Raw genomic sequence first — 916,603 nt, 5'->3', positions numbered from 1 at the left:
CTTGGAACGGTTCAGGCGCAATTCCTTGAATTTGCTGCCAAATGATTTCCGAAACAGGCCTAACTCCACCCAAAGCGACTCCTCGAAAGTTTTGAAGAACATGGTTGTCAGGCGGACGCGGGCCTGGGATATTACTATGTGGACCGGTGGTCCCGGGCCTCTTGTGTTCATGAGACTACCGCGTGGTGGGCGGGCGTTCTTCACTCCGAGGCCGGCTTCGCTGCAGGTGAAATCTCAAGAAGCTCGAGACCGTCTGTGCAACGCGCTTAATTCATCGTGACGAAGGCAGAAGCATCCGCTTCCGGCCGCAACTAGCCCCTTGCCAATTCTGCAGGAATTTCTCCGTTGTTGCAGGCATCAGCTGGGGGAGTCCTGAACTGGCCTATGCCGTTCCAAGGATGTCTACACAAGTAATACAGCTCGGTATCTTTCGCCGGGTGCAGGGGTCGCCCTAGACCAAATGGTATGGGGCGCCGGCAGCTGTGACCGCACCAAGGCAGGCTTCCGGATGACTATTTGGGCAAAAAGGCATCCACTTAAAGGCAGTGTTGGCGCTGGACCCTTGCGGCTGTATTGCGAGACAGATGGCGCAGCAGAACTCGGCTTCCTCGTGAGGTGACACTAACGCCAGAAGCGGGAACGTTGAACTCAGCCTCGGGCATGGACGGACCTTATCAATGAGGTCAGCCCAGGATCGACTGGGAGACGCAAGGCAGGCCGCCGTCAGAATTGATTGATATATGGCTTTTGGCCGCCACGCGGAGGGACCGTGGAGCGGATCGGGCGGCGACAGCCAAAATGATTGGCATCTACTGGCATCGTACGCAGCTGCAATCCTCGGCCGTTGACCCCAAATGTGCTGCGAAGAGACGCTCCAAGATGGACTACCTCATCGGGCGCATCAACCGAGTGTGGTCATGACTCTCGCCCACATGTTTAGGTGGGTATATGATTCTTCGGCTCGTTTGATTACCCTGCCCGGTTGGTCTAGCTCACGGATCGCGATCCTGAAGCTCTCCGAGTCTCGTGTGAGTTCGGCGACCACATCGGGCGTCGGCATGGTGGGCCACTTCGCAATCTCTGCCGATCTGGCTCGGACGGAATGCTTCATTAGTCCGTGGTAGTCCATGGCATTCGGCGACTGGCCATCGCATTCTGCGCACTCACATTCGATCAGTTCAGGGAACTGACGCCATATAGCTTCAGCGACATCAACACCTATGTATCGGTGTAATTTGGGGACGTAATAGCGGGCTGGTGGCGCCCCCGACGTTGGGAGCTCTACCCAGTCCCGGTGCTCACCAAAACCGATGCCGTGGGACGAACCAAAGAGGCCGTACCGTGAGAACAGCACGGACAGAAAACCGCCATAGAGCGCGAATACGCGTTGGTTACGCGATTCGCAGCCTTGGAGGGCTCGGCCGTAGGCAACGAGTTCGGACTCTCCGCTGAGTTTGAACTCGTCCAGGCCGCTGACCCAAGCCACGATTTCGCTATCGCCCACCCTTGATGCGAGGAGGCTCCAGACGTCTGCCGTGCTGGCAGCGATGACTCGTCGAAGTTTCCGCGCAATTCTCTTTGAATGCGCGTACTCATAGGATGCCGTCCAGAGCAAGTCTGAAACGTCGCTCCAGCCGTCGTCCAGAGTCCCGACCATGGTGTAGGGAGGAAGGACGAAGGCGGGATCCTGACGATTCTGTGGAAGGACTTCCTCATTCAACCGTGCCGCGTACTTGTCGAATGTTTTCATTTGGACGTCCTCGAAGCCCACGTTGAAGTCAATCCACGAGCGCGCGATCGTCTTGATCGTGCCGTCGTCGAATTCTTCAGGGGTGGGCGTCGAGTAGCTCCTGATGAGCTCAGGAACCCCCAGGGCATCTGCCAGCATCAGGTGGGATTTTTTCGGAGTTGCAAGCCTGTTTTGGAACAGTGGGAATCTCGGGTCAATTACGTATGGATCATTTGAACGAGCGGAGAGGCTGAGGACAAAGCCCTTGGTGCCTTCCGCCTGAAACGCAGCAATTGTTCCGGGGACTATGAGGCCGTCGAAGTAGTCCGACAGCTCTCGGACGGTTTGTTGATCCGTGGATCCGTAACTTAAATAGTGCTGGAACCGTTCAAACATGTGTATCCCCACTTTCCATGAGCCGCCTTCGTGCTCTCTGTCGGGAATGCTCGTCACGGATAGGCGCTCCTGGGCGCAATATTACAGTGGGCATCGAGTCCGTCACGACTATGATCCCCACGCCAAAGCGAGCCGCCTCGTCAACATTGGACTGTTTCGGGCAGTTTCCAATGACTATCCAGGACTTATCGAACGTCTGGCGGTTGTAGACGGCCTGTTCCAAGACTCGCCCAAAACCGCCCAGCTTGAGTTCGAATGCGGACATCACGCCCGATCTTGTCTTTGTTACGAGATCTACGCGTCGCCCGTTGATGGGAAACTCACGAACAATGATCGAGTCGTGGCGCAGCCACCTTCTGGCCCTCAACCACTCGACTAGGGGTGGCATCATCCTCGATTCGCCAGGTGTGTCGAATGCAATGTCATCCTCAATAAAGAGCATCACTTTGAATTTACCACCGAACGATTTGACTTAGGTTTGCAGTTCTCAATGACGCCATCTATCCGTGCCACTAATGTGGTGTAGGCGGCCACCAGGAAGACCACACCCACGGCAATGCCTATCGTCATGTAGAAAAGAAATTGCCATAATCCACTCTCGGCAAACATGAATTGATAAACAAGCGTAGTAATTGCCACCGATATTGTGAAGCTCAATACGGAATATTTTAGCCAACTGCAAACTCGCAACAAACGCCTATATTGCCGTCGAATTCGATGGCGTTCTTTGAGTAGTCGGATGCTAACCTTGGCAGGCTTTTCGACCGAGGATGGATCAACGATGACATCCAGGGGGTCGAAGTCGGCATCAGGATCCGGCAGCAGCTCATTGATGTGGGTTCGGAGTGTCCCTAGTGAAGCAAATGCTTTGTCAGTAAGCGCCTCAAAGGCAATGTCAATGTGGCTCCATAGCCGATCGACCGTCTTGCCGCGGAGATGGATAAGCGCCCAAAATCCGGCACCGCCGGCAAGGAAGAGCGCTACTCCTAGTCCTGTGACCACATTTATGTCAGCTTTTGCCGCTTGGTCGACGACTGCCTCGTGAATTAACATTTATCCGCCCGGGCCAAGCACTTGGTCCCGGATTACGGATTTGGTGGTGTATTGCTCGTACCTGGAGTAGACGTATCGAATTAATTGCCGCAGCGGGAGGGGTGCGAAGCGGCTCTTGAATTCTGCCAGCTCCTGTAACGAGTCTTTTGTCAGTTCTCGCTTCAGTGCGTTGAAGTAACGCCATCCGCGCTCTGTTAGGTGGAAGTCACGGGTCGTGTAGGGGTTGCCCCCAATGCCAGGACCGCCGGCACCCCCAATCAGCTCTCGCTGTTCCCAGGAATCGGATGCGTCGGGAGCGAGCGACGACGAGTCCTCTATCAGTTCTGCCGCGGCGAGCGTGTCGACCGCCTGGTAGATCTTCTGCGAGAAGGGACCAAAATTGTAGGGCTCGAAATCAGCCTTCTGTTCCAGCCACTTGTCGCTGGACGTCTCCCGCTCCAGAAGGAAGATCATCTTCTCCAGACGCGTAATCCCTTTGATTTCGCCGGCGGGCATTCCGGAGGAGGAGGGGCTGCCGAGCAGTAGAACGATCGCGTCGTCGATCTCTATGGGGTTCCCCATCACTGTCCCTCCTTGTGGCTTACTCGATTATGTCGAGAGATTAGCATTCGGGTCCGACGACACGGGCCCTGCGCGCCGCTGTTGTCTTCTTGCGGGACGCAGCCCCCAGTTTAGCGGTTCCACGCTGTAGGGGTCGGCGGCTCTTCGGACCGTCCAAGGCCAGGTTGAAAGAGCCGGACTTTTGGAGTCTTCGAGGTTTCTAACGCCTTCGTGCCAACGAATGGAGCTGCTGAAGCCCGAGCCGGACGGTGACGAAAAAAGTACGAATAGCCGCGGGAACACGAGTTATATGGCGGGATGCTCAGGTGGACCGATTTGTCAATGAGAAGCGTGAGAACCCCTGGAAATCCTTGATTTCCAGGGGTTCTCTACCGAGCTTCCTACCAGAATCGAACTGATGACCTTTTCATTACGAGTGAAACGCTTAGGAGCATCAGGCACCCGCAACGACGGCCGGCTCAATCGGCCTCTTGAGATTCATCAAGCTCCAAATAGCCTAAACGGCGAGATCATGCGAGGCCTTCAAGCTAGGAGCGGGCGGCAGAACGGTCCGGCCAAGTGCCATCATCGACAGACTGTCTCGCGGCATAAGGTATAGGAAATCCCCTTATTCGCCGGGCCTAATTCCGACACTCTTAGGAGATAGTGAGGTGGTCTAGGGCGTTCGTGACAGCGTCGTCAGAAACCTGCCAAAACGCAGCGCTCAGGAGGCCGTCGCATCCAGCCGTGTCGGTTGTTGCTCGAGTTAAGGGAAGAGGCCGCGCCCGTCCGCCCCCACTGCAGACGTCTGAGGAAATGACCACGAACGGTGGACTGTGGAAGTGATCGTTGCATCCTCGTGCACGTGAAAAGGTGTCCCCCAAGGCGGGGCCCTTCGGGCTGGCTGGTTACTGTTCAATTGACCCCTCACGACAACGCGGAACTCACCGCACGCCTTGCGCTGGCGTTGTCAAGGAATTGGTGTCAGAACCTGTTCCGGCCTGTTTCTCGGGGCGGATGGCCGACGAGAACTTAGCCCCCCGCCGCGGACTGCTGCACCGCCACCCGTTTGGCCTTTTCACGGGGAAAGTTGCGACGATTGGCTGACAAGCTGCGCAGGGCGGCCTTGACTGTGAAAAGCCACACTGGTGCCCCCATGCTGCCTGGGCAGCACAGCGGGAGCACAGCCCAAGCCCGATGTAGTGGCGCTTGTTGGTGTCGAACGTCCTGGCCTGCCGAAGACTCTCGGGGTGGGATCCGGACCTCGGCGGTTTTTTGATCAAGGTCTTGCCTTTCAGGAGTTGGCGGATGTCGCGGACCGCGAGTCGGCGCAGTACTTCGCAGGATTCAGTGAGTTACGCGGAGCTTGCTCCGCCCTCCGGGCTGCACGGCGCTCCGCTTGCCTTCACCGGTCACCAGCTGCAGCGGTCTGTTCCCTGGGAGCAGGGCCTGTTGCCTGCTCCCTCTGGCAGCAGGGCCTGATTTGGTGAACAGCCTGTTGCCCTGCCCAAGCAGGGCCGCAAGCAATGATGACGGGGCCTCAACAGAGGACCACAAAGTGAAACTTTGTTGCGAGGGAGTAAGGCTGTCGGTAGTTGATAGAGGTAGTTCTCATTCAGGTAGTCCTCCCTTGGGGTCGTTCTACCTGAGGTAGTTGAACCGTGAGGTAGTTAAGGGGCGCTATTCTCGCGGTAATCCCGTATCGGGAAAGTTGCTGTAGGTCCACGGCGATAAATGCATTACAGCTGCGGCTACTTTGTAGCCCGGGGGTGGGTGGTCTCTTTCGATGTAGCCCATGCGCTTCAGCCCAATAACCGTTACCAGCTCGGGGCGAGGAACTCTTCGGGGAAAGCCCCTCGCGCCATCGTTCAGCTACGTCTCAGTCCTTGGATGACCCGGCAGGCCATCCGAACAGGGCTCAGTGATGGTGTAGACAACGGAATTGTTCTTACGAACAGTCTTGAGAAGATAGCCGGCGGCCTCTGCGCGAACTGTATGCCTTGAAATCACCGGTTTTGAAAGGCCTGTGGCCTTGGCGAGCGTCGCGAGTGACGGCCATGCGGTGCCGTTCGTATTGTCTGCGAAACTGGCAAGCGCCCAGCAGACCGCCCGAGCTCCAGTGGGGAGGCTGGAATTTGCCACCGCCTTCAAGTACTGCAGAGGACGCGATTGCTTCCGGGGAATTGGGTCAGTCACGGTTCTCCTTCGGAAGTTGGATCTGCCACTTGCCCGACTGGTTATTCATGTTGCTCTGGTGGCGCCCCAAGTACCCTGCAGTCTGAAGCTCACGAAGTTCCGAGTGCACGCGAGGGTCGCGCCGTTCGCGCCCGATGTCGCGGTTCAGTTGCTGCCAATCGGTGAGGGCAGCGCGACCAATGCTGACGTACTGCGAGATAGCATTTGCGACAAGCAAGGCTTCGGCACTGATGGCAGGGTCGCCATTGACCGCAGTGATCCAGTGGTCCAGGTATGGGTTCAGACCTTGGCCCGAAAGTTCTGTGACGCTGCGCTGAGGCGTCGGATGCGGCTCGAATTGGGCCGCGCTGAGGCGCCGAGCCAGCAGGGTAGCCTCCCACTCGTCATCGCTCACGCGATGGGGATGGGTCTTGCGACGGGGAATGGACACATTTACCTCCATTTGTTGAAGTTGCGGGTTGGTGGATGACCCTGCGGTGCGGTCGCCACACCGATTAGATTCCTTGAGAGGAATCCCCAGTCTTTTCACTGGGTGTGTACAGTCGCTCGGTTTTCTTGAACGATTTGTTTGGTCACTGCCGGCACTCATGTGCCGCCATGTAGGCATCAAGGGTGGCCGCTGAATAGCGCACAAGACCGCCGATCTTGATGATCGGAGGCCCGCTCTTGGTGTTGTTGGCGAGCCAATGCGCGGGCACGTTCATATAGCTGGCGGCCTCGGACCGTGTGAGGTAGTCCGACTGTGGCGCATTCCCGCCAAGCGTCTTCCCCGACAGCTCCGGATGTTGTTTCACTATCTGCACCCCTTCATAGTTTCTTGGCTTGACTCATAGTTGCTAACTTTGAACTGTGGGGATAGCATAAGAGCATGCATTCAAAGTTGTCAACTATGAATCTAAGGTGCTGGGTCTGACCGGATACTGTGAGGGCATGAAGTCAGACGCTGCGGGTTCTGCCCTCCGGAAGCTCGTTGAAAATTTGGTTATCCTCCAACGGCACAATGCCGTGTCCCTCGAAGGAGTCGCGCCGCTCGAGAAGTTCCACGATGACTTCGCGATGCTGGCGTTTCCGATTACCAAATGGGCGGTTGGTCTACGTGTCGGGTTCACGACCGATGCTTGGTCGATAAAAGAGATTCTTTTGCTTCCGTTGGGCCGCGAAAGCGGACCCCCTCCGCTTGGAGGCCTGGAGCTGGAGTCACGCGTGGATGCGACGGTCCGGCGTGCGCGGGATCGGCAGCAGGTGGAAGCAGAACAGGTCAAGCAGATGAAGGGAAACGCATCATTCGTTGAAGGGAGGTTTGAAGCATGGCGAGACAAGACTGTGGCAAAGACTAATGTCGAGTACGCCGCGTTGGCTGCTAAGTACGCAGAACAGATCCGCCTGGGCAACTCGCGCGCAACGGCAACCCTGGCGGAACTCGTTGACATGTCGCCCGCTGTAATGGCGCAGCGGATAAAGGAAGCGCGGCGACGATTCCTTCTGACCCCAGGTGAGCGCGGTAAAGCTTCCGGATCGTTGACACCACTCGGCGCTCTTCTAACCGATCCAGACTTCCCCGGATTCCGTCGGCTGCGAATGACCGGCATGACGCAACGGGAGATAGCCGAGAAGTACGGGATAAATGAACAGTATGTATGGCATGGTCTCATCGAAGATCGCGGTCCCGACGAGGATAGAGTCCTGCTCGTCGGAGACGAGCAAGCCCTATTCGAAGGCCTCGCGCAGAAACAGAGTCTGGAGTAACGGACATGGGCATTCGCAAGCTTGATTGGGCGGTTACATACTCGTCGGTCTCGGGAAAACGGCTACGGAACGAATACGAGACTGAGGCCAAAGCCCGGCAATTCGCGGAACGGCAGGCCGACCGCGCGAAAGGGCTTGGCTTGATCCCGCCAGCTGTGTCCAAGCTCAAGTCCCGTCGATGGGAAGTTGGTTATCAAGACCCCCAGGGAAAGTGGAAGACGAAACGATTTAAGAAGAAAGACGAGGCTGAGGAGTTCCACAAGGAACAGACCAAGTCAGTACGAACGGGGACCTATGTCGACCGCAGGTCGGCGGCTGGTATGACGGTTGCCCAACTGTACAAAGTCTGGATTGGTCGGATCGAATCTGTCGGCGCGAGTGGGAGACGTCCTGCCACGCCTAAAACCGTCCAGGGCTACGAGTGGCTTTACAAGCGGATGATCGATCCGTACTGGGGAAAATTGCCGCTGAGCAACGTAGCGTACGCGGATATTGCTAGGTGGACCCACACCATGAACGGCGTCGACGGTCGGATCGCTGGCCGCGACACGAGAGCTCGTGCGTCAAAGCAGTTCTCGAGGATGCTGGACTACGCCGTGGGAATCCGTGTCCTTGCGGCTAACCCAGCCAAGGATCCATCTGGCGCACGTGATTATGTCCCCCTGACAAATACTGCCCGTAAGCCTGTTTATCTGACGCGTCCCCAGCTTGAGCGGTTGGCCGCGTGTTCCGGCCGTCATGAACTTCTGGTCAGATTTACTGGGCTCACCGGTTTGAGATGGGGCGAAGTCACGGCTTTGGTCATCGGCGATCTTGATCTCGGCCCCAAGGCCTATGTGTCGGTATCCAAGGCCTACTCAGAAGTCAATGGCCAGCTTGTCCTGGGTGAGACCAAGGGCCATGAATCCCGTGAGGTCCCGCTTCCGACTTCCTTGGCGCGCAACCTAGTTGATCTTGTTGAAGGAAGGACGCCAGACGGATTGTTGTTTCCCTCCGCACAGGGACTGCCGATGAGGAACTCCAACTTTACGAGGCGGTACTTCGAGCCAGCGAGGCGTCTGGCCTCGACAAGTGTCGGCCGGGTTCAATCCGCCCTCGGCGTTACAGAAACAAGACGTGGTTTGGCCTACTTCGGGGATCTGACCCTGGCCACCTTGACCGGTCTTCAATACGATCTGGAGTTGCAAAATCAGGGCTCTGTAGATTCCGACACATGGTTGGCGTTGGCATCACAAACTACGGTTGCCGAAGAACTGCGTGGTGAGCTGCGCAGATCGTCCGGCATCCAGCTCGAGTACGGGGCCATGGATTTCCGGCCGCCGGTATTCCACGACCTTCGACACACAGCCGTGAGCCTTTACCTTGCGGTAACTAAGAACGTGAAGCAAGTCCAGCGCATTGCCGGTCACAAGGATGCCACGACCACGTTGAACACCTACGCGGAACTTTTCGAGGACGATTTCTTCACTGCAGCCGACGGCCTCGACAGGTTGATCCCAGAACGGTTCACACGATAGGCCCTTGGTAATCCCTTGGTATCGAGGTCAGGATCTCCCGTGTCTATTGGGATTCTCCCCTCCAAAACGTTCGACTGAAAATCGAAAGGTCACCGGATCGACGCCGGTCGGAGCCACCACTGGGAAGCATCAGTTCTTCGGAACTGGTGCTTTTCTTCTTAACAGGTCGCCGCTTCTGCGGCCTTTGCTTTGTGATCCTCACGACACGCAAATCCAAGCGTCGTCAGGATGGTCAGCTGCGAAGCGTAGGCCCCCATGTATGCCTACGCTTCGCCGCTGTGGACTAGGCTTTCAGCTTCGGCTTCACGTCCTTGTTGTAAATGCCTTCCAGCGTTCCCTTCAACTCGGTCAGCGTTGCTTGCACGTCGGCCTTTTCATTCATGATCCTGGTGGCTGCCTTGGCCAGCTCCTGGTCTCCGCCGGGGAGGAACGTCCGTGCAAAGTCCTGGGTGCGGGTCACCTTGAGCTGGTCTACGACAGTTTGGAATTCCGGAGTCTGGGCAACAATCGCCGAGATATCTGCCGCCTCCGCTACGGGTAGGTAGCCTGTTGCAGCAGACAAAGTAGACGTGCTCTGCGCGTTCGTCATGAACGTGATGAACTTGGCGGCTGCAAGCTGCCGTTCCGGTGACGTTTTGCTGGCGATCACCAAGCCGGAACCGCCCGTGGGACAGACCTGCGAGGCGGCGGCCGACCCACCCGGCAAGAACCCGACGTCGATCCTCATGTTTGCTTCCTTCGCTGCCTTAAGGGTGGCGGCAAGGTCGGCGGATGAGCTGATCGTAGCGCTGATTGCACCGGCTTGAAGGTCGGTAATGGCATTCTTGGAGGAGACCCCGGCCCAGCCATTCTTCACAATGGAGTCCTGCACCCACTGCATCGCGGCAACAGATTGGCTTGAATTTGCCGTAATCTCCCACTCCTTGGACCAACCGCCGCCTTGTCCCCAGAGAACGTTTTGAAGCGTCCAGCCGGCGTAACCAGCGATCGCCGGGTACTGGTAGGCGTTCTGGTATCCGGAAGCCGAGGCATTTGCCGACTTGATCCTGGGTGCCCACTCGGCGAACTCTTCCCAGGTTTTTGGCGCCCGCTCGGGAACCCCGGCGGCCTTGAAGTGGTCCTTGTTGAAGTAGAACAACGGGGTTGACCGGGCGTAGGGGACTGCCCACAGCTGATCGGAATGCTTGTAATCGGCGATCAAACCGGACTTGTAGTCGGAGGAGCTGACGTTGACAGCTTTGAGAAGGGCATTAATCGGAAGGATGGCACCTGAGACCGCGTAACGGAACCACCACACATCCGATGCCACCACCACGTCCGGCACTTCGCTCCCGGCTTGGGAAGTCTGGAACTTTTGCGCCACTTCCTCGTAGTTTGAGCCTCCGGTGATGAGGTTGACTTTGATATCCGGATTGGCCGCTTGGAAGGCCTCTATCAGCTTCAGCTCCGTTTCCCGGGACTTACCGGGATGGCTGGACATGAAACTGATGCTGGGGGCAGGTTTGATCTTGGACCAATCCTCCGGGGAGAGCGTCTTTGCTGATGTGCTTCCGGCATCCGTCGAGGGACCGCCACAAGCTGCAAGCGCAATGGCGGTGACTGAGGCTCCAGCCAAGCCGAGGAAATGCTTCCGGGAAAGTGATTTTGACATAGAGGAAGTGCCTTTCTAGTGATCGAGGTGCTTGAGCATTCTCGAAAGGGTGGAGTTTTAGCCGGTAACCGAGCCCTGGGTGAGCCCGGAGACGATGTACCGCTGCAGAGCGGCAAAGATGAGCAAGATCGGTAGAAGGACGATCACCGCGCCGGCCATGAGCATGCCCCAGTTCTGGGTGCTGCCATCGCTGTTGACCAGCTGAGTAAGGCCCACAGGAAGGGTCATCATGTCTGGATGGTCCGTCACGATCAGCGGCCAGATGTACTCGTTCCATTCAGAAACGATGGTCACCAAAGCCACGGTCGCGATGCTCGGCACGGACACCGGGACAACGATCTTCCAGAGCTTGCGCCAGTGACCCGCTCCGTCGATTTCCGCTGATTCCAGGATTGCCGGCGGCAGTGTGAGGAAATGCTGCCTCAGGAGGAAGGTGCCAAACGCCGTTCCCAAGCCTGGAAGGATGATTCCCCAATACGTGTTGAGCCCTCCCATGCCTGCGATCAAAACGTAGTTGGGAAGCACGGAAACCTGGGGCGGGACCATCAGCGCAACCAGGATCAGGAGGAAGATCACCCTCTTGAAGGGGAAACGGACAAACACGAGTGCGTACGCCGTGAAGACTGCCAGTACGCACTTAATGGTGGATCCGATGACCGTGACGATCACGCTGTTGAGGAAGAATCGCGCGAAGGGCACGGTAGATGCTGCGTCTGCGTAGTTCTGAAGGCTCGGGCTCTTCGGCAGCAGAGTCAGGTTTGTTGTCACGATCTCGCCGGGCGCTTTGAGGGAAGACAACATCATCCATAGGAGGGGCACGAAGACCACCAGGGTTGCCAGCAGAAGGGGGACGTAACCCCCGGCAATCGTCTTGCCTAGGTTTTGCCAGGAGAACGGACGGTCACGGCGTGGTGTGGCTTCAAGGGTGGTGGTGCTCATGAGTAGTGAACCTTTCGCTCCACGAAGCGCAACTGCACAGCTGTCATGACGAGCAATCCGGCGAACAGCACAACCGAGATGGCCGCGGAGTATCCGGCCCGGTTGTAGGAGCCGAAGGCCTGAAGATAGGAGTCAAAGATCAGGGTGCTGGTTCCGTTGCCGGATGGAGTCATGATGCGGATGATGTCGAACGCCTGCAGGGAGCTCAGCAGTGAGGTGATCAGGAGGAAGAAAGTGGTGGGGGAAAGAAGGGGAAGCACCACCGATGTGAAGCGCCGCAGGCTACTGGCGCCATCCAACGCGGCAGCCTCCAAGAGCTGGGTGGGAATGGACTGCAGGCCTGCCAGATACACCACGGCGCAATAGCCGAGGTTCTTCCACACGTACACGATGATGACCATGAGAAGAGCGAGCTTTGGATCGTTGACCCACTGGGGACTCGCCTGACCAACTGTGCGAAGAATCCATGAAAGGACGCCATAGGTCGGATCGAAAATAAACAACCACACCAAGCCGACGCCGACGCCGGAAAGGACGTAGGGCGCGAAAACCACTGCCCGGGCAAATGTTGTGCCCTTCAGTTTCTGGTTAAGAGCCAAGGCCACCAGCAGGCCCAGGATCATCGCACCGCCAACGGTGGTGATCGTAAATATGGCTGTTACGCCCAGCACGCTTGAAGCGTCGGGGGAGGTAAAGAACTCCACATAGTTGCCCAGCCCTACAGACGTTGCTGTGGCTGCCCCGAGCGTCCAGTCGAGGGTGGAATAGTAGAAGTTGGTGACGAGCGGACGGTAGGTAAAAAGGAGGATGAGCAGGACATTGGGTGCCGCGAAAGCGGCAAAAACCCATGCGTCCCTGCGTGTCCTCCGATTCCACCGTCGGTTCTTCGGGGTGCTTATTGGCGGTCTGTGAACCGGTGCCCTACTGGTTTGCGCAACACTTGTGTCTAATCTGCCCATGGAAAACCCTCACGTTGACCCCCTCGTCATCGCTGTCCGGGCGACTTAGCACTTGCAAAAAAGCATTTGTTTCACATTTGACCTGACAACCTAACTTCAGGTCATGGTCAACCTACACATAAAGATGGCTGATCACAAGACCCGATTCCGGAACGATGAAAATGGGCTCCTGTGGCGTGTTATTAGGTCTTTCAGCCCCGATCAGCCGGCGAAAAATACCATGCTAATACGTCCTGACAAAGTTCGCGCATCAATTTGCACGAATGTGCAGAAGCGTTGACTGGAACGTTCTGAGGCTTGAAGAATTGGCTGGAGGACCGGCTCGCGTCGTGTCTACCTTGAGCTGCTCTTGCATGGAACATCTGTATCGGACTGGATCTTCCACATAGAGGACAGAAGAAGGGGGTTGATAACCGAATCGGAGCACTAAGTGATCTTCAGCGCGGATACACAGTGGTGGCAGATGTGTCTGGCCTTGGCCGCAGCACTCGTCCTATCCACGGCCATAGGGTTTGAACGCCAGAGCAAGAACAAGTCCGCGGGCATGAGAACACATGCCATGGTTGGATTGGGCGCCGCACTGTTTATGGTCGTGAGCAAATACGGCTTTAGCGATGTACTGACGGTGGACCTGGTGAGGCTGGATCCCTCCCGGCTGGCGGCTCAAGTGGTCTCAGGCATTGGTTTCATAGGGGCGGGGCTGGTGTTCGTGCGGCGCAACCAAGTCCGCGGATTGACTACAGCAGCCTCCATCTGGGTTACAGCAGCAGTCGGAACGTCCGCCGGTGCAGGCCTCTTGCTGCCCGCCGTATTCGTCACCGCAGCCCACTTCGTCATCGTCTACGTTTATCCCGTGGTGACTGCGAAGCTCCGCTTTGGTTTGCCAAGCCAGTGGCTGTTGAAAGTTACGTATATGGACGGTGTGGGAGCCCTGAGGGACGTGCTCCGAACGTGCACCGAGCAAGGATTCCGTGTTCAGGGCTTCGCCACGACCCGGGGCTCGGCCGAGACCAAGGGCGTGATGGACCGGTTGATGACAGCTCCAGAAACCGCCGCCACAGCTGACCTCATTGAGATAGAGCTGGAGATTGAAGGCACCATGGCTGCGTCGGACATCGTCGCCCAACTGTCTCAACTCACCACAGTTACCGAAGTTTCCCTTGTGGACGAATCGGAATAGGAAGATCAAATGATCGAGATTCAGGGCCACCGGGGCGTTCTGGCCACACGGCACGGGAATACATTGGCGAGCTTCGTCGAGGCACTTCGCCTGGGCGTGGATGCCATAGAAGTCGATGTCTGGCTCACGTCTGACATGCAACTGGTATTGAGACACGACGCCGTCATCGGAACCGCCGACATCAGGTTGGAGACCATGCTTCAGGCCGCGGTTGAGCAGCACCCGGCCACGACTACCGACGTCGATCCTGAAACACGTGCGCCGTCGTTGTCGGAGACCCTTGCGCTCTTGCGCTTCGCTAATGCCGCCGACGTCGTCCTGGACATTGAGGTCAAAACTGACGGTGCGGCCTGGGACCAGTATGGCCACCGGATAGTAACTGAATTGTCCAAGGTGCTGAAGGCTCACCAGGGCGAACAGGCCTTGCGCGTGCGCAGCTTTGATCCCCAAATCATCCGGGCAATGTCCGGGATGTTGCCGGGAGTTCCGCTGGTAGCGCTGAGTAGGGAGAGCCCCGTCCGGTCGGTAGGCCTCTATCCTTCCACCGTTAAAGACCTCGTGATGGCTGCCTTGGCAACCGGGGCTTCCGCCGTTGCGCCCGCTTTTGGAATTCTCGACGCCGGATTGGTCGCCGAAGCTCATGGCGCCGGACTCAAGGTGTTTCCTTGGACCCTGGCGACAAGTGACGAAATCAGCGCGGCCGTCCAACTCGGAGTCGATGGGATCTGCGTCAACGATGTAGCCCTGGCCAGGCAAGTCCTGGGTGAATTGGGCGAGCCTCTTGCCGCCCCACGCCCCATCACGTTGCCATTGCTGCACACGGTTTCCCCGGCGTAGGCCGGGGAACCTGGACGGGCTCGTGCCTGACCAGCCTGTGCCTACCCAGCTCCGCTATTCTTCAGCGTCGGGGCAGCCCCAGGATTTGGGGTTTTCCTGGCAGGTGTCGGCGACGAGTGCTTTTTCTGTTTTCCAGACCTGGATGGTTTTGGGTGGTGTGGTCAGGTCCAGGGTTCCGTTGATGGGCAGTGGGGGTCCGTTGTTGACGGAGTAGGTTCCGGTGAAGCTGGTGGTGATGGTGACGGGGTAGTTCCCTGTAGCCGTGTAGCTGTGGCTGCTGCGGGTTTCGTTGAGGAGCCAGTCGGCTTCTGGGATGGCGTAGCCGGCTACCGGGGTGGGGCCGAGGGTGGTGGCGTCGCCGAAGTTGTAGGTGAAGCTTGCCGGGGTTGCTGTCAGGTGGACTGCTTGGCCGAGGATGGTGATGTCGAAGGCTTGTTCGGTGGCGGTGGTGTAGAAGTTCGTGGGTCCGCCTTTGAGGGTGTGGGGGAAGGGTTGGGCTTCGAGGGTTCCTGGGTTGACGGGGAGTTGGCGGAAGTCGTTGAGGATCCGGGTGGCGATGTTGGCCAGGACGTTCTCGGGTTTGGCGTCGTACAGGCACGTGGGTCCACTGACCGGGATCCAGTTGGTCCAGCCGGGGTTTGTGATGGACTTGGGTGCTTGTTTCCAGATCACCGGTGTTCCTTCATCGCCGCCCGGTGTTGTGGCAGGGCAGCTTAGGGCCAGGCATCCAGGATCGACGGTGTCCGGGCCGTCTGCCCGGCAGTGGGTATCCGCCATGTATTGGTTGGGGTCGTCTGGTGTGGCATCGGAATTTAGCGATACTGACGGCACACCGGTGTCTGGATCTAGGCTGAATTCTGCGCCGACCACAATTGATCGTTCACTGAAACCTGTTCCTGGGCTTGGTATCGGCGGCTCTGTCGAGGCCAATGCAGATTTCGGAGTGAGCAATAGAAGAACAAGCGGAACTACTCTGGCTAGGTGCATAGAGTGCCGTCTCAACGAATGACGCCGAGATCGGTGGTTAGCCAAGCATCATTCCTGAACACCACAAAGACGGCGGCAGCGTCGTTGGTGGCCGGAGTTAGCTCCCGTCCATTGGATCCATCCGGATTCATGTAGAGGATCTCTTTCTGGAGCACCTGAACCTTTGCAGCCTGCGACGTGGCGGACGTCTGCCAGAGAACCTCAATCACAGGGGTCTGGTATGTACCCCCGACCAGCCAGCGACCATCTGAATAGTTGGTCGCAACTCCCGCAAAGAGGTCTGAACAGAGAATGCAACCGCCGTCCGCCAGGGCCTTCGCTCCGGAGACGTCTCCCGTTTCGTACGCGTAGCTCAGGAGTGTGAACCAATACCTGATAAACGCCTCCAACCCCTCCTTCGTGTTCTCTTTCGCCAACTCGGGCATGACGGGCACAGGCACATTTTGTGCTTTGCCCTTCGCGTCCGCAGGCTTATACACACCGGAGGGTTTGGCGCTCCCGGAAGGAACCGCAGGAGCGACTGAGCCGCTCGCACGCGGGGTGGGGGACGCCGTCGTCGAGCCTGTTTCTGAAGGTGGGCTCCCCGGTGAACTGCCGCCCTGGCAGCCGGTGAGCAGCAGCGAAATCCCGAGCGCAGCAGCTGCAATGCGGACGGTGAGAACGGTAAAAGAGGCAAGTGAAAGGCGTGGCATGACAGGCTCCCCAGCGGCTGTTTGGTGGTGTGTCGGCCAGTCTAGGTTGGGCGGGCTCCAAGGACCCCCTCGAAGAGAACTGCCTGTGGATAACTCAACCTCTGTTCACTGCGGCAAGCCGGGCGTAGTCTTGCCCTCGCCGGTTCGACATTGCAGGCAATCCAACGGGGGACACCATGATCGAAACCACACGCTTAAACACGTCCAGGCTTCTTGGCGGAAATCGCAGGAAAGGTGCCGGCCGGCGAGGGAACACCCCGCTGCTGCTCGGCAGTCTTCTCACCGCAATATTGGCGCTCAGCGGCTGCTCCTTCCCGCTGCCGGTTGCGCAGCCTACGCCCATAGCGTCGTCATCGAACGCGCCAACATCCAGCACTGAACCGTCGGCCGAGATCAGTGCAAGCCCGGACGCTACCACAGGCACAGGCGGTGTCTACGGCGAGTTCACGTCCCTGTCCGAAGCGTGCATCTCCGTGAGTGCCGCGATGTTGAGCGTGACCATCCTGCCGTTGGCGGCCGTGGTGGGCGGCGACCCGGAAGATATCAAGAAGGCCAAGGAGGAACTGTCCCGGATGCAGGACAAAGTGCCCGAGGAACTGAAACCGAGCTTTGAGAAGCTGAGGGCGTATACGGAGTCGGCCGGCACGGATTTTCGCAAGTACGGGGAGCCCGAGTTCGAGGAACTTATGAAGCCGATCCAGGACTGGATGGATAAGAACTGCAAGTAGGCGCCGCGCGGGTTCCCTTCACTCTGGATGCCTCTCACAAAGCGTCCGAGCTAGACGCTAGGGTGGTACTCAAGAGAAGGGGAGTGCTTCGATGTCAGATCAGAACTTGCAGATCGACCCTGCGCCTGAGGGCGAGGTCCTCGGTACCGGACGCACCATCATCTCCGAGGCGGCTGTGGCAAAAGTAGCGGGCATCGCTGCGCGCACGGTTCCAGGTGTCTACTCCCTGGGCTCAGGTCCATCCCGCGCGCTTGGCGCTATCCGCGACGCTGTGGGCAGTTCGGACCACGCCGCGGGCGTTCGCGCCGAAGTGGGCGAGACCCAAGTAGCGGTGGACATCAACCTTGTGGCTGTCTATGGGCATCCCTTGCACGGCGTTGCCAACCAGGTCCGGGCTGCTGTTTATCGGGCTGTGGAGGAACTCGTCGGGCTCCAGGTCATCGAGGTCAACATCGAGATCAACGATGTCTATGTGGCCCCGCCCCCCAAGCCCAAAACCGTCGTGGTCGAAAAGGAGGCACTGCAATGAGCATGACCGTCGTGGGAATCGCGATCGGCGCCTTCGTGGCGTTCATGTCCTTCCAGTTCGGGCTGTGGGGCTTCCTTATCTCGCTGCTTTTTATGGGCATTGGCGCCCTTCTGGGCCGTGCAGCTGAAGGCAAGCTTGATCTCCGCAGCGTCCTGGACGCCATTACGGGCCGGCGCTCTTCGTCATGAGCGTGGCTGAGGCTGTGGAACCTACCACCAGCCTGGCCGGCCATAACCGGATCAGTACCCAGGCTTTGACATCGCTGGCACAGGCCGCGGCCGCCGAGGCTCTTGGCGTGGAACCCAGCGACATCCGCGCCGATTGGTCGGACGACGACGGTCTGCTGGCTTTGTCCATCGTGGCACCTATCAGCATCCCCGCCCTAAGCGAGGTGCTGCGCAATCCACAGCGCGTCCAGGGTTTCGGCGGCTCCATCTGGGACCGTGCTGTGGCCGCAAAGGCAACAGTGTTGGAGCGTGTCACCCGGCTCAGTGGTTTCCGCATAAGCAGGGTGGATATCAGGATCAGTGGAGCCCACGTTTCAGAGGGAGGCCGCGTCCGGTGACACAGGACCAGGAAACAGCCATTGAACCCTCTCACGCCGGCTCCGGAGCCAGCCCTATCGCCGGCGAGGATCCGGCCATGAGCCGTATCCTGCACCGGGAAACGCACTCGTCCCGGGCAGGAGCAGCCAGCATCGCTGCCGTGCTGGTGATCATTCTCTGTGTCATCGCACTTCTGGAATCTGTGCTCCAGGCCATCGGGCAACCGCCATGGCTAGTTGACCCAAGCACAGCAGCAGAGCGCGTCATCGCACTTCCAGCCGGCATCCCGCCTCTTCTGCTTGGCGCCAGCGGTGCTGTCATTGCCATGGTCGGACTGTTTTTTCTCCTTCACGCCGTATTACCAGGAAGGCGGGCCCGGCATCTGCTGCGGGACCCAAGGACCGCCGTCGTTGTTGACGACGAAGTGCTGGCCTCGGCACTTGCGCGCCGCGCGCGGACTGCCGCGAACGTGACACCGGAACAGGTCATGGTGATTGTGTCCAGGCAATCGGTGGTGGTCAACGTCCGGCCAACATCAGGCAGCAGGGTCAGTGAAGAAGCCATCCTGAAAGCAGTGCAGTCCGAGCTCGATGAAATGTCCCCCGTTCCAATGCCCACTGTTCGGGTGAACCTCTCTACCTCGGGGGTGGTTGGCGCGTGAACGGGACACCTCGTGCCCTTAACAGGGTCCTCCTCTTCATCATCGGGGTGAAGCTCCTGGCCGTTGGGCTACTTCTTCTCCTGCTGGCGACTGTTCCGGCCGTAGCAACGTGGTGGCACGGCTGGGCCGCGGACATGTGGGCTCGTGCGGAGGATGCATTCCAGCAAACCCGGTTCCCCGGCCGTGAGGAAAGCTGGCTGTGGATCGTGGCCGGGGTGGTTTTGGTGGCCATCATTATTGCGATGGTCGCGTGGCTGTCGCAACAGGGTAAAGGCAGGGCAAACCTTCTGGTGGCCAGCGACGACGAGAGCCATGTGGAGGGTGAGGTCCAGATCGGTGGCGGCGTCGCAGAACAGGCGCTCCGCGCAGCTTTGGCAGATCGGCCGGACCTCGCGGGCGCATCTGTGGCCACGTATGAGGTCAAAGGCCAGCCCGGATTGAGGGTGCGCATCCAGCCCCGGCAGGGAGTGGCGCCGCACCTCCTTGCTGCCGAAATTTCACGCCTGGTTGAAGCCTTGGACCTGGTGATCGGCAAGAAGACCCCCGTATTGGTCCATATGGCATCAGGGGCACGTGCGAAATTTACAAAAGCTGAACGGGTTCGCTGACTGTCCTGGCTAATTTTGCCGAATGTTTCGCTCCGGGTGTTTTGCGTTGCTTAACCCGCGCGTATGCCAATAGTTTGAAAGTAGAGGGGGAAAACTCCCTGATGCGATTGATTGCTTTGCAGGATAAATCCCGAGAGCGATCAGCGTTCCAACCGTTACGAAGGAGAGCACCATGAGTGAAGAAACCACGGGAGCGGAAGCAGTAGAAGGCGCTGCGGGCAATGCCAAGGAAGTAGCTGGCGAGGCGCTTGAAAATGCGAAGGAATTTGCCGGCGAGGCTGCGGAAAATGTCAAGGAGTTCGCCGGCGCGGCAGCAGAAAATGTCAAGGAATTCGCCGGGGACGCAGCAGAAAACGTCAAGGAATTCTTCTCTGGTGACGTCGGGGAAAATGCCAAGGAACTTGCTGGTGACGTTGCGGAGAAGTCCAAGGAAATCGCCGGAGATGTTACCGAAAATGTGAAGGGTCTCGGCTCCAAGATCGCAGGCCTGTTCAAGGGCGGGAAGTAGCCCTACCCGCATGGCGCGAGGATGGCAGTTCAGGAACGTGCGCGATCGCGCCTCCATGAGCTGCCATCCCGCCTGCGGTTAAACGGCCGATCCGTCACGCCCACGCCTAGTAGGCTGAGCTTCACACGCGATGGACGGGAGGCTGCAGTGGTCGGGAAAACTGCGACAGGTACGACGTTGGCTGGTGTGATGGCCGAGTTGGCCGCACTGGAAGACCCAAGGTCGCGCGAGGTGAACGAGAAACACGGTGACGATCACGGTGTGAACCTCAGTAAGTTGCGCGCGATTGCGAAGCGGTTGAAGACACAGCAGGAGCTTTCACGCGAGCTTTGGGAAACGGATGACACCGCGGCGAAGCTGCTGGCGCTGTTGATCTGCCGGCCTAAGTCGTACGGACCCGACGAGCTTGACACCATGCTGCGCGAAGCCCGGACTCCCAAAGTCCATGACTGGCTGGTGAACTACGTGGTCAAGAAGAATCCGCATGCCGAAGAGCTGCGGGTCGCCTGGTTTGCGGACAAAGATCCCTTGGTGGCGAGTGCCGGTTGGGCGCTGACGTCGGAGCGCGTCGTGAAGGATCCGGCAGGCCTGGACCTCACCGGGCTGCTGGACGCCATCGAGGCCGGGATGAAGGAAGCCCCGGACCGCCTGCAGTGGGCGATGAACACCTGCCTTGCCCAGATCGGCATCGAGCACCCGGAGTATCGTGCCCGGGCCTTGAGTATTGGTGAGCGACTAGAGGTGCTCAAGGATTACCCAACTCCGCCTAACTGCACCTCTCCGTTCGCGCCTGTCTGGATCAACGAGATGGTGCGCCGGCAGGAACTGTCAGCAACCAGCTAGCCCCTGTTGCGGTGCATCATCCGGTACGTCAGTTCGGCGAGCAGCTCCTCGTCTGAAAGATGCGAGGCGCGGGCGATAGGGGCCGCCGGCACCGTGACGCGGGGCCCCGAAGGCTGCCGTGGGTCCTCGCTGCTGCGCATGTCGTCCGGAGTGATTTGGTCTGGAGCGAAGCTGGATTTTCCCTTGAGGATTTCAGACATTGACCCAGCGCGCCACCCCAGGGCGTGCTCGAGCTTGCGCTGGTTGATTTCCTGGGTGCGCCGGGTACCGGATTCCAGCGTCCGTACGGTCTTGATTGCCGTTCCAGCCTGCTTGGCCAACTGCACTTGGCTCAGCCCTTGGGCCAGCCGTTCTTCTTTGATCAGCCGGCCGATAGTCTGGAGTGCTTCAAGTTCATCCACACTTCCCACTGTTGCATAGGCAATACTGGGCAACCAAATCTCATGACGCGGCTACAGGGCCAATGGCTGTGGGTGGTTCCCGACTCGGCCCAGCCGACCCAGTGCGATGCAAAGGTTACTTTGTATCGTTGTGGTTACGTTAGGTGTAAGCGCTTGCATTCCGACCCTGATCATGACTAGTGTGAGGCCCACCACGTCAATCGCGCCACGATTTTCTTGTACTCAGCGAGGAGTCTTCAGCATGAAAAAAACCAAGTACCTGCTCCCGGTCGCAGCGGCCGGCGTTCTGGCACTTACCATGTCCGCATGTAGCGGAAACAGCGGCGGCGGCGGAAGCACCGCGTCGGATGACTGTTCCGCTTACGGCACCTACGGCAAGCACGACGGCAAGACGGTCTCCGTGTACTCCACCATCGTCGACGTCGAAGCGACAAACCTCGAGGAATCCTGGGCACAGTTCGAAAAGTGCACGGGCATTACTGTCAAGTACGAGGGCAGCAAGGAGTTCGAGACCCAGATCGGTGTCCGGGCCCAGTCCGGTACGGCCCCTGATGTAGCGATCTTCCCGCAGCCCGGTCTTCTGGCCACGCAGGCAAAGGCCGGCTACCTGAAGCCCGCTCCCAAGGCTGTGTCCGATCTTGTGGACAAGAACTGGTCCGCAGACTGGAAGAAGTACGGCACGGTGGATGGCACGTTCTACGCCGCCCCGATGCTTGCGAACGTCAAGGGCTACGTCTGGTACTCACCCAAGACCTTCAAGGACAAGGGTTGGACAGTCCCCAAGACGTGGGACGAAATGATGGACCTGACCAAGAAGATCGCAGCCGACAAGACCATGAAGCCATGGTGTGCCGGATTTGAATCGGGCGAAGCCACGGGTTGGCCGGGTACCGACTGGATCGAGGACGTTGTCCTGCGTGCCGAAGGCCCGGAAGTCTATGACAAGTGGATCACGCACCAGATTCCGTTCAATGACCCCAAGATCGTCAACTCCTTCAACAAGGTTGGCGACATCCTCCTGAACCCGGATTACGTCAACGGCGGCTTCGGTGACCCACGCTCTATCCTGAGCACCGCGTTTGCCCAGGCTGGTCAGCCGGTTCTGGACGGACAGTGCGCAATGCACCACCAGGCATCGTTCCAGGCAGCCAACTGGCCTGCCGGTACCAACGTGGCCGAGGACGGCGACGTCTGGGCATTCATGACGCCTCCGGTGGATGAGTCCAAGGGCACAGCCATCACCGGTGGTGGCGAGTCGGTTGCTGCTTACAAGGACACCCCTGAGGTCCAGGCTTACCTGGCATTCATGGCTAGCGCGGACTTCGCCAACAACCGCGTGAAGCTCGGCGGTGCCATCAGTGCAAACAAGGGCCTTGACCCGAACAACGCACAGTCCGCCCTGGATAAGCAGTCCATCAAGCTCCTTCAGGACCCCAAGACGGTCTTCCGTTTTGACGGTTCGGACCTGATGCCGAGCGCTGTGGGTTCCAACTCGTTCTGGAAGGGCATCGTTGCTTGGATCAACGGCAGCTCTGCCCAGCAGGTAACTGACAGCATCGAGTCCAGCTGGCCCAAGGGCTAACTCCGAAGGCACTGCCTCCCTTGGCTGGTTTGCCCAGCCGGGGAGGCAGTGTGTTTCCCGGAACTTAGTGATTCACTCACGCCCCGGAGGTTGGGTATGGAATTTATCGGAGGAAAACTCCTTCAAGTAGTGATCGCCCTGGCGATTTTTGCCGCAATTATCGGCATCCTCATGCTCGTGGTGGATAGGGCACCAAAGTCAGTCAAGGACAAGGTTACGGTGGCCGGATTCCTGGCTCCCGCTGGAATCCTGATGCTGGTGGGCCTTGTGTACCCGGCGGTACGGACGTCGATGTTGGCCTTCACGGACGCCAGTGGCCAAGGCAACGGATTCGACAACTTTGTTTGGATGTTCACGCAGCCTGAAGCTTTGACCACGCTGCGGAACACCATCATCTGGACCATCCTGGTTCCCCTGTTGTCCACGGGATTCGGGCTGGCCTATGCGGTCTTCATCGATAAGGCCCGCGGAGAGCGGGTTCTGAAGTCCTTGGTCTTCATGCCGATGGCCATCTCCTTTGTAGGCGCCGGCATCATCTGGAAGCTCGTGTATGACTACCGCGGTCCCGGTATTGAACAAACGGGTGTCATCAACTTCATCCGTGACGCCATGGGAATGAACCCCAAGCAGTTCCTCCTGGACGCCCCGGAAAACACCATCTTCCTGATCATCGTGATGGTCTGGATCCAAACAGGCTTTGCCATGGTGATTCTTTCCGCGGCCATCAAGGGTGTTCCGGTGGAACTGATCGAGGCAGCCCGTTTGGATGGGGCCAACGCCTGGCAGCAGTTCCGCAACGTCACGGTCCCGGGTATCCGTGGGGCGTTGGTGGTGGTCCTGACTACTATCACGATCGCCACGTTGAAGGTATTCGACATTGTCCGAACCATGACGGCCGGAAACTACGACACCTCGGTTGTGGCCAACGAAATGTACACGCAGGCTTTCCGCGCCGGTGAACCAGGACGAGGTGCCGCTTTGGCCCTGATCCTGTTCCTGATGGTGCTGCCCATCGTCGTGTACAACGCTCGAGTCCTTCGCAAGCAAAGGGAGATCCATTGACAGCCACGCCAGCCCCGAAAGAGGCGTCCAAGGCCGCCACCCGGCAGCGTCCTGGATCGGACCCCACGGAGGACGCCCAGCCGATGATGCGCAGGGTCAAGACCAAGCTCACTTCCAAGTGGGCCACAGCGGCAGCGATCATCATCGCCGTCGTATGGTCTGTCCCGACGTTTGGACTCTTTGTTACCTCGTTCCGTCCTGCCCCGAAGCAGGTGGGCCCCCGCTCCAACGGTTGGTGGAATGCCTTCCTGGACTGGGACTTCACGGTCAAGAACTATGTGGACGTCCTTACCCCGGCGGGCTCGCAATCTGCCAACCTGTCCCAGTACTTCGCCAACTCCGTAGCAATCGTCATCCCAGTCACCATCTTTGTTCTGGTGTTGGCATCCATGGCCGCCTACGTGTTCGCCTGGGGCAAGTTCAAGGGCCGCGACGCACTCTTCATTTTCGTGTTCGCGCTGCAGATCATTCCGCTCCAAATGGCACTGATTCCGCTCCTGCAACTCTTTACGCAAACCCTGCATTTGCCGGCGGGTTCCTATGCGCAGCTGTGGATCGCCCACACCATGTTCGGCCTTCCCCTGGGTATTTTCCTCCTCCACAACTTCATCTCCGAGATCCCTGGTGAAGTTATCGAGGCGGCAAGGGTGGACGGTGCGGGACACAGCACGATCTTCTGGCGGATCATCCTGCCGCTTTCCGTTCCGGCGCTGGCTTCCCTGGCGATCTTCCAGTTCCTGTGGGTCTGGAACGACCTCCTGGTTGCACTGGTGTTCTCCGGTGGAACGGCCGACGTAGCACCTATCACCCAGCGTCTGGCGGAGATTTCCGGTACACGCGGTGCCAGGGACTACTTGAACCCGGCCGCGGCCTTCGTCTCGATCATCATCCCGCTTCTGGTGTTCTTCGGCCTGCAGCGGTACTTCGTCCGAGGCCTGCTGTCCGGCGGACTGAAGGGTTAGACAATTGCAGCGTTGGTTACGCAGCGGACGACTCCGCTGCGTAACCAAGGCCTGCACAAAATAGACTGATTCTTCGCCGTGAGACAGAAAACGGCGAAGTGAAGGCAGCCGGAGAGGGGGGCCTGTGACACGAACAACGGGTAGGTCCCAGCGCGGTGGTCATACAGGCGTCAGCATCGAGGACGTCGCAGCAGCAGCGGGAGTGTCTACGGCTACCGTGTCCAGGGCTGTCAGGGGACTGCCCCGGGTTTCGCCTGCAACGCGTGAAAAGATCCTGGAAGTCGCGGCGTCGCTGGGCTACGTGGCGTCGTCGTCGGCGTCGGGACTGGCCACTGGGCGCACACGCACCATCGGTGTCCTGGCGCCCTTCGTCAGCCGCTGGTTCTTCTCCAAAGCAATCGAAGGTGCGGACAGGGAGCTGCACTCACGCAAGTACAACCTCTCCCTGTTCAACCTCGGAGGCCATGGCAGCAATCGCGAGCGGCTTTTCAGCTCCACCATGGTGTACAAACAGATCGATGCGCTGCTGGTGCTATGTATGGCGCTCAGCGAGGACGAACTGGAACACCTCCACAAGATCGACATCCCGTTGGTAGTGGTTGGCGGACACGTTGAGGATTGTGCCTACATCGGCATCAACGATTACGACGCCGCGACCACCGCCGTGCGGCATCTGCTGGACCTGGGACACAAGGACATTGCCTTGCTCCATGGCGACGACGAAACAGACCTGAACTTCGACGTTCCCCGTGTCAGGATCCGCGCCTTCCAGGACGTCATGACCGACGCCGGCTTGGAAGTCCGTCCCGAGTGGGACGAATGGGGTGACTTCACAGTTGCCAGCGGCCAGCAGGCATTCAACCGGCTCTGGAACCAGCCTGGCCGCAAGCCTACGGCCATTTTCTGTTCCTCCGACGAGATGGCCATGGGGGTCATCTTCGAAGCCACGCGACACGGCGTTCGCGTGCCAGCGGACCTCTCAGTCATCGGAATTGACGATCACGACTTCTCCGAAGCCTTGGGCCTTACAACGGTGGGTCAACGGCCGGACGACCAAGCCGAACTGGGCACCAAGATGCTTTTGGACGAACTCGATGGCATTGCCGGCGCCGTGCATTCAGCGGTTGCACCGCACCAGCTGATTGTCCGGGAGACAACAGCACCGCCGTGCCGGTGATGAAAGCCGCTGATCCTAAACGCAGCCGGTCCTGAAAGCCTACGAGGCCCGCGCCAGCTGACGGATGGGAATCCACCGCGAGGCTAGCCGACGATAGGCTGCCGCCGCGCCCGTCATATCGCCCTCGGCCAGGCACTCGATACCGAGGCGAACATCCATGGGGGATTCGTCGGGGTACACCTTATCCGCAACAGCCCCGTAATCGAGCTCCACCATGGACTGGACGTGAAACAATTCCAGCCATTCGGTGAGCTGCGTGAGATCGTCCAGCATGTCCAGGTCCGGGGCTGCCAAGGCCAAGTGGGCTACAGCAAAGCGTGCCCTGTCCAGGGCATCCGTCAACGGCGTCCACACCCGGACGGTGAGGATGCGCCCATCGGACTCCACCACATCCTTACGGTCAGACTCAGCGAAAAGCGAGAACCAGCTGAAGGGGATACCCCAGGTGGAGGCCCGGGTGTGCACACGCTTGGCTTCTTCCCCAGCGTTGATGCGATCGATCCTGGCTTGATGCTTATCCCGCTGCGAAACCGGAATCAGCAGATCGGCCAGCGGGCTGTGCACACCATCCATGAGGGCGTTCGCTGCCAACCCGGCCCGAATCACCAGTTGGCTGGGGCAGTAAAGCAGCCGTCCGGCGTCGTGGGCGTCCTTATCCTGCGCCGACACGCCAGCTGACGCGCCAGTGGGTGCGTCTGCAGCACCCTCCGCCGCGGTGTGCCGCCCGCCAGGGACCCGCGTCATCCGCACCAAATCGGTCCGACCTGTGGGGAAGGGGTCCCCGCCGGTCCGCGTGATGCGGCCCAGCGAGGCTTGGAGCTCCGCATTTTCGACGGCGGCCCGGGAACGTATCTTGCTGCTGTCCGCCACGAGTTGGCGCTGCTGCTCCGGAGGAAACGCCTCAAGGGGCTCGTAAATGCGCAGGGACGAAGAGAACGGCAGTCCTGCCTGGCCCCTGTACAGGTTTCCAGTCATCTCCAGCCGGCCCCTTTCTTCCATCAGCGGTGATTAGTCTGCAAGCTCCACGATCACGGGAGCGTGGTCCGAGGCGCCCTTCCCCTTACGTTCCTCGCGGTCAATGGAAGCACCGGTAACCCGGGCCGCCAAAGCCGGGGAAGCCAGGCAGAAGTCGATGCGCATGCCTTCCTTCTTGGGGAAGCGCAGCTGCGTGTAGTCCCAGTACGTGTAAACGCCGGGGCCAGGTGTGTAGGGACGGACGACGTCGGAATAACCGGCAGTCTCGAAGGCGTGGAATGCGGCGCGTTCCGGCTCGCTGACGTGCGTGAAGTTGTTGTTGCGGAACAGTTCGATGTCCCAGACGTCGTCATCGAACGGTGCAATGTTCCAGTCGCCCATGAGCGCGACCTGTGCCGCGGGATCAGACTTCAACCACTCGGAAGCGTTGCCTTGAAGGACGTCAAGCCACTTGAGCTTGTACGGCATGTGTTCGTCGTCCAGCGAGCGGCCATTCGGAACATACAGGCTCCAGATGCGGATGCCGCCGCAGGTGGCGGAGATGGCGCGGGCTTCCTGCGCGGGGTCCTTGCCGGCCTTGCCGAACATCGGCTGGTCCAGGAAGGTGCGTTCTACGTCCTCCAGCCCAACGCGGGACGCAATGGCGACGCCGTTCCACTGGTTCACGCCGAAGTGCGCAACCTCGTAGCCCATGCGCTCAAAGAGCTCCCACGGGAAGTTATCGTCCTTGCACTTGGTCTCCTGGATGGCCAGGACATCACAGTCACTGCGCTCAAGCCACGCTTCGACGCGGTCGGCACGGGCACGGAGGGAGTTCACATTCCAGGTAGCTATCTTCACAGCCACTAACTTACCGAACTTGGCGCCAAGCGCATCCCCTCATGAAGGATTGCTGGCCGTGACGCCCGTGTTGAGCCAAGGAACATCAGTGGGCGTACATGAAGGAAGACGATGCGCCCCTGCGCATCTTGATGCCGCAGACGATCAACAACAGCCCTGCAATCACGGAGAAGGCTGCCAACAAACCCACAACGCCCAGGAACCCGAGGCTGGGATTGATCAGGACAAAGAGGCCAAAAACCGCAGTCACAAGACCAGTCAGCAACCAGACTCCCCAACCATTGACGGAGTTCCTTGCTGCAAACGCGAAGACGATCTCGGAAAGCCCCAGGACCAAGGCCCAGAGTCCAATCAGGACGCCAAGTGCTGCAGCTGTTATTCCCGGCCACGCGACTGCCACCAAACCGGCTGCGAGGGAGATGAAGCCCCCCACCATCGTCCAGCCGGAATGGCGTGAAGGGTCATAAAAGTAGTGGGCCACGTTGGTGAGGCCGTCCACGATTGCGAAGACACCGAACACGAAAACCAGCCCGAAGACAGTGGCTACCGGCAAAGATGCAACCAACAAACCAAAGAGCACGGCCAGGATTCCGCGGAACAGCAGAGCAGTTCCGGAATGTTTGAACATCTTGCGCTCCGAAGCGTCGGACATAGTGCCAGCTTAATGGAATGCGGGCTGTGGATATATAGCAACGAGGCCTGAATCGCGAGGCGGGGGCGGCCTACCGCATGCGGCCGGCTTACCGCATGCCCTCGCGACGGATGGCGGTTGCGATGGCCGCCGCACGAGTTTCCACGCCGAGTTTGGCATAGATGTGGGCCAGATGGGTTTTGACGGTTGCTTCCGAAATGAAGAGCCGTTTGCCCAGATCACGGTTGCTGAGGCCCTCGGTCAGGAGGCTCAGCAGCTCTGCCTCCCGGGGTGTAAGGACTTCGTCCGGGTTCCGCAGCTGTTGGAAAAGCCGGGACGCAACCGGCGCGCTCATCACGCTTTTGCCCTGCACGGCACCTCTTACCGCCGCAAAAATCTCTTCCGGTGCGGCGTCCTTGAGCAGGTACCCCATGGCGCCGGCATCCACGGCACGGACGATGTCGGCGTCGGAATCGTAGGTGGTGAACACGATCACCGCCTGCCGGGGATTGCGCTGCCGCAACTGCTTGATGGCCTCGATGCCGTCCATTCCCGCACCCATGGCCAAGTCCATGAGAACCACTACCGGCGAGTGCTGTTGTACCGCTTCCAGCGCTTCCTCACCGGACGCCGCTTCGCCGACGACGACGATATCGGCCTGGGTGCCCAACAGCGCCTTCAGCCCGCTCCTGACTACCGTGTGGTCGTCTACGAGGAGCACGGAAATGGTGGTCACAGGGACTCCTTCGATGGATCTAAGGGCAGAGCCGGCAGCGGAATCTGTGCTGCGATGACAGTGCCCTCGCCCGGAGTGCTCTCCACGGACAATTCTCCACCCAGCTGCTCAATGCGTTGCCGCATGGCGCGCAACCCGTATCCTCCCGTTTCCGACGGCGGAGGTACCGCTCCGGGATCAAAGCCGCGGCCGTCGTCGAACACGTCAAGGGTGACCGCGTCCGGCAGGTACCCAAGAGTCACGCTGGCGTTGTCCGCGTGGGCATGAAGTTTGATGTTGGCCACGGCGCTCTGGGTCACGCGGAGCAGGGCGTGTCGAATCTCGGACGGGATGGGACGGGCTTCACCGGTGACCTGCACAAGGACGTGGTCCAGGTACTGCCGGGCGGCGCGTTCCAAGGCCTGGTATAGGGGCGCAGTTTCCAGGCCGGGCGCCGAGAGCTCGTGCACCAGGCTCCGGGTGTCGGCGAGATTTCCGCGGAGGAGACTGGTTGCTTTGGTGACTTCGTTGTGCGCCGCAGGATCAGGCCAGGAACGTTGGGCTGCCTCAAGGAGGAGCAAGCCGCTCGCGAGGCCTTGGGTGATGGTGTCGTGGATTTCACGTGAAACACGCTCGCGTTCCGCCGCGATTCCTGCTGTTCGTTCACTCGCCGCCAGCAGTTCCTGCGCTTGGGTTACGTCTTCGAAGAGCTTTCGCTGGAGGGCGCCGTCGCGCTCGATCTTGTCATAAATCAACGTGAGCAGGGCGCCTGCAGCGAGCGGTCCGAGCAGCATGGCGACGTCCGTCCATCCGCTCATACGGAAAAGCCCGACGGCGGTGGCCGCTGCCGTCGCGCCGCCCGCCAGATACGCGGCCCACCCCCGGAACGCGGTACGGCTGAGGAAGAAAATGGCGAAGGAGCACCACGCGAAGCTGGGCGCCGCGATCACCAGAGCCGCCCAGGCCGCCACCAAGGCAAACATCCACAGCTTGCGGTTTTGCGGGCCCTGCCTGGGGTTGCGGTGTTGGGCCAGCAACGCTGTCACGACGTACAGAGCGCACACGGCGACCGCCAAGGCCACGGTCCACAGGTTATCCGCGGGGGAGTGCCGCATGACGTAACGGACAGCAGAGGCGACCATCAGCACGGCGAAACCCAGATGCACCACGGCGTCGATGCGGGTATCGATCCGGCTGCTTGGATCCATCCTGCTGCTTGGATCGGGCCTGCTGCTTGGATCGGGCCGGCTGCTTGGATCGGGCCGTTGAGGGGCTGCTGGCATGGGGTGGTTCCCGTTTCCGTTTCGGTCGGTGGTAGACGCTCTTTCCATGCTAGATCCCGCGTGATTGCTGGTCTCTCCACCTTTTGGCTGATACGGCTGGCGGAAAGGCTGACCTTGGAACCGGCACACGGCCGATGTGCCCCGGGGCTGCTCCCGGAAGCATGGGGATGTACCCGAAATTGCCAATGCTTGCCACGAGGAGAACTCCGTGAAGAAGTCCAACAAGATGATTGCCGCCGCCGCTGCCGGAGCGTTGCTGCTCACTGGCGGGGTTACCGCAGTAGCCAATGCAGTTGCCCCCGAGGCCGCGCCTGTTACCGCACCTGCCGCGCCAGTCAGTGCCGAGGTCCAGCCGGCACCTGAGAATGTGGTTGCCCAGAACCGAATCACCGTGGGTGCTTCCAGCAACGCCGTGAATGCCGCGCTCACCAAGTGTCAGGCAGACAAGCTTCCGTTCGTGACCGTGGCCCTGGTGGACCGATTCGGTACCGTCCAGGCCCTTCTCCGCGGTGACAACGCCGCCGAGCACACCATCGAGGCAGCCAAGCAGAAGGCTTACACCGCGGCTGCCTTCGGTGCCCCCACGAGCGAACTGGCCAAGCGCATCAACGGCACCGGCCCGTCCATCGCGGACCTTCCCGGCACGCTTTTCCTGGCCGGCGGTCTCCCGCTGAAGGTCAACGGCGTATCCGTAGCTGGCATCGGCGTCGGCGGCGCTCCCGACGGCGCCTTGGACGAAGCGTGCGCGACTGCTGGTGCCGAAGCGCTGGCCGCAGCAGCAAAGTAGCCTCGATTCATGACCACCTCATCAGTGGTGGGGGCGGGGTTGTTGATGATGGGGTTGCTGGCGGGGTGCGGGTCGCCGTCCGCTGCCAGCCCTGGCCCTTCCAGCCCCGTCCCTTCCAGCACAACCACAGCAAGCTCCAGCCCAGCAGCCACCTCTCAAGTAGCCAGCAGCCCAGGCGCGTCGTCGAGCGGGAGTCCGGGCCCGTCGTCGTCGGCGTCCAAACCGCCCACGCTATCCCCGGAGGCTCAGCTGGAAACCGACCGGCTCCTGATCCTCGCCGCGAAAGCCAACGATCCCGTGCGGGTGCGGGAACTGATCGCGGCGGGTGGCAACGCCAACGCCAAGGACGGCATCCAGGACTCTGCGTTCCTCTACGCGGGTGCGGAGGGCTTCAATGAGGTGCTCCAACTGACGTTGGCGGCCGGGGCCGACGTCGCCAGCATCAACAGATACGGTGGCACGGCCCTGATCCCCGCCAGCGAACACGGGCACACCGAGACCGTTCGGATCCTCATCGCCGCGGGCGTGCCTGTTAACCACGTGAATAACCTGGGCTGGACGGCCATGCAGGAGGCCATCCTGCTCAACAACGGCGGGCCGAACCAGCAGGACGTGGTCCGGCAGCTGCTGTCCGCGGGAGCTGATCCGGACATCCGTGATCCGCAAGGCCGAACCGCCCTGCAGAACGCAGAGCGGCTCGGGTTCACGGAGATCGCGGCGCTGATCCGGAACCGCTGACCCAAGTAAGTAGCAGCTGTGCGCGTTTTCAGCCCTCAAAACGCGCAGTGCTGCGACTTACTTGGGCGGGTTAGACCGCCTCCAGCACGCTGACGTAGTTCGCGATGCCTACGCCGCCCATGTTCTGGACGGCGCCTCGCCGGGCATTGGGGAGCTGCATGTCGCCGGCGGTTCCCGTGAGCTGCATGGCCGCAATGACATGCTGCGACACTCCGGTGGCGCCCACAGGATGCCCCTTGGCCTTAAGACCGCCGGACACGTTGACGGGAAGTTTACCGTCCTTGTACACCCAGCCCTCCTGGACGGCGCGCGAACCCTCGCCGCGGGGAGTCAGGCCCATGGCTTCGTACATGATGAGCTCGGCGATCGTGAAGCAGTCGTGAACTTCGGCGAAGTCCAGTCCATCGATGCCCACGCCTGCCATCCCCAGCGCCCGCTCCCAAGAGACACGGGTAGCGGCGAACTCCGTGGGATCGCGCTTTTCCGCCGGGAAGAAATCGTTCGCGTGACCGAAGCCCGCCAAGCGCACAGGTGCGGTTGCGCCGCCGGTAGCCGACGTTGAAATCACGACGGCGGCTGCACCGTCCGAGACCGGCGAACAGTCCGTGCGGCGCAAGGGGTCGGCAACCATGGGGTTCTTGTCCGAGATGGTGCGGCAGAATTCCTCGCCAAAGTCCCGGTGCATCTGGGCGTAGGGATTATCCATGCCGTTGCGGTGGTTCTTGGCTGCAATGGAACCGAGGACATCGCCCAAGCCTCCGGGGTAGTTGGCCGCGTCGATGCCCGTGCCGTAGCGCTTCCCGTAGTGCTTCGCCACCTCGGCGAACAACCCCGTGAACCCTGTGGTGGACGCCTTGCCTGCCATTTCGTACGACGCACCAAGCAAAGCCGCCCCCACCACGTCCGCTCCGGCGTCGGTCATTTTTTCCGCGCCGATCACCAAAACATTGCGTGCAGTTCCCGCGAGCACAGCCTTCACGCCTTGCTGGAACGCTGCGGAACCGGAGGCGCAAGCGTTCTCCGTGCGCGTTGCAGGGACATTGGCCAGGTCTGCAGAGAGCTGCAGTGCCAGCGACGACGTGAACCCCAGCGGCTGCATGCCTGAGTTGAATTGGCCGAGATAGACTTCGTCGATGTCCTTGGGCTCAAGCCCGGAATTGCGGATTGCTTCGCCGGCTACCTGGACAATCAATGATTCCAGGGTGTGGTCCGTGAGTTTCCCGAACTTGCTGTGGCCCCACCCCGTGAGCAGGATGTCCTTGCCGAACTGATCTTTCAAGCTCATGCGCTTGCTCCTTCAAGTGTGTGTTCTTCAGTCGTGAGCGCCACCGTGAACTCCGCCTCGGTCTTGCTGCGGATCTCTTCCACCGTGACTCCTGGGGCGAGGCGTGTGAGCAGGAGGCTCGTCCCGGCGTCGTGGTTGTTTTCAGCGTCCGCCTCGATGTCGAAGACCGCGAGGTCCGTGATGATCCTGTCAACGCACTTCAGCCCAGTGAGCGGCAGCGTGCATTCCGTGACGATTTTGGCCGAGCCGTCCTTGGCGTTGTGCTCAGTGAGGACCACCACCCGCGGTGTCCCGGCCACCAAATCCATGGCGCCGCCCATGCCCTTGACCATCTTTCCCGGGATGGTCCAATTGGCGAGGTCGCCACGGCCCGAGACCTGCATGGCCCCCAGGATCGCCACCTTCACATGGCCGCCGCGGATCATGCCGAAGGACGTAGCGGAATCGAAAATGCTTCCACCCGATGTGATGGTGACGGTCTGCTTGCCGGCATTGATCAGGTCCGCGTCCTCCTCGCCCTCATAAGGGAACGGGCCCATGCCGAGCAATCCATTCTCGCTTTGGAGAACCACCCGCACGCCGTCGGGCAGGTTGTTGGCCACCAAGGTGGGGATGCCGATGCCGAGGTTGACGTAGTCGCCGTCGTTCAATTCTTCAGCCGCAATGGCGGCCATCTGGTCTCGTGTCCAAGCCATGATGTGTGCTCCTTGTTCTTTAAGCCGTTAGCGCTTCTCTAGACCGTTACCGCTACGCGGGGCGGGCGGACTGTGCGCTGTTCGATGTCCTTAACCCGTGCACTGGCCTGCACCAGCCTCTGGACGTAGACGCCTGGAGTGACGATGTGATTGGGGTCGAGCTGGCCAGGCTGCACTATGACCTCCGCCTCAGCGATGGTGACGGCGCCCGCTGTTGCCACCACCGGGTTGAAGTTCCTGGCCGTGTAGCGGTAGATCAGGTTTCCATCCGTGTCGGCAGTGTGGGCGTGGACAAGCGCGATGTCGGCGGTGATGGCGCGCTCGCGGACGTAAGTCACGCCGTCGAACTCTTCCAACGGCTTGCCTTCGGCAACCAGCGTGCCCACGCCGGTCCGTGTATAGAAGGCGGGGATGCCGGCGCCGCCGGCGCGGAGGCGCTCGGCCAGGGTGCCTTGCGGAGTGAATTCGACCTCGAGCTTGCCGGCCAGGTACTGCTCGGCAAACAGTTTGTTCTCGCCAACGTACGACGCGATGACCTTCCGGACTTGGCCGGCCTCGATCAGGACGCCGAGCCCCTTGCCGTCCACGCCCATGTTGTTGGACACGATGGTGAGGTCCTTGGCGCCCGACTCCCGGACGGCATCGATCAGGTCGGCCGGGATGCCACTGAGGCCAAAACCCCCGACGGCGATGGTCAGGCCGTCTGCCATCAGGTCCTGGAGCGCTTGGGTTGCGCTGGCGTGCATCTTCGACATTGGAACTCCTCTTTGAGTCTTTCTGGTTTTATCCACGTTGTGGACTGAGTGACCTGTAGAGGAGCCTAGGTTTGATCGCTGCCACGGTCAACGGCCCCAATGCTTGGATACTCACGGTGTGGACTGTAGGCTCAAAGGTGTCCATATTGTGGATGAAATCTTCGAGGAGGCTTTGTGCCCGAACAGAAATCCACGCAAAATCCGGTGCAGGGTGCCCAGGTTGTGGGCCGTGTTGCCCTGCTGCTGAGGCTGGTTGGGCGCAAACCCGAGGGGACGTCGTTGGCCGGACTGGTTCGTGAATCAGGGCTGACACGGCCAACCGTGCACCGGCTGCTGACGTCTCTCGCCGCGGAGGGTTTGCTGGAACACGATCCAGCCGCGGGGAAGTGGGTCCTTGGGCCGGAAATCTTCCTCCTTGGATCGGTAGCGGCGGCACGCTTCCCCATGGAGGACATTGCCCGGCCAAGCTTGCGCCGCCTCGCAGCCGAGACTGGCGAGAGCGCGTTCTTCTCCATCCGACGCGGCAACGAAACAGTTTGCGTGTTGCGAGAGGAAGGATCGTTCCCGGTGAGGTCCTTCGTGCTGCATGAAGGCGTACGTTTTCCGTTGGGAGTTGCGTCAGCAGGAACGGCCATCATGGCTTTCCTGCCCTCCGATGAGCAGGAAACCCTGCTGGAGGACTGGCCGGCGCACGCTGGCGACTTTGCGGTGGGGCATCCAGCCGACGTGGTGCGGGACAACCTTGAGCGCACCCGGCTGACGGGCTACTCGGTGAACCCGGGGCTGATCCTTGAAGGGAGTTGGGGGATGGGCGCGGCCGTTTTTGACCAACAGGGGCGGCCGGCATGGGCCCTTTCGTTGACGGGGATCGAACCCCGGTTCCGTCCTGATCGACAGGAATTCCTCGGCAAATTGCTGCTCGAGGAAGCTCACCGAATGACCGCAAAACTGCAGGGATCCTGACCCAAGTAGGGGACAGCACATGCTCCAATGAGAGCCCAGTGGACCGTTTGCTGTCCCCTAGTTGGGTTGGCGCAGGTCCAGCCGCATCAGCACTCGCGGGAAGCCGTTGAGGACTGACGTTGTTTCGGCGACCTTTGTGAAGCCGGCTTTCTCGAAGAGCCTGCCATGGTCAGGTCCACTTTGTTGCCTTTGTTGTCCACGGGGTAGCCCTCAATGGCTGGCGCGCCATACCTTCGGGCCATGTCGATCGCACCCTCCAACAGATGATGCGAAATGCCCTTGCCGCGATGCCCAGGCCGCACCCTAATGCACCAGACAGACCACACGTCGGCGTCGTCCACGTGGGGGATCTTTCGGTTGGTTGCAAAGCTGGTGTCGGCCCGGGGGTGGACGGCGGCCCACCCAACTACTTCGCCGCCGTCGTACGCGAGAACGCCCGGCGGCGGATCCTCTGCTACCAGCTTTTCCACGAACCTTCCCCGCTCCTCCCGCTGGAGCTCAAGGTTCTGCTTCGAGGGAATCCGGTAACTCAGGCACCAGCACACGTTGGCGTCCGGACGTTTGGGGCCGACGATGGTTTTCACGTCCTCGAACACCGTGGCCGGGCGAACCTCGATTCCCATGCCGCCCATCCTGTCACCGCCGCCCAACTCTTCGCTAGACTGGCGGACGTGATGACCGGATCGGGCACCTGCCCTGCACAGATTGGCTACCCGGCCGAGCTCTGACGTGTGCCAGCGCCGTGACATGTACCAGCGCTGCCCGCGCTCCTCCGCGTGGATTGATGCCCTTGAACCCATCGAACGAAATCCACGCAACAAGGAGTCATTCATGCCCGCACTTTTTAACCACACCATCATCGCGTCCATCGATCGCGCCGTCTCCGCCGAGTTCTACCGGTCCATCCTCGAAGCGGACGAAGCTCCAAGTTGGGGGCCGTTCACCAACCTGACCTTGGCTGGCGGCGTGATGCTCCAATTCGCCGAGCCCCCGGTCGAAATCCAGATGCAGCACTACGCCTTCCTGGTAGACGACCAGCATTTTGACCGCGCCTATCAGCGCCTGGTGAGTGCCGGCGTCGAGCATTGGGCGGATCCCCAGATGACCCGTCCAGGCGAGACCAATACGGAGCACGGTGGCCGGGGCGTCTATTTCAAGGACCCCTCGGGCCACGCGCTGGAGCTGATCACGAAGCCGTATTTCTAAGGATGAAGCGGAAGCTGGATAGGGGGCCGCGGCGTGGAGGGCATCGCGAAGCGGGCACGGCCCCCTATCCAGCTTCCAGCGCACCCGATCCACGTCGCCCCACTTTTTGGAGAACCATGACCACCACGCGTCAGTATGTAGTTGGCCCTGAAGAAGATCTCATCCTGGGGACTAAGTTCCGCAAGAACTCGATCATTTTTGGCATCATCGGCCTGTTCATTTTCGGCGTGGGCTTTGGAGCCATGGCATTCCTCACCGCTCGCAAGGCCGAAGGATACGGAGTAAAGGCGACGGCCGGGAAGGTTTTGGGAATCCTGGCCTTCGTCAGCGGCGCCATCTTCCTTGCCGTGTACTTCGCCAACAAATAGGCTCTCCACGCCACAAACCTGCTCTTGTTCGTTTCTCAGGCCGCACAACGGTGAGGAGAGCGAACAAGAGCGGGTCCGGCACCTACCCAGCTTCCAGCGCACCCTATCCGAACGTGAAGGAGTACGCCTGGATGCCCTGTGGGACCTTGACCTCGAGCTTGCCCTCGCGGATTCGGGGGTCGTCCACGATCTGATGGAGCGTCGGCGTCCCTGAGACCGCTACGGACGTGGTCTTGCCATCCCGGACAACGTCGATCATGCCTTCGCCACTGACCACGATGTATACCTGCTTGGCGTGGTAGTTCAGGGCAATCGAAGAGCCGGCGCGAGCAGGGGTGATGGATTGCGTTCCGAGATCCCACGAACCCTTCAAGGAAAAGCTGTCACCGGGCTGATTCGCTGGCATTGAATACAGCCCAACGCCGGCTTTGTATGGTTCCGTGCCCGCATAGTTGACCTTCTTGGTGGTGCCCAAATACGTTTCGGCAGTGGTGGCACCTGCTACCGGGCCGTCGTCGGACGCTTCGACGGGAGCCGGCAGCGCCGCTGAAGGGTTGGCCTCTTGCAGGAGTTCGCGGATCAGCTTCTCCGTTGTCTGGTAGCCGCCCTCGCCGAACTTGATGTGGCGGACTGTTCCCTCGGAATCGATGAGGTAGTGGGCCGGCCAGTAGCGGTTGCGGTAGTTGGTCCACGTGGAGAGGGTGTTGTCGATGGCCACGGGGTAGGTGATGCCAAGGACCTGCGCGCCGGACATGACGTTGCGGGTCTCTTTCTCGAACGCGTACTCGGGGGAGTGGACGCCGATGATTTCCAGGCCGGAGTCCTTGTACTTGCTGTACCAATCGGTGAGGTGCGGAACGGAGCGCTGGCAGTTGATGCAGGAGTAGGCCCAGAAATCCACCAGGACCACCTTGCCTTTGAGGTCCTTCAAATTCACGGCCTGGCCGCCAGGGGTGTTGAACCATTCCTGGATGCCCTTGATATCCGGCGCTGTGCCGCACGATTCAAGCTCTGTGGCACCGTTGCTGCACTTGTCCAGTTCGCGGTTTTGGTCATTGACCAGCCCGCCAAGATCCAGGGCCTTCTTCACGGCCTCGTTGTCCTGGACCTGTTCCTGGAGTGTGGAGGTGTAGTCGGGCACGAGTTTCTGCAGCAGCTGGGGAAGGTTGAACACCAGGCCGATTGCGAGGGCGATCATCATGACGCCACCGGCGATGCGGATCTTGCGCTGGTTCTTCCGGAAGGCCTTGACGCGCTCTGCGACGCGGCGGCCAGCCAGCGCGAACACCAGCAGCGGAACGGCTGCGCCGAGGGCAAACGTCAACGTGAGGACTATAGTTTCGGGGCCCACCTGGCCGGTGGCGCCGGCCACGGCAATGGCGGCAAGCACTGGTCCTGCACAGGGGACATAGACGACGCCGAGCGCCAGTCCCAGCACCAGGCCGCCGTTTTCGGTGCCTACTTTGCGTTGCGGGATCCAGGAGAACGGCTTCTCCAGGATGTGCTGGAAACGATCGAAAATGAGGCCACAACCAATGAGCACCAGTACCACCAGCCCGATCCATCGAAGCAGGTCCTGCGGCAGGTTCACCAACGTCAGCAGGAACGAGCCAACCAGCGTGAAGGTGCTGAAGCTGATCACCAGGCCAAGGATCACCAGGTACGGACGCCAGCTGGTTACAGCATCTTTACGCGCACCCTGCACACCCCCGGAAAGAAAGATGACGGGCAGGACGGGCAGAATGCACGGCGAGATACCTGTAATCAACCCGCCCAGCAGGCCGATTAGTGCTAATTGCAGCATTGCGTCTCCCAACGTTCGCCGGACCGGCAATGAAGGGTGCCGGCTCCGGATATCTGTAGGCAGTTCGGAGCCGAAGCTGCGATGGCTTGGTTCAGAAACTTTTTCAATCCGAACCCATCCACGCCGGTGCGACCTCCGAATAGCTGGTGAGGCACAAACCGCCGGCGACGCAGATGCAGCGCCGGGGAGCCAGTGCCCACACCCAATGGACCCAATGCTCTGGTTCCACGAACAAGGAGAATGACATGTTGTCCACAAAGCGCCCCGCCCTCGCCTTCGTTGGCCTCACTGCAGCCGCCCTTCTCGGACTCACGGCTTGTGGTGGTTCAAGCAGCTCCAGCACACCGTCGTCGTCGGCGTCGTCGTCCGCTGCCCCGGAGATGTCATCCGCGGCACCGTCGCCGTCTGCTTCTGCCATGACCAGCGCCGCCATGGATCCCGCCCGTGATCTTGTTGGCCCCGGCTGCGCCGGTTACGCCGCCCAGGTTCCGGATGGTGCCGGTTCGGTAGTGGGAATGGCCCAGGATCCGGTTGCCGTTGCAGCATCGAACAACCCGCTTCTCAAGACTTTGACTGCCGCCGTTTCAGGCAAGCTCAACCCGAAAGTGGATTTGGTCTCCACCCTCAACGGCAGCGAATTCACAGTCTTTGCACCTGTTGACGATGCTTTCGCAAAGATCGACCCCGCCACCATTGAGACGCTGAAGACGGACGATGCCCTGCTGAGCAAGATCCTCACTTACCACGTAGTCCCAGGCCAGTTGAGCCCTGACCAGGTGGTTGGAACGCACAAGACGGTCCAGGGTGGCGAAGTGACCGTTGGTGGTAGCAAAGATGCACTCACCGTTGACGGCGCCAACGTGATTTGTGGTGGCGTCCACACGGCCAACGCAACGGTTTACCTGATCGACTCCGTGCTGATGCCCAAGTAACCAGATGCCCAACTAACCCGCCTGACCCGCAACACAAAAAGCAGGCGCCGGAATCCGGCGCCTGCTTTTGTGTTGGAAATGAATGGTTAGCGCTTGCCTAGGTCGCTATTAAACGTACGAGCCCTGGACCGTGGCGGTGGTTCCACACGTGCAACCACCGTCAACCTGGAGCTTGACCGTTACGGGTTTCGTTGCGTCCAGGGTGAAGCTCACGGTGTCCCCGGAATCGGTGGAGACACGGAGAGTGCTTTCTTGTTCATGGGTTTGAGTCATGGCGGGATACCTTACTTGTCGGTCGGGTCGGTGCGGGGAGATTCAACCCTGGGGATGCTTCCGGTCGGAGTTCCGCCGGGACAGTCGGAATCCGGGCAATCCTCCGCGCACTCGTGCCTGGTCACCAGATCGAATTGAACGCCCCGATGTTGTTCCACGCCCGTACGAATCGCGCGTTCAACAACGGATGTCGCCAAGCGCTTACGCAGTGACAGGGGATCACGGCGCAGGTCCTTCGTGAGGGCGAAACAGAGCAGCAGCATGACGATGACGAAGGGCAGCGCGGCAACAATCGTGACTCTTTGGAGCCCGGCCAAAGCCTCGGATGGTTCGTCGCCGCCGGCCAGGAGCATAACCGCTGCTACTGCACCGGTGAGGCTTCCCCAGAAGATGACCACTCCGCGCCGGGGGTGTTCGGCTCCGTTGGAGCTGAGCGATCCCATGACGATGGAGGCCGCGTCGGCACCAGTGATGAAGAAGATTGCCACCAGAACCATGGCCAGCACGATGACTGCTGCCGTGGCCCAGCCGGGCATACCAAGGTTCTTGACGAGATCGAAGAGTGCGCCGTCGAAATTGACGGAGGGCACGCCGTTGGTCATGGTCACCAAACCAGGTGTGCCGGCCTTGTCAGCTTCCTGCTGGACGTGGAAGGCAGCTCCACCGAAGATACCGAACCAGATAACGCTGACGATGCTTGGCACCAGCAGAACGCCGGTGACGAACTGGCGGATGGTCCGGCCGCGGCTGATGCGAGCAATGAACATGCCGACGAAGGGCGTCCAGGAGATCCACCAGGCCCAGTAGAAAATGGTCCAGCTGGTCATCCAGCTACGCAGTGCATCGTCGCCGACCGCTTCGGTCCGGGACGACATCTCCGCCAGGTCCCTGGCGTAGTCGCCGATTGCGGAAGGAATCAGGTTGAGGATGAACAGGGTGGGCCCGGCAATAAACACGATGAGTGCCAGGACGACTGCCAGCACCATGTTGATATTGGAAAGCCACTGGATGCCGCGGCTGATGCCGGAGACTGCTGATGCGACGAAGCAGAAGGTGAGGATGGCCACGATCACCACGAGTACCGGCGTGCCGATCTCGCCCACCCAGCCGTTGGAGGTCATGCCGCTGCCGATCTGAAGGGCGCCGAGGCCCAGTGAAGCGGCGGTACCAAACAGTGTGGCAAAGATGGCCAGGATGTTGATGAATTTCCCGAGGGGGCCTTCCACCATCCTGATGCCGAACAGCGACGTGAATGCTGCGGAGACCAGCTGCCTGCGGCCCAAACGGTAGGTGCCGTACGCCATGGCAATGCCCACGACTGCGTACATGGCCCATGGGTGCAGGGTCCAGTGGAAGATCGAGGTGGCCATCGCAGTCTGGATGGCAGCAGGAGTGCGGCCGTCCACAGTGCCCGGTGGTGGCGAGATGTAGTGGTAGAGCGGTTCAGCCACGCCATAGAACATGAGCCCGATGCCCATGCCGGCGGCGAACATCATCGCTACCCAGGAAACAGTACGGAATTCCGGCTTCTCGCCGTCCTTGCCCAGTGGGATGTTGCCGAACTTGCCCAGGGCGAGCCAGAGGACGAAGACGACGAACAAGGAGGCAAGAACCATGAAGAGCCAGCCGGTGTATTCCATGACCCAGTTCAGGGCGCCTTTGGAAGTTTCAGAGAGGCTGTCCCGGCCGACGAAGCCCCAGACCACGAAGGCGACGGCGATGGCGCCCGTGATTCCGAAGGTGACTTTGTCCAGCGTAAGTTTGCGGTTCCGGCGGGCACTAACGGCCTGCTCGGTCTTGGCGTGGCGCAGTTCTTCCAGGATCTGTGCGTATTCCTCAGTATCCGGCAGTGTTTCTGCGCCTCCGTCCTCATCGTCGAGGACTGCGGGGTTGGTTTCGTCCGGGGAGACGCTGATGACGTCCCCAGAGTTCTCCGGGCGTTTCGTTTTACGTGATGAAGGAGTGTCAGCCAGGCTATCGCTGGCGGGCACTTCCTCGGCAGTTAAAGGCTTTAAATCACTATTTATAGCCATGAGCGGGTCCTTTGCTCGGCGAGTCATGGGCTTGGGTTTATACATGGCCCTGGAGGGTGGGAACGGATGGAAGGTTGGGGGCTTCGTCCGATTCGATGACCATGATTGTTGGAGCAGTATCGAGCCGTAGCGCCTCCCCGGGAGCGAGTTCACTGGTGGGGCAGGCCTTGCGCATGTTGCACCTCTTTTGTCGGGGAACGGGGTTTCTTGTCGCTTTGGCTGAATCGCCTTCTAACGTTTCGCAAGGATCAACAGTTCTCGCGCTAAGCAACAGAGTGCGCCCCGTCACAGGGCAATGTCAAGGTGTTTCTTTTCCATTTCCCGGACCTTGACACTCCTCCGGAGATGCGTCATCGAGTTGCGCATGGTGGTTACTGTTGCGTAACAAGCGACAACAGGGGCGAAAAATGGCCACGTTGATGGCAGGTAGTTAAAGCGTGGATAACGCGCCTGGTTCAGGCTGCGCCAACGGCCTAGCGGCGTCGGTAGCCCATCTTGGCGCTGATCGTGAAGCCAGCCTCGCGGAGGGCGTCTATGAGCCCTGGATGCTCCTCCGGGGCAAAGCGGAAGGCAGGGCCGGAGATACTCACCGCAGCGATGACATTGCCCATGTGGTTAAAAATAGGCACGGCTACCGCCGTCAGGCCGATCTCGAACTCTTCATGGACTACTGCGTAGCCGTTCCGTGCGACGTCGAGCAGCTGCTTCTCCAGCTCCGCGCGGTTAGTGATGGTGCGGGGCGTGCGGGCAGGCAGCCCGACTGTCTTGAGGACCTGGTTCCGCTCATCGGCCGTCAGCGCGGCCAAGAGCACTTTGCCGCTGGACGTGGCATGCAGCGGCGTCAGGCTGCCCACCCAGTCGTAGGTGGCAAGCGTTGAAGGGCCCATGGCCTGGTCGACGTTGACGGCGTAGTTGGATCGAAGCACGGCAAGGTTGACCGTTTCCTTGTACTCACCCGCGAGTGCTTCCAGTACTTCCCGGGCCTCGTGCACGACGCTCAGCCTGCCGGGGATGGAGGTTGCCAGCCTGAGGATTCCGAAGCCCAGCTGGTACTTGCCCCTCTCGCTGTTCTGCCGGACAAGCTCGCGGTTAACCAGCGAGCCCACAAGCCTGGACACGGTGGATTTATGGACGCCCATCTCGTCAGCGATTTCACTGACGCCCGCGTCCCCTTCGCGTGCAAGGATTTCCAGGATTTGCAGCGCGCGGTCCACTGATTGGACGCCGCCGCCTTGGGCGTCTGCGTCCTTCTCGATGTCCGGATTGTTGCGTGGGGCCATGATGCCTCGTGTCGTTGTCCCAAGCAGGTGGCCGGGGCTGTAAAGCCCTGCCCGGCCTGCTCCTCGTCTTTCCTCATCCTAGTCCGACACGGACACGGGCCCTGCACATAAACCCGCAGAACGGGCGGTCAGAGCCCTGCGAAGGCCTCCTCACGTGCCGCTTTGCAGGGGCGGACCAGTCTGTCACGTCCGGCGTAGACGTTGAGGCTGTGACCGCGGCTAAAGCCAACCAGCGTCACACCGGTCTCAGTGGCGAGGTCCGCGGCAAGGCTGGAGGGCGCGCTCACGGCGGACAGGACGGGGATGCCGGCGAGGGCGGCCTTCTGGACCAGCTCGAACGATGCCCGCCCTGAAACCTGCAGGACCAAGCCCGTCAGGGGCAGCAGATCCTGGCGCAGTGCCCAGCCCACCACTTTGTCCACGGCATTGTGGCGACCCACGTCCTCCCGCAAACAGAGGAGCTCGGGGGTGGCGCCGTCCACCCTGAAGAGTCCGGCTGCGTGGACGCCACCGGTCCTGTCGAACACCGCCTGGGCTTCCCGGAGGCGTTCGGGCAGTTCGGCCAGGATGTCAACGGGAACCCGCAGTCCGTCCTGGGAGGGGTCGAAGTGGAGTGTTTTACGGACGGCCTCGATGGAGTCCGTTCCACAGATGCCGCACGAGCTGGAGGTGTAGACGTGGCGCATGGTGTCCGGCATTTGTACGTCGGAGCGAAGCTGGGCCTCCACCACATTGAACGTCTGCACCCCGTCCTTCTCGCCGGCGCAAAAGCGCAGGGAGATCAGCTCGGATTGACTGCGGATGATGCCCTCGGACACCAGGAACCCGGCCACCAGGTCAAAGTCGTCTCCCGGAGTCCGCATGGTCACGGCGAAGGAGCGGCCCCCGATCCTGATTTCCAGGGGCTCCTCGGCGGCCAGGACGTCTTCCTTGAACCGCACCGGATATTCGGTGCCTGTCCCGTCGAGATGGAAGCGGTGGATCTTCCGGCGCTGTGTCATCCGTGCCATGGTGCATACCTTCCTGGCTGGTGTGGGAAATCGTTGGTTGCTTGCACCTGTGACCAGGCGCTTGACCAGGCGCTTGTCCAGGGCAGCGGCATGACCGGGACGGGTTCCCCTGCTTCCACTCCGCCAGGGGGAACGGCCATGAAACCGTCGGCCCAAGCCAGGCCACGCATCATGCCGGGGCCTGTGTGTGAAGCAGGAAAAGCGAGGCCGTGGACAAAGGTGCAGGGAATGAGTTGTGTCCGGCCGGGGCCCGGATCGATGTCCGCCCCGGACATGAGGTGGCCAGCTGTCTGGAAAGGCCGGTTTTGGAGGGCAGCGAGCAGTGGTTCGCCGATGGTCATCAGGGCCATCATGGCGGCCAGGGGATTGCCTGGGAGGCCGATGATGAAGCGGCCGTCGGGAAGTTCAGCCAGTACAGCAGGATGACCGGGGCGCATAGCGACGCCGTCCAGCAGCAGGCGCCCACCGAGCGCGGCCACTGCAGCGCGGAAGTGGTCGGTTCCGGATTTGCCGGTGCCACCGGTGGTGATCGTGACATCGGGGTGTTCACTTCCGGGCGGGCCGTCAAGTGCCGACAGCCACTCTTCGTATGAGTCGCCGATCCGTTGCTGCCTGCCTGGAATTCCGCCCAGCTGGGAAATCACTGCGCCGAGTTGCGGGCCGAAGGTATCGCGCACCTGTCCCGCTGCCGGCTGACCCGAGGTCACCACCTCGGAACCGGTAAGTACGACGGCGACCCGCGGCTTGCGTTGTACCTGCAGTTCGTCGTGGCCTGCTACGGCAGCAAGGGCAATGTGGGCAGGATTAAGGAGTGTGCCGGCGGGTACGAGGACGTCGCCGGCTCGGGCTTCTTCACCGGCTGGCCGTATGTGCCGGCCGGGGAGCGTCTCGCCGGGCTTCGCATCTGGTCTCAGTGAGAGCTGCAGCCCGTATCCGGCGTCGAGGACGTGTCCGCTCTCTTTCCGAAGTACCGCCTCGGCGCCTTCCGGAACCAGGCCGCCGGTGGCAATGACGCTGGCTTGCCCCGGCGAAAGCGGCAGCCCCGCCGTCGTGATCTCCCACGGTCCTCTGCCATGAATGGCCCAGCCATCCATGGCAGAGGACGCGTAGTGCGGAAGGTCCTGCTGCGCCGTCACGTCAGTGGTGAGCACGTATCCGATCGCGTCCGCCAGTGGCACGGACGCCGACGCAAGCGGAACAGCGCAATCGAAGGCCATCTGCCGGGCTTCAGACCACGTTGGGGCAGGCATCCGCTCGCAGGGCACATGGGATGTTGGCGACGTGCCGCGGATGATTTCCTGTGCGAGCATGGATGCCCCCTTCCTGGTGTTTTTGCGTACTAAGCCTTCACGTAACCGTTCGGGTTCAGTACGAACTTTGTTGCCGCTCCGGCGTCGAACTCGGCGTAGCCGCGGGGAGCGTCTTCAAGGGGGATGGCTTGGGCATTGACTGCCTTGGCGATCTGGACCTTGTCGTGGAGGATGGCCATCATCAATTGACGGTTGTACTTCATCACCGGGCACTGGCCCGTAGTGAAGGACAAGGACTTTGCCCAGCCGGTGCCCAGCGAGAGCGAGAGGGAGCCGTGCTTGGCTGCTTCATCGATTCCGCCCGGATCGCCGGTGACGTAGAGGCCCGGGATGCCCAGGGAACCGCCGGCGGCGGTGATGTCCATGAGGGAGTTCAGCACGGTGGCTGGAGCCTCGTGCGTGGCGTCCCGTCCGTGGCCGCGGGCTTCGAAGCCAACGGCGTCCACGCCGCAATCCACTTCCGGCACTCCGAGGATCTGCAGGATCTGCTCCTTCGGGTCGCCGTTGGAGACGTTGACCGTTTCGCAGCCGAACGAGCGCGCCTGTGCAAGCCGGTCTTCGTTCATGTCGCCCACAATCACGACGGCGGCGCCAAGCAACTGGGCGCCGACGGCGGCAGCCAGACCCACGGGGCCGGCACCGGCTACGTACACCGTGGACCCTACGCCCACGCCGGCAGTAACGGCGCCGTGGAAGCCGGTGGGGAAGATGTCCGAGAGCATGGTCAGGTCCATGATCTTTTCCAGGGCCTGGTCGCGGTCCGGGAAGCGCAGCAGGTTCCAGTCGGCGTAGGGAACCAGCACGTACTCGGCCTGTCCGCCTACCCAGCCGCCCATATCCACATAGCCGTAAGCGCTGCCGGGGCGGTCAGGGTTGACGTTGAGGCAGATACCGGTCTTTTGCTCTTTGCAGTTCCGGCAACGGCCACAGGAAATGTTGAACGGCACCGAGACGATGTCGCCCACCTTGATGAACTCGACGTCGGGACCCACCTCCACCACTTCGCCGGTGATTTCGTGGCCGAGGACCAGGTCCTGCGGGGCTGTGGTGCGGCCACGGACCATGTGCTGATCGGAACCGCAGATGTTGGTCGTTACAGTGCGGAGGATCGCGCCATGCGGTACCTTCCGGCCGACGTTGGCCGGGTTGACGCCCGGTCCGTCCTTGAGTTCGAACGTCGGGTAGTCAGTGTTGATGATTTCGACTACGCCGGGTTCCTTGTAGGCGACTGCTCGGTTTCCAGACATGGACACTCCTCCTGGGGCGGGTTGTGGTACGGAAATTGGATCTGCCCAATTGCCCGAGAGCGGTGCTTCGATGAGGAAATACCTCCCCAGGTTTCAGGCCACCGAAGCACCATTCACGGACAATTGGACAGTTTTGCCTAATATTTCTGGCTAATGTTCTTGGCTAAAGCCCAGCCGCGCCCTGGAGCTGGACTGCTGCTCCTGCGGATGCGACCGTGTGGTCGTTCTCCACGGTGCTGCCGCTGACGCCGATCGCACCGATCACAGTGCCGTCCTCCCCGCGCAGGGGGATGCCTCCCGGGAAGGTGATGAGTCCTCCGTTGGACACCTCGATGTTGTAGAGCGGTCCTCCAGGCTGCGAAAGCTCGCCGATTGCCCCCGTTGGCATGTCGAAGAAACGGGCGGTGCGTGCTTTCTTGATGGAAATGTCGATGCTGCCCAGCCACGCCCCGTCCATGCGGGTGAAGGCCTTGAGGTTGCCACCGGCATCCACCACGGCGATGTTCATGTCGGTTCCGGTTTCACGGGCGGCGTCGCGGGCTGCGACAAGTACGGCATCTGCTTGGACTTGGGTGATGTCAGACATTGTTTCTCCATTGATAGATGTCTTCTTGACGAGATGGCCCTTGGGCGGGTTTGGAAGTCCTTGGCCACCTGATATCTCTGCACTACTAGGAAAGATATATCAGTCACATACTATGGCACGCATCACACTGTGTCCAGAGCCTTTTAAGCCCGTTCGAGGCGGACGATGACGGACTTGGACGTCGGCGTCCCACTGGTATCGGCAACAGAGTCCAGCGGTACAAGGACGTTTGTTTCCGGGTAGTAGGCAGCGGCGCACCCCTTGGGAGTGGAGTACGAAACGATGCGGAAGTCTTCTGCCCGGCGCTCGGTTCCCTGGAATTCTGAAATCAGGTGGACCATTTCACCATCAGCAAAGCCCAGCTCGGCGATATCGGACTCGTTAATGAGGACCACCCGTCGCCCGCCGTGGATGCCGCGGTAGCGATCGTCCTTGCCGTAGATGGTGGTGTTGTACTGGTCGTGTGACCGCAGCGTTTGGAGCACCAGCCGGCCGGGCGGGACCTTGATGTATTCAAGCTCGTTGCCCGTGAAGTGTGCTTTGCCTGACGCGGTATCAAACTTCCTGGCATCGCGCGGCGGGTGCGGCAGCACGAAGCCGCCCGGGTGCTGGATCCGCTCTTCAAAGTTCTCGAAGCCATCGAAGACGGCCTCGATGTGTTTGCGGATCAGCGCGTAATCATCACGCATGGACAACCACGCGGCCTTGGGGACGTTGGGCAGGCGCACGTCGCCATCAGTGAAGAGCCGGTGGGCAAGATTGCAGACAATGGCAACTTCCGAGTGGAGGTGCTCGCTCGCGGGCTTGAGGCGTCCACGGGATGCATGGACCGCGCTCATGGAATCTTCCACTGTGACCCTCTGGTCACCGGTCCGCTGGGTGTCTTTCTCGGTGCGTCCGAGTGTTGGGAGAATCAACGCCCGGCGACCCGTGGACAGATGCGAGTGGTTCAGCTTGGTGGAGATCTGGACGCTCAATCCTGTGTTGGCGAGCGCTTGTTCCGTGACTTCCGAGTCAGGGGCGGCGCGAACAAAGTTTCCACCCATTCCCATGAAGAAGCGGACCTTTCCGTCCCGCATGGCGCGGATGGCGGCGACAGTGTCATAGCCGTGCTCCCGTGGTGAGAGGAATGCGAACTCGTTGTCCAGCCGGTCATGGAATTTCTCCGGCATCTTCTCGAAGATGCCCATGGTGCGGTCGCCCTGGACGTTTGAGTGGCCGCGCACGGGGCAAACTCCAGCGCCGGGCTTGCCGATGTTCCCTTGAAGCAGCAGGACGTTAACCACGTCGCGGAGGGTGGGTACTGAATGTTTGTGCTGGGTCAATCCCATGGCCCAGCACACGATGGTGGCGTTGGAGGCGAGGAGCCGTTCGCCTGTGGAGTGGATCTGCTCCAGGGTGAGGCCTGTTGCTTCCACGATGTCGTCCCACTCCACCTTTTCCAGGAATCGCAGGTATTCGTCGACGCCCACCGTGTGGTCCTCGATGAACCTGTGGTCAAGGACGGTTTCCAGGCCCGGGGTCTTGCGACCCGCGGCTTCGGCCTCCACAAGGTATTTACCGAGGCCCTGGAAGAGGGCCTGATCGCCGCCGGCACGGATCTGCAGGAAGTCGTCCGTCAGTTGGGTCCCTTGAATCATGCCGGCAACGTGCTGAGGGTTTTCAAAGTGCAGGAGTCCGGCTTCAGGGAGGGGATTGACGGACACGATGACCGCGCCGTTCTTCTTGGCCTTCTCCAGGGCGCTGAGCATGCGGGGGTGGTTGGTACCTGGATTCTGCCCGGCTACGAAGATCAGTGAAGCCGTCTCCAAGTCGGTCAGGCTTACGGACCCTTTGCCGATGCCGATGGTTTCCACCAGCGCGGAGCCCGAGGACTCGTGGCACATGTTGGAGCAGTCCGGAAGGTTGTTGGTGCCAAGGCCGCGGACCAGGAGCTGGTAAACGAAGGCAGCCTCGTTGGATGTTCGGCCGGAGGTATAGAAGACGGCCTGATCGGGATGGTCCATGCCCCGGAGCTCCTGCGCCATGAGGTCATAGGCCTTGTCCCATTCGATGGGCGTGTAGTGCGTAGCGCCCTCATCCAGGAACATTGGGTGGGTCAGCCGGCCCTGCTGGCCCAGCCAGTAGTCATCTCGGGTCTTCAAGTCAGCTACGGAGTGCTGGGCAAAGAACTCAGGCGTGACGCGGCGCCGGGTAGCTTCCTCGGCTACCGCCTTGGCCCCGTTTTCGCAGAACTCTGCTGCATTGCGCTTCTCGTGTTCCGGCCAGGCGCAGCCCATGCAGTCGAATCCGTCGATCTGGTTGACTGCCAGCAGCGTTTGTACGCTTCGCACCGCGCCCATTTGTTCCAGGGAGATCTTCAATGCGTTGGCAACGGCTGGAATGCCGACAGCCTTTGTCTTGGGTTTGGTGACGGTCAGCTTTGACTCGTCGATGTTTTCACGGGGGGCTTTGGAAGCCATGCGATCTTCCCTTCAAATCTGGGTAGGCGGCTGAGGTCGTTGAAGCTGTAGACATGGATGCCGGCAAACAGCGGATGGCCGTCGAGGGCCTGATGAACGTCCCGGATCAGGCCGGAGCTGTCATAGCGCATGACATCACCACCGCGCAGGAGTGCCTTGGCCATTCCTGTGCCACGGGCCAACTTGAGTGAGCGTCCCACACCCAATCGTGCACCCATGGCCAGCAGCTTTTGCACGGACACCGGCCCGGGAACGCCCACCCACACGGGAAGCCGGGACCCGGCCCGGTGCAGTTCCTGCAGGTATGAGCTGATGGATTCCGCCGAAAAGCACATTTGCGTGACCATGGACGACGCCATGGGTGACTTGCCGGCCAGGGCGCTCCGCAACTGTTCTGCGCTTAGTTGTGGGTGGCCTTCCGGGTAGCCGGCGATGCCAAGGGAGAACTCTTCCGAGAAAGCCTTGATGTCTTCCATCAGCTGGCCGCTCCAGGAATACGGACCGGCCGGCGCACTGCGGTCCCCGGCAATGAGGAATAACTCCCGGACGCCCTCATCGCGCAATTGATGAAGGAACAGGTGCAGCTCTGCCTGGCTGGCGATGCTCCGGGCTGCGAGGTGCGGGACCACGTGGTAGCCCAGCCGGGCAAGCTCAATCGACGCAGCGACCGTCCTGGCCGGACCGTGATGCGGCAGGCAGGTCACGCTGACCATGCCCGGCGCCTCAAAAGCGGGAGGCAGTTGCCGGGCAAGGTCAGCGGAGGGACTAACCTCCAGGCGGATCGGCGTTTCCATGGCTAGCCAGCGGTTCCCGAAACCAAGGCCGGCTTTTCCAGAAGCCGTGCTTGTGCCCGGGCCGCTTCAGCGGTGTGGAGGAGCAGCAACGCCGTGGTGACTGAACCCACCCCGCCGGGCACCGGCGTCAGGGCAGCCGCCACTCCGGTGACACTGGCCTCGTCCACGTCTCCCACCAGGGAACCGTCGGGAAGGACGTTGGTACCGACGTCGATCACTACGGACGCCGGCGAAACGTGGCTGCCTTTCAGCAGTCCGGTCCGCCCAGCGGCAACAACCACGACGTCGGCGGGCCGGGTATAGCGCTCAAGCGCCCCTGACTTGGAGTGGCAGATGGTGACCGTGGCGTCCTTTTCGAGCAGCAGCAGGGACAGCGGCTTTCCCACCACAGCGGAACGCCCGACGACGGCGACGTTGCGTCCGGCGAGCGGAACCTGGAAATGCTCGAGGAGTTCCACCACGGCCTGTGCCGTTGCAGGGGCGAAGGCGGGCTGACCCACAGCGAGGCGGCCAAGGCTGAGCGGGTTGGCGCCGTCAATGTCCTTTTCCGGAGCGATAAGCCCCACGAGCCCGTCCGTTCGAACGCCCGCGGGCAGCGGAGTTTGAAGAATAATGCCGTTGACGGTTGGCTCCGCACTGAGGTCCTTCAACACACTCGCCAGTACCTGTTCCGTGGCATCATGCCCAAGGTCCAGGATCCGGCAGCCTATTCCGGCGCGCTCCGCGGCGCGCTCAATGGACCGGACGTACCAGTGCGTGGACTCGTCGTCGGTTGCCACCACCACGGCCAAGGAAGGGTGCTGGCCCTCATATTCAAGGAGGCGGGCCTCGTCCTGCGCACGCTGCTGGATGAGGGCGGCCAACCCCTTTCCGGAAAGCACTTCAGTACTCACGCGAGGATCCTTTCGCGGACGCGCTTGACCAGGGAATCAGCTGCGAGGACCACCTTTTCCTCAAGGCCGTCGGTCTGTTCTGCCAAGCGCGAGCGGGCGTCGCCATCTTTGATGGCCACTACGTTGATGTCGATGTTGACACGGGCGGTTGTGGCGGCTGCACGGGCAGCATCGGCTGCTGCCGCGACGTCGCTGATGACATTGGGGTTGGCCATGTCAAAGAGTTCCGTGGCGAGTTCCACCACCTCACCGGCAAGCTTGATCAGCTGAGCAGGTGTGTGGGCTGCCTGGACCAGTGCATCCTGGATGCCGGCAGCGCGCATGGCCTTGAGTTCCTCGGTCCCGGATGGGAGTTTGTACGAATCAATAACTCGTTGGAAGGCGTGCTCATCGGCGTCTGCGAGGCGGAGCGCTTCAACAATCAAATGGTCCGCAGCGCTGGTGATGCGGGCAACGGGTTCTGCGTGCTGCGCATACTTTTCACCCGTGGTGTACCTGGCCACCATGGCCACCAAGGCGGCGCCCTGGGCAGCGTGAAGGGCGGCGGCGGCACCTCCACCGGGGGTAGGCTGCCGTGAAGCGAGCCTGGCAAGGTAGTCGTTGATGGTTTCTGAACTGATCATGTGTCTTCCTGGGCTGGTTGACGAAGTAAGGCCGGGCTGAGGTTGAACGGGGTAAGACAGCGGCCCGGACCCCGTTGCGAGGGGATGAGTCCGGGCCGCTGGCCAACTGAAGCGTCCGTCAGGCCTTAGCCGCGGAGCCTGCTCATGGTGGGGTCGTACAGCGGGTCCTGGGTGACTGTCGCCTGGATGCGGCGTCCGAAGTATTCGATCTCCACGGAATCACCAATCGAAACAGCGGCAGGAAGGTACGCGTAGGCAATGGGCTTCTTCACCGAGTAGCCGTAAGCGGCGCTGGTGACGTAGCCAACTGCCTGGTCCTTGTAGAACACAGGTTCCTTGCCCAGCACCAGGCTGCGGCCGTCGTCGACCGTCAAGCAGCGCAAGCGCCGCGCGGAGCTTTCCTCTGTGCGTCCCTCAAGGGCGGCCTTGCCGACGAAGTTCTCCTTGGTCATCTTTACGGCGAAACCGAGGCCTGCTTCGAAGGGGTCGTGCTCCGTGGTCATATCGGTGCCCCATGAGCGGTAGCCCTTTTCCAGGCGCAGCGAGCTGAAGGCGGCGCGCCCGGCAGCGATGACGCCGAACGGCTGGCCGGCCTTCCACAGTGCATCCCACAAACGCTGTCCATTGTCGGCGCTCGTGTAGAGCTCCCAGCCGAGTTCGCCCACGTAGGACAGCCGCATTGCGGTGACGGTGACGCCGCCGATGGTGACCTTCTTGGAACGGAAGTACTTCAGGCCGTCGTTGGAGAAGTCGTCGTTGCTGACCGTGCTGATGAGGTCACGGGCAAGCGGACCCCACAAGCCGATGCAGCAGGTGCCACCCGTGGTGTCGCGGACCTGCACCCAGTCGCTGGCCGTACCGTTTTCCGTCTGGTGGCGGGCGGCACGCTCGAAGTAGGCGGTGTCAATGTTGCCGTTGGCGCCCAGCTGGAACGTGTCCTCGCTGAGGCGGGCAACGGTAATGTCGCTTCGGATTCCACCAGCGTGGTCCAGCAGGAGGGTGTACGTTACGGCGCCCGGCTTCTTAGCCAGGTCTCCCGTGGTGAGTTCCTGCAGCAGTTTCAGGGCGCCCGGGCCGCTGACTTCAAGGCGCTTGAGCGGCGTCATGTCGTACATCGCCACGGCCGTGCGCGTCTTCCACGCCTCGGCGGCAGCAATCGGTGAGCTGAACATACCGGACCAGGCGTCACGTGCCGGGGGCTGCCAGTCGTCCGGCATTTCCTTCAGCAGTTCCGCGTTGGCTTCGAACCAGTAGGGACGTTCCCATCCTGCGCCTTCCAGGAAGTAGCCTCCCAGCTGCTTGTGGCGGGCGTGGAACGGGCTGACGCGAAGGTTGCGGGGGGAGAGCTTGGGCTGGAGCGGGTGCAGGACATCGTAGATTTCCACGAAGTTCTGCTGGGACGTTTCGCTGACATATTCAGGCGTCAGCTGGACCTCTTCGAAGCGGTGGATGTCGCAGTCGCCGAGGTCAATCTGCGACTTTCCGTCCACGAGCAGCTCGGCCACGGCGCGGGCGATACCGGCGGAGTGGGTAACCCACACGGCCTCGGCAACGAAGAAACCGTCCACTTCCTTGGATTCGCCTACCAGCGAGCCACCGTCAGGGGTGAAGGAGAAGATGCCGTTGAAGCCATCCTCGATTTCGCTTTCCCGCAGTGCCGGCAGGATCTGCTTGGTTGCTTCCCACGCGGGAAGGAAGTCCTCAAGGGTGAAGTCCAGGCGCGAGGGCATGTTGTGTTCGCTGATGCTGCTGGGCTCGTAGCTGCCCAGCTCGTCAAGGTCCACAGGCATGGGGCGGTGGGCGTAGGAGCCGATGCCGTAGCGCTCGCCGTGCTCGCGGTAGTAGAGGTCCTGGTCCTGGTGGCGCAGGATGGGCAGCTGGGCGCCGTTGGGCAGTTCGTTCTTGCCCTTCTGGGCGGGAACCGGGGTGGTCTTGACGTACTGGTGCGCCAGCGGGAGGAGCGGTACGGACATGCCGATCAACTCGCCCACCTTGGCGCCCCAGAAGCCGGCGCAGGAGACCACAATGTCGGCGGGGATCACGCCGTCGGCGGTCTCGACGCCGGTCACGCGGCGGTTTGACTGCTCGATTCCAGTCACCTCGGTGTTGTCGATGTACTTCACGCCAGCGGCTTCGGTGCGCTTGATGAGCAACTGCACGGCGCGGGCTGCAAGTGCCAGGCCATCGGTGGGGACGTGGAGGCCACCCAGGATGTCTTCCTCGTTGATCAGGGGGTAGAGCTCCTTGCATTCCTCACGGGAGAGGATCTTGCCGTCGATGCCCCACGCCTGTGCGTAGCCGAGCTTGCGCTTGAGGTCAGCCAGGCGGGTCTCGGTAGTGGCAACTTCCAGGCCGCCCACCTGGTTGAAGCAGCTCTGGCCATCTTCGGTGAGGGAGAGCAGCTTTTCAACCGTGTACTTGGCGAACAGTGCCATGGACTTGGAAGGGTTCGTCTGGAAGACCAGGCCCGGTGCGTGGGACGTGGATCCTCCGGGCATGTTCAGCGGCCCCTGATCCAGGACGGTGATGTTGTTCCAACCGCGGGTGACCAGTTCGTCGGCGAGGTTGGTGCCGACAATCCCAGCGCCGATGATGACAATGCGAGGCGTCGATGTCATGAAAGTTTCTCCTGCTGAAGTTCGTGTGTGTGGACGGTGGGGTGGGTGGCTTACCGGAAGACCACTGTGCTGGTTTGATCCAGCAGCACGCGGTGTTCGCAGTGCCAGCGAACAGCACGGGACAACGCCAGGGCTTCGGCATCCTGGCCCACTGTTGACAGTGCGTTGGGGCCGTAGCTGTGGTCCACGCGGATGACTTCCTGCTCGATGATCGGGCCCTCGTCGAGGTCCGCGGTCACGTAGTGGGCGGTTGCTCCAACGAGCTTCACTCCGCGGTCATAGGCCTGGTGGTAGGGGCGGGCGCCCTTGAAGCCAGGCAGGAACGAGTGGTGGATGTTGATTGCCCGGCCCTCAAGGGAGCGGCACAGGTTGTCCGAGAGTACCTGCATGTAGCGGGCGAGCACCACCAGGTCAGCCTTGTATTCATCCACGAGTTCCAAGAGCTTTTGCTCCGCCTCGGCCTTGGTGTCAGGGGTGACCGGGATGTGGATGAAGGGCAGTCCGGCTGCCTCGGCCATGGCACGGTGGGTCTCGTGGTTGGAAACGACAGCTACGAGGTCTCCACCCAGGCTGCCGCCGCGCCAGCGGAAGATGAGATCGTTGAGGCAGTGTCCAAACTTGGACACCATGACCAGCACGCGCTTCTTGGTCTGGTCATGGAAGCTGAATTTCATGTCGAAGCGGTCAGCGATTGCACTGAACTCTTCCTCCAGCCGGTCCGCCGAGTATTCGGGGGAGCCGGAAAAGGCGGTGCGAAGGTGCAGTGTCTGGCGGATGCCGTCGTCGAACTGCTGGTGTTCGTCAATGTTGAAGCCGCGCTCAAACAGGAAGGTTGTGACCGCCTGCACGATTCCGGCGCGTTCGACGCACGACAATGTGAGTACGAACTTCTGTGCTTGCTCGTCTTTGAGCGTTGCTGGCTGGGGCAAGGTGCTTGTTGGTGAGTCTGTCGCCACGAGGGTCATGTCTCCTCCTTTAGATATATTCTTGGGTCCCGTACTGATATATTAGGATTGGGAATCAGCGTATACTGGTCTCAAGGACAGGTCAATAGGTTTTCGGGAACTGCGGAAAGGGCTGGCACTGTGGCATTTGGAACTCTGGCGATCTCGGACGATACCAGCAGGAAATCCTTGGCCGATGTCGCGTATGAGCGTTTGCGCGACCGGCTCCTCATGCTGGACATCAAACCCGGGGACCTCCTCAATGATGACCAGTTGGCGAAGGACCTCGGGATCGGGCGCACTCCGGTGCGCGAAGCCTTGAAGCGGTTGGAGCTGGACCGCTTGGTGGTCACCTATCCGCGCCGCGGAACATTTGCCACCCGCGTTGACGTGACGGACCTGGCCTTTATTTCAGAGATCCGCACGCAACTGGAGCCGCTGGCCGCAGCACGCGCGGCACGCGTGGCTTCCGCCGCTACAAGGGAGCACCTGCGGGACGTTATGAAGGCCGTGGAGGCCTTTGACGTGGCCGGCGCCTCGGTTGTGGAGACCCTGCGCCTGGATGCCAGCGTCCATCAGGGCATCTATGCTGCCGCCGCAAATCCTCATCTCGAGGATGTCCTGATCCGCTATGACAACCTGGCAACCCGAATTTGGTGCATGGTCCTGGATCGGCTGCCGGACCTTGAGCATCACGTGCGCGAACACCTGGACCTCCTGCGCGCGGTCATTGATGGTGATGAGGAAAAAGCGGCGGAGTTGGCAAACGACCACGTCACAGGCTTTGAGCACGCCGTCCGCACGGCGCTCTTCGCCGCCTAGGAATTGTCCCGCGGGATTCGGGATTGACTCCCCGCTTCGGCGATTGCATACTGAACTCTAACTAATATATCACCCGGATATCAGACGTCTCCTGGCTCTTAGCCCGGCGTGCAGTACCGGGCGCTTGTGATGAAATCGCAGGCTTCAGTCCCTTGGAGTATCACGTGACCTTTACACCACGCCCTTTCGAACACATCACGCTTACTGGCTCCGGCCGCGTTAAGCGGGGTATGGCGGAGATGCTCAAGGGCGGCGTCATCATGGACGTCGTCAACGTCGAGCAGGCCCGCATCGCCGAGGACGCCGGTGCCGTCGCCGTCATGGCGCTCGAGCGTGTACCGGCCGATATCCGCGCCCAGGGTGGCGTGTCCCGCATGTCCGATCCCGACATGATCGATGCGATCATCGCCGCGGTGTCCATCCCGGTCATGGCCAAGGCCCGCATCGGGCACTTCGTCGAAGCCCAGGTCCTGCAGTCCCTCGGTGTGGACTACATCGACGAGTCCGAGGTCCTGACCCCGGCCGATTACGTGAACCACATCGATAAGTGGAACTTCACCGTTCCCTTCGTCTGTGGCGCCACGAACCTGGGTGAGGCGCTGCGCCGCATCAACGAAGGCGCGGCGATGATCCGTTCCAAGGGCGAAGCCGGCACCGGCGATGTTTCCAACGCCACGGGCCACATGCGCAAGATCCGTTCCCAGATCGCCAAGCTCGCAGCCCTTCCCGAAGACGAGCTCTACGTTGCGGCCAAGGAACTGCAGGCCCCGTACGAGCTGGTCAAGGAAGTCGCCGCGACGGGCAAGCTCCCCGTTGTCTTGTTCACCGCCGGTGGCATCGCAACCCCGGCTGATGCTGCGATGATGATGCAGCTCGGCGCCGATGGCGTGTTTGTTGGTTCTGGCATCTTCAAGTCCGGCAACCCTGCAGAGCGCGCTGCCGCCGTCGTGAAGGCGACCGCCTACTACGATGATCCCGACGTCATCGCCAAGGTCTCCCGCGGCCTGGGCGAAGCCATGGTTGGCATCAACGTGGACGAAATCCCGCAGCCCCACCGCCTGGCAGAGCGCGGCTGGTAAGTTCCTAGGACGCCCACCGTTCCGTTTTGCGACCTGAGAAAGGAACCGATCGTGGTTCACAAAGTAAAAGCTGTCATTGCCAAGGAAAAGAACGCTCCGGTTACCTTGGAGACCATCCTTGTACCGGATCCAGGGCCGGGTGAGGCGTTGGTGGATATCCTCACCTGCGGTGTGTGCCACACCGATCTGCACTACCAGCAGGGTGGCATCTCGGACGATTTCCCGTTCCTTCTTGGCCACGAGGCCACCGGCGTGGTCAGCGCGGTAGGCCCGGATGTCACGGAAGTCGCCCCCGGCGACAGGGTCATCCTGAACTGGCGTGCGGTGTGCGGTCAGTGTCGTGCCTGCGCCAAGGGCCAGCCGCAGTACTGCTTCAACACCCACAACGCCACCCAGAAAATGACGCTGGAAGATGGCACTGAGCTTTCGCCGGCACTGGGAATCGGCGCCTTCGCCGAGAAGACCCTCGTGGCCGCGGGCCAATGCACCAAGGTTGATGATTCAGTGGATCCCGCCGCAGTGGGCCTGCTGGGATGCGGCGTGATGGCCGGCATCGGTGCGGCCATCAATACCGGTGAGGTCAAGCGTGGCGAGTCCGTGGCCGTCATCGGGTGCGGCGGCGTCGGTATTGCCGCGATCGCCGGCGCCAAGCTGGCCGGCGCCACCACGATCATTGCCGTGGACATCGATGCCAACAAGGTGGACATGGCCAAGTCCCTGGGAGCCACCCACGGAGTGAACTCCAGCCTCGAGGATCCGGTAGAAGCTATCCGGGCCCTGACGGGAGGCAACGGCGCAGACCTGGTGATTGACGCCGTCGGACGTCCCGAAACTTACAAGCAGGCTTTCTATGCCCGCGACCTCGCAGGCCGCGTTGTCCTGGTTGGCGTTCCTTCGCCCACCGCCACCCTCGAGCTGCCGCTGCTGGATGTCTTCGGCCGCGGCGGTTCCTTGAAGTCCTCCTGGTACGGCGACTGCCTGCCTTCCCGCGACTTCCCCATGCTGGTGGAGCACTACAGGCAAGGCAACCTGAACCTGGACGCCTTCGTGACCGAACGCATCACGATCGACCAGGTGGAGGAAGCCTTTGCCCGGATGCAGGAAGGCAAAGTCCTTCGCTCCGTAGTGGAAATCGAACCGGCGGTGGCACTCTGATGGCCGTCACCGTACAGAACCGGGTCACCTCCGGAACGTTTTCGCTCGACGGCGGCACCTGGGACGTGGACAACAACGTCTGGATTGTTGGGGATGAGCAGGAATGCGTCATCATCGATGCCCCGCACGATGCCCAGGCCATCATCGAACAGGTGCAGGGCCGCAACGTACTGGCCATCCTGCTGACCCACGCCCACAACGATCACATTGGGGCCGTGCGGGAGGTTGCTGACGCCGTTCAAGCGCCCATCTACCTGCATCCCGAGGACCTGGTGTTGTGGGAGCAGGTCTATCCGGACACCACGCCGGACAAGTACCTCAGCGACGGCGACGTTTTCACAGTCGCGGGAGCCGAATTGCGGGCCATCCACACGCCGGGCCACTCGCCCGGGTCCACCTGCTTCCTGCTTGAAGAGCAGGACACGGTCTTCACCGGAGACACCCTGTTCAACGGTGGTCCGGGAGCAACCGGGCGGTCCTACAGCGATTACCCCACCATCCTGACATCCATCCGGGAACGGCTCCTGACCCTGCCGGCCCACACTGTGGTGCGCACCGGGCATGGGGACAACACCACCATCGGAGCCGAGCGCGAGACCCTGGCCCTTCTAAAGCAGGACTAAGCGTTCGGCTACCGGAGTCCCGCACTGTGCGCCAAAGCGATGGCCTCAGTGCGGGACCGGACGTCGAGCTTCCGGAAGAGGTTCCGGATATGAAATTTCACAGTATTTTCGCTGACATTGAGTTCAGCGGCGATGGCCCGGTTACGTTGGCCGGCCGCCAGTAATTGCAGGACTTCCAGTTCCCTTGCCGCAAGGCCCCATGCCGCGACATCTCCTGCCGGCGCTGAAGGTGGATCGAGCGGCAACACCACCGAGATATCGGCTCCCCAGCCCTGCATGACGTCAAGGCTCATCCTGCCGTTAACGGCCTGCACGCGTTGGCGCAGGCGTTCGATATTGGGAGCTTCGGGGGATAGCTCACCCCTGCCATCGTCGCGGACATTGATAAGCAGGTTCTCGCCATCGCAGTCCCACTGTGCCCGGACACGATGCACATCAGGTTGCTCGGCGATGGCCAGGACCAGGCCTCGAACCACGGCACGCGCGGCGTGGGCTACTTCGCCCGGCAGAGCCCTGCCGTTCGCAGGCGGTTCAATGAACTGGATATCGATGTTGCTGAAGTGCATCAGCGGCCGGAGGTCCTCCCGAAGCCTTTCGAACGCCGTGCTGACCGGTTCCTCCACAAGATCGCTGGTGCGGTCGTTCAAGGTTCGCAGGCTGATCAGCGCCTTCACGGTCATGTCGGTCACGGCCGTACGGGCTGCGTGGTCGTCCATGGAGTTGGATCTCAACGCCGCGAGCACAGTTTCCAAGGTGGTGGAGTGCTGATCCACCAATTCAGCAGTTACGCGGATCCGCTCCGCTGATGCGGCGCGGGACTCCAGAAGGTACGACGGCGGCGCGTCGGAGACCTTCTCCTGGATACGGGCCGCTGTGAGCCGCCAAAGGTAGGAGAGGACACGCTCCGCGTCTTCTGCCAGCCCTTCTGCAGGATCCGTAAGGACCAGGAGGGCGTTGCTCGGCCCATAGCCCAAGGCCAGTACCTCCCGCTCTTTCCCCGCGACAATAGCCGTGCCTCGCCATGGGCCCTCACCGGGAATCGCGGCCCGTACACGGTCCAGTTCCGGGATGGAAACCCTGCTGACAATGCTTTCCTCTCCCGCCTTCTTTTGTGGCCGGCCCGTGCAGTCCTCGGTAAAGATCACCAGGGCGCTGGACTTGATGAAGGGTGCAAGGGCAGTACGCAGGCTCTCCGCAATACGCATCAGGGGTGCCTGCGCGATATCTGCGATGGCGTCCAGAAGCTGCCACGGAAGGGTCCCGGTATCCGGGCGGCGTTTGCTATCGGTCAGCTGGGTCATGGATGCAGCCTAGCCGTAACGTGAGCCAGCGCGCCAACGTTAACTACCCAAAAGGGTGGTATGAACTGCTCGTTTTCGGCGTTCCCCCTACCCGAACTGCCCGGAAGACTTGTCTATAGGCCCGAAAGGCTTGAGCACCTATCCACGAAGGAGTGAATGTGAACGTCACCGCAGAAACAGCAACTGCCACGAGCGCGGACGTAGCCGGCAATGTATCCCTGATCCTCGGCGAAGTCGCTGACACTACTTCCGGCATTGACTACGCTCAGTTGGCCCATCTTGCCGACAGGATCAAGGGGGCCGGCCGTGTGTTCCTTGCAGGAGCCGGGCGCAGCGGCCTGGTCCTCAGGATGGCGGCCATGAGGCTGATGCACCTGGGCCTGACCGTCCATGTGGCCGGTGACACCACCACGCCAGCCATCAGTTCCGGAGACCTCCTGGTGGTCGCGTCCGGTTCAGGTACGACGTCCGGTGTGGTCAAAGCTGCCCAAACCGCACTTGAAGCAGGTGCGCAGGTTGCTGCGATCACTACCAACGCATCTTCGCCCTTGGCGGGGCTGGCAGACGCGTTGGTGATTATCCCGGCAGCCCAAAAGACGGACCACGGTTCCAACATTTCGCGCCAGTACTCCGGCAGCCTCTTTGAGCAGGCGCTGTTCCTCGCCACGGAGTCGGTTTTCCAGACCCTCTGGGACGCCGCCGACGAACCCGCTGAACAGCTCTGGCTGCGTCACGCCAACCTCGAATAGGCCTGAGTTAGCTGCTCAGTTGAGCAACCTGCTTGGGGCCGATTCCAACTCACCAACAACCCACAAAGAAAGTATGAGCACTATGAAACTTCAAGTCGCACTGGACCTCCTCACCACCGAGGCAGCCCTGGAACTGGCCGGCAAAGTAGCCGAGCACGTTGACATCATCGAGCTGGGCACGCCGCTGATCAAGGCAGAGGGCCTCTCCGCAGTAACGGCGATCAAGGAAGCACACCCCACCAAGATCGTCTTCGCCGACATGAAGACGATGGACGCTGGAGAACTCGAAGCCGACATCGCCTTCAAGGCCGGTGCCGACCTCGTCTCAGTGCTCGGAACGGCAGATGACTCCACCATTGCAGGTGCCGTCAAGGCAGCCCAGACCCACAACAAGGGCATCGTGGTTGACCTGATCGGCGTTGCTGACAAAGTCACCCGTGCAAAGGAAGCCCGCGCTCTGGGCGCCAAGTTCATCGAGTTCCACGCTGGCCTGGACGAGCAAGCCCAGCCTGGCTTCGACCTTCGTGGACTCCTTAACGCCGGTGAAGAAGCCCGTGTGCCGTTCTCAGTTGCAGGCGGCGTCAACCTCTCCACCATCCAGGCAGTGCAGCTGGCCGGTGCCGACGTAGCCGTGGCCGGCAGCGCCATCTACAGTGCCCTTGACCCGGAACTGGCCGCCAAGGAACTCAAAGCCGCCATCCAGTAAGGCCTGTTACCACCTCACGCAACACGCTTGATGCAGCCGCCCGGAAAGTACCCTTTCAAAGGTACTTTCCGGGCGCCTCGCTTTTTGGGCCTGACTTTTTTCGGACCTCAGGTTTCCGGGCTCCGAAGGTGCGCCTGTTCCAGCAGCTCCGTGAGCCAAGGCCGCTGCGCATGGCGGAACGTCAACCCATCCGGCAGGCCTTGGACCGTGGGCTTCGAGCCGACAATGTCGATGGTGATGCGGCCACTTCCCATGGGGGCGTTGCCGATGTGGAGGTCTCCGAAGGACGGCGGCAAAACGGGGTCCAGCCAGACGCCGCCCAACGAAATGTGGGCGTCGTAGCGCATGAGGCCCATGACCAGTTGAATGGGCGTTGTGGCAGCCCATGCCTGGGGTGAGCAGGCGGTTGGATAGGGGACGGGTTCGCTGAATTGCTTCCGGTCGAAGCCGCAGAATAGTTCCGGGAGCCGGCCACCTGAATACTGGGCGGCTTCCAGCAAGGCTGTGGCAATCCGTTGTGCTTCTTCCACAAATCCGTACCGCAGCAGCCCTTGGACGATCAACGCATTGTCGTGCGGCCAGACTGAGCCGTTGTGGTAGCTGGCCGGGTTGTAGGCGCCCATGTTGCTGGCCAACGTCCGGATTCCCCATCCACTGAACATTTCCGGGGACATCAGGTGCTCCACTACCGAGGGGGCCTTGTCCTCATCCATCAAGCCAAACCACATGGAGTGGCCCATGTTGGAGGCGCATGCGTCCACAGGCCGCTTGTCGCGGTCCAACGCGACGGCATAATAGCCCTTGTCCGGAAGCCAAAACTCTTCGTTGAATTTCTGCTTGAGGCGATCCGCGCGTTCCTGAAGCTCTGCAGCCAAGGTGAGGTCGCCGGCGTCGTACGCCATCCAGGCCCGCGATGTATAGGCGCCGTGCACGTACGCCTGGACTTCGCACAGCGCCAAGGGTGGTTCAGCAAGGGTGCCATCGGCAAAGTTGATGCCGTCCCAGGAATCCTTCCATCCTTGGTTGATGAGCCCGTGCTCGTTGGGCCGCGCGTACTCCACAAAGCCATCGCCGTCCCGGTCGCCGTAATCGCGGATCCACTCAAGGGCGCGGTCCGCGTTGGGCAGGAGGGCGGAGATAGTGTCCTTGGAGAATCCCCAGCGGCTGACTGATCCCAGGACAACCACGAAGAGCGGGGTTGCATCAACGCTGCCGTAATACGCGGACTTTCCGCCGAGAGCGAGGCCGCTGGAGACGTCGAGCCTCACCTCATGCAGGATCTTGCCCGGTTCTTCCTCGCTGATCGGATCCACCACTGTTCCCTGGCGATCGGCCAACGTTCGCAGCGTGCCCAAGGCCAGTGACGGGTCCACCGGCAGGGCCATTTCCGAAGCCCACAGCGAGTCCCGGCCAAACAACGTCATGAACCATGGCGCGCCGGCGGCAACCACTACCCTGTCCGGATGTTCCGGGTCCTGGATCCGGAGGGCGCCCAGGTCCTCATAACTGCGGCGGAGCGTGCTTTCGATGGAGTGGTTGCTGATCTGCAAGGCAGGGATCCTGGCCACCCACTCCTGCCTGCGTCTATCGCTGGGGGAGAGTTCATCCTGGCTTGGATGGGCGAACGGCACCGGCGTCCCGGCTCCGTCAATGGTGGGCACCACGCTCACGCGGGTACTCCAGCTCCCGAAAGGTGGAATTTTAGCGGTGAAGCCCAAAGCCTTTGCTCCCGCGCCCGCACCTTCCGCCTGGATCACGACGCTTTTCCGGAAACCCTCCCACTTGCCGCGAATTTCCAGGGAATTGCCCTCAGGAAGCCGGGTTTCAGTCCAATGACGGGTAATCCTGGCCTCCTTCACCTCAAAAAGGTCCGCGAAGTCAGACTCGACCGTCAGCAGGATTCGGCAATCCGCCGCGTTGGTGGAGTAGTTCCGGACCGTAATCTTCTCCAGGATTCCGGCTCCTACCTCGCGCAGGCGCTCCACCAGCAGCGGACTGTCCGCATATCCATCGGAACGGGGCACCCGGCAGGCAAAGAGCGCCCGGTAAGGTTCCTTGGTCTCCGCGGCCAGTGGCTCAAGTGGTTGTCCATTGACCGTCAATTCCCACTTGGACAGGATCCGGGTGTCCAGATGGAAGACACCCTGGGGTAGCTCCGGGCGGATGTCTCCATTGGCAGCGGAAATGCAGAATGATGAGCCTTCCACCAGCGTGACCGTGCCGGAACCAAGGGGCCCGGCGGCAGTATCGGCGTTCCATCCAGCCACGTCTGTGCCTCCAATCAGGGCGGAACGATGCCCTACACAAAACGTTGCACGGCTCGCCTGGATGCCGAGGCAGCCCGAATGTGTGTGGACGTATCCGAAGCTACGCCGATGCGGCGGTGGGCACCAGAGGCGCCAAGGTTCGATTGACGCTGTCGCCGCAGCGAATGCAATCCAGAGTTAACCTACTTTCCGGTACAGGCGAAGCTCAGGAGGACTATAGTGGGTGAACAGGACATTCGCTGATGCAGCCCGGCGGCCCGTTTTTACTTCCGCCACCGGAGGCCCCGCAATGACCGACACCCAAATCAGTAGTTTTCTGAGTGACTGTGTGGTGTTTGATGACGACACCGAGGAGGGGCTGGATTTTGACACCCTCTACGGCCTCTACATCAGTTGGTGCGTCCTCGGACGCAAAGTGCCCATTCCTGATTCCGCTTTCCGGACCGCCCTTGAACTTGAAGGATTGCGGGCCAGGAAAGATCATGGCCAGCGCATCTACCCCGGCCTGAACATGGTGGGCCCCGCAGCCAGGGACTACGTGATGAACAGTGTCCCCGTCTGGACTGAAACCGACACCAGCGCCTCCGAATTGAGTCAAATAAATGAGGACTCGGTTCCTTCCTTGAGGTAACCCCTGAGTTCCGAAATTGTTGTTCAGCTGATGCCCTTAGGATGCCTTCCTAGGGGCATCAGCTGTATTCAAACTCTAAAGAGAGTAGTAATTTGAAGCCGTCCATCGTCTGGTTCCGCGACGACCTGAGGGTCAGGGACAACCCTGCCTTGCGTGCCGCCGTCGATGATGGCGCGGCGGTGGCCCTCTACGTCCTGGACGAAGAATCGCCCGGTATCCGCCCCCACGGCGGTGCCGCGCGGTGGTGGCTGCACCACTCGCTGACGGCACTGCGGGACGATCTCGCGGCGCTCGGAATACCGCTGCTGCTGCGTCAGGGACCGGCCGCCCCGATTGTCCAGGAAATCACGACGGCGATCGGTGCCGGCGCGCTGTTCTGGAACCGCCGGTACGGCCCGGCGGAGCGGACGGTCGACGCCGGGATCAAGACGTGGGCTCGTGAGGCCGGCATGCATGTGGAGAGTTTTCAGGCGTCCCTGCTTCATGAGCCGTGGGAAGTCACTACCAAGACTGGCGGGCAGTACAAGGTTTTCACCCCTTTCTGGCGGACCGTTTCAGCGCAGGACTTCCGGGACCCGTTGGCTGTGCCGGACGTAGGGCGAGGCTACGCCGGTGAACTCCCTGCGTACGATTCGCTGGAGTCATGGCACCTGCTGCCCACCACCCCGGACTGGTCCGCAGGGTTGCGGGAGACGTGGACGCCAGGATCGGCTGCCGGACACCGACGGCTCAAGCAATTCGTGGCGGATGGACTCACCAATTACAGCGAAGGCCGAAATCGCCCGGATATCGATGGCAGCAGTTGCCTCTCGCCTTATCTGCGGTGGGGCGAGCTCAGCCCCTTTGAGGTATGGCATGCGCTGGCTTCCAACAGATCGGAAAGCACAAGTATTTTCGCTTCCGAGCTCGGCTGGCGCGAATTCTGTTGGCACCAGTACTTCCACAACCCGCATCTCGCCACAGCGAACCTGCGTAAGGAGTTTGACCGCTTCCCGTGGGCTTGGCCGGATAGTGATGGTCATGAGTCTGCAGCAGAGGAGCTTCGCTCCTGGCAGCGGGGCCGGACCGGCTTCCCCATGGTGGACGCCGGGCAGCGGCAACTCTGGCAGACGGGATGGATGCACAACCGGGTGAGGATGGTCGCGGCAAGCTTCCTGGTGAAAAACCTCGGCATCCATTGGCAACTCGGCGAGCAGTGGTTCTGGGACACCCTTGTGGACGCTGACCCGGCGTCCAACCCTGCCAACTGGCAGTGGGTGGCGGGCTCAGGGGCGGACGCTTCGCCGTTCTTCAGGATCTTCAATCCCCAAGCCCAACGCCTCAAATTCGATCCCCAGGGCAAGTACATAGCCCGCTGGATCCAGGAGTTCGGCACGCCGGATTATCCGGAGGAAATCGTGGATCTCAAGACCACCCGGCAGGATGCCCTGGAGGCCTACAAGGGACTCAAAGAGGTGCACTAGCTACTGCCCGCTGATGAACAGGGCAGGAAAAACGTCCTCTGGAAATTAGTAGGAAGTCCGAGTATATTCGGTTCAGAGATGACTTGGACCACAGTCGCTGAGGCGTTCCGGCCGATTACTGGAGCCAGCCGCACGGCAGTCATTCAACGATGCAAAGGAGCATTCCACCATGGTGCGCGAGCTTTCACACTACGTAGACGGCCAGAGGATCGACGGCACGTCCGGTCGCTTCAGCGATGTCTACGATCCCTGCACGGGCGAAGTGCAGGCGCGGCTTCCGCTGGCCAACGCGGACGAGGTCCGCAACGCGATCGCAAATGCCGAGAAGGGCCAGCTCGAATGGGCGGCCATGAACCCGCAGCGCCGGGGACGCATCCTGCTGAAGTTCGTGGACCTGGTCAACGAGAACATGGACGAGCTCGCCAAGCTCCTGTCCTCCGAGCACGGCAAAACCCTTGCCGATGCCAAGGGAGACATCCAGCGCGGCATCGAGGTAGTCGAATTCTCCGCAGGGGCACCGCACCTGCTCAAGGGTGAGTTCTCGGACAACGCGGGGCAGGGCATTGACGTGCACTCTCTGCGCCAACCGCTGGGCGTGGTTGCGGGTATTACGCCGTTCAACTTCCCAGCCATGATCCCCCTCTGGAAGTCGGGCCCCGCGCTCGCAGCCGGCAACGCCTTCATCCTTAAGCCCTCGGAACGGGATCCCTCCGTTCCGCTGCGGCTCGCCGAGTTGTACAGCGAAGCCGGTGTTCCCAACGGCGTCTTCAACGTGATCAATGGCGACAAAGAAGCCGTCGATGCCTTGCTTGAGGATCCGCGCGTCAAGGCCATCGGCTTTGTTGGCTCCACGCCGATCGCGCAATACATCTACGCCACCGCGGCGGCGCACGGGAAGCGGGCACAGTGCTTCGGCGGGGCGAAGAACCACATGGTGATCATGCCCGACGCCGATCTGGACATGGCTGCCGACGCTCTCATTGGTGCCGGCTACGGTTCCGCCGGCGAACGGTGCATGGCCATCTCTGTTGCCGTGCCCGTTGGCCAGGAAACCGCGGACGCGTTGGTGGCCAAGTTGACCGAGCGTGTGAAGGACCTGAAGGTGGGCCACAGTCTGGACAAGGACGCTGACTTTGGGCCCGTGGTTGCTGCCTCGGCGAAGGAACGGATCGAAGGCTACATCCAGTCCGGCGTTGACGAAGGCGCAACCCTGGTCACCGATGGTCGCGGGCTCACCGTGGAAGGCTATGACGGTGGCTTCTGGGTTGGCCCCACGCTCTTCGATAACGTCACCAAGGACATGAAGATCTACAAGGAAGAGATCTTCGGCCCGGTTCTCAGCGTGCTGCGCGCGGCTGACTATGACGAAGCGCTCAGGCTCTGCAGCGAGCACGAGTTTGGCAACGGCGTCGCAATTTTCACCCGCGACGGCGACTCCGCCCGCGACTTCGCCAGCCGCGTCGAAGTGGGCATGGTGGGCATCAACGTCCCCATTCCCGTGCCGATCGCGTACTACACGTTCGGTGGATGGAAGGCCTCCGGCTTCGGCGACCTCAACCAGCACGGCGCCGACGCCTTCCGCTTCTACACGAAAACCAAGACCGTGACGTCGCGGTGGCCCTCCGGCATTCGCCAGGGCGCCAGCTTCATCATGCCGGCAGGCAGCTGATGGGGGCTTTGGATACAGAAGAAGTTCTTTTCCAGCGCCGCGGCCACCTTGGCATCGTGACGCTCAACCGGCCCCAGGCAGTCAACGCCCTCAGCGCGGGAATGGTGAAAGCCATGCTCCAGCAGTTGGCTGCCTGGGCTGATGACGACGCCGTGGCAACCGTCCTGGTGCGCGGCGCTGGCGACCGCGGACTGTGCGCCGGCGGAGACATTGTGGCCATCTATAAGGACATGTTGCAGGGCGGAACGGAAACGGCGGAGTTCTGGGCCGACGAGTACCGGCTGAACTCGCTCATTGCCCGTTACCCCAAGCCCTATGTCGCGTTCATGGACGGGTTGGTGCTGGGCGGCGGCGTCGGGGTTTCGGCGCACGGCTCGGTGCGCATCGTTACTGAGCGGACGCGTACAGGCATGCCTGAGACCACCATTGGGTTCGTGCCCGACGTCGGCGGCACCCTTTTGCTGTCCCGCTCGCCCGGGGAGACGGGAACCCATGCGGCCCTGACAGGCGCCCACCTCACCGGGGCGGACGCCTTGTTCCTTGGGCTCGCGGACCACTTCGTGCCGTCCGAAAGCCTGCCCGCACTGGCCGAAGCGCTGGAAAGCTCGACGGCGGAGGCCGCCGTCGAGCGCTTTGCCCAAGCGGCGCCGGACTCGCCCCTGGCCGCCCAGCAGGAGTGGATCAACGCCGCCTACGCGCAGGACGACGCGGAGGAGATCGTACGGAGTTTGCGCTCGCTGGCGGATTCTTCGCCCGAGGCGGCTTCCGCGGCGGACACCATTGAGACGAAGTCGCCCACATCTGTGAAGGTCACTTTGGCATCCCTGCGACGCGTGCGGGGAATGTCGCTGGAGGAAGCACTGGACCAGGAGTACCGGGTGGGATTGCGCTGCCTGGCCGGGCCCGATTTTCGGGAGGGGATCCGGGCACAGGTAGTGGACAAGGACCGGAACCCGCAATGGAAGCCGCCCACGCTGGCTGAGGTGCGCGAGTCCGACGTCGAGGGCTACTTTGCGCCGCTCGGTGAGCGGGAGTTGGGGCTCGCCGCCTTGGGTGCTGACGCCACATGACCACCCGCGTATTCAGCCAGTTGCCAGTTTGTTTACCGAGTTGAAGGAGACGACATGACAGAGAACGCAGCCGTGCCAGATATTCAAGCCCCGGCAACGGGACTCATCGCTTTCCTCGGACTGGGCCATATGGGCGGGCCCATGGCAGCCAACCTGATCAAAGCCGGGCACGACGTGATCGGTTATGACCCCGTGCCGGCGGCCGTCGAGGCAGCCAAGGAGCACGGAATTCCCATGGCATCCTCGGCCCAGGAAGCCGTGGACGGTGCAGCCGTGGTGTTGACCATGTTGCCCAGCGGCAAGCACGTGCTGGACGCGTACCGCGGTGTTGAAGGGCCCGGGCTGCTGTCAGTTGCCGCGCCGGATACCTTGTTCCTGGATTGCTCCACGATCAATGTTGACGAGGCCCGGGAGGCCGCCGTCATTGCCTTGGAAGCGGGCCACCGTTCTGTGGATGCTCCGGTTTCCGGTGGCGTTGTGGGTGCCGAGGCCGGCACCCTGACTTTCATGGTGGGCGCTTTGCCGGAAGATTTTGAGACCGTCAAACCCGTCCTGGAACTCATGGGCAAGAGGATCGTGCACTGCGGCGATCACGGTGCAGGGCAAGCAGCGAAGGTCTGCAACAACATGATCCTGGGTGTGTCCATGATTGCTGTCGCAGAGGCCTTCGTGCTCGGCGAGAAACTTGGACTCACGCACCAGGCACTGTTCGATGTCGCTTCCAACGCTTCCGGTCAGTGCTGGGCCCTGACCACCAACTGTCCTGTTCCCGGTCCTGTGCCCACCAGCCCGGCCAACCGCGACTACCAGCCCGGCTTTGCGGGAGCACTGATGGCCAAGGACTTGAGGCTGGCTTTAAATGCGTTGGAAAGCACCGGAGTTGCAGCAGAAATGGGGCCGTTGGCATCCCGGATCTACGATGCCTACGCCGCTGGCGAGGGTGCCGGACGTGACTTCTCAGGCATCATCACGGACATACGCGACAAGTCCGCGTGAAAGGTTGGAACTGAACTTATGACGATTTTGGCGGAGAGGGAGAGCATGACGGAGCAGTACGGGAACATCCTGGTGGAACGCCGGGGCCGCGTTGGGTTGGTGACCTTGAACCGGCCGCAGGCATTGAACGCGCTGAACACGGCGCTCATGAACGAACTTGTGGACGCAGTCACCGCAATGGACACCGATCCTGATATCGGCGCCGTGGTCATCACCGGATCAGCCAAGGCGTTCGCGGCGGGCGCCGACATCAAGGAGATGTCCTCCAAGAGCTACATGGAAATGTATGCGGCGGATTGGTTCCGCCGCTGGGAGGACCTCACGCGGCTCCGCATCCCCGTCATTGCCGCGGTATCCGGCTTTGCCCTGGGCGGGGGCTGCGAATTGGCGATGATGGCGGACTTCATCATCGCCGGGGACAATGCCAAATTCGGCCAACCGGAAATCAACCTGGGTGTCATCCCCGGAATGGGCGGCTCCCAGCGGCTCACCCGTGCCGTGGGTAAGGCCAAGGCGATGGACATGGTCCTCACGGGCCGATTCATGGACGCCGAGGAAGCTGAACGCTCAGGCCTTGTCTCCAGGATTGTCCCCGCAGCTGAAGTCATTGACGAGGCGGTGAAAGCCGCCGAGGTCATCGCTTCCAAGTCCAAGCCCGCAGCCATGGTGGCCAAGGAAGCCGTCAATGCCGCGTTTGAAATGGGCCTGGCACAGGGAGTGCTCTTCGAACGGCGGGTGTTCCACTCACTGTTCGCCACTGACGACCAGAAGGAAGGCATGGCCGCGTTCAGCGAAAAGCGGCAGCCCGAGTTCAAGCACCGGTAGTTGATTGGCCCCATCCTTCGTTGTGAGGCCCGCTTTGCGTCCTTGACGCGACTCGTAGCGCGCAAAGCAGGCCTCGCAACGTAGTTTTGGGATGCACGAGGATAGACTCGTTGGCACCGACAAATGGGGAGAGAACATGTCAATGGAGATCGTTCAAACCGGCCAAACGGAAGCATCCGTCCAACCGATCAACCGCCAGGCGATCGTGGCGGCAGCGATGGCAGTGCTGGCCCTCGTTGGTCTGTTCTTCTCGGGGATGGCCGTGATCGCAATCTTCGTTGTGGGCGCAGGTCATGTGGCCCTCAACCAGATCCAGCAACGTGGAGAACGTGGACGTCCCTTCGCGATTGGTGCCCTGGTTGTCGGCTATGGCATCGGCCTGCTGTCCTTGGCCTCAGCCCTCATCTTCGCCTTCACTTCCGCTATTCACTAACGCTTTCTCCGTCACAACCCGGTAGTTGCCCCCTCTTAAAGAAGGGATAGCCAGGCAACGATGTGGGGACATGATGACGGCTCGGTTCTGCGATAACGATGACTGCTTGGATGAGTGGCACTGGACACAGCTCGGGGAGTTTCCTGAGCCATGCCCGGAGCAGGCCGAGGCGGAGCCCCTTACTCCGGATCTACCCCTAAGCCAGGACGTCTGACGGGGCGATGTCTGACGGGGCGATGTCTGACGGGACCAGGGCCGCATCGAAGAACGCGCGTTCCAACCGGACGGCTTCGGCGAACGTTTTCGCGACTCGGCTGCGGTCTTCCGGGGATACAGGTTCGACGGCGTTGAACTCGTCGCGTAGCCAGGTCACCCAGGCGTTGTACTCGGGATTGTTGTGCAGGCGGATCCACTCCGAATGTTTCGGTGCGGCTGGCCATGAGGCAGGATCCGCGGCTCGCGCGGCCCAGTCCCCGTACAGCCATTCGGCAACAAGGAGGACGGCCAGGACGTCCGGGTAGGAGCGGGTAGCCAAGGCGCTACGCATGAGGGCGTCGAAGTCGCGGGTCGCGATTCCAAGTGCGGGTGCGCTCCGGTCAGCCTCCGGAACGTCCAGTTCGTTGAAACAATCCTGGAAGTACGTGTTCTCGTCCGAGGCGAATGCGCCCAGTACCCGCGCGAACACCAACCGGGAAGGCAGCGATGGAGCTGAAGCCACTGCTTGTCCGAGGAGTGCCGTGAAGGCGTCGCAGAACTGGTAATCCTGCACAAGGTAGCGCCGCAGGTCTTCATCGGAAAGGCTCCCGCTGAGCAACTGGTCCACGAATGGATGATTGACGGCGGCGTCCCAATCGTTGATGCACTCGTGCTTGAGTTCTTCGGCAAAGCCCACGTGTTTCCTCCTGAAGTGTCAGCAACGCACCCTAGCAGCCGGTGGCGACTTCGGACAGTACGACGCCGGCCGGGCAGTCAGACTGACTATCCGGCCGGCGTCGTTATTCCTTGGGCTATGTGGCCCGTTCAGCAGAGTCTTCCGCTCCTTTCCGCGCGCATCGGGTCCGGCCAGTTGCCGACGAAGTCGGGCCAAAAGCCGATGTCTCGGCTGGCGGATGCCTTTGCGTGGGTGCGGACGGGGACCTGGATCTTGCGAAGCATGAGTGCCTCCTGACTGATGAACATGCCTGCGGCGGTTGTCGCAGGTGGTGGTGCCTGCCAAAGCAGGAGCCACCGCATCAGTCAGGTCGGGACCCTGGATCGTACGAAGGTTGTGGTGCTGCGCTTCGCTGCGGGTCCACGACAGGTCCAGCTCGAGGCGGCGGCAACGGTGAGAGGACGTCCGGAATGTCCGACGCCCCGGGGGCGGCGGCGCTTGAGCCCCGGGCTCCTGATGAGCCCGCAGCACTTGGCGTCAAGGCTGGATGAAGCGGTGGTTCCGGAACGGGATTCACGGGACCGGGCATCACGGCGGGCGGAATGCCCACTGGATCATGCATGGACAACGGCAGTGGGAGGCTGATGCCTCCGAGCAGAGGTGCTCCGGCTTGCGTGGATTGGAGTACGACGGCGAGGGGCAGCGTGGGAGCGCCTGTCGGCGGGGTGGTGGCTTCCCGAAGGGTCGGCACCGCAGGTGGGGCGACGTCGAGCGGGGTTGGTAGCTGGTTGGGCGACTGATTCGGCAGCGGGTCCGGTAGGGGGCCGGGAAGCGGAGGGGCGGTCAGCCCGGGCAACTCCGGCACGTCGGGCAAGCCCGGAATTGCGGGCACTGGCAGTATGTCAGGTACTTCGGGCAGGAGGCCCGGGACATCCTCCACTGGAAGTAGCCCCTGTACCTCAGGCACCACGACGTCCAGGGGAGCTTCCGGGACTGTCACCGACGGAAGAGCGGGAACTGCGGGAACAGTTGGCACGGCGGGAACAGTTGGCACGGCGGGAACCGCCGGAACCTCCGGCAGCGGATCCAGAGCGGAAACCACTGAGTCCACAGTGTCAGCCACAGGCGTGAGGGACGGCGTGAGGGAAGTCTCCGAACTCTGCGTGAGCGCCGTTGTACCGCCAGGAAGCGGAAGAATGTCCGTCGCTGCCAAGGAAGGCCCGGCCAGCCATATCATCCACGAGGTTGACCCCAGCACGGCCAAGAGGAAAGGGCGCAGAAGTACGCTGCGGCGTTGTCCTCTTAGGCGTTGTCCCGGGTCCTTGGCCATGGCTCCACCCCCAACTGCGGCAATGGAACTTTAGGATACGCTCGCGAGCGCCGTGAGTCACTCCTCCGTGAAATCTCCGGCATCCCTGCGGAAGGTGCCCAGGACGCGGATGAGGTGATCGACGTCGTCGGCTCCGAAGCCCGAGTTGCCGAAGACCTCGGAGTTAAGAGCCGCCGTCGCCTTCTTCGCCAGGGTGCGGCCTTCGGCGGTGAGTTCGATCAGGGTGGTCCGTCCGTCGGTTGGGTGCGGGGAACGGGCCACCAGGCCGGCCTTTTCCAGACGGTCGACGGCGTTGGTCACCGAGGTGGGATGCACCTGCAGGAGCGCGCTCGCCTTATTCATGGGGAGCGCGCCGCTGCGGGCGAAACTGAGCAGGGCGAGAAGTTCGTAGCGTGCGAAGGTCAGCCCGAACGGTTTGAGGACCGTCTCGATGCGCGCCAGCAGGATCTGCTGGGTGCGCATGATCGCGGTGATGGCAGCCATGGGCGCGGCAACATCGCCCCAACCATGCCGTTCCCAGTTGCGTTGGGCGTCGGCGATGGGGTCGCGGGGGAGTGGGGTGCCCATGGGCCTCCTTCTTTGCTCGGGTGGCTAGTCTTTCAGATTCGGGAACTCTTCCTCGGTGTACTCCAGGCCGAGACCTGCCGGCAGCGGTCCACTACCGTGCCGCGCCACTTCTGTGCCGCGTAGTTCCACGCGCCTGATCTTGCCTGAAATGGTCTTGGGCAGTTCGCCGAATTCGAGTCGCCGGATGCGCTTGAAGGGCGCCAAGTGCTCGCGGCAGTATCGCAGGATGTCCTCGGCGACGGCGGGTCCGGGTTCGTAGCCGGCGGCGAGCACCACAAACGCTTTCGGCACCGACAGCTTCACGGGATCAGGTGAAGGTACGACGGCGGCCTCCGCCACTGCGGGGTGTTCGATCAGTACGCTTTCGAGTTCGAAGGGCGACAAACGGTAGTCGGAGGATTTGAAGACGTCGTCGTCCCGGCCCACATACGTGATGACGCCGTCGGCGTCCCTGCTGGCCATGTCGCCGGTGTGGTAGTAACCGTCGCGGAAGGCTTCTGCTGTTTTCGCTTCGTCGCCGAAGTAGCTCTTCATGAGCCCCACGGGGCGAGGGTCCAAGCGCAGGCAGAGTTCGCCGTCGTCGGATTCCTTGCCGGTGAGTGGATCGACCAGGACGACGTCGTACCCGGGCAGCGGCCGACCCATGGAACCGATCTTGACCGGTTGTGCGGGCGTGTTCGCGATCTGGACTGTGGATTCGGTCTGGCCGAAACCATCGCGGATGGTGACGCCCCACGCTTCCTCCACCTGGCCGATGACCTCCGCGTTAAGCGGTTCGCCGGCAGAGACCACCTTGTGTGGCGGCGAGGTCAACTGCGTGAGGTCAGCCTGGATGAGCATGCGCCAGACGGTGGGCGGCGCACAGAAACTTGTGACTCCTTCGCGGCCCATTTGGTCCATGAGGGCCGCCGCATTGAAGCGTTCGTAGTTGTAGATGAAGACGCAGGCCTCGGCGATCCAGGGCGTGAAGACGTTGGACCAGGCGTGCTTGGCCCAACCGGGGGAGGCGACGTTGAGGTGCACGTCGCCGGGTTCAAGGCCGATCCAGTACATCGTGGAGAGGTGGCCCACGGGGTAGGAGGTGTGGGTGTGCTCCACCAGCTTGGCGCGCGACGTGGTGCCGGACGTGAAGTACAGCAGCATCGTCTCGTCGGCTTTGGTGGGGGCATCGGGCGTGAACTCCTGCGGTGCAGAGAAGGAATCTCCGTACTGTTTGGCTTCCGCGTTGGTGCGTTCCCCGCCGATCTCGATCAGCGTGTAGTCGCCCTCCACGGCGATGAACTTCCCGATGTTGGCGCTACCCACGGCCACCCAGTTGGCACCGCCCCGTTCTACCCGGTCTTGAAGATCCCGGGCGCCCATGAGGGTGGTGGTGGGGATCATGACGATGCCCAGCTTGATGCCGGCAAGCATGAGCTCCCAGAGCTCCACTTGGTTGCCGAGCATGATGATCATGTGGTCCCCACGCTTGACGCCCTCGCTGCGCAGCCAGTTGGCGAGTTGGGAGGACCGCTGCGAAAGGTCCGCAAACGTGCGCCGGGTGGAACTGCCGTCCTGCTCAACGATGACCAGTGCCGGCTTGTTTCCCCGTTCCGGATCCGCAGCGATCTGGTCGAACCAGTCCAGGGCGAAGTTGAACTCGTCAAAACGTGGCCATTCGAATTCCGCGTGCGCCTGCTTGTAGTCCTCGCGCAGTTCCAGCAGCCGGTCACGGGCCGCACGGAAGTCTTCTGTGACTGTCATAGTCCGCCTTTCGCTGGGGATTACTGTCTCGGCGCCATCGCCGGAGCATCCCGCCTAGTGGTCCACATCACCTTGCAATATACTAGGACATCCAAGGGTTTGGAAGAGCCTGCGTTGGACATGACGAAGGGGTCAAATGCTCGACGAAAAAGCAGCTGCCGGCACCGTTACCAGCGGCGAAGCGATACAGAAAGTCCTCCCTCCTTATCCGGAGGCGGACCTGATGCATGTAGTTGACCTGCTTCCTGCGGGGGAGCGTGCGCGGTACGCGGAGGTACGGGAGTTCCTCCAAACGCGGATCCGCGCTGCCAGCATCGAATACTGGAACCGCGAAGAGTTCCCGTTCGGGCTCTTGGCCGAGATGGCCAAATATGGGCTCGGCGGGCTGCAGACCGACGGCTCATCCAAGCTGTTCAAGGGCCTCATGTACACGGAGATCGCCCGGGCAGACGTGTCGCTTTCCGCACTCGTGGGCATTCACAACGAACTCATCGTCGGCATGATCCATGAACTCGGCTCTCCCGAACAGAAGCGGAAGTGGCTGCCGGGGCTGGAGGCCTTCACCCAGTTGGGCGCCTTCGCTCTCACGGAACCGGAGCACGGCTCGGACATCGCCGGAGGACTCTCGACGACGGCGCGGCGCGACGGCGGTGAATGGGTCATCAACGGTGCCAAGCGTTGGATCGGGGCCGGCACGATCGCCGACTTCGCCTTGGTGTGGGCCCGTGATGTGTCTGATCACCAGATCAAGGGCTTCATTGTGGAGACGGACCGGGCAGGTTACTCGGCCACCAAGATCACCAACAAGATCGGCCTCCGCATCATGCAGAATGCGGACATCACGCTGGACGACGTCCGGATTCCTGTGGAAAACATGCTGCCCGGCGCCACGGCGTTCTCGCGGGCCAATGACCTGCTGCGGGATTCGCGGGCCTGGGTTGGTTGGCAAGCTGCAGGCATCCAGCTTGCGGCCTTCGATATCGCCCGCTCCTACGCGCTGGAACGCAAGCAGTTCGGCAAGGAATTGGCCAGGTTCCAGCTCATCCAGCAGCAACTTGCGGACATCCTGGGCAATGCCAATGCCTCGCTGTCCTTGATGGTGGAACTCGCACGCATCCAGCAGGCCGGGAAGCTGGAAATGGTGCAGGCCGCGATGTGCAAGGCCACCACAACGCGCTTGGCGCGCTCGTCCGTGGCTATGGGCCGCTCGCTGATGGGCGGAAACGGCATCACCACGGATTACGAGATGGGCAAGCTCTTTGGCGACGCCGAAATCCTGTACACCTACGAAGGCAGCTACGAGATCAACTCCATGATCGTGGCCAGGGCGGTAACGGGTAAGTCGGCGTTCGTCTAAGACGACAAAGAGGGCATCTCTTCGCCGGTGGAACGCTGGCGAAGAGATGCCCTCTTGTTGGAAACTGCTATGAACTTTGGGTTAGGACCTGGACGGGCTCCGGGGAGGCAGGCTCCGTGGGTGCTGGCTCCGGCGATGCCGGCTCCGGGGAGGCTGGTTCTGGGGAGGGGGCCGCGGCTGCGTGCTCGGCCAGGACTCCCGTCCGGTGCCTGATGCGGAGGCGGTAGAGGAGCGTTCCACCGATGATCACGGCAGCAACGAACATGACGCCGCCCCACTGCAAGTACCACTCGAACGGCGGTACCGAGTTGTAAATCTCCGGCCGCGGCCAGATCAGGTTCAGCGTCATCGCGCCGCCCCAGAGCACTGCCAGGATGTTCACTGGCAGTCCCCATTTGCCGAGGCTGAATCCCGGTTCTGACCCGTCGTCCTTCAGTGGCCATTTCTTGAGGAACCGGCGCCGCAGCATCGGCACCGTGACCAGCAGGTAGGAGAGGTAGATCAGGACGATGCTGATGCTGGAGAGGATGGTGAAGATGGCTGGCTGGGAGATGTTGACGATCAAAGGAATCACAGCAACTACACCGATAACGATGGCAGCCACTGTCGGGGTTTTGCGGGTGGGGTGCACTTTGCTGAGCTGGCGGCTGAAGGGAAGGTTGTTGTCCCTGGCCATGGCGAACATCATCCTGATAGCTGCTGCGTGTACGGCCAGCGTGCAGACCACGACGGCAACGACGATGCAAACCAGGAAGGCCTTGCCGAAGGGGCCGCCCAGCACCGAAAGCACGATGTACTGGAGTCCGCCATCGGCAGCTCCGAGCTTGGGGTCAGACAGGTCGGGTGCGGCCAGGATGCCGCCCAGGAGGAGCAGTCCTCCCAAGAGGAAGGACGCCGTAACGGCACGCAGAATGGCCTTGGGGGCCGTGCGCTTGGGGTCCTTGGTTTCTTCGCCCAGGGAACTGGCGGTGTCGAACCCGTACATGACGTAGCCGGAGGCCATGGCGGCAATCATGAACACCCCGAAGAAGCCGAGGGGATGTCCTTCCCCGAATCCGGCAGTATCCAGGAGGACTTCCGGTCCGCGGACGGAATGCCATATCAGCGCCGCGATCAGCAGGACGGCCGCAACCAGTTCCACGAACACACCCACGCTGTTGATCATGGTCATGAGTTTCACGCCGAAAGCGTTGATGAGCGTGGAAATGCCGATCATGATGCTGGCAAGGATGACGCCGTTGACGGCGAAGTCGTAAGGGCCTGTTCCATCGCCCACCAGTTGGAAGCCGCTCCAGATCTGCGGCAGGGTGATTTGAAGGGCCAAGGCAACGGATCCCAGAGCCATGATCGAGGAAAGCAGGAGCAACCAGCCCGCCAGCCAGGCCCACGTTCCGCTTGAGAGCCGTTTGGCCCAGTTGTAGACAGATCCAGCCACCGGGTAGCGGCCGGCCAGTTCGGCAAAGCACAGGGCCACCATCAGCTGGCCGACGAAGACGATGGGCCATGACCACGCGTAGGCGGGTCCGGCCGTGGAAAAGCCGAAGTAAAAGAGTTGAAAAACGCCGGTGAGGATGGAGATGTAACTGACGCCGGCGGCGAAGCTGGCGAACTTGCCGATGCTGCGGTCAAGGGTTTGTGCGTAGCCAAACTCGTCCATGCCGCTTGCATCGCTCTTGCGGGGTCCTAATTTGCTGGGTTCTGACATTCGAACTCCTAACTCAGACGTGCACCGAATGGTGATGACCTGCGGCCGCCATTGGTCGCAGTCGAAATCAAAGGGCCGGGCACCACTGTGTGCCTGACGGCTGTTTCCCCCATTGTTGTAACGGGGCTGGCTGGGCCTTCGATGTTCTCGAAGTCCAGGCCATGCCCGCCAAGCCGCAACCGTATAGGTGTGGCGTGGGTCATAAGAAGAGGCTAGTTCAGATTGAACAGGCGTTCAAGACTTGTTTATGAACAAATGTTCAAGAATAATGCAGGCGCCCTTTCCAGGCACTAGCGCTCGCGGGCATTGAAATGTGGGCACTGAAACGCCGGTGGGGGCGCTGGGTGCACCCTCCACCAGTAGAGTTTTCAGTGGCAATCATCTGCTCAGGCGTTCCTCTGGTCAGGCGGGCGTCAAGCTGAAGTCCGCCTCCGCCGTCGTGGTTTCATCCGTCCGGCTGGCCCTGATGAGGTCCGCGCACCGCTCGCCAATCATCATGACGGTGATGTTGGGGTTCACGGTGACGTGTTCCGGCATGACGGAGGCATCGGCAACGCGCAGGCCTGTAACGCCCTTGACCCGCAACTCGGGATCCAGCGGTGACATGTCATCGTCCACGGGACCCATCCGGACGGTGCCGACGGGGTGGTAGACCGTGTTGTGCGTTTTGCGGATGTAATCCTGCAGTTCCTCGTCCGTCTGTGCCTCGATACCAGGGGAGAGCTCCCGACCGGCCCATTCAGCCATGGCGGGCTGCGCGGCGATTTCCCGGGCCTTGCGGATGCCGGCCACCATAACGCGCATGTCGTGGCCCTCCGGATCCGTGAAGTAGCGGGGGTCGACCATGGGCTTGTCGCGGAAGTCCCGGCTGCGCAGGCGGACTGTCCCGCGGGAACGGGCATGGGTGACGTTCGGCGTGAGGCTGAAGCCATTCTCCGTGGTGGGGTAGCCGTACCGAAGGGTGTTCATGTCGAACGGGACAGAGCCGTAGTGCATCATCAGGTCGGGGCGATCCAGACCCTCTTCGGTGGGGGTGAAGATACCAATCTCCCACCACTGGGTGGAGGTCTGGACCATCGGCTGCTTGGCCTCGAACTGCACCACGCCTTCCGGGTGGTCCTGCAGGTGCTCGCCGACGCCGGGGGAGTCGACCACCACGTCGATGCCGTGCGCGGCCAGATGCGCGGCCGGGCCGATGCCGGAGAGCATGAGGAGCTTGGGGGAGTCGATGGCGCCGGTGGACAGGATGACCTCGCGATGCGCTGTGAGCCGGTGGGTCCGGCCGAAGGCCGAGTCAACGACGTCGACGCCGGTGCAGCGCTTGTCTGCGTCAAACACCAGTTGGCGGGCACGCAGCCCGGTTAGCAGCGTGAAGTTTTCACGATCGATGATGGGGTGGATGTAGGAAACCGAGCTGGAGGAACGCGTCCCGTCCGAGCGGCGGTTGATCTGGAAAAAGTTGGCGCCGTTGACCACAGTGCTGCCGTCATTGAACTTTGCGCGGGGGATGCCGGTCTGCTCGCAGGCGTCAAGGAGCGCGACGCCGGTGGGATCCGTCGGGGGCACGTTCATCAGGTGCACGGGTCCCGAGTCGCCATGGTGGGGAGCATCCGGGCCCGCGTCCTCATTGGTTTCCAGCCGCTGATACAAGGGCCAGGCGGCAGCAGCATTCCAGCCGGTGGCGCCGTACTTTGACTCCCACTCGTCCAGGTCTTCACGAGGAGCCCAGAATGCGATGCAGGAGTTGTGGCTGGAGCAGCCGCCCATGACTTTGGCGCGGGCGTGGCGCATGAAGGAGTTGCCGTTCTCCTGCGGTTCCACCGGGTAGTCCCAGTCGTAGCCCGACTCCAGCAGTTCCATCCACCGGTCAAGCTGCAGGATCTCGGGGAGGCCGCGGTCATCCGGACCAGCTTCAACCAGCGCCACGGTAACGGAAGGATCCTCGCTCAGTCGGGCGGCTACAGCGGCTCCGGCAGAGCCGCCGCCGATGACGACGTAGTCGAACCCTCGGTCATTGAGGTTCTCGATGTTGTCGGTGTGCATCTATTTCTCCTTGCTGCGGTCAGCGAACCAGCCGGTTACCTGCGGGTTGGTGTTCTGGTAGATGTGCTTGGCTTCCTGGTATTCAGCGAGTCCGGTGGGACCGAGCTCGCGGCCGACGCCGGACTGGCCGAAGCCGCCCCATTCGGCCTGTGGAAGGTAGGGGTGGTAGTCGTTGATCCAAACGGTGCCGTGCCGCAGCCGGCCTGCTACCCGCTGCGCCTTGCCTGCATCCTGGGTCCAGACGGCGCCGGCCAGCCCGTAGATGGTGTCGTTCGCGGTGGCTACGGCTTCGTCTTCAGTGCGGAAGGTTTCCACCGTTACAACCGGGCCGAAGGCTTCGTCGATGACAACGGACATTCCCCGTTGGACGCGGTCCAGAATGGTCGGCTGGTAGTAATAGCCGGCGTCGTACTTCTCCCCTTCAGGGGCCGCGCCGCCACAACGCAACCGCGCACCTTCCGCCACGCCACGCTGGACGTAGGCATCCACCTTCTCGCGGTGGGCCGCGGAAATCAGCGGTCCGGTTTCGGCGGACTCATCGAACGGGCCGCCGAGGCGGATGTCCTGTGCCCTGCGGACCAGCTCGTCGACGAAGCGCTCGGCGATGGATTCCTCCACCACCAGCCGCGCCCCAGCGGAGCAGACCTGGCCTGAGTGCACAAACGCGCCGTTCAACGCATTGTCGACGGCGGCGTCGAAGTCAGCGTCAGCAAACACGACGTTGGGGTTCTTGCCGCCGAGCTCCAGCGCCACCTTTTTAACCGTGCCGGATGCAGCCGCGGCAATACGCTTGCCGGTTTCCAGGCCGCCCGTAAAGGAGACCAGGTCAATGTCAGGGTGCTCCGAAAGGGGTGCGCCCGCTTGGGCGCCAGGGCCTGTCACGAGGTTGGCGACGCCGTCCGGCAGCCCAAGGTCCTTGAGTAACTGCATGGCAAGGATTGCCGTGGACGGGGTCAGCTCGGCGGGCTTGAGGACGAAGGTGCAGCCAGCGGCCAGGGCGGGAGCGATCTTCCATGCGGCCTGCAGCAGCGGGTAGTTCCACGGCGTGATCAAGCCGCAGACGCCAACGGGTTCGTAGACGATTTTGCTGGCGACGGCGTTGTCCCCGGCATCGACTACCCGGCCCGCCGACTGTCCGGTGAGCCTTCCGAAGTATTCGAAGCAGGCAGCGATGTCGTCGATGTCGATGCGGCTTTCGATGATTCTCTTGCCGGTGTCCAGCGATTCGGCACGGGCGAACTTCTCCCGGCGTTCGCGCAGTTCAGCGGCGACCTTCAGCAGGAACGCGCCGCGTCCGGGTGCGGGGACTGAAGACCAGACGCCGGAGTCAAAGGCTGCACGAGCGGCAGAAATGGCGCGCTCGGCGTCTTCGCGGCCAGCCTCGGACACCGTGGCGACCAGTTCGCCGTCGGCCGGGTTGTGGATTTGACGGACCGCACCGGACGCAGCCGGCTCCCACGAGCCGTTGATGAAAAGAGTGGATGCGGAATCGGAGAATGTGGCTTGGGTCATACTTTGCAGATTAGTGCATCTTGAACATCTGTTCAAGAGTCAGTATGAACAAATGTTCAAGATTGCGGGATGCGCGTTCCGGGGTGACCAGGCACTGCCACTGCCCTTCCGGGGCGGACAACAACGGCGCCCCTACCGTTGCCGGAAGGGCGCCGTCGTCGTCCGAAGGGGCTATTCGTAGAATTCGATGCGTGGCTCTCCGATCACGCCACCGCGTTTCATGGCTTCCTGGAGTTCGGGATTGGCGAAGAAGGCCTGGGCCTTCTCTACTGAGTCAAAATAATGCAGCACGAGCACGGTGTCGGGGTCGTCCGCCTTCCGGTGGAATGATTCCTGAGTAATGCCGCCCGCGGCCTGAAGATCGGCAACGCTTTTATAGACGTCATGCCATGCACCAAAATCAGCCACTTTGTGGGTAACAACGGACAGTGCCATGGACTTCTCCTTAAGGTGGTGTAGCTCAAAAACCCGGGGCGGCGGGGGCCGGCGTCCCGCGTCAGGCTCTGCGAGCCATTCGCAACGCTAGACCGGCCCAAATACTCGGTCAATAGACCCGCACACTGTCCGGCTACTGCTGGTTCAACCACTCCTCAAAGCGGGTGTTATAAATGGTCGCTTCGCTGCCGGGAAGCAGCTCGCCATCCTGGAGCATGGCATTGAAGTAGCGCGCGCTAGGGTCAGTGACAACCTCGCGGGGGTCGCCACGGAAGCTGAGGCCCTTGCGGATGAGCTCATCGAGGCCGAACTGCTCGGGACCCGCGACCTCAACGGTGGCGTTTCGTGGACTTCCGACTGCCGTACGGGCAACAGCGGTGGCCACGTCCTCAGCGGCCATGGGCTGGATCCGGGCGGGTGACAGACGAACAGTGTTTCCGTCAGTCGCGGCCTGGGCGATGCTCTTGACGAACTCGAAAAACTGCGTCGCGTGAACAATCGAATACGGGACGCCGGATTCCTTGATGAGCTTCTCCTGAGCGATTTTCGCCCGGAAGTAGCCGCTCTCAAGCAGGCGCTCCGTGCCCACGACTGACAGCGCAACATGGTGCCCAACGCCGGCCTCCTTCTCCGCGGCGAGCTGGTTGCGGGTGGAGGTGGTAAAGAAATCGAGCACAGCCGCATCTTCAAACGAGGGCGAGTTCGACACATCGACTACAGTGTCGGCTCCCTGCAAGACATCCGCGAGGCCCTCGCCCGTGAGCGTGTTCACCCCCGAGTCAGGGGAAGCGGCAACTGCTTCGTGTCCATGTTCGCTGAGTTTGCTGACCAGTTTCGAGCCGATCAGGCCAGTGCCGCCGATAACTACGATCTTCATGATCTTTCCTTCCGATAAGTGGCGTGAAGGGATGCAGTGACATCCGTCCATCAGGTATGACCGGGTACCAACACAATCTGTGACAGCCTGAGTAAAGAAGGGCCGTGCTACGACGTCACGTTCAGCCATTCCTTGAGGGTGATGTCCCCGATGCGGGACTCACCCACGGGAACGATGCTTGTCTCTTCGATCGGTATGCCGAAGTAGCCGGCTTGGGTGTCAACAACCACTGGGCGGGGATCATTGTGGGCCTCGAGAACCCGCCCCACGAATTCATTAATTCCTGCGCGCTCAGGGCCTGCCATTTCCAGGACGCCGTCAATCGCTGGCGAGACCGCCGTCTCCGCCACAATGCGGGCAACGTCGGCAGCAGCCATCGGCTGCATCAGGTAATTTGTCGCATAGATCGACCCGTCGCGCATTCCTGCATTGGCGATGATCGGGATGAACTCGAAGAATTGAGTTGCCCGCAGAATCGTGTACGGCACTCCGCCTTCTCTAACAGCCTTCTCCTGCGCGGTTTTTCCGGCGAAGTAGCCGACGTCGATACGGTCGGTTCCAACGACAGACAGTGCCACATGATGCCGCACGCCGGCCCTTTTCCCGGCAGCGAGAAGATTGCGGGATGAAGTGGAGAAGAAGGGAACGACTACCTTCTCGTCGAAATCGGAAGTGTTCGTCAAGTCGACAACCACGTCCGCCCCCACCATCACCCCATCCAATCCATGGCCGGTCACGGAATCCACCCCAGTGGAAGGGGACGCCGCTTTAGCCTCATGGCCCTGACTGCTGAGGATCTCCACAACCTGCTTGCCGATCAGGCCAGTGCCGCCGATTACAACGATCTTCATGATGATCTTTCCCTCCGATATTGGCGTGGCGGAATGTAGTGCCATTCCGTCCACCAGCTATGACCGGGTACCGGATCAATCTGTGACAGTCAGCCGCCAACGCTCGTCACGCCGGAGAGTTTGTCTGGATTCATGGTCCACATCAGCCGATCAATACCATCGGCAGACGCAGTGAGGGTCACCACCGCAAACACCACCCCGTCCCGGGCCAGTCGTGCGGAGGGCCGGCCGTTGGCCATGAAAGCCTGGGTATCGACGCCAAGCCAGAAACGCGACGCGAACGCCTGATAGTACTTCGCGACCCGTTCCCGTCCGACAACAGGGAACTTCGAAGCCCGAACCTTCCCACCGCCGTCGGAGTAACTGACCACGTCAGCGGCGAACAGAGCCTCCAGCGCGGCCAGGTTCCCGGTTCGCGCAGCAGCCAGGAATGCCTCCAGCAGATTCCGCTGCTCACTCACGCTCACCTCAGCACGTTTCTCCTCGGCAAGGCGTTTACGCGCCCGGCTGACCAACTGGCGGGCATTCCCTTCTGTCTGTTGGATGACCTCAGCGATCTGCTCATACGGGTAGTCGAAAGCTTGCCGCAGCACGTACGCTGCCCGTTCGGTCGGCGACAACTTTTCCAGTATCAGCAACACGGCAAATTCGAGCGCTTCACCATGCAAAGCGCCCAATTCAGGGTCCGCGCTTGTGTCCACAGGCTCGGGCAGCCAGGGACCAACATACGTCTCACGACGGACACGTGCCGACTGCCCGACATTGATGGCAAGACGGGTGGCGGTAGTCGCGAGGAAGGCCGGCGCATGCCGAACCAGGCTGCGATCACATGTCTGCCATCGAACCCACGTCTCCTGGACGATGTCTTCCGCCTCGCTGACGCTTCCGAGCATGCGATAGGCGATCCCGAACAATCGAGGACGGACTTCAGCGAAAATTGTCGATGCCGTTTCCAATTCGGCCGCTGACCCCGTGTCGGCATCCATGCGCCCAATGTTACTGCTCGAAGGATTGGACGCTGGCCGCGAACGCCTGAGCCTGACTGGCCTACGAAGGCTGGCGATTCTGCCGGTAAATTGATATTCCAAATTCCTGCCCCGCACTCACTCGACGAGTTTGTCAGCGGTCGTGACCGGTCGACGCATGTGCTTCGCAATCTCGTGCGATACAGGCGCGATGGCTTCGTGCTCGATGCCACGAGCAGGAGACCAGACAAGATTCACTTGCAAGCTTGAATCAAGATCCGGGTAGTCGCTGCGGTTATGACAGCCGCGTGTTTCACGGCGTTCACGGGCAGCTTCGAGCGTCGCACGCGCGGCAAGAGCGGCTGCCTTCAAGTCGAAAGCGTGTGCAAGATCCTGATATCCGGCGATGTCGGGATGCACGCCCACGTCGGTGATGCGGGCTTCAATGTCGTCGAGCTCCGCCAAGCCCTGCTTGAGACCTTCTTCGTTCCGCACAACACCGGCATGCTCGGTCATGGTGTCTCGGATGGCCCGCTGAAGTACGCGGACGTTCTCTCGTCCCTTGGCGTTGAGCAGCTCATCTATCTCTTGCCGAGCTTCATCCACCGCTTCGGCTGACCGCACGTGTGCCGTGAGGGAGTCTGAATACTCAGCGGCGGCTTTGCCGACGATCCTACCGAAGACCAGGAGCTCGATCAGCGAGTTGCCTCCTAAACGATTGGCGCCATGCAGGCCGCTTGAGGCCTCCCCGATTGCGTAGAGACCCGCGACATCTGTGCTGTGATCGTCGGGACGGACCCAGACGCCGCCCATGGAGTAATGCGCTGTTGGTGCGATTTCGATTGGCGTCGTCGTGATGTCGAGCATCTGCAATTCGAGCATGGTCTGATAAACACGCGGCAGGCGACGCATGATCGTCTCCCGAGGCAGGTGTGAAACGTCCAGCCACACGCCACCATTGGCCGTGCCGCGCCCCTCTTGAATTTCTGTATAACAAGCCAAAGCCACCCGATCTCTGGTGGAGAGCTCCATGCGTTCTGGATCGTATTTGGCCATGAATCGTTCACCGAGGGCGTTGGTGAGGATACCGCCTTCGCCGCGCGCGGCTTCCGAGATGAGCGTTCCTGCAGCATTCTCTGGCTCAAGAATGCCTGAGGGATGGAACTGGACCAGCTCGGGGTCGCGGATGCGGCCGCCTGCGAGCACTGCCAGACGGAAGGAATCACCAGTGTTTTCGTCCCGCCGGCTGGACGTGCGTCGCCAGATGCGGGTGTGCCCTCCGGCAGCGAGCACCACGGCGTCGGCATGGATTCGATAGCGCGTCCCGTCTGAGAGCCGGAAGCCATAGGCACCGAAGACCCGGCCCTCGGTGACGAGTATGCGCGTGATGTAAACATCGTCCAATATCGGTACGTCGAGTTCGGCGGCGCGATTTACAAGCGTGCGCTGAATTTCGAGCCCCGTATAGTCGCCGCTGAAAGCTGTCCGGCGGAACGTATGAGCTCCGAAGAAACGCTGGCTGATCCGGCCGTCTTCCTCGCGGGCGAACGGCATGCCATAGCGTTCCAAGTCGCTGATACCCTGCGCGGCCCCCTTGGTGACGATCTCCACGATCTCAGGGTTCGCAAGATGGTAGCTCTCCAGGATTGTGTCGGCGGCGTGCTGCTGCCAACTGTCATCCGCATCCATTGTGCCGAGAGCGGCGTTGATGCCTCCCGCGGCGAGCGAGGTGTGGGCGTCAGTTCTGGGCCTTTTGCCGACAGCGAGCACATCTACACCCAGTTCGGCCAGTTCGATGGCGGCGCGGAGTCCGGCACCTCCCGTGCCAATGACGAGCACCGACGTCGACGCGAGCAGTTCCTGAGGCTTCATCACTACATTCCATTCACTCGGGATATCTGAAGATAAGATTCCTTGAGGCGCGCCGGTATGTCATCTTGGATTTCATTGGCGCAGCAAGTCCTCCGGTCTCGTCACCAACTAAGACCGGACAGCCCTCGGATTTGTGACAGAAGAAACGACGGCCAGCGCTGCGCGTACTCGCGCGAATGGTATTGGTCGATCGGCGCGGGCACTCCGGACCCGGCATCCCGCAATTGCTCAGCGGCGTCAGCTGTCCTCGGCCCGTACTGCCCTCTTCAACTCGGCGATCCTCAGTCGTAAGAAGATGATGGTCAGGACCAGGGCGTACACGGCCAGGACGGACACCGCGATCACGAAGTCCGCGTAAAGGATCCCGAGGATTCCGAAGGCTGGACTTAAATTCATTACTACCCCCAATAGTCGTTGAGCCCCAATGCTATGCAAACCACCAGCGATTCCCATGGAGGCGGGAAAGGCGCAGGTTGCTTGTCAGCCAAGCTCGGCTCGGCGGCGGGGCTCGGCTCCGTACTCTGACCAACCGCCTGCGTAGAGACGGCCGCGGCCGAGTCCTGCATGCTCCAGGGCGAGAAGGTTGTGGCAGGCGGTGACGCCCGATCCACAGTAGGAGATGACTGCTCTCGCGTCTTCGATCCCAACCCGCGCAAACGCTCGTCGGACCTCGGCGATCGGGCGCAGGCGTCCATCAGGGGCGAGGTTTCCACGGCACGGGACGTTCACTGCGCCGGGGATGTGTCCGGCTTGGGGGTCGGTGGGCAGTTGGAGACTTCCGTCGAAGCGGTCGGCATTGCGGGCGTCGACGATGATCCCGGCAACCCCTGCCGTGATGTCCTCGAGCTGGGCGAGATGCGCCTCCAGCCACAGAGAGGGCGTGAAGGTCGCGGGTGTCGGCGTCGCGGGCTTCGTCTCCAGCGGTCCCGTCCACGCGGCAATCCCGCCGTCGAGCAACGCCGCCCGGTGCCCGAGCGCACGCAGCATCCACACGAGCCGCGCGGCGATGACTCCGCCCGCGTCGTCATAGGCGACGACGGTCGTGGAGTCGCCGATTCCCAGGGAGGACATTCCCTGTGCGAACACTTCAGGGTCGGGAAGCGGGTTCAGCCCGTGTGGTCCCGAACTCCCAGACAGCCATGAATCCAGGTCCACGAACACCGCATCCGGAAGGTGGCCGCCGTCGTACGCTTCACGGCCCGAGGCGCCGTCGAGGTACCAGCGAACATCAGCGGTGACAACGTTGCTTCGGTGCGCGTGGAGCCAGGCGGCATCAACAAAGGGCGGAAGGTCCTCTTGGGTTATCCGACTATCGTCCATACACTGCAGGCTAAAGGATGTGTCCACTATTCGAGCAAAAACGTCTCATTATGCGGTCATTAGCTGAGCGGGTACTCGCGCTGGACCTTGGCGACTTTGGGGTCGTTCTCGTCCGCTCCGTAGTCGGAGTTTCGCGTGATGTCCTTTCCGTCGGGGAGCTTCATCGCCCGGAAGACCAGCGACAGGATAACGGCAACAATCAGGTTGATCGCGAAGGCCACTACGGCGATGTAGACCTGTACGTTCGTGCCGGGGATGGCAGCGATGGAGCCACCGAAATTGGCCTTCGTCACCGGATTCACCACGTTGTAAGCCGCAACGGTTCCGTAGATGATTCCGGCTACCCAGCCTGCGAAGAGCGCCCAGCGATGGAACCAGCGAGTGTAAAGTCCTGCGACGATCGCCGGGAATGTCTGAAGGATCCAAATACCGCCGAGAAGCTGCATGTTGATGGCGGCCGACTGGTCCATCGCGATGACGAAGATCAGTGCCCCGAACTTCACCACGAGCGAGGCGATCTTGGAGACCTTCGCTTCCTGCCGCGGGTCGGCGTCGGGCCTGATCAGGTCGCGGTAGATGTTGCGGGTAAACAAGTTGGCAGCTGCAATCGACATGATGGCTGCTGGGACCAGGGCGCCGATCGCGATGGCGGCCAAGGCGACCCCCGCAAACCATGCCGGGAAGTTGTCCAAGAACAACTGCGGAACCACTAGTTGCGGATTGACGGCACCGTTGAGGTCAACGGGCTTGGTGCCCGCCGCGATGGCCGCGTAGCCAAGGAGGGCAAGGAATCCCAGCATCAGCGAGTACAACGGAAGCACTGCCGCATTCTTGCGGATCGTGTTCCTGCTCTTGGTCGCCAGGACCCCGGTCACCGAGTGCGGGTACATGAACAGCGCCATGGCCGAGCCAAGAGCCAGTGTCCAATATGCAGAGTAGCTGGCCGCGCCTGGGATAAAGACGCCGGTCGGCTTGCCGGTGGCCGGACTGACGGCGTCGAGTTTCGTCTGGGCAGCGCCAAAGATGTTGTCCCAGCCCCCGAACTTGATCGGCATATAGATCACCGCGACGATGACGGCCAGATAGATCAAGAGATCCTTCACGACGGCGATAAGCGCCGGGGCGCGCAGGCCCGAGGTGTACGTGTAGGCAGCCAGGACCACGAAAGCGATGATCAGCGGCAAGTCAGTCAACAGCGCATTCTCGGCGCTGCCGAGGCCTAGCACCGTGAGCACGGCTTTGATACCAACCAATTGCAGCGCGATGTACGGCATGGTCGCGACAATGCCAGTAAGTGCCACGGCAACGGTCAACGCCCTGCTGCCATAGCGACCGCCAACGAAGTCCGCCGGGGTGACGAACCCATGCCGGTGCGAGACCGACCACAGCCGGCTCATCAGCAGGAACACGATCGGGTAAAGCACGATCGTATACGGCACCGCGAAGAAGCCGCTCACTGCCCCCGTGGCCCACATTGCCGCCGGGACTGCCACGAACGTGTACGCCGTGTAGAGGTCGCCACCGAGGAGGAACCACGTCACCCACGTTCCAAAACCGCGGCCACCCAGCCCCCACTCATCGAGGCTGTGCAAACCGGTCTCTCTGTCCGCCCGCCACCGTGCGGCGAAGAAACCCAAAACCGCCACGAGGACAAAGAGAGCGACGACGATGGCGAGCGCTATGCCGTTGACGGGACGATCGCCTGTGGTCTCTACCGGTACGGCGAGCGCGTTCATGGTTCCTGCTCCTCGGCGCGTGCGCTCCGCGCCACGGTGCGGCGGCGCTGATCCTCCTTCGTAACGAGCCGGTAGGAGATGCCTATCAAGCCCGCAGTGATCGGGACCCAGAGCATTTGGTACCAGTAGAAGAATGGCATACCGAACAGCCGGGGCTTATCAATTGCGTACGCCGGGACGAACAAGGGAACCAGAACGGAGATGGCTAGCAGGATTCCGGCCGCAATATACGGACCGGGTCTTGCTGGCCCGCGAGTCGGCAGATCGGGAGTTGACATCGACGCCTCCTTATAGAGACGGCCCCCGGATCGGGATGGGCTCCCGGGACGTGCCGGTGGCCAGCCGGGCCATGAATACACCCATATTCAGAATAGATTCTGGACTAATTCTTTGACAGGTAAGGCCCCTTATTTTCGTCTGTCCGGTGCGGAACAGCGCGATCCTAGCCACTTTGACGGCGTCCGTTGCCGGCAACTGTCAATTCCCAACGCCGGCCATTGACTGACACACTGAGTGAATGCTCACTCAGGACGAGGTGCTCAAAGCTGCTGTAGAAAGGGCCGACGCCCTTGCGCGACGTGACGGAGAATCTTTGATTCGTCTGCTGCACCCCAAGTTTTGCTGGATCTCGCATCAAGGCGAGCGGTTCGACCGCGATACCTACGTTCGATCAAACATCGACGGCCAAAACAATTGGCACTCGCAAACCCTCGAAGAGCCCACGATCACGATCTTCTTTACGACCGCTGTCCTTACGTGCATCGCTTCTGACGATGTATCCACGGCGGCCGGCCGGAGGCAAAATCGCATGCCCATGACCCAAGTCTGGATCCAGGAAGAGGACAGAACGCTACTGGTCGCCGGACATGCAGGTCCGCTTCTCTAACCACGCCCAGGGGCAACTATGTTCGGGGTGTAACCGGCATCTTCAACGAGCCCATGATGACCACAAGGGCATCGTCCGCGGTTGAGTACGTCCCCTCATTCGCATTGTCCGCTCAGCAGGAGCGCGTTGTCGATCCTGGGAAGCAGGGGATGATGAATTCTTCAGCGAGTACATGGAGGCCGGACTTGCGATACGTCGTGCTACTCAGGGCCGTTAACGCGGGAGCGGACTCACGGATCACTACGGCCTCCTTGCGAGAGTGTGTCGAGCAGGCGGGCATCACGGTACTTGAATCGTACCTACCGAGCGGAAATCTCCTCATCGAGGCGCCGCGGACGCGTTCGGCACATTTGGCCGCGCAGATCGGGCGGGCAGTTGGGCAGCGGCTCGGACGCCCCACACCCGCGGTCGTCTTGACCGGAACCCAGCTCGCCCGTGTACTGGAGGACGCACCTGCCCAATGGCACAATCAGCCAGGCTTTGCACACCACGTCATCTTTCTCACTGGCTCCGTCACTGCCGCGCGGCTGTTGTCCGGCATGGAGCCGCAGCCGGATCTGGAACAAGTGACACCTGCCGGCAGCCACATCTACTGGTCGATCCGCACCGATGCTGCTTCCCACAGCGTCCTGGCAAGGATGGGCCGGACCAAGGAGTACCGGCATGTCACCATCCGGACGCTCAGCACGCTGGAACATCTGCAGCAATTGCTCATCGAGCATTCCGGGTGACTGTGACAGGTTTGGATGACCCGGGTAGGCCGAACCTATTCTGACCCACTTCGTGATTCGCCAGGCACTTGGTGTCCCAGCGGAGTGTGCCAGTTCCAAGGAAGCGGGACGCCGAACCGTGTAGCGTTTAGGGCACCTTCACCGCGCATTTTTGCGGGCGGGTCTTACGGGATCCAGTAGCCCTGGAACGGCGGGGGAGTTCCATGCCCATTAGATCTGGCCGGTGGGGACCGGCTTACGGGCGCGGTTGTACTACGCCAGGTTCGCAAGAACGCAGCGCAGTAGTGCGGGATACACTTCCGGATGGAAGGAGGGGCCGCTTCCGCCGTACGAGAGGGAGCGCAATTGGGTAACGAACTGCAGCCGCGGACCAACGAATCAGATGCCGGAGCGCTGCCCGATGTTCAAACATCGGAACTGCACGCTATTCCTGATGGAGCGACGAGGTTCCAGCGTTACTGCCTAGGCTTCATCGATTTGATGTTAGGGCTGTTCACGGCATGGATAACCGTCGTGAATACGGCTGAGATCAACGGACAATTCCTGGACCACCAGGCCCGGGGAACACACGTACCTGCCGGTTGGATCGCTACCGTTGTCGCTGTGATCGTCGGGTTCAGTGTGTTGTCCATTGCGGGCCTCTTCATTGGAATCTGGAATCTACGCGGGCTAGGAACGATGAGCCCAGCACCGCTGGTTGCTGCCATCATCTACTCATTGATGTCCATCGTGATGATGGCGGTGTTCCTCAACGAATACGGCGCCACTCTTAGCTTGGTCCTTTTGCATGCTTTTTTGGTCTTCATGACAGTTAGGATCCTTCGTCACGAAGGCGTCAAATCCCTCAAAGATGTTCGCCGGCGAATCGCTTGAAGTGCAAGAGCGCTACAGTCCCGTTGCGGGATCCCTAACCGGACGTTGCCCATCTGGTCTAAGGACACCCGATTGAGGCCGAGTCATGGCGTGCACTTTTCCAGCGGCGTGCCGCGATCTCCGCTCAGGACTAGTATTCGGTCATGTCAGACAAACCAGCTCGTCGCGTTATCCGCCTATTCCCTGACTATGGGCATCTATGGCCACTTTGGGAGAACAGCACGGCCGAGCATCCGACCAAATACACCATGGAACCGGCGGACTTCGGACTCTCTCAGGAGCTCACCGGCCGGCTTCGAGCTTGGTATGACGCCTGGGAAGCGGAAAAATTGCATGTGAGCGGTTGGAGTTCACGGGACGCGGAGAACGCATGGAGAGCTGAGGGAGCCAGGATTGCTGAGCAGCTTCGCGACGAGGTCAAGGCCTTCGCTGATGTGGAATACCACGAGTAACAGCCCCGGCGACTAAGACGCACTATAGAAGTGTCCTTGAAGGATCGCGCACTGGGACAAAACTGGAACATGTTGTCGAACGGAACCTAGCCCATTACCGCGTTATTGATTTCGGCCAGCCGATGCAGCGATATTCCCGTCGTTTGCTCCCTAACCAGCGGGTGGTCCGCGGACGGGTCCAGCTCAATGTATGGAACGACTCCTGGCTCCCTGGTGTGCACATGCGTCGCTATGGAAAGCGTTGAGTGGTCGTAGGGTAACTCGTTGCAGAGCCAACCGAACACTGGCGGCAAAGAGGATCGTGCCGGGTCATCCCAATGGTCCGCAATCTTTTGGACGCTTTCTTGACTGAGCGAGACCCAAACAGACCAGCTAAAGACCTCACCAGGGGCATCAATAAGGGGGATCTCAATGTGTCCCCTAAGGAAGTAATGCTGTTCACCTCCGACTTCAAGCACGCACATGTCGCCCGTCAGTTCTCCGGCTTCACGTTCGGCTGCAGTGGCATGTAACCAAACATCCGGAGCCCGGGCACCGAAAACCGTAGCGAGCCCTCGATGAGGCTGTCCGCACGTCCCGCATTTCCACTCAATTCCGCTCTTGCCACCCATTGGTTCCCCCATGTTCGTGAGCACTTTGGCTTTCCGAAGCCTACCTAAGAAGGATGCCCATTCCTCGAAATAGAAGAGGAGGAACGGCCGCATGATGGCAGCCAGCGGACGCTCCAAGCGCCCGCTGGGGGATCCTTCACCGAACGTCTCATTGCGATTGATGGTTCTGACCCCGCCGATGCGTTTGTTATTGGTTACGGCGTTTCTCGGTCTGTCGCGTTTGTCTCTTCTAGCCAGGCAGGATATTCACGAAGCAGAACCTCCTGCCCGACACGTTCCCCCTCGGGTGTGGCATCGAGCCACGCTATGTCGCCTGTCCTAAGGCTGGCCAGGTCGGGAAAGGAAGCCCATTCAGCGGCAATGCGGGCAACGGCCTCGCTTGGGGAGCACTCCCATGGCTGGTGCTTCGACCCTCCAATATCACCTGGCACGAGCAGGCCGGTGGCTATCATGCGAATGATCAGGCCAAGCGCGAGGTCCCGAACATCATCCCGGTCTCTCAGGCCTCGACGGATGCAGACTGAGACCACTTCGAAGGGGGTGACCCAATCTTCAACGGCTCGAGCAAGAATGTCCTCGGTTAGAGTACGCATGTCATGCCATTCTTCAAGATTCAATGTGCACCTTCATCGGGTCTTTGGGGATATTCAATGTCTATTGTGGACTTCCGTCTCCTTGACGCATCGCTGTCCGGTGAGCGATCCTTGAGCGCACCCTATTTGACGTTGGAGTAACGTGCCTCATGAACGTGAAATCCGTCAGGGCTCTACCGGTCGGAGGTGGACGGCGTAGTGCGCTTCGGCGTCTGCGACCAGGTCCGGACCGGCGTATCCGGGCAAATTACGGTTCCACCAGAATGCGGTCTCTGGTAAGACGGATGGCCCAGAGCGTAGAAGCGCGGCGAAACGTTCGTCAATATCGGCGATTGCCTCCGCGAAAATGGCCAGTTCAGGGTACGCCGTGAGTTCCGGGGCAGTGAGGACTTTGTCGATCACATCCCTGATTTCGAGTTCGTTCTCATACTCGTAGATGCTCCACCGGTAGCCTTCTTCGCAAGCCGCCACGAAAGATTTCCACGCATCGATGTATCCGGCAGGTGACCAGTTCCTTCTCGCTCCCTTTTCGCCTGCGACATCACGAAAGCCGCGGATGAACTCACTCATCTTCCGGAACGACCGATATGAACGCAGCAGGAACACTATCCGCTAGCCATACTTTTTCGCCGCCACGGTAGAAGCTGACGTGCTCTCCGTGAGCGGACAAGCCGTCAATGACGAGGACAACCGGGTCAGTGTCCTTTCGTTGTCCTACCTGCCTGGCCATTTCAATGTTTTCGGATAGGTGAACGTACTGGCGTCGCATAGGCCGCAAACCCTCTGACTGAATAGCTTCAAGGCTTTCCCTAGATGTTCCATGAAACAGTTTTTGGGGTGGACCTTCTTGTGGCTTCACTATGCGGGTCGGGACACTGTGACCGTAGAGAGCCCGAATGCGGCCCCCGCTCAGTTCATGGCGTCGCTTAGGGGAGGACAGGAGCATACTGTCCAGGTCGGTGACTTCAAGGTTCACCCAATCAGGGGACTCTCCCCGGAGCGCCTGAAGTAGGTCGTCCACCGATGTCCACCCTTCCCCGTCCAGCTCCAGTTCGTAAAGCCAGGGCTCGTGACGCAGAGCATGCGATACGGCCCGACTGAGCTTCGGTAAGTCAGTCATGGACCTCATCCCTTCTTCAGATAGGAGTTGTAGGTGTGCTTCACGAGTAGTTTTCGGGCATGAGGGCTAAGGGGATCCGAAGTGTATCTAGCTCGAAAGGCGGCTTTCCTTTGAATAGCAAGGAGAAAACGACTTCATTTCCCTCAACGCTGTAACCGTGGGTGAGGACTGTGATTTGCGAACCATCGCGTAGGTCAACGGTCCACAGCTCGGGTTCCATAGCAAGCTCCAGAGCATTGTGAACGACACGAACACCAGGTGACAGGTTTTCGAAATTCGCTGCAGTGCCATTTGCTCCCTCAAGGCTGTTGTCTTGGGAATCTGGCATCGTCGATTCCTCTTCCCACGCAAAGCTTCGAATGTGCCACTCTCCACCAACTTCCAAACGGTCAGCCAGCGTCCCAGGAGGCAACTTCGCCATCTCCGCAAGCGTCGGGTCAAGCCGTGTGACGTGACTGATGTGTGCAGCAACTGCCCCACCAGGAGTGTTCGGGTCATCAACTCCATCAGCAAAGCCCCACCCATTGTCAGGGTCGTGAAGAACTTGAAGAACAGGTCGCTCACCAGAAAGGACCGACGTCATGACCACGGCACCGAGGCCCTCGGGGAAGCGGTCATCCGGGAACGGCCACGCCATCTCTCGGTGCATCTCAACATTTTGCGACATGGAGACATTGTCCCCGATCACCAGGGGGCACGGACGACCCACCCTGTCCCCGTTAGACGGTGGTTCTCCGGACGCTTCAAGCGCCCGGTCAGGGATCGGCTTACGGCCGCTCTGAAGGGATCCAGTCGTCAATTAAGCACCGGCGGATTGCTGTCTCCGCCAAGAACGGACTGGAGCCCCCTCACCAATTCATGTACTTGATCGGCATCAAGATCAAGTGACAGCTCCAACTCTGGTGATTCAAGTCCCAATTTTTGGGCGCCATCCTCCATGAAGACCACGTGCAGTCTGCCCTCCTCGACGAGGGCAGACGAAAGGCACCCATAGGCGCAGGCGCCGTTGGTCAAGGTCACGCAGTAGGAGCCCATTCCTAGGGCCACATCCTGCTCATCGGGGTCCAGCGAACGCTGGAATTCCAACTGCCATGCCGGGGCAAGATCCTGATCGGCAAGCACTACGGCTTCGAAGCCCATCTCTTCATCGCGAAAGTGACTAACGGCCCTAACTGTCATCATGGGCAACACGAAATCACCTATGTCCTCCCAAACCAAACTCGTCCGGTAAAGGATAGGCTTACGGGCGCTCGGAGCGGTCTCTTTGTCCCGTCGTTGTGACAACATGTGTCCGTGTCCTTCGATATGACACCAGCTCGGATTCGTGCAGCGGGATAGCTTGAAGAAATGGACGTGGGATCCATCCCATAATTGGACCTTCGGAATTACCGCTATCTGATCACGGACCTGGTACGCGATCATTTCCGTTCCAGGCCAGAGCGGACCATCCGAGGGAACGGTGTGTCCGCCCGCCACTATGACACCGGTCCGCCGCCCGTAAAGGCCCAGAGCCGCGAATGGACTAGCCACTGCATCTTGCCCCGGCCGCAGGCCCAACAGGAACTCAGCGCGCTGGGACGAATATCTGTTGAAGGTTCCTGTTCCACTCGATAACCCGGTGTGGTACGAATGGGACGAGAGCAAGCAACTCTCTTGCAACTTAGCGTTTGTCCGAATATTTGGAAAGGTAAGGACTAAGGTGCTCATACTCGGAGTTGTTCTACTAATCCTTGGTTATATTTTCAACATTGGAATCCTGATAACTATTGGGTGGATTGTGGCTGTTATCGGCCTCATCCTTTTGTTGCTCGGTGCAATCGGACGCCCTCTTGCCGGAAGACGGTACTGGTACTAGTCGCGGCCCGCGCCGCTACAGGGCATCCAGCCCTGTTCCCGCTACTCGACGACGGACATCGGTAAGCCGCGCCCATGTACCGACGGCGTGATGCTGTCGAGCTGCCAGCCATCCGCGGATGCCCGGAACATCGCCGTCTGCGGCAGCGAGTAGCTGGACGGGGTGTTGCTTGGTCCATTCGCTGCCGAGGCCTGGTGTTGCTCGGTGAATTCCTTGAAATCGACGCTCGCTTCCGAGCCGGCCACGTCGATTGACTCCACCGTGATCGTCGTCGAAAAGTCCGTGTACCAGAAACCCCTCGACTTGAAGCCGACCTTTGACCTCGCCACCACCGGAAGGTCCCTCGCACGCTTCGCCCTGTAGGCCGCCGTCGACTGGATGTCGCTGAGATGCGGTTCCGGGGGAACGTCGAGGGCAGTGCTGTTGCGGTCCTCGACGGCAGTCTGGATGATGACCGCAAGCTCAGAGGACGACGGGCTGGGCACAGCTGCTGAGGGAGACCCGACCGTGAGCGGCCCGGCAACAGGCTGGCATCCGGAAAGGGCAAACCCAAGCAGCACCGTGATAGCGGCCAGGCCGCGCTTCATCACTGCCGGTCGTCGTGACGCGAAGGGGCGAAAGCGATCTGCTCTGTGCGGGCAATGCCTCGATCGATGGCAGCCTTGTCGATACCTAGGAGCGTGGTGAGCCACATGCCGTTTTGCACGACGACGATGTCTGCTGCCCGCTCCTTACTCTCATCGGTAGAAAGCTCGGGTTTGGCATTCCCTATGAGTGTGGCGAGCCCGTCCAGATACCGGTCGAATGCCGCAGCGTTGATCCGTGCAAAGTCCTCATGGGCCTGGGCGAGGGCCCAGAGGTGGAGGCGGAGGGACAGGTACGGCGTGGTCAGGAGATCGGGGTCCGCAACGCGCCGAAGTGACTCTCGAAGCTGCTCCTCAGGGGTTGAGTCCGGCTCCGGCTCCACCAGCATGAGGTCGTGTTGTTCAATTTGGTGCAGCACTGCACGGATCAAGCTCGACTTGTCTTCGTAGTAATAGTTCACGAGTCCCAAGGCGACGCCAGCTTCACGCGCCACGGCGCGCATATTGATGCCCGAAATGCCGTGGCGGGACAGCAGTTCCAGGGCGGCTTCGAGAATGCGTGTCTGCCGGTCAACCTGGTCGCTGGACTTTACGGTGCTTGTACCCATTCGGCCAGACTATTGCCAAACCCCAATCGGCGCATCCCGGCTGCCTACAGGTTCTCCTCCGCGTAAACCCGGAGGGCATCCCGAACGAACGTTGCTCCGGACTCTCCGCCGTAATTGGCGGCAAATCGAGGGTCCGCAACGTACATTTCGCCGAGGCCTGTGACATAGCCCTTCACGTCTCCACCGGGAGTGGCGGAGGGTGTGCCGGGGATTCCGCGCAGCCATTCGACGTGGCGCCTTGCCAGTTCCTGTGCTTCAGCGCTGTCGGGTGCGATTCCGGACATGGCGGCGGAGATCCAGTCACTCCCCAGTTTCCGGGAGCGATCCTTCCATTGCTGCTTTTCTTCGGCGCTCATGCCGCGCCACCAGGCGTCACTTGTGGCATAAGCGTCCTTGCCCCAGCGCTGCTCTACCTCGTCCTTGTACTGCGTGTGGTCGAAGCCATCAAACATGTCCTGTGCCATGTACTTTCCATCCCCTCTCAATGTGTCAATGGTTTGCCGCACCGACGCCATCTGTCGCGCCAGGCGGTCCTGCTCTTGCCCAAGCCATTCCAGGTGGCCGCTCAACGCCTTGACGGTGTCGGTCTCCCGGGCAAGCACGTCAGCAATTGCAGGTAAACCCAGTCCGAGTTCCCGGAGCAGGAGGATCCGCTGGAGCTGCACCAAGGCCGGACCGTCGTAATAGCGGTAGCCGTTATGGCCGGTCCGGCTTGGCTTGAGCAGCCCAATGTCGTCGTAGTGACGCAGCGTGCGGCTGGTGGTCCCTGCCATCTTGGCGATTTCCTGGATCGACCAGTCCATGTGTCCTCCGTCCTGGCCCTCTTGTTCCTGGCTTGTCCTTTGACAGTAATGGTTGACGTTACGTCAAGGTCAAGGGGGTGGATCGGAGGAATCAGTCGGCCAGGATCAGGTACAGCGCGCGGCGGGTTTCATCGAGCTTCTCGATTGCTGCCCTCCGTTGTTCGTCGGTTGCCGCGGCACGGAACTGGTGGACGACCCCCATGAGTTTCCCGATGCTTTGGTGGAACTCCTGCATGTTTCCATCGGCCTCGGTGTTCCAGGCATTGGCGAGCTCTTCCTCATGCTCGGCAACGTAGGCGCGGCCATCGTCCGTCAACGTGAATTCTGTCCGACGTCCCTCGCCCACAGCTGTGATGAGCTCTTCATCAACCAGCTGCTGGAGCGTGGGGTAAACAGATCCGGGGCTGGGCCGCCATGTTCCGGACGTCTTTTCTGCAATCGTCCTGATGAGCCCATAGCCGTTGGATGGCGACTCGGCCAGCAAAGACAGGATGGCTGCCCTGACGTCGCCGCGGTTTGCCCGCCGCCCGCCACCGGGACCAAAGCCCCTTGGGCCGAAACCGCCCGGGCCGAAGCCCCCGGGTCCGAAACCAGGTCCGAAACCGCCGGGCCCAAAGCCGGGTCCGCCGTGTCCATGCGGGCCGCGGCGGCCCTTGCCCCGATTGAAGCGGCCTCTTCCCTGGCCGTGTTCGGGGAGTCCGGAGCCATGCTCCGGGAAGGTGTTGTCGTGTTCGTGGATGCCTTTCATAACAGCATCGTCCTTTCGGTATAAGTGTTCGCCGAAGGAGTATCGGCGATAGTTAACGATATATCGGTAACTATCGCGACGTCAAGAGCCTTAAACGAGAAAGCTGCCCCCGCCCAAAGCGGGCAGGGGCAGCAGGAGAGATGCTACGAGAGGGGAGTGACGTAAGCGCCCGAGATGCCGCCATCCACCAGGAAAGTGGAGGCCGTGATGAAGGAAGCGTCGTCACTTGCAAGGAAAGCGACGGCTGCGGCCAGTTCTTCCGGTTCCGCGAAACGTCCCAGAGGAACATGCACCAACCGCCGTGCTGCCTTCTCAGGATCCTTCGCGAAGAGTTCCTTCAGCAGGGGAGTGTTCACCGGGCCCGGGCAGAGGGCGTTGATGCGAATGCCCTGCCGGGCAAACTCGACGCCGAGTTCCCGGCTCATGGACAGGACGCCACCTTTTGAGGCGCTGTAGGAAATCTGGGATGTTGCCGCTCCCATGACGGCCACGAACGATGCCGTGTTGATGATGGATCCCTTGCCCTGCTCCTGCATGTACGGAATGGCGTACTTGCAGCAGTAGTAAACGGAGGTCAGGTTCACTTCCTGCACCCTGCGCCAGGCGTCGATTCCGGTGTCCAGGATCGAAGCGTCGTCGGCGGGAGAGATGCCCGCGTTGTTGAAGGCGATGTCCACGCTGCCGTACGTCTCCTTGGTCTGGGCGTAGAGGTTGCGGACTTCTTCTTCACTGGTCACGTCTACTTTGACGAACAGGCCACCTACTTCGCTGGCTGCCGCAATCCCGGAGGTCGGTTCGATGTCGGCGATCACGACGTTGGCGCCCTCGGCTGCCATCCGACGCGCTGTGGCCAGACCGATGCCACTGGCACCGCCGGTGATGACTGCGCTGCGGCCGGCGAGACGGTTGGAAACTACTGCTTGCATTGGTGCTCTCCTTTGAAAAAGTGGAAAAAAGATCAGGCGGACTGTGTGGAAATGAAGACGTTCTTGACCTCGCTGAAGGCGTCAAGGGCGTCGGGGCCGAGCTCGCGGCCAAGGCCGGATTGCTTGAAGCCGCCGAACGGGGTGGAGTACCGGACAGACGAATGGGAGTTCACGGAGAGGTTGCCCGATTCGACTCCCCGGGCAACGCGGAGGGCGCGGTCCACTTTGGACGTCCAAATGGAGCCGGACAATCCGTACTCGGTGTTGTTGGCGATCCGAATAGCATCTGCTTCGTCGTCGAATGGCACCACGGCAACAACCGGGCCGAAGATTTCGTCGGTGAAGGACGGCGCCTGCAGATCCGGTGTGAGCACCGTGGGCGGGAACCAGAAGCCCGGTCCTTCCGGCGCCTTCCCCTGGAAGGCGACCGGGGCGCCGTCGGGCACGAAAGCCGAAACCGTGTCCAACTGCTGGGCCGAAATCAGAGGGCCCATGCTGGTGGCCGGATCTGCGGGGTCTCCCACGCGCATGCCCAGGACCTCTGGCTCCAACAGTTCCAGGAAGCGTTCGTAGACGCTGCGCTGCACGAGGATCCTGGAACGTGCGCAGCAGTCCTGGCCGGCGTTGTCGAAAGCACCACCGGGAGCGGCGGCGGCAGCCAACTCAAGATCGGCGTCGTCGAAAATGATGTTGGCGCTCTTGCCGCCCAGTTCCAGCGTCACGCGTTTCACCTGATCAGCGCAGCCTGCCATGATCTGCTTGCCAACGCCGGTTGAACCGGTGAAGACCACCTTCCTGACCGCCGGGTGCGTGACGAACCGCTGGCCGACCACGGAACCCTTGCCCGGGATCACTTGGAAGACCCCCTCAGGAAGGCCCGCTTCAAGAGCCAGTTCACCAAGGCGGATGGCGGTCAGCGGCGTCACCTCCGCCGGTTTGAGCACCACGGTATTGCCTGCGGCCAGTGCGGGCGCGAATCCCCACCCTGCGATGGGCATCGGGAAGTTCCAGGGAACAATGATGCCAACAACGCCCAGCGGCTCGTGGAAGGTCATGTTGACGCCGCCCGCAACGGGAATTTGGCGGCCGAAATGCCGTTCCGGAGCGGCGGAATAGTAATTGAGGACGTCGCGGACGTTGCCCGCTTCCCATCTCGCGTTGCCAATCGTGTGGCCTGCGTTGCGCACCTCCAGTTGCGCGAGGTTCTCCAGATCATTGTCGACGGCGGCAGCGAACCGTCGCAGCAGCAACGCCCGGTCCGCGGGGGCCACCGCCCGCCACGTCTCGTAGGCGGCGGCTGCCTTGGCAATGGCGGCATCCGTTTCCGCCACGCCAGCGAGCGGAACGGTCTGGATGACCTCCTCGGTGGCCGGATTGATCACATCAAACACTGTTGCTGTCATGCGGGGGACATCGCTTTCATGGTTGCGGTCTGGTCTGAGCGGTAGCCGGCGGCAGCCTCCACAAAGCCGCGGAACAGCCGGAGATCATTGGGGTTGTGTTCCGGATGAAACTGGACGCCAAGAACCCAGCCGCCCTCGGTAGTTTCGATGGCCTGAACCAGGCCATCGGCGGAGCGGGCTGTGACGCGCAGGGTTTCAGGCACGACCTCCATGGCCTGGTGGTGGTAGCACGGCGAAGTGGCGGAATCACCCAGGAGGTGGTGGATGAGGCTCCCTGGGGTGGTTTCGAATGCCGCCTCACCATAGACACCAGGAGCTGGTTGAGTGTTGCTGCCAGGAAGGACGTCCGGGATGTGCTGGATCAGCGTTCCGCCCAAAACCACGTTGAGGAGTTGGGCTCCCCGGCAAATCGCGAAAAGCGGGAGCCCGCGCTCAAGCGCGGCACGGATCAGCGCTGAGTCATGCTTGTCCCGGTGCGGTTGGGACTTGGTGGTGGGATGCGGTGCCTGGCCGTACAGGGAAGGATCGACGTCGGGACCTCCCACCACAATCAGGCCGTCCACCAGGTCCAGCACGAATTCGTCGGTGCCCAGCGGAGGCAGCAGGATCGGTGTTGCTCCGGCTGCGACCACTGCCTCCACGTACGATCCCGGGAGAATCGCCGCCGTCGTATTCCACACTCCCCAGGAGGCGTCCTGAAGGTAACTGGTGAGCGCGATTCTGGGCTTGTACGGTTGCCCGTAGGTTTCAGAGACGTTCGAAGCCACGGACCCGCTCCCAATCTGTGATGGCGCTGTCATAAGCCGTGAGCTCCACGTTGGCGGCATGGACGTAGTGGTCCACCACGTCGTCGCCGAAAGCCTTGCGTGCGATGCTGCTCTCGGCCAGGAGGTCCCGCGCGTCCCGCAAGGTAGTGGGCAGCCGTTCCGCGTCAGACTCGTAGGCGTTGCCCTTGGTGATTGCCGGCAACTGGAGATCGTTCTCGATGCCATGGATGACAGCGGCGATCATGGCGGCCACTGCGAGGTACGGGTTCACGTCGCCGCCGCCCACACGGTTCTCCGTGCGGAGGCCCCGGCCGTGGCCCACTACGCGGAGTGCGCAGCTGCGGTTGTCCAAACCCCAGGCGATCGCTGTGGGCGCGAAGCTGCCCTCTACGAAACGTTTGTAGGAATTGATGTTCGGTGCCAGGAAATAGGCCAGTTCGCGCAGCGCCGCGAGTTGACCGGCAACGAACCGTTCCATCAGGGGGCTGAAGCCGTGTTCGCCGTCGCCCGCCAGCACGGGGTTCCCGTCCAGATCGGTGAGGCTGAAGTGGATGTGGCAGGAGTTGCCTTCACGCTCGTTGAACTTTGACATAAACGTGATGCTCTTGCCGTGCTGGTCGGCGATTTCCTTGGCGCCGTTCTTGTAAAACGTGTGCTTATCGCAGGCGGCGAGGGCTTCATCGAAGCGGAACGTGATTTCCTGCTGGCCGAGGTTGCATTCGCCCTTGGACGACTCGACTACCAAGCCCGCGGCTTCCATGTTGTTGCGGATGGAGCGGATCACTGGTTCCAACCGGGCAGTGGCAAGGAGCGAGTAGTCCACGTTGTACTGCGTCGACGGCGCGAGGCCGGTGTAGTTCTTCTGCCAGGCCTGGTTGTAGGAGTCATCGAACATCAGGAACTCCAGTTCGGTCCCTGCGTGGGCCCGGTAGCCCAGCTTTTCGAGTCGCTCGATCTGGGCCTTCAGGATCTGCCGCGGTGATGCGGCTACCGGCGTCCGGTCCGTCCAGAGGACATCGCACTGCACAATGGCTGTGCCTTCGAGCCAAGGAACACGGCGAAGCGTCGAAACGTCCGGCAACATAACCATGTCCCCGTAGCCGGTTTCCCAGGACGACATCGCGTAACCGTCAACGGTTTGCATTTCAACATCCACCGCGAGCAGGTAGTTACATCCCTCCGCGCCGTGGTCCAGAACGTCTTCGAGGAAGGAGCGTGCACCGCAACGCTTGCCCTGGAGGCGTCCCAGGGCGTCGGTGATGGCGACAATGACAGTATCGATTTCGCCGCTTGCAACGGATTCGCGCAGTTCGTCGACGGTGAGCTGCCGGTTCCGGCTGGACTCTTGGATGTGGGAATTCATGATGTCTCCGCAGTGTGGTTCTGTGAGTGGATGTCAGGTTCTGCTGGCTGTTACTTCAGCTCGGCCTCGGCCATGGCGAGTTGGGCGAACTCTTCTTCGGGTGCGCCCGCCACGATCCGGTGCCGGCTGTAAAGCCAGTAGTAAACGAGGGCAGCGGCAAAAATCGCTGCCGTAATGGAAGCGGCAAAGACGTCGACGACGAACGTCGCCACGACTGCCACGGCGGACAGGACCAGGGCAATCGACGTCGTGACGATCCCGCCCGGCGTCCTGTAACCGCGTTCCAGGTTGGGTTCCTTCTTGCGAAGGACGATGTGCGAGAGGTTCAGCAGGACGTAGGAAACCGTTGCGCCGAAGACTGCGATGTTGATGAGCAGTGCACCATCCCGCGTCAGGGCAGCCAGCAGGAAGCCGACCGTGCCCGGGACGATCAACGCCCAGTACGGGGTGCGCCGGGCGCCGGTCAAGGAGAGCCAGCGGGGCAGGTACCCGGCCCGGGACAGGGCGAACAGCTGCCGTGAGTAGGCGTAAATGATGGAGAAGAAGCTGGCCACCAATCCGGCCAGGCCGGCGTAATTGATGAAGTCGGCCAGGAAAGTGTTGCCGCCGTATGCAATGCGTAGTGCTTCAGGAAGGGGGTTGTCGGATTCGCTCATGGCTTGTGAGCCGGCTGCTCCCGGGACCAGGACCAGCATGAGGGCTCCAAAGATGACCAGGATAATGACGGCCACAATGATTCCCTTTGGCATGTCCCGCTTGGGATTGGACGTTTCCTCGGCCGCAAGGGGAACGCCCTCCACCGCCAGGAAGAACCAGATCCCGTAGACCAGCGCCGCCAGGATGCCGCTGATACCCATGGGCAGGAAGGCGCTGGAGCCGGCAGAGCCATCGGGAACAATATCGAACAGCCGGGCGGAATCGAACTTCGGAAGAAGGCCGACGACGGCGGCGGCCAGTGCGATGGTGGCCACCGCGGTGATGGCGAACATGATCTTCAGGGCTTCGCCGACACCGCGGATGTGGATGCCGATGAAGATGACGTACGTGACCAGGTAGACCGGCCACGAGTTGGTGAGACCGAAGAGGCCAAGCGCCTCCACATAGCCGCCGATGAAGGTGGCAATAGCGGCAGGGGCCACCGCGTATTCGATGAGGACCGCCATACCTGTCGCGAATCCACCGAGGGGTCCCAGGGCCCGGCGGGCGAACGCATAGCCAGCCCCCGCCGTCGGGAGCGTTGAAGAAAGTTCAGCGAGTCCGAAAACCATGCACGTGTACATGACTGCCATGAGTAGGAAAGCGATCAGCAGGCCGCCCCAGCCTCCTTGTGCCAGGCCTAGGTTCCAGCCAGCGAAATCGCCGGAGATCACGTAGGCCACGCCGAGACCCGCGAGGAGAACCCATCCGGCGGCACCCCGTTTGAGGCGCCGGTGCTTCAAATACTCATCCTCGCCGCCGGGCGGCTGGTGCACTGTTTCCATGCGTGTTCCTATCGTCTGAGGAATGCTTCTGGGAAAAGTCGAGCGGGGGATCATCCAGATCCTAAAGGACTGTTTTCAGTCCAAAGTGTGCTTCAAAGTCTGGAGCGTGATTCGCCACGAGTCAAGACTTTTCTGAAAAACCTGATGACTTGGATCACAATTGAGGGCGTGTCCAATGGTTTTTTTGATGACCTTTATTGGTCGGCGTGGGTAGCATGGAGGCAGCAGCGCCCTGTGAATGGCCTCACTGATTGGCGCAGCCCGCATTCCGTGGAAGGAGATGCCGTGCCGGACTCACCGTTTGGCCCGTCGTTCTCGATGCTGCGCCCAGTCAGGGGCGGCAACGCGTTCGAAGAGACCATCGAACACATCCTGCAGACCATCAAGCTGGGGATCTTTGCTCCGGCCGAAAAACTGCCGCCCGAGCGTGAACTGGCCGAACAACTGGGAGTCTCCCGAGCCACCCTTCGGGATGCGCTGGGGGAGTTGCAGAGTGCCGGCTATTTGGAAGTCCAGCGCGGCCGGTACGGCGGAACGTACGTGTCCACGACGGCAGTCCAGCGCAAGCCGGACCAAGGGCCGCTCGACCCCGCCGAGGTGGAGGACGTCCTGCTCTTCAGGTCCATCATCGAGCCTGCCGCTGCTTCATTGGCCGCCAAAGCGGACCTCTCCGCGGCTGCCCGGAGGCACCTGCAGGTTTGCCTCTCCGAAGTGAGCGCTTCCCCTGCCGTGGGCTACCGACCCCGCGATGCCCGGTTCCACATCGCAGTCGCCGAGCTGTCCGGCTCCGCAAGCTTGGTGGGCGCCGTGGCCGAAACACGCTCCAGGCTCAACGAACTCCTGGACCGGATTCCCTTGCTCAGCACCAACCTCGAGCACGCCAACGAACAACACACCGAGATCGCCGAAGCGATCCTGCGCGGCGATGCCCCCGCCGCTGAACGGGCCACCATCGAACACCTGGAAGGAACGGCTTCACTGCTGCGCGGCTTCCTCGCCTGACGTTCCCTCACATCCGACGCGTTTCTGGCGATCCTTCTCTCACGTCCAACGGGTTTTTGAGCATCGTTCTCTCACGTCCAGCGGGGCCCGGCCGAATCAGGGAGGGCGAATCACGGCGCAATATGGTTGAGCCTTTGTCATGCGGCTGACTAGTGTTGGACACATGCGCGAACTCCAGGCCAAGATCATCGAGGAAATGGGCGTCCAGCCCCGGATCAACCCCCAAGAGGAGGTCCGCAAACGGGTTACGTTCCTGAAGGAATACGTGAAAGCCACGGGCACGAACGGCTTTGTGTTGGGCATTTCCGGGGGGCTTGATTCCACTCTTGCCGGCCGATTGGCGCAGCTGGCTGTCGAGGAACTGGAAGCTGAAGGCGTCAATGCGAACTTCGTCGCGGTCCGGCTCCCCTATGGTATCCAGCACGACGAAGACGACGCCCAGGCGGCCTTGGACTTCATCAAGGCCAAGACCGAACGGACCTTCAACATCTCCCGCGCAGTGGACGGGTTCGAGGAAGAGTTCGAGAAAACCACCGGCGCTGAAATCTCCGACTTCCACAAAGGCAACACCAAGGCCCGCGCACGCATGGTTGCCCAGTATGCAATCGCCGGCGAACACAATTATTTGGTGGTCGGTACAGACCACGGCGCCGAGTCCGTCACCGGCTTCTTCACTAAATATGGCGACGGCGGTGCGGACATCCTGCCGCTGTTCGGTCTGAACAAACGCCAGAACCGCGAGCTCCTTGCCGAGCTGGGCGCTTCCGCGCGACTTTGGCAGAAGGTTCCCACGGCTGACCTGCTGGACGACAAGCCGGGCCGTACCGATGAAGACGAGCTCGGAGTCACGTACGACCAAATCGATGACTACCTTGAGGGCCGCGAAGTTCCCGACGGCGTCGCTGAAATCATTGAGCAGAAGTACCTCCGTACACGCCACAAGCGCACTGTGCCGGTAACCATCTTCGATACCTGGTGGAAGTAGCCCTCTCTCACATCCAACGGGTTTTTGGCGATCGTTCTCTCACATCCAACGGGCTTCTAGGGATCGTTCTTTCACATCCCACCGGGCTTGGATGCGCATCGCGGTGACCGTTGGCCTACTTCGCTTCGACGTACTCGAAGACGTCCTCTATTTTTGCTTCGTGGCAAGAGCACTTTGACTTCACCCAGGAACTCGACCTCAGCGTTCGCCGCTCGTTTTCGGCAAGGGCCTTCTCATCCCAAGGCCGACCCCTCCTGGTGAGTGTCGACGTCGGACTTTAGCGACGGCGGCCATCCCGACGTCGAGCTGGACGTGAGAGTGCCCCTATGTTTTTCGTCAAGTGGTGGCGGGTGTTGGGGGTTGGTAGAGGGCGCCGTCGCGGAGCATTGCGTAGAGGGTGTCACAGCGGCGTCGTGCCAGGGCAATGATTGCCTGGTTGTGGCGTTTTCCTTCGGCGCGTTTGCGTTCGTAGTAGGCCCGGGACGGCGGGTCGTGGAGCGCAGCGAACGCGGAGAGGAAAAGAGTTCGTTTGAGGACTTTGTTGCCTTTTCTGGAGGAGTGGTCGCCGCGGATGGAGGACCCGGATCGCCAGGTGACTGGGGCCAGCCCGGCGTAAGAGGCCAGGTGCCCGGCGGTGGGGAAGTCTTTCCCGGCGACTTCGGTGAGGATTCGTGCGGCGGTCCTGATGCCCACGGCCGGCAGAGACATCAGGACCGGGTGAAGAGGGTGGGCCTCCACGAGTGCTTCGACCTGGGTGAGGACCATGGCGCGGTTTTCGTGAAGCCCGGAGAGCATGGCCGCGAGCTGGGGCAGCACGATGGTCGCGGCATTCGTGCCGACAACAGTGACTGTTTGCCGGCCCAGGGCCTCGATGATTTCATCGGCAAGGCGTTCGCCCATCCGCGGCGCGAGTTTGGTCAGCCGGTTCCCGATCCGGCGCCGGCCTGCGTGACGGAGCTCTTCGGGGGTAGGCCAGGTCCGCAGCAGGTCCAGCACCGCAGGATGATCCATGTAGGGTCCCAACACCCTTTCCAGAGCAGGGTGGATCTGGGTGAGCAGCCCGCGGATCCGGTTCGAGGTCGCCGTGGCCTGCTTGGCCAGGTCATCATCGAAACCACAAAGCATGCTCAGCTCAGCGAGCTGCTCATCGGCCAACTGAACCGAGCGCAATGTATGCGGCATGGTCCTGGCGGCCTCGGCGATGATGAACGCATCCCGGGCATCGGTTTTCGCCTCTCCGGGGTGCAGGTCCGCGATCCGGCGCATCGCCAGCCCCGGCAGATACCCGACAAGAACACCGGCGGCCTGGGCCACCGCTACCGGCAACGCGCCGATGGTTGCTGGCTGGTCAACGACCAACAACACTCGTCCGGCGTCCTCGAGTTCGGCGATGATTTCCCGGATTTTGGCTTCATCGTTGGGCAGCGCCCGGTCCAGCAATTTCTTTCCGGCCCGGTCCACGGCAACGGCATGATGGACGCCCTTGCCAACATCCAGACCAATAAACACTTCGACACCATCGTGGTTCGCGATCATCCGGTCCCTCCAGTCGTAGTCAGCTCCCATGCTGGCCCGGCAGCGGTGTCAGGACCCGGCACCCACGTTACGCACGACGTTCCCGAACTGTCCTGCCCCTATCAGCGGTCTCCCGGCACCTACCAACCCCGGTGACAACACTCTCAAGATCATCGGATCGACAGAGGAACGCAATCATGCCGGGGCAGCAGGCCAGCACACCCACATCCTGCACCAGGAAACGGGCTACGAAAAAGGTAACGAGGAAACGTCCAAAACCGGCAGGATGTGAGAGAACGATCGCCCAAAACCGGCAGGACGTGAGAGTGCCCCTATGTTTTTCGTCAAGTGGTGGCGGGTGTTGGGGGTTGGTAGAGGGCGCCGTCGCGGAGCATTGCGTAGAGGGTGTCACAGCGGCGTCGTGCCAGGGCAATGATTGCCTGGTTGTGGCGTTTTCCTTCGGCGCGTTTGCGTTCGTAGTAGGCCCGGGACGGCGGGTCGTGGAGCGCAGCGAACGCGGAGAGGAAAAGAGTTCGTTTGAGGACTTTGTTGCCTTTTCTGGAGGAGTGGTCGCCGCGGATGGAGGACCCGGATCGCCAGGTGACTGGGGCCAGCCCGGCGTAAGAGGCCAGGTGCCCGGCGGTGGGGAAGTCTTTCCCGGCGACTTCGGTGAGGATTCGTGCGGCGGTCCTGATGCCCACGGCCGGCAGAGACATCAGGACCGGGTGAAGAGGGTGGGCCTCCACGAGAGCTTCGACCTGGGTGAGGACCATGGCGCGGTTTTCGTGAAGCCCGGAGAGCATGGCCGCGAGCTGGGGCAGCACGATGGTCGCGGCATTCGTGCCGACAACAGTGACTGTTTGCCGGCCCAGGGCCTCGATGATTTCATCGGCAAGGCGTTCGCCCATCCGCGGCGCGAGTTTGGTCAGCCGGTTCCCGATCCGGCGCCGGCCTGCGTGACGGAGCGCTTCGGGGGTAGGCCAGGTCCGCAGCAGGTCCAGCACCGCAGGATGATCCATGTAGGGTCCCAACACCCTTTCCAGAGCAGGGTGGATCTGGGTGAGCAGCCCGCGGATCCGGTTCGAGGTCGCCGTGGCCTGCTTGGCCAGGTCATCATCGAAACCACAAAGCATGCTCAGCTCAGCGAGCTGCTCATCGGCCAACTGAACCGAGCGCAATGTATGCGGCATGGTCCTGGCGGCCTCGGCGATGATGAACGCATCCCGGGCATCGGTTTTCGCCTCTCCGGGGTGCAGGTCCGCGATCCGGCGCATCGCCAGCCCCGGCAGATACCCGACAAGAACACCGGCGGCCTGGGCCACCGCTACCGGCAACGCGCCGATGGTTGCTGGCTGGTCAACGACCAACAACACTCGTCCGGCGTCCTCGAGTTCGGCGATGATTTCCCGGATTTTGGCTTCATCGTTGGGCAGCGCCCGGTCCAGCAATTTCTTTCCGGCCCGGTCCACGGCAACGGCATGATGGACGCCCTTGCCAACATCCAGACCAATAAACACTTCGACACCATCGTGGTTCGCGATCATCCGGTCCCTCCAGTCGTAGTCAGCTCCATGCTGGCCCGGCAGCGGTGTCAGGACCCGGCACCCACGTTACGCACGACGTTCCCGAACTGTCCTGCCCCTATCAGCGGTCTCCCGGCACCTACCAACCCCGGTGACAACACTCTCAAGATCATCGGATCGACAGAGGAAAGCAATCATGCCGGGGCAGCAGGCCAGCACACCCACATCCTGCACCAGGAAACGGGCTACGAAAAAGGTAACGAGGAAACGCCCAAAACCGGCAGGATGTGAGAGAACGATCGCCAAGGACCCTCGGATCCTAGGAGCTGGGGACCGGACCCGTGGAGCCGCGGACCGTGAGATGGGTAGGCATGACGGAACGGCTGCGGTTCCCGCCTCCCGCCAGCGGGTTCAGCTGGGCCAGCAGCATGGACACGGCCACACGGCCTGCTTGCTCAATGGGTGAGCTCATGGTGGTGAGCGGGGGATTGCAAAAATCGGCCCCAAAGATATCGTCACAGCCCACTATGCTCATGTCTTCGGGCACGCGCAGGCCGCGTTCGCGAAGCCGCTGCAACATGCCGATCGCTATGAGGTCGTTGAACACAATGCAGGCAGTCACTCCACTGTGGACTGCCGCATCGGCGGCGGCGGCGCCGGACTGCGTCTTCGGCGCAAAAGGGCCGAGGCTGCGGACGTCCACGCCGCGTTCCTCGGCGGCTGCGGACAATGCGACCCACCGCCGGGCGCTCGACTGCGAGACTGCCGGCCCGGCTACGTAAGCCACGGATGTGTGCCCCAGCGAAATAAGGTGATCCAACGCCTGCGGCATTGCGGAGGGAGTATCGATGATGACGGCAGGAACGCCGCCGACGTCCCGGTTCACGGTGACCATGGGCATCTTGGCGGCAGCAGCGGCGAGTGACTCGTCATTCAAGCGGGAGGCTGCGACGATCACGCCGTCAGCACTCTTGCGTAGCTGCTCCAGGGTGCTGGCCTCAACTTCATCGGATTCCTCGGTGTCCACCAGTAGCTGTGTGTACCCTGCAGCCTTGAGTTGCAACTGTGTTCCGCGGATGAGGTCGAAGTAGAACGGGTTGGTGATATCCGGCACCAGCACGCCCACCGCTCCGGTCCGGCCGGAGCTCAGCGCCTTTGCCTGGGAGTTCGGCGTGTAGTTAAGTTCGACGGCGGCAGCTTGGATCCGCTGCCGGGTGCGGATATTGACGCGGTCCGGATTGGTAAGCGCTCGGGAGACAGTGGACGCCGCGACTCCGCAAAGGGCGGCAATGTCATGGATGGTGGCGGGCCGGTCTGATGCCACGGGTTGCGTCGTCATGGGTGTTCCTCTCTGAACAACGGGTCATCCGGCTGTGATTGCTGCCACACCGTTTACCAAGAATGCCACAGCATGGCAGTTTGTGGCAATCGGTTGTCATGTGGATGCCAAGCTGGCTAAACTCATGATGACAACACCGCCTGTGAACTGCGTCACCGCGTCCCTGCAGCGCCGCCACAGGAACCAGTCGCCACAGGAACTATCTAGGAGATTTCGTGCCTCAACCCAATGCCGTGTGGAGCCTGTCCGGTTTCGGCGATGAGATAGACCCCGATCCCGCAATCCAGGCAGCTGTACTTCTGGCCCTCGGCGCCAGCCACATCGAGGTCCGCAGTGCCTGGGACGTCAACGTGTCCGAGCTCGAAAAGGAAGCAGTGGAGCGACTCAGGGGGATTCTTGACGAAAAGGGCCTTAAAGTCTCCGCCGTTGCCAGCCCCATAGGCAAGGTGGACGTCAGCCTTCCGGTGGAGCATGAGGTCAATCGGCTCGGCCAGATCATCTCCGTGGCCAAGGGTCTGGACGCCAAGTACGTCCGGATCTTCTCCTTCTACCGCGCCGACGGCCAGAGCCAGGAAGAAATCCGGGATGCCGTGATGGAACGCATGAGGGCATTGGCTGCAGAGGCCGAAGCCAATGGAATCGTTCTGCTCCACGAAAACGAAAAAGGCATCTACGGCGATACGCCCGAGCGGGTCCTGGACATCATGGAGACCGTGGCGTCGCCAGCACTCCGCGTGGCGTGGGATAACGCCAACTTCGTACAGGTAGGCGTGAAGCCTTACACCGAGGGCTATGCGATGCTGCGTCCGTACCTTGAGTACTTGCAGGTGAAGGATGCCCTGGCCGATACGGGCGAAGTGGTTCCTTCCGGGCAGGGTGACGGCGAACTGGATGCCACCATTGCCGCACTCAAGGCCGACGGTTTCACAGGCTTCGCATCCCTGGAGCCGCACCTCGGCAATGCACACGAGCTGGGCGGGTACTCCGGACCCGCAGCCTTCGGCATCGCCGCGCGGGCTTTCGCGGGCCTGGCCGCCAGGAACGGCGTCGAACTGGCCTGACAAGCCGGCTCGGCCTCAAACTCACCAGCACCATCCTTCAAAGGAGCAGGAAATGCCTACAGCGGCAGTCATCGGTTGCGGTGACATCTCAACGATCCACTTTTCGGCGATCTCAACATTGGACAACGTCCAACTGGTGGCCGTGTGCGATACCGATCCAGGGCGGTTGCAAGCGGCGGCAGCCGCCCATAGCGTACCGGGGTACACGGACTACCTGGACATGCTGGAGAAGGCGCGTCCCGACGTCGTGCATATTTGTACCCCACACCACCTCCATGCGTCCCTTGCCGCCGACTGCCTGGAGCGCGGCGTCAATGTAATCGTCGAGAAACCTCTCGCGCACACGCTTGATGAGGGAAAGCGGCTCATTGGTGCGGCTGAACGGAGCCCGGCGAAGATCGCCGTCTGCTTCCAGAACCGCTACAACGTGACGTCGCAGGCAATGCGGAAAATGCTCGACGGCGGTGGGCTGGGTCGGGTAATCGGCGCATCGGCCACTGTCATGTGGCATCGGAACGGCGACTACTACCGCGACCGGCCTTGGCGCGGCACCTGGCTGGAGGGCGGGGGTGGCTTGATGATGAACCAGGCAATCCATACTGTCGATTTGCTTCAGTGGCTGGTGGGCGATGTTGCCAAGGTGGAAGGCCGGGCGTCAACCCGCTCCCTGGCTGGCGTGATTGAGGTGGAAGACACCGCGGAGTTTGTTGCCGAGCATGTGAACGGTGCCCGCAGCGTCTTCTATGCAACTTTGGCTAATGCGGTCAATGCGCCGGTCGCGCTGGATATTGTGACCGAAAAGGCGACGCTCAGCCTGCGCGGCGACCTCACGGTGACTTACGACGACGGCACAGTGGATGTCATCCCGGAGCGGGTGGCGGAAACGGGAGGCAGGTCCTATTGGGGCGTCTCGCATGAGCTGCTGATCAAGGACTTTTACGCCGGACTCGAGGACGAAGGACCTTTCTGGATAAGTCCTGCAGAGGCAGGCAAGTCGCTCCGGATCGTCAAGGACATCTATGCGCAGAGCTACCCGGACCAGTTGGAGCGGGTGAGCTGAACCGTACCAGCGACTGCCGGCGATTCCGGCCGGGAGCCATTGGGGGTTTCCGGCCGTTTTCGTCTCCAATTCAGGGAATCCAGCCTGGCCTCCCGGCAACTTGGCAACATTTTCAGAAACTTTTGACAATCGGTTGCCAAGCTCGGATTACTTCCGTAATGTAAGTCCCACACCGATAAAAATGTGGTCCACACCACAACCTTCGTTCTGATTCGCATCAGGCCAAGACTCAGTAGGAGCCGACAATGAAGTTAGGTCCAAAGGCGGCAGCAGCCGCCCTCGTACTCAGCGCCTCCCTGGCGCTCACCGCATGTGGCGGCGGAGGAGCCGGAGCTGGTTCAAACGCTGGTGGCGGAAAATCCGTCACAGCCTTGACGCTGGGCACGCTCCGTGACATCACTTCCTGGGATCCTGCCCAGGCTCACGTCGGCCACGCGCTGCAGCCTTATCAAGCAGCCTATGACTCCCTGATCCTGCGCGAACCGGACGGCAAGCTCAGCCCCATGCTGGCCACCGCGTGGAAGTACAACGACTCCAACACCAAGCTCACCGTGGACCTCCGGAAGGACGTCACGTTCAGCGACGGTGCCAAGTTCGATGCCACAGCAGCCAAGGCCAACCTGGACCACTTCAAGAAGGCCAACGGCCCACAGATGGCCCAGCTCGGATCCGTATCGGACATCGCCGTGGTGGACGAGGACACCATCGACATCAACCTCAGCGCTCCAGAGCCGGCCTTGGAGTACTTCCTGAGCCAGGCCGCCGGCCTGATGGGCAGCCCCGCAGCGCTCGGCACTGACGCGATCAAGACCGTACCGGTTGGTTCAGGACCGTACGTGATGGACAAAGCGGCCTCGGTGAAGGACTCCCAGACGGTCTTCACGGCCCGCGAGGGATACTGGAACAAGGACCTCCAGAAGTACAAGAAGCTGACTCTGAAGATCCTCACGGATCCTACAGCCCGCACCAACGCCCTGGTTTCCGGCCAGATTGATGCGACTCTCCTGGATCCCAAGAACGGCAAGCAGGCCGAGGGTGCCAAGATGAAGCTCGAAACCAACCAGGTTGACTGGTCCGGTTTGCTCCTTCTGGACCGGGATGGCACGAAGAACCCCGCACTTGCCAACGTCAAGGTCCGCCAGGCCATCAACTATGCATTCGACCGCAAGACCATTCTGGAACAGGTAATGCTGGGCCAAGGCACGCCCACTTCGCAGCCGTTCGGCAAGGAAAGTGGCGCCTGGACGGAGGAGCTGGAGAACTACTACAGTTACGATCCCGCCAAGGCCAAGCAACTGTTGAAGGACTCCGGTTTCGAGGGCAAGGTAACCCTTGACGTCCCCACCCTGCCTGGAGCTGAAACCCTTATCTCAGTCATGCAGCAACAACTCGCGGACGTTGGAATCACCCTGAAGCCGGGTGCCGCCATCACCAACACGTTCACCGCGGACGTCGCGGCACAGAAGTACCAGGCGCTCTTCTTCAACCTCTTCCAAGGTGAACCCACCGTTGCGATCGACCAGATCGTCTCCACCAAGGCGCTGTACAACCCCTTCAAGAACACCACACCTGAGCTTGAGGCGAAGATCCAGGCTGTGCGCACCGGTGGCGAAGAGGCCGGCAAGCTGGCCCAGGAAGTCAACAAGTATGTTGTGGAACAGGCATGGTTCGCCCCGCTCTTCCGCGTGAACCAGATGTACTACCACAACGACAAAGTGAACGTCACCCCGCAAGTACAGCAGGCCGTTCCGTCCATCTATAACTACTCGCCCGCCAAGTAGGAACCCATGATCAAGTTCATTGCGAAAAGGCTGGGCAGCGGTCTGGTGGTGTTGTTCGTAGTCTCGGCGCTCACCTTCATCCTGCTGTACACCTCCAGCGGAAGCATCGCCCAAAATATCCTGGGCGACCAAGCCACACCTGAACAGGTGGCCATGAAGGAACAGGAGCTCGGACTCGACCAGCCACTTGCAACGCGCTATTTCGCCTGGTTGGGCGATGCCTTGAGCGGAAACCTTGGAGCCTCGTGGTTCACGTCGGAGCCGGTGGCCAACTCCTTGGCCACCCGGATTCCGGTGACCATGACCATGGTTTTCTCCGCAATGATCCTGATCGCCATCTGCGCAGCTCTGATCGGTGTTGCTGCAGCCGTCAAGCGCGGCTGGGTGGACAGGGCAGTCCAGGTTGGCGCCATCATCGGCGACTCCATCCCCGGATACGTGATCGGCGTGTTCCTTGTGACGATCCTTGCCATCCAGCTGGGCCTCTTCCCGGCCACCAGCACTATCTCGCCCGAGGTGGGACCCGAGGCCTGGGTATATTCCATGACCCTTCCCGTCATCGCACTGCTCATCAACGGAGTCACCGGCGGGGCACAACAAATCCGCAGCGCCGTGATCAAGCAGCTCGAGCGTGACTACGTCCGGACGTTGCGCAGCCGGGGCATTGGAGAGCGTGAAATCCTCTTCAAGCATGTGCTCCGCAGCGCCGCCCCGGCAGGCCTCACAGTACTGAGCTTGCAACTGATCGGCATGCTGGGAGGCGTGGTGATCATCGAGCAAATCTTCGCCCTCCCGGGAATGGGTCCCCTCGCAGTTACTGCAACAGGCCAGTCCGATCTTCCCGTAGTCATGGGAGTGGTGATGTACACCGTGGTGGTGGTCATCGTGGTGAACCTCCTGGTGGACATTCTTAATGGTTGGCTCAACCCGAAAGTACGTGTGTCATGAGCGATTCCGTAGATTCAGCGGCAATTTCCGCAAGTCCCGATTCCATGGGTGTGGCAGCGAAGGTCCCCGATGGACAAAGCGGTACCGTGGTCCGCTCCGGCGTGATGCGCCGCCTCATCAGGAACCCCCTGGGTATCGCTTCGCTGGTCATCCTGGGCAGCATCGCCTTGTTGGCTATTTTCGCCCCGGTCCTGGCTCCCTTTGAGGAGAACTTCGCCAACATCTCCAAGACGTTGGCCGCTCCGGACTCGGTGAACATCCTGGGTACTGACAGCGCCGGACGCGATACCTGGAGCCGCCTGCTCTTCGGCTCCCAGCTCACCCTGTTGTCCGCCCTGCTGTGCGCAGGTGTAGCCATCGCGATCGGACTCCCCGCGGGCCTGATCGCCGGCTACTACGCAGGCAAGTTCGAAGCGGTCTCCAACTGGGTAGTGAGCATCCTGATGAGCCTGCCCGGCCTGATCGTTCTGCTCACCATCCGCGCGGCCTTCGGCCCGTCCGTGTGGATTTCGATGATCGCGTTCGGCGTCCTCATCAGCCCGTCCTATTTCCGCTTGACACGCACCGCGGTCCAGTCGGTCCGCAACGAGCTCTACGTCGATGCCGCCCGTGTATCCGGCCTTTCGGACCTGAGCATCATCGCCCGCCACATCTTCTCCGTGGTCCGCGCACCCATCATCATCCAGACCGCAGCAATCGCGGGCGTGGCCATCGCCATCCAGTCCGGCCTTGAATTCCTGGGACTTGGTGATCCCACCAAGGCAACCTGGGGCGTCATGCTCTCGGAAGGCTTCAAGAACGTCTATCTGACGCCAACCCTGCTTCTCTGGCCGGCACTTGCCATGGCACTCACCATCGGTGGACTCGTCCTCCTTGGGAACGCCATTCGCGATGCCCTGGAAGACGGCGAAAAGATCAAGCACCGCAAGAAGAAGGCGGCCAAAGCTGAACGCAATGCTGCAGAACGCACGACGGCGGAACCCGCCAAGGCGCGCCAGTCACGTAAGTCCGTGGCCGCCGTCGAGACCGGAACCGAGCACCACCTGGTCAAGGTGACCAACCTCGGCGTCGGGTATCCGCAGGCTGATGGTTCCATCAAAAAAGTGGTGGACGACGTCTCGTTCCACGTGGACCGCGGCGAGATCCTGGGCATTGTTGGCGAATCGGGTTCTGGTAAGTCCCAGACCGCGTTCTCCATCCTGGGCCTGCTGCCGGACAACGCCAGGATTGTGGGCGGCTCCATCCAGTTCGACGGCAACTACACCGTTGCCCCGGGCGAAGACCGCGTCAGCCAGGAGCGGTTGTCCAAGCTCCGCGGCAAGAGGATCTCTTACATTCCGCAGGAACCCATGAGCAACCTTGATCCGGCCTTCACCATTGGGTACCAGCTGGTTACCCCCATGGTCCGTGTCTTGGGAATCTCGAAGTCAGAAGCCCGCCAGCGTGCGCTCAAGCTGCTCACCGACGTCGGCATTGCCAACCCGGAATTAACCTTCAACGCTTACCCGCACGAGGTTTCCGGTGGCATGGCCCAGCGCGTGCTCATCGCCGGTGCCATCAGCTGCGAACCGGACTTGGTTATCGCTGACGAACCCACCACGGCGCTGGACGTCACCGTCCAAGCGGATGTGCTGGACCTGCTCCGAGAACTGCAGCAGCGCCTGAACATCGGCGTGATCCTGGTGACCCACAACTTCGGCGTCGTCGCCGATCTCTGCGACCGTGTTGTTGTCATGCAGAACGGCCGGCTTGTTGAAGAAGGGACCGTCCGGGATATCCTCCGAAACCCGAAAGAGCCGTACACCCAGACCCTTCTTGGGTCCATGCTCGAAGGAAAGACCCCCATGACCATGCTTGTATCCAAGCCTGGGTCGGCAGCACAGAAGGAGCCGGTGGCATGAGCATCCCCTTTGACTCATCGCAGGGGGCCCCGCTCCTGTCCGTGGAGAACCTCGTGGTCGAGTACCCCAGCAAGAGGTTCCGGGCCAAGCCTTTCCGGGCGCTGACGGATATCAACATCACCATCGGCCAAGGCGAAACCCTTGGCCTGGTGGGGGAGTCCGGCTCGGGCAAGACCACCTTGGGCAGGGCCGTTCTGGGCCTCGCCCCCGTCACTTCCGGAAAAGTGATTTTCGAAGGCAACGACATCAGTAACGCCTCGCGCAAGGAACGCCGGACGCTGAGCCGGGACCTCCAGGTGGTGTTCCAGGACCCCTACACATCGCTGAACCCGGCGCTGGAAATCGGCGACATCCTGGCTGAACCGCTCGGCGTGCAAGGCATGGAACCCGCTGCGGCCAAGAAGCGTGTCAAGGAACTGCTGGACCAGGTGGGCTTGCCGTCGGATGCGATCCACCGACTACCGCGTGAGTTCAGCGGCGGCCAGCGCCAGCGTGTTGCGATTGCCCGGGCTTTGGCGCTGTCACCCAAACTCATTGTCTGCGACGAACCGGTCAGTGCATTGGACCTCTCCACCCAGGCCCGCGTTCTGGACCTCTTCCTGCAGATCCAGAAGGACACCGGGGTTTCGTACCTGTTCGTGTCCCACGACCTGGACGTCGTGCGGCACATCAGCCACCGCGTAGCCGTGATGTACCACGGCGAAATTGTGGAGCAAGGCCCCGCCGAGGTGGTCACCCGCGATCCCGAACACCCCTACACCCAGCGACTGTTGCTCGCCTCGCCTGTGCCCGATCCTGACCGCCAGGAACAACGCCGGGCAGACCGCCACCGCTTGCTCGCGAACCAACATAGCCAAATCGAACAGCAAGGTGCCGTGGCCTGAACAGCCCGGCATCCCATGACACATCCAGGGTCCGGAAGGGCCCGGAAACCCCGGAGGAAAAAGTGGCCACAATAGGCGTCCAAGCCATGATGCTGAAGGACAGTTTTGCTGATGTGGGAGCATTCGAAACGCTCCGCAAGGTCAGTGCGATCGGCTACAACGCCGTCGAAATTTCCCAGATCCCCATGACTGCGGAGAATGTGGGCGAACTGGACCGCTCCCGCACGGAGCTGGGGATGGACATCGCGGCGCTGTCAGTCAATATTGAAGGCCGCAAGGGCATGCCCGTGGAATCACTGGCGGACAACTTCGACAAGATCGTGGACGATGCCAAGCGCCTGGATACCTCCTTGCTGCGCATCGGCATGCTTCCGTTCGGGGCGATGAAGTCGTTGGACTCGGTGGTTGAATTCGCCAAGCAAGCCAACGGTTATGCCGAACGGCTGCAGGAACAAGGCATCAGCCTTTACTACCACAACCACCACATTGAGTTCGCGAAGTTCGATGGCAAATACATGCTGGACATCATCGCCGAAAACTCACCTGCCATGGGTATGGAGATTGACGTCCACTGGGTACAGCGCGGCGGCTTGGACCCCGTCCGCACCCTCCAAAAGTACGCCGGCAAGACTGCCATGGTGCACCTCAAGGACTACAGGATCGGCCAGATGCCGGAATCGTCCTTCGGGCTCCTGGAGAAGGGCGACTTCCCCGGGTTCATGGCGGAGTTCCGGAATGTCGTGCAGTTCGCCGAAGTGGGCGAAGGCAACCTGGACTTCCCCTCCATCATTCCTGCTGCCGTGGCCGCCGGTGCCCGGTACCTCCTGGTGGAGCAGGACGAACTCTACGGGCGGACCGTCTGGGATGCACTCCAGACCTCGTACGACAACCTGGTGGCCATGGGCCACGCCGACCTTTTCTAGATTTCAACACAGGAGATTGCATTCATGAGCAAGAAAGTACGCCTCGGCATCATCGGCCTGGGCCAGCAAGGCGGCGCCTACGCCAAGTTCATTACGGACGGCTTGGTGCCGAACATGGAGATCGGTGCCATTTGCGACGTGGATCCTGCCAAGAAGGAACTTGCCGCATCCGAGTACCCGGATGTCCCGTTCTACGACGACTACATCGAGCTGCTGGAAAGCGGCTCCGTTGATGCTGTGATCACCTGCGTGCCGCACTTCCTGCACCCCGAGATGGGAATCGAATCACTCAAGCGCGACATTCATGCGCTGGTGGAGAAGCCGGCCGGGGTCTACACCAAGCAGGTCAAGGAGCTGAACGAGTTCGCCGCTTCCAAGCCTGAGCTCTCCTTCGGCATCATGTTCAACCAGCGCAACAACCCGCTCTACAAGAAGCTCAAGGAAATCGTCGATAACGGCGAGATCGGCAAGATCCGCCGCTCCAACTGGATCATCACCAACTGGTGGCGGCCGCAGGGTTACTACAACTCCAGCGAGTGGAGGGCTACGTGGGGCGGCGAGGGTGGCGGCGTTCTGGTCAACCAGGCACCACACCAGCTGGACCTGTGGCAGTGGATCTGCGGCGTCCCCCAGTCCGTTTACTCCAAGGTGGCGTACGGCTTCCGCCGGGACATCGCCGTCGAGGATGAGGTCACCGCAGTAGTGGACTATGGCGACGGCGCCACGGGCGTTTTCGTGACAGCCACCCACGACATTGTGGGAACCGACAGATTCGAAATCCTGGGTGACCAGGGCAAGATCGTGGTGGAGGACAGCAAGGTAGCCACAGTCACGCGGCTGGTCAAGCCGGAGCGGGAAATCAGCGATTCGATGGATATGGAGGGTGTCCGCAAACTCTTTATGGGCCAGCTGAACCGCGACGAGTTGTACAGCAGCGAGGTTATCGAGTTCGAGTCTGCGTGGGGCGGCCAGCACGCCGGCGTCCTGGAGAACTTTGCGGCCAACATTCTGGACGGCACTCCTCTGCTTGCTCCGGGCTCGGACGGAATCAACGGTGTCCGCCTGGCCAATGCCATCCACCTCTCCAGCTGGACCGGCAAGGAAGTCTCGCTGGACTTTGACGAGGATGAATTCCTGCAGGAGCTCAACAAGCGCATTGCCGAAGAAGGCAAGTTCCCCGAGCGTTCTTAACCAGGGCGGGCCGGTTGCCAAGATCAATGAATGGCAACCGGCCTGATTTTGTTGCCAAAAGGTCTACGATGGAGCGGTGACTGACGTGACGAACTCCGGAGCAGCGACTACCCCCACCAAACGCGGCCGGGGGGAGAAAACCTCACCCACCATCTACGACATCGCCAAGCTTGCAGGCGTCAACCCCTCCACAGTGTCCCGTGCCCTGAGTAAGCCCGGGAGGGTCAGTGCCAAGACGCAGAAGATCATCGAGGATGCGGCCGAGCAACTGAATTACCAGGTGAACCCATTCGCCCGCGCGCTTCCAACGGGAAGGACGCAGACGATTGGGCTGATCGTTGCAGATATCACCAACCCGACGTTCTTTGACATCATCCGCGGCGCTGAAACCACTGGCTCGGCCCGTGACTACACCTTGGTCCTGGCCGAATCCGCGGAATCGCCAGAGACGGAAGTCACGGCAGGACGTCGCCTGCTGAACACTGTGGACGGCCTTATCCTTGCCAGCCCCCGTATGGATGACGACCACATCCGAGCGCTGGCCAATGACAAGCCGGTAGTCGTTATCAATCGCGAGGTCCAAGGCGTTCCCTGTGTCGTGCCGGATGTCAACAAGGGCATCAGCCAGGCGGTCCGAAGCCTCGCCGCCAATGGCCATGAGAATCTCGCCTATGTCGCTGGTCCAAAGCAATCCTGGATGACGGCCCGCCGCTGGGAGGGCGTCAAAGCCGCATGCGATTGGTCAAAGCTGGGTGCGGTCCGTCTGGAATCGTCCAAACCTACGGTCGACGGCGGCCGGCAGGTAGCGCGCGATGTCCTGGAAAGCGGGGCGACCGCAGTCATCACGTACAACGACCTCCTTGCCATCGGCTTGATGCAGGAGCTCCAGGCCGGTGGGATGCGGGTTCCGGACCAGATCAGCATCGTGGGTTTTGACGACATCTTCGGTGCGGACTTCACTACTCCGGCGTTGACCACAGTGCGCTCGCCCCTTGGGGAGTGCGGAACCCGCGCAGTCACCATTCTGTTGGACATGCTCCAAGGCCACGATGCCCCCAGCGAAGCTGTGAGCGTGGAGACCGAGCTCGTGGTGCGCGGGTCAAGCGGAAGGCTGCTGAGCTAGTCCTCAGTGTTCAGGCAAATCGACTGTTGCACTGAGTTGGCAATTTTTGGCAACCGGTTGACAAAATGACAAGTTGAACCGCAAGATTGACCTATGTCACAGTCCATCGCAGCACACCCTGACAGGCTCCTGCCCGCAGATCCCGGGACGCGCAGCATCGCGCGCTCCTTGCTGGAGCGCGTCCAGGACCTGCCCATCATTTCTCCGCACGGCCACGTTGACGCCGCTGTCATTGAACAGAACACGCCGTTCCCTGACCCTGCCGCGCTCCTGGTCAGCCCGGACCACTACGTCACCCGCCTGATCCACGCCAATGGTGTTCCGATGGATCAGTTGCTGACAGGTACGGCGTCCGCGCCTGATTCGCGGGAGATTTGGAGGCAGTTCGTCCAGGCCTGGCCGCTATTCGAGGGCACTGCCTCCGGGTACTGGCTGCGCACCCAATTCCACGAAGTGTTCAAGCTCGGCGCAGACCTCGGTGAGATGCCGGCTGACGCCAGTTATGACGCGATCGCCGCGAAGCTGGTGGAGCCGGACTTCCGTCCTCGTCAGCTTTTCAAGGACTTCAACATTGAGGTCCTGGCCACCACGGATGATCCTCTGGACGACCTTGCCAGCCACAAGGCCCTCACTAATGACCCCAGCTTCAACGGCCGCGTGCTTCCCACGTTCCGACCGGATGCTTATCTGAATGTGGCGCATCCCAGCTGGAACGCCAACGTTGATCGTTTGATCGAAACTGCCGCGGACGGCGCAACGGGCTACGCCGGATACATCGCGGCCCTGGAAAACCGCCGTCGCTACTTTGTGGAGCACGGCGCAGTATCGGCGGACCACGGCGTGCGCACACCGGCCACGCTCAAACTGGATGCCGCTGAAGCTGAAGCACTCTTTGAACTTGCCCGTGCCGGCAAGGCTACCGCGCAGGATCGCGATGCCTTCGAGGCCCACATGATGTACCAGATGGCACGGATGTCGGTGGACGACGGCTTGGTCATGACCATCCACCCTGGCTCGTACCGTAACCACCATGGACCTACGTTCGAGTCCTTTGGGGCGGACACCGGTCATGACATTCCGTTCGCTGTTAATTACACCGAGGCCATCCGTCCCTTGCTGCAGGATTTTGGCACGGCCAAGGATTTCCACCTGGTGCTTTTCACCCTCGACGAGACCGTTTTCTCCCGTGAACTGGCACCGTTGGCCGGGTTCTACCCGTCCGTCTTCATCGGTGCGCCGTGGTGGTTCCTCGATGCCCCGGATGCCATGTTGCGCTTCCGCTCGGCAGTTACAGAAACCGCCGGTTTCTCGCGGTCCTCCGGCTTTATCGATGACACGCGCGCGTTCTGCTCCATTCCCGCACGGCATGATGCCTCCCGCAGGATTGAAGCGTCCTTCCTCGCGCGCCTTGTAGCCGAACACCGCGTGACTGAAGCCCGCGCCCACGAGCTGATTCTCGACGTCGTCGATTCCTCGCCACGCAGGGTGTTCAAACTATGAGCGTTCATGGGCTCCCTCGATTGAACCGTGAGGTCAAAGCGGTTGAAAAGGCTCCCGTGCGCATTGTGCACCTGGGACTCGGGGCCTTTCACCGTTCGCACCAGGCCTGGTACACGCAGCACGCCGGCGACGCAGGGGATTGGGGTATCGCCTCCTTCACGGGGCGTCGTCCGGATGCCGCCAACGTCCTTGCGGCGCAGGACGGCCTTTTTACCGTGGTGGAACGATCCGATGCAGGGGATTCCTTCGAGGTTGTAGGCAGCATCGTAGAAGCCATCGATGGCGCCAATATTGAGCGATTGATCGAACTCGTCTCAGCACGGCAAACCGCGGTGATAACACTTACCATCACGGAAGCAGCATATGCACTCGGTGCGGATGACCTGCCGCGGCTGGTCGCGGGGGAGCAACCCACGACGCCGTTGGGCCGCTTGGTCCGTGCCCTCGCGGCCCGTAGGGATGCCGACGCCGGACCCCTCGCGGTGGTTTCCTGCGACAACCTCTCAGACAATGGAAATGTGGCCCGTGCGGGCGTAGCGGAAATCGCCCTGCGCTTCGACGCCGGACTTGCCGACTGGATCGACCACAACGTCAGCTTTGTCAGCACGTCGGTGGACCGCATCACGCCCCGCACTACAGCTGACGATGTTGCTCTGGTCAGTGAACAGTGCGGGTATCGGGACGAAGCGCCCGTGATCACTGAGCCGTTCCACAACTGGGTGCTGAGCGGACAATTCCCCTCCGGGCGTCCACGTTGGGAAGACGCCGGAGCCGTTTTTGTGGATGACATCGAACCTTACGAAAACCGCAAACTGTGGCTCCTCAACGGCGCGCATTCCATCCTGGCTTATGCCGGGCAGTTGCGCGGCCACACCACAGTGGCGCAGGCCTTGGGTGACGCCGCATGTCGTGAAGCTGTTGAGGAATTCTGGGACGAAGCCGCCAAGCACCTTTCCGGTGAGGAACTCGGCATCCCTGAATATCGGGCCGCCTTGCTTGAACGCTTTGGGAACTCCCGGATAGCACATCATCTGGCCCAGATCGCCACGGACGGCAGCACCAAGCTCCGAATGCGTGCGCTGCCCGTGCTTCGTGCGGAGCGGGCCGCGGGGCGAAGCGGGGTTGCTGCGGCGAGGATGATCGCCGTGTGGTCCGCCTATGTCGCGGTCAATTCTGAGCTGCAGGATCCCCAGGCTTCAGCCATTGCAGCTGCCAACGGGCTCTCTGGGGGTGCGCGGGTCGCGGCGTTGCTGGGGCTTTTGGACCCAGACCTTGCCGCCGAGCCAGGCGTGGTGGAGCTGATCCAGGAGCTGACCTCCGCTTGGGCCACTGCCCGTGCCGGGACAGGAACTGCAGCGTAGTTTTCCTTTCTGGCGATCGCAATTGCCACGACGGCAACCGGTTGCCAAAAGTGGCAAACAATTCTAGACTCATATTCAGTACTTGTGGTGAACATCGCATTGAGGCGAGAAGGAACCCTTCAACCCAGCCAAATCCCGAAAGGAAAAGCTGTGAAAATCATTGCCGCTGAAGTCTTCGTGACCAGCCCCTCCCGGAACTTCGTCACGCTGCGCATCACCACGGAGGACGGTGTAACGGGCATCGGCGACGCGACGCTCAACGGCCGGGAACTCGCCGTCGCTGCGTACCTCAAGGAGCATGTGGCGCAGCTGTTGATCGGAAAGGATCCGCACAGGATCGAAGACACCTGGCAGTTCCTGTACCGCAGCTCATATTGGCGCCGTGGCCCCGTGACCATGGCCGCGATTGCTGCCGTGGACATGGCGTTGTGGGACATCAAGGGCAAGGTGGCCGGCATGCCGGTCTACCAGTTGCTCGGTGGTGCATCCCGTAACGGGCTGCGTGCCTACGGACATGCCTCGGGTTCGGACATCCCCTCGCTGTTCGACTCCGTTCGCGAGCATCTGGAACTGGGTTACAAGTCCATCCGGATCCAGACCGCGGTCCCAGGCATCAAGGCTGTGTATGGTGTGGCAGCGCAAGCCCAGGCCTCGGGTGAACGCTACGACTACGAGCCTGCCGGCCGTGGCAATTTCCCGCTGGAGGAGGACTGGGACACCCGCGCATACCTGCGGCACCTGCCTAGCGTTTTCGAGGCCGTGCGCAATGAGTTCGGCCCGGAAATTCCTTTGCTTCACGATGGCCACCACCGCATGACACCCATTCAGGCGGCCAAGCTTGGCAAGGCGCTGGAGCCTTATGACTTGTTCTGGTTGGAGGACTGCACGCCGGCCGAAAACCAGGAAGGGCTGCGCCTGGTCCGCCAGCACACCACCACCCCGCTGGCCATCGGCGAGATCTTCAATACCGTGTGGGACTACCAGACGCTCATCAAGGAACAGTTGATCGACTACGTCCGCGCGGCCTCGACGCACTTCGGCGGCATCTCGCCCTTGAAGAAGGTCATGGACTTCGCGGCCCAGTACCAGATCAAGTCCGGCTTCCACGGCCCTACGGACATCTCCCCAGTGGGCTTCGCTGCCCAGTTGCATGTTGGTTTGGCCATCCACAATTACGGCATCCAGGAATACATGCAGCACTCGGACAAGACCAACGAGGTCTTCCAGCAGTCCATGACGTTCAAGGACGGTTACCTGCACCCCGGAGACGAGCCCGGCATCGGCGTGGAGTTCAACGAGGAAGCAGCTGCTGCGTTCCCGTACCAGCAGGCGTACCTGCCGTACAACCGCCTCGTGGACGGCACGGTGCATGACTGGTAAAGCGGACATGACTGGTAAAGCGCAACCCCTCCAGCACATTGTGGTGATGGGCGTGGCTGGCTGCGGCAAAAGCACTGTTGGCGCAGCCGTCGCTGAGCGGCTTGGAGCTGAATTCCTCGACGGCGATTCGCTGCACCCGCAGTCGAACATCGAGAAAATGGCCTCGGGTACTCCGCTGAACGATGAGGACCGTGCACCATGGCTGGCCGAAATCGGGAGGCGATTCACGGCGTCGAACTCTTCTCTTGTTATTGCCTGCAGCGCCCTCAAGCGCGCCTACCGGGACATCATCCGCAGTGGGGATCCGTCCGTGGTGTTCGTGCACCTGCATGGCACGCGTGAGTTGCTGAACGAGCGCATGAACGCCCGGCCCGGCCACTTCATGCCAGCCTCCCTGCTGGATTCGCAACTCGCAACGCTTGAGCTGTTGCAATCCGATGAAGCCGGCTTGGTAGTGGACATCGATCAACCTGTGGAGGAGATCGTGGATTCAGTGAGCCTCACTTTGAACGGACATGCTGAAGCTGCGCGCCACCCCGCGGCGACGTTCCTGGTGGACCTCAAAGCTGCTCCCTTCCATCTTGACGACGCAGCTGTCGAATGGGTGGAGAACACCATCGGCTCAATGACCCTCGAGGAGAAGATCGGCCAGCTCTTCATCAACCACAACAACGACTACTCCCCGGAGTACCTCGACGACGTACTGGAGAAGTTCCACGTCGGCGCCATGCGATACCGGCCGGGGCCATCCAAGGCCGTGCAGCAACACATCCGCTATGCGCAGTCGAAGACCCGTATCCCGCTGCTAATAGCTTCAAATCCTGAGATGGGCGGCGCGGGCAGCTGCGATGATGGCACGTTTGTGTCCACCCACCTGCAAGCAGGTTCACACCCGGATAAGTCCATAGCCCGGCAAATGGGCCAGGTGGCCGGTGTCGAAACCGCTGCCTTGGGCTGCAATTGGGCTTTCGCGCCGATCGTGGATATTCACTACAACTGGCGGAACACGGTCATCTCCACCCGCGCCTTCGGGAACACCCCGGAGATAGTGGTGGAACGGGCAAAGGAGTACTTCGACGGCATCAGCGAATCGCCCACCGTCTGCGCCATGAAGCATTTCCCTGGCGACGGTATTGATGAACGCGACCAGCATGTGGTCACGTCTTACAACACCTTGGGCTATGAGGAGTGGAACCGGACGTACGGCCACGTCTACCGCGAAATGATCGGTCACGGAGTGCAGTCGATCATGATCGGCCACATCGGAGCCCCTGAGGTGTCCCGGCACTTCCGTCCCGGTTTGTCCGATGCTGAAATCTTGCCGGCGACACTCGCTCCGGAACTGTTGCAGGATCTGCTGCGGGGCGAGCTCGGCTTCAACGGGTTGGTGCTGACGGATGCATCCCTGATGGTCGGGCTGACGCAAGCAATGAAGCGCAAGGACCTTGTTCCGGCCACCATCGCAGCGGGTTGTGACATGTTCCTGTTCTTCCGCAACGGTGAAGAGGACTTCCAGTACATGGTGGACGGCTACAAGTCGGGTGTCATCACCGAGGTCCGGCTGCACGATGCCTTGCGGCGGATCCTGGGGTTGAAGGCAAGCCTGGGATTGCACCGGATTGAGCGTGAGCAGCTGGTGCCATCCGCGGAAGCATTGGCTGTCATCGGCAGCGACGCACACCGCGCAATTGCCGCAGACGTTGCGGACAAGACAGTCACGCTTGTCAAGGACACAGCCCAGAACCTGCCCATCACCCCGGAAACACACAAGCGCATCCGGCTCTATGGCATTTCGGGTGGGGCTGACTTCACCCGCGCCGATCCCTTGGCCTACCTGGACACCGTTAAGGAGGAGCTTGAAGCCGCGGGTTTTGAGGTGCACGTATTCAAAACAGCGGAGCAACGTGAAGCTGTGGGGGAATCCGGCATGAATTTCATGAGGGTGCTCGCCGAGGAAGCAACGGGCGACTACGCGGAGAAGTACGACGCCGCGTTCGTGTTCGCCAACGTCAAGGGCTTCGCGCAGGAGGCGGCAATCCGGATCAAGTGGTCCTCGCCGATGGCCGCCGAGATTCCCTGGTACGCCACCGAGGTTCCCACCGTATTCATTTCCCTCAATCAGCCCAACCATCTGATCGATGTACCCATGGTCAAGACCGCCATTCATGCTCATGCAGGAACGCGTGAGGCCATTCGGGCCACCATCCGGAAAATCCAGGGCAAATCCCGGTTCCAGGGAACGTTCAACGAGAACGTCTTCTGCGATTCGTTCGATACCCGGCTCTAGCCCCGCGCTTCGGACGGGGTAGTCGCCGCCGTCGAAGGATCACGGTCCTGGGCCGATGCACTGGAAGCCCGGCACTGCCCACAAGGCGGTGCCGGGCTCCTCCCTTTGGTGCCGAAAGCATGAAATGGGAAAGTGTGAACGCTAACAACGTTGTAAATCAAGAATTCCGGATGAGGTTCCTACCTGCAATCATTTTGTGATCCAATCCACTTGACCGACGGTATTGTTAGCGTTCACAATGGCAGTCGTATCACCTTGAAGTAGCCTGTGCCGCCCCCAGCGCACAGGCCAACCCAGCTTCACCGTGCCGGACGCGCAGATGCTCCGGCTGCATCAGAGTTCGCGGCAAAGCTGCCGCGGAAGGAGAGCATCGTGAGATTAAAGAAACTCCTGGGCGCCGTAGCGGTTGTCCTTACCTTGACCGTGGGAGCCACGGGCTGCGGTAGCCGCGGAGGAGCTGCAGAATCCAGCAGCACCGCCAAGCCCAGCGATTCGCTGGTCGGCATTTCGATGCCGACGCAGACGTCCGAGCGTTGGATTGCCGATGGCGCCAACGTTGAGAAGTCCTTGAAGGACCTTGGTTACAAGACTGACCTTCAGTTCGCCAACGATGACATCCCTACGCAGGTCTCCCAGATTGAGAACATGCTGACCAAGGGCGCCAAGGCCCTGATCATCGCAGCAATTGACGGCACCACCCTGACCGACGTCCTGGCCAAGGCCAAGGAACAGAACGTCAAGGTCATCGCCTACGACCGCCTCATCAACGGAACACCGAACGTTGATTACTACACCACCTTCGACAACTACACCGTGGGTGTCCAGCAAGCTACGTCACTGCTCACCGGCCTTGGCCTGGTGGACGCAAGTGGCAAGAAGGTTGACGGCAAGGGCCCGTTCAACGTGGAGCTCTTCGCCGGAAGCCCGGATGACAACAACGCCAACTTCTTCTGGACTGGCGCCATGGACACCCTCAAGCCCTACCTGGATGCAGGCACCTTGAAGGTTCCCAGCGGCCAGACCAAGTTCGAGCAGGCAGCCATCCTGCGCTGGCAGGCACCCGTTGCACAGAAGCGCATGGAAGACATCCTGACCTCGGCTTACAGCTCCGGCACCAAGCTTGACGGCGTGCTCTCCCCGTATGACGGCCTCTCCATCGGCATCATCTCGGCCCTGACCAGCACCGGCGGCTACTCCACCGGAAAGCTGCCGGTAGTTACCGGCCAGGACGCTGAAAAGGGCTCCGTGAAGTCCATCATCGCCGGCGAGCAGTACTCCACGATCTTCAAGGACACCCGCCAGCTCGGCGCGCAGGCCGTGAAGATGGTCGACGCCGTGCTCAAGGGTACGGAACCGGAAACCAACGACACCAAGACCTACAACAACAAGGTCAAGGTTGTTCCGGCCTTCCTCCTGAAGTCCGTCATCATCACCAAGGACAACTACAAGAAGGAACTCATCGACTCGGGCTACTACAAGGAATCCGACGTCAAGTAAGCATTCCTTCGGGTTGTGGTCCCGCTTCTGAAGCGGGGTGGGACCACAACCCACCATGAGCCGGCCGAATCCCCGGCCAGGCAAAGTTTCCAACCAGTCAGTGGGAATTGACGATGAACGTACCCATTCTTCAAATGCGAGGAATAACCAAGACCTTCCCCGGGGTCAAGGCCCTTCAGGACGTCACCCTGGATGTAAACCGTGGCGAAGTCCACGCCATCTGTGGAGAGAACGGCGCCGGGAAATCCACCCTGATGAAGGTATTGTCCGGGGTGTACCCGCACAACTCCTTTGACGGCGACATTCTTTTTGAGAACGAACCCTGCGAATTCAACAGCATCTCGGACAGCGAGAAGCGCGGGATCGTGATCATCCACCAGGAACTGGCCCTTAGCCCATACCTTTCCATCGCTGAGAACATTTACCTCGGCAACGAGCTGGCAAACAACGGCTGGGTGGATTGGCGGAAAACCAACCTCGAAGCCGCCAAGCTGCTTGCCCGCGTGGGACTGAGTGAAAACCCCGTCACACCCATCCAGCACATCAGTGTTGGCAAACAGCAGCTGGTGGAGATTGCCAAGGCACTCTCCAAAGAGGTGAAGCTCCTCATCCTGGACGAGCCAACCGCTGCGCTGAACGATGAAGACTCGGACCACCTGCTGGACCTCATCCTGCACCTCAAAGGCCAGGGTGTCACCAGCATCATCATCAGCCACAAACTCAACGAGATCCGCAAGGTGGCTGACGCCGTCACCATCATCCGCGACGGCAAGTCCATTGAGACCCTTCGGCTGGACCAGGGCCAGATCACCCAGGAACGCATCATCCGCGGCATGGTGGGACGTGACCTCGAAAGCCTTTATCCGGACCGGACTCCGAACATCGGCGAGGAAGTCCTCCGCATTGAAGACTGGACCGTTCAGCATCCCCAGGACCACAGCCGCACCGTGGTGCACAATGCCAACATGAATGTCCGCAAGGGCGAAGTAGTGGGCTTGGCCGGCCTTATGGGCGCGGGCCGCACCGAGTTGGCCATGAGCGTCTTCGGCCGGACGTATGGACGTGCCGTGTCGGGCAAGGTCTACAAGTACGGCGAGGAGATCAACACGTCCACCGTTTCTGACGCGATCGATCACGGCATTGCCTACGCCACCGAGGACCGCAAGCACTATGGCCTGAACCTGATCGAGGACATCAAACGGAACATCTCCATGGCGGCGCTGAACAAGCTGGCCAAACGAGGATGGGTTGACGGCAACAAAGAAACCACCGTTGCCAATCACTACCGCAAGAGCATGAACATCAAGGCGCCGTCCGTGGCAGCCATCACTGGCAAGCTCTCCGGCGGTAACCAGCAAAAAGTCGTGCTGAGCAAGTGGATGTTCTCGGATCCGGACGTGCTGATCCTGGACGAACCAACCCGGGGCATCGACGTCGGCGCCAAGTTCGAGATCTACACGATCATCAATGAACTCGCGGCCGCCGGAAAAGCCGTGATCGTGATCTCCTCGGAGCTGCCTGAGCTCCTGGGCATTTGCGACAGGATCTACACGCTGTCCGCAGGGCACATCACAGGCGAGGTCCCCATCGCCGAGGCCACCCAGGAAACCCTCATGCACTTCATGACTCAAGAGAAGGAATAGCCAACATGTCCGCCCTACGAGAATCCCTTGGCTTCCTCACAAGCCGCCTCCGCCAGGTTGGCATCTTCGTCGCCCTGATCCTGATCGTTATCCTCTTCCAGGTCCTGACCAACGGCATCCTGCTTGAACCGCAGAACGTCAGCAACCTGGTGGTCCAGAACAGTTACATCCTGATCCTCGCCATAGGCATGGTGATGGTCATTATCGCCGGTCACATCGACCTCTCCGTCGGATCCATCGCCGGGTTCATCGGTGCTGTTGCCGGTGTGATGATCGTGCACTGGGGCTGGGCGTGGTGGCTCGCCATCCCGGCTTGCCTCCTGGTAGGTGCCTTGGTGGGTGCCTGGCAGGGTTACTGGATTGCCTATGTGGGCATTCCCGCCTTCATCGTCACCCTGGCCGGCATGCTCATCTTCCGCGGCCTGACGCTCATCACCCTGAAGAACCAGCAGATCACCCCGTTCCCCAACGAGTTGCGGGCGCTCGGTGGAGGCTTCCTCCCGGATATCTCCGGCGGCACATCCGTACTGGAATGGCTGACCGTCATCCTGGGAGTTGGCGGCACCGCAGCCATCCTCTTCCAAGCCATCAAGGAACGCCGGGTCCGGCGCAAGTTCAACCTTGAGAATGAGCCGATGGCATGGTTTGCGGTCAAGAACGGCTTCATTGCCGTGCTGATGCTCATCATCACGTTCCTGCTGGCCAGCTACCGTGGAACGCCGATTGTGCTGATCGTGCTGGCAGTCCTGGTGATCCTGTACTCGGCATTGATGAACAACAGCATCTTCGGGCGCCACACCTACGCCATTGGTGGCAACCTGCATGCAGCAGAGCTCTCCGGCATCAAGACCAAGAAGGTCACCTTCCGGCTGTTCGTCAACATGGGCGTCCTCGCCGCGTTGGCCGGCCTGGTGTTCACAGCACGCCTGAACTCGGCCCAGCCTGCAGGCGGTACCGGATTTGAACTGGACTCCATTGCTGCCGCCTTCATCGGTGGTGCGGCCGTCCAAGGCGGCATCGGTACCGTTGCGGGAGCAATGATCGGTGGCCTCATCATGGGCGTCCTGAACAACGGTATGTCCATCCTTGGCCTGGGAACGGACTACCAGCAGCTCATCAAGGGCCTGGTTCTCCTCCTTGCAGTCGGCTTCGACATCTTCAACAAGAACCGGACGGGTGCTGGTGGAGGATCCTCAATCAGCCGCCGCTTCAAGTGGAAGACCACGCCTCCGGCAACCGAAGCTACCAAACCTGCCACGACTGAACCTGTGCGGGTAGACGCCAAATAGCAAAATCCCTGGGATTGGCCTGCATCCTGCTCCGAGCTGAGCTGACCTGCTCAGAGTGGAGAGCCGGGTGCGGGCCAATCCTGCCCAAGACCGCCATACGAATCCATAAAGTGAGGTGCGGATGTCTCCCGGGGCAACACCGAGCAGGCCACCCGTCATGGGGGATGTAGCCAAGTTGGCCGGGGTCTCGCACCAGACCGTTTCCCGTGTCCTGAACAACCACCCCAACGTGAGCGGGAAGACCAAGGAACGCGTGGAATCGGCCATCGCGAGCCTTGGATACAGGCGCAACACGGCGGCGCGCAGCCTGGTGACGCGGCGGTCCCGGACCATAGGCGTGCTGGCCTGCGAAACCGGCCAGTACGGACCCGCAAATACGTTGCTGGGAGTCGAACAGGCAGGCCGGGAAGCAGGGTATTTCGTCAGCATCGCCAATCTCCGCGAAGTGACCGGCGACAGCATCAACGACGCCATCGCCCATTTTCGCAACCAGTCAGTGGAGGGGGTGGTCATCCTGGTCCCGCATCCGGATGTCCTGGCTGCCCTCCGTGACGTTGCCGTACCGTTTCCTATGGTTGCCGTGGGCGCAGGAACCGGGAACCAACTGACGGGTGCTTCACTGAACCAGCGTTTGGGAGCTCGGTTGGCTGTGGAACATCTCATCGGGCTCGGACACCGCCACATCGGACACATTTCCGGGCCGCCGCATTGGATTGACGCGGCTGAGCGCATCAAGGGATGGCAGGAGGCACTCGGCAACGCTGGCTTGGAGGCCCACGTTCTTCTCCAAGGGGGATGGGATGCCGCCTCGGGATACGAAGCAGGCCTGGCGCTCATCGAACAACGCAAACTCGACGACCAGCCCACTGTCACCGCCGTCTTTGTTGCGAACGACCAAATGGCTGTGGGAGTCCTTCGCGCCCTCCAGGAAGCCGGGTTGCGGGTCCCGGAAGACATCAGCGTGGTGGGTTACGACGATCAGCCCGAAGCTGCGTTCTTCCTGCCGCCACTGACCACCATCAAGCAGGACTTTGAAGAACTCGGCCGCCGTTGCATGTCCGCGGTACTCCACCAGTTGGAAAGCGAAGCAGGCAACGAGGAGCAGATCGTGAATCCCCGGCTGGTTGTCCGCTCCACTACTGCTGCCCCTGCGCTCAGCCCAGCTCGGTCGCCACTAAACTAGAAGCCATGACTTCCACCAGTACCCCCGCAGCAGACACTGCAACCGCCCGTGCCCGCCTTCTTGAACTCATCAAAGAGTTGGCGGTGGTCCGCGGAAAGGTGATCCTCTCCAGCGGCAAGGAAGCTGACTACTACATCGACCTCCGCCGCATCACCCTGCATCACGAGGCCTCCAAGTTGGTGGGCCAGGTCATGTTGGCAATGATCGACGACGCCGGGATCCCGGTTGAGTGCGCTGGCGGACTCACCATGGGCGCCGACCCCGTAGGTACCGCTGTCATGCACGCCGCCGCCGACGCCGGCCGCGCCGTGGACGCCTTCGTTGTCCGCAAGGCCCAGAAGTCGTACGGCATGGGCCGCCAGGTGGAAGGTCCCTCGGTTGAGGGCCGCAACGTGGTTGTCCTCGAGGACACGTCCACCACCGGCGGGTCCGCACTGACCGCCGTCGAGGGCGTCCGTAAGGCCGGCGGCAATGTGGTGGCCGTCGCCGTCATTGTGGACCGCGATACCGGCGCCAAAGAGAAGATCGAAGCCGAAACCGGCGTGCCGTACCTCTTTGCCTTCGGCAAGGACGAGCTGGGCCTCAACTAGGGAGTTTGTGTACGGGCGATGCCCCTAAAAGCGTATTTTAGGGGCAACAACTGTGCACAAACTACGGGGCTGTAAGGCAGTGCCCGCGAAGCCTATGCTAGCTGCGTGGACGTTCAAGTAGGGAAGCTCCAGGCTCCGCCGGAGGTGAACGAAAACCTCCCGGGCCAGGGCTCTGCCATGCCCGGAGCCGGATCAGTTGATGCTGCCGATCCGGCTGACTGGGCACGGATCCTGCCCGACGTTTCGCGGATAAAGCGGATATCGCGCCGCAACTTCCTCATCACTGCAGGGGTTTCGCTGGCGCTGGCCGGAGACATGCTGTTTACCCGGCGCGTGCAGGCCGAGCGGCGGGCCACCAAGATCCTCCGCGTCCCGGACTCATACTCGGATCTCTACTTTCCCAAGTCCAGTTGGATCCTTTTCCCCGGGTACAAAACCAGCTGGGAAGAGGCGCAGTGGATCCTGAACTCACTGCGCCCTGCCCTTCACCAGCGCGGCCGCCTTGCCGCCGTCGGGTATTCCAACCTTGGCCTGGACGTTGATGAGATCGTCCGCGAAGTCATTCTCCACGTGCGCGAGCTGGGGCTGGAGAGGCTGTATTTCTACGGCCACAGCTTCGGTGGAATGCTAGCCACGCAAGTCGCCGCCCGCCTCCTGGAACTCCATGGTGTGGAGACCCAGCTGATAGTCCTGGATTCCAGTCCCTTTAGCCGATCGGATGTGCTGGATCAGAGCTGGTTCGACGGCGTGGTGTTCCTTTATGAGAATGGCTTCCGTATCCCGTCGGTCCTGCGCGGCGGCTATGAACTGGGGGAGCGGGTGGCCCACAAGGACGAACGGACCTGGCGGCAGATCCTGGACCAAAGCCTGGAGCAGCTCTCGCCGATCGCCCCCTCCAGCGTGCTGATCCAGACGGAGTCTGCGTACATCTACCACTTCGATGGCTTGCGTCTCGCCGGCAAAATCGGGGCGGCCAAAATGGCATTTCTCGGCAACTCCAAGGACAACACGGTCAACTACGAGTCCGCCCGCGCGGGGTGGAGCAAAGTCTTCGCGGCGAACATGAAGCTTCCCGTGCTCAGCACGGAGGGTGCCCGGCCTGCTCATGCCAGCCCGCAGTGGAGTTCCGACGTTTACAGGCCCCTACTAGAGCGGGTCCAGAATGAGCTGGAACCGCTGCCGCCTGCACCTGAGGAGCCGTCGTACCAGGAGCCAAATGGGCGGGTTATCCGGCCGGCGTAGGTTTTCTTGCTGCGTTTGCGCTGCATCACCCCTCAGCGCTTCAACCTCGCAGCGCTTCAACCTCGACGGCGGTAAGGCCCGCCTCGTGCAGGAAGCCGCGGGCGTCCCCGAACTCCCGTGCGAAGCCGACCAGGAAATGCCGGATCGCGGCCTCAGGGCTTTGCAGGATCATGAGGTCAGGGCTGAAGTACTGCGCGGGCGTGGAGGGGACGTGAAGCCGCCACGTCTCGGCCATGACCTGCAGCAGGTTTGGAAGGTTGCGCGTGGTGGCCGTGTAATCCTTCACCACGGCCTCGTCCGATTCGCCCGCGGCCATGAGTGCAATCGCCGACACCACACCAGTCCGGTCCTTGCCCAGCGAACAATGAACCAGCGTGCGCTTGCCTTCCGCGACGGGACGCAGGGCATCGGCAACCCACTCGGGCCGGACGCGGATCCAGCCCAAATACAGGTTCCCCAGGTCCTCCGGAGTTTCCACCGCCTGCAGCGACCCCGCCACTGCGTTCGGATCCAGGGGATTATGGATGAGCTCGACGCCGGGTGCGGCGACGGCGGTCCTCCCGCCACCGCCGTCGGGCTTGGTCGCGTTCGAAGGAGAGGAACCGTCCGGAACCAGCCACGGAACCAAGGACCGCTCGAGCTCGCTGCGCAAGTCCATGATGGCCTGGATGCCATGCTCCGCCAGGAACCCCGATGTCGCGGCAGCATCCAGGCCAAACGGCTGGCTCCCCCTCAGTATCCGGCCGCCGGCCAGAGGACGGAGGTTGAGCACAGCCATGACAGGACTCCTTTGGCTTTAGATCTGGCTCTTGAGGTCGGCCACGGAGTTCAGGATCTGGTTGGGTCGGAACGGGAAGGACACGATTTCCTCGCGCTGGGTGATGCCGCTGAGCACGAGGACTGTGTGGAGCCCGGCTTCCATTCCTGCCACGATGTCGGTGTCCATGCGGTCGCCGATCATGGCGGTGGTCTCCGAGTGGGCGTCGATCTGGTTCATGGCCGAGCGGAACATCATGGGGTTCGGCTTGCCCACAATGTACGGCTCGCGGCCCGTTGCCTTGGTGATCATTGCCGCGATTGCGCCGGTTGCCGGCATGGGCCCGTCCTTGGAAGGACCGGTGGCATCGGGGTTGGTTGCGATGAAACGGGCGCCGGCAAGGATGTGCCGGACGGCCATGGTGATCGCTTCGAAAGAGTAGGTGCGGGTCTCGCCGAGCACCACGAAGTCAGGTTCCGTGTCCGTGAGGATGAAGCCGGCCTCGTGCAAGGCGGTTGTCAGGCCGGCCTCGCCGATGGTGTAGGCGCGGTTGCCTGAATCAGAGGACTGGACTTGGTCCTTGAGGAACTGGGCGGTGGCCAGCGCGGACGTCCAGATGTTCTCCTCCGGAACTTCCAGCCCGGAGGCGCGGAGGCGGGCTGCGAGGTCGCGCGGGGTGAAGATGGAATTGTTGGTCAGGACAAGGAAGCGCTTGGACGTATCCACCCAGCGCTGGATGAGCTCGGCTGCACCGGGGATTGCCTGGTTTTCATGAACCAGCACGCCGTCCATGTCCGTGAGCCAGCATTCGATTTCGTGGCCGTTCCGGTAAACCGACGCGGACGTGTGGGGCGTGGATTCTTCTGCCATATTTGCCTCCGGCTGGGATTGGTCATGCACTGCCTCCCAGTCTTTCATTATTCGCAGCGGGAGACATCCCGTGGTTCCCGTGGCGTTAACTATAAACTCAGTGTATAGATGGGGTGTGAACAACTCACTCACCCTCCTGGGCCTTTTGAATCGCGAGCCTAGCTACGGCTACGACCTCAAGCACTCTTACGACCGATACTTCGGAGCGGGCAAGGCGCTGGCCTACGGACAGGTGTATTCCACGCTGGCGCGGATGGTCCGCGATGAGTTGATCCGGGCTTTGGGCGAAGAGACCGGCGGAGGTCCGGATCGAAAAAAGTATGCGATTACCGACGCCGGAGAAGCGACGGTGCGTGAGTGGCTCTTTACTCCTGACATTCCCTCCGAATCCCTGCAAAGCAACCTCTTTGCGAAAACCGTCATCGCACTGCTGTTGGATGACGACGCCGAGCGGTTGCTTGATGTGCAGCGCAGCCAGCACATGTCCCGGATGCGGGAACTGACCCGCGCGAAGAAGGAAGCAGGCCTGCTGCAGGTGCTGATGTGTGACCACGGTCTGTTCCACATCGAAGCGGACTTGAGATGGATCGACCTCACGGCTGCCCGCCTCTCCCAACTTAAAAAGGAGCTTCAGAGCGCATGATCACCAAAACACCCATCCTCAGTGCCCGTGGGTTGCGCCACTCCTTTGGTCCGACGGAGGCGCTCCGGGGAATAGACCTGGACGTTCATGCTGGGGAAGTGCTGGCCGTCATGGGCCCATCCGGATCCGGGAAGTCCACGCTGCTGCACTGCCTGGCGGGGGTCCTCGTGCCCGACGGCGGGACGGTGACGTACAACCCCGTTGATGAAGCGCCCTTGCACCTCAACGAACTGAACGAGACCAAGCGGGCCCGGCTGCGGCTGACGGACTTTGGATTCGTCTTTCAATTCGGGCAATTGCTGCCGGAGCTCAGCGCGGTCGATAACGTCAGCATCCCGTTGCTGCTTGACGGGATCAAACGCCCTGAAGCGCTGGAGCGATCCAGAGACATACTGCAACGTCTTGGCCTGGACGGACTGGGCGAAAAGCTGCCTGGCGAATTGTCCGGTGGCCAAGCCCAACGTGTCGCTGTTGGCCGTGCCTTGGTGACGTCCCCTGCGGTGTTGTTCGCCGATGAACCCACTGGTTCGTTGGACTCCCTCGCCTCGGAAAACGTACTCACCTTGATGCTCGATCTTGTCCGCGAAGCTGGCACAACGGTGGTGATGATCACCCACGATGCCCGAACCGCGGCCTATGCCGATCGGGAAGTCATTGTCCGCGATGGTGCTTTAGGCGCCGGATACAGGGTGTCCGCGTGAATACGGGACTTTTCCGCCTGGCGGTGGCAGGCAGCCGTTCCGCCTACGGCAGGTTGGCCGGAATCGCTGGAGGAGTCGCCGTCGGGGTCTGTCTTTTGTTGTTGCTCTGGGGTGGCGCCAACGGATTGCAAGCCCGGGACGACCGTGGCGCCTGGCTGCGGGAAACCGGGTATCCATCGGTTTCGGATTCGATCGATGCTTCGGGCGTTGCAGCTCCTGTCCTCTTGACTCAGGAAACAGTGCTCATGCGGAGCAATGGGCTGGAGATCTTTCGGGATCAACTCATTGAACGCCGCGATTTCGCTGCACTTCCGTCGGCCACTGTAGGCATCCCGGGAATCGGTAGCCCTCCGGAACCCGGGAGCTACTACGCCTCGCCGGCGTTGCAACGCCTGATCGAATCGACGCCGCCGGATCAGCTCCGAGACCGCTTTGGGAAGTTTGCTGGTGTGATCAACGACGCTGCCCTGCCCGGGCCGGATTCCCTGGTGGTCATCACGGGGGCCGCAGAGGCCGAGATCCGAAAGAGCGGAACCTCCTCGTTGGTTTCGGACTTCACAAGCAACCCGTACGGAGGCAGCGCCGCCTCCTACACCACGGTGCTCCTTATCGGAGCGATAGCAGTGTTCTTTCCCCTGTTGCTGTTGATCAGCATCGTCACAGATTTAGGAGCGGCGCAGCGACGGGAACGGTTTGCGACGCTGCGACTCATTGGGGCGTCACCCGGCACAGTCTCCCGCATTGCCGCCGTCGAAATTGCCATTCCCAGCCTGATCGGTGCCGCGATTGGCCTTGCCCTGGCGGTGATGTTAAGGCCTGCGACTGCCCAGATACCGATCAACGGCACCAGACTGTTTGCCGCTGATCTGACCACCGGATGGGCGGCCAATGTGGCGGTGGTGGCTGCAGTGGTGATGGCGTCTGCACTTGTCGCCGCCATTCGAACGGCACGTGCAGACGTTGGGCCTCTAGGAGTGACGAGGGCCGTTCATGAGAAGAAGCCCACAATTTGGCGGATGGTCCCGCTGGTCGTGGGACTCGCCTTCATGATTTTGGCGGTTGTTCTCATCCGTGTTCTGGAGTTTCGGCTGCCTTGGCTTGAGTCCCCGCTTCTGGTGGGTGGATTCATGATGGTCCTTGTGGGCATCGTTGTGATCGGCCCTTGGCTGACTCGCATGGTGAGCCGGATCGCCTTGCATCAGGCACGAAGCGCGGCCGCAATCGTTGCCGCAAGCCGTATTCAAAAGACTCCGGCCGCTATCTTCCGGTCCGTATCAGGGCTTGTGATTGCGGTGTTTGTTGTCTCGGTTTTCGCCGGAGCATCCAGCATCCTGCAATCCACCGAGAGCCCACAGCCGCGCCCCGGGTTGATGCAGCCCACCAGCCTCCACGCAACAATGAGGTCTGGAGAGACGCAGGTCCGGGTGGAGGAAACAGCCGCCGCTGCGAAGGAATTGCCGGGAATTCTCAGCGCCACCATTGGCTATGGCCCTGCTGTGCTTTCGGACCGGGGCGCCGGATCTGAGCTCTACTTCCGGGCCTCAGAAGCTCGAGCCTTGGGGTTCGAGGACATTCCAGCAGCAGAAACTGTTGCAGTGGACAGCGCCTTCCTGTACTTCTGGACAGCTCAGCCACTGGCGTTGACAGCGGCTCCCGATGAGACTCTGGCGGGCCTTGTTCCGGTTGTCATAGTGGTGGACACCGATGGCACTCCCGAAGCCATGGACCGCGCCCGGACTGCGTTGAGCCGCTCGGGCGTCACGGCCACGCCGGCGTCGTCCAAGTCTGACTTTCAATTGCAATCATCCAAACGCCTGATCCATGGCCTTGCCGTGCTTGCGTACCTCGGCATGTTCGTTGCGGTCGCCATCGCAGGGCTTTCACTCGCGGTGGGTACTGCCTCGGCCATACTGGACCGGCAAAGGGTTCTTGGGCTTATGCGTCTCATGGGGATGCCAGCGTCAATTCTGCGTCGAATCATTGCCCGGGAAGCTGCAGTTCCCCTCCTGAGCGTGCTGCTGCTTGCCATTGGCCTCGGGTTCCTCACGGCCTGGCTCATGGTCACGGCCCTCAACGACGCATACCAACTCTCCTGGCCGGAGCCCGGATACTTCATTGCCTTGGCTCTGAGCCTGGTCCTGGCACTCAGTGCTGTCATCGCCACCTTTGGCCTGATCCGGCGAACTACTTCCGTTACGGCTACACGCTTCGAATAAAAAGGCGGTTCGAAGGGAGACATCCCGTGGTGTGCCTGCGTGGGTAGTTCTGCCCATGTGGATATTCGGCTTTGACTTGCGTTGGGCGGCTCAGCCTCGACTACGCTTGTTCCGGCGCAGGCGTGCCACCACCGTGGGTCGGGGGATCGACATGGTGGATTTTTTGTGTCGCCGCACTTCAGCAGGTCCCCAGCACTGGATCGACAACCGGATATCCCCAGATACGCCGGTACTCAACGCATTTGAAAGGGCCTGTCATGAGCAACAAAAATGGAGTGCCGCAGCCTCCCTACAATCCCGACGGCGTGCCGCAGGTACGCTACGACACCGGCCAGGAGCAGTATCGGCAGTATCAGCCGGGCCAGACGCAGCCGATGTACCAGCCGGAAGCGCAGTACCAGCCGGAAGGCCAGACCCAGGCTTTTCCCACACAGCCGGCAGTGACCCAGGCTTTCCCCGCGCAACAATTCCCAACGCAGCAGGGTTACCCTGACGGCGAGTTCGCGGAAACCGTCCACCGATACCCACAAACTCAGCAGGGTCAACCTGGCTACCCTGGCCAGCCCGGCTACCCCGGCCAGCCCGGAGGACCCAGCCAGGGCCCGGGTGACCACAACAAAAAGGCGCTCTTCCTCATCCTCGGCGGGGTCGCCGTCGTCGTGATCATTGCGCTGGTAGTCGTGTTCGCATTGTTGATTCCTTCGGTGACCAAACCCGTGGCCGTAGAGAGTCCCGTGCCTTCGGCCAGTGCCTCCGACGAAGCTTCCGACGCAGCGACCGAGCCGTCTGAGGAACCCTCAGGCGAAGCAAGCGCATCCTCCGAGATTCCGGAGGGCGCTATCCCGCTGCCCAGCGTGTGGGAAGAATTCGCTGGCCCAACCAATGTTCCGGCCGACGGCGACCCGCTGTTCAGCAAGTGGGTCACGGGCGAGTCTTCCTTCCAGTACCTGGCCGAGTGGACGCATGACGAATCCTTCGGGATCACCAAGGACCCCACCACCGGTGAAGAAATCCAGAAGAAGGCCCAAGGCACGGTGGAGGCGGATGGCGACGGCATCGCCCTCGCTTATGCATTCTTCGCCGAGTCCGACGAAGGCAAGTTCGGCAAGGATCCGAAAGAGATCAAGGCCGCGATCGAAGATATCGAGGCCCGGTACAAGGGCATGACCGCCACGGAACTGCCCCAGAACCTGGTGGGCCACAAGTGCACTTCGGACTTCAAGACCTCGATGCCCGAGATCCGCGAATTCCGCCGTGGCGCAGCAGTGGTCATTGGCTTCACCTGCACCAACGCGCGCGGCGAAGAAATCCAGGCAGTCAACCTGTTCTCGGTTACGCCGTGGGGAACTCCGCAGATGCTGGGCGTTAGCGGGCACAAGACCTACTGGGATGCCCACCCCGGCCTGATGGAGCAGCTGGCCAACTCGTACCGCATCAACAAGTGGAAGATGGTCTAGGCGCTCGGGCAAAGAGGCTAAAGACCGGGCAGGGCTAAAGTTGAGGGGTGACTGACCTTCCCCCCAACACGGCCCTGCCCACCCCTGCCCACACCGCATCAGACGCTGACGGAACGGCGGAAGCTGACGGAACCGTGGAACTTAACGGAACCGCGGCAGAAGGCTGGACTGAAGCGAAGCCGGAGGTCGGCGTCGGGCCCTGGGAAGGCGAGTGGCCGGTTGGCGATCAGTGGGACCCGGACCTGCTCAGGGACGGCGACCGCCGCAACGTGGTGGACCAGTACAGGTATTGGAAGCACGAGGCGATCGTCGCGGACTTGGATTCCAAGCGGCACGAATTCCACATCGCGATCGAGAACTGGCAGCACGATCTCAACATCGGCACGGTTGTGCGCACCGCCAATGCGTTCCTCGCCAAAGAGGTCCACATCATTGGTCGACGCCGGTGGAACCGTCGCGGTGCCATGGTCACCGACCGCTACCAGCACGTCCGCCACCACCCCACTGTCGAGGAGTTTGTCCAGTGGGCGCAGGGGGAGGGGCTTGCCGTGATCGGCATCGATATCTTCCCGGATTCCGTGCCGCTGGAGACCTACGACCTCCCGGAAAAATGCGTCCTGGTGTTCGGGCAGGAAGGCCCGGGCCTCACGCCCGAGGTCCACGAAGCCGCCGTTGCTACGTTGTCCATTGAGCAGTTCGGCTCCACGCGTTCCATGAATGCTGCCTCTGCTGCGGCGATCGCGATGCACGCGTGGGTTCGCCGGCACGTGTTCCAGCAGCCGGTGCGTTAGCCTCCTTTTGCTGCCTGGGAGGCCGGCTACGCTTCGCTCGGAAATCCGGGTAGGCCGTCGATGCTCAGTGCGTTCCTCTCGGCTCGGTACGCAATCATGCCGTCCGTGCCCTTCTTCTCGGCCTGCAAGCGGAGAAGGTCACGCTCGCCAGCCATCTCCATGACAGGGGCGCCCCAGCCGCAGGAGTCACTGATACGTGTGACATCCACTGTGATGACGGCCCGCGTGCTCGGGTGTTCGGGGTGGAGAGCCACTACTTCTTCAAATGCTGCTTCACCGGGAAGGAACACCGAGCCTTGGCCGTGGAGGCGAACGATCCGGGGCCTGCTGCCGAACGAAGTGAACATGAGGCACACCCGGCCATTTTCCCGGAGGTGCGCGATGGTCTCGACGCCGCTGCCGGTGTAATCCACCCAACCCACCCGGCGAGGGCCCAGGACCGAGAAAGAGTCGTGGCCGCGAGGTGACATGTTCACATGTCCGTCTGCTCCCAGCGGCGCGGTCGCAACAAACCACATGGGCTGTTCCTCGATCCACGATTTGAGGTCCTTGTCGATGGATTCGAAGAGTTTAGCCACGGTCAAAGCATACAAACGAGCGGGCACCTTGTGCCGCAACATGGGGTTCAAATGCCAACCCGGCGGAAGTGTTAAGAGCCCCAGTGACCCGAAACACGGCGTCCCGGCGGATATCGCTAGGATGGGAGCTAGCCGTAAGCGGTCTACTCCAGGGTTACCAACCCACAGACGAATTCAGCATAGGAGTCACCATGCCCATTGCAACCCCAGAGATTTACTCCGAGATGATCGACCGCGCGAAGGCTGGCGGATTCGCTTTCCCCGCGGTCAACGTGACGTCGTCGCAGACTCTGAACGCTGCGATCCGCGGTTTCGCCGAGGCCGAATCCGATGGCATCATCCAGGTTTCCACCGGTGGCGCAGCCTACTGGTCCGGCGCTTCGGTCAAGGACATGGTTGCCGGTTCCCTCGGTTTCGCCGCGTTCGCCCGCGAAGTTGCCAAGAACTACAACGTCAACATCGCCCTGCACACGGACCACTGCCCGCAGGACAAGCTTGCAGACTTCGTTCTCCCGCTGCTCTCTGCTTCCGAGGAAGCCGTCAAGGCCGGCAAGGACCCCATCTTCAACTCGCACATGTGGGACGGCTCGCACGAGACCCTCTCCGAGAACCTGCGCATCGGCCGCGAACTGCTTGAGCGCGCAGCTGCAGCGAAGATCATCCTTGAGGTCGAAATCGGCACCGTTGGTGGCGAGGAAGACGGCGTTGAGAACGAAATCAACGAGAAGCTCTACACCACCACCGAAGACGCTCTCGCAACCATCGAGGCCCTGGGTGCCGGCGAAAACGGCCGTTACCTCACCGCCCTGACCTTCGGCAACGTGCACGGCGTGTACAAGCCGGGCAACGTCAAGCTCCGCCCGGAACTGCTCAAGCAGATCCAGTCCGAGGTTGGCGCCAAGATCGGCAAGGACAACCCCTTCGACCTCGTGTTCCACGGCGGCTCGGGCTCCTCCGAGCAGGAAATCGCTGACGCTGTTTCCTACGGTGTCATCAAGATGAACATCGACACCGACACCCAGTACGCGTTCACCCGCCCGGTTGCCGGCCACATGTTCTCCAACTACGACGGCGTCCTGAAGGTCGACGGCGAAATGGGCAACAAGAAGACCTATGACCCCCGCGTCTGGGGCGCTTCCGCCGAAGCCGGCATGGCCGCGCGCATCGTCGAAGCAGCCCAGCAGCTCGGATCGGTCGGCAAGACTTTCTAATGTCCGACGAATTCCGGAAGAACCTTATGGGGCCGGAGCCCACGCTCCTGCCCGCCGAAACCGAGATCTACCAGCACCTGGCTCTCGGCAAGGAAGCGCTGGACCTCGTGGAGAAAAACCCCACGTCGTCTCTTCTGTGGGCAATCCTCGCCGAGGAAGCCTGGGCTGAGGGCCGCACCATCGACTCTTACGCTTACGCCCGCGTTGGCTACCACCGGGGACTGGACTCGCTGCGCCGCAACGGATGGCGCGGTGTGGGACCCATCCCGTGGGAGCACGAGCCCAACCAGGGCTTCCTGCGCGCGCTTTACGCACTGGGTCGTGCAGCCGCTGCAATCGGCGAGCCCGAAGAGCCCGAGCGGATCGAGAAGTTCCTCAACGACTCAGACCCCAAGGCCAAGGCAGCGATCGAGGCCAGCTAAGGCCCGCGCTGCTATAGCACACGACGACGGCGGCCCTCACCAAAAGGTGGGGGCCGCCGTCGTTAGCTCGTTTTGGGGCCTGTTGTGCCTGCCTGGGCGTGTGCCAAGGGCGCAGGGCGGGCCCGCAACGAAGGGGGAGACTAAGCCTTGCGCGGGATCCCCGTGCGCGCCATTGCCTCGGCATAGGCGCCGTGGATGGCATCCAGGTATTCCTGCTGGCGGGCGGGGGTGCCAGCGAAGGAGCGGCCACCCAGGGAGCGGACCTTGAAGGTCTTGAAACCGCGGCGGGCGATGCTGGCAGGAGCGGCCTTCATCAATTGGTCAGCAAGGCGGTGTGCTTCATTGCCGTGTGCCACCAGGGCGGAGGTGCGCGGCAGGATTGCGAGCAAGCGCAGGAGCGGCTTCAAGCCTTCGGTGATGTTGGCCGGCGTCAGCTTGCCCGGTTCCTCGTTGGGCTCGATCCAGGGGTACGCGTTCCACGGCATCATGAGCTCGGGGCGGAGACCCAGCTGCCACTGCATGCCGAGCATGCGAGTGGCTGCTTCTTCGTCACCCGGGTTGATGAAACCTTCGCCGGAGTTGGTGCGCTGATTGGAGAAAAGGCTGACGATGCGGCAGTCATCCATGCTGTGGGCGGGGTCGATGTAGAGGACCTCGCTGCCCGGCTTCTGCTCCTTGATGGAGTCGCACAGCTCGTTGACCTCGGCGATGTGCGGTTCGTAGCGGCGGTTCCAGAGGATTTCTTCGGGTGATTCAGTCGCCAGTTCTTGCATCAGGGGTTTGGTCTCCTAGGTGTTACTGCGCGCACCTTTCCAAGGGGCCGCGGGCATGCCGCTGCCGAACCTCAAAGGGTGCTGTTGGGGGCTAACTAACCTTACCGGACTATGGGCCCTGCAGCACCCTGTTTCGGCGCGCCCCCAAATGAGACACGGCGTGTTGCCCGGCATCGTGGCGGACGTCTCCACGGTGGGGCGCGAATTCCGGCATGATTCGGGATATGGAGAGACGAGAATCATCCGCTGCCGCTATTTCCGCTTTCGAAGGGCTGGGGGCCGATCTGGCCGGGGCAGGTGTGGTGATGGGCAAGATGTTCGGTGCCACCTCACTGATGCTGAACAAGAAGGCGCTGGCTTGCCTGAACGGGGACAAGGTTGCCTTCAAATTGGGCAAGGACACCGCGGAACATGCGCGAGCACTGGCCCTCCCTGGTGCTGAACTGTTCGATCCCTCGGGAATGAACCGCCCTTTCAAAGACTGGGTGGAGCTCCCGTTGTCCTCACAGTCAGAGTGGCCTTCCTTCGCCGAAGCGGCGTTGCAATCCGCGGCAGGGGAGTGAACCGCCCTCCATGCTTCGCGCCGCCGTCGAGCCTGAACATTAACCCATTTGTGCAGGTCAAAGCCGTTGACTTTGACCTGCACAGATGATGGGTTGGGGCTACTGGTTTTGGGGGAACCTGTTCTGGAACCCCCGAATCCCGGCACCGGTCTTAGACAGCATCATTCGCATCATCTACCTCGGGGGTAAACGTGGTTGCATCAACAGAAGCGTCACCAGAATCAGGGCAGCGTCCCGGCAAAGCACCAAAAGTCCGAGCGATCCTGGCAGGTGGCCTGGTCCTCGGAGTGGGTGCGGCGATCACCTTGGCCGCGTGGAACAGCTCCGAGTTTGCCCAAGGCACCTTCACAGCAGGCTCCTTCAACCTCCAGGGAAGCATCAACGGAACCACCTTCACTGAGAATCCGGTGGGCTCACCCGCCACGTTGGCATTCACTACCAACCCGACCAACCTTTCGCCGGGCGACGTCGTAACCGCTCCGTTCGCTGTCAGGCTGGATGCGGCGTCAAGCTACGACGCCACGGTGACCATCTCCACGCAAGGATCCACGGGGTCCGTGGCAGGCCTGACGTACGAGCTCACGCAGTCTGAAGATTTTGGTTGCTCCGAAACTGTCACGGAAACATTGGTGGCGGCCGGGCAAACGCTGGGGACGACGCCGGCAAGCGTCACCTTTCCCTTGACTCAAGGAGCCGGTACTGACCCCGGAGCACCCGTGAACCTCTGCTTCAGGGTGACCGCCGGGGCAGTTGTCCAAGCCCAAACCGGATCCACTACGTGGGAATTCGCCGCACAGTCGCAGTGATCCATGGGTCATCGACGAGCAAAAACCAAGCACGGTGTAGTTTTCCTTCGCATCCGTGCGCTCCTCGCAGGGGCATTGGCGCTGGGACTTGGCGGCTCCGTCACACTCGCGTCCTGGACTGACAGCGACTTTGCCGGCGGTTCGTTTGGAACCAGCGTTTTCCAAACTGAATCCAATGTGACCAAGCCGTATGACGCCTTGGGTACATGGAGCACCAACGACGCTTCGCCCGGCGCCACTTTGGTGTTCGATGCTACCGCCATGAGCCCGGGCACCGTTTTCTATGCGCCGTTTGCCATCAGGACCAAGGCAACATCCATTGCCGGCGAGGTGGTGCTCGGGATTCCCGTGGTGACCAGCAGCGGAACGGGGGTCACAGACTTGGGTGCGGCGCTGCGGTATCGGGTAGTTCGATCAGCCACATGCCAGGCGTCGTCGTTCACAGGGAGCCCGAATTTTGTGGTGGGTAGCGATGGCGTCAAGCCTTTGACAATGGGTCAGGCAGCCGGCGTCGTGAATCCGCTGGCGGCGGCCACGGCGACCCTGCCCGGGGCAGCCACGCAATTCTGTTTTGAAGTGTCGCTTCCGGCAGGGGCAAACAATGCGCTGCAAGGCCAGACGGCAACCGCGACCTGGCAGTTCACTGCCACCTCAAGCTCATGAGGATGCGCAGTGGCCAGTTTCAGCACCGCTTGCGGGAAACGCTGCTGAACATTGCTGCCACGGGCGGCGCTGTCTGCCTCGTCGCCGTCGTTCTTGCAGTGGCGTTCAACATCACCCTGATCCTGTTCAAAACCGGTTCCATGTCGCCCACCATCCCGGCAGGTTCGCTGGCTGTGGTTCGCGAGATTCCGGCTGCGGACATCAAGATAGGCGATGTTGTCACGGTGGACCGGCCAGGAAAGCTGCCCATCACGCACAGGATCCAGACCGTTGGGCCGGCGGAGGGTGCTGCCCGCACCATCACCATGAAGGGTGATGCCAACGCCGAGGCTGATCCGGCGCCCTACGTCGTCGAGCGGGTCCGAATCGTCCTTTGGTCCGCCCCCGGCCTTGCCTATCCCATGGCTGCTGCCGCCAATCCGGTGGTGTTGGGCGCAACCACCGTCTGCGTAGCGGCGCTGGTGAGTTGGGTGCTCTGGCCCCGAAACGGCTCCCGAAACGGCTCAGGGCGCGGCCAGCGCCGCAAAAGAGGGCAACATGCTGCTGCCTAGGTTGGGGGCCTTGGCCGGGCTGCTCGCTCTCTTTTTGTTGGCTGCCATTCCGGCGCACGCCGAAGAAGGACCTTCCGGTTGGTTGGAGCTCGACGCCGGCCCGGCCGGGGAAGTTCATCGTCTCACCCCTGGCGGGAGGGCGGATTGGGCGGTGGACGTACAGGCACGGGGCGAGCCTGCCGGTTTGCTGGAAGTGTGGATCCAGCCGACCGAAACTGCAGGTCCGGATAGTGAATCCAGGGGACTTCGGGACTTCCTCAGCGTGCAATTACGGTCCTGTGAACAGCCATGGAATGGCACCATGTGCGCGAGCGGTGAACGGAGCTTGCTTGAGCCCACGGATCTAAATCTTGCCGAGGGCTTGAGGATCGACCTCATGAAAGACGGCAGCACCTGGTCAACCGGGTCCTACGTCCTTGTGAGTGCGGCGCTCGCGGAGGACGTTCCCGCAGAGTTCCAAGGGAGCCGCACACGGATTGTGCTGGGTGTCCATGGTTCGGGCGACGCGGCTGGAGATCCCAGCCCCGGCGCGGTCACCGCACGTCCGGGCGGGCCGCCGTCGTCCATTGGCTTGGCTGATACCGGCGCCAGGCTTGGTGGCGCTGCGATGCTGGGCGTGCTTGCAGTCGCCTCAGGGTTCGCCCTTGCTCGGTTGCGGGGTGCGCAGGCATGAAGAAGCGGCTCGGTCGGCTGGGTTCCGTGGTGGCGGCATTGTCCCTGCTGCTCTTCCCGTCCCTGCTCATCTCCGCCTCAAGCCCGCCAGAGGTGACGGAGGCGTCCTGGCAGCGGAGTGAATTCGGCACGGGTAGCTTCGGGACCATCACCATTCCGCCCGCAACCCTCAATGGCGACTGCCAGTACAACGCTGGGTTTCTTGGCACAGACGCCAACGTCCGGGTCTTTTGGAAACCGCCCGCCACGTACCCAAACCTGACGGACGCCGTGATTGATGTTCACCTGCTCACGGCAGGATCCCCGGTGACCACACTCCAGGGATATCCGGGAACTGCGAATACCACCGGGTCATCATCGGCTGGCTACACCACAGAGATTCCAGCTACGCTTCTTGGTGGCATTTTGGGGTTCAACACGCAGTTCCAAGTGGATATTTACATTACCGGGGCCGGGTGGAAGTCCACGCCCGTGTCGGTCAAGGCCAACGCGGGCTCGGTTGCCGGCCTCGGAGGATCCTGCACCAATCTCTGAGTCGTCGTCCCGGGCACTCCAAAACTTGGGCAAAACGTCCTTGAAAGGCTCCTTGACACAAGAGTTTCAGGCCCTATCGGCTAAACTTGGCTGGTAAGAGCCCCGAAACTCTTGCGTACGCTGCCGTCCGCGGCAGGCTGCACCGGTAAGTCGGGGCATTCTCATGTACGGCGTCGAGTCCTGGCCATCCGGCTTGGTCTCGCCCGAAAGAATGGGGGAGGATCCCATGCCCGCTATCGTGATCGTCGGAGCCCAGTGGGGCGACGAAGGCAAAGGCAAGGCTACCGATCTGCTCGGTGGCCGTGTTGACTACGTGGTTAAGCCCAACGGCGGCAACAACGCCGGGCACACCGTGGTGGTTGGCGGTGAGAAGTATGAGCTGAAGCTCCTTCCCGCGGGCATTCTGAGCCCCAACGCAATTCCGATTATTGGCAACGGCTGCGTGGTGAACCTCGAGGCACTCTTCCAGGAAATCGACGGCCTTGAGGCCCGTGGCGCGGACACCTCCCGCCTGCGCGTATCGGCCAACGCACACCTCGTCGCCCCGTACCACCAGGTCCTGGACAAGGTCACGGAGCGCTTCCTCGGCAGCCGCGCCATCGGCACTACCGGCCGCGGCATCGGCCCGGCGTACATGGACAAGGTGGCCCGCCTGGGCATCCGCGTCCAGGACGTCTTCGATGAATCGATCCTCCGCCAGAAGGTGGAAGGTTCGCTGCGCCAGAAGAACGAACTCCTGGTCAAGGTTTACAACCGCCGCGACATCGTGGTGGACGAGATCGTGGACTACTTCCTCTCCTTCGCTGAGCGCCTGCGCCCGCTGGTTATCGACAGCACGCTGGAGCTGAACAACGCGTTGGACGAAGGCAAGGTTGTGCTCATGGAAGGCGGCCAGGCCACGTTCCTGGACGTTGACCACGGCACCTACCCGTTCGTCACCTCATCCAACCCGACGGCGGGCGGTGCGTCGGTTGGCTCGGGCATTGGCCCTACCCGTATTTCCCGTTCCATCGGCATCATCAAGGCTTACACCACACGTGTTGGCGCCGGCCCGTTCCCCACGGAACTGTTCGACGAAATGGGCGTGTACCTGCAGAAGACCGGTGGCGAGTTCGGCGTGAACACCGGCCGTCCGCGTCGTTGCGGTTGGTACGACGCCGTGCTGGCGCGCCACGCTTCCCGCGTCAACGGCTTCACGGACTACTTCGTGACCAAGCTGGACGTCCTTACGGGCATCGAGCAGATCCCGGTCTGCGTTGCCTACGATGTTGACGGCGTTCGTCACGACGAAATGCCCATGACGCAGACCGAGTTCCACCACGCGGTGCCGATCTTCGAGTACTTCGACGGCTGGACCGAGGACATCACCGCGGCCCGCACCCTGGAGGACCTCCCGGAGAACGCCCGCAACTACGTGCTGGCTCTGGAAAAACTCTCCGGCACGCGCTTCTCGGCCATCGGCGTCGGCCCTGACCGGGACCAGACGATCGTGGTTCACGATTTGATCAACGACTAAGTTTCACTGCAATTTACGACGACGGCGGGTTACCCCCGGTTCCATGCTGGAACTGAGGGGTGGCCCGCCGTTTTGGTGAGGCCCTTTTGGTCACGGGATGACAGCGACCGCCTTCTCCGTAGCATCCGCCCTCAACCTCGCGGCCTGGACGATGATGCCCACTGCGGCAGAAACCATGATTGCCACTCCGTAGGCCTGCAGAGTGGGCACGAGCCCCCAGATCGGCGCGAGTAGTCCGGCGATGATGACCGGCACGCTGAACGCCAGATAGGTCGCCGTATAGATGGCGGAGAAGACACCCGCGCGTTGATGGGGCTGAACATGGGGAGCGATCAGGCGAAGTTGCCCTCCAAAAGAGCCCCCGAATCCGATACCGCCAAGTACTGCGCCGATCCAGACGACGGCAAGCCATTTTTCACTGACTCCCAGGAGGACCGCCACTATCCCCACCAGGATGAGCGACACTCCAACAAGCGAGCCATGCCGGGCAGGGTGCCGGGCGAACACAAATCCTGCAGCCGCCGCGGTGAATGGACCTAGGAACGTGGTGAAACCTGCCACCAGGCCGCCGTCCAAGGCAAAGTGCAGCCGGAGAATGGTGGGGAAGAGCCCGAGGAATAAGGCCGTGAACATCCATCCCCCAATGTGAACCGGGATACCTGCAGCAAATTCTCGGCGGATGCCAACTGGGAGACTGAGCCGGGGGGTGAGGGATCGGGCTGCCCCGGGGCGTTTTGGGGTTGTTTCGGCTGTGAAGCTAACAAAAACGATGGCCAGGAGCATGACGCCCGTGAGAATGGCGAAAATGAGCATGTTGGCGTCAGCTGTGAACTGAACCGCAGCGCCAGTCACGAGGGCTCCGATGCCCAGACCACCAGCCACCGACGCGCCGGCAATGCCGCCAGCGAGTTTTTTAAGGTGTGACGGTGCTTGCTCGGCGATGGCTGCGTTGAAAGCGCTGGTCGCAATCCCAGTGGCGATTCCTTGCAGGGCCCGCGCGATGATCACCCAGGTAATGGTGGATGCAACCATGAACGTGATCATGGAAATCAGCTCGGTGTAGAGAGCAAGCAGCATGACGGGGCGCCTGCCCAGATGATCCGAAAGTGAGCCTCCCACCAGCAGGGCTGCCAACAGACCTATTGCGTAGATGGCGAAGGCGAAGCTAAGGGTGGCGGCCGAAAAGCCCCACTCCTGCTGCCGGAGCGAGAGCAAAGGCGTGGGTGCCCCTGCCGCGAAAAAGAATGCGGCGAAGACCAACGCCAGCCCGGGAAAAGCCGTCTTGGCCGGGAAAGTGCGGGGTGGGCGCGTAGCGCGGGATGGTGACAATGTACGGGACAAGGGAAGACTCCTTAGACAGAACGGTCTAATTCCAGTTAGACAGACCTGTTCAATAAAGTCAAGAAATTTTAGACAGATCTGTCTGATATGCTTTTTGCATGGCCTCCACCAAACTTCCGGCTCGTCAGCGTCTCCTCGATGCTGCAGACAAGTTGTTTTATGCCGAGGGTGTCCACACTGTTGGCATTGACCGCCTTATCGAAGAGGCAGGCGTAGCCAAGGGCTCGCTCTTCTACAATTTTTCGGGCAAGGATGATCTCGTTGCCGCCTACCTGGAGGGTCGCGACCATCAACGGCGCGAACGCATAGCCAGGTTCCAGCAGGGCTTGGATGATCCTGTCGACAAGCTCTTGGCCATCTTTGATGCCCTGCAGGAAACGGTCTCGTCTCCCGGATGGAGGGGATGTCCCTTCGCCAATGCCAGCGCAGAGGCACTTCCCGGAAGCGTGGAGGCCGAGGCACTCCGGGCCTTCCGGGACTGGCTTTCAAACGCGATGCTTTCCCTCTGTGAAGAAGCAGGCTTTGTTGAACCGGCAGGTGTGGCCGCCCGGCTCCGGCTGCTCTACGACGGAGCTGTATCGAATTCAAATCTCGATGCGCAGCCAGAAGCTGTGGGCTGGGCCAAAGAGCTGGCCGCGAAAGTTCTGCGCGACTCACCTCGCGTGTCGGAATAGCCTTGCGGGGAGGGCAGTTGTCGCAAGAATGAAGGCAATTACCTATAGCGAGTATGGAAACCCGGACGTCCTTGAGCTGACCGAGCAGCCGATGCCTAAAGTGGGGCCGGGCATGGTCCTGGTGAAGGTAAAGGCGGCGTCGGTAAACCCGGTCGACTGGAAGATCATGGCCGGCTTCCTGGACTCTTTCATGGACCTCCAATTCCCGGCCATTCCCGGATGGGACGTCGCTGGAGTGGTCGAGTCCGTGGGAATCGACGCACCGCATTTCAAGCCCGGCGACGAAGTTATCTCTTATGGCCGCAAGGATTACGTCCACGGCGGCAGCTTTGCTGAATACATTGCGCTCCCGGAGCGGCTTCTTGCCAGGAAGCCGAGATCCCTGGATTGGAGCCAGTCGGCCGGGCTTCCTTTGGCCGGGCTTACGGCTTTCCAGGTGCTCAATCGCCTCGGGCTCATGGCGGGCGAGACGGTTTTGATCCATGGCGGTTCTGGCGGTGTCGGATCACTCGGCGTTCAGATCGCCGTGGCGCTCGGTGCGCGGGTCATCGCGACCGCCTCGGAAAGGAACCATGAATTCCTCAAATCCCTCGGAGCCGAGGCTGTGGCATATGGAGAGGGGCTGTCCGACCGCGTTCGTGCACTGAGTCCTGCTGGAGTGGACGTCGTGGCCGACTTTGCGGGTGGAAACCTCGAGGCGACGCTGAAGGTCCTGTCCGAGGGAGGCCGGCATGCATCCATTGCGGACAGTGAGGTGGAGGCGCACGGCGGAACCTGGATGTGGGTGAATCCTGTTGGTGCCGAACTGCAGCAGCTCGCTGACCTGGTGGACGAACACAAGATCCGGGTAGAGGCGGCGGAGACACTTCCCTTGGCCAAAGCGGCGGATGCCTTCCGGCTCAACATGGAAGGGCACACTCGCGGAAAGATTGTGCTCACCGTGGGCGGCGAGGCTTAATCAACCTCGGCCGCACAGTCCAGAATCTGTGTCGGGACTGTGCGGCCGGGCGGCTCTCACGTCACTCGGGGCTAAGTGCTTGCTGCGGGCCCATCCTTATGGAAGCGTCCGTACCGTTGAAGGAACAGATACATGGCTGCGAAAGTCAGAAGACCCAGAACGGGGCCTGCCCACAAGGCAATTGGCGTGCCGTGGATGAGAACCGCCGCGCCGCCGAAGACAGCCGCGACAATTCCCGCTCCTGGATTGGCCGTAGCCAGTTTCCCCTGAATGTCGCGGCCAAGTTGCCGGTAACGAATAGCCTGGAGCACAGCAAAGAGGATAAAGGCCGCCACCATGATCAATGACCATGGCGGGTCAGTCATCGCCACAACGCTGATAGTTATCCCGAACAAGCCTGACAATGCCAGCCAGTAATTACGTACGGTTGAATCAGTTTTCGTGCTCATCAGCACCCCCTGTTGAAATCAATCACGGATCCGGCGATGGCCATGGCTGCCGAGCAGCCCAAGGCGGCCATGGGGCCGAAGAAGCCCATCGCACCCCAGAAGGCCGCGTTTGTACCCCACCAAGCCCATAGGGCAGCCCATGCAGACGGGCACTGCGGAAACATCGGCTTCATGGCCGTTGAACCCTTGCCGCCACCGATCATCCTCGGTTCAGCTTTACTGAGCTTGGCGACCTTGGCATTGTTCTGACCATCCACTACTTCAAGGTTCAGATATCCGGAATCCGTCAGCGACACCAGTGCCTTCAAGACGTCGGTGGGCATGGACGCCGCAAGGAATTGTTGCTGCAAGCCGCCGTCGAAACGGCTGTCCGACGACAAATACTGTGTGAGCTCTTTCGAGCCCCGAATCAATTCCAGCCGCTTGGCGAAGCCTGAAGGGTCTGTAAGGCGGGCTTGCTCCAGCCGCTTCATCGCCTCGGCCTTCTGCGCATTCGTCGGCTCCAACAAAATCGCGCCTTCGCCACTGCCCACGATAGTGCGATTCCCCGCAGCGTTGGCCGGAGTCACTGAAGCGAAAACAACAGCAACCACGGCAATGAGCGTCGTCAGGAGTCGCAAAGTCCTGGACCAATGTGACACGTGAACCATCAAATCCCCCAAATCTAACGCTGGCCCGTTGGACCAGTCACTGAAGCCTCCTACCGAAGCACCAACCCCCTCGATTCGGCTAAAAGTATGGGCAGAAACGAGAAACCGCAAGTCAAGAGCGGTGTGCCACATCGCTCTTGACTGGCCAACAAACCTCTTTTAGAGAGATGGTCGGCCGGGTGGGACAGGCACTTTGCCGGCGCTGCCGCGTTCAGCTAGTTCGGGCCTGAGGAGCTTCTGAAGCGTGGCGGGCTCGTTGCCATGAAGCAGCCGAACGAGATAGTTGACCGCTTGCTTGGCCAACTCACTGTGGTTTGGCGAAAAACTTGTTAAATTGGGATGGCTCGTCCGCGCGCCATCGTCGCTGCTATTCAGGCCTACCAATGACAAATCCCGTGGAATGCGGAGTCCATGCTCAGCCGCGGCGGCCATGAAACCGGGAACGGCAGGCTCATTGAACGTCAGAAGGGCCGTCATCCGCGGCGCCTTTTTCCGGATCTCCTCAAAAGCTTTCCAGCCGTCATTAAATGTTGGAGGGACTGTGAATACAGGCATTCGGACGCCCCTTGCCTCGGCAGCCTCCAGCACGGCATCCTGCATTCGAACCATCGGTCCTTGACCGGCATCCAGTTCTTCCTGGGACCTCGTCAAGAAGGCTAACTCGGTGTGGCCAAGTCCCAGGACATAGTCGAGGGCCATGTTTCCGGCGGCGTCGAAGTCCGCATCAACGAAAGCCTGTGGCTGGTGGCCTCCCGTGCGACCGATTGTGGTGAAGGGAAGATGGGAATCCAGCAGGAACGACACCCGCTCGTCGACGGTTCGCACTTCCATCAGCACCACGCCCTCGACGATTCCCTGGTTGACCACCTTGCGCAGTTCCTCCACATCATTCGCACTGTAAGGCCACAGCAGGAGGTGGTAGCCCTCGCTGCGGGCCTGCTGGGAAGCCGCTTGGATGTACTCAAAATCGGTGAGGCTAAAGCCAACCTCGCCGATCGGAAAGCTCAAGGCGATGATTCCGGTGCGTTTGCCGGCCAGGCCCTGCGCCAAAGCGTTGGGGGTGTAATGAAGATCCTGCATTGCCTGCAGCACCTGTTGACGTGTCTGGTCCGATATCGGGCGTGTGCCGCTCAAAACGTAGGAGACCGTGCTCCTGGATACACCAGCAAGACGGGCAACGTCCGCCATTGTGGCCAAGTGTGTCTCCTCCGATCCGCGTTGGGCAAACGCTGCCGGAGTCCTGCGTCCGACCAAATGTCATCTTGCCCAAAACAGCATATCGCCGGACGGTATGGATGGGGTGCAAGGCAAGCCCCTGCGGGATCCAGTAGAAACCACTTTGAAGTCCGCTACATCCCATCCCAACCGCAACACTGACGTCACACTCCGTGTGACTGTTGACACTCTTTTGGATTGTCCTTACTGTGAGTTGACGCGCGTCGACGAAGCGCGTCGACGCCCTAGGCAATGTGGCCGTTTGGGTCCGGCGAATGGTCTCCGGGCCCTTGAGAGTGAGAAGGAATCGCGTATGAGTTCGATCAACGAGCAGTCCAGCGTGCAACAAGTGGCTGTCGGCCGGCGGAAGCCGCTGATGAACATGAAGCAGATCCTGCTGATGAATGTGGGATTCTTCGGAATCCAGTACAGCTTCGGGATGCAGCAGACCGCCATCAACCCTGTTTACGAGTTCCTCGGTGCCAACCCCGCCGACTTGCCCATCCTCAACCTCGCCGGGCCGATCACCGGCCTGCTTATCCAGCCCCTCATTGGGGCCCTGTCGGACCGTACGTGGAGTCCTCGTTGGGGCCGCCGCAAGCCGTTCTTCCTGCTCGGGGCCATTGGCTGCAGCCTCTGCCTATTCCTGTTCCCCTTTGTCACCGCGGTCTGGCTGGCGGTGCTGCTGCTCTGGATCCTGGACGCAAGCAACAACACGGCGATGGAACCCTACCGTGCCTTCATTGCCGACAAGCTCCCTCCGTCCCAGCTGGGTAAGGGCTTCCTCGCCCAAGCATTCTTCACCGGCCTTGGCATCACTTTGGCCAACATTTCCCTGTTCGTCTTCCAGCAATTCATCGAAGGGGCCACCGAGGCCGGCATCCCGTATTGGGTGGTGGGCTCATTCATGCTTGGCGCCGTTTGTTCGATCGGCACCGTGCTCGTCTCGGTGCTGACGACGAAGGAGATCCCGCCAACCGAGGAGGAGCTTGCGGCACTGCGTGCCAAGAAGGGCGGCCTCCTTCCAGCGGTGAAGGAGATCGGGGAGGCGATCCGCGAGATGCCGACCCAGCTGCGCAAGCTCGCTGTCGTATATCTGTTCCAGTGGTACGGCATGGTCTGCTACTGGCAGTTCGTAGCCCTGTCCATAGCCAAGTCAGCGTTCCCCGAGAGCCTGGAGGGCAAGGAGGACGCGGTCGCATGGACCGGCCTGGTTAACGGCTGGTACAACATCATCACGTTCAGTGTTGCCTTCGCCCTGGTTGCCTTCGCGCGGCGCAGGGGCGCCAAGATGGTTCACTGCGTCTGCCTTTTGCTGGCCGCGGTCGGGCTGACGATCTTCCCATTCATCGACAACAAGTACCTGCTTTTCATCCCGATCATCGGCCTTGGCATCGCCTGGGCCTCCATCATGGGAGTGCCCTACATCATGGCCGTCCGGATGATTCCCTCAACCCGTTACGGCGTCTACATGGGCATCATCAACATGATGATCGTTGTACCCATGCTCATCCAGTCCGTGACCTTCGGCTGGATATATGAACACCTCTTGGGAGCAAACCCAAACAACGCCATCGTGTTTGCCGGCGTGCTCCTCGGCCTGGCTGCGGTCGCCATGCTTTGGATCAAGGAACCCCCTACTATTCGCGACGTCGATGAAGTTAACTACGCGCCGTCGGCCGGACACTGAGGAGATAGCCATGGCTATGAAGGACTACCGCACAATCGTCGTCGGGACGGATGGATCCGCGCTCGCCGGCCCCGTTGTCGCACGAGCCGCCTGGCTTGCAGTGCGGGACGACGCCGATCTGGTCATCGTCTGCGCATACGCCCGTGTTCCCCGTCGGGCCGAGGCAATCAGCGTGCACACTCTTGGTGGCGACCCACGCAGCGGGCAGGTCCTCGGCCGCGAGTCGGCCGCCCTTGCCGTCGAGAGTGCCATGGCCACGGCCAGGGAAGAGGGTGCGACGGTCTCGGCCACCCTCCTCGTAGATGGCGAGCCCGCCACCGCGCTCATGACCACTGCTCAAGAGCGGTCTGCTGATCTCATCGTCCTCGGTGCCATTCATGATCGCTCGCTGGCAGATCGGCTGCTCGGTACGGTGGCCACCGAGGTTGTGAAGAGGGCAGCCTGCGATGTTCTGGTGGTTCGCCCAACGGATGACGATGGCGACCTCGAAGTGCCTGAAGACTCCACGGCGACATAATGGCCGGGCTGCGGCTACAGCCTGGTCGCATGACTTGGCTGTAGCCGCAGCTTTCGTCCTCCTTATGGGGGCGGATAAACCGGGAAAAATATGAATTACCGTGCTTAGTAATTTTCGAATCATAATTCCGCAGTCACTAACCAGATGAACCCCGCTACGGTTCACACGCGTCCACGAGAATAGAAGTTTTTATGACTACGCAATCTGTCCTGAGTTCACCCCGTATTGCAATTCTCGGTGGGGGACCAGGTGGTTATGAAGCTGCTATGGTGGCCGCCTCCCTCGGCGCACAAGTCACCGTCATCGAACGCGCCGGCCTCGGTGGCTCGGCGGTACTCACAGACGTAGTCCCCTCCAAGACTCTGATTGCGACAGCAGACCTGATAACGCGCGTCGGAGAGGCTGAAGAGTTAGGGGTCAAGTTCGACGTCGACGGCATCGGATGCACTCCCACGCTGCATGCGGACCTCAAGCACATCAACCACCGAGTACTGTCACTGGCCCAACAGCAGTCGGCTGACATCCGAAGGGGCCTTGAAAGCGTGGGTGTCCGCGTTCTCATGGGTTCCGGCAGGCTGTTGGACAACCACAGGATCGAGGTCCTGGGAACCGACGGCATCCAAATTGTGGAAGCCGATGCCATACTCCTTGCAGTGGGCGCCCATCCTCGAGAACTGTCCACAGCCCGTCCCGACGGTGAGCGAATCCTCAACTGGGCCCAGCTATACAACCTTGAGGAATTGCCTGAGGAACTCATCGTGATCGGCTCGGGTGTGACCGGTGCCGAGTTCGCCTCCGCCTACAACGGGCTAGGGTCCAACGTGACCCTCATTTCCAGCGGGCAGCGCGTCCTGCCAAGGTCGGACAGCGACGCTGCAGAGGTTCTGGAAGGCGTCTTTGAACGCCGTGGAGTCAAGGTCCTCGCCCGGTCCCGCGCTGAGGCCGTGGAACGCACCGGCGACGGAGTGGCCGTCATGTTGGACGATGGCACCAAAGTAACAGGGAGTCACTGTCTGGTATGCGTCGGGTCCATCCCAAACACCAGTGGCATCGGGTTGGAAGTGGCAGGAGTGGACTTGACAGAAAGCGGCCATATTAAGGTGGACGGCGTTTCCCGGACCACTGCCTCAAACATCTACGCGGCGGGTGACTGCACTGGAGTTTTCGCCTTGGCGTCCGTAGCCGCCATGCAGGGACGCATTGCGATAGCTCACATCCTGGGAGACGGCGTAACCCCGCTCAAACTCCACCACGTGGCCTCCAACATCTTCACCTCTCCCGAGATCGCCTCGGTGGGTGTGTCAGAGGAAGACGTCGAAGCTGACAGATATCAGGGCGACGTCATCAAGCTCCCACTGAGCAGCAACGCCCGCGCAAAAATGCGCAACCACAAGGATGGCTTCATCAAGATCATCGCGCGCAAGGGATCGGGCACCGTGATCGGCGGAGTCGTCGTGGGACCGAATGCCTCCGAGTTGATCTTCCCGATCGCCGTTGCGGTAGCGCGGAAGCTGCACGTCGATGACCTGGCAAGCACTTTCACGGTGTACCCATCTCTTACAGGATCAATCGCCGAGGCCGCGCGGCGTTTGCATGTGCACATGTAACAGATTTGCCTTCCCTTTTCCCACCTCCGCTAATGCGCAGTTTCGGCAGTTGCGAATTATCTGAGCATTCCAAGATCGATGCCTTTGGGCTGAAATGGCAACGTCCAAATCATTTTCATGCAGTTGCAATCCTGACACTTAACCCAAGTGAAATGTTTATGAAACAGACCGCACCTAACGTTGAGAGCGCCGGTTAGCCGAATTCTGGCACTACAAATCAATCAAAGGTTTCACATTGTCTAAAACAATAACTCGACAGGATCACGATCCCGCCGAAGACTTTGAAAATGAGCGGGAACGCACCGGGGACTTGGCCCTTGCAACCCAGGATTTCTCCAATGAAGACGCGGGGTATCACAAGACCCTCAAGCCACGGCAGATCCAGATGATCGCAATCGGGGGTGCCATCGGGACCGGGCTGTTCATGGGAGCCGGCGGTCGCCTCCATGGCTCGGGACCAGCTTTGATCCTGGTCTACGCGGTCTGCGGCTTTTTCGCTTTCCTCATCCTCCGTGCGCTCGGTGAATTGGTCCTTCATCGGCCCTCATCAGGATCCTTCATCTCCTACGCCCGCGAGTTCTATGGCGAAAAAATGGCCTTCGCCTCAGGCTGGCTATACTTCCTCAACTGGGCGATGACATCGGTAGTGGATGTCACCGCCGTCGCCCTCTACGTCAAGTTCTGGGCACCCTACTGGGCGCCGCTTCAATCCGTCCCGCAATGGGCCATAGCGCTCGTGGCCCTGGTGGTGGTTCTGGCGCTGAACCTTGTGTCCGTCAAGCTCTTCGGCGAAATGGAATTCTGGTTCGCGCTCATCAAGGTCTCGGCGCTGGTGCTGTTCCTGATCATCGGAGTCTGCTTCCTGCTCTTCGGCGGCCATACCGACATCGGGCCGACCGGCTTCAACATCATGGCGGACAATGGCGGGATGTTCCCCATGGGCGCAGTTGCACCCCTGTTGGCGGTTAGCGGTGTGGTGTTTGCCTACGCCGCCATAGAACTGGTGGGTACGGCTGCGGGCGAGACGGAAAAGCCTAAGGAAGTCATGCCGAAGGCTGTAAACACAGTCGTTTTCCGCATCGGCATATTCTACGTAGGTTCCGTCCTGCTGCTTTCACTGCTGCTGCCCTTCACCGCATACAAGGCGGGAGAATCACCTTTTGTCACATTCTTCACCCACATCGGTTCACAGGATGCAGGAGCAACTTCCGCCTCCATCATGAACTTCGTAGTCCTTACTGCCGCACTCTCAAGCCTCAACGCTGGTCTGTACTCCACTGGCCGTATCCTGCGTTCCATGGCCGTGAACGGGTCTGCCCCGGCATTCACCGCCAAGATGAGCAGACATGGGGTGCCCTATGGCGGCATTCTTCTCACGGCAGTCATCACCCTGCTCGGGGTTGGGCTGAATGCTGCGTTCCCCTCGGAGGCCTTTGAAATCGTGCTGGAGATATCAGCCTTGGGCATCATTGGAGGATGGGCCACCATCATCCTCTGCCAAATGAAGCTCCAGAAATGGGCAAAGGAAGGGAAACTTGAACGCCCAGCCTTCAGACTCATCGGCGCACCTTTCACGTCTTACCTGACTCTCGCATTCCTGCTCTTTGTCCTGGTAACCATGGGCTTCTCGGACACCGGACGCTGGGTCCTCTCGTCCCTGGTGGTACTGGTTCCCGCCTTGGTGGTCGGCTGGTTCGCAGCACGCAAGAGCATCTATCGCGCCGCACAGGAGCGTGCTGGTTATACCGGGGCGTTTCCAGTGGTAGCTGAACGCCCCGCCATCGACGCCGCCAGAAAGTAGCTGTCCGCGCAGCGTAGGGGCCCGACGACGATGCCGGACCGATCGCCGTCGGGCCCCTACGAGGAGTTCCCCCTTTTTCATCAATAAGAATTCGTCGTTCATGCCTGGGGACGTATTCGTCAGAGAGGTCAACAGCATGCCTTCCGTGATCCCGGGACCGGAGCCGAAGTTGCTGCGCAGAGTAAGCGCCAGCGCTGTCCTTGGCTTCATGCGCACGTCTCGTGTTGTGACAGTGACCGAGATCATGAATTCAACCGGGCTGGCACGCGCTACCGCCATATCCGTTTGCGAGGAACTTATGGAACGGGGCTGGATCCGTGAGTTGGAGAATCAGCGGGTCTCCGGGCAGTATCAGAAAGGCCGTCCCGCCCGAAGGTTTGAATTTCTTGAAAGCGCCGGATTCGTTCTGGGTTTAGACGTGGGAATGGCAAAGGTCACCGCCGTGGTATCAAACCTCCGGGGGGAAACTGTAGGACAATCCAGCCTGCCCTTCCCTGGCATCCAGATCACCGCCGTGGAGCACGTCCCGGACGTCCACCTTACTGCCGCGGAACGTATTGAAGTCATCAACCAAGCGGCAATGACAGCACTCGAAGGCGCAGATGCTTCTGCTGGCGCTGTGCTCGCCGTGACGGTCGGAATAGCAGCACCCGTTGACCGAAATGGTGAGGTATTGGCCTCACAACATTTTTGGGAGCTGTTCGACTTGGACATCAAATCTGCTTTCAAAGATCGCCATGGATGGACTGTGCTGCTGGAAAATGATGCAAACCTTGCTGCCTTGGGTGAACGTTGGTGCGGTGAAGCTGCGGGAGTCGACGACGTCGTGGTGATCCTCTCCGGTGAACGATTCGGAGCTGGAGTCATTGACGCCGGGAAGCTCCTTCACGGCAGGAACGGGGCGGCCGGGGAGCTGGCCTTCCTTAAAAGGGTCCAGGGCGTGGGCAACACCTTCGGGATCGCCCTCATGGCCAAGACCTGGGCCGCTGAAGCCCTTGCCGGCAACGCCAAGTCTTCACTGAGAGAGTACGCCTGCGCGCAAATCGACGCCGAGCACGTTTTTGCGGCCGCGGCAGACGGGGACGAACTTGCACAAGGTATTTTGGACCGCCTCGCCGACAGAATGGCTAGAGTCATCGGAGCCGTGGCAACCATACTCAACCCTGAACTTTTGGTCATTGGCGGAGCGGTGGCAAAATCCGCCGGAGTACTGCTGCAACCCATCGCGGAACGACTCGACGAATTTACCGCGACCCCACCCCGCCTCGCTGTGTCCCGCTTGGGAGAGGCAATAGTTGCGGTTGGGGCTATCAGAAGCGCCTTGGACTACGTCGAGAAAAATAGCCTGGATCTTGAACTGCGGGTGCGGACATGACCACCTCAACGGCCACCCCCGGCTACTCCCTCCCGGAAACCGCACCATCATCCGAATCCACCAAATTGGTCATCACCGTCTTCATAACGCAGGCTGCGGATGGGCAATTGACACTTGCCTTCGATAACTATCCGGGACTCTCCGCCATAGCCGGAAGCTTCGCCGACATCCCTGAAGTAGCGGGCCGTGCCGCAGCCGGCCACACCGGCAAGCCTCAAGGCAACTTCGCCGTCCACATTCGGTTCTGAACCCGGGCCCAAAGCGGCGGTCTTCGAAGAGGCATGCACCATTGCGTGGACAGCCTGCCGGGAGAGGAGCATAATAGTTAGCGGAGCTAATTAGCACTGCTAACTATTATGCCAACCTCAGGAGGCGCCTCCCAGTGACCGCAGCTATTAACGACGGGCCGGCGGAGATTCAAGCTGACGTTCTTGCCATTGATCTTCGAACCGCAGTGATGCGAACATCCCGCAGGCTGCGCATCGAAGCCACTGGCGAGGTCATTACCCCCGGGCAGTACACGGTGCTCGCCCACCTTAACTCCGGCTCGCAGACGCTGCGGGAATTGGCCGAACTGGAGCACGTCCAGGCGCCGTCGATGACCCGGATCGTGAACGCCTTGTCCGGGCAAGGTTTCGTGTCACGGCAGGCAAACCCCGAAGATGGCCGGCAGGTCCACATCAGTATTACCCCCGCTGGCCAGGAAGTTCTGGCCGAGGCCCGAAGCCAACGGACTGCCTGGCTGGCCCAGCGCGTGGCAGGACTCAGCGAGGAGGATCGGCTGACGCTCAGCCGGGCCGCGCACATCATGCAGGAGATGAGCGCCAAGTGAGTGCCATGTTCCGTGCCCTCGAGAGTCCCAATTACCGGCTCTGGGCTGGTGGTGCGCTGGTGTCCAACGTCGGCACCTGGATGCAGAGGGTGGCACAGGACTGGCTGGTCCTGACGGTCCTCACAAATCACTCCGGTACGGCAGTCGGCATCACCACAGCACTGCAATTCCTGCCCATGCTCCTGCTTGGACCCTACGCGGGCGTCCTGGCGGACCGTTATCGCAAGCGCGTGATCCTCCTCTGGACGCAAACGGCGATGGGAATCTGCGGGCTGATCGTTGGCCTTCTGGTGGTAGCGGGTGTGGCCCAGTTGTGGCACGTCTATCTCGCCGCGCTTGCCTTGGGGTTGGCTGCGGCCATTGACGGCCCGGCCCGTCAAGCGTTCGTGTCAGAACTTGTTGGCCCTGACAAGCTCTCCAACGCAGTGGCCCTGAACTCGGCGTCCTTCAACAGCGCCAGGCTGACCGGGCCTGCCATCGCCGGTGTGCTCATCGCGTGGATCGGCACGGGCCCGGTGTTCCTTCTCAACGCAGCGAGCTTTGCGGCCGTCATCGTTTCCCTCGGCCGGGTTAAGGCATCGGAGTTGGAGCCAGCAACGCCAGTGGCCCGCGGCAAGCACCAATTAGCCGAGGGTCTCCACTATGTGCGTCAACGCCCGGACCTGGTCCTCATTTTGCTGATGGTGGGCCTCCTGGGTGCCTTTGGCATGAACTTCCAGGTGACTAATTCCTTGATGTCCACAGCGGAGTTTGGGATGGGGCCGGAGGCGTTTGGTCTCCTGGGCTCCATCATGGCGGTGGGAACGCTCGCGGGTGCGTTGCTTGCGGCCCGAAGGACCGGCCCGAGGCTCCGTTTCATGCTGGGTGGCGCACTGAGTCTCGGGGCCTTTACTGTCCTGGCGAGCATCTCGCCGTCGTTCTGGGTCTACGCCGCAGTACTTGTTCCGGTAGGGCTGGCGTCCATCACGTTCCTGAACAGTTGCAACACCACCATTCAGTTGTCCGTTGAGCCCCAATTCCGTGGACGCGTCCTCGCCCTGTACTTGGCCATCCTGCAAGGCGGCACGGCAATCGGAGCACCCCTTATGGGCTGGATCGGCACGGAATTCGGGGCCCGCTGGGCTGTGGCATCCGGCGGCGTGGTGGTCCTTTTGACCGCCGTCGCTTGTGTGATCCTGGTCAGCCGCCGGAGCCAGAAGACGCTCCGTGAACAGGTGCGCAATGCATGGCTGCGGAGGCGGGCAACCCAAGCGTCCTGAGGCTAGCGGGACTCAAGGTCCTCGAGCGTCTTTCCCTTGGTGTCCGATGACAACAGGGTTGCCAGCGCTGAGACGAGGCAGATGCCCAGAGTGGTCAGGCCGATAACCATCGGGATGTTCGCTGATCCGGGAGGCGCCATGGCCGTGAACAGGCTCGGGAAGAACGAGGCGATCATGAGGCCGATGTTTTGCGAGACTGCGAAGCCCGTCACCCGCATCCGCATGGGGAACTGCTCCTGGAAGAACGTGGCGAAGGTGGCGTTCCACATCTGGAACAGGATGCCCTGGACGATCACAACGCAGACGAAGATCAGCGGCAGGCTGCCCTGTTCGATCGCCCACAGGTACACCATGGTCAGCAAGCCGCCGGCTATGCCGCCTGCAACCATGAGTGTCCGCCGGCCAATCCGGTCTGAGAGTGCCCCGAACAACGGGATAGTCACCACTGCGGCTACGTTTGCGGCCATGGTCACCCAGAGGAATTCACTGCTTGAGAAGCCGTTGCCATAGCTCTTCTGGGTTGCGAAGGACACACCGAAGATCAGGGTGGCCATGCCGATGACGTTCGTGAAGGTCATTGCAACGCATCGGACCAGGACCCAGGGGTGGGTGCGCAGGAGGTCTGCGAGGGGGAATCGGCGTTTGGTGCTGGGCTCTTCCGAGTGCGCCAGATAGGCCGGTGGCTCCTGCACGCGGCGGCGGATGATGTACCCGGCCAAAATTACGACGGCGCTGAGGAGGAAGGGCAGCCTCCAACCCCAGGAATGGAACTGGTCATCAGGCAGGAGGGCGGCGAGCGGAATGAGGACAGCCGTGGCGAGGATGGAGCCCACCTGCGTGCCTTGAAGGCTGAAGCTCGCAAAGAAGCCGCGCCTGGCATCGGGGGAGTGCTCCACGATCATCGCGCTGGCACCACCGAGTTCGCCGGCCACCGCGAAGCCCTGGATCAAGCGGAGGATCACCAGCAGGACGGGCGCAAGAAGCCCCACCTGTCCGTAGGTTGGCAGGAGTCCTACCGCGAAAGTAGCGAACCCCATGAGCAGCATTGCGAAGACGAGGACCTTCTTGCGTCCATGCCTGTCACCGTAAGCACCCAGGACCACTGCGCCGAGCGGGCGGGAAACGTATCCCACGGCATAGGTGGCCAGGGAAGCGATGATGCCGACGGTCGGGTTCTCCGTGGGGAAGAAGATCGTGGGGAAAAGCAACGTCGCGGCCAGCGAATAGAGCGCGAAGTCGTAGTACTCCAGCGCGCTTCCGATCCAGCCGCTCATTGCGGCCTTCTTCGGGTCCTTCCGGCCGATGGTCTCGTCCTGGGTGGAAGGGGTATCCCTCCGGTGCGTGACGGTCATTCGCTGAACTCCTTTGTCGCCGTTGGCAAGGAACAAAAACTCTTCCAATCCAGGACTGAACAATGCGGTGCTCATTCAGCATGAGGAAGGTTACGTGTGGGTTGACCCCACTCTTGAATCGATTCATTAATAATACGATGTGACCTGCGATACGTCAAAGGTCGCTGTGGTCAAAGGCCACTGTGGAGGGATTGTCAGGCAGCCCAGGGAAACGCACGACGGCGGCAGGTCGCACACGGTTCCCAAGGAACCGTTGGTTCCTCGGAACCGAAACGCGACCAGCCGCCGTCGTGATTTAGCCGTTTGTTCAGGAAGTCAGGCCATCAGGAGAGAGATCTTGGTTACGGCGCAACAGCAAGCTTCCCGCTGAGGGACATGCCCAACCTTGCCTGCAGTTCTGAAACAGTGGGCGGGTTGGCGCCGGAGCGGCTGACGGTGATTGCTGCGGCCATGGAGGCAGTTTTTCCGATGACTTCCAGAGCTCCCGGCGCAAATCCTTCTTCGCCCTCTGCCAAAAGGCCGAAGATGAGGGCAGACATATAGGAGTCGCCGGCGCCGATGGTGTCAGCAACCTGCGTTTTCACGGAGGGGATGCTGAGCTTCGCGCTTTGCGTGGCGAGGAGGGCGCCGTCAGCGCCCATGGTGATGACAGCAAGGCGGGCTCCCTGCGCGAGCAAGCGGGACGTGACCTCGTCCGGAGACGCCGTCGGGTAGAGCCAGTGGGCATCTTCGTCGCTGAGTTTTACGACGTCCGTGAGCGGGAGCAGGTCCTCGAAGACACTCTTTGCCTCGGCGTGGCTGCCAAGCAGGGCAGGGCGGATATTGGGGTCATACGTGACCAGGCACGACTTGTGGCCTTGCTCGAGAAGGGAGCGGACGGTGGAGGCTCCCGGGGCCAGGAATGTGGCGATGGATCCTGTGTGCAGGACTTTCGGGATCATGGCCGGCGCAACGGGGGCCAGTTCCCAGGCGATGTCGAACTCGTAGCTGGCCGAGCCGTCAGCTGCGAGTGTTGCGGTAGCGGTGGCTGTGTGTTCAAGGGATGTTGAACCCGGAAGAAGCCGGACGCCCGCGCTCTGGAGGTGGCTGGCGATGGCATTTCCGTGGTCGTCTTCGCCGATTGCTGTGAGCAGCCCCGTGGATACGCCGAGCCGGCCAAGGCCATAGGCGACATTCGCCGGCGATCCCCCTGGATAGCTGATGGTTCCTTCGGGGGTGTGAACGATGTCGATCAGGGCTTCGCCGATAACAACAACATCCAGCTGGTCTTGGGCGGAGGTGCCGGGGGGAGGCTTATGCATCTCGGTTCTTTCGTCGGTACCGGCTGGACGGCCGGGTGTGGATCCGTCCGCGGACCTGTGGGCAGGTCCGCGGACGGAGAAGGGGGTTCCGTGTGGAACGGAAGGTGCGGGGCGCCGGTCAGGCTTTGGCCGCACCTGTCATGATGGCGACGGCGTCGGTCATGGTGTGGGATTGCGGGGTGATGGTGGCCGCGCATTTACCCAGGCGCTGGATGTGGATCCGGTCGGCCACATCAAACACGTGGGGCATGTTGTGGCTGATCAGGATGACAGGCAGGCCGCGGTCACGAAGGTCGCGGACCAACTGCAGTACCTGGTTCGATTCACGAACGCCCAGTGCCGCCGTCGGTTCGTCAAGAACAACCACCTTGGATCCGAATGCCGCCGCACGGGCAACGGCGACGGCCTGGCGCTGGCCGCCGGAAAGGTTCTCCACCGGCACAGTGACGTCCTGCAGGGTGGAAATGCCCAGCCGGGTCAGTTCTTCCTTGGCCTTCTTGCGCATACCCTTGGTGTCGAGCATCCGGAAGATGGTCCCGAGGGGCCCGGGAAGACGCTCTTCACGGCCGAGGAACAGGTTGGACGCGACATCGAGGGCCGGCGAGACGGCCAGGTTTTGGTAGACCGTTTCGATGCCGTGGACCCGGGCGTCCTGTGGCCGCTTGAAGTGCACCTGCTGTCCGGATACGAAGATTTCTCCTGTGTCCGGAACTTCGGCGCCGGTGAGGCACTTGATGAGCGTGGACTTACCGGCACCGTTATCGCCGATGATGGCCAGGACTTCGCCGGGGTAGAGATCCAGGTTGACGCCGTCGAGGCCAACCACGCGGCCGAAGGTCTTCACGAGGTTCCTGGCTTTGAGGATGGGCTCGCGGGTTTCGGTGTGTGAGGCTGTAAATTCAGTCATGGTCATGACTTCACCTTTCGGATCCACTGATCGACGGATACGGCGATGATGATCAGGATGCCCACCGCGAGGGTCTGGTAGAGCACGTCCAGGCCAGCGAGGGAGAGTCCGTTGCGGAAGACTCCAACGATCAGCGCTCCGAGCAAGGAACCCCAGATGGAGCCGCGGCCACCGAAGAGGCTGGTTCCGCCAATCACGACGGCGGTGATGGAGTCCAGGTTCAGATCGACGCCGGCGTTGGGGCTTGCGGCGTTGGTACGGCCAATCTGGATCCAGGCGCCGACGGCAAGGACGGCTCCTGCGGCCAGGTAGACACTCATCAGGACGCGGTTGACGGGAATGCCCGCCAGGCGGGCCGCTTCCTTGTCATCGCCCACGGCGTAGAGGTGCCGTCCCCAGGCGGTTTTGCCCAGGATGAAGGCGACGGCGATGTAGAGCAGGAGCATCATGACGACGCCGGTGGAGATCCGGACGGGTCCGATCGGGAAGGTGCTTCCCAGCCAGGTGAGCACACCAGGCATGGCGGATCCGCGGACGGTGCTGCCGCCGGAGTAGAGCAGGGTCAGGGCGATGAAGATGTTCAGGGTTCCCAGCGTGACGATGAACGGCGGGAGCCGGAACCGTGTTACGAGGAAACCGTTCAGTGCACCTGACGCAAGGCCCACGATCAAACCGGCGATGAGTGCCAGTGGACCTGGGACGCCACTGCCAACGGCGATCTGCGCGATCACCATCGAGGACAGGATCATGACTGCGCCGACGGAGAGATCGATGCCGGCGGTCAGGATGATCAGGGTCTGGGCAATGGCCAGGGTTCCGACCACGGCGACCTGCTGGGTGATCAGGGAGAGGTTCTCCACTCGCAGGAAGCGGTCATTGAGGAGTCCGAAGACCACCACCGCGATCAGCAGGACAATGGCCGGGCTGAGGGCGGGGTAGCGGTGAAGGATGTTGCGGATTCTGCTGAGCGGTGTCTGGCGGTCGAGGAATTCCTCGGCCAGATCAGCGTGCCCGGCGCTCGGGGGGCCGGCGGTCTGTTGCTGGGTCACTTTAGGTTGCTCCTGAACTTACTTGCCCCAGCAGATCTGGGAAGCGTCGGTGGTGGTGATGCTCTTCACGCCGTCTGCAGGCTTGTCCGTGACGAGCTCGACGCCGGTGTTGAAGAAGTCCAGGCCCTCAGAGTTGGCAGGCTTCTTGCCGGTCTTTGCGAGGTCAACAATGGCCTTGACGCCAAGCTCGGCCATCTTCACCGGGTACTGCTGTGCCGTGGCGCCGATAACGCCGGACTTGACGTTGTTCACGCCTGAGCAGCCGCCGTCAACGGAGACGATCAGTGCGTCTTTTTCCTTGCCCGCGGATTTCAGTGCTTCGAAGGCACCGGCAGCGGCAGGCTCGTTGATCGTGTAAACGACGTTGATGTTGGGGTTCTTGGCCAGCAGGGTCTCCATGGCGGTACGTCCGCCATCTTCGGCACCCTGGGAAGCCTGGCTGCCGACGATTTCGTACTCGCCACCCTTGCCGCCGGTGTACTTGCCCGTCTTGGCTTCGTCGCCGTTCTTCTTCTTATCGGCAGTGTCGATGCCGAGGCCGGTCAGGAAGCCCTGGTCACGGTTATAGTCAACGGACACAACCTTGTCATCGAAGAGGTCCACAAGTGCGATCACAGCCTTCTTGCCCGCCAGCTGCTGGGCGGTCCACTTGCCGATTAGCTCGCCAGCGGCAAAGTTGTCCGTGGCAAACGTGATGTCAGCGGCATCGGCCGGGTCCGGCGGGGTATCCAGCGCGATGACGAACAAGCCGGCGTCCTTGGCCTTCTTCAGGGCATCCACTACGGACGGGCCGTTGGGGGTGATGAGAATACCCTTGTCGCCCTTGGAGATTGCGTTTTCAATGGCCTGGATCTGGGTGTCTTCGTCGCCGTCGGCCTTGCCTGCGGCAAGCTTGAGATCAACGCCGTCCGCCGCGGCAGCCTTCTTGGCGCCATCCTGCATCGACACAAAGAACGGATTGGACGTGGTCTTCACAATCAGCGAAACGCCGATCTTTTCATCGCTGCTCGCGCTGGACGAAGGCGAGGAGCCGCCGCCGCAGGCAGTCAGGCTTAGCGCGCCCAGCGTCAGTACTGCACCAGCGGCAAGAAGGCGGGTCTTGGCCGACCTCGAGGCTTTGGAACTCAACATTGAAACTCCTGTTTTTTGTGGCTGCTCATGGCGAGTGATTCCCCCATGACAACGTTGTCAGGTAACATGTAACCAAGCTCACACAGTGCAGTCAAGTGTTAATTGAAGTTGAGGAGTAATTCGTTGACAACGATGTCTAATCGTTACCAACCCGATCCTGCGCGCAAGCCCCCAACGATGAAAAACGTCGCTGATCTCGCCGGGGTAGGCATCAAGACGGTCTCAAGGGTGGTGAACGACGAACCAGGCGTTTCGGAGGAAACCCGTCAGCGGGTCCTGCGGGCAACGGAGCAACTTCAGTACCACCTGGACATCACGGCCGGCAGCCTGAAGCGCTCCGGGCGGAAGACCCAATCCATCGGATTGTTGCTTCCGAGTGTGTCCAATCCCTTCAGCGGTGAGATCCACCGCGCCATGGAAGATGCCCTCGGTGAGCGGGGAATTGCTGTCTTTGCCTCGAGCCTGGATGACGACCCGGACCGGGAAAGGAAGCTGATTTCGGCTTTCCTCGGGCGTCGTGTGGATGGTCTTGTGCTGACCACCATCGCCAAGAGCCAGGCGTACATGATTCCGGAGCACTCACGGGATCTGCCTTTGGTGTTCATCGACCGGGAGCCCGTGGGTATCGAGGCGGATGCAGTAGTCACCGATAATGAGGTGGGCGCCGCGGCGGCAGCCGCGCATCTCCTCAAACATGGCCACACGAGACTGGCTTACCTCGGGGACCGGACCGATATCCAGACTGCCGTGAAACGGCGCGCAGGTTTCCTGGACGAGATCGGCAGGGCGGGGATCGCGACGTCCGCCGTTGCGGTCCGCGAGAACCTTCACGACGAGGAAACGGCCCTCAAGGCTGCGCACGAATTGCTCACATCGGAGAACCCACCTACGGCGATATTCTCCAGTCAGAACCTGGTGACTTTCGGTGCCATGCGGGCGCTGAAATCCCTCGGTGTGCAGCACAAAGTCGCCTTGGTCGGATTTGATGATTTCACCCTGGCCGACATGATGGAGCCAGGGGTCACCGTGGTTGCCCAGCACCCTGAACGCATCGGAAAGCTCGCTGCTGAGCGGATTCTTGCAAGGATCGACGGCGACAACCGCCCACCGCAGACGTATATCGTCCCAACGGAACTCATCCCCAGGGGCTCCGGCGAGATACTGCCGCAGAACTGACTAAAAGCAATCCCCACTCAATCGATCAAAGGACTGAACATGACCAAAACCTTGTACGCAGAATTCACCGTCAAGGAAGGCAGCGAAACCAGGGTAGCTGAAATGATGACAGAACTCGCCGGGCACGTCCGCCAGGAACCAGGCAATGTCACGTTCCTGCCCTACACGCGGGAAACCAATCCGCGGGAATATTTCGTGTTCGAGGTCTACTGCGACGAGGAAGCCTTCCAGGCGCACATCAGCGCAGAATACGGCCTAAAGTTCAACGCGGAATTGGCTGATCACATCGAAGGCGACGGATCCGTCCTCACCTGGCTCACGCCCGTATCGTAGCCTTATGCCCGGCCATGCCAGACTGGACGCATGTTTCCCCGTCCTGAGAAACCGCGCATTTTGCCCATGAGCGACGAAGCCCAGCCCCCGACGCCGGGAAGCGGCCTGACGCCCGGAAGCGACAAGGGCCGTCATCTCGCCGTCAGGCTCGACGACGCGTGGCTGAGGTTCCAGACGCGCCTCGCCATCCGGCGGGGTCGAGTGGAAACGGTCATCCCGTACACCGGTTACGGCACTACGTCCTGGGTTCGGGTGCTGGCTCGGGTTGTCCGCAGCGACCCCCGGGACGCCGCAGGTCATGCCAATCCCCTGCAGGAGAGCATGCGCGGCTGGCGGAACTTCATCAGCGCACCCGTCGCTCATGCAACTGTGCAGGTCACCATTGCAGGCACCGTCCATGACGTCGAAGCCGATCGTGGGGGCGTCGTCGATGTCCGCATTGAGGCTGCCCTGGCTCCCGGCTGGCACACAATCACCCTGCAATCGGGGAGTTCCAGGATCGTTGAGGCTCCGGTGGAAATCGTGGCGGACGACGCCGACTTCGGAGTCGTCTCAGACATTGACGACACCGTGATGGTGACAGCCCTGCCCCGACCGTTCCTGGCAGCTTGGAACACCTTCGTGCTCAATGAGCATGCGAGGACACCGACGCCGGGCATGGCCGTCTTGTACGAGAGGATCGCCAGGACGGCACCGACGGCGCCCGTGCTGTACCTGTCCACCGGTGCCTGGAATGTTGCGCCCACGTTGTCACGGTTCCTGTCCCGCAATCTGTACCCGGCAGGGCCCAAACTGTTGACCGACTGGGGACCCACGCCGGACCGCTGGTTCCGCAGCGGCAGAGAGCACAAGCGGACTTCCCTGGAACGCTTGGCTGAAGAATTTCCCGGCATCAAATGGCTGCTTGTAGGCGACGATGGACAGCACGACGAAGCCATCTATTCCGAATTCGCGCATCGCCACCCGGAGAACGTCAGGGCGATCGCCATCAGGCAGCTCTCAGTGGGTGAAGCAGTGCTCGCAGGCGGCAGGTCGAAGACCGGGGGACAGCCCACGCCGGGAATCCCTTGGATCTATGCTCCGGACGGTGCCGGGATGTCAGCCCAGCTCGAGGAACTGGGCATCATCCATAGCAGCGTGCGTTCAGCGGACGAGCCGGAGCAGGGCGACTGAGATGGATGTTGGATCACGCGGATGAACTTATCCTGACCGCCACATGGCGGTCCTGACCGTTCCCTTTGGGGGCTTTTGGCGGTTAGCTCCGCGGGCAGGCGCGCCTAGGCTTGCTTCAGGTCACGACGAGGTGGCCGAATTTATGGAGGTCAAGATGACATCGGTACATAATGCGCCACCCTTTGACCCCGAGCTCGGGGCGACTCTTGTGGCTTTGGGTGACCTGATCAGTCCCACGCTGACGCCTGACATGATCGAAGGCATGCGGCAGTCCTTCGTGACGGCCCCTATCGAGGATTTATTGGCCAATCGCCCCGTAGAGCACTTTGAACGGACCATTCCAGGCCCCGTCGGGGCTCCAGACCTCATCGTTTCCGTTTTTCGGCGGAAAGACCACGTGGCCAACGGTCCCGGAATCTTCCACATTCATGGCGGTGGAATGGTCCTGGGCGACCGGTTTCTCGGCGCAGATTGGCTCATTGACTGGGTGGAGCTTCTGGACGCAGTTGCTGTCTCTGTTGAATACCGCCTCGCTCCTGAAAACCCGGATCCGGCGCCCGTGGAAGACTGCTACGCCGGCCTGGAATGGGTGGCCGCGAATGCTGCAGGACTGGGCATTGATCCTGGTCGCCTCATTGTTGCCGGTGCGAGCGCAGGTGGAGGGCTTGCTGCCGGTGTTGCCCTGCTGTCACGCGATAGGGGTGGCCCTGAACTGGCCGGTCAGCTCCTGATCTATCCAATGCTCGATGACCGCAATGACACGATCTCCAGTCGCCAAATTGATGGCATCGGCGTGTGGGACAGGACGAGCAACGATACCGGCTGGGACGCACTCCTCGGCGACCGTCGGAAGACAGAGGACGTTTCCATTTACGCGGCGCCGGCCCGGGCGGAGGATCTTTCAAACCTTCCTCCCACTTTCATCGATGTGGCCTCCGCAGAGGTTTTCCGCGACGAAGACGTTGCCTACGCTTCCACCATTTGGGCCTGCGGGGGTGACGCCGAGCTTCACGTGTGGCCTGGCGGCTTCCACGGATTCGATATCTTCTTTCCCCAAGCCGCTCTCTCCGTCGTGGCGAGGGAAGCCCGGACACGGTGGCTCCGACGCATTCTGGACGCCTGAATCCAGGTCCGGCTGCCCGCCATGCATTGCCGCAGCAGCCGGACTGGGCCACCATTAACTTCTTCAAGACCAAAGGTGGCGGGCGATAGTTATGCAAGGACTCGTGTGGCGCCTCAAAGCGCTGGATCCCCAGGCCTCGGAAAGCCTCAAGGTCATCACGTATTTCGACGCGCTGGTCAACAGCCGGGCGAACGCAGAAATGCTCATCCGCGGTGCGGCGGTGCTGTGTGACTGTTCAGTTGGCTTTGCCATGGATGGCCGTTCCATATGCGTTGATGCCTCTGGCCAGAGGGTGCCCGAACAACAAGGTGAGTGGCCTTCCAAGCCGTTTGGTGCCGACGGCCGGGCATGGATTGAGCGCGCCGGCCCTGGGTTCGTCAATGATGAATTGATCCTGGAGCGGCTCGCGATTGCACTGGGCATCTTTTGGGATCGAACGAGTCCCGTGGCAGCCACGCGACGCGCAATCGAGATGATCATCAGCAGTGAGTCATCAATGGAAAGGCGCATGGAGGCGGCAGCCCTACTGCACTTGGACCGCACTGGCTCATACAGGGTTCATGCAGTCCCTGCTGTGATGCCAATGCCGGGATCGTCAGCCGTAGTTCACACGGCAGTCGGTGCGATCCGGGCATTCATTCGCCCGTCCATGGCGACTGCGCTACAGGATACGAGGGCGGGCGTCGGCTTGGCCACCCTTCCCCAGGAGCTGGACCGATCTTGGCAGACAGCCCTTCTGGCCCTCAGAATCACCAGTCCACACCACCCGATTCACACCGCCGACGATCTTGGCAGCCTCATTGTGCTTGGTGAAAGGGCAATCGAAACCGCCCACGAACCGGCTGACGTCACGGCGTTGAAACGGCTGATCGCAGAACAGCCCAAGGCGTGGCGAATACTGGAAGCCATTGCTGAATCGGGCAGCCTGCGCGCTGTGGCCAGTCAGCTCAACCTGCATCACTCGAGTGTCCAGAACCGCGCAAACGAGTTCACGTCCGCCTTGGGCTTCGACATTCGAACACAGCCAGGCCGCGTGCGGCTTACGCTGGCGCTTACTTTGTTCCTGCTTTCTACCAACAGATTCGACTAAGGCAGTGACCCACGACGGCGGTACGTAGCCCCGCGTCGGTGACCCACCACGGCTCGTGGAAGAGGTCCCCTTCAGAAAGAAAATGACGAAGAGCAGAATGAACACATGGTCAATGCTGCGGTGTCTGAAGGCCTTGCGGAGGGTGATCACCTTCTTGCTGCTTCTGAGTGGAAAGCAGCGGCGATAGCGTTTGAGTCCGTGCTGGCTATTCAGGATGATCCTGGAGCGCATGATGGCTTGGGCCGTGCACTCTGGTGGCTGCGCGACGTCGACCGTTCCATTGCGGAGCGCACCATTGCTTACGCCGGTTTTCGTCGGCTGGGCCAGGACTCAAAGGCCTTCCGGTCGGCTTTATGGTTGGCGCGGGAATATGCCGATGCCTTGGGAAGCGAGGCGGTCAGCAGAGGCTGGCTTGCACGTGCGCAGAGCATCGTATCCCGCTTGCCGGAGGGCGTGGAGAATGGCTGGATGGCCCTGACGCGCGGTCTGCTGCAGGCCGACCCGGCAGCATCTTATGACGACGCCCGTACCGCGCTTGGGATGGCACGAAACTGGGGTGACCCGGATCTTGAGGCCATGGCACTGGCACTCCTGGGCCTCGGAACGATAGCCTCCGGCAAAGTACTGGACGGGATGACCCTGGTGGATGAGGCAATGGTGGTGGCAACCGCCGGCGAAGCTCACGATCAAATGATCTTTGGTGATGTGTGCTGCATGGTGACGCGTGCCAGCGAGGAGGCCTGCGATACGTCTCGACTCAGCCAATGGAACAAGACCCTCCTGCGGTTCATGGAGGGTACGGGTCATCCTGCACTGCTGGAATTCTGCGGCACTTGTTGCGCAGAGATCTTCCTTGCTTCCGGTGACATTGCAAATGCCGAGGGCTGGCTCACCAAAACGCTGCATGAACTGGATCAAGGCGGCCACCGTGCACGATGTGTACACCCGGCTGCCAAGCTTGCGGAACTTCGGCTGCTGCAGGGCAGGGTGGAAGAGGCAAACCGGCTGCTCGCTGGCTTCGAGGATCGGCCGGACGCATTGCGGGCAACAGCGGCAGTCCGTCTTGCTGCAGGCGACACAGCCGTTGCTGCAGCATTGCTACATCGCCGGGTCCACCGTGTTGGCAGTGGGCTGCTCATGGTCCCGCTGCTCGCCTTGCTCGCTGAGGTCCAGTTGACACAAGTTGACCTCGGCCAAGCCAAAGCGACGGCCGAACAGCTCGATGAAGTCGCGGCCGAGACGCAGTGGCCTCGATCACTTGCTGCCTCGCATCTCACGGCAGGTCGCGTCGCAGCGGCAACCGGGGATGTCGCCTTGGCGCGCGAAAGGCTTGACGCGGCGATTTCCGTTTTTACTGAGCTCGGCATGCCCCTCGAGGCTGCGCGCGCCCATCTGTCGCTGGCCGAAGCCCTGCGTGAAACAGACCGGTACGTGGCCGTTCATGAAGCTGGAGTGGCGCTCGCAACGTTCGACGACGTTGGTGCTCTCGGTCTGGCAGATCAGGCCGCGGCGCTTCTTCGGGCCCTGGGCGGCCCCGCGCGCACAGGCCCGAAGGATCTGGGCGTGTTGTCGCGGCGCGAACGCGAAGTGCTCACCTTACTTGCCGAGGCCTTGACCAATACCGAGATTGCTGGCCGCCTCTTCATCAGTGCCAAAACCGCTGAGCATCACGTCAGCAGCATCCTCGCGAAACTTCAACTGCGCAGCCGTGGCGAAGCCGCTGCATTCGCAATGCGTCATTCCCGTGGCAATTAGAACCGAATAGGGCAGTTAATGGGGGATATCCCCCATCCTTTCCCCGCGCCGTCGTCGCATGCTTTGACTATCCGCAAAGTCAGCAGTGGAGGTGCGGAATGAAGCAACAACGAACGGTGGGTAACGTCCTCAGACGTGAAATCGCCGTAACCGTCCATGACCACGCCATGGTCCCCGCGGACATTGTTTTCGATGTCCTCGCCAATCTTCCCAACCACATGGAATGGGGAGGAGCCGAGGCCTCGACGCTTCTGTCGATGCAAGCCCCGATAGGACTGGCAACCGTCGGAACCGAGTTCACTTCCACGGCCGAGGACCGGATTTGCCGGATGCAGGACTCCTCGGTGGTCACAGAAGCCCTGCGTCCCCGGACGTTTGAGCGGGTGACGGAGTCCGCGTTGGAGTCCAAAAAGTATGGAACAAGGGCTGGTTGGCTCCTGGTTCACCGCTACGAAATCGAGTCGAAGGTGGACCAAAGCGAGATCACCTACACATGCCGGCTGGTCCGGGCCAGTGGGCTGCCAGGCGTGCTGTCGATGTTTGGATTTCCACTTCTGCGCACATTCGCCACACGGGAATGGGCGCGGGCAAACAGGGGCGGGTTGCGCCGCCTCATCGCTGCGGCGGAAGCCGCACCGCGGGACTAAGCCCGCAATAAGAGAACGAAGGAGCAAGGCAATGGCAAAGCTATCGATTGATGACGAGAGCGCTCGCGTCGAGCGCATGACAGGCTACGAGGGCCGATACCGGGAAGCCGACGGTTACACCATCGCGTTTGAGAGGTTTGAAGAGGGAGGCGACTTCACTCCGTTCTATAAAGGGCTGCCGGATGACCGGTGCCAAAGCCATCACTGGGGATACGTCGTGAAGGGCAGACTCACCATGCACATGCCTGATGGAGACGACATTGTCCACGCTGGCGAGGCGTACTACACGCCGCCCGGGCACACGGATGAGCTTGATCCAGGGACCATTCTGGTGGAGTTCAGTCCTACGGAGGAACTCGCACGCACCTTGGCCGTTGTTGAGAAGAACCTGCAGTAGCCGCCGTCAGGACTCCAGCACGCGCTTCAGGTTCTGGACAAAGACCTTGTTTCGCCGGGGAACCATGTACGCCATCATCGGGGTCATGAGCACCTTGAGCCCGCTTGGTTGCATCTCTACGCCTCGAGTGAAGCGGGCGCCTTCCCCGGCCGGCTCCACCGTGTAAGTGATGCGTGGCTGCAGTCCGGCGAAATCCGCTCGATATTGCAAGCGCGAGCCGTGCTTGACGTCCAGTGCTGTGAATGTGCCGTCGGTCTTGCCCATGAAGGGTTTGAACTTCAGCGGGTAGGTCTTGCCGACGATTGGGACAGGGTCGGTTTGCTCAGGCACGCTGGCAATGTCAACGTGCCAGTTCGGTTCGTTGCGAAGGTCCGCCACATACTGGAAGACCTCCTCCGGTGGCCGTGCGATGACAACGCTCTCTGCAGATTTGATCATGGCTACATGGCGCCCTTCGCTTCCAACTTCTTTAGTCCCATTCGCAGGGAGCTTGCCACCGGCGCGCCCCGGGTCACGACGATCATGAAGGCGGCCAGGCGACCCATGAAACTGGTGGGCCTACGGTTCCACGTGACGTGAATGCGTGAACCACCAGACTCGTTGCGTGTGATTCGCGCGCTGACGTAACTTCCCGGCGCGCAGAAATTGCTCTCCTGGACTGTCCACTTCACTTCGTCGGGGGCTGCCCAGTCGTAGTGCTCCTTGGCCCAAATCACGCCACCGGGAGCTTTGCTTCCCTCCCTGATGTCCGCGAAGGTGTCGCCCACCTGGTAAACCTCGTACATCGGTGGGTAGATGCCTGGCCAGATCTCCGGCCGACGCGGGCTAAAGTCCAGCAAGGCCTCCCGTACCCTCGCCGGTGGGACGACGGAGTCCAGATCCACTTCCACTTTTGGCATGTCAGCTTCCTCACCTGATGCTTCCAGTGTGGTCGTTTCCCGCAGCCGCGCAAGGGTTTGGCAGGGGCTAGCCGCCCGCCTGACTTAGCACGCCGACGTCCTTCGGCGACCCGATCGAGCCGCGGAGCACGAGCCGCGCCTCCAACGGTGGTCCCGCGGGTGAGGAAGATTTCCTGCCCTCAATCAGCCGGATCAACGCGGTGGCGGCGGCCATTCCCATCTCGTAGACAGGCTGCGCGATGACGGTGAGCGGGGGAGTGGTGAGACGGGTCCAGGCGAAATCGTCGTACATGAGGAGGGATACATCCGAGGGGATGGAGAGCCCCGATTCCTGGATGGCCTCCACAACGCTCAAGGCGATGAGGCCGTCAGAGGCAATGATGGCCGTAGCAGCATCCGGCCCCTTCAGTAGGTCACGGGTGATTCGCATAATGGAATCGGCGTCACCGGCATTGAGACGCACCAGGTCGATCGGCTGGCTGAGACCTTCCTCTTCGAAGGCGCGGCGGATTCCCTCCAGGCGGTCCGAGATTTGCGAGGAATCCAGCGTCATCCCCGCAACGTAGGGCCCGTCTGTCCGAACGGTGGAGACGAACGCGATGCGTCGATGGCCTGCTTGGATGAGGTACTTGGTGGATTCGTAGGAGATGGTGCCCATGTCCACGGCGAAGGTCTCGACGTCGAGTCCTTCGGCGGCGCGGTCCAGCAGGACCAGGGGCCGGCCAGAGTCGCGGACCTCCTTCAAGTGTGAGGTTTCCACGGATGAGGCTGGAGCCACGATCAGCCCGTCAACGCGCTTGTCCAGAAGCACCTGGACGGCATCCACCTCGGCGGCGCGTTCTTCATCGGTGTTGATGAGGATGACGTTGTAGCCGCTCTTCTTGGCGGTATCGGTGATACCCCTGGTGGCCAGTCCGAAGTGCGGGTTTTCGATATCGCCCACCACCACGCCAATGGTGTTGGATTTGCCCGTGTTCATGCTGCGCGCAAGCTCGTTGGGGCGGTAGCCAAGCCCTTCGGCAGCGGCGAGGACCCGCTCCCGGACGTCGTCGCTGACTGCGCCATAGTTGCCCAGGGCGCGCGCGGCTTGGGCCTTGGAGACTTGCGCCGCTTTGGCGACGTCGGCAACTGTCACGTCCCGTCGTCGGGATCCATCAGTACTCATGTTCACCTTTCAGAAGTGGTGTTGACGCGGCTTGTGACTTCCGCTACATTTTCAATCAATCGATGTGAGTCCGGTCTCAATCCTAGGGGCTGAGACCGGACTCAACAAGACCCCGCATCGAGTAAGACCCCAAAAGCGGCCCAGACAGCACCGCTGGCCCTCCCCACGATTGGACAACGCTGTGATCAAACTGAACTTCCGCCCGGCAGCGCTCGCAGCAGCAGCCGTGGCGGCCATCCTCGCCCTTTCCGGCTGTGGTGGATCCTCCGCCGGGACCTCGAGCTCGGCTGAGAACCCTTACGGCCTGATCGAACCCGGCACCATCCGCGTCGCCAGCCTGGGCGACTCGAAGCCCTACACCTTCACGGACGGCTCGGGCAACTTCACCGGTTTCGATGTGGAGCTCTTCAAGGACGTGGCCCACCGTGCCGGCGTAGACAAGGTTGTCTTCACCGGACAGGACTTCTCCGGCCTGCTCGCAGCCGTGTCCAATGGCCAGTTCGACGTCGGCGTCGCGGCCATTGGCATCACGGAAAAGCGCAAGGAAACCGTTGACTTCTCCGACGGCTACCTGGCCGGTTATCTGACGGTCATCACCACCAAGACATCAGGCATCAAGGACGTCAACGGCCTCTCCGGCAAGCGCCTCGGCGTCGTCCAGGGCACGCTCCAGGAAGCCTACGCGGTCAAGAACTTTACCTCCGCCCAGCTGGTCCGCTTCCCGGACAACAACACCGCAATCTCCGCTGTCAACAGCGGCGCAGTGGACGCGCACTTCCTGGACTACGAGGCAGCCAAGGCCTACCAGGAGCAGTTCGGACTGGTCAGTGCAGCTGACATCCCATCCTTCGACGCCCCGGCAGGCTTTGCCATTGCCAAGAACAAGCCCGCCTTCAAGGAAGCCTTGAACAAGGGCCTTGCCGCGGCCATGGAAGACGGCACGTGGAAGAAGCTCTACCAGAAGTGGTTCCCGGGCTCGCCGATGCCTGAGCAGTACCTGCCCAAGGCGGAGCAGACCTCCAGCCCGTCGCCAACGGCTGTCAAGTAGCGCAACCGCCTGCTCAACAACACCGCGTACTCAACAACACCGCCGGGCGGGCCACACCCGCAGCCCGCCCGGCCATCCCGAAAAACCAACAAACGTCTGAGAGCACTCAATGGATTGGCTCAATACCATCAGCCGCACGTTCTTCGATGTCGATTCGATGATCGAAGTACTGCCCCAACTCCTGGGAGTTGGACTCCTCAACACCCTGATCATCTCCATCGCAGCAACCATCCTCGGCGTAGTGATGGGCATGGTGGTGGCCGTCATGGGGATCTCGCGGTCCAAGTGGCTGCGTATCCCGGCGCGGATCTACACGGACCTCTTCCGTGGCCTGCCCGCAATCCTGACCATCCTCCTGATCGGCCAGGGCTTCGCGCGGTTCAGCCAGTCAGTGTTTGGACCCTCGCCCTACCCGCTGGGAATCATCGCGCTGAGCCTGATCGCCAGTGCCTACATCGGAGAAATCTTCCGTGCCGGTATTCAGAGCGTGGACAAGGGCCAAGGCGAGGCATGCCGCGCCTTGGGCATGAGCTACTCAAAGTCCATGGCACTGGTAGTGGTACCGCAAGGCGTACGCCGGGTGCTGCCAGCCTTGGTGAACCAGTTCATTGCAATCGTCAAAGACTCTTCGTTGGTCTACTTCCTGGGGCTTCTGGTCAGCGAACGTGAACTGTTCCGCGTTGGCCAGGACGCCGCAGTGCTCTCAGGCAATCTCTCACCGCTGGTCATGGCAGGCATCTTCTACTTGGTGATCACCGTGCCACTGACCCACCTGGTCAATTACTTCGACAACAAGTTCCGCACCGGTCGCCGCCGTCCCACAGCCCCAACCAGCGGGCTGAAGGAAGTCAAGGAACTCGACGCGGCATCGCCGCTCATCACCGGGAGCAACACGTGAACCTCACAAGCAGCAGCAATACTGCCAGCAGCAGCAGCACCAGCACCAACATGTCAGCGGCCAAGTCAACCGCCAAGGACACGTCAGTCTCAAACAAGACCGCCGCCGACGTCCAGACGTTCCACGGCTCCAGCCTGGAACTGCGGAACCTGACCATGGCCTATGGCGACGTCGAGGTACTCCGCAACGTCAGCCTCACCGTGGCGCCCGGAACCACCACGTGCATCATCGGTCCGTCCGGTTCCGGCAAATCCACCCTCTTGCGCGGCGTCAACCGCCTGCACGAACCCAAGAGCGGGGACGTGCTTCTTGCTGGCGAAAGCGCCCTCAAGGTCAAGCCGGACATCCTCCGCGCCCGAATCGGCATGGTGTTCCAGCACTTCAACCTCTTCCCGGACCACACAGCCCTGGAGAACGTGGCCCTCGCCCTGTGGAGCGTCAAAGGAATGTCCAAGAAGGAGGCACGGGAACGCGCCCAGCGCCGGCTCGCCGAAGTGGGCCTCGCCGAACGCGCCGACCACCGGCCCCGCGACCTTTCCGGTGGCCAGCAGCAACGCGTCGCCATCGCCCGGGCGCTTGCCATGGAACCCGAAGTCATGCTCTTCGACGAAGCCACCAGCGCGCTGGACCCGGAACTCGTCAAGGGTGTCCTGAACCTCATGGCAGGTCTTGGCCGCCGCGGCATGACCATGCTGGTGGTCACGCACGAGATGGGCTTTGCCCGCAAGGTTGCTGATCAAGTGGTCTTCATGGATGAAGGCGAAGTGGTGGAGGTCGGCACCCCCGCCGAGCTCTTCGACAACCCGCGCAGCGAACGCCTGCAGCGCTTCCTTTCGGAAGTCCTGTAATGGGTCAGGTAACAGCGGCACCCATCCGGACCGCCGTCGTCGGGTTTGGCGTCTCAGGCAAGGTCTTCCATGCCCCGCTGATCGCAGCGGACCCGAACTATTCGCTGGACGTCATCGTGACGGCGGACCCGGAGCGCGCCCGCGAGGCCGCGCTGCTCTACCCGCAAGCACGGATAGTGCCCACTCCGGAGGAGATGTTCGCACTGGCGGGCAACCTTGATCTTGTGGTGTTGGGAACGCCCCCGCTCACGCACCTCGAACTTGGTGCCACGGCAATTGCCTGCGGCCTGAACGTTGTGGTGGACAAACCTTTCGTCACCAGCGTCGCCCACGGTGAGGAACTGGCCACACGCGCGTCCGACGCCGGTGTGCAGCTCACGGTCTTCCAGAACCGCCGGTGGGACGCCGACTTCCTGACGCTGCGGAAACTGCTGCAGGAAGGGGCGCTCGGCGAAGTACGGACTTTTGAGTCACGTTTTGAGTGGTGGCGGCCCGAAGGCTTCGGGAACTGGCGCGATACATCCACCCTGGCCGAGGGCGGTGGCATCCTTCACGATCTGGGCGCCCACTTGATCGACCAAGCCATCCAGCTGTTCGGACCTGTGGAGGAAAGCTACGGCGAAACCGCAAACCATGGCCCGCATCCCGGCGCGGCAGACACAGAGGCCTTCGTGTCCTTGCTCCACGAGTCAGGCGTGCGGTCCCGGCTGTGGATGAACGGCATGGCGGCCCAGGTTGGCCCGCGGTTCCACGTCCTCGGATCAAAAGCCGGGTACTCCAAGTGGGGACTCGACGGTCAGGAACCCGCGCTCGCAGCCGGAGTCACGCCGTCGGACGCTTCTTATGGCATTGAACCCCAGGAGTCTTGGGGGCTTCTGGGCGTTGACGGTTCAGCCACACCCGTACCTGCAGAAAAGGGTGCCTACCCGCAGTTCTACGCAGAACTGGCAACCTGCCTCCGTGGCCAAGGACGGCTTCCCGTAGCGCCGGCCGAGGCGCTTGAAACCCTCAAAATCATCGAAAGCATCCACGCCTTCGCGTAAGCGCAAGAGCGTCCCAAGAATCCACAAGCACGAAAGAAAGGGAGAACTATGTCCTCCACCAAACACGTCGCCGTCATCGGGGGCGGCATCCTGGGCGTTTCCACCGCCGTTCACCTGCTCCGCGGCGGAGCTTCCGTGACGCTCCTGACCGAGCAGGGCCTGGCCAGCGAGGCCACGGGCCGTTCACTGTCCTGGCTCAACTCAGCCGGCGAAAGGTCCACCCCGTACCACCAGCTGCGGCTGGCCGGCGTCGACCGGTACCGCACACTGTTCGCCGCCGATCCCACCCGCGAATGGCTGCAGTTCGGCGGAGGCCTCATGTGGAACGCGGCCGGCCAGCGCGAGGTGACCGAAGCCCGCCATGCCTACGAGCAGTCGATTGGCTACGACTCCAAGCTTCTCGCCCCTGAAGAGATCGCATCGGTGACGCCCGGCATCGACGCCAGCGCTGTTCCCGAGAACGCCATCTTCAACCCCGGTGAGGGCTGGGTCAGCCTGCCGGACTTGGTCAACTTCCTCATGGAGGAGTTCCACGCCCTCGGCGGCCGGCTCGTCCTGAACGCGGGTAAAGTCCAGGTGACGCTCGACGGCGGCCGGGCCAGCGGCGTCGAAACTGCTTCCGGCGAGACGTATTCAGCCGATGCGGTCCTCGTCGCTTGCGGCGCGGCGACGCCCGCCGTCGTGAAGCCGCTCGGGGTGGAAATCCCCAATGGTTCCCCGGTCTCCATGCTGGTGGTCACCAAGCCTGTGGAGCACCAGGTGAAGGCAGTGATGAATACGCCGCGGGCCGCCGTTCGTCCCAACCCGGGTAACACTTTCGCCCTGGACCACGACTGGTATGAAGACCGGATCACCGAGCACGCAGATGGTTCCTTCAGCATTCCTGATGAGGTTGTCCAGGAACTCGCGGACGAATCCTCCAAGCTGATTGCCGGCAACCCGGAACTCAAGCCTGCGTCCTGGAAGATCGGCTACAAGCCCATCCCCGGCGATGGTGAGCCCGTCTTCGGTGAACTTGGCCAAGTGCCCGGCTGCTTTGTCGCATTTACGCACTCGGGTGCCACGCTCGGACTCATTGCAGGTGAACTGCTGTCCGGAGAGATCCTGACAGGCAAGAAGCACCCCATGCTGGCAACGTTCCGGCCCGGACGTTTCTCCTAGCGTTAGACATCTTTAAAAAAGGCCAACGGCCCCGATACGCCATCCCAGAAGCGTGTCGGGGCCGTTGGAGTTTTTTGGGAAAGTGGCCGCCGGGACTGATCGGGCTGGGGGAAGGAAACCGATCAGGCCCGGCGGGGGCTCTTTGTAGAGGGTGTTACTTGGTGGTTTCGGTGCGTTGGGTGCCGGTGAAGGCGAAGGCGATGGTGCTGGTGGCGCCTTGGAAGGTGTCGTTGGCGGTGGTGGGGAACGCGGTGGTGACTTTGAGGTAGTCGGTTTTGGCCGGGGCCAGGGCGGTCAGGTTGTTCAGGACTTTGTTCGCGGTGATCACCGGGGCGGCGGCCATGACGGTGGTCTTGGTGCCGGTGCAGGTGTAGGGGGCTGCGGCGCCGGTCCAGGCGACGGAGCAGTTCTCGATGGTCAGCTGCAGGCCGTTGGTCACGTCGGTGGTGAGCAGTGAGGCGGTGGCGCCGGCGGAGGTGGTGAGGGTGACGTTGTTCAGGTCCGAGTTGCCGGTGTTGGCCAGGGTGACGAGCTTTTCGACTTTGTCTCCGGGCAGCAGGCCTGCGATGGGGACGTTGAGGGTGTTGTTCGCGCCGGTGCCCAGGGCGATGGTGACGATGCCGGCGGTGACTTGCTGGCTGGCCGAGGTGGAGGAGGTGAACGCGCCGTAGGTGCCCATGCCGGCGACGGCGGCTGCGGTGCCGAGCAGTGCGACGGAAGCGAGGACCTTGCCGGAGGTGGTCTTGAGGCTGATGGCCATGGGAATCAGTGTCCTTTCGGGAGGCCACCGCTGCCGGCCGGCCGTTTGTGCCGGCCCTGAGTGGCTGACAAGAAACACTGTGCCGGGCCCGGATCAAGAACCACTCCTGCAATCCATCAACACTCGCTCAGGAAAAGATCAAGGGATTTGCCCGTCCATCGGATTGAGCAGTTTTGAAGAAGCCCGGCGAACGGCCCAGGCCTATCGTTGAAATATCCGAAAGATTTCCAGCAGCGAGAGGGGCCTGCCATGACGGAGACCGGAACTACCAAGTCCTACGACGGATTCACCGAGGACGAACGCGCCGCAATGAAGGAGCGTGCGCAAGAGCTCAAAAAGACCAGGAAGGCTTCCAAGACCGACGGCGAGAGCGACGTCCTGGCAAAGATCGCCGAGATGCCGCCAGCAGATAAGGCCATTGCGCAGCGACTCCACGCGCTGATCCGGGAGCACGCGCCGGAGCTTTCCCCGAAGACCTGGTACGGCATGCCGGCGTATGCCAAGGACGGGAAAAACATCGTCTTCTTCAAGAGCGCCGACAAGTTCAAGAGCAGGTATGCCACTCTCGGCTTCGAAGAGAGTGCGATGCTCGACGACGGCAGCATGTGGCCAACATCGTATGCCCTCACGGAGCTCACCCCGGAGCTTGAAGCAACGATCGTCGAGCTGATCAAGAGGGCGGTCGGCTAGCGGAGCGGAACCGGCGACGACGGCGACCGTCACCCTGGTAGGTGACGGCCGCCGTCGTACTCGTTTAAACCAAAACCAGCCTAACTTGGCGGCTGATCCGGCTGATGTGTTGGGTCAGGATGCGGTGGAACGGGACCAGGATCCGGAACCGGAAGCGGCCCGGGCGTCGGATTTGGATCCGGAATAGGGCTGGGCGGGAACGGGGTAGTGGGATCCGGTGGTGGCTGGACCGGTCCCGGTTCCGGGCGGGAACGGCTCAGGTTCGTGAGTCGGAGGAAGCGTCATCATCTCTCCTTTGGAACTCGGAATTGGTCTTTCTCAGCCTAGTGATTATGTGGGCAGAGTCCAGAGCTCACTGGTCGCGTTGATGTGCCACTACCCTGATGGTTTTCATCGAAGCGTCTGCAGGGTCCGGCAGGACCATTCCGGCGGCTACTCCGGTGCGCAGATACTCGACGACGGCCTGGTTGATCCGTTCGCCCGGAAGGATTGCCGGGACGCCGGGCGGATACGGCGTGATCTGTTCGGCTGCGACGCGACCTGTAGCTTCTTCTGCGGGGACGTTTTCCACGGGTCCGAAGAAGGCATCCCGCGGTAGCATCACCGTTGGCATTTCCAAGTCCTCGGGATCCGGGAGCCGAACGGGCGTCGGTTCCGGCATCTGTGGTGCGGCCTCGACCAGTTGCTGCAGGCTCGTCAGCAAGCGCCCGGTTGTTTCCTCATCGTCGGACTGGGACAACGTGGCTTCTATCCTCCGGTGATCATTGAGCCCAACGTCAATGTGACAGTGGGCCCGCAACCAGTCCGCCGCCTGGTAGCCACTGATGCCCAAACCCGCGACGTCGATCAGCACATGGAGCGGATCCAGATCATGCGAGGCCTCGGCATGGACCAGCTCCGGCCCAAGGACGTGGAGTCCGGTCATGGCCTCGATGTCGCTGCGGACGTTCTCTGCCAGGTTCAAGGTCTTTTCCAGCAGCACCTCGCCATCCTGGACCATGTGTCTTCGCCAACCATCGATCGCGGCATAGATCATGACGTTGGCGCTGGTGGTGGAGAGTAAATCGGCACACTGGCTTAGCCGGACTGGATCCACCAGGCTGCCCTGGAGATGGTAGATGGATCCTTGTTCGAATCCCATTCCCATTTTGTGGACGCTGACCACGCAAATGTCTGCACCCGCATCCATCGCCCATGTGGGGAGTCTGTCGTTGAAGGGCAGGTGCGCGCCCCATGCTTCGTCGATGATCAATGGCTTGCCCCTTTTATGGCAAATCTCGGCGATTTTCCCGATGTCCGCACACGTGCCATAGGGCGTTGGGCTGGTGATCAGTGCCGCAGCGGCATCAGGGTACCTTTGCCACATCTTTTCCACTTCTTCAGGAGACGGTGGATGGGCGATGTGCAATTCCCGGTCCCACCGCGGGGTGATCCAGCGGGGCTGCAGTCCGGACAGGATGACACCGGCAACCACAGACTTGTGCGCATCCCGGCCAATCAGCAAATCGCCACTTCCACGGGTGACGGCAAGGATGGATGCCTTGACGGAGAGCGAGCTTCCGCAGGTTGAAAAGAATGCCTTGTCAGCCCCCACGGCTTCGGCCATAAGCTCTTCGGCCTTGCTGAGAAAGCCACCTGAGGACTTTCTGTCATCGAGTCCCGCGGTGGAAAGCACATCGGAGCGAAACGTGTCAGCACCCAGAACCTCCAGGGTTCGTGGGTCGGCACCCCTGCCCTGGCGGTGCCCTGGAGGCGTGTACCCGTAACGGTTCAGTCGGTGGTACTCGGCCAACGCATCGAGCAGCGGTGCTTCATTTTGATCCATGAGGCTCTCCTTGCTGTGTAAGTAAACTTACAATTCCTTACATCGATCCCGTCTTCCATGTACCCGTCAAGGCGCAAGGTGAATCACGCGTGAAGTTCAATGAGCATCTTCCACAAACCCACCTTCCACCGGCCACCCTTGAGGCACTCGCCGCCGCAGTGGATGCGAACATGGCCCACTACGTCACCGTCCTGTCCGACTTGGTCCGCGTTCCCGGCGTCGCCTGGGCCGGATTTGATCCCCATGCTTTAGATCTCAGTGCCCGACGCGTGCACGACCTGTTCCTGACACGCGGTTTCGACGTATCCGTCGTGCGGGCTGCTGATCCAACCGGGGCAGACGGCGCACCAGGAGTGGTGGCGAGGCGGCCTGCCGCGCCGGGTCTTCCCACTGTGCTGCTCTACGCTCATCACGATGTTCAGCCATCAGGGGCGCTGGACGCCTGGGATTCGGAGCCCTTCTCCGCAATGGAGAAGGACGGACGTCTTTGGGGACGTGGCGCTGCCGATGACAAGGCCGGAATCGTCATGCACCTCGCTGCCATCCATGCCCTTGACTCTGTTCTTGGACCGGACCACGGGCTGGGCCTCACTGTGTTCGTTGAGGGCGAGGAAGAAGCTGGCTCACCGAGCCTTCAGGACTTCATGGCGGATTACGGGCAGGAACTCGTTGCCGACGCCGCCATCGTTGCGGATTCAGGCAGCTGGAAGATCGGGATCCCGGGCCTGACTACCAGCCTCCGTGGCCTGGTGGACGGGACAATTCGTGTCCGCGTCCTTGATCATGCGCTGCATTCGGGGACGTATGGAGGCCCGGTCGTTGATGCGCTGACAGTCTTGGCCCGCCTGATGGCAACCTTCCACAATGCTGACGGTTCCGTAGCTGTGGAAGGCCTGGTTGAGGGCCAGTCCAAGGGCATGGACTTGGACGCCGCGGACTTGGATGCCTTGGACTTGGACGAGGCAGTATTCCGGCGGGACGCGGGTGTGCCGGAAGGTTTGCAGCTGGCTGGAACCGGATCACTCACTTCACGCTTGTGGAGCAAGCCTGCACTTTCTTTCGTGGGCTTGGATTCCCAAGCCATCGCAACAGCCGGAAACGTGTTGCTGCCCGAGGCCACTGTGAAATTCAGCCTTCGCTTGCCGCCGGGAAACCACCCCGATCAGGCAATGGAAGCCGTACGGCGCCATGCATTGAAAAACGTTCCTTTCGGGGCAGAGGTCACGTTCACTCCCGGGTCCAAAAGCATGCCCTTCAGGGCTGACTCGAACCACCCAGTGGTTCGGGCCGCACTCTGGTCTCTGGGGCAGGCATGGGGAGCGCAAGCAGTGTCCATGGGCGTTGGCGGTTCCATCCCCTTCGTTGCCGCACTCGCTGCTGCCCAACCGCAGTGTTCCATCATCATTACCGGCGCGGAGGATCCGGATTCCCGGGCTCACGGGGCCAACGAGTCGGTCCATCTTGGGGAACTTAGGAACGCGATCCTGGCCGAGGCGCTGTTCCTTGCGGCACTCCAGGGTGGTGTACCACCCGGGACAAGATCGTTGGAGGGCCGTGGGTGACTGTCGTTGTCAGAAGCTGACTGCATTGAGATCTCTGCGGTTGCGGGATTAGTGCAGCCGGGTGTGGACAGACTGTGTCCGAAGTCCTCTGCACAATGGGTCACTTTGGTTGAACAGCAGTTTTCCCACGGGGCGTGGGGGTCGTGGATGCTGCCACCCAACTTCAAAGCGACACCTTTGCGGGTGAGCTCATCCGGGATGTTCCTGGCGTCCGGCAGTGGGCGGGTGAGTCGATCGAGCTTGGTCACAACGAGGGTGTCCTCGTTCTGGCAGGCGGCGAGGGCCTTGCCAAGGCAGGGCCTTTCGCGTTGGGTGCAGGTGAATCCGTGATCGATGTAGATAGCGTTGGGATCCACACCGGCGGGAGCGAGAGCCTCGCGTTGGGTTTTGCGGGCGGGTCTTACAGGAATCCAGCAGCCCTTGAACGGCGGGGACCTCGATGTCGTTAGATCTGCCCGGGGTGGGACCGGCTTACGGACGCTGGCGTGTGACCGTTAGCTCCGGGTCGTGAATTGGACTTGGATGTGCTTGAGCTCAGTGCGTGGAAGCACTGCGGTGACGACGCCGCCGCCAGCGAGTCCGGCTCCGATGCCGTAGACGAACGGGTCCGTGTCGACCTCCGCACCGGGCACATCGACTCCGTTGATTATGGTCCTAGCTTGGCCGTTGACCATCCTGACGGTAACTGTGGGGGCGTGCTGGTCCCACGGGTTGCTGCCCGGCCAGAGCTCCTGCCGGTACTGGTTCATAAGGATGTGGTTGATATGGTCTGCCAGGAGGCCTTGAACTGAAGAGCGCTCGGACGGCTCACGGTGCCAGGTGGTTCGCACGGCCTCCCAAAGTTGCGGATAGCGCATTCGCTCCACGTACTCGATCAGCCAAGGGGGCCGCGGCCACGGCGGAACTTCCTCGATCGATCTGCGTGTCTTCTCGTCGAGGTCCGCGAGGTTTACCGGGTCTGAGCGGTCATCCGGGTTTCGCCAGAGCGTATAGGTGATGCTCGCCGTCATTTCGCTGTATCCACGATCATCCAAGCCGTAGGTCAGACCGACGGAGTCCGTGTCCTCCAGCGACGGTTGGGGCATAAGCCCCAGCACCGGAACAGGCATGAGTTTCAGGTTCTCGACCCATACGGAACGGGGGTCGGGGGCGTCCTCGGGAAGAATGCCAGCGGGTTTCATGCCTCGACTATGAACTAAACGAGGGCACTCTGTAAACGGGAACGAGTTTCGGCTTCCATGCCCGGAAAAGGATCGGCTGTCGTGCTCCAGTAGCGGCACGGTTGGATGCCTCAGAATTAGTGATTGAGGGCCATTCCTTCTTCCGGCGATTCATAGAAGGACAGCCCATACGAGCAACTCTTCCTTCTCGGTCTCCTCCGTGGAGGGAGCGGAAAAGGGGACCTCTCGCAGCCTATCGAAGCTGATGAATCCGGGGCTCTGGTCTGAGAGTAGCCGGTCTATGACTAGGGCTGAATCATTGGTCATACGGATTCTGCCTCCAAAGGGCAACTGGCTTTGCGAGGTCAGGGAACAACGCAGCTGGCCAGCCTGTTCGTCATACCAAGCGTAGAAAGTTCCCCGGTGGGGAGCCGCTTTGAATCGGTTCCGCAGTCCATTGACGACTTCATCGAGCGCGGCAGCAATATCTGCGGCAGAAGATCGGGGCGAGGGAGCTACAGAGTACGCCCACGTGTTAGCTCTTGACTCTTTCTTTGGGTCGGCCGGCAGCAGCATTACGTCTGGATCATCTAGATAGGACGCGATCTGGGCAGCAAGGGTTTCAATCACGGCCGAAGTCTATCGAGGTCTGTGGTGGGTGATGCTGCGAAACCGGTCCGAGTATGCCCCGGTTAGGGATCCTTCACCGGGCGCTCAGGAATTCGCGATGATTCCAAGAAACGGCGGCGCCCCCAACGGGAGGGATCTCCAACCTCGCATCAGCGGTTCTCACTAGACACAGCATTCGGTGTCCGAACAAGGCGGCGTAAGTTGCTTGCTTCGCGAAAATGTCCAGAAGGAGATGGGCCGTCGCCGCATCCTTGCTCGCGAAAGCCTCATACCCGTCAATCACCAGAACTAGCCCGGTGTCCTCTTCGGACCATCCATATGACTGAACGGCAACGTCGCTCAGACAATCGTTGAGGGCACTGAAGTTCGAACCGTAGTAACCGGGAAACTCAAGAACCCGGGAAATGTCGCGGTGCATGTCGCCCTGCGATAGCCACGCAGCAGAGTCAACCTGCACGACTCTATAGCCGTGGTTACGTAGCCACGAGATTGCCTCATCGAGGACCGCCTGTCGAGAGAACAAACTGATGAAGCCGTTCTGAATCAAAAGAAAATCCAGCGGATGGTTCAGCTCGTCGGCCAGATTCCAGGTTGCCATAGATGAAACTCTATTCCCTGACAGCCCTTCAGCCGGGGTGTGGACAACCTAACACCTATCGGCCAACGAGGTGCCAATAGACGCTTGCTCGTTGGACGCGCTGAGCTCATTGAGGATCCCTCACCGGACACTTAAGGCCCCCGTTTGGGCTTTCGGCTGCCGAGCGGGCCTCCGCTTGAGCCTTAGAATCGCGGCGAAGACGATGTGAAGCCCTTTTATCGTGGGAAACAATGGGGCTAGAGCTCCCGGGGGCTCTAACTGCATCGCGTGACGCGTTGTTTCAGCGCTTATCGTCAGGCGAAAGAACTTCAATACTGCGGTCGTTGCCCCTATGTATTGTCACGACGACGCCACTTGACCAGTCCGCCATTCCGGCCTCGACTTCGGATTTCAGCGCGCTGAGGCGCTCATCGTCGGGCGCATACTCTTTGTTCGTCGAGAATTCGATTCGGCACCATGGCATCATCCCGCCGTCGCCCCAAGTGCTGTTTATGGATGGCGCGGACCCGATGGACTTCTCGATGACCGGAGAGAGCTCGTTCGCAAGAGCGTCGCAGTCGTCGGACGCGAAGTAGTCGCCCACGCAGCCAGCTAGCAATGGGGTCAGCAACAGAAGCAGCCCACCTCTCGCGAACGCGCGTTTCATGCTCCGACCATAACAGTCACGGCAGATGCCGCCTCATGACGCGCCCGTTAGCCGATCCCTGAACGGGCGGGTTTGGTTTGGCAGGACATACGTGATTTCGTGTTGCCCATGATGACAGTTAAGGCCGTTAGTCACCTTCGAGAGGAAGAGATGGGCTTCGAAACCGTCGTGCTTGCCGATCATGATCTTGCCCCCGCATGGCAGCTGGAATTCCAGCGTTCGTTGGATCCTGATGAGCAGGATGTGGCCCTAGGAATGGGCTCCTACTGCGTCACCTTGACCAACGGTGCCTGCGCCTATGGGTGCCTTTCGTCTGCCCTCATTAAGGAGGGCAAACTGCGCGTAGTCTTCTCGGAGGATGGTGCCCAAAAATTGGGACTTGAATCACCAGAGTTGGAGCTGTCACTTGATCTTGATGCCGATCAAGTAGATGAATTGGTGACGGGGCTTCAGTCCGTTCTCGGCGGAGACAGCCATCCGCCGGTGCTCAATTGACGACTGAATCCGTTTAGAGCGCACGTAAGCCGATTCCTATTCGTGCATGATGGCCGACCAGCTAGCTGGTAGTGCGCGGGATGATGCGAGCCTAGGCATCTTTGTAGTGGAGGCGCCGGAGTGGGGAGGACGGGTAGTCCAGCTTCGGGAACGTCGTCCCGAATTTCGCCCAGTGGCCACTGCAGACGTGAAGTCCTTCTACGACATCGCGGTTCTCGTACCGGTATAGGAGCCAAACGTGGATGTCGGCCAGCGGCGAGTTCAATTGTGGCGGCATGAGGTCGCGCGAATTCGACGGGGGCACATAGCGGCTGAACGCTGCTGTCAGATTCCCTGGCGGACCGAACGGGTACATCACCAGGTGCTTGTTCGGGTACCCGTTCAACTTCGTGGCCAGGGCCTGCACTCCGCCACGCTGCTCCTTGTCAACGATGTGCAGCGATTGCCGAATCAAGTCCCATGGATCACCAAGGGAGGGTTCGTGCACGATAGACCACTGGACCTGATGAGACTCAACGTGCGTATGCTGACAGCGTTGAACGCACAGCACTTTGACCCCATCGTCGTAAGCTCGAAGGCCGAGGACCGGGTCGGCATCGACGCTCGGGCGCAACTGACGTTCGCCGCGCGATGACCAGTGATTTTTACACCCGGGCTTCGCCGTCCACCGCAGGACATCTGCCTTGATTTTGTTCCGCACGGCTTTGGTGGCACCTCCCACGATCCTGTACGGCATCATCACCCATACGCAGTGGGGCAGTGTCGCGTGCGGCATCGGGTCCAGGCTTTGTTGTGCCTCACGGACGGCATACGGAGCGGTCGTAATCACTTCCGCCACATGGTTCCCGTCCAGAGATAGAAGGTCGGGCATTTTCGGTTTGGATCCGTCGTCGTGGTGCTGGAATTCCACTCCGAGCTCGCCTTCGAGCACGATTCTCGCGTGCTCTTCTTCCGCCCTAAACGCCATCCTCCGCCCTCCCATGTGAACCACCGACGACCTCCCAGCCAAGCCTTACCCGGCGAGGGAGGCATTACTCGCCATGCTACTGGCCGAGCGTTGAGATGCCCGCTGAACCATCCCCTTGCGGACTACCCCATGCGCCAAATAGCGCTGTGAAGACACAGGCCTCTAGTTTGTCACCGGATCTATCGTGGAAGCGTTCTTCTTGATCCATCCATATGGACGCAAGTCATCTCCCCCCCGCCAAAATCCGCCGTAGTTCCAAGACTGGTTTTCCGCCATCTCGATGACACGGAGGACGGCGTCAGCGATCTGGTGGTTTGAGATGTCCCCGAACACCGCAGCCCGAACCTCTTGGTCACCTTCGAACCGCTGGATGACCGGTTCGACTCTGTGCTGATGATAGGCCGCACAACTTGGATAGAACGCAGCTGAGGATGACCTTTCGCCGATTGCCGCTAAGGACAGACAACACCATAGAAAATCAAACTGACACAGGGAATCAAGAAACTCCTCCACCGAATCGGCGGTATCCGGCAGCTGAATGTCCGGTCTGAGCTCGGGGTGCTCCAGAAGCAACTCTGCGGAGAAAGCTATGAGATTTCCGCCCTTCCCCGATTCATCAGATCGAATAAGCAGGTTCGCGCGGGAGGCCTCGGTTAGGCCATGCCGGATCCACGACCGATATGAGTATGTATCATCACCAATTCGTCGCAAAACGATGAGCGGTATTGCTTCGTACATCCCACTGCGGACGGCTGCGGCCCCGACCGCCATTATGCGAAGAACTATTTCTAGCCACTTCGCCGGCGCCCCCGGCTTTCCACTCGTCCTGGTTGGAGTAAGGAGGTGGGCTTGGTACAAGTCATAGAGAACGTCCATGGATTGCTTCACTACGGCCACGTCACCGAGCAAAAGGGCTTCCACCGCAGCGGCTGCAACCCGATTCAGGGTTGTCGTTTGCTCCTCGTCAGCGGCTGAAAGATAGACACTTTTCGCAGTTATGAGGAAGCGCCGAATTATCCGGTCGTTGTCTTGAAGCAGAGCAGCTCGAACTGATTCCGTGAAAGTTGCAGCGTCCATGGCAAGATCCGGCACAACAGGCGAAGGCGCGGCCGATGCGCCAAAGCCTTGGACCACTCGCCGCAGCAACTCGTCACTGTCGTGGCGGGCATCCGCACGTTCGTAGTCTCTGAAATTACTTAGAACTTGTCTCCACGTCTGATGCGTGACCAATGCGTTCGTGGTTCCCATCCGGGTGAAGACTGTACCTTCGTTAAACCGAACGATGGGCTTTCCGCCAGCTGGGCTAGGCACCATTCCTCTCTTGGACATAACAGCGGGAATGCCATCCGCTGGCGGCGCTATGTAGATGACCACCATGCACACCTGGACACCCTTGACTGTAAGCGTGTGCACCTGGGACCTAATATCCACTGGCGCATCAACATATCCTCTAACGATCTGAGTGAGCGCTGCGGAGTCGAACATCTCTTTCGTAGGGGCAACCGCGCCCTGCGCGGGAGTACCATCGTCGTTTGCTCCAATTACGATGTACCCGCCTCGAGGCAAGTTCATCATGGCCGCGCAGTCTTTGACGAAATCGAGTTTCTTGACCGGTTCGCGAAGGTCCAGTTCTTTCTTGAAATCCAGGTAGGGTTTTTCTGCGCCAAGAGCAAGAAGCTCCCCGAGCTTTTCCTCGCCAACCTTGCCGTCATAAGTAAAGGGGGGTACATGCCCGTGCAGCCCGGATGCAGCTTCGCTCATCCCCTGATCTTAGGTATTGACGCCACCAAGGCGCCGTAGCTTCACCGGTCGGGTTCGGGGTTTCCTGTCGAGCTTCGCTTCCAGTCGCTTCCGTCGAGACGGTAGCTCATGCTGGCGGAGAAGCGATCCATTGGCCTGTCGCTAAGCTCCTCCGTTCGGCCAGGAACAGGTTCGATATTGGCAAGATGTTTGAATGTTTCCCCAGCGGGGACCTTAAACCCACTGGGTAGCTGCCGTTGAGTTGTCAGTGCGGGGTCAACAGAGATGCTTCTAATGACTTATCCGGTATAGATTTCTGGCCTTCTTCAACGTCTTCAGTGGTGGGCGATCGCAGGTTTGCCCTGTTGAAGACTGAGCTATCCGGTATACGTCTTCATCGAAAAGTCCTCGTCCTTCCGTGCACCGTTCACTCGGAGTACCACTTCAGTTCGTTTGCGCACACGAACCTGAGGGGAGCGGAACGGAGAGCTGACATATGACGCGAGTTCAGCGGGTTCAAAGCGACGGCGCAGAGATCACGTGGACTGTTCTCGGGGACGATTTCCTGCCGGTTCCAGAGATAGAACTCTACTTTGAGCATTTGAGGCAGACCGGTCATTCACCCAATACCGTCAAGTCCTACTCGCGATCTCTCTGCTTGTGGTGGGAGTTCCTGGGCCTTCGCGGAAAAGCATGGGACGAAGCGCAGCTCGAGGACATGTCCGCCTTTCTGGCGTGGATTCGGACTGGTAACCCTCCAAGCGTGACTCCAATACGCGAGACCGCCACGCCGTCACTGATCGCCCCTTCAACAGCTGCCCTGAGGATCCAGGGCGTGCGATCTTTCTATGCATTTCATCAGTGGCGAGGATACGACTTCGCAGCGATCGTCTACTCCGACCGCCCTGCCCGAAGTCCTTACATCCCTTTCTTGGGGCATACAGGCCGCGGCCTGCGCCGCAGCGCATCCGTCAGTGTCCCGAAGCGACGGGCCAGCGCCCCTATTTTGACGGCCCGGCAGGTCGATGCGATCAAGGATCATTGTGGTCGGTTCGATCAGATGACAGGGGTGTGGAGCGGCTCTGTCCGAGACCTCTTACTATTCACGCTGTTGGAGGAGACTGGGCTCCGGTTGGGGGAGGCGCTGAGTTTGCAGCATCGGGACTGGCATGCCGGGCGTGGGGAGAACTCCTACGTTGAGGTCACCCCGCGCGATGACCACCCACATGGGCTTAGAGTCAAAGGCTTCCGCTACCGCAAGATTCATATCTCGGACAGGCTCTACGCCGAATACGTCTGGCAGCTGTGCGACAAGGGCATGGATCTAGTCGTGCCTTCCATGGACGAGGCCTACGTGTTCGTAAATCTCAGGGTGGGATACGAGTTCAAACCTCTGCGGGCGGAGACCGTCTATAAACGCGTCGGTCAAATTCGGTGGGTCTTGGGTCCCGCGGTCCCGCAAGACTGGACACCTCACTGGTTCCGTCACACCCATGCCACGGCAATGCTCCTGGCCGGAGCCCCGCTCCACGTGGTGAGCCGACGGCTCGGACACTCCGACGTCCAGACAACTCTGGATCTGTATGCCTGGGTCACCGATGACGAAGAACTTCGATCTCTTGCGGACTGGCGGACACTGACGAATCGATGGAGGGGCCAGGATCAAGTCGGCTGACGCGCGAACTCTGGAGGCACTGAGCCTCGACAACAAGAACCCTTTTACTATCGAGGCCAACCACGGCTTGATGAATCAAGTCCCACAGGATATGCGGTTGCTCCACTACACCCGGACCACGATCCCTGCCCAGTATCTGCCCTTCTTCGCTTTCTACCACCCTAAAATCGGCAACATCCATCTGGATGGGCTCCCACAGGTGATGCACCGGGAAATGCAGTACGTCATCTGGTCCATCGTCAAAGGCGGTGGCCGGGTTCCGTGTGCCGGGCTCGGGCTGCTCATGCGGGAACTCGCTGAAACCTGCCGCCGGCTGAAGGCAGAAGGGAAAGACTGGGAGAGCCTAATGGACCGCACGCCGTCCCAGTGGCGGAAGGAACTCAGCATTTCCTGGGTGAAAAGAACCCGGGCGTTGCCAAATCCCTCAACTTTGAGAACCATGGCCGGGACGCTGGACCGAGCGGCGAAGTTGCTGTGGTTCGCCTATGACGACGGCCCATGGTGGAAACGCGAAGTCTGGTCTCTGGAATTGGACTCCCGCATCCCGCGAGAGCGGGACAATCCTCCCAAAACAACTGCAATTCACTGGCATGAGGTCGCACCATCGTGGCTGAGGTTGGGCGCAATGTTCTACGTCAAGACTGAGCTCGAGCGAGGCGACATCGCATGGGCAACAGCACTGCAGCGACACAACGGAATCAAGATTTTCGGCAGGTTCCTGACCGGACGAAATGTCGATACACCTCTGCTGGCCAATAGCCCACAGGAGTGTCGGACCCTGATGCTCAACTTCCTCACAGAAAGTGCCTTCAGGACACAAAGCGGCAGCCGACGCGAGCACTCAGGCACTTCGTCGATCGTTGCCGCCGTCCGCGGACTCTATGAGTTCATGGTCGATCACGCCGACGACGCATTACAGGCCGGAATCGATGCCCGCTGGGCAGCAGTGACCACCGACTACCTTCGCCTCATACGCCCAGGTGACCTCCCCCGAAAGTCCAAGAAAAAACCCCTCGACGAAACCCGACTCTATTCTGAGCACACAATGTCCCAAATCGCCCTGCACGCACCATTGCTGGGCGCCTCAAGGACGGACGGAGGACTGGGAGATCCCCAAGCGATGCGGATCCTTCTTCTGCTTCTATCCACCGGCCGCCGCGCTAGCGAAATCTGCATGATCGACGTGAATCCACTGATCCCGGTTCCCGGAGCGGAAGACACCGGATCGGAGCGGATCGCGAAATTGCGATACCAGCAGACCAAGATCGAAGGAGCACCCGAAACAATCTTCATTGACTCGGAGGCCATCGAGATCGTTGCCGAACAGCGGCGCTGGCTCAAAGACCACCTTGAGAGGAACCAGATTAAAGGCCCTCCGCCGCAGTACCTGTTCATCCGAAACCATAACAACCTCCACGGTCAACGCCCCTATAGCAGCCACGTCTTCCGCACCCAGCTGCGCAAGCTGGTCGATCTCGCCGATATCCGTGACGAAAACGATCAACCACTCAAGCTCGCCCGAACCCATAACTTCCGGCACACCAAGGCCACGAACCTGCTCAACGCCGGCGTGCCCCTCCACGTCGTTCAGCGATACCTTGGCCACACCACCCCCGAAATGACCATGCACTACGCCCAGACCCTGGACGCGACCGCCAAAGCAGAATTCATCAAGTACCGAAAGCTCACAGCGGAAGGCAACCAGTCGTTCATGCCTGCGGAGGACCTCTACGATCTCATGGCACTTGACGCCCGCACGGACCGTGTCCTGCCCAATGGTTGGTGCACGCTCCCTCCCGCGCAGACCTGCGGCAAGGGCAACGCATGCCTGACCTGCGACCTGTTTGTCACGGACGAACGCTTCCTCGGCGTTCATGAAGGCGAGCTGGTCGCGCTGGACACCTTGGTCGAGAAACGCCAGGACGCCCACCGGCAGCGAACTGGTGAGCCAATGAGCGAAAACCATGTGTGGCTGACCCTACGTCGCAGAGAACAGCGTGCCCTGGAAAGCATCGTCGAAGCCATCAAAGATCCCTCACGCGGCGCCACTCCAGTAGCGGGAGCAGGCACCACAGCGCGAACAGATTCCGACGTTCACAGGGCGCCCCGTCAGGCCTCCAACTAAATGGTCAAGGGCAACACAGAGAACCTGCTCCGGGCCGCGCGGGCAAAAAGAGAAGCCGCCATCACCCGCGCCGAGCAGGGACTACGGAGACTCCTCAAAACCGGCAGCCCGATCACTTTCCACACTGTGGCCGCAGAAGCAGGGGTCTCCAAAGACTTCCTCTACCGAACCACAGATCTACGCGAACGGATCATGGACCTACGAGGCAAAACTGTGCCCGCCACCGCATCAACGCGGCAGGCCCTACTGAGCGAGCCGACGCATCAGGACACCAGCAGCATCGTCAGGACACTCACGGCAAAACTCACCCATGAACGATCAACCAACCGAAAAAGGATCGCTGAACTCGAGGCTGCCCTCGCGGCAGCCCACGGCCAAATCCTCCAACTCCGACGCCAGAATCCCGGCACGTCTGCCGACACCAGACCACCCGGGCAATAGGCCCCCACCGGCAGCCTGCAAATGAGAACCGGTTAGTTGCCGGACAGTTCGCGGTAGAGGGCTTGGACGAGGGTTTTGATGTCGTCGCGGACCAGGCGCATGCGTTCCATGCCTTCAATGCCACGTTCGGAGGCCTAGTCGGTCTCCCAGATTTCGAAGCGCTTCCCGGCAAGTGGGTCGAGTCTGGCTTCGGTTCCGAGGACGATGACGGTGTTCAGGACTTCGTCGGTGACCGGTTTGGGTTTGCGGAAATGGGTGGTACCACTGAGCGCCTGCAACAGGTTCCGTCACCGTCGTCCAGGGGAGCGAGACCCCTCCTAATCAGGGGACTTGAGTCCCGGCGGCGGGGCCATTTTTCCCGCTCAAAGAAATGAAATTTCTGTATATCTTATGTTTACCTGAAATTTCATTGCATTGGCTGTGGGCCGTATGTACTCTGTGATTTAGGGGCACCCACAAGTCGTTGGGTGCCAGGAGGAGTGAGTGTGTCGGATCAGTTGGAGCTTTTGAGCGAGGGCGAGATCGGGGCGGGTGAGGTTGCTGCCCGGTTGCGTATCGTGTTCCCGCAACTCAGCACGAGCGATCGACGTATCGCGGATGTGTTGCTGACCCAGCCTGCCGTTATCGTCCGTTCGTCTGTATCGGAGGTAGCTGAACTCGTCGGGGTGTCAGCCGCGACGGTTGTACGTGCTTGCCGGCGGTTCGGGTTTGAGGGATTCCAGGATGTAAAAATCTCGATCGCGCAGGATTTGGTTCGTACGGGGGCGGCTGAGGCGGAGGGCCCCATTGGCCTTCTGGATGAGTCGGCCTCCTCGGGTGAAGTCCTTCGGCGAATCTTGGGTGCGGGTTCGCAAGGGCTGGTCGATGCTCAGATGACCGTGGATGAAGAGCACTTCATGGCCGCCGTCGAGCTGTTGGCGCCGAGCCCGCAGATTCTGTTCCTTGGCGGGGGCTCATCGAGCTGCGTCGCCGCCGATGGGGCGTACTGGTTCACGGCGATCGGGAAGCTCGCGTTCGCGCCGAGCGACCCGATGAGCCAGCATCTTGCCGCGCGGCATCTACCGGCGGGCGGCGTCTGTGTCGCTATCAGCCATTCGGGGGCGTTCAAGCAGACCGTCGATGCTGCCCGGATCGCGAAGGAAGCCGGCGCCACCGTTATCGCCGTGACGAGTTTCGCAAAATCGCCGCTGACGGAAGTTAGTGACTTTGCGCTGGTTTCGGGCGGCAGGTCCCTCGGCTATCGCTTGGAAGCATCGGCTGGACGTCTCGTTCACCTAGCCGTTGTCGACGCGTTGCGCATTGCCGTTGCGTTGCGGCGCGGACCGGTGTCATTCGAGGCACTTGACCAGATGGCAGACATCAGCAAGGGGCAGCAGCTATGAACACGGGTACCAGACCACTGACGATGGTCCTTGTCGTTGACGGACTGCGTCCAGACCAGATCCATCCTGACATCACGCCCACAATCTCAGCTCTAAGCTCCGAGGGCCGCTGGGTGGAACAGTCGTTCAGCTCGATCCCTACGGTGACACGAGTGAACGCCGCCAGCCTGGTGACCGGGTGCTACCCGGCAAACCACGGGTTGTCTGGTAACTATCTTCGGACTGCGGACGGGAAATCGGCGGTCAACACACTGGAGGCTGATTTCGTCTCGGCGGTAGGCCTTGAGCCCGAGGAGCTCTTACGTGTAAAGAGCCTGGGCCACCGCCTCGCAGAGGCAGGGCAGACCCTGGCGGTGGTGTCCACGATCTCATCGGGTGGCGCGCTCGTGCTCAATCCTGGCGTGGAGCTCGGCCATGGAGTGACCTTGTCGTTGCGCCCGGGGCCCGACGGAAGCCACGCACAACCGGCATGGGCCAACGACGCCCTTCTGGAGAAGATGGGCCCGGCACCGAGCCTTCGTGATGGTGCAAGTACCGCCGAGCTCGTCGACTACGCGGTCGACGCGAGCGTGAATTTTGTGTTTCCCGAAGTGGATCCGGATGTGCTCGTATGCTGGTTCGTCGAACCCGACAAGACACAGCACGGGTTCGGAGTCGGCTCCCCGGAGGCAAGATCCGCTCTCACTCACTTGGATGCCGCGATCTCTCGCCTCTTGGAAGGCGCGGAGTCATTCGCGGCAGGACGTGATCTGACCGTATTCGTCATCTCGGACCACGGATTTGCTCGCACCATCGGTTCGATCGATGTCGCCGAACGCCTCAGAGAGGACGGCATCGACCTGACCGGGGTGACGATCGTTCCCACAGGACTTGCGATGGTGTGGTGCGAAGAGATTTCAACGGCCCGTCGCATTCAGGAATGGGCGGACCAACAGCCATGGCTTGCTGGCTGCTTCCTCGGCAAACGGCTACAGGAAAGCGGGGATAGCGGCCACTTCGCTGTGGATCTCCTGCGTTGCCACCCGGCCGATACGGCCCCTGACCTCGTGCTCGCCCCTTTGTCAGCGGAGGCACCCAACGAGTTCGGCGTCCCAGGCGTCCACTATCTCCTCGACGGCTCCGCGGGCAAGTTCCACAGCGGCCATGGCAGTTTGTCGCCCTACGAACTGCGCTCAACAATGATCGTTCGTGGTCCGGGCGTGCAGGGCACGGGGCCATCCAAAGTGCCGGCGGGCATCGTCGATGTGGTTCCTACCATCCTGAGCCTCCACGGCGTTGGCTCCCCGGGGTGCGATGGCCGGGTGCTGCGGGAACTGTTCGATGCCTCTGCTCCGGAACCCATCGTCACGGCTCGCACTCTTCGCAGTAAAGCGCACACCAAACACGACCTTGAAATGTCGATCCTGGAGGTGAACGGATATGACTACATCACCGCATTCAATATCAGCTAGACCTCGAATCGTGCCTACCGTCGAGCATCCGGTAGGCAGGCGCCGCATGAGCCGGACCCGGATCGGTCAGCTCTTCGTATTGCCGACACTGCTGTTCCTATTGGCCTTCGCCATCGTTCCCGCAGTCGCAAACTTCACGCTGTCATTCTTCGACTGGAGCCCTCTGCGACCGGCATTCGAGTTCGTTGGCATCGACAATTACGTCACGGTGCTCCAATCAAAGGGCTTCATCTCCGCGCTGGGGAATACCGTCATCTACGCCATTATCACGGTACCTGTCTCCATTGCACTCGCCTTACTGGTCGCCGTGGGAATCATGGGTCGCCTCCGAGGTGCGGGCGCATTGAAAGCGATCTACTTCATGCCCACAGCAGCAATGCTGGTCGCAATGGCGGTCGTATGGCAGTTCATCCTCGACCCGAGAGTCGGTCTGCTGAACGAGTTCCTAAGCTGGTTCGGGATACCACCCTCGGGTTGGCTGCTCAATTCATCCACAGCGTTGCCGTCCATCATTGCCTTTGGAATCTGGCGGCAAACCGGCTACATGATGATCCTCTTCCTCGCAGGCCTCGCCGCCATCCCACGGACCGTCTACGAAGCCGCTGCCCTGGATGGCCTGCACGGTCTCAAGCGTTTCTGGCATATCACCTGGCCGATGCTTGCCCCTACGACGACGTTCGCAGGAATTATCGGCACCATCGCCGCAGTGGAACTATTCGATGCCCCCAAGATAATGACCGATGGAGGCCCGGCTGGTGCAACGACCACGCTATCGATGATGATCCAGCAGGAAGGCTTCACCTACTCCTCCTTCGGCACCGGGGCCGTCGTTTCTCTCGTCCTGTTCATTCTCACACTGGCCATCACCGCCGTGCAGTGGACGATCTCACGCCGCAGCCCTATGGCTGGACCGCAATGAGCGCCGCACCTTTCGGTCGGAACATACCGACCCGCCTACTAGGGGCCCTGACGTCCATCGGGTTGTGGATAGGCGCTGCCCTCTGTCTGCTGCCGATGATCTGGATGGTGGTCTCATCCCTTCGACCACGGTCTGTCCCGCCGAACCAGATCTTCACTGGACTTGATCAGCTCACCCTGGAGAACTACCAGAATGTGTTCGACCGCGTCCCGATCCTGCAACTCTTCGGCAATACGATCCTCGTCTGCGCTGCCGTGTTGGTTTTGCAAATCGGCATCGGAGTACCGGCCGCCTACGCGCTGGCCCGCATTCGGTTCAGGGGCAGCCGACTGATGTTCTGGCTCGTCATGCTTACACTGATGGTTCCTAGCCAGGTCACAATACTCTCTGTCTATATCGGCTTCGCCAACCTCGGTCTGGTCAACACCTATGCCGCGCTGATCCTGCCTTTTGGGATGAGTGCCTTCGGGGTCTTCCTCTTTTACCAGTTTTTCCGTGGCCTACCGCACTCGCTGCTCGACGCGGCGAGGGTCGACGGTTTGTCGGAATGGTCCATCGCGTGGACCATCGTTTTCCCTCTTGCACGTCCTGCTGTGACCGCCTTCGCCATCTTCAGCGTGGTCGGCCGCTGGAACGACTTCTTCTGGCCGCTGATGATGACTCAAGGCTTCGGTATCGCTCCGATCACTCTTGGGATCTCCTACTTCGCGGACGCCGAGACTGGTCGGGATTACGGGGGCCAGATGGCCCTATCGACCCTCGCTGTTTTACCTCTCCTCATCGCATTCGCCTTCGCCCAGAAACGCTTTGTCGAAGGAATCGCCCTTACCGGATTGAAAGGCTAGACATGAAATCCCAACCCGCCTTCGCGGCCTTAGCCGCCATACTGGCCGCCGCTGGCCTCCTCACCGGATGCAGCAGCACCCAGAATTCGGCTCCAGCCAAGGACGCCTTCGCACCTGGCATTGAGGAGCCGACCACGGTCAGCCTCTGGTACACCTATCCAACTCTCTTCGACGGAACCATCGCCAGCATCGTCAAAACCTGCGAAGCCAAGGTCAAGAACCTCACCATCGACGCCCAATCAGTCGGCGCCGACTACAACGAACTCAACCACCGCGCCCAGACTGCCATCGCGTCAGGAAACGGGCCAGACATCACCCTCGAGGGTATCGGCAACGTCGAACCCCTCTCCGACCTTCCCGCGGTGAACAATCTAACGGATCTGGTCGATAACGGTTCAGACTTCGCAGGACTGGACTCCTTCCTGCCGCTGGCCAAAGCGGGCAACGGCGTCCAAGTCGGCGTTCCCTACGCCGTCAGCGCGCCGGTACTGTACTGGAACCGTGAGCACTTCAAGGCAGCCGGTCTGGACCCCGACAAGCCGCCAACCACCATCGAAGAGCTGTTGGCCGACGCTGCCAAGCTCGCCAACCCGGCCACGGGCCGTGTCGGGTTGAGCATCGACTATGCACTCTCCAACAACTTCTCCGTGCCGACCATCATGGCCAACTCCGGTGCCACCGTCGTCAAGGACGGCAAGCCCGAATTCGCTTCGGATAAATCAATCGAACTGCTCGCCAAACTCTCAAAGGGTGTGAAGGACAAATCTGTCGGTGTGTACGCGGACAACTCCCAGAGTACGCAGGCCTTCGACACTCAACAGTCATCGATGCACATCGGGAGCATTGCCTCTCTGCCGCAACGATTGAAGAGCCTTGGGCCCATATTCAGTACCACCAAGGTCCCCCACGCCGCAGACTATTCGGGTGCCTACACAGCCTTCGGATCCGGAGCCATGTGGGTCATGTACTCCCACTCCGACGCAAAACGGCGAGCCGCCGCGGAAGCCCTGCGTTGCTTCGCAGGACCTGAGGCCACCAAGCTCCCCTTCATCAACAGCGGTTACCTTCCCGGCAGCACAAGCGCCCTCAAAGATCCCGACGTCCAGAAGCTCCTGCAAGAGCAGCCAGCACGCCAGGCCGGGATCGACGCCATGAAATCCCTGGCCAAACTACCGGCCTTTGGAGGACGGGACGGGGCACGAGCAGCGGATGCTTTCCGAGACAGTTGGGTTCTCGGATTCGCCGGACAGAAAAACCCGGCCGATGCCCTCAATGAGGCCAAGGCCGAGATCGAGGCCCTCAATGTCAAGTAATCAATCGACTGCCGCGGTCAGTATCTCCGGGCTCACTAAAAGCTTCGGGCATGGTACCCCTGTGCTGCGCGGAATCGATCTGGAGGTCCTACCGGGCGAATGCGTGGTCTTTCTCGGACCATCGGGGTGCGGCAAGACCACCCTGCTGCGCTGTATAGCCGGCCTCGAAGAACCGACCGAGGGGCACATCCTGTTCAACGGCGCCGACCTCACCAAAGAGCAACCGCAGCACAGGCCAGTCGGGCTCGTCTTCCAGGACTTTGCCCTCTATCCGCACAAGAGAGTTCGAGACAACATCGGACTCGGACTACGCGTGGGCGGACTGCCGAAAGCGGAAGTCCGGGAGCGCGTGGAAGAAGTCGCACGCCTCTTGCAGATCGATCATCTGCTGGAGCGCTACCCTCGGGAACTCTCGGGTGGACAGAAACAGCGGGTCGGCATCGGCCGTGCCCTGGCAAAGGAACCCAAGGTTCTTCTCATGGACGAGCCACTCTCCAACCTCGACGCCAAGCTCCGCTACGAGATGCGCAACGAGATCGAAGGCCTGCGCGGTCGTCTCACCGAGACTGCCATCATCTATGTCACTCATGACCAGTCAGAAGCCATGAGCCTGGCGGACCGGATCATCGTGATGAACAAAGGAGTGATCGCTCAGGAAGGTTCCGGACGCGATATCTATCTCTCCCCCGCCGACCGTTTCGTAGCCGAGTTCGTCGGAAGCCCACCCATCAGTTTCCTCACCCTGCCCGACGACCGGGTTCTCGGGCTCCGCTCTGAAGCCGTCCATCTTGGACATCCGGTCGGAACGGAAGAACTGGGGGCCGGCCACCTGCTGGGAAGTGAACACTTCGGACACGAGATCCTCGCCAGATACCGCACGGCGTACGGAGAATTGACGGTCCGGCTGTCGGCGGATATCGAACACATCCCGGACGAGACACCCATCTCCTACACATCGCACCTTGCCTTGTGGTTCGATCAGTTCGGCAACAGGGCGAACTTTCGTCAGGACGCTCTGGAGCTACGATCGTGACCGGGCGACTCGCCCTCCTGATCCGCCACGCCCAATCAGTGTGGAATGCCGAAGGCCGATGGCAGGGCCGTGCCGATCCGCCCCTCACCGCGGAAGGGCTGCAGGTGGCACAAGAAGCCGCGCCCCTGCTGCCGAGAATCTTCACCCAAGTCCTCTCATCACCCCTGCAACGAGCTGCCCACACAGCACACGCACTCGCCCAGGAGCTAGGTATCAACGCCATCGACTCCGATGCACGACTCGTCGAGCGGCACCTGGGAAGCTGGGAGGGCCTCACCAAGGACGAGGCCCAAAAGGCATTCGTCGATGACTGGACACGCCTGACCACCGAGGCCATCGACCCCCCGCAATGGGAATCGCCCGCCTCGGCCGTGGCGAGAGTTCATCAGGCACTGACCGAAGCCCATGAGCAAGAAACAGGGCCACTGCTTGTCGTAAGCCACGCAGGCCCGATCACGTGCCTTCAACAACATCTCACCGGCCGCAGCACCGGACTCTCGAACCTCGAAGGAATCTGGGCAATCATCGAACCCGAATCCATAACCCTCCTCGGCAGACAACGCTTCACCACTCAACACACCTCCACCGGGTTGCTGTAACAGAGCAGCGCCGAAAGAAAATTATCAAAACAGCGACAGCCTCCTCGGGTCAGTGACCATCGCCCGAGGAGGCGGCATATCAGGCCAACCCTGAGTCCACCCGCACCCTCGATTGAGCCCCCTCCGGTACCGATCCCAATTCCCAAGGCTCACTTTCCGAGCCGGCCCCTGGACTACGACTCGATGCAGTACGAGATGAACTGGCTGCGCGAGGGCCGCGGTGTCGAGGTCATCCTCACGGCCATCCCCAAGCCCAACGTCAGAGGGAAAGACATGGATGTTTTTGAGATCAGCCTTCGACTTGGCGCCGCCGTGGCCGCTGGCCTCGTCGTGGGCATCGAAAGAGAGATCACCGGCCATCCCGCCGGAGTCAGAACCCACGTCCTCGTCGCGCTGGGGGCGGCTATGTTTTCGTTGGCCGGGGCGTACGGTTTCGCTGACGTTACACATGGACCAAACGTGGATCCGGCGCGCATCGCCGCGCAGGTTGCCTCGGGGATCGGGTTTATCGGGGCAGGGGCGATCATCAGAGACCGCGGCGCAATCAAAGGACTCACCACTGCCGCGACAGTGTGGTTGGCGGCATCGTGCGGCGTTGCCGCCGCGGGAGGCTCGTATCTGGAGGTTTCCGTAGGAACTGTTTTCGTATTGATCACGCTTATCGGCTTGAGGCTTGTTAGGCCCAGCAAGTGGCGTCAGAAGCAAAAGGTCCAGCTGGAAATCGAATATTCGGCAAGGCAGGGAACCCTGGCGCCCATTCTGGAGACGTTGAAGTCCTCAGGCACTGTGGTAACGGGGATTGACGTACGGGATGAACCGGACACCTCCATGCGCCACCTCAGTCTGAGGGTCACCGTCCCAGCCCGGTCCAACTCCGAGACGGTAGTAGCGGATGTTGCCCAACTCGGCCAAGTGCACCGGGTGGCCGTGTCGGACGAGGACGGATAGACATTGAGACCAGTATGTACTTCCCCGTCAGGCTGGAACGTTGGAAAGCCGTCAGCATTGAAGGATCGATGGAACGGACTGAAGGAGCACCATGACAACGTATGACATTGCGCTGATCGGCTTCGGCGGCGTCAACAGGACACTGGCCGAACTGATTGCAGCACGCGGTGAGGCATTGCGTTCCGAGTTGGGCTTTGGCCTGCGCGTGGTGGCCATCACCGACCTGCGCCTCGGCTCCCTGGCCAAACCCGAGGGCATCGATCTCTCCCTCGCCCTCAGCCTGGGCGGTGGCAACGAGAACTTCTCCGGGTACGGCGGATCCGCGGACACCAACAACGAAGCAGTCATCCGCAATTGCACGGCCGACATCATCTGCGAGGCCACGTTCACGAATCCCGAGGACGGCGAACCAGCAGTTTCTCACGTGCAATGGGCCCTCGAATCCGGCAAGAGTGTCTGCACCACGAACAAGGGCCCGGTTGCCCACCGCGGCGCCCAGCTGACCTCCCTGGCCGAACAGAACGGCGTGCACTTCGAGTTTGAGGGCGCCGTCATGAGCGGCACCCCCGTCATCCGGCTGGCCAAGAAGATGTTTGCGGGGCTGAAGCTGAACGGCTTCGAAGGCATCCTCAACGGCACCAGCAACTATGTGCTCGGAAGGATGGAAGCCGGACTGGGTTTCGAAGCGGCCATCAGCGAGGCACAGGAACTCGGCTACGCCGAGGCGAACCCCGCAGCAGACATCGAAGGCTACGACGTTCAGCTCAAGGTCCTCATCCTAGCCAACGAACTCCTCGACGCAGGCATTGAACTCAAGGACGTTCAACGGCAGGGCATTTCGACCGTGACGCCGGAGAACATCCAGAAGGCAGCCCGCGAGGGACGCCGCTGGAAGCTCCTCGGTACAGCACGGCGGAACCCGGACGGATCAGTGACAGCTGGCGTATCCCCCATAGCGCTTCGCCTCGGCCATGGGTTGGCAGGCGTTTCCGGGGCGACCAACGCAGTGTCCTTCGACACCGACCTTCTGGGCGCAGTAACCGTCTCAGGACCGGGAGCCGGCCGTGTGGAGACCGCCTACGCTCTGCTCTCTGACATCATCGCCATTCACACAGACCGGACAGCTAATGTCTGAATCCACGCTGTATTCGACGGCAACGGCGCTGCCGCAGTTCCGCGACGTGGCCATCCCCCTACGACGGTTGGATTTGTCGGGCGCGCTTCCGCTGACCGAAGCCACCGCCGGAAAAAGCCGTGATCGAAACGGCCTGCTCTCCACCAGCTCCCATGGGAAGCGCCTTTAGACGGGATGGCTTCCTTAAGACGCGACTTTAAGGAAGCGAGCTGCGCCGCTGCTGGGCGGCGGACCTGTGTTACCGGATAACCCGGCGGCATCGTACTTAGAGTGGTTCTGAACTACGACGTGAACACTGTCCATCATCTGTGCGCCATCCCCTCCGTAGCCGCCTCCTCCTCGAAGAGCGACGGTCACGTTGTTTGCTTCTTTGGCTCGTTGGTGCTCCCGTTCAGCCGCTGCTACCACTTCTTTTTGATGTTCCTCTTTACGGGACCGCTCGCGTTCTGCTTGGTCTGACCGAAAACTCCTAACTGCCCAAAGCAGCGTGAGAACTGTTGCTATCGCTCCAAACCATGTACCGGTCGCTTCAATCCAATCAGGGGTCCAATTCTTGACCACCAACAGAGCGAACGATGCACCAAGGGTCACGCCGCCAAGTCCCCAGATGGCGTGAACAAGAGCTGTATTTTGTCGTGAAGGCACCGCTCCAGACTAGCGACTGATGCTGCCTAGCCTGCTGTCTGTTGCTTTAGCGAGGGCGCGGCTGACGCTCATCTGTCCGACGCAGAGGACCTGGGCGATTTCTGTGATGGGTGTCTTCTTCGCGTGCATGGTGCGTGCGGCGTCCAGCGAGGGTTGGGACTTGAGCCCCAGCACCGGAATAGGCATGAGTTTCAGGTTCTCGACCCATTCGGCACGGGGGTCGGGGGCGTCCTCGGGGAGAATGCCAGCCGCTCTCATGCCTCGACTATGAACCAAACGAGGGAATCTGTAAATGGGATCGAGTTTCAGCAGTTAGCTTCTGAAAATGATGGTGACGCCTCGGATCACCCGGAAACCGGTCCCGAAAAAAGTTTCAAAAAAAGTTCGTACCTCGCGTAACCCTTTGGCGTACCCCGACGATTACGTCTTTGAAAGGGCCGAGCTGGAATTTGTCCCCCATCATGTTCCAGCTCGGTCCTTCTCTTTCCTGATGAGATTTTGAGGGACATGAGGGGCCATCCTTGGGGCGGCCCGGTTGAGCAGATACCCTTGGTGGGTTGCCCGTCGAGCCAAGGCGGACGACCTGGCTCCAAGCCCGGACCTGCCGCCGATCGAAAGTCTCTTTACTGTGACCGACGCATTGACCGACGAAGCGCTTCATGCGCTCAAGGGCAATAACGCGGAACTGTTCAGCGCCGTCTACCAGGCGTACGCCGGACCGGTTCTCGGCTACCTGACCGCTAAAGGCGTCTCAGATCCCGAGGCCATCACACAGGACGTGTTCCTTGCTGTCCTGCCCCGTTTGGATGAGATCCGGGGAGGAGCGAGCGGATTGCGGACCTTTGTTTTTTCCGTGGCGCACGCCCGCATGGTTGATGAGCACCGGAAACAAAGCAGGGCCCCGGAACACCACGAGTTCGAGCCGGAGCGCGATCCCCGCGAATCGGGTTCTGCAGAATCCGAGGCAATGGGTCTCCTGGCTCCCCACGAGGTCATGAAGCTCCTGGATTACCTCGGGGACGATCAACGGGAGGTCCTGGCCCTCCGGATCGTGGCAGGCCTGACCGTGGAGCAGGTGGCCGACATCATGGGGAAATCCGCCGGCGCGGTGAAGCAACTGCAGCGCAGGGCTTTGATGACGCTCCGTGAGCATTCGGCAGTAAAGGAATACGTGTCCTCATGACATACAGGGATATGGAATGCGAAGATATCGTCGACGAGCTCCTGCTCGACGCCGGGCCCACTGACGCGCCCGGCCTTCGGCAGGCGCTGCTCTCCATGCGTTCCTTCGCGGACCTCCCGGCACCTGCTCCGAGCGAGGCGTTGGCCGCGATGTTCGCTGGACCTCACGATGAAGTCAGCAAGCGCCGTTGGCGACACAAGCACCGTACGGCTGTGGTGAGCGTTGCCGTTGTTGCGGCTATGGGACTCGGCGTGAGTGGTGTGGCTGCTGCCAGCTCCGGTTTCACCCGTACGCCCACATTCGTCGATGAACTGCTTGGCAATTTCGCTCCGCGACCTTCTGCCGCAGCGCCCGCGCTGCCCACGGCTGATGCTCCGAAGGTCAGCACCGAACCAGCGCCGTCAGGGGATCCCGCAGCCCTCCCGCCGGCCACCGAATCACCTGCGGTGCCGGGAACTCCGGAGACGTCCGACGCTGCTGTGCCGTCAGGCCAAGCGCCTGTCCAGCCCGCACCTGGAGTCCAGCCAGCGCCTGGGGCGCAGGCGGCCGACGTCGGAAACGTTCCGGCTTCGGGCGCGGCCGGCGAGCCTCCCCGTACCGGCCAGGCGAAGCCTGCTGAAGCAGAGCCCCGGGAGGCAAAGCTTGAGGCAAAGCTTGGGCAGGCCGGGCTTGAGCCAACGCTCCCCGACGTTGTTAAACCAACCGCAGCGCCGACTACAACGGCCAAGCCCGCCCCCGCTCACGGTAACAAACTCCCATCGCTGAGCGAGGAGCCAACTCATGAACAGTTCCAGTCCTTCGTGGACAAGCTGAAACAGTGGTTGAGGGGCACGGGACACTAAGCTTGCTTCATGATGCATGTCAACGATCCGGCCGTGGTGGAACGATTGATGCGAACAAAAGGATGCTGGGCAATCGTTGGCCTCAGCAACAATGAGTGGCGCTCCGCATACGACGTCTCCCTGTACGTTCGCGACCGCATGGGCATGGAGATCATCCCCGTGAACCTCAAGGGCGAAGATGTCCATGGCGAAAAGGGATACAAGTCCCTTATGGATATTCCTGCGGAGAAACACCCCATCGACGTCGTGGACTGCTTCGTCAACTCCCAGCGGGTGGGCGCAGTCATTGATCAGGCGATCGCCGTCGGTGCCAAGGCTGTGTGGCTGCAGCTGGGCGTCTTTGACGACGACGCCGTCCAGCGCGCCAGGGATGCAGGTCTGGACGTCGTGGTCAATTCGTGCCCGGCGCGCGAAGGCTGGCATTACGGCCTGTAATCGCCAGGTCGATTCCTTTGCTAATCTGCAGCTGACTCATTCTTTTTAGCCATAGGGGACGGCCATGTGTGGCGACCAGTCAGCGGTGCCCATTTCCACACCAGCCAGGCGGGCCGTCCTAGGGGTATTCGGCGCTTCGCTCGTTGCAGGTTTAACTGCCTGCGCTGCACCCGAAAGCACAGCGCCTAAAAGCACGACGTCGGAGCTGCCGCCTGGTTCCGCGTCTGCGTCGGCTGAAGTGCCGGGCCCGAACGGTGGGCTGTCGGCCGGGGGTGAGGTGCCGCCGTCGTACAGTGCAGCGCCAACCCCAACGCCCACCGCCACGAAGCGGATCCGGCGAACGTTTATCCCGGACTACCAGCTGCCGCCGATCGTTGGTGGCCTTGCGCCAGTGATCACCAAGATCGAGACCAAGCACCCGGTAGTGTTCCTGACGATCGACGACGGCAACATCAAAACCCCGGAATCGGTCAAGCTCATGACCGACTACGACTACCCGGCTTCCCTGTTCCTGACCAAGAACACGATCGCGGACAACCCCGCCTTCTTCGACGCCTTCAAAGCGCAAGGCAGCCTCGTGGAGAACCACACCGTTACTCACAACATCAATATGGTGCGGCAGTGGGGCTACCAGCAGCAGTTGAACGACATCGTGGGCATGCAGGACTACGCGTTTCAGCATTACGGCCGGCGTCCCACGTTGTTCCGGCCCCCGGGCGGAGCATACTCCAACGTCATGCGCCAAGCGGTTGCCGCCGCTGGAATGAAGGCGATCATCACGTGGGAGGCCAAAGCGAACGCCGGAAAAATGGACTACCAGGTTGGTAACTCCCTGCGTCCCGGCGACATCGTGCTGATGCATTTCCGTGCCGAGTTCGCCGCGGACCTCGCTGCGTTCCGTGCTGCACAGTTGGCCGCGGGCCTGGAAGTGGTGCTGCTGGAGGACTTCCTGGGCGTCGCGTAGGGCTGCCCGTTTGCCCCTTTCGATGGGGCGCTGCGGACCATGCCGTGCGCACGGCCTTGCGCGCAGCGTGGCATCGAAACGGGGTATTTACTTGAGGGTACGCACTTTAGTAGTGGTGACGGGCCGCGAGGATCACGATCTGTTCATCTTCCACGGCGTAGACCAGCCGGTGTTCCTCGGTGATGCGCCGTGACCAGTAGCCGGCCAGTTGATGCTTGAGGGCTTCGGGTTTGCCAATGCCTTCGAACTGAGTCCGAAGACATTCATTGATGAGCAGGTTGATTCGCTTGATTATGGCTTTGTCGTTCTTGATCCAGTATTGGTAGTCGGACCAGCCGTTCTCTGTGAAGCCTGTCCTCATTCGGCCAATGGCCGCTCTGCCGCTGTCCCTGCCCTGTACTGCGCAATGCTCTCAAGCAAGTGCGCTGCGTTGGCAGGTGTGCGCAACAGATATGCGGTCTCTTGGAGCGCCTCAAAGTCCGCCAGCGACATAAGGACAGCGCTGCCCTTCTTCGAAATGATCTCTATGGGCGCGTGATCGGCGTTCACCTGCTCAATGAGCGGGAACAGCCGTGCCCTTGCTTCGGATGCTGTTATTGCCATGGTCAGCTCTCCCTAGTTGTACTAAATATGGTACAAGAATGTCTCCTTCACTGCACGTCCTCATCCTGCCTGGGGCCCGTCTAGATGATCCGCTGCGCGTTAGACGACTCCTGCCATCGAGTGCGCAGCGGCCCATCGAAACGGGGACGAAGTCAGCGCCGAAAAGGAGCAGCCGGGTAAGCTCACCTCCATGGATGTTTCCCAGCTCCGCCAGATCTGCCTGGGCTTTCCGGGGGCCTTTGAAGACTTCCCGTTCGGACCTGAAACGTCCGTGTTCAAGGTGCGTGCCGCAGTCGCGGGTGGAGCGCGGCACGAGGCCAAGATGTTCGCGCTTTCCGCCATGGATCCTGACAACTGGTCCGTGAGTCTGAAGTGCGAGCCCGCGTTGGCGGAGCAGCTCCGCGCAGCGCATCCCGAGATCACTGGTGCCTGGCATATGAACAAGACCCATTGGAACGGTGTCCGGTTGGATGGAGCCCTTCCCGATGACATGATCCGGGACATGGTGGAGGACTCCTATGATCTGGTGGTGGCTACGCTAAGCCGCAAGCAGCAGGAACAGCTCGGCTGGGCGCGGCTCGTCAACCGCCCTGGCCTCTGAGGCCGGCCTGCCCCGGGCCTGACACGGCCTCAAACCCTCTCCCCACGCCGCTGACATGGGGCTACATTGATAGTGCAAGCCAACGGGCGCAGCTGAGGGCTGGTCAGGAGCGGGTTGATGCTGGATCAGGGAACTTTGGACCACCTATGGAACTTTGGCGATCCGGCAGCGTCCGAAGCCAGGTTTCGTGCAGCAATGCTGGAGGAAATCTACGACGCCGATGAGCGGGCTGAGCTGGCAACCCAGCTTGGGCGGGCCATCGGTTTGCAGGGCCGGCTGGATGAAGCCGATGCGCTCCTTGACGGCATCGACGGCGACGAACCCACCGTGGGCGTGCGCGTCCTCCTGGAGCGCGGCCGGGTTTTGAACGCCGGCGGGCACGCTGCGATGGCGGTGCCGCTCCTGGAGCAGGCGGCGGAGCTGGCTGACCACCTTGGTGAGGAATTCCTGGCCGTGGATGCACTGCACATGCTCTCCATTTCGGACGCCGCCCACGCCGAAGCCTGGATGCGCAGCGCCCTCGAATACGCCTCCACGGCCCATCATGAGCGAACCAAGCGATGGATGATTGTTTTGCACGCAAGCCTCGGGTGGTTTCTGCACGGTAGCGGACGCTTCACCGAGGCCATGGTGGAGTTCCAATTGGCCGAACAATGGGCGGAACGACTGGGAACTGAGCGGCAAAAGCTGCTCGCGCGGGAAGCGATTACCGAGTGTGGAAAAGCCCTTGCGGAAGGTCCATAGAAAGATCACGCTTTGACAAATGTTGATCGAAACTACCGAGAAATATTGATTTTCGATCATTCGTGGTGAAGTATGTCACACGAAGGTTGGCGCTGCAGAGTGGCCAACCCAGACTGTCCGACTTTCCGGCCGCCTGCCGCAACAGTCGACATTACGAGTCACTGGAGGGTTACGAAAATGAACGTTCAGCACCAGTCCCTTGGCCGCCGCGGATTCCTCCGCGGGGCACTCGCAGCTGCGGTGCTCGTCCCCATGGGGGGATCCATTGCGTCCTGTGCAGCAGGTGGTGGCGGAACCACTGCCGGGCCCACGGGCGCTGTCTCCGACACCAACCCCTTTGGCATGGCGGACAAGTCCACCGTCGACGCCGTGATCTTCAAGGGCGGCTATGGCATCGACTACGTCGATTTCGCCGGCAAGGCCTTCGAAAAGGCCCACTCCGGTTCCACTGCCAAGATTGCCCCGTCCACGGATATCGCGCAGGAGCTCCAGCCGCGCTTCGTCGGTGGCAACCCGCCGGACCTGATCGACAACTCCGGGGCCAAGGCCATTGGCTTCAGTACCATTCTGGCCCAGCTCGAGGACCTCACCAGCGTGGTGGAGGCCAAGAACCTGGAGGGCAAGGTTATTAAGGACACCCTGTACACCGGCGTGCTCGCTCCCGGGACATTCGAGGGCAAGCTTGCCGCCCTGAACTATGTGCTCACCGTTTACGCCATGTGGTACTCGGACTCCCTGCTCAAGGCAAACGGCTGGACTGTTCCCAAGACCTGGGACGAAATGTACGCGCTAGGCGAGCAGGCCAAGGCCAAGGGCAAGTACCTGTTCCTCTGGGGCAAGGAAGCTGCCACGTATTACCAGGAGATGGCGATCGCTTCCGCTATCAAGGAAGGTGGCGACGACGTCCGGTTGGCCTTGGAGAACCTCAAGGCAGACTGCTGGTCGCACCCGGCCATCCAGTCCGTCTTCACGGCTTTGGACAAGATCGTCAAGGCGGGCTACTTCAAGCCCGGCGGTTCCGGAACCCAGTTCACGGCAGCTCAGGCCCAGTGGAGCAACGCCCAGGAAGCAGTGTTCTACCCGTCCGGTTCGTGGATCGAAAACGAGATGAAGGACCAGACCAAGGCGGACTTCAAGATGACGGGCGCGCCGGTGCCTTCAGTGAGTGCGAGCCCCAAAAAGCCGTACGCCTCGCTGCACAGTGCAGCCGGCGAGCCTTACGTGGTTCCCTCCCAAGGCAAGAACGTTGCCGGCGGCAAGGAACTGCTCCGCGTCATGCTCTCCAAGGAAGCTGCTACCAACTTCGCCAAGACCAAGCTTGCTCCCACAATCGTCAAGGACACCGTCCCGGCCGATGGCTTCGGTTCCACGGCCTTGGTCTCGCAGACAAAGCTGCTCAGCGATGCAGGCGAGAACATCTACACCTGGAACTTCATCGACCTTTACGGCACCAACAAGGACCAGCTCGTCGTCTGGAACACCTTCCTCGATGGCAAGTCGGACGTCCCGACGCTGACCTCGGCCCTGCAGAACATCACCGACAAGGTCCGCAACGACAGCTCGGTCAAGAAGATTGAAGTGAAGTGACGGTAGTGAAAACCAAGCAGGGCCGGAACGACGACGGCCTGGCCGCCGTCGTTCCGGCCATGGCCCCACCGGTTGTGGTGAGGCGCCGGCGCAAGCCGCTGACGTGGGACAAGGTCAGCTTCTTCGCGGTGTTCCTTGGCCTGCCGCTGGCGATCTATCTCTTGTTCGTGATCTGGCCGTTCATCCAGGCCTTCGGATATTCCTTGACGGACTGGTCGGGTTTTTCGCCTACACAGAACTTCATCGGCTTTGAGAACTACGCCAGGATCTTCTCGGACGACATCTTCATGAAGGCGATGGGGAACAACATCCTCCTGGTCATCGTGCTGCCAATCGTCACCATCATCCTGAGCCTGGTGCTCGCCACAATGGTGACCGTTGGCGGGAGCAGCAAGGGCCAGATCAAGGGCCTGCGCAATTCCAGCTTCTACCGTGTTGTTTCGTTCTTCCCGTACACCATTCCTGCCATCGCGATCGGCATCATGTGGGGCCAGATCTATGATCCGTCCGGCGGCCTGCTCAACGGGATCCTGACCGGCATGGGCCTGGACCAGTTCAAGAGCTTCGCGTGGCTCGGCGATAAAAACACGGCCATGATTGCCACCATGTTCGTGATTGTGTGGGGCTTCGTTGGCTTCTACATGGTCCTTTTCGTGGCCGGCATTAAGGGCATTCCTGCTGAGCTGTTCGAAGCGGCAAGGATCGACGGCGCGGGAAGGCTCCGTACCGCGGTATCCATTACCATCCCGCTGATCAGGGACAACATCCAGACCGCCTACATCTACATGGGTATCCTGGCGCTCGATGCGTTCGTTTACATGGCGGCACTGAACTCCGGCGGTGGTCCCGACAACTCGACGCTCGTGATGGCACAGCAGTTGTTCTTCACAGCTTTCAGCAAGGGGCAATTCGGCCTGGCCAGCGCCATGGGCGTTGTCCTCGCTGTGGCCACCCTGATCTTCTCCGGCCTGGTGTTCGTTATTAACCGGCTCACTGGTGGCGACAAGGACGTGAGCATCTAATGACAACAAAAGTCTCAACCCCTGAAATGAAGTCGCTGCATTTCCAGCCGCGCAAACCCGCCACTACGCCCGGGGACAAATTGGTGGGGGCAATTTCCCACACGGCACTGACCATTTGGTCGCTCATCGTGATCCTGCCGTTGTTGTGGACGTTCATGTCGTCCTTCAAAACATCAAGCGAGATCTTTGCCTCGCCGTTCGCTTTGCCCTCGCAGTGGCGGTTCGACAACTACGTGAAGGCCTGGAGTGAGGCCGGGATCGGCAACTACTTCCTGAACTCAGTCGTTGTGGTGGGTTCGGCACTGGTGATCGTCATGGTGCTCGGTGCAATGTGCGCCTACGTCCTGGCGAGGTACACGTTCCCGGGCAGCCGGGCGATCTACTACCTCATGCTGGCTGGCCTGACGTTCCCGATCTTCCTCGCCATGGTCCCGCTGTTCTTCGTGCTGAAGAACATCGGACTGCTGAACACCCTGCCGGGCCTGATCATCGTGTACGTGGGGTTCGCGCTGCCGTTCACAGTCTTCTTCCTGTTCTCCTTCTTCAAGTCGCTGCCGCATGAAATTACTGAAGCGGCAGCACTCGACGGCGCAGGGGAGTGGCGGACGTTCTTCCAGGTCATGCTGCCGATGGCCAAGCCGGGCCTCGCCTCGGTTGCCATCTTCAACTTCCTGGGCCTGTGGAACCAGTTCCTCATCCCTGTATCCATCAACGCTGCCGGGCCGCGCGTTCTTTCCCAGGGCCTCGCGGCCTTCGCTGGACAGATGGGGTACGCCGTGGACTTCGGAGCACTCTTCGCGGCAGTCACTGTCACGGTGGTTCCGGTCCTGATCGTCTACGTCATCTTCCAGCGTCAGCTGCAGGGTTCGGTCTCGCAGGGCACCTCGAAGTAAACGCAACGCGGGGTCACCTACGGCCCATCCCAAGGGGATTTATGGGCCGTAGGTGACCCCGCGTTGCTTTAAGAGGAGTTAGAACCTCCAGGGGATCTCCGCGTGGCCGAAGTCGGAGAACGAGCCGAAGCGGCCGGCCTTGAACGCGAGCACCTCGCCGTCCCGGTCCCGGCACGTGGTGACCTGGCCGAAGAAGACCTGGTGATCTCCGACGTCGTACTGCTGCACAACGGTGCAATCAGCCTGGGCGAGGGCTCCCTTGATGACAGGAAGTCCATTCTCGGTCATGTCGAATTCGCCGTCGCCGAAACGGTCGCCGCCTCGCACCGCAAAGCGTCGGGCCATCGACTCCTGCTTGGCCCCAAGTATGGACACGGCGAACTTGCCACTCTCGATCAACGCCTCACCGGTCCGCGTCCCGAAGTTCAGCGAGATCATGAGGATGGGCGGTTCCAGGCTGATGGAGGTCAGCGAGCTGATGGTCATCCCGTACAGTTCATCCTGGTGCTTGGTGGTGACCACGGCGACGCCGGTGAGGAAGCGGCCCATTGCGCGGCGCATTCCCATGGCGTCGGGGACAGTGAAGAGCGGTGCGAGGCTCATGTCAGTTGCTCCGCTCGCCTTGTACGGAATCCGTGTAATACCGGACCTCGAACATCTTGGCCCCCGTTTCGGAAACCCATGGACCGTGTTCCATGCCCGGCGGACGGGTGGCCCAGTCGCCGGCTTGGAAGGTCCTGCCCAGGCGCTGGTCCACGAACGAGCCCTCGAAGATGAACACTTCTTCCCAGAAATCGTGCGTCAGGACGCCGTTGGGCGAGGTATCGGTGCCCGGCTCGAACTTGAGGATGCGCGTGACGCTGTCATTGTCTGAATCCCGGGCAAGGATGGCCTCGGACAAGCCCTCAATGTGCGGGTTGCAGGGTGCGAAGTCCACCGATGAGGTGGGGGTGAACTCGAATTCGGGCTTTGCCATGGCTATTCTCCTTCCGTGCCGTTGACGCTGCCGTCCACTGGGCCGTTGATGCTGTAGGAACCAAGGTACTTGTCCAGCTCAGCCACCAGGGAGTCGTAGCCGTAGTTCCGGTAGGTGTAGGCTCCGCGGACCACGAACGGGGCGCCCGCGTAAAACATTTCGTACTGCTGGTGGCGGCCGGCGAATTCGGAGCCGATGATGTCCCAAGCCAACTTGAACAGCTTCACGCGCTCTTCGCTGGCAACACCGGGGGACTGCACGTAGCGTTCCATGTCCGGACGGGTCACACTGCTGGTCATGTCGGCAACGCTGGAAGGCAGCTGCAGCACGCCACCACCAACCAGGTCACGAAGGATCGAAATCACCCGCGGGTATGTCTCGGATTGAAGACCCATGGCCCCGTAAAGGGCGCTCTTCCCGGGAACCACCATGCCGGCGTCGTCAACCGTTGCTGTGTATTCGGCCGCAAGAACTGCCGATTCAACAGACTGGACGATCGCGGCGAGCTCGCCAAGCTTCTCCTGGACTCCGGGGATCTTGTCAGTGCCGTTCACCTGGGTGACCTTGCGGGCAACAGAAGCAATGAACTTCAGCTTGGTGGAGAACCGGATCTGGGCCTGCCAGTTTCCCAATGCGTGGGCACCGGTATCGAAGAACTGGCGCCGGAGGGTATCGATGTTCCGGTTGATGAATACGCGGTCCCAGGGGATGAGCACGTCATCGAACACCACAAGTGCGTCTGGCTCGTCGTAGTGGCTGGTCAGCGGGTAGTCGAAGTCGCTGGTGGCTGCCGGCGCGAACGGACGGCGGCAGTACAGCTTCAACCCGTCAGTCGCCACGGGAACGGCGAAGCTGACGGCAAAGTCCACGTCATCCGGACCCAGCGGTTTGATGCAGGTGACGAACACTTCGTCTGCAATCGCTGCGCCGGTGGCAAGCATCTGCGAACCGCGGACGATGATGCCTTCCTCGGTTTCACGCACGACGCCGACCTGCAAGTATTCGCCTTCCCAACCGGACGCCGTGGTTGCGCGGGAGACCTGCGGCGGAATGATCGCGTAGGAAAGGTACAGGTTTTCGGACAGGATCTTCTTGTAGTACCGCTCCACGTTGCCGGCGAAGTCGCGCTCGTCATTCTTGAACACGTCCGCGTGGGAGCCGAAGGCGGCGAAGAAGGTACCCACGTGGTCGGGGCTGCGGCCAACCCAGCCATGGGTGTGCTTGGCCCACTTTTCAATGGCGTGGCGACGGAGGACCAGCTCTTCCTGGGTGCGCGGAGCAGCGAAGGTGCGGTTCGCGGGTCCATTAATCTCTTCCGAGTGGAACTGCATGCCGTTGCTGGGATCGGCTGCGATGTCGAACAGCTCAGCCATGGTCTGGGCAACCTTCGCGAACGCCGGGTGTTCCAGGACGTTGCCAACTACCTCGCCATCGAGGATCACCGTCCGGCCATCGTTCAGGGACTTCAGGTATTGCTTTCCGGTTCTCATCGAAGTGAGCCTTTCTTGATTTTGTAGTTGTGTTCGATTCTCGTCCCATTGGGGAACGAGAGCTCTACTTTCCAGGAAGTTCCGTCAATGAACTTCCCCTTCAGCAGTGGCAAAGTGCCACCCAGGCACATGAAGTCGGCGTCACCGATGTCCGTCCGCGCCAGGAGCTTTTCGACGACGTCCGCCGGCTTGCGCAGGCCCGCCAACGAACCCTCTTGGTACAGTTCGCCGTCCACCCAGGAGCGGGCGGTGCACTGGTCGAGGTCCAGGTCCTCGAGTGAGGGGACTTCGATGACCTCGGTTGCGACGGGCTTGGGGCATGCCCTCTTGGAATCGCCGATGTCCTGGGCTTCGATGTCCCTGTCCGTGTGGTCGGAACCGATGCCGAGGTAGAACTTGCCGTCGTGGCGAAGATAGAGAGGCTCAATTTCACCCGAGGTCAGGTTGTTGCTGGTGTCGTGTTCGCCTGATGTATCGAACAGGTGCGAGTCCATCCGGTAGAACATGGGCACTTCCGGCGGCGGAGCTACGCCAATGGCTGCCAGCTCGTCGATGTGATGCTGCACGGCCTTGGGATCCCTGCCGGTATAGCCTGCCACTACCGCGTGGAAGTCCGAGACCGTGATTGTCTTGTCCGTGCCCACCACCCTGAAGGTGAGTGGGACTTGCCTTGTTGTTTCCATTCCGTCTCCTTGAATGCTGCCTAAATCGTGGTGGGTCACTCTGGTCAAACGGCAAGGGCGTCGTAGGCCGCGAGCCGATCGCCAATGACCGGGAATTCGGTGCGTACGGCCTTGACCTGATCCGGATCGATGTCCACCATGAGCACCGATTCCCCGGCACCGGCTTCGGCGAGTACGTTGCCGGCCGGGTCCACCACCCGGCTGTGACCTCCGAGCTCCACGCCTTCCTGGCTGCCTGCGGCGTTGCAGGCAATGACGAAGATCTGGTGCTCCAGCGCCCTCGCCGTTGTGAGTAGTCGCCAGTGTTCGCGTCGCGCTGCGGGCCAGGCTGCCGGGACGATGACGATTTCCGCGCCCCGGGTGCTCAGCTCCATCCACAATCCCGGGAACCGGAGGTCATAGCAGGTGATCCCGGCCGTAGCTCCGAACGGCAGCTCCACCACCGGCAGGGAGGATCCCGCCGTAAGGAGGCTGGCTTCCTTGGACTTGTAACCAAAGACGTGGATCTTCCGGTACGTGTGCAGGATTTTCCCGTCCGGTCCCAGCAGGATGGACGTGTTGCTGAGCCGGCCGTCCTCGCCGGCCTCGATGATGCTGCCGATGTGAAGGTACACACCAAGCTCTGCCGCCACCCGTGAGCACATGGACACCGTGGGGCCAGCGAGGGTCTCGGCCAGGGACTGATACTCATCGAAGTGGAAGTATCCGGCACTCCACAGTTCGGGGAGGACGATCAGCTCGGCACCGTCGATGCCGCGAAGAATCGCTTCCACGCGATCGATCCGCTCCTCACGGGTTTCCGAATCCGGGCTGGCCACCTGGACGAGTGCGACTTTCATGGTTGTTTCCTTACTTTCAGGTTTCGAGGGATTATTTCTGCTCGTCCAGGTCGCTGAGCCGCAGGCCCTTGGTCTCCTTGGCGAACATGACCGAGACCATGGAGATCAGGCCCATCGCTGCGAGGTAGATGCCGATCGCGTAGCCGGTGCCAAAGGCGCTGTAGAGAGCCAGGGCAATGATGGGGGACAGCGAGCCGGCGATCAGCGAGGCGAGGTTGTAGGCAACCGAGGTGCCGCTGTACCGGACATCCGTGGGGAAGAGCTCGGAGAAGAACGCACCGATCACGGAGCTGTAGGCGGCGAAGATCAACAGGCCACCGACGGCGGCGGCAATGATGCCCCACACCTGGCCAGTGTTCAGCAGTGCGAAGAACGCGAAAGCCCAGATAACGGTGGCGATCGAAGCGCCGATCATGATCGGCTTCCGACCCACTTTGTCCGCATAGAGAGCCAGGATGGGGATAGCGACGACGGCGACGCCCTGGCCGATCATGACGGCGGTGAGGCCAGTCTGCCGCTGCAAGCCCATGATCTGGGTGACGTAGGTGATGATGAACAGCGAGTAGATGTAGAAGCCTGCGTTCTCACCCATGCGGCTGCCGGTGGCGATGAGCAGTTGGCGCCAGTTGCGGCGGAACAGAATGGCCAGGGGCAATTTCCGTTCCTTGATGGCTTCGGCCTCGCGCTTCAGCTGTGCTTCCTTGAACAGGGGAGTCTCCTGAACGTAAAGACGCAGGACGAGGCCAATGATGACCAGCAGTGCGGACAGCCCGAAGGCGACGCGCCAGCCCCAGGCAATGAACTCACTTTCGGGCATGGTGGCGGCGAGGATTGCCAGTACACCTGCGGCCATGAGGTTGCCCAGCGGCGGACCCATGTTGGGCCAGGATGCCCAGAACGCCCGCCGTGCGCTGTCATTGCTGTGCTCGGAGACGAGGAGAACGGCCCCGCCCCATTCGCCGCCCAGTGCGAATCCCTGGATCAGGCGCAGCAGCAAGAGCAGCAACGGTGCTGCGATGCCGATGGCTGCATAGGAAGGGATGAACGCAATAAGCGTGGTGGCTACGCCCATGAGCATGAGGCTGGCCACCAGGGTGGCGCGACGGCCGTGCTTATCGCCCAGGTGCCCCAGGACGATAGCGCCCAGCGGACGGGCAAGGAAGCCGGCGGCAAATGTTCCCAGCGCCAGCATGGTGCCCACAAGCGGGTCAGAGGTTGGGAAAAAGAGCTTGTTGAAAACCAATGCGGCGGCGGTGCCGTAGAGAAAGAAGTCGTACCATTCGACGGCCGTGCCGGCCAGGCTCGAAGCAGCGACCACGGGCAGGCTGGAGTGCTTCTGCTGCCTCAGTTCTGCTTTCTTCAAATCGGTCATTGTGGGGATCCTTTTGCGGTTGGGAGCGGCGGGGCTTCCAGTGAAGCGAAGCCGATCCCAGGAAATTGAGGGGTTCCAATTGCGTGAGCGGAGTCACTGAACAACACTGTAGACTAGTTGTATACAACCCGTCTACATTTGACGAAGAAGTTTTTTCGAGGGCGTCCCGGTCCGTCCTGAATGCAACTCGTATACTGGGCTTCGCGAGAAAGGCTCTCCATGATCCAGATGACTCCCACTGCCCAATCACAGCCCGAAGTGGCTTATCAGTGGATGAAAAGCTATATCGCTGCCTTGCCGCGGGACGAGGAGACCTTCCTCAACGAGGCGGTCCTCGCCAAGTCCACCGGTACCTCGCGCACACCGGTCCGCGAGGCACTGTTGCGCCTCGAAGCCGAGGGTTTCGTCAAACGGATTCCACACAAAGGCGCCTACGTTCCGCCAATCTCGGACCCCGATGTCCGAGCGATCCTGCAGGCCCGCTCTGTGGTGGAGAAGTGGGCCGTCTCAGCGCTGGACAGCATGCCGGATGGGCAGATCGACGCCTTCCAACGCATCATCGACCAGCAGCACGAAGCGAAGGACGACCCCGCCCGGTTCATTGAGTTGGACACCGAATTCCACACGCTCATGGTCCGTGCCGGAGGAAACCCCATCCTGGCCGATTTCTACGCTTCCCTTCGGCAGCGGCAACTCAGGATTGGTGTCCGCGCTGTCACGCAGGGGACAGACCGTGCGGGGGACGTGCTCCGCGAGCATCAGCTGATTGTCGATGCCCTGCGCAGCCGGAGCCTGGACGCCGCACATCAAGCGATCGATGCCCACCTGGATTCAACGCGGCTGGCGGTCATCGGCTACTAACCCCCGGGTTGTGGACACCTAGTCGTCGCTGTACCTAATCTTCGCTGTGAAGCTCGCGTTGCCTTGCGCTGAGCAGCTCAAGCTCGGGCCGGGCGGCAACGAACCGTTCAACGGCGTCGAGCACTTCCTTGAGGTGCGCGCGGTCAGGCGCCACCAGCGCCGCACCCAGCAAGGTCCGGCGATACTGGTCCTGCAAACCGGTCTCGGCGGCGGACACCTCGAAGCGGCGTTTGAGTTCAGCAATGACGGGCCGCACGAGCGAGCGTTTCTCCTTCAGGCTATGGACATCGCCCAGAAGTACATCGAATTCAATCCAACCGATCCACATGGTTCATTATGGCCATGTCTCCGGCCCGCAATCCTGAGCCAATCTTGAGGAAATGTGGCACCGGGGTTGATCCAGCCCGATCAGACTGGAACCAGAGCAGGGCCGGAAGCAGCTAAGGGGGCGGGCGGCATGAGCAAGAACCATACCTGGCGCGCACTCGCGGGCGTAACCGCCGTCGCTGTTTCCATGATGGCCGGGCCTGCCGCCGCCCTTGCCGCGTTCTCTGATACCGGGAGTGCCAGCCCGCAGTACTCGGCCATGCGTCTCCTTGCCCCGACCGCCGCTGACGTGGTCATGACGTGTACTGCGAATGGTGCCAAGGTCGCCGTGGATGTGAATTCCTTCGCGGAAGTTCCTGGCGCGAACTATCACGAAATCAAGCTGTACAACCCCTCTGGGACTTTGGAATTCACCGGCGACCTCAGCAAGAATGCCGGAAAGTCCTATAAGTCAGGAATTCAATCCGTTGGCATCTGGACATACGAGATCCGCGGGTATTACAAGGTTCCCGGTACGGTCAACACGTGGAAAGGCTCCGCTTTGACAGGAACCCTGACATGTTAGAAATTGGCGTGGGACCAATCGGCAGGAGCGAACAATGGTGCTCGACTCGTTTTCGGTGAGAATTGCCCTCGGAGTGGTCACCTTGACCCTCTTCGCGCTCTTCGTCGCCTCGTACCGCCGCACCCGTTCACCATATGCGGGCTGGTGGAGCCTGGCTTTGCTGCTGTTCATGCTGGGAAACACGGCGTTCCTCCTGAACGGAACATCGGCCCAGCACTGGGCCAACCCTTTTGGTAACGTCCTGGTGGTGGCCGGAGCGTTCAGCGTCTGGGCGGGTGCCCGTACGCTGCGGGACCTTAAAGCGGCACCATGGCAACTCGCCGTCGCTCCTGTCATCACCGCGGTGGCATCCGTGCTGGAAAGTCCCGGCTCCAACGTGTGGTCCGGTGGCTTCGTGTACCTGGCCATGATGACCCTTGGCATCGCACTGGCGGCCCGTGACTTGTGGTTCATCAAGGCAACCCACTCGCAAGTGCACAAAGCACTCTCCCTGGCCGCCGGACTTCTGGCGATCTACTACTTGGGCCGTTGGGTGGTCTACGCACTGGAAGGCCCCGAGAGCGCAACATTCCGTATCTATTTTGGTCCTGCGCCCTCGGGCCTGGTGTCCTTGGTGCTGCTGGTGACGGTGTCCTTCAGTATGACCACGTTAAGCAGCGACCAACTGATCAAGGGCCTGAAGGAACGGGCCACCAAGGACCACCTGACCGGACTCCTCAACCGGGGAGCCTTCCTGGACCTGGCATCCACCGAACTCAAACGACTTCATGCCAATGAGTCCGGTGCTGCAGTTGTCCTGGCGGACCTGGACCACTTCAAGCTGGTCAACGACGCCCACGGACACCGTGCAGGGGACGTCGCTTTGAAGGCTTTCGCCGAGGCCTGCACGTCCTCGGTCAGGTCTACGGATCTCATCGGCAGGTACGGTGGGGAAGAATTTGTTCTCTTCCTGCCCGGCGCCACGCAGGAGCGGGCCCAAAGCATCGCGACCGAGATCAGCCGCCGCATGGCTTCCACCGAGGTTCCGGAGGGTGTGTCCTTCCCCACCATCAGTTACGGAGTCACGGCAAGCACCCCCGCTGCCCCAGACCTCACCTCCATGATCGAGGTGGCAGACGCAGCCCTGTACAGCGCGAAAGCACAGGGAAGAAACCGGATTGTAGGAGCCGACCGCCTCCAGGCGGCCACTATCGCTGACGAGGCACGATCATGACAATCAATGAACTCACCACCCGCATCCAGATCCAGCACAACCAGGAACTGAGTGCCTTCCGCCAAGACATCACCAGTGCTCCGTACCAGGCTGGAACACCTGCAGCCTTGAACGTGGCCCGGCGGTCTGTGCGGATGCAACCCGTCCAGTCCGTAGGCGATGACAGCGCAAACCTGACCATCGTGGCCGACGTCGAGGGCCTTGCATGGTTCACCGCCGATAAGGGACTCCTGGGCAGTTGCATTACGGTCTCAATCGCTGGCCATCGGCGAAACACCGGATCGCGTGTACCCCTTCCCTTGGCAGAATGCGATGCGTGGATCGAAGCCATCCTGGGAGGGTCCTGGATTACCCACGTGTACCGGGCCGGGACTCCGGTTGAAGGAGACGGCAGGCTCGACGTCGCCTCGTATCGGCTCTTCCTCGACGAACGCCGAAATCCCGTCGCCAAACCCAAAGCCGTAGCGGACAATACCCTGCGGCGCATGGAAGCGGCGTGAACGCAACCCAGCCCAGCGGAATTCAACCCAGCGGCATCCAGCCCAGCCGAATCCAGCCCAGCCGCTCCTTCCCGGCCGACATTGACGCTCGGATCGGGAAACTGGAGCGGCATATCACCGCGTTGATGGAGGAGCTCCATCACGCACGCCACGAGCAGCGACGGGAAGTCTTCACGGATGCACTCACGGGGCTTGGCAACCGTGTGGCTTTGGTGGATGCCTTCATTGAAGCGCAGGAGGCTGCTGCCGGGGGCGCAACGCCAGCCGCACTCCTCCTCGTCACCCTGGATGGCTTCAAGGGGCTCAAAAAGTCCGCTGGCTATGCTTCCGCGGACCAGATTCTGGTCACGGTCGGGATGCGGATCCGCTCGGCGGTGAGGGAGAACGACGTCGTCACCCGCCTGGGCGGCGACGAATTCGCCGTGCTGTTGCCCGCCACGCCGCAAAACCGGGCGGCCGCCGTCGGAAACCGTATCCTTGCGGCGCTGGAACCCAACATCGACCTCGGGAACAGCAGTGTCCGATGTGGTGCCAGCATGGGCCTTCGGATTGCCGAGCCGCACCACAGCGTCGAGGACCTTCTCCAGGAGGCCGATATGGCGATGGAGGAGTCCAAGAGCGAGGGCCGGAACAAGCTCAAGTTGTTCGATCCCTCCACGCTTCATGCCCGGCAACTCCAGCGCCAGATTGTGGGGGAGCTCCGGGAAGCCATCCGCTCGGATCAACTGGTCCTCTTCTACCAGCCGATCGTTGAGCTGGCCACCGGCCGGATCGAGGGCAGCGAGGCCTTGGTCCGCTGGAACCACCCTGTGCGTGGGCTCATCATGCCGGACCATTTCATCCCCGTTGCAGAGGCCACCGGCCTGATCGCCGAGCTGGGCCGGTGGGTACTCCGCGCGGCCGTGGAGCAACTGCGTCAGTGGCGGGATGACCCTGTCATTGCACAACACAATTTCACGATGCGAATCAATGTCTCGGCTGCAGATCTGCAAAGCCTGGAGTTCGTGGATGACGTGCGGGACGCGCTGGGCAAAACGGGTCTGCCTCCGGAGTCACTGGTTTTGGAGCTCACGGAGAGTGCAATTATCCAGAACAACGAGCTGGACCGTTACACCTTGGCGAGCCTGCACCGTTTGGGCGTCGGGCTGGAGATCGACGACTTCGGCACGGGCTACTCATCCATGGGATACCTCCGAAAACTCCCCGTGGACTGTGTGAAAGTGGACCGGCAATTCGTCCAGGAACTGAGCAAGGACAGTACGCAGCTGGGCTTCCTCGCCGCGATCCAACAGGTTATCCGCTCCTGCGGACTGGAGGGCATCTGGGAGGGGATCGAAACGGCGGAGCAGGCCGAAGCGCTGCGAAGCATCGGTTGCACGAGCGGACAGGGCTATTACTTCGGCCGTCCTCTTCCCGGACCGGAATTCACGGACCAGCTCTCCCGGCAACATACCTGGCCCGCTTAAACAGCAACGCGGGGTCACATACGGCCCATCCCGAGGGGATTTATGGGCTGTATGTGACCCCGCGTTGCTTTAAACGGGGGAGGCTTAGCCGAAGTACTTCGGCAAGGTGGCCTCGTGTGCTTCGCGGAGAGCGTCCAAGGACAGCTCGTCCACGCCGTTGATCTCCAGTTTGGCGCTGGCAGCGTCAACAACGCCGATCCGGAGGTGGGCGAAGCCGCGGGCGGTGCACATGTCCTTGAAGCGGACTTCCTCGGAGCGCGGCACGGAGACGATTGCGCGGGCCTGGGACTCGGAGAACAGTGCCGTGAACAGGTCAACGCCGTCGCGCTCCATGAGTTCCTCAAGGGCAATGCGGGCGCCGACGCCGTAGCGCAGTGACGACTCAACCAATGCGGCTGCAAGGCCGCCTTCGGAGAGGTCGTGTGCTGCGTCGACCATGCCGTCACGGGAAGCGTTGATCAGGATCTCGCCCAAAGCGCGCTCAGCAGCGAGGTCGACCTTCGGCGGCAGGCCACCGAGGTGTCCACGCAGGTTGGACCATTCCGAACCGTCCAGTTCTGCTGCGGTGGTGCCCAGCAGGTAGATTGCCTGGCCATCCTCGCGCCAACCCGACGGCGTGCGGCGGGCGACGTCGTCGAGCTTGCCCAGGACTGCCACCACAGGGGAGGGGTGGATCGGCGTGGTGCCGGTCTGGTTGTAGAGGGAGACATTGCCGCCGGTGACGGGAATGCCAAGCTCCATGCACGCATCCGAAAGGCCGCGGATGGCTTCGGCCAGCTGCCACATGACGTCCGGGTCCTCGGGGGAACCGAAGTTCAGGCAGTCGCTGACGGCCATCGGAACAGCACCAGAGGTGGCCACATTGCGGTAGGCCTCTGCCAACGCGAGCTGGGCGCCCTGGTACGGCTCAAGGTAGGTGTAGCGGCCGTTGGCGTCCGTGGCCAGGGCAACGCCCAACCCGGTTTCCTCGTCAACGCGGACCACGCCGGCATCATCCGGGAAGGCCATGGCAGTGTTGCCGCCAACGTAGCGGTCGTACTGGTTGGTGATCCAGTCCTTGCTGCACATGTTCGGCGAAGCGACCAGTTCAGTAACGGCTGCAGCCAGTTCCGACGGAGCGGAAGGACGGTCGGCATCCTCAACGGAACCGGTGAAGGAGTTCGCCTGGACCGAGTCCTGCCATTCCGGGCGTGCGAACGGGCGGTCATAGACCGGGCCGTCGTGCGCAACGGTACGGGGATCGACGTCGACGATTACTTCGCCTTCCCAGGTGATGATGAGGCGACCGGTATCGGTGACCTCACCCAGCCAGGAGTACTCCACTGCCCACTTGTCCATCACGGCTTCGAAAGCCTCGATGTTCTCCGGGGTGACCACGGCCATCATGCGTTCCTGCGACTCGGACATGAGGATCTCGCCCGGGGTCAGCGTGGGGTCGCGCAACAGGACGGAAGTCAGTTCGACCTCCATGCCGCCGTCGCCATTGGAGGCGAGCTCGGACGTGGCGCAGGAAATACCTGCGGCGCCGAGGTCCTGGATGCCTTCAACCAGCGAGCCCTTGAAGAGCTCGAGGCAGCACTCAATGAGGACCTTCTCAGCGAAGGGGTCGCCTACCTGGACGGCGGGACGCTTGGAGGGCTTGGTGTCATCGAAGGACTCCGAGGCCAGCACCGAAGCGCCGCCGATGCCGTCGCCACCCGTCCGCGCACCGAACAGGACAACCTTGTTGCCCTTGCCGGAGGCGTTGGCCAGGCGGATGTCCTCGTGGCGCATGACGCCTACAGCGAGTGCATTTACCAGTGGGTTGCCTTGGTAGACGGAGTCGAAGACCATTTCGCCACCGATGTTCGGCAGGCCGAGGCAGTTGCCGTAGCCACCGATACCGGCAACGGCACCGTGCATGACGCGGGCGGTGTCCGGGTGGTCGATCGCGCCGAAGCGCAGCGGGTCCATCACGGCAACCGGGCGTGCGCCCATGGAGATGATGTCGCGGACGATGCCGCCGATGCCGGTAGCGGCACCCTGGTAAGGCTCAACGAACGACGGCGAGTTGTGGGACTCGATCTTGAACGTCACGGCCCAGCCGTCGCCAAGGTTGGTGACGCCAGCGTTCTCGCCGATGCCCACCAGCATGTCCTTCTTCATTTCCTCGGTGACCTTCTCGCCGAACTGGCGAAGGTGGTTTTTGGAGGACTTGTAGGAGCAGTGCTCGCTCCACATGACGGAGTACATGGCCAGTTCGGCGCCGGTGGCGGCGGGCAAGGACCTTGACGATCTCGTCGAATTCGTTCTGCTTCAGGCCGAGCTCGGCCCACGGGAGTTCCGTGTCCGGGGTCTTGGCAGCGTGCTCAACAGTATCGATGTTGAACTTCTTGGTGGTTTCCGTGGTCACTTGTCGCCTCCCACAATCTTGTTCAAAACGGAGGTGAAGAAACCCAAGCCGTCGGTGTCGGAGCCGCCGATTCCATCGAGGGACTCAGGTCCGAAACCGACCTCAACCGCGTGCTCGGGGTGGGGCATAAGGCCCACTACGTTACCGGCGGCGTTAGAGATGCCGGCGATGTCGCGGCGGGAGCCGTTCGGGTTGAAGCCCACGTAGCGGAACACCACGCGGCCCTCAGCCTCAAGGGCGTCCAGGATCTTCTCGTCAGCGATGTACTGGCCATCCTGGTTCTTCAGCGGCACAGTGATTTCCTGGCCGTTCTGGTAGTCCAGGGTCCAGGCAGTGTTGGCGTTCTCCACACGCAACACCTGGTCCCGGCAGATGAACTTCAGGTGGTCGTTCTTGATCATGGAACCGGGCAGCAGGTGCGACTCGGTCAGGATCTGGAAACCGTTGCAAATACCCAAAACCGGGAGCTTGGCCTCGGAGTTGGCAGCGTCGATGATCTTGGTCATCAGCGGCGCGAAACGCGAAATAGCGCCTGCACGGAGGTAGTCACCGTAGGAAAAACCACCGGGAATGATGACTGCGTCCACATCTCCGAGTTCGGTGTCTGCGTGCCAGAGCGGCACCGCCGTAGCGCCTGCAAGCCGCACTGCACGGGCGGCGTCGCGGTCGTCAAGGGTGCCGGGGAAGGTTACGACGCCGATCTTGGCACCGGCCAAGCGGGGCTCAGCGGCGACGGCCACGGCCTCGCCAATCAGGGGGATCGATGTCATATCAGGCCTCGACGACCTCGACGTTGACAACATCCTCGATCACCGGGTTGGACAGGAGGGTCTCTGCGGCCTCACGGGCCTGGGCCAGGATAGCGTCGGTCACCTCGCCGTCGACTGTCAGTTCGAAACGCTTGCCCTGACGGACTGCGCTGAAGCTGTTGAAGCCGAGGCGGGGCAGTGCACCCACGATGGCTTTCCCCTGGGGGTCCAGAATCTCGGGCTTGGGCATGACGTCAACGACGATCCGGGGCATCCGGTAACTCCTGTGCGTGAGTTGGGTGAACCTTAAATAAGGCTGCCGCGGAGGTTGCCGTCTCACGCCGGTCAACTGGGTTTCTACAGCGTGGGGGCGCTCCGCGAGCTTGCACACCTATCTTACCGGGACCGGCGCGCATACCCTATTCAGCCGGATTCCGCGAGGACCCCCCGCCGATCCCCAGCAAATTTGGGGCAATGAAAGCCCGACGGCGGCACTCGCCGGGCATGGCGCCCGTCACTAGGATTGGGGCATGGCGGAGAAACCGAGGTCGATGGTGCTGGGCGTCGTAGCCGCAGCTGTTTTTGCGGGTCTGGGACGGATGGTCATCCAGAAAATCAAGGCTGACAGGGCGGCGAGGGAACACCACGTGACAGCCCCGTTGGATAAGGAAACGCGCGCGAAGATCAGCGACGCGCTCCGCACACCAGGCAAACAGCGGCATTAGCGCACGTGCAAATGCGCTATTCCTTCCGGTTAAATCCGTCAAAGGCGGCGTAGTTTAGGGACTACACGCGGGGTTCAGGCCCTTCGTTAAATCCGGATCCAACCAGGAGGAACAATGACCGACCACATTGCCGAAGTATCCGCCTGTAGCGTTGGCAGCTGCGGCTTCAACCATGATGGATGTACTGCTTTTGGAATCACCATTGGTGGAACCCAGGACCACGCTTCCTGCGCCACGTTCATCGACACCAACGCAATGGGCGGCCTTCCCAAGGTCCTTGCCCACGTAGGTGCTTGCCAGCGGTCCGAATGCGTTCACAACAACAACCTCATGTGCGAGGCCCACGACGTCAAGGTCGGCCCCGGCCGCGAGGCTGCCGACTGCCTGACCTACGAGCACGCCTGACTTTTATCTTTCACGCAAGTGGGTCCGTCCTCCCGGACGGGCCCACTTTTTCGTCATTTCCGGCTCGCGCGATGCCTCTTGGCGCTAGCCGGACACCTGGTTGGTCAAGGCCCGGCCTTCCCGGAGTGCTGACACGTTGGCAAGGACCAGCTTGGCTGAGCCCTTGGGGCGGTTGCCCGCCACGTGCGGTGTGATGATGACATTCGGTGCCGACCAGAGTTTGGAGTCTGCGGGCAGGGGCTCTTCCTTGGTGACATCCAATGCCGCGGCGCGCAGGTGGCCCTCGCGCAAGGCGGCAACCAGGGCGTCTTCATCAACGGTTGCCCCGCGGCCAACGTTGACGAAAATTGCGGTCGCCGGAAGTGAACGCAAGAGTTCAGCGCTCAAAGCGTCGGTGGTCTCGGGGGTGGCGGGCAGTATCGAGATCAGCACATTCGTGGTTCGCAGTATTTCGGGAAGTTCCTCCGCCGCAGCGACGGGGAAGCCATAGCGTTCCCCGCGTGAGCTGGCCACACCCGTGACGTTTGCCCCCAGCGCGGCGAGCATGGGAGCGAGTCGTCCCGCGATGGAACCGAACCCCCAAATGGTGACGTTCGCGCCGTCGAGCGTGTAAAGCTGTTCCGTTTCCGCACTGGCCTGAGCGGCGTTGTAGGCCTGGTCCCACCTCGCGGACTTTTGGGCTTCGAACAGAAGGTCCAGCCTCCGCACGGCGGCGAGCGTGAGAGCCAAGGCGTGCTCAGCCACTGGACCGTCATGAAGTGAGCGACCCGAGGCGATGGACACGTTGGCCGCAAAGCCCGCTGCCAGCACGGAATCCGGTCCGGCTGCCAGGGTCTGCACGAGTTTGAGCTGACTCATCCTTCGGGCGGCGTCGGCCAGATTCTCCGACGTGTTCTGCCAGGCCACCAGGACCTCCGCATCAACGTGCTCGTCCGGAACGGGCTCATCCGCCTGGTAAACGAACACGTCCTCGCCGGAGTCGGAGAGGTCCATGTTGATGGTGTGGGGGACGAGGATTTTCACTGCAACTCCATCGTTGAAAAGGTATGTCGGCATGTACCTATACCCTCGGATAAAAGACAGTCATGTTCTATCTGTTACGCGGGGGCAAAAATGAATAAGGCAAGTGCGCTTTTCGTGGTTGCGGCCACGCTGTTGGTTAACAGCCTGTCCTCATGCGCCCCGGAACCAACCAAACCTGTTGCTTCTGAATCAAGTCAGCAGGTGGAGCAGTCGGCACCTCCGAATTCGAACGATGCCTATGCCAACATCCCGATAGACGAAATACAGCAGGCTGGGACCGACGTTGAGTTTCTTTGGGAAGCAAATGATCCATTCTATGGATTCAATAAGTACACTCTCGTTGCCCGCGTGCACATCGACTCAATCGATGGAGGACGATCGTTCAGCCCGATTTCCAATCAATATGTCTTCCCGAAGACCTTCGGGAAAATGTCGGTCCGCGGGGTCTACAAGGGGGACATTGAGGCTGGTGCCCAGCTGAATTATTCGCGTGCTGGCGGGACCGTCAGCTATGACGACTACTGGAACACCCTTAATCCGGCCCAGCAGCAGAAGATGCTGGATCTGAATGGGGGTCAGAAACCCACCCACGCTAAGTACATCCAGGCAAAGATCACTGACGACATCGACGTCGAAGTTGGCAAGGACTACATCGTTTTCCTTCAACCCCAAGCGGCCAAAGACGGAAACCTCCACGAATACTCCATCGCCGGGTACCAGTACGGACTGAGGGAGGCGAAGGGCGATGGCGCCGAAACGACCGTTCTCAACAATGAAACCCAAGCGTGGGAGAGTCTTGGAGGCTTCGTAACCCTTCGCTAGGGCAGGACTTGCAGCGGACCACGGGAGTGTCCTGTGGTCCGCCGTCATGTGACGTGAACTTGTCGCGGACACAAGACAAATTCACTGAAGTGTGCTGTATGTCATATTTTGCTATCAGTCTGTAATCTGTGACTCGACTGGTTGCGCATTTTTGACAAGAACTGTCACGAACGCAGCCATTCGCATGTTGACAGGCCTTGGCGATGGAGCCCGGGCCTCACTCAGTGAAAGGTGCTATCACTCGTGAAATCACAAGGAAAGAGCTTCGTCAGAAGCGGGGGGCTTCGAAAGGCAGCGGCTCTCGCCGTGGGCTTGCCGTTGCTGCTCTCTTCCGTGGCGTTGCCGGCCCAGGCAGCTCCCTCGCCGGAGACTGTGGCCGGAAATCAGGCAGGCGTGGCCAAGAAGAACCTTGACCCCAGCGCCTACAAGGACGGCCGATACATGGTTGTCCTGGCAGAAAAGCCTGCGGCCACTTACGACGGCGGTACGCCGGGCCTTGCGCCCACCAAGCCGGACGAGGGCAAGAAGCTCGAATCCGCCAGCGTGGAGGTGAAGGAATATCAGGAACACCTGCAACAGGCGCAGCAGGAAGTCGCGCAGCAGGAAAACGTCACCATTGAACGTGACTTCACCACCGCCGTTAACGGCTTCAGCGCCAACCTGACGGCAGAGCAGGCCATCAACCTGGCCAAGGACCCCAAGGTCTTGATGGTCGCACCGGACACACAGTACGCACCTGACTACTCCACCACTGATTTCCTGAAACTTAGCGGCCCCAACGGCACCTGGGCAACGCAATACGGAGGCCAGGAGAACGCCGGCAAGGGCACCGTTGTTGGTGTCATCGACACCGGATACACGCCCTCCAATCCCTTTTTCGCAGGCGAGCCCGTCGGCCCGCTGGTCGGAGACCCGCAGGTAGGCGTCCCGTACCGTACCGCTGACGGCAAGATCGCCATGCTGAAGGCAGACGGCGACACCTTCGTTGGCGAATGCCAGCCCGGGACGGACACAGGCGCCAGCTATGACGGCAGCGCCTGCAACTCCAAGGTCCTCAGCACCCACTACTTCGCGGATGGCTTCCTGGGAAGTGTTCCCCCGGAAAACCGTGCTCCCGAGGAAGTCATCTCCCCCGTGGACGTGGACAGCCACGGCACCCACACAGCAAGCACTGCGGCGGGCAACGGCAACGTCGACGCCGTGGTGGACGGCCGCAGCTTCGGCATCACCAGCGGCATCGCTCCTGCCGCCAAGCTCTCCATCTACAAGGTCTGCTGGGAAGACACGGATCCCACGACGGGCGGCTGCTACGGTTCCGCTTCGGTGGATGCCATTGAACAGGCCATCCTGGACGGCGTGGATGTGCTGAACTACTCCATCTCCGGTTCCACCACATCCACTACCGATCCCGTGTCGCTGGCTTTCCTTTCAGCCGCATCGGCCGGGATCTTCGTGGCCACCTCCGCCGGAAACTCCGGACCAACCGCCAGCACCGTGAACCACGGAGCACCCTGGCTGACCACTGTGGCTGCCACCTCCTTCTCGCAGGAACTGCAAGGCACCATCGAATTCTCCGATGGCAGCAAATTCCGCGGAGCGAGCATCATGAACCACGAGGTGAGCGGGGCCGGCGTCGTGCTTTCCACCAACGCTGCAAGCGGTGAAGGCAACGCAGCGCTGTGTGCTCCCGGCTCGCTGGATCCGGCCAAGGTATCCGGCAAGGTTGTTGTCTGTGACCGTGGCGTGGTTGACCGCACCGCGAAGAGCGCGGAGGTCCTTCGAGGCGGTGGCGTCGGAATGATCCTGGTAAACCTGACGGAGTCATCGCTGGACACGGACAAGCATGCTGTTCCCACTGTCCACGTGAACCCTCCCGCCACGCAGGCCATCAAGGACAAGGTGACGGCCAACCCCACCATCACTGTGTCCCTGCTGAACCACGACACCACCGGCCTGCCTGCCGAGGCGCAGCCGCAGATCGCCGGATTCTCGTCCCGCGGGCCGTTGCTGGCAACGGATTCAGACCTCCTGAAGCCCGACGTATCAGCACCCGGCGTCGCCATCCTCGCAGGTGTTTCGCCCATCGGAACCGGTGGAGACAACTTTGGCTTCCTGTCCGGAACGTCCATGGCTTCCCCGCACGTGGCTGGTTTCGGCGCCCTGATCCTGTCCAAAAACCCACAGTGGTCCCCGGCAACCGTGAAATCGGCCATGATGACCACAGCCGGTCCGGTGAAACTGGCCAACGGGGCCGTCAACAAGGATGTCTTCGCCACCGGCGCAGGCCAGGTGGATCCCGCAAAGGTCCTCAGCCCCGGCTTGGTCTACGACGCCACAACTGAGGACTACCTCAAATTCGTTCAGGGTACCGGCATGGACCTCGGCATTGCGGGACTGGGCTCGACGCTGCCGCGGGACATGAACGTTCCCTCGTTTGCGCTGGGCAACCTGGCCGGCAAGATCGAGGTCACGCGCACTGTTACCGCGCTGACGCCCGGTCTGTATCGCGCCTCCGTCAACGTTCCCGGCGTCAACGTCAAGGTCACCCCGTCCGTGCTGAACTTTGGCGCTGCGGGTGAAAAGAAGACGTTCAAGGTGCAGTTCGAGAACAACAATGCAGCCTTGGGTAAGTTCGCCATGGGATCACTGAGCTGGCAGGGCGCAAACAAGACCGTCACCTCGCCCATTGCCGTCCGTCCGCAGTCTGTCATCGCGGATAAGGCCATGGCATTCACGGGAACGGGCCCCAACGGCTCGGCAGCCATCAACATCGTCTCCGGCACCAACGCACCGGTGGGAGTCACGGTTGATGGCCTGTCCAAGGCGGATTCCTCAGCAGTTGAACTGGTTCCGGGCCCCTTTGCCGGTGAGACCAACGCCTCGAACTTCGTCAAGAAGGTGACGGTGGGGGAGAACAGTGCCTTGGCCAAGTTCTCGGTCATATCCTCCGACGAAGCCGCGGACTTCGACATGCTCGTGCTGACCCCGACGGGTCAGCAGCTCCCGTCCGCGACGGCCTCGGCCAGCGAATCCGTCACCGTGCCCGATCCCGAGCCGGGCGACTACTACGTTTTCGCCAACCTTTACGCGAGCCCCAACAATCAGCCCACCAAGGCAACAGTTGATGCCGCGGTCCTGGGGGCCAACGAGGGCAACGCCACGGTGACGCCCAACCCGATCCGCCTCGCCAACGGCAAGGCGGGCACCATCTCGCTGAACTGGACCAACCTGACGCCAGGCTCCTACATTGGACGCCTGACGTTCGAGGGCACCAGCGAGCCCAGCTTCGTCACGGTAGTGGTGAGTCCTGGCGGTGCCGCGGTTGTTCCGGATGACGAAAACCCGACGAAGGAAAAGAAGAGCAACAAGATCCGCGGAGACGAGCCAACGCAAAGCAATAACGCGAGCTAGCTCGTTCGAGGAATGTGTGGACAGCTGACGCCCTGTTAAGGGCGTCAGCTGCACACACAATGTCAGACCGCGCCGGTGGATCCTCCCGCGCCGCCCAGGAGTGGTGCCATGGCGCGCCAGCGTGCGATCTCGCAGCCATCGGTCCGGCTGAGCTTGCTGTGGACCTTCCGCCCACGGAACCAACCTGTCACAAGGGCCACCTGCGGGCCGCCGTACTGTTGCGTACAGATCCGGTCCGGACGCGGAACCGGGAAGAACACTTCCTCACCAAACTGCTCGACGGCGGCAAGGGCCGCGGTCGCGTCCGGAAGGTTCGAGTCGATCGAGTCCGGCTCCGGAGACAGAATGCCTTGTGCGGACCGCAAGAAGAACTCAGTGGGCGCGGCGCCAGGTGCCTCTGTCAGCGTGACGGTGAGGTCGACGTCGTACTCGCTGTTGTCGGGAGAAACCATGGTTACCTTTCGCTGGTGGCGGCGGGTGCTGGCGGCAGGAGTCCCGGGGGACCATCCCGCTCCTCTAAAGAAGCGGTTCGATTGCCTGAAGCACACGGGCCCGCAGCGTCTGGGATTCGGCCGCGAAAGCCCGCTGGTACTCAACGTACTCGGCCTTGCCCTGCGGTGTCTCGATCCTGATGGGCGGGTAGCCCCATTCTTCGAGGTCGTAAGGGGATGCCTGCATGTCCATGGTCCGGATCCGCCAAGACAGTTCGAAGCAGTCCATCACCAACTCGCTGGGCAGCGCCGGAGTCAGTTTGTAGGCCCACTTGTACAGGTCCATGTTGGCGTGCAGGCAGCCAGGTTGTTCCATGGTGCGCTGGTTCTCACGGGTGGGCGTGAGTTCGTTCAACGGAACGGCGTCCGGAGTGTAGAAGCGGAAGGCATCGAAGTGGGAACAGCGGATACGGTTCTGCTCCACCACGGTGTCAGTGCCGTCCCCGCCAAGCCGCAGTTTCAAGTACTCGTGCCGCAACTCGAATTTCTCCTGCCGGTACACCATGGCCCACTCATGGAGGCCGAAGCAGCCGAACTGACCCGGGCGCTTCGCGGTGCCTTTGAGGATAATACCGGCGAAACTGACGGCTTCGGCGCGTTGGGCCATGAAGCTGTCCCTGTCAAAGTTGACCGCGGGCGTACCAGGCGGCAGTCCGACGGCGGCGAGGTCGCCGTCGTCGAGCATGCGGTAGAACTTCCAGTTGGCGCGCTCAAGGGCACGCTCGCCACTTAGCACCACGCCGTCGCCGGGATGCCAGCGCAGCAATTGGCCGGGTTTCTGGGTGTAATACGTGAAGAGGAAGTCCTCCACGGGATGTTTCTTTCCTGCCGAGCGGCGGGCCAAATAGGGGTCGGCGTAGCGGGCGACGCGTGCATGATGGGCGGCCTCCATCCCGAGCCAGTGCTCTTGGGGGAGGTGCTGCGGCCTAAGCTGCTCCACCGCTGGAACCGATGATGGCGCTGGCCGCGTCCCACAAGGCAATTTGGCAACCGTCGGTGCGGCTGAAGGAAGCGGAGACTTCCATACCGTCAACGGCGCCGGTCACCTTGGCTGTTTGCGGACCGCCAAACTGTTGGATGCACTCTTGGTCGCTCCTAATGGGTGCGTGGCTTAGCAGCGAAGGGTTGTTCTTCAGTGCCGTGCAGGCCGCGTTCGCGGTGGGGTGTTTGCTTTCGGCCGCCGGGGCGCCGTTTACGCAGACGAGCGTGTAATTCTGCGGTGCTGCGCTGGCGGACTCCAGAACCGTGATGGAGAGTTCAGCGTTTCCCTGTCCTGGAGTGGGCTTCGCTCCCGGGAGGCTGGGGTCCGGTGCTGTGTCTTCGGGGCCGAGGGTTGTGGGCACTTGGGTGGGTGTTGGCTTGGAGGGCGTGGGGCTTGTTGGCACGGTGCTGTCGCCGGGACTGACGGACGACGCCGGCGCGGAGGCAGCGCTGCTCGACCCACCCGGGGCGGGGGTGCCCGAGCAGCCGGCCAGGCCAATGAGGGCCAGGACGGCTATGAGGGGCCGGACGCCTATGAGGGGCCGGACTCCTATGAGGGGGCGGACGAGGCGCGAGCGCATGGAATCTCCTTGGGCTGCCATTTTATGCCGGTGCGGCAATGCTTTCGGGCTGGCTGATCCCTGCCCACACCTCATCGAGGGACAGCCCGAGGACATCGGCGATCGCTGCGATGGTCTGGAATGCCGGGGTTGCCACACGTCCGGACTCAATCTTCCGGAGTGTCTCCGGGGAAACCTGGGCCTCAAGCGCAATTTCCAGCATGGAGCGCCCTCCGCGGGCGCGACGCAAAATGGCGCCGAGACGCTGTCCGCGCTCGACCTCTTCAGCTGTGAGTGGCAATCTGACCATGGCTCCAATTGTAATACCGGGATAATATGGCCGGGATAGTTATTGGTTGAATGGGAAAGGCGCCGCATGATCGAGATTCTGAACCGCACCGAACTGCATCGGGCAAAGGAGGCTGGTGCCCTGGTTGCCGACATTCTTCAGGCAATGAAAAGCCGCAGCGCCGTAGGCGTCAACCTCCTGGAGATCGATCAGTGGGCTCAAGCCATGATCATCGATGCCGGGGCCCAATCCTGCTACGTCGACTATTCGCCGTCCTTTGGGCGCGGCCCTTTTGGGCACTACATCTGCACGTCCGTCAACGACGCCGTCCTCCACGGGCTGCCTCACGACTACACACTTGCAGACGGCGACCTGGTGTCCCTGGACCTCGCCGTTTCCAAAAACGGGGTCGCCGCAGACTCTGCCATCAGCTTCATAGTGGGCGATTCAAAGCCCTCGGACAGCCTGGCAATGATCGACGCAACGCAGCGGGCCTTGAGCGCAGGGATAGCCGTGGCCGGACCCGGCGCCCGCATCGGTGATATCTCCCATGCCATAGGCTCGGTCCTCAGCGAAGCCGGATACCCGATCAATACCCAGTTCGGCGGTCATGGCATCGGATCGACGATGCACCAGGACCCGCATATCGCCAATACAGGGAGGCCGGGCCGTGGATACAAATTGCGCCCGGGACTACTGCTGGCGCTGGAGCCTTGGGTTATGGCGGACACCGCCGAGCTCGTTACCGATGACGACGGGTGGACGCTGAGAAGCGCCACAGGCTGCCGGACAGCCCACAGTGAGCACACGATAGCCATCACCGACGACGGGGCTGAGATTCTCACCTTGGCGCGCTGAGCCGGGACTCGGGCGGCGCTGCACTCGGTGCCCGTTGCGTTGGGTTGCCGCCAGCTAGTTTGCCGTCCGCTGGGTTGCCGCGATGAGGCCGGTCATGGCCTGGTGGAGTTCGGCCACGTCCTCGCGACTGAGTTGCAGGCGCTCCCGGATTGCATCAGGAACCGCCGTTGCCTGGTCCCGAAGCGCTGCTCCCTTTTCCGTCAGCTTGACGGCAAGCGCGCGCTCGTTGCCTGGCACGCGCTCGCGAGTGATGAGCTGCGCTTCCTCAAGCCGGCGCAGGAGTGGCGACAAAGTGGCGGGTTCGTGGAGGAGGCTATCGCTAATGTCCTTAAGTGTCCTGGGGCTCCGCTCCCAGAGTGCAAGCATCACAAGGTACTGCGGGTGTGTCAGCCCGAGCTGTTCGAGGACGGGCTTGTAGATACCCACCACGCTCCGGGAGGCAACTGTCAACGCGAAGCACAGCTGGCGTTCCAGAAGGAGGTCGTCAGTTTCGTTGGTCTGGCTAGTCTCATTGGTTTGGGTTGTCTCGCTGGTCTGGGTCATGGCTGCCTTCCCATCCGATTAGTTAGTACACTAATAGTTAGCGTACTATGAACTTGTTGAGCCGTCTAAAAGAGGAGTCGATCCGCGTGGCAAAGGAATCCTTTACCCAGAAGTTCATGCGCGCTACGGGAAAGCTGAGGGTCATCTTTGGCCCGGCACACAGCAGCTCCATCGATCACGAAATGACCGAGGCCAACCGCAGGCTCCTGGCCCAACGCGAAGCGGAGACCCAGCAATGGGAAACCGTTCGCCGCCCCGACGGCAGCACGTACGTGGTTCCCCGCAATCCGGACGATAAGTCGCTGCGCTAGAGCCTTTTCGCCGGTTGGGATCCCGCTCCTTTTCCGGCCCGCGGGCGTAAAATTGGCGTACTGGTACGGCATGCGCCGTCCTGCCGCTTTTCTCTCTCCCGTTGAAAGGAGGTGGAAGAACATGGGACGCAAGTTGGAAAACTTTCAGCACGTGACCGAGCGGCTGCAGTCCGTCTTCGGACCGGCAACCCATGGGGACACGGATGCCCCTGTTGTGCACAAACACGACGACTTCGAAACGGCTTCCGAGGAAGACTTGAAGAATTTCGACGTTGAGACCGATTCGGAAGGTCATCACTACGCTGTCCGGAACAACGATCCCGGGCCAACTTCAACTGACTACAGCGTGTGACCACCAGTAACTGTGACTAGTAGTAACTGTGACCGACAGCAACAACGGCACCCAAATACCGAAGGACCGGACCGCGAACTCCGGTCCTTCCTTATTCCGCTCCTTCCTGTCCGCCCACTGTTGAGCCACTTATAAGCATGCTTATTATATGAGTGCACGGACATGTGATGGGCACACATACGTTCTGGGAAATGAGGGGACTGTCAATGAGCGCTCAAGATGATGCCGCACTGGCCCGGGGAGGTTCTGGACGGGCGGATCACACACAGCGGCGGGTGGCACCGGGCAGTTCCCGGCCCACACGAACTGCTGCGATCTGGGTAGCCGTAGCTGTGGGCCTGGTGGTGTTGGTCCTGTTGATCGTGTTCTTCGTTCAGAACCAGGACATGGTCACCGTCCGGTTCTTCGGATTGGAAGGGGTGCTCGCCCTCGGCACCACGCTGTTCATCGCAGCTGTTGGAGGAGGCGTGCTGGTGGCGCTTGCCGGCGGTGCGCGGATCCTTCAACTCAGGGTGAGCAACCATCGGCGCCAGAAGATGATCGGCGGACAAGGAGGCGGGCTATGACGGACACTCCGCTGGAGGACGACAAGTCGCCGGACCGGCCTGCTCCAGAGGATGGCAGGGAGGCCGCCGGCCTCCTTGGTGATGCTCTTTCCCCGGTGGTCGCACCTGAATACACCGACGAGGAGCGACTATCCGAGCCCGATAAGTCCCACCCCGATAAGTCCCAGCCCGACAAGGAGAGCGCGGACGAAGCAGGCGACAAGTAGTTAATTGCGGAAGGACCGGAGCGTGTGCTCCGGTCCTTCCGCAATTAATCCCGACGGCGGCACTCCCTGACGATTCATGTTCCGCCGGGGTGGTGGTCGTCTTTAGCCTTCGCAGTCAGTGCAGTAGGCGACGCCATCCTTTTCGCGTGCAATCTGCGAACGGTGGCGGACCAGGAAGCACGAGTGACAAGTGAACTCGTCGTTTGCCTGGGGAATGACCTGGATAATGAGTTCTTCAGCGACGATTTCGCCGCCGGGACCGTTGGCGTCCAGGCCGTCAGTTTCGTCGAGTTCAAGAACGACGCTCTTGGCCGTGGGGGCGCTGGCGGACTGGAGCGCCTGGAGGGACTGCTCCTGGTTCTCTTTTACATCGGTACGGAGTTCGTCGTAGTCGGCTGCCACTTTTTGATGCCTCTTCGTGTTAGGGGGTTACCGGGTATGCAACGTACAGCATGCCATGAAAATTCCATACCATACCCCAGATTCGGCGCTTGTGGCGAAAACCACGTGCGTGGCGGCCCAAAAAAGGCCGCCACGCCGCGCCAATTGCCCTCTATTATTACCGCACCTCGATGTCCAGAGTCTGGAAGCTGTCCGAAACATGGCGACCCACCAGCATCCGGAAGCTTCCACGCTCAAACTGCCAGCCGCCGTCGTAGTGCGCAAAAGCCTTTGCCGGGATGCGGACTTCAACGCTGTCAGTCCCCGCTGGTGCAAGGTGGGTTCCTGCGTAGCCTGCAAGCCAACGGACCGGGCGTTCCACGGCGGAATCGGTGCGCTCGAGGTAGACCTGAACCACTTCACGTCCCGTACGCGTGCCGGTGTTCTTCACCGCTACGTGCACAACCACATCGTTGCCGGCCGTGACGGACTGCGGTGTGTGGGCGGTGCCAAACTCGAAAGTCGTATATCCAAGTCCGAAGCCGAAAGGCAGCGCCGGAGCAGGGGCGCCGGAGCGTTGCTGCTTGAGCCACGCCCGGTAGCCCACGTGAATTCCCTCGGAGTAGACCACTTTGCCGTCCACGGGGGTGGTGTTCAGGACCGGGACATCTTCAAGGGCTGCCGGCCACGTTGTAGGGAGCCGGCCGCCAGGTTCCTCGGCGCCAAGCAGGATGTCTGCAATCGCGTTGCCGAACTCCTGTCCACCGAACCAGCCCAGCAGCACCGCGTTTACCTTCTCGAGCCATGGCATCACCACTGGTGAACCGGAGTTCACAACCACTACCGTGCGTGGATTGACCGCGGCGACAGCCTCCACGAGTTGGTTCTGGAACCCGGGGAGGTCCAGGTCCTTACGGTCAAAGCCCTCTGATTCGATGGCGGCATTTGTTCCGACCACCACCACAGCTACATCGGAAACACGGGCGACTTCCACTGCGGCGTCGATCTCCGCCTGAGGATCCGCCACCACGGTTTCTTCGCCCAGCAGGATTGCCGTGAACGGGATGATCTGTTCCTTGGGCAGACGGTATTCGGCCTCGATACGCACCAACTGGCCGGCCGCGGTCTCTATTGCGTGAACAGTCTTGGGCGGATCGAACAGCGCAGCACCCAGGACGTCGGTGTCGTCCTGGATCTCGTCGTTGAAGACTTCTGCTCCATCCAATGAGAGACGGATGTGCCCCACTGTGCCCACTCCGAGGTGGTGGACACCTGCAGAATCGGCTGTCCAATCGGTTTCCATCCGGATGGTGGCAGCGCCTTCCGGGATGCCGATGCCGAACCAGATCAAGTGTGACGCCAGGCGGTTTTCGCCCGAGATCTCCGTGCCGTCTTCTGCGAGGAACGTCACGCGGATCCCCGGGACGTTGGAGACCGGATTGTGCAGTGAAGTCCGGGGGAACGCCTGAAGCCCCTCGGCCACTTTGGCGCCACGCGCGTACGTGACACGGACGCCGTCGGGCAGTGCATTCCGCAGCCCCTCCAGTGGCGAGACTGTGTACCTGGGCATCACGGTGGCGCTTCCGCCGCCCTGCGTTCTTGCCTCTTCAGCATTGTGACCGATCACCGCAACGCTGTTCAGCGTCGCGGCGTCCAGCGGCAGGATGCCGCCTTCGTTGCGGACCAGCACGGCGCCGCGGACGGCAACTTCACGCGCGACGGCGGCCCCGTCCAGTTTGGCGGGGAGCTCAGTGGCCGCGGGCTCGAAGCCTTCGAGGGAGCCGACGCGGGCAGCGAGGCGCAGGATGCGGGTGACCTTTTCCAGGATGGCCTCCCGGCTGACGCGGCCATCGTTGACGGCGGCCAGAAGCTTGGGTCCCCAATGGCCTACAGGCCCCGGCATTTCCAAGTCCTGGTGGGCATTTGCGGCATCGACGGAACGCACACCCGTCCAGTCGGAGACCACTACGCCGTCGAAGCCCCATTCCGTGGAGAGCGGGGTCTCAAGCAGCTTGTTTTCGCTCGCCGTAGTGCCGTTGATGGAGTTGTACGAGCTCATGACCAGCCAGGCCCGAGCCTCCGTGATGGCGTCTTCGAACGCTGCCAGGTAGAGCTCCCGCAGCGGGCGTTCGTCCACTACCGAGTCGGAAGTGAAGCGTTCCGTCTCGGCCTCGTTGGCCAGGTAGTGCTTGGGAGTCGCCCCTACGCCCATGGACTGCACTCCGGCAACGTACCCGGCGGCCATGGTCGCTGTGAGCCGCGGATCCTCGCTCATGCATTCGAAATGACGGCCGCCCAAGGGTGAACGATGGAGGTTGATGGTGGGGCCGAGTACGGCGTGGACGCCCTTGCGGCGGGCTTCCTGACCGAGAACCTGCCCGTAGCGGCGAGCAGTTTCAACGCTCCACGTTGCGGACAGGGCCGACGACGACGGGAGGGAGATTGAGTCGTGGCGCTCGTCGAAGTCTTCGCCGCGGACGCCCGCAGGCCCGTCGGACAGGACGACGCGACTGAGTCCAATTTCAGGGATGGCGTGGGTGGACCAGACATCCGCTCCCGTCAGTAGTTGGATCTGCTGCTCCAGGGAGAGGCTCTGTGCGAGCTCCCGGATGCGCTCTTCGGCGTCGGAGACGCCTGTTGCCAGGACTGCTTGCGAGAGTGAGGGGTTCATTTACTTGACTCCTGATGAACTCAACGACCCACCGTTGGGTCTTATCAGGAGACTTTAGCGACAAAAATCGAGTGTGACTAGATTTTCAGGTAATAAATCTAGGGTGACTTGGTTTTTGATGGGTGAAATAGACTGACTCAATGTCTACTTCCAAGGCCCGCGGGCAATACGCGAAGGGTGCGGAACGCCGCGAACAGATCATCCAGACGGCGACGGACGTCTTTGCGACCGAAGGTTTCGAAGGGACTGCGCTCAAGCGCGTGGCGGAACTCGTTGGGGTCAAGGAAGCCACCCTCTTCCACTACTTCAAGGGCAAGCAGGAACTCCTCACCGCAGTCCTGGCAGAGCGCGACCGGCGGTCCATAGCAGTGGTCGGCCAGGAAGAAGTGGGGCTTAGCCTCATGCCGCCGATCGCCGAGCGGAACCGGCACGAGCCAGGGCTGACCACCCTGTACGCTGTCGCATCGGCCACAGCCAATGATCCCGGACATGACTCCCACGGTTACTTCAAAGAGCGGTACGAAAACGTGGTGCAAGGCATTAGTGAAGACATCGCCCGCCGGCAGCAAACCGGTGAAGTCCGGAGCGACGTTGACGCAGCCATTCTGTCCAGATTGGTTGTTGCGGCGTTCGATGGCCTGCAGTTGCAGTGGCTCTATGACAAAGACGTGGACATGGCGGAGGGACTAAGGCAGCTCATCGACGTCCTGCTGGCTCCGGCGGAGCGTATCAAAGGCTAACGAAAAGAAGGACCGGGGCGCGTGCCCCGGTCCTTCCTGGTAAACCTCGACGGCGGTACTCGCCGTCGTCGGGTTCGTTTACTACGGTGACACTAGCGGCCGGTGCCGCCATAAACGGTAGCTTCAGCATCGCCGTCGAGCTCGAATGCAGCGTGGATGGCGCGGACGGCGTCATCCAGGGCATCTGCACTCGTGACAACCGAGATGCGGATTTCCGAGGTGGAGATCATATCGATGTTGATGCCGGCGTCGGAGAGGGCCTTGAAGAACGTTGCCGAAACGCCGGGGTGTGAACGCATTCCCGCGCCGATCAGGGACAGCTTGCCAACGTGCTCGTTGTATTCGATGCTCTCGAAGCCGATCTGGCCTTCAGCTGCGCGCAGGGCGGCCAAAGCATCGGCGCCTTCCACGATTGGGAGCGTGAACGAGATATCAGTGCGGCCCGTGCCGTGGGTGGACACGTTCTGCACGATCATGTCGATGTTCGAGTGCGCGTCCGCGATCACCTGGAAGATTGCAGCGGCCTTGCCCGGAATGTCCGGAACGCCTACAACGGTGACCTTGGCTTCGGACCGGTCGTGTGCAACGCCGGAGATGATTGGCTGCTCCAAGGCAACTCCCTCTTGAATCGTGAACTTTTCTTCGGCGCCCGGGATGACCCACGTGCCTTCGTGCTGGCTGAATGAGGAACGGACGTGCAGCGGCACGCCGAAACGGCGGGCGTACTCGACGCACCTGAGGTGCAGGATCTTGGCGCCGGAAGCAGCGAGTTCCAGCATTTCCTCGCTGGAGATGCGGTCGATCTTCTGGGCCGACGAGACAACACGGGGATCGGCTGTGTAGATGCCATCCACGTCGGTGTAAATCTCGCATACATCGGCTTCGAGCGCTGCAGCCAGCGCGACAGCCGTAGTGTCGGAGCCGCCACGGCCCAGCGTAGTGATCTCGTTGGTGCTGCGGCTCATGCCTTGGAAGCCCGCCACGATCGCAATGTGTCCCTTGTCCAGGGCGGTGCGGATGCGGTGCGGGTCGACGTCAATAATCCGGGCTTTACCGTGGATGCCGTCGGTAATCATGCCTGCCTGGGAGCCCGTGAAGGACTGGGCGGAGGCGCCAAACTTGTTGATGGCCATGGCAAGCAGTGCCATGGAAATTCGCTCTCCGGCGGAAAGGAGCATGTCCATTTCGCGGGCAGGAGCGGAGTCCGTGACCTGCCCTGCGAGGTCCAGGAGTTCGTCTGTGGTGTCTCCCATGGCGGAAACAACAACCACAACCTCGTTGCCGGCCTTCTGCGCATCCACAACACGCTGAGCGACCCGCTTGATGCCATCAGCATCGGCAACCGAGGAACCGCCGAACTTCTGAACGATCAGCTGCTTGGTAATGGCAGCTCCGTCGGAGAGCTCTTCGATCTTCACTTCGGTAGTGGGCATAGTCATGCGCGCACCCTCACTGCATCAATAGGGTTCGAACGCGGCATACCAAATTCCAAATTCCAAATTTGAGCACGCCTGCGTAGCTTATTTGGTCAGTTTATCGCCGTGTTGTGTCCCCACAGGAATTGTGACCACATGGCGGCCACACAGTCTGTATCGGCAGCAGGTCGCCGGGCGTACGATCCCTTTTATGAGCATTGCGTGGTGCCATGGCCAGGGTTCCTGAGGACCCGGACGATCCCGGCCCGGCGCGCAGCGAATCGGACTACGAAGTGATTGCCGGCGGCGTGATCGACGACCGGTTTCCGCGGCGTGACGGGACCGCGGGGAGTGAACACAGGCTGAACCATCAACCTGGGATCGCCGACATTCTTGGCGCCGCTGTGCGGGAGGCCTGGGATGACTGCCGCACGTCCTTGCGATCGTGGTGGTTCTGGGTGGCCTGCGCGTCCGCATTGATTCTGGCCTGGGCGATGGCCGCAGCTGTGGTGGCCTTCGGCGAAGCCAACGGTTGGTTTGAATCGAGCCTGCCAAGCGCCATCTACATATTGATGGCCGGATTGATGGCAGTCGATTCTGCCCTACTCGGGGCAGTCTGGGGCTTCCGTCAAATCGCTCGAACCTTCCTTGGCGCGCTTTTCGCCGGATTCTTCCGCGGGGCGGTCTTCGCAGTGCCGTCAGGCATCTTGCTGCTCGTGGTGGGCGCTGGCGTCGGCGGGCCGATCGCAGTGGCGGGTGCCGCCGTCGTGGTTGTTGTCCTTGAAGTTGTGCTCTTTGGACTCATCGGCGCTGGTGCTCGCGCATGCTCGGCCCGAACGGCGGCAGGTGGTGCCCTGGCTGCGGCGCTGGTGGCGTTCCTGTGCCTGGGCAATGTAGCGGCCATGATCGCGCTGCTCCCCGGCACTGCGGTGATGGATCAAGCGTCAGTGCCTATCAACGTGGAGCGGGACGACGCCGGTCGGATCACTGCGTACGAGTGCGTGGGCAGTCTCCGCCCCGTGGAGGTAGCCCACACAGAGCGGGTGGCTTGGCTGGCCGCGTCCAATCCCGTTCTGCTCTTCGGCAGTATCGCCGCGGAGGCACTCCCCAGGGAGCATGAACTGGCATGGGTGTTGTCCGGCCTGCAATGGGCTGCCGATGGACCCAGCCGGGATGCTCCTTGTATCGGCGGGGAATCAAGCGATCAGCTTGCGCCGTCGGTACCCGTCGCCCTCACCGGCCTCGCGATTCAAGCAGCTGTGGCTGCCTTGGTGCTTCTGCCAGGGCGCTGGTTATCGTCACGCCGGCTTACGTCAGTGCGTTCCGGCGGCCCTCAAACGCCCGGCCCAGCGTAACTTCGTCGGCGTATTCCAGGTCCCCACCCACGGGCAGGCCGGAAGCCAACCGCGTGACGGTGATCCCGATCGATTTGAGCATGCGGGCCAGATAGGTAGCAGTGGCCTCGCCCTCAAGGTTGGGATCCGTAGCGATGATGATTTCCTGAATGGCGCCGTCGTTGAGCCGTGTGAGGAGTTCGCGGATCCGCAACTGCTCCGGGCCAATGCCAGCGATGGGATTGATGGCTCCGCCCAGCACGTGATACCGGCCACGGAACGAACGGGTGCGCTCTACGGCAAGAACGTCCTTGGATTCCTCAACCACGCAAATGACCGACGGATCCCGCCTCGGATCGCGACAAATGTTGCACATTTCCTGCTCGGTGACGTTGCCGCACACAGTGCAGAACTTGACCCGTTCCTTCACCGTGGTGATGGCCGTAACGAGCCGTTTCATATCCTCGGGATCGGCCTCAAGGATGTGGAACGCCAGGCGCTGTGCCGATTTCGGGCCCACACCGGGAAGCCGGCCGAGCTCGTCAATCAGCTCTTGAACTGCACCTTCGTACAAAATGTCCTCGTTTGTTTGGTATCAATGCTGTGATCAGCGGGGTTGCAGGGGAGAACCGTCCAAGGCGCGCTCTTCGATCAGCTTTCCGCCCAGAATACGCTCCACGGCAGCCCGCCCAAAGACCCTCGATTCCTCGATGGTCTCGTCCTCCGGGCTGGGGATGTCCTCCGGTGCCGGCTCAGGCCTGGCTTGGGTCCGCACAGGCGCCTGCACCCGCCCGGCTTGGGCTTCAGGACTGTTGGTCAAGCGCTGGTACAGGCTCTGACGGGCCGAAGGACCGCCCGACGGCGTGCCCTCCTCCAGCGTCGCGACGGAGCCACTGGCGTGTTGGGTTTCCGTAGCTGTAGTGGGCCACGCTGCAGGCGCTTGGGCACCTGTCTGCGTTGGGAGGGTGCCGGGCCAGCTCGACGCCGGAGCGACGTCCCAGCCCGACGAGCCGTTTTGTTCTGCTTTGGTCAGGTGGCCATACGTCGGGGCTGCTGCATCCGCCGTGTTCGCTGGAGTCTGCGCCGCTTGCCTATCCGCTGGGGCTTGCGCCGTGGCCGGTTCGTAATCGGGGTTGCTCGACACGCCCGTGTCGGCATCGACCGAGGCCATTGGCCTGGCGCCCACGTTGGATGCGGTCCCGACCACCCACGTGCCGGGCGCTTGTTCTACTGCCCTGGACCACGGGTCGTGGGAAGCGTCCGGTTCTGCGGATTTGGTGGCCGTATTGGCCGCCGATGCCGGGGGGTGCTGCGCGGGGGTGTTCTGCCCTGGGGTTTGGTGGTCAGGGGTTGGCTGCGATGACCCTGTCGGAGCCGGATGTTCAGCGGAAGCCAGCGCCGGAGCGGTGTTTGGACCGGAAGAAGTGGGTGACGGTTCCCAATCCATCGGCGGTTCTTCGTCCAACGGCGGCGCATCTTCGTCGAGCGGAGGACCCCAATCCTCGTCAGGGTAGGAGTAATCTCCGGTCGACTCTGGCGCGGGAGCTGGCGCTGGCGTCTCCGGATGGATGGGTACTGATGCGGCCGGTTGCGCAGGTTCTGGCGTCGCCGACGCGGCAGGTTCCGGCGCAACACCGGCAGCCGCAACTTCCCTAGGCGGCGCAACCGGCGCCGAAGCAGCAGCGGCGGGTGCCGGCGCCGTGCGTTCGGCTTGAGCCGGGGCAGCTGCAACTGGTGCCTCAGGAGTGGCCGGAACAGGCGTGGCTGCGTCAGGGGTGGCGGGTGCCAAGCCCCAGGCAGAGTCGACTGACGAAACAGGACTCGGGGCCGGGGCGGGCAGGGCCGAGGCTGGCACTGGCACGTGCGGCACCGGGACAGCTGGCGCTGGGACTGCCGTCACTGGGCCTGCTGACACCGGGTCTGCTGACACCGGGCTTGGGGCAGGGGCCGCCGACTGTGATGTCGACGGTGATGTGGTGCCAGGTGACGCCGGAAGATCCCGGCTAGTAGGTGCTTTTGGGTTTGGCTCAGAGCTCGCTGAGCTGTTGCCGCCGGCCACTGCGACGATCTGGCAGTCGATGCCGATGGTCTTATGGATTGCCTGGCGAAGGTTCTCGGAGTGATCTGCGCGCCCAAAGGCACCGGCGAGCCCGGCGGTGGTGAAGGCGAGTGTCAGCACTTGACCGTCGAACTGTGCCACCTGGGCGTTCGGTTCAACCAAGGCCCAGGTGCTGCGCTTGATCTTGGTCAGCGTCTGCAGGACTTCGGGCCAAGCGCGGCGGAGAGCTTCGACGTCTCCACCAGTGGCTGGCGCTGGCCGGGACGCCGGGGCTGGCTGCGAAGCTGGTGCGGTCTGCGAGGCGGGTGCAGTCTGCGGAGCCGGTTGCGGTGCGGTGGGAGGGGCCGTCGCAGCGGGTGGCTTCGGCGAAGGAGCAGTCTGGACAGGACGCTGTGCAGCCGTCGACTCGTCCACGGGCCAGTCGTTGGTCGAGACGCGCGGAGCGGAGAGTGGCTCCCGCGACACGGGCGCAGACGACGTTTCCGACACAGGTACAGGTGCTTGAACTGCTGCAGGTGCAGGTGCCTGAACCGGTGCAGATGCTGGAGCCGCCGTCGCGACCGATACGGCTGCCGCCGGCGCTTGCGCGGGGGCGGACTGGGCAACGGGTGCAACCGCCGATGAAGAAGCCGCAGCGGAAGGCGTGCCGGAAGCGACAGCCGGAATCCCGGCGTCGCCCGCGTAATTCAGTCGACGCTCCACGCGGTCGATCCGGGCCGCAATGCCCCGTTCTGTTTCCTCGGAGCTGGGCAGCAGGATCCGCGCGCAGAGAAGTTCCAAGTGCAGTCGCGGGGAGGTGGCTCCGGTCATTTCCGTGAGCGCCGTGTTGGTGACGTCCGCCGCGCGGGAAAGTTCCGCAGCGCCCAGGTTTGTGGCCTGGTTGCACATCCGGGCAATCTGGTCCTCGGGCACGCCGCGGAGGATGGCCTGTGCGCTCTCAGGCATTGCCTGGACGATGATGAGGTCGCGGAAGCGCTCCAGGAGGTCTTCCACGAAGCGCCGGGGATCGTGCCCGGTCTGGATGACGCGGTCAACGGCGCGGAAGACAGTTGCGGCATCGGCGGCCGCGACGGCGTCCACGACGTCGTCCAGCAAGGAAGCGTGCGTGTAGCCGAGAAGCGCGACGGCGAGCTCGTAGTCGAGGCCGTTGGGTCCCGCGCCCGCCATGAGCTGATCCAGCACGGACAAGGTATCGCGGACGGAACCGCCGCCGGCACGGATGACGAGCGAAAGCACGCCCGGAGCCACGGGAACGTTCTCTTGGTGGCAGAGCAGCTCAAGGTACTTCATGAGCGGTTCGGGCGGAACCAACCGGAAGGGGTAGTGGTGAGTGCGCGAGCGGATGGTGCCGATGACTTTGTCCGGCTCCGTGGTGGCAAAGATGAACTTGATGTGTTCCGGCGGCTCTTCGACGATCTTCAGGAGGGCGTTGAAACCAGCCGACGTGACCATGTGGGCTTCGTCGATGATGAAGATCTTGTAGCGGTCCCGCACCGGGGCGAAAGTCGCGCGCTCGCGGAGATCGCGGGCGTCGTCCACGCCACCATGGCTGGCTGCGTCAATCTCAATAACGTCCAGGGAGCCGGAGCCGCCGCGTGCGAGTTCGATGCAGCTGGGGCATTTGCCGCAGGGGGTGTCGGTGGGTCCCTCGGCGCAGTTAAGGCAACGGGCCAGGATGCGCGCGGAGGTGGTCTTGCCGCAGCCGCGGGGGCCGGAGAAGAGGTACGCGTGGTTCACGCGGTTCTTCCGCAGGGCCGTCATCAGGGGCTCGGTGACGTGTTCCTGCCCGATAACGTCCGCGAAAGAGTCCGGGCGATACCTTCGATACAGGGCAGTTGTAACAGTCACAAGTGAAACCTACCTATAGGGACTGACATTTTAAATAAGAGACCCCTCATGCACCCGCCAGAGCCCATCTACCCTTGCTACCTTCCGGTCCTGGGGGAGTTCAACAGGATGACGCCACATGAGGGGCCGTCGACAAGCTTACCTGAACTTGGTTATTGGTTCGAATCGGCGCAGAGGGCTGTGGAAAACGCTCGACGGCGGCTGGTCGGCGCCCACATTTTGTCGGGGCTGGGTGGTAAACCTCGCACTACTTGAGATGTTCATTTGAGAGGGCGGGACTATGGGGCGGGATGGGTAGCGGGGACTGGGTGGATCCAAGGGATGTGTCCAGTGAGATTCATAAGGACGTGCTCGCCGTGGTTCGTGTCCTCGCCTCGTCCGGATGGAGGTTAAGGCGGCAAGGTCATAAGTTCTACATGTATTGCCCCTGCGGATCTGACGGCGCGCAGTTAAGGGTTGAAGGCACTCCTGGGAACTCGAGCCAGCGAGCCAAGATTCTTGCCCGCGACGCGCGTCGGTGTCCAGGTCAGCATGAATTGCTCAGGGGGCGGCGTTAGGTGTTGTCAGTTGTCAACAGGGTGGGCTATGCTGAAACCATGACCACGGAGCAGCCATTCGAAGTACGTCTCCGCCTCGGGGAACTTTCGGAGCACGTTGAAGACTTGCTCGTGGAGCAACTCGACGCGATAGTTTCCCGCTTGGCCGGCGTTCCGTATGTGACTTTCCTCCAAGATGCCCCCAGCGGTACAGAGGCTGCGCGCCGCCTTGTTTCCCGGGTCCACGATCTCGGAGGGAAGGTTCAGTCCGTCGATTTCGACTACGTCACCCGGAGCGAAATTGCTGAACGGCTGGGTGCAACCAGGCAGGCTGTCGCCCTCTGGGTCGCTGGCGACCGGAAGGCCGGCTTTCCATTCCCTCGCCCAGCCATCCAAGCTGGAGTTTCGCTATGGTGCTGGTCCGACGTCGTGGACTGGGCCACCGTTTCTAACCATGCCGTTGGCGAGGGAGTGAGGCTGCTGTCAGCCGATGAGATCGCAGTAATCAATGGTGAGTTGGCTGCAGGGCGAATGCCCATTTTCGCCTGACGCGCACTTATGGATCACCGCCACCCCCGCACCGGCCACGTCATGAAAACCGGCTCTTCGTAGGGGTGAGCCGCGCGCAGAGCGAGCACAACGGCCTCGAGCACGTCCTCCTCAACCACGCACTCAACCCGGGTTTCCGGCACTTGCTCGCTGGTTCCGACGTCGCCGATGAACGGCTGTGCGCCCGGCAGGGGAGTGAAGTGGCCAGTGCCCGGTGACGTAAATGAGCAATGCGAGTAGTCGCCGATCCGCCCTGCACCAGCGTCCCCGATTGCCTTCAGGACGGCTGGAGTGTCGGTCTCGGGAACGTAAACAACCAAGGCGTGGAGCTGCGTCATGGGAACATCCTGTCAGTAACTTCGGCTACAAAGCGGTCCACACCATTGCATATCTGCGGGTCACAGCGGACCATGGGTATGTACACCGATTGGGGCAATCTCAAGATTGTGAGCTGCGGGGCCTGGGGGCGAGGGGCCGGACCCGGCAGCTCAACGGTGATACCGCAAGAATGGGCGCGTTGGGGGCGTCCATTTTTCCGTTAAGGCGAGGTTTTGATCGACGCACCTGGAGGTCACTCCGGCCCGATTACACGATGCCGAAATTCTCAGGTACAGTAGTATCTGCTTTCGATTCGGAAGCAAGGAGAATTCGCCTAGCGGCCTATGGCGCACGCCTGGAACGCGTGTTGGGTTAACGCCCTCGGGGGTTCAAATCCCCCATTCTCCGCGTTTGGCCCCGGTCCCCAGGACCGGGGCCTTTTGCGTTCCTGACACCTACGTTGACTCCTGCCCGCGAGCCGGACTGGGGACACCCATATCCGGGCGTCGCCAGTGTGTTTCGAAGGCGTGGGCGAATTTGCGCGTCGCCAACGGACCCCCGGCGCTGCGGAAGTGAGCTGGCTACTGCTGCCCGGCGTCCACCTGGTGCCCTGCGTCCACCTGCTGCCCTGCGTCAACTTGCTGCGCCGCGGCCACGCGCTCCAGTACTTCGCGGCACGCAAGGATCGCGGGGTGGATCCGGCCGGCCGTCCTGGTGGATGTGAAGACAGTCCGGGTTGGCAGGCTGGGCAGGTCCAGCAGTTGGACGGGGCGGGTCCGGCCTGTCCAGACGAGGTCCGGCATGAGGGCCACGGCGTTTCCAGATTCAATGAGGCGGATCTGTGCTTGGAGGTCCGCTGTTTCGTATCGAACGTCAGGTTCGAAGCCGGCGGATCGGCAGGCCTGCTCAGCCCAGTGCCGGGAGGCGGCGCCGCGGGGCTCCATGACCCACGGCATGTCAGCGGTGTCAGCCAGTGAGGCAACAAGCTCCCCGCCCAGTCCGATCGGGGGAGTGGCCAGCCGGATTGCGTCGCTGGTCAGCGTTGCCCGGTCCAGCCCCGGGTGATGGGGCGCGGCGTGTCCGGGATATTGCTCCGCGACCACGATGTCGAAGTCGCGCGCCCAGGTTTCGTACAGGGCTGTCTCGGGTTCGCGCTGGGTCATTTCCACGCGCACTTCCGGATACTCCTGGCGCATGATGCTGAGGAAGTCAGGCAGCAGCGCAAGTGCGGCCGACTGGAACACGGCCAACCGGACCGTTCCCGTGACTGTGGACAGCGACGCGGCCAGTTCGGTTTCGGCGCGTTCCAGTGTCTCCAGGAGTGCGGCGGTATGTGCAACCAGGATCTCGGCTTGAGGTGTCAGCTGCACCCGGCGGCCGGCCTTGCGGAGCAGTTCAACGCCTGCTTCCTTCTCCAGCAGGGTCAGTTGCTGGGACACGGAGGAGGGGCTGTACTGCATGGCATCGGCCACCTCAGCGAGCGTTCCGCGGATCTTCAATTCGTGCAGCAAACGCAGCCTGCGGACGTCCAGCAAGGCGGCCTCCAAAGGATCGGAATGGGTAATGAATATTCGTCAGAAAAGATCGCTTTTCCTAACGTGATTGTAGATCCATACTGATGGAAACAAACAAACTTCTCCGCCTCAGAAGGAGCCCCAATGACCAGCACCCTCCCGGTTGCCGCCGCCCCGCGCACCCAGGATTCCGGGCAGTTCGATGCACTGGCACAGGAAGCCATCGCATTGGTCCGCCACTGGCTTACCGAAGCCAGCAAGATTCCCGTGGACGTGTCCGCCCAGCGCCTCGCAGGTGTCTTGAAGGACCCGAACGGCCTTGACTTCACGGTCGGATTCGTCGACGGCGTCATCCGCCCTGAGGATCTTTCGGTCGCCGGCCGCAAGCTCGCCGAGCTGGCCCCGAAGGTGCCCAAGTTCCTCCCCTGGTACATGCGCAGCGCTGTCCGTGTAGGTGGCGTGATGGCTCCGATCCTCCCGCAAGTGGTCATTCCGATCGCTCGCCGCGTGCTCCGCGAGATGGTGGGCCACCTGATTGTGGACGCCACGGATGCCAAGCTGGGTCCGGCCATCGCGAAGATCCGCCAGGACGGCGTGCACCTCAACGTAAATCTCCTCGGCGAGGCTGTCCTCGGTGAGCACGAAGCCCAGCGCCGCCTGGATGGCACGCTCAAGCTCCTGGCACGCGATGACGTTGACTACGTCTCCATCAAGGAATCCTCCACCGTGGCGCCGCACTCCCCGTGGGCCTTCGACGAAGCCGTCGATCACGTGGTGGAGAAGCTCACTCCGCTGTACCGCCTGGCCGCGTCTTTCCCCAAGCCCAAGTTCATCAACCTGGACATGGAGGAGTACAAGGACCTCAGCATGACCATCGCCGTGTTCAAGCGGATCCTGGACATGCCTGAATTCAAGAACCTTGAGGCCGGCATCGTCCTCCAGGCTTACCTTCCTGACGCACTGGGTGCCATGCAGGAACTGCAGGAGTGGGCCACTGCCCGCCGCGCACAGGGTGGCGCACCCATCAAGGTCCGCGTCGTCAAGGGCGCCAACCTGCCCATGGAACAGGTGGAGGCGTCCCTGCACGACTGGCCGGTGGCTACCTGGGGCAGCAAGCAGGACTCGGACACCAGCTACAAGAACGTCATCAACTACGCCCTTACCCCGGAGCACATTGACGCCGTCCGCATTGGCGTAGCAGGACACAACCTGTTCGACGTCGCATTTGCGTGGCTGCTCGCCAAAGAACGTGGCGTGACACAGGGCATCGAATTCGAAATGCTCCTGGGCATGGCAACCGGCCAGGCCACGGCTGTCCGCAAGGACGTCGGCAGCCTGCTGCTCTACACACCGGTGGTCCACCCGGGCGAGTTCGACGTCGCCATCGCGTACCTGATCCGCCGCCTCGAAGAGGGTGCCAGCCAGGAAAACTTCATGTCCGCAGTGTTCGAGCTCAGTGAAAACGAAGCCCTGTTCAAGCGCGAGCAGCAGCGCTTCCTGAACTCCCTGGCCGGCATGACGGACGAGGTTCCCGGGCCCAACCGTAAGCAGGACCGCCGCCTGCCCGCCGAGCCCGCTCCGCTGGAAGGCTTCCGCAACACAGCGGATACGGATCCCGCACTCCCGGCAAACCGCGCCTGGGGCCGTGACATCCTCAAGCGCATCCCCGGGTCTACTGCCGGCAACAAGATCGTGGAATCCACCAAGGTCTCCGACGCCGCCCAGCTGGACCAAATCATCGCCACCGCCGTGGACCACGGCAAGGCCTGGGGTGCCCGCCCGGCAGCCGAACGTGCCGCAATCCTGCACCGCGCCGGTGATGTTCTCGAAGCCCGCCGCGCTGAGCTGCTGGAGGTAATGGCCTCCGAGACCGGCAAGACCATCGACCAAGGCGACCCCGAGGTCAGCGAAGCAATCGACTTCGCGCATTACTACGCCGAGCGCGCCAAGGACCTGGAAAAGGTCGACGGCGCCACCTTCGTCCCAGCGAACCTCACCGTGGTGACCCCGCCGTGGAACTTCCCGGTGGCGATCCCCGCAGGCTCGACGCTCGCAGCGCTCGCCTCAGGTTCCGCTGTCGTGATCAAGCCTGCAAAGCAGGCGCGACGCTCCGGTTCCGTCATGGTGGATGCGCTCTGGGAGGCTGGCGTGCCGCGTGAAGTCCTGGCGCTGGTGCAACTCGAAGAGCGTGAACTGGGCACCCAGTTGGTCTCGCACCCGAGCGTCGACCGCGTCATCCTCACCGGCGGATATGAAACCGCTGAGCTCTTCCGCTCGTTCCGGCAGGACCTGCCGCTGCTCGCAGAGACGTCCGGCAAGAACGCCATCATCGTGACGCCGAGCGCTGACCTGGACCTGGCCGCGAAGGACGTCGTGTACTCTGCGTTCGGCCACGCGGGCCAGAAGTGCTCGGCCGCCTCGCTGGTGATCCTGGTGGGCTCGGTGGCGAAGAGCGAACGTTTCCACAACCAGTTGATCGACGCCGCCCGCTCGCTCACGGTCGGCTACCCCGAGAACGCCACGTCGCAGATGGGGCCGATCATCGAGCCGGCCAACGGCAAGCTCCTGAACGCCCTTACCACCCTGGGCGAAGGCGAAACCTGGGCCATCAAGCCTGAGCGCCTGGACGAGACAGGCCGCCTGTGGTCCCCGGGCATCCGTTCGGGCGTCAAGCGTGGCTCGTACTTCCACCTCACCGAGTTCTTCGGCCCGGTCCTTGGCGTGATGACCGCTGAGACCCTCGAGGAAGCCATCGCCATCCAGAACGAGATCGAGTACGGCCTCACCGCTGGCCTGCACTCCCTGGACTCCGCTGAAATGGGCGTCTGGCTGGACACCATCCAGGCCGGAAACCTGTATGTCAACCGCGGTATCACCGGTGCGATTGTCCAGCGCCAGCCGTTCGGTGGCTGGAAGAAGTCGGCTGTTGGCGCCGGAACCAAGGCCGGTGGACCGAACTACCTCATCGGTCTGGGCAGCTGGCTCCCCGCCGAAGCCAAGGCCAAGCGTGGCATGGTGCTTCAGGGGGCAGCCGCCCAGATTCTCTCCGCTGCAAAGTCAGCGGACGTGTCCGCTGAGGAGCTCCAGACCCTCCAGCAGTCACTCTTCAGCGACGCCGCAGCCTGGGAATCCGAGTTCGGCACCCGCAAGGACGTCTCGGCGCTCTCCGCAGAACGCAACGTGTTCCGCTACCGCCCGATCCCGGTCACGGTCCGCCTGTCCGAAGGCGAGCGGCTGGCTGACCTGCTCCGCGTAGTAGCAGCCGGCGCAGTGGCGGGATCAGCCGTCAAGGTCAGCACCGCCGTCGCGCTTGAAGATGTTGTGGTGAGTGTGTTCGCAAACCTGGGCGTTAGCGTCCGGATCGAGGACGACGCTGCGTGGCTGGCTCGTGCAGCAAAGTTCGACGCCGGCCGGATCCGCCTGATCGGCGGCGACTTCGCCTCGCTGAGCGCAGCCATGGGTGGCCGTCCGGACGTTGCCGTCTACCACGGTGAAGTGACGCAGGCCGGCCGCATCGAGATGCTCCCGTTCCTGCGCGAGCAGGCCGTGTCCATTACGGCGCACCGCTTCGGTACCCCGAACCACCTCTCGGATCACCTGATCTAAGGCCTGGCCAGGAAGGCCGGGTAGGACGGATTCGTTCCGACCTGCCCGGCCTTCGTTGTTGTCGATTGATCAGGCCGTACGTCCACCACCCACTTTGGCTGGGTTTGCGCCCGACACACCAGGAATTGCGGCGCGGTCAAATGCCTACGGATTCAAAGTGGGTGGTGGCGGTACAAGCCAGGACCATCACACCGCATACCCCAACCTCTGCAACCGCCTTCGCGCGGCGAGTTCGCTGGGGCCGTGTGAACCTAAGGCCAGCCGCACCATGCCCAGAACAACGCGGGCGGTGGAGATGGCAGGCAGGGGGATCGGACCCAGTCGGGCAGCTCGCAGACCCAGCATGTCCCGGTACTTGGGTTCAAGGCTTGCGACGGCGGCAGCGAACAGGATCCGGTAGCCCGGCTGAAGCAACGGGCTCAGGGGTGGGCGGCGCATGAAGGCAATGGTTTCCGCCAGCCGCTCATCGGAGCGCAAGACCCCGGAGGTGTACCAGGCTTCCAGTTCCTCGCGAACCTGGGCTTCGGTGACCGGTGGATCTTCCACTCCCATGAGCCGGCCAGCCTGCGCCCACTCGCGAACGTAGGCATCCGCGCCGCCGGGTATCGGGCGCCCCCAGATGCGGTTTGCCCTGAGGAAGGAATCCGCGTAAGTGACGTGGACCCAGCGGAGGAGTTCGGGATCATTGGCGGCGTAGTGGCGGTACGCGCCGTTTCCGTCCACGTAGGTTCCCCGAACATGTTCATGGATTTTCCGGACACGGTAGGTGGCTGCCTCAGCGGCTTCTTTGGAGCCATACGTGACGGTGAAGATCCAGCGCACGGTACTTGCCAGCCGCCCCAGCGGATCTTCCTTGAAGCCCGAGTGCTCGTACACACCCGCAAGCGCGCCCGGGTGCAGGGACTGCATCAGGAGCACCCTGATTCCGGCCACGATGGTGGCCATGGAGCCATGCACAGCCCAGACGGCCGAGCCCGGAAGGTGATATCCGGCGTCGTTCCCTTCTGCAAGGCGCGGCACCCACTCAGGTGGCGTTCCGGATGTTCCCGTGAACGTGCGTTGCAGGTCGTATCTGTACTCGGTGAGGTAATTCCTCATGCATCCCATGAGACCGCTCTTCGCGGAACCTGTACAGAGCAATTTGTGCACGGCTCCTGCCCTGTGAAGGGTTTTCAAAGGACAGGAGCCGTGCACAAACTAGGAGCGGATGCGGCGCCTTGACGGTGCTGCTGCCACCAGGAGGGCCGCAATGGCGACGGCGGCACTCAGGATGAGGCCTGGGCGGTACTGTTCCAGCATCGCCTGGGCGCTGACGGTTCCAGCCGCCTGCCCGTGCCCGCTCACCAACGCGGTGGTGACTGCCAGGACCAGTGCTGCTCCCACCTGGGTGCTGGTCTGGATCAGACCGGCAGCCAGGCCTTGCTCGGAGTCCTTGATGCCGGTGGTGGCCTGGACGTTGATGGACGGGAAGGCCAGGGCGAATCCGATGCCCAGCAGGATCACCGAGGGCAGGATGTCCAAAGCGTAGTTGGGCGTGGTGCCCACCCGGAGGAACAGGACGTAGCCCAATCCAAGCGCCGTGAGGCCTGTGAGGATCAGCTGGGTGGCACCGAATTTCTCGATCAGCCGGTCAGCAAAAGGTGCACTCGTCGCCACCAGTAGTCCGGCGGGCAGCAGGGCCAAAGCCATGCCCAAAGGCGTCCAACCGAGTACAGACTGCAGGAACATGGTGACGATGAACTGGAAGCTCAGGTATGAACCGAAAAGCCCCACTGCGCTGAGGTTGGCCCTGGCTACCCACCCTTCTTTGAGGATGCCGAAGCGGATCAGAGGGTGCTTCACCTTGTTCTCGATCACCGCGAACGCTGCAAGGATGGCTGCAGATACTGCGAATCCGGCGATAGTTGCCACAGATCCCCAGCCCTGCTCCGGCGCTGAAACCAAGGTGTAGACGAGGCCGAGCATTCCCAGCGCGAGCGTCACGGCACCCCAGATGTCGTGTCCGCTGTTTTCCGCGGACGGCTTGTCTTTCGGAATGAACTTCATGCCCAGCAGTACCACGGCGACGGCGATCGGCACGGACACCAGGAACGTCCACCGCCAGCTCAGGCTGGTCATCAGTCCACCGACCACAAGGCCCAAGGAGAAGCCGCTGGCGCCGAACGTGGTGAAGATGGAGAGGGCCTTGTTGCGCTCGCGGCCCTCGGCGAAGTTAGTGGTGATGATCGAGAAACCTGTTGGCGCGGTGAACGCTGCCGCGAGACCCTTGACGAACCGGGTGGCGATCAGGATAGCGGGATCATCCACGAGGCCACCGAGGAGTGAGGCTGCGGCGAACACCGCCAAGGCGATGAGGAATATGCGACGGCGGCCCAGCAGGTCCGCGAGACGGCCGCCCAGGAGCAGGAGGCTTCCATAACCCAGGACGTAGGCGGAAACGATCCACTGGAGGGAATCGGTTCCGAGGTGGAGTTCCTGTCCGATGGAAGGCAGGGCCACGCCAACCATGGAAACGTCCAGCCCGTCCAGGGCGAGGACGGTGCAGACAACCATCAGCAACAGCCACTGGGCGCGTGTCCAACGGACGGCTGAAACCACGGTTTCGGCGGATCTTTGAAGGGTGGTGGGTGATGTCATGCATCCAAGCTATATGACGCGTCATTGAATGACAAGGAATATGACCCGGAATATTATGACGTGGATTCTAATGACGGAATGGACTAGAATCAGGGCATGGCAACGACGCGTGACCGCCAGCTCGTTGAGCAATGGCGCAGCATTCAGGACTCCTACTTCCGCACTGCAGGAGCCATTGACCGCGCCCTGGAGGCCAAGTTCGATATCGGCCTGAACGAGTTCGAAATCCTGGACCTCGTGGCCGAAAGCACTGACGCCGCTTGCCGCATGAAGTCTTTGGGGGAGCGCACCCCCATGACTCAAAGCGCCGTGTCCAAGGTGGTGGACAGGCTGGAAAAGGCAGGTCTGGTCTCCCGCCAAACGTGCGCCGATGATCGTCGCTCCCTGTTTCTGGAGCTCACAGACGCCGGCCGTGCCCTTCATGAATCTGCTGCCGTGGAACATCGTGCACTTCTCAAGGAAAACCTCGGCTAGGACGTTCTCCGCGAATCTCAAGATCCCTTGAGCAAAAACTGAGGAAACCCTGCGCTTCAGTGGGGCCGGAAAGCCTTTATTTTCATATTGATTCCCGCAACAATGGTGCTTGCACGCCAGGCTGGGGTTTGGTGCCGCTGGCTTTGGGGAGTGTTCTTGTGGGCAAGCATAGTGAATCTGACCGATATGTAGACTTGGTGCGCAACGACGGTTTTCGTCGCATGCTCATCGCCGGAATCCTGGCAGCCGCAGCCTTTTTCGCTTTTGGTTTCCAACCCCTGAATTCCGTCTCTACTGGCTCCGTGGATGGTTCTGTGGCGCAAGGCGTCGTTGGACCTTTCTCGCTTGGCAGCCTTGTGCCGCCGGAAGCAGAAACCACGGTGATCGACGCCATGCCCGAGCCGCCCGTCCAAGAGGTTGGCACGCCCATGGTCTATTTTGACCGCGCACTTGTCCGGACCGTGGCCAAGGACGGGTCGTCCGGCCTGACCGTCGCTTCGTCCGGCTTGTCGCGTCCGGCAGCCGGCAGCCTTTACGCGCCGCTTGAAGTCCTCAATCCGAGCTCTCCATACGGCTACCGCTACAGTCCGTTGACCGGACTTCCCGGTGAATTCCACTGGGGCCAGGATTACGCCGCCGCATGCGGCACGCGTGTCTACGCCGCCGACGCCGGGGTGGTCAGGGCCGTCGGTTGGCACCTTTGGGGTGGTGGCAACCGTGTTGAGATTGAACATGGCAACGGCCTGGTCACCACCTACAACCACCTTCAAGCGATTGGTGTGACGCAGGGCCAGTCGGTGCGTGTGGGAGAAGTTATCGCCGAGGTAGGGACCACCGGATGGTCCACTGGGTGCCACCTGCACTTTGAGACGATCGTGAACGGCTTGCACACCAACCCCAACGGCTGGACCTATCTGCCTCTCCGGCAGATCGATCCGCTGCAGAACATCACCATGGTGAATTACCAGCCTGGAGTTGGAACGGGCGTCTCTGCGTCGCCGCAGTGGGCCGTGCCGGTGTCAGACAGCACTAACCGGGCTGTCATAGGTGGCGACCACGAAGAGAGTGTTGCTCCACCGGTGATCGCACAGCCGAGCACTACGCCGCCTGCCACTTCGGGCACTACGCCGCCTGCCACGCAGACGCCACCGGCTACCTCGACGCCTACGCAGACGCCACCGGCTACCTCGACGCCTACGCAGACTGTCACACCGACTCCGACAGTGACGGCAACGCCTACGCCAACGGCGACGGCGACACCAACGGCGACGGCGGCACCAAGCCCGACGGCGACTTCCACACCGACGCCCACGCCGACGTCCAGCACAACGACGCCTGGCACAACGACACCGGGCACGACGACACCGGGCACGACGACTGCGCCCACCACGTCGCCGGTGGTCCCTAACACCGCCACCGCGCCCGCCGTCGTCGAGCCCGTGGCGCCCGTCGCACCCGTCGCTCCAGCGCCTGCTGATCCGGCCCCTGCTCCGGTGGCCCCTGCGCCCGCACCCGTGGTTGCACCAGCCCCCGTGGTGGTCGAGCCAGCGCCTGTGGCTGTAGCACCAGCACCCGTGGTGGTTGCTCCCGCCCCGGTTGCGGTCACTCAAACTGTAGAGCCTGTGGCTCCGGTGCCGGCGGCCCCTGTTCCGGCGCCCAGCCCTGCAGCTGTGCTTCCATCAACTCCTCCGGCAGTGGTCCTTCCGCCTGGATACATCCTCATTGGTCCGGACAAGGTCCAACGGCCGGACGGCGTGATTGTGCCGCTGTCTACGCTCATCCTTCCCACGTCATAAGCCAGCGAGTAGGTACACCTACGTTTCATGGCTTGGGCAGCTCCCCGTAAGCTCGATGGCGGCAATCCCGCCAGACGACGTCGTCAGGAAGCGATCACATGAGAACCCTCTACAGCATTCCCCTTACCTTCAACGATGGCTCTGAAGCAGACTTCGGACGCTTTGAAGGGAAAGCGGTCCTGGTGGTGAACGTGGCCTCCGAATGCGGCTTCACGCGCCAGTACGCGGGCCTCGAGGAGCTCTACGGAAAGTATCGCGAGGATGGCCTGGAAGTACTTGGCGTGCCCTGCAACCAGTTTGGTGGCCAGGAGCCCGGCGCCGACGAGGAAATCGCGGAGTTCTGCGAACGCAATTTTGGCGTATCTTTCCCGCTTACCAGCAAGACCAACGTGCTGGGCAAAGAGCAGCATCCGTTGTTTGCCGAGTTGACCCGGGATGAGTCCGGGCAGCCGGTCAAGGTCAAGTGGAACTTTGAGAAGTTCGTCATAAACCGTGACGGCGAGCTCGTGGCAAGGTTCCCCTCCACGGTTGAACCTGACGCGCAGGAATTGGTTGACGCCGTTGAAAAGGCTTTGTCATAAGAGTCCGCGAATTCGAAAGGAGAAAGTAATTTTCCAACATTCCGCCGGCAGTTAGCCTGTTGTTGGCTTGTTGTCTGGTTGGATTGGAAGTACTGGAATGACACGGGAGACGCCGTCTCCCACCAAACGCTAAGGCAGCTATGGAGCTCATCGAGGCCGAGTACCCCAAACCAGGTCATGTGCTTTTGCATTTGAGCGATCTTCACTTGGTGGCCGGTCCAGACACACTCCACGGTTCGGTGGACAGCGCTGCCAGGCTCCAGGAGATCTGCGATCAGATCATTGCCTCCAGGATCAAGCCGGAGGCCATCATTTTCACCGGAGACCTTGCGGACAAGGGCGAATTCCGAGCCTACAAACGTCTGCGCGAAATGATTGAGCCCGTGTGCGACGCCCTCGGAGCGAAGGCCATTTGGGCCATGGGCAACCACGACAACCGCGCGAACTTCCGCTCGGCCTTCCTGGACGCCTCCGTAGCGAGCCGGCCGCAGGACCCTGTGGACCGCAGCTACTTCGTCAACGGGCTCCGGATCATTACCTTGGACACCACGGTCCCCGGATACCACTACGGCGAACTGTCAGAATCCCAACTGGAGTGGCTGGCCTCAGAATTGGCCACGCCGGCGCCGGACGGCACCATCCTCGCCCTGCATCACCCGCCTGTCCCATGCGTGCAGGACCTCGCCGTGTTGGTGGAGCTGCGCGGCCAACCCGCACTGGCCGCCGTCGTCCGTAACACAGACGTTCGCACCATCCTGGGTGGCCACCTGCATTACTCGACGACGGCGAGCTTCGCCGGCATCCCGGTATCGGTCGCCTCAGCAACGTGCTACACGCAGGACCTCGGCGTGCGCGCCGGCGGACAGCGCGGACGTGACGGAGCGCAGTCGTACAACATGATCCACGTCTACGAGCACACGATCGTGCATTCCGTGGTTCCGATGTCCGGTGGCGTCACTGTTGGCGAGTCCTTGGATGCAGCTGAAGTCCAGCGGCGGCTGGCGGCAGCCGGCATCCGTATTCCGCACGAGTCGCGGGTGGGGGCCCACACGTCGCCGGGCACGCACACCTCTTCGATCCCGCTCGTTTCTCCCGGCGGCCCTACTTCTCCCAGGGTGCCTTAACCGGGAAGTACTTCTCCAGGAAATCGGTCACCAGGTCGGCTCGTTCGTTTGCCTCGACTTCGGGGAAACTGCCGTCATTCAGGCAGAAGAAGTCCATGTGGCGCTTTGCGAGCAGCTTGGGAAGGTAGTGCAGTCCGGCCCACATGGTGGAGTCCACATACCTGACCTTGGCGCTGGTCTGCGTGACGGCGCGGCCGGTGAGCAGTGCGTAGTAGTGGTAGAACGAGTTGGTCACTGAAATGTTGTCGGCGGCCCGGAACCGGCTGCCGGCGGTCTTCGCGAACTCGGCGGGAAATTCCTTCTCCATCTGGGCCACCACGCTCCGGCGCAGGGGAGCGGCCGTGTGTTCCAGGTGCCGGGTGGTGATCCGTCCGAAGCGTTCCCACAGCAGCTTGCGGTTGACGCGCGCAGCGTTCTCGAAGCCACTGCGTTCGGCATCGTTCTCTCCGAGCCCGATGCGGGTGTCAGCCTCGATGAACTTGGTGATTCCGCCGGGCGTGAAGAACATGTCCGGGCCCACGGGCCTGCCAAAGAACATGTCGTCGTTGGAGTAGAGGAAGTGTTCGGACAATCCCTCGATATGGTGCAGCTGGCACTCCACTGCTTGCGAGTTGTGGGTGGGCAATACTGAGGGATCGGCAAAGAACTCTTCGCTGCGCACGATCGTGACCGATGGGTGGTCGGCCAGCCACGCCGGGGCGGGCGAGTCCGTGGCGATGAAGATCCGCCGGATCCAAGGCGCGAACATGTGCACCGAGCGCAGTGCGTACTTCAGTTCGTTGATCTGCCGGAAGCGTGCCTCATGGTCGTCGCCTTCGCCGAGGACAGCCCCAGCCTGCTGGGCGCGTCTCCTGGCGATGTATTCGGGGTCGCTGCCATCCACCCACGAGAAGACGATGTCGATGTCGAAATCGATGTCGCTTGCGTGGTCAGCGAACATGTTCTCGATGGTCGGCCAAGTGAGGCCATGGCGCTGCACGGTACCGCGAACGGCGTCCTGGCGCAGCATGGTGCGCCTGGTCAGGGAATTCTCCACGGGGAGTTCAAGGTGGTCGCCTTCGAACCTCCACAGTTCCAACTGGACACCAAGGGCAGGGCCGTACCAAAGCCCGCCGCCGAGTTCCACCCTGGGCCGGTACAGGCGGAAGATCCGTGCCTTCCGGTTGGCCGAGAGTTCGCCGTCTGCCACCAGGACCGAGGTCTTCTTCTTGGCATCAACAGTCATGGAGTAGAACGGCTCATTGCGGAAGGCAGCAACCAACGCTTCGCGAACGTCCTTGCGCGACTCCCAGTCAACGGCGATGACCGGCCTTTCGTCGTTGCCACGCACCAGGATGAAGTCCACGCCTGCGGCGTCCAAAGCGGCGCGGATGGCCAGCAGGTCCGCAACCATTGCCTGTTGGGGCGTGAGGTCACCGTTAAGGAGCGCGTACCGCCCGCGGTGACGGACGACGTCGGACCTGTGCTTCAGGTGGGCAACGACGGCAGGTGAGACCGCCTCGGCGATCGCATCTTCCTCTACGGTGGGGCTGCCGTGGTAAATCGGATCGACCTGTGCTTGCGTGATGGCTTTTCTCCGTACTGTTGTGAGTCGTTTCTGGGGAATGCGGGAGTCTATATGGCGAGGGCCTCGCGCCAGCTGCGCAGGAAGGCTCCGCCGGCGTCGTCGTGAATGACGTCGTCCGCCAGCTCGAGGTCAGCGGCGGTAAGAATGGTGTAGGGCTTCACCGGAACGCCGTCTGCGGGCCGGACGTCCACGTGCTTCACATCGTGGTCGTTGTGGTGAAGCCAGTCTGCCATGGCGTAGTCCGTACGGGAATCACCTACTGTGCGCCAGGAGAGCGGGGTGATGCCCTGGGCGGCCAACATTTCCACTGCCCGGCTGGCGCCCAGGTCCTTGCCCAAGCGGACGGATTCGATGTCCGTGGAAATGATGGTGGGGTCCAGGCGGTAATCCACGGTGTCATCGGACTCAGGGGCGTGGTGGTCCAGGATTGCTGCGTTCAGGCCGTGGCGGCCCATGATGTTCAGGGCATCGGCGTCGAAGAGTTTTTGCTCGGCCAGGTAATCTTCGCTGGCCACCTCAACGTGCTGCTCAACGGAGACCATGGCCCGCTTGGTTTCATCGAAGAACATATGCGCGGAATAGTCCTCGGCCACGAGCCTGCGGATGTCATCCCCGTATGCCTTGGGCACGGCGAGCTCGTGGTCCACGTGGATGGGGCCAGGACCGGCAGCGGTGTAGCTGAACCAGACCGCGCCCTTTTCACAGATGGCGTGGATGATGGTGTCGGCCGGCATTCCGGCCTCGATCATCGGCCCCATGACCTGTTCGCTGATGAAGGCGTCCGAGCGGCCCGTGTTGAAGATGACGGGGATGCCGGCCGAAGCCAGCGCCACGAGGTCCGCGATGATATCCGGCTTGACGTCGCGTGTCACAGGGCTGGCGATGGGGCCGTCGACGTCCAGCAGCAGCGCGAGGGCTGGGGCAGTGTGGGCAGCGGTCCGGTCGGTACCTTGGAGCGATTGAGTCATGCACCTATTCTGTCAGTCCCCGAGGTGTGCATCACAGCTATGACGCCAGACGTTCGGATAGTCACCGTTTGGCCACAACCTGCGTGTGCCGGGGGTCACAAGTTCCGTTAGCGCAGCAACTTCCATAGGCTTGCAGGGTGATCTTCAAAGCTGTGGGCGAGGGACGCCCGTACCCTGACCATGGATATTCCGCGCCGCGTGACTGGGCTGCCCTTCCGCCGCGGCCCGTTCGCCTGGATGAACTTGTAACCACCAAGCGCACCCTGGATCTGGAGGCATTGCTGGCAGAAGATTCAACGTTCTTTGGGGATTTGTTCCCGCACGTGGTCCAGTATCAGGGCGTTCTGTACCTCGAAGATGGGCTTCACCGGGCAGTCCGCACCGCGCTCCACCAGAGGACGGCCATCCACGCACGCGTGCTGGTGATCGATGGCTAGTCAGCGCAAGCGTCCCAAAGATGTGACGCAGTTGCACGGGCACCATGTGGTGACCGGACCTGAGCTTCGTGCGACCTTCGCCGAGGATGCCCGTGCCCAACGCAGCCGCTTCCGGCGCCGCGTCTTCCACGCCATTGTCCTTGTCCTGCTGGTAGGTGTCATAGCTGCCGGAGCAGTTGGTGCCTGGGCCATCATGAACGGTGTCATCAAGATTCCCACGGCGATCGCGAGCAAAGCGCCCACCAGCCTCTGCCCCACCACCACGTTCGATTACGTACCGAACGAAACCGTGAACATCAACGTCTTCAACGCCACCTCACGGGCAGGGCTGGCTACTACTGTTGCCGACGAGTTCACAGCGCGGGGGTACAAGGTCCTATCCGTAGACAACAGCGACACTGCGTACTCGGGGATCGGCGTGGTGGTCTCGGGAGTCAAGGGCCAGGCAGCTGCACTCAACATCCAGCGGAACTTGGCCGGAACGGATTACTTCCAGGACAACCGCGAAGACGAATCAGTGGACGTAGTCCTCACCCGGGGCTATCAGGGCTTGGTGGAACCGCAGCTCGTGGATCAGACTCCCGGCAAGCTCAGCTGCCCGCGCGAGGACCTGAGGATTGCGGATACTTCCCGATGGCCGATCATCCCTACCCGTCCTGCTCAGTAGTTGGGAGTTAAAGGGTCACAGCATCCATGCGGACGGGCTTGCCCGCCTCGTCGAACTGTGCTCCCGCACCCAGCTGGATGAATCGCACCGTTTGCGCTGTCTGGAGCTCGACGTCGGAGGCTGGGGCAGGCGCCGGAGTCTCGCCGTCGGGCGTTCGGTTGCGTCGTGCGGCACTGGCGGACAGTGTGCCGTGAATGAGCCGCGCCAGCTGGGCGACGTCAGTGTCCGGGAGATAGCCCTGCTGGACGCCGTCAGTCAGGATGTCCTGGAGGAGGACGTTGAGGTCGCCCACGTGGTCCGCGAGCTTCGCGAACGAGGCCGGGGAAAGGACGGCGGCCATCGCTGGCCCTGGCGGAAGGTGGCGGCGGCTGAGGTCCTCCACCTGGGCGCGGACGTAGAGGGCCAGCCTGTCCACAGGATTTTCAAGAGCTGCCAGCGAATCGCGAAGGTCCACGATAAAGCGCTCGGTTTCATCCAGCGCGTACGCAATGAGCAACTGCTCCATGTCTGCGTAGTAGTTGTAAACGGCGGTGCGGCCAACGCCTGCATGGCGCGCGACGTCCGTCATGGTGAGGCCGGGCAGGCCATGGGTAAAGAGGAGCTCACCGAAGGCGGTCAGAATACGGCGTTGGGTCTCGGCGCGTTGGGCAGCATTCGTGGCGGCCGTGATCCTGGGCATATAGACACTTTACAGTGATGTGTCACCAAGTCCTGCAGTTTGCGTACACGTGATGCCCGTTGGAGGCCTTCCCAGGGGCATTGGGCGTACACAAACTCGCGTAACATCGTGGGAACCGGACGCGAACTCACCCGGACACTAAATTCACAAGGGGGACTGTTGCGGGCAACGGTCAAGGATGTGGCGCGCCGCGCGGGAGTGTCGCCGAAAACCGTCTCGAACGTCATGAACGGAATCGTGCCGGTCAGCGCTCCAACGCGGCTCAGGGTTGAGCAGGCAATGCAGGAGCTCGACTACGTTCCCAACCTTTCCGCGCGCGGGCTCCGCAACGGCCGCTCCGGTGTCATCGCGTTGGCCTTGCCGGATCTGGCCACCCCGTTCTCCGCTGAGATAGCCCAGAGCATCGTGGAAGTAGCCCACGAGCAAGGCTGGAGCGTCCAGATCGAGGAAACCGGTTCGGATCCGGAGCGCGAGCAGGAGCTGATGACCCGCGCGCGCTCCAACCTCATCGATGGGCTCATTCTCAATCCGGTGGTGCTGGATGAAAGTGCGGTCAAGGTTGGTGTGGCCTTGCCTCCCGTCGTGCTGTTGGGCGAAGTGAGCCAGGAGCTTGCGGACCGTGTTTACGTGGACAGTTTCGCGGCGGCGCGGGATATGACGCTGGCCCTGGCCAAATCCGGGCGTCGGCGTATCGCCGTGCTCGGTATAAACAAGACCAGGCAGTCTGCCACGTCGATTCAACGCAGACAGGGCTACGAGGCTGCGCTCCAGATCCTCGGGATCCCTCTGGATGAATCCCTGCTGATTTCCTGCTCGCCTTGGACGCCTGGAGCTGCAGCCGAATCACTGACCCGCTATCTGGATTCCAAGCCGCTGCCGGAGGCACTGTTCTGCTTCACGGATTCGCTGGCCATTGGAGCCCTCAATACGCTGTGGAAGAGGGGCGTCCGCGTTCCTGATGACGTCGCGGTGGCCGGTTTCGACGACGTCATGGATGGGCGCTACGCAGTTCCCTCGCTGACCACCGTATCTTTCGACAAGCGGACCATTGCCACCGAAGCGCTGCGCCTGCTCACTGAGCGTATGGCGGACAGGGGCCACGGACAACGCGTCGTCACGGTGGACTACGCCATTGTAGAGCGGGACAGCACGGGCTAGGCGGCCTTTGAAATTTAAGTGTGCGCGCTAACAATTTCTCTTGCCTCAGATATTACAACGATGTAATGTGAGAGCCGCGTCACCCCCGGGCCACCCTTTTACCCGGCAGTGGAGATGCACCGAAGCCGGATTTGCGCAGCAGTTGTGTCCTTTCAGCGGACCCTTCCAAAGGAGTGACGGGTGAAGCAGTTTGAATCTTTGACCGGGAAACAGTTGTCCCGGAGACAGTTATTGACGGGATCGGCCCTCCTCGGAGGCGGGCTTCTGGCCACCAGCCTCACAGGCTGTGGAGGTGCGGCCCAAGCCACCGGCGTCAGGGAGATCGGCTTCTGGCATCTCTTGTCCGGCGGCGACGGCACCAAGATGCAAGCGATGATCGCCAATGCCAACCAAGCCAATCCCGGCTTCAAGGTGCACCCCACCGTGTTGGCCTGGGGTCCGCCGTACTACACCAAGCTAGCCATGGCATCTGCCGGGGGCCGACCTCCAGAGGTGGCCATTATGCACGCCAGCCGGGTCCCGGGATATGCCCCGGGCGGACTCATAGAGCCCTGGGATCTGGGGCTGCTCGCGGAGAATGGCATCACGCCGGAGAACTTCGCGCCGCGCATCTGGGAAAAGGGCCAGCAAGATGGGAAAGTTTTCTCCATCGCGCTGGACTCCCACCCGTTCATCATGTTCTACAACACGGACGTCGCCGCCAAGGCCGGGCTCCTGGAAAGTAATGGCCAGTTGCAGGAGGTCAGTTCGCCCGATGAGTTCAAGGCCATGGCACTGGAGATGCAAAAGATCACCAAGGCCCACGGATTGTCCTTTGGCTACCTGAACCTGGGCTCGCAGATGTGGCGGCTGTTCTACACGCTCTACAAGCAGCACGGAGCGGAAATTGTCCTCACGCCCGGCCGGCAGATGGAGGCGGACAGGGACGCTGCGATCGAATCGCTGGAGTTCATGGCTTCGCTCTTCGACGACACTATCGCGGCCAAGAGCGGCGACATCAACACCGGTATTGCAGAATTCGTCCGTGGCGATTCGGGAATGCTCTTCAGTGGTGGCTGGGAATTGCCCACCATGAAGAAGGCAAAGTTGCCGGTTGACGCCGCCACCATCCCCACCCTGTACGGGACACCCGCCTCGTACGCCGATTCGCATTCCTTCGTCCTCCCGCGGCAGCTCGCGGTTGACGAAGCGAAACGGAAGGATGCGTACAAGTTCGTCAGTGACGTTCTGAAGGGTTCGCTGTTGTGGGCCGAGGCCGGCCATATCCCGGCGTACCAGCCGGTGGTTCAATCGCCGGACTACGGGAAGCTCACGCCGCAGATCCACTACGCCAACGCGGCGGACATCATCGCCTACGATCCCGAATCCTGGTTCAGCGGCTCGGGATCGGACTGGCAGACCTACTTTGCCGAGCATATCCAGAACGTGCTTCTGGGGCGCGACAAAGCAAGCACAGGGTGGGATGGCTTCGTGGCCCGCACCAACGACCTTCTATCCCGGCCCAACCCGGTCTGACCGGCACCAGCGCACCGAGCGACAAAGGAGTCCTTCATGAGTTCCTCTACACTGTCCCGGCAGACCAGCCAACCACGGACAACACCCAGCCCAGGCAAGGCCGGGCTATCTCTGCGAAGAAGCAGGGACACCCTCAACGGGTGGGCATTTGCAGCACCCTTCCTGGTGTTCTTCCTCGTCTTCCTCGTTTGGCCCATTCTGTACGGCTTCTACATGAGTCTCACGGGCAAATCCCTGACAGGCGCCAACGACAGTCTGATCGGTTTTTCCAACTACGCCGAAGCCTTTGCCGATGCCGGCATGTGGCGTTCGCTGGGCAACACGTTGTACTTCACAGTCATCAGCACTGTCCCACTGGTGCTGGTTGCGCTGGTAATGGCGGCCCTGCTGAACATCGGCCTTCCAGCCCAGTGGCTGTGGCGGCTCTCCTACTTTGCCCCGTTCCTGTTGGCTTCCACGGTTGTGTCGTTGTTCTTCGTCTGGATGTACAACCCGCAGCTCGGCCTGATCAACGATTTCCTGTCAAAGTTCGGAATACCAAAAATGGGGTGGCTTAACGATCCCAATGTGGCCATGTGGTCAATCGTGATCGCGACACTCTGGTGGACTGTGGGCTTCAACTTCCTGCTCTACCTGGCGGCAATGCAGAACATCCCCGTCCAGCACTATGAAGCATCGTCCCTGGACGGTGCCGGCCCCTGGCGGCAATTCTTCTCCATTACGCTGCCGCAGCTCACGCCTACGACCGTGATGATTGTGTTGCTCCAAATCCTGGCTTCCCTGAAGGTCTTTGACCAGATTTACCAGATGACAGCCGGGGGTCCGGGCGGATCTACCCGTCCCGTGGTCCAGTACATCTTCGAAACCGGGTTCACCGGATACCGGCTGGGGTATTCCGCAGCTATCTCCTACATCTTCTTCGGACTGATTGTGCTGGTTTCCGCGCTGCAGTTCGTCATCACCCGCCGCAGGAGCGCATAGCCATGGCAACCCCTACCCTCACCCGTACCACCCCAGCCGCGCCCACCACCGCCCTGAAGATCCGCCAGCCGCGCAAGAAGCTGACCGTCGGCAGGGTCGCAGCAGTCGTCGTCGCCGCTTTGATCGCTGTTCTGTGGCTGATTCCGTTCGCCTGGGCCACGGTTACTGCGTTCAAGTCCGAAGCGGATGCGTCAGCGTCCAAGGTCAGCTGGTTTCCGCCGTCGGGCTTTACCTTTGACGCTTTCGTCAATGTTTTCCAGGCCGGGAACATCCCGCTCTGGACGTGGAACTCCCTCTACACCTCCGCGGCCATCACGGCAATCACACTGGTGATCTCGGCTCTCATCGCTTACGCACTCTCCAGGATCGAGTTCAAAGGCAAGAAGGTCCTGATGGTCGTGATCATCGCTGCCATCATTGTCCCGCCACCCGTGCTGATGATTCCGCTCTTTTACCAAATGCTCGCGTTCAAGATGATCGATACCTCATGGGCCATCATCCTGCCGCAGGTCATCCACCCCGCCATGGTGTTTGTCCTCAAAAAGTTCTTCGACCAAATCCCGCATGAACTCGAAGAAGCGGCAGTGATGGACGGTGCCAGTCGTCTCCGGATCTTCCTGCAGATCATCCTGCCGTTGTCCCGGCCCATCCTGGCCGCCGTCGCGATCTTCGTGTTCATCGGTGCGTGGAACAACTTCCTGTGGCCGTTCATCTCCACCAACGACGACTCCCTTCTGACCCTCCCCGTGGGCCTGCAAACCATCAAGAGTGCCTACGGGGTCCAGTACGCGCAGAACATGGCGTCTGCCTTGTTGGCAGCTTTGCCGCTCATCGTCGTCTTCCTGTTCTTCCAACGCCAGATCATCAAGGGCGTCGCGACGACGGGACTCGCCGGAACCTGATCCGGCACTTTCGCTTAGCAACTGTTTGAGAACACAACCAAGGAGATAAATGTCCCGCGCACGCATTACCCTCGATCGAGATTTCACCATCGGCGAGGTACCCCGGCGCCTCTTCGGCTCCTTCGTGGAGCACATGGGCCGCTGTGTGTACAGCGGCATCTACGAGCCCGGACACCCTGAGGCCGACGAGAACGGCTTCCGCCAGGACGTCCTGAAGCTGGTCAAGGAACTGGGTGCCACCGTCATCCGGTACCCCGGCGGCAACTTCGTCTCCGGCTATAACTGGGAGGACGGCATCGGCCCCCGCGAAACCCGGCCCCGCCGCCTGGACGGTGCCTGGCACACAGTGGAAACGAATGCTTTCGGCCTCCACGAGTTCGTGGACTGGTCCAAGCAGGCCGGCACGGAAATCATGGAAGCCATCAACCTGGGCACCAGGGGAGTGGATGCTGCCCGCGAGATCGTGGAGTACGCCAACCACCCCGGCGGCAGCTACTGGTCCGATCTCCGTGCCAAGAACGGCCACAAGGACCCCTTCGATATCAAACTGTGGTGCCTGGGCAACGAAATGGACGGTCCTTGGCAGATCGGCCACAAGACCGCCGAGGAGTATGGGCGCCTTGCCCAGGAAGCGGCCAAGGCCATGCGCTTCGTGGACCCGGACATTGAATTGGTGGCCTGTGGCAGTTCCAACTCCCGGATGCCTACGTTCGGTGCCTGGGAGCAGACGGTCCTCACCCACACCTACGACGAAGTGGATTACGTTTCCCTCCACGCCTACTACTACGAGCACGAAGGCGACGTCGGCAGCTTCCTGGCATCCGCCGTCGATACCGACTACTTCATCGAGTCAGTGATCGCCACCGCGGATGCCGTTCGGGCCAAGGGCAAGCACAAGAAGCACATCAACCTGTCATTCGACGAATGGAACGTCTGGTACCAGCGCGGCCTGGACACTGAGGACCAGCCTCACAACGTGATCAAGGCTGGCTGGCGTGAGCACCCCCGCGTCATTGAGGACAAGTACAACGTGACGGATGCCGTGGTGGTGGGAACCCTGCTCAACTCGCTGCTCCGCCACGGCGACCGCGTCAAGATCGCCAACCAGGCGCAGCTGGTCAACGTCATCGCGCCCATCCTCTCGGAAGAGAACGGGCCGGCCTGGAAGCAGACCATTTTCCACCCGTTCGCCCGGATGGCTGAGTTCGCCAAGGGCCAGATCCTGCGGCTCTCCGTGGACTCGGACAAGTACGAGAATGAGCGGTTCGGTGGCACGGACCTTGTGGACGTCAGCGCCACGTGGAACGAGGAAACGGGGCGCGTTGCGCTGTTCTTCGCGAACCGCGGGCTGGAAGAAGCCGCCGACGTCGAGGCAGCCCTGCGTGGCTTCGACGCCCGCCAGGTGCTCCGCGCCGAAGTCCTGGAGATCCCGGAAGGCGGCGACAGGTTCACCACCAACACCCAGGACCAACAGGGCCGGGTCGGTCTGAAGCCGCTGGAAGGCGTCAAGGCGACGGGTTCGGAGCTTCGGCTGACGCTGCCCGCGTTGTCCTGGGCCGTCGTCGAGCTTGAGGTCGTGAAGAGCTAGCCCCCGCTGACCCCAACTGAGTCGCAGCAGAGCGCGTTATGGACGTCCATAACGCGCTCTGCTGCTACCTACTTGGGTTAGGGTTCGACGGCGGGGGCTACTTAGATGCTGCAGCCGTCCGGACCGCAGGCCTCGGCGTCGGATGCGCCCACGGGGATCAGGGGATTGGCTTCCTGCCACGCCTGGTTCAGCGCCTCGCTGAAGAGCTGCGCCGGCTGGGCACCGGAGATGCCGTACTTGCGGTCGATCACGAAGAACGGAACGCCGGTGACGCCGATGGCGCGGGCCTCGTTGATGTCCTCGTTGACGGCGTCTGAGTATTTGTCTGTGGTGAACAGTTCTGCGACTTCGTTGGCAGGGAGTTCCAGAGCGGCGCCAAGTTCCGTGAGGTATTCCTGGTTGCCGATGTCCTTACCGTGCTCAAAGTGATCGCTGAGCAACCGTTCTTTGGCGGCATCCTGGCGGCCATGGGCTGCGGCGAGGTGGATGAGGCGGTGGGCCGTGAAGCTGTTGGCAACTACTACCTTGTCGAAGTGATAGTCCAGGCCTTCGCCCTTGGCGGTCTCCGTGACGTGGGCGAACATCTGCTTGACCTGCTCCGGGGCCATGCCCTTGCGCTTGCTCAGGTAGTCCAATTCCGTGCCGTCATAGTGCTCCGGGACTGAGGGATCCAGCTGGTAGCTCTTCCACTCGATGTCCACGGAATCACGGTGCGGGAACTGTGCCAGGGCAGTCTCAAAACGGCGCTTGCCGATGTAGCACCACGGACACGCGACGTCGGACCAGATCTCAATCTTCATGTTGTGGTCAACTTCCAAGGCCTCGGGGGCATTCCGGAAAAGTCTGTTATTTTCGTCACCCATTGCCGGGGCTGGCGTGCCCAGCCTAATGTGTGAAGCAGGTTATGCAGTTAGCCGGTGGGGCGCTCTTCGTCCCAAAGCATCGCGTGTGTCTGGGGCCGCGATCAACACGAGGTTGAACCCCGTGCGTGGGTTCGAATGTTTGTGGAGGCCTACAGCATGCGCGTTGGACTCATCGTTGGGCCATGGTTCACAGTGCCCCCGGAACGGTATGGCGGCACGGAACGGGTCGTGGACGCTTTGGCTCGGGCCTTGGCCGATGCAGGGCACGACGTGCTCCTGGCTACGGCGTCCGACAGCACCTGCCCCGTTCCACAATTGCGCGGCTTCGGGCCGAGCGAGCCTGAAGAGTTGGGGCTGACGCTCAGCGAGTTGCACCACGTCATCAAGGCTTATGCCGGCATGAAGGACGTGGACATTATCCACGACCACACCCTTGCCGGACCTCTCTACGCCCACCGGCCGCCGGGTGTTCCCGTGGTAACCACCGTCCATGGCCCGCTGACACCGAGGTACGCAGGGCTCTACCGGGATATGGCCCAGGACACCGCGATCATCGGTATTTCGCATGACCAATGCAGCCGCATTTCCGACCTTCAAATATCGGCAGTCATCCACCATGGCCTGGATCTCTCCACGGTTTCTGTTGGCGGCGGTGCCGGCGGCTACGCGTGCTTTGTCGGGCGCATGTGCCCGGACAAGGGCTTGCTGGAGGCGGTGGCCGTTGCCCGCGAGGCCGGGGTGCCGCTGCGCATCGCTGCCAAGATGCATGCCAAGGAAGAGCGGGACTACTTCCACGACGTCGTGGAGCCTGTCCTTGGCTCGGAGGAAGAATTCCTCGGCGAACTCTCAGATCCGGAGAAGTACGAACTGATGGGCGGAGCGATGGCGCTGATCAACCCCATACAGTGGCATGAACCGTTCGGGCTGGTCATGATCGAGTCGTTGGCCACCGGAACACCAGTACTGTCCACTCCAATGGGTGCGGCACCGGAAATAGTCCGGCATGGCGTCACAGGATATCTCGCGCAGACCAATGAACTCGCAGGGTTTGTACAGGACGTGCAAGGGCTTAGCCGTGCGGAGTGCCGGCGTACCGTGGATGAGTATTTCAACGCAGCACGGATGGCGGCGGACCATCTGGAGCTTTATGCCACGGTCATCGAAGAATTCAAGGCCGGGGGCCTTCCCGGCAACGGTAAGTTGCAAGACAATCAGAGGCAAGCCCCCATCAACCTGTGATCGATAAGCAGGACATTTCCCGAGGAAGGCTTCGTGGGCCATGACTGCTTGGAACGCCGATACGGAGGCAGGCGCTTCCGAGCTGGGCGCCGTGACCATCGTCGAAGGTTCATCCTTCTGCATCTCAGCCCATTCCGGTGACATCCACGGCGGCGGCTCCCAAGGCACCTACTACCAGGACACCCGGATCGTGTCGCGTTGGATCCTGAGGATTAACGGGGCCCTCCGGGAACCATTGGTCACCACCAACCGCACGGCGTTCCAAGCCGAATATGTTGGCCGGGCCTGCTCCAGCGATGGGCGCTTCGACAGTCCGCTGGTTGTGCAGCATCAGAGGCATGTGGGCGCCGGGCTGCGGGACGACCTCACCATCAGGAACTACTCGGGTCAGCCGGCGCCTTGCGAGATCGAGTTGCTCATCGACGCCGACCTCGCCGACCTCTTCGACGTCAAGGGCGGCAGGACAAGCAGGGCAGGAGCCACCGAGAAAACGGCGCGCAAGAAGGAGCTCCATATTGAGTCCGTTCACACGAACGGCGAACGCCGCGGAGTGGCGTTCCGGGCTTCGGGAGCCAAGGCGAACCCGGAAGGACTGACATTCCACGTCACTATCCCGGCCCGCAGCCAGTGGAGCACCAGCGTCATTGCCATTCCCCTGATCAATGGAAAGGGGCCGGACGAACCGTTTACGGAAACCACGGCGCTTCACCACACCATCGGTGTTCGTCGGCATATGGCCTGGGCGGAGCACGTTCCCAGGATCGCTGTCACGGACAGGAACGTCGAGGAAGTCCTGGAACGAAGCCAGAGCGATCTTGGTTCGTTGCGGATCTTCGACCACGAACACCCTGGGCGTGCTGCGGTCGCAGCAGGAGCGCCCTGGTTCATGGCACTGTTTGGACGCGACTCGATCCTGGCGTCCTACATGTCACTCATGGTGGACCCCGGACTCGCGGCTGGCTCGCTGCAAACACTGGCCGGGCTTCAGGGCAGCAAAGTGGACGCCGACTCCGAGGAGGAACCCGGCCGCATGCCCCACGAGGTGAGGCTGGGAGTCACGGCCGGACTCTCCTTGGGCGGAACCGCCTACTACGGAACCGTGGATGCAACGCCACTCTTCGTCATGCTGCTGGGCGAACTCAGCCGATGGGGCCTGGGGGCGGACATCATCGATTCCCTCCTTCCCCATGCCGACCGGGCAATTTCATGGATGGAGAACTACGGCGACCGGGATGGCGACGGGTTCATCGAATACCAACGCCCCAACAGTCACGGCCTGATCAATCAAGGGTGGAAGGACTCCTGGGACGGCATCAACTTCGCCGACGGCAGGATCGCTGAAACACCCATCGCCTTATGTGAGGTCCAGGCTTACGCCTACGGAGCTTATGTTGGGCGTTCGCTGCTGGCACGCGCCGCGGGCGATACCGCCGTCGAACGCCGTTGCGCGGATCGGGCCGAGGCGCTGAAGGAAGCGTTCAACGAGGCTTTCTGGCTGCCGGACAGGGGCTATTACGCCCTTGCCCTGGACAAGGACAAGAAACCTGTGGATTCCTGCACGTCCAACATGGGCCACTGTTTGTGGACCGGCATTGTGGACGAGGACAAGGCTGCGCTTGTGGCGGAGCGGCTGATGGCACCTGAGATGTTCACGGGCTGGGGGATCCGCACCCTTGGGTCAGACATGGGTGCATACAACCCCGTCAGCTACCACAACGGCTCGGTCTGGCCGCACGATACAGCGGTAGTGGCGACTGGACTCATGCGGTACGGCTTCGTGAAGGAAGCCAGCCGGGTGGCGAGCGGATTGTTCGACGCCGCTGAGCACTTTGGCGGTCAGCTTCCGGAACTGTTCTGCGGCTTTGACCGCTCAGACTTCCCGGAGCCGGTGCCATATCCGACGGCGTGTTCCCCGCAGGCGTGGGCAGCTGCAGCCCCGATTCAGCTGGCTCGCATCCTCTTGCGGTTCGACCCCGATTTCACCAGGAAAGTACTCCACCTGGCGCCCATCCTCCCGGACTCGTTCGGGGAGTTCAAGGCCGAAAACGTGCTGCTGGGGCGCTCGCGGGTCACCATCCAGGCGTCCGCGGGCAATGGCACCGTGACGGGATTGCCGGCTGACCTGGAGTTGCGCTCCGATCCCCGGCCGCCGTTGGCGGGGGACCTGTTCGGCTAGCTTTTTAGAGCTCGCGCTCCATGACGAAGTCATGCTCCACGGTGTCGCCCAGTTTGAAGGACTTGGTGCCCACCCTCTGGAAGCCGCTCTTCTCATAGAAACGGATCGCCTTGGCATTTTCACTGTTCACGCCAAGCCAGACTCCTGCCGCGCCCTTTTCCGCAGCGTCCGCGACCGAGGCTTTCATGAGGCGGGATGCGGCTCCCTGGCCGTGATGGTCCGGGTGGACGTAGCACTTGCTCAGTTCCGTGGAGGGGAGTGCCGAGAGCACGGAGGCTACATCCGGGTCGCTTGCCGGCTTGGCAATCAGCATGGTGTACCCGTTGAGCTGTCCGTCGTCGTCGAGCACCAAAATGGTGACGTTCGGATCGGCGAGGTAATCCACGAAGTTCGCCTCGGCGAGCGTCTTCTCGAGATGGGCCTGGATGTCCGCCGATGAGGCGCCAGGTGGGCACGCCAGCGGAAAGGTGACGGCCGCAAGTTCAGCCAGCTTCCCGGCGTCGTCCGCTGTTGCTGTTCGAATGGTCTCGGCCACGTGGTCCCCCTTGGAGTTTGTGAACGGCTAATGCCCCTAAGAACGAATCTTAGGGGCATTAGCTGGACACGATCTCCTGATTTGCCTTTAGTCTGCTTTCACCGCGAGCACCGGGCAGTCCGCCTCCAGCAGGATCCGTTGCGAGACACTGCCCATGATGAGTTTGCCAACCGGGCTGCGGCGGCGAAGGCCAATCACAATCAACTCGGCATTGTGCTCATCGGCCGCATCCAGCACCTCAGCAGCGGCATCATGGCCGCGGACGGGCTGCTTGATGATGTGCTCGACGCCCTGCAGGGCAAGACGCTCCTCGATGGTCTGGATCTCCGGTTCCTGCGCGTACCTGTTATCCACCAAGGCGTCGCCTTTGGAAGAGTTGATCACCAACAGGGTGTCGTTGTTTTTCTTCGCTTCGGCAATGGCTTGGGTCAGTGCGGCTTCACCCTCGGGCGTGGGGACGTATCCCACCACGATGGTCATGGCTTCTCCTTGTTGTCGCGGACGTTGTGGTGGCTGTTGTGCTGGAGCGGGGTGGTGTTTTCGTCAGCTTGGATCGCGGCGTCCTCCGTCAGGAGCACTTCACTGGGGTGCGCGGGGACCACGCTGGCTGGCACCGGACGGTTGCGGCGGACCAGCTTGAAGAGCAGCGGCCAGAGGATGACGATAGCCACGATGATATAGACGACGACGGCGATTGGCTCGCTCAACAGCCCGGCGGGGTCACCAGCGAACAGCTGGAGAGTCCGGCGTAGCTGGCCTTCGATGCGCGGGCCGAGGATGACGCCCAGAATCAGGGGCAATACAGGTAGCCCGAAGCGCCGCATCATGAATCCCAAAGCTCCGAGCACCAGCAGGATCACCAGGTCGAACGCCTGCAGGTTCACCGAGTAGGCGCCCAACGTAGCGAAGAAGAGGATGCCGGCGTAGAGGTAGGGCCGAGGAAGCTGCAGCAGTTTCGCCCACAGGGGTGCCAGGGGCAGGTTGATGAGCAGGAGCAGCAGGTTGCCGATGAAGAGGCTGGCGATGAGTGCCCACACCAGGGGACCTTGGCTGGAGAACAGCTGCGGGCCGGGCTGGATGCCGTACGAGGTGAACGCCGCGAGCATGACGGCGGCTGTGGCGTTGGTGGGCAAGCCGAGGGCAAGCATTGGGGTCAGGGTTCCGGCGGCGGCAGCGTTATTGGCCGCTTCCGGGCCTGCGACGCCTTCGATGGCTCCCTTGCCAAATTCTTCTGGATGTTTTGTCAGCCGTTTCTCGGTGACATAGGAGAGGAACGTGGGGATCTCGGCACCACCGGCGGGCAGTGCGCCAAACGGGAAGCCGAAGGCCGTGCCACGCAACCAGGGTTTCCAGGAACGTGCCCAGTCTTTCTTGCCCATCCAAGGACGTCCGACGGGAATGATGTGAAGAGGTGAACGACGCAAGTGCGCGGCAACCCACAGTGCTTCACCCACGGCGAAGATGGCCACTGCCACCACCACGATGTCCAGGCCGTCGGCCAGCATCGGCTGGCCGAAGGTCAGGCGGCGCTGGCCGGTAACGGAGTCAATGCCCACCAAACCGATGGCCAGGCCCAGCCCCAAGGAGGCAAAGCCCCTGAGCCGGGACGAACCCAGGACTGCGGTGACGGCCAACAGGGCGAGGATCATGATGGCGAAGTAACTCGGTGCGCCCAAGCTCACGGCGAACTGAACCACCAACGGTGCAAGTCCTGCCAGCAGGGCCGTACCGATGGTGCCGGCAATAAAGGAACCAATCGCCGCAGTCGCGAGAGCCTGGGCTGCCCGCCCGGCTTTAGCCATCTTGTTGCCCTCGATGGCAGTCACTACAGACGACGATTCGCCGGGTGTGTTCAGCAGGATGGAAGTTGTTGAGCCGCCATACATGCCGCCGTAATAGATGCCGGCGAACATAATAAAGGCGCTGGTGGGCTCAAGGGCGGCCGTGACCGGAAGCAGCAGCGCCACAGTCATGGCCGGGCCGAGCCCTGGCAGAACGCCAACGGCCGTTCCCAGGAGCACGCCGATCATGGCGTACAGAAGGTTCATGGGGGTGAGGGCGGTGGCGAAACCGTCCATCAAAGAGGACCAGACGTCCATCAGAGGATTCCTTCCAGGAGTCCGGCTGGCAGCGCAATGCCAAGGCCGAGGTAGAAGCCGTAGAAGGTGGCCAGGGATAGCGCAATGGAGATGATTCCGTCACGAACGTAGTGCCGGCTGCCAAGGGCAAGCACGCTGCCCCAGAACAGGACAGTCCCGGAGATGACCCAGCCGGCCCAATCGATGAGCAGGATGTTGAGGATGAATGCTCCTGCAAGGGGGAGCACGGTCTTCCAATCGGCGGGGTGTGCGAGGTCAATGTCCTCGCCGCCTTCCACTTCGCCCTTGCCGCCGCGGAGAACGTTGATAGCCAGCAAGATTGCGCAGACCACCAGAAGCCCGGCAACGACGAAGGGAACTGCCTTGGGCCCTACGGGGTCCGACTTCGAATACGGGGTTACCAGGCCGTTGGCGTCGAGGAAGACAACGACGCCTACCGCGCCGAGCAGGAGGGCTACCCCCAGCTCGGCGCGGCCTTTGAGGCCTGTTGCTAAAGTGCTCACGCCAAGCCAAGCTTGGTGAGCACGTCCGCCACCCGCTTGTCCTGGTCCGTCAGGAACTTCTGGAACTCGTCACCGGTGATGAAGGCGTCGGTCCAGCTGTGGGTCTTGAGGGCTTCTTTCCAGCCAGCGGATTCGTGCATCTTCTCCAGCGCGGCAATCAGGGACTTCTTGTCGTCCTCGCTGATGCCCGGAGGGGCCACCATTCCGCGCCAGTTGGTGAAGACCAGATCGATGTTGGACTCCTTCAGCGTGGGGGCGTCAACACCTTCCAGACGCTTCTCGCCACTGGTGGCCAGGACGCGAACTTCACCGGACTTGATCTGCTGCAGGTACTCGCCTGCACCGGAAGCCGCGAAGCCAAGCTTGTTGCCCAGGATGGCCGGAAGGAGATCTCCACCGCCGTCGTATGCGACGTAGTTGACCTTCGTGGCGTCAATGCCAACTGCGCCCGCCAACTGCATGGGCAGGAGGTGGTCAGGGCCACCAGGCGAGGAACCGCCACCCACGGAGATGGAACCGGGATCTGCCTTCCAAGCCTTCACGAGGTCATCGATCGTTTTGTACGGGGAGTCCTTGCTGACCATGATGGCGCCGGGCTCTTCAATGAGTCGTGCCAGTGGGGTGGTCTGGGTCAGCTTCGACTCGGACTTGTTGGTGTAGCTGGCACCCACAACACCCAGACCCATGAGCATGGTGAGGTCCCCGTTGCCCTTTTCGTTGACGACGCGGGCCAGACCCACCGTGCCGCCTGCACCTGCGAGGTTGAAGACCTCGGTGTTGTTGGCGATCTTCTCGTCGTCGAGAACCTTGGCAGCCGCCCGTGCGGTGGTGTCGTAACCACCGCCGGGAGTATTGGGAACCATGATCTGGAGTCCGGTGACCGGTCCGGCTGCAGCGCCGGAGCTGGACGAAGCAGTGGAGTTCTTACCTGTGGCGCCGCAACCGGTGGCCATCAGGGCGATGCCGGCAGCAACGGCGGCGATTCGCAATGCGCGGATCTGGCGCATGGTGTTCCTCTTCTCAGTATGGAAAATTCTGTGCAGGGCGCTCAGCGTTGTGCCCCCGTGAATTGATGCTAGGTCCGGGCGTGACGGTCATCACTCTTGTGTTCGCAGTGATCTTTAAGTTCATTGCGTTCACGCCTCTGCCGTCTCATAGGGCGCAGCCCCGCTGGTGCTCAGCGTGCTTAGGGTATAGTTCCGATACGCCAAGGCGGACTACTTTTGAAACTGTTAGCGGCCCTTGCATATTGGAATCACCAAAGGATCCAAACAGTGACTCGACGAAGAGGAATGTCCTTGGCAGGGCAGTACCTTGTGCTGCAGTTGTTGATCGTCCTGGCGGTCCTGGTCGCTGTTGTAGCCATCTCCTTGGCCCAGTCTGCTGCTGCTTTTGAACGCACTGAAGGACGCCGCGCCTTGTCCGCGGCAGAGGCCCTGGGCAACAACCCCACTGTGCGTGCCTTGTTGCCCACTGCCGAACCCCGGAACGGCTCGGCCCTCCCGGCCGTTGCCGAATCCATTCGCACTGTTTCCGGCTCCTCCCACGTGGCACTCGCAAAGTTGGACGGCACCGTGGTGACCTCCTCGGATCCCAGCCAGCTGGGCAAGCCACTTCTGCTCGGCGACAGCAGGGTCAAGGAAGGCCGGGCATGGACCGGAGTCCTTGCCGGCAATGAAGGGAAGGTGCTCTCAGCACACGTGCCGGTACTGGACGATTCCGGGACCATGATCGGCATCGCAGCCATCAGCAGGAACTATCCGTCTGCCCTTGAACGGCTGGAAGACGTGGTGCCCAACCTCCTCACCTACCTGGGCGTTGCGAGTGTCCTGGGCGTGGCCGGTTCCCTTCTGCTGTCCCGTCGCGTCAAACGGCAAACCCTGGGAATGGAGCCCCGGGAGATCACCGGGCTCGTGGAAAACCGTGAAGCGATGCTGCAAGGCCTCAAGGAAGGGGTAGTGGCGCTGGACCCGCACGAGCGGATTACCGTGGCAAATGAGAGCGCCCGCCAACTCCTGGGACTGCCCGCAGACTGTGTAGGCCGGAAACTTGGCTCGCTTCACGTGGACCGTGCGCTGAAGGTGGTACTCACCCGGGAACAGTCAGACCCCGATCAGTTGGTGCTGGTGGGGGACCGGTTGGTGGTCATGAACAGGGTGGCCCTCCGGTCCCGCGGGCGCGACATCGGCTCCGTAACAACGCTGAGGGACCGCACCGAGTTGTCATCCCTGGAGCGCGAACTCGGTGCCACCAAAACCGTGACGGACACTTTGCGTGCCCAAGCCCACGAGTTCGCCAACCAACTCCACGTCATTTCCGGCCTGATCCAGATCGGCGAATACGATTCCGTGGTGCAATTCGTCAACGGCGCCACCGTGGACCGGACCCGGCTAAACGACGAAGTGACCAGCCGGATCGAGGACCCCGCGCTCGCAGCCCTCTTGATAGCCAAAGCGAGTTTGGCCACCGAGCGCGGCGTGGAACTGCAGATCGACCCGCAGTCCGGCCTCCCGCGCGTCAACGAGGAACTGTCCCGGGACCTCACCACTGTGGTGGGCAACTTGGTGGATAACGCGTTCGACGCCGTCACTGGGCTGGTTGGGGCGTCGGTGAGTGTGTTGGTGGTCAACTCGACGGACGGTGTTTCAGTCACCGTCCGGGACAACGGACCAGGCGTGCCCTCCGACGCCGCAGAGGACATTTTCAGGCAGGGCTTTTCCACGAAGGAGCCGGGACCCGGCGACGCCCGCGGCTTCGGCCTGGCGCTCTCGCGGGTGATCTGCCGCCGGTCCGGTGGCGACCTGACAGTAGCCAACGACCATGGGGCAGTTTTCACCGCACGATTCAATAAAGGGGCAGTGTAATCATGATCAAAGTCTTGATTGTGGATGACGACTTCATGGTGGCCAAGGTCCACGCGGGCTTCATCCAACGGACGCCGGGGTTCGGCGTCGTGGGTGTCGCGCACACTGGCGCGCAGGCCATCCTTGAGACGCAGCGGTTGCAGCCGGACCTCGTGCTGTTGGATATCCATCTCCCGGACATTAACGGGCTGGACCTGATGCATCAGCTCCGGGATGTTGCCCCGGACCTTGACGTGTTGGTGATCAGTGCGGCCCGTGAAACCGAAACGGTGCGTAAAGCACTGCGCGGCGGCATTGTGCACTACCTCATCAAGCCTTTTTCGCAGTCTGATCTTCAGGAGCGATTACAGCACTATCTGAATGCTTACCAAGGGCTGGACGCTTCCAAGGACGTGGCCGAGCAATCGGATGTCAACCGGGTATTCGGGCTGGATTCTGCTCAACGTACGCTGCCCAAGGGCTGCAGTGTGGAGACACTGGAACTCGTGGAGGCCGCGCTGAAATCGGCCCCCGGCGACGTCTCCGCCGCTGAAGTTGCCGAGCAATTGGGGACCTCCCGGGTGAGCGCCCGTCGTTACCTTGAGTACCTCCACGATGAAGGTGCGCTGGAAGTCAGGCTGAAGTACGGCGTCGGGCGGCCTGAAAGAAGGTATGTGCTGAAGGGGCGGTGACGCGGAGCACTCGTGCCCTGGTCAGTTTTGCCTTCGTGGGCAATTGATAAACTGGACGCACGTCCGTGATCAGCATTCCTGACTAAGGAGCGTGAGTGCGATGCCCAAGACCGGCAAGAACGATCATGCCCGTAAAGACGAACTCCCCTCGACGCTTCAGCGCTCTGAGCAGAAGGCCCAGGACACCTTCGCCAAGACCTACGATTCCGCCATGGAGACCTACGACAACGACGAAAGCCGCGCGGCCCGCACCGCCTTTGCCGCGGTGAAGCACAGCTACGAGAAGGTCGGCGACCACTGGGAGGCGAAGGAGGAACGGGGTCCTTCTGATCAGCATGCAGAAGAGGGCATTGGATCAACGCAACCCACTGCAGGGGGAGTGGACGCCAACGCCTCCAAGGAACATCTCTATCAGCGCGCTCAGGAACTGGACATCAAGGGCCGTTCGAAAATGAGCAAGGATGAGCTAGTCAAGGCGCTTCAGAAAGCCAACGACGCCGCGACCCGGAAAGCGCGGGGCGGCTAGTTCCTTACTCTTGGGACGCCGCAAATTTTGGAATGAACCCGCGATTTATCCATCTTATTGCACTTTATTAGAATGCAATAAAGTCTCCTAAATCTTGTAAGATCCTTCTCATGGATCCCGTGAACAATCCCTACACTCCCAACGCTGGCGCTACCCCGGAGATCGTTATCGGTCGTGACGAGTTCCTAGAGGACTTTCGCGTACTTCTGCGTCGGCTCGACAGAGGTCGGACCAACCAGTCGATGATCGTCACGGGCCTTCGTGGTGTGGGGAAAACCGTCTTGTTGGGAGAGTTCCGGCAAATATCGGAAGAGTTCAAATGGAAGGTCCTGGAACTCGAGGCCAGCAAACACGATGACGACCATTTTCGCCAGACCATCTATTCGCAACTCCGAGCTGCGCTCTACCAGATTTCGCCGCGAACCAAGTGGGGGGACAAAGCGAGGAAAGCTGCCCAGGTCCTGCAGTCTTTTAGTCTTTCCCTTGATCCGACTTCCGGCATCCCGACACTTTCCCTCGACGTCGACGCTGCGGAAGGATTTGCCGACCATGGCAGTCTGACGTTGGACCTGACAGATGTTCTGGTTTCGATAGGAGAGGCCGCCCGAGACCATGGGACGGGATTGGTTCTGCTGTTCGACGAAGTCCAGTTCTTGAGTCAGTCGCAGCTCGAAGCCGTCATCCAAGCAATACACAAATCGGTTCAGAGGAAACTCCCTGTGACCTTCGTTGGGGCGGGACTACCTCAGATTGCCGAACTAGCGGGCGACGCCAAATCGTATGCCGAGCGTCTCTTCAAGTTCCCGAAGCTCGGCTCCTTGGACTTCGAGGACGCTAAGAAGGCGCTTGCGGAACCTGCCCACATCGAGGGCGTGCGGTTCAACGACGACGCGCTGGCGCGGGCATTTGAACTGACCGAAGGCTATCCGTACTTCGTACAGGAACTCGGGTATCAGGTTTGGGCGGTCGCCGAAGGCGACGTCATCACACTTGATGATGTGGAGGACGCCAAGGAAGCTTACGAGGCAAAGCTGGACTCCTCGTTTTTCCGGGTCCGATTGGATAGAGCCACACAACTCCAGATTGCCTACATGCGCGCCATGGCCCAGCTCGGCCCAGAGTCACAGAAGGCCGCGGAAGTGGCTGCCGTCATGGGACGGGAATCCACACAACTTGCTCCCACGCGATCGGAACTAATCAACATGGGGCTCCTTTACACCCCCGCGCACGGGTACGCGGGATTCACAGTGCCCCACTTTGACCGGTTCATGCTTCGAGCAGTACCCCAGCTGGATGTTCCCCCGGTGCAAAAGCGACGCGCAAAGCCCAAGAGCTAGGGCTGGCGGATCCTATCTCCATCCGCCGTTCTGCGGCGACGATGCTGGACCGCTACATAATGCTGTGAACAATCTTCGCGAATGCCCGGCTGGGATAGCCAGTGAAGAGTTTCCCGCAGGGATTCCAGATCCTCGGCCGAGATAATTACGGCGCCACCGTCTTCAAATAGTTCCGGATCCCATCCACCACCAGTTCATGGTCCTCATCAGAGCTCAATCCAGCCACGGTAACTGCACCAATCACACCTGCACCACGAACCCGGATCGGGAACGAGCCACCGGCGAGCGTGTAGTCCTCATGGGCAAGCCAGCCGCCTCCCAGAGGGCTGTGGGTGCGGGCGGAGAACTGCTCAGTTAACAAGGCTGTGCTGTGTTCAAAACGCAGCACCGAGGCGGACTTGCGGCGGATCCACTGTTCCTGGTCGGCCGTGGCTCCAGGTAGGACGCAGCGGAAGAGCACGAGGTTGTGCCGCCGGATGTCGATGGCAACGCCATAATCGGAAGCGATCGCGTGGTTGGCGATGAGCGAGCCGAGGCGCCAGGCATCGTGGTGGTCAAAGCTTGCAAAGACGAGTTCTTCCTCCTGCTGGCGGAGCTCCACAAGGCGGGCAGATTCAGTCATTTCCTTGCACCTTCTTCTGAAACATCAGCATCCGCCGCGTAAGACAGCCCGATCTGGCGGCGGATTTCATCCATGGCGGCCATGATGGCGACGCTTTCGCTCGGGGGCAGGATGGTGCCGGCGGTCTCGCCGGCGCGGATCAGGCGTTCCAGCTCAGCTGCCTGGTACTGCATTCCCCGGCTCTTCACGGGCTGCTCGAAACGCTCCACCACCTCGCCATCAACGCGGAAAACGGTGAAGGGCACTTGGTTGTACCAAGTGTGTTCGATGTCGATGTAGCCCTCTGTACCGATCACCATGGCGCGGTTGGCGCTGGCGGCGTCGAGTTCGCAGTCCACAATGGCCTGCTGCCCGTCGGAGTACTCGAAGATTGCCGCCGTTTGCCTGTCGACGCCGGTGGCCGTCATGGAGGCGCTTGCCCGGACTGCGGCAGGCGTGCCCAGGACGTCGAAGGCAAACGAGATCGGGTAGATGCCCAGGTCCAGCAGTGCTCCACCGCCCAGCGCGGGATCGTTCAGCCGGTGGGCAGGGTCCTTGGGAAGGCTCTGGTTGTGGCTGGCCACCACCTTCCGCACCTCGCCGATGGCGCCATCCTGGATGAGTTCGCGGATGCGGACCATGTGCGGGAGGAAGCGCGTCCACATGGCTTCCAGAGCCACAAGGCCTTTGGATTCGGCCAGGTCCACGATCTCCTGGGCTTCGCGGGCGTTCATCGTGAAGGCCTTCTCCACCAGCACATGCTTTCCGGCGTTCAGGGCCAAGAGCGCGTTGGCGTGATGGAACGGGTGCGGCGTCGCGATGTACACCACGTCAACCAGCGGATCCGCCACCAAGTCCTCGTAGCTGCCGTGGGCGGTCATTACTCCATGCAGCTCAGCGAAGGCTTGGCTGGACTCCAACGAGCGTGAGCCCACAGCCTGCACGGTAAAGCCGTTCTCGTTCAGGTCCTGCGTCTGGAGCCCGGCAATAAATCCTGTGCCGAGGATGCCCCAGCGGATCGTTCCGTCGGAAGTGCCATTGCTGAGAGTCACGTGCTTAGTCCTTCGTCGAGTCAGAAAGCGGGTAGGCCACATAGGCAAAACGCCGGGAGTCCGGCGACCAGCTGTTGACGTTGAGGGTACCTTGGCCACCGAAAAGGGGCCATGTCTGCAGCGGCGTGGCCCAGTCCTCTGTAGAAACAAGTACGACGGCGACCGGCAGGTCCGCGGGGTGTCCTACGGTTCCGCTGGGGAACCGGATGTAACTGGCGTACCGGCCATCGGGGGAGAGATGCGGGAACCAGTCGACTGTTTCGGATTCGAGGAGCCGCTGGAAGCCAGTGCCGTCCACGCGAACCCGGGCGAGCTGGGCGTGACCCTGCGTGGACGAAAAGGACTCCGTATTTAGGTAAATCCATTTCCCATCGGGCGAGTACTCCGGCCCGTCGCAGTGGGCTGAACCGACATCAAAGCGGCCGACATCCACGCTGGCGGTAGCGCCGCCGTCGGACGCTATGGTCATCAGGCGACCTGGCTGCGTGAAGTCTCCCGCTTCGATCCCCACATACGCCAACTCCTTGCCGTCCGGGCTGACGCCGTGGAGGAAATGGAAGGAGCCGTCGTCATCGGTGATGCGCGTGACCGGTCCGCCGCCCAGTAAAGCACGGTAGATGTGGCCGTCGTTCGCGGAGACGAAGATGCCCTGGCCGTCAGGTGCCAGGACGTGGTCGTTGTTCAGGTCCGGGACTCCGGTGAGGGAGATAGGCTCCAGAGAGCCCGCGTCGAGATCGAAACGCCATAGCTTCCCGTCCCCGTTGAGGACGAGCGAGCTTCCGTCCAGGGCCCAGTTGGGCGCTTCGAGAAGAAGGCGGTCGGTGCTGTAGAGCAGTGCCGACTCCCCGCTGACCGACGCGATCCACACCTCACAGCGCTGGCCTGATTGAAGGGTGCGGATCACGTCGGTCCTTTCCTAGTCCTTGCTGCTGAACTAGTCCTTGCTGCTGAAGGCGGCGTCGAAGCTGGTTTGGGAGGCGGGGAAGTCGTATTTCTTGAGGGCGGCGAGGGCTTCGGGGGCGCCGTGCAGGCGGTCCATTCCGGCGTCCTCCCATTCCACACTGATGGGGCCGTTGTAGCCGATCGCGGCCAGGGCCCGGAAGGAGGATTCCCAGGGCACGTCCCCGCGTCCGGCGGAGACGAAGTCCCAGCCACGGCGCGGATCGCCCCAGGGCAGGTGGGAACCCAGGACGGTATTCCGGCCGGTGGGCCTGAGCTTGGTGTCCTTGCAGTCCACGTGGTAGATCCGGTCCTTGAAGTCCCAGATGAAGGAGACAGGGTCGATGCCTTGCCACATGAAGTGGGACGGGTCCCAGTTCAGGCCGAACGCGGGCCGGTGGCCGATCGCTTCGAGGGTCCGGACGGTGGTCCAGTAGTCGTAGGCGATCTCGGACGGATGGACTTCGTGGGCGAAGCGGACCCCGCATTCGTCGAACACGTCCAGGATGGGGTTCCAGCGGTCCGCGAAGTCCTGGTAACCGGCGTCGATGACCTTTTCCGGGACGGGCGGGAACATCGCGACGTACTGCCAGATGGAGGACCCGGTGAACCCCACCACGGTGTCCACGCCCAGTGCCTGGGCGAGGCGGGCGGTGTGTTTCATTTCTTCGGCGGCGCGTTGGCGGACGCCTTCGGGTTCCCCGTCGCCCCACACGCGCGTCCCGACGATTGCTTCGTGGCGGAAGTCGATGGGGTCATCGCACACGGCCTGGCCTTTGAGGTGGTTGGAGATGGCCCAAACCTTCAGGTTGTACTTTTCCAGGACGGCGAGTTTGGACTCGACGTAGCCCGGTTCGTCCCAGCGCCAGGCGTCCAGGTGGTCTCCGGAGACGGCGATTTCCAGGCCGTCATAGCCCCAGCCCGAGGCGAGCTTGGCGACTTCCTCGAAGGGGAGGTCGGCCCACTGGCCGGTGAACAGGGTGTACGGGCGGGGCATGTCAGGCTCCTTCAGTAGGGGTGCTGTTTAGGGAGTTGGTGTGAAGCTGGATCAGTGAGCTTTTGGCCGCCGCGGATTCTTCGATGGCAGCGAGGACGTGCTGCACGTTCAGGCCTTCTTCGAACGACGGCGACGGCTGGCTGCCGTCCCGAATGGCCAGGAGGAAGTCCCGGATCTGGTGCGTAAAGGTGTGTTCCCAGCCGATGATGTGACCCTGCGGCCACCACGCTTCGAGGTAGGGGTGTTCGGGTTCGTTGACGAGGATCCGGCGGAAGCCCTGCTCGCGGACGGGGACTGTGGCATCAAGGAAGCCGAGCTCGTTCAACGCTTCGAGGTCGAAGATGATGGTGCCCTTGTCGCCGTAGATCTCGAGCTTGAGGGAGTTCTTCTGGCCGGTTGCTACCCGGCTGACTTCCACTGAGGCGATTGCTCCGGAGGCGAGTGTCAGCGTGGCCCAGGCGGCGTCGTCGACCGTGACATCTTCGGGGCCATTTGGTCCGGGGCGGCGGTCCACGAAAGTGTGGAGGCGGCCCGTGACCTCGGTGACGGCATCACCCAGGAGGAACAGGACTTGGTCGATGGCATGCGAGGCGATGTCGCCCAGCGCGCCGGAGCCGGCGGTTTCCTTGCGGAGCCGCCAGGTCATGGGGGATTCGGCGTCGGAGAGCCAGTCCTGGAGGTAGGCGGCCCGGACGTGCCGGACGGTGCCGAGGCGGCCTTCGGCGATCAGCTCGCGGGCAAGCGCAAGAGCCGGAACGCGCCGGTAGTTGAAACCGATCATGGACTGCACACCGTTCGCGCGCGCTGCAGCGGCGGCTGCGGTCATGGCTTCTGCCTCGGCGATCGTATTCGCGAGCGGCTTTTCCACGAGGACGTGCTTGCCGGCCCGGAGGGCGGCGATGGCGATTTCGGCATGCATCCAGCCAGGGGCGCAGATATCGACGATGTGGATGTCGTCTCGCTCGATGACGGAGCGCCAGTCGGTGGCGGACTCGGTCCAGCCGTACTTTGCCGCGGCCTCGGCTACCAGGGAGGCGTCCCGGCCGACCAGGACTTTCTGCTCGAAGGCCGGAACGTCAAAGAAGCTGGCCACATTCCGCCACGCGTTCGAGTGGGCTTTACCCATGAAGGCATAGCCGATCGCGGCGACCCCCAAGGTGCGGGTAGGTTGCTGGGTGCCCTGGCTCTGGTCAGTGTGGGCGGGGGTGCTCATGGTGTGGTTCCTCGTTACGTACGGAGTTGCGGTTGCCTAGAGTGTTGCGGTTTCCGGCGCCCAGTCCTCCGGGACTGGTTCGGAAGTGGGCGCGTTGCTGGTGACGTCCACGAACGAGCCCGATTCCACGGATTCGGAGATCGAGACCATGGTGTCCAGCACGTGGTAGGCCAGCTCGCCGGTGGCGCGGTGCGGGGCGCCGGAGCGCAGGGCACGGGCCATGTCCAGCACGCCCAGGCCCCGGCCGTTGGCTGGTCCGGTGGACGGAATGATCTCGGGTTCTTCCGCGCCGGGGCGCCAGAGCTTGAGGTCGCCGTCGAAGTAGTTCGGGTCCGGCAGCGAGAGCGTGGCCTCGGAGCCGGTGATTTCCACGAACCCCATGCGCTGGCGCGGGGACTCGAAGGAGAACACGCTGTGCGAGGATGCGCCGCTTTCGAACTGTGCCATCGCGGAGACGTGCGTGGGGACCTCGACGGCGAATTCCTCCCCGGTCTTCGGACCGGAACCAATGATCCGGGTCGCTTTCGCGGAGGACCCGACGGCGGCCACCTTACGTACCGAGCCGAAGGTCTGGATCAGGGCGGTGAGATAGTACGGGCCCATGTCGAACAACGGGCCGGCGCCGTGCTGGAACAAGAACGCCGGGTTCGGGTGCCAGGATTCCGGACCAGGGGTCTGGAACGTGGTCATCCCCGTCAACGGCGTGCCGATGTCCCCGCGTTCGATGATCCTGCGGGCTGTCTGCAACCCCGCACCCAGGAACGTGTCCGGCGCGGTGCCAAGCCGCATTCCTGCAGCGTCTGCTGCCTTCAGCAGGCCGAGCCCGGACTCGCGGTCCAGGGAGAACGGCTTCTCCGTCCAGACGTGCTTGCCCGCGTTGACCGCGGCCGTGGCAACCTCGACGTGCGCCGCCGGGATGGTCAGGTTCACGATGATCTCGACGTCGGGATGGTTCAGTGCCAGCTCCGGCGTACCGAACTCGGCGATCCCGTACTCCTTGGCGCGCGCCTCGGCCGCCTCGGCGAACAGGTCCGCGATCACCAGGACCTTCACGTCCGGGAAGACCGTGAGATTGTCCAGATACTGTTTGCTGATGTTGCCCGCACCGATGACGGCGACGCCCACTGGGCCTTTGCGGATTGAAGGTGTGAAGCTCATGCCCCTGCCTCCTCGGAAATAGTTCCCTCAGCTGCCTGAACGCTTGCCGCAGCCGTCAAATACTTCAGGCTTTCGGTGATGCCCTCAAAAATATCGCCGGAGTAGTCATCGAACTCCACCACGCCCACTTCCAGGGACTTGGCCGCGGCGATGATATCGAGGACAGGGATCGTTCCCTGGCCAGCGGGCTGCTGGGCCTTGGTGTCCGTGGTGGCCGGACCGTCCTTGATGTGGATGAGCTTCACCCGGTCGCCCAGGCGCTCCAGCAGCGAAACGGGGTCTTGGCCCCCGACAGCTGCCCAATACGTGTCCACCTCAAGGACGAGTTCCGGATCCAGCAAGCCTTCGAAGTACTCCAGTGCGGTCTGGCCTTCGATAGTGGACTCCAGCTCCCACGCATGATTGTGATAACCCACGCGGATGCCGTACTCAGCGCCCTTCTTGGCAGCTGCATTCAGCGCGGCGGCCGTTGCTTGGATGGTCTCGGCGTCCTGCCAGTGCTCGGCAGGAAGGAAAGGATCAATCACGGTGGTGATGCCCAGTTCCTTGGCCGCGGCGAAAATCTCGTCCTGGTCCTGGCTCAAAAGCGGGGCATGCCCGGACGGAGCGGTAAGGCCGTTCTCCTTCAGGGCGGCGCCGAGTTCCTTGGCGGTGGCCACGAAGTTGTAGGGTTCCACCTGCGTGAAGCCGATCTCTGCGATCTTCCTGATGGTCCCAGGCAGATCCTCCTGGATGGCGTTGCGAACGGTGTAGAGCTGGAGTGAATACGACATGGGTTCCTTCCCGGTAATCGTCCGGTGTTGCTCGTACTTAACAGTGAACCTACTTAACTGCTCCTGACGACAGCCCTGCCACCAAGTGTTTTTGCACCAGGATGAATCCGATCAAGACGGGCAGGCTGACCACCACGGAAGCGGCCATGAGCTGGTTCCAGAAAACATCCGATTCGCTGGCATAGGCCTTGAGCCCCAAGGACAGTGTTTTTGTGGACTCGTTGGTCAGCACGGATGCGAACAAAACCTCGCCCCATGCGGAGATGAAGGAATACACGGCAACTGCGATGATGCCTGGTTTGGCAACAGGGAGGATCACCCGGAACAGTGCTCCCATCCTGCCCGTGCCGTCGATCATCGAGGCCTCTTCCAATTCCTTCGGAATCGAGGCGAAGTAGCCGCTCAGCATCCAGATGGCGAAAGGCAAAGTGAAGGTCATGTAAGTGATGATCAGCCCGAGGTAGGAGCCCTGCAGCTGCAAGCCGGTCATGTTGCGGATCTGGGTGAAGATCAAGTACAGCGGCAGGAGGAACAGGATGCCAGGGAACATCTGGGTGGAGAGGACCGTCAGGCTGAAGGCGCGCTTGCCCTTGAACTGCAACCGCGCAATGGCGTAGGCGGCAAGGACGGCGACCGTCACTGAGCAGGCTGTTGCGCAGACGGTGATGATGAGGCTGTTCTGGAAGTACTTGGCCAGCGGAACCGTGGTCCAGATGTCCAGGTATGGTGACGCCGTGATTTCACGGGGAATCCACTGGAAGAGTCCCGAGACATCCTTGAGGGGTTTCAGCGAGGTGGAGACCACCACGAAGAGCGGAACCGCCACCCAGAGGGACAGGATGGTCAGGACCACGTTCCTGAGGATCCGGAAGTTACGTGTCTCAATCATTGTCGGCTCCCTTGGGCAGCACCATGCGGATGTAGAAAACGGAGGCAATGAACAGTGCGATCAGCAGCAGCACGCTCATTGCGCCGCCCAGGCCGAAGTTCCAACTGCCGAAGGAGTTTTGGTAGATCAAAGGGGAAATAAGGGTGGCTTCCTTGGGAGACGTGGCTCCGAACAGGACGAAGGGAACGTTGAACTGGTTGAAGGTCCACAGCGACATCACCATGAGCAGCACGCCGTTGGCCGGGCGGACCATGGGCAATGTGATGCGACGGAACTGCTGCCAGAGCGTAGCGCCGTCAATGGCCGCTGCCTCGTAGACATCAGTGGGAACGTTTTGCAGTGCCGCCATCAGCATGAGGAAAGCGAAGGGCCACAGCTGCCATACGTTCACAATCACCATGGCTCCGAAGGAGTTCTGGCCCAGCAGCCAGAAGGGGCGTTCGTCGCCGAAGAGGTGGAGGGTGTCCACCAGGATTTGGTTCACGGCGCCGTCGCGCTGGTTGAACATGAAGGCCCAGGCAATGGTTCCGACGTATGCCGGGAGTGCGTAGGGGACCAGGAAGAACGTGCGAAGAAGAGCGCGTCCCTTGAAGTTGGAGGACAGGAAAACTGCGCCTGCCATGCCGAGCACCCAGGAGAAACCGACCACCAGGATGGTGTAGCCCAGCGTGCGGCCAACCGTGCTGAAGAAGGCCTGCCCGATGGTGCTGTCCGGGTTGAGCCCGTTGATGAAGTTCTGCAGCCCTACGAACGGTGCGTTGAGCCAGTTGGTGAGGTTGAGCTGCGTCAGGGAGATGAACGCGATCCAGATCCCAAGGAGCATCGGGCCGATGTGGATCAGGAGCTCAAGGATGGCGGCCGGAAGGATCAAGCCGTAGGGGAGGAATGAGCGACGCCGTTTGCGTACCGGCGGTGTGCTTGCGGCCCGTGGTTGGCCGGGCTCGGGATCAACGGCAGCGGTGCTGCCTGCAGCGGCCGGGCCGCTGTCCAATGCTGAATGGGACATGGAAACTCCTTTGCCGGAGCGGGGACACCACTTCGTGGTGGCGTCCCCGCTCACTGGGCCTGGTTACTGGGCCGCGGCCATCTGGTTGTTGGCGTCCTTGAGGGCCGCCCGGATGTCGTCTTCGGAAACAGTTCCCGTTGCCGCTTTGGCAAAGAGGTTCTTGATTGCCGTTCCGGTGAGGGTCTCCATCTGACCCTCTTTGGCGATCAGCGGCATGGGAAGGGAGTGGTTGGCCAGGGCGTCATTCTTGGCCTTGACTTCTTCGGTCTGGAAGGCTGCATCGCTCGACGCCGCGGTGACTACAGGAAGGGAGGAGTAGGCCTTGTTGAGGGCAATCTGCTCTTCGTCGCTGGTCAGGAACGCGGCCAGTTTGATGGCATTGGCCTTGTTGTCGCTGTTCTTGAAGACACTGAGGTTGATACCGGCCACGTGGCTCTGGGTGCCACGGTCACCAGTAGCTCCCGCGGTCATCATAGGGATCGGGGCTACGCCCCAGTCCTTGAAGTCGCGCGCAGCGAAGTTCTTCAGCGGGCTCTGGTCGAACATCATTGCGGCCTTGCCATTGATGAGGTTGTCCACCTTCTGGCTGCCTTGGCTGAGTTCAGCGTCCGACGGCGACATCACCTTGTCCGTGGCCATCAAGTCCACGAACTGCTTGACTCCCTCAACCTGGGGATCGCTGTCGAAGGTGGGCTTTCCGTCACCGTCGAACAAGGTACCGCCGTTTTGCAGGCCACGAACGAACGCTTGGTGCGAGTTGGCGGAAACGGATGCTCCAGCTGCGGTGAAGCCCCACTGATCGGGCTTGCCGTCACCGTTGGTGTCCTTGGTGAGCTTCTTGGCATCGGCCACAAACTCGTCCCAGGTCGTGGGCGCCTTCTCGATGCCGGCTTCCTTGAACAGCTTGGTGTTGTAATACATGTTGTAGGCCAAACCGTAGAGCGGCACAGACGTGGGGGTCTTGCCTTCCGCGCCACCGGTCGACCAGCTGGTCTTCAGGAAGCGGTCCTTGCCGCCAACGGCCTCCAGCAGTTCACCTTCCACGGGCTCGAAAGCGCCCGTCTCCTGCAGGGTCACGGCCCACGTGTTGCCGATGTTCAGGACGTCGGGACCGTCGCCACTGGTAACTGCCGTAAGAATGCGGTTGTAGAGGTCAGTCCAGCTGATGACTTCCAGCTGTACCTTTACTCCGGTCTTTTCCGTAAAACGATCCAGCGTGGGCTTCAGCTTGGCTGCGGTGTCGTCCAGGCTGTTGCCTTGGTCCGATGCCCAGTAGGTGATGGTGTCGCTGCTTGCTTGTGGGCTGCTACCGCCGCCACCGCAGGCGCTGAGACCCAGTGCCAAGGCTGCCGTCGCGGCAACCGCCGATAGGACTTTCAGGGGATTCTTCATGATGCTCCGGTTTTCTCGTCGTCGAGCTGGTGCTGGCTGAAACTAGGCTGAAAGCGTTGCTGCCGTGGGATCCCAATCCTCGGGCAGCGCAGGGACCTGTGTTGCAGAACTTTCCACATCCACGAAGGCCCGGTTGTCGATTGACTCTGCGATGGAGGCCATGGTGTCCAGGATGTGGAACGCGAGTTCACCCTGGGCGCGGTGCGGACGGCCTTCACGGAGGCCGCGGGCCATTTCCAGGACACCCGCTCCACGGCTGGCAGTTGAGCCGACTGACGGGACGGTTGTCCAATCATCGGAACCGAGCGCGCAAATCCTGATCTCGCCGTCGAAGTTGTTCGGGTCCGGCAATGCGATGGTGGCCTCGGAACCGGTGATCTCCACGAACCCTGCGCGTTTGAGCGGGGAATCGAAGCTGAAGATGCTCTGCGCAGATTCACCGTTCTCGAACTCCAGGATGGAGCTGACGTGGGTAGGGACTGTGACGTCGAACGTCTCGCCGGCCTTGGGACCCGAGCCGATCACGCGTGTTTCGCGGGACTTGGAACCGAAAGCTCCTACCTTGCGGATGCTGCCGAAGGTCTGCACCAGCGTGGTCAGGTAGTAGGGGCCAATGTCGAACAGAGGACCGGCGCCATCCTGGAACAGGAATGCGGGGTTGGGGTGCCAGGATTCCGGACCCGGGGACTGCATCAAGGTCAGTGCAGTCAGGGGAGTGCCAATGTCACCGCGTTCGATCATGCGGCGGGCAGTCTGGAGGCCGGCGCCGAGGAACGTGTCCGGTGCGCAACCTAGCCTTACGCCGGCTGCGTCGGCTGCCTTGAGCAGACCCAAGCCACTTTCGCGGTCCAGGGAGAACGGCTTTTCGCTCCAGACGTGCTTGCCTGCGTTGACAGCCTGTGTGGCAACTTCCACGTGGGCAGCGGGGATGGTCAGGTTGATGACAATCTCCACCTCCGGGTGGCCGAGGACAGCGTCAATGCCACCGTGCACGGGAATGCCGTACTCGTTGGCTCGCGTGGCTGCGGCCTCTTCGAACAAGTCACCGATCGCCACAACGCGAACATCGGGGAAGCTTGTGAGGTTGTCGAGGTACTGCTTGCTGATGACACCTGCGCCGATGATGCCTACGCCCACGGGGCCTGAACCCACCGGGCTTGTCATCAGCGAACCAAAGCCGGCTCCTGCTGCGTGGCTCATGCGGACACCTTCCCCGCGCTGAGGTAGTTGTAGCTGTCTTCCACGGCGTCGAACATGTCGCCTTGGAAGTCGTCCAGTTCCACGACTGCTGCTTCAAGTGATCCGGCAGCGTTCAAGACGTCCCAGATAGGCATCTGACCGGCACCAACTGCGAGCTGGCTCGACGGGTCCGAGGTCACCGGACCGTCCTTGATGTGAATGAATTTGACGCGGTCACCAAGCCGGACCAGGAGTTCGGCAGGGTTCTGGCCACCTACGGCTGCCCAGTACGTGTCCAGTTCCAGGACGACCTCGGGGTTGAGGTGGTCGGCCAGGTGTTCGATCGCCGTTTTGCCGTCGATGACGGACTCAACTTCCCACCAGTGGTTGTGGTAGCCGACGCGGACACCGTATTCGGCCCCCTTGGCGGCGGCCGCGTTGAGCTGTTCCGCGGTTGCTTTGATGTCTTCGATCGTGTTCCAGCGCTCGATCGGGACATGCGGGTCAATAACAGTACCGATGCCCAGCTGCTGCGCAGCGGCAAAGATTTCGTCCTGGTCATCGCTGAGCAAGGGAGCGTGGCCGGAGGGGGCGGTGAGGTTGTTCTCCGTCAACGCCCGCTTGAGTTCTTCGGCCTTGGCAACAAAACGGTAGGGCTCAACCATGGTGAAACCGATATTGGCCAAGCGCTGGATGGTTCCCGCCAGATCCTCTTCAAGGGCCTTTCGGACCGTGTAGAGCTGGATCGAATATGACACTGTCTCTCCTCGTCGTTGTGGGTGGAGGCAAATTGATGCCGCTGATTTCCGGCATCCAAGGGGGTGATGTGCTGCTCCTCACAACCTAGGGGGACTTTTGCCGAGCGTCAAGCAAAAGTTGAAATATGGCCGACAAACTTCTGCTGCATGACACGCATAAGCAATCGTGCTTCACTAATGGCATGACCTCAGCACCCGGACACCAAGGCGGAAAAGACGCCCCCGCACAGGACGCCGGTAACCTTTCACGTGCCGGGGACCTCTTCCAGCTCCTCCGGGACGGCCAAGCCAGGACTCGTGCTGAACTCGCCCTCACCACAGGACTTGCCCGCTCCACCGTCGCGTCCCGCATCGATGCCCTGATCGGATCCGGCCTCGTGGGGCCCGCCGGTGAGGCAACATCCAGTGGCGGCAGGCCGCCGTCGCGCTTTGCCTTCAACCCCGCCGCGCGCGTCGTCCTGGCCGTCGACGTCGGAGCGACCCACGTGATTGTTGCCGTCACCGACCTCGGTGGAAGCGTCCTCGCCGAACGCAGGCTCACGCAGGAAGTCGCCGAGGGCCCGGACGTGGTGCTTGGCCAGGTCATCAAAGCCGGGCGCGAACTGCTCACCGAAGCCGGGCGGGAACCCGGCGACCTCGCGGGCATTGGCATCGGACTGCCCGGGCCCGTGGAACACGCCACCGGACGGCCGGTCAAGCCGCCCATCATGCCCGGCTGGGACGGATTCGACGTCGTTCCTTACGTCCAGCGCTCCCTACCCGTTCCAGTTCTGGTGGACAACGATGTCAACATCATGGCGCTCGGCGAACGCACCGCATACTGGCCGGACCACGAGAATTTCCTGTTCATCAAGGTCGCTACCGGCATCGGCGCAGGCATCATCAGCAGCGGCCAGCTGCAGCGCGGCGCCAACGGCACTGCCGGGGACCTCGGCCACGTGCGGGTGCCCCGCGGCGACGACGTCCTCTGCCGCTGCGGCAACTACGGATGCCTGGAAGCGCTCGCCTCAGGTCCCGCCGTCGCGCGCCAACTCAAGGCGCAGGGCCTCGAAGCCGCCACGGGAGCGGATGTCCTCCGACTGGTGGCCGAGGGAAATTTGCAGGCCATCCAGGCCCTCCGGCAGGCGGGACGTGACGTCGGCGATGTGCTGGCCACCGTGGTCAACCTGCTCAATCCGTCCATGATCATCATCGGCGGCAGCGTGGGAGAGGCTGGCGAACACCTGGTTGCCGGCATTCGCGAGGTTGTGTACCGGCGTTCGCTGCCGTTGGCCACCACTCACCTGCGGATCGGTATTTCCATGGCCGGTGATCGCGCTGCAATCCTGGGCGCCAGCCAGATGGTGACGCAATATGTGCTCTCACCGGCAGTGATTGAAGCCACGCTCCAAGCAGCCGGATAGACGCCGTTTGTGACCGGATGGCCGGTGACGGCGTGATAGCAATGAAGGTGATGAAAACGTTTCCTGCCGTCCTTCACCGCACACCATGAGCCAGTTCCTCGCCAAAGTTCCCCGGGGTTGGTTGATTCTCGCCTGCATTGGCCTGATCGCGCTCAACATGCGTGGGCCCTTCGTAGCAGTGGCCCCAGTGGTGGATTCCCTGCAAGCCGACCTGGGATTCTCGCCTGTTGAACTGGGTCTGTTGACCGGTATCCCTGTGCTCTGTTTTTCGCTCGCCTCGCCGTTGGCGTCCTTGGCTGGTCGTCGGCTCGGTGCCGAATTTGCCGTCATGCTCACGCTGCTCGGCGTACTGGCAGGCGTCGTGATCCGGTCCAGCGGCGGTGGCGTGCCGGTGATAGTGGGGACGGTCATCATCGGTGTGGCTATTACGATCGGCAATATCGCCGTGCCGCTCATCATCCGCAGGGACTTCGCGCCGCGGCGCCAAGCTACCGCGATGGGCGTATATACGGCAGCCCTGAACATCGGATCGTTCCTCACATCAGTCGCTACTGCACCACTCGCTGAACTGGTGGGCTGGCGGCTTTCCTTGGCAGCGAGTGCCCTTCTGGCGCTGGCAGCCATCCTGTTCTGGATACCGACTGTTGGACTCCGGCGCGCGTTGGTTCCGGCTGCGGTCCCTGCGCCCGACCGCTCTGCGTCCGGCGCGGTTGCGGGAGTGGGATGGCTGACGGCCGGCCTGACACTTGGCTTCGCCGGCCAGGCGTTCTCCTACTACGGCATCACGGCGTGGCTGCCGAGCTTCCTGTCCGACGAGCTCGGCATGGGCGCCGCCGAGGCCGGCGCGGGATCATCACTGTTCCAGATTTTCGCGATTGTGGGAGGGCTGGGCGTACCGCTTTTGGCCCGCTTTGCCAGTACGACGACGGTAGCTGTCACCTTGAGTGCGTTATGGCTGACGGTTCCCGTGGGCTTGTTGCTGGCCCCTGATTTGTGGTGGATGTGGTCTTCCATGGGCGGCATTGCGCAGGGTGGCGGCATCACGGTGGTGTTCATCGCCATCATCAAGTTCGCCAGGGACCAGGCTTCGGCAGGGAAGATGTCTGCCGTCGTCCAAGGTGTGGGTTACTTGGTTGCAGCCTTGGCGCCAACCGTCATTGGCTACGTCCATGGCGTGTCCGAAGGCTGGACCGTGCCGCTGCTGGTGATCCTGGGTTCGGTGCTCGCGTTCTGTGTGTGCGTTACGTTGTCCGTGCGCTGGGTGGCCCGGCAGGCGTAGGTTCGTGACGCCGTCGGGCTTTGTGCCCGTCTCGATGGCGCGCTGCGCAGTAGACGGTAGGAAGCGTCTTGTGTGCAGCGGGCCATCGAAGGGGTGGGCGGGCCGGTCGCTGTTCCTGCCCGATTCGGGGGTGCGCTGCGAGACGTGCCGTGCGCACGGCATGGTGTGCAGCTAATCATCGAAACGGAGTGAGTTGACCGCGGGTGGCATGGAGAAGCCCCGCTGCTGGGCTGCCTCCCCGACCATCGGGGTCACTTGTTGCGAAGAGTGCAGGCAGCCCAGCGTTGGGGCTTGGTTTTCCTGGGGCGGCGCCCCCGGCCTAGGCGGCGACGAGTTCCTCTTCCGTTGCCTCTTCACGGGCTTCGGTGAGGAAGCGGGCGTAGGCCGGGATGGTCAGGAACGTGGGGAATTCCTCGGCCAGAGTGACTTCTTCGAAGATGGCGCGGGCGTCTGCGAAACGGTCTCCGTCAAAGCGTTCGAGCCGGGCGAATTCCTCGTCGAGCATGTCCTGGACCCATTCGCGGCTGATGATGTCGCCGTGGTCGGTAATGGCGTGGGAGTGGATCCACTGCCAGAGCTGGGAACGGGAGATCTCGGCGGTGGCGGCGTCTTCCATGAGGTTGTGGATGGCCACAGCTCCGTTGCCCCGCAGCCAGGACTCGATGTAGCGGATTCCTACCTCGATGTTCAGGCGAACCCCGGCCTCGGTGATGGTGCCCTCAGTGCTGGCGATGTCGATCAGGGCGCGGTCGTCGGGAGTGACGTCCTCGCGGGAGCGGTCCAGCTGGTTGGGACGGTCTCCGAGAACTGAGTCAAAAACTTCGCGGCAGACCGGCACGAGGTCGGGGTGGGCCACCCATGAACCGTCGAAGCCGTCGTTGGCTTCGCGGGTCTTGTCCGCCCGGACCTTCTCGAACGATGCCTGGTTGGCGGCTTCGTCCTTGCGGTTCGGAACAGCGGCAGCCATACCGCCGATCGCCATGGCACCACGGCGGTGGCAGGCCCGCACGAGTTGTTCGGTGTAGGCACGCATGAACGGCTGCGTCATGGTCACCTGGCCGCGATCCGGAAGTACGAAGCGCGGTCCCCGGGTGCGGAAGTTCTTGATCAGGGAGAAGATGTAGTCCCACCGGCCGGCGTTCAAACCGGAGGCGTGATCCCGGAGTTCATACAGGATTTCTTCCATCTCGAACGCGGCCGTGATCGTTTCGATCAGCACGGTGGCGCGGATGGTGCCCTGCGGGATGCCGAGCAGGTCCTGTGCCAGGACGAAGATGTCGTTCCACAGGCGTGCTTCGAGGTGGTTCTCGATCTTGGGCAGGTAGAAGTACGGGCCCTTGCCTTGGGCGAGCAGACGGCGGGCATTGTGGAAGAAGAACAACCCGAAGTCCACGATGCCACCGGCGATCGGCTTTCCATCGATCAGCATGTGCTTCTCGGGAAGGTGCCAGCCGCGGGGACGGACCACGATGGTGGGCAGGTCCTCGGCAGCCTTGAGCTTGTACTCCTTGCCCTCGGGGGACGTGAAATCAATGCGGCGTTCCAGCGCATCGGTCAGGTTCAACTGGCCCTGGATGACGTTGCGCCACGTCGGCGTCGAAGAATCCTCCATGTCAGCCAGCCAGACCTTCGCACCGGAGTTCAGGGCGTTGATGGTCATCTTCTTATCCACCGGGCCGGTGATCTCCACGCGGCGGTCCTCCAGACCCGGGGCCGGGGGAGCCACACGCCACGACGGGTCATTCCGGATGCCCTCGGTCTGCGGCAGGAAACGCGGATCCTGACCGGATGCGATCTGCCCACGGCGGGCGTGCCGTGCCTGCATCAGCTCCTGACGACGATCAGCCGTAGCCCGGTGCAACTTACCGATGAACTCAAGGGCGTCCGGAGTCAAAACCTCGTTTTGCCGGCAAATGGGCTGCGCGGTGATCGTGATGCCATTGATAGTGAAGTTGTCAGTGAAGCTGTTCATTTCAAAACTCCTAAGAAAATGTTCGACGGCGGCACTTCGGTAAGTGGGTGCGAGGCCAAGGAGCCGGTGCCGCGGCAGCCTGCGTAAAAGGGGCCCTGCGTCCCGGTCCGTCCTCGCTCAGCGAGGTCGAAACCGGGACGCGGGGAATAGCAGGCAGAGCGGTTCCGGTCCGCAGGCCGGAGGTGAGTCCCGCCGTCGGAAGTGGTTAGTGGAACTGGCCCTCTTCGGTCGATCCGACCAATGCGAGGGTGGATGCGTTCGGGTTGAGCGCGGTTGCGATGTCGTCGAAGTAGCCGGTGCCGACTTCGCGCTGGTGCTTGGTGGCGGTGTAGCCGCGTGACTCGGAGGCGAATTCCTTTTCCTGGAGTTCGACGTAGGCGCTCATGCCTTCACGGGCGTAGCCGTGGGCGAGGTCGAACATCGAGTAGTTCAGGGCGTGGAAGCCGGCCAGGGTGATGAACTGGAACGTGAAGCCCATGGCACCGAGTTCGCGCTGGAACTTGGCAATCGTGGTGTCGTCCAGGTGCTTGCGCCAGTTGAAGGACGGGGAGCAGTTGTAGGAGAGCATCTGGTCCGGGAACTCGGCCTTGACCGATTCGGCGAACTTGCGGGCGAGCTCCAGGTCCGGGGTGCCGGTCTCCATCCAGATGAGGTCCGAGTACGGTGCGTAGGCCTTGGCACGGGCGATGCAGGGTTCGATGCCGTTGCGGACCTTGTAGAAGCCCTCGGCCGTACGCTCACCAGTGATGAATTCCTGGTCGCGCTCGTCAACGTCTGAGGTGATCAGCGTTGCCGCTTCGGCGTCGGTACGGGCGATGACGACGGTCGGGGTGCCGGCGACGTCGGCCGCGAGGCGGGCTGCGTTGAGGGTCCGGATGTGCTGCTGGGTGGGAATCAGGACCTTGCCGCCGAGGTGGCCACACTTCTTTTCAGAGGCCAGCTGGTCTTCCCAGTGAACGCCCGAGGCGCCTGCGGTGATCATGGACTTCATGAGTTCGTAGGCGTTCAGCGGGCCGCCGAAGCCGGCTTCGGCGTCGGCGACGATCGGGACCAGCCAGTCTTCAACGGTCTTGACGCCCTCAGCGTATTCGATCTGGTCTGCGCGGAGCAGGGCGTTGTTGATGCGGCGGACAACCTGGGGTACCGAGTTGGCCGGGTACAGGGACTGGTCCGGGTAGGTCTGGCCCGAGAGGTTCGCGTCCGCGGCGACCTGCCAGCCGGAAAGGTAGATAGCGCGGAGGCCGGCCTTGACCTGCTGAACAGCCTGGTTGCCGGTCAGGGCACCCAGGGCGTTGGTGTAGCCGCCGGTGGGAGCTTCCTCGGTCAGCTGCTTCCAGAGCTTCTCCGAACCGCGACGGGCCAGGGTGTGCTCTTCGGAGACGCGACCACGGAGGCGGACGACGTCGGTGGCCGAGTAATCACGGGTGACGCCTTCCCATCGCGGGTCGGCGGACCATTCAAGTTCCAGCGCTGCTGCCTGCTGCTCTGCAGTCTGTGCGGACTCTGCTGGTTCAAACGATGCGGTCATTGCATGTCTCCTAATATCCAAGCGGGGCTCCCCGGGCCGGCCTCCGCTGCGCCTTTGCTGCATCGGCCGGCTTACCCGGGGTCTGTATTTCTTTTTCGTAAGACCTACTTTTCTGCACTTCCAAGAGGGTTACTAGAGGAAAACTATGGAAAGAAATGCACTTCTTCGCGTATTCTCAAGAAATGTCGCCTGTGAGCTGGAATCGGGAAGTCGCCCCGTCGTCGTCCACAACGTCCCCCGAACTGGACGTCATCAGCCTTGGCCGGCGCGTGCGCCATCTGCGCAAGCAGGCCGGCCTGACGCTGGATGACTTGAGTGCCGCCGTCGGGACCGCTCCGAGTCAATTGAGCCTGATCGAAAACGGTAAACGCGAGCCCAAATTGGGGCTCCTTCAGCAACTCGCCGCGGCCCTGAACGTGAGCATCGATCAGCTGCTGGGGGCCGAGCCGCCCAGCCGCCGCGCGGCCTTGGAAATCGAGCTCGAACGGTACCAGCGCGGACCTCTGTACGAGTCCCTGAACCTACCGAAAATCCGTATCAGCTCGCGGCTTCCGCTGGATGTGCTGGAGTCGCAGGTGGGGCTGCTTCAGGAGCTCGAACGCAAACTTAACGAGCAGGTCGCGACGCCGGAAGAAGCCCGCCGCGCGAACGGCGAGTTGCGTGCCATGATGCGTGAGCGCGGTAACTATTTCCCCGAGTATGAGGCGGAGGCGCAGAAGGTCCTCAAAGGGGTTGGCTACACCACTGGACCACTGAGCCAGCACGTCATTGCGGACATCGCGGAGAACCTCGGATTTTCGTTGCACCATGTGGGCGATTTGCCCCATTCCACCCGGTCCGTGACGGATTTGAAGAACCGCAGAATTTATCTAACGCAGAACCAACGCCAGGATCACGATCCCCGTTCGGTGCTTCTGCAAGCCTTGGGACACTATGTCCTGGGGCACGAAACTCCGCGGAACTACGGCGATTTTCTGGCACAGCGAGTGGCCACCAACTACTTCGCAGCCGCGCTGCTGCTGCCAGAGCATGCCACCGTTGAATTCCTCCAAAAGGCAAAGGCCGCGAAGGAAATCGCTGTTGAGGACATCCGGGATGCCTTCGCTGTGTCCTACGAGACCGCCGCGCACCGCTTCACCAACCTGGCCACCAAGCACCTGGGCATCACCACGCACTTCCAGAAGACACACCAGTCCGGCATCATCTACAAGGCCTACGAGAACGACGGCGTGACCTTCCCGCAGGATCACACCGGCGCCATCGAGGGGCAGCCGTCGTGCAAGGCCTGGACGTCGCGGGCGGTGTTCGACGTTCCGGACAAGTTCAGCGCCTACAGCCAGTACACGGACACGCCTTCCGGGACTTACTGGTGCACGGCCCGGACCGAGCGCTCGGCCGCTGGTGAATTTTCCCTGAGTATTGGGGTGCCGTACCAGCACGTGAAATGGTTCCGTGGGCGCGAGACGACGGCCCGTGCTACCTCGACGTGCCCGGACCCGAACTGCTGCAAGCGACCACCTGCCTCACTTGCGAACGAGTGGGCCGGCAATGCCTGGCCGTCGGCACGGGCTCATTCGCACCTGCTCGCAGCCATGCCCCCGGGCGCGTTCCCGGGCGTGGACGAAACCGAGGTGTACAGCTTCCTGGCGGCTCACTCCGAGCGCTGACGCTCTCTCACATCCTGCCCGCTTTTCCCCCGATGCTCTATCACTTCCTGACAACATTCGGGAATCCTTCTATCACTTCCCGTGAGTTCTGCTGCCGAATGGAGCACGATGTGAGTACGACACTCGCGGGCAAAGGGGATGCACATGATTCGAGTCCGGAAAGCGGCAGCGGTAGTGGCGGCAGCTGCTCTGGCGATTGGCTCCGCAACGGTAACGGCCTGCGCACCACAGCCTGCCGACGTCGGGCTTCTTAAGGCCGACGGCGTCACTCGCGTTAGTGTCCAAACGGCCGACTACCCCACGCAATTCGAAGCGTTCAACGCCTCCGCGCGAAAGCTCGGCGCCGTCCTGCTTGCCGATGGTGGTGACGCCACGGATGGCAACGTGGTGTCCTCGCCCGCCAGCCTGCTGATCGCGCTAGGCATGCTGCGGGCCGGTGCTTCCGGGGCTACAGCGGCGGAAATGGACAAAGTCCTTGGGCTGCCCACCGCGGATCGCGACGAAGCGATGAACGCGTTGCTCGCGTCCCTGGAGAAGTACGACGGCGATCCCGGCTCGGTGGACGAAGAGAACCCGCCGCGCAAACCCGTATTGCACTCAGCCAACGGGATGTTCGTGGACAAAGGCGTGCCCACCGGCGAGAATTTCCTGGCAACCCTCGCCAAGCACTACGGCACGGGCGTCTACCCGGTCTCCTTCCAGGACGAGGCCGTGACCAAACCCGCCATCGATCAATGGGTGAGCAAGAACACGGGTGGCAGGATCAAGGAAGCGCCGGCAAAATATGACCCCGACAACACGCTGAGCCTGCTCAACTCTCTTTACTTTGCCGCAGCCTGGCAAACACCCTTCGACGCCAACGACACCACCGAGCGGCCCTTCACCAAAGCCGGCGGGGAAAAGATTTCCGTGCCCACCATGCACGCTGCCACCAGCATGGCCTACGCGGAAGGGGCGGGCTGGAAGGCAGTTGATTTGCCCTACGCCGAAGGTTTCCTGATGCGATTGGTACTGCCCGACGGCGGTCCCTCGGGTTCAGCGGTTCCGGCGGCGGTTCCGGCTGAGGTACTTAGTCAGGCAGACCTCCACCTGACCGGTGGGGACCACGAAATGGTCCAGATAACCCTGCCGAAGTGGGACCATAAGACCGCCTTCGATCTTCGGAAGGTCTTCGAGACGTTGGGCTTGAAGGAGATGCTCGCTACCGACTCCGACTTCGATTCGATTCAACATGGGATGTTCCTGACCCAGGCCGCGCAGGCAGCGAACATCACGGTTGCCGAGAAGGGCACTATCGCTGCCGCGGTGACCCAGATCAATGCCGACGCCTCAAGCGCCTTGATCCCCGAACGCGAGATCACGCTCGACCACCCGTTCCACTACGAGATAGTGCACGTTGAAACCGGCCTGCCACTGTTCACGGGTTGGGTTGCTGATCCCCGCTGAAGGGTGATGTGAGAGAGCGTCGGCCGGAACGGGTCAGGATGTGAGAGAAGGTCGGCCGCAACGGGCCCGGATGTGAGAGAGCGATGGCTATGGAACCAGCCGCGCCACCAGCACTGCCGCAGCCTCAACGACGTCGTCCGCCTGCCGCTTGGATGAACTCAAGGCGACCTCGTTTCCGGCCAGAGTGATGATGTCCGTGATGACCGCGACCGTGAGCTTTCCCAGAGGGTCGTCGCTGGCGCCCAGCAGCACGGAGTTTTGCCGGACCCACTCGCGTCCACGTTCACGTCGCAGTACCTCGAACCCCGGGGGAGTGTCGCCCTCGATGAACACCCGCTCCAATGCGCGGTGTGTCCAGGTGTAATCGAAATAGCTGCGGCCGCCCACGTTGAACAGTGCCAACGGATCGTTCTCGCCTGACGTGCGGGCCTTTGCTACAGCCGCGGCGACGAGCCTCTCATGCTCGTTTTGATAATCATCCCAGAGGGCCAGGAAGAGTTCGGTCTTGCCCCCGAAGTGGTGATACAGGCTGCCGACGCTTGACCCGGAACGGGCCACGACGTCCGAAATGTTGGCATCGGTGAAGCCGTGCTCACAAAAAACTTCCCTGGCCGCATCCAGGAGGTTTCTTCGGGTGGCGGCTGTCCGCGTCCATTGCCACGAGCCGGCATGGACTGCCGCGTTGGAGGTTTTCCGAACCAAGGATGCTCCCTTCGCCGCGACATGCAGTTTGCCGGAGTGTCGTCGGGCTTCTTTCTGGAATCGTACCTTCACCAAGTCCGAAACTTGAAGCAATCAAACCCCTTGACCATCAATCAACTAAAGGAAAGAATCTTAGAAGCTCGTTCTAGAAATATGTGTTGCAGTATGTATCCGAATGCTGCGATTTTTGACGTCAAACGCCCCGAAACCCGGGTGCCGTTTTTACCGTCGCGCTGCAACTGGTTGAATCGCTATGAGAGAGCGCCAACTGGTCGCACGCCAAACAAAGCCAGAGAGGAACGCGGCCTGATGTCCGTTTCAAGCAAGTCGTCCGGGATCACGTCGAACAGGTGGTTCAAACCCGTCGTCGTTACCGCCATAGCTTTGGTGGTGGCGCTGATCCTGGTGCTCATCGCGCAGTGGCTCCGGACGCTGCAACCCGTCCAACAGTTCCTGGTGGACTATCCCGGACACTCAGCGATCCCCGAAGGCACCCCCACAGGCTTCCCGGCCTGGCTCGGTTGGCAGCACTTCCTCAACATGTTCTTCCTGGTCCTGATCATCCGCTCTGGCTGGCAGGTACGGACCACCACAAGGCCGCCGGCTTACTGGACCCGGAACAACAAAGGCTTCATCAAGACCAAGAACGCGCCGGCCAAGATCAGCCTGGATCTCTGGTTCCATCTCACGCTGGATGCCTTGTGGGTGTTGAACGGCATCATTTTCATCATCCTGCTGTTCGCGACCGGCCAATGGCTGCGGATCATCCCCACCAACTGGGACGTCTTCCCCAATGCCCTGTCCGCAGCGCTGCAGTATGCCTCCTTGAACTGGCCCATTGAGAACGGCTGGAACAACTACAACAGCCTTCAGCTCCTGACGTACTTTGTCACCGTCTTCATCGCCGCCCCGCTGGCAATCATCACCGGCCTTCGGATGTCCGGTGCGTGGCCGAAAAAGGCGGCGATCAACAAGTTCTACCCGATCGAACTCGCCCGCCAGATCCACTTCCCGGTGATGATCTACTTTGTGGCGTTCGTGATCGTCCACGTCACGTTGGTCTTGGCCACCGGTGCGCTGAACAACCTGAACCACATGTACGCCTCGAACAACGATTACAGCTGGTGGGGCTTCGGCATTTTCGCCGCCTCAATCGTCTTTACGGCGGCCGCCTGGTTCCTGGCCCGCCCGCTGTTCCTACGCCCGGTCGCCTCGCTGATGGGCAAGGTCTCGCGCTAGCGGGATCCGCCCTGCCACAGGGCATCGAACGGAGCACCCGAGGATACCCGGTTCTTGATGCCAGCTGTTACGAACGCCTTCGCGGTGCGTGCAGCCTCCAGCGGAGTGGCGCCCTTGGCCAATTCAGCGGTCACGGCCGCAGCCAGGGAGCAACCGGCACCGGACACAGCCACGTCGCCAACCTTAGGACTGCGCAGGACTTCCAGCGTTTCGCCGTCATAGTAAACGTCGACGGCGTCAGGGCCTTCCAGCCTCACCCCACCTTTGGCGAGGACTGCTGCGCCGCTGATCTCGTGGATACGAACGGCAGCGGCTTTCAACGTTTCTTCGTCCGTAATGGTCAGTCCGGACAGGGATTCGGCCTCAAAGTGGTTGGGAGTGACGAAAGTAGCCAAAGGCAGGATCTGCGCTTTCAAGGCCTGGTCAGTGTCCAAGGCGTGGCCGGGCTCCTGTCCCTTGCAGATCAGGACCGGGTCAAGGACCACATTTGCGAAGGAGCCGTCGGCCAACGCCTTCTCCACCGTGCTGATGGTTGCCGGACTTCCGAGCATGCCAATCTTCACGGTGTCCAACAGGGACGGTGCGCCGGAAGCGGGACCGTAGGCCGCCGTCGTGGCTTCCAATTGGTCAGCAATAACCTGCTGGTCAACCGGAACAAAACGGTGGTTCCAACTGTCCTGGGGGTTGAAGGAAACGATGCACGTGAGGTTCGCGATGCCGAAAACTCCCAGTTCCTGGAAGGTCTTGAGGTCGGCCTGCGCGCCGGCGCCGCCGGTCGCTTCGGAGCCGGCGATGGTCAGTGCAATGGCAGGGGCAACGGCTGAAGTCATGTCTTCCATCTTGCCAGCTGCCCGTCGGGGAGCCGATTTCGCGGCGGCCGGCCGATTTCGACGGCGCCGTTAGGGCGGCAGCGCGCGTAACCCTTAGCCGTGCAAGCGACGGTAAGCTGCCTCGGCGGCGGGGTGAAGGGGCACGCCCGCGGTGTTGATGAGCGTCTCAGGGCTGAGGAACTGCACCCCAGTGCTCGTCTTCGGGACCAGGTCCTGAGCCCGTTCCACCAGAAGTTTTACGGACTCCGAAACCAGGCGGTCAGCGAGGTCGCTGCGGCAAAGGAGCAGGTTGGCCATGCCCACGGTCCATGTTGCATCGGCGTCCCCATAGCTCTTGGCGGGGATCAGGACGCGATCATAGAAAACGCCGAATTGTTCGCGCATGGCCTTGATGTGCTCGGAGAGGTCGATCAGCCGAAGGCCAATGTCATTGGCGGTTGATGCGATGGCAGCGGTTGGCACGCCGCCGGACCAGAACAGGGCATCAATGGACCCGTCCCGCAAGGCGGCCAACCCTTGGTTCAGGCCGAGATTCACCTGCCTGAGGCCCATGTCTGCAGGAGCTGCGGAGATGATGCGCGGAACGGTCAGCGATGTCCCCGAGCCTACTTCGCCAACACCGGCGGTCTTGCCAGCCAGGTCGGCGAAGGAACGCAGACCGCTGTCCTCCCGCACGATGCAATGAACATAGTTTTGGTACACCTTTCCGAGCGCCACAAGATTCCCACCGGGCTGCGGGGTGGCCGCGGACTGGGCGGCCGCGTCCGCGAGCGCGACGGCGAACGTCGCCTCGCCGGACAACACTCGCCGAATGTTCTCCAGGCTTCCGCCAGTGGTCAGCGGCACGGCGGTTTTGGCTACACCCTCGCGTTGGAGCAACTCCGCGAACAATGTTGCGAACTCCAGGTAAAAGCCACCTGGTTCACCACCGGCGACCGTTAGCTTTTGCGGCTTCTCCTCGCCGGAACAAGAGGTGGAAACCGGCAGCAGTAGCCCAGCCAAACCAGCCGATAGTCCGGCTCTGAGTACAGAGCGCCTTGCCACGATCCTGCTATTCATCCCGGCCCCCGGGCGCTTGCTGGAATTCAAGCCGGGCCGTCAATCCGTGCGGTTCTCTTCCCTCAAGCACAAGCTCAGCGTCGTTCGCATGCGCCAGACGGTCCACGATCGTCATGCCCAGGCCGTTGCCTGCGATCTTGCTGTGCTGCGGGGCCCGCCAGAACCGCGTCGTGGACGCAGCGCGCTGCTCGGCGGAAAGCCCGGGACCGTCGTCGGAAATCTCGACGGCGACCCCTCCTCGCGTCCGCTTCATTGCCACCGTGATCCGGGCGGCGGGAGCGTACTTGATGGCGTTGGCCAGAAGCTCACCCACCATATGTGCCAGCTCATCCGGATTGCAGGCGAGGTGGAGCGGTTGCTCCGGCTGCGCCAGCGTGATCGTCGAATTGGCGCGCTCGGCAGCTGGCATCGCCCGCTCCACCTCTCCTTGCAGGATTGGGAAAGGATCGATGACGGTGTGGTGTTTGTGCTCAGCTTCATGCTGCACGCGCGCCGAGCCCTCGAAAGCGCGGTGTTCCGCCGTCGCCAGCTTCAGCACGCCGTCGAGAATTGCCTCCACACGCTCAAGCTCAGCCACTACACCGGCCGCAGCGGCTTTTTCAGGCTCGGACTTCAGTGCCAGCTGCAGCAGATCGATCCGGAGCCGCAAGGCACCCACTGGATTCCGTAGTTCGTGCGATGTGTCAGCGATCAGCTGGCGCTGCGAATCGATGCTCTCGGTGACAGTGTTGGCCATCGCGGTGAACGAACGGCTCAGCTCCCGCAGCTCGGGCGGGCCGGCGTCGGGAAGATGGCTCGTCTTGCCCGTCGTCTCAAGTTCGTGGACGGCATTGCTCAAGCGATGGACCGGCCGCAGAACCCAGCCGGTGATGCGGGCCGCTGCCAAGAGGAGGAGCGCCCCGAGCGCCACTGCGGCAAGCCCGACGACGAGCCACCGCTCCCGTAGTTTCTGCCGGGCCGCTTCGGGATCGACTTCAAGGACGGCCTCGCCAAGCACCTGGCTGGCCGTGCCGAAGGACCTCGAGATAACCTCCGTCCCGGATCCGAAGGGCCTGAGCGGGCTAAGCGTGGTGTCGCTGAGGTTCAGACTGGCGCGGTTCAGTGCGTCACGGACTTCGGCCCGGTCCTCGTTGAGCCCGCCTGAGCGCACTGTTCGCTGCTGCAGACGGATCAGGATCCCCTCGCCGTAGAGCTCGGAATAGCGATCCATTTCGCGTTGCAGCTGGGTGGTGTCGTTGTCCAAGGAAGCGTCATTTGCGAGCTGGGCGAATCGGTTCAATGAGGTCACGCGGTTGATCTGGAGTTCCTGCGTGAGCTCCCTGCTGGCCGACGTCAGGATCACGCTGGACACGGTGACCACCATGAGCACTGCGATCACGCTCAGGATGGCCAGGACACGGATTTTCACGGCTGCTCGACGCGGTAACCGACCCCGCGGACGTTGATGATGAAGCCGGGTAGTTGGAGCTTGGACCGGAGACCCGTGAGGTGCACGTCGAGGGACCGGGAATTTGCGAGGAAAGCGTCACCCCAGAGGGCATCGAGGATCTGTTCCCTGGTCACCACTGATCCTGCGTTCCTTGCCAGGAGGCTGAGGAGTTCGAACTCTGTTGCGGTCAGTGAGAGTTCCCTTTCGCCAACAGACGCCGTCCTGCGGTCCAGGTCCACGCTGACCTCTCCCACCACGATGCTGTGGGGTGCCGCCTGCCCGGCACGGTTGGTACGGCGAGTCACCGCTTCGATCCTTGCCAGCAATTCCACGAGCTTCACGGGCTTCACCAGGTAGTCATCCGCTCCGGAACGAAGACCCAGGACCACGCTTCGTTCGTCGTCGCGCGCCGTGAGGATCAGGATGGGGACTTGTGTGACCTGTCGCAGTTTCCGTAGAACGTCCAACCCGTCCAAGTCCGGCAAACCGAGATCGAGCAGGATCACTTCGTGGTGGCGATGGCCCAGGAGTGCGTCCTCGCCACGGGATACCCTGGTGGCTTTGTGGCCGGCGGATGCAACGGCAGCGCTCAAAGCGGACGCCATGGCGTCGTCATCTTCGACGATGAGCACGTGCACTGTGTGATCCTTTGCCGCTTGGTTGGTTGGTGGTTTTGGGCCCGATGGCTGGACGGGGGACGGTTGGTTGGCTGGTTGGCTGGTTGGCTGGTTGGTTGGTTGGTTGGTTGGTTGGTTGACGTTGACGGGTGATGGTTGGACGGTTGGTTGATTGGTTGATTGGTTGATTGGTTGATTGGTTGATTGGTTGATTGGTTGATTGGTTGATTGGTTGATTGGTTGATTGGTTGATTGGTTGATTGGTTGGAGGTCCGATGGTCCGTCTTGGAGATTACTCCCTTCCTGCCGGATCCGCCTTCCAGCGCCCCGCGCCTTCGGTTCCCGATCCGCCGTCGGACGTTCGCTCACATCCTGCCCCCTTTGGCGGCACGTTCTCTCACATCCTGCCCCCTTTGGCAGGACGTTCTCTCACATCCCGCGCCTGCTTAACGTTGTGAGGCCCGCTCTGCGCCCCTCGGAGTGACCAAAGAGCGCAGAACGGGCCTCACAATCCAGCTGGTTCAAGCGTTGGCGAGGTCCTTCTTGTCCTCGTCGGCGTCCCGTGAAGAAGAGCCCTTCGCGGCGAACGCGCTTCCCTGCTCGGCGTCCAAGTGCGTGGCCTTCTTGTTTTTCAGCGCGAAGATGTACACCAGCAACGAGATGAAGATCGCGGCAGTCACGTAGGTGAAGAACATGTCCACCTGCCCGGCCTTCTGCAGCGCGGCGCCAATCAGCGGAACCGTGCCACCGAACAGCGAGTTCGCGATCGCATACCCCAAGCCGACACCCAGGGCGCGGATCGATGCCGGGAACAGCTCAGCTTTCACCAGCGCATTGATCGAGGTGTAGCCGCCCACCATGAGCAGGCCGCCGAGCATGAGCAGGAACGCCATGAACGGATCCTTGGTTCCGGACAGCGTGGAGAGCAGCGGCCACGTGAACAGTACGCCCGTAACGCCGAACCAAATCAGCAGCGGTTTGCGGCCGATCTTGTCCGAAATCAAGCCATAGACCGGCTGAAGCAACATGAAGATGAACAAAGCCCAGAAGTTGATAACGGAGGTATCGGTCTTGGCGATGCCGGACGTATCGTTCATGAACTTCAGGATGAAGTTGGTGTACGTGTAGAACGCCACGGTGCCACCGAGCGTGATGCCAATGCAGATGAGCAGCGGCTTCCAGTGCTTGGTGAACAGCAGCTTCATTGTCCCCGGCTGCGCCTCGCCTTCAACCTTCACATGGGCGGCGCGGAGCTGATCGGCGGAAAGCGTTTCTTCCATGGAACGGCGAAGCCAGAGGACAACCAGCGCAGCTACGCCACCAATCGCGAAAGGAATTCGCCAGCCCCAGGCCGTCAGGTCCTCTTTGCTCATAGTGTTCTGCAGGATCACGAGTACCAAGAGGGCCAGCATCTGCCCGCCAATGAGTGTTACGTACTGGAAGCTGGAGAAGAAACCGCGGCGCTTGGCAGTCGCAGCCTCGGACATGTAGGTGGCGCTGGTGCCGTATTCGCCGCCGACCGAGAAGCCCTGCACCACCCGGATGAAGACCAGCAGGATCAGTGCCCACAGCCCAATCACATCCTGCGTTGGCAGGATCGCGATGGCAAACGAACCGGCCGACATCATAGTCACACTGAGGGTCAGCGCGGCCTTGCGGCCCTTACGGTCGGCGTATCGGCCGAAGAACCAGCTGCCGATTGGACGCATGAGGAACGACGTCGAGAAGACGGCCATAGCTTCGAGGCCAGCCTGCAGATCGTCCGAGGAGTTGAAGAAGTGCGACTGGAAATATGCCGCGAAAACCGTATAGACGTAGAGATCGAACCACTCCACGAGGTTGCCCGCGGAGCCTTTGAGGATGTTGCTCACGGCCTTGCGTGTCTGTGCGGCCTCGCTGAGGGGCGCAACTTGTTGGGTGCTCATCAATGAACCTTCCTGGACGGCGCCTGGGATGGCAGCCGTGTCTTGCATGAGTTCGTTCTGTCCATGAAGCTCTTGCTCATGGCGTCCTTGCGCATGGCTCTTCGTCGACTAAGAAAGGTCCTCCATGGGTGAAGAGGACATAATCCAAACTATTGGTGATGCACGGCACAGCCAACGCCCGGGGCGATTTCCTAACACTTCCTTAGGTTTCGGGCCCATGAATGCCCTGAACGCCTTGAACGCCCTGAACGCCCTCAACGCCCTGAACGCCTTGAACGCCCTCAACGCCCTGAACGCACGACGGCGGTGTGCGGCTTTGGCTTTGATCCCGCCTTCCCGCTGTGGTCCCTCCGGATGTTCTCTCACATCCCTTGGCCTTCTGGTGGTTCCTCTATCAGGTCCTGACCGGTTTCGGCGGATGCACTCTCAGATCCTGACCGCTTTCGGCGGATGCTCTGTCACATCCTGTTTCCTTGCTGCGGACAAGAGCGGATCGCGGGGTTACTGTTCAGACATGGCGACTTTTTCTCAGCCATCCCCGGGCCCTCGGCTGACGTTGAGGAGGTTATTCGGCAACCTGCCCCTTCCTCCGGGCCAAGTGACCGGAGTGACCATGATGGTCCTTCTCGGAAGGGCTAGCCCCTGGTCATTGCCGGGGTCCCACGCGCTTCACAGGATGGCGGGTTCTGGTCTCCTGGCGATTGGCGGTGGGCTGAATGCCTGGGCCCTGGCTGAACGAGACCGCCGCTCGACGGGCACTTTCGATTTGGAGAGGCCAGAGGAGCTCGTAACGAGCGGCCCTTATGCATTGACCCGCCATCCTATGTACGTGGGGTGGTGGCTCATCCATTTGGGCGCCGGGACACTCGCCGGTTCATCATGGGTGCTCGTGACATTGCCGATCGGAATGCTCGTGGATCACAGGGGACTACTACGCGAAGAGGCTGCGCTGTTGGAGGCCTTTGGACGACCCTATGCGGAATACGCGAAAAGGGTTCGCCGCTACCTAGGCACAAGATCACGGCGCCAATGACCCCTTGAGCGCTGCCGGATGTGAGAGAACGTTGCCCGGAATGCGTCGGGATGTGCGAGAGGGTTCTGGGAAGGCGGTAATTATGTGAGAGAACGTGCGTCGTTGATGCGGACGATTTTCCAAATGGAGAGGCGCGCTATTCCTGCTGCGACGGCAATGCTCAACGGAAAGGCCCAGGTTATGGGACTCCAAAAACCTCCGAAGGGGACGCACATAAGTGCCGCAGTCGTGAAGAATGCTGCGACATGAATCCATTGATTCCGGATGCGTCGCAGCGCCAAGCCCAAGAGTGAGCCCACCGCGGCAGCGATTGCCCAAGCTGGTGGGGCACTGAAGACGAACAAAACGACGCCCCAGGCTGGGTTTGATAGGGCAAAGAGGATGCCGAACACCAGGTGTGAGATCAAGATGCCTATCACCAGGGCCTTCCAGCCCAAAACCACTCGATCCCTTGACCCGTAGGTCCAGACTTCCGAAGGGGCGGTCAGACTCATCACTTGCCCCTTGCGATCGCGTTGAGCGCACCGGCCAGACCTGGATGCGTGAAGCTGAAACCGGCATCGACTAACTTCCGGGGTTCGACCCACCGGCTCTTCAACACCAGTTCCGTCTGTGTCCGGATGAGGAGCGCTCCGGCTTCGAGCAGCCAAGCCGGCGTCGGGATGCCAAACGGGACACCCATACTTTGCCGAACCAGCGACATCAGTTCGCGGTTATCCACGGCATACGGCGTTGCTGCGTTTACTGGACCCGTGAGTGCAGGCTGGCCGTGGACAAACACCACGGCGCGGAACAGATCCTCCACATGGATCCAGCTGAACTTCTGCGTGCCCGGCCCCATATGCCCACCCAAACCAAGGCGGGCCAGATTCCGCAGGGGAGTCATCACGCCGCCGCCCGGACCGAGGACGATCGCAATGCGAAGCGGAACCTTTCGAGTGCCCGGAACATTGGCAGCAGCCAACTCGCCCTCCCACGCACGGGCCACGTCTACAGAGAACCCGCTGCCCAGCACGCCCGCTCCTTCAGATTGTGAGCGATCCTCCGCGTGCCGATAGATCGTGCCAGTGCTGGCGTTGATCCACGTCCCAGGCGGGTCGGAGCATCGAGCAACCGCACGGCCCAGCACACGAGTTGTCAAAACCCGGGAGTCCACGATCTCCTGGCGGTTCCGGTCGTTGTAGCGGCAATTCACGGATCGTCCGGCGAGGTTCACCAGCAGTTCGGCGCCGTTCAGCACCTTGGCGATGGCGCCGTCGTCGTTCCATAGAGCATCAGCTGAAGCATCCCGCCCGACCGTCCGAACCTGCCAACCCTCAGCAACAAAACGATGCTTGAAGTAGCTGCCAATGAAGCCGGTAGCGCCCGCAAGGACCACTGTGCGCGGCATCACGATCCTTCCTTCACGCTGCGGACGAGTCCCAGAACGTCGTCAAATACCTTGCTGACGCCGGGAATCTTCGCGAGCGACAACCCCCGCGCTACCAAGGGCGCGGCGCCGTCGATCAGTTTCCGCGTGCGCCGTTGGCCCTCGGATTTGTCGTAAACCCAGAAAAGTGCGACACCCATATATGCAAGCCACAGCAGCTCCGGTAGATCTTCGCGCAGTTTTTTGGCGACGGCGGGGGAGGAATCGTCGACGGCGGACCGGAAGATCGCCAGCGAAGCCTCGCGGGCGGCGGTGGACGCCTCGCCGAATGGGTTGACTGGCGACGTCGGCCGGATTGCGGTTGAGATGAAATCTGAGCCGAACTGGTGATAGGGCGCCATGACGTCGACGCCGGTGTGCAGTACGGCTTTCAGTCGACCTGCGAGATCGTGGACGTCCCTGAGGGCTCGTGCCGCAACCTCCGCATGCTCCTTCTGGACTTGGATGTACAGCTCCTGGACGAGTTCATCCTTGGAGGCGAAGTAGTAGTAGGCATTGCCGACGGAAACTCCCGCCTCCTGCGCGATGGCACGCATCGTGGTCTTCTCGAAGCCGATTTCGCGGAACATTTTGAGTGCGACGTCGGCTACAAGCTGCCGGGTCTGTTCGCTTTTTGCTGCCATGAACTACTCCTCGAACCAAGTTTTGAACGTGTTCAATAACGAGTATACCCCTGAATTTGAACACGTTCAGAAATGATCGCCGAAGAGTTGGTTGGATGTGAAAGAACATCCGCGGAAACGGGTCAGGTTGTGAGAGAACGTTGGTGGAAACGGGTCAGGATGTGAGAGAGCGTTGGTGGGTGGGACAATAAAGCTGGTGTTGGGCCGAGCCCCACCAACCACAGTGCTAATACAGCCGGGTGCCTGAACCAAAGGCGCCCGCGCGAACCACTACGAAATGGATGACCCATGCCCTCGCCTTCCGGCTCCAGCACCTTGAGCAAGCCTGCACCCCGCTTCGCCTCGATCGGATCCCCGTACTTTGGCATCATGCTCGCCATCATGGCCGTGGTGCTGATCCTGTCCAATATCGGCGCATCCAAGGGCGTCGTGCTTGGTCCGATCATCACTGATGGCGGATTCTTCCTGTTCCCGCTCGCCTACATTCTGGGCGACGTCATGAGTGAGGTTTACGGCTTCAGGGTGGCGCGCAAAGCCATCATTACCTCGTTTGCTCTCTCGGTCTTCGCTTCACTCTGCTACTGGGTGATCATCGTGCTGCCCGGGTTCACGGATGAGTACGGAACCGCCAAGCAAGCGGCTATCGAAGGCGCACTCGGCCCCGTCCCGCAGATCGTGCTCGCTTCACTTCTGGCCTTCCTCGCCGGCCAGACCATCAACTCGTGGATCCTGGTGAAAATGAAGGAGCGCACGGGCGAGAAGACCTTGTGGGCGCGGCTCATGGGGTCATCCGTTGTGGGCGAATTCGTGGACACCCTGATCTTCTGCAGCATCGCGGCCTCGGTCATTGGCATCACCGACTTCGGAATGTTCGCCAACTACGTCCTGGTGGGCTTCGTCTACAAGACCGCCGTGGAGTTCCTGTTCGTCCCGATCACTGTGCTGGTGGTTGGCTACATCAAGAAGCGCGAACCGAGCTACGGGCCAGTCGCGGCCTAAGCCCTACGCCCATCGAAACGGTGCGCGCCACCCAGAGCTACGAGTAGTACCGGCCCAGCGTCTCCGCCTTGAACTCGAAGAAATCCCCGGACTCGATGGCCAACCGTGCATCGTCCACCATCTTCACCACGAAGCGCTCGTTGTGGATGGAGATCAGCGTTGCCGAGAGCATTTCCTTGGCCTTGTACAGGTGGTGGATGTACGCGCGCGAATAGTTTCCACAGGTGTAGCAGTCGCAGCCATCCTGCAGCGGTCCGAAATCGGCCTTATAGCGGGCACCGGACAGGTTGAACCGACCGGACGGGGTATAGAACGCGGAGTTCCGTGCCACGCGGGTGGGTGAGACGCAGTCGAACGTGTCGGCCCCGTTCTCGATTGCCGTGAAGATGTCGTCCGGCTCGGAAATGCCCAGCAGGTGCCGCGGCTTGTTTTCAGGAAGTTCCTCATTGCACCACCGCACGATGGTGCCCAGGTTCTCCTTTTCCAAAGCACCGCCGATCCCGTACCCGTCAAAAGGCATGGCTCCAAGGTCCTGACATGCCTTTCGGCGCAGATCCTCGTACTGCGCGCCCTGGATCACCCCGAACAGCGCCTGGTACGGCTTCCCCACCCGGGCGGAAGTCAAACGGGCATGCTCTTCCAAGCACCTCAAAGCCCAGAGCCGGGTCCGCTCCAGCGATTCCTCTTGGTAGGCCCGGGAGTTCTGCAACGTGGTCAGCTCGTCAAAGGCGAACATGATGTCAGCGCCGATCTGATGCTGGACCTGCATGGAAATCTCGGGGGAGAAGCGGTGCCTGTCCCCGTTGAGGTGCGACTTGAACCACACACCGTCGTCATCAATGTGCGCCAGCCGTTCCTTGCCGGGCGCCACCGCGTCATCGGGGCCGGAGGTGTCCACATTCTTCATGTCGATGACCTTCTTGAACCCCGAGCCCAGGCTCATCACCTGGAATCCTCCGGAATCCGTAAACGTCGGTCCGGACCAATTCATGAAAGCACCCAGCCCGCCGGCGGCGTCGAGGATCTCAGGGCCCGGCTGCAGGTACAGGTGGTAGGCGTTGGCCAGCACTGCCTGCGCGCCGAGCCCTGCAATGGACTCGGGCAGCACGGCCTTGACTGTTGCTTTGGTTCCGACGGCGATGAATGCGGGCGTCTGGATGGTTCCGTGCGGCGTGGTAATGGTTCCGGTCCGGCCCAGGAAAGTGCCGCCATTGGCATCGATCAAGGCGTCCGACGGCGAACACGTTTCAGTCAGGCGCTGGCCCACCGTAAAGGAGAACCCGGTTTGCCGTGAAGAAAGACCCGGCAAGGCAGTGGACGGAGGAGACGAGGGCAGGAAAGCGGAAGCTGGCACGCTACCAAGTGTGCCAGCTTTACCCCGGGTAACCTGCGGAACCCGTCCTAGGAGCTGTAGTTCTCAGCCTTCCAGTTATCCCAGGAGGACCTGATATCCGCCAAGGTGTGAGCCCCCAAATCGTAGGTGGAGGCAATCACCATGGAACCGCCGTCGGGCCTTTTCTCGGGGATCGGCAGTTGCTCGGCCACGATCAGCAGCCCATCGCCGTGCTCTGCGTAGCTGTGCACGGTGAGGCCCACTTGGTGCCGGCTCTTGAACCAGACTTTGCCGGAAATCTCCTCACCAGTGGAAAGTGTGAGCGAATACTCGTCGCCGACGGGCGGAAGATCGCCCAGCCCCAATTTCTCGATAGCCGGACCACCGCTGCCTGGAAGGGACACGAAGTGGGTTCGCCGTTGACCATGTGGGTGTCTTTCAAGGGCGAAACGGAGTTGTTGCAGGAACGTAAGCCAGCCCTGGGTGATGTCCTCGTCCCATTCCGCCCACTCGGAGTCGTGGTCCAGCGCGGCGCGGGTGACTTTGACTTCGGTGCCGCCGGAAACAGGGTGGAGCTCGAACTCATCACCGGCGTGGACAGTAAGTTTGGTGTGATCGGGATTTTCCACCACATCCGGGTGGAAGTAGATCTGTTTGATTTCATCGGTGAGGTCATCGGCTTCCCATCCGTGCCATTGAGCCACCAAAGCGGGTTCGCGCAGCATTGTCCAAACCTGCTGCGCGTCGGCATTAATCACAACGCTCAGATTGTTCGTCATGGCCCCGAATCTACCGCCCTTCGCGTCCGTAATACAGGTCTTGAAGTTTAGAAGTGCCGGGACTAGGCGGATGAATCAGGGCACCGCTCCTTCAGGCCCGCACAGCATCCAATTCGATGCCGATGCGCCGGCCCAGCTCCTCTTCTCCGAGTGTCTCGGATCCACCGTGGGCCCGCAGGAACAGCAACGACTCCAGGCGGAGGAACCGCCATTCGCGCTCGGCTTCATGATTGCCGTTATCGATCGCGCGGAAGATTTCCTTGTCGTACAGGTTCGGTTCGTTCAGGGCGCGTTGGCGGACCTTCGCGGCGATTCGGGCCTTGAAGGGGTCCGTCTCCTCCGACTCGTGGGCGCGCAGCAATTTCTCGTACACGGCCGCGCGTTCAGTTTGTCCGCCCTCCCGGCAGATGAAGCTGGACAGCGCCAGGGCGCGTTCGATCGACGCCCAGCGATCGGGGTTGCCGTCAAAGGGCAGCACGTTCAGGAGATCAGCCACGGCCAAGGCGTTGTCCGGATCCCGCAGCACGATGCAGAGATCGAACGCCAGATTGCTGAGGTCCCGGAGGCAGCTGCCCGATTTGGTGTTGATGCCCTTCGCCAGCCTTTCGGCGAGCACCTGAACGCCGTTCTTGCCCTTGTGATTTGCGACGGCGGCCCGCACCACTGCTTCAGGCGTTCCGGCCGGCTCGGGGATCAGCGCGAGTTCTTCGGGGGCCGGCGTGGAGACCGCGGGTGGCGTTTCCGGCCTTGGGGGAACGACGACGGCGGAACCCGCCGCTGCTCCGGCTTCGTCTTCCATCGAGGTGCTGGAGTCCGCATCGGCTTCAGAATCAGCAAGGCCGACTGCGGCGGATTCGGGCGCGGCCAAACCGGACGCTCCATCACCCACCGGCACACTGGAGCCCGCAGCGATCCGCACGGTGCCGCCGTCGACCGTTGTCACCAGCAGCAGCGCGGTAACGCCATAATCGTCCTTTTCCACCTCCACGGCGGCAATTTCCTCGGCAGGCCCGTCTCCGGGCAGGAACACAAGGTCTCCGGGTTGCAGGTCCCCAGCCTGCTTTTCGCGGTATTGCTGTGAGGCTGGGCTGTGAGTCATCGGAAGTCCTTTGGTTCTCTTGCGGTCCGCCGTCCAGTCTACAAACTCCAGCCGCCGCAGGACGCGGGACCCGCTAGAGGACGCTGCCGAACTAAAAGGACGATGCCGAACTAGAGGACTATGCCCGAGAAAGCCAGCGCCTGACGCACGAGGTTGCCGCGGCCGCCCTCGAACTCCTGCTGAACGTCGTCACTCAGGACTTCCTGCGGCGTCATCCACGTGAGTTCCAGGGCGTCCTGGCGCGGTTCGCATTCGCCGGTGACGGGGATGATGAAGACCAGCGACACCGCGTGTTGGCGGTCGTCGGTGAATCCTGTCTGAGACGGCGCAGGGAAGTATTCGGCCACGGTGAAGGGAACGGGGCTGATGGGCAGCTGCGGGAATGCAAGGGGGCCGAGGTCCTTTTCCATGTGCCGCAGAAGGGCTGCGCGGATGGTTTCACGGTAAAGGACGCGGCCGGAGACGAGGTAGCGAACCATGTTGCCGTCGGCGTCGCCCTGCAGGAGGGAACCGACTTCATTGACGTACCCGAGCGGATCCAGGCGGACGGGGACTGCCTCCACGTAGACCATGGGAAGGCGGCCGCGGGCTTCGAAGAGGTCTTCGTCGGAAAGCCAGCCTGGATACGGGTCGGGTGTACGTACGCTCATGGTTAAGTTCTACCGCATCCCCAGCCGAAGTTCCGTGGCAGCACCCCCGGAGCACTGCGCATTAAGCTGCTGGCTATGTTTGGGGCCGCCCGGCCGGCGTCTGTTCCGCAGGTGTCCGTTCCACCACGACCGACGCCGGCGCCGAGCCGCCCACCGCATCCGGGTTTGCGACGTACAGAACACCCTCGCTGATCCGCGCCTCAACCCCGGCCCCGGTGAGCCTGTGCAGCAGTGGTTCCAGATCGCCGTCGTACTCAAAAGCCAGATCGCCGGACTCCGCAGCCGCACCGTGGATTACGCGCAGGATCCCGCCGTTTTTGGTGGTGAACGTCGCCGATTCGTCATCCGAGGTCCGGGGCCGGGCACCGATGTTGCGGAGCTCCTGCGCGGAATCGTCGACGCCGGGACTCAGCCAGGTGGCAACCACCGCAAGAGCCGGGTCGGCTTCGTTGGACGTCGCCCAAGTTCCGTCCCCGGCGCGCCGGGCGGGGTCGGCCAGGAAGGTGAAGCCATCCCGGGCCGTGATCTGTACGGTCGGGCCGTGCGAGGCCTCGGTGAGCACCGCGATGGTCCCGTCTTCCTGCGTGCGCCGGGCAAACTCTGCCAACACCCCAACCTCGACGCCGAAGGCAGTGGTGCCGTCTTGGGGCGAGCCGTCCACTGCTGCTCCATGCTGTACGCGATGTAGCGCCAGCCGACCTGAGCCGGCGTCGAACTCGAACCAGTCGTCATCCTTGACTGTGTTGACCAGGCCCAGCGCTTCCAGCAGCTCGGCCCATTGTTTCGGGCGGGAGGTGTAGTGGATGGGGCGGGCTCGCAACATGGGTCCTCCTGGGCTGGCTTCGCTGGCACTCCGGCTTCTGTCCTCCACACTATGCCGTCCGGTTTGCCGCAGAATGAATCCATGCCCATTGAGCTGGAAGAATTGATCGTCAAGGACGCGGCCGAATGGCGCGCATGGCTCAAGGCGCACGCTGCCGACAGCCCGGGTGTGTGGTTGGTCCTGCATAAAAAGGGCGGGAACGTCACGGAGTTGGACTACGATGGCGCGCTGGACGAGGCGCTCTGTTTCGGCTGGATCGACGGCCAATCCAAAAGCCGCGACGCCGAAAGCTACTTCCAGCGCATGACACCGAGGGGCCGCCGCAGCATCTGGTCAGCACGAAACGTTGGGCACATCGCCCGGCTGGATCAGGAAGGAAAGATGACCGCAGCGGGATGGGCCGCCGTCGACGCCGCCAAAGCCGATGGGCGCTGGGAAGCTGCCTACGCCGGTCCCGCGGATTCAGTGGTTCCCGATGATCTCGCTGCCGCCATCGCCGCTGTTCCCGAGGCGCAGGCCATGTTCGACGTCCTGACGTCCCAAAACCGTTTCGCCCTCATTCACCGGACCAACCTGGTCAAAAGGGCAGACACCCGGGAGCGGAAGATCGCTGGGTTCGTGGAGATGCTTGCCCGGCACGAGGCACCGTATCCGCAGAAGAAGCGCCCGGCTTCGGAGCCCAGGCAGTCAGAGCCCAAGTAGCGTCAGGGCCTAAGTGGCCCCAGGGCCCACGTAATCAGCCTTCGGGCGCGAACGCCACGCCTTCACCCACGACGCGAAGGCAGAGCTCCGTGCCGGGCTTGGTGATGGATGCGTTCCAGTGCCGGATGGTGATGATCTCTCCTCCGCCGGGATAGCGGTGGCCATTTCCGGATAGGACGCCGTCAGCCGCGGTATAAGCGCCGAGCCTTATTCGGACGGTCGTTTCCGGACCGAAGTAGTCCGTGTCCACAACCACGCCCCGGATGGGGCCGTCGGGCGCGATGCGTATCTGCTCCGGGCGGAGCATGAGCTGAACTTTGCCCTGTGCTGGTGGCCGGCGGACGGGAATCCCGCCGAGTGAACACGTGGCCAGGGACCCTTCCATCCACGCATCCAGGATCACGGCGTCGCCGAGGAATTCGGCCGTGGCACGGTCTGCTGGGCGCGTGTAGACCACAAAGGGGTTGCCAATCTGGGCCAGTTTTCCCCCGCGCATGATGGCCACTTGGTCGGCAAAGGAAAGGGCTTCGGCTTGGTCGTGCGTTACGAGGATGGTTGTGACGCCTGCAGCGTTGAGCACCTTGGCCACAGCCCGGCGCGTAGCTACGCGGAGCCCGGCGTCCAGTGCCGAGAACGGCTCATCCAGCAACATGAGCTCCGGTTCGCGGGCCAGGGCACGTGCCAGGGCAACGCGCTGTTGCTGCCCGCCGGACAACTGGTGCGGACGCCGCTTCGCCATGGAGCTGTCCAGGGACACCATTTCGAGCAGTTCCTGGACGCGGGAAGCAACGGCCCGGCGGCCGCCGTCGAGCTTTCCGGAATCCAGCCCAAAAGCGACGTTCTGTCCCACGGTCAGGTGCGGGAAGAGAGCCCCATCCTGGGCGACGTATCCCACCTGCCGTTTGTGCGCAGGGAACCACACTCCATTGCCCGCAACTGTTGAGCCGTTCAGGGAAATAGTCCCGGTGTCTGGATGCTCGAAGCCTGCGATCAAGCGAAGCAGCGTGGTTTTGCCGGAGCCGGAAGGACCAACAATGGCGGTGGTTCCGCCCTTGGCCACGGAAAGATTGACTCCCTTCAGCACAGCCTGGGAACCGAAATTCTTTGTGACCTCAGCGATGTCCAAGTGCGTGTTGGTGGTGGGCACAATGGATGGCGCCACGCGCGGTGACGGGAGCCTGGGTGGAGATTGTTCGGTCACTGTCCGGCCACTTTCTTGGACTGTTGGAAAAGAAGGTAGGTCATCGGGGCGGAAAGCACGATCATCAACAGCGCATACGGTGCGGCGCCTGTGTAGTCGATCTCGCTGCTCTTGCTCCAGAACTCTGTTGCCAGGGTGCGGGTTCCATTGGGCGAGAGAAGGAGGGTTGCCGTGAGTTCGTTGACGATGGCCAGGAAGACGAGTGCGGCACCACCTGCCGCAGCCGGCGCCGTTAGCCGCAGGGTCACACGGAAGAAGGACACCATCGGAGCTTTGCCAAGGGATTGAGCGGCTTCATCGAGCTCTTTGGGTGCCTGGGCCAGCCCGGAGCGGATGTTGACCAGCGCCCGGGGAAGGAAGAGGAGGACATAGGCGGCCACCAGCACGCCGGCGCTTTGGTAGATGCCGGGAACTGCGCGGATGCTGACGGTGACGAAGGCGAGGCCCACAACGATTCCTGGCAGGGAGCTGGTCACGTAGTTGGACAGTTCAAGCATCTTGCTGAACCAGCTGGGATGCCGAACCGCCAAGTAGGCCATGGGAAAGGCCACGATCGTGGTAACTGCGGCGCCGGCAGCCCCGTACACGAGGGTCTGCAGCAGCGCGGGCATGAATTCGTCGGCTGCCCATACCTCGGCACCTCCGGCAGAAAGCCAGCGCAGGACGAACCAGACAGGAAGCCCAAAAGCCAACCCTGTCAGGGCCAGCAAAGCGAGCTGCGCCGGAGCCTGGTATCCGCCCAAGGGCGCCCGTGTTGCTTTCGCTTGGGCGCCTGACCCAATCCGCGCGTAGCGGGCGGTGCCTCGGCTCTTGACTTCGGCAAGGAGAAGAAGCAGGCAGAGGAAGACCAGGACACTGGCCAGCATGTTTCCGGCGGCACCGTTGAACGTCGACTGGAACTGGACCATGATCGCCGTCGTGAAGGTATCAAAGCGGATCATTGCGAAAGCGCCATATTCGGCAAGGAGGTGCAACGCCACCAGCAACGCGCCGCCGGTCATTGCGATACGAAGCTGCGGGAGCACTACCCGGAAGAAGACGGCCCAGGAACCGAGGCCAAGCGACGCGGCAGATTGTTCGATCGCCGGATCCAAGCGCCCCAGCGTGGCGGCGGCGGGAATGTAAACCAAAGGGAAATACGACAGGGTGGCGATCAGCACGCCGGACCAGATGCCCTCCATGGAAGGTACGGCGGATACCCATGCGTAGCTGTTGACGAAGGCGGGAATGGCAAGCGGTGCCGCCAGTGCCACGGCCCACCAGCGGCTCCCGCGTAGCTTGGTGCGCTCAACCAGCCAAGCGCCGCCCACCCCAAGAATGAGGCACAACGGCACTGTCAGGACCATCAACATGATGGTGTTCAACAGCAGCTCGCCAACCCGGGGGCGAACAATGAGTTCGACGGCGGTGTCCCAGCCTGTCGCTGCCGTCATGAAGATGACGTAGCCCAGCGGCATCAGGGAAAACAGGGCGATCAACACCGCCAGCAACGACACCGTGGAAACGCCGAATGGCGGGCGAGGGCGTTTGCCCTTGCCCGCCGTCGTCGTGCTCCCTGGCGACTGTGGAAGGTCGGGAGCCGATAGATCAGTGGTCACAGAATTACAGGAGTCCTGCCTTGGTCATCAGATCGGTGACCTTGGTGGAGTTCAGCTTGGCCGGGTCAACGGTGGGTGCCTGCAGTTCCTTGATGGGGACCAGCTTGTCATTGGCATCCACCTGCGAGGCGATGGCGTACTCGAACGAGGTACCGTTCTTCAGGACTTCCTGGCCCGTCTTACCGGTGATGAACTTCAGGAATGCCTGGGCATCTGCTGCCTTTTTGGATGACTTCAGGACACCGCCGCCGGAGACCGAGAGGAACGCGCCCGGATCCTGGTTCTTGAAGAAGTACGGCGTGACATTCTTGGAGTTCTCGCCGGTCTTGGCCTGGTCGCCATAGTAGTAATAGTGGTAGATCAGCGCGGCGTCCACTTCACCGGCGTTGACGGCCTTCATGGCCGTGCTGTTGCCCTTGTAGGCTTTGAAGTTTTCCTTCATGCCCTTGAGCCACTCTTCCGTGGCGGCTTCGCCCTTGAGTTCGAGCAGTGCTGCGACGATCGCCTGGAAGTCGGCGCCAGATGGTGAAGCGGCCCACTTGCCCTTCCACTCCGGGTTCGCCAGGTCCAGCATCGACTTGGGCAGCTTGTCTTCGCTGATCTTGTTTTTGTCGTACACAAGGACTGTGGAGCGGGCTGCGATGCCGGTCCACTTGCCCGTGGAAGGACGGAATTCTGCGGGGACCTGATCCAGTGTGGCCTTGTCTACATCGGCAAACAGTCCAGCGTTCTCAACCTGCGCCATTGCGGGTGAGTTCTCTGTTAGGAAAACGTCCGCCGGAGAAGCGGCACCTTCCTGGACGATCTGGTTGGAGAGCTCGGTATCCGAGCCCTGCCGCATGGTGACCTTGATGCCGGTCTCCTTGGTGAAGGCATCCACCCATTCCTTGGTCAGGCTCTCATGCTGCGCGTTGTACACCGTGATGCCTTCACCGGAAGCAGCAGCATCTGCCGACGGCGAACCGGAGGCGGTGGGGGTGCCGGCGTTGGAGCCGCAGGCCGTGAGGCCAAGGGCGGCGGAAGCGAGCAGGGCGATTCCCGCCAGCGCGTTTTTGGAGAGCTTCATGAGGGCTTCTTTCTGCGAACAAAGACACAGAGTCCCAAGCTTTGGGCTTGTTCCGTGTGAGCGGGAAGGTTTGGGGGAACCCGCTGAGAAAAGCGTAGGTTAGGCAAACCTATGCTTCCAAAGCCTGGAACACTTATGTGACAAGGATCACAACAATTACGGAACTATTGCGTGCCGTAATTACCTCTATCTAAGTTTCCAACGTGGCTGCCGCCTCCAGAGCCATCCATGCCTGCAGTTGGGTGGAAAGCTCGACGGCGGTCCCCGCCGGATACGTTTCACTCGCCGGGCGCAAGGGGTTGGGGGAGAAGGTAAGGCCCGGATGTTCGGGATCACCGCCGGACTCCCGGCGGCCGTCCCAGAAGGCCCCGGCTGTGCTGAGAACGAGTCCTTTAGCGATGTCACGGGTGTTTTTCGGGAGGCGCTGATCCCTCGCGGCAAGTGCCAGGTAGCGGATCAGGATCCCGGTAAAAAGGCCCCCGTCCCCGGTTCCATCGCCGTGGATTACCTGCGTGCCGGGCACCGTGAGCTCCACCCCAACGGTCCCGACCAGACGGGCGGCGCGGTCCAGGTTCTCCTCTCCGCCCAGTTCCAGGAGTGCCCCAAGGATTGGCCCTTGGTTGTAGGTGTAGACCGCATCCTCAAGGACGATCTCCCCATTCCGTATGCGAAGTCCGTCCAGATAGAGGCCACGGCCGGGGTGAAGCAGCTTACCGTTCAGCCAGTTCACCAGGGCTTGGGCCCGCTCACGGTGATCGGTTCGTGCGAAGTAGAGGGCAACCGGGGCCGTTGCCGGAGTGTTCTTGAAGTCCCTCTTGGTGCTCCAGAATGTTCCGCCGCCCAGATCGTCCGTGGAAGCCGAATCGAATTGCAGCGTCAGCTTCCGGCGGACATAGGCGTTCCGACGCCGTCCGGGCTTCCGCGTCTCCTCGGCCAGTTTTTCCAATCGGAGGGTGGACAGTGCCAACCAGGCCATGTCGTCGTAATAATCGTTGACGAAGCTGAAGAAGTTCCGGAGCCGGATGGTGGTGATCAACCGGGAAGCGAGCCGTCCCGCGCTCGGGCGGGAGTCGCCGTCGAACTTTCTCTTGGTGGCCAGTTCCCGGCGGCCCGTGTCCACCAGGCAGTCGACGTAATGCGCCTGCCACCAGTAGTGCCATGGACCGAGAAGGCTGCGGATGCCGCGGGAGGGGATGCTGACGGCGCCGAGGTGGGTGCCCGGGATGAAAAGCAGCCGTCGACCGAAACCCCGCGTGACGGAACGGGCGGCCTCATCTGCGCGAATCGCCCACATTACTGTCTCCGTTGCGGGTGGTTGCTGGCCGGCAGAGTTGCTTTCGGTGGGCATGGAACCAGCCTATCCGGGGCTTGGGGTGCGCTTGATCACAATTCCAGTTAACATGCATTAACGGATTTGAGTCTGCATCAAGGAGGATGGATGGACATCAAGGGCACGGTCGCGCTGGTCACCGGCGGGGCGTCAGGCTTGGGCGCGGCAACCGCCAAACGCTTGTTCGACGGCGGAGCGTCGGTGGTGCTGGTGGACCTGCCAAATTCTGCCGGGGAGGATTACGCGGCGGAGTTGAACGCCAATGGTTCGGCGGCTGGCGCGAATGGGGCTGGCTCGAATTCGGCGGGTTCCGCTGGCGGGGATGCAGGTCCACGGGCCGTCTTTGCCCCCGCAGACGTAACCAACGAAGCCCAGGTCCAGGCCGCCGTCGACGCCGCCGCTTCACTCGGCACCCTGCGAATAGTAGTTAACTGCGCCGGCATCGCGACGCCGGGCAAGGTCCTGGGCCGCGATGGTGTTCTGCCGCTCGAGGCATTTAACAAAGTCATCCAGATCAACCTCGTTGGAACCTTCAACGTCGTCCGCCTGGCAGCTGCGGCCATGGCGGAAAGTGACCCGGTTACTACGGAATTGGGCGGCCCCGAACGCGGAGTCATCATCAACACGGCGTCCGTCGCCGCTTTCGAAGGGCAGATCGGCCAGCCTGCCTATGCCGCATCCAAAGGTGCTGTTGCTGCGATGACACTGCCCCTTGCGCGCGAGTTCGCCCGCTCCCTGATCCGGGTTGCCACCATTGCCCCCGGCATCTTCGAGACCCCCATGATGGCCGGATTGCCGCAGGCGGCCCAGGAGTCACTCGGCCAGCAAGTACCCCACCCCGCCCGGCTTGGGCGCGCGGCCGAATACGCCAACCTTGCCGCACACATCGTCGAGAATGCCATGCTGAACGGCGAGACGATCCGGTTGGACGGCGCCATCCGCATGGGCCTGAAATGATGGGCGACTACAGCGGCGACCCGGCACCCGCGGGTTCGGGGCGCCACGTGCCGGCGTCTGTGGCGGACCTGCCCACGGCTGACTTCTTCGACTTTGAGTCACTCCTCAGCGTCCAGGAACAGCGAAAGCTCAACGAGCTCCGCTCTTTCCTTGCCTCCGAGGTCGCCCCCTACGCAGGGCAGTGGTGGGACAAAGCCGAGTTCCCCGAACACATCCTGCCCAAGCTCGCGGCCCTTCGCCTCAGTGCTCCTGCCCAGCGCGGCTACACACACTTGTTCGCCGGGCTAGTTATTGCCGAGATGACACGGGTGGACACCTCCATCGCGACGTTCTTCATGGTCCACCACGATCTCTTCGTTGAATCGCTCTACGACTTCGGCAACGACGCCCAGCAGGACAAATACCTCGACGACGCCTCAAACCTCCGCACCACAGGCGCCTTCGCGCTCACCGAACCAGAGCACGGATCCGACGTCGCGGGCGGCATGCAGACAACAGCACGGCGTGTGGAAAGAGCGGAGTCCGACGGCGGCGATTACTGGGTGATCTACGGCGCCAAGCGCTGGATCGGCAATGGGACGTTCTGCGACTACATGCTGGTGTGGGCCAAGGACGAAAGCGACGGCGCAGTTCGAGCATTCATCGTGGACGCCTCGCTGCCGGGCATCACACGGAGCCGCATAGAGAACAAGATCGCCTTGCGGACAGTGCAAAATGCCGACATTCTCTTCGAAGACGTCCACGTCGCGGAATCAGACCGTTTCGCAGGAATCAGCAGTTTCGCGGATACGAACCATCTCCTGCGTGGCTCACGGATTATGGTTGCCTGGCAGGCAGTCGGCCAGCAGCTGGCAGCCTTCGATGTCGCGCGGCAGTATGCGGTGGAACGACTGCAGTTCGGCAAACCCCTTGCCCGGTTCCAACTTATCCAGCAGCACCTGGTGGATATGCTCGGCAACGCCGTGGCCAGCATGGGGATGATGGTGCGGATCGCCCAACTCCAGGAAGGTATTTCCCGGGACGCACAAGGTGCCCGGCACGGCGGTGCCGACATGGCGCAGGTTGCTCTTGCAAAGGCCTACTGCAGTGCACGGATGCGTGAAAGTGTGGCCTTGGGCCGCTCTATCCTGGGCGGAAACGGTATCGTCACCGACTACAAAATTGCCAAGATCTTCGCCGACGCTGAGGCCATCTTCACCTACGAGGGCTCACACGAGATCAACTCATTGATCGTGGGCCGTGCAGTAACGGGAGTCTCTGCCATCGTCTAGTCAGTCGCTGTCCGGGTTCCCGGCGCTTTACTCCTGGGGGATCTTTTCGCCAGCCTCAACGCGGACATCAATGGAATTTCCGCGGACCGGCATCGGGCAGGTGCCGTAAGGCGTAAAGGCGCTGGGGTAGTTGATGGCGCGGTTGAAATCGATCACCACGGATCCATCGGGGCGTGGACGGGGGATGAAAACCTTCCGCCACTCATCCGTGGTGTCGCCGTTGGTCTCATCATGGAAGGTCACGTTCAAGGCGCCGAGTTTCTCTTCCTCAGCATGGAGGCGGACTTCATGGGCAACGCCAGGAACCTGGAACACCACCTCCCCGACAGAACGATGAACGCCGTCCACCAAAGGGTTGGCCGTTCCGATGGGTACATCCACGGGCTGGTCATATGGTTCGAACCGACCCTGAATCACCCAGTCCGGGTTGTAATCGTAGGTGGGAACCCCATCGAAGTCCGTAAAAACGGGCGAGCCCGCGTCTCTGGTCCGGATGGCATACTTGTCCGCCCGCATCGCAAGCTCCACCACCACCTGCTTGCCGTCGTCGCCGCCGAACTGCACCCACATAAGGGACTCTTCATCCTGCAGGGTCGCCGTCACGGTGCCATCCACAATTTCGCCGGTCTCGACGAGGGTCAGGCCGTCCTCGGCGGTGGCTGCGAGGGTTGCAGTCGTGCCATCCGTTGACCACAGGCCCGGGGCGAACTCGACTTCTGCCGGCTCCGACTCGAGCCATTGAAACGACGTAAGCGTTAGCCAGCCATGGTCCGAGGCCAGTGCTGCATTCCGAGACGCTCGGAACCGCTCCCAACGGGCAAGCTGGGCGTCTGTTGCAGTGGTGGGCGAGCTCATGGTTCTCCTCGGCAGATGTGAGCCACGGTTGGGCGGCTTTTGCAATCTCCTCAACTATGCGCCGCACCGGTGCATTCCCGGAAGCGTGCAGCATCGAGCGTGCAAACTCAGGCATGCAACCCAGACATGCAACGATGGGCCGCGCATCGTGTGCACGGCCCATCGTTCGCTCGGATCGCCATTCGCAGTGGGGCCTATGAGTCCTTGTGGTCCTGCGAGGCTATTGAAATACCGGTGGCCATCGGACTTGGCTTTTTGCTATTTAGTGCTGACGACGAGCCGATCGCCTGACGCCCAGGAAAGCGAGCAACGATCCCAAGGCCAACAGCGCAGCGGCCGCGTAGATGAACGCCGGGCTTTGAGCGCCTGTGGTAGCAAGGGGCTCTGGTTCCGGAACTTCTGCGGGCTGAGTGGGCTCGTCCGTGGGTACAAGTACCGGGCTCGTGGTGCTGGTGCTCGGGCTAGGTGTGGGTGTTGCCGTGCTGGTGCTGGAGCTGGTGCTCGGGCTAGGGCTGGGTGTGGGTGTTGCGGTGCTGGTGGTCGGGCTCGGCGTCGGTGTGGGTGTTGCGGTGCTCGGGCTCGGCGTCGGTGTCGGTGTTCCGGTACTGGCGCTCGGGGTGGGCGTGGGTGTGGGTGTGGGTGTTGCGGTGGTGGGGCTCGGTGTGGGTGTGGGTGTTGCGGTGGTGGGGCTCGGTGTGGGTGTGGGTGTTGCGGTGGTGGGGCTCGGTGTGGGTGTGGGTGTTGCGGTGCTGGGGCTCGGCGTCGGGCTTGCCGTTCCGTCGCCTGTTCCGTCAGCACGGGTTCGCCGCGTTTCGGCACCAACAGGGGTTTCTTCACCTGCAATAGTTACGGTTCCGCTGTTGGTGTAGACGTCCAGCTTCCTGTCGGTCACTTTGGTGACCACGAACAGCTCCACCCGTTCACCCCTGGGCAGGCCCGTCCATCGCACCGTTGCTTCTTGGGGAGTGCACTCGACAGTCGCGGGGTATTGCTCGTTGTCCATTGGATCGGTGATGTTTCCGGAGCTGCTGACAACCCTGCCGACGCGCGGAGTGATCTGGTCGCAATCGATTTCCATGCCGGCGGCGGGCGTGTCCGTCACAACCACGTCGTTTGATTCTGAAGGCATTGGAGGCATGTAAAAGATGGATTCAAGTTCAGTTTGCGGAGCATCGGCCCACCACATGGACTTGCCCGCCGAAGTAGGGGGAGCCGGATCGCAGTCCTTGGTGCATGGACCGTCGACATCGACAGGCACGCGTACCACTGTGGATCCCACGGTGAAGTTCAGTTCCGTCGCTTCGCCGGTGCCCGGCTCCACAGCATACTGCGTGCTGAAATTGCACGTCCCACCCACATTATTGGGGTGGTCCGCCACGAAGTCGGTCAACGTGAAGACCACTTGTCCGGCATCGTTCGCAGCCGCCTTGGCGACCGTCACGCCGTCGGCGTTGTCCAGATCAAATGACGCGGCACCAAACCAGCGAAGCTCTGGTGGGAGCTGGAGGTTGAAGGTATCGCCCGGTTGCGAGTTGTCAGGAACGGACCACTGGCAGGTCAGGTCTACTTGGTCCCATTGGTTCGTAACTACTGAATCCGTGCTGATGGTGACCGCCGCACCGGGGATCACGGCAGCATTGGCTGGCCCTGCCGACCAGGCGAGCCCGAAGGCTGTCACCACAACAGCCAGTAGAGCGGCCACCAGGGAGGCAGACTTTAGATGGAGCTGATTCTTCATGTGTTGGATGGTCCTTCGAATGCGGAAGCGTGTCTCGTCGCATGGTGAGTGGCGGCTCGACGCTGTTCGTGACGGCACCAACAGGCTTCACTCACATTGCTTCGGGGATGTAATCCTGAGGCGCTGGTTCTGAAGGGGCATTTGCCAACGGGAAGAACTGCATGCGCGCGGGTCGGAGGGCTCCTTCACCGAGGCTTTCCATGGCGGTCCTGCACTCCATGAGTTGCCCAAGGTTGCTTGCTGAGAGGGGCAACAGCACGTGGACAGCAGAGTTCTTGTACATGGCCGTAGCACCTGTCCCGTGCAGCTGCCGTTGAACAGTTTCTCCAAGCCGCGCCAGCAGGGTCCAGCGATGGCCGCGGCTCTCAAGGGGCTGGGGCAGTGACAGGATCGCAAGGGCGTAAGGGTGGGAACAGGCCGTTCCAAAAATGGAGAGTTCGTGGATACGTCGCTGGAAATGGGCGTGCGTGGCCAGCCCCGTCTGAACGTCCGTGCACGAAATCGGCGGTGCTGATTCGGCGGCCTCTGCCCATCCTTCAGCCAAGGACTGGAGAGCCTCGAAGTCCATGTTCCGGTCTGCTGCCAGGAAGAGGGCGCGGAAGTCAGTCATGGTTTCACTGATACCGACGCCGTTCCGGGCTCGCGCCGCGCCCAAGGACCTCGCTGTAGGAGGTGGAACACTGGCCCGTGTAGCCAGCGACGTCACCACCGTCCGGACCTCGGGCAGGAACCAGTCTGCAGGGAACCGCCAACCATTCTGATAACTGGTGGTCTGCCATTTGCGCATCAACAGGTGTCGGGAAAATGTGCATTCAGCGAATGATTTTGTCCGGAACGATGTCATATCGGAATAGTGCGTCCGGATAAGGATTCATGACGAAAAGCGGTGGAAGGATCTCTTTGGTAAAGAGTCTATACAAATTCGCGTCATGACTTGAGGTTGATGCCCACTGCGTATATATGGGCACGATTTTATACGTTGTGGGGGTGCCTTAAATGGCATCCGGGACAGGTACTGACAACGCTTCCAACGCAGGAGTTGAGAGCGATGGTCATCTTATCGGGTTGGTGCGTGGCGGTGACATGTCAGCATTCGACGAACTGTACGAACGCCATGTGTCCGTCGCGTCCACAGTGGCCCGGCGAAACGTGGACAATCCAAGTGATGCCGAGGATGTTGTGGCCGAGGCTTTCCAAGCCGTATTGCAGAGTCTCGTTGCGGGACGTGGGCCGGACAACTTCTTCAGGGCGTATCTGCTGTCCACTGTCACCCGTCTGTCACATCATCGGAACCGGAAGGCCGGGAGGTCGCTGCCCAGCAGCGACGACGCCATTCTTGACCGTACGCTGCCGGATCCGGATGCCGTAGTCAAAGCCTTCGAATCGCACACGGTGGCAAAGGCATTTCGCGCGCTTCCCGAACGATGGCAGGCCGTGCTGTGGTACCTGGACGTGGAAAGAATGAAGCCAGCGGCGGTGGCACCACTCCTGGGTCTGTCCGCGAATGCCGTGTCAGCACTGGCGCTGCGGGCAAGGGAAGGCCTGAGGCGGCAATACCTGCAGGCCCACGTGGCGGAAGAACCGGACAGCGACTGCGCTGGATTCGCATCGAAACTCGGTACTTTCATTCGAGGAGGACTTTCAAGGATTGCTGAACGCAAGATGCGTCAGCACCTTAATGGTTGCTCGAAATGCACCGGCGCCCTCTCGGAACTAAAGGACGTGCAGGGAACCATGAGGGCTGTGCTTATCCCGCTGGTGACCGGCATACCTCTCGCCACCTTGGCAGCCAAGGGTGCCGGACTGGGTTTCCTGGGAGGGCTGGTCCACATCAAGGCAGCGATAGTGGTCCCGGCTATCGGGCAACCAGCGGTAATGGCCATGGTAGCGGTAGCAGGATTGGGCCTGGCTCTAGGCGCGGTTGGAATTGTGGGTCGCTTGACGCCGGATGTCGCCATGGAGCAGTTGGCCATTGAGACAAGTTCCTCCCGACAGGAGTCATTCGTAGGGACTCATGGCCCCTCTCCCACCGCGACGCCGATGCCCAGCCCGCCATCGACTGTGTCGCCAGCTGCGGTTGAGCCGGCGCCGTCAAACGCCGGGGCCGAACCCTTGGTGGCCGCCCCGGTACCTTCTGGCGTGGAATCCCAGCCGACGCCTCAACAATCTGTTCCATCACCGAACCCCGACTCATCAGCGGCAACAGCCCTTCCCGCGTTACTTGAAGCGGTGACAGCCTCGGTGCGGATACCAAAGGACCGAGGTTCCGGCATGACCGCCATGGAGGTGGACTTTGGGATCGGCGGCTCACAGACTCTAGGACCAGCCAAGGCCGTGTTCTCAGTGGAAATGGATGCACGGATCCAGGAGAGTTCGCTGCTTGCTCCGGACGGGTGGTCGTGCTCCATGGAGGGACGAACAGCCGTCACATGCACTACAGCTTCGGCACGGCGGAGCGACCTTCATTTTCAGGTTTCAGCCCAGTCCAAGCGTAAAAAGGGCACCGGTGTCCTGACATATTCCTTGAGTGGAAGTGGTCTTGCAGCGGGCGAATTCGTGCACAAATACTGACCACGAATCACTGCCAGATACAGCGTCACGAACCAATTGCTCCGGCCACTACCTCAGAGGCGGTGCCCTGAGAGGGCAGCTGCCCATTTATCTGTGCAATTTAGGGGAAATATGAAAGCAACGTTTTTGGCCGTTGCAGGCTTGCTGGGCGCGTCGGCGGCGGTCTGGGCTTTGGTCCCGATCGGTCAAAACTGGTTCGTTCGCAGGTTCAGCTCGCCGCACGGCCTCCGTTGGGCCATGGCAAGTTTGGGCGCCCTACTGTTGCTGTCACTGATGGGATGCGCAATGGGGCCGGCGCAGCGCCCCTGGCTTGAGGTTGTAGTCCTGCTCGCAGGAGCCGGGTTGATTGTGGGCTTTCTTGTCGCGCCGGCCTTCAGGATTCACCATGGTGTGGCCATGCAGCCTCGAAGGGTGCTGGCCATAGGAGCGCACCCGGACGACCTGGAATTGGCTTGCGGTGCCACCCTCGCCAAACTGGCAGATGCCGGGCATGAAGTCCGAACCATGGTGATGAGCTCAGGGGGAAAAGGAGGAGACAGCGCAGTCCGTGTGACTGAAGCGGCATCGGGCTCGGATTTCATGGGTGCGTCCAAGGTCCATGTCCACGACTTTACGGACACCAGCCTCGCGGACCATGGGGATGAAATGGTCCAGGCGATTGAGGCCGTGATGGACGATTTTCGCCCCGACGTCGTGATCACCCATTCCCGTAACGACTACCACCAGGACCATCAGGCCGTACACAGTGCGACCATGCGGGCAGCCCGCCAGCACTCCTCCATCCTTTGCTTTGAGAGTCCTTCATCCACACGGCAGTTCGATCCCAGCGTCTTCGTGGATATCGCGGGGTATGTGGACGTGAAGATTCACGCCGTCGCCATGCACCGGAACCAAAAGGGCAAGCCTTACATGAGCGCAGAAAGAGTACGCAGTCTCGCAGCGTTCAGGGGCTCGCAAGTGAAGACGACATATGCAGAGGGTTTCGAACCCGTTCGATTGCTTGGCTCTGCCGTAGGGGAGTTCTGATGGTTCGGGTACTCGTAACAGGCGTTGGAGGACCAGCTGGCTCCTCCTTGGCGCGCCAGTTCAGGGAACTGGGACATTGGGTCCTGGGCGTTGATATGCAACAGGTCCACGGTTCTGCGGCTGACATGGTCTCGTTGGTATCAGCGTCCAGTTCTCCCGACTACCTGTGGGAACTGCGGGGACTGGTGGGCGCCCATGGCATCGAGCTCGTGGTGCCCACCGTCAGCGATGAACTCGTCCTGGTTTCCGAAGCCCGGCAAGGCTTCGCTCCCAATGTCGAGGTCCTTATTGCCGACCCCGCACCCGTTCGAATCGCGAATGACAAATTCCTCACCATGAGGTGCCTTGCCAATGCAGGCGTCGCCGTCCCCGATTTCGGGCTGCCCGGCGATTTCGCCTCTGTTGACCAGGCGATGGCGCGGCTAGGAGGATCCCTGGTGGTCAAGCCGCGGATTTCCCGCGGCGGACGCGGGGTCCAGGTCCTGGAAAAGACTGGCGACGGCGGCCGGAACGCGGCCCACGTCTGGTCCTCCTTGGACGATTCCTGGATCGTGCAACGATTCGCCCCTGGAACGGAGTACGCACCCGTGGTCCTTCGCCACAGGCCGGAGCCGGGTCAGGGCGATCTTGTGGTGGTGCTGGAGAAGACAGAACTCAAAGAGGGACGGGTAGGTAACGCCCTGTCCGTCAGGAGGAATGAGGGAGCCGAGAGCACGGACGTGGCCCAATTGGCTGATTCAGCCGTGACGGCGCTCGGGTTGACAGGACCTGTAGACGTGGACGTGCGCCGCCTGCAGAACGGAAGTCCGGTGGTACTGGAAATCAATGCGAGGTTTGGCGCAAACAGTGCGTTCGCCCCTGAACTCCTGGAGAACGTCCTTTACCGATATGTCGCCGGTCGATTAACCGGAAGGCCTGCGTGACACCTCTTGATGCTGCCCTGGCGTTTGTCCAAATTGGGGGCGTGCTGATTCTCAGTTTCGGCGTGGTCAAAATCGTCTACGTTCCACTGGCCTTGTATTTCAACCGGCTTTACCGTTCCAACTCTGCCAAGCATCGCTATTCCGTCATCATTGACCGGCCCCTGGTCTCTGTGATCGTGCCCGGCTATAACGAGGCCGTGGTGATCACCAAGTGCGTCGAGTCGATACTGGCCAGCCGCTATTTACGTCTGGAAGTGATTCTCGTGGACGACGGTTCCACTGATTCCACCGCCAGCATCATGGCTGGGCTTGCAGATCAATATGATCGCGTCCGATTTCTCTCCCAAACGAACGCAGGGAAGGGAGCTGCGCTCAATTATGGAATAGCCAAGGCCAATGGCGACATCCTGATGTTTGTCGACGCCGACGGAATTTTTGCACCCGACACCTTGATGCGCATGCTCGAGGGGTTTGATCACACCAAGGTGGGAGCGGTATGCGGCGATGACCGGCCGGTTAACCTGAATCGCGTTCAAACGATGATGCTTGCCGTCCTGAGCCACGTCGGAACCGGTCTGGTCCGCAGGGCCTTGTCCTTGTTGCATTGTCTGCCAATCGTCTCCGGGAACATAGGTGCCTTCCGCCGTGACGTGGTCCAGCTGGTAGGCGGTTTTCACGAGGACACGCTCGGCGAGGACCTTGAGCTTACGTGGCGTGTCTATAAGGCCGGCTACCGGGTGAGGTTCCAGCCCTCAGCCCTGGTTTATGCCGAGTCGCCGTCAACGATGGGCGGATTGTGGCGGCAGCGTGTTCGGTGGTCGCGGGGCTTGCTGCAGACGCTCCGGATGCATATCGGGATGCTTGGGCGTCGGCGTTACGGGCTGTTTGGCATGTTCCTTTTGTTCAACGCCATCACCATGGTGGTGATCCCCATGCTGCAACTTGCCATTTTGGCGGTGCTGCCCTTCCTGTACCTTGCCGGTTCGGGTCCCGTACCCGCTGAAGTCCTCGCCATTCTTGGTTGGTTGGGACTGTTTGTGTCCCTCGCGCTGATTGTCTTCTCCATTGGCCTCAATCGTTCATGGAAGGATCTTCGCTTTCTATGGACGCTGCCACTATGGCCGCTGTATTCCGTATTCGTTGGCCTGGCTTTAGCCAGTGCAATTATCAAGGAGATCCGCGGCAGCCCTGCCGTATGGAACAAGTTGCAACGGACGGGCGTCATTTCCGTAACTGCCACCGAGGCCAGCCCCAGCTACGAGATGCGAGTATGAAGGCTTTTGGACCCACGATGCTGGTCGCAAGGCTAAGTGCCGCCCTGGTGAGCGCGGTTCTCCTTGGCGTTGCATTGACGGGTATCGCTGCGTGCGCAGAAGAACCGGAGATTCGTCCTGTGGACCGCATGGTGAATCTTGGCTTTGAGGACGTTGTCAACGAGGACCGGTCTCACCTTGTGGACTTAGCGGAACGATTGGAAGCTGTAGACGCCACCGCAGTATCGATCTCCGTGGGACGCACAGATTGGACGGCCTTTCCCTGGTCCGGCCAACCCGAGGCGACCTCCTATGAGGTTTCCCGCACTGGCCGGGACTTCGTGGCGGAGGCGATCTCAGCATTGGGGGCGGCGAAAAACGGCAAGGAACGTGATGTGATCCTCACGATCGATGTCCTGTTGGATCGTGCGCTGAGTGAGGACCCCTCCCTGGCAGGACGAAATATCGCTGGCGAGCCATCCAAGTCCTTCGCCAGTGTGTCGTCCCTGCGGCACGGCAAGGCCGGCGCCCGTTTGGCTTCCCTGGCTGCCGCCGTCGCGAAGAAGTACCGGCCCACAGCCGTGAATCTCACGGAATTGATGTTCGATGATTTCACCTTTGGCAGTGAAGATTTCGATGACTTCAAAGCCACCACCGGAGAAAAAGACTGGCCCAGAAACCACGAAGGCGGCATCGACCAGTCGGATGCCCGGATCAGCACGTGGCGGAGCGAAGCCATGGCTGACATCGTGCGCAGGGTGGGAGCCGCCGTCGAACCCTATAGTGTCCGGCTGGAGATGGACGTGCGCTCGCCGCGGGATTCACCGTCGGCGGACCGCGCCGATAGCGGCCATGACTACGACCTCTTGCTCAAGCAGCTCCACCGGCTCCACGTTTGGGAGTACGTAGGACTCAATGCCGAGCGCTCGCCGCAGACAAAGGATCTCGCAGAAGCCCTGACCCACCGCGCGGGCTCCCGTATGTCATTGTCTATCGGACTCTGGTCCAATGACGGCACGATCTCCCCGGAAAGGTTCGAAACGGCCTTGCATGAGGCTGTTCGGGGCGGGGCGACATCCGTGTCCGTGACACCCGCAAGCCTGATGACCGCCGGGCATTGGGAGGTGTTGCGGAACGCCTGGCCCCCGTAATCACGGGCTGTCCGGTACTCATCCCAAGGCGTACCCTGAGCGCATGGGCATGGAATCCGTGATGGCGGCAGTAGTAAGCCTTGCACTGATTGTGGGGTCGGTTTGGGCTGGCACACGGCTGGTGCAGAAGGGTGTTTCCGCGAAGGGAGCAACGGGCACACTCGGGAGTGTCCTCTCCATGATCGAGCCGGCCACAGGTGCGCCGACCAAAATGGAGGCCGCGGCAGCCCGCGAGGAAATGCGGCAGCGAAGGCACGAGAAATTGGTAGCCGGCCCGGGCGCCGCAGAGGCCGGGCTGTTCACCGGGAAGGTGGTCCTGCCGCCGTCGACGAGCAAAGCCTCTAAGCAGCAATCCGGTGACGCCAAAATCTGAGACGTATTCCCGCAGTAGAGTCCTGTGCGGGTAAGATCCCGTAGGAAACATTAGTAACCCGGCTCACAGTATCCAGCGCAGTGTACGAGCCAAACCAGATCCCGAAGGTAAGTATCTATGGTTCACACTGCCCATCAAGACACCGATCTCGCCGCAGAACTGCGGGCCGATGTGCGCCGCGTTTCCACCCTGTTGGGTGAGTCCCTGGTGCGACAACACGGCCCGGAATTGCTGCAGCTTGTGGAGCAGGTCCGCCTGCTGACCAAGGAATCCAAAGAAGCCGCACGGGGCGGAGCCGACGCGACCGGTCCATGGAGCGCGCACGACGTCGTTGCCCAGGTCCGCGAATTGCTCGCCTCCCTGCCGCTGGACCAGGCGACGGATCTGGTTCGTGCCTTCGCGTTCTATTTCCACCTCAGCAATGCGGCCGAGCAGGTCCACCGCGTCCGCGGGCTTCGGACCCGCCAGGAGAAGGACGGTTGGCTTGCAAAGGCCGTCACGGAAATTGCCGGCCAGGCTGGGCCGCAGGTCCTTCAGGACGTGGTAAACGAGCTTGATGTTCGGCCCATTTTCACGGCGCACCCCACAGAGGCCTCCCGACGCTCAGTGCTGGACAAGGTCCGCAAACTCTCCGACGTACTAGCCCAGCCCACTGAAGAGGGAACGTCTGCCCGACGCCGGCAGGATCGCCAGCTCTCGGAAATCATCGACCAAATGTGGCAGACCGATGAGCTTCGCCAGGTCCGGCCAACGCCCGTGGATGAAGCGCGTAACGCGATCTACTACCTGAACAGCATCCTCACGGACGCCATGCCGGAGATGCTGACTGACCTTTCCGAGCTTCTTTCCGAGCACGGCGTGGTCCTGCCTGCTGCCAGCGCGCCGCTGCGTTTCGGTTCCTGGATCGGTGGCGACCGCGATGGAAACCCCAACGTTACCGCGGCAGTTACGCGCGAAATCCTGCAGTTGCAGAACCAGAACGCGGTTCGGATCAGTATCGCGTTGATCGATGAGCTGATCTCGGTCCTGTCCAACTCCACGGCTTTGTTCGGGGCTGACCAGGAACTGCTGGACTCGATCGACGTGGACCTCAAGAACCTTCCCGGCCTGGATAAGCGCATCCTGGAGCTCAATGCCCAGGAGCCTTACCGACTCAAGCTCACGTGTATCAAAGCCAAGCTCATCAATACGGGCCGCCGCGTTTCCGCCTCGACCTATCATGAGCCCGGCCGGGACTACGCCACCACAAGTGAGCTGTTGGCCGAGTTCGGCTTGCTCGAAGCGTCGCTCCGGAACCACGCCGCTGGCCTTGTTGCCGACGGCGCGTTGGCCCGTGTCCGCCGTGCGATCGCAGCCTTCGGCCTTCACTTGGCAACCCTGGACATCCGTGAACATGCCGATTACCACCACGACGCCGTCGGACAGCTTGTGGATCGTCTTGGTACCGAGAAGCCGTACGCCTCCTTGACCCGCGAGGAACGTTTCGAATTCCTTGGTGCCGAGCTGGCCTCACGCCGCCCGCTCTCTGGCCACCCGATCAAGCTCGAAGGCACCGCGGACGGCACTTATGACGTCTTCCGGAGCATCCGCCAGGCCCTGCACACGTACGGTCCGGACGTCGTGGAAACATATATCATTTCCATGACCCGGGGCGCCGATGACGTCCTGGCCGCCGCTGTCCTGGCACGCGAAGCCGGTTTGATTGACCTCTTCGGGGCAAAGCCGCACGCCAAGATCGGCTTTGCTCCACTGCTGGAAACCGTCGAGGAGCTCCGCGCCTCCGCTGAGATTGTGGATCAGTTGCTCTCTGATCCGTCCTACCGTGAACTGGTCCGTCTCCGCGGCGACGTCCAGGAAATCATGCTCGGGTACTCCGATTCCAACAAGGAATCCGGAGTCATGACCAGCCAGTGGGAGATCCACAAGACCCAGCGGAAGCTGCGCGATGTGGCCGCCAAGCACGGTGTGAGGGTCCGTTTGTTCCATGGCCGTGGTGGTTCCGTAGGACGTGGAGGTGGTCCGACGTACGACGCCATCATGGCCCAGCCCAATGGTGTCCTCGAGGGCGAAATTAAGTTCACGGAGCAGGGCGAGGTCATCTCGGACAAGTACTCACTTCCCGAGCTTGCCCGCGAGAACCTTGAGTTGTCCTTGGCAGCTGTCATGCAGGGTTCTGCGTTGCACCGGACTCCGCGTACTTCTGAAGATGAGCGCGTGCGCTATGCGAACGTCATGGAAACCATTTCCGATGCTGCCTTTGCACGCTACCGGGCATTGATCGACGACGCCGATCTTCCGGCCTACTTCCTGGCGTCCACACCCGTGGAGCAACTGGGTTCCTTGAACATCGGATCACGTCCCTCCAAGCGTCCCGATTCCGGGGCTGGCCTGGGCGGCCTTCGTGCGATCCCGTGGGTGTTCGGCTGGACGCAGTCGCGCCAGATCGTTCCTGGCTGGTTTGGTGTGGGCTCCGGCCTGAAGGCGGCACGCGAAGCCGGTGACGCCGACCAGCTCATGGAAATGATGGACCGCTGGCACTTCTTCCGTTCGGTGATTTCCAACGTCGAAATGACCCTGGCCAAGACCGACATGGAGATCGCAGGACACTACGTTTCGTCCTTGGTTCCTGAAGAACTGCACCGCTTGTTCCACATGATCCGGGACGAGTACGAGCTCACGGTTGCTGAAATCGAGCGGCTGACCGGGGAGCTTGAACTCCTTGACGCCCAGCCCACCCTGAAGCGGTCGCTGGAAATCCGTGATCAGTATCTGGACCCGATCAGTTACCTGCAGGTGGAACTGCTCCGCCGTGTGCGCGAGGAGTCGGTGTCCGGCGCAGAGATTGATGAGCGGCTTCAGCGCGCCATGCTGATCACCGTCAACGGTGTGGCCGCCGGCCTGCGCAACACAGGCTAAACGCTCTCTCACATCGGCGCCCGTTTTTCCGGAACGCTCTCTCACCCCACGAACTTTCGAACGGGGTGGGGGAGCGTTCCGGCTTAAAGCACCTGCGCTTGAGCGTTAGGGTTGTTGGATGCCGTCGTTCCAGACCAAGTTGAAGATCACTGGCCTCAAGCCTGGCAACCCTCCCGAATCGGTCATGGCGGCTGCGATAGAAGCTTTGGAAACCCGTCATCATGTCGAATCGAACCAGCTCGATATCGTCGCAGGTGTCCCGCAACTCAGCCTGCGCTTCACAGTGAACGACCGCGACTACTCGGGTGAGAACGACGAAGCCCGGACGTCGGCCGCGATGATGCGCGACGCCGTCGAACGCGTTGCGCTGACGGGTAGCCTCTACGTGTTGCGCCGTAGCCGCGGACGCTGGTCGCCGATCTAGGCTTGCGTTACTCCGGCTGGGGCACGTCGCCGTCGAACGGTTCATCCACCGGGGAGCGGCTCCCGCGCCGTCGCGTGACGATCAATCCGACCACCACACCAATGACCAAGCCGACGCCTACCCCGATCAGTGAGCTGGCCCAGAACGGCAGTTTGGTTGCGGAGCCCGTGAAGTAGCCCAGCCCGACTTGCCACACGGCCCACAGCACGGCGCCCAATCCGGCGCAGAGGCTGAAACCGCGGGCGGAGACGTTGGCGATTCCAGCTGCGGACGAGGTTGCGAGCCTGCCGCCTGGGACGAACCGCGCGCCGATGATAGCCCCATAAGTGGAGGATCGGCCTGCCTTGGCGATGGCCTCGTGGATTCCACGGTGGACTTTCCTGCCCCATGCCCAGCGATCCAGTACATGGCTCACCCGCCGCGTTAAACAGTAAGTAGACTGCCATGTCCCCGAGCCAGGACGCGAAGGCTGCGAGCAGCAGGATGAGCCAGAAATTGGCGTGGCCTTCGGCGGCCAGTGCTCCGCCGGTGATCACCACCATTTCGGACGGGATCGGTGGGAAGATGGCATCGCCCAGCACCATGGGAACGATCCACAAGTAAATTGCGGATCCCCACGTCTCGGGGGCGATGAAGTCCATTGGCACAAGGTACCGCACTTGCCGCTCGGGCCGCTCGGCGGGAGGCTGGCGCAATGCAGATCGAAATCCTGCACGGGGACATCACCACGCGCGACGTCGATGCGATAGTTAACGCCGCCAACTCTTCATTGCTCGGCGGAGGGGGAGTGGACGGCGCCATACATCGGGCCGCCGGGCCGGAACTGCTTCAGGCCTGCAGGGAGGTTCGTCGCAGCAAACTGCCGGACGGGCTGCCTGTGGGGGCTGCCGTCGTGACCCCCGGATTCAGGCTCCCGGCGCGCTGGGTGATTCATACCGTGGGTCCCAACCGGCACGCTGGCCAAACCGATCCCGCACTGCTCGCCTCTTGCTTCCGGGAAAGCCTGAATGCCGCGGTGGACGTGGGTGCACGGTCCGTCGCTTTTCCTGCAATCAGCGCCGGAATCTATGGTTGGGATGCCCGGGAGGTCGCGGAAGTAGCGTTCGACGCCGTGGGCTCGTTCTCATCTGAGTCTTCAGATGGTGCCGCGACCGCCAGCGGACTTGAGTTGGTGGAGTTCGTCCTGTTTTCGGAGGACACGACGGCGGTCTTTCGGGCAGTGTTTGATGTTTGAGTCCTGAGGGGCGCCGGGCTGCTCCCGGTCAGGCGGGTTCGGGCCTGACGTCACCAGCAGGGTGGACGGCGGCTTTGTGGCTAAGGAACCTGCCCGCTTTGAAGTACCAGTATGGCCAGGCTGTCCACGATGACGCCCCGGCGACGAAACCCGCTCCCATCACTGCGTAGCGGAGCCACTCGGGCCCGGGAATGAGGAAGCCGACGCCGGCAACGGGAAGCCCGATCAGAAGAGCTCCGCCGATGAACCGTCCAAGCTTCGCGAGCCCCTTCGGGTAGTCCTCAACGTGGAGAAGCCTGTTGTGCGCCACGAGGAACCAGACGCCTTGGATCACAATGGCGGCCACGGAAATTGCTGTTGATGGCTCGAACCCCAGGACCTTGAGAACCAGCAGCGCGGAACTTGTGGCTCCGGCCGCGCAGGCGGCCACCGTTACCCATTTCAGCGGCTCGGTCCATGGTGCTTGGGGAAGGCGTTTATGGACTTGGAGGATCACTGGGATCACGAGCACGTTGAACACGGCGCCTGTGGCGTCGTTGATAGCACCGAAAACGAACGGGCCGCCTTTGGGGACTTCCACGGCGTACATGGCCCCGAGCGTCAGGACGCCGGCAACGCCGACTGCCGCAGCAGAGTAGGCGAAGGCCGAAGCGGTCCTGTCGCCCGGCATTTCAGTGAATTGCTTCATCGGAACTCCCGGATTCTGACCAGCAAACCCATGGTAGTCCTGTGCTGTAGAGGAAGGAACGGGCTCCGCGAAAGGGTCAGCCGTGGGCTTCGCTGAGCTCCAGTTGGCTACGGTATTCCACGCGCTCCTTGGTGATGGGATCCACGAAGGTGATGCCGCGGGCCAGCAATTGAAGCGGCTTGCTGTAATCGTCCGGGGCCTTGTCCAGGAGGTCCGGATAGAAGGCGTCGTTGACGATGCCCAGACCCAGCGATGCCATGTGCACACGGAGTTGGTGTGTCTTTCCGGTGTGCGGCTCCAGCCGGTACAGCGCGCGCTGGTGAGTGCCGGCGTCGAACGTCCTGACTCTTTCGATGCGCGTTTCCGCATTCGGTTCGCCGTCGATAACTTCGGCGAGCAGATAGCTGCGCGACTTGGTCATGCGATTGCGGACCACCACGGGGAATTCGACGGCGGGATGGCCATTAGCGGGCGACGCAGCGGACACACACTCGTATTCCTTCTGGACCTGGCGCTTCTCAAAGAGAACCTGGTACCGGCCGCGGGTCTCTGGGTTGGTCGACAGCAGCAAAATGCCCGCCGTCATGCGGTCCAGGCGGTGCATGGGAATGAGGTCCGGCAGATTCAGCAGGTTCCGCAGGCGGACCAAGGCGGACTCTTGGATGTAAGTGCCGCCGGGTGTTGTGGGCAGGAAATGCGGCTTGTCCACCACGAGGATGTGTTCGTCCTGATGCAGGATGTTGATTTCCACGGGCAGGCGGGTCTCCGGAGGGAGTGTCCGGTAGTACCAAATGAAGGTGTGGTCCTCGAGTTTGGTGCTCCTGTTCAGGCGCACGCCGCCTTCGCCCACGATTTCGCCGGCGTCGAAGCGGTCTTCGATGCCTTGGGGATCGATGTGTCCCCAACGGTGCATCATGTAGTCCATCGCGGTATCCCACGGCCCCTCGTCCGGGAGGCGCAGGCGGGTCGCGTTTACGCCGTCGCGCACGGGAAGGGGGGATTGCATCACCGGACAATTCTACTGTGGCTCCCGTTGTGGGGCCTGCTCTGCGTGCCCTGGGGCTGGAGGAGCACGCAAACCGGTACCCACAACACAGGTTCACACCGACGACAAAAAAGTTCTTGACAAGAAAAATTGTCGGTTGGCATACTTGAAGCATGTTGGACATCGAAGTGATTGAGGACGCAGCTGCGGCAGAGGCGTCGTTGGATCCGATCCGCACACGCATACTTCAAGAGCTGGCGGAACCGGGCTCGGCCACTCAACTGGCCGCCAAGGTGGGGCTGCCCCGGCAAAAGGTCAACTACCACCTCAAGGCCCTCGAGCGGCATGGCCTGGTGGAGCTTGTGGAAGAACGCCGGAAAGGAAACGTCACCGAGCGCGTTCTCCAGGCGACGGCTGCCTCGTACCTGATCTCGCCCGTTGCGTTGGCTTCGGTGGCCCCGGATCCGCAGCGTTTCGCCGACAGGTTCTCCGCTTTCTGGCTCCTGGCGCTCGCCTCCCGCACCGTCCAGGAAATGGGGAAGCTCATTTCGGGTGCGGCAGCCGCCAAGAAGAAGCTCGCGAGCTTCGCGATCGATGGAGAAATTACTTTCCGCTCAGCCGCGGAACGCGCCGCTTTCGCTGAGGAGCTCGGCGTGGCGGTCACGCGGCTCGTCGATAAGTACCACGACGGCGGTGCTGCCGCCGTGGCAGGCGGCGCACGAAAGCACCGGCTCGTCGTCGTACTTCATCCCACACTCAAGACCCCGTCAACGGAAAAAACAGCAGAAAAGGAACAAGGCAATGACTGACAACCGGAAATTCGAGATCGTGGCGGACACCGAACTGCCGGCTACTCCCGAGCGGGTGTGGCAGGCGGTCACCAAGGACACGGCGGCCTGGATGTTCCCCACGGATCAGTGGCCCGATGTGAAAACCGTCGAGGAATACCCCAGCCATCTTGTGTCGCGGATGGAGGGTCCCAACGGTTGGTTCAACCAGTTGGAGCACGTCCTGGAGCCCGTTGAGGGTGGCCGGGCAAAGCTCCACTACGTCCACAGCGGGATCTTCGCTGACAACTGGGACGAGCAGTACGACGGTGCCAGCAAGCACACGGAGTTCTACCTCCACACCCTGGGTCAGTACCTGCAGTATTTCGATGGGCAGCCCGTGGTCTTCACGGATATCCAGGCGCCCGCTTCGTCGCAGACTGCGGACGGTTTTGTGCAGCTGAAAAAGGCTTTGGGCGTGGACGGCGTGGCAGCCGGTACGCCATTTGAGGTGGACGTCGACGGCGGGGGCAGGCTGAGTGGCGAGGTGGACTTCTCCAACGAGAACTTCCTGGGCCTGCGCACCGCCGATACGCTGTACCGCTTCTTCGGCAGGAACGCTTTTGGTGCGCCGGTGGGCATGACCGTGCATGAATTCGGTGGCTCGGGGGACTCTGAGCTGACGGCGAAGGCGTGGGGTGCGTTCCTGGAGAAGGTGTACGCGTAGGAAGTACTTGCCCAACTGGCTGGCATTAGTGGTTGTTTTCAGCGCGCTGAGAACAACCACTTCTGCCAGTCAGTTTCCGTCTAAGGGGCCCAAGCGCGGGCGACTGCTTCGAGGGAGGCTTCATAGATTCCGGCCCAGTCCGTTTCGGGTTCATTCATCCGCGCCAGCTCCAGGCTGACGAGCCCATGCACCTGTCCCCAAATGGCCATTGCGATGACGGAGGGATCATCCGAACGGATCCTCCCAGCACCTTGGGCGGCGACTACTGACTCCACCAGGGGGAGCATCGAGGCTGAGGCGACTTCCGGCGTCGGGCTGCAATCCACGTAGGCGGCCAGTGCCCCGCTGAACATGAGCCGGTAAAGTGCCGGATGCTCCAAGGCCCACGCGCGGTACGCCCGGCCCAGGCCGCGAAGTCCGTCTTTGGCTGCGTCCTGTTGAGACTCCCCAAAGGAGCGAAAGCCGTCGTCGACGGCGGCCGTCAAGAGTTGCGCTTTGCCCCCGAAGAGCGAGTAGATCGCCGAGGTGGAGGTGTCTGCGGCTGCAGCAACATCGCGGAGAGTGACACGCGCGGGGCCTTCGCGGTCCACGAGCTCTGCGGTGACCTCCAGGAGCCGTTGCTGAACGTGCTGATCATGAACGATGGGTCTTGCCATGCCTCCAAGTGTTTCATAACATTGTTTCATAACAACGTTATGAAACCCGGAAATCGAGAATTCCCGGTTCCCCACCAAAGGAGCGACATGGCACAGGAGATCTTTCCCGGACGTTTTACGGCGGACATCGGGCGCGAAACAATGACCGTCTTCCTCATCGGGATGCGGGCCAACCGGTGGTGGAAGATGGGCAAGGTCGCGAGGGTAGCCTCGGCTATGCCCACGATGATGAGGCATCTTGCCGCCAATCCGGAGGCCGGGTTGCTCGGCAGTGAGCAATGGTTTGGGCGCACCACCATCCTGCTCAGCTATTGGGAGAGTCCCGAGCACCTGAGGCGCTTCGCCGCGGACCGTGAATCCCCGCATCTGGGTCCCTGGCGGAAGTTCATGAAGGAAATCTCCGGCAGCGGCGATATTGGGGTGTGGCACGAGACGTACCAGGTACCGGCGTCGGGCATTGAAGTGGTGTACAACGGGATGCCGCTTTTTGGCTTGGCGAAGGCCACATCCCATGTACCCGTAGGCCCCGGAAGCAACACGGCGAAACAGCGAATGGGTTCAGCTGCCCGCGGCTCCAAGGCGTCTTAGGCTACTGCGACGGCGGGTGGCCGCCCGGCCTTCAGGGTCCGGCGGAGTTGGGGAGAAGCGTCGAGCTTGTCCTGGGCGGCTCGTAGGGCGCCGACGGCGAATTCGAGCTGCACTGGTGGCAACGTATAGGGGACACGCACGTAATGCTCGAAAGCGCCACCCACTCCGAACCGCGGTCCGGCTGCCAATCGAAGCCCGAAATCGGGAGCCAGCACAGTAAGGGCGGTGCTGCAGGCGGTGGGCAGACGGCACCAAACGGTGAGTCCGCCGCGGGGCCGTTCCACTTCCCAGTCGGGCAAGTGTTCGGCAAGCAACGTCAGCAGCGATTCCCGGTTGTGTCGCAGCTCGTGCAGGCGGGCATCGAGCGGCTCGGCGAAAGACCTGACCAGCCGCGCGGCGGCCAACTGCTCAACCACGGGTCCGCCCAGGTCCATGGTGGTCCTTGTCGCCACGAACCGGGTGATCATCGCTTCGTCCGCCCGGATCCAACCCGTCCTGAGCCCGGCCCAATGCGACTTGCTGAGCGAGCCGATCGAAACCACGCTGGGACTGAAGGCTGACATCGGTGACGTCCGTACGGCGTCGAGGTTCAACCCGCGCAAGGTCTCGTCCACCACCAGCGCAGTCCCGGCTGCTGCTGCGGCCCGTGCTAAGCGACGGCGCTGCAGATCGGACATGATTCGCCCTGTGGGGTTGTGGAAGTCGGGGACAAGGTAGGCCATTGCGGGGCGCTGCTGGTTCATTGCGGACACCATCGCATCAACGTCCCAGGCGGGGGAAGTGTGCGGCGGCAACGCCACAGGCAGCACTTTGCAGCCAGCCGCCCGGATGGCGTCCAGGGCATTTGGATATGTGGGGTGTTCCACCAGAACCCTGTCCTGCTTTCCCACGAGGGTATGGAGAACTACGTTGAGGGCGTGCTGCGCGCCGGACGTCACCAGGATCTGATCCGCGGTAGTGGGTACTCCTTCCGCGGCATACTTCTCCGCGATTGCCTGCCGCAGGGCCCGCACTCCAAGGGCGTCGTACCCGAAGCCGGGGAGCAGTGCAGGCAATTCAGTGAGGGCGTCGGCGAACGCCCGGTGGACAACTTCGCCGGCGGCCGGAAGCGATGCGTAGGCCAGGTCCAGGAGTCCCTCAGGCGCAGCAAGGCCCGGAACGCTCACCGGCGCGTCGCGGTGGGGGATGCTTGTCCGGCCGCGGCTGCCTTGGCCCGCGGTGAGGAAACCTTGCTCGCGAAGGCTCGCGTAGGCCGCAGTGACAGTGGTGCGGCTCAGGCCGAGCGTCTGCGCCAGCGCACGCTCACTGGGTAATGCGACGTCCAGCGGAATGCGCCCATCCATCACCAGCAAACGCACGACGTCGGCCAGCTCGCGGTAGGCGGGCAGGGCGCCGTTGCTCCAAGAGCCAAGGAGACGGACGAGTGCGGTGGGATTCAGTGAGCCGGGCATAGGACCAGTATTGCAAACTGGCTATGGAATACAAGGCCAGTTTTCGAGGACCATGGTTTCATGATGACCCGAAGAATCACACAACTCCTGATCGGCCTTGCGATGTACGGCATCTCGCTGGCCATGTTCATCCGCGCAAGTCTTGGCCTTGACCCTTGGGACGTCTTCCACCAGGGCGTTTCGGAAAAGACCGGCTTCAGCATTGGGGTTGTGGTGATCGCGGTCAGCTTCCTCGTCCTCCTCCTCTGGATCCCGTTGCGGCAAATGCCCGGATTCGGAACCTTGGCAAACGCGGTCCTCGTGGGAGTCTTCGCTGATCTGGGCTTATGGCTCATCCCGGAGTTCTCACACCTGGGCGGACAAATTGCGATGCTAGCCGGTGCGGTGATCCTCAACGGAATCGCGTCCGCTTGCTACATCGGAGCACGCCTCGGCCCGGGAGCCCGTGACGGCCTGATGACGGGACTGGTTCGCCGGACAGGGTGGTCTGTCCGCCTCGTCCGGACGGGAATTGAAGTGGTGGTTCTGGCCGTGGGCTTCTTGCTGGGTGGATCCGTTGGCGTGGGCACCGTGGTCTACGCCTTGGCAATCGGTCCGATCGTGCAGGTTCTCCTGCCGAAGTTCATGGTCCCGGAACCTGCCAAGGAGCCGGCCCCGGCGGAAGCTACGGAGGCCGTGGAGGCCGCGCCGGCTGCCTGAGGTCAGTAAGAACGTGAAGGGTTTCGGGTCCTATGGAAGTGGTTGGCATCTGGGACAGAAGTAGATGTCCCGCTCCTCGGTTCCATCCGGCGCTGCGAGGACGTCGCGACGAATAGGCGTTCCGCAGCGCCTGCATGGCTGACGGGCCCTGCCGTAAACCCAGTAGCCGGGCCTCATCGCCCGGGGACCCAAAGTGGTCCGCAGGCCTGGACCCAGATTCTCGCCCAGGAGTCTCTTGGCATCGTTGACGGTCTTGGCCAGTTCCGGTACTGAGCCAACAGACAACGCGGGGTGGATCCCGGAAAGGAAGCACGCTTCGCAGCGGTAGATGTTGCCGATCCCGGCCAGCTTCCGCTGATCGAGCAGGGCATAGCCGATGGGGACGTCAGGTTCAGCTTGGAGCCGGCGGAGGGCTTCTTCTTCATCCCAGTCAGGTCCGAGCAGATCAGGCCCCAGGTGCCCGACGATCCGATCTTCCTCGCCGGTTGGCACCACCTCGAGAATGCCCAGCGAAAACCCGACCGCGTCAACGGAAGCTGTTCGCAACACGCAACGTGCCGTGTGCCCCGGTTTCGTCCAACGACGTCCCGACGGGTAGACCATCCAACTGCCTTCCATCTTGAGATGGGAGTGGATGGTCAGCTCACGGGGTTTCCTGCTCGCGCGGGGTTCCTCGTCCTCAGGTCCCAGCAAGCGCATGAGCAGGTGTTTGCCCCGGGGAACCACCTCGGTCATTGTCCAACCTGCAAGGTTCAGCGTGGCGAAACGCGGCACACGGAAGTCTGAAGCTGTAATGACCTGCCCGGCCAAGGCCGCGTTGAGGCGCGAGGCTGCCCGCCAAATGGAATCTCCCTCAGGCACGGATCCGCAGCCCCTTCGGGGTTGAGTAGGCTCCGGCAGCCGCAAGCGCGGCAGCAATCGGCGTATCCAGGAGGTCGTGACCGTTGACCTTTTCCATGAAAAGCTTGTCCACCGCTCCGCGTCGCACCACGTCCACCAAAGCTTCGGCAGCGACCGTCAGGACGGCGTCGTCATGGCTGAAGGTGAGCAGAGTCTTACCGCCGCGCTCAACGTAAAGGACCAACGCGCCGTCGACCATCACCACCAGAGCGCCGGCCTTCCGTCCGGGGCGGTGTCCGGAACCGGCGTCGGCGGACAGCGCAGGCCAAGGCAACGCTGCGCCGTAAGGGTTGGCAGGGTCCGTGGCTGCGAGTGCCAAAGCCGCGGGTTCTGCCTTGGTGATGCGCGCATCTTCAGTGAAGGAACGGAGCCTGTCCACCGTTGCGGGGACGGCGAATTGGGCCGCTCCCAGGTGCTCGATGAAGTAGCCACGGCGGCAACGCCCTGCTTCTTCGAGTCGGGCCAGGACTTTGTACATGAGCCCGAAACCGCCGATGATGTTTTCTGCCATGACGGACCCCCGGGTGACCACGCCATACCGATCCAGCAGAAGCTCGGCGGTGCCGCGTGCATGGATGGTCGGGTCCAGTTCGGGCGAAGGCAGCGCGGACCAGCGTCCTACGGCCGACGGCGGGGCGGGAGCGGTGCCGGAGACCGAGCCATAGCGCCCACCCGTTAGCCCGGGGGATCCCAGAAGGCCCGTACCGTGGGAGCGGCCCAACCTGCTCATTCTCGGCGCACGGGCGCGAGGTGCCTTGGCGACCTGCCGGTGTGCTGTGCGCCCGCCGGCGATCATGGCGCGCACGGGAGCAAAGGTGTCGCCCGTGACGCGGCCGGCCCACACCAGATCCCAGAGTGCCGAGACCACGGCGTCATCGCTCAACACAGAGTCCATTCCGCCCGCCACTTCAGTGAGTTGGCGGAAGAAGTAACCGCCTCCTGCGCCCAAGTAGTCCAGGAGCCTCTGTTGGGCGTCGCCTGGTTCGAAGTCCGGAGCAGGATTGAGCGTTAGCTCGGCCGAGTCAGCCACGTGGAGGCTGATCCAGCCGTCGTTTCCAGGCAAGGCCCCCGCTCCAGACCACAGCAACTCACCAGCCGCCATGAGTTCGTCCAACATGGCTGGTTTGTAGTCCGCCACGCGGCTCGAGAGCACCAATGGCTCCCATGCGGAAGCGGGGATGGGAACGCCTGAGAGTTGATCGACCGCCGTGATGATGCCATCGAGTCCGCGCAATGCCTGGCTCCGCGATTTCCCCGGTGCCGTCACGTTCTGCCATGCCGGCAGGAACCGCCCATACGCGGCAGTGTCAACGGGCTCAACCTCTGCGCGCAAAGCAGCCAGGGAACGACGCCGGAGCTTCCGCAGGACCTCCGCGTCACACCATTCGCTGGACGGCGGTGCGTCGGCGGACATGAGTTCTGGATTTGCCGCTTCCACGGTGCTGCTCTCCGTCGCCACAGCATGTGGCCGGAACTCACCCTCCACAACACGGCCGTCTGCAGCGAGTCGCTTCAGCGCAGTATTGACGACGGCGACGCCAAGTCCCAGCCTGGATGCAGCCTCGGCCGCCGTGAACGGTCCGTGGGTGCGCGCATACCGTGAGACGAGGTCGCCCAGGGGATCGTGGACCGGCTCAATGAAGGCAAGCGGCACGCCCATGGGCAGGGGAACACCAATGGCGTCGCGTAGCCGGGCCGCATCTTCCACTGCGGCGAAACGCTCGACGCCGCCGATCGTTACCTTCAGCGCCCGATTGGCTTTCTGGAGCGCGGCAAGGTGTGAGCCCGCGTCCGGCCCTTCTTCAAGACGCTCCGTCACTTCCTCGACGCTGAGTGGACCAAGGAGCCGGAGGAGGTCAGCGACACCTTCCATTCCGCGCACGCGACGATCCGGCACCAGACGCTGCAGCTCGCGTTCCGTGGCATCGATGACTGCGGCGTCAAGAAGCTCGCGCAGTTCCACCCTGCCCAGAAGCTCATTGAGCAGCGTGGAATCCAAGGCGAGGGCTGCTGCCCGACGCTCCGCCAACGGGGAATCGCCTTCGTAGAGGAACTGAGCTACATAGCCAAACAGCAGGGACTTCGCGAAAGGTGACGGCTGCTGGGTGGTGGTCTCCACAATTCGCAGTTCGCGGCGCTCGACTGATGCCGCGATGTCTTTGAGGGCGGGCAGATCGTAAACATCCTGCAAGCATTCCCGGACGGTTTCGAGCACGATGGGGAAGGACGGGTACTTCCGGGCGACATCCAGTAATTGGGCAGAGCGTTGACGTTGCTGCCACAGGGGTTGGCGCTTGGCGGGGTTTTGGCGGGGCAGCAGCAGGGCGCGGGCCGCGCACTCACGGAACCGGGAAGCGAACAACGCGCTGCCCCCAACCTCGGCGGTGACGATCTGTTCGAGTTCTTCGGGATCGAACAGGAACAACTCAGCACCGGGTGGCTCGTCCTCCATCATGGGGACACGAAGAACGATGCCGTCATCGGCGGCCATGGCTGAACCATCCAAGCCGTAGCGCTGCTGAAGGCGTTGTCCAACGGCCAAAGCCCACGGCGCGTGAACAGGCATGCCGAAGGGGCTGTGGAGAACAACACGCCAGTCCCCGAGCTCGTCGTGGAAACGTTCCACAACCAATGTTCGATCGCTGGGAACGATGTTTGTGGCTTGCTTCTGTTCTTCCAGATACTGCAGCAGGTTGCCGGCGGCAAAGGCATCGAGCCCACTCGCTTGGCAGCGCTCCATGGCTGGCGCGGGGTCGGCCGCGGAGAGTTCGCGGATGAAGGCTCCCAGAGCGCGGCCGAGATCCACCGGACGGCCGAGCGAATCGCCCTTCCAGAAGGGGAGCTTTCCCGGCTGGCCGAAAGCGGGGGAGACCAAAACGCGGTCGTGGGTGATGTCTTCGATTTTCCAACTGGTGGCTCCGAGGGCAAAGATATCGCCTACCCGCGATTCGTAAACCATTTCTTCGTCGAGTTCACCAACGCGGCGTCCACCTTTCGCGGCACGGGCGGAGGCGCTGGGACCTTCACCATCGGCGTTGGCAGAGGATGCGGATCCCTCAACTTCCGTGCCGATGATGTACACGCCGAAGAGGCCTCTGTCCGGAATGGTGCCACCCGACGTAACAGCAAGTCGCTGTGCCCCTGGCCTGCCCTCGATGGTGCCTGCATGGCGGTCCCAGATAATGCGTGGCCGAAGTTCTGCAAATTCGTCGGACGGATAGCGTCCGGCAAGAAGATCCAGTGTGGCCTCAAATGCAGACCGGGGCAGGCTGGCAAACGGCGCCGACCGACGGACAGTGCTGAACCATTCCTCGACGTCGATGCTGCCGAGGGCCGTGGCGGCCACGGTTTGCTGGGCAAGGATGTCCAAAGGATTTGTGGGGATGCTGAGGCGCTCGATTTGGCCGCTTAGCATCCGTTCCACTGTGACGGTGGTGTGCAGGAGGTCAGCCCGGTGCTTGGGGAACAACACGCCCTCGGAGATCTCGCCCACTTGGTGGCCGGCACGCCCTACACGCTGCAGGCCGCTGGCTACCGAGGGCGGCGACTCTACCTGGATGACCAGGTCCACAGCTCCCATATCGATGCCAAGTTCCAGTGACGAGGTGGCAACGACGCAGCGCAATCTGCCTGACTTCAGGTCATCCTCGATCATGGCCCGCTGGTCCTTGGAGACCGAACCGTGGTGGGCGCGCGCCAAGACAGGATCTGCGCCGCTCGTGCTGCCGGCCTGGGCCATCATATGGGCCGGCGTCGCCGTGGACATGGGAGCGCCCGCTGACTTGGTGGCCGGCCCGGTGCCCCAGCTTCCCGAATCCTCTGCATTGTCCGGAGCGCCCCACTCTCCTCCGGCCGCGGCCAGCATTTGCCGTTCGGCATGGATCTCGTTCAATCGGGCTGTCAGCCGTTCGGCCAAGCGGCGTGAGTTGGCGAAGACGATTGTGGACTGCTTGGAAAGGACAAGATCGACAATCTGTTCCTCAACATGGGGCCAGATGGATGCTTGGGGTTGAAGCCCGGAAGCAGGGCCGGAGTCAAAGGCGCCCGCAGCCCCTTGGAGGTCCGACATGTCCTCCACAGGCACAGTGACTGTGAGATTCCAGTTCTTCTTGGACGGCGGAGCCACAATTTCCACAGGGGCTTGGCCCGCCAGGAACTGGGCCACAAGCTCACGCGGCTGCACCGTAGCAGAGAGGCCGATCCGCTGGGCCGGCTTCGGTAGAAGAGCATCCAGCCTTTCCAGGGACACCGCAAGATGGGCGCCCCGCTTGGTCCCAGCAACAGCGTGAACTTCGTCGATGATGATGGTGTCGACTTCGCTCAGCGTTTCCCGGGCGCGGGACGTCAGCATCAAGAACAGGGACTCCGGCGTGGTGATCAGGATGTCCGGCGGGTTCGATAACAGCGAGCGGCGATCTGCCGCCGTCGTGTCTCCGGAACGGACGCCGACAGTAACCAGAGGTGCCGGGAGCCCCAATCGCTTGGCGGTTTGCGTTATTCCGATAAGCGGTGAGCGAAGATTCCGCTCCACGTCCACGCCCAGTGCTTTGAGCGGCGATATATAGAGGACTCGGGTCTTGGTCTTGGGACGTTTCGCGCGGCCCTTCCCGTCGGGGACGGACTCCAATCCGGGCAACGTATCCGACGGCGTGGAATGCAACCTATCCAAGGCCCAAAGGAAGGCGGCAAGAGTCTTGCCGGAACCAGTGGGAGCCACCACCAGGGCATGGGAGCCCGAAGAGATAGCGTTCCACGCACCATCCTGGGCGGGAGTGGGCGCAGAAAAAGCGCCGAGGAACCATTCCCTGGTTGCCTGGCTGAAACGGCCTATGGCGCCGATGGACGCCTGCTGCTCCTGCATTCCTCCATCATGCCCCACGGCTCAGACAGAATAAGCCCGAGCCGTGGGCTGATGGTTAGACAGCCTGGAAGGCAGTGATGGTCAGGAGTTTGATGCCGGTGTTGCTGCAGGCATCGTGTTGCTCAGCGACGAACAGTGACGCTGTGTCATTAGGCGGGTAGATGCGGTAACCCGCCGCCGGAACCTTGGTGCAATCGCCATAGTTTCCGGCCTGGGTGTAGCGCAGTTCAGCCCACGCCGATTTGCCCGGGGCAAGCTCGATCTTGGTGACGGGGGTGGTGGTTTCACGGGTAGCGGGCTCGCCGATCGGGGCACCGTTGGCGTCGGCCGTCAGGGAAACGCCGGCGAAACCTTCCAACGTGCAAGGCGTGGTTCCGGAGTTCGTCAGGATCAATTTTTCGTAGATGCTTCCGGCAGCGCCGCCGCCAGTGGAATCGGTGGCGGCAGTCAGCGAATCGGCCTTGCATTGACCTTCGGCGGCAGGTGCTGCGGAGGTGACCGTTCCGGACGGCGAAGGCGAGTTGCTCTCGCTGGGGGAGGCCGACGTCGGAGATGCGGAAGATGAGGTGGGCGGGGCACTGCTGCTTCCCGCGGGGCTTGGGCTTGGCCCGCAAGCAGCAAGGAGCAGCAGCGAAGCTGCGGCCGTCGTCGTCACAAGTCCGGTTTTGATGCGCTGAGTCCACATGGGCACCAGCCTTGCGCCGGGTGTGACGGGAGTCAATTGAGCCACGGCAAGGCAAGGGGATTGGCGTCCGGATCGTAATCTTTCCGGACGCCAATCCGCTACAGGTTCACCGAAGTTACTTGGCGTCGACCTTGGCTGCTGCTGTCTTTGCTGACCGGCCGCGGAAGAATGCGGCGCCGCCCAAGGCCAAACCAGCGATACCGGCGATAAGGCCCGCCCAGCTGCGGGCCTGTGATCCGTCGTCGGTTACCGACGACGCCTGCTCCGTGGACACCGTGCCCGCTGCGTGGTGGTCACCTTCGGCTTCGGCAGGCGTGATGGTGACGGACGGTGCCGGGGCTTTGAGTTCGTGCTCGTCCTGTCCCTCCTTCGGGATCTCCGACCAGTCAGTCTGGCCCTGCTCGCAGGTCTGCAGCGTCGGGAAATAGAGCGTCTTGCCGGCGGCGTCGGGCAGCTTGACCGAGAGAACCAAAGCATCACGAAGATGCGGGTCCAGCGGGGCCTTGGCTGTGTAGACGATCTGGCTCGTCCGCTTGGTGATGGTGGTGCCATCGGCCAGCTTCTTCGGCTCGGCCAAGGTCTCCGTCACCTTCTCGACCGTCCAGTTTGGGTTGACCGTGGGCTGGGCATCGGTCAGTTCCTCGGGCAACGAGATAGCGACTTTTGTTGTGCCGAACGTGTCGCAGCCGTGGGGGATGCCGAACGTCAACAGTGCGTACGAGTTCGCAGCGGTCTTGTTCGGATCGGCCGATACGTGTGCGGATGCTCCGGCGAGGCCGGCCATCATCAGGACAGCGGTTCCGCCAGCGGCGGCAGTCGCGGACAGGGTACGGCGGAGGGTGGACTTCTTCATGGGATTGCCTTTCGGGGGCGCCGGAGTCGGCGCCGGGTACGGGTTTGTGGCCCGTCACCAAAGGCGTCTGCTGAGTGCGTTGCGCTGGTGCCGGGCGGAATCAGGGAAGAACGACGACGGCGGGCGGGCCGCGGCGGCTGTCTTGCCTCAGGTTCCGCCAAGGGCGGGGCAGGAAAACGTCCGGTGTGCTGACGGCGATAGGGGAGGCGCCGGCGTCGGGCCTGAACAGCAGGGTGGGCAGCGCAACCAAAGGGCGCAGCCATGCCGCCAACTGCCACAGGGCGTCCTCGCCCCTGGCCAGGATCACAGCAGAGCAGATCGTCGCCAGGATGTGGCCAGCGAACATCGCAGTGCCCAAAGTTGTGCCCAACTCATGCAGGTGGGGCGTCGCTGTGTAGAGCAAGGGATTCAGAGATTCGGCAGCGTGGTGCGAGTTCCCTGGAGCTGTTGCCGTTACTGGGCTCAAAGCCGTGAAGGCTTCGTGGAGCGCGAGCTGGCTGGTTCCAAGCAAGGCCGTCATGGCGGTGAAGTTGAGCTTGAAGCGCGTGGCCAGCGTTGCGGCCAATCCTGTCAATGCGACAAGTGCCAACAGGACCGGGACAGCGGGAAGTTCCCCGCCGCCGATCACGTGAGCCCCGGATGCTAGCAGCACGATAACGAGCGAGATCGCGCCGGACCGCAACGCATGGAAGGGGGCCCGGGGCTGCAATGAGCGCACGGATTCCTCCCTCGATGGACTGGCTGGATGCTGTCTGTTGTCAGCGTCTTGATTCTATCGGGAGTTCGGAGCCGGACTGGCCTCGGATGGGTGCGTATGTGGATACCTTGCGCGCAGGTGGGATGTTGGCTGCTTAAAGCGCTGAGAGTCGACTGCTCGTGCGGACAAAGGTTGGTCCTGGTGGCTCCGGTATGCGGCTGAGGTCCGCACCGGGCCGACGACGGCGGAGCTCAAGTTTCAGGCTTTCCTCGCCACGCGCCATAGCCCAGTGGTGGTTGGCGGAGAACGCGGGCTTCAGGAGCCAGCTCAGCTTTCGCAGGAGTGGCTTCGCTGTGCTGACCCGCCAGTCGTAGGTGATGACGACTTCCGGGCCGTCGGTTTCGAAAGTCCAGCGGCCCGTGCCGTTGAGGTCGCCCTCGGCCTTGAGCGCAAAGCCGTGCAGGGTAATGGGTTCGGTAACGGTGAGCCGCCAACGCAGGGTGTAGGGGAGCCATCCCTTGGTGTGGAGATCGAACGAGGCACCCACGCCCTCCGCGTTGCCTTGCGCCACGGGTGTCACCTTGAGGTACACCGAGGGCCACCACTGCTTGAGGGTGCCCGCGTTACCGAGGACATCCACCACTTCCTCGCGCGTTCCGGCCACTCTCCAGACCGTAAGGAACTCGTAGTCGGTGCTTTTGCTGGTTCGTTGCATTGACCTGGCCATTGATGCCTCCGCTGCTAATCGTACCGAGACGTTGGTCCCGGCGCCTTAGCTTTCGGGAGTGGCCCGTTCTCGCTTGTGGTGAGCTCGCTTCTGATGCTCACAACGGCGACTCGCGGTGGCAGATTGAGAATGCCGTTCTTGCCGACACTAGGCTTGACGACTGTGTATATAGGTCATTTCGCCGCAGCTGCGGTCATTCTCGCAGTGGCGCCAGAAACGCCCGCCTTACCCATCGCCGTGGCAGTCGCGTGGCCAGACATTGTTTGGCCTGCATTGGTTTTCGCTGGCAAAGAATCGGTGAAAGTGGACCGCAACAATCCGCTGCAATCCCGCGTCAAATTCACTTCCTACCCTTACTCGCATTCGCTGGTCCTCGGTGGTGCGCTCAGCATTGTGCCCGCACTGCTGGCCGGGCTGATCTACCAGAGTGTCCTAGTGGGTGTCCTCTTTTGGGTCGGAGTCCTGTCTCACTGGCTTCTGGATGCGGTGGTCCACCTCCGGGACCTTCCAGTTCTTGGCTGGGGTCGGAATGATCGCCGCGTTGGCTTTGGTCTGTGGGCCCGCCCCCGACTGGCGTTCGTCCTGGAGTATGCGTTCTTCGCCGTAACAGTTCTCTTGGTGGCTCCTCCCTCGATGTTCGTGGGTCTGCTTGGCGGAGGACTGCTGCTTCATTTGTTCAATATCAACTCGTTCTTCGGCTTTACCAGGAAGAACCCAGTGGGCACGCCGAAACGCTTCGCTTTGCTGGCACTGGTCGGCTACGTCATCGCGATCATCTGGTTCACGATGTCCTGGCAAACCTAAACCTCATCCGCCGGTTTTCAGCAGATCCTTCATGTCGAAAAGTGCTTCGAGTGGGGCGGCTGTGTCCGTGAGCGGTGTGACCGGGCCACCGCCGCAATCTTCAATTCGCTGAGAGTATCGCTCCTGCTCGCCTTCCCGGACGATAACCTTCGATGCAGTGCCGCCCGCGCAACCAGGCTTTGGGGCGGTGATGTCCTTAGTCCGCTCAGGCAGGCTGCGGGCAAGTTCGATCACGTCTGTCCACGTCTCTGCGGGCATGGCAGCAGTTTCCTGACGAAGCACGTCGCCGTAGGAATCGACCGTGATGCTGGCTTCCTTGACAGAGGCCTTGATGACGTAGCTGCGATGGTATTCGGGCGGGACGGAACTGTCGCGGAATCTGTACTCGACAGTGGTTTCCGATGGATTCAGGTGGAGGCTGCTGGGGACGGCGCAAGCCGTGAGCATTCCCAGCCAAAACACGGCAATAGTCGTTAACGCGATACGACGACGCATGAATCCCCCTGTGGCGGCCCGATGTGCCACCAGCCTAGCGGGACTGGGATAACACGCAGGTGAACGTGCGGACCGAGACGTTAGTCTTCTGGAATGGAATCCTGGCACGGTAACCGGCTGAGTGCGAGCCAGGCCGGACTTGTAGAAAGCTGGCTGCCAGGTGTTCGCCTCCTCAAGGACCTCTCCTGGAATCTCATTGATACGGCGGTCCTTGAGGTAGCGGACGAGCACTGCAAATACATAGTCAAAGCCGCGGGGCCGTTGAATCACCACATAGGACGTGAGATACAAGCTCACGAGTCCTCAGTGAATGTGTGGGCTCGGCAGAACCGTGCTCCTAAGCTCGTTCAATCGGACCGTTCCATGAATATCTTGATGACCGAGCATCTCGAAGGCTCCCTCGTGGAGGGCACCGAAGCTGAATATGACACGGAAACGTATCAGCAAGCCGGGCGTCTAATGCGTGCGTTTCACGAGCAAGCCGAGCAGACTGACCCAGACTATGAGGCGGCAGCCGCTTCCAAAACGTTGTCTTGGCTGAGCACGCCCCATCGCATCGAAAGCTCTAACGTTGAGAAAGTCCAGGCGATACTCGGCGCATATCAGCCGAAGCCTGTGGTGCTCGTCCCGACCCACGGTGACTGGCAACCACGCAACTGGCTAATGGACCGCACCGAGCTGAGGATCATCGACTTTGGCCGCTACGACTTCAGGCCAGCCGCCACTGACTTCTGTCGCCTGGCTGTGCAGCAATGGCGCTCCCATCCTCATTTGGAGACTGCCTTTTTTGAGGGGTACGGTTCAGATCCCAGAGACGGCGAGGTTTGGAATGTTGCGCTGCTGCGCGAAGCTGTCGCCACCGCTGCGTGGGCGTACCAGGCCGGCGACCAACGGTTTGAGGAACAGGGCCACCGAATGCTTCGTGATGCGCTGGCCAACTTCTAGATGAGCTCAGTCGCTGGCTGGGAGAACGGCGCATCATCGATTCGGCTTCCGGCCGTGAGGCAACTTACGGGCCCACCCGGACTTTTCAATGGCCGCCAGGCCGGCCGCAACTGCTAGATCGACATCGTCGACGCTAGCGCCGTGGAAGGTTGCGAAGACCTTGGACGTGGCGCGATCGACGGACTCGATAAGCAGCCCGGAACCGCGGGTCCAGACCAGTAACGGCATGGGATTTCACGATGCCCGCGCTGCTCTGCATTGTCATTCCGACGATCTACCAAATTTGTTTGGCCATTCGGGCCTACCGCGAGTCTTTTCAGGCCCTGTCCTGCTGTCGTGAGACCGCCGAATGTGAACTACATCACACCAAAGAATAAAGCGCTAAGATACTTTGGATTAAGTCAATTAGTTCTTGACCTTTAACCACTAAGGGGATAGAAATAGAAATGACGCAGTGCCATGATCTTCACCACATCCGGCACCTCGCCAGCCCCACACTTGTGGGGCAGGGTTATGGGCGAAGTGCGCTTGTCGTTGGTGTACGAAGTAGCTGCCTGGCCGAGCCTGCAATCCGGGAGGTTCGTCCATGGCACTGGCCTGTTGAACCGCCGGTGACCGGCGGATGCCCCGCTTCGACACTGGATTCGAAGCCCTCACAACCTTAAGGATGTCCCGATGGACATGAAGACCGAACTCAAGAAGCAGGAAGAGACGAGACCAAATTGGTGGGTACTCTTCCTCACTTGTGCGGCTGTAGTGCTCGATGGTTACGACACGGTCGCGCTGGGCGTATCCATACCGACAATTGCGAAAGACTGGGAGGTTCAACCCTCGTTCTTCACTCCTGCCCTCTCGCTGACCAGCGCCGGAGTGGCCTTGGGATATCTCGCTGTTGGACGCCTCGTGGCAAACCTGGGCACAAGGAACGTCATCTTTTCTGCCGTTGTGGTCTTCACTCTTGGTTCACTGATGACAGCGTGGTCGACTTCGATTGTGGAACTCACGATTCTGCGGTTCATAACGGGCCTAGGGCTGGGTGCCGTTCTTCCTGCCGCCGTATCCCATGCAACCGCAGTTAATCCTGCACGTTTGCGGCAATCCATCGCTGTGGTCGTAATGACAGGCATCTCTTTCGGGGCACTCATTGCAGGGCTTACCGGCAGCGCTATCGTGGGGGCTTTTGGGTGGGAATGGGTGTTCATTTTGGGTGCTATCGCCTCCGGTATTCTTCTGCCATTCTTGTGGTTCGGGCTGTCAGGTAGCCAGACGCCAGACACGCTCGACAAAGCGCTCGAAGCTAAGCACCATGCCTCGGTTGCGCGCCTGTTCGATGCCTCCGTTCGAAGCAGAACTCTTCTCCTATGGGCCTTTTCCTTTCTCATATTCGCCGTGTTCTACGTGTTCTCGTCGTGGTTGCCGACCCTGCTCACCAGCTACGGCTTCAGTGCCGGTCTAGCACCACTGGGGTCAGCGGCTCTAGGCATCGGAAGCATCGTGGGTGCTGGCGTGCTAATCCTCGGATCACGTCGATTCCGGATGACGTCCGTGCTGGCTGGAACCACGTCAGTAGCCATTTTGTTTCTTGTTACTTCTGCGTTTCTCGGCCCCGACAAAACTCTGCTGCTGCTCGTCTTTGGTGGAGTCGGCCTGGGACTCCAGGCTGGGATGATCGGCGCTACCGCGCTGGCAGTCACACTGTATCCGCAAGCAACAGTGACCGCCGGCGTCGGGTGGGCAGCTTCGCTGGGGCGACTCGGATCCGTGGTTGGACCGATCTTCGGCGGGATCCTTATTGGATTCGGCGTAGATACCAGCTTCATCGTTCTTTCAGTGTGCGTGCCTGTGATGATTGCGCTTGGGTTGGTCTTGGTTGTGGGGCGTATCTCTGCAGCAAGAGCCGCCACTACTCCGAGGCCAACGCAGCCGGAGAAATCGTCCCTCACTTCGCCTGGGTAGGCGCATCCTGCAATGCTGCGTTGCAAAAATCCTTCCTCTACCGGTAGCCGCCATTTATGGGTGGGAGAATCGTCCCTCCGTCGACTGCGGCGTCCAGCTTAGTTCGGTCCAGCTTCCAAACGACCGTCTCACCTGAAGTGGGTCCGGTAAAAATGAAAACCGGCTGAGCATTGCCCTCCAGCCAGTCCAGGAGTTCAGGAGCCGCGAAGCCGTAGCCCTCGCTCAGCGGCCTTCCCTGAGTCAGAACGTACTCGGCGCCAGCGTTCCTTAACGACTGCAACGAGGGCAAAACCTCCCAACCTTCGTGTGGCATTAGTGCGAATTCACCGGTTACCGACGTCAACCCCACCTTGGAAGATCCGGGCAGTTCGGCGTTCATCCAATCTCGTGCGCGGACAAGCCCGTCGTCCACGACCGACCTTGCCTGTATGCCCAAACCGAGACTGAGAACTGCCACGACTGCCACGGCGGCAGTTGTGATCCTGCGAAGTCGGGGTCGCCACGAAACCAACATCGCCAGAGCCACCGGCGTTGAAACCAGGGCTGCAAGAACAACGCAGTATCCAAATTGTTCTTCTGCCGCCCCAAAGAACACTGAATAGATGCCCACGAAACCTGTGAAAAGCGAAAACAAGCCAATGACGCGCCGATTCGTCACCTGTGAGGTGGCGGCCACGGTACCGGCGAGAATCGATAGCCCCAGGAGCAGATAACTGGTGCCGAACCGGCCAGCCATGTCTATAAGCCGTTCTGTCAGGTTCACACCCGGAACTGAATTGAAGCCGGTCATTTGAACGGCTCCCATCATTCTTAGAACGCCCACCGACTTTTGTTCGATGAACTGCGGAAGCAGGCCGTTTGCTGCGATCACGCCTAGATAGATCAAATAGGGCACGGCGGAAACGACGAGGATTCGCAGAGCTGTAAGCAGTGGAACGGTTTTACGCCAGAACGTCGCGGCCACGAGCGGGACGACAGTGAACACAGCAGTCATGTCTTTGGTGACGATTGCCAGCCCGAAGACCAACCCGGCGCTGAGTTCAAGCCACAAGCGTGTGCGGTCCCACTTGCGGTCTATCAGGTGAAGGACGAGTAGCCATCCCGACAGTACAGCCAGGCCAGCTGGAGTCTCCATCATCAAGCGCCCGTCCATGCGGAGGACAAAGGGATCACTGGCCTGTATGACGGCAGCCACCGCAGCTGGTCCTACTCCGACCAGACGGCGCACCAACAGAAAGCAGACAACCACCGTCAATGCTCCGAGGACCGTGTTGACCCAGCGCAATTGCAAAGCCAGGTCCATGGGGTGGCCCTCAAGACCGAGCACGCGTATTACGAGCGCGTTCAGAGCGTACGAGGCCGGGGGATGAAGGAAAAAGGGGTTGCCGAGAATTGATGGCATTTTCCCATCAGCAATTTCTCTGGCCAGGTCCGCGTAGGTAACTTCGTCGATAAATACATCGTTTGCCCGCTGAACGCCGAACACCCGGAACGCCAGGGCCAGCAATCCGACAGACAACGCGATCCACCAAGGATTTCGAAGCGCCGAGGAAGACATGCTGGCCGGCTTCCGCACTCGAAAATGTGGCGGAGATGCTTCGGCTTGATCCAGCGGGTTCATGACGCTCCTCAGAGTTGTTGATGCGCTACATGCACGATTTTCAAAGGTAATTGATTTTTCTCGATTCAAACAATTGAGCTTTCGCTCGCTACTGCTGAATGGCAAGGGTCAATTAAGCATTTAGTCTCGGTTTGATTAATTCTTTAGATTTTCGCGTCACGAAATGGAAGTTAGGTTTAGCGTCCATACTTCCCGCTTCAGACAGGGCGGATCACGGCGATCTGCATCATGTTTGGGGGAGTGCGGACACCTAATGGATAGCGGTGGCCCTTCCGCGCTGGCCAAATACAAGGACGTCCTAAAGTGAATAGTCGGTACCAGCAATTTCTTCCGCCCGAGTGAACGCGAAAAGAGGGCGTCAACGGCTCCGCATCGGCATGGGGGTCATGTTGGTGTTCCTGTTGGTCATTGCCGGGCGGGTCATTGTTGTCCAAGGTTTAGACCCCAACGGACTGGCAGAGGCAGGTGACGCTTTGCGAACGCAGTCATCCGTATTGGGCGCATCCCGAGGAAAGATCCTGGATGCTTCTGGTGTGGTGCTGGCCGAGAGCATTGTTCGTTACGACATCATCGGATCGCCCCGGGAAAATGCCGCCAATCTCTCGTTTCCTCGACAGACAGCCGACGGCACCATCGCCGACATTGACCGGGACACCGGCCTTCGTGATGTGGCAGAAGCCCTGGGCCGCTCCGACGAAGACATCAGGACGGCCATGAAGGGTGACAGCCAATTTGCATTCCTCGCACGGTCAGTCTCCTCGGCAGTAGAGGCCACGATTGCCGAACTTCGCGTTCCCGGAGTCAAGTCCCGTCCCGTCCAGCAGCGCACGTATCCTCTCGGGCCTGTTGGCGGCAGCATCGTTGGCTACGTCAATGATGAAGGAGGAGCCGCCGGCATCGAGCAAACGTTGAACGAGAAGCTGAAAGGCTTCGATGGGGAACGGACCTTTCAGATCGGTGCGGACGGAATCATCATTCCAACAGCCACGAACAGAATTACGCCGGCTGTGGACGGGGCGACGGTGAAGCTGACAATCGATGGCGAACTCCAGTTTTACGCGCAGCAGTCCATTGAGAAACAGGTCCAGGCTCAACGTGCAGAGTACGGCAACATCGTGGTGGTCGAGTCAAAGACAGGCAAGATCCGTGCCATGGCGGAAACCGGCACGGTCGATCCCAATGTTCCCGGGGCGACGCCACCTGGCGACCGGGGTGCAAGGTCAGTCACGGCGGCGATCGAACCAGGATCAACAGAAAAGGCAATCACCGCAGCGGCCGCCATCCAGGAAGGAAAGATTGAGCCGTTGTCCCAGCTCCTTGTCCCGCCGACGTATACCGTGAATGGCCAGACCTTCCAGGATTCTTTCGTGCACGAAACGCAGCAGCGCACGTTCGCTGGCATCATCGGCGATTCCATGAACACTGGGACTGTCATGGTTGGCGAGAAGCTGTCGCGCGAGCAGCGGTATGACTACCTGCGGAAATTCGGTATTGGCGAGAAATCAGGCATACCACTGCCTGGCGAATCACCTGGTCTGCTGGCTCAACCCGATACGTGGGATTCCCGCCAGGAGTTCTCTGTTCTCTTTGGGCAGGGGGTTGCGCAGACGCCGCTGCAGACGACAATGGCGTTCCAGGCGATCGCCAACGACGGAGTGAAGCTACAACCCCGGCTCGTCGAATCCATCATCGATCAGGCAGGCATCGAGCATGCTGAGACACCTGCGTCGGGAACCGAAGTCATCAGTAAGGACACCGCCCACCAGGTGCGGGACATTCTTGAAAGTGTTGTCACCGCCGGCGGCGCCAAGGACGTGAAGGTTCCTGGCTACCGCGTCGGAGGCAAGACAGGAACAGCGGAAGCGGTTGCCGAGAGCGGGGCCGGCTTTGATGGTTTCACGGCATCATTTGTGGGTATGGCGCCCATGGACGACCCGCAATACGTTGTGATGGTCAATGTTCAGCGCCCGAAGGGAAATATCTACGGCATTAGTGAAGCTGGCGTGTTCAACGACGTCATGGCCCGGGTCCTGGCGAAGTACCACGTGCCTCCATCGACAACGCCGTCCGTGAGCCTGGCGCAAAAATACTAGACCCAGCCCGCAGAACCAACGGAGGAACGATGTGGCTGCGGATATAGAAGAAGCCCGCCGATGGGGGACCGACGGGCTTCCATTTCCAACGCTATTCGGGTGGCTTGCCAACATCAACTTGAACAACTCGCCAAAGTCCCCGCGCGGCGCCCTTGGGTCGAGGAAGAGCCGGTGTTGGGCTCCCAATTCCTTGCCAGGGGCCCAGCCCGACCAAAGCAAAAGGCCCCGCATCCCTCATAAACAAAGGGAAGCAGGGCCTTTCAACGTGGCGGTGACGGTGGGATTTGAACCCACGTTGGCTTTTACACCAAACAACATTTCGAGTGTTGCACCTTCGGCCGCTCGGACACGTCACCAACTGAAATAGGGTACCGGAGTTGGGGCCCGTTCCCCAAAACGAGCCGCAAACGAGCCAACCACCAACCACCCGGGAAACGCCGACAACCCACACCAACTTCCGCCCGCACCGGCCCAGCGATAGATTCATAAGCATCATGACTATCTCGCACGAACAAGAACACGAGGCCCAGGCCTATTGGGTCACTGAGTCGGGACACGGTGAGTTGCGCCCGGAGGCCATACCAACGCCAGGCCCCAACGAAGCCCTCGTCAGGACCCTGTACTCAGGCGTCAGCCGCGGCACGGAGCGCGTAGTCCATGAAGGGCGCGTCCCAGAGCGTGTCGCTGATTTGATGCATGCCCCGCATCAGGAAGGCGACTTCCCCGGCCCGGTCAAGTACGGCTACCTGTCCGTCGGCGTCGTAGAACAAGGCCCGGATAACTGGATCGGCAAAACCGTCTTCAGCCTGCATCCGCACCAGGATTTCTATGTTGTCCCGACGAACCAGCTCACAGCCGTACCGGAAGACGTGCCTGCCCGCCGTGCCGTGCTCACGGGCATCGTCGAGGTGGCCATCAATGCCCTCTGGGAAGCGGGGCCGAGGCTGGGAGACCGCGTCGCCGTCGTCGGTGGTGGCCTGGTGGGCGGCGTCCTGGCGACCATTCTCCGAAAGTATCCGCTGGGCCGGCTGCAACTCGTGGATGCAGACACGGACAAGAGAAATCTCGCCGAAAAACTCAACATCCCCTTCGCGCTCCCGGACGAAGCAGAGAATGATTGCGACATCGTTTTCCACTGCTCGGCATCCAACGCGGGACTCAAACTGAGCCTCCAACTTGCTGGCGACGATTCCGACGTAATTGAGCTTTCGTGGTTCGCTGACAAGGAAGTCACCCTGCCGCTGGGCGAGGATTTCCACGCGCGCAGGCTCACGATCCGCTCCAGCCAGGTGGGGGCCGTGGCGCTGCCGAGGAGGCACAGAAGAACCAACGCCCAGCGCCTCCAACTCGCTGCAGCAACCCTGAAAGATCCGGTGTTCGACACGTTCCTGAGCAGCGAATGCCAGTTTCAGAATCTGCCCACCACACTCGTTAAGTTGTTTGAAAAGCCAGGCGGCTTCTGCCACGTGGTCGCCTATCCAAAGCCGGAGGAATAAGACATGTTCAGCCTGACCGTCCGACGCCACTTCATGATCGCCCACAGCCTGCCCCGCGAGGCGTTCGGCCCGGCGCAGGGCCTCCACGGTGCCACGCTCGTCGCCGAGGTGACCTTCCGCCGCCCGGACCTCAACGAGGACGCCATCGTCCTGGACATCGGCGCTGCGGGCGGCATTCTTGAGGAAATTCTTGAAGACCTGAACTACAAGAACCTCGACGAACACCCTGCGTTCAAGGGCAAGTTGTCCACCACGGAGGCGCTGGCGAAGCACATCGCCGACGCCGTGGCCACCCGGATCCAAAAGACAGAGGATGGACCAGCCCTCAGCGGCATCGACGTCGTCCTTCGTGAGAATCCTGATGCGTGGGCAGGATATTCACTGGAGCTCCCGGTTAAGTAAGTGCGCATCCGCTTCCTGGTGCCGGGAAACGTCCGCCACGGCTCCGGCGGCAACAAGTACAACGCCAAACTCGCCGAGCACCTGACCGCCCTGGGCGTCCGGGTAGAGACAGTCATCGTCGACGGCGATTGGCCGGTGGGAAGTGCGGCGGACCGGCAGCGGTTTGCTGAAATGCTCGACGGCGGCACCACTGTGATTGCCGACGGTTTGGTTGCGAGTGGGGTCCCGGATGAAATGGCGGGCGCGGTGAATGCAGGAACCAAAGTGTGGATCCTTTCCCACATGGCGCTCGCCGATCACCCGGACCTTGAAGCCCGGGCCCTGGCCGCAGCCTCAGGTGTTATCTGCCCGAGCGCCCATGCGGCTGCCGCACTGGAAAAAAGGCATGGCCTCAAAAACGTTGTGGTCGCCCATCCCGGAGTTGAAGCGGCTGAAATAGGAAAGGGCTCGGAACCCCCGCACATTATCGCCCTCGCCGCGTTGCTGCCCAACAAGAGCCAAACGGAACTGGTGGAAGCCCTCGCCACGCTAAAGGACCTGCCATGGACGGCCGCCCTGATCGGCACAGACCAACCTGACCCGGCGTACGCGGCAGAGGTGAGGGCCGCCGTCGAGCGTCATGGGCTCCAAGACCGCATCACTATCACGGGTGAGTTGGCCGGCGAGCCGTTGGAGGATCAGTGGCGCAAAGCCGATCTCAGCGTCCTCATCTCGAAGTCCGAGGCGTTCGGGCTGGTGGTAACGGAGTCATTGGCCCATGGCGTCCCGGTTGTTGTCCGGGAGGGGACCGGTGCCGTGGAAGCCCTCGGAAACACAGGAGCGGGGACGGCCCTTGATCTCACACAGCCCAACAACCTTGCCAGCATCTTCCGGAGATGGCTCAGTGACCAAGAGCTCCAACAGAGCTGGCGCACTGCAGCACTCCAGGCCCGGGCCAACCTTCCAGGGTGGGACACCACAGCAGCAACGGTTCTGAAAGCCCTCGGCAGCGGCGAGGGTGCAGAATAGGGCCATGACGCCCACAGTCCAGACCATTCCGGCCGCAACAACCCTCACCCCGGAGCGCCTCCGGGCCTGGGCCTGGCACAAACAGGGCCTCGACGGGTCACTCGCAGGAAAGACGTCCGAGGAAGTCCTGGACCACGCCGGATGGGCACGCTCGGTGGGCGGCGCCAATCCGTACCTCACCCTGTTCGCGAGGGCGGGAATCAGCCGCGAACAGGCGGACCGGGACGTCAAAGAACTCAAAATCCACGAACTCCCCACCGCCCGTGGCTGCACCTACGTACTGGGCCGGGCCGACTTCGCCTGGGGTCTGCAGATCGGCCGCGACGCAGCCGTTGCACCCTTCAAGGTACTCGCCAGACTCGGCGTGGAGCGCAGCGAGATCACTCTTCTCGAGGACCAAGTAGAGCACGCCGTCCAGGAGTCCAGCGATCCCCTGGACCCCAAACAGCTCAAGGACCAACTGGGCGAATCCGTGCGGAGCCTCGGGGAAGAAGGCAAGAAGAAGGGTGCAGCCACCACCCTGCCAACGGCCCTGGGCCTGCTCCAAGCCGACGGCCGCATCCGCCGGGTCCCCATCAACGGCCGCCTCGACCAGCAGCGTTACGCCTACACCAAGTGGGGCCTTGCCCCCAGCAAAATCGACGACGACGGCGCGCGCCGCCTCCTGCTCGAACGGTACTTGCGCTGGACTGGCGGAGCGACTCTCAAGCAGAGCCAGTGGTTCACCGCGTTCACCGTAGCCCAGACCAAAGCGGCGCTCGCCGGCGTCGGGGCAGTAGAAGTGCCCACAGCAAACGGTGACGTGCTGTGGATGCTGCCGGACGACGTCGAACGCTTGGCCGACTTCCAAGAACCCGGCGACGAGCAGATCCAGTTGCTTGCAGGCACTGATTCACTGGTCCTCCACAGGCGGAATTCGGCTGACATGTTCGCTGAGGAGGACAAAGGAAAGAAGGTCCTGGACACCACCCTGGCGCTTCAGGCCGACCTCCCGGATCACCCGATTCTGGACCGGGGCAGGATCATCGGCCTGTGGCAGTACGATCCCGGCAAAGAACGCATCGCGGCCTGGACGTTCGCCAAACCCACTGGAGCAGTCAGCAAGCGGATCGCCGAAATTGAAGCATGGATCCGCGATGAACTTGGCGACTTCAGGTCGTTCAGCCTGGACTCACCGGCGTCGCGCCAGCTACGGATCGACGCCCTCAACGCGGCCTCTGGTCTGTAACGCACTCAGCCCGAGAAGGCGCTCAGCCGGAACCATACGGCCGGGTGATTGCTTCAAGGAAGTGCCCGTCCGGGTCGCAGAAGTAGATCCCGCGGCCGCCGTCGTTGTGGTTGATCTGCTGTGCGCGGGAGCGTGCGGGGTCGGCCCAGTAGGGGACGTGTTCGGCGGTGATCCGCAGGAAGATCGCATCGAACTCCTCCTCGCTGACCAGGAACGCGTAGTGCTGGGGCGCGATGGTTCCTGGGGCCTCGAGGAAATCCAGGGTGACGCCGTTTTCCAAGGAAACAGTAACGAAGGACCACATGGGCTGTGGCGCGGGAAGCCCAAGGATGCGGGCCAGAAACGCAGCGGACGCGTGCTTGTCCTTGGCGTAGACGATGGTGTGGTTGAAAGCGATGGCCATGATTGGCTCCTTACATAGAGCTCAGGCGGGTGAGCGGTGCTCCGCTGCCGGTACCCGGTGTGTAGCGAAGAAGTCCCGGAGGAGCGTTGCGCATTCTTCCTCACGCACGCCTGCGTAGACCTCCACCCAGTGGTTGAGCCGGCGCTCGCGGAGGATATCGAACACGGAACCTGCCGCCCCGGCTTTCTCATCCCACGCGCCGAACACGACGCGGGGAATCCGTGCCAGGACAATTGCCCCGGCGCACATGGCACACGGTTCGAGGGTTACCACCAAGGTGCAGTCCTCGAGGCGCCATCCATCGCCGCCTTCACCCAATTCGAGGGCGTGGCGTTGCAGGGCAGCCGCGGCTTCACGGATAGCGACGATCTCTGCGTGGGCGGTCGGGTCCCCGTGCGCTTCCCGTTCGTTGCGTCCAGAACCCAGCACGCCGCCGTCGGGCCCTAGAACAACCGCGCCGATCGGCACGTCGTCCGTTTCCATGGCCAACCGGGCCTCGTCCAGGGCGAGGCCCATCCAGGCCAGGTGTTCAGCGTGATACGGCTCGGTGGCGCTCATGTCTCAATGATAGTTTTGGACGATGCGCACACTCGTCGTGGACCACCCGCTGGTCGCTCACAAGCTCACCGTTCTGCGGGACAAGAACACCCCTTCACCGGTCTTCCGGCAGCTCACTGAAGAACTCGTCACTCTCTTGGCCTATGAGGCCACCCGTGAGGTTAAGACGCAGCCAGTCGAGATCGAGACCCCTGTCACCAAGACCATTGGCACGGCGTTCACCAAGCCGACGCCGTTGGTGGTTCCCATCCTGCGCGCTGGCCTGGGCATGCTTGAGGGCATGACCAAACTGGTTCCCACCGCCGAGGTGGGCTTCCTGGGCATGGCCCGCGACGAAGAAACACTGGACATCATCACCTACGCGGAGCGCCTCCCCGAGAACCTCATCGGACGTCAGATCTTCGTTCTGGACCCCATGCTTGCCACCGGCGGCACCCTGCGCGAAGCCATCAAGTTCCTCTTCAAGCGCGGCGCCTCGGACGTTACTTGCATCTGCCTGCTGGCGGCTCCGGAAGGCCTCGCCAAGTTGGAGGAGGAGTTGCAGGACGCCAACGTGAAGGTTGTCCTCGCTTCGATTGACGAGAAGCTCAATGAGAAGTCGTACATCGTTCCGGGCTTGGGCGACGCCGGTGACCGCCTCTACGGCGTGGCGGGCTAATCCTCACGCCTCTACCGCTTTCCGGTGCGCCCCGTTAGCCTGTGGCGCATGGACTGGAAACTTGAACTGGTGTTTGTCCCTGTGTCCGACGTGGATCGCGCGAAGGACTTTTACGTCAACAAAGTTGGTTTCAACGCCGATTTCGATGAGCGTCCCATGGACGGCATCCGCTTTGTGCAGTTGACCCCGCCGGGTTCGGCTTGTTCCATCGCGATCGGCGAGGGCCTCAGCGATGCCCCTCCCGGAACGGCGCCATCCCTTCAAATAGTGGTGAGCGACATCAACAAAGCTCACGAGCAACTCAAGGCCAACGGCGTCGAGGTCAGCGATATCGATGTCCAGGACTGGGGACACTTCGTCCATTTTGCGGACCCGGACGGCAATAAGTGGGCTGTGCAGTACATTCCGCACCGGCCCAACGGCTAAGTCACAGTTCGCCGCGACCCCTGCATGGTGCGGCAGGATGGAGCCATGAGCCATCCTGCCGAGCCAACCTCGTCTTCCGCGCAAGCCCAGCGATCGCCAGCCCTGACCGTCCGTGCTGTCCTGTTCGACATGGACGGAACACTGGTTGATTCCACGGCGATAGTCGAGCAGGTATGGCTGGAGTTCGCCGAACGATACGGCCTCGATTACAACGAGATCCTGCGGACGTCCCACGGGGTGCAAGCGGGCGATACTGTGCGCCGTTACGCTCCGGCCGACGCTGATTTTGAAGCCCTGACTGCCGAGCTTGGCGAGATGGAACGCACGCGAACCGACGGCGTGATTGCCCTCCCGGGCGCCGAAGCGCTGCTCGCCGCCCTGCCGGACGACGCCATCGCGCTCGTCACCTCCGCGGACCGCATCCTTGCCGACATCCGGATGAAGGCTGCCGGACTCTCCATGCCATCCACTACCGTCACGGCCGAAGGCGTTACGCGAGGCAAGCCGCACCCCGAGGGGTACCTCAAAGCCGCAGCGTTGCTGGGCGCGGAACCGGCCGACGTCGTGGTTTTTGAGGACGCTCCGGCAGGTATCGCAGCCGCCCGCGCCGCCGGGATGCGAACCGTGGTGGTCGGCGACGCCGGAGGGGAGCTTGAGCCGGGCATGTGGCGTATCCCGGACTACTCCGCCGTGACGGTCACGGCCGTGAAAGACGACGACGGCGGTCACCTCATCACCCTCACGCTCTAGCACTGTTCGCCTCCGCTGTTCCGACCGGTGAAGCGGGAGTAGGCTGTGCGCATGTCTGCGTTGCCGGAGGCGTACGGTGCTGCATTGGAGCGGGCCATGGCGCACGCTACGGATTGGCTTGCGTCGGTGCCCAGCCGTTCTGTCCGGCCCACATCCGACGCCGACCAGGTCGCCTCGACCCTTCTTTCGATCCTTCCCGATGAAGCAACGGATGCTGCTGACGTAGTAGATGAGCTCGCCGCATTGGCTGAGCCCGGGTTGATGGCAATCCAGTCCGGACGCTTCTACGGCTGGGTCATGGGCGGAACGTTGCCCGCTGCCATGGCCGCAGATTGGCTTGTCTCGGCATGGGACCAAAACGCCGGACTCAGGTTTGCGACTCCCGCGGCCGCTGCGATCGAAGAATCTGCCGCGGCATGGCTCCTGGAGTTACTGGATCTTCCGCGAGGGTCCGACGTCGGGTTCACCACTGGCGCTACAACGGCCAACTTCGCGGGCCTGGCCGCCGGGCGCCAATACCTCATGGACGAGGCAGGATGGGACCTGGCGGACCTTGGCCTGACCGGGGCGCCGCTCATCACAACGTTTGCCGGCCGGGAACGGCACGCAGCCGTGGATCTTGCCCTGCGCTATCTGGGGCTGGGAGCCTGCGTTCCTGTGGACACGGACGATCAAGGCAGGATCCTGCCGGACGCCCTCGCGGATGCCATGGATGAACAACCTGGACCTTCCCTCGTGTGCCTGCAGGCCGGCAACCTGCATTCCGGAGCGTTCGATCCGATGTCCGAAGCCATCACAGTAGCCCATGACCGCGAGGCCTGGGTGCATGTGGATGGCGCATTTGGGTTGTGGGCGGCGGTCAGCCCGAACCTGCGCGGGCGGCTGGCCGGAGTAGAGGCGGCCGATTCGTGGGCCACCGATGCCCACAAAACATTGAACGTCCCGTACGACTGTGGCTTGGCCATCGTGTCCCGGCCGGAAGCTCTGAGACGGGCCTTCAGCATCCATACGAGCTACCTCATTGCAACGGAGACCGGACTGGGCGATCCGTTCGACAAAGTTCCGGAACTGTCCCGCCGAGCCCGGGGCATCCCGGTGTGGGCTGCCCTCCGACAGTTGGGCCGGTCCGGAGTCATTGCCATGGTGGACAGGCTTGCGGCTAACGCCCGCGCGTTGGCGGAGGGCCTGGCGGAGATCCCGGGTGTGGAGATCCTGAACGACGTCGTTTTCACCCAAGTATCGGTCTCCTTCGGCAGTGATGACCGCACGCACCGGGTGACTCAGCGGCTCATGGCCGAAGGGATCGTGTGGATGTCGGGTTCCTCATGGCGAGGACGTGACATCCTCCGGATTTCGGTGAGCAACTGGTCCACCGACGCAGGTGACGTCGCTGCCTCCATCGCAGCCGTTAGAGGTGCGGCAGAGGCCGAACCGGAAGCATAGGGCCGTCTCGCTTACAAAGCCGAGCGCGCCTTTTCCAGGTAGGCCATCAGCCCGGCCAACTGCTCAGCGCTCCAGGGCAGTCCCGCGCTGATGGCCTTGCTGTTTTCCTGCCAGGCTGCACGCGCTGCGGCTTTGGTGTCCTCACTGGAGTGGAACATTGAACCGATGCCGTCCCATGAGCGTACCCATTCGTGGACGGAGGGGTCGGTGACGGGCGTCTTGGCTTGGACGTGTGCCAGTCCTTCTTCCACAAGGGCAGCCCACTGCTGCTTGGCGGCTTCGACTTTTTCTGCGCCGAGTTCTTCCCGCTTGTCCGCGAGTTGCTGGCGTTGTTCGGCTGTGAAGTTGTTTTCGAGCACGGTAATCATCTCCAACGTTGACATGAATTGTTCAGGGGTGGGCATGGCGCGTCCGTCCATGCGTGACAACAGCTCGCCCAAACGGTTTTGGAGCGCTTGGAGTTGCCGGGCGTGCTCCTGCACATGGACCAGCTGCTGTTGGAGGAGGCCTCGAAGGGACTCCAGATCATCCTCCGGGGTTTGCAGCGCTTTGCCGATGGCCGCGAGCGGAAGGCCCAGCATCTGAAGCGATCTGATCCGGTATAGCCGGCGAAGGTCGCCCTCCGAATACCGGCGATGACCGGACGCTGTCCTTTGGCTTGCGGACAGCAGCCCGATCTCGTCGTAGTGGTGGAGCGTCCGCACGCTGACGCCACACGCTGTGGCCAGCTCACCGATGCTCCACGGTCCGGATCCTCTTGTTCCCGTCATGAGCACAACGCTAAGTCCTGACGTAACGTCAGGTGCAAGTCGTCGTCACCTGAACGCGAAAACCGCCCCGGTTCCCGCCGTTAGCTGCAGTAATCACTGCTGCGACGGCGGAAAACGGGGCGGTAATCAGGCCCTGCACGTTTGAGCCCGCTGGGGTGGGCTCAAACCTGCCTATTGAGTTGGCTTAGTACCAGTTGTTGGCCAGGTGGAAGGCGAGGGCTGCCGAGGGGGAGCCGTAGCGTTCCTTGATGTAGTTCAGGCCCCACTTGATCTGGGTCTGGTAGTTGGTCTCCCAGTCAGCGCCGGCAGTTGCCATCTTGGAAGCCGGCAGGGACTGCACGATTCCGTAGGCACCACTGGACGCGTTGGTCGCCGTGGTCCGCCAGTTGGATTCCTTCTCCCACAGGGTGTTCAAGGCAGTCATTTCGCCCGGACCCCAGCCGTAGTTGGCGAGGATGCTGGCGGCGTATGCCTTGGCAGCAGCGGGATCGTCCACGGCCTTGGGAGCTGCGGCAGCGGCCGCGGCTGCAGCGGCGGCGGCATCGGCAGCCTGCTTGGCGGCTGCATCAGCGGCAGCCTTCTCGGCGGCGGCCTGTGCGGCAGCAGCCTGGTCGGCGGCGGCTTTCTCGGCCGCAGCCTTCTCGGCAGCAGCTGCTTGTGCGGCGGCAGCTTGGTCTGCGGCAGCCCTGTCGGCTGCGCCCTTCTTGGCAGCGGCATCCAAAGAAGCAGAAATTTCCGCTGATTTGTTGCTGATCTGGGCGGTAGCCTGCGTCTCGGACGCCTGGCTCGTTTCGGGGAGATTGAATGCGGCGTTTGCGGCCTGGCCGAGCGATGCGACGCCCAATGCTGCGGCAACGACTCCTGCAACAACGGACATTCGTTGCCCGGTCTTGCCGCGGCGTGCAGCGTTCTTCAGAACGGTTTGCGACTTCGTCAGGGGAGCATTGTGTTCGTCACGGTGACGCGCGGAAGGGCGCGTCTGATCGTTGAATTCAGACATGTGTGATTACCTCTCAGCGCCTGCGGAGTTAGCTGTCGGGTTCGGATGAGGTCATCCGGCCGCGCGCGTAGCTGCGGCTTCACCCCAAGGGCAAGGAAAGTACTGTGCCCGGAGACTCTGGGTCCCCCGTCTCTGCCTCGAATGAGAACGGAACTCCGGGAAGTGGCAGAGCTCGGCGCATCCCGGGTGTGGGCCAGTTAGGGGCGACCCACCCTTTCGAAGGTACAGGAGGTTTCGGCTTAAGTCACATTTGGGTAACAGAGATCACGTTCACGGCGCGTCATGTTGCCTGATTCGTTATATGCGTTCGTTCGAAGCTGTGGGGAAGCGAAGAGCGAATTCCGTGCGTCCCGGCTGGGACGTTACTTCCACACTTCCGCCATGCGCCTGGACGATGGATTCGACGATTGACAAGCCCAATCCGGAGGTTCCTTCCGAGCCTGATCTCGCCGCGTCAGCCCGGGCAAAACGCGAGAAAATACGGCCTTGGAACCCAAGAGGAATACCAGGCCCGTTGTCAGTGACCGTGACCACCGCGCTACCGTCCGCGGAAAGCGTGACGCCTGTGACCACCGTGGTACCTGGATCGGTGTGCTTGCGGGCGTTGGAGAGCAGATTGGCCAACACCTGATGCAGCTGGGTTGCGTCCCCGCGCACCGTAATGGGCTCGTCAGGGAGTTGGAGCTTCCAGATGTGGTCCGGTGCCATCACCTTTTCGTCGCTGACGGTCTCGATCACCAGCTGCGTCAGGTCCACATCCGTGACCTTCAGCGGCTGGCCTTCGTCCAGGCGAGCCAGCAGCAACAGGTCCTCCACAAGCGTGGTCATGCGTTCAGACTGGCTCTGGACCCGTGCCAGCGACTTCCTGCCGTCATCCGTGAAGTTCTCCGTCATACGAAGCAGCTCGGTGTATCCGCGGATGGCGGTCAGCGGCGTCCGGAGTTCGTGGGAGGCATCGGCAACAAACTGCCGGACCTTGGTTTCGCTCTCCTGACGGGCTTCCAGGGCCCTGGAAACGTTGTTGAGCATTTGGTTTAAAGCGTGGCCAACGCTGCCCACTTCAGTTCCAGGATGGGAGGCCGACGGCGGTACGCGCACCGCGAGTGCCACCTCACCGGCGTCGAGGGGAAGGCGCGATACTTTGGTTGCAACCTCCGAGAGTTGCTCCAGCGGGCGCATGGTCCGGCGGATGATGACGGTACCGGCGAGGCCGATCAGCACCAGGCCGCCCAGGGAAACAAACACCATGGTCCAAACCAGCGACGCCTCGGCGTTTTGCTTGTCAGCCAACGGCAAGCCCGTCACAATGACGTCGCCGTAGGTGGTCTCAACAGCCACCAGCCGGTAGTCGCCGTTGGACAATGAACGGTCCACAGGCCGGTTGTCGCGGGGGAGTGAGAGCAGGACCTGCTTGTCTTCTGCCGAGAGTGCGACCCGGCGACCGTTTGCGTTTAGCAGGCCCGAGTTAATAACGCTGGAACCATCGATCCTCGCGTTGAGGGTCCCCGCGCCTTGGCCGCGGGCCTCCAGCGGATCCGGCCGACCGCTTGAGGGAAAGTTCGACGGCGGCCTGCCGAAGTCGTTCGCGCGGCTTGACGCCTGCTCCAACTGCTTGTCGAGCTGCTTGTTGAAGTACATGTCCATGGAGGCGTAGCTAACCACTCCAACTGCGCCACAAATGGCAACCAACAACGCCATCGCCACCAGGACCAACCGCGTGCGCAGATGCCAGGTGGAGGGATTGAGCCAGTTCCGCTGGGTCTTGCGGGTTGCTCCTGAAGGGGTGGACAAGATTCAGTCCGCAGGCTTGATGACGTAGCCGGCGCCACGGATGGTGTGGATCATTGGCGGGTGGTTGGCTTCGATTTTCTTGCGCAGGTAGGAAATGTACAGTTCCACGATGTTGGCCTGTCCGCCGAAGTCATAGTCCCAGACGCGGTCCAGGATCTGTGCCTTGCTGACTACGCGCTTGGGGTTTTCCATGAGGTAACGAAGCAGCTCAAACTGCGTTGCCGTGAGCTGGATGTCCTCGCCGGCGCGCGAAACTTCCCGCGTGTCTACGTTGAGCGTGAGATCGCCGACCACCAATTCCGCCGTGTCCATGGCGGCAACGCCTGAACGTTGGACAAGCCTGTGCAGGCGCAGGAGGACCTCCTCCATGCTGAAGGGCTTGGTGACGTAGTCGTCCCCGCCGGCGGCAAGGCCTACGATGCGGTCCTGGACAGCGTCCTTGGCCGTGAGGAACAGCGCGGGCACTTCCGGCGCGAAGGTACGGATCCGGTTGAGGACCTCGACGCCGTCGAATCCTGGAAGCATCACATCCAGCACCAGCACGTCAGGGCGGAAGTCCTTGGCAAGCTTCACGGCTTCTGGTCCGTCGGCTGCTACCGCGACGGACCAGCCTGCCATGCGAAGGCCCATGCTCATGAGCTCGGAGAGGCTGGGTTCGTCGTCCACCACCAAAGCGCGGATAGGGGAGCCGTCCGGGTGGGAAAGCTGGGGAAGGTTGTTCGTCATGGAGTGCGGGGATGCCATGTGACAACTCTCCATTCTGCTGGTTTGCCGAAGCTTTGCCGGTCCTGTGAGGACGCTGTGAGGTCAACACTAGCCACGTGGGAGTTCGGTGGCAGGTGTCGCAGGAGTGTGGCGTCCATACTGGTCGGTTCTACGGCGTGTAGCAGATTTTGAGGGAAAAATTCGAGCTTGGAGTGGCTTGCGATTGGACAGCAAGTGTTTCAGATCTTGAGATTCCGTCCTTTTGCGCCTGATGGGAATCGGGAAGGGCATCATGCACTATCTGCCGAAGAAAATTCACCATAAGCCGAATATTTCTCATCGCGACCGAATGAAATGACGTTCATTTTCCATGGTGAAAGAATTGTGATCTGCAGCACAATAGACCCTCTTGTCTCAAAATGTGGACGGTTTGGCGGTTTGTTACTTGCGTGTTGCCATTGTTACGTTGCACACTTCCAATGTGAACAAGAACTCAACAGCACCTGCAGCCGCAGCAATCTGGTCCAGCACACCCGCTGGCGACGAGACCCGCTGTTGTCGAATGCAAGCCTAACTTTCCACCCCAAAGAAGTTTCAGGCATTCGCCCCCTAGCCCAGCGTTGGGCGCCCTTCCCCAAACTCATTGCGGGGACAACCAGCATTCGAAGCCGCGATGACGGCTATTCACTTTTGAGGTAATCACTCCATGTCAGTTGCATCCGGTTACGTCCACATCTCCGTCCGAAACGCCAACAAGGCCGCTTCAAACGCAGGGCTCCGCCCCGGCTTCGGCAACCGCCCCGGGTACGCCCCCGCCACCCAAGGCAACACCCAGCAGGCTCCCGGCTACGTGCCCCAGGGCTACAACCCCAACTCCTATGGCCAGTTGCGGGCAGTTCCCACCAACGAGCCAGCACCCATGACGGCGCCTACCCCCGTCATTGCGCAGTCTGACCGCCTCCGCCCGGTCGCCAACGACAACGTGGCCCGCGGTTTCGTGCTCTACATGGGCATTGACGAAGAGACAGCAGCAGCGGCCGGCACCTCCATTGCCAAGCTCGCCCAGGAAATCCGGGCGTACGCCCAGTCCCTGGTTACCGGCGCTGAGAGCTACGCTGCAGTCGCCGTAGCGCCGGCCGGGGCACCCGGGTCCGCACTCGACGTCGTACGTTCAACTTTCGGTGACCCCACGGTCGCCGCCCGCCAGCGCACCGAGGCTGCCCGCCCGGCACCGCAGCAGGAAGCCCGCCCCTCCGGCGTGCTGATCGACCTCGCCCGCCGCGAAGTCCACCTCGACGGCGAGTCCCTGAACCTGACGTTCAAGGAGTTTGAGCTCCTCAACTACCTCGTCGAAAACGGCACCCGCACAGTGGGCCGCGACGAACTGCTTGAGGGCCTGTGGCGCAACGCCGAAGAAGTGCCCAACGAGCGCACCATCGACGTCCACATCCGCCGCCTCCGCTCCAAGCTGGGTCGCCTCGCCAACACGGTCCGCACCGTACGTGGCCAGGGCTACCGTTTCTACGAGCACCCCGAAGTTATCGTTTGGGCTGCTCCGGAATACTCGATCTAAGTAGCACCGCAAGGGCGCCCGTCTCCGGCCAGGAGGCGGGCGCTTTCGCTCTCTCGGGACGATCCCTTTGCGCCTGCGCTCGTGCCTCACGCAACAACGGCGCTTTCGGGATGCCCCGCTGCGCTACAGCGCCCGCACCATGCCCGGGCTTCCCTCTAGTGCTCCCGTGAGTATTGGCCTCCGCGGCGGATGGGGGTTTGCGGCTATAGGGTTGGTTCATGAGTGACCATCACATCAGGCGCCTGGTGATTATGCGGCATGCCAAAGCGGATTGGCCCATGGGGGTGCCGGACCATGAGCGTCCCTTGGAGGAACGCGGACATCGTGAGGCTCCGTTGGCTGGGAGATGGTTGCTCAAGCATGGGGTAGTTCCCGACTTCATTCTGTGCTCGTCTGCGGTGAGAACCCGCCAAACCTGCACGTGGGTGTGCGATGAGCTGGGAGACAAAGCCCCGACGCCCAAGCTTGAGGACGGCCTGTACGCCGCTTCAGCGAACCGGATGTTGACCGTGATCAACCACGTCCCGGACACCGTCACCACCTTGATGGTGATCTCGCACATGCCCGGCGTCCAGGACCTGGCCATGCATCTTGCTTCGCGCGACTCGGACCATGACGCTTACATGGATGCTGCCACGCGGTACCCAACCAGTGCTCTGACGGTCCTGGAGACTGAAAAGTCATGGGCGGAGCTGGATGGGCAGGACGCCCGTCTGACGCACTTCAAGGTGCCACGCAAGTAGCAACGCCCAAGGTTAGCCCCGGAAGGATGGCTCAGCCCCGTACGGGTAGCTCGTGCTCTGCTGCCACCTCGCGCAGCAACCGGACGGCATACCGGATATTGGGGCTCGCGGTCATGGTCTTTCGATACACGATTCCCACCGCCCGCTGCTGAATGGGGTTGACGACCGGCACGGCAATCACACCAGATGGCAGGGGTGGCCTGCCCAGCCGAGGCACAAGCGCAACGGCCACGGCCTGCTCCACCATGGCGATATGGGTGGAGAAATCGGGATCGTAGACACGGATATCGGGGACCCGCCCAAGCCCGGCGAAGATCTGCAGGAGGGCTTCGTTGCAGATGGCACCCGCCGGCGTACTGACCCAAATTTCGTCCAGTAAGTCTTCACGCTCGACGACGGTCCGTCCAGCGAGTGCGTGCGCGCTGTTAACCAGGACGTCGGCTTGGTCCAGGCAAAGGTCCTCGTGCACCAGGTTCTCGGGAATGACCAGCGGCACGGAGTTCCAGTTGTGCACCACTGCCAGCTCAGCCTCGCCTGAGGCGACTCGTTGAACGGCCTCGCGTGGGTCCTCGGCCAGCACGCTGATTTCAAGTGCAGAATCGGTGGTCCCGATGCGTCCGAGCATTGGCCCCACCAAGCCGCGGCAGGCAGTGGAAAATGCCACGAGCCGCAGCAGTCCCGAGGGCTTCGCGGGATCGGCGAGGAGCGTTGCCTGCAGTTCCTCGAGCTCGTCCATGATTCGCCGCCCGTAGCCAGCGAGGGCAAGGCCCCGTTCGGTAAGGAGTACACCACGGCCGTTCCGTTCCAGGACGGCTACCCCCGTTTGCTTCTCCAGCTTCTTGATCTGTTGGGAAACCGCTGACGGACTGTAGCCCATCACGTCGGAGGCGGCTACTACCGATCCGTGCTGTTCCACAGCTACCAGAGCACGCAAGGCTGAAATGTCGATCATGAAGTAAATCTACTTGGTTTCATGCTGAATTCAACGCTGGTGCTTAAACCATTCCAATGCCAGAGTGATTCTTGTGAACCTCCGCCACTCCGCACTCGCCGTCCTTGTCGCTGTCCTCTGGGGCGTAAACTTCGTCGCCATAGACTTGGGCCTCCACGCCAACGGTCGTGATGTCCCGCCGCTGCTTTTCGTCGCCTTCCGATTCCTGCTGGTCGTATTTCCGTTCATCCTGTTCATCCGCAAACCTGACGTGAGCTGGAAGGCGATCATCGGCGTCGGGCTTTTCATGAGCGCCGGTCAGTTCGGGTTGCTGTACCTGGGCATGGCGCTGGGTATGCCGGCGGGCTTGGCCTCGCTCGTCTTGCAGGCGCAGGTGCTGTTCACAGTGCTGATCGCGGCGCGGTTCCTTGGCGAAAGGCCCAGTCGCAGGCAGATGCTCGGGGTCGTGCTCGGCCTCGCGGGTCTCGGCGTGGTCGCTGTGGGACGCAGCGCCGTGGCTCCGATCCTGCCTCTCATGATTGTGCTGGCCGCTGCATTGTCCTGGGCGATCGGAAACGTGGTGGCGCGGCACTCGAAAGCGGCGTCGGGCCTTGGCTTGGTGGTCTGGTCCGGGGCCGTTGTGCCGCTCCCGTTGGCGGGATTGTCACTTGTGGTGGACGGCCCGGACACCGTATGGGCGACCATCACGGACCTCCAAATGCCCACCATCCTGAGCGCCATATACACGGCGGTTTTCGCCTCACTTATTGGGTACGGCATCTGGAACCGGTTGTTGACGCTCTACCCGAGTTCCGACGTCGTGCCATTCACGCTGCTGGTTCCAGTGGTCGGCATGACGGCTGCCTGGCTGGTCCTGAACGAAATCCCCACGGCGCCCGAAATTATGGGAGGGCTGATCCTGCTCGTCGGAGTCGCGACCGCCGTGCTCGGTGCCTCGCGAAAACGTCCGGAAACTCCCGTTGTGAGGTCCGCTCTGCGCCTCTAATCGCTCGTGAAGCACGCAGAGTAGGCCTCGCAACGCAGGGGGGTGGGGCGTTAGCGCTTGGAAGCGGGTTTGCGTTGAGACGAAACGCCCGACGTCGGACGCTTGGCTGCCGTCGAAGGCGTGCGGGGTGTTGCGGGACGCTTCGCCGAAGAGGCCTTTACGGCGCTCGAAGGACGTGCCGTCGATGTAGTTGGGCGTTTGGCAGGCGCCGCTGGACGTGAGCTGGCAGCTCGTTTAGTTGGCGTTGTGGTTCTTTTGGCCACCGGCGTGGGTTGCCTGGCCCGGCTGGAAGCAAAGGACGGCCAGACCGCCCCGAGGAACAGCACAGCCAGCGTCCCCACCCCAGCCACTGCGGCCAGGTAGAAGTAGATGTCTGAGTCCTCGGTGCTGACGGCACTCCCCATGGAATTGGCGTCCTGGTTGAACGCGAGGCCCCACATGCGCAGGAATGCAATGCTGAAGCCGATGAACAGGCTGGTGCCGGCAGCGCCAAGGAGAACCACGAGGTATCGCCGCCGGTTGAAGACCTGCACTATCGATGCCAAATAGCAGGTCAGCACCGCTCCCAAAAATAGGTACAGGACGAGTTCTTCGAGGACCACGGCTGCGAGCACCAAAAGCCCGAGGGACATAAAAGCGGCTACCACCGCAAGCTTTCCGCTGTTCCCCATGTGACGCATGAGTCTAATCATCGCCGACCAGCGGGCCGCGCCACGCCGTCGTAGATTGCAGTTGGATACCGTTACGGAGCCTGCTCGAACCTACTTGATGACGTATCCGTGCATGATGGTCATGACCGCGGCGACACTTTGTTCCCGGGTACGCTCCGGGTTGTAGGTTTGCCGGTCGAGTCCCACCACGAAGATAGCCCCGAAGATGGCCGCCTCCAGGCTGCCGCGGACGATGGACTCGTCCACCTTGTATCCGGAGGCCACTCGTTCCACCGCAGAGCCGATGACGGCGAGGAGTTCTGCCCGGAGTTCGGCGAAGACGGCACTCCACTCGCCCGGCGTCCGCCAGTTTTCACTCACCCAAAGGCGCGCGAAGGATGGGTATTCGTCCATGAATTCCATGGCTTGGCCCACCATGTTCCTCATGGATTCGAGGGGATCGCTGGCTTGGCCTTCGATTGCCTGGAGACGGACCAGCATGATGTCCACGCCATGCCGCAGCAGCTGCGCGATCAGGTCCGATTTGCTGCCGAAGTTGTAATAGACCGTCCCCTTGGAGACGCCGGCCGCGGCCGCGATCTCATCCACGGTGACGCCCGCAGCGCCACGTTCGCCAATCAGCTCCATGGACGCTTCGAAGAGGCGCTGCTTGGTGGCGTTGGTGCGCCCGGGGCGCAGCTTCTTTTCGGCGGTTCCTGCGGCGGGCCCTCGCTCTGAAGGGGCTGCCGGCTGGGTGGTACTCATACGGCGATCTCCGGCTTCAGCGTCTTGAGGGTCCACATCTTGTGTTTGCGGACCGCGAGAGTGGACAGTGCCGCTCCCAGCAAAGTGTATCCAAGCAGGCCCAGAACTGTTGGCCAGATCATGCTGAGTTCCCCGCCGTAGATCAGGTGCCGCATTCCCGTGACCACGTAGCCCATGGGCAGGACTTCGTGCACCACGTGAAGTGGCATGGGAGTGGTCTGCCAGGGGAACGTACCGCCCGAGGACACAAGCTGCAGGACCAGCAGGATCAGCACCACGAACTTGCCCGGGGTTCCCATGAGCGCCACGATGCCCTGGATGATCGCACTGAACGCCATGACGGCGGCCAGCATGAACAACCACATGCCTACGGGGTGGGCGGCGTTCAAGCCGAGGCCCAGATTCACCACGAGGGTCAGGATAGTGGCCTGCAGGACCGAGACAACGAAGAACGGAAGCCAGCCACCCACCGCGATTTTCCAAGCGCGTGCGTTGGATGCCAGCGCACGTTGGGTGATGGGGCGCATGGCCTGCACCAGCATGAACACTCCGATCCACAAGGCCAGCGTAAGGAAGAAGGGCGCCAGACCGGCGCCATAAGAACCTGCCTTGGCCTGCGATACGTTGTCCACCGCGACGGGGTCGGCGATCACTTTGGACACACTGCTCTTTTGTTCATCGTTCGGGTTCGGGATTTCTCCGGCACCCTTGGCAAGTTCTGTGGCCAGGGTGTGTGAGCCATCAGAGGCCTTCACCGCGCCGGTGGCAAGCTCTCCGGCGCCGTCGTTGAGTTGGTGGGCGCCGTCGTCGAGCTTGATGGCACCGTCCAGTGCGCTCTGCTGGCCAGCGGCCAGCGCGGACGCCCCGGTTTTCAACTGCCCGGCTCCGGCCGCTGCCCTCGAAATCGCGTCAGTCAACGTTGGTGTGGCTGCGGCAAGCTTCGATGCGCCTGCGCTCACGGCAGCTGAGCCATCGGAGAGCTGCTGGATCTTGGCGGCGTCGCCCGCGATCTTGGCCTTGGCGTCGGTAACCGGGCCGGAGGTTGCAGTGGAGTCGAAATCGGCCAGGACCTTGTCAGCCTGCTCCTGCGTCAGCACGCCAGCACTCACCAGCCGCGCAGTGGACTCGACAACGCGATTGCGAAGGCCTTTGTCTGCGGCATCAAGCTGCCCGACGACGTCCTGGACTTTTGCATTCAGCTCGGCGTTCCCGGCGGCTACTTGCGCCGCACCGTCGGCGAGTTTCTTCGAATCGGCAGGCAGGGTGGCAGTTTTGTTCTTCAGCTCAGTGAGGCCCGAGCTCAGCTGGCTCGCGCCGTCATTGAGTTGCACAGCGCCATCGCGGAGTTGCGTTTGACCAGCGACGAGCTGATCGGCGCCGGTGACCAACTGGGTGGTTCCGTCATGCAGCGTTGCAGCGCCATCACTGAGCTGACCTACTCCCGTGGCAAGTTCGGATGCTCCGTCCGCAGCCTTCACGATGGAGGCGTGGATGGTACCGAAGCCCGTGAGGAGCTGATTGGCTGTTTCCTCGCCCACCTCCTTGGCGACCGTTGAATGCACGGCTGTGGTGAGCTTGTCCACGATGGTGCTCAGGAGGTAGTTGTTGGCGTCGTTCGTCGTGACATGGAGCATTGCCTGGTTGGCGGCGTCGAAATTGCCGGGGGAGACCAGGTTGGCGGAGAAGTCCTTGGGGATGCGCAGCGCGAAGGCGTATTCGCCTGAACGGACGCCGGCATCCGCAGCTTCCGGACTGGAAACCTGCTTCCAGTTGAAGACGTGGCCATCTACCAAGCTGTCGGCAACCTTCCTACCGGCCTGCAGCTCGGTGCCATCCTTGGAGGTTGCCCCCGTGTCCTCCACTACCAATGCGGCGTCGATCTGGTTCAGGTTGCCGTACGGATCCCAGTTGGCGTAGAGATACACCGCGCCGTAGAGCAGCGGCACCATGGTCAGGGCCAGGATGGTCAGCTTGGGGAGGAGCCCGCCGGTCATGCGCTTGAGTTCGGAGCGGGCGAGCCGCAGAACAGTCACTTTGCAGTCCTTTGGAGGTCTTGGAATTCAGGTTCGGTTGCTTCATCTTGAATCTCGCGGGCCGCGATTGTGGTCTGCGGGTTCGTCGTCCTTGCCGGCTGCGCGGCTTCACCGGTTTCCGGTTCCGGCGGATGCGCGACTGAGTTGCCAATCACCGCAGCAGGGCCAGTCCAGTTGTCCGGGAGGGCACCGACGACGGCGACGACGGCAAGCGGCCGCCCGGCGTCGGACGCAAGTGCCTCAAGTCGGGGCAGCCATGCCGCGGGATCGGCGCTGTGGCGATCGGGGGAGTCGATCACGAGGAGGTCCGTTGCTGGATCTGCCAAAGCGAGGGCAGTCAGAAGCTCGAGCCGGCGGCCGGCGGGAAGCTGTTCAATCCACAGGCCGGCGATGTCCTCAAAGCTGTTGGTCTTCAGCCACGGCTTGCTGAGCAGTGCGCCGCGGTAACGGCGGGGATGAGGGAGAGGTCCTCTGTGACGAGGTCGCGAACACTTAGATGCTGTTCAGGCTCATTGACGCCGGGCGAATCCACCAAGGCGCTCGCCAGCCGGATCTTCTTGGTCTTGCTGTTGTTGTCCCAACTGAGGACGCCGTTGCTGGGTTTCATGCGGCCACTGAGTGCCAAGGCCAAGGCAGTCCGCTGATCCTGGCCTTCGCCAGCCACGAGCAAGAGTTGGCCACGACGGGCCTGGAGTGACGTTGCCGGAAGGAGATCGTCCCGGCGGCCGTTGATCTGGAGTTGCTGTACGGACAGCACAATGAGCCTTTCGCAGAAATGGTGTCTGCTGAAAGTCTAACTGAACTGACCGGTCAGTTCAAATAGGAGCTAGAGGCCGTATTTCTCCAAGAGGCGCAACCACACCTCGCTGATGGTGGGATACGACGGAACTGCATGCCACAACCTGTCCAAGGGAACTTCGCCGACGATCGCGATGGTGGCCGAGTGGAGCAGTTCAGCCACCCCGGGGCCGACGAACGTAGCGCCAAGAATCACTTTGCGGTCCTCGTCCACCACGATCTGCGCCCACCCTTTGTAATCGGCGGAATAGAGCTGGGATCCCGAGACATCGATGGGCAATTCCACTCCGGTGACATGCTTGCCCTGGAGGAGGGCCTGCTCAAGGCCAGGACCCACCGAGGCCACTTCCGGATCCGTGAAGACGACGCTTGGAATGGCGTGCTCGTTGGCAGTGTGCGCCCACGCGCTCCAAGGTTTCGGGGTGCCCGTGAGTTTGCCGTTTGCCCTTGCGACGATTGCATCACCGGTTGCTCTGGCCTCGTATTTGCCCTGATGCGTCAGAAGCACTTTGCCCGCGGCATCGCCTGCCGCGTACAGCCACAGTCCGCTGGTTCCATCGCTTGCCGGGCCCTCCACCAAGCCACTGGCGTCCGTAGTGAGCCGGAGCGGTTTTCCGTTCTGCGGTTCAACGCCCACATTATCCAAGCCCAAATTGGCCAACGTTGGATGCCGCCCGGATGCGACCAGGAGTTTGTCAGCCGTGACGGCCCCGCCGTGGAACGTGACTGTCACCGAGCCGTCGTCGTTCTTTTCTACCTTGTCCACATCCGTGTGGAGGTGGACTGTTACCCCATCGGCGCGCAGCCCGGCCAGGACCAGGTCGGCCGCCTCTTCGGCATAGCTGCTCAGAAGACGACCACGAGCGATGAGTGTCACCACCGATCCAAGGCGGGCAAAAGCCTGGGCCAATTCGACGCCGGCCACTCCGCCTCCGAGCACCGCGAACCGCTGTGGGACGACTTTTGCGGCAGTGGCGCCACGGGTAGTCCAGAACGGTACGTCCTTTAAGCCCTCAATATCCGGAATGGTGGGGGTTGAGCCTGTGGCCACAACCACGGCGTGGTGCGCTTTGAGCGCATAGCTGTTGCCGTCGAGCCCGTCCACCTGGACCTCTCGCGGTCCTGTGATGCGGCCCCGCCCACGGATCAGTTCAATGCCGGCACTATCCAGCCATTCGAGCTGGCTACCGTCCTGCCAATTGTTCGTGAACCAGTCCCGGTGTTTCAGGGCCGATCCTGCGTCAATAACTCCGGTGACCGCTTCCGAAGCTCCAGGAATTCCCTGCGCCGCGTGGAGCACGCTGCCTGGCCGAAGGAGTGCTTTGGAGGGAATGCACGCCCAGTACGAGCATTCGCCGCCAACCAGTTCGCTTTCCACAATCACTGCCGTCAGACCGCCACGAACCACCCTGTCCGCCACGTTTTCCCCGACGGCGCCCGCGCCGATCACAATTACGTCGAATTCACGGGAGCTCTCGGCATTCATGGGAGAAGCCTACAACCGGTACCTCTGCGTTGTGAGGCCCGTGTGCATCGCACCCTTGAACCAGCCCGTAATCGTGGCCGGGTGTGTAATGGCGGTGCCAACAACTACGGCAAACGCCCCGGCATCCAGTGCTTGGCGGGCCTGCTCCGGCGTGTGGATGCGACCCTCGGCGATGAGGGGCTTGCCCACATCGGCAGAGGCGATCTGCTCCAGCAGCTCCAGGTCCGGGCCAGGAGTCTTCGGGCGCTCTCCGGTGTAGCCGGACAGGGTGGTTCCGATCAGGTCTGCGCCGGCTTCAACGGCTGCCACGGCGTCATCGAAGGAACCGCAGTCCGCCATGACCAAGGCGTGGGACTCGGCGTGGATGCCCGCAACGGTGGCAGCGAGCGACAAACCATCGGGGCGAGCCCGACGGGTACCGTCAATCGCCACAACATGCGCGCCTGCGTTCGCCACGGCAAGCGCATGCCGGAGCGTGGGGGTGATGAAGACGCCATCATGACCGTCCTTCCAGAGGCCGATGACGGGAACTTCGACGGCGGCACGCGTGAACTGTACGTCGGCCAGCCCTTGGACGCGGATCGCCGCAGCGCCGCCGATGACCGCTGATGCCGCCACCTGAGCTGTGGTGCGGGGATCACGCATCGGCTCGCCCGGGTAGGCCTGGCAGGAGACGATCAGCTGGGAACGGAGGGCTTCGAGGCCTTCGAGGGTCAGGATCATGCTGTCTCTTTCTTCTAAAGGACGAGTTTCGCAGCACCAACGATGGCCGCGGTGTTGCCCAGGGTTGCCCGCGCCACGGGGACCTCGGCAAGAGGGGCCAATAGCTCTTGGCGGAGGGCGGCTTCCATGGGTTCCCACCAGAGCCCGCCGGAGTCCGCCAGCCCACCGGAAATCACTACGGTTTCAGGGTCAAGAATGTTGATGAGTCCGCCTACGGCTTGACCTGCGGCGGCCGCCCCGAGATCAATGGCACGCAAGGCAGCGGCTCGGCTGGCAGTGGCGGCAGCACCGCCGTCGGGCACGCCAGGAGGAGCACTTGAAGCCAGCACGAACACGCCGCGCGTATCCGCCGCCTCGCGTGAAGAACCACCAAAGCGCAGGTACGACTCGTGAATAGCGGGTCCCGAAGCCACGGCCTCGACGTGTCCGGCATGGCCGCATACACATGGCAGCGGAGCCCCATCACATGTGGCGTAGGGCGAGGCAAAATGCCCAACATGACCGCCAACAAAGTGATGCCCCAGAATAGGAGTGCCATCCACAACGAAGCTGCCGCCCACACCCGTTCCGAACGCGACCATAAGAGAAGTGGACGTTCCAGCTGCGGCACCAAGCCACGCTTCGCCGAGGGCATGAGCATGGACGTCGTTGACGGCCCGGACCGCAGAAGGAGACAGCGAAAGCCGGGAGGACAGGCCTGAAACAAGACCAGTTCCGGCCCAGCCAAGAATCGCGTCGGTCGCTGACACCACGGAGCCGGAAGAAGCATCAATAGCCCCGGCGGAGCCGATGCCGACGCCGGAAACTGAAACTCCGGCGTCGGCAGCGCGTTGCATCAAACCCGATACCAGGGCAGCGGTGGCGTCGAGGATCGCCTGGCCGCCAGCCCGGTTCAACGTCGGAATAGTCTCCGACATCAGCACTTCACCGAAGCCGGAAACAACCCCGGCGGCGGTTTTGGTGCCGCCGAGGTCAACGCCGATCACGTGGGTCATGGAGGCCTAGACCAGCCCGTTCCGCTCCAGAATTTCACGGATCAGCGCAGTCTCATCGGAGTTCAGGGACAGCATCGGCTCGCTCATCGTGTTGGACTCAATAACGCCCATCACCTGCAGCGCGGTCTTGAACGCTCCCAGCCCACCGGCACCACCGGAGACACGGCCGTTGGGGGCGTAGACGATCTCGAAGACGTCGGCCAGACGGTCCTGCTCCCGGGCGGCACCAACCCAGTCGCCAGCCTTGGCGGCGTCGAACAGCCGGCGGTAACCGGCCGGATCCACGTTGCCAAGACCCGGCACAACACCCTGAGCGCCACCGAGGAGGGCTCCATCCACCACAACTTCGTGACCGGTGAAGATGTCGAAGTTGGGAATGTCCTTGGCTGCCAGGAGCAGCTGGCGGAACGAAACGTCGTCGCCGGAGGAGTCCTTCACGCCGGCGATGACACCATCACGGCCCAAGCGGACCAACAGGTCCGTTGGGAGCTTGAAGTGGGTTCGGACGGGGACGTCGTAAGCGAAGATTGGCTTCTCGACGGCTGCGTGGATGCTGCGGAAGTGAGTTTCGGTCTCCGCGGCGTTGCCAATGGCGTAGTACATGGAGGTCACCACGATGGCGTCAGCGCCCAGGTCCACCACTTTTCGGGCTTCCTCGATCACCCGGTTGGTGGTCTGCTCGTTGGCGCCGACGATCAGCGGGACCGCTCCGGCGTTGGCGTCGGCGATGGTGGAGACCACCAGCTCACGCTCGTCATTGGTCAGGTAAGGGACTTCGCCGGAGGAACCCAGAACGAAAAGTCCGGACACACCGCCGTCGATCAGGTGCTTGGTGACGTTCTTCAGCGACGCAGTGTCGATGCTGCCGTCGGAGTGGCGGGGCGTGATGACCGGGGGAATGACGCCCTGGAACTGAGTGGACACAGAAATCTCCGTTGTTGGTAGCTGGTGAGGGGAAAACTAGATGTGGAGCAGGCTCGGCGCGGCGCCCAGCAGCTTCTTGGTGTAATCGTTGCCGGGGTTGTCGAAGACCTGTGCGGCTGTGCCTTGTTCCACGATTTTGCCGAAGTACATGACGCAGATGCGGTCCGAAACATAGCGGACTGTTTGGATGTCGTGAGAGATGAACACCATGCCCAGGTTCAGCTGGGTCTTCAGATCTGACAACAGGTTCAGGACCTGCGCGCGGACGGAAACGTCCAGGGCAGACGTCGGCTCGTCCGCCACGATGATGTCCGGATCGAGCGCCAGTGCCCGGGCGATCGCCACACGTTGGCGCTGACCACCGGAAACCTGCGACGGCGTCACCTCGGCTGCCGATTGTGGCAAGCCAACCAGCGCCAACAGTTCCTTGACCTTGGCAGCGCGGCTTGCAGCGTTCCCGATGCCGTGGATCTGAAGGGGGTCGGTGAGGATGTCCTGGATGGTCATTCGCGGGTTCAGTGCCGTAGCCGGGTCTTGGAAGACCACCGAGACCGAGCGGCCAAACTGCTTGCGCATTGCAGCGTTGCGCTTGATGGCTGGCTTTCCGTGGAACAAAACCTTGCCCGACGTCGGCGGCTGAAGTCCCACGAGAACTGATGCGAGGGTGGACTTGCCACAGCCGGACTCACCAACGATGCCCACGGTTTCGCCGCGGCTGATGGTGAAGTCCACTCCGTCAACAGCTTTGACGATGTTGGGCCGGAACAAGCCGCCGGTCCTGGCGTGGTGATACACCTTGACGTCCTTGAGCTCGATGACCGGCTTGGAGCCTGATTCGCTCATTTCGCGTCCTCCTTCAAGTGGCTGGCCCAGTAGTGATCCGCAGCGTCGCCATTGGGAGACGGGACGGTGGTGAGGACGAGCTTTTGGTTGGGGTTGGCGTCGGCCCTGAGTGAGCGGGCCGCGAAGCGGTCGCCCGCAGCAAAATCGCGTGGTGAAGGGACTGTGCCGGGGATCTGGTGCAGCCGGACGGCGTCGGCCTCGATGGAGAGCACGGCCCCCAACAAGCCACGGGTGTACTCGTGCTTGGGGTTTTGCAGGAGCTCGGAAGACTGGGCGGATTCCACCACTTGGCCGGCGTACATGACTGTGATGCGGTGAGCCAGGGAGGCAACCAAGGCGAGGTCGTGGCTGACGAATACCATGGCGAAGCCGAGTTGCTCCCGGAGTTCGTTGAGCAGATCAACCACCTGCTTTTGAACGGTGACATCCAAGGCCGTGGTGGGCTCGTCGGCCACCACGATCTTCGGTGAACGGGACAAGGCCATGGCAATCAGAACGCGCTGGCGTTGGCCCCCGGAGAGCTCGTGGGGGTAGCTGGCAAGCGTCCTGGCGGGGTCCAGTTTTACCATTTGCAGCAGTTCAGCAGGTGTCTTTCGGCCGCCACGTTTGGTGAGCTGCTCCAGCTGGTCCTTGATCTTCATGGACGGGTTCAGCGAGCTCAACGCATCCTGGTAGACCATGGCAATCTGCTCGCCGCGCAGCCCCTCATAGGCCTTGGGGTTGCTGTGCTGGGTCTTTGCGTCGAGGAGTTCCTTGCCATCAAACAAGATGGACCCGGTGACCTGGGCTGTCTTGGGCAGGAGGCCCATCACAGCGAGTGACGTGATCGACTTGCCACAACCGGACTCGCCCACCAGGCCCATGGTTTCGCCTTCTCGGACGGTGAAGGAGACGTTGTCCACGATCGCGGTCTCGCCGAAGCGGCCCGGGAAACGGATGGACAGGTTTTTCACCTCAAGGACATTGCGGGCTCCGGGGGAGACCTGGGGGAGGCGGTCCGTTCGCTTGGCTTCGATGGCTGCCAGCAGTTCCAGTTCGCGGTCCAGCAGGAGGTGCGGGTTGGCGGCGGCCAGCTTCACATCAGTCAGTACGGCGGAGTCGCCGAAATCAGAGACGGGCGTGTCGCCGGAAGCCGCCCGAACGCCGTCGAGCTCGTGTTCCTCAACCACCGAAGGCTGGGCAACGGAGGTGGCGACCTCAGTGTCAACAGCAACCACTGCGGAGGATCCGTCGTCGTCCTTGACCGCCGGGGCCCGACGCAACTTCGGGTTCACCATGGCGTCAGTGAGACCCTCAGCGAGGATGTTTAGGGACAGGACGGTCAACAGAATTGTCAGGCCAGCGAACGTGGTGGCCCACCAGCCACCGGAAAGCACCAGATTGCGGCCGTAGGAGATCACGTTGCCCCAGGACGGCGCCGGATCCTGAACGCCGGCGCCCAGGAAGGAGAGCGAGGCTTCGAGGATGATGGCGTCGGCAACCATGACCGTGGCGAACACCAACACAGGAGCTGCGGTGTTACGGACGATGTGCTTGACCAGGATGTAGAACCGGCCAGCACCGATCACGCGCTCGGCACGGACGTAGTCTTCGCCGTATTGGGCGAGCACGTTGGCACGAACCACGCGGGCCAGCTGCGGCGTGTAGATGATGGCGATTGCGATGATGATGGTCGGAACAGAGTTGCCGAAAGCGGCCAGCAAGACTGCGGCCAAAGCGATGCCCGGGAATGCCATGAGAATGTCCATGAGCCGCATGATGATCTCGTTCACGGACTTGCTGGAGGTCGCTGCGAAGGAGCCCAGGAGCGCACCGGCGAGGATGGCTAAACCAACCGCGCCGAGGCCGATCAAAAGCGACGACTGTGCGCCGAAGAGCAGGCGCGAAAAAATGTCGCGGCCCAGGCGATCGGTGCCGAAGAAGTGTTCAGCGCCCGGCGGGGTGGCCGGAATGAAGGTCTCCAGCGGATCGTGCGGGGCGATGATCGGCGCGAAAATGGCCGCGAAGACAATCAAGATGAGGAAGAGCAGGGCGATGCGGGAGCCCCAGGGCAGGGCCTTGAAGCGGATGCCCGGTGCACTTAGCCGTTCTGCGAGCTTGCTGCGCATGAGCTATACCGTCCTGATTCGGGGATTGATGAGCAGGTAGAGAAGGTCAACCACGATGTTCACCAGAACAAAGGTGACCGAGATGGTGAGCACCACGCCCTGGACCAGATTGACGTCCAGGTTGGTGATGCCATTGAGGATCAGCTGGCCCATGCCGGGCAGGGCGAAGATCATTTCAATCACGACGGCGCCACCCAGCAGATAGCCCACGCGGAGTCCCAGCACGGTCACCGGGGTGACGAGGGCGTTGCGGAGAACATTCTTGGAAACCACTTCGCGGTAGGGGACACCGTTGCCGATGGCTGTGCGGACGTAGTCGCGGTCAAGCTCTTCCACCATCGAGGTACGCACCACACGGATCAGCGATGCCGAGACGGGAATTCCAAGCGCGAGTGCCGGGAGGGCCATCGAGTTCAGCCAACCGCCAAAGCCGGATTCCGGCGTCGCAATTCCGCCTGAGGGAAACATCGGGCTGGCGCCGAGTGCGAACCACTGGATGAGCAGGATGCCCAGCCAGAACGACGGCGTGGCTATCGCGGCGATTGAGAAGACCCGGATCAACTGGTCCTGCCACTTGTCGCGGTAGAGGGCACCGAGGATTCCGAAAGCCAGGGACAGAACAATTGCGATTATGACACCCAGGAAAGTCAGCTGGAGCGTCAACGGGAACGCAGAGCCGATCATGGATGCCACTGACTTTGCCGGCGGGGTTGTGACGCCGAGATCGAACTGCAGGAGCTTCCCCAGGAAACGGAAGTATTGCAGGACCAGGGCATCGTTCAGGCCATTTTCCTGGCGGTACTGCTGCTTGGCTTCTTCGCTGGCACCGTCACCGAGGGCGGAGCTGGCTTGGTCGCCCGGGGCGGCCTGCAGGACGAGGAAGACGAGCAACGTAATGCCCAGGATCATCAATGGCAATGCTGCCAGCCTGCGGCCAAGCAGACGCAATATGGTGACCAATTTGTTCTCCGGTTGGTTGGGGGTGCTGCTGGTTGTGGGGCCTGCTCTGCGCGCTACTTTGGGGATTTAGGCCGCAAAGCAGGCCTCGCAACTCAGGTTTCTAGGCGGTACGTCCGACGTCGATGAACGACAATCCGGTGGTGGGCAGAGGCTGGAAGCCCTTGAGCTTTTTCTCGTCCCAGGCGCTGGGAAGCTGGCGGTGGAGGACCGGGTAGAGGGGGACCTCGTCCGAGACCATGTCCACGATTTCGGCCACCACCTTCTTGGCGTCGTCTCCGGAGGCCTGCGAGCCCTTGTTCATCAGTTCCTGCAGCTTGGTGCGTTCAGGAGTGGTCCAGAAAGCGCGCTTCTCCATCCATGTGGCGCCGGAGTAGAACCAGCTCAGCAGCAGGTCAGCATCGTTGCCGAATACGGAGGGATCACCCGGGGCCGCAGCCACCGTGTAGTCACCCTTGCCCACGCGGTCGCTGTAAAGGGCACCGGACTGGAGGCTCTTCACGGTGACCTTGACGCCAGGGATCTTGTTCCAGGACTCCAGGATCAGCGGTGCAACGTCCTTCACCCAGGCGGTGTCCGTGGTGAGGAGTTCAAATTCGAGGCTGCTGACGCCCGCCTGCTTGAGCAGGTCTTCGGCCTTCTTAGTGTCAAAACCGTAGACGTTCTTGGCCTTGACGTAGTCCGGGTGGCCTTCCTGGAAGTAGGAGCTGGCCGCCTTGGCGTTGCCGAACAGGGCCTTCTTGATGATGGATTCCTTGTCCATGCCGTAGTGCAGTGCTTGGCGGACCAGTTTGTTGTCGAACGGGGCCTTGGCACAGTTGAACATGAGGAACAGCAGGCCGAAGGACTGGACGGAGTCCACCTTGACCTTGGACTTCAGGCCGTCGACGTCCAGGTACGGAACGTCCTCGATGGCCTGCACGCGGCCGGATTGGACAGCAGTAACGCGGGCCGCGGCGTCCGAAAGGAGGAGCCAGGTCATGCCCTTGGCCAGTGCAGGCTTGGGGCCGTTGTAGTCTGCGAACGCTTCGAAGACGATCTTGTCGTCCTTGACGGCGGAGACCAGCTTGTAAGGACCGGAGCCGATTGGCTTGGCGTCGAAGGCCTTCAGATCGCTGGCGAGTGCCTTGGGGACCACCTTGACCACCGAAATTCGCGGCCCGAAGCCCGGGAAGGCGTACTTGAGCGTGAATTCCACCGTCTTGGCATCCAGAGGCTTCACATCCTGGATGAAGGGGATGAACTGGGAGAACAACGACTTGTTCGCGGGGTCCATGACGCGGGTAAACGAAAAGGCCACGTCTTCGGTGGTGACCGGGGAGCCGTCATGGAATTTGGCACCATCACGGATGGTCACTTGATAGGTGGTGTCGTTGATTTTCTTTGGATCTGACGCTGCCAGGGCGTTGTAGGGCTGGCGCGTGGCCGGGTGGAGCTCAATGAGGCCTTCGAAGATGTGGAGGTTGGCTGCCATCGGTGTGGCTCCCGAAGAGCTCAGCGGGTCAAAGCCTGTGGAGAGGGCGTAGGAGATGCCTGCCTCGATGATGAGGTCCTTGTTCACGGCCGCGGTGTTTGCTGCGTTCCCCGCGGTGGTGCTGGCAGCGCCGCCGCACGCAGAAAGGGTCGCGGTGAAGGCAGCGGCTGCACTAACTGCGCCGCTCAGCTTGAGGAAGTTTCGGCGGCTGGCGTCATTGACCAGCGGCAGGCTGTTGATGGTCTTGCTCATTAGGGTGCCTCACCATTCGACTGTCGTGGGTTATCGGATGTAGGACGTCCGATGCTCGTATTGAAACTGTAAGGGTGGTCACAAGGGGACGTCAAGTGAGAAATGGATCACGGTGGGGCTGCCTGGGAAGCTGGAGCCTCGAGGGTTCGTCGCCGTCCAGGTGCCAGAATGCGGAATTCTCAAGGAATTCCGAAGACATACCTATCAAGGAGGTGGGACATCCGATATTGTATGTTGCGAGTCACTCAATCTGCGGTGGGCATTAAGCTCGCCTCAATATTAACACCGCACTCCTTCTGCATCCGAGGTTCACAGGCCTCTGCGGGAAGAGTGCATCGGCAAGGAGAGCCCCATGACAACTTCCGGTGTCGTTCCGCAAGCGCGGTTCAGTGCACAGGCCCGGCTGCGTGCATTGCAGTCGGACATTATGGAACTCATCCTTGAGCGCGAGCTCGAGGCGGGTGACCCGTTGCCCACGGAGAGCGAACTTTCAGTCGCCCTCGGTGTAGGGCGCAATACGTTGCGTGAGTCCCTGAAAGTGCTGCAGGCCCTGGGGGTGATCGAGATCCGCCATGGCTTCGGCATGTTCGTGGCGCCCAGCAACTTCGATGCCTTGGCTGATGGCCTGACATTCCGGGGCCGGCTTTCCCTCCGGCACCAGGGGCTCGAAGCCTTGCAGCTGGTGGACGTGCGGCAGGCCTTGGAGTCCGGGCTTATCGCCTCCTCCATCGATGTGATGACCAAGGAGCAGCTCGCGTCCATCGAGGAATCTGTGAAGCAAATGGAGGAACTCGCTGCCGCCGGCGAGAACTTCGTGGCCGCCGACGCAGAGTTCCACCGCCGACTATTCGAACCCCTTAACAACGAGCTGCTGATCAACCTGATGGGGGTCTTCTGGAAGGTGTACCGGAAGATCCACGTAGAGATCGGCGCCGGTAATGAGGACCTGGCCAAGACAGCCGCGATTCATCGGAACATCTATGCCGCCGTTGCAGCGGGAGACAAGGTGCTCTCGGCCGAGCTGCTCAACCGTCACTTCGACGGCATCCGCCGCCGCATCAGCGAGGCCGTGGGGGAGTAAGCGTCCGCACCAATGGCAAGGGCCGCCGTCGTACCTTTTCGGAAGTACGACGGCGGCCCTTCCCGTTTCAGCGCTCGGCCCACGCACTACTGCTACTCAGTTGGGCTAACCCGGGCAAAACAAAAGACCCGCACCGGCGAACCGGTGCGGGTCTCAATCTGTGCGCCCAAAGGGATTCGAACCCCTGACCTTCTGTTCCGTAGACAGACGCTCTATCCAGCTGAGCTATGGGCGCATTTCGTGTGATTCTCGGCGGTCTGTTTCTCTGACCCCCTCGAACCTCAATAAACTTTACAGAAGTTCATGTGAAGTTCCAAATCGAAAAGCTGTAATCTAGGCAACTAGACCGGTCTATGTGACCTTCCTCACTTAAAACACGCTTCTCCGAAACTGAAACCTTGAATTCTAGGGGTTTTTCGTTTCCTCCCCACGGGACATCTGACGTCTGACAGGGGATTGGTCTGGTCCGGGACCCCTATCGTTTAGGACACACCACTGAACCCGAGGAAGGGAACCGCAATGGGCGATCTGGCGCGACTGCCGCTGCTTGAGAAGGCACCTACTACGCATGCACGCCTGCTGGCCTGGGTTGAGGAAGTAGCCGAGCTGACTCAGCCGGACCGCATCCACTGGGTTGATGGCAGTGAAGCAGAGAACAAGAAGCTGACCGACGAACTCGTCGAGGCCGGCACCCTGAAGAGGCTGAACCCGGAAACGTTCCCGAATTCGTTCGCGGCGTTCTCTGACCCGGCCGACGTTGCCCGTGTAGAGGAGCAGACCTTCATCTGCTCCGAGAACGAGCGCGACGCTGGCTTTACCAACAACTGGATGGCCCCGTCCGAGATGAAGCAGAAGCTGCGCGGACTGTTCGCCGGCTCCATGCGCGGCCGCACCATGTACGTCATTCCGTTCGTCATGGGCCACCTGGATGCAGAGGACCCGAAGTTCGGCGTTGAGATCACTGACTCCGCCTACGTTGTAGCTTCCATGCGCATCATGGCCCGCATTGGCACGGACGTCCTGGACCGGATCACCCAGACCGATGCATTCTTTGTGCCCGCCCTCCACTCGCTGGGCGCACCCTTGGAACCCGGCCAGGCCGACGTCGCATGGCCGTGCAACACCGACAAGTGGATCGTCCACTTCCCCGAAGAGCGCTCCATCTGGTCCTTCGGTTCCGGCTACGGTGGAAACGCCCTGCTGGGCAAGAAGTGCTACGCGCTGCGTATCGCCTCTGTGATGGCCCGCGATGAAGGCTGGCTGGCCGAGCACATGCTCATCCTCAAGCTGACCTCGCCCGAGCAGAAGACCTACTACGTCTCCGCTGCTTTCCCGTCTGCTTGCGGCAAGACCAACCTTGCGTTGCTCGACCCCACCATCAAGGGCTGGAAGGTGGAGACCCTCGGCGACGACATCACGTGGATGCGTTTCGGCAAGGAAGGCGAGCTCCGCGCCGTCAACCCCGAAGCCGGCCTGTTCGGCGTCGCGCCGGGTACCGGTTGGGGCACCAACCCCAATGCCATGCGTGCCATCGCCAAGGGCAACAGCATCTTCACCAACGTCGCTCTGACTGACGACGGTGGCGTCTGGTGGGAAGGTATGACCGAGGAAACGCCGGCGCACCTGACAGACTGGCGCGGCGAGTCCTGGACTCCGGACTCCGACGCCCCGGCGGCACACCCGAACTCCCGCTTCTGCACGCCGATCGACCAGATCGACATGCTGGCTGAGGAATACTTCAGCCCGGACGGTGTGGAGTTGTCCGCGATCCTGTTCGGCGGCCGCCGTAAGACCACCATCCCGCTGGTCACCGAGGCCCGCGACTGGTCCAACGGTATCTTCATGGGTGCCACGCTTTCCTCGGAAACCACAGCTGCTGCTGCTGGCGCCGTCGGTGTTGTCCGCCGCGATCCCATGGCAATGCTGCCGTTCATCGGCTACGACGCAGGTGACTACCTGAACCACTGGGTGAACCTGTCGGCGAAGGCAAACCCGGAGCGACTGCCCAAGATCTTCCTGGTCAACTGGTTCCGTCGTACCGCTGATGGTGGCTTCGCCTGGCCCGGTTTCGGGGACAACGCCCGCGTGCTGAAGTGGGCCATCGAACGGCTCGAAGGCAAGGCAGACGCTGTGGAAACGCCCATCGGTTTCGTTCCGACCGGTGAGTCCATCGACCTTGAGGGCCTGGACATGACCGCGGCCGAGGTTGAAGCGGCCGTCCGCGTCGATGCCGGCGAGTGGGAAACGGAACTTGCGTCCATCGAGGAATGGTTCGCCAACTTCGGCGAGTCTCTCCCCGCGGCGCTGCAGTCCGAGCTGGACGGCCTCAAGAGCCGTCTGGGCTAGACCTCTTAAGGACAACGGCGTTCTTAAGACGACGGCGGCCCGTCACCTTTTTCATCAAAGGTGACGGGCCGCCGTCGTGCTTTTAGCGCTTTACAGGTTTTGCGGCTCTGCCTTAGTTCGCGAGCCAGACGTCTGGGCCGAAAACTTCGTAGTGGATCCGGGTGGCCGGAATCCCGGCCTCAATCGCTTCGTCGCGAATCTTCTTCATGAAGGGCAAGGGCCCGCAGAGGTACAGGGAAGCGTCTGCCGGCATGTCGACTTCCCTCAGGGACATGAAGCCTGCCTTGGCGCGGTGCACTTCGTTGCTGGGCTGCGGCGACTCAAGCCAGAGCTGCAGTTCCGCGTCAATGCTTGCGGCGTCTGCAGTCATTTGGCCGCTTAATGCCCAACTGTCCATGGAGCGTTCGGCGTGCAGGACAAGAACCTGGCGATCGGTGCCCGCCTCAGCCAGAGAGCGCAGGATTGAGGCCGTCGGCGTGCACCCGATGCCCGCTGACGCGAGCACAACCGGCCCTTCGCCGTCCTTGAGGGTGATCTCGCCATAGGGGTTGGAGATTTCGAGTACGTCGCCAGGTTCGACGGCGGTATGCAGGGCGGTGGACACCTCGCCGCCGTCGTTTAGCTTGGTGGTGAAGATCCGGCTGGTGCCGGCGTCGCCTGACAGTGAATACTGCCGAACTTGGCGCAAGCCGTCAGGGAGGGTGACCTTGACGCTCACATACTGGCCGGGAAGGGCCGGTGTTACGGCGGTGTCGTCGGCAGGTTCCAAGGTGAATGTCATGGCGTCCTTGCCAGCCGGTACTTTGGAAACCACGCGCCAAGGCATCCACATTTTATCGTTTGACTGGGAGGCATAGAGGTCCTTTTCGAGCTTGATCAGGGCGTCTGCCATAAGCCAGTAAACCTCTGTCCATGCCTCGGCGATTTCTGGTGTAATGACGTCCGACAAGTCGGCCGCGATTGCTGCGAAGAGGTGCTCGTAGACCACTCCGTACTGCTCTTCGGCGATGCCCAGTGAGGCGTGCTTGTGGGCGATCCGGGCCAGGACCTTTTCCGGGAGCGTGCCCGGGTTGTTCACCAGATGGGTGGCGAAGGCGGCGATGCTCCCGGCGAGTGCCTGTTGCTGATCACCCGAGCGCTGGTTGGAGCGGCTGAACAGTCCATCGAGCAACTCGGGGTGCGCTGCAAAGAGGCGTTTGTAGAAATCGGCGGTGATGTCACCAATACGCGAGCCGACCAGGGGAAGGGTGGCTTCAATAATGGGGCGGGATTTTTCCGAGAGCATGATTCTCCTGCGGGTAGGGGTCCGGTTGGGTCGTCCGAACCGTCACAATACAAGCATTTGGAATGCTTATATTTACACCTCAATTTCTACTCCTTGTAGAAAAGATGTGCAAATCGGAACGCGATCCGGCCCGCACGCCGTCAGGGCAGGGTTGCGGGGGACCTGAATTCGGGCCGGAGGCCTATTGTTTGGAAGACCGGATTCATCTGCCGGGCATGAGGCAGGGACGAGATGACGACGGTGTCGAGCTCACGATAGAACGCTTCGCGGGCCCGGTTCATTGCGTGGCGGAGACCGCACTCTGTGATGAGGGGGCAGTCATGAGTGGGGGACTGGCATTCGGCGGGATCCTGCCGGCTGTCCAAGTGACGAAGGAGTTGGCCAACCGTGGCTTGGCGACCCGCTTCGTTCAGGCGCGAGCCACCCAAGCGGCCTCGTTCCACATCAATCAATCCAAGGCTCCGCAATCGGACCATGGCCTTACTGACATGGTTATACGGAGTACCCACGGCGTCGGCAACAGCCTGCGTTGTCAGCAACGTACCCTCAGGGGCGGACGCCAACACCATAACGGCGCGGAGGCTCACATCTGCGAACGCGTTGATTTTCATGGGATCAGCCTACGTAGTCAGGTCTAGTCCACCCAGAGCGAGGGCTCATGGGTGTCAGGCTCAAGGGCGCCGAAGTCGAACCCTTCAGGTGTGTGGACGTAGGGGATGACGGCTGCCATGACCCCGCCATCCCGGTGCTCGGCAGTGCCGTGGATGCCATCCGAGCCATGCTCGGGCAGCGCGACATCACTTGCGATGGCCGCGGCCCGGTAATCGTTCCGACCCTGGCGAAGTAATTCCTGGACGTCCGTCAACATTGCCCCCGCGTCAATGTGACCGTCTTCGTCCGGCTCTCCTGGAGAAACCATGACAATCCGCATCTCACCCTCATGTGAAAGCGTGATGCCAAACGGGAGAAAGCCGCCGTTCTGCAGAATGTGCTCCTGGGCAGTTCCCAGTGCAGTCCCCAGAATCTCACGGAGTTCACGCTCCTGGATTGTCCCGGTGGAATCGGCGTCGTCGATGGGCTGCTCGCTCATGTTTGCCGGTCCCTATGCCCGGACCAGAGTCAGGACGCGGTCGCGGATTTTTTCCATGGTGGGCAGGTCTTTGGCTTCGGCGTTCAAGCGGAGGAAGGGCTCGGTGTTGGAGGGGCGCAGGTTGAACCACCAGCTGCCGTCCTTGGCGCTGAAGGTGCTGCCGTCCATGTGGTCGATCTCGACGTCATCGTTCTGGAAATCGAGGCGGACCCGCTCGATGGCGCCTGCTTTGTCGTCGATCTCGGAGTTGATTTCACCGGAGGAAACGTAGGGCTCGTACTGGCGCCCGAGTTCGGAGAGGGGACCGTCCTGCTCGCCCAGGGCTGCCAGGACATGCATGGCGGCAAGCATTCCGGTGTCCGCGTTCCAGAAATCGCGGAAGTAGAAGTGCGCAGAGTGCTCCCCGCCGAACACGGCACCTTCTTCGGCCATGACGGCTTTGATAAAGGAGTGCCCGACGCGGGTCCGGACTGCCCGGCCGCCGTCCTTGGCAACGAGTTCGGGAACGGCCTTGGACGTTAGCAGGTTGTGGATGATGACAGGGGTCTGTTCCCCTGATGCCTGGGCGCGGGCGATCTCCCTGCGCGCGACCATGCCGGTGATTGCCGACGGGGAGACCGGCTCGCCCTTTTCGTCGATCACAAAGCAGCGGTCAGCATCGCCGTCGAAGGCAAGGCCGATATCGGCGCCATGCTTGATCACGGCAGCCTGGAGGTCACGGAGGTTTTCCGGTTCCAGCGGGTTGGCCGGGTGGTTAGGGAACGAGCCGTCCAGTTCGAAGTAGAGCGGGATGATCTCGAACGGCAGGGCAGGAAGGAGTTTGTTGCCGAGCACTGCCGGGGTGGTCAGCCCGGCCATGCCGTTGCCCGCGTCCACGACGATCTTCAACGGGCGGGAACCGGAGAGGTCCACCAGCTGCCGCAGGTATTCGGAGTAGTCCTTCAGCACGTCCCGAACACCGATCTGCCCGCGCGTCGCCGCCGCGGGGATGCTGCCTTCGTTCAGGTATTGCTCGGCGAGGGCCTGGATTTCCTTCAGGCCGCTCTCGGAGGAAATCGGTTGCGCTCCGGCCTTCGCCATTTTGATGCCGTTGTATTCGGCCGGGTTGTGGCTGGCGGTGAATGTGGCACCGGCTGCGTTCAGGGCACCGCAGGCGTAGTAGAGCTCGTCTGTGGAGATCAAGTCCAGCAACAGGACGTTGGCGCCGCGCGTGGCAGCACCGTTCGCGAAGGCCTGGCTGAACTCCGGCGAGGACGGGCGCATGTCTCCGCCAACAAGGACGGTTTCACCTTCAAGACCCAAAACATCGATGAAGGCAGCACCGACCGCCTCGACGATTTCAGCCGTGATGGATTCCCCCACGATGCCCCGGACGTCGTACGCCTTGAAGGAAGCCGAGAGGTCGAAGTTCTTGTTCTGCTCGCTAGTCACGGGCTCAATCCTACTGTGGTAGCGCAATTGAGCATGAACCGGGGAAGGTGCTATGTGGAAAGCCAGTCCCATGGCGAGCCTCTTTCCACATAACCGGGGCCACCGGTTCTGGCTGTCAGGGGCTGCTGGAATACTGGGTCCATGGCCAACAACTCCCCAAATGCCGCTGTTTCCGTGGAATCCCCTACCCGTCAGAGGGCCTTGGCTTGTCTTCGTGAGCTTGTGGGGCACCCCGAAGCAGACTTCCATGACGGCCAGTTCGAGGCCATCGAGGCATTGGTGGACGCGGGGCGCCGTGCGTTGGTGGTCCAACGCACGGGTTGGGGAAAATCCGCGGTCTACTTCGTCTCCTCCTTGTTGCTGCGCCAACGGGGTGCCGGTCCCACGTTGATCGTGTCTCCTCTTCTCGCGCTTATGCGGGACCAAGTGGCAGCGGCCGCACGGGCGGGAGTCCGGGCAGTTGCCATCAACTCGGCCAACGCGCTTGAGTGGGATACTGTCCTGGCCCAGTTGGCAGCTGACGAGGTAGACGTTCTCCTGGTGTCGCCGGAGCGCCTCACCAATCCTTCGTTCAGGGAGAACCAGTTGCCCGAGCTGATCCGGAGGACCGGATTGCTCGTTATTGATGAAGCCCACTGCATTTCGGATTGGGGCCACGACTTCAGACCCGATTACCGGCGCATCGCGGATCTCATTGCCCAACTGCCCGAATCGGTTCCAGTCCTCGCCACCACGGCTACCGCCAACTCCCGTGTGGTTCACGATATTGAGGAACAACTCGGGGCCGGAGTGTTGACCATTCGCGGTGCACTGGGCCGCGAGTCACTGCGGCTCGGCGTTCTCAACTTGCCCGACTCCCGCGACCGCCTGGGCTGGCTGCTGACGCACTTGGCGGACCTCCCCGGCAGCGGAATCATTTACACGCTGACCGTCTCAGCCGCAGAGGACACTGCCAGGCTTCTTTCCGAGGCTGGACACAATGTCTTGTCATATACCGGGCGGACGGATCCTGCTGATCGGGAACGGGCAGAGCAACTCCTCAAGGACAACCAGGTCAAGGCGCTTGTGGCCACCTCCGCGTTGGGGATGGGATTCGACAAGCCGGACCTTGGTTTCGTCATTCACCTCGGAGCGCCGTCCTCGCCGGTGGCCTATTACCAGCAGGTTGGCCGAGCTGGCCGAGGCGCAGCCAACGCCGACGTCCTGTTGCTTCCAGGCTCCGAGGACCGGGAAATATGGCAGTATTTTGCCACCGCATCCATGCCCTCAGCCGAAAAGGCCGAGGCCGTCTTGAGGGTTCTTGGTGAGGCGAACGCTGCCATGTCCACGGTGGCGCTGGAAGCCCGCGTGGATCTTCGGCGCACGCCACTGGAACTCCTCCTCAAGGTCCTGGCCGTTGACGGGGCAGTTGAACGCGTGGGTGGCGGTTGGCGGGCTACCGGACGGACGTGGAGCTACGATGCCGAACGATATGCGCGTATTGCGGAAGCACGGGTGGATGAGCAGGATTCCATGGTGATTTACCAGGACACCGCAGGTTGTCGCATGGAGTACATGACCTCGGTGCTCGACGACGAGACCGCCGCCCCTTGCGGCCGTTGTGACAACTGTGCTGGACGCTGGTTCCCAGTGGACATCGCAGCGGCTGCAGTTGATGCAGCAGGCCAGACGCTCCGTCGAGCCGGGATCGTGGTGGAACCGCGGCTCCAGTGGCCCAGCGGAATGGACAGGCTGGGTGTGGGAGTCAAAGGAAAGATCAAGCCGGACGAAAGCATCTCCGAAGGCCGTGTCCTGGCAAGATTGACCGACTTGGGTTGGGGCGGTGCGCTCCGCGAGCTCTTTGCCGCCGGAGCACCCGATAGGGCAGTGGACCCCGCTATGCTGCAGGCCTGCGTTCAGGTGCTGCGCGAATGGTCGGGGGCCGACGGCGGAACTGCCTGGAGCGGGGTGGGGCGCCCGGCAGCCGTTGTCAGCGTTCCCTCAAGGAGCAAGCCCCAACTTGTGGACTCCCTGGCGCAGGGAATCGCGGGCATAGGGCGGATGCCGTACCTCGGTCAGCTGCAGCCAGAGCACGGCGGTCCCACAGGATCCCGTGGCGGCAACAGCGCTTACAGGCTGGCGGGAGTATGGGACCGTTTGGCGGTTGGCCCGGAACTGGCGCAGGCACTGGCAGGTATTGGTGACCAGCCAGTGCTCTTGGTGGACGACCTCATCGACAGCCGCTGGACACTCACCGTTGCGGCGAGGGCGCTCAGGCGGTCCGGAGTAGGTGCCGTGCTACCGATCGCCCTGGCCCAGGCAGGGTAGCGCGCAGGCTGGGATGCTCACCGGGGAAACGTTCAACCGGCGTAGTGCTTCAAGGCGGGACAGCGCGCTGAAAAGCGTCATGTTGTGAACGCTCCCACTGTGCCTCTATAGGATCGAGCAAACACGCCCGCCTGCTGATGCGGGCCACCAGACAAGACTTGGACCGGAGCCATGAGCACAAACCCGAGCAAAACCGACGTCGAAGCGGCCAACGAAACCAGTTGGCGCCCGCGCTTGGCACTGCTGGTGGCGGCAACGTTCTTCATGGAGTTTCTCGACGGAACTATCCTCACTACCGCCATCCCCAGCATTGCATCCGATTTCCGCGTGGCACCGGCTGACATCAACATCACTATGACTGCCTATTTGGTGACGGTGGCGATGGGCATCCCGTTGAGCAGTTGGCTTGCCGAGCGGTTCGGCGCCCGCAGGATATTCTGCCTGGCGATATCGGTGTTCACTATTGCCTCCCTTCTCTGCGCAGTAAGCACCGACTTGACCATGCTCACGTTGAGTCGGGTGGCGCAGGGGGTGGGCGGCGCCATGATGGTTCCTGTGGGCACCTTGGTGGTTTTGCGGGGCACGCCCAAATCCGACCTTCTCCGTGCCACCGCCTATTTGGTATGGCCAGGCCTGCTTGCCCCGGTTTTGGCTCCGATGGTGGGCGGCGCCCTCACCACCTTCCTGTCGTGGCACTGGATCTTCATCATTAACGTGCCCCTCGGCCTGGCTGCCTTCATTGCGGCACTGAGGTTGGTTCCGCGGACTCAATTTGATGCCAAACGCCGTCTTGACTGGTTTGGCCTGTTGCTGACTACCTTGGGCGTGGGTTCCCTTGTGGTGGGGCTGGAAACGCTGGGCGGACACGCATCCAATGTGCTGGCTGTTGTGGTGGTGGCTGCCGGCGTAGTGTCCCTGGCCGGCGCCGTCTGGTGGATGAGCAAAGCAAGGGTTCCGCTGTTCAACCTCAGCGTATTTGGCACCAGGACTTTCAGGGCGACATCCACCGGCGGATTCATTTACCGCCTGACCATCAGCTCGGTTCCGTTCTTGCTGCCGCTGATGTTTCAGGATGGTTTTGGCTGGGATCCCTTGAAGGCCGGGGTCATGGTCGCCGCAGTCTTCGTGGGCAACATCGGGATAAAGCCTGCCACCACACCCCTGATAAGGCGCTTCGGGTTCAAGCCGGTCCTCGTCTTTGCATCCTTCGCGTCAGCCGTGACGTTTGCCTTGTGTGCGTTCCTTAACGCCCAAACACCCGAGCCCCTCATCTTCGCTTTGTTGCTGCTCAGCGGTGCCTTCCGATCCATAGGCTTCTCCGCCTATGCCTCCGTGCAGTATGCCGATATCGTCCCGGGGCAGTTGCCCTCGGCCAACGCCATCTCAGCCACCCTCGTACAGTTGGCGGCTGCGGCGGGTATCGCCGTGGGCGCGTTGTTCCTAAGGCTGTTCGAGACAACGGATGTGCTCGGGGCGGACCACGTGGCGGCCTACAAGGGGGCTTTTATCGCCATGGCTGTACTCATGCTGGTCAGCACACTGGACAGCCTGACCCTGCACCGGCACGCTGGCGCGGAAGTCAGCCACGGAGCCAAGCGGGAGTAACCCTGGAGCGGCTAACCCAGCGGAGCTAACCCCTTTAGACCAGCGCTCGCGTAGGCCCTGGCCGTTAAACGCAAAAGGTCCCGGTTCGAAAACCGGGACCAATTCGCGGAGACGGGGGGATTTGAACCCCCGGTGGAGTTGTGCCCCACACTTCATTAGCAGTGAAGCCCATTCGGCCGCTCTGGCACGTCTCCATTTGCTATTGCTAGCCCACCAAGGATACGCAGAACGTGCCTTCCAGTGCAAAACCGCCGTCGATCGGCTGCCCATTTCGATGACTCGCTGCTGGCCGTGCCGTTCGCACGGCCTTACGTGCAGCGAGCCATCGAAACGGAACCTCAGTTGCTCCCGGCCAGTACACGCCAGAGGAAGTGGTTGCTTCGGGCTTGGAGTGCGGCTGCCTGCCTATTGTCCGAGGCGCCGGCATGTCCACCTTCGAGGGCTTCGTGGAACCAGACATTCGGGATACCCATTGCCTGCATCCGCGCTGCCATCTTTCGGGCTTGGACGGGGCCTACGCGATCATCCGAGGTCGCAGTCCAAATGAAGGTTTCGGGGTACTCGACGCCGTCATGAAGCAGGTGGTATGGGGAGAAGGTGCGGATGAACTCCCACTGCTCAGGCACATCGGGGTCTCCGTATTCCGCGATCCATGAATATCCCGCGGAGAGTTTGGTGTAGCGGCGCATGTCCAGCAATGGCACGCCGCAGGAGACCGCACCGAACAATTCGGGGTACTGGGTCAGCATGTTGCCCACCAACAGCCCGCCATTTGAGCCGCCCACGCAACCGAGTCGACGGCGGCTGGTCACGCCGCGGGAGATCAGGTCCTTTGCCACGGCGGCGAAGTCTTCGTAGGCGCGGTGCCTCTTTTCCTGCAGCGCCGCCCGGTGCCACGAGGGTCCGTATTCGCCGCCGCCGCGGATGTTCGCCACAACGTACACACCGCCGCGGGTGTGTGAGCCGGGGCCGTCAGCCAAGGCAGCAGCGGAAGTGCGACGCTCCAGCCAGGCCCTGCCAATGGTGCCGCTGTAGGCCGGGGTGCGGGAAACTTCGAATCCGCCATAGCCGGAAAGCTGCGTGGGATTTTGTCCGTCCAGGACCAAGTCCTTGGATGCCACCTGGAAGTAGGGGACCTTGGTGCCATCCGCCGAGACAGCGAAATGCTGCTGGACCTCATAGTCAGCATCATTGAAGAACGACGGCGATCGCTTCACCACGGCATGCTGGCTGGCCACGCCCGCAGTCGGGTTACCGGATGAAGCCACGCCGGATGACGCCACCTCGCCGGCCGTGAGGGTACCGCGGGTGAGGGTAGTGGGCGTAGTGAAACCGGTAGCGACCAGCCAGTAGTCATTTCCCGCGTTGGAAGCAGAGTCGGATTCGTCTTCGTCATCCACCGCATAGGCATTGACGTCGTGAAGCGGCGGGCACGCGTCCAGGACGGTGGCGACCCAGCCGCCGTCGGAATCCACGCGGGAAGGGTCCAGCACCCTGATTTCGGAAGAGACATCGCGCAGGAGGTTGAGCAGCAGATAGTCCTTGGTCCAACTCCACGACTGCAGCGACGTGTGATCATCCGGGGTAAAGAGCACCACAAATTGCCGCGATCCAGCCAAGTAGCCCTCGAGGTCAGCGGCCAGCAAGGAACCGGCCGGGTAGGTAACGCCGGAAACGTCCCAGTCCTTCTGCGGGCGGAACATCAGCCATTCTCGGTGGGCGCTGATGTTCACGTCGGTGGGCACGTCGATTGCGACCCATGAGTCGTCGCGAAGCAGCCACGTATTGCGGTTGTAGAAGTCGATGTAATCTACGGCGAAGGTCCGTTCGAAGCCCGGAGTTGAGTCGTGGGCCACGATGGCCAGCATGTGGTCTTCGGGGATGTCGAAGATCCGCTCTGCCTGGGCGAGGGATTGGCCACGACGCAGCCTCACACCGGTCCGGGCGTACGAGGAGGTGGTTGCAGGCAACCCCTCTGCCGTACTGGAGACCAGCAGTGTGTCTGCATCCAGCCAACTCACGTTGCCTTTTGCCGTGGGCAGGTCGAAGCCGCCAGCGGCCGGGTCAACAAAGGTGCGGGATTCGACGTCGAACTCGCGGTGACGGTTGGCGTCGCCGCCGTCGGGGGACAGCGAAACCATCGCGAAGCGGTACGCTTCCCCGTCCAAAGGACGGAGGAACCCGGCTCCATGGAACACCCATTCGACGCCTTCTGCGGCGGCGAGGGCATCGATGTCCAGCAGTACGTCCCATTCAGGTGCCTCGGAAACGTAGCTCTCCCACGTCGTCCGCCGCCAAAGGCCCTTGGGGTGCTCCTGGTCCTTCCAGAAGTTGTAGTAATAATCACCGCGCTTGTTCACCATGGCAATCCGGTCGGTCGAATCCAGGACCTCCAGAATGCTGGCTTCAACCGCTGCGTATTCTGCGTCCTCCAGCAAATCCTCGGTTCGCGCGTTTTGTTCGCCGACCCAGGCCAGCTGTTCTTCGCCGTGAATGTCCTCCAACCACACGTTCTCATCCGTGGGTTCGGGCGCGATGGTCGCAGCGTGGCGAGGCCCGGACTTGGTCTCCAGATCAGTGTCGTTGTCAGGAAGGGGCGTCTGATCAGCTTCTGTGGTGGTCATCGCCCCATCCAAGCAACACTTTTCAACTGGAAGCAAGTCACGCAGAAGTTAGGCTTGAGCGTGGCTAAATCGCAAATCAATCGTGTTGCCCTCATTGGGGCCGGCCCCCGGGGCACGAGTGTCCTTGAGCGGCTGCTCGCGAATTGGGCTGCAGGGGCCACAAACCGGGCGAACCGGACCGATCCACGGTGGAGCGCACTGCACGTCCACGTTGTGGATCCTTTCCCGCCCGCATCCGGCCATGTGTGGCAGCCGGAGCAGTCCAGGCTGTACCTGATGAACACGCAGGCGTTCTATCCGACGCTCATCCCTGAAGATCCCAAGCTAGCGCAGCCCCTCGCAGGTGGTTCCTTCGACCAGTGGCGCGCCGCCCGACGTCGTGATGGACAGGGCTTGAACGACGCCGAAAAGGCGGAGTTGGCCACCCTCGAGTCCCACGATTTTCCCAGCAGGGCACTGTACGGACGGTACCTGCGGCAGACTTTGGCGGAACTGCTTCAGCGAGTGCCCGACGGCGTGAAGGTCACCTTCCATGAGACGACCGCCGTGGCGGCGCGCCCGGTCCCGGCGACCTCAGGCACCACAGGTGGGCAAGCTTTCGACGTCGAACTGGCCGACGGCACTACGCTCACCGTCGGCTCCGTGGTCCTCGCGCTGGGGCACATCGAGTCCCGTTTGAATCCGGAGCAGCGTTCGTTCCAACGGGCGGCCGATGAGCACGGCCTCCTCTACTTCCCGCCCGCACCGCCGGCCGACGTCGACTGGCAGCGGGTGCCGGACAACGAGCCCGTTCTGGTGCGTGGGATGGGCTTGAATTTCTTCGACGTCATGGGTCAGCTGACTGAGGGGCGCGGAGGCAAGTTCGTCGAAGCCGGCGCACCGGGAGCCGGAGTTCTCGAGTACCGGCCCTCGGGCAGGGAACCCAGGATCATCGCCGCGTCCCGGCGCGGCACCCCATACCGGGCAAAGGCCAGCCTGAGCGGGTATTACCCCAGCAGCATCACCATGCGTTACCTGACCGAGGCGGCGGTGGACCGCTTCAGGGCAGCCGGTATCCAGCCCGGATTTGACCATGACCTTTGGCCGCTCCTGCACCGCGACGCCTTGTGGGCTTACTACTCCACCCTGGCCAGGTCGCAGCCTGCGGCCATTCGCGATGCAGCGCAGTTCCTCGCGGATCTTGAGGACGCCTTGCAGCCCCACGCGCACACCACTGCCAAGTGGGAAAGCGACGTCGCTGCCTTGGTGGACAAGCACGTGGTTGCCTCCCGCCGACTCAATGTCCGCGGGCTCGCTGCGCCGTTGGCCGGCCGAACGTTCGCGTCCCGCCGGGAACTGGACCTGGCGGTAACGGCCTACCTCGACGACGACGCACGACGCTCCGCGCTGGGCGAAGCGGATCCCGTGAAGATGGCAATTGGCGCCCTGCACACTGGCAGGGCGATCCTGAAGTCCGTTGTTGCGGACGGTGGTATCACGGACGAATCGTGGGTCGCTGAACTGCGCGGATGGTTCGAATCGTTCGTCGAAGGCCTTGCTAGCGGGGCCCCGGCACTGCGTTCGGAGCAGTTGGCTGCTTTGGCGCGTGCCGGCGTCGTTGGTTTTGTTGGACCCGATCCGAAGTTCAGCGTGGATAGAAGCGCCAAGGTTTTCCGGGCAGTCTCGCCATGGGTCCACGACGGGCCAGCCGAGGCACCCACTTTGATTGAAGCGATGTCGCCGGCCAACAGGGTGGGAATCAATATTGCTCCCCTCTTGGAACAACTCATGGCCGACGGCCTTGTGCGAACCAAAATCATGATGAGCGCCGAGGGCACGCCGGTGCAGACAACCGGACTGGATGTGGAACCGCACCCGTATCGGCCTGTGGCATCCAACGGCTCTGTGACCCGGGGGATGTACGTTTTGGGCCTGCAATTGTCCGCGACCCAGTGGGGAACAGCCATTGCTGCAGAGGCGCGTCCGGCAACCGGGAGGGCTTACGCCAGTGGCCAGCGAACCCTGCGCGATGCCGACGAAATCGCTCGTAGCATTCTGGACGGCTAGCTGCTTCCAAGGGGCCTGCCCCTCACGAGTCATCTTTGTGAGGGGCAGGCCTTTTGGCGGGTCATGCGAAGGGGCTTCTTAGCCCCTCAGGCACTTCTGGTACTCCAACCAGGCCCACGCGTAGCGCAGCCAGCCTACGACGTCGTACCACTGAGTCGGCTTAGTGGGCTCAGTGCACAGCGGCGGGTTCGGACCGCTCTCAGCCACGGTCACCAAAGCCTTCACTACGGTTCCGGACTCGACGGCGGTCAGCACCAATGTGCCGGTGCCTGCAGCTGCCGCCGCGGGAACTTTGAGGTTCACGGTGGCTGTGCCTGCCGTTACCGGGACGGATTCGAGCGTCGTCGCCGCGCCCTTGCTGTCCACGAAGATGGCCTTGAGGGCGGTGTTGGCCGGACTGCCGATCGAGGTGAGATTCAGCTTGGAGACAGCGAGTGCCATGGGCTCACCCGCTTTGACCTCTGCGGCGGTGGTGTTGACCACGGCAACTGACCGGCGCGCGAAGTCTGGAGACACCGGGTTGTGCTCACGGAGGTACTTGATCCAGGCATCGCGGTCCACCAAGCCGGTGTCCTTCGTGTTGCTGCCTTCCTTGAAGACCCGGAAGTTGTCGCCGCCCGTAGCCAGGAAGCTGAAGGTCCCAATTCTGTACTGCTTGGCGGGATCCATCACAGTGCCGTTCACCCAGATACCGGTGACGCGGTCTCCTGCTGCGCGGGCGGCGTCGTAGGTGTAGTGGACGTTCTTGGACAGTCCCAGCTGCTGGTAGGGACGGCTGGGAACAGTTCCGTCAACGTTGGTCTGCCACTGCTGCTCAAGAAGGGTCTTGAACTGGGCGCCCGTGAGGGATGTGGTCCACAGGTTGTTCACGAACGGCAGGACCGCATTGGCCTCGGCGTAGGTGATAGTGCCGTCCGGCGCGTAGTAGAGCTCGTTACGCAGCCCGCCGGGGTTCACGACGCCGATCTCAGCCGCACCCAGTTCGGGCGCCTTGAGCGTGTCCACCAAGGAGTCCGCTACCAGGTTTCCGAGAGTGGATTCGTTCGCGCGGTCGTCCCGCTTGGGGGCGCCGCCAGCTGGATCCGGAGTGAAGGCAGTGGTGATATCAGCTGTCACTGCGCCAACCGGCTGATTCCCAATCACGGCAGCCTCGGCGAGAGCCTTATCCACGATCTCCTTGACCGCGGCCACCCGAGGATAGGCGGCAACGAGGCTTTCCGAAGTGTCCGTTGTACGATCCACCACGGCGGCTTTATAGCCCGTCACGGAATTCGTGGCGGTATCGATGGTGAGGGTAACGCTTCCCACGTTTTCGCCGTAGTTGCCGGTCTGCACAATAGGCCGGGTTTTGCCGGTGGGCTCTCCGTTGGCATCCAGCAAGGGTGCATCCCAGGCGTATTCCTTGTGGGTGTGGCCTGTGAAGATGGCGGCTACGTCAGGGGTGGTTTCGTTGACGAGCTTGGCGAACGGTCCGCCGGCTGCGACTTCCTGCTCCAGGGTGGCACCCTCCGGTGTGCCCGATGCTGCGCCGTCGTGATTTTCAACGATGATCAGATCGGCCAGGTTTTCTGCTTTGATCTGGGCGGCGACCCGATTAATGGCCTCCACTGGATCACCGAACTCGAGATCCGTAATTCCGGCCGGCGTCACCAAGGACGGAACTTCCTGCGTGACCGTACCAATGACTGCCACCCGCATGCCGTTCATGTCCAGGACCTTGTACTCAGGCAGTACCGGAGTCTTGGTGCCCTTCTGGTAAACGTTCGCGCCAAGGTAGGCAAACTTCGTGTTCGTACCATCGGCGATGACGCGGTCGCGCAGATCCTGCCACCCGCCGTCGAACTCGTGGTTGCCCACTGCGGAAGCCCGGAGTTCCAGGGCGTTCAGGACATCGATGGTCGGCTGGTCCTTGGCAACCGAGGAAGCGAAGAGAGAAGCCCCGATGTTGTCGCCGGCAGAAATGAAGGCAGTTGCGCCGGGGGCGGCCGCAGCGCGGAGCTTCTCCACAGTCCCGGCGAAGAGGACGGTGTTTGAGTCGATCCGGCCGTGGAAGTCGTTGATACCCAGGAACTGCAGGTCAACGGTTGCCGGCACATCCGATGCCAGGTTCAAACCCACCACCACGGGATCATGATCGCTGGCACGGAACTCGTCCCCGGCATAGTAGTTGGTCACATTGTTGTTATACCTGCTGTACTCCAGCGCCACGGACTCCACGGAGTTGATGTTCCAAATGTCGGTTCCCGTGACTATCCCGGCCGCTGCGGGGGAAGCAAGGATGTGGTCCAGCGAGCCCACCATGCCCCCGAAGAGGTAAGAATGCTTGCCGGTACCAACTTCAAGGTCGGCGTAGCCTGCGCCAGTGAGGACATTGATGGGGTCTTCCTTGCCATAGGCGTTGAAGTCGCCGATCAGGAAGACCTTGTCCGTGCCCTTGGAGGCCTGGAGGTCCTTGGAGAAGGCGAGCAATGATTCAGCCTGCTTCGTGCGGGCAATGTTCGAGGCGCCCTGGCCCTTGTCCGTGTCATCCGGGGTGGCGGCGGACCCCTTGGACTTGAAGTGGTTCACGATTGCGATGAACTTCTTGTCGTCGTCCGCGCCGACGGGCTTGAAGACCTGCGCCAGCGGTTTACGGGCGCTTGCAAAGGCCACGGTGTCGTTGTGGATGATTGACTCCCCGACCGGCTCGGCTACGGCCTTTTTGTAGATGAAGGCGGTACGGATCATATCCTCATCGCTTAGAGGGGGAGCGTTGGCTGGTGTTCGCACGTAATCCCATACGCCTGGCGCCTTCACGTTGAGGGCGTCCACCAGCTTGGAGAGGGCGTCGTCGCGGTTCTTGCCGAACTGCGCGGAGTTTTCGATCTCTTCAAGGGATACGACGTCGGCGCCGGACTTGGTGATGGCAGCGACGATCTTGCTTTGCTGGCGCTCGAAATTCTCGGCGTTGGCAGCACCGCGGGCATTGCAGCCTTCCTTGACCGTGATGGGGTTGCCGTCTCGGTCGGTGTAAAAGACGCAGCCAGCGAGCTGGTCGCCTGTGGTGGGGAAGTAGTTCAGTACGTTGAAGGAAGCCAGCTTGAGGTTTCCGCCAACGTCAGCGGGGCCGTCGGGCCGGGTTGTCGTGAAGCTTGCCGGCTGGGCTTGTTCCGCTGTGGCCGGAGTCAGCGGGACGAGCGGCTGGAACTTCCAGGAGTTGTTGCCGTAGCCCAGGATCACATCGGTCCGGAACTGGGCTGGGGAGCCTACCCGAACAGGGTCAGATGTAGTCAGGTAAGGGAGTTGCTGGGCCTTGGTGGTGGCGTCCTTGAGGAAGTTGGTGGACGCGCCGTCGTCGAGCTTGATGGCACGGAGGGCGTTTTCCGCCACCACACCGGCATATTCTGCCGAACCATAGGTAGCGACCGCCGTCGGCTGCACCAACGGAGAGGTGCTGGCGGCGAGGCCGATTTCGCCATACTGGTTCAGCGAGTAGTTGTCCGTCACGGTGTAAGGGCCTTGTGGGGCGACGAGCATGCCCTCAAGAGCTTCGCGCGCGGCCTCGTTGGCGGGCATCTCGAAGGCAGTGGGTTTTACCTCCGGTGCGGCTTCGCTCAGTTTCTGCAGCCCGGCAGCCTCAACCGTGAGTTGTGTCTGGTTGGCGAATTCGCTGACAACACCGGTAAGTTCCAGGTAATCGCCGGACTGCACCGTTCCCGCCGTTGTGGGGGAGTAGATGAACAAGGCGTCCGACGCCGTCCTGGCCGCCCCTGCAGCGTCCCCGCCACTTCCGGGGGTTTGGACGTAGTAGCCGTTGAAACCGCCCGTAGCGTACACGGCAGTTACTTTGCCACGGGTGGTTACCGTGCTGCCGACGAGCGGACTCGCGGCGCTGGTGCCCTGGATTTCGGCGATGGTCTTCAATCCTGGGGCTGGCTCCGGCTCAGTGGGTGGATTTCCGCCGCCGGACGCCGTGGGCGTGATGGTGGCGCCCAAGCTGAAGTCGGCAGCGTTGGAGTTGGTGTCCACGCCGTTGCTCCGATTGAGGCTCTTGACGTCCGTGGTGCCAGCGGGGGCGGTTGCTGCCGAAGTTTCGAAAGTGTTTGATGTGCCGTAGCCCAGGAGATCCGCTATGGCGGCATTGTCCGTCACTGAACCTGCGGCCAGGGGAGAAACGGCGTTGCTCTGCTTCGCCAGGACCAGCGTGCCGGCAGTTCCATCGGGATTCAAGGTTCCGGTGGCCTGCACATCCGGCGTGGGCAGGGCTGGTGCCGTGGAGGTGCTGCTGTTCGTGGCTCCTTGGATCAGGTAGTAGCCCTTGGCGGGGATGCTGCCGGTGAGCGGAGTGATGCCGGTGGGCGCTGCCGTGCTGGTTGCCGACCGGTACTGTAGCGACCACCCTGCAAGGCTGACCGGAGTGTCCGAGGAGTTGTAGAGCTCCACGAACTTGTTCCTGAAAGCAGAGCCGCTGCTGCCTCCGCTGAGATAGGCCTCATTGATGACCACTGCGGAGGTGCCCGGCGGCGCTGCCGGATCGTCGGCCGCGATTGCGGGACGGGCTGTCAGGGGGGCTGCAAGCAACCCCACTGACAAGACCGTTCCCGCTGCTAATTTCCAAAGTTGCTGGTGCATCCGCTCTAACTTTCATTAGGGGGCCCTGTGGGGCCCTTTGGACGACGCCCACTCTCTTTGTGGTGCGAGCGCGCTGTTTCGGAAGTTACTCCGGGGTAAACCTGTTGCTCGGGCATAGCTGAACACGATGGAATGAATGGGAGGTGGACCTCCGGTGACCGGAGGATTCGCCGGCCAGTGCCGTGCTACCTGGCTGCGCCCTTCAGGGTCCCGGTGGTGGCGGATCCGGCGGCGCCACCGATCAGGCAGACGATCTCGCGGTCTCCGTTCTTCCAGGAATCGGTGGTGGGGTGGAGGAAAGTGACCTCCAGCGCGGATTCCTCGAACGGCAGGCCAACGAACGTTGCAAACTGGGCGCCGCAATACTCCTCGGCTTGTGCGCCAACCTCGGTATCACCGGGGAATGTTGAGGCGTCCATGTTGGTCAGTGCAAAGGCCTCAAGGTCATGGCTCTGATCGCACGGAATGACGGTGACATCCACAACTTCCTGGCTGTCGGGGTTGGCAATGCAATCGCCCAACTTCACTTTGAAGGCGTCGGCCTTGGAGGATTCCGTCGGCTTGCCGGATTCGTCCCGCTTGGCGTCGCCACTGCTGATCAACGAACAGCCCGCCAGTGCGAGGGATGCCATGCACAGCGCGGCAGCAGCCCGCAGGGACTTCGAAAGGTGGAGCACTCTGTCCTCATTCCAGAAGGACCGCAGGAATTCAGACGAATATCCTGTGGTCAACGATGAGGGACCAAGCAGGTACCCATGCCGGCGATCCCCCAACGTCGGCAATGGGCGGATCCGGCCGGCCGCCCCTGGGTAGGAAGCAGCCGGCAGGACCCGAAATGTCAAAGTCAGGCAGTCTGTCCCAAGTCCTGGATCACCTTGAAGACGGCACCTGTAGGGTCCGACAACGTGGCCAACCGTCCAAAGGGAGTATCTTCTGCCGCTTCCATGACGGTAGCGCCCAGAGCCGCGGCCTGTTCCACTGTGGCGTCCGTATCGTCCACTGCGAAGTACACGCTCCACATGGATGGAACCTGCTCCGGGAGGAAGCCGCCAGCGTCCATAATGCCGGCCTTGGCATCGTCACCAGCGCCCAACGTGGTGTAGCGGAACTCCGGCGTATCGCTCATGACCGCAGTTTCCCAACCGAAGACGTTCTGGTAGAAGCTGACTGCTGACTCGTAGTCCTTGGCGAGTAGCTCGTGCCACGCCGGGGCACCGGACTCTGCAGCGACCTCATAACCCTTCATTTCGCCAAACTGCCAGGCTCCGATTGAGGCACCTGAAGAGTCGCCATACATGGCCATGCTGCCTTGTTCGGGGACATCCATGGGTTCCAGGTAGACCTGGCCACCATGGGCGGCAGCTGCCTGGGTGGTGGCTTGGATGTCGTCCGTGCGCAGGTACGTTGACCAGACATCCGGCATGGCACCCATATCTGCCTGTTTCTCCATGATGCCCGCAACCATGCGTCCATCCTTGGAAGCTGTGATGTAGCCGCCGTACTTCTCCTGATCGCCCGTCTCGTAAGTCCAGCCAAAGAGAGCGCTGTAGAAGGACTTCGCTTTCTCCGTATCGGATGTCATCAAATCAATCCAGCACGGTGCGCCGGGGGTGATGTCAGGCGTAGGCATAAGTGAGGCTCCTGTGTTCGTTCCGCGGCGGAAGCTACGGCTGTTTGTCGGCGGTTGTGCGGACAAGCAGAACACTATGCGGGGGCTATGACAGTTTCAATGATTTTCTGGGTGTCAGTTCTCAGATCCGGAGGGCAGCCCAGCTTCTGCCCCGGTTTTAAGCCAAAGATGCCCCGGGTTTAAGCCAAAGATGCCCCGGGTTCGTGAACCCGGGGCATCTGCTGGCGGAAGGTAAGGGATTTGAACCCTTGGTACGGGGTTACCGCACACTGGTTTTCAAGACCAGCTCCTTAGGCCGCTCGGACAACCTTCCCTGCCTAGTAGTGTTTCATAGGGAGTTGGCTGTTCCAAAACATCACGTGCTCCAGTCCCTGCCCCGGGCCTGGATGTACAAGCAAGAAACCGGGAGTTCGTCATGAAAGCCGTCTATATTTCTGAACCAGGCGGACCCGAAGTCCTCGAAGTCCGTGACGTACCGGCTCCGGTGCCGGGCGAGGGCGAGGTACTGATCGACGTCGTGGCTGCTGGCCTCAACCGCGCCGACGTCCAGCAGCGCCGCGGCTTCTACCCACCGCCACCAGGGGCGTCAGAAATTCCCGGGCTGGAGGTCTCCGGCCGCATCGCCGCGTTCGGGCCAGGTGTCACCAAAGCCTTCTCAGTGGGGGACAAAGTAGTGGCGCTGTTGTCCGGCGGGGGATATGCCCAGCAGGTCGCCGTGCCCGCAGAGCAAGTACTGCGACTACCCGACGGGGTGGACCTGGTCACCGCTGCGGCACTGCCCGAGGTGGCGGCAACCGTGTACTCGAACCTCATCATGACGGCCCAGCTGCAACCCGGGGAGACTGTGCTCATCCACGGCGCCACCGGCGGCATCGGCACCATGGCCATTCAGCTCGCCAAGGCCTATGGGGCCAAGGTTGCCACCACCGCCGGCTCCGATGAAAAAGTTGGCACGGCAAAGGCCTTCCTCGGCGCCGACATCGCCATCAACTACAACGAAGAAGACTTCCCTGAAAGCCTCAAGGCACAAAACGGAGGCAAAGGCGCAGACGTGATCCTCGACGTCGTGGGCGCCAAGTACCTGCAACAGAACATCGAAGCGCTCGCCGACTACGGGCGGCTGATCGTCATTGGACTGCAGGGCGGAACCAAAGCCGAAATAAATCTGGGACAACTGCTCAGCAAGCGTGCTGCCGTCATCGGCACGGCCCTCCGGCCACGACCGGTGGCCGAAAAGGGCATCATCATGTCCGCCGTACGGCAGTCCGTGTGGCCCATGCTCGCTGACGGCCGCATCAAGCCCTTGGTGGCCAAATCATTTCCGCTGGACCATGTCCGCGAAGCACATGAATACTTTGATTCCGGAGAGCACGTAGGAAAGGTCCTCCTGCTCCTCTAACAACCACAGCAGCCCTGTTAATGCAGAACGTCCCCCGCCAATTCACCAGTAGCAAGGAGCCTCATGTCCATCCGGCACAGCCTGCTTGCCCTGCTTCAGGACCAGCCCCGGTATGGCTATGAGCTGCGCGTGGAATTCGAGGACCGCACGGGTGCTGCCTGGCCGCTGAACATCGGTCAGGTGTACACCACACTGGACCGGCTTGAGCGTGATGGCCTTGTCAGCAAAGACGGCGACGACGGCGGTGGCCACGTCGTTTACAGCATCACGGACGCCGGGGTGGAGGAAGTTGCGGCCTGGTTTGAGGGAGCGGTGGATCGCGACAACCCGCCGCGGAATGAAATTGCCATCAAGCTTGCGCTCGCCGTGACGTTGCCCGGGGTGGATGCATCGGCCGTCATCCAGTCCCAGCGGGCAGTTTCCGTTCGGGCCCTGCAGGAACATACGCAAACGCGAAAGGCTGTCTCGGCCAACCAACGGTCCTCCGATACGGCATGGCTGCTTGTGCTCGATTCCTTGATCTTTCAAGCCGAGGCGGAAGTACGCTGGCTGGATCTTTGCGAGGCGCGGATGGTTCAGTCCCAGGGCAACAGAGGGCTCAATTAGTACGCCCACCGCAGCGGTACTACCGCTTACCGCAAGACCACCCGGGCTCGGGTGTCACCCCCAGATTCTGTATGTCCTCTTTGTTAGCGTGCCCTGACTGTTCAGCGCACCCGCGGCCACAACCGCAGCAGTTCTCAAGGAGGAGACACGGGCATGACCCCTGACCATACAGAACCTGACCAAACAGAACTTAACCGAACAGAACTTGACCGAGCAGGAGAACTGAAGGGCGTCGATCCTACGCTGCCGGCAACGGCCGTGGATGAATCCGTCCTGGATGCCGAGGACCGCAGGTGGACTCCGGCAAGGATCGGAATCTGGGTGGCGATTTCCCTGCTGGGGGCCGTGGCCTGGTTCATGCTGGCATTGGTCCGCGGCGAGACCGTCAATGCCATCTGGTTTGTGTTCGCAGCCGTGTGTACCTACCTGATCGGCTACCGCTTCTACTCGAAGGTCATTGAGCGGTACCTCCTTAAGCCCAATGACCGCCGCGCCACTCCGGCCGAATACAAGGCCGACGGCAAGGACTACGTCCGCACTGACCGTAACGTCTTGTTTGGACACCACTTCGCGGCCATTGCTGGCGCTGGACCCTTGGTGGGCCCCATCATTGCAGCCCAGATGGGCTATCTCCCCGGCACCATCTGGATCATTATCGGCGTCGTTCTTGCCGGCGCGGTGCAGGACTACCTGGTCATGTTCTTTTCAATGCGCCGCGGTGGCCGTTCCCTGGGCCAGATGGCCCGTGAGGAACTCGGTGTTATTGGTGGCACTGCGGCGCTCGTGGCAACGCTGCTCATCATGATCATCATCGTGGCCATTCTTGCCCTCGTGGTGGTCAACGCCCTGGGTGAAAGCCCGTGGGGCGTGTTCTCGGTGGGCATGACGATTCCCATCGCACTCTTCATGGGCGTCTACCTGCGTTATCTTCGTCCCGGCAAGGTCATGGAAGTCTCCATCATCGGCTTCGTTCTGCTGATGGCAGCCATTATTGGTGGCGGTGCCGTGGCCGGCACCGAATGGGGTGCGGCCTTCTTCCACCTGGACAAGGTCACCATCGCCTGGGGCCTAATCGTCTACGGTTTCATCGCGGCCATCCTGCCTGTGTGGTTGCTCCTGGCGCCGCGTGACTATTTGTCTACCTTCATGAAAATCGGCGTGATCGTGATGCTCGCTGTCGCAATCATCGTGGTCCGCCCGGAAATCAGCGTCCCGGCGTTCAGCGAGTTCGCGGGCCGTGAGAACGGACCGGTCTTCTCCGGGGCGCTCTTCCCGTTCCTTTTCGTCACCATCGCCTGTGGTGCATTGTCCGGTTTCCATGCGCTCATATCGTCGGGAACCACCCCCAAGTTGATCGAGAAGGAACGTCAGACCCGTTTCATTGGCTACGGCGGCATGTTGATGGAATCCTTCGTGGCCATCATGGCGCTGGTGGCGGCGATTTCGATCGATCGCGGCATCTACTTCGCCATGAACGCGCCACTGGCCCTTACGGGTGGCACGGTGGAATCCGCTGCGCAGTGGGTGAACAGCCTTGGCCTGGCGAACGTCAACATCACTCCTGACCTTTTGGCACAGACTGCCAAGGACGTCGGGGAAGAGAGCATCATCTCGCGCTCGGGTGGAGCCCCCACTTTGGCGGTCGGCCTGGCCCACATCATGCAGCAATTCATTGGCGGCCCCGCAATGATGGCCTTCTGGTACCACTTCGCCATCATGTTTGAGGCACTCTTCATCCTTACCGCAGTGGACGCCGGAACCCGCGTTGCCCGCTTTATGCTGCAGGACTCCATCGGTAACTTCGTGCCCAAGTTCAAGGAGCCCGCATGGCGCCCGGGCGCTTGGCTGTGCACTGCCGTCATGGTGGGAGCATGGGGCGCGGTACTTTTGCTGGGCGTCACGGATCCCCTTGGCGGCATCAATACGTTCTTCCCTTTGTTCGGCATCGCAAACCAGCTCCTGGCCGCGATTGCCCTGGCGGTATGCATGGCTATTGCGGCCAAGCGCGGGGCCTTCCGTTACTTGTGGATCGTGGCGGTCCCGTTGGCCTTCGCGGCCGTTGTCACCATTACGGCCAGCTTCCACAAGATCTTCTCGCCGGTTCCCGCAGTCGGCTACTTCGCCAACAACCAGGCATTTGCGAAAGCCTTGGCAGATGGCAAAACGGAGTTCGGGACTGCCAAGACAGTCGCAGCCATGGAAGCGGTGGTACGCAATACAGCGATTCAAGGCGTGCTTTCGGTCATCTTTGTCGCATTGAGCATCATCGTGATCATCACTGCCGTGGTGGCAACAGTCAGGGCCTACCGTGCCGGCGGCGGAAAGGATCATGAGGATCCGGCCTTGCCGTCCAAGGTCTTTGCTCCCGCCGGGCTGTTCCCGACCTCCGCAGAGAAGGAGTTGCTCGCCGAATGGAACGCCTTGCCGGCCGGGCAACGGACACAAAAGGCGGGGCACCACTAATGATTTCCATGGCAAAGGGCTTTAAGGGCTTTAAGGGCTTGCGGGGCTTTGCCGCCTACATGAGCTCTCTCATGGGCGCTGACGCTTACCGGAAGTACCTTGAGCACTTCGCGTCCACGGCCCACTCCGGTCCTGCCATGACAGAACGTGAGTTCTGGCGGGACCGGATGGACCGGCAGGACAGCAATCCACAATGCCGATGCTGCTGACCTGTAGTTTCGCTACGAACTGGTTTCGCTACGAACGAAGTCCAAAATCCGGTCCTGGACCCAGGTTCCCGTGAACCGCATGAGAGTATGAACGGATGAGCGATCTGAACGACATTCAGCCCACGGATGAGGCTTCGGACGACACCCCCGTGGAGGGAACCACCTTGGACGAGGGCACCAATACGCCCACAGAAGAGCAGGCGGCCAATGCGGTACCCGTCAAGGATTCCAAACCCAGGGGCGCGAACCTCCAGGAACTTGTTGACGAACCAGCCAAGGTAATGAGGATCGGCACCATGATCCGCCAGCTCCTTGAAGAGGTGAAGAGTGCACCGCTGGATGATGCTGCCCGTGGCCGGCTCGCAGAGATTCACGAGCGCTCCATCAAGGAACTCGAGGACGGATTAGCTCCGGAGCTCATCGAAGAGCTGGAACGCATCAGTCTTCCCTTTCCTGATGAGAAGGCGCCATCGGATGCAGAGCTTCGTATTGCCCAAGCCCAGCTTGTCGGCTGGTTGGAGGGACTCTTCCACGGCATTCAGGCGGCTGTCGCGGCACAGCAGGCCGCAAAGGCACAGATGCAACTCCGTCAGCTTCCGCCAGGAACTGTCATTGCACCGGGCATTATCATCGGCGAAAACGGTCAACCCCAGCGGGCTGCTGCACCGGGTGCGCCTGGTGCGGTGCCCCAGGGCCGGCCCGAAGATCCGGACCATGGCCCGGGTCAGTACCTCTGAGCTTGATCGTGGGTTTCTTTGGGGCTGTCCGGCAAGGGCGGAAGGATGATGTTGAGCTGGGTAAGGGGCTCTGGCGCCGCGCCCACGATCGCTTTCACCGCGGATTGGACCGGTACCACCAGGTTCTTGAAGGCGTTGACGACGACCAGCTCTACAACGAGCTCGTGGAGATCGCGAATGAGCTGGCCGAGTTGTCTCCTCGTGTGAGGACCATCTGCGTGGAAGCCCAAAAGAGGGCGCCGAGCGATGGCTTGGACGTTCCTGGTTCACTCGCCGGTGTTCACCGAGCCCTGTCCAAGGCTGGAAATTCGTTGGCCACCACGGCCGAAGCAGCGGCCATGCTTCGGCTGGCCGTTGGACCCGTCCCTGTGGGCGCATTGTCCGTTAGGCGCAGGGCGGAGTCGGTCTTCGAGCAGGTTGCCGACGCTGAACGCCAACTGCGATCCCAAGGCGTCCAATAAAGGAAGCGTGTGCAAATATCAGCGCACGCCTATATTTCAAGATCGCAAGCAGTTAAGCGGATAGCTGATCTCTGTAATATTTGGTGCCTCAGGCAACCCATTGCTGGCAAGATGGCACACATGACTTCGTCACCAACACTTACTTTCAACGACGGCAACACCATCCCCCAGCTCGGCTACGGGGTGTGGCAAGTTGAAGACGATGTAGCCGAAAAGGTTGTGCGCCAGGCGTTCGAAGCCGGCTTCCGGCACATCGACACCGCAAAGATTTACGGGAACGAGTCTGGAGTGGGCCGCGCCATTGCTTCCTCTGGCCTTTCCGCCGAAGAAATCTTCATCACCACCAAGCTCTGGAACGCCGATCAAGGCTATGAGTCCACGCTTGCCGCGTTCGAAGAATCCATGGATCGCCTGGGCCTTGAGACCCTGGATCTCTATCTCATCCATTGGCAGCAGCCCAAGCAGGACAAGTTCGTGGACACCTGGAAGGCCCTGATCGAGCTGAAGAAGCGCGACCGGGTCAAGTCCATCGGTGTTTCCAACTTCACGGTTGAGGGCCTGCAGCGCATCATCGATGAAACCGGAGTTGTTCCGGCTATCAACCAGGTGGAACTGCACCCGTTCTTCAACCAGGCCGAACTGCGCGCGTTCAACGCTTCCAAGGGCATCCTGACGCAGGCTTGGTCGCCGCTTGGCCAAGGTGGGGAACTGTTGGAGAACGCCACGGTAGCCGAAATCGCAGCCAAACATGACGCCACCCCGGCACAGGTCGTCATCGCGTGGCACCTGGCCATCGGCAACGTCGTCATCCCCAAGTCCGTTACGGAATCCCGTATCCAGGAGAACTTCGCGGCGCTGAGCGTGACGCTGGATGCTGCCGACGTCGAGGCCATCAACGGCCTGGACCGTGGCGCCGAAGGTCGCATCGGCCCCGACCCGGCGGTTTCCGACTTCGCCTAAGGGCTAACTCAGGTGCCCCGCTCCCACATGGGGGCGGGGCACCTGCCGTTAACGCACGACGGCGGTTCTCGTCACCGGCGCGGCGCCCTGGCACTGCTGCCCGCCGATCGGACCATCGCTGCCCGGAACGCCTGGCTCGCACCGCTGCCGCCGGAGGGTGCCAGCGCCATTGTGCAACGGACCGTTTCGCACGCACCGGCACTCGCGGAGAGCCAGGGCATCACGGCTGCCGCGCTCGCAGCCAGAGGAGCGGTAGACGTGGTTGTGGATGCGTTCCCTGACGCCGCCCACGAGCCCGTTGACTTCTGCCGCCGCATCGGTGACGTGATCGCCGTCGAACTCCAAGGCCTTGCCTGGCGGGGTGCGCCCGGGCTCCAGCAGCGACGGGCAAAGTATCGCGCGCTGGTGTCGTAGCGGCCGGAGCCCTGCCCGTTCCTCGCTCAGCGGGCAGGGCTTCAGCCTCTCCTTGCGGGCTGTCAGCAAGCCGGGCGGTTGAGCACGTCGCTGGACACCCGTTGTTTAAGTAGTGTGCCATCAGGCCCGGTCAGCAGCTTCCGGTCTTCCACCATGACAGTTCCGCGAAGTACTGTCATGCTTGGCCACGCCGCCACCCTGTACCCCTCCCATGGTGTGTAGTCCGCCTCGTGGAGGTCGGAGGCGGTGATGCGACGGTTCACGGTGGTGTCCAGAACTGCCAGGTCCGCGTCGCTGCCAATGGCGATGACGCCTTTTTGCGGGTAAAGGCCGAGGATCTTCGCGGCATTTGCAGAGGTGATGTCAACGAAACGTGGCAGGTCCAGTCCACGCTTTGACACGCCCTCTGTGTACGCCACAGCCATGCGCATCTCCACGCCAGCGTGACCCCCGGTTGCGTCCAGGATCGTCTTTCCGCGCGTCTTGACGTCAAGGTCTGTGCAGACGCCGTCGGTCGCCAGGGTGCTGAGCGAACCCTCCAGCAGCGACTCCCACATTGAATCCCGGTCTGTCTCAGACTTCAACGATGGATACGTGTGATAGATGGCGCCGTTCTTCTGCCGGTAGTCGTCAGCGGTGAAATAGGCGTAGTGCGGAAGGATTTCCCCATAAACAGCTTGGCCGCGTCCCCGGGCCTCGCGGATTGCATCGACGCCCTCGCGCGCACTGACATGCATCAAATAGATCGGGGCTCCAACGTGATGAGCCAGTGTGATGGCACGCTGGAAGGACAGCTTCTCGGACAAGTTGTTGTGGGCATGGTGCATGTACTCGATGCCGATCTTGCCCTCGCGCTGCAACTTCTTGTAGGAGTACATGACGATGTCATCGTCCTCGGCGTGCACGGCAAGCATGGCACCAGCAGCTGCGGTCTGCTCCATCAGCCCCCACATGTTGCCCAGATCAGTTTTCTGTTTGGGCCGCGTCGGCGTCGTATTGGTCATCCACACTTTGTAACTGCCATGGCCCCCGGCCACCGCGTCGGGGATCTGCTCCAGGACCTCGAAGGGGATTTCGGGCTCCTTGAACGTCCCATGCAGCGCGTAGTCCGTGTAGGTAGAGCCGGCCCATTCGGCCGATTTCCGGGCGAATGACTCAGATAGTTCGTCGCCTGGCTTCCAGTGGGCGAAGTCCACCAGCGTGGTTGTGCCGCCATAGATGGCGCCCTCACTCACACGGTCAGGGCCAAAGCACATGATGCCGCTCTCCGCCGCAGTGGGAAGCACCGAGTTGGTGTGTACGTGCGGATCGACGCCGCCGGGAACCACCAGCTGACCCTTGAGGTCCACCACGCGCCGGGCTTCATCGGGCGTGCCGACTCCGGTGGCGCGGAGGGACACGATCTTGCCCTGGGCTATGCCGATGTCCAGGCGTTCAGCACCCGAGGGCGTGACAACCAGTCCATTGGTCAGGAGGAGATCAAACATGAGAGACCTGCGCATTCGTAGTGTCGGGAGTTTCCAAGGAGAAGGGTTCAGTGCCGAAATAGCGGGAGGCCAGCGTGACCTTGGCCGAGACCCGGGCGTTGACCAGCTGTGAAACGGACACGTCCGCGGCGGCGCTCAGTAGCATCGCCGTCTTCTCCCGCGACCATTGCTTGTCGGTTTGGAGCAGTTCCAGCATGTCGTCCAAGGCGAGCCTCGCAGCCTCATCCAGAGTGTCGCCGTCGCCAATTGTGATGACCGAACCGCCGCTGAGGACGACTGGCCGCTGGCTGCGGGCGTTCGGTTTTGCTGCAGCTGCAACTGTGGACCGGGGAACGACTGTGCAGGAGAGCCGGACGCTGCCTTCGACCTCGACCGCGGTCAGCGAGCACTCGCCATCGCCCTGCGCCGCGTGCAGGTCACCGGCATACAGCATCGCCTCGGCTACTTGGACAGGTATCACGACGGCGGAACCTGCTGTTACGTCCTTGCAGTCCATGTTGCCTCCATGGATCCCCACGGTGCTGGAGTTCGGGCCGGCACCCACAGGTGCCACTCCGATTTTCCCCACCATGGGACGGACAGGAATGGCGGTTTCCTCATCGAACACAACATGCCCGTTCGCTATCTCCACCACGCGACCTGCCCGCCCCAGACCGTCAGTGAATCCGCCCCGTCCTGGCAGCGTCACCATCGCACCACGATGGTCGATCCTGATTTCGTGGATGTCTATTCGCAAAATATCGCCGGGGTTCACTCCGCGAACGGCAACTGGACCAGTGACGGGGATGGACAGTTTTTCGTACTCCCCGGTCTCTTCGAAGAGGCCTCCGGTGAGCAGGCTGCGCGCATCCAGCCAGAAATGCTCGCCTTGGTCGACAGTAAGTTCTGGTTTGGCGTCGGACTCAAAGAAAAGCGAGGCATTGCCAAATCCGACGCGCGGCACTTTCTGCAGCGTCTTCGTTTCGTTCATTGGTGCCTCCATTCAGGACGGGTAGACGGGCGTGGCCCATTTCTGGTCCTGGGCGACCTGTCCAATCACGGCCCTCCGGTAGAGGTCCTGGAGGCTGCGGGTGAGATCCCCGGCGGTTCCGTTGCCGATGGTGGTGCGGTCAACCGAGGCAACATGATTTACCTCTGCGGCACTGCCGCAGACAAAGACTTCGTCAGCTGAGTACAGTTCTGTGCGGTCGATGGCCCGGACGTCAACGTCGAGGCCCAATTCGGTCCGTGCGAGGTGCAGGACGCTGTCCCGGGTGATTCCCTCAAGGATGCTGTCGGTCACGGGGGGAGTGCATAGCCTTCCCTGGCGGACCATGAAGACGTTGTAACCGGCGCCTTCAGCCACATGGCCACTTTCGGTGAGAAGCAATGCCGCGTCATAGCCATTTCGCTTGGCTTCCAACAGGGCCAGCCTCCCGTTCTGGTAATTGGCAATGGACTTGACCCTGGGTGGCATGGACCGATCGGAGAGACGCGCCCAGCTGCTGATTTGCACATCCAAGCCGGTAGCACCGAAGTAGTTGCCCATGGGAATGGCTGCCATGAAGACAGTGGAGGGACCCGTGTCTTCCGGCTTGCCATCCTTGGAATCGACGAATACTTGTGCCCGCATATGGAGATTGCCCCGCAGATCGTTGGCGCGAATGAGTCCAAGCAGCTGATCGCCGAGCTGGGCGATGTCCTGGGGGCCGTCAATTTCCACAACCCGCATGGAATCGATCAGTCGCTTCATATGGTCGGCCACCCTGAAGGCGTACAGTTGCTGATCGTCCTCGCTCCAGTACGCGCGGAAGCCCTCAAATACTCCGACGCCGTACTTCAGCGATGTGCTCAGCACATGGAGGCGGGCATCGGCATAATCCACCAGCTCGCCGTCGTGGAGAAGGTACTTCACTGGCTGGTCCGGAGCTGGCTCCCGGGTGCCAACTGCGGCTGCTGCTTCTTGAAAGTCATCCATGGTAGGTTCCGTTCCTCATTCATCTGCGCTGGCGGCGTCGACAGCAGCCAGCTTCATCTCAAGCGGCACTTAATCACTATATTGAAGTCAGTTGGCAGCGGTGTCAATGGTCCGCAGGTGACTTGTGGCGGCTTTCTGGGCCCACCTGGTCGCGGGGTCGCGGTCACGGAAGAACCTGCCATTCCAACTCTCAACCTGCGACAATCCGCTGATTTTCCAAAAAAGGAGTGCAATTCGTCACACTTGGCGCTACAGTCAAATTCAATAAAGTGATGAGACTTTGATATGAGGCCCTCGCCCCTCAAGGTCCGAACAGGAGCTGAACATGTACCAGCCACCGGTCCGCAGTCAGGACGATCTTCAATACATTGTGAGTGGGCTCAACCGGAGCAAACCCGGTGACTGCCTCTCAACCACGCACGGACTCCGCGAGGAGGCTCCATGAGCATTCAAGGTCTTCCGCGTACGTCGCCCGGTCTTCGTGTCACTGGCTGGGCCCGCCGGGGCCAGAGCATTTTGATGAACCGGTCCAGCACCATCATGGTTGCCGTCGCCGTGACCATCATTGTGGGATTGCCCCTTATGGCCCTGATGGCTCCGCTGCCGCATGACCCGCTGCGTCCGGATACAGACGCGATCGGCATTGCACCCAACGGAACCCATTGGTTCGGAACTGATGGCAACGGGATGGATATTTTCTCCCGTACCATCGAAGCAGCGAAGCTTGACCTCCCAGTTGCCCTCGCCGCCACAGCACTCTCATTGCTGGTTGGCGTCCCTTTGGGCCTGTTCGCAACCAGCGGCAAGCTCGGCGATGCCATCATGCGGATCATTGACGCATTTGCAGCGCTGCCGATCATTGTGATCGCTGTGGTCTCCATCAAGCTTATGGGCGGTGGGGCGACGGACGTGGTCCTCGCGATTGCTATCGTGGCCGCGCCCAGATTTGTGCGCCTTTCCCGCGCGGCGGCCCTGGCGCTTCGGTCCGCACGTTATGTGGAGGCTGCGGCAGCGATTGGTTGTTCACCCATCCGCATCGCCTTCAACCACATCTTCCGCAACGCTTATGGCGTGGTCCTCGTGCAGGCAACGCTCACCGCCGCCAACGCGCTCGGAACCATTGCTGCATTGAACTTCCTTGGCGTAGGCGTGAAGCCTCCTACACCCACGTGGGGGGCAATGATCAACGACGGTGTCAGCATGCTGATTCGCGGGGAGTGGTGGGCTGCTGCCTTTCCCACCCTTGCGATGCTCCTAGCCATTGGTTCCCTCAACGTGATCGCCGGGGGAATCGAAACCAAGATCGAGCGAGTGGAAAGGGCACGATGATGACAGGACTTCACGTACAGGACCTCGTGACCGAGTTCCACTCCCGGGGCGGCGTAACGCGCGCCCTGCACGGTATCTCCTTCGATGTCGGCGCCAATGAAGTCGTGGGCATCGTGGGTGAGTCCGGATCAGGGAAGTCCACTGTGGTGCGCTCGGTGATCAAGCTGCTGATGCCTCCCGGTCGTGTCATGGAAGGCACCGCCGAATTCCACGGCCAGGATTTGATCCGCTTGCCAGAGCGGCAAATCCGTCATATCCGTGGCAAAGAGATCGGCTTCGTTGCGCAAAACCCTTTCAGCGCACTGAACCCCGTTGTCCGCATCGAGAAGCAGTTCGCGAACATCGCCAAAGCCCACGGCCTGAAGGCGGACGCTGAACTACGTAGCCGTGCGCTCGAATTGTTGGCTTCTTCCGGCGTCAACGAACCCGAACGCGTTATTCGTGGCTATGCGCATGAACTCAGCGGCGGCATGGCACAGCGCGTCGTCATCGCCATGGCGCTCTACCTCAACCCACGCCTTGTCATTGCCGACGAACCGACGACGGCACTTGACCTCACTGTGCAGCGGCAAGTGCTGGACACGCTCACGAGGTTGACGAAGGGGAGCGGCCGATCGATGTTGATTGTCACTCATGACCTTGGAGTGGTGGCCAACTACTGCGATCGCGTCCTTGTGATGTACCGCGGCCGGATTGTTGAACATGGTCCTGTATCGGAGGTTTTTGTTCACCCGAAGGATCCTTACACCGTCTCGCTGCTTGATTCTGTTGTACAGCCGAAAGCCGCCGTACAGCCGAAAGCAGCTGAGATCCCCACGACAGAGCCAGAAGCCGAGAGGCCTAACGGCACGCAGCCGAAGAGTGCCGACACAACGAACCCCACCGTTCTCTCCCCCTCCAGGAGTGCCTAGCCATGCCCATCATCGAACTGAAGGATGTCAGGAAAACATTCCGAAGCCCCCAAGGGCAGCTTGTCACCGCGGTGGACGGAGTTTCACTTGCCGTCGAACGGGGCGAAACCTTGGGGATCATTGGTGAAAGCGGCTCCGGCAAGTCCACACTGGGCCGCCTGATTCTGAGGCTCATTGAAGCCGACTCCGGAACAATCCTCCTGGAAGGCGAGGACATCCGGGGCTTGTCGAAAGCACAGCTGAGGAAACGACGCCGGCGCTGGCAGATTGTCTTCCAGGAGCCTTTCGCATCGCTGAACCCCCGTTTGACGATCCGCCAGATAGTCGAAGAGCCGCTGATCGTTGCCAAGACATATGGCTCCAGGGCTGAACGTCTGCGCCGTGTCACGGAAACGCTCGAAGAGGTGGGGTTGTCGCAGGATTTCCTCAGCAGGCGTCCCGCCAACCTCAGTGGTGGGCAGCAGCAACGGGTGGGCATCGCCCGCTGCCTTGTAACAGACCCGACACTGGTGGTGCTGGATGAACCGACGTCCTCGCTGGACCTGACGATCCGGGCATCAATCCTGCGCATGCTGGCCAAGCTCCAAGTGGCCAGGGGATTAACTTACGTCTTCGTCTCCCATGACATCGATACAGTCCGCCACTTTTGTACCAGTGTGGCCGTAATGCACCGAGGACGGTTCGTCGAGACGGGTTCCACGGATGACGTTCTCTCCCATCCCCAAGAGTCCTACACCCAGACCCTGATGTCCGCGGCGATGCCTCCCATTCCCTATAACCCAGGAACCAAGGAGGCCATGGCATGATCCGCTACATCCTCTCCCGTGTTGTTATTGCGTTCCTGCTCCTCCTGGGACTTATTACCCTGAGCTTTGGGCTGGTTTCCCTCCTCCCGGGTAATCCGGCCGTAGCACTCCTGGGTGAGTATGCCACCGAAGCTGATATCGCCCGTATCAATGCCCAGCTTGGGTTGGACAAGCCTTTTTGGGAACGCTACTTCCACTACATTGGCCGCACTTTGAGTGGGGACCTGGGAAATTCGTTCTTCACGGGAAGCTCTGTTTCGAGTGAGATCTGGACGCGGTTGCCCAACACGCTTGTCTATCTGGTGCCGGGGCTTGTGCTTGCCCTGCTCATTGGAATGGGAATGGGTACCCTCGCGGCATACCGATATGGGCGCGTAGCAGACAAAGCATTCACTGCCGGCGTCTCTGTCCTCATGGCCATGCCGGAGTTTGTCCTGGCACTCCTTCTCCTCTTTATCTTCTACCAACAACTCCACCTGGCCCCCGCACCTTTGGGCATGCTATCCAGCTCCGATATCCCACCACCCAGAGTCACGGGATCGTTGGCGCTGGATGCAATGCTCGCCGGGCAATGGGGGACAATGCAGTCCATCCTCAGCAGGGCCGTGCTGCCGATCATTACCATGGGCTTGTTTTTTGCGGCTCCCTTTGGAAAGACCGTTCGGACTGGCCTCCTGCAAGTGCTCAACTCACCGCAGATCGAGTTTGCAAGGGCATGCGGGTTGAAGCCACTTCAGGTATTCCGCTACGCGCTCAGCGACGTGCGGGGGTCTTTGATGACCTACATGGTGCTGTTGTTCGCGGCTGCGCTGAGCGGTGCGGCAATTGTGGAAAGTGTCTTCTCCTGGCCAGGGGTTGGTGGTTGGTCATTGGACGGAGTGCTTAAGGGCGATGTCCCCGTCATCCAAGGGTTCGTGTTGATCATGGGTGCCACGAGCCTCCTTGGTTACGTGCTGCTGGACACCCTTATCACGCTGCTGGATCCCAGGACGCGCAACAACGTCGTTAGTGGTGTAAAGCGTCCGTCGAAGCTGGCCCCTGCTTCAGAGCCGGCTGTAGAGCCTGCCGTGCAGCAGGGCTAAGAGTCCTGAGAAAATCCTTGACAAATACTCCAGATTCAATAGATTGAAGATATGTTCACTTCATTGCATGCAGACAAGTTGACGGTCCTCGGCGGGAACATCCCGCTCGACGGCCGCGTGAGCTGGGTTCCAGAAGGTGCAACAGGCTTCCAGCCGTCGAACGCTTACCTCTTGACCGAAGGGACTTCCCGCCTTCTGGTTGATTCAGGTTTGGCTGTCCACAGCGACGAGATCCTCGATGACCTGGCGGAGCTCATTGGCGAAGGCGGGGGAGTATCCATCTTCTTCACCCGAAGCGAGATGGACTGTGTGTCCAACCTCGAACCGATCGCCGGTCGGTTCGACATCGAGCGGCTTTTCACTGGAGGGGTCATCAACCCCTTCGACGCCTTCGATGACCTGAGCAGGATGGCACTTCGAGGCAGGCGCCACCAGATCGATGCGCACAGGACCGAAGAGGGTGACTCCCTTGCACGGGCTGCCGAGATCGAGATAGCACCCGGCCGCGTGCTCCAAGTGGAATCACCCCTGCTTCGCCTCCTTCCCACGTTCTGGGGCTGGGACCAGGAAACAGGCACGCTGTTCACCTCGGATACCTTCACCCACGGCGTGATGGATCGGCCCGACGGCCAGCGCATCATCGACTCCACAGTGGAGGACACCACCACGGTGGAACAGGTAGCCGGGCACTTGTATGCGAAGTACGAGTGGATCCCGCGCTCTACATGTGAGCCACTGAGGGAATGGCTCCAGGACAAGTTCCACACCCTGGACCCCGAGATCATTGCACCTTCCCGCGGCTGCGTTCTCAAGGGACGCGACGTGGTCAAGCGTCACCTGGATTTCATGCTCGACGCCCTCACCCCGCAGCTGGTTTAGGAGAGAACCATGGAAGAACAACTCGTAGAAACGATGAGCAGCGACCTCCCGCGCAGCGTCGCGAAAGGCGTCACATGGATGAGTTCCTGCCTCCCGTTCCACTTGGCCGACCGCGTAATCCACGGGCACAACTCCACCTACCTGGTCCAGGGCGAACACTCGTCCATCCTGGTCGATACCGGTAACCCGTCCAGCTGGCCGATCATTTCAAGCACTCTGGATGAGCTCTTGGATGGACGAGAGCTGACCTATGTTTTCCCCACGCATCCTGAGCTTCCCCACACCGGAAACCTGCCCAGGCTCGTGGAGAAGTATCCGAACATCCAGGTGGTGGGCGGCACCCGCGACTACCACTTGTTCTACCCACAGATCGTTCCAAATCTCCACGCAAAGGTGCCCGGGGACACGGTGGATCTGGGTGGGCAGGAGTTTGTGGTGGTCGAGGCCCTCATCCGGGACCTGCCCAACACGCAATGGGGATTTGCACCTGGAGCCGGTGTGCTCTTCACTGCGGATGGCTTCTGTTACATGCACCGTCCTGAACTCGACGACGAAGATCCAGTACACCTCCCCGGCGAATGTGGTTTGACCACCGGCGAACTGCAGGTTCCCATCGCCGTCGAGAACGCTGCCTTCTTCACCGGGAGCGCCCTTTATTGGGCGCGCTTCGCAAACGACGCAGACGCAGTTTACGATCGCGTCCTTCATCTTATTGATGAACTCGGCGTCACCTCCGTGGCCCCTACCCACGGCAACTTCATTAGCAACATCCGCGACGTGGAGCCCATCATCCGGGCCGGCCACAAGCGGGCATACCGCTACGAAACTGCACAGTCGTAGTTTTCCCCCCAATAAACGGAGCCACCTTCATGAAAAGTCTGCGTTTGCTCACCGGAGGCGCTGCAATTGCCCTCACCACATCCCTTGTTGCCTGCGGGGGTCCAGCCCCGCAAACTGCAGCTACCAAATCCATAGAAAACGTTGTTGTTGCCGTGGGCGCCCTGCCTGACAGCCTGACGCCGGCGCCTTGGGGAGGCAGCGCCTCGCACGTAGTGCTCAGTGGACTCGGCTCGCAACTCCTCGAATACAAGATGGGAACAAGCGACGGCAAGTCGTGCCCCGCGCCGTCCACAGAGGTATCGGGCCGCCTGGCCGAAAGCGCCAAACCAAGCCCTGATGGAACGGGCGTGATTGTCACCCTTCGCAAGCTCACGAGTCAGTTTGGAAACACCCTGTCGGCCGAGGACGTCCGGTGGAGTTTCGATATCGGCATGAAGCGTCAGCCGGTGATGAAGGGGACGTTGAAGAGCAGCGGCTTCAATGTTGACAACCTGGTCAAGGTGATCGACGAGCACACCTTCCAGCTGAACACCACGGGACTTACCTCTTACACAGAAGAATCACTGCAAAACAACCTCTTCTACATCCACGACAGCACGGAAGCAAAGAAGCATGCGACGGCTGATGACCCCACCGCCAACGCCTGGCTTTCGAAGAACCTCGCCGACTACAGCGGCTGGAAGCTGGAAGAATTCACTCCCGGCGCATCCCTGACCGTGACGGCGGATCCTCAGTGGGAGGGCACTCGCGGCACGGTGAAGCGTGTATCCGTCAAGGCTGTCCAGAGCACCGCTACCCGCAGCCAGCTGGTTGAAACCGGCGAAGTACAGGTAGCCAATGGCTTCGAGTACGACCAGTACAAGTCACTGGAGAAGTCCCCGGGCGTGACTGTCATGAACTGCCCCAGCCAGACCCGCGACACCATGATGATCAACACGAAGACCGGTCCACTTGCCGATCCCAAGGTTCGGCACGCAGTGTCCATGGCTATCGACCGCGAAGCGCTGATCAAGGGTGCGTACGCAGGCTTCGGTGAACCCGCAAAATCGATCTTCCCCAATGTTGACGACTCTGCGATCTACAAGTTCAACAAGGACGAAGCCAAGAAGCTGCTCAGCGAGGCCGGATACGGCAATGGCTTCCCGATGACCCTCAGCTACAGCGTTACGCGTCCGGGGCCTGTAGCGGCCAAGTCCGCGGTCCTGATCCAGTCCATGCTCAAGGAAGTCGGCATCGACGTCCAGTTGCAGAATGTGGCCAGTTCCACGGACTTCTCGACGGCCCTCATCGACGGCCGTTACCAGGCCGTGCTGTACTCGGAGCCGATCGTCATTGCTGATCCCGCCTTCTACAGCTACGCGTTCTACGGCAGTGCCGCCCCCAGTAACAGCACCGGGTGGTCCAACCCTGAATTCGATAAGGCACGCAGCGAACTCGCAGCCACTCCGGACCAGGAAACGGAGAAGCGCGATGGCCTCTTGAAGAAGATGGCCGGGCTGGTGGACGAGGGCGCAGCCATTCTGTCGCTCGTTGAAACCAGGGGAGTGCTGGTCACCAGGGAGGGTCTCTCAGGTGCGGTTCCGCTGACCAATGGCCAAATCCACTTCAATTCCCTGGGCCGCTAGGCCGCCAGTAGCTACGCGTGATGCCGGCCGGTCGCCGTCGAAACCCGGCCGGCATCATCTTACAGAAGGAAAGACTTCCGATGATTGAAATTTGCGGAAAGCAGGTCCGCGACACCCTGCAGGAGTTACTGGATCCGGCCACTACGGCCCTTGTGGTTATCGATATGCAGGAAGGGGCTGTCTACGCCGGCGGCGCCATCGGCGATTCCGGCCACGACCTGAGCATGATGCCTTCCGTGGCCAAGCGCTGCGGCAGGGCAATTGAGTCCGCCCGGAAGAACGGTGTGCCGATCTTCCACATCCGGGTCGAAAACCTTCCCGACGGCGCCAGCTCGCCTCCCGCCTGGCTGCGGGCTTTGTACACGGCTGCCAACGGGCGGCCGATCGATCTTGGCAGGCTCAGCCTCAAGGGCGATCCGGCTACGGAGTTTTGCGCCGAGTGCATGCCTGAAGAAGGCGAAGTCATCATCACAAAGCGCCGGCCAAGCGCATTCGTAGGCACGGAATTGGCGCTCCTGCTGCGGAGCCAGGGCATCGAATCCGTTGCTTTGGTAGGTGTCTCCACAGGCGGTTGCGTCGAGGCTACCCTGCGGGACGCGGTCCACAACGATTTCTACGCAGTCCTGATCGAGGACGCTGTGGGCGCCTACGACACCGTGGTCCACGACGCTGCGCTAACTGTCATGAGGGCCCGCCATGATGTCTGCACACTGGACCAGGCCATTGAGGTTTGGGACTCGGCCGGCGCGGGCTCCTGATTCGACTGACGAGAACCATAGAGAGGAGAAGCCGTTGAATCCCGGCACAGCCCAGCGTGCGGTGGCCACCGGCGCACACCGCCTCATTGGAGACCGCGTTCACCGTTTGGGAGCAAACATCGTCCTGGACGAAAACGTGAGTTGGTGCCCGCCCGGAACCCGGACCATCCAGCCTGTCAATTGCTACCTCGTTAAGGGAGACAACGGCTCGGTGCTGGTGGATACGGGTATCCGGCTACATGAAGCTGAAATCATCCGGCAGCTGGATTCACTCCTGGATCCGGGGGAACGGCTGGCTGTGGTGCTGACACGGACGGAAATGGAATGTTGCCTGAACCTTCCGGCCATCGAAGCACGGTTCAACGTTGAATCGGTCTGGTACACAGGCGGAATTACGGTGCCGAGGATGACTGCGTCACCGCAGCGCATCATGGTCAATCCTGGAACCTCGCGTGAGGTGGAGGTTATCGATGGCCTGACGTTGGAGTTCGTGTCGCCGTTGATGCGGCTACTGCCGACGCTTTGGATCTTCGATCCAGTCTCCAAAGTGCTCCTGACCTCGGACGCATTCACCCATCGTTCCCCGGGTAGCTCGCGCTCTTCGGGTAGTTCGGCGGCGGCGGGGTTGCAAAAATTCCAGTGGTTTGCCCAGGCGGATACGAGGGACATTGCGCGGGACGTTGAAGAAGTTATCCTCCGGCGAGAGGTCGCGGCCATCGGACCCGGGTACGCCGAGCCGATCGTTGGCGCAAGCGAATCTGCCGCCGAGGCCGGCGAACTGGCCGAGGCGATCAGAAAGGTGGGTATCCAGTGAGTACCGACGTTTCGGGCGCGGAGCGCACCACGGGCCGCGTCATCGCAGAAGGTGTGTATTGGCTGGGCGGATGCCTGTCCGCCAGCGCCGAGGGACAGGAAGTTCACTACCACGTTTCGTCTTATCTGGTGATGGGCTCTGAAGCATCCATCCTGGTGGACACGGGAGATCCCGCGCATCGGGATACCGTCCTGGCCGAGCTGGAGAATGCGCTTGGAAGCAGATCGCTGGACTACGTCTTCCCGACGCATCCGGAAATCCCACATGCTGGCAATCTTCCGGTTTTGTTGGAGCGTTATCCGTCGGCTGTCGTGGTTGGGGACATTCGTGATTATGCACTTCATTTCCCCGAGTATGCAGACCGTCTGACAGCCAAGCGTGCTGGGGAGTCGATCGCTCTCGGGGACAGGGAGTTCCACTTCCTTCCGGCTTACATCCGTGACCTGGAGAACACTCTCTGGGGTTACGACTCCGGTGCGGGAATCATGTTCGTTTCTGATGGCTTTTCCTACATCCACGACATACCCGGACCGGATGAGGACGATGAGCCCGTGCACCTGCCCGGGCAGTGCCGTTTGCTCTCCACCGAAATGCCGGCGCCGCCGTCCGTGGAACAGGCGGCGTATGGTACGGGCCGTGCGCTCTACTGGACCAAATTCGTTGATGTCGGCACGGCGTTCCGAAGCATCGAGGAAGCCCTGGAGAACTACCCAACCAGCTTGATAGGGCCTGCCCACGGAAACGTCATTGACGACGTCCAGGGCATGCTCAAGACGTCACTGGCTGCCCACCGCAAGGTTTACGAAGGGCGGAGGCTCTAAATGAACCTTCGTCACTATGCACAGCAAGGAGAGAGTCAATGCGGGACCTGATTGGATATGGGGAGAACCCCCCGATTGTCACTTGGCCTCACGGCGCCAAGGTTGCCGTCTCCTTGGTGCTGAATTACGAGGAAGGGGCTGAAAGTTCCATCGAAGCCGGCGATGAGCGGGACGAGGACGTTTCGATCTTTGGCGGGTGGTCCTCTGATCCCTCGCGGCGCAGCCTTATGAAGGAGTCCTTCTTCGAATATGGCAGCCGCGTTGGCATCTGGCGGTACCTGGGCATGTTGAGGGAGTACAACGTACCAGCAACTGTCATGGCTTGCGGAGCTGCCCTTGAACGGAATCCGGATGCGGCCCTTGCTATTGTCCGGGACGGTCATGAGATCTGCGCCCACGGCTACAAGTGGCGCGGAACCGTGGGAATGGAGCCCGACGAAGAGCGGCGTGAAATCCGGAAGTCCTTGGCCGCCGTCGAGGCTGTGTCCGGAGTACGGCCGGTGGGCTGGTATGTCCGTGAGGGCATCACCGAGAACACCCGGACAATCCTGGCCGAGGAAGGCGTGCTTTACGATTCCAATTCCTACGCAGACGACCTTCCGTACTATGTGAAGGCCGGCACCCACAATCACCTGGTGGTGCCTTACTCGGGTGACACGAACGATGCCCGCTTCTGGGGTAACGGGAGCCTGGGCACCGCGGAGGACTTCTTCAACGTGCTGAAGGACTCTCTGGACTGCCTGCTGATTGAGGGCGAAACCGTGCCCAAGATGATGTCCGTCGGGCTGCATTTGAGGATCGGCGGCCGGCCCAGCGTCGCCCACGGAGTGCGCCGTTTTCTGGAGTACGCCCTTGCCAAAGAGGGAGTCTGGTTCGCCACGCGCGAGGAGATCGCACGGTGGTGGATGGAGCACCCACCCGTGGAGGCCAACGCCAGTTCAGCCGAGGCTGCTTTCGAGGGGGCGGCGTAAATGGGAACAGGAGACGGGCAAACAGCCACGGTCAACATCGATCGCCTGGTGCACAACGTCAATGAGCAAGGCTTTACTGCCCTGGACAAGATAGGACTCAAGGGTCAGCGCGACCAAGGCCTGGTCAGCACGCTCATCTCCCGGGACCTTAGTGGTTCTGATGATTTGTGCGTCAGCTGGGGTCGGATCCTTCCCGGTCAGCACCATCTATGCCACCATCACCCGGACGCGTCAGAGTTCTACGTTGTCCTTAGCGGAACCCCGATCGTCCATCTTGGCGACACTACGTACCGGGCAAAACCGGGGGATGGCATCTATATCCCGCGCGGGACTACGCACGGACTTACCAACGACGGTTTGGAAAATGTGGAACTCGTTGTTGGCGTGAGCAAGCCTGCTGACTGGCAATTCGTCGCCGATGAGTGAGGAGGATGCACACGTGACCCAGGAACAGTCTTCGATCCTTAAGCGCAGCGTTGGCATCATTACCGCCGACCCCACTCCTACTTTGCTGGCCCTCCTCGCGCACGCCGGGGTGGACTTCCTGGTCCTCGACGCGGAACAGACAGGGATTTCCATCCGGCAATGCCGCGATGTAGTGCAGCGCCTGGCTGGCTCGGGGGTGCACGTGGCAGTGCGCGTACCGGATTTGGAACCGAACACGTTGGTGGCTTTCGCCAACACCGGTGCAGGGGAGATCGTCCTTCCGCAGGTGCGGACGGTGGACCAACTCGAGCAGGCCTACGACGCTACGAGGTACGCCCCCATGGGTTCACGCCCCCACCAAGTCACACCCGCTTCGTCCTTTGGCATGGACTATTCCTCCGCTCCGTTGCTCACCGTCTTGTTCGAGACGGCAGAAGCTGTGGAACGCGTCAAGGAGTTCGTTGACAGCGACGCATTTGGCGGAGGCTGGGTCGGCCCCACTGACCTGGGCGCGGACCTCCGTCGACGTGGAGAAGAGCGCCCCGAAGCCTTGCAGGAAGCCATCCAGCATGTGGTGGACATTGTTGCAGGGGCTGGCTACAGCATCGGAGTTCCAGCGCCGGCAATGGCCGCAGCGGGGTCCGTTTTTCGCCGTGGCGCTGACCGTTGTGCCGTCTATTGGGAGAAAGAGGTTGCTTCCATGTTGACCGGTTACGCCGGGTTGCGGGCGGCGTGAGCAACCTTGCCAAGGCCGCGGGCGCTGTTGAATCCAGTGTCTTTAAAAAGGCATCCAAGCGAAATCATCTTCGATATACTGACGCAAAACCGAGGACTAATGAAGGAGTCGTCGTGGACGGTACGGACACAGCACAAGGCGAAGTAACCGAGTCCCTGGAACGCGACTTCTGGATTGCCCATCTCGGGGCCATGATCAAGCAGCAGCGCCTCGGCCGCTTCACGGTGGAGGAGCTCGCTGAGCGCGCAGGCGTCAGCGCTGGACTCATTAGCCAGATCGAGCGCGGAATCGGTAATCCTTCCTTTGCGACGCTTCTTCGTTTGGCAAACTCGCTGGACCTTCCGCTGGCGAGCATGTTCATGGACCCGAATGAGGGCCAGGACCACATGCTGGTACGCCGGGCCGACAGGCGACGGATTGAAATTCCTTCCCAGGGCATCATCATGGAGCTGATCGTTCCGGATTCAGAGCGCAAGCTGGGAGTCATCAGCATGACCATTCCAGCCAACTTCGAGGGCGCACACGTTCCGCATTCCCACGAGGGCGAAGAGTGTGTCATTCTCCAAGCCGGCACTTTGGTGGCGACCATCGGTGGGCAGGATTTTGTGCTGGAAGCGGGCGACAGCCTCACATACGACGCTTCCTTGCCACACTGGTGGAGCAACCAAACGAATTCGGCCGCAGTCATGCTCGCGATCTCCACGCCTCCCTCGCTCGGCAAAGCGCACTAATCGTGGGCGTTCCCGGCCCGGCGACCAGGCTTGGCATCCTGGTCCCATCGAGCAATTCGAATGCAGAAACGCTCACAGCATCGATCGTTGCGGAACAGCCCGACCTTGGAGTGCACTACACCCGCTTCCGTCTGCCTCCAAGCCTTGATGATCCAGTTGACTTGGGCGTTCTTGGAGAGGCTCTTTCCTTGTTGAAAGACGCCGACCCGCAAGCCATCGCATTCCACGGCACTTCCGGCTCCTGGACGGGTATCGCCGGCGATCAGGGTCTTTGTGCCGGGCTTAAGTCGATGTGCGGCGCGCCGGCCACCACTGCCTCCTTGGCCGTCGTCGAGGCTCTTGCTGCATTGCAGGCAACACGCATCGGCCTCGTTTTTCCGGGGCCCGGCAGTATTGCTTCCCTGATTCAGGAGGAGTACGCCGCGCACGGCATTGACGTCAAGGGTATTTCGGTTCCAGAAGTTGTGATGACCAACCCGGAAATAGCCAGGCTTGACCAGTCCGGAGTGGTGGGTCTGATGAGGCCCGCCTTCACTCGGGACCTAGATGCCGTGGTGTGTATTGGAACCAACCTTCGCTCCGGATACTTCGTGGCCGGCCTCGAGCAGGAGTTTGGCATTCCCGTGGTGGACAGTGCTATCGCGACCATATGGCATCTGCTCCGCATTGCCGGGGTCGCCCGGCCGATCCCGGGATGGGGCGCGTTACTGGCCTTGGATTAGAAGCGGCTCGATGCCAGCTTCGCGATTACCCTGCTTCGCCCTGGACGCCCAGCCACGCATTGACGATGTCGGCCCTGGTGGCGAACCAGACATCTTTGTGGTGTGCGTGGGTGATGAATCGTTCAAGCGCCACCGCGTACGCCGGCCGTCCGATGAGCCGCGGGTGTAGTCCGATGCTCATCACGGATGGGCCGCTGCGGGGGTCTTCAAGCAGCATATCCAAGGCAGCGATCAGGTGGTTGCTGAAGGCGTTTGCGGTGGGGAATTGCTTGAACAGCCCGGAATCGTTGGTATCGCCTGCGTATGGCAGCACGGGAAGACCCGGGTTGCCTTGACCACTGCCCCAATGCGGCAGGTCGTCGTTGAAACTGTTCGATTCGTAGGCGAACCCATTGGCGGCAAGCACCATGCGCGTCCCCGGATTGAGTCCATCCCGCGAGTACCAACTCGTGGGAGCGTGGCCTGTGCTGGCCTCTATCGCGTTCTTGGAGGCGACGATCAGGCGCAGCTCGGCTTCGTCGTCGAGGTCTGTGTGCGTGTCCCACTGGTGCCCGTGATCTGCGATCTCATGTCCATCGCGGACCAATGCTGCAGCGATGGGAGGGTTGAGCTGCAACGCTACGGCGCAGCAGAAGGCGGTGGCGTGGAGGCCATGCTTCCGCAGGATCCTCAACAAGCGCCAGATGCCGGCCCTTGAGCCGTATTCGAACGCGGATTCCAGTGTGATGTTCCGTTCCGCTGATGCCTGGGCGGGAATCCAATGTGCCGCAAGGTCATTGGCTTTGTCCCCACGGGGGACGCTGCGCTCAGCACCCTCTTCCACGTTGATCACTAAGGAAACCGCCACCTTGGCATTGCCCGGCCAGCGGAATTGTGGCGGCGTCTCGCCATATCCGACGAAATCCCGCTGCGTGGGTGGTTGAGCCATTGGCTTCTCCATTCGGGGTTCCGGAGCCGCAGCGTTCCGGCTATAGTGAAGCAAACTTCGATATGATGAAAATAGCCGAGAGGGGCCCGAATGTCTACGCTCATTCGCGGAGGCACCGTTATTACGGCGTCCGGCGATGCAGTCATCGACGGTGGAGCACTAATCGTCCGTGACGGCCGCATTGCAGATGTACTCCGCCGATGGGATACGGAGCAGGCATTTGACGGGGATGTCGTTGACGCGTCCGGCTGCGTCGTCATGCCAGGCCTGATCAACATCCACGCCCACGGAGTGACGCCAGGCCCGCTTTTCCCGAGTGCGGCCCCAGCACTGCCTGCCGAGCGGTGGATGGCGAATCTCGACAGGCACCTTCTGGCCGGAACCACAACGGTCCTCAACCTCTGTGGTTTCGCTTCCATGGACGATGTCCGCGAAGCTGACAAGAGGCACGCCGTGCACGTCCGAGGAGCGACGACGCATCTGCCACATTGCTTGCAGGCCGCCGCATTGGCGGACGGGCAGGGTCTTACAGCCGAGGCGGGCGAACTCACCATTCAAGGGATGCTCGACGACGGTGCTGTCGCCATCGGGGAGCTGGGCGGCGGTCAAACGTTGGGCGGGGGAGGGCAGGACCTTCTCTATATCCCGGCGGCAATCCAAAAATCCTCCGGTATTCGAGTCACTATTGATCAAGCCCGCCGCATCAAGGAAGCAGTCCTGGGCAGGTTTATCGACATCCAGGCATTCGATCCGGCCGCGCTGACCGAGGCGGCCAGGGACGCAGGACTGGCGGACGCCTTCACAGCCACCCAATTGGCGAAGCTCGTCAGGGATACGGTGATGCCATCATTTGTCCCCGCCATAGAAGGGATTCGGGAGGGCGTCCGTGCGGCATCGAAGTTTGGCGTGCCGGCCATCGTCCACAGTGCATCGGCGACCGCCAGCGTCTTAAGGGAACTAATGCCAGAACTTGAGGGAACTGGAGCCACGCTCATATCTGCCCACGCGAACCACCCTTCCCACACGCCGGCCGAGGCCCACGAACTGGCTGTCCTGGGCAACAAAATGGGTTGGCCTGCCGAGGCTTCGGTTTTTGATCTCCTGCACCGCAGGCGAACGGTTAAGACGCGTGAGCACTGGGACTTGCTGCTTAAGGAACCCGGACTGATCTCGGTCATCGGGACCGATTATGGACACGACGGCAATCATGACGAGCTAATTTCTGCCGTCCAGGACATTGTGGCGCACGGACACCGTTCCTTAGCAGGTGCCGTTGCAATGGCCACCTCTGCTGTGGCTGATCTCATCCCGGGCATCGCGCCCGGAAGAGGGCGTCTTGAGGCCGGGAGAGCAGGAGATGTAGTTGTCGCCAACGCCGAGGATTTCCGAGATGTACGGGTTGTCCTGGTGGACGGCGTCTGCGTGGTCCGCAATGGGCAGCTCACCCCGGAGGCTCACCGATGAGTGGGCCATTCAAGGAGGCGCTCCCGCTAAGCAGTCACGATCTGGCCATCGTCCGCGAGCTCGTTGGAGCTTCGATTGCGCAGCAGGACCTTCCCGCTCTGGAGAGTGCGTACCGCGACTTCCGGACCGGGATGGATTCCTTGAAGGCTGCCTTTGAACAGCAAATTCTTCTGGAAAAGGAGAGTAGCGCGAAACGGGAGGCGAATCCTTGACCGAAGCATGGGAGCTGGGCATCGCGGAAGCGGCAGCACTCGTCCGTCGCCGCCAATTGTCAGCGGTTGAACTGCTCGACTCTGTTCTGGATCGTGCCCAGGCGACGGAGGAGTATGCCCAGGCCTGGGCCCATATAGACGAACGCGGCGCGCGTGAAGCGGCCCGCATCGCCGATCACCTGGCAGTCGGAGGCCAGTTCGCAGGCGGCCTTCACGGGATCCCCGTTGGAGTGAAGGACGTCATCGATGTTCTGGGGATGCCGACCGAGGCCGGCTCCGAAAGTCTCCGCGGGAATATCGCGCGGGACGACGCCGGAGTGGTTCGTCAACTCCGTGACAGTGGTGCCGTGATCCTCGGAAAGCTTCAAACACATGAGTTCGCTTTCGGACAAGGAACTCCACCGTCGCGAAACCCTTGGGATCCTGACCGGTATGCAGGCGGCTCATCGGTTGGATCGGGCGTTGCCGTGGCTGTGGGATCAATTCCCGGAGCGCTGGGAACCGATACGGGTGGCTCGGTCCGAAACCCGGCCGCCATCAATGGTCTGGTAGGGCTGAAGCCCAGCTACGGCGTCGTGTCTTCCTCGGGCATCCTTCACGTAAGCCACACCATGGATCAAGTGGGACCTATTGCCCGGAGCGTCGAGGACTGCGCGGCGCTACTGGACGGCATGGTGGAACCACACGGTATCGCCCTGCTTGGGGGACCTGTGTCAGCGCAAATCCGTGACGCTACTGCCCCGGTCAGGCTTGGGGTTGATCGCAGAATGTGGTCGGAATGGGGGGTCACCGCCGAAGTCAGGGAGGCTGTGGAAGGAGCTCTGCGTGTATTCAGGGACCTTAAATTCGAGGTCGTGGAACTTCCGCTCCCCGAGCTTGACCTTGCCCTGCATGCCAGCGTGGCAATCTCACTTTCCGAAGCTGCCGAGCATCATCGCGCCAGGCTGGGAAGCGCGGCGGAACGATACTTGCCCGCCACCCGCATCATGATCGAAACAGGTGCGCTGGCTTCGGAGGAAGACGTTCATCTGGCGTGGCAGGTAAGGGAGCACCTCAGGCGGTTCTTACCGCGCGCCATGGCACAGGCCGGAGTGCACGCAGTGGTGTCACCTACGCTTCCGGCGATCGCCCCCTTGGCCCAGGCGATGTCCTCTGAACTCACAGGCTCTCCGGACGAGGGTTCCCTATCCGCAGCCCTTCGCATGCTGTCAGCTGCAAACCTGACCGGTATGCCGGGGGTCAGTGTTCCCTGTGGCTTCGTCAGCGGGCAGCCCGTTGGCCTGCACATTATGGGACCGGAATACACCGATGCCACAGTGCTCGCGATCGCCCATGCCTATGAGCGCGCCACCCAATGGAAGGGGTTTGTGCCGGTCCACACGCTGCCACAAACTGTTGCGTAGGCATCTGACAGTCAGAGTGTGCGTGGCTGATGACACGCAAAACAACGAGAACCCCTGGAAATCCTTAGATTTCCAGGGGTTCTCTACCGAGCTTCCTATCAGAATCGAACTGATGACCTTTTCATTACGAGTGAAACGCTCTACCGACTGAGCTAAGGAAGCACCGCGTTCATCACCGGTTTCCCGGGCGATCACGCAAGACATAACTGTAATAGAGGCACCGCGCCCGGGTCAAAACGAGGGCGGTGGCGGCCGTTGCGGGGATGTTCACCTGCACGTCGGGCCGGGTTCAGGCGGCCTTCTCTCCACCGCCGGAGGCTGGGAAATCAACGGTGGCGGTTCATCCCGCCAAGTAAACCAGCCACGCAACCAGCCGAAGGGACCACACCATGACCGGGGACGCAATGACCGGGGACGCACTGACCAGGGATACCAGCCACACTCCCACGCGGCTGCGGCTGGCTGTGGTGGACATGGTGGGGACAACCATTACCGATGAAGGACGCACGGAGCGGGCCCTGTCCCGCGCCTTGGCCGAGCACGGCGTGGAGCCGGGCAGCAGCCGCTTCGAGAGCATGCTCGGATACGCACGTGACACCATGGGCTTCTCGAAAATGGCCGTCTTCGGGGACCTTTTCGGTGATGCGAGCGTGGCAGAGAGCGCAAACAAGGTCTTCGAGAAGACCTACGACGAGTTGATCGAGGACGGTGGTATCCGCGCGATTCCGGGCGCGGAGGATGCCATTATCTGGATGCGGGAGGCCGGCATGCAGGTATGCCTCGCCACGGGCTTTGGCCGCCACACGCAGAACATGGTCCTCGAATCACTGGGTTGGATGGGCTTGGCGGACCTTAGCTTGTGCCCGGCAGATGCCGGACGGGGCCGCCCCTACCCTGACATGATCCTGACGGCGTTGCTCGCCTTGGACCTGGACGATGTCCGTGAGGTGGCCGTCATAGGAGACACCAGTTCAGACATGCTCTCAGGGGTCCGCTCGGGCGCATCGCTGATTGCCGGCGTCCTCACAGGTTCCCACTCCGAGGCGACGCTCCGCGCAGCTGGCGCCACCGTCGTTGTGGATTCGATCAAGCAGCTCCCGCTCCTGCTGGAGAAACGCGAAGCCAGGCACCTCTAGCTTCGCTACTTGCGTCGCAGGGGACCTAGCACTGGAGCCCGTCCTGCGGCAGCTTGCCGTCAACAAAGTAATCGTCGACGGCGGTGCTGACGCACGAGTTCGAGCGACCGTAGGCTGTGTGCCCCTCACCTTCCCACGTGACAAGCGCGGCGTTTTCAAGCTGTTTGCGCAGGGACTGTGCCCACTCCAGGGGGGTGGCCGGGTCTCCCGTGGTGCCGATAACGACGATGGGGGCGGATCCGGTGTAGTCCACGGGTGCAGGCGTGCGGGTGTTCTTGTACGGCCAGTCCTTGCAGGTGACCCCGCCGTAGGCGAAGAATGAGCCGAATGTTGGTGATTCCTGCTTGAGGCGGGTTTCCTCAGCCCTCATCCCGGCTGTATCACTGACCATCGGGTAGTCGAGGCAGTTGATGGCCTGGAACGCGAATGCCGAGTTTGAACTGTACGTACCATTGGCCTCGCGGTCGGCACCGAGATCGGCGATGCGCATCATCTGGGAGACGTCGCCGGAGAATGCACTGTCCAGGGCCTGGGTCAATGCCGGCCAGCTTTGGTCGTCATAGAGCGGGAGGAAGAGCCCGTTGACAAACTCCGTCCCGGTCACCAGCCTCCCGTCCTTGGCTGTTTGGGGGTTCTGGTCCACTGCGTTGATGAGATCCCTGATTTCCTGGACTCCGTTGTCAACGGACCCACTGAGGGGGCATTCCTTTTGACGAAGGCAATCATCGACGTACGTGCGGAGGGCCTTTTCAAACGCTTTTGCCTGCCCCGCAGTCAGTTCCTCGTTGCTGATGGACGGGTCCACGGCACCGTCCAAGACGAGGTGCCCGACGTTTTCTGGGAACAGTGACGCGTACGTGGAACCCAGGAACGTGCCGTAGGAATAGCCAAGGTAATTGAGCTTGGCATCGTTGACCACGGCGCGCAGGACGTCCAGGTCCTTGGCAGCACTGACGGTATCAATGTGCTCCAGCACGGGTCCGGTCTTCTCGACGCACTTCTCAGCCAGGGACTTGTTGAAGGCCAAAGCGGCGGCCAGGCCTTGGTCCGTGTCCTTCCGGAATACTTTTTCGCGCGCGGCATCGCGTTCGGCATCCGACATGCACGTGACCGGAGCGGACCGCTTGACGCCGCGGGGGTCGAAGCCCACCATGTCGAAGTTGGCGCGCAGCTTTTCGGTGAAGTGCGTGTTTCCCGCATCCTTGACGAAATCGACGCCGGAGCCGCCCGGACCTCCGGGATTGACCAGGATGGAGCCCTTCTTGGTGCCCGTACTGGGTAACTTGATGGCGGACAGCGTGATCTCGGCGGAGTCCGGATTGCCGTAATCCAAAGGAACCTTGACCTCAGCGCACTGGAACCCGTCCTCACACGAGCTCCACTTCACGGACTGCGAATAGTACTTTTCGAGGTCTTTAGGCGCCGAGGCCGCAATGGACGGGTCAACAGTGCTGGTGCTCGGCTTGGCCGTAGGTGTTGGGAGGAACGGCAAGGAGCAGGCACTGAGCACCAGCAGGGAGGCAAGGGCCAAACAGATGGCCATGAGACCCCGCTGGCCGCCCCCGGCCGCAGCAGGCTGGACAGACCGGTCCCTTGAGGGGGTACCGGCGGGCCGGCGAGGTGCGGACTTCATGGATTCTCCTATTGCTGGATGAGGCTCGTCGCCATGGACTCGACCGCCAACAGCGGCGCAACGTTGGTGGTGGTAATGCGGACACGGGCCTTGTTGATCGCGTCCATCCGGGCGAGGGTCGCTTCCGGGGTGGAGCGGGCGGCGTATTCTTCAAGATCGCTCTTGAGCTCAACGTTGACCAGCTCTACGGCGTTCCCCAATTGGATGATCAGGACATCACGGTAGAAGGACAACAGATCGGTTAGTGTGCGGTCCAGCGAGTCGGTGATGGAGCGCTTGGCGCGGCGTTTTTGGTCGTCCTCCAGCTGCCTCACCTGGCTCCGCATGGACGGTGGCAGCGTTCCGGACTCCGGTGCACCCAGGCTTGCCAGGAGCGCAATTTTCTCGGCGGCGTCGCGTTCATCATTGGAGCTGTTGGCTTCATCGGTGGCGATCTTGACGAGCTTCTCCGCCATCATCACCGCTGCCGTCACCCCACGGAGCCCCAGGGGGATGCGAACCGTTTCGAGACGGCGTTCGCGGGCGTCCGCGTCACGGGCCAGGCGGCGGGCAATCCCGATGTGGCTTTGCGCGGCACGGGCAGCCCGGTCCGCGAGCTCAGGATCGATGCCGTCGCGCCTCACCAGCAATGCTGCGACGTCGGAGGCTGGGGGAAGCCGCAGGCTGACGGGACGGCAGCGCGAGCGGATCGTAACCAGCACGTCTGCCGGCGATGGGGCGCACAGCATCCAGATGGTACGCGGAGTTGGTTCCTCGATGGCCTTCAACAAGACGTTGGTGGTTCGTTCCGCCATGCGGTCCGCGTCCTCAACGATGATGATCCGCCAACGGCCAGTGGCGGGGCGGTCCCCGGCCTTTGAAACAAGTTCGCGGGCCTCGTCAATGGTGATGGTGACTTTTTCGGTCCGCACGAAAGTCACATCAGAATGCGTCTCGCCGAGGATCGTGTGGCACGCTGCGCACTCGCCGCAGCCACGCAAAGTGACGTCGTCCTGCTCGCAGTTAAGCGCGGCGGCGAAAGCCTTGGCAGCATTGGAACGGCCCGATCCCGGAGGACCGGTGAAGAGCCAGGCATGAGTGAGGCCGGTTTCGCCCTGCGCTGCCTGCTTGAGCTGGGCAACCACCGGCGCCTGGCCTTGGAGGTCGTCCCAAACGCTCACAGGTGGTTCCCTGAAACACGCTCGCCCAGCCCGCGCTCAGCCAGCAAGGATTCCACCCGTTCAAGGATCTGCGCGGCCAGCGTCGCAATGTCTGATTTGGCAGGCAGCACCAGGTAACCCGAGGGAGCAGCAGCTGCGAGGTCAAGGAAGGCATGGCGGATGGTGGAATGGAACGCGTCCGGTTCCGATTCCAAACGGTCCTCAGCAGCCGCGCCGGCGGTGCGGCGTTCGCGGCCGTCGGAGGGCTCGACGTCGAGCAGTACAGTCAGGTCCGGATGGAGGCCTTCCGTGGCCCATTCGTTGAGGGACAAAACACCCTCTGCCCCAAGCCCGCGGCCAGCACCTTGATAGGCAACGGACGAGTCAATGTAGCGGTCCGTGATGACAACCTGCCCCGCTGCAAGCGCCGGGCGGATCACCTGGCTGGCGTGCGCCGCCCGGGCCGCCGCGAACATCAGGGCCTCTGTGCGGGCATCGATGGTGCCGTGGCCATGGTCCAGGACAAGGGAGCGCAGCTTTTCTCCGATGGGCGTGCCGCCGGGTTCGCGGGTGCGCACCACGGACAGGCCCCGCGATTCGAGGGCGTCGCAGAGCCGGGCAGCCTGGGTGGACTTGCCGGCTCCATCTCCGCCTTCGAACGCGATGAAAAGGCCGGGGCTCTGAATACTCACTTGTCTAGCCTACCGATCAGGGGCAAACCGTAACGGCTTTCATCCACAGGCTCGCCCACGACTACCCTGAAACCATGAGCCTTTCCGATCAGCGCGCTGCCGATTTGTCCCCGGAAACCGTTGTGGTGGCTGCGGGCCGCCCCGAGCGTAAACACGATGAACCGGTGAATCCGCCCATCGTCCTGTCCTCCACATACTTTGGAACTGGTTCTCTTGGCGACGGCGATCGCGGCTATGGTCGCTACGCCAACCCCACCTGGGACCCGTTCGAGGACGCCCTGGGCAAGCTGGAAGGCGCTGCGCTGCCCGGCTTGCTCTACGCATCCGGGCTCGCTGCAGTCAGCTCGGCTCTCTCCTTGGTACCTGCCGGTGGCGTTGTTGTCATGCCATCACATAGTTACTCAGGCTCGTTGGTCATGGCGACGGAACTTGCTGAGAAGGGCTTCCTGGACCTGCGAATCGTGGACATTACGGACACGGAGGCCGTGAAGGCCTTGATCAGTCCGGAAGAGGGCAAAGCCGCGGACCTGCTCTGGCTGGAAAGCCCCACCAACCCCATGCTTGGCATTGCCGATGTGCGGGCGCTCACCAACGCTGCCCACGCTGTGGGCGCGATCGTGGTCACGGACAACACTTTCTCCACGCCGTTGGTGCAGCAGCCGCTAAGCCTGGGCTCCGACGTCGTGCTTCACTCTGTGACCAAGTACCTGGCGGGCCATTCCGACGTCGTCCTGGGCGCCTTGGTGACTTCCAACCCGGAACTGCGGGCAACGCTGCTCCACCACCGCATCATCCACGGCGGCATCGCCGGCCCGTTCGAAGCATGGCTTGCGCTCCGCGGACTGCGCACCCTCGCTTTGCGGATCGAGCGTTCGCAGGCGTCCGCGGCAGTGCTCGCCGAGCGCCTCAGCACCCATCCGAGGGTAGAGTCCATCCGTTATCCGGGCCTCACGACGGATCCGGGGCATGAGCGCGCCAAGGACCAGATGAAGGGCTTCGGTTCCATCCTCTGCATCCAGATCGCCGGAGACGAAGCCCGCACTGGCGCTGAGGCGGCCGATGAATTGGTCCGAGCGCTTCAGCTCTGGCTCCCGGCGACATCTTTGGGTGGGGTTGAGTCGCTGATCGAACGTCGACGCCGGCACACAGCTGAGCCGGTCAGTGTCCCGGAGAACCTGGTTCGTTTGAGCGTGGGGATCGAGAACGTGGAAGACCTCTGGTCCGACCTCGAGCAAGCACTGAAGTCGCTGGACGGTTAGGCTAAGGGGCGTGGACGGAAAATTCTTGATCGCGATTGTCACCAACGCGGTCTACTTCATCCTTGGCTTGGTGGCCGTTGTCCTTGAGCTGTGGGCTTTTGTCGACTGCCTGCGCCACCGGCCAACCCTGTTCGTGGCCGCCTCCAAGCGGACCAAGACGTTCTGGTTGGCCCTCACCGGCGTTGCTTTTGCCATCGGCGCGTTGACCCTCTTGAGCGGTGGAAGCGGTCTCGGCCTCTTCGGCATTGCTGCAGTGACCGCATCCTGCGTATACCTTGCGGACGTCCGTCCAGCCGTCCGCGAAGCAGGCAGCGGCGGCAACCGCAACGTCGGTCCCTACGGCCCCTGGTAAAGAACGCTACTTAGGCGCAACCGCGTCCCACGCCACCGTAACTTCACCCAGGCGCCACCGCGACGGACCATCCTGAAGCGGCCAGCCGGCGTCGCGCAGTAAGCGGCACATTCCTGTCCAGCGCTGCCGGTTGCCGAACGACGCCAGTGGCGCGACGTCCAGCCAGGCCTTGTCCATGGCCCTGAGGAATGTATGGATGGGTTCGCCCGGCACGTTGCGGTGGATAAGGGCCTTGGGCAGGCGCTCGGCCACTTCCGAGGGCAGCTCAAAACTGCCGAACCGCACCGAGAAACTAAGGCTCAGGGGGCGATCCCGGTCCAGGGCCACCCACGTGACGCACCGGCCGATCTCATCGCAGGTGCCATCAATGAACAGGCCGCCCGGAGCCAAGCGGGACTGAACCAGCCCCCAGATTCCGGCCACGTCCGCCTCCTCGTACTGACGGAGCACATTGAAGGCCCGCACAAGTATGGGGTCGCCGTGAACCGGCACTTCGAAACCGCCTACGTGGAAGCTGAGTCCGGGGCGTTCCAGCGCCTTGGCCGTACGCACCCTGTCCGGCTCAATCTCGATCCCGCAGACCCGCACATCCGAACGGACCGCCTGAAGCCGCTCAAAAAGTTCGACGGCGGTGGCTGGCGAGGCGCCATAGCCCAGGTCCACAACCAAAGGGTCGACGGCGGCGCGGAGCCGCCACGCCTGCGGACCGGCGAGCCACCGATCCAGGCGGCGCATACGGTTCGGATTGGTGGTGCCGCGGGTGACGTTGCCAACAGGCTTCCCGCTCCGACTTCGGGAAGTACTGACCCGTTCCGCTTTTTGCACCACGGCCCCACTTTATCCTGCAACGCGGGGTCAGTTACGGCCCCTTCGGAGGCGTCTAATGGGCCATAAGTGACCTCGCGTTGAGAAACGTAACGCCCGGCAAGGCACAGGACCCCTCGGCTAGGATGAAAACCATGACTTACAAGCTGATTCTGCTGCGCCACGGCCACAGCGACTGGAACGCCAAGAACCTGTTCACCGGCTGGGTGGACGTAGACCTGAACGACCAAGGCCGCGAAGAAGCAGTGCGCGGTGGGGAACTCCTGGTTGAGAACAACATCCTCCCGGACATCCTGTACACCTCCCTCCTGAAGCGGGCCATCAACACTGCCAACATGGCACTGGACAAGGCCGACCGCGGCTGGATCCCGGTCAAGCGCGACTGGCGCCTCAACGAGCGCCACTACGGTGCGCTGCAGGGCAAGGACAAGGCCCAGACCCTCGCCGAATTCGGCGAAGAGCAGTTCATGGAATGGCGCCGCAGCTACGACACCCCGCCGCCGCCCCTGTCCGACGACAGCGAATTCTCGCAGGCACACGACGTCCGCTACAAGGACCTCGGCGACGCCCTCCCGCGCACCGAATGCCTCAAGGACGTCCTTGTCCGCCTCCTCCCGTACTGGGAATCGGACATCAAGGAAGACCTCAAGGCCGGGAAGACCGTCCTGGTGACCGCGCACGGCAACTCCCTGCGCGCCCTGGTCAAGCACCTGGACGGCATCAGCGATGACGCCATTGCAGGACTGAACATCCCCACGGGCATCCCGCTGGTCTACGAACTGGACGAGGACTTCCAGCCGATCAACCCGGGCGGCACGTACCTGGACCCCGAGGCGGCAGCAGATGCAATTCTGGCTGTAGCCAACCAAGGCAAGAAATAGGGCTTCGCGGCACTAGCTACGAGGCAGTTTTAACGACGGCGGCCGGTCACCTCAGGTGACCGGCCGCCGTCGCTGTTTATGCATGTGCTGGGCTAGAAGCCCTCAGGCTGCCATTCGCCCGTGACGAGGTACGTGACCTTGCGGGCAACGGAGACGCCGTGGTCGGCGAAGCGCTCGAAGTAGCGGCTGGCCAAGGCCACGTCCACGGTGGTGGAGGCAGTTTCGTTCCAGTCCGGGGAAGCGATCGCCTTGAAGACGCTGAGGTGGAGGTCGTCCACGGCGATGTTGATCTTGAGGATGTCCCGGGCCACCTCAAGGTTGCGGGTCTCGAGGAGTTCGATGACCTTGGCCGTGATGTCGATGTCGTGCTGGGCCATCGCCTTGAAAGTCTGTGTCAGGGACGTCGGGATGACGGTGGCGGGGTAGCGGAGTCGGGCCAGCTGCGCTACGTGGCGGGCCAGGTCACCCATACGCTCCAGCGATGCGCTCATCCGGAGCGAACCAACAATCATGCGTAGATCGCTGGCAACGGGGCCTTGCAAGGCCAAGATGTCGATGGCCCGTTCGTCGAGGCTGTTCTGCAGGAAGTCGATGCGTGCGTCTGCCGCGATGACGTCCTGGGCAAGATCGACGTCGGCGCCTTCGAAGGCTGTACTGGCCTTCGTGATTGCTTCGTGAACCAGTTTGGAAATCTCGACGAGGTCGTCACCGACCTGGGTGAGCTCCTCCTGAAAAACCTTGCGCACTAAGGCGTCCTTTCCTTGGAAATCCTGTCCCATGGTGGGGTACGGATTTCAAAAACTATTGGCAGTCCAACCAGTAACTGTGTCAGGAGCCAGTGAACGGTTGCGCACCTTTAGATGAACGTTAGTTGAACCGCCCCCGTTTGGCACCGGATCAACACTTTGGCGTGATTCCAGAGCATAAGCTGGACACGTGGATCCATTGCTCATAGGTGTCGTTGCAGGCTTGGTTGGCCTGTCACTGGGCGTCTTTGGCATGCTCGCTTTCAGGATCAGCGAGCGGCAGCGCAGGATCGTGGACCTGGATGTTACCGAACCCCTGCTTCCGGAGGGTGCAGCGGAAGTGCTTGCCGTCGTCGGCCGCGCGTTTGTGGTGGTCGATGCGATCGATGGCGTGGTCCGCGCGAGTCCGGCAGCGTACGCCTACGGCCTGGTCCGCGGCCACACCGTGGTTCACAAGCAGCTCCTGGACATGACCGCAAAAGTCCGCCGCGATGGCGTGATTCTGGAGCAACAATACGAGCTTCCCCGAGGGCCTCTCGGCAAGGGCACCATCGTGGTCCAGGTGCGGGCAGCCATGCTCGGTTGGGAGTACATCCTGCTGCTGGCCGACGATCGTACCGAGATCACCCGCACCGAAGAGATCCGCAACGACTTCGTGGCCAACGTTTCCCACGAACTCAAGACGCCGGTGGGCGCTATTTCGCTCCTGGCCGAGGCATTGGAAGCCTCGCCTGACGACGAGGAAGCCGTACGTCGCTTCGCCAAACGCATGCATAAGGAATCCGGACGCCTCGCAGCGCTGGTCCAGGACATCATTGAGCTTTCCCGGCTTCAGGGCGCAAATGTTGCCCAGCAAGGCCACACGGTGGACATCAACACTGTGATTACCGAGGCAGTGGACCGCTCGCAGCTCCCGGCCGAGAGCAAGAACATCCAGATTATGGTGGGTGGCCATTCAGATTCCCTGGTGTTCGGTGACAGGGACCTGCTGGTCACCGCCCTGCGCAACCTGATCGACAACGCCATCCGCTACTCGCCGGAGAACACCCGGGTAGGCGTCGGAGTCCGGACCCGGGAGGGCGTCGTCGCTATATCAGTCACGGACCAGGGCGAGGGCCTGACCCCCGAAGACCAGGAACGCGTCTTCGAACGCTTCTACCGGGTGGATGCTGCACGCTCCCGGCATACCGGTGGCACCGGCCTGGGCCTCAGCATCGTCAAGCATGTTGTGTCCAACCATGGGGGCGAGGTCACCGTGTGGTCCCAGCCTGGTCAAGGCTCAACGTTCACCATCCGATTGCCCGAGATGGAGGGCCAGGACGACGACGCCGGCCTCCCGGCTCCTGCTGCATCTGCGGCTGCATCCCCGGAGCTACCAGCGGCGGGTGGTGCCGCCGTCGAAACCCACCACACGACTCAGCAACCGCATCACGCGAATTAACCGCATTCGGGAATCAACAAGGGGCGCCGGCGGCGCCCAAGAGCAAGGAGCCAGCGCTTGAGCAGGATTTTGATAGTGGAGGACGAAGAGTCCTTCAGCGACCCCCTGTCCTACCTTTTGGGCAAAGAGGGATTTGACGTCGAGGTAGTGGATAACGGCACCGACGCCTTGGTGGAATTCGACCGTAATGGTGCCGACCTCGTCCTGCTGGACCTCCAGCTGCCCGGAACACCGGGTACGGAAGTGTGCCGTCAGCTGCGCCAACGTTCCAGCGTGCCGGTGATCATGTTGACCGCCAAGGACTCGGAGATCGACAAAGTGGTTGGCTTGGAGCTGGGTGCCGACGATTACGTCACCAAGCCGTATTCCTCACGCGAACTCGTGGCGCGGGTACGTGCAGTACTTCGCAGGCAGGGCGAGCCTGAAGAGCTGATCGCCTCCACAGTGCAGGGCGGGCCGGTCCGCATGGACATCGAGCGCCATGTTGTGAGCGTGAACGGCGAGCAAGTATCACTGCCGTTGAAGGAATTTGAACTCCTTGAAATGCTGCTCCGCAATTCCGGACGTGTGCTCACCCGGGGCCAGCTGATTGACCGTGTGTGGGGTTCGGACTACGTAGGTGATACCAAGACGCTTGATGTCCATGTAAAGCGCCTGCGCAGCAAGATTGAGCCGGATCCGTCCGTTCCGAGGTACCTGGTGACGGTGCGTGGATTGGGCTACAAGTTCGAGCCGTAAAGCTTCAGCCAGCCAGCCTTCAGTCAGCAGACACTCTCAGCAGGCTGACAGCAGACAAGGACGAAGGAAGGGTTCCGCCGCAGCGGAACCCTTCCTTTTGTTGTCTTGCTTGTAGCTCGCCGCCTGCTAGTGGCCGGCAGCTGCAGATTCGGTGGCCGTCGGCGTTGCGGTCGACCTTGCCGTGGAAGTCGAAGACGGAGTTGCCGAGGCGCTCGAGGAGGGCAGGTATTCCTTGTACTCCGGGAGCGTGCCATCAACTACGGGAACGTTGATTTTTGCCGTGTCCGAACCACTGCGAATGGTTACCGGGCTCAGTCCACCGGGCTTGGTACCGGCGGAGCTAAGGACCGCGGCGTCGGCTTCGCTATTCAGGTACGTCTCCGAGTTGGCCTTGACGGGAATCTCCGTCTGGGCCCCATTTGCACCACTGATGGTCAGGGTGGCATCCGAGTTGGACTTGTTGAACACTGCGCCGATCACGCGGCCGGGCTGGTTCTCGCCGGAAGCGACGATCAGCATGTTGCGCAACTGCAGCTGGCCGAGATCTGCTTTGACCCCGTCCGATGCTGAGTACTGGTGGGAAGTCTGCTGGGCGTTGACGAAGCCACAGCCGGTAACGGACAGAAGACCGACGCCGATTGCAGCCGCCGCAATTGCCAGCTTGCCGCGCTGGACAGGGTTCATCGCAGTAATGCGCACGACACCTACTCCTCAAGAGTCATTGGAACACTTTTCAGCCATAGCCTATCGGCAAAGCGGCCGAAATAAGGATTCGAGAAGGCATTGTGGCGAACGCGACCGGGAAGATCCGACGCGCAGCTTGCTTCCGTGAAGCATCTTTCGGGGCTCACGTCAAGGGGTATGGCGAGCTCGTTTGGGGCCTATTTCCCTTTATTGGCGCGGCTGGACAGCCCGTCGGGTGCCAGTCGTATGCCTTAATCGTGATAGACTAGTCTGCGGGAAAGGGGAAAGTCCACATGGTTTTTGAGGTCGGCGAGACAGTAGTTTACCCTCACCACGGTGCAGCAAAAATTGAGGAAATCAAGATGCGCACCATCAAGGGCGAAGAGAAGATGTATCTCAAGCTCAAGGTGGCTCAGGGTGATCTGACCATTGAAGTTCCAGCAGAGAACGTTGACCTTGTTGGGGTCCGGGACGTAGTGGGCAAAGAAGGCTTGGAGCACGTATTTGACGTTCTCCGCGCCGAGTTCACTGAAGAGCCTACCAACTGGTCACGTCGTTACAAGGCGAACCTGGAGAAGCTTGCTTCGGGCGATGTCATCAAGGTGGCGGAGGTCGTTCGCGATCTTTGGCGTCGTGATCACGATCGCGGCCTTTCCGCAGGTGAGAAGCGCATGCTGGCCAAGGCGCGGCAGATTCTGATTTCAGAACTGGCCCTGGCTGAGAAGACAGACGAAGAGAAGGCAGCAAGCGTTCTTGACGAGGTCTTGGCTTCCTAAGAATTGATACCCGGTGGTGCGAAAGCGCCGCCGGGTTTCTTTTTGCCACAAAGTACCCAGAGGTACTTGATGATCAAGTATCTTGAGGCATTTTCAAGTAGTTTCCCAGTAACCTTGGGCGCATGAGTATTCCTTCCAAGCGCGCTGTTACGGCGGTGATCGTGGTGGCTGCCGGCTCGGGCGAACGCCTCGGCTACGGCATGCCCAAAGCCAAAGTTCCGCTGGGTGGCGAAACCATCCTGATGCACGCCCTTCGAGGCGTTGTCGCTGCCGACGTCGCTCGCCAGATCTGCGTCGCCGTGCCTAAGGGGGATACGGAACTCCGCCAACTGATTGCCGGGTTCACGGTTGAACTGGTAGATGGTGGCCCTGAAATAACAGTTGTCGACGGCGGGTCCACCCGCGCTGATTCCGTCCGCGCCGCTTTGGCTGCTTTGGAGGATGGCACCGAAGCCGTGCTCGTCCATGACGCAGCCCGCGCGTTGACCCCCGAGCGCGTATTCCAGCGCGTCGCCGATGCTTTGGCCTCCGGCGCCAAGGCCGTCATTCCAGCCATGCCTGTGGTGGACACGATCAAGACCGTGGCCCAGACCAGCGCTTCGGACTCTGGCATAGCCCCGGAAGTTGTCACCGGAACCGCACCCCGGGAACAACTCAGGGCAGTTCAGACTCCCCAGGGTTTCGATCTCGCCACGCTGCGCCGGGCGCACGACGCCGCGGAGCTCTTTGATGACAAGCAGGCCGCCGCAGTCACCGATGACGCCATGCTGGTTGAGCTTCTGGGCGTTCCGGTCCACGCCGTCCGCGGGGCCAGCCAGTCGCTGAAGATCACTACGCCCCTGGATCTCATCATTGCCGAAGGCCTCCTCGAGGGCCCCCTTGGAATGCGCTGGGTGGAAGGCTGATGGCGGCTCAGCAAGCTGCCGGCCTTGCCGGCCCTTTGGCCATGCCCCGTACCGGAATCGGCGTCGACGTGCACGCATTCGCGCCGGAGGGCGATCCCCAGCCGCTCTGGTTGGGTGGCCTCTTTTGGGAAGGTGAGCAGGGGCTGTCAGGACATTCCGACGGCGATTGCGTCGCCCATGCGGCTGCCGACGCCCTGTTTTCCGCGTGTGGAATCGGTGACCTTGGTACCCACTTCGGCACAGACCGTCCCGAGTTCGCCGGCGCCTCCGGGGTAAAGCTCCTCGGTGAGGCTGCACGGATAGTCAGGGCCGCAGGGTTCGAGATCGGCAATGTCGCCGTCCAGTTCGTAGCCAACCGTCCCAAGTTCGGCCCCCGCCGCGAAGAATCCCAAAGGGTTCTGAGCGAAGCCGCGAACGCACCCGTCAGCGTCACGGCCACCACCAGCGATGGTTTGGGATTTACTGGCCGCGGCGAGGGAATTTCTGCGGTTGCCACCGCCCTCGTTTACCCCGTCCAAGGAGCAATCCAGCCGGGTTCCACTGAAGGTGGGCTGAATGATTAAGGTACGTTCCGGCGTCGTGCGTTCTGCCATGCTCTTGTCCGCGAGTGTGGTTGCTGCGCTCCTGCTCGGCGGCTGTGCCGGGACCCCGAAGATGGATGTGAAGGCCAGTTGCGAGTTCCTCAACAACGACACGTTCAAGCCCGACGGCAACCAACAGCAGCAGTCCAAGCAGATCGCTGCCCACTATCACGAGATCGCGGACAAGCTTGCTCCGGAAATTGGCGATCCCATCAAGGAGATGGCCGCCATCATGGACAAAGCCGCGGCTTCGTCGCTCGGGGCGGCAACGCAGGAACAGCAACAGCAGCTGACCGTGCACTTCAACAAAATCGGCGAGTACTGCAAGTAGGCAAGTCATGCCGCGTCATCGGCTAATCTGGAGCGGTGACCCTGCGCTTCTATGACACCGCCTCCGCCGAAGTCCGCGACTTCGTTCCCCTCGAACAGGGCAAGGCCAGCGTGTACTACTGCGGGGCTACTGTTCAGGGCATGCCGCATGTGGGCCACGTCCGGTCCGCAATCGCGTTTGATCAACTGACGCGCTGGCTCGAATTCCGTGGCCTCCGTGTCACGGTAGTGCGTAACGTCACGGACATCGACGACAAAATCCTGGTCAAGTCCGAGCAATCCTTCGGCCCGGACTGGGCTGCCGAGCCAACAGCGCGGAAGGACGAGGAATGGTGGGCTTTGGCCTACCGCTACGAGCAGGAATTCGAGAACGCCTACGAATCCCTCGGGGTCCAGCGGCCAACGTACGAGCCCCGTGCCACGGGGCACATCCCGGAAATGCACGCGCTGATCCAGCGGCTGATCGATCGCGGCCATGCCTACCCAGCGCTGGACGACTCCGGGGATGTCTACTTCGACGTCCGCTCCTGGAGCAAGTACGGTTCGCTGACGCGGCAGAACATTGATGACATGCAAGGCGCTCCCGACGCCGACCCCCGCGGCAAGAGGGATCCGCGCGACTTCGCGCTGTGGAAGGGTTACAAGGACGGCGAACCCGTCACCGCCAAATGGGAATCCCCCTGGGGTGCCGGACGACCCGGATGGCACCTCGAATGCTCCGCCATGGTCACCAAATACCTGGGCACCCGCTTCGACATCCACGGTGGGGGATTGGACCTCCGATTCCCGCACCACGAAAACGAGATGGCCCAGTCCCAGGCTGCAGGCGACGAATTCGCCAATTTCTGGATGCACAACGGCATGGTTACCTACGAGGGCGAAAAGATGTCCAAGTCCATCGGCAACACGGTGAGTCCTGCCGAAATGCTTGAGTTGGCCTCGCCCCGCGTGGTCCGCTATTACCTTGGCCAGGCCCACTACCGTTCGGTGCTGGACTACCGGCCTACGTCGCTGCAGGAAGCCGCGGCCGCCGTCGAACGTATTGATGGCTTCATTGCCAAAGCCTCTACCCGGCTCAAGCAAGAGATGGGTGCGCCGAAGAGCTACGCCGAAGGTGCGCAAGCACACATTCCCGCCCCTTTTGTTGACGCCATGGATGACGACCTCAACGTCCCGCAGGCGCTCGGCGTTCTGCACGAGACTGTTCGGGCCGGCAACACGGCCTTGGCGGCCGGTGACCTCAAAGCAACCATGACCGCGCTGTACAGCGTTGTGTCAATGACCGAGGTCCTTGGTTTGGACTCCGTAAAGCAACCTGAAGCTGTTCAGGGGCGCGAGCACGCTGCGCTCACGGTCCTTGTGGAAGCCCAACTCGAGGCCCGCGCCGCAGCCAGGGCCAATAAGGACTGGGCCGCGTCCGACGCCATTCGCGACACCCTCGCGGCCGCCGGGGTCGTCGTCGAAGATGGTGCGGAAGGCGCTACCTGGAGCCTGAAACGCGACTGACAAACCGCCACCACGGCCGAATTGCATTGGGTCAGTAGACTGGAATGCAGACTCATTAATTTCAAGCAAGGTGGACAGAATGGCCAACCACGGTCGCCCGGGTGCAATCCGCAAGAGCAAGAAGGGCCCCTCCACGGGTACCGGAGGCCACGGTCGCAAGGCCCTCGAAGGCAAGGGGCCCACCCCTAAGGCCGAGGAGCGGACCTACCACAAGGCGTACAAGAACAAGCAGCTTTCCGAGCGTTCGGCCGCCAAGCGCGGTCCGGCACGCCCGGGTACCGGTGCCCGCTCCGGCCCCAAGGGCCGCGCAACCGAAGAGCTGGTCACCGGCCGCAACTCGGTCGTGGAAGCGCTGCGCGCCGGCATCCCGGCCAAGGCCCTGCACGTTGCCATCCGCATCGAAATGGATGACCGCGTCAAGGAGTCCCTCAAGCTTGCAGCTGAGCGCGGCATCCCGCTCCTCGAAACCGGCAAGCCCGAACTGGACCGCATGACCGAGGACGCAGTCCACCAGGGCCTGGTCCTGCAGATCCCGCCGTACGAGTACCAGGACGCTTACGACCTCGCCGAGACCACCATCGCCAAGTGGAAGAAGGGGCACATCTCCAACGCCCCGATCTTCGTTGCACTCGACGGGATCACCGATCCCCGCAACCTCGGTGCGATCATCCGATCCGTGTCCGCGTTCAGTGGCCACGGTGTCATCGTTCCCGAGCGCCGGTCCGTCGGCGTCACGGCATCGGCATGGAAGACCAGTGCCGGCGCAGCAGTCCGCGTACCCGTGGCCCGCGCGTCCAACCTGAACAACGCCCTCAAGCAGTTCAAGAACATGGGCATCTACGTCCTCGGCCTGGACGGCGACGGCGACATCTCGCTGCCCGACCTCACCGTAGCCACCGAGCCCGTCTGCATCGTAGTCGGCTCCGAAGGCAAGGGCCTCAGCCGGCTCGTCCGCGAAAACTGCGACCAGATCGTCTCGATCCCGATCGACTCGGCCATGGAATCACTCAATGCGTCCATGGCAGTGGGTATCTCGCTGTACGAAGTGTCGAGGCAGCGCGCAAGCTAGCGCCAGTCCGCCGAGGCGGCGCAAGCGCCATCCTCCGCGCGCTCGCTCGTTCCTCGCTTAGACGCGCGCTTCCGGATGCCGCTTTCGCTGCCCTTGGATGTTCTCTCACTTCCTGCAGCTTTTTTGCGGATGCTCTATCACTTCCCGCGGGTTTTTGACCGATGTTCTTTCATGTCCTGATCGTTTTTGGCAAGCGCTCTCTCACATCATGCTGGTGGGGAGCGCTTGTTGTTTTCCAGAAAATTGAGGACGACGGCGGCACCCCGGCCCGGGCGGGTCGGTCACCGTTGGGCGGATGTGAGAGAAGATCCGCGCCAAACCCGCAGGATGTGAGAGAAGATCCGCGCCAAACCCGCAGTGAACTGGTCCCCGTTTGTTGGACTGGCTAATTGGGATTCTAGGCTGCGAGGGTCTGGGCCCGGTATTGGACCGGGCTTAGGCCCTTGAGTTTGGTGGAGATTCTTTCGTTGTTGTACCAGGTGATGTATTCGTGCAGTGCTGGTGCCAGGGCTTCGGTGCTGAGGAACCGGACGTGGTGGAAGAGTTCTTCCTTGAGGTGTCCGAAGAAGTTTTCCATGACGGCGTTGTCGTAGCAGTTGCCCCTGCGGGACATTGACTGGGTGGCGCCGGCATCGTTGAGCAGGACCCGCCAGGAGTGGTGCTGGTATTGGAAGCCTTGGTCCGAATGCACCAGCGGGTGCTGTCCCGGTTCCAGGCAGGCGATGGCCTGGCGCAGTGAGCTGTTGGCAAGTTCCAGGTTCGGTGAACTGCCAACGGAATAAGAGATGATCTGCCGGTCAAAAAGATCCATGACCGGTGAAAGGTAGAGCTTGTGGTCCCCGACGCGGAACTCGGTGACGTCGGTGACCCACTTCTGGTTCGGAGCATCGGCGTCAAACTTCCGGTTCAGCAGGTTCGGTGCAATCACACCCTGTTCGCCTTGGTAAGAGTTATAGCGTTTCCGCCGCCGGACCTTGCAGCGCAGGTGTAACGCGCGCATCAGCTTCAACACGGTCTTCTTCGCGACCACCCACCCCTTCTTCATCAGCTCGGTATGGATGCGCCGGTGGCCGTAGCGGCCGTGGTTGGCCGTGAAAACCTCCGTGATGGCGCTCTTGAGTGCTTCCTTCGGGTCCGGGGACTCGAGCCGGGCCTGGTGGTAGAAGAACGTCGAGCGGGCCAGACCCGCGGCCTGCAGCAGGACCGGAAGCCGGTAATCAGCCTTGAGAGCGATGAGGGCTTGAACCTTCACCGTTGTTCCTGAGCCCTCAAGGCACGCAATTTTCCCAAGTAGGCCACCTGTGCCCGCAACAGTTCGTTTTCCCGACGCAACTGCTCAAGCTCCGAAGCCTCCCCGGCCCGCGGCCCGGCCGCCGACTTCGCGGAGGGCACGACCCCCGGTTCCCGCGAAGCCGCGGTCCCGGACTTCACTGGCCTGCCGTTGCGTTTGGGCCGCAACCCGTCCTCACCCTCCAAACGATAATCCCTGACCCATTTCTGGAGCTGTTGCCGCGAAGACAGGCCCGCTTCAACAGCCAAATCCTGCCCGGTTTCGCCCGCAAGGAAGCGCTGCACCAACGCCAGTTTGACCTCGAAAGAGTATGACTTCGGTGCCCTGCTCACCAGCACTCCTCGCCCATGAATCCTCCACAACCCATACAACGACCTCACCGCCACAACAGGGGCACCCAGGAGCCGGGCCGCCGTCCGATACCCCAGACCCCTTTCAAAACACGCTACAGCCGACACCCGCTGCACCACAGACAATGAACTACGCGAACTCATAAAACTGCTCCCCTCAAAACGGAACTGCGATTCACAGTCCAACTTCAGGGGAGCAGTTCACAGGATGTGAGAGAGCATCTGCCAGAACGTGTCCGGATGTGAGAGAAGATCCGCCCCAAACCCGCAGGATGTGAGAGAAGATCCGGCCCAAAACCCGCAGGATGTGAGAGAACGTCAGAAGTCGCGGCGGTTGGCCAGGACAGGGAGCTTTTGGCGGGCTTCTTCCACCACGGCGGGGTCGAGGTCGGCGAAGAGGAGGCCAGGTTTGCCGTCGAGGGCTTCCAGGACCTGCCCGAAGGGGGACACGACGGCGGAGTAGCCCACTCCCGTGGGCGCGGCGCCCTTTACCTCAACACCTTGCGTAGCAGGATCTCCTTGGCCGCAGGCAAGCACGAACGTGGTGGTATCCACCGCGCGGGCGCGGGACAGGAGCTGCCATTGATCGGCCTTGCCCGGTCCGGCTCCCCACGATGCCGCCACGATGTTTACCACGGCTCCGCGTAACGCGTTGGCCGTGAACAGTGCTGGGAATCGGATGTCGTAGCAGGTGGCCAAACCAAAGGTGACGCCGCCGACGTCGAAGGTCACTGGGTCTGTTCCCGCCTCAACAGTGTCCGACTCAGCGAAGCCGAACGCGTCGAAGAGGTGGACCTTGTCGTAACTGGTCTCCACGCCGGGGCCTGTGACCATGAGAGTGTTCCGCACGCGGCGCCCCGCCGGAATCCGAAGCAGAGCCAGGCGTGAACATGCCAGCCACGATCACCAGCTGAAGTTCGTCAGCGAGCTCGCGCACCCGGCTCGCCCAAGGGCCGTCGAGAGGTTCGGCGATGTCCAGCAGGGAATTACCGAACGCGCGCATCATTGCCTCGGGAAAAACGACAAGCTCCGCGCCGCCGTCCTTGGCGCGGCGGGCGTACTCTTCCAGAAGCCGTAGATTGTCAGCCAGGTCCCGGCCGGTGATGACTTGAGCGAGTGCAACGCGCACGATTGAACCTCCCAGTTCTGTCAGTCCCAGTATGGCAAGGCTGCCGCCAACGCACAGCCGCCGCGACACATTCGGGGGAGCCGATACGAGTGTGCTGTTGCCCGGGCTAAAGCGTTCCAGCACGTGAGCGGCCCGGAACGACCGCCGCGGCCGGTACATGCCGGAAATTTGACGTGGTGCGCGCCGTCACACGGGCGGCTGACTCAGCACTCATCCTGTATGGAACTAAACTTGCAAGCAATGGTTATGCCTATTTTGGACCCAGCAGCCGCACTGGATGCATCGCGCCCCCGGCCCCTCGGACTGAGCAAGCCCCAGCCCGACTTCTTTGATGCCCTCACCCAGCAGACAGACAACGTGAACGTTGCAGTGTTTGCTCCGGACTTGGAACGCGTTGAAGTGGCCTACCAGGCACCGGGTGATGGTTGGCGGGTTCACACCCTTCCCAATCTGGAGGACGGTGTGCACTTTGGCATCGTCAGCGGCATGCCGCCGGGCACACGGTACGGTTTCCGCGCTGCTCCGCTTGAGGGCGGGCTGCCGATGTCAGTACCGGCACTGGATGTTGACGACGACGGCGAACAGTCACTGTTGCTGGATCCCTATGGTCGCGCTGTGGACCAGCGGGGCGAATTCCTCACAAGTGTCCACATGGCGTCGGATTTCGACTGGGGAGACGACGCACCGCCGCGGACGCCCATGCGTACGTCAGTCATTTACGAGGCCCACGTCCGCGGTCAGACGATGCTTCACCCGGAGATCCCGGAGCACCTCCGCGGAACGTATGCCGGGATGGCGCACCCGGTAATGATCCAACATCTAACCGAGCTTGGAATCACTGCCGTACAACTCCTGCCTATCCACTTCCACCTGGACGAGTCCCACCTCCAGGACCTGGGCATGACGAACTACTGGGGATACAACACCGCGGCCTTCTTTGCTCCTCACTCCGATTACGCCACTGAGGCTGCGCGGAACGCCGGCCCCCACGCTGTGCAGGACGAGCTCAAGGGCATGATCAAGTTGCTCCACGCCGCCGGCATCGAGGTCATCCTGGACGTCGTCTACAACCACACCGCGGAAGCCGGACCAGACGGGCCTGCGCTGAGTTTCCGCGGCCTCGCGGAGAAGCGCTACTACCGGCACGATGCGCATGGACGGTATCTGGATACCACCGGGTGCGGCAACACCCTGGATTTCAGTGATCCCGTGGTGATTGACCTTGCCTTGGATTCCCTGAGGTACTGGGTGAATGAGTTCCACGTGGACGGCTTCCGCTTCGACCTCGCCGTGACGTTGTGCCGGGATGCCGGCAACCAATTCGATCCGAATCATCCGTTCAAGCGGGCCATTGCCGAGGATCCGGTCCTGTCAGAGGTCAAGCTCATCGCTGAGCCTTGGGACGTGGGTTACGGCGGCTGGCAGACAGGGCGGTTCCCGCAGGGATGGTCCGACTGGAACGATCATTTCCGCGACGGCGTCCGGCGCTTCTGGCTGTCCGACCGCGCTGCGATCGAAGCCGGCGGCCAAGGCGGCTCAGTCGCGTCGCTGGCTGAGCTGATGGCGGGTTCGGCGAGCCTGTTCGCGCCGTCCGGCCGCACGCGCTTGGCCTCGGTCAATTTCATCACGGCTCACGACGGCTTCACGCTCAAGGACTTGGTGAGCTACGACCGAAAGCACAACGAGGCCAACGGTGAGCAGAACCGCGACGGCCACGGAGACAACCGCAGCTACAACCATGGCGTTGAAGGCCGCAGCGAGAACGAGGAAATCGTGGCTGCCCGGGCACTCTCCGTCCGGAACCTGATGGCCACCTTATTGTTGTCCATCGGTGTCCCCATGATCACCGCTGGTGATGAGATCGGGCGTACGCAGCACGGCAACAACAACGCGTACTGCCAGGACAATCCCACTGCATGGCTGGACTGGAGCCGGACCCAGGAAGCCAACGCCATGTTCCAGACCACCAGGGAGCTTGTCAGGCTTCGCCGGTGGTTCCTTCGCCACCAACCCGAGAGCTTCCCCGCTCACGCGAATGATTCCAGCCTGCAGTGGTTCGACGACAAGGGAAAGCGCATGACGCCCGCGCGTTGGAATGATCCCAATGCGCGCTCCATTCAGCTCCTGATGGGTCATGAGGACAGCGAAATCCGTGGCTTGATCGTGGTGAACGGCAGCAACCAGGACGTGAAGATGGTGCTTCCCGAGATCCTCAGCGAAACTGGCATCGGCAAGCGGATGTTCGAACTCCGGTTCACAACCTCGGTGCTGCATGAACGCCGGAAGGGTGCGCTGGTGGCGTCAGGCGAGCGGGATATCCTGCAAGCCAACACCATCAACATTTATCGCACCTAGGAGCCCCTGCATGAAACGGAGCAGCAGCAAACTGCTGGCCTTCGCAGCTCTGGTGATTGCCGTCGTCGCGCTTGTGGCCGCAATGGTTGGCGGCGGCCCGCTGACCGCCCCTCCGGAAACGTCAAGCATACAAAGCACGACGGCGGAGCCTGGCTCGCGTCAACGGCGCCGTCCGTGGCAAACCCCTCTGCGCTGCCCACCATCAACGCCTCGCAGCTACCCAGGGAAGCGCAACAGACGCTTGCCCTGATTGCGAAAGGCGGGCCCTATCCCTATGACAAGGACGGCGTGAACTTCGGTAACTTCGAAGGACTCCTCCCCAAGAAGTCCAGCGGATTTTACAAGGAATACACGGTCCCAACACCGGGTGAGTCAGACCGTGGCGCCCGCCGAATCATTGTTGGCAAGGACACGGCGAAGTATTACACCGCTGACCATTACGATTCGTTCAAGTTCATCGTCGAAGGCAAGTAGGAGCCCATGAAGATCTATTCCGCAGACACCTGGACCATCGAAGAACTTCAGGAGCAGGTGGCAGACGCCGGGCGCAGGACCGTCCTCGTCCCGCCAGCGACAACAAAATCAGGCGTTCTGGAGGTCTTTGGCCAGGTCCTGGACTTCCCGGAGTACTACGGCGTGAACCTGGACGCCCTCAACGACTCCCTGCACGACTTCGCAGACGCCCTGTCCGACGACGACGGCACTCCCGTCACGATGATCTGGCAAGTCCCAGCGGCCTACCGCACGGACCGCTCCTTCGGCGTAGTCTGCGAAATCCTCCAAGACGCCGAACGCTACGCAGGCCGCGACCTCGCAATCATCGCCGTCTTCCAAAACTAAACAACAAAAGACCGCAGACTCCTGCAGCGGACCTCCGAGAACCCGGAGGACACGAGGTGCCACAACGCGGAACTGACCGCGCGACACGGCAGACAAAACCCAATCGGGTGACACCGACCCGGAAGCGTGCGTCAAAGCGACGAAGGAGCAGCACGCGGAGGGTCGGGGTCACCCGATTGGGACTCAGGCTTAGGCGTTCGCGATCAACCCAAGTTCAGCTTTGGAAGCCAACGCAGAGTGCTTCGGGAACACCCGGACGGTGTAGCCGAAGGATCCTGAGCGGTTGATGACCAGGTCGCCGTGGAAGAGGTGGCGTCCGCCGCCGAGGTTCTCCAAGGAGTCCAGTTCCGCTACGACGATGTCCTCAAGCTCATCGGATTCCTCGGCGCGACCGAAGGCTACTTCCACGGAGACGTCGTCGGGGGTCAGGTTGTGGAGTGCCACGTAGGCGTTGACCTGGAGGGTGTCGCCAACCTGGGGTTCTTCGGATACCCCGACCGAGTCGACGTGCTCCACGACGACTTCAGGCCATGCGCTGCGGACCTTGGAGGTCCAGGCCGCGAGTTCCTTGGCTTCCTTGAACGATTCAGCGGTGGCCCGGCGGCCGGCTACTGCTGCGGGGCAGTAGAGGTTGTTGACGTAGTCGTGCAGCATGCGTTCGGCTGAGACTGCCGGGCCCAGGTTCGCCAGGGTGTGCTTGATCATGGATACCCAGTGCGTGGGCACGGTCTCGCGACTGGATTCGGAGGGTCCTGCTGCGCCGGCGCCTTGGGCCACAGTTGTCCCGTAGAAGCGCGGTGCCACCTGGGTTTCCAGCAGCTCGTAGAGTGCGGAAGCTTCGATGTCGTCGCGTTCATCTGCGGATGCGCCGTTGTTGGCTGTGGGGATCGCCCAGCCGTTTTCGCCGTCGTACATTTCGTCCCACCAGCCGTCCAGGACGGAGAGGTTGAGCGAGCCGTTGATGGCTGCCTTCATCCCGGACGTGCCGCAGGCTTCCAGCGGCCGCAGTGGGTTGTTGAGCCAGACGTCGCAGCCGGGGAAGAGGGTGCGGGCCATGGCGATGTCGTAGTTCGGGAGGAACACGATCCGGTGGCGCACTTCGGGGTCGTCGGTGAACCGGACAAGGTCTTGGATCATTTTCTTGCCGGCGTCGTCTGCGGGGTGCGATTTGCCTGCAATAACCAACTGGATGGGGTGTTTGGGGTCCAGGAGGAGGGCCTTCAGACGGGCGGGGTCGCGCAGCATCAGCGTGAGTCGCTTGTAGGTGGGCACCCTTCGGGCGAAGCCGATGGTCAGCACGTCCGGATCCAGTACGCTGTCCGTCCAGCCGAGCTCGGCGTCGGCAGCACCGCGTGTCTTCCATGAGGCGCGCAGCCTGCGTCGGACGTCTTCGACGAGCTGGGTACGCAGTTGCTTGCGGAGGCCCCACACGTCCTCGTCACTGACGTTGTAGGCGAGGTCCCAACGGCCCAGGGCTTCGGCTTCTGCGCCGAACTGCTGCCGTGCCAAGGAGGATATCCGTGGGTCCACCCAGGTGGGAACGTGGACGCCGTTGGTCACGGAGGTGATGGGGATTTCGGAATGGTCGAATCCGGGCCAGAGACCGGAGAACATTTCCCGCGAAACTACGCCGTGCAGCTTGGCTACGCCGTTGGCACGCTGCGCCAGGCGCAGGCCCATGACTGCCATGTTGAAGACGGAGGGGTTCCCGCCGTCGTAGTTTTCCCGGCCGAGTTCCAGGATCCGGTCCACAGGCACGTCCGGGGCGAGCCCGGCTTCGAAGAAGTGCTTGATCTGGAGGGTCTCGAAACGGTCGATTCCTGCCGGTACGGGGGTATGCGTGGTGAAGACGGTGGATGCACGGCCTGCAGCGAGGGCTTCGTCCCAGGTGAGGGGATCATTGGCGTCGGACATCGCTTCCTGGATGCGTTCGATTCCCAGGAATCCTGCATGGCCTTCGTTTGTGTGGAAGACCTCCGGTGCGGGCGTGCCCGTCAGTTCCTGGTAGACGCGCAGGGCCTTGACGCCGCCCATGCCCAACAGCAGTTCCTGCTGGAGGCGGTGATCGCCGCCACCGCCGTACAGGCGGTCGGTGATGCCGCGCGCGGCTTCGTCGTTGGAGGGCACGTTGGAGTCCAGCAGCAGCAGCGGAACGCGTCCGACGTCGGCACGCCACACATGCGCGTGAAGCTCGCGGCCATTTGGAAGCGGAAGCGAAATGTGCACCGGCTTGCCGGGAACGCCGTCCTTGGCGGGCTGGCGCAGGAGCGTCAGCGGCAGGCCGTCCGGGTCCAGTACCGGATACGTTTCCTGCTGCCAGGCGTCACGGGACAGCGACTGCTTGAAGTAGCCGGCCTGGTAGAGGAGCCCGACGCCGATCAACGGGACACCGAGGTCCGATGCGGCTTTGAGGTGGTCGCCGGCAAGGATGCCCAGGCCACCGGAGTACTGGGGGAGAACCTCGGTGATGCCGAATTCCGGTGAGAAGTAGGCGATGCACGCCGGGGCTTCTTCACCCAAGCCCTGGTACCAGCGCGGCTCGCTGAGGTAGCGGTCCAGATCGGCTGCAGCTTCCTGTACCCGGTTAACGACTTCGCCGTTGCTGGCCAGGTCCTGGAGCTGCTCCCTGCTGATGGACCCCAGGAGGGCGATGGGGTCATGCTGCGCGGCCTCCCAGAGAGCCGGGTTAAGGCTCGCAAAAAGTTCCCTGGTGGGCCGGTGCCAGGACCAGCGCAAGTTGGTCGCCAAGCGGGCCAGCGGCCGGATGGGCTCAGGGAGGACGGTACGGACTGTAAATCTTCGAATTGCCTTCACGAGCGCCACACTAACGGACTCACATGGCAGTCGGAACTGGTTTGGGTTTCTTTTAGGTAAAAGTCATCTTGCGTCGCGAAGATGGCTCGTGTGCTTAGCATTCTTGGATTTTTGTCGCTAACGTCGTGGTTGTGACGAATACCTCGCGAACCATGACCGCTTTGAAATCCAAGACGAAAACGGACATCACCGCCGGACTTCGCTTCGGCCGGTTCCCCATCACGGCTGTCCAGCCGGTGGTTGAGGGTGGCCGGTTCCCCGCGAAGGCCCTTCCGGGTGAGGATCTCGCCATCGGCGCGACCGTCTTTCGTGAAGGACATGATCAACTCGGCGTCTCCGCCGTCCTGCTCGATCCCAAGGGCAAGGAGCGCCAGCGGGTCCGTATGGCACCGGCCAAGGATGAGCGCTGGAAAGGCCTGGACCGCTGGGAGGGTTTGCTGTCGCCATCCGGAACGGGCGCGTGGTCTTTCGTCATTGAGGCCTGGCATGACCGCTATGGAACATGGCACCACAACGCTGAAGTGAAAGTGGGTGCCGGCATTGACGTTGAGTTGATGCTCGCCGAGGGCGCGCCCTCCTTTCGGAGGCAGCCGAGGACGACGCCGGTCGCACCGCTGCGGAGAAGCGCACCTTGCGTGCTGCTTCAGTTGTCCTTGCCGACACCACCAAATCTGCCGAGGAGCGCCTTGGCGCCGGTTTCAGCCCAGAGGTGCTGGCCGCCGTCGGACGTGTTCCGATCCGCGAGCTCGTGACGGTTTCGGAGCCGTTCCCGCTGCAGGTGGAACGTGACCTCGCCGGTCGTGGTTCCTGGTACGAGTTCTTCCCCCGTTCCGAGGGCGCGGTTTTGGATCACGCCACGGGTATGTGGACCTCGGGCAATTTCCGCACCGCAGCCAAGCGCCTGGAGGCGGTTGCGGAGATGGGCTTTGACGTTATCTATCTGCCGCCGATCCACCCGATCGGTTTCCAGCACCGCAAGGGCCGCAACAACACGCTGACACCGGGCCCGCAGGATCCGGGCTCGCCGTGGGCTATTGGTTCCAAGGACGGCGGCCACGATGCAATCCACCCGGATTTGGGCACTTTTGAAGATTTTGACGCTTTTGTTTCCCACGCCCGCGAGCTCGGACTCGAAGTTGCACTGGACCTGGCGTTGCAGGCAGCCCCTGACCACCCTTGGGTAACGTCCAACCCGGAATGGTTCACCACCCGCGTGGATGGGTCCATCGCCTATGCCGAAAACCCGCCAAAGAAATACCAGGATATTTATCCCCTGAACTTCGATAACGATCCGGCGGGCCTTTCCAAGGAAATCCTGAGGATCGTGCAGTTGTGGATCAGCCATGGCGTGAAGATTTTCCGCGTGGACAATCCGCATACAAAGCCTGTCTGGTTCTGGGAATGGTTGATTGGAAAGATCAACAAAAAGAATCCAGAGGTAGTTTTCCTGGCCGAAGCTTTCACTCGTCCACCCATGATGCACGCATTGGGCAGGGCAGGGTTCCAGCAGTCATACACCTACTTCACGTGGCGGAACACCAAGACCGAACTGGAGCAGTATTTCCATGAGGTCAGCCACGAGAGCGCTGCTTTCTTCCGGCCCAACTTCTTTGTGAATACGCCGGACATCCTCACGGAGTACCTCCAGTACGGCGGTCCCGCGGCCTTCCGCATCCGGGCTGTCCTTGCCGCGACGGCAAGCCCGGTCTGGGGAATGTACGCCGGCTACGAGCTGTACGAACACGTGGCACGGCCCGGGGCAGAAGAGTACATCGACAACGAAAAGTATGAGTACAAGGCCAGGGACTGGGAAGGCGCTGCTGCGTCGGGCCGCACGTTGGCGCCGTACATCACCAGGCTGAACACCATCCGCAAGGACCACCTTGCCCTGGGCGACCTGCAGAACCTGACGTTGCACAGCAGCACCGATGACGCAACGATCGTTTATTCCAAACACAAGACGTTGCCGGACGGCACCAAGGACACGTTGATCATCGTGGTCAACGTAGATCCGCACAGCACCCGCGAGAGCACCGTCTCCCTGGACTTGGCGGCTCTGCAGCTGGATCCTGCGGACTTCAACGAGGACGGCCGGTTCCTGGTGGATGACCTGATCAGCGGGCAAAGCTGGTGGTGGGGTGAACACAACTACGTCAGGCTCGACGCACACGTGGAGCCCGCACACATCCTGAGCATCCGGAGGCAGCCTTAGTGAGTTTTTCTCCGCAAAACCCGAGCCAGTACTTCACTCCGAAGAACACCTTCGAGCTGAATGCCCCCGGTCTCCAGCATGATCCGCACTGGTACCGCAAGGCAGTCTTCTACGAAGTACTGGTGCGGGCCTTTGCGGATGCCAACGGGGATGGCTCCGGTGACTTCCACGGCTTGATCGAGAAGCTGGACTACCTTCAATGGCTGGGCGTCGACTGCCTCTGGTTGCCGCCGTTCTTCCATTCCCCGTTGCGTGATGGCGGCTATGACATTGCCGACTACACCTCGGTGCTGGACGAGTTTGGCACCATCAGCGACTTCAAGCGCCTCGTGGCGGAGGCGCACGCGCGCGGCGTCCGGGTGATCATCGACCTCCCGCTGAACCACACCTCGGACCAGCATCCGTGGTTCCAGGAATCGCGGAAGGACCCCACGGGTCCCTACGGCGATTTCTATGTCTGGAGCGATACGGATGAGAAATACCAGGATGCGCGCATCATCTTTGTGGACACGGAGGAATCCAACTGGACCTTCGATCCCATCCGGCGCCAGTTTTTCTGGCACCGCTTCTTCAGCCACCAGCCGGACCTGAACTTCGAGAACCCTAAAGTCATCGAGGCACTCTATGACGTCATCCGGTTCTGGCTGGACCAGGGAATCGATGGCTTCCGCGCGGACGCCGTTCCGTACCTCTTCGAGGAGGAAGGCACCAACTGCGAGAACCTGCCGGCCACCCACGCCTTCCTGCAAGACCTGCGCAGGATGGTGGATGCCAACTACCCCGGACGCGTGATCATCGCCGAGGCAAACCAGCCACCTCACGAGGTGGTGGAGTATTTCGGCACCGAGGAAGCCCCGGAATGCCACATGGCCTTCCACTTCCCGATCATGCCCCGGCTCTACTATGCCCTGCGGGACCAGAAGGCGGCTCCGATCATCCAGACCCTGCGGGAGACTCCGGAGATTCCCAAGGGCGCCCAGTGGGGGACCTTCCTGCGAAACCACGACGAACTCACGCTGGAGATGGTCAGCGCGGACGACCGCGCCGCCATGCTTGGCTGGTACGCACCGGACCCCAGGATGCGCGCCAACATTGGCATCCGGCGGAGGCTGGCTCCGCTGCTGGACAATTCCCGGGCTGAGATTGAGCTCGTTAACGCTCTGTTGCTCTCCCTGCCAGGTAGCCCTTTCCTCTATTACGGGGACGAAATCGGCATGGGGGACAACATTTGGCTTGATGACCGTGATGCCGTCCGCACACCCATGCAATGGAACCCGGACAGGAACGCGGGTTTCTCGGGGGCGGACCCGGGCAAGCTGTACCTGCCGGTGATCCAGTCGCTGGTCTACAACTACAGCATGGCCAACGTTGAAGCGGAGGCAGCGCATTCAGGCTCACTGCTGCGATGGACCCGGCAGATCCTGAGCGTGCGAAGGAATCACCCTGTGTTCGGCTTGGGAAGTTTCCGCCACATTGAAGCGGACAACGAGGTAGTTCTGGCCTACGTCCGGGAACTGCCGGCGGGCAACCCTGAAGGCGAGGATGCGGAGACCATTCTTTGCGTCTTCAACCTTTCACAGCACCCGGTGGCCGCCACGCTGGATCTGCCGGAATACGCAGGCAGGGGCTTCCGCGACATTTTCGGTGGCCAAACATTCCCGGCCGTTGGAGACAACGGCCAACTGACGGTCATGCTGGGTAGCCACAACTTCTATTGGCTGCGGCTGCGCTCAGCATTTTCCAACCCCTCATCGCCATTTACCCAGGCGATTCCCGTGGTGTCGACCAAAGGATGAGATGAAAAAGGGAACACTTAACCCCTCGATCGAAAGTCTTCTCCGGAGCTGGCTTCCCACCAAACGCTGGTTCCCGGTGAAGAGCCCCGACTTTACGCTGGAGCGTGTTGGCGGGTTCAACCTCCCATACCCGGGAGGTAGCGCCGGATTGCAGGTTGAACTGCTGGCCGTGACCTATCGCACGGCCGACGGCGGTCCCCGGACCGACGTTGTCCAGGTGCCGTTGAGCTTCAGGAGCCAGCCGTTGCCGGATGCTCCCACTGCCTTGCTGGGGGAGGTCACGGATCCGGAACTGGGGCTGCGACTCGTGTACGACGCCGTGTACGACACCGAGTTCATCATGGCGTGGCTGGACCTCATGCGCCGGGAGGACACCGTGGGTGACGGCCTCGCCGCGGGCCATCTCACCCGGGGCCGTGTGGCCCTTCCGGAAGGGCCCACCTCGGTCCGCGTGCTGTCCGGCGAGCAGTCCAACACGTCCGTCATCATTGACGACGGCGGTTCGACGGCGATCGTGAAGATCTTCCGTGTGTTGGCGGCAGGCAAGAATCCCGAGGTGGAGTTGGGTGCTGCGCTGACGGCAGCAGGGACAACCGAGGTCCCGGCAACGTTGGGTTGGATCACGGGTTCCTGGGATGGTCAGGGCCAAAGCGGTTCGGCCACCGGCGAGCTCACAGTGGCCCATGAATTCCTGCTGGGGGGACTGGATGCATGGAGGCTGGCTGTCGAGGCCGCTGCAGCCGGTGCCGATTTCACCAAAGAGGCCCACGAACTCGGTGCCGCAACAGCAACGGTCCACGCCAGGCTCGCGGAAACTTTCGGCACACTGGATGGCCAGACGCAGGGCGCCGACATCATTGCGACCCTGGCCGGGCGTGTCCGCCAGTCATGGGCAGAAGCGGCTTCCGCCGTCGGGCCTTATGAGGGCAACCTCGAAGAGCTGCTGGCCACGCTGCATCCCCGCGATGTGGGCCAGCTGCAGCGCATCCATGGCGACCTCCACCTTGGCCAGATACTCAAGGTTCCCGGAAAAAATGGGGCGCCGGGCCGGTGGGCCATCCTGGACTTCGAAGGCGAGCCCCTCCGGACCATTAGCGAGCGCAACACGCCCGACCTCCCCTTGCGGGACGTAGTTGGAATGCTCCGCTCCTTCGACTATGCGGCAGGAGCCGCCGTCCGTGAGAACGCGGAAGCCAAGGTGCCCGCGACATGGGCGGATGACTGCTCCACCGCGTTCCTGGCCGGATACAGCGAAGTCATGCCGGGAACCATTGACCGCCGCTCGCCGCTCTTTGTGGCATTGTGGCTGGACAAGGCCTTATATGAGGTGGTCTATGAGTTGCGGAACCGGCCGGACTGGCTGTCCATTCCGGTCAACGCATCACGGCAAATCCTCGACAACACGAGCCGCGGCAAGCACGCCGCGGCTACAGCGGAAGGTAATGAAATGACAGGCTCTGCACGCACCGAACGGCCCCGAGTTCCCCTGCATGTGGACTCCGAGACCTTGGCCCGCGTGGCAGCTGGAGCCCACCACGCACCACACTCCGTGCTCGGCGCCCACCTGGACGATCACGGCCACGTCACCATCCGGACCGTTAAGCACCTCGCCAAGTCGGTGACCGTGGTGACGGAGGCCGGACGCACTGCCATGGAGCACGAGGCCAACGGCATTTGGGCCGCTGTCCTGGATCCGCTGCAGCACGGCCATGTTCCGGACTACCGTCTGGAAGTGGTGTACGACGCCGAACCCGTCACCATTGATGACCCTTACCACTACCTGCCTACCGTGGGCGAGGTGGATCTGCACCTGATCGGCGAAGGCCGGCACGAGCGTCTCTGGGATGTCCTTGGCGCCCACGTCCAGCATTACCGCTCTTCGCTGAGTGAAGTAGACGGTGTTTCCTTTGCTGTCTGGGCCCCGAACGCCCAAGCGGTCCGGGTCAAGGGTGATTTCAACGGCTGGGATGGCCGTAGCCACGCAATGCGTTCCCTGGGCTCGTCCGGTGTCTGGGAAGTCTTCATTCCCGGGGTTGTAGCAGGGGCGTGCTATAGATACCGAGATCCTGAGCAAGTCCGGGCACTGGCTGGAAAAGGCTGACCCCTTGGCCTTCGGCACGGAAGTTCCGCCACTGACGGCATCCCGCGTGGTGGACTCCAGCTACCGCTTCAAGGACGCGGAGTGGATGACAGCGCGTGCCGAAAAGGACCCGCACAACTCGCCCATGAGCGTCTACGAAGTCCACCTGGGATCCTGGCGCCTTGGCCTGGGCTACAAGGAACTGGCCAAGGAACTGGTTGACTACGTGAAGTGGCTAGGTTTCACCCACGTGGAGTTCATGCCCGTGGCAGAACACCCCTTCGGCGGTTCCTGGGGTTACCAAGTCACGTCCTACTTTGCGCCTACGTCCAGGTTCGGGCACCCGGATGAGTTCCGGTTCCTCGTGGACTCCCTGCACCAGGCCGGCATCGGTGTCCTGCTGGACTGGGTCCCTGCGCACTTCCCCAAGGATTCCTGGGCGCTGGCCCGTTTTGACGGCGAGGCACTGTACGAGCACTCAGATCCCAACCTGGGCGAACACCCGGACTGGGGCACTCTGATCTTCGACTTCGGACGCACCGAGGTGCGGAACTTCCTGGTTGCCAACGCACTTTATTGGCTTGAAGAATTCCACATTGACGGACTGCGCGTGGACGCCGTGGCCTCCATGATCTACCTGGACTATTCGCGCGAAGAAGGACAGTGGCAACCCAACAAGTTCGGTGGCCGCGAGAACCTCGAGGCTATTTCCTTCATGCAGGAGGTCAACGCGACCGTCTACAAGACGCACCCTGGCGCCGTCACCATCGCAGAGGAATCCACCGCATTCCCCGGTGTCACCGCCCCTACCAACCACGGCGGGCTCGGCTTTGGCCTCAAATGGAACATGGGGTGGATGCACGACTCCCTGAAATACATCTCGGAAGACCCCATCAACCGCCGGTGGCACCACGGCACCATCACGTTCTCCATGGTCTACGCCTTCTCGGAGAACTTCCTCCTGCCCATCAGCCATGACGAAGTAGTCCACGGCAAGGGATCAATGCTTCGCAAGATGCCCGGTGACCGTTGGCAGCAACTGGCAAACCTCCGCGCCTTCTTCGCCTACCAGTGGGCACACCCCGGTAAGCAGCTCATTTTCATGGGCACCGAATTCGGTCAGGAAGCCGAATGGTCCGAGCAGTACGGACTCGACTGGTTCCTGGCGGACATCCCGGCCCACCGCGGACTCCAACTCTTGGTCCGGGACCTCAACGGCCTCTACACGTCAACGCCTGCACTGCATGTCCGCGACAACGAACCCGGCGGCTTCCAGTGGATCAACGGTGGGGACGCCGACCACAACGTGCTGACCTTCATTCGCTGGGACCACGATGGCAAGCCGTTGGTGTGCGCAGTCAACTTCTCCGGTGGCCCGCACAACGATTACATCCTGGGCGTACCGGAAGCAGGGGAGTGGGTTGAAGTCCTGAACACCGATTCCGAAACCTACGGTGGTTCGGGCGTCATCAACTCTGGAACACTGAAGGCTGCCTCGCCGGGGACGGATGGCCAGCCGGCGGCATTGACCGTAACACTCCCGCACCGCTTGGCGCGTCCTGGTTCACGCTGGCCGAGTAGTTCTTCAAAGAGCCGGGTGGTCCTTCGATACCCGGGTATTTCTTCACGAGGCAGGGAGGGTCCGGAGCCGCATGCTCCAGGCCCTCCCTGACTCCGTCTGGGGGTAGTTGAGGTGCCCAAGGAGCCCCTCTCTGAGCGGCTTTGCCATCTCGGCTGAGTAGGGGTATAGTTAGTACCCGCGCTGGTCCCCGAGTGGAGATCGCCAAGCTGACAAGAAACCGCAAGGAAAAATCAAGTCAAGCTTGCCGATTTGACTCCGAGAGATCCAGCCGGTAAGTTTGAAAAGTTGCTCCGGAGCGATCCTGTGGCCCTGTTAGGGGTCTGGTGGTGCCGGTTAGTGTCTGTTGTTTGAGAACTCAATAGTGTGCCAAGTTTGTTGATGCCGATTGTTTTATTGATTCGTTGAAATTATGGCCGGATTGCTGCGCACCCCCGTGTGTGGTGGTCTGGTTTTCAGCTGGTTTCGAATTTTGTGCAGCCGCGCCTGGCCGTTATTTCCGGTGGGTGTGGTTGTGTCTGTTATTTTTCAACGGAGAGTTTGATCCTGGCTCAGGATGAACGCTGGCGGCGTGCTTAACGCGTGCAAGTCGAACGATGATCCCAGCTTGCTGGGGGATTAGTGGCGAACGGGTGAGTAACACGTGAGTAACCTGCCCTTGACTCTGGGATAAGCCTGGGAAACTGGGTCTAATACCGGATACGACCATCTGGCGCATGTCATGGTGGTGGAAAGCTTTTGTGGTTTTGGATGGACTCGCGGCCTATCAGCTTGTTGGTGGGGTAATGGCCTACCAAGGCGACGACGGGTAGCCGGCCTGAGAGGGTGACCGGCCACACTGGGACTGAGACACGGCCCAGACTCCTACGGGAGGCAGCAGTGGGGAATATTGCACAATGGGCGAAAGCCTGATGCAGCGACGCCGCGTGAGGGATGACGGCCTTCGGGTTGTAAACCTCTTTCAGTAGGGAAGAAGCGAAAGTGACGGTACCTGCAGAAGAAGCGCCGGCTAACTACGTGCCAGCAGCCGCGGTAATACGTAGGGCGCAAGCGTTATCCGGAATTATTGGGCGTAAAGAGCTCGTAGGCGGTTTGTCGCGTCTGCTGTGAAAGACCGGGGCTCAACTCCGGTTCTGCAGTGGGTACGGGCAGACTAGAGTGCAGTAGGGGAGACTGGAATTCCTGGTGTAGCGGTGAAATGCGCAGATATCAGGAGGAACACCGATGGCGAAGGCAGGTCTCTGGGCTGTAACTGACGCTGAGGAGCGAAAGCATGGGGAGCGAACAGGATTAGATACCCTGGTAGTCCATGCCGTAAACGTTGGGCACTAGGTGTGGGGGACATTCCACGTTTTCCGCGCCGTAGCTAACGCATTAAGTGCCCCGCCTGGGGAGTACGGCCGCAAGGCTAAAACTCAAAGGAATTGACGGGGGCCCGCACAAGCGGCGGAGCATGCGGATTAATTCGATGCAACGCGAAGAACCTTACCAAGGCTTGACATGAACCGGAAAGACCTGGAAACAGGTGCCCCGCTTGCGGTCGGTTTACAGGTGGTGCATGGTTGTCGTCAGCTCGTGTCGTGAGATGTTGGGTTAAGTCCCGCAACGAGCGCAACCCTCGTTCTATGTTGCCAGCGCGTTATGGCGGGGACTCATAGGAGACTGCCGGGGTCAACTCGGAGGAAGGTGGGGACGACGTCAAATCATCATGCCCCTTATGTCTTGGGCTTCACGCATGCTACAATGGCCGGTACAAAGGGTTGCGATACTGTGAGGTGGAGCTAATCCCAAAAAGCCGGTCTCAGTTCGGATTGGGGTCTGCAACTCGACCCCATGAAGTCGGAGTCGCTAGTAATCGCAGATCAGCAACGCTGCGGTGAATACGTTCCCGGGCCTTGTACACACCGCCCGTCAAGTCACGAAAGTTGGTAACACCCGAAGCCGGTGGCCTAACCCTTGTGGGGGGAGCCGTCGAAGGTGGGACCGGCGATTGGGACTAAGTCGTAACAAGGTAGCCGTACCGGAAGGTGCGGCTGGATCACCTCCTTTCTAAGGAGCTGCTAACAGCTGTGTTGTTCACCTGCATGGGTGGATGACGGGTTGTCAGTGTTGCCCATTGCGCAGGCGTCTGTTCTGCGGTGGGTGCTCATGGGTGGAAACATCAACGAATCAAGAGTTTTTTTGGCATGGCCTTTCCGGTTGTGTCCTGGTGTTAGTACGGCAGTGCCGCGTCCCCTTTGGGGGTGTGGTGGTGTCAGGAACGCGCTGGGGCGTGGTTTGTGTGGGTTGTGTTTGGCGCACTGTTGGGTCCTGAGGCAACAGGACCTTTTTGCAGCAATGCATGGGGGCATCTTCTGGTGTTTCTTTTGTTCCTGCTTCCGGTATCACCGGTCACTGTTTAGCGGCTCCGCTCCTTTTGTGGGTGTGTGGGTTGTGGTGTCCGGGGGTCTGGTTGATGGGGTTGTTGTTTGAGAACTACATAGTGGACGCGAGCATCTGGAACACACACGTGTGTGTGTTCCTACAGCAATTTCTTATGAATGAACCTGGCCCTTGTGGTCGTGGTTCTCTCGAATAGATGATGCATGGTCAAACGAGAGTTTGATCTTTGTGTGGTCAAGTTTTTAAGGGCACACGGTGGATGCCTTGGCATTAGGAGCCGAAGAAGGACGTAGGAATCTGCGATAAGCCTGGGGGAGTTGATAACCGAGCGTTGATCCCAGGATGTCCGAATGGGGAAACCCCGCACAACGCTGTCATGGTGATTGTGTGACCCGCATCTGAACACATAGGGTGCGTGGGGGGAACGCGGGGAAGTGAAACATCTCAGTACCCGCAGGAAGAGAAAACAAGAGTGATTCCGTTAGTAGTGGCGAGCGAACGCGGATCAGGCTAAACCGTTTCCATGTGTGATAGCCGGCGGGCGTTGCATGGGCGGGGTTGTGGGACTTTCCGTACTGGTTCTGCCGGACTGGTGGGGTGTGTAGTGCAGGCATAGGTGAACGGTCTTGAAAGGCCGGCCAGAGAGGGTGTGAGCCCCGTAACCGTAATGTTGTGTACCGCCTGGAGAGGATCCCAAGTAGCACGGGGCCCGAGAAATCCCGTGCGAATCTGTCAGGACCACCTGATAAGCCTAAATACTTCCTAATGACCGATAGCGGACCAGTACCGTGAGGGAAAGGTGAAAAGTACCCCGGGAGGGGAGTGAAACAGTACCTGAAACCGTGTGCTTACAATCCGTCGGAGCCAGTCTGATTCTGGTGACGGCGTGCCTTTTGAAGAATGAGCCTGCGAGTTAGTGTTACGTCGCGAGGTTAACCCGTGTGGGGTAGCCGTAGCGAAAGCGAGTCTGAACAGGGCGAGTGTAGTGGCGTGATCTAGACCCGAAGCGGAGTGATCTACCCATGGCCAGGTTGAAGCGACGGTAAGACGTCGTGGAGGACCGAACCCACTTCAGTTGAAAATGGAGGGGATGAGCTGTGGGTAGGGGTGAAAGGCCAATCAAACTCCGTGATAGCTGGTTCTCCCCGAAATGCATTTAGGTGCAGCGTTGCGTGTTTCTTGCCGGAGGTAGAGCTACTGGATGGCCGATGGGCCCTACAAGGTTACTGACGTCAGCCAAACTCCGAATGCCGGTAAGTGAGAGCGCAGCAGTGAGACTGTGGGGGATAAGCTTCATAGTCGAGAGGGAAACAGCCCAGACCACCAACTAAGGCCCCTAAGCGTGTGCTAAGTGGGAAAGGATGTGGAGTTGCGAAGACAACCAGGAGGTTGGCTTAGAAGCAGCCATCCTTGAAAGAGTGCGTAATAGCTCACTGGTCAAGTGATTCCGCGCCGACAATGTAGCGGGGCTCAAGTACACCGCCGAAGTTGTGGATTTCACACAGTACCCTAGCCTTCGTGGTTCAGGGGTGTGGAGTGGTAGGGGAGCGTCGTGTGGGCAGTGAAGTCGCGGTGGAAACCAGCGGTGGAGCCTACACGAGTGAGAATGCAGGCATGAGTAGCGAAAGACGGGTGAGAAACCCGTCCGCCGAATGATCAAGGGTTCCAGGGTCAAGCTAATCTGCCCTGGGTAAGTCGGGACCTAAGGCGAGGCCGACAGGCGTAGTCGATGGACAACGGGTTGATATTCCCGTACCGGCGAAAAACCGCCCATGCCAAGCGGGGGATACTAACCGCCCGGAGCCTGCCCGCCCACCCTTGTGGTGTGTGGGTTTTGGCCGAGCGCGGGACCTGATCCCGGGAGGTAAGCGTATTAACAGGTGTGACGCAGGAAGGTAGCCGGGCCGGGCGATGGTTGCCCCGGTCCAAGGATGTAGGGTCAGGGATAGGCAAATCCGTTCCTGTGTGCTTCGAGCACGCTCCTGAGATCTGATGGGACCCCCGTTCGGGGGGATCCGGTGATCCTATGCTGCCTAGAAAAGCATCGACGCGAGGTTTTAGCCGCCCGTACCCCAAACCGACACAGGTGATCAGGTAGAGAATACCAAGGCGATCGAGAGAATTATGGTTAAGGAACTCGGCAAAATGCCCCCGTAACTTCGGGAGAAGGGGGGCCTGCCCCGTGATACAGACTTGCTCTGTGGAGCGGGTGTGGGCCGCAGAGACCAGGGGGAAGCGACTGTTTACTAAAAACACAGGTCCGTGCGAAGTCGCAAGACGATGTATACGGACTGACTCCTGCCCGGTGCTGGAAGGTTAAGAGGACCGGTTAGCCCCTTCGGGGGCGAAGCTGAGAATTTTAAGCCCCAGTAAACGGCGGTGGTAACTATAACCATCCTAAGGTAGCGAAATTCCTTGTCGGGTAAGTTCCGACCTGCACGAATGGAGTAACGACTTCCCCGCTGTCTCAACCATAAACTCGGCGAAATTGCAGTACGAGTAAAGATGCTCGTTACGCGCAGCAGGACGGAAAGACCCCGAGACCTTTACTATAGTTTGGTATTGGTGTTCGGAGTGGCTTGTGTAGGATAGGTGGGAGACGTTGAAACCCGGACGCCAGTTCGGGTGGAGTCATCGTTGAAATACCACTCTGGTCACTTTGGACATCTAACTTCGGCCCGTGATCCGGGTCAGGGACAGTGCCTGATGGGTAGTTTAACTGGGGCGGTTGCCTCCTAAAAAGTAACGGAGGCGCCCAAAGGTTCCCTCAGCCTGGTTGGCAATCAGGTGTCGAGTGTAAGTGCACAAGGGAGCTTGACTGTGAGAGAGACATCTCAAGCAGGGACGAAAGTCGGGACTAGTGATCCGGCGGTACATTGTGGAATGGCCGTCGCTCAACGGATAAAAGGTACCTCGGGGATAACAGGCTGATCTTGCCCAAGAGTCCATATCGACGGCATGGTTTGGCACCTCGATGTCGGCTCGTCGCATCCTGGGGCTGGAGTAGGTCCCAAGGGTTGGGCTGTTCGCCCATTAAAGCGGTACGCGAGCTGGGTTTAGAACGTCGTGAGACAGTTCGGTCCCTATCCGCTGCGCGCGCAGGAAATTTGAGAAGGGCTGTCCTTAGTACGAGAGGACCGGGACGGACGAACCTCTGGTGTGTCAGTTGTACTGCCAAGTGCACCGCTGATTAGCTACGTTCGGATGGGATAACCGCTGAAAGCATCTAAGCGGGAAGCTCGCTTCAAGATGAGATTTCCATACACAATTTGTGTGAGAGGCCCCCAGCCAGACCACTGGGTTGATAGGCCGGATGTGGAAGCGAGGACCAAAGACTCGTGAAGCTGACCGGTACTAATAGGCCAACAACTTACACCACACACAAAACACTGCACGCGTCCACTATGTGGTTCCCGAACAACAACCCGTTGCTCACAGGAACCAACAACTGAATAACAACACCACAGGACCCTCAACACCGAGGGAACACACATGTTGTAACCACAAAGCTTCCCACCCCCACCACCCAAACCGGTGCACACAGGGGTTCGGGTAACAAGGTTACGGCGGTCATAGCGTGGGGGAAACGCCCGGTCCCATTCCGAACCCGGAAGCTAAGACCCACAGCGCCGATGGTACTGCACCCGGGAGGGTGTGGGAGAGTAGGACACCGCCGGACACACATTAGGTCGAGACCCCCCAACCCACACAGGGACGGGGGGTCTCCCACATTAACGAGACAACCAGCCACACCAGAACCAACCAAGCCCCGACCACCACGGCCGGGGCTTGCCCCATTTAACCCCGGTTTAGCCTTTCCAGAACCCAGTGAGTTGCGCCGCAAGGGCCCGGCCTTGTTCGTAACCGGCCCGTGCAGCCGCCGGACGCATGGACACATCCATCGCATTGGCGCCGAACATGTGCTCGGCGCTGCTCTCAGGGAAGACCGTTTCTACCCTGCTGCCGCCGGCACGTAATTCGTCGACCTGTGTTGCCAGGTGCAGGCCCCACGCCAGCGGAGTCCGCGTTCTGCCCCCAAATGGTGACAGCACCAGGACGCGTGCGTACCCGGTTGCCAGGTCTGCATTCTCGGCGTTGGATCGATAACCGCCGTCAATGTATCGGCCGTCACCGATGCTGTAGGCAAACCCACTGGCGCAACTGGCGGCTACAGCATCCACCATCTCGACCCCGCTGTGACGGTCAAAGACGACGGGCTGACCGGTCCGTGCATCCACCGCTGTGATGAGTACTGTTCGTTGCGGCCACTGCAAACTTGGCAGCCGGGAGGCGACCGTTTCACGCCACTGTCTTTGCCTTGATTCGTCCGCGGTAGCAGGCAACTCGAGCGCTGCCGCGCCCATCTGGCGACGCATATCGGCAGGATCCGCAGAGGCCTCAATGATTTTTTGTGTTCTTTCCAAATGGTCCACCACTTGCCGCGCTGGACCGGATTGTGCTGGGTTGGACTGCGTTGCATTGGACTGCGTCGGACTGGGCTCGGTCTGAGTGGCTTGCCGCGGCCGCTGTCGTTCCGGCTGGGGTGGTGCGGCAAGGGTAGCTGCATATAGTTCTGAAGGACTCGCGCCAGCTATCTGTGCCGCCGCCGTGGAGCCAGCCGATGTGCCGACCGTTAAGTCGGCGGTGGTCACATCCATGCCGGCATCGAACATTCCAGCGATGACGCCGATCAGCCAGGCATTGCCGGTTGATCCACCGCCACCAAGCACCAGCGCCCGTTCGGCTGAACGCCCAGGAATCGCGGCGGGATTTTCTTGTGGCTGATCCTGGGAGGACCGTGGCTGCGCGGAAGTGGTCGTCGGTGTGACGGGCAGGGTTGAAAAAGGTGTTGTGTTCATGGGAGTCGCCTTTCGCGAATTGCCTCTGTGGCGCTCCCGCTGGCGACTAGATCAGTCGCGAGATCGTGTACTGCGGGGGAGCACCCATTGCGGATACTGCGTTCATGGGTCTCACCTCCTGTTGATAGTTCACGATCAACGGGACTCTAACACCGCGCCAACGGGCTGCGCAACCAAGCCATCCTCCAGCACCTCGGGCCGGACATGGTTGCCGGGGGAAATGCGCGTTTCCGCACCGGTACAGTTGGGGGTCATGGACAGTATTTTCAGTCATCCCGAGCCGGAGCCCGCGCCGTCGTCACAGGACTCCAATGAACTTGAACCCCTGGTGCTGACAGTGGTGGTACCAACCAGCGTTTCACATGCCTTTTTGGGTTTTACGGACCATCCTCATTTGTGGTGGCCACTCGAAGAGGAGAGTGTGTTCGGCGCGGGATCGCACGTGGAGTTTGAGGAGAACCTGATCCTGGAGACGGCCGAGGACGGACGCACTTCGGTGTGGGGAACCATCGATGACTGGCAGCCGCCGTTGTCCTTCCATGCAAGCTGGTATCCGGCGAGCACGCCCCTCTGGTCCACAGAATTGAGGGTCTCGTTCCGGGCGGTGGAGGGTGGCACCGAGGTGCGTTTGGTTCACGACGGTTGGGAAGGTGCAGAGGATCCTGCTGCCAGCCGGGCATCGTATGCGGAAGGTTGGCCTCGCGTCCTGGAACGCTATGTACGGTTCATGGGCGGGACCGTTGCCTAGGGTCAGGCGACTTCGTGCTGAAGATTGGTGTCTCCTGAGGAAAGTCCGGCTGGAAATGCTAACGGACACGCCTATGGCTTATGTCGAAAGCCTGGAGGCTGCGCGGCGGCAAACGGATGCGCAATGGCAGGAACGGACTGCCGCTATGGCCGGCGATTCCAGCGTGACGTTGGTGGCTGACGGTGGCGTGGAGGGAAGCCCGTTCTGTGGGCTGATGAGGGTTGTCCTGAAGCATCCTCAAGACCCGCAGAGGCCACTTCAAGCGATGCTGATTAGTGTCTACGTTGCTCCCGAACATCGAGGTTTGGGGCTGGCGGATGAACTCCTCCAGCAGGCGTGCGAGGCTGCCCGGATGGACCTGGGTGCCAAGCTCCTGGAGTTGGGCGTCCACGAGGACAATACGAGGGCGTTGGCTTTCTACCGGCGGCACGGTTTCAACACCACAGGGGACAGCCGGCCGTATCCCCAGGACACGTCCAAGCAGGAACTGGTCATGGAAAAGATCCTGAAGCAGTAGCCACTCGTGAGCGGCGCCCCCAGCCTAAGCGGCGTCGTTCCTGGGCACAGCCGTGCTCGAACGAACCACGAGCTTGGTGGGGTGTTCAGTATCGGCAGGTTCAAGGACCAGGCCATTGTTGATGGCGCCCAGCAAGGTGCGCACGGCCAGCGCTCCTTGCCCTTTCGCGTCCTGGTCGATGGTGGTGAGGCCCATGACCTTCCCGAGGTCGTGCCCGTCGATGCCGATGACCGAGAGGTCCTCTGGAATCCGCAGGCCGAAGTCACGCGCCGCAAGAATGGTGCCGATGGCCATCTCGTCGGACGCAGCAAACACCGCTGTTGGTCGCTCTGGTGCGCCCCCCAGCAATTGTCGGGCAGCGGAGTAAGCGCCTTCGATGGTGAAGTCAGCGGAAGCGATCCATTCGGGCCGAACCTGGCAGTCGGCGTCGTTCATTGCTTTCTCGAAACCACCGCGCCGTGTCCCGGGAAGCTGGAAGTCCTGTTCGTATGCTTCTTCGCCGGTCATGTGGGCGATCTTGGTGTGACCCAGGCCGATGAGGTGGTTTGTGGCTTGCTGTGCGATCGCGGAATCATCGATCCGGATGGTGGAGGCTCCCGGAAGGGGGCCTCCGATTCCAACGATCGGCCGGTGCACGGCGAGAAGCTGCTGCATCTCGTCTTCGCTGAGCTCCAGGGAGACCGCAATGACCGCGTCCACGCGCTTGCGCAGCAGAAAGTCGTTAAACACGCTGTGCCGGTGTTGTGGGTCTTCGCCAATGTTGTAGAGGGTGAGGTCGTATCCGGCACTCAGGAGCGCAGCGGAGGCACCCTCGATCACCGCTGAATAGAACCAGCGGTGGACCGAGGGCACCACCAGGCCAACGTTGTGCGTACGGCCGGAGGCCAGGCTCGAGGCGTGATAGGAGAGCACGAAGCCAAGCTCAGCTGCAGCTGCACGCGCCCGTTCCCGACTGGCGGGGGAGACGTTGCCTTTGCCACTGAGCGCGCGTGAAACCGTGGCAACGGAGAGTCCCGATCGCTCGGCTACGTCCTTGATGCCGGTCATGCTGCTCCTCGGTGGGAAAGTTAGCTGGTTGTGAGCCAGATGCTCTCCCCGAGCTTAGTAGACCCGAGCTTAGGAGATCGGTGCCCTGCAGATCGGAGCCCATGGGATGGGCGCCGCCTGCCGCCGAACTGCGAAGGATCACCTTGCCCTCGGGAAGCGGAAGGGGCTCGTTGCCTACGTTCATGATCACCAGTGTGTCGCCGTTGAGATAGGCGAGCGAGGAGTCGGTGCAGTAGTCCTCCGCCCACGCCAGGGAACCCTGCCCCAACCGACGTTCGGCGCGTTGGGCAAGCATTTCCCGGTAAAGACTAAGGTGCGACGCCGGATCCTCCTGCTGCTTGTCCCTCGCCAATGCCGCCCAGGACTCTGGTTGCGGCAGCCAAGGATCCTGGCCGTCGCCGAAACCGGCATGCAACTCCGAGGAACGCCATGGCAACGGCACCCGGCAGCCGTCGCGGCCTATCCTTTCTCCGCCGGTCCGGGCAAAGGTGGGGTCCTGGCGCATGCTCCCGGGAATGCTTGTGGAGTCAGGCAGCCCAAGCTCTTCCCCTTGGTACAGGTAGGCACCACCTGGGAGGCCAAGCATGAACATGGTGGCCGCGGCAGCCCGCCGTCGTCCGAGTTCTTCATTGGGCTGTACGTCGTCCGCGCCGATACCGTCGCCGTCGCGGGGACCGGGTCCCTCGTAACCGAATCGGGTGGCGTGACGGACGACGTCGTGGTTGGACAGCACCCACGTGCTCGGTGCGCCGACAGCGTCCAGGGAGACCAAGGAATCGGTGATGATGTGGCGAAGGCGGTTCACGTCCAGGCCGGCGTGCAGGTACGGGAAATTGAACGCCTGGTGCATCTCGTCGGGCCGGACCCACTGTGCCAGCCGGGGAAGGGGATCCACATTGGCTTCGGCGCAGAGGATCCGATCGGGGCCGTATTCCTCCAGGATGGAGCGCCAGCGGCGGTAGATATCGTGCAGGGCGGGCTGGCCGAACATGGGGGCCTCATGGCCGGGGAAGCCGTCTGAGCTGTTGCCATCCGGGCGTCCACCCCAGTTTGGCAGGCCTGCTGCCTTGACCAGTGCGTGGGCAACGTCAACCCGGAAACCGGAAATTCCGCGATCCAACCAGAAACGGAGGACCCGCTCGAACTCGGCGTGCACGGCATCGTTGTCCCAGTTGAAATCCGGCTGCGAGGAATCAAAGAGGTGCAGGTACCACTGTCCGGGCTGGCCATTTGGTTCCACGAGTCGGGTCCAGGCGGGGCCACCAAAATGGGACTGCCAGTTGTTGGGAGGTTCGTTTCCGTCAGGTCCTTGGCCGTCCCGGAAGATGAACATGTCCCGCTCGCGGCTGTTGGCCGGAGCCGCGAGTGCCGCTTGGAAGGCGGCGTGTTGGTCGGAGCAGTGGTTGGGAACAAGATCTGCAATGACCCGCAGGTGCAGGCGGTTGGCTTCGTAGATCAGGGCGTCGAAGTCCGCGAGGCTTCCGAACAGCGGATCGACATCGCAATAGTCGCTGACGTCATAACCTGCGTCCCGCTGCGGTGAGCGGTAGAACGGCGAGAGCCAGACGGCATCCACGCCCAGTTCGGCGAGTTGGGCGAGTTCGTGGGTGATACCCGCGAGGTCGCCGATTCCATCGCCGTTAAGGTCCCGGAAGGACCGCGGATAAATCTGGTAAATGACTGCGGAGCGCCACCATCCGTGAGCCGCGGAGGCCTCGTGGACGGGCGTCAATGTACTGAAAGCTGCAGAGGGCGCGGACGCCTCAACTGGGAGCAATGAATCAACAGACATGAACACATCGTAGAAGACCACGCATCCAATTGGAAACGCTTTCAGTCAAAATGGCCCTTCGATGACAATGCTTCGGAGTATCGGGGTTTACCAATCGTCGTTTAGGCATGTAGTGTTTGGAAGCGCTTGCAGTTGTGAGCCACATCACCGACGTTGCCTCTGGGCCCCTCGAGCCCCCACCGTCGAAGCACATAAGGAAAGGGACACCAATGAAGGTGCACAACACCCTCGCGGCTCAGACCACCCGCCGCGTTTTCGCTACCGGCGCGATCTCCGTGGTCGCCGCCCTGGCCCTGAGCGCCTGTGGCGGCAGTGCCTCCACCGCTCCCAGCTCGGAAGCCGCAAAGCAGGACCTCAAGGCAGCCGGCGCCGGCACCATCACCATGTGGGTAGACGCCGAACGATCGCCGGCGTTGAAGGACATCACCGAAAAGTTCCAGTCGGACACCGGCATCGAAGTCAAGCTCGTAGTGAAGGACTTCGCTGCCGTCCGCGATGACTTCATCACCCAGGTCCCTACCGGCCAAGGCCCCGATCTGATCGTTGGACCGCACGACTGGATTGGAAAGTTTGTTCAAAACGGTGTGATCGCACCGGTGGAACTGGGCGACAAAGCCAGCCAGTTCCAGGATTCCTCGATCAAGGCCATGACTTACAACGGAGCCGTCTACGGCGTCCCGTACGCCATTGAAAACATTGCCCTCCTGCGCAACACCAGCATCGTGGACAGCAAGGCGAGCACCCTGGATGAGGTAGTGGCCAACGGTAAGAAGGCCGTTGCAGAGGGTAAAGCCACGTTCCCGTTCCTGGTGGGCATGGATCCCAAGCAGGGCGATCCGTATCACCTGTACCCGCTGCAGTCATCCATGGGTTCGCAGGTTTTCGGTAAGAACGCCGACGGCGGTTACGATCCCAAGCAGCTGCTCATCGGTGACGCTGCCGGCGTCGAATTCGCCAAGAAGCTGGCCGCCTGGGGCGACGCCGGCGAGAAAATCATCAACTCCAACATCACGGGGGACATCGCCAAGGAGAAGTTCCTTGCCGGAGAATCCCCGTACTTCCTGACGGGCCCATGGAACGTGCCGGACGTTCAGAAGAAGGGCATCAAGTTCGCCGTTGATGAGCTGCCCACTGCCGGTGGCGAAGCTGCCCAGCCCTTCATCGGCGTAAATGGGTTCTTCATCAGCGCCAAGAGCGCCAACGCCCTTGCCACCAATGAATTCGTCACCAACTACCTCACCTCCGAGTCCGCCCAGGACTCCATGTACACGGCGGGCGGGCGCCCGCCGGCACTCAAGGCATCCTTTGAGAAGGCAGCCAGCGATCCCGTAGTGGAGGCCTTCGGCAAGATCGGCGCCACAGGCGTGCCCATGCCGGCCATCCCCGAAATGAGTGCGGTCTGGGCTGACTGGGGCGCCACGGAACTGGCCATCATCAAGGGCCAGGGCGATCCTGCTGAAGCGTGGACCAAGATGGCCGCGAGCATCAAGTCCAAGATCGGCGGCTGACGCCGCAACCGGTGATTCCACCGGTTTTCCCGGGGCCGGACGGTAGTCACGCCGTCCGGCCCCGGGCCTGCCGTCAGGCCAGGGCCCCGTCAGGCCCGGGAGCCAAACCGTCCGGCCCGTGCCAGCCACAAACTGCTTTACTCCAAGGATCCAAAATGCCAAAGCCAGATCTCCACGAACTGCCAGCCAGCGCAACCAGTACGACGCCGGTGCAGCCACCTGGTGCTGCTGCCCACCGGAGCGCTGCCCATCGGACTGCAGATATCGGCCGCCGGGGCCCCGACTCCATCAAGGGCACCATCCTCAAGATCGTCCTGTTGGGCCTGGTGGATGCCTTTGCCGTGTACGTGTTGATGATGCTGTTCCTGAGCCAATCGTGGGCCGCGCTGGCTGTGTCCTCACCTCTGGTCCTGGCCATTAACTGGATCTATTTGCGCAAGGGCGGGCTGCCGGCGAAGTATCTGGCTCCGGGTGTGCTGTTCCTGCTGGTGTTCCAGGTCCTGGTGGTGTTCTTCAGCGGCTATATCGCCTTCACCAACTATGGCGACGGGCACAACAGCACCAAGGAAGACGCCATCGCAGCCATCCAACTGACCGCCCAGAAGCGCGTCCCGGATTCGCCCGCATACAAGGCAGCAGTGCTGACCAAGGGCGATACGTTCTACCTGTTGTTTACTGACCCCTCCGGCAAAGCTCAGATAGGCAGCACCGAGGAGCCACTCACTGAGGTCTCCGGGGCGGGAAAGGATTCCACCGGCAAGGCCAACTCCTTGCCTGGCTACGAAACACTGAAGTTCCAGGAGATCGTGGCCAACCAGCAGGAAATCCTGAAGATTACCGTTCCCGTCTCAGAGAACCCCGCTGATGGAACCCTGCGCACCGCGGATGGCAGCACCGCGTACCAGTTCAAGCCAGCGCTGAGCTACGACGCCGCCACCGATACCTTCACTGACAGCGAGACCGGAACGGCCTACCGCGACAATGGCAAGGGCGCCTTCGCGGACGCCAACGGAGAGACGTTGGCCACCGGCTGGAAGATCGACGTTGGCATGGAGAACTTCGCCCGGGCCTTCACCGATCCGAGCCTCCGCGGTCCGCTGCTGGGCGTGATCCTTTGGACGTTCACCTTCTCCGTAGCGTCCGTTGCCTTGACGTTCGCCATGGGGCTTTTCCTGGCCATCACCTTCAACCGCGAGGACCTCCGCGGCAAAAAGGTTTACCGGATCCTGATGATTTTGCCCTACGCTTTCCCGGCATTCCTGTCCGGTTTGGTGTGGTCCGGCATTCTCAACCCCGAGTTCGGCTGGCTCAACCAGACCCTGCTGGGTGGGGCGAACATTGGCTGGCTCACTGACCCTGTCCTGGCCAAGGTCAGTGTGCTGGTGGTCAATGTGTGGCTCGGATTTCCGTACATGTTCCTCGTTTGCACGGGGGCACTCCAATCCTTGCCAACAGAAATTGATGAGGCTGCCCGCATGGACGGAGCGTCCCCATGGCGAGTGTTCCGCTCCATCAAACTGCCGCTGCTGCTGGTCTCCGTGGCGCCGCTGCTGATCTCCTCCTTTGCGTTCAACTTCAATAACTTCAATGTCATCTACATGTTGACCGGTGGCGGGCCGCGCTTTGCAGACACCGATCGCGATATCGGAGCCACGGACATCCTGATCACGCTGGTCTACAAGGTGGCGTTCGGCCAAGGCACAGGGCGCGACTACGGACTGGCCAGCGCGCTCGCCATCATCATCTTCATCATCGTGGCCACGATTTCGGCCATCAGCTTCAAGCAGACCAAAGCACTCGAGGACGTGAACTAATGAGTGAGGCACAGGTACGCACCCTCCCCACCATCGAACAGGCGCACGACGGCGGTCCCGCACCGTTGGTGCCAAAGCGGCGTCCTTTCGGGGTTTGGTTCAAAGACAAAGGCTGGCGGCACGCCGTCGGCATAGTCACCACCATCTTCGCAGTGTTCCCGCTGCTCTATGTTTTGTCGGCAGCACTGGACTCCAACGGCACCTTGGTAGGCTCCAACGGGCTGTTCTCCAGGTTCGATACCGGCAATTTCACTGCGCTCTTCAATGATCCGAGCCGTCCCTTCGGCCGCTGGTTCCTCAATACCCTGGTAGTGGGCCTGGTGACCTCCGCCGCCACAGTCTTCCTGGGGGCGATGGCCGCGTACGCGTTCTCCCGCATGCGTTTCAAAGGCCGGCGGGTGGGACTGTTGACCCTGCTCCTGCTGCAGATGTTCCCGCAACTGCTGGCCGTCGTCGCGATCTTCCTCCTCCTCAGCGGAATCTCGCAGGTGATCCCGGCCCTGGGCCTTGGCAGCCAGCTGGGGCTCATCATGGTGTACCTCGCCGGGGCGCTGGGCGTGAACACGTACCTCATGTACGGCTTCTTCAACACGGTCCCGCAGTCCCTGGACGAAGCTGCAAAGATCGATGGCGCCAGCCACGTCCAGATCTTCTTCGGCATCATCCTGCGCCTGGTCACTCCCATCCTGGCGGTTGTAGGGCTGCTGGCATTCATCGGTATCTCCAGTGAATTCGTGATCGCGAGCGTTGTCCTGACTGATCCTGATAGCCAGACACTCGCCGTCGGGCTCTATTCCTACGTGGCTCAGCAGCGTTCCGAGAATTGGGGCGTCTTCGCCGCGGGCGCCGTCATCGCTGCTGTTCCGGTCATGGCGCTGTTCCTCTTCCTGCAGAAGTACATCGTCAGCGGCCTTACGGCCGGCTCAGTGAAAGGATGACCATGACACTTGCCGTTCCACATCACGACGGATCCGCTCTTTATGTTTCGGGTCCTGCTCCCGGACGGATTTCCCTGGGCGATGTTGTTCGGCTCCGTCTGCGGGTTCCGCAGGGGTGGGGCCCGGCGTCCCGCGTTTGGGTCCGTTCCGTGCAGGACGGCGAGCCGCGGTACGACTCCGCGATCCGGCTCGGCAGCATCGATGGCTGGGAGTGGTGGGAAGCGGCGATGCTCGTGGCCAATCCTGTGGCCAAATACCGCTTCCTGCTGGAAATCGAGGCAAACAGCCGTGTGGGAACCACGTCCGGTACTCCCACCAGCAGCGCAAGTGGGCGGCACTACTGGAACCTCAATGCCCAAGGGCTTTTCAACAGGGACGTTGCTGATTCAGCGGACTTCCGCCTCACCACCTTTGCCCCGGCACCGCAGTGGCTGCATGAGGCCACCATGTACCAGGTGTTTCCGGACCGCTTCGCCCGCTCCGCCCACGCCGATGCGCACCCCCTCCCGGACTGGGCTGTGGGCAGCTCGTGGGACGAGCCAGTGGTGGCTACCGGGCAGGAAACGCCCATCCAGTTCTATGGTGGTGACCTGCCTGGAATCACGGGGAAGCTGGACCATCTCCAGGAACTGGGCATCGATGTTCTCTACCTGACGCCGTTCTTCCCGGCCCGTTCCAACCACCGCTACGATGCCTCCACGTTCGACTCCGTGGACCCCCTCCTTGGCGGGAACCAAGCGCTGGTGGAGCTGGTGGAGGCGGCGCATTCCCGGGGCATTCGTGTCATGGGTGACCTCACCGCCAATCACACTGGCGACGGACACGACTGGTTCGTGAAGGCGCTCGCCGATCCCGGCTCAGAAGAAGCGGGCTACTACTACTTCAGCGAGGACCATTCGACGTATCAGTCGTGGTGGGGTGTGCCGTCGCTGCCGAAGCTTAATTGGTCTTCGGACGCCCTCCGGCGGCGTTTCGTGACGGACGACGATTCAGTGGTTGCCCGCTGGCTCAAGCCGCCCTTCAACCTGGACGGCTGGAGGATAGACGTCGGCAATATGACCGGACGCCTTGGCTCCGTGGACCTGAATCACGAGGTTGCGCGGCTCATCGCCGGGCGGGTCCGTGAGATCAACCCGGATGCAGCTTTGTTGGCCGAGTCCACGTCCGATGCCGCGCCGGACTTCACGGGTGAGCACTGGCACGGTGCCATGACCTACTCCAACCTCACCCGACCCCTGTGGTCCTGGCTTGCGGGGGATGCACCGCACGTAAACTTTTTCGGCTCGCCCCAGGCTGGGCCCAACAAGATCGAGGCCGAAGACTTCCTGGCCACGCATCAGGACCTCGCTGCCGGATTTAGCTGGGGTGTGCGAAATAACACGATGAATGCGCTCAACACGCATGACACCGCACGTGCAGCGACGGTAATGATCGACGGCGGCCAAGAGGTTGGCGCTGTGCTCACCTTCACCCTTCCGGGCGTTCCTGTCTTGTTCGCGGGAGACGAGTTCGGCCTTGAAGGGTTCAATGGCGAGGACTCCAGGACGCCCATGCCGTGGTGCTGGCAGGAGGGAAAATCCCGCCGCCACCCTGTCAAGGATCTGCATTCCTTCTACTCAGCGCTGGGGCGGCTCAGAAGTGAGCTGCCCGCCCTAACCGAAGGCGGGGTCCGCTGGATCCACGCCGAAGGGGACGCCCTGGTATTCGTGCGTGAGACCGCTGATTCCGCAGTCCTGGTCATGGCAGCCCGCGACTCTGCCCGGGTCTCAGTGGATTACGCAGTCCTTTCCACGCTGCAACTCGAATCGCTCTCCGCAGCGCCACTGCACAGCTTTGGGAACATCTCGACGAGCCGGGGGATTGACGGCGAAGTACTGCTGTGGGCAGACGGAATTTCAGCTGGTATCTGGTCCCTGCCCGGAACCTGCGTTCCCACGGTGGTGGGCGGCGCTGACTAGACTGGGAGCACTGAAAACTCTGCGAAGACTGCCGATTTGGCGTGTCCGCGGAGCTCATGTGTGAAGGGACCACCTTGTCGGACGAAACGGCTATGGCCGGAACAACAGAGGAAAGCATCAAAGGCCGCACAGTCGGCCGCCAGGAAGCTGACCAGCAAATGGACGCGAGCCACAGTGAAACGCAGAACGCGTTTTTGCACAGCCTGACCGACGGACTGCGGCCCGGACAGATCGCCGAAGATGAAGCCACCCGCACCGTCTATTCCGTAGATCAAGGGCCATTGCTGGAACGGCACTTGCCGCTCGCCGTCGTCTGGGCCGAATCCGTGGAAGACGTCCAAAACATCGTTCGCAGTTGTGCTGCCTACCAGGTGCCAATCGTCGCGCGTGGTGCCGGAACGGGTGTCTCGGGAGGCGCGCACGCCACCCAAGGCTGCATCGTGCTCAGCCTGGAACGAATGAACCGCATCCTGGACCTCAACCCCGATGACGAGACCGCCGTCGTCGAACCTGGCGTCATCAACGCCGAACTGAATGCCGCAGCCGCCGAACACGGGCTCATGTATGCGCCCGATCCAGCCAGCTACAAGATGTCCACCATCGGTGGCAACGTAGCCACAAACGCCGGGGGACTGCGCTGTGCAAAGTACGGTGTGACACGGGATTCCGTGCTTGCGCTGGACGTTGTGCTGGCCGACGGTTCACTGCTCCACACTGGGCACCAAACCTTCAAAGGCGTTGCCGGATACGACCTCACTGCGCTGCTGGTGGGCTCCGAAGGAACACTCGGAATCGTCGTGGGGGTGACGGTCCGCCTGAAGTACCTTCCACGCGAAGTCCACACCATCGCCGCGTTCTACCAGGACTTCCGCAGTGCCGCCGCAGGGGTCCTGGCAGTAGGCAAAGCCCGGGTCCAGCCAGCCATCATGGAGCTCCTGGACAACGGAACACTCATACAGCTCGATGAGATGAACGGCTCAGACCTGCAAGCCCGCGGCAAATCCCTGCTGTTGATCCAAACAGACGGATTTGGAGCAGCCGCCGAGGCCGACGTCGTCCGTCAGGTACTCGCCGAAGGCGGCGCCACCGTCACCACAGAAGCCAGCGAAGAAGCCGAAATGCTCGTCGAACTACGCCGCAACAGCCGCGGCGTGGAAATGGACGACGAATTCAGGGTAGGAGAGGACATCGCTGTTCCACGCTCCCAGCTGGTGGACTTCGTGGCCGAACTCGAAGCCATGGCTGACCGCTTCCAAGTCCGCCTCAAAGTGGTGGCCCACGCCGGAGACGGAAACCTCCACCCCACCTTCTGGATGGACCGGGTAGATCCCGTCACAGACGCCGACGCCCTGATACGCCTCAACGCTGCCCTGGACGAATCGATCCGGGTGGGCCTCGAAATGGGTGGCACGATAACCGGTGAGCACGGCGTGGGGCAGTACAAGCTCCGATGGCTGGGACTGGAGCAGCCTGAGCCCGTGCGGGAGTTGCAGCGGCGGATCAAGGCGTTGTTCGATCCTGCGGGGATTTTGAATCCGGGGAAGGCTATCTAGGGGCGCTGGTCGCAGGGCCGCCGGGGCGGTTGCTGGGCGTGGTTGCTGGGGCGGGCCGCAGGGCCGAAACGCTCTGCGCGCTCGGTCGTTCCTCCCTTAGACGCGCGCTGCCGCGTTTCGGCCCTGCGGCCCTTTGCGCGTCTCCACACCCGCGCTGCTGGCTTTCGGCCCTGTGGCCCTTTCGTCCGTCTCCCCAACTCGCGCGCTGCTGGGTTCCGGCACTGGGGGTCTCTCTCAGGTTGTCATTGCGGCGGCACTATCGTCATCTAGCTTGCTGTGATCTCGCGCGGATCTCGATTGTCGCTTCTTGGTATTCCATATAGTCCTTGTTGTCGCGTCCTGTTCTACTCTTTCTGCCTGTTTACTTTCCTTCTCGGTCCTCGTAGTCTTATTTGGTATACCAAAGTTGTTATGAGGAGAATTAGGTGCGCGGGAAGCGTTTGGGGCTGGGTGGGCGGCGTTCGGGGTTGGCGGCGGGGGTGGTGCTGCTGGGTTTGGTGTTGGTTTCCGTCAATCTTCGGCCTGCCATCACCACCGTTGCCGGTGTTATGAACCAGGTCCCGGGGGCGTTTGACCTGGATCCGGTTCTGCTACCCCTTTTGGGTACGTTGCCCGTGCTGGCCTTCGGGGTTTCCGGGCCGATCGGGCCTTGGCTTGCCCGGCGCTTTGGAACGGGGCCCCGCCGTGGCGCTTGCACTGTTGGTACTCGCTGCCGCACTGATCGTCAGGGTCCTTGTACCCGCGCTCCTCCTGCCCGGCACGTTCCTTGCCGGCATGGCAATCATGACGGCCAGCGTGCTGGTTCCCCAGATCGTCAAGGCGAACCACGGCACCGGTTGGTGGACCGGACTTTGCACCATGGGCTTTGGGCTCGGCGCAGCGCTCGGCGCAGGTTTGGTCCAGCCCTTTGCCCAGGCCTTCGGTGGAAGCCTCGCCTGGGCGCTGGCGGTGTGGGCCGTCCCGGCACTGGTGGGAGCATGCCTCATCCACCGCTCCGGGGGGCGGTCGACGTCGGCAGGCACCTCCGCTGGCAAAGCCGGGTCAGCGGCAGGCGACGTTATGTCGCTGACGCAGGACCCGCCGTCGCCCTCTGTGATGCCGGCGCCCGTCGAGCCGCCGGAAGTCACGCCCCTGCGCAAGCAGCGCACAGCCTGGGCTGTGACGGCTTTCTTTGGACTGCAGGCCATGCTCTACTTCGCCATCACGTCCTGGCTGGCTGTTTACCTCGTCTCCAAAGGGCTGTCATCGGCAGACGCTGCTGCGTTGCTGGCCTGGTTTAGCCTTGCCGGGCTCCCCGCAAGCCTGCTGGCTCCTGTGCTGGCCGGTCGTCCTGCCATCCTGAGGATCATGGCACCTGGCCTCGGACTGGCCGTGGCCCTCGCACTTTTGGGAGTCCTCGCAGCGCCAGCGGGTCTGCAGTTCGTCATGGTGGGGATCCTGGGAGTCGTCCAGAGCGCAGGGTTTGGCCTTGCCATGGCGTTGGTGGTGATCCGTGCGTCCGGTCCGCAGACAGCGGGAAAGCTCTCGGCCATGAGCCAAGGGCTGGGGTTCGCCCTTGCCTCGCTCGGTCCACTGGTGGCCGGACTGCTCCATACCTGGACCGGAGGCTGGGACGTGACGTTCTGGGCGCTCGCGGCCGAAGCGTTGATTCTGGCTGCTGCAGGCTTCCTGGCGATCCGTGGCCCTGTAGTGAATGTTGAGCCCGTGAGCCGAAATTCATCCCCCAACGGACTGGTCACCCTCGCACGCGGGGGTGAATAGTCCGTTAGACGGTGTTCGGCCACTGTCGGCAGGCTATGCTCCGGCGTATCCTCGGCGATATGACCAACTCAACGTCTGGCGACAACACTCCCAACACTCCCGCCACTGAAGTCCTGGAGACCAACGAATGCTGGGAACTCCTCCGTGGAGTTTCCGTGGGCCGGCTTGCCGTGTGGGTGGACAATCACCCGGACATCTTTCCGGTGAATTACAAAGTGGACCATGGCACCATGGTTTTCCGCACGGGGGAGGGCACCAAGCTTCATGCAGCCCTTGGTGACGCTCCTGTTGCGATCGAGGCTGACGGTGTCGATGCGGAAACCGGAGTGGCCTGGAGCGTGGTGGTCAAGGGGCAGGCCTCCGCCGTGAAGCTGACGCAGGACGTGCTGGATACCATCGGCCTTCTCTTGTTTCCTTGGGAAGCGGGGCAAAAGGACCAGTTCATCCGCATTGTTCCATCGGACGTGTCCGGGCGTCGCTTCAAGGTAACGCCTCCTGTGACCTGGTGGACGCCCCTGGACGACGCGCCCACTGCCAGGGGCGAGTAACCCTTAACGCCGAAACCCGCTCTTGTCCGTCACTCAGACCGTTGTACGGCCAGGAGAGCGAACGAGAGCGGGTTTCGTAGCAGCTAGACCAGTTCCAGCTGGTCTGCCACCACCTTGCCGGCGTGGATAACGGTACGGTCCTTGCCCCGGTCCATCACTGTGGAAGCTACAGTCTCGCCCTCCACCAGCATCAGTTCGGCGGGATCTCCGACGTCGACGCCGGGACGGTGGGCGGTGTCCTTCAGCCGGGTAGCGCTGGGGTCAAGGATGCTCGCCCCACCGATGGTGGCGATCGCCAGGCAATGCTCGATCAGCTCGTCCTTGCGGAAGCCATGGGTGAATGCGAGCTGCCAGGTGCGGTCCAGCATGTCCGTGTTGCCGTAGGGGGACCAGTAGTCGCGCTGGCCGTCCTCGCCCAATCCCAAACGCACCCCGGCCTCGGTGAGGAGCGGGATGGGCAGTTGGCCTGCTGCAGCCGGGGCGACGGAAGCCATGGATACGTCAAGTTCCGCGAAGGCATCAATGATCCTGCGCGTAGTGGCCTCGTTCACGCTGCCCAGTTGGTAGGCATGGGACATAGTGACCTTGCCCTGCATACCGAGTGCCCGCGTGCGCTCCAGGACGAGGTCGGTGCTGAAGACGCCCAGCTCACCGGGCTCGTGGAGGTGGATGTCGATTGGCACCCGGTACTTCTCAGCCAGGCCGAACACGATGTCCAGGTGCTTCGCCGGATCCCGGTCCAAGCTGCAGGGATCAATCCCCCCGATGACGTTAGCCCCGGCCTTCAGGGCCTCCTCCATGAGCTCTACCGTCCCCTCTTCAAGAAGCAGGCCGGCCTGCGGGAACGCGATGATATCCACCCAAGCCTGACCTGCGAACTTCTCCCTGGCAGCGGCAACGGCTTCGAAACGCTCCAGCCGGCAGTCCACATCCACCTGCGCATAAGAACGAACCCGCGTTGTACCGCGGGCGATCATCCGGCCGAGGGTGTCGTTGACGCGGTCCTGAAGCGGGACCTCGGCGTTACGCCAGTTTTGACGATCGTTCATCATCATGGTCCACACCCCGGGACCACCTGTGTGCTCCCGGAACGGCAGGCCGATCCGGGTGGAATCCAAATGCACGTGGACATCGGAGAACGACGGCAGCAGTAAGCGTCCGCGGCCTTCTACGACCATCACACCCTCGGGAACGACGCGGGCAGGATCATGGGGTTCGACGGCGGTGATCTTGCCGCCTGCTTCGCCCGCAACAAGAGTGACGTCGCTGAGCGCTTGCCCCCAGGGGCGGACGGCGCGGATCAGGGTATTCAATGGTTGCTCCTTTGCTAGTGAAACTATTGCCTGCATCTATTGCACGCCTGCCAGGACCGTTGCTGCCATACCTGTGTGGTGGCAGGCAGGCGCAGCGGGCTGGGCAGGCGTGGGAATCTCATCGAGGCAGCGTTGGCGCTGTTCCTCGGGAAGAGTGCCGATCAGCGGGCATCGGGTCCGGAAGACGCAACCGCTGGGCGGATCGGCCGGTGATGGGAGGTCTCCACGGAGCCGGATCTTCACTTGCTCGCGGGCTGCGCGGGGATCCGGCAGGGGCACTGCGGAGAGCAAGGCCCTGGTGTACGGGTGCAAAGGGTTCCGGAAGAGCTCATCCTGGGGTCCTTGTTCCATGATCTTGCCCAGGTACATCACGGCAACTTCATGGGAAATGTGCCGGACCACGGAGAGGTCGTGGGCAATGAAGATGTAGGACACTCCCGTGTCACGTTGGATCTGCTGCAACAGGTTCACCACTTGGGCTTGAACGGAGACGTCCAAGGCAGATACAGGTTCGTCGCAAACAATCACCGATGGGTTGAGGGATATGGCCCGGGCAATTCCGACGCGTTGCCGCTGCCCACCGGAGAACTCGTGCGGGAACCGGTTGTAGTGCTCAGGTTTGAGCCCCACTTGGTCAAGGAGTTCCTTGACCCGGTTCTTCAGGCCGCCCTGCGGATTGATCTTCTGCGCCACCATGGGAGCTGCTATGGCTGTACCCACTGTCTGCCTCGGGTTCAGGGAAGCGAACGGGTCCTGGAAGATCATCTGGACCTTGCGCCGGAAGTTGTAAAGGTCCCGCCCGCGGAGCTGGCTGATGTCGACGCCATCCACCATGATCCGCCCGCCGGTCGGGTCCATAAGCCGTGCCAGCATGCGTCCGGTGGTCGACTTACCGCAACCGGACTCACCCACGAGTCCCAAAGTCTGGCCTCGAGCGAGACTGAAGGAGACGCCGTCGACCGCTTTGACCGATCGCTTGGGAGCCCCTGGCAGGAGGCCGCCCTTCAGCGGAAAGTGCTTCTGGAGGTTCTCCACCTGGAGAATTGGTTGATGTTCCATGGCGGGTCCTAACGCGAATTCCGGATGGTGATGATCTGCGGCCCGCTCAGATGGCAGCGCTTGCCATGCCCGTCGTCCACCGTCAGCTCAGGCCGCTGCTTGGCGCAGAGGCCGTCGCCCACCAGTTCGGCGTACTGGCACCGCGCGCTGAAGATGCACCCCTTGGGCAGGTCAAGGAGCGACGGCGGCTGGCCGGGTATGGGGTTCAGCTGGCTCGCTGAGCCGTTCAGGGTGGGCATCGAATTGAGCAGGCCCAAGGTGTAGGGGTGCTGGGTGTCGTAGAAGATCTCATCCACGGGACCCGATTCGACGCACTGGCCGCCGTACATCACCAGGACGTCGTCGCAGACTTCGGCCACGACTCCGAGGTCGTGCGTGATGAGGATGAGCGCGGAGTTGGTTTCCTCCTGGAGCTCTGACATGAGGTCCAGGATCTGGGCCTGCACGGTCACGTCCAACGCGGTGGTGGGTTCGTCAGCGATCAGCAGCTCCGGTTCACAGATCAGGGCCATGGCGATCATGGCCCTTTGGCGCATGCCGCCGGAGAAATGGTGCGGGTACTCATCGAAACGCTGCTCGGGACTGGGGATACCCACCCTTCCCAGCATGTCGACGGCGGCCGCCCGGGCCTGCTTTTTGCTCGCCTTGTTGTGGACCAGATAAGCCTCCGCGATCTGGTGCCCAACGGTGTAGAACGGGTGCAGCGCCGAGAGTGGATCCTGGAAGATCATGCCGATGTTACGGCCGCGGAGTTGGCGCATGGCAGATTCCGGGAGGGTGACCAGATCCTTGCCCTGGAACATTGCCTGGCCGGTGACGTGGGCGGAGGTGCCCTTAAGGAGCCCCATGAGGGCTTGGCTGGTGACGGACTTTCCTGAGCCGGATTCGCCGACGATACCAAGGGTCTGGCCCCGCTCCAGGGTGAAGTCCATCCCGTTGACGGCGGAGACCAGGCCGTCGTCCGTGGGGAACTTCACCGAGAGGTTGCGGACGTCCAGGAAGGCCTTTGCCCCCGGTTCCGGAGCCCGTCGGGAGAGCGGTTGGGTGAGTGGCGTGTGGGTCATTGGAGCCTCACTCGGGGATCGATGGCGGCATAGGCGAGGTCCACCAGAACATTGGCTACGATGACGAAGAACGCGGCCAGCATGGTGATGGCCATGGTGACGGGCAGGTCACCCGAGATGGCGGCGTGCACGGCGGTGAAGCCCAGGCCGGGGACGGAGAAGATCTGCTCGGTGAGGACGGCACCGCCCAGGAGCAAACCGATGTCCATGCCAAGCATGGTGACAACAGGTGTGATCCCGGCGCGAACGCCGTGCTTGAACGTCACGGTCCGCGGTGCCAGGCCCTTGGCGCGGGCAGTGCGGATGAAGTCCTCGCCGAATGTCTCGATCATGTTGGTCCGGGTGACACGGATGTAGGAGGCACTGAACAGCACGGCCAACGCAATCCATGGCAGCAGGTAGTTCGCCACCCAGGCGCCTGGCCCCTGTGGACCAAAGGGGCTATTGATCTCGTTGGTTGTGAACGGCAGAAGGTGCAGCTGGTTGACGAAGAGGAGCAGCAGGAACAGGCCCGTAACCGGGATGGGCAGCGATACGCCCACCGAGGCCGCGCCGACGATGAACTTGTCCACGGGCGAGCCCTTGCGCAGCGCTGCGAGAAGGCCCAGGCCGACGCCGGTGATGGTCCACAGGATGAGCGCTCCAATGGCCATGGAGAACGTGTAGGGGAGCGAGCGGGCAATGATGTCCGCAACGCTCTCATTGGTCTGGAAAGACTTGCCCAAGCATGGCCATTCACAGAGCGTCTGGGCTCCTGGTGCACCAATCATCCGGGGCGAGAAAAGGCCACGCATGTAGTCGATGTACTGGACAAAGAAGGGCTGGTCCATGCCCAGGGCAACGCGGGCCTCGGCCACGCGTTCGGGAGTGCATTCCTGTCCGCAGGCGGCAGCCGCGGGGTCCGAGGGGCCAAGCTGGAAGAGCGTGAAAGTGATGAAACTGACTGCAGCCAGCAGCAGGACCAACGATCCGGTCCTGCGAAGAATGAAAGTCATCATGGTGGTGGTTGCGGGCCGCCTGCTGTAGCAGGCGGCCCGCTTCTCCTTCTGGACTGTGCCCGATTAGTTGACGAAGCCCGATTAGTTTTCGAAGCCCGGTTAGTGCTCGACGCCGACGATCGAGAGGTCGATGCCGCCGAAGAAGTAGCCCACCTGGGCGTTGCGGACGTTGGATCCCACCACGCTGTTGGTGTGGCTGCGGATGAGCGGGACGATGGGATACGTCTTCAGGGCAGTGCCGAAAGCCTCGGACCACTTCTTGCCAAGCTCTTCAGAAGTGCCGTCCGTGTTGCGCAGATCAAACATTGCCTTGGAAACTACGGGATCGAAGTAGCGGGAGGTGTTGGAGAAGCCGTAGCTGGTGCCTTCGTTGTTCGGTCCCAGCAAGGGATCAGCCGAAGTACGGACGGAGGCCGGATCGGCGCCGCCGCACCAACCCGAACGGCCCATGTCCGGCAGCTGTTCGCTGGCCAGGACCGAGTAGTAGTTCGGCGCCGGGATGGCCACCAGCTCAACATCGATGCCCAGGGCTTTCAGGTTTTGCTGGACTACGGTGCCGGTGTTCTTGAAGGCGTCGCGGTTGTTGGCGTAGCCGTACGTGAGGGTCTTGGGGTAGTCCTTGCCTTCAAGGAGCTTCTTGGCTTCCTCCAGCTTGGGCTTGCCCGCAGGATCCAGCTCCAGCTCCGTCTCCACGTAACCACGCATCTTGGAGTTGAGCGGGCTCTGCGTGATCTCGCCAAAGCGTCGTCCGCCGTACTGCACCAGGATGGATTGGCGGTCCAAGGCCAGAGCGATTGCCTTGCGGACGTCCGGGTCCTTGATCTTTTCCGTGTTCAGGCTGAGGACATCGTTGCACCCGAGGAGGCCGGACGCGACGCGATCCTTGACCTTGGCATCGGCCAGTTTGGCGGAATCCGAGGTTTGGAGAGCGCCGTTGGAATCGAGCGTGATGGCATTAGGATCCGAGTCAGCCAACAACTGCTGGCTGATGGTTGCCTGCGAGGTGGAGAGGGAGAAGCTGAACGTGTCCGGGAGCGCAGTGCGGTTGGAGTCCGTGGCCGGATGCCAGTGCGGGTTGCGGACCAGCTTTAGCGACTTGCCTCGGTTGTACGACTCCACCATGTAAGGTCCCGAAGACACAGGATGGTTGGTGTAGTCCAGCTTGGTGTCCTTGGCCTTGGGTACCGGCGCCGTGTTGGAGCGGGACGCCAGCGCAGGGAACTCAGCGAACGGCTTCTTCAGATGGAAGACGATGGTCCGGTCATCCGGTGTTTCAACCGCCTGAAGCGACGCGGAAGGATCCTTGTACGGCCCCTTGTACCCGCCGGCGTCGAGCGCTGAATTCAATTCTTGCGGTGCCTGGGTGAAGACATCCTGCGCGAAGGTGCGTTCCACGCCGTACTTGATATCGGCGGAGGTGATGGGTGTGCCGTCCTCGAACTTCACGCCTTCCTTGAGCGTGAACGTCCAGCTGAGGCCGTCGTCGGAAACTTTGCCGGTGTCCGTGGCGAGGTCTGGGACCACTGTTGGGGGTTGCCCTGCGGTTTCCTTGGCCATGGTCAGGGTCCGGTAGTACAGCTGGCCCACATTGGCGGTCTGGACGTAGTTGCTGTTGCCGGGATCCAGGGTCTGGAAGTCCGAGGACATCAGGACGTTGAGGTTGCCGCCCTTGGTGTTGAAACCGGTCTTGACCACGTTGGGTGCCAGCTCCGTGACCGATTCTGCGGACTTGGTGTTGCCGGGCTGGTTCTCGCCAGCGGCGCAGCCTGTGGCGGCCATGGCAATCAGCACGGAAAGCGCCAGTGCTCTCGTGGGGGTTTTCATGATGCTCCTCTTGAAGGGGTTGGGTGGAGGGAGATGGTGGAAGTTAGTGGCGGGAAGCCTTGGGGTCCAGCGCGTCCCGGACGGCGTCGCCCAGGAGGTTGAACGCCAGGACGGTGACGATGAGCATGACGCCCGGAACAGCCAGGAACCACGGATCGCTGAGGTACCAGTTGCCGGATTGCGCAGCGTTCAGCATTTGGCCCCACGACGGTGTGGGGTCCTTGACGCCGACGCCGAGGAAGGAAAGGGCGGCTTCTGCCGAGATGTTGGTGGGGATCAGCATGGTGGCGTACACCAGGACCACTCCCATGACGTTGGGGATGATCTGGCGGAACAAGACACTGAGGTGGGAGGCCCCGAAGGAACGGGCCGCTTCCACGAATTCACGTTCGCGGAGGCTCAAGACCTGGCCGCGGACAATCCTGGCCAGGTAAGCCCAGCCGAAGAATCCCAGGATGATCACCAGTGAGGCCATGGGCAGGAAGCTGCCTTCACCCAGCGGTGTATCGCGGAGCCGGGATTGCAGGATGGGCGTCAGGGAGAGCACTAAAAGCAGGTGGGGGAATGCGAGGAACAGGTCCATGATGCGGCTGATGACGGCGTCGGTCTTGCCACCGAAGTAGCCAGCGGCCGCACCCAATACTGTTCCCAGGACAACGGATACAGCCGTGGACAGCAGGGCGATGGTGAGGGAAACCTGGCCACCGTAGGCAAGCCGGGCGAAAAGGTCGCGGCCCAAGCCGGGCTCCACGCCCAACCAGTGCTCGGCCGACGGATACATGTAGCCGGGGAGCGGCAGGCCAGGCGTTTGGAAGTCGTCCAGTACCTCGGGGCTGGTGTTGGACGTGAAGGGGTCATTGCCGGACATTGCACTGAGTACGGGGGCAAGGATGGCGAACAGCATGATGGCCACCACGACGCACAGGCTCAGGAGTGCGATCTTGCTCCGCCGGATCCTCATCCACGCCGTGGCGAGCAGCGAGCGCGCCTCGGCGGGTGCTGCTTTACCCTCAGGCGAGGCTGCCGGAGTGGGCGGCGGACTGCCGGTATTCGGTTCGATGGACTGTAGCTGGGTCAAGGGTTGTGCTCGTTTCATGATCCAGGGAGCTGACTCCGCGATTCTTGTATACCAAACTAGATTAGATCAGGATTGATGCGATGTAAATCACAAATAATGTACTGTTTGGAATACCAGAGAGCTATTTTGTTCGAGCAAAGGAGTGCACGTGCCCACAAAGGCAACTGCCCGCTACGTCCTGGGGCACAACAAAGGGCAGCACGTGCTGCTGGAGGATGCCTGCGTGGTCTACAGCGGCGACACCATTGAGTACGTCGGCCATGACTACACCGGGCCGGTGACGGAAGAGATTCACCTCGGTGACGCACTCCTGATGCCAGGGCTGATCGACCTCGACGCCCTCACGGACATTGACCACCTCATCCTGGACAGCTGGGCCGGGCCGGTGCAGGCTAAAGGGCACCAGTGGTCCGAGGACTACTTCCGCAACCGCCGCATGGACGTCTTTACCGCCGAGGAACGCCAGCAGATCCGCGAGTACGCCCTTATCCAGCTGATCCTGCACGGCATCACTACGTACATGCCCATTGCATCGGAGGTCCACTCCGAATGGGCGGAGTCCTTCGAGGAACTCGTGGGTATGGCGGAGACCAGCCGGCGGCTGGGCTTGCGCGGATACCTCGGGCCTGCATACCGCTCGGGCGTGAATGTGGTGTTGGAGAACGGCGAACGCTCAGTAATGTTCGACGTCGACCGCGGCCGTGAGGGGCTGACGGATGCGTTGCGCTTCATTGACCATGCGACAGAGTTAAACGACCCACTGATTAAGAGCGTCCTGCTGCCGTGCCGCATCGAGACCTTGGACATCGAACTGCTCAAAGCAACGGCGGCGGCTTCGGAAGAGCACGACGTCCTGGTTCGCCTGCACTCGCTGCAGGGCCTGGTGGAACGGGAACTCATTCTGGACTGGCATGGTGTCACGCCCCTGGAGCTCCTGGACCAAGTGGGCATGCTCAACGAACGCCTGCTGATCCCGCATGCCACCTACACGGACCGCAACCCCGCCGTGTTCGGAGAGGATCGAGGGGACCTGGCCCGGCTGGCAGCCAGTGGTGCCAGCATCATCCACTGCCCGCTGACATCCATGCGCTACGGCAGCATCTTGGATTCCTTCAATGCCTACAAAGCAGCGGGCATCAACATCTCCCTGGGCACCGACTCTTTCCCGCCGGACCTGATCCGGGGGATCGATGCAGGCGTGCAGCTGGGCAAGATCCTGGCAGGCAGCAACGACGCCGGCGACCTCGCCGGATACTTCGACGCCGCCACACTCGGAGGTGCCCGGGCACTGCGACGAACCGATCTTGGCCGGTTGGAGCCCGGGGCCCAGGCAGACATGGTGGCCTTCTCCCTGGGAGACATCCGCGATGGCGTTCACGAGGACCCACTAAGGACACTCACGCTCAACGGAACAGCCCGGCAAGCAGTACTTTCAGTGGTGGCCGGCCGGACCATCATGGCCGACGGTCTCATAGAGGGAGTGGATCTGGACTACTGGCGCGGAAAGGCCCAGGAACTCTTCGCCAGGATGCGTGAGGCCTACACACCCAGGGATGCCCTGAACCGCCCCTCCGACGAGCTGTTTCCACCCGTGTATGCTCGGGTTGAACGCTGACCGGCGCCGGCCGGCGAAGGGAGCGGACGCTGGCATGAAGGGAAGTTTGACAGTGGCTGAGGCGATGCCGGAAACCGGAAATGGCCGCGATGACGAGGCCCGCGCGGAGCACGTCTACCAACTGGTGTTGGAGGGAATCGTCACGGGCACCTTCGCGCAGGGTGGGCGTTTGCGCGAACGGGAACTGTCCGAGATGTACGGCGTCTCCAGGATCCCGGTCCGCGAAGCCATCCAACGCCTGGAGAAGGACGGCTTCGTGGCCACCTTCCCGCGCCGCGGCGCCGTGGTCCGGCAACTCACGCTCACCGACGTCAACGAGCTTTTCGACGTTCGCCTTTGCCTGGAAACGTTCGCCGCCAGGATGGCTGCCATCCGCGTTGCCGAAGGCCATTCCAGTGGCCGGCTCGAGGAACTGATGGAAGCCTCCAATGCCGCCATCGACGAGGACCGGGCAGAGGATGTAGCACTGATCAGTGCCGAGCTCCACGCCGAGATCGTGCGTCTCTCCGGCAACAGGCTGCTCATTGAGTCCGTGAAGCCGCTGTTCGGCCGCATGCGCTGGATCTTCGGATTGGCACACAACCGCAGCAACGAACTCCAACGGGACGAACACAAAGAGCTGTGCAACGCCATCCTGAAAGGCCGGCCGGACCTGGCCTACTCGCTGGCGTACACGCACATCGAGCTCGGCCGGGAACCCGTGCTGGCAGGCCTCGCGGAGACCCTGGAACCCTGAATTAGTCGTCAGAGCCCTGAGTTAGTCGTCCGCGTCCGGGTACTCGTCCACTTCGTCGTACCGGCCTGACTCCTCCACCTCTACTTCAAGGATCTTGAGCATCTCGGTGTCAGGGTTCAACATGATGGCAGCCTCGTCCCTGCGGTGCTGCAGCACAGTGTCCAGGTAGGACTGCACAGTCTCAGCCAGCGGGATGTAGCGATCCTGCTTCTGGCTCATGTACCAGCGGTGCTCCAGGACCTCGTGCACCACTTCGGCCGGTTCCAACTTGCCGGCAAGGTGCCGGGGGATGGAACGCACGATCGGTTCGAAGATCTGGCTGACCCATGCGTGGGCGCTGATTTCCTCGTCCAGGTCAGGGTTGTTGTCCGCCCTGAACTGGTCCATATCGTTCAAAAGCCTGCGGGCCTGGTTCTCCTGGGCGTCCAAACCGGTAAGGCGCAGCAAGCGCCTCTGGTGATGGCCGGCGTCGACGACTTTTGGCTGCAGCTGGATGGTGGAACCATCCGCCGTGGTCTTGATCGCATATTCCTCGACGTCGAAGCCGAGCTCGTTGAGCCTGCGAATGCGGGCGCCCACGCGCCAGCGCTCGCCGAGTTCGAAGGATTCCTTCTCCGTCAGTTCAGCCCATAGCCTGCGGTAACTGTCCATGATGAGCTCACTGGTGGCCACGGGATCCACCTTTTCCTCGATGAGCCCGCCATCCAGGAGATCCATCAGCTCACCGGCGATGTTGACGCGGGCAATCTCCAGGTCATACTCGCGCTGGCCCATGGACAGATCCGGGTAGAGCTCGCCGGTCTCGGCATCCACAAGGTACGCAGCGAACGCGCCGGCGTCGCGACGGAACAGCGTATTGGAAAGCGAGACGTCGCCCCAGTAGAAGCCAATGAGGTGCAAGCGGACGAGGAGCAACGCCTGGGCGTCGATGAGGCGCGTCAACGTGTCCTTGCGCAGCATCTGCGAGAAAAGTGCCCGGTAGGGCATGGAGAACTTCAAATGCCGGGTAACCAACACCGGGTTCAGGGGTTTGCCATCGACTGTGGTCCGGCCGGTGATGACGGCCACCGGCTCAACACACGGAACATCCAGCCGTGCCAGCTTGCGGAGCATGTGGTACTCGTGGCGGGCAACGTGCTCGGACGTTTCCTTGATGGCAATGACCGATCCACCAAGGTGGGCGAAACGCACGATGTGGCGGGAGATACCGCGGGGGAGGGCGGCGAGGTTCTCGGCCGGCCAGTCCTCCAGCGCAATGTGCCAGGGCAGGTCCAGCAACTCCGGATCCGCTGCTGCGGCGGTGATGTTAAGGGAACCGATAACGCTGGCCGGTGGTGCTGTGTCCTGCGCGCTGGCCGCCTCAGTCCGGGGGAGCTTGCCGATCTGCCCGTAGTCGGTCGGTTCATCGTGCCACTGGGCTTCGTTTTGCTCGCTCATGCCTCAATTGTTCCGTACTCGCCGGTGTTGGCGTTCATTGCTGCGGGAAAGGGAAATTCGGGCATCGCGGACCACTGGACGTCCGGTGCTGCCTGGAACGTGACGCCCTGCCTTGTGAGGCGCTCACCCAAGGCGCCAAGCCGACGTCGGAAGTCACCACGGTCCCTTGCGTCCTGGGCCGACCACGACACTTCCGCCAGGGAAACGGCCCTGGGGTACAGGAGCCAGTAGGCCTGCTGGTTGTTGCGGACGGTCTCCGTCCACAGCGGTCCTTCGACGCCAAGGATCCCGTCATCTTGCAGGCCCCCTTGTGCGGGATTCCAGTCGTAGTACTCGGACCACGTGAATGGCCCGCCCTCCACCCACTCAAGGCCGATGGGACTGGTTGCTTCATACTTCTGGTCCAGGTAGGTGTTTGCCGCAGGGGACATGATGACCTTGGAGCCGCTGCTTTCGGCCTGCCGAACAACCGGCGCGAAATCACCGTGCCAATACTGCACCACGGCCGCTTCCGGGAGTTCGACGTCGGCGTATTCGTTCCAGCCCACCACGGTCTTGCCTGTTTCGGCACCGATCCTTGCGAACTCCTGCACCATGGTCACGTAGTTATCGTGTCCGGTCACCAGGGCCTCGTCGCCACCGATGTGGAGGTACGGTCCGGCCGTGATGGCGGCAAGCTGACCCAGGACCTCGCGAACGAACTCGTAGGTTGCGGGGAGCGCGACGTCCAGGGTCGACCAGCCAACCTCGGAGGTGGTGCTCATGGGTTTGGCCTGGCCATCCGGGTTGAGCTGGGGGATGGCGGCGAGGGCGGCATTGACGTGTCCGGGGAGGTCGATCTCCGGGACCACCAAGACGTTTTTCGTGGCGGCGTACTCCTGGATATCCCTGTAGTCCTGCTGGGTGTAGAACCCCTCCCGGCCGAGGGCAGGCAGGGCACCGGGGACCTCAACGGCACCCTGCCCGCCGATCGCTGCCAGATTGCTGTACGCCAATCCGGACGGGTTGTCCTCAGGTTCGTGGATTTCGATGCGCCAGCCTTGGTCATCCGTGAGATGAAGATGTAGCGCGTTCAGCTTGAACTGCGTCATCACATCGATCTGCTCCTTCACGTCTTCCACCGTGAAAAAGTTCCGGGCGACGTCGAGCATGAGTCCGCGATAGGCGAACCTGGGCGCGTCCTTAATCTCGACGGCGGGAATCACCCAGGTGCCGCTGGTCCTGTTGTTCGAATCCCGGTTGCTCGAATCATCCGCGCCGGTGGGGGAGCTGCCTTCAATGGCATGCGGGAACAACTGACGGAGCGTTTGGACCGCGTTGAAGAGGCCAGCAGGAGTTGTTGCCGCGAGGCGCGCACCGGCATCGGTGACAGTCAGCCGGTAGGCTTCCGGACCGCCGTCGAGCGTTTCCATGAACTCCAGGGCGATGTCGCCGGCATTGGCAGACTCGACGATGGGAAGAGCGAAACCTGTTCCGCGGCGAAGCAGCACCGCCAGCTGCTCCGCGACCGGGACGGCTGCCTGGCTTGCCGCGATCCGGGCCGTAGGGGCAAGCGTGAAGGCCTGTCCGTCCGATGGCGCGACGTGTACGGGCCGGGGGATCAGGTTATCCGTGGTGTTCATGCCGTTCTTTCTGCGGAAAGGTTAACGCGAGAGCGGCCCGACCGGAAGGGTCGGGCCGCTGTCACAGTGCGGATTTATTTGCCGGTGGATGGGCCCACGCCGGCAGGGTTCCCTGGCCGAAGCGGAGCAAGGCCAGGGTGCCGGTGGGGACTAGTCGCCCAGGCGCAGGCCGGTCTTGGTGTCGAACAGGTGCACGTGGCCGGACTGCGGACGAACGAAGATGGACTCGCCCTTCATCGGGGGGCGGCGGCCGTCAACGCGGGCAACGATGTCGTGGCTCTTGCCATCCAGGATGGTGTGGCCGTAGACGTAGGCATCGGCGCCGAGTTCTTCGACGACGTCAACCTCAACCTGCAGGCCTTCGCCGTTGCCGACCGTCTCGAGGTCTTCCGGACGTGAACCAACGGTAACCGTCTGTCCGTGTGCTTCTTCGAGGACATCGCGCTTGACCGGGTAAACCGTGCCACCGAACTGGACGCCGCCGTCGACGACCGGCAGTTCCAGCAGGTTCATGGCGGGGGAGCCGATGAAGCCTGCAACGAAGACGTTCTGCGGGCGGTCGTAGAGGTTGCGCGGGGTGTCAACCTGCTGGAGCAGGCCGTCCTTGAGGACTGCGACGCGGTCACCCATGGTCATGGCCTCAACCTGGTCGTGCGTCACGTAAACCGTGGTGACGCCGAGGCGGCGGGTCAGGGACGCGATCTGCGTACGGGTCTGGACACGGAGCTTGGCGTCAAGGTTGGACAGCGGCTCGTCCATGAGGAAGACCTGGGGGTTACGGACGATTGCACGGCCCATGGCAACACGCTGGCGCTGACCACCGGAGAGTGCCTTCGGCTTGCGGTCCAGGTATGCCTCGAGGTCAAGAAGCTTGGCGGCTTCGCGAACACGCTCGGCGCGCTCTTCCTTGGAGACGCCTGCAATCTTCAGCGCGAAGCCCATGTTGTCCGCAACAGTCATGTGCGGGTAAAGAGCGTAGTTCTGGAAGACCATTGCGATGTCGCGGTCCTTCGGCGGAACATCCGTGACGTCGCGGTCACCGATCAGAATGCGGCCGGCGTTCACATCCTCAAGTCCTGCGAGCATGCGCAGGGAGGTGGACTTACCGCAACCGGAGGGTCCAACGAGGACCAGGAATTCGCCATCGGCGATGTCGATGTTGAGTTTATCGACGGCGGGCTTATCTGTGCCCGGGTACAGACGCGTAGCGTTATCAAAAGTAACTGTAGCCACAGTTATCAATCCCTTCACCGGCAGGTACGTGCCGGACGATCCGTTGTGAATGGTTCATTTTCTTCAGTTGAACTCCCCGGCCGATGGCCGGGGAGGATCGTGTGACGTCGCACGGTACTGTGCGTCACATCACATCCAAGAGTATGTCAGACTTTTGGACTTACTACCAAAACGTTACGAATGTCACATGTGACGCTAATCGCGCTTTATGCTTCCGCTGTGACGCGGCGGCGCTCTCGGAGGAGTGCTTCCAAGAGTTCCGCAACGTGCACCGGAGCTTCCACCCGGTACTGCGCCTGCGTGAAATCCAGGCCCACTTTGATGCCGACGTCATCGCCCATGAGTCTGCCAAAGGCGTCCTCATCCGTCACGTCGTCGCCAGCAAACAGCATGGCCGTGGCGCCGGTCGCCTGACGGAGGAACTCCACTGCCTCGCCCTTGGAAGCCTTGACAACGGACGTCTCCAGCACGCGTTTGCCGGTCTTCACGTACACGCCAGGATGTTCACGCAGAACCCGCATGGCGGCCTCGACGGCGTCTTCCGCAACGTCGTCGTCGGCAAGTCTGGTGTGAAGGACGACTCCGGCGGGCTTGTCCTCGAGCAGCGTCCCCGGCGCGATATTGACGATGCCGGCCAGGACCTCACGTACTGAAGCGAGCCGCGCAGCTTGCTCATCATCCAACTCCAAGCCCAAGGACCCTTCGCCCAGCCATACCTCCGCGCCGTGGCTGCCAATCAGCAACGTGTTCACGGGAGGCGAGGCGACCAGGCGCAAACTGTCCAGGGCGCGTCCGGAGATGAGTGCCGTCGTCGTGCGCGGCAGTTCAGCAAGGCCTTCCAAAGCCGCAGCCGATCGCGGGAGGGGCCGGGCGTCACCGGCATGGTCCACGATCGGGGAGAGGGTGCCGTCGAAATCCAAGGCAACCAGGAGCTGCTCCGTGCCCGCGATCCGCCGGATGGCATCCAACAGTTCCGGGGACAATGAGAGGTTCTCAGCTGTCATCGCGCACTACCTTCTCCTCGAGAGCGGCCAGGAACTCCGCTGACCAATGATCGACGTCGTGGTCCAGGATCTGCTTTCGCATCAGCTTCATGCGGCGGCGGGCTTCCTTGGGCGGGAGATTTATCGCCCGCAGGATGGCGGACTTGAGGCCATCGATGTCATGCGGATTGATCAGGAGCGCCTGCTTCAGTTGGTCGGCAGCGCCGGCGAACTCACTCAGGACCAGTGCGCCGTCGTCCTCGGAACGGGCGGTGACATATTCCTTGGCCACCAGGTTCATGCCGTCGCGCAGCGCCGTGACCAGCATGACGTCCGCCGCGAGATAGAGCGCCACCATCTCCTCAACCGGGTAGCTGTGGTGCAGGTAGCGGACGGCAGTGTTCTGGATGGTGTCGTAGGTGCCATTGATATGGCCAACGGTGCCTTCGATTTCTTCACGCAGAAGCCGGTACTGCTCCACGCGTTCCCGGCTGGGGCTCGCTACCTGTATCAGGGTGGCGTCTTCCACCCTGATGCTGCCCTCGCGCAGGAGCTCCTCGAAGGCCTTCAGGCGGTGGCCGATGCCCTTGGTGTAGTCCAGGCGGTCCACGCCAAGAAGGATGGTCTTCGGATTGCCCAGGTCCTTGCGGATCTGCTTGGCCCTCTCGATGATGTCCGGCCTCCCGGCCAACTCCCGGATCTGGTCAACATCGATGGAAATAGGGAAGGCCTGCGCCCGGGCAATGTGGGTGACCTCGCCGTCCGGGCCCTTTACATGCACTTGCTGCTGCTTGACGCTGGCGCCCAGGAAGCGGCGGGCAGAGCGCATGAAGTTGCCGGCGTCGCTGGGACGCTGGAAGCCCAGCAGGTCCGCGCCCAGCAGTCCATCAATGATCTCGCGGCGCCAGGGCAGCTGCGCGAAGATCTCCGGAGGCGGGAAGGGAATGTGGTTGAAGAAGCCGATTTTCAGGTCCGGCCGTGCCTCCCGGAGCATGCGGGGAACCAGCTGGAGCTGGTAGTCCTGGACCCACACCGTTGCGCCGTCCGCTGCATGGCGGACGACGGCATCGGCGAACTTCTTGTTGACCGTGCGGTATGCATCCCACCACGTACGGTGGAATTCCGGCGGGGCGATGACATCGTGATACAGCGGCCAGATGGTCGCATTGGAAAAGCCCTCGTAGTACAGCTCGACCTCGTGGCTGCTCAATTGGACCGGGACAAGATCCATCGCTTCGTGGCTGAAAGGGCGGACGGTCTCATCCGGAGCGCCATGCCAACCTACCCACGCGCCGTCGGACTTCGTCATCATCGGTGCAAGCGCGGTAACCAGGCCGCCGGGGGAGCGCCGCCAGCCCCCGCCGCCATCGCCGTTGCCTTCGCTGCTGCAGCGGTCAACGGGCAGGCGGTTGGACACCACCATGAAGTCGAACTTGCTCGCCGTTGGCTTCCTGGTGGGAGAGGCCCTAACGCCGTCTTCCGTCTTGAGTTTTTCGCTTGCCAAATCCTGCATTACTGCTCCCTGGGGTTGCTGTGACTCACCTCCCAGCCTACCGGCGGAATCATAGACCGCAGTTGATCGTTCAACCACCGGGCAAGCATGTCAGCGGCAGAGCTCCTAGTTGGCTCCCGTAAACTGACCCCGTTGCCCCAAGCTATGCCCTACGACGTCGAGTAATCCGAGGAACTGATGAGCCCCGCAAACGAACCCCGCCTCTCCAAGGCTGAACGCACCGCCCAGGCACGGGAGAAAGCGCGCGAAATCCGCGAAGCGCAGCTGAAAAAGGAAAAGCGCAACAAACTCCTGATCGGTTGGGGCATCGTGGTGGCCGTCGTGGCAATCCTTGCCGTTATCGCGTTGGTCGTGACCACCAGCATTCAGCAAAGCGCACCCATCGCCGATCAGGGCCCCACTCCCGCGAACGGCAACGTGCACGGCGGCGTAACATTGCTGGCCAACTCCGACGTCGTGAAGTCCGATGCCTCATCCGTGAACGTAGCCGACGTCCCTTCGGCTCCGGCAACCAAACCCGCAACCGTCACCGTCCCCGGTGGTGAGCCTGAGGCCGGCAAGCCCGTCAAGGTGATCGCTTACATCGACTTCATCTGCCCCGTCTGCAAGCGGTTTGAGACAACCTACGGGGAGTCGCTCACGAATCTCCGCAACGAAGGCAAGATTTCCCTCGAGTACCGTCCCCTTGGCTTCCTGGACCAGCAGTCCACCACCAACTACTCTTCACGCGCAGCAAATGCTGCAGCGTGCGTGGTGAACTCTTCGCCTGAGAAGTACGCCGACTTCTTCAACCTCCTCTTCGAACGCCAGCCTGCCGAAGGCAGCGCCGGTATCTCGGACAACGACCTCAAGGCCATGGCCAAGGAAGTAGGGGCAGCGAACATCGACTCCTGTGTGGACAGCAAGCAGTACCGGCCGTATGTGAAGGTCGCTACGCAGGAAGCCGCGGCCATCGGCGTCACGGGCACCCCCACCGTTTTCATCGACGGCAAGCAGTGGGACGGATCCACCGACCTGAACGCTGAGATCCAGACCGCGGTTGACGCCAAGGGCTAGGTTTCAGGAATTTACGACGGCGGCTGGTCACCCTGGGTTTTGTTGTGCCAACGGTGGGCGGCCGCCGTCGTGATTTCCGCGATGGGGAGGGTCTGGGCTAACCTTATCTAGCGTCGTTTTCGGCGCATGCCTCCTTAGCTCAGTTGGCCAGAGCACCGCTCTTGTAAAGCGGGGGTCGTCGGTTCGAATCCGACAGGGGGCTCCACAAACCCCTCCATTCCGGCGATTTTGCCCGGAGCGGAGGGGTTTTTCGTTTCCGGGAGGGCGCTGCCCGGACCACTATTTGGCGCCTGCTCGTTTCTGCCACATGAAAGGGCTCGGGACACCCAAATCCGAGCGTCCCCAGCCCTTTGCCTTGGCTGCGAAGTATTTGCGCGTCGTCAGCGTCCCGGGCTAAGGCACTTCCCCCTGAGGCACAGGTGTTCTTCGTTGACGTTCACGCTGACCCTGCCGAAGCGCCAGCAGCGGGAACAGGAGGACAGAGAGCATGCCGGCCCCAACCAGTGCCGATGAGATTCCGCTTGAAATGAACCCCTGATCCCGGCCAATGGCGGTGACGGCAACGATAATCGGCAGGCCGGTTGCCCGAAAAGCATGATCGCCCGTTTCTCGGCGAAAGTGGACCTCGGTGGGGCAGCAAGCATCGACGGCAAGCCGCGGATGATCAGCAGGAGGAGCAGGAACAGAGGAAGTAACCCCAATGCCATGGGGCTGGACGTGAGTGCGCCGAGATCGAAATCTATGCCGGTATCGATGAAGAAGATGGGCACCAGGAATCCGAACGCGACGGCGTCGAGTTTGGTCTCGATCACCTTCCGGTCCCGTTCGGGTGCGCGCGCAATGGCCACCTTCCAGAGGACGCCTGCGGCGAATGCCCCCAGCAACATGTCCAGTCCCAGGACCATGCTCAGCACCACGAGCACCGTGAGGATGAACATGATGGAGCGGACAGCGAACTGGCCGCTGGTATGGAGAGTCCGGGTGACCTGCGAGTGGAACAGCGTGTGCTGTGCCCTGGAGGCCAGGAAAATCGCAATGCCGGCCAGGAGCACAAATCCGAGCAGCACTGCCGTGGCCGGTCCCAGCTCCCTGCCGCTGAAGAACAGCGAGATTGCAATCAGGGGACCAAACTCGCCGGCTGCGCCCAATGCCGTGACGGCGATACCCATGGGGGATTTTGATTCGCCGGAATCGCGAAGAATGGGCAGCAATGCTCCCAACGCCGTGGAGCAGAGCGCCACCCCGATGATGACCGCGGCCTCCGGCGTGGGGGCCAGCAGAAAGCCTGCGCCAACGCCTGCAGCCAACGAGATCACCCAACCGGCTGAGGCGCGGATGGCGGGACGGCCTCGGATTTCGGCGAAATCAATCTCATTGCCGGCCACGAAGAAGAGCATCGCCAGCCCGAAATCGGCCAGCGTATCCGTGAACTGGGTTGATTCGATCCATCCCAACAGGCTGGGACCCAGCAGGATTCCGAGGACGATCTCGAACACCACCAGCGGCACTTTGACCATCCGGTCAAGGAAGCGGACCGCCAGAGGCGCCGCCACAGCCAGGAGAGCGATCAGAACCAAGGATGTAGACAAACCCTGCATCAGCGGTACCTCCGGTACCCTCGGCCGCTTCTAGCCCGGCCGCTTCGAAGGAAAAGTAATCCAAAGCTACCGCCACCCTTGCAATGACGCCATGACGTTCGACTTTCGGTCGGCGGCCAGAGTTATCCACATGGAGGAACAAGCGCACGACGCCGGGTCCCGGCCCGCGTTAGTCTGGTTACCTCGGCTGAAGCAAGCGGCCGCAACACCCACTGTGCGGAGCCGTTTTCCAATGTCCGATGATGATCACCTGGGCGCCCTTGCGGCGTCTTCCTTTTCCCTCCCCAAGCTCCGCCCCGGCCAACTCGCCGCCATGACCACGCTCGCAGGTGGCCGCGATGTCCTGGCCGTCATGCCCACTGGGTACGGCAAATCAGCCACCTACCAAGTGGCAGCCAGGTACCTCTACAACCAAACGGGACGCCCCGCCGTCGTGATTTCTCCCTTGATCGCTTTGCAGGAGGACCAACTGGATGGGCTGAACGGGCAGTTGGGTGACGGCGTTGCCGTTGCCGTTAACTCCTCCCGTAGCGACTCGGAGGTGGAGGACGCCTGGGAGGCAGCCGAGTCGGGCAAAGCCACTTTCCTGTTTCTTGCCCCGGAGCAGCTGGCCAAACAGGAGACTGTGGACCGCATCGCCAAGCTGGACGTCACGATGTTCGTGGTGGACGAGGCCCACTGCGTCTCCTCCTGGGGTCATGATTTCCGCCCCGACTACCTCGATCTGGGAAATGTCCGCGAACGATTGGGAAACCCTCCAGTGGCGGCCCTTACTGCCACAGCCTCTCCGCCCGTGCGCGACGAAATTCTTGAACGGCTGGGCATGAAGAATCCGCTGGTCTTGGTCCGTGGCTTTGACCGGCCCAACATCAGCCTTGACGTGGTCCGCCATCAAGAAGACAAGGGCAAGCGAAAAGCCGTCCTGGAGCAGGTCGCCGAGCTGGCCAAGGGAGGAGAGCGGGGGCTCCTCTACGCCGCCACCCGGAAGGACACAGAAAAGTACGCCGGCAAACTGGTTAAGGAAGGGCTCCGCGCCGAGGCCTACCACGCAGGCCGGTCGGATGCTGACCGGGAGCGCATCCATGAGCAGTTTCTGGACGATCAGTTGGACGTCGTGGTTGCCACAACCGCTTTCGGCATGGGTATCAATAAACCCAATGTGCGGTTCGTCGTCCATGCCGACATCCCGGAATCACTGGATGCCTATTACCAGGAAATCGGCCGTTCCGGACGTGACGGGAAACCGGCCACAGCCACACTGCACTACCGCGAAGAGGATCTTGGCCTCCGGAAGTTCTTCGGCACGCATTCACCGGACCCGGATTCGCTCCTGGCAGTCCTGAAGATCCTGAAAGCCGCAGGCGCTCCTGCCCTGAAGAGCGCGCTCTCGGAGTTGACGGGATTCCCTGCGCGGCGCCTCACCGGGCTCGTTAACCAGTTGGAGGAAGCCGGCGCTGTCACCACAGGCAGGCGCGGCATTCGCCTGGCCTCCAAAGCCAAACTATCGGCCCTGGTGGCTCGTGCCGTCGAACTGGCCGAGGCCCGGCAGCGCGTCGACCAGTCCCGGCTGACCATGATGCGCGCATATGCGGAGACGGACAGCTGCCGCCGGCAGTTCCTGCTGGCCTATTTCGGTGAGGAACTTTCGGAGCCGTGCGGCAATTGTGATGCGTGCGCGGCTGCTTCCAAAGCCAGCAATGGTTCCCACAGCACAGAGGAAGAGCGCAGAGATGAACAGCGTTCGGGCGAAAGCGATCCATTCCCGCTGCAGTCCGCTGTGATTCACAAGGAATGGGGTCCGGGGCTGGTGATGAGGCATGAGGACGACGTCATCACCGTCTTGTTCGAGCAGGAGGGCTACAAGACGCTCTCCCGCAGCGCAGTTGTGGAGCATAAACTCCTGAAGCCTGCATGACGCTACGAGGCTCCGTGTTTCAGGTGTTCAGCTCCAGCATAAGGGCGGGCAGTTCGTCGGCGAGTTCGCGCGCAAGGAACCCGAGCGGGCCCAGCTTGCTGGCCAAGCGGTCGGCCGCGGCGGCGTGGAGGTGGGTTCCCCAGCAGGCAGCCTGTGCGCCGCTGGTTCCACGCGCCCGGAGCCCGGTGATGGCACCGGCCAGTACATCTCCACTGCCTGAGGTACCCAAGCCTCCGTATCCGGTGGTGATCTTCCACAGTTCAGGGTCCCCAGGGCCTTCTCCAGATGGACGTGCGATTACGCCCTGGCAGCTCACCACGGCGCCATACTGTTCGGCGACGGCGGCAACGTCAGTTTCGAGGTGGTTTACGTCCCGTCCCAGCAGGACTCCCGCCTCAGTCGGGTTAGGAGTGAGGATCAACCGGCCCCGCCAAGGTTCCAGCTTGTCCTTTATCTTCACCAGCCCGCCGAGGGCGTAGGCGTCGAGGACAACGGCCGGCCCGTCTCTGAGCTCCTCCCGCTCCAACAACCTGCTGAGCAATTCCCCGGCCAGATCGGAATCATCCAGACCGGGCCCGACCAACACGGCGTCTGCCCGTTCCAAATACGTTGAGATGAGGTCCAGCCCCTCACCGGTAATGGACCCATCGGCAGTCTCCGGCAAGCCCACCGCCCCGCACTCCGGGAACGCTACTCCCACCTGCACCGCCACAGACTCCGCCACTGCCAACGTCATCTTTCCGGCCCCCGCGCGGAGAGCGGCGATGCCGGCCAGGATGGTGGCGCCTGGAGTGGTTCGCGCGCCGCCGATGACCAGCACGGCGCCGCGTGAGTATTTATCTTTGCCAGGAGCAGGCAGCGGCCAATCGCGCAGAAGCGACGGCGTCACTTGCGTGGGGCCGGTGGTGCCGTTGAAATCACTGTGGGTGGACACTGGCATCTCCGGCATGCTCGGTAACCGTGACGCCCTGCTCCGTGAGATGGTCGGCCACGTTGAAGCTATCAAGCGTCCACGGACCAGCACCAGAGGGGCGCACATACCGGGTTATCGATGCGTTCAAGACTGTTGTTCCGGCGGCGAGGTCAAGGATCTCGCGCTCGGACATCCCCTCCAGGACGTATCGGACCAGCAGGATCACCGCGTCATGGCAAACGAGCATCACGCGGTGTCCTCTTCCCAGGTTGTTGAGCTCGTCCAGGACGGATCGCAGGCGAAGCGCTACGTCAGCCCAGGATTCACCTCCCGGTGGCCGGTAGTACAGCTTGCCCAGCCATAGGCGCCGTTCGGCCTCATCCGGGTAACGCGTTTCCACACCCAAGCGGGTGAGCCTGTCCAAAATGCCCAATTCCCGGTCCCGGAGGCGTTCATCCGTGTGGACTTTCAGGGGCCAGCCAGCCGTTTGAACGGCAATTTCCGCTGTCTGAAGGGCACGTGCATAGGGAGAGGAGACCACCGCGTCCGGACGGAACTCCTCCGCAATCCGGGACAGCGCCGTTCCCAGTGCCTTGGCCTGATCCTGGCCGGTATCCGAGAGGTTCACGTCAGGGTCCCTGGCGGGAACGTCAATGACCTCAGCCCGCGCCAGGCGGGCTTCCGTCGCGGCCACGTTGCCTTCGCTTTCTCCATGCCGGACCAGCAGCAACTCAACAGCCCCGGCCTCCTGCACCGCCTCTGTCAGTCCGTCGTCGTTCAAGAAAACCAACTCCTTCGCGCGCCCTCGCCGAATGCAGAACACTACCCACTGCGTACCCACGGGACCAGAGAATAAACGCACGACGGCGACCTTCCGCCGCAGCGCTGGGCAGCCACCCGGCGTCGAACCTTGTCCACAGCTGAAGACTGTCAAGCACTGTTGCCGGAACCCATGGTGAAGTAAGTTGCTCGCATGGAGGACACATACCAAGTCATCGTGGTGGGTGCCGGATTTGCAGGCGTCGCGGCAGCCAAAAAACTCGGTCGGAAGGGCGTCCGCGTCCTGTTGATTGACTCGAACAACTACCACCAGTTCCAGCCACTCCTTTATCAACTGGCTACCTCCCAGATCGGGGTTTCAGCCATTACGCGCCCGCTGCGCTCCGTTTTCCGCCGCTACAAGACCGTCAAAGTCCTGACGGCGAGTATTGCCTCTATTGATGCTGCGCAACGGTCAGTCACCACCTCCGATGGCGTGACTTTGCGGGCGGAGATCCTGGTTATTGCGGTAGGTGCCGTTCCCAACTTCTTCAACACCCCAGGTGCCGAGCAACACGCTTTCCCGCTGTACTCCGTTACGGACGCCACCAGGCTGGGCACCGCCATTACGCGGCTGCTTGACCAGGCTGATAGAACCTCGGACGGCCTTGTGGATGTCGTAGTGGTCGGAGGAGGTCCCACAGGCGTGGAGACTGCCGGGGCCATGGCAGAAAACGTGAAGTACATGGTCCGCAAGTACTTCTCTCCCGAGCTCGCTGCCCGCTGCCGCGTGCACCTGGTGGACATGGTTCCGAGCGTGTTGAATATGTTCTCCACGAAGTCCCAGCGCTACGCCACCGAACGTCTTGGGAAGGTGGGCGTCCAGCTGCATATGGGAGTGGGCGTTACCGAGGTGCGAACCGACGGTGTGGCGCTGGCTGACGGGAGCTTCGTCCCCGCGCAGATCGTTGTTTGGGCAGGCGGTCTGAAAGCGGGAGACCTCATCAGCGCTTCGGGGCTGACACAGGGCAAAGGCGGGCGTGTCGATGTTCGTCCAGACTTGACCGCCCCGGACGTGGACGGTGTGTACGTCGTCGGGGATGCAGCGAACATCACCGATTCCACTGGCGCGAAGTTGCCCCAGCTTGGCTCCGTAGCCCAACAAGCGGGAAAGTGGGCAGCGGCCAACATCCTTGCAGACCTTACTGGCGGAAGCCGTACTCCCTTCCGCTACGTTGATAAGGGCTATATGGCTATGGTGGGCCGCGGTGCTGCCGTAGCAGAACTGGGCCGCAATCGAATCCAGTTGCAGGGCCTTTTCGCTTTCTTGTCCTGGCTCTTGGTCCATTTGGCCCTGTTGTCCGGGGTCCAGCAGAAAGTCCGTGCATTGTTTTCCTGGCTCAACGGATACCTCCTGCACAGCCCCGCGCAAGTGGTGGTCAGTGGCCCAACCGAGAAGGAGCTCTCCGGGCTGACTCTGCCCGAAGTACGTCCCGCCATACCACCCGATGCGGGATTGGAAAAGGAATAGGCTCAGCCGGAGGTGGAACGGGCCTTCTGAACGCGATGTGCCACTAATCCCCAGGCCATCAGAAGGAAGCCACAGTATCCCAAGGGGGACGGACTGATTGGTATGGCCAACAGCATCAGCAGCACTCCAACTGCTACAGCAAGAACGTGGCGGGGCTGCGGTGCATAGGGGCGACGCGCGGGGATTCCTGTTTCCAGTTGACGGGCCAAGTCAGGATCCTGGATGAAAAGTTCCCGTTCGAGTTGCTGCAGCACCCTGCGCTCCCGTTCGTTTAGATGCATGGTTGTCCCTCCCATGTAGCGCTAAGGCTCCTCGGTGCGATCGGTGAGCCAACCGGTTCCTACAAGGAATTCCAGCGGCACAATAAGCTAAGCATGCTTACTAAATGCTCCGCAAGGAAAAATTTTCCGGACCCTTGTTCCGGTCCGCGTCGACCTTGGGGACTGACTACGATGGCAAGTAGGAACCCCGATCAAGGAGCACAATGTCACTGAAAGATCGCCTCAAAGCAGACGTCGTCGGCCACATGAAGGCGGGCAACAAGACAGCGCTCACCACCGTGCGGAATGTCCTGGGTGAGATCACCACTCGCGAGAAATCGGGCAAAACGCCCATCGACTTGGACGATGCGCAGGTTACGTCACTGCTCCAAAAGGAAGCTGCCAAGCGCCGGGATACCGCACGCATCTACACCGAAGCCGGGGAAGCAGACAGGGCGGCCGCCGAAGTTGCGGAGGCTGAGATCATCGAGGCGTACCTCCCCAAGCCACTAAGCCGCGAAGAAGTGGAAGGCATCGTCGACGAAGCCATCGCCGCTCTGAAAGCCGACGGACAGGAACTCTCAATGCGTTCAATCGGCGCCGTGATGAAGCCAGTCACTGCCAAGGTTGCAGGACGCTTCGATGGCAAGACCGTCAGCGAGATCGTGCGTGGTCGCCTGAGCTAGGACCCGCCGGCTGGCTCGCCCTTAGCGAGTCAGCCGTTCCCAAGCAGCCGCCGCAAAGTGTCGGCATTGCGCACGGCGTTACCACCGCCGTCGTTGTTGAAATAGGCGTACACGTCCTTGCCCGTGCTGTTCCACTCACGGATCCGGTCCGCCCACCAGCGAAGATCCTCCTCCGAATACGAACCACCGTAGAGGTGTTCGGGATCCGGTCCGTGCAGCCGGACATAAACGAAGGGTGCGGTGGCACGGAGGATGCATGGCAGATTCGCGCCGCTCATGATGCAGTAGGCGGCCTCGTGGCGTTCAAGCAACGCGTAAACGTCAGGGTGGTCCCAGCTATCGTGCCGGAACTCCACCGCCACGCGAATCCAGTGGGGTAAGGCTGCCAGGAAATAATCCAGGCGGGCATCATCGCGGGCAAAATCTGGAGGAAGCTGGACAAGCAGCACAGCTCTTTTTTCGCCCAACTCGTGCCAGCAGCGGGTAATGCGTTCCACCCACACTTCAGGGCTGTACAGCTTTTTCCCATGCGTGAGACCGCGGGGTGCCTTGACCGACATCGCAAATCCAGCCGGCAAACGATCGTGCCAGCTTTTGAATGCGGTGTCCCGCGGCCAGCGGTAAAAACTCGCGTTGAGCTCCACGGTGTCGAACCGCGCCACGTAGTGCGCCAGACGCTTGGCTGTGGGCAGGCCCGGTGGGTAGAGGACCTTTTCCCAGTGGTCGTAGCTCCAGCCCGAGGTACCGATGCGGATACTCATGCTGTGGATGGTAGTCCTCGTGAGTGCGTTTGCCGGGTCACGGCAGGATCTATTCCTGGCCGACGTCGCCGGTTAATGCCTATTCAGGACTTCATCCCAGCCCTGGCGATCAACGCCTGGAGATCCTCGGCAACCTTGGCCACCTCGCGCTGCCGTGTCGACTTGGCTGCGCGCATGGAGGGTCGGGTGGTCCGGGGAGAAATGCGTGTCCGGGCGTCGCGGCGGAACGCGCCATCGCGTCCAATCCTTGGGTCACGCACGGTTGCGTCGACGGTGACGCGGCTCTGAAGGGGGTCGTGGAAAAGTGGGAGGTTCATGGTCCATTCCGGGGTATCAGGATGTGAACTTTGATCCTGACATATGCCTGAACGCCGCGATATGGACGGTTGCATATCGCCCCGCAGGGAGGCGGTGCACATGTCCAGTTGTCTGACGGATGCCCAATCGGTCCTGGCAGGTACTGCGGGTACCCCGCACACCAAGCCCTCCCGCGTTAAGGAAGGGACTGGTTGTCTGGTGGAGATCGGATTTCCCTTCGAGAGGACCAGCAGTGCGCCAGTTACTCCCGTCTTCCATGGCGTTGCTGTGGGGCCTGCAGTTTGCCTTCCTCACTCCTGCCCTTGCCCTGATGCTGGTGGATCTTTTCCACGCGTCGCCGGCCGATGTGGGCTGGGTCCTCGCCGTGTACAACGCTGGCGGCTTTCTGGCCTCCCTGCTCATCCCGGCATATGCGGACAGGAAGCGCGACTACTTGCGGCCGATGCTGCTCTGCGGGTTCTTGGCCCTGGCACTTCCCTGCGTACTGGCCTTCACCACAACATTGCCAGTAGCCGTGATTGCCCTGATAGCTTTGGGCGGACCATCAGGGGTTGGCATGTCCCTGTTTTTTGCCCATCTTAAGCATTCGGGGGCGGGCTCATCGGACGTGGTCAATATGCGTGCGATCGTCTCTTTCTCATGGGTTGCCGGGCCACCGCTGGCCGCGCTGATGGTGGGGGCGCTTGGTAGCCGGGCGATTTTGCCCGCTCTCGCAGCCGTTGCCCTCCTGAATCTCGTGGTGACCGGTGCCGCTCTTCGCAGGGAAACCACCGCCGACAAAGCAGACTTCGTGTCTGGCGACCATCAAACTGACAGCCCGCTGACATCCAAATGGGCCGTTACTGGTGTGGTCATAGGTTTTACGCTGCTTCAGGCAACTGACAGCAGCGCCGTGACCATCATGGCACTCTTCGTAGGCCAGAGAATGGGCGGGGAGCTGATTTGGGCGGGTATTGCCCTGGGCGTCGCCGCAGCGCTCGAGATACCTGCCGTCCTGGTGATCGGGCGGCTCAGCCGTAACCTGTCCGGAACGGTGCTCATAACATCGGGCTGTATAGCCGGAATCTTGTACTACGCAGGAATGACCTTCGTGGCTGATCCCATCACACTGCTGCTCCTTCAGATCCTGCATGCCTGGTTCTTCGGTGTCGTGGCGGGCATAGGCCTGACCCTGTTCCAGCAGATCATCCCGCGTCCAGGCCTGGCAGCCGGTATCTTCACCAATACCCGGCGCATTGGCGCCGTAGCTTCAGGTCCGATCATTGCTTTCGGATCAATGACAACCTTCGGTTACCAAGGAACCTTCGCCGTGTGTGCGGTCCTGACCCTGGCGGCCATGTTGCTCATCCAATTCACGGCAAGGGCCGGAAAATCACCAACGCGGCGCCGGGACCGCAACCGGACCGGAGCCGTGATTACCCCCACAGAGCCTTCTTCAATAGCGCCCTGAGTTGGGCGTTCTCCTCTTCATTTAATGCCGCGAGCTGGGTTTGTTCGCACACCTCCAGGGCAGCGCGGGCCTTCGTGTGGATTCGGCGGCCCTCGGCTGTGGAGACGATGATCTTGGCGCGCCTGTCCTGCTTTCCCTGCGCTCGCTCTACCAGGCCCCGGTGCTCCAGGTCGTCCACGAGGCTCACAACCTGACTGGGGTCAAGGCTGAGGAAGTCGGCAAGTTCGCGCTGGGTCGGTTCGAGTCCGCTGCAGGCGAGCGTCAGTACTGAAAAGGACCTTTCCCGCAGTCCAAAATCGCTCAGGGCGCGGTTATTCAGGACTGACCCTGTGGCGTGGAGTTTGGCGAGCAGCAGGCCTACGTCGTTCCCAATTTTCGCGGCCGCGAGGCGCGGGGTTTCGACGTTGGTGCTTTGCGTGCCCATGACAACTCCAATAGTAAACAAAAACAATCATTGACTTTTTCAATGATCCGTAATCTCATTGATCATGACAAGGATCTCACGGGGCAGTGGGATCGGCCCCACCGGCTCCGGCCGGTTACTGCATGCGAAGGAGCACGCCATGAGCTTGAACGGCAAGGTTGCAATCGTCACCGGGAGTGGACAGGGTCTTGGACTCGCTTACGCGAGGGAGCTCGCCCGCCAAGGCGCCGCCGTCGTGGTCAATGACGTGAACCCTGGGACCGCTGCAGAAGCAGTCGCGTTGATTGAGGCCGACGGCGGTCGGGCCACCGCCGTCGTGGTTCCGGTGGGCACCACCGACGCTGCAAAGGCGCTCGTAGCAGGCGCTGTTGAGGCGTTCGGGCGGCTGGATATCCTGGTCACCAACGCAGGTATCCTGCGGGACAAGAGCCTCTTGAAGATGACCGATGAGGACTTCGACCTGGTCATCAACGTCCACCTGAAGGGCACCTTCACATGTGTCCGCGAGGCGTTCGCATACTTCAAGGACAACAACGTCGCCGGCCGCGTCATCACCATCGGTTCACCGACCGGCCAGCGCGGCAACTTCGGCCAGACCAACTACGCCGCAGCCAAGGCCGGAATCGTTGGCATGGTCCGAACGTGGGCGATGGAAATGAAGAAGGCCGGAGTAACGGTGAACACTGTGATCCCTGTGGCGGCCACTGCCATGACCAAGACCGTTCCTTACTTCCAGAAGGCCGTGGAGGCTGAGGAACGCGGCGAGGCCATGCCGTCCTTCTTCCGTCACGACCTCGGATTCGGCACGGCCGACGACGTCGCTGGGCTAATTGCGTTCCTCGCCTCGGACTCGGCCGCCCATATTACCGGGCAGGTAATTGGCGCCGGCGGTGACCGGCTGCAGGTCTGGACGCACCCGACGGCCGCAACCACTGAATACCGCGACGGCGGTTGGAGCTACGAAGCCCTCCGCGACAACGCAGGGTCCCTCTTCGGAGCGGAGGCCCTGCAGAGCTACGGCGAGGAATTCCTACCGTTGCCCCAAAAACTCCAGCCCGTAGCTGCGGCCATAACTGCTTAGGCCCGCTGACCATGGCCGACCGTTACGAACTTGGCATCGACGCATCCGCACTGGATGCGATCGACATGCATGTCCACGTGGAGGTGGACAGCTGCGGGCACGGATCCCTTCCGGACGCGCTTACGGAGGCGTCGGCGAAGTACTTCAAAGCTGAGGACCGGACGCCGTCGCTGGACCGCATCGCGCAGATATACCGGGACTTGAACATGGCCGCCGTCGTGTTTACGGTCGACGCGCGGACGCAGCTCAAGCACGAACCCAATAGCATCCCGGAATTGATCGCTGGGGCTGCCCGGAACAACGATGTGCTGATTCCTTTCGGCAGCGTTGACCCGCGCACAGGTGAGGACGCGATCGCCGGTGCCAAGTACCAAGCTATTGAGCTCGGTGCCAGGGGCTTCAAGTTCCACCCGTCCCTGCAGGGGTTCGATCCGTCCAATGAACGCTTCTACCCTCTCTGGGAAACGCTTCAGGAACTTGGGCTGCCCGCCATCTTCCACACTGGCCAGAACGGCATGGGCGCGGGGCTTCCTGGTGGGTATGGGATCAAGTTGGCTTATTCCAACCCACTGCTGCTCGACGCCGTGGCCGCGGACTTCCCTGGCTTGCAGATCATCATGGCCCACCCCTCGGTGCCATGGCAGGACGAGGCCAACTCCATCGCCACACACAAGTCCAACGTGTTCATCGACCTGTCCGGGTGGTCGCCCAAGTACTTCCCGGAGTCACTGGTGCGCCACTCCAATTCAGTCCTGCAGGACAAGGTGCTGTTCGCAACGGACTTCCCGCTGATCACCCCGCAAAAGTGGCTCAGAGCATTCGATGATCTGCCCCTGACGGACGAGGTCCGGCCGAAGATCCTCAAGGACAACGCAGTGCGGCTGCTCGGGCTGGGTGGTTGAGATGACGGCAAGCGCTGTGGAACAGCGCCTCTACCCCGCAGCTGACTGGTATGACGCCGAGTCACTCTTGTCCTTTGAGGAACGTCAGGTGCTATCCCGCTTGCGGGACTTCCTCGACGCGGAAGCGAAACCGCTCCTGGCCGGGTATTGGGAACGGGGCGAGTTCCCGGAGCAGTTGGCAGGGCCCCTGATCGAACTGGACCTCATGGAACCCTTTGAGTCGCCAGCCCGTGGGATCTACCACGGGTTCCGGATCTTCGAGCTCGCGCGTTCGGACGCGTCGTTGGCCACTTGGTACACGGCACAGGCCGGACTCTTCCGGACCGCAATCCAGATAGGTGCCTCTGAGGAGCAGCAGCGCGAATGGCTACCTAAGGTCATCGACTTCTCGCTCAGAGGCGTCTTCTCCCTGACCGAACCGGACCACGGTTCCGACATCGCCGGCGGGCTGTCCACCACGGCCCGTTTCGCAGCAGAAGGCGACGGCGGAAGCTGGGTTTTGGACGGCGCCAAGCGGTGGATCGGGGGCGCCTCCACGGCTGACGTGCTGTGCGTGTTCGCCCGTGACGTCGCAGATGGGCAGGTCAAGGCGTTCCTCGTGGACCGTACCGCCACCGGGGTGTCCCTGGAGAAGATCCAGGGCAAAACCGCGTTGCGGATGATGCAGAACGCCCACATCAGCCTTGAACGGGTACGGGTTCCTGAGGCCATGCGCCTGCAGAACGTGAACTCCTTCAAGGACGTCGCCGAAATGCTCCGGGCTATGCGTTCGGATGTTGCATGGATCGCCACCGGCATCCAGGCCGGAGCGTTCGAAGCAGCGTTGGCCTACGTCAACGAACGTCAACAGTTCGGGCGCACACTGGGGTCGTTCCAATTGGTGCAGGAGAAGTTGGCCCGGATGCTCGGAAACATCACGGCTTCGCTCTCGCTGGTGGTCCGGCTCACCGAACAACAGGCCCGTGGGATTTACCGGGACCAGGATTCAGCACTAGCCAAGATGCAGACCAGTTTGTTCATGCGCGAGACCGTCGCACTGGCCCGCGAAGTGGTCGGGGGCAACGGCATCACGCTCGAAACCGACGTCGCGCGTTTCCACGCCGACGCCGAAGCCGTCTATTCCTACGAGGGAACCCACGACATCAACGCGCTCATCATTGGCCGCGCCCTCACGGGCGTCAGCGCTTTTACCCATTAACAGACACCCCAACTAAGCAACACCCCAACAAGGAGGCAACGATGCCCAATCTCGTCGTCGATTTCGACACGCTGCTCACCATGTCCGGCAAGGACCTCGGCACTACCGATTACCGGGAAATCACCCAGCAGCAGATCAATCTCTTTGCTGACGCCACGGACGATCAGCAGTGGATCCACACCGATCCCGAGCGCGCCAAGGATGGCCCGTTCGGTACCCCAATCGCCCACGGATTCCTCACACTGTCCCTGATCATCCCGTTCTGGGGTGAGCTTTTCGACGTCGACGGCGTCACCACCAAGGTGAACTACGGCCTGGACAAGGTCCGCTTCACCTCCCCAGTCAAGGTCGGATCAAAGGTCCGCATGCAGGGCTCGATCGCCGACGTGACCGAGGTTAAGGGCGGGGCCCAAATCAAGGTCAACGCCACTATCGAAATCGAAGGCCAGGAACGCCCCGCCGTCGTGGCCGAATTCCTGGCCCGCTTCTATAAGTAAGCCCCTTTCAAAGAACCCACCCCTCCTCTCCCAAGGAACAGCCATGTCAGGACACACTGCACTCGCAACTGCGAGCACGGCCGCGAAGCGCAAAGAAGCGCGTACGGTCATTTTGTCCAGCTATCTGGGCAGCACCATCGAGTTCTACGACTTCCTGCTGTACGCAACGGCCGCCGCGGTGGCTTTCCCCAAGGTCTTCTTCGCAGGCACTGATGAGTGGGTTGGCGTCGTAGCCGCCTACGCTACTTTCGCTGCCGGCTATGTTGCCCGGCCCCTGGGCGGCATCATCTTCGGCCACTTCGGAGACCTGATCGGCCGCAAGGGAATGCTCATCGTCTCCATGGCGATGATGGGCATCGCCTCCACCCTGATCGGCCTGATTCCTGGTGCCAGCATCATCGGTCCGTGGGGAGCCGTGATCCTGGTGGTCCTGCGGGTGTGCCAGGGTATCGCCGTCGGTGGTGAATGGGGCGGCGCTGCGCTGATGGCGTTGGAACACTCCGATCCCAAGCGGCGCGGCTTCGCAGCATCGTTCGTCAACGCAGGCGCCCCAACGGGGGCCGTACTGGGCACATTGGTGATGGGTATCTTCTCGGCGCTTCCGCAGGACGCGTTCCTGGCATGGGGTTGGCGCGTGCCATTCCTATTGTCCTTCGTGCTGCTGATCGTCGGCATGTTCGTGAGGCTGCGGGTCTCTGAGAGCCCCATCTTTGCTGAGGCCGTGGCCAAGGAGGGCGCCCAAAGCACCAAACGCAAGATTCCGCTGTTGGAAGTGCTGCGTCGCCCCAAGGCCCTCATCATGATTATGTTCGCGGGTGCCGCCGGCTTCGGCCTCCAAGTTGTGCTGCCGACCTTCTCGGTCACTTATGCTGTCTCCAAGGGCGCACCGCAGCAAGGCGTTCTATACGCGTTCGCGGGAGCCTCCGCCATCTCCATCCTGTTCGTGCTCCTCGGCGGCAGAATGTCCGACCGCTTCGGACGCAGGCCAATCATGGTCACAGGGTTGACACTGTTTATCCTTTACCTGTTCCCCATGTTCGGAATGCTCAGCTCCGGCAATATCGCCTTGATCTTCCTGGCTTTTACGGTGGCTCTCGTTCTGCACTCGTCCCTGTACGGGCCACTTGCAGCATTCGTCTCCGAGCAGTTCGGTACCACCAACAGATACACCGGCGCGGCCGTCGGGTATCAGTTGGCGACCTTGATCGGCGCGGGTTTCACCCCGGGCATCGTGGCTGGCCTTTACAAGGATTCCGCCCAGAACATTCTCCCGGTGGTGGTCTTTCTCTCCGTCATGTCGCTGGTCTCGATTGTGTTCATCCTGCTAACGCGGGAATCTAAGAACAACGACCTCACCTCGGTCAGTTAGGAGTACCGCACCATGGACAACAACGGAGTTGGATCCTGGCCGCACCGTCGCCGTGCCAAGTCGGGTCCCAAAACGGCCCTCGTTTCCGGGGATCGCATCCTGAGTTATACGGAGCTCGCTGATCGCACTGATTACCTCGCCAACGCACTGAAGGACAGAGGTGTGGTCATGGGGGACAGGGTGGCCTACCTCGGTGAGAACCATTCATCGTTTGTTGAGGCCTTCTTCGCTTGCGGGCTGCTCGGTGCGATTTTCGTCCCGCTGAACACCCGGCTCGCCGCTCCGGAGCTGCAGTTCCAACTTCAGGACTCAGGTGCACGCGTCCTGATCAGCGCCGAGGCGCTTGAAGCGGCAGCCGCTGCCTCGGTGGAGGACACCGCTGTGACCCACCGGCTTGTAGTGATGCCCGACGGCGGGACACAAGGTTTCGCTGTCAAGCCGCCATCCGGCGTCGAACGTTATGACGAGGTACTTCAAGCGGCAGCCGGGACCCCGCTTGATGTAGCCGTGGGCCTGGACGACCCGGCGATGATCCTCTACACCTCCGGAACCACGGGCAAGCCCAAAGGCGCACTCCTCACGCACGGGAACATCACGTGGAACTGTTTCAACACTGTGGTGGACATGGACCTGAACAGGAACGACGTCGCTCTGATGATTTCACCACTGTTCCACGTGGCCTCCCTGGATATGGGCCTGCTGCCCATGCTGCTCAAAGGCGCCACAGTGGTGCTCGAAACCAAGTTCGATGCCGCCCGCGTCCTCAAGCTGATCGGGCAGCACAAAGTCACCACGCTCAACGGTGTGCCCACCACATTCCAGATGCTCTGCGACCATCCGGAATGGTCGACGGCGGACCTCACCTCCCTGGACAAGCTCACGTGCGGAGGGTCTGCTGTTCCGCAGCGCGTGTTGGACGCGTATGAGCAGCGGGGCATTGGATTCACGAGTTGCTACGGCATGACCGAGACTGCCCCGGGCGCCACGATGCTCCCAGCGTCGAGGTCCAAGGACAAAGCCGGTTCCGCAGGACTGCCGCACTTCTTTACCGACGTACGGATTGCAGACCCGATAGTTGGGCTCGCTCTTCCCGGCGCAGTGGGGGAGATCCAGATTTCCGGCCCAAACGTCATCAGGGAGTATTGGAACAGGCCTGAAGCCACGGCTGATAGTTACTCTGATTCGGTGTGGTTCCGGTCCGGGGACATGGGCTTCCGGGACGATGAAGGTTTCTTGTTCGTCTCGGACCGCATCAAGGACATGATCATTTCCGGGGGCGAGAACATCTATCCGGCCGAAGTGGAAGCCGCGATCGCGGAACTCCCGGAGGTGGGAAGTGTTGCCGTCATTGGGGTTGTCGACCACAAATGGGGCGAGGTTCCCCGCGCCATCGTGACACTGCTGGAAGGTGCTTCCCTGACCGAGGAACAGCTGCGCTCGCATCTGGAAGGCCGGCTCGCCCGCTACAAGATCCCCAAGTCCGTGGTTTTCGTTGAGGAAATGCCGCGGACTGCCAGTGGGAAGATCCGCAAGGTGGAGCTGAGGAAACAGTTCGCGTCCTGACCCCCGGACGTTCTCTCACGTCCTGCGGTGTCTTGCCGGATCTTCTCTCATGTCCTGCGGTGTTTTGCCGGATCTTCTCTCATGTCCTGCGGTGTTTTGCCGGATCTTCTCTCATGTCCTGCCCAGTGATCCACGGGCGCGATCATTTTTGCTCCGGGATCCAATACGGGGCATCTACGCCGGCGCCGGTGAAATTATCGCAGCGAACAAGTTGCGTGCCGATCCGTTCGAGGAGGCAGTTGACATAGATTGTGGGGGTGTTGTCCTCTGGCACGTCCGCCGTGGCATGCGCCGGGGAAAGAAAAACGAACGGGACAAAGAGTAAGGCGAGGCAAAGACGCCGCGCGGGGCTTACAGATTCACGCATGGTTGCTTCCTTTTGAGTGGTGCTTGTGGGTACCTTCACTCTGCGCCGCGCCCCAGTACCGGGGCATCCGGACTTCACCCTTAAAATCCCCGTAAATTCCCTTGGATCTACCCCACGCGTCGGCAGGGTGCGAAGCTTGAACGGTGGCTATTAGGGCCAACTCCAACGGGCCTGCTCTGGTGGGCCGGGAAGATGAACTGGCTGAACTCGAGGCTATGGTCGACGCCGTGCGGGCTGGAGCGTCGAGGACGTTGATCGTGTCCGGCGACGCGGGTGTGGGCAAGACGGCGCTGGTAGGACAGATCTGTGCCACGGCCGGCCAGGATGTACTCGTTCTCAGTGGGGCGGCACTGCCGCTGACGTCACTTAAGGTGCCATTTCAAGCCCTGCGTTCGGCGTTCCACGGTGCAGCCCAGCCGGGGACGCCAGCGCCTTTCAGCAGTAACGCAATGGTTGAAGCACGCGTGGACAGCCCGCTTTTGGTAGACGAGTGGCTGACCAGGCTCAGCAGTTCCAGGCCCGTGCTCCTGGTGATCGATGATCTTCAGTGGTCCGACCCACAAACACTGGATATCCTGATGTTCCTCATCGCGGGGCCCGCAGACCGTTCCTTGGGCATTGTGGCCACCGTCCGTTCAGACATCTCGATGGAAAACCAGTCTCTTGAGCGATGGATGACAGACATCCGTCGGCTGCCGACCGTCGAAGTCGTGACACTTCAGCCTCTGGACAGGCCTGCAACTGCTACTCAAATGTCCCGGCTACTGGGTGTGCCGCCGTCCCAGTCGTTGGTTACGGAAGTGTACGCACACTCCGCCGGAAACCCTTACTTCACCAGTCTCTTGATCGGGGGCATGAGTGCCAACGGCAGGCAGATCCGGGATGGCTTTCCGCCGGATCTAAGGGGTGCCGTCCTCAGATCCTGGAAGGGGCTACCTAAAGCTGCGCAACAATTGACCCGGATTCTGGCTATCGCCGGACGATCGGTGGACGCTGCTGAACTACGCACGGTTGCCAAGGGAACTATCACCCAGGAAACAGTTTTGCCTATGCTCCAGGCAGCTGCGACCGCGGGGATCGTGGATCTGCTGACAGATGGCACTTACTGGTTTCACCATCCACTCATCGCGGAGATGCTCGAGCAGGGCATGGACGGCGCGGAGAGGCGCTATTGGCATTCAGCTTTTGCCGACGCTTATGAGAACTCCTTGTCTTTCGGGGCACAGCCTACTTTCGGGATGATCGCCTCCTTGGCCGAACACCACTACCACGCTGAACGATGGGCGCCTGCCTATAAATGGACCGTTCGTGCAGCCACGGAACATGTCCACCTCGGAAATTGGGGCGATGCCCTGCGAATGTTCCGTCGGGCAGTGGAGCTCAGGGACAAAGCGGGCTTGGTGCCGGAGAGTCTCCGTGAACTTTGGGACCAGGTGAGGAACGCCGCATTCCGCTCCGGTGACCAGAAAGCTGAACTTGAGGCTTTGGAGTCATTGATCTCGCTCACCGAGCCCACGGCCGAACCCTTGGAAACGGCTGCTTGGCTTGTGAGGCGGATGCATCTGTCCATGTCCACGGGAAGGTCCTTCTTTGACCTGGCGGAGATGGAACGGGCGGTTCAGCTTTCTGCGGCTGATCCTCAAAGCTGGCAGCACGCGCTGGCTTTGGCAGAGTATACGCACGCTGCACTGTGGCTTGACCGCGCTGGCGGAGCTGAAGACGCGGCACAGGCACTTACGCTTGCCCGGCTGACGAAAAACCCCATAGCCATGTCCTACGCGCTGACAGCCGCCGCAATGGTGCAGCTTTTCGCCAGGCGCTCGGAGGAGGCCTTCAGCCTGGCCAAATCTGCAGCGGCAGAGGCGCTTCGAGCCGAGGATTACTGGGGGTACCTCCATGCCGTGGCTTGGCTTGCCAACTCCCAGGAGAGCTGGATCAGCCAAGAGTACGCGGACGTTCTCCACATCGCCCGCGAGGAACTGGCCAGGCACGAGGCTCCCCACTCCTACATCTCCAAGATCGCAGCGGATGAAGCCGGCAGCTTCGTCGGAATTGGCTCCTGGCGCGAGGCGCAGACGGCCTTGCGTATCGCCATCAGCTTGGACCCTGGTCCTATGGGGGATGTGAGCGCCCGATTGACAGCGGCACGGCTGGATGCATTGCAAGGGCGGACACACGATGCTTTTGTCCATTTAGCCCGCGCAGAAGAAGTGAATGGCAACACTGAGGCCTATCTCAACCTCAACTTCGCGGCAGTCCGTTCCGAGGTCAATGCTGTTGACGGCCAGCCGGAGGCTTCGCTTGAGGCCGCGATGACTGGTGCCCTGCGCCCCGGACCGCCACCTACCATGTGCGAGTGGTTGCTGCCCCTGGCGGCCAGAGCTCTCGCCGATCTCATCCAAAAGGCCAAAGACGAAGGAAAACCAACAGCTGGGCGGCTCTCCGAACTAGCCCAACTGGAGGAGCGGTTTCCTCATGTTTTCAACGAATCGGGAGAACAATCGGAGCTGTATCAACGCCAACTATTTGCCTTCCAAAGCCTCTATGCGGCGGAACTGGGCCGTGCACGGGGAGATCACGGCAATGCCGATGACTGGATTCGCACAGCTAATGCCTGCAGGGACGCTTCCCTGGCTTGGGAACATGCCTATGCATGCCAGCGCGCCGCCGAAGCGCTCCTGCTGCAGGGCCACAGTGCCAAGGCCCGGGCATCGGAGATCCTCCGCGCAGGACTCCAACTGGCGCGCGACCTCCAAGCTGTTCCCGTGCAGAGGGTTTTGGAGCAACTCGCTGACCAAGCCAGGATCTCGCTAACCCCCATCACGCGGCCCAAGCCTGAGGGCAGCAACCGCCATGGGCTGACGGCGCGGGAGGCCACCATTCTGGACTATGTCGTTGCTGGCAGAACCTACAGGGAGATTGCTGAATCGCTGTTTATCAGCGAGAAAACGGTGAGTTCGCACATTTCCAGCCTCCTACGGAAAACGGGTGCCTCCAACAAGTTTGATCTTGCCCGGCGGGAGCGAAAGAAGACTGATGGTTAAGGTTCGACGACGACGAACGGGGTCAGTGCCGCCGTCGAACCTCAAATGGGAGTTACGTGAGAGAGCGTTGGCCCGAAAGGGCTGGTATGTGAGAGAAGGTTGGCCCAAAAGGGTTGGTATGTGAGAGTGCCCCTATGTTTTTCGTCAAGTGGTGGCGGGTGTTGGGGGTTGGTAGAGGGCGCCGTCGCGGAGCATTGCGTAGAGGGTGTCACAGCGGCGTCGTGCCAGGGCAATGATTGCCTGGTTGTGGCGTTTTCCTTCGGCGCGTTTGCGTTCGTAGTAGGCCCGGGACGGTGGGTCGTGGAGCGCAGCGAACGCGGAGAGGAAAAGAGTTCGTTTGAGGACTTTGTTGCCTTTTCTGGAGGAGTGGTCGCCGCGGATGGAGGACCCGGATCGCCAGGTGACTGGGGCCAGCCCGGCGTAAGAGGCCAGGTGCCCGGCGGTGGGGAAGTCTTTCCCGGCGACTTCGGTGAGGATTCGTGCGGCGGTCCTGATGCCCACGGCCGGCAGAGACATCAGGACCGGGTGAAGAGGGTGGGCCTCCACGAGTGCTTCGACCTGGGTGAGGACCATGGCGCGGTTTTCGTGAAGCCCGGAGAGCATGGCCGCGAGCTGGGGCAGCACGATGGTCGCGGCATTCGTGCCGACAACAGTGACTGTTTGCCGGCCCAGGGCCTCGATGATTTCATCGGCAAGGCGTTCGCCCATCCGCGGCGCGAGTTTGGTCAGCCGGTTCCCGATCCGGCGCCGGCCTGCGTGACGGAGCTCTTCGGGGGTAGGCCAGGTCCGCAGCAGGTCCAGCACCGCAGGATGATCCATGTAGGGTCCCAACACCCTTTCCAGAGCAGGGTGGATCTGGGTGAGCAGCCCGCGGATCCGGTTCGAGGTCGCCGTGGCCTGCTTGGCCAGGTCATCATCGAAACCACAAAGCATGCTCAGCTCAGCGAGCTGCTCATCGGCCAACTGAACCGAGCGCAATGTATGCGGCATGGTCCTGGCGGCCTCGGCGATGATGAACGCATCCCGGGCATCGGTTTTCGCCTCTCCGGGGTGCAGGTCCGCGATCCGGCGCATCGCCAGCCCCGGCAGATACCCGACAAGAACACCGGCGGCCTGGGCCACCGCTACCGGCAACGCGCCGATGGTTGCTGGCTGGTCAACGACCAACAACACTCGTCCGGCGTCCTCGAGTTCGGCGATGATTTCCCGGATTTTGGCTTCATCGTTGGGCAGCGCCCGGTCCAGCAATTTCTTTCCGGCCCGGTCCACGGCAACGGCATGATGGACGCCCTTGCCAACATCCAGACCAATAAACACTTCGACACCATCGTGGTTCGCGATCATCCGGTCCCTCCAGTCGTAGTCAGCTCCCATGCTGGCCCGGCAGCGGTGTCAGGACCCGGCACCCACGTTACGCACGACGTTCCCGAACTGTCCTGCCCCTATCAGCGGTCTCCCGGCACCTACCAACCCCGGTGACAACACTCTCAAGATCATCGGATCGACAGAGGAACGCAATCATGCCGGGGCAGCAGGCCAGCACACCCACATCCTGCACCAGGAAACGGGCTACGAAAAAGGTAACGAGGGATTGGGCCGACATAATCCGTCAACGGACTAAATCCCGGTTAATTTTGTCCATCGACCTGCATAAATACCTCGGAGAGCACTACGATGAGCAACGACTCTTCACTGAGTTTGGTCTCATTGCATTATTCACACCTAACCCCGGGGGAACACCTTGAGTTACCAGCAACAGCCACAGCACACACAGCCGTACGGCGCACAGACCGGCGAACCGCCGCTGTGGGCTCCCTACTATGGCGCACCCATTGGCGCCGCTGTAAAGCGTTTCTTCAAGAAGTACACCGCTTTCACTGGCCGCGCGAGCCGCAGCGAATACTGGTGGGTGGCCCTCGCTTTGGGTGTCATCGGCCTCGTCCTGCAGATCCTTACCGGCATTCTTGGGGCAGCAGGTTCTACCACCTCAGCAAACGGAACGGCAGTTCCCGGCCCAGGCGCAGTTGTGGGACTTATCTTGATCTTTGCGTTCTATTTGGCGGTCCTCATTCCGTCCATTGCGTTGCTGGTTCGTCGTCTGCACGATGGCAACTTCAGCGGATGGCTCGCATTGCTCGGCCTCATTCCGTTCGTCGGTGGACTCGCCGTTCTGGTTTTCGCGCTCCTGCCGTCCAACCCGGCCGGCCAGCGCTTCGACCAGCCCAGCGCTGTCTAGCAATTCACGCACTACGTAAAAGGGGCGGCACGCCAAGTGCCGCCCCTTTTTACGTGCCCGGCGAACCACTCCATGGAATGCTGTGGAGTGATGCGGACCGATCCCCAACGACGAGGAGCTCCCATGCCCGGTGATACGAATCCGAAAAACATCAAACGATGCGCCGTTATTGGTGGCGGGATCATCGGTGTGGCGGTGGCCCGGGAATTGGCCAACAAACTCGACGGCGTCCAGGTCACGGTTTACGAGAAGGAAGACCAGCTCGCCAAGCACCAGACCGGCCACAACTCCGGCGTAGTCCACGCGGGCCTGTACTACGAGCCAGGCGGGCTGAAGGCAACGCTCTGCCGCCGGGGAGTCGCCCTGCTTCAGGAATTCTGCGCCGCCAAGGATCTGCCGTACGAGGCCTGCGGCAAGTTGGTGATCGCCCAGACCCCCGAAGAATCGAAGCGACTGGAGAACATCTTCGCGCGGGCAACGGCCAATGGGGTGCCGGGCGCTCGCATGCTGCGCGGTGACCAAATACAGGAGGTGGAGCCGAACGCCGTCGGGCTTTCTGCTTTGCACTCGCCGGAAACGGCGATCGTGGACTACACGGCCATCACCAAGGCGCTCGCCGACGACGTTCGTGGCACAGGCGGGCAGATCCGGCTTGGGCAGGAAGTCACCTCGCTGGAACAGCAGGGGAGCGGCGTCGTGGTCCGCACGAAGGACGGAGGCGAACACTACGATCTTGTGGTGGCCTGCGTCGGCCTTCAATCGGACCGGTTGGCGAAAGCGACAGGCGAGCCTGCAACGCCGCGCATCATCCCCTTCTTTGGGCAATACTTCCTCCTTGGGAAGGAAGCCCGCGCAAAAGTCAGGGGCTTGATTTATCCAGTGCCGGACCCCAAGCATCCGTTCCTTGGCGTGCACCTGACCAAAAGGATCGACGGCGAAATGATGCTGGGCCCCAACGCATTCATCTCCTTCGGACGCGAGGCCTATTCCTGGAAGGACGTCGATGTGCGCGATGTCCTGAATTACACGCTGTTTCCAGGCTTCTGGAATTTTGCCCGCCAGAATGTGCCGTCGGCTGTCCGCGAATTCCAGACCGTGGTCAGCAGGAAGAAGTTCATTAAGGAGGCCGTACGCTTTGTTCCGTCGTTGGAGGGTGCCACTATTCTTCCCGGCACGCGAGGCGTCCGCGCACAGGCCATGAACGCTGACGGTTCCCTGGTGGATGATTTTGTGATTTCACGACGCCGGGACACGGTTTTGGTGCGGAACGCACCGTCGCCGGGAGCTACGTCGTCGATGGCGATCGCGGAGTACATCGTGCAGCAGGCTCTGCGGGACTAGGTGCAGCAGGCTCTGCGGGACCGGGCCCAGCAAAACGGAAGTTAACAAGCCCGTGACGCTGCAGAAACCGGCCCCACATGACTCCTGGATACCTTTGCCGCATGAATGCATCCTGGTTGGCTAAACAAGGCGCGAAGATTGGCTCCAAGATCGGCCAGTGGATTGAGGCCGCCTACGTCCTGGATTGTGTGGAACCGGAAAACGATCCCGCCGGCACACCGGGTCACGGGCGGCCCGCCGATTGGACGTGGTTGCCGGCGCTTAGCGGGGTTACGGTAGCCGGTGCGCAGGCCATTCAATCCCACTCGGGAATGACCCGCCGTAAGCCCTGAAGGTTGGCTTGAAAGCTGCTGAATGTTGTTTTGGGCACACTTTTCGTCCAACGCGGATGCTATGCCCTAAACTGCTTCACTGAGGTGCCTGAAATGGCACTATGCAGCAACGAAAGCGAACCCAATGGCTACTGATTACGACGCGCCCCGCAAGACAGAAGAAGAGACTCCCGCGGACTCGCTTGAGGCTCTTCAGGCGTCCCGCGGCACCGGTGCCCAGACTGCAGTCATCGACCTGGACGAAAACGACACCGCGGAAGGCATCGACCTCCCGGGCGCCGATCTTTCCGGTGAAGAACTGACCGTTGTGGTGGTACCTGAACAGTCTGACGAATTCACGTGTTCTTCCTGCTTCCTGGTCCGCCACCGGTCCCAGGTTGCCTTGGAAAAGAACGGCCTTAAGTACTGCAAGGACTGCGAAGGCTAACCCTAGGCATCGCAAAACGTTCGAGCCCCGTCAGGCCAATGAATGGTCGGATGGGGCTTTTGCGTGTCCGCGGCGCTTTGTAACGCCCGGGTATCGTTATCTTCGGTTACGAACCTACGCATGAAGAGCCTCAATAGAGTCCCTGAACAGGCGAAAATGTCCGCTTCCATGACTCTCTTGTGACCACCCCGGAGTCGTTTTAACGGTTGTGCGCCGAAGCGGCCACAACCCATCCAAACCACCCTACGCGCTCCTACTGTTGAAGTATCAACTTCGCCTGAAGGGGGCACAAAAAATGAGGAAATTTGGAGCGGGTTTGGCAGCAGTCCTTGCGGCTGCCGGACTCGGTCTGGTGGCGCCGGGGCCAGCCTCGGCATCACCATATTGCGGGATCATGTGGGGCTCGCTGGCCAAGGCCGACCCCGATATGAGCTCCGCCAACGTCACCAACGTCCGTACGGGCCAGCAGCCCTGTTACGACCGCTTGGTGATCGACATGACCGGCAAGGTGGCCGGCTATTCAGTGCAGTATGTCCCGGTTGTGGTTCAGGATGCCACGGGCTATCCAATCCCGGTGCTCGGTGATGCTGACCTGCAGGTTGTTGTGACAGCGCCTTCATACAACCAGAACGGCCAATTGACGTACGCTCCGGCAGCAAAGGCGGAACTGTCCAACGTTTCCGGCTATCAGACGTTCCGGCAGGTGGTTTACGCGGGCAGTTTCGAAGGCACCACAAGCATCGGTTTGGGTGTCCGTGCCCGGCTTCCGTTCCGCGTCTTCACTTTGGACGGGCCCGACGGCGGTTCGCGCCTTGTGGTGGACGTCGCCCACCGTTGGTGAATTGAGGGAAATCCGCCAAAACCTACGAAAGCTGCCAGTTCGCCCGGATCATTCCGGCGAACTGGCAGCTTTCCAGCGATTTCCCGGGATGAGCTACTCGGGGACCACCAGGGCAGGGGTGTCCTTGCGGATGGTCTCTCCGCGGAAGAAGCCGGGGCGGACGCGGGCCATGATCAGCATGAACACGGCACCCAGGGCAAGGATTCCGATGCCGAGCACGAACACGAGGCCCACTCCGAAGATTTCCGAGCCACTTCCAAACTCCGGGGCCCAGCTGTCCACAGCGGTCTGCAGGAAGACAACGAACAGGCCGACCCCACCCAACAGTGGGCAGAGGAGACGCAGGAAGAAGTTGCGGGCACTGGAGAACACGCTGTTCCGGAAGTACCAAACACAGGCGATGGCCGTGAGCCCGTAGTAGAAGCAGATCATCAAGCCAAGGGCCAGGATGGTGTCGTTGAGGACGTTTTCACTGATCACGTGCATCACGGCGTAGAAGCCCGCGGACAGGACGCCGGCCGCGACGGTGGCGAAGCCCGGCGTCGAGAACTTCTTGCTCATGTGGCTGAAGCGCTCGGGCAAGGCGCCATAGTGTGCCATGGCCAGGAGGCTGCGTGACGGCGAGGTGAACGTGGACTGCAGCGATGCGGCCGAGCTGGACAGGACCGCGAGGGACATGAGGATCGCGAACGGACCCATGACCGGTGACGCGAGGGCCGTGAACACGTTGGCGTGGTTTTCCTCGTTGTTCAGGCCAATTCCCGTGTCTCCAACGCCTGCGAACATCATTGTGGCGATGGTGACCAGGAGGTAGATGCCCAGCACGATGACAGCGGTCAGGGTACCTGCGAGGCCGGCGGTCTTCTTTCCGTTGGCGGTTTCCTCGTTCACTGTGAGGCAGACATCCCAGCCCCAGTAAACGAAGATCGACAGCGAGATGCCAGCCGCGATCTGGCCGAAGGTCTCGATCTTGGTGACATCGAACCAGTCCCAGCTGAACGGAATGGCGGTCTCGGAGGTGGACCAGTTGGCGAACGCCATGGCCACGAAGAGGCCCAGGACCAGCAACTGGAAGCCCACCAGCCCGTACTGGACGATCTTGGTGGTGTGCAGGCCGCGGTAGCTCACCCACACGGCCAAGGCAACGAAGACGAAGCAGGTGGCAACGTTCAGCACTTTGTTCGAGGCGAGGTCCGCGAGCTCGGGGAGCCCGTAACCTGTGCCAGGAAGAGATAGAAGAAGTCCACTGCGACGCCTGCCAGGTTGGACAGGACGATGATGTTGGCCGCGAGCAGGCCCCAGCCACCCATCCAGCCCACCCAAGGACCGAATGCTTTGGTGACCCACGTGAAGGTGGTGCCGCTGTCCGGGGAATCTGCATTGAGTTCCCGGTATGCCAGTGACACCAGGATCATCGGAATGAACCCGATAAGGAAGATCACGGGCAGTTGCAGCCCGGCTTCGTTGACGGTCGGACCGAGCGCGCTGGTAAGCGTATACGCCGGGGCGATGGTTGAAATGCCAAGAACGACGACGGCGAGGAGCCCCAACTGCCCCGTCTTCAGTCCCTTGCCGCTGATGTCGTGCGACTTGCCGGCCGGGCTGCTGCCTGGGGCCGTGCTACGGATTGTCTGGCTCATGAAAGGCCCTTTCTAGATGGCCGTAGGCTGCTGCTGCGTAATGCAGTGGATACCGCCGCCCCGGGCAAAGAGTTCCCGCGCGTCAACACTGACTACGCGGCGTCCGGGATAGGCGTCGGCGAGGATGCGGAGTGCTTTCTCGTCCATGGGGTCATTGAAACTGCATGCGATGACCCCTCCGTTGACCACGAGGTGGTTGATGTAGCTGTAGTCCACATACCCTTCGTCGTCGGTAAGGGTTTCCGGGGCGGGAACTTCGATGATGTTCCAGTCCCGGCCTGCTGCGTCATGGGTGGTGCGCAGGAAGTCGATGATTTCCCGGGAGACGTTGTAGTCCGGGTGTTCGGGGTTCTGCTGGGAGTGGACCAGCAGCGTGCCGGGGCTCGGGATCGCTGCCACAATGTCCACGTGGCCGCGGGTACCGAATTTCTCCGAGTCACGGGTGAGGCCGCGGGGCAGCCAGACTACATGGGTGGCGCCGATGGTGCGGGCCAGTTCCCCTTCGATGTCCGCCTTGGTCAGGCCCGGGTTGCGGCCTTGGTCAAGCTGTACGGTCTCGGTGACCAGGACTGTGCCTTCGCCATCAACCTGGATGCCGCCACCCTCGTTGACGATGCCTGACGGGATGTGGTGGGCATCGGCGCGGGCGCTGATCTCCGCTGCGATGAGGGAATCCTTGTCCCATGTGGCCCAATCCTGGCCACCCCAACCGTTGAAGATCCAGTCCACGGCACCCAGCTGCTTGTTGGCATCAAGCACGAAGGACGGCCCGATGTCCCGCATCCAGGCATCGTTGAGTTCGGCGGTCAGTACGTCGACGCGAGGATCCAGGTAACGCGCGGCGGTGTCGACGTCGTCGGGGTGTACCACCATGGTGACCGGCTCGAACTCAAGGATAGCGTTGGCAACGCCAGCCCACGTGGACCGCGCAGCGTGGGCCTCTTCCTCTGTGTCACCCAAGGTGTAGCCGCCGGTGGGGAAGGCCATCCAGACGCGGTCCTGGGGAGCGGTCTCGGACGGCATCCGCCAGGCGCTCATGCGGACACAGCCTGGTATGGCGTGGCTTCGGCTGTGGAGCCGAGCGGGGCGTTGGGGTTCACGGGCTCGGTGAGGCGGCCGTACGTTTCCGGGCGGCGGGTGGCCAGGAACGGGAAGAGCGTGAGCCAATCCTTGCGCTGGTCCAGGTCGAGGTCGGCCACCAGGACGGCGGATTCGTCGCGGGGTGCCTGAACCAGGATGCGGCCGTAGGGATCGGAGATGAAGGATGAACCGTAGAAGTTCAGGGTGCCCTCGCTGCCGTAGCGGTTGGGGGCGATCATGAAGAGGCCGTTGGCGATGCCGTTGCCTACGATGACCTGCTGCCAGAGCGGCTGGGTGTCGAAGTCGGGGTGGTCCGGCTCGGAACCAATGGCAGTGGGGTAGACCAGGATTTCGGCACCGCCCAGGGAGTACATACGGGCGAGCTCCGGGAACCATTCATCCCAGCAGGTGGGCATGCCAAGGCGTGCGCCGCCGAGTTCGGCAGGGGCGTGGACCGCATAGGCGTCCTCGGCGGCCGGGCCTTTGCGGAAGAACTTGTCCTCGTAGTAGCCGGCCGTGACGGGGATGTGCAGCTTGTGGGTGCGGGCCACGAGCTCGCCTGCGGGGGAGACGAGGATCGCGGTATTCAGTCCCAAGCCGTCGTCCGTGCCGTCCGGGTTTTCAGCACGCTGGTAGAGCGATGCGTGCACCGAGACGCCGCACGTCCTGGCAGCCGCTGCGGCGAACGTGAAGGTGGGGCCCGTGAGCAGGTCTTCGGTGATGTCTGAAGGGCGGATTCCTGCGGCCGGGTTGTTCTCCGGCCGGGTGTCCGCAGGGTAGCGGGAGAGGGTCAGTTCAGGCAGGAAAACAACACTGGCTCCCAGCTTGGCTGCGCGTTCGATTCCCTCGTTCAGTTCGGCATGCAGGACTGCTTCATCAGCGTGCCAGCGGTGCTGAACGACGCCGACCCGCAGAGGGGTGCGGGTGGACGGCTCGGTGCGGGCCAGGGAAGTCGGGGCTTCGAGGCGGGTAATTTCAATCATGGGGGCATGTACTCCGGTGAGACGACAGTCACTAAATGAATAGCGTTCATTTAGTATGGCGGTAGTCACGGCTGGATGCAAGGGGCAAAAATGAATTCCCTTCATTTCCCGCATCCAGAAGCATCTACCTCTTTGGCCGCGCCCTGACGTGCATGCGCTCGCCCTGCTGCCCAAAGAGGGTAAGGAGCTCCACGGGTTCCTTGGTGGCGCTGGCGAACCAGTGCGGCGTCCGCGTATCGAACTCCGCCGCCTCACCTGCTTTGAGAATGAAGTCGTTTTCGCCCAGGACAAGCCGGAGTTTGCCGTTGAGGATGTACATCCAGTCATAGCCCTCATGCGATTGGGGATCGGGAACTTCCTTCCCCGTACCGCCCGGCAGGACCATCTTGAACGCCTGGATGCCCCCCGCTCGTCGTGTCAGCGGCAAGGCTGTGCCCCACTCGTGCACGTGCGGCTTGAGGTGAATCCGCGGATCACCGGTTTCCGGGGCGTCGATGAGTTCTTCGAGGGGGACTTGGTGAAGGCGGGCAATGGGGAGGAGTAATTCGAGCGTGGGCTTCCGTTGCCCCGACTCCAACCTTGAGAGCGTGCTGACCGAAATGCCTGTGGCTGCCGAGGCCTCCGCCAGGGTCACATTGCGTTGGGTCCGCAGCGCTCGCAGGCGAGGGCCGACGGCGTCGAGCATTTTGCTGAAATCCGGAATCATCGCTCCATTTTGCCATACTGGCAAAATTTGTTGCTGCTTTCGCGGTCTCCGGTTGAGCATTGAACCAGGCCGTTGTGAGGCCCGCTTTGCGCCCCAAAACCTGGAAACAAAGCGCAGAGCAGGCCTCGCAACACAGCGAACAGGAGGCAAAAATGGAACAACAGTACGACGTCGTCATTGTGGGAGGTGGCGCAGCTGGGTTAAGTGCCGCCGTCACCCTGGGTAGGGCTTTGCGGTCCGTTTTGGTCATCGACGCCGGTGAGCCACGGAACGCCCCTGCCGCAGGAGTGCACGGCTACCTTTCCCGGGACGGGCTCAGTCCCAAGGAACTCTTGGCGCTTGGCCGCGCTGAAGTTTTGCGCTACGGCGGCCACATCGTTTCGGGCGTGGCTGTGGCGGCGCGTTCGACGCCGGATCCCGCCAACGCTTCCGAGCCCGCCTTTGAGGTGGACCTGGCGGACGGTCGGACTGTCGGGGCGCGTCGAATACTCGTGGCCACGGGCCTGACCGACATTCTTCCCGACGTGAAGGGCATCCGGGAGCGCTGGGGCAAGGATGTCCTGCACTGCCCGTACTGCCATGGTTGGGAAGTGCGGAACAAAGCAATCGGCATCCTGGGCTCCGTACCGATGGCTCTGCACCAGACTCTGTTGTTCCGGCAGTGGAGCCCCGAGGTCACGCTGTTCCTGAACGACATCGTTGAACCGACTGAAGAGCAGTGGGAACAATTGGCGGCCCGGTCCATCAGCGTGGTGGAAGGCAAGGTTCAGTCATTGGAAGTCACTGACGATGCCCTGCGTGGCGTCGTCCTGGAATCCGGGACGGTGATAGCCGTTGAAGCGGTGGTAGCGGGTCCACGCATGGAGGCACGATCCAGGGTGCTCGAATCCCTCGGCATTGAGCCGGTGGAACACCCCCAGGGTGTGGGACTTCATTTTGAAGCGGCTGCGCCAGGAGGGGCCACTTCAGTGCCGGGCGTTTGGGTGGCCGGCAACGTTACGGATCTCACTGGGCAGGTTGTGGCTGCTGCGGCAGCAGGAAACATGTCCGGTGCAGTCATCAACGCGGATCTCATGATGGCTGAAACCAGGCTGGCGGTAGCGGCAACGGCCAGCCGCGTTGAAGGCCTTGTTTCACGGTGAGTTGCATTAATTAGCAGTCGACTTACTGTCCAGGAGCGAGGACGATTAAAGGACAGCCACTAAGGAGGTTGGGTATGTGCTACTCGTACTATGAGGGCTATGAGAAGCGCACGAAGAAGGACTCCGTGCGCACGCCTGAGATGCACAAGCCTGAGACCAGCAAGGATCAGGCACCTGAGGCCCCTGCCGAGAAGAGCCCGCAGACAGAAGGAACGTTGTGGACTTTCCTGGCCCGTCGTCGCAGGGAATTTGAGGTTTCAGAACCGAAGATCGACCGCATCCGCGAAAAGGTCTAGGCGTCGGTCTGGGCAAAGACCCCGGACAACGGACAATTCACCACCGCGCGCGGCGGTGAATTGCCCGTTAGGCGGGGTTTTCTGCTGCCTGCTGAGGGACGTCGAGGAATTCGAGGGCGCCAGTGACCAGTGCTTCCGTGCCAAGGGCCAGTGTTGGCTGGATGATCGGGGCAAAGTAGGGCGAATGGTTCGAGGGAACGTCCTCCGGGAGACGGCCCGTCGTCGCCCAGTCCTTGAAGTGGGTGGCCTCGATCCCGCCCAGGAACCAAAAGACGAGGGGCGCGCCGGCCGCCGTCGCGAGTTCCCCAACGTCTTCACTGCCTGAGACGGGGCCGGGGTCCATGATCCGTGCGGCCCCGAACTTATCAGAGAACGCTGAAGCGATCCTTCCTGCGGCCGACTCATCATTGACCGTCATCGGGAAGCGCTCCTCATAGTGGAAGTCGGGTTCCTTGAGGGAACCTGAGGCAGCAGCTTCACTTCGAACGATGCGCTCGATCGAGTTCAGGACTTTCTCCCGCGTGGGCTCGCTGAAGGATCGGATGCTGAGGCCAAGGGTTGCGGTCTCGGGAATGATGTTGTTCTTTGTTCCCGAATGGATTTGCCCAACAGTAACTACTGCAGAATCGCTGGCGGCGAGTTCACGGGACACCACTCCCTGCAGGCGCATGGTGGTTGCCGCGGCCATGAGCACTGGATCAATGGTGGTTTCAGGCCGGGAACCGTGGCCACCGCGCCCATGCAAAGTCACGTTGAGGGAATCCGCTGAGGCCATGGCCACACCGGGACGGATGCCGAACCATCCGGCAGGAAAGGGCGCCACGTGCTGGCCGAGGACCACGTCCGGCTTGGGGACCAGGTCAAAGAGCCCATCCGCCACCATGGCCTGGGCACCGCCACCCCATTCTTCGGCTGGCTGGAAGACGGCGATCAACGTGCCCTGCCAGTCCTGCCGCTTTTCGGCCAACGCTTCCACGGCTCCGAGGAGGCAGCTGACATGCACGTCGTGCCCGCACGCATGCATGACCGGCACCTCACGGCCTTCATGATCGACGCCGACTGCCGCACTTGCGTAGTCCAACCCGGTGGCCTCTTTGACCGGTAATGCGTCCATATCGGCACGAAGCATCACCACAGGTCCGGGGCCATTGTCCAGGACTCCTACGACCCCCGTCTTCCCGACGCTGCGGTGAACCAGCAGTCCCAAGTCCTCGAGGTGTCCGCTGATAATCCCGGCTGTTCTGACCTCTTGGAAGGACAGCTCCGGGTTCGAGTGGAGGTCACGGTAGAGGGCTTCAAGGTCAATGCTCATGGGGAATTTTCCTTAACAGGTCGACGCCGCAGGGTCTGGCCAGTGTATCGAGGTCACCAGAGGGCAAACTTGGGTGCATGGAATCTTCACAAGAGATCACTACCCAACGCTCAACGGTCGAGGAATGGACCAAGGCTCTGGCAGAGTCCAGCGGATCACCTGGTGGAGGCGCAGGAACCGGCGTGATGTTGGCCATTGCAGCATCCCTAACGTCCATGGTTGCTGGTTATACGGAGGCGCCCGGGCAGCAGTTGGCCGAACTGCACGCCCGCGCCCGCTCCCTCCGCGAAACCGCCCTGAAGCTGGCTGACGACGACGCAACGGCGTCGAAGGCTTTCGGTGCGGCCTTCCGGCTTGATCCTGGCCCGGACCGGGAGCAAGCAATCCACCGGGCATCCGTCGATGCTGCCAAGGCGTCCGCGGTCCTCGGGGACCATGCCATCGAAGCCATCGAGGACCTGGGATGGCTTGCTGCCAACGGGAACCCGGCGCTCATTGCTGATGTGGTGGTGGGGTTTGGAGCTCTCAGGGCCGCCATCGCGGGAGCCCGCACCAACGTGAGCTTTGATCTCGGGTCGCTCAGATCCGCAGGCGCGTCGCTTGATGAGATCAAGGAAAAGCACCCTGAATTGTGGGCAACGGTAGGGCGGCTCAGCGAAGCCCTGGACCGGATTGACCAGCTGGTGGCCGCCGTAGATGGCAAGGCTGCACCTACTGACGGCCACTGATTCCCGCGGCGCCTACTGCGCTTTGGGAACCCGCCGGAGCACGACGGCGGCAAGCACTGCCGCATCAGCCATCAATACCAGCCCAATCGCTGCAGTGATGTGGACGCCGGATTCGAAGGCTACCCGGGCGGCGGCTGTCAGGGCATCCGACAGCGGAGCGGGTAGTGCTGCAGCAGCGTCCACTGCACCGGCCAGCGTCTCTCCCGATTTCCCGGCCGCCTGCGTGGACAAGCCCTCCGGGATGACGAGGTTGTGCTGGTAGGACGCGGTGAGGATAGAGCCCAGCACGGCCGTCCCCAGGAGCGAACCCAGCTCGTAGCCTGTCTCGGAAATTGCGGACGCCGCTCCGGATTTGTCGGCCGGCACCGAGCCGAGGATGAGGTCGTTGGAGATGGTTTCCGCTGCGCCCACGCCGACGGCCAGAACAGTCAAGGCTGACAAGAGGAACACAGGTCCGCTGCCGTGATCACCCACAGCTACCACCAAATAGCCCGCCGCGCTGAGGGTCAGGCCGCCGGCCACCACGAATCCTGGCCGGACGCGCTTTACCAGTGGGACCACCACCAGGCCGGCGATGACCGTTGCCACGAGCGCAGGAATCATTGCGATGCCCGCTTCCATGGGGGACTGACCTTCAACAAGCTGCAAGTCCTGAGCGAAGAAGTAGATGAAGCCCGTCATGGAAAACAAGGACAGGACGTTGGCCACGATTGCTGTGCTGAACACCTTGTTCTTGAACAAAGTGACGTCCAGCATGGGGCTCTGGATCCGCCGCTGGCGACGGACAAACAAAATGCCCATCACCAGGCCGAAGACCATGAAGGCCGCTGCCGACGCCCCGAACCCGTGAACAGCGAATTCCTTGATGCCGTACACGAACGGAGCCATGGTGATCACGGACAGCGCGATGCTTGGCACGTCCACACGGCCCGGGTTGGCGTCCTTGGATTCGGGAATGAGGACCCTGCCGAAGGCGAGGAGGGGCAGGAGGAGGAAGGTCGCCACCAGGAAGACGGCACCCCACCAGAAGTGTTCAACCAGCCAGCCACCAAAGATCGGGCCAAGGGCGGCGCCGCCAGAGAATCCGGCAGCCCATACGGCGATCGCGAGCCGCCGGCGGTTCGGATCAGCAAAGATGTTCCGGATCAAGGACAGCGTTGAGGGCATCAACATGGCGCCGAACACGCCAAGTGCGGCGCGGCCGGCAATCAGCCATTCCGCGGAAGGTGCGAACGCCGTAGCAGCCGAAACCGCCGCGAAGCCTGTGCTGCCGATCAGCAGCAGGCGCCGTCGTCCGATCCTGTCGCCAAGGTTGCCCATGGAAACGAGCAGCGCCGCCAGCACGAGCGGGTAGGCGTCAATGATCCACAGGAGTTGCACGCCACCTACATCCAGGGAGCGGGCAATTTCGGGCAGGGCGAAGGTGAGCGCGGTGTTGTCTACGGCCACCAGCAGCACCGGGAACATCAGGAGTGCCAGGGCCGTCCAATCGCGCCACGGTGCCGTCTGATCCATCAGGGAACGAGCGGAACGGGGTGCTTGGGTTGAGGACGGCGTGAACATGGCACTAACTGTACCGTCCAGACGGTATAGTTTCAAATTCAACACCACCAAACGCCGTAGGGAATGATGTAGTCATGCCACGAAAACCAGTTGCCCGGGATGCGGTCCTGGATGCCTACGAAGCCCTCCTTATCGAGGTGGGGGAGCGGGCTGCCACGCTTGACGCCGTCGCAAAGCGGGCAGGTGTCTCCAAGGGTGGACTGCTATACCACTTCCCCAACAAGGAATCGCTGATCAGCGCCCTGCTGGAGCGCTTGGATGAGTTGGCCCAGGCAGACATCGAAAAAATGAAGACAGCGCCCGATGGCAGCGCTGCTTACTTCATTCGGACCTCACTGTGGGCCGGGACCCCCATGGACCGGGCGTTCGTCGCGGCCACACGGCTGGCAGAAGTTGCCCATGAAGAGACCCGGCTACGGTTCAGCGGAATCCAGCAACAGTGGCTGGACGTCCTGGCCGAGGATGTGGGTCCGGAGGTAGCCAAAGCCGTCAGTTATATGGGTGATGGCCTGTATTTCAATGCCATGTTCGAGGGCGGTCAGGAAGGGAGCAATGCCGGGCGGGAGGCCGACGTCGAGATCCTGCTAGGAGTCCTGGACCGGCTCCGCAAGTAGCGGGTCGCCCATTTGCGGCGACGCCTCCGACGTAGGACAATTGAGCCTTGTGGTGCGTCTTCACAGGGGCACGCAAACAATTGAATATGCCTTTGATCTGCGGCGGGAGAGTCCTGCAAGCAAGTGATGCGGGCGCCGTAGGAGCAAACCCTCCCCAGGAATCTCTCAGGCCCACGCACCGCCGCGGCGAGGCAACTCTGGAAAGTAGCAGGCCTTTTGCTGCGCCCTTTGGCGCGGAAGAAATGCTGTGCTCACCGACGGTGCAAGCGATCGTTGTGCAAGCAACACGCGGAAACTCTCAGGTCCAATACAGAGCGGGGAGGAACCCAGCCACTGTGGCGTACCCAAACGCCGCCCAAGTAATGGAGTTCCTTCGTGACGGTTAGTTCAGCCTCCACCACCTTCGTCGATCGGCATATTGGCGCCCGCCGCCAGGCCGACATTGACACCATGCTCAAGACGGTCGGCTACGACACCGTTGATTCGTTGGTTGATACGGCCGTTCCCAACGACATCCGCCAAGACGTTGCCCTCACCCTCGAAAACGCGCTCAGCGAAGTTGAGGTGCTGGCCCAGCTGCGCAAGCTTGCGTCCAAGAACAAGACCGCCGTCCAGATGATCGGCCAGGGCTACTACGACACCGTCACGCCGCCGGTTATCCGCAGGAACATCCTCGAATCCCCGGCCTGGTACACCGCATACACGCCTTACCAGCCGGAAATCTCGCAAGGCCGCCTGGAAGCTCTGCTGAACTTCCAGACCATGGTCCAGGACCTCGTGGGCCTGCCGATCGCCAACGCCTCCCTGCTGGACGAAGCAACAGCTGTGGCCGAGGCCGTGCTCATGATGCGCCGGGCCAACAAGAACAAGGCCGCCCATGACGGGAAGACCGTCCTCGACGCCGACTGCCTCCCACAGACCATCGCCATCGTGAAGGGTCGCGCTGAGGCGCTCGGTTTCGAAGTTGAGGTCGCCGACCTTTCGCTCGGCCTCCCGGAAGGCGCCATCAACGGCGTCGTCCTGCAGCAGCCCGGCGTTTCCGGCCGCGTGTTTGATCACTCCGCCGTCATCGCTGACGCCAAGGAACGCGGTGCACTGGTCACGGTCGCAGCAGACCTTCTCTCCCTGACGCTCATCACGCCTCCGGGCGAGCAAGGAGCGGACATCGCAGTCGGTTCCGCCCAGCGCCTCGGCGTTCCGCTGTTCTTCGGTGGCCCGCACGCCGCGTACATGGCCGTCCAGAAGGGGCTCGAGCGTTCCATGCCGGGCCGCCTGGTGGGCGTTTCCAAGGACGACGCCGGTGTCCCCGCCTACCGCTTGGCGCTGCAGACCCGCGAGCAGCACATCCGCCGCGAGAAGGCCACGTCCAACATCTGCACCGCGCAGGCGTTGCTGGCCATCGTCGCCTCCATGTACGCCGTCTACCATGGCCCCGAAGGCCTGAAGGCAATCGCAGAAACCGCACACGGTCACGCCCGCACCCTTGCAGCGTCACTGAAGGCTGCCGGCGTTGAGGTCCTTCACACATCCTTCTTTGACACCATTACAGTCCGCGTTCCTGGCAAGGCTGCCGAGATCGTAGCCGCTGCCGAAGCCAAGGGCATTAACCTGCGCGGCATTGACGTTGATCTGGTGGGCATTTCTGTTGACGAGACCACTACATCAGAGATTGTTCGCGGCGTCCTGGATGTCTTCAGCGCTCAGGTGCTTGAATCCGATGAAGGTTTTGCGCTGGAATCTTCCGTAGAGCGCTCGAGCGACTTCATGCAGCACCCGGTGTTCAACACCCACCGCTCCGAAACCCAGCTCCTCCGCTACATCCGTAAGCTCTCGGACCGCGACCTGGCACTGGATCGCACCATGATTCCGTTGGGTTCCTGCACCATGAAGCTCAATGCCACGGCCGAGATGGAAGCCATTTCCTGGCCCGAGTTCGCCTCGATCCACCCGTTCGCTCCGGATTCCCAGACAGAGGGCTGGCGTGAACTGATCACCGATCTTGAGTCCCAGCTGACTGAGATCACCGGCTACGATCAGGTCTCCATCCAGCCGAACGCCGGTTCGCAGGGTGAGCTCGCCGGCCTCCTCGCGATCCGCGGTTATCACTTGTCCCGCGGCGACGAGCAGCGCAACGTGTGCCTGATCCCTGCTTCTGCGCACGGCACCAACGCTGCTTCCGCAGTGCTGGCCGGTATGAAAGTTGTTGTGGTGGCCACCGCTCCCGATGGCACCATCGATCACGTTGACCTCAAGGCCAAGATCGAAGCAAACCGGGACGCCCTCTCGGCCATCATGATCACCTACCCGTCCACGCACGGTGTGTACGACGCCGACGTCCGGGAAGTCTGCGACGCTATCCACGAAGCCGGCGGCCAGGTCTACATCGATGGCGCCAACCTCAACGCACTCGTTGGACTCGCGCAGCCGGGCAAGTTCGGCGGCGACGTCTCCCACCTGAACCTGCACAAGACCTTCTGCATCCCGCATGGCGGTGGCGGACCCGGTGTTGGCCCGGTCGCGGCCAAAGCACACCTGGCGCCGTTCATGCCCGGTGACGCTGCTTCGTGGACCGAAGGCAACGACGTTCCGATTTCGGCCTCCCGTTTCGGTTCGGCCGGTGTGCTCCCGATTTCCTGGGCTTACGTGAAGCTCATGGGTGGCCAGGGACTCACCGAAGCCACCAAGTCCGCCCTGCTGGCTGCGAACTACATTGCTTCCCGGCTCAACGAGCACTTCCCCGTGCTCTACACCGGCGAGGGCGGGCTCGTAGCCCACGAATGCATCCTGGACCTCCGTGAACTGACTGCCCGCACAGGCGTTACAGCTGAGGACGTTGCGAAGCGCCTCATCGACTTCGGCTTCCACGCTCCCACCCTGGCGTTCCCTGTTGCCGGAACCCTCATGGTGGAGCCCACAGAGTCAGAGGACCTCGTGGAGATCGACCGCTTCATCGAAGCCATGATCACCATCCGCGCCGAAATCGAGCAGGTCGCCACCGGCGATTTCACTGTTGAGAACTCGCCGCTGCGCAAGGCACCCCACACGGCTGCCGCCGTCGTAAGTTCTGACTGGGACCGCGCATACCCGCGTGAGCAGGCCGCGTTCCCCGTCCACCACCTCAAGCAGGACAAGTACTTCCCGCCCGTTGGCCGCATCGACGGCGCAGCAGGAGACCGCAACCTGGTCTGCTCCTGCCCGCCGATCGAAGACTTCGAAAACTAAAGGACGGTCCTGCAAATGACTGAGAACTACACCGCGCTCTACGAAGAGCACAAGAAACTGGGCGCGTCCTTCACCGACTTCGGTGGCTGGCAAATGCCCCTTAAGTACTCGTCCGAGTTGGCCGAGCACCACGCAGTCCGCAAGTCCGCTGGCCTTTTCGACCTCTCCCACATGGGCGAAGTCTGGGTGACTGGACCGGACGCGGCTGCATTCCTGGACTATGCGCTGGTAGGCAAGATTTCCGCCATGGCCGAGGGCAAGGCAAAGTACTCGCTGATCTGCCAGGAAGACGGCGGCATCATCGATGACCTCATCACGTACCGTCGTGGCGCCGACAAGTTCCTGGTGGTCCCCAACGCGGGCAACGCCACGGTAGTTGCGGCCGCTTTGTTTGAGCGCGCAGCTGGTTTTGACGTAGTTGTTGAAGACGCCTCTGCCGAGACGTCGCTCATCGCTGTCCAGGGTCCGCGCGCCGAAGCCATACTGCTGCGCCTTGTGCCCGCAGAGCAGCACGCGCTGGTCACCGAACTGAAGTACTACGCCGCTGTTGAGGTTCCGTTCACGTTCGACGGCGGCACTCAGGACCTGCTGCTCGCCCGCACCGGCTACACCGGTGAAGACGGCTTCGAGATCTTTGTGTCCAACGACTCCGCTGCTGCCCTGTGGCAGGCCATCGCCGACGTCGCTGAAGAAGGCGAGTTGACCCCCGCAGGCCTGGCTTCCCGCGACTCGCTGCGTCTCGAAGCCGGAATGCCGCTCTACGGCAACGAACTGTCCCGCGAAGGCAACCCGTTCGCCGCAGGGCTCGGTCCCGTCGTCGCACTATCCAAAGAAGGCGACTTCGTCGGCAAGGACGCACTCGCTGCCCTCAAGGCTGACGGCGCCGGCTCCACCAGCGGACGCAAGCTCGTGGGCCTCAAGGGCCTGGGCCGCCGCGCTGGTCGTGGCCATTACCCGGTCCTCAAGGATGGTGCAGTGGTAGGCGAAGTCACCTCCGGCCAGCCCAGCCCAACCCTTGGGTACCCGGTAGCGTTGGCCTACGTCGACGTCGAGCACGCCGAAATCGGGACCGCGTTGGACATTGACCTGCGCGGTAAGAGCGAGCCGTTCGAAGTTGTCGCATTGCCGTTCTACAAGCGCCAAAAGTAAGCGGGGGTCGTCCCGACGGGTCGCCTTGGCCCGTCGGGCCGCCTTTTGGCCCGTCGGGTTCGGCGACCTCTGCATGCTCGGTCGCATGGGCGCCCGCTGAGCGGACGCGATGCTCTCTTAGACGCATGCTGCCGGTCACCGAACCCGAAAGGGCCACGGGGTGGGGGAGCGGATTCCGGCAGCGTGCGTCAAAGCGACGAAGGAGCAGCACGCGGAGGAATTCGGTGCCCCACCACCCAGCCCAGCCACACTGACAGCCCACACCAAGCGGCCACAGTTTTTGATCAACCACAGTAAGGAAACAGAATGCCCAAAGTAGCGCCCGAACTTCAGTACTCCGACGAGCACGAGTGGGTTTCCCGCGGGGAGGGGAACCTGGTGTCCGTTGGGATTTCCGAGGTTGCCACCGACGCGCTGGGCGACATCGTGTACGTTGACCTGCCCGAGGTTGGCTCCGCCGTGACTGCCGGCGAGACCTGTGGCGAGGTGGAGTCCACGAAGAGTGTTTCTGACCTCTACTCGCCGGTCACTGGTGAGGTCACTGAGATCAACGACGCCGTCGTGGGCGATCCGGCCCTGATCAACAACGACCCCTACGGCGCTGGTTGGTTGTTCAAGGTCGCCGCTGAGTCCGAAGGCCCGCTGCTTTCGGCCGAGGAGTACGCCTCCAAGAATGGCGGAGACCTGGCGTAACTGCTCGGCACGCTTTGTCAGTTGGCCCGTCGGGGCCGACGTCCTCCGCGTGCTCGGTCGCATATGCACCCGCTGAGCGGATGCGATGCTCCCTTGGACGCCCGCTGCCGGACGCCGGTCCCAAAGGGGCCAGTTTCCCCGGCGAAGGTTAGCTATTGTCAGTCCATTTCGGGGGTTCGCTGCCGGGGATGCCGTGCGCACGGCATGTTCGGCAGCGAAGCCCCGAAATGGCCGCTGGAGTCCGCGGAGGACGTTGGCTCGAAGCGCCCATACAGCGCCCACTGTGGCGTAGCGTGGGATTGTAGAACTGAATAAAATTGCGACGCCGGGTTGCCGCCTTTGGGGGCCATCCGGCGTCGTGCTTCGGTCGCCTGCCGCCATAAGTGGGGGCGGCCCTCCGGCAGGACCATCTGCCGGACCGTTTTCAAGCTTTTGTTAAGGGATCCCGACCATGGCTGTTGGTGTTTTCGATCTGTTCACTGTGGGTATTGGCCCGTCGAGTTCTCATACCGTGGGGCCTATGCGGGCTGCTGCGGTGTTCGCTGGTGAGCTCAAGGACGCCGGTGTCCTGGGCTCGGTCGCGTCGTTGCGGGTTGACTTGTATGGGTCGTTGGCCGCGACTGGCCGTGGGCACGGGACCATGACTGCGACCCTGTTGGGCCTTGAGGGTTACCACCCGGATTTGATCCTGCCCGATGAGGTGGAGGAGCGGCTCGCGTCGATCGCTGAGACAGGTGTCCTGAATCTGGCCGGTGCCTCCGGCGAAGGCGTAGAGCTGCCGTATGCGGTGGAGGATATGGTCCTGCATCCGTTGACGGTGTTGCCGCGGCATACGAACGGGATGAAGTTTGCCGTGTCTGATGCCGGGGGGAACGTGCTGCGGGAGGCGACGTTCTTTTCGGTGGGTGGCGGGTTCATCGTCCGGGAGGGTGAGGAGGACGCGGCTCGGGCGGAGTTGGAGGAGACGAAGGCGGAGTTGCCGTTGCCGTTCCGGACGGCTGCTGAGTTGCTGGGCCGGTGCTCCTCGAAGGGCCTGGGGATCAGCGAGATCATGTTCATCAACGAGCGTGCGTCCCGGTCTGAGGAGGAGATCCGGGAGGGTCTTTTGCATATCTGGTCGGTGATGGAGGCGTGTGTTGAAACCAGTCTGAAGCGTGAGGGTGTGTTGCCCGGGGGTCTGAAGGTCCGGCGTCGTGCTCCTGATTGGTTGGAGCGGTTGTTGAAGGAAGACAAGGACCGCAACGATCCGAAGTATTGGCAGGAGTGGGTGAACCTGATCGCCCTGGCTGTTAATGAGGAGAACGCTACGGGCGGGCGGGTAGTCACGGCCCCGACGAATGGTGCGGCGGGGATCATTCCGGCGGTGCTGTATTACGCGTTGAATTATGCCCCGGGGATGGACAAAGCAGCCCAGGCCGACAAGGACGATGTGGTGGTGAAGTTCCTGCTCGCTGCCGGTGCGGTGGGTGTGTTGTATAAGGAGCAGGCGTCCATTTCGGGGGCTGAGGTGGGGTGCCAGGGCGAGGTGGGTTCGGCGTCGTCGATGGCTGCTGCAGGGTTGGCTGAGGTGATGGGTGGTACGCCGGGGCAGGTGGAGAACGCGGCGGAGATCGCGATGGAGCACAATCTGGGGTTGACGTGTGATCCGATCGGGGGGTTGGTGCAGATTCCGTGTATTGAGCGGAACGCGATCGCTGCGGCGAAGGCGATCAACGCGGCGAAGATGGCGCTCTGGGGTGACGGGACGCACCGGGTGTCGCTTGATGAGGTGATCGTGACCATGCGCGAGACCGGCAAGGACATGTCCTCCAAGTACAAGGAAACCGCGATGGGCGGCCTGGCCGTGAACGTCGTCGAATGCTGACACTGTTCGCTGTCTGTCCCTAGTGCCATGCTGTATCCATGAGCGGGGGATACGACAGGGATTTTTTGCGGGCACGCCTTGAACTGCCCAGTCCGTCGGCAACGACGATTCTTTTGGATTACACGCACTTCTCCGTGCGCTTCCGGGCTGCCCGGAAGCTCGCGGCGATCGTGGGGGTCAACATCAGCGGCAGGGAACTTAGCCCGCTGGCCCGAGAAGGAACCTGGCATTTCGATAGCAGGATCCCGAAGGAGCAACAGGCGGGCCCGGACGTCTACAAAAACAACGCGTTCGATCGCGGCCATCTGGTCCGGCGCCTGGATCCCGTATGGGGAGACTCGGCGACCGCCAAGAAGGCCAATCAGGACACCTTCGCCTTTACCAATGCCGCACCTCAGGTGGACGACTTCAACCAAGGCAAGGAATTGTGGGTGGGGCTCGAGGACCACGTGCTGGGCCATGCGGACGCCTACGACGCCAAGCTCTCTGTGTTCACCGGGCCGGTACTTCTCGACGACGACCTTCCCTACAGGGGCGTACAAGTTCCGCGGAAGTTCTGGAAAATCGCCGTATGGACCAACGACGCCAAGCTTGCCGCTGCCGGCTTTGTGCTGGACCAATCGCCGTTGCTGGGCAAGGTTGAACTGAAAAGGGCGATCGACCAGCGGCTCCTTGAAGGTGAGCCACCCCCGCTTGGGCCGTTCCGGACCTTCCAAGTTCCCATTGGGCAGATCGCAGACCTGACCGGACTGAGCCTCAGCAGACTCGCCAACGCGGACCGCCTTGTCAGGGGCCAGCGGGAACTCGGCAAGGAACCGAAAGCCATCAAGTTGGAGAGCGCTGAGCAGATCCGGCTGTGAGGGCGTGGCCCCGGACGGGGACACAGGTCCCCACTTATATGTGTCGTGGCCAGGAACTTCGTGACGCCCGAAGATGACTATTTCTAATAAATCCTTAAATATTTCGGTTTTAATTGTCAGAATCATCATCGTGATTGACGTTCAGTCCTCCGCTCTGTATTTTCGGTTTTGCTGGGGGCGCCATTGTGGACCGAGTCGACAATGAACGGGTCACCAGAAATTCGCTACTAGAGAGATGACTGGTGACATGAGAAAAATTGCCAAATTTCTGGCCGCATCGGCGGTAGTAATTCCCGTTTCAATCGGTATGGGTGTGGGCTCGGCAAATGCCTGGGCTGATCAGACCTGCGCCAACGGTAAGGTCTGTTTGTTCCAGAGTTCAGTGTGGAATGGAACGAAGTACTCTAATAACTACGCGGCAACTTACGTCGGTGACGCCGCTAATGATCCGACATCAAACATTGTGGGATACACCACTAATCCTGCCTACAGGTACGTCATGTTCTATGAGCACCTGAACTTCGGCGGCAACTCCTTTTATATGAAGGAGGGGCAAGCAATCAGCTATCTGGCCGATATTGCGTACCCCGGTGGAGGCAACTGGGACAATCGCATCTCAAGTCACGACGAAGCCTACTGATTCCGCCTAACGCAAGATACAGCTATCGCACCGCATAGAAGAGTTGAGAGAGGCAAAATGGCACGGTATCCACTGAGTCTGCTCGTGTTGGTAGTTGCATTGGCCGGATGCAGCGCCAATTCGCAGCCTGGCGGAGTGGATGCCGCGTCCTTGCCATCCGTGGACCGAGCAGCATATGCCGGCGTGCATGCAAAACTGGATCCGGCTACTGCGATCATTTCCTTGCCCATGGATGCGTATGAAGCGACGCCCGACGAATCAATGGTCATAACGGCGGCCAACATGTATGTCATCGAGGATTGCATGAAAAACGCCGATGTCACCATGCCAGAGAAGCACGGCGATCTGACAGTTAAGGCCGACCAGTCGTATGGCGTTTGGGTTCCCGAGCTTGCGGCAAAGTACGGATATGACAAGCCGATCATCCGTATTGTTTCGGGCATTTACGATTCCCAGACGAGGGAATCAGCGGATGCAAACGTCAAGAAGTACTTTGAATGCGATAACGCCACGGTGTCGAGTCAGATACCCCCATTCCGCAGCAGAATCGCCGGTGAAGACTCATTGCTAACAAACATTAGCAATGACTCGAATGCATTATCTGAGCGGGATCCTGAGTGGAGGGAATCACGCGACGACTGGATTACTTGCCTCAAGCACGCCGGAATTTCAATGCGACAGGACTCGCCCGATGCCTGGGTGCCTTCATACCCTTCGGACAAGCAAGGCGAAATCAGGACAGCTGTACAAGACGCGAATTGCAAGCAGGAAACCAAGGTAATGCAACGCATCTCGGATATCCGAGCACAGTATCAATCTGCCCTGATTGCCGCCAACCAAGCCGCCATGAACAGGCTCGCCGATGATAAAACCGAGGCTCTGGCCAAAGCGAGGACGATTCTGCGGCAACATGGCAAGGGCGCCGTTTAATGCCGTTGCAGCATGACGAGGTAGTCAAGGTCGCGCGTGTTCCGCGACTCCGGCGGATCATTGGCTTCTTGGTCATAGTCATGGCAGGAATGGCAGGTTCCTTCCTTGCCGGAAGCTACATAAAGTCACCCCAGTCTGCGGCCCTCGACTCCATCAACACTCCAATCAAGGTGACCGCCACAGTGGAACGTAGGACTTTGGCGAGCACTTTGATCATCCCCGGGAGCATGACCCCGGGAACGTCGGTGGGCATCGCAGCATCAGTACCGCCAGGGACTGAACGCGCCGTCATAACGCGCATGCTGGTTGCTGTTGGCGACACGCTAAAGCCCGGGACAATCGTTGCGACGGTGTCCGGGCGCCCTCTCATTGTCATATCAACGTCCGTCCCGTTGTATCGGGACCTGAAAGATGGTGACAACGGTCAAGACGTTTCCGCCTTGCAGAATTGGCTTCAATCCATAGGGTATCGGCCCAACATGACCGGAATATTTGATAAGTCCACCCAAGAATCCGTGGCGGCTTTGTACGGTGACGTTGATCAGCCAGCACCAAAATCCGACGACAAGAAGGCCATGGTCCGGTGGAGGGAGTTTGTTCAAATTCCTGGTGATGAGGGCTCGGTGACGAGCATCGCTGCTTCAGGAGCCGTGCTGACGGACGATCTTTTGGTAGCTACAGCGCAAACCGCCCCGGACGTGGTCGTGGGACGGGCGTCTATTACCCAGGCCGAAGCTCTTACAGTTGGGCAGGCCGTCGCGCTCGAAGCCAGTGGGTACAACGCTCAGGGCGTCGTTCAGAGCATCGGGGTTTTCGACCAAGGCAATCCGGAAAAGGGGACGCTTCCCGGAATGGATATCATCGCATCTGTTCCGGACGATCCCAACAAACCAAAGCCGGGTCAGCCAGTCTCTGTCAGCGTGAAGGAGCCGGTCCAGGAGACCTTGGCAGTTCCCCTGACCGCGATCAAACAGGACGACATCGGGACGTACGTGATTGTGCCAAGTTCGAAAAAGGACACTGGTGAGGGTGCATCGGCGGAAAGAATCGACGTGACGGTGACAGGGCAGCGCGATGGCTGGGCTGCTTTGGCCGAGACTTCGAAGCTGGAGCCTGGAACCACGGTCGACGTATCGTGAACATGCCTGCGCCAACGCCCGGCAGGATTCCCCTGCTCCGGTTGGAAGGCATCGGGCGCTCCTATGGAGGAGCCGATGTGCCTACGGCGGCCCTTCAAGACGTCAATCTTGAGATCTGTGAGGGTGAATTCGTTGCGATCATTGGTCCCTCAGGATCCGGCAAATCAACGCTACTGAACATTCTTGGGCTGTTGGACCGTGCATCAGAAGGCACGTACTCGATCAACGGTGCAGACGTATCACAGATGGCCGAGAAGCAGCGTGACTGGTTGCGATCGCGGATGTTTGGGTTTGTCTTCCAAGCCTCGCATGTGATCTTGGATGAATCGTCCGCACGGAACGCAGCGCTCGGCCTTCGCGTGCAAGGTGTCCGTCACGTGGAACGGGAGCTGGAAGTAACGCAGGCCCTGCTGCGCGTTGGGTTGCTGCACAGGACAGGCGTGCTCGGCAAGAACCTCTCTGGAGGGGAGAGGCAACGTCTTGCGTTGGCTCGTGCTCTCGCGACCAAGCCCAGGATCCTGTTCGCAGACGAACCCACAGGCAACCTGGACAGTGTCAATACACAGAGTGTCATCGCGGATCTCAAGGTATTGAATCGAACCGGCGTGACAGTCGTTGTCATTACGCATGATCCGATCGTCGCCGCCGCAGCAGACCGCCAGATCGTCATCGACGACGGACGACTGGAAAAGCCCGACGCGCCGGGTTCCCCTGCCTCAACAGCTGTTCATGAGCCTATGGCTGGACGCCCGGATCCAACTGACGTTCTCTCCCCGGCCCCCCTGTGGAGACGGCTCAATCTATTGATGGATGACGTCTATGATGCATTGGCATCCCTTACCTCCAGGGCAGGCAAGGCATTGTTGCTCATTCTGGCGTTTATGCTGGGATCGGGCGGACTGGTTGCCTCAGTAGGCCTTAGCCAAAGTGCCTCCGCGCAGGTTTCCGAGCGCTTGGCCGAAGCAGCGTTGGATGAAGTGCAAGCCTCAAGAAGCCCATCTGGGGTCCAACCCGCGAACGCTGACATCGCGGCCTTGCGAGGTCAGAAGGGGAAAATAGAGGATCTTCGCGGAGTCGTCGCGGTTGGTTTGCGCGTGGAGTTGGCGACTTCTGAATTTCGCCCCACACGCTTTCAGCCAAATAGGGGAATCCAAGAGGATGACTTCACAGGGTCACTCTTGGCCGTGGACTCGACCTTCCTCGACATTAGCCAGGCCGTAGTTGAGCCTGCCTCGGCGTTATCTCTTCTGGACGAGTCGTTTGGGAAGCCGGTGGCAATAGTGGGACAAGATACGGCCGTCCGTTTAGGGATTCCTTCTGCGGGTCCGGGCCAGAAAATTTGGATCAGTGGGCAATCCGTTCCAGTGGTGGGCATACTGCGCCAAGCCGGAAGGAACCCGGTTCTTGCAGACAGCATCATCCTGGGGATCAGCGCCTACCCATCCGCTGCCTCTGACAACCCTGTATTTGTGGTCCGCACCCTGCCTGGGTTTCCAGCACCACTGGCCGACGTGATTCCTTTGGCCCTCGACGCAGCTCATCCCGAGCACTTCACCGTCAACACGGTGGCAGACCTTCGTTCACTCCGCAAGGGAGTCAACAATGACCTGGGAGTGTTGATCAGTGTCATCTCGTGGGTGTTGCTGGCACTCGCCTGTCTTAGCGCTGCTACGTCGATGTATCTGACTGTGCAAACGCGAAGATCGGAGATTGCTCTCCGGAGAGCCCTCGGTACGAGTCGCTTCAGCATTGGCCGGATGTTTATCTTTGAGGGCTTGCTTGTGGGATTGGGCGGGGGACTGGCCGGGGGAGCGGTCGGAGTGCTGGGAGTTCTGGCCTTTTGCCTGAGCCAAGAGTGGACACCGGTGCTGGGGCCTGAACCAGTGTGGACCGGAGTTGCCGCTGGCGCTGCTACTGGTGTTCTTTCTGCGTTGTATCCAGCCATTGCGGCGTCCAAAGCGGATCCGGCTCAGGCTATTCGCGCGTAGTTCGGGCGGGCAACTCACGGAGAATCGGCCTATTTATGTACGCCCGATAGACTTGAGGCTGCATGTCCGCATGCGCACCCAGCTTTTGAACACTGCACCAAACCCCTGAGATTGGACACGGCCACCTTGCGAGAATTTACCGCCCGCTTTGCCACCGCCGAGGAAATCGATAACTGGGACAAGCACGTCACAGCCAACCCCAATGGCGGCAACATGCTGCAGTCGGACGCCTATGCGGCAGTCAAGGATGGCAACGGTTGGTTGGTCCGCCGCCTGGTTCTGGAGACCTCCGAATATTCCAGCTACAACCTGCTCCTTGAGAAGAGGTTCCCCGTCCTTGGCCGGCTGTGGTATCTCATCAAGGGGCCTGACGCTGCCGCAGTGGAAGACATCAAACCGATGCTCACCGCCGTCGCCAATCTGGCGAAGGAGCAGAAGATGAATGTCTTCACCATCAAGATCGAGCCGGACGTCGTGGCATCCAGTGAGGCGACGGCTCAGCTCTCAGCCGCCGGGCTGGTCAAAGCCCCCAACATCCAGTCAAACGACTCAACAGCGCTGCTGGACATTTCGGCCCCCGCCAATGAAGTGCTGCGGAGTATTTCATCGCGGGCCCGCAACGCCGTCCGCAGGGCAGAACGTGAAGGATGCGAAGTTCTCCCAGCCGAGCCTGGCGAGGAGACGTACCGCAAGCTCTACGCACTGATGCAAGACACAGTAAACGCCAAGGGTGCCATGCCGTTGCGGAGCTACGAGTACTACTCCCGTTTCTGGCACGAATTCTGCAGCCGAGGCCAGGGACACTTCTTCTTTGTCTACGAGGACGGCGCACCCAGCGTCGGTGCTTTCGTTATCAACTATGGCTCCAAGGCAACCTACAAGGATGGCGGCTCCACGCAGAACCGCAAGCAATACGGTGACTCGCATTTGGTCCAGTGGGCTGCTATCCAGCGGATGCAGGATCTGGGCTGCGTTGAGTACGATTTCTGCGGCACGCCGCCTGCCGGCCGGATCAAAGACAAGACCCATCCTCTGTTCGGAATGGGTTTGTTCAAAACGAGTTTCACCAAGACCGTTACGGACTTCGTAGGCTGCTACGACCACGTCCTCGGACCAATCCGCCATAAACTCTGGCTCAAGGGTGGAGAGCGCGTCTTCCGCCGGCTGGAAACCATGCGCACCGGCGGACAGTTCTACTGAGAAAACCGGCACAACTCAACACACTTCAGGCCCGCCCCGGCCACCAACGGGCGCAAATCTATCTAGGTGAGGTAATTTCTTTGACTCCGATTGAGGCTGGAACCGGCATGGAATTCGTGATTCTCAGTGACGCTGATTTCGAGACATTCGCCAAGGGACACCCGCAAGGCAGCTTCATCCAATCCGTGGACCTGGCGCGTTTCCAGCGTGCCCGCGGCCAGGAAGTGGAGCTCTTTGGCGTGACCCGCGGTGGCAGCCTGATCGCCGCCGGAAAGCTCGTCTACACCGCCAACCGCTTTGGCTACAAGGTCTGCGACTGCGCAAAGGGACCACTGATGGACTACAGCGACGCCGAAGCGGTGCGGTTCGTCGTCGAGCAGTTGAAAAAGCATGCGGCCTCCAAGAAGGCCGCAGAACTGCGGATCTCACCGAACGTCAGGTACATCGCCCGCGACGAGGACGGCGCCGAGCACCCGGAGGTTGAGGACAACCGTCCGCTGCTGAAGGAGCTGGCAGGGTTGGGCTTCAAGCACCAGGGCTTTGACATGAATTTCGCCAACATCAACTGGATGTTCGTCAAGAAGCTGGACGGGATCGCCGATTCCGAAGAGCTCATCATGGGAATGAACTACCGCACGCGCAAGGCCATTCGGAAGGCCGAAAAGAACGGCGTCTACCTGGAGCAGGCCACGCTGGAAACGCTGGACGACTTCTACAACGCGCTGAGCACTGCCGGCGACGAAAAGGGCTTCACGTACCGCGAGCGTGAATACTACGAGCAACTGCTCCGCAATACCTCGGATGAGTTCACCAAGCTCATGATGGCCAAGATCAACATCCCCGAATACCGGGCCTCCATCACTGAGCGCCTGGATGCCGAAGCCAAAACTCTCGCGGACCTGAACCGCGACGTCGAGGAAACAGGGAGCAAGAAGAAGGCCAACCGCATCAAGGTGGTCCAGGACCTCGTGGACAGCTACGAGAGAAGCCTTTAAGGATATTGAACGCTTCCCCGACTCGGTTGGCGTGGCTACGGTTGCGGCGATCCACTTCGCTTGCTCCGGCGATGAAATCGTGTGCGTGATCGGCGGCACTGTCCAGGACTACATCTACTTCAACGGGGCAACTTCGCTGTACTGGGGCATGATGCTGCACGCGCTCAACAATGGCTACTCGCGCTACAACTTCTATGGCACGTTCGGCATTCAGGGCCAGGACGAAACCGGTCATGGCGGCTACGAATTCAAGAAGGGCTTCGGCGGCGAAGTGGTCCAGCTGGTGGGCGACTTCGTGACGCCGGTGAATCTGCCGGTCTTCACCGCTTACCAGGCGGTCAGGAAGCTTGCAGCTGCCGCCAAGACAGTACTGGCAAAATTGCCGGAGCCCCGAAATCTGCTGAGGAAATTCCGGGGGAAGAACTAATCAACGAAGCCAAAGGGAGGAACACTGCGTGACTGAACGCCCTGAGGGCTCCGGCGGCAGGCCTCACACTGACGGCTTGCCCAAGACCCAGCCGATGCGGCCATCGCAAATCCGGCAGAACGCCAATGCCAAACGCATGCTGATGCGCTTGGTGCAAGGCGACAGCCCGCCCACTGCCCCCATGAACATCGTGGACCGGCTCGCGGGCAGTCCCTACGCCAACCCAACTATCCAGGTGGTCGGCGTCGACGCCTCAGCGCGTAAGACGATCGATTTTGCCCTGCATCTGGCCGAAGTCATGTTCCGCTACGGCGCGGGCGCCCTTGAAGTTGAGACCAGCATGATTGCCGTGACCGCCGCCCTTGGCTTGAAGAACGTTGAAGTAGACATCACCAACCAGTCGGTGGCCATCAACTATGCGCCGAAGGACCAGACGCCCATCACGTTGTTGCGGGTGGTGCGCTCGTGGACCAATAACTACGCCGGTCTTGCCCAGGTGCATCAACTGGTCACGGACATTGTTGCCGGGGGAGTTGGCCGCGACGAAGCAGTCCGTCGATTGAATGACATCGTCCGCAGCGCCAAGCCCTTCCCTCGCTGGATGGTCACGGTTGCTTTCGCTGTTTTCGCCGCGGTGTTCGTGGGCGTCCTGGGTGGTGGTCCGGGCGCATCCGCCCTCGCCTTTGCCTCCAACCTGCTGATCAGCCTGGTTGCGCGGCAGCTTCACCGCTGGCGCACCCCGGACTTCTTCATCACGATGTCGTGCTCGTTCCTCGTCACGTTTATCGCCCTCATGCTGCGTTGGGCGGGTGCGGACATCGCCCCGTCCATCGTGGTTGCGGGCGGGATCCTGTTGTTGCTTCCAACAGGCAGGCTTGTGTCCTCCGTGCAAGACGCCATCAACGGCTTCCCCGTCACAGCCGCCGGACGGTTCCTCTCCACGTTGCTCACCTTCGGCGCGATCGTCGCTGGCATCGCCGTCGCCGTCGTGGTCGGGACCCTCATGGGCAGCGAAGTCCTGGACGTCACCAAAACATTCCCGGATGCGTATCCTTTGTGGGGCCAAGCCATTCTGATCGCGATTGCGGTAGTGGCTATCGGCGTCACCGAACAGACGCAGATGCGTTTGTTACTCCCGACGGCGGCAGTCGGCTTGGTTGGCTTCTTCGTCTTGTGGGGTGCCACCACCGCCGGGTTTGGCGACCGCTTGTCGCCGGCAGTTTCGGCTGTGGCCATCGGCCTGCTGGCTCGGGTAGTGGCGCTCAAACTTGGCGCTCCCCAACTTGTAGTGGCTGTTCCGGCCGCGCTCATTCTGCTGCCCGGCCTGACTATATTCCGTTCAATGTATGTATTGACCATTGAGGAAGCGGACATACTTCAGGGTGCCGGGGGGATGCTGAATGCAGGCGCGATCGTCCTGGGAGTCGCAGCAGGAATCGTCCTCGGCGACAACCTGGCGAGGCCGCTCACGAAGGGCCTATCCAGCAACGAGCGCCGCAGGGTACGGCGCCGCTAAATCTGACTAGATCTGTCCTACGGGGAGCTTCTTCTCGGCCTGGAAAACTTCCTCTACCCGGCCCTGGGCCCAGTAGCCGGAGAGCGAAACCTGAGAACGCTCCAGGCCGCGCTGGGAGAAGAAGATCTGCCGCAGGCCCTTCATATAGCCCCTTTCGCCATGCGCAAAGACATCAACGCGCCCGGGCAGCCACTGCATTTCGCGAAGTGCGTCAAGCAGCAGTTCGCTTGATCCGGCCGGCGCCCCGTTGCGCTGCTGCCAGTGGAGTTCCAGGCCGGCAGGAGCAGAGATAGGCAGGATGTCCTCGGCGCTGTCCACCTCGAGGAACGCGTATCCGCGGGCTTCCGGGGCGAGAGTCTCTATGCAGGCTGCGATGGCTGGAATCGCGGCGTCATCGCCGGCGAAGAGGTGCCAATCGGCGTCGGGCGCGGGATTGTAGGCGCCGCCGGGGCCGGTAAAAATCAGCGAGGCCCCAGGTTCCGCTGCCGCTGCCCAAGGCCCTGCCAGACCCTCGTCGCCATGGACTACGAAGTCAATCGCCAGTTCCCGTTCTTCAAGGTTCACCCAGCGGATGGTGTACGTCCGGGTGTGCGGCCATTGCTCACGCGGCATCGTCTCGCGGATGGCCCACAGGTCCAGCGGAAGTTGGTAATCAACGCCGGGCTGCGGAAAAACGATCTTGACGTACCGGTCCACGTATTCGTTGTTCGCATAGTCGCTGAACCCTGGGCCGCCGGCGACGATCCGCACCATATGAGGTGAGAGCCATTCTTTGCGCAGGACGGTCAGGTTAACCTGCGGGCGCGTGTTCCGGGTGGCGGACGAGGTGACGGGGAGAGCAGCCATGTAGGCAAGCCTAAGCTAATTCGTTGGGTACCACCTGGGTATGAGTCGAAGGTTACAAGATGGGTAGTTCCCAATTGACGGGCTCTGCGCCCTGCGCCGACAACAGTTGGTTGGTTCGGCTGAACGGCTTGGAACCAAAGAACCCACGGGATGCCGAGAGGGGACTGGGGTGCACCGAAGTGATTGCCGGTGTGCCATCCAGCAGCGGCATGACCGCTTCGGCGTCCTTCCCCCACAGAATCGCTACCAGGGGACTCCGGTGCCCTGCACCGTCCGTGCGATGCGCAACCGCACTGACGGCCGCCGTCGTGATTGCCTCCCAGCCTTTGCCGCGGTGTGAGCCGGCGTTTCCTGCTGCGACACTAAGGACCCTGTTCAGCAGGAGGACGCCTTGGTCCGTCCATGCTGTGAGGTCGCCATGGATGCGCGGCGGGAGCCCGAGGTCGTCGTGGAGTTCACGATAGATATTTGCCAGGCTTCGGGGGATCGGCCTCGTGTGCCGCGAGACGGCAAAGGAAAGCCCGACGGCGTGTCCCGGGGTTGGGTACGGATCCTGGCCAAGGATGAGTACTTTGACGTCAGCCAGTGGTCGGCGGAAGGCCCGGAGGAGGTTCGTAGCTGCAGGAAGGACGTGGATCCCTTGGGCAGCCTGACCCGCAACAAAGGCCAAAGCTTCACGGAGTTGGCCTTCCACGGGTCGCAACGCGTCCGCCCAGTCCGCGGCCATCAGCTCTTCCAAGGGTTGGTCAACAAGCTCGTCGAAGCCCCGATCGGCAACGCCGGCGGGTTCCAGGTCAAACAGTGCATCCTCACCAGTCACCCTGTCATTGTCTCCTCCATGGCATCGGCGGTGCGAATGACAGCGTTGTTATTCGCCCGTAACATGGGGGTAGGACATTTTCCCCCAACCAGCGTCAAGGAGTGTGCCGTGGCAGAACCAGCACCGGAACCAATGGCGCCGCAGTCTACCGGTTTGGCACTTGAAGACCTGGCGGCCGAAACCCGCAAAGACTCACCTTTAAGTGACCGTGATCAGCAAATGTTGGCCTTGGAACGGCAATGGTGGAAGTACGCGGGCGCCAAGGAACAGGCGATCCGTGAGCTCTTCAATCTCTCCGCCACGCACTATTACCAGATCCTGAACGCACTTATCGATACCGAAGATGCGTTGGCCCACGATCCCATGCTTGTGAAGAGATTGCGTAGACTACGTACGTCGCGCCAACGTGCGCGGACAGCGCGCCGTTTGGGGTCCGACGCGTAAATCGCCCGGCTGATAGTCAGCAGCAACCAGCAAGGACAAGGCTTCACCATGACCAAATTTGCCAAGGATGAATTCGACCGGGTCCCACAGAACAGCTCCCGGCAGGGGGTGCACCGTGACGCCCAAGAGACAGTCCGCCCCAATCTGTGGCCGGTCTTGACCGTAGGAGCCGTAGCCCTGGTGCTGGGACTCGTCGCTTTCCTGATACTTCCGCGGCTTGGCCTGGTGGCCCCCGGTGCGTCCACGAGCGTTTCGACGCCGGCGCCCCAGCAGAGCGAAACCTCCCCCTCTGCTGCAGCTACCGAATCAAGCAACGCCCCCATCGCTTCCGGTGAACCGAGCCCGGGGACCACACCTTCGGGCGAACCTTCCGCAACTCCTTCTTCAGCGCCCGTGGACAAGACCGTTGCTGTTGCCGTCTACAACGGCACGGGTACGGCTGGCCTCGCCAGCCGTGTGGCAGGGCTGGTCCAAGGCGATGGCTGGACGCTGGGAACTGTGGGGAACTGGGGTGGCCTGCCGCAGCAGTCGTCCGTGGTCTTCTACAACGTTCCCGGGCAGAAGACGAACGCAGAAGCGCTGGGCAAGCTCCTCGGTATCAGCGCGGTAATTGAATCTCCTGAAATACAGCAGCCACTGGTTGTTGTTGTGGGACCTGGCTACCAGTAATTTCGCTGAATTTCGGCAGTTTTTCAGTAGGTTTCAGCCCCGAAAGCCGCAACTCGGTTAAGCCTCAATAACAAAAGTCATGGTGGGCCCCTCGGCAGCAGCGCGCGGATAGTGACTGTGGTTACAGTGGATTGATTCCGGTCCGGAGATCCCGGCAACCGGTCTTGGCTACTGTGAAAGTGTGGGCATCATGGCTTTGGGAACCGTCAAATGGTTCAATGCCGAAAAAGGGTACGGCTTCATCACTGTGGATGACTCCGGCGACGACGTCTTCGTGCACTGGTCCGCTATTCAGATGGAAGGCTTCCGTGCCCTCGAGGAAGGCCAGCGGGTGGAGTTCGAATTAGGCGAAGGCCAGAAGGGTCCGCAGGCGGAAAGCGTCCGCGTTGCATAGTCCTTATCCCGGTCGCGTCAGCTAACGGCTGAAACCCCTTTGTTTATAGCGCAAAGTGGCGCTTCTGCTTTGCACTCTCCCCGGTCGAGTTGCCTAATTATTGATTTAGCACTCCTACGCTTCGACTGCTAACTGCGGCCCGGTTTACGCCGGGGGCGGATGGCTCTCGGAACGCCAGGAGGATCAAGAAACACCTTGGTGGGGTGAGGTCCGGAGCGCGGGGCATACAGAGGCCGCAAGCAAAGGATCGTCCGTCGCGGGCACCCCATCTGACAGGTTCCTTCTTAACGACTGTCCCGAAAGGACTACCGCCGTTATGGCCAAGATCATTGCATTTGATGAAGAGGCACGCCGCGGCCTCGAGCGGGGCCTGAACATCCTCGCCGACGCCGTCAAGGTCACCCTCGGCCCGCGTGGACGCAACGTCGTCCTCGAAAAGAAGTGGGGCGCCCCCACGATCACCAACGATGGTGTTTCCATCGCCAAGGAGATCGAGCTGGACGACCCTTACGAGAAGATCGGCGCTGAGCTGGTCAAGGAAGTTGCCAAGAAGACGGATGACGTCGCTGGCGACGGTACCGCCACCGCTACGGTTCTCGCCCAGGCACTGGTCAAGGAAGGCCTGCGCAACGTTGCCGCCGGCGCCGACCCCCTGTCCCTGAAGCGCGGTATCGAGAAGGCTGTTGAGGCAGTCATCAAAGAACTGCTCGCCTCTGCCAAGGAAATCGAAACCAAGGAAGAGATCGCAGCCACGGCTTCCATCTCCGCCGGTGACCCGGAAATCGGCAGCCTGATCGCCGAAGCCCTGGACAAGGTGGGCAAGGAAGGCGTCATCACGGTCGAGGAGTCCAACACCTTCGGCCTGGAGCTCGAACTCACCGAAGGCATGCGCTTCGACAAGGGTTACATCTCCGCTTACTTCGTCACCGACGCTGAGCGCCAGGAAACGGTCCTCGAAGACCCGTACATCCTGATCGTGAACTCCAAGATCTCCAACGTGAAGGAACTCGTCACGGTTCTGGAGAAGGTCATGCAGTCCAACAAGCCGCTGCTGATCATCGCTGAAGACATCGAGGGCGAGGCCCTGGCCACCCTGATCGTCAACAAGATCCGTGGCACCTTCAAGTCTGTAGCCGTCAAGGCTCCGGGCTTCGGTGACCGCCGCAAGGCACAGCTCGCCGACATCGCCATCCTCACCGGTGGCCAGGTCATCTCGGAAGAAGTTGGCCTCAAGCTGGAGAACGCTGGCCTGGAACTCCTCGGAACCGCCCGCAAGGTTGTTGTTACCAAGGACGAGACCACCATCGTTGAAGGTGCCGGCGACGCCGAGCAGATCGCGGGCCGTGTTGCCCAGATCCGCGCCGAGATCGAGAACTCCGATTCCGACTACGACCGCGAGAAGCTGCAGGAACGCCTGGCCAAGCTGGCCGGCGGCGTTGCAGTCATCAAGGCCGGTGCCGCAACCGAAGTTGAGCTCAAGGAACGCAAGCACCGCATTGAGGACGCAGTCCGCAACGCCAAGGCTGCTGTTGAAGAAGGCATCGTAGCCGGTGGTGGCGTTGCCCTCATCCAGGCTGGTGCCAAGGCATTCGCCAACCTGAACCTGCAGGGTGACGAAGCAACCGGCGCCAACATCGTCAAGGTTGCCATCGACGCTCCGCTGAAGCAGATCGCCTTCAACGCTGGCCTCGAGCCGGGCGTTGTTGCCGACAAGGTTCGCGGCCTGCCTTCCGGCCACGGCCTGAACGCTGCCACGGGTGTCTACGAAGACCTGCTGGCTGCCGGCGTCAACGACCCCGTAAAGGTCACCCGCTCCGCTCTCCAGAACGCTGCTTCCATCGCTGGTCTCTTCCTGACCACCGAAGCTGTAGTTGCCGACAAGCCTGAGAAGAACGCTCCGGCTGCCGGCGGCGACGACATGGGCGGCATGGGCGGCTTCTAAGCCTCCTAAGCTGTAGCGTCACGCTTCAGAGCAAACGACGGCGGTCCTCACCATTTGGTGGGGGCCGCCGTCTTGCTGTGCCGCCCATGTGAGTAGCAGATCAGGCCGTTCTGAGTGCTCAGAACGACATGTGCTGGTACTTACTGGGTGCTGGCACGCTTTCAGTGTCTGTGTGGTCTGGCAGGATTGAAGGCATGACGATTATTGCTGCCGCCGATGGCTCTGCTCTCGGCAATCCTGGGCCGGCCGGTTGGGCCTGGTATGTTGACGACTCCTGTTGGCGCGCAGGAGGTTGGCCCCACGGCACCAACAACATGGGCGAGCTCATGGCTGTCCTGGACCTGTTCCGCTCCACTGCCCACGTACCGCAAGAAGAACTGCTGATCCTTTGCGACAGCCAGTACGTCATCAACTGCATCACTAAGTGGATGCCCGGGTGGAAGCGGAAGGGCTGGCGCAAGGCTGACGGAAAGCCCGTCCTGAACGTTGACCTCCTCAAAGACATCGACCAAGCAATCGTGGGGCGCAAATACACTTTTGAATGGGTCAAGGGGCACGCCGGCCACGACCTCAACGAGGCAGCGGACGAGCGCGCACGCGCCGTAGCCACCGCCTTTCAGCAGGGGACAGCAGCTCCAAGCGGGCCGGGGTTTACGGGCTCAGGCCTGGGCTTGGCCGTGCCGGTTCCTGCTACCGCGGGCACCGGCAGCATTACGAGTACCCGCCCAGTTCCCACAACCGCCTCAGTTCCCACCACCGCTTCAGTTCCCCCGGCCAGAGCCGGGCGCAGCTTCCAATCCCATTCCGAGCCCACGTTGTTTGGGGAGTCGGGTATCTTCGGTCAACCGGATCTTTTCAGTGAATTGGACGAGGAGGCATCCGCTCAGGAATTGCCCGCAGAGGAAATCGTGGTTGCCTTGGAGCGCGAGCTCCTGCGCCCCGATGTGCGCAGTGACATCGGCAGGATTGGAGTATTGCTTCATCCCGACTTTGCCGAGATTGGCAGCTCCGGCCGGTTTTCGGACCCGGGACGCCATGATGGTGGCCCTTGAGGAGGACCCTGGCGAACCGATTGAGCTGGAAGTTCTTAGTGCCGATCGCCTGAGTGAGAACACTATCCTGCTGAACTACCGCAGTTTCGCGCATTCAGGTTCGGCCCTCCGCAGTTCCGTTTGGCTTCTGGACCGAGGCCAGTGGCGGCTCCGATTCCACCAGGGCACCCCCGAAAACTGACCCAACTGGAAGCACAACGCAGGAAGCAACGGGCTTTGATGACCTGCGGGGCGGCTGCACAGGGGGAAGACAGCCGGCCCCGCAGGAGCTTATGTGAAGCAGTCGTAGGTAGCTGGACCTCTGGCGTTCTTGTGGAGCATGGACTCCCTAGTAGGCGAACCGCTGGGTGTTGCCCTGCTCCACTTCGAGGTAGCTTGCTGCGGCCGAGGCTAAAGCCATGTTGATGGAAGCCAGTGATGCCTCGACTTTGTTTTGCGTCAGGGACCATTCAAGGACAAGCGACTGGAAGTTGGTGGCGGCTGAGCCTCTCCAGGTGGCTTGAAGCTCATCCAGTCCTTGTTTCATGGCTTGCACGTCCGTGCTGATGCGATCAACGGTTGCTTTGACGTTGGACGACTTGAGCTGAAGTAGCTCTGTGTCGACGGAAATGACGCTCATGTGTGATGCCTTTCGACGATGATGTTCCGCGGGTCGCGGCGGTGTGCGTGGCCACAACATCGAGCCTAGGCAGCCGCCTCCCGCCGGGGAACAACCATTCGTCGCTATGTGGATAACAGCTCCGTTGACCAGCCCTCAGATGGATAACGCCGGCCATCGGGGACACCAGCGTTACTTGGATATCAACTCAGCGGGCTCCTCGCGGAACGGGAGGCTGACCACCAAAGTTGCGCCGCCGCCGTCGGTCTCTTTCGCCCGGACGCTGCCCCCATGCGAGCCAACGATGGCAGCCACAATGGCCAGTCCGAGGCCACTGCCGCCGGTCTCGCGGGTGCGGGAGGTATCGGCACGATAGAAGCGTTCAAAGATCTTGTTGGTCTCAGCCTCAGGAATGCCGGCGCCGTGATCCCGTATTTCGATGACCGAAAACGCGCCTTCAGGACTGGTCCGAACACCAACTGCGAGTTCTATGGGGGTGCCCTCTGGCGTGTAGCGCAAGGCGTTGCCCACCAGGTTACCGATAACCTGCCGGAGCTTGGCCTCATCCCCCTGGACCGGGGCTGGGGTGGGCGATGATCCGTCGAGCCCGATGAGCGTGATGTTCCGGTTGCCGGATGAGGCTTTGGTATCTACCACGGCGTCGTGCGCCAACAACTGAAGGTCCACCGGCTTGAGCTGCAACGGCCGCTGCTCGTCCAGCCGGGCCAAGAGGAGCAGGTCCTCCACCATAGAACCCATCCGCTTGGCTTCGCTTTCGATTCTGCCCATGGCTGTGGCGACGTCTTCGGGGGTAGCCAGCGCGCCGTGGCGGTAAAGCTCGGAGAAACCCCGAATGGTGACCAAGGGAGTCCGGAGTTCGTGGGAAGCATCCGCAGCGAAGCGGCGCATTCGGGCTTCAGAAGCGGCGCGCGCCGCAAAGGATGCCTCAATGTGGGCCAACATTGCGTTCAGCGAAGCGCCAAGCCGCCCCACCTCTGTATGGGGGTTGTCGATTTCCACGCGTCGGGAGAGGTCCCCTGCGGCAATGGCTGCTGCTGTCTTCTCCACCCGGGCCAGAGGCCTGAAGGATCGTGCCACAGTCCATGTAGCGATGAAGAACGCCAAGACCAGGGTCAGCAGGCCAACGCCCACCACCACCAGTACGGCGTGTTCCATGACTTTGTCCACGGGCGTCAGCGGCAGGCCGATAATCACCACGCCGTTCTGCCCGTTGGCCACGACGCCGACGGCGACGACACGCCAGTTGCTACCGGCGGTGCCACTGACTTGGAATGGGGCATTGCCACGTGCCTTGGCCTCGGCAGGAGTGATGTTCGCGATCGCCGGACGGTCGCCTTGCATGCCGCCGAAGGGGTACGGCGAAAGCCCCGGAACGTACAGGGTCAGCGAGTAGTCCGTGGGTACCGCAGGGTTCGGCTCGGACAGCTTGTCGAATGACTGCTGGTCCTGGGCCAGTGCGACGGCGGCCTTGAGTTTGTCGTCCACCTGGCCTTGCAGGTAGCTCTTGACGAGCGTCAGCGTGCCGGCGCCCGTCGCGGCCAGCGCGAGGAGGAGCAGTCCCATGATGATGGCGACGAGCTGCGACCTCAGGGACGCCGATTTCCAGCGTTGCAGCAAGGTCAGCGCTTCTCTGCCGTTCGCAGCACGTAGCCCACTCCGCGCTTGGTTTGGATCAGGGCTGCGGCATCGGGGTCGATGTCCACCTTGCGGCGTAGATAGGAGATGTACGACTCAACGATGGAGGCGTCGCCGTTGAAGTCGTATTCCCACACGTGGTCCAGGATCTGTGCCTTGGAGAGAACGCGGTTGGGGTTCAGCATGAGGTAGCGCAGGAGCTTGAACTCGGTGGGGGACAGCTCAATGACCGTGCCGCCGCGTCGGACCTCATGGGCGTCGTCGTCGAGTTCGAGGTCGTCCACCCGGATCACGGCATCGTCATCCTCAAGGGGCTGCGTCCGGCGCAGTACGGCGCGGATGCGGGCCACTACTTCGTCGAGGCTGAACGGCTTGGTGACGTAGTCGTCGCCACCCACGGTGAGGCCAGTGACCTTGTCCTCGGTGTCGTCCTTCGCCGTGAGAAACAGGACGGGGAAATGCTTGCCAGCGGCCCGGAGGCGGCGCGTCACTGTGAAGCCGTCCATGTCCGGCAGCATGACGTCCAGGACTGCGAGGTCGGGTGCATGAAGGTCCGCGGCAGCCAGGGCTTCGCGACCGTTGGATGCGGCAACGACCTCGAAACCTGCAAACCGCAGGGACGTGGAGAGCAGCTCGCGGATGTTGGGTTCGTCGTCGACGACAAGGAGCTTGGCTTCGGGGCCGTTCTTTTTCATGACACCCATGATGCTCCCAGTTTCTGTGAGTTATCTGGATGCTTGATGTGAGGAGACTGCGTGCCGCCTCAGGCCCCCAGGGCGAGCCCTGCGCCGAGGGCTCCCATGGTTACGGCGATCCCACCGTCCAGGATTCGCCACGACTTAGGCCGGGCGAAGAAACCGCGCAGGAATTTGGCACCGAAGCCCAAGGAGCAGAACCAGAGGATGCTTCCCAGCATCGCGCCGGCGCCGAACCACCATTGCAAAGCAGTGCCTTGGGCGCTGGCGAGCGAACCAATCAGTGCGATGTCCAAGTAGACGTGCGGGTTGAGCCACGTCAGCGCCAGTACGGTGGTGAGGACCGCGGCGAGGCCACGTTTGGCTTCGCCACCGGAGGAGGCCGGATCCGAAGAAACGAGCACCTGCGGGCGTAGGGCACGACGAGCCGCAAGTACCCCATAAGTCACCAGGAATGCCGCCCCCACAAAGCGCAGAACCACGACGGCGGCAGGAGCGGCCGCGATCAGTGCACCCGTGCCGAGCACGCCGGCGGCGATAAGGAGGGCATCTGAAAGGGCGCAAACCGCTACAACCGGGCCTATGTGTTTGCCGAGGATTCCTTGCCGGAGAACGAAGGCGTTTTGGGCGCCGATGGCAATGATAAGGCCGAGACCGGTGGCGAGGCCGAGGCCTGCAGAGTTGAAGATGTCAGAGAAAATCACTCTTCAAAACTATGGTTCCCATGACATTTAGGGCAGCTAATGTTTTTGACGTACCGTAAGATTTTCTTATGTCACAGTTTCCCTCTGAGCAGTTGGTAACGTTCGCCACCGTACTTTCGGAAGGCACGTTGGATGCGGCAGCGCGCCGGTTGCACATCACGCCGTCGGCAGTGTCCCAGCGCTTGAAGGCGCTTGAGCAATCGTCGGGAAGGGTCCTGCTTCAGCGGAGTAATCCCACGCAGGCCACCGAAGCAGGCGAAGTGGTCCTTCGACTCGCCCGCCAAGTGGCCCAGTTGGAAGCGGATGCAGGCGTCGAGTTGGGTTTGGGCACGGACGGTCCGCAGCTGGCTGTGCCAATCGTGGTGAATGCTGACTCGCTGGCGGTCTGGTTCCTGCAAGCACTTGCCCGTGTGCCCAGCGATCTCAACATCACCTTTGACCTGCACCGCGACGACGAACAACACTCCACCTCGATGCTGCGTTCGGGGACCGTCATGGCTGCAGTCACGGCCACACCGGATCCGGTGCAGGGCTGCCGTGTGGAGAGCCTCGGAGTCATGCGTTACCGGGCAGTGGCAGCTCCAGCCTTTGTGGATCGTTGGTTCGCAGATGGGGTGGACGGAGGCAAGCTCAACATGGCACCGGCCGTGGATTTCGACAGAAAGGACACCTATCAGTGGGCTTTCGTGGAATCGTGGCCGGATGCTTCAAATACCCAACAGAAGGGGCCGCGACACTACGTGCCAGCGTCGCAAGACTTCGGCGATGCCATTCGCCTGGGCTTGGGCTGGGGACTGATTCCGGAAGTTCAATGCGGGCCGGACATTGCCGACGGGCGCTTGATTGAACTTGCCCCCGAGCGTCCCTTTGATGTTCCGCTCTACTGGCAGCGCTGGAAGACGGCGTCAAGGGTGCTCGACGTCCTTAGCTCCACGGTGAGGGAAGTCTCTGCCGAATACCTTCTGACGCCCTAGTCCCGGAACGTCCGGGGTGTTCGTTCGTGTCCCTCTTTGCTGCCTGCGCTTCCTCCAGGCAACACGCCCACGGATGCTCCTAAAAATGTCAGTGCCCCATTCCACACTGGAAACATGGCAAAAGAAGCAGCCCCCATCAGCATTCATCACAATGAAAAAGCCGCGGACGTCGAGTTCCACGTGACGTACCTGGATACAGACTCGGGCCACATCCGGCGCGAGGAATTTCCGGACCTGGCATCAGCCGAGCGCTTCGCCAGCGCACAGCTCCATGACGCCGATTGCTGGGCAGTGGTGGATCACGTTGCAATCCAGCACGCCAGCCGGATGGTGGCCTGAGCACGTCTAGCCGAAAGACGTCCGCCCACCAGCCGTCCTATTCAGGCCGGTTGTGGGAATGGCCACCGTGTACGAAGTCAGAGGACACGCCTTCGTACTTCAGCATCATCATCATTCCCTCTGCAGCATGGTCCAGGTTGTGGCAGTGATCCATCCAGATGCCCGGATTGTCCGCGTGAAGCAGTAACTCCCATACTTCGCCCGGCAGCACGTCCACTGTGTCAAGGATCAGCGGCGATCCAGTCGGGGCCACGCCGTTCCTGCTGAGTACTTGAACGTGGTGTCCGTGGGGATGCATGGGATGCGGCTCCGCGGTGCGGTTGACGATCGTCAATTTCAAGGTGTCACCCTCCGCCACCTCAATGGATGGCACCAGGGGATAGGAAGCGCCGTTCACCGTAAATGCGTAGCGCGGAATTCCGTCAACAAAGCGGAATTGCCGGTCCAACACCAGCACTTCCTCCCGGACATTTTCTGCGGGTGCCGGTGTGCCAGCCACAGGTTCGCCATAGTCCAAGAGGTCCAGCACGGGCGTCGTCGCAAAGACGCCTGCCTGTGCTTTTTCGGGGACATTGGGCGTCTTCTCCGGGACATCCTGCGCTTCCCAGGGACGTCGGCTGCTTTCGCTGCGGCATCGCCCCTGGCAGCATCTGCATTCACCCCATCCGGGCTGGACGGGGCGATCACGACGACAGCGCTGGCCGCCGAGTCAGAGCGCAGCGTCACCTCGGATTCGGGCATGGTGAAGGTGACGTCCATCCTTCCTCCGGCTCCAAGCCGCAATAGCTTCCCTGTGACCTCCTGGGGCTGGTTCACCTCCGTTCCGTCCACGGCCGCAACCTTGAACACCGTTCCGTCCAAAAGGTAACGCTGTGGCAGGGAATCAGTGTTGATGAGGCGCACCCGAACGCTCGAGCCCGGGACGGCCGCATGCACGCTGCTACGGTCTGAGGAGCCCAGCAACCCCAGACCGCCGAGGTCGTGTCCCGCCACCACAATGTCTGTATCCGCGCGAGGCAGTGTGGGGTTGTGCACGACGAATGTGCCGTAGAGGCCCTTGCGGACACCTTCGGCTGCATCCTGGTGAGTGTGGTACCAATATGTGCCGGCTTGGGCAGCAAGGAAGCGGTAGGTCATGGACTGCCCGGGCATGACGGCGTCCTGTGTTGCCCCGGCCACGCCGTCCATGGCGTTGGGGACGTCGTAACCGTGCCAGTGCAGAGTCACGCCAGCGCTCACGTCCTGGTTCTTAAGCTCAACTTCCATGACCTCGCCCAGTTGGGCCTCAATGCCGGGCCCGGGGAGACTGCCAAAAGTCCAGGCATCGGTGGACTCCCCGGAGGGCAAGGTGATGTGTTCCGTGCGGGCAGTGAGTTCGTAGTGCCGGACCACGGCATTGTCAGGGATGTCTCCCACCAAGCTGGTTACCGGAGTTGGGGCCACCACTGGTGCAGTGGTCACACCTCGGTGATGACCGACGGCGGCCGCGATCACCGCGCCATCGGCGGACCGGCTACCCAGCCAGGCAAAGACTCCCGAGCCCAGAGCGGTGCAGGCCATGAGTCCGGCAACTGCAGCAGCCGCCGTCGTGCGCCTGCGAAGCACGCGGCCCCGGCCGGGTGAGACGCTGCCCCCGGGAGGAGCGGGAGGAGCGGGAGGAGCGGGAGGAGCGGGCGGACGCTGGAACGGAGGGAACAGAGCCAGCCTGGCCAGCATCACGGTCCCTGCAACCAGGAAGAAGAGAATCGCCAGCGTCCACGGGGCGGGGAATGGGCCGAGGACGAAGATCAGGGCAAGTGAGGCAATTGCCGATGCTGCGGCCGACACCATGGAGAGAACCGCCCATTCGTGGGTTCGGCCAACGCGTCCGGGTAGCTCCCGCGAACGTGGTGAGCCGGTGTTCCGCCTCCTCAGCAAGTACGGAACACCGGCCATCGCGGCCCAAGCCGCGGGGATGGCAGTCAAGGGCAGGCTGATGGTTGTGCGTTCGCTGGCAAACCACCAACTGCCGGCCACCAAAGCGGGGAGCAAGGCATAGCGCGTTGCCGTCACAACAACGGCTAAGCCCAGCAGAAGAAGCGCCAAGTCGACAACGCGTGGCTTGGCTGGCCCCCTGTCAGCTGTTGAAGAAATGACCATCCAGGCGGCGGCAATCCAGGCGCCGGCGGCGAGGATGGCCAGCACCAAGTCGACGGCAAGTAGCTGTGAGATATTCACAGCCGCCGCTGATCAGGCCGTAGTGGACGAGGCGGAAGCATCCGATGCTGCTGCCTTGGGTGGTAGGGGTTGGGGATTGAGTGCAAGCGCGCGGGCGCGTCTGAACAACCAGTAGGACATGAAGATGATCAGCAGTCCTGTGATGGGGTGGATGGAAGCCACCCACGAGCCGGAGGGCGTGATGAAATCCTCCGACGAGCCAGTGAGCATGCCGCCGATGATGAAGATGAACAGCTGGACCCACGTCATGAGGAAGATGCCGGCGGCAAGCCAGATGGTCCGGGCGCCGGCCTTGGCAATAGCCGCGATAATCACAGCCAACAGCGCCGAATAGCGCAGCACGAATTGGCCGTTCATTACGTGATAAACGCCCGCTTCGCGCTGGGCTTCAATGGTGTTTTGGAAATGGAAGTAGCCGGCGAAAAAGAGCTGGGCAAGCCCTGATAGCAGGATGATCGCCGCCAGGACCAGGAGGGTCTTACGCATAGGGAATCCTCTGGTAAAAAAATCACAGATTCTTCAAGGCCTTCGAATCGCCGGCACCCTGGCTGCGGGCTACCCCCACTGCCGACGACTGGCCGCCGGGCTGCCTGGACCAAGGGCAACTCTAAAGGGCGGAGAGCTTCACTTGGAATCCTAAAATTGCTGGAGATAAATAGCAATGCCTTAACGACTATTCGTCTGTTGCAGCGTCCTTGCCCACGTCCTTGGCGTCCATGATCCGGTAGGCATATCCCTGTTCAGCCAGGAAACGCTGGCGCTTGGCGGCGAAGTCCTGATCCAAAGTATCGCGGGCCACAAGGGAGTAGAACCGGGCCGAACGGCCGTCTTGCTTGGGCCTCAGAAGGCGTCCCAGGCGTTGGGCCTCCTCCTGGCGGGACCCGAAGGAACCCGAAACCTGGATGGCGACTGAAGCCTCAGGGAGGTCGATGGAGAAGTTGGCAACTTTGGACACCACGAGCGTCTGGATCTCGCCCTTGCGAAAGGCATCAAAGAGTTTCTGCCGGGCTTTGACGCTGGTTTCGCCCTTGATCAGGGGAGCATCCAGCCGCTCAGCGATCTCGTCCAGTTGGTCGATGTACTGGCCGATGACCAGCAGTTGATCACCCTTGTGCGCCGCGACGAGCTGCTCAACCAATTGGGTCTTCGTCTCGGAGGTTGCGCACAACCGGTATTTGTCGGCGTCATCGGCCATGGCGTACGCCACGCGCTCGTCGCGGGGTAGGTCCACGCGGACCTCAACGCAATCCGCCGGTGCGATGTAGCCCTGCGCTTCGATGTCCTTCCATGGAGCGTCGTAGCGCTTGGGTCCAATCAGGCTGAAGACTTCGCCTTCCCTGCCATCCTCGCGCACCAGCGTAGCCGTCAGTCCGAGCCTCCGCCGGGCCTGCAGGTCCGCCGTCATCCGGAAGATCGGTGCGGGCAACAAGTGCACCTCGTCATAGATGATCAGGCCCCAGTCATGACCGTCGACGAGTTCAAGGTGCGGGTAAAGTCCACCGCGCTTGGTGGTGAGCACCTGATATGTGGCGATGGTGACTGGCCTGACTTCCTTGACCGCACCGGAATACTCGCCGATTTCATCTTCGGTCAAGGACGTTCGCTTGAGCAGCTCGTCCTTCCACTGACGTGCCGAAACCGTGTTGGTAACCAGGATCAGCGTTGTAGTGGAGGACGTCGCCATCGCTGCCGCGCCCACCAGGGTCTTTCCCGCACCACAAGGAAGAACAACGACGCCGCTGCCGCCGGCCCAGAAGTTCTCCGTGGCCAACTTCTGGTAAGGGCGCAACTGCCAGCCTGTTTCATCGAGCATGATCAGGTGCGGCTGCCCATTGACGTACCCGGCAAGGTCCTCGGCCGGCCATCCCAACTTGAGGAGCAGCTGCTTGAGCTGACCTCGCTGCGAGGAGTGAACCACCACAGTCTCGCCATCGATCCTGGGCCCAAGGAGTGGGGCGATCTTCTTGGCGCGGATGACTTCCTCCAGCACGGGGTAGTCGTCAGTACGCATCACCAGACCGTGCTGTGGATCCTTTTCGAGGCGGAGCCTGCCATAGCGGGACATGGTCTCTTCGATATCGATCAACAATGCATGCGGGACCGGGAAGCGGGAGTACTTCAGCAGCGTATCCAACACTTGCTCGGCGTCGAGTCCTGCGGCTCGGGCGTTCCAGAGCCCAAGGGGCGTCAGCCGGTAGCTGTGCATATGCTCGGGAGCGCGCTCAAGTTCAGCAAATGCCGCAATGGCGTGCCTGGCTTCTGTAGCGAGCTCGTGATCGACTTCCAGCAGGATGGTTTTGTCGCTTTGTACTATCAGTGGACCGTCGGTCACTCTTGAATCCTCACTTGCGCAGCTCTCCTGCGGGTTCTACATCGATGATCCGATGGATGGACAGCACACGTTCTGTTTCCTTGCCAGGATCGAAGACCCTGACGCGGCCACCGGAGACGGAGACAGGAACCACGGTTTCGGTGTTGGCATTCCCCAGGCTGTCCACCACGTTCATGGTGACGGCCTGTTTGAGCCGGATGGCCTTCTGCAGCGTTTCGAGGCCGAGCTGCGTGGAGGCTTCGCCTGTCGCATCGGCCGGGACGCCACGGTGCTGCCGCAAGACCGAAAGCTGGGCTTCGACGTCGTCGTCCGGTGGGGCCGTCCGCGGTGCCGTATAGACCGGACGCGCGCTGCCAGGCACTGCCGCTGTCCGTCTAAAGCGCACGACGGCGGGTTCCGCGTCCTGGACGGCAGGGGACAGTCCCAGCTCGCGCAGCACACGTGCAGTCTCTTTGGGGCTGGCAGAGGATGTCAGGACGGTGGGGGCGATCCGAACCAGGCTCAGTGCAGACGTGCGGGCCTCCTGCAGCAGGTCAGTGATGGCGGATTCGTCGTCGCTTTGGATGAAGCTGGCACTGGAACCAATCCGCAAACGTCCGTGTCGGGACGCTGTGTCCTGCACCAGGTATGCGAGCGGTTGCGGCACGTCCGTGGCTGAATGCTCGCGGAGGAACGTCAACAGCGATTCCGCATCCTGGCCGGCGTCGAGGGCCCTGCGGATGGTTGCCGTGGAAAAACGGTAGATCGACGCCGGGCCCTGGCCTTCGGCGTCGGCCATGAGCAGCAGCGTTTCGCTGAGTTCGGGCGCGAGATAACCGGGCGCTACGGCTGTGAGGTCGGCCTGGAGGAGGATGTGGTTGACCGCGGCGGGCAGGTGTTCACCGAGGAGGGTCATCGCCTCTTCCGGATGGCCCAGCGCGATGGCAGACCCCAACTGCGTGAAGGCCCCGGACCCCATCAACCCCAACAAGGTGGCTTCTTCCAGGATCCCCCTCACCAGGGAGCTGAACCGGCGGGACATCCGGGGCTGCGTCCATTCCGCGCGTTGCAGCACCGCGCGCGCGTCAAGGACAGGTGCTTTGCCATCCGGAGCGGCCGCCTCCACCGTCAGTTCATTGAGGATCTCCAGGATCCTGCGCCGGACCACAGGAGCGTCCGGTCTTTGAGCCTCCGCGGACAATGGATTGATGGTGCTGCCGGCGGAACCTGGATGGGATGGCGAACCGGACGTCGCTCCCGGGAGGGGCTGCCCCACCATGGAAGGTGCCCGCTCGCTGGCCAACCAGGCATTCACCAGCCAGAGCCACTGTTCCTGCCGCGGCAGGGAGAGCCATTCCAACGATGGCGGCTGGATCCACGTGGAACTGTCAACGTCCAGCCGCACAAGGCCGGCCAGCGCGCAGAACTCCAGCAGGAGGGCAGTTTCGTGGACGCCGCACCGGATGGATTCTGCAAGGCGTCGCAGCTCACGCACGCCTACGCCGCCGCTCCGGAGGGTTGCCAATGGCTGCTCACGGACCGCGAACAGCACCTCGCTGGTGAGCCGCAGTGTCTCGGCGATCGCGCCCATGGCGGCGTTGCGCCGGAGGGCGGCACTCGTGTGGCCCAGTTCCGGAACCGGAGGGCTCAGGCTGAAGTCGTCAACGATCGCACCACCGCGCAGTGCGATGCCGACACTGTGCGGCAATTCGACGTGGCCGGCATCCAAAGGAACCAGCAGGCCGCGGGCCAGCAGCCAGTCGACAGGCCCGACGTCGGCGCTTTCGTGGGTCACGGAGGCCCGCCGCTGAGCTTGGGGGACCGCGCCCATGGCCCAACTGCCGAACTTGTCCAGCAAGCCGACGGTCCTTTCGGGCGCCGTGGCCAGAATGGCGCGCACGTTCTCCGGACTTGAGGTCCACCGCTGCAAGGACAATGCGGCGTCCATGGGGGTGCTGGCGGGGTGGATGTCCAGGCCGCAGTGATGGAGCTCGGCTACAAGTTGAACCACGCGTTGGGCAAAGGCCGGCTGCAACCTGACCAGTTCTGTGTAGCTTCGGCCCAGGCCGGCCGGATAGATACCGATCACGTCCTTCAGGCTTCCAACCGGAAGGTAGAACCGTTGCCGGGAATTCGGTTGTGAATTTGATGCCGCCGGCGGATCTGCCCGGTGGATCAGCGCCAACTCCTGAAGTTTGGCAAGAATCGGTTCCAGCGCAGAGAGGGTGGAACCGGCAATGACCTTCTTGAGCCCGGCAGCGGAAACACTGTGGCCAGTATCGGCATTCGTGCACAGATGGAGCGTTTCCAGAACCTGCATTTCAGGCTTCGTCAGGCGCTCCAACGCCCGTTGCACGCTGACCCGGGCGCTTGCCCGGGCCGCCAGCGCAGCGAAGTCCGGGGCCATGGGAGAAATCAAGTCGGGTCGCGCGGCAAACAAGGCCCGCAGCGAGTTATCGCTGCGCGCTTCCAGTTCCTTGCTGAGCGCGCGAATAAGGGACATCAATCCAACGTTACCGCCACCGGGCCACTCGTGCGTGGCCAAGGCAAAGCCGCCCCGGTTGATTTGCTATTGACGGCCCCTGATTTGCGATTGACGGCGCTTGATTCGCTATTGCCGGCGCCGTTGACGGACGGCATCCAACACCAGGACCACGGCAAGCATGAAGGCAACCGGCAGTCCGTACAGGGCGGTGGACGTGATCCACACCGGCGCCACTCCACCGTTGAAGGCGATAGCGATGACCGCGCCTACAGCAGCCAAGGAGAGGACGGCAATCATGGCGGCAACGATCATGAGGGGGCGGCGGTAACCCGGGGAAGTCATGCGCCTAACGCTAGCAGCAGGGCCACACGAACCAGGCCTGTGGGCTACTGGCTGGCCGGCATCGCAGCCTGCGTCGCGGCCCGCGTGCATGCAGGGTGCAGGAAAGGTGCAGCAAGCCGTGCAGCAAAGGCGCAGCAAAGCGTGAAGCAAAGCGTGAAGCAACGGCGCCGCAAAGCGGCGGCAAAGCATGAATAGGTGGTCCGGCAGGATAACCTTGAAGTAACAGACCAACACGGACCGTGCTGTCTCCCTCGATCCCGCACATCCCTGCGGATGCGGTGGCGGCGCGACGTGTCTCCAAAGCAAGAACGAAGAAGGTTGATTACGTGCCCACCGGCAAGGTCAAGTGGTATGACAAGGAAAAAGGCTTCGGATTCCTCGCGGCTGAGGACGGCCAGGAGGTATTCCTGCCCAAGACATCGCTGCCCGCAGGCGTAACCGAGCTCAAAGCCGGTACGCGTGTGGAATTTGGCGTGGCCGATGGCCGTCGCGGTGCCCAGGCATTGGGCCTTCGGGTCCTGGACAAGACGCCCTCCATCGCCAAGGCCAAGCGCATGAACGCCAAGGACCTGGCGCCTTTGGTGCAGGACCTCGTGACCGTGCTGGATAACTTGTCCGGTACTTTGTCGTCCGGCAAGTACCCGGAAGGCAACAAGGCCAAGGCGATCGGTATGGCGCTGCGCAAGGTTGCCGACGAGCTGGAAGCCTAGGAACTGCCATGACTTCGGAATCCGCACAGGATACACAGGCCGGAAGGGACGCGCAGGCCAGCCCTGAGGCCGTTACTGCCGTCGCCCCAGTTCCTGTCACCGGGGGGAATCCTGTCAACGGGCAAGCCCCTGAAAACAGCGACACCCCTGCGCGGAAGCCGGTCGCAGCCAAGCCGCGGGCCGGCTTACCCGTGTGGCGCACTGGCAAACCGGATGCGTTCCTGGCTGCCGCCGTCGACGTCGCGCGGGAAGCGGTGGAGACTATCTCCGACCCGGGCGAGGTGGGTGCCCACGTAGGCGCAAAGTCCGAGGGCGACCGCGTGGTCACGCACTTGTTCGAGTCGAAGCTTGCGGGATACGGCGGGTGGAAGTGGTACGCCGTGATCACGCGCAATTCCCGGTCAAAGACCGTCACAGTCAGCGAGCTTGGCCTCTTGCCCTCTGAAGATTCCATCCTGGCCCCGGAATGGGTCCCGTGGGCAAAGCGTGTCCGCCCGGAAGACGAGACACCCTTGGTGGAGGAGACGGTTGAGGAAGTGTCCGAGGAATCCGTGCAGGCAGATGAAGACGACGCCGCCGAAACATCCGATCCCGACGCGGAGGATGGCGAAGAAGCTGATGAAGCCGAGCCAGCCGACGAAGAGGACGACGACGTCGCCCGTCCAGGCGATTAACGGCAGCGGCGCCGTCCGGGAAGAACCCTGACGACGCCGTTTCCCGCCTTGCGCGGAATTCCGCGACAGTTACTTCTTCAGAGCTATTTCTTGAGTTCGCCCACGACGTAGTCGATGCTGGCGAGCAGGGCTGAGACGTCGTCCGGTTCGATAGCGACGAAAGTGGCAATGCGGAGCTGGTTTCGCCCAAGCTTGCGGTACGGCTCGGTGTCCACGACGCCGTTGGCACGCAGGATCTTGGCGATTGCAGCCGCGTCGATGGAGTCATCGAAGTCGATGGTGGCGATGACGTTGGAGCGGTCCTCAGCCTTGGCGACGAACGGTGTGGCGTACTCGGAAGCCTCAGCCCAGGAGTAGATGCGGCTGGCAGAGTCTGCTGTGCGCTTGCTGGCGAAGTCCAGTCCACCATTGCTATTGAGCCACTGCACCTGCGCGTCCAAGGTCACCAGCGTGGACAGTGAAGGTGTGTTGTACGTCTGGTTCAGTTTGGAGTTCTCGATTGCGGTCTGGAGGTCCAGGAAGTCCGGGATCCAGCGGTCGCTGGCCTTGATCCGAGCAGCGCGCTCCAGTGCCGCGGGGGAGAACAGGCCCAGCCACAGGCCGCCGTCAGAGGCGAAGTTCTTCTGCGGGGCGAAGTAGTAGACATCCGATTCGGCGACGTCAACGTCCAGCCCGCCGGCTGCTGAAGTAGCGTCCACCAGGACGAGCGAACCGGCGTCGGCGCCCTCGACGCGCTTCACGGGGGCTGCAACACCAGTTGAGGTCTCGTTCTGAGGCCAGGCATAGACGTCAACGCCAGCCTCCGCCCGGGAGACCGGCCGCGTGCCGGGCTCGGACTTGATGATGGAGGATTCATCCAGGAACGGGGCTTTGTTGGTGGCCGCGGCAAACTTGGAACCGAACTCACCGAAGGAGAGGTGCTGGGCCTTTTTCTCAACCAGGCCAAAAGCCGCTACATCCCAGAAAGCAGTGGAACCGCCGACGCCGAGGACAACCTCGTAGCCCTCAGGTGCACGGAAGAACTGGCTGAGCCCTTCGCGGACCGAACCCACCAGGTTCTTGACCGGCGCCTGACGGTGTGACGTGCCAAGAATGGTGGTCGATGCGGCAGACAGGGCCTGGACCTGTTCCGGGCGGACCTTGGACGGTCCCGCGCCGAAGCGTCCGTCCTTGGGCAGCAGGTCGGCGGGAATAGTGATGCTGTTGTCGCTCACGTATGGCTCCAATGGGTATCGGTTAGAGAGGGGGAGGTGGGCAGGTGGCATCGGCTGCCCCTTCGACTCCCTCATTCTGCCTGACCGGACCCGCCGTCAGGAATCTGCGGTTGTCATAGTCCGCCACGTGGAATGCCGGACCACCACGGGCATCGCGGCGCGGGGAAAAATTATCCAGAGTAATTCCAAATAAGCTAGGCTGGGGTTGACGTTCCTGAGGTGTCGGTTGCACGCCGTCCACCTTGGCTGGGACGCGGTACGGTGGAGATTACGCAAGAAATGCGTTCGAGGAGAGCTGAGCTGGATGACGGATCTGATCGATACCACTGAGATGTATCTTCGGACCATTTTGGAGCTTGAAGAAGAGAACATCGTGGCTCTTCGCGCACGCATTGCGGAGCGTCTGCGGCACTCGGGTCCCACGGTTTCCCAGACCATTGGACGCATGGAACGCGATGGCCTGGTGATTGTGTCCAACGACCGCCACCTGGAGCTGACCGAAGCCGGGCGCAAGCGGGCCACCGAAGTCATGCGGAAGCACCGCCTTGCCGAGAGGCTCCTGGCCGACGTCATTGGTCTGGACTGGGCGTACGTTCATGACGAAGCATGTCGCTGGGAGCATGTCATGAGCGAACGGGTGGAACGCCGGCTCTATGAGTTGTTGGAGCACCCCACCGAGTCACCGTATGGCAACCCCATCCCGGGTTTGGAAGCGCTTGGCGGCCTCGCCAGCCAGCCCCTTGCCCGCTTGGACGTGAACCTGCTGCATGCGATGGACGGGTACGCTGCCGATTCACGCGTAGTGGTCAGCCGCCTTGCTGAACCCATCCAGGTTGAGCCCGAGCTCCTCACCCAGCTCGACGAAGGCGGAATTCGTCCTGGCGCAACTGTCTCCTTGGAACGGGTGGGGGAGTACATCTCCGTCCGCGTTCCCGGCATTGAAGGAGCGCTGGAGCTGCCTCCCGAGGTAGCTGCGCACGTCTTCGTCGCCGTCAGCTGACTCTGACTTTCCCTCTGACCGCGGGGAGTGTCAGATCTCACTTTGGGATGGTCGGCGCGCGTGTGACCTGCGGATTTCCGCGACTGATGATATGGGGGCCACCCACAACACGGTCGTTTGGAAAGATAACGAATTTATTACTGCGGGCTTTAATCACCTATAGTTATCTACTAGCGCCGATACCAAAGCGTTACCTGATCTGGAGCCGAGCTCTGCCAGCAGATCAGGTGTGTCATCAACTACTGGCAGAGGCGGGGGAACCACAAGCGGCTGCCTAAAGAAGCAGCCTTGGGGTGAAGTCCGCAGCAGAAGTGCCTACTAACGCAAGTCCTCCCGGGGATACCTGTGTGCCGTTTGCGCTTCGTGCGGACCGGGTCTTTGAACTCTCTGACCCGAATCCGACAGCTAACTTCGCAGGCTTTCCAGAGAGGAACAGAGTTTGACATCGCAGAACGTCAGGGGCCGCCGCCGCGCGTCCGGCCCCGCTGCTGAGCTACGGCCAGCCCGCGCCGCAATGGAGATCCGGCCACGCGACACCCCGCGTCAGGTGCGCCGCCGTAAGAGCCCGTTGCGCCAGGTAGCCGACTTCGCCGCAGCCAGTGGTGTCGGGCAGAAGGCCGGTGTCGCGCTTGCCGCCACCGGACTTGCCCTGACTGTAGGCCTGCCTGCCACAAGCCCCGTCATGGCCACGTCCGAGTCCGGACAGGCCGAGGCGGCCCTCTCCGTGCCCGGTGGCAGCCAACCGGAAGTTTCTGCAGCAGCCTCTGCCAAAATTGATTTCAGTCGTGCAGCAGTCGCTACCGCCGCTGATCCTGACGGCAAGCTCAAGCAGTTGCTGAGCGCCCAGTCAGCGGGGAGCATCCAGCGCGCCTCCTCACTTGGCACCTTGGGAAGTCCGCTGGACAAGCTGGTCACGGCATCACCGTTTGGCTACCGTGTCAGCCCCCTTACCGGCGGCACCGGTGACTTCCACCGTGGCCAGGACTTCGTGGCCCAGTGCGGAACCGCCGTTCACGCGGCGGCCGCAGGCAAGGTCACGTTCGCTGGGTGGCATGAGTACGGCGGAGGCAACCGCGTGGTGATTGATCACGGCAACGGCCTCGAGACCACGTATAACCACCTGTCGTCCTTCAACGTCAAAGTGGGACAGACTGTCAGCCGCGGCGATACGGTCGCGCTGAGTGGCACCACAGGAGCTTCTACGGGCTGCCACCTCCACTTCGAGGTCCAGGTAAACGGCGAGGTCGTAGATCCCATGGGCTGGCTCTGAGCCAGTTGATGGTTGCCTCTCGCATCCATGACACGCCCCGTGACCTGAATGTGACATTCACGAACATCTGTTGTACCGTCTAAAGCGCATCGGCTTTTTAGGGGGCCGATGCACTTGAGTGGATTGCCTAGCTCTGCCACCACTCGAGGTCCGTTCGCAAAAATCGTCTGGCAGGGGCGGGGGAACCAATTTTGGTCTTCGAGTCAGAAGACCTTGGGGTTAAGTCGCAAAAGCTTCCTTGAAGCCGCGCGGCCGGATGACTCCCATCCGAATCCGACAGCTCACCTCGCAGGCATTGGGAGAGGCTACCTTCGTGTCATCACGCACTACCCCTGCGCGCCATCGCGCCGAATTGGTTCGCACGAACCCGTTGAACACCCTTTCCAAGGCTGTCTCAACCAATGCAGGCACCGTAGGCCGCCAAGCCGCCGTTCTGGCCGCAGCCTCGGGGCTCGTTCTCAGCGTTGGACTCCCGGCCCAGGCCGCTGACACCGACGTTTCCAAGTCGGAATCCTCCAGCACCCAGCAGTTGGTCGCCACCGCAGTTGTTACCGCGGAGCCCACCGCAACCGTTTCCTTCGAGAGCCCCGTTGTGGCTACCAAGGAAGCTCCCAAGGTTCAGCGGGCCTCCCAGCGCACGGCAACCGAAGACCAAGCGAACGGCACCCTCGGTGCCCTGTCCTCCAAGGCCAAGGATGCCGCTTCAAGCGCGGCAGCCTCAGGACTTGCAGCAATTGCCTACACCGGCATCGGCCACCCCTACGTTTGGGGCGGCACTTCCCCCAACGGCTGGGACTGCTCCGGATTTACCCAGTGGGTTTACGCCCAGGCCGGCATCAGCATCCCCCGCGTCAATGCCTGGACGGTCATGACCCCCACCAGCACCCCTGCGCCTGGCGACCTCGTCGTGCAGAACGGCGGAGCCCACGTGGGCATCTACGTCGGTAACGGCATGATGATCAGCGCTTTGAACCCCAGCCAGGGCACGCTCCTGCACTCCGCGGCCTCCACCGGCACGTCCTCGTTCTACACCCTCCGCTAGAAAATCCCATTCGGGGTAAGCCAGCATGCCCCCCAAGTGCTGGCAGCCCATAACCCGCGTGCGACCCCACCGTGCGCGGATACGAAAAGAGAGTAATCATGACCAGTGCAAACAAGGTTGCACGGCATAGAGCTGAGGCCCCCAAGACCAGCTCACTTGCCGTCATTGCAAAGGCTGTCAGCGACAACGCCGGTGGCGTTGGCCGTCAGGCAGCAGTGATCGCAGCTGCGTCGGGCCTTGTCCTGACCAGCGGCGTTGCTGCAAATGCTGCGGACACCAACGTCCAGCGCGAATCTACGTCTGCGTCCACCCTTGACGTGCAGTCGGTTGCCCAGGCCACCATTGCTGCCGATTCCAGCGTTGCCATTTCCTACGAGCGCCCCGTGGTCAAGACTGTGGAAGCCCCCGCTCCCGTCGTCGAGAAGGCACCTGCCAAGGAAGCTCCGGCTGCCGGCGGCACCGCTACTTTGGCGGTCAACACTGATGCGTCCGCGGCCAAGGCGCCTGCTGCGTCCAGCGGCCTCGGTGCGGCTATCGCTGCAGCGGCCTACGCTCAGCTCGGCGTCACGCAGGACTGCACCATGCTGGTGACCAACTCGCTGGCCGCCGTCGGTATTCACTTCCACGATTGGCCGGCCGGCTACCTCTCCCTCGGCCGCACGGTCAGTGCAGCTGAAGCCCAGCCTGGCGATCTCGCTTACTATGCCAACGGTGGCTACGGCGGAATGGCACACATCGCTGTTTACGTCGGCAACGGCATGGCAGTCCACGGTGGATGGAACGGATCCACCACGGCACTGTTCAGCGTGAACGTTGGCTCCGGCCCCGTTTTCATCCGCGTCAACGGCTGATCAAATACTCCACGGAACACCCCGCAGGCTCAGGCCGGCGGGGTGTTCCGCTTTAACCACGGGGTGTCCCGCACATGAACTTTCGCCAACACCGCAGGTGAAACGGCGGAAAAATTCGTTGATATGGCATATAAGTGCTTACCCTTGTGTTGTCGATCCACAGCCCGTACAAGCAGAGGGCAGCCGGCCCTCGTGCCCCTGACGGGTGCGGCCGTGAAGAGGTACGTGCATGCGCACACTCGTTCTGAATGCTGGATATGAACCGCTGGCGGTAGTAACCTTCCGCCGGGCGCTGGTCCTTGTGCTGACTGGAAAAGCTAGCGTGGTGGCCGAAGACGACGAGCCTGTCGTCGGGCCACAGGAGGTTCTCGGAAGACCATCCGTGATTCTTCTCAATCGCTACATCCGGCCCCGGTACAACAGGATCACTGCCGTGAGCCGCCGCGGGGTACTCCGCCGCGACGGCCATCGCTGCGCCTATTGCGGGAAAACAGCCCACACCATAGACCACGTCCACCCCAAATCCAGGGGCGGCGCGGATTCCTGGGAAAACCTGGTTGCGGCGTGCTTGAAATGCAACAACGCCAAGAGTGACCACACGCTCGCTGAGATGGGTTGGAAACTTCGTTTCAAACCTGGCGTGCCCACAGGAACCATGTGGCAGATCAAAGAACTCGAGAAACCTGCGCCGGACTGGGACCCGTTCCTGTTGCCGGAATCCGCCGCCTGATCGATTTCTGTTGCGCTCCAGCCGTCCGGGTAATCTGGGCGGATGGAGTTCAACGCTGTGATTCTGGCGGGTGGCAGGGCCACCCGTCTCGGTGGCGTGCCCAAGCCCGGATTAAACGTTCGACGGCGCCAGCCTCCTTTCGCATGCCCTGCAGGCGGCACGGGGTGCTTCCGCTGTGGTGGTGGTTGGTCCTGACACCTCTGGTATCGGCGGCGTCCTGCCTGATGGAGTTCTTAGCGCCCGGGAGGAGCCGGCCTTTGCTGGCCCTGCCGCCGCGATTGCTGCTGGTCTGGCGGCTTTTCACCATAATGGAGGGCCAGCGCCGTGGACGCTGGTCCTTGCATGCGACATGCCGCACGCCTCCAGGGGCATTGCACCCCTCTGGGAAGGATTGCGTGCGCATCCTGAAGTGGAAGGTGCCATGGCCGTCTCAGCCGACGGCCGGCAACAGCCCCTTCTGGGGGTCTACAGCACCACCGCTTTGGAAAGGGAAGTTGCTGCCGCTTCTGCAACTTCGGGGTTAACGAACTCTTCAGTGTTCCGGCTGCTTGCTAGGCTGAACCTGCTGGCCGTTACTGTTCCCGATGGGTCTACCGATGACGTGGACACGTGGGAGGACGCTGCGGCCCTGGGCATACACAACGAGCAGGAGGCGGACATGAAGAGCCAGGAAGAGACGCTCGAGGATTGGTGCCGCACACTGTTGCAGGCGTTTGAGCTTGAGGGCGTTGAAGTGGACATCAATGAAGTCCTCTCGGTGGCAGGAGTCGCCGCCCACTCCGTGGTTCGGCCTGCGGCGCCCCTGACTACGTTCATCGCCGGTTACGCTGCCGGTATGGCCAGGGGGATCGGACAAGCGGCGGACGACACCGCCATGAGCGCTGCCCTTGACCTGGCCCGCCAGGTTGCCAAGCAATACCTGGAGCCCGGGACTGAGGCGGAATGACCGAGGCCCCCGGACAGGGCCACCACCACGCGGCACACACATGGCATGAGGCCCGGCAACGTGCCTTTGAGGTCGCTGCTCCCATCCCGCCAAGCCCGGTGCCACTGAAGGCCGCCTTGGGAAGGAAGCTTGCCTCGGATGCAGTGGCCATTCAGGACATGCCGCACTATGCGTCCTCCGCCATGGACGGCTGGGCCGTCAACGGAACAGGCCCATGGATTCTTGTTGAGTTCGGCCACAGACTTGCTCCCCACCAGGCCAGTCCCATCGTCACCGGAGGACTCATTCCGCCAGGCGCCAAGGCCGTTCTGCGCAGCGAAAGTGGCGTTATCACCACGGACGACGACGGTCTGCCAATCCTTGCGCTTGGCGGGGCCGCGAAGCCGGGGGAGCCACGCAATGGCCAGCACATCCGCAAGGCTGCCGAGGAAGCTGCAGAAGGGGACGTGCTGCTCAAAGCCGGCACCATCCTGAATCCTGCGCACATTGCCTTGGCTGCCCTGGCCGGTCTGGATGAGCTGGAGGTCCTGGGGAAACCCTTGGTGCGGTTCCTCCTGACCGGCTCGGAAGTGGTGACGCAGGGGGTTCCCATACCGGGCAAGGTCCGGGATACCTTCGGACCTCAGCTTGGCGCCGTCGTCGAACTCCTTGGTGGCATCGCAGGAGAGCAACTCAAGGTAGGCGACAACTACGACGACTGGCTTGCCGCTTTGCAGGACACCGAGCCTGAACCCACGGAACCATTTGCCGCAGCAGAGCCGCCGGCCGACGTCGTGATTACTACGGGCGGAACCGGACGCTCGGGGACGGACCATTTCAGGAGGGCCGTGGCTGAACTGGGCGGCAGGCTGTTGATCGACGGCATTGCCATGCGCCCCGGGCACCCGGCCGTGTTGGCGGAGCTTCCGGACGGGCGCTTCGTGCTGGGCCTGCCCGGAAATCCGCTGGCTGCCATGATGGCGCTGTTCACAGTTGGGGGGCCGCTGCTCGCAGCGCTTGGCCACGGGAAGCTGGAGGATGTTGGCGAGGTTCCCAGCGGTGCAATGATCGACGCCGATCCTGGACGGACGCGCCTGATGCCGTTCAAGCTGGTCTATGGATTGGCATCGCCCGCGCAGCATGCAGGGCCTGGGATGATGCGTGGGCTGGCAGGAGCAGATGGCGTCATGGTGGTCCCGCCACACGGTGTCCAGATGGGCGAGCTGGTCCCGGCTTTTCCTTTGCCATGGGGCAAACCTCTGCCCACGCCCCAAGATGCTGCAGGAAAACCACGGAAGTCGCCGGCCCGTCAACAAAAGAAGGCCCCTTCCGGTCCTGTTGACTGGAGCGCGCTGGAAGCCTGAAGGTCCCCCCGTGTGGACGCAGGTGGTAACTGGGGGCCCGGGCTTGCAATGATGGACCCATGAACAGGCATGCTCCCGAACAGGACATCAATGAAGATGACCTGCAAATCCACCCGCCCAAGAAGGCTGCGGCAGGCCTCAAGGCTGTCACTGTCGCCCTTGAAAGGGGCTACTCCCAGGCTGGAGTAGCCCGCACGGTCCGCTCCATGCTCAGGGTCAACCAGCATGATGGCTTTGATTGCCCGGGCTGCGCCTGGCCGGAATCCATCACCGGACGTCGCAGTCCCGCGGAATTCTGTGAGAACGGCGCCAAGGCAATCGCTGAGGAAAGCACCACACGGACGGTCGGCGCAGATTTCTGGGCAGCACATTCCATTGCCGAACTTGAGGACAAGACCGAATATTGGTTGGGGAGCCAAGGGCGGATCGCCGAGCCGGTAGTCCTCAAACCTGGGGATACCCACTATTCCCCGATCAGCTGGACTGAAGCCTTTGCCTTGATCGGGGAGCATATCAATGCCACCACACCCGATCGCTGTGTTTTCTACACGTCCGGCCGCACGGCCAACGAGACCGCGTTCATGTACCAGTTGTTTGCCCGCAGCATCGGAACCAACAACCTTCCGGACTGCTCCAACATGTGCCATGAGTCCTCGGGCAGCGCGCTGAACCCGACCATCGGAATCGGCAAGGGAACGGTTTCGCTGGAGGACATCCACCACGCCGAACTGGTGTTCGTGGTGGGCCAGAACCCCGGGACCAACCATCCTCGCATGTTGTCCGCTCTGCGTGACTGCAAGAACAACGGCGGAAAGATCGTGGCCGTGAACCCGCTTCCGGAAGCCGGGCTGCTGAACTTCAAGGACCCCCAGTCTCTCAACGGCGTGATCGGCGGCGGCACTACGATCGCGGATGAGTTCCTCAAGATCAAGGTCGGTGGCGACCTCGCGTTGTTCCAGGCACTGGGCCACCTGCTCCTGGAGGAAGAGAAGCGGAACCCGGGAACGATCGTCGACCAGTCATTTATCGGAAAGCAGACCGAGGGCTTCGACGCGTACGCCAAGGCACGGTCCCAGCTGGACTGGGAGGAAACCGAGCGCGCAACCGGCTTGTCCCGCAAGGAGATCGTCACTGTGGCCGGGTTGATGGCCAAGTCAAAGGCAACCATTATTTGCTGGGCGCTGGGCTTGACCCAGCAGCCGCACTCCGTGGATACGCTGAAGGAGATCATCAACCTGCTGCTGCTCCAAGGCAACTTCGGCAAGCGGGGAGCCGGCGCCTGCCCGGTACGTGGCCACTCCAACGTGCAGGGCGATCGCACCATGGGTATTTGGGAGAAGCCGGGCGAAACGTTCCTTGCCGCGCTGGACAAGGAGTTTGGGTTCCAGATGCCTCGAGCGCATGGATATGACTCTGTGGAGACCCAGCACGCCCTGGAAAACGGAGAGGTGGATGTTTTCGTGTCCATGGGTGGAAACTTTGCCGCAGCCGGTTCTGACACCGCAGCATTGGAAGCAGGGCTCAAGACCGCCGGGCTGACCGTCCACATCTCCACCAAACCGAACCGTGCCCACGTGGTGCACGGGAAGACATCCCTGATCCTGCCCACATTGGGACGCACGGACACGGACGACAAACACCCCAAGGGCAAGCAGTTTCTCTCCGTAGAGGACTCAATGTCGGTCATCCACAAGACGCAGGGCAGGCTGGCTCCGATCTCAGAGCACCTCCTGAGCGAACCCGTGATCGTGGCCCGCATGGCGCAAGCGACACTTGGGGATGACCACGGCGTGGACTGGCGCGCCATGGCAGAGGATTATGACGTGATCCGGGACCACATCTCACGTGTTATCCCGGGGTTCGAGGACTTCAACGCCAGGGTCCGGACGAAGAACGGTTTTGTCCTCCCGAACCCGCCACGGGATACCCGTACCTTCGCCACTGATATCGGCAAAGCACGGTTCTCGGTAAGTCCGCTGGAGTATCTTGAAGCTCCAGAGGGCCATTTGATCCTGCAGACGGTGCGCAGCCACGACCAATACAACACCACGTTCTATGGCCTTGATGACCGCTACCGCGGGGTCTCGGACGCCCGCAGGGTGATCCTGGTCCACGAGGAAGACATCGCTGGCCTGGGTTTCAAGGACCGTGACCTGGTGGATGTCATTTCCACCTTTGCGGGCACGGAGCGGCGAGCCAATAAGTTCCGGCTGATCTCATATCCCACGGCCAAGGGCTGCGCTGCCGCCTACTTCCCGGAGGCCAACGCCCTGGTGCACCGCGAGCTTGTGGCCCGCGAATCGAACACGCCCGGCTACAAGGCCATGACTGTACGGTTCGTAAAACACCCAGAGGAGAACGGATCCTGACATGGGACGTGTGACCCAGCGCCGAAAGCTGCATAAGTTCGTCCTGGACGGATCGCCCCAGGCCCTGGAACACCCTGTCCGTTACAAGGAAGACGTCCTGGCGGTCGAGGAGCCCCTGGAGATCCGTCTTGGTGAAATGTCCTTCTCGGTGACCATGCGCACCCCTGGAGACGACTTCGATCTGGTGGCCGGGTTCCTTGTCTCGGAGGGCATCATCTGGGAGCCGGGGCAACTGGTATCCGAGCGTTTCTGCGCAGGGGAGGACGAGGACGGCGTACAGACCTTCAACGTCGTGGACGCACAGCTGCGGCCCGACGTCGAACGTCCGGACACCGGCCGTAACGTCTACACTTCAAGCTCCTGCGGCATTTGCGGTACCGACTCGATCGACGCCGTCCGGAAGTCCTCACGTCATAGTCCCCAGGACGATGACGTGACGATCCCCGTAAGAGCACTGGCTGCCCTCCCGGACCGGTTGCGTGAGGCGCAGGCGGTCTTCGCCAAAACCGGTGGCGTCCATGCCGCGGGTCTTTTCAGGATTCACGACGACGGTACTTCCGAGCTGCTGTGCCTGCGGGAAGACGTGGGGCGCCACAACGCCGTGGACAAAGTGGTGGGTTGGGCTTTGCGGGCAGGCAAGCTGCCACTGAAAGGAACAGTTCTTCAGGTATCCGGCCGGGCATCTTTCGAGCTCGTCCAGAAAGCTGCCATGGCAGGCATTCCCGTCCTTGCGGCCGTCAGCGCTCCATCAAGCCTCGCTGCCGAGCTGGCGGACGAAACCGGTATCACCTTGGTGGGCTTCAGTCGTGGTGCGAGCCTGAACGTGTACGCGGGCAGGGACAGGATCGTAGGGGTAGAGGCTGGCTAAGGGCCCCATTGGTTGTGGATAGTCCTCGATCACTTGGCTATTGAGCTGGAACAACGTAGATTTTATCCATCGATTGGAATCGCTGTGTCCTCTAATAATGCCGTCCATAAAGTGCCGGCTCGCCAGCCGGCCATGACGCTTTGCCACCAGCCAATGCCTAAGGGGATTTAATTGCACGACGACCGCCGGATCACTGAACAGCGTCTCGATCGATTCGTTCGGGAACGCCTTCTTCCGGCCATTTACGGCAGGTCCGTCCCGCTGCAGCTCAGCAGCTGGGACGCGCCTGGAGAACCCGTGCCCGCAGCGGAGGCCATGCGCCAGCTCTTCACGCCCCAGGAGCCGGGCGCACCTTGGGGTAAGCCATGGAGCACTAAATGGCTCCGGCTCCAGGGTGAAGTTCCAGAAGGCTGGGGTTCAGCCAAGGGGACGGCGGTGGAAATCATCGTGGACCTCGGTTTCAACAGCGACGTGCCGGGGTTCCAATGCGAAGGCACGGCCTGGCACGCCGATGCCAGCATCATCAAAGCGATCTCACCGCGTAATTATCACGTTCCGCTGAAGCTGCTCGGCGGCGGATTGTCCGTGGATTTCTATGTGGAAGCGGCAGCCAACCCGGATGTGTCGCAGGGCTGGTCATTTGCGCCTACTCCTTTGGGGGACAAAGCGACCTCCGGCGACGAACCCCGGTATCGTCTGGGCCGGATTGCCATTGCCGAACTCAACGAGACGGTGTGGGAACTCAACCAGGACGTTTGGACGTTGAGCGGGCTCATGCACGAGCTCCCCATGGACCTGCCGCGCCGCCACGAAATCCTGCGGGCCTTGGAACGGATGCTGGACATCATGGATCCGGACGACGTCGCGGGAACGGCTGCCGCAGGCCGCGAGGCATTGGCAGAAGTGCTGAGCCGGCCCGCCTATGCTTCGGCCCACGAACTCCTGGCTACCGGTCATGCGCACATCGACTCCGCGTGGTTGTGGCCTGTCCGTGAAACCATCCGCAAGTGTGCCCGCACCTTCTCCAACGTGGTGGCCCTCATGGACGAGGACCCGGACTTCATCTTCTCGTGCTCCTCAGCCCAGCAGATGGCCTGGATCAAGGAATTCTTCCCTGAGCTCTTTGTCCGCATCCGGGAAAAAGTCCGGGCCGGGCAGTTCGTTCCCGTCGGTGGGATGTGGGTTGAATCGGACACCAACATGCCCGGTGGCGAGGCCATGGCGCGCCAGTTCGTGGAAGGCAAGAGTTTCTTCTTGAAGGAATTCGATGTGGAGTGCCAGGAAGCATGGCTGCCCGATTCCTTCGGTTACTCGGGAGCGCTGCCACAAATCGTCAAGTCCGCGGGTTTGCGATGGTTCCTTACGCAGAAGATTTCGTGGAACAAGGTGAACCGGATGCCACACCATACCTTCACGTGGGAAGGCATCGATGGCACACGGTTGTTCACCCATTTCCCGCCGGTGGACACGTATAACGCTGAGCTCCATGCCCGAGAACTTGCGCATGCGGAACGCAACTACCGTGACCACGGCCGCGGCACCATGTCGCTGGTTCCCTTCGGTTATGGCGATGGCGGCGGTGGTCCCACACGCGAGATGGTGGCGGCTGCACACCGCACGGCGGATCTTGAAGGTTCCCCCAAGGTCCGCATGGGCACGGCCAAGGACTTCTTCACGGCGGCCGAGGCCGAGTACCGCAACCTCCCGGTGTGGGTGGGCGAGATGTACTTGGAGATGCACCGCGGAACGTACACCAGCCAGGCGAAGACCAAGCGGGGCAACCGGCGCAGCGAGCACCTCCTGCGCGAGGCAGAACTGTGGTGCTCCACGGCTGCAGTGCGCCTGGGCGACCTCTACTCCTATCCCGAAACGGAGCTCAAGAGGCTGTGGCGGTTGGTGCTCCTGCAGCAATTCCACGACATCCTGCCCGGCAGTTCCATCGCCTGGGTCCACCAGGACGCCGAGCGGAATTACGAAGCGATCGCCCGCGATCTCGAGGCCATCATCGGCCAGGCCGCTCAGGCACTCGTTGGCCAAGGAGACAGGCAGTTCCTGCTCAATGCGGCCCCACATAAGCGGACTGGCGTGCCGGCACTTGCAGCCGCGGAAACCGTGAAGCCGGAGGCAGTTGTTGATGCCAGGGAAAAGGATGGCGGGTACATCCTGGACAACGGAATCATCCGCGCTGTCGTGGACAGTGACGGCTTGTTGACCTCACTCATGGACTATTCCACCGGCCGCGAGGCGATGGTGCCCGGTCAGCCCGGCAACCTGCTTGAGCTGTTCAGGGATACTCCGAATGAATGGGACGCCTGGGACATCGAGGAGTTCTACCGGCGCAACGTCACCAAAGTGACCCAGGCGGAAACCATCGATCTTGAGCGCACGGAGGCAGGCGCCGTCGTGGTGGTCAAGCGTACGGTTGGTGCCTCCACCATCACGCAACGGATCACGCTCGACGCCGGTGCGGAGTCGCTGGGGATCTCCACCACAGTGGACTGGCAAGAACGCGAAAAGATGCTCAAGATCGCCTTCCCACTGGATGTCCGGGCGGACCGTTCGGCCTCCGAGACCCAGTTCGGCCATGTGTTCCGGCCGACCCACACGAACACATCATGGGATGCTGCGAAGTTCGAGATCTGCGCCCATCGCTGGATCCACGTTGCAGAGCCAGGTTATGGCGTGGCCGTCAGCAACTCCTCCAGCTATGGGCACGACGTCACCAGGGCTGTTCGCGGAGACGGGGGGACGACCACCACCGTCCGTGTCTCGCTGTTGCGCTCCGCCAGGTACCCGGACCCCGAAGCAGACCGCGGCGAGCACACACTTGAACTGTCCGTCAGGCCTGGAGCCGGGATCGGGGATGCCGTGGAGGAGGGCTACCGCACCAACCTGAAGCCCCGCTATGTCACTGGCAGCAAGCCAGTGGAACCCCTGCTGTCCGTGTCCAACCCTGCCTTGGTAGTGGAGGCGGTGAAGCTGGCTGAGGATGGCTCCGGAGACGTCATTGTGCGTCTTTACGAATCCCTGGGACAACGCTCAGCCGGTGTTGTCAGGGCCAATTTTGAAACTCATGGTGTCCTGGCCACGGACCTGCTGGAACGCCCGGTAGAGGCTCCTGGAGTGGCTGTGGGGCAGGACGCAGCCGAGCTGGTCCTGCGCCCGTTCCAATTGGTCACGTTGCGGTTCGCCCGATAAAGGCTGGCCAGCGCCAAGGGGTTTAGACGTCGTGTTGCAGCCGCTTCACGAACAACTTGGTCCGTTCCTGCCGGGGTGCACGCAGCACCTCGGCAGCAGGGCCGCGCTCCACTACAACGCCGCCATCCATGAAGATAACCTCGTCCGCCACATGCTGGGCGAAGGCCAACTCGTGGGTCACGATCACCATGGTCCAGCCTTCCTCGGCGAGTTCCTTGATGACGCCCAGGACGTCTCCGACGAGCTCGGGATCCAAGGCCGAGGTGGGCTCGTCAAACAACAGCAGTTGAGGCTGGAGCGCCAGGGCGCGGACGATGCCCACGCGCTGCTGCTGTCCGCCTGAGAGCTCGAACGGATAGGCGTCCCGCTTATCAGCCAGCCCCACCCGCTCCAGCAATCGTTCGGCTTCGGCGATGGCCTCTGCCTTGGGGCGCTTCTGGACCTGGACGGGGCCTTCGATGATGTTCTTCAAGACAGTCATGTGCGGGAACAAGTTGTAGTGCTGGAACACCATGGCACTGCGGTCCCTCAGCGCTGCGATCTCCTTCTTGCCCACTTTGGTGCCGAAGTCGATCGAGAGGCCATCGGAGGTCTCGCTCCCCGAGCCGGAGGCCGAGCCCGAGCCCGGGCCCCGGCCGGTGCCGCCAAAGGTGACAGTACCGGCGTCGGGGATTTCAAGGCCGTTAAGCGAACGCAAAACAGTAGTCTTGCCCGAACCTGAGGGACCGATCAGGGCCACCACCTGGCCGCGCCGGATGTCGATATCGATGTCGCGGAGCACCACATTGCTGCCGAAGGCTTTCGCGAGGTTCCGGGCCTTCAGGACTGAGGTGACGCGTGGTTCGCGCTGTTGAGGTGCATCAGTGGGCGACATAGCGGTCCAATCTCCGTTCCACAGCGGACTGCGCAGTGGAAAGGACCAGGCAGATGACCCAGTAGACCAGGGCTGCCTGCAGGTACAGGGCCATGAACTCCTGGCTGAACGCAGCGATTTGCTGGGCATTGCGGAAGAGTTCAGTAACCAGGATGAGTGAAGCGAGCGAGGTGTCCTTAACCAGGGAAATGAACGTGTTGGACAACGGTGGAACGGACACGCGTGCCGCTTGCGGAAGGATGATGCGCACCAGCGTTTGGGGGTGGGACATCCCGATGGTGTGGCCGGCTTCCCACTGTCCCTTGGGCACCGAAAGTATCGCAGCCCGGATGATCTCGGCAGCGTAGCCGCCCACGTTCAAGGAGAATGCGATGATGGCGCTCGGCCAGGGATCCAGGCGGATGCCAATGCTGGGAAGGCCGAAGAAAATCACGAACAGCTGCACCAGCAGGGGAGTACCACGGATAACCGAGACGTAGAAGCGACCTATGCCGGACAGCAGCCAATTCGAGCTCAGCCGCAACAGCGCCACCACCAAGGCCAGCACCAGGCCAAAGGCAAAGGAGGCCAGGGTAAGGGGGATGGTGCCCGTTACGGCCCCTGTGATGATCGGCCCGAAGGAACTCCAGATGAGGTCCCAGTTCATTTATTTGGTGACGTCCGCACCGAAGTACTTTTCGGAGATCTTTGTCAGGGTTCCATCTGCCCGGAGGTCATCCAGCGCCTTGTCTACAGCCTTGGCCAGCTCCGTGGAACCCTTTCGGAATACCAGAGCGCTCTCGGTCTTGTCCGGCGCTTCGGCGGCCACCTTCAAACCGGAATCCGGGGTGGTTTTCGCGTAGTCAAGGTAAGTGAGTTTGTCGTTCACCGTTGCGTCCACGCGTCCCTGCTGTACGAGCGTGGCAGACTGGGCCCAGCCTTCAACCGCCTGAACGTTGGCGCCGGCCTCCACGGCCATTTTGTAGAAGTTGCTGGTCAGGGACTGCGCGGTGGTCTTGCCCTTGAGGTCGGCGAAGCTGTTGATGCTGGAATTGTCCTTCTTGGTCACCACAACGCCCGTAGAGACGGTGTAGGGCTTGGAGAACTCGTACTTGGCTTTGCGCTCGTCATTGATGGAGATCTGGTTGGCGATGGTATCGAACCGCTTGGCGTCCAGGCCGGCAAAAATGCCATCAAACTGTGTCTCCTGGAAGCTCGCCTTTACGCCCAGCTTTTCAGCCACGGCTTTGGCAATCTCAACGTCGTAGCCCGTCAATTCACCAGCGCCCTCGGCGTGGAAGCTGAACGGGCGGTAGGTTCCTTCCGTTGCGATGACGAGTTCGCCCTTGGATTTCACATCGGACAAAGATGTATCGCCACCCGACTGGGCTGGAGTGGAACCGCCACCGCAGGCAGAGAGTGCAAGGGCGGCGGCGGCCAGGGTAGCGGCGAAAAGAGAACGGCGGGAGCGAAGGCTGGTCATGGAGCCATCTTAGTCACGGGCCACTGCGGATTCCCGGCAGGGAGGGCTTGGAGGCCTGCGGAAGGGGTGGTTAAAAGGCTGAGTGGGGGCGGTCCCCAACAGCCCGCCACCACTCATCCCCCCAATTGTGATCACGTGGGCGCCACATTCACCGGAAACCCGTTCTCTGATTCCGGTGCCAGGCTGCAACCGCGTTCACACATTCATGATTGTGCCACGATCTAATGGTTTTGTGAAAGTCTTTACGCTGTGCGTCTTGCTTTGCGCCTGGCAAATGCCTTGGAGAACCAGATCCCAGCGAGCCCAATGGCGGTGGCCAGCACTGCGGAGTAGTTAATCAGGGAACGCAGCCACAGGTGCACCAGCGGGATCAGGGGGAAGAGTTGGGACACCAACAGCAACGCCAGGCCAATAAACAGGAGTGCCGAGGCGGCACGCAGCAATGCGGGGTAGCGGCCTACGATGGTCCGCCAGATGGCGGGCAGCAAGCAGGCTGATACGTATCCAGGATAGAAGCGACCCAGGGCCGCGTAGGCCTCCATGGATGGTCCCCAGGTCAGCCCTGTCATTCCCGCCGTGGAACCGCGCGTGTCTGTGATGACGAAGAAGAACGTGGTCAATGCCACCGTGATTCCCAGGACTGTCAGCCCCCAAGGGCCGCGAATGGCCCGTTCCGCTGACGTGGAAGCGAAACCCATGGCAATCTTGATGCCCATCAGCAGGAACGTACCGTACAGCAGGAACCGCAGGATCAGGTTGGTGACGTTGACTCCGCCGAGCAGGGCATCGATGGCAAGGTACGGCCCTTCGATGCTGAGGAGGATATCCAGGGTGATCAGCGCGAAAATGTAGAAAACCACCCGGTTCTCACCCCTGAGCAGGCTCGGAATCCGCGCGATGGTAATCGCCAGGCACACCAGCAAGGTTGCCCAAGGCAGGACAGCCGTCATCCGAGGTTCTCCCAAATTCGTTCAGTTCGTTCATGGTCTTGTTCTTGGCGGCGCAGGGTCTTGCCCAGCGCCTGAAGCCTCTCACCGGCGAGGATCACCAGTTCGCCCAAGGTCATCCGGTCCAGGGCCTCCTGCCGTCCGGTGGGGGACCAGCCGGCCTCGGCCTCGGTGATCAGCCCTCCAGCAACGAGCCCGCCCGCTGGTCCAACGCTGGCAGCCCGCGATGTTGCGATGGCCAGCTCGGGAGGTAGCCTGTTGGCGGTTAGGTGGGCTGAGAAGTTCTGTGGTGCGATGCCGGTGGCCTCGCTGACCCGGTGCCGCAACTCGCCGTCGTCGATTGCATCCACCCAGTTGCGCACCGCGGTGGGGTGCGGTGTTGGCGACAGTCCTGTGACGGAGACGGACCCCGGTTCACTGCGTTCCACTACCGCCCGCAGCAAATCCATGGTGGCAATCTGGCTCACCAGTTCATCAGGAGTGGGCGGGACGGGATCGCCCCGAAGATCTGCGTAGAGGTCAAACGTGGCCAGGGCCTGCACGGGATTGACGTGATAACCCCGGCTGATGCCGACCAGCGTGGACTCCGCCACTTTGCCGCGGACCAACTGTTGGGCCAGCGTTGTCCGTTTTATCCCGGAAATCCTGCAGACGTCCGCTGTGCTGGCGTTGGGTGCAACGCCGTGAAGCCAGCGTTGGAACGCCTTGGACGGTAAGGGCATGGAGGGCTTTCTGGGGTATTTCAAACGGGCAAGTCCGGCCTGGCCCAAAAAGGAGCCGAAGCGAAGGTACAGATTGATTTTACGCCGACGCCACATTGAATTATGCTTGATGCTTGAACCCGTTGGTCCGTACACCCCCCAAGTCCGGACCAGCGGGTTTTTCCATGCCCATGGGAATCACGGGCAGTGTGGCCGCGTTTTGGTAGACGCGAGCGCCTGTTGGCGCTGCGAGAGGAATAAGGAATGACTGCAACACTGGTGGCCAAGGATCTTGCCGGTGGTCACGGCCACCGCACGCTCTTTTCAAAGCTTTCGCTCACCGTTGCGCCCGGTGATGTGGTGGGCGTGGTCGGCGCGAACGGTGCCGGCAAATCCACGCTTCTGCGCATCCTCTCCGGCGTGGACCAGCCGCAGGAGGGGACCGTCAACCTCGCTCCGTCGGACGCCTTTGTGGGCTGGCTGCCCCAGGAACATGAGCGCACCGCCGGCGAAACCATTGCAGCGTACATTGCGCGGCGGACGGGATGTGCCCAGGCCACTGCCGAGATGGAAGCGACCGCCGAGGCCCTGGGCTCCGGGGCTCCCGGAACGGATGACGCGTACTCTCTGGCCTTTGACCGCTGGATGGCATCCGGTGCTGCGGACCTGGAGGACCGGATTCCTGCTGTCCTGGCGGATCTTGGCCTTGAGCTTGGCACCGATGCCCTCATGACGGGTCTCTCCGGCGGGCAGGCCGCCCGGGTTGCTTTGGGAGCCCTGCTGCTCAGCCGCTTCGATGTTGTCCTTCTTGATGAACCCACCAATGACCTGGACCTCGATGGCCTGGCCCGGTTGGAGGCTTTCGTGCAGGGCCTTCGCGGAGGAGTGGTTCTGGTTTCCCACGACCGTGAGTTCCTGGCGCGCTGCGTCACCACCGTAGTGGAACTGGACCTCGCCCAGAATTCCGTGGCTGTCTACGACGGCGGCTACGAAGCGTTCCTCGAAGAACGCGCCGTCGCCAAGCGCCACGCCCGCGAACGCTTCGAAGAGTTTGCCAACACCAAGGCCGATCTTGTGTCCCGCGCACGGACCCAGCGCGAGTGGAGCTCCCAGGGCGTCCGCAATGCGATGAAGAAGAACCCGGACAACGACAAAATCCGGAGGGCCGCGAGCACCGAGTCGTCCGAAAAGCAGGCACAGAAGGTCCGCCAGATGGAGTCGCGCATCGCCCGCCTCACTGAGGTGGAGGAGCCCCGCAAGGAATGGCAACTGCAGTTCAGCATCGGCCAGGCACCCCGCTCGAGTGCCGTCGTCGCAACCCTTCGTGACGTGGTGGTCCGCCAAGGCGACTTCACGCTGGGACCGGTGAACCTGCAACTCAACGGCGGTGAGCGCATCGGCATCACCGGGCCCAACGGCGCCGGTAAGTCCACACTGCTGCGCTTGCTGCTGGGCACCCGGAAACCGGACGACGGCGAGGCCTCCATGGGCGCGTCCGTCGCCATCGGCGAAATCGACCAGGCCCGCGGACTGCTCGACGGCGGACGGCAGCTTGGCGACGCCGTCGAAGCCGTGCTGGTGGACTGGAACAGTGCCGACGTCCGCACACTCCTGGCCAAGTTCGGCCTCAAAGCGGACCATACTTCACGGACCGTTCATTCGTTGTCCCCGGGAGAACGAACCCGTGCTGCGCTGGCCCTCCTGCAGGCCCGTGGGGTGAACCTGCTGGTGCTTGATGAACCCACCAACCACCTTGACCTCCCTGCGATCGAGCAACTTGAAGAAGCGCTGGAAAGCTACGAAGGCGCCCTCCTGCTGGTCACCCATGACCGGCGTCTGCTGGAGAATGTTCGGCTCGATTCGCGATGGCACCTGGAAAACGGCCGTGTCCAGGAGCTTCACCACACCCCCAGCCAGGAGAAGTAAACGATGAGCATGGATGGCGTTGCCTGGAGCTCGCTGTACAAAATCACGCGTGCCCAGAGTGGCTCACAGCCGTTCTCGAAGGAAACGCTGAAGCGCGTGCTGGGCTTTGCCGCGCCGCACAAGGGCAAGCTCATAGCCTTCGTCATTGCCTCGATCGCGGGCGCGTTCCTCGCCGTCGCCACGCCGGTGCTTGCGGGGCAGGTGGTTGACGCCATCATTGCCAAGGCAAACGTGGGCACCGTGATCTGGCTGGCCGTCCTCATCGCGGTTGTGGCTGTTGGCGAGGCTGGAGTCGGACTGGTGACCCGATGGTTGTCCTCCACCATTGGTGAGGGCGTCATCGTGGACCTCCGTACCCGCGTGTTCGACCACGTGCAGCGCATGCCCATCGCTTTCTTCACCCGGACCCGCACAGGCGCACTGGTCAGCCGCCTGAACAACGACGTCATCGGCGCACAGTCAGCCTTCGCCGGCACCCTGTCCGGCGTGGTGAGCAACGTCGTGGCGCTCGCCTTGACCCTGGTGGTCATGCTCAACACGTCCTGGCTGGTCACGGTTCTGGCCATGGTGTTGCTGCCAATCTTCCTCATACCTGCCCGGCGCATGGGTTCCAAGCTGGCAGACCTCCGCCGCGAGGCCGCCGCGCACAACGCTGCCATGGGTACGCAGATGACGGAAAGGTTCTCCGCTCCCGGCGCCACACTGGTGAAGCTCTTCGGCAGGCCGGACGAGGAATCCCGGGAATTCGCTTCCCGGGCCGGCAGGGTGCGCGATATCGGCATCCGCACTGCCATGCTCCAATTCACCTTCGTCACGGCGCTGACTTTGGTCTCTGCCTTGGCTCTGGCCCTCGTTTACGGATTGGGCGGCTGGCTCGCCCTTGGCGGCCAATTGGCGCCAGGCGACGTAGTGGTCCTGGCCCTCCTCCTGACACGTCTCTACGCTCCGCTCACCGCGCTCTCCAACGCGCGTGTGGAAATCATGAGCGCACTTGTCAGCTTCGAGCGGGTCTTCGAGATCCTGGACCTGCACCCACTCATCACGGAAAAGCCGGACGCCGTAGCTGTTCCGTCCGGACCCGTCGCTGTGGAATTCCACGACGTCCGCTTTTCCTACCCGTCGGCGGACAAGGTGTCCCTTGCCTCCCTCGAAGACGTGTCCACCCTCGACACACGCGGCGGCGAGGAAGTCCTGCACGGTGTCAGCTTCCGCGTTGAGCCGGGCCAGACGGTGGCCTTGGTTGGCTCCTCCGGCGCAGGAAAGTCCACGGTGGCCCAATTGTTGTCCCGTCTGTACGACGTCGACTCCGGAGCGGTGCGCCTGGGTGGGCGCGGACCTGGCACCGGCGTGGATGTCCGGGACCTCCGCTTTGACTCCCTGCGCGACACGCTGGGCATGGTGACCCAGGATGGCCATCTGTTCCACGAAACCATTGCATCCAACCTGCGCCTTGCCCGGCCGGATGCCACGGAAGAGGACATGTGGGAGGTACTCCGGCGGGCACGCCTGGAACCCATGATCCGGTCTCTTCCGGATGGCCTGGAAACAGTCGTTGGTGAGCGCGGATACCGGCTCTCCGGTGGGGAACGGCAAAGACTCACCATCGCCCGTTTGCTCATCAAGCAGCCGCGTGTGGTGATTCTTGATGAGGCAACCGCCGCGCTGGACTCCACCAACGAGGCCGCCGTCCAGGCGGCCTTGGGGGAAGCGCTCGAGGGGCGTACCGCCGTCGTGATTGCCCACAGGTTGTCCACTATCCGGGCCGCGGACGTGATCCTGGTGGTAGAGGACGGCAGGATCGTGGAGCGCGGCACGCACACCGAACTGCTTGTTGCCGATGGCCGCTATGCGGAGTTGTATCGGACCCAGTTCGCGGAAGCCACGGCGGTGGCTGAGGAAGCTGTTCCGGAACTCTAACGCTGTCCGCAACTAGCTCGCATTAGTGGTTGTTCTGAGCCCTCAGAACAACCACTAATGCCAGCTACTTGGGCGCCGAGAGCGCCGGCAGCACGTGATCCGTCAGCAGGGGTGCGAGGTCCTCGGGGAGGGGTGCTGTGAGGTCCAGCCACCGGATCTCGGCGATCTCGGCGGAAGGGTGCGCTTCCCAGGTTCCTGGAGCCGTGAAGACTGTGGCCTCGATGTTGGTCGCTGCCTCGTTGGCAGCCACTGCGAGCCAGGCGCCCAAGGGTTCGAGGTCTTCGGGGGCTACCTCGATGCCTACTTCCTCGAACAATTCCCGGGCTGCTGCTTCTGCCGCGGTTTCACCGGCCTCGGGTTTGCCGCCTGGATGCATGAATTTGTCCGTGCCCCGTTTGCGGACGGTCAGGAGCTGGCCCTCCTTGTTGTAAACGCACACGGCGCTTACCACGATCACATCAGTAACGCTCACGCTTGCCTCTCGACGTTCATACGGACCAGATGCGATTCCAGCAGCAGATCCTTGGCCGGACCGTGGACATCCCACGTGAAACTGAACGCATCCGGGCCTTCCCAGGTGTAGTTCACGTAATAGTCGTCGGGATCGCACCAGTGTTTGTCCTGGTTGGCTTGCGTCGCGAAGCTCATCACATGGAATGGCCGGCCATCGGGGAAGAAAACGTTCATGGAATCCGGTTCAGGGCCTGGCTTGAGGAGATATTCGCGGAACGCCGGGCCTGTGTGGGTGGGCCAGTGCATGGTTCCGTCTTCGCGGTAGTGAAGGCCATCGCCGTCGGGCTCTTCCGTGTAACGCACGACGCCGGTAAAGGTTCCGCGGGTGCCGGAGGCCCGGTCCAGGAGAGTCCGCTCCACATTCCACGTGCCGGCCAAATAGGCCCGCAAGTCCTGGATGGGCTGCTGGTGGTTCAAGTGCCCTCGATTGGAATCGAACCAACGACACCGGCTTTAGGAGAGCCGTGCTCTATCCACTGAGCTACGAGGGCCTGCGTGTCCATGGCCGGGAGTACGGTTACGGGGCTCCATGGCCGGACACGACTACAAGCATACAAGCTGCCGGGCCAGTGCCCGAACACGGCTAGGCTGGCGGTCATGAGAGGGCATGCGACAGCACGGGAAACCACCGGCACGTTCCTTCCGGACGTTCGCGCTACGCGGGCAAACATCGGCGGCTGGGCCCAGTTGAGCGTGGTCCAGTATTTCGTCGCGGAGTCTGCTGTCATCGAGGCCTGGGCCGGTCCGCAACCCTACAACAGGGCCACCGGGTTCATCAGCGATCTCGGCGCAGTATCGTGCAGCGTCTACGAGGACCGGGCAGTGTGCTCCCCTTTGCATGTGCTGATGAACGCCTCTTTTGTTGTCCAGGGCCTGGCATTGATCCTTGGTGCGGTGTTCCTGACCGCAGGGCTTTTGTGCGTGGCAGCGCGCCCGGGTGTGCATGCCCAGCGCTTCCACACCGCCACAGCCGATGACGAGCCCCGGACCCGGGTCCTGGCCAAGCCATGGATCATGGCTGTGGCCATTCGCATACTGACAGGTGTTTCCGGCCTCGGGACGGTCATCGTTGGACTGGTGCCCGAAGACGTCGGCTCCCCATGGCATTTTGCCGGCGCACTGATGTTCTTCATCGGCGGCGGCTTCGCCTTGCTTCTGCTGGGCATCCTTTGGTTCCGGCAGACGCCGATGAGCTGGTTCATAGCTGCCTGCGGCTCCCTCTGTATCGGGGCGCTCATCGTTGGCGGGATCACGGGAATGGACGTGCCGCAGCCCGGAACACTGGAACGGCTGATGGGCTACCCCGTCACCATTGGCTTGGCAACTGCCGGCCTGGTCATCGCCCAGCGCGTGCACACGGTACGAAAGGCGGCGAAGGCCCTGCGGTAATTCGGGGATTGGGACGCCAGGAGCGGAAAATCCGCTCGGGGGCCTAGTCTTGATGTGTGGGCACCAAGGATTAGTCCCTTGATCGCACAACATAGGCGCCCTGCGCCTAACAATGACCCGCTTGCCGGCGGGTTAATTGTTTTAACGAAGGGGTGGGCGGTTGGCCCACTGGTATAACACTATCGTTTTTATTGCGCCCGCTTCGTGCATCCTTGGCATCCGAAGTCAGCGGTCCGCATCACTGAACGGGTGCGCCTGCCGGGCTCCGGGACTATTCTGGCGCTATGACGACGGCGGCTGGTCCGCGCGGCGGCGACCGGGGACTTCTGCCTGACCTCGCTGGCCGGCGCGAGCTGATTGGGGGTTGGGCCGCGATCACCCTCATCCACTATTTCGTGGTGGAAGCCATTGCGATGGCTGTGTGGCAAGGCAATCCAGGTTACGATCGGCGTGCCCACGTCATCAGCGATCTGGGCGCTGCCCACTGTGGTCCGTTCAACGGTTACGAGGTGTGCTCGCCGCTTAATTGGCTGATGAATGCCTCGTTCGTCCTCCAAGGTGTTGCCATGGTGCTCGGGGCAGTGCTCCTGAGTTCAGCTGTCCTCTCAGTGGCGGCTGAACCGGGTGCCCGGGTTATCCGGCCAAGGATGGCGTCAAGCGTCGCGTCACCCGACGCCTTTCCCTGGCTTGCAGCCGGGGCAGTCAGGGTGCTGATCCTCGTGGCGGGCATCGGCCAGGCGATGGTTGGCCTCATCCCGGAAGACACTGACCTTGCGCTGCATCTGACGGGTGCGGGACTGTACTTCATCGCCGGACCTCTGTCCTTGGTGGTACTGGGCCTGGTATGGCGGGGTCACACGCAGATGTGGGGAATGGTGCTTTTGTTTGGGGTTGTTTCATTGGGAGCAACCATCTACGTGCTTGCGGTGCAGTTGCGCGTCGAGGAGCCGGGCGCCATCGAGCGCACCATGGCGTATTCGATCATCCTGGGGTTGTCCTTGGTAGGCCTGGTAGTGGCTCACCGCGTCACAAGGGAACGGAAAGCTGTCAGGGCTGTTTCGCGGTCTTCCGTCCAAGGAACACCGCCGCCACGCCGCACAGCAGGCTGATGAGGAACAGTACCCACGACGCAATGGTGACGGCGGAAGCCACGGCAACTGAACCGGCGTCGGGCGTTTCCGCAGCCAGCATCGAATCAATGGCGACGTTGGACCACAAGTGAGCCACAGCAAAAAGCAGGGGAGCGGCCCACATTGCCCAGCGCCACGACTTGCGCGCAACGTTGATGCCGATCAGCAGGAGCCAACTGAAGCCGAAGATCAGCGGAAAGAGCGTGCCGGCCGTCTTATGGACGTAGTTCAACTGGCCCCGGGCGGCCTCGTCCATCGCGACGCGAAGCTGGGCGACGTAGTCCTGGGAGAACCCACCGATCAGCGAATCCGGCATGGCCAGGCCGCCGGAAAGCTGAGTCATTTGGTTCAGCGTCAGCAAGTGCAGGTACCAGAACAGGAACAGGCTGGCCACAACACCTGCGATGACAATCAGCTTGGAGTTGCTCTGCGCCTTCTCGGGGGTCCTCCGCGTGGTGGGATTGATCACGGGTGGGAGGCTGTGATCGGGGACCACCGCCTTGGCTCCGTGCTTCTTGATGCGCTGCGCTGGTGTCTTGGCCATGTCATTCATTATCCCGCCACATAAGCTGGGACCATGACCACCGGCAGGCACACCGCAACTGAACTCGATCCATCACTTGATGACTACCAATTGGCCAGCGCACTGGTCCGCGAAGCAGGCCAACTGGCGCTGCTCATGCGGATGGGCGGACTGCAGGGCACACGCAAGACGTCAGTGTCCGACGTCGTCACGGCAGCCGATCATGCGGCCGAGGCTTATGTCCTGGAACAGTTGCAACGCTGCCGCCCGGAGGACGGCATCCTGGGCGAAGAAGGCACCTCTGTTGCCGGTACCAGTGGCCGGACCTGGGTGATCGATCCGGTGGATGGAACATACAACTTCCTTCACGGATCCACGTACTGGTGCTCTGCCATTGCCCTCAAACGCGACGGTTCAGATCCCTCAGATGATCGAGTCGATCCGGTTGCGGATCCGGACGTGTTGCTTGGGGCCATCTACCAGCCCGAACTGGACAAGCTCTGGCTCGGCGGGGACGAGCACCCGGCAACCCTGAACGGCGAACGCATTTCAGGTTCCGGAGACCTCCCTGTTGGCCAAATCTGCGCAGCAACCTACATCCACCCCACCTGGTTGGCGGACCCCCGCACTGCAATGCCCTGGCATGCCGCAGCTGTCTCCGCCGCATCGCTGCGCATGTTCGGTTCAGGCTCGTGCGACCTCGGCCGCGTGGCTGATGGCGAGCTCGGCTGCTGGTTCCAGCACAGCTGCCCTGAGTGGGACTGGCTCCCTGGCAAGGCGATCGTCCGCGCTGCAGGCGGGGACACCGCCGTCGTTCAGGTCAACGGCCTTAACTGGTTCATTGCAGGAGGGCCGACGGCGGTCCGCGAGCTGAGCGGGGCCCTCACCTCTGTTCCCCAGTTTGCGTAGTTTTTGATGGCCTGGGCGGTGCTCTCTTTGGGGTGGCCCTTGAGTGTCAGAGGCACCGCCTAGACTGGTAGTCACCATGGATATGTTGTTCGACCCCTACGCAGACGGCCCCTTCAACGCAGGCTCCAAAGCCGCAACCAAGGCTGCCCCGGAGCTTTCGCACGCGGGCGGCGGCTCTTCCCGCGCCCGGTTCGGTGAGGGCAGTGGTGGGTCCAGCAGCGAAACAAACGACACCCCCGCTTCCGGTGGTTGGGGCAATCAAGGGACTGGAAGGCTTCCGTCCGCCGACGCCCTCCTCCAGGGCTTGAATCCGCAGCAGGAAGAAGCCGTGAAGCACGCCGGCAGCCCGTTGCTGATCGTTGCGGGTGCAGGCTCAGGCAAGACCCGTGTGCTGAGTAACCGGATTGCCTACCTCATTGCCACCAAGCGCGCCCACCACGGCGAAATCCTGGCCATCACGTTTACCAACAAGGCCGCCGCCGAGATGCGCGAACGTATCGAGGCCCTGGTAGGCGGCCGGGCCAAGAGCATGTGGATCTCCACGTTCCACTCCTCCTGTGTGCGCATCCTGCGCCGCGAGGCTGCCAATGTGGGTCTGAACTCGAACTTCTCCATCTACGACTCCGCGGATTCCCTGCGCCTGATCACCCTTGTGTCCAAGAACCTGGATCTGGATCCCAAGAAGTTCCCGCCCAAGGCGATCCAGCACAAGATTTCCGCACTCAAGAACGAGCTAATCGACGCCGACTCCTACGTCTCCTCGGCAAACCACAACGACCCCTTCGAGCAAGCCGTGGTAGAGGTCTTCAAGGGCTACACCCAGCGCCTGCGCCAGGCTAATGCCATGGACTTCGATGACCTCATCGCGGAGACCGTCTACATGTTCCGCGCGTTCCCCGCGCTCGCGGAGTCCTACCGGCGCCGGTTCCGGCACGTGCTGGTGGACGAGTACCAGGACACCAACCACGCCCAGTACGCGCTGGTCAGGGAAATCGTTGGCGTGGGCACTGATACTGACGTCGAGCCCAGCGAACTCACGGTGGTGGGCGACTCCGACCAGTCCATCTACGCCTTCCGTGGTGCGGACATCCGCAACATCGTGGAGTTTGAAGCCGATTACCCCAACGCGCGCACCATCAAGCTAGAGCAAAACTACCGCTCAACGCAGAACATCCTCACCGCCGCCAACTCCGTGATTTCCCGGAATCCGAACCGCCAGGAAAAGCGGCTGTGGACGGCAGAGGGAGACGGCGAGAAGATCGTCGGCTACGTCGGGGAGAACGAGCACGACGAAGCCCAGTTCATCGCCAAGGAAATCGACCGGCTTCAGGACGAGGAAGGGCTGCGTCCTGGGGATGTCGCCATTTTCTACCGCACCAACGCCCAGTCGCGGTCCATTGAAGACGTGCTGGTCCGGGTGGGCCTGCCGTACAAAGTTGTGGGCGGCACGCGGTTCTACGAACGCAAGGAAATCAAAGACGCCCTGGCTTACTTGCGCGTTCTGGTAAACCCTGACGACGACGTCAACCTCCGCCGTGTCCTGAACGAACCCAAACGGGGGATTGGCGACCGCGCCGAAGGTGCCGTCGCTGCCTTGGCTGAACGCGAACGGACGTCCTTTATGGCCGCCGCCCGCCGTGCTGACCAAGCGCCCGGCATGGCAACGCGTTCTGTGAACGCCGTCCTGGGCTTTGTGAAGCTACTGGATGACCTTGCTGAGGTGGCTTCCGGATCCGGTGCTGCCGCTGCCCTGGAGGCCGTGCTCGAACAGACCGGGTATCTTGCCGGTCTGCGCGCCAGCAACGATCCCCAGGACGAGTCCCGCGTGGAGAACCTCGCCGAATTGGTGGCCGTAGTCCGCGAGTATGAACGCGACAACCCGGACGGTTCGCTGGGCGAGTTCCTGGAGCAGGTTTCCCTGGTGGCTGACGCTGACCAAATTCCTGATGCGCCCGGCGGGGACATTGACGCCGCAGTGGCCGAAGCCAAGCGCATGGGTGTTGTCACGCTCATGACGTTGCACACTGCCAAAGGCCTGGAGTTCCCGGTGGTCTTCCTGACTGGCATGGAACACGGTATCTTCCCCCATCAGCGCTCGGCCACGGACCCCAAGGAACTGGCCGAAGAACGCCGCCTGGCCTACGTGGGACTTACCCGTGCACGCAAGCGGCTCTACGTCACGCGCTCCGAGGTCCGCAGCATGTGGGGCCAAAGCCAGTACAACCCCGCCAGCCAGTTCCTGGAGGAGATACCCTCCGAACTGGTGGACTGGAAACGTGAAGGCATGAGCCGGCAAGCCGCAGGCGGTGGTTGGGGAAGCGCTCCCATCGGCTCCAACCGCTACGGCGGCTCCTTCTGGGGCGCAGGCACGTCACGCGGCGTTGCCGCCAGCCCAACCGCCGGTTTCGACGCCGACGTCCCGGCCGCCGTCGCACGCAACAGGGTGCAGCCGCAAAAGGAAGTCATTTCCGTGGTGGTGGGGGACAAGGTCAACCACACAAGCTTCGGCAACGGCGTTGTGCTCGGAGTCGAAGGCTCGGGTGACAAGACCGTCGCCAAGGTGAAGTTCGACGTCGGTGAGAAGCGCCTGCTGTTGCGGTACGCGCCCCTGACCAAACTGGATGCCTGACGCATCACGGCATAATTGGTGGCATGCGACGGACTGTATTGGGGATTCTTGCCGCCTTGCTCATGGTGTTGGCCACGGGCTGCTCGTTCGCCACCAAGGACCCCGACTACGTTCCGCCAGCTCCGTTGCCTCCGCTGGAACAGCTCAAACAGGTCCCGGTTACCGAGCAGACCACCCTGGCTGCAGGCGAGGGCGTCACCGCATTTGTGACGCCGGACCGCAACATCGTTTGTGCCATGACCTCCTCCAGAGGCGGCCACCTCAACGTGCCGTACGAGGCGAACTCGTATTCTGACGCGGCCAATAACAAGTTTGCGGTGGTGCCCGTGGTGCACTGCGAATTGGCGAAGTATGCCAAACCTGAGATCGATGACATCGCCGACGACTGCGGCGGCATCGGCCTGGGTTATCTGGGCGGCACGGTTCTCCTGACGCCGGATAAGGCGGTCTATGGCTCGTGTCGTTCCGGCGTAACACAAATGGAGTCTGAGTTCGGGCCCAAAGGGAGCCGGAGCGGACCGATCTCCAAGCTTCGCGAACTGGCCGACGGGCAGAACATCGAGCGCAACGGCCTTCGGTGCTCCGCCTATAACAACGGCGTCGCCTGCGGAAATGTCTCCGGTGGCGTGGCGTTCTTTGTCAGCAGGGAGGGCTACCAGCTGATTTCCGACGGCGGCAAAACGGTCACGGGGAACCTGAAACCGGCGTCGTGATCGCCGTTGGACAGACGATGAACGGCCAAAAAACCGCGTCATTCTGCGGGTTTTCTACAGCCGATAGAAGTGTAAGGTTACTCACTTAACAGGTAGTGTGTAGCTGGCGGGACTCCTCAAAGGGCTAAAGTTCCGAGAGGACCTTACGCAATGTGACCGGCTTCAATCCTGGTTGTTACCGCGTACTTTCCGCAGCTGGCTATCGCGGTCATCGCGGTTCCCGGCTGAACAGAAAACTACTTCGACGTAGAAGGACACTAAACCGTGGACCTGTTTGAATATCAGGCGCGCGATATGTTCGAAGCGCACGGTGTACCCGTGCTCGCCGGCATCGTGGCGCACACTCCTGAAGAAGCAAAGGCAGCTGCCGAGAAGATCGGCGGCGTTACTGTCGTAAAGGCACAGGTTAAGGTTGGTGGCCGCGGCAAGGCTGGCGGCGTCAAGGTTGCCAAGACTGCCGAAGAGGCGCTTGAGCACTCCACCAACATCCTGGGCATGGACATCAAGGGCCACACCGTTAACAAGGTGATGATCGCCCAGGGTGCGGACATCGCCGAGGAATTCTACTTCTCGGTCCTCCTGGACCGCGCAAACCGCAACTACCTGGCCATGTGCTCGGTTGAAGGCGGCATGGAAATTGAGCAGCTGGCTGTTGAGCGTCCCGAGGCCCTGGCCAAGATCGCCATCGACCCCGCTGTGGGCATCGACCAGGCCAAGGCTGACGAGATCGTCGCAGCTGCAGGCTTCGCTGAAGAACTGCGCGGCAAAGTGGCCGACGTCATTCTGAAGCTCTGGGACGTTTTCAAGAAGGAAGACGCAACCCTGGTTGAGGTCAACCCTCTGGTCCGCACCGGCGCAGGCGACATCATTGCCCTCGACGGCAAGGTCACCCTCGACGAAAACGCCGACTTCCGCCACGTGCACCACGCACTGCTCGAGGACAAGGAATCAGCTGACCCGCTGGAGGCCAAGGCAAAGGCGCAGGACCTCAACTACGTCAAGCTGGACGGCGAAGTAGGCATCATCGGCAACGGCGCCGGTCTTGTGATGTCCACCCTGGACGTGGTTGCTTACGCTGGTGAAAACCACGGCAACGTCAAGCCCGCCAACTTCCTGGACATCGGTGGTGGAGCTTCCGCCGAGGTTATGGCCAACGGCCTGGACGTCATCCTGGGCGACTCCCAGGTCAAGAGCGTTTTCGTCAACGTCTTCGGTGGCATCACCGCTTGTGACGCTGTGGCAAAGGGCATCGTGGGTGCACTTGCTGAGCTTGGATCCGCTGCGAACAAGCCGCTGGTCGTTCGCCTCGACGGCAACAACGTCGAGGAAGGCCGCCGCATCCTGACCGAGGCCAACCACCCGCTGGTTACCCTGGCCGCCACCATGGACGAGGGCGCCGACAAGGCCGCCGAGCTCGCCAACGCAGCTAAGTAAAGGGACGCGACAATGTCTATCTACCTCAACAAAGACTCCAAGGTCATCGTTCAGGGCATCACCGGCGGCGAAGGCACCAAGCACACCGCACTGATGCTCAAGGCCGGCACCAACATTGTTGGTGGCGTCAACGCCCGCAAGGCCGGCACCACGGTCCTGCACGGCGACAAGGAAATCACCGTCTTCGGCACCGTCAAGGAAGCCATCGCTGAAACCGGCGCAGACGTCTCCATCGTCTTCGTTCCGCCGGCATTCACCAAGGACGCCGTTGTTGAAGCCATCGAAGCCGGCATCGGCCTCGTTGTAGTCATCACTGAAGGCGTTCCGGTTCAGGACTCTGCCGAATTCTGGGCACTCGCCCAGTCCAAGGTTGACGCCGACGGCAACCAGATCACCCGCATCATCGGGCCGAACTGCCCCGGCATCATCACCCCGGGCGAAGCCCTGGTCGGCATCACCCCGGCAAACATCACAGGCAAGGGCCCCATCGGCCTCGTGTCCAAGTCCGGTACCTTGACCTACCAGATGATGTACGAGCTCCGCGACCTCGGCTTCTCCACCGCCATCGGTATTGGTGGCGACCCCATCATCGGCACTACGCACATCGACGCCCTGGCTGCGTTCGAAGCTGACCCGGAGACCAAGGCAATCGTCATGATCGGCGAAATCGGTGGTGACGCTGAAGAGCGCGCTGCTGACTTCATCAAGGCCAACGTCACCAAGCCGGTTGTTGGCTACGTTGCAGGCTTCACCGCTCCTGAGGGCAAGACCATGGGCCACGCCGGCGCCATCGTCTCCGGCTCCGCAGGTACCGCGCAGGCCAAGAAGGAAGCTCTCGAAGCTGCAGGCGTGAAGGTCGGCAAGACGCCGTCCGAAACCGCTAAGCTGCTGCGCGAGGTTTACGCAACGCTCTAGTACCAAAGCAACGCGGGGTCACTTGTGGCCCATTCCCGAGTGTGGAATGGGCTCAAAGTGACCCCGCGTTGCTCTTTAAAGCACGACGGCGGCCCCGCACCTTTCACCACGGAAGGCGCGGGGTCGCCGTCGTGCTTTAACGCGGTGGCCCTGTACCTTCATGCCCTTTATTTGTTAGTATGTCAGGACAAACTACTTCGAAGGAGCACACAAGATGCCACTGGTAAGAATCGACGTCAATCAGGGCCGGTCGGCGGAGGAATTGGCCGCTATCAGCCGGGCCATCCACGATGCAATCGTCTCTGAGTATGAAATCCCTGAGCGTGACTACTTCCATATCCTCACCGAACATCCGGAGGCGCAGATAGTGGCCCAGGATGCCGGATTGGGCTTTGAGCGCAGCCTTGACGTGATCATGATCCAGATCTTCACGCAGGCCGGACGAACCCAGATGGCCAAGAGTTCGCTCTTCGAGGCCATTGCCGGAGGGCTTAGCGAGCTTGGCGTCAAGGGCGAGGATGTCTTCATTGGCTACATGGAGAACTCCGCCGGCGACTGGTCGTTCGGCTTCGGTCGGAGCCAGTATGTCACCGGAGAATTGGCCGTTCCGCGCAAGTAGATTCCAGTCCGTGTCATGTTGTAAATATGTCAGTACAAACCTTTGACAGGACATGAAATCTGGGGCAAAGTAGTCATGTGGCCCCGCTCACTGAGGGGTGGCAAGGCATTGGGGCCCAGCGCTCAAAGGTTCAGAGTTCACAAGAGAAAGGTCAACGATCATCGTGACCCACGAACTGCTTACGATCGGGCGCATCAGCGTTGATATCTACCCGAACGATATTGGGGTGGACCTGGAGGATGTGACGTCCTTCGGCAAATATTTGGGAGGCTCGCCCTCCAACGTGGCCGTCGCCGCTGCACGCCACGGCCGCCGGACCGGTGTGATTACCCGCACGGGCGATGACGCGTTCGGAAATTACCTGCACCGGGAATTGCGCAAGTTCAAGGTTGATGATTCGTTCGTCTCCCCGGTGAAGGAATACCCGACGGCGGTGACTTTCTGTGCGATCAAGCCGCCGGAAGATTTCCCGCTGTACTTCTACGGACGGTTCCCGACGGCGCCGGACCTGCAGATCAAGGCCGAAGAGTTGGATCTGGACGCTATCCGGGACGCGGGCATTTTCTGGTCCACGGTGACCGGTCTTTGCCAGGAACCGAGCCGCAGCGCGCACCTCGCCGCCCACGAAGCCCGGCCCCGGACTGATTTGAAAGACGGCCAGTTCACCATCCTGGACCTGGATTACCGGCCGATGTTCTGGGATTCGGAAGAGGAAGCCCGCGCGGAGGTTGCCAAGATCCTCCCGCACGTTACGGTCGCGATCGGCAACGATAAGGAATGCGCGGTTGCGGTAGGGGAGGGGACGCCGGACGAGCAGGCGGACCGCCTGCTGGCGGCCGGCGTCGAGATCGCCGTGGTGAAGCTCGGCCCGGAAGGCGTCATGGCCAAGACCCGCACTGAGCGTGTCGTCTCGGCCCCTGTGCCGGTGGAAACCGTCAACGGCCTGGGTGCCGGTGATTCCTTCGGCGGGGCTTTCTGCCATGGGCTGCTGTCCGGTTGGCCGTTGTCCGAGGTCCTGGATTACGCCAACGCGTCCGGCGCGATTGTCGCCTCGCGGCTTTCCTGCGCGGATGCGATGCCGACGCCGGATGAGGTCACCTCGCTGCTCGCGGAACGCGGCCGGCGAATCCCGGGAGCTTCCACCGCTGCGGCCCCTGCGCCTGCAGCACCCACGTTCGCAGAAGGAGCAGTCCGTTGAGCTTGAACGATGACCCCCGCCGGTATGAGCACTTGAGCCGTATCCGGCTGGAGGACCCGGAAGCCGTCGCGCGCGCGGCTGCTACCCGGCGTCGCCATCCGGGCTTGAAGCACGGTGTACAGAATTTCATTGTTGCTGCGGACCATCCGGCCCGTGGCGCCTTGTCGGTCGGGCCGGAGCCGATGGCGATGGCCGATCGCCGGGACCTGCTGGACCGGTTGCAGATCGCCCTCGCGAACCCGGCCGTGGATGGCATCCTCGCCTCACCGGACATCATGGATGACCTGCTGCTGCTGGGTGCTTTGGACGGCAAACTGATCTTCGGCTCGATGAACCGCGGTGGCCTGGCTGGTCTGGTCAACGAGTTCGATGACCGGTTCACCGGCCACACAGCCGCCGCGCTGCAGGCACTGGGTGCCGATGGCGGGAAGATGCTCACGCGGATCTGCCTGGGTGACCCGGACACCGTGGCCACGCTTGAAGCGACCGCCAAGGCCATCGATTCGTTGGCCGAACGCAAGCTCATTGCCATGGTGGAGCCGTTCCTGTCGGTGCGTGACGCGCATGGCAAGGTCCGCAACGATCTTCGCGCGGACGCCGTGATCAAATCCGTCGGGATCGCCGAGGGCCTGGGTTCCACCAGCGCCTACACCTGGATGAAACTGCCGGTGGTGGCCGACATGGAGCGCGTCATGGCCTCCACCACGCTTCCCACGGTGCTGTTGGGCGGTGACCCTGACGGCTCCCAGGACGAGGTCTTCGCCAGCTGGCAGGCCGCCCTGGCGCTCCCGGGCGTCCGCGGCCTCACGGTGGGCCGGACGCTGCTCTACCCGCACGACGGCGATGTGGCAGGTGCCGTAGCGACCGCCGCCTCGCTGCTGAACAGCAGTGAGCCTGCGACTGCGGCCGGGCCCGCGGGTGCTGCGGGGGAGCACACTTCGTCTGACCGTATTCCAGTGAAAGTATCGGAGTAGCCCCGCCATGCGGATCTCAACAGGAACAGCAACCCGTCGGATGACCGTGGCCCAGGCCGTGGTCGAGTTCCTTTCCAAGCAGTACACGGTGGATTCCATCGGTGGCCAGGAGTACCGTGAGCGCCTGATCCCGGGCATGTTCGGTATTTTCGGGCACGGCAATGTTGCCGGTGTTGGTCAGGCTTTGAAGCAGTACCAGGCAGCGGATCCGTCCATCATGCCGTATTACCAGGGCCGCAATGAGCAGGCCCAGGCGCACCAGGCCGTGGGGTACGCCCGGCACACGCGCCGGCGCCAGACGTTCGCGATCAGCACCTCGATTGGTCCGGGTTCCTCGAACCTGCTGACCGGTGCCGCCCTGGCCACCACGAACCGGTTGCCGGTGCTGCTGCTTCCGAGTGACACGTTCGCCACCCGTGCAGCTGACCCTGTGCTGCAGCAGTTGGAGCTGCCGTATGCGTACGACATCACGGTCAATGATGCGTTCCGTCCGTTGTCGAAGTTCTTTGACCGGGTGTCCCGCCCGGAGCAGTTGTTCTCGGCCTTCCACCACGGCCTGCGTGTCCTGACGGACCCGGCCGAGACCGGCGCTGTGACCATTTCCCTGCCGCAGGACGTCCAGGCCGAGGCCCTGGACGTCCCGGAAGAATTCCTGGCCGAGCGTGACTGGCGGATCCGCCGTCCCGAGGCCGAGGACGATGACATCCGCCGCGCCGTGGAAGCCATCCGTGCCGCGAAACGCCCCCTGATCATCGCCGGCGGCGGCGTGCTCTACGCCTACGCCAACGAGGAACTCGCCACGTTCGCCGAACTCACCGGCATCCCCGTGGGGAACACGCAAGCCGGCGTCGGTGTCCTGCCCTGGGACCACAAGCATTCCCTGGGCGCGATCGGGTCCACGGGCACGACGGCGGCCAACGCCATCGCAGCCGACGCGGACCTGGTCATCGGGATCGGCACCCGCTACGAAGACTTCACCACCGCCTCCCGCACCGCGTTCCAGAACCCGGACGTGCGCTTCGTGAACATCAACGTCGCCCCGATCGATGCCTACAAGCACGGCACCACCATCCCGATCGTCGCTGACGCCCGCAAGGCCCTGGTGAAACTGAACCAGGCACTGGGCGGCTACCGTGTGGGTGCCGACCTTGAAGAGAAGGTCGCGGCGGAAAAGAAACGCTGGAACGCGATCGTGGACGAAGCCTTTGATACCCGGTTCACGCCGTTGCCGGCGCAGAACGAGATCATCGGTGCCACGAACAAGGCCATGGATGACCAGGACGTTGTCATCTGCGCCGCGGGTTCCTTGCCCGGGGACCTGCACAAAATGTGGCGGGTCCGGGACCCGTTCGGCTACCACGTGGAATACGCGTACTCCTGCATGGGCTACGAAATCCCCGGCGGGCTGGGCGTGAAACGCGCAGCACTGGCCGAAGCCGCTGCCGGCGGCCCCAACCGGGATGTCGTGGTGATGGTGGGGGACGGTTCCTACCTGATGATGCACACCGAACTGGTCACCGCCGTCGCCGAACGCATCAAACTGATCGTGGTCCTGATCCAGAACCACGGCTACGCTTCCATCGGGTCGCTTTCCGAGTCGCTCGGTTCCCAGCGTTTCGGGACGCAGTACCGGGTCCTGGACAAGGAACAGCACAGTTTCGACGCCGGTGAGCACCTGCCGATCGATCTGGCCACCAACGCCGAGTCCCTGGGCGCGAAGGTCATCCGGATCGAACCGGGCGAGAACGTCATCGAATCCCTCGGCGCTGCCATCAAGGAAGCCAAGGCAGCCCCCGAAACCGGCCCGATCGTCATCCACGTCGAGTCCGATCCTCTGCTGGACGCCCCCAGCTCGGAGTCCTGGTGGGACGTTCCCGTCTCCCAGGTCTCGGACCTCGAATCCACACAGCAGGCCTACACCAGCTACACGCAGCAGAAGAACCGCCAGCGCAAACTGCTCGGCTGATTCCCAACACACAGCCCCCCCAGCTTTTAAAGCCACAGACCAAAGGAAGTCCGCATGTCAACGACGACCACACTGACCACCATTAACCACTTCATCAACGGCGCCGAAACGTCCGGTGAAGGCGACCGCACCCAGCCCGTCTACAACCCCGCGACCGGCCAGGTCAGCGCCGAGTTGCGCCTGGCCAACGAGGCCGACTTGAACACTGCGGTGGCTGCTGCGAAGAAAGCCGCCGAGTCCTGGGGTGATATTTCCCTGGCCAAGCGCACGGGCGTGTTGTTCAAGTTCCGTGAGCTGGTCGCCGCGCACGTGGATGAGCTCGCCGAGCTGATCACGGCCGAGCACGGCAAGGTCCTTTCCGACGCGAAGGGCGAGATCGGCCGTGGTCTGGAAGTGATCGAGTTCGCCTGCGGCATTCCGCAGCTGCTCAAGGGTGACTACTCGGACCAGGTCTCCACCGGCATCGACGTGTTCTCCTTCCGCGAGCCCCTCGGCGTGGTGGCAGGTATCACCCCGTTCAACTTCCCCGTCATGGTGCCGTTGTGGATGGCGCCGATGGCCATCGCTACCGGTAACGCGTTCATCCTCAAACCCTCCGAACGTGACCCCTCCGCGTCCATGCTCCTCGCGAACCTCTGGAAGCAGGCCGGCCTGCCCGACGGCGTCTTCCAGGTCCTGCACGGCGGGAAGGAAACCGTCGACGGGCTCCTGACCCACCCGGACGTGGACGGCATCTCTTTCGTCGGGTCGACCCCGATCGCCCAGTACGTGCACGAGACCGCCACGAAGCACGGCAAACGCGTCCAGGCCCTGGGCGGTGCAAAGAACCACGCCATCGTAATGCCCGACGCAGACCTCGACAACGCCGCGGACCACCTCGCAGCCGCTGCCTTCGGCTCCGCCGGGGAACGCTGCATGGCGATCTCCGTCGCCGTCGCCGTCGGGGACGCCGCAGACCTGATCGTGAAGAAAGTCCAGGAGCGCGCCCTGGCCATCAAAGTCAGCAACGGCACCGAACCCGGCGCGGACATGGGCCCGGTCATCACCCCCGCCTCCAAGGAACGCATCCTGAAGATCGTCACCGAAGCCGAAACCGCCGGCGCTGCCATGGTCGTGGACGGCCGCGACCTGGTGGTCCCCGGCCACGAAGAAGGCTTCTGGGTAGGCCCCACCGTGATCGATCACGTCAGCACCGAAATGACCGCGTACACCGAGGAAATCTTCGGCCCCGTCCTGGTGGTGGTCCGCGTCGCCGACCTCGAGGAAGGCATCGCGTTGATCAACGCCAACCCCTATGGCAACGGCACCGCGATCTTCACCTCCTCCGGCGCCGCAGCAAGGAAATTCCAGCGCTCCGTGACCGTGGGCATGGTCGGCATCAACGTGCCCCTGCCAGTCCCGGTGGCCTACCACTCCTTCGGCGGATGGAAGAACTCCCTCTTCGGCGACAAACACATCTACGGCCCCGAAGGCGTCTCCTTCTACACCCGCGGCAAAGTCATCACGTCCCGCTGGCCAGAACCCACCCACGCCTCCGGCGCCTCCTACAACTTCCCCTCCAACTAACCCCCAGGTTCTGGCCCTAAAGAAAGACACCGCTGTCATGACTGACGTCGAGAACAAGCTCATCATCGGCACCGCCCCCGACTCCTGGGGCGTGTGGTTTGCCGATGACCCCCAGCAGACTCCGTGGGAACGGTTCCTGGATGAGGTTGCTGAATCCGGCTACAAATGGATTGAACTGGGTCCGTACGGCTACCTGCCGAACGATCCCACCCGCCTGGCAGAAGAGCTCAAGCAGCGCGACCTGAAGGTTACGGCAGGAACGGTCTTCACGGCCTTCCACCGCGGCGCCAAGCAGTACGACGAAGCGTGGGAGCCGGCACGCAAGGTGGCCGAACTGACTGCGGCCATGGGTGGTGAACACATTGTGGTTATCCCCGCGATGTGGCGGGACGACGTCACGGGCGAGGCCGTAGAGAACGGCGAACTGACCGACGAGCAGTGGGCTGATCTCTTCGCAGGCCACAACCGGATGGGCAAGGTCCTGTTGGAGGACTTTGGCCTGCACCAGCAGTTCCACTCCCACGCTGACTCGCACGTTGGCGCGCAGCAGGACATCGAAACCCTCTTGGCGGCAACGGATCCGCGGTACCTGAACCTTTGCCTGGACACGGGCCACGCAGAATACTGTGGCGCTTCCAGCTTGGAGCTCATCAAGAATTACCCGGACCGCATCGGCTACCTGCACCTGAAGCAGATCAACCCGGAGATCCTGGCGGAGGTCAACGAGAAGAACATGACTTGGGCTGCGGCGAACCTGGCCGGCGTCATGACCGAACCGCCGAACGGCCTACCGGACCTGCGCGCGGTCATTGAAGCTGTGGAAGGCCTCAACCGGCCGATCTTCGGCATCGTGGAGCAGGACATGTACCCGGTAGCGTTCGATGTGCCCATGCCTATCGCCAAGCGAACCCGCAACTACTTGCTTTCCTGCGGCTCCCGCACGCGGGTCCAGTAACAAGAACCAACCTCACGAAGGATAGAAAAGTGACAAAGATTCTCCGCGTTGCCGTCATCGGCGCAGGCCGCATGGGTGCGGACCACATCAAGCGCCTCAGCACCCGCATCCACGGCGCTGAAGTAGCCGCCGTCGTCGATGTTGACCTTGCCCGCGCGCAGGCTGCCGTTGAAGGAATCGACGGCGCCGTGGCGCTGTCCAGTGCCGATGAGGCGCTGAACAATGGTGACGTCAATGCAGTCCTGATCGCCACGCCGGGCTTCCTGCACGAGGAAATCCTGTACAAGGCGTTGGAGAAGGACTTCCCGATTCTCTGCGAGAAGCCGCTGACGCCGGATGCAGAAAGCGCGTGGAAGGTTGTCCAGGCTGAACTGGCATTGGACCACAAGCGCATCCAGGTGGGTTTCATGCGCCGCTTCGATGCCGAGTACTCGGCGCTGGGTTCGATCATCCGCAACAGTGAATTGGGGGAGCTGTTGATGTTGCACCACCAGCACCGCAACCCGAGCACGCCTGAAGGCTTCACCAATGAGATGCTGATCAACGACTCGGTGGTTCACGAGTTCGACGCCATCCGTTACTTCACCGGCGAAGAAATCACGTCCGTGCAGGTCCGCCTGGGGAAGCCTACGCGCAACGCCCCGAATGGCCAGCATGACCCCCAGCATGTGCTGCTTGAAACCGAATCCGGTGTGTTGGCCGACGTCGAGATTTACGTCAACGCCAAGTTCGGCTACCAGGTTGCCACGCAGGCGTCCTTTGAGGACGGCATTGTGAGCATCGGCGGCGACAGCGGCCCTTACATCCAGTCCTCCGGTAAGTGGGGCGGCAGCGTCACCCCGGGCTTCGAGGAGCGCTTCGGAGCAGCGTACGACGTCGAGGTCCAGGCTTGGGTTGATGCCGCCCTTCGCGGCGAAATCGGCGGTCCCACCGCCTGGGACGGTTATGCCACCGCTGCCTGCTGCGAGGCCGGCGTCGAGGCACAGAAGTCGGGCGAAAAGGTCAAGGTCCAGTTGAATACCAAGCCGGATCTCTACAAGTGGGGACACTGATATGAAGATTGCCCTTGATCCCACTCCGTTCCACCACAGCCATGCGCTGCTCGAGTTCCCGCGCGTGGCAGCAGATCTCGGCTACAAGTACTTGCAGATGACCCCGCATGCGGACCTCATCCCGTTCTTCAACCATCCCAAGGCTGATGACGAGCTTGTGGCCAAATTGAAGGCAGCGTGTAAGGATGCCGGCGTCGAAATCGCCTCCGTCCTGCCCGTCCTGCGATGGTCCGGACCCGATGAGGACGCCCGGGAGGCTGCGGTCCGTTACTGGAAGCGGGCCATCCAGATCGCCGTCGACCTAGGGGTCCAGACCATGAACACGGAGTTCAGTGGCCGACCGGAGAAGGCCGAGGAGTCAGAACGCGCGTTCTACCGCTCCATGGAGGAACTTCTGCCGATCATCGAGCGCGAAGACATGGACGTGCTCATTGATCCCCATCCGGACGACTTCGTGGAAGACGGCCTGGCTGCACTGCGCGTGATCCGGGGCGTGAACTCCCCGAACATCGGCATGGTCTACGTTGCGTCGCACTCTTTCCACATGGGCAACAAGCCGTTGGAGATCATGCGTGCCGCCGGCGACAAGCTTCGCCTGGTGCACGTCTCTGACACGATGAACCACAACGCCTCACACGGCCTCAGGTACATCACCAACCCGCCTGGCAATGCTGTCCGCGTCCACCAGCACCTCAAAATCGGTGACGGGGATGTGAACTGGGACGAGTTCTTCGGTGGCTTGAAGGAGATCGGGTTCCTGGACAAGGAGAACACCGTCATGGTTTCTTCGGTGTTCGCAGAGGACGAGAATGCCGAGGACGTTTCCAAGTACCAGCTCAAGACGATGAACGACTACATCGCCGGGACAAAATAGGTAGTTTATGTACAGCTAAGGCCCCCTGGACGTCATCCAGGGGGCCTTTCGCTGTGCACAAGCTCGGGAGGTTAGGCGCCGAACGGGAGCCTGGGGTCCACGTCCTGGCTGTCCCAGGTCTGGCGGATCCAGCCGTGGTGGGGGTCATCGCTGATGAGCCAGTCGCGCACACGTCCCGGGCCTGCCATGACGTTCAGGTAGTAGAGGTCATAGCCCGGAGCTGCCATCGCCGGTCCGTGCCAGCCGTAGGGGACCAGGACCGCGTCACCGGTGCGGACCTCCGCGGAGACATCGATGGGCCGGTCATCGGAGGCGTAGACGCGGGCGTAGCCGATGGCGTCTGAGTCCGCGGGGGCAGGGGAGTCCGGGGCGATGCGCGTTTCGAAGTAGTAGATCTCCTCCAGGCTGGTTTCGCCTTCCTTCTCCTCATCGTGCTTGTGGGGAGGGTAGGAGGACCAATTCCCGGCAGGTGTGATGACCTCGCAAACAATGAAGCGATCAGCTTCCAGCGCGGCCGGAGTGCCGAAGTTGTGGACCTGCCGGGAGCAGTTGCCCGCCCCGCGGAGCTCTACGGGGGTCTCGGCTGCCGTGATCAGGCGGGTGGGGTACCCGGCCTTGGCCGGTGCGGTCGCAACCGCCACCCTGCCGCCGTCGTGCGAGCTGATGGTGACGGCCTTATTGATACCTGTGTACAGGACGTCACTCGGCCCGTGGAAAACCGATTGCCGGCCCGCGAGGCTGTACGCGTCGTCGTCGACCGTGACAGTAAAGGAACCGCTCAACGGAACCACAATGCGCTCTTCCGCAGCGTCAGGGAGCTCGACGGCGGCACCAGCCTCAAGCGTCGCAACCTTCAGACCCGTATGGGCCCAGCCGTCGATCGCGAGACTGGAATCGGAAGTGCCGAGCGAGATGTCCCATTTGCCGTCGGTGGCTGTTCCCAGCGGGTAGACCCAGTTGGCCATAAGTATGTGTCCTTGCGTTAGCGCTGTACGAGTGTCATTTCAAAGCTGTAGGAATCCGCACGGTAGACGTGGTGTCCCGTTTCAACCATGCGTCCCGTGTCATCCACCGCGGTGCGCTCCATGGTCACAAGCGCCGAACCCACTTCGGCTTCGAGAAGGGGAGCCTGGTAGTCATTGGCGATCATGGCGCCGATGCGCTGGGATGCCAACCGGAAATTCACGCCGCCGCGACGAAGGATGGAATAGAGTCCCTCGCTGGACAGCTGGGCTTCGTCCATGCTGGTGATGTCGTCACGGACCCAGTTCTCCATGAGCGCCAGGGGCTTGCCGCCAACTTTGCGGAGGCGGGTGAAGTGGTAGACCTTTGACCCGGGCGGCAGTTGAAGCGCGGTGAGTGTGGCGGCGTCGGCCTCCACGTGGGAGAAGCTGAGCACATCCGTGGTGGGCTTCTTGCCGTTATTGCTGAGGTCATCGAAAAGACTGGAGAGTTCCAGGGGACGCCGGACCTGGCTCGAAACAACCTGCGTGCCAACGCCGCGTTTACGGACCAGAAGGCCCGAGCGGACCAGTTCGTCCATGGCCTTCCGCATGGTGGGGCGGGACAGATTGAGCTGTGCAGCAAGGTCGATTTCGTTGTCCAATCTGCTGCCCGGTTCCAGGACGCCGCTGTGAATGGCGGCTTCGATTCCCTGGACCACTTGGTGATAGAGCGGCACCGGGGACGAACGGTCGATGCTGAGGCTGAGTTGGTTCGCCACTGGTTTCTCCTAGCCTGCGGAAGCCCGGCCGGGAAGCAGTACTCCGGTCGGATGGATGAGTATGTCCCGCTCATGTTCTCTTGATAGGACATACTGCCTTTTTCTGATAATAGCAGCCGGGCTGTGCTGGTCAAGGAAGTGACTCCCGGCCCTGTCGTGGTGTCATCTACTCGAGGAAATTACGTAAAAACATCCTAATGTCAGGACAAAGTATTGACAAAGTGTGAGGCGAGTCACCATGATCGAGGTAGCAGGCGATCCGGGCACGAGTCCCCGGACGCCCGAAGCTGACATCAAAGGAGATAACGGTGGCAAAATTCTCGTGGCGCAAAGCGGCGGTCGTCGCAGCAGTGGTTCCATTGGTGGCCCTGAGCGCCTGTTCGAGCCAGGGCGGCAAGCCGGCAGATTCCGGGGGAGGTGCAGCGGCCGGACAAGCAGCCAGCACGGCGCGCATCAAGGTAGCCCTCATTACGCACGCAGCGGCTGGTGACACCTTCTGGGACATTGTCCGCAAGGGCGCAGAGGAAGCATCAAGCAAGGACAACGTGGAACTCCTGTACACCAGCGATCCTGAAGCCGGGCGCCAGGCGCAGCTTGTTCAGCAGGCCATCGACCAGAAGGTGGACGGCATTGCTGTCACCCTGGCAACTCCGGACGCCTTGAAGGATGTGCTGAAGAAGGCAACCGATGCAGGTATCCCCGTGGTGAGCCTCAACGCGGGTGAATCCGTTTCCAGCCAGCTGGGCGCTTTCACGCACTTCGGATCCAACGAAAAGCTCGCAGGCGAGGCGGTTGGCACGCGGCTCGCTGCAGAAGGATACAAGCACCCCGTTTGCGTTATTCAGCAGCAGGGCCACGTGGGCCTGGAAGCTCGCTGCGCCGGCGTGAAGGCCAAGGTCCCGGCAACGGAAATCCTCTACGTTGATGGCAAGGACATGACTGCGGTCCAGTCAACGGCCACAGCGAAACTCCAGGCGGCCAAAGATGCTGATGTGATCATCGGTCTCGGTGCTCCCATCACCCTCACCCTGCTCAAGTCAGTTACTGACGCCGGCAGTTCGGCCAAGGTGGCCAGCTTCGACCTCAATGCCGATCTCGCCCAGAAGATCGTAGACGGCCAAGTGATCTTCACCGTTGACCAGCAGCCATGGCTTCAGGGCTACATGTCAGTTGATGCCCTGTGGCAGGCAAAGCGCGGCGGCTTCAAGATTGGCGGCGGCCAGCCTGTCCTGACCGGCCCGACCCTCGTGGACAAGGCCAACGCCGCCGATGTCCTCAAGTTCGCCCAGCAGGGCGTCCGCTAGATCCAGGCATCCGGCTGCGCGGCGGGAACCCGCCGCGCAGCCTGACCAACAAGGAGTCATTCCTATGGCAAACACAGCAACCCTGCCGCCGGCGACATCGCCTGGCGACGAACGGGTCGGACGCCGTAGTCCGGTCCAAAAGTTCCTGGCGAGGCCCGAGGTCGGTGCACTGGTCGGAGCAGTTGTCCTTTTCATCTTCTTCGCGTCTGTTTCCCAGACGTTTACGCAGCCGAACGCGCTCGCTACGGTGCTCTACGGTTCCTCAACCATTGGCATCATGGCGGTAGGGGTATCCCTGCTGATGATCGGCGGTGAGTTCGACCTTTCCACAGGTGTGGCCGTGATTTCTTCCGCCCTGACCGCCTCTCTCTTCAGCTGGAACTTCTCAACGAATGCATGGGTTGGTGTCACGCTGGCACTGGTTGTCTCCTTGGGCATTGGATTCATCAACGGCTGGATTCTCGTCAAGACCAAACTTCCGAGCTTCATCGTCACCCTGGCGACCTTCCTCATGCTGACGGGCCTGAACCTGGCACTGACCCGCCTCATCGGCGGCAGTGTCTCCTCGCCGTCGATCTCCAAGCTGGACGGGTTCGAATCGGCACGAGCGGTATTCGCGTCCTCCATCAGCATCGGCGGGGTGGAAGTCAAGATCACGGTGTTCTTCTGGATCATCCTTGTGGCAGTGGCATCGTGGATCCTGTTGCGCACCCGCGTTGGCAACTGGATCTTCGCAGTGGGCGGCGATGCCAATGCTGCCCGCGCAGTTGGCGTCCCGGTGACCAAGACCAAGATCGGCCTCTTTATGGCCGTTGGTTTCTGCGGCTGGATCCTGGGCATGCACAACCTCTTTGCCTTCGATGCCGTGCAGTCCGGTGAAGGTGTTGGCAACGAGTTCCTCTACATCATTGCTGCCGTCATCGGTGGTTGCCTCCTGACAGGCGGCTACGGCTCGGCGGTGGGTGGCGCTATCGGTGCCTTCATCTTTGGCATGGCCAACAAGGGCATCGTGTACGCACAATGGAATCCGGACTGGTTCAAGTTCTTCCTGGGCTTGATGCTCCTCTTGGCCACCATCGTGAACCTGATCGTCAAGCGCCGGGCAGAGCTCAAGTAAGGGGCCGGAACAATGAACGCACAACAGATCGACCAGCAGACACTGCTGAAAAACGAGAAGGACCCGTTGACGCACACACCCGTGCACCTGCTTTCGCTCGAGGGAGTAGGTAAGCACTATGGCAACATCATCGCCCTGCGCGATGTAACCATGGCCGTAGACAACGGCCGTGTGACTTGCGTGCTGGGCGACAATGGCGCCGGCAAGTCCACCCTGATCAAGATCATCGCAGGCCTGCACCAGCACGACGAAGGCACCTTGCAGGTAATGGGCGATGCCCGGAAGTTCAATTCACCAAGGGATGCCCTCGACGCCGGTATCGCCACCGTGTACCAAGACCTGGCAGTGGTCCCGCTGATGCCCATCTGGCGTAACTTCTTCCTTGGCTCGGAACTGATCAGCGGATTCGGTCCGTTCAAGAGCATGGACGTCCAGAAAATGAAGGACATCACGCTGAAGGAGCTGGCCGAGATGGGCATCGACCTCCGCGATGTTGACCAGCCCATCGGACAGCTCTCCGGCGGCGAGCGCCAGTGTGTCGCCATCGCCCGGGCCGTGTACTTCGGCGCGAAGGTGCTGATCCTGGATGAGCCCACAGCCGCACTTGGCGTGAAGCAGTCCGGCGTGGTGCTTCGCTACATCCTGCAGGCCCGCGACCGCGGCCTCGGCGTAATCTTCATTACCCACAACCCGCACCACGCCTTCCCCGTGGGTGACCGCTTCCTGCTGCTCAAGCGCGGCAAGTCGATCGGTTATTACGACAAGAAGGACATCACCTTGGATGAGCTGACGGCCCAAATGGCCGGCGGCGCAGAGCTCGCGGAGCTGGCGCATGAGCTGGAGCAGCTCGGCGGGCACACCGATGCGCTTGAGGAGGTCAATGCCGAAGTGGCGGGTGTGGCTGACGCTGCACCGGAGGGTGCCACGAAGCGGCACTAGGTTTGTTCGGCGGACTTTTGCCCGGAGCGCCTGATGGCTCCGGGCGGAGTCGTGTCCGGCCCCTCTAGTGAACGGCTCCTAGTGAACAGCCGACGTCGTGCCGCGGAGTACCAGCGTCGGCTCGATGAGCTTGCGCTCCGGCTCCAACGTCGGATCGTCGATGCGGGCCAGCAACCTTCGCGCTGCGTCCACCCCCACAAGGTCGCTTCGGTTATCGATGGACGTGAGGTCCAGGAAGCGGGACTTGGCCAACGGGGAGTTGTCGTACCCGATCACCGAAATATCGTTGGGCACGGATAGTCCGCGGGCTTTGATGGCGGCGAAAGCGCCCAGCGCCATGGTGTCGTTGGCGGCAAAGATCGCGGTAGTGCCGGGGTGGTGGTCCAGTAGCCAGCAAGCGGCTCCGTACCCGTCTTCTTCTGACGTTCCTTTAGTTTCACCGATGACAACTTCGACGCCGGCAGCCTCCAGAGCGCTTTGGTAACCGGCGCGCCGGTGTGCTGACGCGCCGTCGGACCCGGAAAGGTGGCCGATCCGGCTGTGGCCCAACCCCAGCAGGTGGTCCGCTGCCATGCTGCCCCCGCTGTCGTCGTCGTTGGTTATCAGGTCCGCACCTGTCGGAACGCCCTTCCGCCATCCGGCAACTACAGTGGGGACCCACGTTCCAGCGAGCATCGGTTCGCTGGGCTCGGCGGCCAGGACCAAGGCGTCCACGTGCATGGCCAGCAGGCCGTCCGTGGCTTCCTTGATGCGGTTGGCGCCAGGCCTGGAGTCCGCGAGCATGACGTGGTAGCCAAGATCCGAAAGGACGGATTCCATACCCCGGAGGAGATCGACGAACCAGAGGTTGCGGTAGTCGTCGATCACCAGGCCGATGCTCTTGGTGCGGTGGCTGGCAAGAGTGGTGGCAGCCCGGCTTGGCCGGTAGCCCAAATCGTGTATCGCCTTTTGGACGGCCTGCCTACGCTTTTCACTGATCCTCCCCGGGTCCTTGAGGAACAACGAAACCAACGACGGCGAGACTCCGGCCTGGGTGGCGACGTCGTAAAGGGTGGGGCGACGGGTCTGTGCGTTCTTCAACGGAATCGGTGTGCCTTTCGTGTCTGTCCTTGAGGATAGTCGGTTATGGATTGACAGGACATATAGACATAGCTACGCTCAAACCCAGTGCAAAAATTGTAGCGCTACAAAATGCCGTTCATGCCTCATGGCACGGCGAAATTTCAAAGGAGAAATCAATGGCTGAAAGCCTCGGCGTCGCCGTCATCGGTGCAGGAATGGCGGGCAAAGCCCACGCTGCCGCGTACCGCACGGCATCCACCCTCTACAGCCCGGTACTGCCGCAGCTCCGTCTCGTCTCGATTGGCGATGTGAATGCTGAATTTGGTTCCCTGGCTGCCCGGCGCTTTGGATACGAGCGCAACGATACGTCCTGGCAGGCAATCGCCGAGGCCGATGACATTGACGTGGTGAGCGTGGTCATCGCCAACTCCCTCCACCGCGAAGTTGTGGAAGGCCTGCTCGCCGCCGGCAAGCACGTACTGTGCGAGAAGCCGCTCAGCGATACCCTGGCCGATGCCCGCGCCATGGCGGTCGCCGCCCGGCAAGCAGAGGCGCGTGGAACACTTGCCCGCATCGGCTTCACCTTCCGCCGGACTCCGGGCATCGCCTACATCCGTGACCTGATCCAGAACGGTGTTCTCGGGAATGTCCTGCACTTCAGCGGCCGGTACTGGACCGACTACGGCTTTAGCCCTTCGGCTCCCATGAGCTGGAGATACAAGGGTGGGCCCGGCTCCGGTGCGCTGGCCGACGTCGGAAGTCACCTGACGTATGTCTCCGAATTCCTGTGCGGCGATATCAAGTCCATCAGCGGTGGCCGGCTCGCCACAGCGATTGCCAAGCGCCCCCTTCCGCTGAGTGCCGTGATGGGTCACGATCACGTGGCCGTCAGCGACACGTTCGAAGCGGTGGAGAATGACGACTACGCAGCCTTCAACGCAGAGTTCACCAACGGCGCTGGAAGCTTCGAGGTCTCCCGCGTTGCAGCCGGCCACGCCAACAGCCTCCAGTTCGAGGTCTTCTGCGAGAACGGCGCCGCCAAGTTCGATCAGCGCCGGCCGTCGGAAATCCAGCTTTTCCTCAATGACGGTTCAGGTAACGAGAACGGTTACCGCCAGGTCATCCTTGGCCCGGGACATCCGTACATCGCCGGGGGCCTCGCCATGGACGCCCCGGAAGTTGGCTTTGGCCAGAACGACGCGTTCGGCTATCAGGCCCGCGCGTTCCTCGAAGAAGTCGCCGGGCTCAGCGCAGAAGCATCCCTGCCCCGCTGCGCCACCTTCGATGAAGGCGTCCGCAACATGGAACTCCTCAACGCCGTCACTGAATCCAGCCTGAACAACGGAAAGAAGATCACGCTATGAAGCTCGGCGTCTACAACGCGATCCTGCACGACCGGCCGCTTCCCGAAGCGCTGAAGGTCATTGCCGATCTTGGTCTCACTGGGATCGAGATCAACACCGGCGGATTCCTGCCCGCCGTGCACGTGCCCACCTTTGACCAGATGCTGGAAAGCGACGCAGCCCGCGACGACTACCTGGCGATCTTCGAGGGCACCGGCGTCTCCATCGCTGGCCTGAACTGCAACGGCAATCCGCTGCATCCGAAGCGGGAAATCGGTGAGAAGCATGCCGAAGACATCCGCCGTTCCATTCGCCTGGCCCATCGACTTGGACAGAACCGGGTTGTCACCATGTCCGGCCTCCCGGGTGGCGAGCCCGGAGCGTCCACCGTCAACTGGGTAGTCAACGCCTGGAACTCCGCAGCCCTGGACGTGTTGGATTACCAGTGGAATGTGGCCGCTGCGTTCTGGAAGGAAACAGACCGCCTTGCTGCTGATCACGGCGTCAAGGTGGCGCTGGAACTGCACCCGCAGAATATCGTGTTCAACGCCGCTGATGTCTACAAGCTCATCGAGCTCACCGGTGCCACCCATGTTGGTGTCGAACTGGACGCCTCGCACCTGTTCTGGCAGCAGATGGACCCCGTTGCTGTGGTCCGCGAACTTGGCCCTTTGGTGTTCCAGGCAGCTGCGAAGGACGTCCGCGTGAACAAGGACAACGCTGCGCTGTACGGCGTATTGGACAACAGCTTCCGACGGCTTTCAGCCGAGGAAAACCGCACCAACCTGGGCGGCGACGAGTGGGCCAACGAATGGCCCAAGAACTCGGCCTGGGACTTTGTCGCCTTGGGCCGTGGACACGATACGGCCTTTTGGACCGAGTTTCTCCGGGCCCTCCACGACGTCGATCCCAACATGCTGGTCAACATCGAACACGAGGACGTTTCCCTGGGGCGCATTGAGGGACTTGAAGTTGCGGCAAAGGTCCTTAAGGACGCCGACGCGGCCCTGAACGCTTCTGGCGTTAGTACTATTTGACAGGACAAACTGACAAGGTTTAGTGTCGCCTCAAGAATCCCTCTTAGGAATCAACTTCTGCTGCACTGACGGAGACAGATAATGATGAAGCAAGTGACCCTCGGCCTTGTGGGTGTCGGCCGGATTGGCGTAATGCACGCCATGAATATCAGCGCGCTCAACCCGGTCCTGAACCCCGAAGGTATTCAGGTCCAACTCAAGCTGACCGACGTGGCGGAGGAACACGCCCGATCCGTGGCCGCCGAATGTGGAGCGGAATTCCTGGGCTCGGTGACGGAGCTGATCTCCTCGGGTGTGGACGGACTGGTGATCGCCACCGGGACGGGCACACATCCGGACCTCATCCGCGCAGGCGTGGATGCTGGGATTCCCGTGTTCTGCGAGAAGCCCGTGGCTGTGAATGTTGCCCAGTCCCTGCCTGTCCTGGAGTACATCCGGGAGACGGGCGGAACCGTGCAGATCGGCCACCAACGCCGATTCGATGCCGGCTACCTTGAAGCCAAACGCGCCTACGAGGCCGGGGAATTGGGCTGGATCCACTCCGTCCGTGCCCTCACATGCGACATGACCCCGCCGCCGGTCCAGTTCCTGGCAACCTCGGGAGGCCTGTTCCGGGACTGCTCCGTGCACGATTTCGACATCCTTCGCTGGCTCACGGGCAAGGAAATCGTGGAGGTCTATGCCAAGGGCTCCAACAATGGCGACCCCGCAATCGGTGAGGTGGGCGACGTCGATACCGCTTTGGCGGTAGTAACGTTCGACGACGGCACGGTAGGTACGGTCTCAGCCAGCCGTTACAACGGGGCCGGGCATGATGTCCGCCTGGAACTCCAGGGCTCTGATGGCTCGGTGGTGGTTGGCATGGATGAACAGATGGCTGTCCGTTCGGCTGAGCCAGGGGTTGCCTTCCCGTCCGGCATCTCCCACAAGACCTTCGCCGAACGCTTCGACCAGGCCTACCGCTCCGAGATGGCTGCGTTTGTGGAATTGGTCCTCGGGGAACGCAAGAATCCGTGCACCCCCGAGGACGCCGTTGCTGCTTCCAAGGTGGCCGACGCCGCCCAGGAATCCCTCGAAACCGGCGTCCCGGTCCACGTCGCCCCCTGATCTTCTCTCACATCCTGCGGCTTTTTCCCCGATCTTCTCTCACATCCTTGGGGATTGCCGGCGTTCCTCTCTCCCTTGCTTCAGGAAAGCCACGACGTCGGCACCCGACTTGGGTGCCGACGTCGGGACCTGCCGCGCGGGGGAGGTGCGAGAGGATCGGCCGAAAGGGGCCCCGATGTGCGAGAGGATCGGCCGAAAGGGGCTTCGATGTGAGAGAGGATCGGCCGAAAGGGGCTTCGATGTGCGAGAGGATCGGACGTAGCTGACGCGGGCCGGATGAGTCTGGGGGAAAACTCCGACCCGCGCCAGGTCTATGGGGGCTGATCAGGCGATGACCTTCATGGCCTGCCACCCCGTGCCGAGGCTAACGGGCGGAACGTTGCTGAGCGTTCCGCTTCCCGATCCGGGATAGAGCCACAAAGTGTCTCCGATACGGCCTACGACGTCGTTCTTGCCGTCGCCGTCAAGGTCCCGTGGCCCGGCCAGCGCAGTGCGGGTTCCCCAGCCCGTCCCGATCTGCGTCCATTGCAGCCAGCCCCCGGAACCATTGCCCGGATATAGCCATAATGCGCCTGTATCAGTGCGCCGCGCCAGTACATCTGCCTTGCCGTCGCTGTTGAAATCACCAGTGCTGAAGATGGCGTTCATGACGCCCCAACCCCAGCCGACGGTGTAGGGAGTCCGCTGCCCGCCAGCACCATTTCCTTCATACAAACGGAGGTCGCCGTTGCTGCGACGTGCCATGAAATCGGGAATTCCGTCACCGCTGAAATCCCCTGGTGAGAAGATCTGCGTCATGGTGCTCCAACCGATGCTGACCTGCTTCCGTGCGCCAAAGCTGCCAGCACCGTCACCGGGGTAGAACCACAGGACGTCCCCGGATCGTGCCAGGAGGTCCGGCTTTCCGTCGCTGTTGAAGTCACCCGGGGTGATGGTGTCCGTGTTGGATGACCAGGCCGGCGCAGCCAAAGCAAGCTGCCGGGGGGAGAGCCCGCCCGCGCCGTTGCCCGGGTACAGGTACAGGTTCCCGGCGGTATCAGCCGCGAGGACGTCAGCGCGGCCGTCGCCGTTGAAGTCATGGGCCGACGGCGGTCCGGCGACGGGAACGGTGTACGTCTGGGTACCGACGGGCGACGTATTGCCTGCGGTGTCCACCCCTATGTATTTGAGCGTCAGGGTGGAATTGCCCATCACGATAGGGCTGGAGTACTTGATATTGGTAGCAGACTCCGTGGCTGTGGGGGTGCTGCCATTCGTGGTGTAGTAGATCGCCGCCCCAGGCTCGTTGGCGCTCAGCGTGATCGTGGCGCCGCTGGCCAAGGCCCGTCCGGTGGGATTGGCCGTCACCACTGGGGCCGTCGTGTCCGGCGGAATCGTGTACGTCTGTGTTGCGACGTCGGACGTATTTCCAGCGGTGTCCTTCGCGAAGTACTTCAGGGTCATGGGCCCCGGCCCATTGAACGTAATTGGCGCTGTGTAAACCAGTCCCGCCGTGAGAGGATCGGTGCCGTCCGCCGTGTAGCGGATTTCCGCTGGCTCGTTGGCGGACAACGTGATGGTGGTACCTGCTGCGTAGGCGCCCCCCGCAGGGTTGGCTGTCACCACGGGCTTGGTGATATCCGGGCCCGTGGAGTACGTCTGCGTGGCCACGGTCGAAGAATTGTTGGCGCCGTCAACGGCGAAGTACTTCAGGGTCATCGGGCCATTCAGCGGGATGGGGCTGGCGTACTTGCTGCTCGCCGTCGTGGGGTTGCTGCCGTCGGTGGTGTAGTAGATCGTCGCCGTCTCATTGGCGGACAGGGTGATGGTCTGACCCACCGCGTATGTTCCGCCCGGAGGCGTCGCAGTGACTACTGGGGCCACATTGTCTGTCCCGAGGTAGGCCTCAAACTCGGCCAAACCGGCGTTGGTGGTGGTGGAGCTGACTGAGGTGATGTTCAAACGCACAGAGCTCACGGTTTTTGCCGGGAAATTGATGGTGAACCCAGAGCCGTTGTTGGGAAGCGCTGGGACTGTCACCGTGCTTCCGTCCGAGAACAGGAGGTTTCCACCGGTGACCTGATCCGAGAGGAGCGGCCTGTCGAACAAGGTCACCGAGTTGATGGTCCTTGTGGGGGAGAAGTTGTACTGAATCCAGCTGCCCGCCTTTTCGCCGGCTGTTACCCACTCACGGGTTGCGTCCATGGGGGCACCCCAGTCGTACCCATCACGGGCCTTTTCCGGACTCTGGGCTGTTGCTTTCTGGGATGACGCCGTGACGGTAGTTCCTGCAGATTTCGCAGCATTGCCCACCCACTCAATGGCTGTGATGTACTGCCGTTTCAGCCACTCATCGTAGGGGGAATCGGGGCATCCTTCGCCTGGGCTGCTGCAGATATACATGTCGAAATCGGCGAACCGCACGAACGTGTCCACCTTCGCAGTGAGTTCAGCACCCGTCACATTCTGGGGGTACTCGTCAATCACGTACGCGTCGTACGCCAGGGAAGTGTGGGGGCCGGTGTAGCTGCGGGTAGCCAACTGGGCGAATTTTGCGGTCGCCCAATGGTCGCTGTGGTCGTAGGGGTTGTTAAAGTTGCCAGTCCAATCCTGGGTACGGAACGTGGTCGGTTGGAAGTTGGCAACCAGCCGGTTCAGCGCCGTCTGGAACTGTGACTTGGTGAACGTGGCTGCATTATCCACGGGCCTGATGGAGGAAAGCCGTCCATCCCAGAGTTTGAGAATGCTCTGATCGTTGTACGCCGCGCTGCCGTCACCATTCGGGAAACCATCGGGGAGCCGCATGAACACCACTGAGATGTTGGGTGCGCCATTGAGGGTTTGCATCGTCAGCGGACGGTTGGGAACGCCTGCGTCCGAGGTTGTCCACGAATCAGACACCCCTGCCATCTTGGAGTAGCTGGCCCTGATTCCAGCTTCCAGGCCCTTCCAGTACGCGGCACCCTCGCCAGCTTCGCCCGCAGTGGTGAACACTGTCTGGACGCACCGCTTGGCCTGGATATCCCTCATGAAGTCCGGGCTGAGGAAAATCAGGTCATCGTCCGTATGGGCCACGATCTGCATGGCCCCGCCGGTACCTGCGCACGGCGGTACGGCCGCCGCCGCGGGGGCGCCCGAAAATGCGACGAGTCCCGCGAAGGCTAAAGCCGGACCCAGAAGAAGGCTGAGGAGGCGCCTGCCGAAAAAATGAGCTTGCCGATTCGGACGACGGACGTATTTTGGACGGTCCACAACCATGCTCCTTTGAGCAGATGTTGGGCCCCCCAGCCGGCAAACTTACGACGCCCGCAGGACGTCATTCGAATGGAGTTATGCGCTCGCCGAACTCTCAGCGGAACGGAAAGCGATGCAGTGAGCGCTACTGTACTCCTCCGGGGCGAGGCTGAACAGGGTTCCGGCACACTTCCACGAACGCTTTGAAAGGTGCCAACCGCTCCTCATCAGGAAGTTGGGAAGCTTCCGGATGCCACTGCACCGAGGCCACCCAGCGGGAAGGATCTTCAAGCGCTTCCACAGTGCCATCGTCGGCGATCGCCGTGACCACCAGGCCTTCTCCCACCCTGGCCACGGCCTGGTGATGCCCCGAAGCGATCTTGATGGAGGTCCCTTCCGGCGCGCCATAGAGGGCGGCGGCCTTGGACCCCGGTGCGAGCACAACGTCATGCCATGCCCACTCACCGGCCGCGGGGTCGTCGGGATTCAATCCGTTGTGGTTGACGGTAGACGGCGCCATGTCCTGGATCAACGTCCCGCCATAGAGCACGTTCAACAACTGATGACCGCGGCAGATCCCCAGGAGCGGAAGGCCGGCGTCGATTGTGGCCCGGGCAACGTCAATGTCCAGATGGTCCTGCTCCGGGTTGACGTCATACACCGAATCGTCCGGGTCCTGGCCATAAAGACGCGGTTCCAGGTCCCCGCCACCGGGCAGCAGCACGCCGTCGAGCGTTTTCATGACGGAGGCCAGACGCCCCGCGCTGTCGGCCGAAACGGGGGTCAGCAACACCGGCTGTGCACCGGCTTCACGGAGCAAATCCACAATAAAGGTGAACAGTTGGTTGGCTTCGCCCACGCGGGTGTCGGGGTTGTCCGAGCTGCTAAGGCGAATCGGAACTCCGATACGTGGCCGGGCGCCAGCGCCGCCCTCATCTGAAGTCTTCATGCTTCATCATGCAACGGAACATCGCCCCGCGCGTAAACGGGACTCAAGCCGTTGAGCACTACTACGCTGATGCCATGAATCCCTCCGGTGCCTTGAACCCAAGTCCACGGACGCTCGATGTCGAAAGCATCGTCCATTTCGACAAACTGGTTACTTCCGGGGCAGGATCCATGCACGGCTGGCACGCGCAGTCGCTGGACCTTCGCGGACGCTCGCGGGAACTGAAAATGATGGACCCGCAGGGCGCGATCTTCCTCGGATGCACTTTCGACGACGGCATCGAGGAGAGCCTTCGAAGCCGGGGCGCGCTCATCTTTCCCAAGATGCGCGGCGTGCCCTTCAACCCGTATCGCGGCACCCTCTACACAGCCAGGGAACTCTACGAGGACATTTCCGCTACCGATTATGAAGCCACCCTGGACGCGCGGATTTATGAGTGGAGCATCCTTCCCGGGAAGCGTGCAAGCCTTGACGCAACGCTCGCCGCCGCCCTCCACGACCACGCGATTGGCGACGCCCTGGATGAACTGCTGCAAGACGGTGACCTGGCAGGCACCAAACTCGTGGGCGTCATGGGCGGACACGCCGCCCAGCGCGGAACCAAGGAATTCGCCGACGCCGCGCGGCTGGGTCGCTTGCTCGCGCAAGCCGGATTCACGGTAGCCACTGGCGGTGGCCCTGGCGCGATGGAAGCGGCCAACATGGGCGCCTACCTCAGTAGAGTGCCCGACGCCGATTCCACCGCAGCGCTGCAAGCGCTCGCGTCCGTACCCGGGTTCAGGCCCTCGGTGTCGGCTTGGGCGCGGCAAGCAGCCGCCGTCGTCGAACGTTATCCGGAAGGCACCGCAACGCTCGGCATACCCACCTGGTTCTACGGCCACGAGCCACCAAACCTGTTCGCCACCCACATCGCCAAGTACTTCGCCAACGCGATCCGGGAAGCGATCCTCCTGGAGCTTTGCAACGGCGGGATCGTGTTCCTGCCCGGTTCGGCCGGAACCGTGCAGGAGATCTTCCAGGACGCCTGCGAAAACTATTACGGCGCCCCCGAAACAATCACTCCCATGGTCCTGGTGGGCCGCGATCATTGGGAACAGACCTACCCGGCATGGCCGATGCTGCGCAGCCTCGCGGCGGGGAGGCCCATGGCGGACAGGATCTTCCTGGTGGACACCGTGGAGGACGCGCTCGCAGTGGTGGCCGCAGGCTAAAAGTCCTTGCTGCACGGGCCGGAGCCGAGTTGGGCAAGGCCCGTCTTGTCCCCGGTGGCGTACTCGCGAACCCACGAGGCTTGGTCGTACATCAGCTGGCGGGGGTCATCTATATGGTCCAAACCAAGAACGTGTCCGAGTTCGTGCATGATCACGGCCGTGCCCACTTCCTTGCCCTGGGGCGAGTCCATGATCCCGGCGAACTGCGGCGCATCCAACGATACCGAGCCGGTCACGTATGCCTTATAGCCGTTGCTCAGGCCGATGGAAGAGCTTCCGCCCAGGCCCACCGTTTGGCCCGTCAGCCGCGGCACCTGCTCCGGCGTGGTCCAGGCAATGAGCACAGGCGCCCAACGGTCACCGTACGTGGTGGGTTGGTAGCCGGCCCTGTTGGTGCTGGGGATTTCGGAGGTCGGACCGTCATAAATGAACTGCAGCCCGGAGGCGAGGCTGGCCTGCCGAACGGCTTCCTCCACCATGGAATACCAGCTCGTTGGGGCCAGATCCGAGTTCACCACGTAGTGGATCGGCCTGCAAGGGGAGTATGCCAGGGGAGTTCCGTCCTCCTTGACGGCCAGGAATTTGTAGGAAGTGCTGGTCCTCTGCAACGGCGCCGGCTTGCCCAGGGGTGCGTTGGCTTCCTCAAAGCCGGGCAGCGGATCCTGACGTTGGCCAAAGGGAACCAGTCCGGGCCGTGGCGCTTGGCTCTGCGTCGTGGAATCAGACCAGAAACTTTGCAGTTCGCCGCTGAAGTAGGCGCCGGCGCAGACCAAACCGATGACGCCGAACAGGAACAGGATGGCCGCGATGCTGCTGTGTTTGATGGGGGGCCTGGGCGGCGGCGTGGCATGCTGCTGATAAGGCGGCGGGGGATAGGGGTCTGGCCACTCTGGCGACCCATAAGGTTCCATCGAACCCCCTCACGGGACGGCCCAATCGGACGGTGGGGCGCCGCCGTCGGCCGCTTCCGTCAGGATAGAACCCATGGGACCGCGAGTCCATGGGCGATTCGTGAGAAGCTGCGCTGCTTTAGATGTCCTTGCGGCAAGGAGCCGAGGCCAGGAGGTGAAGGCCGTTCAGGTCGCCGGCGGCCAATCCGTCAGGGGCGCCGATCTCCGGGTACATCAGCTGAACCGGATCATCAACATGATCCAAACCCATGACGTGCCCCAGCTCGTGCTGCATAACGGCCAGCACATAGTCCGAACCGCCGTCCTCCGCAAGAAGCTCCGCTACTTGCGGGGTGTCGAGCTCCAGGCTGCCTGTGATGTAGCTCTTGGGACCATTGTTGAGTGAGTACATGGTGCTGCCGCCCGTACCGATGACGGTCTCAGCCAGCGCCGGAGCCGTCTCGGGCGTGGTCCATGAAATCAGCAAGGGTGCCCACCGGTCACCGTACTTGGACGGTTGGTACGGTTCGCGTTTGGCGGTAGGCAACTCGTCCGTGCTGCCATCGTTGATGAATTGGATTCCCGACGCTGCGGAAATATTGGCGATTGCGGTGGCAAGCAGTGCATCCGTTCCCTCAGGTGCGGTGGCGTCATTTACCACGTAGTGCAAGGGCCGGCACGGGGAGTACCCCACCGGAGTGCCGTCGTCGTTGGTTGCCAGGAACTTGTACGAATCGCTGGCGTTGGCTGGGGGCGGCGGCGATGCCAGTGGGGCGTCCGCCTCGTCGATTCCTGGAGGCGGCGCGTCCAGGGCGCGGGCAGGGGTCTGTTGGATCGGCTCGCTTTTGGGCGAATTGGGCAGCGCCACTCCTGGAAACAGCCCGATGATTCGCGGATCGCCATGGAGCAAACCGCTGACAAGGACAGCCACGACGGCGGCGACACCGGCCATGAGGACGCCGCGAAGAATTCGGAGGGTTGTGCCCGCACGACGGTGTTTTGGCGCGCGCAACGGCGGCTGCTCCGAATCCACGGTTCTCCATTCCCTACGCCCCGGTCACGCGGGGCCGCGCGGAGGACGAACCAACATTACCGCCTAGACGATCATCGTTCCGAACGCGAGGCCCAGCCCATAGGTGGCGGCCGCGGCACCCAGTCCGATCGCCAGCTGCCGGAAGCCACGGCTCAGCGGTGAGGTCCCGGACAACAGCCCGACGACGGCGCCAGTCGCCAGGAGCGCGACGCCCACCAGAACACCGGCTACCAGCAGTGCCGCCACACCCGTCATGCCGAAAATAAACGGAAGGATAGGCACGATCGCACCGGAGGCGAAGAAGCAGAAGCTGGACATCGCAGCACCCCAGGCAGACCCCACGGTTTCGTGGTCGTCAGTGGGCTGCTCCTTTTCGGGTTGCAACGAAAGGCTGGGATCGCAGTCGCAACTGAAGAGTCCCATGCGTTCGGCTGCGCGGTGCTCGGCGGCCTCACGGGTCATGCCGCGGGCCAAGTACACCAGCACGAGCTCGTTGTGTTCGATGTCCAAAGAAGGGGCGGCTGCGAGGGTAGCCTGCGTGGGCAGCGTGGCGTTGAGCAACTCCCGTTGCGAGCGGACCGAAACGTATTCACCGGCACCCATGGACAGGGCGCCGGCCAGCAATCCGGCAACACCGCTCATAAGGACCACCGGGCTGGGAACGCCCGTTGCGGCCATACCCATTACCAGTGAAAGGTTGCTCACCAGGCCGTCGTTGGCACCAAAAACAGCGGCGCGGAAGGTACCGGAGAGCCTATTGCGTCCACGCGTGGCAAGGCCTCGGACAACTTCTTCGTGGATTTGTTCGTCGGCAACCATGGCCGGGGTCGCGGCAGGTTCGGCACCGTAGGGGGAGCGGCCTTCCGCGCGCTGAGCCAAAGCGAGCACGAAAACGGAGCCGAAGTGCCGGGCCAGGAAGCCCAGTAGCTGGCTGCGGGTTGATGCTCCCTTCGGCATTCCAGCATGCTCTCCGAGGAGCTTGAGCCAGTGTGCCTCGTGTCGTCCTTCTGCCTCAGCCAAGGCGAGCAGGATTTGGCGTTCTTCGCCGTCACGACGCTGCGCGAGCTCCCGGTAGACGGCGGCTTCGGCACGCTCATCGGCCAGGTATTGGCGCCAGCGCCTGATGTCCGCGGCCGTGGGCGGGACTGGTTGGGGCGGTGTTCCGGATCCGGGGGCGGGGTCCGGAGCGGGGCTCGACGAACCGTGGGATTCCTGGTGCTTCTGCACTTTTTCTCCTGTGCTGGGTGGGGTAGTTGCGGCCCCATTGCACGCCCACTGTACCGCTTATTGGCGCGGACTTTTGGCCGGTATTCCTTAGTGGGAATGTTCGGTGTGCCTTAATTTTGGGCTCGATCCTGCCTTGCTCCAGGCGTGCCTTGACCCTGTTCAAGCACAGTGCTCAGATGGAAGGACAGGGGCGGGGGCCCTCCCCGCACTCGGTCAGCAGGCTGCTTGCCAGCCCACCAGACGGAGGTTGCAGCATGGACACCACCGAACCGCACGCCAACCACCCGGAACGGGAGACCATCGAGTCAGACCCCGCTTATGACTACAGCGATGACCAGGAAGTCGACGAACCCTGGGTGGAGGAAATCGACGTCCCGGATGACGACGAGCGGGTGGTCCCTCTGGATGAAACCGAAGAGTTCCGCGGGGAAGAAGACGAAGAATTCTAGGACCGTTTTGTTCTAGGCAGGGCCGTCTTCACCGAATCTGAAATGCCGCTCCAGTCCCGACGTACGCCCGAGCGCTGCAACAGTCACAGTCAACGTCCTTGACTCTTCACACCACCGCGATGGACGCACAGCCTGCGCCAGCGCCGGCGGTGCTGAGGGCTTGGTACGGCAAGGACTGCTCCTTTGGGGGAGTGCTCTTGCCCGCTCGGTTGTCTCTGGTCCGGGGCGGGCCGCTTCCTCATCCGAACCACCCGTGAACATGGGGTTGGTGTGTGGCCAGTCGGAGCTTGGCGCCACCTCTCTTGAAGCTGGGACCACTGTACTGGAGGAGTGCCATCCGGGAGAAGTATGGCCCTCGGTCCCTCCGTTGTGGGGCCTGGTGTGCGTGCCAAGGGGTGGGGATAGCGCGCAGAGCGGGCCTAGCAACGGGCGAATCGAGGCGGAAAGCGCAACGGCGACGCTGCCCCGGGAAGGGGCGGCGCCGCCGTCGAACATTACTTGGGCTGGGTCTGCTCAGCTAGCTGGCGTTGTGGCTGCTGACAGGGTGAGCCTCCAGGGGCAATTCGTCAGAGACCGCACCGGCCACGCGCTTGTCCCAAGCGGCCCGAACTTCGGGATCCGTGGGAGGCGTGAGGAGGGAAATCACGACATAGGCCACGAACGAGGCCGCCAGGCCGTAGTAGATGGGCTCGTTGGCGTAGACGCCATCGACGCTCGGAATGACTCCAGTTGCGAACAGAATGAGCAAGGCCAGCGTCAATACCGAGCCCACTGCCATGGACCAGGCAGCAGCGATACCGGTTCCGCGCTTCCACACCAAGCCGCCGAGAATCGCGACGAGGAGGCCGCCTACCAGGATGTCGTAGGCAATGGTGAGGGCAACAACCACGTCCTGTGCGGCCATGGAGATCAGCACCGCAACGATGCCCAGGCCAAGAACCCAGTAACGGTTGGCCTTGACGTCGTGCTCGGGGTTTTCGGTGTCGTCGGTGTTGATGGTCTTGCCGAACCAGCTGGCAACGAACGGAACAACATCTGCGCGAGCCACGGTGGCGGCGGCAATCAGGGCACCTGAAGCGGTGGACATCATGGCTGCAACAGCTGCGGCCATGACCAGGCCGCCGATGCCGATGGGCAGGATGTTCGTTGCCACTTCGGCATACACCACGTCCTTGCCAAGGTTGGCCACATCGATGTTGGGGAGTGCTACCCGGGCAGCCAGGCCGATCAGGGCGCCAGCCACACCGTAGAGGATGCAGTAAACGCCGGCCGTCGCTCCGCCCCAGCGTGCAACCTTGGGAGTCTTGGCGGTGAAGACGCGCTGCCAGATGTCCTGGCCGATCAGGAGTCCGAGAGTGTAAACAACGAAGTACGTGATGATCGTCTGGACACCGATTCCGTCGATCTGGAAGAAGCTCGCATCGACGCGCTCACGGATGCCGTCGAGTCCTCCGGCTGCGTTCATGACGAATGGGAGCATCAGGAAGAAGATGCCTACGGTCTTGATGATGAACTGGACCTGGTCCGCAAGGGTGATGGACCACATGCCACCAATGGTCGAGTAAACAAGCACGATTGCACCGCCGACGGCGATCGCCATCCAGCGCGGCCAATCGAAGAGGACGACAAAGATGGTGGCGTATGCGCCGGTGGATGTGGCGCAGAGCATGAGGGTGTAGGCCAGCATGACGATTCCGGAGGTCTGAGTGGCCTTGCTGCCGTAGCGAAGGCTCAGCATTTGGGAGACCGTGTAAATCTTCAGGCGCTGGATGGTGCCGGCGAAGAGCAAGCTCAGGAGGAGGACGCCGGAGCCGATTGCGACTACCAACCACATCCCCGAGATGCCGAACTTGTAGCCCAAGCCGACGCCGCCGACGGTGGATGCGCCACCGAGGACAACTGCGGCCATGGTGCCTGTGTAAAGGAAGGGTCCCAAGCGGCGGCCAGCCACCAGGAAGTCGCTGTTGTTCTTGGTGCGGGACTTGCCCCACCAGCCGAATGCAAGCATGGCAAGCAGGTACACCACCACAATGGCGATGTTTATGAACGATGAGTCCATGAGTGGCTCCTTGGAGCTGGTGCACGGAGGTTGGGGTTTTCGACGATACTCCTGGGAAGTGCCGAAGTCTCCGTGCTGATGATGGGAGATTGGGGATCGTGTTGTGTCTCACAGACAACACTTGTTGCCTATGAGGATATGTTGTGATGGGAGTAACAGTCAAGGGGCTTTGTTCATCATCGGGCTGTTTGTGGCTCCCACAGCCCGTGATCCCGCTACTATTGCTGCAATGACAGGGCCCAATGACAGGCCTGAAAGGTTCGTGAATGAAGGCTCTCCCCGTTGAACCAAGCAACGTACCCGTTGCCATTGGTTCCAGAATCCGCGCAGCCCGCCAGGCGCAGCGCCTCACCATCGAGCAAGTGGCGGACGCCACGGGACTGACCAAGGGCTTCCTCAGCCGCGTCGAGAGGGACCTGACGTCGCCGTCGGTCGCTTCCCTGGTAACCCTTTGCCAGGTCTTGTCTGTGTCGGTAGGGGACTTGTTTGCCGCTCCGGAAACCCACCTGACGAGGCGCGACGACGGTCCGCGGATTTCCTTGGGTGGCCAAGGCATTGTGGAGCGCTTGTTGACGGCCCGTTCGGAGCGGCGCCTGCAGATCCTTCAGGCCACCATCGAACCGCGGGGCCGTGGTGAGAACGAGCTCTACGCCGTGGACTGCGATGTTGACGTCCTTCACGTGGTGAAGGGACGCATCAAACTCATCCTGACCAACGAGGAGTACGACCTCGAAGAAGGGGACACCCTCTCCTTCCCGGGCCGTGAACCCCACACCTGGGTCAATCCCACGGACGAAACCGTCGAGGTCCTCTGGATTCTGGTGCCCGCAGCGAGCCGCTAGGCCCTTCGCGCTGCGCCGCGGTCCGTCCCAGTTGCCCGACGCTTGCCGTCCGGATTTGGTGAGTGGGCCGTGGAATCCCGCGGCCTGGCCGAATTCACTGCGCCACGAACCGGGGAGGAGCGTCGCGTGGGAGGCTGAGGACTGCCCGAATTTCTGCAAGCATGCGCTCCGGTTCAAACCAGATGACCTCCGGCGGATACCTCAGCACCAAGAATCCGTTGACCGTGGAGGCATTATTCCTCGCAAGGTCATTCCGTAGGGATTTCCTGCTTGAGTGATACGCGAAACCGTCCACTTCCACGATGAGGAAGTCCTCAATGAGAAAGTCGACGCGCCCGATTCCAGGGATCGCTACTTGGGAGTTGAAGGCGATGCCGTGAGCGCGGAACAAGTGCTGCGCATCGATCTCCACAATGGAATCCGCACTCAGGTCCAGCTCATTGAGCGCGTCGAGAACAGGCCGCGACCTATCTCCCCGTAACTGCTCCTTCAGTAGTTCGAGTGGCACACCGTGCAAGCGAATCGCCGATGTTGCGATTGCCGTCGATGCGGGTGGTTCCAGGCACGCCATCGCGTGCAGCACGACGTCCTCGACGGCGGCAATGGGGAGCGTGGGATGGGGATCGAACCTGTTGGTTCTGTGTCTGACGAAGCCAAGACCATGCCCATGGTTGCAGGCCAAGTGATGGAGATCGGGTGTTTTGCGCAGCCACAGCCCATAATGCGGGGCGGCGCTGGCACAGGAGACGTGGGCGTTATGGCGTAGGGCCGCTGCCAACTCTGGTTTGTGCTCCCCAAGCATGAAGACGCCGCGCCGAGGCTGTCGCGCCCCTTGGCTTGACAGGCGTGCGAGGTCCGCGCGCGAGTAGCCTGCGGCCAGCAATTGCCCGGTTCGGGCAACTCCGCCGACTTTTTGGAGATACTGGAAGGCATCCATCAGGCCAGTCCACACGCTGCCCATGCCGCGTGAAATGACTAACTTGCCGTATGTGGGCAACGCCGGGGCGACGCCTTCTCCCAGTTTGTGCTCCGAGCCGCCGCGCAGTCAGCCCACGTGGACCCAGGGGCGCCGGGTGATGTCCGGCTCAGCTTCACGCAGTACCTCGCGGGTCACGGGCGCGATCTCGCCCTCGCCGAAGAACAGGAACTTGCTGAGGTTGGAGATCGGATTGCCCTCGGTCCAGCGGAAGTAGATGTGCGGCATGAAACCCGTAACGTCGCGGATGTGAAGCAAGACGGCGGCAAGGGTGTTGGGCACGTTGTTGCTGTGGACTTCCAGGATCTTGAAGCCATGCCGTTGCTTGCCCACGACCTGGAGCTCCTGCTCGAAGTCTGAGCTGTCGTCAACAATGATCTCGATGAACACCGCATCGCAATCCAGCGGCAGGTGGTTGGCCTGTTGCGCGTGTTGGAGCTTCTCCCGGTACCGCCCGGCGCTGAGGTGTTTTGGTTCATGGGCGATGATCCGGACCGGTCCGTCGACGTTGTTCGCAGTGAATTCGAGTGCAGTCTGGTCCATCTTGATATGCGTGGCACGGAGCTCGAAGGCACGCCGGATCCGGGAGATGAAGCTCACCACCATGATGCCCAGAATGAACAGTGCGGCGATCTTCAGGCCGTCCGGACGCTCGATCGAGTTGACCACGGTGGTGTAGATGAAGACCAGGGAAACCACTCCGAAGCCGATGAACTGGGCCCGTTGTTTCTTTCGCCGGGCGGACAGCGTTACCGCGATGGAGGCGGAGGTGATCAAGACGAGGACACCCGTGGCATAGGCGCCACCCTGTGCGTTGACGTCGGCTTGGAAAATAATCGTCACGATGAAGGCGATGACCGTGAAGACCAGGACGAGTGGACGCAGTGCACGGACCCAGGCTGGAGCCATGCCGTAGCGCGGCAGGTACCTGGGGACCAGGTTCAGGAGGCCGGCCATGGCTGAGGCACCGGCAAACCAAAGGATAGCGATGGTGCTGGCGTCGTACACCGTGCCGAATCCGTCGCCCAGGAACTTGTGGGCGAGGAAAGCCAGGGCGCGCCCGTCAGCCTTGCCGCCGGGTTCGAATTCCGCGGCCGGGATCAGCATGACGGTGGTGAAGCTGGACGTGATGAGGAACGAGCTCATGATGATGGCGGCGGTGGTCAGGAGCTTGTGGGCACCTTTGATCCGGCCGGATGGCTTCGCTTCAGTGTCGGATGGATGTCCCTTGATCTGTGGCATGACTGCGACGCCGGTCTCGAACCCCGAGAGGCCGAGGGCCAACCGTGGGAACACGAGCAGCGCAAGGGCAATCATCAGGATGGGATCGCCGTGGGATGTGTTCAGCGCGGTCCACCAGTCTGAGATGACCCGGGACTCCGTGAAGACATGGCTGATGGAGACGACGACCACTACAAGGTTCAGCGCCAGGAAGGCGGCGACCAGGACGACGGCCACGTTGATGGCTTCCTTGAATCCGCGCAGGAAGACGATGCCCAGTCCCGCAATCAGGGCCAGGGTGATGACAACCTGCTGGCCTTCCAGGAAGTGCGGAGCAAAGGGGTTCTCAATGAGGTGGGCTGTGGCGTCGGCGGCGGAGAGGGTGATGGTGATCATGAAGTCCGTGGCCGCAAAACCGAGGAGCGCCAGGACGAACAACTTGCCTCCCCATCGAGGAAGCAGGCGCTCGAGCATGGCAATGGAACCCTCGCCCCGAGGACTTTCCCTGGCAACGCGACGGTATACAGGCAGTGCGCCAGCCAAGGTGACGAAGACCAGGAGCAGCGTGGCCAACGGCGACAGTAATCCCGCAGCCAGGGCCGCGATCGCAGGCTGATAGCCCAGCGTTGAGAAGTAGTCCAGGCCCGTCAGGCACATGACCTTCCACCAGGCCTGCGGTTTGTGGGCTTCCGCAGGCTGTCCGTGCGGACCCTGCCGCTTGCCCGAGGTATCCGGCATTCCTTCCAGCAGCCACGATTTGAGGTGGAATGCCTTTTTGTGCCGGTCGGCAGGATCGGCCGGCGGCCTCGTCAGGGTGGTCACGTTGTCCTTTCGGGCAGCAGGGTGCTGCTCACGGAAGGAGCGTATGGCCGCGTTCTGCGCCGGGACCCCGGTTTTTATGGAATCTTTACGCCCGATGTGACCGGCATCTCATATGAGCTCACCGACAAAGGGAACTTGTAAACAGGTGATGCTTATTAGGAAACTTTGAGTGTATGATGGGTGTCACAGTTACTGATTCATCTCGACCTATCCACTAAGGAGTGGCGCATTTTGGAAGAGCTCCGTATTGAAGCCAACGGGAACCTCGGTCCCATCGATTCATCCCGCATCCCGCGCTACGCCGGTGCCGCCACCTACGCCCGCCTGCCCCGCTTGGACCAGGTATCCAAAGCTGACGTCACGGTTGTTGGCGTACCTTTCGACTCCGGTGTTTCCTACCGTCCCGGCGCCCGCTTCGGCGCGAACCATGTGCGTGAGGCCAGCCGCCTGCTGCGCCCGTACAACCCTGCCTGGGATGTCAGCCCCTTCGAGAACATCCAAGTGGCGGATGCCGGCGACATGGCGGTGAACCCGTTCAACATCAACGAGGCCATCGAGACAATCCAGCAGAACGCGCTGGACCTCACGGCCAACGGCAGCAAGCTGGTCACCCTGGGTGGCGATCACACCATCGCCCTTCCGCTCCTGAGGGCAGCAGCAGAGCGCGCCGGTGAGCCGGTGGCTATGCTCCACTTCGACGCGCACCTGGACACCTGGGACACCTACTTCGGCGCGGAATACACGCACGGTACGCCCTTCCGCCGCGCTGTGGAAGAAGGCATCCTGGACACGGAGGCAATCAGCCACGTGGGTACCCGCGGTCCGTTGTATGGCAAAAAAGACCTCGACGACGACCACCGCTTTGGCTTCGGAATCGTCACCTCCGCTGACGTCTACTACCAAGGCGTCCTGGAGACGGTGGCCAAGATCCGCGACCGCATCGGAAATCGTCCGCTGTACATCTCGGTGGACATCGACGTCCTGGATCCGGCGCACGCGCCCGGCACCGGTACTCCCGAAGCAGGCGGCATTACCAGCCGTGAACTGCTCGAGATCATCCGTGGCTTCCGTGGCATGAACCTCGTTGGTGCGGACATCGTGGAAGTTGCCCCGGCTTATGACCACGCGGAAATCACTGGCGTCGCCGGCAGCCACGTTGCTTATGAACTGGTCACCCTCATGGCAGACAATGCCGTGGAAGGTGACCGTCACGGCGCACCGAACGGCTACGCCCAGCAGGCCCTCGGTGCCCGCATCGCAGAGCTCGCCCAGGCAACCGGCACTGCAGGAGAAACGCGATGATCGATTTCGATCCAGGCACCGCGGCGCCAACCCGCGGTACTGATCAGCGCAATGGTGGGGACCTCGTCGTCGAGACCCTCGAAGCGCTGGGGGCGAAGACGGTGTTCGGCATCCCGGGCCAACACGCTTTAGGTCTCTTTGACGCCATGGGCCGCGGCAACCTGCACTTCGTGTCCTCCCGCGTGGAGAACAACTCGGCCTTCGCAGCTGACGGCTACTCCCGGGCCACCGGCGAGGTGGGCGTGCTGTTCCTGTCCACCGGTCCGGGTGCGCTCACCTCCCTTGCGGGTTTGCAGGAGGCTTATGCCACCGGTGTTCCGATGGTGGTTGTGGCCAGCCAGATTCCGCTTGAGGGCTTGGGCGCTCGCCGCAAGGGCATGCTGCATCAATTGGATGACCAGAAGGCTTCGGCCGCGAACGTCACCAAGAGCCAGCGCCTGATCCAGCACGCCTCGGGCATCCCGTCGGCGATCCAGGACGCCTGGACCGAGGCGATTTCCTCGCCGCAGGGTCCGGTGTGGATCGAGATTCCACAGAACGTCCTGCTGGATCCGATCATGGTCCCGCCGGTGGAGGATGCGCTCGCCGAGGCAGCAGACAACCCGCCGCGCGTCGAACTGATCCGCGAGGCCGTGAAGTGGCTTTCGACGGCGGAACGTCCGGCGATCATCGCAGGCGGCGGTACGCGCCGTGGCCGGGCTGAGAAGTCGCTGCTCTCCATTGCCGAGCAGCTGCGCGCACCGGTGATCTGCACCCCTGGCGGCAACGGTGCGTTCCCGTGGAAGCATGAGTTGTCCTTGCAGTCGTGGATCGAGGACCGGTACATGACCGATGTCCTGGAAGATGCCGACGTACTCATCGTCATCGGCTCTTCCCTCGGAGAAGTGACCTCGAACTACTTCACGTTCGAACCCCGCGGCCGCATCATCCAGATCGACGCCGAACCCCGCGTCCTGGAATCCAACCGGCCAGGTTTGGGCATCCGTGCCGACGCCGGCCAGGCACTCGCAGCACTGGACGAAGCCCTCGCAGCAGCGGGTGCTGCCGACACGGTGACGCGTTCCTGGCACGGCACCAGCCCTGAAGACGTAGTCAAGGAGTCTTTGGCCAAGGTCAAGGCACGCCTGGAATCACAGGACCTGGCCAAGGAACTGAAGTTCATGGCCGACATCCGCGAGGCTGTCCCGGCTGACATGCAGACGTTCTGGGACATGACCATCTCCGCGTACTGGGGCTGGAGCTGCTGGGACGCCCGTGAAGGTCAGTTCCATTCCGCCCAGGGCGCCGGCGGGCTCGGCTACGGATTCCCCGCCGCAATCGGCGGCGCCGTGGGATTGGAGACCACGGGCAAACCGAGTCGAGTGCTCGCTGTGTCCGGTGACGGTTCCTCGATGTACTCCATCTCCGAACTTGCCACGGCGAAGCAGCACAATATCCCGGTCACGTGGCTGATCGTGGACGACGGCGGCTACGGCATCCTCCGCGAATACATGGTGGGTGCTTTCGGCAAGGCCACGGCCACTGAGCTCGCACGCCCGGACTTCGTGAAGCTGGCCGAGTCGTTCGGCGTTCCGGCGCGCCGGGTTTCCCCGGAGGAAGTGGGGGACGCGCTCAGAGCGTCCTTCGAAGCTGACGGTCCCAACGTCGTCGTGGTTGAGACGCTGCTAAAGATGTTCGGCCCCACCCACCTGGACCACTAAGTACCCAAGATCAAGCCCCCGCACGTTTTCCGTGCGGGGGCTTGATGCTTTTAAGGCCCAAAGCTCTTCTTTAGTTTCCCAAAGCAATCAATATGAGTTATAGTTGCTTTAGGCAAACAAAAAAGGGGAGTTTTCCATGTCCGTCGGTTCTGCCACAGCAACCGATCTTGTGCATCAAATATTCGATCTCCAGCGCACCCTGCGTTGCGTGGTGACCGCCCACATGGCCCGCGTTCCCGACGTCGGGATGGCGGTCCAAGGCGTCATGCGCTTCATCGGCGAGGGGGAGACCCGGGCGACCTCACTGGCGGCGCGCCTGGGTGTCAGTGCGCCGGTCCTGAGCAGGCATGTCGCCGAACTCGAGGAACTTGGTTTCGTCGCAAGGCGGCCTGACCCGGCGGATGGCAGGGCCCAGCTCCTTGCCCTGACGGAGGAGGGCGCGGCGAAACTGCGCGAGTTCGAAGAACAACGCAGCGTGAGGCTGCGGGATTACCTGGCCGATTGGAGCGAGGCTGACGCCCTCGAGGCCTCCCAGGTCATCAATAAACTCACCACGTCCCTTAAGGACTCAATCCGGGCAACGGCGGCCGGCTCCACCAACTCGACTCACACAGCTTAGGAGCCACGCATGGCCACACCAGTTCAGACAGCCGCCCCGGAGGTCGCCGCACCCATGACCCACCGGCAAATCATGGAAGCCCTCACAGGTCTCCTCGCGGCCTTCTTCACAGCGATCCTGAGCAGCACCATCGTCGCCAACGCGCTGCCAACCATCATGTCCGAACTCAAGGGCACGCAAACCGATTTCGCCTGGGTCATCACCGCAGCGTTGCTTGCGAATGCGGCCACCACGCCGATCTGGGGAAAGCTCGCAGACCTCTTCGACAAGAAGCTCCTGGTCCAGCTGAGCATCATTATCTTCGTGGCGGGCTCCGTCATGGCTGGCTTGTCCGAGACGATTCCGCTGCTGCTTACTGCGCGTGTCATTCAAGGAATCGCCATGGGTGGCCTCACCGCCCTGGCCCAGGCAATCATCGGTTCCATGATTCCGCCGCGGGATCGTGGCAAGTACTCCGGCTACATGGGTGCCGTGATGGCAGTGGGCACTGCCGGCGGCCCGCTCCTGGGCGGCTTCATTGTGGACAGCCCGCTCGGCTGGCGCTGGACGTTCTTCGTCTGCGTGCCGCTGGCCGTTGTTGCGCTCATCCTGCTTCAGGTGACCCTGAAGATCCAGCACATCAAGCGTCCCGCCAAGATCGACTGGCTCGGCTCCATCCTCCTGACTTCGGGCGTGAGCCTGCTCCTCATCTGGGTTTCCTTTGCCGGCAACCCGGACTACTACGACTGGTTCTCCTGGGAGTCAGCACTCATGGTGGGTGGCGGCGTGGCGCTGTTGGCGCTCCTGGTGCTGGTGGAAACCAAAGTTGCCCAGCCGATCATCCCGCTGAAGATCATCTCCGAGCGCACCACGGCACTTGCCATCATCGCGTCAATCGCGGTCGGTATCGCCATGTTCGGTTCGTCCACGTTCCTGGGCCAGTATTTCCAGGTGGCCCGTGGAGCCACGCCCACTGAGGCTGGCCTGCTGACGCTGCCAATGATCGCCGGCAACCTTATTGGTTCTGTGGCGTCGGGCGTCCTGATCAGCCGCTTCGGCAAATGGAAGCGGTTCCTGATCGCCGGCTCCGTGCTCCTGATCGGTGGCCTCGCTTTCGCCGGCACCATGGACCACACCACAGAACTGTGGATTGTAGCCATCTACACCGGTGTGTTCGGCCTCGGTTTGGGCATGCTGATGCAGAACCTGGTGCTCGCCGTGCAGAACACGGTCCAGGCCAAGGACATCGGAACGGCCAGTGCCTCGGTGGCCTTCTTCCGTTCTGTAGGTGGCGCAATCGGCGTATCCGTCCTTGGCGCCATCATGTCCAACCACGTGAAGGACCTGGCAGTTGAAGGCATGGCCGCCGCCGGTATTCCGGTCCAAGGTGGAGGGTCCGGTGCCAGTATGGACCTGGCCGACATGCCTGCTCCCATCGCGGACATCATGCGCGCTGCCTACGGCGATGCCACTGCCCAGATCTTCCTGATCTCCGCGATCATCAGTGTGGTGGCACTCCTGGCTGTGCTGTTCATCAAGGAACGTCCGCTGCGGCGCACCGTGGACGCTGCTCCCGAGAAGGAACTTATTGCGACGGCGTCCGGAGATGCCGCCATGTCCCTGGACACTTCGACTCTGGATACCGGTTCCTTGGACACCGCGTCCGTGGATACCGCCCGCGTCGGTCAGGGAGGAACGTCCGACGACGGCGCACGCCGCTTGGGTGCCGAGCCCGCCGTTTCAGGGCGCGGCCGTCAGGTTCCGGTGGGTGAGCGCCAGGATCCGACCACGGACTCCGGATCCGATCTTGACCTGGAATTCGCGCGGATCCTGACCCAGGAACGCCCCCAGGGGACTGCGGACGTCAAGGAATTGCAGGAACAACTCTCCCGCACCCAATACGTCCTGGCCGAACAGCAATTGCAGCTGAGCCGGGCCAACGTTGAACTGCAGGCCCGTCTGCGTGAGCAGCAGACGGTCGCGGAGCAGCAGGCGCGCACTGCCAGCGAACTGTCCGCCCTCCGCAAAGAGCTCAAGCGCGAACGCAGGCAGCAGGAGCGAATGGCGTTGATGCTCCTCCAGGGCGTCGAAGCGCGCGAAGCACGTTCGGACCACGGCAAGCACGCTGGCTAAACCTCACAGATCCCGCTCTCGTTCGAAACTCCCGGCGTACTACGTGGGGTGTGGCGAACGAGGGCGAGACGAACAAGTGCGGGAGCGAAAGCGCCGGCTGGGGGACCAGCCGGCGTTTTTGTTGCTTGCAGCGGCTGATCGGGCCTGCAACGGCTGTGGTGCCTGCACCAGCGGGAGCACATCCGACACGGGAAATACTCCGCTGGGATGATCTTTTCCCTAGGTTGTTTCGCCGAGGCAACGGATTTCGTAGAGTAGGGAGGCTAATACTGTCAGCCCCTGCTGCAAAACTTCTCTTACTTCATTCACGCACTCTTTCTAAGGACCCGTGGGCATGCTTGTCACCCTTATACGGCGCTACTCCAAGCCGTATTTGCCGCAGATAGTGGCCGTCCTCATATTCCAGTTGGCGTCCACTATTGCCACGCTCTACCTCCCGAGCCTCAACGCCAAAATCATTGACGAGGGAGTCTCCCGCGGCGACACCGATTTCATTTGGCGGACCGGCGCGCTGATGCTCGCCGTCGCACTCGGCCAGGTGCTCACCGCTGTCGCAGCCGTCTACTTCGGTGCGCGCACAGCAATGGCGATCGGCCGGGACCTCCGGCGCAGCGTCTACCGCCAAGTGAGCAGCTTTTCCGCACAGGACGTGAACCGTTTTGGTGCTCCTACGCTGATCACCCGCGGCACCAATGATGTCCAGCAGGTCCAGATGCTGGTGCTGATGGGCCTGAACTTCATGGTCTCCACACCCATCATGTGCGTGGGTGGCATCATCATGGCCCTCCGCGAGGACCTCAGCCTGTCCTGGCTGGTCTGGGTCTCCGTGCCCATCCTTGTGGCAGTGGTGGGCTACCTCGTGGTCCGGTTGATGCCGCTGTTCCGTTCAATGCAGACCAAGATCGACGCCATCAACGGTGTGCTCCGCGAGCAAATCATTGGTATCCGCGTTGTCCGTGCCTTTGTGCGAGAACCTTACGAAGCCAAGCGTTTCGGTGACGCCAACCAGGACCTCACCGCCGTCTCCGTGAAGATCGGCAATCTCTTTGTCCTGATGTTCCCGGCCATCGGCATGATCCTGCACCTGTCTACTGCGGCGGTGCTGTGGTTCGGCGGTCAGCGTGTGGACTCCGGCGACATGCAGGTAGGCTCCCTGACTGCTTTCCTTCAATACCTCCTCCAGATCCTGATGGCAGTCATGATGGGAACCTTCATGGCCATGATGATTCCCCGTGCTTCCGTCTGTGCAGACCGCATCGGCGAGGTCCTGGACGTTGAGCCTTCCATCCACAACCCCACGTCCCCTGTGGTTCCCTCCGAAAAGAAGGGACACGTGGAGTTCCGCGATGTCACCTTCAAGTACCCCGGAGCCGAGGCGCCGGTGCTGAGCAACATTTCCTTCACCGCTGAGCCGGGCAAGACCCTGGCGATCATCGGTTCCACAGGCGCAGGCAAGACCACCCTGGTCTCCCTGCTGCCGCGGCTTTACGATGTCGCCTCAGGTGACGTCCTTCTCGACGGCGTCCCCGTCACCGAACTGGACGCGTCGGAGATCACCAGCCGCGTCTCGGCGGTGCCGCAGAAGCCGTATCTTTTCTCGGGGACCATCGAGCACAACCTGCGCTTTGGCAAGCCCGAGGCTACTGACGAGGAACTCTGGGAAGCGCTGGAGACCGCGCAGGCCAAGGGCTTCGTTGAGGAAAAGTCATCCGGCCTGAACCGGCGGATCGCCCAGGGTGGCACCAATGTGTCCGGCGGCCAGCGCCAGCGCCTTTCCATTGCCAGGGCCTTGGTGACCAAGCCGAATGTCTATCTGTTTGACGATTCCTTCTCCGCGTTGGACGTTGCCACCGATGCGAGGCTCCGAAAGGCCTTGAAAGCCAAGACACGCGACGCCACAGTCATTATCGTCGCCCAGCGCGTCTCCACCATTGCCGATGCGGACGAGATCCTGGTCCTGGATAACGGCCGGATCGTGGATCGCGGAACGCACGATGAACTGCTTGAAACCTCGCCTACGTACCAGGAAATCGTTGAATCCCAGCTGAGTGTAGAGGAAGTCGCATGAGCGAGCAGAACCAGCAGAAGAAGCGTGGCTGGGCTGCCAAGGCAGAGGCCGCGAAGAATGCCCAGGCTACAGCCGAGGCAGACGAGGCGGACGTGGCAACCGAGGCACTTGATGACGACGACTTCGTAGAGGAGGAGTACGTCCCTTCGGAAGCCGATGGCGGTATGTTCGGCGATGTTCCTGCCAAGAAAGCCAAGGAGTTCTGGCCATCAGCCAAGCGGCTCATGGGCTTGTTGAAGCCTGAGAGTGTCGGCGTCTACATCGTGATCGGCCTTGTGGTGGTCTCGGTGGTCCTGAATGTGATTGCACCCAAGATTCTGGGCAGCGCGATGGACGTGATCTTCGGCGGCGTCATGGGCAAGCAGCTGCCGCCCGGCGTCTCCCAGGAACAGTTCGTAGAGCTCATGCGCCAGCAAGGCCAAGAGAACTTTGCGGACATGGTCTCCAAGATGCAACTCACCAACGGGATCGACTTCCCCAAGCTGACGTTCCTTATTTCGATCGTGCTCCTGATGTACTTTGTGGCCAACATCTTCCTGTGGGCTCAGGGCTGGTTGCTCAACAGGATCGTCATGCGCGTCATCAAGCAACTCCGTAACGACGTCCAGGCAAAGCTCAACAGGCTCCCGCTGAACTATTTCGACACCCGTCAGCGCGGCGACATCCTCTCCCGCGTCACGAACGACGTCGACAACGTCCAGCAGGGATTGCAGCAGGCGTTCGCACAGCTGGTCAGCTCGGTGCTCACCGTCCTGGGCATCACGGTGATGATGTTCATCGTGTCCTGGGAACTGGCACTGATCGCACTGATCGCGCTGCCACTCTCCGGTGTCATGGCCGGCGTCATTGGTGCCAGGAGCCAGAAGCTTTTCGCTGCACAGTGGAAGAACACCGGTTCCCTGAATGGCCAGATCGAGGAATCATTCTCCGGGCATGACCTGGTGAAGGTGTTTGGCCGAGACGCTGACATGCTGGTGCGCTTCGATGAACGCAACGAGGCCCTGTACAAGGCGTCCTTCGGGGCCCAGTTTGTTTCCGGCGTAATCTTCCCGGCCATGAACTTTGTGTCCTACCTGTCCTACGTCGGCATTGCGGTGGTTGGCGGCCTGCGGGTTGCCTCCGGCTCCATGAGCCTTGGCGACGCCACAGCCTTCATCCAGTACTCGCGGGAATTCACTCAGCCCCTCGGCCAGATCGCCGGCATGGCCAACATGCTGCAGTCCGGTGTGGCCTCGGCCGAGCGCGTTTTCGAATTCCTTGACGCCGACGAAGAAGTTGAAGAGACCGGTACGCGCCACCTGCCGGCCAAGACCGACGGCCACGTGGAGTTTGAGCATGTCTCCTTCAGCTACGTGGAGGACAAGCCCCTCATCGAGGACCTGTCCTTCAGTGCAGAGCCTGGCCACACCGTGGCGATCGTCGGACCCACGGGGGCCGGAAAGACCACCCTGGTGAACCTGGTAATGCGCTTCTACGAGCTCAATGCCGGGCGCATCACCTTGGACGGCGTGGATATCAAGGATCTCAGCCGCTCCGAGCTGCGGTCCAAGGTAGGCATGGTGTTGCAGGATGCCTGGCTTTTCGGCGGGACCATCTACGACAACATCAAGTACGGCAACCTTGACGCCACCGAGGAACAAATCATGGAAGCGGCCAAGGCCACTTATGTGGACCGCTTCGTCCGGGCATTGCCGGATGGTTACCAGACGATCATCGATGAAGAAGGCAACAACGTCAGCGCCGGTGAGAAGCAGCTCATCACCATTGCCCGTGCGTTCGTCTCCGATCCTTCACTGCTGATCCTTGATGAGGCTACGAGCTCTGTGGATACCCGTACTGAGCTGCTGCTGCAGAAGGCCATGGCCGCCCTCCGCACGGACCGGACCAGCTTCGTCATCGCGCACCGGTTGTCCACCATCCGCGACGCCGATACCATCCTGGTGATGGAGAACGGGCGGATCGTGGAGCAGGGCAACCACAACCAGCTGCTGGTGCTCCAAGGCGCGTACTACCGCCTGTACATGTCCCAGTTTGCCGGTGAGGAAGAGACCGCCGTGGACGATTCGACGGCGGTGCACAGCTGAGCGCGCATTCCCTAAGTACTGGGTTGCACGCCCGGGACTCCGTGGAACCCCAGCGCATTGAGGTACTCGTACCCATGCGCTGGGGTGACATGGATGCGTACGGGCATATCAACAATGTGCAGATCGTCCGGATGCTGGAAGAAGCCCGAATCGCGGCTTTCGGACCACCACGGGGTGCTGGCCTTCCGGGCACAGAACCACCGGCGGCGCTCTTCAACGACGTTGAAGAGGGCACCATGACGTTGGTTGTGGAGCACAAAGTCCGGTATGTGCGGACGTTGGAATACCGCAACATCCCGGCAGTGGTGGAGATTTGGGTTGGCGCCATCAAGGGGGCCAGCTTTGATCTTCACTACGTCATCAAGGACCCCGTCACAAGGGAAGACTGCGTCAAAGCCAGTACGCACCTGGCCTTCGTGGCAGAGGCTACCGGCAGGGTCCTCAGGCTCACTCCGGACCAGAGGGAAAAGCTGGAGCGTTACCGCGCGTAGAGTTTCACCATGAAACTTGAAATCGCCGTGGTGAGCGCGACGGGTGCCGGTACGGCCGCCTCCGAGGGTGCCGATCGGATTGAGCTCTGCAGCAGCCTGGAACTTGGTGGCATCACGCCAAGTCAGGGCCTCATGGAAGCCAGCATTGAACACGTTGCCGGGCGCCTTGAGATCCATCCGCTGGTGCGATGCCGCCCCGGCGATTTCCACTACTCCGCCTCGGACGTGGACACCATGGTGCACGAAGTACGTCATCTGCTGGCTCAGGGCGCCCACGGGGTAGTGGTGGGCGCCCTGACCGCAGAGGGTGACATCGACGTTCACGCGGTCCAACGCTTGGTGGATTCTGCCCGGCAGGCGAGCCCTGAAACGCAGTTGACCTTCCATCGCGCGATCGACCAGTCACGGGACCCCATGGCCACCCTTGATCAATTGCTGGAACTCGGATTCACCCGGGTACTAACATCTGGGCACGAGGCCACAGCAGGTGCAGGCCTTGCCAACCTTTCCGAGATGGTGGAACGGGCCGAGGGAGCCCTGGAAATCATGGCCGGAGGCGGGCTGAACCTTGGCGATATCCCGGCGATGCACGCGGCCGGCCTTTCAGCCGTTCATATGTCCGCCAAGAGAACTGTCTCTACGCTTGGTCACCGAACCATATCCCTTGGCGCGCAGGACGGCGCCGACCCCACTGCCTATACCGTCACGGACCGGGAAACGGTCCGCATGGCGCGAGCGGAGATCAACGCGCTGGAACTCGGTGCTCCTCCGGCATAGTTTCCACTGCTGGGCTCAATCGCCCTTGAGCTCAGCCTCCCCACATTGCCGGATTCAGGGGAGTTACCGTCAGGCTTTCGAGCCGTGCGGTTCCTCCTTCTGAGAAGACCGAGATGTGGGTCGCCCCAGCGCTTGGAAAGACTTGGTCCGTGATGGTGGTCAGCCCGTCCTGGGCGAAGAGCTCCACGGATGCGCGGTCCACGTACAGGCGCAGGCGGAGACGGCCGTTGATCAACTCCACCCTCGGGTCCTCTACTGAACTGAAGGCCGAATGGAATCCCTCATTGCCCGAGTTGGTCCTGTCGACGGCAAGCCGTTTCGTGGACGGAGCGTAGCCGATCCGGGTTGCTTCGCTTCCATTGTCGAGGACTTTCAGGCCAAACGCCGTTGCCGTCCCCGGAGAGAACTCTGCGTCGACCTGGACCACATCACCTGTGATGGGAAGCGTGGTTGTTCCCGGCGTGATGTCCTGGGCGGGCGCAGTGTATGCGGCCGCCGTATTCTTCAACGCCTCCGCCTGGGACACCACCTGCTGCCGCAGCCGCGGACCCGCGGACGTCTGGGTTAGTACCACTTCACGCGGCAACGCCATGGTTCCGCGCCACGTGGTGGTGGGAGTGTCCTGGCCGTAGTCCCAGTTGTTCATCCAGCCCAGCATGATCCGCTTGCCGCCTGGAGCATTGTTGAAGGAAACCGTAGCGTAGTAGTCCCTGCCCCAGTCCAGCCAATCGTGCTGCTCGAGGTGGGAGGCATCCGAGGAAACGAATTCGTCGGCGAGTATGTGTCCCCAGCCGCCGCGGTTGTTGTCCACGATCTTGATAGTGGCCTGGCTGCCTTTGTAGGCGCTGACGTCCCAGGCTTGCCACTCCAGATGTTCGGAATCGTTGCCGGTGGCGGTACGGACTGTTTGACCATTGACCACAAGGTTCACGGTGGTTTCAGCACTCCTGGGCTTCGCCGGTTCCGAACCCAACACCATGTTGTCCAGCGTCAGGTGGCCCCATGGCCCGGTTGCGTTGTCTACAACCCGGATGCGGGCGATCTGGCCGTACCAGGGGGAAACGTCCCAGTTCTGCCAGTTCAGGTCGCCCGAATTTGTGCCCGTTGAGGTGCGCACCGGCACCCCTCCCACCAGCAGTTCAACCTGGAGTTCTCCGCCCGTGCGGCTGCCGCCGCCCAGAAGGAAGCCGATGTTGGTGTTGGTCAGGTAAAACTCGGGAGAGGTGATGGTGCCGACGTTGTTGTCCTGGTACGGGCCGCCTTCGAACGTGTTGATCCGTTTCCCGATGGCGAATTCACCGCCCGACGTCGAGGGGTTAAGTGCTGCCTGGAAGTCGCCGGTGAGCTGCCAGCCGGCTTGTGTGAGTGTCCCGGGGTAGTCGAAGCCGTCGAACAGCAGGTAGCCCGGAGGGGCCTGGTTACCCGACTGCTTGCCGGTTTCCTGCGGGTGCTTTCCACCGCCCGCGAGGAAGTTGAGGTAGTCCTTGTCCAGGGTGAAAGGTGCTGATTCCATGGTGCCCACGGGTGCATCTCCACCATGGAAGCCGTTAACCAGCCCGGCTCCGATGCTGCCGGTAACCGCCATTTGTCCTGAAAGACTTCCTGAGGCGGGGGCGCTTCCCCAGGGTCCGGAACTGTTTGACGGATCGTTCTGGACGTTCCAGCCGCTGTAATTGCCACTGTTGAAGCCGCCAAGGACGTTTCCGGGGGGAAGCTGGCTCGCGGGATCGATATTTTCGGCGCTGAAGGAAGTGCCGTTGAAGGTGCCCACGAAGTATTGTCCGCCGCTGCCGCCGGCGACGGCTCCAGGGTTGATGTTCACGGAGAGGACCCACTTGACGTTGTTTGGGTCTCCGTCAACCGCGAGGGGGAACAGATCAGGGCATTCCCACTGCCCTCCGGTCGCATTTGCCGGACCGAAGTCATCCAGATAGTCCCATTGCTTCAGGTCGTTGCTCTTGTAGAAGAGGACCCGGTGTTCGTCGGCTTCAACGGCTGCCATGACCCAGTAGTCCGGACCGGTGGGGGAGTCGTACCAGAAGACTTTGGGGTCGCGGAAGCTCGAGGTGTTCCTGTTCAGGACCGGGTTGTTGCCGTACTTGGTCCAGGTCTGTCCGTCGTCGGTGCTGAACGCCAGTGACTGTGCTTGTTTACCCGCGAGGGTGGGGTGGGCCCCAGTGTAATTGCTGGTGTAGATGGCCACCAACGGCGGATTTTGGAGGGTCCCAAGTCCGCTGGTGTTCTGGGTGTCCACCACTACAGACCCGGAGAAGATTTCCTCGATCACCTGGCCGGATCCGTTGAAACCTCGTGGAATGGCGAGTGGTTGTTCCTCCCAGTGGATCAGGTCGGTGGAGGACGCGTGGCCCCAGCTCATGTCTCCCCAGCGCGTTCCGTTGGGGTTGTACTGGTAATACATGTGGTATTTTCCGTTGTGGAAAACGAGTCCGTTGGGATCGTTCATCCAGTTCGCTTCTGGCGTGTAATGCAGGTAGGGCCGGTATTGCTGGGTGGCGGGGTCCGGGTCTGTGGCCTGGGCGGTGGTGGCAACGGAGAATGAGGCAGCGGTGAGTGCCACGGCCGCCCCGATCGATATTAAGGCTTTGGTGCGTCTTGTCATCGTTGACAGACCTTTCGTCAAGGGCTTGCGTTGCGGGATGACGACGGCGGACCCGCCTTGTGGGGCGACGCCGCCGCCGTCGTTACTTATGCCGTGCTGTTGCGGCTGTTACGTCGTGCGGTTACGGCGTTGCCCTGAACGCGTAGTTGGACGCGTACCTCACCACCTGGTTGCTATCGCCGCTGTCCAGCACCTTGGAACCGGAAGTTGATGCATCCAGGACCACCGTGTGCACCGCAATGGCCGAGACGGTGTTGTTGGTGGCGATGTAGTTGTTGTTTCCGGAAGCCACCAGGATGATGGTGGGCGTCTGCCCGGACGGCGTGACCGATCCGGAGGCGACGTCGTAGCTGAAGTGGTTTCCAGTAACCGTGTTGTTGCTGCCCGCTATGTGGACCAGCCCGAAGAGATCGTCCAACCCGTTGTTGTATGGCTTGAGGGGATCGAACGGTTCCATCTGGCGCAGGAAGTGATTGGCTCCGACGAGGTTTTCCGTGCAGCTTCCTTCGAAATTCACCATGCCGGGGTAGAAGGCATGGAAGCGGTTGGACGTAATGGAGGAGCGCGTGCAGTCCTTGAAGTGCACGCTGCTCTTGCCGCGGGGGAAGACGTTGTTGCCCGTAACCAGCAAGCCCATGTGCCCCTCGGCGAAGATCGAGAATCCCACGAAGCCGGCGCCAATGAGGTTGTCGGTGACTTTTGAGGCCTGGCCTGATCCTGTCAGTTCCACGCAGGATCCACATTCGGCAAGGAAGTTGCTGCTGACGCTCAGGGCATCGGTGTCCCTCACAACAAGGCCATGCTCCAGGTACACCATTCCCATGCGCTCCACCCGGCAGGAATCGTTGGCAGAATCGAAGCGGATGCCTGTTTTGCCGTTGGTGTAATCGTTCTCGTTGGAACCGAAGGACACGCCATCAAGGCAGAAGTTCTCGAACACCACCCCGCTGATCCGCGGATCACCTGTGCGGTAGACCCGGAAGGCGTCCGTGTTCCCGTCTGTATTTTCCACCCTGACGCGGCTGGCGCCGGGGTTGATCTCGTGCCAGCCCGAGGTGTTGCCGGCGTTGTAGCGGATGCTCAACGAGGTGAAGCCATGGCCCGATCCGCGGATGGTCAGGAAGCTGATGTCCACATTCACCCGGGTCTTCAAGGAGTAGTCTCCCGGCGGGATGTAGATCACGGCACCGGGCTTGGACGCCTGGCTGGTCTGCTGGCTTTTGATGTCAGCGATGATGCTGTTGATGATGAGCCCGATGTCGTTGTACGGGGTGGCGGACGGATTCCCTGGAACGCTCCAAGTGGTGACGTCATAGACGGTGGTCAAAGCTGGTTCTCCTCACATCGTTGGGGGACTGAACTGTGCTGCTTCTCTTCAAGTGCGTCCGGAACCGCCGGCGCCGTGCTCTGCATGCTCGCTCGTGCCTCGCTTGGACGCATGCTGCCGCACGCCTCCGGCGGTTCCGGGTGGTTCTACAGACGGGTGCTCTATAGACGGTTGCTTTACAGGACGCCGATCAGGTGGCGGTGCCCCTGAAGGTGAGTACCGGCGTCGGGCGTTGCGGCCACCTGCCCAGGTGCTGCTGCAGCAGCGCCGCCGGCTGCCGCCATAGTGAAGGCGACAGCTGCCGATGCCGTAAGCGCGCGGAGCACACTTCGTCGGCTGATGTCCGGGATGGGTTTCATACGTTCTCCTTTGAAGGGGGATCCCAACTGGGTACGGCGGATGCAAAAACCTGCCAAATCAGCCAAAATATGCCAAAACGGTTTATCTAGCTGCGTCGCTGACTCTAGGGGTGGCCCGTCGGGCCCGTCAAGAGCCAAAACTGGCCAAAATGTGACGCTTGACATACTTGGGAAATCGGGCCTATGGTGTTGCCAAGTCGTTTTGGCAAAACGATTCTCCATCCCCAAAGATTCTTTCAATCCCGTTCCAAGAGAAAGTCGACAGCGATGTCCACTCGAAAGACCATCTCCAGACTCGTCACACTCGGCGGCCTCTGCACTGCCGTCGCACTTGCAGCTACGGGTTGCGGTGCCGGGGGCCCCGCACCAACATCCGGAAGCGCATCCAGCACCGTCAACGTCCTGGTGGAAGCAGGCGGCCACGCCGAACTCACAGGCGTTGCCGAGCAGTGCAAGAAAGACACCGGCCTCAACGTCAACTTCGTCGAACTGCCCTATGACGGCATGTTCAACCGGCTCTCCAGCGAGTTCTCCTCCGGCAATGTTTCCTTCGACGTCGCGGCATTGGACTCCGTGTGGCTCCCCAGTTTCAAGGATGCAGTCCAGCCAATCGATGAACTGTTCACCGATGAAGCCAAGAAAGACATTTTCCCCGCCCTCGTGAAGGAAGCCAACGTTGACGGCCACTTCATCGGCATGCCTGCCTGGACCAACGCAGAGATCATCCTGTACCGCAAGGATCTCTTCGATGATGCCAAGAACAAGGCAGACTTCAAGGCAAAGTACGGCTATGAACTGGCAGCCCCCACCACATGGAAGCAGTACCAGGACATCTCCGAGTTCTTCACCAAGGACGGCATGTACGGCACGGACGTGAAGGGCGCCGTGGAAACGGAATGGCTTGCCCATGTCCTGCAGGCCGGCTCGCCGATGGTCCTTGATGCGAACAACAACGTGGTCATTGATAACGCTGCCCACAAGGAAGCGCTCGACTTCTACGTGAGCCTCACCAAGTCCGCCCCTCCGGGTGCTGCACAGGTTGACTGGGCAGCGGCACAGAACCTGTTCAACCAGGGCAAGACCGCCATGACCCGCTTCTGGGCCCACGCCTACCGGCAGATCCCCAAGGACTCTCCCGTAGCAGGCAAGGTTGGAGCTGCAGCGATGATTGGCGGAAGTGCCGGCGTCGCGGGTGTTCCGGGCCCGTGGTACCTGTCCGTACCCAAGGCGACCAAGAACGCTGATGCCGCCAAGAAGTTCATCAAGTGCGCGTACGACCACAACAGCATGGGTGTGGAATCCAGCCTCGGACTCGCCTCCCGCATCTCAGCGTTTGAGAAGTACCAGAACCAGCCGGGCTACGAGAGCTTCAAGCCGCTGATCGAAACACTCAACGGCAAGGCAACCGCAACACGTCCGGCAACAGCCAAGTGGCAGCAGATTGTGGACACCGTGCTGGTCCCGCTCCTGCAGAAGGCTGTGGCTGGCGGCGACTCCGCCACCCTCCTGGCTGACGCCAAGAAGCAGATCCAGGACCTCCTCAAGTAAAGACTCCGCGGCCGGCACCAGCCGACTCAGCCGGTGCCGGCCGTGGCCCCAACAAACAGAAGAGAAAATCGTGCGTATCTCCGATCGCCGCTTCGCCCTATACCTGATGACCCCAGCGGCGCTGTTCCTGGCCGTGTTTGTGGCCTACCCGCTGTTCCGCCTCGTCGCAGACAGCTTCTTCAAGATCTCGCCCATCGCGGGCGGCCCGCGTGACTTCGTCGGATTCCAAAACTATGCGGCAGCATTCGCCTCCGAAGCCTTTATGGGTGCCGGCTGGCGGACCCTAGCCTACACAGTCGTGGTGGTGACGCTCGAGTTCGCGCTCGGCCTCGGTATGGCTCTCCTGTTCACCACGCTCGGACGCAAGTCCCAGATCTGGCGAACGGTCTTCCTTTACCCGCTGATGATTGCGCCGATCGTGGCCGGCCTGCTCTGGAAGTTCCTGATGATCGATAACTTCGGCCTCATCGGGACCCTCCTGCACCAAGCAGGCATCCTCTCCAACCCCAACCAGATCGGCTGGCTCTCGGACCCGAACATCGTGCTGTTCTCGGTAGCCGTCCCCGATATCTGGCTCACGACGTCCTTCATGTGCCTGGTCCTGTTCGCAGGCCTCCAAAACATCCCAGGCGACCTCATCGAGGCAGCCCGCCTGGACGGCGCCAAGGCACCGGCGCTGCTGTTCCAGATCATCCTTCCGCTCCTCCGCCCGGTGATCGCCGTGGCACTGGTGGTCCGCGGAATCGATGCCGCCCGGGCCTTTGACACCATCCTCATCCAAACCAACGGGGGCCCGCAGTCCGCCTCCGAAACCATGAGCCTGCTGATCTACCGGACCATGATCCGCTTCGGCGATCCCGGCCTGGCCAGCGCCATGGGCACCATCTACCTGCTGGCGATGCTCGCCGTCGCATTCTTCGCGGTGGCCACCATCTGGCGGCCAGGAAAGGACAACTGATGAGCGCCGCAGAAACATCGCACGACGGCGGGACACCGGCTTCCGCTCCTGGCATCGGGCCGCGCCGTTCAGCAAAGGGCGGCCCAGCAATGGGCGGCCCAGCAACGGGCGTCGCGGCAACAGTCGCCCGGCTCACGGCAGCCAGGAACACCCAGACAGCGAAGCAAGCCCAAGGTGGGACTACAGGCAAAACTGTGCTGCCGCCGTCGAAGGTTACTGAGCCAAGCGCCCCGCGCAGGCGCCGCGGCGTCAACCGTGAAGGCCTTGAGGCCGGCCGCCGCAGTACCAGGACCATCCTGTGGATCCTGCTGGCCGCCGCCATGGTGCTGTACGGGTTCCCGTTCCTGTACCTGTTGTTTACGTCCTTCAAGACTCCGATCGACACCATCGCCGTTCCACCCACAATCCTCCCGAAGGAATGGACGCTGGAGAATTACGCGAACGCCCTGGGCCGCAGCGGTGTGTTGGCTTCATTCATCAACAGCATCCAGACCGCAATCATCAGCACCCTGCTGTCCTTGGTGCTGGCTGTCCCGGCGGCTTATGGCATCACGCGCTACAAGACTCCGAGCGGCCGGGTGTTCATCATGGCCGCACTGGTCACCCGCATGGTGCCGCCGGTAGCAATCGGCATTCCGCTGGCATCCATGATGGCTTCGGCTGGTTTGGCGGATACGCCGATCGCGTTGTCCATTGCCCACACCACCATTTCCCTGCCGCTCTCCATTTGGCTGATGTCCAGCTTCTTTGAGGCTGTTCCCCGCGACCTGGAAGAGGCAGCAACCGTGGATGGCTGCAGCAGGCTCGGCGCGCTCTGGCGGGTGGTGATCCCGGTGGTTTCCGGAGGCATCGCCGTCACCGCGATCTTCGCCTTCCTCGCATCATGGAACGAATTCCTCTTCGCACTCCTGATGACCGCCATCCGATCCCAGACGACTCCAGTGGTCATCGCGAACTTCCAGACCCAGTTCGGCCTGGACTGGGGATCCATGACGGCGCTGGCAGCCGTGTACTCGATCCCGGTCATCCTTCTCACCCTTCTCCTGCAGCGCAAGATCGTCGCAGGCATGACGCTCGGCGCCGTCAAGGGCTAAGCAACCGTCACTGGCTGAGAAACCACACCACAAAAAGGGCAGAAGCTATGTCAAGCAACAACTACTACGACGTGACTACATGGCCGGTCGGCAACCCGTCCCAGGACGTCGGTGAAGTCATCAACAGCATCATCGCCGACGTCAAGGCCCGGCAGGCAGCCACCGACGTGAACAACGGAGGAAAGCCGGGAGCGGTGATCTACCTGCCGCCCGGGGACTACCATCTCCGTACGCAGGTGCTGATCGATATCAGCTTCCTCAGGATCCAGGGCTCGGGGCACGGCTTTACGTCTTCGAGCATCCGGTTCAACGTTCCCGAGGACGAGTGGTCCGGCCTCCATGAGCTGTGGCCCGGAGGAAGTCGCATAATTGTCGATCTTCCGCTCGGTGTTGATGGCGAGGGTGTGGACGAAGCCAAGGGAGCCGCCTTCTACATTGAGCGAACCGGGAGCCCCCGGATCAGCTCGGTGGAGTTCTCCAACTTCTGCATCGACGGCTTGCACTTCACCCCGGACGGCTCCGGGCTGCCGCCAGAGAACACCTATGTGAACGGCAAGACCGGTATCTATGTGGCGAGCGCCAATGACTCATTCCGCGTCACGGGGATGGGGTTCATCTACCTTGAGAACGCCCTCACTATCCACAACGCTGACGCGCTTTCCATTCACGATAACTTCATTGCTGAATGTGGAAGCTGCATTGAGTTGCGTGGTTGGGGACAGGCGTCAAAGATCACCGACAATCTGATCGGAGCAGGTTTCAAGGGCCACTCGATCTATGCCAAGAACCATGGCGGCCTCCTGATAACCGCGAACAACATCTTCCCCAGGGGTGCCAGCAGCATCCATTTGGACGGCGTCACGCGTTCAAGCGTCACCAACAACCGGCTGCATTCCTTCTACCCCGGGATGGTGGTTCTCGCAGAGAACAGTTCCGAGAACCTGGTGGCAACGAACCACTTCCTGCGTGACCATGAGCCCTGGACACCCTTCCTGGGAGTCGATAACGGGCTGGACGATCTTTACGGGCTTCTCTGCGTGAGCGGGAGCAACAACTCTGTGGTGGGCAACCACTTCTCCGAGGTCATCGACGCAGAGAGCATCCGTCCCGCAGGAGCGACGCCGGTCATCATCCGGTTGCTGGAGGGAGCTGGAAACTTCGTCTCCAACAACCACGTGGTGGCGATGGACGTTCACGCCACGTCCAGTGATTCCTGCTTCTCCGCCCAGGTGGACGCCCTGTTGACCACGGGTACTTCTGACGGGCTCGCCGTTACGGCTGTCCTGGTCGATTCCGGATCTGCCCGGAATACGATCCTTGATTCCGGATCTGAGGCTCAGGTTATTGCAGATAGGGCTGTCAACGCCCTGAGGGCCACACCGACGGTCGGTTTCCAGGCGGCACATGCTGATTCGATCGCAGGATCAGCACCAACATCATGAGGACGTGGGGGACCAATGACCAATAGATCAGTGGGTATCAAGGATGTGGCGGCAGAGGCCGGAGTTTCGGTCACCACCGTCTCCCACGTCCTGAACGATGTTGCCTACGCCCGGGTTGGCGCAAGAACCAGGGAGCGGGTCCAGGAGGCTGCGCATCGCCTGGGATACGGCCCGAACCGCCTGGCCCAGGCCCTGAGGACGCAACGTTCGGGGATGATCGGGTTCATCAGCGAGGAAATCGCCACCACGCCGCATGCAGGCAGGATCATCCTGGGCTCAGAGGAAACTGCCAAGCGCCGGGGCTACAACATCATGATCATCAACTCCACCAGCACCAGCTCCCAGGAGTCCAAGGAAAGCCAGGTGGCGGACCTGCTGGACAGGCAAGTGGATGGCATCCTGTACGCCACGATGTATCACCGGAAGCTGGCTGTCCCCAAGAACCTCGCGGGACTGCCTGCAGTCCTGGTGGACTCCGAAGACATCAGCCAAACTGTTTCCTCCGTCATCCCCGACGAAGTGGGCGGGGCAAGGTCCGCAGTGCAGACACTGATCGACGCCGGTCACACCCGGATCGGGATGCTCAACAACACCGACGACGTACCTGCAACCCACTCCCGGTTGCGGGCTTTCAGGGAGACGTTGGCAGACGCCGGGCTGCCGTTCCACGAAGAACTGGTGCAGTCCGAGATCTCTGAGATGCCCGGTGGCTACCAGGCGGCGCTGCGCCTGCTGAAATCCGAGAGCCGGCCAACGGCCGTGTTTTGCTACAACGACCGTATGGCCATGGGTGCGTACCGGGCCGCTGCGGAACTTGGCCTGAGGATTCCGGATGACATCTCCTTCGTCGGTTTCGACAACCAGGAACTCATTGCCGAAAACCTTTACCCAGCGCTGACAACAGTCGCCTTGCCGCACTACGAAATGGGTGCCTGGGCAACGGAAAACCTGATCGATGCCATCGAAGGGAAAACCGACCTGCAGTTGTTCGCCACCCATCCCACCGTTCTTCCCTGCCCCATGGTTCTTCGCGACTCCGTCGCTTCCCTCCCGAAAGACCTCCGATGACTGAAACAACAACGCACCGTGCCGGTCCCGGCGAAGACGCCGCCTCAACGATGCGCCCGATACTTCACTACACGGCCAAGAACACCTGGCTGAACGATCCCAACGGACTGGTTTGGTACAACGGCGTCTACCACCTCTTCTACCAGAACAACCCCTTCGACAACGTCTGGGGCAACATGTCCTGGGGGCACGCCACCTCGACTGACCTCCTGGACTGGACCGAGCATCCCGTTGCCATCGCCTGCGACGACGAAGAGGACGTCTTTTCCGGCAGCATCGTGGTGGACCACGGCAATACGTCGGGGTTCGGCACAGAGGAAGATCCGGCGTTGGTGGCCATCTACACGAGCGCCTTTAAGGAAGGCTCGGCGCATCAGGGGACACAGGCCCAGTCCCTCGCGTTCTCCACGGATGGCGGCATGACGTGGAGCAAATATGCAGGCAATCCGGTGCTTGCCCGCGGCTCGGCCCATTTCCGGGATCCCAAGGTGTTCCGCTATGAGGGATCTGCCGGGTCCTGTTGGGTGATGGTGGCCGTGGAGGCCCAGCATCAGCAGGTTGTCATGTACCGCTCGGCGAACCTCAAGGACTGGGAATACCTGAGTACTTTCGGCCCTGCGAACTCCGCGGAAGGCGAATGGGAATGCCCGGACCTCTTCCCGCTCCCCGTCGACGGGGACCCGGCGAACGTCAAGTGGGTCCTGGTGGTTAACGTCAATCCTGGCGCCGTGGCCGGTGGCTCGGGTGGGCAGTACTTCGTGGGGCACTTCGATGGCGTGCAGTTCACTGCCGATCCTGATTCGCTCGTTTCACCGGCTCCTGACGGGACCACCGACCTCAGGCAATGCCTCTGGCTCGACTGGGGACGTGACTACTACGCCGCAGTCTCCTTCAGCAACGCCCCGGAGGGCCGGCGCATCATGATCGGCTGGATGAACAACTGGGACTATGCCAACTCCTTGCCCACGGCCCCGTGGCGCTCGGGGATGTCCCTTGCCCGCGAGGTCGAACTCGCAACAGTGGACGGTTTGCCGCGCTTGGTGCAGCGGCCCGTGCTTCCGCTGGTGCTGCCCCTGGACTCCGGAAAGCCGGCCAGCATTCTCCCGGATGCCGAACTTCAGGACTCCGCTGTGCAACTGCCCAACGCCATGCCCGGGTCAGCCCAACTGATCGAGGCAGAGATCCTGCCAGGCTCGGCCCGGACCATTGCGTTCAGGCTTCTATGTGCCCCGGACGGGAGCGCCGCAACGGTTCTCAGCTTTGATGCCGTCACGAGCCAGCTCACCCTGGATCGCCGCCATTCCGGAAACACCGGCTTCCACGAAAAGTTTGCGTCGGCAGAGTCGGCGCCGGTGAAGCTCGACGACGGCGTGCTGAGGCTGCGTATTATCGTGGACCAATCAGTGGAGGTCTTCGCCCAAGACGGCAGGGTTGTCCTGAGCGATCTTGTCTTCGCCCTGCCCGGGAGCCTCGGCACCGAGCTGCGGGTGGAAGGCGGCACCGCCGTTGTGCGGAACCTGGTTGTCACCGATCTGAACTAACGGCCACGTTCTAACAGCCACGTCCTAACAGACAGGGCTGGATCGGCTCTCCCCAGGGAGTTCTGGCGCGGGCTTCCCGGTCCGAGGAGACTGTGGATGTGGACGTTGATTCCTCACGAACGGATACTGACATGGCTGCCATTTCACCTTCCAACCTCACTGTCACCACCATTTCCCTGACCATGGCAGGCATTGGCCCGCTGAACCCTTTGCCGGTGGTGGCCGCGGAACTCGATCAGCCCTATACCGTAGGCGAGGGTGTTCCGGAAGAACTCGATCAGCCCTATACCGTAGGCGAGGGTGTTCCGGAAGAACTCCAGGCGGCGGCTCGCTACGGAGTAGTACCCAACGTCTTCCCGTACCTCATGCAGGATGGCTATAGCCGCGAGGCGGCACCAAAGGAACTGCCCGCCGTCGTGCTTGAGAACAGCAAACTCAGGGCGACGGTCATACCGTCGTTGGGCGGCCGTATCTGGGAATTGTTCGACAAAGTGACGGGAAAGCAGCTCCTCCACACGCACGACGCGCCCCAGCTCGCCAACATCGCGCTGCGAAAGGCGTGGTTCGCGGGCGGCCTGGAGTGGAACATTGGCACGCGCGGCCACTCACCCACCAGTTGCGATCCGCTGCACACGGCGATCGTCCACACCCTGGACGGCAAGCACATCCTTCGCGTGTGGGAGTTCGAGCGGCTCCGGGAAGTGGTGTTCCAAGTGGACATATGGTTGCCTGCCGAATCGGAGGTGCTCTTCGCGGCCGTGCGCATCCGCAACCCGAATGACCATGACGTTCCCATGTACTGGTGGAGCAACGCGGCCATTCCGGAAACGGACCGCACCCGGGTGATCGCCCCGGCCGACGAAGCTTTTGGCAGCGACTACGCCACGGACATCACCCGTGTCCGGCCCACGGACCACAATGGCTACGACGGCACGTGGTTGGTCAACAGCCCGCATGCCGCCGATTTCTTCTTTGATATTGATCCTTCCGAACGTCGCTGGGTTGTGGCTGCGGACCACGACGGCGATGGGCTGGCGATGCTGTCCACCAGCCGGCTGAGGGGCAAGAAGCTTTTCGTCTGGGGACAAGGCCAGGGCGGCAAACGGTGGCAGCAGTGGTTGAGCCCGGGGGCCGGCCCTTACGCCGAGATCCAGGCCGGTCTGGCGAGAACCCAGTTTGAGCATTTGGCCATGCCCGCGGGTGCGGAATGGTCCTGGGTGGAAGCGTATGGGAACGGGCATCTGGACCCGCATACTGCCCACGGATCGGACTGGAATGCGGCCGTAGCCCATGCCGGCCAGCGGCTTGAGGAGCTTCTGGCGCACGCGGACCTGGAGGCAATGCTGCCCGCCGCCATCACCGATGCTGACGTCCCGCCCTCCACCATGGTGCTCCACGGCAGTGGCTGGGGAGTGGTGGAGCGGGCGCGGCGCCGAAGGGCAGGCAAGGGCTGGATTGATGAGAGCGGCACACCCTTCGTCGATGAAAGCATCACGGCGGAGCAGGAACCATGGCTGGACCTGCTGAAGGGAAAAGCGTTCGACGGCGCGCCCGGCTTTGTTGCCGGAGCTGACTGGGAGGAGCTGCTGGAGGGACAGGAAAGTCCTGAGGCGCGCTTCCACGTGGCCACGATGAGGCATGGCAGGCAGGATCTGGAGGGAGCCAAGGAGGCCTACCGTGACGTGCCTGCTGCCGGGGGCGTTCGGCCGCGGACTTTGGCGCTCGCACATCGCGGATTGGGATTGGCGTTACTGGCCGGGGGCGCGGATCGCGAGGGCCTGGATGAACTCAGGAGAGGGGTTCAGGCTGACTCCGCCAACACGGCATTGCTCACGGAGGCTGTGACACTCTGCATCCGCCATGACCAGCCGGCCCAGGCGCTGGAACTGCTGGAGTCCGCACCCAGGGAGTCCGCACCCGGGGAGGGCGCCGCCGTCGGGCGTTTGAGGTTCCTCAAGGCCCTGGCACTGGCCCGGGTGGGGAAGGCGGGCGAGGCTGCAACCATCCTGCGGGAAGGGGTGGAGATACCGGACCTCCGCGAGGGAGAGGATGCCATCGCGGCGCTCTGGGAAGAAGTCTGTCCGGGCGAAGCTGTGCCGTTCAACTACCAATTTGGAATGCACTAGACCGGTTGGAGCGGGTTTTCGAATCTCACGCTTCGGGCAGCAAGACCACTTCGAAGAAGCCGCGCAGGGCTTTTGCTACATCTATGGCGTCCGGGGCCAACAGCCATTGGGTTTGAAGTCCGTCCCACAGGGCCACCAGGGACATGGCTGCCCACGCTGGATCCACGCCGGGCCGGAGCTTGCCCTCCTGGGCCAAGGCCGCAAAAGAGCGGGTATAGCTTGCACGTATGCGTTCGAAGCGTTCGGTGAAGTATTCACGGCCGGGATGGGCATTCGTGATCGATTCCGCGCACAGCACTGTGTAGAGCTCGATGACGCCGGGAATCTTCTCGTTATGGAGCGCCGTGCGAATCACGGCTTCCTCCAACGATTCTTCCCCAGCGGAGGGATTCGCGCTTCCGGTCAGCTCGTCGCGCCACTCCAGGACGCCCATCAGGAGATCGCTTTTGGACGGGAAGTAGTGCAGGAGGCTGGTCTGGCTCATGCCCGCTTGGTTGGCAACGTCCTGCAGCGAGCCGCCTAGATACCCCTTCGCGGCAAACACGGCGTGGGCGGAGTCGAGGATGAGTCGTCGCTTTTCCTTCGCCTTGGCGTAGGGTCCCCGCTTGGCGCTTGCCGTGTCCTTTGTGGTCATGGCAAGCCAGTGTACAGCGGGCGGGGATCGGAATTCTGAAATTAGAGTAACTACTCGAAGTTTGTGTTAGCGTGGTCACACCCAACCCTGCAGTGGACGCTTGAAGGAGCCACGTGGAATCGACATCTTCGGCTTTGTTTGCCGGCACTTCCTACATCACCCATCGTGGCCCCGGCTCCGGCAATCGGCTGCCAGCCCGTTCCTGGCTGCGGAGTGACGCGCCTACGATCCCGCTCAACGGCTTGTGGAAATTCCGGTTGCTGCCCGGTGCGCCCGGAACGCCAGGCGGCAGGGGAGTGCTGCCCGCCGGCGAGCAGATAGAGGGAGTCGCTGCCGAAGGCCTGGATGATTCCGGCTGGGATGAGATCCCTGTTCCTTCCCACTGGGTCCTGGAAGGTGAGGGCCGGTATGGCCGCCCCATCTACACCAACGTCCAGTTCCCTTTTCCCACCGAGCCACCCCACGTGCCGGACGAGAATCCAACGGGCGATTATCGGAGGACCTTCACGATTCCTGCGGACTGGGCAAGTGCGGAGAGGATCGTCCTGCGCTTTGACGGGGTGGAATCCCGCTACAAAGTGTGGGTCAACGGAACGGTAATCGGCGTGGGCACGGGAAGCCGGCTGGCCCAGGAATTCGACGTCACCGAGGCAGTCCGTCCCGGGGAAAACGTCCTGGCTGTCCGCGTCCATCAGTGGTCTGCTTCGAGCTACGTCGAGGACCAGGACCAATGGTGGATGCCGGGCATCTTCCGGGACGTCACGCTGCAGGCCCGTCCTCAAGCGGGTATCGACGACGTCTGGTTGCGGACCCCTTTTGAGGGCACCAGCGACTCCGGTTCAGGCATCATTGACGCCGAAATTACCGCTGCTCCCGCTGCCTATCCTGTGCGGCTGCGCGTGCCCGAACTCGATGTTGACGTCACGTGGGAAACTCCGGCGGATGTCGCCCCGGTGGCGATTGCCGCCGTCGAACCCTGGTCCGCGGAAGTCCCGCGGCTGTACGCGGCGTCGATCTCAAGCCAAGGCGAAACGGTCTCATTGAAGATTGGCTTCCGCACTGTGGAGATCAAGGGAGACCAATTCCTCGTGAACGGGCGGCGGGTGGTGTTCCACGGCGTCAACCGGCACGAGACGCACCCGGACCGTGGCCGCGTCTTCGACGAAGATTTTGCCCGCGCCGATCTTGCCATGATGAAGCAGTTCAACGTCAATGCCATCCGCACCAGCCACTACCCTCCGCACCCCCGCCTGTTGGATCTCGCTGATGAAATGGGATTTTGGGTGATCCTGGAATGCGATCTTGAAACACATGGCTTTGAGCGTCATGGCTGGGCCGGAAATCCCAGTGACGATCCTGCCTGGCGTGAGGCGTTGGTGGACAGGATGGAGCGCACCGTTGAGCGGGACAAGAACCACCCCTCAATCGTCATGTGGTCCCTGGGTAACGAGGCAGGAACCGGCGCAAACCTCGCTGCGATGTCCGCGTGGACGCACGCGAGAGACTCCAGCCGTCCAGTGCACTACGAGGGCGACTACACCGGCGCGTACACGGACGTCTACTCGCGCATGTACTCCTCCATCCCCGAAACCGAAGCCATTGGCCGCAACGATTCCGGCTCGCTCCTGCTGGGCTGCTCCGCCGCGGAATCGGCGCGCCAACGCAGCAAACCGTTCATCCTCTGCGAGTACGTGCATGCAATGGGCAACGGTCCCGGTGCGATCGACCAATATGAGGACCTGGTGGACCGCTACCCGCGGTTACATGGAGGCTTCGTGTGGGAATGGCGGGACCACGGGATCCGCACTACCACCGCTGATGGCACAGAGTTCTTCGCCTACGGGGGCGACTTCGGCGAGGTGGTCCACGACGGCAATTTCGTCATGGACGGCATGGTTCTTTCGGACTCGACGCCCAGCCCGGGGCTGTTCGAGTACAAACAGATCGTGGCGCCCCTCCGTTTGGGCTTCGACACAACCGTCACCGACGGCGTGGGAGGCCCATTGCTCACACTCGCCAACCTGCGGCACACGGCCGACGCGTCCGACGTCGTCCTTCGCTGGCGCACCGAAACGGACGGCGAGCCCACCGCGTCTGGAACGTTCGACGTCGTGACCTCCTCTGGCGGTCAACTCGCCGCGGGTGAGTCCACAGTCATGGAGCTGCCGGAGTTGGCGCTGAACGCTCTCAGTAAGGTGGAGGCCGGCGAACAGTGGCTCACCGTTGAGGTTGCCCTGCGCAAGGACACCGCGTGGGCTCCTGCTGGGCACGTCATCTCCACTGCGCAGCTGGATTTCACTGCGTCTGCTGCCAGGCGTCCATCTAAGGCGCCGCGGCCACTGGCCTCGGCTGAGCGGGAAGAGACCGGGACGGCTGGCACTCGAGCCCTTGGACCTGCCCAGTTCGAGGATGGTCGGCTCGTTGCCCTGGCTGGACTGCCGGTATCCGGCCCGCGCCTGGAGTTGTGGCGAGCGCCAACGGACAACGACCGAGGTTCGGATTTCGGCAGCTATGACCTCGCAGACCCGTGGCTCAACAATGGCACTGGGGTTCCGGCTCCGTCCAACCAGAATGTGTGGCTCAAGGCGGGTCTTGATAGGTTGACGGCCCGCGTCGAGAAAGTGATGCAGGCCGACGACGGCGTGTTCGTCACCACCCGCTATGCCGCCGCGGACAACGCACATTCTGTTGCCGTGGATGAGCAGTGGCAGGTATACGGGGGAGAGCTGTGGTTGCGCCTGGACATTGCACCCAGCTCGGGCTGGGACATGGTATGGCCTCGCCTGGGCGTGCGGTTTGAGCTGCCCAAGTCAGTGGATGGAGCCTCCTGGTTCGGGACAGGACCCCGGGAATCGTATCCCGACAGCATGCGTGCTGCCTTCGTGGGCCGCTACTCGGCGGCAATCGACGAGCTGAGCGTGAACTACGCCCGGCCGCAGGAGACGGGGCACAGGAGTGCTGTCCGATCCCTGGAGCTGCGCAACGGCACGGATCCCTGGGTGACGTTCCATGCACTTCCCGATTCCAGGGAGCGGCTGCCTGGCTTCACGTTGTCCCGGCATACGGCCCAGCAGATCTCGGGCGCGGCCCATCCACACGAATTGCCGCAGAGCCGGAACAGCTTCCTCTACCTTGACGCCGCACAGCACGGGCTGGGTTCGCGGGCCTGTGGTCCCGACGTCTGGCCGGACTTCGCCCTCAAACCCGAAGCCCGCACGCTGGTATTCAGGATCGCGGCTGCCGGCTAGCAGGAATCCAGTCCGGCCGTTCAACTGCGTGCGGACAAGGCCAGACACGCTCAAGGACACGCTCAGGGTGTCGGAGTGGGCGTGGCTGTGATGGTTGGAGTCGGTGTGGGCCCTGTAGTTGGGGTCGGCGTGATAGTTGCGGTGGGCGTCGGCCCTGTAGTTGGGGTCGCTGTGATGGTTGCGGTGGGAGCGGTCGTGGCTGTTGGAGTAGGTGTTGGCGTGGGCTCGGAGGTGGGCGTCGGGGTAGGTTCACTGGTTGGAGTTGCCGTCGGCGCGGTCGTTGGGGTCGGCGTGGGCGAAGCGGTTGGAGTCGGCGTGGCCGTTGCGGATTGTGTTGGCGTGGGTTCAGCGGTTGGGGTGGGACTGGCCGTTGGGGTCGCCGTGGGCTCCGCCGTTGCAGTAGGCGTGGGCGTAGCCGTTGGGATCGTTGCAGGTTCGGGAGTCGATGGCGCAGTCGGCGCGGGGGCCGACGTCGCCTGCTCGCCAAGCGCGCCGCCGAGCGACCACACCGGAACCTCGCCAACCGGCGTCGTTCCTGTTGCTGGTGAGAAGCTGGTGAGCCTGAGCAGATCCACGGACGATTCTTTGCCCAGCGGAATCAGGCTCCATGATGATGGATCCACCAGCACGCCATTCACAATTGTTTCAAAGTGAAGGTGGCATCCCGTCGACGAACCAGTGGAGCCTACCAATCCGATGACGTCCCCGGCTTCGACTACCTGGCCTTTGCGCACTGCGCTCGCCTGTAGGTGGTTGTAGGTAGTGATAAGCCCATTGCCGTGATCGATCTCTATCCGGTTGCCACCACCCCAGGCATGCCAGCCCACCTCGCGCACGTAGCCGTCATCAGCAGAATGAACCGGTGTGCCACAGGCCGCAGCGAAGTCCTGCCCGGTATGAAATTCACCAGGGGCACCTGTGATCGGACTGGTGCGTAGCCCAAAGGGTGAACTGGGGCGCAGATTCAGCAGTGGGGACAGCAAAGTGCCTGATCCTGGCCGTACATGACGGGACACAGCGTCCCCAATTGATGGTTGCCACGAACCGCCGCCTGAACAGGTGAGTGGACCCTGGGAACCCAGGAAGCCCACGATCTCCTGGGCCAGCTCCCTGTACTTGGTGTAGTGGTTTGGATCCTGGTTCCGCTGTACTTGGTGGATGGCCAGGCTGGAGGGCAGAAGGTTCCAGTCCTTGATGCCCTTCAGTGCAAGGAAGAAGCTGGTTGCGCTGACGAACGGGTCCATGCGGTCGGCATCGAGCCCCATGCCCCGTTGGCACGCTGCTGGAACAGCCCGCGGGAGTCTGGCCCAGCGGCGTCGCCGAAATCCTTGCTTTCAAGGGAAGATTCGCCAAGCGCGGCTTGTACCCCAAGGATTTGGGCATCGAGTGGGAGCCCCAGTTTTTGGCCCGCCACCATGATGGCCGAAGCATTGTGGAGTTGGAGGTCTGAAGGACCGCCGTTTGTGGACGCCACTCCAAATCCTGAGGCTGTTTGCTGACAGAGGGTCGCCCCCAAGGGGTTTGTAGGCGAAGGCTCAACCGTTCCCGAAGGGTTGGTGGCCTGAACCGGAGTGTCATTCGTGGACCGGTTGGCTACGGAAGACGCGTCCGTCGATGAGTTTGCCCGGATCTGTTGGATGCCCGAGGGCGCCGTGGTGACTGCTGCAGATTGGAAGCAGCCAAGCAGGACCGCCGCCGCAATAACCGCTAACGGAAACCGGGCGCGCCTATGGAGCCGCGTTGGGCTTTTCTCAGGAGGTTTGTTGTTCACAAATCCCGCTCCTGACATGAGCCCCTGCCCGGCGAAAAGCGTTGGAGGTCCACACCATTGTCTGGATCCGATCACTGCATATTACGGGTACTGCAGGTCTATGGGAATGACAGGCTCACGTCAAGCCATGTGCGCGCGAACATCGCTACTCAATCAGACTTCTACCTGTCCTCTGCGCGTCCAAATCCAGATGCTTGGCTAAGTCAAACAAGGTAAGTTGGCATGGTGACCCCCTCCGTGAAGCCTGCCATTGACCGCGCCCCCGGAATCTCCAAGGAGATCGAGGACGCGGCCTGGTATGTGCTGGGCCCGGCGCTCCAAGGCAGACCGTCGGCGCTGGACGGACGCACGCTGACGTGGACGGCAGACGCCGCCGGGGAGCTGCTTGAACGACTTGAGCGCGGAGTGGCCGACTCCAAGGCGCCCATGATGACCAATCTCCGGCAAAACCTCGAAGGCGCGTCCCGAGAAGCCAAGCTGCTGGCAGTGGAGTTGATGTTCCTGCAGTCATTGCCGCTGGCCCATGAGGTCAAGTCCCTCAGGGTGAAGCGCGCTCGGGTTGCCGAGGCTGCCTCATGGGTGGAGCCGCCGATCGAGTTGCCGGAACAGCTCTACGAAGGCATGACGGACCACGGCGTGATCCGCGACCGTACCGCCGAGTTCAACTGGACCATTTGGGACCACCTGAAATGGCTGTGCCGCTTTGTTGCCCACGTTGACAGCCAGAGCACGGAAACCATCAACCGGGCGCTCGCCGATCCTTTGAAGTTCCACGAGCTTGCGGTCGGAACACCAGAGGACCAGCCAGCCCTGCGCCGCAGTATTGAGTATTTGGTGTGGCCCAGTTACTTCGAGCCCGTGGTGGCTGACGTGGAGCGCCGGGAGATTCGCGACGCTTTCGCCTCACTCGTTGGCGGCGCCGGGGGCGATACCGAGGAGGACGTCACCGCGGACATCCACCGGATCCGGCTCCACCTGGATGAACAAGCCGGGCAGCGTATCGATTGGTACGCACGCCAGCTGGTCAGCCAATGGCGCAAGGTGGGAGATCCCGGCCGCAGATCCTGGTTGCTGCGTACCCATCACGACAACGCTGACCTGCTGGCTACCTGGGTTGCTGAAGAGAAAGCCACTCTGGACGTTGAGCACCTCCGCTCGCTCATTGCCGGAGTCACCGCCGGCGTGGTCCAGCATGCTGTGGACGAGGACTACAAGCACCTCGGCTATGTAGAGCGCGAGGACACCAAGACGGCGGTCTTCGCCTTCCTCACGGTGATGAAACCGGGCGACCTTACCCTTTACCAGCACGCCGGACGCGTTCGGGTGGGAGTGGTCCTCGGCGAGCCCGAGCACCACGAGGACAACCGGCGTATCCGTCGCAAGGTCCGCTGGTTCGATGACAGCTACGCCATCACCGAACTCCCACGCCATGCGCAGCGGCAACTGTCCACGCCCGGGATCATCGTGGATGTCACCAGGGTCATTCAGGCGTTGCAGGAACTCCTGCCGGTAGAAGCCGAAACCGACGGCGAGGATGAAGCGCCGCCCACCGCCGTCGTCGAGGTTGTCCAGCAGGGTTTCCGGCCGTTAACGGAAGAGTTCGCAGCGTCCCTTCACATGGACCTCGAGCCCCTGAAAGAGATCGCCGAACTGCTCGAAGAGAACCGCCAACTGGTTCTTTACGGACCTCCAGGTACCGGCAAAACGTACCTGGCCAAGCACCTCGCTGCCGAACTCGCCGGCGACAGCACTGATGAACGGGTGAAGCTGGTGCAGTTCCATCCGTCGTACGCGTACGAGGATTTCTTTGAGGGGTACCGGCCGGACAAGACCGACGACGGCCAGGTCTCCTTCAAGCTCGTGGCCGGGCCGTTGCGTCGGCTCGCGGAGGAAGCTGCCAAGCCGGAAAACGCGCACAAGCCGTACTTCCTGATCATCGATGAGATGAACCGTGCCAACCTGGCCAAGGTCTTCGGCGAGTTGTACTTCCTCCTTGAGTACCGTGATGACCGCATTTACCTGCAGTACAGCCCCAACGAGCCCTTCAGCCTGCCGGACAACCTGTACATCATCGGCACCATGAACACCGCCGACCGCTCCATCGCCATGATGGACGCCGCCATCCGTCGTCGTTTCGCCTTCATCGAACTCCATCCCAAGGTGGAACCGGTCCGGGGCTCGCTGCGACGCTTCCTTCAAGCCCGCGGCCTGGACACCCTCAACGCGGATCTCCTGGATGCCCTCAACGACGCCATCGATGACTGGGACCGTGACCTGATGATCGGGCCGTCCTACTTCATGAAGAACGCTGCCCAAAACCCCACAGGTTTGCGCCGCATTTGGAAGTACGAGCTCATGCCGTTGCTGGAGGAGCACTACCACGGGCAGTTGAACCGTGCCCAGTTGGAGGAGCGCTTCGGCCTGGACCAGTTGCTGGGACGACTTGCTGCCCGCTAAGGCCGTCCCGCCACGCCCACGCCGTCCACCCGCAAGTGCCGGTACAGCGCGGACGGCTGCCGGGATCCGGCATATCGTCATGGACGAGCTTTCACGCGGAGTGGTTGACAAGCTTGACCCCCCAACGGCTGCGTTCGTCAACGCCAGTGGGCTGGCGAAGGCGTCACCGATTGGCATGGGCCTCTACAGGATCGAGCCGGTCGGCAAAGTCGGCTCGGTGAGGACTTCCACTGTCCAGCTCGAGGTCCGCCCCAAGGACCGGCTCGGCCTGAGTCGCTTGCTTTTCCTCCTCAGCTACGCCGGCGATCAAGGCTTCCGCGACCACTCCGTGGAAGCAATTGAGCACCCGGATCTCTGGAGCGCCCTGGCCGAATCACTGGCCCAGTTGGCTGACCGCGCGCTGAGCCGCGGCGTCCTGCAGGGCTACCTCACCATTGATGAATCGCTGCGGACCGTCAAAGGCCGCATCCGCATCTCGGACCAGATCTCCCGCAGGCCCGGAATGATGGTCCCCTTGGAAGTGTCCTACGACGAATTCACCGAGGACATCGCTGAGAATCGCATCCTCCGCGCCGCTTTGGAACGCATGGGGAAGGTGCCAGGCGTCCGGGCCGACGTCTTGAGCCGCTTGCGACAGCTCAAGGGAAAGCTCGACGCCGTCACCCGCCTTCAATCCGGAGCCCCTCTGCCGCCGTGGCGGGCCAACCGAATGAACCTCAGGTACCACGCCGTTCTGCGGCTCTCGGAGGTCATCCTGCGCAATGCTTCGGCCGAGGCTGGCGAAGGGAAGCAGCAGACTGCCTCCTTTGTAGTGGACATGGCACAGGTCTTCGAAGAGTTCGTGGGCACGGCCTTGCGCCACGCGATGACTGCCTACCCCGGGGAGATGCGCCTTCAATACGGAGCGCTGCTCAATGAGGCTGTCCGGGACACGGATCGCCTGACAGTCCGCCCTGACGCCGTGCACTTCCTGGGCGGGAGGCCGGTGGTGGTGTACGACTCCAAGTACACAGCGGCAGGAGATGCCGGCGCTTCACTGAACGCGGACCATTACCAATTACTGGCATACTGCACCGCGCTCAGGGTCCCGACGGCATGGCTTGTGTACGCTGGGCCGGGGGAGATGAAGCTCCGCAGGATCCTGAACACGGACATCGACATCGTGGAGTATCCGCTGGACCTGTCACTGCCGCCGTCGGAGATCCTCGCGGCCGTGGCCGACCTCGCGGAACAATCGTGGGGCGAGGTAGTGCGTCAGGCTGTGGCGGGACGAACGGCGTCGGACTAGCCTGATAACTAAATCTTCACGGATGGAGGCATCATGGCTCGCAGGAAATCGTGGCGCGATATGAGCAAGGGCCAGCGGATCATGCTCATCGTCAGCGGAGCCATAAATATGGCCCTGCTGGGTGCAGCGCAACGCAGTATCGGCAAGACCCCCGATTCCAGGATCAGGGGAAAGAAGGCGGTGTGGCGCGCTGTTTCGTTCATCAACTTCTTCGGACCGGTGAGCTACTTCCTCTTCGGCCGCCGTCGTGATGCCGCAGTAGCGGGCACAGCAGTGCCGGGCACGGCGGGCACCGGGCGCTAACGCTCAGGCGGGCATCTTCACCAGGAAGGTTGTGCCCCGGCCGGGTTCGCTTTCCAGCGTGATGGTTCCGCCATGCGCTTCGACGATCGCCTTGCTGATCGGCAGTCCAAGCCCGACGCCGGGAATGGTGCTGTTGCGTACGCCGCCGGCACGGAAGAACTTGGTGAACGCCTCGGACTGCTCTTCTTCGGTCATGCCCATGCCGGTATCGGAGACGCGGCAGAACACAAAATCCTGGTCCTCCCAAGCGGCTACCTCTACGTCTGCGCCCTTGGGGGAGTACTTGATGGCGTTTGATACCAGGTTATCCAGGACCTGGGCTATACGTGAGGAGTCCACATGGGCTTCCAAGGACTCAGGGACATCCATGGACAACCGGATGCCCGCTTTGGCTGCCCGGGGCCCGGCCGAGCTCACGCTTCCCCGTACCAGCTCGGCCACGTCCACAGTGTGGGGCTGAATGACCATGTGGCCCGAACGCACGGCCAACAAATCGGACACCAGGGTGAGCAGCCGGTCGGCGTTCCTTCGAACGATATCGAGTTGCCGGCGGGACGAGGGATCCAGGGAACGCGGATCATCCAGTAAAAGCTCCACGTAACCAAGAATGGACGTCAGCGGCGTTCGGAATTCGTGGGAGACGTTGGCGACGAAGTCGTCCTTGGCGGCCAGTGCATTGACCAGGTCTGTGACGTCGCTGAAGACAACTACCGAGCCGGCGAAGTTTCCCGCGTCGTCCACCATGGGGCGGGCGCTTGTGGTGAAGGCACGCTGGTCTGCTCCGGAACCAAGCCACACGAGTTGATCCGTGAACCTTTCACCGAGGACTGCACGCCGGACTGGACGTCGGTCAGCGGGCAGCTGCGTAGTCCTGTCCTGGTCGAAGACGAGCAGTTCGGATTCGTTCGGATCGTCATTGCCTGGAGGAGTTGCGAGGGTGTGCGTGTGCCGTTGCCTGCGGTTCATGAGGATGTCATGACCGTCGCCATCCACCGCCACCACCCCCAGCGGCAAGGCTTCCATGACAGTGTTGAGGAGCCGTTCCTGCTTGGTGCTGACATCGAGCGCTTTCTTTAGCTCCTCGTCCTTCTGCTCCAATGCCCGCTGCTGGCGAACCATGCTCAGGGTCAGCACACTAACGGACACGCCGATGCCAAGAATCAGGATCGGGAAGAGCAGGGGTTTGGTGAGGTCCTGTTCCGTTAACGATCCCTTGACGAACAAGGGGGCCCAAACAATGGCGAGCGGACCCACGAATGACAAGGCAATGGCCAGTTTTGGGTACAGGCCGGACGCGCAGAGCCAAATGACGGGCAGGACCACCAGGACACTGAGCCCCGTGAGCGATTCCTGCCCTCCCTCCCTGCCGAAGGAAATCGAGACCATATCCAGGATCGGTATCACCAGGAAGCTGGGGAACGGCAGCCGGTGCCAGGGCACAATGACGCACGCCGCCAACAGGAATGCCTGGCTCAGCAGGAAGAGGAGGAACATGGGATTTTCGAGGGTGGCCGGGAAAAACAGCAACACCAAAATCGCCGAAATGCACACACAGACGGACAGCGGCAATTGGCTGAGAACAACCCTCATGCGAAGGGTGTGTTCGTGAAAAGAGCGGCGAAAAACCAGGAGTCTTTTCTTCTCCCCAAGATCCCAGGTGGTTGGGCGGGTCACGGCGCAACCACCGGGAATACAGAAGAAAGTCGGTTCATGAGATCAGCCTAACCATAATGGTTATACTTCGAAGGGTTATCGAAGGGGCTGAGGGGCAGCGATGAGTGAAGTACGTGTGGGGCTGGTCATTGAAGATGACCAGGATATTCGCGAATTGGTGCGTGTGGTCCTTTCCCAAGCGGGGTTTGACGTCCACGTTGCATCCACTGGATCTGCAGGCGTCACGTCAGCCCGCGAACTGAATCCAGACGTCATAACGCTGGACCTGGGCCTGCCCGACATCGATGGTTTCGAGGTGGCCCGCCAGATCCGGAAATCCTCGGACGCCTACATCATCATGCTCACGGCCCGGGCCGAGGAACTGGACACCCTCATGGGCTTGGAGGCCGGCGGTGACGATTACCTCACCAAGCCGTTCCGTCCGCGCGAACTTCGCGCACGCGTCGAGGCCATGATGCGAAGGCCCCGCGCGTCGTCGGAGTCCAAAGCCGCCGTGGAAGAAACCGACCCGGAAATGACCCACAACGGCCTAGCCGTTTCGGCCGGTTCCCGGACAGCAGTCCTGAACGGCAAGGAGCTGAGGCTGACACGCACCGAATTCGACCTCCTGCTTGCCCTCCTGGAGACCGGCAGGATTGTGCGGACCAAGGCAGATCTGGCGCGGCGGCTTCGCAATGAACCCTACGACGTCGGCAGCTACGTCAGCGACGCCGACGAACGTGCCGTTGAGGTGCATATGGGCAATTTGCGCAAGAAACTTGGCGACAGCATCCAGAACCCGCGATGGCTCGAGACCGTGCGCGGCGTTGGGTACCGGCTGGCGCCTCTGGCTCAGGGCAACTAACTTGCGGGCTTGAGTCTATTCCTGAGGGGTGAGGCCCAGAAGGCGTTCGGCATCTTATCGTTCGCCGTCGGATGGACTTTTCGTCCTGTCCGCCAGTCCTGCCCCATCCCGAACGGACACTAATGATGCGATTTGTGTTCGTGAATTGAAACCAAGTTTCGCCAAAACATTCGCAACATGCCCCCCAACGGTTCGGGGTGACACCACGAGCAGGGCTGCAATTTCCTTGTTGCTCAGACCTTGCGAAACGAGGCCGGCGATTTGGGCTTCCCGTCGGGTGAGCGCGATATCGAAGTGCTGCACCTGGTCCTCCGGGGTCTCAGCCGCGCCGCGTCTGCTGCTTGCTTTCGCGAGGGAAGGCTGTGGGTTTACTGCGGACGCGTACCCCCTGTGGGCGGCATCCAGTGCAAGCTCAATGGCTTGCTCCAGGGAGGGTTCGGGGCGTCTGGTGAGGACCTCAAATTCCCTTTCGCCGAGCTCGTCCCGCACCTGGGCCGCCATCTGCTTAAAGTCCTTCTCCAGAGGGCCGAACGCCGAGATGGTGGTTCCAATCCCACTCCATACGGCACGGGCTGCATGGTAGAGAACGGCTGCGGATTCGTAGTGTCCGCCCGAGGCAGCTGTCCAAGACATCTGTTCAATCGTCAAAGCGATGCAGAGGCTATCGGGAAAGTCTCGTTGTATCTCAAGTGCTGCGATCTGTGACTGCCTCGCCGCATCCAGTTCGCCGAGATGCCACTGGCACAAACCCATGACCGCATCACCGTAAGCGTGGGCCCATCGTTCCCCGTAACTATCGCTTACCATCAAGACCTCCCGGCAGGTGGCCAGGGCTTCCCCTGTGCGACCGGCGTACATTTGGGTCCATGCCAGCAGGAATAGGGCGTAGAGGGCGGACGCGATGTCGCCAACTTGGCGGTGCGTGGCAACAGCTGCCGTAAAAAGCCCTAGCGCGCGGTCCAAGTGATCGTCGAATACCTCACAAAGGGCCTCCCAATGATCTGCGTGGGCCGCCAGCGCCCTGTCGCCGAGGCTTTCTGCTATCAGCCGGCATTCGGCGACATGTGTGCGTGCTTGGCCCCAGTCACCCTGTACAAGGCAAATCCAGGCTCCGACCCATAGTGCGGCTCCTCGTTCAAGGCTCGGTTCAGTTGCTGATTTGAAGTCGTCGGTCCAGCCATCGCCTGCCCTCGGCAAGGTTCCCACCGGCCGTCCAGTGGTACCTGAGAAGGGCGGCCAGGTGCAGCCCTGCGCGTTCCTCCCCCGGGGTCGAGGCCGACCACTCAAGCGCAGAAAGAAAGTTCGGATGGTCCCGTCGCGCAGCCATTAGTCGTCCGGCCTGATCCGGGCCGCACCAACTATCGACTGTCGCAGCCGCTTGGCGAAGGTAGTGGTCACGCTGGCGACGCCGCATCTCCGTGGATTCTCCGATTGATTCGAGAAGCTCGGCACCATATTCGCGAAAGGTCATCAGCTGGCGGTACCGAACCCGTACGCTGCCACCGCTTTGGGTGTCGTATACGTTCTCGGCGATGACGAGCGATTTAGCGACGAGGTGGTCAATCAGATCGAGTACGCCCTCGCTGGTCAATTGGCCGAACCCGCAGACCTCTTCGGCAGCCTCTACCTCGAAGCCGCCCGAAAAGACTGAGAGGCGTGCCCACAGCAGCCGCTCATCCGGACTACATAGTTCGTGGCTCCAATCGATCAGCGCTCTGAGCGTCTGTTGCCTTGGTAAGGCAGCGCGGCTACCTCCGGTGAGAAGATCGAATCGTCTGTCAAGCCGCTCGACGAGTTGAACAACCGACATCGAACGCAGGCGTGTCGCCGCCAGCTCGATCGCCAACGGTATCCCGTCGAGTCTCTGGCACAGTTGGGCTACAGCCACGCGATTAGCCGTGGTGACTTCAAAAGCTGGATCCACGCTACGAGCCCGGTCTATCAACAGACGAACCGAGTCGAAGTACTCGATCCCCACGTCCTCCGCGGCTGTTTGAACGGGCGCTGCCAGAGGAGGCACCTTGTAGATCTGCTCACCAAAGATGCCCAGCGGCTCCCGACTCGTGGCCACAATCCTCAATCTCCCAGCCTGGTCAAGTAGTCGGGCGACCAGGACGGACACCGCATCGAGCAGATGCTCGCAATTATCGAGAACGAGAAGGAGATTCCGGTCCTGGACATAGTCTGCGATCCTCTGCAGGGATGACCGATTGGACTGGTCCGGTAACCGCAGGGCGGCCGCTATGTGGGAGCCAACCACTGCGCCGTCCTCTACTGCCGCGAGCTCCACAATGCAGATGCCGTCGCTGAACGCCTTCCGCACCCGAGTGACCAGTTCCAGCGCCAAGCGAGTCTTTCCGACGCCGCCAGGGCCCACCAGAGTCAGAAGCCGGGAGCGTGTCATCAGCTCACGGGCTTCAGTAAGCTCGCGACGCCGGCCGATGAAACTCGTCAGTTGATGGCCGCCGTGTGAACGGCCGACAAGTGCGTCGGTACTCATGTTCCTCCTGTGATGCACAAAACAATACAGGTAACAGGTCAGGTCATCTGACGCGTTTTTATTCCATCACAAAAGATCAAACTTGGAGGTAGTTGCAAGGATGCAACTCAGGCCCCGATCCAGGTAAAACGACGGAATCCGCTGCTGATGCCGCCATCTGTTTCCTGTGAACGCTCCCTCCCTAAATTTTTCTACAGTCTAGGAGAACCCATGTCACTCGCTGTTGAGCGACCAGATGAGCTCGATCGAATGCGCTTCTTTATCAACGGAGAGTGGGCCGAACCCAGCGCCGTCCGCATCCAGCAGCAGGTAGAGGCCGCCACGGGCGAGATCATTGGTCTCGCAGCGTTAGGTTCGGAAGCGGATATTGATGCGGCCGTGAAGGCTGCGCGGGGCGCCCTCGACAATGGTCCTTGGGGCAGGTCCACCGCCGCCCAACGCGCGGTAATGCTGCGCGAATTTGCCAATGCACTCGAACGCCGTGCCATGGACACGTCACAGCTCGTCAGCAGGGAAAACGGCATGCCTTTCGGTTTGTCGCAGATGCTCAATGGCGGTGCTCCCTCCGCCCTACTGAGAATCTACGCCGATGTAATAGAAGCCCTCCCGTTGGAAGAGGTACGTCCAAGCCAGGCAGGGTCAACAATCGTCCGGCGTGAACCGGTGGGCGTGGTAGGTGCCATAGCACCTTGGAACTTCCCGCAGGCGCTGGCGATGTTCAAGATCGCCCCTGCCCTGGCGGCCGGCTGCACTGTTGTCCTCAAACCATCCCCGGAGACCGCTCTGGACTCTTATGTATTTGCTGATGCAGCCCGTGAGGCAGGACTCCCCGATGGGGTGCTCAACATTGTCCTCGGCGATCGTGATGCCGGAGCTGCACTCGTTTCGCATCCACTAGTTGACAAGATCGCATTCACCGGATCAACCGAAGCCGGCAGGGTCATCGGTGCCGAGTGCGGACGCCTTATCCGCCGCTGCACACTGGAACTCGGTGGAAAATCGGCAGCCGTTTTCCTCGAGGACGGCAATATTGGGACTTTCCTTTCCGGGTTGGACAATGCCTCGTTCCTGAACAACAGCCAGACATGCACCACCCAGTCGCGCATCCTGATCGCGCGTTCCCGGTATGAAGAGGTTGTGGATGCCATTGCCAGTTTCGCTGACTCGTACAAACTCGGGAACCCACTTGATCCATCCGTGACAATGGGGCCTATGGCCACTCAGGGCCACCTCGAACGGGTTTTGGGCCATATCGAAACAGCGAAAAGTTCCACTGCCCGACTCGTTGCCGGCGGTGGTCGCCCGGCGGGGCTGGACCGGGGTTGGTTTGTCCAGCCCACAGTGTTCGCCGACGTTGACAACAATGATCGTCTCGCTCGGGAGGAAGTTTTTGGGCCGGTTATGGCCCTCATCCCATTCGATGATGATGAGGATGCCGTGAGAATGGCCAATGACAGCAACTATGGCCTCGGCGGGTCGGTGTGGAGCGCTGACGAAGATCGAGCGTTGTCGGTGGCACGAAGGGTGCGTACCGGGACGATCGGCCTGAATTATTACACCCTTGATCTCGGTGCCCCCTTCGGTGGATTCAAGGACTCAGGCATTGGTCGCGAGCTCGGCCCGGAAGGGATCAACGCTTACCTCGAATACAAGTCGATCTACGGCTCTTCCAAGTACTTGCCTGCCTAGACAGGCATTCATCAAGACCTGATGCGCACTCCGGGCACCCGGTCCAGTAAGGGAGTTTGAATCTTCATGACAAATCCGACCGAAGTCGTCGACGCCTACTTCGCGGGAGTGAAAGCAGGAGACGCCAACGCCGTTGCAGCACTGTTTGCACCTGATGCCCAGCTAATTAACGCCAAAGGAACCCTCGTGGGTGCAAACGCAATAAAGAGGATGTACCAAAACGGACTGGCTCCAGGGGCGATGACGCCAAGCCCACGGCCGCCAGTGGTGAACGGTGATCACGTTGCCGTTGAGATAGACCTGGATGCGAACGGGGTTCCTCTCAAACTCGGGGATTTTTTCACCATTAGAGACGGCAAAATCCAGACTTTGACCATTTACAGCCTCACTCCCACGGACGCAGGCCTGTTCGACAAGGTGGGAGTGGACCCGGCCCAGTAACCGGAGGCAGACACACGTTGTCACTGGAAACCAGAGGTCCGGCTGCCGGATACATTCCAGAGCAGTTTCAGCACCATTGATGAGGAGAACACATGAAGGTCGCAATTTTTGGCCCTGAACGCAGAGTTGGCATGATACGGAACGAATCCGTGGTCGATGTCAATGCCACCTATGCAAAGTATCTCGCAGAGACGACCGGGGCGCCCCGCGCTCAGGCACAAGCCGACCTTGTTGTCCCACATGAGCTAAGTGCCTTCATCACGGAGGGAACGCGGGCGCTTGAGGAAGCACAAACCGCCGTGGAGTATCTATGGTCCGCAGCAGAAGACGACCGCGGTCTCCTGGGCGAGCAGCTCTGCTTCAAGTTGGGCGAAGTGGAACTTCACCCCCCGGTCGCCAAGGAGGCTCGGATTTTCTGCGCCTTGGCGAACTTTTACGACCACATGGACGCGGCGAGTAAGAACAGCTCGGCCGCAGACACTACCGAAGTCCTGGAGCGCCTTGTTCAGGGCGGGCCGAAGTACTTCCTCAAAGATCACCGGGCGGTTTCCGCTGACGGACAAGAAGTACGCTACCCCGAGCGGACAAAGCGCCTGGATTACGAGGCAGAAATTGCCATCATCATTGGCAAGCGCGGGCGGGATATCCGCAGTGATGAGGCACTCCCATACATCTGGGGTTACACCTTGCACAATGACTGGTCTGTTCGAGACAACGTCTCCTTCGGTCCAGACTTCATGCATTCAAAGAATTTTGATACCTCCGCAACCATCGGCCCCTGGATCGTGGTGGGGGAAGATCTCGACCCCCAGAACATCCCCATCGAATGCCGTGTAAACGGCGAGATCAGGCAAAGCGGCAGCACGAAGTCGATGGTGCACGATTTCGCTGGGTTTATCCAGCATTTGTCGGCAGATACCACGCTGTATCCCGGTGACCTTGTCAGCAGCGGCACTCCGAAGGGAACGGCCATCGATTCCAGCCAACAACAGCCGGACGGGTCCCACCCGGAAACACTGTTCGTGAAACCAGGCGATGTCGTCGAAGTCTCTTCCAGCCTCATCGGGACCATCCGGAACCAGGTCGTCAAGGCGGCCAACTAAAACTTACGTTCACGCAAAGAGCCGCCACTCGCTTGCACGCTGACGTGACCCTTACAGATGAAGGAAGACAAGAAATGACCGAGAAGAAACAACATTCGGTCGGCGGAGTCCTCTACGACCGACCATTCAAAATCCGCCGTCTCAACCACTTCGGCATCAGCGTGGAGGACACCGGCGCCTCACTCGCTTACTACACAGAACTCCTGGGCTTTTACCAAGCGGATGCCCTGGACCTTCAAAAGTACGATCCGGGAGTGTGGCTGGACGGCCTGTCTGACACGAACATCTATTTCCTGCGCCACAACAGCGATCACCACACTTTCGTCCTGATGCCGCGGCCATGGGTGGAGCACATGGACTCCCCGGCACGTGGCGACCTCACCATCAACCAGATCACCTGGCAGGTAGGGAGCCTCCGCGAAGTTGTCGAAGCCCGGCTATGGCTCGAGTCGCTCGGCAACAAAATTGAACGGTACGGCCGTGACCCGGGTTCCAACTGGCACACATACTTTCCCGATCCCACCGGGCACACGAATGAACTTGAATACGGGATCGAACAGGTCGGCTGGGATGGTCGCAGCAAACCCGAAGTCCTGTGGCCTTGGGCCAACGAGCACCCGGCACTGCCCACTAGTTCAGAGGCAACCGAGCTGGCTGCCGCAGAATCTGACGGAGTCGACCTGACTTCCGGTTATCGCTGGAAGGACGAACTGCCCAAAACCTTTGACGTCGGTGGCGTTCTTCTTTCTCGTCCGTTCAAACCCGTTCGCATCGGCCCGGTCAGTATCTTCGTTGAAGACGTGGCCACTGCTGAGCAGTTCTATACGGAGCGGCTGGGCCTGGTCAAAAGCGAAGAGACCACCGTTGAGGGACACCGTGTTGTGTTCCTGCGGGCCAACACGGAACACCACAGCCTCGGTCTATTTCCGCTGGAGCTCCGCAAAGTGTTGGGAGTCAGTGAACATAGCACCCTGCTGGCCTTCGCCATCCAGCTAGGGTCCTACGAGCAACTCCGAGCAGCCCGTACGTTCCTCGAACAGCGTGGAGTGAAACTCATTGATCTGCCACAGGAAGTCCACCCAGGCATCGACTACGTCATCCACGCAGTCGATCCGGACGGGCACGTCATGCAGTTGTACTACTACATGGAACAAATTGGATGGGACGGCAAGGCCAAGCCTGCGGCCCAGCGGCGGACCGTGGACCCCGACAATTGGCCCGAGGCGCTGGAGCCGCTATCCGATACATACGGGGGAGAGACGTTCTGGGGACCCCTCGGATAAGCCCCTCAAGGTGCCCGCGTCGGTAATACACAAGGCTTCCCGGAACCGCTCTTCTCGGCGTAGGGGCCCTGGAAATTCAATAACTACCACGTTGGCGGTCCAGCCAAAGTGCCTTTGAAAGGAACGGCATGAGCCGGATAGTAATTAGCGGCGCCTCAGGGGATCTGGGCCGCCGCGTCACCAAGCTTCTATTGAAGAACACAGCGCACGAAGACCTCACTCTCGTCACTCGCACGCCTGGAAAGCTGTCGGATCGGGCAGCACAGGGCATTCATGTCCTGCAGGGGGAATATCAGGACCGCGAATCACTCGACGCAGCCTACCTCGGCGCTGAGACGCTGTTTCTCATCAGCGGACTCAACCTCGGGCGCAGAATCGCGGAGCACCGCAACGCTATTGCCGCCGCGCAGCGGGCCGGTATCCGCCACATCGTCTACACGTCGGTGAGCGGTGTCCAACCCAATAACCCGGCGATGTCTGCCAAGGACCACTATCAAACTGAACTTGACCTGCGCGCATCCGGTTTGAAGTTCACTTTTCTCCGCAACGCGCTGTACTCCGAGATTGTCAGCAGCATCCAGATCGCACCGGCAGCTCCATCCGGCCGGCTGGAAATGGCCACCGGATCCGGCAGCCTCGCTCCTGCAGCAAAAGCAGATGTGGCAAGGGCAGCGGCCGCTGTACTTCAGGACCCCCAGCAACATGAAGAAGCCGTCTATGAAATAACGGGGCCCCAGCTGCTGAACTACGAAGAAATTGCACGGATCGGAGCGGAAGTCTACGGTACCCCGATTGGATATACGCCGGTCACCCCGGAAGAGCGACAGGCATTTTTCGACTCCATAGGGATGCCTCGAACCTACGATCCGAACATGCCCTTAAACCCAGACGGCCACCTTTGGGCCAGCGACGAACTCGTGACAGCAGATATGGCGGTTGCCCAGGGCTATCAGGCCGTCCTGTCCCAGCACGTGAAGCAGATTACAGGACAGGAGCCTGAGTCCCTGCGGTCAGTCATGGAGCGCGTGAAGTCAACGCGATACGACCTCATCGAAGAAGCGGTCTAAGAGCCATTTCCCGCTAGTACCCCCAACAAAACAGGGCGGGCTCGACCACAGGCTACATGCCACGCCGGCCGCTCAGAATACAGAAAGAAGTTTCATCATGGGAGACACCAACGGAACGCAAGGCGTAGCCGTCAATGACGTGCCGGCATACCCGGACGTTCCAACCTATCTGAATGTTCTCGGGAGCCTGCACATCTGGGAAGGGGACGGCTGGAAGGCCGAATCGCTGTCGTGGAAAAAGGGTGCCTACATTGCATCCAACCTCAGCGGCCTTCCCGAAATCACCTTCAGTGGGCCGCACGCCCAGGATTTCCTTTCACGACTCAGCATCAACAACGTATACAAGTGGCCGATCGGCACGTCAAAGCACCTTGTTATGCTCGATGAAAACGGATGCATCGCCAACCACGCCCTAACAGTCCGGGACAGCGAGGAGTCCTTCCGCCAATTCGCTTCCATGCCCTGGCCCATGTTCAAGGCTCCTGATCTGGGTATCGACGTCGGTATCAGCCTCAGAAACATCTTTCTGTTCCAAGTTGCCGGGCCCACGTCGCTGCAGGTTCTGGAACGGCTTCTGGGCGACCAGGTGCGAAGCCTCAACTTTCTGGATGTCAAGAAAGTCAGCGTCCCTGGCATAGATGAGACGGTGGAAATCGAGCTGTCTCGAATCGGGATGTCCGGCACCCTTGCCTATGAATTGAGAGGCCCACTCGAGCATGGTCCGGCCATCTTCGACGCCGTCTACCAGGCGGGTAAGGATTTCGGACTCAAGCGCCTTGGCTGGCGGACGTACGTAGTCAATCACACAGAAGGCGGGTTTCCACAGCAAGGGTGCACCTTCTTACCGGCCGCCTACGCGGATCCCGAATTTATTGCCCACCCCGTGTTCGGTGCCGGAACACCATTATCAAATACGCCCGGAGGTCTGCCCGGCAGTCTTAGTCCATTGGATATGAGGGCCCGGCTGAGGACTCCATATGAAGTCAACTGGGGCTGGATGGCCAAGTTCGATCATGACTTCATCGGCCGTGAAGCCCTGGAGGCCGAGTCGGCGAATCCCCAACGTAAGACCGTTGTGCTCAAGTGGAACAAAGAAGATATCCTCGATGTCTTCGCCTCCCAATTTGAGGTTGGGGAAGAGTACAAGCACTTCGAGTTCCCAACAACACCCCAGTCCCCGGCAGGGGGGCACGCTGACCTCGTCACCAAAGATGGTCAGCCTGTGGGTGTCTCATCGCTGGCCGTCTATTCGTACTACTACCGCGAAATGATCTCGCACACGACCCTTGATGTGGACCAGGCACACATCGGCAACGAAGTCGTGGTGCATTGGGGTGATCATGGCTCCCGGATCAAAGCAATCCGTGCAACGGTGGAACGCTTCCCATACCTGGACCTGCCTACCAACAAGGACTACGACATCGACGCGATTCCGGCCGCCGTTTCATGAGTCAGACAAGGGACCCCGGCTTCCAGACGACAAAACCCAGCGGTGCATTGCTGCAGAAACAAACGATCGCCCGCCTCCTCATACAGTGCCCCGATCGCCCTGGAATAGTAAGCGCCGTTAGCAGTATTCTGTCGGAGTTCGGGGCGAACATCGTCTCATTGGACCAGCATTCCACCGATCCCACCGGCGGGGTATTCTTCCAACGCACAGAGTTCCACCTGGAGCATTTCAGTGCAAGGCGAGCCGAGCTCGAGGAGCAGATACGAGCGAAAATCGAGGCTCCATACGGCGCAGAGTGGCAGCTGACCAGCGCTGCTCAACGCAAACGCGTCGCCATTTTCGTTTCCAAGACAGACCATTGCCTCCTTGATCTGTTGTGGCGGCAACGGCGTGGGGAACTGCACGTTGACATTGCCCTCGTGGTTTCCAACCACTCGGACCTTGCCGAGGACGTGCGCTACTTCGGGATTCCCTTTGTGCACGTGCCGGCGGACGCAAAAGATAAGAGTGCCATGGAGAAGACACAGCTGGAGTTGCTGCGCGGAAATGTCGACCTCATAGTGCTCGCCCGGTACATGCAGATCATCTCCGACGATTTTCTTCAAGAAGTTGGAGTCCCGCTGATCAACATTCATCATTCCTTCCTTCCAGCCTTCATTGGGGCGGGGCCCTATCAGAAGGCGAAAGACCGTGGAGTGAAAATGATCGGTGCAACTGCGCATTACGTGACGGCTGATCTCGACGAGGGACCCATCATCGAGCAGGATGCTATTCGTGTTGACCATGCAGATTCGGCTCAAGAGCTGATGAGGAAGGGTGCCGACGTCGAGCGACGTGTGCTCACCAGGGCCGTCGCGTGGCACTGCGACGATCGCATACTTCGCCATGGAAATCACACGGTGGTCTTCTGATCCCGCTCCCCTCATGGGAGCAGAACGAACAAGCCCGCGTCAATGCCGGGAATCACTAACAGTTCGGGCAAAATGCTCGGCCGGGTATTCCGGTCGAGCATTTTTGCTTGCTGGCAGGGAAGAACCAGATAGGTGCGATATTGCGGACGTCGCTCATGGAGCGGTGCTGATCATGTCACGGCTCGCGGCAGGACACCGTCGAAATATGCAAACCATTGTTACTTATGTCACTCCCTGATAGGTTCAGCTGCTGTGGAAACGATGATGTTTAACCTCGGTAGCAATGTTCAACTCGAGATTCTCGCGTCCGGCCCTCCGGGCGGGATCCGACCCCGTTCTGCTTTTCTCTTTGTGCATGGCCTCGGCCATGACGCCACATGCTGGCGCAAATGGATGCACGCAGCTTCCGAGGAAGGCTATGCGGCGTACGCGGTCTCGCTCAGGGGCCACGGCCGCAGCGGAGGAAGCCTGCGTTCGGCGCGGCTGAAGGATTATGTTGAAGACGTCCTCCGCGCGGTCGAGACTGTGGATGCTGATGAGATCGTCTTGGTTGGCCACTCACTCGGTGGCCTGGTGGTGCAGCGGGTGTTGGCGCTGCAGCCGGCGAAGGTGAGCGCGGGCGTGCTTGTTGGCTCCATTACTTCCGGTCCGGCCTTCGGAACGGTCTTTTCGGTGCTGAGAAGCCATCCGTGGCAGGCGATGCGGTTTCTCGCGGGTCGAAGCCTTCGGCTGCCGCCAGACATGCTGTTCGAGCGGATGGGCACTGAGGAGGCGGCGGAGATCTCCCGATCCCTTTGCGGCGAGTCACCCTGGGTCCAGTACCAGCTGCTTTTCCACTTGCCGTCGAGGGTGAAGTCCGAATATCCACTTCTGTCCGTCTACAGCAAGCATGACCGAATGGTGCCGGCGCGGTCAGCGCGCGCAACCGCACGACGCTGCGGCGCCGATGTGCGGGAACTCGCCGGGATCGGACATGACATGATGCTCGACGGCGACTGGGAGGAGGCCTGGAACGTAATCAGCGACTGGTGGAAGGCGCTGCGGGTCGAGGCCATCTCCCGGACGGCAAGGCCAGCAGATTGAGTACCGACAGACCATTGCTTGAAAGAGCTGTATAGCCTAAGCTTCTTTCAATCGCAGAGTTCACCTTGTGTCCCCGATCACACTTGAGGATTCGGTTGCCATGAGCAAGGCGCAAGGGAACAACCTAGACGGCAATCGCTCACGGAAGACTGCGTGCCCCGATCCACGAGCACTACGAGCTTCGCATCAGCTCACGCGCGCCAACGACGGCGTGCATTAGAAAGGCAAACAACATGGCAATTGCCAACGAGGCGTCAAAGACGACCGGCCTCCGGACCCCGGGATCCTCCCGCTTGACCGTTCAGGAAATACTCAATCAAGCGCCGCTTGGCAACAGGAGGCGCGTGATCATCCTTCTCGGGTTCCTGACCATGACCCTGGAAGGAGTTGAAATCGGCCTGTGGGGATTCATTTACCCACAAATAGTCACCCAGTGGGGTACCTCGCTGGCAACAGTCACCACCATGGTGACGCTGGGAGTTGTGGGCCTCACCGTCGGTTCAATCGTTGCCGGCCCGCTGTCGGACCAGATCGGCCGAAGGCTCCCAATTATCGTAGGCACAGCGGGATTCGGGCTGGCCACCTTAGGCGGCGCGCTGGCACAAAACGACCTTACGTTGGGAATCTTCCGGGTGGTGGCATGCCTGTTCCTCGGAGCTGTGATGCCCCTGGTCATCACACTCGTTGCCGAGTTCGCGCCTGAAAAGCGTAAGGCCGCCATTGTGGCCATCACGTTCACGGGTTTCCCGTTGGGGACTGTCATCACCGGCTTCCTGGCATCCACCATTCTTCCCACCCTGGGCTGGCAGTGGCTGCTCGGAACCGGAACAGGCCTGGCATTGATTCTCCTGCCCGCGCTGTTGTGGGGCCTTCCGGAATCAACGGTGTTCATGATTCGAAGGGGAGGCCGGACAGAAAAAGTGACGAAGGTACTGAGTGCCATCATCCCCGGCTTCGACATGAACACAGTGGATCTGACGGGCGCACCGCAGGCTGGCGCCGCCAAGCCGGTTGGAGGTGTCAGGGCCGTACTGTCCAAGAAACTTGTGGTGGTATCGCTGCTCATCTGGCTTTGCTACTTCATCTGCGCCGCAGTGGTTTATATGTTCCTGAACTACCTGCCGCTGATCGTCAAGCAACTCCATATCGACGCCGCGGGCACAGGCAATGTGGTCTCGATGTTCGGCATCGGCGGTGTGATCGGAGCCTTGGCTATCGGGTTTGCCATGGAGAAGCTGGGCAAATATGTATCCCTCGGTGCGGCCTTCACGCTGGCCGCCGGAGCGGCCTGGATCCTTGCATCAGTCAATCTGACCTTGCCCCTGCTGCTGGTTCTGGGCTTCACCATCGGCGTTGTGCTGGTGGGTGCCAACAGCGGTATGAACGCACTGAGCACATCGGTTTTCCCCACTGAAGCCCGCGCAACCGGCGTGTCATGGATGCACAGCTTCGGCAAGGCCGGCTCCATCGTCAGCGGTGTGCTGGGTGGCGTGATGCTGGGCGCAGGATGGGGCGTTGACCAGATCTTCTTCGCCCTGGCCATTCCACTCCTGGCCGGAGCTGCAGCCGTGGGCGCAGTCAGAGCGATGACCACACGCCGTTCACGTTCCGACGCATAAGGGTCACCGGACGCCAGCGATAAAGAGTCCCCATCCGAGCCACCTTGCTCCTTCTCCGGAGCAAGGTGGCTCCGCTGTTTGCCGAGTCAGCAGCGGAGGGAAGGTTCGGTGACTTCCGGACGGGGTGCTGTCGCACCTCCAGGCCTAGTTCGTGTGCGCCGCCTCCGGCAGGCGCCGACTGGAGAAGCAATTGGCATCCCGCGCCGAGTTGCTCAGGGCTCGATGATCCCGCGCCGCGGTCATGCCCCACTGGGGAGTGTCCTGAACGCGGAAAAGACCTCCGGGTGGAGCTGGACTCTCTACAAGTCCAGCTCCACCCGAAGGTCTTTCCTTGTCACCCCTGCACGCCGCAGCCGATTCCCACAACTCAAGCGCCCGACGTCGGACGTCAAGTTAGGAACGTCCGCGCGAACTTGCTGTGGTTACGGCTGCGTCGAAGCGTCAGCGCTCTTTCTTGGCTGGCGAACCGTGAATGAGAGTCCGTATTCCGGTGCCAAGGACAAAAGCCGTGGCAAGGCCCAAGAGGGCCCAGGAGATGAGTTCCGAGCCGGCGACGTCGACGGTCTTGAGCCACCGGATGCCGTAGTTCGCCGACGTTGACACCGGGAAGGTGAAGATCCAGAACGTCAGCGAAAACGGCAGGCTGGCGTACTGGGGAATCAGAAACACCTGCATCAGAATCATCATGAGGAGGATTCCCGTGAGTCCTGTCTGGATGATTCCGGAACCCTCCGGGCGGATGACTATCCAGGCAACGCAGGCCGTTGCGGGGGCGGCCACATACGCGGCCAAGACGGGCTTCAACTCGTCCGGCATCTCAATCCCCGCCATGAAGCGCACCGTCACCACCGTTCCCATCACCAGCCAGAAAAAAGCGCCGGTTCCCCACGCGGCGATCGCCGCTTGGGGCAAACCCATGGTGGAGAAGCCGATGCTGGCGATGAAGGGACCTGCGGCAACGGGAAGCAGGTAACCCGGGTGGACCCATTCCAGAGTCACTCCTCCGGTCACCCAGTGGACCAGAAGTCTTGCTCCGAGCAGCGTGAGAGCGATGATGAAGCACAGGCACAGCACGGACCAAAACATCTTGTTGTATTCGATGTAGTGACTGCTCAGGAGGATGCCCACCAGGGGAATGAACGACGCTGACGGGCCGTTTCCGGGGTGCCTTAGTTCTTTGTCGAAGTGTCCTTTGGACCCGTATCGGAAACTTTTTGCCAGATACCGGACAAGCAGCACGGACCAGATGCCGGCACTGATCCCGTACACGACCTCCGCTGGCCACGCCGGAGCATGAAGTGTCAGGCGGGCCGCCTGCCAGGCGCCTCCCAGCCCCGTGATGCCCAGGGGAATGGCAAACAGGTTGAACGGGTGCGACGGAGGCTTTGGGGGAGGTTCAGCGAGGGGAGGCGGTGGTTCTGTGACGAGATCGGGCAACCGAGCTTCCGAAGCCGTCGCACCGCGCCCTACCGTGGGCGCCTGACCGCCGGTCAACTGAGCAGTTTCATCGCCGCACCCCACAATGCACCCGGGTTTATCCGATCAGGATGAAGCGCAAGCATTCCGGAGAAGAACTCCTCCGGCGTTGGTTGCTCGGCCAGGAGCTTTGATGCGTCCAAAAGGTACCTGCGGGTCTCCTGGATCTGTCCGGGCAGATCGGGCAATGCGGGATTCTTGTGCCCGGCCACAACGAACTTCGGCTCGAGGCTCTCCGCGATATCAATCGCCTGCAGCCAGGCTTCGAGACCCCCGTTCTCGGACTCAGTCAGGTAGGGGTGGACCCCGTTATAGACGGCGTCCCCGGCTACCAGGAGCCCGATGGAGGGAACGAAGAGCATGGTGGTGTTGTCGGTGTCGGTATGGCCCACTTCAATGATCTGCAGTTCATGGCCCTCCAGTTCAAACGAGCCATTATCCACTGGCTGAGTCACTGTAGTGGTGGGCGGAATCTGGTCCGGGAAGATCGAGTCCCAGAAGGAGGAACGGAACTCCGGGGAGCCGTGCATGGCCATTTCCTGGAGCGTGCCCGGGGTTGCCAGTACTGTGACGCCCGGAAACCGTTCGACCAGGGGACCTGCGCCGAACCAGTGGTCGCCGTGGCCGTGCGTGATGTAGATGTGGCTAAGTGTCTTCCCCGATGCTTCAATCCAGTCCCCGACCCTGGTTGTCTGGTCAACCGTCATGGGCGGGTCAACCAACACCGCGTTCTCCTGTCCGGAGATCAGAGTGGAGGATAGCGGGGACCAGATGCGGGGGTCACCGTTGGGAAGAGTCCCTCGTCCTGTTTGAGGCAGGGTGCCGGAGACAAAGACGTCGTAAACCAGCTCGGTTGTGGGTGCCATAATATGCGTCACTTTCCCTGAATTTTGTGGTGGCTTAGAGGTGCCGCAAGAACCAGTCGAGAGCGGCGGAACTTGATTCTTCAAAGTTCTCTACGTACGGCTCGAAGTGGCCTCCCGGCAGCATCACGAGCGATTTGGGCTCCTGAGCCTGCTCGTAGGCCTCGAGGGCCAGGTCCGTGCCGGTCAGTTCATCGTCAGCGGCCACGATGAAGAGCAGCGGCTTCGGGGACACCCTTGAGGCCCAGACTCCCGGTTCGTAAAGGCGCGCTGCCCGGGTGGATTGCAAGGTGACGGTGTTGTCCCAGCCGTATTCTTCCGGGCCAGGTTGCGTGTAGAAACGCAGGGCGGAGGGAACCCGGTACGCGGCAGGCTGGTTTGGGTCGCTGCTAACTACCGCGATCATCCTGGGTGCCTTGCCGGCGGCTTGGTCCCGTTCGTCGTCGATGAAGGATTGTTCCAGCGCCGTCTTGGCATCGCCCACTGCCCTCCGGGAGCCGGCCACATGGCCGTTGATGGCGGGCACCTGGGACACGACAGCCTTGAGCCGGCCTTCCGTAGCCCCCAAAACCAGGGCGTGCCCGCCGGAGTAGCTGGACCCCCACAGGCCGATGCGCGAGGGGTCGACTTCAGGCCTGCCTTCGAGATAGGTTACCGCCCGGCGCCAGTCCTTGATCTGCTGCCAGGGATTGATGTCATGACGAAGTTCGCCATCACTCGCGCCGAAATTGCGGTGGTCGTGGACCAGGACCACGAATCCGTTGGCAGCAAAGCGGGAGGCGTATGCATCGAGGCGATGAGCGCGGGTTCCCGCATAGCCGTGCGCCATCGTGATGGCGGGATGTGGTCCTGGACCATCCGGGATGTAGAGCCAAGCACGGAGCGTGATGCCCCCATCGGCCGTGAATTCAACATCCAGTCGTTCTGCCATGAATCTCTCTTTTCTTTCCAGCGCCCCTGGACGGGCAGGGTGAAGCCGCGGGAGCAACGCCGCGCGCCGCGGGGAATTTGTGAGGTGTGGATAAAGGGGGTAAAGACGTGAAATAAGCGTACAGCTTTAGACTCTGTCCTGCAATGATTTTTTGGCGTATGCTCCTTTCACGGCCGCGTGCCGGCTACCCATTCCAGATTTCCCCCGATGCACGACGAAAGGCAGAAGCATGGCAAGCAGCTTCATCTATGACGGGGTCCGTACCCCCTTCGGAAAATTCGGCAAATCATTGGCCGGCGTTCGTCCTGACGATTTGGCCTCCCATGTGGTCCGCGAAGTGGTGGACAGGCAGCCCGGGCTGGAAGCGGACAGGATTAACGAGGTGATCCTGGGCAACGCCAATGGTGCTGGGGAGGATAACCGCAATGTGGCGCGCATGGCTGCGCTGCTCGCCGGGCTACCGACGTCGGTACCTGGCGTCACGGTCAATCGACTGTGCGGTTCTGGACTTGAGGCTGCCATCCAGGCGAGTCGTGCTGTGGAAATCGGGGATGCGGAGCTCATTGTTGCCGGGGGCGTTGAATCGATGAGCAGGGCACCCTGGATCCTGGCAAAACCCGAGCGGGCGTATCCGGCCGGCCCCCAAACCCTGCACAGTTCGACGCTGGGCTGGCGTATGGTCAACCCCCGGATGAACGACGCCTGGACTATCTCCAATGGCGAGACGGCTGAAATCCTGGCCGACAAGTTTGGCATATCAAGGACCGAGCAAGACCGGTTTGCCGTGAGAAGCCACAGTTTGGCTGCCAAGGCCTGGTCCGAGGGCATCTACGACGACGAGGTCGTGCCCCATCCGGATTCGGCGCTCCTCACCGACGAGGGCGTGCGACCCAGCACCTCCGAGGTGGCCCTGGCTGGCCTGGAGCCGGCGTTCCGCGACGGTGGCTCGGTAACGGCGGGCAATTCCTCTCCGCTCAATGATGGGGCGGCGGCCATGCTCATCGGGCGTGAAGGTGCCCTGGAAACGGAACCTTTGGCTCGCATCGTTTCACGTGGGGTGGCCGGCAACGATCCGAACGTTTTCGGCATTGCCCCTGTGGAGGCTGCGAATCAAGCGCTTGCCCGGGCAGGCAAGACCTGGGCAGACGTCGACGTCGTCGAGCTCAACGAAGCGTTCGCCGCCCAAAGCTTGGCGTGCCTGCGCCTTTGGCCCGACCTGGACCCGGAGAAAGTAAATATCCATGGTGGAGCGCTGGCCTTGGGGCACCCGCTGGGCGCGTCCGGCTCCCGCATTCTCATACACCTGGCGCGCGAGCTGAAGCGGCGTGGAGGCGGTGTTGGCGTTGCTGCCATTTGCATCGGTGTGGGGCAGGGCCTTGCTGTCGTTCTGGAGCGATAGCTGCCGTCCCCGCCCCCGCGCGGTTGGGCCATCCAAGGCGTTTTCAAATTCTGAATAAACACTCTTGTCTGAAATAGGTAAAGCGGATACGCTTACTTCAGCTGACTTTCACTAGGCTCCAAAACTTCCCACCACCGCAGGCCGCGCCGATGCAGCCTCAGGTCGCGTTTCTTCCACAGGAACGCCCCCACACTGACAAGGAAAGATACAGGCTCTCCATGATCATCAATAGTGCGGATCTCAACGCCGTCGACTCCTACAAACTCCTCATCGGAAGCATCATTCCCAGGGCCATCGCGTGGGTGAGCACCGTCTCGCCCGATGGGGTGGCCAATCTTGCGCCCATTTCCTTCTTCACGGCGGTAGGGCGAAAGCCGCCCATGGTGTCTATCTCGCTGCAGCCGCGCTCAGACGGGAAGACCCTCAAGGACACGTTCGTCAACATTCGCGAAACGGGAAACTTTGTGGTCAACGTGGCGACGCTTCCACAGGCGCACGCCCTGCACTCCTCGGCCTTCGAATTTCCCTCGGGTATCGACGAGTTTGAGGCCGTGGGTCTTGAAAAAGAGGCTTCACAAGCCGTGTCTGCGCCCAGGATCAAAGACGCCCCCATCGCAATGGAATGCATCGTTAACCGCATCATCCCTGTGGGCGAGATGAACGATCACGTGGTCTGGGGCGAAGTTGTCCGTTTCCACGTCAAAGACGAGCTTTACCTGGAACGAGGCCGGATTGATACGGCAGCAGTTACTGCCGTCGGGCGCTTGGCGGCTGAGTACACACTGGTTGAAAACGTGTTCACCACGCCGCTTGAGGATGAACTCCTCAAGGCCAAGCACAAGCAACGCATGGCACGGCTGGACGGTCAGCCGAGCGACTGGTCACCCATCAATACAGCAGCCTGGTCCCCATCCGGTTCGACCCTCACCAAGGAGCAATAGATGAGCACTGTAATGGAGCAGTTGCAGAAGCAGGACCCCTCGTTGACAACCACTGGCAGCGGCGATGTGGCCGTGCTTTTCATCCACGGATTCCTGGATGACCAGAGTGTCTGGGACGACGTCGTCTCTGAACTCGCCACCGCGAACGCCCAGTTTCTGAGACTGGACCTGGCAGGGATGGGGGACCGGAGCGGGGACGAAGGCCCGTACAGCCTGGAGCGATACGCCGACGACGTCGCTCGCGTCGTGGCGGGTCTGGACAGGCCCGTCGTGGTCGTCGCGCAGAGCATGGCAACGCTCGTAGCCGAACTAGTTGGGGTCCGCCATCCAGACAAAGTGGTGGGTGCTGTATTTGTTACCCCGGTGCCTTTAGCGGGGACACACCTTCCTGAGGAAGCTGTTGGTCCTTTCCGGCATCTGGGTGGAGATGCAGCAGCCCAACGAGGGATCCGGCAGTACCTCGGCGGCGGGTTGAACGAGTTCGGGTTGGACAAGCTCACCTACATAGGGGGCCGCATCCGTCCGGAAGTCGTGACCCACCTCGTGGATTGCTGGAACGAAGGGATTCCGAACGCCCCTGCGGAGAGCGAATTTAGCTCACCGTAGTGTTAATAATCCGCGGTGAAGCAGACCCGTTCGCGACCGCCGAGCTGATCTCTTCAGCTGTCGCCCCGCGATTCCGGCACGTCAAGGAGGAAGTACTCAGCGGGGCGGGCCACTGGCCTCACGTCGAGCAGCCTCAGAACGTGGCCGGTTTCATCGGCCGATTCCTCAAAGAAGTTTCTGAAGCATCTGCCACTACGTCTGGCGGAGGAGACGCCCAAGGCTGGATCAACGCTTTTGCCAGCAAATCCGCAGACGACTTTGGCGAGGCCTTCCACCGCGACGTTGTGCTTGAGGCTTCCGTCATCCGGTCGCCCATCACCGGCCGGGAGAACGTGAAAGCGGTAATGAGCGCAGCCAGCTCTATTTACGAATCGCTGGAGTTCACCCATCAAACCGTCAATGGGCCGCGCACTTACCTTGAATGGCAGGCCACCGCGTTCAGCGGTCTCAAGATCGACGGAGTCACTATCCTCACCAAGGACGAAGCCGGCCAGATCGTCTCGGCCGCCATCCATCATCGCCCGCTTGACGCAGCGCTCCGGTTTTCGGCTGAACTGGGGAAACGCCTCGGGAAATCTGTGGGCGATGAATCCCGTTTTTACTCCGCCGACTGATTCCTTCGGATTCAGCAGGTTCGCAACTACTTCCTAGCGAAAGGGCATATGCCAATGACCCACCTTACGTTCAGCGTCCAGGACCAGATTGCCACCATCATCCTGGACAATCCGCCCCAGAACCGGATCGACCTTCAGATGGCGGACGAGCTGTCCGAAGCTATAACCGCCATAGGCAGTAGCGACGCCCGTGTGGTCATCATTCGGGCTGAAGGCGCGGACTTCAGCTTCGGAGGCGACATCATGACGTGGCCGGGCGCGGAAACGCGGGAGTTGCGTGCCTTGTTTGAGCGCTACATGTCAGTCTTCAACCAGTTGGAGCTGCTGCCGATGCCGGTGATTGCAGAAGTCCAGGGCCTTTGCTTTGGAGGAGGGTTTGAACTCGCCCTGAGGGCCGACCTCATTTTCGCAGCAGAATCAGCGGAGTTCGGGCATCCGGAGCAAACTCTTGGCATCGTCACCCTCTTGGGTGGCATCTATCGCGTTGCCGAAAGGGCAGGCAAGACCCGGGCAGCAGAATGGGCGATGACTTCGGAGAAAGTATCCGCTTCGGAAATGAACCGTGCCGGAGTGGTGAACCGCGTCGTTTCCCAAGACAAGCTCACGGAAGAAGTCTTGGCATTTGCCCAGCGGATCGCCACCGGAGCTACACAGGCATACGCTGCGCACAAGGCGCTCCTGAGAACCTGGTCGTTGGGCGGCGTGGCTGCGGCAGACCAAGCGATGTTCGATATCGCCATGCCGTTGTTTGAACGCGAAGACACCCAGGCCGGGCTGAAATCGGCCGTGGAGGCACTGGAAGCGGGACGGCCACGCCCGGTGTTGGAATTTCAAGGCCGCTAATCGCACTTAACATGGTGGATGGCCAAGGGTGCCCTGGAAGTTGGCGAGAGGGGATGCAGTGAGCGACTGGAACGCGACGCAACGCTATGACATGGAAAGTGCTCCTGGAGGGCTGGGTTTTGTCCATGACCTGCTCAACACGAAATCCGCTGGAAAGCCGCGAAGGACCGATTTGTTGCTTGATCTCGGGCTTGCCCAGGATTGGCTGGATGCTGGTCTGAAACAGTGGGCACTGGCCACCGGACGGCATTATGTCGAAGTCAAACTTACGGAACGCGACCTGGAACACCTGCGGTACTTTCGTGATGAACTTGCGGGCACGCTAAACGCCGGAGGCGACCCGGACGCCGTCGTTCGTTCCGACATTGACGCTTTGCCCACAGTCTGGACGACCGCTACCTCCTTGAGGCTCAAGTCCAATGGCGAGATCCAGGCTGAACCGCAGGGAGCCGGAGCCGGTCACATTGAATCCCTGGCTATGACGGAGATTTTCCAGGCCCAACTCGCAGGGACTTGGCACCGGCTCAAACTATGCCGCAGCGAAAAATGCAGGGTTGCGTTCTTTGATCGCTCGCGCAACAACAGCGGCGTGTGGCATGACGTAAGAATTTGTGGAAACCCGGCGAATCTCCGGGCGCACCGAGCACGAAAACTTGAATCAAAGCTCGTGAATTGACTCCCATTTCTGTTCGTTCGTGAACAATGTGCAGGAGGGTCTTTTCGCTGACCGGGCTATTAACCCCACTAAGGACCTCAATGCAAGCTTTACCTGCGGACAATTCCGCCCGAATCACCGAGTACGCGCATCCTGACAGGCTGGTTACAGCCGAATGGCTTGTACGGCACATGGATGATGACAGACTGGTCATCGTGGAGTCTGACGAGGACCCGCTGCTTTATGAACTGGGCCACATTCCGTCGGCCGTCAAAATTGATTGGCATACAGATCTGAACGATCCTGTTATACGCGACTATTTGACGGGGCGGGAATTTGCCAATCTTATGACGTCCAAGGGTATTTCGCGGGACAGCACCGTTGTCATTTATGGTGACAAGCACAACTGGTGGGCTGCCTATACTCTCTGGGTGTTCCGTCTCTTTGGCCATCCTGACGTCCGCTTGCTCGACGGCGGGCGGGAAACGTGGATCTCCGAAGGGCGTCCCCTCGAGACTTCGCTGCCGCCGGCAAGGAGCGCAACGTCCTATCCGGTAGTCACGCGCGATGACTCGTCCATCCGGGCGTTCAAGGATGACGTCCAGGAACACCTCGGCTTATCCCTCATCGACATCCGCAGCCCTGAGGAGTACACCGGTGAGCGGACTTCCATTCCCGATTACCCGCAGGAGGGCGTCCTCCGTGGCGGGCATATCCCGGGGGCACGCAATGTCCCGTGGGCGCGGGCTGTTTCCGACGACGGGACGTTCCGGCCGCGGAGGGAACTGGAGGAGATCTATTTCCATGAAATAGGCCTGAAAGTGGACGATGAAGTTATTACCTACTGCCGGATTGGTGAGCGTTCAAGCCATTCCTGGTTTGCCCTGACTTTCCTGCTGGGCATGGACAGGGTGAGGAACTACGACGGTTCCTGGACCGAATGGGGCAATGCAGTACGGGCTCCCATAGCGGTCGGTAGTTAGAGTTCTTGAACTACGAACAAGAGGAGTACTAGTGAGTGAGCGCAAACGGGTCGTAGCCTGGGACGATCCAGCCATTGGCGCGGCAGCCATGCCCGGCCTGAGCGGCTTGGAGTACCTGCACTCAATGATGGGCAAAAAACTGCCACCCCCACCGATGGGGGAATTGCTGAACATGACCCTGGTCGAGGCGGCGCCGGGCACTGCCACCTTTACGTGTCAGCCCGACGAGTCCCATTACAACCCAATTGGCTCGGTTCACGGCGGGCTCCTTTGCACCCTGCTCGATTCCGCCCTTGGCTGCGCAGTGCAGACAACCCTTCCCAAAGGCCAGGGTTACACCTCCATAGAGATTAAGGTGAACTACCTTCGCTCAGTACGGGCTGACAGCGGCCCATTGACGTGTGTAGGCGTTGTATCGAAGCCCGGCAATCGCGTTGCCTTCGCGGACGCCACCGTCACGGACGCCAAGGGCAAGCTCGTAGCTACCGCCACAGGCTCACTGCTCGTCTTCACAATCGACTGACCTGGTGGCGTCAGCGCCACAGAGGAGAGCCCTCGACCGGTTCCGGTCGAGGGCTCTGCCAAGTGAATCGCCCGGGATCTACATCCCTGAACTCTTCGTCCGGACCGCGGACGACGCAGTCGTCGAAACAAGGTGCTCACCCTCCAATACTTCGGGGTCCGCCGGTGCAACGGTGGCACGTTTTCCCTTGCTGCCAGTCTCAGGCAGCGTGAAGTACACGATGAGGCAGAGGGCGACTATCGCGATCATGTAGTAGGCGACGAACATTGGTTGTCCGGCGCCAACGAAGGCAGCAGCAACCAGTGGTGCGGTCCCGCCGAAGATGGCAATCACGATCTGGTGAGAGAACCCGATGCCGGACACCCGGACGGATGCAGGAAACAGTTCTGCTTGAATCGTCGGGTAAACCGACTGCCAGATACCCAGGACCACCCAGCCTGAAGCTGAAACCAAAACGTAAACGCCGAACCCTGGCTGGTTCAACAGCAAAAGCAAGGGGTAGAACAATGCGATCATGCCGATGGCGCCGATGATGGGGAAGATCTTGCGGCGGCCGAGACGGTCGGAAAGATAACCACAAATTGGCACGATGATCACGAGTAATGCAAGTCCGATGACACTTCCTGCAAGCGTTGAGGCGAGGTCCCGGCCAGTCGTGAGTTTGGCGTACGTGGGCAGGAAGGTCGCCCATGTGTAGTAGGCCACGGCGGGGGCAGAAAGGGCTGCCGTCTGCAGGAGAGCCTTCGGGTGATCGCGGAGGAGATCGCGCAGACGCGCCGGTGCAGACTTTTGATCGACGGCGGCACTTGCTTCAAATTCAGGGGTTTCATCCGAACGGGCACGCAGAATGAGGCCGACTACTCCGAGCGCACCGCCAATGACGAACGGGATGCGCCAACCCCAGGCAGCCAGTTCATCGGGGGAGAAGGCTGAAGTGACCATAGCCGCAGCACCAGTCGCTGCGAGAGTTGCGAGGCCGCTTGCCATGTTGGAAAACGAACCGAAGAGACCCCTGCGGTTTGCAGGAGCGTGTTCGACCATGAACGCGATGGCGCTCTGCTGCTCGGTGCCGGCGGAGATTCCTTGCAGGATGCGCGCAACCAAGAAGAGAATTGGGGCGGCGTAGCCGATGGTTCCAAAGGACGGCGTAAGGCCGATGATCAGGGCGCCGAGGGCCATCCCGGAGATGGACAGTGTCAGAATAAGCCGTCGGCCGAAACGATCTGCCAGCGGCGAGATGATGATGCCGCTCAGTGGGCGGACAACAAACCCGACCGCGTATGTCAGAAGAGCCGCGACGAGGGATGCGAACGCAGAGTCACTCGGAAAAATCTGCGACGAGAAAACTGCTGCTAGCAGGCCATAAATGTACCAGTCGTACCATTCCACAAAGTGGCCGATGGTACCTGCGATCAGGTTGACGCGGCGGCGGGGCGGCTCGGACGCTTCGGGAAATTCCGAAGAGCCTGGACTGTCCAGCGCTTCTTTTGAGGTCTTCATTGAACTCTCCATATTTGGGTTCCAGGGAGGATAGGGGTTCGATCCGAGGCAGTCGGCCAGGCCGCCGATTGGGCTATGGGCGCTTACTGCCAGCATGGGGCCGGTACGCGAACTCTTCAAGGCTTTGCGTTTCCAGGGGTTCTTACCTGGGACACGCAAATGAGATCGGTTGCTGAGATCGGTTGCGATCAACCCTACGGACTGAATGTGATGCTTGTCAACGTTTTACTTGTGGCGCGCGTAGGCCGAAGGTCGGTTTACTCAGCCTCAATGGAAAGAGGCGCTTCGTTGTTGAAGTCCAGGAATTGCACTCCGGACCAGGCGCACTCCAAGCTGCCGTACACAGACCAGTATTCATCCCAATGGGCGAGTTTCCACTGGTCGCGCTCCAGTCCGCGCCGGGTGAGCCGTTCGCGGAGAACTTCCTGACGTACCCGCACTCGGATGACTGTGATCTCGCACGAGGGCCACAGAAAGTTTTCTGCAGCACGGGTCAAATAATCTGCTTCTCCGAAGTAGGCTCCAAAGGGAGCATCAAGGACCACTGACCGGCCGAGGCGTAGGTTCACGCCCGCCACATCCATGAGGGTTTCGTACTCAAGGGGCAGCAGATTGTCGCGATAGTAGTCGTTGGACTCGCGGTCGGTGGGATCGTGCCCTGTGGCGGTCAGTGCGAATTCAACGAAGCGGCCGCTGACCCGGTCCTTGTCCAGATATGCAGCCTCATGCTCTTTCGCCGTTTGTTGGGCAACCGTCGTTTTTCCCGAGCCGGCCGGTCCGATAACAATGAAGACGCCCGGAGACATTATCGGCGGGCCTCTGCCACTGCTGACAGGAATTCCTCGGCAGCTTTCGTGACGCGGGTAAAGTCGCCGTCCGGCTGCCATGCCTTTGTCACGTAGCTGCCCACACCGACGCCCGCCACGCCCGCCCGCGAACCATTCGCCGACGTTTTCCAGGGTCACGCCACCTGCGGGCATGATCGGCAGATGGGCCAGCGGCGCCAGCACAGACTTCGCATAGGCAATGCCGCCAGCCTCGGTGGGGAAGAGCTTGAGGATATCCGCACCCGCTTCTGCTGTTTCCACTAGCTCAGTCGGTGTGTAAGCCCCACTGATTGTTGGTATTTGGTATCGGTTGGCTGTGCGGATCATCGCAGGATTCAACTGCGGGCTGACCAAGAACTCTGCGCCGGCGCGGATGCACTCGTAGGCTGAATGCTCATCCAACACTGTCCCGGCGCCGACTGCCACGCCGGCGGGCCCATGCTTGGCGGCGAGTCGTCGAATGACGTCTACGGCGCCGGGAATGGAAAGCGTGATTTCGAGGGCTTTGAATCCTCCTTCGATAGCGGCTTCCGCCACACGTTCGGCGAGTTCGGCGTTCTCGAGTCGCACGATGAGTACGGCCCCGGATTCGTCGATGGTTTGCAGGGTGCGAAGTTTCTTTTGCATGCTGGCTTCTTTCCGGACGGGAAGCGTCCTGGTCTTGAGCAGCCCGGCTCGTGTTGATGTTCCGTTGACAAACTCTCCCACCATCCATACTGTTATTGCAACCGATCTCAGCAACCGATCTCATACAAGGGGGTATTGCGGTTGACTCATGTGCGCACAATCATTCTTGGTGCTTCCCATTGGCACGTTCCGCTTTATGCGCAGGCCATTGGCGAAGAGCACAACGTCCTCGGAGTCAGTGACGACGACGTATCCATCGTCCAGGGACTTGCCGACGGCTGGGGAGCACCGGTGGAGGCTGACTGGCGGAAGCTAGTGGACCTTCCCGACGTTGGCCTTGCCTATGTGTTTGGCCCCCACGATGACATGGCGGAGAAGTGTTTTGCCCTGATCGAACGCGGTATTCCGTTCGTGGTGGAAAAGCCGCTGGGAACTTCACTTGCCCAACTTTCTGCCGTACGTAATGCCGCCGAGGCAGCTGGCGTGCCCGCCACAGTACCCTTGGTCCAGCGGGGCGGCCCGACCGATCGATGGCTGGCTAAAGCTGGACGACCGACGTACCAGCGAACATCTTTCATCGCAGGACCACCATCCCGGTATCTCTCCAACGCAAATCCCTGGATGCTCGACCCCATGAAGGCCGGCGGAGGATGCTTGGCCAACCTCGGTCCACATTTCGTTGATCTGTTCCTTCAGGGCTGCGATGAGTCTGTGGCACACATCCAGTCCCGGCTCTCGTCGGTCCTTCATGACCAGGCTGTTGAGGACCATGCCAGTTTGATCATCACCACGCCGGCCGGACGCGAAGCCATTGTGGAGGTTGGCTACGCATTCCCAGGCTCCCCGCTCAAGCGCTACTGCAGCTTCACTTCGGTCGGAGAAGCGGGATTCGCGTCCGTCGATTCAGACGGCACGGCTAGCTTTACAGCGCTGGACGGCACCGCGGAATCCGACAAGATCAACGTGGACAGCGACCCGCTCTACGACCCCTTCGTGCGGAGTGTCGCGCGGACACTGGATCATGGATTCCGGGGCTTGCCCACGCTGGCCCAGCTCGAGAATGTCATGCGGCCCATTTGGCGGGCCTATGACGACCAGCACGGAGGAAATGAACATGCCTGACTTGAGTATCGACGTCGTTGCAAAAGCTGCCGGTGTCCACCGGTCAACAGTCTCCCGGGCGTTCTCACGCCCCGAGGCGGTGAAGAGTGAAACCCGCGAGCACATCCTCCGGGTCGCCGAGGCACTCGGCTACACAATGAGTCCGCTGGCGCAGGCGCTCCGTCGAAAGACCAGCACCATAATTCCTCTGATTGTCCCTGACATTACGAACCCGTTCTTCGCAGAACTTGCCAAGACGATGACACAGGCAGCTGACGAGCGCGGCTACCAACTCATGCTCTGCGTCACCAACGGCGACCCGGCCAAGACCGATGGATACTTCACAGCGATGCAGGCGATGTATGCCCCGTTCGGGATTGTGGCACCCTCTACGAAGGTGGATACCGAAGCCCTGAAACGTTTTGCCTTCGGCCATAAGGTGGTGGTGATCGACCGCGTGGAAGGTGACGACTCCGTTCCCACGGTCACGGTCGATAGCCGCAAAGGAATCATGCTGGCGTTGGACCATTTGCATACCTTGGGGCACACCTCGATCGGTTACGTATCCGGTATCGCCGGGACACATACGGCCCAGGACCGTATGGACGCCTATCTGGAGCTCACCGCCCAAAGCGGCAGCGCGCCCGTGGTGCTGGACAGCGGGTCAGACCTGGATGCGGGAACGCGCGGGGCGGAGCACTTCCTGCAGATGGACAATCCGCCGACGGCCATCATCGCGGCCAATGACATGGTGGCCTTTGCAGTGATCTCGGAACTCGGTCGGAGCGGCCTGCGGGTACCGGACGACGTGTCGGTCATCGGGTTCGATGGGCTCGCTCTCGGTGCGCGCTTCAACCCTCCCCTGACAACAGTGCGGCAGCCGATCGCCGACATGGGACATATCGCAATTGAACTGGCAGAAAAGCAGAATGTTGACGGCTCCGTGGACCACATCGTCCTCGAACCTGAGCTTCTGGTGCGCGGCTCCACGTCGGGACCTCGAAAATGAGTGGGGCAGGGGAGTCGACGCTCCGGCGTCTGCCGGGACTCCAACACACGGACCACGTCGGACTGAGCGGTTCCAAACCTTGACGAGGGCGTTCGGTTCTTCGTCGAAGTGCTCGGAGCTGAAGAGCTATATCGCTCGGAACGCGGGCCCGACGAAGATTTTATGCCCACAAACTTCGAAGTCCCCGCAGATGCCAAGCTCACACTCGCCATGCTGAGACTGCCTCCGAACCTCAACATCGAGCTTTTCGAGTGGAGCAGCACTGAGCGGCGCGAGACGCCACCGCGTCATTGCGACGCCGGTGGACACCACCTGTGCTTCGTCGTGGACGACGTCGATGAAGCCATCGAAGTGCTTCAGGAAACACCAGGGGTACGGGTGCTCGGGGAACGCAAGGAAGTCGCAGGTGACAGCCCTCGTGTATCCGGCAACCGCTGGACCTACTTCATTACCCCTTGGGGACTGCTGATGGAGATCGTGGATCGGTCCCGCGTCGCAGACCCACCCCGGCTGGTCGGTCCCGCGGACTGGGCAGCAACAAGAAAGACGTCAGAAAGGACATGAAACCATGCGGCTAGCTGGTCACACACTAGGCACCCCGGACCACACGGTTCCCCAAGCAATTAATCTCTTCCGATCGGTGGGGCTCGATGCCGCCGAAGTCATCTACCAGGATGACTACAAGTCCGGGTTGCCTTTAGGTGACCATCGCGCCGCGATGGAGGCACTGAAAGCGGCCGAAGGCGCAGGTGTGCCCATTGTGGGTCTGACTCCATACACCACCGCCATCAATGCCCTGGACGCCGTGGAATGGCGCAAAGCAGTCGACGAATTCCGCGGCGCCATAGAGACCGCACACCTGCTCGGCGCCGACCGGGTCCGTGTTTATGCAGGTTCCTGGCACCCCGGTGACAACGATCACGCGGCACGATGGGCAAAACTGCGTGAAGCCTTGGAGACCCTCGCGCCTGAAGCAGGCCAGGCAGGCGTTCGCCTTTGCGTTGAAAACCACTTCGGCACTATGACCCAGACCGCCGCGGACACCGCTGCACTGGTCCGGGAAATCGCCCATCCTGCCGTCCGCGTTCTCTATGACCAAGCCAACCTGACATTCACGCACGACGAAAACTACGAAGAAGCCTTCGCGATACAAGGCGACCTGATAAGTCACGTCCACGTAAAGGACCTCGTCTTCACTGATCCCAACGCCACTTTCCGGGCGACTGAAACCGCCCGGGTCAACGCTTCCGAGCGGGCGGTCCGCTCCCGCGTCGTGGGAAGCGGCGTCGTTCCCTGGTCCCAAATCCTCGCCACGTTGCTGCAGCACGGCTACGACGACGTGCTGAGCATCGAGCTTGAATACCGGTGGCACCCCCAAGACCTCCCTGCGCCCGAAGATGGATTCCGCCAATCCGCCGCAGTCCTGCGCTCAATGCTCTCTGATCTCGCTGAAGTAAGGAACGCCCGATGAACACCAATCGTCTCCGCGTCGGAGTTGTCGGCGCGGGCAACATCGCCACCATCGCCCAATTACCCACACTCGTACAACGCGACGACGTCGAATTGGCCGCCCTCGTCTCCCGGCGTGAAGATCCCAGCGCTCTGGTGCGGCGCTGGGGCTTCAACTCCGCCTACAAGACCGTGGAGGACATGTTGGCCGCACAGGAACTGGATGCTGTCTTTGTACTGACACCACGCGCCGAGCACGCCCATGCCGTCCAACTTTGCCTTAATCGTGACGTCGACGTGTTCTGTGAAAAGCCATTGGCCCCGGCAACCGATGAGGCAGAACGCCTTGCAGATCTCGCCGACGAACGCGGTCGGGTGCTCATGGTCGACTTCAACCGCCGCTATGCGCCCGTCTATACAGCCGGCAGGGAAATTTTCGGAACCAACGGCGCCACCTTCTGCGTCGCCCAGAAAAACCGCCCCGGATCTGAATACCGCGCGACGTTCGAGAACGCCATTCACATGGTCGATCTCCTCCGCTGGTACTGCGGCGGGGAGCCCGAACACGTCGCCGCCCACGCCGCCGGTGACGACCCTTGGGAAGAAGACGGCCTGGCAGCAACCATCCGCTTCAGCACAGGGAACACAGGCGTCTTGATGGCGGCCCGTACAGCGGGAGCTTGGAACGAAAAACTCGACGCCTACGGTGACGGAAAGACCGTCGAAGTCAGGGCACCCGAAACGGTTTCCACCACGATCAACGGCGTCACGACATCACGGGAACTGAGCGCCGAGGCATATGGCTGGGCGACAGCCACCGACACTCTGGGGTTTTCGGCCGCCGTTCACCACTTCCTGGACCGGGTCGCCGACAGGGGGCAACCGCTGACTTCTGGCCGCGAAGCCGTTCACACGCAACGCCTGCTGGACCGGATTCTCGCTTCCGCCGGCTTGCCCACAGAAGAACAAGCCGGCCGCGAATGGGCCAGCCACGCAGTCAGCGGAAGCTGAAGCACCAGGAGAGACCGCCCAGCACCACGTCAGGTCTACGAAGGCGGTTCACCGTTCTTCTCGGCATTCTCCTGGTCGCCTTCAGTGCCAGGCAAGCGGTGTCGGCAGCATCCCCACTCCTTGATTCAATAGGCGAGGACCTTCCACTCGATGCCGTGTCAACAGGGACGCTGGGGATGCTGCCGACGGCCGGCTTCGCCTTAGTAGGCTTTCTGGCTCTCCCGCTCGTGCGTCGCATCCAGCTCGAGCATCTGCTGTTAGTTGCACTCCTGCTGACAACCTTGGGTCAGGTCGGACGCGCACTGGGTTGGACCACCCTGGTCTTTTTGGCTTTCACCTGGATCGCCATGCTGGGCATCGGGATGGTCAATATCGTGGTTCCGCCGCTTCTGATGAAGTACTTTCCCAAGAGAATCGGGCTTCTCTCATCCCTTCACGTGACTCTCCTGGGCGTAAGCACGGCCATTGCCGCCCAATGTGCCGCACCCTTGGCAAATCTTTATGGCTGGCGGTTGTCAGTCGGCATTTGGGCGGGCCTCAGCGCAGCCGCAGCCCTGCCCTGGCTGGTGGTTCTTGCCGGGCGGAAAGCTGAGCGCAGCGCGAAGCCAATAAGTCCTGACCCTCCAGCACCCCCTGATAGCGCGATAAAGCCCTGGCGATCCTCTGTCGGCTGGGGTACGGCGCTAATTTTCGCCGGCTGCTCAAGCAATACCTTTGCAGCCCTTATGTGGCTTCCGGCTGTCTTTGTCGACCGGGGAATGAGCGGGGAAACGGCTGGCTCTATGCTCGCGCTGTATTCAATTATCGGCCTGCCTGTAGGTCTGATCGCGCCTCTGCTGGTAGCGCGAATGCCTCGCCCCATGCCCATCGCGGTCCTGTTCGTTGTCGCGTTCGCCATCGGCTACGCAGGTATCGTCTTTGCTCCACCAGCTTCTGGAGTCGTGTGGGTGGTCATTGCTGGGTTGGGCCAGGGTGCCTATTCCTTTGCGTTCACGATGATCAACAAACGCACCAGAACGGAAGCTGGCTCGGGGGCACTATCGGCGTTCGCCCAGGGAGTCGGCTACGCCCTCGCCGGCATCGGCCCACTGCTTTTTGGTCTCCTGCACCAACCAGGCGATAACTGGTTGCCTTCTTTTTGTATGCTCGGAGCCTGGCTTTTGGTGCTGACCGCGGGAGCCATAATGATCAACAAACCACGCTGTCTTGACGATGTACGCCAAACCGGCACACGAGAGCATCAAGCGCCTCGCCTCCGGATCAAATAAATCCTTGACAGACCCCTTCGGTCATCTTATGTTTATTGCAACCGATCTCAGCAACCGATCTCATTCGGACTGACGCTAAATGCAACCGATCTCAAAGGAGAGACGCAATGATGAGAAGCTCAGGCACTTTGACCGCCGTGGCCCTTGCCGCAGCACTACTGACAGGCTGCTCGAGCACCTCGGGCGACGCAGGCAACGACAAAGAAGATGGTCCAGTGGTATTGACGTACTGGGACTTTATGGACCCGAGCCAGAACAATCCGCGGGCCGCGGCGCTGAAGCAAAACATCGAGAACTTCGAGAAAGAAAATCCCAACATCGATGTCCAGTTGTCCACGGTATCTTTCGGAGACATGATCAGTAGGCTCCCGCAGGCGGCAGCAGCGGGCCAAACACCGGACGTCGTCAAAATGTTCGCCCCGGTGGTCCCGCAGATTGCTGCCGCCCAGGTCTATCAACCACTTCCGGACGAAGCTAAGCAGGTCACAGACTGGCTGCGCCCTGCAGACAAGCTGGCGGACAAGGACGGGAAGCAGGTAGCGGTGCCGTACGACTACCGGACCTGCACGCTGTACTACAACGACAAGACCCTCAAGCAGATCGGAGCGGCTGTCCCCACCACCTGGGACCAGGTGGCGGATGTCGCTGGAAAAGCAGCAGCCGCTGGCTACACAGGGTTCGGCACGGGCTTCTCCGGTGTCGATAACTCCGCGATCATCTCGACATTTTTTGATTGCTTCATGAGTGAGGTGGGACAGGACATCTCGGGTAAGGACGGCAAAGCCGCTTTCGACACCGACAAGGGTAGAGAATTCGCCGACTTCCTTGTCAAGCTCAAGAAGGCCGGAGGCATGTCAAACAGCGTTGTCGGCGACCAGTACTCCACCGTCACCGACGGCCTGCAGAACGGCACAGTTGCTATGGCGGTCCTTGGAACAGAACGCCTTCTGACACTGCAGAAGGCCAACCCGGACATCAAGTCCGCCACTCTTCCCAAGGCTTCGAATGGTTCGGACACGGGATCGACCTTCGGCTGGACCCTTGGCATTGGTGCGGGAAGCAAGCATGCAAAGGCGGCTTGGAAGTTCATTGAATACATGACCGGACCGAAGGCTGGGGCGTTGATGGCAACCGGAGGTGACGTACCCACTCGTTCCGCGACCTTCAAGGAGCCATACTTCAGCACGCCCGAAGCCAAGACCGTACTGGATGTGAGCAAGTTCGTTGAGGAACACAGCGAACCCCACACCTACCCGGACAACTGGATCGCCATTGCGAGTGGCCTCGCCGGCGCCGGCCAGGAGTTGTACCTCAACAACCGGTCAGCGGACGAATTCATGAAGATTGCCCAGGACGCGGCCAACAAGTGAGCCTCGTTCCCGACAGGAACATCGACGCAACTGCACTGGTCCCAGGAAAGCGAAACCCATGTCAGTGACACAAGCACACCGCACGGCGCGGAACATCACGCCCCCTGCCAGGTTAGCCCGGACAGACCGCACTGTATGGCTCTACGTCGTCCCGGTCGTAGCGGTCTTCCTCTTCGTTTTCGTCGGGCCCCTGATCTACACGGCCTGGACTGCCCTGCACGAAACCACGTACTACCAGATCAAAGAGTTCTCCGGGCTGAATTCATTCACGGAGCTCTTCTCAGACAAGGATCTACCAAAACAAATCGGTACCACTCTTGCCTTCTCACTTGGTGCGTTGGCAATCGCCCTGCCGCTGGGGTTTGCCTCTGCAGCGGTACTGAACAAGATCATCCGCTTCAAGCGGACGGTTCGAAGCCTGTTTCTGCTTCCTTGGCTGATGTCACAAGCCACCGTCGGCACCCTTTGGCTATGGTTCCTCAATCCCAACTATGGTCCGGGCACAGCAATCACCAAGGCTTTGGGCTTCGGCCCCACGGACGTGTTCTCATCGCCCGGTTCTGCCTTGGTGGCTGTAACCCTCATCACCGCATGGTGGTCCTATCCTCAGGCCATGGTTCTGTTCCTGGGTGCCCTGCAGACCGTTCCGAATGAACTTTACGAGAGCCTCCGCGTCGATGGGGGAAACGCCTGGCAGGGATTCATGAACATCACGCTACCCTTCCTCCGGAACACCATCGTCTCGGTCGTCGTCGTCCTGCTCATGCTCTATGTACAGATGGTGACCATCATCCTGGTCATTACGCGAGGCGGCCCGCTCGGCGGCACGGAAACCCTCTCCATGCGCGTATTCAACAAGACATTCCAAGACTTTGACCTCTCAGGAGCCTCGGCAACTGCCATCCTGCTCTTCGCTATCAACATCGCGCTGACCCTGGTAGCCATTCGCTTCCGACGGAAGGACACCCTGTGACTGCTGCAATCCCGGCCAAACGCCGACGTTCTGGGCAGGTTCTGCGGCGGGTACCCATCTGGGTAATCGTTGCTGTAACAGCAGCCCTTGTGCTGCCTCCAATCCTTTGGATTCTGTCGACCTCCCTGAAGACTGAAGCCAATACCGTGGCTTTCCCACCGGTGTGGATCCCGGCCCCATTCTCCTTCGACAGCTACGCCGGCCTGTTTACCTCCGCTAACGTTCGCTTCTTTGCGAACTCACTCATCTACGCCATTGGATCGATTGTTCTCGCCTTGGCAGTATGTGTACCTGCAGCGTACGTCGCCACCCGTTTCCGCGGCCGTCGTATGGAAAGCCTGATGACGGGCATTCTGGTGCTGTCTATGGTCCCGGGTGTTGTTGTCTTCATCGCGCTCTATTCCATGTTTGTCAAAACGTCCCTCATCAACAGCTACCCTCTGCTGATCCTGGTTTACACGGGGATAATCTGCGGGCAGACGATCCTGTTTCTTCGCAATTTCATCGAGAACATTCCGGTTGAGATCGAGGAAGCTGCGGCAATTGATGGCTGCAGTCGACTTCAGATACTTATACGGATTGTGTTGCCCCTGATCCGTCCGGGTATAGCGGCCGTCGCAATCTTCATCTTTGTGTTCGTCTGGAATGACTTCCTCGTTGGAACCGTCCTGGCAACCACCGAGGACATGAAGACCGTGCAGAACGGCATCGTCCGGTATATCTCAACCGGGTTCGGCAACTTCTGGGCTTCCTTCGGCGCCTTCGTTATCGTCGCGTTCATCCCCGTCCTGGGCATTTTCGTCGTATTCCAGCGCTGGTTCATCGCGGGATTGACCTCCGGTGGTGTCAAATCATGAGTGCACAGGCAACTGCTCCTCGTGTAGCAGTCGTCGGAGGGGCCGGCTGGGCAGGATCACGGCACGCGCGCGCATTCGCCGCGGCGGGGGCTGACGTCGCAGTCATTGTAGAGAAGGACGAGCGCGGCATTGCCCTCGCTCAGGAGCTAGGCGCACAGTTGGTGCCCAGTGCCCAGGAACTTGACCCTGAGCACCTGGACCTGGTCGTCGTGGCATTGCCCACTACCGTGCAGCCGCTCATAGTCGCAGATTTGCTGAACAGGGGATTCCGTGTGTTGACGGAAAAGCCGGTAGCTGCAGATGCCGAAGGCGCTGCGGTCATGGCTGCCGCTTCTGGTGTAAATGAGAGGCTTATGGTGGGGTACACGCTTCACCATCATCCCGCCGCCTCAATTGCCTCTCAATGGGTCAGGAACAATCATGTGATCGCTGTTTCTGTTCGTTCAGTCGCCCATAAAAAGGACATCAACTCATGGCGCGCTGACCCGAAGGAGGGTGGCGTCGCCGTCGTGAATGGCATTCACGCCATCGAACTGGTCTCATCATGGTTTGACGGTGACCCGAAAGTGCTGAGTACCAGTACCAGCAGCAGCCTGTACGGGTCCCCGGTGCCGGAGCATGTCATATCCGCCCTCGAATTTCCTGAGGGTGTCGTATTTACGATGCAAAGTTACTGGTCTCCCTGGCAGGAGCCGGAAGGTCTCAATCAGGGTGATTGGAGCCTCACCATCGATGTCCTGGCAACTACAGGCCGGCTGTTGTGGTCCAACGATTCAGTTCACATCTGGGACCGTGACGGTGCCCATTCCATGAACACTTTCGAGCCCTCGGATCTCTTCCTTCGCCAGGCAGAGGCGGCGCTGGAGTTCTGCGCGGGTGAAACTCCCGCAGTCGCGTTCGCTCAAGCACTCCGCGCTACAGAAATCGCCGATGCCCTCCTGGCAGCGGCAGGTTACGGCGCTAAGGATGTGGTCAGCCTGTAGCATCGCCAAAACGCAGACAATGGCACCGGCCGAACTGAGCAATACCAAGTAAGGATTGAAAATGAGCCTCAAAGACCAGGTGGTTTTGGTAACGGGATCGAGTGGGGGAATCGGCGACGCCGCCGTCAGCGCACTCACCGCGGCAGGCGCCGTCGTCATCGGCGGGGACCGGTCCCCTAAAGAGGGCCAATCGCTAAAGGAGTTCTACCCCCTCGACATCACGTCGGAAGAACAATGCGCGACCGTTGTTAAGGACATCGCGGCCAAATACGGTCGAGTAGATGTCCTCATCCATGCAGCCGGAGTGCTGGGCCCCACCCCCAACATCATGGAAACAACCACAGAGGAATTCGACTCAATTCTTAGGATCAACGCCACGGCGACCTTCACGATGGTGCGGGAAACCGCCAAGTCCATGCTTGAGTCCGGCACGGCCGGCGCCATCGTCGTCCTGTCCTCCGTCGCGGCCAAAGAAGCACGCCTCAATTACTTGCCGTACAACGCGAGCAAGCTCGCCGTTCTGCACATCATGTGGTCCTTCGCCGAACTGCTTGGGCCTGACGGCATCTCAGTCAACGCCATCGCCCCAGGCCCGGTGAACACACCCATGCGGGCACAGTTCGACAAGGATTCAGGCTCGGGAGCGGCTGCCAGCAGGGCAAAGAGGGCAGCCCAACTGCCGATGCGCCGGTTTGCCGAACCCGAGGAAGTCGCCCGCGCAATCCTTTTCCTTGCCGATCCGGACAACCGCTACATCACGGGAGTGTCCCTTGATGTGGCAGGGGGAGCGCATCTGGGAATCGGAACCTGAATCACCAAGCACGGGGCCTCACAAACCTTGAGGCCCCGTAAGGGCCCAGACCCTCCGCAATTAACAGGGAGCGAAGTGAAAGCCGAAATCAGACATCATCACACTGCCCTTCATGTCGCGGACCTGGAGCGTAGCGCACGGTTCTATGCCGACGGGCTCGGACTGCTCCGTTCGGAGGCTTGGACGTCAGGGTCCTACATAGGCGAACTCTTCGGCCGTCCGGGCGTAAAGGTCAGAGCGCTGCTCCTCACGACGCCTGACGGAACCTTTCAGTTGGAACTCGTCCAGGTCGAGGATCCTCCAACCGCCATTAACCCCACTGAGGCGCAGCCGGGAACGGCGCACCTTGCCTTCACGGGTGTTGATGTCCGGAAGGTGTTCGCTGAGATGACAGCGCTCGGATATGGCGCGTTGTCCGAACCGGTTAAGCCGGATTCCGGCCCAAACGCAGGGGGGGCTGCTGATCTACTTGCTCGACCCAGATGGTAACCGAGTGGAGCTCATTCAGGCGCCGGACTGGCAGGATCGCGACAAACCCTGACAAACAACACGCGCACTAAATCCGGAGCCTCTTAGGAGGTCGACCGAGAAGGGCCACAAATGAAAACGGGCCCTGAGCCTTATCGATAACGACGCTGGCCGTCGACGCGGTGAATGGCGACCTCGCCGCGTGCTCAAGACAACCTGACAGCGCCTGACTTGGCGGTATCGTCCTTGCCTAGTGCTGGTAGATGTCCCGCCGGTGGCCCAGGGCGACAACCAGGACGATCAGCTGCCCGTCCCGGATCTCGTAGATGATCCGGTAATCGCCGGTGCGCACGCGCCAGTCGCCGCTGCTTCCGGCGAGCTTCTTCGCCCCCGGCGGGCGCGGGGTTTCGGCGAGGAGTTCGATGGCGGCCTGGATCCGCCGGCGTGCATCGGGTGGGAGTTTGCGCAACTGCCGCAGCGCGGCTGGCGCGACCTGCACGGCATAGCTCACGCCAGGCCCAGTTCCGCCTTGACTTCCTCCCAAGGCACCGGGCCTTCGCCGGTGTCGGCCATTTCGGCCCGCGCCGCGTTCGCCGCCCGGAGGTCTTCCAGGTCTTCGGCGGCTTCAATCAGCGTGGCGAGGTCTTCGGCGTCGATTAGCGCCGCGACGCGGCGGCCACGGCGCAGCAGATACACCGGTTCATGGCTCACCCGGGCGGTATCGACTGCCTCCGAGAGCCGGCTCCGTGCGTCCGTCACAGTCATTTCGCTCATGCCCCAATCTTAGACTCGCTAGCGCTGAAATGTACATCAGCGCGGAAAGCGCCGAAACCACGATACTGGATGTTCCGTTTTTTCTGCCATGTCGTGGAGGAAATCCAAGTCCTTCGCTGAAGCGGGGGCCGGGACAGTTTCTATGGCAGCGCGCGCGTGTAGGCGGTGTGCACTGGCTTACCCTCGTCGATCCCTAGACCCCGCGCACAGCTTGCCCTATCGTTGGGGCATCAACGGTCGTTGGCCGGGCGAAGCTCCGCTGCGGAGGTAAAACATGGGTATCATTTCTTCCGGTTTCCGTGGACGACGGTCCGAGAATGCTGCGTTGCCTCCGGGCCAGCATGAAACGCAGGACTTTCCCGTCCTGACCGCTGGGCCTGCTCCGCTCATTCCCGCCGATGAATGGGAGTTCTTCATTACTGCGGAGGATGGCCAGCGGCTCTCGTGGTCCTGGGATGAGTTCATGGCCTTGCCGCAGGAGGAAATCACCCAAGACATTCATTGCGTGACCAGCTGGTCAAAACTGGGAACAACGTGGCGCGGAGTTTCAGTGGACACTCTTTTCGAAAACGTGGAGACCACGCGCGACTTCGCCACCGCCCATTCCTTTGGCGGTTACACAACCAATGTTCCGCTGTGGGATCTCCTGGGCGGTAAGGCCTGGGTGGCCTGGGAATTCGATCACGAACCTCTTGAACGGGCGCATGGCGGTCCCGCGCGGCTTTTGGTCCCGCATTTGTATTTCTGGAAGAGCGCCAAGTGGATTCATGGCTTGGAACTGACCGAGGAAGACGTTCCCGGTTTCTGGGAATCGAATGGCTATCACCTTCATGGCAATCCCTGGCGCGAGGAGCGGTACTCGTGAGGCCTTTGCCGTGAGTTCTGTATGGCGGGTCGCGGAAGTGGTGGGCGGGGAACTGGAAAACGCCACAGCCCGAACCATTAGGCTGCGCGTGGATGGTTTGATGGGATATCTGGCCGGGCAACACATTGATATCCGCCTCACCGCCGAGGACGGGTATACAGCCATCCGGTCTTACTCGGTGGCATCGGCAAGTGCGGATGAGCATCTGGAAATCACCGTTGATGAACTGCCCGACGGCGAAGTGTCACCTTACCTTGTCCGGGACCTGGCCGTGGGGGACCAGTTGGAAATCCGGGGACCGGTGGGCGGCTGGTTTGTCTGGCGGCCAGCCAATGCGAACCCGGTGCAGCTGATCGGGGGAGGGTCAGGTGTGGTGCCGTTGATGTCGATGATCCGTGCCCATCGGGCGTCCAACAGCGGGGCCCCTTTCAGGTTGCTCTATTCCCTCAAATCTCCGGATTCTTCGCTTTATCGGGACGAGCTGCACCGTTTGGATCAGGAATCAGCCAAGCTGATGGTCGATTACGCCTACACGCGTTCGACGCCGGAGGGCTGGCCGGCAGCGCCAGGTCGCCTTACTTCCGAGAGCCTTTTGGGCAAGATCTTCCCAACAGAGGAGAATCCGGATGTTTTTGTTTGCGGCCAGACAGTGTTTGTGGAGACCGTTGCGGACTGGCTTGTAATGGCCGGTTATCCGCCGGAGTCAATAAAGACCGAGCGGTTTGGCGGGACGGGAGGTATCCGGTGACCAGCACCGACGACTTCGCTGTCCCCGAGTCCGAATCCGTCCCCGAGTCCGAAGACCAGGACATTGCAGCAGCACCCCATGACCCGATTCCGTATGTAGACGGGAACGCCGCAGCCGGCGCCCTATCCGAAGTGTTCCGCATCGACATCATCGCGGCGCTGGGACGCTGCAGACACTGCGGTTCCGTCAGGGCTTTTGGCGAGGCCATGGTCTTCACCGACGCGCCCGGAATTGTGGTCCGGTGCCGCGACTGCCAGGGCGTGCTGCTGCGATTGGTCCAAACACCAACCAAATACTGGCTGGATTTGAGTGGTCTCAGCTACTTGGAGATCGACCGCGAAGAGTAGACGCCCGTTGCCTTGGCACCGCGAGCGGGGCCGCCTCACTGCCCAATCCTGGAAGATGTGAACTTTACCCATGCGCTGGCCAGGAGTCGGTCACCGGTTCTCCTAAGTCTGAATAGGAGTGAGCTTATTCCTATTTTCTGGCCAAAGTACGAATAACGGCGTCATTGGTGATGGCTTGTGACGATCCAGTGGCGAGCAGCGCGGGTTGCCACCGCAGAGACGCTCCGGCGCTTCTCGTCGTCGTCACGGTGGTGCTTGGTGTATTAGTTCACCGGGAGGCTGCGGGTTCCCACCCGTGAACGCGTCTGTCGAGCAGCAGCACCAGAACCAAGTTCCTGATTCGGCGCGCAGGGCTGCTAATCGTCGCGTGATGAGGAGCGTGTTGGCCGACTAGCCGACGTCGTAATCGTTTTGATGAGCCCTGGCGACAAAGTGCTCAACCCGGCGGTCCGGCACTAGCCAGATCAGCGCCACGACGGTGAAGACGGCGATCCCGAAAAGGGGCCCGATCGGGGTGACTGCGATGCCGACAGCATAGATCAGGGGGGACGCTTTGCCTTTCCAGTCGCGGCCGAGAGCCCGAGCCAGGGCCCCGTCCTTGCCTTGGGCGGCGATCAGGCGACGTTCCAGAATGTAGTACGCGATCGCAGCACACAGCAGGTTGATTCCATACAACAGGACGGGGACCTGCACGAAGCCGGACTCATCCATCCACCGTGTGGTGAAGGGGAAGAGCGACAGCCAGAACAATAGGTGCAAATTGGCCCAGAGGATCCCGCCGTTCACTCGACCGGCCAGGTGGATCATGTGGTGGTGGTTGTTCCAGTAGATCCCGACATACACGAAGCTCAGAAGGTAGCTGAAGAGAGTCGGCAGAACTGCGGCCACGCCCTCCCAGGTTGGTGCTTCCGGGGTGTGCAGCTCCAGGACCATGATGGTGATGATGATGGCCAGCACGCCGTCACTGAACGCCTCGAGCCGGTTTTTGTTCATCGGCCCCGGTCCCGTCGCACGTGGAACTGCTTTCGGCTCACCCTGTCATCAGCCATGGTCGGCTCCTCTGAAGGTCTGCACTGTCGGGGGCGACACGCACCTGGTCGCTAGAGTACACCCCGTCGCCGAGTGGCCCGCCAGCCCAAGATACAAACACCAGCGGAGGCCGCCTCTCGCATCACTTTGTGCTGCCACTCCTCGGTCCTGCAGAAAGCCTCGTGATCATCTCCGGTGCCTGGGGATATTCCTGGCTCACTTCTTGCTATCGGTCAGCCATGCGTCCAGTTCCTCATCAGTGGAGGAGTCAATCAGTTGTACTAAAGCCCAGTTGTCTCGATGGTTTGGGGCCGCGCGGAGGTGGTCCTCCCAGTCTTCGGCGTATTCACGGAGAGCATCGATTAGATCAATGGTCGCTTCTTCCAATGTCGTCCCCTCGGCCGCCAGGGGCAGGCCGGGCAGGAACATGCCCCAAACCCCGTCCTCGTTGACGACCTGCGCTTTTGCCGAAACGTTATTCACTAAGAATTCCTTGGACAATCTGGTGTTCACCACAGAGGCGGAGCTCCCTCCAAGCTCAATCATAAACAGGCTGCTGCCTACGCACGCATCTGGATGATCGTCTTCCCATTCCGTCGGGTGGCAGGGTTGAGGGCATTGAGCGCATCGTCGAATTCGCCGATGTTTCCGATGTTTGTCCGCAGCCGTCCATCTCGGATTCGCTGGACGATCTCGCCCAGCTGCGTACGATCCGATTCGACAACGAAATCCACTGCCAAGCCATCCCTAGGGCGGGCTTCAACCGGCCCGGTGATGCTTACCAGTGTTCCGCCGGGCCGGATCAGGGTCGCTGACTGCTTCTGGATGTCGCCCCCGATCACATCGAATACCAGGTCAACCTCGCCGATGTCTTCCAAGGTGTCATTGGCGAGGTCCACGAACTCGTGCGCTCCGAAATCAAGTGCCTTCTGTCGATCGGCAGTGCGTCCGGTGCCGATGACGTAGGCGCCGGCTTCACGTGCCAGCTGAGTCACCATCGTTCCGACTGCCCCGGCCGCGCCGTGCACCAGAAGGCTCTGCCCCGACTGGATGCGGCCATGGATAAACAACCCTTGCCATGCGGTCAGGCCAGAGATGGGCAGGCTCGCGCCAACTGTGAAGGCGACGTCCCCCGGCAGCGGTGCAAGGTTGCGTGCCTCCATCGCCACATACTCCGCCAAGGTCCCATCTCGGTGCCAGTCCGCAAGGCCAAACACTCGTTGACCCACCGTCAGCCCTGTGGTGCCATAGCCGAGCGAGGTTACGACGCCGGCCACCTCGTGCCCAATGATGGAGGGTGTCCGATCCCGGCCGGCTCGATCAGTCCAGGTCGAGGGCCACCCAACCTCAGTCGGGACGAATCCCGCGGCATGAATCTCAACAATGACGTCGTTTATCGATGCCGACGGCTGGGGCCGTTCCGCCATCCTCAGCCCGGCGATTCCGACGGACTGATCTGTCACAACAATCGCTTTCATCAAAAGCTCCCTCTACTCGATCCTGGCCTACACGGCGGTTTTACTTTTGTAGCTTTAGCAGCATCAATTTGTGGTACCAGAACGCGATCGCTGGGGAGACACGCTACGGCCAGCTAATGCAGGGTTTGCCTGCCTTGCGATAGTCCTACGTCACGGAGGCGTCGGTCAACGGGTCAGCGCCGCCTAACTGCCCACCCGCAAAGGCTCCGCGATCACCACAGGATGATCGCGGCCCACGTCCCCGGAGAAATCCGAATCGAAGAACTCCGCATTCGCCCTGACGTAGTCTGCCCATTCGTCAGGGACATCGTCCGCGTAATAGATCGCCTCCACGGGGCACACGGGATCGCATGCCCCGCAGTCAACGCACTCGGACGGGTGGATGTAGAGCGAGCGTTCGCCCTCGTAGATACAGTCCACCGGGCACTCGTCAATGCATGCCTTGTCCTTCACATCCACGCAGGGCTGTGCGATCACGTAGCTCATGGCGCACTAAACACCGGTGTAGACGGTCTTGCCCCAGGTGTAGAAGTCCAGGGCGGACCTGCCTTGCTCGCGGAAGGTGTTGGTGGAGGAATCCTTCACGCCGCCGAAGGGGACGTTCAGGTCCAGCCCGGCAGTTGGCCGGTTGATCTTCACCACGCCTGCCTGTGCCCTGGCAGCGAAGTCCGTGGCGAGGGCGAGAGAGTCCGTGCAGATGCCGGCGGTGAGGCCGTAGCGGGAATCGTTGACGGCGGCGAGGCCAGCTTCGTAGTCGGCCACTTCGAGAACCGCCACCACTGGACCGAAGATCTCTTCCGTGACGGCTGCGTCGTCGAACGGCAGCCCGGTGAGAATCGCCGCCGGGAAGAACAGCGGGCCGGTGGGGTCGCCGTCGTACTGTCCGCGCAGAAGTGTGGCGCCACGTTCGACGGCGGTACGCACCGCTGCCTGGTCCTGCTCGAATTGCTGCCTGCTCACCACCGCGCCCATTCGGGCGTCGCCATCAAGTCCGTCGCCGGTGGTGTAGGCGGCGGCCTCCTGAACCAAGGCCTCGAGGAAGGCGGAGCGGATGCCGGGCGTCACGTAGACGCGGGACGTCGCTGTGCACGCCTGGCCGGTCAGGCCGAATGCGCCAGCCGCTACTACCTGCGCAGCTTTGCGGGGGTCGGCGTCATCCAGCACCAGCACGCCATTTTTGCCGCCCATTTCGAGCTGGACGCGGGCGCGCCGGGCATTGAGGATCTCCTGCAGTCCAAGGCCAACATTGGTGGAACCCGTGAACGACAAGCCCGCAATGCGGGGATCCCGGGCCAGCGCATCACCGACCACGCGGCCCTTGCCGTGCACCACGTTGAACACGCCCGCGGGCAGTCCAGCGTCCTGCAGGGCGCGCGCCACGTGGTTGGTGGACAACGGAGTGAGCTCGGCCGGTTTGATCACCACGGCGTTGCCGCTGATCAGGGCAGGCGCGGTTTTCCATGCCGGAATGGCGATGGGGAAGTTCCAGGGCGTAATGAGTCCCACCACGCCCAGAGGTTCGCGACGCGTCGTGATGGTGGTGTCAGGCAGGCCGCTGGGCAGAACTTCGCCGGTTGCCGCCCAGCCCAGCGAGCCGAAGAAGCGCAGCACGTCCGAGGCACGCTTGACCTCACCCTTTGCCTCCGCGAGTGTCTTTCCTTCCTCACGGACCAGATCTTCGGCGATTGCGTGTTGGCGCTCGTTGAGCAGGTTTCCGGCCGCGATGAGGATGGCGCCCCGGGCTGGCGCGGGCAGAGCCGCCCATGACGGCTGGGCTGCGACGGCCGCGGTGATGGCGGCGTCCACGTCCTGGACGGTGCCGCTGGGTGAGAGCGCTGCGAGTTCGCCTGGCCGGGCCGGATTCATTCGCTGGGTGTCCGCGTCTCCGAGCCATTGGCCATTGATGAGGTGCTGGGCGGTAATCGTCTGCGCGTCGGTGATGGTCTGAGGGTCAATTGCTGTGGAAGTCATGATGTTCCTTAGGATTTGGGGAGGCAGGGGAGGCTAGAGGCTGCGGATCAGGCCGCCGTCGCACCTGAGCGCGACGCCGGTGATGTACGACGCCGGCGCGCTGCACAGGAAGGCGGCAGCGGCACCGAACTCAGCAGGTTCTCCATAGCGCCGGGCGGGGATGGTCTTGCGGGATTCGAGCTGGATGTCTTCCAGCGTGGTACCGCGTCGCTTGGCGGCGGCGTGGTCAAGTTGGGTGACCCGGTCGGTGGCGATGCGGCCTGGCAGGAGCAGGTTCACGGTGACCTCGTCCAGGGCAACTTCGGCAGCGAGGGTCTTGAGGTAACCGGCCAGGGCAGCACGTCCAGTGTTGGAGACGGCGAGGTTGGGAAGCGGGGCTGTTACGCCGCTGGATCCGATAGCCAGGATCCGGCCCCATCGCCGTTCCCGCATTCCGGGAAGCACGTGGGAAACCAAGGCGTGCTGCGGTTTGACCAACAGATCGAACGCCGCCGCGATGTCATCGGAGCTCAGTGTGGCTGCGGCGCCGGGTTTGGGGCCTGGGCCGTTGAGAACCAGGATGTCGATGGGTCCCAAGTCCGCGACAGTCTGTTCGACTGCCGATTCGATGCCCTCGGGCGTGGTCAGGTCAGCCTCGATCGCCACGGCGTCGAAGCCCTTGGTGACTATGCCGGAAGCACCGGAAGCCCAGGTACCAGTCCCATACGCGGCCTGCAGTTCAGCGACGATCTCCTTCGCACGGTCCCGACGACGGCCCACGATCGCCACGCGCACGCCTTCGGCAGCCAGGGCACGGGCCACGGCCAGGCCCAGCCCACCCGTGGAAGCAGCGACCAACGCTGTCTTGCCCGCAATTCCCAGATCCATCAGAAGCTCCTTACCGGGGCGGCGGCATTTTCAAGGGCCGACGCTGCCTCACGAAGATGTGTGCCCATACTCCCGCGCAGGGCTTCGGGGAAGCCCGCTGCAGGGGCGCGAACACCGGAGTCCTTGATGAGTCCCCGTTCGCGCAGGCACTCCTTGCGAATAGCCAGCGCCACCTTCGCTTGCTGCTCAAAGTTGATCAGCGGCAGATAGGGGAGCAGTTCGCGCTGGGCTGCTTCATAGCCATCCTGCTGCCATGCCCGCACACACGCTATGAGGGCTTCGGGGTACGAGAAACCAGTCATTGCGCCTGCTGCGCCGGCCATCAGTTCATCCAGCAGTCCCTGCCCGCCGAGGCCACCAAAGACCGAAACCCCGATGCCGGCACTCAGCTCCGCGATCGCGACGCTGGTGGGCGGCGCTTCGGCCTTGACTGCAACGACGAAGTCGCAAGAGGCCACCACCTTGATCAGTGCGGGTGTGGAGATAGTGACCCCACTCGCCAGCGGATAGTCCTGCAGGACCACCTTCGCGCCAGTTGCCCGGTGGATGGCATCCAAGTGCGCAATCACGGTCTCGGGTTTGGCCGAGTTAGCCTGCACCATCACAGCTGCCAGGCGTTCTCCGGCAACGTCCTGGGCAGCCCGGACTTCCTCGATGGCGGGCCTGGTAGCCAGGGCGGTCACGCCCACCACCAACGGCAGCGCAGTGCATTCGACGGCGGTTTCCAGCACTTGCCGGCGTTCCTCCACCGTCAGTGCGGCTGCTTCGCCGAAGACTCCCAACACAGTGAGTCCCGTGGCGCCGATGGCCTCGTAGTGCTCCACGAGCTCGGACAAACTGTCCAGGTCCACGTCCAGCGTGCTCCCTTGGAATGGTGTGGCAACAACGCCCCACACTCCAGGAGCCAAAGATTTATGGTTTAGGGATTCGGGCGCGACTGATGGCGGCATCGGTATCTCCTCTACTTCGTTCTAAATGGTTTTTGTTGGCGAGCCGGGTCAGTGGTCGTGCCGGATCGCTGAGCCGTTCAACGCCCCAGCCAGACGGGCGAGCGCTTTTCCTGGAAAGCACGCACGCCTTCAGCGGAGTCTTCACTGTCCAGCGCCGCCATAAGAGCCGGCAGTCGCAGGCCGCGCGCTTCCTTGGCCGTCAGGTGGGAAGTCTGAGTGACCATCTGCTTCACGGCGCGGACCGAGGTGGGTGCGCACGCAAGGACCTGGTCCACCCAACGCTGCACAGCGGCGTCGAGCTCATCTGCAGGAACTACCTCGTTGACCAGCCCCATGGATTGCATCTCGGCGGCGCCTGCCTTGCGGCCTGTCAGGAGCATCCCCATGGCCTGCGTATACGGGATCCGCCGCACCAACTGGTGGATGCCGCCGTCGAGCGCCAAACGCCCAACCCGAGGTTCCGTCAAGCCGAACTTCGCGGTGTCGGCTGCCACCACGATGTCGGCACCCAGCACAATTTCCATGCCGCCGCCAAGGGCGTAGCCGTTGACGCGGGCGATGACCGGGATGTCCAAGCTGGTGCGCAGGCTCAGGCCACCGAAGCCATTGGGATCCAGTCCGGCCCAATACTCCAGGCCGGTCTTGTCCACGGCCGACGCCGACATGTCAGCACCAACGCAGAAGGCACGGGACCCACCACCGGTGATGACAACCGCACGTACTGACGGGTCCTGCTCAAGCTGGGCCCAGATCTCGTTGAGCCGTGCATGGCTGGTGGCGTCGACGGCGTTGAGGACGTGTGGACGATCGATGACCACCGTTGCTACGTTGTTTTCGATGGTCAAAGTCACGGTATCCACCGGCGCCTCTACTGGTGCTTGAACTGCTGTCGCCGTCATCGCAGAACCCCCAGTTGCTGCAGGCGCTCGATCGTCTCCTGGTCGAAGCCGTTCTCCAGCAGGACCTCCACATTGTGCTCACCGAGTCGCGGCGCGGCGCGCCGGATGGTGGGCGGAGTAGCGGAGAGCCGGATGGGAGCGTTCAGCATACGGACAGTGCCGACGCCGGGGTGCTCTGCTTCCACGATCATCCCGTTGGCCTCTGTTTGCGCATCCGCCAACGCCTGTTCCAAGGTGTGCACGGGAGCGTTCAGCAGCCCCTGCTCCTCAAGCTGGTGTGTCCAATATTCAGTGGTATTGGTGGCGATGCGCTCGCGGAAGATGGCCTGCAGTGCGGGCTTGTTCTTGAATTGCTGCTCAAGGTTGGCGAACTCGGGACGCTGGGTGAGGTCTTCGTCCAGGCCAAGTGCTTCGGAGATCCTGGCCAGGGGATCGGGCGTGAAACCACCCACCATGCACACGGCGCCGTCGGTGGTTTCGAAGACACCGCTCAGCGGCATGGCGCCCCAGTTGACCTCATAGCCGCGGTTGAGCTGCATGCACGCTTCCTGCATCTGCAGGTGCAACATGGAGTCGTACATGGTCACCTCCACCTTCTGGCCCACCCCCGATGCCTCGCGTGTGCGCAGTGCCAGAAGGATGCCCTGCATGAGGTGCATGCCGGTGATGTAGTCGCACAGCGTGGTGGGGTAGATGGAGGGCTTGGTGTCATCGGACTCGCGGCGCCACATCACTCCGGAATATGCTTGCGCGATCGCGTCCTGGCCACCCTTGTGGGCATAGGGCCCCTCGGGGCCGAAACCCGTGCCAGAGGCCCAGATGATTCCCGGGTTCGCAGCTTTCAGGTCCTCGTAGCCGAAGCCCATCCGTTCCATGACTCCGGAGCGGAAGTTGCTGACCACCACGTCCGCGTCAGCCATGAGCCGGTGCAGCACCTCGCGCCCTTCGTCGGTACGCGTGTCCACGGAGACGCTGCGCTTGTTCCGGTTGATGGACAGGAAGATCGGGTTGTCCTGACCGTCCTGGTCCGGGAAGGAATTCCGCGAAATATCGCCTGCGCCGGGACGTTCCACCTTGATGATGTCTGCGCCATAATCGCCCAGGAGCTGGGTGCAGGACGGGCCCATGAACACCTGAGTGAAGTCCACGATCTTGATGCCGTCCAGCGGCAGCGGGGTAACTGCTGCAGCAGCTGAGGTGCCGGTGGCAGCGGCGGCAGGGGCCGACGTCGTGCTTTCAGTCTGGTCGAGGAGAACGGTGCTCATGCCGGCACCGCCACGTTGGAGTCCACGGTAGCGTTCGACGACGGGACGTCGCCTGGGTCTGCACCATGCCGGCGCATGCCCTGCTGGATATCCAGCGCGGAGACGTCGCGGACCAACACGTTGTTTTCCACGGCGAGGGCCGCAGCAACGCCGACGGCCTGTCCCATGGCCATGCAGGGCGGAATCTCGCGCGACATTTTCTGTGCCTCGGGGGTGGCGGAGTAGTGGCGGCCGGCGACCAGGAGCTGGTCCACTTCCTTGGGGAGCAGCGAGCGGTACGGGTAGTAGTAGTCACGGCCGCGGGCAACGGTGTCTGCGAAGTGGCGGCGCTGGGTGACGTCGTCCTTGGTCATGACGTACTCGCCCTGCAGGAGCCGGGTCTGGCGGACACCCATCTGGGAGGCGACGTCCAGCATGTAGCAGTTTTCGAAGCCAGGCAGGTTGGCTCGGACGTACTCCACGGCCTCGGAGATCCGGTCCCGGGCTGCGAACTCAGCAGCAGTCATGTCCGCGGGGTCAACGCCGTCGAATCCACTCATGTGTGGGGCGTTGCACCAGACCACGCCGTCGATGGGGGTCTTGAGCCACCAGAGTTCCCAGGCGCCGCCGAGGAGACGCTTGATCTTGCGGTTGATGGCCCGCGCTTCCTTGGGGTTGGCCTGTTCGAAGGCTTCGGCTGCCTTGGTGTTCACATTGCCGAGGCGGAAGACCAGCGTGGTGAGGTAGTTGTCCTTGGCATAGCTGGCGCCAGCGCGGGAGGCGACGTCAATGTCACCGGTGGTGTCGATCACGACGTCGGCCGTGAACGCCTGCGGACCGAGTTTCGTTTCGCAGATGACGCCCTTGATCACGCCGTTGTCCACGATGGGACGGGAGAACCAGGAGTGCAGGCGGAGGTCCACGCCGGCCTCCCGAACGAGGTCGTTTGAGACCCGCTTCCAGCCGTCGGGATCGAAAGCCGCGGCGTAGCAGATGGGCTTGGGGTTGGTGTGCGAGTGGAAATCGAAGGTGCCGTAGCGGCCCCACTTGTTCCAGAGTTCCTCGGAGGTCTTGCGGTCATCGGCGGGCGGGACGATTGCCAGGCCAAGCTTCTGCAAGCGCTCCACGTACTCGGAGACGATGCCGGTGACGGTGATTTCCTGGCCGTTGATCATGTCATCGAGAACCAGGACCATACCGCCGGAAGCGAGTCCGCCCAAGGATGAGTAGCGTTCCAGGAGCGTGACTTTTGCTCCTGAGCGGGCGGCGGTAACCGCTGCGGCGACGCCTGCGGGACCACCGCCGACTACCAGGACGTCCGATCGTGAGATGACCGGCGCGGTGAGGTCCGCCGTCGTAGTGCTGAATTCAAGGGTATTCATGGGAAGTTCCTTACTTTCCGACGAAGATGCCGTTGGAGCGGCGTGCGGCGAGGTAGAAAACGATGCTGAGGATAGAGAGGACGGCCACGTAGACCGGGAAGATCCAGGTGAGGTTCAGGGACTGGAACCAGACCAGAAGGTAGGAGGCGGTGCCACCGAAGAGTGCCACGCCAATGCCATAGCCCAGGGCCACGCCGGTGCCGCGGATGTTCTTAGGCATCAGGGAGGAGCTGACCACGTTATAGAGGGTCATGTTCAAGACCAGGACGATCGAGCCGCCCAAGAGGACTGCTGCGAATCCGCCAATGCCCGGCTGGACGTACATCAGCATGAGGAACACGGATGGGATGGCGAGGATGCGGGTCACCAGGAACCAGCGGGACATTGCTTTGCCGTCGGCCAGCTTGCCGATGATCCAACTGCCCACTACGAGGATGACGGCCAGGATGGTGGTGAGGGCGAAGACCGCGGTGGGATCTTCCTTGAAACCGCTGCGTGCTGCGGTGGGAAGGCCAACGTTCCAGGCGTAGTTGTAGGCCTGTGCTGCACCCACCACGAAGATGATGGCAAGGACGGAGAGCCAGTGCTTACGGACTCCGGACCACACGGCACGCGGCGTGTTCGTGGCCATTTCCTCGGCCTTGAGGGTTTCCGGCAGGGAGCGGCGGAGGTAGAGAACCACAAAACCGAAAGCAGCGCCGATAATGAACGGTACGCGCCAGCCCCAATCGGCCATGGCTGCGCCGCCGAGGACAAGGCTGCAAAGGAAGCTCACCAGCGAGGCCAGCAGGATGCCGATGTTCACGTAGAAGGACATGATGCCGGCTACGTAGCCTTCGCGGCCTTCCGGAGCGAGCTCAACGGCGTGGGAGGTGGAGAGCGGGGCTTCGATTCCTGTGGAGATACCTTGCAGGACGCGGCACACCAGCAGGATGATGCCGGCCCACGCGCCGATAGTGGCGTAGTTGGGCGTGATGGCAATGATCAGCGTAGTGCCGGCCATGAGCATGATGGACAAGAGCATGACCCGACGCCGGCCGATCCGGTCTGCGAGCGTCCCCAGCAGAATGCCGCCCAAGGGACGGAAGGCGAACCCGACGGCGAACACGGCCAGTGCGTTCAGGGTGGCGGAGAGTGGCTCTGTGTTGGGGAAGAAGTTCGGTCCGATGAAGGCTGACAGGAGGCCGAAGACCATCCAGTCGAACCATTCAAGGGCGTTGCCAAGGCCCAGGCCCAACAGTCCTTTGCGGACCTGCGGAGTGAACTTTGGGTTTTTTATGGGGGAGGAGTGGCTGGAGCTTGGTGACGGGACGGCGTTGTCCGTCGTTTGGGTGTTGAGCATGGAAGTGTCCTTACGCTGACGCCCCGGAGGGCGTGGGAGGGTATGACGCAGGAACGCCTGTTGGAGGAGGCGCATTGTGCGAAAGTGGCAAGGATTGTCTGCGGCCACGGTTCGTGTCCGGACAGTTAAGGGAAAACGCTGGCGCCGTTGAGGGGCAGCAGTGTTACCACGCGTGTGGTGCGTTGACCCAGATGGCTACGCATACCTCTTCGTAGCTGTTCTTGTACCAGTGGGGGATCTCTGAGGAGTAGGTGATTGAGTCGCCCTCTTCGAGGCTGTAGCAGACGCCGTCGAGATAGACGTCCTTACGGCCGGAGATGATGTAGCAGAACTCTTCACCGCTGTGGGTAAAAGGGGTTGCGCTGGTGTCGTGCCCTGGGGGCGTGCTGATCCATTGCGCTTCGATGCTTCCGTCGCGGTTGGGAGTCAGCAGTTCGTGTACGGCTTCGCCCACGGATTCACGGGTGACGTTCTTTAGGTTGCGTCGCTCGGATCTGCGGACCACGGGTGAGGTGGATTGGTCCTGGCCAATGAAGAATCTCCCTACGGGGATATCCAGGCCGTGGGCCAATTGGGCGAGGGTGGTGAAGGAAGGGTTGGCCATTCCGCGTTCGATTTGGCTGACGATCGCCTGGCTGAGGCCGGTGATGTCCGAGAGCTGGGCGAGGGTCATGCCCTTTGCCTTGCGCATGGTGCGCACCTTGTTCCCCACAGTTGCCAGCAGTTCGCTGGTGGCTGGCGGTGCAGGAGTCTCGGTAGTCATTGCCGCATCCTTCGTTGGTGAGCTAACTCACACAACTATAGTGAAGATTTTTAGCGAGTCAATGGTTTTCTTTATTTTCGTGAAGATCTTTACGAAAGTGAGGGTTGGAGTTCGCAAATCGTGCCGAACACGAAGGCCTCGATTGTCTGCACTAGCGGCCTAAGTTCTTGAAGGTGCCCGGCGTTGGGGAGGAGTCTGATGCTGATTTCCAATTCGGTGGCCAAGCGGCGCATGCAGATGGCGCCCACCATGTGGCTTGATGTCTTCAGGCTCAGCACCGCGTCCATGGCGTCTTCCATGTCAAGGTTGTTCAGTGCGACATTCAGGCGGTCCACCCGCCACGGCAGCAGGTCTATGTAGTTGCGGACAAACCTGGTGACGATGGATCGGTCTCCGCCAAGTTCCGCCTGGAGTCCGGCGAGAACGGTGGGATCAACCAGTGATTCTGTGCACTCGTCATACTCAGACACCAAACCCCTCCCGCCTCCGAACAATAGATGCACGATTCAACAGTAGGTCCCGGGGAACTACTGCAACGCCGGAAATCGAAAGCTTGATCCAATCTTGAGCGGACTCAGAGGGAGTCTTGATCGAAGCCCCCGAAAGTAAGTAAAGGAAATGGAGTAATCGCCGAATCGGGGGGATCAAGGCGTGGATACAGGAATGGAATTCAGCATGAACGATGGTGTTCGGCCCTCGGCGGGCCTCATGGTCATCATCGTGTTGTGCCTGACGGTGCTGCTGGGTATCGGTGGAACGTCAGCGTATGCGTTGTGGGAGCAAGGCTCCCACGCCAGCACCGATCACTCGGACTCCGCTGGGTCTGCCGGGACTGCCGGCTCCAGAGCCCCGTAGGGCGAACTGCCCTCCACGTACCCCTCCAAGAACGCTGTCAGCCGTTCTTCGAGGACTGAGCTGTCCCTCAACTCGCACTCCCACACCGTCAGCACGTCCCAACCGGCAGCGCGCAGCTGTTCCCTCTGTACCAGATCGCGTTCACGGGTCCTCGCGCGCTTGGTCTCCCAGAAGTCGGCATTGGCCGTGGGGGAGTGCAGGCCAACCTTGCAGTCATGGAAATGCCAGAAGCAGCCGTTGACGAAAATGACTTTGCGGCGGCTGGAGAACACCAAATCGGGCCGGCCCGGCAGCTTGCTCCCACCAGCTTGACCATGCAGCCTATAGCGATACCCCTTGGCATGCAGGAGTTTCCGGACCAGTAACTCGGGCTTGGTGTTTTTGCCCCTGATCCTGGACATGTTTCGGCTGCGCTGCTCCGGCGTCAGCAAGTCCCGGCTCTCGCCCATACAGTCCAGCCTACCCACCCAAACTCGCTACAGGTGGGCGACGCTGACCGTCCGGGGAGCCTGGAAGGACAGCAGCCGCAGCCATTCGGGGTTGGGGTCCTGGAGCCGGACCCCCTTGAGTGCCTCGGTAGTCTCCTGAACGACGACGGCGGCCTCGAGTTCCGCGAGTTTCGCACCTAGGCAGCGATGGATTCCAGAGCCGAAGGCCAGACCGTAGGGTGTGGGTCCCTGATGTTCAGTGCCCTCCCCGGCAGATTCCCCGGCTGCCCAGGGAAAGCCGTGGTTCCCCGTTAGCTCCACCAGGATTTCTTCCCCCGCCAGGATGTGCTCGCCGTTAAGCTCGGTATCGCGGGCGGCCACCCGGCGCCACGTAGGAACGGAAGATTCAGTGGCCAGCACATGACGAACGATGTCCCGCGCCTTGGCGCTGGAGGAGGCCTCGTCCCAGGAGATTCCCCGGGAGCCCTCGGCCAGACGGAAGAGGGTAGTGCTGATGAGCTGTGTGGTGGTCTCCTGGCCAGCGATGAGTAGGAAGTAGCCCAAGGAACAGATCTCAGGAGTGCTGAGCCCGTGGTCCGCGAGTGCCTTGAACAGGTTAGGCTCACGGGCGGACACCGCTTCAAGGACCAACTCGCGCAGCCAGGTGTAGAAGTCCGCCGCGGTGTGGGCCAGCTCGAGCTGCCGGTCTGGATCCGGCCATCCCCAGAACAGCTCTAGGGAGTCCAGGCTCCACGCCTTCAATTGGGGGAGGTCGCGGACGGGAAGGCCCAGCATCTCCAGCATGATGACTGCCGGGGGATACGCGGCCACTGCCTGCACCAAGTCAACATTTCCTGCAGAGTTGAGGAGCCGGGCTGCGGCCGCGGCTGACTCCCGTGAGAGCTGCCGGATGCGCGGTTCCATGGCCGCAACTTTGGCGGGAGTGAAGAAGCCTGCCACCACCTTGCGGATAGCTGAGTGTGAGGAGGAGTGGTTGCTGGCCAGAACGGGAGGAAGGGCGAAGCGTGCCTTTTGCAGGACGCGGAGGGCCTGACCGCTCAGGGGCGTCACGGCCAGAAGTGCGTTGGCAGGGCTGAAGTCGCCAGGCCGGTGAAGGACCTCGCGGACAGTATCGGGATCGCGCAGCACCTTGTAGGGGCATGTGGTGACGGGGCTCATGCCGGCACCCCGGCAAGCCAGGAGGCCGCCTGTTCGCGGAACACGCCGGGGTCCATTCCGGCGGCTTCGTGCCGGATGGCACCCAGCAGCGGCACAGGCCAGTCGGAGATGGTGGCACGGTTGCTGCGCTCCACTGCACCGGGGACCGCGGGCCAGCTGCCAAGCACTACGCCCACCACCGGCAGGCCCCTCCGATCGAGGGCTTCGAGCGTCAGCGCCGTGTGGTTCAAGGTGCCCAACGACGCCCGCGTCACCACAGCGAAGCCAGCCGAATCGCCCAGGAGGGTTCCGAGGTCAGCCAGCGTCCCGCCGTCGTGGTCCAACTCAACCAGCACTCCGCCGGCACCTTCCACGAGGACGTGGTCATGCGTGTTGGCCAGGGCGCGGATTCGCTGGGCATGCGAAGCAAGCTGCGGCAGCACCACTTCGTCACAAGCAGCAGCGGGGACGGGGGCCAGCGGCTGTTCCAGCACGATGCCGGCCTCGGTCGTGAGCGGGCCGGCAAGCCGCACCACCTCCGCACAGTCCGAATCGCCGTCGACGTTGCCGCTTTGGCACGGCTTGTAGACCGCTACGGAGCAGCCGCGTTGCTTAAGCGCTGCTGCGAGTGCCGCCGTCGTGATGGTCTTCCCGACGCCGGTATCGGTACCGGTCACCAGGATGATGCGGGGAAGTTTCATGGGGTTCGCTCCAGGATGTCGCGCAGCACTGCGCAGGCGTGGTCGAGGTCGGTGGGGGTGAGGTTGGCCCGGGCTGTGAGTCGCAAGCGGGAGCCGCCGTCGGGCACTGAAGGTGGCCGGAAACAGCCCACCTGGACGCCGGCAGCGTACGCGGCCTGGCTCGCAGCCAAGGCGGCTTCCGCTGAAGGCATGGGGATGGATTGAACCGCTCCGGCAGAACGCTCGACGGCGGCCGAGCGTCCCAGCGTGGGTTGAAGTTGGGCGGCGAGGGCGGCTGCGTTGTGATGGACGGCCGCGGCGCGCCAGGGTTCCTGCTGGATGATTCCGACGGCGGCCATGGCAGCAGCCGTTGCGGGCGGGGCCAAGGCGGTGTCGAAAATGAAGCTCCGCGAACGGTTCACCAAGTGCTCCCGCAGCAGGCTGGAACCAAGCACGGCCCCGCCCTGGCTGCCCAAGGCTTTGGACAGGGTGGCCGTGCGGACAACACCCGGATGGTCCGCCAGGCTGGTGCCAGCCACGGCGCCGCGCCCTTGAAACGGGCCGACGCCGGCAACGCCCAGGCTGTGGGCCTCGTCGATCAGCAGTACGGCGTCGTGTTCCTGGGCGAGATTGAACAGCTCTTGCAGTGGAGCAGCGTCGCCGCCGACGCTGTAGATGGACTCAACCACCATGAGCGCCCGCGGCTGTGTCCGTTCCTGCAGGAGGCGTGCCGCGTCCGCAATGTCATTGTGCTTGAATTCCCGCACCTCGGAGCGGCTCAGCCGAAAGCCATCGATCAACGAGGCGTGGCAGTGCTCATCCGCCACAATCAACGTTCCGGGACCACCCAAAGCCGTGGTGACACCCAGATTGGCGAGGTAGCCGGAGGAGAACACCAACGCAGCCTCCGCTCCCGTGAACAGGGCAAGGTGGTGCTCCAACTCAAGATGCAGTTCCGTGGTGCCGGTGACCAGCCGGGATGATGCAGCGCCAGTGCCCCAGCGCCTGATCGCCTTCGTGGCAGCCTCCGCCAGTCGTGGATCCGTGGATAGGCCCAGGTAATCGTTGCTGGCGAGGTCGATCATCCGGCGGTGCCCGCACTCTTTGCCCGCGGGGCCCTGCGGGCCGCGCACTGTCGGCTTCCGCACGAGTCCGCGGCGCTCGCGGACCTCTGCCTGCTGCTCCAGCCAGGAGGTCATGGAGAAGCTCATGCTCTGGCCCCCAACCTGTCTGCGGCCGCGGAGACTGCTGCCACCATGCCCGCGGTGATGGTCCTGATCTGGGAGGTTGAGCTGATGTACGGAGGCATCGTATAGACAAGGTTGCGGAAAGGACGGATCCACACTCCCTGCTCGATCGCGGCACGGGTCACTGCAGCAACGTCCACCGCGTCCGCCAACTCAATGACGCCCACAGCGCCGATAGTACGGACGTCCCTCACGCCGTCGAGCCCCAATGCCGGGGCCAAACCCTCCGCGAGGCCTGCACCTATGCGGTCAACATCCGCGCGCCAATCGCCGTCCCGCAGCAGTCCGAGGCTCGCGTTGGCCACGGCGCAGGCGAGCGGGTTGCCCATGAACGTGGGGCCGTGGAGCAGCGCACCGGCACCGCCGCTGGAGACCACCCGGGCAAGCTCACCTGTGCACAACGTTGCAGCCAGCGTCATGTACCCGCCCGTGAGGGCCTTTCCGACACACAGGATGTCCGGAACGACGTCAGCATGGTTCGCCGCGAACAACTCGCCTGTCCGCCCAAAGCCCGTAGCGATCTCGTCCAGGATGAGCAACAGCCCATGCGCATCAGCAACCTCACGGAGGATCCGCACACACTCCGCCGGGTAGATGAACATCCCGCCGGCCCCCTGCAGGACAGGTTCCACGATGATGGCCGCGAGCTCATCGGAATGCTCACGGGCCAGCGCCTCAACTGACATCCGCCACTCACTGATAGCTGATTGCGTGGCCGTCGCCGCGGCTGGAGGACGCGGCGCGAACACGTTACGGGCCAGCAAACCAGGGAACGCGGAATGCATACCGTCAACGGGATCGCAAACGCCCATCGCCGCGAACGTATCGCCGTGATAGCCGCCGCGGACCGTCAGGAAGCGCTGCCGTCGTGGACGCCCGGAGGCCGTTTGGAACTGGACCGCCAGCTTCAGCGCCACCTCCACCGAGATGGAACCGGAATCAGCCAGGAACACGCGCTCCAACTGACGGTCAGGCTCGCGGGGTGCCAGCGCCAGCAGATTCTCTGCAAGATCCACGGCAGGCCGATGCGTCAATCCACCGAACATCACATGGCTAAAGGAGCCCAGTTGGCGCTGAACCGCGGCATCCAGCACAGGATGGCGGTACCCATGGATCACCGACCACCACGAAGACATCGCATCCAGCACCTCATGCGTGCGGCCGTCCTCGTCCCGCAGCCGCAGCGCCACGCCGTCGGCCGCTTCAACTTCCCAGAGCGGCAGCGTCCCGGACGCCGGAGCGTAAGGATGCCACAGGCTCGCCCGGTCCCGCTCGATCAGCGAACTCATCGGGACAACCGTCCGTGACGCGAGCACTCTGCCGACCATCCCAACGGCGTCACTTGGACCTTCATCCGACGGCGGCACTGCGCGCAATACCTGGGCGGTTCCATCGCCAACCGTTGTTGGCAGCCCTGGTGCGGGTCCGACGTCGAGTGAGCGTCCGACGTGGGGCGCTCGCCGTGGGTGCCCTTGTGAACGGCGCCTCGGCTAACCGTCCCGCCGCAGTGCCCGCAGTATTCCGCCGTCGTGGCGCCGATCGCGGTCATAGTGTCTTCTGGAGTTCCTTGATGGGCATGTTGAGCTCCACCAGGAGGTTGAGGTCGGCGGTGGCGGGGCGGCCCAGGGTGGTGAGGTAGTTGCCCACGATCACGGCGTTGATGCCGCCGAGCAGGCCTTCGCGGGTGCCGAGGTCACCGAGCGTCAGTTCGCGGCCGCCAGCGTAGCGGAGCACCGTACGGGGCATGGCGAGCCGGAAAGCGGCAATGGCGCGGAGGGCGTCCTTGCCGTCCATGATGCCCTGGTTTTCCAGCGGCGTTCCCGGACGCGGATTGAGGAAGTTCAGCGGAACTTCGTGCGGTTCCAATGCGGCCAGCTGGGCGGCGAGTTCAGCCCGCTGCTCCAGCGTTTCGCCCATGCCGATCAGGGCGCCGCAGCACAATTCCATGCCGGCGGCCTTGACCATGTTGCACGTGTCCAGCCGTTCCTCGTAGCTGTGCGTCGTGACGACTTCGGGGAAGTAGCTCCGGGCCGTTTCGAGATTGTGGTTGTAGCGGTGGACACCCCACTCCGCCAACTGGTCAACCTGGCGCTGGGTCAACATGCCCAGGGAGCACGCGATGTTGATATCAACTTCCTCGTTGATGCGGTCGATCGCGAACTTGATCTGGTTCATGAGCTTGATGTCGGGACCACGCACAGCTGCGACGATGCAGAACTCGGTGGCACCGGTGGCGGCTGTTTCCTTGGCAGCCTTCACCAGCTCGGGGATATCCAGCCACACGCCGCGGACAGGGGAATCAAACAGGCCGGACTGGCTGCAGAAGTGGCAGTCCTCGGGGCAGCCACCGGTCTTGATGGAGATGATGCCCTCAACCTCAACGTCCTCGCCGCAGTGCTTCAGCCGGACCTCGTGGGCGAGCTGCATGGCGGCCGGAATCGCTTCGTCGGGAAGTTGGAGGATCTCCACAAGCTGGGCTTCGTTGAGGCCTTCACCGCGCTCAAGGACCTGCTCGCGTGCGATGTCCAGGATGGCGTAGGCAGTGGCCTCTTGAGTTGTTTGGGTCGTCATGGACTTGACGGTATCCGCGAGCGCGCATCGCGATTTTGTGGAGTCCGCACAAAGTGGCGTCACGGATTTTGGAGCGCCCTTATGGCTCGTGGGCGAGACGGCTGGTGCAGAAGTTACAGCTGTGAAACATCGTTGTGACTGATTTGACCCGCCGCGTGACTAGCGTCGTTGGCGAAGCACCGACCACGAATCTCGAAAGTGAGCACGGATGAGCGACGTTCTGACAGACACCCAAAGAATTACGACGGCGGGAAACGCCGATGCGATGAGCGCAGCGAAGGAGAGCCTGGAAGACTACACACTCCGGTTCGCCCCGCGCTCTTACCGGAAGTGGAGCGCCGGCGTGGTGGCGACCAGTGCACTTGGCGGGATCGCCTACCTGGCTGACTTCTCCATCGGGGCAAATATCGGCATCGCCTACGGCACCGTAAACGCCATTTTCGGCATCATCGTGGCCGCCGTGATCATCTTCGCCACGGGCTTTCCACTGGCTTACTACGCCGCCCGCTACAACATCGACCTCGACCTCATCACCCGCGGGTCAGGCTTTGGCTACTACGGTTCAGTGGTCACGAACATCATTTTCGCGACCTTCACCTTTATCTTCTTCGCCCTCGAAGGCTCCATCATGGCCCAGGGCCTGCAATTGGGGCTCGGCGTCCCGCAATGGCTTGGCTATGCCGTGTCCACCATCATCATCATTCCGCTGGTGATCTACGGGATGAAAACCCTAGCTACTTTGCAAGTGTGGACCACGCCCTTGTGGTTGCTGCTCATGGTGGTTCCCGTTGGTTATCTGCTGCTGTCACACCCGGACAGCATCGACGCCTTCTTTGCTTACACCGGTGCTTCGGGGGAGGGCGGCACCAATCTCGCCTCGGTGATGCTGGCTGCCGGCGTTTGCCTTTCGCTGATGGCACAGATCGCAGAGCAAATCGATTACCTGCGCTTCATGCCACCGAAGACCGCGGAGAACAAAAGTGCTTGGTGGCGTGCCGTAATTCTCGCCGGACCCGGCTGGGTTATTTTCGGTGCCATCAAGCAGGTTGTGGGCATGTTCATTGCCATTTACCTGATCGCCAGGCTCGATCCCGCCGCCTCCGTGCACGCCAACGAACCCGTCCACCAGTTCCTGGGCGTCTACCAGGAAATGATGCCGGCCTGGCTCGCGATGTCGCTGGCCGTTGTGTTGGTGGTTATTTCTCAGATCAAGATCAACGTCACCAACGCCTATTCCGGCTCGCTGGCCTGGACCAATTCGTTCACCCGCATCACCAAGACCTACCCGGGCCGCATGGTGTTCGTGGTGGTCAACCTGGTGATCGCTTTGGTCCTCATGGAATCGAACATGTTCGAGTTCCTCAACACGATCCTTGGCTTCTACGCGAACTGCGCCATGGCCTGGGTGGTCACAGTTGCCTCCGATATCGCGATCAACAAGTACCTCTTGAAGATCTCGCCCAAGGTTCCTGAGTTCCGTCGGGGCATGCTCTACGCCGTCAACCCGGTCGGTTTCGTTTCCATGCTGGTGTCCGCAGGGATGTCCATCGCGGTTTTCTTTGGGGCTTTCGGTGCCGGAGTGCAGCCGTATTCGCCCATTTTCGCCGTCGTCCTTGCTTTGGTGCTTCCCCCGGTTCTGGCTTTGGCGACGCGTGGCCGCTACTACCTCCGGCGCAACGACGACGGGATTGACCTGCCCATGTTCGACGCCGACGGCAACCCCAGCGACGAGAAGCTGCTCTGCCACGTCACCGGCCTTGAATTCGAACGCCCGGACATGCTCCGCTCAGGCCAGGACGGTCCCGACGGCGAACCCCGGTTCATCTCCTCCCTCGCCTTGTCCACGGATAAGTCGGGCGCACTGGTGCTGCCGGCCCAGAAGTAGCCGCCCTCACCCAAATAGGGGACAGCACATGTTCCTATGAGCCCTCATAGCGACGTTTGCTGTCCCCTACTTGGGCTGACGCTGCGCGCGAATAGTCAGGATGCTTAGAATGGGGCATGGCACAGGACGAGCGGAACGAAGAGACCGAGCCGACCGAGGAATCCGGGCCGGCTGAGGAGACCGAGGAACCCGAGCAGGCCGAGTCAACAACCGACCTCGACGAGGACATCGCGATGGCTTTGGAAAATCACGTCCTTAACCCGGCGGAGGATCCTGAAGCCGCGTCAGATCCACGGACGATGTATCCGTCGGGGGAGTTCCAGCCGCAAACCCAGGACTATCCGGGCTGGACCGAGGCAATGATCCCGCGCCCGGACCACGGGGAGCAAAGCTATGTGGGCCATCACCGCATGATGGGATTCCGGACCTTGATTACGGGCGGCGACAGCGGGATTGGGAAAGCCGTGGCCATTGCCTTCGCCCGTGAAGGTGCAGATGTGGCGTTCACGTATTTGCCGGAAGAGGAGCAGGACGCTGAATTGACCGTCCAGTTGATCGAGGCCGCGGGCAGCCGTGCCCTGGCGCTGCCGGGGGATCTGCGGGACGAGGAGTTCTGTCAGGAAGTCATCGCCCAAACCATCCAAGAATTCGATGGTCTGAACGTTCTGGTCAACAACGCAGGTTTCCAGATGACTACCAGCCAGGGGATCGAAGACCTCAGCAGTGAACAGTTCGACCGGACCTTTAAGAGCAACGTCTATGCGCTCTTCTGGCTTACCAAGGCAGCTTTGCCTCATTTGCAGCCTGGGGCATCGATCATCAACACCTCATCGATCCAGGGTTACCATCCGAGTCCCTCGCTGATCGATTACGCCGCCACCAAGGCAGCCATCAACAGCATGACATTCTCGTTGGCGGAATCATTGGGCTCCAAGGGAATCCGGGTCAATGCCGTGGCTCCCGGGCCGGTGTGGACCCCGTTGCAGCCGCCAACCCAGCCGGAGGAAAAGATCGTAAAGTTCGGACAGGACACGCCGCTCGGCCGGGCCGGTCAGCCTGCTGAGCTCGCCGCGACATATGTCCTGCTGGCGACTGAGGAGTCCAGCTACATTTCCGGCTCGGTTATTGGGGTTACCGGCGGAAAGCACCTCGCCTAAGGCGCCAGCCACCGGTTCCTTCCGGCCAAGAGGATCTTCCAGGAAGTCAGGGCTTGAGCACCACCTTGATGCAGCCATCCTGCTTCTTCTGGAATTTCTCGTACAAGTCAGGTGCATCGTCCAGACCACCAGTGTGGGTGACCAGATGCATGACTCCCAGCGGATCGGCGTCGTCCTCTACCAGGGGGAGCAGTTGGTCAGTCCAGTTGCGGACGTTGCACTGCCCCATGCGGAGTTGGACTTGTTTGTCGAACATGGTCATCAGGGGCATGGGGTCGGCCTGGCCGCCGTAAACGCCACTGAGTGAAATAGTCCCGCCACGCCGCACCAGATCCACTGCCGTGTGGAGAGCGGCAAGTCGGTCCACGCTCATGGTCTCCATGGCTACCTGCGCCGGCTTGTCAGGGAGCAGTGAAACCGCCCGGTGCAGGAATGATGCCACCGGTGAGCCGTGGGCTTCCATGCCCACCGCGTCCACCACACCGTCCGGCCCGCGGCCCAAGGTCTCCTCGCGGATCTGGGCGGCGACGTCCGAGCTGTAGTCCATGGTCTCCACTCCATGTTCTTCCGCCATGGCCCGGCGCTCAGGAACGGGATCCACGCCAATGACACGGAAGCCTTTGTGGACGCCAATTCTGGAGGCGAACTGGCCCACAGGACCGAGTCCGAGCACCGCCAAGGTGCCACCCTCGGGGACGTTGGCGTATTCGACGGCTTGCCATGCAGTGGGCAGGATGTCGGAGAGGAACAGATAGCGTTCGTCGGGGAGGTCTGAATCTACTTTGATGGGCCCGTAGTCGCCGAATGGCACACGCAGGTACTGTGCCTGGCCGCCCGGGACGGAACCATAGAGCTCGGAGTATCCAAAGAGTGCAGCCCCTGTACCTTTGGCTTTGACCTGCGTGGTTTCGCACTGCGATTGAAGGCCTTGGTTGCACATATAGCACCGGCCGCAGGAGATGTTGAAGGGCACGACTACCCGGTCGCCCTTCTGGAGCCGGTGGACCTCCGAGCCCACTTCTTCCACGATCCCCATGGGCTCGTGGCCGATGACATCGCCCTTGTGCATGTAGGGGCCCAGGACTTCATAGAGGTGCAGGTCCGAGCCGCAAATGGCTGAAGATGTTATTCGGACGATGACATCCGTTGGTTCCTGGATGGTGGGATCGGGGACATCAATGACGCTCAACGAGCGCCTTCCTTGCCACGTCACTGCTTTCACAATCGCTCTCCCTGCTTTGGGGGCTGGAGGTGTCCCGCGCTGCCGGAGACCATCCCAGCGAAGCAGAGTTGGCAGCGGCACACAAGGTCTCCGGTAGCCTCGACAGCCCCTGATGCCCGGCCTACATTGAGGCTATGAGCGAAGAATCGAGCGAACCGGACCAAACGTCTTCCGAAAGCGCAGCGCCGTCTGAAGCCTCGAAACCCGCGGTACCTGCCGACGTCGAGCATGAGGACAGCAGCCCCGGGACGGGTGACTTCACCACCGAAGTGGACCCTACCTTCATCCCGGATGAAAGCGGCGAGACGCCGGAGGAGAAGCGCGCCAGGGAGCATCCAGAACCGACGGGTAGCTAAACGCGCTTTAGGCAATCAAACAGCGGACGACGGCGGCCCTCCCGTGGTTGCGACGGTCACCTGCGCGCTCGATTTAGTAAGTAACCTGATAACTGGTGTTAAGCTGGTAGGAGATAGCTGTCCACGTGATCAGAAAGCGTTTAGAACGAACACGGGATGGGTACAACTTTGGGTACTAAGCACAGCATGGGCTAGGGGCGGCGCCCAAACAAAGCCGTTCACGAGGGAGGCAATCCACATGGACACAGGGCAACTGGTATTGATCATCGTGTTGGCCGTCGTCGTAGTCGCAGCTGTGATCATTGCAGTGGTAGTTGGACGCAAGAAGAAGACCGAACTCAATCGCCGTCGCGCAGGGGAATTGCGCGAGAAGGCGGACCAGGAAGCCGTCGGCGCACACCAGGCGAAGGCCCAGTCGGCACAAGCCGAGGCAGCGGCCGTTCAGGCAGAAGTCGAGGCCAACCGGCTCCGGCGCGAAGCGGACCGGCACGCGGAGAAGGCCCAAGAAGCCAGCGGGCGGGTTGAGGAGCACCTGCGCCACGCCGACAAAGTGGACCCCGATGTCAGGACTGGCCGCGACCGGGAGAACGATACGGATCGCGGACGTGACCGTGACATGGATACAAGCGACGAACGGCTTACACGGGATCGCTCGGCACGGGAAGGCGCCGTCAGGGAAGAGCCTTTGCGGGAGCGTTCTACGCGGGAGGGCTCTACCCGGGACGATTCTGTGCGGGACGGTTCTACCCGGGAGGGTTCCAGGCGGGACGGAGATAGGAACGTGTAAGTTCCTACGGTGAAACGGAGGCAGGAAGTGAGCATCGTGGTAAGGCGGCCGGGACAGGTGGTGCGCCCGATGGATTCAAGGCAGAACAGGCATGCAGTTGACGTCGTTCTTGGCCATTTGGGCGAGATCGGCCCAGCGGTAGCGGCCCTGCGCCGTGAATCGTCGAGGCTCGCTGAATGGGGAGAAGAACTGGCCCGCGTACGTCTTCGTGGCGGCAGCGTGTTTGCTGCCGGCAGCGATGGCTCTGCCCACGAAGCACAGAGATTCACCTCCGAACTGGCGGCCCACGATGCCAAAAATGGTTCGACCGGCGACGGCTCTGCTTTCAAGGCCATATCTGCCAGCAATAGCGCCAACGACGGGGCCCGCGGAAGCATGAGTGACCAGATTCGAGGCTCGGTTCGGCGCGGCGACATCGTGGTGTTGCTCGCTGCGAAGGGAATCACGGACGATCTCCGCGAGGCCGCTGCTGCGGCGAAAGCTGCCGGAGCGCGGGTGTGGGCGTTGACGGGCAAGGAGTCCAAGGACCTTGCCCAAGCCGTCAACGAGGCGATCTGCATCGACACTGATCCACCGCATGCCGAAGAAGCGCACCTGGTTGCCGTCCTGGCTCTTTGCGAGTGCTTCGATGACGCCATGAGGCTGCGCGGCCAGGGCTAACCAGCTTGTGATCTGCCACTCATCCGGAATAGTTGCAGGCGCTGCACAGTTGCGCAGAGTGAACCCGATTCATTCTGAAAGGAACTGCGCATGCTGTTTTCCCCCTTGGCCCTTGGTGAGCTGGAACTTCCCAACCGACTGGTGATGGCGCCCTTGACTCGGCTGCGGGCCGGCGTTGACGGCATTCCCGGTTCACTGATCGCCGAGCACTACCGGCAGCGCGCCTCCCTTGGCCTGATTGTCAGCGAGGGAACATACCCGACGCCGGCCGGTCAGTCGTACCCCGGCCAGCCTGGCCTGGTGACGGAAGCGCAGATTGCAGGCTGGAAGACGGTCACCGACGCCGTTCACTCTGAAGGCGGACGCATCTTCGCCCAGATCATGCACGGCGGCCGCGTTTCCCACGCGGACATCACGGGCGGCCACGAAATCGTGGGCCCGAGTGCCGTTGCCATCGAGGGCGATGTCCGCACTCCCAAGGGCAAGCAGCCGTACCCGGTGCCGCGCGAGCTCCGCACGGACGAGCTCCCGGGAGTCATCCAAGAGATTGTCACCGCCTCGAAGAATGCGATTGAGGCAGGATTCGACGGCGTGGAACTCCACTCCGCCAACGGCTACTTGCTGCATGAATTCCTTGCGCCCAACTCCAATGTCCGGACCGACAGCTACGGTGGCTCCCCGGAGAACCGCGCGCGCTTCGTGATCGAGACCGTCAATGCGGTGGTCGAGGCACTCGGTGCCAACCGCGTAGGTATCCGGATCTCCCCGGAACACAATGTGCAGGGCATCGCTGAGACGGATGCCGCGGACGTCCGCGCCACCTACGAAGTGCTGGTGGAGACTATTGCGCCGCTCAACCTGGCGTACCTGAGCATCCTGCACCACAACCCACAGGGCACCTTGGTCCAGGATCTTCGCCAGCGCTTCAATGGCACGTTCCTGGTGAACACCGGCTTCAGCGAAATCACTACTCGCGATGAAGCCTTGGCAATCGTTGCCGATGGCCTCGCCGATGCTGTTGTGGTGGGCCGCCCGGCCATTGCCAACCCGGACCTCGCGCGCCGGTGGCGTGAGAGCCTCCCGCTCAACGAGCCGGATGCATCCACCTTCTATGGCGACGGGGCCGAGGGGTACACGGACTACCCGTTCTACGCCAACTAAGCGCAGCATCCCAGGCAAAACCGCGACGTCGGCACTCACCGGAGTGTCGACGTCGCGTTTTAACGTGTGGAAGTTCGCAGAGAATGTGACAGGACTGCCTACCCAGCCCCGCGCCTGCTTCCTATAGGATTTGTGGCATGTCTGAACCTTCGCCGGCTCTTCCCCGCCCCGGCTTTCCCGTCAGCCGCCAAGTGTTGGCGGATCACGTTTATGAAGCCCTCCTCGAGTGGCTCATGGACGGTCGGCTCGAACCGGGGGCGGCCGTCAGCATCGACGGTATGGCGCGGGAACTGGACGTTTCTCCCACTCCGGTGCGTGAGGCGTTGGCGCGACTGGAGCATACGGGTATGGTGCGGCGCGTGGCGTTGAAGGGGTATCGCGTGGCCCCCGTGTTCACGCGCGAGGATTTCGCGGAACTCATGGAAGCACGGTTGTCTATTGAGCCTGTGAATGCCCGGCTGGCGTGCGAACGCATGACTTCGGAAGGCCTGGACGCGCTGAAGCAAGCGGTCGAGGACCTCAAAACGGCACCCCGCGGCGGCACGTTCGCTGAGTACCGCAGCTACCTTGAGGCCGACGAGCGTTTCCACCAGTTGATTGCGGCGCAAGCCAGGAACCAGTTCCTGCTCGCCGCTTACAACACACTGGGCGGGCAGATCCAGCGCTTCCGGTTGTTCGGGGGAGTGGGCATCACGGATGCGGAGCAGGCTATCGCCGAGCACCAGGCGGTGCTGGAAGCGATGACGAGCGGGGACCCCGGGAAAGCGGCGGAGGCAATGATCAATCACGTGGAAAAGGTGCGAGGCCGCGCCATGGCTGACGCGCCTGAAGACTGAACACCCGCCGCTGCTCGAAGGCTCGCCGCAACTGCGGCGGGCTTTTTTCATGCGCTGCGTGACCCCCTTCACAGTCATATGTAAGACATATAGGATCTAGGAAGTTTCGCGAAAAGGGTTGACAGCTTTGCTTCGTTCGTAAATCCTATAGGAAACAGGATTCCACGAAGGAGTGTTCATCATGGCGTACACCGCCGAGAATTGGCCGATTACCGCGGCCCTCCTGCAGTTCCCGGGCGTCGACGCTTCGGGACAGCAGGTCAACGACGCCGATGCTTCCGTTTGGGCGGCCGTCCTGCAGGAAGTGAAAGAGGCTGGCTTTGCCAACGCCGACCTCACGGACAGCTGGGTCCGCCCGGGCGATCTCAGCAACGAGCGCCTTGCCGAGTTCAAGCAGACGGCTGACGAAGTGGGCATCGGAGTGCCGGTCATCTCCGCAATCCGCCGCAGCGTCATCCACCAGACGGACTGGGCCGACAACCTCGCCTACAGCCACCGCACCATCGACGCCGCTGCGGAGCTGGGATGCGAGGTTGTCTCCTTCGGACTTCACCAGGCCATCACGCCGGAGCAGCAGAAGCAGTTGTGGTTCTGGACCGTGGAGGGTTACAAGGACCCGGTAGGGGACAAGGAAATGTGGGGCAACGCAGTGTCCCGTCTGCGTGAACTTGGCAAGCACGCAGCAGAAGCCGGCATCCTCATCTCCCTCGAAATGTACGAGGACACCTATCTCGGCACCGCTGATTCATCCGTGCAACTGGTCCAGGACATCGGTCTGGACAACGTCGGCCTCAACCCGGACCTCGGCAACCTGATCCGCCTGCACCGTCCCATCGAGGACTGGCGCGAGATGGTTGCCAAGACCCTGCCGTACTCCAACTACTGGCACATGAAGAATTACATCCGCGACGAAGATGTGGCCCGCGACAGCTACATCACCATGCCCGCACCCATGGAAAGCGGCCTGATTAACTATCGCGAGGCATTCAAGTTCGCTCTCTCGGTCGGCTTCCAGGGCATCCTCTGCACCGAGCACTACGGTGGAGACGGACTCAGCGTCACGGCCAGCAACCAGGAATACCTGCGCCGCCACATCCTGCCGAAGACCGAGGGCTACCAACTCGGCACGAGCCAGGTAGCGCAAGGCCGGCAGACACCGGTAAACCAGCTCGCAGGAGTCTAAAGAATGACACAGATTTTCGACAACCCGGCAGACTTTGCCGATGAAGCCTTGGACGGCTTCGTTGCTGCCAACCGCGGCTATGTTGCCCGGGTAGATGGCGGCGTGGTCCGCTCCACCGAAGTACCTGCCGGACAAGTGGCGTTGGTGGTCGGCGGCGGTTCCGGGCACTACCCGGCCTTCGCTGGATTGGTCGGCCCCGGACTTGCAACGGGTTCGGCCTGCGGCAACATGTTCGCCTCCCCGGCCGCTGGGCAGGTGTACCGCGTGGCCAAAGCGGCCAATGCTGGAGGTGGAGTTCTGCTCAGCTATGGCAACTACGCTGGCGACGTCCTGCACTTCGGCCAGGCACAGCTCCGCCTCAACGCCGAGGGCATCGAAACGCGCACTGTCACCGTTACGGACGACATCGCCAGTGCCCCGATCGATCAACGAGAGAAGCGCCGCGGCATCGCAGGCGACCTGACGGTCTTCAAGATTGCGGGCGCCGCCGCAGAAGCGGGACTGAACCTTGACGACGTCGAGCGTTTGGCTATCAAGACCAACTACCGGACCCGGTCCCTGGGCGTGGCCTTCGACGGCTGTACTCTGCCCGGGGCAACGGATCCGCTGTTCCACGTTCCGGCCGGGCATATGTCGCTCGGCCTCGGAATCCACGGTGAACCCGGAATTTCCGAGCACCCGATGCCCACCGCGTCGGAGCTCGCCGAACTCCTGGTTTCCAAGCTTCTTGCCGACAAGCCCGAGGACGCCGGGGCCCGCGTGGTGGCGATCGTGAATGGCCTGGGCACGGTCAAGTATGACGAACTCTTCCTTCTGTTCGGCAAGGTCGAGAAGCTGCTCACCGCCGCTGGTCTTACCGTTGTTGAGCCGGAATGCGGCGAGCTGGTGACCAGTTTGGACATGTCCGGACTGTCCCTGACGCTGCTCTGGCTTGACGATGAACTCGAACAGTATTGGGCGGCGCCCGCGGATACCCCTGCTTTCCGAAAGGGCAGCATGGCGCCCCGCGCAGCGCGCGCCGAGGCAGCGATCGTCGACGCCGAAACCGCCGACGTCGAACAGCCCACCCCGGCAGCCGCTGAGCTCGGGCAGCAGGCCGTGGCGATTCTCGCCCAGGTCCGGGACGTCGTCGTCGAACACGAAGACGAGCTCGGCAAGCTGGACGCTATCGCCGGCGATGGTGATCACGGAATCGGCATGCGTCGTGGCGTCGACGCAGCAGCCGCTGCAGGCGAAGCCGCATGGGGCTCCTCGGTAGCGCGAATCCTCCTCGCGGCCGGCGAAGCATGGAGCGAACGGGCTGGCGGAACCTCGGGCGCATTGTGGGGCTCGGCCGTCATTGCGGCCGGGCAGTCGCTCGGGAACCGCGAAACGTACAGCTCCTCGGATGCCGCCGACGCGGTGAATGCCTTCGTCCTGGCCATCACTGAACTCGGCAAGGCCGAGCCCGGAGACAAGACCATGGTGGACGCCATCCTGCCGTTCCGGGACGCTTTCGTGACAGAGCTCGACGGCGGTGCCCCCGTGGACCGGGCACTGGCAGCAGCTGCTGCGGCTGCTGAATTGGCTGCCGCGAAGACCGCTGAACTGCGGCCACTCAAGGGCCGGGCGCGCCCACTTGCCGAGAAAAGCCTCGGCCATCCGGATCCCGGCGCAGTCTCCTTTGGCCTGATCGCCACGAGGATCTCCCACCACATCGATTCACTACTGGCCAGCGCTGCTACAGCGGCTCCGGCCGGAAACGGAGCCTGAGAATGAGCGATACACAAGGCTGGCGCATCGTCGTCGGCAATGACGAAGCCGGAGTGGAATACAAGCAAGCACTTCTGGCATTGCTGGAATCCGATCCGCGTGTGGCATCAGTGACCGATGTTGGAGTTGGTGCCAACGATTCCACGGCCTATCCCCACGTCGCCGTCGATGCCGCCCGCAAGGTAGCTGACGGTGAGTTCGATCGAGCCCTCCTGATCTGCGGCACCGGGCTGGGCGTGGCCATCGCGGCCAACAAAGTCCCCGGAATCCGCGCAGTTACCGCCCACGACAGCTACTCCGTGGAACGGTCCGTACTGAGCAACAACGCGCAGGTCCTCACGCTCGGGCAGCGGGTGATTGGCTTGGAACTGGCCAAGAAGCTCGTAGGGGAGTGGCTCGGCCACCGCTTCGACCAAAACTCATCCTCCGCCGCCAAGGTGGACGCCATTTGCTCCTACGAGCCCAACTACACGAAGGCAGTTTGATCATGACCATTCCTGAAGCAACCGAAGGCACCGCGAAAAACGCAGCCCGGAAGATCGCCGTCGTCGGCTCCGGCTACATGGGCGGCGGCATCGCCCAGGTCCTGGCACTTGGTGGGGCGCGCGTGGCTTTGGCGGATGTGTCTGCCGAGATCGCGCAGAAGAACTTCGATCGCCTGCTGGTCGAATCCGATCAGTTCATCGCCGATGGTCTGTTCCCGGCGGGATCCACTGAAATCCTCAAGCAGAATCTGTGGGCTGCAAAGGACATCGAGGAAGCCGTTGCTGATGCCGACTTCATCGAGGAATGCGTTCCCGAGGTCCTTGAAATCAAGCACCAGACCCTGGCCCGGATCAGCGCCGCGGCCCGGCCGGATGCCCTGATTGGCTCCAACACCTCCACGATTTCCATTGCCGCCCTGGCAGAAGCCGTGACCAACCCGGAGCGGTTCCTGGGCGTTCACTTCTCCAACCCGTCACCGTTTATCCCCGGCGTCGAGGTCATTCCTCACGCCGGCACTGCCGCCGCCACGGTAGCCGCTTCCCGCGAACTTGTACACGCGGCCGGTAAGCAGACCGCCGTCGTGAAGGACGTTACGGGTTTTGTGCTCAACCGCTTGCAGTACGCGCTGTTCCACGAAGCTGCGCAGCTTGTGGAGCAGGGCATCGCAACAGCGGACGACGTTGACACCCTGGTGCGTACGACGTTCGGCTTCCGCTTGCCGTTCTTTGGTCCGTTCGCAATCGCGGACATGGCCGGTTTGGATGTCTACAACTTCTGCTACAAGTCCCTGCAGACCGGCTTCCCGGAGCGGTTTGCGACGCCGAAGATCCTGTCGGACCTCGTGGAGGCAGGCAAGCTCGGCACCAAGACCGGCGCGGGTTTCCTCAACGTCCCCGCCGAGCGCACCCCGGAACTCATCGCATACCGGAACAAGGCCTACGTCGCCATGCAAAAGCTCATTGAAGAGCTTGGCCCGGCACCCATCAACTAGATCTTTTTTAGGAGATCCTTCATGAGCACTTTCCCTAGTGAACGCACCGCCATCGTCACCGGCGCTGTTTCCGAGCGTGGCATTGGCCGCGCCACGGTGAACTACCTGGCCGCCCAAGGCTGGAACATCGGCATCATCGATCTTGATGACGCCGCCTGCAAGGCTGCAGCCAAGGAAGTTGCTGCAGAATACGGGGTCCAGGCCCACGGAGTTGGCGCCAACGTCGCCAGCGAAGCTGAAGTCCGGGCCGCCATCGACGAGCTGGAAGCCGAACTGCCGCAGATCGTCGCCTTGGCCAACGTCGCCGGCGTCAGCTCGCCCATCGGCTACCTGGAACTCGAACCTGCCGAGTGGGACCGCGTGCTGAGCATCAACCTCAACGGTGTCCACTACGCCACCCGTCGGGTGGCCGAATCCATGGTGAAGAACCGGATCGGCCGGATCGTGAACATCTCCTCGGTCTCTGCGCAACGCGGCGGCGGAACGTTCTCCAAGACCCCCTACTCGGTTGCCAAGGCCGGGGTCATCGGCCTGACCCGTGCCACAGCCCGGGAACTCGGCGAATACGACATCACCGTCAACGCGATCTCACCCGGCCCCATCGATACCGACATCATGGGCGGCACGCTGAGCGAGGAACGCAAGGATGAACTGACCAAGGACCTCGTGGTGAACCGCGTGGGCTCCACCAGGGACATCGCCGCCGCCATCGCCTTCCTCATCAGCGAGGACTCCGGGTACATCTCCGGCCAGACGCTGAATGTGGATGGCGGTCTGTACATGCACTAGGGCTTCCCCCAATGAAGGCCTGGACCAGAGAACGCAAGATCTACCTTGCCGTGGGCATCCTTGCCTGCGCAGTGGGCATGGTGCTCATTTTCTTCCCGCGCTGATGGCGCGCTGCCTTAGCCATCACAACCCCAACTGATTGCTCAAAGAGGAGTTTCAATGTCCGTTGCCTCAACTTCCACCAAGGAGTTGCTGGATTCGCCGATTCTGAAGTCGGCCATATCCAAGGCTTCTCGGCGGCTGATGCCGATGCTCGTCATCCTGTACGTGGTGGCATTCCTTGACCGCACCAACGTGGGCTTCGCCGAAGCTGCCCTTGGGGTAGACAAAGGCATCACAGCAGGTGCTTATGCCCTGGGTGCCGGTATCTTCTTCATCGGCTATGCACTGTTCGAGATCCCCAGCAACCTGCTGCTCACCAAGTTCGGCGCCAAAGTCTGGCTTGCCCGCATCGCCATCACCTGGGGCATAGTGTCCGCGTGCTTCGCCTTCGTGCAAGGTGAGACGTCGTTCATCATTCTCCGCTTCCTGCTGGGTGTTACCGAGGCAGGGCTGTTCCCAGGCGTCATCATGTTCCTCGCCGCCTGGTTCCCCAACAAAGTCCGCGTGAAGATGTTCGCCATCTTCTACCTGGCTCAGCCTCTCTCCCAGATGCTGGGCGCCCCGCTGTCCGGATGGCTCATCAACATCGGTGACCAGGTTCCCGGGGTCGCCGGATGGCAGGTCATGTTCTTCGTTGAAGGTTCGTTGGCCATCGTGGCAGGCATCGCGTCCTTCTTCTTCCTCATCAACAGCCCACAGGACGCCAAGTTCCTGAGCAAAGAAGAAAAGCTTGCCCTGACCGATGTCATGGCACTGGAAGACACCGTCAAGGAAGAATCAGGTCCCCGCGGCGTCCTGGCAGCCATGCGCAACGGCCGAGTCTGGTACTTCACCGTCATCTACTTCTGCCTTCAGGTGGCCGTCTATGGCGTCACGTTCTACTTGCCCCAGCAGGTGTCCCAGCTGACCGGCCAAAAGGTGGGGCTCGCCGTCGGACTTCTGGCCGCTATTCCATGGTTCTTCGGGATCTTTGCCTGCTACTTCGTGGGCAAGGCTGCAAACACGGTGGCACGTCGCCGACTCTGGGGCACCGCGTTGTTCGTATCGACGGGGCTCTGCATCTTCGGTTCCGCCTGGGCCGGCGCCAACCACCTTCCCGCGCTGGGCATCATCTTCATCAGCCTGGCGGTGTGCAGCTTCCTGTCGACCGGTCCCATCTGCTGGTCATATCCGACGGCGTTCCTCACCGGAACTGCTGCGGCTGCGGGTATCGGGCTGATCAACTCCCTGGGCAACCTCGGCGGGTTCGTCGCACCGATCCTTCGCACCACGGTCAACCAGGTCACGGCCTCGGACACGGGCACCATGGGTGTCTACGCTCTGGGTGTCCTGCCCTTCCTGGCCGCGTTGATGATGTTCGGCACCCGGGCCTTCACCAACAAGGCCGACGAGCTGCTGGACAAGTAGCCGTGAGTAGTGCTGCCTTTACAGGCCCCTTGTTTGTCGGAGTCAGTACCAAGATGTACATGGGTTACGCGCAGAGTTTGGCGTGGCTGGAGCAGTTGCTGGCAGAAGTGGACGCCCGTCCGGCCCTTGCGGCCGGGCGGGTGGTCCCGTTTGTGATCCCATCATTCCCGGTGCTGCCGGCAGCGTCCGCCATGCTTCAGGGTTCGCCGTTGGTACTTGGGGCACAGAACTGTGGTTGGTTGGACGGGCCGTGGACTGGCGAGGTCTCCCCGTCGATGCTTGCCGAGCTAGGGGTTGGCTTGGTGGAGATCGGCCACGCGGAACGGCGCCGGTACTTTGCCGAAGACGATGCCATGGTGGCACTGAAGGTTCGTGCCGCCGTCGATGCTGGCCTGACGCCGTTGCTGTGCGTCGGGGAGACCGTGGTTGCTGAGCCTGATGAAGCCGCCAGTACAGTCTTTCGGCAAGTCAAGGCAGCTGTGTCCGGAGACTGGTCCATCGCTTTCCGCTTGATGATCGCCTACGAACCCGTGTGGGCGATCGGTGCTGCAGAGCCGGCGTCGGCTGCCTATGTGTCCCAGGTTGTAGCTGCACTGCGGGTATTGCTCGGTGCACATGGGTTGGCTGAGCTGCCCATCATCTACGGCGGCTCGGCCAAGCCGGGTCTGCTGCCGCAGCTGGATGGTGTCTCTGGGCTCTTCTTGGGCCGCTTCGCGCACGACGCCACTAACTTCGGCCAGGTATTGGACGAGGCGCTGTCCCTCCCCAACTGACTGGCATTTGTGGTTGTTCCCAGAGCTGGGAACAACCACTATTGCCAGCTACTTGGGCCGGGTGTGCCCTCAGCTGACGGATCGCTGGCATAGGGCCACAAAGCCGCCAAGATTTTCCAGACCCTCCGGATGCGTCGGGAGGTAATTGGTCAGTTCAGGCGAACGCACGACGACGGCACGCCACTGCCCTCGCGACACCGCCACGTTGATTCGGTTGCGCAAGAGCAGGAACTCCATGCCGCGCGGCACTTCCCCCGCGGCTGAGGCGGCCATGGAGACGATGACCACCGGCGCTTCCTGGCCTTGGAACTTGTCTACCGTTCCTACCCGCACTTTTGCCAACCCTGCTGCCCGGAGCTCGTGCTTGATCAGTTGTACCTGGGCGTTGTAGGCCGCAACCACCAGGATGTCGGTCTCTTCAAGAGGCCGGCTTCCCGGCGCTTCAGAAGGGTTTGTCCATTCCAGGCCCACATGCGCCAGGACCTGGCGGACAACCTCTGCGGCTTCCTCGGGCGAGCTCGTCGAGTTGCCGGTGTGGGGGACATACATGCAGGAAATGCCAGGGCTGGCACCTTCCACGTGACGAAGTGATGCGGCCGGCGCTGCTTCGAGTCGATGGTCGTAGGAGAGCTCGGAGACGGCATCGCACAAGGCGGGATGCATGCGCCAGGACAATGCGAGGAAATAACCGAGTTCGGGCGGCAACGTGTTGTAGCCGTCCGACAACCACCCCAGCGCAGATTCGTCCACGGGTTCCGGGTGTTTGCCTTGGGTGACTTGCGGTAGTTGCTGGGGATCACCCAACAGCAGGAGACGTTTTGCTGCGCGGCTCACAGCCATGGTGTTGGCCAGGGAGAACTGTCCGGCTTCGTCAATAACCAGCAGATCCAGCGAGCCAGGCGGAACCTCTTTGCCTACCATGGCCCACGCAGTACCGCCGATCAGAGCTCCACCCGGTTTGGACAGGATGTCGCTGACGTCGGCCTTGGCGCACGCACTCCACGGCACCGGATCGCCATGCTTCACTTCCTTGGCCACGCGTTCAGGATCAACGCCTGCCTTCTCCACGGCAGCGCAGAGCATGTGCTCCACCACGGCATGGGACTGGGCCACAACGCCGACTTTCCAGCCATCTGCCACGAGCCTGGCCAGGACGTGGGCCCCCACGTGCGTTTTTCCGCTGCCGGGAGGACCTTGGACGGCCAGGTACGAATGGTCCAGGTCCATCACAGCAGCAGTGATGGCGTCGATGTAGCCATCAGGGCCCGGTTCCACAGCAGGCAGAGTTTCCAGGCTACGCAGTTTTGGCGGCTTCCTTCGCACCAGGTCCAAGGCGGGATCTTGCGGCCATTCCGGCAGCGAATCGCTGAGCCTGCTGGCCAACGCACTCAACGCCGCCCTCTGGCCGTTCGTCGGAATCGGGCTGTCCGGGGTCAGCGCCATGGGAGTCTGTGGGAATTCTGTTGAGTCATTGCGTAACCCCTCGGACATGGTGACCGACTCAAAGTCACCATCCTCGCCGACTTCGATGATCTTGGTATTGCTCCAGCCAGCACGGCCGAGCACGGAGGATTCCTTTGCCGCCAAGGCGTCGGGCAAGGGCGGACCGTACATGCGGAAATACGTCTTGCCCGGTTCCAAACCCGCGCCGTCACCGGAACGGCCGAGCAGTTTCACAATCCGGGCGGGATTGCTGCGAGGTGTTGGCTTAGCCCAGTCCTGCAGCACCACAGCCTGCTCCACCGTGAAAATATCGCGGCCGTCCTCCCACTGGGACACTGGTTTTTCCAAGCGGTCGAAGTGCGCCCACCAATATTGCTTGTCCTCACGCCGGTGATATCCAACGCCCGCTGCCACAATCGCTATCGCCCGGGAATCGGGGGACAGCCATTCCTCATCCGGCAGGGCGGCAACGTAGTCCAGTAGGGCGGATTCTTCCGGTGCGGCTTCGTATTTCGTCGGTTCAGCGGCGGTCTGCGCTGCATCGGACCCGTCCCCCAAGTCTTCCGCATTTCCGGAGTCGTCGCCCGCCGAGCCCTGCGGCACGATGGAACGCTCCGCGGCGCGGGCAAGAAGCCAATTGCGCAGCTCCAACGTTGAGAGGCAGTCGTACTCGTTGTAGTCCCTGATGCTTTCCAGAATGGCCGCAGCCTGGTCAGGGTTATCGGTGTCCCGTGCCGTGCAGTAGTCGGCGTAAGCAACAACGGAGGCTCCGGCGTCGATCACGTCACCAGAGCGCAAGTGCTGGCCCATGTACAGGGGTTCAAGCTTTTTGATGCTGTACGAGTTCTCAGACACGCGGATGCTGTGGCGAACGGTGTCATAGAGGTCCACCAGGACGCCTTGGCGCAAAAGATCGTCCACGGCGGTTTCACCCATCACGTGCGTCAGCGAGAGATTACGGAGGGCCGTCTTCTCGTACGCCGCGTAGTGGTAGATATGCATGCCCGGGTAGCTGGCGCGGCGCTTGGCAACATACTCCAGGAAGTCTACGAATGCCTGGCCTTCTTCAGTTCGCGAATGCGCCCAGAACGGGCGGAAAACCGGTTCGGCGCCAGGCTCCACGGGGTTTTCGATAACTCCGAAAAGGTACTCAAGCCCCCATTTACCCGTGGCTGGATCCTGCCAGAGAGGATCGCCCTCGAAGTCAAAGAAGATGTCCCCGGGGTCCGGCGCGGGGAGCCTGCCGAGGGTGTTATCCGGCAGCACCTTGTAGCTCACGGCTATGGCCTCGCCGGCTTTGTCCGTGTAGTTCACGGTCCCATCAGGAGTGCCCGTGCCCGTCTGGAGCTGGGCTTGCTCCCGAAGGCGCAGGAGCGTGGGGTCGCCGACTTCCGGGAGCGCGGCCAGTTGGTCGATGGTGGTGACCCCGGCCTCCATCAGCTTCTTGCGGCGGCTGATGCGCATACCGGCAACCATGAGAAGGTCACGGTGCAGTTTGACTTGCCCGGCGCAGTAATCGCAGCGGCCGCACGCCGAGAAGCGGGAGTCGCCCCATTCGATGGGGCCTGAAGCAGCCCTGTGGGCTGCCGTCATTGCGAGGAATCGTTCCCGGCGTTCCTTGAAGACCGGCAGAATCTCGGCGAGCGGGTGATGGCTGTGCACCCGGTTGCCCAGCACCAACGTGACCGTGGGATCCGGTGTAATACCGGCCTGAAGCAGTTGATCACCGTAGGCTGCCAGCTGCAAAAGGGCAGTGACCTTGGCATGGCGTGCAAGCTTGGTATCGAAGACCGCGTACTGGCCGCCAGGACGCTTGACCAAGAAATCGGAGCGGCCGTGGAATTGGCCATCGAAGAACGCGGCCTGGAACACGATATCCGCTCCGGATCGCAAGGCGTCGATGGATTCCGCATGCTTGGCCAAAAGTGTGGCGCGGTCCATGGCGGAGGCGGGAACGACGTCGTAAACGCCCTTTCCTGTAGCCGGGTCCCACGGCCCGAACTCAGCCACGAACTCGTCCAATACCCTGTGCTCGTGGACATCGCCAAGCTTTGCAGTGCGCTCCAACATGGCATCTGCCGCGAACTCAGCCTTGGGAGAGCGGCCCAGTTTTTCGTCGAGTTTCCGGAGCAGCTGGTACTCACAGGTGGCAGCGATGACAAGATCGCTGGCCGAGAACACCAAATCCTGTGGTGCGCCAGCTATCTCCGAATCGAGAAAGAACACCGTGACCTACTCCCTGTTGCCGGAGGAACCACGCGAAGTGGACCATGAAGCCAAGCTATCAGCGGGCACCGACAATTTAGAGCCCGCGACAATTTAGACTGCACCCATGACCGAAACAGCACCTACCACCGCCGATCCCGCTTTCAAAGCCGCCTACGAGGCCGCACAAAAGAGTCTCAGCGAGGGCGGAATCCCTATCGGCGCCGCTTTGGCCCGCGGTGGGAAGGTCATCGCGAGTGGGCACAACGAACGTGTCCAGCACGGCGATCCGATCGCCCATGGCGAGATGTCCGCGTTGCGCGCCGCCGGCCGGCAAAAGAGCTACAGAGATACGACGCTTTACACCACGCTGGCCCCGTGTGCGATGTGCACGGGAACCATCATCCAGTTCAAGATTCCGCGCGTCGTGGTGGGCGAAGCGGAGACGTTCCCCGGCGAATTCGACCTCCTGCGTTCGCGTGGTGTTGAAGTCGTGGTCCTGGATGATCCCCGTTGCGTGGACATGATGCGCACCTTCCAGGAGGAACACCCTGAACTGTGGGCCGAGGACATCGCGGAATAACTGCAACGGCAGAGGGCGCGACGGCGGCAGCCACCTTTTCGAGCGATGGGAGCATGCCGCCGTCGCCGGCTGCGGAGGAGCCGCATGCCAAACGGTCATCCGACGACTATTTGGCAGGCTTCCTCGGAGCCGACCGGCGGGAACGGGCCGCCGGAGTTGATGGGATCAGTTCCTTGACCTGGGCCAGGACAGTGGGGTTCGCGCCGCGGGAGCCAAGATCTTTCGCGAGGGTTTCCACCTCCGACTTTGCGGCTGCGGTGTTATCCGCCTTCACATGCAGATCCCTCCGCAGTTCCACGAGCTTCCGGTACGCCAGGTTGTTCGCGGGGCCGCTGCTTTTCTGGTAGCTCGCGAGCCCGGCATCCGTGAGCGCAAGTGCCCGCTCTGGATCGGCGCTGTGGTGCTTGACCATCTTGTCTTCCTTGCGGCGATAGAAGTCATCTCCCACGGATTGCGCGACGGCGGTAGCCGCCTTGACGCCCAAAGGCTCACCACCGAACCGCTCGGCTGCCTCGGTGAGGGCGTCCAGCCCTTTGCTCAGGTGGGGCGACATGGACCCTTCGAAGGCGAGGGTGAGTCCTACTTCCCGCGTGAAGAACTCGGGAGCAAACCGATCCTCCTCCCGTGTGACGGGGAAGCCGACCCGCAAAGGCAAGGTGTTGGACGCCTGGACGATGCCCTCCGTCGAGTAGATGGCGCGGACCAGGTATTGGCCGGGCTCATCGAAAGCGAAGCCTTGCACTCCAAATGCCAGCTGGACCAGTTGGCTGTAGCGGTCACTGCCGTCACTCGCGGCGCCGGCGGCTGGTTCCAGCGTCACCGGTTCCGGGAGGCCGTAGAAGCAGACCACGGATTCGTGCAGCACCACCGTTCCGTCCGGCTTCTGCACGTACACAGTGGTGTTCCCGAACCTGGGATCCAGGCGGCCATCCACGACTACGGGTACATCGCTGGTGTTCCGCAAACGGAATTCGATGGACACAGGCTCCATGTAGTCGAAGTGGCTCTTGGCTGAGAGCGTCAGTTCAACATCGCTGCCCGGCCCGGAGACGGTCATGGCGCCGGCCGGGGATTCCAGATGCCCACCGGAAGCCCAAGGATCTCCACCCATAATTACGGATGCGCGGTCTCCATGGCGCATGTGGAGCAGCTCGTCGTCGTCGAACCGGAACCGGAAGTTGCCCCAGAAGGTATCGGCACCGTTGCGTTGATCGTATTTCCAGTCGTAGTTCATCCAGGACAAGGAATCCGGCCTCGCCTTGTCCCACGCATGCAGGAAGTTGAAAGCGTGCCCTGCCTCGTGGACCCACGTGTACAGGAAGTGGCGCATCGCCCAGGCCTGGTCCTGTGTGGTGGGGTTGGAGACAAGGTTGGTGAACCAGGAGTGGTTGCGGAAGACCGCAAAACCCTGGCGATCCGGACCGCGACCCGCGCCGCCAAAGCCTGCAGCGGCGTCGAACATGATGCCACCAACTCCGGCGGTGTCGAAGAGGCCGGCCTGCACGCCCCAAAGGTTCCAGGCCGGCCATCCCGAATTGAACTTGCCGAAGGAGGTCTCCATGGCATCGTGAAGTTCGCCGACGTTCCACGAGGCGAAGCCGGCCGCACTGTCATCGATGACGGTGTGGACCGGATCGATGGTGACGGCGACTCCCGCGTCCAGGTACGAGGACTCGATGGTGATGGTGCGGTCAGCCAGGTCTGCAGGGCGGTTGTTATGTGAGTGGCTGTTGTAGACGGGCGCCTTGGGTTCGATGTCCACGGACGTGCAGTAATCGAGCTCAAGGTTCATATCGCGGAAACAGCCCGAACGGTAGGCGCACGCGTATGGCTGCGCGGCAACGCCACCTGCCGTGAACACAGCTACTGCGCCAGTGATTGCCCCGTGGGACCAGGAGACGGTGATTTCCACCGTTGTAACGGGGTGCGTGCCTTTCCAGTAACGGACGGTTCCCGTGATGTGTGCATCCGCGCGGGTCATGGTGACTACCGGGACGTCCACAATCCAAGACTCCACATAGGTCTTCACGAGTTGGTTGACGCCACCCGACTTGACCCAGCGGGTGCTGTATAGATCGCCACTGACTTTGTTCAGCACCGGGGATTCCACGCCCTGGCGGGGATCGACGTCCAAGCGGAGGTCCAGCGCGCTGCCGACAGGGCTGCTGCTGGCCTGGTTGCCTTCATAGCGGCCGCTCACGGGCGCGGAGCGCCAGCACCTCCACCAGTCTTCGGAGGGCCACATCAAGGTGCTGGGCTGGGGCCCAAAAGCGGGGGGCCCAAAAGCGTGGGACCCAAAATCGTGGGGCCCAAAAGCGGACGGGAACGGGGTTTCAGTGGGGTGGTGGGGGACAGGGTCGTAGTGGGTGCCGGGGACGTTGGGGGTGTCCATGTGAGGATCTTTCTCGCTCTGCAAGCAGTCAATATGCGTTCGCCCATCAAGGGATGACCAGTTGGACGGCATGACGGTTCAGGGCGGGGCGATGCATGTGGGGAGTCCCGAAGGGGTGAAAGTGGCCATGCCCAGAAGCCGTGTGTAACCCAAAATGAGGATACTCCACCGAATGGATTATATCTAGGGAGGCCTCTTAATTTTCTGCCCGGCAACCTTCCGGATCGCCTAGTCAGCCGCAGCCGCCAAGCGTAGGCTGGCAACATCGGCGTCGGAGCCGAAGGACCCCGCGTCGATGAACCCCATTCGATGAAGGAGGACCCATGAGTGTCGTACGTGAATTCATGACGACGGATGCACAGTGCATCCCGGAAGACCAGACTCTTCAGGACGCCGCCCGCATGATGAGGGACTTGGACTGCGGTTCACTTCCCATCTGCGGCAATGACGGCAAGCTCACCGGCTTCATTACTGACCGCGACATCGTGGTCAAGTGTTTGGCCGAGGGAAAGGACGCCCGCGAAGTCCGGGCAAGCGACCTCGCCACCGGTAAGCCGTACTGGGTTGACGCTGATGCCAACGTTGACGAAGCCATCAACATGATGGAAGAGCATCAGGTTCGCCGTCTTCCCGTCATCAAGGATCACAAGCTGGTAGGCATCATCAGCCAGGGAGATATTGCCCGCAACCACTACGCAGAACAGCGCGTGGGCGAAATGGTGGAGCACATCTCCGCCAAGGAGCACATGTCCCACTAGCGGCCAACCAGCCCGCAGTATTCCAGGTAATCCAGCCGCCGCGAAGCGCTCCCCGTCAGAGGAACGCCTCGCGGCCCGTTCCTTCGCGCAGCACGAGTTCGTCATCCTCTATGGAGACAATCAGGCTCCTGGGTTTACCAGCGAGCTTTTTCGTTGCGCTGAGCTTTCTGCTGCGGACTTCAACTCCCACCGTGGCGCCTTTCGCCGGCAGTTCCACCGTGATTTCGTCGGCCATTCCCAGCAGCATCTTGGTGGACACATCCCGTTCGGACACAGCTTCCTTGCCGTTGACGGTCACGCTCACGTCATCGGAAACAAACCCGTCCTGAAGGATGATGAGCAGTTCCTGCATGCTCCAACTACAGCACTAACAGCGCTCCCGGCATAGGCTTTCCGGAACCCGAACCTGAAAACTGTCGGTCATGTGAGGCAAACTGTCAGGGTGACTCAATCTCTCCAACACCAGTCAGCCGACTCTGCCATCCATCACCTCATCGCCAACGAACTCGGCGTCAAGGCCTGGCAGGTCAAGGCCGCGGTGGAACTGCTCGACGCCGGATCCACCGTTCCCTTCATCGCCCGCTACCGTAAGGAAGTCACCGGGACGCTCGATGACACCCAGCTCCGTGATCTGGAGGAGCGCCTCCGGTACCTGCGTGAGTTGGAAGAGCGGCGCAAGACCGTCCTGGAAGCGATAGCAGCCCAAGGCAAGCTGACCCCGGAACTGGAAGCCGCCGTCGTCGGTGCTGACACCAAGGCGCGGCTGGAGGACATCTACCTTCCCTTCAAATCGAAGCGCCGAACCAAGGCACAGATTGCGCGCGAGGCCGGGCTGGAGCCGTTGGCCGACGTCCTGCTCGCCAACCCGCAGTTGGACCCCGAAACCGAAGCCGCCAAGTACCTCAACGCCGAGCACTCCATTGAGGACGCAGCCGCCGCGCTCGCAGGTGCCCGCGCGATTCTGGTGGAGCGCGTTGCCCAGGACCCTGACCTGGCCGAGGACCTGCGCGAGCGGCTCTGGAAGCAGGGGCGCATGGTCTCCCGCGTCAAGAAGGGCATGGAGGCCGAAGGCCAGAAGTTCAAGGATTACTTCGAGTTCACGCAAGTCCCGTCCGGAATGCCGTCGCACCGGGTGCTCGCCCTGTTGCGGGGTGAAAAGGACGGCGTACTTGAGCTGGACCTCGCCGAAGCAGACCCCGCGGACGACGACGCCCTGGCCGCCGCCCGCGGCCGCTACGAGAACGCTGTGGCCAAGTGCCTCGGGGTCGCCAACCACGGCCGTCCAGCCGATCTCTGGCTCACCCAAACCGCCCAGCTCGCCTGGCGCGGTCGCATCCTGGACCGCCTCACCACGGATCTTCGCGGACGCATGTTTGCTGACGCCGAGGATGAGGCTGTCCGGGTCTTCGCCGCCAACCTGCGTGATGTCCTGCTCGCTGCGCCTGCAGGCAACCGCTCCACGCTCGGACTGGACCCGGGACTCCGCACCGGGGTCAAAGTTGCGGTAGTGGATGGCACGGGCAAGGTGGTTGCCACGGACACCATCTATCCCCACGCGCCTGCAAAGAAATGGGACGAGGCTTTGGCTACCCTTGGCCGCCTCGCCAAGCAGTACAACGTGGAACTCGTGGCAATCGGCAACGGCACAGCGTCGCGGGAAACGGACAAGCTGGCCACCGAGCTCATCAAGTCCCTTGAGGCCGCAGGTTCCAAGGGTGTCCAGAAACTCGTTGTTTCCGAGGCCGGGGCTTCTGTGTACTCTGCGTCCGCCTTGGCAGCTTCCGAGCTCCCCGGCATGGACGTCTCACTCCGTGGCGCTGTTTCCATTGCCCGCCGGCTTCAGGATCCGCTGGCCGAATTGGTGAAGATCGAACCCAAGTCGATCGGCGTGGGCCAGTACCAGCACGATGTCACCGCCGCCAAGCTGGACCGCTCACTGGATGCCGTGGTGGAAGACTGCGTGAATGCCGTGGGCGTGGACGTCAACACGGCGTCCCCTGCCCTGCTGAGCCGAGTGGCCGGCGTCGGACCTTTGCTGAGCGAAAACATTGTGGCGTACCGTAATGAGAATGGCCCGTTCGCCAAGCGGAGCGACCTCAAGAAGGTACCCCGCCTGGGAGCGAAGGCGTTCGAGCAGTGTGCAGGCTTCCTCCGGATCACCGGGGGAGCGGAGCCGTTGGATGCTTCCAGCGTGCACCCTGAGGCCTACTCCGTTGCCCGCAAGATCCTTGTCGCGGCCGGTGGCGGGCCCACCACTTCACTGGATCCCCAGGCATTTGTTGACGGCACGTTCGGCCTGCCGACCGTCAAGGACATCATGACCGAGCTCGAGAAACCGGGCCGCGACCCCCGTCCTGCGTTCAAGGCGGCGTCGTTCTCCGAAGGCATTGAAAAGATCTCCGACCTCAAACCGGGCATGATCCTGGAAGGCACCGTCACCAACGTTGCCGCGTTCGGTGCTTTCGTGGACGTGGGAGTGCATCAGGACGGGCTGGTCCATGTGTCCGCACTGTCCAACAAATTCGTCTCGGACCCCCGCGAGATCGTGAAATCCGGGCAGGTAGTGCGGGTCAAGGTGCTCGAAGCCGATCCCGAGCGCAAGCGCATCTCCCTGACGTTGAGGCTCGACGACGAACCCGGCGCCGCGGGCGGCCGCGGTCCCGGAGGACGTTCCTCGGGCGGAGGCAACTCTGGCGCAGGTAACCCGGGTGCACGGGATGCTGGAGGGCAGCGCTCGGGTGGCCAGCCGGGTCAGCGTTCGGGTGGCCAGCCGGGCCAGCGCAGCGGTGCTCAGCCGGGCCAACGCAGCGGTGGTCAGCCGGGCCAGGGCGACCGTCGCCAAGGCAAACCCCAGCAGTCTGAAGCTCCCGCCAACACAGCTATGGCCGAGGCACTTCGTCGGGCAGGGCTCGGGAAGTAGCCAGCCGCAGCCCACGAAACCCCACCTTGTTCGCCCGTCATGCCGTACAACGCTATGACGGGCGAACAAGGGCGGGACGAACTCCGCACCGGGACGAACGCGGGACCCGGAAACGGGAGCTGCTAGGTCGGAGACCCTACGATGCAGCCGCTACGACGGAACCGACGAGCCATCCGGAACTGAGCTGCCGCCGTCGGGCTCTTTTTCCTTCTGCCACGGCCAGCGGCCTGTGATCTCCAACTCGAGCGAGAAGCTCAGGAACGTCCGGATCAGCACGATGATCGCCAGAACGCCCACACTTTCAAACGTGGGCGTCACAGCAACTGTCCGGATGATGTCGGCGGCCACCAGGAGCTCAAGGCCCAGGAGGATGGACCGTCCCAGCAATTGCCGGTAGGCGCGATAGGGCGAAAACGGGGCGAGGCCGCGGGCGCGTTTGGGTTGGTACCCGCGCAAAGCGAGCGGGATGGAAACCAGCGCCCCAACCACCATGACTGCCACGCCGGCGAAGTCCATGTACCGGCCGACTTCTTCGATGATGTGCTGGAAATCCATGGCCCTCCCTTGCCGTTACTCTGCGGGCTGCCGTTACTGTGCGGGCGCTGGGATCGGGAAGAAGACCCGAGGGTCCTGCAGCAGGGCCGGGTAGTCGAAATCGGAGCGCTTGACCACGTCAGTAACTTCGAAGTTGCGCGCGAACTTACCCTCAACCGTGATAGGCCGTCCCTGGACCAAGCCGACGGCGAAGATCTGGCCGCCGTCGAACGGGACGGCGATCTCGGTCTTGCCGGGAAGCGTATTGAACGCGGCTTCCTGGGCTTGGCGTTTCCGCGTTGGCTTCTTCTCCAGCACCTTGGCAGGACGTTTTTTGGGGCCCTTGAGTTGGCGGCGGGACTTCTCTTCCGCGTACACGAATTGGTACTCGCCGGCTTCAGATTCAGCAGCGGCCTTTGCCTTGCCGTGGGGAGGCATGCTCACCGTGGTGAGCTGCTCTGGACGGAGGTCCTCTACGTTGGCCCGCAGGATCCAGAGACGGTCCTCTTCAGGGTCTTCGGGGTGGAACTCGTGCTTGGGCTCAGGCCAAATGTATTCAAGCTTTTCTTCGACGCCCGGGAAGAGCGGTCCGTAGTACTTGGGGTCTTTACCGATGAGCTTTGAGCGGTGGCTGAGGTGCAGGTCCTCGTAGCCCAGCCACGGCGGCATGATGATCCTGGAGGCGTAGTCCGGGTGTGCGGCCTGGGGTGCGAATTCCGCGATGTTGTTGCGGGTGTTGTCCGGGTGGCCGCGCTGGATCCATTCGTCGGCCATTGCCAGGCCGTACATGGTGAGGGCGGGGACGTGGCCCATCCACATGCGGACGGCGGGGTGCTGCTGCCAACCGTACTCCGGGATGACCAGTGCGCGGAGGACCTGGAGGGCTTCGACGCGCTGTTTGCCGAGCCTTGAGGTGTCGAGCGCCGCGGCGCTCTCACGGAAATCGGCGAAAGGGAGGAAAGTCTGCATCCTTTCAGTTTGGGGGTCCCGCGGCGAAGAACCAAGTTGAGTGCTCCGGGACACGTACGGATATGGGGCCTAGAGTTGTCGAGTGGAAACTTTTGGCGAGAAAACGACGACGACGGCGCCCCCGGTTGCCGAACTGCACCTGCACATCGAAGGGACTCTCCAGCCAGAGCTGATCTTTGCCCTGGCCGAACGCAACGGCATCGAACTGCCGTATGAGGACATCGAAGAACTGCGGGAGAAGTACGAATTTACGGATCTGCAGTCCTTCCTTGACCTGTACTACGCCAACATGGCCGTCCTGCAGACCGAGCAGGACTTCACCGACATGACCCGCGCTTATCTTCAGCGTGCCGCAGCCGGGGGAGTGCGCCACGCGGAGATCATGATGGATCCCCAGGCGCATGTGTCCAGGGGTGTCCCGCTTGAGGTGTGCGTCAACGGTGTCGCGAATGCGCTGGCGACGTCGGAGGAAGACTTCGGCGTTTCGACACTCCTCATAGCTGCCTTCCTCAGGGACATGTCCCAGGAATCCGCACTTGAGGTGCTGGACCAGTTGCTCGCGATGCACGCCCCCATCGTCGGCATTGGGCTGGACTCAGCAGAGGTGGGCAATCCGCCGTCGAAATTTGAGCGACTGTACCAGCGTGCCGGTGAGGCCGGGTTGCGAAGGATCGCCCACGCGGGTGAGGAAGGGCCGGCCGCCTACATCACCGAGGCCCTGGACGTGCTGCATGTGGAGCGGATCGATCACGGTATCCGCTGCATGGAAGACACGGAGGTGGTGCAGCGGCTCGTCGCGGAGCAGGTGCCCCTGACGGTTTGCCCGCTATCCAACGTTCGTTTGCGTGCAGTGGATAAGCTGGCCGACCACCCACTGCCGGAGATGCTTGCCATCGGTTTGAACGTTTGCGTGAACTCGGACGACCCCGCCTACTTTGGCGGCTATGTAGACGAGAACTTCGAGCAGTTGGCCAAGGTCCTTGAGTTCTCGGTTCCGGAGCAGGCCACTTTGGCGGCAAACTCGATCCGCTCCTCGTTCGCCAGCGACGCCCGGAAAGCTGTATTGCTGGATGAAGTGACGGAGTGGGTCAAAGCGTCCGTGCCGGGCCAATAAACGCTGAATTGGCGCTAAAGGCGAGACCCGTCGATCACTTCCAGCCTCGGGAATGTCATACTCGGTCACGACACACGGTGTTTACCAATATCAGTCGCGCGAATTAACAATTCATTGGCAAACTGCAAGGGATTATTCACCGTAGAAGGAGAAGCATGGGCGCGAACACCGCCGAGAACACCAACCTTCGTCTGAAGGCCGTACTGGACATCCTCGCTGAGGGCGTATGGTCTGGAGCCACGCTGAACGCAGGGGAAGTCCTGGCAGAGGCCATCGGACGCGTTCCTTTCAACGATCATGAGGCTGAACTTCTCAGTGGGGGTATTCCCCGCGGCCACAAAACCCTGACGTCGGCATCGGCAAAGCTGGTCAAGGCCGGCTGGCTGGTCAAGGGGCGTTCGGGATGGACCATCCCGGACGACGGCTTGAGGGCGACTGTTGCCTTCCCTGACGTTTCGGCTTTCGCGGAGGCCCTCGACGCCGGAACACCGGTACCAGCCGATGTTCCCGTGCCTACGGCCCCTCCCGCCAAGGCCAAGACGAAGCGTGCGGCAACACCAAAGAAGGTTGCCGCTCCGAAGGCTGCCTCCACCACGGCTGCTGCAACTAAAGCTGCCACCGCCAAGGCTGCGACCTCCAAGGCGGTCGCTACTAAAGCGACCGCCACCAAGGCTGCGCCTGCCGCGAAGAAGGCTTCCACACGGAAGGCTCCTGCCAAGGCAGCGGCGGCTCCCGCCGTCGAGACCCTGCCCCAGCCGGACGCCGTCGCGATTGCGGGTGACTTCAACAAGATCCTGGGCGCTCCGGAAGACTGGGCTCCCCAGTACGACGAAGTCCAGATGGAGTTCAACCCGCTGGTTCAGCTGTGGACGCTGACGGCTGAACTGCCGGCCGGTTTCTATACGTACAAGATCGCGCTGAACCGTTCGTGGGATGAGAACTATGGCGCGTTCGGAGTCCGCGATGGTGCCAACCACGAGTTGAACCACGACGGCGGCTCGGTAACCTTCACGTACGACCACGCGACGCACGACATCGTGGTGGCCTGATCTAGTCCCTGCCGCACGCCAGGCCCGCCCTTGTACGCTCCTCTCGCCCTTGTGCGGTGAGTAGAGCGGACAAGGGCGGGTTTCGTGGGCCAAGCACTCGGCATCACGGGTGCGCGCGGCTAGATTTGGTCCATGACTGAGTCGCTGGAAAACCGCTACGGCGATGAGACGCTAAGAGTCACAGCCCGCATCACCGGCGTCGTCCAAGGCGTGGGATTCCGCTACTGGACTGCTCGCAAAGCGGATGAGCTCATGCTGAAGGGGACCGTCCGGAATAATCGCGACGGATCCGTGCAGGTGGTCGCCGAGGGATCCGTAGCCGATGCCGAGGCGCTGGTGAGTTGGCTCCATTCACCACGGGCACCTGGTCGCATTGCGAATATTGAATTCGAGGTTTCCGACGCTACGGGGGAGTTCGACGAGTTCCGGATCGTGGGCTAAACCGCCTGATCAGGTCCCGGGAGACGTTCGCGTCGCCTCAAAATAATGCTCCAACGACTTCAGCGCAGGCTGCGACGAAGCATCCCGGACAGCATCCGCGCCCACGGCGTTGGCCACTGCCAGGGCGTGGCTGTGCTCAAGTCCGGAGCGGAGGGCCAGGACCAGCGCGGCGCAGAAAGCATCGCCGGCTCCGATCGTGTTCGCTATATCCGTGACCCGAACCGCAGGAGCTTCGGCCACGCGTTTGCCATGCTCAAAGATCGCCGAGCCCTCGCCGCCGTACGTCACGGCAACCAGGGGCGCCGTGCGAAGGGCAGGGATCAGGGCGTACTCGGTCTCGTTCACGATCACCAGGTCGCAGCGTTCCAGGAGCTCCGGAATGATGGGCGCAGCAGGCGCTGCGTTGAGGGCAAAGTAGCCTTTGGTCCGGCGGGCGGCTTCCAGCACCACGTCCTGGTCAACTTCGAGTTGGCAGAGGACTGCTTCTTCCTCCGCGAAGGAGACTCCTTCCACGGACACTTCCCCATTCGCGCCCGGGCACACAACAATCTGGTTCTCGCCTTCGCCGTCCACCAGAACCAATGCTGTCCCTGTGGCGTCATCCACCTGCGCGATGTCCTGGACGTCGACGCCGGCACTCGCCATGGCGTCCAGGAGGGTGCGGCCTGCTTCGTCCCGGCCTACTGCCCCCACCATGCGGGAGGTGCCTGCGAGCCGGGCTGCCGCCACTGCCTGGTTGGCGCCCTTGCCGCCGGGCTGCTGACGGAGAACGGCCCCGCCGACGGTTTCGCCCGGCGTCGGGAGGCGGCTGGCGGTAGCCGTGATGTCGAGGTTGATGCTGCCCACAACGGTGAGCGGGGTGCTCGTGGGAGCCAAAATGGGCGCGGAAGACTGAGGGGAGGAGCTCATGGAAGGGCCTTTTCGGGGAGGATTCAGGAGGACTGGATGACGGAGAGGTGACCGGCCTTGGCGGCCACGAGGCATTTGGCCAGGTAGAACGGGGAGCCCTGGCGGCGGACGTATTGAGTGAGGACCAGAACCGGCTCGGAGGGGCGAAGATCCAGCAACTTTGCGCGGCTGGGACCGGCCGTACTCAGGCTGATTTCGCATTCGCCAGGTCCAAGCGACGCCCCCGGAAGCCCGCTGAGGACCTCCAAAAGCGTGGAAGCCGAAAGGGTGGGAGCTTCGGCTGCTTCTGAGAGTGCCTCGGCTTCGGGGATTCCTTGAGCCACGTTTTCCTGCAGGTGGGCCACGGGCTCGCCATTGCGGATCAGCACGCTTTCCCAGAACCAGACGTCCTGGCCTGGTTCCACGCCGATTCCGGGGGCAACGAATTCGGAGGCTGGCTGCTTAATCGCAGCAACGCGTTTGACCTGGATGTCCTGTTCCGGCCCGCCTAGGAGTTGATCGAACGGGCGGATGTGTTCGATGCCAATCCGGGGCAGTGAGTCAGCCACGAATCGTCCGACTCCCCGCCGTGCCCTGGTGAGTCCGTCTTCCTCCAACAGCATCAGCGCTTCCCGGATCACGGTGCGGCTGACGTCCATCATGACGCCCAGCTCGGTCTCGGTGGGGAGTAACGAGCCAGGAGGGAGGAGCTTGGTCCTGATTGCCTCGGCGATGCGTGAGTATGCCGCAACGCGCAAAGGCTGGCCGGGTTGGGGCGCAATGGGTCGGGACAGGAACTGGACGGCATTGTCGGTCAAGGGTGCCTCGCTTGGGTTTGGTTACGGACACTGTACCCGAAAAATGTGATAGGTTGCACAAGCTCGTAATACATGCTTGTATAACAACTCACATCTCGCGGCGCCGCCAGCGCCCTCGGACAAAGGAGTTTGATGTGAACATCCCCAACACAGCGGTAGAGGCACAGCCTTCCGAAACCGTAGAACCGACGTCGGACACCCGGCCCGGCGGTCGGGCTGCAGTCCTGTTGATCACGACGCTGGTCCTCGCCGTATTGTCGTTCCAGCTCAACGCCAGCATGATCACCCCGGCGCTCCCGCACATCGGCTCCTTCTTTGGCGAGGCGCCAGAGGCCGTGGCTCAGGTGCAGTCCATGTTCTTCCTTGCGGGCGCCATCTCCGGACCCGTGATTGGACGCTGGAGCGACTTCATCGGCCGCCGCACGGCACTGCTGTTGGTCCTGGCCATCATGGGCGCTGGAACTGTGCTGTGCATCTTCGCCCCGAACCTGCCGCTGCTGGTCACTGGCCGTTTCTTGCAGGGTGTCTCGAGCGCCATCTTCGCGCTCTCCTACATCGTGCTCAACGAATACTTGCCAGCCCGCCTCTTCGGCACATCCATCGGAATCATCGCCGCCATCAATGGCGGCGTGGGCGGTGTTGATGGCTATTTTGGTGGGCTCATGGCTGAAACGCTCGGCTTCCAGTCGATCTTCGTTGCCGTCCTCGCTCTGGCCGCGATCGCCGTCGTCTGCGTCATCAAGGTTGTCCCCGGCGGGAAATCCGCTGTCGCTCCGGGCCGCATGGACTGGTGGGGCGCAGGTTCCCTGTCCGTGTTCCTGGTCTTCATCACCTACTTCGTCTCCACGGGTTCTTCGGCCGGCTGGACCTCACCCGCAGCGCTTGGCCTGCTCGCCGGCAGCATCGCCTCCTTCACCGCGTTTTGGCTGATCGAGAAGAAGCGCTCCACGCCTCTGGTCGCCGTCCACCACCTCCGTTCGCGCCAGGTGTGGCCGGTCATCGCCACCACTGTGCTGACGCTCGCGGGAATCTTCGCCATCATCAACTTCACCGTCGTGCTCCTGAGCCAGGACAAGGAAAACGGCTTCGGATTGCCGGCGTCGGTCGCAGCACTGCTGTTCCTGACCCCGGCAGCACTGATCGGCGTGTTCGCGGCACCGCTCGCCGGCTGGATTGCCGATCGCCGTGGCTGGATCAAGACCGTCCGCGTCGGCACGGCCACGAGCCTGGTCTGCGCCATTGCTGCTGCACTGTTCGCCGACAACCAAGTGGCCGTCCTCATCGCCATCGCGGCCCTGGGCATCTTCTACAACGGCTTCTTCCTCACCGCCATCAACGGGCTGTCCGTCCTGCTCTCGCCCAAGGAAGCACCTGCCGCACTGCCCGGAATCAACGGCGCCTCCTTCGGCATCGGGGCGAGCCTCGGCGTCGTGGTTGTTGCCCCGTTCGCCGGTCAGGGCACAGCAGCAGGCTACTCGGCGGCGCTCTGGATTTCGGTGTCCATCACCGTCCTCGCCTTCCTTGTCAGCCTGTTCATCACAGCGCCGAAGGGCGAAAAGATCTAACGCCCGACGGCGGCATGCGGCACCGCGAGTCCGCCCAGCACTTTCTTCACATCACCCCGCTACATCCTGAAACGAGAGACCATGATTCAGCCGACCGCCGCCCCCTTCTACCTCGACTGCGACACGGGAATTGATGACGCCCTCGCCCTCGCCTACCTGCTCGCAACTCCGCGAGCGGAACTCGTGGGCATCGGCACCGTGAGCGGCAACATCAGCGCCGCCGGTGGTGCCCGGAACACCCTGGACTTGCTGAAACTGGCCGGGCATCCGGACATTCCCGTAGCGATTGGCGCACATGATCCGCAGGTCGGCAGCTTCCACGGTGGTGCCCCGCACGTCCATGGCGACAACGGAATCGGCGGGGTGGAGCTTGCTCCGTCGGATCGTGAGCCCGTTGAGGCAACGGCTGCTGAACTGCTGGTGCAGCTGGCACACAAGCATGCTGGGGAACTTCGCATTGTGGCAATCGGGCCGCTGACCAACATCGCCGAAGCCCTCCGGCTGGAGCCCAAGCTGCCGGAGTTCATCGCCGAAATCACCATCATGGGCGGCGCGGCCCTGGCCCCGGGAAACATCACGCCCGTGGCGGAAGCCAACATCGCCAACGACCCCGAGGCTGCGGCGGAAGTCCTCGCTGCCGATTGGAACGTGACGCTGGTACCGCTGGACGTCACCATGACCAACGTCCTGGAGGAGACCCATCGCCAAGAGTTGCTGGCATCCGAGCACCCTGTTTCGCAGGCACTCGGCGAGATGCTTGGCTACTACTTCGGCTTCTATGTGGACATCTTCGGGCGGGCTTGTTCAGCAATGCACGATCCCCTGGCTGCTGCCATTGCCGTCAGGGGAGTGGAGTTGACTGTGGCGCCCACCGTTCGCGTGGAGGTCGACACAACAAACGGTCCCAGCCGCGGCCAGACCGTGTGCGATCTCCGGGGACAATACCTCGGGTTCCCCGACCAGCGCGGTGCGCGGTGCCGCGTGGTGCTGGAAATCGGCGAAGACTTCGCGCCGCATCTGCTGGGCACCATGCAGGCGGCCTGGCTCTCTGAAGAGGAGTTGGCGGCTCCCGTCGCGTAACTTCCGGGAGGCAATAGTAGCGACGGCGGGAAGGTCCCGCCGTCGTCGTTGTCGTGGTCTAGGGTGCTTAGGCGTACATGAGCGAGCCGGGCGTTGTCAGCGTTTCGCCTGTTTCGAGCCATGTCTTGAGTCCGGAGAGGATCATGGGCCAGCCGCCGTACAGTTGCTCGTTGGCGCCTTCGCGGAGCTGATCGTGCGTGACGGTGAGGTGGCACGAATCGCCCACGGGTTCGATTTCCCAGGTGATCCGCGACGTTCCTTCAGCCTTGACGTCCTCGCCCCACAATGCTTGCATCGTCTGGACGAGCCGCCGCGGGGGATCGACTTCGATGTTCTCGCCCTCGCCCAACGGCTCGTCCGCTTTGACGTTCCGCATTTCAAACCGGCCGCCAGGAGTCCAGTCCGCCGGGAACGTGTTCCCGAACTGGTACTTGCTCCGGATTTCGCTGTTGGTGATGGCTTCCCAAAGCCGTTCCGGAGTTGTCTTGATGTAAATCTCGAAGATCTTTTCCATGGGACTTTCCAATCTGGATTTGAGGTCGCTGAGCGCAGCGGCCCATGGTTCTGCGTATTTGCTCACCCAACGATCGTGGATGAGCCTAATGGGGACGGGGTTCAGGAAATGCAGCTTTTCACGTCCTCGGCGGCGCGTGACCACCAGTCCGGCATCCTCCAACAACTTCAGGTGCTTTGCGATGCCGAAACGGGTCATCTCGAACCGGGCCCCGAGGGCCGTAAGGGTTTGCCCATCCTCGCGGAACAGCTCATCGAGCAGCTCCCGCCGGGTGGGGTCTGCCAGTGCTTTGAACACGGCGTCCATGGCTTCAGAATAGGTGACCATTTGGTCACCTGTCAACGGTTTTGGGCTTGCCGGTTCGTTTCCGCGAACGCGACACGGGACCGTGCTTGGATAGTCGCATGCCTGCTATTCCGACCGTTGCCGTCTGCGGCCCGGCCTCGTGGAACCAGCTCATCCTCCTGGACCACCTCCCCGAGCCCGTTCCGCACATGCAGTTCGCGCGACGCGCCTGGGAGACGGTCGGCGGAACGTCGGCGGGGAAAGCGGTGCACCTTGCGGATCTGGGCATCGGCGTGCGCTTGTGCTCGCCACTCGGGGCGGACGACGACGGCGGGCGGGTCCTCCGCGCACTCACCAACGCCGGTGTCACGGTAGAAAAGATTGCCTCCGACCGAACTGAGCGTCACGTCAATCTGATGACCGACGACGGCAGCCGGGTCTCGCTATACGTCTCGGTGCCTTCCGCCCCGGCCGAGCAGGATCTTGCGACGGCGGCTGCCGTGGTTGCTGGCGCTGATCTCGCCGTGATCGACCTCAGTGATTTTGGCGTGCTGCTGCTGGAGCGTGAAGAGGTTCACCAGACGCCTTTATGGGTGGACCTTCATGATTACGACGGATCCTCGGCGTTCCATGAACCGTTCCTGAGGGCTGCAGGCGTGGTGTTCATGAACGACGACAGGACGGATGATCCGTGGGCGCTGATGCATTCCTGCCTTGCGCGGGGGCCTCGGCTGGCGGTCTGCACACTCGGGGCGGAAGGTGCAATCGCCTTGGAATCGGACGGCACCCAGCATGAGGTGCCAGCCGTCCCCGCCGACGTAGTGGATACGAACGGCGCCGGCGATGCATTCATGGCTGGCTTCCTTGCTGCGACGTTGCGGGGCGCACCAGTTTTTGATGCCCTCGAGGCAGGGGCGGTTCAAGCCCGGGTCGCGATTGAGAGTGAGCATCTGCACCCTGTGCTGGGGCGTTGAGCATGCTTCACCGCTGCATGGCTGATCCTGTTTGTTGCGGGCACGTTGGTCTACCTGATGTCCACGAATTCCTGACCGCTACTGAACTTGTTGAGGCCAAGTTCCCGGCAGCCATATAGGCAGCACTTCAATACCCAACCACGACCTCTTATGTTCTGAGGGGTGTGTGGTGGTGGTTGCGTCGTGGTGTTTGGTGGGGGTCGATGTGTGGTGGTGGGGTGAACCAGGGCACGCCGGTGGTCATGTCGATCCGCCACTGTTCCTTGTGGATGACGTGGTGGTGGTGGCTGCAGAGCAGGGTGCCGTTCTCGGTGGAGGTGGTGCCGCCGTGTGACCAGTAGGTGATGTGGTGGGCTTCGCACCAGGGGGCGGGCATGGTGCAGTCGGGGAAGGCGCAGCCGCCGTCGCGGGCGGTGATGGCTTTGCGGATGTGGGGCGGGAAGATCCGGGTGGTGCGGCCGATGTCCAGGACGCGGGAGTCGCTGCCGAGCAGGACGGGGATGATGTCCGCGTCGCAGGCGATTTTGCGGATGGTGTTGGGGTGCATCGGGCCGACGAAGGTCGCGGTACCGGAGCTGAGCCGGGACTGTTGCGGGTCAGCTCCGGTGGTCTGGGTGGTCACTTCGCTGGGGTGGGACTGGTGCGGGTCAGCTCCGGTGGCTGCGGTGGCTGTCCTGGGGGTGGTGGCCGCGCCGGGCGGGGTGGGGGCTGTGCCAGCGAGTTGTTGGACGAGGTCGCGCCAGTCGATGGTGACCGTGACTTGGGGGCGGAGTCCGCCGTTGGTTGGCAGTTTCCCGGTGGTCAGGGCGACTGCGCAGGCTCCGACGAGTCCGTCGAGGAGTTTCATGGGCCGGGAACGCCGGTCCAGGTCCGGGCCGGTTGGTTTGTTCCCGCTGCCGTTCTGCCCGTTTTCGCTGCCTTCGTTGGTGTCGCCGCCGTTCCCGGCGCTTTCGCCGGTGGCATTGCTGGTTCCCGACTCATTACCGTGTCCGGTGGTGAGTCGGGGGTTGGTGGCGACGTTCATGGCGGTGGTGAGCGTTTCGTATTGTTCGGCGGTGGCGAAGATTTCCAGGTGGTGCAGTCCGTGGCGGGGTTTGCGGATGAAGGTCCCTTGGAGCTGGCGGAGGATTTCTTCGCTGGGTTCTGGGCCGTCCTGGTCGATCTGGTCGTTCCAGCGTTTGGTCATTTTGGTGACGAAGTCGGGGTCGGACTCGATGGCGGTGCGGGTGAGGGCGTGTTCCATCCGGGTGAGGGTGTCGTCGTCGGTGAGGAGGCGTACTTTATCCAGTGCGCTGCTGATGATCGTCGCGGACCGGGTGGGTATCTGCGTGGTTTCGAGGGCCTGGGCCAGGATTTCACGGCGGGCCGGGATGTGTTGCCCGGCGATTCCGGTCCGGGGGAGGACCTGAGAGGCCAGTGCGAGCCGACGGTTGGCTTCGCTTTTGCTGATCCGCAGGCTCGCACGCAGGAATTCCGCGGCATTCCGGTAGCCATCATCGGCCACCGCAGCAGCGTCTGCCGCGGTAACAGCGGCGGATCCAGCAACAGCACCTTCCGAAGTAGCAGCCCGGGACGCGCCGGCAATACCGGCCGTGGCGGTGGCGGGGTTTGGTCCTGCCGTACTGGCCGGGGCCGCAGGGTGTGTCGTTGCGGGGTCGGTCCAGCCTGTCTGCCATCCCGTGCCCGCCGCGGATGAGGGCCGTGCCTGCTGGGCTTGCGTGCGGGTCCGCTCCACGGCCTGCGCGGCGATGACCTGCAGGTACTCCACAGTGCGGGAGATCTCCTCCACCCGCCCGGCGAACCGCGCGGCCTCGGTAAAGCCGAACGTCAGGGCACCGGCCACGGTGACGGAACGCAGATTTTCCAACGCCTGGACGCTGTCAGCCAGCGCACCGTCTAGTCCCAGCGCATCGTCAAGCCCGTGGGAAACGCTCAGCCTAGGGAAATCGTCAAGCCTCTGGGAACCATCAGGCCCAGGGAAATCGCTCAGCCCAGGGGAAACGCTCAGCCCCTGGGAAACAGGCCCGACGTCAGGCCCAACTTCAGGCTCGACGTCATTACGCTCAGGGAAGGGCCGTGGTTCAATGCCGCGAAGCAGCGCCATGGCCCTGGCGTTCTCCGAATCGGTGACTGCCGCCGTCGGGCTTTCCCAGTTCGCTTGCCCGTTGGCAGGTACGGCATGGCTTACTCGGGGAAGGCGTCGGGGGCGCAACGCGACGCCAGACATCGCTGCCCGACGCGCCAACATTTCCCCAATGCTTCCCATAAATAAACCCTCTCACCAGGGTCTGACATTATTAGCTCGACCTGGTTTGGAACCAGGGAACGCGGGAAACTGCGGCTATTCGCTAGTGACTTGTTCCCGCAGAATGTCCGCATGGCCGCAGTGCTGTGCGAGTTCGCGCAGCATGTGCAGATACACCCAGCGGAGGGGGAGCGGGCCGCGTCGATTTCCGAGCACGAGATCGTCCAGCCCTAAGTCCGAAGCAGCCAGCCGCGAGGCCTCGCATGCTTCGCGATGTGTCTGCTGAATGCTTGCGATGGTGTCGGTGTCCTCGAGAATAAACGACTCGTCCGGCGTGGCAGGGATGCCGATTTCGCTGCGGGACCGGCACGAGATGGCCTCGTCGAACCACACCTTTTCCACGAACGTGGCGTGCTTCAGCAACCCCAAAAGCGTTGTTCGCGAAGGCACCAACGGGCGCCGCGCTTGCTCCTCCGTTATCCCGTCCAACGACTCGTAAAGTGCACGCCGATGCTCATCAAGGAATGCATCGAACTGGGCCCTGACGTCGTGGTTGATGACGTCCTCAGCGAAGGTAGGCGGGAAGACACTCATCCGAAAACCACCGTACCGTCGTCGTCGATCCTCCAGCCCGGGTTGTGCGCGATCTCCCAGACGATGCCGTTCGGATCCTTCACGTGGCCGTGAAAAATGCCCCCGAAAGCACCGGCCTGGGCGGGCTTCAGCACGGTTGCCCCGGCAGTTACCAGTTTGTCGATGGTGCTGGACACTTCGGCCGCACTATCGACATTATGAGAAAGCGTCACGCCACTGACGCTCCTCGTCGGAACGCTGCTCGTCGGAACGGTGCTCGTCGGCACGTCGCTACTCGTCGAAATGGCGCTGTTGAGGTCTTGGTCGAACTTTTCAGCATCGAACAGGCCAAGCATCAAGCCCGGTCCGACCTGGAAGAAAATGATCTCACCGGGCACGTCCATGAGCGGATCCCAACCGAGCCCGTCCTTGTAGAACGAACGGGCTCGATCGAGATCCGATGTGGCAAACGTGATGAAATGCAGTCGCTGGTCCATACGGACATGCTAGCGACAGGGTACGACGGCGGGACTTAGCTAAGGTGCTGACGGGCGCCGTTGAGGTGGGAAGCCGGGGCCGCGAAGAGAGCGGAGACGTGGTCGCCAAGCTCGTTGACGTGGGTGTAGCCCGGGAACTTGCGGTGCGGAGCCGCTGCCTTCATGGCGTCGTCCAGCAGGGCCTTGACCACGAACACCACTGCGGCCGATGTCTGCTCCTTGGGCTCAGTCTTGTGGCCGGACTGGGCGGCCTCGAAGCCGTCCGCGACACCAAGGACCCAAGCCTCGGAAGCAGCCTTGATTGCTGCGTAGCTGGCGCCGGACGCTGTGGGCTTGGCTGCAGCGACAGCCGAGACGATGGCCAGGCGTCCACGCGGGGATGCTTCCAAGTCGGAGTAGAACGCACGGGAGGTATTCCGGAGCGTCGTCATGATACTCGTGTGCAGGACGTCCCAGTCCTCGTCCCTCTGTCCGACGATACCCTCGCCGCCACGCCATCCGCCGACGAGGTGAATCAGTCCATCCACCGATCCGAACTCGCTCCTGACGGAACCTGCCAGGGCTTCGACCGACTCCGGGTCCGAAAGGTTGCAAGTGTAGGGCACCACACTGTCGTGGGAGGCCGCGAGTGCTTCAAGGCGCGCAGCGTCCAGATCCACGGCGGCCACACGGGCTCCAAGGGCAACCAGCGAACCGACCACGGCCTGACCCGCGGCACTGGTGGATCCCGCAACGACGACGTTGAGGGGCTGAGTGGATTCGGCGCCGGATGCCACGTCGTTGTGGTCATTCGTGATTGGCATGTGTGTCCTTCCAAAGGGAAAAGCTGGTCAGAAGGAGCCTACCCAGTGATACAGACTGGCTTATCAATAAACAGCTTGAGAGTAAGAATCTCTCATGCTCACGCACCGCTGACTCAGCCTAAGCCCACGGACGAGGTGGGCTTCGAAGTGGGAGGATGAATCTGTGGAACCCCTCTTCGACTTTCTTGGCAGTTACTGGTGGCTCATTTTTCCTATCGGCGGGATGGCTGGCGGGTGGGCAAGGTCGTGGTCCAAAGCAAGCGAGGAGCGCCATCGCCGCAAGGTGGAGCTGTATAAGCTGAAGAACCAGCTTGCGGTGCACGAGCAGGCTAACCAGGCCGAGGTTGTCTCCTTGATGGCAACGCACGATGCCGTGAACCACAAGTGGCTGGACTACGAACTCGACGTTGGGAAGCTCATCGACTACCCATTGATGACTGACGTTCGCGAACCGCTAACGGTAGCTTTCCTGCGCGCCAAAAAGGAAGCGGACGGATTGCGGCCGGCCGCGCCACAAGACATTACGACGCCGGCCCGGCTGGCTGAGTACCGTGCGGCGGTCCACAGCTTCGAACTCGCTTTCGATGTGGCCGAACGCGAAGCCAGGCGCATCAAGGACAGCAACTTCACCGGCCCGGAGCGTCAAAGACTGGCAACGGCGAGGAAGTTGCTACGCATTGCAGAGGACTCCGCGGCTACCCCGGCGGAACGTCAAACGGCGTACAAGCGTGCGCGCAAGGAACTCGATGGCCTGATCGTCCTTCCAGAGGCAACCGTTGCCGCGCTCGAAGGCAGAATCGCTGGAATGCTCGGCGTGCGACAAGACCCTGACACGGACGCGCGGATCGCCTGAGCTCGGCCCAAACAAGGTCAGGAAGCCACGGAGTTCAGTTCAATCCGCATGACTGTTCTAACGCTCGAGCCGGCGAGGTCGTCTTCCAAATGGGTCATCCCGATGTGCTCGGCTACTCGGCGGGAGGCGATGTTGTCGGGATGGATGATGGCCACGAGACGTTCGACTCGGGCTACGTCGCGTGCAAGATCAACGCAAGCTTGAGCAGCTTCCTTGGCGTAGCCTCGCCCCTGGAGGTCCGATCGCACGTGGTAGCCGACTTCCAGCTCGCAGCGCCCATTCACTATTTGCCAGGTCAACCCACAGTCGCCCACAAAACCGCCGTCGTGCGTTTCCAGGATCCACAACCCGTACCCGTAGCGGGCGTAGTTGGCCAGGTTCCAGGCGATCCAAGCCGCAGCGTCTTCCCGTGACTTCGGCGCGGGGTAGTACGCCATGACCTGAGGATCGCCGAGCATATCGGCCATAACCTCAAGGTCGGCCGGCGTCATCTCCCGGAAGCGTAGCCTGACGGTGGGATGGGGGAGCATCCCCACAGCCTACAGACCGTAATCAGGCGAGACTGTGGCTTCCGGACCTTCTTTGAATCCAACTGGGCCGCTGTGCAACCCAAGCAGGGTGCAGAAGGGCTGAATTCGGCCCAAACAGCGTCAGGAAGCCACCAGGCTAGGCCAATGAGCGCACCCCGAAGTCAGCCCCGACCCATGCTCGTCGATGGGTCCTCGTCACCTTCCGAGGGATCCGCCCGGAGTCCGTCTGGAGTTCCATCGGGGAGACCTGCGGGGCCGGGGACGTCGCCCGATGCGGCGGGCAGGTCGCGGTCCCCTTCCCGGTCCTGGTTCATGTCGCTATCGGTTACCCCTGCACTGCGGGCTGCGGACTCCTCGTGGGCCTCGCCGTCGCCAGCCACGGCGAACGAGCGTCCCGAGGTTGCCTGCGCCTGTTCTTCAGGCGATTCAGAGTCCATCGCATTTGAACCTTCGCTGATGGAGGAGTGGACCTGGATGTCGTCGTCCTTCGCGCCGGGCTCGGGCACGTGCTGGTCGCCCACGGGATCGGAGGTGCCAGCCAGGTCTTCCATCGCGTTTTCGGCGGCTTTACGGATGCTGTCTTCAACGCCCATCAGATGTTCTCCTTTGCACGAATCGTCCGGTGGCCGGACTCGGATAATAAAGTAAGCCTACTTACTTTCTTTCCGATGTGACAGCCTGCCCGGATTGACAAAGTGGGTCGGAGGGGTTCATGGATCTGCTGCTAAATGCATGTCGTGCCGCACTTTGTACCGTTGATCGTTGGACGATATGGTGTCTTCAGACCGTTTTGCAGAGGGCGGCGATATTCGCTCCTTTGCTGTCTGCTGGGGACGCTTTTCAGTCAGTAGGAACGTGCCACATGGTAAACCCCCGCCCCGAGCAGGAAGCTCTCCAGAATGGATATTTTCTGGATCTTGTCCTGGGTAGCGAAGATGTCGAGGCTTTTCTCGGCGATCTCGCTTCTTTCTCGGCAGAGAGCCTCTCACACCGCAAGTCTCCCGTGTATTGCGGCATCACAGTCCTTCGGCGCAAGAAGTCCGCGACGGCCGCCAGCAGTGACGACCGTGCCCGCGTCATGGACGAACTCCAAAACACCTTTGAAGGCCCTTGCCTTACGGCCATGGACAAGCTGACCTCGGTGTTGGTCCCGGACCTTCTTCGCGAACATCGTTGGTCGGAATATGTCCAGGCCGCATCCCATCAAGGGCTTCGGTCCATCCTGAGCGTGCCGCTGCTGGTCGAGGGAGATACGCGCGCTGCCCTGAACCTTTACTCCGAGCGGACCCATGCATTCAGTGACGATGACGTGGAACGCGCCGAGGTGTTCGCATCGCACGCATCCAAGTCGCTACGCCTGGCGCTGAAGATCGCACAGCTAAGTGATGCGCGGAACGATCTTGCGGCGGCGATGCAGTCGCGCACGGTGATCGACCTAGCCGTGGGCGCGATCATGGCGCAGAATCACTGCAGCCAAGAGGAGGCGTTCACCATCCTGCGAACGGCTTCGAGCAATCGAAACATCAAGCTGCGGCATTTGGCCCGGTCGATCATCGCCGCCGTGTCCTCGGGGAAGGTGACAACGCACTTCGAGGAGTAGCGGCGCACCCTCCCATGGTTTCTTTCAGCCCACCCGTGTCCATGGATGGGCTGTACTGGTCGCCTTGCATGGCTCGCAGTCGCCGGACACGTGTTTCAAAACAAGCGACTTCTCTTTGACGGTCCACTCATAGACCTCCTGAGCAGGCTTATCTTTCGCAATTGTCATTCGGTTCCCATCATTGGACCACGTGTCTTCAACATGCGGCTGCACGGGTGCCGGGCACTCTGGCAGAGCTTTCTGATCAATGGTGAACTTGCCATCTTCCTTGAATTCCCAGCTGAACGTACCCGTGTTTTCACAGAGGAAATCCTGCCTAAAACCGGGCACAATCCGCAGGACATCTTCCTTGGTGACCGTGGAAGTCCATGTCCCGACCAATGCTTGTTTTGGATCGGGGGCCGTTGCTGGTGCACACGATGCAAGCAGGATTGTGGGCAGAATCGCGAGCGGAGTCAACAATTTCAAAAGACGACGTGCATACATGGGCTTCATGATTCCTCCTTGATGGGTGGCTCGCAGCAGCGAGACAGGCAGGCGCATAGGACAGCGAGTGAATGTAAGGTGCCTCTGCTAGCCACAATTCGCTCCTCCGCGCCACCGATTTGTCTGGAGCCCAGTCAGACGCAGATTTTCTTGGAACGAACGCTACTCCCGAGGATTCCCTGGCACCAGAGCTCGCGTTGACGTAACTGTAACCACCACGGTGGTTGGCCTGAGACGGGCTTTCCGTCCGCCCCGCGAACGCGTTTCGTAACCCGAAGCAACTATGGAGCAGACTTGGGTGGGTGACGACGAATAGACCCCGGCCCGGCCTCGCGATTGCTGCGCTGAGCCTCGGGACGGCGCTGAACCCGCTGAACTCGTCCATGATCGCGGTTGCGTTGGTAGTCCTGCGGGAGGATTTCGCGCTCGACGTCGCCACCGTCACCTGGGTGATCACGTCGTTCTACCTCGCGTCCGCTGCCGGCCAGCCGCTCATGGGCAGGCTCGCTGACCGCTTCGGCCCCCGCCGCTTGTTCACCTTCGGCATGGCCTTGGTCGCGGTCACCTGCGCCATCGCACCGTTCCTTCCGAGCTTCGCGTTGGTGTGCGTGGCGCGCGCGCTGATGGCCGTAGGAACTGCGACGGCGTACCCCTCGGCTGTCGTGATGGTCACCGAACTGAGCAAGCTCGCTAACTTGCCGTCGACCCGGCCGCTGGGCAGGATCCAGATGGCAAACACGTCTGCCGCTGCCGTGGGTCCGGTGGTCGGTGGATTGCTGGTGAGCCTGGTCGGCTGGCAGGCGCTGTTCGCTATCAACGTGCCGATCGCGCTTCTTGCCCTCATTGTGGTGCACAAGGCAGCGCCAGCCGATTCCGGCCGCGAAACGGGGAAGCTATCGGCACTGATCCGCGACTCCGACATCCCCGGCATCCTCGCTTTCGTCACGTCGCTCATGCTCGCGATGATGGCGCTGCTCAACGTGATGCCGGCCTACCGCTGGTGGCTCCTGGGTGCCGCGACAGTGATCGGCGCGCTTTTCGCCTGGCGCGAGCTGCGCTTCCGGCCGCCGTTCCTGGACCTCCGCCTGCTGGGCAGGAACCGACCGCTGCTGCTGGTGTATTTGCTGTTTATCGTTTTCAGCGGCGTCTACTACTTTGCCTTCTTCGGACTGCCGCAATTGCTGCAGGAGGCAGGTCATTACGACGCCGGTGTGGTGGGCCTGCTCATGCTGCCCCTAGCGGCGTTGTCGGTTGTGGTGACGCCACTGACGGTGCGGCTGATGGAGCGGTTCGGCGTGCGTTCCGTCCTGATCGCCGGTGTGCTGATTCTGACTGTTGCGGCAGCGGGCCTGGGCGCGCTCACCTTGTCTCTATGGGCGCCTTTGGTGTTCGTGCTGACCGCAATGATGGGCATTCCCTATGGGCTGGTGAGCACGGCCTCCAACCAGGGGCTCTACGTTTCTGCACGCCCGGAGGAACGAGGTGTAGCGGCAGGAATTTTCCAGACCTGCCGGTACCTTGGCGCGATCACTGCAACCGTGCTGATTGGCGTTCTGTATGGCTCCGGCGTGAACCAAGCCAACTGGGGACTCATGGTGCTGGTGATGCTGGGCCTGAACGTGCTGGTGTTGGTGCTCGCGGTGATGTGGCGGAAGCCCACCGCGGATGCGCGATAAAGCAACCGGCTCAAAGAATCCGGCCTTCCGCGACATGTTCCGGCATTAACTCGTACTCACCACTGCAATAGTTACGTCCCGGATTGCAGGAGAAGTAGATGCTTGGACTCGAAAATACCCCGGAAATTCTTAGTGGTTCGCCCGCACCCGAATTGTGGTTGGTGCTGGTTACCATTGCCATTCTTGTGACTCTGGTGGTGCTCGCCGCCGTGGTCGCTTCCCGCCTGGTGTTGCCACTCTCTGCCTTGTTGCAACGACGACGGCGTGGGAGGGGGCCGCGGCATCGCAGTTCCCGCAAGCCGGAGCTCTCCCGGGGGAGGCACTAGCCACCGCTCTTGCTTAATGCGTTAGTGATCACTAACGTATTATTTGTGTTGGATGCCCTGGAGATAGCCGCTGAGCCTAATCGGCGTCGGCTGCTTCATCTCCTGGCCGGCAGCGAACAGGCGGTCAGTGATTTGGCGGCTCATTTCGAGGTCAGCCGATCCGCGATTTCACAGCACCTGTTGTTGTTGGAGAAAGCGGGCCTGGTGACGGCCCGCAAGGAAGGGAGAAACAGGTACTACAGGCTCGATCCCCAAGGGATGGGCCGACTCCGTGATCTTGTTTCCCAGTTCTGGACCAACGAACTGGACCTCCTGGCTTCAGATGCCGCCGCTCTTGCGCAACGGCGAGGCCACCAGCAACAACACCCAGACGACTAATAACTTCCAAAGGCGAGGACGCACATGAGTTTCGACAAAACCATCCACCTGCCGGTCACGGCCGACGAGGCCTTCGCCCTCATCACCCAGCCCGAGCGACTGCGGCGCTGGCAAACGGTCGCAGCCCGGGTGGACCTCCGGATCGGTGGGGATTTCCGCTGGACCGTCACTCCCGGCCATAACGCGGCAGGAACCTTCCAGGAAATCGAACCGGGCAAGCGTGTCGTCTTCACCTGGGGTTGGGAGGGCCAGGATGATCTGCCGCCTGGTGCCTCGACCGTCAGCATCACTTTGGAGCCCGACGCCGACGGTACTTCCCTCCGTTTCCTGCATGAGGGGCTCACCGAGGAGCAGGAAACATCGCACGCGATGGGCTGGAACCACTACCTGGATCGCCTGCTGGCCGAGGCTTCATCGAAGGACGGCGCTGGCCGCGACGACTGGGCATGGGCGCCCGATCCCATCAACCAACTGAGCTCTGCTGATGCATCCTTGGCGATCCTTCTTGGCGTTCTGCGCAACGTCACTCCTGAGGACACAGCGAAGGCAACGCCATGCGAGGAGTTCAACGTCAGCGAGTTGCTGGACCACTTGGCCGGATCACTGAAGGGCATCGGCCGTGCGCTCGGTGCAGCATCCGTGGACCAAACGAACGCTTCGCCAGAGGTGCGGATCGCTGAGCTGGCCCAGCCTGTGCTGGAAGCCTTCAGCAACCACGGTCTTGAAGGCAGCGTCGACATGGGCTTCGCCGAATTGCCGGCAACCACAGTCGCCGGGATCCTCAACCTCGAACTGCTCGTGCATGCCTGGGACTTCGCAAAGGCGACGGGACAGCAAGTGGAGGTGTCCGACGTCGTCAGCGATTACGTGACGGAACTTGCCCGGCAGACCATCTCCGAGCAGGTCCGCTCCGGTGGCAGCTTCGCGCCAGTGCAGCCGACGGCGGAAACAGCCAGCAGCCTGGAACGGCTCGTAGCCTTCACTGGCCGCACTGTCACCCTCTAAACCTCCTCAACCCAAAAACAAACAGCAGGAAAGAAGGACCATCATGTCCAAGTATGTTTTCATCTATCACGCACCCATGACCCCCGCAGAGGCCGCCCCGCCGTCACCGGATGACATGGCAGCCGTCATGGGGGAGTGGAACGCTTGGGGTGCCAAGGTGGGGGATCGTCTGGTGGACTTCGGCACGCCGCTGGCCAACGGCGTCCGCGTGGCCTCCGATGGCAGCACGGCGCCCAGCCAGCGTGAAGTGGCCGGCTACAGCATCCTCGAAGCCGACAACCTCGACGCCGCCGTTGAGCTCGCCAAAGTCCACCCGCACCTCAACATGCCCGTGCGGGTGCGAAATCGAGGTACACGAAGCGCAGGAGATCCCGGGAATGTAGCATTCGAAGGACCTGACTCTCAGAAAGCGGAATGCAATGACTACCAGTCCAGATGGAACCGCCACCACCGTCAGTAAAACGTTCAGCCGTACCACCAAGGTGGCTGCGACCATCGACGCCGACCCCGCCACAGTCTGGCGCGTCTTGACCAACGCGGCCGACTACCCCCAATGGAACTCGACCATTGTGTCCTTGAAGGGCGAGATCAAACCAGGATCAAGCCTCCAGCTCGTCTCCAAGTTGGACCCCAGTCGCACGTTCAAACTCAAGGTCAAAGAGTTTGAACCCACCAGCCGCCTCGTATGGGGCGACGCACTGGGCAGCCGCGTCTACACCCTCACGGAAACCAACGGCGGGCAGACTCTCTTCGAGATGAATGAACGCATCGGAGGGCCGATCTTTCCCCTGTTTGCGAGCAAGATCCCGTCCTTCGACGCAAGCTTCGAACAGTTCGCTGCCGACCTGAAAGCGGCTGCCGAGGCATCCAACTAGAAACTCTCGACGGCGGCGGCGTCGGCCGTCGTGAGGATGACCAGCTGCTGGGTTGCCCTGGTCATCGCGACGTAGCGGTCCACAGCTCCTTCGATGCCCGTCCCGAATTCCTCCGGATCAATCAGGACGACGAGGTCGAACTCGAGGCCTTTGGATAGTTCCGGCGCAAGCCAACGCAAGCGTGGCGACGCTGGGAGCGAGCCGCGTCCGACGTCGTTCTTACTGATGACGCAAGCGATTCCTTCGACGTGCGCATCAAGCCACGTGCTGAGGATCGAGTCCAGGTCCGAAGCGGATCCATGGATGACCGGGAGGTCGCTGCTCCGGATGGACGTGGGCACGTTTGCATCGGGGAGGGCGGCCTTGATGACGGGTTCGGCCTCGGCCATGACTTCCTCGGGCGTGCGGTAGTTGATGCTGAGATGCGTCAGGTTCACGTTGCCCAGGCCTATGCGCTCCAGGCGTTCCTGCCAGGACTCAGTGAATCCATGCCTGGCCTGTGCGCGGTCACCGACTATGGTGAAGCTCCGGGACGGGCAGCGTTGCAGGAGCATCTGCCACTGGGCGTCGGTCAGTTCCTGCGCCTCGTCCACCACCACATGGGCGAAGGGGCCTGCGAGCTGGTCCGGGTCCGCGATCAACACTGACTCGTCCATGAGCTTCTCCTGCATGTCCTCGCCGCGCAGCATGGACATGACCAGCATTTCGGAATCGTCCGCAGCCACGAGGTCCTCCACTACGCGATCCATGAGCTCACGCTCGGCAGCGGCTTCGGCCTTCTGGCGACGCCTTCGCTTGGACGCCTCAGGATCACCCAGCCGTTGGCGGGCTGCGTCCAGGAGGGGCAAGTCCGACACAGTCCAGGCACTCGGATTGGCTCGCTGAAGTTTCCCTACTTCATCAGCACTGAGCCAAGGGGCGCAGAGACGCAAGTACGCTGGCACCCGCCAAAGGTCGGCCACAAGATCTGTGTAATGAAGCAGGGGCCATGCCCGGCTGAAGGCTTCCACCAGGTCCGGATTCTGCGCGAAAGAGCGGCGAAGCAAGTCCTCCGGAACCTCGTCCGTATCGAACTTGTCCACCAGGATGGTGAGCAGTTCCTCCCAGACCTCGTCGCGCGCCTCATTGTGGGGAGTGCCTGGTGTCGGTACGTCGAAGGCCTCGGCCCAGTCGTCTGCGCTGAGCCAGACGTCGGCCCAGGGCGTCTCGACTTCCAGGCCCTCCTTCGGCGGTGACTCGTAGAACCTGACAGCCGGCTCGATCGCCTTCACCAGGTCCGACGAAGATTTCAGGCGAGCAGCCTCGGGGTCGGACTCAACGGCGGCGTCGGCTCCCTCAGGCACGAGGTCCCGCAGGGTGCAGGTCTGCACACCCTCTTCGCCCAGGCTTGGAAGGACATCCGCGACGTACGCCAGGAACGGCCGGTGAGGGCCGACGAACAGGACGCCGCCCCTACGATGTCCGAGCCGGGGGTCCGAGTAGAGCAGATACGCGGCGCGGTGCAAGGCGACCACAGTCTTACCTGTACCGGGACCGCCGTCGACCACTAACGCACCCCGGGAAGATGCGCGGATGATGGCGTCCTGGTCCGCTTGGATGGTGCCCAGCACGTCCCGCATCCGGGCGGAGCGGCTGCTGCCCAGGCTGGCGATGAAGGCTGAAAGGTCCTCAAGGGCAGCCGTACCGCCGGACGGATTTGTGGAGGCCCGGTCTGCGGTGGCCGGGTCGGCGGTGAAAGCCTCGTCCCAGTAGTCGGTGATCCGTCCCCGGGTCCAGCGATAACGGCGGCGGGCTTTCAGGCCCATGGGGTTGGCGTGGGTGGCTCCGAAGAACGGCTCGGCGGCGGGGGAGCGCCAGTCGACAAGCAATCTGCTGCCGTCGCTGTCCGTGAGGCCGAGTCGCCCGATGTAGAGCGGTTCCGTGTCGCCGGCGGGGACAACACGACCCAGGCAGAGGTCGAGTCCGAAGCGACGCAGTGCACGCAGCCGACCGGTTAGCCGGCGGGTTTCGACGTCCTTCTCCACGGCCTCCTGGCCGAAGCGGCTTGGGGCTTTGCGTATGGCATCGAGCTGATCGGACAGCTCGGAGATGGTCTGTTCAAGGCTGTCAGCGATGGCTGCGAAGTGCTGCTCGTCGGCAGCGATCAGGGCTGGATCTGCTTTGGGTGCGAGGTGCTCGGGAAGGTTGAACGCGCTGGTTGTGAGAGGCACGCTGTCAGCTCCTTTCTGGGCTGATGGCGCCGGAACCGCGCGTTGAAACAGCGCGTACTCCCGGCGTCGGCTCTCAATTTTGCAGCAACCCCTGGGCCTTGCGGCAAGCCCCCCAGTGCCGTATAGATTGAAAGTGAGGAGGCACAACGTGTCTCCTTTTTCGTGCCCTTTTGCTCGGGACTGTGTTAGCCATGGGCCTCCCCTTGACTTAAGAACTGAGTAGCCTCAGAATTGAGCTTACTCAGTTATTTCGAAAGGGAGAAACCCCAATGAGAGCCTTCGTCCTCAATAAGTACAAAGAACCCCTGCAAGAGGTTGACGTTCCCGAGCCCGTCGTCGGCGAGCATGACGTGCTGGTGCAAGTGAAGGCGTCCAGCATGAACCAGTTGGACGAGAAGATCCGCCAGGGGGAGTTCAAGCAGGTTCTCCCGTATAGCCTTCCGCTGATCCTTGGCAATGACCTCGCCGGAGTCGTGGTGAGTGTCGGTGCGAAAGTACGGTCCTTCAAGCCAGGCGATGAGGTGTTCGCCCGCCCGCATCAGGATCGCATCGGCACCTTTGCCGAGCGGATTGCTGTGGCCGAGGCAGACCTTGCCATCAAGCCGGCGTCGATCAGTATGGAGGAAGCGGGATCCCTGCCACTGGTGGCTTTGACCGCCTGGCAGGCACTCGTGGAACGCGGCAAGGTTGGCCCGGGCCAGAAGGTCCTGATTCACGCGGGAGCCGGGGGAGTGGGCTCAATCGCCATCCAGCTCGCCAAGTATCTTGGGGCCACCGTTGCCACGACCGTCAGCGCCGGGAATGCGGACTTTGTTCGCGAGCTCGGGGCGGACGTGGCCATTGATTACCGGACGGAGGACTTTGCGGAGATCCTCCATGGCTACGATCTGGTTCTGGACAGCCTCGGCGGCGAGAATCTGGAGCGATCGCTGAAGGTCCTCAAGCCGGGCGGTAAGGCCATCGGCATTTCAGGACCGCCGGATCCCGACTTTGCCAAACAGCTCGGAGCAAACGCCGTGATGAAGGGCGCCGTGTCGCTCATCAGTGCAGGCATCCGACGTAAAGCACGTCGTCTTGGCGTCACCTACGAGTTCCTCTTCATGCGCGCCAACGGCAGCCAGCTCCGCGAGATTGCCGCGCTCATCGACGCCGGGGAAATCCGCCCCGTCGTCGGCCGGGTAGTCCCGTTCGACCAGACGCCGGACGTCCTTGCCGGGCTGGACAAGGGCGGCGTCCGCGGCAAAACAGTCGTCAGCCACTAAGTCAATCAACTACTGCCAATCACACCGTCAGGAACAAACATCATGAGCAATGTCATCACCGCCTACAAAGACGCACCGGTCAGCACAGTTACCGCTGGCGGCGTCACCTACAGTTACCGCGAGCTGGGCCCGAAGGGTGGAATCCCCGTCGTCTTCCTGGTCCACCTTGCCGCGACAATGGACAACTGGGATCCGCGCATCATCGACCCCATTGCCCAGAAGCACCACGTGATCACCTTCAGCAACCGTGGTGTCGGTGCCACAACCGGCAGCGTTCCTGGCTCCATCGAGGAGATGGCGGAGGACGCCGCGACCTTCATCAAGGCGCTGGGGTACGAGAAAGTAGACCTCTTTGGGTTCTCGCTTGGAGGCATGATTGCCCAGGCTTTGGTGGTCAAATACCCGGAGCTGGTGCGGAAGCTCGTCCTTGCCGGCACCGGTCCTGCAGGTGGAAAGGACATCGACAAGGTGGCTCGCGTCACCTACTACGACGTCCTGCGAGCCACACTGACCCGCCAGGACCCCAAGGAATTCCTGTTCTTCAACCGCAATGCCGCCGGTAAGCCTGCCGCGAGGGCATTTATCCAGCGGCTTAACGAGCGAACCGCCAATCGGGACGCACCCATCAAAACCAAGGCTTTCCAGACGCAGTTGAAGGCCATCAAGAAGTGGGGCCGCACGGAACCTGCCAATCTGGGCGCGATCACCCAGCCGACGCTCATCGCCAACGGCGACAACGACCGCATGGTTCCGTCCCGTCTCTCCGACGATATGCACCGCCGGATTCCGGGCAGTGAACTGGTCATCTACCCGGATTCGGGGCATGGCGGCATCTTCCAGTACCATCAGGAGTTCGTCCCCGTCGCCCTCGAATTCCTGGGCCGCTGATACGGTATTTGAATGCAGGCTGTGCCCCAGACCCTTGGCCGACGTGAGCGGAATAAGCAGGAGAAGCTTGACCGCATCACCGCTGCGGCCCGCGAGCTCTTCACCCAGTACGGCGTGGATGAGGTCACCACCCAGCAGGTGGCTGAGAAGGCCGACGTCGGATCGGGAACCTTGTTCTTGTACGCCAAGACGAAGGCGGAGCTGCTTCTCCTGGTCCACAACGTCAAATACGCCGAAGCGCTTGACTCGGGCGTCGCCGCCGCGGAACAGGAAGAAGCTGTCCTTGATGGGATCATGGCGATCATCCGACCCATCATCAAATGCAACCGGGTCCAGATCGAGAACGGCCGGACCTACCTGAAAGAGATCGTCTTCGGCGATCCGACCGAACCCCACCATGCGGAGGCACTTGCGCTGACAATCCGCACGGAAGCCGCCATTGCAGAGGTGTTGGGTCGGGATGAGCAATTGACGGCTCGGGACCCAGGGAAAATTGCCCGCGTCATCTCGGCGATCATGTTCGTCAGCATGAGCTCCTCCGCCAATAGCGGTCTCATCGACGAGCAGGTCGGCGATGAGATCCGCGATCAGATCAACGTGGTTTTGGCCTCCGGAAGCTAGCGACGCTAACTGGATGTCTGGCAGTATCTGCCGACCATGAATGAATTGCCCCTTGTAACCGCCCTACCCGAACGCATGCAAATGTGAAATGTTCAGACCATGACGGACGACGATCTAACTGAACTTCGCGCACAGGCAGACCAGGGCGGCCAGGATGCCATTGACCAGCTTGTGGAACTGGCTGCCGAACGGGGCGACCTTGAGGAACTGCGTCGTTTTGCCGCGCATGGGAGTACCGACGCAGTGGACCTCCTCATTGAGCTTGCCTCAGAACGTGGCGATGTGGAGGAACTTCGACGCCTCGCGGACGGCGGAAGCCGAACAGCAGCCGAGGTTCTCGCCGAGCTCGAAGAAGAATACGGCCCGGAATGAAAGCCCTTAGCGGCAGACTTGCTTAGGGTTAGAGCCGAGGCAATTTACGGTCAACGCGGTACGCCGAAAAGACAAGGACACTCAACCCCAGGAGTACCGCACCGTAGTAATAGAGGACGCCGGGAAACCCAAGGTGCACCCCTAGTACGCCACTGAGAAACAGCTGCGCGGCGATACCGACCAGAATGAAAATGGCGGCCAGGCGCCCAATCTTCGTGCCCTTGGACAGGCCGGTGCCGCGGGGTACGCCCGCCACGAAGTCAGACACACTGAACTGATCGCCCAGGCTCAGACTCTTTTCATTGGCTTCTTTGAGGAGTCCGGGAATCATGTTTTCAGCGATTCCCCGTCGCCTCAATGCATACACAAGATCTTGCTGAGCGCTGGTTTTCATCGAGTTACTCCATTCCCGCCTCATGCGGTTAGACAACATCCTTGGTTCGGTTTCTCCAGATACCGATCACACAAGGAATAAGGATCCATATGACAGCTGAAGATGCGGCAGCTGCAGCGTTGCCGCCTTCAGTCAGAACGTTGGTGAAGGTGGCTGATTGAAGAAATGGCGTGGCATCTCCAGCGACCAGACCAATCAACGAGTCGAACACAAAAGACTGAAACAGCACAAAGACAATGGCGAGTGGCGTAGACAGGAGCGCGGAAGCGACAGCTGCCCCGGACATGACGCCAACCAGAGTGGCACAAACCAGTAGCCAGACACTCCTGCTCAGGCTTCCAAACATGATGTCCGAGCTCGTGAAAACGGAGAAGCCTGCCGATACGGCGAATGCCACAGCACAAATCACCAGCATTGTGGCGAGACCAAAGATTGCCACAGCGATGTACTTTGCAAGAAGCAACACTCCCCGCCTTGGCTGTAATACGAAGAACTTCACGTTGTCGCGGTGCTGCCAGTCGGAGGTAATCGCGAGAATCGAAATAATTGGCGCGCCTATGCCAGCGGGCAACGCCAACGCAGCAAGCATCATGGACATGTCAATCGGCTCATTGCGGCTTGCTGAGACGGCCACGAACGCGACGATCATCAGGATGCCGAGAAGCGTCATGCTAAATAGAAGCCATCGTGAGCTGCGGGTATTTATGAGTTTTCGCATTTCGACGTAGACGGCAACGCCGATGGGGTTCGATACCGGACTGCTGATGCCGCTCATTTCCCCTCCTCCGTCCTGGAGACCGCTGCAAACTCCGGGGAAGTCAGTTCACTGTAGTAACTTTCCAATGATTCCAACGGCTTTCTGTGCAGTAGGCTCACTTGGATGCCATTCCTCCAAAGGATTTCACCGACGTGCTCCGGTGACGACATCACTGAAATTCGCTCATTGGCGGAATGAGGGGCATCGGCCAGTGCGATTCCCTCGGCCTGCAGGACGCGCCTGATTTCAGACCTGTGGGGGCCATCGACTTCAGTGACTTCCGTTCCTCCCAGGTCTCCTATGGATGAGTTGGAGATCACGCGGCCGCGGTCAATGATTACTACGCGATCGACGTACGACTCAAGCTCATTCAGCAAGTGGCTTGAGATGAGAACTGCACCACCGTCTGCGGCAAAACGCCGGATGGATGCCTTCAGCCAGCTCATTCCCTCGACGTCCAACCCGTTGGCTGGTTCGTCCAGGACGAGGTACTTGGGATCTCCCAGAAGTGCGATGGCCAAACTAAGGCGTTGGCGCATGCCCAGGGACAGGGACCGTACTTTTCGACGACCCGCGCTGGCTAGACCTACGGACTCAAGAACGGCATCCACCCTCTGAATGGGAAGCCCCATCATTGCGGCGGTCAAGGTGACTGTTTCGCGGGCCGACCTGCCGGGATGGTGCGCCGAAGGGTCAAGCAGGAAGCCTATCTGTTCCCCTGGGTTCAGCAGTTCGTGGAAGGGCGAGCCAGCAATCGTAATGGAGCCGGCATCCGGCCGGGTCAGGCCCGCGATCATTCTGAGCGTGGTGGATTTCCCGGACCCGTTTGGCCCGATGAACCCGGTAATCGTCCCCGGGGCGCAGCTAAAGCTCAACTCGTGGACGGCTTTTATGTTTCCGAAAGACTTCGAGATGTTATCTAGTCTCAGGGTCATAATTTCACGCTGGTCCGTTCTGAGACAATTCTCTTGAGCACGATACCGCGCATATCTCGTGAATTCATGAAGTCCCCCTTTCAATACACCCACTGTGAGTGCATTGCTAACCTAGGGGGTCGATTTGCAGTTAGTCAAATCAATTTAGTTTTAGTGTCCGTAGGCAACATATCTTGGATATCCGGGGATTGAAAAGCAGTTCCTATAGCACAAATATAGGGGATCAGCTTGTCAACAAACAATGATTACGGACTGCGTCCGCTTTCTTCCGGCAATCCTTTGTTGTCAAATTCGAATCTTTCGTCTCAGATGCCGCCTAGGGATCCTCTCCTATTCATTGAATTTCGGGCCATTGTGTCTAACTAACGCTAACCAGGACCTGCTCAATCCGCGCGAGAAGGCCCGGCCATCCGTTGCCCATCCCCTCGAGGGCTTGCTGGCCCATGGGGGTGTCAAGGTTGAAGCCCGCGTGCTCGAAGTGAAGGACGGTGCCGGTTTCGGTGGACTCCAAAGCCCACGTGATGGTGGTGTCCAGGACTCCCTCGGCGAACATGAAAATGATGGCTGAGCCGGGCTCCACCGTGAGGACTTCGCATTGTTGCTGGCCCCAGCCGCCCATGTCCATGGTGAAGCGGTGGCCTACCACGGGTGCGATGTCGCCGGCAGCCCACCAGCGGGCGAGCAGTTCCGGGGTGGTCAGGGCAGCCCACACTGCCTCTTTGGGGTGCGGGAAAGTGCGCTCGAGTCTGATGGCGTTTTCGGTCATGGAGTGGTTTCCTCATCCAATAGTTCGGCCAGGGCGTCGAGCCTCTGGTTCCAATATTGCTCGTAGTGCTTCAGCCAGTTGCTGGCATCCCGCAGGCCCTCGGCCTCAAGGTGATAGATCCTGTTCCGGCCTTGCCGTTCCTCACGGATCAGTCCAGCGTCCCGCAGGACCGCCAAATGCTCGGAGGCTGCAGAGCGGCTGAGGTCCAGGCGGCCCGTGAGATCGCCCGCCGTTGATGGACCCTCACGGAGGCTATCGAGGATGGTACGCCGCGAAGGGTTCGCGAGGGCGCCGAAGACGTCGGGAAGCACTCGATGATGATATGTCGGAAATTTCCGAAATGACAACCCGCGCACTCCCGAGCCGCGGCGGGCGCGCAGATTATCGTGACGATTTCACTGAGGTCTGAACGGATCGCCTCACAGGATGGGGCGCTGACGCTGACGTCGGTTTCCTTGCCCGCTGGCGAATGACCAACTCAGCTACGGCGAGGTTGATAACCCAAGAGGCCCCCATGAGCGCCGCCCGGGTCGACTCGTCCGTAGGGCCGAAAGCAAGAATCCAAGGTAGAAACACAAGGGCTTGTGTTCCTGCGCCGAGACCGATTGCGTAAGCCCGGGTCATCCACGCACTGTGCACAAGGAAGTCCCGGCGCCGAACAGCCATGAATCCGAGGACGATGCTTACCGCCATGGCCGATCCGAAGATGAGCCGAAGTATCAGGAGTGCCTCGCCGTCGCCGTCGGGTAGCGCGTAGAACATGGACATCCACAAGCCGGAGAGTGCGGCAAGCAGGCCGGCAGGAACGAGAATGCGCCCCGTCATCCTGTGCCACTTGCGCCTGCTGCTGCGAAGCGACGGGACGAACTGGAAGGCCCCGAGCAGGCAGTAGACGGTGACGCAGACAATGTGGGTGACCACCGGTATGGGTGAGTCGAAGAACCGCTCGTTCTGTGGCGTCACGGCCCCGCGGCCCGTCAGTTCGGAGAGGCGGGCTGCTCCGGCGATTACCGGGATGAGGCTGAGGAAGATCAATCCAGTGGGGACAGGCCATTGCGCCCGGCTGAAACGGCTACGGAACACGGCGATGGAGCTCTCTGGTCTCATGGTCTGGCCCTTTGATTCGTAGGTGTACGGCGTACACCTTTATGAGGGAAAGCGTAGGTGTACGCTGTACACACTGTCAATGGTTGGCGTAAGCGTTCAGGCTGGAGGTCCCATGAGCCAACAAATGGAGACGCGCAGGATTCCCCTGAACCGGGAGCGTGTGCTTCGCGCCGCCGTCGAACTTGCAGACGAGGTTGGCGTGGGCGCGCTCAGCATGCGACGCCTCGCGCAGGACCTCGGCGTCGTACCGATGGCCCTTTACAAGCACGTGGCCAACAAGGAGGAACTCCTCGACGGCATGGTGGACACCATTGTGGGCGAGATCGATCCTCCAATCCGCGATGCAGATTGGAAGAGTGCTGTCCGGCTGAGAGTGCTCTCGGCACGGCGGGCCCTCATGGTGCACCCGTGGGCCCGTTCCGTGATCGAGACCAGGACAACTACAACACCGGCGGTGCTGGAGTACATGGACACCCTCGCCGGGCTGTTTCTGGCTGGCGGGCTGACACCCGACCTCACCCATCACGTCATGCACGCGTTGGGCAGCCGCATGTGGGGATTCACCCAGGAAGTGTTTGACGACTCAGAAGGGCCATCCGAGATCACGCCTGATGCGCAGACAGCGATGGTTCAGCACATGGCCGAGAGCCATCCGCACCTGCTGAAGATCGCCCTGGCCGCCGCCCACGACGACACGTCAGTTGTGGGTCACGGTTGTGATGACCAGTTTGAGTTTGAGTTCGCTCTCGATCTGCTGCTCGACGGCGTTGAGCGACTTCACGAGCGCGGCTGGACGTCTGGCGGATAAACAGTCGTCTCCACCAGATTCAGCAAGGTGGAAGGATCAGACCAGCGCGGTCATGATGTTCCAGCCCTCTCCGATCTGTTTCCGCGGCTCCAGATGGCGGCTTCCAATACCCGGATAGAGCCAAAGGATGCCATTGGTATCCCGCGCGATGATCTGCGAGTACCCCACGTAATTGTTATCGAAGTTGCCGGTGGCGATGATTGCGGTCATGGTGTTCCAACCTTCGCCGACTTGCATCCGCGGTAGCCACCCACCGGTGCCGTTTCCTGGGTACAGCCAGAGGCGGCCGCTGGTGTCCCGGGCAAGGAGGTCCATTTTCCGGTCCTCGTTGAAATCGCCGCGACCAATAAGGGCCGTCATCACGTTCCAGCCCTCGCCGATTTGGAACCGGGGGAGCCAACCGCCGAGGTGATCTCCTGGATACAACCAGAGACGCCCCTCCGCATCACGGGCCATGAGATCTGGCAGGTAGTCGCCATTGAAGTCCCCAGGTCCCACCAGAGCCGTCATGACGTTCCAGCCGACACCCACGTGCATCCGGGGCTTGAGAATTCCGCCGCCCGTGCCGGGGTAGAGCCACAAGTCGCCATTCGCGTCCCGGGCCAGGAGGTCGTCCGTGAACTCGCTTTGGAACTTGCCCGGACCGACAATGGCGGTCATCACGTTCCAGCCTTCGCCCATCTTGAAGCGGGGCTTCTTCCAGCCGCCAAGGCCGTCACCCGGGTACACCCAGAGGTCGCCTGCTGTGTCGCGGGCAAGAACGTCGTGAAAGTAGCTGGTATTGATGGTGACGTAGTCCCAGTTGTTGCTGGGGACGGTTGAGGCGCGGGTGGCAGTCTTGTCTGCTTGAGCAGGAACCACTGCGAGGCCTACGAAAAAGACCGCAACCATGGCCACAGCTGCACCAAGGAAAAGTGGGCGCCTCCGGCTTCGAACCCTTCGCAATGCATGAGTAGTGCGCCGTGCAGTAGTAGTCGACCCTGATCGGAACATCACTGTTACCCCCATTAGCAACATAGCCATCACGCGATGGACCGGAGCTTATCCGGATCGCCGAAGTTTTGTTAGGGGCTGACGGAAAGCCCTGTCATCCTATAGACATTCAGGTTTCACCGGTCAGGACGGAATCGAGGAGCAATGAGGCGGGTTCGCTACTTCACAGCGGCAGCATCGGTTGCCGTCCTGTTACTCACCGGCTGCATCGGAACAGCGGACCCTGGCGCATCGCCGTCGAGCTCGTCAGCAATCCCCACAGGCACGGCGTCCGCCTCATCCACAGGTTCGCCATCCGCAACGCCTCCTGCGGTTTTGGCCAAACTCCCCAGGATTCCCTGGGACGGAGGTCCCGATTTCTACAAGAAGTTCAGCAAGGCCGACGCCGCGGGGTGGGACGACCCGGGCTTCTTCCCCATCGGAGTTTGGTACGCATCGGGTAACGGCGAGCAGATGCAGTTCGACAAAGCACATGGCATCAACTTCTACGTCCAGCTGAACCCGGACACTGACTATGCCCTCTTCGATCAGCACGGCATGTTCTCGCTCATGAAGGTGAAGAACGCACCGGATGACTGGGCGCAGCTCCCGGGCAACTACGTCGACGACGAAGTAGATGGCAGGTTCGGTTGGGATGAGGGCGTAGCCCACATGAACCAGACCATCGCAGAGTTGAAGGCCAAGGAGGAGGGTCGGTTTACCTACGCCAACTGGACCCCGTCCCTCATCAGTTACGACGCACCGATGGACATTACCAAGCGTTATTGGGAGACCGTGGACGTGTCCTCGACGTCCAACTATTACTACGCAGGTGCCTGCCGCGATTGGCGGCTGCGCACACCCCAGGGATACAACCCGACGACGACGGCCACCTGCCAGACGTCGTCGGCGTACGCGAAAGCCATGCAGGTGATGCAGGAGGTCAACGCCGCGAGGGGTGTGTACTCGCCCATCTGGATGGTCCCGACCGTGCTTAGCCCGGAAGGTGAGCATGACCTGTCCGACCAGATGACGCCGGACAGGGTGAAGGCCCAGGTGTGGGCGATGCTCATCCACGAGTCGCGCGGAATCGTGTGGTTCACGCAGTCACCCGGCGGTGGCGCCGATAACCCGTGCATGTCTGGAGATGCGCTCGCCGATGTCCGCATCCACAACACCGCATGCTCCCGGGATCAGGTGCAGGCCATGGGTGAGATCAACGCGGAAGTGAAGGCTCTGGCTCCCGTTCTGAACACGCAGAGCTATGTGTGGAACTTCGGGGACGGCCTGGACACCATGCTGAAAAGCTACAACGGGGACGCCTACATTTTCGCGATGACGCAGGACGCGCAGACCGGGCAGCGGACCTTCACTCTGCCAACGGGTGTCACTCCCAAGGCGGTTGAGGTGGTGAACGAGAACCGCACCATCGCCGTGAAGGACGGGAAGTTCACGGATGACTTCCCCGTTGAATCCACCCACCATGTTTACAAGGTGAGGCTGTAAGGGCACTGCTTTGTCCTTAGCCCGGCTCGCCGTCGTTGTTTGTCAGCAAAAACTTCCGCAAGAGGTTCGCCAGCTGTGTCCGCTCGGATTTGGTGAGGCCCTCGAGCATCCTCTGCTGATTCTCCACATGGTGCTCCACCACTTCATCTACCAAGGCGAGCCCCTCGGGTGTGAGGCTGATCAGCAGTTGCCTGCGGTTCTCAGAGTTGGTCTCCCGATGAACCAACCCGCGGGACACGAGCCGATCCACGCGGTTTGTCATGGCTGCGGAGCCGATCATGGTGAGGCTGGCCAGTCGCCCGGGTGTTAGCGGAGCTTCGGCCGCCGACCGCCGCAGGGTAGCCAGGACATCGAACTCCCACGGCTCCAGCCCGAACTGGTTCATGAACTTCTGAACGTCGAGAGCAGCCAAGCGACTGGCCCTGTTGAGTCGGCCGAGGACACCCATGGAACCGACGTCGAGGTCGGGGCGCTCCTTGTTCCACTGCTCAAGAATCATGTCTACTGCGTCGCGGTCCATCGTCCCTCCAAGGCTTGACCTCAAACAGTACAACACCTACATTGTCTTACATCAAATAGTTCGACATCGAAATGTATGGAAGTGAACAATGTCCGCGAGTATAGAGACTGTCAGCAGCAAACCCAGAGGGTCCGCCCTGCCCAAGGCATCGCCCCGCGACCTCTTCATCACCGCACTGGCGCCAATGGTCTGGGGCTCCACGTACCTGGTGACCACAGAGTTTCTTCCCGCTGACCGACCCCTTTTGGCAGCAACGGTCCGGGCTCTACCGGCGGGCATCGTTCTGATGCTCGTTACCCGAACCTGGCCGCGGGGGAGTTGGTGGTTCAAGGCCGCTGCGTTGGGTGCACTCAACATTGGGCTGTTCTTCTTCCTCCTGTTCTTCACCGCGTACCAACTGCCCGGAGGTGTTGCAGCGCTGGTCGGGTCCGTCCAGCCCCTGTTCGTACTCTTCCTTGGCGTGCTGCTGCTGGGGGAGAAGATCCGCGCGGCGCACATCGTGGCCTGTGGCGTTGGAGCGGCAGGTGTTGGCTTGCTTGTTCTGCGGTCCGACGCAACATTGACGGTCATTGGCGTCGTAGCCGGGATGGCTGGGGCGCTGAGCATGGCGGCCGGCATAGTCCTCACCAAGCGCTGGGGGAGGCCCGACGGTGTGGGCCTGCTCGGCTTCACTGGGATGCAGCTGGCTATGGGTGGCGTCATGCTCCTGCCGGTGACTTTGGTCGTCGAAGGGCTGCCTGGAGAGGTGTCAGGCGCGAACCTGGCGGGCTTTGCTTACCTCAGCGTCATCGGTGCGCTGGCCGCCTACGCGGTGTGGTTCCGAGGCATCCAACGCCTGCCCACGATGGTGGTGTCGTTCCTGGGATTCCTGAGCCCGCTTGTTGCTACGGTGCTGGGGTTCGCGTTCCTGGGGGAGTCGTTGTCGGGGTGGCAAGTGGTTGGTGCGGTGCTGGTGCTGGGTTCGGTGTTCTTGGTGCAGCTGCCGGTGGTTGGTGAACGTCTGGAACTTCCGCGGAAGGCGGAAGCGCTCAGATAGCGGCGGCGACCAACGCTCGACGACGGCGTGGCCCGCCGGAGCCACCTTGGCAACTCCGCAGGCCGCTCCCCATCAGATGAAGCATGGACGGACGTAGTCTCAGGGTGCCGGCGCCACTACACCTGCAAACTCTCTCGGCATATCGCAACTAAGTAGCAGGGCCGCCGATTCAGTTCGGGCATTCAAAGCCAAAAGGGCGTTGGGGTCTTGCATCCAAATGACTTCGGCCGTGTGAAGACTGTGCTGAGGTGGTGTGCCGTAGCAGTCCCTCCGGAAAGACCGAAGTTACGTCTATCTTAGTGATGATCAATACGTCCTCGATCGTAGCGTCAAGCTTCAACATTTATGCAGGAGGGAACTATGTCGACGAATAATGGATACGCCCAGCGCGTCATATCATCGGTATCCGGGCATCTAGCGGAGAGTCCGGCTCAGGCGCTCGAATCAGTCCGCCGCCATCTTGAGGAGCAGCTTATTGAAGCGCGCAGTGAGGATGCGCGTTACAGCATCACATCAGTTTCGCATCACCTTACAGAATGGAACCGGAAGCCACTTGTAACGGCAATCGCTACCCTCGAGATTGTTTAAGTGACTAAAGAGATTTACATATCCTGATAGCGCACTGCAAGAGTGGGCGGGGTACCCCCGAGGCACTTCCTGATTCGAGAGTTCATAGGCACCTTGCTTTTCGTTACTCATCGGAACGTGTGGCGGCTTTACCGCCGCCACACCGGGGGACATTCACCCCGCCGCGATCCTAGCTTCGTGGTCGCTGAGATGAAAACCTTCGTCTTCCGGGGACAAAATGGCAGCAGCGGCCTTCCGCTGGCTGCGAACCGTGAATCCAATCTTTCCCTTTGGTGCCGCTGCGTAGGGCGCAGCATAGGAGATCATTACCGCGATAAGAGCGGGATCCACATCGCCGGAGAGTGTTGAAGGGTTACTAACGGCATGCTTGCCCCGGGGGTCATGGGCTGGTGTCAGCAGGATTGCCCCCCGTGTTTGAGCGCGGAGAGACTCCACCAGGTTCGTGACGCCGTCCTGCTGGCGCGGATCAGCGATCGCTTCCACCGCGACGCGTTGCCTTCTTGAACTGCCAGAAAATGCCCACTGTCGCTCCTCGCGACGCTTCCGCTTGAGTATGCTGAGCGGCATTCCATCAACAGAGACTCTGGTACCTTCAGCCAGTTCAGGAACAATGACAACCCAATCCTTGATCCGGCCGTCGGCTTCCGCCTTCTTGAGAAATTCAAGCTGAGGTTCAAGATCGAAGGTTCCATTGAACTTGGTGTCTTCCAAGACCTTGATAAAATCGCCAGCTGCGACGATCCCGTACTTCGCTGCGTAGGTTGATCCCGAATCTGTAACGAAGGTGGCGTCGCTGATAGCACTCTCAAGTAGCGGCTTAACAGCCTGGAAGTTACTCCGGTTGATAGCGTCCTCCTGCGCCGGAAGTGCGTTGAGATCCTTCAGGCGCCCGCCTTCCCCTCGCTCGGTCACAACTGCGTTGTATCGTTTATTTGCGGCCGTCGGTGCCAGCCATTGGAGATGCTGAGTGACGAGTGGCGGTACGTCCCTTGGACGAACCTGCGGCTTCCCTTCGTCGTCGAGTTCGGCATAGCGAGCAAGCTCCTCGCGGAAAAGCTCTTCGTCGATAACTATGGACTCAAAGGCCTCGTAGAGGTCGAAATATTTTTGACCGCTGAGCTCGGCGCGTCCAATATATAGGCGAACCAGGTCTTTGTATCCGCCTCGGAATCCGAACCACCGCCCCATCTGCATCAGAGTGTCCGCAGCCAACGTCTTTCTGCGGTAGTAAGAGACAGTGAGGCCCTCAACTGTGAAACCTCGGCTTAACTTTGTGCCGCCTACGAGGATGCGCCAAACGGAACCACGATCAAAGTTAAGCGCTTCCTGGTGCGTCTGCAGATCTTTGTCGCCATTAACCACGAGAACAGGGTTCTGGCTAGAGTTGATTTTGTCGAGAGCTTTGCCTATATATGGCATTAGTTCATCAAACGATGATGGGATTAGCGATTCGTCTTCCGCTCGAGCTTCGCTGACAGGGTGATAATCCTCATTCCACAGTTCTTCGAGCCGCGGCAGGCCCGAGGATGAGTAGCCGCCCTGCGCCCATAATTCACGCAATAGGTCGGCCGTGTCCCGGTGCTCGATCATTTTCACCGATTCGTGAACGAGCATCGTGTGATGTCGGAATGTTAGCTCAGACTTATCTGCTCGATACAGCTTGATAGCACCGGACAGAAGGTAAGCATCGAGGGCACTTCTCAGAGACCTTTCTACGTCTTCTGGGTCATCTCCCTGGACCGACCGAACGAACGCTACCTCGTTGGATGTTTTGAATGATTTGGAGTCTGTCTCGAATTCAATCCCAAGATCGTGAAAATCTTGAGCGCCCATGTAACCCGTTGGTCGCTTGAGGGCAATTATGAAGTCATTTGGGAAGATATCCGCAGCATCGTCAGGGTCGACAAAAACATTCGCAAAGGGAGTGGCCGTGTAGCCGACATACTGGGCACGCTTAAGGGTGCCCAGCAAATTTGTGATCTCGCGATTGACTGCCGTACGCTCTTTTTTCTCCGCCGCCGTTGGGCGCTTTGTACTGATAGACGCTTGGTCTGATTCATCATCAATGATTAGTGTGGGAATCTCGGCAAGGCTGATTTTCAGTGACTTGAGGTCAGAAACTAGCTTTTTGAGAACGGTCGTATTCTTCTTTACTACGACAATTTTTGCATCGGCCTTGTATAGGTTATCCGGATGGTAGAGCGGCTTTGTCTTATCGCGGAGACCGGTGCGAAACTCGAGGGCATTTAGTCCCTTTTTGAGGCGCTTGTAGTCATCTGCATATCCCGACAGACGAACAATGTCCACGAAGCCAGCATCAGATGGTTGAACGCCGTGAGACAAGAACTTGTCCCAGTCCGTATCGTCCAAGTAGTCGATTTCCTTGCGGTGATCCGGATCGTCGACGTCCATGCCGCCTATGATATTTTCCTTACCCACCAGCTCCATATCGAGGCGTCGCTGAGTCTGAGTCCGCAGCATGTTAAGTGTTCCCGCGAGGACGATAATTAGCCGGTAGCCAGCGTCGATAGACTTAGCAATAGTTCCTGCAAACTGTGCTGTCTTCCCGCTCTGTACATAGCCCACAACCAATCCCTTTGATTGGTACAGTGTTTCGTTTGTTGGGTCACTGAGCCGACTGACGACTTCACGTGTGCTAACGTCCAAATCTGCTATAGCCTCGGGCGGGCCACCCCTTATTGGCGAGAACAGCGCGGTAGGCTGGCCAGTAGAACGAATGCTGCTTTGCGCGCTCCTCTGTGTACCATGGGTCAGCCTCAGTGGCGATTACGATGTCTCCTTCGTCGGCGCGCACCGGCCACTGGCTGTTCACCACGTCCTTGGCATCATCACTGAAGCCGAGAAGGGTAAGGACTCGATCACGGCGTCCGATGGTCGCAGGCTCTGAGCCTTCGAGCCACTCGCCCTGGGAGGTGGCGTCCCAACGAGCCAAAGCGAGCTGGAATTCCATTCTGATGGAATCGTTGACGTTCTCCGCAGTGATAGCTGAGATCAACTCTTCCTCAGCCAAGCTCGGCAGATCTTCGATCTTGAGCTCGTTGTTGACGCGAACCAACAGTGACTTCGGGCGGCCGGCACCCATGACCTTCAACTGGGAGATGATGGCTTCTCGAACAGCGGATGATGACAACGTTTCCCCCATAGGACCCGTCCCTTCGTGACTAGACCAGTTGGTCGGTGTAAATTGCTTGATTGAGTGGAGCCGGTGCAGCGGCTGGCTCGCGGCTGCTGACATCTACACGGTAGGACACATCACTGACAGTTTCGAAGTGCGGCACAACGGACATCAGCGCAGCGGTCGTAATTGCGGGGAAATCGTCGGTGACAAGGTAGGTCTGGATGGGGCTACGAAGCATAAACCGCTGTGAATACAGATCGGCGTCCTCGCGGCGCCAGCCCAAACCTCGTAGATAACCCCAAAACCGCTCGGTTTCAGTGTCCAACGACTGCGCGACGTCGGTTACCAGTTCGTTCAAAGACTCACCGGAATCCAGCCCCGCCCTAGTGATCTGAACGGAAATTAGCCACAAGTCTCGTCCCGGGTTCTTTTCGAGCTGGGAAGCGGATCCGATTACGTGGATCCGTTTCTCGCTCGTGGTCGTCTTGCATTCGGCGTCGAATGCGCTAAAGACAAAGTCGTGCTGTTCGCTCGCAGGTCCCAACCATGCGTCGACAGCACTGGCTTCGCCAATCAGGGAGATGAGCTGGCGCATGAGGAGCAGTTCGCCGTACAGACCGTGCTGCTGTTCTGCGCTCAAGCCGCTTTTTCCGCGTAGTAAAGCCTTGTAGTTTCCAAGTGCTTCCGTTGTTGCCCGCGCAAAGCTGGAACCGGCGAAAAGCTCATCGATTATCGCAGTCAGAATGTTGTAAGCCTCGAAATGGGCATCGGTGGCATCTACCCGGACCTCGAATTCGCTGGCTGGACCATCGCCCAGAACGGTAAAAGAGATTCTGTTGAATTTGCTGACGTCCGGCTCGGCTCCGTCGGCGGGGGCGGTCAACGCTATTTCTTCGTGGATTGGGTCGATGGTGATTTCGCATCGTGGAGATTCGATGACACGATGTCTGGAAATTTCACGCTCTCCAAACAGGCGTTCCAGTGAATCAGGGTCAAAAAAACGGTGTTGGATGTTACTCATCGTTACTCTCTTTATGGACAGTGGTGACTCGATTAACATCGTCCTTCAGCGCGTGCTCGAGTGCGAGTGATATACGGAAATGATCTTGTTGTCTATTTTTTTGGAGGTGGGATTTGAGAAACTCTTCTTCTAAAAGTAAGAAAAGAAGAGTTTTGATCAGCTGCGCGTCGTTGGTTGCACCCTTTACGCCACCATTGATGATTTCGCGGTAGTTTTGATTCAGATAAATTACTCGACCTTCGAGATCAATCTCATATAGTCCCACGCTGAGGGCTTTCCAACTTATTTGGATGGGATCGGAATTAGGCCGCAGCATCTTTTCGTTGGATGCAATCATCGTCCTACTGGCATCGGAGAAGCCACGTCCCATGGGTGCGAAGCGTCGATGTTCTCTTGTACGTCGGTTGGACTCTTTGAAGGCGCCTCTCGCTGCGTCCAAGTACTGTCGAAAGGATACTCCTGAGCTGCTGACCGCCCTATCGATCGCAGTCGTTAGTGCAGGGGTGAATTGCACACCGGTCTTTTCTGGATTGATCTTGACGTGCTCGTCGATGCCGGTACCGACGTCGAAAATCACCCGCGCCAATTGCAGGGCCTTCTCGTTGGGGAGGAGTTTGGGCCATCCGCCGAGATGCTGTAGTCGGTCGCGGCGGTACACGAAAATTCCCTGATGATGCTCCCTGTCCTTGCCCAGCAGACGTGCGGAGGGGGTAGCTCCGCCAGCCGGCAGAATATGGCACTCGAGCGTGAACTCCTGATCGCCTACATGCCCTATCAGCTTCATAGGGTAGTCATCGTTTCCGCTTTGCCTGTAGTCAAAGGGGTCCGTTGGTTCAAGCCTGGAACTTAGGCCCGGCGCTGACCTATCCGCGTCGAACACGTCAACATAGATATCCACCGCACCTGTCTCCAGAAGCCGGTGGAAAATGACTGACAGTTCTAATTTGAGAGCCACCAGCGCATTTTCGAACCAACGGGTCTGGTCGGCGAGATTGTCGGCCGCGGACATTCCATGCACGTCCGACCACTGCACCACTGTGCCTGTCGTGAGATCGAAACCGTAGTCGGACGCGTAGAGGTGGGCAAGAGCTGAGGACTTACTGAGGATGTCGCACTGTGCGCCATTCATCATTGAGTCCTTCGTCATTCGCATGCCGGTTGGATCATTATTCGCCGCCCTGGTCCACACACTGAGCACATTGGCCTGGCTGAGTGAGCTTGCTTTGAGGCCCATCCCGAAATGACCGAGTTCAGCTGGTCGGTAGTCTCGACGTCTGCCTACCGTCATCCCGTCGCGGAGCCCCTGCGGAGTCATCCCTTTTCCGTTGTCGACAATTTGCACACCGATGATGGTCCCCTGACTTTGCAGGAATCGAACCAGCACCGCATTGGCTTCAGCACTAATGCTGTTGTCGATAAGGTCGGCGACAGCCGAGCTTAGCGTGTGGTGCTTTCCCAGACCCTCCATAGCTTTTGAATCGATGGGGAGTGTGACCTGTTCTACAGCCTCCTCGCGGCCAAAGAGATCCACACTTGTCATGACTCGTCCTCGAATTTAGCTGACTCGAACCTGAGCTGCGTGGCATTCTCGTGGACCACACGTACGGTGTCGGCATCAAATCCTGCCGCGCGGTTGGCAATAACCTCGACTGAAACCTCGATGTCGGCGTCGGGGATGGCCGCAAGATGACTCAGTACCTCGTCGTAGACCTTCTGAAGATCCGTTTTGAGCGCTTCGACTCGCGCATAGAAGGTGCCGGTGAACCTTACGTTCTTGGCGCGCTCACGCCTGCTCGGTTCCATCTGCTCCCACGGCAGCCCCGACGTCAGGCCTTCCTTGCCGTCGGAGGTTCTGTCTTCAAATGTGTCCAAGGGCGCGTCGATGGCTGCGTGTGACCTCAGCACCTCTCGTTCCCGCTGCTTTTCGGCCAACCTTGGATCTACCAACAGAGTCGAGTCACTGATTGTCCCAAACGAGTCTTCAGTCATCGGAATTGCTAGCCCGAGGAAGTCCCCCGAAGCTTCGTCGTACCCCTCGGCCAAGGCGAAGCCCTCGGTGCTCCAGGTAGGCAGATTAAGCACGGCGCGCACACCTGCTTCCAGGACTGAGCGGTCGCGGATACGCCGCAGGTAGGCGTACTGCGTGTAGTATCCCCACAACTCGCCTACTGTGATGTGGCCAGCGTTCCAGCGTGCCCTCAACCGCCCATCCAAGGCTTGCTTGATCGCGGCGGGCGCGTTGACCACACGCAGCGAATCGTAGCGGATCAGGGCCACGCCTGTCCGCTCCGAGAGCAACTCACCGCCGCTGCCGATTTTCTGCTTGGACCATTGGACAGCGTGGCCCTCATGGATTTCGGGCGCGAGGGCCCATACGTACGTGCCGGACAGTCGGAGATCTACGGCCTTGCGGCTTTCCGCGAGTCGAGCCTTTACTTGGGTTTCTTGTTGGCGAGTCAGCCCGAGGTCATCGATTTGACCGTTGATGTCGCGCCATGCAATGAAGTCACGGACCGCAGTATCAAGCGAAGCGTACTCGTTCTCGTCAGGTGCCAGGAACACAACCGTGTTCCGGTGTTGCCGATTCGCCGACCCGCGGTGTTCATACACCTCGTGAGCGAACGCCAGTGCGTCGCTAGTTTCAGACTTGTTTCGGTGACGGTGCATAGGGTGAAGGAGGACAAGCCGAACGCCTTCCACATCAGGTACGTCAGAGGAGGACGACGGCGCCACGACTGTTCCGGTGAAAGCGGAAGTTGCGCGTCCCTCGACTTTGTTGAGGCGGTCCACAATCTCCTGCCAGACGTCTTCATGGTGCAGTCGCTCGGCAATGTCCTTAGCCTTGCGGCTCACAGAGGCCTGGACATCGAACCAATAGCGGCTGGACTCGGAATAAAAGTACGTGGCCTGCTCTGACATGAGCTGAAGCGCGCTGCCAAAGTTTCCCACAACGTCGCCGGGAATGGCGACTCCAAGGGCAACGTGCTGACGCTCAATGCCCTTGTGTGCGCTGCGGAGCGTTGGCGCGGAGCCCAGGAAAATAGTTCGTGCCAAGCGTCGCGACAGAAGTCGCTGATGAAACGCTGGCCTCGAAGCATCTATCCGCGCTGGAGTAGATGCTGAGCCATCGACGTCGGCATCTATGATCGGCTTCCATTGGTCATCGAGATACTGTGTGATCTCAGTGAGAACACCGTCGGTGTCAAGCGGGACGCTGCCCGGCATGATTAGAGGGCTCTGGTCACCAGCCGTCCACAGCTCGTGGACCACTGTGCTCATAAGCCGCAGCACGCCGCGTGTTCGCTGGAACCTCTCAAGCGTGGACCAATCGCGGTAGAGACGCTCGAACAGCTCCGGGTGGATAGGGTACGCCTCGGCGATGCGGCGCTCGTATTCACGATCCATGGTTTCGACAGGGAACTCATCGCGATGATTTCTGTAGAACTCCGCGAACTGTCGTGCTGTTGAAGAGATGTCAACGGAAGCGTCACCGGAAGGAGCTTCAAACAGCCGGCGGCGGACGATCTCGAATGATTCCCGGGATGTCGCTGGCCGCCACTGATCTGCCACCCGGCGGACCACGTTTTGAAGACGCTCGAGTGCAGCTTTGCCGTTGGCGCCGCCGACTTCGAGGTCCGACGACGAATCCTGTTGGCCTTCCGAGGTGTGGTCTGACGCTGGGATCGAGACCACCAGCATGACCCCGGGAACTGATTTCGCAGCTTCCGTGAGTGTCTGAGCGAAGGTGAACTGCGTGTCGAAGGTGCCAGCCGGCAAGCCGTCCCGCGCATACAGCTGCCGAGCGTATGCCACCCATTCGTCAATAAGAATGAGCGACGGTGTGTAGCGGCTCAGCAGTGTCCTAAGGCTGGCGCCTGGGTTCGTGCCGGAGGTGTCTGATTCCTTTACGATGTCGTAGCCCTCGGCCCCCCCGAGCTGCCAAGCGAGTTCGCCCCATAAGGTGTTTACGACAGTGCCGTCGGCCTTGGCGGTGTTCTTCCCCGGCGCAACGGCGATGTGATTGCCCACGAGGACTGCGCGCTGGCACGTTCCGAACGGCCGGAGGTCGGTGCCGCTGAGGAGCTCTTGAATTTCCTGAGGGTAGTCCCCGAGTCCGTGGCCTGACATGATGTGCCAGAGCGCGAGCATCGAGTGGGTCTTTCCGCCGCCGAAATTAGTCTGGAGGTTGATCACCGGGGGAGCATTGAGATCTCCGCTAATGCGGCGAACGGCCTTCTCGAGGAGATCCTTCAGGCCTTCAGTCAGATAGGTGCGGTGGAAGAACTGCACAGGGTCGACGTATTCTTCGGATCCTACACCTTGCGCCACCATGTGAAGATCAGCAGCGAACTCACTTGCATTGAAGGTTCCCGTTATGACATCCGCGTGCGGTTGGACGACCTCGCGCCAAGCTTTGGTAGTAGACGACCCCGTTTCCGTGAGGACACCTGAGGTGGTCGCCTTCTTGACTTCTTTTTGGAAATTGCTGTTGCGCAGATCCTCGCGGGACGCCCTTATCTGATCGGCGCCAAGGGGGTACCCAACCACTCGCAACAGTCGTTCGAGAGTGTCCAGCGCGCGATAGGCGTCGTCGAAATTGATCGGTGTCCGATGTGCCCAGTTGTTGCGGATATCCCGTGCTTCGCCAGCTAAATTCTGCTCTGCTCGGGACAGTTTGCCGTCAAAGGGGAACCATCCTGGAATCAGTTTTTCCGTGAGTGCTCGGAGTTGATCATTGGGATCGAGCCGGTTGTACTGTTTTGCCGCCCCGTTTTGTGCATCCTTGGCGGCCAGAATGATCGTCCAGTCCTTGCCCGGCGGCACCTTGGATAGCAGGGCTTCGGCTACGAAAGGCTCTAAGCCTTGCGCCAGAATATCGAGTGCCTTGCCGATTCGGTCGAGATTGCTTAACGCCATGTAGCCCCCAAGTGCCTTTCTAGAACTCGTCGTCGAGGGACTCGAAGTCGAATCCGGTCTGTGTCGTGAATGTGGCTGATTCGGAGGCCCTCAGAATATCTGGCCAAGCCGTAGCAAGATTGTTGAAAGTTTGGCCAATGGAGGACCAGTTCCTACGTTCAGCGATCGCGTAAAGGAGGTATGCGAGTTCCTTCACAGCATCCAAATCGATCCGCAAACCAGGCGTCTGCTTCAAGCTAGCAACGAGCTGGCCCGCGGCCTCCACACCCTTGGATTCCAAGACCCGGGCCGAATGAAGGCCAGCCTCCCAGACGCTGAGACGCTGGTCGCGGCGAGGATCGTAGTCATTGGGCAGATTGGCTGGGGCAAACAGCTGGACCTTGCCTGCGCGGCTGGAAAGGATTCCGCCTCGCTCCATTCCCGGAATGGAAGTGTTGAGTGCTGTTGCCTGATTCTCAGCATCGCCGAAGCGTCCCTCATCGAAGGCATTCTGCTCGAACCATTTGATCGCCCATCGGGTGTCTGAATCGAAGTCACCTGCCAGCTCATTCAGCACTTCAGCCAAGACTTGGTTGATTAGCTCGAGCGCCGTCCGGACGCGCATCGCCGTTCCGTCTGCCTCTGTGACCTTGGAATAGCGGGTGAAAACGGCCATCCCGGGTCCAATAGTTGACTGGGCGAGGTCCACGGGAGCAACAGTAGCCTCTTGTAATTGTCGTAGCTGATTGGGAAGCTCGGAGCGAAGGACGGCCAGGAACCCGCCGCGGTCAATGGAGGGAGCGGCTTCGCTCCGCGGGCGGCAGGCGAGGACGACAGACGATGCAAGCGCGTTTTTTCCGGAACCAATCATTCGGTTACTCAGTTCGCTGCGAACGGGCCATGTTGCGGTGACAGTCCAACCGGCACGGACGATGCCCTCAAGGATGGTAGCCCAGCCCGTGGATGATTCTCCTCCGCTGCCTGTTTCCGACTGCTTGAAGGCGTAATAGACCGTGATGGGATAATCTCCTCGTGCATTCTTGCGCATGCGTTCGAACACGGTTTCAAACCCCGACTCGAAGAATCTTCTCTGCCCCGATTTTTCCGTCGTGGCGGTAGGGGTTGGCCACAAGTTCTTCCGTTTTGGGCACGAGCATAGTCTTCATGAAGGAAGGAAAGATCTGCCGGAGGCTTCGTCGGTGCCAGACATAAAAGAAGTCGGACAAATCTGAGTAACCTATGTTGTCGTAGTAGGGTGGATCGGTTGAAATGACGGCCCTGTCGTATTCACGACTACTGGCATCCATTTGGAGCACTGAAGCTCGTGTCTGTCGCGGAAGCCGTCCAAGAACCTTGGCGATCCAAACGAACTGGTCACGAAAGTTTCCCGATGAGCTAGAGAAGGGGTTTCCTTCGCAGTAGTCCCACACCATTGGAATGGCTTGCCGACTGAATAAATGGCCTACCCCTTCATTCTTGGTGTCGCTTCTCCACCCACAGAGACTGTTGTGGTAGTCCGTCGCCTTTCCGACGCCCAGCCCTAAATAAGCGGCGATCGCGTCAGCATAGGCGGCAGCGCCGGTTCCGCCGGCTTCAAGACGGCTTCCCTCGGCCATTCCTGTGGCGAGGGCGTCAGCGAGGACCTTGTCTCGAGCGTCGGCGACTAAGTTGCTGAAGGTCGTAAGCGCCACCAGTTGCCGATGCGTGAAAAGGTCAGAGAACTTATTGAGGCCATAAGCCGGTGTCCACAAGTTACGCGGGTCAAAGCCAAGCTCCTGGTCTGGAACGTCTTCGGGTGCCGACACTGCGGCGGCTGCTTCTTGCCCGGGACCTGGCGCAAGGTACAACCGTTGTCTGTAGCCCTCGGCGACAACAGCCATGAGTGACGACCCAAGAGCCCCTGCAAGCCCCTTTTCCTTGATATAAGAAGTGGAAACAGTGCTGGAACAGGCAACACACGTTGCACCATTTCGACCGGACATCGTTCCGTCGGCCTTGCCCTTCGGTGCCTTCGTGGGATCGCTGCCGATAGAGTAGGTGACCTTGCCATCATCGACTGACGGAACGATGTACGCTTCCTTGCCCTTCTTCTTACCAAGCCACCATGATCGTACGAGGGGTGTCGCCACACCGCAGGATGGGTTGGGGCAGGTCACGGTTCGAGCCCAAATCCAGGCGATAACGTTGGCCTTCGTGCTATCACTGAGCGAAGCTTGGGGGTAATGGTGGCCGATTTTCTGGTGCGCCAGATCCCGCATCCATTCACCGTAGGCACGGACATCAGCGGCCAATCCCTCCGCGCCGTTCCAGGGAGTCGCTTGTCCATTAGAAAGTCCAGGGAAGACTGGAGGCGCATCAGCGAATTTCGGAGGTATTTCAATAAGGGCCTTGTTAATCAGCACCGCCACTGGGTTGAGATCGGAGGCGTGAGCCTCAAGACCCAGGCGCTGAGCTTCGAGTGGGATCGACCCACCGCCAGCAAACGGATCCAAGATGGCGGGTGGCCCGTCCGGGCCAGCGGACTTTACGATCTCGGCGTGAGCTGCCTTGAGGAGCGCCTTGTTGTTCGAGTTTTCCCAGACCACAAGTTGCTCGATGATGCGGTGGAGGCGAGCGCGTTCGGTGGCCTGAGCCTGTTCGGTGGGAAAAAGGTCCGGATGGGAGGACGGGTCATCGACCAGCTGGGCGAAGAGAACCGCACGGGCCGCGGCAAGCGGGCGTCGCGCCCACCATAGATGGAGAGTGGACGGGTGTCCATGGCGGATGGACTTTTCGCGTGCTGATTCCCGGTTGATGACCTCGAGAGGCATTGAGACCTCGATGAGTTTGCGCTTCTCCGCGTGCATGCGTGCCTAGTCCATTCATATTGTGCTGCCAGATCCGGGGCCTCCCGTTTCCACAACCAAATGTATACTCCGCTGGCTGGCTGGTAGGCATCCGGCATGCGTGGTGAACCGAAGGTCTGAGGATTAGGTGTGCCTGAGACTGGCGCGCCAGCCGTTTTGGGCAAAAGTGTCGTAGTGGCCGGCTAAGCTAGTGGTCATGCCACAACGTCTACGCCTCATCGACCTCTTCGCCGGCGCAGGCGGAATGACCCAGGGATTCAAGTCCACCCAACGCTACGAAACCGTGGTGGCAGTCGAGCTTGATCAATACGCCGCGGCCACGTTTGCGCAAAACCATAAAGCGGCACGCGTCTATGCCGGTGGGATCGAGGAGTGGCTGGACGAGGGCGCTGTGCCCCAGGCTGATGTGATTATCGGAGGTCCTCCTTGCCAAGGGTTTTCTGCCTTAGGTAAACAGGATGTGCTCGATGAGAGGAACTTCCTCTGGCGAAAATACGCAGAGACCATCATCCAAGCCCAGCCTCAATACTTTGTTCTCGAGAACGTGCGGCAGTTTCTGACTTCGCCGCAGTTCGCTGAGCTCGAATCATGGACCTTGGTTGGTGGGCCGCTCGAGAATTATGAGCTTCAGCCGCTCTTGCTGAACGCAGCGGACTTTGGAGCCTATCAAGCAAGAGTGCGAACAATCGTGATTGGGCGGCGACGCGGACTACCCGAAGTGGCGGTGCCCGTTGAAGGACCGTTCAAAGGCAAGCACCGCAGTGTAGAGGACGCCTTTACGGGGTTACGAAATCAGCGGGTCATACCTCGGATTACGTCCGTGCGTGATTTTCCAGACACGAGAACAGAAGTCGACGGCGTGACGATGCCTGGACCCTTCGCAACACCCGAGCTGCACGTGACACGCAACTACACAGATCTATCTCTGAAGCGCTTCGCGAAGATCCCAGCTGGCGGGAATCGCTTCGATATTCCCTTTGACCTCCTGGCCGATTGCTGGAAGAAGCACAAGAGCGGGTCGGGCGACGTCATGGGACGTCTGCATTGGACGAAACCTTCAGTGACAATTCGAACGGAATTCTTTAAGCCCGAGAAGGGGCGGTATCTCCACCCCGATCCCAACGTCCACCGGGCCATCACTCATTTTGAGGCAGCACGGCTCCAAGGATTCCCTGACACGTATAAGTGGATGGGGACCAAGACGGCAGTAGCCCGACAAATCGGTAATGCAGTGCCTGTTCAGCTAGCGGCCTACTTGGGGCAGCTCATCGCCGAGGCATGGGACGAGTCGGCGTAGTCGAATCCGGAGGCCCTGCTCGTTCGAGCCTCCTCTTGGATCTCAAAAGACGTATGTTCGAGGTGCCATGGAGATGGGAGCCTTACTCCCAGCTACTGGCCCGGTCCCTAGCTCACCACTACGGATTGCCAGCATTGCTTCTGCGATGAGATGAGACTTCGGGCCTGCGGCCAGCCAGTCCGACATGTTTCCTGGTAGGCGCACGGGCGTGGCAAGTTTCTCAGAGGTCGGCAAACGTGGTTCACTTCTGCGACGGATGAAAGGACACAATATGCTGAGCTATCGAACGCTGCTAAGTATCAATCCAGGCTCGCATGTCGACGTGGTTCAAGATGTGCTGGACACGACCTTCGCTTGGTTTCAGGGTAAAGGGCTGGATACGGAAGCCCTTAGAGTCAACTCCGAGGTTGCGGTTGCTGATCATGCTCGAGTCATGTGGATTTCTCCCGAGTTGGACGACTTCGGGTGCACTCATCGGCTCGTCCTGACAGAGCAATCACCGGCGGGGAATGGGTCTCCACCATTACTGTGCGTCAGCCGCCGGAAGGGCGTCCATGGTTCTGGATGGATGTGGAAGGACCGGAGTGGGCTGGGGCACCCCGACTCGTTCGTTCCCTGATCGGGAGCTTCTCGTGTTCTGACCGCGGCGTTCTCCTTACCGAACAGCCTGTGGTTGTTCGGCCGCAGAAGGTTGATGAACTTATCCAGCTGCTCAGCCGTCCAGGCCGGAGGACACTGTCGTTCATCGCGGGAAGCAGCCCCGGGTTGCCTATGCGCGAATGGACAGAGTTTGTCGGAAACATCCTTAAACAGACAACAGGACAGGCATCGGCTTACGTGCTCGATTCCGAGGCAACCATGACGTTCAACCAACGTGTTGGCGCTGGTTTTGGCGTGCAACCCGGCATGCTGAGAACGTACCTTCCTGAGCTTGATGTCAACGACTCACAAGATTCGGCACGCCACCGATTCTTAACGGCCGAATCGATCGCTACACAGAATGTCGGGCGTCTCCGCAAGACGCTTAGCTACAAGGCGCGCGAGGTGGCTCAGACATCGCTTTTGGACGACAGCATCCGGCTTTTGGACCGACGGCTTGACGATCTGGAAACGCGAATGGACCTTCGTTTAGGTCCTACAGTCCTTCATGACGAATCCACAGATCTCACCAAATCGCCCGAGCGAATGCTTGCGCCTGAGGTCATTGAGGTTTCCGCTAAAGATGCAGATGAACTAGTGGAGGCGCCCGTTCTATCGCAGACAACGCGCGAGCGAGATTCAGTCACAGAGCATGCTGCGATGGATGCGACTGACAATTCGTTGGGGGAGCAGGCCGAAATCTACTTGGCCCTTCGCTCGCTCGTCGAGGAGTACGCGGAGGGCAAAACATGGGTTGAGGCTGTGGAAGCGGTTCGCGGGCTCCTGGAAGCGGGTGTTGCGGCCGAAGCACTAAGCACGCGCCTCCTAGCCAAGATCGATCAGAAGGCCTCGGCCCTTGATGCCGCAGCACTTGAGCAGGCACGACTGCGCCACCTCGTTGATGACCTTGAGCTTGATGCCTGGGAAACATGGGAACAGCTCGAAGCCCAGTCCACACGGACTCGAAGCGCCCAAGAGATGGAGATGAAACTGCGGGGCATGCTGGCTAAGATCGGCGGCAGTGATGTCGACTGGACTTTGCTCGACGATGCTGAGCAGCCCGAGGTTGCCGTTCCCGAAAACTTCAACAGCATGGTGGAATCGTTCGACGAGCTCCAGTACGTCATTTACACAGGAAACAAAGACGTCACGGCCAGTCTGGACGACCACGATGCCATTGGCCGGTGGTGCGATATGACATGGAGTATCGTCTTGGCGTTGAATGACTACGCACGCTTTAAGGCGGAGGGTAGCGAGATACCAGGTGTTCAGGCGTATCTAGAGTGCCCGCCACCGGGCGGCCGTACTTACCATCCCGGCCGTCATGCTCGTGACGAGAGTGAGTCGGTTAAGAGCAACCCGAGCTTTTCAGCTCCCCGCACTCTTGTCGTACCAACGAAGGTAGACCCCCGTGGCGAGATGTTCATGGGAGCTCATTTCCGAATCGCTAAACATGGACTTGTGTCCCCGAGATTGCACTACGTTGATGCCACCGCAGTTGCGGGAAAGATCATCGTTGGTTACATCGGGCCGCACCTACCTAATACTCAGACCAATTAGCTTCCGGACCTAGCAACTTCGATTTTGTCCCACAGGAGATCGATCACCCGCGACTGTACATTGGGGCCCAATGCACACGGCAGACGGATCACGATACCCCGCGCCCATACAGAGCGCCCAGGTCCGGAATTCCTCGAACGTACAGACGAATAGTCCCGAAGAGCTAGGGGAGAATTAGGCGTTGGCTGAGTTCAGCATTCCTTCCGGTTTGGGCAGAAGGCCAGTTAGCGCTGCCACGTACTCGTCTCTTTTCAAAGTACGAGTGTTAGATGGTCGTAAGCTAGAGGTCCTCAAGCAGGGCGGCCGTCCCGATGGCCTCTTCAAGGCCTGCAAATTGGTTTGCCGAGTACTCAACTGTCACGCTTACGTCGAAGTTTTCGCCCATGATTGCGGCGATGATGGTGGTTTCTTGTGTTTCCCACGTTGAGAATCTGCTGAGGTGGCCACATGATACCGCCATTCCCCATTCGGTGTAGTCGTCTTTATACAACTCATTCAACCAATAAGTATTCTGCTCTTTGGCGGCACCGTACTTCTTGCTTACGAGATCTGTGAGCTCATCGAAGGCGCTGAGGAAGTTATTTTGATTTTGGTACTCTTCGATGAGTGCGTATTTCCCACGGACAAGCTGCTCGTCGATGAACACGTATATTGCCAAGCATGTGAACCTGCCGAGTTTTACCTCGAAGTCCATGTATCCAGCTTCCTCGTGTCGCGGTTCGTTCTCTTCTAGGGCCTTGACGCTGGCCGGAGTTGAGCCCCACGCGGATTTTCTGAAGCCGGCAGTCGCGAGCCGCGCTTCTTGAGAGTGCGGTACCCAAGTCCCATCTTCCCTAAGAAGGACGAACATGCCAGACTCCGTGGTCGCTTTCATAATCTCTCCATTGCGTAGCAGGCTGGTTTGACAGCCACTCTCACTTTTTGTCTTCGGCCAATCAGAAATCCGCGATTGCAATAGCGTAGCGCAAGATCGTCGGCATATGCCTAGGCTAAACGTCGGTCCTCATTATCGACATTACGTCGTGTTGTAGTCGGCTGGCCACATTTGAGCAGTTTTCAAAGGAGCCGCTGATGGCCCGCCTAAGAATGGATATCTGAGAGGTTGCTACGACGAGTTTCTGAAAAGACACGACAGCTCAGTTCTCAGAGTAAAACAGGGCCTGCTGTTCATAGCCCCGCCCATACGTCGTCAGGGTCTCAGGTTTCCCTTGTTAACGCTCAGGGCAGAACACACATCTGGTGCATGTATCGTCGACAGGTCAGGCTGGCCGTGGCCGCAGCATCCGCTGTTTGAATTGATATGTCCTGATAGGCCCAGGTTCCCCGCAGACCGCGGGGAAGGCGCTCGGTTTAGTCCCAGCTGCTCACTAAATGCCCGGCCAGCGGATTAAAGTTTGTCGATCCACGTATCCTCTTCTCGGAGATCCCAGCTCGAGGCACCTTCTGGGCGTGGCTGGGCAGAGGCTATCTGCTTGATTCGATTGAGTACTCGATGTGCTTCGGCGGCCTTGAGCTGCCTTAGTGCAGAGACTGGACGCCAGACACAGCTTTGTACAATCTCCTGCCGCCGGTCCTGCCCGTCAATGCCAGCGTCGTCGAAGGCCTCCCGAATAGCTGCGAGTTGATAGTCGTGAATCTGGCGTTCAACTGGAGCCGTGGTTTCGGCTGGTTCGTCGCTGGCCTCGAAATTGAATAGCGCCTCAGACACGGTGTAAGCCTACAAGCAAAGCCATGCACATGTGGTGTGGGCTCTGAGCCGAAGCCAAAACGCCCGTAGCATCTTGAGACAGCCTCATGCTCGCTAGGTCCTTGGTGACGTCCTGCGGAGACTCCGCAGAACTTCGAGACAAGGTATGGCATTGCCTAATTAACAAATTGTCTGCACATGGACCTACTGTTTTCGGTGTGGGCGCGGTTTGGAGATTGCAGTCGTCAGACTAACCTGAAGTGAATTGAAGTCAGGCCAACGTGCGGCCTTATCTAAGGGGAAACAATGGGGCTTTCTAACCGCGAGTACGTGGGCCGCGCACTTGACGTTCTTGCGACTCGATTGGACTCGTACATAACCTCGGCGCTGGAGGGAGTTGCGCCCGGCATTTCCTGGCCAAAGCTCCTTGAGCACAAGGATGCGAGTGCCGGACGCATGCCCGCAACGTACTCAACCAAGGACCTCAGCGTGCAACTCCGCCTCATGACGGAGCCACTCGGATCTCTTGGGTATCCCTTCAATCTTGGACACGAGGCTCGCAGTTACACCTCGGAACTTAGGCAGATACGGAACCTTTGGGCCCACAATGCAACCTTCAACGATGGGGACGCATACCGCGCCCTCGATACGGCGAAGCGCCTTGCTAGTCAATTAAGGCTCGACGAAGCAATTCACGAGCTGAACGTTGTCTTAGATGAATTTAAGGTGCGCGACGACACCGCCAAGGCGGAGCACTCGCGAGAAACCTTCGGCAGAACGGAAGACGAAGGGCAGGCTGACTCACAGCCACATCCCGACCGCTCACTGGTTGAACACGCTGTCGAGGTCGACGTCACGATCGCTGAGTATCTCAGTTATGCCATGGTCCATAATGGCTTCCGCTTTGTGCGTCAGGTCAGGATCACTAATCCTGGCACTGAGGTCCGTGGTGCGGCCGTCCGTGTCGAGTTATTTGCCAGCGAGGGTCGAATTTCCGAGGATTTTCTGCAGTTCGTTGACCTTGCTGCCGGTCAGTCAATTACTTTGGATGACCTAGACGTTCCTATCTCCGCAACTACTATGTATGGCCTTTCAGACAAGCAGCCGGGCCGAGTGGTTGTGACGATTGAAGGAGACTCAGCTGGTGCAACGGAGAAGAAAATCGGCCAAGCCGAAAAACGCCTTCAGCTCCTGCCAGCGCAGCTATGGATCGCTGGCCGTGGGTTAGTTTCATACGAGTTCCTCGCCGCGTTTGTTCAGCCACATCATCCTGCCATTGCCAAGCTCGTTTCCGAAGCTGCTGACCTCTTGGCGAGCGCTACCGGTAGCGGTAGCCTTGACGGCTACTCGAACGGTGCGGAGCGCGTGGACGATATCGTCTTTGCCTTAGCATGTGCGGCAAGTGGGCGCGATATCCGGTACAGCATGCCCCCAGCCAGCTGGGGGCTCCAAGGACAACAGGTCAGGACTCCGGCTCAGGTATTGGATGACCGTTTGGGCACCTGTCTGGACACAACAGTCGTCATGGCAGCTGCTTTGGAATTCTGCGGCATCGCGCCGCTTCTCTGGGTTGTCGAAGGTCATGCCTTCCTTGGCTACTGGAGGGAAGACACTGCCCTGTCCACTGCGGCCTCTGATGACGTGCCTGAGCTCGTAAGTATGGTCCAACGCGGCTACATAGGCCTCCTGGAGACCACCATGCTGACCGGCGGTCAACCCATTACCCTCGCGTCCTTGCGCGGCAACCCTGAATCTGAGTACGTGGAGACTGGTCACGAGAAGATCCAGGCCGTAACTGACGTGCGCCGTGCGCGTCACGACGGCATCTATCCACTTCCGGCTAGGACCTTCGCTGAAACAGGGGAAGTGGTTGTAACAAACTTTGTCCCGGAATCTAGAGTCGCGCCCGTGGCCCCTGAAAAACAGGGCCGAGGAACCACCGTAAGTGCATCGGGTTCCAACGTTCCGCCGCGAGTCGCCCAGTGGAAGAACTCATTGCTGGATCTTAGCCTTCGTAACCGGCTCATCAATTTCACTGATACTGCCCGATTCCCCATGGCGGTTCCCAGCACATGGATCGGATCTTTCGAAGATCTAGTCAATAACGGCACTTCGATCAGCCTGTTGCCTTCTAACCAGCTGAGCGCCATCCACCAGGAGCGCGGGATACGTTTCGGCAGGGACCTGCCTCAAGACGAACTCATCAGCATGCTGAGCTCGAAAAAGGCTGTTTTCGCAGAGGTTACTCAGGACGCCTACAACTCCAGACTGCGGGGTCTGGCGTACAAGGCAAAGACCCAGAAAGAAGAAACTGGTGCCAACAATCTGTATCTGGCCTTAGGCAGCCTCTTGTGGGAACTTGATGGGCGCACTCTACGCTCGCCGTTGGTGCTTGTACCTGTCGACCTAACGTCGGCTGGTAAGAATGGGCTTTACCGAGTGACACTTGACGAAGCAGGCCAGTCCACGCCCAACTATTGCCTTTTGGAGAAGCTCCACCAAACCCATGGGCTTCGGATTCCTGGCCTTAGCGAACCGACTGAGGACGGTTCTGGCATCGATTTGGATGCAGCTTTCAAGGCCGTGAGAGAGGCCGTTTCAGCTAAGGGCCTCGCTTTTCGTGTGGAGAACACTGTGGACCTCTCAATGCTGCAATTTGCAAAATTCCGGCTTTGGAAGGATTTGGATGAGAGTTGGGCGGAGTTCGGGCAGAACCGTCTTGTAGACCATCTCATCAACACTCCTACGGAGGTGTTCTTGGATTCGCCGACCATGCTCGACGATACTGATCTAGACGCGCTTAGTGCCATCTGCCCCATACCCGCGGATTCTTCGCAGTTGCAGGCTGTTGCGTCAGCAGCTGCGGGACAGACGTTTGTGCTTGAGGGGCCTCCGGGAACTGGCAAGTCTCAAACCATCACCAACTTGCTGACTCGTGCCATTGTGGATGGCAAGCGGGTGCTTTTTGTCGCTGAAAAGCGGGCTGCACTAGACGTGGTGCAAAAGCGACTGGAAGAGGTCGGTATGGGCCCCTTCTCCCTCGATCTCCACGATAAGGGGAGCAAGCCGGCCGTTGTGCGCGCGCAAATCAAACACGCGCTCGAACTCCGAATCGACGCGGACGCCCAGCTTTTGGATACGGCCGCGACCGAGCTAGCCTCGGCCCGACGGGGGCTCATCCGTTACGCCAATCGACTGCACGAGGAAAACGGCGCTCGGCTCTCCCTCTATGGAGCTCGGACCAAAGCCCTAACTTTTGACGTTGAAAGCGATTCCCTACACTTGGGCTCGGACTTCGTGGCAACTGCAACTGACTCTGTCTTGGAGCCGCTACGTGCCCTGCTCAGAGGTTTGCCTGAATACGCGGATTTGGCGCGCCCCGGAAAGACGCACCCATGGCGGTTCATCGAATTCGTGTCCGACACGCCTTCCCAGGAACAATTGGTAAGCGCTGGCCGTCGGGTTGATGCTGCGCTGGCTGCTGTCCAGACCGTCGAGGGCCTTCAGAACGTCATATCTCAGGCGGCGGTGCCCGCAGAGATCCGGACTCTCGCTTCACTCCTTGAAGACCGAAGCGTTCCAGTGGAGACCCTCGATGTCATAAATTCCGGCCAGTGGTCGGTACAAGCTCACCATCTGGAACAGATGGTTTCCGCTTTTACGGCCATAGATCATCCCGGCATGGACAAAGTCGGTCCCGCGGCCATGGACCTACCCCTCCCACAAATTCTCAAGCGTGCGGAGGAGGCTTTGGCGAGCGGCTTTTTCGGACGAAAGAAGCGCCTGTTGGCCGTCGTGCAGGAATTGGCGTTGGTAGCACGACCTGGAGCCGACATCCGGCCAAAGGAACTTGTCCCGCTCCTGCGCAACCTAATCTCTGCGCAGCAGCAGATCGAGGGACTGCAGGGTCAAGCGCAGTCCGTCCCGGGGGTTGCCGTTCCTTCGGGGTGGAACCCGCTGTCCGAATCCGATCAACAAGCGCTTAATGCGCGTCTTAGCTGGTTACGTTGGGCGGCGCACGCTGTCCAACGCCGGGACCTCGCCATCGAAGACCGCTTTCAACTGGCCCTAAGGACTTTTCTGCAGACGGCACAACCTGTGCACGAATACACAGTGCTTTGGTTAAAAGAGCTCGCAGCAGCCTGGGAGGCGCTCGTGGCCATTCCTGCGCTTCAACAAGCTGCGCTAAACCGTTGGACGGGCGCTGACATGTTCTTGGATGTGTGGACTCGTTCGCAGTCCGCTCGGGGTATCGATGCCACTGGCTGCAGAAGCCTCGAACGATGGTTGGATCTCTTGCGTCAGGTTGAACCGTTGCGAGCGGCGGGCCTTCGAGGAGTGCGAGCAGCAATTCTAGACGGAGAACTCGATGCCGATGACGCTCCAATGGCATTCGAGCGTGGTCTTGCCGAGAGCGCTTTGGAAGAACGCGGTCTGGCGACAGGGTTGAAGGACTTTGATGCCCGAGCCCACGAGCGAACAATCGACCGATTTTCAAGCCGAGCTACGCAGGTGCGCGAACTACTGAAACGCGACCTTGCCGCCGGGGTTCTGGACTCGCGGAAGCTATCGACGTCGGCAACATCAGGACGCATGGGGGAACTGCGGCGCCAACTAACCCGGCAGCGTGGGGGGCTGACCGTCCGCAAGCTGATGGAGAGTTACGCTGACCTGATCACACAGATTATGCCGTGCACACTCGTGAGTCCGGACTCCGTCGCGCGGTTCTTTCCTGCGAGAGCTGGCTTGTTCGACATCGTGGTATTTGATGAAGCTTCTCAAATCCGGGTGGCAGACGCAGTGGGTGCAATGGGGCGGGGCGCTTCGGTGGTTGTCGTCGGAGACAGCAAACAGATGCCACCCACTTCCTTCGCGGAGTCGTCCGGAGATGCGTTTGACGACTCCGAAAAAGAGGTTGCCCCTGTTGAGGACATGGAGTCCATTCTGTCCGAATGCGTGGAGGCACGCGTGCCTCGGCAGTGGCTTTCTTGGCACTATCGCAGCCAGGACGAGTCGCTGATTGTCTTCAGTAATCAGCAGTACTACGAGAGCAAACTCTCATCATTTCCAAGCCCGTCCCACAGCGCACCAAATTCAGGAATTCGTGGGCACGGCGTTTAATTTCAAGCGGGTGGACGGATACTTCCACCGCGCGGGAACGTCCAAAGTTTTGCGTACGAATCCGATTGAAGCCCAGGCCGTGGTGGCGGAGGTTCGCCGTAGGTTCGACGACGACGGCAACTCACCGTCGATCGGGGTGGTTACGTTCAATCTGCAGCAGCGCGCCTTGATTGAGTCACTACTTCGAGACACCGAGGACTCCCGCATAATTCATGCTTTGGACGATGACCCTGAGGGTTTGTTTGTAAAGAATCTGGAAAATGTTCAGGGTGACGAGCGGGACGTTATTCTTTTCTCCACCGGTTTCAGCAAGAACGACAGGGGCTATCTGCCATTGAACTTTGGCCCGTTGAACCGCGCCGGGGGCGAACGACGACTCAACGTGGCGATAACGCGTGCACGACGGCAAGTAATCATCTTCTCAAGCTTCAGTCCGTCCGAGCTGAGAGCAGAAGAGACTAGCTCCATAGGAATCAAACACCTGCGCTCGTATCTCGATCTTGCTGAATACGGGACTGGTTCGCTGCCATATGACGGTCGGAGAACCTTTGCGCTGGACCTTCATCGCGAAGAAATCGCCGACGCCCTGCGGGACCGCGGCTTTGTTGTGGCGACTGACGTGGGGTTGTCCGAATTCAAGGTGGACATCAGCGTTTCATCGTCCGAGACCCCGAGCAATGCTTCAATGGCTGTCCTCTTAGACGGCCCAGCCTGGGCCGCACGCCGGACTGTCGGCGACAGGGACGGTTTGCCTGGGGAAGTCCTGAGTCGAATGATGCGATGGCCATCGGTTCAACGGGTTTGGATGCCTGAATGGCTAAGTGACAGGGAAGCTGTGCTCGACAAATTGGAGCATGCGGCTAAGGCGGCGATTGCCGGGTCTGCGCCTCTGGAGCCCGAGCCCATTGGGCCCGGGGTTGATTTGGAACAGCTCGGACAACGCGTAGATTCAGTCATCGTAGGTGAGGTTGAGCTGGGAGATGGCTCCTTGCAGGCTCCGGCAGGAGTCGGGGTCAGTAACCGGTCAAACCCGATAGATATGCTCGATAAGCCGGAAATTCCCGAGTATCGGCCGTGGTCGGTTCGTCTTTACGGCACTCGGGATATTCTGGATGCCCTGCCTTCTCGGCGATCCGTAAATGCAGTCAGGGAAGCAATTCAACATATTGTGGACGCAGAAGGACCCGTACACCAGGAGCGGCTGGCTAAACTTACCTGCGCTGCATTTAACCTCAATAAGGTAAATGGAGAGAGGGTGAATTCAATTTTGGTGGCACTGGACAGCTCGCGTCACCGGCGCGATGAGGATGGATTTATTTGGAACGCCTCGGTCGATCCCTCTTCGTGGCATCTATTTCGTGTCAATGGTCCGGAAACGGAGCGAAAGCCGGAACACATCAGCGTTGTCGAAATTTGTAACGCGATGATGGACGTTGTTCGGGGCTCTGGTGGTATTTCGGTCAGCGATCTGCATCGTGAAACCATACGCCTTTTTGGCGGAAAGCGGCGGACGTCGGGCGTGACTTCGAGGCTGGACCAAGGATTGCAATACGGGGCTGACAACAATCGCCTGATTCTGCAGGACGAAATGGTGCACCTGGCGGATTAGACGATGTGTGGTAGGTGGATTTAGCCGGTTGCGAGCTCCTCCCGGACCTTCTGCGGCCATTGTCGCCCGGCAGGAATCCGGTGCACCTGCTTCGGAGTCCTGACTGGGGTGTTGAATTTCGGCGCTCCGGGTTCTCTTGACATCAGCCGTTTCGCTTCTGGCCTTCGTATTGGATCTCCTGACAATCTCCTCGCTGATCAGCTTCGGTGCGCTGGTCGCGTTCTCGGTGGTGAACCTGGCCATGATCAAGCATTACTTCCTTGACGAGAAGGTCCGTGGAGCTCGCGGGGTAATTCACAACCTCGTCCTGCCGGGCATTGGTTTTGCCCTGACGGCCTGGCTGTGGACGAGCCTGAGTGGTTTGTCATTCACATTCGGGCTCGCTTGGGCGGGCGTTGGGTTGGTGTACCTGGCCTTCCTGACCCGGGGATTCCGGAAAGCGGCGCCGCAGTTGGAGCTCGAGGAAGTCTAGGGGCACGTGCTCCCGCCGGACGTTTGGTGAGGTCACAGCGGCAGGGGGTGTCGCCGTCGTCGATGTTCTCCGTTGGCCGTTGCTTCATAAGGCATCCTGTGGAAGCCTCGGAGTGATCCCGTCGCCGGGGTGACGACGGGCAGACGAGAAGGAGCCCGGCATGGGACTCATCCACATCGACCTGTTCACCACGCTCGACGGCGTCGCGCAAGCGCCGGGCGGACCTGAAGAAGATCCAGAGGGCGGTTTTGAGTTTGGCGGCTGGCAGGCGCCTCTGTTCGACGATGCAGTCGGCGAACAGGTCGAATCCGGGATGGTGGGGATGGATGCACTGCTTCTTGGGCGCCGGACCTACGACATCTTTGCCGCGTACTGGCCCCACCAGGACGGAGGCATAGCGCAGCTGTTCAACCGCATCCCGAAATACGTGGCCTCGCGCCAGACGTTGGACCTTGAGTGGGAAGGCTCGTCTCAGCTCGGTCCTGATGTGGTGTCTGCCTTGCACGAACTGCGCGACAAGCATGAGCACATCCACGTCATCGGCAGTCTCGACTTCGTGCAGACGCTGTTCGCCGAGCGGCTCTTCGATCGGCTCACGCTCTGGGTGTATCCGATCCTCCTCGGTGGTGGGAAGAAGGTCTTCGCCGATGGGGTGGTCCCAACGAACCTGCGACTCATCGAGCCGGTGGTCGCCTCGCCGAAGGGCGCCGTGATGCAGCGCTACGCTCTGGTTGAGGGGACGCCTGGGGTGGGGGACATGACCGAAATCGATTAAGGCTCCGCTCATGCGCCCCACCCATGAGGAGAGCTGGGCTCGCCTTTGGACCATCATGATGCTGGGAGGCATCCTGGCAGCCTATGCAATGGCCTTCGCTGCCTTGATCTTGGTCGGCCGAGGCCCGCGCTAATGACTTCTGCTGGACCCTGGTCCGCTGCTGATTACTGCGCCGCCCAGTGAAGATCGGCTTACGAGCGCTGGTGCGGCAGCCCCGGTCCCTGTGAGGAATGCACGTTTTCTCAAGATCTTCGCACGCTATTGCAACCCGCGGGTAAGTTACTGCAAAGTAGCTACGGATGCCGCGGACATAGGGGTTCGCGGCCAGGAGAAAGGCAGGCCATGCGCCGATTCCGACTCACCGCCGTGCTCGCCGCTGCGGCGCTCACGATTGGACTCTTCGCCGCACCCGCGGCTCAGGCCGACTCGATCTCGCCAGACCCGCCCGGAGCCAATGAGTGGACGTGCAAGCCGTCGAGCGTGCATCCGTATCCGGTGGTTCTCGTCCCGGGGACGTTCGAGACAATGTACAAGAACTGGGCGCTGCTTTCACCAGTGCTCAAGGACCAGGGGTACTGCGTCTTCGCGCTCAACTACGGGGTGGCCAACGATGTCCCCGCCAGCGGGGCAATTCGTAACTCCGCAGCTGAGCTTGCGACGTTCGTGAAATCAGTTCTCGGCGCAACCGGTGCGAAGAAGGTCGATCTGGTCGGGCACAGCCAAGGCGGGATGATGCCGCGGTACTACGTCGGCTTCCTCGGCGGCGCCAAGTATGTGCATCACCTCGTCGGCATTGCGCCGTCGAACCATGGCACTCAAGGCCTCATCGCGCCGTCGCCGGCAGGGATGATTCTCGACACGACCGCAACGAGCACCCTGTGCCAGGCGTGCGCGGACCAGCATGCCGGGTCGGCGTTCATGGCGGAGCTCAACTCGATCGGCGACACCGTACCCGGCCCGTCCTACACCGTCATCTCGACCCGTTACGACGAGATCGTTACCCCTTACACGAGCCAGGCTCTTGTTGGGCCGGCGAAGCAAGTGTCCAACCTTGTGCTCCAGGACTACTGCCCTCTCGACACTTTCGAACACGATCAATCTCCTAACGATCCGAACGTGTGGTCCCTCGTCTCCAACGCGCTCCTCCAGAGCGGCCCCGCAGATCCAACGTATCGCCCGCAGTGCGTGTAGCGGGCAGTATCCCGCCTCGTATTATCGGTCCCCACCGATAGGGCCGCAGGTTTGCCGCACCCACAATCGATGTTGGTGGTGTCCCATTCCTTCGAACCAGGAAATTCCAAGCGGGGACACTTCCCCAAGGTTGTGACTTGATCCCACCTATTGACTTTTGTGATCGCTCGGTATCGCACCGGGCGTCCGTAAGACGATCCGTTACCTCCGTGCACTCGTCGGGCTCCTTGCCACCGGTGAAGCCGTCTCGCTCTACCAGCGAGACGGCTTCACCCCTGGTGATAAGACCGGGATGTTCCAGCTGGTTAGACCAGCCAGAGACTTGAGCTGCCGCTCACCCCTAGATTGCTGGGATGTGGTAATGGTTGCCGGGACTGCGCCTCGGAAGGCGAACAAGTCGACTTGTGATCGCCGATCAGGCAGAGCACGCGGCTGGGCGTGCGTGCAGCCCTGAGATGCCTGCTTTCAACTCGTGGGTAGAGCCTCGATCACTTCTTTCAGGCGATCATGCACTTCCGCAGCTTGCTTGGGGATCCGGCGTTTGATCATAGGTTCGAACAGGCGAGTCAAGCCCTTGGTCTTCATCTCCAGGACTTCCGTCACCTTAGTAACACCGTCGCCAGGCGGCTCGAACGTCATCGTTGACCGAACCTCGAAGCCCCGCGATCCGCTATCCATCACGAACCTGTGGGGCGGCTCGAACTCGGTCAGCTTGATCGGTGCCACGATCTTCTGAGCGCCCTGCGTGCGGACGTGGGTCCAGGTGGACCCGACGCCGATGGGGCCGGTCGATGTCTTCTGTGCGCTGATCACATACCGGTCGTATTTGGGCAGGGTCTCGAAATTCACCACGAAGTTGAATACGGTGGACGGATCGCGATTCACGTTGACTGAGTTCTCGAAACGAATCATGCCGTGAATTATCGGCAGCAGGACGATTACTGACAACTGTTCAGCCGATATTGACCGACTATGCACCGTATCCTTACGCGCCCCCGGCCACAGAAGCACCGGTGAGGAAGACGGTCTTCTCCACCACGCTGTCGACGTGAGGGCAATGCCGGGCTGGCCTCCGGGGCTGGCGGAGTAGATCGAGCGCTTGGCGAGCAGAGTTCAGGGGAGGGCGACGTTGCGTCGGCGGCGCGACTCTCCGCCCGGCTGCCCCGTTGGGTCTGATCGACGAGTAGCGCCGCATCAGCCATGGAAGCCCCACCGCGTACAGGCCGGGCTGTTCGGTGACGCCGGCAGTGTGTTTTGGGTAGCCCCATTCGTCCAGCACCGGGACGTCGATGAAAGACAGATCGAGTTTGTATCCGGTGGCCCGCAGGACTGAGGTGATGTTTGCCTGGGGCAGGTTTAGCTGCGCTGGCTCGGAGGGCAGCAAGTCGTCTTCCCGTGTTGGAGGCTGTTCTTCTGCGTCGATTCCCGGGGCTGCGATGTAGGCGTCTATGGCTTTTCTCATCCGTTGGTTGAAGCTGGATTCGACTGTTGCGAGGCGTTCGGGGAGGTCGTCGCTGAAGGTGATGTCGCCGTCGTCGGCGTTGCCCAGGCGGCCGTGCAGGTGCATGCCGCGGCGGCCGAGTTCGCGGAGATGGATGTTGTGGCCGCCTTCGGCGCCGGAAAGCAAGGGGTTGCAGGCGAAGCGGGCGGCGGGGGAGGGGAGTACCTCGCCGGTGAGGGCGTTGATGCCGTAGTCGGGTCCGTGCTTGGCGGTTTCGAGCATCCAATAGATGATGTCATAGCAGCGGTAGCGTCGGGGTGCTTCGGGGCAGGTGGAGGGTGTCAGGCTGCGTCACTTAGCCGGCGCTCCTGTGTCGTCTGCTGATTCGCGCATCAACGGTGCTAGATATGTAGGTGGTCGTGAGCGCTGGAGCGATGAGGGTTCGGATTGCTCCGCGACCATTGCGCGTTTTTCAAGGCCCTGGCTGAGCAGAAATCGGAGTTCCTAAATGTCCCGTTGTGTCAGGTACGGATCTGTCGCGCTGTTGGGGAGGGCCGCCGTATGAGCGATCCCCGGTGGCACCAATTCATGGAGTTTGCCGCGCTGTTTTCCAGTACCGTGGATCTGGACGCCGACGAATACAGCTACAAGCTCGCCTTTTCCGAGCGCATGCGATCCTCCCGCGAGCTGTTTCTAGCCAATGATCCATCGTGGTTTGAGCGCCTACGGAAGGACTTGGCCTCATCCGGTCTGCTGAATCCCTACTTCATGATGAAGTTCGTGGAGGCCGGACGACAGCACCCCGAGGACCTGCGGGCGATACTGGCACCGGTTTGGGGCCATGCCCCCAACCCTCAAGCGCTGGATGGACTCTTGCAGCAGCTCCGCCCGATGAATCCAGCCCAATTCACAGTCGGCAGCGTGACAGCACTTGGCTCGGTGCTCTTTATGGTCTCTGATCCCTATAGCTATCCGCCGTATCGCGCACAAGCCGTCAAGAACTTCCTCAAGCTAGTTGATTGGGAAGAACGTGGAGCTCACGCGGGAGCAACTCGTCGATACGAACTTCTGCTCGAAGCCTTGGACGAAGTTCGTCAGCTGGCCCCAACATACGGGATTCATCTCCGTGACCGATTGGACGCGCAGGGTCTGATGTGGACCGTAATGAATGTAGATCCGACGGATGAGTGGAGTCCCGCTGATCGCGCAGCATTCCGCGCATGGAGGGGCGACAAAGTGGAGACTGTGAACAACGGGCTAAGCGGGGAAGTACCCCTCGAAGCGCCGGCACGACGGATCATGAGTGCTGGCCTCCGCGGGGAACCTTCACCCTTAGATGGCCGTACGCACACATGGACGTCGGAAGCCGCAAAAGACCTTGCGGTTCGGAGTGGGAACACTGATGTAGGCCCTGGCTCTTTTATGGCCAAGCTGGAGCGTCAGCTGGACGGCGCCGCAAGGGAGACCGTCCTTCTGGCGGCGGAATTGGTTTATCTTCAAGTCCTTCCGCTGGAAAACGTGACGGCCGGAACGAAGATCGCCCGCATCGAGAAGGTCCTGTCGTGGGTGCCGGAGGGCAATGTTGAGTTGCCGGAGGAGCTGCGCGAAGGACTTCAAGCCCAAGGTGCCTTCAACGGAGGAGTGGGCTTCAACATTCAAGTCGCTGACCACGTGGGCTGGCTCAGCCGGTTTGTGGAATATGTGACGGACCAGCCAGAAAGCCTGATAGATAAAGCTCTGGTAGACCCTTGGGCATTCATCGCCCTAACACAGTCAGTCCCCAAGGACTGGCCAACAATCCGCTACAGCATTGAGTTCCTGGCATGGCCGGAACATCTTCAGCCCGTTGTCAGCAGAGATCACAGGATCAAGATCCGGAATGCTTTCGCGGGAATCATGGGAGGGCCAACGGGCGATTCCGAGATCGAGATTGCTAAGGACCTTCTCAACATCCGGAGGACCCAGCAGGGAGACTCTGAAGAATTCATCGAGTGGTACGACGAGCCGTACTTGAGCGAATGGCAGCCTTCGAGCGGTGATGCCGGGCGACGGGCTTGGCTTGTTCGCCAGAACCAAGGCGGCGTCGCGATGGTGGACTCCTGGCTTGGCCAAGACTCCGTCTCTCTCAGAGCTCAACACCTCGGCTCTCCTGCCCAAGGGAGCAACTTTGACCAGGTACAGGCGGCAGTAAATGCCGGCTACCAGCACATCGACTACGCCGAACGCAAAGTGCGGGCCCAGGAGTTCTACCGTTTCCTGACCCAGATGAAGGTGGACGACTTCGTTCTGACGGCCTTCGAAAGCGACCTCTACCTCGGCGTCATTACTGGCGACGCGGAATATTCAGGCGACGAGACGGCCCGCTTGCGGCGGCAGGTTGCTTGGCGGCAGGAACCCATTGCCAATGATGACCTTCCGGCACCGATGCCGCGGCTGTTGGAGGAGCAAGGTTCTGTTGTTGACCTGACCGATGGTCTCTCAATCATTACCGCGTGGTTCGAAGCCGAACCGGTCTTGAGTGGCACCAAACCTGAGCCGACCGCATCGCCGCAGGGCGCTGTCGTACCTCAACTGCGCGAAGCGACCGCCGACCTCGCGACCAAACTGCATGTTCAGCGCGACGACATACAGGAAGTCATCCGTCTGCTCCAGACACGGCAGCAGATCGTGTTCTACGGTCCTCCTGGAACCGGCAAGACGTACCTGGCGGGCAAGATCGCACGCTTTCTCGCGGGCGAGGAACACGGAGACCACGTCAAGACGGTGCAATTCCATCCGTCATACGCGTATGAGGACTTTTTCGAGGGCTACCGTCCGGCGAAGTCGGACGGCGACAACGTCGGCTTTAGTCTCGAACCTGGCCCTTTGCGGCGAATCGCCGCCGAGGCGTCGCTGGACGGGAATCGTGACAAACCCTATTTCCTGATTATCGATGAGATGAACCGCGGCAATCTGGCGAAGATCTTCGGTGAGTTGTACTTCCTCCTGGAGTACCGCGACCAAGGCATCAATTTGCAGTACAACCCACAGCAGACATTTGTCCTGCCTCCGAATCTGTTCATCATCGGCACGATGAACACCTCGGATCGCTCCATTGCCTTGGTGGACGCTGCCATTCGCCGCCGGTTCGCGTTCGTGGAGTTGCATCCTCAGGAGGGCATGATCTCCGGGATGCTTGAGCGATTCTTGGAGGCCACCGGCAAGCCGGCCCTACGGGCTGAACTGTTGAATGTGTTGAACGGCGAGATCGAGGCGACTAATCGGGATTTGATGATTGGCCCGTCATACTTCATGAAGCCGCACGCTGAGACGGACCAAGGACTGGCCGAGATCTGGAAATATGAGCTTTTGCCTTTGCTTGAGGAGCAGTACTTTGGGCGTTTGAGTCGGGAAAAGATTCGTGAGAAGTTCGGGCTTGAGGCCATAAGGCGTAAAGCCCGCCCGGAGATCGGACCGACTGATAGCCTGCCGGACTCGTCTGTGTCGGAATTTGGCGACGAAGCTATCGTCTGATGCCGAGAGAGATCGTACTCGACGAGTTGCAGGGTTATTCGGAGCCAGTCGAGCTGGACCGTGAGGTGGCTGCCGCGCTGCGGGACACCGGTCTGGTTTCCGTCGTGCCTGCGCATGGGGATGCTTGGACCATTCTGCCCGCCGGGAAAGTTGGGGCAGTCCAGATCGACGACTTGTTGGTTCGGGTTAAGCCCAAGGAAAAGGTGGGTCTCAGCCGGCTGCTATTTCTGCTGGGTTATGCGGCCGACCCAGGCTTTCGTCCGGACAACGTAATTGGTGCTGAAGACGACGATCTCTTTGCTGCGCTGGGTGAGTCGCTTGCGAGGCATGGCGAGTGGGCACTGGAACGTGGGCCACTGAACGGTTACGTGTCCGTGGAAGAGGCGCTACGGACGGTGAAGGGCCGAATTCGTGTCGGTGACCAGATGAGCAGGCGTCCTGGACTGCTCCTGCCTCTCGAAGTTTCATATGACGACTACACCGCTGATGTGGCTGAGAACCAGATTCTCCGGGCCGCGATTCGGATGATGATGCAGGTTCCTCGGCTGCCGGACGCGCTCCTGGTACGTCTTGCTCACCTGGATTCGAAGCTTGAGGGTGTTTCTGCTTTGAACCATGGGGCCTTGTTGCCGGCCTGGACCGAATCCAGAATCAATGGCCACTATGTGCCGGCACTGAGATTGTCCGAAATCGTCCTTCAGACCATGTCCGCGGAAGCCGGGGTGGGTCATCGCATGGTCGCCTCTTTCGTAGTGAATATGGCCACTGTATTTGAGGACTTTATAGCCACTGCCTTGAAGGAGGCGCTTGAGCCTTATCCAGGGCTGACGGAGTGGCAATACGAAGCGTTCATGGACGAATCGGAATCCGGTTTTCGGAGCAGCGACAGGGTGCGGATGTTTGTGGACGTGGTGCATTCCGTCCGAGGACGCCCGGCGATGATCTTCGATGCCAAGTACAAGGCGGCCTCAGCAAGCGCCGCCTATCCCAACGCGGACCACTACCAAATGCTGGCCTATTGCACGGCACTCGGCGTGCCGCGTGCTTGGCTTGTTTATGCCGGAAGGGGTGATGCTCGCGTTCGCCGCATTTTGAACACGGGGATGTCTGTGGTGGAATTCCCTCTGGATCTGTCGCAGGAGCCAGAGGCGCTGTTGGCCCGCATTACGGCGTTGGCCAAATTGGCATTCGTGTAGCAATCACGGTCCGAATATTTGTAAGTCCGCCAGCACCGCACTTTTAATGCCCAAGGCCCAGAATTCTTCTCTTCTCTGCTTCAAATTCTTCCTGGGTAAGGTGCCACGTTCCTTGAGTGCCGCCAGCTTTTCGAGCATTTCGAGTCTGGACCCATGGGCCTCGGTAGCCGTGGGAAATGCGTTGGGATTCAGGCGTCAGCAATTTGCCCGCCACATACTCCGCGTCCAGCCCCACGCCGCCGAGTATCGATGAGTAGTGCCGCGTCAGCCATTGGAGACCCACGGCGTACAAGCCCGGGCTGTTCGGTGACGCCGGCCGTGTGCTTTGGGTAGCCCATTCGTCCAGCACTGGGATGTCGTTGAAGGGCAGGTCGAGTGCGTATCCGGTGACCCACAGGACTGACGTGATGTTCGCCTGGGCCAGGTTAGGGCGCGCTGGCTCCGAGGGCAGCCTGTCGTCCTCCGGTGTTGGAGGCTGTTCTTCTGCGTCGATTCCCGGGGCTGCGATGTAGGCGTCTATGGCTTTTCTCATCCGTTGGTTGAAGCTGGATTCGACTGTTGCGAGGCGTTCGGGGAGGTCGTCGCTGAAGGTGATGTCGCCGTCGTCGGCGTTCTCCAAGCGGCCGTGGAGGTGCATGCCGCGGCGGCCGAGTTCGCGAAGGTGGATGTTGTGGCCGCCTTCGGTGCCTGAGAGCAGCGGGTTGCAGGCGAACCGTGCTGCGGGGGTGGGAGGGCCCTGCGGGTGAGGGCGTTGATGCCGTAGTCGGGGCCGTGTTTGGCGGTTTCGAGCATCCAGTAGATGAGGTCGTGGCCGGCGGTAACGGCGGGGTGCTTCGGGCCAGGTGGAGACGGCGAGGTGGACTTCCCGGCCGGCGTCGTGGACTTCCTCGGCGATCTGACCGCCGGACTGGCCGGTTCCGACGATGAGGACGGCGCCGTCGGGCAGTTGGTTCGGATTGCGGTGATCGTGCGTGTGGAGCTGGACAATGTCCTTGGAAAGGCTGGCGGCCACGGTAGGCACCTTGGGAACCTGGTACGCGCCGGTTGCCAACACCACCTTCCGGGCTTTCGTGTGGCCGAGCGACGACTCAATACTGAATCCGCCGTCGCGGGAAGTGGCCAGCCGCGTTACGTCGACGCCCGTGTGGACCGGAGCGCCGATCATCTCCGCGTATCGCCTGAAGAGGTTGACCACTGCGTTGCGCGGAATGAAAGCCTCTGGCTCATCGCCGGTGTAGGGCATGCCGGGCAGGTCCAGGCTGAAGTTCGGCGTGTTCATGAAACCCGTCCCAGCGATCCTGGAATGCGCCACCCAGGGAATCCCTACGCTCCAGTATCCGATGCTCGACGCCGGCCTGTGTGAGCCAGTAGCTCGTCGTGAGTCCCGCCTGGCCTGCGCCGATGATGACCGTGTCCGGTGGTTTAGTCGGCATCGTTGCCGCCCTCGGCTCGTTGCCAATGCTCGCGCAACATGCCCGCGAGCCGCCCGGACTCAATCCGGTGCGGGGGATCGAAGTGGTGACGATCCTCAAACACCTCCACGCGATAGTCCTGGAATATGGTGGATAGCCGATCCGCGATATCCCCGTACTGGTCCGGGTTGCTTAGCCCTCCGAGCACGAATAAGACTGGTTTTGCGAACGCGCTGAGTTGCTCGCGGTCCAGGTGATACTTCTCGAAATCACGCAGGAACGCTCGAATTCCCGCAGGTCGCTTGGCCATCCACGGCGGCGGGTCGCCCGCGGGCGGAGGCGGAAGGACGACGTCGGGCCTTACCGCCAGCCTCGTGAAGGCCTCCATGAACTGCTTTGGCGGCAGCGATTCGAGCTCTTCAATCCGCTTCCAGAATCGGGAGTGTGCCTTGCTCCAATCCCAGTCTCCCGCCCAGGCAGGTTCCAAGAGGGTCAGGCTGAGCAGGCGCTCGGGGTGCTTGGCGGCGAAGGCGAGGGCTGCCGCTCCGCCACCAGAGTAGCCGACAAGGTGGAACGTGTCCCATTGTTTGGCGTCTGCTTCGCGGAGGACTCCATCGACCTCGGCATCAAGGGACCAACCGGGTGGCGGCTCGTCGGCCTCGTAGAGGTCCAGATCCTTCGCAAACGCGTCCACGTCAGGGCCCAGCGCTTTTATGAGGTCGGTGTAGGCGGGCGCAGCAGGAAGGACGCTGCCTGGAAGGAAGAACGCACGGATTGCTCCCATGGGTGAACCATACGCTTGGGGCGGGGCGAGGGGGAGAGGCCTGTTAGCGCCGAACGAGGGAAATCTTTGGACTGTCGCTGGGTCCCGTTACGCAGCCTTTAGCTTCCGCCGCTCGCCAGCAGCCACCAGTTTCTCTGAGTCGGCGTAACTTCTTCTGCGCCGTTCAAGCCTTGCGTGCTGTCCGGGCGATGGGATGCGGGCGCCTTTCGCACGGTTGCATCGGCTGCAGGCTGCTACAAAGTTGCGGAGCGAAGTCGATCCACCCTTGGACCAAGGATAGTAATGGTCGCCATGTTCAGCGGACCGGGAACAGCGACGGCCTAGTCCTGACTCAAGTTCGCATTGACCATCCGCGCGTCTCATTCCCTCGCGTCGCTGCTGGCCACTAAAACGCCGCACCGGATCACGGCGGGCAACGTCCCGAGCTCGAATGGTGACCGCTGTAGCAAATAGAACCACAACGACCCCTCCGGGTACTGCGATAACGGGAAGAAGACTGCCGAACAGGCTTTGTACAGCGCCGCCGATGGAATTGATCCCAATGATGGCGGTCGCGTATCGACTCTGTAGGTGCAGGAAACCAACCGCGAAAAGCCAGGCTGAGCATAGGACGTAGAGCAGTCGGAGGGCATGTCGGGTCCAATAAATGCGGCGCAAAGTTGAACTAAACGATGGCTCCTCTGTCATGAGGCGAAGGTATCAGCTGTAGAACTGGAATGGGACCCACGTCAGTGAGTCACTCCTGGGCATCCTGAGTGTGTTTCAGTTGCTTCGTCACCGAGCTTCATGCTGCCGATTGGAGTGGTGAACCGCGTAGAACCTAGGCATTCGTCATAAATCTGCCATTACAAGCGCGCCACTTCCGTAAAACTAGCATTTCAGTTGCAGGGATATACACTCGTTTCCATCGGTCCAGCAGAGTGGTCGTCCACTTCGCTCGCCCACGCGACCGGTATCGGTTTAGATCTGGGGGAAGATTCGCATGCCTAGTAATCGAAGGCCTCTTTGGTTTGGTATATCGCCGTTACAGTATCCCTTCGGGTGCCGGAACGGGCCCAACTTCCGAAAAGCCTGACCTTCCACTTACACGCGGGCTCAAAGGCTCATTCCCCGTCTGGCTGCACGCCTTATTTTCTTTGATTTCTCATCATCCGCGCTGCTTTGCCCTGCCCAAAATCCTCCACCTCGCATCCCTATGGAGAACAATGACCATCCCCGAAGTACCCCAACACCAGCCCGGAAGCGGCGTACCCCGCAATAGCGGGGGCGCCGATGACGCCACAATTCAGCACGAACAAAGCCGCATTGCAATTCCCGCGGTGGCAGATGCGGAGGCACCGTCGCCACCAGCAAAACGCCGTAGCCAGCCATACATCTTTGGAGCCATTGGGTTAGTCCTGGGTGCCCTTTTGGGAGTCATCGGGACCATCACCATTGGCGGAATGGTGGAGGCAGGCAAGGCGACAGCGGCAGCTGAAGCGGAAGCGAAGAAACCAAAGCCCCTGGCCGATGCCGTAAACAAGTGCCAGTTGTCTGGCAAGGCGGTTTCAGCAAAATTGGGCGATGGCGGGCGCAGCCTCTCACTTGATGGACAAGGTGAAGAAGACCGTAACGGCCTCGCATGGAGTGACATCCAATGCGTCCTCAAAGCTGTCAACGTTCCCGACTACGTTCAAGAACAGATGAAATCGACTCGCGCTCTGGACGGAACGCAACGCGAATCTTGGGACAACTTCTCGGTGTCTTGGAGCTACCACCCAAATACGGGCATGAATGTCGTTTTGCGCTTCACAGACGTGTAGGCGCCTAGAACCGAAGACTTTCCGACAGTATGAGCGTCACTTCGCCTAGCCCGCTCATGCAAGCGAGCATTCATTTACCCCACCACGACGGAGATTCATGACCATCAACGAAACCGGGCCGAGCATTCCCGAAATGCCCGCCCAACCTCCAAAACACGAGGAAGAGAAACTCACTCCCAGTCCTGAGCCGAACGAGAGTGCTTCGGGCGAAACGGAGACAGTCTCATTGCCAGCTAAAAAGCTGAGCTGGCGCAAACGCCGAAATCGGGCGTCGCAGTCCACGCCCGCAATGGAACAATCAACAAATGAGAAGGAGCCCGACGAAACGACACCGTTGACGCCGCGCCGCAATCGGCGATGGATTTGGGTGGCCGCTTTGTCAGCTGCTCTGCTAGGCGCGGCAGTGTTCTTGGGGTCGATTCTGCCGGACCCCAAAAGCAGTGGGGAATACAAGAGTCTGCAGGCCGACAATGTCCGCCTGAACACTGAGCTTAACAAAGCCAAGACAGAGTACAAGACCCTTGACGATGGCATGAAAGCACGCGAGGTCAGAGTGACGGCGTCCGGTCAGGAGCTCACAAAGCGCGAGGAAGCGGTCAAGGTTGCAGAAGCTGCAGTAAAGAAGCGCGAAGAGGCTGTGACAGCGGCCGAGAAACAAAAAGCCGCGAACACCGTTCGGGAGGGGACTTGGACGGTGGGTGTGGATATTGAGCCAGGTACATACCGAACGGACACCGAGGTCTCGTCCAGCTGCTATTGGGGCATTTATCGCACGGGGTCGAACGGATCGGACATCATTGACAACGACATCGTGAGCGGTGGCCGCCCTACTGTCACGCTCGTCGCCGGGCAGGACTTCAAGACGACACGCTGCGGCGCGTGGACGAAGCAATAGAGGCAAGGTCTCATACCCAGTGCCATCCGCACGGATTAAAGCCCAGCGTTGTCCCGACACGGTCATTGCTTTTCTTACATGTTCCTTCGAACAATCGAACGTCATTCCCCGTTCGCCCTATGTTGTAATTCGTTATTAGCAGGTCAGGCGGCGATCTACCTATTGCTGTTCCGATGACATGGCAGCACCATCTTTCAGAAATATCACATGTCTCATGCAACAAAAAGAACGGCTGGTATATATGCTTTCCATATTGGGGGACTCCTTTGAAGATCTCAATACCATTCGCATACCTAAAGGAAGGTTTCAATGAAGAAATTATTCGCACTTATGGCGCTCATAGCTATCCCGGTGCTCGCAGGATGTGGTGCCAGCGGATCGACGACAGGAAACGCTGGAAGTGGTTCATCCGCTGCGTCACAGCCTGCGGAAAGCAAGGCTGCTGAGCCCAAGGTTGGGGAACCTTTTACTGCTGACATGGGCGGCGGCAACGTCGCTAAGATCACCATTGTGACTGCGCAGTTTGTAGATTCAGTGAGCACCAATCAGTTTGCTCCGAAGCCGAAGTCCGGAAAGTTCCTCCAGATGGATGTTCTTTGGGAGACCGAAAAGGGGACAACGAAGGCCAACTTCTTGTACTTCAATGTGAAGGATGCCGATGGGCGCAAAGCTGACGCGGCGCTTTTTGGCGACGGAACCCTCGGGTCGGGTGACGTCGTTGCTGGCGACAAGATGCGGGGCTTCGTGAATTTCGATGTGGCGCCGGGGCCCGTGACGGTGACAATAACGAACCCGATACTCCAGCCAGTGGCAACGATCAAGATCGCACCCTAGTTTGAATTGGTGGCCTCGGACTTTCGGCGTCCGAGGCCACCTTGCCACACCTCACTGTGCTCGGTTTGGTTGCCGGAACCTATATGGGTGGTGGGCGACGAGCCCCCGAGTGCGGTTTGCCTGCGCTTGGGACTTCCTAACCTCGAGTCCTCGACGTTTTCCAGGCGTCCATGCAGGTGCATGGCGCGGCGGCCGAGCTTGCGGAGGTGGATGTTGTGGCCGCCCCTGCGCTGGACCTACTCACCATTTTCTTCGCCGATCAGCTTCGGCGCCCTGGTTGCTTTCTCCGTCGTTAAATTTTCTAGGTGATCAAGCACGACTTCATGGAACACAAAGCCCGTGAAGCTCGCGGGGTTGTTCACAACCTTGTGCTCCCAGGCATTGGTTCGCTTTGACAGCCTGGCTGGTACGAGCGTGAATCGCTCGCTTCACCTTCGGGCTCGCTGGGTGGACGCTGCTCTGCTGTACCCAGCAGGGTTAAAAACCCGCGGATTCCGTCGTCCGGCACCGCAGTTAGGGCCTGAGGTGGAGGCTTAGGCCGGATGCTCGCGATGTGACCACTTCAGGCTCCCGTGAATATGGGCATTGACCCGCGGACGTCGCCTCCGCACGTCGGTCGTTGGTCCTTAGGGCGACGCAACAAGGCCGGGGCGGGGTTTGCCGGACTCGCAGCCTTAAGACTGCGAACACGACTCGGGTCGATCTTGTAGAGGCACCAAATGTCTCTCGCCGCTGACGGCATTCTGATACGGCAGGAAGGAGGTGCCTGTTTCCGGTGACCTCTTGCTCTGGAGTTCGCAAAAAGGCACTTTCGTCGGTCTCGTAGTCCGGTTGCAAACCGCAGACGGGCGTCAGCTCGAAGCATTGTTCCCGCGTCTGATTTGGGCATCGTATTCTTCGCCCAACCTAGCGGCACGTTCACCCGCTTGGCTGAGTTTTTCATCGGATCTGAGCACATCGAAGAGTATGTCGGGGTTCTCTTCCATGAGGTGCGAACCAATATATTCTTCACGGGGATCCAAGTCTGGGTCCCAATAGGGGGAGTCAGCTCCAGGTACTATCCAGCCATCAGGCAAGGATTCGAGAAATTCAATTTCAGCGCTGGTCTCAGTAGTCGCCGACCTGCCGCCGGCTGACTCTTCGCTGCGCGAAGCCATTCTGCGTCTTATTTTTTCTCCTGTTGAGCTACGCATTTCCGTATATGTCCTCTCCTTGGTCTAAGAAGTGTGACTGAACCCTGAACCTGATTAGCCACGACAGTCCAATGCCTACAGAGTTTAGCAATGCTAGGCCAACAAGCATCACCCAGAAAAACCTCATAAAATCATCTAAGCCAGTATTAACTTTGCTAACTATAAATGGATAGCCAGCATAGAAAAGCGCGGCAGCGAGTGCAAGGATGATGGTCGATATTGCCGATACGCGGGCTACTAATGTTCCACCCGTAAGTGATCTAGCCGCGTCAAAACCCGCCCAAGCTCCCATCAAGGCGGGGGCGGCCAGCAACACGCTAACCAGGTTGGCATCTGGACCATCGGGTTTTACATAAAAAGACGAAGCGCATATTAGGATTATGACGAATGCTGCGAGGGCTGCAAGAGATGAGGGGCCGACAGAACCCGGTAGTCTTTCATAGAAGCAGCATTCAAAGTACGACCGACCGAATCCGACAGCATTCCTCAAGTACAGGTGCGTGTGTCGCTGTCCCTGCCTTTCGGATGAGTGAACAGCGGTCGCATGGGGGAAGGTATTCGACGACAAGTCCGAGTTGCGAGGTCTCGAAACGATACTCTGGCGGGCGACATAGGTGCCTTCCGGACCCTTCATTTGCAGATGGTAGCTCTGAGCGCGGTCTGCGTTAATGAGAGGAACCATTATCGTTGAGGGCCGGATGCCGAGCCACCTTCGGGCAGCCATGGCTCGTTCTTCCACGGAGACGTTACGTTCGCGAAGCAACCATGTCTTGAAGCGAGGAAGTAGGCGTGCACGCGCTGCCGAGTCCTGACCCACAGAGTCTGACTTCGCACCGTTCTTTAGGGATAGGATCCGGCGCTCCATTGTGATGCGAACTATGGCGGTCTGCTGGACTTGGTCCTTGGCGTCCTTGCGGTTACGACTTATCAGGAATAAGGCCTCAAGCGCTTGCCGTGCCGGAGTTCGCTTCCCTATTGCGGAGCCTTCTTTGTTCGACTTTCCGTTCCGATTGCGAATATCGCTTTCAGCTGAAAATAATTGCTCAGGCATATCAACGCATATTGGATATTTCTTCCCCAATCTTCGAATAGCTCTCGAGACGATCGAAAGAATTACTTTATGCCCATTGTCATTTGACAGTGAAACGATGTCTTTCACAAGTTCCTCTGTAACTTCGCGAGATGCGCGCCCCGGGGCAGTGAGGAAAGCCAATACCCGACTCTCCAGCCCTGTGGTATATGCTCGTAGGATATCAGCACTGCATTTTGCAATGTAGTGCCTGAAAGTAGCAGCCACAAAAATAGTCACGGAATCATGGCCGATCGTAGATAGCCTCTGTCCGTCTCCTAGCTGAATGCGGAGGCCGCTCTCTAGGACACCCTTTCGCGACAACCAAAGTGGAATCATTAATTGGGAGCGATGAGCCGAGAGCGGTAAGGCAATTACGTACGATGATGTTATGGTTAGCGAACGACTGTGTTGCTCCACTGTTTCACTAATTCGCTGAATTAAGATTGCTGGCTCTAAGAGCATTTGAAGGAACACGCTGGCGGAGTGACCGAAATCATCGTGGTTCTGGATGCAATCGTTGATTTTCTCATCCCAATTACGTCGTCCCTCAGTGGGGACCACTTTGACGTTAAAAGTTGGCTGGGAGCTTCTGTAGACGCGCAGGGAAACCACGTGATAAAAGCAGTAGAACCCCACAGCGAGGGCTTCAGCCGTGCCAAAAGCGCTAAAACCAAAGGCCAAGCTGTGACGATTCGATCCTAGAAACACGAAGCCTGTGATGCTGAAGGCGAGCGCGGCCGCCGCTAGCAGGAATCGCCTAACGTGCTGCTGTTTTCCTTGCACTGCCCGCACCTCCGCGTTCGGCCAAGTTTTGAGCAGAATATCAGCCCGCGGCCCCGATGCCTCTGGTCGGCGCGACCGTCGTCTCGCCTGCTCAGGCCCCAGCGATCCTGCCCGCCACATACTCAGCATCCAGGCCCACTCCGCCGACGATCGACGAGTAGTGCCGGGTGAGCCAGGGCAGGCCCACCGTGTACAGGCCAGGGAGTTCCATGACACCGCGCGAGTGCCGCGGGTAGCCCCATTCATCGAGCACGGGCATGTCGATGAAGCTCAGGTCGAGCTTGTATCCGGTCGCCCACAGGATGGATGTGATGTTCGCTTCGGCAAGGTTCAGCTTGGCTGGTTCTGCGGGCAGCCAATCATCCTCGGGCTCCTGTGGTTGCTCGGGTGCTTCGATGCCTGCGGCGGCGATGTACGCCTCGATCGCGCGTCCCGAGCGTTGGGCGAAGGTTGACTCGACCGTTACGAGGCGTTCGGGGAGGTCGTCGCTGAAGGTGATGACGCCGTCGTCGATGTTTTCCAGATGGCCGTGCAGATGCATGCCGCGGCGGCCGAGCTCGCGGAGGTGGATGTTGTGGCCGCCGTCGGTACCTGAGAGCAACGGATTGCAGGCAAAACGGGCCGCGGGAGAGGGGAGTCCCTCGCGCGTGAGGGCGTTGATGCCGTAGTCCGGCCCGTGTTTGCCGACTTCCAGCAGCCAGTAGATGAGGTCGTGGCCGCGGTAACGGCGCGGCGCTTCAGGACACGTGGAGACGGCCAGGTGGACTTCACGACCGGCCGCGTGCAGCTCCTCGGCGATCTGCCCACCCGACTGCCCGGTCCCGACAATTAGCACAGCGCCATCAGGCAGCTGCTGGGGGTTGCGGTACTCGTGCGTGTGGAGCTGGAAGACGTTCTGCGGGAGGTTGCCCGCAATGGGGGGAAGCTTGGGTACCTGATAGGCGCCCGTCGCCAGGACGACGTTGCGTGCCTGCATGTGCCCGAGCGATGTCGCGATGGTGAACCCATCCGCCGCGCCTGCCAGCCGCGTCACCTCGACGCCGGTGCGCACCGGAGCGTTGATCACTTCCGCGTACTTTCTGAAGAGATTCACAGCAGCGATCCGCGGTATGAACGCGTCCGGATCGTCGCCGGCATACGGCATCCCCGGCAGGCCCAGTGCGAGGTTCGGCGTGTTCATGTAGAACCCGTCCCAGCGGTCCTGGAACGCACCTCCCAGCGAGTCCCGCCGTTCCAGGATTTGATGCTCGACGCCGGCCTGGGTCAGCCAGTAGCTCGTCGCGAGTCCCGCTTGGCCTGCGCCGATGATGACCGTTTCTGGGGTGCGTCCCATGGGGTGGATCTTACGCTTGGCAGATCCTCTCCGGTACGTATTTGCCCATGGCAGTTAGGCACTTCGAATGTGAATCCCGCGTCCCGAGAAATGGGCCCAAAAAGTCTGCAGATCCACGCGAATATCGCAACCATCTGTCGGATGCCGGCTGGATGGTCGATGGACTCGGATGTGGCCGGAACTGCTTATCCCCACGATTACAGCGAGGTGGCCTGATTGGCCGCCAGATTCGAAGGATGGGCTGATGGAGACAATTAGCATCCCCGGCCCGCGCACGGCCTGAATGAAGTTTTCTGGCGACGCTAGCTGAACGAGGTCGGCCTCAAGACCGTTTCTTTTGGCGTGGCGGGCGAGCCCATAGTGGTTCCAACCGGATTGCTCGGTGTACGCGCTGTCTCGAAGTAATTCCTCGGTGATGACAGCAGGAGAGATTTGAAGGCTTGGCACGAGGTGGGCGTACACCATTCGCAGACAAGCCACTCCGCAAGATCTTGTATCCCAGAACGCTGCAGACTTGAAGCTGGGGTAGCCAAGCTGCCGCCAATCATGGCTGACCATGGAGCTGAAGAACGGCATGCTTTTCCTCATCCGGCCAAGTCATTCTGACTTAATGCAAGCCGACATAAAAGAATCGTAGTTAACACGGAGTCCCCAATCACTCGTAGACCTGGGACTATCCGTGCCCAGGATTCAGGAAATTAGAATAATTGGATTGTTTCAATGAATCCACCATTTACCAATATTGAGGACCAAAATGCCGCCCTTAATGCGTCAGGTAAGGAAATGTCGCAATCTTGCATCATTATTCCCTGGGTTCCGACACATTCTTTAGGGGCTTCTATTCCCGAGCCTACGGAGGACTTTCGTTTCAACCCGTTCCGGTCTCATCTGCTCCTTTTGGACTGCGGGTGCGGGAGGGCAGTCTTGGCTGTCAGGTCACAGTATTTTGGACAGTCGCTCGCACTCTTCCCACAGCCGCTTCCGGGCGGCGGGATCAGAGCCCATGCCCGGCGTCGGCAGTTCCTTGCGTTTCGCCCAGAGCTTGCCGGACACCGCCGCAGCCTCTGGCGAGGTGGAGAGCCACACGGCCGTATCGGCTGCCTTCTCTGCGGGCTTGCCGAAGGTGTTTGTCATCCAGCGGAAGGGGCCGCCAACGTCCTGCAGAAGACCGGTGTGCTTGACGAGGCCTGGATGCACCGCATTTACCACTACGTTGGATCCGCGAAGGCGCTCCGCGAACTCCTGGGTCAACAAAACCCTGCCTAGCATCGTCGGCGGGGTTGAGCGCAGGTAGCTGTAGCTGCCTTTCGCAGTTTGAAGGTCGTCGAAATCGATCTTGGTGACCGAGGGGCCGCCGGAATACTTGGAAGCGATGTTTACGATCCGCGATGGCTGCCCTCCATCCCTGCCCGCGCCACTCTTGAGCGCATCCAGGAGCAGATTCGTGAGAAGGAAGTAGCCCATCACGTTGGTAGCGAACGTGACCTCGAGGCCATCCGCGGTCACGTGGCGTTCCTTGCGGAAAACGCCGGCCGCGTTGACGAGCACGTGAAGTTCGTCGTGGCGGGAAAGGAACTCCCCAGCGGCCGAGCGAATTGACGTTTGGTTTGAGAGATCGCAGGCAATAGGCTCCAAGGTCGCGCCCGGGACCGCCGCCTGGATGTCGCGCATAGCCTCCTCTGCCCGCGCTTCTGTCCGTCCAACCACGACGACGGTGGCACCTTCGCGGGCCAGTGCAGTGGCGATGGCCTTAGCAAGACCACCCGTAGCGCCGGTTACCAGCGCTGTTCGTCCATTCATCGAGGGCATGGCTTGATCTCAGCACGAAACGGCATGTTTGGCGAGGGTCCGGGAAGGGTGAGGTCTCTAGTTCTTGGAAGGCCGTGCCTTAGGTTTCTTCGGCGGGAGCCCGGCCACGTAATCGAATGCTTTGGCCACCCATGGTTCGGCCTTCTCAGCGTCATCGTTCCAAACTTCCGGAAGACCGGTGTATCCGCCCATGGGACGTTCTTCAGGACCAAAGGGCTGAGTTTCATGATCAGCCTCGAGTTCGGCCTTGTCAGCGTCAGAAAGACGGACGCCGATGGTCGGACCGAACAATCCTGCAAACATGTTGCCATTCACGAAAGCGCCAAGATTGCCGAACATCGGCTTGACGACGACATCGGGATGATCGGGCAGCACAGAACGGAAGCGTTCCTTATCGGCGTCCGAGGGCTTGGGCATCTGCATTTGCTTGTCCTCCTAGGTTGTACCTCCATGGCACCTGTACGCAGAGCATGACAAGCAGTCCGGAAACCAGCAAGGGGGCCTGCCTCCTCGACGGACGCGCCGGCCGATGGGAGTCTGGATCATGGCCACAGATCTCAGCGCGCGCTGGGCTGAAGGATCTGTTGCTTCCGGGACACATCACGGCCTTGATGTGGGACTGAGGTGAAGAATTGAATTCTCCCGCTGCAATCCGCGTTACTGCCATTCGTGTCGCCGAGCTGCTTGCGGAAGGCGAGGCAATGCCGGTGTATGTGCATATCATCGACCACCCCGAGGGGCGCGTGCTGGTGGATACCGGCATGACTCAGCTTCATCCGGCGGTCGCCGACATGGAGCCACGCATTTATCCACTGAACGAGCAGGACTTCGACATCAGCAGCGTCGATATCGTCGTCAACACTCACCTGCATTTTGACCATTGCGGAGGTAACCACCTCTTCGCGGGCAAGCCCGTCTACGTTCAGCGTCAGGAGCTTGACGACGCCCGTAACCAGGACGACTACACCATCCCGGAATGGGTGGACCCACCAGGGATGCAGTACGTCACCGTCGACAACGAACTCGAACTTCTTCCCGGGATACGGCTCCTTCGGACACCAGGTCACACTCGAGGCTCACAGGTTGTCGTCATTGACGGAGACGGACCGCCTACTATCATCGCCGGTGACACCGCGGTTTTCTTCGACGAACTTGATAACCCCCGCACCGAGGGCCAGCAGCTCATTCGCTCTCTGAATCCTGCAACGGTTTGGCTTGCACACGCGCACACGCCGTGGAAACCAGGAGTTTCAGTATCGCCATGACCCCTGGCGGCCCCCTTCGCAGGGGGTAATCCGGCCATCGGATTGATTAATCTGACGTCGTACTAGCTATCTGCTCAGATCTATGTAAACTTGACGGTGTTGTTGTGTTTGGCATTTGGTAGTTCAGGCAGTCCCCGTGATCCATCTGGATCGCGACCTTCTGAAGTAACGGTGGAGAACACCCCACACCGGAGACCCGAAAGTCGGGAGAATCTCCACCTTCAGTAAGGACTGAAAAAATGGCTACAGGTACCGTGAAATGGTTCAACTCCGAAAAGGGCTTCGGCTTCATCTCTCCTGAAGATGGCAGCCAGGACGTTTTCGCTCACTACTCTGCGATCAACTCCTCGGGCTACCGCTCCCTCGAAGAGAACCAGAAGGTTTCCTTCGACGTCGAGCAGGGCCCCAAGGGTCCCCAGGCAGTAAACATCCAGGCTATCTAGTCTTCGGATAAACAAAAAAGCAGGGCTGGTCATTGACCGGCCCTGCTTTTTCTTATCGCTGTAGTCGAATATGTATACGAGTTGCTAAGAGGTTAGTAGAACATATATCCACATAGCGAATTACACCCCTGTAACTCACCTTCGAACGTCCGTAGCGTGGTTGGTATCAACTACGAAACCGAGGGCCTCCCATGGACGAACAGACTGCAGACGACTCTTTCCCGCCAGCTCATTCGAAGCAGGCCCAGCACCTAGGCGAGTCGCGCGAGCACTCATTTTTGCCCGAATCGCCACCTAGACGGGCGCTAAGCGGCCTGTGCAAGGCTGTTTTGCCACCTAGTCCCGTTTCCGAAATCTAACCTGCGAAGTGAGCCGCATGTCGGTCATCCACAGAAACAGAAGGTTGCATCGAGTGTTCGATTCTGAGGTTCAGCGCATCCTCGATTTCGTCGGCCGCGGCATAAGCGTGCGGATTATTGGAGCCCCCGGAAGCGGCAGGACCACTGTGTTGCAAAACGTGGTGGCCAACCTGGAAAAAACCGGCATCGCCATCCACGTCATCAGCGGCCTTCGAACACATCGCTCAATTCCGTACTCAGCCATCAAGAGCCTGGGTTTAGAGCTTCGGCCCGGCCGCAGCGGAGTCATGGATATGGCAGATGCGCTCTCAAGCCAGTTATCCAAGCCTGGAAAGCACGTCCTGATAGTGGACGACATACATCTGCTGGACATCGAATCGCTGGCGGTCCTGGAATCCGTTCGGCGTAGGTCCGACTGTCCGCTGATCGTCACGGCTCCGGACAGCGGCTCGATCTCACGAGGCCAACTCGCCGTCATGAACAGTGGCCGCGAAGCTTTGCTGCAACTGAACCCACTCCATTTTGAGCAAGTACACACTTTGGTAACGCAGGTGCTGGGGGCTGCTGCAGATGCCGACACAACAGCCAGAATCCTGACCAAGTCCGGCGGCAACCCTCGGCTCATCGTCCGCATTACGGAGACCGCGGCCCTAAGCGAGCTGCTGGTTATGCGTGGCCGGCAGTGGCAGATGACAGGTGACAGCCTCTGGAACGACCATCTGAGAGGAACCCTCGAAGAGCTGCTGGCGGACCTGGATCCGGAAGAAGTCACTGCCCTTCACACCATGGCAATCCTTGGCACCGCCCGTGTAGACGTTCTGCAAAAGGTGGTCCAGCCCGATGTGCTGGAAGGCCTTGAACGGCGCGGATTCCTGTCTGTCATGGACGATCACCACAATGGACCGATCGCGGCGATAAGCCCGCCAGTCATCGCAGACTATTTCCGGGGCCAAAAGACGCTCAGGGACCGGCACCTCTTGCGGAACAAGATCGCTGGTGCACTTGAGGGTGTGCCTCAAACTGCGCAGGGAAATTCAACGACTGCCGACTGCCTATCCCGGGTGCTGGGGTCCTTGCGGCTCGAGAAGGGAAACGATGACGCCGTAACCGCCCGGCATTTTCACGATCACAGTGCAGCCCGCGAACGCACGCGCTATGAACGATGGCAAGCGAACAAGTCCGCGACCAATGCTGCTGCCCTGCTCAGGGTTTACTGGGGAGCGCCCGTGAACGTTATGCGGGCAACCCGCGTCTGCCAGGAGACGTCCACGCTCAACGGCGACCCCAACGACATTCTCTTTCTTGCGATCACCAAGGCTTTCCTTGCAATCTACTCAGGGCAAGGCGTGAGCACGGCTGTGGACATCCTGAAAGGATTCGCCGAGCACAACCCGGAACAGGCCTCTACTGCCGACGCCGCAATCATCTTCATCAACGCCTCCCACGGTCGTGTCGGGCCTGTGGCCGAGCCTTCTGCTGGCACCCCGCAGCCTCCCTCACTGGGGTTGGAAGGACTCGTCCAAAGCTTGCTCGAGCTGTATCGTTTTCGGCCGGGTGCGGTCCTCAGCCTGACAGAGAAGGCTGAGGACGACGACACCTTCCCGCACCTACGTCCATTCGTTCACGGTCTGGCGCTTTTTGCAGCAGGCAGGATCGAGGACTCCCTGGTCTTCGCACTGGATTGGCGTGCCGAGGCCCGCCGAAACCTCGATCAATTCGGCGTCGTTGCCAGTAGTTACGTGGCAGCGCTCGGTCTCCTGTACCGCGGTTACTTCGAAGAAGCCGAGTACCTCATGAGCAGTGTGTTTGCCATGGGCCGTCCCGGGTTCGTCGTCGACGTCCTTTATGACGCCATGCTGCGGCTCGCCGGCCTACGGCATGCGACGACGGCCATCTCGCCAGCGCTGTCCATCGCCTCGCAGGCACGGAGTGAAGTGCCTGATGTTGGACCGTTGCCCGGTATCGGCAAGGGTGTACACGAGCTCGTTGCCGCGGAGACTACCCAGCCGTCGGTTTTTGATCGACGGGCCGTGAAGCTCATCAAACGCCAGATGAAGAGCGGCTACATCCTGGAAGCAACAATGACGGCGCTGCTCTGCACATGCCTGTGTCCCGGCGCGCCGGTTCTGGATCTCCTGCGGAAGATCCTGCGCGACAGCGGAGTGACGGCTCACGACCAGATGATGGCCGTTGCCACCGCCGTTGTGGAAGGGGATCACAAGCTGCTTGGTCTCCTCCTGAAACACTACGAATTGGACGCCGACAACTATCAGATCGGCATGCTCCTTCGAGGTGCCCTCAAACGTCACGTTCTGGAAGGGAACACAGCAGCGGCCGAGGCCATGGCCGAAGCATCCTCGATGTTCGCAGCAAGATTTCCGTCAACCAACGAGCAACTCTCCTTCAACACTTTCAGGACGACACCCCTGACCGAACGAGAAATTGAGGTTGCCGCGTTGGCGGGACATCGCTCCAACGTTGAGATTGCTGAACATCTGGGGATCAGCGCGAGAACAGTGGAAAACCACATCTCCAACGCCCTCCGAAAAACCGGCGCAACCTCGCGTAATGGCCTGTTCATCCTCGTGGGGAATTCAATGGCCGCACGCTGACTCACGTTAGGCTGAACGTATCTTCCAGTACGAGTCTCCGGTGACATCGGTAGAGCTCAGACCTTGATGCGTGAAGGGTTCTCGTGAGCAATTCCCCGGCCTTGGCCCGCCGCCTCGGCACCTTTGATGCTTCCCTCATTGGCTTAGGCTCCATGATTGGCGCCGGGGTCTTCGCGGCGTTCACGCCAGCCGCAGCAGCTGCAGGATCTGGTCTGCTTATAGGTCTGGTCGTTGCCGCCTTCGTGGCCTTCTGCAACGCGACGTCGTCCGCGCAGCTCGCCGCCAGATACCCCACCTCCGGTGGAACCTACGTCTACGGACGTGAGCGGCTTGGGCCTTGGTCCGGGTTCCTTGCCGGGTGGGGATTCGTGATCGGCAAGACGGCCAGCGCCGCAGCCATGGCCATGACCTTCGCGGCCTATGCAGCACCGGCAGGCTGGGAGCGCCCGGTGGCGATTGCCGCCGTCGTAATTTTGACGGCTGTTGAACTACTCACGGAGTGACCCGCACAGCGGGACTTACGCGGATTTTGGTGATCGCCGTCCTGACCGCTCTTGCGATAGCCATGGCGGCCGTTTGGGGTGGCTCCGGACCTGACTTCAGCAACTTTGTGGGGGAGGGGCTGCTGGCGCACGGCTGGTACGGCATATTGCAGTCGGCCGGGCTGTTGTTCTTTGCCTTCGCTGGCTACGCGAGGATTGCCACCAGTGGGGGAGGAGGTTCGCGAACCTCGCCGCACGATACCCCGTGCCATCAGCATCGCCCTGGGAATCACAATCGTCATTTATGCCTTGATAGCGGTCACGCTGTTGGCGGCACTGGGACCCGACGGTGTTTCCGGGACGCCGACACCCCTCGCCGATGCCGTCACTGCCGGCGCAATGTCTTGGGCTGCTCCGATTGTTCGGATCGGAGCCGCAGTTGCCTCTTTGGGTGCTCTCCTGGCGCTGATCGCGGGGCTGGGCCGGACGAGCTTGGCGATGGCCCGCGAGCACGACCTCCCGCACTGGCTCGCGGCAGTTCACCCGCGATACAAGGTTCCCCACCGTGCAGAAACAACGCTGGCCGTGGTGATTTGCCTGATCATTGCCGTGGCTGACCTCAGGGGCGCCATCGGATTCTCGTCGTTCGGTGTGCTGCTTTACTACTTGGTCGCAAATATTGCGGCATTCACTCAGCCCGCCGAGGACCGCAGGTACCCGAAGGCCCTGCAAGTGGCTGGGGCTGTTGCCTGCGTGGCGTTGGTTGCGACGCTACCGCCACTGTCTGTCGGGCTGGGTGTGCTGATGTTCGTGGTGGGCATCGTGTTCCGGGTGATCCGTTTGCGCCGGAGCCCGTCCAGCCCTCGATAGGCCTCCTCCGGAAGCCGGGTGGGCACGACTCCACCTGGGGGTTATTAGGTGGAGCCGTGCCGTTGTGCCTTCTTCGCCTGGGACGAGTGGGGTACCCGCCGGACACCGGGTTTCCCGTCCCGAAGGCACAAGAGGAGACTATGGCCGAAATGGGGGTCTAGGTGCTCGTACATTCGCTCTAGGTGCTGGTTTATGAGCAAATTCGGGCTTTCGATGGTGCATCAATCCAAAAATGAGTGTTCGCAGAGACGAACTAGGTGGTGTGACACGATTGCGCCCTGCTCAAACATCACTGGCAGGATTGGCGTATGGAGTCACCCACCCAAGTCCCCGCCGTCGAGCTGCGCATTTCCATCAGTGAATCGGACCCGCTGATTTGGCGGCAGCTCGTTCTCCCGGAAAACGCTACCGTTGCCGAGCTGCACAGTGCGATTCAATGCGCATTCGATTGGAAGAACGCACATCTTTACGCCGTGGCCGGCCATGACCAGGCCGGCAAGAAACGGATCATCACCAGGGTCGCCGAAGATGACGACGCACCTGAAGGCGCGGAGGAGGCCAGCGGGGTGGAACTGCGGGAGTTGTTCGACTCAGGCCAGCCTGGAAAGTCGTCCCTTGAATACGACTACGACTTTGGTGACAACTGGACTCACGAAATCGAAGTCGTGGGACCCGCCCTAATTCAGGAATCGACAATTACGTGTACAGGCGGCGCAATGCGTGGCCCCCTCGAGGACTCGGGGGGAGTGCATGGATACGCCAATATTGTGGGAGCGGTCGGAGACCCAAGCCACCCAGAGCATGACGACATGGTCGGATGGCTGGAGTGGGTGACCAGCGAACGGGCTGACCGCTTCGACCCGACGGCTTTCGACATGGAGGCTGTCAATGGTGAGCTGCATCGGCTGGCGCAGAGGTTGTGGCCAGAGGCGCCCACGCAGGAAGACATGGAAGCGGTGCTGGCCCCCGTTAGTTGGCTCTTGAGTGAAGCCAACCCCGATGGGCTGGATCTGACCTCAGCAGGATGGCTCAAACCTGCAATTGTTAAACGAATGATGACCGAGCTCAATTGGGACGACGACTGGTTCGGACCGGGCCGCAACGAGGTCAATATCCCCGAGGTGAGGAACCTCCGGGAGCAATTGCAGAATTGGAAACTGCTGCGTAAGTCGAAGAATAAGTTGCTGCTCACGCCTCTGGGTCGGCGGGTGGTTCAAAACCCCGCGGCCCTGTGGGAGTTCCTGGCCAACCACTTCGCATCCCCGGACTCGCCGGTTGAGAAAGTCATCACTCAGCTCCTGGTCTCGTGGGAATTGGCCGGAGTGACGCCGGGCTATGCCACCATTGATGAAGCAGTTCGATCGGAACTTTCCATGCTCGGGTTCCGTGTATCCGAGGGCAATGGCCTGATTCCCCTCGAGCTGGCTCACGACCTCTTTTACGACGTGAAACGACCGTTGGAATTTCTATCCCTGTGGGGTCCGCGAATGTGGCGGCGACCTAACGCGAAGCTTTCCGACGCCGGTCTGAAGTTCCTCCTCGACGTCCAGCGCCGTCTGGGTGACGACTAGCCAGGGGCAGCGATCAATCGCTCGGATGCGCCAGCCTTTTCAGCAGCGGTACCAGCTCACCGGCCGGCGCCGGCTTGAAGAACTCGGCGTCGGCCAGCTCTACTGCGGCGATTGCTCGTGGAGCCAGCTCAGAGCCTGCTTCAGTAACACGTAGCCGTTTGGCCCTCGTGTCCGAGGGGTCGACTTCGCGTTCGATGAGACCTTTCACCTCCAGGGTTCGAAGGACCTGAGAGGCCATCTTTACGTCGGTACCGGCTTGGCGGGCAACGGCGAGCTGATTGGGGTGCTCACCCTCTTTGTTGAGCCACCAGGTGCAGGCAAGAAGCACGAACTGCACGTGGGTGAGGCCGATCGGAGCCAATGCGGCCGCCATCTCACGCTGCCAGCGAAGGGTGGTGTGCCACAGCAGGAATCCGGGGCTTTCGCCCGGGCTGAGCGGCATCAGCGTTGGGCGAGTTCGACGAGCGAAGCCATGGTGTCCGGCCAATCTGAAGTAATGGCAGGCCCAATCTCGGGCCCCACCTGATCTGCGCCAGCACCGGTGATCTCCATCTTGTAGACGACCCGGACCCGACCGCCGTCGAGCCTGTCCAAGCGGTGGGCGGTTCGGATCAGCAGCTCATCGAAGCGTGCTTCGTCGACGAACAGCTCTCCGTCCACTACCTCCGCGATGCGCAATTGGATGGGTTCATCCCCGGGTGGCGTCATGAGGATCTGCGAACCCTCCGCGAAGGCGCCGTCGATCTCAACGTGTTCAATTTCGGCGTTCCAGGAACCCCAGTTCTCGACGTCGGACCAGAGTCGCCAGAGCGCCTCGGGTGCCGCGGTGGTTTCAATGCTGTGCTCGTAATCCCACATGGTTGCCTCCCGAAGTAGATGGTCTACGCAAAGACTATCTGCGCGTAGACCATCTTGTACAGTGGCAAATCAGGGGCTACTTCTCACAGCCGATACCGTCGTGGTCGTTGTCCAGGCCATAGATGTCAGAACCAACCACGGTTACCGGGCCTCTGACGTAAGCAGGTCCGTTGCCTTTGCCGCCGGCACAGTCGACGTCGGACGCAACAGGTACGCAGGCACCGGCATAGTTCGGGTCGCAGCCACTCTGAACGAGGGGAGCGGGGGCGGGTTTGGCAGCAGCGGCAGCCTGATCGGCGGCAGCTTGATCTGCCGCTGCTTTTGCTGCTGCAGCTTGATCGGCGGCGAGTTTGTCCGCGGCAGCCTTGTCGGCTGCTGCCTTGTCCGCTGCAGCTTTCGCTGCTGCGTCCGCTGCCACCTTCTCTGCTGCGGCCTTTGCCGCAGCGTCTGCAGCGCGTTGATCAGAAAGCTTTCCTGCTGTTGCGGAGTCCAGCCAGGCGAGTTGTCCCGATTGATCAATGGTGCAGATGTACGTTTCGCCGGCCACGGATTGGGTGTTCTTCTCGGTAGTGCAAGCTTTCCCGGCTATCTTGCTCGGCGTTGGCGAAGGAGATGCGGACGTCGACTCCGTGGTGTTGCTCACCGATCCAGCAGCTCCCATGGACGCAGAACCGCAGCCGACCAGCAAAATCATCAGTGATCCGATGGCCGTGATTCCGAGCGCTTTACCGCGAAAAGAACGTGACGATTTGCCGCCGAAAAGCGAGTGTTTTCCGGCGCGCGAAAGTTGTGTGTGCAATGTGTTGCCCCCTTAGAGTGCGCCCATGCGAAAGGCGCGTGGAGGCACAGTAACACCGGTCACACGGGCCCCACAGGAGAAGTCTTCTATGACTTATCGCACCTGCCAGTCAAGAAGCATGCCGGTTGCCGCGCGAGGCGTCATCGCTGAGCAGTTCGTCGGCTGCGGGGTCGCCAGTGACGTTCACAGGAGTCCATGGCTGCCTATCCGGGCGTCGCGTGCCTAGCATTGGTAAATGATGGCTAAATCGTCGGGCTCCGGCGCGTGGACCAAGGATGCAGCCCGCGATCCACGCAGGGTGCACTGGATGGAACTGTTCTTCGACCTCGTCTTTGTGGCTTTCGTGGGGCAGCTTGCCCATGGAATCCACGGTGACCCCGGTTGGGTCGAATTCGGAACTTTCGTCCTGCTCTTCTTCCCGGCGTGGTGGGCTTGGGTGAACATGGTTTCGGTCGTCAACCTCTTGCCGGCCCTGTCCTCCCGGCGGCTGGGCATTGCGATGCTGGCGGCGATGGCAGCTGCGAGCGTGATGGCCGCCGCCGCGCCGGGCGCGTTTGGCGAACGGGCGTGGGCCTTCTCGCTTGCCAACGCTGCCATGCGGGTCATCCTCCTGGTCTTGTGGCTGCATCTGCACCGTCAACGAGCCGGCGGTACGCCGCGGCGCATCTGGACATATAACGGCGGGACGGCCCTTCTTTGGCTCGTCGCCGCATTCCTGCCGCTCTACGTCGCGTTGATCCTGTGGGCGGCATCGATCGCCATCGAGGTTGGCATGGTGGCGGTCGGTGGACGCCTCTGGCCTGAGCGCGGCGTTGGTGGCATCAACATCGAGCATGCTTCCGAACGGCTAGGTCTCTTTGTCATCATTGTCCTCGGCGAATCCGTTCTCACGATCGTCAGTGAAGTCTCGAATGATTGGAGTCTGGGCGCCGGCATCGCCGGTGCGCTGGGATTTCTCATCGTGGCACTCCTGGGCTGGGCGTTCTTCCAGTATGGAACCGGGGCCATCACTGCGGGGCTCGAACGTCTGCAATCGCAGTCCGACTTCTCCGGGATACTTCAGACCACGCTGTTTTTGCCGTTTCTCCTGGTTGTGGGCGTGACAGCGATCGCCGCTGCGATCGCAACTGCCATTCCAGCACCGTTCGAGCATCTGCCTTTCGGTTCCGGGGTTTCGCTTGGTGGCGGAATCGCCCTGTTCTATGCGTGCAACGCGGTGGTGGCGCTTCGCTACGGCCAACCGCTTCGAATGGTAGTGCCGTGGGCGGTGCCCGCAGTGGTGGTCGCGTCCTTGCTCATACCGATCAACGCTATGGTTTCGGCGGCCGTCATCCTGGTAAGTGCCGTGGTCCTCCTGCTTCTGGTCACGGCTTATGTGGAGTTCCGCAGACGACGGCGGCTGGCTGATGGATCTTTACGGCTCCTAACCTGAGCCCAACAACCACGATTGGTCAGTTTGGGTTTCCTTCGGGTGCCGGCGCAGCTTCCCTATCACCAGTTCCAGTGGCCACACCACCACCCGAAGTGCCCCTGCCACCAGCAACAGAATCACAAAGAGCACTATGGCTGGCAGGCAAAACACGAACACCGTGATTGCAGTAATGAGATAACCGACGATATAAGCCGTCATCACCCCGGTGTCCACCGTGAGCTCCCGAAGATTGAATTACCAATAGAGGGTCTTGCCCGGTGCACGCACCAGGCTACGGTCTAACGGGTTTCGGTGGGCCCAGTGCTGGTATTGGTGCTGGTCCCGGAAGATCCGCCACGGCTGATCGGAATCCGCACTTCAAGGAACCGACGGACAGGATCGGCGATGTCGCTGGCCGACCAACGAAGTAGATTGCTCATCGTGGTGCCTCCTGTTTATTACCAGGCCCCGCGGACCGACCCCGGGCGGGGCCTAAATCGGATCTACACAAATAAATTACGCCGAACACGCATCGTTGTTAAGGCGCCCCCATTTATCCGTCCACCAGCGCTTTCGACGCCCCCGAAGCGTTTTCGCTTTCGAAGACAGGGCCTGCCGACGGCCGCTTCGCCAGGTGTTCCTCTCCGGGACCGTGGGGACGAAGCTGCTTAAAGACCCAAGGGAAAAAGTACGCCTTTGCCCACGCGAGGTCACCGGCCCTGGCTTGACGCCAGCTGCTTTCGGGCAGCGCTTTGGGCTCCAGCTGCCGAAGCGTATGCGGGACATTGAGTGTGTCCAGCACGGCGATGGCAATCGTGTGATGACCTAGCGGGGAGAAATGCAGCCGGTCAGGGTCCCACATCCTTGGGTCCTTGAGTTGCCTTAGGGCCCAGAGATCTGTGATGAGCGTGCCGTGGCGGGCAGCAATAGCGCGAACGTTCTCGTTGAAGATGGCCACTTTGCCACGGTTGCGTCCGAGCACGGGTGTGGATCCCCAGTCGGGTCCCGTGAACAAAACGATCGTCGCGCCTGTCTCAGCCAAGAGGCTCACGCCGGTCTCAAGTTTGCTCGCAAGCTTGTCCGGGTCACTGGCGTGGAACACCATATCGTTCCCGCCTGCAGACAACGTGATCAGGTCAGGCTTCAGAGTTAGTGCCTGACCGATCTGCTGGTCCAGGATCTGCTGCAACAGCAACCCGCGCACGGCGAGGTTCGCATAGGCAAAATCCGGCTGGCCGACTGCCAGTTCTTCGGCAACGCGGTCAGCCCAGCCGCGCAGCCCTCCGACGCTTCCTGGTTCCGGATCCCCAATACCTTCGGTAAAGGAATCTCCAAGCGCCACATACCTGCTCCAGGGGTGCGAGCGGTCCTTGATATTCTGCCCAGCACCCGCTTTGAGATCAACAAGGCCTTTGGGGGTAACCCGGCCACGCCACCTCATTGCCCTACCTCCTTGTAAGGAAAAAGGTTCTTACACAGTGATAACGGCAGTGCTGGTCGTGATGTTCCCGGCATGTCCAGCCGGTTAGAGGAACATTTCCTCCGCCACCACGGACGCTCCCGTCCCCAACCCGCGGACGGTCCATCCAGCACTTCGCCAGGCCTCAGCGTCCAGTACGTTCCGAGCGTCCAGCACCATCCGGCGTCGTACGAGGGAACCCGCAATCGACGGCGAGAGGGACACGTATTCGTCCCATTCGGTGAGCAGCAACACGAGTTCGGCGCCCTCAAGGGCCCGCTTGGTGGAGGCCTCGAAGCGGATTTGTGGGTAGCGGATCCAGGCGTTGTTGATGGCTTTGGGATCGGTGACGGTTACGTGCGCGCCGGCGGAGGCGAGTTGCTGGGCGACGTCCAGAGCGGGGGAGTCCCGGATGTCGTCGGTGTCCGGTTTGAACGCTGCGCCGAGGATTGTCACTGTTCTGCCGGAGAGGAAACCGCGGCACATTTCCCTTGCCACATCCACGGCACGGGTGCGCTGGTCCAGGTTGATGCTGTCTACCAACGCCATCCATCGGTCTACGGACGGGACGGAAAGCTCGCGCGATTGGGCGCGGAAGGAGCGGATGTCCTTGGGCAGGCAGCCCCCGCCGAATCCGAGTCCGGCATGCAGGTACCGGTTGCCGATGCGCGGGTCCAGGCCCATCGCCTCGCTGAGCTCGCCCACGTCAGCACCCGACGCGTCGCAGAGCTCTGCCATCGCGTTGATGAAGCTGACCTTCGTGGCCAGGAACGCGTTCGACGCCGACTTGATCAGCTCCGCAGTTGCAAAGTTGCAGACCAAACGAGGGATGCCCGCGCTGATCAGTGGCTCGTACACGGCATCCAGAACGGCAGTCACGGGAGCGCCAGCTGCGGCACCCTTCCCGCCGGGAACCCCGTAAACCAGGCGATCGGGAACCAGGGAATCCTTGACGGCTGTACCCTGGCGCAGGAACTCGGGGTTCCAGCCGAGCAGGACGTCCGAGCGCCGGGCCAGGACCGCGCGCAGCGTCTCCACAGTGCCTACCGGCACCGTTGATTTACCCACGACGGCGGCACTCTTGGCCAGGTGGGGGAGGAGGCTCTTCGTGGCGCTCATCAGGTAGGAGAGATCGGCCGTGTCAGAGGTCTTGGACTGCGGCGTGCCCACACAAAGGAAATGCACTTTGGCGTCGGCTGCCGCTGAGAAGTCAGTAGTGAACTTCAGGCGGCCCGTGGTGCGTCCGTCGCTGAGCAGTTCGTCCAGGCCGGGCTCGTGAAAGGGAGCCAGCGCCTTGTTGAGCTGCTCAACCTTGTGGGAATCGACGTCGATGCCCACCACGGAATGGCCCATGGACGCGAGCGTTGCGGCGTGGACTGCGCCGAGGTAGCCGCAGCCGATCACGGAGATCTTCATGAGGAGGGTCCTTTGCTTGAGGTCAGTTCAGTGGGGCCGGCTTCGCTGGGAATGCCGGCGACAACTTCGTTGTAATGCCGCACCAGGTCGGCGCTGAGCACAGGCCACGTCCGGCCCTGGACCGAAGCGGTTGCTGCCGCTGCGAACGCGCGGCGCTTGGCGTCGTCGCCCATCAGGTCCTGCACATAGTCGCGCAGTTGAGTGAGGTTTCCCGGCTCGTACAGCCAACCCGTGCGGGAGTTTTCCACGAGGTCCAGGGGGCCGCCGCGGCCGGTCGCGACCACTGGAACGCCCGATGCCATGGCTTCCTGGATGGTCTGGCAGAAGGTTTCGAACTCGCCGGGATGGACGAAGAGATCGAAGCCTGCCACAGCCTCCGCCAGGGAATCCCCGCCGAGGAAGCCGGCGAAGTGGGCATTCGGCAGGGCCGCTTGGAGTGCTTCCCGCTGCGGACCATCACCAACAATCACCAGCTTCGTATCCGGCAGGTCCGCCAGCACGGCGAGGTCTTCCACCTGTTTCTCCACCGCGAGGCGGCCGACGTAGCCGATAATCCGGTGACCGTCCGGCGCTACCGAGCTGCGCCACGCCGTCGAACGTTTCGCCGGGTTGAAGCGCGCGGTGTCCACGCCGCGGCGCCACATGTCCACGCGCAGGATCCCGCGTCCGCGCAACTGGTTCAGCGCGAACGTGGACGGCACAAGGGTTCGGGTGGCCAGAAGGTGGATGTTGTCCACGCGGTTCCACGCCCAGTTCTCCAAGAACGGCACGCCATAGCGGGTGGCGTAGCCGGGAACCTCGGTTTGGTAGATCGCAACCGTCGGGATCCCGAGCTGATCGGCGGCCTGCACTGCCCGCCAGCCGAGGACGAACGGGGAGGCGAGATGAACGACGTCGGGGGCGAAATCGGCAAGGATTCGCTTGACCCGATTCACACCACCCAACGCAACCCGCACATTCGTGTAACCGGCCAGCGGCACTGAGGGAAGCCTGTGCACATACGCACCCTTCACGACGCTCGAAACATCAGTGTCCGACGTCGACGGCGCGATCACCATCACCTCATCCCCGCGCTCCTGCAGATGCTCCAGCACCCGCAGTATCGAATGGGTTACCCCATTCATCAGTGGCAGGAATGATTCGGCGACGATTGCGATCCTCACGCCTTCAACGGTGGTCGCGGCGGTTGGCCTTGTGGGTTCGAACGGGTGGCCTGTGGAGGAAGAGTTGGTTAACAGGAGGGTGTCCTGTTTGTCGGAGCCGCCCGGTAGACTCCCGTTCTATGACGCGCTGCCGCGTCTCGACTTTTTTGGGGGGGTCTTGCCATGTTTGCTGCTAGGGATGGTTCCCGCGCGCTTGGGGGAGTAAGCGTACGACGACGGCGCCGGACGGCGGCGCGGTCAGTCGCCGTCGGCTTGGGCTTGGCGCTGCTGCTCGGAACCGTCGGTTCGCCGGCGTCACCGGCTATGGCTGACGCGGTGACGGATATCTTCTCGACAGGTGAGCAGCCGGCAAGGATTGCTGTTAACCCTGTGACGAACACGGTGTTCGTGACGTCGATCGAAGGTGTGACCCGTATTGGGGGACCAGCCGGGGCGCCTGCTGTTGACGCAGGAGACAGGGCCTTCGATGTTGCCGTGAACACGGTGACCAACAAGATCTACATCAGCACAGCAGGCGGCTATGTTTCCGTGGTGGACGGGGCAACGTATGGTCCCGCTGTACGCGTGCCAATGACAGCTGAACCGTCTGTCCTGGCGGTGAATGAAAGCACCAACAAGATCTACGTCGGCAACAGCGGCGGCGTAACCGTCATCGATGGTGCAACCAACGCCACCACTACCGTTCCGCTAACGGGTGGCGCTCAAAACATTCAGGTGAACCCTTCAACAGGCAAGGCCTATGTCCTGTCCGGCGGGGCCATCAAGGTACTCGATGCAAGCGCTCAAGTCACCGCATCGATCAACATTGGTGCCGGCGGCATCCTGGACCTCGCGATCAACAAGACAACCAACAAGATCTACTACACGACGCTCGGCCGATACGGGGCGGGCGTCAGTGTCATCGACGGAGCAACCGACTCTGTCACAGGAAAGTTCAACAGCACCAGCAAGCTTGGACAGTTGGCGGTGAACAAAGCCACCAACAGGATCTATGTCGCTGTTGACAGCTCTTCCCTTGATGGGGCGGTCAAAGTCCTCGACGCCGCCACCCTTTCTGAAATAGCCCAAGTGCCCACGTCTTCGTACGTTAGGAACATTGCGGTCAACGAGACAAGCAACAAGATTTACGTTCCCACCTCCGGCCGGGGAACCACGATCATCGACGGCCAAGACAACAGCAGTTCCGCTGTTTATACGGGGCAGGAGCCGTTTGCCGCTGCGGTGAACGCCGCCACAAACAAGGCTTACGTGGTCAACATAGAAAGCGATTCCGTAGCCGTTATCGATGGGTCCGTATCGGTGCCCGCCAAGAACGACTTCAACGGTGACGGCAACGCCGATGTTCTGGCTCGGGACGGCGCTGGTGTTCTGTGGTTGTACCCGGGCAACGGCTCGGGTGGCTGGATGCCTCGTACCCAGGTTGGCCAAGGCTGGAACGTCATGAACGCTTTGGTTGTTCCCGGAGACTTCAATGGGGACGGCAAAGCTGATGTTATGGCCCGCGATGGCGGCGGCGTGCTGTGGCTCTACCCGGGCAACGGTTCAGGTGGATGGCAGCCGCGTGTGCAAATCGGCAGTGGCTGGGAAGGCATGAGTGCGATCGAGGGGATCGACTTCCGCGGCGATGGGTTCCCAGACCTGGTGGCCCGCGACCGCGGTGGCGCTTTGTGGGTGTATCACGGCGATGGCAACGGCGGCTGGCTGCCCCGGACCTGGGTTGGCTCCGGCTGGTCCAACATGTCCGAGATTACGGGCGTGGGCGACTTCAACGGTGACGGCCTGTCCGATATTGCTGCCCGCGACGGCGCCGGTGCGCTCTGGCTCTACCCGCCCAACGGATACGGCAGCTGGCTCCCGCGACAGACCATCGGGCAAGGCTGGAACGTCATGAACTCCCTGGTTGGACCCAGTGACTTCGACGGCGACGGACGTGCGGATATTCTGGCGCGCAACGCCGCTGGCGAGCTGTGGCTGTACTCCGGCAATGGGGGAACGGCGTGGCCTTCGGCTTCCCGTGTTGGCACGGGCTGGAACGGGATGACTGCGATTCTTTAGAAGTCGCTGCGGATGTAGTGCAGATACGCGGGCTTCTGCACACGCGTTCAGGGATTGTTCATTGCGGACAATCCTGTCGGTTTTCGCCTGCCGAAGTCAGTGTGAGCTGTTGCATCTCGCGGTGCCCCTCCGCTGTGTTCCATTCGGCTGTCTTGAGGGGTTCCTCTGCGATCGTCGAGTGGGCCGAAGAACTAACGGATGAGGGGCGACGCTTCTTACGAAAATATTTCGGAGAGTCACGAAATTGGTTCAGAAAGGCAAATCGACCCAAGGCGATTTACGAAAGTATTGACTCTTGCTCGGCTACTAGCGCTGATGCTTCGCTTCCATTCCAGCGTTCCAGTGTCAAATGATGACCCAATCAGACAGCACGTTCCCCCAACTCCGAGAATTGCAACGTGCGGTGTCTTTGAATCCGAGTAAAAGCTCGCTGAATTAACTTAAATGTCGCTGCGAGAATCGCCAGTCCTGTTGCCTGTTTAGACGGCTTTGAAAATGAGTATCTGGATCCGCTGCGACTGCGCATAAGGTGTTCCAGCTCCAAGTTCCAGCGTTTGTTACGCGAATATGACGAGTATTCAGAACATGCCCATGCCCAAAATTCGACCTTCGGTATGGTCTTTTAAGCTGTCTTCCCGCTACCGCAAAGGGACAAACCTGGGACAATAAGGCATCTTACAAATGTGTTGACTGGATTTTCATTGTAAAAAACCCTTATCAAGGGGATAGCCTGCTCTCAGCTAGTCGTTATGGGGGTTTCGAGACTGCGTCTACTTTCCCTCTGTCGAGTCTTTGTTACTCCAGAAGGAGTCCCTTTAGTGCGTAAGTCATTCGCCCTGCTTCGCCGTGCCTGCGTGCCGGTTTTAGGTTTGAGTCTGCTGGCTGCGGGCTTATCTATGCCGGCCGCCCAGGCTGACACTGATCCGTCCGCAGACCCAACCGAAAACATAGGCTCTGAGGCTGCGGCTGTTGCCCAGGCGGAGGCGACGTCGACCGATGTCGTGGTGGAGGATGCCACGACACCCACGTTGCTCACCGTGGCCCACCCGGACGGGACGCTTACGTCGACCGTGGACACGGATCCGGTGCGGATGAAGACCGAAGCTGGGTGGACGGACATTTCCACGGACCTGGTCCGGACCACCGTGAACGGTGTCAGTGTCTTGAAGCCTGAGAACGTGCCGGTGGACATTACCGTCGGTACCGGCGGCAGCGACAAGATCGCGAGCCTGGATGACAAGAAGGGTCACTCACTGACGCAGTCCTGGCCTTTCGGGACTCTCCCCGAACCTGTTGTTGAGGGCAACTCAGCGACGTTCCGGCAGGTGTTGCCAGGGGTGGATTTGATCCAACTGGCCCACAAGACGGGCATCTCCCAGGTGTTGAAGATCGAAACCGCTGAAGCCGCAAAGGACCCCCGCGTGTCAGAGATGCGGATCTTCCTCGATTCCCAGAATGCGGTGGTGGAGCAGCAAGCTGACGGCAGCCTGACAGCCAAGGGCTCGGACTCCGGCGAGGTCGCGCTGCGGAACACTGGTGGTTTGTGGTGGGATTCCTCAGTCGAGGGAGCGACAGCCACTGATCCGGGCGGTCAGGGCGTGGCCCGGCCGTTCAGCCTCACGCTGGGGACCGAGGACGGTAAACAGTCCCAGATCTTTGGCATGGACCAGATCCTTGACACGGCCAACCTAACCTTCCCACTGTATGTGGACCCGGACTGGACCATTTACAAGGCCAACTACATCTTCGTCGATAATGCCTATCCTGAGACGTCGTACTGGAACGGCAACCTCACCGACGGCCAGGTCCATGTGGGATTCCTTCCCAATTACTGGGCACCGGACGGCGTGAATCACCTGGCTCGGTCCTACTACCAGTTCGACTCCTCATTCTTCGTGGGTAAGGACATCCTCGAGGCGAAGCTGAACACGGTTGAGACGTGGTCTTCTTCCTGCACGCCGGCGAATGTTGCCTCCTGGATCACGGACCCTGTCTACTCGACGACCCGTTGGAATGCGCAGCCTGTGTTGCGGATGCGCACGGACATGGGCGCGGTGGCCAAGGGCTACAACGCTTCCTGCCCCGCCGGGGCTGTCGGGTTTGACCTGATGGCCGGCAAATCGTTGCTGTTGAACAAGTCCGTGTGGACAATCATGCTGGCCGCCGGAAACGAATCTGATCCTTTAGGGTGGAAGAAGTTCCAGAACAGCGCCTCAATCACGGTCCTGCACAACACGGCACCGAACACCCCGGTCATCTACACGATCAGTGGCGGTAAATGGCACGGCAAACCGTGGGCACAGAACTCTTACTACGTCACGAGGAACAAGAAGCCTACCTTCCGGGTGTCCGCCAGCGACGTCGATGGGACTGCTGGGGACCAGCTCAAGGTGTATATGACAGTCCGCCGAGTATCTGACAACGTCATCATGACGGCCAGTGATGGTACATGGGGGGACGCGACCGGGGACCAGTTCGACTGGCAGAGCGGCATCAATCTTGGCGATGGCCAGTACTATCTGCAGGCACAAGCCAAGGATATGTACGACCGTCTGTCTGGGATCATGCGATTCGACTTCAGAGTCGATACAACGCCCCCGGCCGTGCCGATCATCACGCCAACGGCAGGAACGTTCGTGACGTCCAATGAGGGCCAATCAAACGAAGCTCACATCGACTCCGATGGGATTATTGGGGAGACGCTGTACGACTTCGAGCTGACACTCCCGGAGGGCTCCGAAGCTGTCGAAGGGTTCGTCTTCTCCATCACTGCTGGATCGGCCTCGTCCGCCTATCCTCAAAGCATTACCTGTAGTACGCCCCGGATCCAGGCGTATGTTGCAGTCTGCCCGGCGGGTGGCATGAGCGCGAACATTCGAATAGCGGCCTTGGATCAAACGACTTCACTTACGGTGTGGTCGTTCGATACCGCCGGGAACGTCGGCGTACCTCTCCACAACGATCTGGAAAGCCATTACACCTTCACCGTCGGCGAAGAGTCCGCCACCCCGACGACGATCGCGAGCCTGACTCCGAACGGCCAGGTTCAGTGGGCCCCGGTGGGGGAATTCAATAACTTCCGCAACACATGCGTTGACAGGCCCGGTGGCGACACTGGCGGTAAACCGAAGATGCTGAAGATCTCCAACGCGGCATCGTGGGCACAAACGACAGGGCGGGCTATTGATCCGAACAAGAGTTTCAGTGTGGCGGGTTGGTTCTGCCCGACCTCAGTGAACACGTCCTTGCAGGATCTGATCGTTCAGTGGGCCGGAACCAACACCCCCGCAGCTGCTCTGCGGATCAGGACGGACGCGAAACCCGAACTGGTGGCATGGGCCAGCTCCGGTGCTACCGAGGTGGTCACCGGGCCGACCCTTGAGCCCGGGAAATGGGCGTTCATTTCCGCGATCTACGACCAGTACAACGCCCAGCTGCGTATCACCAAGACCAATACCAACGGCACCGGCAGCTGGGTTGTGGCCGCTTCTCCGGTGGCCCACCGAACAGCAGCACTGACCGACCCGGTAAAACTCGGCTATGGCTTCACCGGCAACATCTACAAGCCCGTCATGACACAAGGGGTCATGAAACCCACAGGCTTCAACGCACTCATGGTCGCGTTCACTGACACCAGCGAAGGGCTCCTGAAATGAACATCTTCTCCTCGCTGATGCGCTCGAAACCACGAGCAGCGATTACCGGTGTCGTCTCGGCCGCCGTTATCGCCTCCGGTGCCGGGTTCATCTACATCACCGCCCCCTGGGACTCCCCGGATCACGTCACCCCGGTCAAACCTGTCCCGGTCCGGGAGTACGTTCCCGAGAAGGACAACTCGGCCCAGCACGATATTGTCGATGACCCGGCCGCCAAGAATGGCACCGGGAAAACGATCGAGGGCATCGGAACCGGCGTCGTGCCGACAGTCGACCCGGGCCCGCCGGTAGACCCGTCATCCGTCTCTGGACCGGCCGGTACCCGGTCCGTGCCTGTGAAGCCCATCAGCCTGGCCCCGGTATCGGCGCCGATGGCACCTGCCCTGGGCGATGACAAAGGCTCAGGCGATTTCTCCGCCCTCCCGGGCGCGGCGTCGGGTTCGTGGGGTGTTACCGGCCAAACCGGTTCGTTCACATGGAGCTACCCGTTCGCCCTGCGCGACGCCCCGGCCGGCCCGACCCCGGCATTGGGTATTTCCTATGACTCCTCCCGCGTTGACGGGTTAACCAGCGCCACTAACACTCAGGCCACCCCGGTAGGGGATGGGTGGGCGTTGACCGGCGGAGGGCAGATCCAGCAGAAGTTCGTCTCCTGCATGGACCAGGGCGTAGCGAACTCCTATGACCTGTGCGGCAACCCCGGCGGGCAGCAGTTCACCATTTCCTTTGGCGGCCGTTCGGGCATGATCATCCGGGACGCCAACAGCGGGGTGTACAAGCTCCAGAACGATGACAACACCAAGCTCGAGTACCTCACCGGTGCGGCCAATGGCACCTTCGACGGCGGGTACTGGAAAATCACCGACACCAGTGGTGTGCAGTACTGGTTCGGTGTGAACCGCATCCCTGGCTGGTCGCCGGGCAAAGAAAACAATTCGGCTGACATCGTCCCCGTCTACGGGCTCCCGGGCCAGCCATGCTACAACAGTGCAGGGTTCGGCAGTTCATCCTGCATGCAGGCGTATGCGTGGAACCTTGACTATGTTGTGGACACGAACGCGAACTCCCAGGGCTTCTTCTACACGCAGGACACGAACTTCTATAAATCCCAGGCCGGCGCCGGTGCGTTGAAGGCCTACCATCGTTCCAGCCGCCTCGCCCGGGTCGATTACGGCATGCGCGCCGGGACCGAACTGTCCACTCAAGCGCCCCTGCACGTGAACTTCAATTACACCGGACGCTGCGAAGGCGTTACCGACTGCCCCACCTCCAACGGTGATGTCCCTGTGGAATACGTTTGCGCCTCCACGGGCCCCTGCTCGACCTACTCGCCGACGTTCTTCACCTACTACCGCCTGCAAACAGTCATCAGCCAATCATTGACCGGCTCAAGTTACGGCAATACCGACTTCTGGACGTTCTTCCACGCCATGCCAAGCCCGGGCGACGGAATGAAGCCCGCCCTGTGGCTCGGCTCCGTCATCCACCAGGGCACCAACCTGACCTCCGCCTCCGGCGGTTGGATCACGGACCCGGCCGTCGTATTCGCCGGACAGGCACTGGATAACCGAGTGTGGGCCACCGACGGCTTGGCCCCCTTTGACCGGTACCGGCTCAAAACAATCACCACCTCAACCGGGGCGAGCATCCAAGCCTACTACAAGGCCGCAGAGTGTTCCGCAACCAACCTTCCGGCATCAGCTGAGACCAACACCATGCGGTGCTTCCCGCAGCGCTGGACACCCACCTCTCCGCTCGCTGAGCTGCCACGGACCGACTACTTCCACATCTACCCGGTTGAACGGGTTATCAGCAAAGCCGGGCCCGGGAGCGCCGGTGGTCTGGACCTGACCACCACCTACGCTTACGTGGGGACTCCGGCGTGGAAGTACGCAGCCCCGAAGTACATTTCCGGCACGGCAGGCCAGAACATCACCTGGTCCGTCCTGGCCGGCTGGGCCGAAGTCAAGACCAAGGTCGGCACTGCCGCGTCCAACCCAACCACCGTCACTACCTACCTGCGCGGCCTCAACGGCACCCCATCGAACAAAACCGGTGGGCTCCGTACTGACACCGTCACTCTCTCGGACAGCACAGTCATTACTGACTCTGTCTGGTTCGCCGGACAGGAAGTCGAGAAAGAAAGCTATGCAGGTGACGGCGGGACCCTGATGGGTACAACGATCACCGTCCCCTGGGCTTCGGCACCGACCGCGACCAGCACCGTCGCCACAGGTTCAGCCCAGGCACGCCACATCGCTACGACATCGGTGACAAAGAAAACAACGACGGGCAAGTCTGCCTCGATGCGGGTCTCCCAGACCAGCATGGCCTACGACGCCTACGGCCGCCCGATCCGCACCTCATCCACCGGCGAACTCAGCGCAGCAGGGGATGAAACGTGCACTGTGACCGCATACGCGGACTCCACCGCGGCGAACATCCTGTCTCTGCCGGCTACCGTGAACACCTATGCCGGCACCTGCGGTGCGTCCGGGCCGGCAGGTAACATCCTCAAAGCCACCCGGACCCTGTTCGACGCTTCAACCTCTGCAGTCCCAGGATCTGGTGGCTACGTCGCACCCACGAAGGGCAACACCACCCGCACCGACACGGCAACAGCCGTCTCGGGGACCGCCGTAACTACCTGGGCGCAAGGCCCCACCGTGACCTACGACGCGCTTGGACGTGAAACGAAGTCAAGCGATAACAGCACCGGTGTCCTCAGGGACACAGTCACCGCGTACACACCCGCCACGGGGCTGCCGACTACTGTGAAGCAGACCGACCCCATGGGCTGGATCTCCACGACCACGCTCGATTCCATGCGCGGCAAACCGCTGACCAAAACGGACGCCAACGGCAAAGTCACCTCCTACCGATATGACCCCTCAGGGCGTGTCACCGGCGAATGGGACCCCATGCGCCCGGCCGCGACCAACACCGACCCCACCGTTGAGACCAGCTACTCAATCTCCAAAGACAACCCCTCCTGGGTGAAGACCCGGACAAAGACCGGCAGCGGATACGTCGAATCCTTCACGCTGTATGACGGGCTCGGCCGTGAACGGCAAACCCAGGTCGATTCACCCGGCGGCGGAACGATCGCCACGGACACCTGGTACGACTCCCGCGGTGACAAGAGCACCGTGAACAACTCGTACTACATCTCCAACGCCCCGGACGGGGTGCTGAGGATCCCGACACTCGCTGTCCCTTCCTCGACGATTTACGAGTACGATGCGTTCGCCCGTCCGACCAAGATCCGGACGATGACCAACGAAAACCAGGAACTCTGGGCAACCCAGGTCAGTTACGCCGGCTTGGACACCTCCACAGTCACCGGTCCCGGAACGGAATCGGCGGTCAAGACCGTCCTTAACCTTGACGGCAACCTTGAGTCCAGGTCGCTGTACCACGGCACCACAGCAACCGGCGCCGCGGACACCTCCACCTACATCTACGATGCCCTCGGGCAACTGACACGGATGGGGGACGGGGCGAACCTCTGGACCTGGACCTACGATGCTGCAGGGCGCGAAACCGGCGCCGTGGACCCGGACTCGGGCACCCGCAGCACCACCTACGACACGGCAGGGCGCACGGCGACCACCACAGATGCAATGGGCACGGTCACCACGTACGCGTACGACAAGCTCGACCGGACCACCGCGAAGACCGTCTCGGTCGCCGGCGGCGCGGCCAAGACCTTGGAAACCAGGACCTACGACGGTGAACTGAAGGGTCTGCCGACGACCACCACCCGGAATAACGGTGCGGCGTTTGATCAGCCCGTCGTGACCTCCTACAGCGGCTACAACAACGCCTACCAACCGGGGACCAAGGTTGTTACGCTGCCCTCTGGCCTGGCCGGTTTCAACGGCTCGTACACCACTGCCCGGACATACTCCAGCAGCGGAAAACTCACCAGTGAGGACACTCCGGCCATTGCGGGACTGCCCGCAGAAACCGTCCGGTACGGGTATGACGAGTTCGAGAACCCCTCATCGACCTGGAACGTGGACGGAGACCAGTTCGCCGGCAACGCACAGTACGACAACCTCGGGTTCCTGACCACCTACGCGCAATACGATGTGGCCACACTGCTCGGTGGCAGCCGAAACATGACCGGAACGAACAACACGTACTTCAGCTGGAGCGGCTCCACGGGCCGCTTGCTGGAGCAATGGACCACGAACAACACCCGTGGCACCATCTCGGACCTCGGCAAAACCAAATACACGTACAACGAAGCCGGGAAACTGACCGCACGGGAACTCGCCTTCAGCAGCCGACCGAGCGTCGCCACTGACTACCAGTGCTACGACTACGACTACGCCTCCCGGCTGGAAGCCGTCTGGACCCCAGCGTCCAAGTCGTGCACGACAGCACCGACCTCTGCCTCGACCAGCGTCAGCGGTCTTGGTGGACCGGCAGCCTATGCACAGACCTATACATACACAGCAGCCGGCGATCGCTCACAGGTCAAACGATTCGGCTCCACTGGCGCACTGGCAGTGACCGAGCAATACAACTACGCTGCCCCGGGAACCGCCGGCCCGCACCAGGTCGACTCGATCGTGTCCACCGTCTCCGGCACGGCAACTACCCGGAACTTCACCTGGGACGCGGCCGGGCGGATGACCAACCGTGCAGGTCAGACCATGACCTACACGGTCGACAGCCTGCTAGCAACCACAACAGGGGCCAGCACTGTTCCCACGAACCCAAACCCGGGCGCGACCAACGGAACACCGCCCGGCCCCAGCACCGGCGCCGGAAGTCTCGGCACCAGGTACTACGACGCCTCAGGCAACCTCGTTGGCGTGGTCGACGGTGCCGGGACCACGGTCACGCTCGGGCGGATCACCGCGCACGCGACCAAAGCCACCACACCGGTGAAAACGGCCACCTGCACGTACACGTTCGCCGGAAAGACCGTCGCGCAGCGCACCGCCGCAGGCGGGTCAGTGAAACTGTCCCTGATCGTCGGCGACTCCGTGAACACGGCCCAAACCATGACACAGCCCACCGTGGGAACAGGGCCAATCACCGCCATCCAGCGCTACACCGACCCGTTCGGCTTGGCACGAGGCAACAACCTCACCGGCCAAGGCAACGCTACCTACAGTGCGGCTGGCGCAGCCACGGCAGGAGCGGGTTCCAACGGTGCAAACGGTGCTGGATTCAGTTCGGTGAACGGATTCATCAGTGGGCTGGATGACACCGTCAGCTCACTCACGCACCTCGGTGCCCGCGAACTCGACCCAGTCACAGGTGCCTTCACCACGCCTGACCCGGTCCTTCACACCGGCCAGAGCGAAGAATTCACCCCTTACTCCTACGCCTGGGGTGACCCGATCAACCGATCCGACCCCTCCGGACTCGACCCGGGCGCCGACATTCTCTTATGGGGAGGTTTTGCACTTTTCGGGGCTATTGGTATGGCATCGACTATCAAGTGGCCTACGTTCGACTTCAACTTCGACTTTGACTTCAATTTCGACATTCCGTCGTTTGATTTCTCGTTGGATATGCCTTGGAGCTCCTACGGCATACCTGGTTACGGGGGATATCAGGGATATCAGGCGCCCACGGGAAACTATGGGGATATCTTCACCTCTTATCCCACAAGCGGGGGCTATTACGGAGGAGTGGGCGGCGGGTTCGTCGCTTCCTCACTCGGCGGAACCAGATTCACCTCACCCGGGGTGCGCCAAGGATCCCAGTCCACAGGCGACCACCGCGGAGCCAACAACGGCGCAGCCCTAGCCGCCCAAAACGCGAAGATGCATGCTGAGAGCGTCGCAGCCACCGAAGCCATAGGCCATGCCAATCAGGCAGCTAACAGCACGGCAATGCCGGCCCTTCCGAGCGCGTTGACCGGCGGGCCAGCCAATACTGATGTCTATTTTGGTCAGGATGCCTCGTCCAACAACGTGTACGTGGGAATTACCAACGATCTGACCAAACGACAAAGCCAACACGGCGAGAGATTCATTCTCCAGGGCATCACGAAGCAAAGAGTCACCAGAGGTGAGGCACGTGCCATCGAACAGGCATTGATCTCAGCCAACCCTGATTTTGAAAACAGGATCAACAGCATCTCTCCCAAGCGGCCGTTCTTCGAGCAGGCCGTAGAGTGGGGAGACTCATGGCTCAAAGCGAACGGAATAAAATGAGTCAAATGCAGACAAATATGCGGGTCCTCAAACCCTCTCGGAAGAAAAACAAGGCAGGCAGTGTGTTCGTGCTGCAGATGCCTGACGGTTGGTTCTCCTTCGGCCGGCTGGTCAACACGGATGTGAACGCAGGAATGGGCCCTGGGGCCCAACTGATCTATGTCTTCAAATTCCGGTCGAAGTTCAAGGACTTACCAGATAGAGCTGAATTGAGATCCGACCAGCTGCTGCTCCCCCCTATTATGACCAATCGACTACCCTGGTCCCGGGGATACTTCGAAACAATCGCAGAAATCCCGTTTGAGGAAGGAGAAATCCTGAAGCAGCATTGTTTCCGTGATTCAGTGTTCGATCGGTACCGCGATGAACAAGGAAACGAGCTCCCAGAATCAGTGGAACCTGTCGGGCGGTATGGCCTGCACAGCTTCAGAACGATCGATGATGCAGTCAGTAAGGCCCTTGACATTCCTTTGATTCCAGAGGAATAGATGTCCATGATGCCCCTCGCATCTGGCTTGGTCCATCGCTCCGCAATCGGTTGGGCAACTTTACGAGGCGCTCGGCGGCGGAGGAGGTGCAGAGCTGAGTCTGTTGGACGGAGGACCTGCTGGCTCTTTATGAGTATTGGCGCAGATCCGTCCATCCAGGATCGCGTGCCTGTGTAGTGGCAGCGCCCACTGGGTGGGCAGCTGCTTCGATTGCCGCGTGTCCGTTCTGGTCGTCGGAATCAGTGTAATAGTGGAGCACTCTGGTTCCGGTCGCTGTTTCATGGGCCACTAGGATCCCTCGCGGCCCGAGTGCCGCAGTGATGTTGTCCTCGATTTGGCGGAGACGGTTCAAAGCGGTTTCGGTTGGCAAGCCATCCTCTCGTTGGTCTGCATACGTGAGGTTCACCTCAGTATGGAGGTCAAAGAGCGGGTAATCGATCCATCGCAGCGGCCTACGGGCCATGACAACCATCCGCTCGCCGCCCGGTGTCGTGCCTTGCAGAAGGGCCCAGTTGTTTGGTTGTGTCTGGGCAGTCATCCTGTTGATGGCTTCGATGAGATCAGTTGCTGAAGCCGTGGCTACATCGGCGCTGGTGGTTGTGTTGATAGCTCCCACCCACCGTTCGACGCCGTCTTCGCCCAGAAGCCAGTCAAGGACCAAGAAGGAGACCCGAAGAGGTTCATTCCCTGGCATTTGACCGAACAGAGGGTGGTAAACCTCAACGTCGATACTTTCACGCTGGTCATCCACGCTGAGGCCGAACCGTATGTCCCGGAGTGGGAACTTAGTGCCGTTGATGTCCAGGACATTCTCGGTAACGCCGGGCACCGGCTGACGGGCCGAGGCGAAGTCCCAAACCTCGTCAGCGGAAGGGGCCGCGCGCAGCCATTGTTCTGCGACTCTGCGTAACGCAGCATCACCCTCAGCACTGACAACCAGAAGATGGTCCGAGCGATGACCGGGACCCGTGTCCCACGCCAGGTCAGGATGCACCTTGGCGAGTTGCTGGGTCATGACGCTGGGAAGATCGTCCCACTCTCCGGTCTGCACGGCGGTGCCGAAGCGGTCTCTTCCCTCAGCGGCCCACCATTCCCAGAAAGCGCTCATCGGATGTACTGGGGCCGGATTGCCCTTGCGCCGAAAAATTCCCATATCTACCTCTGCTTGGGCGGCACGATAAGCCGCAATGCAGAATCTACCGGAAAGTTCTGACGGATCTCCGCCTAAGATCACGCTCATCTCTACGGCCGCCCGCAAGCCGGTCCCTCACAGTGCCAACGAATCCATCTTTCACGTCCCTCCCGTTTCCTCACATAAGGCATGTACGTATGACCCGCACGGTGAAATGCACGATGGCGGGTGGATTACTGCAACTCGTTTGCCCTGGATATCGGTGTACCGCGAGATACAGCGGCGCACCACTCAAAGTGTTCGCGGCTGCTCCGTCCTTGGAGCAGTGGCCTTATGCGTCACCCCGCGCCCGCTTCAGATCCTTCCGCAACCCGCGGTTGTCTTCCTTGAGTCCGCGGTTGTCTTCCTTCAGCCCACGATTGTCCTCGGTCAGCTCCCGGTTGTCCTCCGTGAGCCCTCGGTTCGCGGCTTCCAACTCGAGCACCAGTTTCACGCCGGCGAGGTTCAGCCCGTCGTCCAGGAGCGCGCCAATCCTGCGCAGCGTCGCGAGGTCCGTTTCGCTGTAGCGGCGGGTGCCGCCGTCGGTCCGTTTCGGGGTGAGCAGCCCTTTGCGCTCGTATAGGCGCAGGTTCTGCTGGCCTGTACCCACCAGTTCGGCCGCAACGGAGATGGCGTAGACGCCAAGACCGTCACGGTCGGCAGCGTCACGCGTGCCAGCGACGTCCGCTTCCGCGGGCGCACCGCCGTCGTGCTCCAGCCGCTCGGTATCGCGATCGCCAGCCATGCAAACCTCTCAAAAAATCTTTGAAAAAACCTCTTGCACCACTCTCTCACCGGTGCTATAAAAAATCTATACCAGCCAAAACAGATCTAAAAGGCTGGCACGACAACAAAACCGCATCAAGATCTGAAGGAGTGAGAACCAAATGCTGATGCGCACAGACCCGTTCCGCGAATTCGACAGGCTCGCCCAACAGGTTTTTGGCACAACAGCACGCCCTGCCGGCATGCCGATGGATGCTTGGCAGGAGGACGGGCAATTCATTGTTGCCTTGGATCTGCCGGGCGTCACGCCTGATTCGGTGGAACTGGACGTCGAAAGCAACGTCCTGACGGTCAAGGCAGAACGTAAGTCGCCTGCTGGCGAGAACACCGAGATGCTTGCCGCCGAGCGCCCGCAAGGCGTCTTCAGCCGGCAGCTCATTCTTGGTGACACCCTGGATACCGATGGCATCCAGGCCAGCTACGACGCAGGCGTGCTGACACTCCGCATCCCCGTCGCCGAGAAGGCCAAGCCGCGGCGCATCGAGATTTCTTCCAACGGCCAGCGGCAAGAGATCAACGCCTAATAACAGCTGCCCCGCTGGAGCTCCACCCGGGCGTGGCTAACCAGCGGGGCGTCAGGCCGGGAGCTTCAGACCGACCGCATCGGAATAGTTGGGCGCAGGCTTCGCGCCACGCCACAGCACTTGTTGTGCAGAAGAAACGCGGTCCCCGACGTTGTCTCCCGATTGATGGCCCCCGGCCCGTGCCGGGGGCCATCGCCAAATCCGCATCACCCATCCGGAACCAGCAGTGAGTACCAACCAACCCGACTACTACGCCATCTTGAACGTGGCTCCCAGCGCGACAGCCCGTGAAATCACCCACGCCTACCGCTCGCTGCTCCGCACCCACCACCCGGATACCCGCAAAAACCCCGACGACGGCGATACCACCAAGGCGGCCGACCTCCAGAAACTGCACGCCATCATGCAGGCGTATGTGGTGCTCTCGGATCCGGCGAAGCGAAGTGCTTACGACCGCAGTCGGCGTACGCGTACTTCGTCGAGTGGTTCATCAGCGTCGAGTGGGTCCACAGGTAAGCCAGTAAAGGTCCGTATCCATAAGACTCCGGCTACTCCGACTGGCAGTCAAAAGGATCAACAGCCTCTCGTCTTCGGCCCGGTCCACTGGGAACCGATGCCCAGGACAACCCCCGGATTCCCGTCGCCCAAAGTCCGAAGGAGATACCTATGAGTGCCTGGCGCTCGTACGACAGCCACCTGATGCCCGCGTTCTACGAGAGATTCGAGAAACGCTGGGGAAAGGGCACGGCGCCGTTCCTGGACCCGGAAGATCACGAGCAACCCATGCCGCGGGCTCAATGGATCAACGTGGATACCGGCGCGGCTGTGGCCGTGGTCCCAATTTGGACGGACGATCCCGAACATCGGTCCTTTGGCGTCTTCTACCTCCCACCGGCCGGGGACATTTGGATCCTCCGCCCAGGTCCCACGATGTTTATCGAACCTGGCAAGGGCGGGAGCAAAGAGCAGGTTTCGCTGCGTAACGACGCCTTCAAAAAGGCCGTCAATCACGCCAAGGAATTCATCTACGGCCCACAGCCTTAGTGGTCCTTGCCGCTTCGGGCGAGTCCAGGGTCAGAATTCCCGCAAGACATCCGGAAGCTCATCCACATAGACGGTTTGCGGCGGCTCGAAGTAGATCACCAGCACCTTCTCGCCCACAGGGAAGACACTCGTCTTGTCGAACGGGTAGGCAAAAAACGCGCTGGTACCGCCATGGAAGGGGAGCATGACCTCGCCAATGGTGCCTGGGGCGATGGTCCCCGTTACCCTTCCGATCTTGCCGGTGAGGCTCCGATTGACCTCTCTATGCATCTGACGCCGCATCTGAAGCCTTCGCCGGCGGAGACTTCACAGCAGTGGGCCGGGTTGGCTGTGCAGGCGGTCGGCTAACTCCGTTCCCCTTCAATGCGGAAGCCAGGGAGGGCAGGAAGCTGCCAACCTGGGACAGGATCCCACCCACCATGCTGTTCAATCCGTCGCCGCCATTGAGGACTGTCAGCTGCCCGATGCGTGAGAAAGGCTCGGCGGCGGCCGAAACGATCGCGGGCATGTTTTCGGCGATTTGCTGGTTAATGACTGCTTCCTGGTTTGTCTCCAGTGCTTCGCCGCGGGCTTTGATACCTTCGGCCTCAGCCAACGCCTTGGCCTTTACTGCGGATGCTGCCGCATTTCCTCGGGCAGTCGTCGCCGCTGCTTCGGCTTCACCAGTCACACGGGTTGCACCGGCCATTGCCGCCGCAGCTCCGGCATTGGCTTGGGCCTCAAGTTCGACGCGCCGGGCATTTGCCTGAGCGTCGAGTTCGATGCGCTTTGCGAGGGCCTCGGCGGCACTGATGTCAGCAGCCTTCTTCGCTTCAGCCTCGGTCCTCTGAGCGTAGGCCTTGGCATCCGCGGGCTTGCGGATGGTGGTCTGCAGTTTCTGCTCTTCGCGGTCGGCTTCAAGCTTTGCCACTTCGGTTTCCTGGACCACCACTTGCTGACGGGCAGTGGCATCGGCCAGTGGTCCGGCCTGAGCAGCGTTGGCACGGGCCTGTTCAGCATTCGCCTGCGCGGCAGATTGCTTGATGGCGGACAAGCTTTGGGCATCCGCAATCAGCGCAGCAGCTTCCGCTTCCTTCTCGGCCGCCTCACGGTTGCGGGTGGCCTCGGCGATCCGGGCCTCCATCTTGACCTGGGCAATGTGAGGCTTGGCCAGGTTCTGGATGTAGCCCGTGGGGTCCTGCAGGTCCTTGATCTGCAGGGAATCCACTACGAGGCCAAGCTTCTCCATCTCCACCCCACTTGCACTGCGGACCAGTGAGGCGAGCTTGTCGCGCTCGCGGATGATCTCCTCAACAGTCATGCTGCCGATGATCGAGCGGAGATGCCCTTCAAACACGTTGTAGACCTGGCTCTCCATCTTCGGCTGCTGCCCCAGGAACCTCCGCGCAGCGTTCGCGATGAACGGGGGAGCGTCGCCGATCTTGTAGATCACTACGCCGTCCACAATCACCTGGATGCCCTGGGACGTCACACAAGAAACCTTGAGTTCTGTTTCATTCAGCGTCAGCGCAAGGGTTCTGACTGTTTGCAGCCCCGGAACCACCAAGGCGCCCTTGCCCGTGACGATCTTGAAATCCATGCCGTCGGTATTCTCGAGCGTGCCGCGGGTCAGCCCTGAGATGATCAGGGCTTCGTTCGGTTCCGCCACTTTCCACATCGCCTTGGTCGCCAGCCACACGAAGCCGATGACAACGATCACGCCAAGAATGCCGGCGATCAAGGGGAAAAATGCCGAGAGGTCGTTCATTGACCCTGTCCCTTCAGACGATGTGAACCGGCCCCATCCGTTGACCCCCACTAGGCCATGTGCCTGTTCGTGTACACAGTCTCGTTGGGCTGCAGCAGGGAAGTCCAGCACTTTTGTGCGTCATTTGTGCTACGACGTCCGGGCAGGCCGGAGCTTGCCCGCCAACCCAGCGACCCGCCGTCGAGCGTTTAACAAAGAAGGCTGGTGCAACCTTTGGAGAGAATCCGTAGGTGGCTGCACCAGCTGCTAGTACGACTTTCTGTAGTTAGTTGTGACACCTGTTCATTGGCCGCTCCTAGTTCCCGGCTTCGATTATTTCCGGGCCTTTTTATCGTCTGTGAAGTACTGGGCGAACATCCAACCGGCGGCGATCATCAGGATGCCCAGCACCATGTGAGACCAGTTGTCCACGGAGTTCAGGGACAGGAAGTTGGCTGCCGAATCGACTCCGACGCTCAGTCCATAGATGCTCAGCACGACGTACAGTGCGCCGAAGCCCATCAGGAAGTTTCGTGCGCCGTGCGCGGTGCGCGACATCGCCCAACCTGCCGCGCCGATGGCCAGCTGTACGAGGTTAAGCAGCATGGATACCTGGAACACGCCGAAGAGCATCGCGTGCGAGTTCGGGCCGAAGAATTGCAGCTCCGAATACTGCATGGTGATGCCCGGAATGAATCCCAGGACGCCAACCAGCGCGAGGACGGCACCCACACCCATGCCAACAACCTGGATGTCTTGCCGTCCGAAGTGGACACCGCGTGCATGTGAAGCAGACGAACTCATGCGCTCCTCCAGTCACCCCTTGCGAACATCTCCCATTTTACGGCCGGTTCAGGCAAAAAGCGCTGGAATTCGCGGTATTACAGGGCGCCTGCCGGGGAGGGGTGCCTACCGTGGCACGATAGAACACGATGAAACTGCGCGCTGATCAGACCGGAAACCGTGGCCTCCCGATGCCCCTTTGGCTACAGGGTGGTTTGGAAGCGGCGCAGGCAGCCTTCATTTCGGCCATTGTTGTGATACTTCCGTTGGTCGGGGTGTGGGCCACTGACGGATTCCAGAACAGGAACGTGGACTTCCTGGCGCGCCTTGCAGGCCAGGCCTGGCTGCTGATCCACGGTGTTCCGCTGACCTTGGCACAGGTGAATCTGGGTACGGCCGGCCAGCCCGGAACGGGTCTTCTTTCGCTGATTCCCCTGGGCCTGACGCTCATTCCGTTCCTGCTTGCATGGCGGGCGGGGCGACGACTTGCGCGCGCTTCCTACACGGACCAGCTGTGGCAGGCATTCCTCGGCGCCTGCGTTGTTTACGGCGCGTTCGGGACTGCGACAGGATTCGTGTGCCGCACCCCGGAAGTGGTCATCAACCTGTGGTTCGCCATGACCATTCCTCTGATCGCCTTCGCGCTGGGCCTGGTGGTCGGCGCCCGACGCGAAGCAGGCTCCTGGAGCAGGCTCATCGGTGTGGACGCCGTCGCCTGGATCTCCAAGACAAGCCAGCACTCACGATGGGCGGGCTCCTACGTCGGCTCGGCGTTGAAGGCCGGATTCGTTGCGACCATGGCTGCAGTTTGCCTCGCCGCGGTGCTGTTGGCCGCGGACATCGTGTGGCACTGGACGGACATCATCGCTGTTTACGAAGGCCTCCAAGCGGGCGCTCTGGGCGGAGCAGTCCTCACGATCGCGCAGCTCGGATTCCTTCCCAACCTCGTGGTCTTTGCTTTGGCCTGGTCCTCCGGGGCTGGCTTCTCGCTCGGAGTAGGCTCGCACGCCGGGCCGCTGGGCACCGCCGTCGGGCCCTTGCCTGCCGTCCCGGTTTTCGGTGGACTTCCCTCCGGACAACTCGACGCCGGGCCTATGGCTCTTGCCCTCCCCGTGGTTGCGGGGATCATGGCCGGTTGGTGGTTCCTCCGCGAAGGCGAAAATCACTTTGACGAGTGGCTCTCCATCAAAATCAAGGCCCGCTGGTTCACGGCCGCGGCCTCCACGTTGTTTCTGGGGTTGTTTATCGGTTCCGTGGCGGGGCTGCTCAGCGGTGCACTCGCATGGGTCGCCCGAGGTTCAGCCGGTATCGGCCGGCTCACGGAAATCGGACCCCACCCGCTCTGGACGGCAGTCTGGCTGGCCGCCGAAGTGGGCATCGGCGTCGTGATCGGATACGCAGTGGGGCCATGGCTGGAACGCCGCCAAAAGCTGCGCGAGGCGAACCTGGACGAAGCGTTCGACGACGAACACGCCTGAGCTTGACGGGCTCGGCTTTTGGTTGGGCTGCGTTTAGCGGACCGGACCCGGCATCGAGTCCTCAAGCTGCGTGAGGCACTGTGTCTTGGCGGATTCCGTCAGGGCCGAGCGGGCGCAATCCTGATAGGTAGTGACTTGTTTGAAGAAGAGCACAGACGTCAGAATCAGCAGGCACATGACCGCCGAGACCACGAGTCCAGAGATGGTGCCGAACAACACCAACCGGGGATGCTTGTACTTCACCGACCGGACCAGGACCACAATCCCCAACACCAAACCGGCGATCGTCAGGATGGCGCTCAACCACACGTAGTTCACGTTCAGGGAGAACACGAAAAACGATCCCAAAGCCGACAAAAGGAAAGCGCGGAACAGGATCTGTGTCACGCCGAAAGCGGACTTTTCCGCGGCGGCGCGGGGTTGCTGGCTCGGCCTGGGACCGACGTCGGGATTCATGTTTTCCAGCCTACGCGAGCCGCCCATAAGCTAGTGCAATGCGCATTGTTGTCCTTGTGTCCGGTACCGGTTCCAATCTTCAGGCTGTCATCGACGCCGTGAAGTCGGGTGAACTGGATGTCGAGATCGCCGCTGTGGGTGCCGACCGCCCCGATACCTACGGTGTGGAGCGCTCCGACGAGGCCGGCATTGAGACCTTCGTGGTGAACTTCAACTCGTTCGAAACCCGCGCCGAATGGGACGCTGCCCTCCGCGACAAGGTCCTTTCCTATAAGCCGGACGTGGTGGTGTCTTCCGGGTTCATGCGGATCGTGAGCGCCGACTTCATCGAGGCCTTCAACGGCAAATACGTCAACACACACCCGGCGCTGCTGCCGTCCTTCCCTGGCGCCCACGGGGTCCGCGACGCCATGGCTTACGGCGTGAAGGTCACGGGCTGCACGGTCCATTGGGCCGACGCCGGTGTGGACACGGGACCCATCATTGCCCAGGAAGCCGTGTCCGTTCTTCCGGACGACTCCGAGGAAACCCTCCACGAGCGCATCAAGGTAGTGGAGCGCCGCCTGCTGGTCCAAACGCTGGCGGACCTCGCCGCTGCTCCCAAGTAGGGGACGGCACCCAACTAGGGGACAGCAAACGTCGCAATGAGCACTCATAGGAACAAGTGCTGTCCCTCAGTTTCCTGACGCACATGATGGGTTGTGGATAAGTCCACACGCCCTCGTCAGATTTGCCAGCATGGGTTCATGAAGATCCCGCGGCCGTTGCCTGAGCCTTTGACCTCGAAGCCGTTCACCCGGCAGGAAGCCCTCGACGCGGGCGTAACCGTTGGGCGTTTACGCTACAGAGATTTGGACTCACCAAGCCGCAAATCCTTGTTCCCCGTTCGATCGAAGGACCCGGTCTGACGGATCGCGTCCGGCCTCTGACTCTCGTAACACCATTTTCGGCCGCATCCCACGCGACGGCCTTCCTGTTGTGGGAGTTCCCGGGATTCCTGCCGGGTAGCCACGAGCCAGCAGTGCACATTTCAAGACCGGACACCATGGGTAGACCGCGACGAAGAGGTGTAATTGGGCATAAGGGCCAGTTCTTTGAGGACGAAATCGTAGTCCTCGACGGCATGTACATCACCAGCCGTGCCCGGACATGGCTCGATTGCGCCCGCAAGATGGACATCAACGAGATCACGGTCGTTGCGGATCATTTGCTGCGCATACCGAGGCAGGAATTCGAGGGACGCAATAAAGCACACTGCACCTTGGATGAGTTGGAGGAGATGCTCGACCGTCATTGGGGGACACCGGGGATCCGGAAGGCGCGTCTTGCACTGGAACAGGCCTGCGTCGGTTCGGATTCCGCACCTGAAACTCGACTGAGGCTCGCGCTTGAGTGGGGTGGCCTGCCCAAAGCTGAAGTCAACGTGCCCACTGAGTTGAGTGCCGGCGTCGTGCGTCAACCGGATTTGGCCTATCGCGAGCAGCGCGTTGCCGTCGAGTACGAGGGCGTGGGCCATTCCGATCCGGAGCAGGTCGTACGGGATATTGCCCGCGAGGAGGACTTCACTCGGGCAGGGTGGATCCTGGTCAGGATATCCAAGCGTCACATGACCAACGACGCGAGGTCCGCTGTGGCCAAGGTCCGGAGGGCGCTCGAAGCCCGCGGCTGGTCGCCCAAGTAGGGGACAGCACCTGTCGCACTGAGGGCCCAGTGCAACATGTGCTGTCCCCTAGTTGGGGAGAGCGGGGCAGGCTACTGCAACACGCGCTGCTTCGTCTCAGGAGCGAAGAACGCCATCCACAAAACGGACAGCAGGACCAGCCCGCCGGCCATCGCGAACGACTGTGCCAAGCCGAATTCCGGCCAGAAGAACGAGGCGAACACCAAAGGTCCGAAGCCCGCGCCGATGCGGGAGAACGTCGAAGCCCAGCCGAAGCCCGAGCCACGTAGCTCAGTGGGATACAGCTCGGACACGTAGGCGTAGAGGACAGGGATCGCCACCTGGACCACGAAGCCGAAGACCAGCAGCCAGAACACGGCGGCTTGCGGCACGTCCACTACAAACGCGACGATCACCAACGTCAGTGCGGAAAGCGGACCGGTGACGGCGAGGATCCACTTACGGCCCACGCGCTCCACCAGCAACGCGGCGGCTATCACGCCCAAAAGCCCGACGGCGGCCATCCCGGCTGTGGTGACGAAGGCTTTGTACTCCTCGAAACCGGCGCCAATCAGGATGCGGGGCATCCACGTGAGGGACAGGTAATAGACCAACAGGATGCTGAAGAACAGGGCCCAGGCTGCAGTCGTGATTTTCCAGTTGAAGGTCCAGATCTTGCGCAGCTGTTCCCAGGCGCTGCCGGGGGAGAGCCTGGGAGCGGCTTGGGGTTCGGGCAGGCTATACGCCCGGGGTGAGGCGCCCGTTGCCTCCACCAAACCATCAATCACCGCCGCTGCCTCAGCCCGGCGGCCCGAGCGAATCAGGAACAAAGGAGATTCGGGAACCGAACGCCGAACCCAGAACACGAGCAGCGCAGGCAACACCATGATCAGCATGGTGAGCCGCCAGTCACCGAAGGCAGCAACAAGGCCGGCGGAGATGAAACCACACAGCGCCGCGCCCACGGGCCACCAGCCATCCATCGCCGTGAGGACCCTGCCCCGCTGCTTGCGCGGCGTGAACTCACCCACCAGCGCATAGTCCACCGGGATGCACCCGCCCAGCCCGAACCCGGCCATGAAGCGGAAGATACAGAACCACACGATGTCCGGTGCGAAGGCGCCGAGCACGGTGAAGATGCTGAAGATCAGGAGGGTTGCGGTGAACGCCTTCTTGCGCCCGATGGTGTCGGCGATGGTTCCCCACGCGAACGCGCCCACGGCCATGCCGATCAGGTTGGCCGTGCCGATCCATGCGGCATCAGCCGGCTGCAGGGACCAATGCTTGGACAGCAGTGGAATGAGGATGCCGTTGAGCGTCACATCCCAGGCGTCGAACATGAATCCCAGGCCACCGATCACGAAGATCCTGCCTTGAACCTTCCACCGCCACGGCAGTTCCTGCACAACTTGTTCGCCGCTGGGCACGGCTGTGTATGTATTCATCTGCCCTCCTGCATGCAACTTTATGCGCTCGGGCCAACACCGCCGTTCGGGTTACTTCTGGTTTTCGATCGCCCTCCGCAGGAAACCGCCGGCTTCTTCCAGGGCACTCTTGGCCTGAGCTGGTTCGATGCCGGTCAGCAGCACCAGGATGGCCGCTTTTACAGAGCCGTTGACCGAGTCCAATGCGGCTACGGCTTGATGCGCGTCCACCCCGGTCGCGTGCTGCACTGTTCGTTGCGAGCGGGCGAGGAGTTTCTCGTTGGTCGCGCGCAGGTCAACCATCAGGTTCCCGTACGTCTTGCCGAGCTTCACCATCACCAGCGTGCTGATCATGTTCAGGACAAGCTTCTGCGCCGTGCCCGAGTTCAGTCGCGTGGAGCCCGCGATGAACTCCGGACCCACAACCACCTCAATCGCCACGTCCGCCAGATGGCTGACGGCCGAACCCTTATTACACGCCAGCGACGCAGTGAACGCCCCTTTCTTCCGAGCCTCTTCCAGCGCGCCGATCACGTAAGGCGTCCGGCCAGACGCTGTAATACCCACGACGGCGTCCGCTTCCGTCACGTTAATATCGTGCAGGTCGCGCGCGCCCGCGGTCGCGTTATCCTCGGCGTATTCCACCGGCTTCTGGATCGCTTGGACGCCACCTGCGATAAGTCCGACGACGAGTCCCGGCGGGGTTCCGAACGTCGGCGGGCACTCGCTCGCGTCGAGCACACCCAGACGCCCGGCCGTTCCAGCCCCCACATAAAGAAGGCGACCCCCGCGCTGGAGTCGCTCCGCAACGGCGTCGACCGTTTGCACAATCGCAGGGCTTGCCGCCTCAACCGCAGCGTGAACTCCTGCACTGTGGGCAAGCATGGCGGTGACGAGTTCCTCGGTGCCCAGGATGTCCAGCTCGCTCAGGTTCTCGGCCGCGGCTTCCGTCTCCAGCCCGGCGAGTTCAGTGCGCAGGCCCGCAAGCCTGTCCGCGTCAGTGGGGCTAATCGGGCCAGTTTGTTCCGTCACGGTGGATGTACCTTTCCTGGATGAGCCCGCGGCGCGTCGCTGCGAGGGCAGCACCGTCCAAGCCATCGCCCAGCGGGGCCACCACCTCAATCCCAGCCGAAGCAAGGGACTTCCGCAAGAGCTCCGCGAAGAACCCGGAACTGATCACTCCACCCAGCAGGGCAACCCGGCGCGAGCCGGCCGAATCGCCGCCCGCCGCCAACTGCACCGTCTTGGTCAGGATGCGGCAGGCCTCGTCCACGATGACATGCGCGACGGCGTCACCCGCCTCCGCTGCGTGCAGAACCAGCGGCGCAAATCGGGCCATTGCCCGGTAAGGGTTTTCGACGGACGCGAGCCAGCCCGGGAGCATTTCCGGGGAGTCGACCAGAGCCCCTGCCGCAGCCGAAAGCGAGGTGGCCGGGCCGCCGTCGTGCGCTTCCAAAACGGCCTGAAGCCCCCGCTGGCCGATCCATCGACCGCTGCCACGATCGCCAAGATAGGGTCCCCAACCGTCGGCACGATGAAGGACGCCGGCTTCGTCGAAACGGAAGGCCACTGCCCCCGTGCCCACGATCAGTGTTGTGCCCGGGGCACCCTGGAGGGCTCCGAGTTGGGCTGCGGTGGCGTCCGAAAGCACTGCTGCGGGGACGCCGAAACGTTGGGACAACATGGTGGCGAGCTCGCGGGACTTTTCCGCAGAAGCTTCGACGCCGGCCACTGCTGCGCCGACCCCCGTCAACGTACTCACAGGCAAGCCGGGCGGGAGCATTGAAACCGTCTCAAGGAGGAGGGCGAAAGCGATCGTGGGGCCGTTGTCCATGTGCACGCCGGGAAACCCGTGCCGGTCGGCTGCGCCCAGTAACTCAGTGCCCCTGCGCAGCTCCACTCGGCAACGGCTCTTCCCTACATCGGCGGCGAGAACGACATCGGTGGCTTCCATGGATCAACCCTATGTTGTGGGGCAGAAACGAGCGCGCCAAGGAAACACGATAAACTCTCCGTATCCCCACACCCGCGACACCACCCGCGATATCTACGCGAACTAAGACGGAGACTTTTGTGAGCTTGACGCAGCTTGACCGTGTTCCCATCCGCCGTGCACTGATCTCGGTTTACGACAAGACGGGACTGGAGGAGCTCGCGAAGGGCCTGCACGCAGCCGGCGTCGCAATTGTTTCCACCGGCTCCACCGCCAAGAAGATCGCCGCCGCAGGCATCCCGGTCAAGGAAGTCGAAGAAGTCACCGGCTCCCCGGAAATGCTGGACGGCCGAGTCAAGACCCTGCACCCGCGCGTGCACGGCGGCATCCTGGCCGACCGTCGCGTTCAGGCCCACATGGACACCCTTGCCGGTATGGAGATCGAGACGTTCGACCTCGTCGTGGTGAACCTGTACCCGTTCGTCGAGACCGTGAAGTCCGGCGCAGCGCAGGACGACGTTGTGGAGCAGATCGATATCGGAGGCCCCGCCATGGTGCGGTCGGCCGCGAAGAACCATGCCGCCGTCGCCATTGTTACGGACCCGAACTTCTACGGCGCAGTAGTTGCCGCCGCACAGGAAGGCGGCTTCGACCTCAACACGCGTCGCCGCCTGGCCGCCAAGGCTTTCGCGCACACGGCCAGCTACGACAATGCTGTGGCAACCTGGACCGCCAGCCAGTTCCTGGATGAAGACGGCGACGGCATCATCGACTGGCCTGCGTACGCCGGCCTGTCCCTTGAGCGTTCCGAGGTTCTCCGCTACGGCGAAAACCCGCATCAGCAGGCTGCCCTCTACGTGGACAAGGCTGCCCCGGCGGGCATCGCCCAGGCCGACCAGCTGCACGGCAAGGCCATGAGCTACAACAACTTTGTCGACGCCGATGCCGCCCTCCGCGCCGCGTTCGACTTCGCCGAGCCCGCCGTCGCGATCATCAAGCACGCCAACCCGTGTGGCGTTGCTGTTGGATCCGCCGACTCTGCGGACCCCATCGCTGACGCCCACGCCAAGGCCCACGCTTGCGACCCCGTCTCCGCTTTCGGTGGCGTGATCGCCGCGAACCGCACCGTCACTGCCGGCATGGCCCGCACGGTTGCCGACATCTTCACCGAGGTTGTCATCGCTCCGGACTTCGAGCCCGAAGCCGTGGAGATCCTGTCCAAGAAGAAGAACATCCGCCTGCTGGCGCTCCCCGAGGGCTACGGCCGCTACCCCTCCGAGATGCGCCAGGTCTCCGGCGGCGTGCTGGTCCAGATGAGCGACAAGGTGGACGCCGACGGCGACAACCCCGCCAACTGGACCCTCGCCGCAGGTGAAGCTGCCGACGAAACGACCCTCGCTGACCTCGCCTTCGCCTGGACCGCTTGCCGCGCCGCCAAGTCCAACGCCATCCTGATCGCAGATCACGGTGCTGCAGTGGGCATCGGCATGGGCCAGGTCAACCGCCTGGACTCCTGCCGCCTGGCCGTCGAGCGCGCCAACACGCTGGGCGTGCAGGTGGAGTCCGACGTCGAAGGTGCCGGCGGTGCCTCCAACGCCAGCGGCGGCGACGCACCCGAGCGCGCACGCGGTGCCGTTGCAGCTTCGGACGCGTTCTTCCCGTTCGCTGATGGCCTGCAGATCCTGATCGACGCCGGCGTCCGCGCAGTGGTCCAGCCCGGTGGTTCCGTCCGTGACGAGGAAGTCATTGCCGCAGCGAACGCTGCCGGCATCACGATGTACTTCACGGGCGCACGCCACTTCTTCCACTAATCCCCACCGCCGCCCTAACCTCGCTGCGCTTCGGCCAGGGAACCCGGGCGGCGTGGGCCCATCCACAGCACAACGCAGCGGCGGCCGCCCCCGGTAGGGGACGGCCGCCGTCGTGCTTCATACGCAGGCACTTAACAGGGACGTGCCAGAAAAATCAGAACCGTTACGAAGCCGCCGCGGTGGTGTAGGTCGACTGGATGACGGAACCCCAGTACGGGCCGTACATGGTGTTGGAGTTGCTGCCGTATCCGTAGCTGTTGATCGAGTTCTGGTAGCCGCCGGAGCTGTTGCCGATGAACCACGGGCCGCCTGAGGATCCACCGGTCATGTTGCAGGGGATGCCCTGGGTGGCGAACTGCGGGTTGTAGGGATCGTTGGTGGCGGTGCCGGAGCAGCTCTTGAGCGATTCACCGTTGAACGGAGGGGCCGCCGGGTAGCCGAAGGATTTGTAGCTCAGGCCACGGGCGGCGTTGAACTGGACACCGGAGGAGCCTACGACGTCTGCGAGTCGCTGGCCGTTGAGGGTGTTCATGACGGCGAAGGCGGTGTCGTACTGCATGTTGCCGTTGGATGCCCATTGGGTGGGGGAGTACAGCGCCCTTGCTGTCCACTTGCCGTAGGGTGCGGAGCCGTTGAGGTAGGCGGGTACGAAGACGAAGTTGGTGGCGTAGGCGCCCGGTCCCTCGTTGACGCAGTGGCCTGCGGTGGAGACGGTGCTCTTGTTGGCTGCCGTCACGGAGTTGCCGGAGCAGACGTAGTTTGAGCCGCCTAGGGTGAA

General features: G+C 61.5%; 824 protein-coding genes, 8 tRNA genes, 3 rRNA genes, 1 other RNA gene, 18 pseudogenes and 5 riboswitches (2 of these 859 running past the window's edge). Of the genes and pseudogenes, 462 read left to right on the top strand and 392 right to left on the bottom strand.

The window, feature by feature from the left end:
- From ACTAQJ_RS14675 to ACTAQJ_RS14645, 7 genes are all read right to left on the bottom strand, one after another.
- A protein-coding gene (locus ACTAQJ_RS14675; RefSeq protein ID WP_498697145.1) for a hypothetical protein crosses the window boundary here: on the bottom strand, positions 1–73 show its 5' portion. The gene continues 899 nt to the left of window position 1, outside the view; 73 of the gene's 972 nt are visible here — the first part of the coding sequence; the start codon lies at positions 71–73; the stop codon falls past the left edge of the window.
- A gap of 828 nt (positions 74–901) precedes the next feature.
- Entirely contained in the window at positions 902–2,182 is a 1,281-nt protein-coding gene (locus ACTAQJ_RS14670) for a hypothetical protein (RefSeq protein WP_498697142.1), read from the bottom strand.
- A 384-nt stretch (positions 2,183–2,566) separates the two neighbouring features.
- On the bottom strand, positions 2,567–3,178 hold the full coding sequence (locus ACTAQJ_RS14665) for a hypothetical protein (protein ID WP_498697139.1): 612 nt from the start codon (positions 3,176–3,178) through the stop codon (positions 2,567–2,569).
- Positions 3,179–3,739 carry a hypothetical protein gene (locus tag ACTAQJ_RS14660; RefSeq protein WP_498697137.1) on the bottom strand — a complete coding sequence of 187 codons (561 nt, stop codon included), beginning with the start codon at positions 3,737–3,739 and terminating at the stop codon, positions 3,179–3,181.
- Positions 3,740–5,590: 1,851 nt separating this feature from the next.
- Positions 5,591–5,860, bottom strand: a complete 270-nt coding sequence (locus ACTAQJ_RS14655) for a helix-turn-helix domain-containing protein (protein ID WP_498702202.1) — start codon at positions 5,858–5,860, stop codon at positions 5,591–5,593.
- Between the two features lie 46 nt (positions 5,861–5,906).
- Positions 5,907–6,344, bottom strand: a complete 438-nt coding sequence (locus ACTAQJ_RS14650) for a hypothetical protein (RefSeq protein WP_498697135.1) — start codon at positions 6,342–6,344, stop codon at positions 5,907–5,909.
- Positions 6,345–6,486: 142 nt separating this feature from the next.
- On the bottom strand, positions 6,487–6,708 hold the full coding sequence (locus ACTAQJ_RS14645) for a helix-turn-helix domain-containing protein (RefSeq protein WP_498697134.1): 222 nt from the start codon (positions 6,706–6,708) through the stop codon (positions 6,487–6,489).
- 136 nt (positions 6,709–6,844) lie between these two features.
- Here ACTAQJ_RS14645 and ACTAQJ_RS14640 point away from each other — a divergent pair, with 136 nt between their 5' ends.
- Together ACTAQJ_RS14640 and ACTAQJ_RS14635 are read left to right on the top strand one after the other, a co-directional pair.
- Entirely contained in the window at positions 6,845–7,660 is an 816-nt protein-coding gene (locus ACTAQJ_RS14640) for a hypothetical protein (RefSeq protein ID WP_498697132.1), read from the top strand.
- A 155-nt stretch (positions 7,661–7,815) separates the two neighbouring features.
- Positions 7,816–9,177: a tyrosine-type recombinase/integrase gene (locus ACTAQJ_RS14635; protein ID WP_498697131.1), complete on the top strand. Its 1,362-nt coding sequence runs from the start codon at positions 7,816–7,818 to the stop codon at positions 9,175–9,177.
- Between the two features lie 283 nt (positions 9,178–9,460).
- Here ACTAQJ_RS14635 and ACTAQJ_RS14630 read toward each other — a convergent pair whose 3' ends face one another.
- The 3 genes from ACTAQJ_RS14630 to ACTAQJ_RS14620 are packed head-to-tail and all read right to left on the bottom strand — an operon-like array spanning position 9,461 to position 12,726.
- Complete coding sequence (locus ACTAQJ_RS14630) at positions 9,461–10,828, bottom strand: ABC transporter substrate-binding protein (RefSeq protein WP_498697129.1); 1,368 nt, start codon at positions 10,826–10,828, stop codon at positions 9,461–9,463.
- Between the two features lie 57 nt (positions 10,829–10,885).
- Complete coding sequence (locus ACTAQJ_RS14625) at positions 10,886–11,767, bottom strand: carbohydrate ABC transporter permease (protein WP_498697128.1); 882 nt, start codon at positions 11,765–11,767, stop codon at positions 10,886–10,888.
- A complete protein-coding gene (locus ACTAQJ_RS14620; RefSeq protein ID WP_498697126.1) occupies positions 11,764–12,726 on the bottom strand; it encodes a carbohydrate ABC transporter permease in 963 nt (320 codons plus the stop codon). Before ACTAQJ_RS14620 ends, ACTAQJ_RS14625 begins: the two co-directional genes overlap by 4 nt.
- A gap of 430 nt (positions 12,727–13,156) precedes the next feature.
- On the opposite strand from ACTAQJ_RS14620, the gene ACTAQJ_RS14615 reads away from it, so the two are divergent.
- A complete protein-coding gene (locus tag ACTAQJ_RS14615; RefSeq protein WP_498697124.1) occupies positions 13,157–13,906 on the top strand; it encodes an MgtC/SapB family protein in 750 nt (249 codons plus the stop codon).
- Positions 13,907–13,915: 9 nt separating this feature from the next.
- Positions 13,916–14,743 carry a glycerophosphodiester phosphodiesterase gene (locus ACTAQJ_RS14610; protein WP_498697123.1) on the top strand — a complete coding sequence of 276 codons (828 nt, stop codon included), beginning with the start codon at positions 13,916–13,918 and terminating at the stop codon, positions 14,741–14,743.
- 54 nt (positions 14,744–14,797) lie between these two features.
- Here the strand turns inward: ACTAQJ_RS14610 and ACTAQJ_RS14605 are convergent, their stop codons facing one another.
- On the bottom strand, positions 14,798–15,415 hold the full coding sequence (locus ACTAQJ_RS14605; RefSeq protein WP_498697122.1) for a hypothetical protein: 618 nt from the start codon (positions 15,413–15,415) through the stop codon (positions 14,798–14,800).
- A gap of 326 nt (positions 15,416–15,741) precedes the next feature.
- On the bottom strand, positions 15,742–16,422 hold the full coding sequence (locus ACTAQJ_RS14600; protein WP_498697119.1) for a DUF6318 family protein: 681 nt from the start codon (positions 16,420–16,422) through the stop codon (positions 15,742–15,744).
- A 176-nt stretch (positions 16,423–16,598) separates the two neighbouring features.
- Between ACTAQJ_RS14600 and ACTAQJ_RS14595 the strand changes: the two genes are divergently transcribed.
- The 8 genes from ACTAQJ_RS14595 to ACTAQJ_RS14560 all read left to right on the top strand — a co-directional run bounded on the left by ACTAQJ_RS14595 (position 16,599) and on the right by ACTAQJ_RS14560 (position 20,844).
- Positions 16,599–17,150: a hypothetical protein gene (locus ACTAQJ_RS14595; RefSeq protein WP_498697116.1), complete on the top strand. Its 552-nt coding sequence runs from the start codon at positions 16,599–16,601 to the stop codon at positions 17,148–17,150.
- A 91-nt stretch (positions 17,151–17,241) separates the two neighbouring features.
- A complete protein-coding gene (locus ACTAQJ_RS14590; RefSeq protein WP_431117737.1) occupies positions 17,242–17,679 on the top strand; it encodes an Asp23/Gls24 family envelope stress response protein in 438 nt (145 codons plus the stop codon).
- Positions 17,676–17,867, top strand: coding sequence for a hypothetical protein (locus ACTAQJ_RS14585; RefSeq protein ID WP_216922303.1), 192 nt, complete (start codon positions 17,676–17,678; stop codon positions 17,865–17,867). Before ACTAQJ_RS14590 ends, ACTAQJ_RS14585 begins: the two co-directional genes overlap by 4 nt.
- Positions 17,864–18,244 (top strand): hypothetical protein, encoded by a 381-nt coding sequence (locus ACTAQJ_RS14580; RefSeq protein ID WP_498697115.1) that lies wholly within the window; start codon positions 17,864–17,866, stop codon positions 18,242–18,244. The genes ACTAQJ_RS14585 and ACTAQJ_RS14580 overlap by 4 nt, the downstream gene beginning before the upstream one ends.
- Positions 18,241–18,885, top strand: a complete 645-nt coding sequence (locus ACTAQJ_RS14575; RefSeq protein WP_498697114.1) for a DUF6286 domain-containing protein — start codon at positions 18,241–18,243, stop codon at positions 18,883–18,885. The genes ACTAQJ_RS14580 and ACTAQJ_RS14575 overlap by 4 nt, the downstream gene beginning before the upstream one ends.
- Positions 18,882–19,493 (top strand): hypothetical protein, encoded by a 612-nt coding sequence (locus tag ACTAQJ_RS14570; protein WP_498697113.1) that lies wholly within the window; start codon positions 18,882–18,884, stop codon positions 19,491–19,493. Before ACTAQJ_RS14575 ends, ACTAQJ_RS14570 begins: the two co-directional genes overlap by 4 nt.
- A 172-nt stretch (positions 19,494–19,665) precedes the next feature.
- Positions 19,666–20,001, top strand: coding sequence for a hypothetical protein (locus tag ACTAQJ_RS14565; RefSeq protein WP_431117744.1), 336 nt, complete (start codon positions 19,666–19,668; stop codon positions 19,999–20,001).
- 189 nt (positions 20,002–20,190) lie between these two features.
- A complete protein-coding gene (locus ACTAQJ_RS14560; protein ID WP_498702201.1) occupies positions 20,191–20,844 on the top strand; it encodes a DNA alkylation repair protein in 654 nt (217 codons plus the stop codon).
- On the opposite strand, the gene ACTAQJ_RS14555 is transcribed toward ACTAQJ_RS14560, so the two are convergent.
- Positions 20,841–21,245 (bottom strand): helix-turn-helix domain-containing protein, encoded by a 405-nt coding sequence (locus ACTAQJ_RS14555; protein ID WP_431117747.1) that lies wholly within the window; start codon positions 21,243–21,245, stop codon positions 20,841–20,843. The genes ACTAQJ_RS14560 and ACTAQJ_RS14555 overlap by 4 nt on opposite strands.
- Before the next feature lie 241 nt (positions 21,246–21,486).
- Here ACTAQJ_RS14555 and ACTAQJ_RS14550 point away from each other — a divergent pair, with 241 nt between their 5' ends.
- From ACTAQJ_RS14550 to ACTAQJ_RS14535, 4 genes are all read left to right on the top strand, one after another.
- On the top strand, positions 21,487–22,827 hold the full coding sequence (locus tag ACTAQJ_RS14550; protein WP_498697110.1) for an ABC transporter substrate-binding protein: 1,341 nt from the start codon (positions 21,487–21,489) through the stop codon (positions 22,825–22,827).
- 96 nt (positions 22,828–22,923) lie between these two features.
- On the top strand, positions 22,924–23,889 hold the full coding sequence (locus ACTAQJ_RS14545) for a carbohydrate ABC transporter permease (RefSeq protein WP_431117750.1): 966 nt from the start codon (positions 22,924–22,926) through the stop codon (positions 23,887–23,889).
- Positions 23,886–24,851 (top strand): carbohydrate ABC transporter permease, encoded by a 966-nt coding sequence (locus ACTAQJ_RS14540; RefSeq protein ID WP_431117752.1) that lies wholly within the window; start codon positions 23,886–23,888, stop codon positions 24,849–24,851. The genes ACTAQJ_RS14545 and ACTAQJ_RS14540 overlap by 4 nt, the downstream gene beginning before the upstream one ends.
- Positions 24,852–24,975: 124 nt before the next feature.
- The gene (locus ACTAQJ_RS14535; protein WP_498697106.1) at positions 24,976–26,028 is read left to right on the top strand and encodes a LacI family DNA-binding transcriptional regulator; all 1,053 of its coding nucleotides are present in this window, start codon (positions 24,976–24,978) and stop codon (positions 26,026–26,028) included.
- 39 nt (positions 26,029–26,067) lie between these two features.
- Here ACTAQJ_RS14535 and ACTAQJ_RS14530 read toward each other — a convergent pair whose 3' ends face one another.
- From ACTAQJ_RS14530 to ACTAQJ_RS14510, 5 genes are all read right to left on the bottom strand, one after another.
- Positions 26,068–27,003 carry a DUF8083 family protein gene (locus tag ACTAQJ_RS14530; RefSeq protein WP_498697104.1) on the bottom strand — a complete coding sequence of 312 codons (936 nt, stop codon included), beginning with the start codon at positions 27,001–27,003 and terminating at the stop codon, positions 26,068–26,070.
- Between the two features lie 33 nt (positions 27,004–27,036).
- Positions 27,037–27,843 (bottom strand): exodeoxyribonuclease III, encoded by an 807-nt coding sequence (locus ACTAQJ_RS14525; RefSeq protein WP_498697102.1) that lies wholly within the window; start codon positions 27,841–27,843, stop codon positions 27,037–27,039.
- An 85-nt stretch (positions 27,844–27,928) separates the two neighbouring features.
- A complete protein-coding gene (locus tag ACTAQJ_RS14520; protein WP_498697101.1) occupies positions 27,929–28,495 on the bottom strand; it encodes an HdeD family acid-resistance protein in 567 nt (188 codons plus the stop codon).
- 88 nt (positions 28,496–28,583) lie between these two features.
- A complete protein-coding gene (locus ACTAQJ_RS14515) occupies positions 28,584–29,210 on the bottom strand; it encodes a response regulator (RefSeq protein ID WP_498697099.1) in 627 nt (208 codons plus the stop codon).
- A complete protein-coding gene (locus ACTAQJ_RS14510) occupies positions 29,207–30,397 on the bottom strand; it encodes a sensor histidine kinase (protein ID WP_498697098.1) in 1,191 nt (396 codons plus the stop codon). Before ACTAQJ_RS14510 ends, ACTAQJ_RS14515 begins: the two co-directional genes overlap by 4 nt.
- A 283-nt stretch (positions 30,398–30,680) precedes the next feature.
- Between ACTAQJ_RS14510 and ACTAQJ_RS14505 the strand changes: the two genes are divergently transcribed.
- Positions 30,681–31,259: a GlcG/HbpS family heme-binding protein gene (locus tag ACTAQJ_RS14505; protein ID WP_498697097.1), complete on the top strand. Its 579-nt coding sequence runs from the start codon at positions 30,681–30,683 to the stop codon at positions 31,257–31,259.
- Between the two features lie 9 nt (positions 31,260–31,268).
- Positions 31,269–31,997 carry an ankyrin repeat domain-containing protein gene (locus ACTAQJ_RS14500; RefSeq protein WP_498697095.1) on the top strand — a complete coding sequence of 243 codons (729 nt, stop codon included), beginning with the start codon at positions 31,269–31,271 and terminating at the stop codon, positions 31,995–31,997.
- Between the two features lie 70 nt (positions 31,998–32,067).
- On the opposite strand, the gene ACTAQJ_RS14495 is transcribed toward ACTAQJ_RS14500, so the two are convergent.
- Genes ACTAQJ_RS14495 through ACTAQJ_RS14485 form a run of 3 tightly spaced genes read right to left on the bottom strand, consistent with a single transcriptional unit; the run spans position 32,068 to position 34,732 of the window.
- Positions 32,068–33,282, bottom strand: coding sequence for an acetyl-CoA acetyltransferase (locus tag ACTAQJ_RS14495; protein ID WP_498697094.1), 1,215 nt, complete (start codon positions 33,280–33,282; stop codon positions 32,068–32,070).
- Entirely contained in the window at positions 33,279–33,977 is a 699-nt protein-coding gene (locus ACTAQJ_RS14490) for a CoA transferase subunit B (protein WP_498697093.1), read from the bottom strand. The genes ACTAQJ_RS14495 and ACTAQJ_RS14490 overlap by 4 nt, the downstream gene beginning before the upstream one ends.
- Before the next feature lie 38 nt (positions 33,978–34,015).
- Positions 34,016–34,732, bottom strand: coding sequence for a CoA transferase subunit A (locus ACTAQJ_RS14485; protein WP_498697091.1), 717 nt, complete (start codon positions 34,730–34,732; stop codon positions 34,016–34,018).
- Between the two features lie 174 nt (positions 34,733–34,906).
- Here ACTAQJ_RS14485 and ACTAQJ_RS14480 point away from each other — a divergent pair, with 174 nt between their 5' ends.
- Positions 34,907–35,695, top strand: coding sequence for an IclR family transcriptional regulator (locus tag ACTAQJ_RS14480; protein ID WP_498697088.1), 789 nt, complete (start codon positions 34,907–34,909; stop codon positions 35,693–35,695).
- Between the two features lie 57 nt (positions 35,696–35,752).
- Here ACTAQJ_RS14480 and ACTAQJ_RS14475 read toward each other — a convergent pair.
- Positions 35,753–36,318: pseudogene (locus ACTAQJ_RS14475) on the bottom strand (GNAT family N-acetyltransferase).
- A gap of 208 nt (positions 36,319–36,526) precedes the next feature.
- Here ACTAQJ_RS14475 and ACTAQJ_RS14470 point away from each other — a divergent pair.
- Positions 36,527–36,901 (top strand): VOC family protein, encoded by a 375-nt coding sequence (locus ACTAQJ_RS14470; protein ID WP_431117769.1) that lies wholly within the window; start codon positions 36,527–36,529, stop codon positions 36,899–36,901.
- Positions 36,902–37,017: 116 nt separating this feature from the next.
- Positions 37,018–37,269: a hypothetical protein gene (locus ACTAQJ_RS14465; RefSeq protein ID WP_431117771.1), complete on the top strand. Its 252-nt coding sequence runs from the start codon at positions 37,018–37,020 to the stop codon at positions 37,267–37,269.
- 103 nt (positions 37,270–37,372) lie between these two features.
- On the opposite strand, the gene ACTAQJ_RS14460 is transcribed toward ACTAQJ_RS14465, so the two are convergent.
- A complete protein-coding gene (locus ACTAQJ_RS14460) occupies positions 37,373–39,073 on the bottom strand; it encodes a cytochrome c biogenesis protein DipZ (protein ID WP_498697084.1) in 1,701 nt (566 codons plus the stop codon).
- Positions 39,074–39,318: 245 nt separating this feature from the next.
- On the opposite strand from ACTAQJ_RS14460, the gene ACTAQJ_RS14455 reads away from it, so the two are divergent.
- Positions 39,319–40,005 (top strand): fasciclin domain-containing protein, encoded by a 687-nt coding sequence (locus ACTAQJ_RS14455; protein ID WP_498697082.1) that lies wholly within the window; start codon positions 39,319–39,321, stop codon positions 40,003–40,005.
- A 108-nt stretch (positions 40,006–40,113) separates the two neighbouring features.
- Here ACTAQJ_RS14455 and ACTAQJ_RS14450 read toward each other — a convergent pair whose 3' ends face one another.
- The 14 genes from ACTAQJ_RS14450 to purU (ACTAQJ_RS14385) all read right to left on the bottom strand — a co-directional run bounded on the left by ACTAQJ_RS14450 (position 40,114) and on the right by purU (ACTAQJ_RS14385) (position 56,099).
- A complete protein-coding gene (locus tag ACTAQJ_RS14450) occupies positions 40,114–40,278 on the bottom strand; it encodes a hypothetical protein (RefSeq protein WP_498697080.1) in 165 nt (54 codons plus the stop codon).
- An 11-nt stretch (positions 40,279–40,289) separates the two neighbouring features.
- Complete coding sequence (locus ACTAQJ_RS14445; protein WP_498697079.1) at positions 40,290–42,311, bottom strand: BCCT family transporter; 2,022 nt, start codon at positions 42,309–42,311, stop codon at positions 40,290–40,292.
- Between the two features lie 37 nt (positions 42,312–42,348).
- Positions 42,349–42,486, bottom strand: coding sequence for a hypothetical protein (locus tag ACTAQJ_RS14440; protein ID WP_431117777.1), 138 nt, complete (start codon positions 42,484–42,486; stop codon positions 42,349–42,351).
- A 298-nt stretch (positions 42,487–42,784) separates the two neighbouring features.
- On the bottom strand, positions 42,785–43,591 hold the full coding sequence (locus ACTAQJ_RS14435) for an IclR family transcriptional regulator (RefSeq protein ID WP_224095032.1): 807 nt from the start codon (positions 43,589–43,591) through the stop codon (positions 42,785–42,787).
- Positions 43,592–43,719: 128 nt separating this feature from the next.
- Entirely contained in the window at positions 43,720–44,601 is an 882-nt protein-coding gene (gene fdhD / locus ACTAQJ_RS14430) for a formate dehydrogenase accessory sulfurtransferase FdhD (RefSeq protein WP_498697077.1), read from the bottom strand.
- Entirely contained in the window at positions 44,589–45,911 is a 1,323-nt protein-coding gene (locus ACTAQJ_RS14425) for a molybdopterin molybdotransferase MoeA (RefSeq protein WP_498697075.1), read from the bottom strand. The genes fdhD (ACTAQJ_RS14430) and ACTAQJ_RS14425 overlap by 13 nt, the downstream gene beginning before the upstream one ends.
- Before the next feature lie 29 nt (positions 45,912–45,940).
- The gene (gene fdhA, locus ACTAQJ_RS14420; RefSeq protein ID WP_498697073.1) at positions 45,941–47,158 is read right to left on the bottom strand and encodes a formaldehyde dehydrogenase, glutathione-independent; all 1,218 of its coding nucleotides are present in this window, start codon (positions 47,156–47,158) and stop codon (positions 45,941–45,943) included.
- Positions 47,159–47,321: 163 nt separating this feature from the next.
- On the bottom strand, positions 47,322–47,744 hold the full coding sequence (locus tag ACTAQJ_RS14415) for a GlcG/HbpS family heme-binding protein (RefSeq protein ID WP_431117784.1): 423 nt from the start codon (positions 47,742–47,744) through the stop codon (positions 47,322–47,324).
- 143 nt (positions 47,745–47,887) lie between these two features.
- On the bottom strand, positions 47,888–50,206 hold the full coding sequence (locus tag ACTAQJ_RS14410; protein ID WP_431117786.1) for an FdhF/YdeP family oxidoreductase: 2,319 nt from the start codon (positions 50,204–50,206) through the stop codon (positions 47,888–47,890).
- The gene (locus ACTAQJ_RS14405; RefSeq protein ID WP_498697068.1) at positions 50,161–51,000 is read right to left on the bottom strand and encodes a methylenetetrahydrofolate reductase; all 840 of its coding nucleotides are present in this window, start codon (positions 50,998–51,000) and stop codon (positions 50,161–50,163) included. The genes ACTAQJ_RS14410 and ACTAQJ_RS14405 overlap by 46 nt, the downstream gene beginning before the upstream one ends.
- A gap of 2 nt (positions 51,001–51,002) precedes the next feature.
- Complete coding sequence (locus ACTAQJ_RS14400; protein ID WP_498697066.1) at positions 51,003–51,893, bottom strand: bifunctional 5,10-methylenetetrahydrofolate dehydrogenase/5,10-methenyltetrahydrofolate cyclohydrolase; 891 nt, start codon at positions 51,891–51,893, stop codon at positions 51,003–51,005.
- Positions 51,890–52,516: a cyclodeaminase/cyclohydrolase family protein gene (locus ACTAQJ_RS14395; protein WP_377652555.1), complete on the bottom strand. Its 627-nt coding sequence runs from the start codon at positions 52,514–52,516 to the stop codon at positions 51,890–51,892. Before ACTAQJ_RS14395 ends, ACTAQJ_RS14400 begins: the two co-directional genes overlap by 4 nt.
- Before the next feature lie 125 nt (positions 52,517–52,641).
- Positions 52,642–55,134, bottom strand: coding sequence for a GcvT family protein (locus ACTAQJ_RS14390; protein ID WP_498697064.1), 2,493 nt, complete (start codon positions 55,132–55,134; stop codon positions 52,642–52,644).
- 50 nt (positions 55,135–55,184) lie between these two features.
- Positions 55,185–56,099, bottom strand: coding sequence for a formyltetrahydrofolate deformylase (purU, locus tag ACTAQJ_RS14385; RefSeq protein WP_498697062.1), 915 nt, complete (start codon positions 56,097–56,099; stop codon positions 55,185–55,187).
- Between the two features lie 120 nt (positions 56,100–56,219).
- On the opposite strand from purU (ACTAQJ_RS14385), the gene ACTAQJ_RS14380 reads away from it, so the two are divergent.
- From ACTAQJ_RS14380 to ACTAQJ_RS14365, 4 genes are all read left to right on the top strand, one after another.
- Entirely contained in the window at positions 56,220–56,900 is a 681-nt protein-coding gene (locus ACTAQJ_RS14380; RefSeq protein WP_498697060.1) for a GntR family transcriptional regulator, read from the top strand.
- Positions 56,901–57,130: 230 nt separating this feature from the next.
- Positions 57,131–57,979 (top strand): pyridoxal 5'-phosphate synthase lyase subunit PdxS, encoded by an 849-nt coding sequence (gene pdxS, locus ACTAQJ_RS14375; protein ID WP_498702200.1) that lies wholly within the window; start codon positions 57,131–57,133, stop codon positions 57,977–57,979.
- 51 nt (positions 57,980–58,030) lie between these two features.
- A complete protein-coding gene (locus tag ACTAQJ_RS14370; protein ID WP_498697059.1) occupies positions 58,031–59,134 on the top strand; it encodes an S-(hydroxymethyl)mycothiol dehydrogenase in 1,104 nt (367 codons plus the stop codon).
- On the top strand, positions 59,134–59,757 hold the full coding sequence (locus ACTAQJ_RS14365; RefSeq protein ID WP_498697057.1) for an MBL fold metallo-hydrolase: 624 nt from the start codon (positions 59,134–59,136) through the stop codon (positions 59,755–59,757). The genes ACTAQJ_RS14370 and ACTAQJ_RS14365 overlap by 1 nt, the downstream gene beginning before the upstream one ends.
- Positions 59,758–59,765: 8 nt before the next feature.
- Here the strand turns inward: ACTAQJ_RS14365 and ACTAQJ_RS14360 are convergent, their stop codons facing one another.
- Entirely contained in the window at positions 59,766–61,058 is a 1,293-nt protein-coding gene (locus ACTAQJ_RS14360; protein WP_498697055.1) for a helix-turn-helix transcriptional regulator, read from the bottom strand.
- A 158-nt stretch (positions 61,059–61,216) separates the two neighbouring features.
- On the opposite strand from ACTAQJ_RS14360, the gene hxlB reads away from it, so the two are divergent.
- Together hxlB and hxlA are read left to right on the top strand one after the other, a co-directional pair.
- The gene (gene hxlB, locus ACTAQJ_RS14355) at positions 61,217–61,807 is read left to right on the top strand and encodes a 6-phospho-3-hexuloisomerase (protein WP_431117799.1); all 591 of its coding nucleotides are present in this window, start codon (positions 61,217–61,219) and stop codon (positions 61,805–61,807) included.
- Between the two features lie 82 nt (positions 61,808–61,889).
- Entirely contained in the window at positions 61,890–62,513 is a 624-nt protein-coding gene (gene hxlA, locus ACTAQJ_RS14350) for a 3-hexulose-6-phosphate synthase (protein WP_498697051.1), read from the top strand.
- Between the two features lie 107 nt (positions 62,514–62,620).
- On the opposite strand, the gene ACTAQJ_RS14345 is transcribed toward hxlA, so the two are convergent.
- A complete protein-coding gene (locus ACTAQJ_RS14345) occupies positions 62,621–64,780 on the bottom strand; it encodes an amylo-alpha-1,6-glucosidase (protein WP_498697048.1) in 2,160 nt (719 codons plus the stop codon).
- A gap of 289 nt (positions 64,781–65,069) precedes the next feature.
- Between ACTAQJ_RS14345 and ACTAQJ_RS14340 the strand changes: the two genes are divergently transcribed.
- From ACTAQJ_RS14340 to ACTAQJ_RS14310, 7 genes are all read left to right on the top strand, one after another.
- A complete protein-coding gene (locus ACTAQJ_RS14340; RefSeq protein WP_498697047.1) occupies positions 65,070–65,411 on the top strand; it encodes a hypothetical protein in 342 nt (113 codons plus the stop codon).
- A 92-nt stretch (positions 65,412–65,503) separates the two neighbouring features.
- A complete protein-coding gene (locus ACTAQJ_RS14335) occupies positions 65,504–66,874 on the top strand; it encodes a cryptochrome/photolyase family protein (protein ID WP_498697046.1) in 1,371 nt (456 codons plus the stop codon).
- Between the two features lie 169 nt (positions 66,875–67,043).
- Positions 67,044–68,543, top strand: a complete 1,500-nt coding sequence (locus ACTAQJ_RS14330; RefSeq protein WP_431117806.1) for a CoA-acylating methylmalonate-semialdehyde dehydrogenase — start codon at positions 67,044–67,046, stop codon at positions 68,541–68,543.
- Complete coding sequence (locus tag ACTAQJ_RS14325; RefSeq protein ID WP_431117808.1) at positions 68,543–69,613, top strand: enoyl-CoA hydratase/isomerase family protein; 1,071 nt, start codon at positions 68,543–68,545, stop codon at positions 69,611–69,613. Before ACTAQJ_RS14330 ends, ACTAQJ_RS14325 begins: the two co-directional genes overlap by 1 nt.
- A gap of 54 nt (positions 69,614–69,667) precedes the next feature.
- Positions 69,668–70,609: a 3-hydroxyisobutyrate dehydrogenase gene (gene mmsB, locus ACTAQJ_RS14320; RefSeq protein ID WP_431117810.1), complete on the top strand. Its 942-nt coding sequence runs from the start codon at positions 69,668–69,670 to the stop codon at positions 70,607–70,609.
- 45 nt (positions 70,610–70,654) lie between these two features.
- Positions 70,655–71,434, top strand: a complete 780-nt coding sequence (locus ACTAQJ_RS14315; protein WP_431117812.1) for an enoyl-CoA hydratase — start codon at positions 70,655–70,657, stop codon at positions 71,432–71,434.
- 136 nt (positions 71,435–71,570) lie between these two features.
- Positions 71,571–71,867 carry a DUF4190 domain-containing protein gene (locus ACTAQJ_RS14310; RefSeq protein WP_498697042.1) on the top strand — a complete coding sequence of 99 codons (297 nt, stop codon included), beginning with the start codon at positions 71,571–71,573 and terminating at the stop codon, positions 71,865–71,867.
- A 196-nt stretch (positions 71,868–72,063) separates the two neighbouring features.
- On the opposite strand, the gene ACTAQJ_RS14305 is transcribed toward ACTAQJ_RS14310, so the two are convergent.
- The 4 genes from ACTAQJ_RS14305 to ACTAQJ_RS14290 all read right to left on the bottom strand — a co-directional run bounded on the left by ACTAQJ_RS14305 (position 72,064) and on the right by ACTAQJ_RS14290 (position 76,378).
- Positions 72,064–72,759, bottom strand: coding sequence for a TenA family protein (locus ACTAQJ_RS14305; RefSeq protein ID WP_498697040.1), 696 nt, complete (start codon positions 72,757–72,759; stop codon positions 72,064–72,066).
- A 340-nt stretch (positions 72,760–73,099) separates the two neighbouring features.
- Complete coding sequence (locus tag ACTAQJ_RS14300) at positions 73,100–74,068, bottom strand: hypothetical protein (protein WP_498697038.1); 969 nt, start codon at positions 74,066–74,068, stop codon at positions 73,100–73,102.
- A gap of 57 nt (positions 74,069–74,125) precedes the next feature.
- A complete protein-coding gene (locus ACTAQJ_RS14295) occupies positions 74,126–74,635 on the bottom strand; it encodes a MarR family winged helix-turn-helix transcriptional regulator (protein ID WP_223947755.1) in 510 nt (169 codons plus the stop codon).
- A gap of 24 nt (positions 74,636–74,659) precedes the next feature.
- Positions 74,660–76,378 carry an AMP-binding protein gene (locus ACTAQJ_RS14290; protein ID WP_498697037.1) on the bottom strand — a complete coding sequence of 573 codons (1,719 nt, stop codon included), beginning with the start codon at positions 76,376–76,378 and terminating at the stop codon, positions 74,660–74,662.
- 136 nt (positions 76,379–76,514) lie between these two features.
- Between ACTAQJ_RS14290 and ACTAQJ_RS14285 the strand changes: the two genes are divergently transcribed.
- Complete coding sequence (locus ACTAQJ_RS14285) at positions 76,515–77,735, top strand: acyl-CoA dehydrogenase family protein (RefSeq protein ID WP_498697034.1); 1,221 nt, start codon at positions 76,515–76,517, stop codon at positions 77,733–77,735.
- A gap of 67 nt (positions 77,736–77,802) precedes the next feature.
- On the opposite strand, the gene ACTAQJ_RS14280 is transcribed toward ACTAQJ_RS14285, so the two are convergent.
- The 12 genes from ACTAQJ_RS14280 to ACTAQJ_RS14225 all read right to left on the bottom strand — a co-directional run bounded on the left by ACTAQJ_RS14280 (position 77,803) and on the right by ACTAQJ_RS14225 (position 91,329).
- Complete coding sequence (locus ACTAQJ_RS14280; protein WP_498697032.1) at positions 77,803–79,440, bottom strand: APC family permease; 1,638 nt, start codon at positions 79,438–79,440, stop codon at positions 77,803–77,805.
- A gap of 402 nt (positions 79,441–79,842) precedes the next feature.
- Entirely contained in the window at positions 79,843–81,483 is a 1,641-nt protein-coding gene (locus tag ACTAQJ_RS14275; protein WP_498697030.1) for a GMC family oxidoreductase, read from the bottom strand.
- Positions 81,484–82,995 carry an aldehyde dehydrogenase family protein gene (locus tag ACTAQJ_RS14270; protein WP_498697029.1) on the bottom strand — a complete coding sequence of 504 codons (1,512 nt, stop codon included), beginning with the start codon at positions 82,993–82,995 and terminating at the stop codon, positions 81,484–81,486.
- 171 nt (positions 82,996–83,166) lie between these two features.
- Complete coding sequence (locus tag ACTAQJ_RS14265) at positions 83,167–83,430, bottom strand: antibiotic biosynthesis monooxygenase family protein (RefSeq protein WP_498697027.1); 264 nt, start codon at positions 83,428–83,430, stop codon at positions 83,167–83,169.
- Between the two features lie 133 nt (positions 83,431–83,563).
- Positions 83,564–84,307 (bottom strand): SDR family oxidoreductase, encoded by a 744-nt coding sequence (locus ACTAQJ_RS14260; protein ID WP_431117828.1) that lies wholly within the window; start codon positions 84,305–84,307, stop codon positions 83,564–83,566.
- 107 nt (positions 84,308–84,414) lie between these two features.
- Positions 84,415–85,158, bottom strand: coding sequence for an SDR family oxidoreductase (locus tag ACTAQJ_RS14255; protein WP_431117829.1), 744 nt, complete (start codon positions 85,156–85,158; stop codon positions 84,415–84,417).
- An 89-nt stretch (positions 85,159–85,247) separates the two neighbouring features.
- Positions 85,248–86,144, bottom strand: coding sequence for an RNA polymerase sigma-70 factor (locus tag ACTAQJ_RS14250; protein WP_498697024.1), 897 nt, complete (start codon positions 86,142–86,144; stop codon positions 85,248–85,250).
- A gap of 117 nt (positions 86,145–86,261) precedes the next feature.
- Positions 86,262–87,995: an L-aspartate oxidase gene (locus ACTAQJ_RS14245; RefSeq protein ID WP_498697023.1), complete on the bottom strand. Its 1,734-nt coding sequence runs from the start codon at positions 87,993–87,995 to the stop codon at positions 86,262–86,264.
- Between the two features lie 237 nt (positions 87,996–88,232).
- On the bottom strand, positions 88,233–88,391 hold the full coding sequence (locus ACTAQJ_RS14240) for a hypothetical protein (protein WP_498697022.1): 159 nt from the start codon (positions 88,389–88,391) through the stop codon (positions 88,233–88,235).
- An 84-nt stretch (positions 88,392–88,475) separates the two neighbouring features.
- On the bottom strand, positions 88,476–89,315 hold the full coding sequence (locus tag ACTAQJ_RS14235) for a sulfurtransferase (RefSeq protein ID WP_498697019.1): 840 nt from the start codon (positions 89,313–89,315) through the stop codon (positions 88,476–88,478).
- A 59-nt stretch (positions 89,316–89,374) separates the two neighbouring features.
- Positions 89,375–91,051 (bottom strand): monocarboxylate uptake permease MctP, encoded by a 1,677-nt coding sequence (mctP, locus tag ACTAQJ_RS14230; RefSeq protein WP_498697017.1) that lies wholly within the window; start codon positions 91,049–91,051, stop codon positions 89,375–89,377.
- A complete protein-coding gene (locus ACTAQJ_RS14225; protein WP_431117837.1) occupies positions 91,048–91,329 on the bottom strand; it encodes a DUF3311 domain-containing protein in 282 nt (93 codons plus the stop codon). Before ACTAQJ_RS14225 ends, mctP begins: the two co-directional genes overlap by 4 nt.
- A 239-nt stretch (positions 91,330–91,568) precedes the next feature.
- Here ACTAQJ_RS14225 and ACTAQJ_RS14220 point away from each other — a divergent pair, with 239 nt between their 5' ends.
- The 4 genes from ACTAQJ_RS14220 to ACTAQJ_RS14205 all read left to right on the top strand — a co-directional run bounded on the left by ACTAQJ_RS14220 (position 91,569) and on the right by ACTAQJ_RS14205 (position 93,993).
- A complete protein-coding gene (locus ACTAQJ_RS14220) occupies positions 91,569–91,937 on the top strand; it encodes a nuclear transport factor 2 family protein (RefSeq protein ID WP_498697016.1) in 369 nt (122 codons plus the stop codon).
- Positions 91,938–92,122: 185 nt separating this feature from the next.
- Positions 92,123–92,668: a DUF1697 domain-containing protein gene (locus ACTAQJ_RS14215; protein ID WP_498697014.1), complete on the top strand. Its 546-nt coding sequence runs from the start codon at positions 92,123–92,125 to the stop codon at positions 92,666–92,668.
- Between the two features lie 345 nt (positions 92,669–93,013).
- A complete protein-coding gene (locus ACTAQJ_RS14210; RefSeq protein WP_498697012.1) occupies positions 93,014–93,541 on the top strand; it encodes a hypothetical protein in 528 nt (175 codons plus the stop codon).
- A 143-nt stretch (positions 93,542–93,684) separates the two neighbouring features.
- Entirely contained in the window at positions 93,685–93,993 is a 309-nt protein-coding gene (locus ACTAQJ_RS14205; RefSeq protein WP_498697011.1) for an immunity protein CdiI family protein, read from the top strand.
- An 86-nt stretch (positions 93,994–94,079) separates the two neighbouring features.
- On the opposite strand, the gene ACTAQJ_RS14200 is transcribed toward ACTAQJ_RS14205, so the two are convergent.
- From ACTAQJ_RS14200 to eat, 15 genes are all read right to left on the bottom strand, one after another.
- Positions 94,080–94,604, bottom strand: coding sequence for a DUF2199 domain-containing protein (locus tag ACTAQJ_RS14200; RefSeq protein ID WP_498702199.1), 525 nt, complete (start codon positions 94,602–94,604; stop codon positions 94,080–94,082).
- A gap of 194 nt (positions 94,605–94,798) precedes the next feature.
- On the bottom strand, positions 94,799–95,197 hold the full coding sequence (locus tag ACTAQJ_RS14195; RefSeq protein ID WP_498697009.1) for a hypothetical protein: 399 nt from the start codon (positions 95,195–95,197) through the stop codon (positions 94,799–94,801).
- A 165-nt stretch (positions 95,198–95,362) separates the two neighbouring features.
- Complete coding sequence (locus ACTAQJ_RS14190; RefSeq protein WP_498697007.1) at positions 95,363–95,767, bottom strand: hypothetical protein; 405 nt, start codon at positions 95,765–95,767, stop codon at positions 95,363–95,365.
- On the bottom strand, positions 95,760–96,317 hold the full coding sequence (locus ACTAQJ_RS14185) for an RNA 2'-phosphotransferase (RefSeq protein WP_498697005.1): 558 nt from the start codon (positions 96,315–96,317) through the stop codon (positions 95,760–95,762). The genes ACTAQJ_RS14190 and ACTAQJ_RS14185 overlap by 8 nt, the downstream gene beginning before the upstream one ends.
- A gap of 40 nt (positions 96,318–96,357) precedes the next feature.
- Positions 96,358–96,984, bottom strand: a complete 627-nt coding sequence (locus ACTAQJ_RS14180; protein WP_498697002.1) for a hypothetical protein — start codon at positions 96,982–96,984, stop codon at positions 96,358–96,360.
- Between the two features lie 128 nt (positions 96,985–97,112).
- Complete coding sequence (locus tag ACTAQJ_RS14175) at positions 97,113–97,604, bottom strand: Imm10 family immunity protein (RefSeq protein WP_498697000.1); 492 nt, start codon at positions 97,602–97,604, stop codon at positions 97,113–97,115.
- A 609-nt stretch (positions 97,605–98,213) separates the two neighbouring features.
- Positions 98,214–98,762: a hypothetical protein gene (locus ACTAQJ_RS14170; protein WP_498696998.1), complete on the bottom strand. Its 549-nt coding sequence runs from the start codon at positions 98,760–98,762 to the stop codon at positions 98,214–98,216.
- A complete protein-coding gene (locus ACTAQJ_RS14165; RefSeq protein WP_498696996.1) occupies positions 98,759–99,364 on the bottom strand; it encodes a TetR/AcrR family transcriptional regulator in 606 nt (201 codons plus the stop codon). Before ACTAQJ_RS14165 ends, ACTAQJ_RS14170 begins: the two co-directional genes overlap by 4 nt.
- A gap of 44 nt (positions 99,365–99,408) precedes the next feature.
- The gene (locus tag ACTAQJ_RS14160) at positions 99,409–100,167 is read right to left on the bottom strand and encodes a MerR family transcriptional regulator (protein ID WP_498696994.1); all 759 of its coding nucleotides are present in this window, start codon (positions 100,165–100,167) and stop codon (positions 99,409–99,411) included.
- 91 nt (positions 100,168–100,258) lie between these two features.
- Positions 100,259–100,915, bottom strand: coding sequence for a PadR family transcriptional regulator (locus ACTAQJ_RS14155; RefSeq protein ID WP_431117871.1), 657 nt, complete (start codon positions 100,913–100,915; stop codon positions 100,259–100,261).
- A 143-nt stretch (positions 100,916–101,058) separates the two neighbouring features.
- Positions 101,059–101,841, bottom strand: a complete 783-nt coding sequence (locus ACTAQJ_RS14150) for a 3-oxoacyl-ACP reductase (protein ID WP_280626356.1) — start codon at positions 101,839–101,841, stop codon at positions 101,059–101,061.
- A 32-nt stretch (positions 101,842–101,873) separates the two neighbouring features.
- Positions 101,874–103,244 carry an aldehyde dehydrogenase family protein gene (locus ACTAQJ_RS14145; protein WP_498696992.1) on the bottom strand — a complete coding sequence of 457 codons (1,371 nt, stop codon included), beginning with the start codon at positions 103,242–103,244 and terminating at the stop codon, positions 101,874–101,876.
- Complete coding sequence (locus tag ACTAQJ_RS14140; protein WP_498696989.1) at positions 103,241–104,011, bottom strand: gamma-glutamyl-gamma-aminobutyrate hydrolase family protein; 771 nt, start codon at positions 104,009–104,011, stop codon at positions 103,241–103,243. The genes ACTAQJ_RS14145 and ACTAQJ_RS14140 overlap by 4 nt, the downstream gene beginning before the upstream one ends.
- A complete protein-coding gene (locus ACTAQJ_RS14135; RefSeq protein WP_498696987.1) occupies positions 103,992–105,374 on the bottom strand; it encodes a glutamine synthetase family protein in 1,383 nt (460 codons plus the stop codon). Before ACTAQJ_RS14135 ends, ACTAQJ_RS14140 begins: the two co-directional genes overlap by 20 nt.
- 50 nt (positions 105,375–105,424) lie before the next feature.
- Complete coding sequence (gene eat / locus ACTAQJ_RS14130) at positions 105,425–106,855, bottom strand: ethanolamine permease (protein ID WP_498696985.1); 1,431 nt, start codon at positions 106,853–106,855, stop codon at positions 105,425–105,427.
- A 285-nt stretch (positions 106,856–107,140) separates the two neighbouring features.
- Between eat and ACTAQJ_RS14125 the strand changes: the two genes are divergently transcribed.
- Together ACTAQJ_RS14125 and nadE are read left to right on the top strand one after the other, a co-directional pair.
- Positions 107,141–107,857 carry a FadR/GntR family transcriptional regulator gene (locus ACTAQJ_RS14125; protein ID WP_498696984.1) on the top strand — a complete coding sequence of 239 codons (717 nt, stop codon included), beginning with the start codon at positions 107,141–107,143 and terminating at the stop codon, positions 107,855–107,857.
- Positions 107,858–108,020: 163 nt separating this feature from the next.
- Positions 108,021–108,842, top strand: coding sequence for an NAD(+) synthase (gene nadE, locus ACTAQJ_RS14120; RefSeq protein WP_431117879.1), 822 nt, complete (start codon positions 108,021–108,023; stop codon positions 108,840–108,842).
- 336 nt (positions 108,843–109,178) lie between these two features.
- Here the strand turns inward: nadE and ACTAQJ_RS14115 are convergent.
- The 3 genes and pseudogenes from ACTAQJ_RS14115 to ACTAQJ_RS14105 all read right to left on the bottom strand — a co-directional run bounded on the left by ACTAQJ_RS14115 (position 109,179) and on the right by ACTAQJ_RS14105 (position 113,219).
- Positions 109,179–110,440 (bottom strand): annotated as a pseudogene (locus tag ACTAQJ_RS14115) (IS110 family RNA-guided transposase).
- A 261-nt stretch (positions 110,441–110,701) separates the two neighbouring features.
- Positions 110,702–111,962 (bottom strand): annotated as a pseudogene (locus tag ACTAQJ_RS14110) (IS110 family RNA-guided transposase).
- Positions 111,963–112,199: 237 nt separating this feature from the next.
- A complete protein-coding gene (locus tag ACTAQJ_RS14105; RefSeq protein WP_498696982.1) occupies positions 112,200–113,219 on the bottom strand; it encodes a LacI family DNA-binding transcriptional regulator in 1,020 nt (339 codons plus the stop codon).
- Positions 113,220–113,434: 215 nt separating this feature from the next.
- On the opposite strand from ACTAQJ_RS14105, the gene ACTAQJ_RS14100 reads away from it, so the two are divergent.
- The 19 genes from ACTAQJ_RS14100 (at position 113,435) to ACTAQJ_RS14010 (ending at position 138,063) form a co-directional block, all read left to right on the top strand.
- Positions 113,435–114,280: a sugar phosphate isomerase/epimerase family protein gene (locus ACTAQJ_RS14100; RefSeq protein WP_498696981.1), complete on the top strand. Its 846-nt coding sequence runs from the start codon at positions 113,435–113,437 to the stop codon at positions 114,278–114,280.
- 52 nt (positions 114,281–114,332) lie between these two features.
- Positions 114,333–115,340 (top strand): Gfo/Idh/MocA family protein, encoded by a 1,008-nt coding sequence (locus ACTAQJ_RS14095; RefSeq protein ID WP_498696979.1) that lies wholly within the window; start codon positions 114,333–114,335, stop codon positions 115,338–115,340.
- 245 nt (positions 115,341–115,585) lie between these two features.
- A complete protein-coding gene (locus ACTAQJ_RS14090) occupies positions 115,586–117,121 on the top strand; it encodes an ABC transporter substrate-binding protein (protein ID WP_431117884.1) in 1,536 nt (511 codons plus the stop codon).
- 6 nt (positions 117,122–117,127) lie between these two features.
- The gene (locus ACTAQJ_RS14085) at positions 117,128–118,069 is read left to right on the top strand and encodes an ABC transporter permease (protein ID WP_431117885.1); all 942 of its coding nucleotides are present in this window, start codon (positions 117,128–117,130) and stop codon (positions 118,067–118,069) included.
- Positions 118,066–119,970, top strand: coding sequence for a dipeptide/oligopeptide/nickel ABC transporter permease/ATP-binding protein (locus tag ACTAQJ_RS14080; protein WP_498696975.1), 1,905 nt, complete (start codon positions 118,066–118,068; stop codon positions 119,968–119,970). The genes ACTAQJ_RS14085 and ACTAQJ_RS14080 overlap by 4 nt, the downstream gene beginning before the upstream one ends.
- On the top strand, positions 119,967–120,854 hold the full coding sequence (locus ACTAQJ_RS14075) for an ATP-binding cassette domain-containing protein (RefSeq protein ID WP_498696972.1): 888 nt from the start codon (positions 119,967–119,969) through the stop codon (positions 120,852–120,854). Before ACTAQJ_RS14080 ends, ACTAQJ_RS14075 begins: the two co-directional genes overlap by 4 nt.
- Before the next feature lie 62 nt (positions 120,855–120,916).
- Positions 120,917–121,777, top strand: coding sequence for a sugar phosphate isomerase/epimerase family protein (locus ACTAQJ_RS14070; protein ID WP_431117888.1), 861 nt, complete (start codon positions 120,917–120,919; stop codon positions 121,775–121,777).
- Between the two features lie 24 nt (positions 121,778–121,801).
- Positions 121,802–122,968 carry a Gfo/Idh/MocA family protein gene (locus ACTAQJ_RS14065; RefSeq protein ID WP_431117889.1) on the top strand — a complete coding sequence of 389 codons (1,167 nt, stop codon included), beginning with the start codon at positions 121,802–121,804 and terminating at the stop codon, positions 122,966–122,968.
- 76 nt (positions 122,969–123,044) lie between these two features.
- The gene (locus tag ACTAQJ_RS14060; protein ID WP_431117890.1) at positions 123,045–124,091 is read left to right on the top strand and encodes a LacI family DNA-binding transcriptional regulator; all 1,047 of its coding nucleotides are present in this window, start codon (positions 123,045–123,047) and stop codon (positions 124,089–124,091) included.
- A 93-nt stretch (positions 124,092–124,184) separates the two neighbouring features.
- Positions 124,185–125,591, top strand: coding sequence for a glucuronate isomerase (gene uxaC / locus ACTAQJ_RS14055; RefSeq protein WP_498696967.1), 1,407 nt, complete (start codon positions 124,185–124,187; stop codon positions 125,589–125,591).
- Positions 125,588–126,952: a mannitol dehydrogenase family protein gene (locus tag ACTAQJ_RS14050; RefSeq protein ID WP_431117893.1), complete on the top strand. Its 1,365-nt coding sequence runs from the start codon at positions 125,588–125,590 to the stop codon at positions 126,950–126,952. Before uxaC ends, ACTAQJ_RS14050 begins: the two co-directional genes overlap by 4 nt.
- Positions 126,953–127,102: 150 nt before the next feature.
- A complete protein-coding gene (gene manD / locus ACTAQJ_RS14045; protein ID WP_431117894.1) occupies positions 127,103–128,332 on the top strand; it encodes a D-mannonate dehydratase ManD in 1,230 nt (409 codons plus the stop codon).
- The gene (locus ACTAQJ_RS14040) at positions 128,322–130,619 is read left to right on the top strand and encodes a gluconokinase, GntK/IdnK-type (protein ID WP_498696965.1); all 2,298 of its coding nucleotides are present in this window, start codon (positions 128,322–128,324) and stop codon (positions 130,617–130,619) included. The genes manD and ACTAQJ_RS14040 overlap by 11 nt, the downstream gene beginning before the upstream one ends.
- A 372-nt stretch (positions 130,620–130,991) precedes the next feature.
- Entirely contained in the window at positions 130,992–132,116 is a 1,125-nt protein-coding gene (chvE, locus tag ACTAQJ_RS14035; RefSeq protein ID WP_431117898.1) for a multiple monosaccharide ABC transporter substrate-binding protein, read from the top strand.
- Between the two features lie 113 nt (positions 132,117–132,229).
- On the top strand, positions 132,230–133,759 hold the full coding sequence (gene mmsA / locus ACTAQJ_RS14030; protein ID WP_431117899.1) for a multiple monosaccharide ABC transporter ATP-binding protein: 1,530 nt from the start codon (positions 132,230–132,232) through the stop codon (positions 133,757–133,759).
- A gap of 5 nt (positions 133,760–133,764) precedes the next feature.
- Positions 133,765–135,048, top strand: a complete 1,284-nt coding sequence (gene mmsB / locus ACTAQJ_RS14025) for a multiple monosaccharide ABC transporter permease (protein WP_431117900.1) — start codon at positions 133,765–133,767, stop codon at positions 135,046–135,048.
- 157 nt (positions 135,049–135,205) lie between these two features.
- Positions 135,206–136,231, top strand: coding sequence for a LacI family DNA-binding transcriptional regulator (locus ACTAQJ_RS14020; protein ID WP_431117902.1), 1,026 nt, complete (start codon positions 135,206–135,208; stop codon positions 136,229–136,231).
- A gap of 5 nt (positions 136,232–136,236) precedes the next feature.
- Positions 136,237–136,821 (top strand): orotate phosphoribosyltransferase, encoded by a 585-nt coding sequence (pyrE, locus tag ACTAQJ_RS14015; protein WP_216922127.1) that lies wholly within the window; start codon positions 136,237–136,239, stop codon positions 136,819–136,821.
- Positions 136,822–136,926: 105 nt separating this feature from the next.
- Positions 136,927–138,063: a thioesterase domain-containing protein gene (locus tag ACTAQJ_RS14010; RefSeq protein WP_498696959.1), complete on the top strand. Its 1,137-nt coding sequence runs from the start codon at positions 136,927–136,929 to the stop codon at positions 138,061–138,063.
- 40 nt (positions 138,064–138,103) lie between these two features.
- Here the strand turns inward: ACTAQJ_RS14010 and ACTAQJ_RS14005 are convergent, their stop codons facing one another.
- On the bottom strand, positions 138,104–138,841 hold the full coding sequence (locus tag ACTAQJ_RS14005; RefSeq protein WP_498696958.1) for a tyrosine-protein phosphatase: 738 nt from the start codon (positions 138,839–138,841) through the stop codon (positions 138,104–138,106).
- Between the two features lie 18 nt (positions 138,842–138,859).
- Positions 138,860–139,690: an HAD-IIA family hydrolase gene (locus ACTAQJ_RS14000; protein ID WP_431117907.1), complete on the bottom strand. Its 831-nt coding sequence runs from the start codon at positions 139,688–139,690 to the stop codon at positions 138,860–138,862.
- Between the two features lie 115 nt (positions 139,691–139,805).
- On the opposite strand from ACTAQJ_RS14000, the gene ACTAQJ_RS13995 reads away from it, so the two are divergent.
- The 5 genes from ACTAQJ_RS13995 (at position 139,806) to ACTAQJ_RS13975 (ending at position 145,498) form a co-directional block, all read left to right on the top strand.
- Positions 139,806–140,333 (top strand): PadR family transcriptional regulator, encoded by a 528-nt coding sequence (locus ACTAQJ_RS13995; protein WP_498696954.1) that lies wholly within the window; start codon positions 139,806–139,808, stop codon positions 140,331–140,333.
- Complete coding sequence (locus ACTAQJ_RS13990) at positions 140,330–141,034, top strand: ABC transporter ATP-binding protein (protein ID WP_498696953.1); 705 nt, start codon at positions 140,330–140,332, stop codon at positions 141,032–141,034. Before ACTAQJ_RS13995 ends, ACTAQJ_RS13990 begins: the two co-directional genes overlap by 4 nt.
- Complete coding sequence (locus ACTAQJ_RS13985; RefSeq protein ID WP_498696951.1) at positions 141,031–143,250, top strand: FtsX-like permease family protein; 2,220 nt, start codon at positions 141,031–141,033, stop codon at positions 143,248–143,250. The genes ACTAQJ_RS13990 and ACTAQJ_RS13985 overlap by 4 nt, the downstream gene beginning before the upstream one ends.
- A gap of 257 nt (positions 143,251–143,507) precedes the next feature.
- Positions 143,508–144,707: a hypothetical protein gene (locus ACTAQJ_RS13980; RefSeq protein ID WP_498696949.1), complete on the top strand. Its 1,200-nt coding sequence runs from the start codon at positions 143,508–143,510 to the stop codon at positions 144,705–144,707.
- Between the two features lie 47 nt (positions 144,708–144,754).
- Complete coding sequence (locus ACTAQJ_RS13975; RefSeq protein ID WP_498696947.1) at positions 144,755–145,498, top strand: TrmH family RNA methyltransferase; 744 nt, start codon at positions 144,755–144,757, stop codon at positions 145,496–145,498.
- Positions 145,499–145,524: 26 nt separating this feature from the next.
- Here the strand turns inward: ACTAQJ_RS13975 and ACTAQJ_RS13970 are convergent, their stop codons facing one another.
- Positions 145,525–146,076, bottom strand: a complete 552-nt coding sequence (locus ACTAQJ_RS13970; protein ID WP_498696945.1) for a pyridoxamine 5'-phosphate oxidase family protein — start codon at positions 146,074–146,076, stop codon at positions 145,525–145,527.
- 191 nt (positions 146,077–146,267) lie between these two features.
- Here ACTAQJ_RS13970 and fbaA point away from each other — a divergent pair, with 191 nt between their 5' ends.
- Positions 146,268–147,287 (top strand): class II fructose-bisphosphate aldolase, encoded by a 1,020-nt coding sequence (gene fbaA, locus ACTAQJ_RS13965; protein WP_431117919.1) that lies wholly within the window; start codon positions 146,268–146,270, stop codon positions 147,285–147,287.
- The gene (locus tag ACTAQJ_RS13960; protein WP_216922107.1) at positions 147,287–147,709 is read left to right on the top strand and encodes a DUF3151 domain-containing protein; all 423 of its coding nucleotides are present in this window, start codon (positions 147,287–147,289) and stop codon (positions 147,707–147,709) included. Before fbaA ends, ACTAQJ_RS13960 begins: the two co-directional genes overlap by 1 nt.
- A 140-nt stretch (positions 147,710–147,849) precedes the next feature.
- Here ACTAQJ_RS13960 and ACTAQJ_RS13955 read toward each other — a convergent pair whose 3' ends face one another.
- The gene (locus tag ACTAQJ_RS13955) at positions 147,850–148,482 is read right to left on the bottom strand and encodes a uracil-DNA glycosylase family protein (RefSeq protein ID WP_431117920.1); all 633 of its coding nucleotides are present in this window, start codon (positions 148,480–148,482) and stop codon (positions 147,850–147,852) included.
- A 224-nt stretch (positions 148,483–148,706) separates the two neighbouring features.
- On the opposite strand from ACTAQJ_RS13955, the gene ACTAQJ_RS13950 reads away from it, so the two are divergent.
- From ACTAQJ_RS13950 to ACTAQJ_RS13920, 7 genes are all read left to right on the top strand, one after another.
- The gene (locus ACTAQJ_RS13950; RefSeq protein WP_498696938.1) at positions 148,707–149,045 is read left to right on the top strand and encodes a hypothetical protein; all 339 of its coding nucleotides are present in this window, start codon (positions 148,707–148,709) and stop codon (positions 149,043–149,045) included.
- A 191-nt stretch (positions 149,046–149,236) separates the two neighbouring features.
- A complete protein-coding gene (locus tag ACTAQJ_RS13945; RefSeq protein ID WP_498696936.1) occupies positions 149,237–149,851 on the top strand; it encodes a SipW-dependent-type signal peptide-containing protein in 615 nt (204 codons plus the stop codon).
- A 3-nt stretch (positions 149,852–149,854) separates the two neighbouring features.
- The gene (locus ACTAQJ_RS13940) at positions 149,855–150,514 is read left to right on the top strand and encodes a SipW-dependent-type signal peptide-containing protein (RefSeq protein WP_498696934.1); all 660 of its coding nucleotides are present in this window, start codon (positions 149,855–149,857) and stop codon (positions 150,512–150,514) included.
- The gene (locus tag ACTAQJ_RS13935; protein ID WP_498696932.1) at positions 150,511–151,065 is read left to right on the top strand and encodes a signal peptidase I; all 555 of its coding nucleotides are present in this window, start codon (positions 150,511–150,513) and stop codon (positions 151,063–151,065) included. Before ACTAQJ_RS13940 ends, ACTAQJ_RS13935 begins: the two co-directional genes overlap by 4 nt.
- Positions 151,052–151,738, top strand: a complete 687-nt coding sequence (locus tag ACTAQJ_RS13930) for a hypothetical protein (RefSeq protein ID WP_498696930.1) — start codon at positions 151,052–151,054, stop codon at positions 151,736–151,738. The genes ACTAQJ_RS13935 and ACTAQJ_RS13930 overlap by 14 nt, the downstream gene beginning before the upstream one ends.
- Positions 151,735–152,271, top strand: coding sequence for a hypothetical protein (locus ACTAQJ_RS13925; RefSeq protein ID WP_498696928.1), 537 nt, complete (start codon positions 151,735–151,737; stop codon positions 152,269–152,271). The genes ACTAQJ_RS13930 and ACTAQJ_RS13925 overlap by 4 nt, the downstream gene beginning before the upstream one ends.
- Positions 152,272–152,497: 226 nt before the next feature.
- The gene (locus ACTAQJ_RS13920; protein ID WP_431117931.1) at positions 152,498–153,787 is read left to right on the top strand and encodes an adenylosuccinate synthase; all 1,290 of its coding nucleotides are present in this window, start codon (positions 152,498–152,500) and stop codon (positions 153,785–153,787) included.
- A 90-nt stretch (positions 153,788–153,877) separates the two neighbouring features.
- Here the strand turns inward: ACTAQJ_RS13920 and ACTAQJ_RS13915 are convergent, their stop codons facing one another.
- Positions 153,878–155,128: an MFS transporter gene (locus tag ACTAQJ_RS13915; RefSeq protein ID WP_498696923.1), complete on the bottom strand. Its 1,251-nt coding sequence runs from the start codon at positions 155,126–155,128 to the stop codon at positions 153,878–153,880.
- A 98-nt stretch (positions 155,129–155,226) separates the two neighbouring features.
- On the opposite strand from ACTAQJ_RS13915, the gene ACTAQJ_RS13910 reads away from it, so the two are divergent.
- Entirely contained in the window at positions 155,227–155,802 is a 576-nt protein-coding gene (locus ACTAQJ_RS13910; RefSeq protein ID WP_498696920.1) for a TetR/AcrR family transcriptional regulator, read from the top strand.
- A 28-nt stretch (positions 155,803–155,830) separates the two neighbouring features.
- Entirely contained in the window at positions 155,831–156,760 is a 930-nt protein-coding gene (locus ACTAQJ_RS13905) for an NADP-dependent oxidoreductase (protein WP_498696916.1), read from the top strand.
- Positions 156,761–156,831: 71 nt separating this feature from the next.
- Here ACTAQJ_RS13905 and ACTAQJ_RS13900 read toward each other — a convergent pair whose 3' ends face one another.
- From ACTAQJ_RS13900 to ACTAQJ_RS13890, 3 genes are all read right to left on the bottom strand, one after another.
- Entirely contained in the window at positions 156,832–157,209 is a 378-nt protein-coding gene (locus tag ACTAQJ_RS13900; protein WP_498696913.1) for a hypothetical protein, read from the bottom strand.
- Positions 157,209–157,850 carry a hypothetical protein gene (locus tag ACTAQJ_RS13895; RefSeq protein ID WP_498696910.1) on the bottom strand — a complete coding sequence of 214 codons (642 nt, stop codon included), beginning with the start codon at positions 157,848–157,850 and terminating at the stop codon, positions 157,209–157,211. Before ACTAQJ_RS13895 ends, ACTAQJ_RS13900 begins: the two co-directional genes overlap by 1 nt.
- A gap of 168 nt (positions 157,851–158,018) precedes the next feature.
- Entirely contained in the window at positions 158,019–159,047 is a 1,029-nt protein-coding gene (locus ACTAQJ_RS13890; protein WP_498702198.1) for a LacI family DNA-binding transcriptional regulator, read from the bottom strand.
- Positions 159,048–159,387: 340 nt separating this feature from the next.
- On the opposite strand from ACTAQJ_RS13890, the gene ACTAQJ_RS13885 reads away from it, so the two are divergent.
- The 8 genes from ACTAQJ_RS13885 to ACTAQJ_RS13850 all read left to right on the top strand — a co-directional run bounded on the left by ACTAQJ_RS13885 (position 159,388) and on the right by ACTAQJ_RS13850 (position 168,155).
- A complete protein-coding gene (locus tag ACTAQJ_RS13885) occupies positions 159,388–160,764 on the top strand; it encodes an MFS transporter (RefSeq protein WP_498696907.1) in 1,377 nt (458 codons plus the stop codon).
- Positions 160,765–160,774: 10 nt separating this feature from the next.
- Positions 160,775–161,281, top strand: coding sequence for a universal stress protein (locus ACTAQJ_RS13880; protein WP_498696906.1), 507 nt, complete (start codon positions 160,775–160,777; stop codon positions 161,279–161,281).
- A gap of 191 nt (positions 161,282–161,472) precedes the next feature.
- Positions 161,473–162,888 carry an NAD(P)H-quinone dehydrogenase gene (locus ACTAQJ_RS13875; protein WP_498696904.1) on the top strand — a complete coding sequence of 472 codons (1,416 nt, stop codon included), beginning with the start codon at positions 161,473–161,475 and terminating at the stop codon, positions 162,886–162,888.
- Between the two features lie 310 nt (positions 162,889–163,198).
- Positions 163,199–164,689, top strand: coding sequence for an amino acid permease (locus ACTAQJ_RS13870; protein ID WP_498702197.1), 1,491 nt, complete (start codon positions 163,199–163,201; stop codon positions 164,687–164,689).
- 136 nt (positions 164,690–164,825) lie between these two features.
- The gene (locus ACTAQJ_RS13865; protein ID WP_498696902.1) at positions 164,826–166,064 is read left to right on the top strand and encodes an ROK family protein; all 1,239 of its coding nucleotides are present in this window, start codon (positions 164,826–164,828) and stop codon (positions 166,062–166,064) included.
- Positions 166,061–166,312, top strand: coding sequence for a hypothetical protein (locus ACTAQJ_RS13860; RefSeq protein WP_498696899.1), 252 nt, complete (start codon positions 166,061–166,063; stop codon positions 166,310–166,312). The genes ACTAQJ_RS13865 and ACTAQJ_RS13860 overlap by 4 nt, the downstream gene beginning before the upstream one ends.
- Positions 166,313–166,521: 209 nt before the next feature.
- Positions 166,522–166,896 (top strand): MarR family winged helix-turn-helix transcriptional regulator, encoded by a 375-nt coding sequence (locus tag ACTAQJ_RS13855; RefSeq protein ID WP_442018253.1) that lies wholly within the window; start codon positions 166,522–166,524, stop codon positions 166,894–166,896.
- Positions 166,893–168,155 (top strand): MFS transporter, encoded by a 1,263-nt coding sequence (locus ACTAQJ_RS13850; protein ID WP_498696898.1) that lies wholly within the window; start codon positions 166,893–166,895, stop codon positions 168,153–168,155. The genes ACTAQJ_RS13855 and ACTAQJ_RS13850 overlap by 4 nt, the downstream gene beginning before the upstream one ends.
- A gap of 2 nt (positions 168,156–168,157) precedes the next feature.
- On the opposite strand, the gene ACTAQJ_RS13845 is transcribed toward ACTAQJ_RS13850, so the two are convergent.
- The 5 genes from ACTAQJ_RS13845 to ACTAQJ_RS13825 form a co-directional block, all read right to left on the bottom strand.
- Entirely contained in the window at positions 168,158–169,507 is a 1,350-nt protein-coding gene (locus ACTAQJ_RS13845; protein WP_498696896.1) for an MFS transporter, read from the bottom strand.
- Between the two features lie 341 nt (positions 169,508–169,848).
- Positions 169,849–170,808 carry a carbohydrate kinase family protein gene (locus ACTAQJ_RS13840; RefSeq protein WP_498696894.1) on the bottom strand — a complete coding sequence of 320 codons (960 nt, stop codon included), beginning with the start codon at positions 170,806–170,808 and terminating at the stop codon, positions 169,849–169,851.
- Positions 170,809–170,926: 118 nt separating this feature from the next.
- A complete protein-coding gene (locus ACTAQJ_RS13835) occupies positions 170,927–171,721 on the bottom strand; it encodes an ATP-binding cassette domain-containing protein (protein WP_431118005.1) in 795 nt (264 codons plus the stop codon).
- Positions 171,718–172,764 carry an ABC transporter permease gene (locus ACTAQJ_RS13830; RefSeq protein ID WP_498696892.1) on the bottom strand — a complete coding sequence of 349 codons (1,047 nt, stop codon included), beginning with the start codon at positions 172,762–172,764 and terminating at the stop codon, positions 171,718–171,720. Before ACTAQJ_RS13830 ends, ACTAQJ_RS13835 begins: the two co-directional genes overlap by 4 nt.
- An 18-nt stretch (positions 172,765–172,782) precedes the next feature.
- A complete protein-coding gene (locus ACTAQJ_RS13825; protein WP_442018182.1) occupies positions 172,783–173,895 on the bottom strand; it encodes a substrate-binding domain-containing protein in 1,113 nt (370 codons plus the stop codon).
- Between the two features lie 177 nt (positions 173,896–174,072).
- Here ACTAQJ_RS13825 and ACTAQJ_RS13820 point away from each other — a divergent pair, with 177 nt between their 5' ends.
- The 8 genes from ACTAQJ_RS13820 (at position 174,073) to ACTAQJ_RS13785 (ending at position 181,589) form a co-directional block, all read left to right on the top strand.
- On the top strand, positions 174,073–175,071 hold the full coding sequence (locus ACTAQJ_RS13820; protein ID WP_498696890.1) for a LacI family DNA-binding transcriptional regulator: 999 nt from the start codon (positions 174,073–174,075) through the stop codon (positions 175,069–175,071).
- 39 nt (positions 175,072–175,110) lie between these two features.
- A complete protein-coding gene (locus tag ACTAQJ_RS13815) occupies positions 175,111–175,404 on the top strand; it encodes a putative quinol monooxygenase (protein ID WP_498696889.1) in 294 nt (97 codons plus the stop codon).
- Positions 175,405–175,434: 30 nt separating this feature from the next.
- The gene (locus tag ACTAQJ_RS13810; RefSeq protein WP_498696887.1) at positions 175,435–176,577 is read left to right on the top strand and encodes an App1 family protein phosphatidate phosphatase; all 1,143 of its coding nucleotides are present in this window, start codon (positions 175,435–175,437) and stop codon (positions 176,575–176,577) included.
- 154 nt (positions 176,578–176,731) lie between these two features.
- The gene (locus ACTAQJ_RS13805; protein ID WP_431118013.1) at positions 176,732–177,700 is read left to right on the top strand and encodes an alpha/beta hydrolase; all 969 of its coding nucleotides are present in this window, start codon (positions 176,732–176,734) and stop codon (positions 177,698–177,700) included.
- 103 nt (positions 177,701–177,803) lie between these two features.
- Positions 177,804–178,790, top strand: coding sequence for a helix-turn-helix domain-containing protein (locus tag ACTAQJ_RS13800; protein WP_498696886.1), 987 nt, complete (start codon positions 177,804–177,806; stop codon positions 178,788–178,790).
- Positions 178,791–178,895: 105 nt separating this feature from the next.
- Positions 178,896–180,545: a LuxR C-terminal-related transcriptional regulator gene (locus ACTAQJ_RS13795; protein WP_498696883.1), complete on the top strand. Its 1,650-nt coding sequence runs from the start codon at positions 178,896–178,898 to the stop codon at positions 180,543–180,545.
- Positions 180,546–180,643: 98 nt separating this feature from the next.
- A complete protein-coding gene (locus ACTAQJ_RS13790) occupies positions 180,644–181,192 on the top strand; it encodes a hypothetical protein (RefSeq protein ID WP_498696882.1) in 549 nt (182 codons plus the stop codon).
- Between the two features lie 31 nt (positions 181,193–181,223).
- Positions 181,224–181,589, top strand: coding sequence for a cupin domain-containing protein (locus tag ACTAQJ_RS13785; protein ID WP_498696880.1), 366 nt, complete (start codon positions 181,224–181,226; stop codon positions 181,587–181,589).
- A 6-nt stretch (positions 181,590–181,595) separates the two neighbouring features.
- On the opposite strand, the gene ACTAQJ_RS13780 is transcribed toward ACTAQJ_RS13785, so the two are convergent.
- The 3 genes from ACTAQJ_RS13780 to ACTAQJ_RS13770 form a co-directional block, all read right to left on the bottom strand.
- On the bottom strand, positions 181,596–182,027 hold the full coding sequence (locus ACTAQJ_RS13780) for an SRPBCC family protein (RefSeq protein ID WP_498696879.1): 432 nt from the start codon (positions 182,025–182,027) through the stop codon (positions 181,596–181,598).
- A 2-nt stretch (positions 182,028–182,029) separates the two neighbouring features.
- Positions 182,030–182,488, bottom strand: coding sequence for a hypothetical protein (locus tag ACTAQJ_RS13775; RefSeq protein WP_498696877.1), 459 nt, complete (start codon positions 182,486–182,488; stop codon positions 182,030–182,032).
- Between the two features lie 67 nt (positions 182,489–182,555).
- Positions 182,556–183,653: a LacI family DNA-binding transcriptional regulator gene (locus ACTAQJ_RS13770; RefSeq protein WP_498696875.1), complete on the bottom strand. Its 1,098-nt coding sequence runs from the start codon at positions 183,651–183,653 to the stop codon at positions 182,556–182,558.
- A gap of 181 nt (positions 183,654–183,834) precedes the next feature.
- Here ACTAQJ_RS13770 and ACTAQJ_RS13765 point away from each other — a divergent pair, with 181 nt between their 5' ends.
- The 5 genes from ACTAQJ_RS13765 to ACTAQJ_RS13745 all read left to right on the top strand — a co-directional run bounded on the left by ACTAQJ_RS13765 (position 183,835) and on the right by ACTAQJ_RS13745 (position 188,651).
- A complete protein-coding gene (locus ACTAQJ_RS13765) occupies positions 183,835–184,701 on the top strand; it encodes an ABC transporter substrate-binding protein (RefSeq protein WP_498696870.1) in 867 nt (288 codons plus the stop codon).
- 109 nt (positions 184,702–184,810) lie between these two features.
- Complete coding sequence (locus ACTAQJ_RS13760; RefSeq protein WP_223935683.1) at positions 184,811–185,599, top strand: amino acid ABC transporter permease; 789 nt, start codon at positions 184,811–184,813, stop codon at positions 185,597–185,599.
- A 50-nt stretch (positions 185,600–185,649) separates the two neighbouring features.
- Entirely contained in the window at positions 185,650–186,447 is a 798-nt protein-coding gene (locus ACTAQJ_RS13755) for an amino acid ABC transporter ATP-binding protein (protein ID WP_498702196.1), read from the top strand.
- Positions 186,447–187,490, top strand: a complete 1,044-nt coding sequence (locus ACTAQJ_RS13750; RefSeq protein WP_498696867.1) for a Gfo/Idh/MocA family protein — start codon at positions 186,447–186,449, stop codon at positions 187,488–187,490. Before ACTAQJ_RS13755 ends, ACTAQJ_RS13750 begins: the two co-directional genes overlap by 1 nt.
- 48 nt (positions 187,491–187,538) lie before the next feature.
- Positions 187,539–188,651: an NAD(P)/FAD-dependent oxidoreductase gene (locus ACTAQJ_RS13745; RefSeq protein WP_498696865.1), complete on the top strand. Its 1,113-nt coding sequence runs from the start codon at positions 187,539–187,541 to the stop codon at positions 188,649–188,651.
- A 154-nt stretch (positions 188,652–188,805) separates the two neighbouring features.
- Here ACTAQJ_RS13745 and ACTAQJ_RS13740 read toward each other — a convergent pair whose 3' ends face one another.
- Positions 188,806–189,411 (bottom strand): TasA family protein, encoded by a 606-nt coding sequence (locus ACTAQJ_RS13740; protein ID WP_498696861.1) that lies wholly within the window; start codon positions 189,409–189,411, stop codon positions 188,806–188,808.
- A 249-nt stretch (positions 189,412–189,660) separates the two neighbouring features.
- Here ACTAQJ_RS13740 and ACTAQJ_RS13735 point away from each other — a divergent pair, with 249 nt between their 5' ends.
- Positions 189,661–190,101 (top strand): iron chaperone, encoded by a 441-nt coding sequence (locus ACTAQJ_RS13735; RefSeq protein ID WP_498696859.1) that lies wholly within the window; start codon positions 189,661–189,663, stop codon positions 190,099–190,101.
- A 114-nt stretch (positions 190,102–190,215) separates the two neighbouring features.
- On the opposite strand, the gene ACTAQJ_RS13730 is transcribed toward ACTAQJ_RS13735, so the two are convergent.
- Both ACTAQJ_RS13730 and ACTAQJ_RS13725 read right to left on the bottom strand, forming a co-directional pair.
- Positions 190,216–190,386, bottom strand: coding sequence for a hypothetical protein (locus ACTAQJ_RS13730; protein ID WP_498696857.1), 171 nt, complete (start codon positions 190,384–190,386; stop codon positions 190,216–190,218).
- A gap of 67 nt (positions 190,387–190,453) precedes the next feature.
- On the bottom strand, positions 190,454–191,926 hold the full coding sequence (locus ACTAQJ_RS13725; protein WP_498696854.1) for an aminotransferase class I/II-fold pyridoxal phosphate-dependent enzyme: 1,473 nt from the start codon (positions 191,924–191,926) through the stop codon (positions 190,454–190,456).
- Positions 191,927–192,015: 89 nt separating this feature from the next.
- Here ACTAQJ_RS13725 and ACTAQJ_RS13720 point away from each other — a divergent pair, with 89 nt between their 5' ends.
- Positions 192,016–193,488, top strand: a complete 1,473-nt coding sequence (locus ACTAQJ_RS13720; RefSeq protein WP_498696852.1) for a M20/M25/M40 family metallo-hydrolase — start codon at positions 192,016–192,018, stop codon at positions 193,486–193,488.
- Positions 193,489–193,709: 221 nt separating this feature from the next.
- Here the strand turns inward: ACTAQJ_RS13720 and ACTAQJ_RS13715 are convergent.
- From ACTAQJ_RS13715 to ACTAQJ_RS13700, 4 genes and pseudogenes are all read right to left on the bottom strand, one after another.
- A pseudogene (locus ACTAQJ_RS13715) lies at positions 193,710–193,844 on the bottom strand (recombinase family protein); the annotation flags it as partial.
- Positions 193,845–193,982: 138 nt separating this feature from the next.
- Positions 193,983–194,669: a hypothetical protein gene (locus ACTAQJ_RS13710; RefSeq protein WP_431118039.1), complete on the bottom strand. Its 687-nt coding sequence runs from the start codon at positions 194,667–194,669 to the stop codon at positions 193,983–193,985.
- Between the two features lie 682 nt (positions 194,670–195,351).
- Positions 195,352–195,876, bottom strand: coding sequence for a barstar family protein (locus ACTAQJ_RS13705; RefSeq protein ID WP_431118041.1), 525 nt, complete (start codon positions 195,874–195,876; stop codon positions 195,352–195,354).
- Positions 195,877–196,156: 280 nt separating this feature from the next.
- On the bottom strand, positions 196,157–196,522 hold the full coding sequence (locus tag ACTAQJ_RS13700) for a hypothetical protein (protein WP_431118043.1): 366 nt from the start codon (positions 196,520–196,522) through the stop codon (positions 196,157–196,159).
- A 108-nt stretch (positions 196,523–196,630) separates the two neighbouring features.
- Between ACTAQJ_RS13700 and ACTAQJ_RS13695 the strand changes: the two genes are divergently transcribed.
- The gene (locus ACTAQJ_RS13695) at positions 196,631–197,017 is read left to right on the top strand and encodes an Imm10 family immunity protein (protein WP_498696849.1); all 387 of its coding nucleotides are present in this window, start codon (positions 196,631–196,633) and stop codon (positions 197,015–197,017) included.
- A gap of 91 nt (positions 197,018–197,108) precedes the next feature.
- On the opposite strand, the gene ACTAQJ_RS13690 is transcribed toward ACTAQJ_RS13695, so the two are convergent.
- Together ACTAQJ_RS13690 and ACTAQJ_RS13685 are read right to left on the bottom strand one after the other, a co-directional pair.
- Complete coding sequence (locus tag ACTAQJ_RS13690; protein WP_431118047.1) at positions 197,109–197,984, bottom strand: hypothetical protein; 876 nt, start codon at positions 197,982–197,984, stop codon at positions 197,109–197,111.
- Positions 197,985–198,146: 162 nt separating this feature from the next.
- Positions 198,147–199,745: an AlbA family DNA-binding domain-containing protein gene (locus ACTAQJ_RS13685; protein WP_431118049.1), complete on the bottom strand. Its 1,599-nt coding sequence runs from the start codon at positions 199,743–199,745 to the stop codon at positions 198,147–198,149.
- A gap of 475 nt (positions 199,746–200,220) precedes the next feature.
- Between ACTAQJ_RS13685 and ACTAQJ_RS13680 the strand changes: the two genes are divergently transcribed.
- The 3 genes from ACTAQJ_RS13680 (at position 200,221) to ACTAQJ_RS13670 (ending at position 203,965) form a co-directional block, all read left to right on the top strand.
- Positions 200,221–201,399 (top strand): tyrosine-type recombinase/integrase, encoded by a 1,179-nt coding sequence (locus ACTAQJ_RS13680; protein WP_498696847.1) that lies wholly within the window; start codon positions 200,221–200,223, stop codon positions 201,397–201,399.
- Positions 201,400–201,469: 70 nt separating this feature from the next.
- Entirely contained in the window at positions 201,470–203,524 is a 2,055-nt protein-coding gene (locus tag ACTAQJ_RS13675) for a tyrosine-type recombinase/integrase (RefSeq protein ID WP_431118053.1), read from the top strand.
- Positions 203,525–203,965, top strand: a complete 441-nt coding sequence (locus ACTAQJ_RS13670; RefSeq protein WP_431118055.1) for a DUF6262 family protein — start codon at positions 203,525–203,527, stop codon at positions 203,963–203,965.
- 32 nt (positions 203,966–203,997) lie between these two features.
- On the opposite strand, the pseudogene ACTAQJ_RS13665 reads toward ACTAQJ_RS13670, so the two are convergent.
- Positions 203,998–204,207: pseudogene (locus ACTAQJ_RS13665) on the bottom strand (low molecular weight phosphatase family protein); the annotation flags it as partial.
- A gap of 243 nt (positions 204,208–204,450) precedes the next feature.
- On the opposite strand from ACTAQJ_RS13665, the gene ACTAQJ_RS13660 reads away from it, so the two are divergent.
- From ACTAQJ_RS13660 to ACTAQJ_RS13615, 10 genes are all read left to right on the top strand, one after another.
- A complete protein-coding gene (locus ACTAQJ_RS13660) occupies positions 204,451–205,347 on the top strand; it encodes a MurR/RpiR family transcriptional regulator (protein WP_431118056.1) in 897 nt (298 codons plus the stop codon).
- Positions 205,344–206,798 (top strand): alkaline phosphatase family protein, encoded by a 1,455-nt coding sequence (locus tag ACTAQJ_RS13655; RefSeq protein ID WP_498696845.1) that lies wholly within the window; start codon positions 205,344–205,346, stop codon positions 206,796–206,798. Before ACTAQJ_RS13660 ends, ACTAQJ_RS13655 begins: the two co-directional genes overlap by 4 nt.
- A 10-nt stretch (positions 206,799–206,808) precedes the next feature.
- On the top strand, positions 206,809–207,717 hold the full coding sequence (locus ACTAQJ_RS13650; RefSeq protein ID WP_431118059.1) for a carbohydrate ABC transporter permease: 909 nt from the start codon (positions 206,809–206,811) through the stop codon (positions 207,715–207,717).
- Positions 207,675–208,562, top strand: a complete 888-nt coding sequence (locus ACTAQJ_RS13645; protein ID WP_498696842.1) for a carbohydrate ABC transporter permease — start codon at positions 207,675–207,677, stop codon at positions 208,560–208,562. Before ACTAQJ_RS13650 ends, ACTAQJ_RS13645 begins: the two co-directional genes overlap by 43 nt.
- Positions 208,563–208,564: 2 nt before the next feature.
- Positions 208,565–209,875, top strand: a complete 1,311-nt coding sequence (locus ACTAQJ_RS13640) for an extracellular solute-binding protein (RefSeq protein WP_431118063.1) — start codon at positions 208,565–208,567, stop codon at positions 209,873–209,875.
- Positions 209,865–210,908 (top strand): ABC transporter ATP-binding protein, encoded by a 1,044-nt coding sequence (locus ACTAQJ_RS13635; protein WP_431118065.1) that lies wholly within the window; start codon positions 209,865–209,867, stop codon positions 210,906–210,908. Before ACTAQJ_RS13640 ends, ACTAQJ_RS13635 begins: the two co-directional genes overlap by 11 nt.
- On the top strand, positions 210,905–211,507 hold the full coding sequence (locus tag ACTAQJ_RS13630) for a histidine phosphatase family protein (protein ID WP_431118067.1): 603 nt from the start codon (positions 210,905–210,907) through the stop codon (positions 211,505–211,507). Before ACTAQJ_RS13635 ends, ACTAQJ_RS13630 begins: the two co-directional genes overlap by 4 nt.
- A 183-nt stretch (positions 211,508–211,690) precedes the next feature.
- On the top strand, positions 211,691–212,455 hold the full coding sequence (locus tag ACTAQJ_RS13625; protein WP_498696835.1) for an MgtC/SapB family protein: 765 nt from the start codon (positions 211,691–211,693) through the stop codon (positions 212,453–212,455).
- Between the two features lie 91 nt (positions 212,456–212,546).
- Positions 212,547–213,590 (top strand): homoserine dehydrogenase, encoded by a 1,044-nt coding sequence (locus ACTAQJ_RS13620; protein ID WP_431118071.1) that lies wholly within the window; start codon positions 212,547–212,549, stop codon positions 213,588–213,590.
- On the top strand, positions 213,583–213,759 hold the full coding sequence (locus ACTAQJ_RS13615; RefSeq protein WP_431118073.1) for a hypothetical protein: 177 nt from the start codon (positions 213,583–213,585) through the stop codon (positions 213,757–213,759). The genes ACTAQJ_RS13620 and ACTAQJ_RS13615 overlap by 8 nt, the downstream gene beginning before the upstream one ends.
- Positions 213,760–214,244: 485 nt before the next feature.
- Here ACTAQJ_RS13615 and ACTAQJ_RS13610 read toward each other — a convergent pair whose 3' ends face one another.
- A complete protein-coding gene (locus ACTAQJ_RS13610; protein ID WP_431118074.1) occupies positions 214,245–214,493 on the bottom strand; it encodes a hypothetical protein in 249 nt (82 codons plus the stop codon).
- 370 nt (positions 214,494–214,863) lie between these two features.
- On the opposite strand from ACTAQJ_RS13610, the gene ACTAQJ_RS13605 reads away from it, so the two are divergent.
- The 4 genes from ACTAQJ_RS13605 (at position 214,864) to ACTAQJ_RS13590 (ending at position 217,659) form a co-directional block, all read left to right on the top strand.
- Positions 214,864–215,418, top strand: a complete 555-nt coding sequence (locus tag ACTAQJ_RS13605) for an RNA polymerase sigma factor (protein WP_431120101.1) — start codon at positions 214,864–214,866, stop codon at positions 215,416–215,418.
- Positions 215,415–216,260: a hypothetical protein gene (locus tag ACTAQJ_RS13600; protein WP_431118076.1), complete on the top strand. Its 846-nt coding sequence runs from the start codon at positions 215,415–215,417 to the stop codon at positions 216,258–216,260. Before ACTAQJ_RS13605 ends, ACTAQJ_RS13600 begins: the two co-directional genes overlap by 4 nt.
- 9 nt (positions 216,261–216,269) lie before the next feature.
- Positions 216,270–216,695 carry a CoA-binding protein gene (locus tag ACTAQJ_RS13595; RefSeq protein ID WP_431118077.1) on the top strand — a complete coding sequence of 142 codons (426 nt, stop codon included), beginning with the start codon at positions 216,270–216,272 and terminating at the stop codon, positions 216,693–216,695.
- Positions 216,696–216,972: 277 nt separating this feature from the next.
- Entirely contained in the window at positions 216,973–217,659 is a 687-nt protein-coding gene (locus tag ACTAQJ_RS13590) for a polysaccharide deacetylase family protein (protein WP_498696832.1), read from the top strand.
- A 106-nt stretch (positions 217,660–217,765) separates the two neighbouring features.
- On the opposite strand, the gene ACTAQJ_RS13585 is transcribed toward ACTAQJ_RS13590, so the two are convergent.
- On the bottom strand, positions 217,766–218,020 hold the full coding sequence (locus tag ACTAQJ_RS13585) for a Txe/YoeB family addiction module toxin (RefSeq protein ID WP_498696831.1): 255 nt from the start codon (positions 218,018–218,020) through the stop codon (positions 217,766–217,768).
- Positions 218,017–218,262, bottom strand: coding sequence for a type II toxin-antitoxin system Phd/YefM family antitoxin (locus ACTAQJ_RS13580; RefSeq protein ID WP_498696828.1), 246 nt, complete (start codon positions 218,260–218,262; stop codon positions 218,017–218,019). Before ACTAQJ_RS13580 ends, ACTAQJ_RS13585 begins: the two co-directional genes overlap by 4 nt.
- A gap of 190 nt (positions 218,263–218,452) precedes the next feature.
- On the opposite strand from ACTAQJ_RS13580, the gene ACTAQJ_RS13575 reads away from it, so the two are divergent.
- The 5 genes from ACTAQJ_RS13575 (at position 218,453) to ACTAQJ_RS13555 (ending at position 223,109) form a co-directional block, all read left to right on the top strand.
- Positions 218,453–218,863 carry an MmcQ/YjbR family DNA-binding protein gene (locus tag ACTAQJ_RS13575; RefSeq protein ID WP_431118080.1) on the top strand — a complete coding sequence of 137 codons (411 nt, stop codon included), beginning with the start codon at positions 218,453–218,455 and terminating at the stop codon, positions 218,861–218,863.
- Between the two features lie 117 nt (positions 218,864–218,980).
- On the top strand, positions 218,981–219,607 hold the full coding sequence (locus ACTAQJ_RS13570; RefSeq protein WP_498696826.1) for a hypothetical protein: 627 nt from the start codon (positions 218,981–218,983) through the stop codon (positions 219,605–219,607).
- Positions 219,608–219,784: 177 nt separating this feature from the next.
- Positions 219,785–221,194: an N-acetylglucosamine/diacetylchitobiose ABC transporter substrate-binding protein gene (gene ngcE, locus ACTAQJ_RS13565; RefSeq protein WP_498696824.1), complete on the top strand. Its 1,410-nt coding sequence runs from the start codon at positions 219,785–219,787 to the stop codon at positions 221,192–221,194.
- Positions 221,191–222,216, top strand: coding sequence for a carbohydrate ABC transporter permease (locus tag ACTAQJ_RS13560; protein ID WP_498696822.1), 1,026 nt, complete (start codon positions 221,191–221,193; stop codon positions 222,214–222,216). The genes ngcE and ACTAQJ_RS13560 overlap by 4 nt, the downstream gene beginning before the upstream one ends.
- Positions 222,216–223,109 carry a carbohydrate ABC transporter permease gene (locus ACTAQJ_RS13555; RefSeq protein WP_477514522.1) on the top strand — a complete coding sequence of 298 codons (894 nt, stop codon included), beginning with the start codon at positions 222,216–222,218 and terminating at the stop codon, positions 223,107–223,109. The genes ACTAQJ_RS13560 and ACTAQJ_RS13555 overlap by 1 nt, the downstream gene beginning before the upstream one ends.
- Positions 223,110–223,187: 78 nt before the next feature.
- Here the strand turns inward: ACTAQJ_RS13555 and ACTAQJ_RS13550 are convergent, their stop codons facing one another.
- Genes ACTAQJ_RS13550 through ACTAQJ_RS13525 form a run of 6 tightly spaced genes read right to left on the bottom strand, consistent with a single transcriptional unit; the run spans position 223,188 to position 228,469 of the window.
- A complete protein-coding gene (locus ACTAQJ_RS13550; protein WP_498696818.1) occupies positions 223,188–223,712 on the bottom strand; it encodes a flavin reductase family protein in 525 nt (174 codons plus the stop codon).
- A 1-nt stretch (position 223,713) separates the two neighbouring features.
- Positions 223,714–224,085, bottom strand: coding sequence for a cupin domain-containing protein (locus ACTAQJ_RS13545; protein WP_498696817.1), 372 nt, complete (start codon positions 224,083–224,085; stop codon positions 223,714–223,716).
- Positions 224,086–224,087: 2 nt separating this feature from the next.
- Positions 224,088–225,575 (bottom strand): 4-hydroxyphenylacetate 3-hydroxylase family protein, encoded by a 1,488-nt coding sequence (locus ACTAQJ_RS13540; RefSeq protein ID WP_498696815.1) that lies wholly within the window; start codon positions 225,573–225,575, stop codon positions 224,088–224,090.
- Entirely contained in the window at positions 225,572–226,258 is a 687-nt protein-coding gene (locus ACTAQJ_RS13535; RefSeq protein WP_498696813.1) for a DUF2848 family protein, read from the bottom strand. The genes ACTAQJ_RS13540 and ACTAQJ_RS13535 overlap by 4 nt, the downstream gene beginning before the upstream one ends.
- 44 nt (positions 226,259–226,302) lie before the next feature.
- Positions 226,303–227,097: a carbon-nitrogen family hydrolase gene (locus ACTAQJ_RS13530; protein WP_498696811.1), complete on the bottom strand. Its 795-nt coding sequence runs from the start codon at positions 227,095–227,097 to the stop codon at positions 226,303–226,305.
- Between the two features lie 31 nt (positions 227,098–227,128).
- Positions 227,129–228,469 carry an MFS transporter gene (locus ACTAQJ_RS13525; RefSeq protein WP_477514517.1) on the bottom strand — a complete coding sequence of 447 codons (1,341 nt, stop codon included), beginning with the start codon at positions 228,467–228,469 and terminating at the stop codon, positions 227,129–227,131.
- Positions 228,470–228,688: 219 nt separating this feature from the next.
- Here ACTAQJ_RS13525 and ACTAQJ_RS13520 point away from each other — a divergent pair, with 219 nt between their 5' ends.
- A complete protein-coding gene (locus ACTAQJ_RS13520; RefSeq protein ID WP_442004201.1) occupies positions 228,689–229,330 on the top strand; it encodes a GntR family transcriptional regulator in 642 nt (213 codons plus the stop codon).
- A gap of 34 nt (positions 229,331–229,364) precedes the next feature.
- On the opposite strand, the gene ACTAQJ_RS13515 is transcribed toward ACTAQJ_RS13520, so the two are convergent.
- Positions 229,365–229,658, bottom strand: a complete 294-nt coding sequence (locus ACTAQJ_RS13515) for a DUF503 domain-containing protein (RefSeq protein WP_224094124.1) — start codon at positions 229,656–229,658, stop codon at positions 229,365–229,367.
- Positions 229,659–229,787: 129 nt separating this feature from the next.
- Here ACTAQJ_RS13515 and ACTAQJ_RS13510 point away from each other — a divergent pair, with 129 nt between their 5' ends.
- Genes ACTAQJ_RS13510 through ACTAQJ_RS13495 form a run of 4 tightly spaced genes read left to right on the top strand, consistent with a single transcriptional unit; the run spans position 229,788 to position 233,401 of the window.
- Positions 229,788–230,222, top strand: a complete 435-nt coding sequence (locus tag ACTAQJ_RS13510) for a SipW-dependent-type signal peptide-containing protein (RefSeq protein WP_498696806.1) — start codon at positions 229,788–229,790, stop codon at positions 230,220–230,222.
- Positions 230,223–230,256: 34 nt separating this feature from the next.
- Positions 230,257–231,435, top strand: coding sequence for a GGDEF domain-containing protein (locus ACTAQJ_RS13505; RefSeq protein ID WP_498696804.1), 1,179 nt, complete (start codon positions 230,257–230,259; stop codon positions 231,433–231,435).
- Positions 231,432–231,935 (top strand): hypothetical protein, encoded by a 504-nt coding sequence (locus tag ACTAQJ_RS13500; RefSeq protein ID WP_498696802.1) that lies wholly within the window; start codon positions 231,432–231,434, stop codon positions 231,933–231,935. Before ACTAQJ_RS13505 ends, ACTAQJ_RS13500 begins: the two co-directional genes overlap by 4 nt.
- Positions 231,932–233,401, top strand: coding sequence for a putative bifunctional diguanylate cyclase/phosphodiesterase (locus ACTAQJ_RS13495; protein WP_498696800.1), 1,470 nt, complete (start codon positions 231,932–231,934; stop codon positions 233,399–233,401). The genes ACTAQJ_RS13500 and ACTAQJ_RS13495 overlap by 4 nt, the downstream gene beginning before the upstream one ends.
- Before the next feature lie 84 nt (positions 233,402–233,485).
- Here the strand turns inward: ACTAQJ_RS13495 and purL are convergent.
- The 3 genes and pseudogenes from purL to purS all read right to left on the bottom strand — a co-directional run bounded on the left by purL (position 233,486) and on the right by purS (position 236,816).
- Positions 233,486–235,793 (bottom strand): annotated as a pseudogene (gene purL, locus ACTAQJ_RS13490) (phosphoribosylformylglycinamidine synthase subunit PurL).
- Positions 235,790–236,563: a phosphoribosylformylglycinamidine synthase subunit PurQ gene (purQ, locus tag ACTAQJ_RS13485; protein WP_498696796.1), complete on the bottom strand. Its 774-nt coding sequence runs from the start codon at positions 236,561–236,563 to the stop codon at positions 235,790–235,792. The pseudogene purL and the gene purQ overlap by 4 nt, the downstream one beginning before the upstream one ends.
- 1 nt (position 236,564) lies before the next feature.
- Entirely contained in the window at positions 236,565–236,816 is a 252-nt protein-coding gene (gene purS / locus ACTAQJ_RS13480) for a phosphoribosylformylglycinamidine synthase subunit PurS (RefSeq protein ID WP_011773385.1), read from the bottom strand.
- Positions 236,817–237,072: 256 nt separating this feature from the next.
- Here purS and ACTAQJ_RS13475 point away from each other — a divergent pair, with 256 nt between their 5' ends.
- A complete protein-coding gene (locus tag ACTAQJ_RS13475; RefSeq protein WP_431118106.1) occupies positions 237,073–237,267 on the top strand; it encodes a hypothetical protein in 195 nt (64 codons plus the stop codon).
- 114 nt (positions 237,268–237,381) lie between these two features.
- Entirely contained in the window at positions 237,382–237,672 is a 291-nt protein-coding gene (locus ACTAQJ_RS13470) for a DUF1540 domain-containing protein (RefSeq protein WP_018779990.1), read from the top strand.
- An 84-nt stretch (positions 237,673–237,756) separates the two neighbouring features.
- Here the strand turns inward: ACTAQJ_RS13470 and ACTAQJ_RS13465 are convergent, their stop codons facing one another.
- On the bottom strand, positions 237,757–238,695 hold the full coding sequence (locus ACTAQJ_RS13465) for a phosphoglycerate dehydrogenase (protein WP_498696792.1): 939 nt from the start codon (positions 238,693–238,695) through the stop codon (positions 237,757–237,759).
- 90 nt (positions 238,696–238,785) lie between these two features.
- Between ACTAQJ_RS13465 and ACTAQJ_RS13460 the strand changes: the two genes are divergently transcribed.
- Entirely contained in the window at positions 238,786–239,517 is a 732-nt protein-coding gene (locus ACTAQJ_RS13460) for a hypothetical protein (protein ID WP_498696791.1), read from the top strand.
- A 243-nt stretch (positions 239,518–239,760) separates the two neighbouring features.
- The gene (locus ACTAQJ_RS13455) at positions 239,761–242,928 is read left to right on the top strand and encodes a S8 family serine peptidase (protein WP_498696789.1); all 3,168 of its coding nucleotides are present in this window, start codon (positions 239,761–239,763) and stop codon (positions 242,926–242,928) included.
- A gap of 62 nt (positions 242,929–242,990) precedes the next feature.
- On the opposite strand, the gene ACTAQJ_RS13450 is transcribed toward ACTAQJ_RS13455, so the two are convergent.
- The 4 genes from ACTAQJ_RS13450 to ACTAQJ_RS13435 all read right to left on the bottom strand — a co-directional run bounded on the left by ACTAQJ_RS13450 (position 242,991) and on the right by ACTAQJ_RS13435 (position 245,270).
- Positions 242,991–243,380 carry a serine protease inhibitor gene (locus ACTAQJ_RS13450; RefSeq protein ID WP_498696788.1) on the bottom strand — a complete coding sequence of 130 codons (390 nt, stop codon included), beginning with the start codon at positions 243,378–243,380 and terminating at the stop codon, positions 242,991–242,993.
- A 64-nt stretch (positions 243,381–243,444) separates the two neighbouring features.
- The gene (locus tag ACTAQJ_RS13445; protein WP_431120102.1) at positions 243,445–244,311 is read right to left on the bottom strand and encodes a 3-methyladenine DNA glycosylase; all 867 of its coding nucleotides are present in this window, start codon (positions 244,309–244,311) and stop codon (positions 243,445–243,447) included.
- Between the two features lie 34 nt (positions 244,312–244,345).
- Positions 244,346–244,981 carry a serine protease inhibitor gene (locus tag ACTAQJ_RS13440; protein ID WP_498696786.1) on the bottom strand — a complete coding sequence of 212 codons (636 nt, stop codon included), beginning with the start codon at positions 244,979–244,981 and terminating at the stop codon, positions 244,346–244,348.
- 22 nt (positions 244,982–245,003) lie between these two features.
- A complete protein-coding gene (locus ACTAQJ_RS13435) occupies positions 245,004–245,270 on the bottom strand; it encodes a helix-turn-helix domain-containing protein (RefSeq protein WP_498696784.1) in 267 nt (88 codons plus the stop codon).
- A 66-nt stretch (positions 245,271–245,336) separates the two neighbouring features.
- Here ACTAQJ_RS13435 and map point away from each other — a divergent pair, with 66 nt between their 5' ends.
- On the top strand, positions 245,337–246,107 hold the full coding sequence (gene map / locus ACTAQJ_RS13430; RefSeq protein WP_498696782.1) for a type I methionyl aminopeptidase: 771 nt from the start codon (positions 245,337–245,339) through the stop codon (positions 246,105–246,107).
- Between the two features lie 54 nt (positions 246,108–246,161).
- Here map and ACTAQJ_RS13425 read toward each other — a convergent pair whose 3' ends face one another.
- Positions 246,162–246,650 (bottom strand): MarR family winged helix-turn-helix transcriptional regulator, encoded by a 489-nt coding sequence (locus tag ACTAQJ_RS13425; protein ID WP_498696780.1) that lies wholly within the window; start codon positions 246,648–246,650, stop codon positions 246,162–246,164.
- Between the two features lie 86 nt (positions 246,651–246,736).
- On the opposite strand from ACTAQJ_RS13425, the gene ACTAQJ_RS13420 reads away from it, so the two are divergent.
- From ACTAQJ_RS13420 to ACTAQJ_RS13405, 4 genes are all read left to right on the top strand, one after another.
- On the top strand, positions 246,737–246,961 hold the full coding sequence (locus tag ACTAQJ_RS13420; protein WP_498696778.1) for a hypothetical protein: 225 nt from the start codon (positions 246,737–246,739) through the stop codon (positions 246,959–246,961).
- A 121-nt stretch (positions 246,962–247,082) separates the two neighbouring features.
- Entirely contained in the window at positions 247,083–247,313 is a 231-nt protein-coding gene (locus tag ACTAQJ_RS13415; RefSeq protein WP_431118115.1) for a hypothetical protein, read from the top strand.
- Between the two features lie 206 nt (positions 247,314–247,519).
- Positions 247,520–247,879, top strand: a complete 360-nt coding sequence (locus ACTAQJ_RS13410; protein ID WP_498696775.1) for a LapA family protein — start codon at positions 247,520–247,522, stop codon at positions 247,877–247,879.
- The gene (locus tag ACTAQJ_RS13405; RefSeq protein WP_498696772.1) at positions 247,876–248,085 is read left to right on the top strand and encodes a hypothetical protein; all 210 of its coding nucleotides are present in this window, start codon (positions 247,876–247,878) and stop codon (positions 248,083–248,085) included. The genes ACTAQJ_RS13410 and ACTAQJ_RS13405 overlap by 4 nt, the downstream gene beginning before the upstream one ends.
- Before the next feature lie 102 nt (positions 248,086–248,187).
- On the opposite strand, the gene ACTAQJ_RS13400 is transcribed toward ACTAQJ_RS13405, so the two are convergent.
- Complete coding sequence (locus tag ACTAQJ_RS13400; RefSeq protein WP_498696769.1) at positions 248,188–248,487, bottom strand: DUF4193 domain-containing protein; 300 nt, start codon at positions 248,485–248,487, stop codon at positions 248,188–248,190.
- 157 nt (positions 248,488–248,644) lie between these two features.
- Positions 248,645–251,137 carry a beta-glucosidase gene (locus ACTAQJ_RS13395; protein WP_498696765.1) on the bottom strand — a complete coding sequence of 831 codons (2,493 nt, stop codon included), beginning with the start codon at positions 251,135–251,137 and terminating at the stop codon, positions 248,645–248,647.
- Positions 251,138–251,277: 140 nt separating this feature from the next.
- On the opposite strand from ACTAQJ_RS13395, the gene ACTAQJ_RS13390 reads away from it, so the two are divergent.
- The gene (locus ACTAQJ_RS13390) at positions 251,278–251,877 is read left to right on the top strand and encodes a TetR/AcrR family transcriptional regulator (protein ID WP_431118122.1); all 600 of its coding nucleotides are present in this window, start codon (positions 251,278–251,280) and stop codon (positions 251,875–251,877) included.
- Positions 251,878–251,969: 92 nt separating this feature from the next.
- Here ACTAQJ_RS13390 and ACTAQJ_RS13385 read toward each other — a convergent pair whose 3' ends face one another.
- On the bottom strand, positions 251,970–253,316 hold the full coding sequence (locus tag ACTAQJ_RS13385) for an aspartate kinase (RefSeq protein ID WP_431118123.1): 1,347 nt from the start codon (positions 253,314–253,316) through the stop codon (positions 251,970–251,972).
- A 206-nt stretch (positions 253,317–253,522) separates the two neighbouring features.
- Here ACTAQJ_RS13385 and ACTAQJ_RS13380 point away from each other — a divergent pair, with 206 nt between their 5' ends.
- The gene (locus tag ACTAQJ_RS13380; protein ID WP_498696761.1) at positions 253,523–254,647 is read left to right on the top strand and encodes a hypothetical protein; all 1,125 of its coding nucleotides are present in this window, start codon (positions 253,523–253,525) and stop codon (positions 254,645–254,647) included.
- Here the strand turns inward: ACTAQJ_RS13380 and recR are convergent.
- The 3 genes from recR to ffs form a co-directional block, all read right to left on the bottom strand.
- Complete coding sequence (recR, locus tag ACTAQJ_RS13375) at positions 254,601–255,200, bottom strand: recombination mediator RecR (RefSeq protein WP_216921891.1); 600 nt, start codon at positions 255,198–255,200, stop codon at positions 254,601–254,603. The genes ACTAQJ_RS13380 and recR overlap by 47 nt on opposite strands.
- 33 nt (positions 255,201–255,233) lie before the next feature.
- Complete coding sequence (locus ACTAQJ_RS13370) at positions 255,234–258,533, bottom strand: DNA polymerase III subunit gamma and tau (protein WP_498696760.1); 3,300 nt, start codon at positions 258,531–258,533, stop codon at positions 255,234–255,236.
- Positions 258,534–258,567: 34 nt separating this feature from the next.
- An RNA gene (gene ffs / locus ACTAQJ_RS13365) (signal recognition particle sRNA small type) lies at positions 258,568–258,664 on the bottom strand.
- Between the two features lie 465 nt (positions 258,665–259,129).
- Between ffs and ACTAQJ_RS13360 the strand changes: the two genes are divergently transcribed.
- Positions 259,130–259,618, top strand: coding sequence for a hypothetical protein (locus ACTAQJ_RS13360; protein WP_498696758.1), 489 nt, complete (start codon positions 259,130–259,132; stop codon positions 259,616–259,618).
- A gap of 14 nt (positions 259,619–259,632) precedes the next feature.
- On the opposite strand, the gene ACTAQJ_RS13355 is transcribed toward ACTAQJ_RS13360, so the two are convergent.
- Positions 259,633–259,956, bottom strand: a complete 324-nt coding sequence (locus ACTAQJ_RS13355; protein ID WP_498696755.1) for a hypothetical protein — start codon at positions 259,954–259,956, stop codon at positions 259,633–259,635.
- 303 nt (positions 259,957–260,259) lie between these two features.
- On the opposite strand from ACTAQJ_RS13355, the gene ACTAQJ_RS13350 reads away from it, so the two are divergent.
- Positions 260,260–260,344 (top strand) — tRNA-Ser (locus tag ACTAQJ_RS13350).
- A gap of 173 nt (positions 260,345–260,517) precedes the next feature.
- Here the strand turns inward: ACTAQJ_RS13350 and ACTAQJ_RS13345 are convergent.
- Complete coding sequence (locus ACTAQJ_RS13345; RefSeq protein ID WP_431118130.1) at positions 260,518–261,471, bottom strand: LysR substrate-binding domain-containing protein; 954 nt, start codon at positions 261,469–261,471, stop codon at positions 260,518–260,520.
- A 123-nt stretch (positions 261,472–261,594) separates the two neighbouring features.
- Between ACTAQJ_RS13345 and ACTAQJ_RS13340 the strand changes: the two genes are divergently transcribed.
- Positions 261,595–265,056: a bifunctional proline dehydrogenase/L-glutamate gamma-semialdehyde dehydrogenase gene (locus ACTAQJ_RS13340; protein ID WP_498696751.1), complete on the top strand. Its 3,462-nt coding sequence runs from the start codon at positions 261,595–261,597 to the stop codon at positions 265,054–265,056.
- A 186-nt stretch (positions 265,057–265,242) separates the two neighbouring features.
- Here the strand turns inward: ACTAQJ_RS13340 and ACTAQJ_RS13335 are convergent, their stop codons facing one another.
- Positions 265,243–266,163 (bottom strand): oxygenase MpaB family protein, encoded by a 921-nt coding sequence (locus ACTAQJ_RS13335; protein ID WP_498702195.1) that lies wholly within the window; start codon positions 266,161–266,163, stop codon positions 265,243–265,245.
- A gap of 90 nt (positions 266,164–266,253) precedes the next feature.
- The gene (locus ACTAQJ_RS13330) at positions 266,254–267,693 is read right to left on the bottom strand and encodes an MFS transporter (RefSeq protein WP_498696749.1); all 1,440 of its coding nucleotides are present in this window, start codon (positions 267,691–267,693) and stop codon (positions 266,254–266,256) included.
- A 96-nt stretch (positions 267,694–267,789) separates the two neighbouring features.
- Here ACTAQJ_RS13330 and ACTAQJ_RS13325 point away from each other — a divergent pair, with 96 nt between their 5' ends.
- The 4 genes from ACTAQJ_RS13325 (at position 267,790) to ACTAQJ_RS13310 (ending at position 271,668) form a co-directional block, all read left to right on the top strand.
- The gene (locus tag ACTAQJ_RS13325; RefSeq protein WP_216921859.1) at positions 267,790–268,167 is read left to right on the top strand and encodes a MarR family transcriptional regulator; all 378 of its coding nucleotides are present in this window, start codon (positions 267,790–267,792) and stop codon (positions 268,165–268,167) included.
- 197 nt (positions 268,168–268,364) lie between these two features.
- The gene (locus ACTAQJ_RS13320) at positions 268,365–269,963 is read left to right on the top strand and encodes a M23 family metallopeptidase (protein WP_498696747.1); all 1,599 of its coding nucleotides are present in this window, start codon (positions 268,365–268,367) and stop codon (positions 269,961–269,963) included.
- 98 nt (positions 269,964–270,061) lie between these two features.
- Positions 270,062–270,544, top strand: coding sequence for a glutathione peroxidase (locus ACTAQJ_RS13315; RefSeq protein WP_431118136.1), 483 nt, complete (start codon positions 270,062–270,064; stop codon positions 270,542–270,544).
- Positions 270,545–270,684: 140 nt separating this feature from the next.
- Positions 270,685–271,668, top strand: coding sequence for a phosphodiesterase (locus ACTAQJ_RS13310; protein WP_498696744.1), 984 nt, complete (start codon positions 270,685–270,687; stop codon positions 271,666–271,668).
- Here ACTAQJ_RS13310 and ACTAQJ_RS13305 read toward each other — a convergent pair.
- Together ACTAQJ_RS13305 and ACTAQJ_RS13300 are read right to left on the bottom strand one after the other, a co-directional pair.
- Positions 271,646–273,235: a stealth family protein gene (locus ACTAQJ_RS13305; RefSeq protein ID WP_431120105.1), complete on the bottom strand. Its 1,590-nt coding sequence runs from the start codon at positions 273,233–273,235 to the stop codon at positions 271,646–271,648. The genes ACTAQJ_RS13310 and ACTAQJ_RS13305 overlap by 23 nt on opposite strands.
- Positions 273,236–273,282: 47 nt before the next feature.
- Positions 273,283–274,203 (bottom strand): Cof-type HAD-IIB family hydrolase, encoded by a 921-nt coding sequence (locus tag ACTAQJ_RS13300; protein ID WP_431118139.1) that lies wholly within the window; start codon positions 274,201–274,203, stop codon positions 273,283–273,285.
- Positions 274,204–274,340: 137 nt separating this feature from the next.
- On the opposite strand from ACTAQJ_RS13300, the gene ACTAQJ_RS13295 reads away from it, so the two are divergent.
- Positions 274,341–274,640 carry a type II toxin-antitoxin system VapB family antitoxin gene (locus ACTAQJ_RS13295; protein WP_062069994.1) on the top strand — a complete coding sequence of 100 codons (300 nt, stop codon included), beginning with the start codon at positions 274,341–274,343 and terminating at the stop codon, positions 274,638–274,640.
- Positions 274,633–275,307, top strand: a complete 675-nt coding sequence (locus ACTAQJ_RS13290) for a LytR C-terminal domain-containing protein (protein WP_498696743.1) — start codon at positions 274,633–274,635, stop codon at positions 275,305–275,307. The genes ACTAQJ_RS13295 and ACTAQJ_RS13290 overlap by 8 nt, the downstream gene beginning before the upstream one ends.
- Before the next feature lie 7 nt (positions 275,308–275,314).
- On the opposite strand, the gene ACTAQJ_RS13285 is transcribed toward ACTAQJ_RS13290, so the two are convergent.
- Positions 275,315–275,986 carry a TetR/AcrR family transcriptional regulator gene (locus ACTAQJ_RS13285; protein WP_431118142.1) on the bottom strand — a complete coding sequence of 224 codons (672 nt, stop codon included), beginning with the start codon at positions 275,984–275,986 and terminating at the stop codon, positions 275,315–275,317.
- Between the two features lie 159 nt (positions 275,987–276,145).
- Between ACTAQJ_RS13285 and ACTAQJ_RS13280 the strand changes: the two genes are divergently transcribed.
- The 5 genes from ACTAQJ_RS13280 (at position 276,146) to arfA (ending at position 282,130) form a co-directional block, all read left to right on the top strand.
- Entirely contained in the window at positions 276,146–277,144 is a 999-nt protein-coding gene (locus ACTAQJ_RS13280; protein WP_431120107.1) for a LacI family DNA-binding transcriptional regulator, read from the top strand.
- A gap of 180 nt (positions 277,145–277,324) precedes the next feature.
- On the top strand, positions 277,325–278,659 hold the full coding sequence (locus ACTAQJ_RS13275) for an extracellular solute-binding protein (protein ID WP_498696739.1): 1,335 nt from the start codon (positions 277,325–277,327) through the stop codon (positions 278,657–278,659).
- A gap of 36 nt (positions 278,660–278,695) precedes the next feature.
- Complete coding sequence (locus tag ACTAQJ_RS13270) at positions 278,696–279,640, top strand: carbohydrate ABC transporter permease (protein WP_498696736.1); 945 nt, start codon at positions 278,696–278,698, stop codon at positions 279,638–279,640.
- Between the two features lie 2 nt (positions 279,641–279,642).
- Positions 279,643–280,542 carry a carbohydrate ABC transporter permease gene (locus ACTAQJ_RS13265; RefSeq protein ID WP_498696734.1) on the top strand — a complete coding sequence of 300 codons (900 nt, stop codon included), beginning with the start codon at positions 279,643–279,645 and terminating at the stop codon, positions 280,540–280,542.
- A 49-nt stretch (positions 280,543–280,591) separates the two neighbouring features.
- The gene (gene arfA / locus ACTAQJ_RS13260; RefSeq protein WP_498696732.1) at positions 280,592–282,130 is read left to right on the top strand and encodes an arabinosylfuranosidase ArfA; all 1,539 of its coding nucleotides are present in this window, start codon (positions 280,592–280,594) and stop codon (positions 282,128–282,130) included.
- A 101-nt stretch (positions 282,131–282,231) separates the two neighbouring features.
- Here the strand turns inward: arfA and ACTAQJ_RS13255 are convergent, their stop codons facing one another.
- On the bottom strand, positions 282,232–282,930 hold the full coding sequence (locus ACTAQJ_RS13255) for a DsbA family oxidoreductase (protein ID WP_431118148.1): 699 nt from the start codon (positions 282,928–282,930) through the stop codon (positions 282,232–282,234).
- Between the two features lie 219 nt (positions 282,931–283,149).
- Here ACTAQJ_RS13255 and ACTAQJ_RS13250 point away from each other — a divergent pair, with 219 nt between their 5' ends.
- Positions 283,150–284,232, top strand: a complete 1,083-nt coding sequence (locus ACTAQJ_RS13250) for a glycosyltransferase family 4 protein (RefSeq protein WP_431118150.1) — start codon at positions 283,150–283,152, stop codon at positions 284,230–284,232.
- A gap of 40 nt (positions 284,233–284,272) precedes the next feature.
- Complete coding sequence (locus ACTAQJ_RS13245; protein WP_498696729.1) at positions 284,273–286,408, top strand: amylo-alpha-1,6-glucosidase; 2,136 nt, start codon at positions 284,273–284,275, stop codon at positions 286,406–286,408.
- Between the two features lie 4 nt (positions 286,409–286,412).
- Here the strand turns inward: ACTAQJ_RS13245 and ACTAQJ_RS13240 are convergent, their stop codons facing one another.
- The 5 genes from ACTAQJ_RS13240 to ACTAQJ_RS13220 all read right to left on the bottom strand — a co-directional run bounded on the left by ACTAQJ_RS13240 (position 286,413) and on the right by ACTAQJ_RS13220 (position 290,552).
- Positions 286,413–286,943 (bottom strand): GNAT family N-acetyltransferase, encoded by a 531-nt coding sequence (locus ACTAQJ_RS13240; protein ID WP_498696727.1) that lies wholly within the window; start codon positions 286,941–286,943, stop codon positions 286,413–286,415.
- 87 nt (positions 286,944–287,030) lie between these two features.
- Entirely contained in the window at positions 287,031–287,423 is a 393-nt protein-coding gene (locus ACTAQJ_RS13235) for a universal stress protein (RefSeq protein ID WP_431118153.1), read from the bottom strand.
- A complete protein-coding gene (locus ACTAQJ_RS13230; RefSeq protein WP_498696725.1) occupies positions 287,420–289,042 on the bottom strand; it encodes a tripartite tricarboxylate transporter permease in 1,623 nt (540 codons plus the stop codon). Before ACTAQJ_RS13230 ends, ACTAQJ_RS13235 begins: the two co-directional genes overlap by 4 nt.
- A complete protein-coding gene (locus ACTAQJ_RS13225) occupies positions 289,042–289,545 on the bottom strand; it encodes a tripartite tricarboxylate transporter TctB family protein (protein WP_498696724.1) in 504 nt (167 codons plus the stop codon). Before ACTAQJ_RS13225 ends, ACTAQJ_RS13230 begins: the two co-directional genes overlap by 1 nt.
- Positions 289,542–290,552 carry a Bug family tripartite tricarboxylate transporter substrate binding protein gene (locus tag ACTAQJ_RS13220; RefSeq protein WP_498696722.1) on the bottom strand — a complete coding sequence of 337 codons (1,011 nt, stop codon included), beginning with the start codon at positions 290,550–290,552 and terminating at the stop codon, positions 289,542–289,544. The genes ACTAQJ_RS13225 and ACTAQJ_RS13220 overlap by 4 nt, the downstream gene beginning before the upstream one ends.
- Positions 290,553–290,837: 285 nt before the next feature.
- On the opposite strand from ACTAQJ_RS13220, the gene ACTAQJ_RS13215 reads away from it, so the two are divergent.
- The 4 genes from ACTAQJ_RS13215 (at position 290,838) to ACTAQJ_RS13200 (ending at position 294,943) form a co-directional block, all read left to right on the top strand.
- On the top strand, positions 290,838–292,409 hold the full coding sequence (locus ACTAQJ_RS13215; RefSeq protein WP_498702194.1) for a sensor histidine kinase: 1,572 nt from the start codon (positions 290,838–290,840) through the stop codon (positions 292,407–292,409).
- Between the two features lie 2 nt (positions 292,410–292,411).
- The gene (locus ACTAQJ_RS13210) at positions 292,412–293,080 is read left to right on the top strand and encodes a response regulator (RefSeq protein WP_431118159.1); all 669 of its coding nucleotides are present in this window, start codon (positions 292,412–292,414) and stop codon (positions 293,078–293,080) included.
- Positions 293,081–293,180: 100 nt separating this feature from the next.
- Positions 293,181–293,606 (top strand): ChaB family protein, encoded by a 426-nt coding sequence (locus ACTAQJ_RS13205; RefSeq protein ID WP_498702193.1) that lies wholly within the window; start codon positions 293,181–293,183, stop codon positions 293,604–293,606.
- Positions 293,607–293,716: 110 nt separating this feature from the next.
- The gene (locus ACTAQJ_RS13200; protein WP_498696719.1) at positions 293,717–294,943 is read left to right on the top strand and encodes an ATP-binding protein; all 1,227 of its coding nucleotides are present in this window, start codon (positions 293,717–293,719) and stop codon (positions 294,941–294,943) included.
- 145 nt (positions 294,944–295,088) lie between these two features.
- Here ACTAQJ_RS13200 and ACTAQJ_RS13195 read toward each other — a convergent pair whose 3' ends face one another.
- From ACTAQJ_RS13195 to ACTAQJ_RS13140, 12 genes are all read right to left on the bottom strand, one after another.
- On the bottom strand, positions 295,089–295,565 hold the full coding sequence (locus tag ACTAQJ_RS13195) for a heme-degrading domain-containing protein (protein WP_498696717.1): 477 nt from the start codon (positions 295,563–295,565) through the stop codon (positions 295,089–295,091).
- On the bottom strand, positions 295,562–296,596 hold the full coding sequence (locus ACTAQJ_RS13190) for a Gfo/Idh/MocA family protein (RefSeq protein ID WP_498696715.1): 1,035 nt from the start codon (positions 296,594–296,596) through the stop codon (positions 295,562–295,564). The genes ACTAQJ_RS13195 and ACTAQJ_RS13190 overlap by 4 nt, the downstream gene beginning before the upstream one ends.
- A 4-nt stretch (positions 296,597–296,600) precedes the next feature.
- Positions 296,601–297,500: a TolB family protein gene (locus tag ACTAQJ_RS13185; protein ID WP_431118184.1), complete on the bottom strand. Its 900-nt coding sequence runs from the start codon at positions 297,498–297,500 to the stop codon at positions 296,601–296,603.
- A 30-nt stretch (positions 297,501–297,530) separates the two neighbouring features.
- Positions 297,531–298,532, bottom strand: a complete 1,002-nt coding sequence (locus tag ACTAQJ_RS13180) for a sugar phosphate isomerase/epimerase family protein (protein ID WP_431118185.1) — start codon at positions 298,530–298,532, stop codon at positions 297,531–297,533.
- A gap of 1 nt (position 298,533) precedes the next feature.
- On the bottom strand, positions 298,534–299,745 hold the full coding sequence (locus ACTAQJ_RS13175) for a Gfo/Idh/MocA family protein (RefSeq protein WP_498696712.1): 1,212 nt from the start codon (positions 299,743–299,745) through the stop codon (positions 298,534–298,536).
- Positions 299,746–299,781: 36 nt separating this feature from the next.
- Positions 299,782–300,903, bottom strand: a complete 1,122-nt coding sequence (locus ACTAQJ_RS13170; RefSeq protein ID WP_498696709.1) for a Gfo/Idh/MocA family protein — start codon at positions 300,901–300,903, stop codon at positions 299,782–299,784.
- Entirely contained in the window at positions 300,900–301,676 is a 777-nt protein-coding gene (locus ACTAQJ_RS13165; RefSeq protein ID WP_498696707.1) for a sugar phosphate isomerase/epimerase family protein, read from the bottom strand. Before ACTAQJ_RS13165 ends, ACTAQJ_RS13170 begins: the two co-directional genes overlap by 4 nt.
- Positions 301,677–301,725: 49 nt before the next feature.
- On the bottom strand, positions 301,726–302,565 hold the full coding sequence (locus ACTAQJ_RS13160; protein WP_431118191.1) for a carbohydrate ABC transporter permease: 840 nt from the start codon (positions 302,563–302,565) through the stop codon (positions 301,726–301,728).
- Positions 302,558–303,571 carry a carbohydrate ABC transporter permease gene (locus ACTAQJ_RS13155; RefSeq protein ID WP_431118192.1) on the bottom strand — a complete coding sequence of 338 codons (1,014 nt, stop codon included), beginning with the start codon at positions 303,569–303,571 and terminating at the stop codon, positions 302,558–302,560. Before ACTAQJ_RS13155 ends, ACTAQJ_RS13160 begins: the two co-directional genes overlap by 8 nt.
- Positions 303,572–303,634: 63 nt before the next feature.
- Positions 303,635–304,963, bottom strand: coding sequence for an ABC transporter substrate-binding protein (locus ACTAQJ_RS13150; RefSeq protein ID WP_498696705.1), 1,329 nt, complete (start codon positions 304,961–304,963; stop codon positions 303,635–303,637).
- 42 nt (positions 304,964–305,005) lie between these two features.
- Positions 305,006–306,163, bottom strand: coding sequence for a Gfo/Idh/MocA family protein (locus ACTAQJ_RS13145; RefSeq protein WP_498696704.1), 1,158 nt, complete (start codon positions 306,161–306,163; stop codon positions 305,006–305,008).
- A complete protein-coding gene (locus tag ACTAQJ_RS13140) occupies positions 306,160–306,900 on the bottom strand; it encodes a sugar phosphate isomerase/epimerase family protein (protein ID WP_431118196.1) in 741 nt (246 codons plus the stop codon). The genes ACTAQJ_RS13145 and ACTAQJ_RS13140 overlap by 4 nt, the downstream gene beginning before the upstream one ends.
- A gap of 182 nt (positions 306,901–307,082) precedes the next feature.
- On the opposite strand from ACTAQJ_RS13140, the gene ACTAQJ_RS13135 reads away from it, so the two are divergent.
- Both ACTAQJ_RS13135 and ACTAQJ_RS13130 read left to right on the top strand, forming a co-directional pair.
- Positions 307,083–308,303, top strand: a complete 1,221-nt coding sequence (locus ACTAQJ_RS13135) for an ROK family protein (RefSeq protein ID WP_498696702.1) — start codon at positions 307,083–307,085, stop codon at positions 308,301–308,303.
- A gap of 85 nt (positions 308,304–308,388) precedes the next feature.
- Positions 308,389–309,582, top strand: coding sequence for an MFS transporter (locus ACTAQJ_RS13130; RefSeq protein WP_498696700.1), 1,194 nt, complete (start codon positions 308,389–308,391; stop codon positions 309,580–309,582).
- 319 nt (positions 309,583–309,901) lie between these two features.
- On the opposite strand, the gene aceB is transcribed toward ACTAQJ_RS13130, so the two are convergent.
- Positions 309,902–311,554, bottom strand: a complete 1,653-nt coding sequence (gene aceB, locus ACTAQJ_RS13125; RefSeq protein ID WP_498696699.1) for a malate synthase A — start codon at positions 311,552–311,554, stop codon at positions 309,902–309,904.
- A gap of 205 nt (positions 311,555–311,759) precedes the next feature.
- The gene (gene aceA, locus ACTAQJ_RS13120; protein ID WP_498696696.1) at positions 311,760–313,082 is read right to left on the bottom strand and encodes an isocitrate lyase; all 1,323 of its coding nucleotides are present in this window, start codon (positions 313,080–313,082) and stop codon (positions 311,760–311,762) included.
- Between the two features lie 155 nt (positions 313,083–313,237).
- Here aceA and ACTAQJ_RS13115 point away from each other — a divergent pair, with 155 nt between their 5' ends.
- Together ACTAQJ_RS13115 and ACTAQJ_RS13110 are read left to right on the top strand one after the other, a co-directional pair.
- Positions 313,238–314,749, top strand: coding sequence for a helix-turn-helix domain-containing protein (locus ACTAQJ_RS13115; RefSeq protein WP_498696694.1), 1,512 nt, complete (start codon positions 313,238–313,240; stop codon positions 314,747–314,749).
- A gap of 144 nt (positions 314,750–314,893) precedes the next feature.
- The gene (locus tag ACTAQJ_RS13110; RefSeq protein WP_498696691.1) at positions 314,894–316,195 is read left to right on the top strand and encodes a serpin family protein; all 1,302 of its coding nucleotides are present in this window, start codon (positions 314,894–314,896) and stop codon (positions 316,193–316,195) included.
- An 87-nt stretch (positions 316,196–316,282) separates the two neighbouring features.
- Here ACTAQJ_RS13110 and ACTAQJ_RS13105 read toward each other — a convergent pair whose 3' ends face one another.
- Positions 316,283–316,897 carry a TetR/AcrR family transcriptional regulator gene (locus ACTAQJ_RS13105; protein WP_498696688.1) on the bottom strand — a complete coding sequence of 205 codons (615 nt, stop codon included), beginning with the start codon at positions 316,895–316,897 and terminating at the stop codon, positions 316,283–316,285.
- A 309-nt stretch (positions 316,898–317,206) separates the two neighbouring features.
- On the opposite strand from ACTAQJ_RS13105, the gene ACTAQJ_RS13100 reads away from it, so the two are divergent.
- The gene (locus tag ACTAQJ_RS13100) at positions 317,207–318,136 is read left to right on the top strand and encodes a cytochrome b/b6 domain-containing protein (RefSeq protein WP_498696686.1); all 930 of its coding nucleotides are present in this window, start codon (positions 317,207–317,209) and stop codon (positions 318,134–318,136) included.
- Here the strand turns inward: ACTAQJ_RS13100 and ACTAQJ_RS13095 are convergent.
- The 5 genes from ACTAQJ_RS13095 to ACTAQJ_RS13075 all read right to left on the bottom strand — a co-directional run bounded on the left by ACTAQJ_RS13095 (position 318,133) and on the right by ACTAQJ_RS13075 (position 323,996).
- A complete protein-coding gene (locus tag ACTAQJ_RS13095; protein WP_498696685.1) occupies positions 318,133–318,966 on the bottom strand; it encodes a hydroxymethylpyrimidine/phosphomethylpyrimidine kinase in 834 nt (277 codons plus the stop codon). The two genes, ACTAQJ_RS13100 and ACTAQJ_RS13095, sit on opposite strands and share 4 nt — an antisense overlap.
- A gap of 93 nt (positions 318,967–319,059) precedes the next feature.
- Positions 319,060–320,025, bottom strand: coding sequence for a TAXI family TRAP transporter solute-binding subunit (locus ACTAQJ_RS13090; protein WP_498696682.1), 966 nt, complete (start codon positions 320,023–320,025; stop codon positions 319,060–319,062).
- A complete protein-coding gene (locus tag ACTAQJ_RS13085; protein ID WP_498696680.1) occupies positions 320,018–321,433 on the bottom strand; it encodes a sensor histidine kinase in 1,416 nt (471 codons plus the stop codon). The genes ACTAQJ_RS13090 and ACTAQJ_RS13085 overlap by 8 nt, the downstream gene beginning before the upstream one ends.
- A complete protein-coding gene (locus ACTAQJ_RS13080) occupies positions 321,430–322,092 on the bottom strand; it encodes a response regulator transcription factor (protein ID WP_498696678.1) in 663 nt (220 codons plus the stop codon). The genes ACTAQJ_RS13085 and ACTAQJ_RS13080 overlap by 4 nt, the downstream gene beginning before the upstream one ends.
- A 500-nt stretch (positions 322,093–322,592) precedes the next feature.
- Positions 322,593–323,996 (bottom strand): MFS transporter, encoded by a 1,404-nt coding sequence (locus ACTAQJ_RS13075; RefSeq protein WP_498696676.1) that lies wholly within the window; start codon positions 323,994–323,996, stop codon positions 322,593–322,595.
- A 124-nt stretch (positions 323,997–324,120) separates the two neighbouring features.
- Here ACTAQJ_RS13075 and ACTAQJ_RS13070 point away from each other — a divergent pair, with 124 nt between their 5' ends.
- Positions 324,121–325,029, top strand: a complete 909-nt coding sequence (locus ACTAQJ_RS13070; protein ID WP_498696674.1) for a methyltransferase family protein — start codon at positions 324,121–324,123, stop codon at positions 325,027–325,029.
- A gap of 80 nt (positions 325,030–325,109) precedes the next feature.
- On the opposite strand, the gene ACTAQJ_RS13065 is transcribed toward ACTAQJ_RS13070, so the two are convergent.
- Genes ACTAQJ_RS13065 through ACTAQJ_RS13055 form a run of 3 tightly spaced genes read right to left on the bottom strand, consistent with a single transcriptional unit; the run spans position 325,110 to position 327,081 of the window.
- Positions 325,110–325,523, bottom strand: a complete 414-nt coding sequence (locus ACTAQJ_RS13065; RefSeq protein ID WP_498696670.1) for a hypothetical protein — start codon at positions 325,521–325,523, stop codon at positions 325,110–325,112.
- Complete coding sequence (locus ACTAQJ_RS13060; protein WP_498696667.1) at positions 325,523–326,422, bottom strand: TIGR01777 family oxidoreductase; 900 nt, start codon at positions 326,420–326,422, stop codon at positions 325,523–325,525. The genes ACTAQJ_RS13065 and ACTAQJ_RS13060 overlap by 1 nt, the downstream gene beginning before the upstream one ends.
- On the bottom strand, positions 326,419–327,081 hold the full coding sequence (locus tag ACTAQJ_RS13055) for a TetR/AcrR family transcriptional regulator (protein WP_498696665.1): 663 nt from the start codon (positions 327,079–327,081) through the stop codon (positions 326,419–326,421). The genes ACTAQJ_RS13060 and ACTAQJ_RS13055 overlap by 4 nt, the downstream gene beginning before the upstream one ends.
- A 288-nt stretch (positions 327,082–327,369) precedes the next feature.
- On the opposite strand from ACTAQJ_RS13055, the gene ACTAQJ_RS13050 reads away from it, so the two are divergent.
- Positions 327,370–328,080: a queuosine precursor transporter gene (locus ACTAQJ_RS13050; protein ID WP_498696663.1), complete on the top strand. Its 711-nt coding sequence runs from the start codon at positions 327,370–327,372 to the stop codon at positions 328,078–328,080.
- 37 nt (positions 328,081–328,117) lie between these two features.
- On the opposite strand, the gene tgt is transcribed toward ACTAQJ_RS13050, so the two are convergent.
- The 5 genes from tgt to ACTAQJ_RS13025 all read right to left on the bottom strand — a co-directional run bounded on the left by tgt (position 328,118) and on the right by ACTAQJ_RS13025 (position 332,764).
- The gene (tgt, locus tag ACTAQJ_RS13045) at positions 328,118–329,434 is read right to left on the bottom strand and encodes a tRNA guanosine(34) transglycosylase Tgt (RefSeq protein ID WP_498696661.1); all 1,317 of its coding nucleotides are present in this window, start codon (positions 329,432–329,434) and stop codon (positions 328,118–328,120) included.
- Positions 329,435–329,481: 47 nt separating this feature from the next.
- Positions 329,482–330,192 carry an SRPBCC family protein gene (locus ACTAQJ_RS13040; RefSeq protein WP_498696658.1) on the bottom strand — a complete coding sequence of 237 codons (711 nt, stop codon included), beginning with the start codon at positions 330,190–330,192 and terminating at the stop codon, positions 329,482–329,484.
- 91 nt (positions 330,193–330,283) lie between these two features.
- On the bottom strand, positions 330,284–331,291 hold the full coding sequence (locus tag ACTAQJ_RS13035) for a DUF6707 family protein (protein ID WP_498696656.1): 1,008 nt from the start codon (positions 331,289–331,291) through the stop codon (positions 330,284–330,286).
- Between the two features lie 110 nt (positions 331,292–331,401).
- Positions 331,402–331,941, bottom strand: coding sequence for an NUDIX hydrolase family protein (locus tag ACTAQJ_RS13030; protein ID WP_223935793.1), 540 nt, complete (start codon positions 331,939–331,941; stop codon positions 331,402–331,404).
- A gap of 73 nt (positions 331,942–332,014) precedes the next feature.
- The gene (locus ACTAQJ_RS13025) at positions 332,015–332,764 is read right to left on the bottom strand and encodes a hypothetical protein (RefSeq protein WP_498696654.1); all 750 of its coding nucleotides are present in this window, start codon (positions 332,762–332,764) and stop codon (positions 332,015–332,017) included.
- A gap of 81 nt (positions 332,765–332,845) precedes the next feature.
- Between ACTAQJ_RS13025 and ACTAQJ_RS13020 the strand changes: the two genes are divergently transcribed.
- Positions 332,846–333,466 (top strand): YdeI/OmpD-associated family protein, encoded by a 621-nt coding sequence (locus ACTAQJ_RS13020; RefSeq protein ID WP_498696652.1) that lies wholly within the window; start codon positions 332,846–332,848, stop codon positions 333,464–333,466.
- A gap of 34 nt (positions 333,467–333,500) precedes the next feature.
- Here ACTAQJ_RS13020 and ACTAQJ_RS13015 read toward each other — a convergent pair whose 3' ends face one another.
- The 4 genes from ACTAQJ_RS13015 to ACTAQJ_RS13000 form a co-directional block, all read right to left on the bottom strand.
- The gene (locus ACTAQJ_RS13015; protein WP_431118231.1) at positions 333,501–334,667 is read right to left on the bottom strand and encodes an ABC transporter ATP-binding protein; all 1,167 of its coding nucleotides are present in this window, start codon (positions 334,665–334,667) and stop codon (positions 333,501–333,503) included.
- A complete protein-coding gene (locus ACTAQJ_RS13010; RefSeq protein WP_431118232.1) occupies positions 334,664–336,265 on the bottom strand; it encodes an ABC transporter permease in 1,602 nt (533 codons plus the stop codon). Before ACTAQJ_RS13010 ends, ACTAQJ_RS13015 begins: the two co-directional genes overlap by 4 nt.
- A 4-nt stretch (positions 336,266–336,269) precedes the next feature.
- Entirely contained in the window at positions 336,270–337,331 is a 1,062-nt protein-coding gene (locus tag ACTAQJ_RS13005; protein WP_498696648.1) for an iron ABC transporter substrate-binding protein, read from the bottom strand.
- A gap of 190 nt (positions 337,332–337,521) precedes the next feature.
- Positions 337,522–338,679 carry a glycoside hydrolase family 76 protein gene (locus ACTAQJ_RS13000; RefSeq protein ID WP_498696645.1) on the bottom strand — a complete coding sequence of 386 codons (1,158 nt, stop codon included), beginning with the start codon at positions 338,677–338,679 and terminating at the stop codon, positions 337,522–337,524.
- Positions 338,680–338,769: 90 nt separating this feature from the next.
- Between ACTAQJ_RS13000 and ACTAQJ_RS12995 the strand changes: the two genes are divergently transcribed.
- The gene (locus ACTAQJ_RS12995; protein WP_498696643.1) at positions 338,770–339,618 is read left to right on the top strand and encodes an SDR family NAD(P)-dependent oxidoreductase; all 849 of its coding nucleotides are present in this window, start codon (positions 338,770–338,772) and stop codon (positions 339,616–339,618) included.
- A complete protein-coding gene (locus ACTAQJ_RS12990) occupies positions 339,618–340,889 on the top strand; it encodes an acyl-CoA dehydrogenase family protein (RefSeq protein ID WP_498702192.1) in 1,272 nt (423 codons plus the stop codon). The genes ACTAQJ_RS12995 and ACTAQJ_RS12990 overlap by 1 nt, the downstream gene beginning before the upstream one ends.
- Before the next feature lie 27 nt (positions 340,890–340,916).
- Here the strand turns inward: ACTAQJ_RS12990 and ACTAQJ_RS12985 are convergent, their stop codons facing one another.
- The 3 genes from ACTAQJ_RS12985 to ACTAQJ_RS12975 all read right to left on the bottom strand — a co-directional run bounded on the left by ACTAQJ_RS12985 (position 340,917) and on the right by ACTAQJ_RS12975 (position 344,092).
- Entirely contained in the window at positions 340,917–341,744 is an 828-nt protein-coding gene (locus ACTAQJ_RS12985) for a DUF1684 domain-containing protein (protein WP_498696641.1), read from the bottom strand.
- A 262-nt stretch (positions 341,745–342,006) separates the two neighbouring features.
- On the bottom strand, positions 342,007–343,482 hold the full coding sequence (locus ACTAQJ_RS12980) for an Ig-like domain-containing protein (protein ID WP_498696640.1): 1,476 nt from the start codon (positions 343,480–343,482) through the stop codon (positions 342,007–342,009).
- Positions 343,483–343,573: 91 nt separating this feature from the next.
- On the bottom strand, positions 343,574–344,092 hold the full coding sequence (locus ACTAQJ_RS12975) for a hypothetical protein (RefSeq protein ID WP_498696638.1): 519 nt from the start codon (positions 344,090–344,092) through the stop codon (positions 343,574–343,576).
- Here ACTAQJ_RS12975 and ACTAQJ_RS12970 point away from each other — a divergent pair.
- The 9 genes from ACTAQJ_RS12970 (at position 344,091) to ACTAQJ_RS12930 (ending at position 354,119) form a co-directional block, all read left to right on the top strand.
- A complete protein-coding gene (locus ACTAQJ_RS12970) occupies positions 344,091–344,243 on the top strand; it encodes a hypothetical protein (protein WP_498696637.1) in 153 nt (50 codons plus the stop codon). The genes ACTAQJ_RS12975 and ACTAQJ_RS12970 overlap by 2 nt on opposite strands.
- A gap of 235 nt (positions 344,244–344,478) precedes the next feature.
- Positions 344,479–346,053, top strand: coding sequence for an RNA polymerase sigma factor (locus ACTAQJ_RS12965; RefSeq protein ID WP_498696635.1), 1,575 nt, complete (start codon positions 344,479–344,481; stop codon positions 346,051–346,053).
- Positions 346,054–346,164: 111 nt separating this feature from the next.
- Positions 346,165–347,079 carry a PIG-L deacetylase family protein gene (locus ACTAQJ_RS12960; RefSeq protein ID WP_431118247.1) on the top strand — a complete coding sequence of 305 codons (915 nt, stop codon included), beginning with the start codon at positions 346,165–346,167 and terminating at the stop codon, positions 347,077–347,079.
- On the top strand, positions 347,079–348,002 hold the full coding sequence (locus ACTAQJ_RS12955) for an ATP-grasp domain-containing protein (protein WP_498696632.1): 924 nt from the start codon (positions 347,079–347,081) through the stop codon (positions 348,000–348,002). The genes ACTAQJ_RS12960 and ACTAQJ_RS12955 overlap by 1 nt, the downstream gene beginning before the upstream one ends.
- 41 nt (positions 348,003–348,043) lie before the next feature.
- Positions 348,044–349,276 (top strand): glycosyltransferase family 2 protein, encoded by a 1,233-nt coding sequence (locus ACTAQJ_RS12950; protein ID WP_498696631.1) that lies wholly within the window; start codon positions 348,044–348,046, stop codon positions 349,274–349,276.
- Complete coding sequence (locus ACTAQJ_RS12945) at positions 349,273–350,406, top strand: hypothetical protein (protein ID WP_498696629.1); 1,134 nt, start codon at positions 349,273–349,275, stop codon at positions 350,404–350,406. Before ACTAQJ_RS12950 ends, ACTAQJ_RS12945 begins: the two co-directional genes overlap by 4 nt.
- Before the next feature lie 43 nt (positions 350,407–350,449).
- The gene (locus ACTAQJ_RS12940) at positions 350,450–350,779 is read left to right on the top strand and encodes a hypothetical protein (protein WP_431118253.1); all 330 of its coding nucleotides are present in this window, start codon (positions 350,450–350,452) and stop codon (positions 350,777–350,779) included.
- A gap of 117 nt (positions 350,780–350,896) precedes the next feature.
- Positions 350,897–353,695, top strand: a complete 2,799-nt coding sequence (gene ppc, locus ACTAQJ_RS12935; RefSeq protein ID WP_498696627.1) for a phosphoenolpyruvate carboxylase — start codon at positions 350,897–350,899, stop codon at positions 353,693–353,695.
- Positions 353,696–353,813: 118 nt separating this feature from the next.
- Entirely contained in the window at positions 353,814–354,119 is a 306-nt protein-coding gene (locus tag ACTAQJ_RS12930; RefSeq protein ID WP_431118257.1) for a hypothetical protein, read from the top strand.
- 7 nt (positions 354,120–354,126) lie between these two features.
- Here the strand turns inward: ACTAQJ_RS12930 and ACTAQJ_RS12925 are convergent.
- Positions 354,127–354,760 (bottom strand): annotated as a pseudogene (locus ACTAQJ_RS12925) (DedA family protein).
- Between the two features lie 53 nt (positions 354,761–354,813).
- Here ACTAQJ_RS12925 and ACTAQJ_RS12920 point away from each other — a divergent pair.
- Positions 354,814–355,353, top strand: a complete 540-nt coding sequence (locus ACTAQJ_RS12920; protein WP_498696625.1) for an O-acetyl-ADP-ribose deacetylase — start codon at positions 354,814–354,816, stop codon at positions 355,351–355,353.
- 28 nt (positions 355,354–355,381) lie between these two features.
- On the opposite strand, the gene ACTAQJ_RS12915 is transcribed toward ACTAQJ_RS12920, so the two are convergent.
- Positions 355,382–356,041: a hypothetical protein gene (locus tag ACTAQJ_RS12915; RefSeq protein WP_498696623.1), complete on the bottom strand. Its 660-nt coding sequence runs from the start codon at positions 356,039–356,041 to the stop codon at positions 355,382–355,384.
- Between the two features lie 76 nt (positions 356,042–356,117).
- A complete protein-coding gene (locus tag ACTAQJ_RS12910; RefSeq protein ID WP_498702191.1) occupies positions 356,118–357,047 on the bottom strand; it encodes a pseudouridine synthase in 930 nt (309 codons plus the stop codon).
- A 152-nt stretch (positions 357,048–357,199) separates the two neighbouring features.
- Between ACTAQJ_RS12910 and ACTAQJ_RS12905 the strand changes: the two genes are divergently transcribed.
- Both ACTAQJ_RS12905 and ACTAQJ_RS12900 read left to right on the top strand, forming a co-directional pair.
- A complete protein-coding gene (locus ACTAQJ_RS12905; RefSeq protein WP_431118262.1) occupies positions 357,200–357,835 on the top strand; it encodes an ArsR/SmtB family transcription factor in 636 nt (211 codons plus the stop codon).
- The gene (locus ACTAQJ_RS12900; RefSeq protein WP_498696620.1) at positions 357,828–358,520 is read left to right on the top strand and encodes an SRPBCC family protein; all 693 of its coding nucleotides are present in this window, start codon (positions 357,828–357,830) and stop codon (positions 358,518–358,520) included. Before ACTAQJ_RS12905 ends, ACTAQJ_RS12900 begins: the two co-directional genes overlap by 8 nt.
- Positions 358,521–358,600: 80 nt before the next feature.
- Here the strand turns inward: ACTAQJ_RS12900 and ACTAQJ_RS12895 are convergent, their stop codons facing one another.
- Positions 358,601–359,176, bottom strand: a complete 576-nt coding sequence (locus ACTAQJ_RS12895) for a TetR-like C-terminal domain-containing protein (protein ID WP_431118265.1) — start codon at positions 359,174–359,176, stop codon at positions 358,601–358,603.
- A gap of 87 nt (positions 359,177–359,263) precedes the next feature.
- Here ACTAQJ_RS12895 and ACTAQJ_RS12890 point away from each other — a divergent pair, with 87 nt between their 5' ends.
- Positions 359,264–359,764, top strand: a complete 501-nt coding sequence (locus tag ACTAQJ_RS12890) for a DUF4188 domain-containing protein (RefSeq protein ID WP_498696618.1) — start codon at positions 359,264–359,266, stop codon at positions 359,762–359,764.
- Here the strand turns inward: ACTAQJ_RS12890 and yczR are convergent.
- Positions 359,761–361,215, bottom strand: coding sequence for a MocR-like transcription factor YczR (gene yczR / locus ACTAQJ_RS12885; protein ID WP_498696617.1), 1,455 nt, complete (start codon positions 361,213–361,215; stop codon positions 359,761–359,763). The two genes, ACTAQJ_RS12890 and yczR, sit on opposite strands and share 4 nt — an antisense overlap.
- 60 nt (positions 361,216–361,275) lie before the next feature.
- Here yczR and yczE point away from each other — a divergent pair, with 60 nt between their 5' ends.
- Positions 361,276–361,914: a membrane protein YczE gene (yczE, locus tag ACTAQJ_RS12880; protein WP_498696616.1), complete on the top strand. Its 639-nt coding sequence runs from the start codon at positions 361,276–361,278 to the stop codon at positions 361,912–361,914.
- Positions 361,915–361,944: 30 nt separating this feature from the next.
- On the opposite strand, the gene ACTAQJ_RS12875 is transcribed toward yczE, so the two are convergent.
- The 6 genes from ACTAQJ_RS12875 to ACTAQJ_RS12850 all read right to left on the bottom strand — a co-directional run bounded on the left by ACTAQJ_RS12875 (position 361,945) and on the right by ACTAQJ_RS12850 (position 370,637).
- Positions 361,945–362,775: a DNA-formamidopyrimidine glycosylase family protein gene (locus ACTAQJ_RS12875; protein WP_498696614.1), complete on the bottom strand. Its 831-nt coding sequence runs from the start codon at positions 362,773–362,775 to the stop codon at positions 361,945–361,947.
- A complete protein-coding gene (locus tag ACTAQJ_RS12870) occupies positions 362,768–367,675 on the bottom strand; it encodes an ATP-dependent helicase (RefSeq protein ID WP_498696613.1) in 4,908 nt (1,635 codons plus the stop codon). The genes ACTAQJ_RS12875 and ACTAQJ_RS12870 overlap by 8 nt, the downstream gene beginning before the upstream one ends.
- 55 nt (positions 367,676–367,730) lie before the next feature.
- Positions 367,731–368,360, bottom strand: coding sequence for a DUF4232 domain-containing protein (locus ACTAQJ_RS12865; protein ID WP_498696611.1), 630 nt, complete (start codon positions 368,358–368,360; stop codon positions 367,731–367,733).
- Positions 368,361–368,475: 115 nt separating this feature from the next.
- Entirely contained in the window at positions 368,476–369,213 is a 738-nt protein-coding gene (locus ACTAQJ_RS12860) for a YcnI family copper-binding membrane protein (protein ID WP_498696608.1), read from the bottom strand.
- 100 nt (positions 369,214–369,313) lie between these two features.
- On the bottom strand, positions 369,314–369,931 hold the full coding sequence (locus ACTAQJ_RS12855) for a hypothetical protein (RefSeq protein WP_498696606.1): 618 nt from the start codon (positions 369,929–369,931) through the stop codon (positions 369,314–369,316).
- A gap of 133 nt (positions 369,932–370,064) precedes the next feature.
- Complete coding sequence (locus ACTAQJ_RS12850; protein ID WP_498696603.1) at positions 370,065–370,637, bottom strand: SRPBCC family protein; 573 nt, start codon at positions 370,635–370,637, stop codon at positions 370,065–370,067.
- A 303-nt stretch (positions 370,638–370,940) separates the two neighbouring features.
- Here ACTAQJ_RS12850 and ACTAQJ_RS12845 point away from each other — a divergent pair, with 303 nt between their 5' ends.
- Positions 370,941–371,441 (top strand): hypothetical protein, encoded by a 501-nt coding sequence (locus ACTAQJ_RS12845; RefSeq protein WP_498696601.1) that lies wholly within the window; start codon positions 370,941–370,943, stop codon positions 371,439–371,441.
- A gap of 3 nt (positions 371,442–371,444) precedes the next feature.
- Here the strand turns inward: ACTAQJ_RS12845 and ACTAQJ_RS12840 are convergent, their stop codons facing one another.
- Complete coding sequence (locus ACTAQJ_RS12840) at positions 371,445–371,936, bottom strand: hypothetical protein (RefSeq protein WP_431118281.1); 492 nt, start codon at positions 371,934–371,936, stop codon at positions 371,445–371,447.
- 93 nt (positions 371,937–372,029) lie between these two features.
- Here ACTAQJ_RS12840 and ACTAQJ_RS12835 point away from each other — a divergent pair, with 93 nt between their 5' ends.
- From ACTAQJ_RS12835 to ACTAQJ_RS12825, 3 genes are all read left to right on the top strand, one after another.
- Entirely contained in the window at positions 372,030–372,881 is an 852-nt protein-coding gene (locus tag ACTAQJ_RS12835) for a phosphotransferase (RefSeq protein ID WP_431118283.1), read from the top strand.
- A 459-nt stretch (positions 372,882–373,340) separates the two neighbouring features.
- On the top strand, positions 373,341–373,496 hold the full coding sequence (locus ACTAQJ_RS12830) for a hypothetical protein (protein ID WP_498696599.1): 156 nt from the start codon (positions 373,341–373,343) through the stop codon (positions 373,494–373,496).
- A 60-nt stretch (positions 373,497–373,556) separates the two neighbouring features.
- Positions 373,557–374,837 (top strand): MFS transporter, encoded by a 1,281-nt coding sequence (locus tag ACTAQJ_RS12825; protein ID WP_431118285.1) that lies wholly within the window; start codon positions 373,557–373,559, stop codon positions 374,835–374,837.
- 37 nt (positions 374,838–374,874) lie between these two features.
- Here the strand turns inward: ACTAQJ_RS12825 and ACTAQJ_RS12820 are convergent, their stop codons facing one another.
- Positions 374,875–376,458, bottom strand: coding sequence for an ArnT family glycosyltransferase (locus ACTAQJ_RS12820; RefSeq protein WP_431118286.1), 1,584 nt, complete (start codon positions 376,456–376,458; stop codon positions 374,875–374,877).
- A gap of 338 nt (positions 376,459–376,796) precedes the next feature.
- Between ACTAQJ_RS12820 and ACTAQJ_RS12815 the strand changes: the two genes are divergently transcribed.
- Entirely contained in the window at positions 376,797–378,551 is a 1,755-nt protein-coding gene (locus ACTAQJ_RS12815; RefSeq protein WP_431118288.1) for a peptidoglycan D,D-transpeptidase FtsI family protein, read from the top strand.
- A gap of 266 nt (positions 378,552–378,817) precedes the next feature.
- On the opposite strand, the gene ACTAQJ_RS12810 is transcribed toward ACTAQJ_RS12815, so the two are convergent.
- Positions 378,818–378,907 (bottom strand) — tRNA-Ser (locus ACTAQJ_RS12810).
- Between the two features lie 138 nt (positions 378,908–379,045).
- Between ACTAQJ_RS12810 and ACTAQJ_RS12805 the strand changes: the two genes are divergently transcribed.
- The 4 genes from ACTAQJ_RS12805 to ACTAQJ_RS12790 are packed head-to-tail and all read left to right on the top strand — an operon-like array spanning position 379,046 to position 382,685.
- Positions 379,046–380,047 carry a zinc-dependent alcohol dehydrogenase gene (locus ACTAQJ_RS12805; RefSeq protein ID WP_498696596.1) on the top strand — a complete coding sequence of 334 codons (1,002 nt, stop codon included), beginning with the start codon at positions 379,046–379,048 and terminating at the stop codon, positions 380,045–380,047.
- Positions 380,048–380,050: 3 nt separating this feature from the next.
- On the top strand, positions 380,051–380,449 hold the full coding sequence (locus ACTAQJ_RS12800; protein ID WP_498696594.1) for a 6-pyruvoyl trahydropterin synthase family protein: 399 nt from the start codon (positions 380,051–380,053) through the stop codon (positions 380,447–380,449).
- Positions 380,450–381,457 carry a glycosyltransferase family 4 protein gene (locus ACTAQJ_RS12795; RefSeq protein ID WP_498696592.1) on the top strand — a complete coding sequence of 336 codons (1,008 nt, stop codon included), beginning with the start codon at positions 380,450–380,452 and terminating at the stop codon, positions 381,455–381,457.
- Between the two features lie 4 nt (positions 381,458–381,461).
- Positions 381,462–382,685: a DNA glycosylase AlkZ-like family protein gene (locus ACTAQJ_RS12790; protein ID WP_498696590.1), complete on the top strand. Its 1,224-nt coding sequence runs from the start codon at positions 381,462–381,464 to the stop codon at positions 382,683–382,685.
- A gap of 22 nt (positions 382,686–382,707) precedes the next feature.
- Here the strand turns inward: ACTAQJ_RS12790 and ACTAQJ_RS12785 are convergent, their stop codons facing one another.
- Positions 382,708–383,088, bottom strand: a complete 381-nt coding sequence (locus ACTAQJ_RS12785; RefSeq protein ID WP_431118296.1) for a VOC family protein — start codon at positions 383,086–383,088, stop codon at positions 382,708–382,710.
- Positions 383,089–383,109: 21 nt separating this feature from the next.
- Entirely contained in the window at positions 383,110–383,646 is a 537-nt protein-coding gene (locus tag ACTAQJ_RS12780; RefSeq protein WP_431118297.1) for a nucleoside deaminase, read from the bottom strand.
- Between the two features lie 22 nt (positions 383,647–383,668).
- On the opposite strand from ACTAQJ_RS12780, the gene upp reads away from it, so the two are divergent.
- From upp to ACTAQJ_RS12760, 4 genes are read left to right on the top strand one after another with little or no spacing between them, the layout of a single operon-like run.
- Entirely contained in the window at positions 383,669–384,304 is a 636-nt protein-coding gene (gene upp, locus ACTAQJ_RS12775; RefSeq protein ID WP_498696587.1) for a uracil phosphoribosyltransferase, read from the top strand.
- A 48-nt stretch (positions 384,305–384,352) separates the two neighbouring features.
- Complete coding sequence (locus tag ACTAQJ_RS12770; protein WP_431118300.1) at positions 384,353–384,730, top strand: VOC family protein; 378 nt, start codon at positions 384,353–384,355, stop codon at positions 384,728–384,730.
- A 45-nt stretch (positions 384,731–384,775) separates the two neighbouring features.
- Positions 384,776–385,480, top strand: a complete 705-nt coding sequence (locus ACTAQJ_RS12765) for an HAD-IA family hydrolase (RefSeq protein WP_498696585.1) — start codon at positions 384,776–384,778, stop codon at positions 385,478–385,480.
- A 51-nt stretch (positions 385,481–385,531) separates the two neighbouring features.
- The gene (locus tag ACTAQJ_RS12760) at positions 385,532–386,923 is read left to right on the top strand and encodes a pyridoxal phosphate-dependent decarboxylase family protein (RefSeq protein WP_498696583.1); all 1,392 of its coding nucleotides are present in this window, start codon (positions 385,532–385,534) and stop codon (positions 386,921–386,923) included.
- An 11-nt stretch (positions 386,924–386,934) separates the two neighbouring features.
- On the opposite strand, the gene ACTAQJ_RS12755 is transcribed toward ACTAQJ_RS12760, so the two are convergent.
- The 4 genes from ACTAQJ_RS12755 to ACTAQJ_RS12740 form a co-directional block, all read right to left on the bottom strand.
- Entirely contained in the window at positions 386,935–387,693 is a 759-nt protein-coding gene (locus ACTAQJ_RS12755; protein WP_431118304.1) for a MerR family transcriptional regulator, read from the bottom strand.
- Positions 387,694–387,877: 184 nt separating this feature from the next.
- Positions 387,878–388,693 carry an aggregation-promoting factor C-terminal-like domain-containing protein gene (locus ACTAQJ_RS12750; RefSeq protein WP_498696581.1) on the bottom strand — a complete coding sequence of 272 codons (816 nt, stop codon included), beginning with the start codon at positions 388,691–388,693 and terminating at the stop codon, positions 387,878–387,880.
- A 5-nt stretch (positions 388,694–388,698) separates the two neighbouring features.
- A riboswitch (cyclic di-AMP (ydaO/yuaA leader) is annotated at positions 388,699–388,856 on the bottom strand.
- A 134-nt stretch (positions 388,857–388,990) separates the two neighbouring features.
- The gene (locus ACTAQJ_RS12745; protein ID WP_498696579.1) at positions 388,991–390,484 is read right to left on the bottom strand and encodes a sensor histidine kinase; all 1,494 of its coding nucleotides are present in this window, start codon (positions 390,482–390,484) and stop codon (positions 388,991–388,993) included.
- A 3-nt stretch (positions 390,485–390,487) separates the two neighbouring features.
- The gene (locus tag ACTAQJ_RS12740) at positions 390,488–391,228 is read right to left on the bottom strand and encodes a response regulator transcription factor (protein WP_431118309.1); all 741 of its coding nucleotides are present in this window, start codon (positions 391,226–391,228) and stop codon (positions 390,488–390,490) included.
- Between the two features lie 667 nt (positions 391,229–391,895).
- Between ACTAQJ_RS12740 and ACTAQJ_RS12735 the strand changes: the two genes are divergently transcribed.
- Both ACTAQJ_RS12735 and ACTAQJ_RS12730 read left to right on the top strand, forming a co-directional pair.
- The gene (locus ACTAQJ_RS12735) at positions 391,896–392,762 is read left to right on the top strand and encodes a winged helix-turn-helix domain-containing protein (RefSeq protein WP_431118311.1); all 867 of its coding nucleotides are present in this window, start codon (positions 391,896–391,898) and stop codon (positions 392,760–392,762) included.
- Between the two features lie 218 nt (positions 392,763–392,980).
- Positions 392,981–393,505, top strand: a complete 525-nt coding sequence (locus tag ACTAQJ_RS12730; RefSeq protein WP_431118312.1) for a SixA phosphatase family protein — start codon at positions 392,981–392,983, stop codon at positions 393,503–393,505.
- Between the two features lie 31 nt (positions 393,506–393,536).
- On the opposite strand, the gene ACTAQJ_RS12725 is transcribed toward ACTAQJ_RS12730, so the two are convergent.
- A complete protein-coding gene (locus tag ACTAQJ_RS12725) occupies positions 393,537–394,457 on the bottom strand; it encodes a LysR family transcriptional regulator (RefSeq protein ID WP_498696573.1) in 921 nt (306 codons plus the stop codon).
- 73 nt (positions 394,458–394,530) lie between these two features.
- On the opposite strand from ACTAQJ_RS12725, the gene ACTAQJ_RS12720 reads away from it, so the two are divergent.
- Complete coding sequence (locus ACTAQJ_RS12720) at positions 394,531–395,442, top strand: EamA family transporter (RefSeq protein ID WP_498702190.1); 912 nt, start codon at positions 394,531–394,533, stop codon at positions 395,440–395,442.
- Positions 395,443–395,492: 50 nt separating this feature from the next.
- On the opposite strand, the gene ACTAQJ_RS12715 is transcribed toward ACTAQJ_RS12720, so the two are convergent.
- From ACTAQJ_RS12715 to ACTAQJ_RS12660, 12 genes and pseudogenes are all read right to left on the bottom strand, one after another.
- On the bottom strand, positions 395,493–396,113 hold the full coding sequence (locus ACTAQJ_RS12715) for a hypothetical protein (RefSeq protein WP_498696569.1): 621 nt from the start codon (positions 396,111–396,113) through the stop codon (positions 395,493–395,495).
- Between the two features lie 90 nt (positions 396,114–396,203).
- Positions 396,204–396,857 (bottom strand): TetR/AcrR family transcriptional regulator, encoded by a 654-nt coding sequence (locus tag ACTAQJ_RS12710; protein ID WP_498696567.1) that lies wholly within the window; start codon positions 396,855–396,857, stop codon positions 396,204–396,206.
- Complete coding sequence (locus ACTAQJ_RS12705) at positions 396,854–398,890, bottom strand: YhgE/Pip family protein (protein WP_498696565.1); 2,037 nt, start codon at positions 398,888–398,890, stop codon at positions 396,854–396,856. The genes ACTAQJ_RS12710 and ACTAQJ_RS12705 overlap by 4 nt, the downstream gene beginning before the upstream one ends.
- A pseudogene (locus ACTAQJ_RS12700) lies at positions 398,887–399,647 on the bottom strand (ABC transporter ATP-binding protein). The gene ACTAQJ_RS12705 and the pseudogene ACTAQJ_RS12700 overlap by 4 nt, the downstream one beginning before the upstream one ends.
- A gap of 69 nt (positions 399,648–399,716) precedes the next feature.
- Positions 399,717–401,174: a dihydrolipoyl dehydrogenase family protein gene (locus ACTAQJ_RS12695; protein ID WP_498696564.1), complete on the bottom strand. Its 1,458-nt coding sequence runs from the start codon at positions 401,172–401,174 to the stop codon at positions 399,717–399,719.
- 9 nt (positions 401,175–401,183) lie between these two features.
- Positions 401,184–401,897, bottom strand: a complete 714-nt coding sequence (locus ACTAQJ_RS12690) for an N-acetylmannosamine-6-phosphate 2-epimerase (protein ID WP_498696562.1) — start codon at positions 401,895–401,897, stop codon at positions 401,184–401,186.
- 14 nt (positions 401,898–401,911) lie between these two features.
- Positions 401,912–402,892, bottom strand: coding sequence for an ROK family protein (locus ACTAQJ_RS12685; RefSeq protein ID WP_498696560.1), 981 nt, complete (start codon positions 402,890–402,892; stop codon positions 401,912–401,914).
- 6 nt (positions 402,893–402,898) lie between these two features.
- Entirely contained in the window at positions 402,899–403,816 is a 918-nt protein-coding gene (locus ACTAQJ_RS12680; RefSeq protein WP_498696558.1) for a dihydrodipicolinate synthase family protein, read from the bottom strand.
- A 36-nt stretch (positions 403,817–403,852) separates the two neighbouring features.
- Entirely contained in the window at positions 403,853–404,659 is an 807-nt protein-coding gene (locus ACTAQJ_RS12675; RefSeq protein WP_442004729.1) for an ABC transporter ATP-binding protein, read from the bottom strand.
- Complete coding sequence (locus ACTAQJ_RS12670) at positions 404,656–406,767, bottom strand: dipeptide/oligopeptide/nickel ABC transporter permease/ATP-binding protein (RefSeq protein WP_498696556.1); 2,112 nt, start codon at positions 406,765–406,767, stop codon at positions 404,656–404,658. The genes ACTAQJ_RS12675 and ACTAQJ_RS12670 overlap by 4 nt, the downstream gene beginning before the upstream one ends.
- 3 nt (positions 406,768–406,770) lie before the next feature.
- Positions 406,771–407,676 carry an ABC transporter permease gene (locus tag ACTAQJ_RS12665; RefSeq protein ID WP_498702189.1) on the bottom strand — a complete coding sequence of 302 codons (906 nt, stop codon included), beginning with the start codon at positions 407,674–407,676 and terminating at the stop codon, positions 406,771–406,773.
- Between the two features lie 151 nt (positions 407,677–407,827).
- The gene (locus ACTAQJ_RS12660; RefSeq protein ID WP_498696555.1) at positions 407,828–409,450 is read right to left on the bottom strand and encodes an ABC transporter substrate-binding protein; all 1,623 of its coding nucleotides are present in this window, start codon (positions 409,448–409,450) and stop codon (positions 407,828–407,830) included.
- A gap of 352 nt (positions 409,451–409,802) precedes the next feature.
- On the opposite strand from ACTAQJ_RS12660, the gene ACTAQJ_RS12655 reads away from it, so the two are divergent.
- Complete coding sequence (locus ACTAQJ_RS12655) at positions 409,803–410,531, top strand: FadR/GntR family transcriptional regulator (RefSeq protein ID WP_477514371.1); 729 nt, start codon at positions 409,803–409,805, stop codon at positions 410,529–410,531.
- 161 nt (positions 410,532–410,692) lie between these two features.
- On the opposite strand, the gene ACTAQJ_RS12650 is transcribed toward ACTAQJ_RS12655, so the two are convergent.
- Positions 410,693–410,766 (bottom strand) — tRNA-Arg (locus tag ACTAQJ_RS12650).
- Positions 410,767–411,050: 284 nt separating this feature from the next.
- Here ACTAQJ_RS12650 and ACTAQJ_RS12645 point away from each other — a divergent pair.
- Positions 411,051–412,877, top strand: a complete 1,827-nt coding sequence (locus tag ACTAQJ_RS12645) for a phosphoenolpyruvate carboxykinase (GTP) (protein ID WP_498696552.1) — start codon at positions 411,051–411,053, stop codon at positions 412,875–412,877.
- Positions 412,878–412,989: 112 nt separating this feature from the next.
- Here ACTAQJ_RS12645 and ACTAQJ_RS12640 read toward each other — a convergent pair whose 3' ends face one another.
- The 4 genes from ACTAQJ_RS12640 to ACTAQJ_RS12625 form a co-directional block, all read right to left on the bottom strand.
- Positions 412,990–414,162, bottom strand: a complete 1,173-nt coding sequence (locus ACTAQJ_RS12640) for a globin domain-containing protein (protein ID WP_498696551.1) — start codon at positions 414,160–414,162, stop codon at positions 412,990–412,992.
- A gap of 140 nt (positions 414,163–414,302) precedes the next feature.
- On the bottom strand, positions 414,303–414,773 hold the full coding sequence (locus ACTAQJ_RS12635; RefSeq protein WP_224094402.1) for an RrF2 family transcriptional regulator: 471 nt from the start codon (positions 414,771–414,773) through the stop codon (positions 414,303–414,305).
- A gap of 23 nt (positions 414,774–414,796) precedes the next feature.
- Positions 414,797–415,252, bottom strand: a complete 456-nt coding sequence (locus tag ACTAQJ_RS12630; RefSeq protein WP_477514369.1) for a hypothetical protein — start codon at positions 415,250–415,252, stop codon at positions 414,797–414,799.
- Positions 415,253–415,264: 12 nt separating this feature from the next.
- Positions 415,265–416,683 (bottom strand): phosphomannomutase/phosphoglucomutase, encoded by a 1,419-nt coding sequence (locus ACTAQJ_RS12625; RefSeq protein ID WP_431118339.1) that lies wholly within the window; start codon positions 416,681–416,683, stop codon positions 415,265–415,267.
- A gap of 141 nt (positions 416,684–416,824) precedes the next feature.
- Here ACTAQJ_RS12625 and ACTAQJ_RS12620 point away from each other — a divergent pair, with 141 nt between their 5' ends.
- Together ACTAQJ_RS12620 and ACTAQJ_RS12615 are read left to right on the top strand one after the other, a co-directional pair.
- Positions 416,825–418,990 carry a RecQ family ATP-dependent DNA helicase gene (locus ACTAQJ_RS12620; protein ID WP_498696549.1) on the top strand — a complete coding sequence of 722 codons (2,166 nt, stop codon included), beginning with the start codon at positions 416,825–416,827 and terminating at the stop codon, positions 418,988–418,990.
- Positions 418,991–419,161: 171 nt separating this feature from the next.
- Complete coding sequence (locus ACTAQJ_RS12615; RefSeq protein WP_498696547.1) at positions 419,162–420,595, top strand: MFS transporter; 1,434 nt, start codon at positions 419,162–419,164, stop codon at positions 420,593–420,595.
- Between the two features lie 106 nt (positions 420,596–420,701).
- Here the strand turns inward: ACTAQJ_RS12615 and ACTAQJ_RS12610 are convergent.
- Together ACTAQJ_RS12610 and ACTAQJ_RS12605 are read right to left on the bottom strand one after the other, a co-directional pair.
- Positions 420,702–420,789 (bottom strand) — tRNA-Ser (locus ACTAQJ_RS12610).
- A gap of 144 nt (positions 420,790–420,933) precedes the next feature.
- On the bottom strand, positions 420,934–423,219 hold the full coding sequence (locus ACTAQJ_RS12605; protein WP_498696545.1) for a prolyl oligopeptidase family serine peptidase: 2,286 nt from the start codon (positions 423,217–423,219) through the stop codon (positions 420,934–420,936).
- Between the two features lie 60 nt (positions 423,220–423,279).
- On the opposite strand from ACTAQJ_RS12605, the gene ACTAQJ_RS12600 reads away from it, so the two are divergent.
- Positions 423,280–425,265: an FAD/NAD(P)-binding protein gene (locus ACTAQJ_RS12600; RefSeq protein WP_498696543.1), complete on the top strand. Its 1,986-nt coding sequence runs from the start codon at positions 423,280–423,282 to the stop codon at positions 425,263–425,265.
- A 78-nt stretch (positions 425,266–425,343) separates the two neighbouring features.
- Here ACTAQJ_RS12600 and ACTAQJ_RS12595 read toward each other — a convergent pair whose 3' ends face one another.
- From ACTAQJ_RS12595 to ACTAQJ_RS12580, 4 genes are all read right to left on the bottom strand, one after another.
- Positions 425,344–429,876 carry an ExeM/NucH family extracellular endonuclease gene (locus tag ACTAQJ_RS12595; protein WP_498696541.1) on the bottom strand — a complete coding sequence of 1,511 codons (4,533 nt, stop codon included), beginning with the start codon at positions 429,874–429,876 and terminating at the stop codon, positions 425,344–425,346.
- Positions 429,877–430,061: 185 nt separating this feature from the next.
- Positions 430,062–430,553 (bottom strand): septum formation family protein, encoded by a 492-nt coding sequence (locus ACTAQJ_RS12590; protein ID WP_431118351.1) that lies wholly within the window; start codon positions 430,551–430,553, stop codon positions 430,062–430,064.
- Between the two features lie 167 nt (positions 430,554–430,720).
- Positions 430,721–431,506: a VOC family protein gene (locus tag ACTAQJ_RS12585; RefSeq protein ID WP_431118353.1), complete on the bottom strand. Its 786-nt coding sequence runs from the start codon at positions 431,504–431,506 to the stop codon at positions 430,721–430,723.
- Between the two features lie 222 nt (positions 431,507–431,728).
- Positions 431,729–431,819 (bottom strand) — tRNA-Ser (locus ACTAQJ_RS12580).
- A 102-nt stretch (positions 431,820–431,921) separates the two neighbouring features.
- Here ACTAQJ_RS12580 and ACTAQJ_RS12575 point away from each other — a divergent pair.
- The 8 genes from ACTAQJ_RS12575 (at position 431,922) to ACTAQJ_RS12540 (ending at position 438,755) form a co-directional block, all read left to right on the top strand.
- Complete coding sequence (locus ACTAQJ_RS12575; RefSeq protein WP_498696538.1) at positions 431,922–432,905, top strand: NAD(P)H-quinone oxidoreductase; 984 nt, start codon at positions 431,922–431,924, stop codon at positions 432,903–432,905.
- 63 nt (positions 432,906–432,968) lie between these two features.
- Positions 432,969–433,511: a PadR family transcriptional regulator gene (locus tag ACTAQJ_RS12570; RefSeq protein ID WP_431118355.1), complete on the top strand. Its 543-nt coding sequence runs from the start codon at positions 432,969–432,971 to the stop codon at positions 433,509–433,511.
- Between the two features lie 153 nt (positions 433,512–433,664).
- Positions 433,665–435,974, top strand: coding sequence for a carbon starvation CstA family protein (locus tag ACTAQJ_RS12565; protein ID WP_498696536.1), 2,310 nt, complete (start codon positions 433,665–433,667; stop codon positions 435,972–435,974).
- Positions 435,974–436,183, top strand: coding sequence for a YbdD/YjiX family protein (locus tag ACTAQJ_RS12560; RefSeq protein ID WP_498696534.1), 210 nt, complete (start codon positions 435,974–435,976; stop codon positions 436,181–436,183). The genes ACTAQJ_RS12565 and ACTAQJ_RS12560 overlap by 1 nt, the downstream gene beginning before the upstream one ends.
- A 95-nt stretch (positions 436,184–436,278) precedes the next feature.
- Positions 436,279–436,920 (top strand): bacterial proteasome activator family protein, encoded by a 642-nt coding sequence (locus ACTAQJ_RS12555; RefSeq protein ID WP_498696531.1) that lies wholly within the window; start codon positions 436,279–436,281, stop codon positions 436,918–436,920.
- Positions 436,921–436,928: 8 nt separating this feature from the next.
- Positions 436,929–437,381 (top strand): hypothetical protein, encoded by a 453-nt coding sequence (locus ACTAQJ_RS12550; protein WP_498696529.1) that lies wholly within the window; start codon positions 436,929–436,931, stop codon positions 437,379–437,381.
- A 120-nt stretch (positions 437,382–437,501) separates the two neighbouring features.
- Positions 437,502–438,341 (top strand): aldo/keto reductase, encoded by an 840-nt coding sequence (locus ACTAQJ_RS12545; protein ID WP_498696528.1) that lies wholly within the window; start codon positions 437,502–437,504, stop codon positions 438,339–438,341.
- A gap of 27 nt (positions 438,342–438,368) precedes the next feature.
- Positions 438,369–438,755: a hypothetical protein gene (locus tag ACTAQJ_RS12540; protein WP_498696526.1), complete on the top strand. Its 387-nt coding sequence runs from the start codon at positions 438,369–438,371 to the stop codon at positions 438,753–438,755.
- 62 nt (positions 438,756–438,817) lie between these two features.
- Here the strand turns inward: ACTAQJ_RS12540 and ACTAQJ_RS12535 are convergent, their stop codons facing one another.
- Genes ACTAQJ_RS12535 through ACTAQJ_RS12525 form a run of 3 tightly spaced genes read right to left on the bottom strand, consistent with a single transcriptional unit; the run spans position 438,818 to position 442,199 of the window.
- Positions 438,818–440,242, bottom strand: a complete 1,425-nt coding sequence (locus ACTAQJ_RS12535) for a dihydroorotase (RefSeq protein ID WP_498696523.1) — start codon at positions 440,240–440,242, stop codon at positions 438,818–438,820.
- Positions 440,235–441,212 (bottom strand): acetamidase/formamidase family protein, encoded by a 978-nt coding sequence (locus tag ACTAQJ_RS12530; protein WP_498696522.1) that lies wholly within the window; start codon positions 441,210–441,212, stop codon positions 440,235–440,237. Before ACTAQJ_RS12530 ends, ACTAQJ_RS12535 begins: the two co-directional genes overlap by 8 nt.
- Positions 441,213–441,224: 12 nt before the next feature.
- A complete protein-coding gene (locus ACTAQJ_RS12525; protein ID WP_498696519.1) occupies positions 441,225–442,199 on the bottom strand; it encodes a branched-chain amino acid transaminase in 975 nt (324 codons plus the stop codon).
- A 441-nt stretch (positions 442,200–442,640) separates the two neighbouring features.
- On the opposite strand from ACTAQJ_RS12525, the gene ACTAQJ_RS12520 reads away from it, so the two are divergent.
- From ACTAQJ_RS12520 to ACTAQJ_RS12450, 15 genes are all read left to right on the top strand, one after another.
- A complete protein-coding gene (locus tag ACTAQJ_RS12520) occupies positions 442,641–443,528 on the top strand; it encodes an ABC transporter permease (protein ID WP_498696516.1) in 888 nt (295 codons plus the stop codon).
- A complete protein-coding gene (locus ACTAQJ_RS12515; protein WP_498696515.1) occupies positions 443,525–444,439 on the top strand; it encodes an ABC transporter ATP-binding protein in 915 nt (304 codons plus the stop codon). The genes ACTAQJ_RS12520 and ACTAQJ_RS12515 overlap by 4 nt, the downstream gene beginning before the upstream one ends.
- Positions 444,440–444,441: 2 nt before the next feature.
- Complete coding sequence (locus tag ACTAQJ_RS12510) at positions 444,442–445,245, top strand: ABC transporter ATP-binding protein (RefSeq protein ID WP_431118380.1); 804 nt, start codon at positions 444,442–444,444, stop codon at positions 445,243–445,245.
- Positions 445,242–446,327, top strand: coding sequence for an ABC transporter permease (locus ACTAQJ_RS12505; protein ID WP_431118382.1), 1,086 nt, complete (start codon positions 445,242–445,244; stop codon positions 446,325–446,327). The genes ACTAQJ_RS12510 and ACTAQJ_RS12505 overlap by 4 nt, the downstream gene beginning before the upstream one ends.
- A 51-nt stretch (positions 446,328–446,378) precedes the next feature.
- Positions 446,379–447,206 carry a hypothetical protein gene (locus ACTAQJ_RS12500; protein WP_431118384.1) on the top strand — a complete coding sequence of 276 codons (828 nt, stop codon included), beginning with the start codon at positions 446,379–446,381 and terminating at the stop codon, positions 447,204–447,206.
- A 9-nt stretch (positions 447,207–447,215) separates the two neighbouring features.
- Positions 447,216–448,046, top strand: a complete 831-nt coding sequence (locus ACTAQJ_RS12495; protein WP_498696512.1) for an MBL fold metallo-hydrolase — start codon at positions 447,216–447,218, stop codon at positions 448,044–448,046.
- A 29-nt stretch (positions 448,047–448,075) separates the two neighbouring features.
- Positions 448,076–449,671 carry an ABC transporter substrate-binding protein gene (locus ACTAQJ_RS12490; RefSeq protein WP_431118387.1) on the top strand — a complete coding sequence of 532 codons (1,596 nt, stop codon included), beginning with the start codon at positions 448,076–448,078 and terminating at the stop codon, positions 449,669–449,671.
- 80 nt (positions 449,672–449,751) lie between these two features.
- On the top strand, positions 449,752–450,429 hold the full coding sequence (locus ACTAQJ_RS12485; protein ID WP_442004764.1) for a cysteine hydrolase family protein: 678 nt from the start codon (positions 449,752–449,754) through the stop codon (positions 450,427–450,429).
- 34 nt (positions 450,430–450,463) lie between these two features.
- The gene (locus tag ACTAQJ_RS12480) at positions 450,464–451,243 is read left to right on the top strand and encodes an MBL fold metallo-hydrolase (RefSeq protein WP_498696510.1); all 780 of its coding nucleotides are present in this window, start codon (positions 450,464–450,466) and stop codon (positions 451,241–451,243) included.
- The gene (locus ACTAQJ_RS12475) at positions 451,240–452,064 is read left to right on the top strand and encodes an MBL fold metallo-hydrolase (protein ID WP_431118391.1); all 825 of its coding nucleotides are present in this window, start codon (positions 451,240–451,242) and stop codon (positions 452,062–452,064) included. Before ACTAQJ_RS12480 ends, ACTAQJ_RS12475 begins: the two co-directional genes overlap by 4 nt.
- Positions 452,065–452,102: 38 nt before the next feature.
- A complete protein-coding gene (locus tag ACTAQJ_RS12470; RefSeq protein WP_431118392.1) occupies positions 452,103–453,035 on the top strand; it encodes a polysaccharide deacetylase family protein in 933 nt (310 codons plus the stop codon).
- Positions 453,036–453,461, top strand: coding sequence for a cupin domain-containing protein (locus tag ACTAQJ_RS12465; RefSeq protein ID WP_431118394.1), 426 nt, complete (start codon positions 453,036–453,038; stop codon positions 453,459–453,461). It abuts the gene before it with no gap.
- Positions 453,462–453,474: 13 nt separating this feature from the next.
- Positions 453,475–454,197 carry an aldolase/citrate lyase family protein gene (locus tag ACTAQJ_RS12460; protein WP_498696504.1) on the top strand — a complete coding sequence of 241 codons (723 nt, stop codon included), beginning with the start codon at positions 453,475–453,477 and terminating at the stop codon, positions 454,195–454,197.
- A gap of 113 nt (positions 454,198–454,310) precedes the next feature.
- Positions 454,311–454,928: a cupin domain-containing protein gene (locus tag ACTAQJ_RS12455; RefSeq protein ID WP_224094454.1), complete on the top strand. Its 618-nt coding sequence runs from the start codon at positions 454,311–454,313 to the stop codon at positions 454,926–454,928.
- Positions 454,929–454,930: 2 nt separating this feature from the next.
- Positions 454,931–455,650, top strand: a complete 720-nt coding sequence (locus ACTAQJ_RS12450) for a maleate cis-trans isomerase family protein (protein WP_498696502.1) — start codon at positions 454,931–454,933, stop codon at positions 455,648–455,650.
- Positions 455,651–455,675: 25 nt separating this feature from the next.
- Here ACTAQJ_RS12450 and ACTAQJ_RS12445 read toward each other — a convergent pair whose 3' ends face one another.
- The gene (locus tag ACTAQJ_RS12445) at positions 455,676–456,578 is read right to left on the bottom strand and encodes a polysaccharide deacetylase family protein (RefSeq protein WP_498696500.1); all 903 of its coding nucleotides are present in this window, start codon (positions 456,576–456,578) and stop codon (positions 455,676–455,678) included.
- Positions 456,579–456,668: 90 nt separating this feature from the next.
- Here ACTAQJ_RS12445 and ACTAQJ_RS12440 point away from each other — a divergent pair, with 90 nt between their 5' ends.
- Positions 456,669–458,042: an amidohydrolase family protein gene (locus tag ACTAQJ_RS12440; protein WP_498696497.1), complete on the top strand. Its 1,374-nt coding sequence runs from the start codon at positions 456,669–456,671 to the stop codon at positions 458,040–458,042.
- 208 nt (positions 458,043–458,250) lie between these two features.
- The gene (locus tag ACTAQJ_RS12435; protein WP_498696496.1) at positions 458,251–459,657 is read left to right on the top strand and encodes an amidase; all 1,407 of its coding nucleotides are present in this window, start codon (positions 458,251–458,253) and stop codon (positions 459,655–459,657) included.
- Between the two features lie 89 nt (positions 459,658–459,746).
- On the opposite strand, the gene ACTAQJ_RS12430 is transcribed toward ACTAQJ_RS12435, so the two are convergent.
- Positions 459,747–459,819 (bottom strand) — tRNA-Thr (locus tag ACTAQJ_RS12430).
- 242 nt (positions 459,820–460,061) lie between these two features.
- On the opposite strand from ACTAQJ_RS12430, the gene ACTAQJ_RS12425 reads away from it, so the two are divergent.
- Positions 460,062–460,793, top strand: a complete 732-nt coding sequence (locus ACTAQJ_RS12425) for an HAD family hydrolase (RefSeq protein ID WP_498702188.1) — start codon at positions 460,062–460,064, stop codon at positions 460,791–460,793.
- A 25-nt stretch (positions 460,794–460,818) separates the two neighbouring features.
- Here ACTAQJ_RS12425 and ACTAQJ_RS12420 read toward each other — a convergent pair whose 3' ends face one another.
- The 3 genes from ACTAQJ_RS12420 to tmk are packed head-to-tail and all read right to left on the bottom strand — an operon-like array spanning position 460,819 to position 464,257.
- Positions 460,819–462,426: an alpha/beta hydrolase gene (locus ACTAQJ_RS12420; RefSeq protein ID WP_498696493.1), complete on the bottom strand. Its 1,608-nt coding sequence runs from the start codon at positions 462,424–462,426 to the stop codon at positions 460,819–460,821.
- A gap of 8 nt (positions 462,427–462,434) precedes the next feature.
- Positions 462,435–463,586, bottom strand: a complete 1,152-nt coding sequence (locus tag ACTAQJ_RS12415) for a DNA polymerase III subunit delta' (RefSeq protein ID WP_224094467.1) — start codon at positions 463,584–463,586, stop codon at positions 462,435–462,437.
- A complete protein-coding gene (tmk, locus tag ACTAQJ_RS12410; RefSeq protein WP_498696490.1) occupies positions 463,583–464,257 on the bottom strand; it encodes a dTMP kinase in 675 nt (224 codons plus the stop codon). Before tmk ends, ACTAQJ_RS12415 begins: the two co-directional genes overlap by 4 nt.
- Positions 464,258–464,331: 74 nt before the next feature.
- Between tmk and ACTAQJ_RS12405 the strand changes: the two genes are divergently transcribed.
- Both ACTAQJ_RS12405 and ACTAQJ_RS12400 read left to right on the top strand, forming a co-directional pair.
- The gene (locus tag ACTAQJ_RS12405) at positions 464,332–465,516 is read left to right on the top strand and encodes a trans-sulfuration enzyme family protein (protein ID WP_431118410.1); all 1,185 of its coding nucleotides are present in this window, start codon (positions 464,332–464,334) and stop codon (positions 465,514–465,516) included.
- 10 nt (positions 465,517–465,526) lie between these two features.
- Positions 465,527–465,868, top strand: a complete 342-nt coding sequence (locus tag ACTAQJ_RS12400; RefSeq protein WP_216921243.1) for a DUF2516 family protein — start codon at positions 465,527–465,529, stop codon at positions 465,866–465,868.
- Between the two features lie 6 nt (positions 465,869–465,874).
- Here the strand turns inward: ACTAQJ_RS12400 and ACTAQJ_RS12395 are convergent, their stop codons facing one another.
- The gene (locus tag ACTAQJ_RS12395) at positions 465,875–466,696 is read right to left on the bottom strand and encodes a class I SAM-dependent methyltransferase (RefSeq protein ID WP_498696488.1); all 822 of its coding nucleotides are present in this window, start codon (positions 466,694–466,696) and stop codon (positions 465,875–465,877) included.
- Between the two features lie 131 nt (positions 466,697–466,827).
- Here ACTAQJ_RS12395 and ACTAQJ_RS12390 point away from each other — a divergent pair, with 131 nt between their 5' ends.
- On the top strand, positions 466,828–467,574 hold the full coding sequence (locus tag ACTAQJ_RS12390) for a phosphoglyceromutase (protein ID WP_431118414.1): 747 nt from the start codon (positions 466,828–466,830) through the stop codon (positions 467,572–467,574).
- A gap of 92 nt (positions 467,575–467,666) precedes the next feature.
- Here the strand turns inward: ACTAQJ_RS12390 and phoU are convergent, their stop codons facing one another.
- Positions 467,667–468,320, bottom strand: coding sequence for a phosphate signaling complex protein PhoU (phoU, locus tag ACTAQJ_RS12385; protein WP_431118415.1), 654 nt, complete (start codon positions 468,318–468,320; stop codon positions 467,667–467,669).
- A 190-nt stretch (positions 468,321–468,510) separates the two neighbouring features.
- Between phoU and ACTAQJ_RS12380 the strand changes: the two genes are divergently transcribed.
- Together ACTAQJ_RS12380 and ACTAQJ_RS12375 are read left to right on the top strand one after the other, a co-directional pair.
- The gene (locus ACTAQJ_RS12380) at positions 468,511–469,761 is read left to right on the top strand and encodes a sensor histidine kinase (protein ID WP_431118417.1); all 1,251 of its coding nucleotides are present in this window, start codon (positions 468,511–468,513) and stop codon (positions 469,759–469,761) included.
- A gap of 57 nt (positions 469,762–469,818) precedes the next feature.
- Positions 469,819–470,499: a winged helix-turn-helix domain-containing protein gene (locus ACTAQJ_RS12375; protein WP_431118419.1), complete on the top strand. Its 681-nt coding sequence runs from the start codon at positions 469,819–469,821 to the stop codon at positions 470,497–470,499.
- Positions 470,500–470,625: 126 nt separating this feature from the next.
- Here ACTAQJ_RS12375 and ACTAQJ_RS12370 read toward each other — a convergent pair whose 3' ends face one another.
- A complete protein-coding gene (locus ACTAQJ_RS12370) occupies positions 470,626–471,183 on the bottom strand; it encodes a hypothetical protein (protein ID WP_498702186.1) in 558 nt (185 codons plus the stop codon).
- A gap of 293 nt (positions 471,184–471,476) precedes the next feature.
- Between ACTAQJ_RS12370 and ACTAQJ_RS12365 the strand changes: the two genes are divergently transcribed.
- From ACTAQJ_RS12365 to rlmB, 6 genes are all read left to right on the top strand, one after another.
- Entirely contained in the window at positions 471,477–471,959 is a 483-nt protein-coding gene (locus ACTAQJ_RS12365) for a CarD family transcriptional regulator (RefSeq protein WP_011690592.1), read from the top strand.
- Between the two features lie 122 nt (positions 471,960–472,081).
- The gene (gene ispD, locus ACTAQJ_RS12360; protein WP_431118420.1) at positions 472,082–472,864 is read left to right on the top strand and encodes a 2-C-methyl-D-erythritol 4-phosphate cytidylyltransferase; all 783 of its coding nucleotides are present in this window, start codon (positions 472,082–472,084) and stop codon (positions 472,862–472,864) included.
- Positions 472,864–473,427, top strand: a complete 564-nt coding sequence (ispF, locus tag ACTAQJ_RS12355; protein ID WP_498696482.1) for a 2-C-methyl-D-erythritol 2,4-cyclodiphosphate synthase — start codon at positions 472,864–472,866, stop codon at positions 473,425–473,427. The genes ispD and ispF overlap by 1 nt, the downstream gene beginning before the upstream one ends.
- Positions 473,420–473,776 (top strand): hypothetical protein, encoded by a 357-nt coding sequence (locus ACTAQJ_RS12350; protein ID WP_498696480.1) that lies wholly within the window; start codon positions 473,420–473,422, stop codon positions 473,774–473,776. Before ispF ends, ACTAQJ_RS12350 begins: the two co-directional genes overlap by 8 nt.
- Positions 473,777–473,811: 35 nt before the next feature.
- Positions 473,812–475,281, top strand: a complete 1,470-nt coding sequence (gene cysS / locus ACTAQJ_RS12345) for a cysteine--tRNA ligase (RefSeq protein WP_498696478.1) — start codon at positions 473,812–473,814, stop codon at positions 475,279–475,281.
- A gap of 79 nt (positions 475,282–475,360) precedes the next feature.
- Positions 475,361–476,350, top strand: a complete 990-nt coding sequence (gene rlmB / locus ACTAQJ_RS12340) for a 23S rRNA (guanosine(2251)-2'-O)-methyltransferase RlmB (RefSeq protein WP_498696477.1) — start codon at positions 475,361–475,363, stop codon at positions 476,348–476,350.
- Between the two features lie 397 nt (positions 476,351–476,747).
- Here rlmB and ACTAQJ_RS12335 read toward each other — a convergent pair whose 3' ends face one another.
- From ACTAQJ_RS12335 to ACTAQJ_RS12325, 3 genes and pseudogenes are all read right to left on the bottom strand, one after another.
- Positions 476,748–477,602 (bottom strand): IS3 family transposase, encoded by an 855-nt coding sequence (locus ACTAQJ_RS12335; RefSeq protein WP_498696474.1) that lies wholly within the window; start codon positions 477,600–477,602, stop codon positions 476,748–476,750.
- A complete protein-coding gene (locus tag ACTAQJ_RS12330) occupies positions 477,599–477,973 on the bottom strand; it encodes a helix-turn-helix domain-containing protein (protein WP_431119127.1) in 375 nt (124 codons plus the stop codon). Before ACTAQJ_RS12330 ends, ACTAQJ_RS12335 begins: the two co-directional genes overlap by 4 nt.
- 336 nt (positions 477,974–478,309) lie before the next feature.
- Positions 478,310–479,120 (bottom strand): annotated as a pseudogene (locus ACTAQJ_RS12325) (carbon-nitrogen hydrolase family protein).
- A gap of 240 nt (positions 479,121–479,360) precedes the next feature.
- On the opposite strand from ACTAQJ_RS12325, the gene glgX reads away from it, so the two are divergent.
- The 3 genes and pseudogenes from glgX (at position 479,361) to ACTAQJ_RS12310 (ending at position 482,315) form a co-directional block, all read left to right on the top strand.
- Positions 479,361–481,475, top strand: a complete 2,115-nt coding sequence (gene glgX / locus ACTAQJ_RS12320) for a glycogen debranching protein GlgX (RefSeq protein ID WP_498696469.1) — start codon at positions 479,361–479,363, stop codon at positions 481,473–481,475.
- Between the two features lie 10 nt (positions 481,476–481,485).
- Positions 481,486–481,949: pseudogene (locus ACTAQJ_RS12315) on the top strand (guanyl-specific ribonuclease).
- Positions 481,950–481,955: 6 nt separating this feature from the next.
- Complete coding sequence (locus tag ACTAQJ_RS12310; protein WP_498696466.1) at positions 481,956–482,315, top strand: barstar family protein; 360 nt, start codon at positions 481,956–481,958, stop codon at positions 482,313–482,315.
- A 189-nt stretch (positions 482,316–482,504) separates the two neighbouring features.
- On the opposite strand, the gene glgP is transcribed toward ACTAQJ_RS12310, so the two are convergent.
- Positions 482,505–485,129 carry an alpha-glucan family phosphorylase gene (glgP, locus tag ACTAQJ_RS12305; RefSeq protein WP_498696464.1) on the bottom strand — a complete coding sequence of 875 codons (2,625 nt, stop codon included), beginning with the start codon at positions 485,127–485,129 and terminating at the stop codon, positions 482,505–482,507.
- A 152-nt stretch (positions 485,130–485,281) separates the two neighbouring features.
- On the opposite strand from glgP, the pseudogene ACTAQJ_RS12300 reads away from it, so the two are divergent.
- From ACTAQJ_RS12300 to rrf, 7 genes and pseudogenes are all read left to right on the top strand, one after another.
- Positions 485,282–485,856 (top strand): annotated as a pseudogene (locus tag ACTAQJ_RS12300) (maltotransferase domain-containing protein); the annotation flags it as partial.
- A gap of 135 nt (positions 485,857–485,991) precedes the next feature.
- Complete coding sequence (locus tag ACTAQJ_RS12295) at positions 485,992–487,341, top strand: alpha-1,4-glucan--maltose-1-phosphate maltosyltransferase (protein WP_498702185.1); 1,350 nt, start codon at positions 485,992–485,994, stop codon at positions 487,339–487,341.
- Positions 487,341–489,137: a maltose alpha-D-glucosyltransferase gene (treS, locus tag ACTAQJ_RS12290; protein ID WP_498696462.1), complete on the top strand. Its 1,797-nt coding sequence runs from the start codon at positions 487,341–487,343 to the stop codon at positions 489,135–489,137. The genes ACTAQJ_RS12295 and treS overlap by 1 nt, the downstream gene beginning before the upstream one ends.
- Position 489,138: 1 nt before the next feature.
- A pseudogene (locus tag ACTAQJ_RS12285) lies at positions 489,139–492,798 on the top strand (1,4-alpha-glucan branching enzyme).
- Between the two features lie 526 nt (positions 492,799–493,324).
- Positions 493,325–494,845: ribosomal RNA gene (locus ACTAQJ_RS12280) — 16S ribosomal RNA — on the top strand.
- 565 nt (positions 494,846–495,410) lie between these two features.
- Positions 495,411–498,557: ribosomal RNA gene (locus ACTAQJ_RS12275) — 23S ribosomal RNA — on the top strand.
- A gap of 183 nt (positions 498,558–498,740) precedes the next feature.
- Positions 498,741–498,857: ribosomal RNA gene (rrf, locus tag ACTAQJ_RS12270) — 5S ribosomal RNA — on the top strand.
- The 16S, 23S and 5S rRNA genes sit together here, the layout of an rRNA operon.
- 130 nt (positions 498,858–498,987) lie before the next feature.
- On the opposite strand, the gene ACTAQJ_RS12265 is transcribed toward rrf, so the two are convergent.
- Positions 498,988–500,037 carry a patatin-like phospholipase family protein gene (locus tag ACTAQJ_RS12265; protein ID WP_431118438.1) on the bottom strand — a complete coding sequence of 350 codons (1,050 nt, stop codon included), beginning with the start codon at positions 500,035–500,037 and terminating at the stop codon, positions 498,988–498,990.
- 253 nt (positions 500,038–500,290) lie between these two features.
- Between ACTAQJ_RS12265 and ACTAQJ_RS12260 the strand changes: the two genes are divergently transcribed.
- Both ACTAQJ_RS12260 and ACTAQJ_RS12255 read left to right on the top strand, forming a co-directional pair.
- Entirely contained in the window at positions 500,291–500,785 is a 495-nt protein-coding gene (locus ACTAQJ_RS12260) for an SRPBCC domain-containing protein (protein WP_431118440.1), read from the top strand.
- Between the two features lie 73 nt (positions 500,786–500,858).
- Entirely contained in the window at positions 500,859–501,302 is a 444-nt protein-coding gene (locus tag ACTAQJ_RS12255; protein ID WP_431118442.1) for a GNAT family N-acetyltransferase, read from the top strand.
- Positions 501,303–501,326: 24 nt separating this feature from the next.
- On the opposite strand, the gene ACTAQJ_RS12250 is transcribed toward ACTAQJ_RS12255, so the two are convergent.
- A complete protein-coding gene (locus tag ACTAQJ_RS12250; protein WP_498702184.1) occupies positions 501,327–502,340 on the bottom strand; it encodes a LacI family DNA-binding transcriptional regulator in 1,014 nt (337 codons plus the stop codon).
- The gene (locus tag ACTAQJ_RS12245; protein ID WP_498696457.1) at positions 502,225–504,141 is read right to left on the bottom strand and encodes a glycoside hydrolase family 13 protein; all 1,917 of its coding nucleotides are present in this window, start codon (positions 504,139–504,141) and stop codon (positions 502,225–502,227) included. The genes ACTAQJ_RS12250 and ACTAQJ_RS12245 overlap by 116 nt, the downstream gene beginning before the upstream one ends.
- 209 nt (positions 504,142–504,350) lie before the next feature.
- On the opposite strand from ACTAQJ_RS12245, the gene ACTAQJ_RS12240 reads away from it, so the two are divergent.
- The 7 genes from ACTAQJ_RS12240 to ACTAQJ_RS12210 all read left to right on the top strand — a co-directional run bounded on the left by ACTAQJ_RS12240 (position 504,351) and on the right by ACTAQJ_RS12210 (position 514,221).
- Complete coding sequence (locus tag ACTAQJ_RS12240) at positions 504,351–505,649, top strand: sugar ABC transporter substrate-binding protein (RefSeq protein ID WP_498696456.1); 1,299 nt, start codon at positions 504,351–504,353, stop codon at positions 505,647–505,649.
- 155 nt (positions 505,650–505,804) lie between these two features.
- Complete coding sequence (locus ACTAQJ_RS12235; protein ID WP_498696454.1) at positions 505,805–507,463, top strand: ABC transporter permease subunit; 1,659 nt, start codon at positions 505,805–505,807, stop codon at positions 507,461–507,463.
- Positions 507,463–508,401 carry a sugar ABC transporter permease gene (locus ACTAQJ_RS12230; protein ID WP_498696452.1) on the top strand — a complete coding sequence of 313 codons (939 nt, stop codon included), beginning with the start codon at positions 507,463–507,465 and terminating at the stop codon, positions 508,399–508,401. The genes ACTAQJ_RS12235 and ACTAQJ_RS12230 overlap by 1 nt, the downstream gene beginning before the upstream one ends.
- 2 nt (positions 508,402–508,403) lie before the next feature.
- Positions 508,404–510,359 carry a glycoside hydrolase family 13 protein gene (locus ACTAQJ_RS12225; RefSeq protein WP_498696450.1) on the top strand — a complete coding sequence of 652 codons (1,956 nt, stop codon included), beginning with the start codon at positions 508,404–508,406 and terminating at the stop codon, positions 510,357–510,359.
- Positions 510,360–510,451: 92 nt separating this feature from the next.
- A complete protein-coding gene (locus tag ACTAQJ_RS12220; RefSeq protein WP_498696448.1) occupies positions 510,452–511,912 on the top strand; it encodes an FAD-binding oxidoreductase in 1,461 nt (486 codons plus the stop codon).
- A gap of 684 nt (positions 511,913–512,596) precedes the next feature.
- Positions 512,597–513,673 carry an MFS transporter gene (locus tag ACTAQJ_RS12215; protein WP_498696446.1) on the top strand — a complete coding sequence of 359 codons (1,077 nt, stop codon included), beginning with the start codon at positions 512,597–512,599 and terminating at the stop codon, positions 513,671–513,673.
- 35 nt (positions 513,674–513,708) lie between these two features.
- Positions 513,709–514,221: a pyridoxamine 5'-phosphate oxidase family protein gene (locus ACTAQJ_RS12210; protein ID WP_498696442.1), complete on the top strand. Its 513-nt coding sequence runs from the start codon at positions 513,709–513,711 to the stop codon at positions 514,219–514,221.
- An 83-nt stretch (positions 514,222–514,304) separates the two neighbouring features.
- Here ACTAQJ_RS12210 and ACTAQJ_RS12205 read toward each other — a convergent pair whose 3' ends face one another.
- From ACTAQJ_RS12205 to ACTAQJ_RS12180, 6 genes are all read right to left on the bottom strand, one after another.
- Positions 514,305–515,534, bottom strand: coding sequence for an amidohydrolase family protein (locus ACTAQJ_RS12205; RefSeq protein WP_498696438.1), 1,230 nt, complete (start codon positions 515,532–515,534; stop codon positions 514,305–514,307).
- A gap of 36 nt (positions 515,535–515,570) precedes the next feature.
- Positions 515,571–516,593: an ABC transporter ATP-binding protein gene (locus tag ACTAQJ_RS12200; protein WP_498696434.1), complete on the bottom strand. Its 1,023-nt coding sequence runs from the start codon at positions 516,591–516,593 to the stop codon at positions 515,571–515,573.
- An 8-nt stretch (positions 516,594–516,601) separates the two neighbouring features.
- Positions 516,602–517,657 (bottom strand): ABC transporter ATP-binding protein, encoded by a 1,056-nt coding sequence (locus ACTAQJ_RS12195; RefSeq protein ID WP_498696432.1) that lies wholly within the window; start codon positions 517,655–517,657, stop codon positions 516,602–516,604.
- Positions 517,654–518,655: an ABC transporter permease gene (locus ACTAQJ_RS12190; protein ID WP_498696430.1), complete on the bottom strand. Its 1,002-nt coding sequence runs from the start codon at positions 518,653–518,655 to the stop codon at positions 517,654–517,656. The genes ACTAQJ_RS12195 and ACTAQJ_RS12190 overlap by 4 nt, the downstream gene beginning before the upstream one ends.
- A gap of 99 nt (positions 518,656–518,754) precedes the next feature.
- The gene (locus ACTAQJ_RS12185; protein WP_498696427.1) at positions 518,755–520,479 is read right to left on the bottom strand and encodes an ABC transporter substrate-binding protein; all 1,725 of its coding nucleotides are present in this window, start codon (positions 520,477–520,479) and stop codon (positions 518,755–518,757) included.
- A 43-nt stretch (positions 520,480–520,522) separates the two neighbouring features.
- Positions 520,523–521,575 (bottom strand): ABC transporter permease, encoded by a 1,053-nt coding sequence (locus ACTAQJ_RS12180; RefSeq protein WP_477516663.1) that lies wholly within the window; start codon positions 521,573–521,575, stop codon positions 520,523–520,525.
- Positions 521,576–521,705: 130 nt separating this feature from the next.
- Here ACTAQJ_RS12180 and ACTAQJ_RS12175 point away from each other — a divergent pair, with 130 nt between their 5' ends.
- Positions 521,706–523,172, top strand: coding sequence for a chlorohydrolase family protein (locus ACTAQJ_RS12175; RefSeq protein WP_498696424.1), 1,467 nt, complete (start codon positions 521,706–521,708; stop codon positions 523,170–523,172).
- Positions 523,173–523,206: 34 nt separating this feature from the next.
- Positions 523,207–523,908, top strand: a complete 702-nt coding sequence (locus ACTAQJ_RS12170) for a GntR family transcriptional regulator (RefSeq protein ID WP_431118470.1) — start codon at positions 523,207–523,209, stop codon at positions 523,906–523,908.
- Between the two features lie 21 nt (positions 523,909–523,929).
- On the opposite strand, the gene ACTAQJ_RS12165 is transcribed toward ACTAQJ_RS12170, so the two are convergent.
- From ACTAQJ_RS12165 to ACTAQJ_RS12145, 5 genes are all read right to left on the bottom strand, one after another.
- Positions 523,930–525,345 carry a DUF4032 domain-containing protein gene (locus ACTAQJ_RS12165; RefSeq protein WP_477516660.1) on the bottom strand — a complete coding sequence of 472 codons (1,416 nt, stop codon included), beginning with the start codon at positions 525,343–525,345 and terminating at the stop codon, positions 523,930–523,932.
- Entirely contained in the window at positions 525,342–526,967 is a 1,626-nt protein-coding gene (locus ACTAQJ_RS12160) for a beta-N-acetylhexosaminidase (RefSeq protein ID WP_498696422.1), read from the bottom strand. The genes ACTAQJ_RS12165 and ACTAQJ_RS12160 overlap by 4 nt, the downstream gene beginning before the upstream one ends.
- A gap of 150 nt (positions 526,968–527,117) precedes the next feature.
- Positions 527,118–528,200 (bottom strand): ABC transporter ATP-binding protein, encoded by a 1,083-nt coding sequence (locus tag ACTAQJ_RS12155; protein ID WP_431118474.1) that lies wholly within the window; start codon positions 528,198–528,200, stop codon positions 527,118–527,120.
- Positions 528,201–528,406: 206 nt separating this feature from the next.
- On the bottom strand, positions 528,407–529,204 hold the full coding sequence (gene otsB / locus ACTAQJ_RS12150; RefSeq protein WP_498696420.1) for a trehalose-phosphatase: 798 nt from the start codon (positions 529,202–529,204) through the stop codon (positions 528,407–528,409).
- Positions 529,194–530,696: an alpha,alpha-trehalose-phosphate synthase (UDP-forming) gene (locus tag ACTAQJ_RS12145; RefSeq protein WP_477516657.1), complete on the bottom strand. Its 1,503-nt coding sequence runs from the start codon at positions 530,694–530,696 to the stop codon at positions 529,194–529,196. Before ACTAQJ_RS12145 ends, otsB begins: the two co-directional genes overlap by 11 nt.
- Positions 530,697–530,873: 177 nt before the next feature.
- Between ACTAQJ_RS12145 and ACTAQJ_RS12140 the strand changes: the two genes are divergently transcribed.
- A complete protein-coding gene (locus ACTAQJ_RS12140) occupies positions 530,874–531,752 on the top strand; it encodes a DsbA family protein (RefSeq protein ID WP_477516656.1) in 879 nt (292 codons plus the stop codon).
- A gap of 128 nt (positions 531,753–531,880) precedes the next feature.
- Positions 531,881–531,957, top strand: a tRNA-Thr gene (locus ACTAQJ_RS12135).
- 175 nt (positions 531,958–532,132) lie between these two features.
- Here the strand turns inward: ACTAQJ_RS12135 and ACTAQJ_RS12130 are convergent.
- Positions 532,133–533,350 carry a cation:proton antiporter gene (locus tag ACTAQJ_RS12130; RefSeq protein ID WP_498696418.1) on the bottom strand — a complete coding sequence of 406 codons (1,218 nt, stop codon included), beginning with the start codon at positions 533,348–533,350 and terminating at the stop codon, positions 532,133–532,135.
- Positions 533,351–533,582: 232 nt separating this feature from the next.
- Here ACTAQJ_RS12130 and ACTAQJ_RS12125 point away from each other — a divergent pair, with 232 nt between their 5' ends.
- A complete protein-coding gene (locus ACTAQJ_RS12125) occupies positions 533,583–535,265 on the top strand; it encodes a RecQ family ATP-dependent DNA helicase (protein ID WP_498696417.1) in 1,683 nt (560 codons plus the stop codon).
- Positions 535,266–535,284: 19 nt separating this feature from the next.
- On the opposite strand, the gene ACTAQJ_RS12120 is transcribed toward ACTAQJ_RS12125, so the two are convergent.
- Together ACTAQJ_RS12120 and ACTAQJ_RS12115 are read right to left on the bottom strand one after the other, a co-directional pair.
- Positions 535,285–536,205 carry an NAD(P)H-hydrate dehydratase gene (locus ACTAQJ_RS12120; RefSeq protein WP_498696416.1) on the bottom strand — a complete coding sequence of 307 codons (921 nt, stop codon included), beginning with the start codon at positions 536,203–536,205 and terminating at the stop codon, positions 535,285–535,287.
- Positions 536,183–536,968 (bottom strand): histidine phosphatase family protein, encoded by a 786-nt coding sequence (locus ACTAQJ_RS12115; RefSeq protein ID WP_498696414.1) that lies wholly within the window; start codon positions 536,966–536,968, stop codon positions 536,183–536,185. The genes ACTAQJ_RS12120 and ACTAQJ_RS12115 overlap by 23 nt, the downstream gene beginning before the upstream one ends.
- A gap of 183 nt (positions 536,969–537,151) precedes the next feature.
- On the opposite strand from ACTAQJ_RS12115, the gene ACTAQJ_RS12110 reads away from it, so the two are divergent.
- On the top strand, positions 537,152–538,468 hold the full coding sequence (locus tag ACTAQJ_RS12110) for an NAD(P)/FAD-dependent oxidoreductase (protein ID WP_498696413.1): 1,317 nt from the start codon (positions 537,152–537,154) through the stop codon (positions 538,466–538,468).
- Positions 538,469–538,470: 2 nt separating this feature from the next.
- Here ACTAQJ_RS12110 and ACTAQJ_RS12105 read toward each other — a convergent pair whose 3' ends face one another.
- Positions 538,471–538,749, bottom strand: a complete 279-nt coding sequence (locus ACTAQJ_RS12105) for a DUF3040 domain-containing protein (protein WP_498696411.1) — start codon at positions 538,747–538,749, stop codon at positions 538,471–538,473.
- Positions 538,750–538,952: 203 nt separating this feature from the next.
- Here ACTAQJ_RS12105 and ACTAQJ_RS12100 point away from each other — a divergent pair, with 203 nt between their 5' ends.
- Complete coding sequence (locus ACTAQJ_RS12100) at positions 538,953–539,414, top strand: GatB/YqeY domain-containing protein (protein ID WP_498696409.1); 462 nt, start codon at positions 538,953–538,955, stop codon at positions 539,412–539,414.
- 29 nt (positions 539,415–539,443) lie between these two features.
- Here the strand turns inward: ACTAQJ_RS12100 and ACTAQJ_RS12095 are convergent, their stop codons facing one another.
- Both ACTAQJ_RS12095 and ACTAQJ_RS12090 read right to left on the bottom strand, forming a co-directional pair.
- Complete coding sequence (locus ACTAQJ_RS12095; RefSeq protein WP_498696408.1) at positions 539,444–540,175, bottom strand: DUF72 domain-containing protein; 732 nt, start codon at positions 540,173–540,175, stop codon at positions 539,444–539,446.
- Positions 540,176–540,258: 83 nt separating this feature from the next.
- Positions 540,259–540,492 carry a hypothetical protein gene (locus ACTAQJ_RS12090; RefSeq protein WP_498696407.1) on the bottom strand — a complete coding sequence of 78 codons (234 nt, stop codon included), beginning with the start codon at positions 540,490–540,492 and terminating at the stop codon, positions 540,259–540,261.
- Positions 540,493–540,725: 233 nt separating this feature from the next.
- Between ACTAQJ_RS12090 and ACTAQJ_RS12085 the strand changes: the two genes are divergently transcribed.
- On the top strand, positions 540,726–541,943 hold the full coding sequence (locus ACTAQJ_RS12085) for an MFS transporter (RefSeq protein ID WP_498696405.1): 1,218 nt from the start codon (positions 540,726–540,728) through the stop codon (positions 541,941–541,943).
- On the opposite strand, the gene ACTAQJ_RS12080 is transcribed toward ACTAQJ_RS12085, so the two are convergent.
- Positions 541,909–542,367: a MarR family winged helix-turn-helix transcriptional regulator gene (locus ACTAQJ_RS12080; RefSeq protein WP_498696404.1), complete on the bottom strand. Its 459-nt coding sequence runs from the start codon at positions 542,365–542,367 to the stop codon at positions 541,909–541,911. The two genes, ACTAQJ_RS12085 and ACTAQJ_RS12080, sit on opposite strands and share 35 nt — an antisense overlap.
- Positions 542,368–542,506: 139 nt before the next feature.
- Here ACTAQJ_RS12080 and ACTAQJ_RS12075 point away from each other — a divergent pair, with 139 nt between their 5' ends.
- Genes ACTAQJ_RS12075 through ACTAQJ_RS12050 form a run of 6 tightly spaced genes read left to right on the top strand, consistent with a single transcriptional unit; the run spans position 542,507 to position 548,977 of the window.
- Positions 542,507–543,448 carry an SDR family NAD(P)-dependent oxidoreductase gene (locus ACTAQJ_RS12075; RefSeq protein ID WP_498696401.1) on the top strand — a complete coding sequence of 314 codons (942 nt, stop codon included), beginning with the start codon at positions 542,507–542,509 and terminating at the stop codon, positions 543,446–543,448.
- An 11-nt stretch (positions 543,449–543,459) separates the two neighbouring features.
- The gene (locus ACTAQJ_RS12070; RefSeq protein ID WP_498696398.1) at positions 543,460–544,350 is read left to right on the top strand and encodes an amidohydrolase family protein; all 891 of its coding nucleotides are present in this window, start codon (positions 543,460–543,462) and stop codon (positions 544,348–544,350) included.
- 1 nt (position 544,351) lies between these two features.
- Positions 544,352–545,548 carry an acyl-CoA dehydrogenase family protein gene (locus tag ACTAQJ_RS12065; protein WP_498696396.1) on the top strand — a complete coding sequence of 399 codons (1,197 nt, stop codon included), beginning with the start codon at positions 544,352–544,354 and terminating at the stop codon, positions 545,546–545,548.
- A gap of 41 nt (positions 545,549–545,589) precedes the next feature.
- Entirely contained in the window at positions 545,590–546,045 is a 456-nt protein-coding gene (locus ACTAQJ_RS12060) for a MaoC family dehydratase (protein ID WP_498696395.1), read from the top strand.
- 43 nt (positions 546,046–546,088) lie between these two features.
- Positions 546,089–547,414 carry an MFS transporter gene (locus tag ACTAQJ_RS12055; protein WP_498696393.1) on the top strand — a complete coding sequence of 442 codons (1,326 nt, stop codon included), beginning with the start codon at positions 546,089–546,091 and terminating at the stop codon, positions 547,412–547,414.
- Positions 547,415–547,426: 12 nt separating this feature from the next.
- Positions 547,427–548,977 carry an acyl-CoA synthetase gene (locus ACTAQJ_RS12050; protein WP_498696391.1) on the top strand — a complete coding sequence of 517 codons (1,551 nt, stop codon included), beginning with the start codon at positions 547,427–547,429 and terminating at the stop codon, positions 548,975–548,977.
- 142 nt (positions 548,978–549,119) lie between these two features.
- On the opposite strand, the gene ACTAQJ_RS12045 is transcribed toward ACTAQJ_RS12050, so the two are convergent.
- Positions 549,120–549,344 carry a hypothetical protein gene (locus ACTAQJ_RS12045; RefSeq protein WP_498696389.1) on the bottom strand — a complete coding sequence of 75 codons (225 nt, stop codon included), beginning with the start codon at positions 549,342–549,344 and terminating at the stop codon, positions 549,120–549,122.
- A 143-nt stretch (positions 549,345–549,487) separates the two neighbouring features.
- Between ACTAQJ_RS12045 and ACTAQJ_RS12040 the strand changes: the two genes are divergently transcribed.
- Positions 549,488–552,388 (top strand): helix-turn-helix transcriptional regulator, encoded by a 2,901-nt coding sequence (locus ACTAQJ_RS12040; RefSeq protein ID WP_498696388.1) that lies wholly within the window; start codon positions 549,488–549,490, stop codon positions 552,386–552,388.
- A gap of 144 nt (positions 552,389–552,532) precedes the next feature.
- Here the strand turns inward: ACTAQJ_RS12040 and ACTAQJ_RS12035 are convergent.
- Positions 552,533–553,794 (bottom strand): annotated as a pseudogene (locus ACTAQJ_RS12035) (IS110 family RNA-guided transposase).
- 335 nt (positions 553,795–554,129) lie between these two features.
- On the opposite strand from ACTAQJ_RS12035, the gene ACTAQJ_RS12030 reads away from it, so the two are divergent.
- The 5 genes from ACTAQJ_RS12030 (at position 554,130) to ACTAQJ_RS12010 (ending at position 557,565) form a co-directional block, all read left to right on the top strand.
- Positions 554,130–554,624, top strand: coding sequence for a DUF805 domain-containing protein (locus tag ACTAQJ_RS12030; protein ID WP_431118506.1), 495 nt, complete (start codon positions 554,130–554,132; stop codon positions 554,622–554,624).
- Positions 554,625–554,747: 123 nt separating this feature from the next.
- On the top strand, positions 554,748–555,965 hold the full coding sequence (gene lhgO, locus ACTAQJ_RS12025; RefSeq protein ID WP_498696385.1) for an L-2-hydroxyglutarate oxidase: 1,218 nt from the start codon (positions 554,748–554,750) through the stop codon (positions 555,963–555,965).
- A gap of 101 nt (positions 555,966–556,066) precedes the next feature.
- Positions 556,067–556,297: a hypothetical protein gene (locus tag ACTAQJ_RS12020; RefSeq protein WP_498696381.1), complete on the top strand. Its 231-nt coding sequence runs from the start codon at positions 556,067–556,069 to the stop codon at positions 556,295–556,297.
- 124 nt (positions 556,298–556,421) lie between these two features.
- Positions 556,422–556,724 carry a DUF4193 domain-containing protein gene (locus tag ACTAQJ_RS12015; protein WP_431118510.1) on the top strand — a complete coding sequence of 101 codons (303 nt, stop codon included), beginning with the start codon at positions 556,422–556,424 and terminating at the stop codon, positions 556,722–556,724.
- A gap of 295 nt (positions 556,725–557,019) precedes the next feature.
- The gene (locus tag ACTAQJ_RS12010; RefSeq protein WP_498696378.1) at positions 557,020–557,565 is read left to right on the top strand and encodes an AMIN-like domain-containing (lipo)protein; all 546 of its coding nucleotides are present in this window, start codon (positions 557,020–557,022) and stop codon (positions 557,563–557,565) included.
- Between the two features lie 93 nt (positions 557,566–557,658).
- Here ACTAQJ_RS12010 and ACTAQJ_RS12005 read toward each other — a convergent pair.
- From ACTAQJ_RS12005 to ACTAQJ_RS11990, 4 genes and pseudogenes are all read right to left on the bottom strand, one after another.
- Positions 557,659–559,205, bottom strand: a pseudogene (locus tag ACTAQJ_RS12005) (APC family permease).
- A 12-nt stretch (positions 559,206–559,217) separates the two neighbouring features.
- Complete coding sequence (locus tag ACTAQJ_RS12000; RefSeq protein WP_498696376.1) at positions 559,218–560,243, bottom strand: agmatine deiminase family protein; 1,026 nt, start codon at positions 560,241–560,243, stop codon at positions 559,218–559,220.
- A complete protein-coding gene (locus tag ACTAQJ_RS11995; protein WP_498696375.1) occupies positions 560,240–561,268 on the bottom strand; it encodes a nitrilase-related carbon-nitrogen hydrolase in 1,029 nt (342 codons plus the stop codon). The genes ACTAQJ_RS12000 and ACTAQJ_RS11995 overlap by 4 nt, the downstream gene beginning before the upstream one ends.
- 124 nt (positions 561,269–561,392) lie before the next feature.
- Complete coding sequence (locus tag ACTAQJ_RS11990) at positions 561,393–561,974, bottom strand: helix-turn-helix domain-containing protein (RefSeq protein ID WP_498696373.1); 582 nt, start codon at positions 561,972–561,974, stop codon at positions 561,393–561,395.
- 152 nt (positions 561,975–562,126) lie between these two features.
- On the opposite strand from ACTAQJ_RS11990, the gene ACTAQJ_RS11985 reads away from it, so the two are divergent.
- Both ACTAQJ_RS11985 and ACTAQJ_RS11980 read left to right on the top strand, forming a co-directional pair.
- Positions 562,127–563,116, top strand: a complete 990-nt coding sequence (locus ACTAQJ_RS11985; RefSeq protein WP_498696371.1) for an NAD(P)/FAD-dependent oxidoreductase — start codon at positions 562,127–562,129, stop codon at positions 563,114–563,116.
- Between the two features lie 74 nt (positions 563,117–563,190).
- Positions 563,191–563,412, top strand: coding sequence for a hypothetical protein (locus ACTAQJ_RS11980; RefSeq protein ID WP_498696369.1), 222 nt, complete (start codon positions 563,191–563,193; stop codon positions 563,410–563,412).
- A 67-nt stretch (positions 563,413–563,479) separates the two neighbouring features.
- Here ACTAQJ_RS11980 and ACTAQJ_RS11975 read toward each other — a convergent pair whose 3' ends face one another.
- Positions 563,480–564,724: an amidohydrolase gene (locus tag ACTAQJ_RS11975; protein ID WP_498696367.1), complete on the bottom strand. Its 1,245-nt coding sequence runs from the start codon at positions 564,722–564,724 to the stop codon at positions 563,480–563,482.
- A gap of 77 nt (positions 564,725–564,801) precedes the next feature.
- Here ACTAQJ_RS11975 and ACTAQJ_RS11970 point away from each other — a divergent pair, with 77 nt between their 5' ends.
- Complete coding sequence (locus tag ACTAQJ_RS11970; protein WP_498696365.1) at positions 564,802–565,452, top strand: cyclodeaminase/cyclohydrolase family protein; 651 nt, start codon at positions 564,802–564,804, stop codon at positions 565,450–565,452.
- Between the two features lie 12 nt (positions 565,453–565,464).
- On the opposite strand, the gene ACTAQJ_RS11965 is transcribed toward ACTAQJ_RS11970, so the two are convergent.
- Positions 565,465–567,015, bottom strand: coding sequence for an MFS transporter (locus tag ACTAQJ_RS11965; protein ID WP_498696362.1), 1,551 nt, complete (start codon positions 567,013–567,015; stop codon positions 565,465–565,467).
- A gap of 74 nt (positions 567,016–567,089) precedes the next feature.
- Here ACTAQJ_RS11965 and ACTAQJ_RS11960 point away from each other — a divergent pair, with 74 nt between their 5' ends.
- From ACTAQJ_RS11960 to ACTAQJ_RS11900, 13 genes and pseudogenes are all read left to right on the top strand, one after another.
- Positions 567,090–567,629 carry a TetR/AcrR family transcriptional regulator gene (locus ACTAQJ_RS11960; RefSeq protein ID WP_498696359.1) on the top strand — a complete coding sequence of 180 codons (540 nt, stop codon included), beginning with the start codon at positions 567,090–567,092 and terminating at the stop codon, positions 567,627–567,629.
- Between the two features lie 93 nt (positions 567,630–567,722).
- Positions 567,723–567,820: riboswitch (glycine riboswitch) on the top strand.
- Positions 567,821–568,004: 184 nt separating this feature from the next.
- A complete protein-coding gene (gcvP, locus tag ACTAQJ_RS11955; RefSeq protein ID WP_498696357.1) occupies positions 568,005–570,851 on the top strand; it encodes an aminomethyl-transferring glycine dehydrogenase in 2,847 nt (948 codons plus the stop codon).
- A gap of 15 nt (positions 570,852–570,866) precedes the next feature.
- Positions 570,867–572,000, top strand: coding sequence for a glycine cleavage system aminomethyltransferase GcvT (gene gcvT / locus ACTAQJ_RS11950; RefSeq protein WP_498696354.1), 1,134 nt, complete (start codon positions 570,867–570,869; stop codon positions 571,998–572,000).
- Positions 572,001–572,306: 306 nt separating this feature from the next.
- Entirely contained in the window at positions 572,307–572,693 is a 387-nt protein-coding gene (gene gcvH, locus ACTAQJ_RS11945; protein ID WP_431118535.1) for a glycine cleavage system protein GcvH, read from the top strand.
- 451 nt (positions 572,694–573,144) lie between these two features.
- Positions 573,145–574,557, top strand: a complete 1,413-nt coding sequence (locus ACTAQJ_RS11940; RefSeq protein WP_431118537.1) for an L-serine ammonia-lyase — start codon at positions 573,145–573,147, stop codon at positions 574,555–574,557.
- 38 nt (positions 574,558–574,595) lie between these two features.
- Positions 574,596–575,417, top strand: coding sequence for a DNA/RNA non-specific endonuclease (locus tag ACTAQJ_RS11935; RefSeq protein ID WP_431118539.1), 822 nt, complete (start codon positions 574,596–574,598; stop codon positions 575,415–575,417).
- Positions 575,418–575,664: 247 nt separating this feature from the next.
- On the top strand, positions 575,665–576,057 hold the full coding sequence (locus ACTAQJ_RS11930) for a hypothetical protein (protein ID WP_431118541.1): 393 nt from the start codon (positions 575,665–575,667) through the stop codon (positions 576,055–576,057).
- Positions 576,058–576,114: 57 nt separating this feature from the next.
- The gene (locus ACTAQJ_RS11925; RefSeq protein ID WP_431118543.1) at positions 576,115–576,987 is read left to right on the top strand and encodes a hypothetical protein; all 873 of its coding nucleotides are present in this window, start codon (positions 576,115–576,117) and stop codon (positions 576,985–576,987) included.
- The gene (locus tag ACTAQJ_RS11920; protein ID WP_498696351.1) at positions 576,987–578,126 is read left to right on the top strand and encodes a peptidoglycan-binding protein; all 1,140 of its coding nucleotides are present in this window, start codon (positions 576,987–576,989) and stop codon (positions 578,124–578,126) included. The genes ACTAQJ_RS11925 and ACTAQJ_RS11920 overlap by 1 nt, the downstream gene beginning before the upstream one ends.
- Before the next feature lie 2 nt (positions 578,127–578,128).
- Entirely contained in the window at positions 578,129–580,114 is a 1,986-nt protein-coding gene (locus tag ACTAQJ_RS11915; RefSeq protein WP_431118546.1) for an ABC transporter ATP-binding protein/permease, read from the top strand.
- Positions 580,115–580,225: 111 nt separating this feature from the next.
- A complete protein-coding gene (locus tag ACTAQJ_RS11910) occupies positions 580,226–581,314 on the top strand; it encodes a lipid II:glycine glycyltransferase FemX (RefSeq protein WP_498696348.1) in 1,089 nt (362 codons plus the stop codon).
- A gap of 107 nt (positions 581,315–581,421) precedes the next feature.
- Positions 581,422–582,736: pseudogene (locus tag ACTAQJ_RS11905) on the top strand (peptidoglycan bridge formation glycyltransferase FemA/FemB family protein).
- A 28-nt stretch (positions 582,737–582,764) separates the two neighbouring features.
- Entirely contained in the window at positions 582,765–584,252 is a 1,488-nt protein-coding gene (locus tag ACTAQJ_RS11900; RefSeq protein ID WP_498696347.1) for a threonine/serine exporter family protein, read from the top strand.
- Between the two features lie 6 nt (positions 584,253–584,258).
- Here the strand turns inward: ACTAQJ_RS11900 and ACTAQJ_RS11895 are convergent, their stop codons facing one another.
- Together ACTAQJ_RS11895 and ACTAQJ_RS11890 are read right to left on the bottom strand one after the other, a co-directional pair.
- Positions 584,259–585,098 (bottom strand): siderophore-interacting protein, encoded by an 840-nt coding sequence (locus tag ACTAQJ_RS11895; RefSeq protein ID WP_498696346.1) that lies wholly within the window; start codon positions 585,096–585,098, stop codon positions 584,259–584,261.
- A gap of 52 nt (positions 585,099–585,150) precedes the next feature.
- A complete protein-coding gene (locus ACTAQJ_RS11890) occupies positions 585,151–585,918 on the bottom strand; it encodes a uracil-DNA glycosylase (protein WP_431118551.1) in 768 nt (255 codons plus the stop codon).
- A gap of 108 nt (positions 585,919–586,026) precedes the next feature.
- Here ACTAQJ_RS11890 and ACTAQJ_RS11885 point away from each other — a divergent pair, with 108 nt between their 5' ends.
- The 5 genes from ACTAQJ_RS11885 to ACTAQJ_RS11865 all read left to right on the top strand — a co-directional run bounded on the left by ACTAQJ_RS11885 (position 586,027) and on the right by ACTAQJ_RS11865 (position 590,419).
- Positions 586,027–586,362, top strand: a complete 336-nt coding sequence (locus ACTAQJ_RS11885) for a DUF3263 domain-containing protein (RefSeq protein ID WP_431118552.1) — start codon at positions 586,027–586,029, stop codon at positions 586,360–586,362.
- 48 nt (positions 586,363–586,410) lie between these two features.
- Positions 586,411–587,031, top strand: coding sequence for a LytR C-terminal domain-containing protein (locus tag ACTAQJ_RS11880; RefSeq protein ID WP_498696344.1), 621 nt, complete (start codon positions 586,411–586,413; stop codon positions 587,029–587,031).
- Positions 587,032–587,221: 190 nt separating this feature from the next.
- The gene (locus ACTAQJ_RS11875) at positions 587,222–587,425 is read left to right on the top strand and encodes a cold-shock protein (RefSeq protein ID WP_216926027.1); all 204 of its coding nucleotides are present in this window, start codon (positions 587,222–587,224) and stop codon (positions 587,423–587,425) included.
- A gap of 316 nt (positions 587,426–587,741) precedes the next feature.
- A complete protein-coding gene (groL, locus tag ACTAQJ_RS11870; protein WP_498696342.1) occupies positions 587,742–589,367 on the top strand; it encodes a chaperonin GroEL in 1,626 nt (541 codons plus the stop codon).
- Between the two features lie 194 nt (positions 589,368–589,561).
- A complete protein-coding gene (locus ACTAQJ_RS11865) occupies positions 589,562–590,419 on the top strand; it encodes an RNase H family protein (protein ID WP_498696339.1) in 858 nt (285 codons plus the stop codon).
- Between the two features lie 328 nt (positions 590,420–590,747).
- Here ACTAQJ_RS11865 and ACTAQJ_RS11860 read toward each other — a convergent pair whose 3' ends face one another.
- The 4 genes from ACTAQJ_RS11860 to ACTAQJ_RS11845 all read right to left on the bottom strand — a co-directional run bounded on the left by ACTAQJ_RS11860 (position 590,748) and on the right by ACTAQJ_RS11845 (position 594,072).
- Positions 590,748–591,038: a WXG100 family type VII secretion target gene (locus ACTAQJ_RS11860; RefSeq protein WP_498696336.1), complete on the bottom strand. Its 291-nt coding sequence runs from the start codon at positions 591,036–591,038 to the stop codon at positions 590,748–590,750.
- Between the two features lie 171 nt (positions 591,039–591,209).
- Positions 591,210–592,655 carry a sensor histidine kinase gene (locus ACTAQJ_RS11855; protein ID WP_498696333.1) on the bottom strand — a complete coding sequence of 482 codons (1,446 nt, stop codon included), beginning with the start codon at positions 592,653–592,655 and terminating at the stop codon, positions 591,210–591,212.
- A gap of 2 nt (positions 592,656–592,657) precedes the next feature.
- Entirely contained in the window at positions 592,658–593,368 is a 711-nt protein-coding gene (locus ACTAQJ_RS11850; RefSeq protein ID WP_026543233.1) for a response regulator transcription factor, read from the bottom strand.
- A 68-nt stretch (positions 593,369–593,436) separates the two neighbouring features.
- A complete protein-coding gene (locus ACTAQJ_RS11845; protein WP_498696330.1) occupies positions 593,437–594,072 on the bottom strand; it encodes a LysE/ArgO family amino acid transporter in 636 nt (211 codons plus the stop codon).
- Positions 594,073–594,140: 68 nt separating this feature from the next.
- Between ACTAQJ_RS11845 and ACTAQJ_RS11840 the strand changes: the two genes are divergently transcribed.
- Both ACTAQJ_RS11840 and ACTAQJ_RS11835 read left to right on the top strand, forming a co-directional pair.
- Complete coding sequence (locus ACTAQJ_RS11840; RefSeq protein WP_498696326.1) at positions 594,141–595,046, top strand: LysR family transcriptional regulator ArgP; 906 nt, start codon at positions 594,141–594,143, stop codon at positions 595,044–595,046.
- A gap of 114 nt (positions 595,047–595,160) precedes the next feature.
- On the top strand, positions 595,161–595,385 hold the full coding sequence (locus tag ACTAQJ_RS11835; RefSeq protein WP_477515944.1) for a hypothetical protein: 225 nt from the start codon (positions 595,161–595,163) through the stop codon (positions 595,383–595,385).
- 37 nt (positions 595,386–595,422) lie between these two features.
- On the opposite strand, the gene ACTAQJ_RS11830 is transcribed toward ACTAQJ_RS11835, so the two are convergent.
- The 6 genes from ACTAQJ_RS11830 to ACTAQJ_RS11805 form a co-directional block, all read right to left on the bottom strand.
- Entirely contained in the window at positions 595,423–595,782 is a 360-nt protein-coding gene (locus tag ACTAQJ_RS11830; protein ID WP_498696324.1) for a multicopper oxidase domain-containing protein, read from the bottom strand.
- Positions 595,779–597,602, bottom strand: a complete 1,824-nt coding sequence (locus ACTAQJ_RS11825; protein ID WP_498696322.1) for a multicopper oxidase family protein — start codon at positions 597,600–597,602, stop codon at positions 595,779–595,781. The genes ACTAQJ_RS11830 and ACTAQJ_RS11825 overlap by 4 nt, the downstream gene beginning before the upstream one ends.
- A gap of 12 nt (positions 597,603–597,614) precedes the next feature.
- Positions 597,615–598,088, bottom strand: a complete 474-nt coding sequence (locus ACTAQJ_RS11820; RefSeq protein WP_431118565.1) for a hypothetical protein — start codon at positions 598,086–598,088, stop codon at positions 597,615–597,617.
- A 187-nt stretch (positions 598,089–598,275) separates the two neighbouring features.
- A complete protein-coding gene (locus ACTAQJ_RS11815) occupies positions 598,276–599,934 on the bottom strand; it encodes a DNA repair helicase XPB (RefSeq protein ID WP_431118566.1) in 1,659 nt (552 codons plus the stop codon).
- 10 nt (positions 599,935–599,944) lie between these two features.
- Positions 599,945–602,416 carry a helicase-associated domain-containing protein gene (locus ACTAQJ_RS11810; protein WP_431118567.1) on the bottom strand — a complete coding sequence of 824 codons (2,472 nt, stop codon included), beginning with the start codon at positions 602,414–602,416 and terminating at the stop codon, positions 599,945–599,947.
- A gap of 108 nt (positions 602,417–602,524) precedes the next feature.
- Entirely contained in the window at positions 602,525–602,740 is a 216-nt protein-coding gene (locus ACTAQJ_RS11805) for a hypothetical protein (protein WP_498696320.1), read from the bottom strand.
- Positions 602,741–603,066: 326 nt separating this feature from the next.
- Between ACTAQJ_RS11805 and ACTAQJ_RS11800 the strand changes: the two genes are divergently transcribed.
- Together ACTAQJ_RS11800 and ACTAQJ_RS11795 are read left to right on the top strand one after the other, a co-directional pair.
- The gene (locus tag ACTAQJ_RS11800; protein ID WP_216926040.1) at positions 603,067–603,450 is read left to right on the top strand and encodes a cold-shock protein; all 384 of its coding nucleotides are present in this window, start codon (positions 603,067–603,069) and stop codon (positions 603,448–603,450) included.
- An 8-nt stretch (positions 603,451–603,458) separates the two neighbouring features.
- Positions 603,459–604,124: a DUF3027 domain-containing protein gene (locus ACTAQJ_RS11795; RefSeq protein WP_498696318.1), complete on the top strand. Its 666-nt coding sequence runs from the start codon at positions 603,459–603,461 to the stop codon at positions 604,122–604,124.
- Positions 604,125–604,207: 83 nt separating this feature from the next.
- Here the strand turns inward: ACTAQJ_RS11795 and serC are convergent, their stop codons facing one another.
- Positions 604,208–605,338 (bottom strand): phosphoserine transaminase, encoded by a 1,131-nt coding sequence (serC, locus tag ACTAQJ_RS11790; protein ID WP_498696316.1) that lies wholly within the window; start codon positions 605,336–605,338, stop codon positions 604,208–604,210.
- Positions 605,339–605,642: 304 nt separating this feature from the next.
- Here serC and ACTAQJ_RS11785 point away from each other — a divergent pair, with 304 nt between their 5' ends.
- From ACTAQJ_RS11785 to ACTAQJ_RS11740, 10 genes are all read left to right on the top strand, one after another.
- Complete coding sequence (locus tag ACTAQJ_RS11785; RefSeq protein ID WP_498696314.1) at positions 605,643–606,338, top strand: iron-dependent transcriptional repressor DtxR; 696 nt, start codon at positions 605,643–605,645, stop codon at positions 606,336–606,338.
- A 203-nt stretch (positions 606,339–606,541) separates the two neighbouring features.
- Positions 606,542–606,771, top strand: a riboswitch (cyclic di-AMP (ydaO/yuaA leader).
- A 6-nt stretch (positions 606,772–606,777) separates the two neighbouring features.
- On the top strand, positions 606,778–607,608 hold the full coding sequence (locus tag ACTAQJ_RS11780) for a M23 family metallopeptidase (RefSeq protein ID WP_431118572.1): 831 nt from the start codon (positions 606,778–606,780) through the stop codon (positions 607,606–607,608).
- A 145-nt stretch (positions 607,609–607,753) separates the two neighbouring features.
- A riboswitch (cyclic di-AMP (ydaO/yuaA leader) is annotated at positions 607,754–607,917 on the top strand.
- A 4-nt stretch (positions 607,918–607,921) separates the two neighbouring features.
- Positions 607,922–608,650, top strand: a complete 729-nt coding sequence (locus tag ACTAQJ_RS11775; protein WP_431118574.1) for a C40 family peptidase — start codon at positions 607,922–607,924, stop codon at positions 608,648–608,650.
- A gap of 98 nt (positions 608,651–608,748) precedes the next feature.
- A complete protein-coding gene (locus ACTAQJ_RS11770; protein WP_498696311.1) occupies positions 608,749–609,501 on the top strand; it encodes an NlpC/P60 family protein in 753 nt (250 codons plus the stop codon).
- 229 nt (positions 609,502–609,730) lie between these two features.
- The gene (locus ACTAQJ_RS11765; protein ID WP_498696310.1) at positions 609,731–610,231 is read left to right on the top strand and encodes an HNH endonuclease; all 501 of its coding nucleotides are present in this window, start codon (positions 609,731–609,733) and stop codon (positions 610,229–610,231) included.
- Positions 610,232–610,406: 175 nt separating this feature from the next.
- On the top strand, positions 610,407–611,177 hold the full coding sequence (locus tag ACTAQJ_RS11760; protein WP_498696308.1) for a DUF6457 domain-containing protein: 771 nt from the start codon (positions 610,407–610,409) through the stop codon (positions 611,175–611,177).
- The gene (locus ACTAQJ_RS11755; protein WP_498696305.1) at positions 611,174–612,520 is read left to right on the top strand and encodes a molybdopterin molybdotransferase MoeA; all 1,347 of its coding nucleotides are present in this window, start codon (positions 611,174–611,176) and stop codon (positions 612,518–612,520) included. The genes ACTAQJ_RS11760 and ACTAQJ_RS11755 overlap by 4 nt, the downstream gene beginning before the upstream one ends.
- A gap of 59 nt (positions 612,521–612,579) precedes the next feature.
- A complete protein-coding gene (locus ACTAQJ_RS11750) occupies positions 612,580–614,889 on the top strand; it encodes an FdhF/YdeP family oxidoreductase (protein WP_498696303.1) in 2,310 nt (769 codons plus the stop codon).
- A 1-nt stretch (position 614,890) separates the two neighbouring features.
- A complete protein-coding gene (gene fdhD, locus ACTAQJ_RS11745) occupies positions 614,891–615,757 on the top strand; it encodes a formate dehydrogenase accessory sulfurtransferase FdhD (protein WP_431118584.1) in 867 nt (288 codons plus the stop codon).
- 171 nt (positions 615,758–615,928) lie between these two features.
- Entirely contained in the window at positions 615,929–618,955 is a 3,027-nt protein-coding gene (locus tag ACTAQJ_RS11740) for an alpha-mannosidase (protein ID WP_498696302.1), read from the top strand.
- Between the two features lie 22 nt (positions 618,956–618,977).
- Here the strand turns inward: ACTAQJ_RS11740 and ACTAQJ_RS11735 are convergent, their stop codons facing one another.
- The 5 genes from ACTAQJ_RS11735 to ACTAQJ_RS11715 all read right to left on the bottom strand — a co-directional run bounded on the left by ACTAQJ_RS11735 (position 618,978) and on the right by ACTAQJ_RS11715 (position 622,960).
- On the bottom strand, positions 618,978–619,829 hold the full coding sequence (locus ACTAQJ_RS11735) for an amino acid ABC transporter ATP-binding protein (protein WP_498696300.1): 852 nt from the start codon (positions 619,827–619,829) through the stop codon (positions 618,978–618,980).
- The gene (locus tag ACTAQJ_RS11730; protein ID WP_431118589.1) at positions 619,816–620,475 is read right to left on the bottom strand and encodes an amino acid ABC transporter permease; all 660 of its coding nucleotides are present in this window, start codon (positions 620,473–620,475) and stop codon (positions 619,816–619,818) included. Before ACTAQJ_RS11730 ends, ACTAQJ_RS11735 begins: the two co-directional genes overlap by 14 nt.
- Positions 620,476–621,291, bottom strand: a complete 816-nt coding sequence (locus tag ACTAQJ_RS11725; protein WP_431118591.1) for an amino acid ABC transporter substrate-binding protein — start codon at positions 621,289–621,291, stop codon at positions 620,476–620,478.
- 242 nt (positions 621,292–621,533) lie between these two features.
- The gene (locus ACTAQJ_RS11720) at positions 621,534–622,241 is read right to left on the bottom strand and encodes a hypothetical protein (RefSeq protein ID WP_431118593.1); all 708 of its coding nucleotides are present in this window, start codon (positions 622,239–622,241) and stop codon (positions 621,534–621,536) included.
- The gene (locus tag ACTAQJ_RS11715; RefSeq protein ID WP_498696299.1) at positions 622,238–622,960 is read right to left on the bottom strand and encodes a hypothetical protein; all 723 of its coding nucleotides are present in this window, start codon (positions 622,958–622,960) and stop codon (positions 622,238–622,240) included. The genes ACTAQJ_RS11720 and ACTAQJ_RS11715 overlap by 4 nt, the downstream gene beginning before the upstream one ends.
- Positions 622,961–623,203: 243 nt before the next feature.
- Here ACTAQJ_RS11715 and ACTAQJ_RS11710 point away from each other — a divergent pair, with 243 nt between their 5' ends.
- A complete protein-coding gene (locus ACTAQJ_RS11710) occupies positions 623,204–624,865 on the top strand; it encodes an ABC-F family ATP-binding cassette domain-containing protein (protein ID WP_498696298.1) in 1,662 nt (553 codons plus the stop codon).
- Positions 624,866–624,868: 3 nt separating this feature from the next.
- Positions 624,869–626,782, top strand: coding sequence for an ABC transporter ATP-binding protein (locus ACTAQJ_RS11705; RefSeq protein ID WP_498696296.1), 1,914 nt, complete (start codon positions 624,869–624,871; stop codon positions 626,780–626,782).
- A gap of 64 nt (positions 626,783–626,846) precedes the next feature.
- Here ACTAQJ_RS11705 and ACTAQJ_RS11700 read toward each other — a convergent pair whose 3' ends face one another.
- The 3 genes from ACTAQJ_RS11700 to ACTAQJ_RS11690 all read right to left on the bottom strand — a co-directional run bounded on the left by ACTAQJ_RS11700 (position 626,847) and on the right by ACTAQJ_RS11690 (position 627,786).
- Positions 626,847–627,254, bottom strand: coding sequence for an NUDIX hydrolase (locus ACTAQJ_RS11700; protein WP_498696294.1), 408 nt, complete (start codon positions 627,252–627,254; stop codon positions 626,847–626,849).
- A complete protein-coding gene (locus tag ACTAQJ_RS11695; RefSeq protein ID WP_498696293.1) occupies positions 627,251–627,712 on the bottom strand; it encodes a DUF6314 family protein in 462 nt (153 codons plus the stop codon). The genes ACTAQJ_RS11700 and ACTAQJ_RS11695 overlap by 4 nt, the downstream gene beginning before the upstream one ends.
- 1 nt (position 627,713) lies before the next feature.
- Positions 627,714–627,786: transfer RNA gene (locus ACTAQJ_RS11690), tRNA-Arg, on the bottom strand.
- A gap of 106 nt (positions 627,787–627,892) precedes the next feature.
- Here ACTAQJ_RS11690 and ACTAQJ_RS11685 point away from each other — a divergent pair.
- The gene (locus ACTAQJ_RS11685; protein WP_498696291.1) at positions 627,893–628,684 is read left to right on the top strand and encodes a DUF998 domain-containing protein; all 792 of its coding nucleotides are present in this window, start codon (positions 627,893–627,895) and stop codon (positions 628,682–628,684) included.
- A gap of 284 nt (positions 628,685–628,968) precedes the next feature.
- A complete protein-coding gene (locus tag ACTAQJ_RS11680; protein ID WP_498696289.1) occupies positions 628,969–629,793 on the top strand; it encodes a DUF998 domain-containing protein in 825 nt (274 codons plus the stop codon).
- Here the strand turns inward: ACTAQJ_RS11680 and ACTAQJ_RS11675 are convergent.
- A complete protein-coding gene (locus tag ACTAQJ_RS11675; RefSeq protein WP_498696287.1) occupies positions 629,732–630,358 on the bottom strand; it encodes a hypothetical protein in 627 nt (208 codons plus the stop codon). The genes ACTAQJ_RS11680 and ACTAQJ_RS11675 overlap by 62 nt on opposite strands.
- A 33-nt stretch (positions 630,359–630,391) precedes the next feature.
- Between ACTAQJ_RS11675 and ACTAQJ_RS11670 the strand changes: the two genes are divergently transcribed.
- The 13 genes from ACTAQJ_RS11670 (at position 630,392) to ACTAQJ_RS11610 (ending at position 646,141) form a co-directional block, all read left to right on the top strand.
- Positions 630,392–631,246, top strand: coding sequence for an inositol monophosphatase family protein (locus tag ACTAQJ_RS11670; RefSeq protein WP_498696285.1), 855 nt, complete (start codon positions 630,392–630,394; stop codon positions 631,244–631,246).
- A 76-nt stretch (positions 631,247–631,322) separates the two neighbouring features.
- Positions 631,323–633,875, top strand: a complete 2,553-nt coding sequence (gene pcrA / locus ACTAQJ_RS11665) for a DNA helicase PcrA (RefSeq protein ID WP_498696284.1) — start codon at positions 631,323–631,325, stop codon at positions 633,873–633,875.
- Positions 633,876–633,898: 23 nt separating this feature from the next.
- Positions 633,899–634,588, top strand: a complete 690-nt coding sequence (locus ACTAQJ_RS11660) for a hypothetical protein (RefSeq protein WP_498696283.1) — start codon at positions 633,899–633,901, stop codon at positions 634,586–634,588.
- Positions 634,589–634,852: 264 nt separating this feature from the next.
- Positions 634,853–636,022, top strand: coding sequence for an ADP-forming succinate--CoA ligase subunit beta (sucC, locus tag ACTAQJ_RS11655; protein ID WP_224093741.1), 1,170 nt, complete (start codon positions 634,853–634,855; stop codon positions 636,020–636,022).
- A 12-nt stretch (positions 636,023–636,034) separates the two neighbouring features.
- On the top strand, positions 636,035–636,937 hold the full coding sequence (gene sucD, locus ACTAQJ_RS11650; RefSeq protein WP_498696280.1) for a succinate--CoA ligase subunit alpha: 903 nt from the start codon (positions 636,035–636,037) through the stop codon (positions 636,935–636,937).
- A gap of 214 nt (positions 636,938–637,151) precedes the next feature.
- Positions 637,152–637,556, top strand: coding sequence for a tautomerase family protein (locus tag ACTAQJ_RS11645; protein WP_477515973.1), 405 nt, complete (start codon positions 637,152–637,154; stop codon positions 637,554–637,556).
- Positions 637,557–637,719: 163 nt separating this feature from the next.
- Complete coding sequence (gene iolC / locus ACTAQJ_RS11640) at positions 637,720–638,754, top strand: 5-dehydro-2-deoxygluconokinase (protein WP_431118618.1); 1,035 nt, start codon at positions 637,720–637,722, stop codon at positions 638,752–638,754.
- On the top strand, positions 638,751–639,728 hold the full coding sequence (locus tag ACTAQJ_RS11635) for a Cgl0159 family (beta/alpha)8-fold protein (RefSeq protein ID WP_498696277.1): 978 nt from the start codon (positions 638,751–638,753) through the stop codon (positions 639,726–639,728). The genes iolC and ACTAQJ_RS11635 overlap by 4 nt, the downstream gene beginning before the upstream one ends.
- 40 nt (positions 639,729–639,768) lie before the next feature.
- Positions 639,769–641,694 carry a 3D-(3,5/4)-trihydroxycyclohexane-1,2-dione acylhydrolase (decyclizing) gene (iolD, locus tag ACTAQJ_RS11630; RefSeq protein WP_498702183.1) on the top strand — a complete coding sequence of 642 codons (1,926 nt, stop codon included), beginning with the start codon at positions 639,769–639,771 and terminating at the stop codon, positions 641,692–641,694.
- A gap of 54 nt (positions 641,695–641,748) precedes the next feature.
- Positions 641,749–643,260 carry a CoA-acylating methylmalonate-semialdehyde dehydrogenase gene (locus tag ACTAQJ_RS11625; protein WP_498696275.1) on the top strand — a complete coding sequence of 504 codons (1,512 nt, stop codon included), beginning with the start codon at positions 641,749–641,751 and terminating at the stop codon, positions 643,258–643,260.
- A 37-nt stretch (positions 643,261–643,297) separates the two neighbouring features.
- On the top strand, positions 643,298–644,215 hold the full coding sequence (locus ACTAQJ_RS11620) for a sugar phosphate isomerase/epimerase family protein (RefSeq protein WP_431118622.1): 918 nt from the start codon (positions 643,298–643,300) through the stop codon (positions 644,213–644,215).
- 29 nt (positions 644,216–644,244) lie between these two features.
- Positions 644,245–645,267: a Gfo/Idh/MocA family protein gene (locus tag ACTAQJ_RS11615; RefSeq protein ID WP_498696271.1), complete on the top strand. Its 1,023-nt coding sequence runs from the start codon at positions 644,245–644,247 to the stop codon at positions 645,265–645,267.
- Between the two features lies 1 nt (position 645,268).
- Positions 645,269–646,141: a sugar phosphate isomerase/epimerase family protein gene (locus ACTAQJ_RS11610; protein WP_498696269.1), complete on the top strand. Its 873-nt coding sequence runs from the start codon at positions 645,269–645,271 to the stop codon at positions 646,139–646,141.
- Between the two features lie 71 nt (positions 646,142–646,212).
- On the opposite strand, the gene iolB is transcribed toward ACTAQJ_RS11610, so the two are convergent.
- A complete protein-coding gene (iolB, locus tag ACTAQJ_RS11605) occupies positions 646,213–647,106 on the bottom strand; it encodes a 5-deoxy-glucuronate isomerase (RefSeq protein WP_498696267.1) in 894 nt (297 codons plus the stop codon).
- A 17-nt stretch (positions 647,107–647,123) separates the two neighbouring features.
- Positions 647,124–647,864, bottom strand: a complete 741-nt coding sequence (locus tag ACTAQJ_RS11600) for a GntR family transcriptional regulator (RefSeq protein WP_224093760.1) — start codon at positions 647,862–647,864, stop codon at positions 647,124–647,126.
- 308 nt (positions 647,865–648,172) lie between these two features.
- Here ACTAQJ_RS11600 and ACTAQJ_RS11595 point away from each other — a divergent pair, with 308 nt between their 5' ends.
- The 3 genes from ACTAQJ_RS11595 to ACTAQJ_RS11585 all read left to right on the top strand — a co-directional run bounded on the left by ACTAQJ_RS11595 (position 648,173) and on the right by ACTAQJ_RS11585 (position 651,224).
- Positions 648,173–649,168, top strand: a complete 996-nt coding sequence (locus ACTAQJ_RS11595) for a substrate-binding domain-containing protein (RefSeq protein ID WP_431118628.1) — start codon at positions 648,173–648,175, stop codon at positions 649,166–649,168.
- Positions 649,169–649,232: 64 nt separating this feature from the next.
- Entirely contained in the window at positions 649,233–650,285 is a 1,053-nt protein-coding gene (locus ACTAQJ_RS11590; protein WP_442018312.1) for an ABC transporter permease, read from the top strand.
- Positions 650,286–650,297: 12 nt separating this feature from the next.
- On the top strand, positions 650,298–651,224 hold the full coding sequence (locus tag ACTAQJ_RS11585; RefSeq protein WP_498696265.1) for an ATP-binding cassette domain-containing protein: 927 nt from the start codon (positions 650,298–650,300) through the stop codon (positions 651,222–651,224).
- 78 nt (positions 651,225–651,302) lie between these two features.
- Here the strand turns inward: ACTAQJ_RS11585 and ACTAQJ_RS11580 are convergent, their stop codons facing one another.
- The gene (locus ACTAQJ_RS11580; protein WP_498702127.1) at positions 651,303–652,304 is read right to left on the bottom strand and encodes a LacI family DNA-binding transcriptional regulator; all 1,002 of its coding nucleotides are present in this window, start codon (positions 652,302–652,304) and stop codon (positions 651,303–651,305) included.
- A gap of 158 nt (positions 652,305–652,462) precedes the next feature.
- Here ACTAQJ_RS11580 and ACTAQJ_RS11575 point away from each other — a divergent pair, with 158 nt between their 5' ends.
- From ACTAQJ_RS11575 to ACTAQJ_RS11565, 3 genes are all read left to right on the top strand, one after another.
- Positions 652,463–653,650 (top strand): Gfo/Idh/MocA family protein, encoded by a 1,188-nt coding sequence (locus tag ACTAQJ_RS11575; protein WP_431118632.1) that lies wholly within the window; start codon positions 652,463–652,465, stop codon positions 653,648–653,650.
- Complete coding sequence (locus ACTAQJ_RS11570) at positions 653,647–654,666, top strand: sugar phosphate isomerase/epimerase family protein (protein WP_498702126.1); 1,020 nt, start codon at positions 653,647–653,649, stop codon at positions 654,664–654,666. The genes ACTAQJ_RS11575 and ACTAQJ_RS11570 overlap by 4 nt, the downstream gene beginning before the upstream one ends.
- 84 nt (positions 654,667–654,750) lie before the next feature.
- Positions 654,751–655,773, top strand: a complete 1,023-nt coding sequence (locus ACTAQJ_RS11565; protein WP_498702182.1) for a Gfo/Idh/MocA family oxidoreductase — start codon at positions 654,751–654,753, stop codon at positions 655,771–655,773.
- Between the two features lie 324 nt (positions 655,774–656,097).
- Here ACTAQJ_RS11565 and ACTAQJ_RS11560 read toward each other — a convergent pair whose 3' ends face one another.
- Together ACTAQJ_RS11560 and ACTAQJ_RS11555 are read right to left on the bottom strand one after the other, a co-directional pair.
- Positions 656,098–659,010 carry a chitobiase/beta-hexosaminidase C-terminal domain-containing protein gene (locus tag ACTAQJ_RS11560; protein ID WP_498702125.1) on the bottom strand — a complete coding sequence of 971 codons (2,913 nt, stop codon included), beginning with the start codon at positions 659,008–659,010 and terminating at the stop codon, positions 656,098–656,100.
- Between the two features lie 121 nt (positions 659,011–659,131).
- On the bottom strand, positions 659,132–659,935 hold the full coding sequence (locus tag ACTAQJ_RS11555) for a gamma-glutamyl-gamma-aminobutyrate hydrolase family protein (RefSeq protein WP_498702123.1): 804 nt from the start codon (positions 659,933–659,935) through the stop codon (positions 659,132–659,134).
- Positions 659,936–660,009: 74 nt separating this feature from the next.
- Here ACTAQJ_RS11555 and ACTAQJ_RS11550 point away from each other — a divergent pair, with 74 nt between their 5' ends.
- Positions 660,010–661,146: an LOG family protein gene (locus tag ACTAQJ_RS11550; protein WP_498702181.1), complete on the top strand. Its 1,137-nt coding sequence runs from the start codon at positions 660,010–660,012 to the stop codon at positions 661,144–661,146.
- On the opposite strand, the gene ACTAQJ_RS11545 is transcribed toward ACTAQJ_RS11550, so the two are convergent.
- The 3 genes from ACTAQJ_RS11545 to ACTAQJ_RS11535 all read right to left on the bottom strand — a co-directional run bounded on the left by ACTAQJ_RS11545 (position 661,143) and on the right by ACTAQJ_RS11535 (position 664,296).
- A complete protein-coding gene (locus tag ACTAQJ_RS11545; protein WP_498702122.1) occupies positions 661,143–662,057 on the bottom strand; it encodes a matrixin family metalloprotease in 915 nt (304 codons plus the stop codon). The two genes, ACTAQJ_RS11550 and ACTAQJ_RS11545, sit on opposite strands and share 4 nt — an antisense overlap.
- Before the next feature lie 118 nt (positions 662,058–662,175).
- Positions 662,176–662,988 carry a matrixin family metalloprotease gene (locus tag ACTAQJ_RS11540; protein ID WP_498702180.1) on the bottom strand — a complete coding sequence of 271 codons (813 nt, stop codon included), beginning with the start codon at positions 662,986–662,988 and terminating at the stop codon, positions 662,176–662,178.
- 144 nt (positions 662,989–663,132) lie between these two features.
- Positions 663,133–664,296, bottom strand: coding sequence for a VIT1/CCC1 transporter family protein (locus ACTAQJ_RS11535; RefSeq protein WP_498702121.1), 1,164 nt, complete (start codon positions 664,294–664,296; stop codon positions 663,133–663,135).
- A gap of 254 nt (positions 664,297–664,550) precedes the next feature.
- On the opposite strand from ACTAQJ_RS11535, the gene ACTAQJ_RS11530 reads away from it, so the two are divergent.
- Positions 664,551–664,745: a hypothetical protein gene (locus ACTAQJ_RS11530; protein ID WP_224093790.1), complete on the top strand. Its 195-nt coding sequence runs from the start codon at positions 664,551–664,553 to the stop codon at positions 664,743–664,745.
- 188 nt (positions 664,746–664,933) lie between these two features.
- A riboswitch (SAM riboswitch) is annotated at positions 664,934–665,053 on the bottom strand.
- Positions 665,054–665,262: 209 nt separating this feature from the next.
- Here the strand turns inward: ACTAQJ_RS11530 and ACTAQJ_RS11525 are convergent.
- On the bottom strand, positions 665,263–666,804 hold the full coding sequence (locus ACTAQJ_RS11525) for a sodium:solute symporter family protein (protein WP_498702120.1): 1,542 nt from the start codon (positions 666,802–666,804) through the stop codon (positions 665,263–665,265).
- A 266-nt stretch (positions 666,805–667,070) separates the two neighbouring features.
- Here ACTAQJ_RS11525 and ACTAQJ_RS11520 point away from each other — a divergent pair, with 266 nt between their 5' ends.
- A complete protein-coding gene (locus ACTAQJ_RS11520) occupies positions 667,071–667,646 on the top strand; it encodes a helix-turn-helix domain-containing protein (protein WP_431118647.1) in 576 nt (191 codons plus the stop codon).
- A gap of 94 nt (positions 667,647–667,740) precedes the next feature.
- Here ACTAQJ_RS11520 and ACTAQJ_RS11515 read toward each other — a convergent pair whose 3' ends face one another.
- Both ACTAQJ_RS11515 and ACTAQJ_RS11510 read right to left on the bottom strand, forming a co-directional pair.
- Positions 667,741–668,583: a DUF559 domain-containing protein gene (locus ACTAQJ_RS11515; protein ID WP_498702119.1), complete on the bottom strand. Its 843-nt coding sequence runs from the start codon at positions 668,581–668,583 to the stop codon at positions 667,741–667,743.
- Positions 668,584–668,691: 108 nt separating this feature from the next.
- Positions 668,692–670,665: an APC family permease gene (locus tag ACTAQJ_RS11510; protein WP_498702118.1), complete on the bottom strand. Its 1,974-nt coding sequence runs from the start codon at positions 670,663–670,665 to the stop codon at positions 668,692–668,694.
- 231 nt (positions 670,666–670,896) lie between these two features.
- Here ACTAQJ_RS11510 and speB point away from each other — a divergent pair, with 231 nt between their 5' ends.
- The 8 genes from speB (at position 670,897) to ACTAQJ_RS11470 (ending at position 681,818) form a co-directional block, all read left to right on the top strand.
- On the top strand, positions 670,897–671,967 hold the full coding sequence (gene speB, locus ACTAQJ_RS11505) for an agmatinase (RefSeq protein ID WP_416416767.1): 1,071 nt from the start codon (positions 670,897–670,899) through the stop codon (positions 671,965–671,967).
- Positions 671,964–673,667 (top strand): thiamine pyrophosphate-binding protein, encoded by a 1,704-nt coding sequence (locus ACTAQJ_RS11500; RefSeq protein WP_498702117.1) that lies wholly within the window; start codon positions 671,964–671,966, stop codon positions 673,665–673,667. The genes speB and ACTAQJ_RS11500 overlap by 4 nt, the downstream gene beginning before the upstream one ends.
- A gap of 136 nt (positions 673,668–673,803) precedes the next feature.
- Positions 673,804–674,286, top strand: coding sequence for a MarR family winged helix-turn-helix transcriptional regulator (locus tag ACTAQJ_RS11495; RefSeq protein ID WP_498702116.1), 483 nt, complete (start codon positions 673,804–673,806; stop codon positions 674,284–674,286).
- 9 nt (positions 674,287–674,295) lie between these two features.
- A complete protein-coding gene (locus tag ACTAQJ_RS11490) occupies positions 674,296–676,398 on the top strand; it encodes an MDR family MFS transporter (RefSeq protein ID WP_498702115.1) in 2,103 nt (700 codons plus the stop codon).
- 334 nt (positions 676,399–676,732) lie between these two features.
- Positions 676,733–678,466, top strand: coding sequence for an ABC transporter ATP-binding protein (locus ACTAQJ_RS11485; protein WP_498702114.1), 1,734 nt, complete (start codon positions 676,733–676,735; stop codon positions 678,464–678,466).
- Positions 678,463–680,550: an ABC transporter ATP-binding protein gene (locus tag ACTAQJ_RS11480; RefSeq protein ID WP_498702113.1), complete on the top strand. Its 2,088-nt coding sequence runs from the start codon at positions 678,463–678,465 to the stop codon at positions 680,548–680,550. Before ACTAQJ_RS11485 ends, ACTAQJ_RS11480 begins: the two co-directional genes overlap by 4 nt.
- Before the next feature lie 74 nt (positions 680,551–680,624).
- The gene (locus ACTAQJ_RS11475) at positions 680,625–681,041 is read left to right on the top strand and encodes an acyl-CoA thioesterase (RefSeq protein WP_498702179.1); all 417 of its coding nucleotides are present in this window, start codon (positions 680,625–680,627) and stop codon (positions 681,039–681,041) included.
- Between the two features lie 9 nt (positions 681,042–681,050).
- Complete coding sequence (locus tag ACTAQJ_RS11470; RefSeq protein ID WP_498702112.1) at positions 681,051–681,818, top strand: copper homeostasis protein CutC; 768 nt, start codon at positions 681,051–681,053, stop codon at positions 681,816–681,818.
- Positions 681,819–681,849: 31 nt separating this feature from the next.
- On the opposite strand, the gene ACTAQJ_RS11465 is transcribed toward ACTAQJ_RS11470, so the two are convergent.
- The 3 genes from ACTAQJ_RS11465 to ACTAQJ_RS11455 form a co-directional block, all read right to left on the bottom strand.
- On the bottom strand, positions 681,850–684,438 hold the full coding sequence (locus ACTAQJ_RS11465) for a GH32 C-terminal domain-containing protein (RefSeq protein ID WP_498702110.1): 2,589 nt from the start codon (positions 684,436–684,438) through the stop codon (positions 681,850–681,852).
- Between the two features lie 121 nt (positions 684,439–684,559).
- On the bottom strand, positions 684,560–685,765 hold the full coding sequence (locus ACTAQJ_RS11460; RefSeq protein WP_498702109.1) for a NosD domain-containing protein: 1,206 nt from the start codon (positions 685,763–685,765) through the stop codon (positions 684,560–684,562).
- A gap of 176 nt (positions 685,766–685,941) precedes the next feature.
- Entirely contained in the window at positions 685,942–686,124 is a 183-nt protein-coding gene (locus tag ACTAQJ_RS11455; protein ID WP_498702108.1) for a hypothetical protein, read from the bottom strand.
- Positions 686,125–686,391: 267 nt separating this feature from the next.
- On the opposite strand from ACTAQJ_RS11455, the gene ACTAQJ_RS11450 reads away from it, so the two are divergent.
- The 7 genes from ACTAQJ_RS11450 to ACTAQJ_RS11420 all read left to right on the top strand — a co-directional run bounded on the left by ACTAQJ_RS11450 (position 686,392) and on the right by ACTAQJ_RS11420 (position 695,901).
- A complete protein-coding gene (locus tag ACTAQJ_RS11450) occupies positions 686,392–687,672 on the top strand; it encodes an ABC transporter substrate-binding protein (RefSeq protein WP_498702107.1) in 1,281 nt (426 codons plus the stop codon).
- Between the two features lie 70 nt (positions 687,673–687,742).
- Positions 687,743–688,630: a carbohydrate ABC transporter permease gene (locus tag ACTAQJ_RS11445; RefSeq protein ID WP_431118672.1), complete on the top strand. Its 888-nt coding sequence runs from the start codon at positions 687,743–687,745 to the stop codon at positions 688,628–688,630.
- 197 nt (positions 688,631–688,827) lie between these two features.
- Positions 688,828–689,724, top strand: coding sequence for a carbohydrate ABC transporter permease (locus ACTAQJ_RS11440; protein WP_431120140.1), 897 nt, complete (start codon positions 688,828–688,830; stop codon positions 689,722–689,724).
- A 47-nt stretch (positions 689,725–689,771) separates the two neighbouring features.
- Complete coding sequence (locus ACTAQJ_RS11435) at positions 689,772–691,166, top strand: right-handed parallel beta-helix repeat-containing protein (RefSeq protein WP_498702106.1); 1,395 nt, start codon at positions 689,772–689,774, stop codon at positions 691,164–691,166.
- 15 nt (positions 691,167–691,181) lie between these two features.
- Positions 691,182–692,234 (top strand): LacI family DNA-binding transcriptional regulator, encoded by a 1,053-nt coding sequence (locus ACTAQJ_RS11430; protein WP_498702105.1) that lies wholly within the window; start codon positions 691,182–691,184, stop codon positions 692,232–692,234.
- Positions 692,231–693,775 (top strand): glycoside hydrolase family 32 protein, encoded by a 1,545-nt coding sequence (locus ACTAQJ_RS11425; RefSeq protein ID WP_498702104.1) that lies wholly within the window; start codon positions 692,231–692,233, stop codon positions 693,773–693,775. The genes ACTAQJ_RS11430 and ACTAQJ_RS11425 overlap by 4 nt, the downstream gene beginning before the upstream one ends.
- Before the next feature lie 131 nt (positions 693,776–693,906).
- A complete protein-coding gene (locus tag ACTAQJ_RS11420; RefSeq protein ID WP_498702103.1) occupies positions 693,907–695,901 on the top strand; it encodes a DUF5107 domain-containing protein in 1,995 nt (664 codons plus the stop codon).
- Positions 695,902–695,926: 25 nt separating this feature from the next.
- On the opposite strand, the gene ACTAQJ_RS11415 is transcribed toward ACTAQJ_RS11420, so the two are convergent.
- Positions 695,927–696,535: a TetR/AcrR family transcriptional regulator gene (locus ACTAQJ_RS11415; RefSeq protein ID WP_498702102.1), complete on the bottom strand. Its 609-nt coding sequence runs from the start codon at positions 696,533–696,535 to the stop codon at positions 695,927–695,929.
- Positions 696,536–696,648: 113 nt separating this feature from the next.
- Here ACTAQJ_RS11415 and ACTAQJ_RS11410 point away from each other — a divergent pair, with 113 nt between their 5' ends.
- On the top strand, positions 696,649–699,783 hold the full coding sequence (locus ACTAQJ_RS11410) for a glycoside hydrolase family 2 TIM barrel-domain containing protein (RefSeq protein ID WP_498702101.1): 3,135 nt from the start codon (positions 696,649–696,651) through the stop codon (positions 699,781–699,783).
- 62 nt (positions 699,784–699,845) lie between these two features.
- Here ACTAQJ_RS11410 and ACTAQJ_RS11405 read toward each other — a convergent pair whose 3' ends face one another.
- Positions 699,846–701,048: a M23 family metallopeptidase gene (locus ACTAQJ_RS11405; RefSeq protein WP_498702100.1), complete on the bottom strand. Its 1,203-nt coding sequence runs from the start codon at positions 701,046–701,048 to the stop codon at positions 699,846–699,848.
- A 728-nt stretch (positions 701,049–701,776) separates the two neighbouring features.
- On the opposite strand from ACTAQJ_RS11405, the gene ACTAQJ_RS11400 reads away from it, so the two are divergent.
- From ACTAQJ_RS11400 to ACTAQJ_RS11390, 3 genes are all read left to right on the top strand, one after another.
- Entirely contained in the window at positions 701,777–704,011 is a 2,235-nt protein-coding gene (locus ACTAQJ_RS11400; protein ID WP_498702099.1) for an McrB family protein, read from the top strand.
- Positions 704,012–704,090: 79 nt separating this feature from the next.
- Positions 704,091–705,299 (top strand): 5-methylcytosine restriction system specificity protein McrC, encoded by a 1,209-nt coding sequence (locus tag ACTAQJ_RS11395; protein WP_498702098.1) that lies wholly within the window; start codon positions 704,091–704,093, stop codon positions 705,297–705,299.
- Positions 705,300–705,332: 33 nt separating this feature from the next.
- Positions 705,333–705,602, top strand: coding sequence for a PLDc N-terminal domain-containing protein (locus tag ACTAQJ_RS11390; protein ID WP_431118691.1), 270 nt, complete (start codon positions 705,333–705,335; stop codon positions 705,600–705,602).
- Between the two features lie 3 nt (positions 705,603–705,605).
- Here the strand turns inward: ACTAQJ_RS11390 and ACTAQJ_RS11385 are convergent, their stop codons facing one another.
- On the bottom strand, positions 705,606–707,276 hold the full coding sequence (locus ACTAQJ_RS11385) for a sensor histidine kinase (RefSeq protein ID WP_498702097.1): 1,671 nt from the start codon (positions 707,274–707,276) through the stop codon (positions 705,606–705,608).
- Positions 707,277–707,376: 100 nt separating this feature from the next.
- On the opposite strand from ACTAQJ_RS11385, the gene ACTAQJ_RS11380 reads away from it, so the two are divergent.
- Positions 707,377–708,120: a response regulator transcription factor gene (locus ACTAQJ_RS11380; RefSeq protein ID WP_431118694.1), complete on the top strand. Its 744-nt coding sequence runs from the start codon at positions 707,377–707,379 to the stop codon at positions 708,118–708,120.
- Between the two features lie 54 nt (positions 708,121–708,174).
- Here the strand turns inward: ACTAQJ_RS11380 and ACTAQJ_RS11375 are convergent, their stop codons facing one another.
- Complete coding sequence (locus ACTAQJ_RS11375; RefSeq protein ID WP_498702096.1) at positions 708,175–708,927, bottom strand: helix-turn-helix transcriptional regulator; 753 nt, start codon at positions 708,925–708,927, stop codon at positions 708,175–708,177.
- Between the two features lie 340 nt (positions 708,928–709,267).
- Positions 709,268–710,620 (bottom strand): ATP-binding protein, encoded by a 1,353-nt coding sequence (locus ACTAQJ_RS11370; RefSeq protein WP_498702095.1) that lies wholly within the window; start codon positions 710,618–710,620, stop codon positions 709,268–709,270.
- Between the two features lie 210 nt (positions 710,621–710,830).
- Between ACTAQJ_RS11370 and ACTAQJ_RS11365 the strand changes: the two genes are divergently transcribed.
- From ACTAQJ_RS11365 to ACTAQJ_RS11325, 9 genes are all read left to right on the top strand, one after another.
- Positions 710,831–712,309 carry an aldehyde dehydrogenase gene (locus tag ACTAQJ_RS11365; protein ID WP_431118696.1) on the top strand — a complete coding sequence of 493 codons (1,479 nt, stop codon included), beginning with the start codon at positions 710,831–710,833 and terminating at the stop codon, positions 712,307–712,309.
- Between the two features lie 66 nt (positions 712,310–712,375).
- Entirely contained in the window at positions 712,376–712,750 is a 375-nt protein-coding gene (locus tag ACTAQJ_RS11360) for a nuclear transport factor 2 family protein (protein WP_431118698.1), read from the top strand.
- A gap of 92 nt (positions 712,751–712,842) precedes the next feature.
- On the top strand, positions 712,843–713,853 hold the full coding sequence (locus ACTAQJ_RS11355) for a fumarylacetoacetate hydrolase family protein (protein ID WP_431118700.1): 1,011 nt from the start codon (positions 712,843–712,845) through the stop codon (positions 713,851–713,853).
- A gap of 74 nt (positions 713,854–713,927) precedes the next feature.
- The gene (locus ACTAQJ_RS11350) at positions 713,928–715,136 is read left to right on the top strand and encodes a VOC family protein (RefSeq protein ID WP_498702094.1); all 1,209 of its coding nucleotides are present in this window, start codon (positions 713,928–713,930) and stop codon (positions 715,134–715,136) included.
- A 128-nt stretch (positions 715,137–715,264) separates the two neighbouring features.
- The gene (locus ACTAQJ_RS11345; RefSeq protein WP_498702093.1) at positions 715,265–716,203 is read left to right on the top strand and encodes an SDR family oxidoreductase; all 939 of its coding nucleotides are present in this window, start codon (positions 715,265–715,267) and stop codon (positions 716,201–716,203) included.
- A 97-nt stretch (positions 716,204–716,300) separates the two neighbouring features.
- Positions 716,301–717,653, top strand: a complete 1,353-nt coding sequence (locus ACTAQJ_RS11340) for a hypothetical protein (protein ID WP_431118706.1) — start codon at positions 716,301–716,303, stop codon at positions 717,651–717,653.
- A 50-nt stretch (positions 717,654–717,703) separates the two neighbouring features.
- Complete coding sequence (gene purU, locus ACTAQJ_RS11335) at positions 717,704–718,564, top strand: formyltetrahydrofolate deformylase (RefSeq protein ID WP_498702178.1); 861 nt, start codon at positions 717,704–717,706, stop codon at positions 718,562–718,564.
- Positions 718,565–718,825: 261 nt separating this feature from the next.
- A complete protein-coding gene (locus ACTAQJ_RS11330; protein ID WP_498702092.1) occupies positions 718,826–719,647 on the top strand; it encodes an alpha/beta hydrolase in 822 nt (273 codons plus the stop codon).
- 233 nt (positions 719,648–719,880) lie between these two features.
- On the top strand, positions 719,881–721,266 hold the full coding sequence (locus tag ACTAQJ_RS11325) for an MFS transporter (protein ID WP_431118708.1): 1,386 nt from the start codon (positions 719,881–719,883) through the stop codon (positions 721,264–721,266).
- Between the two features lie 441 nt (positions 721,267–721,707).
- On the opposite strand, the gene ACTAQJ_RS11320 is transcribed toward ACTAQJ_RS11325, so the two are convergent.
- Genes ACTAQJ_RS11320 through ACTAQJ_RS11310 form a run of 3 tightly spaced genes read right to left on the bottom strand, consistent with a single transcriptional unit; the run spans position 721,708 to position 724,536 of the window.
- Positions 721,708–722,760, bottom strand: a complete 1,053-nt coding sequence (locus ACTAQJ_RS11320) for an SLAC1 family transporter (RefSeq protein WP_498702091.1) — start codon at positions 722,758–722,760, stop codon at positions 721,708–721,710.
- The gene (locus ACTAQJ_RS11315) at positions 722,757–723,608 is read right to left on the bottom strand and encodes an MBL fold metallo-hydrolase (RefSeq protein ID WP_498702090.1); all 852 of its coding nucleotides are present in this window, start codon (positions 723,606–723,608) and stop codon (positions 722,757–722,759) included. The genes ACTAQJ_RS11320 and ACTAQJ_RS11315 overlap by 4 nt, the downstream gene beginning before the upstream one ends.
- Before the next feature lie 34 nt (positions 723,609–723,642).
- The gene (locus ACTAQJ_RS11310; protein WP_498702089.1) at positions 723,643–724,536 is read right to left on the bottom strand and encodes an alpha/beta hydrolase; all 894 of its coding nucleotides are present in this window, start codon (positions 724,534–724,536) and stop codon (positions 723,643–723,645) included.
- A 229-nt stretch (positions 724,537–724,765) separates the two neighbouring features.
- On the opposite strand from ACTAQJ_RS11310, the gene ACTAQJ_RS11305 reads away from it, so the two are divergent.
- From ACTAQJ_RS11305 to ACTAQJ_RS11270, 8 genes are all read left to right on the top strand, one after another.
- Positions 724,766–725,935, top strand: coding sequence for a thiolase family protein (locus ACTAQJ_RS11305; RefSeq protein WP_498702088.1), 1,170 nt, complete (start codon positions 724,766–724,768; stop codon positions 725,933–725,935).
- 218 nt (positions 725,936–726,153) lie between these two features.
- On the top strand, positions 726,154–726,876 hold the full coding sequence (locus tag ACTAQJ_RS11300) for a flavin reductase family protein (protein WP_498702087.1): 723 nt from the start codon (positions 726,154–726,156) through the stop codon (positions 726,874–726,876).
- Positions 726,877–727,482, top strand: coding sequence for an alpha/beta fold hydrolase (locus tag ACTAQJ_RS11295; RefSeq protein WP_498702086.1), 606 nt, complete (start codon positions 726,877–726,879; stop codon positions 727,480–727,482).
- Complete coding sequence (locus ACTAQJ_RS11290) at positions 727,482–728,096, top strand: nuclear transport factor 2 family protein (protein ID WP_498702085.1); 615 nt, start codon at positions 727,482–727,484, stop codon at positions 728,094–728,096. The genes ACTAQJ_RS11295 and ACTAQJ_RS11290 overlap by 1 nt, the downstream gene beginning before the upstream one ends.
- 54 nt (positions 728,097–728,150) lie before the next feature.
- Positions 728,151–728,939: an enoyl-CoA hydratase/isomerase family protein gene (locus ACTAQJ_RS11285; protein ID WP_498702084.1), complete on the top strand. Its 789-nt coding sequence runs from the start codon at positions 728,151–728,153 to the stop codon at positions 728,937–728,939.
- Between the two features lie 58 nt (positions 728,940–728,997).
- The gene (locus ACTAQJ_RS11280; protein ID WP_431118720.1) at positions 728,998–729,615 is read left to right on the top strand and encodes a CGNR zinc finger domain-containing protein; all 618 of its coding nucleotides are present in this window, start codon (positions 728,998–729,000) and stop codon (positions 729,613–729,615) included.
- Between the two features lie 80 nt (positions 729,616–729,695).
- Entirely contained in the window at positions 729,696–730,577 is an 882-nt protein-coding gene (locus ACTAQJ_RS11275; RefSeq protein ID WP_431118722.1) for a sulfurtransferase, read from the top strand.
- Positions 730,578–730,608: 31 nt separating this feature from the next.
- Entirely contained in the window at positions 730,609–731,100 is a 492-nt protein-coding gene (locus tag ACTAQJ_RS11270; protein WP_431118723.1) for a PaaI family thioesterase, read from the top strand.
- 78 nt (positions 731,101–731,178) lie between these two features.
- On the opposite strand, the gene ACTAQJ_RS11265 is transcribed toward ACTAQJ_RS11270, so the two are convergent.
- Positions 731,179–732,600, bottom strand: coding sequence for an MFS transporter (locus ACTAQJ_RS11265; RefSeq protein ID WP_431118724.1), 1,422 nt, complete (start codon positions 732,598–732,600; stop codon positions 731,179–731,181).
- Between the two features lie 257 nt (positions 732,601–732,857).
- Positions 732,858–734,054: an AAA family ATPase gene (locus ACTAQJ_RS11260; protein WP_498702083.1), complete on the bottom strand. Its 1,197-nt coding sequence runs from the start codon at positions 734,052–734,054 to the stop codon at positions 732,858–732,860.
- 150 nt (positions 734,055–734,204) lie between these two features.
- Between ACTAQJ_RS11260 and ACTAQJ_RS11255 the strand changes: the two genes are divergently transcribed.
- The 12 genes from ACTAQJ_RS11255 (at position 734,205) to ACTAQJ_RS11200 (ending at position 745,375) form a co-directional block, all read left to right on the top strand.
- Positions 734,205–735,176 (top strand): Gfo/Idh/MocA family protein, encoded by a 972-nt coding sequence (locus ACTAQJ_RS11255; protein ID WP_498702082.1) that lies wholly within the window; start codon positions 734,205–734,207, stop codon positions 735,174–735,176.
- Positions 735,169–736,164, top strand: a complete 996-nt coding sequence (locus tag ACTAQJ_RS11250) for a LacI family DNA-binding transcriptional regulator (RefSeq protein WP_498702081.1) — start codon at positions 735,169–735,171, stop codon at positions 736,162–736,164. The genes ACTAQJ_RS11255 and ACTAQJ_RS11250 overlap by 8 nt, the downstream gene beginning before the upstream one ends.
- A 108-nt stretch (positions 736,165–736,272) precedes the next feature.
- Positions 736,273–736,728, top strand: coding sequence for a VOC family protein (locus tag ACTAQJ_RS11245; RefSeq protein ID WP_498702080.1), 456 nt, complete (start codon positions 736,273–736,275; stop codon positions 736,726–736,728).
- Between the two features lie 4 nt (positions 736,729–736,732).
- Positions 736,733–737,635, top strand: coding sequence for a sugar phosphate isomerase/epimerase family protein (locus tag ACTAQJ_RS11240; protein ID WP_498702079.1), 903 nt, complete (start codon positions 736,733–736,735; stop codon positions 737,633–737,635).
- Complete coding sequence (locus ACTAQJ_RS11235) at positions 737,632–738,624, top strand: Gfo/Idh/MocA family protein (protein WP_431118733.1); 993 nt, start codon at positions 737,632–737,634, stop codon at positions 738,622–738,624. The genes ACTAQJ_RS11240 and ACTAQJ_RS11235 overlap by 4 nt, the downstream gene beginning before the upstream one ends.
- Positions 738,594–739,892 (top strand): MFS transporter, encoded by a 1,299-nt coding sequence (locus ACTAQJ_RS11230; RefSeq protein WP_498702078.1) that lies wholly within the window; start codon positions 738,594–738,596, stop codon positions 739,890–739,892. Before ACTAQJ_RS11235 ends, ACTAQJ_RS11230 begins: the two co-directional genes overlap by 31 nt.
- Positions 739,893–739,999: 107 nt before the next feature.
- On the top strand, positions 740,000–741,262 hold the full coding sequence (locus ACTAQJ_RS11225) for an ABC transporter substrate-binding protein (RefSeq protein WP_498702077.1): 1,263 nt from the start codon (positions 740,000–740,002) through the stop codon (positions 741,260–741,262).
- Positions 741,263–741,320: 58 nt separating this feature from the next.
- Positions 741,321–742,235 carry a carbohydrate ABC transporter permease gene (locus ACTAQJ_RS11220; protein WP_431118737.1) on the top strand — a complete coding sequence of 305 codons (915 nt, stop codon included), beginning with the start codon at positions 741,321–741,323 and terminating at the stop codon, positions 742,233–742,235.
- The gene (locus ACTAQJ_RS11215) at positions 742,232–743,092 is read left to right on the top strand and encodes a carbohydrate ABC transporter permease (protein WP_498702076.1); all 861 of its coding nucleotides are present in this window, start codon (positions 742,232–742,234) and stop codon (positions 743,090–743,092) included. Before ACTAQJ_RS11220 ends, ACTAQJ_RS11215 begins: the two co-directional genes overlap by 4 nt.
- A complete protein-coding gene (locus ACTAQJ_RS11210; protein ID WP_498702075.1) occupies positions 743,089–744,075 on the top strand; it encodes a Gfo/Idh/MocA family protein in 987 nt (328 codons plus the stop codon). The genes ACTAQJ_RS11215 and ACTAQJ_RS11210 overlap by 4 nt, the downstream gene beginning before the upstream one ends.
- 61 nt (positions 744,076–744,136) lie before the next feature.
- The gene (locus tag ACTAQJ_RS11205; RefSeq protein ID WP_498702074.1) at positions 744,137–744,886 is read left to right on the top strand and encodes an SDR family NAD(P)-dependent oxidoreductase; all 750 of its coding nucleotides are present in this window, start codon (positions 744,137–744,139) and stop codon (positions 744,884–744,886) included.
- 75 nt (positions 744,887–744,961) lie between these two features.
- Complete coding sequence (locus ACTAQJ_RS11200) at positions 744,962–745,375, top strand: VOC family protein (RefSeq protein ID WP_498702073.1); 414 nt, start codon at positions 744,962–744,964, stop codon at positions 745,373–745,375.
- 229 nt (positions 745,376–745,604) lie between these two features.
- On the opposite strand, the gene ACTAQJ_RS11195 is transcribed toward ACTAQJ_RS11200, so the two are convergent.
- Together ACTAQJ_RS11195 and ACTAQJ_RS11190 are read right to left on the bottom strand one after the other, a co-directional pair.
- Complete coding sequence (locus ACTAQJ_RS11195; RefSeq protein WP_442003647.1) at positions 745,605–745,865, bottom strand: type II toxin-antitoxin system RelE family toxin; 261 nt, start codon at positions 745,863–745,865, stop codon at positions 745,605–745,607.
- Entirely contained in the window at positions 745,862–746,128 is a 267-nt protein-coding gene (locus ACTAQJ_RS11190) for a type II toxin-antitoxin system Phd/YefM family antitoxin (RefSeq protein ID WP_442003648.1), read from the bottom strand. The genes ACTAQJ_RS11195 and ACTAQJ_RS11190 overlap by 4 nt, the downstream gene beginning before the upstream one ends.
- A gap of 274 nt (positions 746,129–746,402) precedes the next feature.
- Between ACTAQJ_RS11190 and ACTAQJ_RS11185 the strand changes: the two genes are divergently transcribed.
- From ACTAQJ_RS11185 to ACTAQJ_RS11175, 3 genes are read left to right on the top strand one after another with little or no spacing between them, the layout of a single operon-like run.
- Positions 746,403–746,993, top strand: coding sequence for a molybdopterin-dependent oxidoreductase (locus ACTAQJ_RS11185; RefSeq protein ID WP_498702072.1), 591 nt, complete (start codon positions 746,403–746,405; stop codon positions 746,991–746,993).
- A gap of 10 nt (positions 746,994–747,003) precedes the next feature.
- Positions 747,004–747,741, top strand: coding sequence for a ferredoxin reductase (locus ACTAQJ_RS11180; protein ID WP_498702071.1), 738 nt, complete (start codon positions 747,004–747,006; stop codon positions 747,739–747,741).
- Entirely contained in the window at positions 747,738–748,088 is a 351-nt protein-coding gene (locus ACTAQJ_RS11175; protein ID WP_498702070.1) for a DUF6510 family protein, read from the top strand. The genes ACTAQJ_RS11180 and ACTAQJ_RS11175 overlap by 4 nt, the downstream gene beginning before the upstream one ends.
- 390 nt (positions 748,089–748,478) lie before the next feature.
- Here the strand turns inward: ACTAQJ_RS11175 and ACTAQJ_RS11170 are convergent, their stop codons facing one another.
- The 20 genes from ACTAQJ_RS11170 to bioB form a co-directional block, all read right to left on the bottom strand.
- Positions 748,479–749,081 carry a TMEM175 family protein gene (locus ACTAQJ_RS11170; RefSeq protein WP_498702069.1) on the bottom strand — a complete coding sequence of 201 codons (603 nt, stop codon included), beginning with the start codon at positions 749,079–749,081 and terminating at the stop codon, positions 748,479–748,481.
- Positions 749,082–749,333: 252 nt separating this feature from the next.
- The gene (locus ACTAQJ_RS11165) at positions 749,334–749,600 is read right to left on the bottom strand and encodes a type II toxin-antitoxin system HicB family antitoxin (protein ID WP_498702068.1); all 267 of its coding nucleotides are present in this window, start codon (positions 749,598–749,600) and stop codon (positions 749,334–749,336) included.
- A gap of 77 nt (positions 749,601–749,677) precedes the next feature.
- On the bottom strand, positions 749,678–750,595 hold the full coding sequence (locus tag ACTAQJ_RS11160; protein ID WP_498702067.1) for an NADP-dependent oxidoreductase: 918 nt from the start codon (positions 750,593–750,595) through the stop codon (positions 749,678–749,680).
- Positions 750,596–750,778: 183 nt separating this feature from the next.
- Complete coding sequence (fdxA, locus tag ACTAQJ_RS11155) at positions 750,779–751,081, bottom strand: ferredoxin (protein ID WP_498702066.1); 303 nt, start codon at positions 751,079–751,081, stop codon at positions 750,779–750,781.
- 6 nt (positions 751,082–751,087) lie between these two features.
- On the bottom strand, positions 751,088–752,566 hold the full coding sequence (locus tag ACTAQJ_RS11150) for an aldehyde dehydrogenase family protein (protein ID WP_498702065.1): 1,479 nt from the start codon (positions 752,564–752,566) through the stop codon (positions 751,088–751,090).
- Positions 752,567–752,599: 33 nt separating this feature from the next.
- A complete protein-coding gene (locus ACTAQJ_RS11145) occupies positions 752,600–753,433 on the bottom strand; it encodes an SDR family oxidoreductase (protein ID WP_498702064.1) in 834 nt (277 codons plus the stop codon).
- On the bottom strand, positions 753,433–754,383 hold the full coding sequence (locus tag ACTAQJ_RS11140) for a dihydrodipicolinate synthase family protein (RefSeq protein ID WP_498702063.1): 951 nt from the start codon (positions 754,381–754,383) through the stop codon (positions 753,433–753,435). The genes ACTAQJ_RS11145 and ACTAQJ_RS11140 overlap by 1 nt, the downstream gene beginning before the upstream one ends.
- Before the next feature lie 77 nt (positions 754,384–754,460).
- Positions 754,461–755,282: an enoyl-CoA hydratase-related protein gene (locus tag ACTAQJ_RS11135; RefSeq protein ID WP_498702062.1), complete on the bottom strand. Its 822-nt coding sequence runs from the start codon at positions 755,280–755,282 to the stop codon at positions 754,461–754,463.
- On the bottom strand, positions 755,279–756,547 hold the full coding sequence (locus ACTAQJ_RS11130) for a CaiB/BaiF CoA transferase family protein (protein ID WP_498702061.1): 1,269 nt from the start codon (positions 756,545–756,547) through the stop codon (positions 755,279–755,281). Before ACTAQJ_RS11130 ends, ACTAQJ_RS11135 begins: the two co-directional genes overlap by 4 nt.
- Entirely contained in the window at positions 756,544–757,908 is a 1,365-nt protein-coding gene (locus tag ACTAQJ_RS11125) for an FAD-dependent oxidoreductase (RefSeq protein WP_498702060.1), read from the bottom strand. The genes ACTAQJ_RS11130 and ACTAQJ_RS11125 overlap by 4 nt, the downstream gene beginning before the upstream one ends.
- Positions 757,909–757,918: 10 nt before the next feature.
- Positions 757,919–759,250: an MFS transporter gene (locus tag ACTAQJ_RS11120; protein WP_498702059.1), complete on the bottom strand. Its 1,332-nt coding sequence runs from the start codon at positions 759,248–759,250 to the stop codon at positions 757,919–757,921.
- Positions 759,251–759,413: 163 nt separating this feature from the next.
- A complete protein-coding gene (locus ACTAQJ_RS11115; protein WP_223936112.1) occupies positions 759,414–760,013 on the bottom strand; it encodes a helix-turn-helix domain-containing protein in 600 nt (199 codons plus the stop codon).
- 89 nt (positions 760,014–760,102) lie between these two features.
- Complete coding sequence (locus tag ACTAQJ_RS11110; protein WP_498702058.1) at positions 760,103–760,483, bottom strand: Hpt domain-containing protein; 381 nt, start codon at positions 760,481–760,483, stop codon at positions 760,103–760,105.
- Between the two features lie 333 nt (positions 760,484–760,816).
- On the bottom strand, positions 760,817–761,317 hold the full coding sequence (locus tag ACTAQJ_RS11105) for a very short patch repair endonuclease (protein ID WP_498702057.1): 501 nt from the start codon (positions 761,315–761,317) through the stop codon (positions 760,817–760,819).
- Positions 761,318–761,344: 27 nt separating this feature from the next.
- A complete protein-coding gene (locus ACTAQJ_RS11100) occupies positions 761,345–762,475 on the bottom strand; it encodes a cytochrome P450 family protein (protein WP_498702056.1) in 1,131 nt (376 codons plus the stop codon).
- The gene (bioD, locus tag ACTAQJ_RS11095) at positions 762,472–763,155 is read right to left on the bottom strand and encodes a dethiobiotin synthase (RefSeq protein ID WP_498702055.1); all 684 of its coding nucleotides are present in this window, start codon (positions 763,153–763,155) and stop codon (positions 762,472–762,474) included. Before bioD ends, ACTAQJ_RS11100 begins: the two co-directional genes overlap by 4 nt.
- Positions 763,152–764,333 (bottom strand): 8-amino-7-oxononanoate synthase, encoded by a 1,182-nt coding sequence (locus ACTAQJ_RS11090; protein ID WP_498702177.1) that lies wholly within the window; start codon positions 764,331–764,333, stop codon positions 763,152–763,154. The genes bioD and ACTAQJ_RS11090 overlap by 4 nt, the downstream gene beginning before the upstream one ends.
- Before the next feature lie 8 nt (positions 764,334–764,341).
- Positions 764,342–765,670, bottom strand: coding sequence for an adenosylmethionine--8-amino-7-oxononanoate transaminase (gene bioA / locus ACTAQJ_RS11085; protein WP_498702053.1), 1,329 nt, complete (start codon positions 765,668–765,670; stop codon positions 764,342–764,344).
- Positions 765,667–765,774: a biotin synthase auxiliary protein BsaP gene (gene bsaP, locus ACTAQJ_RS11080; RefSeq protein WP_497947200.1), complete on the bottom strand. Its 108-nt coding sequence runs from the start codon at positions 765,772–765,774 to the stop codon at positions 765,667–765,669. Before bsaP ends, bioA begins: the two co-directional genes overlap by 4 nt.
- 152 nt (positions 765,775–765,926) lie before the next feature.
- Positions 765,927–766,952, bottom strand: a complete 1,026-nt coding sequence (gene bioB, locus ACTAQJ_RS11075) for a biotin synthase BioB (protein ID WP_498702052.1) — start codon at positions 766,950–766,952, stop codon at positions 765,927–765,929.
- Between the two features lie 208 nt (positions 766,953–767,160).
- Between bioB and ACTAQJ_RS11070 the strand changes: the two genes are divergently transcribed.
- Positions 767,161–768,837: a purine-cytosine permease family protein gene (locus ACTAQJ_RS11070; protein ID WP_498702051.1), complete on the top strand. Its 1,677-nt coding sequence runs from the start codon at positions 767,161–767,163 to the stop codon at positions 768,835–768,837.
- 116 nt (positions 768,838–768,953) lie between these two features.
- Complete coding sequence (locus ACTAQJ_RS11065) at positions 768,954–769,994, top strand: SDR family oxidoreductase (RefSeq protein WP_498702050.1); 1,041 nt, start codon at positions 768,954–768,956, stop codon at positions 769,992–769,994.
- A 46-nt stretch (positions 769,995–770,040) separates the two neighbouring features.
- Here ACTAQJ_RS11065 and ACTAQJ_RS11060 read toward each other — a convergent pair whose 3' ends face one another.
- The gene (locus ACTAQJ_RS11060) at positions 770,041–771,216 is read right to left on the bottom strand and encodes a zinc-dependent alcohol dehydrogenase (protein WP_498702049.1); all 1,176 of its coding nucleotides are present in this window, start codon (positions 771,214–771,216) and stop codon (positions 770,041–770,043) included.
- Between the two features lie 134 nt (positions 771,217–771,350).
- On the opposite strand from ACTAQJ_RS11060, the gene ACTAQJ_RS11055 reads away from it, so the two are divergent.
- The 12 genes from ACTAQJ_RS11055 (at position 771,351) to ACTAQJ_RS11000 (ending at position 782,499) form a co-directional block, all read left to right on the top strand.
- A complete protein-coding gene (locus ACTAQJ_RS11055; RefSeq protein ID WP_498702048.1) occupies positions 771,351–771,572 on the top strand; it encodes a hypothetical protein in 222 nt (73 codons plus the stop codon).
- Between the two features lie 238 nt (positions 771,573–771,810).
- Positions 771,811–772,359: a hypothetical protein gene (locus ACTAQJ_RS11050; RefSeq protein ID WP_431118790.1), complete on the top strand. Its 549-nt coding sequence runs from the start codon at positions 771,811–771,813 to the stop codon at positions 772,357–772,359.
- Between the two features lie 69 nt (positions 772,360–772,428).
- Positions 772,429–773,019, top strand: coding sequence for an SIS domain-containing protein (locus ACTAQJ_RS11045; RefSeq protein WP_431118792.1), 591 nt, complete (start codon positions 772,429–772,431; stop codon positions 773,017–773,019).
- Between the two features lie 90 nt (positions 773,020–773,109).
- Positions 773,110–774,180 (top strand): alkene reductase, encoded by a 1,071-nt coding sequence (locus tag ACTAQJ_RS11040; RefSeq protein WP_498702047.1) that lies wholly within the window; start codon positions 773,110–773,112, stop codon positions 774,178–774,180.
- A gap of 137 nt (positions 774,181–774,317) precedes the next feature.
- On the top strand, positions 774,318–775,016 hold the full coding sequence (locus ACTAQJ_RS11035) for a GntR family transcriptional regulator (RefSeq protein ID WP_498702046.1): 699 nt from the start codon (positions 774,318–774,320) through the stop codon (positions 775,014–775,016).
- Between the two features lie 181 nt (positions 775,017–775,197).
- Complete coding sequence (locus tag ACTAQJ_RS11030) at positions 775,198–776,199, top strand: sugar phosphate isomerase/epimerase family protein (protein WP_498702044.1); 1,002 nt, start codon at positions 775,198–775,200, stop codon at positions 776,197–776,199.
- Between the two features lie 3 nt (positions 776,200–776,202).
- Positions 776,203–777,951 (top strand): dihydroxyacetone kinase subunit DhaL, encoded by a 1,749-nt coding sequence (dhaL, locus tag ACTAQJ_RS11025; RefSeq protein WP_498702043.1) that lies wholly within the window; start codon positions 776,203–776,205, stop codon positions 777,949–777,951.
- Positions 777,952–777,953: 2 nt separating this feature from the next.
- Positions 777,954–778,436 (top strand): ribose-5-phosphate isomerase, encoded by a 483-nt coding sequence (locus ACTAQJ_RS11020; protein ID WP_223948206.1) that lies wholly within the window; start codon positions 777,954–777,956, stop codon positions 778,434–778,436.
- 2 nt (positions 778,437–778,438) lie between these two features.
- Positions 778,439–779,428 carry a 3-hydroxyacyl-CoA dehydrogenase family protein gene (locus ACTAQJ_RS11015; protein WP_498702042.1) on the top strand — a complete coding sequence of 330 codons (990 nt, stop codon included), beginning with the start codon at positions 778,439–778,441 and terminating at the stop codon, positions 779,426–779,428.
- Positions 779,429–779,449: 21 nt separating this feature from the next.
- On the top strand, positions 779,450–780,217 hold the full coding sequence (locus ACTAQJ_RS11010) for an SDR family NAD(P)-dependent oxidoreductase (protein WP_498702041.1): 768 nt from the start codon (positions 779,450–779,452) through the stop codon (positions 780,215–780,217).
- A 159-nt stretch (positions 780,218–780,376) separates the two neighbouring features.
- Complete coding sequence (locus tag ACTAQJ_RS11005; protein ID WP_498702040.1) at positions 780,377–781,726, top strand: MFS transporter; 1,350 nt, start codon at positions 780,377–780,379, stop codon at positions 781,724–781,726.
- A gap of 53 nt (positions 781,727–781,779) precedes the next feature.
- Positions 781,780–782,499 (top strand): triose-phosphate isomerase family protein, encoded by a 720-nt coding sequence (locus ACTAQJ_RS11000; protein ID WP_498702176.1) that lies wholly within the window; start codon positions 781,780–781,782, stop codon positions 782,497–782,499.
- A gap of 69 nt (positions 782,500–782,568) precedes the next feature.
- Here the strand turns inward: ACTAQJ_RS11000 and ACTAQJ_RS10995 are convergent, their stop codons facing one another.
- Entirely contained in the window at positions 782,569–786,168 is a 3,600-nt protein-coding gene (locus ACTAQJ_RS10995) for a TM0106 family RecB-like putative nuclease (protein ID WP_498702039.1), read from the bottom strand.
- Positions 786,169–786,274: 106 nt separating this feature from the next.
- Here ACTAQJ_RS10995 and ACTAQJ_RS10990 point away from each other — a divergent pair, with 106 nt between their 5' ends.
- The gene (locus tag ACTAQJ_RS10990; RefSeq protein ID WP_498702038.1) at positions 786,275–786,730 is read left to right on the top strand and encodes a nucleoside deaminase; all 456 of its coding nucleotides are present in this window, start codon (positions 786,275–786,277) and stop codon (positions 786,728–786,730) included.
- A gap of 106 nt (positions 786,731–786,836) precedes the next feature.
- On the opposite strand, the gene ACTAQJ_RS10985 is transcribed toward ACTAQJ_RS10990, so the two are convergent.
- Positions 786,837–789,122, bottom strand: a complete 2,286-nt coding sequence (locus ACTAQJ_RS10985; protein WP_498702037.1) for a hypothetical protein — start codon at positions 789,120–789,122, stop codon at positions 786,837–786,839.
- Between the two features lie 323 nt (positions 789,123–789,445).
- Here ACTAQJ_RS10985 and ACTAQJ_RS10980 point away from each other — a divergent pair, with 323 nt between their 5' ends.
- Positions 789,446–789,880, top strand: coding sequence for a CBS domain-containing protein (locus ACTAQJ_RS10980; protein WP_477516715.1), 435 nt, complete (start codon positions 789,446–789,448; stop codon positions 789,878–789,880).
- A gap of 55 nt (positions 789,881–789,935) precedes the next feature.
- On the opposite strand, the gene ACTAQJ_RS10975 is transcribed toward ACTAQJ_RS10980, so the two are convergent.
- The gene (locus tag ACTAQJ_RS10975; RefSeq protein WP_216926150.1) at positions 789,936–790,232 is read right to left on the bottom strand and encodes a hypothetical protein; all 297 of its coding nucleotides are present in this window, start codon (positions 790,230–790,232) and stop codon (positions 789,936–789,938) included.
- A gap of 90 nt (positions 790,233–790,322) precedes the next feature.
- Between ACTAQJ_RS10975 and ACTAQJ_RS10970 the strand changes: the two genes are divergently transcribed.
- On the top strand, positions 790,323–792,800 hold the full coding sequence (locus ACTAQJ_RS10970; protein WP_498702036.1) for a Tex family protein: 2,478 nt from the start codon (positions 790,323–790,325) through the stop codon (positions 792,798–792,800).
- Between the two features lie 150 nt (positions 792,801–792,950).
- On the opposite strand, the gene ACTAQJ_RS10965 is transcribed toward ACTAQJ_RS10970, so the two are convergent.
- Positions 792,951–793,355: a DUF1622 domain-containing protein gene (locus tag ACTAQJ_RS10965; protein ID WP_477516717.1), complete on the bottom strand. Its 405-nt coding sequence runs from the start codon at positions 793,353–793,355 to the stop codon at positions 792,951–792,953.
- Positions 793,356–793,388: 33 nt separating this feature from the next.
- The gene (locus ACTAQJ_RS10960; protein ID WP_498702035.1) at positions 793,389–794,303 is read right to left on the bottom strand and encodes an MSMEG_6728 family protein; all 915 of its coding nucleotides are present in this window, start codon (positions 794,301–794,303) and stop codon (positions 793,389–793,391) included.
- An 82-nt stretch (positions 794,304–794,385) separates the two neighbouring features.
- Here ACTAQJ_RS10960 and ACTAQJ_RS10955 point away from each other — a divergent pair, with 82 nt between their 5' ends.
- From ACTAQJ_RS10955 to ACTAQJ_RS10945, 3 genes are all read left to right on the top strand, one after another.
- Entirely contained in the window at positions 794,386–795,417 is a 1,032-nt protein-coding gene (locus tag ACTAQJ_RS10955) for an adenosine deaminase (protein WP_498702034.1), read from the top strand.
- Between the two features lie 155 nt (positions 795,418–795,572).
- Positions 795,573–796,466 carry a pullulanase X25 domain-containing protein gene (locus ACTAQJ_RS10950; RefSeq protein WP_498702033.1) on the top strand — a complete coding sequence of 298 codons (894 nt, stop codon included), beginning with the start codon at positions 795,573–795,575 and terminating at the stop codon, positions 796,464–796,466.
- Positions 796,467–796,598: 132 nt separating this feature from the next.
- Positions 796,599–796,907, top strand: coding sequence for an acylphosphatase (locus tag ACTAQJ_RS10945; RefSeq protein WP_498702032.1), 309 nt, complete (start codon positions 796,599–796,601; stop codon positions 796,905–796,907).
- A gap of 9 nt (positions 796,908–796,916) precedes the next feature.
- Here ACTAQJ_RS10945 and ACTAQJ_RS10940 read toward each other — a convergent pair whose 3' ends face one another.
- Both ACTAQJ_RS10940 and ACTAQJ_RS10935 read right to left on the bottom strand, forming a co-directional pair.
- Positions 796,917–797,816 (bottom strand): ribokinase, encoded by a 900-nt coding sequence (locus tag ACTAQJ_RS10940; protein WP_498702031.1) that lies wholly within the window; start codon positions 797,814–797,816, stop codon positions 796,917–796,919.
- Positions 797,817–797,839: 23 nt separating this feature from the next.
- The gene (locus ACTAQJ_RS10935; protein WP_477516723.1) at positions 797,840–798,613 is read right to left on the bottom strand and encodes a GntR family transcriptional regulator; all 774 of its coding nucleotides are present in this window, start codon (positions 798,611–798,613) and stop codon (positions 797,840–797,842) included.
- Between the two features lie 134 nt (positions 798,614–798,747).
- Between ACTAQJ_RS10935 and ACTAQJ_RS10930 the strand changes: the two genes are divergently transcribed.
- A complete protein-coding gene (locus ACTAQJ_RS10930; protein WP_498702029.1) occupies positions 798,748–800,178 on the top strand; it encodes an MFS transporter in 1,431 nt (476 codons plus the stop codon).
- An 81-nt stretch (positions 800,179–800,259) separates the two neighbouring features.
- Positions 800,260–801,258, top strand: coding sequence for a nucleoside hydrolase (locus tag ACTAQJ_RS10925; RefSeq protein WP_498702028.1), 999 nt, complete (start codon positions 800,260–800,262; stop codon positions 801,256–801,258).
- A 67-nt stretch (positions 801,259–801,325) separates the two neighbouring features.
- On the opposite strand, the gene ACTAQJ_RS10920 is transcribed toward ACTAQJ_RS10925, so the two are convergent.
- Positions 801,326–802,078, bottom strand: coding sequence for an ArsR/SmtB family transcription factor (locus ACTAQJ_RS10920; protein WP_498702175.1), 753 nt, complete (start codon positions 802,076–802,078; stop codon positions 801,326–801,328).
- A gap of 98 nt (positions 802,079–802,176) precedes the next feature.
- Between ACTAQJ_RS10920 and ACTAQJ_RS10915 the strand changes: the two genes are divergently transcribed.
- Positions 802,177–803,031: a carbohydrate kinase family protein gene (locus ACTAQJ_RS10915; RefSeq protein ID WP_498702026.1), complete on the top strand. Its 855-nt coding sequence runs from the start codon at positions 802,177–802,179 to the stop codon at positions 803,029–803,031.
- Positions 803,032–803,179: 148 nt separating this feature from the next.
- Here the strand turns inward: ACTAQJ_RS10915 and ACTAQJ_RS10910 are convergent, their stop codons facing one another.
- The 4 genes from ACTAQJ_RS10910 to ACTAQJ_RS10895 form a co-directional block, all read right to left on the bottom strand.
- Positions 803,180–805,297 (bottom strand): HNH endonuclease signature motif containing protein, encoded by a 2,118-nt coding sequence (locus tag ACTAQJ_RS10910; protein WP_498702025.1) that lies wholly within the window; start codon positions 805,295–805,297, stop codon positions 803,180–803,182.
- Positions 805,298–805,372: 75 nt separating this feature from the next.
- On the bottom strand, positions 805,373–805,870 hold the full coding sequence (locus ACTAQJ_RS10905) for a DinB family protein (RefSeq protein ID WP_498702024.1): 498 nt from the start codon (positions 805,868–805,870) through the stop codon (positions 805,373–805,375).
- Complete coding sequence (locus ACTAQJ_RS10900) at positions 805,867–806,346, bottom strand: VOC family protein (RefSeq protein ID WP_498702023.1); 480 nt, start codon at positions 806,344–806,346, stop codon at positions 805,867–805,869. The genes ACTAQJ_RS10905 and ACTAQJ_RS10900 overlap by 4 nt, the downstream gene beginning before the upstream one ends.
- Positions 806,347–806,381: 35 nt before the next feature.
- Positions 806,382–807,149, bottom strand: a complete 768-nt coding sequence (locus ACTAQJ_RS10895) for an SDR family oxidoreductase (protein WP_498702022.1) — start codon at positions 807,147–807,149, stop codon at positions 806,382–806,384.
- 163 nt (positions 807,150–807,312) lie between these two features.
- Between ACTAQJ_RS10895 and ACTAQJ_RS10890 the strand changes: the two genes are divergently transcribed.
- Positions 807,313–808,002 carry a hypothetical protein gene (locus ACTAQJ_RS10890; protein WP_498702021.1) on the top strand — a complete coding sequence of 230 codons (690 nt, stop codon included), beginning with the start codon at positions 807,313–807,315 and terminating at the stop codon, positions 808,000–808,002.
- A gap of 17 nt (positions 808,003–808,019) precedes the next feature.
- On the opposite strand, the gene ACTAQJ_RS10885 is transcribed toward ACTAQJ_RS10890, so the two are convergent.
- Both ACTAQJ_RS10885 and ACTAQJ_RS10880 read right to left on the bottom strand, forming a co-directional pair.
- A complete protein-coding gene (locus tag ACTAQJ_RS10885) occupies positions 808,020–808,532 on the bottom strand; it encodes a GNAT family N-acetyltransferase (protein WP_498702020.1) in 513 nt (170 codons plus the stop codon).
- 161 nt (positions 808,533–808,693) lie between these two features.
- The gene (locus ACTAQJ_RS10880) at positions 808,694–809,125 is read right to left on the bottom strand and encodes a hypothetical protein (RefSeq protein ID WP_498702018.1); all 432 of its coding nucleotides are present in this window, start codon (positions 809,123–809,125) and stop codon (positions 808,694–808,696) included.
- A 269-nt stretch (positions 809,126–809,394) separates the two neighbouring features.
- On the opposite strand from ACTAQJ_RS10880, the gene ACTAQJ_RS10875 reads away from it, so the two are divergent.
- A complete protein-coding gene (locus ACTAQJ_RS10875; protein ID WP_498702017.1) occupies positions 809,395–810,132 on the top strand; it encodes a GAF and ANTAR domain-containing protein in 738 nt (245 codons plus the stop codon).
- 24 nt (positions 810,133–810,156) lie between these two features.
- Here the strand turns inward: ACTAQJ_RS10875 and ACTAQJ_RS10870 are convergent, their stop codons facing one another.
- Positions 810,157–810,627, bottom strand: a complete 471-nt coding sequence (locus ACTAQJ_RS10870; RefSeq protein WP_442018022.1) for a hypothetical protein — start codon at positions 810,625–810,627, stop codon at positions 810,157–810,159.
- A 293-nt stretch (positions 810,628–810,920) separates the two neighbouring features.
- On the opposite strand from ACTAQJ_RS10870, the gene ACTAQJ_RS10865 reads away from it, so the two are divergent.
- The 6 genes from ACTAQJ_RS10865 to ACTAQJ_RS10840 all read left to right on the top strand — a co-directional run bounded on the left by ACTAQJ_RS10865 (position 810,921) and on the right by ACTAQJ_RS10840 (position 814,878).
- Entirely contained in the window at positions 810,921–812,294 is a 1,374-nt protein-coding gene (locus ACTAQJ_RS10865; protein WP_498702016.1) for an MFS transporter, read from the top strand.
- A 98-nt stretch (positions 812,295–812,392) separates the two neighbouring features.
- Entirely contained in the window at positions 812,393–812,620 is a 228-nt protein-coding gene (locus ACTAQJ_RS10860) for a hypothetical protein (protein ID WP_442018020.1), read from the top strand.
- Between the two features lie 24 nt (positions 812,621–812,644).
- Positions 812,645–812,998, top strand: a complete 354-nt coding sequence (locus ACTAQJ_RS10855; RefSeq protein ID WP_498702015.1) for an ArsR/SmtB family transcription factor — start codon at positions 812,645–812,647, stop codon at positions 812,996–812,998.
- Between the two features lie 24 nt (positions 812,999–813,022).
- Positions 813,023–814,003 carry a TIGR03086 family metal-binding protein gene (locus tag ACTAQJ_RS10850; protein ID WP_498702014.1) on the top strand — a complete coding sequence of 327 codons (981 nt, stop codon included), beginning with the start codon at positions 813,023–813,025 and terminating at the stop codon, positions 814,001–814,003.
- A gap of 43 nt (positions 814,004–814,046) precedes the next feature.
- Positions 814,047–814,463: a YciI family protein gene (locus ACTAQJ_RS10845; protein ID WP_498702013.1), complete on the top strand. Its 417-nt coding sequence runs from the start codon at positions 814,047–814,049 to the stop codon at positions 814,461–814,463.
- Positions 814,423–814,878, top strand: coding sequence for an SRPBCC family protein (locus ACTAQJ_RS10840; RefSeq protein ID WP_498702012.1), 456 nt, complete (start codon positions 814,423–814,425; stop codon positions 814,876–814,878). The genes ACTAQJ_RS10845 and ACTAQJ_RS10840 overlap by 41 nt, the downstream gene beginning before the upstream one ends.
- Here the strand turns inward: ACTAQJ_RS10840 and helR are convergent.
- Positions 814,875–817,088, bottom strand: a complete 2,214-nt coding sequence (helR, locus tag ACTAQJ_RS10835) for an RNA polymerase recycling motor ATPase HelR (protein WP_498702011.1) — start codon at positions 817,086–817,088, stop codon at positions 814,875–814,877. The genes ACTAQJ_RS10840 and helR overlap by 4 nt on opposite strands.
- Before the next feature lie 269 nt (positions 817,089–817,357).
- Between helR and ACTAQJ_RS10830 the strand changes: the two genes are divergently transcribed.
- From ACTAQJ_RS10830 to ACTAQJ_RS10815, 4 genes are all read left to right on the top strand, one after another.
- Positions 817,358–818,350 carry an NADP-dependent oxidoreductase gene (locus tag ACTAQJ_RS10830; RefSeq protein WP_498702009.1) on the top strand — a complete coding sequence of 331 codons (993 nt, stop codon included), beginning with the start codon at positions 817,358–817,360 and terminating at the stop codon, positions 818,348–818,350.
- 42 nt (positions 818,351–818,392) lie between these two features.
- Positions 818,393–819,238, top strand: coding sequence for an alpha/beta fold hydrolase (locus tag ACTAQJ_RS10825; RefSeq protein WP_498702008.1), 846 nt, complete (start codon positions 818,393–818,395; stop codon positions 819,236–819,238).
- Between the two features lie 12 nt (positions 819,239–819,250).
- Positions 819,251–819,859 carry a TetR/AcrR family transcriptional regulator gene (locus tag ACTAQJ_RS10820; RefSeq protein ID WP_498702007.1) on the top strand — a complete coding sequence of 203 codons (609 nt, stop codon included), beginning with the start codon at positions 819,251–819,253 and terminating at the stop codon, positions 819,857–819,859.
- A 99-nt stretch (positions 819,860–819,958) separates the two neighbouring features.
- On the top strand, positions 819,959–820,231 hold the full coding sequence (locus tag ACTAQJ_RS10815; protein WP_498702006.1) for a hypothetical protein: 273 nt from the start codon (positions 819,959–819,961) through the stop codon (positions 820,229–820,231).
- A gap of 28 nt (positions 820,232–820,259) precedes the next feature.
- Here the strand turns inward: ACTAQJ_RS10815 and ACTAQJ_RS10810 are convergent, their stop codons facing one another.
- The 6 genes from ACTAQJ_RS10810 to ACTAQJ_RS10785 form a co-directional block, all read right to left on the bottom strand.
- Complete coding sequence (locus ACTAQJ_RS10810; RefSeq protein ID WP_498702005.1) at positions 820,260–820,625, bottom strand: hypothetical protein; 366 nt, start codon at positions 820,623–820,625, stop codon at positions 820,260–820,262.
- Between the two features lie 28 nt (positions 820,626–820,653).
- The gene (locus tag ACTAQJ_RS10805; protein ID WP_223936171.1) at positions 820,654–821,400 is read right to left on the bottom strand and encodes a hypothetical protein; all 747 of its coding nucleotides are present in this window, start codon (positions 821,398–821,400) and stop codon (positions 820,654–820,656) included.
- Positions 821,397–822,317 carry an ABC transporter ATP-binding protein gene (locus ACTAQJ_RS10800; RefSeq protein WP_498702004.1) on the bottom strand — a complete coding sequence of 307 codons (921 nt, stop codon included), beginning with the start codon at positions 822,315–822,317 and terminating at the stop codon, positions 821,397–821,399. Before ACTAQJ_RS10800 ends, ACTAQJ_RS10805 begins: the two co-directional genes overlap by 4 nt.
- Positions 822,318–822,675: 358 nt before the next feature.
- Positions 822,676–823,083: an SRPBCC family protein gene (locus ACTAQJ_RS10795; RefSeq protein ID WP_498702003.1), complete on the bottom strand. Its 408-nt coding sequence runs from the start codon at positions 823,081–823,083 to the stop codon at positions 822,676–822,678.
- Positions 823,080–823,394 carry an ArsR/SmtB family transcription factor gene (locus ACTAQJ_RS10790; protein WP_498702002.1) on the bottom strand — a complete coding sequence of 105 codons (315 nt, stop codon included), beginning with the start codon at positions 823,392–823,394 and terminating at the stop codon, positions 823,080–823,082. The genes ACTAQJ_RS10795 and ACTAQJ_RS10790 overlap by 4 nt, the downstream gene beginning before the upstream one ends.
- A 70-nt stretch (positions 823,395–823,464) precedes the next feature.
- A complete protein-coding gene (locus ACTAQJ_RS10785) occupies positions 823,465–824,190 on the bottom strand; it encodes a DUF2306 domain-containing protein (RefSeq protein WP_498702001.1) in 726 nt (241 codons plus the stop codon).
- A gap of 112 nt (positions 824,191–824,302) precedes the next feature.
- On the opposite strand from ACTAQJ_RS10785, the gene ACTAQJ_RS10780 reads away from it, so the two are divergent.
- The gene (locus ACTAQJ_RS10780) at positions 824,303–824,998 is read left to right on the top strand and encodes a TetR/AcrR family transcriptional regulator (RefSeq protein WP_498702000.1); all 696 of its coding nucleotides are present in this window, start codon (positions 824,303–824,305) and stop codon (positions 824,996–824,998) included.
- 36 nt (positions 824,999–825,034) lie between these two features.
- Here ACTAQJ_RS10780 and ACTAQJ_RS10775 read toward each other — a convergent pair whose 3' ends face one another.
- Positions 825,035–825,889 carry an FG-GAP repeat domain-containing protein gene (locus tag ACTAQJ_RS10775; RefSeq protein WP_498701998.1) on the bottom strand — a complete coding sequence of 285 codons (855 nt, stop codon included), beginning with the start codon at positions 825,887–825,889 and terminating at the stop codon, positions 825,035–825,037.
- 246 nt (positions 825,890–826,135) lie between these two features.
- On the opposite strand from ACTAQJ_RS10775, the gene ACTAQJ_RS10770 reads away from it, so the two are divergent.
- Complete coding sequence (locus ACTAQJ_RS10770; RefSeq protein WP_498701997.1) at positions 826,136–827,476, top strand: hypothetical protein; 1,341 nt, start codon at positions 826,136–826,138, stop codon at positions 827,474–827,476.
- 16 nt (positions 827,477–827,492) lie between these two features.
- Here the strand turns inward: ACTAQJ_RS10770 and ACTAQJ_RS10765 are convergent, their stop codons facing one another.
- Positions 827,493–827,996, bottom strand: coding sequence for a MarR family winged helix-turn-helix transcriptional regulator (locus tag ACTAQJ_RS10765; RefSeq protein WP_498701996.1), 504 nt, complete (start codon positions 827,994–827,996; stop codon positions 827,493–827,495).
- A gap of 88 nt (positions 827,997–828,084) precedes the next feature.
- On the opposite strand from ACTAQJ_RS10765, the gene ACTAQJ_RS10760 reads away from it, so the two are divergent.
- Positions 828,085–829,032, top strand: a complete 948-nt coding sequence (locus ACTAQJ_RS10760) for an EamA family transporter (RefSeq protein WP_498701995.1) — start codon at positions 828,085–828,087, stop codon at positions 829,030–829,032.
- Positions 829,033–829,773: 741 nt separating this feature from the next.
- On the opposite strand, the gene ACTAQJ_RS10755 is transcribed toward ACTAQJ_RS10760, so the two are convergent.
- The 8 genes and pseudogenes from ACTAQJ_RS10755 to ACTAQJ_RS10720 all read right to left on the bottom strand — a co-directional run.
- The gene (locus ACTAQJ_RS10755; protein WP_498701994.1) at positions 829,774–832,287 is read right to left on the bottom strand and encodes a Z1 domain-containing protein; all 2,514 of its coding nucleotides are present in this window, start codon (positions 832,285–832,287) and stop codon (positions 829,774–829,776) included.
- The gene (locus ACTAQJ_RS10750; protein ID WP_498701993.1) at positions 832,277–832,783 is read right to left on the bottom strand and encodes a hypothetical protein; all 507 of its coding nucleotides are present in this window, start codon (positions 832,781–832,783) and stop codon (positions 832,277–832,279) included. Before ACTAQJ_RS10750 ends, ACTAQJ_RS10755 begins: the two co-directional genes overlap by 11 nt.
- A 19-nt stretch (positions 832,784–832,802) precedes the next feature.
- Entirely contained in the window at positions 832,803–833,780 is a 978-nt protein-coding gene (locus ACTAQJ_RS10745) for a PD-(D/E)XK motif protein (protein ID WP_498701992.1), read from the bottom strand.
- Entirely contained in the window at positions 833,773–835,320 is a 1,548-nt protein-coding gene (locus tag ACTAQJ_RS10740) for an ATP-binding protein (protein ID WP_498701991.1), read from the bottom strand. Before ACTAQJ_RS10740 ends, ACTAQJ_RS10745 begins: the two co-directional genes overlap by 8 nt.
- Positions 835,317–838,697 (bottom strand): Swt1 family HEPN domain-containing protein, encoded by a 3,381-nt coding sequence (locus ACTAQJ_RS10735; protein WP_498701990.1) that lies wholly within the window; start codon positions 838,695–838,697, stop codon positions 835,317–835,319. Before ACTAQJ_RS10735 ends, ACTAQJ_RS10740 begins: the two co-directional genes overlap by 4 nt.
- 19 nt (positions 838,698–838,716) lie before the next feature.
- Positions 838,717–839,724 carry a DUF8807 domain-containing protein gene (locus ACTAQJ_RS10730; RefSeq protein WP_498701989.1) on the bottom strand — a complete coding sequence of 336 codons (1,008 nt, stop codon included), beginning with the start codon at positions 839,722–839,724 and terminating at the stop codon, positions 838,717–838,719.
- 16 nt (positions 839,725–839,740) lie between these two features.
- Positions 839,741–841,078, bottom strand: coding sequence for a hypothetical protein (locus tag ACTAQJ_RS10725; protein ID WP_498702255.1), 1,338 nt, complete (start codon positions 841,076–841,078; stop codon positions 839,741–839,743).
- Between the two features lie 255 nt (positions 841,079–841,333).
- A pseudogene (locus ACTAQJ_RS10720) lies at positions 841,334–841,486 on the bottom strand (DUF1156 domain-containing protein); the annotation flags it as partial.
- Between the two features lie 232 nt (positions 841,487–841,718).
- On the opposite strand from ACTAQJ_RS10720, the gene ACTAQJ_RS10715 reads away from it, so the two are divergent.
- A complete protein-coding gene (locus ACTAQJ_RS10715) occupies positions 841,719–842,819 on the top strand; it encodes a DNA cytosine methyltransferase (RefSeq protein ID WP_498701988.1) in 1,101 nt (366 codons plus the stop codon).
- 771 nt (positions 842,820–843,590) lie between these two features.
- Positions 843,591–845,018, top strand: a complete 1,428-nt coding sequence (locus ACTAQJ_RS10710; RefSeq protein ID WP_498701987.1) for a hypothetical protein — start codon at positions 843,591–843,593, stop codon at positions 845,016–845,018.
- Between the two features lie 280 nt (positions 845,019–845,298).
- On the opposite strand, the gene ACTAQJ_RS10705 is transcribed toward ACTAQJ_RS10710, so the two are convergent.
- Both ACTAQJ_RS10705 and ACTAQJ_RS10700 read right to left on the bottom strand, forming a co-directional pair.
- Complete coding sequence (locus ACTAQJ_RS10705) at positions 845,299–845,892, bottom strand: hypothetical protein (protein ID WP_498701986.1); 594 nt, start codon at positions 845,890–845,892, stop codon at positions 845,299–845,301.
- Between the two features lie 513 nt (positions 845,893–846,405).
- On the bottom strand, positions 846,406–846,726 hold the full coding sequence (locus ACTAQJ_RS10700; RefSeq protein WP_498701985.1) for a hypothetical protein: 321 nt from the start codon (positions 846,724–846,726) through the stop codon (positions 846,406–846,408).
- A gap of 285 nt (positions 846,727–847,011) precedes the next feature.
- On the opposite strand from ACTAQJ_RS10700, the gene ACTAQJ_RS10695 reads away from it, so the two are divergent.
- The 6 genes from ACTAQJ_RS10695 to ACTAQJ_RS10670 all read left to right on the top strand — a co-directional run bounded on the left by ACTAQJ_RS10695 (position 847,012) and on the right by ACTAQJ_RS10670 (position 855,873).
- On the top strand, positions 847,012–851,826 hold the full coding sequence (locus ACTAQJ_RS10695) for a DUF4011 domain-containing protein (protein ID WP_498701984.1): 4,815 nt from the start codon (positions 847,012–847,014) through the stop codon (positions 851,824–851,826).
- Entirely contained in the window at positions 851,810–853,435 is a 1,626-nt protein-coding gene (locus tag ACTAQJ_RS10690; RefSeq protein ID WP_498701983.1) for a DUF3320 domain-containing protein, read from the top strand. The genes ACTAQJ_RS10695 and ACTAQJ_RS10690 overlap by 17 nt, the downstream gene beginning before the upstream one ends.
- A 136-nt stretch (positions 853,436–853,571) precedes the next feature.
- Positions 853,572–853,907: a hypothetical protein gene (locus ACTAQJ_RS10685; RefSeq protein WP_498701982.1), complete on the top strand. Its 336-nt coding sequence runs from the start codon at positions 853,572–853,574 to the stop codon at positions 853,905–853,907.
- 160 nt (positions 853,908–854,067) lie between these two features.
- Entirely contained in the window at positions 854,068–854,682 is a 615-nt protein-coding gene (locus ACTAQJ_RS10680; RefSeq protein WP_498701981.1) for a dihydrofolate reductase family protein, read from the top strand.
- Between the two features lie 10 nt (positions 854,683–854,692).
- Entirely contained in the window at positions 854,693–854,815 is a 123-nt protein-coding gene (locus tag ACTAQJ_RS10675) for a hypothetical protein (RefSeq protein WP_498701980.1), read from the top strand.
- A 209-nt stretch (positions 854,816–855,024) separates the two neighbouring features.
- Positions 855,025–855,873, top strand: a complete 849-nt coding sequence (locus ACTAQJ_RS10670) for an esterase/lipase family protein (RefSeq protein ID WP_498701979.1) — start codon at positions 855,025–855,027, stop codon at positions 855,871–855,873.
- Between the two features lie 465 nt (positions 855,874–856,338).
- Here ACTAQJ_RS10670 and ACTAQJ_RS10665 read toward each other — a convergent pair whose 3' ends face one another.
- Together ACTAQJ_RS10665 and ACTAQJ_RS10660 are read right to left on the bottom strand one after the other, a co-directional pair.
- On the bottom strand, positions 856,339–856,785 hold the full coding sequence (locus tag ACTAQJ_RS10665) for an SRPBCC family protein (protein ID WP_498701978.1): 447 nt from the start codon (positions 856,783–856,785) through the stop codon (positions 856,339–856,341).
- A 73-nt stretch (positions 856,786–856,858) separates the two neighbouring features.
- Entirely contained in the window at positions 856,859–857,596 is a 738-nt protein-coding gene (locus ACTAQJ_RS10660; protein ID WP_498701977.1) for a hypothetical protein, read from the bottom strand.
- A gap of 279 nt (positions 857,597–857,875) precedes the next feature.
- Here ACTAQJ_RS10660 and ACTAQJ_RS10655 point away from each other — a divergent pair, with 279 nt between their 5' ends.
- On the top strand, positions 857,876–860,827 hold the full coding sequence (locus tag ACTAQJ_RS10655; protein WP_498701976.1) for an McrB family protein: 2,952 nt from the start codon (positions 857,876–857,878) through the stop codon (positions 860,825–860,827).
- On the top strand, positions 860,827–862,023 hold the full coding sequence (locus ACTAQJ_RS10650) for an McrC family protein (RefSeq protein WP_498701975.1): 1,197 nt from the start codon (positions 860,827–860,829) through the stop codon (positions 862,021–862,023). Before ACTAQJ_RS10655 ends, ACTAQJ_RS10650 begins: the two co-directional genes overlap by 1 nt.
- Positions 862,024–862,222: 199 nt before the next feature.
- Here ACTAQJ_RS10650 and ACTAQJ_RS10645 read toward each other — a convergent pair.
- From ACTAQJ_RS10645 to ACTAQJ_RS10635, 3 genes and pseudogenes are all read right to left on the bottom strand, one after another.
- Positions 862,223–863,456 (bottom strand): annotated as a pseudogene (locus ACTAQJ_RS10645) (flavin-containing monooxygenase); the annotation flags it as partial.
- Positions 863,446–864,219, bottom strand: coding sequence for an alpha/beta fold hydrolase (locus ACTAQJ_RS10640; protein WP_498701974.1), 774 nt, complete (start codon positions 864,217–864,219; stop codon positions 863,446–863,448). The gene ACTAQJ_RS10640 and the pseudogene ACTAQJ_RS10645, both read right to left, overlap by 11 nt.
- Before the next feature lie 87 nt (positions 864,220–864,306).
- Positions 864,307–864,582, bottom strand: a complete 276-nt coding sequence (locus ACTAQJ_RS10635) for an HNH endonuclease (RefSeq protein WP_498701973.1) — start codon at positions 864,580–864,582, stop codon at positions 864,307–864,309.
- 842 nt (positions 864,583–865,424) lie between these two features.
- Between ACTAQJ_RS10635 and ACTAQJ_RS10630 the strand changes: the two genes are divergently transcribed.
- The 3 genes from ACTAQJ_RS10630 (at position 865,425) to ACTAQJ_RS10620 (ending at position 867,750) form a co-directional block, all read left to right on the top strand.
- On the top strand, positions 865,425–866,021 hold the full coding sequence (locus ACTAQJ_RS10630; RefSeq protein ID WP_498701972.1) for a hypothetical protein: 597 nt from the start codon (positions 865,425–865,427) through the stop codon (positions 866,019–866,021).
- A 97-nt stretch (positions 866,022–866,118) separates the two neighbouring features.
- Complete coding sequence (locus ACTAQJ_RS10625) at positions 866,119–866,916, top strand: Rv1352/Rv1906c domain-containing protein (RefSeq protein WP_498701971.1); 798 nt, start codon at positions 866,119–866,121, stop codon at positions 866,914–866,916.
- Between the two features lie 309 nt (positions 866,917–867,225).
- Entirely contained in the window at positions 867,226–867,750 is a 525-nt protein-coding gene (locus ACTAQJ_RS10620; protein ID WP_498701970.1) for a DUF4352 domain-containing protein, read from the top strand.
- A gap of 851 nt (positions 867,751–868,601) precedes the next feature.
- Here the strand turns inward: ACTAQJ_RS10620 and ACTAQJ_RS10615 are convergent.
- Complete coding sequence (locus tag ACTAQJ_RS10615; protein WP_498701969.1) at positions 868,602–868,907, bottom strand: hypothetical protein; 306 nt, start codon at positions 868,905–868,907, stop codon at positions 868,602–868,604.
- Positions 868,908–868,935: 28 nt separating this feature from the next.
- Entirely contained in the window at positions 868,936–869,433 is a 498-nt protein-coding gene (locus tag ACTAQJ_RS10610; RefSeq protein WP_498701968.1) for a hypothetical protein, read from the bottom strand.
- A gap of 1,065 nt (positions 869,434–870,498) precedes the next feature.
- Here ACTAQJ_RS10610 and ACTAQJ_RS10605 point away from each other — a divergent pair.
- Positions 870,499–870,717, top strand: coding sequence for a hypothetical protein (locus ACTAQJ_RS10605; protein WP_498701967.1), 219 nt, complete (start codon positions 870,499–870,501; stop codon positions 870,715–870,717).
- 172 nt (positions 870,718–870,889) lie between these two features.
- Here the strand turns inward: ACTAQJ_RS10605 and ACTAQJ_RS10600 are convergent, their stop codons facing one another.
- From ACTAQJ_RS10600 to ACTAQJ_RS10585, 4 genes are all read right to left on the bottom strand, one after another.
- On the bottom strand, positions 870,890–872,131 hold the full coding sequence (locus ACTAQJ_RS10600; protein WP_498701966.1) for a flavin-containing monooxygenase: 1,242 nt from the start codon (positions 872,129–872,131) through the stop codon (positions 870,890–870,892).
- Positions 872,132–872,185: 54 nt separating this feature from the next.
- Positions 872,186–872,707, bottom strand: coding sequence for a cysteine peptidase family C39 domain-containing protein (locus ACTAQJ_RS10595; protein WP_498701965.1), 522 nt, complete (start codon positions 872,705–872,707; stop codon positions 872,186–872,188).
- 360 nt (positions 872,708–873,067) lie between these two features.
- Positions 873,068–873,940, bottom strand: a complete 873-nt coding sequence (locus tag ACTAQJ_RS10590) for an SDR family NAD(P)-dependent oxidoreductase (RefSeq protein ID WP_498701964.1) — start codon at positions 873,938–873,940, stop codon at positions 873,068–873,070.
- Between the two features lie 57 nt (positions 873,941–873,997).
- Positions 873,998–874,363 carry a TfoX/Sxy family protein gene (locus tag ACTAQJ_RS10585; RefSeq protein WP_498701963.1) on the bottom strand — a complete coding sequence of 122 codons (366 nt, stop codon included), beginning with the start codon at positions 874,361–874,363 and terminating at the stop codon, positions 873,998–874,000.
- A 209-nt stretch (positions 874,364–874,572) separates the two neighbouring features.
- Between ACTAQJ_RS10585 and ACTAQJ_RS10580 the strand changes: the two genes are divergently transcribed.
- From ACTAQJ_RS10580 to ACTAQJ_RS10560, 5 genes and pseudogenes are all read left to right on the top strand, one after another.
- Entirely contained in the window at positions 874,573–875,205 is a 633-nt protein-coding gene (locus tag ACTAQJ_RS10580; RefSeq protein WP_498701962.1) for an MBL fold metallo-hydrolase, read from the top strand.
- 239 nt (positions 875,206–875,444) lie between these two features.
- A complete protein-coding gene (cspE, locus tag ACTAQJ_RS10575) occupies positions 875,445–875,648 on the top strand; it encodes a transcription antiterminator/RNA stability regulator CspE (protein ID WP_011773907.1) in 204 nt (67 codons plus the stop codon).
- A gap of 412 nt (positions 875,649–876,060) precedes the next feature.
- A complete protein-coding gene (locus ACTAQJ_RS10570; RefSeq protein ID WP_498701961.1) occupies positions 876,061–878,619 on the top strand; it encodes a helix-turn-helix transcriptional regulator in 2,559 nt (852 codons plus the stop codon).
- Between the two features lie 83 nt (positions 878,620–878,702).
- A pseudogene (locus ACTAQJ_RS10565) lies at positions 878,703–879,971 on the top strand (APC family permease).
- A 308-nt stretch (positions 879,972–880,279) separates the two neighbouring features.
- A complete protein-coding gene (locus tag ACTAQJ_RS10560) occupies positions 880,280–881,542 on the top strand; it encodes a plasmid pRiA4b ORF-3 family protein (protein ID WP_498701959.1) in 1,263 nt (420 codons plus the stop codon).
- Between the two features lie 13 nt (positions 881,543–881,555).
- Here ACTAQJ_RS10560 and ACTAQJ_RS10555 read toward each other — a convergent pair whose 3' ends face one another.
- The 3 genes from ACTAQJ_RS10555 to ACTAQJ_RS10545 all read right to left on the bottom strand — a co-directional run bounded on the left by ACTAQJ_RS10555 (position 881,556) and on the right by ACTAQJ_RS10545 (position 883,094).
- Positions 881,556–881,984, bottom strand: coding sequence for a MarR family winged helix-turn-helix transcriptional regulator (locus tag ACTAQJ_RS10555; protein ID WP_498701958.1), 429 nt, complete (start codon positions 881,982–881,984; stop codon positions 881,556–881,558).
- On the bottom strand, positions 881,984–882,400 hold the full coding sequence (locus ACTAQJ_RS10550; protein WP_498701957.1) for an SRPBCC family protein: 417 nt from the start codon (positions 882,398–882,400) through the stop codon (positions 881,984–881,986). Before ACTAQJ_RS10550 ends, ACTAQJ_RS10555 begins: the two co-directional genes overlap by 1 nt.
- A gap of 76 nt (positions 882,401–882,476) precedes the next feature.
- Positions 882,477–883,094: a hypothetical protein gene (locus ACTAQJ_RS10545; RefSeq protein WP_498701956.1), complete on the bottom strand. Its 618-nt coding sequence runs from the start codon at positions 883,092–883,094 to the stop codon at positions 882,477–882,479.
- A 340-nt stretch (positions 883,095–883,434) separates the two neighbouring features.
- On the opposite strand from ACTAQJ_RS10545, the gene ACTAQJ_RS10540 reads away from it, so the two are divergent.
- A complete protein-coding gene (locus ACTAQJ_RS10540) occupies positions 883,435–884,631 on the top strand; it encodes a low temperature requirement protein A (protein WP_498701955.1) in 1,197 nt (398 codons plus the stop codon).
- Here ACTAQJ_RS10540 and ACTAQJ_RS10535 read toward each other — a convergent pair.
- The 5 genes from ACTAQJ_RS10535 to ACTAQJ_RS10515 all read right to left on the bottom strand — a co-directional run bounded on the left by ACTAQJ_RS10535 (position 884,623) and on the right by ACTAQJ_RS10515 (position 888,648).
- The gene (locus tag ACTAQJ_RS10535; RefSeq protein ID WP_498701954.1) at positions 884,623–884,829 is read right to left on the bottom strand and encodes a hypothetical protein; all 207 of its coding nucleotides are present in this window, start codon (positions 884,827–884,829) and stop codon (positions 884,623–884,625) included. The genes ACTAQJ_RS10540 and ACTAQJ_RS10535 overlap by 9 nt on opposite strands.
- Positions 884,830–884,909: 80 nt before the next feature.
- Positions 884,910–885,050 carry a hypothetical protein gene (locus ACTAQJ_RS10530; protein WP_498701953.1) on the bottom strand — a complete coding sequence of 47 codons (141 nt, stop codon included), beginning with the start codon at positions 885,048–885,050 and terminating at the stop codon, positions 884,910–884,912.
- 113 nt (positions 885,051–885,163) lie between these two features.
- Positions 885,164–886,051, bottom strand: coding sequence for an SGNH/GDSL hydrolase family protein (locus ACTAQJ_RS10525; protein WP_498701952.1), 888 nt, complete (start codon positions 886,049–886,051; stop codon positions 885,164–885,166).
- An 84-nt stretch (positions 886,052–886,135) separates the two neighbouring features.
- Positions 886,136–887,485, bottom strand: a complete 1,350-nt coding sequence (locus ACTAQJ_RS10520; protein WP_498701951.1) for a UDP-glucose dehydrogenase family protein — start codon at positions 887,483–887,485, stop codon at positions 886,136–886,138.
- Positions 887,482–888,648, bottom strand: coding sequence for a glycosyltransferase family 4 protein (locus tag ACTAQJ_RS10515; RefSeq protein WP_498701950.1), 1,167 nt, complete (start codon positions 888,646–888,648; stop codon positions 887,482–887,484). The genes ACTAQJ_RS10520 and ACTAQJ_RS10515 overlap by 4 nt, the downstream gene beginning before the upstream one ends.
- A gap of 162 nt (positions 888,649–888,810) precedes the next feature.
- Between ACTAQJ_RS10515 and ACTAQJ_RS10510 the strand changes: the two genes are divergently transcribed.
- From ACTAQJ_RS10510 to ACTAQJ_RS10495, 4 genes are all read left to right on the top strand, one after another.
- On the top strand, positions 888,811–890,703 hold the full coding sequence (locus ACTAQJ_RS10510) for an FG-GAP-like repeat-containing protein (RefSeq protein ID WP_498701949.1): 1,893 nt from the start codon (positions 888,811–888,813) through the stop codon (positions 890,701–890,703).
- 818 nt (positions 890,704–891,521) lie between these two features.
- Positions 891,522–894,359: a hypothetical protein gene (locus tag ACTAQJ_RS10505; RefSeq protein WP_498701948.1), complete on the top strand. Its 2,838-nt coding sequence runs from the start codon at positions 891,522–891,524 to the stop codon at positions 894,357–894,359.
- Positions 894,356–900,541: an RHS repeat-associated core domain-containing protein gene (locus tag ACTAQJ_RS10500; protein ID WP_498701947.1), complete on the top strand. Its 6,186-nt coding sequence runs from the start codon at positions 894,356–894,358 to the stop codon at positions 900,539–900,541. Before ACTAQJ_RS10505 ends, ACTAQJ_RS10500 begins: the two co-directional genes overlap by 4 nt.
- A complete protein-coding gene (locus tag ACTAQJ_RS10495; RefSeq protein WP_498701946.1) occupies positions 900,514–901,029 on the top strand; it encodes an Imm26 family immunity protein in 516 nt (171 codons plus the stop codon). The genes ACTAQJ_RS10500 and ACTAQJ_RS10495 overlap by 28 nt, the downstream gene beginning before the upstream one ends.
- A gap of 127 nt (positions 901,030–901,156) precedes the next feature.
- Here the strand turns inward: ACTAQJ_RS10495 and ACTAQJ_RS10490 are convergent, their stop codons facing one another.
- A complete protein-coding gene (locus tag ACTAQJ_RS10490) occupies positions 901,157–902,137 on the bottom strand; it encodes a DUF695 domain-containing protein (protein ID WP_498701945.1) in 981 nt (326 codons plus the stop codon).
- 355 nt (positions 902,138–902,492) lie between these two features.
- Positions 902,493–902,945, bottom strand: a complete 453-nt coding sequence (locus ACTAQJ_RS10485) for a MerR family transcriptional regulator (protein WP_498701944.1) — start codon at positions 902,943–902,945, stop codon at positions 902,493–902,495.
- Positions 902,946–903,087: 142 nt separating this feature from the next.
- Here ACTAQJ_RS10485 and ACTAQJ_RS10480 point away from each other — a divergent pair, with 142 nt between their 5' ends.
- The 3 genes from ACTAQJ_RS10480 (at position 903,088) to ACTAQJ_RS10470 (ending at position 904,554) form a co-directional block, all read left to right on the top strand.
- Positions 903,088–903,510, top strand: a complete 423-nt coding sequence (locus tag ACTAQJ_RS10480; RefSeq protein WP_442002572.1) for an Hsp20/alpha crystallin family protein — start codon at positions 903,088–903,090, stop codon at positions 903,508–903,510.
- Positions 903,511–903,736: 226 nt separating this feature from the next.
- Complete coding sequence (locus tag ACTAQJ_RS10475; RefSeq protein ID WP_498701943.1) at positions 903,737–904,180, top strand: J domain-containing protein; 444 nt, start codon at positions 903,737–903,739, stop codon at positions 904,178–904,180.
- Complete coding sequence (locus ACTAQJ_RS10470; RefSeq protein ID WP_498701942.1) at positions 904,177–904,554, top strand: hypothetical protein; 378 nt, start codon at positions 904,177–904,179, stop codon at positions 904,552–904,554. Before ACTAQJ_RS10475 ends, ACTAQJ_RS10470 begins: the two co-directional genes overlap by 4 nt.
- Positions 904,555–904,584: 30 nt before the next feature.
- Here the strand turns inward: ACTAQJ_RS10470 and ACTAQJ_RS10465 are convergent, their stop codons facing one another.
- The 3 genes from ACTAQJ_RS10465 to ACTAQJ_RS10455 all read right to left on the bottom strand — a co-directional run bounded on the left by ACTAQJ_RS10465 (position 904,585) and on the right by ACTAQJ_RS10455 (position 907,084).
- A complete protein-coding gene (locus ACTAQJ_RS10465; protein ID WP_498701941.1) occupies positions 904,585–904,836 on the bottom strand; it encodes an NfeD C-terminal domain-containing protein in 252 nt (83 codons plus the stop codon).
- A complete protein-coding gene (locus ACTAQJ_RS10460; RefSeq protein ID WP_498701940.1) occupies positions 904,817–906,301 on the bottom strand; it encodes a flotillin family protein in 1,485 nt (494 codons plus the stop codon). The genes ACTAQJ_RS10465 and ACTAQJ_RS10460 overlap by 20 nt, the downstream gene beginning before the upstream one ends.
- A gap of 312 nt (positions 906,302–906,613) precedes the next feature.
- Entirely contained in the window at positions 906,614–907,084 is a 471-nt protein-coding gene (locus tag ACTAQJ_RS10455) for a DUF4383 domain-containing protein (protein ID WP_431118935.1), read from the bottom strand.
- Positions 907,085–907,212: 128 nt separating this feature from the next.
- Between ACTAQJ_RS10455 and ACTAQJ_RS10450 the strand changes: the two genes are divergently transcribed.
- The gene (locus tag ACTAQJ_RS10450) at positions 907,213–908,541 is read left to right on the top strand and encodes a cell division protein PerM (protein WP_498701939.1); all 1,329 of its coding nucleotides are present in this window, start codon (positions 907,213–907,215) and stop codon (positions 908,539–908,541) included.
- A gap of 33 nt (positions 908,542–908,574) precedes the next feature.
- Here the strand turns inward: ACTAQJ_RS10450 and ACTAQJ_RS10445 are convergent, their stop codons facing one another.
- On the bottom strand, positions 908,575–909,024 hold the full coding sequence (locus tag ACTAQJ_RS10445; protein WP_498701938.1) for a hypothetical protein: 450 nt from the start codon (positions 909,022–909,024) through the stop codon (positions 908,575–908,577).
- A gap of 11 nt (positions 909,025–909,035) precedes the next feature.
- Between ACTAQJ_RS10445 and purN the strand changes: the two genes are divergently transcribed.
- Both purN and ACTAQJ_RS10435 read left to right on the top strand, forming a co-directional pair.
- A complete protein-coding gene (gene purN, locus ACTAQJ_RS10440; protein WP_498701937.1) occupies positions 909,036–909,605 on the top strand; it encodes a phosphoribosylglycinamide formyltransferase in 570 nt (189 codons plus the stop codon).
- Positions 909,606–910,042: 437 nt separating this feature from the next.
- Positions 910,043–910,678 carry a hypothetical protein gene (locus tag ACTAQJ_RS10435; RefSeq protein WP_498701936.1) on the top strand — a complete coding sequence of 212 codons (636 nt, stop codon included), beginning with the start codon at positions 910,043–910,045 and terminating at the stop codon, positions 910,676–910,678.
- A 71-nt stretch (positions 910,679–910,749) separates the two neighbouring features.
- Here ACTAQJ_RS10435 and ACTAQJ_RS10430 read toward each other — a convergent pair whose 3' ends face one another.
- The 3 genes from ACTAQJ_RS10430 to ACTAQJ_RS10420 are packed head-to-tail and all read right to left on the bottom strand — an operon-like array spanning position 910,750 to position 914,035.
- Entirely contained in the window at positions 910,750–912,102 is a 1,353-nt protein-coding gene (locus ACTAQJ_RS10430) for an MFS transporter (protein ID WP_431118941.1), read from the bottom strand.
- A 51-nt stretch (positions 912,103–912,153) separates the two neighbouring features.
- Positions 912,154–913,113 (bottom strand): N-acetylmuramic acid 6-phosphate etherase, encoded by a 960-nt coding sequence (gene murQ, locus ACTAQJ_RS10425; RefSeq protein ID WP_498701935.1) that lies wholly within the window; start codon positions 913,111–913,113, stop codon positions 912,154–912,156.
- Positions 913,088–914,035, bottom strand: coding sequence for an N-acetylglucosamine kinase (locus ACTAQJ_RS10420; RefSeq protein ID WP_498701934.1), 948 nt, complete (start codon positions 914,033–914,035; stop codon positions 913,088–913,090). The genes murQ and ACTAQJ_RS10420 overlap by 26 nt, the downstream gene beginning before the upstream one ends.
- Before the next feature lie 119 nt (positions 914,036–914,154).
- Here ACTAQJ_RS10420 and purH point away from each other — a divergent pair, with 119 nt between their 5' ends.
- The gene (gene purH / locus ACTAQJ_RS10415; RefSeq protein WP_498701933.1) at positions 914,155–915,825 is read left to right on the top strand and encodes a bifunctional phosphoribosylaminoimidazolecarboxamide formyltransferase/IMP cyclohydrolase; all 1,671 of its coding nucleotides are present in this window, start codon (positions 914,155–914,157) and stop codon (positions 915,823–915,825) included.
- A gap of 163 nt (positions 915,826–915,988) precedes the next feature.
- Here purH and ACTAQJ_RS10410 read toward each other — a convergent pair whose 3' ends face one another.
- Positions 915,989–916,603: the 3' portion of a trypsin-like serine peptidase gene (locus ACTAQJ_RS10410; RefSeq protein ID WP_498701932.1), read on the bottom strand. 387 nt of this gene lie beyond the right edge of the window; only the last 615 of its 1,002 coding nucleotides appear in the window; the start codon falls outside the window, past its right edge; it ends in the stop codon at positions 915,989–915,991.

It is taken from the genome of Arthrobacter sp. alpha11c, assembly GCF_054149985.1.
This window is presented reverse-complemented; position numbering and strand designations above follow the sequence as displayed.

Bases quoted from the DNA above. Each gene is read 5' to 3' on its own strand.
- ACTAQJ_RS14665 (WP_498697139.1), bottom strand. From the start codon at position 3,178: ATGTTAATTCACGAGGCAGTCGTCGACCAAGCGGCAAAAGCTGACATA.
- ACTAQJ_RS14660 (WP_498697137.1), bottom strand. From the start codon at position 3,739: ATGGGGAACCCCATAGAGATCGACGACGCGATCGTTCTACTGCTCGGC.
- ACTAQJ_RS14640 (WP_498697132.1), top strand. From the start codon at position 6,845: ATGAAGTCAGACGCTGCGGGTTCTGCCCTCCGGAAGCTCGTTGAAAAT.
- ACTAQJ_RS14630 (WP_498697129.1), bottom strand. From the start codon at position 10,828: ATGTCAAAATCACTTTCCCGGAAGCATTTCCTCGGCTTGGCTGGAGCC.
- ACTAQJ_RS14625 (WP_498697128.1), bottom strand. From the start codon at position 11,767: ATGAGCACCACCACCCTTGAAGCCACACCACGCCGTGACCGTCCGTTC.
- ACTAQJ_RS14620 (WP_498697126.1), bottom strand. From the start codon at position 12,726: ATGGGCAGATTAGACACAAGTGTTGCGCAAACCAGTAGGGCACCGGTT.
- ACTAQJ_RS14610 (WP_498697123.1), top strand. From the start codon at position 13,916: ATGATCGAGATTCAGGGCCACCGGGGCGTTCTGGCCACACGGCACGGG.
- ACTAQJ_RS14600 (WP_498697119.1), bottom strand. From the start codon at position 16,422: ATGCCACGCCTTTCACTTGCCTCTTTTACCGTTCTCACCGTCCGCATT.
- ACTAQJ_RS14595 (WP_498697116.1), top strand. From the start codon at position 16,599: ATGATCGAAACCACACGCTTAAACACGTCCAGGCTTCTTGGCGGAAAT.
- ACTAQJ_RS14590 (WP_431117737.1), top strand. From the start codon at position 17,242: ATGTCAGATCAGAACTTGCAGATCGACCCTGCGCCTGAGGGCGAGGTC.
- ACTAQJ_RS14585 (WP_216922303.1), top strand. From the start codon at position 17,676: ATGAGCATGACCGTCGTGGGAATCGCGATCGGCGCCTTCGTGGCGTTC.
- ACTAQJ_RS14580 (WP_498697115.1), top strand. From the start codon at position 17,864: ATGAGCGTGGCTGAGGCTGTGGAACCTACCACCAGCCTGGCCGGCCAT.
- ACTAQJ_RS14565 (WP_431117744.1), top strand. From the start codon at position 19,666: ATGAGTGAAGAAACCACGGGAGCGGAAGCAGTAGAAGGCGCTGCGGGC.
- ACTAQJ_RS14560 (WP_498702201.1), top strand. From the start codon at position 20,191: ATGGCCGAGTTGGCCGCACTGGAAGACCCAAGGTCGCGCGAGGTGAAC.
- ACTAQJ_RS14550 (WP_498697110.1), top strand. From the start codon at position 21,487: ATGAAAAAAACCAAGTACCTGCTCCCGGTCGCAGCGGCCGGCGTTCTG.
- ACTAQJ_RS14545 (WP_431117750.1), top strand. From the start codon at position 22,924: ATGGAATTTATCGGAGGAAAACTCCTTCAAGTAGTGATCGCCCTGGCG.
- ACTAQJ_RS14530 (WP_498697104.1), bottom strand. From the start codon at position 27,003: ATGACTGGAAACCTGTACAGGGGCCAGGCAGGACTGCCGTTCTCTTCG.
- ACTAQJ_RS14520 (WP_498697101.1), bottom strand. From the start codon at position 28,495: ATGTCCGACGCTTCGGAGCGCAAGATGTTCAAACATTCCGGAACTGCT.
- ACTAQJ_RS14510 (WP_498697098.1), bottom strand. From the start codon at position 30,397: ATGGATCCAAGCAGCCGGATCGATACCCGCATCGACGCCGTGGTGCAT.
- ACTAQJ_RS14500 (WP_498697095.1), top strand. From the start codon at position 31,269: ATGACCACCTCATCAGTGGTGGGGGCGGGGTTGTTGATGATGGGGTTG.
- ACTAQJ_RS14495 (WP_498697094.1), bottom strand. From the start codon at position 33,282: ATGAGCTTGAAAGATCAGTTCGGCAAGGACATCCTGCTCACGGGGTGG.
- ACTAQJ_RS14490 (WP_498697093.1), bottom strand. From the start codon at position 33,977: ATGGCTTGGACACGAGACCAGATGGCCGCCATTGCGGCTGAAGAATTG.
- ACTAQJ_RS14485 (WP_498697091.1), bottom strand. From the start codon at position 34,732: ATGTCGAAGATGCACGCCAGCGCAACCCAAGCGCTCCAGGACCTGATG.
- ACTAQJ_RS14470 (WP_431117769.1), top strand. From the start codon at position 36,527: ATGCCCGCACTTTTTAACCACACCATCATCGCGTCCATCGATCGCGCC.
- ACTAQJ_RS14465 (WP_431117771.1), top strand. From the start codon at position 37,018: ATGACCACCACGCGTCAGTATGTAGTTGGCCCTGAAGAAGATCTCATC.
- ACTAQJ_RS14460 (WP_498697084.1), bottom strand. From the start codon at position 39,073: ATGCTGCAATTAGCACTAATCGGCCTGCTGGGCGGGTTGATTACAGGT.
- ACTAQJ_RS14455 (WP_498697082.1), top strand. From the start codon at position 39,319: ATGTTGTCCACAAAGCGCCCCGCCCTCGCCTTCGTTGGCCTCACTGCA.
- ACTAQJ_RS14450 (WP_498697080.1), bottom strand. From the start codon at position 40,278: ATGACTCAAACCCATGAACAAGAAAGCACTCTCCGTGTCTCCACCGAT.
- ACTAQJ_RS14445 (WP_498697079.1), bottom strand. From the start codon at position 42,311: ATGGCTATAAATAGTGATTTAAAGCCTTTAACTGCCGAGGAAGTGCCC.
- ACTAQJ_RS14440 (WP_431117777.1), bottom strand. From the start codon at position 42,486: ATGCGCAAGGCCTGCCCCACCAGTGAACTCGCTCCCGGGGAGGCGCTA.
- ACTAQJ_RS14435 (WP_224095032.1), bottom strand. From the start codon at position 43,591: ATGGCCCCACGCAACAATCCGGACATCGAGAAGGACGCAGACGCCCAA.
- fdhD (WP_498697077.1), bottom strand. From the start codon at position 44,601: ATGGCACGGATGACACAGCGCCGGAAGATCCACCGCTTCCATCTCGAC.
- ACTAQJ_RS14425 (WP_498697075.1), bottom strand. From the start codon at position 45,911: ATGCTCGCACAGGAAATCATCCGCGGCACGTCGCCAACATCCCATGTG.
- fdhA (WP_498697073.1), bottom strand. From the start codon at position 47,158: ATGTCTGGAAACCGAGCAGTCGCCTACAAGGAACCCGGCGTAGTCGAA.
- ACTAQJ_RS14415 (WP_431117784.1), bottom strand. From the start codon at position 47,744: ATGTCTGACATCACCCAAGTCCAAGCAGATGCCGTACTTGTCGCAGCC.
- ACTAQJ_RS14410 (WP_431117786.1), bottom strand. From the start codon at position 50,206: ATGGCTTCCAAAGCCCCCCGTGAAAACATCGACGAGTCAAAGCTGACC.
- ACTAQJ_RS14405 (WP_498697068.1), bottom strand. From the start codon at position 51,000: ATGGAAACGCCGATCCGCCTGGAGGTTAGTCCCTCCGCTGACCTTGCC.
- ACTAQJ_RS14395 (WP_377652555.1), bottom strand. From the start codon at position 52,516: ATGATCAGTTCAGAAACCATCAACGACTACCTTGCCAGGCTCGCTTCA.
- ACTAQJ_RS14390 (WP_498697064.1), bottom strand. From the start codon at position 55,134: ATGACATCGACGCCTCGCATTGTCATCATCGGCGCTGGGATTGTCGGC.
- purU (WP_498697062.1), bottom strand. From the start codon at position 56,099: ATGACCCTCGTGGCGACAGACTCACCAACAAGCACCTTGCCCCAGCCA.
- pdxS (WP_498702200.1), top strand. From the start codon at position 57,131: ATGGCGGAGATGCTCAAGGGCGGCGTCATCATGGACGTCGTCAACGTC.
- ACTAQJ_RS14365 (WP_498697057.1), top strand. From the start codon at position 59,134: ATGGCCGTCACCGTACAGAACCGGGTCACCTCCGGAACGTTTTCGCTC.
- ACTAQJ_RS14360 (WP_498697055.1), bottom strand. From the start codon at position 61,058: ATGACCCAGCTGACCGATAGCAAACGCCGCCCGGATACCGGGACCCTT.
- hxlA (WP_498697051.1), top strand. From the start codon at position 61,890: ATGAAACTTCAAGTCGCACTGGACCTCCTCACCACCGAGGCAGCCCTG.
- ACTAQJ_RS14340 (WP_498697047.1), top strand. From the start codon at position 65,070: ATGACCGACACCCAAATCAGTAGTTTTCTGAGTGACTGTGTGGTGTTT.
- ACTAQJ_RS14330 (WP_431117806.1), top strand. From the start codon at position 67,044: ATGGTGCGCGAGCTTTCACACTACGTAGACGGCCAGAGGATCGACGGC.
- ACTAQJ_RS14325 (WP_431117808.1), top strand. From the start codon at position 68,543: ATGGGGGCTTTGGATACAGAAGAAGTTCTTTTCCAGCGCCGCGGCCAC.
- mmsB (WP_431117810.1), top strand. From the start codon at position 69,668: ATGACAGAGAACGCAGCCGTGCCAGATATTCAAGCCCCGGCAACGGGA.
- ACTAQJ_RS14315 (WP_431117812.1), top strand. From the start codon at position 70,655: ATGACGGAGCAGTACGGGAACATCCTGGTGGAACGCCGGGGCCGCGTT.
- ACTAQJ_RS14310 (WP_498697042.1), top strand. From the start codon at position 71,571: ATGTCAATGGAGATCGTTCAAACCGGCCAAACGGAAGCATCCGTCCAA.
- ACTAQJ_RS14300 (WP_498697038.1), bottom strand. From the start codon at position 74,068: ATGGCCAAGGACCCGGGACAACGCCTAAGAGGACAACGCCGCAGCGTA.
- ACTAQJ_RS14295 (WP_223947755.1), bottom strand. From the start codon at position 74,635: ATGGGCACCCCACTCCCCCGCGACCCCATCGCCGACGCCCAACGCAAC.
- ACTAQJ_RS14290 (WP_498697037.1), bottom strand. From the start codon at position 76,378: ATGACAGTCACAGAAGACTTCCGTGCGGCCCGTGACCGGCTGCTGGAA.
- ACTAQJ_RS14285 (WP_498697034.1), top strand. From the start codon at position 76,515: ATGCTCGACGAAAAAGCAGCTGCCGGCACCGTTACCAGCGGCGAAGCG.
- ACTAQJ_RS14280 (WP_498697032.1), bottom strand. From the start codon at position 79,440: ATGTCAGAACCCAGCAAATTAGGACCCCGCAAGAGCGATGCAAGCGGC.
- ACTAQJ_RS14275 (WP_498697030.1), bottom strand. From the start codon at position 81,483: ATGCACACCGACAACATCGAGAACCTCAATGACCGAGGGTTCGACTAC.
- ACTAQJ_RS14270 (WP_498697029.1), bottom strand. From the start codon at position 82,995: ATGACCCAAGCCACATTCTCCGATTCCGCATCCACTCTTTTCATCAAC.
- ACTAQJ_RS14265 (WP_498697027.1), bottom strand. From the start codon at position 83,430: ATGGCACTGTCCGTTGTTACCCACAAAGTGGCTGATTTTGGTGCATGG.
- ACTAQJ_RS14260 (WP_431117828.1), bottom strand. From the start codon at position 84,307: ATGAAGATCGTAGTTATCGGCGGCACTGGCCTGATCGGCTCGAAACTG.
- ACTAQJ_RS14255 (WP_431117829.1), bottom strand. From the start codon at position 85,158: ATGAAGATCGTTGTAATCGGCGGCACTGGCCTGATCGGCAAGCAGGTT.
- ACTAQJ_RS14250 (WP_498697024.1), bottom strand. From the start codon at position 86,144: ATGGATGCCGACACGGGGTCAGCGGCCGAATTGGAAACGGCATCGACA.
- ACTAQJ_RS14245 (WP_498697023.1), bottom strand. From the start codon at position 87,995: ATGAAGCCTCAGGAACTGCTCGCGTCGACGTCGGTGCTCGTCATTGGC.
- ACTAQJ_RS14240 (WP_498697022.1), bottom strand. From the start codon at position 88,391: ATGAATTTAAGTCCAGCCTTCGGAATCCTCGGGATCCTTTACGCGGAC.
- ACTAQJ_RS14235 (WP_498697019.1), bottom strand. From the start codon at position 89,315: ATGGACGATAGTCGGATAACCCAAGAGGACCTTCCGCCCTTTGTTGAT.
- mctP (WP_498697017.1), bottom strand. From the start codon at position 91,051: ATGAACGCGCTCGCCGTACCGGTAGAGACCACAGGCGATCGTCCCGTC.
- ACTAQJ_RS14225 (WP_431117837.1), bottom strand. From the start codon at position 91,329: ATGTCAACTCCCGATCTGCCGACTCGCGGGCCAGCAAGACCCGGTCCG.
- ACTAQJ_RS14220 (WP_498697016.1), top strand. From the start codon at position 91,569: ATGCTCACTCAGGACGAGGTGCTCAAAGCTGCTGTAGAAAGGGCCGAC.
- ACTAQJ_RS14205 (WP_498697011.1), top strand. From the start codon at position 93,685: ATGTCAGACAAACCAGCTCGTCGCGTTATCCGCCTATTCCCTGACTAT.
- ACTAQJ_RS14200 (WP_498702199.1), bottom strand. From the start codon at position 94,604: ATGGGTGGCAAGAGCGGAATTGAGTGGAAATGCGGGACGTGCGGACAG.
- ACTAQJ_RS14195 (WP_498697009.1), bottom strand. From the start codon at position 95,197: ATGCGTACTCTAACCGAGGACATTCTTGCTCGAGCCGTTGAAGATTGG.
- ACTAQJ_RS14190 (WP_498697007.1), bottom strand. From the start codon at position 95,767: ATGAGTGAGTTCATCCGCGGCTTTCGTGATGTCGCAGGCGAAAAGGGA.
- ACTAQJ_RS14185 (WP_498697005.1), bottom strand. From the start codon at position 96,317: ATGACTGACTTACCGAAGCTCAGTCGGGCCGTATCGCATGCTCTGCGT.
- ACTAQJ_RS14180 (WP_498697002.1), bottom strand. From the start codon at position 96,984: ATGTCGCAAAATGTTGAGATGCACCGAGAGATGGCGTGGCCGTTCCCG.
- ACTAQJ_RS14175 (WP_498697000.1), bottom strand. From the start codon at position 97,604: ATGTTGTCACAACGACGGGACAAAGAGACCGCTCCGAGCGCCCGTAAG.
- ACTAQJ_RS14165 (WP_498696996.1), bottom strand. From the start codon at position 99,364: ATGGGTACAAGCACCGTAAAGTCCAGCGACCAGGTTGACCGGCAGACA.
- ACTAQJ_RS14160 (WP_498696994.1), bottom strand. From the start codon at position 100,167: ATGGACTGGTCGATCCAGGAAATCGCCAAGATGGCAGGGACCACCAGC.
- ACTAQJ_RS14155 (WP_431117871.1), bottom strand. From the start codon at position 100,915: ATGAAAGGCATCCACGAACACGACAACACCTTCCCGGAGCATGGCTCC.
- ACTAQJ_RS14150 (WP_280626356.1), bottom strand. From the start codon at position 101,841: ATGCAAGCAGTAGTTTCCAACCGTCTCGCCGGCCGCAGCGCAGTCATC.
- ACTAQJ_RS14145 (WP_498696992.1), bottom strand. From the start codon at position 103,244: ATGACAGCAACAGTGTTTGATGTGATCAATCCGGCCACCGAGGAGGTC.
- ACTAQJ_RS14135 (WP_498696987.1), bottom strand. From the start codon at position 105,374: ATGAATTCCCACATCCAAGAGTCCAGCCGGAACCGGCAGCTCACCGTC.
- eat (WP_498696985.1), bottom strand. From the start codon at position 106,855: ATGGAAACAGTGCACCAGCCGCCCGGCGGCGAGGATGAGTATTTGAAG.
- nadE (WP_431117879.1), top strand. From the start codon at position 108,021: ATGCGCGAACTCCAGGCCAAGATCATCGAGGAAATGGGCGTCCAGCCC.
- ACTAQJ_RS14105 (WP_498696982.1), bottom strand. From the start codon at position 113,219: ATGACGACGCAACCCGTGGCATCAGACCGGCCCGCCACCATCCATGAC.
- ACTAQJ_RS14095 (WP_498696979.1), top strand. From the start codon at position 114,333: ATGCCTACAGCGGCAGTCATCGGTTGCGGTGACATCTCAACGATCCAC.
- ACTAQJ_RS14090 (WP_431117884.1), top strand. From the start codon at position 115,586: ATGAAGTTAGGTCCAAAGGCGGCAGCAGCCGCCCTCGTACTCAGCGCC.
- ACTAQJ_RS14085 (WP_431117885.1), top strand. From the start codon at position 117,128: ATGATCAAGTTCATTGCGAAAAGGCTGGGCAGCGGTCTGGTGGTGTTG.
- ACTAQJ_RS14080 (WP_498696975.1), top strand. From the start codon at position 118,066: ATGAGCGATTCCGTAGATTCAGCGGCAATTTCCGCAAGTCCCGATTCC.
- ACTAQJ_RS14075 (WP_498696972.1), top strand. From the start codon at position 119,967: ATGAGCATCCCCTTTGACTCATCGCAGGGGGCCCCGCTCCTGTCCGTG.
- ACTAQJ_RS14065 (WP_431117889.1), top strand. From the start codon at position 121,802: ATGAGCAAGAAAGTACGCCTCGGCATCATCGGCCTGGGCCAGCAAGGC.
- uxaC (WP_498696967.1), top strand. From the start codon at position 124,185: ATGTCACAGTCCATCGCAGCACACCCTGACAGGCTCCTGCCCGCAGAT.
- ACTAQJ_RS14050 (WP_431117893.1), top strand. From the start codon at position 125,588: ATGAGCGTTCATGGGCTCCCTCGATTGAACCGTGAGGTCAAAGCGGTT.
- ACTAQJ_RS14040 (WP_498696965.1), top strand. From the start codon at position 128,322: ATGACTGGTAAAGCGGACATGACTGGTAAAGCGCAACCCCTCCAGCAC.
- mmsA (WP_431117899.1), top strand. From the start codon at position 132,230: ATGAACGTACCCATTCTTCAAATGCGAGGAATAACCAAGACCTTCCCC.
- mmsB (WP_431117900.1), top strand. From the start codon at position 133,765: ATGTCCGCCCTACGAGAATCCCTTGGCTTCCTCACAAGCCGCCTCCGC.
- ACTAQJ_RS14020 (WP_431117902.1), top strand. From the start codon at position 135,206: ATGGGGGATGTAGCCAAGTTGGCCGGGGTCTCGCACCAGACCGTTTCC.
- pyrE (WP_216922127.1), top strand. From the start codon at position 136,237: ATGACTTCCACCAGTACCCCCGCAGCAGACACTGCAACCGCCCGTGCC.
- ACTAQJ_RS14005 (WP_498696958.1), bottom strand. From the start codon at position 138,841: ATGGCTGTGCTCAACCTCCGTCCTCTGGCCGGCGGCCGGATACTGAGG.
- ACTAQJ_RS14000 (WP_431117907.1), bottom strand. From the start codon at position 139,690: ATGGCAGAAGAATCCACGCCCCACACGTCCGCGTCGGTTTACCGGAAC.
- ACTAQJ_RS13990 (WP_498696953.1), top strand. From the start codon at position 140,330: ATGATCACCAAAACACCCATCCTCAGTGCCCGTGGGTTGCGCCACTCC.
- ACTAQJ_RS13980 (WP_498696949.1), top strand. From the start codon at position 143,508: ATGAGCAACAAAAATGGAGTGCCGCAGCCTCCCTACAATCCCGACGGC.
- fbaA (WP_431117919.1), top strand. From the start codon at position 146,268: ATGCCCATTGCAACCCCAGAGATTTACTCCGAGATGATCGACCGCGCG.
- ACTAQJ_RS13960 (WP_216922107.1), top strand. From the start codon at position 147,287: ATGTCCGACGAATTCCGGAAGAACCTTATGGGGCCGGAGCCCACGCTC.
- ACTAQJ_RS13955 (WP_431117920.1), bottom strand. From the start codon at position 148,482: ATGCAAGAACTGGCGACTGAATCACCCGAAGAAATCCTCTGGAACCGC.
- ACTAQJ_RS13950 (WP_498696938.1), top strand. From the start codon at position 148,707: ATGGAGAGACGAGAATCATCCGCTGCCGCTATTTCCGCTTTCGAAGGG.
- ACTAQJ_RS13940 (WP_498696934.1), top strand. From the start codon at position 149,855: ATGGGTCATCGACGAGCAAAAACCAAGCACGGTGTAGTTTTCCTTCGC.
- ACTAQJ_RS13935 (WP_498696932.1), top strand. From the start codon at position 150,511: ATGAGGATGCGCAGTGGCCAGTTTCAGCACCGCTTGCGGGAAACGCTG.
- ACTAQJ_RS13930 (WP_498696930.1), top strand. From the start codon at position 151,052: ATGCTGCTGCCTAGGTTGGGGGCCTTGGCCGGGCTGCTCGCTCTCTTT.
- ACTAQJ_RS13925 (WP_498696928.1), top strand. From the start codon at position 151,735: ATGAAGAAGCGGCTCGGTCGGCTGGGTTCCGTGGTGGCGGCATTGTCC.
- ACTAQJ_RS13920 (WP_431117931.1), top strand. From the start codon at position 152,498: ATGCCCGCTATCGTGATCGTCGGAGCCCAGTGGGGCGACGAAGGCAAA.
- ACTAQJ_RS13910 (WP_498696920.1), top strand. From the start codon at position 155,227: ATGGCCTCCACCAAACTTCCGGCTCGTCAGCGTCTCCTCGATGCTGCA.
- ACTAQJ_RS13905 (WP_498696916.1), top strand. From the start codon at position 155,831: ATGAAGGCAATTACCTATAGCGAGTATGGAAACCCGGACGTCCTTGAG.
- ACTAQJ_RS13900 (WP_498696913.1), bottom strand. From the start codon at position 157,209: ATGAGCACGAAAACTGATTCAACCGTACGTAATTACTGGCTGGCATTG.
- ACTAQJ_RS13890 (WP_498702198.1), bottom strand. From the start codon at position 159,047: ATGGCGGACGTTGCCCGTCTTGCTGGTGTATCCAGGAGCACGGTCTCC.
- ACTAQJ_RS13885 (WP_498696907.1), top strand. From the start codon at position 159,388: ATGAGTTCGATCAACGAGCAGTCCAGCGTGCAACAAGTGGCTGTCGGC.
- ACTAQJ_RS13880 (WP_498696906.1), top strand. From the start codon at position 160,775: ATGGCTATGAAGGACTACCGCACAATCGTCGTCGGGACGGATGGATCC.
- ACTAQJ_RS13875 (WP_498696904.1), top strand. From the start codon at position 161,473: ATGACTACGCAATCTGTCCTGAGTTCACCCCGTATTGCAATTCTCGGT.
- ACTAQJ_RS13865 (WP_498696902.1), top strand. From the start codon at position 164,826: ATGCCTTCCGTGATCCCGGGACCGGAGCCGAAGTTGCTGCGCAGAGTA.
- ACTAQJ_RS13860 (WP_498696899.1), top strand. From the start codon at position 166,061: ATGACCACCTCAACGGCCACCCCCGGCTACTCCCTCCCGGAAACCGCA.
- ACTAQJ_RS13855 (WP_442018253.1), top strand. From the start codon at position 166,522: ATGCGAACATCCCGCAGGCTGCGCATCGAAGCCACTGGCGAGGTCATT.
- ACTAQJ_RS13845 (WP_498696896.1), bottom strand. From the start codon at position 169,507: ATGACCGTCACGCACCGGAGGGATACCCCTTCCACCCAGGACGAGACC.
- ACTAQJ_RS13840 (WP_498696894.1), bottom strand. From the start codon at position 170,808: ATGCATAAGCCTCCCCCCGGCACCTCCGCCCAAGACCAGCTGGATGTT.
- ACTAQJ_RS13835 (WP_431118005.1), bottom strand. From the start codon at position 171,721: ATGACCATGACTGAATTTACAGCCTCACACACCGAAACCCGCGAGCCC.
- ACTAQJ_RS13825 (WP_442018182.1), bottom strand. From the start codon at position 173,895: ATGTTGAGTTCCAAAGCCTCGAGGTCGGCCAAGACCCGCCTTCTTGCC.
- ACTAQJ_RS13820 (WP_498696890.1), top strand. From the start codon at position 174,073: ATGAAAAACGTCGCTGATCTCGCCGGGGTAGGCATCAAGACGGTCTCA.
- ACTAQJ_RS13815 (WP_498696889.1), top strand. From the start codon at position 175,111: ATGACCAAAACCTTGTACGCAGAATTCACCGTCAAGGAAGGCAGCGAA.
- ACTAQJ_RS13810 (WP_498696887.1), top strand. From the start codon at position 175,435: ATGTTTCCCCGTCCTGAGAAACCGCGCATTTTGCCCATGAGCGACGAA.
- ACTAQJ_RS13805 (WP_431118013.1), top strand. From the start codon at position 176,732: ATGACATCGGTACATAATGCGCCACCCTTTGACCCCGAGCTCGGGGCG.
- ACTAQJ_RS13795 (WP_498696883.1), top strand. From the start codon at position 178,896: ATGGTCAATGCTGCGGTGTCTGAAGGCCTTGCGGAGGGTGATCACCTT.
- ACTAQJ_RS13790 (WP_498696882.1), top strand. From the start codon at position 180,644: ATGAAGCAACAACGAACGGTGGGTAACGTCCTCAGACGTGAAATCGCC.
- ACTAQJ_RS13785 (WP_498696880.1), top strand. From the start codon at position 181,224: ATGGCAAAGCTATCGATTGATGACGAGAGCGCTCGCGTCGAGCGCATG.
- ACTAQJ_RS13780 (WP_498696879.1), bottom strand. From the start codon at position 182,027: ATGATCAAATCTGCAGAGAGCGTTGTCATCGCACGGCCACCGGAGGAG.
- ACTAQJ_RS13775 (WP_498696877.1), bottom strand. From the start codon at position 182,488: ATGCCAAAAGTGGAAGTGGATCTGGACTCCGTCGTCCCACCGGCGAGG.
- ACTAQJ_RS13770 (WP_498696875.1), bottom strand. From the start codon at position 183,653: ATGAGTACTGATGGATCCCGACGACGGGACGTGACAGTTGCCGACGTC.
- ACTAQJ_RS13760 (WP_223935683.1), top strand. From the start codon at position 184,811: ATGGATTGGCTCAATACCATCAGCCGCACGTTCTTCGATGTCGATTCG.
- ACTAQJ_RS13755 (WP_498702196.1), top strand. From the start codon at position 185,650: ATGTCAGCGGCCAAGTCAACCGCCAAGGACACGTCAGTCTCAAACAAG.
- ACTAQJ_RS13750 (WP_498696867.1), top strand. From the start codon at position 186,447: ATGGGTCAGGTAACAGCGGCACCCATCCGGACCGCCGTCGTCGGGTTT.
- ACTAQJ_RS13745 (WP_498696865.1), top strand. From the start codon at position 187,539: ATGTCCTCCACCAAACACGTCGCCGTCATCGGGGGCGGCATCCTGGGC.
- ACTAQJ_RS13740 (WP_498696861.1), bottom strand. From the start codon at position 189,411: ATGGCCATCAGCCTCAAGACCACCTCCGGCAAGGTCCTCGCTTCCGTC.
- ACTAQJ_RS13735 (WP_498696859.1), top strand. From the start codon at position 189,661: ATGACGGAGACCGGAACTACCAAGTCCTACGACGGATTCACCGAGGAC.
- ACTAQJ_RS13730 (WP_498696857.1), bottom strand. From the start codon at position 190,386: ATGACGCTTCCTCCGACTCACGAACCTGAGCCGTTCCCGCCCGGAACC.
- ACTAQJ_RS13725 (WP_498696854.1), bottom strand. From the start codon at position 191,926: ATGGATCAAAATGAAGCACCGCTGCTCGATGCGTTGGCCGAGTACCAC.
- ACTAQJ_RS13710 (WP_431118039.1), bottom strand. From the start codon at position 194,669: ATGAAACCCGCTGGCATTCTTCCCGAGGACGCCCCCGACCCCCGTTCC.
- ACTAQJ_RS13705 (WP_431118041.1), bottom strand. From the start codon at position 195,876: ATGGCAACCTGGAATCTGGCCGACGAGCTGAACCATCCGCTGGATTTT.
- ACTAQJ_RS13700 (WP_431118043.1), bottom strand. From the start codon at position 196,522: ATGAAACGCGCGTTCGCGAGAGGTGGGCTGCTTCTGTTGCTGACCCCA.
- ACTAQJ_RS13695 (WP_498696849.1), top strand. From the start codon at position 196,631: ATGATGACAGTTAAGGCCGTTAGTCACCTTCGAGAGGAAGAGATGGGC.
- ACTAQJ_RS13690 (WP_431118047.1), bottom strand. From the start codon at position 197,984: ATGGCGTTTAGGGCGGAAGAAGAGCACGCGAGAATCGTGCTCGAAGGC.
- ACTAQJ_RS13685 (WP_431118049.1), bottom strand. From the start codon at position 199,745: ATGAGCGAAGCTGCATCCGGGCTGCACGGGCATGTACCCCCCTTTACT.
- ACTAQJ_RS13680 (WP_498696847.1), top strand. From the start codon at position 200,221: ATGACGCGAGTTCAGCGGGTTCAAAGCGACGGCGCAGAGATCACGTGG.
- ACTAQJ_RS13675 (WP_431118053.1), top strand. From the start codon at position 201,470: ATGAATCAAGTCCCACAGGATATGCGGTTGCTCCACTACACCCGGACC.
- ACTAQJ_RS13670 (WP_431118055.1), top strand. From the start codon at position 203,525: ATGGTCAAGGGCAACACAGAGAACCTGCTCCGGGCCGCGCGGGCAAAA.
- ACTAQJ_RS13655 (WP_498696845.1), top strand. From the start codon at position 205,344: ATGAACACGGGTACCAGACCACTGACGATGGTCCTTGTCGTTGACGGA.
- ACTAQJ_RS13640 (WP_431118063.1), top strand. From the start codon at position 208,565: ATGAAATCCCAACCCGCCTTCGCGGCCTTAGCCGCCATACTGGCCGCC.
- ACTAQJ_RS13635 (WP_431118065.1), top strand. From the start codon at position 209,865: ATGTCAAGTAATCAATCGACTGCCGCGGTCAGTATCTCCGGGCTCACT.
- ACTAQJ_RS13625 (WP_498696835.1), top strand. From the start codon at position 211,691: ATGCAGTACGAGATGAACTGGCTGCGCGAGGGCCGCGGTGTCGAGGTC.
- ACTAQJ_RS13620 (WP_431118071.1), top strand. From the start codon at position 212,547: ATGACAACGTATGACATTGCGCTGATCGGCTTCGGCGGCGTCAACAGG.
- ACTAQJ_RS13615 (WP_431118073.1), top strand. From the start codon at position 213,583: ATGTCTGAATCCACGCTGTATTCGACGGCAACGGCGCTGCCGCAGTTC.
- ACTAQJ_RS13610 (WP_431118074.1), bottom strand. From the start codon at position 214,493: ATGAGAGCGGCTGGCATTCTCCCCGAGGACGCCCCCGACCCCCGTGCC.
- ACTAQJ_RS13600 (WP_431118076.1), top strand. From the start codon at position 215,415: ATGACATACAGGGATATGGAATGCGAAGATATCGTCGACGAGCTCCTG.
- ACTAQJ_RS13595 (WP_431118077.1), top strand. From the start codon at position 216,270: ATGATGCATGTCAACGATCCGGCCGTGGTGGAACGATTGATGCGAACA.
- ACTAQJ_RS13585 (WP_498696831.1), bottom strand. From the start codon at position 218,020: ATGAGGACAGGCTTCACAGAGAACGGCTGGTCCGACTACCAATACTGG.
- ACTAQJ_RS13580 (WP_498696828.1), bottom strand. From the start codon at position 218,262: ATGGCAATAACAGCATCCGAAGCAAGGGCACGGCTGTTCCCGCTCATT.
- ACTAQJ_RS13575 (WP_431118080.1), top strand. From the start codon at position 218,453: ATGGATGTTTCCCAGCTCCGCCAGATCTGCCTGGGCTTTCCGGGGGCC.
- ACTAQJ_RS13570 (WP_498696826.1), top strand. From the start codon at position 218,981: ATGCTGGATCAGGGAACTTTGGACCACCTATGGAACTTTGGCGATCCG.
- ngcE (WP_498696824.1), top strand. From the start codon at position 219,785: ATGAACGTTCAGCACCAGTCCCTTGGCCGCCGCGGATTCCTCCGCGGG.
- ACTAQJ_RS13555 (WP_477514522.1), top strand. From the start codon at position 222,216: ATGACAACAAAAGTCTCAACCCCTGAAATGAAGTCGCTGCATTTCCAG.
- ACTAQJ_RS13550 (WP_498696818.1), bottom strand. From the start codon at position 223,712: ATGAGCCTCGCACCGCTCTTCACTGTCCCCGACGCCATGGGAATGCGC.
- ACTAQJ_RS13545 (WP_498696817.1), bottom strand. From the start codon at position 224,085: ATGGCAAAGCCCGAATTCGAGTTCACCCCCACCTCATCGGTGGACTTC.
- ACTAQJ_RS13540 (WP_498696815.1), bottom strand. From the start codon at position 225,575: ATGAGAACCGGAAAGCAATACCTGAAGTCCCTGAACGATGGCCGGACG.
- ACTAQJ_RS13535 (WP_498696813.1), bottom strand. From the start codon at position 226,258: ATGGAAACAACAAGGCAAGTCCCACTCACCTTCAGGGTGGTGGGCACG.
- ACTAQJ_RS13530 (WP_498696811.1), bottom strand. From the start codon at position 227,097: ATGAAAGTCGCACTCGTCCAGGTGGCCAGCCCGGATTCGGAAACCCGT.
- ACTAQJ_RS13525 (WP_477514517.1), bottom strand. From the start codon at position 228,469: ATGACCGATTTGAAGAAAGCAGAACTGAGGCAGCAGAAGCACTCCAGC.
- ACTAQJ_RS13520 (WP_442004201.1), top strand. From the start codon at position 228,689: ATGATCCAGATGACTCCCACTGCCCAATCACAGCCCGAAGTGGCTTAT.
- ACTAQJ_RS13515 (WP_224094124.1), bottom strand. From the start codon at position 229,658: ATGTGGATCGGTTGGATTGAATTCGATGTACTTCTGGGCGATGTCCAT.
- ACTAQJ_RS13510 (WP_498696806.1), top strand. From the start codon at position 229,788: ATGAGCAAGAACCATACCTGGCGCGCACTCGCGGGCGTAACCGCCGTC.
- ACTAQJ_RS13505 (WP_498696804.1), top strand. From the start codon at position 230,257: ATGGTGCTCGACTCGTTTTCGGTGAGAATTGCCCTCGGAGTGGTCACC.
- ACTAQJ_RS13500 (WP_498696802.1), top strand. From the start codon at position 231,432: ATGACAATCAATGAACTCACCACCCGCATCCAGATCCAGCACAACCAG.
- purQ (WP_498696796.1), bottom strand. From the start codon at position 236,563: ATGACATCGATCCCCCTGATTGGCGAGGCCGTGGCCGTCGCCGCTGAG.
- purS (WP_011773385.1), bottom strand. From the start codon at position 236,816: ATGCCCCGGATCGTCGTTGACGTCATGCCCAAGCCCGAGATTCTGGAC.
- ACTAQJ_RS13475 (WP_431118106.1), top strand. From the start codon at position 237,073: ATGGCGGAGAAACCGAGGTCGATGGTGCTGGGCGTCGTAGCCGCAGCT.
- ACTAQJ_RS13470 (WP_018779990.1), top strand. From the start codon at position 237,382: ATGACCGACCACATTGCCGAAGTATCCGCCTGTAGCGTTGGCAGCTGC.
- ACTAQJ_RS13460 (WP_498696791.1), top strand. From the start codon at position 238,786: ATGAATAAGGCAAGTGCGCTTTTCGTGGTTGCGGCCACGCTGTTGGTT.
- ACTAQJ_RS13450 (WP_498696788.1), bottom strand. From the start codon at position 243,380: ATGGTTTCTCCCGACAACAGCGAGTACGACGTCGACCTCACCGTCACG.
- ACTAQJ_RS13445 (WP_431120102.1), bottom strand. From the start codon at position 244,311: ATGGAGGCCGCCCATCATGCACGCGTCGCCCGCTACGCCGACCCCTAT.
- ACTAQJ_RS13440 (WP_498696786.1), bottom strand. From the start codon at position 244,981: ATGCGCTCGCGCCTCGTCCGCCCCCTCATAGGAGTCCGGCCCCTCATA.
- ACTAQJ_RS13435 (WP_498696784.1), bottom strand. From the start codon at position 245,270: ATGGTCAGATTGCCACTCACAGCTGAAGAGGTCGAGCGCGGACAGCGT.
- map (WP_498696782.1), top strand. From the start codon at position 245,337: ATGATCGAGATTCTGAACCGCACCGAACTGCATCGGGCAAAGGAGGCT.
- ACTAQJ_RS13425 (WP_498696780.1), bottom strand. From the start codon at position 246,650: ATGACCCAGACCAGCGAGACAACCCAAACCAATGAGACTAGCCAGACC.
- ACTAQJ_RS13415 (WP_431118115.1), top strand. From the start codon at position 247,083: ATGGGACGCAAGTTGGAAAACTTTCAGCACGTGACCGAGCGGCTGCAG.
- ACTAQJ_RS13410 (WP_498696775.1), top strand. From the start codon at position 247,520: ATGAGCGCTCAAGATGATGCCGCACTGGCCCGGGGAGGTTCTGGACGG.
- ACTAQJ_RS13405 (WP_498696772.1), top strand. From the start codon at position 247,876: ATGACGGACACTCCGCTGGAGGACGACAAGTCGCCGGACCGGCCTGCT.
- ACTAQJ_RS13395 (WP_498696765.1), bottom strand. From the start codon at position 251,137: ATGAACCCCTCACTCTCGCAAGCAGTCCTGGCAACAGGCGTCTCCGAC.
- ACTAQJ_RS13390 (WP_431118122.1), top strand. From the start codon at position 251,278: ATGTCTACTTCCAAGGCCCGCGGGCAATACGCGAAGGGTGCGGAACGC.
- ACTAQJ_RS13385 (WP_431118123.1), bottom strand. From the start codon at position 253,316: ATGACTATGCCCACTACCGAAGTGAAGATCGAAGAGCTCTCCGACGGA.
- ACTAQJ_RS13380 (WP_498696761.1), top strand. From the start codon at position 253,523: ATGGCCAGGGTTCCTGAGGACCCGGACGATCCCGGCCCGGCGCGCAGC.
- ACTAQJ_RS13360 (WP_498696758.1), top strand. From the start codon at position 259,130: ATGACCACGGAGCAGCCATTCGAAGTACGTCTCCGCCTCGGGGAACTT.
- ACTAQJ_RS13355 (WP_498696755.1), bottom strand. From the start codon at position 259,956: ATGACGCAGCTCCACGCCTTGGTTGTTTACGTTCCCGAGACCGACACT.
- ACTAQJ_RS13340 (WP_498696751.1), top strand. From the start codon at position 261,595: ATGACCAGCACCCTCCCGGTTGCCGCCGCCCCGCGCACCCAGGATTCC.
- ACTAQJ_RS13335 (WP_498702195.1), bottom strand. From the start codon at position 266,163: ATGGGATGCATGAGGAATTACCTCACCGAGTACAGATACGACCTGCAA.
- ACTAQJ_RS13330 (WP_498696749.1), bottom strand. From the start codon at position 267,693: ATGACATCACCCACCACCCTTCAAAGATCCGCCGAAACCGTGGTTTCA.
- ACTAQJ_RS13325 (WP_216921859.1), top strand. From the start codon at position 267,790: ATGGCAACGACGCGTGACCGCCAGCTCGTTGAGCAATGGCGCAGCATT.
- ACTAQJ_RS13315 (WP_431118136.1), top strand. From the start codon at position 270,062: ATGAGAACCCTCTACAGCATTCCCCTTACCTTCAACGATGGCTCTGAA.
- ACTAQJ_RS13310 (WP_498696744.1), top strand. From the start codon at position 270,685: ATGGAGCTCATCGAGGCCGAGTACCCCAAACCAGGTCATGTGCTTTTG.
- ACTAQJ_RS13300 (WP_431118139.1), bottom strand. From the start codon at position 274,203: ATGACTCAATCGCTCCAAGGTACCGACCGGACCGCTGCCCACACTGCC.
- ACTAQJ_RS13290 (WP_498696743.1), top strand. From the start codon at position 274,633: ATGGCTAGTCAGCGCAAGCGTCCCAAAGATGTGACGCAGTTGCACGGG.
- ACTAQJ_RS13285 (WP_431118142.1), bottom strand. From the start codon at position 275,986: ATGCCCAGGATCACGGCCGCCACGAATGCTGCCCAACGCGCCGAGACC.
- ACTAQJ_RS13270 (WP_498696736.1), top strand. From the start codon at position 278,696: ATGAGTTCCTCTACACTGTCCCGGCAGACCAGCCAACCACGGACAACA.
- ACTAQJ_RS13265 (WP_498696734.1), top strand. From the start codon at position 279,643: ATGGCAACCCCTACCCTCACCCGTACCACCCCAGCCGCGCCCACCACC.
- arfA (WP_498696732.1), top strand. From the start codon at position 280,592: ATGTCCCGCGCACGCATTACCCTCGATCGAGATTTCACCATCGGCGAG.
- ACTAQJ_RS13255 (WP_431118148.1), bottom strand. From the start codon at position 282,930: ATGAAGATTGAGATCTGGTCCGACGTCGCGTGTCCGTGGTGCTACATC.
- ACTAQJ_RS13250 (WP_431118150.1), top strand. From the start codon at position 283,150: ATGCGCGTTGGACTCATCGTTGGGCCATGGTTCACAGTGCCCCCGGAA.
- ACTAQJ_RS13245 (WP_498696729.1), top strand. From the start codon at position 284,273: ATGACTGCTTGGAACGCCGATACGGAGGCAGGCGCTTCCGAGCTGGGC.
- ACTAQJ_RS13235 (WP_431118153.1), bottom strand. From the start codon at position 287,423: ATGACCATCGTGGTGGGATACGTCCCCACGCCCGAGGGTGAAGCCGCA.
- ACTAQJ_RS13230 (WP_498696725.1), bottom strand. From the start codon at position 289,042: ATGGACGTCTGGTCCTCTTTGATGGACGGTTTCGCCACCGCCCTCACC.
- ACTAQJ_RS13220 (WP_498696722.1), bottom strand. From the start codon at position 290,552: ATGCGCCAGATCCGCGCATTGCGAATCGCCGCCGTTGCTGCCGGCATC.
- ACTAQJ_RS13215 (WP_498702194.1), top strand. From the start codon at position 290,838: ATGTCCTTGGCAGGGCAGTACCTTGTGCTGCAGTTGTTGATCGTCCTG.
- ACTAQJ_RS13210 (WP_431118159.1), top strand. From the start codon at position 292,412: ATGATCAAAGTCTTGATTGTGGATGACGACTTCATGGTGGCCAAGGTC.
- ACTAQJ_RS13205 (WP_498702193.1), top strand. From the start codon at position 293,181: ATGCCCAAGACCGGCAAGAACGATCATGCCCGTAAAGACGAACTCCCC.
- ACTAQJ_RS13200 (WP_498696719.1), top strand. From the start codon at position 293,717: ATGGATCCCGTGAACAATCCCTACACTCCCAACGCTGGCGCTACCCCG.
- ACTAQJ_RS13195 (WP_498696717.1), bottom strand. From the start codon at position 295,565: ATGACTGAATCTGCCCGCCTTGTGGAGCTCCGCCAGCAGGAGGAAGAA.
- ACTAQJ_RS13180 (WP_431118185.1), bottom strand. From the start codon at position 298,532: ATGCCCCGCCCGTACACCCTGTTCACCGGCCAGTGGGCCGACCTCCCC.
- ACTAQJ_RS13175 (WP_498696712.1), bottom strand. From the start codon at position 299,745: ATGAGCACCCCCGCCCACACTGACCAGAGCCAGGGCACCCAGCAACCT.
- ACTAQJ_RS13170 (WP_498696709.1), bottom strand. From the start codon at position 300,903: ATGAGCTTCACACCTTCAATCCGCAAAGGCCCAGTGGGCGTCGCCGTC.
- ACTAQJ_RS13165 (WP_498696707.1), bottom strand. From the start codon at position 301,676: ATGTCGTATTCACTCCAGCTCTACACCGTTCGCAACGCCATCCAGGAG.
- ACTAQJ_RS13160 (WP_431118191.1), bottom strand. From the start codon at position 302,565: ATGATTGAGACACGTAACTTCCGGATCCTCAGGAACGTGGTCCTGACC.
- ACTAQJ_RS13155 (WP_431118192.1), bottom strand. From the start codon at position 303,571: ATGTCCCATTCAGCATTGGACAGCGGCCCGGCCGCTGCAGGCAGCACC.
- ACTAQJ_RS13150 (WP_498696705.1), bottom strand. From the start codon at position 304,963: ATGAAGAATCCCCTGAAAGTCCTATCGGCGGTTGCCGCGACGGCAGCC.
- ACTAQJ_RS13145 (WP_498696704.1), bottom strand. From the start codon at position 306,163: ATGAGCCACGCAGCAGGAGCCGGCTTTGGTTCGCTGATGACAAGCCCG.
- ACTAQJ_RS13135 (WP_498696702.1), top strand. From the start codon at position 307,083: ATGACCTCAGCACCCGGACACCAAGGCGGAAAAGACGCCCCCGCACAG.
- ACTAQJ_RS13130 (WP_498696700.1), top strand. From the start codon at position 308,389: ATGAGCCAGTTCCTCGCCAAAGTTCCCCGGGGTTGGTTGATTCTCGCC.
- aceB (WP_498696699.1), bottom strand. From the start codon at position 311,554: ATGAACAGCTTCACTGACAACTTCACTATCAATGGCATCACGATCACC.
- aceA (WP_498696696.1), bottom strand. From the start codon at position 313,082: ATGACCGCATCGTTTGAACCAGCAGAGTCCGCACAGACTGCAGAGCAG.
- ACTAQJ_RS13115 (WP_498696694.1), top strand. From the start codon at position 313,238: ATGCACTTCTTCGCGTATTCTCAAGAAATGTCGCCTGTGAGCTGGAAT.
- ACTAQJ_RS13110 (WP_498696691.1), top strand. From the start codon at position 314,894: ATGATTCGAGTCCGGAAAGCGGCAGCGGTAGTGGCGGCAGCTGCTCTG.
- ACTAQJ_RS13100 (WP_498696686.1), top strand. From the start codon at position 317,207: ATGTCCGTTTCAAGCAAGTCGTCCGGGATCACGTCGAACAGGTGGTTC.
- ACTAQJ_RS13095 (WP_498696685.1), bottom strand. From the start codon at position 318,966: ATGACTTCAGCCGTTGCCCCTGCCATTGCACTGACCATCGCCGGCTCC.
- ACTAQJ_RS13090 (WP_498696682.1), bottom strand. From the start codon at position 320,025: ATGAATAGCAGGATCGTGGCAAGGCGCTCTGTACTCAGAGCCGGACTA.
- ACTAQJ_RS13075 (WP_498696676.1), bottom strand. From the start codon at position 323,996: ATGAGCACCCAACAAGTTGCGCCCCTCAGCGAGGCCGCACAGACACGC.
- ACTAQJ_RS13070 (WP_498696674.1), top strand. From the start codon at position 324,121: ATGGGTGAAGAGGACATAATCCAAACTATTGGTGATGCACGGCACAGC.
- ACTAQJ_RS13065 (WP_498696670.1), bottom strand. From the start codon at position 325,523: ATGAGTCTGACCGCCCCTTCGGAAGTCTGGACCTACGGGTCAAGGGAT.
- ACTAQJ_RS13055 (WP_498696665.1), bottom strand. From the start codon at position 327,081: ATGGCAGCAAAAAGCGAACAGACCCGGCAGCTTGTAGCCGACGTCGCA.
- ACTAQJ_RS13050 (WP_498696663.1), top strand. From the start codon at position 327,370: ATGCCCTCGCCTTCCGGCTCCAGCACCTTGAGCAAGCCTGCACCCCGC.
- ACTAQJ_RS13040 (WP_498696658.1), bottom strand. From the start codon at position 330,192: ATGACGAACAATCTGAGCGTTGTGATTAATGCCGACGCGCAGCAGGTT.
- ACTAQJ_RS13035 (WP_498696656.1), bottom strand. From the start codon at position 331,291: ATGACTCACAGCCCAGCCTCACAGCAATACCGCGAAAAGCAGGCTGGG.
- ACTAQJ_RS13030 (WP_223935793.1), bottom strand. From the start codon at position 331,941: ATGAGCGTACGTACACCCGACCCGTATCCAGGCTGGCTTTCCGACGAA.
- ACTAQJ_RS13025 (WP_498696654.1), bottom strand. From the start codon at position 332,764: ATGTTGCGAGCCCGCCCCATCCACTACACCTCCCGCCCGAAACAATGG.
- ACTAQJ_RS13020 (WP_498696652.1), top strand. From the start codon at position 332,846: ATGCCCATTGAGCTGGAAGAATTGATCGTCAAGGACGCGGCCGAATGG.
- ACTAQJ_RS13005 (WP_498696648.1), bottom strand. From the start codon at position 337,331: ATGAAGCTCTCCAAAAACGCGCTGGCGGGAATCGCCCTGCTCGCTTCC.
- ACTAQJ_RS13000 (WP_498696645.1), bottom strand. From the start codon at position 338,679: ATGCCCACCGAAAGCAACTCTGCCGGCCAGCAACCACCCGCAACGGAG.
- ACTAQJ_RS12995 (WP_498696643.1), top strand. From the start codon at position 338,770: ATGGACATCAAGGGCACGGTCGCGCTGGTCACCGGCGGGGCGTCAGGC.
- ACTAQJ_RS12990 (WP_498702192.1), top strand. From the start codon at position 339,618: ATGGGCGACTACAGCGGCGACCCGGCACCCGCGGGTTCGGGGCGCCAC.
- ACTAQJ_RS12985 (WP_498696641.1), bottom strand. From the start codon at position 341,744: ATGAGCTCGCCCACCACTGCAACAGACGCCCAGCTTGCCCGTTGGGAG.
- ACTAQJ_RS12980 (WP_498696640.1), bottom strand. From the start codon at position 343,482: ATGAAGAATCAGCTCCATCTAAAGTCTGCCTCCCTGGTGGCCGCTCTA.
- ACTAQJ_RS12970 (WP_498696637.1), top strand. From the start codon at position 344,091: ATGGTTTCACTGATACCGACGCCGTTCCGGGCTCGCGCCGCGCCCAAG.
- ACTAQJ_RS12975 (WP_498696638.1), bottom strand. From the start codon at position 344,092: ATGACTGACTTCCGCGCCCTCTTCCTGGCAGCAGACCGGAACATGGAC.
- ACTAQJ_RS12965 (WP_498696635.1), top strand. From the start codon at position 344,479: ATGGCATCCGGGACAGGTACTGACAACGCTTCCAACGCAGGAGTTGAG.
- ACTAQJ_RS12960 (WP_431118247.1), top strand. From the start codon at position 346,165: ATGAAAGCAACGTTTTTGGCCGTTGCAGGCTTGCTGGGCGCGTCGGCG.
- ACTAQJ_RS12955 (WP_498696632.1), top strand. From the start codon at position 347,079: ATGGTTCGGGTACTCGTAACAGGCGTTGGAGGACCAGCTGGCTCCTCC.
- ACTAQJ_RS12945 (WP_498696629.1), top strand. From the start codon at position 349,273: ATGAAGGCTTTTGGACCCACGATGCTGGTCGCAAGGCTAAGTGCCGCC.
- ACTAQJ_RS12940 (WP_431118253.1), top strand. From the start codon at position 350,450: ATGGGCATGGAATCCGTGATGGCGGCAGTAGTAAGCCTTGCACTGATT.
- ppc (WP_498696627.1), top strand. From the start codon at position 350,897: ATGGTTCACACTGCCCATCAAGACACCGATCTCGCCGCAGAACTGCGG.
- ACTAQJ_RS12930 (WP_431118257.1), top strand. From the start codon at position 353,814: ATGCCGTCGTTCCAGACCAAGTTGAAGATCACTGGCCTCAAGCCTGGC.
- ACTAQJ_RS12920 (WP_498696625.1), top strand. From the start codon at position 354,814: ATGCAGATCGAAATCCTGCACGGGGACATCACCACGCGCGACGTCGAT.
- ACTAQJ_RS12915 (WP_498696623.1), bottom strand. From the start codon at position 356,041: ATGAAGCAATTCACTGAAATGCCGGGCGACAGGACCGCTTCGGCCTTC.
- ACTAQJ_RS12910 (WP_498702191.1), bottom strand. From the start codon at position 357,047: ATGCAATCCCCCCTTCCCGTGCGCGACGGCGTAAACGCGACCCGCCTG.
- ACTAQJ_RS12905 (WP_431118262.1), top strand. From the start codon at position 357,200: ATGTTGGACATCGAAGTGATTGAGGACGCAGCTGCGGCAGAGGCGTCG.
- ACTAQJ_RS12900 (WP_498696620.1), top strand. From the start codon at position 357,828: ATGACTGACAACCGGAAATTCGAGATCGTGGCGGACACCGAACTGCCG.
- ACTAQJ_RS12895 (WP_431118265.1), bottom strand. From the start codon at position 359,176: ATGGCAAGACCCATCGTTCATGATCAGCACGTTCAGCAACGGCTCCTG.
- ACTAQJ_RS12890 (WP_498696618.1), top strand. From the start codon at position 359,264: ATGGCACAGGAGATCTTTCCCGGACGTTTTACGGCGGACATCGGGCGC.
- yczR (WP_498696617.1), bottom strand. From the start codon at position 361,215: ATGCCCGGCTCACTGAATCCCACCGCACTCGTCCGTCTCCTTGGCTCT.
- yczE (WP_498696616.1), top strand. From the start codon at position 361,276: ATGATGACCCGAAGAATCACACAACTCCTGATCGGCCTTGCGATGTAC.
- ACTAQJ_RS12870 (WP_498696613.1), bottom strand. From the start codon at position 367,675: ATGCAGGAGCAGCAGGCGTCCATCGGCGCCATAGGCCGTTTCAGCCAG.
- ACTAQJ_RS12865 (WP_498696611.1), bottom strand. From the start codon at position 368,360: ATGTGGACTCAGCGCATCAAAACCGGACTTGTGACGACGACGGCCGCA.
- ACTAQJ_RS12860 (WP_498696608.1), bottom strand. From the start codon at position 369,213: ATGAAGAAGTCCACCCTCCGCCGTACCCTGTCCGCGACTGCCGCCGCT.
- ACTAQJ_RS12850 (WP_498696603.1), bottom strand. From the start codon at position 370,637: ATGGCCAGGTCAATGCAACGAACCAGCAAAAGCACCGACTACGAGTTC.
- ACTAQJ_RS12840 (WP_431118281.1), bottom strand. From the start codon at position 371,936: ATGCGTCGTCGTATCGCGTTAACGACTATTGCCGTGTTTTGGCTGGGA.
- ACTAQJ_RS12835 (WP_431118283.1), top strand. From the start codon at position 372,030: ATGGAATCCTGGCACGGTAACCGGCTGAGTGCGAGCCAGGCCGGACTT.
- ACTAQJ_RS12830 (WP_498696599.1), top strand. From the start codon at position 373,341: ATGATCTTCACCACATCCGGCACCTCGCCAGCCCCACACTTGTGGGGC.
- ACTAQJ_RS12825 (WP_431118285.1), top strand. From the start codon at position 373,557: ATGGACATGAAGACCGAACTCAAGAAGCAGGAAGAGACGAGACCAAAT.
- ACTAQJ_RS12820 (WP_431118286.1), bottom strand. From the start codon at position 376,458: ATGAACCCGCTGGATCAAGCCGAAGCATCTCCGCCACATTTTCGAGTG.
- ACTAQJ_RS12805 (WP_498696596.1), top strand. From the start codon at position 379,046: ATGACTATCTCGCACGAACAAGAACACGAGGCCCAGGCCTATTGGGTC.
- ACTAQJ_RS12800 (WP_498696594.1), top strand. From the start codon at position 380,051: ATGTTCAGCCTGACCGTCCGACGCCACTTCATGATCGCCCACAGCCTG.
- ACTAQJ_RS12790 (WP_498696590.1), top strand. From the start codon at position 381,462: ATGACGCCCACAGTCCAGACCATTCCGGCCGCAACAACCCTCACCCCG.
- ACTAQJ_RS12785 (WP_431118296.1), bottom strand. From the start codon at position 383,088: ATGGCCATCGCTTTCAACCACACCATCGTCTACGCCAAGGACAAGCAC.
- ACTAQJ_RS12780 (WP_431118297.1), bottom strand. From the start codon at position 383,646: ATGAGCGCCACCGAGCCGTATCACGCTGAACACCTGGCCTGGATGGGC.
- upp (WP_498696587.1), top strand. From the start codon at position 383,669: ATGCGCACACTCGTCGTGGACCACCCGCTGGTCGCTCACAAGCTCACC.
- ACTAQJ_RS12770 (WP_431118300.1), top strand. From the start codon at position 384,353: ATGGACTGGAAACTTGAACTGGTGTTTGTCCCTGTGTCCGACGTGGAT.
- ACTAQJ_RS12765 (WP_498696585.1), top strand. From the start codon at position 384,776: ATGAGCCATCCTGCCGAGCCAACCTCGTCTTCCGCGCAAGCCCAGCGA.
- ACTAQJ_RS12760 (WP_498696583.1), top strand. From the start codon at position 385,532: ATGTCTGCGTTGCCGGAGGCGTACGGTGCTGCATTGGAGCGGGCCATG.
- ACTAQJ_RS12755 (WP_431118304.1), bottom strand. From the start codon at position 387,693: ATGACGGGAACAAGAGGATCCGGACCGTGGAGCATCGGTGAGCTGGCC.
- ACTAQJ_RS12750 (WP_498696581.1), bottom strand. From the start codon at position 388,693: ATGTCTGAATTCAACGATCAGACGCGCCCTTCCGCGCGTCACCGTGAC.
- ACTAQJ_RS12740 (WP_431118309.1), bottom strand. From the start codon at position 391,228: ATGGCATCCCCGCACTCCATGACGAACAACCTTCCCCAGCTTTCCCAC.
- ACTAQJ_RS12735 (WP_431118311.1), top strand. From the start codon at position 391,896: ATGTCAGTTGCATCCGGTTACGTCCACATCTCCGTCCGAAACGCCAAC.
- ACTAQJ_RS12730 (WP_431118312.1), top strand. From the start codon at position 392,981: ATGAGTGACCATCACATCAGGCGCCTGGTGATTATGCGGCATGCCAAA.
- ACTAQJ_RS12725 (WP_498696573.1), bottom strand. From the start codon at position 394,457: ATGATCGACATTTCAGCCTTGCGTGCTCTGGTAGCTGTGGAACAGCAC.
- ACTAQJ_RS12715 (WP_498696569.1), bottom strand. From the start codon at position 396,113: ATGGGGAACAGCGGAAAGCTTGCGGTGGTAGCCGCTTTTATGTCCCTC.
- ACTAQJ_RS12710 (WP_498696567.1), bottom strand. From the start codon at position 396,857: ATGAGTACCACCCAGCCGGCAGCCCCTTCAGAGCGAGGGCCCGCCGCA.
- ACTAQJ_RS12695 (WP_498696564.1), bottom strand. From the start codon at position 401,174: ATGAATGCCGAGAGCTCCCGTGAATTCGACGTAATTGTGATCGGCGCG.
- ACTAQJ_RS12690 (WP_498696562.1), bottom strand. From the start codon at position 401,897: ATGATCCTGACCCTCGAAGGCCTCGAAGCCCTCCGTTCCCAGCTGATC.
- ACTAQJ_RS12685 (WP_498696560.1), bottom strand. From the start codon at position 402,892: ATGACCCACGTGATCGGCGTTGACCTCGGCGGCACCAAAACCGCCGCC.
- ACTAQJ_RS12675 (WP_442004729.1), bottom strand. From the start codon at position 404,659: ATGAGCGAATCAGGCTCCAAGCCGGTCATCGAGCTCAAGGACGTCAAG.
- ACTAQJ_RS12670 (WP_498696556.1), bottom strand. From the start codon at position 406,767: ATGCGCAGCAAGCTCGCAGAACGGCTAAGTGCACCGGGCATCCGCTTC.
- ACTAQJ_RS12665 (WP_498702189.1), bottom strand. From the start codon at position 407,676: ATGATCCTGGGCATTACGTTGCTCGTCTTCCTCGTCCTGCAGGCCGCC.
- ACTAQJ_RS12660 (WP_498696555.1), bottom strand. From the start codon at position 409,450: ATGAGCAAGACCATCAACAGCCTGCCGCTGGTCAATGACGCCAGCCGC.
- ACTAQJ_RS12655 (WP_477514371.1), top strand. From the start codon at position 409,803: ATGACAACTTCCGGTGTCGTTCCGCAAGCGCGGTTCAGTGCACAGGCC.
- ACTAQJ_RS12645 (WP_498696552.1), top strand. From the start codon at position 411,051: ATGGGCGATCTGGCGCGACTGCCGCTGCTTGAGAAGGCACCTACTACG.
- ACTAQJ_RS12640 (WP_498696551.1), bottom strand. From the start codon at position 414,162: ATGCTCTCGGAAAAATCCCGCCCCATTATTGAAGCCACCCTTCCCCTG.
- ACTAQJ_RS12635 (WP_224094402.1), bottom strand. From the start codon at position 414,773: ATGAAAATCAACGCGTTCGCAGATGTGAGCCTCCGCGCCGTTATGGTG.
- ACTAQJ_RS12630 (WP_477514369.1), bottom strand. From the start codon at position 415,252: ATGAGCGAGCAGCCCATCGACGACGCCGATTCCACCGGGACAATCCAG.
- ACTAQJ_RS12620 (WP_498696549.1), top strand. From the start codon at position 416,825: ATGGCCAACAACTCCCCAAATGCCGCTGTTTCCGTGGAATCCCCTACC.
- ACTAQJ_RS12615 (WP_498696547.1), top strand. From the start codon at position 419,162: ATGAGCACAAACCCGAGCAAAACCGACGTCGAAGCGGCCAACGAAACC.
- ACTAQJ_RS12605 (WP_498696545.1), bottom strand. From the start codon at position 423,219: ATGACCACCACAGAAGCTGATCAGACGCCCCTTCCTGACAACGACACT.
- ACTAQJ_RS12595 (WP_498696541.1), bottom strand. From the start codon at position 429,876: ATGCACCAGCAACTTTGGAAATTAGCAGCGGGAACGGTCTTGTCAGTG.
- ACTAQJ_RS12585 (WP_431118353.1), bottom strand. From the start codon at position 431,506: ATGCCTACGCCTGACATCACCCCCGGCGCACCGTGCTGGATTGATTTG.
- ACTAQJ_RS12575 (WP_498696538.1), top strand. From the start codon at position 431,922: ATGAAAGCCGTCTATATTTCTGAACCAGGCGGACCCGAAGTCCTCGAA.
- ACTAQJ_RS12570 (WP_431118355.1), top strand. From the start codon at position 432,969: ATGTCCATCCGGCACAGCCTGCTTGCCCTGCTTCAGGACCAGCCCCGG.
- ACTAQJ_RS12565 (WP_498696536.1), top strand. From the start codon at position 433,665: ATGACCCCTGACCATACAGAACCTGACCAAACAGAACTTAACCGAACA.
- ACTAQJ_RS12560 (WP_498696534.1), top strand. From the start codon at position 435,974: ATGATTTCCATGGCAAAGGGCTTTAAGGGCTTTAAGGGCTTGCGGGGC.
- ACTAQJ_RS12555 (WP_498696531.1), top strand. From the start codon at position 436,279: ATGAGCGATCTGAACGACATTCAGCCCACGGATGAGGCTTCGGACGAC.
- ACTAQJ_RS12545 (WP_498696528.1), top strand. From the start codon at position 437,502: ATGACTTCGTCACCAACACTTACTTTCAACGACGGCAACACCATCCCC.
- ACTAQJ_RS12540 (WP_498696526.1), top strand. From the start codon at position 438,369: ATGGGGGCGGGGCACCTGCCGTTAACGCACGACGGCGGTTCTCGTCAC.
- ACTAQJ_RS12535 (WP_498696523.1), bottom strand. From the start codon at position 440,242: ATGTTTGATCTCCTCCTGACCAATGGACTGGTTGTCACGCCCTCGGGT.
- ACTAQJ_RS12530 (WP_498696522.1), bottom strand. From the start codon at position 441,212: ATGAACGAAACGAAGACGCTGCAGAAAGTGCCGCGCGTCGGATTTGGC.
- ACTAQJ_RS12525 (WP_498696519.1), bottom strand. From the start codon at position 442,199: ATGGATGACTTTCAAGAAGCAGCAGCCGCAGTTGGCACCCGGGAGCCA.
- ACTAQJ_RS12520 (WP_498696516.1), top strand. From the start codon at position 442,641: ATGAGCATTCAAGGTCTTCCGCGTACGTCGCCCGGTCTTCGTGTCACT.
- ACTAQJ_RS12515 (WP_498696515.1), top strand. From the start codon at position 443,525: ATGATGACAGGACTTCACGTACAGGACCTCGTGACCGAGTTCCACTCC.
- ACTAQJ_RS12510 (WP_431118380.1), top strand. From the start codon at position 444,442: ATGCCCATCATCGAACTGAAGGATGTCAGGAAAACATTCCGAAGCCCC.
- ACTAQJ_RS12505 (WP_431118382.1), top strand. From the start codon at position 445,242: ATGATCCGCTACATCCTCTCCCGTGTTGTTATTGCGTTCCTGCTCCTC.
- ACTAQJ_RS12500 (WP_431118384.1), top strand. From the start codon at position 446,379: ATGTTCACTTCATTGCATGCAGACAAGTTGACGGTCCTCGGCGGGAAC.
- ACTAQJ_RS12495 (WP_498696512.1), top strand. From the start codon at position 447,216: ATGGAAGAACAACTCGTAGAAACGATGAGCAGCGACCTCCCGCGCAGC.
- ACTAQJ_RS12490 (WP_431118387.1), top strand. From the start codon at position 448,076: ATGAAAAGTCTGCGTTTGCTCACCGGAGGCGCTGCAATTGCCCTCACC.
- ACTAQJ_RS12485 (WP_442004764.1), top strand. From the start codon at position 449,752: ATGATTGAAATTTGCGGAAAGCAGGTCCGCGACACCCTGCAGGAGTTA.
- ACTAQJ_RS12470 (WP_431118392.1), top strand. From the start codon at position 452,103: ATGCGGGACCTGATTGGATATGGGGAGAACCCCCCGATTGTCACTTGG.
- ACTAQJ_RS12465 (WP_431118394.1), top strand. From the start codon at position 453,036: ATGGGAACAGGAGACGGGCAAACAGCCACGGTCAACATCGATCGCCTG.
- ACTAQJ_RS12445 (WP_498696500.1), bottom strand. From the start codon at position 456,578: ATGGCTCAACCACCCACGCAGCGGGATTTCGTCGGATATGGCGAGACG.
- ACTAQJ_RS12440 (WP_498696497.1), top strand. From the start codon at position 456,669: ATGTCTACGCTCATTCGCGGAGGCACCGTTATTACGGCGTCCGGCGAT.
- ACTAQJ_RS12425 (WP_498702188.1), top strand. From the start codon at position 460,062: ATGACCGGGGACGCACTGACCAGGGATACCAGCCACACTCCCACGCGG.
- ACTAQJ_RS12420 (WP_498696493.1), bottom strand. From the start codon at position 462,426: ATGAAGTCCGCACCTCGCCGGCCCGCCGGTACCCCCTCAAGGGACCGG.
- ACTAQJ_RS12405 (WP_431118410.1), top strand. From the start codon at position 464,332: ATGAGCCTTTCCGATCAGCGCGCTGCCGATTTGTCCCCGGAAACCGTT.
- ACTAQJ_RS12390 (WP_431118414.1), top strand. From the start codon at position 466,828: ATGACTTACAAGCTGATTCTGCTGCGCCACGGCCACAGCGACTGGAAC.
- ACTAQJ_RS12370 (WP_498702186.1), bottom strand. From the start codon at position 471,183: ATGAACCCTGTCCAGCGCGGCAAGCTGGCAATTGCGGCGGCTGCAATC.
- ACTAQJ_RS12365 (WP_011690592.1), top strand. From the start codon at position 471,477: ATGGTTTTTGAGGTCGGCGAGACAGTAGTTTACCCTCACCACGGTGCA.
- ispD (WP_431118420.1), top strand. From the start codon at position 472,082: ATGAGTATTCCTTCCAAGCGCGCTGTTACGGCGGTGATCGTGGTGGCT.
- ispF (WP_498696482.1), top strand. From the start codon at position 472,864: ATGGCGGCTCAGCAAGCTGCCGGCCTTGCCGGCCCTTTGGCCATGCCC.
- ACTAQJ_RS12350 (WP_498696480.1), top strand. From the start codon at position 473,420: ATGATTAAGGTACGTTCCGGCGTCGTGCGTTCTGCCATGCTCTTGTCC.
- rlmB (WP_498696477.1), top strand. From the start codon at position 475,361: ATGGCCAACCACGGTCGCCCGGGTGCAATCCGCAAGAGCAAGAAGGGC.
- glgX (WP_498696469.1), top strand. From the start codon at position 479,361: ATGGTTATGCCTATTTTGGACCCAGCAGCCGCACTGGATGCATCGCGC.
- ACTAQJ_RS12310 (WP_498696466.1), top strand. From the start codon at position 481,956: ATGAAGATCTATTCCGCAGACACCTGGACCATCGAAGAACTTCAGGAG.
- ACTAQJ_RS12295 (WP_498702185.1), top strand. From the start codon at position 485,992: ATGTGGACCTCGGGCAATTTCCGCACCGCAGCCAAGCGCCTGGAGGCG.
- ACTAQJ_RS12265 (WP_431118438.1), bottom strand. From the start codon at position 500,037: ATGAACACAACACCTTTTTCAACCCTGCCCGTCACACCGACGACCACT.
- ACTAQJ_RS12260 (WP_431118440.1), top strand. From the start codon at position 500,291: ATGGACAGTATTTTCAGTCATCCCGAGCCGGAGCCCGCGCCGTCGTCA.
- ACTAQJ_RS12255 (WP_431118442.1), top strand. From the start codon at position 500,859: ATGGCTTATGTCGAAAGCCTGGAGGCTGCGCGGCGGCAAACGGATGCG.
- ACTAQJ_RS12245 (WP_498696457.1), bottom strand. From the start codon at position 504,141: ATGTCTGTTGATTCATTGCTCCCAGTTGAGGCGTCCGCGCCCTCTGCA.
- ACTAQJ_RS12240 (WP_498696456.1), top strand. From the start codon at position 504,351: ATGAAGGTGCACAACACCCTCGCGGCTCAGACCACCCGCCGCGTTTTC.
- ACTAQJ_RS12235 (WP_498696454.1), top strand. From the start codon at position 505,805: ATGCCAAAGCCAGATCTCCACGAACTGCCAGCCAGCGCAACCAGTACG.
- ACTAQJ_RS12230 (WP_498696452.1), top strand. From the start codon at position 507,463: ATGAGTGAGGCACAGGTACGCACCCTCCCCACCATCGAACAGGCGCAC.
- ACTAQJ_RS12225 (WP_498696450.1), top strand. From the start codon at position 508,404: ATGACACTTGCCGTTCCACATCACGACGGATCCGCTCTTTATGTTTCG.
- ACTAQJ_RS12220 (WP_498696448.1), top strand. From the start codon at position 510,452: ATGGCCGGAACAACAGAGGAAAGCATCAAAGGCCGCACAGTCGGCCGC.
- ACTAQJ_RS12210 (WP_498696442.1), top strand. From the start codon at position 513,709: ATGCTCCGGCGTATCCTCGGCGATATGACCAACTCAACGTCTGGCGAC.
- ACTAQJ_RS12200 (WP_498696434.1), bottom strand. From the start codon at position 516,593: ATGGAACATCAACCAATTCTCCAGGTGGAGAACCTCCAGAAGCACTTT.
- ACTAQJ_RS12195 (WP_498696432.1), bottom strand. From the start codon at position 517,657: ATGACCCACACGCCACTCACCCAACCGCTCTCCCGACGGGCTCCGGAA.
- ACTAQJ_RS12190 (WP_498696430.1), bottom strand. From the start codon at position 518,655: ATGATGACTTTCATTCTTCGCAGGACCGGATCGTTGGTCCTGCTGCTG.
- ACTAQJ_RS12185 (WP_498696427.1), bottom strand. From the start codon at position 520,479: ATGAAAACCCCCACGAGAGCACTGGCGCTTTCCGTGCTGATTGCCATG.
- ACTAQJ_RS12180 (WP_477516663.1), bottom strand. From the start codon at position 521,575: ATGAAACGAGCACAACCCTTGACCCAGCTACAGTCCATCGAACCGAAT.
- ACTAQJ_RS12170 (WP_431118470.1), top strand. From the start codon at position 523,207: ATGAAGGGAAGTTTGACAGTGGCTGAGGCGATGCCGGAAACCGGAAAT.
- ACTAQJ_RS12165 (WP_477516660.1), bottom strand. From the start codon at position 525,345: ATGAGCGAGCAAAACGAAGCCCAGTGGCACGATGAACCGACCGACTAC.
- ACTAQJ_RS12160 (WP_498696422.1), bottom strand. From the start codon at position 526,967: ATGAACACCACGGATAACCTGATCCCCCGGCCCGTACACGTCGCGCCA.
- otsB (WP_498696420.1), bottom strand. From the start codon at position 529,204: ATGACAGCTGAGAACCTCTCATTGTCCCCGGAACTGTTGGATGCCATC.
- ACTAQJ_RS12145 (WP_477516657.1), bottom strand. From the start codon at position 530,696: ATGCAGGATTTGGCAAGCGAAAAACTCAAGACGGAAGACGGCGTTAGG.
- ACTAQJ_RS12140 (WP_477516656.1), top strand. From the start codon at position 530,874: ATGAGCCCCGCAAACGAACCCCGCCTCTCCAAGGCTGAACGCACCGCC.
- ACTAQJ_RS12130 (WP_498696418.1), bottom strand. From the start codon at position 533,350: ATGCAGGGTTTGTCTACATCCTTGGTTCTGATCGCTCTCCTGGCTGTG.
- ACTAQJ_RS12125 (WP_498696417.1), top strand. From the start codon at position 533,583: ATGTCCGATGATGATCACCTGGGCGCCCTTGCGGCGTCTTCCTTTTCC.
- ACTAQJ_RS12120 (WP_498696416.1), bottom strand. From the start codon at position 536,205: ATGCCAGTGTCCACCCACAGTGATTTCAACGGCACCACCGGCCCCACG.
- ACTAQJ_RS12110 (WP_498696413.1), top strand. From the start codon at position 537,152: ATGGAGGACACATACCAAGTCATCGTGGTGGGTGCCGGATTTGCAGGC.
- ACTAQJ_RS12105 (WP_498696411.1), bottom strand. From the start codon at position 538,749: ATGCATCTAAACGAACGGGAGCGCAGGGTGCTGCAGCAACTCGAACGG.
- ACTAQJ_RS12100 (WP_498696409.1), top strand. From the start codon at position 538,953: ATGTCACTGAAAGATCGCCTCAAAGCAGACGTCGTCGGCCACATGAAG.
- ACTAQJ_RS12095 (WP_498696408.1), bottom strand. From the start codon at position 540,175: ATGAGTATCCGCATCGGTACCTCGGGCTGGAGCTACGACCACTGGGAA.
- ACTAQJ_RS12090 (WP_498696407.1), bottom strand. From the start codon at position 540,492: ATGAACCTCCCACTTTTCCACGACCCCCTTCAGAGCCGCGTCACCGTC.
- ACTAQJ_RS12080 (WP_498696404.1), bottom strand. From the start codon at position 542,367: ATGGGCACGCAAAGCACCAACGTCGAAACCCCGCGCCTCGCGGCCGCG.
- ACTAQJ_RS12075 (WP_498696401.1), top strand. From the start codon at position 542,507: ATGAGCTTGAACGGCAAGGTTGCAATCGTCACCGGGAGTGGACAGGGT.
- ACTAQJ_RS12070 (WP_498696398.1), top strand. From the start codon at position 543,460: ATGGCCGACCGTTACGAACTTGGCATCGACGCATCCGCACTGGATGCG.
- ACTAQJ_RS12065 (WP_498696396.1), top strand. From the start codon at position 544,352: ATGACGGCAAGCGCTGTGGAACAGCGCCTCTACCCCGCAGCTGACTGG.
- ACTAQJ_RS12060 (WP_498696395.1), top strand. From the start codon at position 545,590: ATGCCCAATCTCGTCGTCGATTTCGACACGCTGCTCACCATGTCCGGC.
- ACTAQJ_RS12055 (WP_498696393.1), top strand. From the start codon at position 546,089: ATGTCAGGACACACTGCACTCGCAACTGCGAGCACGGCCGCGAAGCGC.
- ACTAQJ_RS12050 (WP_498696391.1), top strand. From the start codon at position 547,427: ATGGACAACAACGGAGTTGGATCCTGGCCGCACCGTCGCCGTGCCAAG.
- ACTAQJ_RS12045 (WP_498696389.1), bottom strand. From the start codon at position 549,344: ATGCGTGAATCTGTAAGCCCCGCGCGGCGTCTTTGCCTCGCCTTACTC.
- lhgO (WP_498696385.1), top strand. From the start codon at position 554,748: ATGCCCGGTGATACGAATCCGAAAAACATCAAACGATGCGCCGTTATT.
- ACTAQJ_RS12020 (WP_498696381.1), top strand. From the start codon at position 556,067: ATGAATGCATCCTGGTTGGCTAAACAAGGCGCGAAGATTGGCTCCAAG.
- ACTAQJ_RS12015 (WP_431118510.1), top strand. From the start codon at position 556,422: ATGGCTACTGATTACGACGCGCCCCGCAAGACAGAAGAAGAGACTCCC.
- ACTAQJ_RS12010 (WP_498696378.1), top strand. From the start codon at position 557,020: ATGAGGAAATTTGGAGCGGGTTTGGCAGCAGTCCTTGCGGCTGCCGGA.
- ACTAQJ_RS12000 (WP_498696376.1), bottom strand. From the start codon at position 560,243: ATGAGCGCCTGGCGGATGCCGTCCGAGACCGCTCCCCAGGACCGCGTC.
- ACTAQJ_RS11995 (WP_498696375.1), bottom strand. From the start codon at position 561,268: ATGATTGAAATTACCCGCCTCGAAGCCCCGACTTCCCTGGCCCGCACC.
- ACTAQJ_RS11990 (WP_498696373.1), bottom strand. From the start codon at position 561,974: ATGATTCCGGATTTCAGCAAAATGCTCGACGCCGTCGGCCCTCGCCTG.
- ACTAQJ_RS11985 (WP_498696371.1), top strand. From the start codon at position 562,127: ATGGAACAACAGTACGACGTCGTCATTGTGGGAGGTGGCGCAGCTGGG.
- ACTAQJ_RS11980 (WP_498696369.1), top strand. From the start codon at position 563,191: ATGTGCTACTCGTACTATGAGGGCTATGAGAAGCGCACGAAGAAGGAC.
- ACTAQJ_RS11975 (WP_498696367.1), bottom strand. From the start codon at position 564,724: ATGAGCATTGACCTTGAAGCCCTCTACCGTGACCTCCACTCGAACCCG.
- ACTAQJ_RS11970 (WP_498696365.1), top strand. From the start codon at position 564,802: ATGGAATCTTCACAAGAGATCACTACCCAACGCTCAACGGTCGAGGAA.
- ACTAQJ_RS11965 (WP_498696362.1), bottom strand. From the start codon at position 567,015: ATGTTCACGCCGTCCTCAACCCAAGCACCCCGTTCCGCTCGTTCCCTG.
- ACTAQJ_RS11960 (WP_498696359.1), top strand. From the start codon at position 567,090: ATGCCACGAAAACCAGTTGCCCGGGATGCGGTCCTGGATGCCTACGAA.
- gcvT (WP_498696354.1), top strand. From the start codon at position 570,867: ATGACTGAGAACTACACCGCGCTCTACGAAGAGCACAAGAAACTGGGC.
- gcvH (WP_431118535.1), top strand. From the start codon at position 572,307: ATGCCCAAAGTAGCGCCCGAACTTCAGTACTCCGACGAGCACGAGTGG.
- ACTAQJ_RS11940 (WP_431118537.1), top strand. From the start codon at position 573,145: ATGGCTGTTGGTGTTTTCGATCTGTTCACTGTGGGTATTGGCCCGTCG.
- ACTAQJ_RS11935 (WP_431118539.1), top strand. From the start codon at position 574,596: ATGAGCGGGGGATACGACAGGGATTTTTTGCGGGCACGCCTTGAACTG.
- ACTAQJ_RS11930 (WP_431118541.1), top strand. From the start codon at position 575,665: ATGAGAAAAATTGCCAAATTTCTGGCCGCATCGGCGGTAGTAATTCCC.
- ACTAQJ_RS11925 (WP_431118543.1), top strand. From the start codon at position 576,115: ATGGCACGGTATCCACTGAGTCTGCTCGTGTTGGTAGTTGCATTGGCC.
- ACTAQJ_RS11920 (WP_498696351.1), top strand. From the start codon at position 576,987: ATGCCGTTGCAGCATGACGAGGTAGTCAAGGTCGCGCGTGTTCCGCGA.
- ACTAQJ_RS11915 (WP_431118546.1), top strand. From the start codon at position 578,129: ATGCCTGCGCCAACGCCCGGCAGGATTCCCCTGCTCCGGTTGGAAGGC.
- ACTAQJ_RS11895 (WP_498696346.1), bottom strand. From the start codon at position 585,098: ATGGCTGCTCTCCCCGTCACCTCGTCCGCCACCCGGAACACGCGCCCG.
- ACTAQJ_RS11880 (WP_498696344.1), top strand. From the start codon at position 586,411: ATGACCAAATTTGCCAAGGATGAATTCGACCGGGTCCCACAGAACAGC.
- ACTAQJ_RS11875 (WP_216926027.1), top strand. From the start codon at position 587,222: ATGGCTTTGGGAACCGTCAAATGGTTCAATGCCGAAAAAGGGTACGGC.
- groL (WP_498696342.1), top strand. From the start codon at position 587,742: ATGGCCAAGATCATTGCATTTGATGAAGAGGCACGCCGCGGCCTCGAG.
- ACTAQJ_RS11865 (WP_498696339.1), top strand. From the start codon at position 589,562: ATGACGATTATTGCTGCCGCCGATGGCTCTGCTCTCGGCAATCCTGGG.
- ACTAQJ_RS11860 (WP_498696336.1), bottom strand. From the start codon at position 591,038: ATGAGCGTCATTTCCGTCGACACAGAGCTACTTCAGCTCAAGTCGTCC.
- ACTAQJ_RS11850 (WP_026543233.1), bottom strand. From the start codon at position 593,368: ATGAAAAAGAACGGCCCCGAAGCCAAGCTCCTTGTCGTCGACGACGAA.
- ACTAQJ_RS11840 (WP_498696326.1), top strand. From the start codon at position 594,141: ATGTCACAGTTTCCCTCTGAGCAGTTGGTAACGTTCGCCACCGTACTT.
- ACTAQJ_RS11835 (WP_477515944.1), top strand. From the start codon at position 595,161: ATGGCAAAAGAAGCAGCCCCCATCAGCATTCATCACAATGAAAAAGCC.
- ACTAQJ_RS11820 (WP_431118565.1), bottom strand. From the start codon at position 598,088: ATGCGTAAGACCCTCCTGGTCCTGGCGGCGATCATCCTGCTATCAGGG.
- ACTAQJ_RS11810 (WP_431118567.1), bottom strand. From the start codon at position 602,416: ATGTCCCTTATTCGCGCGCTCAGCAAGGAACTGGAAGCGCGCAGCGAT.
- ACTAQJ_RS11805 (WP_498696320.1), bottom strand. From the start codon at position 602,740: ATGACTTCCCCGGGTTACCGCCGCCCCCTCATGATCGTTGCCGCCATG.
- ACTAQJ_RS11795 (WP_498696318.1), top strand. From the start codon at position 603,459: ATGACTTCGGAATCCGCACAGGATACACAGGCCGGAAGGGACGCGCAG.
- ACTAQJ_RS11785 (WP_498696314.1), top strand. From the start codon at position 605,643: ATGACGGATCTGATCGATACCACTGAGATGTATCTTCGGACCATTTTG.
- ACTAQJ_RS11770 (WP_498696311.1), top strand. From the start codon at position 608,749: ATGACCAGTGCAAACAAGGTTGCACGGCATAGAGCTGAGGCCCCCAAG.
- ACTAQJ_RS11765 (WP_498696310.1), top strand. From the start codon at position 609,731: ATGCGCACACTCGTTCTGAATGCTGGATATGAACCGCTGGCGGTAGTA.
- ACTAQJ_RS11755 (WP_498696305.1), top strand. From the start codon at position 611,174: ATGACCGAGGCCCCCGGACAGGGCCACCACCACGCGGCACACACATGG.
- ACTAQJ_RS11750 (WP_498696303.1), top strand. From the start codon at position 612,580: ATGAACAGGCATGCTCCCGAACAGGACATCAATGAAGATGACCTGCAA.
- fdhD (WP_431118584.1), top strand. From the start codon at position 614,891: ATGGGACGTGTGACCCAGCGCCGAAAGCTGCATAAGTTCGTCCTGGAC.
- ACTAQJ_RS11735 (WP_498696300.1), bottom strand. From the start codon at position 619,829: ATGTCGCCCACTGATGCACCTCAACAGCGCGAACCACGCGTCACCTCA.
- ACTAQJ_RS11730 (WP_431118589.1), bottom strand. From the start codon at position 620,475: ATGAACTGGGACCTCATCTGGAGTTCCTTCGGGCCGATCATCACAGGG.
- ACTAQJ_RS11725 (WP_431118591.1), bottom strand. From the start codon at position 621,291: ATGACCAGCCTTCGCTCCCGCCGTTCTCTTTTCGCCGCTACCCTGGCC.
- ACTAQJ_RS11720 (WP_431118593.1), bottom strand. From the start codon at position 622,241: ATGACGGCTGTCCTGCCTTGGGCAACCTTGCTGGTGTGCCTGGCGATT.
- ACTAQJ_RS11715 (WP_498696299.1), bottom strand. From the start codon at position 622,960: ATGCCCTTACCGTCCAAGGCGTTCCAACGCTGGCTTCACGGCGTTGCA.
- ACTAQJ_RS11710 (WP_498696298.1), top strand. From the start codon at position 623,204: ATGACTGCAACACTGGTGGCCAAGGATCTTGCCGGTGGTCACGGCCAC.
- ACTAQJ_RS11705 (WP_498696296.1), top strand. From the start codon at position 624,869: ATGAGCATGGATGGCGTTGCCTGGAGCTCGCTGTACAAAATCACGCGT.
- ACTAQJ_RS11685 (WP_498696291.1), top strand. From the start codon at position 627,893: ATGAGAGGGCATGCGACAGCACGGGAAACCACCGGCACGTTCCTTCCG.
- ACTAQJ_RS11680 (WP_498696289.1), top strand. From the start codon at position 628,969: ATGACGACGGCGGCTGGTCCGCGCGGCGGCGACCGGGGACTTCTGCCT.
- ACTAQJ_RS11675 (WP_498696287.1), bottom strand. From the start codon at position 630,358: ATGGCCAAGACACCAGCGCAGCGCATCAAGAAGCACGGAGCCAAGGCG.
- ACTAQJ_RS11670 (WP_498696285.1), top strand. From the start codon at position 630,392: ATGACCACCGGCAGGCACACCGCAACTGAACTCGATCCATCACTTGAT.
- pcrA (WP_498696284.1), top strand. From the start codon at position 631,323: ATGGATATGTTGTTCGACCCCTACGCAGACGGCCCCTTCAACGCAGGC.
- ACTAQJ_RS11660 (WP_498696283.1), top strand. From the start codon at position 633,899: ATGCGACGGACTGTATTGGGGATTCTTGCCGCCTTGCTCATGGTGTTG.
- sucD (WP_498696280.1), top strand. From the start codon at position 636,035: ATGTCTATCTACCTCAACAAAGACTCCAAGGTCATCGTTCAGGGCATC.
- ACTAQJ_RS11645 (WP_477515973.1), top strand. From the start codon at position 637,152: ATGCCACTGGTAAGAATCGACGTCAATCAGGGCCGGTCGGCGGAGGAA.
- iolD (WP_498702183.1), top strand. From the start codon at position 639,769: ATGACCGTGGCCCAGGCCGTGGTCGAGTTCCTTTCCAAGCAGTACACG.
- ACTAQJ_RS11625 (WP_498696275.1), top strand. From the start codon at position 641,749: ATGTCAACGACGACCACACTGACCACCATTAACCACTTCATCAACGGC.
- ACTAQJ_RS11620 (WP_431118622.1), top strand. From the start codon at position 643,298: ATGACTGACGTCGAGAACAAGCTCATCATCGGCACCGCCCCCGACTCC.
- ACTAQJ_RS11610 (WP_498696269.1), top strand. From the start codon at position 645,269: ATGAAGATTGCCCTTGATCCCACTCCGTTCCACCACAGCCATGCGCTG.
- iolB (WP_498696267.1), bottom strand. From the start codon at position 647,106: ATGGCCAACTGGGTCTACCCGCTGGGAACAGCCACCGACGGCAAATGG.
- ACTAQJ_RS11590 (WP_442018312.1), top strand. From the start codon at position 649,233: ATGGCAAACACAGCAACCCTGCCGCCGGCGACATCGCCTGGCGACGAA.
- ACTAQJ_RS11585 (WP_498696265.1), top strand. From the start codon at position 650,298: ATGAACGCACAACAGATCGACCAGCAGACACTGCTGAAAAACGAGAAG.
- ACTAQJ_RS11575 (WP_431118632.1), top strand. From the start codon at position 652,463: ATGGCTGAAAGCCTCGGCGTCGCCGTCATCGGTGCAGGAATGGCGGGC.
- ACTAQJ_RS11570 (WP_498702126.1), top strand. From the start codon at position 653,647: ATGAAGCTCGGCGTCTACAACGCGATCCTGCACGACCGGCCGCTTCCC.
- ACTAQJ_RS11565 (WP_498702182.1), top strand. From the start codon at position 654,751: ATGAAGCAAGTGACCCTCGGCCTTGTGGGTGTCGGCCGGATTGGCGTA.
- ACTAQJ_RS11560 (WP_498702125.1), bottom strand. From the start codon at position 659,010: ATGGTTGTGGACCGTCCAAAATACGTCCGTCGTCCGAATCGGCAAGCT.
- ACTAQJ_RS11555 (WP_498702123.1), bottom strand. From the start codon at position 659,935: ATGAAGACTTCAGATGAGGGCGGCGCTGGCGCCCGGCCACGTATCGGA.
- ACTAQJ_RS11550 (WP_498702181.1), top strand. From the start codon at position 660,010: ATGAATCCCTCCGGTGCCTTGAACCCAAGTCCACGGACGCTCGATGTC.
- ACTAQJ_RS11545 (WP_498702122.1), bottom strand. From the start codon at position 662,057: ATGGAACCTTATGGGTCGCCAGAGTGGCCAGACCCCTATCCCCCGCCG.
- ACTAQJ_RS11540 (WP_498702180.1), bottom strand. From the start codon at position 662,988: ATGGCCGGTGTCGCCGCCGTCGTGGCTGTCCTTGTCAGCGGTTTGCTC.
- ACTAQJ_RS11530 (WP_224093790.1), top strand. From the start codon at position 664,551: ATGGACACCACCGAACCGCACGCCAACCACCCGGAACGGGAGACCATC.
- ACTAQJ_RS11525 (WP_498702120.1), bottom strand. From the start codon at position 666,804: ATGGACTCATCGTTCATAAACATCGCCATTGTGGTGGTGTACCTGCTT.
- ACTAQJ_RS11520 (WP_431118647.1), top strand. From the start codon at position 667,071: ATGAAGGCTCTCCCCGTTGAACCAAGCAACGTACCCGTTGCCATTGGT.
- ACTAQJ_RS11515 (WP_498702119.1), bottom strand. From the start codon at position 668,583: ATGGATGCCTTCCAGTATCTCCAAAAAGTCGGCGGAGTTGCCCGAACC.
- ACTAQJ_RS11500 (WP_498702117.1), top strand. From the start codon at position 671,964: ATGATCGATTTCGATCCAGGCACCGCGGCGCCAACCCGCGGTACTGAT.
- ACTAQJ_RS11495 (WP_498702116.1), top strand. From the start codon at position 673,804: ATGTCCGTCGGTTCTGCCACAGCAACCGATCTTGTGCATCAAATATTC.
- ACTAQJ_RS11490 (WP_498702115.1), top strand. From the start codon at position 674,296: ATGGCCACACCAGTTCAGACAGCCGCCCCGGAGGTCGCCGCACCCATG.
- ACTAQJ_RS11485 (WP_498702114.1), top strand. From the start codon at position 676,733: ATGCTTGTCACCCTTATACGGCGCTACTCCAAGCCGTATTTGCCGCAG.
- ACTAQJ_RS11480 (WP_498702113.1), top strand. From the start codon at position 678,463: ATGAGCGAGCAGAACCAGCAGAAGAAGCGTGGCTGGGCTGCCAAGGCA.
- ACTAQJ_RS11475 (WP_498702179.1), top strand. From the start codon at position 680,625: ATGCGCTGGGGTGACATGGATGCGTACGGGCATATCAACAATGTGCAG.
- ACTAQJ_RS11470 (WP_498702112.1), top strand. From the start codon at position 681,051: ATGAAACTTGAAATCGCCGTGGTGAGCGCGACGGGTGCCGGTACGGCC.
- ACTAQJ_RS11465 (WP_498702110.1), bottom strand. From the start codon at position 684,438: ATGACAAGACGCACCAAAGCCTTAATATCGATCGGGGCGGCCGTGGCA.
- ACTAQJ_RS11455 (WP_498702108.1), bottom strand. From the start codon at position 686,124: ATGAAACCCATCCCGGACATCAGCCGACGAAGTGTGCTCCGCGCGCTT.
- ACTAQJ_RS11450 (WP_498702107.1), top strand. From the start codon at position 686,392: ATGTCCACTCGAAAGACCATCTCCAGACTCGTCACACTCGGCGGCCTC.
- ACTAQJ_RS11435 (WP_498702106.1), top strand. From the start codon at position 689,772: ATGTCAAGCAACAACTACTACGACGTGACTACATGGCCGGTCGGCAAC.
- ACTAQJ_RS11430 (WP_498702105.1), top strand. From the start codon at position 691,182: ATGACCAATAGATCAGTGGGTATCAAGGATGTGGCGGCAGAGGCCGGA.
- ACTAQJ_RS11425 (WP_498702104.1), top strand. From the start codon at position 692,231: ATGACTGAAACAACAACGCACCGTGCCGGTCCCGGCGAAGACGCCGCC.
- ACTAQJ_RS11420 (WP_498702103.1), top strand. From the start codon at position 693,907: ATGGCTGCCATTTCACCTTCCAACCTCACTGTCACCACCATTTCCCTG.
- ACTAQJ_RS11415 (WP_498702102.1), bottom strand. From the start codon at position 696,535: ATGACCACAAAGGACACGGCAAGCGCCAAGCGGGGACCCTACGCCAAG.
- ACTAQJ_RS11405 (WP_498702100.1), bottom strand. From the start codon at position 701,048: ATGGGGCTCGATGCCGACCGCATGGACCCGTTCGTCAGCGCAACCAGC.
- ACTAQJ_RS11400 (WP_498702099.1), top strand. From the start codon at position 701,777: ATGGTGACCCCCTCCGTGAAGCCTGCCATTGACCGCGCCCCCGGAATC.
- ACTAQJ_RS11395 (WP_498702098.1), top strand. From the start codon at position 704,091: ATGGACGAGCTTTCACGCGGAGTGGTTGACAAGCTTGACCCCCCAACG.
- ACTAQJ_RS11390 (WP_431118691.1), top strand. From the start codon at position 705,333: ATGGCTCGCAGGAAATCGTGGCGCGATATGAGCAAGGGCCAGCGGATC.
- ACTAQJ_RS11380 (WP_431118694.1), top strand. From the start codon at position 707,377: ATGAGTGAAGTACGTGTGGGGCTGGTCATTGAAGATGACCAGGATATT.
- ACTAQJ_RS11375 (WP_498702096.1), bottom strand. From the start codon at position 708,927: ATGGTAAGCGATAGTTACGGGGAACGATGGGCCCACGCTTACGGTGAT.
- ACTAQJ_RS11370 (WP_498702095.1), bottom strand. From the start codon at position 710,620: ATGAGTACCGACGCACTTGTCGGCCGTTCACACGGCGGCCATCAACTG.
- ACTAQJ_RS11365 (WP_431118696.1), top strand. From the start codon at position 710,831: ATGTCACTCGCTGTTGAGCGACCAGATGAGCTCGATCGAATGCGCTTC.
- ACTAQJ_RS11360 (WP_431118698.1), top strand. From the start codon at position 712,376: ATGACAAATCCGACCGAAGTCGTCGACGCCTACTTCGCGGGAGTGAAA.
- ACTAQJ_RS11355 (WP_431118700.1), top strand. From the start codon at position 712,843: ATGAAGGTCGCAATTTTTGGCCCTGAACGCAGAGTTGGCATGATACGG.
- ACTAQJ_RS11350 (WP_498702094.1), top strand. From the start codon at position 713,928: ATGACCGAGAAGAAACAACATTCGGTCGGCGGAGTCCTCTACGACCGA.
- ACTAQJ_RS11345 (WP_498702093.1), top strand. From the start codon at position 715,265: ATGAGCCGGATAGTAATTAGCGGCGCCTCAGGGGATCTGGGCCGCCGC.
- ACTAQJ_RS11340 (WP_431118706.1), top strand. From the start codon at position 716,301: ATGGGAGACACCAACGGAACGCAAGGCGTAGCCGTCAATGACGTGCCG.
- ACTAQJ_RS11330 (WP_498702092.1), top strand. From the start codon at position 718,826: ATGATGTTTAACCTCGGTAGCAATGTTCAACTCGAGATTCTCGCGTCC.
- ACTAQJ_RS11325 (WP_431118708.1), top strand. From the start codon at position 719,881: ATGGCAATTGCCAACGAGGCGTCAAAGACGACCGGCCTCCGGACCCCG.
- ACTAQJ_RS11315 (WP_498702090.1), bottom strand. From the start codon at position 723,608: ATGGCACCCACAACCGAGCTGGTTTACGACGTCTTTGTCTCCGGCACC.
- ACTAQJ_RS11310 (WP_498702089.1), bottom strand. From the start codon at position 724,536: ATGGCAGAACGACTGGATGTTGAATTCACGGCCGATGGGGGCATCACG.
- ACTAQJ_RS11305 (WP_498702088.1), top strand. From the start codon at position 724,766: ATGGCAAGCAGCTTCATCTATGACGGGGTCCGTACCCCCTTCGGAAAA.
- ACTAQJ_RS11300 (WP_498702087.1), top strand. From the start codon at position 726,154: ATGATCATCAATAGTGCGGATCTCAACGCCGTCGACTCCTACAAACTC.
- ACTAQJ_RS11295 (WP_498702086.1), top strand. From the start codon at position 726,877: ATGAGCACTGTAATGGAGCAGTTGCAGAAGCAGGACCCCTCGTTGACA.
- ACTAQJ_RS11285 (WP_498702084.1), top strand. From the start codon at position 728,151: ATGACCCACCTTACGTTCAGCGTCCAGGACCAGATTGCCACCATCATC.
- ACTAQJ_RS11275 (WP_431118722.1), top strand. From the start codon at position 729,696: ATGCAAGCTTTACCTGCGGACAATTCCGCCCGAATCACCGAGTACGCG.
- ACTAQJ_RS11265 (WP_431118724.1), bottom strand. From the start codon at position 732,600: ATGAAGACCTCAAAAGAAGCGCTGGACAGTCCAGGCTCTTCGGAATTT.
- ACTAQJ_RS11260 (WP_498702083.1), bottom strand. From the start codon at position 734,054: ATGCAAAAGAAACTTCGCACCCTGCAAACCATCGACGAATCCGGGGCC.
- ACTAQJ_RS11250 (WP_498702081.1), top strand. From the start codon at position 735,169: ATGCCTGACTTGAGTATCGACGTCGTTGCAAAAGCTGCCGGTGTCCAC.
- ACTAQJ_RS11240 (WP_498702079.1), top strand. From the start codon at position 736,733: ATGCGGCTAGCTGGTCACACACTAGGCACCCCGGACCACACGGTTCCC.
- ACTAQJ_RS11235 (WP_431118733.1), top strand. From the start codon at position 737,632: ATGAACACCAATCGTCTCCGCGTCGGAGTTGTCGGCGCGGGCAACATC.
- ACTAQJ_RS11230 (WP_498702078.1), top strand. From the start codon at position 738,594: ATGGGCCAGCCACGCAGTCAGCGGAAGCTGAAGCACCAGGAGAGACCG.
- ACTAQJ_RS11225 (WP_498702077.1), top strand. From the start codon at position 740,000: ATGATGAGAAGCTCAGGCACTTTGACCGCCGTGGCCCTTGCCGCAGCA.
- ACTAQJ_RS11220 (WP_431118737.1), top strand. From the start codon at position 741,321: ATGTCAGTGACACAAGCACACCGCACGGCGCGGAACATCACGCCCCCT.
- ACTAQJ_RS11210 (WP_498702075.1), top strand. From the start codon at position 743,089: ATGAGTGCACAGGCAACTGCTCCTCGTGTAGCAGTCGTCGGAGGGGCC.
- ACTAQJ_RS11205 (WP_498702074.1), top strand. From the start codon at position 744,137: ATGAGCCTCAAAGACCAGGTGGTTTTGGTAACGGGATCGAGTGGGGGA.
- ACTAQJ_RS11190 (WP_442003648.1), bottom strand. From the start codon at position 746,128: ATGAGCGAAATGACTGTGACGGACGCACGGAGCCGGCTCTCGGAGGCA.
- ACTAQJ_RS11185 (WP_498702072.1), top strand. From the start codon at position 746,403: ATGGGTATCATTTCTTCCGGTTTCCGTGGACGACGGTCCGAGAATGCT.
- ACTAQJ_RS11170 (WP_498702069.1), bottom strand. From the start codon at position 749,081: ATGAACAAAAACCGGCTCGAGGCGTTCAGTGACGGCGTGCTGGCCATC.
- ACTAQJ_RS11160 (WP_498702067.1), bottom strand. From the start codon at position 750,595: ATGAAAGCGATTGTTGTGACAGATCAGTCCGTCGGAATCGCCGGGCTG.
- fdxA (WP_498702066.1), bottom strand. From the start codon at position 751,081: ATGAGCTACGTGATCGCACAGCCCTGCGTGGATGTGAAGGACAAGGCA.
- ACTAQJ_RS11150 (WP_498702065.1), bottom strand. From the start codon at position 752,566: ATGACTTCCACAGCAATTGACCCTCAGACCATCACCGACGCGCAGACG.
- ACTAQJ_RS11145 (WP_498702064.1), bottom strand. From the start codon at position 753,433: ATGGATCTGGGAATTGCGGGCAAGACAGCGTTGGTCGCTGCTTCCACG.
- ACTAQJ_RS11140 (WP_498702063.1), bottom strand. From the start codon at position 754,383: ATGCCGCCATCAGTCGCGCCCGAATCCCTAAACCATAAATCTTTGGCT.
- ACTAQJ_RS11135 (WP_498702062.1), bottom strand. From the start codon at position 755,282: ATGACGGCGACAGCAGTTCAAGCACCAGTAGAGGCGCCGGTGGATACC.
- ACTAQJ_RS11130 (WP_498702061.1), bottom strand. From the start codon at position 756,547: ATGAGCACCGTTCTCCTCGACCAGACTGAAAGCACGACGTCGGCCCCT.
- ACTAQJ_RS11125 (WP_498702060.1), bottom strand. From the start codon at position 757,908: ATGAATACCCTTGAATTCAGCACTACGACGGCGGACCTCACCGCGCCG.
- ACTAQJ_RS11120 (WP_498702059.1), bottom strand. From the start codon at position 759,250: ATGCTCAACACCCAAACGACGGACAACGCCGTCCCGTCACCAAGCTCC.
- ACTAQJ_RS11115 (WP_223936112.1), bottom strand. From the start codon at position 760,013: ATGACTACCGAGACTCCTGCACCGCCAGCCACCAGCGAACTGCTGGCA.
- ACTAQJ_RS11105 (WP_498702057.1), bottom strand. From the start codon at position 761,317: ATGGGCGAGAGCCGGGACTTGCTGACGCCGGAGCAGCGCAGCCGAAAC.
- ACTAQJ_RS11100 (WP_498702056.1), bottom strand. From the start codon at position 762,475: ATGAGCCCCGTCACCACATGCCCCTACAAGGTGCTGCGCGATCCCGAT.
- bioD (WP_498702055.1), bottom strand. From the start codon at position 763,155: ATGAAACTTCCCCGCATCATCCTGGTGACCGGTACCGATACCGGCGTC.
- ACTAQJ_RS11090 (WP_498702177.1), bottom strand. From the start codon at position 764,333: ATGACCTCCTGGCTGGAGCAGCAGGCAGAGGTCCGCGAGCGCCGCGGA.
- bioA (WP_498702053.1), bottom strand. From the start codon at position 765,670: ATGAGTTCGCTGATCGAGCGGGACCGGGCGAGCCTGTGGCATCCTTAC.
- bsaP (WP_497947200.1), bottom strand. From the start codon at position 765,774: ATGGAACCGCCCAGGTATTGCGCGCAGTGCCGCCGTCGGATGAAGGTC.
- bioB (WP_498702052.1), bottom strand. From the start codon at position 766,952: ATGACGACCCAAACAACTCAAGAGGCCACTGCCTACGCCATCCTGGAC.
- ACTAQJ_RS11070 (WP_498702051.1), top strand. From the start codon at position 767,161: ATGAGCGACGTTCTGACAGACACCCAAAGAATTACGACGGCGGGAAAC.
- ACTAQJ_RS11065 (WP_498702050.1), top strand. From the start codon at position 768,954: ATGGCACAGGACGAGCGGAACGAAGAGACCGAGCCGACCGAGGAATCC.
- ACTAQJ_RS11055 (WP_498702048.1), top strand. From the start codon at position 771,351: ATGAGCGAAGAATCGAGCGAACCGGACCAAACGTCTTCCGAAAGCGCA.
- ACTAQJ_RS11050 (WP_431118790.1), top strand. From the start codon at position 771,811: ATGGACACAGGGCAACTGGTATTGATCATCGTGTTGGCCGTCGTCGTA.
- ACTAQJ_RS11045 (WP_431118792.1), top strand. From the start codon at position 772,429: ATGGATTCAAGGCAGAACAGGCATGCAGTTGACGTCGTTCTTGGCCAT.
- ACTAQJ_RS11040 (WP_498702047.1), top strand. From the start codon at position 773,110: ATGCTGTTTTCCCCCTTGGCCCTTGGTGAGCTGGAACTTCCCAACCGA.
- ACTAQJ_RS11035 (WP_498702046.1), top strand. From the start codon at position 774,318: ATGTCTGAACCTTCGCCGGCTCTTCCCCGCCCCGGCTTTCCCGTCAGC.
- ACTAQJ_RS11030 (WP_498702044.1), top strand. From the start codon at position 775,198: ATGGCGTACACCGCCGAGAATTGGCCGATTACCGCGGCCCTCCTGCAG.
- dhaL (WP_498702043.1), top strand. From the start codon at position 776,203: ATGACACAGATTTTCGACAACCCGGCAGACTTTGCCGATGAAGCCTTG.
- ACTAQJ_RS11020 (WP_223948206.1), top strand. From the start codon at position 777,954: ATGAGCGATACACAAGGCTGGCGCATCGTCGTCGGCAATGACGAAGCC.
- ACTAQJ_RS11015 (WP_498702042.1), top strand. From the start codon at position 778,439: ATGACCATTCCTGAAGCAACCGAAGGCACCGCGAAAAACGCAGCCCGG.
- ACTAQJ_RS11010 (WP_498702041.1), top strand. From the start codon at position 779,450: ATGAGCACTTTCCCTAGTGAACGCACCGCCATCGTCACCGGCGCTGTT.
- ACTAQJ_RS11005 (WP_498702040.1), top strand. From the start codon at position 780,377: ATGTCCGTTGCCTCAACTTCCACCAAGGAGTTGCTGGATTCGCCGATT.
- ACTAQJ_RS11000 (WP_498702176.1), top strand. From the start codon at position 781,780: ATGTACATGGGTTACGCGCAGAGTTTGGCGTGGCTGGAGCAGTTGCTG.
- ACTAQJ_RS10990 (WP_498702038.1), top strand. From the start codon at position 786,275: ATGACCGAAACAGCACCTACCACCGCCGATCCCGCTTTCAAAGCCGCC.
- ACTAQJ_RS10985 (WP_498702037.1), bottom strand. From the start codon at position 789,122: ATGGACACCCCCAACGTCCCCGGCACCCACTACGACCCTGTCCCCCAC.
- ACTAQJ_RS10980 (WP_477516715.1), top strand. From the start codon at position 789,446: ATGAGTGTCGTACGTGAATTCATGACGACGGATGCACAGTGCATCCCG.
- ACTAQJ_RS10975 (WP_216926150.1), bottom strand. From the start codon at position 790,232: ATGCAGGAACTGCTCATCATCCTTCAGGACGGGTTTGTTTCCGATGAC.
- ACTAQJ_RS10965 (WP_477516717.1), bottom strand. From the start codon at position 793,355: ATGGATTTCCAGCACATCATCGAAGAAGTCGGCCGGTACATGGACTTC.
- ACTAQJ_RS10960 (WP_498702035.1), bottom strand. From the start codon at position 794,303: ATGCAGACTTTCCTCCCTTTCGCCGATTTCCGTGAGAGCGCCGCGGCG.
- ACTAQJ_RS10950 (WP_498702033.1), top strand. From the start codon at position 795,573: ATGGGCGCGAACACCGCCGAGAACACCAACCTTCGTCTGAAGGCCGTA.
- ACTAQJ_RS10945 (WP_498702032.1), top strand. From the start codon at position 796,599: ATGACTGAGTCGCTGGAAAACCGCTACGGCGATGAGACGCTAAGAGTC.
- ACTAQJ_RS10940 (WP_498702031.1), bottom strand. From the start codon at position 797,816: ATGAGCTCCTCCCCTCAGTCTTCCGCGCCCATTTTGGCTCCCACGAGC.
- ACTAQJ_RS10925 (WP_498702028.1), top strand. From the start codon at position 800,260: ATGATTCAGCCGACCGCCGCCCCCTTCTACCTCGACTGCGACACGGGA.
- ACTAQJ_RS10920 (WP_498702175.1), bottom strand. From the start codon at position 802,078: ATGGACGCCGTGTTCAAAGCACTGGCAGACCCCACCCGGCGGGAGCTG.
- ACTAQJ_RS10915 (WP_498702026.1), top strand. From the start codon at position 802,177: ATGCCTGCTATTCCGACCGTTGCCGTCTGCGGCCCGGCCTCGTGGAAC.
- ACTAQJ_RS10910 (WP_498702025.1), bottom strand. From the start codon at position 805,297: ATGGGAAGCATTGGGGAAATGTTGGCGCGTCGGGCAGCGATGTCTGGC.
- ACTAQJ_RS10905 (WP_498702024.1), bottom strand. From the start codon at position 805,870: ATGAGTGTCTTCCCGCCTACCTTCGCTGAGGACGTCATCAACCACGAC.
- ACTAQJ_RS10900 (WP_498702023.1), bottom strand. From the start codon at position 806,346: ATGGACCAGCGACTGCATTTCATCACGTTTGCCACATCGGATCTCGAT.
- ACTAQJ_RS10895 (WP_498702022.1), bottom strand. From the start codon at position 807,149: ATGCCAATCACGAATGACCACAACGACGTGGCATCCGGCGCCGAATCC.
- ACTAQJ_RS10885 (WP_498702020.1), bottom strand. From the start codon at position 808,532: ATGCTCCCCCATCCCACCGTCAGGCTACGCTTCCGGGAGATGACGCCG.
- ACTAQJ_RS10880 (WP_498702018.1), bottom strand. From the start codon at position 809,125: ATGGGCGTTGAAGACAGCATCCGTAAAGCCGCCGAAAACGCGATGGAA.
- ACTAQJ_RS10875 (WP_498702017.1), top strand. From the start codon at position 809,395: ATGGTAAACCCCCGCCCCGAGCAGGAAGCTCTCCAGAATGGATATTTT.
- ACTAQJ_RS10870 (WP_442018022.1), bottom strand. From the start codon at position 810,627: ATGAAGCCCATGTATGCACGTCGTCTTTTGAAATTGTTGACTCCGCTC.
- ACTAQJ_RS10860 (WP_442018020.1), top strand. From the start codon at position 812,393: ATGCTTGGACTCGAAAATACCCCGGAAATTCTTAGTGGTTCGCCCGCA.
- ACTAQJ_RS10850 (WP_498702014.1), top strand. From the start codon at position 813,023: ATGAGTTTCGACAAAACCATCCACCTGCCGGTCACGGCCGACGAGGCC.
- ACTAQJ_RS10845 (WP_498702013.1), top strand. From the start codon at position 814,047: ATGTCCAAGTATGTTTTCATCTATCACGCACCCATGACCCCCGCAGAG.
- ACTAQJ_RS10840 (WP_498702012.1), top strand. From the start codon at position 814,423: ATGACTACCAGTCCAGATGGAACCGCCACCACCGTCAGTAAAACGTTC.
- ACTAQJ_RS10830 (WP_498702009.1), top strand. From the start codon at position 817,358: ATGAGAGCCTTCGTCCTCAATAAGTACAAAGAACCCCTGCAAGAGGTT.
- ACTAQJ_RS10825 (WP_498702008.1), top strand. From the start codon at position 818,393: ATGAGCAATGTCATCACCGCCTACAAAGACGCACCGGTCAGCACAGTT.
- ACTAQJ_RS10820 (WP_498702007.1), top strand. From the start codon at position 819,251: ATGCAGGCTGTGCCCCAGACCCTTGGCCGACGTGAGCGGAATAAGCAG.
- ACTAQJ_RS10815 (WP_498702006.1), top strand. From the start codon at position 819,959: ATGACGGACGACGATCTAACTGAACTTCGCGCACAGGCAGACCAGGGC.
- ACTAQJ_RS10810 (WP_498702005.1), bottom strand. From the start codon at position 820,625: ATGAAAACCAGCGCTCAGCAAGATCTTGTGTATGCATTGAGGCGACGG.
- ACTAQJ_RS10805 (WP_223936171.1), bottom strand. From the start codon at position 821,400: ATGAGCGGCATCAGCAGTCCGGTATCGAACCCCATCGGCGTTGCCGTC.
- ACTAQJ_RS10800 (WP_498702004.1), bottom strand. From the start codon at position 822,317: ATGACCCTGAGACTAGATAACATCTCGAAGTCTTTCGGAAACATAAAA.
- ACTAQJ_RS10795 (WP_498702003.1), bottom strand. From the start codon at position 823,083: ATGACCGAAAACGCCATCAGACTCGAGCGCACTTTCCCGCACCCCAAA.
- ACTAQJ_RS10785 (WP_498702001.1), bottom strand. From the start codon at position 824,190: ATGAGACCAGAGAGCTCCATCGCCGTGTTCCGTAGCCGTTTCAGCCGG.
- ACTAQJ_RS10780 (WP_498702000.1), top strand. From the start codon at position 824,303: ATGAGCCAACAAATGGAGACGCGCAGGATTCCCCTGAACCGGGAGCGT.
- ACTAQJ_RS10775 (WP_498701998.1), bottom strand. From the start codon at position 825,889: ATGGTTGCGGTCTTTTTCGTAGGCCTCGCAGTGGTTCCTGCTCAAGCA.
- ACTAQJ_RS10770 (WP_498701997.1), top strand. From the start codon at position 826,136: ATGAGGCGGGTTCGCTACTTCACAGCGGCAGCATCGGTTGCCGTCCTG.
- ACTAQJ_RS10765 (WP_498701996.1), bottom strand. From the start codon at position 827,996: ATGGACCGCGACGCAGTAGACATGATTCTTGAGCAGTGGAACAAGGAG.
- ACTAQJ_RS10760 (WP_498701995.1), top strand. From the start codon at position 828,085: ATGTCCGCGAGTATAGAGACTGTCAGCAGCAAACCCAGAGGGTCCGCC.
- ACTAQJ_RS10750 (WP_498701993.1), bottom strand. From the start codon at position 832,783: ATGGGGGAAACGTTGTCATCATCCGCTGTTCGAGAAGCCATCATCTCC.
- ACTAQJ_RS10745 (WP_498701992.1), bottom strand. From the start codon at position 833,780: ATGAGTAACATCCAACACCGTTTTTTTGACCCTGATTCACTGGAACGC.
- ACTAQJ_RS10740 (WP_498701991.1), bottom strand. From the start codon at position 835,320: ATGACAAGTGTGGATCTCTTTGGCCGCGAGGAGGCTGTAGAACAGGTC.
- ACTAQJ_RS10735 (WP_498701990.1), bottom strand. From the start codon at position 838,697: ATGGCGTTAAGCAATCTCGACCGAATCGGCAAGGCACTCGATATTCTG.
- ACTAQJ_RS10730 (WP_498701989.1), bottom strand. From the start codon at position 839,724: ATGCGCAAGAATGCACGAGGAGATTATCCCATCACGGTCTATTACGCC.
- ACTAQJ_RS10715 (WP_498701988.1), top strand. From the start codon at position 841,719: ATGCCACAACGTCTACGCCTCATCGACCTCTTCGCCGGCGCAGGCGGA.
- ACTAQJ_RS10710 (WP_498701987.1), top strand. From the start codon at position 843,591: ATGCGCGAATGGACAGAGTTTGTCGGAAACATCCTTAAACAGACAACA.
- ACTAQJ_RS10705 (WP_498701986.1), bottom strand. From the start codon at position 845,892: ATGAAAGCGACCACGGAGTCTGGCATGTTCGTCCTTCTTAGGGAAGAT.
- ACTAQJ_RS10695 (WP_498701984.1), top strand. From the start codon at position 847,012: ATGGGGCTTTCTAACCGCGAGTACGTGGGCCGCGCACTTGACGTTCTT.
- ACTAQJ_RS10680 (WP_498701981.1), top strand. From the start codon at position 854,068: ATGGGACTCATCCACATCGACCTGTTCACCACGCTCGACGGCGTCGCG.
- ACTAQJ_RS10675 (WP_498701980.1), top strand. From the start codon at position 854,693: ATGCGCCCCACCCATGAGGAGAGCTGGGCTCGCCTTTGGACCATCATG.
- ACTAQJ_RS10670 (WP_498701979.1), top strand. From the start codon at position 855,025: ATGCGCCGATTCCGACTCACCGCCGTGCTCGCCGCTGCGGCGCTCACG.
- ACTAQJ_RS10665 (WP_498701978.1), bottom strand. From the start codon at position 856,785: ATGATTCGTTTCGAGAACTCAGTCAACGTGAATCGCGATCCGTCCACC.
- ACTAQJ_RS10660 (WP_498701977.1), bottom strand. From the start codon at position 857,596: ATGCTCGAAACCGCCAAGCACGGACCCGACTACGGCATCAACGCCCTC.
- ACTAQJ_RS10655 (WP_498701976.1), top strand. From the start codon at position 857,876: ATGAGCGATCCCCGGTGGCACCAATTCATGGAGTTTGCCGCGCTGTTT.
- ACTAQJ_RS10650 (WP_498701975.1), top strand. From the start codon at position 860,827: ATGCCGAGAGAGATCGTACTCGACGAGTTGCAGGGTTATTCGGAGCCA.
- ACTAQJ_RS10640 (WP_498701974.1), bottom strand. From the start codon at position 864,219: ATGGGAGCAATCCGTGCGTTCTTCCTTCCAGGCAGCGTCCTTCCTGCT.
- ACTAQJ_RS10635 (WP_498701973.1), bottom strand. From the start codon at position 864,582: ATGAGACGCGCGGATGGTCAATGCGAACTTGAGTCAGGACTAGGCCGT.
- ACTAQJ_RS10630 (WP_498701972.1), top strand. From the start codon at position 865,425: ATGACCATCCCCGAAGTACCCCAACACCAGCCCGGAAGCGGCGTACCC.
- ACTAQJ_RS10625 (WP_498701971.1), top strand. From the start codon at position 866,119: ATGACCATCAACGAAACCGGGCCGAGCATTCCCGAAATGCCCGCCCAA.
- ACTAQJ_RS10620 (WP_498701970.1), top strand. From the start codon at position 867,226: ATGAAGAAATTATTCGCACTTATGGCGCTCATAGCTATCCCGGTGCTC.
- ACTAQJ_RS10615 (WP_498701969.1), bottom strand. From the start codon at position 868,907: ATGGCTTCGCGCAGCGAAGAGTCAGCCGGCGGCAGGTCGGCGACTACT.
- ACTAQJ_RS10600 (WP_498701966.1), bottom strand. From the start codon at position 872,131: ATGGGACGCACCCCAGAAACGGTCATCATCGGCGCAGGCCAAGCGGGA.
- ACTAQJ_RS10595 (WP_498701965.1), bottom strand. From the start codon at position 872,707: ATGCCGTTCTTCAGCTCCATGGTCAGCCATGATTGGCGGCAGCTTGGC.
- ACTAQJ_RS10590 (WP_498701964.1), bottom strand. From the start codon at position 873,940: ATGCCCTCGATGAATGGACGAACAGCGCTGGTAACCGGCGCTACGGGT.
- ACTAQJ_RS10585 (WP_498701963.1), bottom strand. From the start codon at position 874,363: ATGCAGATGCCCAAGCCCTCGGACGCCGATAAGGAACGCTTCCGTTCT.
- cspE (WP_011773907.1), top strand. From the start codon at position 875,445: ATGGCTACAGGTACCGTGAAATGGTTCAACTCCGAAAAGGGCTTCGGC.
- ACTAQJ_RS10560 (WP_498701959.1), top strand. From the start codon at position 880,280: ATGGAGTCACCCACCCAAGTCCCCGCCGTCGAGCTGCGCATTTCCATC.
- ACTAQJ_RS10555 (WP_498701958.1), bottom strand. From the start codon at position 881,984: ATGCCGCTCAGCCCGGGCGAAAGCCCCGGATTCCTGCTGTGGCACACC.
- ACTAQJ_RS10550 (WP_498701957.1), bottom strand. From the start codon at position 882,400: ATGTGGGATTACGAGCACAGCATTGAAACCACCGCGGCACCCGAGGCG.
- ACTAQJ_RS10545 (WP_498701956.1), bottom strand. From the start codon at position 883,094: ATGATTTTGCTGGTCGGCTGCGGTTCTGCGTCCATGGGAGCTGCTGGA.
- ACTAQJ_RS10540 (WP_498701955.1), top strand. From the start codon at position 883,435: ATGATGGCTAAATCGTCGGGCTCCGGCGCGTGGACCAAGGATGCAGCC.
- ACTAQJ_RS10535 (WP_498701954.1), bottom strand. From the start codon at position 884,829: ATGACGGCTTATATCGTCGGTTATCTCATTACTGCAATCACGGTGTTC.
- ACTAQJ_RS10530 (WP_498701953.1), bottom strand. From the start codon at position 885,050: ATGAGCAATCTACTTCGTTGGTCGGCCAGCGACATCGCCGATCCTGTC.
- ACTAQJ_RS10525 (WP_498701952.1), bottom strand. From the start codon at position 886,051: ATGAGGTGGCGTGGCCGGGTTACCCCCAAAGGCCTTGTTGATCTCAAA.
- ACTAQJ_RS10520 (WP_498701951.1), bottom strand. From the start codon at position 887,485: ATGAAGATCTCCGTGATCGGCTGCGGCTACCTCGGCGCAGTCCACGCC.
- ACTAQJ_RS10510 (WP_498701949.1), top strand. From the start codon at position 888,811: ATGTTTGCTGCTAGGGATGGTTCCCGCGCGCTTGGGGGAGTAAGCGTA.
- ACTAQJ_RS10500 (WP_498701947.1), top strand. From the start codon at position 894,356: ATGAACATCTTCTCCTCGCTGATGCGCTCGAAACCACGAGCAGCGATT.
- ACTAQJ_RS10495 (WP_498701946.1), top strand. From the start codon at position 900,514: ATGGCTCAAAGCGAACGGAATAAAATGAGTCAAATGCAGACAAATATG.
- ACTAQJ_RS10490 (WP_498701945.1), bottom strand. From the start codon at position 902,137: ATGAGCGCTTTCTGGGAATGGTGGGCCGCTGAGGGAAGAGACCGCTTC.
- ACTAQJ_RS10485 (WP_498701944.1), bottom strand. From the start codon at position 902,945: ATGGCTGGCGATCGCGATACCGAGCGGCTGGAGCACGACGGCGGTGCG.
- ACTAQJ_RS10480 (WP_442002572.1), top strand. From the start codon at position 903,088: ATGCTGATGCGCACAGACCCGTTCCGCGAATTCGACAGGCTCGCCCAA.
- ACTAQJ_RS10470 (WP_498701942.1), top strand. From the start codon at position 904,177: ATGAGTGCCTGGCGCTCGTACGACAGCCACCTGATGCCCGCGTTCTAC.
- ACTAQJ_RS10465 (WP_498701941.1), bottom strand. From the start codon at position 904,836: ATGCGGCGTCAGATGCATAGAGAGGTCAATCGGAGCCTCACCGGCAAG.
- ACTAQJ_RS10460 (WP_498701940.1), bottom strand. From the start codon at position 906,301: ATGAACGACCTCTCGGCATTTTTCCCCTTGATCGCCGGCATTCTTGGC.
- ACTAQJ_RS10455 (WP_431118935.1), bottom strand. From the start codon at position 907,084: ATGAGTTCGTCTGCTTCACATGCACGCGGTGTCCACTTCGGACGGCAA.
- ACTAQJ_RS10450 (WP_498701939.1), top strand. From the start codon at position 907,213: ATGAAACTGCGCGCTGATCAGACCGGAAACCGTGGCCTCCCGATGCCC.
- ACTAQJ_RS10445 (WP_498701938.1), bottom strand. From the start codon at position 909,024: ATGGGCGGCTCGCGTAGGCTGGAAAACATGAATCCCGACGTCGGTCCC.
- purN (WP_498701937.1), top strand. From the start codon at position 909,036: ATGCGCATTGTTGTCCTTGTGTCCGGTACCGGTTCCAATCTTCAGGCT.
- ACTAQJ_RS10435 (WP_498701936.1), top strand. From the start codon at position 910,043: ATGGGTAGACCGCGACGAAGAGGTGTAATTGGGCATAAGGGCCAGTTC.
- ACTAQJ_RS10430 (WP_431118941.1), bottom strand. From the start codon at position 912,102: ATGAATACATACACAGCCGTGCCCAGCGGCGAACAAGTTGTGCAGGAA.
- ACTAQJ_RS10420 (WP_498701934.1), bottom strand. From the start codon at position 914,035: ATGGAAGCCACCGATGTCGTTCTCGCCGCCGATGTAGGGAAGAGCCGT.